This is a genomic window from Corallococcus sp. M7, from assembly GCF_054512695.1.
On the sequence record NZ_CM137252.1, the window covers coordinates 6,729,726 to 7,652,471 of the forward strand.

The window sequence follows — 922,746 nt, forward strand, 5'->3', positions numbered from 1 at the left end:
GTGCCTCCGCGAGCCAGCCCGCCTCCGGTCCCAGGTCCCGGTACGCGATGGCGATGTCGCCCGGCGCGCTGCCCGAGTCGATGAGGCGGCGCACGTCGCGGGCCACGACGCGGGCCTCCTCGCGGGCGTTCGTCGCGTTCCACACGGACAGCCCGTCCACCGCGCCCTTGAGCACATCACGAGCGGCGCGAGGCGAGAACAGGTGCCGGCCGAGGTCCGTGAAGGGGCGGCCCTCGAACGTGACGTCCGCCTTGAAGAGGTCCACGTGGGGCATGGTCTCGCCCCGGTTCTCGAAGGCGCGGAACAGCGCCGCGAGCGCCGCGTCGGCCACCGGCGAGCCGCCCACTGGCGTCTCCACGCGCAGCGACACGCGCCGGGCCTCGCACGCCGCGGCGAGCCCCATCAGCAGCTCCAGCTTCGACGGGCGCACGTCGTAGACGCCGTGGAGCACCAGCCCCGTCACTCCATCCCAGCCCGAAGGCCACACGCCCCGGTCCAGCGCCTCGCGAGCGCCCCGGAGCACGTCCTCGCGGTCCGCGAGCCCCAGCTCCGCCATGCGCTGTTCGTACAGGTGATAGAGCCGGGCGAGGACCCGCGCGCGGGTGCGGCGCTCCGGGGGCAGCACCTCCGCGGCGTCCTGAAGTTCGCGAGGGGAGAGCCGGCCCGCCTTCAAGTCCAGCAGCACGTCCGCGGCGGCGCGGGCGAAGGCGGGCTCGCGCACATAATCACCGAACGGCGTGGAGCCCAGCGATGCGCCCAGGCCGGCCACCACGGCGCGGGCCGTCATCGCGGGACAGGGCCGCCGGTTGAGCTCGCGAGCCCCACCCAGAGCGTGGACGAAGTCGTCCCACGTGAGCAGATGGGTCCCCACGGCGATGCCCCGCGCACGCCGCTCCGCCCGCAGGGCAGCCTGGCGGCGCGCGGTATCGGGGAAGACGTGGAGTGTGCGACCAGGGCGGGACATGCGGGGCGAGGACTCTAGAACGGCCAGGGGCGCCGTTTTCATGCTCCTTTCTGAGCATTCCCACACCCTGGCCCGTTGTCCGCTCGCCTGCCGCCCTCGGAACCCGGGAAGTCCAAGGACGCGAGCATTTCCGCCCGACCCGTGACAACTCCGGTCAGGCTAGAGGCGACCAGGTCGAAGAACCTGTCCGACAGTCGGACAGGTTCTGGAAAGCCGCGGCAGGTGCCAAGCCGCGAAAACCCGTCGGACAGTCGGACAGGTCGGGAGCACCACTGCTGGCCGCACGGAGCCACGAAAACCTGTCCGACAGGCAGACCGGGCTGGCCAACCCTGGCCGGCGCAATGGCGCCACGAGAACCTGTACGACAGGCAGACCGGCTGGCCCATGAAGGCTGGCGCCACGGCGGTGGAAAACCTGTCGGACAGTCGGACCGGTCATGAGCGCTCCGCTAGAACCACGGCGCTGCGAAAACCTGTCGGACGGCCAAAGTCGGTCCGGCAGACCGTGGTTGGCGCCTGGCACCGCGAAAACCAGTCCTGTGCGACAGGTAAACCAGGGCTGGCGCCACTACGCTGCGAGAACCTGTCGGACAGTCGAACTGGTTCTGGAGCCCCAAGGTTGGAACACCTCCACTGTGGAATCTCGTCGGACAGCTGCTGGTACAGCGCCCACGCCACGCCGCAGCGAGCCCCTGTTGGACAATCGGGCAGAACCGAAACACCACCGCTGGAACCAAGGCACGGCGAGAACCTGTCGAACGGTCGGACTTGTTTTGGAGCACCGCAGTCGGCGCCATGCAGTGAAACCTGTCGGACTGGTATGGGACACACGGCTGGCGCCCCGTCCTTGTGAGAACCTGTAGGACAGTCGGACACGCTCTGGAACAGCGGCGCCCACGCCGGACCGTAGCGAGCCCCTGTTGGACAGTCGGGTTGGTTTGAGACACACGGCTGGCGCCCCGTCCCTGTGACACCTGTCGGCCAGTTGGACTGGTATGGGCCACACGGCTTGCGCCCCGCTCCTGTGGAAACCTGTCCGACAGTCGGGCAGGTTCTGGAACAACGGCGCTCACGCTAGGCATCAGCGAAAACCTGTTGGACAGCCGGGCGGGTCTGGACCGCCGCTGCTTGTGCCAGGCCGCGGCAAGAACTTGTCGGACAGTCGGGCAGGTTCTGGACGCTGCGCTTGGCATGGGTGCTGCTATGGAAACCGGTCCGACAAGCCGCCATGGACGTCAGGGCGTGAGTCTCCGCAGGCGCTTCAGCGCGCGGTGAGGAAGTCCTCCACCGCCAGAGAGAGCAGCGCGGGGGCTGAGACGTGGGCCACGTGGCCCTGTCCCGGCAGCATGCGGAGGGACGCGTGCGGGAGGACTTTCGTCAGGGCATGGGCAGGTTCCGCGAGGAGCACTTGGGGGCTCTTGTCGCCCAGGACCACGAGGGTGGCGGCATCCACGGTGCGGAAGCGCTCCACGCCTATCGGGAGGTCCGCCACCGCGCTGATTTCGCGCAGGAAGGTCTCCATCATGCCGAGCTGCTTCGCCCACTGCGGCGTCTGGCGGAAGGCATCGAGTTGCTCCGGGGAGAGCATCCGGAAGATGCGGTGTTGCGCGGCAACGAGCGCCGCGTCTGGGCCCTCGCGCTTCCAGGTCGTGCGGACGAACTCCACGGCTTCGCGTGCGATGCGCTGGGAGATGGGGAACGGCGGTTCGTAGAGCACCAGCCGCGCAGGCCGTCGTCGCGCCGCCGCCTCCAGCGCGAGGATGCCGCCCAACGAGTGGCCGAACAGGCAGGCCCCGGGCCCGGCCTCCTGCATCAGAGCGAGTACGTCCTCGACCTCGCGTTCCAGCGAATACGCCGCGCCATCCGCGCTGGCGCCGCGTCCGCGCCGCTCCAACACGAAGTTCGTGAAGCGAGGGGACAGCCGCGATGCGACGTCCCGCCAATCGTCCCACGTGCTGAGCGTGCCGCAGATCCAGACGAGCGCGGGTCCCTGCCCGTGCCGGAAGTACGACAGCGACGTACCATCCGCGGAGGTGAACCGGTGCTGGGTGAATGCTGCCGATTCCTTCTGGACCGTCCCGTTCGAAGTCTTGCGCGGACCGGTGCCAGCGCTGCTCGCGCAGCCAGCGAGCACCATGGCGGCACCCGCGCTCAACATTCCGCGACGGGAAACAGCAACATCGGCCAACACGCGGCGTTGAGCCCCTGAATCTCGAACAGCGGAACGAGGGCCTCCAGACGCTGGCGCCTCATTAGCAACCGCATGGTGCCGGACCTCGGGCTCCCACACGGCGCCACGAGTGCTTCCGGCTTCTGGCGCCTCATCCCCCAACGCGCGGTGTTGAGCCACGGGCTCCCGCACAGCCATGCGAGTGCGCCCTGAATCGGGGCTCTCGTCAACCAACGCGAACTGGTGGGCCTTGGGCGCCCGCACTGAGGTACGAATGCCTCCGGATTCTGGCTCCTCAGTTTCCAATGCGCGGTGCTGAGCCACGGGCTCTCGTACATGGATCCGAGTGCGACTGGAATCTGGCCTCTCGTCGGTCACCTCGTGATGCCGGGCCGTGGACTCTTGCGCGAGAGTACGCTCGTCCCCGAGATCAGCCTCGCGATGGCCGGAATACTGTAGCGGCACTACTCGGACGGACGAAGGTGGCGTGGGAAATGGCGGAGCCTTCCGTGGCGTGGACATGGCGCGTGTTTCCTTTCGCCAGCATTCATGCGGTGGAAAAGGCGTGCGCGAAATGACGCTGCCTGCCATTTCACTCCGGACACACAGGTCCTGAATCATCAACTCCTGGAGAAACGCATGGAGAGCCTCTCCGCCATCGGCGTCTTCGCTCGCGTCGCGGAAACCGGCAGCTTCGCCTCCGCGGCCCGCGCGCTGGGCATCACTCCATCCGCCGCGAGCAAGAGCGTGGCCCGCCTGGAGGAGCGATTAGGCACGCACCTCTTCCAGCGCACCACGCGGCGCATGCACCTCACCGAGCAGGGCGCCCGCTTCCACGAGCGCTGCGTGCGCGCTCTCACCGAGCTGCGCGACGCGGAGTCGGAGCTCGCCCACGCGGTGCGCACCCCACGGGGTCGAGTGCGCGTCTCCGTGCCGGAAATGCTCGCCCTGCGGCTCATCATCCCCAACCTCCAGCGCTTCCGCCGCGAGTACCCGCACCTGGAGCTGGACCTGGACGTCAACGACCACTTGGCCGACATCGTCGGGGATGGGCTGGACGCGGCGGTGCGCTGCGGCGAGCTCACCGACTCACGGCTCATGCGCCGCCGCCTGGGCCCCAAGCGCTTCATCCTCTGCGCCTCTCCTGCCTACCTCCAGACGCACGGCACGCCGCGCTCGCTCGACGCACTTCAGGAGCACGACTGCATCCGCTATCGCTTCGTGTCCACCGGCCGAGTGGAGTCCTGGGCCCTGCGTCAGTCCGCGGGCGTCCCCTCACCGCGCATTCCGGAGACCTTCGTCTTCAACAACAGCGAGGCCGTCACCCACGCGGCCCGGGCGGGCTTCGGCATCGCCCAGTTCGTGGAGCTGATGATCCGCCCGGAGCTGGAGGCCGGCACGCTGCGCCCCTTCCTGCGCGAGCACTCCCTGGAACGCGGCGCGCTGTGGCTGGTGTGGCCCCAGGCTCGGCGAACTCCGCCCAAGGTGAAGGCCCTGGGCGACTTCCTGGCGCGGCTCGTCGAAGAGGACGAGGCCGGGGCGAGCTGAGCCCCCATCACCCGGATTGCAGGAAAAGGGTGGAGCGCCTTTATGCTCCTCCGCCCTATGCCTGCTTCCTACCGGACCCTCGCCACCTTCTGCCTGCTCCTGCTCGCGCCGCTGTCCCCCGCCGCCGCGCAGGACGCCTCTGACGCACCGCGCGCGCTGCGTTTCAACTGGACCCGCGACGGCATCATCACCGGCACCGCGGGAGTGCTGTGGATCTCCAGCGAATCGGTGTTCAAGGACAACCTGGCCCCTGCGCAGTGCCGCTGGTGTGACCGCGCTCCGGACGGCACCGACCGGCTCAACCGCCTGGATCGCTGGGGCCGAGGCATCGCGGGCAGCACGGAAGCGTCCCGCAAGCGCGCGGACACCTGGAGCAACATCATCGGGTTCGCGGGCCTGCCGCTGGGCGTACTGGGTACCCAGTACGCCGTGGGACGTAGCAGTGGCGCCTCCACGGAGTTCTTCGCCCAGGACGCCACCATCATGGTGCAGAGCGCAGTCCTCGCCTCCGTCGCCAACCAGGCGGTGAAGTTCGCCGTGGGCCGCGAACGGCCCTTCGTCCATGTTCTCCCGGAAGAGGAAAAGGGCCTCACCGCGCACCCCAGCGACAACAACCTGTCCTTCTACAGTGGCCATACCAACCTGGCCTTCTCCCTCGCCGTGTCCGCTGGCACCGTCGCCGCGATGCGCGGCTACAAGCACCAGGCCGTCATCTGGGGCGTGGGCCTGCCGCTCGCCGCCTCCGTGGGCCTCTTGCGCATGGGCGCGGACAAGCACTACCTCTCCGACGTGCTCACCGGCGCCGTGCTGGGTACCGCGTTCGGCGTCGCCGTGCCCCTGCTCCTGCACGGCCGCGTGGATGACACCGCGCACGCCGCGACGCGGACGTCCTCGGTGTCACTCAACCCGATGGTCGGCACCCAGATGGTGGGCCTGTCCGGCGCGTTCTAACCCCACTCCATCAGAGGTGGATTTCGGAGGAGCCCGGTAGAGCCTCATGGACGACAGCGGCCATGAAGGGCCGTCGTCGCTCACGAAGCAGGTAGGCCTGGGGGATGGGCAATCAACCGCCTGAAGCTCATGGGCCAGCGGACCAGGGACGCCCACGGGTCCATGAAGCGCCTCGCCCACATTGTGAAACGCTCCACGAAGGCCTCAGCGAAAACCCGTGGGTGGAATCTCGATCTGCTGAAAGCCTCCTCTGGAGGCGCAGCGCCCAAACCTGCTCGACTGTCGGACCGGCCTTCCCAGGCCGCACCCATCACGTCCCGCCCTGCGAGTTCCCCATCGGCCCCAAAGGGGGCAAGCCCCGGGGCGTCTGAGGACAGCAACTGCTCGCTGCCCAGATCCACACGGGAGGCCTGAGCACCAAGGCCAGGTGCAATCCCAAGCGGCTTGGTGTCCTCGGCGATGGGCGCGAGGCAGCCCGGTTCGTTGATTGGCGGGAGCCCGCCGAAGCCAAGGTTCGCCCCGCTGTCGGTGCCATCCCCCTCAACGCAAGGAAGTGCCTCCAACACTTCGCTGTGTCCGGTGGTGCCGGAGACACGCGCATCAATGCATGGGCATGCCCCCAGCATCTCGTCTGGCGTGGTGGTTGACGCAGAGGCGCTGGCGCCACCGGCCTCGGCACAAGAGCGTGCCTCAAGAACATCCTCCGGGCCGCTGGCCGGTGCCGGCGTAGCGAGGAGGTCCTCCTGAGGGCAATGGGCTTCGGGAGACCCAGGTCCCTGGGGTGCAGAGGCGAAGGCATCCAGCAAACGCTTGTCGCAAGTATTCAGTAGCGCCGGCAGTTTGTGCTGAAGCTCCTGCACGTTGCGCTCCGACAGTGCCCCCATCGCGCAGGTGGCCCACTCACGCAGCGCCTCACCGCCCAGGAGCGGCAGCAGTTGGGCGGCACCTCCCAGAAATGCCCGCTGCAGGGATTGAACGAGGAGCACGTACCCGGGACGGTCCGCCACCCGCGCCGCCAGTCGCAGCAACTCGAACTCCAAATGAGCGCAGGCGGCTCCCGGCTCCCAGCGCCCCGCGTTCCACAGCTGGAAGCACAGGCTCCCCAGCCGGTCCAGGTCGAGGTCCGAGGCCTTCGCGCAGCAGTCGACCAGCAACTCCACCAACACCTGCCGCTTGAGGCTGAAGAAGCCCTCCAGCAGCCACCGGGCATTCGAAGAGCGCGCGTCATGCAGCGCTAACCCCAGGTTCTCCAGCGTCAGCGACTCATCCAGCGCCACCGCGCGAGTCCTGCGACCGGGGTGCTGCACCACCAGGCCCCGTGCCGCCAGTCGCCGCAGCGCCTCGCGGATGGTGCCCCGGCTCACCCCATAGCGCTGCGCCAGCTTCGCTTCAGGGCCGAATTGCCCGCTCGGGTGCAACCGCCCCAGCGCGATGTCGCGCTCGATTTGCGCCTCCACATAAGCCACGAGTCCGCCTCGTCCCATCCCCATTCCCCCTCCTCGTTTCAGCATCGCCATCCAACCAGAGGGGTCTGACATGGACTGGACATGCGGGCCGCCCGTCTACGTCGCTTGCCGGGGGCACGCCCCTGGGCCGCATGGAACGAAAACCTGTCCGACTGTCGGACAAGTTTTGAGGCAACCGGGCCCGGGCGGGCGCCCCTGTCCGTGCTCCACCTTGAAGTCCACGCGCATGACGTCACGACACTGTCGGTCCAGCGCGGCCTTGGGTCTCATGCTGCGGAGACTTGTTCGACTATCGGACTGGTTTTGAGGCAACCGCTCCCGGGTGGGCGCCTCTGTCCGTGGCCCCATTTTCGCGTCCGCGCATGCATGACGTCGTGCGTGCGCCGCAGTGCTCCGTGAGGCGCGCGTCTCTGGCTTCATGCTGCGTGAACTTGTCCGACAGGCAGACCAGGGTTCGAGAGAGGGCTCCCGTCGCGCACCACTGCTCGTGAACCTGGTCCTGGCACCTGCGAGTTCGCGCAGGTTGTGGTCCAACGCCGCGCTCCGTGAGGCTCTCTTTCTCAACTTCGCGCGGTGCGAATCCAACTGTCGGACAGGTTCCGAGGCGACCGGCCCCGGGCGAGCGCATCTCCTCTTGGCTCCACCCTGGTGTCCGCACTCCCATGACGTTGCGCTCCGCGAGGCGTGCGTCCTCGGTTTCCTGCGGTGTGAACCAGTTCGACTGTCGGACAGGTTTTGAGAAAACAGGGTTGGGGTGCTTCTGCTCGTGAACCTGATTGGATGAGCTTCCCCGGGTTTTGTGGACACCCGAGAAGAGGAGACCGAAGGATGTCCACGACGATGCAGAGACGAGCACGCAGGAAGTTCACGCCGGAGTTCAAAGCCCGGGCGGTGAAGTTGGCGCTGGAGGAGGGCAAGTCCCGTGCGCAGGTGGCCAAGGACCTGGACCTGACGCGCAGCGCACTGGAGGGTTGGGTGAAGCAGGCGCAGGTGGACGCGGGCCATAGGCCTGGCGGGGCGCTGACGACGAGTGAGAAGGAAGAGCTCGCCCAGTTGCGCCATGAAGTGCGCCAGCTGCGGGTGGAGCGTGAAATCCTAAAAAATGCGGCGGCCTTCTTCGCCAAGGAGAGCACGTGAAGTTCGCGTTCATCCAGGCGAAGAGGGCCAGCTACCCGGTGGCGCTCTTGTGCCGTGTGCTTCAGGTGTCCCGGGCGGGCTACTACGCCTGGGAGGGACGGGAAGCCTCCGCCCGTCAGAAGGCCAACGCGGCGCTGACAGAAGGAATCCGGCAGGTGCACCAGGACAGCCGCCACACCTACGGCAGCCCCCGCGTGCGGGCGGAGCTCCAGGCGCAGGGCCAGGAGGTGGGCCGACACCGGGTGGCCCGGCTGATGCGCGAAGCAGGGCTGCGGGCCTGCGGGCGCCGGCGATTCGTACGCACCACGGACTCCAGGCATGGCTTGCCCGTGGCACCCAATGCGCTGGCCCGAGCCTTCCACCCGCCCAAGGCAGACCGGGTCTGGGCGGCGGCCATCACCTACGTCCCCACGCGCGAAGGCTGGCTGTACCTGGCCGTCGTGCTCGACCTCTTCAGCCGGCGCGTCATTGGCTGGGCGATGGGTAGCAGCCTTGAGCGGCACCTGGTGCTCTCGGCTCTCGACATGGCGCTTGAGGGCCGCCGCCCGCCCGAGGGACTGCTGCACCACTCGGACCGGGGCAGCCAGTACGCCAGTGAGGACTACCAGCGAGCGCTGGCCGCCCACGGCCTCCGCTGCAGCATGAGCCGCAAGGGCAACTGCTGGGACAACGCCGTGGTGGAGAGCTTCTTCTCCACGCTGAAAACGGAAGCTGGTGCACCCTCGTGACTTCCCGACGCGCGAGGCGGCCCAGGCCGCCTTGTTCGAGTTCATCGAGGTGTTCTACAACCGCAAACGGCGGCACTCCTCGCTCGGCTACGTCAGCCCCGCCGAGTTCGAGAGGGCTGCCTCCCAGGTGCCGCTGGCTGCTTGACCCACCTGTCCACCAAACCCGGGCAAGCTCAGTTGCCGCTCGTCGCTGCGTTCCTCGAAGCGTGGGTCCTCGGCTGACTGCGGTGCGAATCCGGTTCGACTGTTGGACAGGCTTTGAGGCGGCCACACCTGGGCGGGCGGATCTGCTCGTGCCCCTGGTTGGCGACGTCGGTCACGTGTCAGGCCAGGGTGGCCTCGGGTTGCGGCGGGGAAAGCTGTCCGACTGTCAGACAGGCTTTGAGGCAACCGAGCCGCGAGCGTTCCCTGGCGTATGTGTATGTATTCCTTTGCTGTCCACCGCTTTGGGGTGCGCGGATTCGGGCCTCTTGCGCCACTAACTTGTCGGACTGTTGGACCAGATTTGCGGCAACCGGGCCCTGGCGGATGGCTTTGCTCGGGAACCGGCCTTGGTATCCGCGCGTGCGCAGCGGTTTCCATCCACCGCTGCTCCTCGACGTGCCATACGAGCCGGTCTGACTGTCGGACAGGTTCTGCGGGAGCGGGTCCCGGGTGGCCATTGCTGTTCGAAACGACCTTGGCGCCCTCGCATGCGGACGGGTGGCCGTCCCCTGCCTCGCTCCGTGGGGTGCGCGGCTTCGGAGTCCAGGCGGCGCGAACGTGTCGGACTGTCGGACTGGTTTTGCGGAAACCGGCCCGGGCGGGCTCATGTGTCCGTTCCCCAACTGGGGCTTGGCGCATGCGCGACTTCGCGGGCCATGGCCGCTCCGTGGGGTTCGTGTCCGCTCGGGGAACTTCAGGGCGCGGCCTGGGTTGATGAACTGCTGGCGACTCCGTGGTCACGCCCCTTCTTCGGGCGCGTACAAGGCGACACTTCGGTGCTTCGCGTCCCGGACCTGCCCTGCTGACATGGTAGTCAATCCGTTCACCTTCGTCGGACGGGTTCCTTCCGTGCGCTCCATCCTGTCTGTTTGCCTTCCGTGCGCCCCGGGGCAGTGTCCTTGAGTTCGCCTTGCGTGAAGGACGCTCCGCGCGTCGAGCGCTTCGGACCTGCGCTGCCTCCCTCCACGTTCACCGGCTTCGCCGTGGCGGCGCTCGCGGTGCTCGCCATCGCCCTGCTGTCCTACCGCACCCTCAAGACGCGCGCGGCCACTGGCCAGATGGTGACGCATACGCTCACCGTCGTGGCGAAGCTGGAGGAGGTGCTGTCCACCGTTAAGGACGCGGAGACCGGACAGCGCGGCTTCCTCCTGACGGGCGCGGAGAGCTACCTCAGCCCCTACACCCTCGCGAAGAAGACGCTGCCGGAGAAGCTCGCGGAGCTTCGCGGACTCATCGCCGACAGCGCCGTGCAGCAGCAGCGGTTGGACCGGCTGGAGGGCGCGGTCACCGAGAAGCTGACGGAGCTGCAAGAGACCGTGGACCTGCATCTGCGCGGTGACGGCCGGCAGGCCATCGCCGTGGTGAAGGAGGACCGTGGCTTCGCCGCCATGCGCACCATCCGCGACACCGTGGAGGAGATGGAGCTGGAGGAGCGCTCGCTGCTCACCAGCCGCTATGGAGAGTTCCAGACGTCCGCCAACCTGTCCCTCGCCGTCACCCTGAGCGGCTCCGCGCTGCTGTTCGCGCTTCTGTGCATCGCCGCCTACACCGCCGCTCGCGACTTCCGGGCCCGCGCCATCGAGTCGTGGCTCCAGACCGCGCAGACCGCGCTTGGCACTCGCATGCAAGGCGAACAACGCATGGACCGGCTGGGTGACAACATCCTGCGCGTCCTCGCGGACGCGCTCGACGCACAGGTGGGAGCGCTCTACGTCGCGGCTGCGACGCACCACTTCCGCCGTGTCGCGGGCCACGCGCTGCCTCCGGACCTGGAAGCCCGGCATGACACGCTGGCTCCTGGCGAAGGACTGGCCGGACAAGCCATCAAGGACGGCAGGGTCTTCCACCTGCGCGACGTCCCCGAAGGCTATCTGCCCATCTCCTCCGGACTCGCCCGGGGCCGTCCGCGCCAGGTGCTCATCGCACCCGCCCAGGTGGACGGACAGGTCAACGCGGTCGTGGAGCTGGGCTTCCTGCACCCGGTGCACCCTTCGGACCTGGAGCTGCTCCAGCGGGTGTCGGATGCCATTGGCATCGCGGTGCGCGCCTCGCTCGACCGCACCCGCCTGGAACAACTGCTGGAAGAGACGCAGCGCCAGGCCGAGGAGCTCCAGGCCCAGCAGGAGGAGCTGCGCGTCTCCAATGAAGAGATTGAAGAGCAGAGCAGCGTCCTCAAGGAGTCCCAGGCGCGGCTGCTGAACCAGCAGGTGGAACTGGAGCAGACCAACGCCCAACTGGAGTCCCAGGCGCGCCTCCTGGAGAACCAGCGCGACGACCTGGCCCTGGCGCAGGTCACCCTCTCCGAGAAGGCCGCGGAGCTGGAGCGCACCAACCGATACAAGAGCGAGTTCCTGGCCAACATGAGCCACGAGCTGCGCACACCGCTCAACAGCTCGCTCATCCTCGCGAAGCTGCTGGCGGACAACAAGGAGGGCAACCTCACCGCCGAACAGGTGAAGTTCGCGCAGACCATCGGCTCCGCGGGCAACGACCTGCTCGCCCTCATCAATGACATCCTGGACCTGTCGCGCATCGAAGCGGGCCGGGTGGACGTGCTGCTGGAGTCCGTGAGCCTCCAGCCCTTCGTGGAGAACCTGGACCGCACCTTCCATCCCGTGGCCGCGCAGAAGGGCCTGCGCTTCACCACCACCGTCGCTCCAGACGTGCCAGCCACGATGGAGACGGATCCCCGGCGGCTGGGACAGGTGCTCAAGAACCTGCTCGCCAATGCCTTCAAGTTCACGGAAGCCGGCGAGGTGACCCTCACCGTCGCCACGGAAGGCCCGGGGCACGTGACGTTCAGCGTGCGCGACTCCGGCATCGGCATTCCGAGTGAGCTCCAGGGGCTCATCTTCGAGGCCTTCCGGCAGGCCGACGGCAGCACCCACCGCAAGTACGGCGGCACCGGCCTCGGCCTGTCCATCTCGCGAGACCTGGCGCGGCTCCTGGGCGGTGACGTCACCGTGCGCAGCACGCCGGGCGAGGGCAGCACCTTCACCGTCACCCTCCCCTTCCGGCCGGGCCCCCCCGCGCCCGCGGTTCGCGAGCCGCCTCCCCCTGTCCCCGTCGCTCCCGTGACCACGCCCCGCCCCCAGCCCGCGCCTCCCTCCGGCCTAGAGGACGACCGCGAGCGGCTCACCTCCGGCTCGCGCGTGCTGCTGGTGGTGGAGGACGACGCCCGCTTCGCCCTCATCCTGCGCGACCTGGCTCGCGAGCTGGGCTTCCAGTGCATCCTGTCCTCCACCGCCACGGATGGCCTGGAAGCGGCGCTCGGCCATGCTCCCCATGCCATCATCCTGGACATGAACCTGCCGGATCACTCCGGCCTCACGGTGCTGGATCAGCTCAAGCGCAACCCGCGCACGCGCCATATCCCCGTGCATGTGCTGTCCGCGTCGGACCGGACGCGCGAGGCGCTGGAACTGGGCGCGGTGGGCTTCGCGCTCAAGCCCGTGCAGCGCGAGCAACTGCTGGATGTCTTCCGCGCGCTGGAGACGAAGTCCGCGCCGGGCACCCGCCGCGTGCTGGTGCTGGAGGACGACGCCCGCCAGCGCGAGAGCATCCAGAAGCTGCTCGAAACAGAGGACGTGGAGGTGGAGTGCGTCGCCACCGCGCACGACGCGCTCCAGCGGCTGCGCGAGCACACCTTCGACTGCATGGTGATGGACCTGCACCTGCCGGACCTGAGCGGCCAGGACTTCCTGGAGCGCATGGCCGCCGAGGAGGCCGTCTCCTTCCCGCCCGTCATCGTCTACACCGGCCACACGCTCAGCCGCGATGAAGAGCAGCAGCTGCGCCGCTTCTCCCGCTCCATCATCATCAAGGGCGTGCGCTCCCCGGAGCGGCTCCTGGACGAGGTGACGCTGTTCCTGCACCAGGTGGAGTCGCGCCTGCCGCCGGAGCACCAGCGCATGCTCCAGGCCGCGCGCGACCGCGAGTCCACGCTGGAGGGGCGCCGCATCCTCGTGGTGGAGGACGACGTGCGGAACATCTTCGCCCTCTCCAGCGTGCTGGAGCCCCGGGGCGCGAAGGTGGAGATCGCCCGCAACGGCAAGGAGGCCCTGGCCCTGTTGACGAAGAGCCTGGCCCAGCCGCGGCTCGCGGTGGACCTGGTGCTGATGGACATCATGATGCCGGAGATGGACGGCATCACCGCCACGCGCGAAATCCGCAAGCACGATGCCTGGCGCAAGCTGCCCATCATCGCGCTCACCGCGAAGGCCATGCGCGACGACCAGGAGAAGTGCCTCCAGGCCGGCGCCAACGACTACATCGCCAAGCCACTCGACGTGGAGAAGCTGCTGTCGCTCCTGCGCGTGTGGATGCCCAAGGGGTGAGGCCGAGCATGCTCGACGTGGCGACCAAGGAATTCGACATCGAGCTGCGGCTGCTGCTCGAGGCGCTCTACCTGAAGTACCACTACGACTTCCGCGGCTACGCGGAGTCCTCCCTCAAGCGCCGGCTGGCCCAGGCCGCCGAGCACCTCGGCTGCGCCACCCTGTCCCAGCTCCAGGACCGGATGCTGCACGAACCCGCGCTGTTCCCCGTGCTGCTGGACTACCTCACCGTGCAGGTGAGCGAGCTGTTCCGCGACCCGTCCTACTTCCGAAGCCTGCGCGAGCACGTGGTGCCGGTGCTGCGCACCTACCCGTCGCTCAAGGTGTGGGTCGCCGGGTGCAGCACGGGAGAAGAGGCGTGGTCCCTGGCCATCCTCCTGCGCGAGGAGGGGCTCCTGGAGCGCACGCTCATCTACGCCACGGACATCAACCCCACCGCGCTCCAGCGCGCGGAGGCCGGCGTGTACGCGGTGGACCGCATCGCGTCCTTCACGCAGAACCATCACCTGTCAGGCGCGCGCTCGTCGCTGTCCGACTACTACACCGCCGCGTATGGCGGCGCGGTGTTCGACCGGTCGCTCAAGGGGCACATCGTCTTCTCGGACCACAGCCTGGCCACCGACAGCGTCTTCGCGGAGGTGCAGCTCCTGTCGTGCCGCAATGTGCTCATCTACTTCAACCGCGAGCTGCAGGAGCGCGCGCTGGGATTGTTCGCGGAGTCGCTCTGTCACAAGGGGTTCCTGGGCCTGGGTGCGCGCGAGTCGCTGCGCTTCTCCTCGCACGAGGCCTCGTTCACCCCCGTCGTCCCCGAGGACCGGCTCTACCAGAAGCGCTAGGGAGGACCCGCCGCCATGCCCACTCCGCGCCCCGCTCCGCCCGCTGGCCGCGTCGACGCCATCGTCATCGGTGCGTCCGCGGGAGGGGTGGATGCCCTGACACACCTGCTGCCCGCGCTGCCCACGAACTTCCGGCCCGCGGTCCTCGTCGTCCTGCACCTGCCGCGCAGTCTCCCCAGCCTGCTGCCGGAGGTGTTCGCCGCCCGGTGCTCGCTGCCGGTGCACGAGGCGGGGGACAAGCAGCCGATCCAGCCGGGGACCCTCTACTTCGCGCCCCCCAACTACCACCTGCTCGTGGACCGGGACGCGAAGGGGCCATCGCTCGCGCTGTCCACGGACGCCCCCGTCCACTTCTCCCGCCCCGCCATCGACGTGCTCTTCGAGTCCGCCGCGGCCGTCTATGGCCCGCGCCTGGGCGGCGTCATCCTTTCGGGCGCCAACGCGGATGGAGCGCTGGGGCTCCAGGCGGTGAAACGCCGCGGAGGCGCCACCCTGGTGCAGGCGCCCCACACTGCTCGTTCACCCGCGATGCCCCAGGCGGCGATCGCGGCCGGGCCGGTGGATTTCGTGCTGCCTCTTGAACAGATGCCCGCCGTCTTCCGGGCATGGGGAGATGGCGGTGCTATCTGACCTGTCCGTCCTCAGCAAGGAGCCCCTGCCCGTGGCCTCCCGGGTGAAGTGCCTGCTCGTCGATGACCTGGAGGAGAACCTCCTGGCGCTCTCCGCCGTGCTGCGGCGTGACGACGTGGAGGTGCACTGCGCCCGCTCCGGTGCGGAGGCACTGGAGTTGCTGCTGCAACACGAGTTCGCGCTCGCGCTCGTGGACGTGCAGATGCCGGAGATGGACGGCTTCGAGCTGGCGGAGCTGATGCGCGGCTCCGAGCGCACCCGCGAAGTGCCCATCATCTTCGTCACCGCGGGCGGGGGCGACCCCTGGCGTACCTTCAAGGGCTACGAGGCCGGCGCGGTGGACTTCCTCTATAAGCCGCTGGAGGCCCACGCGCTGCGCGGCAAGGCGGAGGTCTTCTTCCAGATGCACCGCCAGAAGCAGCAGCTGGCGCAGCAACTGGACACGCTCGCGGAGACCCTGCGCCTCAACGAGATGTTCACCGCGGTGCTGGGCCACGACCTGAGAAATCCCCTCTCCGCCATCCTCACCGCGGCGGACCTGCTCCAGCGCCGTTCGGATGATGAGGCCGTGAAGAAGACGGCCACGCGGATGATGGCCGCCGGCAAGCGCATGGGCCGGATGATTGAAGACGTGCTGGACCTGGCGCGCGCACGGCTGGCCGGCGGGATCCCGCTGCGCCGCGGAGAGACGGACTTCGGGCAGCTGGTGCAGCGCATGGTGCAGGAGCACCAGACGGCGTGGCCGCGCCACCGCATCGAGGTGCGGCAGGACGGCGACCTCGTGGGGGACTGGGACGCGGACCGGCTGGCGCAGGTGGCCTCCAACCTCATCGGCAACGCGCTCCAACATGGCGACGCCACGGAGCCGGTGCGCATCCTCGTGGACGGCACGCGCGACGACGCGCTGCACTTCACCATCACCAACGTGGGCGTCATCCCCGCCCACCTGCTGCCCTTCCTCTTCGACCCGTTCCGCGGCGGCCAGCAGCGCCGGGGCCGGGGCGAGGGCCTGGGCCTGGGGCTCTACATCGTCCAGCAGATCATCCACGCGCATCAGGGCGGCGTGGAGGTGCTCTCCGGCACCGGGCCCTACACGGAGTTCCGCGTGGAGCTGCCGCGCAAGGGCGTGGAGATCATCAAGCTGTAGCGCCGTTGTCCGCGGGCACGCTGCCCGGCCCGTCCGACTCGTCCAGCGGCGGCAGCGTGTGCAGCCCCCAGCGCTGTCCCGCCTGCCAGGTGGCGACTCCGGAGACGCCCCAGCCGGCGCGCTGGGCCTCGCGGCCCTCGAACTCCAGCCAGAAGACGGAGGTGTCCGGCCGGGCCGCCTGGTCCAGGCATGCCACGCGCGACAGCGTGCGTCCGTGCGAATCCAGCGCCACGGCGAAGGGCTTGTGCGAGTGGCCACAGAGCACCCACTTCGGGTGCACCGTGTCCACGAGCTTGCGCGTCACCGGGTTGCCAATCCACGGCGAGGGCAGCGGGCGCGCGGGGGCCAGCCGTTCGTCGCGGGCCTTCTGCACGATGCCCCGGGGCCACTCGTGCACGAGCAACAGGTCCACGTCCCGCAGCGCGGCCACCTGCTCCACCTCCGGCGTGCGGAAGTAGCCCGCCTGCTTCGCCGTATCCAGCGACGTGGGCCGCTTCAGCGGCTGGTCGATGAAGCGCGGCGCGTGGATGCCGGACAGGTACGCCACGCGCAGGGGGCCCAGGGTGCGCAGGCCCGCGCGCCCCAGGTAGTGGACGTCCGGGGCCAGCTCGCCGCCCTCTGGCAGGTCGTGCAGGGCTTCGAAGTCCTCGTTGTTGCCGCCAATGAAGTACAGCGGCCGCTTCACGCGGCGGATGCCGTCCGCGTACTCGGCGAACTCGGCGGGCATGGAGCGCTTGGCGGCCTTGCGCCGGTGGTCGTCCGCGTGGCGGAAGGCCTCCACGTCCCCCACCGCCAGCACCAGGTCCACCTTGCGGCCGCGCGCCTGCTCCAGCGCATCCAGCCACGCCTCCACCCGGTGGAAGCGTCCATGGATGTCACCCAGCGCGGCGACGAGGAGGGAGTCCTGCGGCATGTCCTTCACTCAAGGCCTCCCGCCCCGCCCTGTCGAGTCATCCGCCCCGGTCACTTTCCAGTGACGGACGAATGGCCGCCCTGGGCTACGGGCAACCCAGCGGATAGGTGACCTCCACCACGGCACCCGGGAGCGGGGCGCGCAGCCGGTCGAAGATGACTGCGTTGGCCCGCGCGTCATAGGACCAGCCGTCCGTCACGGGCAGCCCGTCCACCCGGACGGAGATGGCGCCGGGGTCCTCCGGCAGCTCCGACAGGGGGAAGGCGCGGTTGGGCCCGAAGGCGCTCTCCGACAGCTTCTCCAGCGACGCGGCCCAGTTGGGCGTGCAGATGCTGTCCACCACGCCGTTGAGCTTCCGGGCCAGCTCCATGTACCGGCTGCCGGAGCTGCTGGAGGTGGTGCAGGTCGTCAGGTCCTCCGGGCCCACCACGGCGTTGAAGCTCACCTTGGACGGGTCGTTCCCCTTCAGGGCCAGGAGGTAGGTCTCGTAGAAGGCCACCGGCTGGGAGCTGAAGTCCTCCTCGTCCGACAGGACGATGACGGCCAGCTTCGCCTCTTCACGCAGGAAGCCGCCGTTGCCGTCGCTGGCCTGGGGCGTGCGCGGGTCGTCCAGATCGTAGAGCAGCGGATCCGACAGCGCGCGGTACGTCGCGTCCAGGCCCTGCTCGTTCCAGTGGCACACGCCCACGTGCGTGTTGGTGGCGAAGACGCCGGCCGCGTTGGGCGTCTCCGGCGTGATGATGCGCGGGCTGGAGCCGTCCACGGGGAACAGGCGCCCGTTCTCACCGCCCTGCGCGCCGCCGGGGCACTCGGACCAGCCGCCCGGGGACGGGTCCAGGCCGGTGGTGGTGACGCCGATGCGGTAGTCCACCTGCGCGGCGGTGGCCGCGGACAGGAAGGCCGCGAAGTTCTCACCCAGGCTCTGCTGCTCCTCCATCATGGAGCCCGAGTTGTCCACGACGAAGAGCACGTCCACGCGCGCCTCCGACTGCTGGACGAAGCGGTCCGTCTGGTCCGTCTTCGCCAGGCCCCGCCCCACGAGCCCCGCGTTGTAGATGGCGCCGTCCTTCAGCGTGAAGCGCACCGTCGCCGCGTCCTCGCCCTCCACCACGGGCGCGTACTTCGCGGTGAGCTTCACCCGCCCGCCCGCGGGAATGGTGGCGGGCAGCGCGCCGGACACGGCGAACTCCTGGCCCGGCTGCTCCAGCTTCATGCCCGTCACCTTCACGTCCCCCGGACAGTCGTTGTAGGCCATGAACTCGCGGGTGCGCGGGCCGCACGCCAGCCGGCTGATGCCGAAGTCCACCGTGGTGGGCTGCACGGAAAAGCACCCCTGCACGCCCCGGCCCACCAGGTTCACCAGCGGGTGGCCGCGCGTGGGGTGGCTCACCCAGCCCTCCGCGAGCCCCTGGAACTCGCCTTCAGCGGCGGGGCGGAAGCGCACGAGGAGCGTGGCCTTCTTGCCGGGCTCCAGCACGCTGTTGGCCACCGTCGTCGCGCGGAAGGCGGGGTCCGACCCCGACGCGAGCTGGAGCCCCGCCAGGAAGCACGCCTCCGTGCCGGTGTTGCGCAGCGTCACCCCCAGCGCCACCTCCGAGCCCACCGGCACCTGGCCGAAGTCCAGCACGGACGGCAGCGCGTACTCGCACGGCTTGAAGGCCTTGCCCTCGCCCGCCAGCGTCACGCCGTCCGTGGCGCTGGAGGTGCGCTGGGTGGAGGTGACGGCCAGCTGCCCACTGCTCGCGCTGCCCACGCCCGCGCGAGGGCTGAAGGTGATGCCCACCTTCAGCGAGCCCCCCGGCGCCACCGGCTGGCTGGAGGGCGGCTGCGCGAGCGTGAAGTAGCCGCCCGCCTGCGTGGTGAGGTGGAGCCCGGTGACGGTGGTCTCCTCGCGGCAGTGGTTGTTCACAGTGACGTCGCGCGTGGCCGTCATGCCGAAGGCCACCGGCCCGAAGTCCAGGTGCGCGGGCGTGACCTCCACGCACGACGCGCCGGCCTCGCCCGTCAGCGTCACCTTGGGGCCGGGAGAGGTCGTCTTCGGCTTGCGCACGGCGACCTCCACGCGGCCGTCACGCACCCGGCCCGCCACCACCGGCGAGAAGGCCACGCGCAGCTCCACCACCCCGCCCGGCGCCAGCACGTCGTTGGGGAGCGCGGGCGCGCTCACCACCTTGAACACGCCGGACGGGTCCTCCAGGAGCGACGCGCCCTTGTAGCTGAGCGGCTCGGAGCCCAGGTTGCGCACCGTGATGCGCTCCTCGGCGGTGGCGCCCACCGCCACCCGGCCGAAGTCCACGCGCAGCGGCGTCACCTCCAGCGCGCCGGCGACGCCCATCCCCGTGAGCCGCACCACCGCGGGCTCGCAGCCGTCGCACACGGCGACGTGCAGCTCCGCCTCCGCGTTGCCCAGCCGCACGGGGCTGAAGGCCACCGGCACCTTGCGCGTCTCATGCGGCGCCAGCGAGGACGGCAGCCCCGCTCCCGCGGAGAACTGGTCCTTGTCCGCGCCCTCCACCGACAGCACCAGCGGGCTCTCCACGTCGGAGGGGTTGCGCACCGTCACCTCGCGCATCTCCACCAGCCCCAGGTTCACGTTGCCGAAGTCGAGCGCGGACTCCGGCACCTCCACCAGCGCCTTCACGCCGCGCCCGCTGACGGGCACCTGCGTCGCCGCGCCGCCAGACGCGTCCGTGAACAGCTCCAGCTGCCCCTGCACCGCGCCCTCCACGTCGGGAGAGAAGCGCACTTCAATCTCGTGCTCCGCGCCGGCCGTCAGCGTGAAGGGCTCGAACGCTGGGACGCTCACGTTGGGCAGCGACGAGCGCGCGCCCTCCACGCGGTACGACGCGCGTCCCTGGTTCGCCAGCCGCAGCGTCATCGTCTTGGTGCGCCCCACGGCGGCGGGGCCGAACTCCAGGAGCTCCGGCCTCGCCGCGAAGCCTGTGCGTGCCTGCTGTGAAGTGGGTCGCTCACACGCCGTCGCCGCCGCCACCACCACCGCCAACACCAGCCATCGGAGTCCACGCATACAGAGTCCCCCATTTCCTACGCACGGCACCGGTGTCCCCCCACACAGCACTGCGCGTGGATCCGGTCGGCGTAGAAAGGTGCAACCCTGGTGCCTGGACGTCCCAACGAGGCGCCGTCACGCCGCCAACATGGCAAACGGGCGCCCACGCTGAGGAACGGCATTTAACGGGTAAAGCAGGAGATTCCACGTTTCGTGGAAGCGACTGCAAAAGCTTCACAAACGGTGGATGCCACACCGACCCCTCACCCTCGGGGGCCGTGCGACTTCCAGAGGGAGAGAGTGGCGCGCGCAGGACGGCCGGGTGCCCGTCTGGCTGTGGGGATGCGGGCGGCGCTTTCGCGTGTTTCCGCTGAACCTCTTCGGTTCTACGCCTTTGCGTGCACCGGAACACCCTTTCAGTGATAAAGCGCGCCCCCATGTCCGAGCCCGACGTCATTTCCATCCGCGGTGCCAGGGAGCACAACCTCAAGACCGTCTCCCTGGACATCCCGAAGAAGAAGCTCGTGGTGTTCACCGGCGTGTCGGGCTCCGGCAAGAGCTCGCTCGCGTTCGACACGCTCTACGCGGAGGGCCAGCGCCGCTACGTGGAGAGCCTGTCCTCCTACGCGCGCCAGTTCCTGGGGCAGATGGAGAAGCCCCGCTACGACACGCTGCGAGGCCTGTCGCCCACCATCTCCATCGAGCAGAAGGCGGCCAGCAACAACCCGCGCTCCACGGTGGGCACCGTCACGGAGGTGCACGACTACCTGCGCGTGCTCTACGCCTCCATCGGTGTGCAGCACTGCCCCAACTGCGGCCGCAAGGTGGGCAAGCAGAGCGCGCAGCAGATCGTCGATGAGATCATGAAGCTGCCCGCGGGCACCAAGCTCCAGGTGCTGGCGCCCATCGTCACCAACCGCAAGGGCGAGCACAAAGACCTGCTGGCGGAGGCGCAGAAGCGCGGCTTCTCCCGCGCCCGCGTGGACGGCAAGGTGCGCGAACTGGAGGAGCGCATCGAGCTGGACAAGAAGTCCAAGCACGACATCGCGCTCATCATCGACCGTCTGGTGTTGAAGCCGGACCTGCGCACGCGCCTGACGGACTCCGTGGAGACCGCGCTGCGCGAGGGCAAGGGCACCCTCATCATCACGGATGAGAAGGGAAATCTCGCGTCCGACCGCGTGATGAGCGAGCTGAACGCGTGCCCCGCGTGCGGCCTGTCCTTTGGCGACCTGACGCCCGCGTCGTTCTCCTTCAACAACCCGCTGGGCATGTGCACGGACTGCAACGGCCTGGGCACCCGGCCGGAGATGGACGCGGACCTGCTGGTGCCGGACCAGACGCGCAGCATCCGCGACGGCGCCATCGAGCCGTGGGCCAGCGGCATGAACCGCGGCGAGGGCTGGACGGCGGACTTCGTGGAGAGCCTGGCGTCCGCGTTCAAGATCGACCTGGACGTCCCGTACGCGAAGCTGACCAAGCGGGAGAAGGACGTCCTGATGAACGGCGCGAAGGGCAAGTCCTTCACCGTGCAGTGGGGCGACAACGGCCAGTACGACATGGAGTGGGAGGGCCTGCTCGCCCGCACCATGCGCAACTTCAAGACGACGACGTCGGAGGCGCGCAAGGCGGAGCTGCAGAAGTACTTCAGCGACAAGCCCTGCCCGTCCTGCAAGGGCGAGCGCCTGCGTCCGGAAAGCCGCGCGGTGAAGGTGCACACGCGCACGCTGGTGGACCTGAGCCGGATGACCATCACGGAGGCGCGGACGTTCCTGACGCAGATGGGCCTCTCCGCGCAGGAGGAGAAGATCGCCCAGGAGCTGCTCAAGGAGATCCGCAGCCGCCTGTCCTTCCTGGTGGACGTGGGCCTGGGCTACCTCACCCTGGACCGCACCGCGTCCACCCTGTCCGGCGGTGAGAGCCAGCGCATCCGGCTGGCGTCGCAGATGGGCAGCGAATTGACGGGCGTCATCTACATCCTGGATGAGCCCTCCATCGGCCTGCACCAGCGTGACAACGGCAAGCTGCTCACCACGCTCAAGCGCCTGAGGGACCTGGGCAACTCCGTCATCGTCGTGGAGCACGACGAGGAGACGATGGAGGAGGCGGACTACCTGGTGGACTTCGGCCCCGGCGCGGGCGAGCTGGGCGGGCAGGTGGTGTCCCAGGGCACGCCCAAGCAGGTGATGGCGGACGAGAAGAGCCTCACCGGCGCGTACCTGTCCGGTCGCCAGGAGATTGAAATCCCCGAGTCCCGCCGCCCGGTGAATCCGAAGCACCAGATCTCCATCCTGGGCGCGACGGAGAACAACCTGAAGAACGTGGACGCGGACATCCCGCTGGGCATCTTCACGGCGGTGACGGGTGTGTCCGGCGCGGGCAAGTCCACGCTGATCAACGAGATCCTCTACCCGGCCCTGGCGCGCGCGCTCTACGAGAGCCGCGAGCCCATGGGCAAGCACAAGTCCATCAAGGGCCTGGAGCACCTGGACAAGGTCATCGACATCGACCAGCGGCCCATTGGCCGCACGCCGCGCAGCAACCCGGCCACGTACACCAAGGTCTTCGACGCCATCCGCGAAGTGTTCGCGATGACGCCGGAGGCCCGCACGTTCGGCTACGGCCCGGGCCGCTTCAGCTTCAACATCAAGGGCGGTCGCTGCGAGGCGTGCGAGGGCGACGGCGTAAAGCTGGTGGAGATGCACTTCCTGGCGGACGTGTACGTCCCCTGCGAGGTCTGCAACGGCAAGCGCTTCAACGAGGCCACGCTGCGCGTGCGCTACAAGGGCAAGAACATCGCGGAGACGCTGGACCTGAGCGTCCGGGAGGCGGTGGACCACTTCGGCGCGCACAAGGACATCATGCGCGTGCTCACCACGCTCACCGACGTGGGCCTGGGCTACCTGCGGCTGGGCCAGCCCTCCCCCACCCTGTCCGGCGGCGAGGCGCAGCGCATCAAGCTCGCCCGTGAGCTGGCCCGGGTGGCCACCGGGCGCACGCTCTACATCCTGGATGAGCCCACCACGGGCCTGCACTTCGAGGACATCCGCAAGCTGCTCTCCGTGCTGAACCGGCTGGTGGAGGCGGGCAACAGCGTGCTCGTCATCGAGCACAACCTGGACGTCATCAAGAGCGCGGACTGGCTCATCGACCTGGGGCCGGAGGGCGGCTCGGGCGGCGGCAACATCCTGGCCACCGGGACGCCGGAGGACGTGGCCAAGGTGGAGGCCAGCCACACCGGGCGTTACCTCAAGCACGTGCTGGGCAAGGCGCGCCGGGCCCGCATTGGCAAGCGCGTGGACGCGGCCTGAGGGGCCCCGGTAGGGTGGGGGCATGGCCGAGACCTCGACCGCCCCCACCTCCCAGCGCTTCCCGCCCCAGATTCCCTACATCATCGGGAACGAGGCCTGTGAGCGCTTCAGCTTCTACGGGATGCGGAACATCCTCGTGGTGTTCTTCATCGACTACCTGCTGCGTACGCAGATGCCGGAGTCAGGGGCGCGGGAGGCCCACGCGAAGTACCTGATGCACCTGTTCATGGCGGGGGTGTACTTCTTCCCGCTCCTTGGCGGGTACCTGGCGGACCGCTTCTTCGGGAAGTTCCAGACCATCTTCGTGCTGAGCCTCGTGTACTGCGCGGGGCACGCGTGCCTGGCGCTCTTCGAGGACAACGCCACGGGCTTCTACACGGGCCTGACGCTCATCGCGATTGGCTCCGGCGGCATCAAGCCGTGCGTGTCCGCGATGGTGGGCGACCAGTTCACGGAGACGAACAAGCACCTGGTGAAGAAGGTCTTCGCCATCTTCTACTGGACCATCAACTTCGGTTCGTTCTTCGCGTCGCTGTTCATCCCGCTGCTCATGAAGAAGTACGGACCGGCGGTGGCCTTCGGCATTCCGGGCCTCCTGATGTTCCTGGCCACGGTCATCTTCTGGGCGGGCCGCAAGCACTACGTGCTGGTGCCGCCCACGGGCCCCAACCCGCACTCGTTCTTCAAGGTGCTGGCCAGCGCGTTCCGGGGCAAGGACGTGGCGGGCGGCACGTGGCTGGACAAGGCGAAGGCGGAGCACCCGGCGGAGGCGGTGGAGGGCGTGAAGGCGGTGTTCCGCGTGTCCGCGCTGATGCTGCCGTTCGTGCCCTTCTTCTGGATGCTGTTCGACCAGAAGGCGTCCACCTGGGTGGTGCAGGCGCGGTCCATGGACCCCAACGTGGGCGGGTTCGTGTTCCAGCCCAGCCAGATGCAGTTCGTCAACCCCATGCTGGTGATGCTGCTCATCCCCTTCCTGACGGCCGTGGTGTACCCGGCCTTCCAGCGGATGGGCTGGGAGCTGACGCCGCTCAGGCGCATGCCGCTGGGCCTCATCATCGGCGCGGCGTCGTTCGTCATCGCGGGGTTCTTCCAGGTGGCCATGGAGGGCGGGCAGACGCTGAACATCGCGTGGCAGCTCTTGCCGTACATCGTGCTGACGGTGGCGGAGATCCTCGTGTCCACCACGGGCCTGGAGTTCGCGTACACGCAGGCGCCCCGTGAGATGAAGGGCACCATCCAGAGCGTGTGGCTGGTGACGAACACGCTGGCGAACCTGGCGGTGGCCATCGCCGCGGCGCTCAACGTCTTCACGGGCTCCGCGCAGTTCTTCTTCTACGCGGCCCTGGCCGCCGTGGCCGGCGTGGGCATGGCGCTGGTGGCTCGCCGCTACGTGGTGCGCGACTACTACCAGTCGGACGCGCAGGCCCCCATGGACGGCCGCAACCCGGGCGTCGAGCCGAAGCCGGCCTGAGGCCCCCAACCCCCCGGCCCGTCGTCAGATGAAGGTGTGGTTGATCTTCTTGTACGACGGGTCGTCCGGGAGGACGCGGGGGAAGTCCTCGACGCGCAGGGCCACGAGCGCGTGCTCACCGCGATTGACGCTCTCGCGCCTCGAGTAGGCGTAGCGGGGGTCCGCGATCCAGCTGGACTTCGCGGGGCTGTAGATGTCCACGTAGTGCCCGTACAACGCGTCGCGGATGCGCCGGGTCGCGGCCTCGTCGCGGATGAAGGCGCTGAGCTCCCCGTCGTAGACCATGCTCCGGTAGGTGAAGTTGGCGGAGCCCACCACCGCGACCCGGTCATCGAACAGGGCCAGCTTGGAGTGGATGTAGATGGCGGTCTTGCCGTGGAACGGCGCGAGGAAGCGCACCCGCGCCCGGTCGAAGCACTCGACGCCCTTGTCGACGGGGGCGACGTCCTCGAACCCCTCGATTTTCAGAAGGGGCACGGTGGTGGAGCTGCCTCCCTTCGGCTGGAAGGTGAAGCTGTCGCTCTCCAGCCACTTGTTGCTGACCATGGAGGTGATGCTGCGCAGCGTGCTCCACGCGTTGAGGCTCTCGTTGACCTTCCAGACGGAGCAGTCCGCGCGCGCCACCCGCTTCCCCGCCACCGTGACGTGCGTGCAGGACGCCAGGGACAGCTTCGCGAAGGAGATGTAGTTCAGGTAGTCGAAGGGGAATGGGTTCTTCGCGTAGGGATAGGGCACCATCACGCAGAGCTTCGGGGGATGGGGCTTCTGGAGCCGGCTGCACAGCTCGGAGACGAGCGTCGGGTCACTGAAGGCGAAGCCCTCGAAGTAGATGGTGTCCTGGGCCCTGCGGATCTCCTCGACCAGCAGCGCCTGGATGTCCGTCGCGCGGCCCAGGTAGCTCTCTGAGTTCGTGGTGGCGATCTGCACCGAGACCTTCTGACTCGAATGGAGCTGATCGCCGCGCCGGGCGCGGGGGAGCCGGTCGAACTCCTCGGGGTCGGTGATGGGCGAGGTGGCCCGGCCGCTCGCACCGGCCAGGGTGCCCACCTCGTAGAAGCGCTTCTGGTACCGGCGCAGCCACTCCGCTTCGATGTCCAGGGCCACGGGGCCATTGATGCGCAGCGCGGTGTCATGAACGGTGTTGCCCAGGGGAGGATCGCCCATTCCTCCACCCTGCCTCCCGGCGTGGGCCTCGTTGTCCCAGTAGAAGTTCGCCAGGTTCAAGCCGCCGATGAGCGCGGTGAGCTTCCCCTCCACGCTGAACAGCGCGATCTTCTGGTGGACGGAGGACCCGTTCCAGCCGTTGTAGACCTCCATCAGGCAGCGGATCCGCCCGCCCTGCGTCGTGCCGTCGTAGCGCCCCAGCGCTGCGGCCGTCGACTCGTTCTCCTCGAGGATGCCGGCGCTCATGTTCTTGTCGAAGCGGACGTCCAGCCGGGCCGGGCACCACATGATGAGATCCACCGGGTGGCCCGCGTCCGCCACCTGCTTCAGCTTGGGCGCCAGCGTCGTCCCGCTGGGAAGCCGGAGGCCCTTGCTGATCTCCCAGTAGGCCAGACGCACGTAGGTCTCCGGCCCCGGGTCCGCCTCCGCGACCTCGTCGAGCAGCTCCTCCAGGGCGCCAAAGAAGTTCTCGCCATCGAGGACCAGCTCCACCGCGTTGCCTTCGCTGACCGCGCTCTTCATCGGGCACTCCCGCTCGGGATGAACTTCGCCCAGAGTAGCGAAAAAGACAGACGCCGGGTGGAAGCAGCCCGCGGTGCGCCGAAGCCGGCTCAGGGTCCCAGCTGCACTGTCGGATCCGCCGAGGGTGACGTGTGCGGTCCCCGGCGGGGCAGCTCCACCGTGAAGGTGGCCCCCTGCCCCGCCTCGCTCTCGACGCGCACCGTTCCCCCCAGCCGCTCCACCAGCTGGTTCACGATGTGGAGGCCCAGGCCCAGCCCGCCGTAGTGGCGCGACGACACCGCGCGCTCGAAGGCCCGGAAGATGCGCGCGTGCCGCTCCGCCGGGATGCCGATGCCCTGATCCCGGACCTCCAGGCGGGCCATCACGGCGTCCCCCTCCACCCGGACCTCGATGGGCCTCCCCTCGCCGTACTTGATGGCGTTCGAGAGCAGGTTGGTGACGATCTGATCCAACCGCGACCGGTCCCACAGGCCCGGCATCGCCAGGTCCGCGTGGACCAGGAGCCGGGTTCCGGACGTGGCCAGCTCCGGGACGAAGCGCGCCGCGACGTCCCGGACCAGCGCGGCCAGGTCCACCTCCTCGAACTCCAGCTCGAGCCTTCCCGCATGGATGCGGGAGACGTCCAGCAGGGTGTTGACGAGCTTCGCCATCCGCTTCGCCTGACGCTCGATGACCTCCAGGGAGTGCGTCACCGCATCCACCCGCGCGGTCCCGAGCGCGCCGGTCCGGGCCAGGCGCATCAGCCCCTGCACCGACAACTGGAGCGACGTGACCGGCGTCTTCAGCTCATGCGAGGCAATGGAGAGGAACTCATCCCGAAGGCCAATCGCCAGCTGGGCCTGCTGATAGAGGCGCGCGTTGTCCAGGGCCATCGCCGCGCGGCGGGCCAGCTCCTGCGCGAGCGCGAAATCCGCCGGGACATACCGGCCACCGCCCTCCATGCGGGCCAGCGTGATCGCGCCGAGCGCGTGCTCCCGCGCGAGCAGCGGCACCGAGATCCAGGACTGGAACTCGACGACCTCGGACAGGCCCTGCCCGTCCCGCACGCAGCCCAGTGACATGGAGGCGCACCCCTCCGGGCAGAACTCCGGCTCGCCCACGCGGAGCACCCTCCCCGGGCCATGCTCGGCATCCAGGTCGGGCAGCGCGCAGTGCATCCGCACGGGCACGGTGGCGCGCAACGCCTCCGAGCGGGCCTCGGTGACGCGCTGGAAGGAGTGCCCCCCGTCCAGCAGGTCCACCGCGCACCAGTCGGCGAACCGCTCGACGGTCAGCGCGGCCACGCTGCGCAGCGCGTCCTCGGGGGCGAGCGAGCCGGTGAGCAGCCCGGACGCCTCCGCCAGGAGCGCGGACCGCCCCTCCTGCTCCTCCGCGCGGGCGCGCGCCTGTTGCTCCCGCTGGAAGATCTGATCGCGCTCCTGTTCGGCCCGGCGGTGCTCGGTGATGTCGATGCCGGTGCCGATGACGTACTCGATCGAGCCCGACTCGCCACGCAGGACGTTGCTGGACCAGGTGATGAGGCGGCGCTCGCCCCCGCGGGTCAGCCAGTGGGTCTCGTACTGTTCGAACCCCAGCCCGGCCGCGAGCACGGCGAAGTTCTGCTCCACCCGCGCCGCTTCGTCCGGCGGCAAAAGCCGCGTCCAGAAGTGCGCGCCGCGCAGCTCCTCGAAGGAGTAGCCCGTCACCTCCTGGCAGGCCCGGTTGAAGCGGATGATCCGCCCCTGGGGATCCAGGACGATGACCAGCGCGCGCGCCGTGTCCAGGACCGCCGAGCTGAAGTCCCGCTCATGCTGGAGCGCGCGCTCGCTCTCCAGCGTCCTCGCGAAGAGCTGCCGGTGGACGAGCGCGGTGCGGAGCACGGCGCCGAGCCGCTCCACCATGCCCCGGTACTGCCGCGGCAGATGCGGCTCGCGGTCGAAGTACATCAGCAGCAGGCTGGAGGGGGCCCCCGCGTCGTCGATGGGCACCGACCACCGCACGAGCCCCGGCGAGTCCAGCTCCGGATAGGGCAGGTCGACCCAGAGGGGCGCTGGCAGCCCCGGGCGCGGCGGCAGCCCCGGAATCGGGAGCTGGCGGGAGGCCGAGGACAGGCCGCTCGCGCCCAGGAGCCCCACCTGTCCCCGCGCATCCGGCTGGAGCCAGAGGGCGACCGCGCACCCCAGCCGCTCCGCGACGCGGTCCAGGAAGTCGTCCGCGGGCTTGTAGGGATTGAGCAGGTCGAGCGCCGCGACGGTGAGCTCCTGGAGCACGCTCAAGAGCGCGAGCCGCTCCTCGGTGAGCTTGTGGTCCCCGTCCGCGCCGTGGTCCGCCATCCGCCACCTCACTCCCTCATGCAGGCAGGGCGACCACCACCGCTGTCTTGTTGTGGAACTGGGGGACCCCGCCTCCCATGGCCCCCACCTCGCCCAGGGTCAGGCAGCCCACGACCGGGACGCCCTCTCCCAGCGCGTCCTGGAAGCGTGAGAGCTCGTCCCGGACGCCCTCTCCCAGGACGAGGTACCGGGAGACGCAATCGAACACCACCGCGCCGCCCAGCGTGCCAGGGGTCGCCTCCCGGGCCAGGGTGGCGGCACCGGCCGCGGCGTCGAGCAGGTCCGTGCGCTTGCCCTCCATCACCCGGACCAGGGAGCCATCCGGGACCTCGGCGATGAAGCGCACGGAGCCGTCGGGTTCGACGGCCAGGGGGTCGCGGATCACGAACTCGCCATTGGCCTGGGGAATCCCCAGCGGGTGGGTCATCGCGAAGCGGGGAAAGCTTCGCGTGTCCAGGGCGTCGCCCCGGCTCTCGGCCGTGTGCCGGTAGACTTCGAAGGCGCGCTCGTAGTCGAGCTCCACGGCGGTGGAGCCCCGGGCCTTGGTCACCTGCGACGGCGGACCATACGGAGACCAGCCATGCTGGATGCCCACGCCGAGCGGCTCCAGGGCATCAAAGGCAATCACCACCACCTGGTCCTGGTAGGCGTGCCCCTTGGTGAACTGGGCTGTCTTCACGAACCGGACGTTGTTGCCCGCGCCGCCCCCCGCCCAACGGATGCCCGCGCCCGCCTCCTGTTGGGCCCCGCGCACGACCTCCGTCGAGTTGCCGCTCAGCGCGTCCGGCAGGACGAACAGCGTGCGCCGGAAGCCGGGCGGCTTGGGAGGCAGCTTGCTGACGGCCTCGGCCACCGCCGCGCGCCCGGCCGCCCTGGGGCTCACGCTGACCGGACCGCCCATGCCCACGCCGACGCGGAAGTCGTCGCCGTGGAAGAGCGCGATGACCAGGCCCTGGAGCAGGAGCTCCGTTCCCGCGAAGACGCCCGCCGCGCAGCACCCGGCCCAGGGGATGTCCCCCAACTGCTCGCCGACCGCGGACGCCAGCGCCGCCGCGTCGTACTGGTCCGTGCACAGCACGAGCGCGAACGTGGGGGCGTCCGCGCCTCGCAGCGCCTCCTGGCTCGCCTCCCGCGCGGCGGCGGTGCCATCCGCCGAGCGGCTCTTTCCAATCTGGATGCGCATGGGCTCTAGAGAATCGATACCCACGCGGGAGCGGGCGTGCAGGGCCCCCAAGCTCCCACGAAAAACGCCGGAGCACCCTGGGGGCGCTCCGGCGTCCGTGTCTCAGCAAGACTGCCCTACCCGGCTCAGGTGGCCGGGTGGACGGTGCCTTCCTGGTGCGCGGGGGTCGGCGCGGGCGTCACTTCGTCCGTGCCGTGCATCATCCGCTTCAGCATGGGGGCGAGGAACAGCAGGATGACGCCCGCCAGGCCCGCGCCGATGACGATGGTGAGGAACACGCTGAACTCGCCCATCTTCTCCGAGTAGCCGCCCAGCACGCCGGACAGCTTGTTGGCCACCGCGTTCGCCAGGAACCACACGCCCATCATCGCGGAGACGACGCGCTGGGGCGCCACCTTGCTCACCATGGACAGGCCCACCGGCGACAGGCACAGCTCGCCCATGGTGTGGAAGAGGTACGCCATGATGACCCACCACGCCGCCGCCTTGCCGTCCGCCGCGCTCTCCTTGGAGGCGCCCAGCATGAAGGCGAAGCCGACGGACAGGAAGATGAGCCCCAGGGACATCTTCACCGGGATGCTCAGGTCCTTGCCCTTCGCCGCCAGCGAGCTCCACACCGCCGCGAAGATGGGCGCCAGCGTCACGATGAAGACGGAGTTGAAGTTCTGGAACCAGGTGGTGGGCACCTCCCAGCCGAACATGGTCCGGTCCACCTTCTGGTCCGTGTAGAGGTTCATCAGGCCGCCCGCCTGCTCGAAGCCCGTCCAGAACGCGACCACGAACAGCGCGATGATGAAGATGACGATGATGCGGTCCCACTCCTGGCGGCTGAAGGCGTGGTGCTTGCCGTCCGGCGTCGTCGTCTGCGCCACGGTGGGGCGCGGCGCGGGCGCCAGGCCCACGTTGCCCAGGAATTTGCGCGAAAGCGCCATGAAGATGATCAGGCCCAGCGTCATGCCCACGCCGGCGGAGCCGAAGCCCCAGTGCCAGCCCACGCGCTCACCCAGCGTGCCGCAGATGAAGTTGCCCAGCACCGCGCCCAGGTTGATGCCCATGTAGAAGATGGTGAAGGCGCCGTCGCGGCGGCCGTCACCCGCGGGGTACAGCCCGCCCACCATGGTGGAGATGTTGGGCTTGAAGAAGCCGTTGCCGATGATGAGGAAGCCCAGGCCCGCGTAGAAGATGGAGATGCCGGGTAGCGCTAGCAGCAGGTGGCCAATCACCATCAACGCGCCGCCCAGCACCACCGCCTTGCGCTGGCCGATGAAGCGGTCCGCGATGTAGCCGCCCAGGATCGGCGTCAGGTACACGAGGCCCGTGTACGTGCCATAGAGGCCCAGCGCATCCGCCGTGGACCAGCCAAAGCCGCCCCGCACCTTGTCGGTGAGGAAGAGCACCAACAGGCCGCGCATGCCGTAATAGGACATGCGCTCCCACATCTCGGTGGCGAACAACAAATACAGGCCCGGGGGATGCCCCTTGCGGGCCTCGCCCGCGGCGACGGTGCTTTGCATGCCGTGAGTTCCTCGAACGGATTTCTGGGAGGGGGTACGAAAAGTCGCGCGACTGTAACAGGAGTCCCGCCCTCAGCGAGGACAGAGGACACCCCGCGTCCGTGGGAATTCCCGCCCCCTGCGCGAGCGGCCCTCCGGGCCCCCGCGCCCTGCCGCTTCGTGGCCGGGCGCGTCAGCCGAGCCGCCGCGGCCACCGGCCGCGACTCGCACCCGTGGTGGGGGTCTGGGCCAGGGGCTCCGCGTGCGCGGGGCGCAGGGGCAGCCGGACCTCCACCCGCGTGCCCTTCCCCATCTGGCTGGTGATGTGGATGCGGCCGCCGTGCTGCAGGACGATCCTGCGGCTGAGCGCCAGACCCAGGCCCGTGCCTTCACCCGCGGCGCGGGTGGAGAAGAAGGGCTGGAAGAGCCGCTCCAGGTCCTCCGGGCGGATGCCCACGCCGGTGTCCTCGATGGTGACGAGCGCCTCGTCGCCCTGCTGGGCGGTCTCCACCAGCACGCGGCCCGCTTCGCCCACCGCGCGCAGGGCGTTGTCCAGGAGGTTGAGCCACACCTGGTTGAGGGTGCCCGGGTCGCCCCAGATGGGCTCCGCGCACTGGTAGGCGCGCTCCACCACGACGGCCGACGGGATGCGCCAGCCCAGCACGTTGAGCGTGGAGTCGAGCGCCGTGTCCAGCCGCACCGCCACCGGCTTCTCCGCCGTGCGCACGAAGGACAGCAGCGACTCCGCCAGGTGGCGGATGCGCTGGCCGCACTCCTCCATCACCTCCAGCATCGCGGGGCCCAGGTCGGGGTCCCCGCCCATCTGCTTGCCCTGCATGACCTCCTTCAACGGGATGAGCGCGTTCATCAGCCCGTTGAGGGGGTTTCGCACCTCATGCGCGAAGCCGGAGGTGAGCAGGCCGATGGCCGCCAGCCGCTCGTTCTCCGCCGCGCGCACGGCCGCCTCGCGCAGGCGCAGTTGTGTCTCCACGCGCGCCAGCAATTCGCGGGGGCTGAAGGGCTTGCCCAGGTAGTCATTGGCGCCCGCGCCCAGGGCCTCCACCTTGGCGGAGACCTCCTGGCGCGCGGTGAGCAGGATGACGGGCATGTCCACCGTCTGCGCATGGGCGCGCAGCTGCACCAGGAGGTTGAGGCCGGACTGCACCGGCATCATCACGTCGGACACCACCAGGTCCGGCCGCTCCTCCAGCGCGCGGCGCACGCCCTCCTCCCCGTTGGTGGCCTCCAGCACCCGGTAGCTGGGCGCGAGGATGTCCGCGATGAAGGCGCGGATCTCCGCGTCGTCCTCCACCACCAGGATGCGGGGCGCCTTCGAGTCCGCGCGCGTGTGGTCCTGCGGCTCCGTGGGGCGTTGCGCCCCGGCGACGGTGGCGGCCAGCACGGTGGCGAAGCGGCCGGAGCTGCGGCGCTCGCGGCGCGTGGGCAGGTCCGTGGCGCGGCGTTCGCGCAGGTCCTCGCGCAGGTGCTGGGTGCCCTTGGGCAGCCGCACGCGGAAGCTGGAGCCCTGCCCCGGCGTGCTCGACACCTCGATGGCGCCCGAGTGCAAGGCCAGCGTCTCCTTCACCAGCGCCAGTCCGATGCCGCTGCCCCCGAAGCGCCGCGTGCCCGTCGTGTCCGCCTGGGCGAAGCGGTCGAAGATGACGGCCAGGTCCGCGGGCGCCATGCCCTGCCCGGTGTCCACCACCTCCACGTGCACGTCCGTGTCGTCCTCGCGCAGCCGCACCGCGATGGTGCCGCCAGCCGGGGTGAACTTGAGCGCGTTGGAGACCAGGTTGTGGAACACGCCTTCAATCCGCTCCGCGTCCACGTGCACCGGCGACACGGGGCCGCCCTCCAGCGTGAGGGTGAGCCCCTGCTTCTCCGCCACGGTGCGGAAGGGCAGCAGCTGCGAGGACAGGAACGCGTGCAGCTCCAGCGGCTGGTAGCGCAGCCGCACCTTGCCCGCCTCCAACTGCGCCAGGTTGAGCAGGTTGTCGATGAGCCTCAGGAGCCGCTGCGTGCTGCGGTCCAGCGTCACCAGGTGCTGCCGCACCACCGTGGGCAGCGACTCCGGTTCCTTCTGGAGCGCGTCCAACGACAGCAAGATGAGCGTGAGCGGCGTGCGCAGCTCATGGCTCACGTTGTCGAAGAACTCCGTCTTCAGCCGGTCCTGCTCCCGCTGCTTGACGAGCGCCGCCTCCAGCTTCTCGTTGGCCTCGGACAGCTCCCGCGTGCGCGCGACGACGCGGTCCTCCAACGCCACGTTGCTGCCGAACACCTCGTCGTAGCGCTGCTGCAACTCCCGCAGGGAGCCCATGTTCGCCTGGGCCTGCGCCGCGAGCAGCTCGTCCTTGCGTTTGATTTCGCGCCAGCGGTCCAACCAGCCGCCCAGCGCGAAGCCGCCCATGCCCAGCGACGCCACGGAGAAGAGCGCGTCCCCCCAGCCCAGGTGCGTGGCCAACAGCCCGCTCACCATGCCCAGGAGCAGGCCCAGGTAGTGGCCCCAGAGCGTGGGTGGATCCGTCCAGGTGAGGTGGTAGCGGCACGCGTGGCCGCCCAGCACCTGGCACTCCGTCTCCCGCACCTCCGCGGGCGCCAGGCCCCAGATGGTGGGGAAGGACGCGAACTGGCCCATGCGCAGCTCGCAGATGTTGCGGTTCTGCTCCGGGATGCTGCTGCGGTAGGACAGCTTGAGCCGCTTGTGCTCCAGCAGGTCCACCGTGAACGCCCCCACCCGGTTGTAGCTGGGGGAGAAGTCGATGGTCTGCTTGTAGCAGGCCTTGGGCGAGCCGAAGGCGCGCAGCATGTAGAAGACGAAGCCCAGCGCCTGCGGCGACGCGGTGAAGAGGCCCGCCTCGCGCATGAAGCGCGAGTCGCCGGAGTCCTCGCGCAGCGCCGCCGCCACGCGCTCCAGGAAGCGCAGCGACACGTAGTTGGTGGGCTGGCGCATGTAGTCCAGCCCCAGGCTGAACCCGTGTTCGCGCCACACCCGGGAAAGCCGCTCCGCGCCAAAGCGGTGCTCGAAGTAGAGCAGCAGCGTGGACGTGGCGCGGACGCTCACCTCGGGGGCGTTGTCCGCGGACACGTCCTGCACCTTCACCGCCGGCAGGCGTTGGGTCACGGCTTCGTTCCTTCGGTGACCAGCGTCACCGCGTACTTCAGTCCCTCCGGGTCCTCGAGCATGGCCAGGAAGTCGGCGCAGTGCGCCTGGTAGGCCTCGAGCCCGCCCAGCACGGCCGCGCCCACCGGCGCCAATGCCTCGAAGCGCGTCTTCCAGTCGCGCACGAGCCGCGCCTCCGCGGCGCCCGGGGAGAGATAGAAGGGCATCAGGTGGACCCGCACGTCCGTGAGCCCCGCGCGGCGGAACTCAGAATACAGCTTGCGGCCCACGTACAAATCGAACCCGCGCGCCGCCAGGGCCTCCACGATGCGCTGGGTGCCCACGCGCAGGTGCTCCGGGAAGGGCCAGTTCTGGAAGCCCAGTCCGTCGATGTCGGACACCACCACCCGCCCCCCGGGCCGCGTCACGCGGATGAGCTCCGCGAGCGCGACATGCCGGTCCGGCAGGTACTCGAAGACGTACTGGCTCCACGTGTAATCGAACGCGTCCGGAGGCAGGCCCGTGGTGCGCACGTCCGCCTGGAGGAACGTCAGGTTCGGGCGGTGGCCGTTGCGCGTCCGTGCCTCCGCGATGCGGCCCTCGTGCAGCTCCACGCCGGTGACGTGGCCGCCCTCTCCCACCTGCTCCGCCATCAGTTCGGCGATGCCGCCGGGGCCGCAGCCGGCGTCCAGCGCGCGGTCCCCCGGCTTGAGGCCCGTGCGGACGAGCACGTCGCGCGTGTCCTGGGACTGCTCCTGCTCCAGCAGGCGGCGGGACTCCTCGGCGGATTCCATGAGGTACATCAGCGCGCCTCCTGCTTCTGGACGAACGCCGCGGCCGGGACGGCGGCCCGGGGTCTCGGGCGCCGCATGGGCAACTGCCGCTCGAAGAGCGAGCGCCAGGCCTCGCACCAGCGGCGCACCATGGAGCGGTGGAAGGTCCACTCGGAGAAAAGGCCCTGGTCCGCGAAACCCCAGGCGGCCAGCACCGGCACGTCCAGCGGGTCCACCATGCCCAGCGCGGAAGCCCGGCCCCGCTCGCGCGCGTGCGCCATGCACCGCAGCGCCAGCGCCGCCACCGCGTCCGTCGCGCGAGGGTGCTTGCGGTCCGCCACCACCAGGTTGAAGCCGTTGGTGACTTCAATGAGGCTCAGGCCCGGCGTGGCCTCGTCCTGGAGCGCCAGCGCGAGCGGGCCGTCGTCCCCGTCCACCACGAACATCCGCCGTCCCCGGTGCAGGCCCACGGCCCGGAAGCGCGCGCCCAGCGTGGACTCGGGGCCGGAGTCCGCGCCCAGGTCCTCGCTGAGCAGGCGCACCATCTCCCCCCGGCGGCGCAGGTAGGACTCCAGCCACTGGCGGTCCTCCGGGCCCGCCTCGCGCACGGCCGGCAGCGCCCCCGCGTCCACGGTGGGCATCTGGGACAGGTCCGCGCGCAGGTAGTGGAACTGGCGCAGGTGGCACAGCCCCTGCCCTTCCAGCACGCGCGCCAGCCACGTGCCCAGCCGGTGCGGCCACCGGTTGTCGGTGCGCCACATGTAGCGGATGAACTCCACGTCCTCCATCGCCTCGCCCACCTCCACCGCGAGCGACGTGAGCTCGCTGGAGATCTGCTCGCTGCGCCGGAAGCCGGGCATCACGGCCAGGTGCTGCACCAGCCACGTGCCGGAGTACATGCGCAGGCCGTTGACGTGCCCCAGGAGCCGGTGCTCATCCGTGAAGACGAGCGAGCGGCCCAGCTCCCGCGAGCGGCCCAGCCGCTCGTGCGTCGCCTCCAGCACGGGCAGGACGCGGGACTCCTCGCCGAAGGGGTGGTCCGGGTGGAAGGTGTAGTGGGCGTCCTGCATCATCCGCCAGACGTCCGGGAAGCGGAACACCGCGCCGTCGCGGACCTGGGGGGCCCTGGCGTCCACGAACGCGTCCACGATGGCGTCGCGCACCGCGCGCGGCATGTCCAGGATGCGCACGCCGCAGCGGTAGGGCCGCAGGCGCTGATCATGCCGGGACTCGAAGGGGACGACGTCCACCGAGCGCACCTCCACGCGGCACGCCACCTCCGAGCCGTCCGGCAGCATCAGCGTGGTGTCCAGGCGCGAGCCCACCGGCAGCACCTCGCACGACGCGTCGATGGGGAAGGCGAACCCGCGCACGCCCAGGTCCAGCACCGCGCGGGTGATGCGCTGGCCGCTGAACGGCGAGGTGAAGTGCACGAGGAAGCGGTGCTGTGCGCTGGGGCGGAAGCGCGGCTGTCCGCGCCGGTTCTCCACCGCGAGCGAGCGGGGCATCCCCAGCGTCACGCCTTCCGGCCCCACGTGGAGCATGCTGGTGACGCCGCGGTAGCGCTGGCCGCCCATCTCGAAGGAGAGGTGGACCACCTCCCCCACGCTCGCGGGCAGCGCGGAGGACACCTGCCCGCGCAAAAGGCCCCGTTCGTCGGAGGCCTCCACGGTGGCGGACTCCAGTTGGAAGTGCGCCGTCTGGCTGTCCGCCGGATGCAGCCACACGGGCAATTCGCGCCTGAGCGCCTTGCGCAGCGCGGCCTGCACCGCCACCGCGTCCCGCAGCGTGCGCGGCGGGGCGGCGGAGGACTCGTCCTGCGCGATCCGCCAGGAGATGCCCACGCGCAGGAACGCGTGCGTCCCCTGCTGGACGGGGGAAGCATGGCGCACGTAGGCGCGGACCACGTGCAGCACGGGCCGGCCGTCGCGCAGCATGGTCAGCGAGTCCAGGGGCGTGCCCGGCAGGAAGGCCGCCAGCGACGCGTCCATGGGGACCTGGAGCGCTGCGCCGAAGTGGCCCAGGTCCTGGCACTCCGCGCTGAAGGCCTGGCCGCGCAGCAGGAAGTCCACGCGCATCCCGGCATCCAGCGACACGCGCGTGGAGGCGCGCAGTTGGAGGATGTCGCGCAGGCGCGTCTTCAGCTCACCTTCGGTGAGCGCGTCGTCCACCGTGCTGAAGACGTGCCCCTCCGCGGCCGTCTCCACCAATTCCTCCAGCCCGTGTTGATCCGACCGGGCGCAGACGAACACGCAGACGGCCTCCGGCGCCGCGCGGTCCACGTGGCGCAGGAAGCGGCGCGCGTTGTCCGCGGGCGCGATGATCAACGTGGGCGCGGTCGCCTCCATGCGCCGCGTGGCTTCCAGCTGTGAACCCACCACCGAGACCCGGTGCGCGTTCAACGCGGACTTCAGCGCGTTGCGACGCATCTCGTTGGGGTGGACAATGAGGACTTCGTGAGTAGTCGGCACGCTCATGGATTTCCCCCGACGCGCAAGAGCCACACCGGCGCTCGTGCATGGCGCCATTCCCGTCGACGCGGGGCTCGCACGCGCCCCGTCCCGCCATCCGCATGTCTTGAGTGTCCGAGCCAGGTGCTCTCTCTTGTTGCCAGCGGGCCCGCGCTGAGACGCCTTCCCGGTGAGCCGCCGGCGAACAACCACCGCGTACTTTACCTGCTCCTATGGATTAGGTGATGTACGCGGGGGTGAGAGGACTTTTCGGAATAGGTTAAAGACGCGCGGTCGCCTAGGACCCCTTGGTGGGTAGGGACGCACGCACGGGGCCTCATGAGCACGCTGGCCCCACGCCGCGAACGCCGTTACAGAATGCGCGGGCGACGAGGAGGCCCCCCATGGGCGAGACGGTGGATTACGAGGCGGGAATCCGGGAGCTGAAGCGCTCCATGAACGCGGTCATCCTGGCGCACTACTACCAGGAGAGCGAAGTGCAGGACGTGGCCGACTTCGTCGGTGACAGCCTGGCGCTGGCGCAGGCGGCGGCGCGGACGGAAGCCGACGTCATCGTTTTCTGCGGTGTGCACTTCATGGCGGAGACCGCCAAGATTCTGAATCCCAGCCGACAGGTGCTGCTTCCGGACCTCAAGGCCGGCTGCTCGCTGTCGGACCGGTGCCCGCCCGCGGCCTTCAAGGCGTTCAAGGACAAACACCCGGACGCCTTCGTGGTGTCGTACGTGAACAGCTCCGCCGCGGTGAAGGCGATGAGCGACGTCATCTGCACGTCGTCCAACGCCGTGCGCATCGTGAACCAGATTCCGAAGGACCGCCCCATCCTCTTCGCGCCGGATCAACACCTGGGCCGGCACGTGATGAAGGAGACGGGCCGCGACATGGTGCTGTGGCCGGGCAGCTGCATCGTCCACGAAATCTTCAGCGAGAAGAAGCTCGTGGGGCTGAAGGTGGAGCACCCGGACGCGGAGGTGGTGGCCCACCCGGAGTGCGAGCAGCAGGTGCTGCGGCACGCGGACTTCATCGGCTCCACCAAGGCCATCCTGGATTACGTGGTGAAGAGCCCGAAGAAGAAGTTCATCGTGGTGACGGAGGCCGGCATCCTCCACCAGATGAAGAAGTCGGCGCCGGACAAGACGTACATCCCGGCGCCGCCGGACAACGGGTGCGCGTGCAACGAGTGCCCGTACATGCGCCTCAACACGCTGGAGAAGCTCTACCGCTGCATGCGGGACAGGACGCCGGAGCTGGTGCTGCCGGCGGACCTGCAGCACGCGGCGCTCGCCCCCCTGCAGCGGATGCTGGAGTGGTCCGCCTGAGCGAAGCGGGGACGCGGGGACTGTCGCCCGCGTCCCACGTTTGGCAACTCGCGTCTTGCGGACGGCGGGCCCAAGTGCCATGGAAGGGACGTGGCCTTCCGATTTCTCGCACTTCCCGCCCACCGGCTGGTGGACTTCCCCAAGACCCTGCCGGACGACGAGCGCCTCGAGCCGGACCTGCCTCCGGTGCACGAGGCCGTGGAGCGCGCCCTCGCCGGCGCCGAGTTCCGCGACCTGAAAGCCCGCGACCGCCTGCGCGCCCTGCTGCAGGGGGACCGTCCCCCGGCCCTGGGCTCGCCGGGCAAGGGCTTTGGCCCCAGCGCCATCTTCGCCCAGCCGCCCCAGGACCTGCCGGCGCTGCTGCGCCTGGCGGATGAGCTGGAGCTGCTGGCCCGCCGCGAGGCTGGCGAGCGCGCGCTGGTGTGGAAGTGCGGCCAGTGCAGCGCCCGCTACGCGGTGCCGGTGGCCCTGGTGCGACAGGTGTCCATCCGCTGCGAGCGCTGCGGCAACCCGGTGCAGCTGTCCTCGCAGGAGAGCCTGGGCGAGGAGGCCCTCATCGACCCGTTCCAGGGCGCGGTGAACACCAGCCGGCACGAGCTGGCGGCCTTCTTCCGCGAGGCCATGGCGCGAGGCTGGCCGGTGCTCGTGGCCGAGGGCGGAACCCCGGCCCCGCGCGGGCGCTCCTCCAGCCCGACGGCCTGAGCCGCCTCACCGGTGTTCCCCACGGGGGCCCTTTCACGGGCCCCCTTTTCGTTTCAGATGAAGATGCCTGCGGAGGCGTCGTTGCGCGCCTCCTGGAGCTCCTGCGTGGCGGGGCGGCCGCGCAGCGCGTCCGTCACCTGGCGCGGCGCATGACGGCCCGAGCACTTGGAGCACTCGCACTTGCCGCGCTTGCAGGTGCAGTCCGCCTTGCTGCCGCAGGAGCACTTCGCCGTCAGCAGCTGATCCAGCTCCTCCAGCGGGCGCGGCGCGTCGTCCTTCTTCGCCTCCGGCGCGGGTGTCTGGGGCGCGGTGCCCTTGGACGCGGCGGCCTTCGCGTGGGCCTCGCAGGCGTGGGCGCTGGTGGGCAGCAGCCAGAGGCCTCCCAGCAGCAAACCCGCGGTCATCAACGTCGCGCTGCGTGCCATGTCCGCTCTCCTTGGCGAAGGCCCGGGGAAGGCTTGGGGGAGGCGTCCGCCGCTCCGGCCTATAGCGCAGGGCATTCCCCCTGCCAAGGCATTCGCACGCACCTTTGCCTACCCGTCAACGGAGCCCACGGAGCCCACGGTGCGCTCGCCCGGCGCGGGGGCGCGCGCGTACAGTCCGCGCCCTCCTGCCCGTGACGAACCGAACTGCCCGCATCGCCTTTGTCGCCGCGCTCGTCCTGGGGGCGCTCCCGCTCTGGGTGTCGCGCCTCTTGCCCATGGTGGACCTGCCGCAGCACCTGTACCTCATCTCGGTGCTGCACCGGCTGGACGACCCGACGACGCTCTACCCCACGCTGTTCGCGGCGCGGCACGAGCTGACGCCGTACCTGGGCTACTACTACCTCGTCAGCGCGCTCAACTGGCTGTTGCCGCTGGAATTGGCCAACCGCGTCTTCCTCACCGCGTACGTGGTGGGCATGCCGCTGGGCATGGCCTTCCTGTTGCGCGGGCTGGGCCGGCCGTCGTGGCCCGCGCTGCTCACGCTGCCGCTCGCGTACGGGGACAGCTTCGGCTGGGGCTTCATCAACTACCTGGCGGCCCTGCCGCTGACGCTCGTGTGCTGCGGCCTCTTCGTGCGGACGTTGACGGACGCGCAACGCCGGACGCGCTGGGGCGTGGGGCTGGCGGTGTGCCTGGTGGCGGTGCTGCTCTTCCACGTGCAGGCCTTCGGGTTCCTGGCGTTCGGACTGCCGTGGCTGCTCCTCACCACGCCGGTGCCGGAGGACGCGGCGGCGAAAGGCCTCGTGGCCCGGCTGCGGCCACGCGTGCCGGCACTGCTGGGCGTGGTGCCCGGTGTGACGCTGTTCCTGTCGTGGGTGGTGCTGAGATTCGGCAACCCGCCGGACATCCAGCCGGGCGCGCCGTGGAAGGCGTGGGGGCCCACGTTCTCGCCGCAGAACCTGGCGTGGAAGGGCTTCGAGCAGAACCGCGCGGAGTTCTTCCAGGTGCTCGCCAACACGTTCCATGACGGCTCGGACCGCTGGCCGCTGTACGCGGTGGGCGCGGTGGCGGTGGCGGGCTGGGTGCTGGGGCTCGTGGGGCCGGGGACGCGCCGCGAGGGCCCGGTGGCGCGCTGGCGGCTGTTGGGGCTGGGGGTGCTGGCCCTGGCGCTGTACTTCCTCCTGCCCTTCGACATCCGGGGCTACGTCTACTACCTCAACACGCGCTACGCGCATCTGGCCGCGGCGCTGCTGGTGGCGAGCATGCCGGCCGCGCGCGCGGAGTGGCGGCGGCCGCTGGGGCTCGCGGCGGCGGTGAGCGCGCTGCTCCTGGCCTTCGTGATGGGGCGAGGCTTCCAGCGCTTCTCCCAGGAGGCCCGGGAGCTGGAGGCCCTGTCCGACCTGGCCGCGAACCGGCCGAGGGTGATGGGGCTGGTGTTCGACCCGCGCTCCAGCGTGGTGCGCTTCCCCGTCTTCATCCACGCCGCGGCGGTGGTGGCGCGCGAGCGCGGCGGGGTGCCCAACTTCACCTTCGCCACCACGCCCCACTCGCCGCTGCGCTACCGGGGGGAGGTGCCGCCCACCTTCCCCTCCGAGTGGCGTCCGCAGGAGATGGACTACGCGACGCAGGGCCGCTGGTACGACCACTTCCTGGTGCGCGGGGCGCATCCGTCGCGCGTCTTTGGCGCGCGGCTCCAGTCGGAACTGGTCATCGTGGGACAGAGCGGGGGGAGCTGGCTGGTGCGGCGGCGGTAGGGCGTGAAGTAGAAACCCGGCGCATGAGCCCTGCCTCCACCGAGCCCCGTCCCCTGCTGGATGCGTTGCGCGCCGGCACGCCCCTGCCCGCCTTCCCGGAGGCGGACGTCGCCCAGGCCCGGAAGCTCACGGATGACGTGGGCGCCGCGACGCCCGCGGCCGTGGAGGCCCTGCCCGAGGCCCTGGCGGGCGCGGTGCTGGAGGCCGCCGTGCTGGCGGGCCAGGTGGCGCTGCCGGAGGCCCTGTCCGCTTCGTCGGTGAAGCCGCTGGCCAAGGCCGCGAAGAAGGCGCTCTACCGGCTGCGCTCGCGCGGCGTCACCCCGGCGGAAGCGCCCAGGGAGGCGGCCCCGGCGCCGGCCCCGGAGACGCTACCCACGCTGGTGACGGTGGTGTCGTCGGCGGGGCAGTACGGCCTGCTGCTCACGCGCGTGGTGCGCGGCGGCGCGGAGCTGCTCCAGGTCATCGCGTCGGATGAGCAGGGCGTGCTGGAGCTCACCCGCACCGAGCAGAGCCGCGGGGACATCCGCCGCATCCTCAAGCACGGGCTGAAGAACGGCTTCGGCATGGAGGTCTCCCGCGAGGAGGGAGCCCGGCTGCTCGCCGAGGCCGCGGCCCTCAACCTGCGCACCCGCACGCCCTTCCCGACAGACCTGGAGGCCGCGCTGCGCCACCACGGCGTACAGCCCCAGGAACCCGAGCCCCTCCCCGCCCCCGAGCCCGACGACGTGCGCCGCGCCCTGGAGGGCGATCAGCTCCACGCGACGCCGGAGATCGCCGAGTGGATGCCGCCCGAAGCGGAGATGCGCCGCCTGATGGAGCAGGTGCAGGCGCTGGCCTCGAGCCCGCTGGCGTTGAGCGGGCCCCAGCGCCAGCAACAGGTGCGGCAGAAGGTGTTGGACGCGGCCAGGGCCTTCTTCACCCCGGAGGTGCGCCAGCGCTACGCGCGCCGCCTGTGGCGCATGGCGGCCTTCTTCGACACGACCGCGCGGGCCCTCCAGGCGGACATCGCCCGGGGCGAGGCGCGGCGCCTCTTCCACGGGCTCGTCGAGCCCTTCTCGCTCTTCGCGGAGACGCTCTTCGCCAAGGTCGTGGTCCTGGCCGCGGCCGGTGCCCAGGCCCAGGCGGCGCAGGGCGCCCCGGCCCCCGAGGCGCCTCCCGCCGCCCCTACAGGCGAGCGGCGCAGCCCCGGCGGCCTCATCCTGCCCTGACGGAGACAGGCGCCGTCAGGTGGGCCCGCGTCCCGGAAACACCCGGGAGCGGGCCCGCTTGCTTCAGAGCTGCTCCGTGCGGGCGCACAACAGCAGGTCCAGGTTCTCCCGCTCCCAGGCGAGCGCCCGCTGGTAGTCGTGGAAGCGCTTCTCGTGCTCCATCAACTCCGGCGGGTGGATGCAGCGCCGGCCGTCCTCGCCCCGGCGGGCGCGGTAGACGTGGTGCAGCATCTCGTGGAAGACGATCCACTCCACGAAGTACCGGGGCACCAGCGGCTGATCCAACGCCGGGTGGATGCGGATGACCTTCGAGTCCGCCGAGTACGAGCCCATCTTGATGCTCTTGCGAGGCCCCTTCACCCGGGGCGCCGGCCCGTAGGTGATGGCCGCGTCGATGCGGCTCTGGAAGTAGCGCTCGTTGAGCCGCTCATAGATGCGGGCCAGGTCGTGGTAGCGCCCCACCGGGGACAGCCGCAGCCGCTTGCGCATCTGCGCCGGGGACAGCCGGCGGATGAAGATGCGGTTGCGCTCGATGTAGCGGTCCAGGAGCGCGCTGGCGTCCGGGTCCCCCTTGCGCACGAAGCTCGCGAGCGCCTGGAGCACGTCGTCCGGCGCCGCCAGGAACATGTGGTGCAGCCTCAGCCGCCACAGCGCCCGCTGGCGTTGGAACGTCAGCATCGTGTGGGTGTTGTCGTGGATCTCCACCGCCACCTTCCCCCGCAGCCGCGTGCGCAGCCGGCGCTCCAACACGCGCCGCCACACCTTCACCAGTCGGTTGGGCTCTGGGGCGACCGGGAGCTGCCGGGCCACCCTCCCCGCGGGGTAGGTCCTCTGTCGGTTGATGTTCTTCTGCTTCTTCGCGCGAGCCATAGAGGGGCCGGAGTCTACGGACCCCTCTGACATGTGTAAACGCGCCCGCTTGGTGGAAAGCCAAGGAATTCCAACGACTTAAGGGCACTCAAGCTTACCCGGTCCTACGTGTCCTCCGGGGGGTGCGGATGCCGCATACGCGTAAGTCGCCGTGCCAATTAGCGCCGCCTGCGGCATGGGACCCGGAGCGTCTGGAGTTCCCCGGTTACAGGTCGGACGTTGTAGGTCTCAATGCCCCGAGGTGCACGTCTTCCCGGGCAGGTGTACTGGACGCGAAGCGGGCCGGGAGCCAGGGCGACCACCTGGTTGATGGGCAGCTTTCCGCCCCCCGGCCGGCCGAGCACGGTGCGCACCGGGGCCTCGAAGCGGACCTCCACGGTGGCGGGGGGTGGGGGTTTGGCCGGGGCCGCCGTCTCCACGGCTGTCGGGGTCGCGGCTTCAGTGCCCGCCGCGGCCACCGCGATCCCTGCGTCCGGCGGGCTCGCGGCGGTGTCCGCGAGGGCGGGTTCAACAGGCTGCTGCCGCGCGGCGGTGTCCGCGAGCGTGGGTTCAGCGGGCTTCGTCGGCGCGGCTTCGGCCGGAACCGCGGCGGGTGGCGTGGGCGCCTTCACGGGGGCCGTTCCCTGGGGACCGGGCCGCGCCGGGCCTCCCGCCGGAGACCCCTTCATGGGCGCGGGCGGGGCCTGCGCTTCCGGACTGAAGAGGCCCATCATCCACGCGAGCCCCAGGCAGAGCACGGCCACGAGCACCACGCCCGCAGCCACCAGGATGGCGCGCGAGCGCCGGGGCGACCGGGAGGCGTCGAGCGTGTCGGGCCCCTCGTCGTCGTAGTCCTCGTCCTCGTCGACGGGCGCGCGCACGGCCGCCGGGGCGGCGGCCTTCGTGGCGCCTGGAACCCGATGGTGGACTCGTCATCGTCCGGGTCTCCGGTCGTGACGGGCGTCGGGTCCGTGAGGCTCACCCCGGAGGGTCCCGGGTCGGTGTTGAAGCGTTCGTCGTCCTCGGGCGAAGGACGCGGCGGCGGACGGATGTTGCGAGCCCCCGGGTTTCCAGGCGGCGCGGAGCGGTTCGCATCGCTGGACGCCGAGGCGCCCCGTCGCGGGCCCGGAGGCTGCGACACGCGTCCGTCGTCGCCCATACGGCGAGGGCCGGAGGGCAGCGGATCAGACCGGCCATCATCCCCCATGCGCCGGGGACCGGAGGACAAAGGCTCGGACCGGCCGTCATCGCCCATGCGCCGGGGACCGGAGGACAAAGGCTCGGAGCGGCCGTCGTCACCCGTGCGACGAGAACCGGAGGACAGCGGATCAGACCGGCCATCGTCGCCCATGCGCCGGGGGCCGGAGGACAGCGGCTCGGAGCGGCCGTCGTCACCCGTGCGGCGGGGACCGGAGGACAGCGGATCAGATCGGCCATCGTCGCCCATGCGCCGGGGGCCGGAGGACAGCGGCTCGGAGCGGCCGTCGTTGGCGGACGCCGTGCCCGGCCGGCGCGGGCCAGGGGGCGGCGTCGCGGCGCGGCCCTCCGGCGAGCGACGCGCCGTGGGCGCGAACGGATCATCCCCGGCACCTGCTCCGCGAGGCATGGCCACGCCAGTCGACGGACGCCTCGAACGGTCTCCCCCGCCCCGCTCTCCCGAGCCGGAGCGCGCGGTGGCCTCCGAAGGGCCGCGCCGCGCGGGTGCGGGCGTGGGCGCGACGGGCCGGGGACGGCGCGCGCGCAGCGGCACGGTGGAGTCGCCCTCGTCGTCCTCCTCCTGCGCCTCCTCCTCGTCCCAGGCCTCCGCCTCGAACACGGGCTCCAGGTGGCGGCGCGGCGCGGGAGCGCCGGGCATCGTCCCGACCGCGGTGGACTCGCCATCATCGTCGTCGTCGTCGTGGCCCGAGGGCAGGTCGCGCGGCCGCGCCATCTGCGTCTCCGGCTCCCCTTCTTCCGCGTCCCAGGCACGCAGCGCCGCGGACTCCGCTGTGGGCCTGCGCGCCGGAGGCCGGGACACCAGCCCCACGGGCGTCAGCGCCGAGGGCCCCCGGGGGGGCGACGCCGTCCCGCCCAACGGCAGCGTGCGTGCGCCCGTGTCCTCGTCGAGCGGAGACGTGCGCGACGACGTGTCCTCCACGTCCGACAGGGGCAGCGTGCGCGCCGCGGTGTCCTCCGCGTCGGCCAGGGGCAGCGTGCGCGCGGCGGTGTCCTCCGGCAGGTCCGGCACCGGAGGCGGCAGCGGCGTGCGCAGGGACGGCAGCGGCAGGGTGGCCTCGTGCCGGCCCGCGCGCTTCGCCGGGGGGATGTGGAGCACCGTGCGCTCCTCCTTCGCCCCCAGCAGCCGCGCGATGTACCCCACCACGTCCAGGCTCTGCTTGAGCACGCCGGACGCGAGGAACGCCTGCAGGTCGTCGCGGACTTCGGAAGCGCGCTGGTAGCGCAGGGTGCGGTCCTTCACCAGGCACCGCATCACGATGCGCGACAGCGCCTCCGGGTAGTCCGGGCGCACCAGGTGCGGCGGCGGCGGCTCCTCGTAGCGGATGGCGTAGAGGATGCCTTCCGTGGTGGGTCGGTGGAACGGCTGCTTGCCGGTGGTGATTTCGTAGAGCATCACCCCCAGCGCGTAGATGTCCGCCCGGTGGTCCAACCGCTCCTGGAGAATCTGCTCGGGAGAGAGGTAGAGGAACTTCCCCTTGATGACGCCCGGCTTGCTGCGCTCCATGAACGCGCCGGCCTTGGCGATGCCGAAGTCGACGAGCTTCACGCGCCCGTCGTAGGAGATCATCACGTTCTGCGGAGAGACGTCCCGGTGGATCAGCTCCAGCGGGCGCCCATCCACGCCGCGGCTGAAGTGCGCATGGTCCAGGCCCGCTGCGATGGCCGCGCAGATCTTCGCCGCGACGCCGTACGGCATGGACGCGCCGAACTTGAACTCCTCCGCGAGCACGCGGCGCAGGTCCACGCCCTCCACGTACTCCATGCAGATGAAGATGTTGTCGCCCTCGATCCCCAGTTCGTGCACCTGCACGATGTTGGGGTGATGGAGCTGGGCGGCGATGCGCGCCTCGTCCAGGAACATCTGGACGAACTCCGGCTCCTCGGAGAGGTACGGGAGGATCCGCTTGATGACCACCAGCGTGGGGTCCGGCGGCTTGTGCGCCAGGAACAGCTCCGCCATCCCGCCCAGCGCGAGGCGCTTGATGAGCAGGTATCTGCCGAACGGGGTGGCCGTCTGGGGCGAGCTCAAGGACGTGGAAGGTGCGGGCCGCGGGTGGAACTTTGAAGCGTGTCCGGAGCCTACCTGCATTCCCGCCCCGGGGGGAGCCGTCCGACCCGCCCGGCGCCGGACTCTAGGCAGGCCCGGCCGGGCACGCGAACTTTCAGGCCCCGGCCCCTGAAACACGACCGCCCCCCAGGGCACGAAGGCCCTGGGAGGCGGACGGGGAAAGCGTCAGGCGGAAGGCTACGGGAAGGCCGCGCCGTTCACCTGGCCCGGCAGGTCTTCGCAGCCCTGCGGGATGATGGTGTAGGTGTAGCGCTGGGTGGTGCCCGGCACGCCGCTGTCGGAGCTGTTGTTGCCGCAGCCGGTGATGTCGGAGCTGCCGTTCTCGCAGGGCGCGAAGGTGTAGGTGTCCCAGACGCCGGTGATGCCGTTGGGGAAGGTCACCGCGCCGCCATCCAGGGCCTCCTTCTGGAAGTCGCAGCCGGCGAACGTGCCGCCGTCGCTGAAGGTCCGGGAGCGGGTCTTGTCGTGGTAGACGAGGATGCCGCCGGTGACCTCGAAGCCGTAGTAGATGGTGCCCGCGTCCTCATTGTCCAGGCGCTGGAACTGCACGGGCTGCGGGTTGGTCAGCTCGAGCGGACCCGCCAGGTGCACGCGCGTGCCCAGGTAGGACGCGGTGTTCTGGGCCGCCGCGAGCGACGCCGTCAGGTCGTCCACCGTCACCTCGTTGACCGGGGGCAGGCCCGCCGTCCCCGCGTCGACGTTCTTGGGCGTGATGGCGAGCGGCACCGCCGGCGAGCGCTGGTTGGCCAGGTGGTGGCGGCGGCCGGTGAACGGCTCGTAGTTCGGCTCCGTGCCGAAGTAGCCCTCGATGTCCACGGTGTCGCCGATCTGCGGGTGATACGCGTCCGGCGTGTCCGTGTAGAACTTGTGGATGAAGAGGCCCTCCTTCGGGGCCGCCGGATCCGTCACCCAGAAGTACGAGCGCCACGAGCCGTTGCCCTGGTCGCTGAGCTTCTCGTAGTGGACGCCGGAGACGACCACGTTGCGCAGCGTCGCCTTGGTGCCGAACGACAGCTTGCGCGTCGCGGCGATCTGGTTGGCCGTGCCCGCGTCCGTGCCGGCATCCGTCCCCGCGTCGCTGCCCGCGTCGGTGTTCGTGCCCGCGTCAGAGCCCGCGTCGGTGCTGCAGACGCCCGTGCAGCCGGCGTCGGGGGTGGGAGTGGGGTTGTCGTCGTCACGACCGCCACAGCCGGCCGCGGTGGCCATCGCCGCGGCAGCCAGGAGGGCCGCAGCGCCCAGCTTCGTGCGCAGTTCCATTTGAAATTCTCCGGGAGGTGAAGGGCGCCGAGGTGGTTGAAGTCCGACGCCGGTCGGGCTGAGGATTCGGGCCCTTATACCGGTGGGTCAGTAGGGCCGGCAAGGAACGGACCGAGGCCCTGTCCGTGACATCGTCGTCAATTCAGGAATAGGTGGATCATGCTGCCGCGCGACACATTTCTTAATGGGCTGAAGCCCACGCTCCACATCGCGCACCGCGGCGGAGCGCTGCTCGCGCCGGAGAACACGCTGGAGGCCTTCCAGCGCGCCGTCCACACGCACCGCACGGACATGCTGGAACTGGACGTGCACCTGTCGCGCGATGGCGAGGTCATCGTCGCGCACGACGACACGCTGGAGCGCTGCACCGACGGGGAAGGTCCACTCGCGGCGCTGACGCTGGCGGAGCTGCGCAAGCTGGACGCGGGCCACCGCTTCACGCCGGACGAGGGCCGCACCTTCCCCTTCCGGGGCCAGGGCGTGCGCCTGCCCACGCTGCGCGAGGTGCTGCGCGCCTTCCCTGCCCTGCGCCTCAACGTGGAGCTCAAGCCGGACGTGCCGGGCGCGGAGGCCGTGCTCGCCCGCCTGCTGACCGAGGAGGTGGCCCTGGGCCGCGTCTGCCTGGGCAGCGAGCAGGACGTCATCGCGGAGCGGCTGTACGAAGAACTGCCCGACGCGTGCCACTTCTACCCGCGCGACGCGCTGGCCGCGTTCGTCCTGGCGCTCAAGGCGGGCGAGGCGCCGCCGGAGGACGCGCGCTTCAGCGTGCTCGACATGCCGCTGTACTTCGGCGAGGTGCGGCTGGTGGACGACGTGCTGCTCAAGGCCGCGGCCGACCGCGGCAAGTGGATCAACGTGTGGACGGTGGATGATCCGGCGGAGATGGACCGGCTGATCCAGGAGCGCATCGGCGGCATCATGACCGACCGGCCGGACCTGCTCCGCCAGCGAATGGACGCCTCTGGAAAGCCGGGTTAAGCCTTCGGGCTCCATGCCCCGCTCCACCGCCCGCGCGCGTCCGGCGACGTCCCGCACCGAGCCGCCCTCGACCAAGGCGCCGCCCCCGGCCGACGCCGAAACGAAGCCTGCTCGCAACACCCTCAAGCTCAAGGTGAAGGTGCCGCGCGCCAAGCGCTTCGTGGCGCTCGCGGGCAACATCGGCGCGGGCAAGACGACGGCCGCGAAGCTCATCAGCCAGGGCTTCGGCTTCGAGCTCTTCGACGAGCCCGTCATCGACAACCGCTTCCTGCGGGACTACTACGGCGACATGACGCGGTGGTCGTTCACGCTGCAGCTGGAGTTCCTCATCCGGCGCGTGGAGCACCACGAGCTCATCCACTCCGTCCGCAAGAGCTGCGTGCAGGACCGCACGCTCTACGAAGACCCGGAGATCTTCGCCAAGTACCTGCATGGCCTGGGGCACATGACGAACGCGGAGCTGGACCTGTACTACGAGTACTTCCAGCGGCTGTCGCGCCACATCGTGCGGCCGGACAAGGTCATCTGCTTCGACGTGCCGTCGGAGGAGGTGCTGCTCCAGCGCATCCGCACGCGCGGACGCGCGGAGGAGAAGGGTATCGGGCGGCCCTTCCTCAAGGGACTCAACGGCTACTACGCGGGCTTCCCCCAGGTGCTCCAGGAGAAGTACGGCGTGGAGTGCCTGGTGGTGGACGTCTCCAAGTCGGACATCCGCAAGGGCGTGGGCCGCGAGGAGTTCATGGACCGCGTCTCCGCATTCCTGGCCTGACGCGGCGCTGTTTCGTGGCACGCTCGGTCGCGCCATGCACGACCTCAGCCCCAAGAGCCCGCGCGACTCCGAAGTGGTGATGACGCAGCTCATCCTCCCTCCGGACGCCAACAACCTGAACGCCGCGTTCGGCGGGAAGGTGATGCAGTGGATCGACATCTGCGGCGCCGTGGCCGCCCAGCGCCACTGCCGTCAGGTCGTGGTGACGGCGTCCATGGACGACCTGCACTTCCACGCCCCCATCCGCGTGGGCTGGATTGCCCTCCTGCACGCGCGCGTGCTCGCGGCGTTCCGCACCTCCCTGGAGGTGGGCGTCACCGTGCACGCGGAGAACCCGCTCACCGGTGAGCGGCACCTCACCACCAGCGCGCTGCTGACGTTCGTGGCGCAGGGCCAGGACGGCAAGGGCGTGCCCGTGCCGCCGCTGCTCCTGGAGTCGGACGCGGAGCGCCAGGCCTTCCAGGAGGCGGAGGCCCGCCGCGCCCAGCGCCGCAACCGAGGCCAGGGCGAGCAGAACTGGATGAAGGTGATGAAGCCCGTGGCCGGCGCCTGAGCGCTGGACGCACGAAGGGCCGGGGGCACGCCTGCCTGGCGTCCCATCCCGGCCCTTCATCCCCCCTGAATCAGCGGACAGCCAATCAGGTGGTGAACGACGTCCCGCAGCCGCAGGACGACTTGGCGTTGGGGTTCTCGAACTTGAAGCCCGCGCCGGTGATGCTGGTGACGTAGTCGATGTGCGTGCCCGTGAGGTACTGGGCGCTCAGCGCGTCGGTGGCGATGGTGACGCCGTCCTGCTCCCACGTCTGGTCGCCGGCCTTCGTCTCCTTCACGAGGTTCAGGTCGTAGCCCAGGCCGCTGCAGCCGGAGGGCACCACGCGGATGGAGAAGAAGTAGCCCTGGAAGCCCTGGGCCTGGATGACCGTCTTCACCTGGGCGATGGCGGCGGCCGTCAGGACGACGGGCGCGGAAGGAGCGGGCTGGGAGGCCGGCGTGGAGCCGGTGACGGCGGTAGAAGTATCCATGTGCTTCAATCTCCTCGTAGACGGCGCCTCATAACGCCCTGGCGCCCGAAAAGCCAAGGGACCTGACGGGCCCCTTCCCGGCTCAACAGAAGATAACCCCCATGCCCATCCCTGAAATCACCCCCGCCGAGCTGGCCCGGCGCCTGGCCGGCCCTCCCGAGTCACGCCCCGTGCTGGTGGATGTGCGCTTCCCGCACGAGCACGAGTGGGTGGCCCTGCCCGGCTCGGTGCTGATGCCCCTGCCGGAGCTGGAGGACTTCCACGAGCAGTTGGAGTCCTTCCGGGGCCGCCCCGTGGTCGTCTACTGCCACCACGGGGTGCGCAGCCTGGACGGCGCCGCGTACCTCATCGACCGGGGCCTTCAGGCCGTGTCGCTCCAGGGCGGCATCGACCTGTACTCGCGCACCGTGGACCCTGCCCTGCCGCGCTACTAGAGCGCGGAGGCCAGGTCCAACGGCAGGTCCGTCGTCTCGTCGGCCTTGATGGTGGCCTCGAAGGCGACGGGCTCCTTGAGCTGCTTGCCGCGCAGCTCCAGGCGCTGCTTGCCCTCCATCAGCTTGAGCGTGGTGCCGGCGCTGCCCATCATCTGGTTGTTCCGGTACACCGTCAGGCCCGTGGTCATCCCCTTGGGGGTGATCTTCAGCTTGAGGGTGCCCTCCTTGAAGCTGCGCTCGAAGGTCTTCAGCTCGCCGGGCTGGCCGAACGCGAGCTCCTCCGAGTCCTCCAGGTAGATGCCCTGGGCGTCGTTCTCCAGGATGAGCGTGTCCTGCAGGTGGGCGCCCTGCACGCGCGTGAGCGGCGCGGTGCCCAGCATCGTCACCGGCTCCGGGCTGTTGCAGCGCTCCGTGTGCCGCACGGACACCTTCACCGGCTGGTTGGTGTTCACCGTGAGCCACACGCCCTGCGCGTCCGCGGCCTTGGACGTGAGCGCCAGCATGATGGGCTCGCGGAAGAGCACGCCCATCGCGAGCACGCCCACGACGAGGCCCACCGTCACCAGCGTGCGGACACTGCCGCCCCTGGCCCTCGGCGGCTCCGGGAGCGCGGGGGCGCTGGAGCGCGACGGACGGCGCTCGCCCGAGTCCTCGTCGTCCACCGGCGGGGCCACCGGGCGCGCGCGCGGGGCGTCCACGCGGCTGGAGGTGCGGCGGCGCGGCGGCTCCACCGCGGACTGGCTGGTGCTGGTGCGCCGTCGCGGGGGCGGCGGCGCGGGCGCGGGCTCCGTCTCCGGATCATCCTCCGGGGGCGGCAGGCGCGTGCGCTCGTCGTCCTCCAGCTCCATGCGGTGCACGCCGGAGCGCGACCGCATGGGCGCCTCCGACACCGGCACCGCGCGAGACGCCGTGCGCCGGGGCGGCGGGACGTCCTCCACGGACTGGCTGCGCAGGTCCGAGCGCGAGTTGGTGCGGGCGATCTGCGTCGCGTTCGGGTTGCTGGTGGACGTGCCGCGGCGGACGGCCGGCTCCGACACGCTGGAGCGGCGCCGGGGCTGCGGCTCCACGCCCGTGAGTGACGGCGCGTCGTACTCGTTCGGATCCTCCGCCAGCGCGGGCGACATGCCCGTGGCGCGGCGTGGCGCGGCGCCCGTGCGGGTGGCGTTGCCTCGCGAGCGCTCGCGCGAAGGCGACTCGCCCGGCGGGGCGTCCCAGCTCATGTCCGGGGGCGGCCGGGGCGGCGAGGTGTTGGAGTCCTCGCCCACGGGCACGAACTGGCCCTGCTTGAGCTCCTCGTTCAGGCGATCCGCGAAGAGCGTCTTCATCAGCTCCGAAATCTGTCCGGAGGTGACGAGCCAGCGCTCGTTGACGAGCAGCTCCTCCAACGCCGTCTGGAACTCGCGCGCGTTGTCGTAGCGGTCATCCGCGCTCTTGGCCAGGGCGCGCATCACCACGTGGTCCATGTCCCGGGGCACGTCGGCCACCTCGGACGGGGACGGGATGGCGCACTCCATGGCCGCCTGCAGCGTGGCCAGCTCCGAGTCCTTCTTGAGCGGCCGGTGCCCGGTGAGCATCTCGTACAGCACCAGGCCGATGGCGAAGATGTCCGCGCGCCGGTCCAGGTGCTTGCCCGCGGCCTGCTCGGGCGCCATGTACGCGAACTTGCCCTTGATGGCGCCGGACTTCGTCATCGACGCCTGATCCGCGGCCTTCGCGATGCCGAAGTCCACCAGCTTCACCGAACCATCGAAGCTGATCAGGATGTTCTGCGGGCTGATGTCGCGGTGCACCACGTTGAGCGGCTGGCCACGGTCATCCGTGCGGCTGTGCGCGTAATAGAGGCCCTCGCACGCGGACGCGACGATGCGGATGGCCAGCGGACGGGCGATCCACTGGTTCATCCCGCTGGCCTTGCGCATGACCCGGCCCAGGTCCTCGCCGTGGATGAACTCCATGGCGATGTAATAGGTGCCGTTGGCCTCGCCGAATTCGTAGACCTGCGCGATGTTCGGATGGTTGAAGCGCGCGGCGATCAGCGCCTCGTTCTTGAACATCTCCACGAACTCGCGGTCCTCCGCGAGGTGCGGGAGGATGCGCTTGACGACGAGTTCCTTCTGGAAGCCTTCGATGCCGGTCTGACGCGCAAGCCAGACTTCGGCCATGCCGCCCGTGGCGAGCTTCTTGAGGAGCTGGTATTTCCCGAATGCTTGAGGGTTCATCCCGGGGACTCCCCGGGGGGAGCGGGCTCAGTGAAGGGTGACAGGGCAGCGCATCTTAGGGGACAGCGGTCCATGAGGCAAAGCCGCAGGGACTCCTTGCTGGGGTGGGTCGTCATGACCTGCCTGCTGGCCCTGCATGCCGCCGCGGCCCCCGCGTCGGATCAGATCAAGGTCGAGCGCAAGGGAGAGCTGCTGTCCCTCTCCTGGCGGGACGCGGAGGACCAGCTCAGCGGCGTCCTCACCCCCGCCGTCCCGCGCCCCGGTGAGCCCCTGCGGCTGACCCTGTCGGTGGGAAACCTCCAGGGACCTCCCTTCCAGGGCGCCGTCACGGTCGCCTTCTCCCGGGAGGGCGTGCCGGGCCAGGTGACGCGCACGCTGACGCGCGACGCCGTGGGCTGGAGCACCGAGTTCGTCCCCGACGAGGCCGGCACGTGGGACGTGGACGTGCGCTTCCTCACCACCCGCCCCAAGGCGGCCCACGCGCGCTTCACCGTGAGCGAGCCTCCGGTTCCACCCATGGTCTGGCGCGTCCTGATGGCCATCGCCGGAGGGCTCCTGCTGGTGCGGGTGCTGTACGCCGTCACGCGGCGAGGCGTCACGCCGGAGCACCCCATCCCTCCCCTGCCCCAGGCGCCCCTGGAAGCCCCGCCGGAAGGTGGATCCGCCCCGCCGGCGGACCCGCCCGCTGATCGGTAACACCGCCCTTCTTACAGTCCGGCGTTACAGCCATGCGGGGCCCCGGGAGGGAAAAAGTCTTCCCAGGTTGGGTCCCGTCACGGCCACGTCACGGGGCATCCACCCCGCACGCCGCTTCCGGATGTCCGGCAGTGCACGTCCCTGCCCTGGGCACCGGGGTTGCACAGGGGAGCAGGCGTCGGGTCGTACGGCGTGGGGCATTACCGGGGCGGGGAGACATCGGGCATGGGCGGGACGGGGCTGGAGGAAAAGGGGTGGCGTCGCGGACTGCTCGTCGCGGTCCTCCTGGGCCTGCCGGCGGTCGCGAGCGCGGCGCCGGAACCGGACGAGGACGCGGCGGAGGGAGTGGACCGGCCGCTCGAGGTGTCCGGGGACGACGACGCGGACAGGTCGCGGGACGCGGCAGGTGACGCGCTGGAAGGCGCGGTGGCGCAGGCGATGCCCACGGGCTCGCAGGGGCCCGTCATGGGCTCCCCGGAGCAGGTGGCCGAGCCGAACGCGCCTGTGCCGGACGCGGCGGTGCCGGGCAAGAAGAAGAAGAAGGACACGGGCCCCAAGGCGGACACGCTGGGCGAGGCGCCGGACGAAGCGGACAAGGTGGACGACAAGGGCGGGCCGCAGCAGCGGATCCGCGTGTTCGGCCGCGTGTTCGCGCGTGGCGCCGCGGACGAGCGCCAGAAGTACGAGCGCGACCTGGGCATCGAGTCCGCGCGCGTGGGCGTGGCCGCGTCGCTGTCCAACCTGGAAGCGGAGGTGAGCGCGGATCTCGCCTCCAAGACGATTCTGAAGGACGCGTTCGTGCGGCTGGCGGACGACGGCAAGCGCCTGCGGCTGTACGCGGGCCGCTTCAAGTCGCCCTTCCTGCAGCGCTCGCAGGAGTCGGCGTGGCGGCTGCCCATCCAGGAGCGCGGCCTGGTGGAGGACTACCTCACGGAGACGAACGCCCTGGGCGGCCGGCGCCTGGGCGTGATGGGCGAGATGCGCCTCAAGGAGGCGTGGGGCCTGAAGTTCTCCGCGGGCCTCTTCGAGGGCGGCGAGGACGCGACCGGGAAGCGGCTGAGCGAGGACGGCTCCGCGCGGCTGAGCATCCGCCCGTTCAAGTTCCTCACGCTGGGCACGAGCACGTACCTGACGCAGGTGATTGACGGGACGAAGCAGTACGCGACGGCGGCGGACGCGGAGGTGAGCCTCTGGGGGCTGTCCGTGACGGGCGAGGCGGCGGTGGGCCGGCTGGCGTTGGGGCCGTTCCAGTCGCAGTCGGTGCTGGCCTACTGGACGGTGCCGGTGGGCCGCGAGGGGTGGGCGGTGCAACCGGTGGTGGGGGCGGAGGCGCTGCAATTGCAGGGTGGCATCCAGGCGGAGGGGCATTCGGTGACGGGGGGCTTCAACGTGTTGTTGGCGGATTCGTTCAAGGCGCAGGTCCAGGCGGAGCGTGCGCTCCGGCCGGGGGACGTGGCGCCCGCGCTCGAGCTGTCGGTGCAGCTCGCCACCCGCTTCCGTTGAGGAGACTCCTGGGATGATCTCGTTCGCTGAAGGCGAAGTGACGAAGCTGCGGCGTGAGTTCAAGCGCGTGCTGGAGGCCCCGGACGCCAAGGTGGTGTGCGCGAGGCTGTCGCAGGAGCTGGGGGGCTACCTGCCGCCGCCCACGCGCATCGTGTCGGTGTACTTCGACAAGCCGGGCCATCCGCTGGCCCAGCGCGCGGTGCTCACGCCGGACGACTGCCTCAAGGTGAGGACGAAGGAGTACTCGCCGGACGTGGGCGCGGCGGGCCGCGAGCGCGTGGTGCTGGAGGTGAAGCGCGAGCACCGCGGGCTCACCCAGAAGCGGCGCGTCTGGGTCCCGCGCGCGGAGCTGGGCCGGGCCATCAAGGGCGGCGTGAGCCTGTTGCCGCTCATCGCGGGGGGCAGCCTGTCGCCGGTGCTGGCGGTGACGTACCGGCGGCACGTGTACCAGGTGTCGCAGGAGTGGCGCGTGACGGTGGACCGGGACATCGGCTTCCACGCCGTGTCGCCGGAGCTGGCCCTGTCGCCGGTGGCGCTGACGGTGGAGCGGCTGGGGCTGCCCGTGTGGGAGGACTCGCGGGTGGTGGTGGAGGTGAAGCACCTCGGGGCGGCGCTGCCCGAGTGGCTGGCGGCCCTCAATCCGGGCGGCGCGTCGGCGTACAGCAAGTTCGCGGAGGGCATGGCGCGGGTGCATGCCTTCACATCAGGTGGCGTTGGGGTCGTAGGGGGTTAGGGCACCGTGTTCATCGATTTCGAAGGCATTGACGGCAGCGGCAAGACGACGCTGTCCAACCTGCTCGCGTCCCGGCTGAAGCGGCTGGGCTACAAGGTCGCGCACGCGCGCGAGGGAGGCGAACTGCAATCGCCCACCGCGCGGCGCATCCGCGACCTGACGCGCGACGCGCGGCTGTTGGAGATGGGCCCGCGCGCCGAGTTCTTCCTGAACCTGGCCCGCGACGCGCAGCAGTTGGAAGAAGTCATCGCGCCCGCGCTGAAGCGGGGCGAGGTGTGCATCACCGACCGCTACCTCTACTCGCAGCTGGCGCTGACGGGCGGCGGGCGGGGCCTGAAGGAGGAGCAGCTGATGCCCTCCTGCGAGCTGGCGTCGCAGGGGCTGTGGCCGGACCTGGTCATCCTGGTGGACGTGGACCCGGACCTCGCGCGGCTGCGCAAGCGGCTGGGCAAGGTGCAGAGCGGCAAGGTGAATGACGCGGACAGCCGCAAGGGCCTGGTCGGAGCGGGGCTGGCGGTGCGCGTGCGCGAGGCGTTCCTGGCGCAGGCCCGGAAGGATCCGACGCGGTGGATCATCCTGGAGAACAATGATCAGCCGCTGCGCGTGCTGGAGCAGCGCCTGGTAGAGGCCGTGGTCGCGCGGCTGGAGGGCCGCGAGCAGCCGGTGCAGAGGCTGGTCCCCGCCCCTCCCCCGCCGGCGCCGGGCGCGGTGTCGGTGGACGACGTGGAGGAGCGCTTCTTCCAGGCGGTGGACAGCCTGGAGGCGCGCGAGCCGCAGCTTGCGGCGTGGCTGCTCAACGGCATCCCGGGCCTGCCCGCGCACCAGCGCCGACTGGCGTACGCGGAGCGGCTGCCGGGGCTGGTGGCGCGCAGCCTGAATGGACTGGATGACGACACGGCGTGGACGCTGCGCGACGTGCTGTCGGCGAGTGTGCCGGTGGACGTGGCGGAGGGACTGGGGCTTGTGACGTCCCCGCGCTCACACGCGCTGCGGCAGCGGCTGTACGCGCAGGCGCCGGCGGCGGTGCTGGAGGGGCTCAAGCGCCAGGACTCGCCGGAGGCGTGGGCGCTGCGCGAGCGGGGCCTGAAAGACGGTCACCTGGGCGCGGTGCTGCTGGGCCTGGCCGGCGTGGACGGTGAGGAGTCCTGGGTGGTCCGCGAGGCGGGCATGCAGCGCAAGCTGTACTCGGAGGTTGCGCGCAGCCTGGGCGGGCTGGCTTCCGAGCGCGCGGAGGCGCTGCGCGAGGCGCTGATTCCGCACGACCGGCTGGCGGTGCTCAAGAGCACCACAGGGCTGGAGACGCCGGTGGCGGTGGGCCTGCGCGAGCAGTTGGAGAAGGGAGCGCTGAAGCTGGTGCTGCGTTCGCTGACCGGCGTGGACACGCCGCGGGCCTGGGCGATGCGTGAGCGGGGCGCGCAGTCCACCAAGGAGGCGCTGGACTCCGTGGACGGGATGGACTCGCCGGCCGCGTGGAAGCTGCGGGCCTCCGCGGCGCGCCGGTGGCCGGCGACGGTGGTGTCATCGATGCGCGGGCTGCCGCTGGTGGCGGAGACGCGGGCGCTGCTGGACCGCATCCTGGAGGAGCAGGCCGGGAAGCTGCCGGTGCTGCGCAACGCGTACGCGGTGGTGGCGCAGGCCCGCGCGCTGGAGCAGGCGCAGCGGCCGGCGCGGGCGCTGGCGGAGACGCTGAGCGTGAATGCCGGGCGGCAGGAGGCATGACGCCCATGGAGGGTCCGTTCGGAGCGTTGTTCCAGGACGTGGAGCAGGAGCTGCAGGCGCTGTCGATGGGGGCCATCCTCCCCCGGCTGGTGGCGGCGGCGCTGATTGGCGCGGTGTTGTCGTCGCGGCCGTGGCGGATGTTGACGGGCAAGCCGCTGCCGAAGGTGGAGATGGTGCAGGCGCAGATCCTCCTCTGCGCGGCGGCGGCGGTGATTACGGCGGTGATTGGCGACAGCGTGGCGAAGGCCTTCGGGCTGGTGGGCCTGGGCGGGTTCGTGCGGTTCCGCTCGGGGCTGAAGGACCCGCGGGATGCGGCCATCCTGTTCCTGGTGATCGGCCTGGGCATGGCCTGCGGCCACGGGAACCTGGTGCTGGCGTGCGTGGGCACGGGGTTCGTGGCGGTGCTGCTCTTCGTGCTGGACCTGTTCGAGAAGAAGGCCGTGGCGACGAAGGAGGCGAAGCAGCGGCTGGTGGTGTCCGCGCAGGCGGACGACCTGGTGCGAGCGGAGGCCACGCTGAGGGCGGCGCTGGGCGAGCGCAACGTGATGGTGAAGAGCTGCGCGATGGATTTCTCCGCGCGGCGCGTGGAGCTGGAAGTGGAGGAGCCGGAGCCTGGAAGCCTGGCGGCGGCGTTGGGACGGACGGAAGGGGCGCCCTTGCGGGGCCTGCGGTGGACGGCGGTGAGCGCGAAGGGCGCGCGGGAGGAGACGGTATGAAGTTCAGGAAGCTGGCGGTGCTGTTCGCGGCGTGCGGAGCCATCGCTGCCTGTGGTGGAGGCGGGGGCAGCCTGCCGACGGGGAATGATCCGGGCGCGCCCACGACGAACCCGGACGGCACGGTGGACCTGCCGGGCAACGCGGTGGACCCGGACAAGGGCGGCGGCACGAAGCCGGATCAGCAGGCGGAGATGACGACCCTGTGGCCGCTGACCACGGGCTCCACCTGGACCTACCGCATCACGGATGACGTGGAAGGCGTGTTCGACAAGGTGGTGACGGTGCAGGGTCCGGAGACGGTGCCGGGCACGACGATGACGGCCGTGAAGGTACACAGCCGCCAGGACCGCACGAAGTCGGGCACGGTCTACGAAGAGAACTCCTGGCAACTGGAGCTGACCAACGGCCTGGTGGTGCGCCTGCGCGAGGAGGACGTCACGGACGGTCTGGCCACGAAGGCAACGACCTGGTCCCCGGCGATGATGAAGTCCCTGGCGGCGACGCCGGCCTCCGTGCCCTGGGAGCACCAGGACAAGGTGCGCGAGCTGATCACCTACGCGGCGGGAGGAACCGAGGGGAAGGATCCGACCTACGTCTGGAAGGTGTTGGAGAAGGACGTCACGGTGACGACGCCCGCGGGCACCTTCACCAATGCCATCAAGGTCCAGCGCGACAAGTTGAACAAGAGCGGCGAGGTGAAGGAAGAGAAGCAGCGCCTGTACTGGCTGGTCCCCGGCGTGGGCAAGGTCCGCGAGGACGGGGAACGCCTGGAGGAACTGGTGTCCTACGACGTGAAGAAGCCGTAGGCCGCTGATTCATCTGGATGGGATTGAGGCCCGGGTTGGCGCGAGGGATGCGCTGGCCTGGGCTTTTGACTCTCAAAATCTCACCACTCAGGGTGGGCAAACCATTAAAACAAACCAAGCAAACCCCTCATAGCCAGAGCGACTCCATCCAACCACCCATAACCACTCACAACCACAACCCTCGCAAACTCACAACGAGGCCACAAGCCTATCGCTGCCACCACGACAAGGGCTTCTTCGTGACAGGATCGTAGGCATTAGAAAACATCCACGTCGCCCCCTCAACGCGCGAGATCGCCCCATCAAAATAGTCAGCCATTTTATCAAAACCAACAACAGCCGGAACTGTAAATATCACCACCGTCTCCCCACCTCCATCCAACCATCCCCCCAGCTCAGCAACCTCTTTCTCCATTCGATCTGTTTCTACCCCACGATTCATCCCTGTCGCAGGAAAGAAAAACCAAACACAAAAATTACCCCCCCTCCCAACAACCCTGAACCCCCCATCATCCACCAATTCAATTTCATCTCCGGCGGCCAATCCCTCAACCAAGCCAGGGGAATGAGTCAGCCGGAAAACCCCATCCCTCGCCTGCTCCACCGGCACTACCTCTTTCAATGGCCGACGACCAGGACCAACACGAACATTCAGTTTGACATTCATACGCAGACAATACCTCAACGCCCATAAGGAGCGCCACAACTTCCGCGCTCCGAGCAGGACATCCCAGGCGAAACTTCACCTCGATTATTTGCAGACAGATTACACGCCGCACCTTCAAGGCATGTATTAACCTCGTCCAGATTCCCTCCCTTCGAAGTGGGCACATTCCTATGCCCAAGATGCATGTCGTCCGGGTTCTTGGATTTGTGACCACATCGCCAGCATGGGTACTCTGACCCTCCAGGACCAGCCGCCGCATCCACCGCATCGAGTTCTCGGGCACGCGCGGCTTCCTGATCCGAGCCCCGCATCGAGGCCGTTGGCCCACCTCGACTAGCGGCCATCTCGGCAGCCGTAGCACCTTCGCCATCCTTCAACACAATACCTCCTCCCCCCCTAGGCTGCTCCCGAGCAGGCCTGATCGGCGGAGTTTCAACTAGCACTTCAGTTTTCCCATCTCCCTTCGCACGCCTGACTGCGACGCGCACTCTTGAGCCTGTTGCCCCCCCGCCAGGCGAAAACTTCAGATCTATATGCCCTTGCTGCATCCTCCAGTACTGCGAACTTTCTTGAAATGCCGCGACCTTCCTGCGCCAATCATTAGCAACTGAGCGAAGAGCACTTGCGTTCTCTAGCGCGGGCGGGGCGACCTCAAGCGCAAGTTGAAGCGCAGCTTCCACCCTGCTTGCTTCATTGCCCGCAACCGTCGTGCCCGTAACCAGCCGTTGAGTCGAATCCAGGAACGGGACCTGGGACGCGCCAATCTCAGCTCCTTTGACACTGAGCGGAGATGCGTTCGACTCCATGGGGATCAGCCGGAGAGAAATAGTACGATAAACGCCCCCAAAAGCCCCTCCCACGCCATCTTTTGGCGGGGTCCAATCGACGCGGCCTGCGCCATTAACTGTCTGCTGACCACCTCCCCATATCTGGAACCACCAAACGAAACCTTGATTGATCAGGTCATCCGGCGACGGAAGCTGAAGCTGCGGGCCAAACTGTCCCCCGAATTCGCCAGACTGGCGACCATCCGGATCCACGAAACGCGTCGGGTTTCCATTGGCATACAACCACGGCATCAAGCCCTGCGGCCTCCTAAGGTATGCCTCTGCACCCAACATGTCCTCAGAAAGAAAGCGGCCCGTCTCTGAGCTGTACCAGCGCTGTTGAGCGTACGTCAGTCCCGCTTCCGCATCCCACGCGTGGCCCGTATATCCGAGGCTGGCTTGTGTCGATGTGGGTGCAGTGTTGTCGCGATAGGCACCCCAGGCAGCATACCGGTGCTTGGAACCCTCACCTGTCGCCGAGTAGCGCCCCACCGCACTGCCCAAACCATCATGAGCAATCCGTTCGGCCCCCACCGCAATCGTCATGCCTCCGGCCTGCGTGTAGAGCAGCGCGGGCTGTCCAGCTAGGCGCTCCTCCACCAGCGCACCGCCAGCCCACTGATACACAGATGTCTGCGAGCCTGTTGTCCTAGATACGCGCAAGCCGTCCCAGCCGTACTGGTATTGCGACGTAACGCTGTCGCCCTCCCCTGCCACATCGGGCACCACCGTCACCTTCGTCAGGCGCCCTGCCGCATCCCAGCCGTAGTCCTTGCGGCTGACTCCCCGCTGCTCGGACGTCACACGGCCCACGGGGTCCGTCACGTACGTCGCCAGACGCTGCTGAGTCGGATCCGATTCCAGCTCATTGAGGATGTGTTCCAGGCCGCCACGGGGATCATGCGTGTAACTCCAGTGACGCTGGGCTACCGCATTTTCAAAACCATCCGGGGTCAGGCTGCCGGTGTAACCTGAGGCCGTTTCCTTCTCCTCCAGCCGCGTTCCATCCTGAGCCAGCTTGTACAGCACTGACCGGCCGTTCTCGTACTTCACACCTGTCAGCCGGTCCGCTCCGTCGTAGCCATACTCCGTCTGCTTCGGCGGTCCACCCGCGCCATCCCAGTAGTCTTCGTGTGTCCGGTTGCCTCGGGCGTCGTAGGTGTATTTGAAGAGACTCTTCACACCCGTTGCGACCCCTTCGTCATTACACACTGCGTCCGTGGTTGCGTTCCGAACCGCGCTCAGCCGGCCCCGGTCGTCGTAGCAGCGTCGCTCCGCGAGCCCTCCGCCAATGACAGATAGCAGCCGGCCGCCTCCAGCCTCCCACGCAAATGCCGTCTCCCCCGCTGGGCCCGTCGCCGTAGCCATCCGCCCGCGCGAGTCATACCCATACGTCACCGTCCCCGCGGAGGACGTCACCGTCCAATGCTGCCCAGACGCAGTGTAGGTAAAGTCCACTGCGTCCGAGCCGCGGCTTTGACGTTCCAGGAGACGCCGTGCGTTGTATTTATAGTCATTGACCAGTGGCGTCGTTCCCCGCGTCTCCTCCACGAGCCACGGCTGGTCCGCCGCCGTGTACGCCAGCGCCACCGCCGTCAACTGCGTGTTCGCGACGCTCGAGGGGCCTGGCTGGTAGGACGCCCGGGCCGGACGGCCTCGGCCGTCCATCAGGGTCACCACCGTGTCCTGATTCGCGTCCACCTGAGTGGAGACACCGTTGATCCACGTCGTCTGCCACAACGACGTTCCCCGCGTCCTCCGAACCTGACGCCCCAGGGCGTCGTAGCCGAAGGTTTGGGCCGCCGTGGGGCTTCCCGCGGGCGGCGTCACCGAGGTCAGCCGCAGGAGCCCGTCATACCCATACACAAACGAGCCCGAGTCCGGGTGTTGAGTTCCAAGCAACTCACCTCGCGCGCCTCGAGAGTAGGTCCACGTCTGGGCGTCAGGGGTCTCAGCTCCGTACGTCACCGTGAGGAACTGCCCATTCGCGTCGTACGTATAGCCCGTCTTCTCCCAGCTCTCGGACCGGCCGTACTTGACGAGCTCTTTCAGACCTCGGTCGTTGTAGAAGGTCTGCGTTTCCCTTCCGTCCGGATGCTCCTGCTTCGTCACGCGGCCCGCAAGGTCGTAGGTGTAGACCGTCGGCTCCGTGTCGAAGGTCTCGGTCTTCAACAGACCATTCACATACGCATAGGTCGTCGCCGGCAGTCCTGCCTTCTGCTGCTTCGTCAGTACACCCGTCGCGTCGTAATCCCAGACGTCCGTGAACCCGCCCTGCTTCAGGGACACCACGTTGCCCAGAGCGTCCACTTCTGTCTCGGACGTCCACGTGTCGGTCTTGCCGCCAGCGGTGTCCACGCTCGTCGTCGTCGCCTTGCGCTTCACCCAGGCCGTCGTCGTCTCGTACAGGTATGAGGCGCCGCCGCCCCCGGACCACGACTCCTCCTGCTCCAGCACACGGCCCCGGTCGTCCCGCGAGTCGTATTCCGTGGTCGCCGTCCAGTCCGTGCCTTCCTCCACCTTCCGAGACTTCTCCCACGGTCCCTCCCACGCGACCGTCAGCTCTCGGCTGGCATTGCCCCCTGCCACCGTCTCCTTCACCAGGCGGCCCCGCGCGTTGTGCCGCCGTGTCGTGACGATGTCCTTCTCCGCGCCGAGGACAGCCGTCTCCACCGTCTCGTGCGAGTCCGGCAGGTAGCCGTAGGTCCACTGCATCTCCGGCGTCGACCCGTAGGCCGCCACCGTGCGGGTCAGGGGCCGGCCCAGGCCGTCGTAGGTCTGCGTGCTCTGGTAACCCGGGTGCGGCCCCTTCTCCACCTCCACCCGGCCTTCGTTGTCGCGCTCGTAGGTCTTGGTGAAGTGCTCCGGGTCCTCCACCTTCAGCAGGTTGCCCGCGGCGTCATAGGTGCTGCGCGTCACCTCGTTCTCTGGCGACTGATGCAGGAACACGTCGCCGCGCTCCGTGTAACGGAACACGTCCACCGCCAGCCTTCCGTCCACTTGGCGCCGGGTCTCCAGCACCCGGCCCGCGGTGTCCATCAGCTGTGTCTGGCTTTCGGTGCGCTGCCCATCTCCCGTGTCGATGGTGCGCGACACCGTCACCAGGTGCTGCGCATCGTCGTACGTCCGTGTCTCCACGAGCGTCAGCGTCCGGGCATTGGACGTCCCCACGGTGCGCGTCGTGCGGGTCAGCCGGCCCAGCACGTCCGAGTACTCCATCTCCTCCACGAGCCCCAGCTCCGCATCCTCGACGCGCGTCGGCCGGCCGGCATGGTCATACAGGCGCACCTCGTGCACCGCGCCATCCGCCCGCTCGCTGTCCGTGTTCCGCGGCCGGCCCATCGCGTCCAGTTGCGACAACACCAACGCGTGGTTCCCGGCGCTGCCCAGCACCCGGCGCACGGGATTGCCCTGCGGATCCAGCGTCACGGATTCCGTGTCGCCATCCCCGTAGTCCCACGATACGGCGCGGCCCGCCTCGTCGTACTGGATCGTCGTCTGACGCTTCAGCGCATCCCAGATGATCAGGGGACGCCCTTCCGCGTCCAACTGGTATTCCGTCGACGTGAGGCCATCGACCTTGACGCGCTCCAGGCGGCCCGCGAGGTCGTATTCGTTGACGTGCACGTGGCCCGTCGCATCCGTGGTGCTGTGCAGCCGGCCATTGACATACGCGTAGGTCGTCGTCGCCATCCGCGCCGGGTCACCCACGCGCACGGACTCGCTCATCAACAGCCCATCCTCGTACGTCGTCACGCGCAGGTGGGCGGACGTCGTGCCACCGTTCTGGGTATCCGCCTGAGCCAGCGTCTCCGTCACCGTCAGGACCAGCTTGCCTTCCGGCGACTCCGTCTCCGTGTACGTGTACGTCCAGTTCTCCGTGGGCGTCCCGGAGCGCTCCAGGGTCAGCACCCGGCCCAGCCCGTCGTACGTCCACGCTTCGTAGGCGCCCGTCTCCGTCTCCTCGGAGCGCAGCACCCGGCCATAGGCGTCGAACGTCAGCGTCCGCGTCAGGGTGCCCAGCCCCGTGGCCCCCTCCAGCGACGTCACCGTCGTCTTCGCCTGTCCCAGACCATTGAAGTCCTGGTTGCTCACCGTCCGGCCCTGCGCATCCGTGAAGCTCTTGAGCAGGCCGTCCGGATCGTACTCCTGCGCCTGGAACACAGGCTTCGAGCCCTCAACGTTCGCCAACGTCAGCCCCAGCAGGTCGCCCGCCGCGTTGCGCGGACTGGAGATGGTCGCGGAGCCTCCCCCCACCTTCACTGTCGACGTCGTCGGCAGCCCGAAGCGCGGATCCAGGTCGTAGTGCACGAGCTTCCGGTCCGCACCTAGGCCCGCCACGGGCAGGCTGCCCTCCGGCCCCTTCGTCAACACCGCGTCCGTCAATTGCAGACTCGTGTTGGACGTCATGTTCATCACCCGCCCGGCGGGTGACTCCGTCCGGTCCACCACCACGGGCTGGCCCTTCGTATCGCTCGGCCACTGCTGCTTCGTCTGCGCCAGCGGTGTCTGGCTGCTGGACAGGTTGTTGGACGTGTTGAGTTGCAGTTGCACCTGCACCGCGTCCGGCCGCGTGACGGTGCGCTGGCCCTTGTCGCCGTAGGACATCGACAGCGTCCCGGCCATCCCGGTTTCCTGCACCGCCGACACGACCTCCTGCTTCGAGACGTGCGGGTGCGGCACCCCGGGCGACTGCCGGAAATACCGGGCCGCGTACTGCACCGGGCCCACCGCCTCCGCGGCGTCCCCGTGGATCCGGCGCGCCACCGACAACTCATTGAGCGCCGCGAAGCGCGCCGTGGCGCCCAACGTCTGGGGCACGGGCTCGTATTCGTAGGCGTAGATGAGGAACGGCACGCCCGGCGTGCGCACCACGCGCGTGAGGTTGCCCCCGCCATCTCGCGTGAACGTCGACGTGTAGCTGCCTCCCGCGCCTCCGGTCAGCGTCACCGACTTCAGCCACTGGAAGCCCTGGCTGCGCACCGCCAGCCGCAACAGCGGCGACACGCCCGGCGCCTGCAGGTCCACGGCTTCGTAGCCGAAGCCCAGTTGCACCTGGGCCGTTTCACCCTTCCGCGTCACGGACGACACCAGGTCCGACGACGGCAGGTAATCGAGCTTCGTCCAGCCCTTGTCCTCGTCCCGGGCGTGCGAGTCACCGAAGCGCGTGAGCAGCCAGCGGCGTTTGCCCTCGTCCGTGGCCCCCATCGCCCGCCGGTTGAATTCGAACGTCTCACCCCGGGGCGTCTTGAGGGTGACCTCGTCGCCTCCGGACATGTTCACCGGCGCCGTCACGGACAGCGTGAAGCCGTGCGTGTTGTCCGTCGTGCAGTCGCTTGCGTTGCCTCGCAGATCGGGCTGTCCCTCGGACGGGTTCTCGGGCGGCGTCTTGCAGCCCGGGAAGCTGTAGGCCTGGCCGTTCACCACCGCCACGTAGCGGCCGAAGCGCTCCTCGCGGACGTAGCCCTCGAAGTTGTGATGCCAGCCAATGCCCAGCGGCGCGTATTCGTTGTCCTGGTTGTTGTACGTCCGGGAGAATCCGAACGCCCCGCCCAGGAACGGCACGGAGAAGTCCTCGTGCGAGAAGGACAGGTGCCCGTCCGACGAGCTGATGCCGGACACCGACGACTGCCCCACCGCCCGTGCGTTCGCCGCGTTGTAGGTACCTTCCGGCTTGCCCAGCGCCGTCACCGTGCGCTCGCCCGCCGCGAGCGACGCCGCGGACTCCGTCACCAGGTACACCGGCCTGGCCCCCAGCTCGTTGCCCGGCATGCTCGACAGGTCCGAGGGCAGTGCGAGCTGGAAGCGCCGCGCCCCTGACGCGGAGGGCTGCGGCAACAACTGCAGCTGCTCGCGCACGCGGCCCCGCTTCGTGTCCGTCACCACGAGCTTCCCGTCCGGCCCGACCGCGAGCAGCGCCTCCTTGAGGAGGTCCCCCTTCGACGGCTCGCATTCCTTCGACGAGCACAGCTTCACCACACCAGCGCCAAGCTGGTCCGGCTCCACGAAGAAGGTGCTCATCGCCGGACGGCCCACCTGACGGCCAATGGCCGCCGTGCCATCCGCGGCATCCTTCATCACGGCGGCTTCCGCCAGGTGCTCCGTCGACGCCGCCAGCACGTCCTTGCGCGACGCGAGCCCGTACAGGTTGAAGCGGTAGAGGACGTTCTCCGCGTTCCCGCTGAGGTACAGCTCCAGGTAGAGGATGTCGCTCGCGCTGAGGACCTCCGCGAGGTACTCGCCGCCGCAGTTCGCCACGAGCGTGTGCGCCTGCGCGTTCACCTTCAGCGGGCAGTCGATGCCGAACGCATCACTGCCCAGGCGCACCCGGTAGTCCCCGCTGAGCGTGCCCGCACGCCCCGGGTCCGAGGGCGCCAGCAACTGGGCCAGGAAGTCGTACGCCAGGTCGCGCTCCGCCGCGGCCGGTTCGGTCCCCGGCGGCGGGTCCATCAGGTCGCGCGTGGTGCCGTCGCCCGTGGCCTCCAGCTTCGTCGGCTTCAAATCGAGGATGCGGAACTCGTGCTCACGCGCGACGTCGTACTGGTCGGAGAGCACGCCCTTCGCGTCGTAACGCTTGAAGACGTTCTTCAGCACGATGGCCTGCGCGGGCAGGCCTGGCGGGTTGGTCCCCAGCGGCAGCTGCTCCTCGAAGTGCGGCGGCTTCGCCACGTCCTCGGCACGGCTCACCCAGCCGTCGCCATCCTGATCGCGCTCGAGCAGCCGGCTGCCCACGACGTGCAGGTAGTAGTTCGCGGTCAGCAGGCTGTTGACGGTCTCCGTCTTGCCATCCGCGTTGAGCCGCCGCATCGCCGCGTCCACGTGCACCGTGTGCTGCCCCGGCGCCACCGAGAACGTCGTCACCGCGGGCTGCTCCACCGCGCTGCCCGTCACCCGGACGATCTGCCCCGCCAGCGGCGGCACGCCCGTCGGCACGTCCGCCAGCTCCTGGTCGTCCTGGAGGCATGAGGCGGCCTGGAGGGGCGAGGCCCCCTGCGGCAGCTCAGAGCAGTACATCTCCAGCGGCACGCCCGCGTCCGCGTCGTCGTCCGTCAACAGCCCCGGCGCGCACGAGCCGCCATCCGCGTGGAGGCCCCGCACGCAATCACCCTGGGCGACGCCTCCATCGGCCATTCCGGTCCCCGGCTCCGCCGCCAGTTGCCGCTGCCGGCGCACCCGCCACCGGGTCACCACCTGCACGTAGTCGTCGCGCGTCGTCCCGGCGCCGCCCGTGCGGATGAGGTGCTTCTTCGCCGCCTGCGCCACGCCGTCGTCCTGGGCGCGCCGCTGCACCCGGACGTCAATCTCCGGCGGGTACAGGTCCACGTCGCCCGGGATGCCCAGCTCCTGCTGCGTGCAATGGGAGATGGGGACGGTGTTCTCGCCCTCCTGGATCAGCAGCGGACCGTTCGCGTCCGCCGCGCACTTCCCGTCCACGCGGGCATTGCGGTTGATCTCCGGCACCGTCACCGTCGCCATGCCGGAGTAGCCCGTGGCGTGGTTGATGGCGAAGACCACCAGCCGGTCCCCCGCCGACAACCGCAGGAAGGCGCTGTTGCTGTCGGTGCACTCGTTCTTCAGGAACAGGCGCTCCTCGACCGTCTTCGGCCCTTCCGCCAGCAGTTGCTCGCACCGGGTCCGCGTGGCCCGGGAGACGTTGTTCGTCGGCCCCAGCCGCAGCCGGGAGTACCGCCCCTGGGGGGCACGCGGCGGATTCGCGGCATCCGGGCACTCCGCGACCGACGGCCGCGTCACCGCGTAGCGCGCCAGCGGGTGCTCCAGGTCTCCTTCGCGGAAGAAATGGACCTCCGTCGTGGCGACATCGGCCTCGGAGAGCTGACGCACCTCGCCCGTCCGCGGGTCGCGCTGCGTCTGCGACACGCCCGGGCAGACCGCCGGGAGCGACTGTCCGTTCTTCTGCTTGAAGGTGATGGCGCCGTGCAGCAGTCGCACGTCCACCAGCACGTCCGCGCGGGTCGTAGCGCCCGGATACAGCCAGAACATGGGCGAGCACGAGGAGAACGAGCTGTCCACGCTGTCAAAGCGCGTGTTGCCCTCCGCATCCAGCCGCGCCACGAACCGGGGCCCCAGCGGAATGTCCGCGCAGGCGATGCTCTGCGTGTTGGGCGCGGGCACCTGCACGAGCGTGCTGTACTTGCCGGACTCGCCCGTCATCGCGGCGGTGTCGACCGAGCTGGTGATGTCCACGCGAACGCCCTGGAAGCGCGCCGCGCCATGCAGCGGATCCTCCTCGCCCTCGGAGCTCACCTCCGAGCGCTGAAGGACCAGGGTCGCGCGCTTCGGCACGCCGCCATCCGCCGGCAGCGGCGTCAGCGTGGCCTTCAGTTCGATGGCCCGCGTGTCGAACCGCGTCGCTCCGGTCAGGACGAGCGTCGTCGTGCCGGGCGCCAGCGTCACCGACGTGGTGAGCGTCGCCTCGTTGGCGTGTTCGACCGTCCAGCTCTCGCCCGCGCCCGGCGCCAGCGGCGTGCCGTCCGGGGAAACGCCCGACAGGACCGCGGTGACCGTTTCGCCTCCCGGGGCCGAAAGGGCGCTGTTCGCCTCATGGCGGGCGACGAAGCCGATGCCCTGCGTGTACGGCAGGTCCACCTCCACGGGCTGGCCCAGCGTCTTTCCCTCGGGCGCCTTAAGCTCCAGGCGCGTCTCATCCTCGGCCGGCGCGCGCACCACGCCCCAGGCGTGGGCCGTGCCCCCCGGGAAGGAATCCATCGCGCTCAGGCCCAGCGGCACGATGCTCAGCAATCCCTGGGCATGCGCCGTCGACAGGATGTAGCTGGCCACCTCCTTCCAGAGCGAGGGCCGCTCCCGGCGCGGCAGGTTCAGCCCCAGACCGCCATCCGTCGCGCCGCCCGTCGTACCGCCGCCCGTCGTGCCACTCCCCGTCGTGCTCCCCGCCTGGGCCAGCGCGGCCTCCACCTGGGACTGCTGCGCGGGGGTGATCTCCATGTAGCCGAAGTATTCGAACGACGCGGAGGCCACCGGCCCGTCCGATTCGATGGCCGTCTCACTCACCACATGGGCGAAGCCCACGCGCTTGAGCGCCAGGCGCCGGTCGTCGAACGCGACGAGCACCACCATGCGCCCGGTCGCGAGCTTCGTCCGGTTGGGCAGGGTCAGCGTCACTGGCTTGAGGAACTGCACGCGCTCGGGGCCCAGCTGCCACAGGGCCGCGACTCCCGCGCGGTCCTCCATGGGCACGGGCCGGCCGTGCGGCGGCAGCTCCGTCACCGTGAGGATGCCCTCCGTCGAGCCTCCCGCGAAGGACAGGCCGCCAGCGGGGACGAGCATGCGCAGCGCGTCCTGCGCGCCGTTGAAGCTCAGGGTTCCACCGGTCGCGCCGCTCACCGGTTGCGCCGATGCACCATCCACCGGGAAGAGCATCAGCGGCCGGTCCTGCGTCTCCTGCTCGGCCGTCACGAAGAGCTGCCGGCGCACCGTGGGCAACGACCGGCCATCCGACGTGGCCCCGCCCTCGTAGCGCATCACCACCTGCTGACCACCGCTCACGCCGATCAACGCCCAGTTGCCATCCGGCCCCGTGCGCGTGGACCGCCCCGCCTGGCCTTCCACCTCCACCTTCACACCGGACAGGGGGAACTGCCGCTCGTCCAGAACCACGCCACGCACCACCGTCAGCGGACGGCGGACGGTGAACTCACTGGCGAACGCCGAGGACTGATCCGGTCCCTGGGCGGCCTTCGCCCCCTGGACGCGAACCTGGATCCGCTCCCCCGCCGGCAGGGCGTCCCGCGCGACGAAGGTCACCGTCTGGCCCCCGGGCGCCACCGAGTACCCGCCCTCCAGCTTCGAGCCCCGGGCGAGCACCTCGAAGTGGCTGGCGACCGTGGCCGCGTCCACGGGCTTGTTGAAGGACACGCTCACGAGCGAATCCGTCTCCACCCCCGGGGTCCCCGAAGCGGGCGAGACGCCCGTCACCGCCAGCGGCTCATGCTCCACGTCGCGGTAGCGGACGCCGACGCTCGCGGTGCCCGTCAGACCGTTGGCGTCCGTCGCGCGCACCCCGAGGGTGTTCGCCCCCAGGGCCAGCGTCACCTTCTGCGTGTAGATCTCCTCGGACTCCTTCGTGGCGGTGAGCGAGCCGATCTCCACCGTCAGGGGGGCCGTCCCACCGGTCACCCGCACGCGCACGTCGATCTCGTCCGACGTCGCCTCCGTGCCATCCGCCGGAGAGAGCACCGTCACCTGCGGCGGCACGCTGGCGATGTTCAGCACCTGCGTGCGCACGCGGCGGTTGCCCGCGAGGTCCTCCGCCACGATCTCAAACGCGTTCGCCCCCGCGTGCAGCGACACCGGCCACGCGAAGCTTCCGGCGATCACCGTCACCGGCGCGCCATCCACCGTCACCCGGGCCAGGTTCGTGTCACCGGCCGTTCCCTTCAGCACGAAGGGGCTCTGGGTCACCGTCGCCGGGTTGGTCGAAGGCTCCTGGATGGAGAGCGACGGCATGGTCCGGTCGACGGACACCTGACGCACCGCGGAGGCCATGCGGCCCCGCGAGTCCGTCACTTCGACGGTCACCGTCTGGGGGCCTTCCAACAGCCCCAGCGAGGCATTGAAGTACCGCCCCGTCACGGCCGCGGCGAAGCCGTTCACCGTGACCTGGAGGGGAAGCTCGCCCCCCTCCACCTGGCCTGACACCGCGAAGCGCGCGCCCCCCAGCACCGCGCCCTCGTCCGGCGACGTCACCACCAGCGTGGGAGCGGGCTGGGGCTCCGGGGCGCCCGCATCCAGTTCAAAGGGCAGGCCCGCGTCGCCCGGCGTCGTCCCGCCGTCCTGCGGCCCCTGCGCACCGCCATCCTGGGAGGGCTGCGTTCCCGCATCCTGTCCGGGGGGAACACCGGCGTCGCTCCCCGTGGACCGCCGGTGCAGCACGAGCGTGCGCTCCACGCTGGCGCCATCCGGCGCCGTGGCCCGGACGCGGACGGTCAGATCGCCCACCGGCACCGACAGCACATGGGCGAACGTTCCATCCTCGTGGACCACCACCAGCGCATCGTTCACCGTCACCACCGGCGTGTGGGCGGGGTTCGGAGAGGAAGCCTCGCCGCGGACCGTGACGCTGCTCGCGGTGAAGACGTAGCCATCCGGAGGATCCGTCACAACGAGCGTGGGCAGCGCCGAAAAGCGCGTCACCGAGCGCGAGATGGACCTGACGTTCCCCGCGGCATCCGTCGCGGTGATGGTCACCGTGTTGGCGCCGTTCGAGAGGGAGACCTGCGTGGAGAACGCGCCCTGCGCATCCGGCGTCACCGGCTGGCCGTTCACCGTCAACGTCACCGGGGTGGCGTCCTGCACCGTTCCCGAGACGGTGACCTCTTCCGTGCTGACGGTGGCGTCGTCCACCGGGCTGAGCACGTCAAGGATGGGTTCCAAGGAGTCCCGCACGAGATGCACCGTGAGCGTGGTGGTACTGCCCTTGTCGTCGTAGGCCACCACCTGCAGGACGTTGCTGTTCTCCGACAGCGGCACGGTGAGGCGGTGGTTTCCGTCCTCCCCGAGCACGAAGGACGTCTCCCCCAGCTTCACCGCCGTCACGGAACCGTTGTCCGTGGCATGGACGACCAGTTCGACCTGGCCTTGACTCGTCACGGAGTCCGCCAGCGGCGACACCAGGGTCAACACCGGGGGCGGGTTGATGGCGAAGCGGACCAGTTTGACCGTGTAGTGGTAGAGGGGGTCACGGACGAGGATGGACAGCGTGTAGTCGCCAGGTGCCGAGACCACGCCATTGGGGAACGACTCGTTGTTCAAGGTGACCTGGAACAGGTCCACGTGGGAGCTCGTGACCGCCACGGAGATGTTCACCGGTCCGGGGTACACCTGCCCGTCCGTCACGCCGGTGACGACGACGGTGGGAGGGTCGATCAGGACGGCGAAGCGGATCCGCTGATTGGCGACGCGGCCCTGGGCGTCCTCCGCCCTGACGCGCAGCTCGTAATCGCCGTGCAGGGAGACCTCGGTTCCACTCTGGAAGCTCGCTCCGTTCAAGGTCGCGCTGACGACCACGGGAGCGTCGCCTCCGGTCACGCTGAAGGTCGGCGTCACCGGGTCCTCGGTCACGAGCCCTTCGGTGACACCGCTGATCGCGATCACCGGGGATGCGCTGTCCAGCACCACGGGGATGCACTGACGGGCGGTGTTCCCGCAGCTGTCCGCGATCACCGTGGTGACGGCGTTGATGCCCTCTTCGAGGGGGACCGCGGTACGGAAACCGTCATGGCCGACGAGCGTCGCCGTCTGGCCATTGATGAGGACCCCCTTCGTGTCCACGCCGAACCTGCCGGAGAAGTACACCGGCGACGTCGTGAAGTATGACCCCGGTTCCGGCTCACTCAGCGTCAACAAGGGAGGCATGGCATCCGCGTCGAACAGCGCGGCTCGCGCGCTGCCACCGCTGCTTCCCTGCACCGTCACCTTCAGGGAGTTTCCCTGCTCCATCAGGGGGACGAGCGCGGCGAACGTCCGCCGCTCAGCGGCGGGAACGTTCGCGAGCATGTCCACGCCGTTGAGCAGGATTTCCGCCGTGGTGTCCTCGCCGGTGAGGTCCACCATCAGGATCGCCAGCGTATCCACGCCCTTTCGGCTGAACGAGGGCTCCTCCGCCGGAGGGCCGCCCACCTGCGCCACCACGTTCACCATCCCGCAGGGCAGGTTGGTCAGGGCCGCGACCGACGCGCGGACCTCACCACCGCCGGTGGCGGACACCTCCAGGAGATTGGGCGAAGACAGCACCACGCGGCGCACCGCGACGGGCGTGCCCGGAGCGAGCGTGAGCACGCCAGCGCCATTCAGCGAGACCTGCGCCGTCTGCACCGCGTTCTGGCCCTTGCCGTCGCCGTTCTGGACGACGACCAGCGCCTGCTCTCCCTCGGATCCGGGGATCTGCGCGCTGCCCTGCGCGCCCCCCGCGACCACCAGGGTGCCGCCCCGCCACGAGGAGTTCGTCGAGACCGGCTCCACCGCCGCGCAGGCCTGGACGAGCCCCGGGGCCAGCGGGGCCTGGGCTCGGGCGACGGCGCCCGAGGGCGCCGCCGGGGCCGCGGGCGTCTCCTGCTTCTTGCCGCACCCCACCACCACCGTCAGCGCCAGGGCTCCCCAGAGCCAGACGCCTCGCATCCCCCCGCTCATCGCGACTCCCCTTCGGCCCGCGTGGGCGCCCCGGCGGTGGACAGCCGCTCCGGGTAGCGCTTCACGGGGATGTCCTTGCGAAGCTGTTCCATCCGTTCCCGCACGGCGTCGTGACGGGCCTGCGCCGCGAGCACGCCTCGCACCTCCTCGAAGGAGGGCGTCACCGTGCGCGGAGCCTCCAGCGCCTTGGCCACATGCAGCCCGAACGCCGTGGCGAAGGGGGCGGAGGGCGCGCCGGGCTTCAGGTCCGCCACCGCGTCGAAGAAGCGTGAGTCCACCTGGCCCTCACGCATGGCGCCCAGGTCTCCGCCCCGGGCGCTGGTGGCCGGATCCTCCGACACTTCCCTGGCCACCTGGGCGAAGTCCTCGCCGCCCACCACGCGCGCATAGGCGTCGTTGATGCGCGCCTGGGCCGCCACGCGCTGCTGCTCGGTCGCCTGGGGCTGCACGTAGATCACGATGTGGGCCACGTGCACCTCGCGCCGGGTCAGGTCCTCCTTTCGTGCCGCGTAGCGCTGGCGCAGGGCCTCCTCGGTGGACGCCTTCGCGCCCACGGCCTCCGCGTAGGCACTGGCGAGCACCTCGCGGCGGGCCGCCTCCACCCGGGCCGCGATGGCCGGGTCCTCGAGCAGTCCGTCGCGCCGGGCGGCTTCGGCCAGCAGCGTGCGCTCCACCACCGCGTCCAGCGCCACCTCCGGCGTGCCGCCCTCCTGCTGCCGCAACGCGACGTCCGCGCGCGACACCGACGTGTCCCCCACCCGTGCAACTTCATCCCGCGACTTGCACGCCCCCAGCCCACACGCCGCCAGCACCAGCACTCCCCAGACCAGCCCCCGCTTCACTGTCCGCCTCCAGAAGACCCGCGGACTGAAGCGCCCACGCAGTCACCGCTACCGCAACTCCAGACATCCATCCGGTCAGCGGCCCCACCGCCGACCGGCGCCATCATGGCACGCCAGGCCCCACCGGATTCCCAGCTCCACCAGGAGTGGAGATCCGCTCCCGCCCCAATCATGACGGAGGCCAGCAGGGTCCCAGCGTCGGTCATCACCAGGGCCCCTGCGTGCTCGTCCCGCGGCACATGAGGCACGGGGGCATCCACGGACTCATCTGATTTCGCGGATGCCGGGATGGAAACGCCTGCGTCCCTGGGTTCACCTGACGGGCGCTTTGCTCCCTGACTGGCGGGAAGGGCACCACGTACGGAATCTTCACGGGACTCCCTGTGCTCCTCTCTCAACGAGGGAGGCTCAACGCAGCGGTACCCAGCGCCATCGGGCGCGCATGTTTCATCACCCGGGCAACTGAACCAGTCACGGGCCGGATCACAGATCCCCTTCGAGTTGAGCAGGCCAACGACATGCAAGGTCGTGTCCTGGGCTCCGCTGACCAGGATGAAGAAGGATTCATTCGAATTGACCCGGACCGAAACCCGGCTGGGGGTTCCACCATCCGAGAGCCCCTGGACCTGGGAGATTGCCACCAGCGAGGTACCGCCCGGGATTCCTCCCGCGGGGGTTCCGCCATCCAGCACGCCACCATCCGGCGCGCCGCCGTCGAGGATGCCGCCTTCCGACGCTTGCCGGGCGAACGACCCGCCATCCGGCGAGCCGGCAGCGGCTGAACAGACGCCATTGCTGCCGTATGGGGTCATGCCCAGGCCGCACGCCCATTTGCGCACTTCGACAGAAGCCGTAGGCGCATTGACGGTCACGAATGCCGCACTCGGCGGATAGATGCCAAAGACACGCTCTGGCAGCGGTGCGCCGCAAGACAGTTCCTCATCCCGTGTCGCCCCTACCAGCGCGACCGGGGTGTACTCGGCCGTGATGACCTGAGGCCCCTCGCAGCTTTCACCCGTGCCGCCCCCTTCCGTCCTGCCACCCGCGGAGCCACATCCCGGGTCCCTGGGCCAATCCTTGCCGTTGACGCCATCATCATCAATGCCGTTGGAGCACTCAGGCGTGACAGGGGGATCGTCTTCGTTGTCATCCGCCGGGGATTCACAGCCTGGATCTCGCGGGTAGTCCTCAATCTCGTCGCCGTCGTCGTTGTTCTCCCCATCACTGCACGCCGCCTCACGGCAGCGCAGTTCCCCTTCGGTCGGAAGGCAGTACGTGCCGACTTCGCACTGGAGCCAATCCGGGGCCTGCGCGCATTTGGCCCCCGACGCCAGGGTTCCCTGGATGGTGAACTCTGAATCCTCGGTTCCGCTCACGACCAGGAAGTAGGTGCCTTCCGTCAGGTCACCCCATGCCTCGTCAGACCAATCTCCACCAGCCCCGCAGCTGAGCTCCGACTTCGCGACGGCACACTGCGAGCGCAGTGCCACGCTGGCGTTGCTCGCCTTCGCGGTGACGTAGGCATTGCCAGGCACATGGAAGCCGTAGACGCGGTCAGGGCCAGGATTCGCGCAGGTCAGCGTGAAGTCGCTCGCCGCGTCCGACAGGGAAGCCATCATCACGGACGACGTGAGGGCCGCTGGCGCGACACAACTCTCACCGTCACCGGGCACCTCCGGGACCCTCCCGCGGAGCCACAGGCGGGGTCATTGGGGAAGTCCTCAAGCCCGTCATTGTCGTCGTCGCTGTCGTTCGAACAGGCAGGCAACGGAGACGGGTCGTCCTCGGAAGTACCCTCGGGGGACGCGCATCCCGGGTCGAACGGGAAGTCCACCTTTCCATCAGGCGCCGCTTCGTTGTCCTTGCCGTCCATGCAGGCCGGCAAATGGCAACGGTTCACGCCCTGCGCGTCAGGCTCGCAGGTGCCCGCGGCACAGACGAAGTCCGTGGACGCGGGATCGCACTTCGCATCCTGTCCCAGCCGCGCGCTGATGAGCTGGATGACGGAGGGTTCGTAGAAGTTGTAGGGACTGTTCACGAAGATCCGGGCTCCCGCGGGGACGTCTGCCACGGTCTTCGTGAACTGATCCACGCCGAAGCACTGGTTGGCGCTTGCCTCGCAATCGTCCACGACGAAGGCGTCGCTCTCGGTTCTAAAGGTGAGGCTCTTCAAAGGGCCATCGAATGGCAGCGAAACCCACGTGCCTGCGCTGTCGCCGCAACGCGAATAGGCATCCGAAGTGTAGGACCAGGACAGGTAGGTCTGCGAATCCCTGAGGGGGACAGGGAGCGAGCAGGACTGCCCCGAGCCCACCGGCACCACGTACACATTCCGGGAGACGCTTGTAACGAGTCCCGAGTAGTCCCTGGTCTCCAGCCGGAGCTCATGTGTCCCTTCGACAGGCGCGATGACCGACGCCGTCACGTATGAGTCGTAGTCACCATCGGACGAGGCGCCATTGATGCGCTTGAAGGGGGCGCCATCCAGGCTGAACTCGGCCCAGTCCACGCTCTCCCACTCATCCAGCACACGTCCCCGGACGGTCGTGGCCTGCCCGGCGAACAGGTAGCTCGTCTCCAGGGTCACCGTCGGAGGATTGTTGGCGCCCACGACGTAGGAGGTCGGCGGCGCGAAGCCCACCGCCCCCAATGCATCCACGGCCGTTGCGGTCAGGCTCATCGAGGACGGAATGTGCTCAACGTTCACGCAGACTTGAGTGCAATCCGTGCTCTCGCAGTCCGACTCGGACACAAGCACCGAGCCATTCAAACGAAGCTCCACGCTCGCAAGGTCGGTTGAGTCCTCCACGTCCATGCAGATTTCTTCTGGATAGCCTTCATGGAGCGATGAGCTGTTGCTCACCTTCACCGCCACGACAGGCGGCAGGTTGGGGAGCACCTGCATCGACAAGGACTGACGGTCTTCCCGACCGCCGAGGTCCCGGACCACCGCGGTGAGTTCCGCCTGGCCCAGCGCCGACTCAGGCACGAGGAAGGGTCTGCCGTAGGTCCAGCCCCACTGGCCATCGCTTGGGACGGGAACCCCATTCAGCAGCAGGGTTACCGACGCCAGGTCGTTGTCCGGATCGGAAACACCCACCCTGACATGGGCATAGTCTCCAGCGCGCACCGACGAAGGCGCCGTGAAGCTCGTGATCTCGGGCGAGATCCCGTCAGGCTTGACGGTGTACTCCACCGTGTCGCCGGAGGTGCGCCCCAGCGGGTCGCGGACGCGGAGGGTCAGCGACATCTTCTGCCCCAGACGCGACTGCGGAATGCGCAGCACGTGGCGCACGCTCAGCGGATTGTTGTTCGCCGTCAGGCGCTCGGCCGACGCGACGGCGACGCCGTCCACCAGCAACTCCAGGGTGTACGGCCCACCATTCCAGTAGAACGGAGCACTCTGGATGACGTTCTCGAACGGTAGCGCCCGGAGTTCCGTGGGCAGACCGACAGGCTTCGTCGTGAACATCGGGGACGGATTGATGGTCAACGTCATCTCGGCCGGTGGCGGTGAGCGGCCCGCACCGTCCACGAGCTCCGCGCGCAGCACCTGCGTCAGCTGGGTCTGCGTCACGGGCATCCGCACGGCGAATGTCACGTACGCGCTCTCCGCGTTCGTCACGGATTCCTCCAGGAGCTTGCCTCCCAGCGTCAGGCGGATGCGTGCTGGAGCAACCGCGCCCAGACCCACCACGTCCACCGTTCCGTACGAGCCGGACGTGTAGGTCGTCCCGTAGACGTTGCTGAAGCGGAGCGACAACGGAGTCTGCGGAACCGGTGCCGCTGCGACCCGGATGCGTACGGGCTCCGACAGCGCGAAGGTGCCGTTGGACGAACGCACTCGCACCTGGAGCGACACCTCCGACCCTGCGCTGCTGCCAACGGGAACCCATGGAATGGCCTGCGACATGACGTCATCCAGGGCGCCCACCGACTTGCCATCCACCAGCAGCTCGGCGGTGTTCAGACCGAAGCCGGAAGCCGAGGTCATCACCAGGTATTCCGCGCCCGCGGCCACTTCCGTCCCAGGGAGCGGCAACGCGATGCGGACCGATGGCGCGGCCCGCAGGGAGTCCACCGGGAAGCGGCGGACGCCCAGGTAGGCGTCCGCGACGATCAGATCCGAACCGACCACCACGGCATCGTCCGCGCGCCCGGCCGGCACTGTCTGCACGAGCCTCGGGGCATCCGGGTCCGTCAGGTCGAAGAGCTGCACGCCGCTGGCCGCTTCGCTCACGATGGCCAGGCGGCCATGGAGCCGGACGCGGGTCACGGCGCCCGCGGTGGGCACCGTCTTCCGAGACACGCCGCCCGCATCCGTCACCTTCCAGATCGTCAGGCCCGACGTGTTGCCCGTCACCAGCAGTGTGTCATCCAGCGCCAGGGCCTGGACGGGAAGCTCGGAGTGCGTCGCCCAGCGGCGCAGACCGCCCGAGCCGTCCACGCCCACCAGGGTCCAGCCCGCGGTCCCCAGCGCCACCGCCGCCTTTCGCTCATCGCCAGAGACATCCATCGCGTCAACGCCCAGGTCGAGCGACGCGGCGCCCGTGTCCGGAAGCATCGCGATGCTGGAGACCTTCCGGGCGTTGAGGCCCCATGCGCGTCCGGGTGACACGCTGAAGCGAGACAGCTGACCCAGCTGACCCAGCCCCGACGTCACGGTTTCGACGTTTCCATTGCCCCGGTCGTTGGCGCGATTGAGCGAATTTCCATAGTAGACATACGTGTAGCCCCCCGAGTGCTCGACCTGGGTTGCGTTGTTCCACCAGGGCAGGCTCTTGAGGGCCTCCAGCATTCCAGGCTTCGACAGCCCCAGTTGCCGGACACCCGCGCTGCCCGCCGCGACGAGGACGCCCTCGTGGAAGGCCGTCAGGCCCAGGGGGGCGGGGGTCGCGGTGAGGGTCGCGGACGGAGCGGTCTGCACGGACTCCTGCCGCTGCGGAAGGCGCCGCAACTCGACGCCCGAACCGCTCGCGGAGAGCATGACCTCACCCGAAACCTGCAGGTCGCGGGCTTCCATGGCCGAGGTGGTCAGCATGGCCACGGTCATGGGCTCGCGCACGTCGATGACCCTCAGGAAGCCGTCCTCGCACAGGACATAGGCCAGCCCGTCGACGACATGCAGCGCGCGCGGGGCCGCGCTGAGCGGGACGGAGAAGTCGCCTCCATCCCAGAACTCCCGGATGCGAAGGAACTTGTCCGTGGCGACAACGAGCCGGTTGCCATCCCGCTCCGCGGTGATGACTGCTTCCTCGGTTGGCACGAGGAAGGAGGCATCCGTGATGTTCGTAGGCCACCGGTTGAGCCGGAAGAGCATCTGGACGCGATTGTTGGCGAGGCGGTTCAGGTAGCCGTCCCGTCCACCCGCGAGCAGCGTCCCGGAGCCCCATCCATAGTAGGACGGTGTCACGACGGGCCGCGCGGGCTCGTCGAGGTCGATGTACTGCGGAAGCTCCGCGGGCAGCGTTCCCTTGTTGGCCCAAACCCACTTCCCGAACGAGAAGACCTGCGAGAAGGGGCGGTACAGATGACTCACGACCCGCGGAGCCGTGCCCGAGGACACATCCACGACGTCCAGGCCTGATTCACCCAAGGCCAGGAGCACCAGGTTGCCCCGGATGGCCATGGACAGGGGGCGGGCCGCGGAGGTGAAGCTTCCCAGGTGCGTGAGCGAAGGCACGGGCCCTCGCGTCAGTTGTCCCACCGCGAAGCCCGTGGCCGTGCGGACATAGACGCGGTCCTCGAGCACCTCGACCTGCTCGGCTCCCTCGAAGCCCTGCGCGAACAGCGTGCCCTGCTGGGGCGTGATGGGCGCCACGACCGTCCACACCGTCGGCGTCAGCGACGGTGAGAGTCCGGCGCGATCCGTGACAGTGACCTCCAGCTTCAGCTCCGCGCCCACGGGCGTCGACTCCGGAACGACATAGCGGAGCACGCCGCTCCCCGTGGCGACGGAGGTCCCGTTCAGCTTCAGGACCTGCTGGATGCGCACGACCCCCGCCGCGTCCTCCGCCTTCACCTTCGACAGCAGCGGACTGCCCGCGGCGATGCGGCCCGCGGTGGGCTCCACGTCCAGCTTCACGGTCGGAGGCGTGGTGTCATCCACTACGGTGAGTTGCAACGTGCGGGGCACGGACTCGCGACCGGAGGCATCCACGGCGACCGCTTCAACCACGACCGGGGTGCTGCCCGTCACCTGCGGCATCAACAGCGAGGCGACGTAGGGCTTCACCTTCACGCGCTGCTGATCCACGGGCAGGCCTGCGCCGAGCAGCCGGAAGCGGACCTCCGCGGCCGTGTCCGGAGTCGTCTCGGCGACCATCCGCACGAGAGTCCCCTCCACGATGGCGGACGGGGTTTCGAGCTCCAGTTTGCTGACCGCCGGTGCGGTCCCCGTGTCGTTGAGCACCCGGACGGAGCCCTGCTTCACGGGGCCTTGGCGGCCCTGGACGTCCACCGCCACGGCCGTGATGGTCACGTCTCCATCCTGCGTGACCTGCGGCGCCTTCAGCATTCCGGCCCACGCGGGCGCGCTGAAGACCACGGGCGTGCCTCCCGCGACCGAGACCTCCACCCGGTCCACCTGGTTCGGCGCCGCCGCTTCCGGGCGCACCAGGAACTCCGTTCCTTCCAGCACAGTCGTGGGCAGCCCCAGCGACAGGAGCACCGGTCCCGTGCCGGCGTCCACGAGCGTCACGGTCCCCGAGGCCTGGGCCTCGTTGCCCGCCAGGTCCCACACCCGCAGCGACACCTGGACCCCGCCCAGGGCGAGCGGCAGGTCCACCGACGTCGGCAGGGCATTGTCGAGCACCTGCACCACACGCCCACCCACGCTCAGCTCGGCGGTGAACGCATTCAACGCAATCACGCCGTCCGACCAGGTCGTCGTCAACGGCAGCCGGGCGCCCGCGGCCGCCGTGGAGGCCAGCGAAAGCGTCAGCACGGGCGCGGTGGAGCCTCGCTCCAGCGTGAGCCGGGACAGCGACGTCCCCTTCGCCGCGACAACGGTGTTGCCCGCTGCGATGACGCGTCCCTGGACCGCCGGATAGACGCCCGCGATCCGGGGCGCCGTCCGCGCGTCCAGCACCGTCAGCCCGGTGTCGGAGCCCGCCAGCAGCCACGGGCCCAGCGCCGCGACCGACGTCGCCGCGCCACCGAGCGTCTTCTCCCCCACCAGAGACAACGTGCTTCCAGAGAGCGCGAAGCAGCGTGCCGCCGCGCCCACCACGCAGGCCCGGCCAGCGCCCAGGGCCGTGACGGCCACCCCCGCCGTCTGCACCTGCGCGACCTGCTTCGGCGCGGGAGGCACCGTCAAGTCGACCGCGAACAGGCTCGCGTCCGCCAGCGCGTACAGCCAGTCACCCTGGATGGAGAGCGACGTCACGTTCCCCAACGGCAGGTGCGCGCGCGGAGTCCCCTTCGGATCAAACGACTCCAGGCCGTCGTCGCTTCCGACGACGAAGCCGCCCCGGTAGGCCCCCACCGACGTGGGCTCGCGGCGAAGCGCCACGTTGTTGCCCACCGTGGAGAGGTCCTCCGCCGACAGCAGCGCGAGGGTTCCCTTCCCCGCCGAGCGCAGCACGACCGCCAGACGGTCGCCGAGGACGGCGAGCCCCGAGGGAGTGCCTTCCAGCGACCGCCGCGACACCAACACGCCTGTCGCGCGGTTCCGGCGCTCCACCTCGGCGCCACCGCCGGCATCATCCCGGAGGACGAACAGGTCCGCGCCCTGGAACGCCAGGGCCGTCACGTTGGCGGTCCCCTCCAGGGTGGAGCGCACCGCCGGGCCCTGCGCGAACTCCGCCAGAGAACCCTCGACGCCCGCGTCCACCGTTCCGCCCAGGCCCACGGCCTGGACCGTCACGCGAACAGGAGCGCCTTCCGGCCCCAGGGGCAGGACGTTCCCCGCCGCCCCCGTCGCGACTCCCGCATCCGCCACGAAGAGCTGCTGCTCGACGGTGGCCCCCTGGGTGGCCGTGGCCAGCGCGGCCACGGAGGCGCCACCGGCGAAGACCGGTCCCTCCAACTCCACCGGCAGCGTCAACGTCGGCGCAGTGGCGTTGCTGTTCACGATCTGGAGCTGCTGGACCGACGTGGCCTCGAGGCCCGCGTTGTCCTTCACCCGGGCACGCACCATCGCCACGCCTCCCGCGGCATCCACGGGAGGAACCTTGAACGTGGCTTGCCAGGGCGACGCGACGAGGACGCGCTCCTGCGCATCCAGGGACAGCCGCACCTCCTTGACACCAGCGGGCGCGGCCACCGTGGCCGACACGGTCACATCGGTTCCCTCGGTGTAGGTCCAGCCGGGGTTCGGATTGGTGATGCTGATGAGCGGCGCGTCGGCGGGCTCCACCGTCACCGTCAGGGGCTGGGTCACCCCCTCGTTGCCCCGCTCATCCAGGGCGTGGGCCACGAACGTCACCTGCGTGGGTTGCGTCACCACCGGAGCGGTCCACCGCATCAACCAGTTGGGCCCCTGGAGGGTCTCCAGGTCCGCGCCGTCCTTCGTGATGCGGACGGACTTCACGGTGTTGGTGTCCGTGGCGCTGACGCGCATGTCCAGCGGCATGCCCGAAGGAACGCGGGTGTTGGCGCTCGGCGCCAGGAAGGCCACCACCGGCGCGGTGCTGTCCGGCGTCACCGTGAGCATCACGGGCGCGGCGCTGCCGACAAGCTGGGCATTGTCCTGGGCACGGGCCGTGAGCGCGTGCGTCTCCGGCCCCGAGCCCACCCGCGGTGCCTTCAGCGTGTACGTCAGCGGGCCCGTGGGGTTCAGGACGAGCTTCAGCGAAGCCTCGTCGAGCCGCAGCTCCAGGCTGCTCACGCTCGAGTTGTCCGTGGCGGTCACCGCCACGGCGAGCGAGGCACCCTCTTCCAGCGTCAACTGCGCGACCGCGGGCGCCGTGAAGGTGACCGTCGGCGGCAGGTCGTTCACCACCTGGATGGTGATGGGCGGCAGCTCCGTGACGTTGCCCGCCGCGTCCTGGGCCCACGCCACCAGCTGCGAGTTCCCCAACGGCGACGCGGGCCAGGTGTACGTGAACAGGCCGTTGCTCCCGCTCAGGTTCTGACCATTCACGGACAGCTTGCGGCCGGAGACCTGCCCCGAGTCGTCCGTCACGCGGACCTCGAAGGTCCACGGCGTCCCCGCGCTGAACCGGTCGCCTGTCACCACCGGGCGGCCCGAGTCCTTCGCGATGAGCTCCACCTGCGGCGGAACGCCATCCACGGTGCGGAAGGTCGCCGTGCCGCCCTGGGACAGGACGTTGCCCCCCAGGTCGGTGACGCCCTGCACGCTCAACTGGTACTGCGTCGTCTGCGCCAGGGGCTCGGCCGGCACCAGGGTGAGGCCCAGGCCATCCGGAGCCGCGGTCACCGTCGACGCGACCGGGAGCCCCGTGAGTACCCGGGTGAGCTTCGCCTGCGCGACGCTCGCGGAAGCGATGGGCTCGTTGAAGCGGACCGTGAACTGCGCCGCCACGGGCACGCTCTGTCCGCCCTGCGTCCCTGCCGGCGACCACGACACCACGGCCGGCGGCTTGAGATCCGCGCGGCTCACCAGCGACGCCAGCGACACGGACGCGCTTCCCGGCGACTCCAGCCGCAGCGGCACCAGCCCGGCAGGACCCGCTGCGACCTTCACGGTCAGCGACGTGCCCGTCAGGGAGACGATCTCCACGGGCGTCGTCCCCTCGAAGACGGAGATCCCGCGCGTGAACCGGCCGCCCGTGAACGTCACGGAGCCACCCTCGAGCGCCACCACCGTGGGCGCCACCGCGCTGACGAAGGGCTGGGCGACGTAGGTGAACGCACCATCCCAGCGCAGCCACGGCTGCCCCGCGGCCTCGAGCGCCACCGTCACCGGACCGGCGACGGTCGTGGCCGGAGTGATGACCTGCAACGCGGTCGCGGAACGGCCCGGTTCGGGGACGACGCTCGTGCCACCGAAGTGGACCTTCGACACGGCGGTCAGGTTGGAACCGGTGAGCAGGACGGACGTCCCGCCCGCCACGTCACCGTGGTCCGGGACCACCGACGCAAGGCCCATCTGGATTTCGTCCGCGCCGCCCACGATCGGGAAGCGCCAGGGCCCACGCAGGGTGCCCCCCACCACTCCCGAAGCAGCCAGCTGCGCCTCGGCCACGTACACGGTCCCCACGGTGAGGGACGGCACGGGCGTATAGCCACGCAGATACCCCACTTCGACGACCGTTCCATCCACGGGCCCCGAAGCGCTGTCGGGCTTGATCACCAGCGTGCTCGCCGAAGCCACGGCCTGGGGCAGGAAGGACGACAGCGTCATCGACACGGTGCCGCCCCGAGGCAGCTCGCCGCCCGGCATGGGGACCGTCGCCACCGTCACCGGGTACGGCAGGTGGAACGTCTTCATCGTGGAGCCGTTGGCCGCCACAGCGACGCCTCCCACCACCAGGGTGCGCGCGCCCGGCACCCCGGTCGTCGGGGCCCAGGTGCGCTCCTGGAATACGCCCGCGTCAGGCTGGGTGGTGTCCACCCACGACAAGCGCGTGCGGCCTCCCACCCACGCCCACGGGCCTGACAGCGCCACGGACAGCGCGTCGTTGCCCGGCGTCTGCGAGTTCCAATGGCCCACCCGCAGGGGCTCGTCGGGCGTCGTCGCGTCCACCAACTCGATGCCCGTTCCCAGGCCCAGGAGGACCTGGTTGCCCTCCACGGCCATCGACCACGCGGGCGCCGGAAGGTCCTCCAAGGAGCCCTTCAGGGAGAGCTGACCGTCCGAGAAGTCACGCAGCTCCAACCGCGACGTGTTCCCCTGGTCCACCAACAGGACCAGCGCGCCCTGGACCCGCTCCAGGGCCCGGAGCGTGCCACCGGACAGGGACGTCTGGGCGACCACGCGCAGCTCTCCGTCCACCCGGCCCAGCAGCGACACCTCGCTGCCGCCCGCGACCGCGACATAGGCCGCGTCGCGCGAGGCCACGATGGCCATGGGCACCACACCCTGGGGCGCCAGGTACACCCGCTCCTGTTCCTGGGGCATGCACTCGTCAAGCTCCGAGGTCGCGCAGGCCCCCAGCGCGTAGCGCACGAGCAGGCCCGGTCCCACGAGGAACGCCTCGTTCCCGCTCACGGTCAGGGCCGTGGCGTTGGGCACACCGGGGACGTCGTTCCCGTCGATCTCGTACAGCGTTTCGTTCGCGGCCAGTCCACGAACGACCAACTGGCCGCCTCGCGCCACCAGCAGCTTGTCCCCCACGCGCGCCATCGCATCGGCGCCGGGGGATGACGTTCCGGTTTCCTCCAACGTGAACGTGAACGGACCCGGCCAGACGGCGCTCAGCTCCGTGGTGTCCGGCCCCGGTGTCGCCACGCGCAGCGTGACGGAGCCGGTGACGTTGTCCGGCACGCGGACGCGCAGCTCGGTCGCCGACAGCAGCTCGACCACGGGCGCCAGCACCGTGCCGAAGTACACCCGGCTGCCTCCGAACAGCCCCTGCCCTGTCAGCGTGATGAACGTCTGGCTGTTGAACGGCGCGGACGTCGCCGACACCGCTGTCAGCACGGGCTCCGGGAGGTAGCGATAGGCGCCCAGCCTCATCACGGACAGGCCGCCCGGGTTGATGATCTCCACGGCCGCGGGTCCCGCCACGCCCGCGGGCACGGTCACCGCGACGCTGCGTCCGTCGGCGGCGACCACGACCCCCGTCGCGGAAGCGCCGCCGAACTTCACGGTGCAGCCCGCCACGAAGTGCTCACCCGTGAGCGTGACCTGATTGCCTCCCGCCTCCAGGCCATGCGCCGGGACCACGGAGTCGAGCTCCGGCAGCTCCGCCGACACCAGCGAAGCCGTCTTGAAGCGCACGTCCACGTCCGTGCCCAGCTCGCCGCCGGCCAGGTCCGCCAACGTGGCGCCGACGTGCAGCCGGTACTGCGCGGAAGGACTCAGCGGAGCATAGGGCTCCAGGACGACGTCCGAGCCACGCGTCGTCGCCTCCATGCGCCGCGCGACCTTGACCGCCTCGTCGCCGGTCCCCGTCATCCGCGACAACGTCACGCCCTGCGCCGTATTGAGGTCCGCGAGCGCCGTCACGTGCACCCGGGGCGCCGTGCCCACCGCCACCGTCTCGCCCTCGGAAGGCGTCGTTCCGACGACCTCCAGGTGGTCCAGCTCCACGACCGACAGCGAGCCCGCGAGCACGGGCGTTCCAGAGGGCGCCTGGGACAGCGGCAGCTCCACCGGCGAGCCCTGCACGTTCAAGAGCAGCGTGCCCACCAGCAGGTAGTCACCCGTGAAGGCCGCCGTCCGCGCGTCGCCCACCACCTGCATCCGCTCCAGGGCGACGGGCATGCCGCCCACCGGCACCGCGAAGCGCTGCACCTTGCCGCCACCCGCGGAGACGTACGCCACGCCGCCCGCCACCCAGGTCTGCTCGGCGGACATCCACGTGCGGCCCAGCGGATCCGTCAGCACCAGCACGCCGCCCGAGGCCGGATGCGGCGGATCCGCCATCTCCACCAACTGCACCTGCTTCGCCTTGCCCAGCGACGCGAACACCCGCGTGCCGCTCACGGTGAGGTGCCGCGCCGGCACGCTCAAGCCGAAGCCGTCACCGATCCTGGCCAGCGAGCCCTTCGACGCGTCCAGCACATGCAGCAGGGGCGCGGCCGTGTTGCCGTCCGCCACCACCAGGTTCGAGCCGAGGAGCACCATCGCGCGGGCGCCCCCCGTCAGCAGCCGCTGGCCCACGGGCAGCGGCGTGGCCGTCTCACCCAGCCGGTACATCGAAACGCCCGCCCCGTCCGCGACGAACAGCAGGTCGTCCTTCACCAGCACGTCGAAGGCCTCACCCGTCACGGGCAGCGAGGACAGGGGCTGCGGCGAAGCAGGCGTCGCCACGTTCCAGCGCATCACGCCCGCGGGACCCGCGGCCATGTAGAGCGTGGACCCCGCCTTCGCGAGCCGCCGGCCACCGCCCGTGGCGCTGAAGGTGACCGTGGTCTCCTCGCGCAGCGTGGGCAATTCGTTCAGCCGGGCCACGAGCAGTCCGCCCTGCGTCGTGGCCTTCGAGGCGTCGTAGACCACCGAGCCATCCACGTTGGTGATGGCCGTCTCTCCGCCCAGCGCGGCATAGGCGACGCCCCCCTCCACCAGGACGTGCGCCACGGGCAGTGAGGGCAACTGGGAGACCGCTCCCGCTCCATAGAGGAACGGCAGCCCCAGGGACGGGGGCTGATCCGACAGCCCCAGGGTCACATCCACCAGGCCGGAGGCATGCGGCGGCGCCTTCGCCTCCGCGCTCTCCATGGACGTCACGCGCACGTCGAACGACGCCGTTCCACCGAACGTCACGGTCATGCCCGGCGCGAAGCCATGGCCGGTGAGCTTGACCAGGACGCCGCCCTGCTGCGGCGACTGCGAGGGCGACAGGGCCACCAACTGGAGGGGATCCCGATAGAGGAACCCGCCCAGGCGCCGTGCCACCAGACCCGACGGTTCGTCCACCACCTCCACCATCGCGGGTCCAGCGACCGCGGCGATGGCCGGGGGCACGACGAGCTCCAGTTCCGTCGGGGACTTCCACGTCACCGCCGCGGCCTGACCGCCCACCCGCACCGTCGTGAGACCGTCCGCGCGGAAGCCGGAGCCCGTGAGCGTCACCACGGTGGTGACGTTCGTCCGCCCGGAGGCGGGCTCCAGAGCGCTGATGACTGGCTGGATCGCACCCGGGCCGGCGATGGTGAAGTACGCCTCCACGGGCGCCGCCAGCGAGCGCGTGTCGAAGCCCTTCACGTCGGTCGTGATCCGCACGCGGACCTGCGCTCCGAGCGGGAGGGGATGCGCTGGATCCGGAGTGAAGACCGCCGTCGAGCCGCGCGTGGCGAACACGACGTCGTACGTGCCGTACGCATAATCGCTCCAGCCCGTGCCTTCGTTCACGGCCACCTGGAACGTGGCGCTCGTGACCGTCTCCGCGTTGACCGGCAGGCTGAAGCGCGCCTGGATGGCCTGGCTCGTCGGCACGACGCTGCCAGGCGCGGGCGACAGCTCCACCGCCAGCAGCTCGGAGGGCGGCACTTCGATAACGGTGTTCCCCGACGAGGTGGAGGCGAACAGCGAGCCACCCACGAACGTCAGGCCCATGACCGGGCTGCCCAGGTCCGACGACTGGAGGATCCTGGGCGCGCTCTCAGTGGACAGGTCGAAGACGTAGAGCTTCGTCCCCACCGTCACGTAGGCGCGGCCCGCGCGCACGAGCAGGCGGCTGGCCACCAGTTGTTCGTAGGTGCGCTCACCGGAGAACACCGCCACGTGCCCCACCTGGGCACCGGTCCGGGTGTGGATGGAGAGGTTCAGGCCCGGGCCCTTCCCCGCCGCCACCGACGACGTGAGCGCGTAGAAGCGATCCGTCCCCAGCTCCAGCGCCAGCACGTCGGTGTTCAGCGACACGGTCTCCACGCCGGTCAGCCTGGGGCCCACGCCCTGGAACACCCGCACGCCGCCCCACGCGGCCGTGGGGTCCGTGACGCCCACGTAGATGCGCTCTCCTTCCACGCGGACGCTCGTCGCGAGCGAGCCCGTCGTGTCTCCGCCCGCCACCAGGAAGGGCTTCTCCGGCCGCGACACGTCCACCGCCTGGAGCCCCATTGAATCCATGGCCAGGAACGCCAGGGAGCCCGAGAGGTCCAGGCCACGCACCGGCGCCAGGGTGGACAGCCCGCCCAGCCGCAGCGGGTACTCCTCCACCTTCACGTCGAAGAGCTCCAACCCCCAGTACCCGGCGTTGGCCACGCCCACCGCGAGCTGGTCTCCCTTCAGGGAGATCTCCGAAGCCACGCGCGGCGGGAAGCCCGGCAGGTCCAGCGAGCTGCCGACCGGCATGTCATACGCGAAGAGCCCCACCTGCACCGGGGTCTCGTTCGGCCGGGCGATCCACACGGGGACCAGCGATGGGTGGTCCACCCTGGGCGAGACGAAGCGCAGCGAGGACAGGTCGCGCACGTCCACGTCCAGCTTCTGGGTCGTCTCCACATCCTGCCAGCGGGGAGTCACGAAGACGCGCGTCCCCGGCGCCAGGCCCGGGCCCGACAGGGACACCGACACGGTCGTTCCGCCCGCCACCGGCCCATGGTCCGGGGAGATGCTGATGCCAATCCCCTCCAGGGGCTGCAGGTACAGCACGGACGACGGCAGCACCGCGACCGGGCCACCCGCGTTGCGCACCTCCAGGTCGGCGGGGACCGCCACGGTGGCCGCCGGAGCGACCACTCGCAGCTCGGTGTCACTGTTGACGGTGAAGACCGCGGGCTTGCCACCCACGAGGACTTCGGACGTGCCGGTGAAGCGCTCGCCCACCACGGTCAGGGGCGTTCCTCCCGCCATGGAGGCGGAAGCGGGCGACACCGAGGCGATCCTCGGCGTCCGGCTCCCCGTGGCGGCCGTATGGAACGCGAGCTGGAACGGCATCAGCAACGCACCGCCGCGCTGATCCGTCACGGAGGTGTCCACCGACAGCTGGTAGTCGCGGTCCGGCAACAGGGCGTCTTCCGCCCGGACCGTCAGCACCGCGCCGTCGGCCTCCAGCGTCACGTCCACGGTGTCGCCGGGCGCGCCCCCCGCGCCGGGCAGGAGCAGCAGCCGGACGCTGCTGTCCGTGAAGGACGGCGCGGCCAGCGGCCGGTTGAAGCGCACCGTCAGCGCCACGTTCTCGGGCGGAACGAGCGACCGCCGCGCGGGCTCCATCCCCGTCACGTACAGGAACGGCACCGACAGCTCCGTCAGCGTCGGGCCTCCCGCCAGCAGCAGGCGGTCCTCCACCGCCACCACGTCCAGTGCCGGCTCCACGTTGCCGCCGCTCACGAGCCTCGGATTGAGCGGATCCGCCACGTCCACCAGCACCACGCCGCCCTCGGCCGCGGCGACGAAGAGCATGTCGCCCAGCAGGCGCAGGCGCTGCGGATGGCCCGGCCTGTTGGACATGTCCTCATTGAACGGCAGCGTCTTCTGAAGCGTCGGGCCCTGCGGATCCGACACGTCGAAGAACAGGAGCCCCTTGTCCGCCGCGGCGACGATGGCCACGTCGCCCACCACCACCACGTCCGTCAGGGCCGAGTCCGCGAGGATCGACTGGGACGTCGCCCCAGGACGGTCCGACGCGAAGACGTGCAGCCGGCCGTGCGGCGAGTAGCCCTCGAACGGGTTCGCATGATCGCCCGTGGCATGGCCAATGAGCGAGTTCTCCGGCGGCGGGGGCAGCGCGAACGGGCCTGAACCTGTCGCGCAGTTGAAGACACCCTCGTGCACGCCCGTGACCACGAAGGCGCGGCCTCCGGAGAAGGTGGCCCCGAAGACGTCCTCGTCCAGCGCCAGCTCACCGATGCGCAGCGGGTCGCTGGGGACGCGCGTGTCGTAGAGCACCATCTTGCCGTCGGTGCCATGGGCCTTCGGACGGCCGGGGCACTGCGACTTGGGATCGATGGTGAGGATGGTGCCCAGGAGCCACGCGCCCGTGGGCGTCGGCAGCACACGGGTGGCCAGCGGCGGCGTATCCGCGGTCCCCATGTCCAACGGCGCCTGGCCCAGCAGCGTCAACTTCAGGCTCTGCGTCGCATCCAGCACGACCAGGCCGCTCTGGCCATTGGCCACCAGCAGCTGGCCTCCACGGACCGCCACGTCCAGCGAGTCCGGCATCACCTCCACGTCCGGCGGATCCACCTTCCCCAGCAAGCCCATGCGCGTGGCGAAGAAGCGGTCCACGAGCGCGTCAGGCGGGTCGACGATCGCCACGCCCGACGCCAGGGGGCGGCCGGGCTTGGACGCGTCGAACACCAGCGCCCGGTACGACTCCGGGATGGAGCCCTCACCGGTGAGCGCGCCGGTGTACTTCTGCGGGAAGTTGTTGCCGTTGCCACTGGCGCCGGCCGCCGCGAACACCTGGAAGGGGTCCTCCGGGTTGGCGACGAGCGCGTGCGGCGCGGCCGAGACCACGCTCTCCTCGCCGGAGAACGCCAGGCCGTAGCCGACCTCGGACGTCGAGCGCACGCGCGACAGGCCGTCCGGCGACACCAGCGTCACATCCGCCGCGCCGAACGAGCCAGGCGGCGCCAACGCCGTCAGCTCCGTGAAGGACGTCACCGACACGGACGACGCGGGCAGGCCGCGCACCAGGACGCGCGTGGCGCCCAGCGCGTCCGCCCACGCGGGCAGGAAGCCGTTGCCCGACACCCGCACGGTGCTGTTGCCGCGCGGGTTCAGGAAGCGCGGCAGCGCTTGGCCCACCTGCAGCGGCGCCACGTACAGGTAGCCGCCCGCCCTGCGCGCGCCCAGGCCTGACAACTGCGTCAGCTCCACGTCGGCCAGCCCCACGGCCCCCGCGGGCACCGTCACCCGCAGGCGTGTGGGAGACCACTCCATCACCTGCGCGGAGACTCCGCCCACCATCACGGTCACGCCCGGCTCGAAGCCGCTGCCGAGCACCTCCACGCGGTTGCCTCCGGAGGTGGGCCCCACGCGGGGCACCACCTGGGAGATGACCGGAATGGCTCCCGCCTGGTCCGCCGTGCGGAACGACACGGAGAAGGGCGCGATGAGGGACGCGCTGCCGCCCGGGGTGTGGACCGCCTGCGACACGTGCAGCTTCAACGCCGCGCCCGCCGGGAGCGGCCCGGACGGACGGAACGTCAGCGTGCTGCGCAGCTCCGTGGATGAGCCGACCTCCAGGGGGAGGCCGGGCACGGGCACGCCATTGGCCGTGAGGGAGAAGGCCTGGATGGCCGAGTCCGCGTCCACGGCCGCGGAGAAGCTGACCAGCACGGACGGCAGGTCCGTGGGCACGACTTCGCCCTCCGCCACGCTCGCGCTGGCGACGGACAGCTCCGACGCGTCGCCAAAGTCCAGCGACCAGCCGAGCACGCCGCGATCACGCGCGCTCACCAGCCGGCCTCCAGCCGTCGCCACGGCCTGGGCGTCGCCGCCCTGGCTGCCGGTGACGTGGTAGAGCAGCTTCGGGTTCAGCAGGTCATTGAGGTCCACCACCGCCACGCCCGCGGCGCCCGCGGCCACGTAGGCCAGGCGCCCCGAGAGCCGGACGTCCCAGGCGAACCCGTGCACGTCCAGCGTGGCGAGCCGCTGCAACTCCGGCTGCGACACGTCCACCAACACCAGGCCGTCATCCCCCGCCGCCACCACCGCCACGTCCCCCAGCATCCGCATGCGCTGGATGGACAGCGGCACGGACAGCTCGGGGACCTTGGCGGGCGTCGCCTCCACGTTCCAGACCTGGAGCTGCCCCCCGCTCACCTTGAAGTCCGCGGCCCGCGTTCCCGTGCCCACCACGGCCTTGCTTCCCCAGGCCGCGATGGCCTGGGCTCCGGGGTTCGCGTCCGCGGTGTGCACCGGGAAGGTCTCCACGGAGATGTCGAACGAGCGCAACCCGCTGGCCGCCGCCGCCGCCATCAGGCGCTCGTCATGCACGTCCACGCCGAACACGCCGTGGAGCCCCACGGGCACCGTGCGCAGCAGCGACACCCCCGCCAACGGATTGCTCACGTTCACGACAGCGACCGAGCCCCCCACTGCGACGTCGTCGTCGTCCCTGCGGACGAGGCCGACGTAGAGCAGGTGCGGCCTGGACGCCGAGCCGGGCACGTACACGACGGACGTCGCTTCCCCGGGCAGCTCCAGATGGGCGGCGACGCGGTCGTCCCTGCCGTCCTTGTTGCTGTCCACCAGGCCGCCGCGCTGGTCGAACGGGATGCTGTCCCCCATCTCGCCTGCCACGATGTAGCGCCCCGCCAGGCTCACGACGTCCAGCGAGTGGTCTCCCACCGCGAAGGCCCAATCGCCCGTCACCGCGACATCACGCAACGCGCGGGAGAGCGGCACGGCGGAGCCCGTCGGCTGATCGAAGGTGAAGCCCTTGACCAGCGTGTCCTCGGTGAAGACATCCGGGCTCGTGGGTTCGGACTGACGGAGGGTCACATCCACCGGGCCACGGAGCCCGTCGGGCGTGAAGGCCTCCACGAGCCCCAGGCCCAGCACCCGCACGTTGTTGGCGAGCTTCGTCCCGAAGCGCACCTGCACCGTGCCGTTGGGTGAGAAGCCCTTGCCCGACAGGAGCACGCGCGTGCCACCCGAAGACGGGCCCCGAGCCGGCGCGACCGCCAGCAGGTCGAGCGGATCCACGTAGAGGTAGGCACCGATGAGCTCGACGTGCTGCCCGCCGGCTCGCCGGACGGTGAGGGTGGCGGCGCCCGCCGTTCCCTTGGGAGCCCTGACCTTGACGGAGGTCCCTCCAGGGTCGGTCTGGAGCACCGTCGCCGGTTTGCCGTTGAAGGAGACCTCCAGGTCACGGCTCGAACTGAAACCAATGCCGGTCAGGGTCACTTCCGTTTCGGCCCCGGCGGGGCCCTGACGCGGCGACACGCTGTGCACCTGGAGCAGGGGCTCGTCCTCGTGCGCGGCGGTGCTGAACTCCGCCACATAGCGCCCCGGCATGGGGGCGCCGTCCGTCCCGACAAGCCCGTCGATCCGCAGCTGGTACGTCCTGCCCGTCTGGAGGCCCGCCCCTACGGGGTAAACCGTCACGGTGGTCCCCGCGGACGCCACCTCCGTGGTCACCGGGCTGCCGTCGGCGGAGCCATCCATCAGCACCAGGCGGACCGTGGAGCCCGTGGCATTGGCCACCGGGCGGTTGAGCGTCACCGTCAGCGGCATCGTCACGAGCACGTCATCCGCGCCGTCCGCGGGGGTGCTGCCGGTCACCACCGGGAACGGCATGGCGACGACACTCACCGCGTCCTGGGCCACGGCCTGGCCCACGCGTCCCGCCGTTTCCTTCACCGTGGCCACGACCAGGCCACCGGCCACCGCCACGTCCGACAGCTTCGTCGCGGGATACAGGTCCACCGCGTTCACGGACTGGGGCCGCGAGGGCTCCGAGGCCAGGAGCACCTGGACCAGGGCGGACGGCCCGTAGGCGGACGCCACGCCCAGGTGCGGTCCCATCGCGGCGTTCGTGAACTTCATGCCGCGCACCAGCGGCACCACCGGTGACGCCTCACGGGGCCGCTTGGGCTGAGCCAGCGACAGCGTGCGCAGCGACTCCGAGACCACCCTCAGACCGTTGCGGCCGGACACGGCCGTGTCACTGGAGCCCCCGGTGAGCTCTCCCAACACCGGCAGGTCCTGCTTCAACAGGTCCACCACCAGCAGCCGCACGTCGGAGCCAACCTTCGCGGTGAGGACCGCATGGTGGCCGGACACCTGGACGTCCTCGATGGAGGGCGACCGCATCTGCCCACCGAAGAGGAACTGCGTCACCGTGCCCAGCAGCACCGGCCGGGCGGAGTCCTGCAGCGAGTACAGCGCCACGCCGCCAGACCCCGCCGCCATCAGCGCCAGGTCCCCGGCGATGGCCAGCCCCTTCGCCTCTCCGACCGACGGGAAGGTCGCCTTGAGCTTGGGCTGCCCGGGGTTGGCCGCGTCGAAGACGAGCAACGACGGGACGCCCTCGCCCGCGACGTCGACGTACTGGAGCGACGCCCCGTTCGCCACGACGTACGCGTACGAGCCCCGGACGGACAGGGCCACCGGTTGATACGGCGGAGGAATGCCGGCCAACCCCTTGAGGCTCGCGTGCGCCGGGTCGGACACGTCCACCAGCGACAGCGCGCCGTGGGTGCTCCTGTCCATCAGCTGGGCGACGTCCTGCGCGGACGCCATCACGTTCGTCGGAGACAGCACCCACGCGAAGCCGCCGGACAGCGCGACCTTGATGGGGGGCACCGACGGCAGCTCGTCGATGGGCCGCGGGTCGTCCTCCCCGAAGGGGATGTGCCGGCTCACGGAGGACGACACGCCCAGGTCCGTGTACAGGTAGGCCCCGGGCGCCACCACGCTCTTCGAATCCGCGTTCGTCACCACCACGTCCGCGGGACCGAACGCGCCCGGCGGGACCATCAGGGTGATGAGGCCCGGAGACACCACGCGGACCTGCGTGGCGGGCGCGCCGCCCACCTTGACGGTCGCGCCACGCTGGAAGCCCGCGCCGGTCAACTCCACCGTGTTGCCACCCGCGAGCGGACCGGTGGCGGGCGACACGAAGTCCACGTGCAGGACCTTGAGGTAGAGGAAGCCACCGAACAGCGACCCTTCCAGGCCGCTGGGGTTGACGACCGTCACCGTGGCCGCGCCCTCCTCGGCGCTGGGCGGAGTCCTGGCCGTCAGGGACAGGCCGCCCTGGGCGACGACGACGTCGGTCGCCTCCACGCCGGAGAAGAACACGCGCGCACCGGGCGCCAGGTTCGAGCCCGAAAGCGTGACGAGGGTCCCCCCCTCCTGCGCTCCTGAGGCAGGGGTGAGGAGCGCCACGGATGGCGGCTCCGCGTTCGCCGCGCGCGTCGTGAACCGCGTGCGGAAGGACGTGCCCAGGGGCCAGCCCTGGGTGGACGCCAGGTCCTTGTCCACCGTGAGGAAGTACTCCGTGGCCAGCGCCAGGCCCTGGGGCCCGCTGGGGCGGACGCGCAGCCGCCGGTCCGTGACGTCCACTGTGATGGGCACCACCGGGCCCAGCAGGGGGTCCCCCGAGCGCAGCACCACCGTGCCCGACTTCACGCTGGCCTCGTCAATCACCTCCGACAGGAAGACGTCGAGCTTCACGCCTGTCACCGCGTCGGAGGACACCGGCACCTGGCGTGCCCCGTCCTCCGGCGTGACGGACGTCACGACCATCCGCTGAAGCCCGAAGCGCACGAGCTCCTTGTCCATCACCGTCACCGCGCCGCTCGCGGCCCCCACCACCTGGGCGGCGCGCGGGAGGTTGGCGCGCACGAGCGTCGTCCCCGGCCCCTGCGCGGCGAAGGTGGACACCGACAGCATGCCCTTCACCGGCTTCGCGTCCTGGTCCGTCAGCGCGCTGGTGGCGAGCGCCAGGTTCCCGGAGGCGCTCACCGACTCGAGCCCCGTGGCCAGCAGGTCCGCGCGCCGCGGAGCGTGCGACAACAGCGAGACGAGCTTCGGCGCCTCCGGCCGCGAGAAGTCCACCTCGGCCAGGTATGCCCCTGCCCCTTCGCACGCCACGAAGGCGCGCGTGCCCACGGCCGAGACCGCGTTGGCGGCACCCGGCACCGCCACGAAGCTGTTCTCCGGCGACACCATGGGCAGCTTGGGATTGCGCAGGTCCAGGATGCGCAACCCGCCGCTCCCGGCGGCCACGAGCAGCAGGTTCCCGGACACGAAGACGCCCCGCGCGCCGCCCTCCCCCACCACGGGGACCGTGCGCACGCGCTGGGGCAGGGCCGGATCCGACAGCTCCACCACCACGACGCCCGCCGTGCCATTGGCGACGTAGGCCAGCCGGTCCTTCACCACCACGTCCCGGACGTCATTGCCCGGCAGGTCCACGCTGCCCACCACCTGCATCGACGTCAGCGACACCACCGACAGCAGCGGGGGGATGTACAGCCTGTCGGGCGTGGTGTGCGCGGGCGTCAGCACCAGCGCGTGGTTGCCCTGGAAGGCCACCGCCGTCGGCGCGGCCGTGAAGGGCACGTGCGACAGGCGCTGGATGGCGCCGGTGGAAAGCTGCGCGAGGACGAGCGCGTTCCCCTGGGCCACCTCCACGCTGCTGATTCCCTGGGCCCCCACGACCACCCGGTTCGTCGCATCCACCGCCAGGGGCCCCAGCCGTCCGGAGTTGAAGGGGCTCAGCCGCGCGGGCGAAGGCTGCAGGCCCAGCTCCACCTTGACGGTCTGGGAGGTGCCCACGTTGTCCGAGGGGTCCTTGGCGGTCGCGAAGAGGGGCACGTCCTGTCCAGCCTGGTCGTTCGGCGCCAGCACGTTGATCGCATGCAGCAGCCGTCCCGAGGGCCCGGGCTGCGCCTCGGACGTGGAGTCCTTGAGCTGGCCATCCCAGTGGAAGCCCACCGAGTTCACCTTGACGTTGTCCCGGGCCGCGGCCCTCAGGGTCACGAGGCTGCCGCCCGTCACCAGGTCGCCTTCGGGCGGATCCACGAACTCCACGTCGGGGGGGACGGTGTCGCTCACGGTGCCCACGTCCACCGGCGCGGACGTGGTCTCCTGCCCGGCCTTGTCCACCGCCACGGCGGTGATGGAGAAGCGCCGGTTGCGGCTGCCCACGGGGGCGATGAACGTCCCCGCGTAGACATCCGGTGCGCCCGGAATGCCCGCGGGAGTCCGGGCGACATCCACCCGCTTGCCGTCCACCAGGAAGATGACTTCCTTGATGCCGCTGTCCACGTCCTGCGCCATCGCCTCGATGCGGATGCGACCGCCGTCGAAGACGTTGGTTCCGGCGAGCGGCTTCTGGAGGGCCACCGTCGGCTTCTGGTCCTCCTTGACCAGTACGTCCAGCGGCGGCGACCAGGCCGAGCGTCCCGCCACGTCCAGCACGTAGGCGCGCATGCGCACCGTCTGGCCATTCAACGCCGCGGGCACCCGGTAGGTGAAGTCGTAGGGCCGCAGGTAGCGCCGGGCCAGCTCCGTGGAGTTGATCTCCTCCGGGCCCAGGTGCAGCGAGGCGTACGCGACGCCAAGGCTTTCGTTGGTCACCTTCGCGGAGAAGTCCGCGTCCAGCCCCACGACCATGTCGCTCGCGCCCTGGAGCGCCACCGCCAGCGGCTTGTCCTGCACCACGGCGACCTTCGCCTCGGCCGTGGCCGCCTTGCCCGAGGTATCCACCGCGCGGGCGACGAACGTCAGGGCCTCGCCCAGGTCCGCCTTCTTCACCCGGTAGGTGAAGCGGTACGGCGCCACCGGCATCGTGGCCAGGGGCACCGCCGGCTGGTCCTTGAGCGTGAAGACGACCGCGGAGACGCCGACGTTGTCGTCCGCCACCACCTCCAGGTCCAGGTTCATGCCCGCCACGATCTCCGAGTTGTTCGCCGGAGTGAGGAAGCTGATGGTGGGAGGCTGCTCATCCGCCTGGACGTTCAGCGTCACCACCGGGGCATTGGCCTCGTGCCCGAACGTGTCCTTCGCGCGGGCGCGCACGGTGAGCGGACGGTTGGCGGATCCGTAGGGCAGCGGGACCCGGAACGAGTACGGCTTCGTCGTCGCGGAGTAGCGCAGGGGGCCGTTCACCCCGCCCTCGATGACCGCCTCCACCCACGAGATGCCGACGTCGTCCTGCGCCGCGATGACGAGGGCGAAGTCGCGGCCCTCGGTGAGGGTGTCCCCACTGTGGGGCTGGGCCACCGCGACCGTGGGCGGGGCATCCTGGCCCACGGGCAGCACGACCACCTGGCTGAAGACACTGTGGCCATACGTGTCGATGGCCTGTGCCTGGAGCGAGAGCGTCTGGGCGCCCGACGGGACATGCACCTGGAAGGAGAACGGCGGCTGCGTCACCGCGGGCAGGTCGTTGTTGTTCACCCGCAGCTGCACGGATGCGATTCCGACGTCGTCCTCGGCGGCGACGGCCACCGGCACGACGCTTCCCTCCACGACGGTCCGGCCATCCGGCGGGGACACGATGGCCACCGACGGCTCGCGATCCCTCACCACCCGGAACGGCTGGATGTAGGTCGCCGTCTTGCCCGACAGGTCCCGGGCCTCCGCGGCCACGAAGTAGGCCATGTCCACGTCGCCCGACGAGGGCAGCGCGGGCGCCACCGCCTGCGCGGTGATGAGCGGGGCGTAGACGTCCACTTCCGACGAGGGGACCGCGTTCTCCAGCGGGAAGCCCCCGGCGGTGTGGAACGCCTGGAGCTCCGTGCGGCTGGGGCCCGCGAGCAGCTTCACCTGGCTCACGAAGACGTTGTCCCAGGCCATCGCGGACACGCGGAACGACGTCTTCTCCACCACCGCCTGGCTCAGGGTGGGGAGCAGCACCTGCACGGACGGCGGATTGCTGTCCGCCATCACCAGCGTGGCGCGGTCGACGACGGCGGCATGGCCTTCCTTGTCGGTGGCCACCACCCGCACGTCGACGTACGTCTGGGTGCGAGACGCATCCAGCGAGATGAACCCCGGCGGAAGCCTCACGCGGCCCCCGTAGGTCTTCAGCCGCGAGATGTCCCGGTATGGAGAGTCCTCATCACAGCCCGTCCATTCCTGGGTGACCTCCGGGCCCTCATCGCAGCCGAGCAGCTGCTGGTAGGCCTTGCGCACGCTTGTATTCACGGGGACCGGGAACCCGTTGAGGTACCCGTCCTGCAGGACGGCGATGGGCTTCCCCTGCGCCGCCTCGACCTTGAGGGCGGACTGGCCGTTGAGGAAGAACTCCACCTTCTCGACGCCGGTGTCATCCGCCGCCAGGGCCTCCACGAAGAGCTGGATGCTGCCCTCGATGAGGTTCGCGTTCCGCGCGGGAGAGGCGAGCGCCACCACCGGGGCCTGGGGCTTGCGGCCCTCCACCACGAGCCGCCCCACCCCCACCTTGCCGGCGGTGTCCGTCACCATGACGCTGAGCACGGACGGCGCGCCATCCCAGGACGCGGGCGGCGTGAACTCCACCTCGTGCGACACCTTCGCCTGGGCCGGATCCACCGTGAGCGTGCTGGAAGGAGCGTCGCCGAAGGCCGTCGTGATGCTCACGACGCCCACGTCATCCGCGGCTTCCAGGGACAGGGTGGCCTTGACGCCCTGCACGAGCCTCACGAGGCCGCTGCCCAGCTCCATCTCGGAGACCGACTCCACGGAGGACTCGAGCTTCACCCACTTCACCGTGGGCACCGTGTCCGCGCGCACATGCACGAAGGTCACGGGCGAAATGAAGGCATTGCCCGCACGGTCCCGCGCCACCACCGTCAACGCCACGGGCGCGCCCGTGGCCGTCGGCTGGAGCACCACTGTGCGCTGGACCGAAGCCGTGGGGCGCGTGAACGACTCGCGCGCCGCGCCGTCCACCAGCAGGTCCGCGGACTCCACCTCCACGTTGTCCTTGAAGGACAGCACCACGGAAGTGGGCACGCCCGCGACGGCCGACGCTCCGTTGGCGGGCTGGAGCACCGCCGCCACGGGAGCCTCCAGGTCCGGCTGCACGCGCACCGGGGACACCGCGCGAGCCCGGTGCCCCTGGGCATCGGTCGCGAACGCCGTCAGCACCGCCATGCTCGGCGCCCAACCCAGCGCGGGCTTCAGGAGCGTGACCGGTTGCAGCGCCCGGCCCGGCGCCGAACCGCTGACGCTCCAGCGCGCGACCGCGAGCCAGGTCCCGGCCACTTCCGCCCGCACCTGGACCGAGGCGCCTTCGTACACGAGCTGCGTGCGGCGGACGTCCACGGGAGCGGCCGGCTCGCTCCCGGCCATGAACTCCACGTCGATTTCATCCACCGTCATGAGGTTCGCGGGGAACCCCAGGTCCACCTCGTAGGACGGCGCCTTGAACTCGACCACGCGGTGTCCCGCGTTCAGCGACGCCAGGAAGGTCTTCACCTCCGCGGCGGCCTCCGCGCCCGCGTTCAACCGGTAGCGGTACCCCACGCGCGCCTTCAGGGACTGGCCTGCCGGCGGCGCGGTCACCTTCAACCTCGCGAGCCCGGCCTGACTCCCCAGCCCCGCCGCGGGGGGCACCACGCGTACGCGCCCGGACGCCACGTCCAACTGGGCCGTGCGCGCATCGCCCACGAACCACGTCACGTGCGAAGCCAGACCGGCACCGGTGGCGCCCGGCGCCGCCACGTCGAACGCCTCGGGGGCGCCCTCGACGGCGGTGGCTTCCGCCGTGGCGAGCACCGCGAAGCTGGACGCCACCGCCACGTCGTCCCGCAGCTCCACCTGGAGGCGCTCCGAACGCTCCTCCGTCAGGTCCGCGCCCGCCGCGGGAGCGAGCCACGTCACCGAAGGCGGGCCATCCGGCAGCAACACGCGGGTGAGGACCTGCTCCGTGGCCTTGCCCGACGCATCCACCGCGCGGGCGGAGAAGACCAGGGGCTGGGAGCCGGACGCGAGCTCCGGCAGCTTGATGGACACGGTGGCGGTGACGAAGGTGCCGGGCGTGAAGGCCGGCAGCGTCAGCGGCGTGTTGCCCAGGTGCGCCTCGAGCGACGTCACCTGTCCGTCGTCGCTGGCCTGCAACACCAGCTCCACGGTGGAGCCCGCGACGCACGTGGCGTCGTCCGGGGTGTTCTTCAGGGACATCGTCAGGCGGGGCGCTTCACGGTCCACCTTCTCCTGCACCTGGAGGGTCACCACCGTGTCGGCGTGGTTGCCGGCGGGGTCGTAGGCGCGCGCGGTGAGGGTGTGCGAGTTCTGGGGGGACAGCGCGGGCAGCGTCACGGTGCCCGCATACGTGCCCACGTACTCACGGCTCAGCAGCACGGTGCCCGGCCCCAGCGGATCCGGAGTCCGCACCTCGTCGAAGCGCTCCTCGACGTTCTGCAGGAGGACCGGCGGGGACAACGGGCTTCCATCCAGGAGGAGCGCCACGGAGGACACCCTCACGTCATCCCGCGTCTCCACGCGAAGCCCCAGCGAGCCTCCGGCCGTCACCGTCACGGTGTCGGTCGTGGGCGCCACCCGGCTCACGCGGGGCGGCTGGACGTCGTGCGCCACGGTCAGGGTGACCGTGCCCGCGTCCGAGTCCTGCTTCGCCGTATCCCGCGCGATGACCCCCACCGTGGCGGGCTGGCCCGCGTGGACGATGGGCGCGCGCACCACCACCGTCTGCGGCTGGCTGACGTCCCGCGCCGCTCCCGCCGTGGGCAACGTCCCCTGCGGGATGCCGCCAGAGACGCCCACCCAGCCGATGACGCCGTCGTCATCGCTGAGCGACACCGTCATCCGCACGTCCTCGCCTTCCTTATAGGGACTGCCCGGCGGTGGAGCGAGCACGGTCACGGTCGGAGGCGCGTCCTGGACCACGCGGACCGTCAGGGTCCGCTCCGCGGTGCGAGCCGGGGACCCCTTGTCCGTGGCCACCGCGCGCAACGTCACGTCCTGGTTCACGTCCGCCTGGGACAGCGGCACCGCGAAGGTGAAGACCTGGTAGAGCCCCTGCACGGCGCCCGAGGTGAGGTGGCCCACGAGGTTCGAGCCGCGATACAGGTCCACCGACGCCAGCCCGACGTTGTCGGACGCCACCACCTCCACGCTCAGCGAGGCCCTGGAGAAGACGCGCGCGCCCTCCGCGGGCGAACGGAAGCCCACGAGCGGGGCCTGGTCGTCCTCGACCAGCACGAGGTTCTGGGACACCGTTTCCGTATGGCCGGCGGAGTCCGTGGCCACCGCGCGGAGCACCTCCGTGCGAGCCACGCCCTTCAGGAGGAGTTCGTAGCGGTACGGCGCCGCCGTGAGGGTCGCGACCGATTCGTTCCCCAGGAAGAGCTCCACCTGGTTCACGGACACGTCGTCCGCCGCGTTGATGAGCACCTCCAGCCGCGTGCCCAGCGTCGCGGTGGCCCCGGCGAGCGGACGCACGAACGCGACCGTGGGTTTGCTGTCCGCATTGGACTGGAACCGGACCTCCGGGGCGATGCCCACGTTTCCGGAGACGTCCGTCGCATGCACCCGCAGGGTGTGATTGCCCACCGCGGAGATGGCGGTCTTGGGAATGATGAAGTGGGAGATGAACGACCCCACCGTGGTGCCGTTGCGCGCCGGGGCGGGGTCCGTGAAGACAGGCTTGTCCCCGGAGTCGAGGAAGAGCTCCACCTTCCGCACGCCGACGTCATCCTGGCCGGCCACGGTGACGAGCAGGTCCTGGCTCGTGACCACGGAGGCGTTCATCAGCGGCGTGACGATGGACACCGCCGGCGGCAGCAGGTCCGGAGACACGGTCACGTTGCGCGTCACCGCCGTCTCCATGCCGGTGGAGTCGCGCGCCACGGCCCGGATGACCAGCGTCTGGCCGACGGAGCCCTCGGGGACGAGCGCCTCCGCGGCGTAGGGAGGCTCGCTGGCCAGGCCCGCGAGCACGCCGTTCACGTACCAGCTCACCCGCATGGGCGGCGGCGAGTCATCCAGCACGTCGGCCGTGAGCAGCAGGCGGGAACCCGCGAGGATGGGGTCGGAGACGCCGGGGCTGACGATGTTGACCTGCGGCGGGCGGTCCGACTTCACATTCGCCGCGAAGGCCGCGCTGCGCGTGTTTCCGCCCACGTCGATGGCCTGCACCTCCACCTGTACGGTCTGGTCCAGCAGCGATGCGGGAGGCGTCCAGAGGAAGGAGAAGTCCGCGGAGCCGGACGGAGAGCCTTCGAAGGTGCTCTTCACGAGCCGCTGGGTGGCGACCACCGCCCCCCTCACGAGGAAGCGCACGTCCACGCCGAACGCCAGGGCGTCATCCGCCACCGCGCCGCTCACGGTGAAGGGGGCCCCCGCGGTGACGTCCACGGGGGACCGGGCAGGCGTCCTCAGGGTGACGAGCGGCGCGGAGTCCGCCGCGACGCGGACCGGCAGGGCCTGCGAGGGCACCGGAGCGCCAGCGCTGTCCACCGCTTCCGCGCGAAGGATGACGCCCGTCCCCGCCGCCGTCAGCGGGGGGATGAAGCTCACCTCCCAGAACGGCACCAGCAGCTGTTGCACTCCGCCCTTCTCGTTTTGAAACGAGCGGACCTCCACGCGGGGCGCGGAGGCCTGCCCCAGGGGAGCACCGTCCACGGAGAAGCGGACCGACTGGAAGTCGTTCGCCGTCAGTTCGCCGCTCTTCCAGTCGCCGCTCGTCACGCGGACCGTCTGGGGCAGACCGGCGATCAGCACCTGCCCCGCCGTGGGAGCGTCATAGACGAGGATGCGGCTGCTGGGAGCCGGGGCGGCCGTCACCGGGATGCGCAGCTCGGTGGAGGGGGTCACCTGGTTCGCGGTGTCCACCGCGCGGGCGCTCAGCACCAGGGTGGACCCGGCCGTGGAGGGCGCCTTGAGCTGGAGGGTGAACGGCGCGGAGGTGTCCGTCACCGTGGGCACGCCGTTGACGAGGAACTCCACCCGCGCCACGCCCACGTCGTCGGTGGCCACGGCCTTCACTTCCACCTCGCCGCCGGCCACCACGGACGCGGGCGCGCTCAGCTTCACCTCCGGGAACGCGTCCCGGGCATCCACCAGGAGGGAGACCTCTGGCTGATCCGGATGCTTGGCGAACACGAGCGACGGCTGGGCCTTGAGCGACGTGACCCGGCCTTCAGGCGACACCTGCAGCCGCGTCGGGTCCTCCACGCGCCACTGCGTCCCCAGCGCGGACGACGTGAGGTCCACCCACTGTTGATTGGACAGCCGGCCCCGTAGCTGCAGTTGCAGCGTCCCGCCCACCCGCTCGATGGAGGCGGCCGTCGCCGGCGGCGCGGGGATGAGCTCCAGGGACGCCAGGGTCGCGCTGGAGTCCACGATCACGGGAACGGCTTCCGTGGCCCCCGCGTAGTGCACGCGCACGGTGACCTGCCCGTTCGCACGCGCCACGACCTGGCCGTCTCGCGTGACCATGGCCACGGCCGGGTCGTCCGACTCATAGGTGGCGCCATTGAGCGCGCCGCTGACATCCACCTCGCCCGCGATGGCGAAGACCGCCGTCACCTTCAGGGGCACCCGCTGCCCGAAGCCCTCCGACAGCAGGAGCGGCTTCGGGCTGGCGCGCAGGGTCAGGAGCGGATCGAAGGCGGTCGAGTCCGTGAACTCCACCGTGGAGGTGTGCACCGTGCGGCCGAAGGCATCCATCAGCGACACATCCGCCACCACCACGCCATCCGGAGGAATGCGCCCCCCCTGGACCGGCACCGCGAACGCCACGTGGCCCGGAGTGGAAACGCGTGGGTAGGCGACCAGCCGGCGCCCCACCGCGAACGCATGCGACTCCACCTCCGCCAGGTCGCCCTTCACGGTGCGCAGGAGGGCCGAGGAGGCCCCCATCACGGTCAGCTCCGCGCGCGCCACGCTTCCCTGGAAGGCCACGTCCACCAGCAGTTGGCCCGTGTCCTGGGAAGCCCGGGCCCCCACCGCGTCTGGAGCAAAGGCCGGGGGTGGCAGGGTGGCGTCGAAGACGACCTGCACCGGAGAGACGGTCGTCCCCTGATCCGCCACGGGCGACGCGGTCACCTCCAGCCGGCCGTCCGCCGGGAACGGCTGCGACAGCGGGAGGAGCACGTGGAAGGGGACCGCGCCTGCCTGGTCGCGCGGGACCACCACGCGCGCCAGGTCCACGAAGACGCCCTTGGAGGCGGAGGTGCCCTTGATGCCCACGGCTACCTGCGACGCGGCGCCGTCGACGTCAAAGCCCAGTTCGACCGAACGGGCCCCCGGCTGGAATGAGCGCAGGGGATGGATGGACGACACCGAGGGCGCCGACTGTGCAAGGGCAAGGCCCGGCAGGGCGCAGCCCAGTGCGAGAATCAGCGCCAGCGCCCGCAGGCGCGGTGTGGAGAAACGCTCCATGGGTACTTCCCCCTCTCCCGCCGGCGCGTCAGGGACGCGCCGTGACCTCGACCTGCACGTCCGAACCACTCCGCAGCCGCGCGCGCAGCGCATCGAACACCTTGCGCTGACGCACTGGCGCCACCCGACCCTCGACCTCCGCTCGCACTTCCTCGAACGGCGGCGTCCGCGCGGGACGCCGTTCCAGCAGCTGCAGCACCGCGAACCCCTCCGCCGTCTCCACCACCGCGGAGACCTGCCCCGGTGTCTGGAGCGCGAACGCGGCATCCTCCAACCGGCGCTCCGGCAACTCCCCACGCGCGAACAGGCCCAGGTCGCCGCCCCGCGCGCGCTCGGGACCATCCCCGCTGGACTGCACCTGGGAGAGCGGCTCCTTCGCCTGGAGCCGCCGCGCGAACTGTTCCGCGCGGCCGCGAGCCCGGGCCCGGTCCGCCGCGTTGCCCGGGTTCTCGAAGCGGGCCAGCACGCGCCCCAGGTGGAGCCGCTCCGGCTGAGCGAACACATCCCGGTTCGCCTCGTACCAAGCGCGCAATTCCTGCTCACCCGGAGTCCCAGCCGCCTTCGTCTCCTCCGCCAGGAGCTCCTGCACGATGAGCCGCTCCTCCAGCTCGCGCACCTGCCGGGCGATCTCCTCCCGGCTGGAAAGCCCCCGGCGCTTCGCCTCCTCCACCAGCAAGCGCTTGTCCACGAGCGACCAGGCGAACTCCCGCTGACCGGCCTCGCTCACGAACTGCTCACGCAGCGCCGGAGGAAGCCGTCGTGCCTCCCGCTCCATCTCCTCCCGGGTGACGACGCCGCCGTCGAAACGCGCCACCAGCTCACGAGGAAGCGGCGCCCTGGACGCAGGGGACGCCGGAACACCGCCAGGTTGACCCTCGCAGGAGCACAGCACGAACAGCAGGACCACGCCTTGGAGGGCGCGCACAGGCGATTGCAAAGGATTCCTCTGAGGCGGTGAAGACTGGCGGAGTGTGCACGATCTGGCACTTGAGCAGCAATAGCAGCCGCCCCTGACGCGTTTGAACTTCGCGCGGAGGCTTTGTTACGGTTCGTCCCGACTCGCAGCCGGGCGTTGGGGCCCAGGCTCGCCGGAATTCCCGTCAGGATTTGCATTCCATGAATATCGCCAAAATCGCCGCGACGGCTACAACAGCCCTGTTGCTGCTGAACGCATGCAAGGGTTCAGAAACGTCCCAGGAGGGGAGCGCGAATGACCCAGTCGTGGCCCGGGTGGGTCCAGGCGCCATCACGGTGAGTGAATTCCGCGCCAGGATGGAGGAGCAGCCGCCCCTGATTCGTGCTCGCTATGGCTCGCTGGAGATGAAGAAGGAGTTCCTCGACAATCTGGTGCGTTTCGAGGTGCTGGCCCAGGAAGCCAGACGCCAGGGATTGGAAAAGGACCCTGAGTTCCAGGCCGCGGTGGAGAAGCTGCTGGTCCAACGGCTGGTCCAGAAGCAGGCCACGAGCGTGGTGCCGGCGCCTCCGACCGACGAGGAGGTCCGCAAGTATTATCAAGAGCACCTGGCGGAGTTCTCCCGGCCTGAGAAGGTGCGAGTCAGCCAGGTCTTCCTGGCCTCCGCGGAGGGCGATCCGAAGCGGGGGGCGGTGAAGGCGGAAGCCGACAAGCTGTTGGCGGACGTGCGCAAGCAGGAGGCGGGGCCGGTGAAGACCGCGTTCGGGGAGCAGGTCCGGAAGCGTTCGGACGACGCGGCATCGCGCGATGCGGGCGGGGATCTGGGGTTGCTGACGAGAGAGGAGTTGGCGGCGAGGTGGGGCCAGCCGGTAGCGGACGCGGCCTTTGGACTTCAGACCCTGAGCGAGGTGGGACTGGTGGCCTCCCCCCGCGGCATGCATCTGCTGAAGCTCGTGGCCCGTCAGCCGGGCTTCTCCCAGACAGTGGACCAGGTGAAGCCGCGCATCGAAAGCCGCCTCATGGCGGACAAGCGCGCGAAGTCCATGGATGACCTGGTGGCCGGGCTGATGAGCAAGACGAAGGTGGAGGTCGACGACAAGGTGCTTGGAAGTCTGTCTGTCGACAAGGACGGCCTGGGCGTCACGAAATCCGCGCCCTGACGAAGCAGGGGGCGTGGTCATGACGCGGCCACGCCCACCGCCCTCACGTCAAACGCGCTGATCGCGCGCGGCCGCCTCTGCTTCGGAATAGATGGACACTGCGCGTCCGAGCTCAAATCCAAACAGCCCACGCAGGAGCCGAACCACATCAATCTTGGAACCCCCCAGGCGAATCGCCGCGGCACCAATCTCGACCGGCGTCCGGCCCGAGTCGCGCATGGCAACAAAGTCCCCAGCCTCATCCGCGGCAATGAACCGCGCCTGATTTGAAGGCGGCAACTGAGCACCGGGCAGGTAATCCGCCAGGATTTCCGAAAAGCCCAACTCCCGAGCCGCCTGGCGCAATTCCTCCCAGAATTCGCCAGGAAGCGGCGCTCGCTCTGACTCGTAATGGTCTCCGAGACCGCCCAGGACCGAGATCAGGATCTCCTCCTCCTGCAGTTCCAGCCACCGCTCCACGTCGGACCGGGTGTAGTGCAGTCCGTCGATCATGAACGCCTCTTCCGGCAGAAGCCGTGAAGCGCGCTTGAGTCGGTCGATGGGAAGCGTAGCGCCCCCTTCCAACCACCACCGCCAGAGCTTCTCAAGGAACATGGGCGTCATCTCCAACTGAAACCATGGGCCGCCCGTGCCTACGGCGCGGAAACCTTCAGAACAAGTCCAGGTCTCGGTCCAAGCAGCAGCCGGTGAGCGTACAGAGTTCGAACCAACTCACTGCTCCTCGTGGCCTTTGGAAACATTTGCTGGTGGCCCCGAGCCAACCTGTCGATCTCACGCCTCCAGCTCAAAACGGCCGAAGACCTACTCATCTCTTGAATCCCTCTGGAAAAACGGCGCCGCGCGGATCCAGGGGCAAGACCTCCTGAGCCAGCTTCGTTCGGAGCGCGGCGATCTCCTCCACGTAGTGCGCCCGGTCGAAGACGAAGCGGAAGGACTCGGAGGCGACCTCGAACGTCCAGCATACGCTCGATTCGCCATGTTCCACGTCCACGCCCTCCCACCCACCGTCCTCCGCGACGCCGCAGGCGCACGTGAAGATCAAGTAGCGCCCAGAGCCGGTCGCGCTGCGCTCCAGTTCATCGAAGACCACCACGGCGTCGCTGAGCTGAGGGCGGGCTCGTAGCTCTTCACCGTCGATGCAGATCCCCACGAAGGCCACATCCGAAAAGCGGATGCCGTCCAACAGGACGCTCCGTCCGTCCGTCACGTGTTCAAGGGACAGCGTCAGGACATCCATCCACCCTCCGAGAAGACCCGGTTCACCACTCGAGGCCGCGATAGCTCCGACGGAACGTGTTCGCGAGGAACCGATGAACCTCGTGCTCGTCCCCATCAGGTTCCGCTGCGATGCGATGCCGGAGGGTCTCCATGGCACTGGAGCAGTCAAGAGACCCGGTCCACTGGCCCTCCACGAAGCGGAGCTCATGCACCACGCTGAACATCCAGATGGGCGACGAGACACGGCGCATGAGGGACTCTGCTCGGGATGCAAGCCCTGGAATGAAGTCACGCGCCACCACCAGTCCTCCGGTAAATGGGACGTGCCAGCCGAGCCCCGCGTAGACAGCCAGAAACGCGTCTTCCTTGAGGTGGGGCGGCTGACCTCGAAGAACCGTCCCCTTTCCATATTTGACCTTCAGCCGCTCCAGCGGCTTCAGGCCAATGCTGAATGACTCAAGCAAGAGCCGCTTCTCGTCGATCCGATAGACGCAGTCGAATCCCCGGTAGCACCCGGTCGAGACGCATTGGGGCACCAGCCCCTCTTGCCTCGGGTCAAACAAATCCGTTCCCTGAACGGACATCAGCGCAAAGGGGCGCTGCTCGAACAAGAGAACGTCTCGGCTCTGTGCTGTCACGGGACTGGCTTTCCAGACTCACGTCCATCAAGCCCCGCTCTCACCACGGACGACGTGACACCGTTCGCGCCCAGGAGCTTCCTCAACCACTCCATCTCCACGCGGGTCCCTTCCCTGACAACCCCGGGAGTCGGGTCTTCAAGCCGCCCACTTCGGCCAGGGACAGTCCCAGTTCCTCCCGCAGCAGCTTCAGCGCCAGCATCGCGTGAGCGCCCGACGCCTGGACGTCCAGCCCACGTTCCCTCTTCCCGGAGCAGGGCCTGACGAAACGACTCCGGCGGCATCCCGATGCCGTCCATCTCCAACTGGCCGCCGCAGTGCTCACACCGGTAGGCGGCCCAGTACCGGAGGCCGTCCAATGAGGACTGCCCGCCATACAGGTCGACCGCGCGGCCACAATCTCCACAGACGGTCTGCTCCACCCGCGTCGCCGACATCTGTCCTCCGGAGGGCTCGACCTGAGCCTATCCGACGAACAGTTCCTGGATCCTCCGTGGCGCTGCGTCTCCAGGCATTTCGGGTCCGCAACCACCGGGACGTGCGGTTCACCAGTCGATAGGAGGCCCGTCGCCATCCGCCTCCCGTATCCTGGCGATCAAAACGAAGGACGGGTCATCCGGTGAGGCGCGCCAGTCCTTCTTCAGTTGCCCCGAGTGGCTCCACCGCCGCTCCACCACACAGACGCCGTGGAGGTAGACACAGTGCTCAATCATCGTGCCGTCGGCGAGCCAGGCACGTGAGGTCCCGTGCCACCGGTTGCGCCAGAAGAACATCTCCTCCGCGAGCAATCCGGATTCGTGCCAACTGCGTTCGGGGACCTTGCCGCAAGCCATCGACGTAGAAGGTTTCCTCGATGGGGATGCCCGAGCTGGACTCTACGTAGACGGACCCTGTGAAGGGCGCGTCGTTGAGGAAGACCTGCTCGGCGTCCCACGTGAGGTCATCGTAGGTCTTGAGTCGCATCGGGCACGGTCGCGCCGACGCTCAGGCCCGCGCGGCGTCATCGTACGACACGCGCAAGCCGTCGTGCGTCACCGTGATGAACGGACGCCCCATCCAGCCGCAGTGCCTGCAGACCGCGTTCGGACCGGTCGCGGTGACCCGCACCGGCAGGTCCGACTCGCACACGGGGCACCCGGCTGGCAGGGTGTACTCTCGGGTCTGGGAGTGGACTTCGGTCATGGATTCAGGGGTAACGCAGCCTCCGGACGCCGCAAGGCGCCGCTCCGTTCCGCCTTCCCTGAAACATGCGACGCAGGCCTGTCCGTCTGCCTTTTTGCCTCACCGGGCGCCCGCTCTCCTGCCTACCCCCGTGCACCTGATTTCTGGATGATCGTTGAGCGATGAACGGTTGCGCCCCCGTCCCGAATGTCTCGGGCCGGAGGATTCATGGACCGGACGAAGTCTTTATCGCTCGCTGGCCTGGCTGCCCTTTTCGTGGGGGGCTTCGCCTCGTGTGACGCGCTCGCCCTGCCGCGTGATCCCTACCTTCAGAAGGTGGGCCCCGACACGGCCACCGTGGCGTTCCGGCTGTCGTCGAACTGCTCCAGCGCGCAGGTGCGCTACGGCGTGGGCAACACCAGCCAGACGGCGAAGTCCTCGGCCAGCGCGAAGATCCACGCCGTGGTCCTCACCGGCCTGTCTCCCGCCACCTCCTATACGTACTCCGTGGACGGCTGCGGTGAAACGACCCCGGCGAAGACGTTCACCACCGCCCCCGTGCCCGGCACGCGGCGCGTGCACTTCGCCGCGGTGGGCGACTTCGGCACCGGTGGCAGCGACCAGAAGAAGGTCGCCGCCTCCATGCTCACCAACAAGCCGGAGCTCTTCGTCGCCCTGGGTGACAATGCCTACGCGTCCGGCACCGAGTCCGAGTTCCAAACCAACCTCTTCACCCCCATGGCCGCCCTGCTGTCGCAGGTGCCCATGTTCGCCACGCCCGGCAATCACGAGTACGTGACCAACGAGGCCCAGCCCTACCTGGACAACCTCTACCTGCCCACCAACAACCCGGAGGGCTCGGAGCGCTACTACTCGTTCGACTGGGGGCACGTGCACTTCGTGTCCATCGACTCGAACTGCGCCGTGGGCCTGGCGTCCGCGTCCAAGTGCACGCTCGCCGCGCAGAAGGCGTTCGTGGAGAAGGACCTGGCCGCCACCACGCAGCCGTGGAAGGTCGTCTTCTTCCACCACCCGTCCTGGTCCAGCGGCGAGCACGGCTCGCAGCTCACCATGCGCCGCCAGTTCGGCCCCCTGTTCGAGAAGTACGGCGTGGACCTGGTCCTCACCGGCCATGACCATGACTACGAGCGCAGCAAGCCCATGCTCGGCGACGCCGAGGCCGGCAAGAGCGAGACGGGCATCCCCTACCTCGTCGTCGGTGGCGGCGGCGCCACGCTGCGCACGTTCGCCACGTCCCGCCCCTCCTGGAGCGTCATCCGCGACGACGCGGCCCACGGCTTCCTCGACGTGGACGTCGTCGAGGGCAACCTCACCGCGAAGCTCGTGAAGACGGACGGCGGCGTCCTGGACTCGTTCACCCTCTCCAAGACGCTGCCCGCGCAGCCTGAGCAGCCCCAGGGCACGCTGAACGTCGCCGTGGACAACGCCAGCGGTGCCGCGCCCCTCACGGCCTCGTTCACCGCGACGGCCTCCCAGTCCGGCGCCACCGTCACCTGGGACTTCGGCGACGGCGCCACGGCGGAAGGCCCCCAGGTCCAGCACGTCTTCGCCCGGGCCGGCACCTACACCGTGACGGCCACGGCCACCGTCCAGGGCGCCGCCCCGCTGACGGCCACCACCGTGGTCACCGTGACGTCCAACGGAACGACCGACCCCGGGACCGACCCCGGCACCGGCACGGGTGAGGACCCTGGCACCACGCCGTCCGACCCCGACCCCCGCCCCGAGGTTCCGGGCACGCCCACGACGCCGGGCGTCACGCCGGGGGATGACTCGAACGGAGGCGGTGGCTGCGCCGCCGGCCCGTCCGCCGCCCTGATTCCCGCCGCTGCGGCCCTCGTGGCCGGGCTCGTGCGCCGCCGGCGCCGGAACCGCTGAGCCCCCCGGAGGCGGACCGCGGAAACCTGTCCGACTGTCGGACAGGTTTTCGTCCCCGGCCGCCCCGGCCCGCGCCTGGGCAACCGCCCCAGCCAGGCCGCCCCCCGAGGTGGGCTGCTGTTCCGACCGCGTCGCTGAAACCTGTCCGACTGTCGGACAGGTTTTGGACGACCGGCGCCGCCCCCCGGGCCGCTGCCCGGCCGGGGCCCGCGAGCCGGTCCGACTGTCGGACAGGTTTTGGACCCATCCGGGCGGGCGGCGGGCCTCCCGGAGGCCCAGGCCCGGAAAAGCCTGAAGTGGTGCCCAGACGCCTCCGGCCGGCCCCTCCTGGGGCTTCCGGGGGCGTCTTTTGCGTTCCCTGCTTGTCAACGCTACCCGGGGAATGCAAAGGCCCCATGAGACATGGCCACGACTCGTAAGCCTGGACCTTCCCGCGGCGGCGCCCCCAAGTCCGGCGGGCCCCGTACGTCCCGCCCTGGCGCGCCGAAGAAGCGCAAGGACGCCGGTGGACGCGCTGACAAACCGAAGCTGAGCCGCGCCCAGCATGAACGCGCGCGCCCCAACCCCAACCGCCCCCTGCGCGAGGACCTGGTCCTCCAGGCGTGTCTGGAGGCCTACGGCGGCGTGCGCCGCGAGGGCCGCCTGTCCGACCGCGCCCTGGAGTTCGTGCTGCGCCGCAAGACGGCCCTGTACTCCACCGAGCGCCGCGCCGTGGCCGAGCGCGTCTACGCCCTCCTGCGCCGCCAGCGCACCGTGGACTTCCTCCTGGAGAAGTCGCACCGGAAGTTCGACGCGCTGGACGCCACGCGCCAGGACGTCATGCGGCTCGCCGCGTCCCGCATCCTCCACGGCGAGGACCCCACCTACGTCGCGCGCTCCAGCGGGCTCACCGGCCCGGACCTGTCCGTGCTCGACCGCCTGCCGGACGCCGCCGCGGACCTGGACGCCCTGCCGGAAGAGAAGCGCTTCCCCATCGCCGCGTCGCTGCCGGACTTCCTCGCGGGCCGCTTCCGCGCCGTCTTCGGCAAGGACGCCGCGCGCGCCGCCGAGGCCATGAACGAGCGCGCCCCGCTCATCGTCCGCGCCAACACGCTCAAGGGCGACCGTGCCCAGCTCCAGGAGCGCCTGGCCGCGGAGGACGTGGAGTCCACCAAGCCCACGAACCTGTCCCCCTTCGGACTGGTCATGGAGACGCGGCTCAACCTCTTCTCCCTCCAGGACTTCAAGGACGGGGGGTTCGAAATCCAGGACGAGGGCAGCCAGCTCTTGGGCATGCTCGTGGACGCGCCGCCCACCCGCGTGGTGGACGCGTGCGCGGGCGCTGGCGGCAAGACGCTGCAGCTGGCCGCGCAGATGAAGAACCGCGGCGACCTGCACGCGCTGGACGTGGACGAGGGCCGCATGGAGGACCTGCGCAAGCGCGCGCGCCGCGCCGGCGTGCACAACGTGCGCACGCAGCTCATCCCCCACGAGGGCCCGGACGCAGACGCCGCGCTCACGCCGCTCAAGGGCCAGGCGGACCGCGTGCTGGTGGACGCGCCGTGCAGCGGCACCGGCACCTTCCGCCGCAAGCCGGACGCGCGCTACCGCCTCACGCCGGAGGACCTGGAGATGCACGTGGGCCGGCAGAAGGCCCTGCTCGCGCGCTTCGCCATGCTGGTGAAGCCCGGCGGCAGGCTCATCTACGGCACGTGCAGCGTGCTGCGCGAGGAGAACGAGGACGTGGTCGAGGACTTCCTCTCCAAGCACCCCGACTTCAGCGTGCGCCCCGTGGCGGAGGTGCTGGGCGCGGAGCTGGGCGGGAAGCTCGGCCCCGGCCCGTACCTGCGTCTGGCTCCGCACACCCACGGCACGGACGGCTTCTTCGGCGCCGTGCTCGTCAAGGCGAAGTAACCCCGCCGTCCCCCTCCAGAAAGGCCCTCCGTCCATGCCGCTCGCCGTCCACTACCGCGTCGCCATGCCCCGTCCGCATGCGCACCTGTTCGAGGTGGAGGCGAGCTTCCCCGCCGGTCCCGACGTGCTGGACGCGGTGATGCCGGTGTGGACGCCGGGCAGCTACCTGGTGCGCGAGTACGCCCGCCAGGTGCAGGACGTCACCGCGCAGGGACCGGAGGGACAGCCCCTGCCGGTGCGCCGCGTGGACAAGCGCACCTGGCGCGTGGACGCGAAGGGGCAGGCTGTCACCCTGCGCTACCGCGTCTACGCGAACGAGCTGTCCGTGCGCACCAGCCACCTGGACGGCAGCCACGCCTACTTCAACGGCGCCACCGTGTTCCTCTACACGGAAGCCACGCGCGCCCTGCCCCACCACGTCACCGTGGACGCGCCGCAGGGCTGGCGCACGTTCTGCGCGCTGGACTCGGAAGGGGCCACCTTCCACGCGCCGGACTACGACACGCTCGTGGACAGCCCCTTCGAGGTGGGCCCGCACACGCCGCTCACCTTCACCGCCGCGGGCGTGCCTCACGAAGTGGTGGTGTGGGGCGACAGCGTGCCGGACCCGGAGCGGCTGTGCGCGGACATGCAGCGCATCTGCGAGGCCCAGGCGCGCATGTACGAAGGCCTGCCGCTCAAGCGATACCTGTTCCTCGTCTACCTCACCGACAAGGGCCGAGGCGGGCTGGAGCACCAGGCCTCCACCGCGCTGCTCTTCCCGCGCACGGGCCTGTCCTCGCACCGGGGCTGGGAGGACTTCCTCACGCTGGTGGCGCACGAGTACTTCCACCTGTGGAACATCAAGCGGGTGAAGCCGCGCGCGCTGGTGCCGTTCGACTACTCGCAGGAGAACTACACCTCGCTCTTGTGGGCCTTCGAGGGCGGCACCGCCTACTACGACAACCTCTTCGTGCGCCGCGCGGGCCTGATGTCCCCCACGCGCTACCTGGCCCGGCTGGGGGAGACCTTCTCCCTGCTGCACTCCACCCCGGGCCGCCGCGTGCAGACGCTCACGGAGGCGTCGCTCGTCAGCTGGGTGAAGCACTACCGCCCGGACGAGCACTCCACCAACAGCGCCATCTCCTACTACCTGAAGGGCGAGGTGGTGTGCGCGCTGCTGGACCTGGAGGTGCGCCGCGCCACCGGCGACGCGAAGTGCCTGGATGATGTCATGCGGCTCCTGTGGCAACGCCACGGCGACGGCTCCGGCGTCCCGGAGGACGGCGTGGAGCGGGCCGCGAGCGAGGTCGCGGGCGTGGACCTGACGCCCTTCTTCGACCGGGCGGTGCGCTCCACGGAGGACCTGGACTACGGCGTCTTCGCGCACGTGGGGCTGGAGGTGTCCTTCCGCGTGCGGGAGGCCCCCAACGACAAGGGCGGCACGCCGCCGCGCCTCAAGGGCGAGCCCAAGCCCAGGGGCTGGCTGGGCGTCACCGTGCGCGGCTCCTCGACGCTGTCCACCGTCCCGGAGGGCACGCCCGCGCTGGAGGCGGGCCTGTATCCGGAGGACGACGTGGTGGCGCTGGACGGCTGGCGCGTGGACGGCGCGGGGCTCATCGCCCGCTGCGAGGACAAGCGCCCCGGCGACACCGTGCGGGTGACGCTGTTCCGCCGCGACCGCCTGCTGGAGGTGCCGGTCGTCCTGGGCCAGAAGCCCGCGGACGCCGCGTGGCTCCAGCGCGTGGAGCGCCCCACGGACGCGCAGAAGGCCGCGTTCCAGGCGTGGCTGGGCGCCCCCTGGGACGAGACTCCCGGCCCGGCGTAGGCTTGGGGCCGCATGGCCCCTTCCCTCCCTGCCCCTCCCTCCTGCGCGGGACATCCGGACGCCGCCGCCGGCTGGCGCTGCGAGCACTGCGAGGCCCTGCTGTGCCCCGCGTGCGTGGAGACCCGGCGCATGGGCACGGTGGAGTACACCGTCTGCGTGCGGTGCGAGGGCACGGCGAACGTGCTCCTGCGCCACCGCTCCCAGCGCGCACTCCGGACGCGCCTGCTGGACGCGCTGCGCTTTCCCTTCACCGTCCCGGGCCTCCAGACGCTCCTGGCCGTCAGCCTGATGCTGGCCGTGCTGCGCGTGCTCGGGATGGGCATACGCATCCTCGTGGTGCTGCCCCTGGCGCTCGGGCTGGGCATCTTCTGGTCCACGTTCTTCGCGCTGGTGCGCGGCGCCGCGCGGGGCGACGCGGATCCCGAAGGCCCCGGCTTCACCAGCATCCTCCAGGACAACCTCGTGCCGGGCCTGCGCGGCCTGGGCGTCACCGTGGGCGTCCTCGCGCCCGCGCTCGCTCGCGCCTGGCACCTGCTGCCCTCCGCGTCCGGGTACGAGACCGTGGGGCGCGTGATGGTCCCTCAGCAGGCACTGGGGCAGCCCGTGGTGTGGGAGGACCCGCTCTTCTGGGGGCTCGCCGGACTGGGTTTCCTTTGGATGCCGTGGGCGCTGCTGCTGGCCACCACGTCGCACTCGGTGTTCGCCGCCCTGAATCCCCTGCGCACACTCAAGTGCCTGGGGACGGTGGGGCGCGACGCGGGGCTGGTGACGGGCGTGTTCGTGCTGCTGGCGCTCGCCCACGTGGGGATGCACGAGGCCGCGGGATGGGCGTCCTCGCTGCCCGTGCCCTTCGTCTCCACGTGGCTCGCGGAGGCACTCACCTGCCTGGTGCCCTTCGCCGCCGCGAACCTGCTGGGGCTCGTGCTGTACGTGCACGGGGACGCGCTGGGCTACCTGCCCGCGCGCGACTTCCTGGAGGCCACGCTGGGTGACACCGCGCCCCAGCGCGTGCCCGTGGCCCTGCGCGAGTCCCCGCTGCCCGAAGCCCCGGCGCCCGACGCCGCTGGAGTCGAGGCCCGGGTGGCCGAATTGGGCGCGGCGGTGGAGGCTCGCGACGTGGCGAAGGCGCTGGCGCTGTATGGCGCGCTGCACGTTCTGCCCCGCCTGAAGATTTTGCCTTCACACCATCTGTTCATTGGCCAGGCCGCGGCAGTGGAAGGAGATTTCCCACTGTCGGTCAAAGCGTTGGAAACCGCGGCGGACACGGCGCCGGATGACCCCACCGCGCCCCGCGCGCTGGTGCTGCTGGCGCGCGTGCAGGGGGAGAAGATGGGAAACACAGTGCGCGCGGAGGAGATCTACCGGTACATCGTGCATCGATATCCGGACACGGATGCCGCACGTTTTGCCCATGCGCGGCTGCCGCCCGCCGACTGAGCCACGCATTGCAGCACCCGTCCCCCGGTACCAGATTCCGTGCATGGGACGGGTTGGGGGCGTGGGGATGGGGAAGCAGTGGAAGCGGTATGGTTGGTTGGGGCTCCTCGCGAGCGTGCTGGTGACGGGCTGTGATGAAGCCCCCAGCGCGAACCGGCAGGAGGACACCTGCGCGGAGCCGATGTCGCTGCGCGTGGAGGTGATTTCGTCGGACGGCGCGTACATCCAGGGCGCCTCCGTGACGGCCACCAACCTGGAGAGCAACGTCAGCATCACCGGCGTGACGGATGACCGGGGCGTCACCACGGCCATCAACGAAACGCTCGCGCCCAGCCCCATCCGCGTGGTGGCCACGGCGGGCTCGCACGTGACGCACGCGGAGCGCGTGGAGTGGGCCTGTGACGAGTGCCACTGCACGCCTGTTCCCGACACGGTGACGCTCAAGCTCCAGGATTGAGCCGGAAGACCCGGCAGTGAGGCCGGGCGGGCGCGGAAAATCCACCGCGTCAGGCCGTGGGGTGGTTGTGCGAACCCACCTGCGCGCGGTACCACTTACGCCATGCGTCAAACCCGCATGCGCGCGTCCGCGTCGGTCCGGCTCTCCCACAGCCTCGCCGCACGCCCGTCTGGCCTGACGGCGTGCGAGCGGTCGTGTTGTCGCGGCACTGGTGTTCCCCCACTCCAGTAAGCCGTGCAACCGCGCTACCCGCCGGGTAGGCAATCCCGAAGGTCCCCCATGTCCGCAGAGAGTGTGCAGGCGCTGCTCGAATGCTCGGTCACCGAGCTGACCGGGCGGTTCGTCACCCAGGCGCAGCCCATCCCCCAGGGTCTTCTGGAAGCGCTGGAAGCCGACCCCCGTCAGGGTGCCCAGGCGCTCGCGCGCAAGCTGCGCTCGCGTCAGGAGAAGAACCGGGCGGAGGGGCAGCGGCTGCGGCACCTGCTCAAGTTCGAGACGGAGCTGTGGGAGCAGGGCCTCTTGAAGGTCGCGGGCGTGGACGAGGCGGGCATGGCGCCGCTCGCGGGCCCCGTCGTCGCGGCCGCGGCCATCCTGCCCCGGGGCTACAAGCTCAAGGGGCTGGACGACTCGAAGAAGATCCTGGACCCGGACAAGCGCGAGGCCCTGGCGGAGGCCCTCAAGCGCGACGTGGTGGCGTGGGCGGTGGGCCGGGCGGAGGTGGAGGAGATTGATCAGCTCAACATCTACCACGCGGGCCTTTTGGCCATGCGGCGCGCGGTGGAGGGGCTGGGGCTGACGCCGGACTACGTGCTGGTGGACGCGCGCACGATTCCCCAGTGCCCGGCTCCGCAGCGCGGCATCATCAAGGGGGACTCGCTGTCCCTGAGCATCGCGGCGGCGTCCGTGCTGGCGAAGACGACGCGCGACCGGCTGATGGCTCAGTTGGACGCGCAATATCCCGGCTACGGCCTGGCGGCGCACAAGGGCTACCCCACCGCGCAGCATGTGCAGGCCATCCAGGCCTTGGGCGTGCTGCCCATCCACCGCCGGAGCTTCGGTCCGGTGCGCGAGGCGCTCGGACTGGCGCAGCCCTCCGGGCCCGTCCCGATGCAATCCGAGCTGTTCGCCGCTACTCCTGCACCGATGGCGAAGCGATGAGCGCGGACAGGGACATCGACGGGTGGTTGGCGGAGCGGGGCGTCACGCTGATGGACGCGCGTGCGCGGGCGAGGGGCGTGCTGGAGGAGGCAGGCCTCACGCGGCCGGGCAAGGCGAGGATGAGCGAGCCCAAGCTCCTGCGTGCGGCCGAGGTGCTGGCCGAGCGCTTCTTCCAGGTGTGCGCGGATCCCGGCTGCATCCAGGTGGCGTCGGCGAGCGGCCGGGAGCCTTTGCGTGTCGAGCCCCGGAGCCACTGCGCACGGTGCGGTGGTTCCGCCAACCGGCGCGCGGAGGTGGCGTTCGTGGAGATGTGCCACCAGCGCGGTGTGCAGCGCGTGGTGGTGGTGGGCGGCTCGCCCGCGGTGCGTGAGGAGTTGGAGGCGAAGCTGAGCGGCCACATCTCCCTGCGCATGGTGGACGGGACGGAGCGCCGCACGGCGGACCGCGCGAAGAGCGACCTGGAGTGGGCGGACCTGGTGCTGGTGTGGGGCGCCACGGAGCTGCACCACAAGGTGTCCACCCACTACACGCACCTGGCGTCGTCCCATCACCGCAAGGTCGTGCACGTGGTGCGCCGGGGCGTGGCCGCGCTGCTGGACGAGGCGATGATCCATCTGCAGCGGGCGCGGTGAGCGACCGTCAGGCGCCGAGCAGCTTCGCCGCGCCTGACTTGCCTCGCTCGACGGCAATCGCCCCGGGCGAGTCCCCACGCTGATTCCCTGGCCGCGAGGGGTCCGCGCCCGCGGCCAGCAGCGCGCGAATCACCTCCTCGAACCCCGAATACGCAGCCGTCCCGAGCGCGGAGTACTGCAAGTACTTCGGGGATTGGTGATTGGAATTGGCTCCGCGTTTCAGGAGGAACCGCACCAGGGGAAGCTGCCCCTGGCTCGCCGCGAAGACGAGCGCATCGTCAACGGAAGCGATGGCTCCTGCACGGTCGGTGAGAAGCCGCACGATATCCGTGTGCCCTCTCCAGACGGCCCCCTCCACCGGGAGGCGTCTCTCGCGATTGAGCGTCGTCACGTCCGCCCCCCCCGCGAGCAGCATCTCGACCACGGCGGTGTGCCCACAGGAACACGCCTTGTGGAGCGCGGTGTTTCCATCGCCATCCGTCGCCGCGATGTCGGCTCCGCTCGCAAGCAGGAGGCGCACCGTCTCCGCCAGGTTGCCTTCGGTTTGCGAGCCTGCCGCACAGACCAGTGGCGTGCCGAGGAGCTTGGAGCCCTTGTTTGGATTGGCGCCGGCCTCCAGCAACGCGGCCACGATCTCCGATTGCCAGGCGGAACCCGCCGCCATGAGCGCGGTGTAGCCTTTCTCCGCCGAGTCCGGCGACGCGCCCTCGGAGAGGAGTCGCTGCACGTCCGTGAGCGAGCGCGAGCGCGCGGCATGCATGAGGGCGGGGTTCGACTTCGGAAGCTTTCGCGCCGACGCCTTCACTGACTTCCTGGCCGCCATGCGTTCTCCCGGAGCCCAACACCTTCGCAACGGTCACACCGTGAGTACGCACTGTCAATCCGGCGAAGCCCGTGCTGACGGTCCAGCGTGCCGGCAGGCAACCCATCCGCCTGCCCCACGCCATTGCGCTGCCTCCGGGCGATATGTACGTTCGTACGCATGATATGTACGTTCGTACGCATCGAATCCCGGAGGCGTGAGTGGTGACGCGTCGGCACGACCCCGAGCGCAGGGATCGCATCATCGACGCGACGCTGGAGGTCATCGCCGAGGGAGGCGTCGCGGGAACCTCGCACCGCCGCGTCGCCGAGCGCGCCGGGGTTCCGCTGGGCTCGATGACCTACCACTTCACGAGCATGGACGAGTTGCTGCGCGAGGCGTTCACCCGCTTCGCCACGCGCATGAGCGAGCGTTTCGCCAGGCGTCTGGAGGCCGCGTCCGACCTCGACTCGCTGGCCGAGACGGTCGTCCACCTCGTGCACGATGACCTCGCGAGCGGTACGGACGACCTCGTGCTCTCGCTCGAGCTCTACACGCTCGCGGCGCGCCAACCGGCCTTCCGGCAGATCACCCACGACTGGATGCGCCGCAGCCGCCAGGCACTCGAAAGACTCGTCGACGCCAGGACGGCGCACGAGCTCGACGCACTCATCGAGGGGCTGTCCATCCACATCAGCCTCGACCCCACCCCTCGCAGCCGCGGCGTCACTCGCGATGCCGTGCGCCGCATCCTTTCGCTCTGAACCTGGACCTTCATGCCCTCCTCCCCTCCACCCCAGGTGCCGCGCGAGCACCGGGCGGCCCGCGTCGCTGTCGCGGCGCTGTTCTTCACCAACGGCGCGATCTTCGCCAACCTCCTGCCGCGCTACCCACAGATCAAGGCCGACCTCGGGCTCAGCAACGCCGAGTACGGGCTCGCCGTCGCGGCGTTTCCCACCGGGGCCCTGATGGCCGGGCTCGCCGCCGGCGCCCTCATCCGCCGCTTCCGCTCATCGCGGATCGCCGTGGCGGGCACGTTGCTCACGAGCGCGGGAGTGCTGCTCGCGGGGCTTGCTCCATCCTGGGGTGCGCTCGCCGGGGCGCTCTTCTTCGCGGGCTGCCTGGACGCCATCACCGACGTGGCGCAGAACTCACACGGCCTGCGCGTGCAGCGGCTCTATGGCCGGTCCATCTTCAACTCGTTTCATGCCATCTGGAGCATCGGCGCGGTGAGCGGTGGGTTCACGGGCGGGCTCGCCGCGAGCCTGGGCGTGTCGCGTGGCGTGCACCTGGGCCTGTCCGCCCTGCTCTTCGCCGCCGTCGCGCTGACGGCGCTGCGCTTCACCCTCCCCGGCCCGGAGCCCGTCGAGCCCGGGGAGACTCCTGAAGGCGCCATCCCGGCGGGCGGTCTCTCCGCACGGCGTGCACCGACGGGCCGTGGCCGCCTCGGGATGATGATCGCCGCGCTCACGTTGATCGCCATCGGCGGGACCCTCGTCGAGGACGCCGGCATGACCTGGGCGGCCGTCTACCTCTCCGGCACGCTCGGAGCGGGCGTCGCCATCGCCTCGTTCGGTTTCATTGCCTTCGTCGGTTCGCAGTTCGTCGGGCGGCTGCTGGGCGATGGCCTCGTCGACAGGTTTGGCCAGCGCGCGGTCGTCAGGGCCGGCGGCGCGACCGCAGCGGCGGGCATGGGCGCGGCATTGCTGTTCCCGTCCGTGGCGGGCACCATCGTGGGTTACGCGCTCGCCGGCTTCGGCGTCGCGACGCTGGTGCCCGCCGCGATGCACGGCGCCGACGAGTTGCCCGGCCTGAAAGCCGGCACCGGCCTCACCCTGGTCACCTGGCTGATGCGTCTGGGGTACCTCGTGTCGCCTCCCATCGTCGGGCTCGTCGCCGACGCCATGGGCCTGCGCGTGGGGCTGCTGGTGGTGCCCCTGGCGGGAATGCTCGTGATGGGTCTTTCGGGGGTGTTGTCCTCCGCCCGCGTCACCCCTGGGGCCCAGCCCTCCGAGCAGCGCATCCAAGCTTGAACACGCTCCCTCCGAAGGACTGACGTGTTGAATCTTTCGGCCCCCGTCACGTAGATGGGGCCGTGCGGCATCAGGCCCGCACCTTTCCTCGGGGGACAAACGGATGAACAGCAAGTTCGGCACCGCGGTGTTGATGATGGTGGCATGCGCCTTCGGCCCGATGACGGCCGTCGCGCAGGAGTCCTCAAGCCATTTCGATGTCACCGGCAACGAAGAGACGGCGACCCACGCCTGTAAGCCGGGCAGCACGGTGGAGATCACCGGCAACGACAACACGGTGACGCTGACCGGTGAGTGCAAGAGCGTCACCGTGAACGGGAACGACAACAAGGTGAAGGTGGAGGCCACCGGTGCCATCTCCGTGACGGGGACCACCAACGCCGTCACCTGGAAGCGCGGCCTCGGCAAGTCGAAGCCGAAGGTCAGCCGCACCGGTGTGGACAACAAGATCACCCAGGAGAAGTAGCTGCCGGACCGCACCCGGCCCGGCGGCATCGGAATTAATCCCGTTTAACTCGCCGGCCGGTGCCCCGAACGCTTTCATCTCCCCATCCGCATGGCGCGGTGTCGCCGTGTAGAGGGGGAAGTGACACATGTTTTCTGATGGAATCCGCCGAGCCCTGGGGCCTGTGCTGCGCACCGTCGCGAACGCCGCCGTGGAGAAGACGGTCGCCCCGCCGCTCCAGCCCGCCGCCAAGGCCGTCGCGAACTTCGCCGTGTCCTCGTTCGAGCGAGGCACCGCGCCAAGGGTCGTGCTGAATCCGCCGCCCGTCATCCTGCAACGGCCAGCGGTCGACCTGACGCCGCCGAACGCGCAGGGAGATGGAACGCTGGGCGCGGGGGACTGGCTGAACGTCTCGGCGTCTGACGGCGTCTACCTGCGTCCGGGGCCGAGCGCGGAGTCAGACAAGGGCATCCTCTACGGGACGGGAACGAAGCTGAAGATCATCGCGCCGCCGGATGGCGGCCCCGCGGTCCAGGGGGATTTCGCCTACGTCCAGGATGCCCGCGGGCGACAGGGCTGGGTCCGCGCGGCGAACACCCGTGAGATGACCGCGGACGAGGTCAAGACCTATCGGGCGGCGCGCAACCAGTCGGACGCCGCGGACGCGTATCAGGACATCTACGTCAATCAGTTCGACGCCGAAACGCAGGTGGGGGACAAGGAGGGCAGGAACGCCAACTGTGGCCCCACCGCCACGCTCATGGCGTTTCTCAACGAGGGGCTCGAAATCCCCTCCATCCCCGGCATCGAGCACAACGGCACCGCCGGAGCGGACGTGCAGGCCGTACGCTACTGGGGCAATCGCGTGAGCGATCCCGACACCGACGGTGTGACGACCAACGACGCGGGAGAGACGGTGTACGCGCTGGGCTGGGAGAACTCCCAGTACACCGGCTTCGAGGATGTGAAGAACGCGGTGACGGCCGCGCGCGGCAGCTGGGCGAAGGTGGCCGCGAACTCGGAGGGCATCCAGAAGGCCATCGAGTCCGGCATGTCGGTGGTCATCTCCGGGACCTTCGTCGAGGCGGCCGCGGAGGGCTCCGAGAATGCCGACCCGGTGGTCAAGAGCGACACGTGGGCACAAGGCGGCGGCGCCACGGATCACCTGGTCGCCGTGGTGGGCATGACGCCGGAGGGCAACTTCATCGTGTGCGACCCGGCCGTCGAGGTCCGCACGCCCATCGAGGTCACGCCCGAGGAGTTGGACGCCTTCATGCGCGGCAACGCGGGCGCCATCGGCATCTACGACCCGACGCCCGGCCCCCGTTCAGGGGCGTAGGCACGCCCAACGGGGAGGAAAGCGGTACTCCTTCTCGGCACCAGATGCGCTCACATCCCTGAGCGTCAAAGGGCAGACCTGGAAGTTCGTCCTTCCAGGACCGAAGGGCGAAGCGCGGTGCGCGGCGTCTCCGCGGGTGTCGCCCAACGGGCTCTGGGCGGCCTGTCCTGCCGGGTCGAAGGGAGGAGCGCCCGAGTCCGACGCTGGCACCTCCCCCCGCCACGACCTCCTCCTGTTCGAACTCAAATCCCGGGCTCGATGAGGCGCGGAGGCCGCGACTGGACTGGCGCTCCTGCTTCCAGAAGCCCAGCAGCCGCACAGGCTCCATGGACTTTTCACTCCCAGGAATAACAGGATATACGGAAAACTGTTCCTCGTTGGAACCCGTTTCGAAGTGAGGGCATCCATGCGCGGCTCACAGGTCTTCGGTATCGCACTCGTCTCCAGCATTGCCTTCGCACCGCTCGCGGAGGCGAAGAGCGTCTCTTTCTCTGGCTATCAATGGGAGGTGCGCAGCGGTCAAGGTGGGCCGGGGCCCAATGCGTGGGATGATCGCAACGCCTGGGTGGATGCGAACGGCCACCTCCACCTGAAGATTGCCTGGCGCGATGGACGCTGGACGACGGCGGAGGTCTACATGCCGCAGCAGCGTCTGGGGTATGGCACCTACCAGTTCAAGGTGATTGGCCGGCCCGACCTCTTCGACGACAACGTGGTCCTGGGCCTGTTCAACTACACGCGTCCCGACGTGGACCCGGACGCCACGAATGAAATCGATATCGAGTTCGCGAAGTGGGGCGGCAGCCAGCCCCAGATGGGCAACTGGGCCGTGTACCCCGCGGTGACGGGCATCCCCTACTCCCATCAGGCCTACTCCATCAGCCTGGGGGGGACCTACTCCACCCACCGCTTCCAGTGGTCGTCGACGCAGGTCTTCTTCCAGGCGTTGCATGGCCACCAGGATGGCAATGCCAATCAGATGGCCAGCTGGCTCTTCAATCCGCCGGACTACGTCCAGCGCATTCCCCAGAACCCCCTGCCCGTCCATATGAACTTCTGGCTCTTCCAGGGACGTGCGCCCAAGAACGGGCAGGAGGCGGAGATCGTCATCGCGGAGTTCAAGTTCATCCCCGCCCCGTAGCCGTCAGCTCGCGGTGGAAAGAGGACGCATCCAGGCCCGTCTTGCTTGAAAATCTGGCTTAAATGGTTTTCGATCCATGAAGCCTTTTCACAAGGGGGAAACAGGATGAAGCGAGGTCTTCGCGGATGGGTTCTGGGATTGGCGGCGTGCTGGCTGGGCTGCGGTGCGAGCCAGGACGTCGTCGGCATGGAACAGGAGGCGACGCTCGAGGACTGCCGTCAGCTGGCGCCACCGGAGGGGACGGACCGGCTCGTGGCGGCGCGGCAGGTGACGTCGCAAGCCGTGACGTCCCAGGTCGTCCCCATCGTGCTCATTCCCGCTGGCAGCCAGGCCCTCAGCACCGTGGAGATGAACACGGTGCGGCAGGCGCTCTCCAACGTCCGGCGCTGGTATGAGCGGGAGCTGCCGAATCGCAACGTGAACTGGGCACCCATCCAGGTGATGCAGGGGGCCCAGTCCGCTTCGTACTACCTGACCAACAACAACGTGTGGAACGACATCCCGGGGGAGATTCAAGGCCAGTTCGGCTGGAACCCCTGGGCATACACAGGGGGAGCGCACCGGATCGCGCTGGTAATGGGCCGGGACCTGCTGGGCTGGGCCGGGGCCAATGGCTACACGGATGGACGCGGCCTGGCCATCGTGGGCCTGGAGTCGTTGCTGGAGCAGTCCAAGTGCGCGGGCAACTGGTGGTGTACCCAGGAGTTCTGGCACGGCACGGTGGCGCACGAACTGGGACACACCTTCACGCTCCCGCACGACACCGTGGCGGACTCCATCATGTCCTTCCACGACGCGTATACGACGCGGCACTTCACCGTGACCGCCGCGACCACGGTGGAGGCCAACCCTGCGACGCTGCCGAAGAAGCCGAACTGGGACTACTGCAGCATCGACTACGAGTGCGCCACGAAGCGCTGCGGCGGAAACTGGAGCGGGGACCGGCTCTGGTGCCTGCCGACCCCCGCGTATCCCAAGCAGGCGCAGAACATCCCGGCGACCTTCACCTGCCGCGAGCACTCGCAATGCCTCACGGGCATCTGCACCTTCTCCCCCGCCGCGGGAGCCAAGGTCTGCGCGTCGTCCGCATCGCCCAACTACGTCACTCCGTTCTTCCCGGACGTGCCGTAGCGCCGTCTGAAACGACGAGCCGCCTCACCCGGAGACGGGCGAGGCGGCTTCGGGTCAATGCGTGCCAAGGACGGCCCCACTTCGCAGGGCCGCGGCTCCACGGAGGAACCCGCGCACTCCTACTTCAAGTGGATCGCGCCAGCGAACTCATCGACAAGCGTATCATTCGTCGCCCTTGCCGAAATCTTGCACACGGTATTGGCAGCCGACGGCGAGGCCCACCTGTAGAGGTAGGAGCAATAAGAGCCGTAGCTGTAGCTATAACAATATGGCTCATCATCCAATGTAAAAGTCCCACCGCAGTCGTCACTCACTCCGATTTCGAGCCTGCCGTACTGGGTTGCTCGCTGGATATCGACAGTCAGCCGGTAGACTTGTCCTGGCACTCCATCCCTGAAGTTCGCCCCTGTGAGCCCGGCGTCGCGCGAAATATAGGACGAGTAACTGGAACTCCCGCTGGCGCTCAGCCCCAACGTGTAGATGCGCGGGCGCGAAACATACATAGCGCCAACATCGACAACTCCATCAAGAGCATTTCCAGACCGCACCCGCACGGGGATGGACGCATTGAAATCCACCCCCTTTGAAACCACGCTCACGGCAAGCGTGCAAGCTGCAGCCTGGCTGTTCATCCACGTCGTCGATGCACTGCCTGGCGCGGAGAACACTCCACTCGGGCAATCACTGGTCCACGAGTACGTCACAGGCATATTGTCGTAGTTGACCAGATCAACAGCCAGCGTCGTCGCCGTGCCAACCGGAAACTCAACGCTCGATGCCGTGACCGACTTCACGATGACATTGATGGTGGGGCGAGCCTCTTGAGCCGTCTGATCAACAATGACGACGGTCGCCGCGGTCGTGCTGCCGCCAACGACGGTCACCGTTGCCTCGCCAGTCGCGGCAAGGGTGTTGCTCTCTTCCAGATACCCGTTGACGGTGAGCGTGTACGTCCCAGCTGAAAGGACCAATTCTCCCTGGTACTGATGCGTGGCTTCATCAAGAACCAGGGTCTTCAAATGAGTCCCTGGCTGAGCCGTGACCTCGACTGAGCCCAGGGAAGCAAGCCCAAACGCTTGAACTCCGATCCGCGCCCGGCCCTCCAACTGCTGAGGCTCATTCGCGGGGCCGCACGCGGCAAGCACGGCGGACAATACCAGCATGAACACTCTCAGACGACACTGCATACAGTCCTCACACGACAAACGCGACGGAATGTCACGACCGCGCGATCTAACACAGACACTTCGCCTGGCTAATTTCGCGACAAAGCCTCCGCTCAAGACCCAGCCCGAGTCGTCACACACCCATTCGCGACATCGTCAGGACCACAGGAATCTGACCCAGGTGGGTTGATATTGATTGTGCCCCCCCTCTTTGGGTCTCAAAGATTGTCACGTCCAACAATTACAACTCCCTGCAAAATGTCCGGACAGAAGCGGCGCAGGAGCATGACGCACTCTCCCGAGGTCGAGGAATCCGAGGCGGATATCGTCGCTGCGCCCATTTCGGACTGGAACGCGGCTCAACTGCGCTGCCAGAAGGCGTCGGGAGCCATGCCCCGCGACTTGGAGAGGAGCTGTTCTCCCGAACAGCCCGGTCCGCACTTTCATCAGGTGCCGTGAAGGATGAACAATTCATTCCACGTCGATGCGTGACTATCCGTGCGAAGCTTGTTACCTTCGGCTCCAGCACAGGGGGAGGCTCATATGAGGCACATCATTTTCATGCTGTCGGCTTCAATGCTTGTCGCGTGCAACAAGACCACCGACTTTCAATTGCCGGCTCCGGATTCGGAACCTGGACCAACAAACCCGCTCCCGGCTGGTGATGTGACCCTGAAAAACAATTACGCCCAGGCCGTGATCGTGACTCTGCAGCGGACCGCGGAAGGCACCCAATGCTCCAATGGCAATGAAGCAGAGCGGATCACCTTGGAACCCAACCAAACCAAAACCATCGCGCTGAAGGCGAGCGAGAAGCTTTGCTACACAGTGGGCACCAACATGGCGAATCCAGTCTGGGTTGGAGCATGCGTCGCGAGGTCAGGACAGCGCATCGGCCTTGTACAGGACGTGCGTTGCTACCGCATGGGCCCGGAGAACCAGCAGTAGACACAACAATCCCTGCCCGGAATGCTCGTAACGGAAAGACCTGTACGGCCGGGCGCCGCACAGGTCCATGCCAGCAATGACTAGCGAGGCGCGGAGGGCGGCGTGTCCTCACCGAGCAGCAGCTGCCTCACGATGGGCACGGGCGGGTAGCCGTGGGAGACCACGGCGTCGTGGAAGCGCTGGAGGGTGAAGTCCTTGCCCCACTTCACCTTCGCGTCCTCGCGCAGCTCCATCAGCATCTTCTTGCCCAGCGCGTACACCAGGTACGTCGGGTCGGACGTGCCACGGCGGGCCTCGCGCTCCGCGTTGATGCGCGTCATGTAGGCCTCCTTCTCGAAGAGGCTCACGGACTGGTCGTACGTCATTCCTCGCGTGTGCAGGGACAGGCCCGCCACGTAGCGCGCCAACCGCTGGAGGTAGAGCGCCAGCTGGTTCAGCCGCAGCCGGTCCGCCTGCGGGCCCGTGCCGCCGTAGCCCTCGTCCAGCATCATCTGCTCCGTGTACAGGCCCCAGCCTTCGCTGAAGGAGCCGGAGCCCAGGAGCCGGCGCACCTTGGACTGGATGCGATTGGTCCAGAGGAACTGCACGTAGTGCCCCGGGTACGCCTCGTGGATGGAGACGAGCGGCAGCGCGTAGCGGTTGTAGAAGCTCATGTGCTGCTCGGCCTGCTCCGCGCTCCACGCCGGATCCGGCGGCGTCACGTAGTAGTAGGCCTCCGTCGCCTTCGTCTCGAACGGGCCGGGCGTGCTCATGCTCGCGAAGGACAGCGCGCGGCTGAACACCGGCGTCTCCGCCACCTTCGCGCGCACCTCGCTGGGCACGGTGATGATGCGGCGGTCGATGAGGAACTGGCGGATGTCCTCCAGCGTCGCCGTCGTGGTGGGCACCAGCTCCGCGCCGGTCGGGTGCTCCTTGCCCAGCTCGCGGTACACGTCCATGGGCGCCTTGCCCGGGGCAATCCGTCCCGCGACCTCGCGGAACTGGTCCTGCGTGCGCTTCATCTCCGCGCGCCCCCAGGCCAGCAATGAGTCGATGCTCTCCGTGACGCCCTCCTCGTACTGGAGCTTCTGGCGGTACGTCTCCTCGCCAATGGCGAAGTCCCCATTCGAGCGGGCCAGCAGGTCGTCCTTCAGGAAGCGGATGTAGCCATCAATGGCCTCCAGGCAGCGCGCCTGCGACTTCTTGAAGTCCTCCTGGAGCGCCGCGTCCCGCACCGGCGCGAAGGCCTGCGGCAGCGTCTGCGCGTAGAGCGAACGCGTGCCCTTCGCCTGCTCCAGGGCGATCTCCGTCCACAGCTTCGGCGGGTTCTTCAAGTTCGCCGGCGCCACCGCGAAGACCTCCGGCACCACCGCCATGCGCTTCACCGCCGAGCGCATCCGCTCCTCCAGCGGCGCGAAGTCGCGGTTGATGAGCTGGTACACGGCGTTGGACGCGAAGCCCAGGTAGGCGTTCGGGTTGCGCTCCCACGAGCGCACCGTCTCCAGGTCCAGGATGCGCGCGCGGAGGTGGTTCTCCAGGATGTCGTAGTCAGCCCGGTCACCGGGCGGCAGCGAAGCCCGGTCCACCGTCTTGGGCAGCGCCGCGAGCCGGTCCTTCAGGAACGCCAGGTGCGACGCCCGGTCCTCGGGGCGGAAGCCGCGCAGCTCGCCGTCATACGTGTGCACGCCCGCGGACGTGGCGGACATCGGCGAGCGGCGGAAGTGCTCCTCGAAGTACGCGTCCACGAAGCCTCGCAGCGCCACCTGCGCGGAGGACTCCGCGGGCGCGGTGGCCTGCGCTTCCGCCCGGACCTCGGGACGGGAGGTGCATCCAGGGGACAGCAGCAGCAACGCGGCGAGGACGCTCGGGGTTCGCAGTGCCTTCATGGAGCCTCTGGGGGAAAGGAGACGCGGGCAGCGTCGCCCAAGGCCCCTCCCCCGACAAGCGACTCAGAGCATTGACAGGGACCTGCCGAATTGACAGGTTCCTGCCAATGCCACCGCTGACCCCGAAAGCAGAGACCTTCAGCGCCCTGGTCCTGGAGGTGTTCCAGTTGAACGGGTTGCTGCTCCAGGCCGGAGACCGGCTGAGCGCTCCGGCGGGACTGACGAGCGCCCGCTGGCAGGTGCTGGGCGTCATCGACCATGGCCCCGCCACGGTCGCGGCCGTGGCGCGCACGATGGGGCTCGCGCGGCAGAGCGTGCAGCAGACGGCGGACGCGCTCGCGAGCGACGGGTTCGTGGAGTTCGTCGACAACCCGCACCACCAGCGGGCGAAGTGCGTTGCCCTGACGGCCGCCGGGCGCCGCGCGCTGCGCAAGGTCGAGCAGGCGCACGCCGCGTGGGCGGACCGGCTGGGCACGAGCCTGCCTCCGGCGCTGCTCACCGCGGCGCTCGAGGGCGTCCGTGAAGCGCGCCTGCGGCTCGAAGAGGACCTGACCCAAGCGGAGCGCCCCCATGACAGGTGACACCAGCATCCCCCTGCTCCCCTGCGTGGAGCTCGCATCGACGCTCGAGTTCTACGCGCTGCTCGGGTTCGAGGTGACGTACCAACAACGCGCACCCAATCCCTACGCGGCGACCCGGCGCGGAGGCGCCCAGCTCCACTTCTTCGGCCTGAAGGGATTGGATCCACTCAAGGCCTTCAGCAGTTGTCTGATCATCGTGGACGAAGTGGAGGAACTCCACGCGCGCTTCCTCGATGCGCTGCGGAAGGCCTATGGGCGGACTCCCGTCCGGGGGCTCCCGCGCATGACTCGCATGCGCAAGGGGCAGACGCGCTTCACCCTCACCGACCCCTCTGGCAATTCGCTCATGTTCATCCGGAGGGATGAACCGGAAGGCTATGGCGATGAGGGAGAAGCACCGGCCTCCCTCCTCGGCAAGGCGCTCAAGACGGCCCGGCGCCTGCGCGACTTCAAGGGCGATGACGCCGCCGCCGCGAAGGTGCTGGATGCCGCGCTGAAGAAGCCGGACGCCGGGACGGAGAAGGAACGGGAGCAAGCGCTCGCGGCCCGGGCGGAGCTGGCCGAGGCGTTGGGGGACACGCCTCGGCAGCGGTGAGGTTCAGAAGAAGAGCAGCTCGGGCTGGGGCGTCACCGTCTTCCTGAGCTGTCCCGGCGCCCCGTTCTGGGCCGCGCCGCTTCCAGACGTGGAGGTGGTCCCGTTGCCGCCCCCGCCCCCGGACGCGCCCCCGCCGCCCCCTGCCTGCGCCAGGGTCGTGGGAGTGCCTGAAACACCAGGCTGGCCCGCGGCACCGCTGGTGACATTGAGGCGATCCAGGTTCTCGATGCTGGGAACATTCGCGGAGAGGAAGTGGATGATACCGCCCCCTCCGCCGCCACCACCGCCGTACATCTGGCCTGTCACCGGATTGGAACCCTGCCAGCCATTGGCCCCGGGAGCTCCGTTGGCGGAGATCTTCCCGTTGCCCGCCACCGTGATGAGTCCACGCGAGATGAGGCTGACGACGCCACCTCCACCGCCACCCGCTCCCGCGACCGCGGTCCCCGGGTTCCTGGTGGGATTGAGGTTGATGCCAGGGCGACCGGCGACGTCGATGGTTCCCCGGATGATGATGTTGCCCCTGGCGGCGAGGATGAGCCTGGGTCCGCCCACCCCGCCAGACACGTTGTTGTCCGTCGTGGCGCTGTAGCCGTTGCCGCCGCCCTCCAGGTCGGCGCGGCTGAGAATCCCGGCGCGCCCCGAGACCAATCCCTTTCCGCCCTGGCTCCCGGAGGCGCCAGACATGGCGATGCCCTTGCGCGCGGGGTTGCCGGGCTCGATCTGGAATTCGGGGCTGACCCCGATGTGGCCTGACTCATTGATGATGATGTCGCCCGTGGCGCGAATCATCGTCCCGCTCGCGAAGGTGACCGACCCGTCGATGGTGACGTTGCGGAACATCAGGTTGGCCTCCTTCGGGAGGCTCGCGTACCCCCCGGAGAAGTCCACCGGCTGGCGATCGGCCGAAAAGATGAGGTCCCCCGCGGAGCCGTCGCCATAGAACGCGAGGGCTCCGGACTCGCCCTGCGGCCCCTGCGAACCTTGCTGGCCTTCCGGGTCCCGCGGCCCCTGCGCACCGTTGCAGAGGAACTTGTTGGAGGACGGATCCACCTCCTCCTCGTTCAGGGTCCCGTCGCGGTTACGGTCGACACCGGCCGTCAGGTGCATGCCGCCCGTCGCGCAATTGGGACCCGGCTGCTCGGGCACGGCGGAGATCAGCGTGCCCAATCCCTGGGGCCCCTGCGGACCTGGAGCCCCGGCTGCTCCTGGTGCGCCCTGTGCCCCCGGCTCCCCCTGCGCCCCTTGCGGCCCGGGTGCTCCCTGCGGACCCTGGGCGCCTTGCGGACCTTGAGCCCCTGGAGCCCCCGGAGCACCCGACTCACCCTGGGCACCTGGAGGACCCTCTGCCCCCGAGGTTCCCGCCGAGCCCTTACAGGCGGCGAGGCCCAGGACTCCGGTGGCGAGCAGCGCTCGCAGCCACTGCGTACGGACAACACCTGTCGAAAGAGATGCGCGCAATCCAAGCCCCCAGGGCACACACGGGTGTCCGGGGGATGCCCGGACCGCGTGAAACAACTGCCATGAACGTGCCACGCACGGTTACCCCACTCGCGGGCCGTGCGTCCATCCGTCCCGCGTTCCAGGTGAACGCGAGCGCTTCCGGACGCAACGCGGCGGCCACCCGGCCCCAGAGGCGCTCACGGATGGCGCGCCCTGCATCCGGCTCACGGCATGCCCGCTGCAACCCCAAAGGCAAGCACCTCCAGCCCCGCATGCGTGAAGAGGTCCCATGGCCGCCAATTACAAGAAGTTCTTCGCTGGCTCCCGAAACATTCCGAAAGGAATCTCGCTCGGTTATCCCGTCCCCGGGCCGCAGGAGGCCAGCGCGGATCAGATCGCCGGACAGGCCTTCTTCGCCACGCCGAACGACTGGAGCGCCATCCAGTCCTCCGCGTATGACTTCATCGTGATTGGCACCGGCCCCACCGGTGTGGCGTTCATCGAGCAGACGCTGAAGCACAACCCCAACGCGCGCATCCTGGTGCTGGAGCGGGGCGGCTTCTGGTTGCCCACGCACTACCAGATGCTCCCGCTCGCCTTCCAGGCCGCGACGGGCTCACCGCCCACCACCTACCCGTGGACGCGCACGACGCGGATGGCGACCACGGAGCTGGAGTTCTTCCAGGCCGGCTACATCCCCGTGCTGGGCGGACGCTCGACCTACTGGAGCGCCTGGTGCCCCGCCCCGACGCCCGACCTGATGCGCGACTGGCCCCAGGAGCTGATCGACGTCACGCTCCAGCCGGGCTTCTGGGACCGCGCCCGCGCGTTCCTGCACGTCACCCCGATGGACCGGGTCCACGACGGCGTCTACGGCAGCCTCCAGCATCAAATCGACGTGAACCTCCGGGAGAACTTCAAGCGCTACGTGCCCTCCGCGGAGAGCGCGTTCCCGGCGCCCATCGCCGTGGGAAATACCCCCTGGAAGGGCGTGAAGTTCTACAAGTACTCCACGGTCGGCACGCTGCTGGACCTACAGCAATCGCAGAAGGCGCTGGCGGCCCGGGGCAAGGGACAGCCCCTGACCATCGTCGACCACTGCGTCGTGGACCGGCTGGTGCATGACGGCCATGGAACGGTCACCGCGCTGGAGACGAGCCGAGGCCCGCTGGCGGTGAGCTCGGCGAAGGTCGTGCTGGCGATGGGGACCATCCCGCCCGCGACGCTGCTGATGAACTCCTTCAAGGAGGCCCTGCCGAACATCGGCAAGCGTTACACCGGCCACTTCATGTCTCACATCACGGCGCGCGTGAAGCGCTCGGCGTTCAACGACCTGTCCGCGCTGGAGATTGGCGCCACCTACCTGGACGGCAAGGCGCCCAATGGCTTGCAGTACCACGTGCAGACCAGCGCCTTCGCCTCCGCCAACCCGGAGGCGGACGAGAGCACCATCGCGCATGAGGCCCCGGACGCGGCGGCCGTCGCGTCGATGGCGCAGCTGAAGGGCTCCGAGGATTACGTCGTGTTCGTCTGCGCGACCCTGGGCGAGGTGAGCGAGAAGAACCCCGACAACTGGATCCGCATGAACGGCGGCACCGACCCCGCCACCAACATCACCCTCCAGCTCCAGCCCGGCGAGCAGGACCACCGGCTGTGGGACGTGCTCGACGAGGCGACGTATCAGGCCATCGACGTCATGGCCGGGCGCGCGGGCTGCGAGGGACCGGAGGTCGAGTACTGGGTCGACGACAACGCGAGCGGCGATGGTGGCCGTTGGCAGTCGGAGCGGCCGGACCGGAAGCAGATCCGCCTGAACATCATCGTGCACGAGGCCTCGCCGCTGTGGATGGGCAGGGACCCGGCGACGTCGGTGGTCGGTTTGGACTACCGGCCGCACGGCGTGCACAACGTCTACGTGACGGGCGGCGCGCTCTTCCCCACGTCGGGCTCGTGGAACCCCACGCTGACCATGTGCGGCCTGGCCCAGGACCTGGCGGACCGGCTGCGCGGCTGAGGCCTAGAGAAGCTCGCGAAGGACCTGGTTCAGGTGCTCGTCGAAGTCGAACGTGCATCCGGAGGTATCCGGGGCCTCATCCAGCAACCACGGCGCGAGGTCGAAATCGTCGTGGTAGGCCTTGAAGATGAGCATGCCCTCGTCGCGGCGCCATCCTGTGTCAAAGCTGTAGAAGTCATGCACGGACGAGCTGGCGATGTACTGGAAGGGAATGAGCCGCCTGCGCACCTCCAGCTCGCGCAAGGCGGCTTCCCGCTCGTCCTCCTCTTCGCCGAAGGAGTCCTCATCCACGAACTCCTGGTACCCCGCGTGCTGCTCCAGCACCTCGGCGGGGCTCAGCATCCGTGCCCGCTCGTGGCCCGCGTCATCTGTCGCGCGGAACAGGCCGTGCCGCGTGATGAACTGGAGATAGGACTTGGGAAGCAGCGGGCCCAGCGCATCTTCCAGAGGGCGCAATTCCTCCTCACTGACCGGAGTCAGACTCACGGCCCGGATGGGAAGCCCCTGCTCGCGAGCCAGTCGTTCCTTCAGGGTGTTGATGGCTTCGATCGCGCTCGGCATTCCCTGGACTCCTTCCCGGTTCAATGAGCCTGTGGCGTACCACGCGCGAGCGGTGTGAAGTAGCGCGGCTCGGCGGTGGGCCCGGCCGTGCCCTGCATCTTCTTGCCCGCGACGGCCATCACCGCGCCCAGGACGGTGAACATCAGGTGAAGCACGCCGAGCGGCTTGAGCACCATCTGTCCCGCTCGCGTCTGCCCCGCCTGCACACGGTCGACCTCGGGCTGACGCTCGTCCTGGATCTTCTGGAAGACCGCCGCGCCCAGCGGCCGGCCTTCACGAATGGCATCCAGCAGGTGGTTGGCGGCCACGAAGGTGTCCTTGATGGCCAGGTTCAGCCCCTGCCCTCCTGATGGCGACATCGTGTGCGCCGCGTCTCCCAGGAAGAGGACCCCTGGGGCATGCCACCGCTTCACCCGGTCCACGAGGATCCGCAGCACCTGCCACTCCGTGTGCTCGTCGAGCTTGCGCTCCACGTGGGGACGGAGCTTCTCCGGCACCGTGGGCAGCAGCCTCCGGCGCAGCTCCGGGAGGTCCTTGCGCAGCCCGTTGAGGTCGCCCGGCTCGCTGAAGGCGATGTGCAGCCGGTGCCGCGTGGACGGCTGGAAGACGACCACCCGCCCCTTGCCGAACATGTGCACCTGGAGCGACGTGGGCAGTACCTCCGGCGCATCAGCAAGGTCGAAGCGCAGCCAGAGCGCGTCGGCCGTCGACTCGAACTGCTCGGTCTCCAGGCCGCAGGACTTGCGCAGATGGCTGTTGCGCCCGTTGCACACGATGAAGAGGTCCCCGTCGACGCGCTCCTCCACGCCGTCGCGGCGGGTCCTCAGCGCCACCACGCGCCCCTCCTCCCGCACGGCGTCCATCACCGTGGTGCCGAAGTCCATGCGGTAGTGCGGATGACGCAGGCATTGCTCGTGGAGCAGCGCGAGCATTCCGGGCTGCGACACCACGGCCCCCACCTCCCGGGGACCCGGCACACGGACCGTGCGGCGCTCGCCCACGTACATGACCCGCTCGATGTCCGGCAGGGCGTGCCCCCGCTCGAGCAGCGCGGTGAAGAGCCCCGCGGACTTCAGGGCTTCGACGACCGGCGCCTGGAGGAGCTCGCCGCGGAACTCGCGTTCGAAGTCCGGATGGCGCTCCAGGACGCGGACCGGCACACCGTTCGTGACCAACTGATACGCGAGGACCATTCCGGCGGGGCCACCGCCCACGATGACAATGCGAGGAGGCTTCATGGCGGGCCTTCTACAGGACCCGAGCCTCCTCCGATGTCGTCCGTTCAGACATGTCGAGCGCGCTCAGGCCAGGCGGGCATGTGACACACATGTCGTGATTGTGACGCTGGAGCATGGCGCTCAGGCCCCGTGTCCCTCTGGGAGTGCGTGGCATTGCGATTGCTCTGCGTCGCGCCACCCGGCGTTCCCCGTACGCCCGGAACCTTCACGCCTGCCCGAGGAAGCCATGCGCCGAGCCCGTCCCTCCGTCTTCGAGCGAATCCCCACCACGACCCGCACCTGGGCGTCACGCGTGGTGCTGTTGTTGGCCTGTGTCAGCGTCGTGGCCACCTCGCGGGCCCAGTCCGACGACGTCGCGTCCCCGGTCTACACCGGCGCGCCCTTCCGCCTGACGGCGGAGACCTTCAAGGTCACGCGCACGCTGGTCGTCCGGACCTCCTCGAAGGAGAAGTCGTCGGATCCGATGGACGGAGAGCTGCACATCCAGGCCAAGGCGAAGTGGACGCCGGGAGACCCCATCCAGACGCCGCCTCCGTCGCTGGCGATCGGCTACCTCGAGGGGGAGCTCGTCTCCAGAAGCCAGAGCGGCATCCTGGAGCCCGACGTCGCCGTGACGGTGGAGAGCGTGACGTACCTCGGCGAGAACTGCCCGACGGATCAAGGCTGCGAGTGGACCCTGCAGGTCGTTTTCGACGTCCAGGGCAACTCGGACTCCGGCACGGTCGAGGCCCCCGGCACCGTCGACGTGGAGTGGACCGCCCAGGCCTTCGTGCACGTGCTGGATGACTCCAGTGTCCCCAAGGGCTTCACCGTGAGCATTTCCGAGCCGTGACGTTCGCTGGCGTCAAGGCGCGGCCTCTGGAGCCTTGATGAAGTCGATGAACGCCCGGAGCGGCGCGGGCACGAAGCGCCGCCCCGGGTAGTAGAGGAATGGCCCCGGAAAGGGCTGCCACCAGGGTTCGAGCACGGGCACCAGGGCGCCGCTGTCCAGATGCGGGCGCAGCCAGTCCTCGAAGAGGTGCACGATGCCGGTGCCCGCGATCGCCGCGTCGACAGCGAGGTCCGTCCCTCCGCCCGCACGCACGATGAGCGGTCCCGTGGGCTCGACCGTCACCACCTCGCCGTCCCGTTCGAACTCCCAGAGCGTCATCGCGCCGCTCGCGAAGCGCCCGCGCAGGCAGGCATGCCGCAGCAGGTCCCGGGGATGTTCTGGCCGCCCATGCCGCTCCAGGTACGCCGGGGACGCGGCGGTGGCGTGGCGCTGGACGCGCGGCCCGATGGGCACCGCGATCATGTCCTGCTCCAGCCGCTCGTCGTAGCGGATGCCCGCGTCACAGCCGGCCGCGATGACGTCCACGAAGCTGTCCTCGGTGATGACCTCCAGGTGGATGTCGGGGTACGCGGCGAGGAACGGCGGCACGATGCGCGGCAGCACCAGTCGTGACGCGCTGATGGGCACGTTGAGGCGCAGCACGCCCGCGGGCCGGCTGCGAAAGCCGTTCACCACGTCGAGCGCGGCCTCCATCTCCGTCAGCACGGGCGCCAGGCGCTCCAGCAGGCCTTCCCCGGCTTCAGTCGGGACAACACTGCGCGTCGTCCGGTTGAGCAGGCGGACGCCCAGCCGCTCCTCCAGCCGGCGGACCGCGTCGCTCAGCGAGGACGCGCTGCTCCCGCTCAGGCGCGCCCCCTCGCGGAAGCTGCGGGCCCTCGCCACCACCACGAAGGCGTTCAAATCACCCAGGTCGACCTTCACTGTTCGCCGCTCCGCACAACCTGTACGGGTCGTGCCCCGTTATGCAGAAAGTCCACGGTGGCTATTCATGCTGCATCTCAAAAGGAGATGGAGCATGCCCGGTATCGATTCATCCAGCACCTTCCCCCTCGGGGGCCGCCCCGTGAAGCGCCTCGGCTATGGGGCCATGCAGCTCGCGGGACCCGGCGTCTTCGGCCCGCCGAAGGACCCGGACGCCGCCCGGGCCGTGTTGCGCGAGGTCGTGGCCCGTGGGGTGGACCACATCGACACCAGCGACTTCTATGGCCCGCACGTCACCAATCAGCTCATCCGCGAGGCGCTGTCGCCCTACCCTGACGGCCTCGTCATCGTCACCAAGATTGGCGCCCGGCGCGGCAACGACGGCTCCTGGCTCCCCGCCTTCTCCAAGGAAGAGCTGACCCAGGCCGTGCACGACAACCTGCGCAACCTGGGGCTGGACGTGCTGGACGTGGTCAACCTGCGCATCATGTTCGACACGCACGGGCCCGCCGAAGGCTCCATTGAGGCGCCCCTCTCTGCCCTCGCCGAGCTCCAGCGCAAGGGATTGGTGCGCCACATCGGGCTGAGCAACGTCACGGCGACGCAGGTCGCGGAGGGACGGCGCATCGCGGACATCGTCTGCGTGCAGAACCACTACAACCTGGCGCACCGGGATGACGACGCGCTCATCGACTCGCTCGCGAAGGACAAGATCGCCTACGTGCCGTTCTTCCCGCTGGGTGGCTTCAGCCCGCTGCAGTCGTCCACGCTGTCCACCGTCGCGGCCCGCCTGAACGCGACGCCCATGCAGACCGCGCTGGCGTGGCTGCTGCACCGCTCGCCCAACATCCTCCTCATTCCCGGCACGTCGTCCGTCGCGCACCTGAAGGAGAACCTGGCCGCGGGCGAGCTCAAGTTGCCGGAGGACGCGCTCAAGGAGCTGGACTCCGTGGCGAGCGCCCAGCCCGCCTGAGCTCAGGAAGCGTCTCCACGTCCGTCGCGCAGCCGCGCCAGCAGCTCCGCGACGACGGGCCGCACGGGGGCCTGGGTGCGTTGCACGGCATGCACCCTGTTGGTCAGCGCGGGCTTGCCCCAGCTGACCACGCCCAGGCCCCGCCCCTTCGGGATGCAGAAGCCAGGGACAACGGCGACGCCGTGCCCCAGCGCCACCCACTCCAGCACCTCCTCCAGCTCCTCGAAGTGCGCGGTGCTGTACCAGTGGGGATGGCGCCGGCCGAAGTGGTGGCCCAGCCACCGGCCCACCACGTAGTCCCCCTCGTCGTAGGTCACCAGCGGCACGTCCTGGAAGTGCTCCTGCACGCGCAGGCGCCGCGCCCAGGTCCGCCCCGCGACGAGCACGAGCTGCTCCTCGTAGACCGGTGTCAGCGTGAGCCGGGGATGCACCGTGCTCCGGAAGGAGAAGCCCACGTCCACCTGGCCCTCCAGCACCTGTTGGAAGACCTCCTCCGCTGGCGGGTAGCGCAGCGTCAGCGTCCGGTGAAGTGACTTCGACTCCCGCAGCAGCGGGAAGAGCACGTAGCGGCCAAAGCCAGACACCGCGGCGATCTCCAGCGGGCGGTCCTCCTCGTCCCCCTGCAACACCGCATGCACGTCCCGGGCGAAGCCTCCGAGGAACCGGAAGAGCCGGTCCGCCAGGGGCGTGGGCACGAGCCTCGCGGACCGGCGCTCGAATAGCGGCGCGCCGAGCGTCTCCTCCAGCCGGCGCAGTTGATAGCTCACCGTGGGCTGGGTGCGGTGCAGGCGCGCCGCGGCCTCCGTCACGCCCCGGGATTCGTAGACGGTCACGAACGTGCGCAGGAAGGGGAGGTCTGGGAAGTCCATCGAGGCTTTCTATGGATTCGCCCCGCCACTATCAATTGGCGTCCCTGCGCGTGAACGCGCACCTTGACGGGCATGTCGAAGACCCTTCCGCTGGTGACGCTCGCGCTGCTCACGGCCTGTGCACGGACAGGCCCCTTCCCCTCTGCGCGCCTTCATGCCGGTCCCGAGCAGGCCGTGCAGGCGTACTTCCAGGCCTCCGACACCGGCTCCAGCCGGCTGCTGCGGTCCGCGTTCCATCCGGACGTGCGCATGCACTGGGTGGATGGGACGCTGCGGACCCGGACGCAACTGGAGTGGTGGCAGGCGCTGGATGCGGCCGCGAAAGCGCCTCAGCCCGCGGCCAGGCGCGGGATGACGGTGCTCGACCGGGAGGGTCCCTTCGCATTGATGGAGGCCGTCTCCCACTGGCCGGACCACACGTTCGATGACCTGCTGCTCGTGGTGGAGACACCGGTGGGCTGGCGCATCGTGGGCAAGGTGTTCCAGCGGCTCGCGCCGGGAGAGAGCGCGGCCGGGTCTGATTCCTCGCAGGAGGAGATTCGCGCGGTGCTGGACGCGAAGATCGAAGCGCACGCGCTCTACAGCCACGCGCTGCTGCACCAATCACATACACCGGACTGCCTCTACTACCGCGTGAACGTCGAAGGCGTGCCCTTCGCGTGGGGGACATTGTCGGAGGCCGCGGCCCGCTACGCGGCGAACGCGGAGGCGGGCATCCAGGACCGGGAGAGTCCCTGGAACATCCTGAAGGTGGAGGTCCGGGGGAACGTGGCCGCCGCGAAGCTGGAGGTCCGCGTGGGAGGCGTGCGTTTCATCGATCATCTGCTGCTGGTGCGAACCGGCGGGCAGTGGCGCATCTCCGCCGCGGCCTGGGGCAATCCCCTTCCGGCTCCGTGAGACGCCTCAGGACACCTGTGCCAACGCGGCGATGGCTTCAGCCAGTGCGCGGGTGAAGGGACGGTCGTCCTGACGTTGCCCCTCCAATGCTCGCAACACAGGGAGCAGCGATGGGTCTCCCAAGGCGCCTGCGGCTTCCACGAACTCCTGTCGGACGCGTGAGCGGCGGAGGGCCCTGCGCAGCGGCTCCAGCGTTCGCGAGTCCTTGCGCTGCGCGAGCAGGAGCACGGCTTCAGCCCGAAGCGCGGGGCTTGCGTCGTCCATGCGGCGCACGAGCGAGTCCCGGAGCGCGGGCGTATCGACCTCTGGAGAGAGGAGCCGCAGGTGGGCCATCGCCAGCCCCCGGACGCCCTCGTCCGTGTCATCCAGGGACGGCAGGAGCACGGACAGCGGCTCAGCACCGGGCGACTTCAGGAGGCTGATCAACGCGGTGCCACGGACCTTGGCGGAAGCATGGTCCCGGAAGGGGGCAATCGCCGACGGCCCCCTCGCGACCCCCAGGTGGCCCAGGCCCGCGATGAGCGAGGACAGGACCCGCGCGTCCTGTTCCTTGTGGAGCAGCGCCAGCATCGCGTCCGCGGCGAGTTCCCGCACGTCGGAGGGAAGCTTGAGCTGCGCCAGGATGTCCGCGCCCCGTGCTCGCTCCCCGGGGAGCCGCGAGCGCAGCAGCGCGCTGGCGGCGTTGAAGACGTCTTCCCCACCCCTGCGGTGCAGGGCATAAATGGCCTCCCACGCCTCGGAGCCCTCCGGCACGCCCCGCAGCGCCGTGGCCACCAGCGTCTCCACCGTCCGGTCATCCGGGTCTGGTTCGTGTCCCACGCGACGAGCGTAGCGCCAAAGCCCGCGGGGCGTGGCCGTCCTGGCGCACTCCAGGACAGCCAGCCTTGTCGACGTGGGTCATCTGTCTGCCAGGCTCTGTCCGGCCGCGAACGTTTGCATTCACCCAAAGTAAAAATACCCACCACGGAACAAACAGCGCGTTCGTTCAGCGGGGGCATGCCCTGGAACCAAGACATCACGCCGGGCCGGACGGCCCCGGGCATGCGTCTACCCGCGAAGGAGTCCAAGGAATGCGCAGCCATTCGACGAGCGTCATGAGCAGGCTTTGGTGTCTGTGTTTCGGGGTGCTGCTGAGCCTCACCGCGTACGGCACGGAGGTGGACTCGCCGGAAGCGGCACCGGGGCGGCGGGTTTCCGCGCTGGTCGCCCCGCCCCGGGTCGCGGCCGGCGTGTCGCATGCGCTGGTGGTCCGTCCGGACGGCACGGTCTGGGCCTCCGGCTGGAACATCCTGGGAGAGCTGGGCGACGGAACCACCGTCCAGCGAGGAACCCCGGTTCGCGTCCAGGGGCTCGCCAACGTCACCGCGGTCTCCGCGGGCCGGAACTTCTCCGTGGCGCTGCGCTCGGATGGCACGGTCTGGGCCTGGGGCGGCAACAACTACGGACGACTGGGCGACGGCACCACCACCCAGCGCTCCACGCCCGTGCAGGTGACCGGGCTCGCCAATGTGGTGTCCGTGGCGGCCGGTGACAACCATGTCCTCGCCGTGCGCTCCGACGGCACCGTCTGGAGCTGGGGCTACAACGGCCAGGGGCAGCTCGGAAGCGGCACCAACACGAACCGCTCCACGCCAGGCCTGGTCACCGGGCTGCCCGGTGTCGTCGCCGTGGCAGCAGGCTCCAGCCACAGCCTGGCCCTGTGCGCGGACGGCACGCTCCGGGCCTGGGGCAGGAACATCTATGGTCAACTGGGAGATGCCACCAACACGGACCGCACCCTGCCCGTCGCCGTCACCGGGCTCACCCAGGTCACGGCGTTCGCCGCGGGCGGCTACCACTCGCTCGCGGTGCGCGCGGATGGCACCGTCTGGGCGTGGGGCGGCAACGGCTACGGGGCGCTCGGGACCGGAAACTCCACGTCCTACAACCTGCCCGTGCGCCTCTCGAACCAGGAGCCGACCGTCTCCGTCTCGGCGGGCTTCAATCACTCGCTCGCGGTGCGCGCGGACGGCACCCTCTGGGCGTGGGGGCAGAACAGCTGGGGAGAGCTGGGGGATGACACCCAGACGCAGCGCAACACTCCCATCCGCGTGCCCGGCCTCTCCGGCGCCGTCGCCATCGCCGCGGGCAGTGGCTTCTCCCTGGCCGCGCTCGGTAACGGGACGCTGTGGGCGTGGGGCACCTCTGAAGCGGGCCAGCGCGGGGACGGGACGCTCGGGACGCGCGTCACGCCGAGCGCGGTGTCCGTCATTGGCAGCGTGTCAAAGGTGGCCGCTGGCAAGGCGCACGCCGTCGCGATCCGCTCGAATGGCACGCTCTGGGCCTGGGGCTTCAATCCCCAGGGCCAGTTGGGCATCGGCAACACGAGCAACCGCGCCGCGCCCACCCAGGTCCCCGGCCTGTCCTTCATGACGGGCGTGGCGGCGGGCCTCGAGCATTCCGTGGCGCTGCGCTCCGACGGCACCGTATGGACCTGGGGCAGCAATTCCTGGGGGCAGTTGGGCACCGGGAGCACCGCGGGCAGTCTGTTCCCGGGCCAGGTGACGGGCGTGGGCAGCGTCATCGCGGTGGCCGCTGGCGACTACCACACGCTCGCGCTTCGCGCCGACGGCACCGTGTGGAGCTGGGGCTACAACGGCCTGGGACAGTTGGGCGACGGCACGACCGTGGGCCGGCAGTCCCCGGTGCAGGTGGCGGGACTGAGCGGCGTGGTCGCGGTGGCGGCGGGCACGTTCCACAGCCTGGCCCTGCGCTCGGACGGCACGGTGCATGCGTGGGGGTCGAACTTCAGCGGCGAGCTGGGCGACGGCACCACCACCTCGCGGCCCCTGCCGGTGCAGGTGGCCGGGTTGAGCGGCGTCGTGTCCCTGGGCGCGGGCGGCACGTCCTCCTTCGCCTTCCGCACGGGCGGCACCCTCTGGGCATGGGGAGACAACGGATATGCGCAGTTGGGCGACGGCACCTACACGAACCACTCCGTGCCCTACCAGGTCACCCAGTGGAGCGGGGCGGGCGTCGTGGCGGCGGCGGCCTACCACGCCGTGGCGGCACGCACGGACGGCTCGCTCTGGGGTTGGGGCGCGAACATCTACGGCTGTCTGGGCAACCCGGCGGGGCTCGACAACCTGGTCGCCACGCCGTTACCGGTGGTGGGGCTGAGTGGTGCCACCGCCGTGGCCGCGGGTGAAACGTTCACGCTGGCCCTGCGCTCGGACGGCACGCTGTGGGGCTTCGGTTACAACTCGGCCGGGCAGCTCGGCAGCGGGTATCCGGTCAACGCCACCGTCCCCATCCGCTCCCTGCTGTATTGATGACACCGTGAAACACCCGGTCCGGAGCGCGGAAGGCTACCCGCGCTCCGGGTCAGACATCCGGATCGCGGAAGAAGGACGCCTGCTGGAAGCGCAGGCCCGCGAGGACCTGCTCGACCCGTGCTTCGGAGAGCGCCCCGATGCGCTCGCCGAGCCGTGACTTCTCCACCGAGGACACCTGCGACACGACCACGACGCTCTGCTTCGCCAGGCCGCCCTCCCCCACTTCGAGCAGCACGTTGCCGGGCTCGTTCGCCTTCCTGAGATTGGAGGTGAGCGCGCAGACGATGACGGTGTGGATGCGGGAGCGGTTGAAGACGTCGTCCTGGATGACGAGGTGCGGGTGGGCGATGGGCGGCACGGAGCCCCGGGCCTCGTCCGGCTCGCACCAGTACAGCTCCCCCCGGCGAATCGTCTTCGGCCCCGTGCTCATGCGCCGGGTTGTGCCATGCCGTGTCGAACGGGGGCAATCCTTCCCGAAGTCGCGCGTTGGTTGTAGGCAGGGAACGCAACCACGCCGCGAGGTCGAGCATATGAAGGCCGTGTTCCGGGATGGCGAAGGGCGCTTGCGCAATGGCTGGAAGGGCGCCGGCTTCATCGTGGTGTCCGCCGTCCTGGCCGGCATCCTGATGTGGCTCCAGACCCTGCTGCCCGCGGCAGTCCGGCCCTTCGTGCCGAACCCCTTCTTCGGCTTCCTGGGCGTGCTGCTCGTGAGCCTCGACTTCCTTTATCTCGAAAAGCAGCCCGTGACGTTGACGTCGCTCGGCATGTCGCCGGACCGGCGCGCGGGCCGTGACCTGGGCGTGGGGGTTCTGGGGGGCGTGGTCCTGGTGGGGCTCGTGGCCCTGCTCGGCTGGATGGCCGGTGGCTACCACCTGGAGCGCGCCGCGAACGTCCAGGGGACCGCGGTCGTGAAGCTGGCCTGGGTGATGCTGGGCGTGGGCCTCTTCGAGGAGGCGCTGTTCCACGGCTACCTCTTCCAGCGCGCCATCCGGGGCCTGGGCACGCGCTGGGCGCAGGGGGTCATCTCCCTCCTCTTCTGCCTGGCCCACCCCTTCACCCCGGAGATGGAGGTCCCCACGCGCGTCGTGGCGATGATCACCACCTTCATGGCGGGCTGGATGCTGGGCCTGTGCTACCTGCGCACGCGGCACCTGGCGCTGCCGGTCGGCGTGCACATGGGGTGGAACTGGTTCCTGGGCACGATGGGCTTCGGCATCAGCGGAAAAGAAGCCCACGGCTGGTGGACGCCTGTCTTCCAGGGCCGTCCGGAGTGGCTCACGGGCGGCGCCTATGGCCTGGAGGCGTCCATCTTCAGCGTCGTCATCCTGGGCGTGGCCATCGTGGCCCTGACGCGTTGGAAGGGTTCCGCAGCGCTGGAGCCGGAGGCACAACCCCGCCCCGACGAGGCTCCGGCGCTCACGCAGCCACGCTGACGGTCTCCTCGAAGCCACCGTCCCCGGTGACGGTGACGGTCTGGAGCCGGGGGAAGCGCTCCTTCACCCGCTCCAGCAGATCCGGCAGCGCATCCCGGGCCTGCGCATCCCGGTCGAACTGGAGGGTGATGGCCTCCAGGCTGTCCGAGCGCATCCGGTCCAGGTCATACACAGTCATGTCCCCGAACCGCATCCGCAGGGTACGCAGGCGGGGAAACAGCGCCACCAGACTGGCGTCGAGCGCGTACAGGACGACGTTCTCGGGGGTGTCGACGCGCGAGCGCCGCCGCCGCCAGGTGAAGGCCGGGCGGAGCTCGATGCGGGTCGTCTCGCTGCCGTTCCATCTGGGAGCGAAGTCATACTTCCGGAGGGCGTTGACGACGGCCTGTCCCACCGCGGCGTCCTTCTCTGGGACCTCTCCTTCGTCCAGCGAGCCGAACGCGATGTGGAGCGGGTTTCCCTTCAGCGCGTGGTCGATGTCCTGCCCGTGGAAGAAGGCCGCGCCCCACGGCTTCAAGCCGCGCTCCTCCCATGCGTGCGCGTCCTCCCGGACGTAGGTCCACCCTCCGCTCAGGGTATCGGTGGCGCCCATCCTCGTCACGATGCCGTCGCGCTTCAGGTCGTCGAAGGCGGCCTCCAGCCGGTCCGCTTCGATGACCTCCGGCCACTGCTTCTCCTCTTCGACGCGCGCATGGACCACCCGGGCGAACTGTTTCATCACCTCACGGCGGACGCGGTCGTCATCCAGGTGGTCCCAGGCTCCGCCTCCGGTGTAGTCCGGCACGCGGTCCAGGGAGTCGATGGCCTGGTTGAAGCCGGACATCAGGTTCGCCAGCGCATCCGGAATCAGCGGGGACTGCTCTTCGTCCATTGGTGGGAGCGGGAGTCGCGCGACCAGCTCACCCAACCGCCGGGCCAGTTCCTGTGCACGCGGCAGGAGCCCGAGCCTCTCCGCGAGCAACGGCATGGGTACGTCCCCGCGCGTCGTCGCCAGCACCCGGTACACGAAGCGCCAGTCGTCCTCGCCGATGAACGACTCGATTCCCACCTGCCAGTGGCCCTCGTCGTCCAACCAGAACACGGCGTCCTCGCCCGACCCCGCCATCACGCTCCGGCCAATGGCGGCGAGCTGCGTGTCCCATTCCTCCAGGGGATGGGGCTCACCGCGGTCCAGGGTCTTCAGGCGCCGCGCCAGCTCCTCCACCTTCGCGGTGAGCCCCTCCTTCGCCACGAGCTCAGGTCGCATCACGCCACCGCGCGAGTTCGCGACAACGCGTTCGAGGAGCTCACCCGTGTCCGGGTTGACGAGGTCGATGGACACGTGCACGCGTCCCCATCGATCCACATGGATGCCCACGTGCGGGACATCCTCCAGCACGTCATCCGTGATGGCACGCACCTGCTCGTACACCCATGTCTCTTCCATCCGGCAACGCTAGCGCATCCGGGAGCGAGGCCTCTTCGTGCGAGGTGTTGCCTCTGCTTCGGCCTGCGCGGCCAGGTACTCCGCGAACACGGTCTCGAAGGTCTTGGCGAACTCGCGGATGCGGGGGACCTTGCGCAGGTCCTTGTGCATCGTGAGGTAGAAGCGGAGCGACGGCAGCGGCGTCTCCAGCCGCACCCGGCGCAGCTCCAGATGTTGCGTCTCCGCGCCAATCCCAAGCATGACCAGCCCCATGCCCCCTTTCGCCGCGTGCAGCCGCGCCTCCATCGAGTTGGAGCGGAAGGGGAAACGGGACGCACCCCGCTGGATCAACCACTGCGCGGGGCCCTGCCCGCGAGGCGTCTCGTCCTCCACGACGAAGTTCTGCTCGCCGTAGTCGCCAGCGCCCAGGAAGCGTTTGGGGAGGGAGCGCGAGAGGTAGGCCTCGCTCGCGTAGAGGCCACTCACGACCTCCCCCAATGGCTTGTCAACGAGCACCGGAGAGGAGGACCGGCCACCCCGTACGCCGATGTCCGCCTCGCGCGAGGACAGGTCCACGAACCGGAGCTCCGAAATCACTTCAATCCGTGTCTCCGGATGCAGCCGCCGGAAGCGGGTCGCCGCCTCCGCCGCTCCCGTCAGGAAGCCGTCCGGGAGGGAGATGCGAATCCGGCCCGCGTAGGGAGAGCCTCCACCGCCATCACGCCGGTGCGCACGCAGGGACTGCTCGAAGCTCTCTGCCAGCGCGATGAGCTCCAGCGCTTCCTTCTCCAGCCACGCGCCCTGCGAGGTGCGGTGGACCAGCGCGCGCCCCAGGTCCTTCTCCAGCGCCCCGATGCGGCGCGCCACCGTGGACGTCGACAGGCCCAGCGTGAGCCCCGCCGCGAGGAAGCTGCCGCCTCGATGCACTTCGAGCAGGACGCGGAGGTCATCCCAGGCGGGCACTTTGTTTTCCATGAATGGAAAGCACTCTAGGTCGCCGGAAGCACGGGCGTCTTCGGCCGGGTCATCCGCGCGATGACCTTCGCGCTGAGCTCCCGGGAGAAGAACCGGTTGGCGAAGGCCGCGAGCCGGTTGCCAAGGCCATGCACCACCGACGAGCGCCCCGCGATGAATGCATCGAGTCCGACCTCCACCACGTCCTCCGGGCGCGCCTTCCTGCCGGGCGAGGCCCCCTCCCCTGAGCGCTCGAAGAACGGCGTGTCCGTGGCCCCAGGTGACAGGGCAAGGACGCGCACGCCGCGCTCGCGGTACTCTGCCCAGAGCGCCTCGCTGAAGGACAGGACGAAGGCCTTCGTCGCGCCGTAGACCGCCATGTATGGCGTCGGCTGGTACGCCGCCATGGAGGCCACGTGGATGACGCCTCCCTGCCGCCGCTCCAGCATGGGCAGGAAGACGTGCGTCAGCTCCACGAGCGCATGGACGTTGAGGTCGATCTGCTCCAACTGGTCCTTCAAGGGCAGCACGTCGAAGCCACCGTGGAGCCCGAACCCCGCGTTGCTCACCAGGACGTCCACCTCCAGCCCCTTCGCGCGCACCGCTTCGAGGAGCCGCTGGGGCGCGCCCGGAGCGGTCAGGTCCGCGGGAATCACATGCGCGTTGCCCAGCGCCGCCGCGAGCGCCTCCAGCTTCGCCTCGCTCCGGGCCACCAGCACCACCGTGGCGCCCCGCCGGGACAAGCGCCGCGCGAACTCCGCGCCGATGCCCATGGATGCACCCGTCACCAGCACCGTCTTGCCCGCGAAATCGAATCGTTTCATGGGGCAAGGATGGGCGCCGGCCACCCCCGCGACAACGGACAGCGGCGGGCACCTGCTTTCCAGAAATGGAAAGCGGCGCCTCCGCCCTACTCGCGCGACGGGAACGGCGGTCCCGGGCGCGGCGTGTACACGTTGGCGCTCACGGAGCGCGCCGCCGCGGTGATGCCAATCAGGCTCTCCGCGTGCCCCAGGAAGAAGTAGCCCGTCTCCGGCAGCCGGGACAGCAGGCCCTGGATGACGCGCGCCCGAGCCTCCGCGCCGAAGTAGATGAGCACGTTGCGGCAGAAGATGATGTCGAACGGCCCCACCGGCCAGGTGGCCGGCGCGTGCAGGTTCGCGCGGGCGAAGCGCATGAAGGACCGCAGCTCCGGGCCCGCCGTCATCATGCCCTCCTGGGTGCGCACGCCCTTGAGCATGTACTTGCGCAAGAGCAGCTGCGGAATGGTCCGGGAGCGCTCCAGGCTCCAGAGGCCCTCCTCCGCGCGCTTCACCGCCCAGGTGGACAGGTCCGTGGCGACGATCTCCAGGCTCCACCCGGAGCCCTTGGGGAACGCCTCCAGCAGCTCCATGGCCAGCGAGTACGGCTCCTCGCCCGTGGAGCATCCGGCGCTCCAGACGCGGATGCTCCGGGGCCGCCGGCCCTGCGCCGCCTGGGCCGCCCACTCCGGGAAGACGTGCTCGCGCAGCAGGTCGAAGTGCCGGGGCTCACGGAAGAACGACGTCTCGTGGGTGCAGAGGCTGTCGAGCATCCGCACCTTCTCCGCCTCGTTCCCCCGCGTGGTGACATACGCGTGGTACGCGGCGTACGACGTCAGCCCCAGCTCCCGCAGCCGCCGCGACAGCCGGTTCGCCACCAGCGCGTTCTTGGCGGACGACAGGTGGATGCCGGCCTCCGCCTCCACCAGGTGCTGGAACATCTCCAGCTCCGAGCGCGACAGCGCCGGAGGCAGCGCGGACGGCGGCCAGGGCTCGTCGCCGCTCATCGCCTCACCCGTTGCCCGAGGCTTCCGGCGCCGGGGCCGGTGCCGCCGGGGCCGCGGCCGCCGGAGCCGAGGCCTCGTCGGTGGCGGCCGTCAGCTTGAGCAGCTCCTCCAGCGACAGGAGCCGGTCCAGGTCCAGCAGCAGGATGAACGCGTCGTTGTGGCGGCCCATCCCGCGCAGGAACTCCAGCCGCACGCGCGTGCCGAAGGCCGGGGGCGGCTCGATGTCCGCGGGGCTGAGCTCCAGCACCTCGCGCACGGTGTCCGTCAGCAGGCCCAGCACCGTCTGCTGGCCGTCGAGCACCACCTCCACGATGACGAAGCAGGACCAGCGGGTGATGGGCCGGGGCGGCAGCCCGAACTTCACCGCCAGGTCCACGACGGGCACCACGCTGCCGCGCAGGTTGATGACGCCCTGCACGGCCGCGGGCATCCCCGGCACACGCGTGACGGAGCGGTGTTCGATGATCTCCCGCACTCGCAGGAGGCCCACGGCGTACTCCTCGCCCGCGAGCATGAAGCTCAGGTAGCTGGACCGGCCGCCGCCCGGTTCGGTGGACTCATTCATGGTGCGCGCGCCTCCCTAGAACCGCTGGAAGTCATGGGGAGCCGGCGCTTCCGCGCCGTTCTGGAGCCGGGCCAGCGCCCCATTCGTGGACGTGGCGAGCGGCCCCTGCGCGGCGGCCTGGAGGCCCCGGGCGGGCGACATCGGCTGCCGGGGAGCCTGCGGGCGCGGCATGGAGGGGGCGTTGTAGCTGAAGCCCTCCATCAGCCGGAAGAAGGTCATCATCTGAAGCAGCGACTCGGCCTGGGTGGCCATCTCCTCCGCGGTGGAGGACAGCTCCTCCGCGGCGGACGCGTTGCGCTGGGTGACCTGATCCACCTGCGTCATGGCGCGGTTCATCTGCGACACGCCGATGGACTGCTCGCGCGAGGCGTTGGCCACCTGCTGCACCAGCTCCGACGTGCGGCGGATGGCGGGCACCAGCTCCGTCAAGAGCTGCCCGCTGCGCTCGGCGACCTTCACGCTGGAGGTGGCCAGGCCGCCAATCTCCTTCGCGGCCTTCTGGCTGCGCTCCGCCAGCTTGCGCACCTCCGTGGCCACGACGGAGAAGCCCCGGCCGTGCTCACCCGCGCGCGCGGCCTCCACGGCGGCGTTCAGCGCGAGCAGGTTCGTCTGGTAGGCGATCTCCTCCACGATGGAGATGCGCTCCGCGATGGCGTTCATCGCCTCCACGGTCTCCTTCACCGCGCGGCCGCTCTCCTCCGCGTCCCGGGCGCCCTTGACGGCCGTCTGCTCCATCTCCCGGCTGTTCTCCGAGTTCTGGCGGATGCTCACGTTGAGCTGCTCCAGGCTGGCGGTGGTCTCCTCCACGGAGGCCGCCTGGGAGCTGGTGCCCTGCGACAGGCCCTGCGCGGCGGACGCCACCTGGAGGGACGCGGACGACAGCGAGCCCGCGGCGCCGCGCACCTCGCTGATGACGCCCGACAGCCGCTGGATCATCTCCCGCATGCTGCCCATCATCCGGCCCGTCTCGTCCGTGCCCCGGGCGACGATGTTCGCGGTGAGGTCACCCGCCGTCACCTGCGACGTCACCTGCACGGCCTCCGTCAGCGGCTGCACGATGCTGCGGGTGAGGAAGAAGGACAGCGCGGCGGCGAGCACCACGCCCAGGGCGCCCCCCATGATGATCAGGTTGTACAGGTCCACCACCATGGCCGCGGTGCGCTTGGTGCGCTCGCCCAGCAGGGCCGTCTCGTCGTCCGCCAGCTTGGTGAGCTGCATGCGGATGCGGTCCGCGGTCTGTTTGCCGCGCGCGGACTGCTCCACCGCGATGAGCTGCGCCAGGTCCCCACGGCCCGCGCTGACCTCGCGGCGCTGGGCGATGAGCGGCTCCAGGTGCTGGCCAATCCACTGCTGGAACAGGTCGCGGATCTCCTGCTGGCGCTCCTGCTGGCGGCGGTCGCTCTGGGTGAGCTGGCGGATGTTGTCCAGGCTCTGCGACAGGCTCAACCGGGCCATGTTGTAGGGCTCCAGGAACTTGTCGTCACCGGTGATGAGGAAGCCGCGCTGACCGGTCTCCAGGTCGGCCATGTCACCCTCGAGGGTGCGCACGGCGAGCAGCACCTTCTGGCTTTCGGTGTCGCCCTCGGCGGTGACGGAGACCTTGAGGATGGTCGTGTACACCACCACGACCAGCGCGAGGATGATGGCGACCATCGCGCTGAAGGCGAGCGTCAGCTTCGCCGTGATGCTCAGGTTGTTGAACATGATGACTCCGGTACAGAGACGGACCGCTACGGCGCCCGGGTGGCGTTCGCGGGAGAAGGGGTTTCCAGGGGGGTGGGAAGACTGAGCGCGGCTTCGGAGGCGTGGAGGATGGCCCTGCGCACCAGCGCGGGCGTGTCCAGCAGCAGCCCCACCCGGCCGTCGCCCAGGATGGTGGAGCCGGAGATGCCGGGGATGCCCTGGAAGAGGCGCCCCAGGGGCCGGATGACCCGCTGGCCCTCGCCCTGGAGCTCATCCACCGCCAGCCCGATGACGCCGTCCGGATGCTTGAGGACGACCACGTTCTCCCGGGCCGGTGTGCTCCCGCCCAGGGAGAAGACCTGGCGCAGCCGCAGGTACGGCAGCGGCTGCCCGCGCAGCGACAGCACGCCGGACGCCTCCGCCGTGCGCTCCTGGGCGGGGACCTCCATGCACTCCTGCACGCCTTCGATGGGGACCACGTACACCTGGTCCCCCACGCCCATGGCGAAGCCCTGGATGACGGCGAGCGTGAGGGGCAGCCGCAGCGTCAGCGTGGTGCCCTGCCCCTCCTGGCTCTGGATGGACACGGAGCCGCGCAGGGCTTCAATGTCCCGGCGCACCACGTCCATGCCCACGCCCCGGCCGGACAGCTCCGTCACCTCCGTCGCCGTGGAGAAGCCGGGCTCGAAGATGAGGCGCAACAATTCGTCGTCGCGCAGCCGCTCGGGCGCCGCCACCAGCCCCTTCTGCTTCGCGCGCTCGCGCACCCGTTCGCGCTGGATGCCCCGGCCGTCGTCGGACAGCTCCACCACGACGCTGCCGGCGTCATGGTAGGCCTTGAGCCGCAGGCGGCCCCGGGGGTCCTTGCCCGCGGCGCGCCGCTCGTCCGGCGTCTCGATGCCGTGGTCCAGCGCGTTGCGCAGCAGGTGGAGCAGCGGGTCGCGCAAGGCGTCCAGCACCGCGGTGTCCAGCGTGGCGTCCTCGCCCTCCAGCTCCAACTGGGCCAGCTTCTGCTGGGAGCGGGCCAGGTCGCGCACGGTGCGCAGGTGCTGACGGAACAGCGGTCCCACCGGGACCATCCGCACCTTCATCACCTCTTCCTGGAGCGCCTCGAAGAGCGGATCCATCTCCCGCTGCTGGGTGAGCGCGTCCTCCCAGCTGGCGCCGGTGTCCTCCGCGCGCGCCAGGAACTGCGCCATCCGCCCGCGCGCCACGGACAGCTCCGCGGTGAGCGTGACGATGCGGTCCAGGCGCTCCATGTCCATGCGCACGCGGGTGCGCGCCGTGCTCCGCGCCTCCGGCATGCGCGGCAGCGCGGCGGGAATCGGCAGCGCCTCCGTGGGAACCCCCGCGACGATGCCCTCGCGCAAACGGGAGAGGTGGGCCTGGTGCACCGCGCCCAGCGAGTCCACGCCCGCGAGCGACGCCTGGCACAGCTCGCGGAGGTGATCCACCGCGCCGAGCAGCAGCGACACCCGCGTCTCATCCAGCGCGAGGCGCCCGTCGAGCAGCGCCTGGAGCAGGTCCTCGACGCCGTGCGTGTAGTCCGTCACGGCCTGGAAGCCGAGCGACGCCGCCGCACCCTTGAGCGTGTGGGCTCCGCGCAGGATGCCCGGGAGCAACCCATCCGCCGGAGAGACCTCCAGCGCGATGAGGTTCTCTTCCATGGAGGAGACCAGCCCCTCCGCTTCGTCCGCGAAGACGGCCAGGACCTTCTGCCATTCCGCGGCGGTTTCTGACGGGATGTCCCCCGGGCCCGTCGTCACCTTGCGCCCCGGGGGCGAAGGGAGACCGGCACACGTAGAGGGATGGGTGGCGGGATTCTCAAGAACACGGACTGGCGCCCCCCTTCCTCGGGATGCAACGCATTGCCATGAAGGTGGGCCGTCCTTCACGACGAGGAATGTTTCGAGAAGTCAACAGTACCAAATCAATCAAATATGAACAACCTCGGCGGTGATTTCACGCAGGGTTTGTATCAGCAGGGAAGCGGGGCCCTCCCGAGGGACAAGACTTCCCAGGTCGGGTGCCGGCCACCGCTCCCCGAGCCGAATCTCACCTGTCTTGAGTTACATGTTTCAATCCCATCCACATCCAACACAGTGCGTCTCATCCGTTCGTACAAGACACCGCACTCGTGCTGCGGGGTGATGCGGACTCATTGGGGCATGCGCGACGCTCCCCTGAGTACCCGAAGCCCAGGCGGAGGAGCGGCATGCCCAGCGTCATCGTGGTGGGAGGAGGCGTCGCGGGACTGACGGTCGCGCACGAGTTGGTGGAGCGCGGCTTCGAGGTCCACGTCTACGACACGCGGACGACCTGGGGCGGAAAGGCGCGCTCGCAGCCGGTGGCGGGCACCGGGACCCAGGGCCGGCGCGACCTGCCAGGCGAGCATGGCTTCCGCTTCTACCCGCGCTTCTACCGCCACGTCATCGACATGATGCAGCGCACGCCCGCCGTTCCGGGCGCGGCCACGCCCACGGTGGAGCAGCACCTGAAGGCAACCACGGAGAGCGCCATCGCGCTCATCGACGAGGACACGTGGTACCGCTTCTCCCGCCGCAAGCTGGACAGGCCCTACGACGTCCTGGAGGCGCTGGAGCTGTTCTTCCAGAAGCTGGACTTCGACCAGGCCGACATCAGCCTCCACGGCCTGAAGATCCTCCAATTCCTCTCATCCAGCGAGGCCCGCCGGTTCGGCCAGTACGAGCGGATGTCCTGGTGGGACTTCGCGCAGGGGGACCTGTACTCGCCGAGGTTCCAGCGGCAGCTGCGGGCCGTGCCGCGCACGATGGTGGCCATGGATCCGCGGCGCGGGTCCGCGCGGACGATTGGCGCCATCTCCATGCAGCTCATCCTCGACTTCGCGCAGAGCGGGGTGAACAACGACCGGACGATGGGCGGCCCCACCAGCCAGATGTGGCTCGACCCCTGGATTGCCCACCTGCGCGGACTGGGCGTGCAGTTCCACGCGGGCACCCGCTGCACCGGGCTGGACGTGGCGGGCGGGCGCATCAGCGGCGTCCGCTTCGCCAACAGCGAGTCCCGCTCGGCCGACCACTACGTGCTCGCGGTGCCGCTGGAGGCGGCGCATGCGCTGATCACCCCGGAGCTGGCCGCGTTGGACCCCGCGCTGGCACGGCTGCGCGCGGCGGACGTGGAGCAACTGGTGTCCTGGATGGTGGGCATCCAGTTCTTCCTCTACGAGGACGTGCCGCTGGTCCGCGGCCACACCTTCTATCCGGACTCACCATGGGCGCTGACGTCCATCTCGCAGCCGCAGTTCTGGCGCGAGCTGGGGCTGTTCCGGCGCGTGTTCGGGGATGGGCAGGTGGGCGGGCTGTTGTCCATCGATGTCTCGGATTGGAACACGCCCGGCACGTTCGTTCCGAAGCGCGCGAAGGACTGCACGCCGGAGGAGATAAAGACGGAGGTCTGGGGACAGCTCAAGGCGGCGCTCAACGGGCTGGGCCCGGACGAGCAGGTGCTGACCGACGAGCTCTTGCACTCCTTCCACCTGGACGCGGACCTGGACTACGGGGGCGGGCTGCCGCCGCGCAACTCGTCCGGCCTGCTGGTCCATCCGCCCGGCTCCTGGGACGTGCGCCCGGAGGCCTCGAGCGCCATTCCCAATCTCTGCCTCGCGGGGGACTACGTCCGCACGCACACGGACCTGGCCTCCATGGAGGGGGCGTGCGAGGCGGGCCGGCGCGCGGCCAATGCCATCCTCGAACGGACGCAGTCCCAGTCCCAGCGCGCGCCCATCTGGCCCCTGGAGGAGCCGGCGTGGTTGGAGCCCTGGAAGCGCCTGGACGCGGCGCTGTATCAGCGCGGGCGGCCACACCTGTTCGAGCTGTTGGGCCTGCGCACCGCCGTCCAGGCCTCGGACGTGCTGCGCCGGTTCGCGGCGCTCACGGGCCTCACCGACGTGGATGACTGGTTGGATCAGTTCCGCGTCTCCAACGTGGTGGACGCGCTGCTGGAGCGGTTGGGCATCGACTGACTACTGGAGCGGTGGTTGCTCCGGCTCCTCGGCCCTGCCCATGCCGGCCCTGGCGTAGTCCTCCGCGCCGGTGAAGTCGACGACGCGGCAGGGCTCGTTGCCCACGACCCAGGCGTCATGGCCTGACGGAATGAAGGCGACGTCGCCCGGCTCCAGGTCCAGTTCCTGGCCGTCCTTCATCTGGACGTGCATCCGCCCGGACAGGACGCTGAGGGTGTGAACCACTTCGCAGGTCTCCGTGCCCGCGATGGGCTTCACGTGCTTCGACCATTGCCAGCCGGGCTCGAAGTAGCCCCGGCCAATGCTGAGCGCTCCCAGGTTCAGGATGCTGGCCTCCCCGTGCGACACGAAGGGCCGGCGCTCGTCCGCCTCGCCGGCCTTCTTGATGATGGCGCGTGCCATGGTGCAATCCCTCGCGGTGAATGGGTCCCAGGGGAAAGCTGGGGGCTCCGCGCGCCGGAGGAAAGGGTTCGAGCCCGGACTCGGGCGGTGCACCGGAGCACGGGGTTTGGCGCCCGTCCCCACCTCCGTACCTTCGTGCCTCGAACCGGTCCCGAGGGAATCAAGCCATGCGCCCAATGTCGCGCCTTGCCCTGTGGGCATGCCTGGTCATCGCGCAGGGATGCCGCTCGCATCACGAGCCGCCTCCCGCGCCGCCTCCCACGCCGCCCACGGCCACCGCCCGGCCGCTCCACCTGGCGAAGCCGGACGCCATCGAGTTCGAGTTCGGCCGGCCCCAGGCCACTGCCTGCAATTGCTTCAAGGCGGACGCCAGCGCCAAGGAAGGGGGCACGTGCGCCACGCCGCGCTTCGGCTCGTACCTGCTCGCGCTGACGTGGGCCCCCACCTTCTGCCGGACCCATCCGGACAAGGAGGAGTGCGAGCATCTGGAAGACCACTTCGGCGCCACGCACCTCACCATTCACGGGCTGTGGCCCCAGTTCACGGACGCGGAGGCGCAAGAGAACAACTGCACCTATCCGGCGTACTGCGGCGGGCTGTGCGAGTGCCAGGGTAGCAACGCCCCTTCGAAGTGCTTCCCCGACCCCGCCACGATTCCCCCGGCCATGGGCACCTACGGGCCGGGCTTCGTCACGGACAACTTCTTCCTCGCGAACCACGAGTGGCCCAAGCACGGCAGCTGCACGGGGATGGATGCCCGGAGCTACTTCCAGAGCAACATCGACGCGCTGCTGTCATTGCCGGGCACCGAGGGCACGCCGGCCGCCATCACGAACAACATCGGCGGGAGCGTGGCGCTGGACAACCTGCGCGCCGCGTTCGGACAGAGCGACAGCGTCGCCTTCGCGTGCGACCCGAAATGCAACCTGTTGGAGGTGGGCGTCTGCTTCGCGGTGGACGAGCAGCGGCGCCCCGCCGGGCGCATGACGTGCCCGAAGAGTGTCACCGGCGGCAACACCAACAGCTGCGTGGGCAATGGCTCACAGCCCCGCTGCCCCATGGTGAACATCCAGGCCGCGGTGCCCTTCGACAGCGGCGGGGGCGGTGGCGGCCCGTCCTCCACCTGCGGACAGCCGGGCCAGGGTCCCGCGTGCACGAATGATCAGCTCTGCCAGAACAACGGCTGGGTGCGCTGCGCGCGCTCCGGGTGCTGCACCACCGTGCCCAAGCGCTGAATCAGGCCACGGCCTGGAGGTCGGCGTCGCGCGGCACCTTCGCGGCGGCGGCGCGCACCACCTCCGGGCTCGCGCCGTCCTTGTGGGCGTTCTCGCTCAGGTGCCGGCGCCAGGCGCGCGCGCCGGGCAGGCCCTGGAAGAGGCCCAGCATGTGCCGGGTGATGGCGCCCAGCGGCGCCCCCTCGCTCATCTGTGCTTCGATGTACGGCAGCATCGCGTCCACGACCTCGTGCCGCGTGAGGGGCGCCTGCGTGCCGCCGAAGAAGCGCCGGTCCGCGTCCGCCAGCAGGTACGGGGACTCGTAGGGCGCGCGGCCCATCATCACGCCGTCCACATGGCCCAGCTGCTCCGCCGCCGCGTCCAGCGTCTTGATGCCGCCGTTGATGCTGATGTCCAGGTGCGGGTACTCGGCCTTGAGCCGGTGCACCAGGTCGTAGCGCAGGGGCGGCACGTCCCGGTTCTCCTTGGGGGACAGGCCCTGCAGCCACGCCTTGCGCGCGTGCACGATGAAGCGCGTGCAGCCCGCCGCGGAGACGCGCCGCACGAAGTCCTCCAGCGTGGGCCACTCCTCCATGTCGTCGATGGCGATGCGCGACTTCACCGTCACCGGGATGCGCACCGCCTCACGCATGGCGGCGACACCGCGCGCCACGAGGTCCGGCTCCGCCATGAGGCACGCGCCGAAGCGGCCGGACTGCACGCGGTCGCTGGGGCAGCCCACGTTGAGGTTGATTTCGTCGTAGCCCCACTCCTCGCCGATGCGCGCGGAGGCGGCCAGGTCCGCCGGCTCCGAGCCGCCCAACTGGAGGGCCACGGGGTGCTCGGCGGGCGTGAAGCCCAGCAGGCGGTCGCGCTTGCCGTGCAGAATCGCGCCCGTGGTCACCATCTCCGTGTAGAGCAGCGTGTGGCGGGAGATGAGCCGGAAGAAGTACCGGCAGTGCCGGTCCGTCCAGTCCATCATCGGCGCGACACACAGCGGCATGGGGTAGGCCAGGGCAGTCATCGCCCTACCCATATCCGGACTCCCGCCATCCGCCCAGGGTCTCCCGAGGCTCCCTCTGGAAGCAGGCGGTCGGCCGGGCCCCCAGCCCTATGCTCTTGGGCCATGTCCCCTGCCCCATCCTGGCTTCCCGCTGTCCGGAACAACGCGGAGTGGTGCGACGCCGTCTGCCGCGCCCATGGCCGCCCGGGCCGGTTCGAGGACGGCCTGTGGCTCAACCCCGCGCCGGTGCCGGCCTTCTATCCCAACGCCGTCACCCTGACAGAGGACCGCACGGAAGCGGCCCTCCACGCCCTGTCCCGCCTGGAGCTGCCGGGCCGCTGGGGCGTGAAGGACAGCTTCGCGACGCTCGACCTCGCCGCGCACGGCTTCGACCTGCTGTTCGAGGCCCGGTGGATCCACCTGGCGGCCACCACGCCTGTGCCGTCCGCGGCATCAGGCCTGGCGTGGCACCCGGTGCGGACACCGGAGGAGCTGGAAGCGTGGGAGGCCGCATGGAGCGGCGGGTCCCCGGGAGCGCGGGTGTTCCCGCCCGCGCTGCTCCAGGAGGAGGGCGTCGTCTTCCTCGGCGCGGGAGACGGGAAGCGCCTCCTGGCCGGAGGCATCGCCTCCTTCGCCGCGAAGGCGGTCGGACTGTCGAACACGTTCCGCGTCGAAGGCGCGCCCGCCGCGCTGGACGCGGAGCTGCTTGCGCGCGTCCGCGCCCATTTCCCGGGACAGCCCATCGTCGGCTACGAGCACGGCGAGGCGCTCGACGCGTGGCGGGCCCTGGGCTTCGAGTCCGGTGGGCCGCTGCGGGTGTGGCTCAGGCGGGAGGGCTGAGCACCACGCCCTGCTCCTCGAGCCACGCGTCCACCAGCCGCTGGCCGGCGTCCGTCAGCGTGAAGCCCAGCCCGGCCCACTGCTGGCCGTTGAGCATCACCACCTGGCCCAGCGCGCGGGCGAAGGCCACCTCCGGCGTCGCGTGCTTGAGCAGCGCGCCCGCGTAGTGGTGCAGGAAGAGGTCGAAGTTCTTCGCGAAGTCCGGGTGCCCGGGGAGCGAGTCGCTGCGCGTGTCCGCCGTCACGTCATACGCCTGGATGACCGCGCCAAAGCCCAGCACGTCCACCAGGAACGCCTGCATCCGGTCCTTGCCCCGCACCCGGCCGGGCAGCCACCGCTCAGGCCCCGCGGGCGTCTGGAAGGTCCACAGGCCGCGTTGACGCGTGGCGGCGAACGGCAGCCCCCCACCCTTGCGCTCCACCTGCACCGCCCGGCGCTGCACCCGCAGGGGCGACGTCTCCGAACGCGCGGGGAAGTAGACGATGACCGCCGGTGCGGAGCGGGCGCAGTTCATGGGAGACACGACTCCAGAGGGGGAACACCTGCACCGGAATTATCCGGCGCTGGCGCCCTGGAGTTGCTTCCCGGTCAACGCTTTTCAGGGGCCGCCCGGCACGGGCCCGGCGAGCGCCTCCACGGCCTCGGGGAGCGTGCCCCGCGCGAGCGCGGCGTGGAGGGTGTCCATCTGGGCCGTGACGACCGCGCGCGACACCTTGGCCCCCGCGCCGTCGCGCACCAGCAGCTCCAGCGTGGCCTGGGCCAAGAGCAGCGGCAGCGTGGTGAAGGCGAGCATGTCCCGGGGCGCCCCCGCCAGGTGCAGGGAGCGCACGTAGCGCGCCGCGGCGATCAGGTCCTGGCCCGCGAGCCGCTCCACGTCCGGGAGCTGCACGCCCTCCGGCAGCCACACGCGGCCCTCCTTCCGGTCCTGGCGCGCGTCCTTGAGGATGTTGACCAGTTGGAGCCCTTCACCGAACAGCGGCGCCAGCGAGCGCAGGTTCGGCGCGTACGGCGCGAGGCGCGGATCCAGGACGAACAGCTCCGTGAGCAGCTCACCCACCAGTCCCGCCACGATGTAGCAATAGTCACGCAGGGACTGGAGCGACCCGAGCTGCAACAGCCCGCCTTCGGACGCGCCGGACAGCACCTGCCCCATGCCCTGCACCGTCTTCAGCACGAAGTGGCGCAGGATGGCGCCGGCCTCCGGGCGCAGCGCGTCCAGGCTCGCCAGCAGCGAAGGCGTGCGCGCGAGCAGGTCCAGGTAGCCCGCGTTCTCGCTGGGACGGCGCGCCAGCCACTCGCGCGACAGCGTCCCGGCGTCCACGCCCGGCTTCTCCTGGAGCAGGGCCTCGAAGGCGGCCAGCGCCTCCCGCCGCTCGTCGCGCGTCCAGGGGGCGGCGTCCTCCAGCGTGTCGGCGACGCGCAGCAGCAGGTAGCCCAGGCCCACCTCGCGGCGCAGCGGCTCGTCGAGCAGCGGGATGGCGAGCGCGAACGTGCGGCTGGTCCGCACGAGGAAGTCCTCCAGCTCGTCATCCCGGAACGGGAGGGCCGTCACGGTGGGGGCGTCACTCAAGGAACCGTCCTCCAGGCACGGGCGCGCCTTTTCGCCCGCGCCCTCACTGCCACAAGCCATCCACCGACACACGCGAGAACGTGCAGGCCCGGCGCGCGGGGCCCGCTGCTGACACCCGGGTTCCCGGATTCCCGCGAACAGGGCCGGGCCCGCGCGCCGGGGAGGACACCGGCGCACGGCGCTTCAGTGGGAGGCCCCAGGGCGCCGCAGCGCCCATGGGGCTCGGCACAGCGGGCTCGGCCGGCGACCTCAGGGCGCGGGAGCAACCGTCGGCTTCGGGGCCGCGGGCTGCGCGGGAGCCACGGGCTGGGCCGGCGCCGGGGGAGCCGCGGCGGGGGCGGCGGGCTTCGGCTCCGGCTTCTCGTGCGACTGGAGCATCTTGCCGTTGTCCGCGGCGATGCGGCGGTACCACGCGTCCGGGTAGCGCGGGTGGCCCACCTTGCCCGTGTTGTCGCGCACGTTGCCGTCGATGTACTTCACGAGCAGCTGCTCACCCAGCTTGCGCCAGCGCGCGTGCACCTTGTCGCCCTGCTGCAGGGAGTACTCGGTGAGGTACTGGCGGGCCTGCTCCGGCGTCCGCTTGTAGAGCACCTGCGCGATGCTCTCGATGTTGGCCTGGTCCGCCAGGAACTGGCCCTCCAGGTCCCCCTGGGCCTTCTGCACGTCGACAATCATGTCGCTCCAGCGCCCGTAGGCCTGGTTCGACACCCAGTTGAAGACCCAGAAGGACGAGTCCCAGGAGAACTCGCCGCGGCTGGCCACGCCCTGCGCGAAGTTCTTCGGCACCTGCCGGATGCCCGCGTACATGGGCGTGTAGACGGTGGTGAAGGTGTCATCCACGCCGAACCAGAGCACCCCGCCAATGGCGTCCGGCAGCGTCGAGCGCATCTGCGCGACGAAGGAGAAGCCCGTCTGCTGCGTGGAGATGGCGCGCTCGTGCACGTAGCTCTTGCCGTCCACGTCCCACGTCATGGGGCGCCAGCGGTAGGGCACCGCGTAGGGCCCCGCGCCCACGTCCTTGGACATGTCCAGCGGCGTGCCCTCGAAGTGGTCGCGCATGAGCGCCATGGCGTCCTGCACGGACACCTTCTTGTCCGGCTTCACCCACAGGGGCAGCCGCTTCGTGGTGTCCGCGCCGTCCGCGTACTCCACGCCCAGCTTCAGGGACGGGGCCGCGCGGCGGAAGATGCTCCACACGCGCGATTCACTGAAGCGCTGCCCGCCGAAGTCCAGCGGGTGGTACGTGTCCGCGAAGCTGAAGTCCTTGTCCGCGCCCGTGTACCAGCCCTTCGCGCGCGCGAAGGAGATGACGTCCGGCGAGTACAGCGTGGTGGCGCTGTCGCTGAGCGGGAACTGGCGGATGCGCGACTGGTTGGCGTGCGCGGAGATGTAGCCGTCCGGCAGCTTGCGGGCCACCCACACCGCGCCCTTCTGCCCCTCGCCCTTGCCAATCATCTCCAGGAGCCACGCCTCCTTCGGGTCGGCGATGGAGAACGTCTCACCGGTGGAGGCGTAGCCGTACTCGGCGACCAGATCCGTCATCACCTGGATGGCCTCACGCGCCGTCTTCGCGCGCTCCAGCGCGATGTAGATGAGCGAGCCGTAGTCGATGATGCCCGCGGGCCCCTCCAGCTCCTTGCGGCCCGTGAAGGTGGACTCGCTGATGGACAGCTGGTGCTCGTTCATGTTGCCCACCACCGAGTAGGTGGCGGCCGGCTGCTTGATGCGGCCCAGGAACTTGCCGGTGTCCCACTCCATGACGTCGCGCATGGCGCCGGCCGCGTGGCGGCGGGCGGGCGTGTAGTACAGCTCGCCGTACAGCTCGTGCGCGTCCGCCGCGTAGGTGATGAACGTGGAGCCGTCCGTCGTGGCGCCCTTCGTCACCAGCATGCTGGTGCAGGCGTCCGCGACGACAGGGGCGACGAGCACCGCCGTCAGCGGCAGCGCGGTGAGGAGGGTCGAAGGGAATCGGTTCATGGCGGCGCAATCTAGCAGGACCGTCGCCCGCTGCCCGCCCGGACAGGTTGCCCTGCACTCAAGCGCCCGGGCCCCGGCAGCCCTGCCGCAGGACGCCATGCGAGAAGCCGATGGCCCCCGAGCGCCGCGCTACTTCCCGGCCCTGAGTTGGATGGCACCCGCTCCTGGGGGACGCTAGGGTTGCGTTTTCCTGCCCGGGGTTTTTCCAAGGTCTCCGGGCTCCCTTTGGAGGAAGGCGTGACGGAGATCGTGGTGGGTCTGGTGGTGTTCTTCGTCTTCACGGTCGTGCTGGGCCCTGCCCTGTGGAGCTCCCGCATCTGGTGGAGCAAGGCGGACCGCGCGCAGCTGAAGGACAAGTACGGCCGCCCCCTGAAGGACCCGAAGGACACCTAGGGGACGGCCGCTTGAAGTGACGGGCGGCTACTCGTCGTTCTGGCGCAGCGCGGCCAGCACGTTGAGGTCCTCCAGCGTGGTGGTGTCCTGCGAGGACTGCTTGCCCGCGGCCACGTCGCGCAGCAGCCGGCGCATGATCTTCCCGGAGCGCGTCTTGGGCAGCCCTTCCGCGAAGCGGATCTCATCCGGCCGCGCGATGGCGCCAATCTCCTTGCCCACGTGCACGGCCAGCTCCTTCTTGAGCGCGTCCGAGGGAGGGTTGCCCTGCTTGAGTGTCACGAAGGCCACGAGCGCCGTGCCCTTCAGGTCATCCGGGCGGCCCACCACGGCGGCCTCGGACACCTTCGGGTGCGCCACGAGCGCGCTCTCCACCTCCGCGGTGCCCAGGCGGTGGCCCGCCACGTTCACCACGTCGTCCACGCGCCCCATCAGCCACACGTAGCCGTCCGCGTCCGTGCGCGCGCCGTCGCCGGTGAAGTACATGCCGGGCAGCTCGCTGAAGTACGTGTTCACGTACCGCTCCGGGTCCCCGTACACGGTGCGCAGCATGGACGGCCAGGGCTTCGTCACGAAGAGCAGCCCGCCCTGCCCCTTGGGCACGCGCTTGCCGTCGCGGTCCAAGATCTCCGCGTGGATGCCGGGCAGCGGGAAGGTGGCGGAGCCGGGCTTGATGGGCGTGGCGCCGGGCAGCGGGGAGACCATGATGCTGCCCGTCTCCGTCTGCCACCACGTGTCCACGACGGGGCAGCGTCCCCCGCCGATGACCTCGCGGTACCACATCCACGCCTCGGGGTTGATGGGCTCGCCCACGCTGCCCAGCAGGCGCAGCGAGGACAGGTCGTGCTTCTTCACCGGCTCGTCGCCCAGGCGCATGAAGGCGCGGATGGCGGTGGGCGCGGTGTAGAGGATGGTGGCCTTGTAGCGCTCGATGATGTCCCAGAAGCGGTCCGGCCCCGGCTGCGTGGGCGCCCCCTCGTAGATGATGGTGGTGACGCCGTTCATCAGCGGGCCGTAGACGACGTACGAGTGGCCCGTCACCCAGCCCACGTCCGCGGTGCACCAGTAGACGTCGTCGTCGCGCAGGTCGAACACCCAGCGCGTGGTGAGCGACGCCATCACCGAGTAGCCGGCGGTGGTGTGCAGCACGCCCTTGGGCTTCCCGGTGGAGCCGGACGTGTAGAGGATGAACAGCGGGTGTTCACTCTCCACCCACTCCGGCTCGCAGACGTCCGACTGGCCCTTCACCAGCGCGTCCCACGCCAGGAACTTCGGACCTTCGGGCAGCTTGCCGTCACCGGTGCGGGTGAGGACGACGACCTTCTCGATGCTGGGGGCGTTGGGGAGCGCGGCCTCCACGTTCTTCATCAGCGGCACCACCGCGCCCTTGCGCCAGCCGCCGTCCGCGGTGAGCAGCACCTTGGCGCCCGCATCCTTCATGCGGTCCTGGAGCGCCTCCGCGGAGAAGCCACCGAACACCACCGAGTGCACCGCGCCCAGCCGCGCGCACGCCAGCATCGCGACGGCGGCCTCCGGCACCATGGGCAGGTAGATGCCCACGCGGTCGCCCTTCTTCACGCCCAGCGACTTGAGGCCGTTGGCCAGCCGGTTCACCTGCTGGGACAGCTCCCCGTAGGTGATGCTCCGGCGGTCGCCCGGCTCGCCCTCGAAGAGGATGGCGGGCTTGTCCTTCAGCTTCGGCAGGTGCCGGTCCAGACAGTTGTAGGCGAGGTTGGTCTTCCCCTCGACGAACCAGCGCGCGTGGGGCGGCTTCCAGTCCAGCACCGTCTGGAAGGGCTCCTTCCAGTAGAGCTCCTCGCGGGCGCGGTCGCCCCAGTACCTGTCCGGATCCTTCGCGGCTTCGTCCCACAGCCGCTGATAGTCCTGCATGCCGCGGATGTGGGCCCGCCGGGAGAAGTCCTCGGGCGGGGGGAAGACGCGGGACTCGGTCAGGACCGAGACGATTTCCTGCGGGTCAGCCATGGGCGTTCCTCCAGATGCAGCGTGGGAACAGCCCTCCTGTTGTAGGAAGCCCTCTTCGCTATCTCAAGGGTTCCCTTCGCAGCGGGTGTTCCCCTGAACGCCGTCGAAGCGGATCCACAGCTCGCAGGTGCAGCCGGTGTTGTTGTTGGCGTCGTAGGCCAGCCGCAGTTGCCCGCTGAACTGCGTGGCGCACTCGGTGGTCGCGTCCAGGTGCACGCGGACCTGGTCGAGCAGGCACTCATTCGTCCCGTCGACGGTGGTGCTGACGTTGGCCACGCTGCCGTCGGCGGTGAACGCCTCGCCGTCCTCCAGGACGTAGCCCAGGAGCTGCATGTTCTGCACGCCGAAGTCCGCGCGCACCACGCGTCCGGCGATTTGAAGGTTCAGCTGGAGGTTGCCCTGGAACCTCTCCAGGAGGCCGCAGTCGTCGCGCAGCGTCTCCGTGGGGATGAGCTCGTAGACGCCCTCGTTCTGGCTGTAGGGCAGGCAGCCGGCCAGGGTGGAGGCCACGAGGGCGGTGAGGCTGAGGCGTCGCAGGGTAGACACGGCACGCACCATCGCCCACGAGAGACATCCGGAACGGGCGCTCGCCTGGGGGCTTTGGGTAGAGTGCGACGCCATGCCTGAATACCGCAACCCCAAACCCACCGTGGACTGCATCATCGAATTGTCCGGCGAACGCATCGTGCTCATCCGCCGCGCGAACCCGCCGGTGGGCTGGGCCCTGCCGGGCGGCTTCGTGGACGAGGGCGAGCCGCTGGACAAGGCCGCCATCCGCGAGGCCAAGGAGGAGACGGGGCTGGACGTGGAGCTTACGGAGCAGTTCTTCAGCTATTCGGATCCGGCGCGGGATCCGCGCCTGCACACGATTTCGACGGTGTTCATCGCGAAGGCGACGGGCGAGCCGGTGGGCGCGGACGACGCGGCGGAGGCGAAGACGTTCGCCGTGGACGCGCTGCCCAAGGACCTGTGCTTCGACCACGGCACCATCCTGTCCGACTATCTGACGTACAAGCGCACCGGGAAGCGCCGCAAGCTGTAGGGACAGGCCTCCACGGATGCACTACCTCTTCGTCCTCCTGGCGCTCGGAGCGCTGCTCATCGTCCATGAGCTGGGGCACCTGGTGGCCGCGCGCCTGTTGGGCGTGCGGGTGCCGCGCTTCACCGTGGGCTTCGGGCCGCCGCTGCTGTCGTTCCGGCTGGGCGGGACGCAGTTCGTGCTGGGCGCGGTGCCGCTGGGCGCGTCCGCGAACCTGCAGGGGATGAACCCGCACCGCTCCGCGGAGGAGGACACGTCCGGGTTCGGCACGCTGGGGCCCTTCAAGCGGATGGCCATCATCCTCGCGGGGCCGCTGGCGAACTACGCGGTCGCGATGGGGCTCCTGTTCGCGCTGTATTCGTCCGGGACGCACGTGGTGGTGCCGCTGACGGTGGGCACGGTGCTGCCGGGCTCGGAGGCGGCGCGGGCGCAGCTGTTGCCCGGGGACCGGCTGGTGGGCGTGGACGGCAAGCCGCTGGAGAGCTGGTCGGACTTCGTCACCCGGGTGGCGGACGGCGTGGGCGGGCAGCTGGAGCTTTCGGTGGAGCGCCACGGCGAGCCGCGCAAGGTGACGGTGCGGCCCCGGGCGGATGAGCGCGGCGCGGGGCGCATTGGCGTGAGCCAGCAGTACGTGTTCCGCACGCACGCCCCTGGCGAGGCGTTCACCCAGTCGCTGGTGCACACCGGGCGCGTGGCGTCCGAGGCGCTGTCCACGGTGGTGGCGATGGTGCGCGGCCCGGAGGTCGCGGGCAAGGCCGGGCCGGGCGCGCTGATGCGCCAGGAGTCGTCCGACGTCGCGTCGTCCACCGCGTCCGGGGCGGATGCGCTGGTGCGCGCGTTCGTGGCGGCCTCCGTCGCGCTGGCGATGCTGACGCTGGTGCCGGTGCCGGGACTGGATGGCGGCCGGGTGCTGCTGCTCGCCATCGAGGCGGTGAGTGGGCGGCGCATTCCTCCGCGCGTGGAGACGGTGGCGCAGACGGCCGGGTTCCTCTTCCTGTCCATTGGCATCGTGGCCACCGCGGGCGCGGAGATCCGCCGCGCGCTGCCCTCGCGAGACGCGCCGCCCGGTGGAGTGAAGCCCCCCGTCGCCGCTCCCGCGCCCGCCGTGCCGGATGCGGGCGTCGTCGCGGTGGCGAGCCCCGCGCCGGTGGCGCCGAAGCCCGTGGCCGTGGCCCCCGCGGTTCCGGATGCAGGGGCGCCCGCGGCCGCTGTCGTTCCCCGGGTCCAGGACGCGGGCACGGCCTTGTCCGTCACCGCGCGGCCGGATGCAGGGGCGTCGGTGTCCGCCGTCGCGCCCCTGGATGCGGGGACGTCCGCGCAGCCGGCGCGCGTCGTGACGCCCTCGCCTCCTTGAGGCGTCCGCCCGCCTGCTCCACCGGCCTCCTGTCTGGGAGTGGAGCCTCTGTTGGATGGTTGGGGCTGCACGGCTGCAATCCACCTCGTTGATTGCACGGCCGCGTGTGGACCAATAGAAGCCCAAGTCTTCCTCCACTTCGCCCCGCTCTTCAGAGATCCGCATGTCCCAGTCCCCCTCCCCTGCCGTCCCCCTTTCCGAGGAGCGCCACGTCGCGGGCGGCGGTGAGATGGGGGAGCTGGTCCGCACGAAGGACTGGTCCCGCACGCCCCTGGGCCCGTCACGCGACTGGCCCGTGAGCTTGAAGACGATGGTGGGCGTCGTCCTCCACAACCGGTTCCCCATGCTCATGTGGTGGGGGCCGGAGATGATCCAGATCTACAACGACGCGTACCGGCCGGTGCTGGGCCACAAGCACCCCGGCTCGCTGGGCGCGCCCGGTGAGCAGATCTGGCGGGAGATCTGGGACGTCATCGGCCCCATGGCCCGGGGCGTGCTCAACGGCGGCCCCGCCACCTGGAGCGAGAACCTGGCGCTGTTCCTCAACAGCCGGGGCTTCGTCGAGGAGACGTTCCACACGTTCTCGTACAGCCCCATCCCCGACGAGCAGGGCGGCGTGGGCGGCGTGCTCGTCACCGTGCGGGAGACGACGCCGGAGGTGCAGCTGGACCGGCAGCTGCGCATGCTGCGCGACATGGCGGCCCGCTCCGCCGACGCGAAGTCTCCGGAACAGGCGTGCCTCACCAGCCTGGACGTGCTCGCGGGCAACGACCTGGACCTGCCGTTCTGCCTGCTCTACCTGCTGGACGCGAACGGCGACACCGCGCGGCTCGCGGGCAGCAGCCGGTTGCCCGCCCCGGTCCTGGAAGCGCTGCCCGCGCAGCAGTCCCTCTCCACGGAGTCCGGCACCGACTGGCCCTTCGCCGAGGCGATCCACACCGGCGAGGACGTCGTCGTGAAGGACCTGGGACAGCGCCTCCACGGCCTGCCCGGAGGCCGCTGGAACACGCCGCCGCCGCTCGCGGTGGTGCGCGCCCTGACGCGGCCCGGACAGTCGCGGCCGTCCGGCTTCCTCGTGGGCGGCGTCAGTCCCCGGCGCCTGCTCGACGCGAGCTATCACGCCTTCTTCCAGGCCACCGCCGAGCAGGTCGCCGCCTCGGTCGCCAACGCGCGTGCCTATCAGGAGGAGCGTCAGCGCGCGGAGGCGCTCGCCGCGCTGGACCGCGCGAAGACGGCCTTCTTCAGCAACATCAGCCACGAGCTGCGCACGCCGCTCACCCTGCTGCTGGGCCCCACCGAGGACGCGCTCGCCAGCCCCACGCGAACGCTCCAGGGCGACTCGCTGGAGACGGTGCACCGCAACGCCGTGCGCCTGCGCAAGCTGGTCAACACGCTCCTGGACTTCGCGCGCATCGAGGCCGGACGCGTGCGCGCCGCCTACGAGCCCACCGACCTGGCCGCACTCACCGCCGGGCTCGCCAGCGCCTTCCGCTCCGCCATCGAGCGCGCGGGCCTGGTGCTCGACGTGGACTGTCCTCCCCTGCCGGAGCCGGCGTGGGTGGACCACGAGATGTGGGAGAAGATCGTCCTCAATCTCGTCTCCAACGCGCTGAAGTTCACCTTCACCGGCACCATCACCGTGGCGCAGGCGCTGAAGGACGGCCACATCGAGCTGCGCGTCACCGACACCGGCACCGGCATCCCCGCGCACGAGTTGCCCCGCCTCTTCGAGCGCTTCCACCGCGTCCACGGCGCCCGCGCGCGCTCCCACGAAGGCTCCGGCATTGGACTGGCGCTGGTGCACGAGTTGGTGCGGCTGCACGGCGGCACCCTCACCGTCCAGAGCGAGCTGGACCGCGGCACCACCTTCACCGTGCGCATCCCCACGGGCTTCACGCACCTGCCGCCGGAGCACGTGACGTCCGCGAAGAGCCAGCGCGCGCTGCCCGCGGGCGCGGACCCCTACGTGCGCGACGCCATGGGCTGGCTGACGGACGTGCCGGCCCCACCGGCAGAGGACTCCGGGGCGTCCCCGGATCTCGAAGCGGCCTCGCTAGGGATGGAGGAGCGCGGGCGCGTGCTGCTCGCGGATGACAACGCGGACATGCGCGAGTACGTGGGCCGGCTGCTGGGTGCCCACTGGACGGTGGAGGCGGTGGCGGATGGCGAGGCCGCGCTCCAGGCCGCGCTCGCCCGGCCTCCGGACCTCATCCTGTCCGACGTGATGATGCCCGGGCTGGACGGCTTCGCGCTGATCCAGGCCCTGCGCGCCGACGAGCGCACCCGCACGGTGCCCGTCATCCTGCTGTCCGCCCGCGCCGGCGAGGAGGCCCAGGAGGAGGGGCTCAACGCGGGCGCGGATGACTACCTGGTGAAGCCCTTCTCCACGCGCGACCTGCTCGCGCGCGTCTCCGCCCAGCTCACCCGTTCCCGCCTGCGCAAGCTGGAGGCCGCGCACGGCGAGCGGCTGGCGCGCATCTTCCAGCACGCGCCCGTGGGCATCGCCATCCTGCGCGGGCCAGAGCACGTCTACGAGTTCGCCAACGAGAACTACCTCAAGCTCATCGCGCACCGGCACGTGACGGGCAAGAGCATCCGCGAAGCCCTGCCGGACCTGGCGCACCAGGGCGTCTACGAATTGCTGGATGGCGTCTACACCACGGGCGAGCCGCACATCGGCCGCTCCCTGCGCGTCGTCTTCAACGACGGCCCCAACCAATCCGCGCGCGAGGTGTTCTTCGACTTCGTCTACCAGCCCATGAGCGACGCGAAGGGCCAGGTGGACTCCATCATCGTGGTTGCCTTCGACGTGACGGAGCTGGCCACCGCGCGCCGCGAGGCCGAGTCCGCCAACCGCGCCAAGGACGAGTTCCTCGCGATGCTCGGCCATGAGCTGCGCAACCCCCTGGCCCCCATCCTCACCGCGCTCCAGTTGATGCGCCTGCGGGGTGAGACGGCGGCCGAGCGCGAGCGGACGCTCATCGAGCGGCAGGTGACGCACCTGGTGCGCATGGTGGACGACCTGTTGGACGTCAGCCGCGTCACCCGGGGCAAGGTCACCCTCAAGCGCGAGCGCATCACGCTCACCGACGTGGTGGCGAAGGCCATCGAGCAGATCAGCTCGATCATCGACCAGCGCCAGCACACGCTGGAGGTGGACCTGCCCGACCGCGGCATGGACCTGAACGGCGACCCCACACGCCTGGCGCAGGTGTTCGCCAACCTGCTCACCAACGCCGCCAAGTACACGGAGCCGGGCGGCTTCCTGGCCGTGACGGGCATGCGCGAAGGCCGGGAGCTGGTCGTCAGCGTGCGCGACACCGGCGTGGGCATCGCGCCGGAGATGCTGCCGCGCGTGTTCGACCTCTTCGTTCAGGAGCACCAGGCCCTGGACCGCTCCCAGGGCGGACTGGGGCTGGGGCTCGCCATCGCGCGAAGCCTGGTGACACTGCACGAAGGCGCCATCAGCGCGCACAGCCCGGGCCGGGGCCGCGGCAGCACCTTCACCGTGCGCCTGCCCGCGCTGGAGGCGGAGGCCCCCGCCGCGCTGCCCACGCCGCAGCCCGGCGCGCTCATCCCCCAGGAGCCCGTCTCCGTGAGCGCGCGCGTGCTCATCGTGGACGACAACCGGGACGCGGCGGACGTGCTCTCCGAGTCGCTGGAGTTCCTGGGCTGCACGACGCGCGTGGCCTACGACGGCCCCAGCGGCCTGGAGGCGGCGAAGGAGTTCCGCCCTGAAATCGCGCTCCTGGACATCGGCCTGCCGGTGATGGACGGCTACGAGCTGGCCCGGCTGCTGCGCCAGCAGGAGGAGCCGCGCCCCCTCAAGCTGGTGGCGGTGACGGGGTACGGCCAGGAGTCCGACCGCCAGCGCTCCAAGGCCGCTGGGTTCGACGCGCACCTGGTGAAGCCGCTGCACTTCGAGACGCTGGAGACGCTGCTCAAGGACCTGACGGGCGCCTGAGGAGCAGGCCGCCCGTCGTCCAGGGGACGTCCGGCCCACGAAGCAAAGGCCGGGCGGCCGCCAAGGCCTTATGCTCCGGCCCCACATGCCCACGCCTTCCGCGACCTCCGCCTCCGTGGCGGACGGTGGACTCTTCTGCGAGCTGTACTGGGGCACCTCCCTGGCGGAGGCCTGGAGCTATGGCCCCGAGCTGGGCCAGGTCCACGCCGCGCCCGACGAGACGGCCCCCCTGCCCCTCTACGGCTTCACGCTGCCGGAGGAGCCCTTCCTCCTGGCCGAGCGCACCCCGAAGGGCTGGCGCATCCACGTGCCGCCCTCCGCCCGCGTGGAGAAGAGCCTCAAGGGCAAGGACTTCCAGCCGGTGGGCCCGGAGGAGCTGACGGGCGCGCCGGGCCGCACGGCGGTGGAGCTGCACGAGGGCATGACGCTGCGCCTCGTGGAGGGCGAGCTGAATCTGCTGGTGCAGCCGTCGGTGGTGAAGGAGCGCGCGGGGCGCTTCCGCGTGCGGGACGTGGCCTGGATCATCACAGTGGCCATCCTCTTCCTGAGCGCGCCCGTCGCCTTCCTCGCCATGGGGCCGGATCCGGCGCGCATGGCCGCGAACAACGCGCGTGCGCTGCAGGCGGCCCACGAAAAGGAAGAGGCGCGGCGCAAGGAGCTGGGGCTGGACAAGCCGCTCAAGCCGCTGACGGAGGCCGAGCGCGCCACGCAGAAGCAGGACGGCGGCGCGCGCGTCACCGTCCCGGCGAGCTTCGGCGTGCGCTGACTCAGGGCCCCAGGCCGACCCAGACCTCGCCGTCCTCGAAGAACTCCTTCTTCCAGATGGGCACGTCCTGCTTGAGCCGCTCGATGGCGTACTCACAGCCCAGGAAGGCCTCCTTGCGGTGCGCGGAGGCCGCGGCGATGACGACGGCCAGCTCGCCCGGCACCAGGGTGCCCACGCGGTGCAGGATGGCCAGCCGCGTCCCCGGCCACGTCCGCGCCACCTCGTCGCCAATCTCCGCGAGCTTCGCCTCCGCCATGGGCGCGTAGGCCTCGTACTCCAGCCGCAGCACGCGCCGGCCCTTCGTCTGGTCGCGCACGGCGCCGGAGAACGTCACCAACCCGCCCGCCCCCTGGGACGCGACCGCGTCCACGACCTCCGAGAGCTGGAGCGGCCGTCCCACCACGGAGAAGAGGCTCGGCGCCCCACCGGCCACGGGCGGAATCAACGCCAGCTCCGCGTCCGGCGACACCGGCGAGTCCAGCGCCACGAACTGCTGCTGCACCGCCACGCGCAGGTGCGGCAGGAGCGGCGCCAGCGGCGGGTGCTTCGAGGCGAGCAGCGCGAGCACGTCCGAGACGCGCGCCCCGGGCGGGACATCCAGTGACTCGCGGGACAGGCCCGCGCGCTCGCGGGCCGCGGCGAAGTACAGCACGGTGACGGACATGACCTGCCTCCTGCTGGCGTGTCCCTAGCGCTCGCGCAGCACGACGCGGCCCTGGAGCCGCCCGCCGCCGTCCACCGGGGAGAAGTCGAGGAACCCGTACTCGAAGGGGGTGAGCTTCTCCAGGAGCGCCGTCACCAGGAGCTGGCTCGCCAGGAGCTCACCCGTCCCGAGCCCCTGCACCGAGCGAACCCCGGCGAGGTCCGCGCGCAGCTGCGCCATGTCCACCATCAGCGACAGGTGGCCCGGACCGAATGCCTCCGCGCCGAAGCGCGTGCGCAGCGTCCTGCCCACGTCCCCCGTCTCGCGGCCGGTGAGCACCTCGCCGGCCTCCAGCGTGGCGCGCTCCGGGGTGAGCGAGAGCGACACCGGCTGCTCCATGAGCCGCGTGCGGAAGCGCGTGGTGTTGCCCTGCGACTCCTTCTGGAAGACGAGCCCGTTGTCCTCCAGCTGCTTCTGGATGAGCTGCTGCACCGGCTGCACGGCCGTCAGGCCGCCTCCATCACCACCGTGCCCTTGGGCGCGGGGCGCCGGTCCCGGATGAAGCCCCGGAAGAAGGCCGCCGCGTCGAAGTAGACGAGCATCGCCACGTCCCCGCGCAGCGCCTTCAGGAGCGGCTCCGCGTCCAGCCCCTGCTTGCGCCAGCGCTCCAGCGTCCGCTGACGCCGGGGCGACTCCGGCGAGCCGAACACCAGCCGCGCCAGCTCCTCCGGAGGCACCGACAGCTGCGCCGCCGCCACCGGCCCCACCGCCGCGCGCCCGAGCAGCTGCGACGCCGGCCCCTTCGCGCCGCCCAACAGCGGCCGGGACGAGGACAGGAAGCCGTCCAGCTCCGCCTGGTCCGCCTGCACCGCGAGCGCGCCGAAGAAGCCGCGCACCGGCATGTCCTCCTTCTCCGCCTCCGACACCGGCGGCGAGGAGAAGAGGAACACGCTGCCGTCGCGCACCTTGCCGCGCAGCTCCGCGAGGAGCGCGTTCTCGGAGATGCCCGGCCCGGACAGTGCCTCCACCTTGCGGCGCACCTGCTCCACGTCCGGGGACTCCTGCACCGCCAGCGCCTTCACCGTCTCACCGGGCTCCGGCGCGTCCGGCGAATCCGGCACCGCGAGGTACACGTAGCCCCGGTCCGCGAAGAGCAGCATGGCGTTGCCGCCATCCACCGGCTCCACGCGCGCGCTGCCATCCTCGCGGGGCAGCACCCGGTGGCCGGCGTCCCGCAGCTCGCGCGCCACGGCCGCGAGCGCCGCCCGCGGATCCGTCACGCCCAAGAGCGCCACCACGCCGTCGAAGTCCGGCATGAGGAAGAAGCCGAAGCCCTCCTCGGGGTCCACCTCCGAGGGGCCGGGCCCCAGGCTGCGCAGGATGAGCGGCACGAGCGGCGTGTCCGCCAGCGTCTGGCGCACGTTGCCCTTGCCCACGAGCCGCCCGTAGAAGTCCACCAGCCCTTCCACGTTGCCGCGCAGGCGGGGCACCCACAGCACGGTCTGCGCGTCCCCGGGCACCGCGCGCAAGACCGGACGCGGCACCACGGTGAGCACCACCCGGGCCAGCTCCTTGTCCCCGTCCAGCGCCCGCACGGTGTAGCGGCCGGCGGTGGCCCACGCGTGGCGGACGCCCGGCACCGTCTGGGGCGGCGTGCCGTCCCCGAAGTCCCAGGTGATGGAGGGCGCCTTCGGGGAGGTGGAGCCGAAGGCCTCCGGCACTCCCGCCTCCAGCGTGCGCTCCGGCCCCAGGTCCGGCCTCAGCCCCCGGCAGCCGGAGGCCCCCAGGCCCACGGCGGCCACGAGGAGGAGGAAGGGAAGCGGGGATGGGCGCGCGCGCGGTCGGGAGGCCATGGGCCTTTCGGTTAGTAGTCCAACGCCAGCCCGAACATCCAGCGCCGGCTGCCCAGGTTCAGGCCCTTGCCGCCGAAGTTGTTCACATCCGCATGCGTGTACTCGGCGAAGAGGTACGAGTGGTTCACGCCCAGGTCCGAGTCGAAGTCGCGCGCGAAGCGCGGCTCCAGTACGTCCAGGAGGAACGACACGCCGGCGGTGCCCGCCCAGCCCCACTTGCCGCCGCTGGCCTTGCTGCCCTCCACCACCTCCGTGGCGCTGCCCTTGGTCATCCACCACGGCGAGTAGATGAGCCCCAGCTTGGCGTACGGCACCAGCGGGATGCCCCAGCGGAAGGCCGCGTAGTCGAACTTGTAGAAGCCGTTGAGCTGGATGGGCAGCACCTTCAGCGCCGCCTTGTCCGCCGCCGCCGAGCCGTCCTCCAGCTTCGCGTCCGCGTACTTCTCCGCGTAGCCCAGGCCCAGGCCCAGGCCCGCCGTACCGATGCCCTGGTAGAAGAAGCGCTGGAGCTCGCCCTCGATGAGCAGGAGCGACGCGTCACCGAAGGTGTCCTCGTACGGCGTCGCGCCGTTGAGGGCCTTCTCGGAGTCGATGCGCGGCTTGTAGCCGCCTCCGCGGAAGATGACCGCGCCCGTGCGCGGAGAGCGCGTGGGGATGGTCACCTCCTGCGCCACCGCCGGTACCGCCAAGAGAAGCGCCGCGACTCCCAGGCCCACAGCCGTGCTGCTCATGACACCTTCCTCCGAGACGACAACCAGATGCCCAGCGCGGCCAGCACCGCGCCACCCGCGATGCCACCGCCGGTCGCGGCACACCCGCCGCGCTCCTCGCCGCCAGCATCCACATACGCATCGAACAAACCATTGCTCTTCACGGGCGTCGCATCCACCGAGGCGGACGCGGTGCTCTCATTGCCCGCGGCGTCCCGGATGATGGCCTGGAGCCGGTACGTCACGCCATTCGTAAGACCGGTGACGACGACGTTCCCCTCGCCAGCCGCCTTGTCCACGCGCGTCACCGGCCCCGTGGTCCCCTCCAGCGCCAGCGCCCCCACCAGCCCCGCCCCGCCACCATCCGTACCCGCGTCCACGTCCGTGCCTGCGTCCACGTCCGTGCCGGCATCGTCCGTGCCCGCGTCGGCGTCCGTGCCGGCGTCACCCGTGCCCGTGCCCGCGTCCCCGGAGGCGACCATCGCCACCTCCACGATGACGGTGGAGTCCGCCTCCGCGCCGTCCACCTGCACCGACAGCGCCGAGTCCCGGGCAATGACCGCGGCGATGGTGGGCGTCGCGGGCGGCTGCGGGTCGTACTTCAGCACGAAGGTCGGGGTGCCCACGTTGGCGTAGGCCGTCTGGCACTCGGTGCCCAGATAGCCTCCCAACTGCCGCGCGGACGCACACAGGTTGAAGGAGATTTCAGAGGTCTGCGAGTCGCACGTCGTCGCGGAACCGCCGTCCGTGCCACCGCCACGCGCCGCGAGCACCTGCTGCACGCTGAAGTTCACGGTGCCGCTGGCCGTGGTGTCGCCCGAGCCGAGGCTCACCAGCTTCAGGTCCGTGGCGGCGGGCTCCGAGCCGCAGCTCCCCGTCGTCGCGTAGATGAAGAGCGAACCGCCGCAGATGTTGCCGGTGCGCGTCCAGGAGAACCGGCGCGCGTTGCCGCACTCACTCTTGGGCACCGTGACGGTGTTGTTGCCCGTGGTGGTGGTCGCGCTCGTGAACTGCACCGCGGGCCCCACCTGGGCCACGGCCGTGGACGCGAAGAGCAGGAGGCCAATGAAGGGAAGGCGCATGGATGGGCTGGAGGCTAGCAAGGGCGGGGCCACCCTCAAGCCCCGTCCGGACGGCCTGTTTCCCAAGGAAAACCCCGGGTTCGCGCGCCAAACAGGCAAGGTGCCCCCGGGGGCTTTGCCAAATTGTCAGGCGGGGCGTTCCGCCAGCTTGAGGCCCGCGTCCACCAGGTGGGCGGCGGCCCGGCCTGCGTTGTCCACGGACGCGAAGAGCGTCACCCACTCCGGGGCCTGGGGGAAGGCGCGCACCCGGCCCACGTGGACGGCCGGGTCGCTCATCACCAGCATGGGCATGGGGTAGATGCGCTCGCCGGGGGCATCCAGCACCTTGAGGGACGGGGACGTCTTCAGCGCGGCGCGCACCTGCTCCACGGGGCCCGGCTTCTTCAGCTGCACGTTCACGGTGAGGCCGTGGCCGTGGAAGGTGGGCACCTGCACGGCGGTGCCGGCCAGGACGGGCGTCTCGCCCAGGGCGGAGAACAGGCGCGCGGCCTCCAGCGTCCAGCCGCCCTCCTCCTCCGTCCACGGGCTGTTCACCATGAAGCCGCCCACCTGGGGCACCAGGTTGAAGCCCACGCGGTGCGGGAAGACCTGCGGCTCCGGCTCGCGGCCGGAGAGCAGGTCCGCGGTCTGCTTCTCCAGTTCGGAGATGCCACGCACGCCCGCGCTGGAGGCGCCCATCAGCGCCGTCACCTGCGCGCGCACCACGCCGAACGCGCGGCGCAGCGGCTCCACCAGGTGCACGGTGGCGCTGGTGACGATGCCCGGCAGGCTCACCACCCGGCCCTTGAAGCTGAAGCCCGGCCCCAGGGCCTCCGTGTTGAAGCCCGGCAGGATCAGCGGCACGTTGCCGTCGCTCCGGAAGGCGCTGCTTGCGTCCACCACCCACGCGCCCGCGGCCTGCGCGGCAGGGGCCAGCGTGCGGGAGGCCTCCGCGGGCGTGGCCAGCAGCACGACGTGGATGCCCCGGAAGGCGTCCGCGGAGGCCCGCTCCACCTCCAGCGTGTCCTCGCCGTACTCCACCTCCAGGCCCTTGGAGCGCTCCGAGCCGAACGCCTGCACCTGCTCCACCGGCACGTCGCGCGCGTACAGGTTCGCCAGCACCTCGCGGCCCACCACGCCCGTGGCGCCCACCACGGCAATCCGAAGGTTCTCTCTCATGACGGGCTCCTTTACGTCAGCGCCTCCGCCCGCGCGAGCACGACGACGCGCCCTTCGGACGGAGGCTTCAGTCTTCCTTCAGCCGGGCCGTGGGCGCGGGGCCCGGCAGCGGCGGGAACTTCGGGTTGCGCTCCGGTTCGGACGCGCGGACGTAGTGCGGCTCCAGGGCGAAGAGCGCCTGTTGCGAGTACGCCTCCGGCAGCCTCGCCAGCCGCCCCACCTCCACCGCGGACGGGAAGGCCGGGCCGGACAACAGCCGGTGCGGCGCGACGCCGTGCTTCTCCAGCGCCTGGCGGTAGTCCGCGAGCGCCGGGCCCAGGGCCACGGCCTCCGGTTGGGCGGCCATCCGCTGGGCGACCTCCTCCGGCGACATGGCCGTCTCCGGCTCCAGCGCCTCCACGGTGTGGCCCACGCGGCGGTAGGCGCCCAGGTAGAGGTCGTCCTTGCGCGCCACGGCGAGGCAGAACAGCGGCACGCCCTCTGGCCCCTCCAGCGCCACCGCCGCCAGCGACGACGCGCCGGCGACCTTCAGGCCCGTGGCGTACGCCAGCGCCTTCACCGTGGCCAGGCCGATTCTCAGGCCCGTGAAGGAGCCCGGGCCCAGGCCCACCGCCAGCCCCTCCAGGTCCTTGAGCTTCAGGCCGTGGCGCGAAAGCAGGTCCCCGACGACGCCGGGCAGCGCCTCGCTCTGCTTGTCCGGCGGAGGCACCACCACGTGCTCCACGGCGCGCACGGCGTCCCCCTGGCGTTCCACCAGGGCAAGCGACAGCGTCAGCGTGGAGGTGTCCAGCGCGAGCAACACAGGCGACATCCCTTCTTTCGTTTCAAGGCACTCAGGCCGGAACGGCCCAGAACTCCACCGGCACCCGCGACACGCGGTCGCTGCCGCACCGGTACAGCCGCACGCGCGCCAGGCCCTTGTCCAGCATGCCCAGCTGCTTCGCGGCGGCCTTCGACACGTCGATGATGCGTCCGTCCACGAAGGGGCCGCGGTCGTTGACGCGCACCTCCACCTCGCGGCCGTTCTCCATGTTCATCACCTTCACGCACGACCCGAAGCGCGCCGTGCGGTGCGCGGCGGTGAGGGCGTTCTGGTTGAACTTCTCTCCGCTGGCGGTGGGCCGGCCGTGGAGGCCGGGACCGTAGAAGGACGCGATGCCCTCACCCAGATAGTTGCGCGGCATCTTCTCCCGGCGCGTCACCTTCGCGCCCTCGTCACCGGAAGAGGTCTCCGGCGGCTGGGGCTTGGCCGCGCGCGACGCGCAGCCAGCAAAGAATCCCATCCCCAGCAGCAGGAGCGCGGTCCGTCCTCGCATCATCACCTCGTTAGCGGGTCACGTCGTTGGTCACGGCCAGCAGCATGAGCAGGATGAGCAGCGCCAGGCCCACCATGTTCGCCACCTCGCGCACGCGCACGGGGATGGGGCGGCGGCGGATGCCCTCCCACGCCGCGGACAACAGGTGGAAGCCGTCCAGCACCGGGATGGGCAAGAGGTTCATCACGCCCAGGTTGATGGAGATGATCGCCATCAGGTTGAGGAAGCTGTCCAGGCCCTGCTCGGCGCTCTTGGCGGCCAGCTGGTACATCATGATGGGGCCACCAATCGTGCTGGGCGACACCTTGCCCACGAACAGCCCGCCCAGCACCTGCACCATCTGCCCGACGATCTTCGGGACGATGAGCGCGGCTTCCTTGAAGGCGGCGGCGGGGCCCAGGTCGATGGTCACCTTCTCCACCGGCGGCAGGTCCGCGCTGCTGTAGCTCCACGGGCGCACGCCGAACACCAGCGGGGCGCTCGTCTGGCCGTAGTCGTCGCGCGTCTTGAGCGGCGCCTGCGCCAGCTTCTCCGTGCGCTCGCCCTTTTCACCGCGCCAGGTGAGCGTGAAGGGCTGGGCCTGCAGGCCGTTGAGCACCGTCGCCAGCTTGTTGAAGGACTTCAGCGGCGTGCCGTTGATGGCCACGATGCGGTCGCCCGGCACGATGCCCGCGCCTTCCGCCACGCTGCCGGAGGCCACGCTCGCCACGTAGAGGTCCACGGCCTCCGCGCCCAGCGCCGCGGCGCCCTCGCCCGGCTGACGCGGCAGGGACACCTTCACCACCTCCGGCAGCCGGCCGGTGACGGCGCCCACGCCCACGGGGGCCAGGCGCGCCACGCTCAGCTCCATGGGGGTGCCTTCCGGCACCTTGGCGACCTCGCGGTAGAGGGCGGCCTCGTCCTGCACGTGCACGCCGTTGACGGACAGCACGCGGTCGAAGCTCTTCAGGCCCGCGGTGGCCGCGGGGGACGTCGCCGGCACGCCCACCACCGGCGGCTGCGGGTAGGGGCTCACGCCAATCATCCCGCGCTCGACGGTGTCCACCGGGGACACCTCCGAGCTCTTCTCCGGCGTCACCTCCACCACCTGCTGCTTGCCGTCGCGCTCCAGGGTGATGGGGACGGGGCGGTTGAACTTGCCGACGAACGCGTCGCGCATGTCGTCGAAGGTGCGGACCGGCTCGCCCTCCACGGACAGGATGCGGTCACCGGGGCGCACGCCCGCGGCGGCGGCGGCCATGTCCGGCGACACCATGCCCACGCGCGTGGACAGCGTCTCCTGGGGGCCCAGGAAGACGAAGAAGTAGACGAAGATGGGGAACAGCAGGTTGAAGGCCGGGCCCGCCAGGACGATGAGGCCGCGCTTCCAGGGCGGCTGCGCCAGGAAGCCTCGCGCGGCCTCTTCCGGCGGCAGCTCCTCGTGCGGCAGGTCTCCAGCCATCTTCACGAAGCCGCCCAGGGGCAACAGCGCCACCTGGTACTCCGTCTCGCCCTTGGTGAAGCCGATGATCTTCGGTCCGAACCCGATGGAGAACTTGAGGACCTTCACTCCGCAGGCCTTGGCCACGAGGAAGTGGCCAAGCTCATGCACCGTCACGAGCACGCCCAGCAGGAGGATGAAGAACCCGAGGTTCTGGAGCATGGCGCGAAGAGTAATCGCGCCCCCCGGGACGGACAACGCACAACGCAAGCCGCAAGGCAGGCGGCCAGGCGCGAAATCAGGCACTTACGGCAGCAGGTGCCTCACGAACTGCACATAGACGAACACCAGCGGCGCGTTGAAGATGAGCGCGTCGATGCGATCCAGCACGCCGCCGTGTCCGGGAATGAGCTTTCCGGAGTCCTTCACGCCATAGGCGCGCTTGAGCATGGACTCGCAGAGGTCGCCCACGGGGCCCAGCAGTCCCCCCAGGATGCCCAGCACCACACAGTCCCACACGGTGAAGATGGGGAAGAAGCCGAGCTTGGCGACGAACATGCCCAGCACGGAGCCGACCATGCCGCCGAAGAAGCCCTCCCACGTCTTGTTCGGGCTCACCGCGGGGTAGAGCTTGTGCTTCCCCAGGAAGCGGCCGGCGAAGTACGCGAGCGTGTCGTTGGCCCAGGTGATGGTGAGCGCGCAGATGACCCACGCGTGCCCTTCCGGCAAGAGGCGCAGCGCGGACAGCGCGGTGAGGCCAATGGAGCCGTAGAGGAAGCCCGTGACGAGGTGCGCGGCCCGGGTGGGGGCCTCCGCGAGCACGCCCCGGAACAGGTTGTAGATCCACGCGAAGAAGAAGAAGACGGACGTCAGCCAGAAGGCCCCCTCGCCCGTGCGCGCGGCGTCCCGCAGCGGGAGCAGCGGCATCACGAAGGCGAAGGCCATGCCCACCCAGGCGGCGGCGCCCAGGCGCTTCTGGGTGATCAGGTAGTACTCACCGGCGCACACGGCCGCGGCTCCCGCCAGGAGGATGGCGCTGTAGTACCCGCCCAGGAACAGGAGCAGGAGCACCAGCGGCAGGAGGGTGACGCCTGTGACAACGCGGATGAGGAGGTTCTTGTTCTTCTCGTTCACGCCTTGGCCCGCTGGGGGGTGTCGTCCCGGTTGACCTGGGCGGACGTCAGCCCGAAGCGCCTCTCGCGGCCCTGGAACTGCGCCAGGCAGCGGAGGAACTCCTCGGTGCGGAAGTCGGGCCACAGGGCGTCGGTGAAGCACAGCTCGGCGTACGCCAGTTGCCAGAGCAGGAAGTTGGAGATGCGCTGCTCGCCGCTGGTGCGGACGATGAGGTCCACCGGCGGCAGCCCCGCGGTCCACAGCCGCGACTCCAGGTCGTCCGCGTCCAGGTGCGCGGGGTCCAGTTCGCCGCGGGCAGCGGCCTGGGCCAGGTCGCGCGCGGCGCGCAGCAGCTCCTCGCGGCCGCCATAGGAGAGCGCCAGGGTGAGCACCATGCCCGTGTTGTGGGCGGAGTCGGCCCTCAGGCGATCCAGGGGCTCGCGGACGTAGCGCGGCAGCTTGTCCACCTCACCGATGGCGTTGAGGCGGATGCCGTTGTCCAGGATTTCGGCGCGCTCGGACTCCAGGTACTCGCGCAAGAGGTCCATCAGGCCGGCGACCTCTTCCGGCGGGCGGGCCCAGTTCTGGGAGGAGAAGGCGTAGAGCGTGAGGGCCTGCACGCCCAGGCGGCGCGCGGTGCGGGTGACTTCCCGGACGCTCACGCTGCCCTCGCGGTGGCCCTCCAGCCGGGGCTGGCCGCGAAGCTCCGCCCAGCGGCCATTGCCGTCCATGATGATGCCCACGTGGCGCGGGAGTGGCCGGGCCTTGACCTGGACCTCAAGGGCGGTGGGCAACAGTGTGGGAGGGCGATCCATGAAGCCGCGCACCCTAGCGGCGGCGCCGCGTCGCGTCCACGGGCGCGTGGCCGCCCGGTCCCCCTCCACGGGTGGGCGGTCGTCTGGAGGGGTTGAACGGTTCATGAGGGGACACGAGCCCGGCTAGAGTGGTCTTCCATGAAAACTCCTCATGGGTGTCCCTCCTTCCGGGTGCTCGGCGGGCTGCTCGGGTTCTGGGTGTTCGGGGTGGGGCCGGCCTTCGGGCAGGCGGCGGGGACGGGAACGGCGGCGTCCCGGTCGGCGGGCACGTACTTCGACGCGGCGATGGCGGAGGCTGCCCGGCTCTATGAGGACCTGGAGTCCGAGCAGGCCCTGGCGGCGGTGACCCGGGCGCGGCGGCTGGCCCGTTCCGAAGAGGAGCGCGGCGCGGCGGCCATCTACGAGGGCGTCATCCTGGCGGACATGGGGCGGCGCGATGCCGCGCTGGCGTCGTTCCGGGCGGGGTTGCTGCTGGCACCGGAGGCGAAGCTGCCGGCGAAGGTGTCTCCCAAGGTGGAGGGGGACTTCGAGTCCGTGCGGAGCGCGGTGCGGCAGGAGCGCGCGGCGGTGGCGAAGCCGGCGGATGCGCCGGTGGTGGAGGCTCCGGCGGCGTTGAACCCGCCCCAGGTCGCGGCGGCGCCGGCTCCGGGCGTGGATTTGCAGGCGGATGCCCGCGAGCGCGGGATGCGCCGGGTGCCGACGGTGTCGTGGGTGCTGCTGGGCACGGGGGTGGTGGCGGGCGGTGTGGGGTCCATCATCGGGCTCCAGTCGCGAGGCAACGTGAGCTCCGCACGCGACGCGGACCTGTCCGCGGACGTGAGCGGGCACCTGGACGATGCGCGGGGGCAGGCGGTCGTGGCGAACGTGCTCTTCGGCACCGCGCTGGCGGCGGCCGCGGGCGCCGTCACCACGTACTTCCTGATGGGCGGGGCCACGGCCACGAACGGTGGCCGGTGACGCACCGCCACCCTTTCCCATGACGCCAGTTCCCCCATCCGGCTCGAGGAGCCACACATGACGCAGCAGCGGATCAACCTCTTCATGGAGACCGAGCCGTTCCGTAACGCAGGCGGCGTCGTCAACGGCCTCATCCTGGAGGACCTGCGGCGGCAGGGGCATGAAGTGACCGGCCACTTCAGGCACCGCCTGGACGGCAACGATATCTCGATGCCGCTGGCGACCGCGGACCGGCTGCGCCACATCCTCGCGCAGCCTCCCGCGGACCTCGCCATCTTCTGTGACCAGGGGCTGTTGATCCACCCGCCAGGTCCGCGCGTCGCCCGCCGCAGCGCGGTCGTCTTCCACGGACTCGTGGGCGGACAGTCCCTGTGGCTGGGCAATCCCGCAGTGGACCTCTATTGCGCCACCTCCGCGTATCTGCGCGAGGTGTTGATCAGCCTGCTGACGCTGCCCGACGTGCGCCGCCGCGTCTGCCTGGATCCGTCCGGCTTCGACAAGGTCGTGGACTTCCGCGCGGGCCTGCCCTGCGTCGCCAGCCCTACCGGTGACGCCCGCATGGAGGGCGCCTCGATTCCCGTCGAGGTGCAGGAAGCGCTGGACGCCGGAGACGTCCTGGGCCATGCGCTGCAGCCCCGCAAGCCGGACTGGTACGCGGTCCTCAGCATCCTCGTGCACCTGCACCTGCGGTCGCGCGAAGAGAACGGACCGCGATACCGGCTCATCGTCGACGCGGAGGACTTCGCCTTCATCGACTACTCGTTCACGCACGGCTTCCCGTTCGACGTGAGCGGTGCCCGGTCCATGCTGGACGGGATGGGCCTCAAGCTCACCGACCTGCTGCTCCCGATACGGCGTCTCAGCCAGGCCGAGCTCTTCCGCCTCTTCGAGCTCACGAAGTTCGGGCTCTCCTTCAACATCTACCCGGAGCCCTTCGGCTTCTATCCGCTGGAGTCCGTGTTCCGGGGCTGCCCCGTCTACACGAATGGCATTGGCAACAACCGCTTCAGCCTGCCGCCAGGCCATGGCATCCGCGTCTTCGACAACGTGGACATGGCCTTCGGCGATCCGTTCTCCTTCCGGGAGGTCGCGGACACCATCGTGGACGACCTGCGCTCGCGCGAGCGCGTCACGCGGGAGTGCGCGCAGGGCCGCGAATTCATCGCGCGGAACTTCGACCGGGACAGCTTCACGCGCACCTGGCGCAAGGCCCTGGCGCACCTGGACGCGCCCCGGCCAAGGCCCCAGCCTTTTGAATCGCTCCTCGTGAAGCAGGGCCCCACGGTCCGCCGCCTGGAGGAGCCCACGGGGCGCGTCGTCAGCGACTTCAGGCACCAGACGCTGGAGCCCCGGGCGCTGGCCATCCTCAAGGCCTCACTGGGGCGACCCATGGGTCAGGTGCTCGAGGACATGAACGAGGCGGATCAGGCGCTGCTGCAGGGCCTGTTCTCCCAGGGGGTGCTGACGCTTCGCCCCGAGGGCCACCTGTCGGGCCTGTGACCGGGAACGAGGACCCGTCACTCCGCCGCGAGGTTGAGCTTGAAGACGTTGTCCTGGCCCGCCTTCACTTCGAAAGAGCGGGTCACGTCCTTGCCCAGTTCCTTGTTCACGACGCGCACCTGATGCACGCCCTCCGTCGCCTCCACGGCGGCGAAGGGCGTCTGCCCCAGGGGCTTGCCGTCCAGGGACACCATGCCGAACGGACGGACGCGGAACTCCACCCTGCCCTTCGGGAGCTCGCGACGGACCGCGGGAGCGACGCGGCGGACCGGCGCCGCGGGCGTGCTCGTCGACACGGGCTTCACGGCGACCGCGGGGCGAGGAGTCGGCGCGGCCTCCGTCACGACGCCCGCATCGCGCGCCTCCACGGACTCCTCTGTCGAGGGCCTCACCTCCACCACGACGGCCGGAGTTCCGCTGTCCACAGCCTGGGATGCGGTGGCCGCCGGCTCCTCGGGGACAGGGGGCGTCACCTTCGGCTCCGGTGGCTTCACGAGCGGAGCCTCATTCTGGACCACCGGCGCGGACGCATTCCCGGGCGCGGGGTCGCCAAAACCCACGCTCACGAGCGCGATTCCGGCCAGGACCCCGAACACGCTCACGGCCACCACCCCACCCACCACCACGCCCGCCCGCTTCGCCCAACGGAAACCCGCCGCCTCCGCGGGCTTTCCAGGAGCCCCGGCCCCCAGCGACTCTCGTGCGGCGGAATCCTTCTGAACGCCCGAAGGCCGCGACGCTGAAGCCTCCGCCAGCAGGCTTCCCGCCGACGGTGTCGCCGGATCCGTCGCCGCGTCGAACCGGCTCGACGGCATGTCGTGCCCGGATGCGGTGACGGCGGGCGCCTCCATCGAGGAGCGCGAGGCCAACGGCTCCCACGCCGTGCCCACACGTCCAGGCATGGGCGTCGTCGTCGCCTCCACCGCGGGAGCCACGGGCGCCGTCACCCGCCCCTTCGCGGGCGTGGGTGCCACGGGCGTGGCCTCCACCCCTTCCATCACCTGCGCCACCAGCCGGGCAATCTGATACGCGCCCACCGGCTCGCCCAGCGACAGCACGAAGCGCTCCAGGTCCGCCTGGAACGCGCGGCAGTCCGGGTAGCGCTGCTCCCGGTCCTTCGCGAGCGCCTTCTCCAGGATGCGCTGCATCGACTCCGGCAGGTCCGGCCGGCGCTGCACCGCGGGCACGAAGGGCTCGAAGAGGATGGCCTGCATCATGCTCACGTCCGTCGTCGCCTCGAAGGGGCGCTTCCCGGTGAGCAGCTCGTAGAGCACGATGCCCAGCGCGTACACGTCCACGCGCCCATCCATGGGCCGGGCCTGCAGCTGCTCCGGCGGCATGTACGCGACCTTGCCCTTCACCACGCCCGTCGCCGTGCGGTGACTCTGCCCCGCCACCTTCGCGATGCCGAAGTCCACCACCTTCACCGCGCCCTGCCGCGACACCAGGACGTTCTCCGGACTGATGTCCCGGTGCACCAGCCCCAGCGGCGCGCCCGTCTCCGGGTCCGACAGCTCGTGCGCGAACGCCAGCCCCTCCGCCGCGGCGGCCACCATCTTCGCGCACACGCCCAGGGGCAGCGGCTGCTTCAGCTCCATGGAGCGCTTGACGAGCCTGCGCAGCGTGGGCCCGTCGATGTACTCCATCGCCAGGAAGTAGCTGCCGTCCACCTCACCGAAGTCGAAGATCTGCACCACGTTCGGGTGGTCCAGCCGGGCGGCCAGCTGCGCCTCGCCCAGGAACATCTCCACGAACGCTTCATCCTCCGCCAGGTGCGGCAGGATGCGCTTGAGCACCAGGGTCTTCTCGAAGCCCCGGGGCCCCGCAGCCTTCGCGAGGAACACCTCGGCCATCCCGCCCGAGGCGAGCTTCCGCACCAGCTGGTACTTCCCCAATTGCATGGACGGGAAGCTTTCCCATGGTTCACTGGAAAAGTGAAACCCTCCGCGCGAGCGAGCGTCCGGTGGCGGGAGCAAGCCACCAGGACGTTTGACCGTGACGCGACGTGGTCCGTAGGATCCGCGCTCCCATGCCTCCCAAGGCCATTGGTCCCTACCGCGTGCTGGAAACGCTCGGCAGTGGCGGGGCCGGGACCGTCTATCGGGCCCTGGACCGCCGCAGCAACGACGAGGTCGCGCTGAAGCTCCTGTCGACGGGTGGCCCGTCGCTGGACGACCGCGCGGCACGACGGCTTGCGCGCGAATTCGAGACGCTCGCGGACCTGGCCCACCCCAACGTGGTGAAGGTCTTCGAGGCCGGCGTCCACGCGGGCCAGCCGTACCTGGCCATGGAGCTCATCGAGGGGCTCACGCTGCGCCACTACCTGGACGTGAGCTTCAACGACCTGCACACGCCCACGCCCTCCAGCCGCTTCCCGCTCACCCTCCGCCGCACCGCGGACGACGACTTCGGCAGCGCGGACGGTCCGGACGACGACGCGGACGACGCCAGCGAGGACGACGGCACCTTCGACCTCAACGCCTTCGCGGAGGAGGCCCCCAGCGAGGACCTGGCCAGCTTCCATGGCGCCGGTGAGGACGACTCGGACTCGGACGGGATGCCCGTGGTGGATCCGCGCCGCGCCGGGCCGCGCGCGCCGCCGCCCCCCTCCCGCCCCGCCACGCCGAAGATGGCGGACCTCAACCGTCCGGAGCGCATGGGCAAGCTGAAGGACGCCATGCTCCAGGTGTGCGAGGCGCTCGCGTACATCCATGGCCACGGACTGGTGCACCGCGACCTGAAGCCTTCCAACATCATGGTGGACGACGACCGCCAGGTGCGGCTGATGGACTTCGGCCTGGCCAAGTTCCTCGCGGACGACGCGGGCATCACCGCGGACGGCAAGCTGGTGGGCACCTACCGGTACATGGCCCCGGAGCAGATTCTCGGGGAGCCGCTGGATGGGCGCTCGGACCTGTACAGCCTGGGCGTCATCCTGTACGAGCTGATGAGCGGGCGTCCGCCGTTCGACGCGAAAACGCCGCACGAGCTGTGGCGCCAGGTGCTGGAGACGGAACCTCCGCCGCTGCTCGCGCTCAACCTGCATGGCGACCCGCAGCTGGCGCGGGTGGCCCATCGCCTCATCCGCAAGGAGCCGGACGACCGGTTCCAGACGGCCGAGGAAGTGTACGAGGCCCTCTCCGAGTGACCACGACGACGACGCACACCCTCACCGTGGACGCCGCCAAGGCGGGCCAGCGGGTGGACCTGTTCGTGGGCGAGGCCCTGGGCCTGTCCCGCGCGCGCCTGAAGCGCCTCTTCGAAGAAGGCCAGGTGCGTGTGAATGGCCGCCCCGCCAAGAAGGGGCTCACCATCACCGCCGGCCAGCAGGTCGCCGTGACGGTGGAGGAGACCACCCGCGAGGCCGTGCCCGACACGGACTTCCCGCTCGTCGTCCTGCACGAGGACGACGCCCTGCTCTTCGTGGACAAGCCCGCGGGCCGCCCGTCACATCCCCTGCAGCCGGGTGAGACGGGCACGGTGGCCAACGCCCTGGTGGCGCGCTACCCGGAGGTCGCGCAGGCGTCTCAGGACCCGCGCGAGGGCGGCCTGTGCCACCGGCTGGACGTGGAGACGTCCGGGGTCCTCGCGGCGGCCCGCACGCGCGAGGCCTGGACCACCGTGCGCGAGGCCTTCAGCAATCGCGCGGTGGACAAGCGCTACCTCGCCCTGGTGACGGGCCCGCTGGCGGACGAGGGCGAGGTGGAGGTCCCGCTGCGCCACCACCCGCGCCACCCGGACCGCGTGGAGCCCGCTCCCTACGGCGCCGAGGACGCCCGCGAGGCGCTCTCCCACTTCCGGGTGCTGGCCCGCTCCGGGGACTACAGCCTGGTGGAGGTGAAGATCCTCACCGGCGTGCTGCACCAGGTGCGCGCGCATCTGGCTGGTGTGGGTGCGCCCATCGTGGGCGACGCGATCTATGGCGGCCGCGAGGCGCCGGAGCTGGGTCGGTTCTTCCTGCACGCCCGCTCGCTCACCGTGCCCCACCCGGTGACGAAAGAGCCCGTGAAGGTGGAGAGCCCGCTGCCGCCGGACCTGGTGGCGGAGCTTTCGCGCCACGGGCTGTCGTGGCCGGTGGCCGGTTAGTCGCCCATCACCTTGACGATGACGCGCTTGCGGCGCTGGCCGTCGAACTCGGCGTAGAAGACCTGCTGCCAGGGGCCCAGGTCGAGCTTGCCGGCGGTGACGGGAATCAGCACCTGATGGTGGACGAGCATGGACTTCAGGTGCGCGTCGCCGTTGTCCTCGCCGGTGCGGTGGTGGCGGTAGTCGGGGCCGTGGGGCGCCAGGTGCTGGAGCCAGTCCCAGATGTCCTCGTGGAGGCCGGGCTCGTCGTCGTTGACGAAGACGCCCGCGGTGATGTGCATGGCGGACACCAGCACCATGCCCTCCTGGATGCCGCTCTTCTTCACCAGGGAGGCCACGGTGTCCGTGAGGCGCACCAGCTCGCGCCGGGCCTTCGTCTCGAACCAGAGGTATTCGGTGAGGGTCTTCATGGCTCGCACTGTCAGAGGGGACCACTAGAGTGACTCACGCCATGCGAGCCATCCTCCACGTGGACATGGACGCCTTCTATGCGTCCGTCGAGCAGCGCGACAACCCGTCCCTCCGGGGCAAGCCGGTCATCGTTGGCGGGCATGCACAACGCGGCGTGGTGGTGGCCGCGTCCTACGAGGTGCGCCCCTTCGGCGTGCGCAGCGCCATGCCCATGGCGAGGGCGGTGAAGCAGGCGCCGCACGCCATCGTGGTGAAGCCGCGCTTCTCCGCCTACGCGGAGGCCAGCGAGCAGGTGTTCGCCATCTTCGAGCGGTACACGCCGCTGATTGAACCCCTGTCGCTGGACGAGGCGTTCCTGGACGTCACGGCGTCGGTGGGGCTCTTCGGCGCGGCGGCGGACATCGCGAAGCGGATCCGCAAGGAGATCGCCCACGAGCTGAACCTGCCGGCGTCCGCGGGCATCGCCACGGCGAAGTTCGTGGCGAAGATCGCCTCCGACCTGGCGAAGCCCAACGGTCAGCGCGAGGTGCGCCCGGAGGAGACGGTGGCCTTCCTGGCCGGGCTGCCGGTGTCGCGCCTGTGGGGTGTGGGGCCGAAGACGGAAGAGGCGATGAAGCGCGCGGGGCTCGTCACGATTGGGGACGTGGCGACGCGCGACGTGGGCTGGCTGGAGGAGCGCTTCGGCGCGTCGAGCGCGAAGCACCTGTGGGAGCTGTCGCACGGCATCGACGCGCGGGACGTGGTGCCGGACCGGGCGGCCAAGAGCGTGGGCGCGGAGGACACGTTCGACGAGGACCTGACGGGCCCGGAGGCGCTCAAGCCGCACGTGCACGCGCAGGCCCTGCGGGTGGCGCGGCGGCTGCGGAGAGCGTCGTTGAAGGGGCGCGTGGTGCAGCTCAAGCTGAAGTTCGCGGACTTCACGCTCATCACCCGGCGCGTCACGCTGCGAGAGGCGACGGACGACGGGCAGGTCATCTACCGCGCGGCGCTGGAGCTGCTGGAGCGCGCCCATGAGGGCAAGGCGCTGCGGCTCACCGGCGTGAGCGTGCAGTTGGACGAGGACGAGCCGCAGCTCGGGCTGTTCCCGGCGGCGGCGCCGAAGTCGTCGAAGTTGAACGAAGCGATGGACCGTATCGCGGCGCGCTTCGGCAGCAAGGCCATCACCATGGCGGACATCGCGGGGGCGGAGGCATCGGACGACGACCAGCACCGCTCCGAGAAGCCGGTGGACAAGCCGAAGCGGTAGCGCGTCCCTCGGAGGCGACAAGGGCCGGAGCATCCGCGAGCGCGCCAGCCGTTCCGCCGCACCATCGCGTTGGGAAGCGGCAGCGCCCGTCGCGCACGACAAGGGCCGAGGCTGAGAACGTGCCAGCCGTTTCGCTCCACCACCGCAGTGGAGAAGTGGCAGCACGTCTCTCGGGCACGACAAGAGGCGGGGCATCCGCGAGCGCGCCAGCCGTTTCGCCGCACCATCGCGGTGGGGAACCGGTGTCGCCTCATCGACACGAAAAGGGCCGGAGCACCTGAGCGCTCCAGCCCCTTCGCTGCATCTACGCTACGGGAGCGCTACCCCTCGCCCGCGTCGGAACCGGAGGAGGCCGGGCGTTCCGCTCCCGAACCGCCGCCCTCTCCGCTTCCGTTGCCGGTACGGCGGCGACGGCGGCGGCGGCGCTTGCGGCGGGGACCTTCCGCGTCCGCTCCATTGTTCGCTCCGGCGCGCGGCGGCGGCACCTCTCCGGCCTGCCACGCCTCCAGCGCCTCGCGGCCCTCGCCCGTGGCCTCCACCGTCATCGCGTAGACGGCCAGCGCCTCGTTGAAGAGCGGGTGGCGGCGGAAGGCGCCCGTCTTGCGGCGGCGCTCTCCGGACAGCGTGCGCTGCATCAGGAGCAGCATGCGGCAGCGCTCGGCGATGCGGCGCGGCAGGCGCGCGGACTCCACGAAGCCCGCCAGCAGGTCCTCGATGACGCGCGACACCGACGCGCGTCCCTCGTCCTGGGACTCCTCCACCGGCGGCTGCGCGCGGCTGATGGGCACCAGCAACGTGGCCAGCAGGATGGCGTCGTCCAACACCTCACCGGCGGACACGCGCTTATCCAGCGCCTGCGCGAAGGCGTAGAAGGTCTTCTCCCCTTCCTTGCCGTTCTCACGCAGGTACTCGTCCACCGGCGGCAGCAGGATCTTCAGCGCGTCCAGCGCCGCCAGCAGCTTCAGCGCCGGAGCGGACACGCCGCCTCGGATGAGCCGGAACGTCTCCTCCAGGAGGCGCGCGGGCGCGCAGCGCGGCAGGTCCTCCACCGCGCCTTCCATCGCCGCGTACGTGCGCGACTCGATGTCCAGGTCCAGCTTCGCCGCGAAGCGCACCGCGCGCAGGATGCGCACCGGGTCCTCGCGCATGCGGATCTCCGGGTCGCCAATCGTCCGGATGAAGCGCTCATCCAGGTCGCGCCGGCCGCGCACGTAGTCGATGACCCGGCCTTCGCTCGCGTCGTAGAACAGGCCGTTGATGGTGAAGTCGCGGCGGCGCGCGTCCTGCTGCGCGGTGCCGAAGACGTTGTCGTGGGTGATGAGGAGGTCCTCGCCACTCTGCCCCTCCTCCACCCCCGCGCCCGCCGCCGGCTCCAGCTCCGTCGGGTTCGCGCGGAAGGTGGACACCTCCACGATCTTCCCGCCCTTGAAGTAGACGTGCGCCAGCCGGAAGCGCCGGCCGATGAGCCGGCAGTTGCGGAAGATGGCGCGCACCTCGCCCGGGTGGGCGCTGGTGGCCACGTCGAAGTCCTTGGGCTTCTTGCCCAGCAGCAGGTCGCGCACGCAGCCGCCCACCAGGTACGCCTGGTGGCCGTGCTGGTGCAGCCGCAGCACCACCTTGAGCGCGTCCGGATCCATCTCGTCCGGATCGATCTCCGCGGGCTCTCCCGTGCGCGTGGTGGTGGGCGCCTGGAGCTCCGGCTCGTTCGCGGCGGGCTCCGGCTCCGGCTCCAGGATGACGGCCTCGGGCTCCTCGGCTTCGTCCCCCGCCTCCGCGGCGGCCTGCGCGTCCTCCGCCTCCGCGGCCTTCAGGGCCTCCGTGGCGGCCCGGATCTCGTCGCTGACCTCGGGGCCGGCGTCCTCGGTGTCGTCGTCATCGTCGAACCCGTCGTCCTCCGCCGCGTCCGCGGAGAAGGAGGGCTCGGAAGGGGCCGGGGTGGCCCGGGAAGGGGTTTCGTGTTCGCTGGGGTGCTCGGCGGAGTCCGCGGGCACCTGGGCCTCGGTGCGCTCGGTGCGCTCCTCGGAGCCCGTCAGGTCCAGGGGGGAAGACATGGAAAGTACCTCGTGCGCGGACCCGGATGCCGTGTCCGCTGCCGCCTCGAAGGAGGCCTCTCCGCGCGCGTCGTCTCCGGGCGCGGCTGGCAGCGTTCCGCCATGGGGCGGGGGATGGGTCGGGTCTCGCGTCATTCGCCTCGGAAGGGCAGCCGTCTAGCACGCATCCTCCCACCCATGGGGGTCGCGGCTAAGGACATTCTTCAGGGACGTCGGGGGTCCACCCGGGGCCCCCTGCCCGCCCGCCGTGCGCCCGCTGCCCGTGGGAGGCGCTTCCACTGGATAACACCGGGTCCAGGCCGAACCCCGGCCGCCACCGGCCCCTCAAGCTGGAGGGGCCGCAAGGCAGGCAGGCGGCCGAGCTTCAAGGCCCGGAGCCTCAGGTGGGCGGCTTCAGGGTGCGCCCCTTGTGGGTCCGGGGCAGCGCGTGGGAGATGAGCGACACGTAGTCCACCGCCTGCACGCGCGGCGGGGGCGGCTGCGTGCCCAGCGCGGCCAGGCGCTTGCTGAACGCGGCCAGGATGTCCGGCATGGGGCGCATGGCCTTGAGCAGCGCGTTGGGCCCCTCCATCGCCTGGGACAGCGCGATGGCCGCCTGCTGCAACGGCAACCCGCGCCTGAGCAGGTCCTGGAACGAGTTCGACAGCGTGATGATGTTGTGCCCCGCCGTCTGCACCATCTCCACGGCGATCTTCAGCACCTGCGGCGCCGTGAGGTGGCCGTCCGCCAGCAGCACCAGCGCCGCCTGGAAATAGTTGAAGATGGGCACCACGCGCGGGCCGTAGGGCGTGAAGTGCGCGGGCGGCGTCAGCTTGTCCAGGTGGATGAAGATGCGCCGCACCGGATCCGCGATGGGGATCTTCTTCCACGCCTCGTGCACCCGCGCGGCGTCGTCCGGGTACACCCCGCCCGCCTCCAGCACCTGGGACAGCACGCGCTCGTCCACCCGGCCCGCGATGAGGTCCGCGTAGAGCGAATAGATGAACGCGTCCGCCTCCGCGTCGTCGCCGAAGAGCACTTCTTCCGCTTCCACCGGCGCGTTGACGCGGCTCTCCAGGATGGCGGGCAGCTTGTAGCCCACCTGTCCGCGCAGGGCCCGGAAGCGTCCGCGCAGCAGGTTGCCCACGTTGTCCTTGAGGACGAACTCGTCCCACTGGATGCCGTCCAGCTTGAGCTTCTCCTCCAGCACCGCGCGCATCTGCTTGGGGCTGCCGGACACGATGCACAGCCGCGAGTCCCCCTGCTCCGCCAGCTCGCGGATGAGGGCGGACGCGCCCGGGATGGCGACCTTCTCATGGGCCTTCTGGAACGCCGTGCGGAACAGGTCGCGCAGCGATTCGAAGTCCGTCTGGAGGTACGTCTTGTCCAGGTCCCACCGGTAGATGCGGCGCGGGGGACGCGGGTCGATGCGGTCCGGCAGGCTCACTTCGCCAGGCCCTCCTGGATGGCGGTGCCCAGCTCGTTCGCCACCGCCTTCGCGGCCACCTTGCCCGCGTTCGCGATGGCGCGCGCCTTGGAGCGGCCGTGCGCCTTGATGAAGATGCGGTCGAACCCCAGGATGGGCGCGCCGCCGTACTGCTCCCAGTCCGTGATGTCCTTGAGCCGTTCAATCCCGGAGGACAGCATGGCCAGGCCCGCGCGCCAGCGCAGGCTCTCCTTGTAGGCGTACTGGGCCAGCTCCATCACCGTGTCGTGCACGCCCTCCAGCATCTTCAGGCACACGTTGCCCACGAAGCCGTCGGTGACAATCACGTCCACCGTGCCGCGCGGGATGTCGATGCCCTCCACGTTCCCCGTGAAGTTGAGCCCCGCCATCTGCGACAGCCGCTGGTGCGCCTCCACCACGCGCGGCGGGCCCTTCTGCGGCTCCACCCCATTCGACAACAGCGCCACCTTGGGCCGCTCGTTGCGGGAGATGATGCGCGCGTAGGCAGAGCCCATGACGGCGAACGCCACCAGGTCCTCCGCGGTGGCCTCCACCGTGGCGCCCACGTCGAGGATGAGGCTGAACGGGTCCTGCTTCGCGCCGCGCACGCCCCGCGTGGGGTACACCGTGGCCAGGGCCGCGCGGCGCACGCCGGGAATGAGCTGGAAGTGGCGCTTGCACGCGAGCACGCCCGCGCCCGTGTTGCCCGCGGAGACGAGCGCGTGCGCCTCCCCTTCCGCCACCAGCCGGGCGGCCACCGCCACGGAGGACTCGGGCTTGCGCGCCAGCGCCTCGCCGGGCTTCTCGTCCATGCCCACGAAGTCGCCCGCGTGGTGCACGGAGATGCGCTCCCCGTTGTGCTTGATGCCCGCCAGGGCCTCGTCAATGACTGGCCGGTCCCCCACGAGCAGCGCGTGGATGTGCGGAGACTCCAGCGAAAGCTGGGCAGCGCCTCGCACCACCTCCGCCGGGCCGTGATCGCTCCCCATCACGTCGAACGCGATGGTGATGTGCTGCGGCTTGCCCACCATGGTCTCCATCCTATGAGCTTTGCTCCGCGCCTGCTCCCGACATTCGCACCTGTGTCACCAGCGACAGTGCCAAAAGTCCACCCAGCGCCACCAGCACCGCCCCCGTCCCGTAGGGCGCCGCCGGGCCCAGTCGGGTGAAGAGCAGGCCGCCCAGCGCGGGCCCGATGATGCGGCCCAGGGACCCGGACGCCTGATACGCCCCCAGGACCGCCCCCTGCCGCTCCATGGGCGCGTGCAGGGACACCAGCGCGGACAGGCACGGCGTCACCAGCGCGGAGCCCACCGCCAACAGCCCCATCACCGGGAAGAGCCACCCGTACGACGGCGCCACGGGCAACAGGGCCAGCCCCGCCGCCGTCAGCCCGAACCCCACCACGGCCACCGGGGCCTCCCGCCCTCCCCTGCCCCCCGGGGCACCGTCCGCCCCTTGGCCCGGCGCGCCATGACCGGCCGCCACCAGCCGGCGCACCAGCCCGCCCTGCACCAGCGCGGACAGCACGCCCACCACCGCGAAGAGCGCCCCGGAGCGCAGGCTCGCCTCCTTCAGGATGGACGCGTCCGGATGCACCGCGTGAACCAGCCACCCGCCCTCCAGCGGCACCGGCCCGGAGGAGAGGAAGCGCGTCAGCAGGTAGACGGAGAAGGTGCCCTCCATCTGCGCGAAGGCCACCGTGTAGAGCAGCACCAGCACCACGCACCGGCCCACGACGGGCAGCGTCAACACGGCGGACACGCCCCGCATGCTGCGCGTCGTCGCGGACGGTGAGTCCGCCCTGCGCGTCTCCGGCAGGAAGAACCAGGTGTTGAGCAGGTTCAGCGCGGACAGTCCCGCCGCGAACAGGCCGATGGCCAGGTTGCCGCCCCACGCCCCCAGCACGCCGCCCAGCGCGGGCCCCAGCACGAAGCCCAGCCCGAACGCCGCGCCGATGATGCCCATGCCCCGCGCGCGCTCATGCGGCTTGGTGATGTCCGCCACCACCGCCTGCGCCGTGGACACGTTGCCGCCGGACACCCCGTCGATGACGCGGGACAGGAACAACAGGGGCAGCGTGTGCGCGAAGGCGAACAGCACGTAGCCCACCAGCGAGCCCACCTGGGAGACGAGCAGCACCGGCCGCCGGCCGAACCGGTCCGACAGCCGCCCCATGATGGGCGCCGCCACCAGCTGCATCAGCGAGTACACCGCGACGAGCAGCCCCACCGCGAAGGGGGAAGCGCCAAAGCGCACGCCGTACACGCCCAGCTGCGGAATCAGGATGCCGAACCCGATGAGGTCCAGGACGGCGATGCCGAACACCACCCGCAGCGACGCCTCCCGAGCCAACTTCGCACTCCCTCGTCCCCTCGAGGGACCGTTGGAAAAGACAAGACCGCCGGAGCGCGCAACGGGCGCTCCGGCGGCCGGGAAGAATCCCACTCTCAGCGTTGGGCGTCTACATCGCCTCGGCGGACTGGATTTGACGGTTGGCCGTGTCGCGCTCGATGCAGCCCTTGGTCATCGTGTACTGGTACGTGCCCAGCTCGTCACGCCAGTACTCGCCCTCGTAGGGCCAGTAGAGCTGATCGTCCGCCACCGCCACGGAGTACTTGTACTTCTTGACGATGGCCGTGCGGCCGCCCGCCTTGAGCTGCTCCTCCAGGAACTCCTTCTCCTTGGTGGTCGTCTCGAACTTGATGCGCAGGCCGTTGGCCAGGAGCAGCTTGAGCGCGCCCAGCTCCGACTCCAGCTTGCCCTTGGCCATGATGCCGGCCTTGGAGATGAGGCTGGTGCGCTGGACCTTGAGCTCCTCCAACAGCTGCTTGGTCAGCTCCGAGTACTTGAACGTGTCGCCCTTGTTGCCGAACAGGTCCATCTCACCCTCGAGCTCCAGGATGGAGTCGTTGGTCTTCTTCAGGTCCTGATCCGTGAGGGCCAGCCGCAGGATGCGCTCCAGGATGACGTCCGTGCCGTTCTTCTCCAGGCCGTCCTTGTTCTTCTTCTGCACGTCCGCGAGCACCGTGTAGTACTCGGAGGCCTCCATGTTCTTCTTCACGAGCCCGTCCAGCTCGTCGTGCACGGGCAGGTAGGTGCGCTCGAAGTCCTGGAGGATGAGGTTGGACTCCCGGTAGCGGCAGTTCTCGTAATAGATGACCGCCTTGAGGATGAGCGCCTCCGGGAAGTACTCCTCGCGGAAGAAGGGCGACGACAGGGTGATGAGGTTGCCCAGCGCCTGCTCGTACTGGCCGATGCGGTAGTTGGCCCAGGAGGACTCGAAGAGGGCCTCCAGCCACTGCGTGTTCCCGCGCTCCACCTTGTTCAGATAGAAGATGGAGAAGCGGTTCTGCTGCATGCCGTAGTGCGTACGGGCCAGCTGCATGAAGGCCAGCTCGCGCAGCGACTTGTCCAGCTTCGCCTGCTCGCCGGTGCGGCCCGCCATGGGACGGGTGAGGCGCACCACTTCCTTCATGGCCTCCACGGACGCCATGACGTCCGTGTTGCCGCGCTTGGCCGCCGCGTCCTTATGGGCCGTGCCGTTGCGGAAGTAGGCCAGGCCCTCCAGGTACTTCGCGCGCGGGTAGAACGCGTCCGTGCGCGGGATGGTCAGCGCCAGCCGCTTCACCTCTTCAAAGGACTTGTCCGCGTTCTCCGTCTGGCCCACCTGATCCAGCGCGCGGCCACGCACGAAGTGGTAGCGCGCCAGCAGGTAGCGGAACTCGTTCCGGAACTTCTCCGGGAACTCGTAGTTCGCGTACCGGGCGATCTCATCCAGGATGACCGTCTCGTTCTGCGTCTTGCGGCTGATGAAGAACAGCCACTCCAGGCTCGTCTTGAAGAACTTCGTGGACGGGCCCGCGGCGAGGATCTTGGAGAACTCGCCCAGCGACGAGTGGTACAGCCCCATGCGGTACAGGGACTTGGCGAGCACGTAGCGCGCTTCCACGTGCAGGCCCTGGAGCTTGGGGTCACCCAACAGCTCGTGGGCCGCCATCGCGGACTTCTCGTACTCGTCGTTCTTGAACAGGCTGATGGCCGCGTCCAGGCGCTGGCGGTCCGCCGTCTTGCCGGACACGTCCACCGCGTCGAACGTCATGGTGGGCGCGGGCGGCTTGTCGTTGTCACCCGTGAGGTCCAGGCCCAGGCCGGGGCTGCCCTGGGCGGCCGGCTTCGCGGCCGGCGTGGGCTTCGCGGCCGGCGCGGCGGGCATCGCCGTGGGCGCGGGCGTCGTCGTCACCGCGGCGGGAGGCGTGGCCGGGTTGCCCGCGGGCGCGGGCTCGGTGGTGGCGGTGGAGGACTCCTCGGAGGTGTCCTCGGCCGGGGCGGCCGCCTTGCCCTTGCCGCGCTTGGCGGAAGCCTTCTTCTTCGAGGAAGCCTTCGAAGAGGCCCCCTTCTTCTTCTTCTTCGACTGGCCCGCCAGATCCAGCCCTTCGAAGGACTGGGCCAGCGTGGGGGCCGTGTACGCGAGCGTGAGCCCGAGGACGGCGAGGCGGAGGAACCGGTGGGTGCGCATGAGTCTCAGGAACCGGAGGGGAAGAAGAAGGACAGGCCCAGCTCGAACAGGATCTGGTTGCGGAGGTAGTTGGGCGTGGGCTCCCGGCCCTTCTCCACGTAGATGATGTCGCGCAGCTCCGTGCGCAGCGTCATCCACCGGTTGAAGAAGAAGCGCAGGCCGACGCCCACGTTACCGCCGCCCGTGAGGTACGACTTGCTGCCCGCGACGGGCGAGCCGTCCGCCAGCGGCTCCGCCGGGCCCTTGTACTGGACGACGGACGCGCCCACGACGCCGTACATGTCGAAGTGGACGAACTTCTCCGCCAGGAGCGACAGCTTGCCGTAGATGGGCGCCCACTGGACGTCCACGCCGCCCATCAGCGTCATCTGGCCGGGCGCGTACCCGTCCAGCTCGCCCTTGGAGGGCGCGCGGCAGCCGCGGGTGTCACCGCCCTCGCCCGGCGTGAAGGTGCAGATCTGCGCGGAGCCCGCCACGGAGTTCAGCGCGTAGCCGCCGCGCAGGCCCACGCCCAGCGTCTCCATGGGGAAGTAGGTGACGGTGCCGCCGAAGATGTACTTCTTGTAGAACGCGTCGCGGATGGTGATGGACGCGGACGGGCTGACCTCGAAGCGGCCCTTCTTGAGGAACATGTGGCCGGACACCGGCCGGATGCGCTCGCGAAGGGGACCCAGGGCGTCCTTGTCCACCTCGGACACGTCGCCGGCCTCCTCCTCCTGGGAGGTGGTGGGCGGGTTGGAGTTCGCCGCGGTCTTCGGCGCAGGGGCCGCCGGGGCCGGAGCAGGCGTGGCCGGAGCCGGGGCCGCCGGAGCGGCGGCGGCCGGAGCGGGCGCGGGGGCCTGGTCGGCGCCAGCGAGCGCGGGCACGCCCGCGCACAGGGTCAGGAGCAGACGGAAGGCGGGCTTCATTCGGACTCCCTCCCCGTCGACTTGAGGGGCAGGAAGATGGAGATGCCCGCGTTGAGGGTCATGACGTTCTGGAGGGCGCCCTTGCTGCTGCCCAGGGGCTGGTCCACGTAGGAGGTGTTGATGAGGGCCACGTTGACGGCCAGGTAGTCCTTGGTGACGAAGCGCATGCCCAGGCCCAGGTCGAAGGCCGGGTTGAGGCCGCGGTCCGGCAGCGCGGAGGTCTCGGTCCTCACCACGCCCATGCCACCCAGCAGGTAGCCGTCGAAGTGGAGGATGGAGTTGAGGAAGGACACCTTTCCGTAGAGCGGCGCCCACTCCAGGTCGCCCATGGCCGACCAGTTCGGCACGGAGCTGTAGATCTTGGAGTTGAAGGTGCGCTTCGCCGTGCGGACGTCATCCGACGGGATGACCTGGATGAGCGAGCCACGCGCCGAGATGGCCAGCGTGTCCGACAGGTACCAGGCCGCGCGCAGCGAGCCGCCGAACTTCGAATAGAACGGGTCGTTCACGGAGAGGCTCACGAACGGTGAGATCTCCAGGCGGTTCTTCTTCAGATAGACCTTGCGCTGAACGCTCTTCACCCGGTCGTCCTGGGTGATGTCCGTGAGCGGCATCAGCGCCTCGACCGGGATGTCCTTCGCCGGGGCGGCGGCAGGCGGCGACGCGGGACGGGCTTCTTCGTCCGGCGGCGGCGCGGGGTTCTCTTCGGGTGGCTTGGCCTGGGAGTCCTCGGTCAGATCGAGGCCCATGCCTTGCTGGTTCTGGGCGGGGGCCAGCGCGGGCCACATCAGGCTCAGCGCAAGCAGCAGCGTGGGGCGGTTCAAGTCCGGGCGCTCCGTGGGGGGAGGGAACGTACTGCCACCGGAAGGCAGCATGACATCAGCCGCGCCATCCTATCGGTCGTATTCCCAACCATCAACCAGCAGAATGCGCCTGCCTCCTCTGTATTCCTCCCGTATCGCTTCACAATTCCACTGTGCTCATGTCCCGCGGGTCAGGGGTTGGCGCGAAGAAGCGGTGTGCTACCGTTCGCGGGTTCCGGGCGTCGCTCTTCCCCCCTTGGCGCGCCCTGTTTCCATCCTTCCTAGAGGTCTGAAAGATGTTCGTGCGAACCGCGCTCTTCCTGTCCGCCGCCCTGATGCTGGGAGGCTGCGACGTCACCACCGAGCTGGGCAAGCCGTGCCAACTGGTGCGCAGGGCCACGGACCAGGAGCGGGAGGAGCAGGGCCGCAAGTTCGTGGAGATCCAGGAGAAGGACATCGCCGTGGATCAGGACTTCATCTCCTTCGGCTCGCTGGACTGCGAGGACCTCATCTGCGTCCGTGACGACCAGAGCCCCCGCAGCGACAACCCGGAGGCGTTCGCCCTGGGCTACTGCAGCAAGGAGTGCGTGCAGGGCACCACGACGGGCTGCGAGATCACCCGCACCGTGGGCGACGTGGAGGAGGGTCTCAAGGAGCGCATGACGTGCCGGCCCCTGCTCCTGGACCAGGACACGCTGGACGCCATCAAGGTCGCCGACGAGGGCTTCTACCGGCGCACCTTCGGCGAGAACAACTCGCCCTACTTCTGCGCGGGCGCCGTCGCGGCGGCCCAGGGCAACTGAACGGCGCACTGAACAGTCGCCTCGCGCGAAAGGGTTAGACCTTTTCGCGCCCCCCGTTCGTAAAGGCAGGGCCCGCGTTTCAAACGCCTTTGGAGCCCTGCCATGAATCGTACGGTCCTGTTCCTCGCCCTGGCTGGTGGCCTTGCCCTCACCGCGCTGGTGCTGGGCATGCCCCGCGGGGGTGGCCTCCCGCCCACTCCGCACGTCGTCGTGACGCCGCCCCCGCCCGTCCCGCCGCCGGGGCCGCGCGCGTCCACGGGCAGCCTCCAGGTGACGAGCCGGCTGTCGCATCCGTACGTGCCGGTGGGCCCCTCGGAGACGTACGTGACGGTGGACCTCACCGGCGCGGAGGTGCCCGGCGCGAAGAGGAGCCCGGTGAACCTGGCGGTGGTCATCGACCGGTCCGGATCCATGAGCGGCTACAAGCTCCAGCAGGCGAAGCAGGCCGCGCGGCACCTGGTGACGCTGCTGCGCGACGAGGACCGGCTGGCCATCGTGCACTACGGCAGCGACGTGAAGAGCCTGCCGTCGCTGCCGGCCACCGCGGGCAACCGCGAGCGGATGCTCCAGTTCATCGACGGCATCTGGGATGACGGCGGCACCAACATCAGCGCGGGCCTGTCCGTGGGCCGCACGCAGCTGGCCTCCGCCATGGGCGGGACGGCCACGGTGAACCGCCTTATTTTGATGAGCGACGGCCAGCCCACCGAAGGCGTGTCCGACGAGGAGGGGCTGAAGAACGTGGTGCGGGAGATCCGCGCCTCCGGCATCACGGTGAGCTCCATTGGCGTGGGCACGGACTTCAACGAGGACCTGATGCAGGCCTTCGCGGAGTACGGCGCCGGCGCGTACGGCTTCCTGGAGGACGCGAGCAAGCTGTCCACCCTCTTTCAGCGCGACCTGCAGCAGGCCACCACCGCGGTGGCGCGCAACGTGGAGCTGTCCTTCGAGCTGCCCCCGGGCACGAGCTTGGGCGAGGTGCTGGGCTACCGCGCGCACCAGGCCGGCAACACCGTGCGCGTGGCGCTGCCGGACTTCTCCGCGGGCCAGGTGGAGCGCGTGGTGGCGCGGCTGCACGTGACGGGCACCGCGCCGGGCCAGTCCGTGCAGGTGGCGGGGCTGAAGGTCGCGTACACGGACCTGCTCGTGCAGAAGAACGTGGAGGACCAGTCCGTGCTGGCCGCGGTGGCCACCAACGTCCAGGAGGAGGTCGTCCAGCGCCAGGACAAGGAGGCCACGGTGTACGCGGCCCGGGTCCGCAGCGCGCAGAACCTCCAGAAGGCCGCGGAAGCGATGGCCCAGGGCAACAAGGCCGAGGCGAAGGGCTACCTCTCCCAGAACCAGGCCCTCTTCGAGGAGGCGGGCGCGGTGGCGGGCGCGGCGGCGGTGGCGGCGGATCAGGCCGAGCAGAGCCGCGCGATGCAGGAATACGACGACGCGGACTCCTATGAAGCCCAGAAGGCCGCCGTGAAGAACAGCAAGGTGAAGGCGCTCAAGAGCTTCGGGCGCATGGGCTCGACGTACTGAGTGTCGGGGACAGGGCGTGCGAGGGGGCATCGCCCGCCCCCCTGCCCGCCCGCCATCGCGACGTCACATCTTCGCGGTTGACCTCCGGAATCGCGTGGCCCTATCTCCGCGTTCTTCCAGGCTTCACCCCCTGGAAGCAGGGCGCACTGGAGGCGCGGACAAGCATGGCGGCGAGCGCGAGCACCCCGTGGGTCGGGGTCATCATGGGCGGCAAGAGCGACCTGGAGCACCTGCAACCGGCGATCGACATCCTCGCCGAGCTGCGCATCCCGCATGAGGTGCGCGTCGTGTCCGCGCACCGCACGCCGGACTGGATGATGGAGTACGCGTCCAGCGCGGAAGGCCGCGGCCTCTCCGTCATCATCGCCGCGGCGGGCGGCGCGGCGCACCTGCCCGGCATGGTGTCCAGCAAGACGCTCTTGCCGGTGCTGGGCGTGCCCATGCCCACCACGGTGCTCTCCGGCTTCGACGCGCTGCTCTCCATCGTGCAGATGCCCAAGGGCGTCCCGGTGGGCACGCAGGCCATTGGCAAGCCGGGGGCCGCCAACGCGGCGCTGCACGCGGCGGCCATCCTGGCGCTGAAGTACCCGGAGCTGCGCGAGCGGCTGGCCGCCTGGCGCAAGGCCCGCACGGACGAAGTGCTGGCGCAGCGCGAGGTGGCGGGATGAGCGGCCCCATGGTGCTTCCCGGAGGGACACTGGGCATCCTGGGCGGCGGACAGTTGGGGCGCATGATGGCGCTCGCGGCGCGCACGCTGGGCTACCAGGTGCAGGCGCTGGATCCGGATTCCGCGTGCCCTTCCCGCTCCGTGGTGGACCGCTGCCTCACCGCGTCCTTCACCGACACTGCGGCGGCCGAGGACCTGGCGCGCCAGTGCGACGTGGTGACGCTGGAGATTGAAAAGGTCTCGCTGTCCACGCTCAACGCGGTGGCCCGGCACGCGCCCATGCGCCCCGGCGCCTCCGTGCTGGAGGTGGTGCAGCACCGCGGCCGGCAGAAGGCGTGGCTCGCGAAGGGCGGCTTCCCGCTGGGCCCGTGGCGCGAGGCGAACTCGGAGGCGGAGCTGTCCCAGGCCATCACCGCGCTGGGCGGCAAGTGCTTCATCAAGTCCAGCGAGGGCGGCTACGACGGGCGCGGCCAGTACGAGGTGAAGGCGGCCTCCGAGGCGGGTGTCGCGTGGAAGGAGCTGGGCGAGCGCTCCGTGGTGGTGGAGGCCGCGCTGGACCTGAAGGCGGAGCTGTCCGTGCTGGTGGCGCGCGGGCCGGATGGGCAGCTCGCGGTGTATCCGCCCGCGTTCAACCACCACGAGGAGCGCATCCTCGCGTGGTCGCTGTTGCCGGGTCCGCTGCCCCAGGCCGTGCTGACGCAGGCGTCGCAGGTGGCGCGCGACATCACCGCGGGCCTGAAGGTGGAGGGGCTGTTGGTGGTGGAGATGTTCCTCCTGGGGGACGGGTCGCTGCTCGTCAACGAGGTGGCGCCCCGGCCGCACAACAGCTTCCACTCGACGGAGGTGGCGTGCCTCACGAGCCAGTTCGAGCAGGCCGTGCGCGCGGTGTGCAACCTGCCCCTGGGCTCCGTGGAGGTGGTGCGCCCCGCGGCCATCGTGAACCTGCTGGGCGACCTGTGGCTCCAGGAGGGCGGACCCAGGTTCGCTCAGGCACTGGCGCTGCCCGGCGTCCGGCTGCACCTGTACGGCAAGCGCGACGCGCGCAAGGGGCGCAAGATGGGCCATTTGTCCGCGGTGGGCTCCACGCCCGAGGACGCGCTCCAGCGCGTGAAGGCCGCCGCCACGGCCCTGGGGATGTAACGCCCATGAAGACGAACGCCGCCCGGCTCCTGGACTCGCTCGGCATCGCGTACAGCCTGCGCGACTACGACGTGGATCCGGACGACCTGTCCGCGGAGACGGTGGCCGCCAAGGTGGGCATGCCCGCGGAGCAGGTCTTCAAGACGCTGGTGGCCAAGGGCGACCGCACCGGCGTGTTGATGGCGGTGGTGCCGGGCAACGCGGAGCTGGACTTGAAGGCCCTGGCGCGGCTGTCCGGCGACCGCAAGGTGGACACCGTGCCCCTCAAGGAATTGCAGCCGCTCACCGGCTACATCCGGGGCGGCGTCACCGCGCTGGGGGGCAAGAAGGACTACCCCGTCTTCGTGGATGAGACGCTGGAGCTGTTCGACGAGGTCGCCGTGTCGGCCGGGGTGCGCGGGACGCAAATCGTCCTCGCCCCGGCGGACTACCTGCGCGTGACGAAGGGCAAGCCGGGACCCATTTCGCGTCCGAAGGCGTAGACCCTTTTCGCGAGCCGCGCGTTCGAAGGGACATTCCCGGCCCTTGGGGGCCGTTCCCGGGGTGTCCCGATGAATGCCGCCGTGTTGCAATTCCACCACCGCGAAGCCTTCGAGCACACCGTCACGCGCGCGCTGGCGGCAGGCGCCGGAGCGGGGCTGGCGCAGTGGGTCTCCTTGCGCGTGGGCATGCCGGTGCCGCTGACGTGGGTGGTGCCCGCGGCGGTGGTGCTGGCGTGCGCGCGGGGCGACCGGTGGGACCGGGGCCTGTTGAGTGGCCTGGGGTTGCTGCTCGTCGCGCTGCCCTATGGGCTGGGCCTGTCGCCCGCGTGGACCGTGGCCACGAGCGGCGCGGCCGCGGGCGCGCTGCTGGTGCGATCCCGCCTCAACGACCTGGGTGAGGAGGGACAGGTCGCGGATGTCCGCCCCACCCTCGTGCACTACGGCCTGGGCGCCGTGCTGGGCGCGGGGCTCACGCTGGCGGGCGGCGTGGTGGCGAACATCCTGTCGGTGCGGCTGGCGTCCGTGGCCACGCCCACGCTGCTGGCGGCGGCGGTGGTGGGCGGCATCGTGGGGCTCTTCGTGGGGCTGGGCGCCATCGCCGCGCACCTGGGGCTGACGGCGGATCCGGTGGAGGCGCGCGCGGAGGAGCTGCTGCCCCAGCTCTCCGGTGACTTCCACACGCTGTCCGAACGCGCGCTGTCCCTCTACCGGCAATGCGGTCAGTCCCTGGCGAAGCTTCCCCGGGAGCCCGCGCGCGAGGAGCTGGCCCGCACGCTGGCGCGGATTACCAAAGGCGCGGTGGAGCTGGCGTCAGAGTGGGCGGGCGTGGAGGCGCAGTTGGAGGAGCGCGCCGCCGCGGAGTTGCAGGCGGAGCGCGAGAGCCTGGAGCGCGGCGCTCGCGCGAGCACGGACCTGGTGGCGCGCCGGCAGCTGGAGGCCGCCGCGGCGTCGCTGGCGGAGGAGGTGGAGCGGCTGGGAGACATGCGTCAGCGGCGCGAGCGCATCCTCGCGAGGCTGCGCGCGGAGGTGGCCCTCCTGGAGCGTGCACGCGTGGCGCTGCTGTCCCTGCGCAGCGGTCAGGCCCAGCTGAAGGCGGCGGAGCTGGCCTCGCTGGCCCGCCGGTTCCGTGCCCTCTCGACCGCCCAGGGAGAGGAGGGCCAGGCGATGGACGCGGTCGCGGCCCAGGTCACGCTGACCCAGGTGGCGGCGGCGACCATGGTCCCGGTGACTCCGGTGGATCCGTCACCAGCAGAATCCGAGGGCGCCAAGGTGGCGGAAATCCAGCGGATTCAGGGGGAATAGGACCTGGGGAGGCTGACGGGGCCCTCCCGCCCCGGGCCCTGGGGGACTCCCGTGGCAAGCGTCCGTTTTGGATGTTGGCCCTGCCGAGTGGTCGGGGGGGACTGAAGCTTGCGCCAGAGCGCGGTACATTTCGGGGGCCATGAGCCTGCCCTCCCCCAGCAAGCCCGCACCACCACCGCCCTGGCTCTGGAACGGTGACGAGCCGAGGGTCGCCACCGTCTTCCAGCCCATCGTTGATCTGCTCAGCGGCGAGGTCCTCGGCCACGAGGTGCTGTCGCGAGGCCTGGGCCCGGTGGAGTCCCCCAACGAGCTGTTCAACCGCGCGCGGGTGGAGGGCTTCACCTACGAGTTGGAGCGCGCGTGCTGGACCGCGGCGGTGCGCCGCATCGCCACGCTGCCGGAGGCACAGCGGCGCGGGCCCTTCTTCTTCAACGTCAGTCCGGACGTGCTGAGCGACGAGCGCTTTGGCGGCGCGTCCACGCTGGAGCTGCTACGTCAGCACGGCCTGAGTCCCCAGCAGTTGGTGCTGGAGATCACCGAGCGCAGCACGTTCGAGGACACGGAGCAGCTGCGCATGCTCGCGCGGCGGTACGCGGAGCAGGGCTTCGGCATCGCGCTGGACGACTTCGGCGCGGGGCACTCGGGCCTGGTGACGCTGGTGCACAGCGCGCCGGACTTCATCAAGTTGGACCAGGCGCTGGTGCGGGACATCCACCTGCACACGTACCGGCAGCACCTGGTGAAGTCGCTGGTGGCGTTCGCGCAGCGCGTGGACGCGGTGCTCATCGCCGAGGGCGTGGAGACGTGGAACGAGCTGGCGGTCCTGCTGCGCCTGGGCATCCGGCACGCGCAGGGCTACCTGCTGGCGCGGCCCGTGAGCTCGCCGCAGCGGCCGGGAGCGGACTTCGCGGAGCGTTGCCGCGAGGCCATCCGCGCGCTGCACCACCGCGAGCACGAGGATGACGAGACGGTGGGCAGCATGATCATCCGCCCGCCGTGCGCGCCGGTGGCGGCGCAGGCGGTGGAGCTGGACCGGCTCTTCCGCCGCACGCCGGGCGAGGACCACGTCGTGTTGCTCGACGGCGAGCAGCCTCGGGCGGTGGTGACGCGGCGCAACTTCTACGCGCGCTTCGGAGGAACCGCCGCCACCACGGAGTCGGCGCTTCCGGACGAGCCGCGCGAGGCGCCGATGGTGGTGGAGGACGCGACGGCCATCACGGCGCTCGCGCGCATGGCGATGCGCCGTCCGCCCGAGACGGTCTACGACCCGGTGGTGGTGACGGACGCGAAGGGCCACTTCCTGGGCACGGTGACGATGAAGCAGCTCATCGCGCGGGCCTCGGACCTGGAGCAGCACGCGGCGACGGGCGCGCATCCGCTGACGGATCTGCCCGGCAGCCGGATGATTGAGCGGTGGATCCGCGCGGCGCTCCAGGGCAGCGCGTTCACGGTCATCTACGCGGACCTGGATCACTTCGAGGCGTACAACGACCGCTACGGATTCCTCCAGGGCGACCGGGTGATCCGCTACACGGCGAGCGTGTTGTCGGAGTGTCTGCACCTGCTGCCGGAGGGCTCGAACCTGGGCCACGTGGGCGGCGACGACTTCGTGCTGGTGTGTCCGGACGCGGTGGCGCCGGACGTGTTGCGCACGCTCTGCCAGCGCTTCGACGCGGAGAAGGTCCCGCTCTACGGTCCCGAGGACCTGCGGCGCGGCGGCTTCACGGCCAAGGACGCGGCAGGCAACACGGTGCCGGTGACGCTGAGCCTCGCGGCGGTGGACCACCAAGGGCTGTCCGCCAATCCCCACCCGGCGGAGCTGTCCGCCGTCGCCGCGTCCCTGCGAAAGCGAGTGAAGGCCGTCTCCGCGCAGACGCACACGAGCACGTTCCTCTTCCAGCCCGGCGCGGTGAAGTAGCCAGCCCGCACCGCAGCCGTCACGCCATCAGGCCCACGGGCATGCCCCGGTTTCCGGGACCCGTCAGCGGCGCACCACACGACCCTGTCCAACAGGTCGGGCAATCCAACCACGGCCCCCACCGCCCCCAGGGCGGAAAACCTGTCCGACTGTCCGACAAGTTTGGAGGCACCGTGGCGAGGGGGCCGTCCAGTCCATCCGAGTAGAAGAACCTGTCCGACAGGTTCAGCGGACCGAGGCCGCGAGCATCCGCGACATCCAGACGGAGCAACCTGTCCGACTGTCCGACAAGGCCGGGAGAACCGCGGATGGGGGCCCCCGCCATACAGGTTGCGAAAACCTGTCCGACTGTCCGACAGGTTGGGATGCCTCGTGCCGAAAGGGCCTTCGGGTCGATCCGCACAGCGAAAACCTGTCCGACTGTCCGACAGGTTTCGGCAAGCCATGGCCGGGTCCCGGTCCATCCGTTCGACCAACGTAGAGCTGTCCGACAGCCGGGAGCCCGGGCGCCATCTGGACGACGGAAGCCTGTCCGACAAGTTTGGAGGCCCGTGGTGAGCGAGGCCTTCCGGCTCATCCGCGCAGCAAGACTTGTCCGACTGTCCGACAGGTTGGGCGAACGGGGGCGGGCCTCGGCGCCACCCGCCGGTAGAAACCTGTCCGACTGTCCGACAGGTTTTGCCTTGTCCGGCGGAAGGGGCCCCCTGGGCTGGTTGAGGGACCTCAGCTGCTCGTCGCACCTGGATGCGGTGCGGCGGTTCGCCGGCCGGCTCCGATGCTTCGCGAGCGCCGTGCCCTACTCCCAGGTGAGGTGCAGCCGTCCGTCGGTGTAGAGGCGGCCCGTGGCCTCCAACTCGGTGGAGCCGTTCTCCACGGAGCGGTGCACGTTCTCGGGCGGCGCCAGCAGCGTGTCCCGTCCCAATGCGAACGCCTGTTCCCGCACCAGCGCCAGGTACGCCTTGTCGAGTTGGAGCGCCCGTTCCCTCGACGGCGTCACCAACCACGCGAGGTCGCGGTCCCCTCCCGGTGCAGCGCGCCGGACCGCTGGCAGGTCCAACACTCCGTTCGGGAAGAAGCGTGTGAGCAACTCTTCATTCGCACGGAACTCATCACCCCCCTGGACGCGCTCGAAGTACGTGGCCGTCTCCGGCGCGGCGTGTCCTGCCTGCGGCACGTCTGGCAGGCCCCGCAGGTCCTGGGTCCGCCAGCCGTCGCGCCCCGGCACCTTGCGCGGGAACGCGAAGGTCTGGTCCACCGTCACGCCCAGGTTCGTGTGGCAGCCCATGCAGTAGACGTGCTCCTCCAACGTCTGGAGCCGCAGCCGCCCCTTCGCGTCCTCGATGAAGCCCTGGAGGCGCCAGCCGAATTCGTTGATCAGCCCCAGCTCTGGCGTGCCTGGAAACGCGGGCAGCCGTCCGCGCACCTTCTTCTCCTGCTCCTCCGCGTAGAAGTTGCGCACGCGGTCGTCCGCCGGCTCTTCGTCCTTGCGCGAATAGCGCAGCTCCTTCATCCGCGTGGACAGCAGCGCGGGCGCATCCGGATCCACGTAGCGCACGGTGTGCAGGAACTCCGTGCCCTTCGGGTACGTGTACCTCCGCACCCGCACGTCCTTCGCGCTCCCCGCGTAATGCGCTGGCAACCCGCGCACGCGCTCCACGCTCGGGGACAGGACGCCGTCACCGTCCAGGTCCATGCCCCCCACGCGCTCGTCCACCGGCTCCACGCGGCGACTCGCGGCCATCACGTCCAGGAGGCTTGGGTCCACCGTCATCGCGGCCTCCAGCACCGCGAGGTTGAAGCGATACACCTCTCGTGACGGCTGCCCGTGCGCATCCTTCCGGAAGGCTTCTGGGAGCCGGACGTAGACATCGTCCGTGCTGCCGTTGGTGGGCCAGAACGTGCCCAGGAACGGCTTGTAGCGCACGGCCCGCCAGCCACTTCCGTCCCTCGCGAAACCCTCCGCGTCGAAGCCCCGCGTCAGGTCCAGGTCCGGGACCCAGCCCTTGTAGCCCCCCGCGCGCCCCAGGAGCGCGGCGCGCAGCGGCGTGTAGTTGTCCTCGCGGATGTACTCGAGCACCTCCGCATCACGGATGGACGCCATCGCGCGCGTCCGGTCCGTGAAGAGGTTCGTCCAGTGGTTCGTCAGCCCCACGTCGCTGAAGGCGTACTCCGCCTGGAGCGAGTCGTCCGCCATCACGTTGTTGCCGACGCCGCCCGTGTGACACGTCCAGCACGGGTTCGAGACCCCGGCCGTCTTCGTGTAACACATGGACGGAACCGGAGCCTCGCGGTTGGCCACATGGCTCCCCGCCGCCAGCGCCTGCGCGAGCGGATCAAACGGCGCCTCCACCTCAGCCGGCGTGCGCAACCGCCACACGCCCGCCGCCGCGGCGAAGGCCCCCAACGTCAGGACGATGAAGACGGGGCCTCGCACCCCATCGAGCACGGATGAACGCATGCGCCAGGCTCCGTCTTCGTGGGCTTACGGCCAGACGCTGAAGCTGTCCTCGCCCGGGTGCTGGACGCTGACGAACAGGCTGGTCATGTCCGCGTTGAACGCCGGGCCCGTGGCCTCCGCGTCGCTCGGCATCGAGAGCACCCGGAACGCCTTGCGGAAGTATGGGCTGTCACGGTGCGCGGGCGCCTGGTCCAGGTAGAAGATGCCGTCCGCGACCTTGTTGACGCCGAAGTTGCCGTCCGTGCCGAACCACACGCCGCCCTCGCGGTCGATGACCAGGTTGTCCGGCTTGGCCGCCGCGAACTCCGGCGCCGCGCTGGTGGCCGCCGCCTCGCCCTTCCACACGCGGAAGAAGTCGAACGTCTTCGAGCCCGCGGGCGCCGCCGGATCCGCCTCACGGATGGCGAAGATGGAGCCCACCTTGTCCACCGCGCGGTTGTCCTGCGCGCCGCGATCCTTCTTCACCCACGCGCCGTCCTTCAGCTCGGCGGTGGCCACCCGGCCCTGCGGGTCCAACGCCGTGGGGTCGCCGTGCTCCGTGAAGGCCACGTAGAGCAGCGGCGTGCCGCTGGGGTCCTTCGGGTTCCACTCCGTGTCCTCGGGGCGGTTGAGCTCCATCACGCCCACCTTGTTCGCCGCCGTCCACAGGAGCTTGCGCACTTGGTCCTCGTTGACGAAGCCGCCCATCGCGTTGTGGTTCACGTCGCGCAGCGCCGCGCCCACCTGGAGCGTCGGCTTGCCGAAGGCCTCGCCGTTCGGGGCCAGGTCCGTGCTGTCCAGGCCCAGTTGGATCCACCGGCCGTGGCCCGGCGCCACATCCGTGGGCACCACCCCGCCCACCAGCGTGTCGCCCGTCGCGTTGTCCAGACCCGCGAAGTGCGCCACGTAGAGCGTGCCCGCGTCCAGCAGCGCGCGGACCTGTGCCTTGGTCATCCCTGGCGTGTACTTGCCCTGCGACACGAACTTGAAGATGCGTCCGCCGCGCCGGTCGTCACCGCCGTAGATGACCACCGGCTGGTTCGCGAGCAGCTTCCAGTCCGCGTCCACCACGAAGGTGGCGTTCTCCCAGTGCGCGCGGCCCATCACGCCCAGCTTGCGGTGGCCCGCGCCCGGCTTCTCCGCGTCCTTGCCGTACCAGAGATCCGCCGGCTGGCCCGGGTCCACCTCCGTCAGGTAGCCGTAGCCGTCCTTCAAGTGCGTGGAGTTCCGGTCCCCGCTGCTGATCATGTCCCCATCCGCCGGAGCCGAGAAATCGGGAGCGAGCGGAGCCCCCGGCGCGAAGCCCGGCGCCGCTGCAATCCAGTCGTTCTTCCCCGTCCACAGCGCGGCCTCCGGATCGCCATAGACGCCCTGGACGTTCTCCTCGCCGACGATGACCGTGCCCCACGGCGTCTGGCCACCGGAGCAGTTGGAGTGCGTGCCCGGCACCACGCCCGCCGCCAGCGGCGCGCCTGAGTCGTCATGCTCCTCGCCGGAGAGCGCCACGCCCACCACCTTCGCCAGGGTGGCGCTGGAGGCGTCGTAGCGCACGTTGGCCGCGTTGCGGTCCACCGCCCAGCCGCCCGTCGCGGGGTCCTGCACCACGCGCATCCAGGTGCCGCCCACCTGCTTCTTCCATTCGCGGTTGTAGGAGACGAGCGCGTCCGCCTGCCACGACGTGCCGTCCAACACCGTGTTGGCGAGCGAGCCCGTGTTGCGCAGGAAGCGCGCGAAGTCCAGGTGCTGACCGATGGGCGCCGTGCCCACGCGCGGCTTCGTGCCGGAGATGTACTCGTGGTTGATCCACATCCAGCCGGCCGACGCCTGCCCGTGGTACTGCGGCGCGCGTCCGTCCCGCGACCAGCCGTCCCCGAAGAAGGCGATGTAGTCCACGTTCGCGCCGAAGCGCGCCCCGCCCTTCGCGAAGGCCAGCGGATCCATCCACTTGATGACCGTGGTCGGGTACAGCCCCGGCACCGAACGCACCGTGTCCGTGGACGCGGACGACAGCGGGAACACCAGCGGCGAGGGCAGCTTCCCCGTGACGACCTGCTCCACGCGCGCCTTCACGTACTCCGCCACGTTGGTCGCGCCCGTGCCCAGGTCCCCCCGGAACGTCACCGCGATGACGGACGACAGCGGCGTGCCGGACTCCACGCCCGGAGCGCGAGCCGTGGCGCCCGGCCCCGGCTGTCCCTGGGTGCCAGGGCCCGGAGAGCCCGGCTCCCCCGCCGGCCCCTGCGCTCCGTCCTGGCCATCCTGCCCATCCTGCCCCTTGGGGCCTTCCGCGCCCGAGGGACCCGGGTCTCCCTCGCAGCCCACCCACGTCGCGGTGCCAAGCAGGAGCATCGCGCCGGTGGCGCGGCCCAACAGACGAGAAGCCATGCGTGCATCCTCCAGAAGGTGGCGCGCGCTGCTTCGAGCCCGCGCGGCGCGCATCCTGCGGAGGTGACGTGGCGCTGCCTTGAGCAGCGCGTCACTTCTTCATCACGGGCGGGCCGGGCGCGCGACAAACGCGCATCACCGGCTCCCGTTGCGTCACGGCGTGATGGGGAGGGTGCTCACGCCCTCGAACTCCGCCGTGCCGCCGCGCACGATGCCGTTCTTCTGGCACCAGCCGCCCGGCACCTCCAGCACGTACTGGCTGGGGATGCCCACCGTGCGGTTCGTCAGCGTGCGCGGCTCCGCGTTCTCGATGATGCCCACGACGCGGCCCTCGGACGTGATGAACAGCATGTCCAGCGGGATGAGCGTGTTGCGCATCCAGAAGCCGCGCACCTCTTCATCCGGGAAGATGAAGAGCATGCCCTGCCCGGCCGGCAGCGACTTGCGCCACATGAGCCCGCGCGTGCGCGACTCGCCCGTGGCGGCGACCTCCACCTCCACGCGGTGCACACCACCGTAGGCATCCTTCAGCCGCACGTGCGCGCGCGGCAGGGTCGGCATCACGTAGTCCTCCGCCGACACGTCCTTGGACTTCGGACGCGCCGGAGCGGGCGCGGCGGTCTTCGGAGGCGCGGCGGGCGCTTCCTGACACGCGCCGCCCACGAAGGCCAGCGCCGCCACCACGAACGTGAGGCGCGCCTGCGTCCTCATGACGGGTGCTGGGGGTGCAGGGGCTTGTTGAGCAGCTTCTCGGTCAGCTCGGAGCCCAGGCTGTCCGACATGAGCCGCTCCACCAGCGTCTCGAAGTCCACGCGCTGGGACTCGCTGCTGTAGATGAAGCGGATGCCCATGCCGGGCTCCTCCGCGTCGGCCTTGGACCAGACGACTTCGCCCAACAACTCGAAGGGTGCCTCGCGGTGCGGCACCGTCAGCTTGAAGAGGAAGCGCGTGCCAATGGGCAGCGGCTTCTTCGTCTTGATGAACGTGCCGCCCTTGCTGATGTTCTTCGTGTAGTCAGCGAAGAACGAATTGAGCTTCTTGTAGTCGACCTTCAGCTCGATGGGCGCACGACCGTGGGTGCGCAGTTCGGATCCGCTCTTCTGTTCGGACATGCGGCCGGGGAGTATAGGGGACGCCATGCGGCAAGTCCTCCCCCGTGCCCGTGCACTGTTGGGCCGTCCAGCCGTCCTGGCCACCGTGCTGCTGCTCGGCGGTGGGGGGTCGGCCCTCGTCCTCCTCCCCCTCTTCGGGGTCCCGGGCTTCGAACTGGGCCTGGCCCTGTCCATCGCCGTGGGCCTGCTCGGAGGTGGGACAGGCATCGCCGCCGCCGCCCAGGAGCGCCGCATCCTCACGGGCGCCGGGGCCCTGCCCGCCCGGGTGGAAGCATCCGCCCTGCCCGGAACCGCCGTGGGCCGCGCCCTGGGCGCCAGCGCCGTCCTGAACCTGGGGGTGCTCATCCCCCCCTTCGTGTGCGCCCTGCTCTTCGCCCGGCTTCGCACCGCGTGCGACCCCTTCGAGCTGGCGGGCTTCTACCCCCTGCTGACCATCCCCTCCGCCCTGGTGGCCTCCGCGGCGGGCGTGCTCCTGGGCTTCGCGACGGCCCGGCCCCGGGGCGCGGCGGGCCTGTACGCCCTGCTCATTCTCGCCTCACTGGCGGTGACGGTGTGGCCCATCGTCTTCGGGCCCCAGGTGTTCGCCTTCAACCTCTTCCTGGGCCACCTGCCCGGCCCCCTCTATGACGAGGCCCTCCAGATGACGGCCGCGCTGGGCTGGTTCCGCCTGGAGACGCTGCTGTGGGTGGGCGTCTTCGCGGGGCTCGCCATCGCGCTCTTGGACGTGCGCACCGGCCGCCTGGCGCTGAAGGGCGCGCGCCTGGGGGGCCTGCTTGGGCTGGTGCTCCCCTGCGCCCTGGGCATCTTCTGGCTGGAGTCCCGCGCGCCACAACTGGGCCTGCGGATGAGCGACGCGTACCTCGCCGAGCAGTTGGGCGGCGTGCGGGAGACGGAGCACTTCGTCCTGCACTACCCGCGCGGCAAGGCACGCCAGGACGTGGACCGCATGGCCCGCGACCTGGAGTTCCGCTTCATGCAGACGTCGGGCTTCCTGGGCGTGGCCCCCACCGAGCGCGTGCGCGTGTGGCTCTACCGCTCCGAGGACGAGAAGCAGCGACTGGTGGGCGCCGGCCGCACCCAGTTCGCCAAGCCCTGGCGCACGGAGCTGCACATCCAGGACAAGCCCTTCCCCCACTCCACGCTGCACCATGAATTGGCGCACGTGATGGCGGGCCCCGCGGGCTCCGGCTTCTTCCGCGTCACCACCCGGCTGGGCGTGTGGCCGCTGATGGGCGTGATTGAAGGGCTCGCGGTGGCCGCGGACGACCCCGTCCAGGGCGAGCTCACCCTGCACCAGTGGGCCGCGGGCATGCGCCGGCAGGGGCTGGCCCCGGACATGCGCGACCTCATGGGGCCCAAGGGCTTCTACCAGTCCGCCCCCGCGCGCGCGTACACCGTGGCGGGTTCGTTCCTGCGCTACCTGGCGGACACCTACGGCGCGGAAAAGCTGCGCGCCGTCTACGCTCATGCGGACTTCAACGAGGCCTACGGCCGGCCCCTGGACGAGCTCGTCACCGAGTGGGAGCGCACCCTGGACGCGCTGCCCCTGGACGCGTCCGCGCTCGCGCGCGCCTTCGCCCGCTTCCGCACCGGCAGCCTCTTCACCCGCGCCTGCGCCCGCGAGGTGGCCCGCCTGTCGGACTCCGCCCGCGAGTCGCTCGCCAGCGACCCGCAGGACGCGCTCGAGCGCTACCAGCGCGCCGCGAAACTCCAGCCGGAGGAGCCGTCCTTCCAGTTGGGCCAGGCCGTGGCCCTGGACGCCCTGGAGCGCGGGCCCGACGCGGCGAAGGTGCTGGCCACGCTCGCGGAGCAGGTGAAGGACCGGCCCGCGCTCGCCGCGGAGGTGGCCCTGGCCCGTGCCGACGTGGCCCTCCACCAGGAGGACGTGGAGGGCTCACGCGCCTTCCTCCAGGCCGCGCTCGCGCTGGACCCGGGGCCGGAGCTCACGCGCACCGCCCAGGTGAAGCTGGCCGCGCTGGAGACGCCGTCGCGCCGAGCGCCCATCGAGGCGTACTTCCGCGCGCCCCAAGAGGAGCTGCGCCTCCTGCTCCTGGACCGCGCCATCCTCGCGGCACCGATGGACCCATGGCTGCACTACCTGCTGGGGCGGCGGCTGCACCAGGTGGGGGCCCCGGCGCTCGCGGGCGAGCAGCTCCAGCGCGCCCTGTCGGACACCACCCTCCCGGAGGCCATCCGCCGGGAGGCCGCGCGGCTGCGGATCGAGGCCGCCTACCTGGCGGGCGACTGCGGCGCCGTGCGGCATGAGGTGGGTGCACTGCCGGACTATGGGGCCGCCTTCCGTGCGGCGGCCTCCGAGTGGCAGGCCCGTTGTGACTTCGAGCAAACGGCCTATCGCGGGCCGCTGGTGCCGCGTCAGGCTTTCCGCTAGACGCGGGCCCCTGCGCAGAGACGATTCACGCATCGACGGAAAGGTGGATGGGGCATGCACTTCGAGAAGACGCAGTACATCCAGGGGACGGTGGACGAGGTGGAGCGTGCGCTCCTCGACGAGCGCTACTTCCCGTACCTCCTCCAGCACCACGGCGTGCTGTTGGAGCTGCAGCCCCAGGAGGTGCGTGTCGACGGTGACCGCGTGCACCGCAAGGTGCGCTACCGCCCCAAGCCCGTCATCTCCTCCGTGGGCCCCAAGAAGGTGTCGCCGGAGTGGTTCGCCTTCATCGAGACGTCCACCTACGACAAGCGCACCAAGCAGCTCACGTTCACCAACACGCCCACGTCCCACACCATCTCCAAGATGCTGGTGAACACGGGCGTGCTGAAGCTGCGCGACCTGGGCAATGGCCAGACGGAGCGCAAGATGGAGGGTGAGCTGGCGCTCAAGGTGCCCTTCCTGCTCAAGCCCGTGGCGATGATTGCCGAGCCGCTCATCAAGACGGAGGGTCTGAAGATCCTCGACGGCGAGCTGCCCGTGCTCAACCGCTTCATCGCTGAAGTCATCCGCGCCAAATAGTCAAAGCGCACGGAGGGCGGCGGGGCCTGGGAATGGGTTGACACAAATGCGGTTGAACCCATAAGGCCCCGCCATGCACAACCGCTTCCTCGCCCTCTGCGCCGTCTTCTTCCTGGCCGCATGCGCCCCGAAGCGCATCCCCGGCACGGAGCTGGAAGACACCGGTGAAACCCGCGCCATCCTCGCCGTGATGGAGAAGTACCGCGCCGCCCTGGAGGCCCGCGACGCGAAGGCCATCCAGGCGATGGTGTCCCCGAAGTTCCGCGACGACGCCGGCACCCCGGATGACCCGGCGGACGACCTCACCGCGGACAACCTCCAGGCCCACCTCCAGGCCCTCTTCCAGAAGCTGCAGAACCCCAAGGTGGACTTCAACGTCCGCCGCGTGGAGTTCCGCGAGGACGACGTCGCGCTCGCCATCTACTACTGGAACGCGTCCTGGCGCATGCCCGGCCTCAACGCCCGGCCCCAGTCGGACTCGGAGCTGGAGCAGATGGTGTTCCAGAAGGTCGACGGCGACTGGAAGATCCTCTCCGGCATCTAGCCGTCACACACCGACAAGCGCCCGCAGCCCGTCCGGGCCCATGCCGTCCAGGGCCCGCGCGCGGGCCAGGTAGGTGCGGAAGTCCTTGGGCGCGAGCTTGTCCGCGCCCAGCGGGGACAGGTGGTAGTCGCGGATGCGGCTGGTGGTGAAGCGCACCGCGCCGTAGAGGGCGTGGCCGTACAGCGCCCGCCTCTCCACGTCCGACAGCGGCCGCGCGTCCTGGTAGCCCCGCAGGAGCGCCTGGCACCGCTCGGGCTGGTAGGCCCCCTCGAAGCACCACGCGTTGAGGGTGATGGCCACGTCCAGCGCGTACGCGTCCACGCAGGCCATCTCGAAGTCGAAGAAGGCGCCCACGCGGTCGCCCAGCCACTTCACGTTGTCCAGGAAGAGGTCCGCGTGGATGACGCCCCGGGGCTCCAGGCCCTGGCGCTCGGCTTCCGCGCGCGCGAGGTAGCGCTCCAGCTCCTCCGCCACCGAGACGAGCTCCGGCTCCGGCCGATGGGACAGGCCGTTGAGCCAGCCCTTCACCAGGCCGGGGCCGTAGGGGTTCGCGCGCGTGCCTCCGAAGGACTGCGTCACGTTGTGCAGCTTGCCCAGCTCAAACCCCAGGCGCTCCAGCACCTCCGGCGTGAGGCGGTCGCGGGTGTACTCCTCTCCGGACAGCCACTTGAAGACGCTGATCCGTCCTCCCTGCAGCTCCAGGAAGGGCGTGGGCCCCGGCGGCACCAGCAGCACGGGCGCGGGGAAGTGCGCGCGGGAGAGGTGATCCAGCAGGGACGCCTCGAAGCGCAGGTCCTCCGGTGAGCGCACCGTCGTGTGGCGCACGAAGACGCGGCCTGAGTCCGTCTCCAGCCGGTGGTTGGTGTTGATGGAGCCCTGCGGAATCGGCGTGATGGAGCGCACCGCCCCCAGGCCCCAGACATCCGCCACGTGGGTGAAGGCCTCGGGGGGAAGTGTCGTGTAGACGGCCATGGCGTGCCTCCGGGGCGTGCCGCCCCCGCGTGCGTGCTGCCCCCACCCGTTGACACCCCAGGGGGCCGGACCTATCTGTCCATGCCCGTCCTACTTCGCATAACTGTCTGAAAATCTTCAATCTTTGCGCGTGAGGCCACCCCCATGGAAACGTCGGGCCGCGGTGACTGGAAGCGTCGCGAGGGACTGGGCAGCGCCCTGGCCCAGGTGGGTGTCGTCGCCGTGCTGCTGGCGGCCGGTGTCGCCTGGTACGTGCACCGGGGACAGGTGCGCCAGGAGGTGGACGCCCACCTGCGCACGGCGCGCTCCGCGGTGCTGAAGGGCAACCCCAGCGACCTGGCCATGGCGCAGCAGAACCTGGAGGCCCTCTTCGCGCTCGCGCCGGACTCGCGCGACGCGCGGGCGCTGGCCGCGGACCTCCAGGCGGAGCTGTGGCTCACCCACCACCAGCCCGGCGCGGAAGCGAAGGCGCGCGAGCAGCTGGAGCGCGCGGAGGCGCTGGGCTCGCGCTCCGGTGAGCGCTACGGCGCCCGGGCCCTGCTGCTCGTGGGCGCGGGACAGACGGCGGAGGCGAACAAGCTCTTGGAGGAGCTCAAGGCCCAGGGCGCCAACAGCCCCCGGCTGACGCTGGCCCAGGCGCGGCTGCTCCAGAAGGAGGGGCGCCTCTCGGAGGCCCGCCAGGCCTTCGCGCGCGCGGCGGAAGGGGCCTGGAAGGATCCACGCTTCTCCGCGGCTTATGGCGAAGCGCTGCTCGACGAGGGCATGTTCCCCCAGGCGGTGGAGGCCTTCGGACGCGCCACCACCGCGAACCCGGACCACCTGCTGTCGCGGGTGACGTCCACCCTGGCGCAGCTGTACGCGGGGCGGCCTCCGGACGGCGCGGCGGCGTTGATTGAAGAGGTGCGCTCGCGCGGCAGGGAGCTGACGCCCGCGCTCCAGGCCCGCGTGGCGGTGGCCCAGGCGGAGGTCGCCCTGGCGAAGGGCGCTCCCGACGAGGCGCTCACCCACGTGGACGCGGCGCTGAAGGCCTGGCCGGAGGACCACTACGCCCTCTTCACCCGAGGCCGTGCGCTCGCGGTGAAGCGCGCCCCGGAGGCCCGCCAGGCCTTCGAGGCGGCGGTGGCGAAGCGGCCCACCGCGCCGCTGCTGACGCTGGAGGGCGCGCGGCTGCTCCAGGCCCAGGGCGACGGTGAGGGCGCGCTGGCCATGCTGGACGCCTACGAGAAGACCTTCCACGCGGTGAAGACGCGGACGGCGGACGGCAAGGAGCTGCCCGCGCTGGACAAGGATGACCGGTACTGGCTCGCGCGCGGCGGCGTGATGGAGGCGGCCGGCCGTCAGGACGACGCGCTCGCGGCCTACGACAAGGCGCTCTCGGCGCGCGGCGTGGGGCTGGCGCGGGCGCAGTACGCCAAGGGCGCGCTGCTGCTCGCGCGCAAGGACTTCGACGGCGCGAAGTCGCTGCTCACCGCCGTGGCCCCGGAGACGGGCGCGGGCAGCATGCCGGAGGCGTACGCGGCGCTGGGCGAGCTGCTCTTCGCCCAGGGCGAGTTCGCCGCCGGGTGCCAGCAGCACTACTTCTCACTCGTGCGCGCCCGCGCCCAGGGCACGCCCGTGGAGCAACTGGCCACGCGCGCCAACGACATCAAGAAGCGCCTGGAGACCAGCGGCCAGCCCGCCATGGCCAAGGCCTGGCTCACGGAGGCAGGGCCGCTCTTCAGCGGCGCCAACGACGCTGGCGCGGTGACGCGCTAGAGCAGCTCCGAGGGGTCCAACCGGCGCTGCGTCGCCTTCACGACGCGCCACTCGCCATCGTCCTCCTTCTCGAAGGTGCCCTCGATGGCGTAGGCGTTGAGGACGCTTTCCCGGGCCAGGTTCTCCAGCTTGTCCGCCTCCGAGCGGCCGAAGATGAAGCGCGCCTGGAAGTCGCCCTGCGTGGGTGACACCTCGTGCACGTCGATGTCGGTGGTGAAGATGCGGACCCACTGGCCCCGCAGCACCTGCGCGGCCAGGATGCCGCGCACGTCCTGCTTGCTCCAGCCTTCCTTCGTCTTGAAGCGCTCGGACACGCCCTCCATCACCGCGCCCACGTCCTTGTCCTCCGCCGCGCTCGTCATCGCGATGATGCGCCGGGTGACGGCGTCCTTCACGCCCGGCTCCTCGCGCGGCCAGAAGAACAGCACCAGCGCCGCGGCGGCCACCGCCGCCATGCCGCTCACCACCCGGGTTCGAGTCAGCACCATCTCAGGCGGCCCCGGTCTCCGGCTCCAGCATCATGTCGTCCGCGTCGATGATCTCCAGCGGGCGCAGCGCCTCGCCAATCTGCTTCAGGCGGCGGTCGGACAGCTGCTCCAGGTACGTGCGGATGTTGGGGAAGGTCTTCACCAGCTCCTGGAAGGCCTCGCGCTTGAGCCACCCCGCCGCCGTCTTGCGCGTCACGGACACCGTGGCCGTGGCCCTCAGGCCCGTGAGGAGTGAAATCTCCCCCGCCACGTCGCCCTCGCGCAGCACGCCCAGCGTCACCATGCCGCCCGCCGGGTCCTCCTTCTGCACCGTCAGCTCGCCGGCCAGCACCAGGAAGAGGCCCTGGGAGTACTCGCCCTCCACCAGGACCTTCTCACCGGGCTGGAGCGCGCGGAAGGTGAAGCGCTGGAAGAACGCGCCCCGCTCCGACTCCGGCAGCTGCTGGAACAGGGGCGAGTTCGCCATCAGGTTGCGCATCATGCGCTGCTGCGCGAAGTCCGCCAGCAACTGCGGCACCGCCGGGTGGCTCTTGGCCACGGCGTTGAGGTGCTCGCGGCGGATTTCGAAGACCTCCGAGTCCGACACCGCCGTCACCGACGCGGTGGGCGGCGCGCCCGTGAGCAGCGCCAGCTCCCCGAAGATGGAGCCGCCGCCCAGGAACCCCAGCGTGCGGTCCTCGCCGTCCGTCTTGCGCGTCACCTCCGCCTTGCCGGCGACGATGACGTGCAGGTGGTCGTCCGGCTCGCCCTCGCGGCTGATGACCTCCTCCGGCTTGATGGTGCGCCACACCATGCGCCCCACCAGGTCGAAGAACGCGTCCCGGTCCAGGTCCGCGAACAGCGGCAGGGGCGGACGGCTCTGCGGATCCGCGGTGCCGCCGGTGTCCGGCGCGGCCAGCACTTCGATGGCGCGGTTGGACAGCTCCTCGCCGACAAGGCCCATCAGGTCCGTGTCCACCTTGCCGTCGTACAGGTGCTCCGGCGGCAGGGGCGGCGGCACCGCGGCGCGGCCCGGGGCGCTGCGCGCGGCGCGCGAGTGCACGCGGTAGAGCGTCTCCTTCAGGCGGCGCTCGTTCGGCGACAGCTCCAGGGCCAGCTTGCACGCGGCCATGGCGCTCAGGAGGTAGTCACGGCGAAGCAGCCCCTCCGCGCACGCGTGGTACGCGGTGACGGCGCGCTCACGCTCCCCCAGCTCCGCCAGACACCGGGACGCCAGCATGCGCGAGCGGTGGTCCGCGGGCACGCGGCGAACGGCCTCCGCGAAGACGGCGAGGGCGCGCTCGAACTGGCGCTCCTCGAACAGGTCCATGCCCAGCTCACGCAACGACGACTCGTTCATCCGGTGTCTCCAGACCGCGCACGACGACAGGTGTGACAGGAATCCATGAAAAGAGGCCGCCCCCCATGGCACGGGCGGCGGCCCCTGACGGAAGGCTTCGCGCTACGAACCGCCGGCCTTCTGCAGCTCGCTCAGCGCCATCTCCGCCTTGCGCTTCACGTCCGCGCCCTCCGCGGAGGCCTCGATGACGATCTTGAACTGCTCCGTCGCCAGGGCGGGGTCGCGGTCGCGCGAGATGTACGCCGACAGGTACAGCTCCTCCACCTTCTTCTGGAGCTCGTCCAGGCCGTCGCGGGCGCGCGAGTCACCCGGGTTGAGGCGCAGCGCCTCGCGGAAGCTGCGGCCCGCCAGCGGGTACTCCTTGCGCTTGAAGGCCGCCTGCCCCGCCGCCACCGACGCGGAGGCCAGTTCGTTGTCCAGCGTGTCGCCCAGCGAGCCCGCGAAGCCGATCTGCCGGTACACCTCCGCCGCGCGGCGCAGCGGCTTCACGGAGGCCTCCAGCGCGTTGTTCTCGTACTTCTTCTGGCCCTCCTCGAAGGCGGAGCGGAACTGGGGGATGAGCTTCTTCAGGTTGCGCGCGCGGGCCTGGATGTCCGCCTCGTTGCGGAACTTGTCCATCACCCGGTCCACCTCCAGCGACGCGCGCTGGAAGTCCCCGCCGTTGAAGCGGCGCTCCACGTCCTGGAAGGCCTCCGCCACGAACTCCGCGCGGCGCTGCTTGGCGTTCTCCGCGGCCACCGCCTGGCGGATGCCGGCCTGCCGCGCGGCCTGCTGCGCCTCCTTGGCCAGCTGGCTCTCCAGGTCCGCCAGCTTCTCCTCGTAGAGCGAGCGCGTGCCCTGCGGCAGCTCCGCGATGAGGGTGCGCGCGTCGTCCGGCCGGCGCTCGTTCAGCGCCGCCTCCACGAGGCTCAGCGTGTACGCCTGCTCCTTGGCGTCCAGCTCCTCCTCCAGCTTCTTGCGCACCTCGTCCGTGCGCGCCGTGCCCTGCGGCGTGCCGGTCAGCTTCTGGCGCGCCTCCGGGTAGCGGTTCTCCGCCATCAGGTCCCGGGTCGCCTGGAAGGCGTCCATGATGTCCTGGAGCTGCTGGGCCGCCTTGGCCACGCCGTCCACGTCGATGCCCACGCGCAGCTTCTCCGCCTCCTGGGCGAAGCGCACCGCGTCCGTGTACTCGCCGTCACGCACCTTGTCGCGCGCCCGCTGCATCAGCTCCTGGGCGCGCGCCTGGTTGGGGTCCACCACCGGCTTGGGCGGCGGCTTGTTCCCGCCGGACAGGGCCAAGCCGGCGATCAGCATCAGGAGGACCAGGCCACCCACCGCCGCGCCCACCTTCATCTTGAAGGTGGGCTTGAAGCCCTCGCGCGCCGACGAGCGCACCGGACGCGGACGGGGCACGCCCGTCTTGCGCGCCTTCTCGTCGCGCATCAGGTCCGCGAGCTTGTAGTTCGCGTTGGTCTTCTCATCCAGGCGGGGGTCCTTCTTCTCCTCCTTCTTTTCCTCCTTCTTCTCCTCCGCCTCGCCGGACTCGGCCTTGGCGCGCATCTCCTTGATGAGCTCGCCCTCGTCCACGAAGCGCAGGCGCGTCTTGCCCACGGAGATTTCGTCCCCGTGCTTCAGGATGCACTCGTCGACCTTCTGGTCGTTCACCTGGGTGCCGGAGATGCCGCCCAGGTCGCGCATCACCACGCCGCTCTCGCCGTAGACGAGCTCCAGGTGGCGCCGGGACACCGTCTGGTCCCCCAGGGCGAAGTCGCAGTCCTTGCTGCGCCCCACCACCATGCGCACGCCCTTGAAGCGCTTCTTGCGCCCCTTGTCCGGGCCGTCCAGCACCAGCATCAGCACCGGGGGGCCGGCGCGCGTCGTCTCGGAGTTGTCCTCCTCCTCGGCGGGCTCCTCCGCCTCCGGACGCACGTCTTCAATGGAGGCCACCCGCGTCTCGCCCGTGCGAGAGCGCACGGGCTCCGCGTCGCCGTACAGCTCCGGGTCCCCTCCCTCCTGGCTGTCGTCCTCGCCGGAGAGCGGCGCGGACCAGTCTTCATCCGGCACGGCGGAGACGCGGCGCGAGCCACCTCCCGCGGGAGCTTTGGGTCGGCGGTCCGCCGTCGCGCCCCCGGCCGAACGGCCGGTGCCCGAACGCGATGACGGTGATGGACGGCGAGGAGGCATGGTGGGTCCAGGTTGAAGCGGCGGACATCTTAGAGCGCCCACCGCACGGTGGGAATGCGCTCCCAGCGTTCCTTTCAGGGAAGACGGGCTCGATCCGGTTCGTTGGCCCGCACGGCGTCCCGTCTCCGATGTAGGTTTCCTCCATTCCCGCTTCCCCAAGAGCCACGAGCCCCTCCATGCCCCGAGCCCTCGCGTCCTCCCGGCGCGCCCGTCCCGCCCAGCTCGCCCCCCCAGCCGCGAGGCGGACGGCCGCCTCCCCGCTCCTGCCCCCCGGTCTGCTGGAACGTCTGCTGGCGGAAGCCATGGGCAAGGGCGCGGATTTCGCGGAGGTGTACGTGGAGCGCACGTCCACCACCGCCGTGGTGCTGGAGGAGCAGCGCATCCGCAGCGCGCAGGTGGGCCTGGTCCAGGGCGTGGGCGTGCGGGTCATCGCCGGGGCCAAGGTGGGCTACGCCTACTCCGACGACTGGGACGAGGCCGCGCTCGTGCGCGCCGCGCGCACCGCCGCGATGATTGCCCAGGGCGGAGGCTCCGAGCGCGCCTTCCCCGTCAAGCGCGTGCCGGTGCCCAGCCACTATCGGGTCGGTCAGCCGCTGGAGGACGTGGCGGTGGCGCGCAAGACGGCGCTCCTCACCCGCGCGGACACGGCGGCCCGCGCCTTCGACTCGCGCATCCAGCAGGTGAACGCGTCCTACGTGGATCAGACGCGCCGGATCGCCGTGGCCAACACCACCGGCCGCTTCAGCGAGGACACCCAGGACCAATCCCGCATGAGCGTGCACGTGGTGGCGCTGGGCAAGAACGGCGAGCGGAGAACCGGCATGTACGGCAGCGGCGGCCGGGTGTCCTTCAGCTACTGGGACGGCGTGACGCCGGAGTCCGTGGCGGAGGAGGCCGCGCGCCAGGCCATCGCCACGCTGGGCGCGGTGGACTGCGTGGCGGGGCCGCAGACGGTGGTGCTGGCGCCGGGCTGGAGCGGCATCCTCCTGCATGAGGCGGTGGGCCACGGCCTGGAGGCGGACTTCATCCGCAAGGGCACGTCGCTGTTCGCGGGCAAGCTGGGGGAGAAGGTGGCCTCCGACCTGGTGACCGTCATCGACGACGGCACGGTGTCCAGCGCGCGCGGCTCCATCAACATCGACGACGAGGGCGTCCCGGGCGAGCGCAAGGTCCTCATCGAGAACGGCGTCCTCAAGGGCTACCTCTATGATCAGCTCAACGCGAAGCTGATGAACCAGCGCTCCACGGGCAGTGGCCGGCGGGAGTCGTTCAAGAGCCTGCCCCTGCCGCGCATGACGAACACCTTCCTGGCGCCCGGGGACCACGCGCCGGAGGACATCCTCAAGGAGGTGAAGCGCGGGCTGTACTGCGCCACCTTCGGCGGAGGCCAGGTGGACATCAGCAACGGCAACTTCGTCTTCGAGGTCAGCGAGGCCTACCAGATTGAAGACGGGAAGCTGGGACGCCCGGTGAAGAACGCCATCCTGATTGGCGTGGGGCCGGAGGCGCTGAAGAACATCAGCCGCGTGGGCTGCGACCCGATGCCGGACCCCGGCATGGGCGTCTGCGTGAAGGACGGGCAGATGATGCCCGTGGGGGTGGGCCTGCCCACCGTGCGCATCGACAACGTCACCGTGGGCGGAACGAAGGTCGGCTGAGGACAACCGTGAACTACGAACAGCTCGCGAAGAAGGTCGTCCAGCGCGCCGTGAAGAAGGGCGCGAAGCAGGCGGAGGCGTACCTGGAGGTGGGCCGCCAGAGCAGCGTGCGCGTCCGCGAAGGGCAGATTGAAGACCTCACGGAGGCCACCAGCAAGGGCCTGGGCCTCCGGGTCATCGTGAAGGACCGGCTGGGCTTCGCGTACACGTCCGACTTCACGCCCGCGGGGCTGGAGCGCGTGGCGGACCTGGCCGTGCAGTTGGCGGAGGCCGCCGCGCCCAACAAGCTCAACGGCCTGCCCGGCGCGAAGGACCTGGGCAAGCGCGGCGACACAGGCATCCTCTTCGACCCCAAGGTCGCGAACCTCCCCGGGGACTGGAAGATCAACGCGGCCCTGGAAGCGGAGCGCGCGGGCCGGGCGCAGGACACGCGCGTCGTCACGTTCGACTCCGTGTCCGCGGGCGACTTCGTGGCGGAGGTGTACCTCGCGTCCAGCGAGGGCGCGTCCGGCGGCTACTCCGGCACGTACGTGTACCTGGTCGCGGTGCCGGTGGCGTCGCAGGACGGGCAGCTCCAGACGGGCTACTGGCTGGACTACAAGCGCTTCCTGGACGACCTGGAGTCCCCGGAGTCCATCGGCCGCGAGGCCACGAAGCGCGCCGTGCGCATGCTGGGCGCGAAGCCGGTGAAGACGCAGCAGGTGCCGGTGGTGTTCGACCCGCTGGTGGCCGCGAGCTTCGTGGGCAACCTGTCCCAGGCCGCCAACGGCAACGCCGTGTACCAGCAGTCCAGCGTGCTCGCGCCCCACCTGGGCAAGCGGCTCGCGGGCAAGCACGTCACGCTGGTGGATGACGGCCTCTTGCCCCGGGGCCTGGCCACCGCGCCCTTCGATGGCGAGGGCGTCCCCACCCGCCGCACGCCCATCCTGGATGAGGGCGTGCTGTCCGGCTTCCTCTACGACGCCTTCACCGCGCGCAAGGCGAAGGCGCGCACCACGGGCAACGCGTCGCGCGGCTACAGCGCGCTGCCGGGCATCGGCACCACCAACCTCTACCTGGAGAAGGGCACGAAGACGCCGGAGGAGCTGATCCGCGAGGTGCCCCAGGGCCTCTACGTCACCGCCCTGTTGGGCCACGGCGCGGATCCGGTGTCCGGGGACATGTCCTGCGGGGCCAACGGCCTTTGGATTGAGAACGGTGAGCTGACCCACCCGGTGCAGGAGGTGACGGTCGCGGGCCACCTCCTCCAGATGTTGAAGGACGTGGACGCGGTGGGCAGCGACCTCCAGTTCCGGGGCGGCAGCGTGGGCGCGCCCACTGTCCGCTTCCGACAGCTCACCGTGTCGGGCGCGTAGCCAGCGCCACGCGGTCGCCTACGCTCGCGGACCTCATTTCCACCGGCACGAGGTGAAGTCCGCATGGCCGCGAAGTCCGCCCGCAAGTCCGCCCCCGCGAAGTCGAAGTCGGCCACGCCGCGCAAGCCGCGGCGCAAGAAGGCCGAACCGAAGTCGCGGGGCCTGAGCGCGGCGGAAGTCGCGAGCGAGGCCGTGGCCTTCCCCGACGCCCTCCTCCAGGCCGTGCGCGAGGACGGAGGCGAGGTGCTGTCCGTCTACCGCGATCCGCTGGGCGGACACCCCGTCGTCTTCGCCGTGCTCCCCATCGACAAGGTGGAGCCCACTCCCTACCAGCGCGACCTGTCCGAGCCCCACGTCAAACGGCTCGCCACCGCCATGGAGCGCCTGGACCGCTTCCTGGACCCGGTCATCGCGGTGCGCATGGAGGGCCGCTACTGGACGCCCAACGGCAACCACCGCCTCAACGCCAGCAAGCTGCTGGGCGCGAAGTCCATCGTCGCGCTGCTGCTGCCGGACGAGGACGTGGCCTATCAAATCCTCGCCCTCAACACGGAGAAGGCCCACAACCTCAAGGAGCGCTCGCTGGAGGTCATCCGCATGGCGCGGGGCCTCGTCGGCGCGAACCGCCCGGGCAAGGAGTCCGCCTTCGCCCACCTCTTCGAGGAGCCCTCCTTCCTCACCATGGGCGCCGCCTACGAGAAGCGCCCCCGCTTCTCCGCGGGCGCCTACCACCCCTTCGTGAAGGTGGTGGACGGCTTCCAGGACGTGCCGCTGGAACAGGCCCTGGCCGTGCGCGACGCCCAGGCGGACACGCTGCTGGAGCTGGACGACGCGGTGGTCGCCATCGTCAACGCCCTCAAGGAGCGCGGCCTCCAGAGCCCGTACCTCAAGAACTTCGTCGTCGCCCGGCTCAACTTCCTGCGCTTCCGCAAGGACGGCCCGCCTCCCACCTTCGACTCCACCGTCAGCCGCATGCTGGCCAGCGCCCGGCGCTTCAACGTGGACAAGGTGAAACGCGAGGACATTGGCCGCATGGGTGGCGGCCCCATGGAGCCGGACGAGGAGCAGGCCTGAGAAGTCCAGGCCTGACGGGAATGGGGATTGCAGGGCCGTGTTGAGAGAGGCCCCGTACCCCCATGACATCTCCCACGGTCCTGGTCGTCGACGACGACCGCGCCAACCTCGATTCGGTCGCCCGCATCTTCCAGCGGGAAGGCTTCGCCACGTTGTCCGCCGCGCAGGGCACGGAGGCGCTGGAGCTGCTCCGGCGCCCGGAAGTCAGCGTCATGGTCACCGACCTGATGATGCCCGGCATGGACGGCCAGGAGCTGCTCAAGGCCAGCCGCGCCATCCGCCCGGACGTGGAGGTGGTGCTGATGACCGCCTACGGCACGGTGGAGACGGCCGTGGCCGCCATGAAGGACGGCGCCTACGACTTCATCACCAAGCCCCTCAAGCGCCACGCCCTGGTGAAGGCCGTGCAGAAGGCGCTGGAGAAGCAGGCGCTCGTCCAGGAGAACACCTCCCTCAAGGCGAAGCTCGCGGAGATCAACCCCGCGGGCGGGCGCGCCATGGTGGGCCAGTCCCCCGCCTTCCGCGCCATGCTGGACACCATCCGCCAGGCGGCGCCCTCCACCGCGACGGTGCTCCTGTTGGGCGAATCCGGCACCGGCAAGGAGCTGGCCGCGCGCGCGCTGCATGAGCACTCCGCCCGGGCGAAGCAGCCCTTCATCGCGGTCAACTGCGGCGCCATCCCGGAGAGCATCCTGGAGGCGGAACTCTTCGGCGTGGAGCGCGGCGCGTACACCGGCGCCGTCACCCGCCGCGAGGGCCGCTTCGAGCGCGCCAACGGCGGCACCCTCTTCCTGGACGAGGTGGGCGAGATGCCCCTCTCCGCGCAGGTGAAGCTCCTGCGCGTGCTCCAGGAGGGCGAGCTGGAGCGGCTGGGCGGCACGCAGACGGTGAAGGTGGACGTGCGGCTGGTCGCCGCCACCAACAAGGACCTGCAGAAGGAGGTCGCCGAGGGGCGCTTCCGCGAGGACCTCTACTACCGCCTGCACGTGGTGGAGATCCGCGTGCCCGCGCTCGCGTCGCGCCGCGAGGACATCCCGCTGCTGGCGGAGGCCTTCCTGCGCCGCTTCTCCGCGAAGAACGGCAAGGTGCTGCGCGGCTTCTCCCCGGACGCCCTGGGCGTGCTGGAGAACTACGCGTGGCCGGGCAACGTGCGTGAGTTGGAGCACGCCGTGGAGCGCGCCGTGGTGCTGGTCCGCACGGACGTGCTGGAGGCCAGCGACCTGCCGGAGTCCGTGCGCAAGGGCCCCCTTGGCTCCGCCGGCCAGCTGGTCATCCCCATCGGGACGCCCATGGAGGAGATCGAAAGGCGCGTCATCCACGAGACCCTGCGCCACACCCGCGGGGACAAGACGCTCGCCGCCCGCTTGCTGGGCATCGCCGCGCGCACCATCTACCGCAAGCTCGAGCGTGAGCAGGGCGGCCCGGACGCCCCCGCGGCCCCCCCCTCCCCCCCCACCGGCGCGGACTGACAGGCCGTCACACCGGCCCCCGCCTGCTTTTGACAATTTGTCCCGACGTCCTGTCCCGGCCGCTCCCCTGGCCGGGGCCCCGTCCTATTCCGAAATAATTTCAAGGACTTGGCCGTAAGAGCTGGGTTTGACGCCCGCCCAACGATGGCACCTGCCTTGCTCAAGGTCCCAGCTGGGGCTGGCTTTCTCCCGGAAGCGTGATGGAACTCTTCTTTCGCAAGTACTTCTGGAGCGTGAACCTGTTGTTCATCCTGCTCGTCGCCCTGCTGGCGGCGCGCACGGTGAACCTGTTCGTCGAATCCTCCATCTCCCCCGCGCCCGCGTCCGAGGCTCCCGCCCGCGTCGCGCAGCGCACCCACGCCGCGGACAGCGGCCTCGCCACCATCGACGCGGAGCGCCTGTCGCGGCTCACCGGCGTGAAGCTCCCCGCGGAAGAGGTCGCGGTGAAGGAGCCCACGGCGCCGGAGTTCGACGCCAACGCCCCGCCGGCCAAGAGCGGCCTGCGCGTGAAGCTGCTGGGCACGCTCGTCGCGGCCAACCCCGACTGGTCCTTCGCGTCCATCCAGGACATGAACACGCAGCGTTCGCAGACCTACATGATCGGCAACAACCTGATGGGCGCCACCGTCATGGAGATCGAACGCGAGCGCGTGATCATCAACAACAACGGCCGCCGCGAGTTCATCGACGGGCAGCCCGGTGACGGCGCCGTCGCCGCCTACACGCCTCCCCCCGCCACGCCCGCCGCCACGCCGACGAACAGCCTGGGCAACGGCATCAAGTCCACGGGTGAGAACGAGTACGAGGTCCCCAAGGCCGAGATCGACAAGACGTTGAGCAACCTCAACGACGTGGCGATGCAGGCGCGCATCGTGCCGGCCTTCAAGGACGGCCAGGCGGTGGGCTTCAAGCTGTTCTCCATCCGTCCGGACAGCATCTATTCGAAGATCGGCGTCCAGAACGGTGACGTCATCCGCCGCATCAACGGCTTCGACATGAACAGCCCTGAGAAGGCGCTGGAGATCTACTCGAAGCTGAAGGACTCCTCCCGCATCGAGATCGAGATCGAGCGCAACGGCGCGCCGATCCGCAAATCCTACAACGTCCGTTAAACACCCCCGTCAAAGCGCCCGCTCCTCCATGAAGACGACGCTCCCGTCCTGGATGCTCTGCCTGTGCCTCGCGCTCTCCGTTCCCGCGTGGGCCCAGCGCCGTCCTACACAGCCCGCCAACCCGACCCCCACTCGCGAGGCCCCGGGTGACCGTGACCGGACCATCACCCCGCAGAACGGCAGCGCCGCGCCCGCCGAGAACCAGGGCCCCCGCCAGGTGCCCACGTGCGAGCAGGCCCGTCGCAACGCGCGCTACGGCATCTACTTCGACAAGGTGGACATCGAGAAGCTCGTCCAGACCGTGTCGGACGCCACCTGCCGCACGTTCATCCTCCCGGAGAACGTGCGCGGGAAGATCTCCATCATCGGTCCGGAGAACGGCCGCGTGGAGGTGGACGCGGACTCCTTCTACTCCGCGTTCCTCGCCGCGCTCGACGCGAACGGCCTGGCCGTCTACCCGTACGGCCGCTTCCTGAAGATCGTCGACAAGCGCTCGGCGAAGCAGAACCCCATCCCGACCATCGTGGACGAGGACACCCCGTACACGACGAACGAGCAGATGGTCACCAAGCTGTTCAAGATCAAGTACGTGGAGGTGGAGCCGCTGCGCGGCGTCCTCCAGCAGCTCGTGTCCAAGGACGGCGACACCATCCCGTACCCGCCGGACACCATCATCGTCAACGACGTGGGCTCCAACATCCACCGCCTGGAGCGCCTCATCAACCAGTTGGACAGCCGCTCCTCCAGCGACGAGATGCGCATCATCCAGGTGCAGTACGCCACCGCGCAGGACGTGGCCAACACCATCCAGAAGCTCTTTGAAGCCAAGGCCGGCGCGGGCGGCCGCGGTGGCCAGCGCCCCGGCAACTTCACCCAGGGCCAGCCCGGCCAGCCTCCTCCGGGCGCCGAGGGCGTCTCCGGCACGGAGACGGGCGGCGCCGTGACGCTGTCGCAGATCATCCCGGACGAGCGCACCAACAAGCTCATCGTCGTGGCCAGCCCCGCCGCCTTCGGCCGCATCCAGGACCTGGTGCGGGAGATCGACATCCCGTCCGGCAGCGGCAACAAGATCAACGTCTACCCGCTGGAGAACGCCAACTCCGAGGAGCTGGCCAGCACGCTCCAGTCGCTCGCGCAGGGCACCGCCAACCGCCCCCAGCGCGGCCCCATCCCGGCCCAGCCGCAGGGCCTGCCGCGCGCGCCCGCCCAGGCCGCGGAGCTGTTCAGCGGCGAGGTGAAGATCTCCGCGGACAAGGGCACCAACTCGCTGGTCATCGTCGCCAGCCAGGCGGACTACAAGAACATCGTCCAGATCATCCAGCAGCTGGATCAGCCGCGCCGCCAGGTGTTCGTGGAGGCGGTGATCATGGAAGTGAACCTGGACCGCAACAGCGAGTTCGGCATCAACTTCCACCAGGGCTTCAGCCTCAAGACGGATGACGGCGCCATCCCCGGCATCCTCGGCACCAACTACTCCGGCGGCTCCATCCCGCCGTCCTTCTCGCTGGCGAACCTGGCCAGCATGGGCGGCTTCCTCGCCGGCATCCAGGGCCCCGTCCTGCCGGAGCTCAAGAACCTGGGCATCGACATCCCGGCCTTCGGCGTGGTGCTCAACGCCATGCAGCAGTCCTCCGACGTGAACGTGCTGTCCACGCCGCACCTGCTCACCAGCGACAACGAGGAGGCTGAAATCACGGTGGGCCAGAACGTGCCCTTCCAGTCCGGCTTCACCCCGTCCGCGCTGGGCAGCTCGCTCACGGGCACGGGCACCGGCACCAACGGCGTGCAGGCGTCGCTCCTGGGTTCGCTGGGCGGCCTGGGTTCGCTGTACGCGCCCATCACCCGCCAGAACGTGGAGCTCAAGCTCACCGTCAAGCCGCAGATCAACGAGAGCGACTACATCCGCCTGGTCATCACCGAGCAGACGGAGGAGATCGCCTCCACGGACCCCGTCCTGGGCCCCACCACGTCGAAGCGCAGCGCGAAGACGACGGTCATCGCCAAGGACATGGAGACCGTGGTGATTGGCGGCATCATGCAGGACCGCACGCTGGAGTCCGTCTCCAAGGTCCCGGTGCTGGGTGACATCCCCCTGCTGGGCCACCTGTTCCGCGACACCACGCGCCGCAAGACGAAGACGAACCTGCTGCTCTTCCTGACGCCCTACATCATCCGCGGCCAGGAGGACTTCCGCCGCATCTTCGAGCGCAAGATGAAGGAGCGGCAGCAGTTCGTGGAGCAGTTCTACGGCCAGGTCCCCGGCTACGACGTCGCGGTGGACTTCAGCCGCAAGCCTGGCCCCCTGTCGCGCATGAACCAGTCCGTCATCAAGGAAGAGCAGCGGGTGGAGAATGGCGGCAGCGGCACGCCCAACGAGCGGGTCATCCGCCCGAACGGCGCCCAGGCCCCCGGCGGCTCGCCCTCTCCGTCCCCCGCGCGGCCGAGCGGGGAAGCGCCTGCTCCGCAGGAAGGTACCGCACCCGCCCCCGAGGGCGACCAGGCGCCGCGAAATTTCGAGGCGCCTCCGGAGGGTTCGGAGAGATCAGTCCCCGCGCCACAGCCCGAGGTGATCGCGCCCAGCCCGGACGCGGACGCTGAGCGGCTGCGCATCCAGCCGGGAGACGGGGAGTAACAGCCATGGACCTGACCGCCGACACCACCACCTCTCAAGGCTCCACCGCGACGCCCGACGTGTCCGGCGGCCGCAACGACGCCACCCAGGTCGTGGGCCACGGACTGGCGTATCTCTGTGGCCGGCCGCTCGGGGAGATCCTCCGCGCGCTCGTTCCCGCTCTCACCCCGGAGAAGATCCAGGAGGCGCTCGCCACCCAGCAGGAGAAGGGCGGGCGGCTGGGTGAAGTCCTGGTGGGCATGAAGGCGGTCAGCGAGGAGGACGTCGCTCGCGCCCTGGGCCACCAGTTGGACCTGCCCTACCTCCAGCGCATCTTCGTGGAGGAGGTGGACGCGGAACTGGTCAAGCGCATCCCCATCAACTTCGCCCGCCAGACGCAGCTGCTCCCCATCTCCCAGGAGGGAGACGAGGTGGTGCTCGCGGTGGCGGATCCGCTGGACACCACCGCGTTGGACCACGCGCGCCTGCTCTTGGGTCAGGGCATCCAGCCGCGCATCGCGCTCGCCTCCACCATCGTGGACGCCATCAACAGCGTGTACGACCGCTCCGTCAACGAGGCGGAAGCGCTCGTGGACGAGATGGAGACCACGGAGGACCTGGACTCGCTGGCCCATGAGCTGGAGGAGCCCAAGGACCTCTTGGACGCGGACGACGAAGCGCCCGTCATCCGGCTGGTGAACTCCGTGCTCTTCCGCGCCGCCAAGGAGCGCGCGAGCGATATCCACATCGAGCCCATGGAGCGCGAGCTCCTGGTGCGCTTCCGCATCGACGGTGTGCTCCAGGAGGTCATCAAGCCGCCCAAGCGCTACCAGAACTCCATCATCGCGCGCGTGAAGGTGATGGGGCAGCTCAACATCGCGGAGAAGCGCCTGCCGCAGGACGGCCGCATCCGCATCAAGCTCGCGGGCCGCGACATCGACATCCGTCTGTCCACCACGCCCACGTCCTTCGGCGAGCGCATCGTCATGCGTCTGTTGGACAAGACGGCGACGCTGCTGGACCTGGGCGAGATCGGCATGAGCCCGCAGGTGCTGGGCAACATGGAGTCGGTCATCAAGCGCTCGCACGGCATCGTCCTGGTGACGGGCCCCACGGGCTCCGGCAAGACGACCACGCTCTACGGCGCGCTCTCCAAGATCAACACGCCGGACCTCAACATCCTCACCGTCGAGGACCCGGTCGAGTACCAGCTCAAGGGCATTGGCCAGATGGCCATCGCCCCGAAGATCGGCCTCACGTTCGCGCAGGGCCTGCGCTCCTTCCTCCGCCAGGACCCCGACGTCATCATGGTCGGTGAGATCCGCGACAAGGAGACGGCGGAGATCGCCATCCAGGCGTCCCTCACGGGCCACCTGGTGCTCTCCACGGTGCACACCAACGACGCGGCCGGCGCCGTGACGCGACTCGTGGACATGGGCGTGCAGCCCTTCCTCGTGGCGTCGTCGCTCACGGGCATCCTCGCCCAGCGCCTCGTGCGCCGGGTGTGCCCGGACTGCCGCCAGCAGTACACGCCCACGGACGCGGAGCTGAAGGAGCTGGGCTACACGGTCGCGGACTTCAAGGCGAAGTTCGGCACGGACCGCATCTACCGCGCGACGGGCTGCCCGTCCTGCAACCGCAACGGCTACCGCGGCCGCTCCGGCATCTACGAGTTCCTCTTCGTGGACGACGACGTGCGCCAGTTGGTGCTCAAGAACGTGGACGCGTCCACCATCAAGAAGTCCGCCCTGGCCAAGGGCATGACGACGCTCTTGGACGACGGCGTGCGGAAGATCGCCCTGGGCGAGACGACCATCGCCGAAGTGCTGAGCATCACGCAGGAGGACATCTAGGTCCGCCATGCCCGTCTTCGAATACAGAGGCCTTGATTCCCAGGGCAGGCAGAAGAAGGGCCTGCTGGAGGCGGACTCGCCCAAGACGCTGCGCTCCAAGCTGCGCGCGGACGGCATCTTCCTCACGGACGTGCTGGGCCAGGCGGAGGGCAGCCGCGCGGGCGTCGCCAAGGGCGCCAACGCGTCCCTGCTGGCGCGCGACGTGGACCTGCGCAAGCTGGGCCGCGGCCGCGTGTCCACGGAGGACGTCGCCATCCTCACCCGGCAGCTGGCCACGCTGCTGGGCGCGGGCGTCACCATCGTGGACTCGCTCAACGCGCTGGTGGACCAGGCGGAGAAGGAGCGCCTCAAGCGCGCCCTGTCGGACATCAAGCAGCGCGTGAACGAAGGCTCGTCCCTGGCGGACGCGTTCAGCCAGCACCCGAAGATCTTCCCCAGCATCTACATCAACATGGTGCGCGCGGGTGAGGCCTCCGGCGCGCTGGACCAGGTCCTCCTGCGCCTGGCGGACTTCACGGAGAACCAGGCCAAGCTGCAGCAGAAGATCATCGGCACGATGATCTACCCCGTCATCATGCTGGCGGTGGGCGGCGGCATCCTGGTGCTCCTGATGGTGTTCGTCGTCCCGAAGGTCACGAAGATCTTCGAGACGATGAAGGCCACCCTGCCCCTCAACACGCGCATCCTCATCGCCGCGTCCAACATCATGCAGGCGTGGTGGTTCATCATCGTGCCGGCCTTCATCGCCGGCGTGGTGATGTTCATGCGCTGGACCAAGAGCCCCAAGGGCAAGCCCAAGTGGGACCGCTTCGCGCTCAAGGCCCCCATCTTCGGCAGCCTCGTGCGCCTGCTGGCCATCTCCCGCTTCGCGCGCACGCTGGCCACGCTGCTCAAGAGCGGCGTGCCCATGCTGGCCGCGCTGGACATCGTCAAGGCGGTGATGACGAACTCGGTGCTCGCGGACGCGGTGGAGAACGCCCGCGAATCCATCCGCGAGGGCGAAAGCATCGCCAACCCGCTCAAGCGCTCCGGCCAGTTCCCGCCGCTCGTGTACCACATGGTCGCCATCGGTGAGAAATCAGGGCAGTTGGAGGACATGCTCCTGTCGGTGGCGGACTCCTATGAGACGCAGGTGAACGTGCGCATCGGCGCGCTCACCAGCCTCCTGGAGCCCATGCTCATCGTGGTGATGGGCGTGATGATTGCATTCGTCGCCCTCAGCATCCTGATGCCGATTCTGCAGGTGAACACGGCCATCCATTAGGAGCAGGGGCGCACGATGAACGACACGCTCGACCGGTGGATCCAGCGCGCCACGCTGATGGGCCTGTTGGCCCTGGCCGCCACGTTGGCGACGGTGGGGGCCTCCCTCTACGCCCACCGGGACCCGCCCGCGGCCTCCAGCCCGGGCACGAAGCCCTGACCCTTCTGACATCCCGACACACCCATGGCGCGGTGGCTTGCCAGAAAGTCACCCGAAGGTGAGTGAAGACATGCACACGACGAACGCGAAGAAGCAGCAGCGCCGCAAGAACCGCGGCATGACCCTCATCGAGATCATGGTGGTCATCACCATCCTCGGGCTCATCGCGGCGGCGGTGGGCGTGGCCGTCATTCCCAAGCTGGAAGAGGCCAAGCAGGACACGGCGCGCCTGGACATCCGCAACATCCAGAGCGCCATGAAGCTCTACTACACGAAGAAGGGCTCCTACCCGGACACCGCCACGGGCCTCAAGGCGCTGGTGGACACCAACAACCTGGAGCGCATGCCCATGGACCCCTGGGGCCGTGAGTACGTGTACATGAACGAGGGCGGCAAGCCGGTCATCACCAGCTACGGCGCCGACGGCAACCCGGGCGGCGAGGGCTCCGACGCCGACATCTCCTCCAAGGACCAGAACGCCAAGCAGTAACAGGCGTTTTCCTGAAGCAAAGCCGCGCCTCCCGCGTGTTGTCGTAGGAATGCCCGTGATGACTCCCGAGCACACTTCCTCACCGACGTCCGCGCGCGAGGCGCGCGCCGTTTCCAGCGGGCAGGCCCGCGCCCGTTCGCAGCGGACGGGCCGCCTGCTGCTCCTGGGCGTCTTCGTGGTCGCCTCCCTGCTTGCGTTCACGCTGGTGTGGGTGACCGAGGACAACACCCTCACCCCGACGCAGCGCCAGGCGCGCGAGCAGATCCGCCGGCTGGAGGGCTTCTTCAAGGCCTACCACCGGCTGATGGGCTCCTTCCCCACGCAGGCGGAGGGCTTCGCGCCGCTCATCGCCTCCAAGGTGCTGGACGGCACGCCGCTCGACCCGTGGGGCCACCCGTACGTCTACCGCATGGAGGGCAAGACGGGCGCCGTGCTGTCCCTGGGCTCCGACGGCAAGCCCGGCGGCACCGGCGACGCCGCGGACATCTTCTCAGGCGGCATCGTGGCACAGGAGGTGCAGCCTTGAAGCTGGCCATGTCCCCTGCTCCCGCCCGCCGCCGTCGCGCCCAGCGCGGCCTCACGCTGATTGAAATCTCCATCGCGCTGGCCATCGCGGCGGTGATGTTCGCCGCGGTGACCATTGGCATCGGCGCCATCACCGGCGCGAAGGCGAAGGGCAGCGCCACGGAGCTCGCGGGCGTCATCCGCTCGCTCTACGACTCGGCGGCGCTCAGCGGCCGGACGTGCCGGCTGGTGTTCGAGATCCCCGACCCGAAGCGCGAGGAGGCCACGAAGTACCACGCTGAATGCGCCGCGGGTGGCGTCACCACCTCGCGCGACCGGGACGCGGCGCTCCGCGATGAAGCGCGCGACCGTGAGCGCGCCCGGAAGGAAGGCAACAGCGGCGGGGACTCGCGCAAGAACTACACGCGCTCGGAGGGCTCGCAGCCGTCCGCGCAGGAGCTGATGGACGAGGAGAAGAACCGCATCGAGTCCCAGTCCACCTTCTCCGCGTACACGGCGGAGGAGATCTCCCCCAAGACGCTGCCGGCGGGCGTGGCGGTGTCGGTGTGGACGCGGCAGCAGCGGGAGCCGGTGGAGAGCGGCGTGGCCTATCTCTACTTCTTCCCGCAGGGCTACACGGAGAAGGCCATGGTCTTCCTGCGCCAGGGTGACAACGCCTGGACGCTGGACGTGTCACCCCTGACGGGCAAGGTGTTCATCGCATCCGAGGCCCTGGAGGTGCCCCGCTCATGACGACCCCAACGCGCAGGCGCGGGGGCTTCACCCTGCTGGAGACGATGGTGGCCATGGCCATCCTCAGCGTCGCGCTGATGGCCATCTTCGACCTCAACTCCGGGGCGGTGGCGAACCACGTCTACACCAAGCGGCTCACCGTGGCGGCGCTCCTGTCCCGCTCGAAGATGACGGACCTGGAGCAGAAGCTCTACGACGACGGCTTCGAACAGGACGACGACGAGCAGTCCGGCGACTTCTCCGACGAGGGCTGGCCCCAGTTCAAGTGGCGCGCCCGCATCATCGCGCCCAAGACGGACGGCGTGACGCCGGATCAGCTCATCGGCGCCATCTTCAACCTGCCCATGGGCGGCGGCGACTCCGGCGACCCGCTGGGCGGCCTGGCCGGCCTCTTCGGCGGCGGCGGCGGTAGCGACGGCAAGGGCAGCACGCCCCCCGGCGGCACCACCACGGCCAGCCCCCTGGGCGCGTCCGCCATGAGCATGGCGCAGCCCATGTTCACGCAGATGGTGGACCAGCTCACCAAGTCCGTCCGCGAGGTGCACCTCACGGTGTACTGGAGGGAGGGCACCCAGGTGGAGAGCGTGGACGTGGTGACGCACGTCGTGTCCCTGGGGCCCGGCGGCGACCGCAACGGCGGCTTCACGCCCAACGCGGGCAGCACTCCGGGCGCGGAGAACCAGTGGGTGAACCCGCGCACGGGCCAGGTGGTGGACAACCCCATCCCCGGCCCCAACGGGCAGATGCTGGACCCGAACACGCGCGAGCCGCTGGTCAACCGGAAGGCCCAGCTCGATCAGCTCAACCGGAACATGGGCGGCGGCACCGGGAACACCGGCATCAACCCGCGCGCGCCGGGCGGTGGCATCTTCGGCGGTCGCGGTGGCCTGCCCAACCTGCCGAGCCTGCCTCGCGGAGGGAGCATCCGATGAAGCGGCGCATGCGTGGCTTCACCCTCATGGAGGTCATGGTCGCGGTGGGCATCACCGCCCTCATGGGCACCGTCGTGGCCCTGGCCTTCCAGACGGGCATCAACGCCAAGGAGGTCGTGGAGGGCGAGGCGGAGCGCTACCGCATGGTGCGCGTGTCGCTCAACCGCATGGCGCGCGAGGTCGGCTCCGCGTTCGTGAGCGACCGCTATGATTTGCGCCGCTTCCGCGACCAGAACGACCGGCCCACCAACTTCATTGGCGAGCGCGACAAGCTGACCTTCACGACGTTCTCGCACCAGCGCCTGTACACGGACGTGAAGGAGTCCGACCAGGCGGTGGTGGAGTACTTCGTGGAGAACTCCTCCGAGCGCGGCGCCCGGCAGCGGCAGGACCTGAAGCGGCGGGTGAACCCCAACGTGGGGGACCGCATGGACCGGGGCGGCACCACGGACGTCCTCTTCGAGGGCGTCAAGAGCGTGGAGTTCGCCTACTGGGACTCGGACAAGAAGGAGTGGGACGACGAATGGGACACGCGGCGCACGGAGAAGAAGGACATCCTCCCCTCGCGCGTGCGCATCACCGTCATCGCCCTGGATGAGGCGGGCAAGGAGGCGCGCTACACCACGCAGGCGCGCATCCTGCTCAACACGACCCTGCCGAGGTTCAACTGATGGCCTTCCCCTACTTCCAGCAGGCGTCCCGCCGGCGCGGCAAGGCGCGGACGGCCGTCCCGCGGGCTCCGGAGCGGCAGCGCTCCCCCGCGGAGCGCAAGCACCGGAGATCGCGCGGCGTGGCGCTCATCATCGCGCTCGTGTCCATCACGCTGCTCACGGTGGTGGCCACGGAGTTCGCCTACAACAGCCGCGTGGACCTGCAGCTCGCCGCCAACCAGCGCGACGAAGTGCGCGCCTACTACATGGCCCGCTCGGGCATCTCCCTGGGGCGGCTGCTCCTGCGCTTCCAGAAGCAGGTGGACCAGACGCCCATCCCCAACCCCGCGAGCCTCCTGAGCGGCCTCATGGGCGGGGCACTGGGCGGCGGCACCGCCGGCGGCGCCGGCGCGAACGCGTTCCAGCCGCAGTCGCTCAACCTCCAGCTCTGGAAGCTGGCGCGGGTGGACTGCCACATGCTCAAGGGGCTGGTGAAGAGCGACGGCGCGGAAGGTGAGGACGGCCGCCCCGTGGAGACGGAGCCCGTGCAGGTGGACTCCAACTTCCAGATGGAGGGCGAGGACGGGGAGAGCGCGGCCACGCAGATGGCGGCGCAGGTGCAGCGCAGGTCCTTCGGCGGCTTCGAGGGCTGCTTCCTCGCGACCATCAGCGACGAGGAGGAGAAGCTCAACGTCATGCGCCTGAACACCGGCGGCGCGGAGGCGCAGGCCACCGCCCTGCGCATGGCGGACATGTTCGCGGACAAGCGCTTCGAGTTCCTCTGGCAGCAGGACGACGCCAACCACGTGCGCTCCACGCCGCAGGACACCGTCATCGCGCTGAAGGACTGGTCGGACGAGGACACCACGCAGTCCACCTTCAACCGCAACGACCCCACCAACCCCTTCGTCTCGGGCTTCGCGGACGAGGGTTCACCGTACAGCCGCTACGAACCGCGCTATGACGTCAAGAACGCGCGCTTCGACAGCCTGGATGAGCTGTACCGCGTGCATGGCGTCAACGACCGCTTCATGGCGGCCTTCCGCGACCGGCTCACGGTGTACCCGGACATCAACTCCAAGCCGAACATCAACACCGACGACCCCATCATGCTGGGGCTGGCCATCATGTCCGCGGCGGACCCCAACCGTCCGGACCCGCGCCTGACGGACCCGGTGTTCCTCAACGAGCTCATCAGCCGCATCCGCGCCGCGCGCATGTTCAACTTCTTCGGCATGTCGGTGGCGGACTTCCTGGGCGTGGTGGAGCAGGCGGGCATCGCGGTCAACCCGCTGATCAAGGGCAACGTCCAGCAGAACCGCTACCTGGGCGACAAGAGCAAGACGTTCACCATCAAGTCCGTGGGAGAAGCGGGCAGCGTCCAGAAGACGCTCACCGCGGTCATCCGCCTGGACGACGGGCTGGGCAAGCTCGTGTATTACAGAGAGGAATAGCATGGCCCGCATTCTTGGCCTGGACCTGGGCAGCCACTCCGTGAAGGGGGTGGTCCTCACCTCCGGGACGAAAAGCAACACCACCCAGGCCTACGCGGAGGTGCGCCGCGCGCAGGAAGGCGACCGCGCGGACACGCTGCGCGCCGCGGTGGAGGAGCTGCTCGGGAAGATGCCGCAGGGGCACGTGGACCAGGTCGTCATCGCCCTGCCCGGCCCGTCCCTCACCACGCACGCGGTGAGCCTGCCCTTCTCCGACAGCAAGCGCGTGGAGGCGACGCTGCCCTTCGAGGTCGGCAGCCAGCTGCCGTTCGACATCTCGGAGGTCGTCTACGACTACCAGGTGGTCGGCCAGAAGGACACCGGCGGCAAGGAGAAGGCCGCGGACCTGCTGGTGGGCGTGGTGAAGAAGGAGGAGCTCCAGTCGCTCCTGGCGCTGCTGGGCGGCCTCCAGGTGGACCCGCGCGTCATCACCCACCCGGCGCTCGCGTACCAGAACCTCTTCACCCAGCTGCCCGGGCTCTTCGAGGGCATGAGCGAAGGCGGCCCGGTGGCGGTGGTGGACATCGGCCACGAGCGCACGGCGGTGGCCATTGGCCAGCCGGGCAAGGGCGTGGAGTTCGCGCGCACCTTCGCGGGCGGCGGGCGCGACCTGACGCGCGCCCTGGCCACGGAGTTCCAGACGACGGTGCCGGAGGCCCACGCGTGGAAGGAAGCGCATGGCGCCATGGCCAGCGCCGCGCAGGGGCCGGACGCCGAGCGCGCCGCGAACGCCTTCGTGCGCGGCCTGCAGCCGGTGCTGCGCGAGCTGCGCCCGTCCTTCAAGGCCTTCGCCGCGCGCACCCGCCAGCAGGTCTCCGCGGTGGTGCTGTGCGGCGGCACCGCGCGGATGCCGGACCTGGCCGAGCAGCTGTCCAAGGACCTGAACCTGCCGGTGCGCGTGCTGGCGCTGCCGGTGGACGCGACGGAGAAGATTGGCCCCCGGGAGACGCCGTCCGCGGCGCAGGCGTACGCGCTGGCCATGCGCGGCAACGCGGCCGGGGCGAAGGCGCCGCGCTTCAACCTGCGCCGGGGTGAGTTCGCCTTCAAGGGCGGCTACGACTACGTGAAGGACCGGCTGGGCCTGCTGGCCTCCTTCGCGGTGACGCTGCTGCTGCTGCTCATCGCCTTCGGCGTCGTGCGCAACACGGTGCTGTCACGGCGCGAGGCGGAGGTGGACGCGGTGCTCTGCAAGACGACCCAGCGCATCCTGGGCACCTGCGAGACGAACTACGACCGCGCGCTGAACATGCTCAAGGGCGTGGAGAGCCCCGCCGCCGCGCTGCCCACGATGTCCGCGGTGAACCTGCTGGCGGAGGTCACCCAGCGCGTCCCGCCGGAGGTGCCGGTGAAGTTCGACCGCATCCAGGTGGACCTGGACCGCATCATGCTCCAGGGAGAGACGGACAGCTCCAAGCAGATCGACACGCTCTCCGCCGCCTTGAAGGGCCACCGCTGCTTCAAGGACGTGAAGGAGGGCAAGGTGGAGAAGACACGCGACGGTCAGAAGGTGACCTTCCGCCTGGACGTGCAGGTGCAGTGCCCCGGCGAGACGCCGGCGGGAGAGACGTGACATGGGAAAGCTCAAGGAACTCTTCGCGCCCCTCCAGACGTGGTTCGAGCGGCTCTCCGACCGCGAGCGCAAGCTCGTGGCGCTGGCCGGCTCCGCGGTGCTGGTGTTCGTGCTCTTCGTGACCCTCTTCAGCTTCGCCAACAGCGCGCAGGGCTACCGCCGGCGCACGCAGGACAAGCTGGCGAAGCTCCAGGAGGTGCAGGCGCTGGCGATCAGCTACGGCCAGGCGCAGGCGGACCGCCAGAACGTGGAGCAGCAGCTCACCCAGAGCAACGTGCGGCTGATCACCTACATTGAAGACAAGGCCACCGCCGCGGGCCTCACCGTCCCAAACATGACGCCCAAGGGCGACGTGGGCGTGGGGGACGGGAAGATCATCGAAAGCTCCGTGGAGCTGACCTTCACGGACGTGGACCTGCGCAAGCTGACGGACTTCCTGCGCACGGTGGAGACGGGCCCGGGCATCGTGAAGGTGAAGTACCTGCGCGTGGAGCCCCGGCCCGCCACGGACACCCTGACGGCGTGGACGACCGTCGCCACCTACCGGATGAAGCAATAGCCCATGGCCACTGAATCCAAGACCGCCCGCTGGAAGCTCGTCCTGGGCTACGCCGCCTTCGCGGTGGTGGCGTTCATCCTCTGCCTGCTCATCACCTTCCCGTACGACGCGGTCCGCTCGCGGCTGGTGACGGAGGCCGCGGCCCACGGACTGGCGGTGCGCATGGACAGCCTGCGTCCCGGCCTGTCCGGCGTCACCGCCACCAACGTGCGCCTGAGCAAGCCGCCCACGCCGCTGGGCGCGGAGTCCGTGGCGGCGCTCGCCCGGGGCGAGTCCGGCGGGCTGGGCCCGGACGAGCTGGGCCAGGCGCTCATCTTCGACAGCGTGGCGCTGCGCCCGTCCCTCTTCCCGCCGGGCCTGGTGGTGAAGATGAAGGGCATGGGCGGCACGGTGAACGTCCACGTGGGCGGCCTGAGCGGCACGTCGCTGAACGTGGACGTGGACGGCGTGCAGGCCGGCGGCGGCAACCTGCCGGCGTACACCGGCGTGGACATGGAGGGCACCCTCAACGCGAAGCTCGCGCTCACGGCGCCGGGCACCCTGATTCGCGGCCAGCCGGTGGACTGGTCCCAGGCCTCCGGCACGGTGGCGCTGGACACCCAGGGGCTCACCATCAAGGGCGGCAAGGCGGCCATCCCCATGGGCGGTGGCCCCGCCATGCCCATGGAGCTGCCGCGCGTGGCGCTGGGCGAGCTGAGGGGCGACCTCCAGTTCGACAAGGGCATGGGCACGGTGCGCGACCTGAACCTCAAGAGCGAGGACCTGGAGGGCTCCGGCACCGGCACGCTGAAGCTGGGCCGCCGGCTGGAGTACAGCGAGCTGGGGCTCGACGTGCGGCTGAAGTTCGAGCAGGCCTTCCAGCAGCGGCTGGGCCCCCTGGCGCTCGCGGTGAACATGCTGCCGCAGGACCGGGACAACCCGGGTTGGCGCGGCGGCCGGCTCACCGGCATGGTGAGCAGCCCCCGCTTCGGTCCCAAGCGGTAGGCCCCCGGTTGATGCCCGCGCACGCGCCGTGTAAAGCGCTGCGCGCGGCCCCGGGGTGTCCGGGCTTGGGAGAGAGTTCGTAATGCCGGAGCTGGTGTTCTTCCGTCGAGGCGAGGAAGTGCTGCGGGTGGCGGTGGACCGGGCGCGGGTGGTGCTCGGCCGGGGCGACTCCAGCGACGTGGCCATTCCGGATCCGGAGGTGAGCCGCCAGCAGGTGGCCCTCCTGTGGGACGGCCAGCAGTGCCGTGTGGAGGACCTCTCCGGCAAGGGCACGAAGGTCGCGGGCGCGCTGGTGGAGCGCGCGGACCTGCCGGACGGCGCGGACATCGAGCTGGGCCAGTGGCGCGCGGTGTTCCGTCAGCACGGCGCCAGCGACGACGCGGACGCGGCCACGGAGGCCGGCAGCGCCACCGCCGTGCAGGGCCGTGACTCGCAGCGCTGGCAGCCCGCGCAGTTGCGCGTGAAGCAGGCCAACACGGAGGCCGTGCACCGGCTCACCGGCGACAGCTTCACGGTGGGCAAGGACGCTGGCAACGACCTGGTGCTCCAGGACCGGTTCATCTCCGGCCGGCACCTCAAGGTGACTCGCCGCGACGGCGTCTTCCACGTCGTGGACCTGCGCTCCACCAACGGCACCTGGCTGGGGCCGGTGCGCCTCTTCGAGGCGGAGGTGACGCTGCCCACCACGCTGCGCGTGGGCGAGGCGGAGCTCATCCTGGAGACCGTGCCCGCGGCGAAGAAGGAGGCGCAGGCCTTCCACGGCATCCTCGGGAGCGACCCGTCCGTGCGGCAGCTCACGGACCTCATCCAGCGCGTGGCGCCGTCCACCGCGGCCGTCACCATCCTGGGCGAGTCCGGCACGGGCAAGGAGCTGGTGGCGAACGCGCTGCACGCGTGCTCGCCGCGCGCGAACCGGCCGCTCATCCCGGTCAACTGCGCCGCCATCTCCAAGGAGCTGATCGAGAGCGAGCTGTTCGGCCACGAGAAGGGCGCTTTCACCGGCTCCGTGGGCGCGCGCAAGGGCGCCTTCGAGGAGGCGGACGGCGGCACGCTGTTCCTGGACGAGATTGGCGAGCTGCCCCTGGACCTCCAGGCGAAGCTCTTGCGCGCGCTGGAGAGCGGCGAGATCAAGCGCGTGGGCGCGAGCCGCCCTTTGCACGTGGACGTGCGCGTGGTGGCCGCCACCAACCGGGACCTGCTGGCGGCGGCGCGCGAGGGCCGCTTCCGCGAGGACCTGTACTACCGCCTGTGCGTCGTGCCCCTGCACCTGCCGCCCCTGCGCAACCGCCGGGGGGACGTGGTGGCGCTGTCGGAGCACTTCGTGCGCGCGTTCGCCCCGCGTGGACAGACGGTGCGCTTCACGCCGGCCGCGTTGGAGCGGCTCCAGCAGCACGCGTGGCCGGGCAACATCCGCGAGCTGCGCAACGTGGTGCACCGCGCGCTCTTGCTGCGCAAGGGCCCGTCCATCGACGCGAGCGACCTGTCCTTCGATCAGGAGGTCAACCGCGAGACGGGCATCACCGTGCCGGAGCTGCCGCCGGGCATGACGCTGGAGCAGATGATGGAGAAGCTGGAGCGGCAGATCATCGAGACCGCGCTGCGCCGCTTCAACAACAACCGCGAGCGCGTGGCGCGGGAGCTGGGCCTCGCGCGCTCCACCCTCTTCAAGCGCCTGAAGGACTGGGGCCTGACGAAGCAGGACGAGCAGGAGTGATTCCGCGGGCGCTTCCGCCCTACCCGTGGTCTCCAGGGTGGGCGGAGTCGCCCCAGGCGGAGTGCGGCGCCGGGTGCGCCTGCGTGCGCAGGTACCAGGGCACGCTGACCACCACCAGGCGCCGCTCGCCGGACAACAGCAGCGCGCTGCGCAGCAGCTCCGAGCGGCGGCCGTAGAGCATGGCCCGGTACCAGCGCTTCTCCAGCAGCTCCGGCAGAACCATGGCCACGGTGCAGCCCGGCACCTCCTCGAGCAGCGCGTCCAGGTAGTCCCTCAGCGGCCACACCAGCGCGCGGTACGGCGACCCCACGTGCACGAGCGGCGGAGGCCTCCGCCCGGCCTCCTGGAGCGGCGCCTGGACGAAGCGCTGCCACTGCGAGTCCAGCGCCGCCTCGTCGGTGTCGCCACTGCAGATGTGCACCGCGCGCACATCGTCGCTCAGCGTCAGCGCGAAGCGCAGCGCCGTCTCCGACGCGTGGGACCAGCGGTCCACGGGCACCACCGCGACCATTGGCGACGGGGGCGTCAGGCGCACGGGCCGCTTCAACTCCGTCGCCTGCCGCGTGCGCGTGTACGCGGCGTGGACGCGGGAGAGCACCAGCAGGCCCACGGGCACCAGGACGAACGCGGCCCAGCCGCCGTGCACGAACTTGGACACGCCCACGATGCACAGCGTGAGCGCCGTCATCACCGCGCCCGCGCCGTTGAGGGCCCGGCGCCACCGCCAGCCCTCCTCCTCCCGGTGCCGGCCCCAGTGCACCACCATGCCCGCCTGCGACAGGGTGAAGGCCATCAGCGCGCCAATGGCGAACAGGGGAATCAGCCTGTCCGTGATGCCCTTGCACACGATGAGCAGCACGGCCGCGAGCCCGGACAGGGTGAGGATGCCTCGCGACAGGGCGAGCCTGCGGCCCCGGTGGGCGAAGCCCGGCGGCAGGTAGCGCTCGCGCGCCAGCACCTGGCAGACGAGCGGGAAGCCCGCGTAGCTGGTGTTCGCGGACAGCGCGAGCACGCAGAGGATGGCGGCCATGGCCACGTAGTAGAAGACGCCGCGCCCCATCACCGCGCCGATGAGCTGCGACAGCACCGTCTGGTAGTTCGCGCCGTCGGGGTCCGTGGCGCCCACGCCGTACGCCCGGCACAAGAGCGCGATGCCCAGGAGCATCGTCACCAGGATGCCCACGATGACGCCCAGCGTGGTGCGCGCGCGGCGGATGCACGGGTCCCGGAAGATGGGCACGGCGTTGCTGATGGCCTCCACGCCCGTCATCGCCGTGCACCCGCTGGCGAAGGCGCGAATCACCAGCCACGCGCCCAGGGACGCGGTGGGCACCGCCAGGGGCGGCGGCTGCTGCACGGGCGTGGCTTCCCCCATGGCCAGCTTGAAGAGGCCCACGGCCAGCACCACGCTCAACGACGTGATGAAGAACCAGGTGGGCACGACGAACACGGCGCCCGCCTCGCTGACGCCGCGCAGGTTCACCAGGGTGAGCAGCGCCAGGATGCCCAGGGTGATGGGCAGCGTGTGCGGCCGCAAGGCGGGGAACGCGGACACCAGCGCGCCCGTCCCCGCGGAGATGCCCACCGCCACGTTGAGCAGGTAGTCCAGCATCAGCGCCGTCGCCGCGAGCAGCCCCGCGCCCCGCCCCAGGTTCTGCTTCGCCACGGTGTACGCGCCGCCGCCGCTCGGGTACGCGGCGATGGTCTGCGCGTACGAGCTCGCGACGATCATCAAGAGCCCCACGATGGCGGCGGTGATGGGGAAGAGCAGCCACACGCCCGTGGCCCCCAGCGGGCGCAGCACGGTGAGCGCGGCCTCCGGGCCGTACGCGGCGGACGACAGCGCATCCAGCCCCAGGAGCGCCACGCCGGTGAGGACGCCCGTCTTCTCCTGCATCGCCTGGGCGCTGGTGAGCGGGCGGCCCAGGAGCAGGTCCATGATGCCGTTGCCCTGACGCCGCCGGGGCATGAACGGCCTCCTGCGTCCGTACTCGGCCAGCTGAGCCATATGGCGGCGTCCCCCTGGCCCGGAAGGTGCGCACCGGCTGTCCGGGCGAAAACACGGCCCCGGAGTCGCATGCCCTCCAGGGCCATAGACCCTTTCGCGGGCCCATTCGTTTCACGGGAAGACACAGGAGACCGTCCGCCATGGGCCCGCACGCCGCCGTCCTCCCCTTCCCCACCCTGGATGATTTGTACGCCCTGCACCGTCCTCGGGCGCTGGCCATTGCCCGGCGCATCGTGGGGGACACCGACGACGCGGAGGACGTGGTGCAGGACGTGTTCCTGCGCCTGTCGCGGCAGCCCCCGGGACTGGATGGACGCGCGACGTGGACGACCTGGCTGCACCGGGTGATGGTCAACAGCAGCATCAACTGGCTGCGCGCGCGCAGGCGCCGGGAGCGGCTGACGCACGCGCCCCAGGAGGCCGTGTCGCCGGAGGCCCACGCCATGGGCGCGCAGATGCAGCAGCACTTCCATGAAGCGCTGGAGGAGGTGAACCCCCAGCAGCGGCAGGTGCTCTACCTGCGCGAGGTGCGCGGCCTGGGCTCCGCTGAAATCGCCCGGCTCCTGCGCATCCCGGAAGGCACCGTGAAGAGCGCCCTGCACCGCGGCCGCCAGCGCGCCCTCACCGTGATGGAGGAGCGCGGCCAGCGGCCGTGAGGTTCGGGGGCGTTACTCCTCGCCCTTGCTGCCCACGAACTGGTCGCCCTTCTCCTTGAAGAGGAGGTTGAAGCTGGTGAGCGAGCCGTAGACGCGGGTGATGTAGCCCTGCATCTCCGCCTTCTCCGCGTCCGTGAGCTTGGGGTGGGCGTTGAGCTTCTGCTCCAGCACGCGGATGCGGTCGCGCACCATCGTCACCTTGTGGAACAGGTTGTCGATGGGCATGTCCTTCGCCTGAAGCTCCGGGTTGCCCGGCACCAGCCGCACCGTGCCGCCCTCCCACTTGCCCGCGAGCGGAGGATCGCTCAGGCCCGCCGCCTCCCGGAAGATGTCCATCAGCTCTTCGCGCGTCATGTTCAGCCCTTCCAGGTCCACCACTTCGTGCGGATCCGCGCGGTGGCGCACCACCACGGGCGCCACGCTCCGCACGGTGCGGGTTCGCGTGCTCGAAACCACGGGCGCCGGGGCCGCCGAGCCCCGGGGCGCGTACTTGTCACAGATGGGCGCGGAGGGTGGGAACAGGCCGCGCGAGGTGTACATGCGGCACGGCCCCACCCACCCACGGTGATCCACGGAGTGAGGGCTCCAGAGCTTGCAGTTGCCACACACCCGCTCATCCGGCCGGAAGGTGGGCAGCGCTGGAGTCCCGTCCCCCGCGTCCGACATGTCAGCGCGCCTCCTTGGCCACCGGCTTGCCCTTGCGGATGTTGAGCTCACGCAGGAGCGCGTCCGCGTCCTCGACCTGGTCGAGCTGCCACAGCAGGTAGCGCACGTCCACGTTGACGTTCCGGGCCACGTCCGGATTGTAGCCGAAGTCGTTCGCGACGTTCTCCCACACGCGGTCGAAGTTCACGCCGACGAGCTGCCCCTTGCCGTTCACCGTGGGGCTGCCGGAGTTGCCGCCCGTGGTGTCCGCGTCCGCCAGGAAGTCCACCGGCACGTCCTTCAGCCGGGGGTCCACCCACTGCCCGAACTTCTTCGCCGCCGCGGCCGCGCGCACCTTCTCCGGCGCGTTGAAGGGCTCCTCGCCGGTGTGCTTCTGGATCATCCCCGACAGCGTCGTCTGCGGCAGGTACAGCGCGCCGTCGCGCGGCGTGTAGCCCTGCACCTTGGCGAACGACACGCGCAGCGTGCTGTTGGCGTCCGGCGCAATCGGCTTGCCCGCCTGCGCCATCACCGCCTTGCGCCACGCCGGCCGCAGCCGCGAGGACGCGCCCTGACGGCGGTCGCGCGTGTCATCCAGCGCGGCCTGCTCCTTCGCCAGCTCCATGCCGAACGCCAGCAGGGGGTCACGGCGCGCGGCGAGCTGCCCCACGGACTCGTCCGCCATCTTCAGGCGCTCCGCCAGCGTGAGCACCTTGGTGCCCGCGTAGAGCGAGTCGATCTTCGCGGAGACGTCCTTCTGCGAGTACGTCTTGCCGAACGTGGCATCCACGGCCGCGATGCGCGCGTCCTGGGGCAGCGACTGTGCGCGCTTCACGAACGCGTGCAAGAGCGCCTTGTCCGCGGCGAGGAAGAGGTTCTTCTGCTCGCGCTCCAGGCGGTCCTTGATGCGCGGCAGCTCGCGGTCCATGTACTCCGGGCGGCGCTCCAGGTCCGGCTTCGCGCGCTCCATGGCCAGCCGGGACACGGACGTGGCCAGCGCGGGGCCCCGCGCCAGACGGCCGGACATGTTCAGCAGGAACTCGCGGTCGAAGGTCTTGTTGGACTCCTGCTGCTCCGCGAGCAGCGCCTCGCGGGCCTTCAGCGCCTCGCCCCACTTCGCGCTGTCCTTCTGCGCCCAGGCCACGGTGGCGGCTTCCGCGTCGCGCTGCTTCTCCACGATGTGGCCGCGCTTGAGGCCCGCCAGCTGGCCGCCCGCGTTCTTGTAGACGTTGTGCAGGCCCTTGAGCTGCGAGGCCACGGCGATCTTCCCGGCCGGGTCCTTCTCCCCTTCGGCCTCCAGGATGCGGATGGCCTCGCCCAGCACGTCGCGGATGCGCGGGTAGTAGCGCGCCTGGCGCTCCGCCATCTCGTCCGCGAGCAGCGTGCGGAAGGTGGTGCCCGGGTAGCCCAGCACCATCACGAAGTCGCCCGGCTTCACGCCTTCGGTGGACAGCGGGAAGAAGAACTCCGCCTTGTAGGGCACGTTCTTGTCGCTGAACGCCGCGGAGGCGCCGTCCGGCGCGGTGTACGCGCGGATGATGGCGAAGTCGCCGGTGTGGCGCGGCCACATCCAGTTGTCCTCCTCACCGCCGTACTCACCCACGGCGCGCGGCGGCGCGTAGACCAGGCGCACGTCCTGCAACTCCACCGCGTCCACCAGCGTGTAGTTCACGCCGCCATCGAAGGTGGCCACCTGACAGCGGGTGGCGGGGCGCTTCTCACACTCGGCCACCAGCTCCTTCTGCTTGCGGTCGATGGCCTTGTAGCGCGCGAGGTCGTCCGCGCCCTGCGGCACGGCGCCGTTGATCTCCGCCGTCACGTCCTTGAAGCCGCGCGGCACCTGCACGCGCGAGCCCTTGCCCGGGAGCTCCTCCGCCTGGCTCTTCGCGAGGAAGCCGTTGGTGATGAGGTCCTTCTGCGGGGAGCTGTGCTCCTGGATGATGGAGAAGGCGCAGTGGTGGTTGGTGATGATGAGGCCGGAGGCGGAGATGAACGACCCGGAGCAGCCGCCGGTGTTCACCGTGCCCGCGAGCAGGCCCGTGCCCCGCTTGGGGTCCCAGAGCTTGCTGGGCGGCAGCTGGAGGCCCTGGGCCTTGAGCCAGGCGGGGCTCAGTTCCAGCACCTGCTGAGGGGTCCACTTCCCTTCCCCGGCGAAGGCCGGGGCAGCCACGAGCGAGAGGAGAAGGAGCGTCTTCTTCATGGTGCCCCATCCCTACCCCGTCCGCCGCCCCGGCGCGACCGTTCCGGTGTCCGGGGCGCGCGTTTTCGCGGAAGATGGAACGCGCTTGGATGTTCCGGTGTCCAGGCAGGAGGGGACCAGCGATGCGGACCGCGAGCGGGGCGACACTGGATTTCGGAAGGCTGGCGCTGCTGCTCCTCCTGATGGGGGCATCCTGGTACTTCTGGTATTCGCCGGTCCTGTGGCCGGTGAAGGTGCTGGTGGTGATGATGCATGAGACGGGGCATGCGCTCGCCGCGCTGCTCGTGGGGGGCTCCGTGGACCGGGTCCACCTCCAGGTGAACGAGGGCGGAAGCTGCTTCTCCCGCCTGCCGCCCGGCGTCTTCAACCGCATCGTCGTGTCGTCGGCGGGGTACCTGGGCAGCGCGGTGGCGGGCGCGGGGCTGATGCTGGCCACCTTCCGCTTCCGGCTGGGCCGCGCGGTGATGGGCGCGGCGTCCGTGTGGCTGGCGGTGATGGGCTTCTTCTACGCGGGGGACCTCTTCACCCTGGCCTTCTGCCTGGGCATGGCGCTGGCCATGGGGCTGGGCGCGCGCTTCCTGCCCACGGGGCTGGTGGACGCGCTCAACCTGTTCCTCGCGGCCTTCACCGCGCTCTACGTCCTCTTCGACCTGAGGGACGACCTGTGGAACAGCGCGGTGCGCGCGCAGAGCGACGCGGCCATCCTCGCCAGCGAGACGTGGGTGCCGTCCATCGTCTGGGCGGCCCTGTGGACGCTCCTGTCGGTGGCCCTGCTGGGCGTGTCCGCGTACTGGGCCCTGCACGCGAAGCCGTCAGGCGGCGTGAAGATGCCGCCCATGGCCCGCGCGCGGCGGGTGTGAGCCGGCGGGCCCTGCCCTACTTGCGCGGTCGCATCCGGAAGGCCACGAACGACGCCATGTCCGGGAAGCCGAAGTACGGGTTCTTCTGACGGATGGCCTCCATCTGGGCCACCGGCACGTCCGCGTAGTCATGCCCGGGGTACAGCCGCGCGGTGTCCGGAACCTTCGCCAGCACCTGAGACAGCGAGCGGTACATGTCCTCCGGGTTGCCGCCCGGGAAGTCGCACCGGCCGCACCCGTTGATGAAGACCGTGTCCCCGGACACGAGCGCGTCCTCCGCCAGCAGGCAGTGCGACCCCGGCGTGTGCCCGGGCGTGTGCAGCGCATGGAACGTGCGCGCGCCCACCGGCACCGCGTCACCCGCCTTCAGGAGCTTGAGCGCGTCCCCACCCCGCTTGCGCAGGTCGCTGGAGAAGGCGGCCTCCTCCGCCTGCGCGTACACCGGGACGTCATGGCGGGACAGCAACTCATCCAGGCCGTTGATGTGGTCGCCGTGGCAGTGCGACACGAACGCGCCCACCACGCGCTTGCCGTCCCGAGCCACCGCCGCCTCGATGGCCGGCACGTCCCATGCCGGATCCACCACCACCACCTCAGGGCCGTCCTGGGGACCCACGAGGTAGACGAAGTTGTCCATCGGTCCGAGCTTGAGTTGGCGTACGTACGGCGTGGGCATGGTTGTCCTCCAGACGGCCACTCTACGCCCCAGGCTTGCCGGCCCGGGGCCAGTTCCCTTTGAATGCCACTTTTTGATGTCCCACGCCGTCAGGAGGTCTCCGTCCGTGAAGCGCCTGCCCACCCTGCTCGCCTGCTCGCTGCTGGTCAGCGCGAGCGCATCCGCCGCGGGGCGGACCGCCTCCACGTTCCGCTACAAGCCGTCTGCGGACGATGAGCGCCCCGTCATCGTGGATGCCACCATCGGGCCCCAGGGCAGCGACTTCGCCATGCGCCTGAAGTTCAACAAGGACCCGTTCGGCGAGGAGTGCAAGCAGCGCTGCGCCAACGTCACCTTGTTCCTGGACACCGACTCCAGCGTCCAGTCCGGCCTGCACCTGCCCACCAACAAGGCCCCGGAGAACGGCGCGGACCTGGCGATCGTCATCCAGGGCGTGCGGGAGTACAAGCGCCAGGACGCGCCCCCGGAGATGGCCCTGCGCGTGAAGATCCGCCAGCTGGGCTCGGACGCCACCAGCGCGGACGCGGGCGAGCTGCTCGCGGACCTCAACAACCGGCAGGACCCGGAGCGCATCCAGACGGACGGCACCACCGTCTACCTGCTGGTGGACGCCACCAGTGCCCTGCTGCCCTCCGCCCGCAAGGTACGCGTCATCTACCACCCGCCAGGGAGCAAGGCCCTCACCGCCACCATCAACGGGATGGCCGGCGGCAGCTCCGGCCGGGGCGTGCAGATCTTCAAGCGCGGCAGCGGCTGGGACCGCGCCCCTGACGCGGAGGGCAAGAAGCCCCGCGCCAACCCCAACGGCGACAACGGCTGATCCCAGCAGGCCGCCAGTCAGGCCCGGCCCCCACTCCCCTCGGAATTCCGAGGGGTTGGCGGTGGGTTTCAAGCAGGCACAGGACTGTACGGACGTGCAGAAGTTCCGGGCTGGAGCCGACGCAACCACCCGAATTCGTTCTCAATGTCAGAGGCCCATGGTAGTCCCGCCCATCTGACGTCGAGGGTCCGACCCGACTGGTAGTCGCAACGCGCACGGCGGCACGCCCGCGCGCCGCGTCACGCCCGGCCGGCCGGCCCGTGTGAAAAACATCTGGATTCCATGACCATGCTCGCAGAAGCCGATACGAAGTCGCGCAAGAAGCAGGGAGGCCCGGCCGGGGGCGGAGGAAAGGGAGGCGGCGGCGGGGCCGGCGCCGGTGGCGGGGACGGCCTGCCCGCGGGCCTGGCCGAGGAAGCGCGCCGCCGGTACCTCAACTACGCCCTGTCGGTCATCACCTCGCGCGCCCTGCCCGACGTGCGCGACGGCCTCAAGCCGGTGCAGCGCCGCATCCTCTACGGCATGTGGAACGACCTGAACCTGTCGTTCGACACGAAGTACCAGAAGTGCGCGCAGGTCGTCGGCGCCATCATGGGCCGCTACCACCCGCACGGCGACACGGCCATCTACGACGCGCTCGTGCGCATGGCGCAGGACTTCTCCCTGCGCTACCCGCTGGTGGACGGCCACGGCAACTTCGGCTCGCTGGACGGCGACTCCGCCGCCGCCTACCGCTACACCGAGTGCCGCCTGGAGAAGCTGGCCACGGAGCTGCTGGGTGAGCTGGACAGCAAGACCGTCCGCTTCCGCCCCAACTACGACGGCACCCGCGAAGAGCCCGTCGTCATCCCGGCGCGCGTGCCGCAGCTCTTGATGAACGGCACCACCGGCATCGCGGTGGGCATGGCCACCAACATCCCGCCCCACCACCTGGGCGAGCTGGTGGACGCGCTGCTGGCGCTCATCGGGAATCCGGAGCTGGAGACGAAGGACCTGCTCAAGTTCATCAAGGGTCCGGACTTCCCCACCGGCGGGCAGATCCTCAACGACAAGAAGGAGCTGCGCGAAATCTACGAGACGGGCCAGGGCTCCGTCCGGATCCGCGGCGAGTACAAGCTGGAGGAGCTCAAGCGCGGCGGTCAGATGATCGTCGTCACCTCCATCCCGTACACGGTGAACAAGTCCACGCTCGTCGCGAAGATTGGCGAGCTGGTGCGCGAGCGCAAGCTGCCGCTCATCACCGACGTGCGCGACGAGTCCACCACGGACGTGCGCATCGTGCTGGAGCTCAAGAAGGACGCCAACCCCGAGCTGGTGATGGCGTACCTCTACAAGCACACGCCCCTGCAGACGAACTTCGGCGTGAACCTGACGTGCCTCGTGCCGTCGGACAACCCGGACGTCGGCACGCCCAAGCGCTTGGACCTGAAGTCCATCCTCCGCTACTTCCTCGACTTCCGCCTGGAGATCGTCACCAAGCGGTTCGAGCACGAGCTGGCGGAGCTCAAGCGGCGCGTCCACATCCTCGAAGGGTTCGAGAAGGCCTACGACGCGCTGGATGAGATCATCCGGATCATCCGCCAGTCGGAGGGCAAGCAGGACGCCGCCCAGAAGCTGATGGCGCGCTTCAAGATGGACGAGATCCAGGTGGACGCCATCCTGGAGATGCGCCTCTACAAGCTGGCCCGCCTGGAGATCCTCATCGTCCAGAAGGAGCTCAAGGAGAAGCGCGCGGAGATCAAGCGCATCGAGGGCATCCTCAAGGACGTGAAGAAGCGCTGGGCCGTCATCCACGACGAGCTGTCCGGCCTCAAGGCCGCGTACACCGACAAGCGCCGCACGCGCATTGGCGGCGCGGGCGCGGAGGAGATGGAGTTCTCCGCGGACGCGTTCATCGCGGACGAGGACGCCCACGTCGTCATCACCCGCGACGGGTGGATCAAGCGCGTGCGCGAGGTGAAGGATCCGTCCACCACCCGCCTGCGTGAAGGCGACGCGGTGATGGCGGTGCTCGCCGGCAGCCTGAAGGCGAACCTGGTGCTGTTCAGCAACTTCGGCACCGCCTACGTCACCCGCTTCAACGACGTGCCGGCCTCCACCGGCTACGGCGACCCGGTGCAGAAGCTGTTCAAGTTCGACGACGGCGAGCGCGTGGTGGGCGCCCTGTCCCAGGATGCCCGCCTGCCCCAGCCGGAGAAGCTGGTGGCGGTGACGCGCCAGGACCTGGGCCTGCGCTTCCTGCTCCAGCCGCACACGGAGGTCTCCACCCGCGCCGGCCGCCGCTACGCGAAGACGGGCGAGGGCGACGAAATCATCGGCACGCAGCCGGTGGGCGACAAGGACCTGCTCGCCATCCTCACGGAGAAGACCAACGCCCTCGTCTGCAAGGTGGCGGAGGTGAACGAGCTGGCCGGTCCCGGCAAGGGCGTCCAGGTCATCAAGGTGGACGCGGGCGACAAGGTGGTGGACTTCCTCGCGGCGCCCGCCAGTCAGAAGGACGCCACGCTGGAGTTCGAGACGCAGAAGGGCCGCAAGCTGCACCTGTCACCGGCGAAGTTCAGCGTGACGGGCCGCGGCGGCAAGGGCCACGAGATGTCCAAGCGCGACACGGTGAAGGAGGTGGCGCGTCCCGTCACCTTCGTGCCGCTGCCGGAGAAGAAGGAGTAGCGGGAAGGCCATGGCGACCAAGAAGGAAACCTACACAGGCGCGGACATCCAGGTCCTGGAAGGCCTGGAGCCGGTGCGCAAGCGCCCGGCCATGTACATCGGTGGGACCGACAGCACGGGCTACCACCACCTGCTCTGGGAGATCGTCGACAACTCGGTGGACGAGGTCATCAACGGCTTCGCGTCCCTCATCGAAGTCACGCTCCACAAGGGCGCGAAGTCCATCACCGTCGTGGACAACGGGCGCGGCATCCCCGTGGACATGATGCCCAAGCACAAGAAGCCCGCCGTGGAGGTCATCCTCACGACGCTGCACGCGGGCGGCAAGTTCGAGCAGGGCAACTACATCCACTCGGGCGGTCTGCACGGCGTGGGCAGCTCCGTGGTGAACGCGCTCACCAGCAAGCTGCTCATCGAAATCAAGAAGGACGGCAAGCGCCACGTGCAGTCGTACGCGCGCGGCAAGGCCACCAGCCCCCTCAAGGTGGAGGGCCCCGCGCGCGGCACCGGCACGTCCATCACCTTCGAGCCGGACGCCGAAATCTTCGGTGAGAAGCAGAAGTTCGACGCGGCCCTGGTGCGCGAGCGCCTGGAGGCGAAGAGCTACCTGCACAAGGGGATGACCGTCGTCTGGAAGGACGAGACGGTCACCCCTGCCGTGACGGAGACGTTCAAGCACGACGGCGGCATCGCCGAGTACCTCACCAAGGTCGTGTCGGAGCGCCAGAAGCCCATCGTCCCCGCGGGCAGCACGCCGTTCTACTTCTCGCGCGACAACGAGGTCCGCCTGGAGGTGGCGCTGGCGTGGACGGAGGCCACGGACGAGCACATCCGCTCGTACGTCAACGGCATCCCCACGAACCTGGGCGGCACGCACGAGGCGGGCTTGAGGGCGGCCATCGTCAAGGCGATGCGCAACTACATCGAGACGCACGGCCTGACGCCCAAGGGCGTGTCGCTCACCGCGGAGGACATCCGCGAGGGCATCACCGCCATCCTCTCCGTGTACGTGGTGGAGCCCCAGTTCCAGGGGCAGACGAAGGGCCGCCTCAACAACCCGGAGACGACGGCGCAGGTGGACAGCGCCGTGCGCCCGGTGCTGGAGAAGTGGTTCAACGACAACAAGTCCATCGCGGAAGCGCTGCTGGCGCGCATCATCCTGGCCGCCCGCGCGCGTGAAGCCTCCCGCGCGGCCTCCGCCGCCATCAGCCGCAAGTCCGCGGTGAGCCACCGGCTCAACCTCCCCGGCAAGCTGGCGGACTGCTCGTCCACGGACCCCGCGTCCAGCGAGCTGTTCATCGTGGAAGGTGACTCCGCAGGCGGCTCCGCCAAGCAGGGCCGCGACCGGCGCACCCAGGCCATCCTCCCCCTGCGCGGCAAGGTGCTCAACGCGGAGCAGGCGTCCACCGACAAGGTGGCCACCAACAAGGAGCTCCAGGACATCGTCAGCGCGCTGGGCTGCGGCATCGGGTCCGACTTCGACATCACGAAGCTGAGATACGGCCGCGTCTTCCTGCTGATGGACGCGGACAGCGACGGCCACCACATCGCCACGCTGCTGCTCACGTTCTTCTACCGGCACCTGCGGCCCCTGATTGAGGCGGGCGCGGTGCACATCGCCCAGCCGCCGCTGTACCGGGTGGACATCGGCAAGGAGACGTACTGGGCCCTGGACGAGCCGGACCGCGACCGCATCATCCGCGAGAAGGCCAAGGGCAACGCCAAGCCCAACATCATGCGCTTCAAGGGTCTGGGCGAGATGACGGCCGAGGAGCTCAAGACGACCACGCTCGATGCGCGCAATCGCATCAGCCTGCGCGTCACCATCGACAACGCGCTGGAGACCGACCGCATCATCAACGACCTGATGGGGAAGGATGTCTCGGCGCGTTACAAGTTCATCACCGAGCAGGCCGGTGAAGTCCAGGAGCTGGACGTCTGAGAAAACGGGAGTCCCCGCACACCCGGGACGGGCGCTTTTCCGTCCCGGGTGGGGCATTGGTCTTCCGCCCCGCCGGTCGGCTAGCATCCGCCGAATCGTGAACACCACCCGCCTTGCCCTGACTGTCGCGCTCGCCTGTGTGCTGAGCGCTCCCGCCGCCGACGCCGCCACCAAGCGCAAGTCCGCCGCGAAGAAGAAGCGCCCCGCCGCCACCAAGAAGGTCCCCGCGCCCGTTCCCGAGGACACCTTCACGCCTCCGGAGGACGCGGTCCCCGCGTCGGACGCGCCGGTGGCACCCAAGGCGGCCACCCAGGCCCCGCTCGCGCCCGTCACCCCCGCCGCCCCGAAGAAGGTGGTGGATGCGCCGGCCCCGGCGGTGCGCCCGGCGCAGTCCAACGCGGTGGCCATCTTCGGCGTGGCCCGCCAGTCGGCCGCGACGGACGCCGCGGCGAAGCTGGAGGACACCATCACCCGGCGGCTGGGCAGCGCGGGCGACGTGCAGTTCGTGGACCTGGCGACCGCCTTCCCGCCCCCGGAGCCCCAGGGCAACCCCCGCGGCGACGCCCTCTTCGAAGAGGGCCGCGCGGCGTACGACAACCTGGATCCGGACGCCGCGGCGCAGAAGTTCAAGGCGGCCGCGGAGGCCTACGTGCAGCGCCCCGGCGACCTGCGCCCGGAGAAGCTGGGGGAGACGTACCTCTTCCACGGCGCGTCCCTGCTGCTCAACGGCGACGTGGCGGGCGCGAAGGCGTCCTTCACGAACGCGCTGCTCGCGGAGCCGTCGCTGAGCCCGGACGCGGGCCTCTTCGGCCAGGACGTGCAGCGGGTGTTCACCGAGGCGCAGAGCGAATTGAACGCGCAGCCCCAGGGCACGCTGGTGGTGAACACCCAGCCGCAGGGCGCGCGCGTGCTGGTGCGCGGCCGCGACGTGGGCACGACGCCGCTGGCGGGCGCGAAGCTGGCCCCGGGCCGCTACCCCGTGCAGGTGGTGCTGCCGGGCTACGCCCCGTTCGCGACGTACGTGGAGGTGAAGCCGTCCGCCCCCACCGAGGTGAAGACGAAGCTCGGCTCCGCGCCGGGCCTGTCCGCGCTGCGTGACGCGGCGACGAAGGCCGGCACGGAGGCCGCCTTCGACGCGGACGGCACGCCGCCGGAGGTGGGCGCCATCGCCGAGCGGCTCAACGCGCGCTACGTGGTGCTGGCCGCCACGTTCCAGGACAAGAAGGGCCGGCTGCACGGCGAGGTGCAGGCGTGGGACGTGCGCACCAAGAACCGCCTGCGCGGCGTGGAGGTGGACTTCGGCAAGCGCGACGGCAAGAACAGCGCGGACTTCGCCGCGGACCAGGTGCACACCTTCCTCACCGGCGCCGCCCTGCCCCAGGGCCGCGAGGATTCGAAGGAGCCGCTCGTGTCCAGCGACTCCGTGCTGCGCAAGCCCTGGTTCTGGGCCGCGGCGGCGGGCGTGGCGGCCGTGACGGCGGGCGTGGTGTACGTGGCCACCACGGACCGCGGCCCCGGCTTCAACCCGGTGAACGGTCTGCCCGGTGGAATTTCCTTCTAGCTTGGGCGTCAAGCGCACAGGACTCCTCATGAAAGCCCTTCCGCTCGCGCTCGTGCTGCTGCCCGCCCTGGCGCTGTCCGCCTCGTCCCAGCCGGGCCGCATCTCCGCGCTGCTCATCCCCATGGACCCGTCGTCGGAGTCCTCGGGGGTGCAGATGGAGAGCTACATGAACGACGCGCTCGGCAACTTCGCCAGCTACTCCGTGCGAAAGCCGCGCGACCTCTTCGGGCTGCCGGACGACCCGGCCGCTCAGGCGTCCTTCCAGCGCGCGAAGAAGGGCTACGAGGAGAGCGTCAAGGCCTTCGAGGCGAAGGAGTACGAGGACGCGGAGCGCAAGGTGCGCGCCACCCTCAAGGAGCTGGACGGCTCCGTCGCGGCGATGACGTCCTGCTTCCCGCTGTGCGACGCCATCGCGCTGCACGGCGCCATCCTCCAGCTTCGGGGCGACGTGGAGGAGGCGAAGCTGCTGCTCATCGACCTGATGGCGCTCAACCCCACGTTCGAATTGAACCCCAAGCGCTTCAGCCGGGAGTTCATCAGCCTGCGCGTGCAGGTGGCGACGAGCCGCCCCTCGCAGCTGCGCGGCAGCGCCACCTTCAAGTCCCGGCCCGCGGGCGCCCGCGTGTACGTGGACGGCGAGCCGGTGGGCTACACGCCGCTGACGCTGCCCACGCTGCCGGTGGGCAAGCACCTGGTGCGCATGGAGCGGCCGGGCTTCCGTCAGTTCGGGCAGATCGCGGAGGTGACGCCGGACGACGTGGACGTCGTCGCCTCGCTGGTACCCACGGCCACCTACAAGTCCTACGACGCGCAGTTGGACAAGGTGATTCCGGACGTGTCGCGCGGCAGCGACAAGCCGGCCAACGCCGTCGTCTCGCTGGGCAAGTCGCTGAGCCTGGACCGGGCGATGGTGGGCACCGTGCGCGTCATCCCGGAGCGGGGCACGGAACTCGCGGTGGGCCTCTTCGACGTGAAGAGCGGCAAGCGCCTGGGCTCGCGCAAGCTGGTGCTCCAGGGCGACGAGTACGGCCAGCTCAAGTCGGAGATGGAGCGGGTGGTCAACCAGCTCATCAACAGCGAGGGCGAACAGGCCGTCAAGAAGCGCGACCCGCTGGACAACCGCAGCGGCTCGGAGGACTGGGGTTCGGAGGACCGGGGTGGCAACTCCCGACAGTCCGTCAAGAAGCACTCCGGGGATGATCCGCTGGACGACGTGTCGGGTACCGAGGACTGGTGACACACGGCGCTTGTCCCGGGACGGCTCGCACCTAGAGTCCCGGGCCGTATGCGCCACCTGCCGCTGCTCGCCCTCCTCCCCAGCCTCGCGCTTGCCCAGACGGGCGCCGTTGACGGCTCCGCCGTCCCGCCCCGGGGCGTCACCCTGCCGCCCACCAACGCGGCGCTCATCGACGAAGCGCCCGCCCTGTCCCTCAACCCCGCCGGCCTGGGGTTCCAGGACGCGGGGCAGCTCTTCTACCTCCACGAGCGAAACCTCCAGTCCGACTCCGTGGGCGACGCCGTGTTCCTGGGCACGCGCCTGTTGGGCCTGGGCGCGGGCTTCTCCCTGGAGTGGATCCGCGGCGAGAACACGCCGGACTACCGCAAGACGTCCTTCGGCCTGTCGCTGGGGCCCCGCACGCTGCAACTGGGCGCCGCGCTGCACGACTTCAGCAGCTCGGATGACCAACGCATCAGCGGGCTGACGAGCTGGGACGTGGGCCTCACCGCGCGCCCCTTCCGCTTCCTGTCGCTGGCCGCGGTGGCCAAGGACCTGAACGCGCCGGAGCAGGACGGCCTCAAGCTGCCGCGCCGCTACAACTTCGGCCTGGGCCTGCGCCCGCTGGATGAGCGCTACACGCTGGGCGTGGACTGGATCTTCGCGGAGGGAGGTTTCCGGGAGGGCCAGGCCACGTACACGCTCCAGGCGGAGGTGGTGCGCGGCCTGAGGCTGGGCGGCGGCCTGTCCCACGGCTTCGTCAGCGGCATCCCCCTGACGCTCCAGTTCGCGGCCACGGTGGACCTGGGCCACGCGGGCCTGACGTACGCGGCGGGCGGCGCGGGCGAAGGCCTGGACCACGTGCTGCAGGTGCGCCTGTCCTCGGAGCGCTACCGCTCCGTGCACGGCGGCGGCGGCGTGGTCGCGCTACTGGATCTGGACGACATGCTCGCCGGCGGCGTGAGCCCCGCGCTGGCCCTCCTGGGCGTGAGCGAGGTGGATCCGTACCTGCGCCTGATGAAGTTCCTGGACCTGGCCACGCGCGACGAGCGGCTCAAGGGCGTGGTGGTGAAGATGGAGGGCCTGCCCGGCGTGGGCTGGGGCACGGCGGAGGAATTGCGCCAGTCGCTGCTCAAGCTGCGTGAGTCGGGCAAGAAGGTCGTGGTGGTGATGCTGTCCGGGGATGACCGCAGCTACCTGGTGGCGTCCGCGGCGGACAGCGTCTACGCGCTGACGGAGGCGTCGCTGCCCATCAACGGCCTGTCCGCCACGGTGACGTCGCTGGGCGGCACCATGGAGAAGCTGGGCGTGACGTGGGACGTGGCGCGCGTGGGTGAATACAAGACGGCCATGGAGCAGTTCACCCGCTCCGACATGAGCCCCGCGGAGCGCGAGACGCTGGACGCGTACCTGGACTCGCAGGTGACCCACTACGAGAAGGCCGTGGAGGCGGGACGCAAGCTGCCCCCGGAGCGGCTGCGCGCCGCGTGGGCCCAGGGCATCCTGTCCTCGAAGCGGGCGCAGGCGGCGGGCCTGCTGGACGGCGTGGTGTCCGCGACGGAATTGGACGCGCGCGTGGCGGAGTGGTTCCCGGGCATGCGCTTCCACCCGAGTTACTCGCCGCGCGACGAGCGCGAGGACCGCTGGGGCCTGCGCCGCCGCATCGCGGTGGTGCCGGTGCTGGGCGACATCACCGGGGGCCGCAGCCGCGAGGACCCGCTGGGCTTCGCGCAGCTGGCGGGCGCGGAGACGGTGGTGCGCGCGCTCCAGGAGGCCCAGGACGACCCGTCCGTGGTGGCCATCATCCTGCGCGTGGACTCCGGCGGCGGCGACGTGCTGGCGTCCGACCTGATGTACCGCGCGGTGCTGGAGGCGAAGAAGCACAAGCCCGTCATCGCCTCCATGGGCGACGCGGCGGCCTCCGGTGGCTACTACGCGGCGGTGGCCGCGGATGAGGTGCTGGCGGAGCCCACCACGCTGACGGGCAGCATCGGCGTCTTCTACCCGAAGCCCGCGCTGGAGGGCCTGGGCATGAAGCTGGGGGTGAACCAGGAGACGCTCAAGCGCGGCGACATGGCGGACCTGCTGGAGTGGTGGAAGCCGTGGACGCCCGAGCAGCAGGCCGCTGTGCAGACCTGGGTGGACGACGCCTACGACACGTTCATCACGGAGGTCGCCCGCAACCGGAAGATGGACAAGGCGAAGGTGGACGCCGTGGCGCGCGGCCGGGTGTGGAGCGGGAAGGACGCGCTCGCCCGGGGGCTGGTGGACGGGCTGGGCGGCATGCCGGAGGCCGTGGCTTCCGCACGCAAGCGCGCGAAGGTGGCCCCTTCGGAGGAGCTGGACCTGGACGTCATGGGCAACGCGCGAGGCTTCCTCTCCGGGCTGGGCGGCGAGCCCGGCGTGCACGCGCTGGCGGGGGTGCTGCTGCCCGCGCTGCCCGCGCGCCCGCCAGAGGCCCTGTCCGTGCTCGCCCGGGAGGTGGGGCTGGGTTCGCCCGAGCTCCTGCGCCCCGGCCTGAAGGCCATGATGCCCTTCCGCGTGCGCATCCGCTAAGAGGCGCTCCGGGACGGCCTCCTGCCTCCTGGGGAGGTCGCCCGGTGGACAGCCCACGCACACGGGCGGCGAAATTGCGGGCGCCCCATCCGGGCGCTCTGTTAGGGTGGTGAGTGCCTCCCGGCCGGCGCTAGGGCCGTCGGGGGGTTTCAGGAACCGGCGGTTTCGGCCTTCTCGCAGGCCCCGCGTCCGGCTTCCTGTCCCAAAACCTGCTTCCTGACGTCCCCGGCGGGCCCGCTCACGGCCGCCGCCCTCAAAGGGCCGTCACGCGTGGAGCCCCATGAGCGAGAATTCCGACAACCCCGAGACCCGCAACCCGCCGCCTCCGCCCGCGGCCGCCCGCCCTCCCCCGCCCCCCGAGGCGGACGACGACGGCGGTGACGACGAGGGCGACGAGGGCCCCGACGAGGGTGAGGCCTCCGCGGGTGGCGCTGCCCAGAACGGCGCCCCCGGAGCCCCCGGCCAGGGCGGCCGCCGCCGCCGTCGCCGCCGCCGCCGTCGTGGCGCGCAGGTGCACTTCACCCCGGAAGGCCAGGCCTACCGCATGACGGCGGGCCCGGACGGGCAGCAGGTGCAGGTCTTCCTGACGCCGCAGGAGCTGGAGCAGTACCGCCAGCGCCAGGCGCAGCAGCAACAGCAGCAGCCCCAGGGCGGCGGCCAGCCGCAGGGCCAGGAGAACCGCCCGCAGGACGGCGGTCCGCCGCCGCAGCGGCATGAGCACCCGCGTCACCCGCAGCAGCAGCGCGGCGGCCACGCCCAGGGCGCGCCGCAGCAGAACCTGGCGCCCGTGGAGGGCGTGCTGGACACGGAGGCCAAGGGCCCCAACGCGTTCCTGCGTCAGGTGAAGCGCAACCTGCTGGCGTCGCCGGACGACCCGGAGCTGCCGAAGAACCTGGTGCAGAAGCTGCGCCTGCGGCAGGGCCAGTACCTCACCGCGTTCGCGCAGATGCGCGGCCACAAGGGCGTCATCCAGAAGGTGGACACGGTGGACGGCCGCCCGCTGGACGGCGCGCCCCGGCTGCCCCACTTCGCGGACCTCACCTCCGTGGACCCCACCGAGCGGCTGAAGCTGGAGAACGGCCACAAGGAGATGGTCACGCGCGTGCTGGACCTCATCGCGCCCATCGGCAAGGGTCAGCGCGCGCTCATCGTCGCCCCGCCCAAGACGGGCAAGACGATCATGCTCCAGCGGATCGCCCAGGCCATCATCCAGAACCACCCGGAGTGCCACGTCATGGTGGTGCTCATCGACGAGCGCCCGGAAGAAGTGACGGACATGCGCCGGAGCATCAAGGCGGAGGTCATCGCCTCCAGCTCCGACCGGCCCACGGGCGACCACCTCAAGGTCGCGGAGCTCGCGCTGGAGCGCGCCCGCCGGCTGGTGGAATCCGGCAAGGACGTGGTCATCCTCCTGGACTCCATCACCCGCCTGGCGCGCGCCTACAACAAGGAGGTCGACAGCTCCGGCCGCACCATGACGGGCGGCGTGGACAGCCGCGCCCTGGAGCGCCCCAAGCGCATCTTCGGCGCCGCGCGCGCCACGGAAGAAGCGGGCTCGCTCACCATCATCGGCACGGCGCTCATCGACACCGGCAGCCGCATGGACGAGGTGATTTTCGAGGAGTTCAAGGGCACGGGTAACTCCGAGGTCACCCTGGACCGCCTGCTCGCGGAGAAGCGCGTCTTCCCGGCCATCAACATCGCCCAGTCCGGCACGCGCAAGGAGGAGAAGCTCTTCACCCTGCGCGAGTACGAGAAGGTGAAGAAGCTGCGGCAGATGCTCTTCTCCGTGAAGCCGGTGGAGGCCATGGAGGCGCTCGTCAAACGGCTCGGCCGGTACACCTACAACGACGAGTTCTTCGACGAGTTGTAGGCCCGTCCCGCCCGCGCGGGGGTGGTGTGGCGAGCCCTGGATTGCGTAAGGTGAGCGCATGATTCAGGGCTCGGGCCGCTGCCACTACCACCCGGACCGCGCGGACCTGGGCGTCTGCGTGGAGTGCCGGCGCGTCATCTGCCGCGAGTGCACCACGCAGTTCGAGGGCATCAACCGCTGCGCCAGCTGCCTCGAGAAGCGCCGCCAGGCGCTGGAGGGGCCGCCGCCCCGGCGCGAATGGAGCGTGGCGCACGTGGTGCTGGCGCTCGTGGGCGTCGTGCTCGTGTGGGGCGGCGTCCTGTTGGCGGCGCACGCGGTGAGCTGACGCGATGGCCGTCTCCGCATTGGAACTGCGCCCCCGGGGTCCGGTGGCCTTGATGGACGCGGCGCTGCGCCTGTGCGCGCGCGACGCGGGCGTGTGGGCGCTCACACTACCGGGTGGCGCGGCGGTGGTGGCCGCGCTGCTGCACCTGCTGGACGCCGTGGATCATGGCCGCTCCCCCACCCTGCCCGCGCTGTACGTGACGCTCGCGTGGTTCCTGCGGGGCGTGGGCCAGGGCGCGGCGTGCCACTACGTGCAGGAGCTGCTCTTGGGCGCGAAGGCGGAGCCGTCCGTGCGCCAGTCCCTGCGCGCGGCGCTGGAGAAGCTGCCCAGCCTGTTCATCGCCGTGGCGTACCTGGCGTTCTTCAACGTGCTGACGCTGACGTTCTCGCTGGGCATCGCGCTGTTCCTCCTCTCCGCGCAGGGCGTGGGCTACGCGGCGACGATGCAGGGCCGGGGCAGCCCGCTGAAGCTGTACGCGGTGGGCTCACGGCTCCTCGGCCCGTCGCGCGGGACGGCCACCGCGGTGCGCTGGCTGATGGGCGTGCAGGTGCTGGTGTTCCTCAACCTGCACGTGGGGCTCAACTTCCTGCTGTACCTCGGGCGGAAGCTGGTGGGCGTCGACCTGACGTTCGCGGAGCGGTTCGCGTCGTTGGACAACCCGCCGTGGCTCGTGTTCCTCGCCGCGACGACGTTCGCCCTCTTCGAGCCCCTGCGCGCGGCGACCGCCACGCTGCTGCTGGTGGACGGGCGCGTGCGGCAGGAGGGCCTGGACCTGCTGGCCGCCGTGCAGCAGCTCCCGGAGCGGAGCACGCAGCGCGGGGAGCTCGCCTCGAAGGGCGTGGCCGCGGCGTTGCTGCTGGCCACGGGCCTCCTCCTCGCGGCGCCCGCGCCGGTGGAAGCCGCGCCCGAGGAACGCAAGGCGCTGCGAGCCCGGCTGGAGAAGGTCGCGACGGAGTGCGAGCTGCCGGAGCAGGTGGAGGGCACTGCGCTCCGGGACTTCGATGCGCTGAACGCGCGGGAGACGGTCAAGCTCGAGCGCTTCGTGCGCCGCCTGGAGCAGCAGGCCTTCGACGACGAGGACTGCGAGGCGGCGGCGGTGACGCTGGAGCAAGGGCTCGCGCAGGTGACGGCCACCGCAGAGGCCCAGGCGCGCGCGGACGCCCGTGCGGCCACGGACCGGGCGCGGGCCATCCTCGCGCGGCCGGAGTTCCAGGAGCGTCCGGACAAGGCCCCGGCCGAACCGAAGGAGGAGGAGGTCCCGCCTCCGGAGTCGAGCTGGTGGCGCCGCTTCATCGACAAGCTGGGCGAGTGGCTCAGGGACTTCTTCAAGCGCAACAACCCGCGGCCCCAGTCGCGGGAGACGGCCCTGCCCGTGAGCGGCGGCGCGGCGGCCAACGTCCTCGTCGTGATGCTGGTCGCGCTGACGCTGGCGGTGCTGGGGGTGGTGGTCGTCAGCGTGCTGCGGCGCAAGCGCGCGAGCTCGGGCCCGGACCTGGAGGTGAGCACCGTGGACGCCGCGGCGCTCGCGGGCAATCCGGACCATGCGCTGTCGCGTCCGCCGGAAGGCTGGGCGCACCTGGCCGACGCGCTGGCCGCGAAGGGTGAGTACCGCGAGGCGGTGCGCAACCTGTACCTCGCGCTCCTGTCGCGCCTGCACCGCGACGGCGCCATCCACTACGACGAGACACTGTCCAACTGGGACTACTTGCGCGCGTTCCGGGGCCGCCCTGAAGTGAAGGCCCCGTTCCGCGAGCTGACGCGCCGCTTCGACTTCGCGTGGTACGGCAACGTGCCCGTGAGCGCGGACGGCTACACCGAGTTCCGCGCCATCACCGCCCCGCTGCTCGCCGCGCCGCCCGCGCAGGAGGCCGCCGGTGCGTGACCGTTTCCCGCTGCTCGTGCTGGGGAGCCTGCTGCTCGCAGGCGTGCTCGGGGCGTTCCTGGTGCGCGGCGCCCAGCGCGGCGGCTTCGCGGATCCATTGTCCACCTTCCGCGCGGAGCCGGACGGCGCGCGCGCCCTGTACCTGCTCGCACAGGAGAGCGGCCTGCCGGTGACGCGCAACATGGCGGACCTGCGCCTGCTCACCGGCAAGGAGGCGCTGGTGCTGCTCGCCGTGGAGGTCCAGGACTCGCACGAGGAGGATCCGGATCAGACCCGGCTCGCCTCGGATCCGGACGCGGGCGTGGACGACGAGGAGGCGCCGCACACGGGCTTCAACGCCCTGCGCGCGCAGCAACTGGACGACGAGGAGGTGGAGCGCGTGCTGTCCCATGTCCGCGCTGGCGCCTCGCTCGTGTACGTGCCCTGGGGCTCGCGGGAGAACGCGCTCCTGGATGAGCTGGGCGTGAAGCTGGACAAGGCGGACGTGACGCTGCCCATGCGCACGCTGGTGCCATCGCTGCCCACGCCGTACACGCTGGGTGTGGAGCGCGTGGAGGCGAAGGTCCAGGCCTATCTCCGGCTGCCGGAGGGCGCCGTCACGGTGCTGGAGGATGAACGCCTGGGCTTCCCGGTGGCGGCGGTGATTCAAGCGGGCCAGGGCCGGGTGCTGGTGGTGGGCGCCCCCGAGCTCGCGATGAACCCGGCGCTGACGAGGGCGGACAACGCGCAGTTCTGGCTGAGCGCGCTGGAGGCCATGGGCCCCGGCCCCTTCGCCTTCGACGAGTTCCACCACGGCTTCACCAACGAGCGCTCGCTCGTGGACTTCGCGCGCCGCTACGGCCTGCACTTCGCCGTCGCGCAGCTGCTCTTGGGCGTCGTGCTGTGGGCGGGCGCGCTGAAGCGCTTCGGCCGTCCGCTCCCTCCGCCCGAGTCCATGCGCGTGGGCGCCACGGACGCCCTCTTCGCCATGAGCCGCCTGTACCGCGAGGGCCAGCACCACGGCTTCGCGGCGGGGCTCATCTCGCGCGGCCTCACGCAGCAGCTGGCGCCGCTCGCGGGCCTGCCTTCGCACTCCACCGCCACCGCCGTCGCGGAGGGGCTGCGCACGCGCGGACGCCAGGACCTGGCGGACGGGCTGCTCGACGTGGCCCGCCAGTCCGAGACCGTCCAGACGGACGCCGACATGCAGGCCCTCGCCACTTCCGCCGCGCACGTGCGCGAGCGCATCCACCCCGCCGGCACCGGCCGGCCCCGCCCCGGAACCTCATGAACGCGCCCTTCTCCCCTCCTCCCTTCCCGGACACCGGCAACGCCGTGCGGTCCGCGAACGCCATCCGTGAGGGCGTCCTCGCGGAGGTGCGCAAGGCCGTGGTCGGACAGGACGAACCGCTGGAGCTGATGCTCTGCGGGCTCGTGGCCGGCGGACACATCCTCCTGGAGGGCGTGCCCGGCGTGGCCAAGACGCTGATGGCCAAGGCGCTGTCGCGCAGCGTGGGCGCGGACTTCAAGCGCATCCAGTTCACGCCGGACCTGATGCCCGCGGACATCCTGGGCACCAGCGTCTTCGACCTGAAGTCGCAGGCCTTCGTGCTCGCGCGTGGCCCCATCTTCACGGACCTGCTGCTGGCGGACGAAATCAACCGCGCCCCGGCGAAGACGCAGTCCGCGCTGCTGGAGGCCATGCAGGAGCGCGCCGTGTCGCTGGAGGGCAAGAACCTCCAGCTGTCGCCCATGTTCACGGTGTTCGCCACGCAGAACCCGGTGGAGTCGGAAGGCACGTACCCGCTCCCCGAGGCGCAGCTCGACCGCTTCCTCCTGAAGATCGACGTGGGCTACCCCGCGCCGGAGGAGGAGGAAGCCATCCTCGAGTCCGTGCACCGGGGCTTCGACGCGGGCGACCTGGCCCGCGCGGGCGTGAACGCGGCGGTGACGAAGGACGACCTGCTCCAGGCGCGCGCGGCGCTCAACACGGTGAACGTGGAGCCGCCGGTCCTCGCGTACATCCGCAAGCTGGTGGCGGCGACGCGCAGCTCGCCCAACATCCGTCTGGGCGCGGGGCCGCGCGCGGGCGTGCACCTGCTGCTCGCGTCGAAGGCATTGGCGGCGCTGCGGGGCCGCGACTTCGTGACGCCGGACGACGTGCGCTTCCTGGTGGGCCCGGTGCTGCGCCACCGCCTGCTCCTGTCGCCGGACGCGGAGCTGGATGGGGCCACGTCCGCGGACGTGCTGCGCGAGGTGGTCCAGGGCGTCGAGGTCCCCCGGTGATTCCCTCCGAGCGCCTGTGGGGGCTGCTTGCCCTGCTCGCGCTGCCCATGGCGCTTGCGGGCTTCTTCCCGGGTCTGGGCGGCGCGGTGCTGGCGCTGGACGCGCTGGCCGTGGCGCTGGCCGCGTTCGACTTCCTCCAGGTCCGCCGCGTGCGGCTGGAGGTGGAGCGCCTGCTGCCGGAGCGCCTCAACGTGGGCGTGGCCAATCGCGTCGAGCTGCGCCTGGTGCACCGGGGCGGAGGCACGGTGGAGGTGCGCGTGAAGGACGACGCGCCGCCATCGTTCACCACGGAGCCCTCGGAGGCCACGCTGCGCCTCACGCCGGACAGCCAGACGCAGTGGGTGTACCGGGCCACGCCCGCGAAGCGCGGCAAGTTCAGCTTCGGCGCCGTGCACGTGCGCGTGCGCGGCCCACTGGGGCTCGTCTCGCACGAGCGCACCTTCCCGGCCGAGCGCTCCGTGTCGGTGTACCCGGACCTGCGAGGAGCCCGGAGGCTGTTGTTGTCCGGCGCGGCGCTGGACCTGGTGAACCTGGGCCTGAGGCAACTACGGCGCGACGGCCAGGGCAGCGAGTTCGCGCGCCTGCGTGACTACGCCCAGGGCGACAGCGTGCGCGACGTGGACTGGAAGGCCACCGCACGCCGGGGCAAGCCGGTGACGCGGGTGTTGGAATCGGAGCGTTCGCAGGCGCTGATCATCTGCGTGGACGCGGGGCGCTCCATGGCGGCCCAGGTGGACGGCCTCACCAAGTTGGATCACGCGGTGAACGCGGCGCTGTTCCTCGCCTTCGTGGCCATCCGCAACGGGGACCGCGTGGGCCTGGCGCTCTTCGCGGACGGAGTGAAGGCCTACCTGCCGCCCGCGGCGGGCCGGGGCCAGTACCGCAAGCTGGTGGACACGCTCTACTCCGCGACGCCCAGCCTCACGTACGTGGACTACCTGGCGCTCTTCAAGGAGCTCAACGTGCGCCTCAACCGGCGCAGCCTGCTGTGCGTCTTCACGGACTTCCTGGACGAGGAGCAGGCCGGGACGCTGGTGGCCCCGCTGCACCGGCTGGCCCGCCGCCACGTCCCGCTGTGCCTGTCCGTGAAGGACACGGCGCTCCAGAAGCTGCTGCGCACGCCGCCGTCAGGTCCGGAGGAAGCCTTCCAGCACGCGGTGGCATCGGAGCTGCTCACGGACCGAGAGGTGCTCAAGGCACGCGTGAGCAGGGGCGGCGTGCAGATGCTCGACGTGGCGCCGGACGAACTGAGCCTCGCGGCGGTGAATCGGTATCTCGACATCAAGGCGCGCGGCGTCCTGTAGGAGCCCCCCATGGCCTTCCAGACAGCGGACTTCACGGCGGAGCCTGTCGACGACAACGACACGCACCTCCTGCAACCGCTCCTCGACCGCTGCGAGGACTACCACCAGCTCGCCTACGGCCGTCCCGCCCTCCCGGATCAGGCCCGGAACATCCCCAACGAGCGGCCCCCCAACCTCGCTCCCGGCCAGGGGCACGTCTTCGCGCTTCGCGACGCACGGGGTGGCCTCGCGGGGCTGCTCGAAGCCCTGCGTGACTTCCCGGCGCGGGGGGAGTGGTACATCGGCCTGATGCTCCTCGCGCCGGAGGCCCGGGGCCACGGCCGGGGCGAGGCCGTGCTCAACGCCTACGCGGACTACGTGCGCGCGAACGGCGGCCGGCTGCTGCGCGTGGCGGTGGTGGAGGACAACGAGGCCGCGCGCCGCTTCTGGACGCGCGTGGGCTTCCAGCCGGAGCAATGGGTGGGCCCCATCGAACAGGGCCTCAAATGGAACCGGGTCCTGAAGATGACCAAGGTCCTTGGCTAGGACTCGGCGCCCTCGCGCAGCCAGCCCACGAACCGCGTATCGGGCACGTCTCCCCGCACTCGGTGCAGGCCTCCGCTTGAACAGGGCATAGACGCGGAAGAAACGCTCCAGGCCCGCGCGCTCCGAGGGCGTCATCGGGTGCGTCCCACACACCACCTTCGGGTCGCCCTTCCCCGCGTCGATGAAGCCCAGCACGGCCACCACCGGCACGCGCACGCGCTGCCCCTGCGGCAGCCGAGGCCCCAGCACCACCGCGTCCAGCGGATCCCCGTCATCCGACAGCAGGCCCGGAATGGAGCCGTAGTTGTACGGGCACGGCAGCGGCGACACGAAGTCCACCGAGCCATCCGCGCGCCGCTTCACCATCGAGAAGCGCGGGCACTCAATCAGCACCTCCGGCTCGCGAGGCAGCGGAGGCACGGCCAGGTCCGGCCCGCTCATCCCGCCAGCTCCGCCGTCGCCCGCGCATCCCCACGCCGGCCGCGCATCCAGTCCGAGAGCAGGTACGCGTAGACGCCCGTCCCCACCGTGAGCGCGAAGCCGATCTTGAAGCCCACCGACAGCTTCGGCGGATGGATCTGCGACACGGTGCCCTCGATGAAGCCCGCGAGCACGAACAGCACCAGCGTGCCGAACAACAGCTTCACCGCCGTCACCGCCTCCTTGCGCAGCGCCTGCCCACGCGACAACCCACCCGGCGCCACCATGCCCCGCGCGATGACGAGCCCCGCCGCGCCCGCGATGCAGATGGCCGAAATCTCCGGGATGCCGTGCGGCAATATCCACGCCCAGAACCACCCGGCCATCCCCTTCGCCGCGTACACCTGCGCGAGCGCCCCCAGGAACAGGCCGTTGGTGAACAGCATCACCGCCGTGCCCAGCCCCAGCGTGATGCCCAGCGCGAACGCCAGGAACGCCACCTGGATGTTGTGCGTGAAGAGGAACGAGGAGAACTGGGCCTGCTCCTCCACGGTCATGCCCTTGCCCGCGGCCTCGTCCGCGGCGCGCTTCACGGGGTCCAGGCTCAGGTGCTGCTCGGGCACCAGGTAGTGCGCGGCGTCCGGATCCACCACCATGCCCACGTAGCCGAAGCCCGCGCCCGCCAGGAACAGCAGCACCGACACCACGTACATGCGCCACTCGTGGTGCAGGAGCGCCGGGAAGCCGCGCGCCACGAAGGCCCACACGTCCGCGAACCGGGGCCGGCTGCCCGGATACGTCAGCGCGTACGCGCGGCCCACCAGGTCGTTGAGGTACGCGCTCACGTCCGCGGATCCGCTGCGCGCGCGCACCCACAGCAGGTCGCTGGAGACAGCGCGGTACAGCTTCCCCAACGAGCGGGCCTCATCCAGGCTCAGCTTGCGCAGCCCCTCGCCCTCGGACTTGTCCAGCAGCGACTCCAGTTGCTGCCAGCGCGGACGCCGCGTCTCGATGAACTCCGCCATCTCCATGGGCCCACTCTAACCGAGCCCCGGCAACGGCGAGGCGCCGGCCGCCCTCCCCGTTTCGAGGGAGGACTCCGGCGCCCCGGTGCTTCAAAACCACGAAGCGCTACTTGATGAACTTCTCCAGCGGCTTCGCCTCGGTGGAGGCCTGGGCCTCCGTCCACTCGACGACCGGCGTCTGCCACGCCATGCCCGTCTCCGCCGGGTCGGTGTCCAGCTTCTCGAAGTCGAAGCCGTCACCGCCGAAGTACAGGTACTCCACCGTGGCGACCGTGTACTCCTTCTTCGGATCCAGCGCCTTGCCCTGGGCGTCCTTGAACTTGCCCTTGCCCGCCGCGGTGAAGCCGGCCACGAGCGCGTCCGGGTTCGCCAGCTGCTTGGCCAGGTCCTCGCCCTTGAGCTTCACGGTGAGCAGCGAGTTCTCGAACGGCATCGCGGAATACACGCTGCCCAGGGTCACGTCGCCCTTGGCCAGGCCATTGCGGATGCCGCCCTTGTTGAGGATGGCCCCGTCGGTGTTGAGCTGCGTGCGCACCGCGCCCGCCACCCACTTCGCCATCAGCGGCGAGTCCTGCGGGATGCCCGTCTTGGTGAAGCCGATCTTCCGGCCCAGCGCCTGGTCCACCTTCGTCTGCCACTCCGCGATGCGCTTCGCCGTCTCCGCGTCCGGCGTGCCGCCCGCGACCTCGACGACCTTAGTGTCCACGCCGGTCAGCTTCTGGCCCGCCGCCTTCGACGGGTCGAACTTCAGCTGCGCGCGCAGGTACGAATCAAAGCCGCGGCCCAGCGACGCGTAGGTGGTGTCACCTTCCGTCTTCACGCCCGGAGCGTCCGTGCCGCAGCGGCCACCGGCCACCAGGGACACCTTCCAGTCCGCGTGCTTCGCCAGCACCGGCTGCAGGTCCGTGGGGCACTGGTCCGCGACAATCACCACCACGTCCGCGCCCGCCTTGCGCGCCTCCGGAACGGCCGTGTTCAGCGCGTCCTCGTTGGGGGTGACCTCCAGGCCCTCCGCGCGGCCGGACATGGCCGTGCGGACCGTCTTCTGGGAGGTGAGGCCCACCACCGCAATCTTCAGGCCCCGACGCTCGTAGACCTGGAACGCGGGCATGGACAGGTCCTTGGCCAGCGTCGCGTCCGTCACCTTCAGGTTCGCCGCCAGGAAGGGGAAGCCCCCGGCCGTGCGGTTCTTCAGGAAGGAATCCTTGGCGTACGACAGCTCGTGGTTGCCCAGAGCGGAGGCCGCATAGCCCATGTGCCCCATCACTTCGGCCGTCGGAGCACCCAGGAAGAACGAGGAGATGGCCGGGCCCGTCCACAGGTCGCCCGTCGTCAGGGCGAGCGTGCCGGCATCCGGACAGGTCGCCTGGCCGTCCTTCAGCGGACCGGCACAGTGCTTTTCATCATTCACCCAGCGGCCCATCAGCTCCGCGGCGCCGCCCTTGCCCTCGACGGGCAACAGCTGGCCACGGGCACTGCCGGTGACGAGCACCGTCACCTCATTGGGCACGGCGGGCTTCGCGGGCTCGGCCGCGGGGGGCGGCGTGGCCGGAGCCGGCGGGGGGGTCTTTTCACAACCCGCGAGGGCTCCCAGGGCGAGGACCAGCGCGCCGGACGACAGCGTGAGCTGGCGGGAGGGACGACGGAAGGGACGCAGCGAGAGAGGGTTCGGGTTCACGGCCGGGCCTTTAGCACATCCCCGACGTGGTAGCGTGACGCAATGACGGGCATGAAAGGCAAGGATTTCAAGCCTTTACAGGAGGAGAAGGACGGCGGGTCTCCCAGCGGCCAAGGGGCTTCCCGGGGCCGGAACTTCGCCTCGGAGCTGTGGGGCGAGGTCCGGGGTGGCGCCGAGCACTTCCAGTCCACGAAGGGCCAGCTGCCCAAGGGGCGCATCCGCCAGTTCTTCTATGGGGTGGCCCTGCCCTTCCACATCGCCCGCGTCACGCTCGCGAGCCCGGGGGTCCGCGCCACCTACTTGAAGGTGACCGCGCTCCAGACCGCGTTCCTGCTGGCCATCGCCGCGGGCTGGGCGTTCCACGAGTTCGACGGGGCGAAGCCGAAGCGACCGGAGACGGCCGAGACCCGGGCCGCGCGCGAGCGGGCGCAGGCTCGCATCGAGGCGCGGGCGAAGGAGCTGGAGGCCGCGTTGAAGGCCCCGAAGGGCAAGGGCCAGCCGAAGGAGGATGCGGCGGCCGTGAAGGAGGCGCTGAACGCGCTCATCCACGAGGCCATCACCTCCGGCCAGAAGGGCGACCTCCCCGCGGATGAAGCCGCCGCTGCCGCCGGGGACGCGGTCGATGAGGCCGCGGATGCCGCCGAAGAGGCGGCGGAGGAGCGCCGGGCGGCCGCCGAGCAGGCCAGGGCCGCCGCGAGCGAGGGCGAACAGGCCACGGGCCCTGAAGAGGACACGAACGAAGAGGACGCTCAGGACGACTCGCTCTCCACCTTCATCCGGGCGGAGGTGGAGCAGGCCCTCCGGGACATTGCTGACGTCTCGGAGGAGGAGCGGAAGGGCCCACGCGTCCAGAAGGAGCCCCAGAAGGAGGGGTTCAACATCGACGCGCCCACGGTGCGCAACGGCATCTTCTTCCTGGGCAGCTGGGAGTTCTGGGCGCTCTTCTTCGGCTCGCTGAGCGCGGTGCAGTGGATCGTCGTCGCCCTGTCGCGCGACTACCACACGGTCATCTCCCGCGAGGCCAGCCTCGCCACTGGCGTGCCGCCCGAGGATCCTGAAATCACCCCGCACGTGCGCCTCAACGTCCCCTGGCTGCGCTCCAAGCTCCAGCGCCGCTGGAGGGCGTTCCTGCTGTTCGTGATGGGGATCCCCGCCATCCTCCTGCTCTGCATCCCGCTGTGCTGGTTCCCGAAATCGTTCACCATCCTCAGCGGCATCTGGGGCTTCTGGTGGCTCCTCGTCTTCACCGCCGCCAAGAGCGACCGCGCGTGGATGGCCCCCGTCACGCGTCCGCCCTGGTTCGTGCGCGTCTGGAGCACGCTGCCCGTCCTGCACGGATGGCCCCTGCGCAACTACGTGGCGCGCCTGGCCCACCGCGCGGAAGGCGTCGCCGCGCCCATCGCCGCGGTGGAGCGTCAGCCGTGGGTGTTCGCGGGGCTCGCCTTCACGCGGTTCGTGGGCAGCCTCCCGCCGTTCCGCTGCTTCACGCGGCCGTTCATCCCGGTGGCCTCGGCGCACCTCCTGGGACTGGATCCGGTGCAGCCGCCCGCGCTCAAGAGCGGTGAGGCGCCGCCCCCGCACGGCGCGGGGGACTGACTCACACGTCCGAGGGCGCGTTGCCCTCGGGCGGCAGGCCGCCAATGCCCTCCAGCGGCGAGTGGGGCTGCTGGGGGGCGCCCAGCTCCAGCCGCTGGCCCTCCTCACGGCGCGCGGGCAGGTCGATGACGCTCTGGAGCTGCTGGCTCACGGAGCGGAAGAAGCCGGTGAGCAGCTCCGGCCGGTCCGCGAGCAGGTCCAGGAAGTCGCGCCGGTCGATGACGAGCACGCGCGAGTCCACCGCGGCCACCATGTCCGTGGGCCGGGGCGCGCCGTCCAGCAGGCTCACCTCGCCAATGGCCTCCTTCGCCTGGAAGCGCAGCACGTGCTCGCCGTTGCGGAACGCGTCCACCGCGCCCTCGACGATGACGTAGAGCGCGTCGCCCGGGTCACCCTGGCTGTAGAGCCGCTGGCCCGCCTTGTAGGACGCCTCGCGCGCCACCTCCGCGATGGCGGCGATGTCGTCCACGTCGCTCTGCGAGAAGACGCTCACGCCCTCCAGGGCGAACATCCGTTGGACGATGGTATCGCTCATGTCACCCTCCTGCGGGAGCACGTCCAGGCCGTTCACCCGCGCCACGTGGCGGGCGCACGCGCGCAGCACCAGGTCCTCACTCTGCACGAGCCCCGCCAGCCGCCGCCACAGACGGCCCGGCGCTCCAGGCGGCAACTCGCGGTGGTGGGCCTCCACCTGCTCCATCACCAGCTCGCGCTCTTCCTGCGCGACCAGGTTCTCCAGCAGCTCCAGCGCATAGGCGCGGCGGCGCGAATCATTGCCTACCAGGTGCTGGTGGATGCGGCGCATGGCCTGCGGCGGGTGCAGAAGGCCCAACAGGAAGAACGACAGCTCCAGCGCCTGATCCAACCGGTCGCCCACCGCGCGGGTGAGCAGCGACTGGGGCCCCAGCGCGGCCTGCACGTCGCGGAAGGCGCCCACCAGTTGGCGGTACGTGTCGCGGCGGCGGCCCAGCGCCTCGTGGATGCGGTCCACGTCCACCGGGTGGTCTGGCTGCTCCTCACGCAGACGCGACAACTGCGCGCCGATGCGGAAGTGCAGCGCCGCGTCGTCGCGCACGTTGGAGAACAGGAGCGCGTTGAGCGCCGCGGACGAACCGATGCCGCGCAGCACGCGGGGCAGCTGCATCCGCATGGCCAGCGGCGCGGCCTTGTTGTTGAGCTGAAGCTCCAACAGCGGCGTCACCGCGTCGCCCAGTTGCACCAGCGACTCACGCGCGGCCGGACGCTCCTCGCGCCAGCCGAGGAACGGCAGGAGGCGCGGCGCCAGCTCCACGTAGCCGCCCTCCCCCACCGCCACCAGCGCCACGCGCCGCACGGAGATGTCCATGTCCTCCAGGTAGAGCGACAGCGGTCCCGCGAACCGGGGGTCCTTCAGCCGGCCCAACAGCCGCGCCACCTCGCGCCGCTCGGCCACGGGCGCGTGGTCGCCCTTCGCCAGCAACTCTCGCAGCGACTCCAGCGCTGCGGAGTTGCCCTGCGTGCGCATCAGCGCGCCAATCGCCGCGCAGCGCAGCCCCACGTCGGAGCTGGTGAGCAGCGGCGGCAGGAGCCGCTCCGCGCGCTCCGGGGACAGCCGCGCCAGGGCCCACACGGCCTGGTCGCGAGGGCGCCGGGGGCCCTCCTCCACCAGCCGCTCCAGCATGGGCGCCAGCTCGCGGGCATCGAAGGACAGGGCCAGCGTCACGCCGCGCTCCTGCACGCGCTCGTGGGGATGGGAGAGGAGCGCGGCCAGGTGCTGCCGCAGGGGCGCGGCCTCCGCCTGCTCCAGCATGTCCACCGCGCGCAGCACCCGCTCCGGCGTGGGCGCGCCGAGCGCCTCCACCAGCAGCTTCTGCGCCTCGCCGCCCAGCTCCACCTCTTCCTCTTCGTGGGCGCCCACCTGCTCGCCCAGCGCCGTGAGGTACGCGGGCTTCAGGCGCACGAGCAGCAGGCCCAGCGCGGCGCACAGCGCCACCACCGCCACCGCCATGGTGATGCCGTTGGCGCCCCGGCCCGCGCCGATGAGCAACAGGCCCGCGAGCACCACACCGCCCTTGCGCAGGAGGCCATCCACCGCGCTCCGCAGCCCCTCGCGCTGCTCGTCCGGCACCGCCGCGTAGAGCAACTGGATGCCCACCGGGAGGATGGAGTAGCTCACTGCCGTCTCCACCAGCCGCAGCAGGTGCACCGGCCACAACTGCCCGGTGGCCAGCGTGGCGCCCGCCAGCGGCGCGAGCACCATCGGCACCAGCGCCAGGTACATCAGCAGGCCCATGCGCTTGAGCAGCCGCTCCGCCACGAGCAGCTGGAACGCCACGCAGAACAGGCCAATCCAGAGCTGCAGCGAGCCGAACAGCGCCGCCAGCCCGTCCTCGCTCAGCGTGCCCTCCACGCGCAGGCGGAAGAGGTAGTCCACGAAGGACGACAGCACCGCGAACGCGATGCCCAGCGCCGCCAGCACCTGCGCGTAGGGGCTCTCCCCCAGGTAGCTCCACGCCGGGAACCACGCCTGCAGCGAGCGCGTGCGCGGGGGCGGCGCCGGCTCCGCCTTGTGCAGGTGGTGGAAGATGGCGCCCGCCGCCAGCAGGCTCACCGCGCCGCTCACCACCACGGCCGGCGTGCCCAGCCGCACCGCCAGCGCCTGCACCAGGAGACCGCCCGCGATGCCGCCGCCCATGCCAAAGCCATTGAGCACGGTGAAGGCCCGGCGCGCCTCGCGCGCGTCGAACGCGGACGCCATCCGGCCCCAGAAGCGGAACGACACGAACGTGCTGAAGCAGTCTGCGAACAGGTACAGCGCCAGCGCCGGCATGCGCTGCCCCGCAGACAGCGCCGCCGCCAGCCCCAGCGCCAGCACTCCGCCCACACCCGTGAGGATGCCCGGGGACTCCGTGGGCGCGTCCGGCCGGCCGCGCGGCAACAGCGTCAGCGACGCCGTCATCAACGCACCCAGGAGGTAGAGGTACGGCAGCGCCTGGGACTCGAAGCGCGACAGCACCAGCGCGTTCGCGGACGTCTTGAGCTGCGTCACTCCCGCGATGAGCGCGAACTGGAACGCACCCGCCGGCAGGACGCGGCGGTTCCAGGATGAGGTTTCAGAAGGGGCCACGGGCGCGGGGATGCGGACAGGATAACGTGGAGCCCGCTATTCACGAATACCACTCTTCAGGTCCCGCGAGCATCCGCCCTCTCGTCCGAGCTGGCTGCCCGCCTGCCCGGCGTCAGGGCCAGACTCCGGACTGGGAGTCCTTGCGCCCCCCACGGAAAAGGTCACTCCGTGGAGCCCCACGGAACGCGGGCCGCGTGGCGTACACTCCGGCGCCGTGACGCCCACCCCTGACACCCTGCTCGACGGCACCCACACGGTGCTGACCCCGGAGTACGTGGAGTTCCGCTTCACGCTGGCGGGGGTGTACTCGCGCTTCCTCGCGTGGCTGGTGGACGCGCTCATCGTCGGCTTCGTCTCGACGGTGGTGCTGCTGGTGTTCCAGGTGGCCATGGCCGCATTCCCGGGGTTCGCCAGCGCGCTGGGCATCGTCGTCTACTTCCTGGTGGACTGGGGCTACGGCATCACGCTGGAGACCGTGTGGGCCGGCCAGACGGTGGGCAAGCGCGTGATGTCGCTCCGGGTCATCCAGGAGAGCGGCGTGCGCATCGGCTTCTACCACGCGGCCCTGCGCAACCTGGCGCGCGTGGTGGACCGGCTGCCGCTGCTCTACCTCGTGGGCGGCTCGGTCGCGCTCGTGTCGCGCTCGCACCAGCGGCTGGGGGACCTCCTGGCCGGAACCATCGTCGTGCGCGAGCGGCGCCTCAAGGTGCCCTCCGCCATCGAGACGCGCGGCGAGGAGGGCCTCCTGGCGGATCCGCTGTTCGTCTCGCGCGTGAAGCGGCTGTCCACCGAGGAGCGGGAGCTGGTGCTGTCCGCCGCCCTGCGCCGCGAGGAGCTGCGGCTGGAGGCCCGGCTCACGCTGTTCTCCGCGCTGGGCGCCCGGCTCCAGGACTCGCTCGCCATGCAGAAGCCCGCCCACCTCTCGGATGAGAAGTGGACGCTGCTCGTCGCCGCCGCCCTGCTGCCCGCCCCGGCCACGCGCCCGGGGCGGCCCACGTCCGGACCTAGAAGTACGTCGCCAGGCCCACGGAGCCCGTCAGCGACGTCTGCGTATCCTCGTTGAGCGCGATGTAGAAGTTGTACTGCGCGCGCACGCCCAGGCTCACCGAGTCGCTGAGGAAGAAGTCCACGCCCGCGTTGGGCCCGATGCCCACGAAGTTGCTGATGCTCTCCTTGAAGACGATGAGGTAGCTCACGTCCGTGCCGATGTAGGGGCGGATGGTCTCCTCCAGCAGCAGGTACCGGATGCCCAGCGACGGGGCCAGGCCCACCACGCGCTTCTCCGGCGTGGAGAAGGTGTCCGTCGGGAACATCAGCTTCGACAGCGAGACGACCTCGAAGCCGTTCTCGATGTAGAGGCTGCCCTCCAGGCCGATGAACGGCGTCCCCGCGAGGCCCGCGGTGCGCTTGAAGTCCATGTAGCCCAGCGACAGGCCCAGACTCCGGTTGGAGAACTGCGCGTGAGCAGGAGCCGCGCCCAGCAGGGCAGCGAGCAAGCCGAAAGCACAAAGGTAGGTACGCATGGCGGGGCACTCTACAGCCGGCCTAACCCCTGGAAAACAGCGCTGATTCGGCGGCAGCACGGCGTTGCCTCGCGGGGGGCCGCTCTCCTACACTCGGCCGGCCATGCGTCTTCGCCTTTTCCTCACGCTGACCGCCGCCGCCTCCCTCACCACCACCGCCTGCCTCAGCACGCCGCCCCCGCACGAACGGGCGCTCATCAACAATGAGCTGTGCGCGCAGGAGATGGCCAACGGGGACCTGCAGAAGGCGGAGACCTACTGCAACCTGGGCCTGGAGTTCTCCCCCCAGTACGCGGACCTGTGGGCCAACAAGGGCCTCATCGCCATGTACTCGGGCAACAAGGGCAAGGCGAAGGAGTTCTTCATCAAGGCCCTGCGCTTCAACCAGGAGCACCTGCAGGCCTACCAGAACCTGGGCGTGCTCTACCTGGAGGAAGGCGCCTACGGAAAGGCCCACGACAACTTCAAGCGCGCCCTGCAGGTGAACCCGGACAACCTGGAGTCGCGTTACGACCTGGGCCTCACCTACATGAAGATGGGCAAGACGAAGGAGGCCAAGAAGGAGTTCGACACGCTGCTCGCGGTCAACCCCAACGTGGCCAACGCCCACCACAACCTCGGCATCATGGCCTATGAGGACAAGGACCTGGAGACCGCCTTCGAGCACATCTCCCAGGCCGCCCAGCTCACCCCGGACTCCGCGGAGGTGTGGCACGACCTGGGCACCGTGCTGATGGAGCAGAGCCGCTTCGCGGAGGCCCGCGAGGCCTTCGGCAACTGTGCCCGCCTGGATGAGAAGAACTCCAGCTGCCTCAACAACCTGGCCGTCGCCCAGCGCAAGGTGGCCCTCACCGACTCCGCCCTCAAGGAGCTGAAGGACACCCAGACTGCGGAGAACAGCGCCCCGGCCATGTACCTGCTCGCGCGCCAGTACCGCGAGAAGGGCCTGCTCACGGAGGAGGAGAACGCCTACCGCAAGTGCGTGAAGCTGGACGCCAAGTTCGCGCCCTGCCACTTCGGCCTCTTCCAGATCTTCTCCGAGGCCCACAAGCAGAACCACGCTCAGACGGCGTGCAAGAACTTCATGAAGTTTGGAACCTCCGAGGAATTCCCCACCGAGTACACGACGTGTGAGAGATTCCTGGCCAACGACTCGTTCTAGCCGTCCCTTCGGGTAGCGACACACGCGATGAGCGTCCGTCTGACCGTCACACAGCGCAGCGAGGCCGGAGGCGCCTCGGGCAAAGAGGTCGTCCTCGACGACTCCGTCATCACCCTGGGGCGGGACAAGACCTGCCAGGTGGTGCTCCCGCAGCAGGCGGTGTCGCGCAACCACGCGCGCATCATCCAGGAGGGCACGCTCTACTTCCTGGAGGACCTGGGCAGCGCCTACGGCACGAAGATCAACGGCAAGTCGCTCCCCAAGGGGGAGAAGGAGCTGCTGCGCAACGGCGACGTCATCGCCATCGCGCAGTACGACGTCCGCTTCGACAAGGTCGTCGAGATCGCGCCGGACGTCAGCGACAAGACGTCCTTCCTCGCGCGCGGCATCCTGAAGGACGCGATGCGCGGCCTCGCTGGCGGCGAGGAGCGCTTCCTGCGCTACATGAACGGCCCGCGCGAGGGCCAGCGCATCGAAATCTCCGAGGCCCAGGAGCACATCTTCGGCCGCGACGAGAAGGAAGCCGACGTCATCCTCAAGGACGACCTCGTTTCCCGCAAGCACGCCAAGGTGCGCCGCGACTGGTCCGGCACGCACGTGGAGGACCTGGGCAGCCGCAACGGTATCAAGGTCAACAAGAAGCGGGTCAACCGCAAGGCGCTCAAGGACGGCGACGAGCTGGAGATTGGCGCCACCCGCTTCGTCTACGTGGACCCCGCCGAGCCCCCCGACGAGCCCGCGGTGAGCCTCTCCTCGGAGAGTTCCGCCGTCGCTCCGGCCCCCTCGCCGCCGCGCCCCTCCCCGCCCAAGCGCGAGGAGCCGCCTCCGCCGGAGCCCGAACCGGAGCCGCAGCCCGAGCCCGAACCGTCGCCGCCGGAGGAGCAGTCCTCCTCCGAGGATGGGTCCGCGTCCTCCTCCGAGGAGCCGCAGCCCGACGGTGGCGAGGAGATGCCCGTGCCGGAGCCGGAGCCTGCCCCGGCGGCCGTGTCCGCGCTGGCGGACAAGAAGAAGCTCGTCCCGCTCATCGTCATGGGCGTGGTGGGGCTGAGCTTCCTCGTGCTGATGATCGCCGTGCTCGCGGGCGCCTGAGCCGCCCTCCTCTGCCTTCCCACGCAAACGAAAGGGCCCCCGCTTCGAAGAAGCGGAGGCCCCGGGTGCTTCACAGGCTTCCGGCCGCTACCGGCCGGAGGAGATGCGCGCCACCGGCTGGATGTTCAGGTCCGGGGACAGCTCCTGGTAGCTGAGGATGGAGAACGAGGGGTTGAACTCGTACTCCAGCAGCTTGCGCACGTAGCGGCGGATGTCCATCGCCGTGAGGATGACGGGGCGCTGGGCGCTGGGCGGCAGGTGGCCGCATTCCGAGCGCACCGCGCCGACGATCTCCTGGGCGATCTCCGGCTCCAGCGCCAGGTGCGCGCCCGCGGAGGTGCGCTTGATGGAGCTGCGGATGGCCTCCTCGATGTTCGGGTCGAGCAGGTACACCACCAGCGTGCCGGTGCCGCGCGCGTACTTGTGGGAGATGTAGCGGCGCAGCGACGCGCGGACATGCTCGGTGAGCATGACGTTGTCCGCCTCCACCTGGCCGTACTCGGACAGGACCTGGAGGATGCCGCGCAGGTCGCGGATGGAGATCTCCTCCTCCACCAGGCGCCCGAGGATGTCCGTCAGCTTGAGCACGTTGACGATCTTCGGGACCACTTCCTTGACGATGGCCGGGAACGCCTTCTCCAGCTGCTCCAGCATCGTCTGCGTCTCCTGCACGCCCACGAACTCGCGCGCGTTCTTCCGGAGCACGGCGGCGGTGTGCAGGATGATGTAGCCGGGCACGTCCCAGGTGGTGAGGCCCGCGGACTCGAGCATCTCCCGGAACTGCTCGGGCACCCACGCGGCCGGCTGGCGCGTCGCGGGGTTGATGGCCTCGAAGCCGGGGATGTTCATCAGCTTGAGGCGCTCCACCGTGTCGTTCACCAGGATGTGGCCCAGGGTGGCCTGGCCGGTGACGACGGGCACTTCGTTGATCTGAATCTGGTAGGCCCCGGGCGGCAGGCCGCCATTGCCGCGCGCGCGCACGCCGGGGAAGCGCACGCCCAGCTCCACGAAGAGGCCGTCGCGCATGAACGGGATGAGCTCGAAGAGGAACTTGCCGCCGTCCTGCCGCGAGTCCACGTAAGGGACCAGCGCGTCGGAGACCTCCAGCACGATGGGCGTGACGACGGGGATGAACAGCTCCGAGTCCGGGTTGAGCTGCTCCTTGGGCGGAGGCTCGGCGGACACGGGCGTGCCGAAGCTGGACTCCATCGCGGGGCCGGCCTCTTCGGCGGCCAGCGCCTCGTCGCGCTTGCGCATCATCGAGTAGGCGCCAAAGCCCGCGCCCGCGCCCAGCAGGAAGAAGGGAATCTTGGGGAGGCCGGGGATGAGGCCCAGGCCCACGAGCATGGCCGCCGCGATGGCGATGGCCTTCGGGAAGGCGGTGAGCTGCGAGCCCACGTCCTTGCCCAGGTGCGCGCCCTCTTCCTCGCCACCGACGCGCGTCACCAGGATACCGGCGCAGGTGGAGATGAGGATGGCGGGGATCATGCCCACCAGACCGTCACCGATGGTGAGCAGCGTGTACTTCTGCGCGGCGTCACCGGCGGCCATGCCCTTCTGCGTGACGCCGATGATGAGGCCGCCCACGATGTTGATGACCGTGATGATGATGGACGCGATGGCGTCGCCCTTCACGAACTTCATCGCGCCGTCCATGGCGCCGAAGAGCTGGCTCTCACGCTCCAGGTCGCGGCGCTTCTTCTTCATCTGGTCCTGATCAATCACGCCGGCGCGCAGGTCCGCGTCGATGGACATCTGCTTGCCGGGCATGGCGTCCAGGGTGAAGCGCGCGGCCACTTCCGCGACGCGCTCCGAGCCCTTGGAGATGACGATGAAGTTCACCACCACCAGGATGAGGAAGAGGATGGCGCCGACGACGAAGTTGCCCTGCACCACGAAGTTACCGAACGCCACCACCACTTCACCGGGGTCGCCGGTCAGCAGGATGAGTCGTGTGGTGGAGATGGTCAGCGACAGGCGGAACATCGTCGTGATCAGCAGGATCGTCGGGAACGACGACAGGTACAGCGCGCTGGGCACGTAGAGGGAGATGAGGAGCAGTACCACCGAGATGCTGATGTTCAGCGTCAGCAACACGTCCAGGACGAGCGTCGGCAGCGGGACGATCATCATCGCGACGATGGCCACGACGACCACCGCTAGGACGATGTCGGAGTACTTGTTCAGGAAGCTGTTCGGATCGGCGTTGGCCATCGGCGGGGCCATCCTAATCCGTGCGCGCCCCCGAGCCCAAGGGGGGGCCTTCCCTCACCTGTCCGGCGAGGGAGCCTGCGTGCGGCCTACGAGCGGTCCTCGGGGGCTTCGGATTCCGAAGCCTCGTCCGAGCTCTCCAGGGCCGCGGCGGCCAGCATGCGCGCACGACGGCTCAGGGGGTCCTTGTCCTCGGGGTCCAGCGACACGGCATGCTGGAAGTCGCGGGCCGCTTCCGTCGTCCGGCCCTGACGGAGGAAGGCCTCGCCCCGGTTGACGAAGGGGGTGATGTCGGTGGGGTCCAGCTCGATGGCGCGGTTGAAGCACGCCACGGCGGTGTCCAGGTCCTCCAGCGCCAGGTGGCAGGCGCCCAGAGCGGTCTGGAAGTAGGCCTCGCTCGAGTCCATGGCCGAGAGCTGCTCGAAGATGGCCAGCGACTCGTTGAAGTTCCCGTCCTGGAAGAGGTTGAAACCCTCCGTGGCCCGCTCGAGCATCTCCGGTCCGGACAGGGGCTTCTCGTTGTCGTTCGACACCGTGGCCTTGGATTCAGTCGTCATCGGCGCGTTCACCGGGGCGGGGTCAGCAGCGGCGGGGGAGTCTAGCCCGGGGGCCCCGCCAGTGCCAGACGGGGTCCCCTTCTGTGCGCGGGCCGACTTCACCCGGCTTCGTCGATCCGCTCCTGGACCTTCGCCATCACGTCGCTCAGCGACTTCTCGATGACGCTCTTGAAGATGTACTCGGCGCTGGTCTCCTTGTTGAAGGCCTTCTTCGCCTGCTCCTTGATCTGCTCAGGCGTGGCGTCCGGGTTGTTCTTGATGAACTCCGCGACCGACTTCTCCGCCTTGCCCAGCGCGCGGGTGCCGGCCTTCTCACCCAGGCTGCCCAGGTAGTCACCGAACTGGTTGGCGATGTCCTGGACGGCCTGCTCGGCGGAGGGCTTGTCGGCCTGGGCCGACTTCTGGCTCTGACCGGAGGCCTGGGCCTGGCCGGCGGCGCCCGCCTGCGGGGCGCTCTTCGCCTGGAGCGCCTGGAGGCTCTTGGCGAGATCATCTGTCGTGGCGCGGAGCAGGTTCTCCTGCTTCACGACAGCCTGCGAGCCGGTCGCCGGCTTGGCGGAGGTGGTCGTGAATCCGACGCGGGGAGCGGAACCGTTAATCGTGTTGGAGCCCATGATCCAAACCTCGTCTCTGAGTGCAGCGTTTCCAGGGTTATCGGCGTGAGCCTAGTGGAAGTTTCCGGATCCTTTCCAGCGGAGGACCCACGCGGACAGGCCCGGAAACGCCACCGGCCCCGGACCGATGCCCTGGAGGGCACCAGCACGGGGCCGGAGCGAAACCAACAACCTGCGAAGGACTACTTCAGGTTGTTCACGGCGGCCATCGCCATGTCGTCCATCTTCTTCATGAGGTTCGTGATGGTGCTCATGATCTGGGACTCGAGCTGCACCTGCTTCTGAGCCTGCAGAAAGCCCTTCTGCTCCTCGGGGGCGGCGTCGATCATCTTGTCCATCGCCGTGCCGGTGGTGCTCTTCGCGGTGTTAACAGCCTTGTTGAAGACGTCGATCGTGGCCATGAGAGTTCTCCTGGTGTGGCGGGATAGGTTCGTGCGGCACCAGCTACAAAAGGATTATCGCTAAGGGGGGGCGGGAGTTTCCTGGGGATTTTTCCGCGATCATTTTTTCCCCGGCACCGTCGCCCCACCCGGCCCGCCGCAGCCACCGGGGGCCGGAAATGCCACCGGCCCCGGACCGATGCCCTGGGGGGCATCAGCACGGGGCCGGAGCGGACCAACAACCTGCGAAGGACTACTTCAGGTTGTTCACGGCGGCCATCGCCATGTCGTCCATCTTCTTCATGAGGTTCGTGATGGTGCTCATGATCTGGGACTCGAGCTGCACCTGCTTCTGAGCCTGCAGAAAGCCCTTCTGCTCCTCGGGGGCGGCGTCGATCATCTTGTCCATCGCCGTGCCAGTGGTGCTCTTCGCGGTGTTAACAGCCTTGTTGAAGACGTCGATCGTGGCCATGAGAGTTCTCCTGGTACGGCGGGATGGGTTCGTGCGGCACCAGCTACAAAAGGATTATCGCTGAGGGGGGGCGGAAGTTTCCTGGGGATTTTTCCGCGATCATTTTTTCCCCGGCTCCCCGCCCCATCGCGTCACCCGCCCCGCTCGCGCCACCGGGGGCCGGAAATGCCACCGGCCCCGGACCGATGCCCTGGGGGGCATCAGCACGGGGCCGGAGCGGACCAACAACCTGCGAAGGACTACTTCAGGTTGTTCACGGCGGCCATCGCCATGTCGTCCATCTTCTTCATGAGGTTCGTGATGGTGCTCATGATCTGGGACTCGAGCTGCACCTGCTTCTGAGCCTGCAGAAAGCCCTTCTGCTCCTCGGGGGCGGCGTCGATCATCTTGTCCATCGCCGTGCCGGTGGTGCTCTTCGCGGTGTTAACAGCCTTGTTGAAGACGTCGATCGTGGCCATGAGAGTTCTCCTGGTGTGGCGAGATAGGTTCGTGCGGCACCAGCTACAAAAGGATTATCGCTGAGGGGGGACCGGAGTTTCCTCGGAATTTCCCGGGATCATTTTTTCCCGGCTCCCCTCCTCGAAACCCCGGGGCTCAGCCCTTCAGCTTGCCCAGGGTCGGGTTCTTCATCCACGCCTTGAAGGAGTCCAGCTGCTGCTGCGACTCGGCGCGGGGGTCCGCGGCCTTGGCGGTGCCGGGCAGCGAGTCCTCGCGGGTCAGCGCGATCTTGGGGCGGCTCGCGCTCTCGAAGCCATCCGACGTCTTGTGCCCACCCGCGGAGCGGGCAGGAGCCGCCGGGGCCGGCGCGGCGGCCGGGGGCGTCACGGCGAACTTGGCGCCCAGCTCCGGGTTCATCTCCATCACGGCGCTCTGGATGGTCATGCCGTAGGTGCTGATGCGGTACTGCAGGTACTCCACCACGTGCCCGAGGATGGCCGGGGGCGGCAGGATGGGGTCCTTCATGAAGCGGTTCAGCGAATCCGTGACGTCCTTGTACATCCCCTCATCCAGCGGCGTGCCGGGAGCCGACGCGGCCACCAGCTTGCGCATGTTGCGCACCACCTGGAGGAAGGTGCCCTGGGCCGTCTTGCCCTGGACGTCCAGCTCCGCCAGCAGCTTGTCGCGCTTCTCCTTCAGCTCCGGCGGCTCCGGGGGCAGCGGAAGCTGTGTCTTGGGGGGGGTGCTCATGAACCGCTCCATCGGTTGAGAGGTGAATGAATCCAGCCTAACAGAGATTACGGGGCTTCCAGCCGACGCGCCAGGATGCGGGTCCCACCCGATGGATCAGCGCCGGGTGAGCGCGGTGACCATGGCGCCGGCCTTGCGCACCACCGGATCATCCGCCGGAGGCATGGCCGCCGCACGGCGCAGGTCCTCCAGGGCCTGGGGCTTCTGTCCCATGGCCAACTTCACCTCCGCGCGGCCCACGTAGACGGACGGGTCCTGGGGGGCCAGCTTGGCCGCCACGTCGAACGCGGCGAGCGCGCCCTGCCCGTTCCCCGCGGCCATCTCCACCACCCCGAGCGCCTTGGCGAAGTACACGTCCGTGGGGTTGATGGCGTAGAGGCCCTGGAACAGCGTGCGCGCCTCCGCCACCCGGCCCTGGTAGAAGAAGAAGTAGGCCGTCTTGGCGATGGCGTACAGCTCGTCGTTGGAATAGCCGCGCACCTCGCGGAGCGTGGCCTTGCCCTCCGCCCAACGCTGCAGGAGCGCGGTGAGCTTCGCCTCGTCCTGCGGATCTTCCGGGTCCAGCGCCGCCATGGGTCAGTAGCCCTCGTCCTTCTGCTCTTCCCACATGCGGCGGATGATCTCCTGCGACTCCGCGCTCACCTGGTCCACCAGGCCCAGCATCGCGGACTCGCGCTGCAACAGGGCCTTGAGGCGCTCCAGGCGCTCCGGCGGCGCATTCACCTTGGACAGGCCGCGCTCCAGCATCCGGCGCTGCCCGTCGTCTCCCCGGCCCGCGACGCTGGCCAGGTGCGGCCGGTCGCTGAAGCCCTCCAGGTCCGCGTCGTGACCGCCCGGATGGGGCGGCAGGGGCAACCGGAGCTCTTCCGACGAGTGCGCCGGACCGATGAAGTCCAGGAGCGCCGCGGACGGCATCGAAGGGTTCTTGATGTTGCCCGCTTTGCGCAGCTTCTTCGCCCGGTCCAGCTGGGACGGGTCCACCAGCCGCTCGCGGACGCTGCGGGGACCTCCCCAGGGCCAAAGCGCGGTGCTGGGGGGCTGATTGTTGATTTTGGCCATGGCGGGCCGACTTCAATACAGGTGGGGCCCCCGCGTCCAGCCCCCTTCAGCGCCCGCCCGCCTGCTCCCGCTGCAGCGCGTAGACGAAGTTCAGCACCTCGGCGACGGCGTCGTAGAGCTCTTCCGGGACCTCCTGCCCCACGTCCACCCGGTACAGGGCGTGGGCCAGGGACACGTTGCGCATCACCGGGATGCCGTACTGCTTGGCGATCTCCCGGATCTTCTCCGCCTTGAGGCGCATCCCCTTCGCCACCACGCGAGGCGCGCCGTCCGCCTTGTTGTCGTACTTGATGGCGATGGCGATGTCCGCCTCTTCGTCGCTGGCCATGGCGTCCTCCTCAGGCGCGCGCAGGCGGCGCCGCGTTCTGCTGCTGCTTGAGCCCGTAGACGAAGTTCAGCACCTCGGCGACCGCGTCGTAGAGCTCCTCCGGGACTTCCTCGCCCACCTCCACACGCAACAGCGCGTGCGCCAGCGGGACGTTGCGCAGCAGGGGGACGTCCGCCTCGCGCGCCAGCGCCTTGATGCGCTCCGCCTTGGCGTCCATGCCCTTCACCAGCACGCGCGGCGCCCCGTCCTTGTTCTGATCGTACTGCAGCGCCACCGCGACGTGGTCCGGGTTGGTGACGATGACGCTCGCGTCCTTCACCGCCTCCATCTGGGCTCCCTCCATGATCTCATGGTGGAGCTCCTTGCGCTTGGCCTTGTGGTGCGGGTCGCCTTCGCTCTGCTTGTACTCCTTCTTCACTTCCTCCTTCGTCATCATCATGTCCTTCATGAACGACTTGCGCTGCCACCACACGTCGAACACGCCGAAGATGACGAAGAGCATGATGATGCGCACGCAGACCCGGTAGAGGATCTCCCCCATGATGGCCATGATGCCGACCGTGTCCTGGCGCACCGTTTCGATGACCAGGGGCATCGAGTCGCGCACCACGCCGGTGACGACGTAGGCGGCGACGGAAATCTTGATGAGGTTCTTGAGCAGTTCCACGAAGGACTTCTTCGAGAACATGTTCTTCAATCCCGCGATGGGGTTGAGCTTGTCGAACTTCGGGATGAGCGGGTCGATGGTGAAGAGCGACCCCACCTGGAGGAAGTCCATCAACCCGCCCAGCACCGCCGCGCCCGCCACGATGGGCACGGTGAGAAGCAAGAGCGTGCGCAGGCCCATGATGAGCAACTGCGTCGTCGCCAGGGCCAGGTCATCCGAGTGGGCGATGGCGTCGAAGCTGAAGCGGAAGAGCGTGGAAATCTCCCGCTCCACGGTGTCCCAGGTGCCCTTGACGATGCCCAGGCCCGCGACGAGCACGGCCACGCCCGTCAGGTCCTTGCTCTTCCAGGTCTGACCCTTCTTGCGCGCGTCGTCGAGCTTCTTATGCGACGGTTCTTCTGTTTTGTCGCCACTCTCGTCCGACATGGAGGAATCCCGGGAGGCTTGAAGCGGCTCAGGCCAGCATCTGGATGGCGTGCTGGAACATGCGGAGCATGTTGGCCAGCTCCTGCTGCATGCGCCCGATCACGACATGGATGGCGATGAACATGATCAACACGCCCACCAGCGGCTTGAGCGACATGGAGATGAAGAACACCTGGATCTGCGGCGCGACGCGGTTGATGGCGCCCAGGGCCAGGTCGGTGACGAACGCGGCCACCATTCCGGGGCCGGCCAGCGCCAGGCTGATCTTCAACAGGTCCGCGAAGGAGCGGATCATCAGGTCGAAGAAGGGCCACACGCCGCGGCTGAAGCGCGGGAAGCCCTCCAGCGGCACGACGGCGAGGCTGTCTCCGAGCGCCCGGATGATGATGTGGTGCCCGTCCAGCGACAGGAACAGCACCACGCACAGCTGCACCTTGAGGCTGGAGAAGAGCGACACCTGCGTGCCCAGCTGCGGCACGTAGAGCTGGGCGTTGTTGCTGCCGGACATGGTGTCCATCAGCGTGCCGGCCACGCGGGCCGCGTCGAACACCATGTTGATGATGTACGACAGCGCCACGCCGATGAAGATCTCCTTGAGCAACAGCCCGATGTACGGGAGCGCGCTCAGGGGAATCCGGTCCATGCTGTCCGCGACGGACGGGAAGAGCACCGCGGACACCATCAGGCCCAGGCCCAGCTTCATCTCCGAGGGGACGACCTCGCCGCCCAGGAACGGGCTGAAGATGAGGATGGGCATCACGCGGCACATGATGAGTGCCATCGTGAAGATGGTGACCGACAGGTTGACCCGAGCACCCAGCTCGGCCATGACTTCGCCGATGTTCATCTGCCGATGAGCGCCGGGAAGCGGTCGAAGACGTGGAAGGTGAAGCGCAAGAGCTGACCGCCAATCCACGGGCCCGTCATGGCGAGCACGCCGAAGACGAGGACGACCTTGGGCGCGAACGAGAGCGTCTGCTCCTGGATCTGCGTGGTGGCCTGGAACAGCGAGACGAGGAAGCCCACCAGGAGGCTCATGAGCACCGGCGGCGCGGAGACCACGAGCACCAGGAACAGCGCCTCCTGGGTGATGAACGTGAGCTGATTCATGGAAGTACGAGGCTCCTTACAGGTAGCCGATGACCAGGCCCTTGGCGATGAGGTACCAGCCGTCCACGAGCACGAACAACAAGAGCTTGAAGGGCATGGAGATGGTCGTGGGCGACAGCATGTGCATGCCCAGCGCCAGGAGGATGTTGGCGACCACCATGTCGATGACGATGAAGGGCACGAACAGGAGGAAGCCGATCTGGAAGGTCTCCTTCAATTCGGACACGACGAAGGCCGGGACGATGACCATGAAGTCGTTGGGGCCAATGTCCTTGCGGTCCTCCTCCTTCCGCATCTTCTTCGCCAGGCTGTAGAAGAGCGTGCGGTCCTTGTTGGTGACCTTCTTCATCAGGAACTCGCGCAGGGGTTCCTTGGACTTGTCCGCGGCCCCCAGCATCGTGCCCACCGTTTCGGAGGAGAAGACGGACGTCCCCCGGGACCAGATGTCGATGCCGCCCGCCCGGTACATCTCCTGGCCCACGGGGGCCATGATGTAGACGGTGAGGATGATGGCCAGGCCGGTGATGACCTGGGTGGGCGGAATCTGCTGGGTGCCCAGCGCCGAGCGGACGATGGAGAGCACCACCGAGATCTTCACGAAGCTGGTCACCATCATCAGCGCGAACGGGACCAGCGACATGGCCGCGAGCGCGAGGATGAGGATGAGCGGCCGGGAGGTGAAGGAGTCGGAGCTCACCGCCTCCTTGACCATCTCATCCGGCATTGAGTCGCCGCCCTTCTTCGCCGCGGACGCGACGAAGGGGGAAAGCGACACGAGGGCCGCGAAGAGCCAGGGCGGAGCGCGGAACAGCAGCGGGCGAGCAGGAGACGAACGGTTCACGTGACGGCCTTCAGACGCCCGGCGGCGGCGTGGTGCCACCGGTCCGGCGGGAGAGGAGCTTCTGGAGGAAAGGACTCAGGGACACCGGCGACGACGGCGGACGCGCGGCGCGGATGCGCTCCACGGCGTCGCGGTCCAGCTTCGAAACCAGTTGCACGCCACCCTCGCCACCACCCACCAGCAGGTACTCGTCCGCGGCCTTCAGGACGAAGAGCGTGCGCCGTTGATCCAACGGGATGCGCTCCATCACCGACACGACCGACGCCTTGCCCACGGGCACGCCCTGCAGGCCCATCAGCCGGCGCAGGCCCACGTTGAGCGTGAGGTAGATGGCCGCGAGCACCGCGCCCAGCAGGGCCACCGTGCGCACCACCACCCAGGCCAGGCTCTCCTGCGCTTCCGCGCCCTCGGCCTCGGCCTCGGGGACGCCCAGCTCGCGGTCCAGTTCGTCCGCGTGGCGCTTCGCGCGGGCCGCGCTGTCACCCGCGGCGGCCGGGGCTGTCACGGGAGCCAGTGTTGGAGCCTCCTCGGGGGCCGCGTCCTTCGCGGGCGCCAGGGCCTCCGGGGCCGGTGCCGCCACGGAGGCGTCCGGAGTGGAGGCCGCGGGCGCCTGCGCCAGGACGGCGGGCGACGCGAAGAGCAGCGCGGCGCCGAGCAACAGGCGCGAGGGGAAGAGACCGAGGACCGCCATGGATGGGCGCGAGCCTAGTGCACCCGAGTCAGGACCGCCACGGGCCCGGGCACGAGCACGCCCCCCTGCCCGCCTGCCTTGTGACGCACGGGCGCAAGCGCTTTCAGCTCAGGTGGATGATGCGCACCCCGAGCTGACCCTCCAGCTCCACGAGTTCGCCCCGGGCCACGACCTTGCCGTTCACCGACAGGTCCACCGGCTCACCCGCCCCACGACGCAGGTCGATGACCTGGCCTGTGCGCAGGCCCACCACCTGTTCGGCCGTGATGGGCACGCGCGCCAGCTCCACCGCCACCTGCAGGGGCAGGTCGCTGAGCAGATCGCTTCCGTCCTTGTCGTCCAATGCCGCCCCTTCGAGTTCCGGAGGAACGCCCAGCTCCGGGTTGGTGAAGTCCTCGTTCTCTTCCGAAGCGCCCCCGGGCTCCCCACCCTGCGGGTTGCCCGGCTCGCCGGGGATGATGTCCGTGATGCGCGCCCGGTAGCGGCCGTTCTCCACGGCCACGTCCGCCAGGAAGTGGCCGGTGCGCCCCAGGCCCAGCCGCAGCTGCGCCGTGCCGGGCTCACCCCGGTCCGGCCGCGCCGACAGCATGTCCAGGAGCAGCACGTCCTTGACGCGCAGGGACGCCAGGTCCTGGGCGGACAGCTCCGCCACGCCAATCTCCGCGCGCAGCCAGTCGCGCAGCGCGGACAGGCGCCGGCCGTTCGCCTTCATGTCCTGACGGCGGTGCTCGCGCCGCTGGGCGCTCTCCACCGCCGGTTCCGCCGCCTCCAGCACCGCCGAAGGCACCACCAGCCGCACGATGCCGCGGTGCGAGCCCAGCACCGCGTTCAGGTGCACCGCCAGCATCGGGCCGTCCTCGCCCAGCCGGGCGGAGACCTCATCCACGCCGCGCGCCACGCCATCCAGCCGGGGCCGGGGAACACCCGGCTGAAGCCCCGGCACCAGCTCCTTCAGGGCCTCCAGGACGACGTAGCCCATCACGCCCTCCTCGATGTCCGTCAGGGGGCGCAGGCCCACCGTCTCACCGGCGCCGCCCAGGAGCAGGTCCACCGCCGAGTGCGCCAGCGACAGCTCGATTTCGAGGATGGCCCGGCCCTTGAGCGCGCCTGGGGCCAGCACCGCCAGGAAGGACGGGTCCCCCAGGAAGCGGCGCAGCTCCGTCATGGGGCGCGCCTGGGCGGACTCCACCGACAGGCGCACATCCACGTCGAAGAGGGCCTTGAGGCGCGCGCAGACCGTCTCCAGCGTGCCGGCGTTGGGCGTCAGCCACCGCAGCCGCTCCGCCAGCTGGCCCTGCGTGCGCGACACCTTCTCCAGGTTCGTGAACGCGAACGGCCGCCACGGCGACACCGGAGCCGGGGCCGGCGTGGGAGCCGGCGCCTGCGCGGGCTTCGGGGGCGGTCCCAGCTTCCGGGTGTCGACCAACATGGTGCGCTCGAAGACTCCGGGCTCGTCGTCCGGCTCCAGGCTCATGTCTTGGCCTCGAACCTCAGATTTTCAAGCGCCAGTCCCCGGCCGCCCAGGGCGCTGCGCAGGCCGTCGCTCTGCTCTTCGAGCATCTTCAAGGTGTCGCGGTCGTTGCCGCTGAAGACGGCGGAAATCTTCCCGTTCTTCGCGCTGACCTTGATGGACAGGCCGTTGAGCACGTCGCCGCGCAGGTCGATCTGGAACTCCGCGTTGCCCGCGGCGTTGGTGCCCACGCGCACGCGCTCGACGATCTTCTGGGCGATTTCATTCGCCATGGCGCGCAGCCGCTCGGAGCCCGCGGTGTCCTTGGGCTTGGCCACCGGCACCGGCGCCATCAGCGCGGGGTTGAAGCGGAAGCCCGCGCCGGCCATCTGCGCGCCCTTGTCGTCCTTCTCCTTGCTGCCCCCGCCGCCCGCGCCCTTGCCGCCGCCGGCGTTGACGTCGATCTTCAGCTCGCCCTTCTCCTGGCTCAGCCGGCTGGCCTGACCTTCGGCCTTGTTCATGTCGCCTTCGCGGACGTCCGTGGAGCGCTTCTCCTCCACGACCTCCGACTTGCGGGCCTCGCCACCCTTGGACAGGCTCTGCGACTCGCTGTTGCGCTGGGACTGCTGGGCGCCCTGGGTGGACTCACCGGGCTTCGCGAAGGCGGTCTCCTTCTGGGCCAGCTTCTCGTCGAAGGTCTTGCCCTGCCCCTGCGCGAGCCGCGCCAGGACCTGCTTGCCCAGGGGCTGCTTCAGCTCCTGCGCCTGCTTGGGCTGGGCCTGCTCGGCCTGGCCCTGCTGGACCAGCTTGGAGAAGACGGATTCGCCCTGCAGGCGCTTCTGGGTCTTCGCCTCCGCGAGCTTGCGCTCCTGGATCATCCGCTCGGCCAAGCGCGCGGCATCGCGATCATCATCAACTCGGCTCATGGCGTCTCTCCAGACTCGGCGGAAGGCGGCGGGAGGTTACTTGCGCTGGCGGGCCAGGAACAAGGCGCTGCCGATCTCCTCCTGTTGCAGCTCCTCCCGATCCTGGCGTTCTTTCTTCACCTGCTTGACGAACTTCTCCTTGTTCTTCTCGATGGCCTTGAGCTCCTTGGCGGCCTCGGCCATCAGCATGCGGCGCTGCTCCACCAGGCGGGCCGCCGTCCGGACGACCTCCTTCTGGTGTTCAATCTGGAGGGCGACCTGGGCTTCGTCGTCCTTCAGACGCTCCTCGAAGCGGCCCATCATGTTCATGCCGTTGATGCCGGCGCCCTTGGCCATGATCTGCTGGAAGTACTCCTGGACCTTGGCCTTGCGCTCCTTGCGGCGGCGCTCCAGCTCCGCCTCCAGGCGCGCCTGCTCCTGCTCTTCCTTCGCCAGCGCCTTGACGGAGTCGGAGAAGGCCTGCTCGGCCTCCTCCTTCGCCTTCTCACGCATGTCCAGCAGTGACTGCAACCGGTACGGGGGCATGGTGGGGGCATCCTACCCAAAAACCGTCCGGTCCGTAGGTGCGCCGGGGGCGGCCCGGGTCAGTCCGCGAACAGGTTGATGAGCTGCTCCACGGTCTCCTCGTACGGGGAGTTGGAGTGGGTGTCCTGCTTGAGGAAGTCGATGATGGCGTCGTACTTCTCGATGGCGTAGTCCGTCCGGGGGTCCGCGCCGGCCTGGTACGCGCCCAGCAAGATGAGGTCGCGCTGCTTCTCGTAGGTGGCGAGCGTCTCGCGCAGCTTGCCGGCGGCCTTCTTGTGCTCCTTGCTGACGATGCCGCTCATCACACGGCTGAGGCTCTGGAGCACGTCCATGGCGGGCCACTGGTTTCGCGCGCCCAGCTCACGGTTGAGGATGAAGTGGCCGTCGAGAATACCTCGGACTTCGTCGGCGATGGGGTCCTCCATGTCACCGCCGGCCACGAGACAGGTGTAGATGGCGGTGCACTTGCCCTTCGCCGAGTTGCCCGTGCGCTCGAGGATGCGCGGCAGCATGGAGAAGACGCTGGGCGGGTAGCCCTGACGCGCCGGGGGCTCACCGATGGCGAGGCCGATGTCGCGCTGGGAGCGCGCCAGACGCGTCACCGTGTCGAGCATGAACAGCACGTTGCCGCCGCGCTCACGGAAGTACTCCGCGATGGCCGTGGCGACGTAGGCGGCGCGCAGACGCACGAGGGCGGGCTGGTCGGACGTGGCGCACACCAGCACGGCGCGCTTCATGCCCTCCTCGCCCATGGCGTCCTCGATGAACTCGCGAACCTCGCGACCACGCTCGCCGATGAGCGCCACGACGCTCAGGTCGGCTTGCGTGTTGCGGGCAATCTGGCCCATCAGCGTGGACTTGCCGACGCCGGAGCCGGCGAAGAGGCCCACGCGCTGGCCCTCGCCCACGGTGAGGAGCCCGTCGATGCAGCGCACACCCAGGGGCAGCGGCCGTTCGATGCGCTGGCGGGTGAAGGGGTCCGGGCAGTCGCGGTCCACGGGCCAGTCGACCAGGTTCTCCCCCTCCAGGGGCAGGCCGTCCATGGGCTCCCCGATGCCGTTGAGCACGCGGCCCAGGAGCCCGTCACCGCACTTGATGGTGAGGGGGCGCCCCGTGGGGATGCACTCGCTGTCCGGACCGATGCCGTACAGCTCGCCCAGGGGCATGAGCATCACCTCGTCGCCCACGAAGCCCACGACCTCCGACTTCATCAGGCCGCGCTGGCGGTTCTTGATGAGCACCAGCTCGCCGATGCGCACGTTGGGCACGCTCGCCTTGATGACGAGCCCCGTCAGCTCCGTGACGCGGCCGCGCACCCGGACGAGGGACGCTTCCTTGATGAGGTCGTAGTAGCGCGAGAGGTCGATGGCCATGGCGGATTCCGGGAGGGCTCGAGGGCGCGGCGTTGGCCGGGAGGCTCAGGGAGGGCCGCTCTTGCGACCGGTGTCCGGCTGCAGGAGGTTCTGGAGCATCTCCAGCTGCGTGGGTAGCTGCGCGTCCACCGTGCCGTACTCCGTCTGCACGATGCAGCCCACGGGAGCGACCTCCGGGTCCTCCTTGATGGCCAGGTCCACCGTGCGGCCGATGAGCTCCATCAGCTGCGGGCGCTTGGCGCGCAGCACCGTGGCCGTCTTCGGGTGCACGCGCAGGACCATGGCGCGCGCGTTGCGGAGGTTCTCGATGGCCGCGGCGCACATGTCCACCAGCAGCTCCGGCTCGCGCTCCAGGTCGCGGCCGAGGATCTTCTCCGCCATCCTCAGCGACAGCGCGATGATGTCCTGCTCCTGGGAGTTGAGCATCTCGCCGGCCTGCATCTTGGCGCGCAGGAGCAGCTCCGTCGCCTGGGCGATGCCCTCCTGACGGCCCAGCTCCTTCGCCTTGGCGAAGAGTTCCTCCTTCTCACGCTGGGCCTCAGCGAGGATGCGCTCACGCTCGCGCTGGGCCTCCTCGATGATGCCCTGCGCGCCCTGGCGTGCCTCGAAGACCTCGGCGTTCATCACGCCGCCGCGCGGCGGACGCAGCGCCGGTCGCTCGGACGTGGCGACGACCACCGACTCCGCCAACCCGTCCCCCTTGATTACCTTGCCGATCGCCATGGGCCGCTCCTTGAGGACCGGATGCTAGCGCGTTCCGCCGCGCGGTCCACGCCCTCCCGGGCCGCCCGCGTCATCCGGGCCCGGCCGGTCGGTGGGAGGGGGGCGCCGGCGGCCCACCTGCGTTCCCTCCGAGGACCGGGATGAGGATGGCTGGCTGGAGAGCACGCGCGGGGGACGCTCCGGCTCGCCCCCCGGTTCGGGACGCGCCGCGGGACGGCCTCCCGTGCGCGAGCGCAGCACGCGGGCCCCATCCGCGGCCTCCCCGGACGGATCCGGGCGCCGGGGGGCGCGCTCCTCCGCTTCGGCGGGAGGCCGCGCGGGGCGCTCGACCCGGACGGAGCGGCCCTCCGACGCCTCCGGCTCCGGCGGACGTGACGCACCGCGTGCCCCCAGCCGCGAGGGCGGCGGGCCAATGCGGGCGCCATCCGGATCCGGCCGGCCGGGACGCGCGGGCCGGGGGGCATCTGGATCACGGCGGCTGGGAAGGGCCCCGGTGGAGGCGCGGGGCGCGGGCCCCACCGACGAGCCCCGGTCCACCGGCATGCGGCGCATCTGGGAGCCGTTCGCATCCCCTTCCGGGGCGGCCATGGAGGCGCGGGGCGCGGGACCACGCTCGCGCTCCACCGGCATCCGGCGGATCTGCGACCCCCCCGCCTCACCTTCCGGCAGCGGCGCGCCCATGGAGGCGCGGGGCGCGGGGCCACGCTCGCGCTCCACCGGCATGCGGCGCATCTGGGAGCCGTTCGCATCCCCTTCCCTTGGCATGGAGGCACGGGGCGCGGGGCCCACCGACGAGCCCCGCTCCTCTCCTGGAGCCGGACGCGGACGTCCGGAGGGGGCCGCGCCCGGGCCCGCGTCACGACTGGACGCAGCACCCGCGCGACGTGCCGCGCGCTCGGCCATGAAGTCGCGCTTGGCGCCCGCCTCCTCGGACTCTCCGGCGGGGGGACTTCCCCGCAAGGCCTTGGGAGCCCGGAGCGCGGGAGGATGAGACGGATCCGCCGCGGTGGTGCGCAGGCCCTCGCGCGGCGCGGGGGCCGCGGGACGGGCTCCCGGCGCCGCGGGACGGGCTCCTGGCGCCGCGGGACGGGCTCCTGGCGCCGCGGGCGCGGGCTTCCGGGCCCCCGGCGGCGGAGGCAGCACAGCGGAGGGGCGCGGCGGCGGCGCGGTCAGCCGCACGGGGCGCTCGATGAGGCCGCGCACGGCCAGCCGCTCCAGGTCCATGACGATGTCGGTGCGTCCGCCATCGCCCCGGGCCGTCGGCCGCGAGCGCTCCTCGCGCACCCACTTCGCCACCAGGTGGCCGAACTCTCCGCGGTGCTTCTCCAGCATGCGCGCGGCGAACTCCGGGGACTGCGCCACGCACGCGCGCGCCAGCCGCTGCACGCCCGCGCTGCGGATGGCGCCCGCCAGCCGGCTGAAGCCGTCGTGCAGGTTGATCTGCGCGCGCGCGTCCTCTTCCGGGAGCTTGCGTGGCGCATTGGCCGCCACGGACTTGCTCGCGAGCTGGAGCAGGTCCGGGGGCAGCGACTCCATGAGGCCGTTCAGCTCCTCCTCGGGAAGTCCCGCCAGCGCCGGCCCCAACACGCGCGCGCCCAGCCGGTCACTCACCGTGAGCAGCTCGCGCGTCTGGAGGTTGAGCACGTCCGCGAACTTGAAGCCCGCGGACTGGCCCGCGACCTCGCGCGCCAGCGCCTCCTCCAGCTTCCAGCGGATGATGTCCAGGACCTGCGGCCGCACCTCGCGGGTCAGCTTCACGCGCGAGGCAGGCAGGTGGCCGCGCACGGCCTCCGCCATGTTGCCGGGCAGCGCGCGCAGGGTGACTTCCACCAGGGCGCCGCGCTCGCGCTGGAGCAGCGCCGCCAGCCGCTCCGGATCCGCGGTCCACAGCTGGCCGCGCCGGTCCTTCATCAGGCGCTTGAGCTCCTGCACCACCGCGGGCAGGCGCTTCTCGCGCGGAATCTGGAGGATCTCCTGCGCGCGGTGGCGCAAGAGCGCGCCCTCCTCGTCCGGCAGGTGCTCCAGCGCCGCCATGCTCTCCTGTCCCCCGAAGGTGACCGCGGTGAGCAGCATCATGGTCTGGCGCTTGCTGAGCGAGGTGAAGAAGGAATCCAACGGTCACCTCGCGGGCCCCCAGGTGGCCCGCTGAAGATAGAAGACGTGTCCCCGGCCTGGAGGACACGTCCCGCGGACCACCCCAGGAGGGCCGCGGGAAGCGACTGCAGCTCTAGCCCTCGCGACCGCCGCGCGCACGCGCGGGACGCGCCGCCGCGGCCGGGGCAGCGCCGCCAGAGCCACCGCGCATGAAGGTCCACGCGGTGAGGCCCATCATCGCCAGGATGAGCGCGAACGCGCCGCCGAGGATCATCTTGAAGGTGCTCGCGCTGGCGGCCGTCATGCGCACGCCGAGCACGTCCTGCAGGCGGTTGGTCTCCGTGGTCTCCGCCGTGGGGGCCATGGCCTCCGTCATCAGCACGGTGACGGCCTCCGGCTTGAGCTCCGACACGGAGCTGGCGACGAACTGCTTCACCGCCTCCACGGAGACAGGGGGCTTGCCGCCTTCCACCGTGCGGTACTTGATGAACACGGAGGCCGACGGCATCGGCTTGTTCTCCGGCTGCGACAGGTCGTTGTTCTCCGGCACCATCACGATGGCGCGCGCTTCCAGCACGCCGTCGATCTGGTTGAGCGCGTTGGAGACCTCACCCGCCATGGCCTTGAGGAGCATGGCGCGCTCCTCCGTGGCGGTGGGGACCATGCTGCCCTTGGCGAAGTGGGACAGACCCTTCTCCACCGGGCGCGGCAGCGAGTTGCGCTTCAGCAGTTCCGCGGCCTGCGCGGCGTCGCCCTTGGGGACGACGATGGTGAAGCGAACTTCGTTGCCGCCCTCCGCCTTCTCCTTCTTGGCGTTGATGCCGTTCTTGCTGAGCAGGACGTAGATTTCATTCGCATCCGCTTCCGTCAGCTCGTGCTGCAGCTCGATGGAGCAGCCGGTGAGGAACAGCAGGGCGAGGAGCGGGGCGGCGAAGACGGGCGTTCGGCGAGTCATGGGCGCGCTTAGCTTAACAGGGCCCTTGCAAAACGCGGAAGGGCGCCCCCTCCCGACCCTGGGAGGGACCGCCCTTCGCATGCCGCCATGGCCCGGCGGGGTGGGGACTTCAGACCTGCGTCTTGACGACGTCCTTCAGGCCGCTGGTGGCCTTCTCGACGACCTTCGACGTGAGGTCGAGCTCCTGCGAGTACTTGTACATGGACGCCTGGAGACCAAGCAGCTCGGCGTTGGACATGTTCTTGCCGGAGGAGGCCTCCTTGATCAGCTTGTCCATGCTGACCTGACCCTTCTCCAGACCGGAGACGAGGTCGGAAACCATGCCGCCCGACTTGGTCGTCTTGGAGGCCTCGGCCTTCGCGTCCACGGGCTCGGCGCCCTTGGCGGTGGCGGGCTGCTGGGCCGCGCCGCTCACCTTGTTCAGGTTGGCCTTCTCCGCCTTGTTGACGGTCTCCACCTGGCGGACGGTGTCCACCTTCTGGGTGGCCTGCGCGGCCTGGGCCTTGTTCACGTTCTGGGCGGCGTCCACCTGGCCGGCGCCCTGCGCCTTGTCAGCGAGAACTCCGTCGAACTTCGACGCGCCCGTCTTCTGCGTCTGCTGCTGCGCGCCCTGATCCTGCAGCTTTTGCTGCGCCACCTGTCCCGCGGAGATGCCGCTCATCGGAGCCGCCATGTGACACCCTCCTTGCATCCGTCGAGGGGGGAGGGAGTTCCTCCTCCTCGTTCAAGAGTTCCTTGAGCCGATCAATGGCCCGCGCATGAAGCCGCGACGCCCAGCTCTTCGACTGCCCGATCTCCGCTCCTGCCTCTTCCAGCGTGCGTCCCTGGAAGTAATAGCCCTGCAGGAGCTTGCGCTCTTTCTCCGGAAGCTTCTCGATGGCCGAGCGCACCCGGTTCTTCAACTGCTCCATCTCCAGGCGCTGATCCGCCGGGAGTGATTCATCCACGTAGCCCGCCGCCTCCGCCCCTTCCGCCCCCGCTGCAAAAACCGCCGCGAGGCCCGCCACGGCATCCGAGATGTCTCCAATATCATCGTCGAATGACGACCCGCGGTTGCTTGCGCCCTGCTCGCGGTCAGCCAGATTTCCCAAATACGCCGTCGCGCGCTCGCCCTGATAGGCGGTGCGGGCGTCCGCGCCCCGCAAGACGCCCATCTTCCTCAGGCCGTCGAAGATGGCGCCCTTGATGCGGTAGTGGGCAAAGGTGAGGAAGTTGGCGCCAACCTTGGGGTCGAAGCGCTCGGCGGCTTCCAACAGACCGATTTGCCCATAGGCCAGCAGTTCATCCAGTTCGAGCTGGGCATTGAACTGCTTGCGCACGGTGGCCGCGAGCGACCGCACGTACGGGCCGTACTTCTCCAGGATGACCTTCCTGTCTTCACCCAGAGGCAAGCGGCGCGCTCACTCGGCCTTGGACCACAGCCGCTCGAGAACCTGGTTCAGCCGGGGATCATCCTGCAGGGCCCCGGCGATGCGGCCCGTGAGGGCAGCGGACTTCATGTTCAACTTCTCCTGGAGCACCTCGGAGACGAGCGCCTTCGTCGCCTCCTCCTTGCTCTTGAAGCCCCCGTTCTTCAGCCGCTTGGCGATGGCGAGGGCCTGCGCCGCGATCGGATCCGTTGCCTGGGGGCCCTGGACGTTGCTGGAGCCTACCAGACCCGAGGGCCCGACGAGCGATTCCGTGCGGTCCACCTTGCCGCCAAAGGACGCGCCGGAGGCACCCGACGGACCGGACGCCCCCTTCACGCCGCCCGCGCGGCCCTTCCCACCCCCACGTCCGACTCCACCGACAGCCATCGACGTACCTCCTTCTTCCGCTTCCGCGACTACTTCTTCGGCGGAGGCAGGGCCCCCGCTTCCTTCGCCTGGATGAGCGCCTGGGCCAGCTTCGCGCCGTCGCTTTCGGGCTCCAGGTCGATGGCGGCCTTCAGCTCCTTGAGGGCCTCCGGCACCTTGCCCATGAACAGCAGGGCCTCACCGGCGTGTGCCCGGGGCAGCGACGACAGGGGCGCCAGGCGCTGGGCGACCCGGTAGGCCGCCAGGGCCTTGTCGTGCTTGCCCTGCGCGAACTCCACGGCGCCCAGGCCGATCTGCGGCACTTCGCTCTTGGGCATGAGCGCGGCGGCGCCGACGAAGACCTCCTTCGCCTTGTCGAAGTGACCCATGTCCAGCCACAGGTAGCCGGACTCCAGCAGGACCATGGCCGGCTGGCGTGCCAGGGGCACGAGGCTGTTGGCAATCTCCGAAGGGGTCTCCGCCATGGACGTCGCGCTTCCTTTCCTGTCGCCGGAAGCACGGAAGGCGGCCGTCGAGGGCCGCCTTCCTTGCACCGGTCAGATTCCGCTGTCCGTGAAGACTAGCGGATGTTGCCGATGGAGTTCTTGGTCGTATCGTGCCGCGACTTCATCACGTTGGAAACAGCCGTGAAGAGCTGCGACTCGTGCTGCATGGCCGACTGGAGGTTCAGCAGCTTGACGTTGTCGTCCATCATCGTCTTGAGGCTGCTGTTGTTGTTCAGCTGATCCGACACCTGGCCGCCCGAGGCGCCGCCGCCGACGCTGGTGCCCAGGCCGGTGGAGCCGCCCGTGGAGGGCAGGCCGGAGCCGCCGACGCCCGGCAGGTTGGTGGAGGGCACCGCGCCGGAGGCGGTGTTCATCACGCCCACGTACGGGCCGCCCTGCATGCCGGAGCCGGAGGCGCCGGAGAAGGTCTGCGCGGAGGAGACGGCGGCGGAGACGATGCCCGCGCCGGGAACGAAGCCCGCCACCGCGCCCACGCCCGCGCCCACGGCGCCGACGGTGCTGTTCAGGCCGTTCTGCACGCGCGCGCCAAAGCTCGTGTTCGGCGTCTGCCGAGCCGTGGTCATCTGGGTGTTCATGCGCAGGTTCGGGCCCATCATGCCGCTGTCGATCTTTGCCATTTCAGCCTCCGCGCTGGTGCCAGCGATTCGAAAAGGGGAGCCCCGGGATCATCCCTCGGCTCTTTCAATGATTATCGGGAGAGCCAGCCGCCGGTTGCCTGCTGGTGACGAGAAATCGTCCGGGCTCCCGAAAGCCCCGTTATTTCCGGCCCTTGGACTGCTTCGACTCGGCGACGAGCTTCTCGCGGACGTCCACGAGCATGCCGAGCAGCTCCTCGGACCGCGCGATCGCAGCCTGGGCCTTCTTGCCGATCTCCGCGCGGGGGCCCTTGAGCTCGGCGAGCCCCGCCTTGACGGGGGCGAAGAGCGCCTGGACGTCGCTGGCGGAGGCCTTCTCGATGAAGGTCTCGACGGCGGGATAGGACGGGACAGGCAGTTCCTGGGGCTGGGGCTGCGGCGCGGAGGGCCTGGCGGGCGGGGGCATCGAGGTCACGGTCTCCTGGCGGGGAGCAGGCCATGCGGCCAGCCTCCGCTCTTTCCCCAGCACGCTAGGTGAATCCGGAATCGGCTTCAAGCACCCCACCCGGCGGCCGGAGCGCAGGTTGTCGGTCCGGGTCCACGTCCCTCGGGCCGGGGACCGAACGGGCACGCACGCGGTCTTCCCCCTCCGGCCTGTCCCCGACTCCCACCACCCCTAGCTTTTTCCCAGCGGGGGGCTCCCGGAGGGTGCCGCCCCGTCCCACTCACACATCATCCGGGAGAGATTCCATGAAGAAGCTCATTGGGGTTTTCGCGTCCGTGGCGCTGCTGGGTTCGGGTGTGGCCTTTGCCCAGGACAGCACGACGCAGGGCTCTCAGCAGCCGTCGACGTCGTCCGGCAGCATGCAGGGCTCCTCCGGGAGCTCGGGCAGCTCGGACGCCATGGGCGGCTCGGGGTCGTCCGGGGCGCAGTCGATGGGCTCGTCGAGCATGACGGGCTCGAACGAGCTGACGGGCAAGGTCGTCAAGAGCGACAGCAAGAAGGTCTACATCAGCAGCACCAGCGGCGCGGTGGTGCCCCTGGAGGTCGACAAGAACACCCAGTTCACCGACCCGAGCATGAAGAACGCCAAGAGCCTGAAGGAGGGCCAGGAGATCCGCGCCAGCTTCCAGGTGAAGGACGAGAAGAACATGGCGACCAGCATCTCGCCGAGCTCGGGCACGGGCGGCTCGGGCTCCGACCCGATGGCGCCGGACTCGTCCATCAACGAGGACACGGGCGGCTCGGGCATGGATGACAAGAACCAGGACATGGGCAACGACTCCACGATGAACCCGGACACGGGCTCCAGCACGGGTTCCAGCAGCTCGCCGAAGACCTACTAGTCCAGCCACTCCCCTCCCCTGTTCCTCTCCCGCATGGGAGGAGAACCCCGGCTCGCGGCCCCCGTTCTTCCGGTGGGCCGCGCGTCTTTCCATGATGGGCGCTTCCCGCGCGGCGGAAGCAGGAGCGGCATGGACCACGAGGCGGATGTCGTCATCCTGGGGGCTGGCGCCGCGGGGCTCGCCGCGGCTGAACGATTGATGAGCAAGGGCCTGCGGGTCATTGTGCTGGAGGCGCGCGACCGCGTGGGCGGCCGCGTGGCGACGCTCCGGGACACGGTGGCGGACGTGCCCCTGGAGCTGGGCGCGGAGTTCGTCCATGGCAGGCCCGCCGGGCTGCTGGGGCGCATCCGCCGGGCGGGGCTGACGGTGAGCCCCTGCAACGACACGCATGCGCTCCTGTGGCGCGGGAAGCTGGGTGACGGAGAGGACGCCTTCGCGTTCCAGGAGCCCCTGATGTCCGCGAAGGGGCCAGACCGTCCCATCGCGGCGTGGGTGGCGGAGCAGGCGCGCATCCACCGGTGGCCGCCTGTCGCGTGCGCGATGGCGCGCTCGTATGTCCGGGGCTTCTACGCGGCGGATCCGGACATCGCGAGCACGCTCGCCATCTCGCGGATGGAGCGGACCGCGGATGAGTCCGGGGGCACGACGCCTTCACGCGTGCTGGAGGGGTATGACCGCGTGCCGCATGCGATGGCCGCGAAGCTGCTCGCGAAGCCGGACACGCTGTTCCTCAACGCCGTGGCCGAGGAGGTTCGCTGGAAACCGGGCTCGGTCCTCGTGCGGGCGCGGACCCGGCAGGGCACTCCACTCGGGACGTTCCGGGGTGCGCATGCGGTGGTGACGCTTCCCTTGGGCGTGTTGCAGGCGAAGCCGCCTGAGCCGGGGGCCGTGCGATTCGTGCCTCGCGTGAGGGAGCAGGAGCGGGCCTGGAGCCGGTTGGCGATGGGCTCCCTGGTGAAGGTCATCCTGCGCTTTCGCATGGCGTTCTGGCGGGAGCAGGAGGCCACCGCGCGCTTCGGCTTCTTCCACGCGCCCTCCTCCGCGTTCCCCACGTGGTGGACGCTGTCGCCCCACCGGCGCACGCGGCACCTGGTGGGCTGGAGTGGAGGCCCTGCCGCCGCGTCGCTGTCCCGTTCGAGCGAGAAGGTGGTGCTGGGTCGCGCGCTCCAGGGACTGTCACGGCTCTTCCATCTCTCCGTGCGGGAGCTGCACACGCGATTGGAAGCGTGGCACGTGCAGGACTGGCAGGCGGAGCCGTACACGCGTGGCGGCTACGCGGTCATCCCCTCTGGCGCGATGGATGCCGTCGAGGCGCTCGCGAGGCCCGTGGGCCGGACGCTCTTCTTCGCTGGTGAGGCCACGCACGTGGGCGGCGATGAGGGCACCGTGCATGGTGCGCTCGAGACGGGACGGCGCGCGGCGGACGAGTTGCTGGCCCGGCGCTCGAAGGCTTGAGCCCTTCCCGTCCTCCTGGCGGAGGAGCAGGCGGAGGGGCGCTGGCGGTGATGTGGAAGCGTTCGCGCGTGGACATCTTCAAAGCATGCGCCTCTGGATCGCCATCGTCGCGGGATTGAGCATGGGTCAGTCGTACGACCCGGAGCCGTTGCCTCCGGATGATCCGTCCGTGAGAGACCCGGCTGCGGCGGCCCTGCAGGATGCCTATGAGCAGGCCGCGGATGACCGGAACGGTGCGCGGCCTCCCCAGGGCTATGTCATCCAGGCCCCGACGGATCCGACCGAGGGCAGCTATTACTCGCTGACGCCCCTGATGTCCGATGGGAACCCGCCAGTCACTTCGGGCGAGGTCGCGATCGAGCAGTCCCAGACGTATGTGCCGCCGCCCGTCCCCACCGTCTTCGAGCAGCAGACTTCCACCGGTGAGTCGACGGAGACGGAGGCCGCGCAGCCTCAAACGGGTACGGGAGGCGCTGGGACCGCGGGGAGTTCGACGGAGCAGCCCACCACGGGTTCGGGAGCGGCCGGAACGACTGCGGGGCAGCCAGCCACGGGCACGGGTGCCGCGGGGACTGCGCCGGCCTTGGGCACGACCGAGGCGAATGCCCCTGGCTTCGGCGGCGCCTACGATATGGGCGCGACCTCCTCGGCGGCTCCGAGCAACGTCGCTCCGGGTGGCACGGGCGGGGCACCGCTGGATACGTCGAGCGTGACGGTGCAGGAACCGGGGACCGCGACGGGCGGCGCGGGTGCTGCCGGTACGACGGGAACCGCCGCGCCGACTGCTGCTCAGGAGGGCACGGGTACGGCCGGCACGACCGGAGCCCCCACGCAGCCTCCTACAACCGACGATACGGGGACGGCCGGTACGACCGGAGCCGCCACGCCGAGCACCGCTCCAGAGGGCACAGGTGCGACCGGTGCGGCGGGAACCGTCTCGCAGCCCCCTGCGACGGGCGGCGCGGGTACAGCCGGCACCACTGAAACCGGAACCACCACGCCGAGTACCGCTACGGGTGGCGCGGGTACGGTCGGCACGTCGCCCGCGACGGGTGGCTCGGGTACGACAGGAACTGGTGTGGGCACGACGGCGCCGGCTCAGACGCCTTCGGATCAGACGACGCAGGTGCCCCAGGGAGCACAGGGGCAGGCTCAGCCGGCGCAGCCGCTTCAGGGCTCGCAGGGACAGGCTCAGACGACGCAGGCGCCTCAGGCAGCGCAGGGCCAGGCACAGGCGGCGCAGGCCGCCGCGGCCAATGAGGAAGTGACGCGTTTGCGCCAGCGCATCGCGGACCTGGAGCAGGAGATGGAAGCCCGCGACACGCTCGCCACCGAGCGCACCCAATCCGTGCAGACCCAGGTGGATACGCATGAGCAGCGCGCCTACGAGGCCGAGCGCGCGCGGCAGCAGCGGCTGGCGCGGATCCAATCCGGGGGCCAGTGGATGCTCGCCGCGGATCAGGCGCTGGAACAGGGCGAGCTGGACGTGGACAACGCCCTCGACATCGCCGACGAGGACTTCTCCGTCGTGCGCCAGAGCGCCGCGGCCTTCGGTCAGGGTGGCGTCGTGGTCCAGGCCGAACGCATCCGCGCGCAGATCGCCTACGCCCGGGATGCCGCCAACCGGCGGGACATCTACGCCGCGCGCATCGCCCTTCAGAGCGCGGGCGAAGAGCTGCGGCTGGCGCGCGCCGCGAGCCTGGAGCGCTCGGGCACGGCCAACTCGCTGCTCAATCCGTGATGCGCGGAGTGCTGCTCACGGGCGCGCCCGCGGGCTTCGCGATGAGGTAGCCCTGCACGAAGTCCACTCCGTGCCGGCGCACCCAGGACAGCTCCTCGGCCGTCTCGATGCCCTCGGCCACCGTCTGGATGCCGAGCTGCCGGGCGATCTCCAGCAGCTTCTGTACGATGGACGCCTTGTAGGGGTCCGCGTGGACGCCCCGCACCAGCTCCATGTCCAGCTTCATGAACTCCGGCCGGAGCTGGTGGATGAGGTTCAGCGACGAATAGCCCGCGCCCAGGTCGTCCAGCGCCACCTTGAAGCCCGCCGCGCGGTAGAAGTCCACGATGGCGCGCAGGTGCGCCGCGTTCGCGGCCCGGTCGGATTCGATGATCTCGAAGACGACGTGCGACTCCGGGATGCCCGACTCGCGGATGGCCGCCGCCGTGGAGCGCAGGCAGTAGGCCGGATCGTAGATGGCCGTGGGCGTGAAGTTGATGAACAAGTGCGTGCGCAGCTGGTGCCGCACCGCCTCGCGGATGGCCGTGGTGCGCGCGGCCAGGTCCAACTGGAACAGCAGGTCCGCCTCGCGCGCCGTGTCGAACATCCGGTTCGGCGGCACCAGCGCCCCGTCCCGGTCCCGGCCTCGCAGGAGCGCCTCGTGCGCGAAGACGCGCGAGGTGTCCTGCGCGTGGACGATGGGCTGGAAGAACGTGGTGAGCCGCGACTCCGCCAGCATGTCCACCAGCCACCCGGACTGATGCAGCGTGGTGAGCCGCTGCAGTGAGTCCACGCGCGGGAAGTCCGCCATGCCGGGCTCGCTGTCGCCCTCGACGAAGAGGGCGCGCGTGCCCCGCACCTCCTCCGCCGTCAGCACGTTGGGCAGGCTCGCGGAGAGCTTCCGCAGGCCGCCCTCCTCCATCCCCACCACGACACACTGCGCGTCGGTGCGCAGCTGGAAGGTGCCCCCCGAATCACGCAGGTGGGCCACCAGCTTGCCCAGGCTGTGGCCCAATGGCGGCCACAGGAAGAGACGCCCCGGGGCATCCGGCGTCTCGGGCAGGGTCTGGCAGCGGCCGCATCCGTTCAACGGGGTCATGACACAGCCTTGGCGTCACGGGGTGTGGCGGAAGATGAGCAGTCCCCGCGTGGTGTCCCACCCATACACCAGCCCGTCCGCGACATGAACGCCCTGAAGGCCGTCGAAGTAGCTCTTGCCCCGGCCCGCGTCCGTCTCGTTCCAGGTGTTGAAGTACCCGGCGGCCTTCGGCGTCCCCAGCGTGGACACGTCGTACACCCGCAGGCCGTCCTGGTAGTTGGCCACGTAGAGCGTGGTGCCCGACAGCGTCATGCCGCCCAGCGTCGCCTCGGGCCGCAGCGGCAATTCGCCGCGCTGCACGATGGACCCCGGGCTCGTGGCATCCAGCGTGAGGATGGAGGAGCCCCACGCGTCCGAGCCCTGGTAGACGACCGTGGAATCCCCCAGCTTGCCCACCGCCAGGGCGCTGGTGGAGGGCCCGGCGAAGCGGCCCAGGAGCTTGGGCAACTTCGCCGTCGTCGCCAGGGGCGCGAGGTCCGTCACCGTCATGCCGTAGCTCCAGTTGCTCACGTACAGGCGGTTGTCCTGCACCGCCAGGGCGTAGGGGTACTCGCTCAGGTCGGCCGAGGCGCCCTCCACCGTGTAGCGCACCACGAGGGTCGGCGCGGACGGCTGGGTCACGTCCAGGATGACGATGTCCGCCCTGGGCAGGGGCGACGCCACGTAGAGCAGGTTGCCGTCCTTCGCCATGCTGTCCGCGCGCACCGACAGGTCCGCCAGCACCGTCTTGTCGCAGGTGGGGACCTCCGGCTTCGTGAGGTCGCAGATGCGGATGCCCGTCGAATAGGTGCCCAGATAGAGCGTCGTGCCGCTGATGAGCGTGCTGGTGTACGTCTCCGTGGGGAGCTTGTGCTCGGACACCAGCGTCGGGTGCGCGGGGTCCTTCACGTCGTAGACGAACATGCCCTCGTTGCCCGCGATGACGTAGGCGTAGCCGTTCGCGACCGCCACGCCGTTGGCGGCGCCTCGGGGCAGCACGCCCTGGCCCAGCAGCGCCACGCGGTCGGACTCGGCCTCGCCCTCGCGACGCGCGACGCGCTTCGCGGTGAAGGTGCCCTGGCTCACCGTCGAGCCGTTGCCGCACACGCGCACCACCCCCAGCACCTCGCCCGGCCCGGAGGCCTTGCAGCCGGCGAACGCGTAGCGCACCGTCGAGCCCTCCGTGCTGCCCGCGACGTCGGCGGCCAGGAAGAAGGTGTCCGCGGTGACTTGCTTCGTCGTCATCGGCAGGCCGACGAGGAGCGGATCGCCGGGCGAGAAACGGATGGATGAAGGGCCCGAGTAGCCGTCGTTCAGGTTGATGTTCGCATTCCAGACGCCTTCGGCCTGGACAACACTCAACGTCGACCTGTCACAACCGGTCAGGTCGATGGCTTCAAGCTGACACTCGGCCTTGTTGTCGGAACTGTCCTTGCCACAACCGAAGGCGAGGAGCGCGCTAGCGGCGACGAGAGAGAGACGATTCATTCCCTCCTCCATACCGGGCCATCCCGACCGCCGCCAAGTCCCCCGGCGTGAACAGAGGGAGAAGCACCGGGACGTCCACCGCAACGCAAAGAAACAAAAGGACCGCTTGTGCGTTTCCGGTGGGAGAGGGAGCCTTCCTCCAGGCCCCTGATAGCCTGTCTCCTCGCCGTACCGAGGTGCTTTTTGAACCCCCGTCCGCACGTGATCGCCGTGCTGCTGGCCCTGCTCCTGCCGGAGCTCGCGCTGGCCCAGGTCTTCGTCGTTCCCCGCCGCGCGGGGAAGACGCCCGTGAACAGCTACGAGTTCGAGTGGCGGCATGTCGACATCCTCGTGGACCCCGCCGCCACCGGTCTGGCGAAGCCCGCGGATCACACCGCGCATGAGAACCCGCCCGGAACCCAGGGCGGCGCCAATCCACAGGCCCCCACCACGTCTCCCCAGACGGGCGACCCGCAGTCCCCGCCGGGCGGGCCGGAGGTCACCCCTTCCGGCAACGTCCCGACGAACCGGCCGGGTGACTCCATGCCCAGGACGGACGGCGTCGCGCTCGACATGGGCGCGTCCGACGCCGGCATCCCGCCGACCGTCACGGGCCTTCCCGACGGCGGCATCCCGCCCCCGGGCGTGGTGGCGCTGGCGGACGGCGGCACCGTGGGCGACGCGGGCACGCTCGCGGGTGTCACCGGCGAGGACGGCGGCACGGTGTTCTCCGGCGCGCCGCTGATGCTGGGCAGCTCGGACGCCGGCTTCAAATACACCTACGCGAAGGACCTGGGCGCGAAGACGGGCGGCGTGCGCTTCTACTTCTACGAGCGTGAGCGCGAGGTGGCCGAGCGGGCCGCCCCCATCATCGAGGAGGCGTACCGGTACCTGGTGGATCAGTTCAAGTACGTCCCCACCGAGACGTTCCCGTACATCCTCTACAGCAGCTACGCGGAGTTCCTGCAGACGAACGTGTTCGCGGTCTCTGAAGGCACGCTGGGCGTCACCTCCACGGAGGACCTGAAGCTGTCCCTGCCGTACCTGGGTGACCACCACCTCTTCGAGGAGGTCAGCACGCACGAACTGGCGCACCAGTTCACCATCCAGAAGGTGCGCACCGTGGCCGAGCAGGCCAAGACGTTCGGTGATCCGCTGGGCGGCTATCCGCTGTGGTTCATCGAAGGTCTGGCGGAGTTCTACGCCAAGCGCGGCCTGGACCCCGAGGCGGAGATGATGGTGCGGGACCTGCTGGTGAACCCGGACCTGATGAAGGGCTACGCGTTCCTCGACTTCTTCTCCCCCGGGCCCTACGGCTACCTGTGGATCTACAAGGTCGGCCAGGCGCGCGTGGCGTTCCTCGAGGAGGAGTACGGCGCGGGCATCACGCAGCGGCTGCTGGAGGAGGCGCCTCGGCTGGTGGGCGGCTCGCGCGACTCACCGTCGCTCAAGTTCGAGGAGCTGCTGGAGCGGCTGACGGGGGATGACCCCAAGCGCATCTCCGCGCGGTTCGAGAACTGGCTCAAGCGCCGGTCGTTCAAGACGTACCTGGAGTCGTCGCAGACGGCGCCCGCGCTGGACTCGATTGGCGAGACGCCGGGAATCGTGACGGCGATGGCCAGCGGTCCGGACGGCAACGTGCTGGCGCTGCGCACCATCATCCCGGAGACGGGCGAGAGCCGGCTGTACATCACGGATCCGCGCACGCCGGGCAAGACGGTGAAGGTGGCGGGTGACGGCGTGCCGGGCGTGGAGTCCCTGCACCCGGTGTCCGGCCGCAACTTCGCGCTGACCAAGGACAAGCTCGCGTTCGTGGCGGAGCGCACCGGGCGCGACGTGCTGTACGTGCAGGACTACGTGCACAAATCCGAGAAGCGGGCCACGGACGTGCTGGTGCGGCGCTCGGCGGTGCGCACGGGCATCGGCACGGAGGTGGGCCTCAACGTGACGCTGGAGACGGGCGACCGGCATGCGTACCGCGTCGACAAGCAGGGCGTCCTGGCCATCTACTCACCGGCCTTCTCTCCGGACGGCCGCTACATCGCGTTCATCGGCATCAACGACACGGGCCTGCGCGACCTGTACCTGGTGGACACCACGCAGGGCGAGGACGCGAAGATCCGCAAGCTCACCGACGACGTCTTCGCGGAGCGCCAGGTCACCTGGGGCCCGTCCGGCATCATCTACACGTCCGACGCGACGTCGCACCGCAAGTACAACCTCTTCCGCATCAAGCCGGACGCGCCGGTGGGCCAGGCCGAGCGCCTCACCAGCGAGGACCGCGACGAGGCGGATCCGCTGGCGCTGCCGGACGGCCGTGTGTTCTTCGTGGCCTTCAACAAGAGCAGCTCCGACCTGCACGAGCGGCTGGCGGATGGCCGCATCGTGCGGCGCACCGACCTGACGACGGGCGTCTTCGAGCCGGGCCCCGGCCCGGACGGCGGCCTGTGGATGCTCTTCCACATGAGCGGCGAGCGGAAGCCGTCCCTCCTGCGTCCGCCGCGCATGCTGTCGCTGGAGAGCGCGAAGGAGCCGGCGGCGGATCCGCCCTCCCCCATGGCGCTCAAGCCGCTCACCGACGCGCAGGCCTACCGGCCCTTCACGCGGGAGAACATCGAGCTGGGGCCCATCTTCGGCTTCGCGGGCGCGGGCGGTGGCGGCTTCGTGGGCCAGGTGTTCGCGTCCGCCTCCGACCGGCTGCGCGACCACCAGATGGTCCTCACGCTGGCGGTGTACGGCTCCTTCGAGTTGACGGACGGCCTGCTGCTCTACGTCAACGACGAGAAGCGCACGACGTGGGGCGCCGGTCTGTTCCAGTCGCTGCGCTTCCGCGTGGACAAGACGTTCGACGACCTGCCGGCGGACCAGCGGCCGTTCTTCGTGTCGTCGGAGCGCTACTTCGGCGCGTTGGGCAGCCTGCGCTACCCGCTCAGCACCTTCTTCTACCTCCAGGGCGACCTGAGCATCGGCGGCACGAAGTACTTCCTGGATGACTACAGCGAGTTCTACCTGGCGTTCCCGGAGCGCAACGAGTCGAACACGGAGCTCCTGTCCGCGTGGCGCGCGGACAACCAGCACATCCGCTTCCAGACGGAGCTGAGCGGCCGCGTCGGCTACGACAGCATCAAGTACCACTACGCGACGGGCCCGCTGTCGGGCAGCTCCGTGCTGCTGGAGGCCACCGCTGGCGTGCAGCCCTTCGACGGGCAGGCGTACGGCAACCTGCGCCTGGACGCGGAGCGGTACTTCCCCATCTACGGCCGCACCAACTTCTTCGCGCGCCTGGGCGCGGGCACCACGGTGGGTGGCCGCTACGCGCGCTCCTACTACCTGTCCAGCTTCGACACCCTGCGCGGCGTGAACTTCGGCGACGAGCGGTGGCTGCTGGGCCAGCACTTCGTCTACTCCACGGTGGAGGCGCAGCTGCCCCTCAACGACATCATCCGGGTGGCCTTCCTGAGCGACCTGGAGGCCATCGCCGCGGTGGACATGGGCGGCGTGGGCGACGGCGCGAGGGACCTCTGGGACCACCGCGTGCTCAACGCCGTGGTCGGCTTCAACCTGTCGCTGGGGCCCCTGCTGTTGCGCCTGCACTTCGCGCGGCCGTTCGACATCAACGCCGCCGAGGGCAAGCCCGACGAGGGCTGGGTGACGAACTTCTCCATCGGCGTCGCCGGCCTCAACGGCTTCTTCGACACCAAGGGCGACCGCAGGCCCGGCTCGTCCACGCCGGGACCGGCGCTGATGCCCGCCCTGGGCGGCGGCTACACCACGCCCATGGTGCACTGAGGTCAGGACTGCGCGGCGACGAGGGCGGCGTTGGCGCGAGCCAGCGGCCCCCCGTCGTTGGGGATGCGCTCGAAGTCCCCGCGCAGGGCCTTGATGGCGAACTTCTCCAGGTCAATCTCCCGGCGGGTGCGCACGCCCAGCGCGCGCACCAGCACGGAGAGAGGCCCGAAGCCGGTGAGGCCGTGCTGGAGGAGCAGGGCCAGGGTGACGCCGCCGAGCACGCCCCAGCCCCGGCCGGATTTGCGCCCCAGCAGCAGGCCACCGAGCGCCAGCCCGGAGACGCCCACGACCAGGGTCCGGTGCACGTCCCACTCGTGCTCCAGCTTTTCGAGGTACCGGCTCATCTCCGAGCGGTCCCCCTGCTCCGCCATGTAGCGGACACACGACTCCACGTGGGCGTCGATGCGCCGGTTCATCGTGGAAGGCGCGTGGGCGCGCACGGCATCGGTCGAGGTCTGGTTCCAGGACTCCATCATCACTCCCTTGACGGACTCGGGCCGTCCTCCAGCCTGCTCCCAGGAAGCTAGGTCCTGCGGTTGCGTCCGTGCACAGCGCGGAGTGCCATGGCCGTTGCCCGGCTGCCCGCCCCTGGGGCGGTGACGCCTTCCACCCCCTGTCGTGGAGGGCAGGCAGGCGGGCCTGGGGTGGGCAGGCGAGCATTCCGGGGAGGGAAAGAGTTTTCCATCCGCTGGGCGATCCAGGGCCCATGCGTCGCCCCCATGGCGTTCCACGCAGGCGACAGCGGTTTCCCTCCGCCTCCCTGGCAGGGAGGCATGGGCCTTGCTCTGGGGTCGGGCGATGCGTCTACGACTCTTGATCAGCCTCTCGATGTTGCTGGCCGCCTGTGGCGCCGGAACATCGAATCCCGATGATGGACAACCCTCCGTGACCGACCCCGGCATCACGGACCCCGGCGATTCGGATGCCGGGGTTCCCGACGGGGGCTCCGAGGACTCGGGCACGCCGGACGCCGGGGCCTCCGACGGCGGCTCGGTGGACGCGGGCACCGACCCCGGGGATGGCGGGAGCGCGGATGCCGGCACGGATCCGCAGCCCGTTCCAGAGGTGGAGCGGCCCTACACGCTGCCGAAGCTCCAGACGACGGTGCCGGAGTACGCGCTGATCATGCCTCCGGAGGTGCTGGAGAAGTTCATGCGCGAGCCGTTGACCGAGGAACAGGACGCGACGTTCCAGGCGAACGGCAAGACGTTCCCGGTGAAGGTGCGGCTGCGCGGGGCCTCCGCGCGCTACTTCGACAAGAAGAGTTGGAACGTCAGCTTCGCGGACAAGGACAAGTTCGAGGGCCGCACGTCGCTCAACCTGGTCGCCGAGTACGCCGACGCGTCGATGATCGCCGAGAAGATCTCCTATGACCTGCTGGCGGCGATGCGGGTGCCGGCGTCGAAGGCGACGTTCGTGCGGCTCTCCGTGAATGGCCGCTACGAGGGCGTGTTCCTGGAGGTGGAGCAGGTCAACAAGGCCTTCGTCAAGGCGCGGCAGTTCCCGGACGACGACGCGACCATCTACCGCGCGGGCTGGAAGGACACGGAGTTCAAGACGTGGAAGGTGCCCTACCAGGGCGACTGGGTGAAGAAGACGAACGAGAGCGAGCCCGACGACGCGCTGTGGGAGGTGCTGGACGTCATCAACCACACGCCGGAGCCGCAGCTGGTGGCCGCGCTGGAGAAGAACCTGGAGATTGAGTCCTACGTGCGCTCCATGGTGTTGGACGCGCTGATGTCCAACAACTTCGTGGAGGACTCCGAGAGCTACTTCCTGCACGACGACATCACCGGGCGCTGGCGCTACGTGCCGTGGGACCTGAACAACGTCGATGCGCGCTGGTGGTACACGAACACGGTGGAGGACCAGTCCGCCTCCACGAGCAACATGAAGCACCCGCTGTTCAACTTCACGCTGCTGGATGGCTGGGTGGAGAAGATGTACCAGCAGCGCAAGCTGGAACAGGGCAGCTACCCGGGCTACCTGCCGACGTTCTCCAACATGGGCACGCGCGTGGTGCTCAACCCCGTGCTGCGCGCCCGGCTGGAGGCGCGGCTGGACAAGGCGATGGACGAGCTCTTCACGTCGAAGGTGATGGACCCGTACATCGACCAGCTCCATGCGTTGATCGACGCGTCCATGAAGACCGACCCGTACATGGACTACGCGAAGTTCAGCGCGGGCAAGGCGTACATGAAGCGCTTCGTGAAGTTCCGCCGCGAGTTCGTGATGGCGGAGGTGAAGCGGCTGAAGGCGGCGCAGTCCACGCTGGTGTTCGAGGCGTTCGACCCGCGCGAGGGATGGGTGGAGGTGGCCAACCACGGCACGCAGGCGGTGTCGCTCCAGGGCATGACGCTGACCACGAACCTGCGGGTGAGCCTGGCGGGCGGCGACTACGCGCCGACCATCGTGAAGGCCCCCATCGGCGCGGTGCTGGGCAACACGACGGTGGCGCCGGGGCAGACGGTGCGGCTCACGGCCGCCTCGCTGGGCATCACCTTCCCCGCCAAGGGCGAGGTGGGCCTGTTCAACGGCACGTCGGTGGTGGGCATGAAGGACGCGCTGTTCTACGGCGAGTTGCCAGCGGGCAAGCGCTACGTCCGGGGCGCGGAGGGCTGGGAGGTGCGCTGAGTCGACGCGCGGACATCGATTGCTGAGCAGGCGTGCGGGGCGGGCAGGGACGGGTTAGCACCCGGCCCATGCCCGCCTCTCGCGTTCTGGATGAGCTGTTGCCTCGCCGCTCCGGTCCCCTGCCCCGCGTGGCCGTCATTGGCGCGGGCATGTCGGGGCTGGCGCTCGCGCGGGTGCTGACGGGCGCGGGCTTCGGCGTACGGGTGCTGGACAAGGGGCGCGGGCCGGGAGGACGGCTGTCCACGCGGAGGAGCGCGGAGGGCGGCACGTTCGACCACGGGGCGCAGTACTTCACCGCGAGGGATCCGCTCTTCCGCGCGCTGGTGGAGGCGTGGGTGGCGGAGGGCGTCGCGGCGGAGTGGCGCGGGCGCATCGGGACGCTGACGCGTGGGGTGGTGACTCCGGCGAAGGAGTCCGTGCGTTACGTGGGTGTTCCGGGGATGAGCTCGGTGGCGAAGGCGCTGGCGGATGGGTTGGACGTGCGCACCGGGGTGCGGGTGGAGCGCGTGGTGCGCGAAGGCCAGGCGTGGCGGCTGACGTCGGAGACGGGAGAGGACCTGGGACTCGCGGAGGTGGTGGTGGCCGCGGTGCCCGCGCCGCAGGCGGTGCCGCTGCTGGCGGGGGCTCCCACGCTGGCGGCCCAGGCTGCGACCGCGCGGATGTCTCCGTGCTGGGCCGTGATGGCCCGGTTCGATGCGCCGGTGGCGGTAGAGTTGGATGGCGCGTTCGTGGAGGACTCGCCGCTGTCGTGGGTGGCGCGGGATACGAGCAAGCCGGGGCGGGCTCCCGGTGATCGCTGGGTGCTTCACGGGTCGCCGGAGTTCAGCGCGGCGCACCTGGAGGAGTCAGCGGAGGCGATGGCTCCGAAACTCGTGGAGGCGTTCGGCCAGGCCCTGGGCCGGGACGTGCGCGCGGTGGAGGCCGTGGCGCACCGGTGGCGCTTCGCGATGCCTTCACCGCCGCTGGAGGACACCTCCCTGTACGACGCGGCGCTGGGCCTGGGCGCCTGTGGCGACTGGTGCGCGGGCCCCCGGGTGGAGGGCGCGTTCCTCAGCGGCGTCGCGCTGGCGAAGCGGATCGCTGAACGCTGAAGCCTATTGCCGCTCGCGCACCACCAAGGTGCGGCGGGCGGTGAGGCTCGGTCGTCGGTGACGAGGATGTCGTGCGTGCCGACGCTCGGCTTCCACCACAGGCGCTCCGCGGCCTTCGCGGTTCCCAGGACGGCTCCGTCCACGAACCACGTCAACTCGCGGTCGTGCGCGGCCTCCGCCTCCAGGGGGATCTTCTGCTCCTCCGTGTTCATGCCCGGGATGAGCAGCGCCACCGTCCCTTCCGGTGGTGAGAGGATCGTCGGTGTGTCGCGCTCGCCTCCCGCGACGCAGCCGGGCGCCAGGGGCGGCGGCTCGGGCAACTGACGCTGCTGCTCCGCGAGCCACCGGCGCAGACTGGACGGCCAGGTCAGGTACACGCGCGACTCCGTCTTGCGCCCGTCCCTGCACCCCGGCCCCACCGCCAGCCCCGACGCCACGTCCACCTCCACGCGGTGGTGGTACGGACACGGTGTCGTCGGCACCGCCGTGCGCACCGCGTCCACCCGCTTGCGCTGCGTGCACGCGTCCGTGGGCAGGTGCCCCGAATACGCGCACACCTCCACGCTCACCAGGTCCTTTGGCGGCGCGGGGTCCTCCTCCTGCACCGCCGTGCCTCGCGGGCCGATGCCTTCCAGGATGTCGAACAGCAGCGGGGCCGCGTTCTCCGCGCCCACCAGGTGCACGCTCGACGCGTGGTCGAAGTTGCCCAGCCACACCACCGCCGTGTGCTTCGGACCAGAGCCCGCCGCCCATGCATCCCGGTTGCCGAAGCTCGTGCCCGTCTTCCAGTGCACCCGCGCCGGCAGCCCCGTGAGCCGCCGCCGCTCCGGGAAGTCCGGCCGATCCCTCAACGCCAACGCCTGCCGCGTCAGCCACGCCGCTCCCGGCGACACCAACGCCTGGGCCTTCTTCGGCGCCGTGTCCTGCTCCAGCACCCGCAGCGGACGCACCTGCCCATCCCCCGCCAGCGCCAGGTACACGCCCGTCAGTTCCAGCGGCGTCAACTCCAAGCCGCCCACCGCCGCGGACAGGCCGTAGTGCCCCGGCCGCGGATCCAGGCTGGTGACTCCCGCCTGCCGCAGTGAGCCCAGGAAGCCCTCCACGCCCAGCCGCTCCAACAGCCTCACGAACGGCAGGTTGAGCGACTGCGACAGCGCGGACTCCATCCGCACCAGTCCCAGGAATCGCCCGTCGAAGTTGCGCGGCTGGTAGCCGCCGTATGCCATCGGGATGTCCGGCACCAGCGTCTCCGGCCCCACCAGGCCCTGATCAATCCCCAGCGCGTACAAGAGCGGCTTGAGCGCCGACCCCGGAGAGCGCGCCGTGGCGAAGCCGATGATCTGCCCGCCGTGCTTTTCATCGAAGAAGTCGAAGTTCCCCACCAGCGCGCGCACCTCGCCCGTCTCCCGGTCCGCCACCACCGCCGCGCCGTTGTGGATGCCCTGCCGGTCCAACCGCCGGGCCGCTTCGCCCAGCGTGCGATCCACGAACCGCTGCGTGCCCGCGTCCAACGTCGTCGCCAGCCACGTCTCTCCAGGCCGCTGCGCCTTGAGCCACACCGCCGCGTGCGGCGCCTCCCTCGGAAACGGCGTGAGCACGTCCGGCACCGCCGTCGCCCGCACCTCCGCCAGCACCGCGTCGGACGCGACGCCCTCCACGACCAGCCCTCCGGACTCCAGGAGCCTCCGGGCGATGTCGTCCCGGGCCGAGCGCAGCCGCTCCCGGTTCTCCTGCGACGGGAAGCGCCGGTTCGGGTTCTGCGGCACCGCCAGCAGCGTGGCGATCTCCGCCGGGCTCAGGTGCTGCGCGGTGTGCCCGAAGTACGCGAGCGCCGCCGCCTCCACGCCCTCCACGTTGCGCCCGTAGGGCACGAACTGGAGATACGCCTCCAGCACCTCCTGCTTGGACAACCGCGCCTCCAACTGGGCGGCGCGGAACGACTCAATCACCTTCGAGGTGAACGTGCGGGGACGGGGCTCCAGCACGCGCACCAACTGCATCGTCAACGTGGACGCTCCCGACACCCGCCGCCCCCGGCTCAGGTTGAGCCCGAGGGCGCGCAGGGCCGCGAGCGGATCCACGCCCGGGTGCTGGAAGAACCGCTTGTCCTCCAGCGCCAGGAGGGCGCGGACATAGGCCCGGTCGACGCGGTCCTTCGGCGCGGGAATGCGCCACCGCTCGTCCGGGGCGAGGAAGACGTACGCGGGCGACCCGTCCCGGTACGCCATCACCACCGAGGGAGGCGCAGCCAACCGCTCCGGCAGCGGCACCCACCAGGCCGCCACGAGGCCCGTGCCCAACAGCACGAGCCCCGCGAGCGCCACCCCCGCCCACCTCTTCACGTTGAGACGCATGCGACGCATGGGGCCTAGAGCAGGTCGTCCTTCCAGGGCCCCGCCACCTGCACCGTGCCCGCGGCTTCACGGGCCCAGATGGAGGAGTCGTACATCGCCTCGGCCTCCGCGGACGGCAGGGTGAAGCTGCCGGCCGTCACCGCGCGCACCGCGTAGACGAGCTTCTTCGTCTCATGGGCCTGCAGCGTGCCGAACGCCTCCATGCGGTCATCGCGCACGTTCACGTAGTCGGCGGCCCAGAGCGAATCCGCGTCCACCCAGTCCACGCTGCCACCGCGCCCCAGGCGGGCGTTTTCAATCTCCCAGCCCGCCGGCAGGCGGTCCACCAGCGCGATGTTCTGCACGCGCTCGCCCCGGGTGTTGGTCACCTCCAGCTCCACGTAGATGAGGTCCGCCAGCTTCACCGGCTGGGCCTTCAGGTCCAGCGCGGTGCCATCCAACGAGCGCCAGGTGCGCTTGAGCGTCAGGCCCTCGCCACCCGCCTTCGCCTCGGGCGTGGTGCGCACGCCCTCGCTGTTGAGGATGAGGTAGACGTTGCCGCCGCCCTTCTCCTTCAGGTCGAGCGTCATGCTGGCGCGCTCGCTGGCGCGGGCCAGCGCCCACGTGCGGTCCGACACGCGCGCGTCCTTCTCCGCGACAGGCGCCACCGTCTTGCCCGCCACCGTGAGCGTGGGCGGCGAGAAGCTGGTCGCCGTGCCCTGCAGCCGCTTGCCCAGGCCGGTGATGCCCCAGACCAGCTCCTGCGTCGAGTAGTACGCCGACGTGCGCGTCGACAGCGCCGTCGCCACCATGCGCGCCAAGGGCTCCCCTTCCGGCGCGTCGCCGAAGAGGTCCTGGAAGGTGCTGAGCATCATCCCGCGACGGCGCCGGTCCGAATAGAACGACCAGCTGTTGCGACGGTCATCGGTGACGGTGGACACGTCCGGGCTGCGCAGCTCCTTCTCGTAGCGGCGGTCGCCGGACAGCCACAGCGCGGCCTTGAGCATGTACAGGTCCTCCTGGTCCTCGCCGCCGAGCGCCGCCTTCTTCGCCGCCGTCTCCAGCACGCTCACCATCGCCTGCGCCCGCGCCTTGCGCCCCTTGCCCGCCACCGCGAGCACGTAGTGCATGTACGCCTCCGCGTGCTGGCCGTAGTGGTCGTCCTGCCCCAGACGGCCCTCCTTCCGGGTCAGTTCGTCACCGATCCACGCGAGCGCGCTGTCCACGCGGTCGTCCGGCACCGGGTACTTCAGCTTGCGCGCGTCCAGCAGCATGTGCGTCGCGTACGCCGTGCCCCAGGCCACCGGCTCCGTCTGGCCCGGCCAGTACGCGAAGCCACCCGAGGGCGTCTGCATGGACAGCACCCGGTTGATGCCCGACTGCACCATGTCCTCCACCTTCGCCGTGGAGACCAGCGTCGGATCCACGCGCTCCACCAACTGGCTCACGAACAAGAGCGGGCGGGTGGAGGACGTCGTCTGCTCGATGCAGCCGTACGGGTAGCGCACCAGGTACGAGAGGTGCTGGAGCGACTTCGCGTAGGGATTGTTCGTCACCCAGACGTTGGTGCGCTCCGTGGTGGGCACCCAGCCGGCGAGCAGCGGCTTCAGGTCCGTGGTGCCCTGCGCCAGCTCCACCTGCTGGATCCTGCGCTCACGCGGACCCGCGGGAGACAGCGGCACGTCCAGTTGCTCCGTGGAAGTGTAGCCACCGCCCTCCACCTTCACCACCAGCCGCGCCGCGCCCACCGACTGCACCGCACGGCCCTGGAAGACGAAGGTGCGGGACTTTCCGTCCTCCAGCTTCGCGCGGCCCTCGCTCTTGCCCTTGAGTTCCAGCGGCGAGCCCAGGCCCTCCGGCATCGCGAGCCCCGGCACCGCCAGCGCCTCCGCGGACAGCGACACCTTCACGTCCTGCGCCTTGCCGGACAGGTTGGTGACGAAGACCGGGATTTGAATCTCATCGTTCTGGGTGAGGAAGCGCGGCAGCGTCGTCTGGAGCACCAGCGGGTCGCGCACCAGCACCTGCGCGCTGGCCCGGCCGATGCGCTTCGCTCCCGCCGTCACCACCATCACCCGCACCGCGCCCCGGTACTGCGGCAGCTTGAAGGGCACCTTCAGCTTGCCGTTGGCGGGCACCTCCACCACGCCGCTCCACAGGGCCACGGGCTTCACCGGCTGCACGCGGCCTTCCGCGCCGCCCTCGTCACCACCGGTGGAGCTGGAGTTGCCGCCCGGCGGCACCAGCAGCGCCCAGCCCACCGTCTCGTAGGTCTGGATGCCCAGCGCGCGCCGCGTGAAGATCTCCTTCAGCGGATCCGGGCTCTGGAAGCGCGTGAGGGACAGGATGCCCTCGTCCACCACCGCCACGGTGGCGAAGGTGGGCCCCTCCACGCCCTCCACCGCGACGTCCACGGAGAGGGTGTCGTTGCTCCTCACCTCCTTGGGCACCGTCAGCGAGACGGCCTGGGTGAAGTCCACCGGCTCCAGCGCGATGCTGCCCACGCCGAAGGCGCGGTCGGGCATGAACGCCTGGGCGGATTCCAGGTGCGGGTCCTTCACCAGGAACGCGCTCACGTACACGTTGGGCGCGTACTCGGACGGCGTGAACGACCAGGACACCTCGCCGGGCTCCACCTGCTTCCACGCGGTGGTGAGCACGCGGTCGGTCTCCACGGTGAAGAGGACGCGGCCCCGGTAGGGCGCCTTCAGCTTCACGGTGAGGGCCTCGCCCACCTTGCCCTTGGCGGGCAGCGAGATGTCCAGCGCCGTGGGCTTCAGGGGCCGCGGCGTCTGGTCCACGCGCGAGCCCTCGCCCCACCAGTAGTAACGGCCCTCGCCCTCGATGGCGAGGTCCGTCTGGGTGTTGCCCGCGCGAGCGCGCACGAGATAGCCCGCGCCATCGCGGCCCGGCAGCACCGTCGCGGTGAAGCGGCCGTTCTCCACCTTCGCCATCGCCTCGCCCTCACGCTGCGGGCGCAGGTAACGCTGGTAGCGCTCGTAGCCGGATTCCTCGTCGTAGTAGTAGCCGTAGTTCTCCTCGAGCAGCTGGTACTCCAGCTGCACCGTCTTCGGCGCCTTGTCCCCGGTGAAGGGCAGGCCGTTCCAGTCCACCACCACGCCGGTCAGCGTGAAGGGCGTGGACGCCTTCACCTTCTGCGTGTTGGCCTGGAGGCCCAGGTAGTACGCCTCCGGATGCACGGGCACGGTGGCCTCACCGATGGTGGAGCGGCCGCTGCCGGACTCGAAGACGCTGGCCACCGCGGACAGCCGCGCCGCGCCCTTCATGGGGCCGGACGCCGCCTGCGCCGGGCAGTTGAGGAGCGCCTGCCCCTTCGCGTCGAGCGTGCCCTTCACCTGCCCCAGCGTCACGGGCCGGGGCGCGTTGCCGTCCTGGCGCCAGACGCCGTAGGTGTACTGGGCGTTCTGCTTGGGCTTGAACGGCACGGACTCCAGCCGGCACGTCATCTCCACCGGGCTGCCCTCGGCGGATCCGCCGAAGAGGTACGCGGCCTCCACGCCCACCGGAATCTCCGTGCCCTGCACGTAGCCCGGCGCGCTGGCGCTGGCCGTCACCTTCATGCGCTCCGGGACGAACTCCTCCACGTTCACCGCGTAGGAGGCCAGGTCGCGGTCCGCCACCTTGAGGCGCACCCAGTAGTGACCCGTGTCCTGGAACGCCGCGAAGGCCTGGTCGAAGGCCACGAGCCCCGCCGCGTTCGTCTTCAGCGTCACCTTGCGGATTTCGCGCTCGCGCGGGTCGATGACGCGCACCTCCACCGGCATGCCCACCGGCGGCGCCAGGTTGTCCTGGCCGCGCAGCACCGCGGCCACGTGCGCGGTGTCACCGGGGCGGTACACGCCGCGGTCGGACCAGATGGAGGCGCGGTACGGCTGCTCGGCGCGGTAGGGCTCACCCTGCACGTCCGAGTTGGCGATCTCCGTCTTCAGCTCGTCGTACTTGAGGTACGTCAGCTCGTCGCCCTTGCGCGCCACCAGCGCGAACGGGGCGCTCTCATCCACACCGGGCGCGGGCACCTTGAGCTGGCAGCCCGCCTCGCCCTGCGTGGTGCAGCGGGCCACGGCCTGCCCGCTCTTCTTCACCAGCGACACCTCCACGCCGGACAGGGGCTCCGTGCTCTCCAGGCCCAGGGCCCAGACCCACACCTCGCCGGAGTCCTTGGAGCCCACGGCGGGACCGCCGCGCTTGGCCACGAGGCTCAGGTCGGTGAGCAGGATGCGGGCGGCGGCCTTGTAGTCGCCGCGCTCGGCCAGGATTTCGACCAGGCCGCGCGTGTTCGCGGGCACGAGCGACGCCACGTCGATGTACGTGGTGAGCAGCGCGTCCGGCGTGGACTTGAGCGGCACCGCCTTGCGCACCAGCACGTTGCTCGTCCGCTCGTCGGCGCTCTCCGAGTAGTCACTGCCCATCCAGAAGACGAGGTTCTCCGGCGGGATGTTGCGCACCGTGAGCGTCACCTCCTCCAGGTTGAGGTGCTGCAGGGGCAGGTTGCGCCACGCGCTGCGCGGCAGGTAGCGGCCGTTGGCGTTGAAGCGCACCTGGGACTGGCGCGCCGGCACGGAGAAGCCGCGCGACCAGGCGCCCATGAGCGTGCCGCCGCCCACGGACAGCGTGCCCTCCGCGATGGAGAGCGTGTGCGGGCCGCGCTTGAAGTCACCGAAGATGCGGAAGCCGCGCCGCGACGGGGCCACGGAGAACTTCACCTTCGGCTTGAAGCGGATGGCGTCCTGGGCCACCGCGTCGCTCAGCGAGCAGCCCTTGTTGTCGTCGTCGTAATAGTACGAGTCCCACTGCTCGTCGGTGGGGCTCGCCGGGGCGTCCGCCGCCACGTCGCGGCAGCTCACCTCGTAGAAGTAGCCGCTGGAGCCCTCCTGGAGGCTCACGTAGGTGATGTCCAGGCGCTTGCCGCCGTTCACCACGAAGCTGCCCGTGGTCGCGGGCGCCTGCTCCTTGGAGCCGGTCCCCGCGGACGTGAGGCCCTCGCGCAGGGAGAACTCCACCGTCGCGCCGGGCTTGAGCTTCGGGTGGGTGAGCGCCACGGACAGGGAGTTGCGCGTGTCCGCGCGGGTGCTCCACTTCACGTCGCTGATGGCGGCGTTCCCCACGCGGAAGCTCATGCGGGAGCGCACGGCGGCCAGGTCCACCGGGCCGGAGAAGTCCACGTGCGCTTCCACCAGCCCCTTCAGGGGGTCCATGCGCGTGGGGTAGACCTGGGAGAACTTGAAGGCGTAGGTCGAGAAGTTGTAGCGCCAGTCCCGGAACGACGCCGGCTGGACGATGCCCGCGTCGGTGTTCACCGCGTCCACGGACACGGTGTACGTCGTGCCGGCCGCGAAGCCCGTGGACGGCGTGAAGAGCAGCGACGAGGGGCCCGTCCACTTCAGGCTGCCCGCGACCTCCGGAGAGAACGTGACGCGGGTGCCGTCCACGCTCTCGTAGCGCGGGCGCACCGGCAGCGCGAACTCGATGACCACGCCCAGGGGCACGGAGTTCTCGCTGGCCAGCTCGTGGATGACGGGCGTGAGCTTCGCGGCCTGCACCGGCGCGGGCGTGGACGGGGACGGCGTGCCGGCGTCGGTCGCCATGGCGGTCGACGAATCGGCGGGCGGCGTCTTCGCGGGCTCTTGCTTGCAGCCGGCGGCGAGCGCGCCCACGAGCAACGCCGGCAGGAGCCAGCGGGCACGGAGCGTGCGCGCGGCCTTCGGCGGGACTGCGGACTGCGGGGACATGTTTCCTCCAGGGGGTGGCGGCGGAACCGATTTCATGCCGCGTGCCGCGCGTGGGGCCTTGGAGGCGCACGGGAAGTGCGGCCCGGCGACCACGTGCCGGCGCTCCCCCGTGCGCGTCCGCGGGCCCACAGGGTGTCCGGGCAGCCACACTCGCGGGTGGCCTGCTGGACGCGCGGGACGCGGGATTTCGCGGTGCAGACTGGCGGTGAGACACCTCGCCGGTCAATGGGGCCTCTGCCCGGCGGGACAAGCCCGCCGGTCAATGAGGCCTCTGCCCGGCGGGACAAGCCCGCCGGTCAACTGGGGTCCCTGCGACGTGCACCGGGGCGGTAGGGTGCGCCGCCATGGTGCTGCCCGTCCGATTCGTCCTCATGCGCCCGCGCAACGCGGAGAACCTGGGTGCCGCCGCCCGCGCCCTGAAGAACTGCGGCCTGTCCGACTGGGCCTGGGTGACGCCGGAGGTGGAGGACCTGGGCCCCGCCCACCGGCTCGCGGTGCACGCGGAGGATGTGCTGGGTGGGGTGAAGCGCCCGGACTCGCTGGACGCGGCGGTGTCCGACTGCGTCTGGGTGGTGGGGACCAGCTCCCGCAAGGTGGAGGGAAAGCGCCGCCTGTCGCCCAGGGCCGTGGGGGAGGAGCTGGTGGCGAGGGCGAAGCAGGGGCCGGTGGCGCTCGTCTTCGGGGATGAGCGCAGCGGCCTCACCAACGCGGAGGTGGAGCGCTGCCACGACCTGTCCGCGGTGCCCACCGCGCCGGAGCAGCCCTCCATCAACCTGGCGCAGGCGGTGCTGCTCTACGCCTACGAGGTCCGCATGGCGCACCTGGCGGACAGCGCGCCGCCGCCGGGTCCCCTGCCCCTGGCCGCCACGGACGCGGAGCTCTCACGGGTGGAGGCCACGCTGGAGGCGCTCCTGGGCGCGGGCGGATTCCTCGTGGACGCCCAGCCCGGGCGCACGGCGGTGCGGGACCTGGTCGCGCCGCTGCGCCGCTCCCGGCTCACGCGCAACGAGGCCCGGCTCTGGCTGGCCGCGCTGCACACCGTGCGCAAGCACTTCCCCGGCAGGGACGACCCCTGAGCAGGCAGGGGGACACCCGGCGCCGCGCGGCGGGATGCCCGCGCGTCGCTACCTTTCCTGGAACGTCCGAACCGCACGGAAAGGAGCACCGCGTGAACCACATGCCCTACGAATCGATGATCGTGGGAGGCACCGAGCCCGGCCCTGGCCGTCAGGCGCCCGCCCACGAAGAGGTCTTCGAGGAACCCGGCCGCACGCCCGGGACGGCGGAGGACGGAGGGCTGGAGGAGGAGTCCCACCGCATGGCGGACGGCGACGAGCCGGGCCCGACACCGGGCTCCGCCGAGGGGGATGACCCCGACGAACCGGTCCGGCACTAACTGAAGGAGCACGCCGCCGCCTCAAGCGCGGCTACAGTGCCGCGCCCATGCCTCGCAAGCCCGAACGGCCCCCCAAGTCCCCGCCCCGCCCCAACCGCTGGGAGGGCAAGGAGAAGCCGGACTGGCTCTCCCGCGCGCTCGCCCGCGCGGGCGCCATGCCCCAGGACGAGGCGGAGGCCGCCATCAAGGCGGGCCGCGTGACGGTCAACGGCCGCGTGGCGACCACGCCCCTGACGCCCGTGCCACCCGACGCCGTCATCAAGGTGGACGGCATGCCGGTGCGCAAGGGCGCGCCCACGCACGTGCTGGCCTTCCACAAGCCCGCGGGGGTGCTGACCTCCACCGCGCGCCAGCACCGCACGGGCACGGTGTTCGAGCTGCTCCTGCCCCAACTGCCCCTGGAGCTGAACCGCTTCACCTGGCACGCCGTGGGCCGGCTGGACGTGGACACCACGGGCCTCTTGCTCTTCACCAACGACGACAAGCTGGTGGCCCATGCCACGTCCCCGGAGACGAACCTGCCCAAGCGCTACGTGGCCACGGTGTTCAGCACCGCGGACGACGCGAAGGTGGAGCCGCTGCGCCAGGGGATGATGCTGGATGACGGCCCCGCCCGCCCCGCCGGGGTGCGCGTGCGCGACGAGCACACGGTGGAGGTGACGCTCACCGAAGGCCGCCACCACCAGGTGAAGCGCATGCTGGGCGCCGTGGGACTGCCCGCCCGCGCGCTTCACCGGGAGGCGGTGGGTGACATCACCCTGGACGACATCCCCGAGGGCGGCTTCCGGCTGCTCACCGAGGAAGAGGTCCGCGAGAAGCTGAATTACTCGGGCCGGGACTGACTTCCCGGTGCCCTGGCCCCCCGGCCTGGGGTTAGGGTGGGCCCATGGCGGACTTCGACCTGGTGGTCATCGGATCAGGCCCCGCGGGGGAATGGGGCGCGGTGCAGGCCTCTCTCGCGGGGAAGCGGGTGGCGGTGGTGGAGCGGGAGCCGGTGCTCGGGGGCACCGCGGCCAACACCGGCACCCTTCCCTCCAAGACGCTGCGCGAGACGGCGCTGCACCTGTCCGGATTCAAGGCGCGCGGGCTCTACAGCGTGGACGCGACGCTGCGCCACGAGGCCACCGTCTCCGACTTCCTCTTCCGCGAGCGCCGCGTGAAGCAGATGGAGCGCGAGCGCATCCACAAGAACCTCCAGCGCCATGGCGTAACGCTGTTCCAGGGCGCCGGCTCCTTCGTGGACGCGCACACCGTCGCAGTGAAGCGCGAGGGCGCGGAGGTCGCCCGGCTCTCCGCCGGCACCGTCCTCATCGCCACCGGCTCCACTCCGTACCGCCCGCCGATGTACCCCTTCGGCGACCCGCGCGTGCACGACTCGGATGAGATCCTCGACATCACCACCCTGCCCCGCACGCTGGTGGTGGTGGGCGGCGGCGTCATCGGCTGCGAGTACGCGTGCATGTTCGCCGCGCTGGGCATCCCGGTGACGCTGGTGGAGGTGAAGAACGACCTGCTCAACTTCCTGGACGCGGAGATTGGCCAACTGCTCCGCGACTGCATGGAGACGCTGGGCGTCCGCCTGCGCCTGGGCCAGACGGTGGAGTCCGCGCACGTGCCGGAGTCCCACTCGGAGCCCATCCGCCTGCAGCTGTCCACGGGCGAGGTGCTGGAGGCGGATCAGGTGCTGGTCGCCTCCGGCCGCACCGCGAACACCGCGGGCCTGGGCATCGAGGCGCTGGGCGTGAAGCAGGGCAAGCGCGGCCAGATCGAGGTGGGGCTCGCGTACCAGACGGCCGTGCCGCACATCTACGCGGTGGGGGACGTCATCGGCTTCCCCGCGCTGGCCTCCACGTCCATGGAGCAGGCCCGCATCGCGGTGGAGCACGCGTTCGGCCCGGGCAAGCGCACGCTCACGCCCATCCTGCCCTACGGCATCTACACCATCCCGGAGGTGTCCATGGCCGGCGACTCGGAGGAGTCGCTGCGCGCGCGGAGCATCCCCTACGTCGTCGGCCGCGCCACCTTCGACACCAACCCGCGCGGGCAGATCATCGGGGAGAAACAGGGCCTCCTGAAGCTGCTCTTCCACCGCGACGACATGAAGCTTTTGGGCGTGCACGTGCTGGGAGAGCAGGCCTCGGAGCTGGTGCACGTGGGGCTCACCGCGCTGCTCACCGGCGCCACCGCGCAGCTCTTCGTGGAGACCTGCTTCAACTACCCGACGCTGTCGGAGGCCTACAAGGCCGCCACCTACGACGCGTTGGATCAGGTCCGCGTGAGCAGCGCCTGATCCACCGCGGAGCCGCTAGCGCGAGTCCTTGAGGCTGCCCACCGTGAGGCCCGACTCGCGGGGGGCCACCCGGTTCACACCGTCCGAGGACACCCGGGCCAGCGGGGGCGCGGCGGCGGGCGCGGGGGCCTTCGAGGCCGCGACCCTGGGGGCCGCCCCCTTCGAACCGCCGCCCTGCCCCGGCGCGCCCTGGAGCAGCGAGCGGATCCGCTCCCAGCGCACCTTCTCCTCCGCCACCAGCCGCACCAGCTCCTCGCGGGCGGCCGCGTCCGGCAGGTCCGCCGCGGCCGCCGCCACCTTGTCCATGAAGGGCAGCAGGTATCCGAAGTCCCGGTCGAAATTGGGGGTCGCCATGGGGGGCACCTTAGCCGTGGTAGACGCGCGACGCGACGATGCGCCCGCCCTTCACCTCCAGCACCTCCGCCACCGGCATGGGCGCTTCATTGGGGGCGTGGCGCAGGTACTCCATGAACACCCGGTCCCCGTCCGCCGTGAGGGCCGTCTCCTCGTAGCGCAGGCCCGGCAGCCGGGCGATGGCGTCCCTCCACCACCGCTCCAGGGCCGGCCGGCCCACCAGGCGCCCGCCCGTGTCCGGATGCAGAACGCGAATCTTGGGCGAGGTGTGTGTTGCATCCTCCGCGTAGAGCGAAACCAGGGCGGTGACGTCGTGGGCGTTGAAGGCCTGGAGCCAGGCCCGGGCCAGGGAGAAGTTTTCGCTCGCGCTCATTGTTATGAGACCTCAGTCGGAACAGGGACGGCGGAAAGTAGGCGGATGTACGCCCCGCGTCATGCGGATTTGTCTGGTAACTGGGTCCTGTGGGAAGTAAGGGCCCCGCCTGCTCTGTTCCCTCAGGCAATTTTTTCAATCGAAGAAGGACCGGATCGTGGCCTCCAACGTACCCATCGAGAAGATTCGTAACATCGGTATCTCCGCCCACATCGACTCGGGCAAGACGACGCTGTCCGAGCGCATCCTGTTCTACACGGGCAAGATCCACGAGATCCACGAGGTCCGCGGCAAGGACGGCGTGGGCGCGGTCATGGACTCGATGGACCTGGAGCGTGAGAAGGGCATCACCATCCAGTCCGCCGCCACGTACGCGATGTGGGGCGACTTCAACATCAACCTGATCGACACCCCGGGACACGTGGACTTCACCATCGAGGTGGAGCGCGCGCTCCGCGTTCTCGATGGCGCCATCCTGGTGCTCTGCTCCGTGTCGGGCGTGCAGTCGCAGTCCATCACGGTGGACCGCCAGATGAAGCGCTACAAGGTTCCGCGCATCGCGTTCATCAACAAGATGGACCGCTCGGGCGCGAACTACGATCGCGTCGCCGCGCAGCTGAAGGAGAAGCTGGACCACCACGCGGTGAAGCTCCAGTACCCCATCGGCGCGGAGGACCGCTTCCAGGGCCTCATCGACCTGCTCTCGATGAAGGCGTTCTACTTCGACGGCGAGAACGGCGAGAACATTCGCGAGGAGGCCATTCCGGCGGACATGCTGGACGAGGCCAAGCTGCGCCGTGACGAGATGATCGAGGGCATCGCCAACGTCGACGACGAGCTGGGCGAGGCCTTCCTCATGGACCCGGGCTCCATCACCGAGGATCAGCTCCGCGCCGCCGTGCGCCGCGCCACCATCGCGCTGAAGATGACGCCGGTGATGTGCGGCTCCGCGTACAAGAACAAGGGCGTGCAGCTGCTCCTGAACGCGGTGTGCAGCTACCTGCCCAACCCCAAGGAAGCGACCAACGAGGCCCTCGACCAGAAGAACAACGAGGCCAAGGTCATCCTGGAGTCGGACCCGGCCAAGCCCTTCGTCGGCCTGGCGTTCAAGCTGGAAGACGGTCGCTACGGCCAGCTCACCTACATGCGCGTGTACCAGGGCAAGGTGAGCAAGGGCGACTTCATCATCAACCAGGTGAACCAGAAGAAGGTCAAGGTTCCGCGCATCGTCCGCATGCACGCGTCGGAAATGCACGACGTCAACGAGGCCACGGCCGGCGACATCGTCGCGCTGTTCGGCATCGAGTGCGCCTCCGGCGACACGTTCACCGACGGCACCGTGCAGTACACGATGACGTCCATGTTCGTGCCGGACGCGGTGATCTCGCTGGCGGTGACGCCGAAGAACCGCGACACGCTGGCGAACTTCTCCAAGGCGCTCAACCGCTTCCACAAGGAAGACCCCACCTTCCGCGTGCGCCGTGACGAAGAGTCCGCGCAGACCATCATCAGCGGCATGGGCGAGCTCCACCTGGAGATCTACATCGAGCGCATGAAGCGCGAGTACAACTGCGAGGTGGTCGCCGGTAAGCCGCAGGTGGCGTACCGCGAGACCATCTCCCAGAAGGGCGAGTTCGCGTACACGCACAAGAAGCAGACCGGTGGTTCGGGTCAGTTCGCGCGCGTGTGCGGCTACGTGGAGCCCCTGCCGGCGGACGCCGTGCAGCAGTACGAGTTCGTGGACGACATCGTCGGTGGCTCCATCCCGCGCGAGTTCATCCCCGCGTGCGACAAGGGCTTCCAGGAGGCCGTGAAGAAGGGCAGCCTCATCGGCTTCCCCGTGGTGGGCCTGCGCGTGGTCATCAACGACGGCGCGTTCCACGCGGTCGACTCGTCCGAAATGGCGTTCAAGACGGCCGCCATCATGGGCTTCCGCGAGGGCTACGCCGCCGCCAAGCCGGTCATCCTCGAGCCGATCATGAAGGTTGAAGTCACGGCTCCGGAAGACTTCCAGGGTTCCGTCGTCGGCCAGCTGAACCAGCGCCGCGGCACCATCCTGGAGACGGGCACGGCCGAGGGCTACGTCACGGCGGTGGCCGAAGTGCCGCTGAACACGATGTTCGGCTACTCCACGGACCTGCGCTCCGCCACCCAGGGCAAGGGCGAGTTCACGATGGAGTTCGCCAAGTACCTGCCCGTGCCCCGCAACGAGGCCGAGGCCCTGATGGCGCAGTACAAGGAGAAGCAGGCCGCGGAGCAGGCTGCCCGCAAGTAGTCCGGGTGCCCACGCCGCACTGGCTGTAGGAAGGGCGCTCCCCGCTTCAAGTGGGGGGCGCCCTTTCGCTTTTCCCCTCCCCCTTTTCGAAAGGTTCCTTTCCGTGACGCTGCTTCGCGCCGCCAACGTCCAGCTCGCCTTCGGCAGCCGCACCGTCTTCGAGGGCCTCACCTTCACCATCGAGGAGGGTGAGCGCGTGGGCCTCGTGGGCGTCAACGGCTCCGGCAAGTCGTCGCTGATGAAGATATTGGCCGGCGCGGCGAAGCCGGACCTGGGCGAATTGCAGCTGCGCCGGGGCGCGCGCGTCACCTACCTGCCCCAGGAGCCCGAGTTCCCCGAAGGCGCCACCGTGCAGAGCGAGCTCGCCGTGTCCCAGGCGCCGCTGAAGGAGGCGCTGGACGCGCACGCGGAGCTGTCCCGCAGGCTGGAGGCGGACCCCGCGCACGCCACCCCGAAGATGCTGGAGCAGCTGTCCGCGCTGAGCGACCGCATCGAGCAGGCGGGCGGCTGGGACACGGAGCACCACGCGAAGACGCTGCTGGACCGCCTGGGCGTGAAGGACTGGGACCGGCCGGTGGCGCAGCTGTCCGGAGGCCTGAGGAAGCGCGTGGCCATTGCCCGCGCGCTGCTCACGCGCCCGGACCTGCTGCTCCTGGACGAGCCCACCAACCACCTGGACGCGGACACCGTGGACTGGCTGGAGGATGAGCTGGACAAGCTGCCCGGGGCGCTCCTGCTCGTCACGCACGACCGCTACTTCCTGGATGACCTGGTGGATCGCATCGTGGAGATCCAGCCCGGCGGCGGCCTCATCTCCTACCCCGGCAACTACGCGGCCTACGTGGAGCAGAAGCTCGTGGCCCAGGAGAACGCGGAAGTCGCGGAGCACAAGCGCGGCCGCTGGATTGCCCAGGAGGTGGCGTGGCTGCGCAAAGGCCCGGAGGCACGGCGCACCAAGAGCAAGGCGCGCATCGAGCGGGCGCAGAAGCTGCTGGCGGAGAAGGGCTTCCAGCGTCCCAAGGTGGCGGACCTGAAGGTGGTGGCGGCGCCCCGGCTGGGCCACACCGTCATCGAGGCCGAAGGGCTGAAGAAGTCCTTCGGGGACCGCAAGGTGCTGGACGGCGTGGACTTCCGCCTCCAGCGCGGCGAGCGCGTGGGCTTCCTGGGCCCCAACGGCGTGGGCAAGACGACCTTCCTGCGCGTGCTCCTGGGGGAGATTCCCGCGGACAGCGGCAAGCTCGTCATCGGGAAGAACACCAAGGTCGCCTACTACGATCAGCAGCGCGCCCAGCTGGACCCAGAGCAGACGGTGTACGACGCGGCCTCCAACGGCGAGGACCACGTGGAGCTGGCGGACCGGAAGGTGGCCCTGCGCGACTACCTGGAGGACCTGCTCTTCCCGGTGCCCATGCAGCGCATGAAGGTGGGCGCGCTGTCCGGCGGCGAGCGCAACCGGCTCTTGCTGGCGCGGCTGTTCCTGGAGGGCGCCAACGTCCTGGTCCTGGACGAGCCCACCAACGACCTGGACATCGTCACCCTCAACATCCTGGAGCGGCTGCTCCTGGACTTCGCCGGCAGCACCCTGCTGGTGACGCACGACCGGTACTTCCTCGACAAGGTGGCCACCGCCATCCTCTCCTTCGACGGAGAGGGCAAGGTCACCCGCTACGAGGGCAACTACGACATGTACAAGCGGCTGCGCGAGCAGTCGCAGGCCGCCGCGCTCAAGGCAGCCGCCGCGCAGAAGAAGGACGAGCCGAAGAAGGACGAGGCCCGCGAGGAGCCCGCCCAGAAGCCCGCGCCGAAGAAGCCCGGGAAGCTCTCCTACAAGGACCAGCGCGAACTGGACGGCATGGAGGCCACCATCGAGGCCGCGGAGAAGCGCAAGGCGGAGCTGGAGGCGAAGCTGGCCGACCCCGCCGTCTACAGCCAGGGCTCCAAGGTGGCGGAGGTCAACCAGGCACTGGAGGCCACCACCGCCGAAGTGGACCGGCTCTATACGCGCTGGCAGGAATTGCAGGACCTGGCGGCCGGGACTGCCTGACGCGGCGATATTTGCGCGGGGCAACCATCAATCGGTGGCACCCGTGCATGATTTTCGCGGCGGGGGACTCTGGCTAGAGTCCGCGTCCCTCCGCCTCGGGAGTCGTCACGTGTTCCGTCCGGCCTCGGTCCTCGCCGCTGCCCTGCTGTCCGTCCCCTTCTCCGCTCACGCCCTGGAAAGCGGCCCCAAGAGTCCGCTGCCCATGTTCGACCTGCAACGCCTGCGCCTGGACCCGGCGGCGCTGGGGTCGCTGGTGGTGGGGACGGGCCGGACGCTGGAGTCCGGGCAACTGCGTGTGGCGTTGAACTACCACTACGAGCAGCTGCCCATGCATTTCCAGACGCGCTGGGAGCCCGGCGAAGGCACGGGGCTGGTCGAGAACAAGATGACCGCCCACCTGACAGTGGGCTTCGGCGTGCTGTCCTGGCTGGAGGTGGGCGGCGAGCTGCCCTTCGTCCTGACGCAGGGGGGCAAGCCCACGCTGGAGTACTTCGGGCCGAACACCGGCGGCATCGCCACGCCGTGGCTGACGGCCCGGGCGGCGCTGCTGCGCCAGTCGAAGGGCGCCCCCATCAACCTGTCGGTGGGGCTCACCGCGGGGCTGCCGGTGGGCAGCCGCGAGGCGCAGGCGCACGAGGACTACGCGTGGCAGCCGCGTCTGCAATTGGGCTACGTGGGCGAGGGCTTCCAGGTGGGCGGCGAGGCCGGTGTCTTCCTGCGCAAGCGCCAGGACCTGGGCCCCGTGTCCTACGACCCGAAAGACATCGTGGGCAATGAGCTGCGATTGGGCGCCACGGTGACGTCGCTGCACGGCGAGACGACGCGCGGCGAGGTGAGCGTGCTCACGGGCATCCCGCTGAACGGGGGCCGGGTGGGGGCGGAGCTGCTCATCGCCATCCGCCGCCATGCCCTGTCCAACCTGGACCTGTACGTGATGGGCGGCCCGGGCGTGGGCGCCGGGTTCGACACGCCCACCTTCCGCTTCGTCGCGGGCGCGTCCTTCGCCACCAGCAAGGTGGACTGAGCAGGCCCGTCCCCTACTTCGGCATGAAGCCGAAGGCCTTCACCACTTCGTCGGCATGAAGCCGAAGGCCTTCACCATCGCGATGACGATGCCCAGGAGGCTCTCGCCCGCGATGAAGCCGGAGCTGACGGGCAGCACCGCGTCCTCCGCGAGCTTCGGCTTCACGCGCCGGAGGAACGCCGCCAGCGTCGCGCCCACGAAGAGGCTGATGGAGCTGGAGCCGGGGATGACGATGGCCAGTCCCAGGCCGGACGCGGAGGGAATGAAGGCCTTCATCTTCGGCGGGGCCCAGCGCTCCAGCAGCACCAGCGCGATGCCCAGGAGCGCGCCGCACAGGGCGCCCATGCGCGCGGTGGGGTGCAGCGCGGCCAGCCCCGAGGCGAGCATCTTCGACACACCGGCCCACACCATGGACGCGGGCGCGGGGAACTGCTCCGTGCCCAGCACGTCCGCGGTGGGCACCAGCAGCTTGAAGATGGGCACCACAGCCATGGCGCCCGCGACCACGCCGAACAACTGCGCCACGAACTGCTGACGCGGCGACGCGCCCAACAGCCACCCGGACTTCAGGTCCGTGAGCAGGTCCGCCGAGTGCAGCCCCACGCCGCCCGTGGCGTTGGCGCTCATCACGTTGGCGGGGATGTTGCCCGGCGCCAGGCCACCGAAGATGAGCTGGGTGACGGGGCCCAGCGCCTTGGTGGGCGTGGTGTCCGTCTCTCCCGTCACGCGCGACGCGACGACGCCCATCACCACCGCCAGGGGCAGCGCGAGCACGCCGGCCCACCAGGGAATCTGGAACAGCCAGGCCATGAGGAAGACGGCCACGGGGCCCAGCAGCGCGAAGCCCAGCGGGAACCAGGCCGGCGGGCACTCGATGTCCGCCAGCGGATCCGCGCCCGCGCCCTCCTGGGGCTTCTTGCCGAACAGCGAGCCCAGCGCGGAGAAGGAGCGCACCACGCTCCTCCACTGGAAGGCAAAGGACAGCAGGCCGGAGGACACCAGCACCGCGGAGCCCGTCCACAGGGACCAGCCGTTGATGGCCTTGTACGTCACCTCCGGGATGACGCCCTGGGTGAACATGGCCGGCGCCAGGAAGCCGTAGTTGAGGATGGCGCCCAGGAGCATGGACCAGCCGGTGCGGAAGTTCACCAGCGCGCCCGCGCCGATGAGCAGCAGGCTGAAGTCGAAGGACAGGGACCACTTGCCCGCCTCGCGGCCCAGGATGGTGAACGGCAGGCTCACCTTCTCCGGCAGGTTCTTCAGCCAGGTGAAGCGCGCGTCGCGTACCAGCACCAGGAACGCGCCCACCAGCCCCGCCAGGCCCAGAAGCCGCGCCTTGTTGCGGGCGGTCTCACCGTGGCCGTGCAGCGCGCGGATGGTCTCCGCGGTGGCGGTGCCGGTGGGGAACGGCAGCGCTTCGATGTTGATGAGCTGGCGCTTGATGGGGATGGCGGCGAAGACGCCCAGCGCGGAGATGACGGCGAACCACAGCATCAGCCAGCCGGAGGACGGCAGCGTGCCGGTGAGCATCAGGAGCGCGGGCACCGCGGCCATGTTGCCGCCGCCCGTCATGTAGCCCGCCGCGGACGCCACGGAGCCCATGGCGTTGTTCTCCAGGTCGGTGAACTCGTTGCGCAGCAGGTTCAGCGAGCGCAGCGTGCCGAACACCGCGAAGGCCAGGATGCAGGCGGTGATGGTGACGCCCAGGCTCCAGCCCGTCTTGAGGACGACGTAGAGGTTGGACAGGCACATCACCGCGCCAATGAGCATGCCCGCGATGACGGCGCGCACGGTGAGCTGCCGCGCGCCGCCCTGGTAGACGTGCTCCCGCCAGTACAGCTCCGGGTCCATGGCCGCGGAGGCACCGGGCCGGTCGGGAACGGCGCCGGGGTCGGGCGCGGGAACGCGGAGCTGGCTGGGGTTCGGGACGGGAGGAACCATGGGGGGCGCAAGATAGTGCACGCCCCCCGGAGGCACGAAACGCTCCGTGCCCCACGGATGGAAAAGGCACTACCCGTGCGCGCCGCCCGGCCCGTGGACGTGGCCGTGGGCCAGCTCTTCCTGCGTCGCGTCACGCACTTCGCGCACGGTGACGTCGAAGTGGAGCGTCTTGCCGGCGAGCGGGTGGTTCAGGTCCACCACGACGTGGTCCGGGTTCACGGCGATGATGCGCAGGGGGACGTCGCCGTCCTCCGTCTGGGCCATCAGCGTGCCGCCCACCTGGGGCAGGTACGTGGTGGGCAGCATGGTGCGGGGGACGTTGCGCACGCCCTCCGGCTTGTGGACGCCGTAGCCCGTTTCCGGGGTCACCACCACCTGCTTGCTGTCCCCCACCCCCAGGCCTTCCAGCGCGCCCTCCAGGCCGGGGACGATCTGCTTGTGCCCATGCAGATAGGCGAGCGGCTGATTCGGGGCGCTCTGGTCGATGATCTGCCCGTCTCCCAGGTGGAGGCGGTAGTCGAGCGCGACGACGCGACCGTTTGCGACTTTCATGCGGCTCAAGCTCCTTGGATGCGTAGGACGGCGGATGGGACTTCGGTCAAAGGTGGAACCGGGGTGATGCCACGTCAGGCAGTAGGTGACTGCGCCGCCTCCTCGCCGACCGGCCGGTCGGGGGGCTCGCCGCGCGACACGTACACGGCGGCCGCCAGGTCTCCGGTGACGTTGAGCACGGTGCGGCACATGTCCAGGAAGCGGTCCACGCCGAGGATGAGGCCCAGGCCCTCCACGGGGATGTTGAACATGCCCAGGATCATCGCGATGACGGGGATGGAGCCCGCGGGCACGCCCGCGGTGCCAATGCCCGCCAGCACGCAGATGAACATGATGGTCGCCTGCTGCGTGAGCCCCAGCGGAACGCCATACACCTGCGCGAGGAAGAGCACGGTGACGCCCTCGAAGAGCGCGGTGCCGTTCTGGTTCATCGCGGAGCCGGCGGTGAGCACGAAGCGCGACACGTTGCGCGGCAGCTTGAGGTTCTCCTCCGCCACCTTGAGGGCGGTGGGCAGCGTGGCGCTGGAGGAGGACGTGGAGAAGGCGGTGACGATGGCCAGCCGGCAGGAGCGGAAGAACTCCACCGGGTTGCGTCCGCCCAGGAAGCGCACGGACAGCGAGTACATGACGAACATGTGGATGCCCAACGCCAGGAGCACCACGCCCACGTACGACGCCAGCTGTCCCAGGATGTGGAAGCCCAGGCGCGCCGTCATGGAGAACAGGAGCGCGCCCACGCCCACGGGGGCCAGTTTGAGCACCCCGTCGATGAGCTTCATCATCACGTCGTAGAGGCCCTGGACGACGTCCTTGAGCCGCTGCGCGGGCTCCCCCGGCGTGAGCGCCAGGCCCAGGCCGAAGATGAGCGAGAAGACGATGAGGCCAATCATGTCCCCGTCCGCCGCGGCCTTCAGCGGGTTGGTGGGCACCATGGACATGAAGAGCGCGCCCGCGGAGGTGTCCCCAGGGGGCGGCGCGGGCTTGATGGTCGTGCCCGTGCGGGCCAGGGCGCGGGCCTCGTCGCTCAGGCCGTCGCCGGGCCGCAGCGTGTTGACGAGCAACAGGCCGATGACCACGGAGATGACGGAGAAGACGACGGTGTAGCCCAGCGTGCGGGCGCCCAGGCGGCCCACCTGCTTCAGGTCCAGCTCCGCCACGCCCACCACGAGCGCGGAGAACAGGAGCGGCACGACGAGCATCAGGAGCAGGCGGATGAAGATCTGCCCCAGGGGGTTGGTGACGTGCTCGACGAGCCAGGTGAGCCAGTCCGCGCTCCCGAACACGGCGTTGCAGACGAGCCCGGCCGCCGCGCCGATGGAAATCCCGAGGAGCATCTTCTGATGGGGCTTCATGAGGGGGCGAAGCCTACCGGTGAAAGGGGGTGGCGCCCACCTCGCGTTCAGGAGAAAGCTTCCGCCCCATCGTGGAATCCCTCGTCCAGCTCACCGAGCCCGCCCTGCCCCTGCCCCTCTTCCAGCGGCTGTCCCGCCGCGTGGGGGACCTGAAGGGAGAGCGCCTGCGTCACACGTACCAGACGACGTTCTGGTACGCCTTCGGGCCCCCGGAGAACGTGGTGGAGGAGGTCATCCACACGCTGCGGCCCCGGGTGACGAAGGGCTGGAAGATTTCCGGCGTGGAGTGGTGGCTGTCGCGGATGCGGGCCACGGACGTGCGGGTGGACTTCCACCAGGACCGGGACGAGCGGCTGGCATTGGCCACGGGGAAGCTGGTGCACCCGGTGCGCTCGTCGGTGTTGTTCCTCAACCGGGTGCGGGGCGGCGCGCTGGCGGTGACGCGGGAGCCGCCGTGTGACGAGAACCCGTCGCTCGCGCCGGAGCGGCTGGAGGATCTGACGCTGGTGGCGCCGCGCCCCAACCGGCTGGTGGTGTTCGACGGGACGCTGACGCACGGGGTGCTGGACGCGAACAACCAGGTGCCTGACGGCAAGCTGCCGGGGCCTTCGCGCGAGCGGCGCACGCTGGTGATGAACTGGTGGGACCACCGTCCCACGGACGTGCCCCGGTGGAGCGAGACGCGCTTCTACCGGGCGCTGGCGAGCTGACGGGCGGTCTCGCGCAGGCGGTGGGTGACGCGCTCGGCCCACTCGGGTTCGACCTCCATGCAGGCGGGGCGGCGGCCCAGGCGCAGGGCGGCGGACGGCATGGAGCCGCTGCCCGCGAAGGGATCCAGCACCGTGTCACCGGGGCGGCTCCAGGTGCGGACCAGGGGCTCCAGCACGGAGAAGGGCTTGTGGTGCGGGTGGCCGCCCCACTGCGTGGCCTCGGCGTCATCGTCGTAGCCGCCGACGACGGCCCACACGGTGGGGGCGTCTCCGGGGGCGAGAGGCGGCGCGGGCGTGCGGGCGATGACGAGGGCGACCTCGTAGACGCGCAGGAGCTGCTCGTTGGCGTTCTTGTCGGTGGTGCGCTTGCCCCAGACGTATTCGCCGCGCAGGTGGGTGTAGCCCAGGCCGTGGGCGGCGGTGAGGATGGGCTCCTTGCCCAGCAGGTTGGTCCAGATGATGAGGGGCGCGTCCGGGGTGAGGTGCGCGGTGGCGCGGGTGAGCCAGGCCTCGGAGAAGACGCGGTAGTCGCGCACGGACTCGAAGCGGACGATGGGGTTGCGGTCGATCTTCTTGTTCGCGCGGGGGTCGCGCAGGTCTCCGCCCTTGCGGCGCCGGGTGAGCAGGCAATAGGGCGGGTCCGTGTGGAGCAGCGAGGCGCGGGTGTCGCCGAGGGCGGCCCGGTAGCCCTCGGGCTCGCGCGCGTCGGCGCGGACGCAGCGCAGGGATTCGGGCGTGAGGTCGGAGGTCATCGTGTGGAGCCGCACCCTACCCGGCATGAGGGCGGGGGTGCCGGGATTCTGGCACGCTCGGTGGGCATGAGGATTCGTCACACGGCGGCCCTGCTGGCCTGGCTGCTGCTCTGCGGGTGCCAGTCCGCGGGCGGCGGACAGACGCGGCGGGAGTACCAGCAGACGCTGGATTCAGGCACGAACGCGTGCCGGCACAACCCCGCGTACTGCGCGGCCATGCCCGCGAGTGTTCGAACCACGGCGCAAGCCGGTGCATCCGTGGCAGGGGCGCTGAAGGTCATGGATGCGGCGACCCAAAGCCGCCTGCATGAAATCCTGAAGAAGTGCGCGACCCTGGCGGACCAAGAGGTGAATCTGCGGTTGCTCGACGGCAAGACGCCTACAGCGCAGCAGTGCGAGGAGCAGGTCGGGACGGATGCGGCGGGCAAACCCATCACCCGGGCCATGCAGTTGGGCCGGGAGAAGCACGAGGTGGCCCTCCGCTGCGTTCAGGAGCACCTGTCCGTTGAGCGGCCCGGTGGATTCAGCCTGGAACAGCGCTACCGATACGACCAGGAGGCAAACTCCTTGGAACTGGTCACATCTGGAGAAGAGCAGACGATGCTCCGTTCAGGTCGAACAGCGCAGCTCCGTGGGACGCTCGTCCCCGACTTGGTCATTCATCTCGGAGACCCGCTTCACCCTGAAGCGAGCTACGACTTCAAGTTTCCCTGCCCTATTGGCAAGGAAGGTAGCTGGCGGAAGTACCCCAAAGGGCATCCCTGGGAGGACCGCCTCCAGGGCGAAATGTATGAAGAGGCCTTGGGCGTCGATGCCTTCCGCGTCTCACCCATCTTGGGAGTTTACTGATGCCCGGGATCCTGCCCTCTGTCGAAGTGGTCGCGGGCAATGGCTCTGTCATCATGAAGGCAGGGCTCAGCATCTGCTTCTACATGCGGCGCTCGCATCGAGAACTGGCCCCCCTGATTTCACAGGCATTGAGGACCTACCTCCATGCTGTCGGGCGCCAGGCACTGACGTGGTACCCCGACCATGAAGGCGAATGGCGCATCCTGGATGACTCCGCGCTCGAATCAATTCATCAGGAACTGCTGACGCATTCGGCCCCGTTCATCCACTTGCGGGACAGCTACGGAAGCCTCGTTGACCATCAATTCCTCTACCGAGGCGTTGACCTGGATTCACCGGAGAGCCGCCGCGCACCGGGACGGCATGCCTGCGCGGTCTCCTTCTGGCTTCCGGCCCATCGGCTCCAATCCCAGGGCCACGTTCCATTCCGAGAGCTGGCTCTTTCCCTGGCGAAGCCACTGCCCTTCAACTCCGGCCATGCAGGCCCCTCCTTCCATGCCTGGCTGGGCATGAAGGATTTGATGCAGCACATGTTTCAACTTGGACTTCGCTATCCAGGCATGGACGTGCCGGATGAACGCAACAATGCCTACTCAGTGGGAGAAAAGGTCCAGGGCGTCCATTGGATGAACTTCCTGGGCCCGCCGGTGCTCGAAGCGCTGGGGGGCGCTTCCGCGCTGGAGGCCCGCCTCCAGGCACCGGGGACTTCCGTGCTGGCTCTGGGGGAAGACCGTGCCGTTGTCACCCTGGGTGCCGAACCCGACGCGGGCGACACTGATGAAGGACGCATGCTGCCAGCACACCGGGAACTGGCGCGCATCCTGGAGCCCTGGTTCGCGGCTCGCGAGGTCTCACGCCGTGACCGAGCCAACGACGCCCTGCGTAGATGGGAGCGCCGGTTCCTGGACTGAGCCAGGCTTCAGGCTCAGGGGAAGTTGATGCCACTCCACTGCACCGTCCGGGCGCCATCTACATCCGTGACGCGCAATTGATAGCCCTCCAGTTCCGCGTTGTTGACATCGAACTCCAGGATCAAGGTCGCCTCAGACTCGGCCGTGATGGGTCCGGACTGAATGGGCGGAAAGGATTGCCACTCCTTTCCCTGCCGGTCCACCAGCACGGCCCTCCCGATGATCCATGGCTTCTTGTCGGCAGCCCTCAGCACCAACTGCACGGCCCTCCGCGGGCCTGACGTGAACACCGCACCTCTCTCCAACTGGAATGAGCACGGGCGCCTGCACTTGATGAGCCTCCAGTTATCATCGACCCCGATGCCAGGAAGCGACGTCGAGGCCATCAGGAGCCCCCGAAGTCCCATAGGCTCACGCACGCTTCCTCCTGAGGAAACGCGTTCCTGCCGCAAGCGCTCGATCTCCGCGCGAAGTTGCTGCACTTCCTGGCGGTACGACTCCGCGGAGCGCCCCCGTCGGTAGACTTCCACCTGCCGATCCACGGCACGTGAATCCACCACCAAGGTCAAAGACAACCTTGCGGGAAGCGCCGAGCCCGCATCCTTGAAGGGAACGGACAGTTTCAAGCTGTCCCCCCCCTGCAAATCATTGGACGGCACGAGCACGAGAACCGAACTGCCCGTACTCACCCGTGCGAACTGTGCTCGTGACTCCAGGCTCAGTTGGTCCTGCTGGATGTCGGTATCGAAGAGAAGCGTCGTGCTGATCCCAGGCCCAATGTGGATGGGGCGCTGCCCCACGCCGTCCGCTCCCACTTCCATCCGGAGCGTCCCCTCCACCGCATCGTTCCCGACGGGAGAAGCCGCCAATACATGGGTCGACCAGAGAAGAACCGGAAGCGCGACGAACAGACAGGAGGGCACGGTGGGGAGGGCTCCTCGAACCGGGGCAGCAGGAGCTCCCTTCTATCACGGGGCGTTACGCGTACCCGCTGTTCGCGGATGACTCGCCTCCACGAGTAGGCGTCGATGCGGCGAAGTGCCTACTTAATCTGCTCTTGGTACACGTTGAGGCGTTGGACCGCCCTCAGACCGAACAACTGGTTCGGCACCCACCTTGTCGTGGCGGTGTCCGGGGAGTAGCCCTCCATGTCCTTTGCGTGGCCGACTTGAACGGCCCTCTTGTCGAAGTACTCCATGCAAATGGGGAAGACCCTCCCGTCAGGTAGGGTGGCTTCCGTGAAGAGCAACCGGGTGACTTCCGGGTAGAACACCGCGCGACCCTTCACTTTTGTCCCTATCGGCAAGGCACCGCGCATCGCCGCCTCTTGATGGACGGTACCCAGGAGGGGGCCTTCACGGATCTCCGTCTCGAATCTCTGAGACTCCGCCAGCCAGAGGCCGTTCCACACAACATGGCCGGTCCTCAATTCCGCCATGGCCTCCTTGGCTCCCGCCGGGCACGGTTCGCTCCGATCCCTGGGGCTGTTGGCACTGCCGCCCGCGCACGACACGCCCACGCAAGCCGCCACGGCCGCTCCAGCGATCTTCCGGATGACACCGCCGTCCGCTCGCAGGGGCTTCACGGAGGTGGTCGCAACCTCGGTGGGCGCGGGCGGAGTCGGCTCCACCGCAGCGGAAACACCCGCATCCGGGGAAGACGCCACCGCAAGCACGGCGGCATCGGGAAGACTCGGGGTTGGTGTCACGGACGAACTTCCTTTCTCAGACACAGGCGCTACGGCAGGTGGAGGCCGGTCCGGCGTCAGTCGCGCCAGCCCGAAGATCAAGAAGCCCAGCAGGAGTGCTCCCAGGCCAAGCACCGCGCCGGAACGACGGCGCCGCTTCGGCTCGACGGCCTCAGCGGGTGAGGACGGTTCCGACGGCGCTGGCTCACGGGCTTGCGCTGTCAGCGCCGGAGAGCTCCCAGGGAACTGCGACAGCGACACGACGCCCCGGTCCAGCCCGGCCTCATCCGGATCCGCCGGGACGTCCAGCGAGACCTTCCAGTCCGCGTGGCGCTTGTCCTTCGCCGCGTCCCACAGCGCTTGCAGCAGCGTCTCCGTCCCCGAGTAGCGATCCTCGGGGCGCTTGGAGAGCAGCCGCATCGCGATGTCCGACAGGCTGGAGGGGACCTTGGGGTTGATGTCCTTCGGAGCGCGCGGCACCACTGCTTCGATGGCGGGCAGCAATCGCTCGTAGGGCAGGCGTGGGTCGAAGGCGTAGCCGTCCGTCAGGGACTCGTAGAGCAGCGCGCCCAGCGCGTAGAGGTCACCCGGGATGCCCGCATCGAAGTTCGCTCCAGATTTCCAGGAGCCTTCGCGCAGGAAGGTCACGCACTCGGGCGGTAGCAGATGCGGCGACGCGGGCGCGACACCCACGGTCAGCGTGGAGGCTCCCGGGATGCGCGCCGTGCCCAGGTCGATGAGGATGGGGCGCTCATCCAGACGGCGGATGAGCAGGTTGTCCGACTTGAGGTCGCGGTGATGTACGCCCCTGCGGTGGAGATCCGCCACCACCCGCACGACCTCCGTGTAGACGGTCAGCAGGTGCGCGGCGGAGGGCTTCACCCGCCAGCGCCACTCGTGGAACGTCTCGCCGTCCACGAAGTCGGTGACGTGGAAGAGGTAGCCGTCCGGTGGCTCCGGCCAGCGATCCACGGCGTGCACGCGCGGCAGGTTGGGATGCGGAGCGCACGCGAGCAGCGCCGCCACCTCCCGCGCGATCCGCCCGTTGACGTCCTCCTCATCGCTGGCGTGCTGGTTCGCCGGACGCAACGCGAGCTTCAGCGCGTAGACATGCCCGCCCCGCTCCACCTTGAACACCCGGCCGAAGCCACCCGCGCCAAGCGTCCCGACGATTCGCCAGGGGCCGACACTGTGGCCGACTTCAAGCTGGTCCGGGTGGAGCGGCGAGGTCATGACCCTGACTCAAGCCGTGACACAACCTGGGAGGTGGGGACGACCACCCGGGTTTTCAGGACCGGCGAGGGCGCCTTCCCTGCCATACCCCACCGCGGAGGTCGGATTCCCCGCAATCCGCGAGCGTGCCCGGCCGATGACGGCGCGGACCCACTTGGCGGAACCACCCAGGGAGCGGTGTTCAATGCGGACAACCTCCGGGGTTGACCCTATCTGGCCCTGCGGGGCTGTCACGTTTTTTCGTGACGCAGCAGGGGGGTCGACCCTGAACGGGCGTCCAACCCGCCAGGCAGCCTGGGTTTCGTGAAACAAGTTTCAGCCCGTCCAGATGCGACAGCAGGCCCTGTCTGGGATTGCGCGGGGGCCCGTCTTCCGGCCGGCTATTCGCCTTCGTCGGACGTGTCGTCCGCTTCCGCCAGCGCGCGGGCGGCATGTTCCCACTGGCCGCCCAACCGGGCCTCGGAAGCCAGGGCTTCGTCCCAGGAGGGACCATCCGGCAGCAGGCGCGATGCGTGCTTCAAGGCCAGGCGTTCCAGCGCGCGGGCTTCGCACAGGCGGCGCAGCTCAAGCGCATCGAGCCCGTTCGCGGCGAGGAAGGCCTCACGGCGCGAGGTACGAACGTTCCGCTCGTTCCACCACGCGACCTCCTCCGCGGCGATCTCGTCTTCCGTCGCGTCGAGCCCCAGCGAACGCGCCCAGCCCGCGAGCAACGCCCGCCGCAGGCCGGCCTCTGCCCATGCCTCCGCATCGGGCGCGCCGCGCAGCAGCTCCATCACGCGCCCGGAGTCCACGGCGCGCGGCCCCACGCGCGTCACGTCCTCCATCAAGCGCCGGCGCCGCACCAGCGACGAAGGATTGCGCCGCGCCCCAGGTTGCATCGGAGGTGCACGGCTCACGAACTCCGCGCCCGCGCGCACGCACTCGATGGCGTCCAGTCGCTTGAGATCCTCCACACCGCCCGCGAACCATGCGTCCCAGGCTTCACGCACGGACCGGGTCCACGCGGGCTCCACGGCCTCGCGGATCCGAGTCCAGGAGCGCTCCTGGTAGAAGATGCCCGCGGCCGCGTCCACCAGGGCCTGTGCTCCGGAGCGTCCCAGCACTCGGGCCTTCAGTGCCGTCTCTGCGGCGTGCCGCACGTTCACCAAAGGCACCGTGAGGGGGCGCCAACCGTGTTCGGCGTCCGCGTGCAGCAGCGCCACTTCCGAGTCGTCCACCGCCACGCCGTCGCGATACCAGCCGAAGATGCGTCCCACGCCGATCACGCCGTGTTCAGACAGCTCGGAGGCACGCAGCGCGCCCATGCTGCCGCCGCCGAAGACGGCCACTCCCGCCTCCAGCGCCGCGAGCAGTTCGTGATGCCACACGGACGGCTGCGCCTCGAAGACGCCGTCCACCAGGACCAGCGCGCGGGGCTTGAGCGACAGGGCCCGCCACACGTCCCCCTGGCGCGCGGGAGGCAACACCGTGCACGGCCCGATTCGCCGCGCCTCGGCCGCGAGCAACGATGGCCCCAGGAACACCACCAGGTCCTCCGGCCGCCTCTTCACGCGACTCCCATCAGGTGCAGGCCCCGCGTTGCGCCCGGCTGCCGGGGCACCTGGATCCATGGGCCTGGTCCCCTTGCGCTTCACGCGAGCCCCTTCACGTGCAGGCGCCATGGCCCCGGTATCGCCGCGCTTCGCATGAGCGCCATCACGTGCTGGCTTGCTCGCGGCATCCTGGACGGCCCCCGTCCCCTTCCCACCTGACCGCCGCTTCACAGGAGCTCCGAGACGCGCATGCCCGGTACCACGACCTTCCACACGTGCAGCCCGGGCACTGGTGCTTCCAGCACCACGCCTGCCACCTGCTTGAACCCCGCTCCGTCCAGCAGCGACAACACCGTGCGCACCTTCGCCGCCGCGGTCTTCGCACGCCGGTCCGCCACGTCCGGCATCGCGTCCACGGCCCGCCGGGGCCGCACCTCCGACAGCGCCTGGGCGAACCCCAGCGCCGCGTCGCGGTCCGCCGCCGCCACGTCCTCACGGGCTCCGTGGATGTCCGTCAGCCGCGATTGCGCGGCCTCCAGCAAGGCCTTCAGCAACGCCTCATCCCGGTCCATCGCGCACGCATAGCCGGCCGTGAGCGGCACCGGGCCCTCGTCCGCGTCCACCAGTATCGCCGCCGCCACGGGCAGCCCCACCCTTCCCTTTGTCCGGGTCGCGGGCGTCACATCGAAGAGGTACACCCGAAACCCCTGGGCCTTCAGCGCGTCACTCAGCGCGGCCGTGCGCGGTGCCCCGTCCTCCAAGGCCTCCGGCCGCAGCATCCGCCCCACCACCCCCTCCTCCGACCAGCCCTCCGGCAAGGCCCGCGACAACTGGTCGCGCTCCGTGGCCTCCAGCAGCGCGTGCAGCAGCGCCGGGTCCGACTCCGGATGCGCCCCGGAGCCATTCGTCGTCCACGCCACCGACACCGGCCCCAGCTCCACCGTTCCGGCAGGCGGGCAGTACACCCCCTGCGCCGGCACCCAGACCCGCTCGTCCCCGTCCAGCGTCCGCGCCTCGCACCACGCCAGCCGCACCGCCGGCCCCGCGAGCCTCGGCGCCACCACCGCGCCCGCCGACCCGAGCGACTCCACGCCCCAGACCGTGTCGCCCGCCCTCTCCAGCTCCGTCCGGGAGCCCCAGCGCAGCCGCTCCGGCCGCACCGTCTCCGCCGCCCACAGCTCCGCGGTCTCGAAGAGCGCGCCCCGGGCCGCGGCCTCGAACGTCAGCCCCTTGCCATTACACACCTGGAGCACGTGTCCACCCGGACGCACCGCGCAGGCGACCTCCACGCCGGTGCGGTCCAGGCCGGTGACCCGGGCGACCCGGGTCACTCCCAGACCTTGAGACAGGGCATCGAGAAAGGCGGGGGAGATGGATTCCATCAAGGCAGGCGACACGGAGGGGCACCTTAGCGGACACCCGGCGCGGCGCGGCATGGGATGACGGGGAAAACGTGGTAGGGGAGGGACAGCCCCCGCCGTCTCGGGATGGAGCGCGCATCGAATGATTGCCGTCGGAGAACTCGCACCGGACTTCGCAGCGACCGACTGCCATGGGCAGACCGTTCGATTGTCGGAGCTGCGAGGCCGGCGCGTCGTGCTCTTCTTCTTCCCCCGCGCCTTCACCGTGGGCTGCACCATCGAGAACCGCGCCTTCAGGGACAACCACGAGCGGATCCGCAGGCTGGGCGCTGAGCTCGTCGGCGTCTCCGTGGACACGCTCACCACCCAGTGCGACTTCGCTGAACAGGAAGGCATCCACTTCGCCCTCCTGGGAGACGATGAACGGCGGATCAGCCGCTCCTGGGGCGTGCTGTGGCCGGTCCTCAACATCGACCGGCGCGTCACCTTCATCGTCGGCGCGGACGGCGTCGTGGAACACGTCATCCACCATGAGGTGCGCGTCTACCGCCACCTGGATGACGTGCTGAAGTACCTCCAGGCCCACCCCACCCCGGGCGGCGACACCGCCTCCGCCTGAGGCCTTGCGCCCGCCCGCCTGCCCGGTAGCGGACGCCTCCCGCATGTCCCCGGAGGCGAAAAATGGGGCGGAAAATAACCTTCTGGCCCCTGGAGGGTTTGCGCCCCTGTGAGCGGACGGGTCCTAGGACTGGTGCGGCCCGGTGGGGCCGTGAGCGCTCTCTCGGATGAGGCCCTGTGCGGGGCCTTCCTCGCGGGGGACGCGACGGCGTTCGGCCAGCTCTTCGAACGGCACCGGGGCCTCGTCTTCTCACTGATGCGCCGCTACACCGTGAGCGCGGAGGACGCGGCGGACCTGACGCAGCAGGCGTTCCTCCGGGCCCTGGAAGCATCGCGGCGGGTGTTCGCGCGCTTCACGCCCACCACGCCCACGCCGTTCCGCTCGTGGCTGGTGCGGGTGGCGCTCAACCTGGCGAAGAACCACGCGCGCCAGGGGCTGCGGTGGCGGCCGGTGCTGGTGGAGTCGGTGACGGATGACGTGGCGGCGGACATGGGCGAGGGCGCGGACGCATCGCTGGAGCGCACCCAGCAGGGCCAACGGGTGCGCCAGGCGGTGCTCGCCCTGCCCCGCCGTCAGCGCGAGGTGCTGACGCTGCGGGTGGACGGCGGTCTGCCGTTCAAGGACATCGCGGAGACGCTGGGCATCACGGAGAACAACGCGAAGGTGCAGTTCCACCACGCGGTGAAACGACTGAAGGCCGACGTGGCCGGGGAGACGCAGTGATGGGTGCGTGCGTGGAATACGAGGAGCAGGCGAGCCTCCACGCCGCGGAGGCGCTGGAGGGCGAGGAGGCCGCGCGCTTCCAGGCCCACCTGGAGTCCTGCGCGGCCTGTCAGGCGGAGGTGGCCTCCGCTCGCGAGGTCCTGGGGCTGGTGGCGCTGCCGCCCCAGACGCCCATCGAGGTGCGCGCGCAGGAGGGTCTGGGTGCGAGGACCCTCGCGGCCTGGCGCCGGGAGCAGACGCGCCGGGGCATGGGCCGCCGGGCGCTGGGTTCGCTCGCGGCCGTCGCGGCGGTGGTGGCGCTGATGCTGGGACCGTCCGCGCTGGAGCGGCTCAAGGCGCCCCACCCGGTGACGGCGCCGGCCTCCGTGCAGTCCACGAGCGCCCGCGACGACGTGGACGCGGAGACGCTGGCCGCCTTCGAGGCGTGGGCCGGGCTGGATCCGCTGGAGGATGACGGCTCGGGGTACGGCTTGGATGAGGACCTGTCGTGGGATGACTCCGGCCTGGACGGGGACGGGGACTTCGACCTGGGAGAGACACTGTGAAGACGATGAAGCGGATGACCTGGGCGCTCGTGTTCGCGCTGCCGATGATGGCGCTGGCGCAGCCCGGGCCGAAGGATCCGGGCGCGCGTGACGCCGACCGCATGGCCCGGGCCGAACAGCGGCAGCGGCTGCGGCAGGTGCTGGAGCTGGCGGACACGCTGGAACTGGACAGCGCGCAGGCCCTGAAGATGGATGAGACGCTGCGCCGCTTCGAGGACCGGCGCCGTCCACTGCGGGAGCAGGTGCGGGACTCGGCGCGCATCCTCCACCTGGCGTCGCGGGGCGACAGCGCGGCGCTGGGTCAGGTGGACGCGGCGGCGCAGAAGGTCTTCGACGCGCGCGCGCAGATCGCCGCGCTGGACCGGGAGCTGTACCAGGCGCTCGCCAAGGACCTGACCCCGGAGAAGCGCGCGCGGCTGGCCGTGGTCATGGCCCGCTCCGAGGGCATGAAGGGGCTGAAGGCCAAGGGACCGAAGCAGACGCGCGGCGACTGAGGACGCCCCTCCCAACGGTCGGAGGCGGACGGGCGGGCACGGACGGTCCGCCCCGGGGGGCATCCCCAACGTCATGGCGTTGACCGTGTCCCGCCCCCCAAGGGACGCGCCCCTCCTCCTGGAGTCCGCCATGCGTCTGCTGTCCCGTGTTCTTCCCGTGCTCGTGGGCCTGGGGCTCGCGTCCTGCGCGGGCGTCGATGTCGGCACCAACTACGACCCCGCCGCCGTCCAGCGCATCAACGAGTTCCGCACCTACGCGTGGTTGACGCATCCCCAGCAGACGACGGACACGCGCATCAACAACCCCATCACCGACTCCCAGGTGACGGGCGCGGTGGACCGCGACCTCCAGGCCCGCGGCTACCAGAAGGTGGACGCGAGCGCGGACCCGGACTTCCTCATCGGATGGCAGGGCGCCATCGACACGCGGCTGTCCGCGGAGACGGTGGACAACTACTGGGGCTACCCGTGGGATCCGTTCTGGGGTTCGTACTACGGGCCCTCGGAGACGTATGTGCGCCAGTACGACGTGGGCACGCTCATCCTCGACGTGGTGGACGCGAAGGAGAAGAAGCTCGTCTGGCGCGGCACGGCCCAGGCGAACCTGGGCGACAGCCCGCAGGCCCAGGCCAAGGGCGACAAGATCAACGAAGGCGTGGAGAAGATGCTGAAGGAGTTCCCGCCCGAGCCGAAGGAGAAGAAGTAGGCGCTCTTTCAGCGCGCGCGCCGCCAGGCCCGCGTGAGCAGCAGGCCTCCCACGCCCAGCAGCACTGTCAGCAGCGTGAGCCAGAGGAACACGCGGTCCACCAGCGGACCCAGCCGGTCGAACGCGTGGTCCACCCAGCCACGCGCCAGGCCGTCCAGTTGCTGGAGCGTGGCCACGCGCTCGGCGTGCAGCGCGTCCACCACCGCCTGCCGCTCCCGCCCCACGTCCGCGAGCACCGCCTGCCGCTCGCTGGTGACGAACTCCTGGAGGCTCATGCGTTCGGCGTGCAACGCGTCCAGCGCCGCGCGGCGCTCGCGTTCGATGAGCGCGGGTGAGTTCGCGGCCACCGCGCCTACCCTGTCCAACAGGTCCACCGTGCGCCCCAGCTCCGTGAGCGCGGCCTGGACGGTGGGCGCGTGCAGGGCATCCGTCGCGACCAACTCCGCCTGCCAGCGTGCCTGCCGGGGCAGGCTGGTCGCGTAGAGGTCCACGCGCGCGGTGAGGTCTCGCGTGTCCTCGACGAGTCCGGCGGCCGTGGTCCGCAGGCCTCCCCCCGTCACATCCGTGAGGGAAGCCAGCAGGCCCGTGGTGGACTCGCGCGTGACGAGCGGCCCGGTCAGCGGATGCGCCGCGGCCCAGGCGTGCACCCGGTCGCGGGTCTGGGTCGCATCCTCGCGGCCGGTGACCTCCAGCCACTCGGCCTCCACTTCGGACTCCAGCGCCACCAGCGAGTCATGGGCGTGCGCCAGCAACTCCGGGGATGCGCCCTCGGTGTTGCGCGGCAGGTAGTCCTCGAGCTGGGCCAGCAGCGCCCAGGTGTCGATGAGCGCGGCCAACGGATCCGGTTGGAAGAGCGCGCTCTGCACGGCGGGCACCGCGTTGGCCTTGAAGCGCAGCATGGCCGAGGCCACTCGCGGTGAGCCGGAGCGCACGGCCAGGTCGTCCGCCATGGCTTCGATGAGTCCGGAGAAGCGCCGGGCCAGGTCCCGCACCCGCGTGCGCATCACCGCCACGGACAGGTCGGATCGGCCCACGCGCGTGGCCAGCTCCGAGCGCTGCGGCTCCACCGACGCGCATCCACCGCACAGCGCCGTGAGCAGCACCACGGTCACGACGCGTGCGGATGGGAGAACCAGGGACATGAGCCGGGCCCCAAGCTGCGCACGCCCTGCCCCACCGCCGAGCAGGGCCCGAGGGTGACGCCACCGTTCAGGGCCAGACGGACCCGAGGAACCCACACGGCGCGGGCGCATGGGCCTCGGCGCGACGCGCACGAGAGCAGCGAAGCACCAGGCCACTCGCGCGGGCCCGGCGGCGGAGCGCCAGCGGCGAGGCATCAGCGACGAGGCAAAGGCGCGCGCGGCGCCAGCGGCGCGCGCCCTGCCCCGGTGTCACTTCTCCGCGAGCGCCTTGTCGATGGCGGCCTTCAGCTCCGGGCTGTCGGGCGTGACGCTGCTGGGGAAGGCGGCCTTCACCTGGCCGTCCTTGCCCACCACGTACTTGTGGAAGTTCCACTTGGGCTCGCCGTGGTCCTTGGCGAGGAACGCGTAGACGGGGGACTGGCCCTCGCCCTTGGTCTTCACCTTCTCGAACATGGGGAAGGAGACCTTGAAGCGCAGCTCGCAGAACTTCGCGATCTGCTCGGAGGTGCCCGGCTCCTGGCCGCCGAAGTCGTTGGACGGGAAGCCCAGGACGACCACGCCCTTGTCCTTGTAGCTGTCGTAGAGCGCCTGGAGGCCCTTGTACTGCGGCGTGTAGCCGCACTCGGACGCGGTGTTCACGACGAGGGCGACCTTGCCCTGGAAGTCCGACAGCTTCTCGGGCTTGCCGTCGAGCCGGTTGGCGGAGAGCTGGTGGAAGGACATGGCTTTCTTCTCGGTCTTGTCCGCGGCGGTGGCCGCCGTGGAGAGGGAGAGCACCGTCGCGACGGTGCACAGCAGAGGAGTTCGCATGGCGGACGCAGGATGCCGGAAGGAGCGCATGGATTCACCGTCCCCGTGAGGCGACGCGCGCCTTGGGTTCTTCAGCGGAAAAAACCGACTTGAGCACACGTCCCGTGGGCGTCTTGAGCTTCGCCACCTCGCGCGGCGTGCCTTCGCCCACGATGCGGCCTCCGCCCTCGCCACCCTCCGGCCCCAGCTCCACCACGTGGTCCGCCGCGGCGATGACCGACGGGTGATGCTCGATGACGACCAGCGTGTCGCCCCGGTCCACCAGGCGGCCCATGAAGGTGATGAGCTTCTCCACGTCGCCCAAATGCAGGCCGGTGGTGGGCTCGTCCAGCACGTAGAGCGTGGGCTCGTGGCGGGAGGTGGCCGTCAGCTCCGCGGCCAGCTTGAGCCGCTGCGCCTCGCCGCCGGACAGGGTGTTGGAGCCCTGTCCCAGTTGCAGGTAGCCCACGCCCAGGTCCGCCAGGCACTCCAGCGGCGCGGCGACCTTGGGCAGCGCGCGGAAGACGTCCTTGGCCTCGTCCGCGGACAGGCGCAGCACGTCGCCCACGGTGAGCCCGTGGTAGCGCACCTCCAGCGTGGCGGCGTCGAAGCGCGCCCCGTTGCAGGCCTCGCACGGCGTGACGACGTCCGGCAGGAAGGACATCTCGTGGGAGATGGCGCCCTGCCCTTCGCACACCTTGCAGCGGCCACCGCTCGCCGTGTTGAAGGAGAAGCGCGCGGGCCCGAAGCCGCGGATCTTCGCCTCGGGCGTGGCCGCGAACACGCGCCGCAGCTCATCCCAGATGCCCAGGAACGTCGCCGGCACCGAGCGCGGCGTGCGCCCGATGGGCGACTGGTCCACCGACAGCACCCGCTTGATGGACTCCGTGCCCTTGAGCGCGTCGAACGCACCGGCCTTCGACGTGACGAGCCCCAGCTTGTCGCGCAGCGCCGGGTACAGCACCTGCCGGATGAGCGTGCTCTTGCCGGAGCCCGACACGCCGGAGACGACGTTGAGCCGCCCCACCGGCAGCCGCAGGTCCACGCGCTGGAGGTTGTTCGCGCGTGCCCCCTTCAGCTCCACCCAGGCCTTCGGCTCCCCCCGGCCGGACGGAGGCCGCACCTGCGCGGCCCGCAGCGCCTGCGCGGTGGGCGAGTCCGACTCCAGCACCACGTCCGGCGTGCCCTCCGCCAGGATGTGACCGCCGCCCCGGCCGCCCGTGGGCCCCAGGTCCAGCAGGTGGTCCGCGGCGCGGATGGTGTCCGAGTCATGCTCCACCACCAGCACCGTGGAGCCCGTCTCCACCAGCGCGCGCAGGTTGTCGAGCAGCCGGTGCGTGTCGCGCGGGTGCAGGCCGATGGTGGGCTCGTCCAGCACGTACATCGCACCGGTGAGGCCCGCGCCCAGCTGCGCGGACAGCCTCAAGCGCTGCATCTCGCCGCCGGACAGCGTGGCGGCGTTGCGGTCCAGGGACAGGTAGCCCAGGCCCACGCGCTCCAGGAACTCCAGGCGCCGCAGCATCTCCTGCCGCGCCGTCTCACCCAACAGCGCCCGGTCGCCCTTGAGCTTCCAGGTGCGCACGCGCGCGAGCGTGGCCGTCACCGACGCCTGCACCACCTCGTGGTAGCGCGCCCCCTCCAGCCGCACCGCGCGCGGCACCGGGGACAGGCGGGTGCCACCGCACGTGCGGCACGGGGCGGTCTCGCCCTCGGCCATCGCGGCGGCGCCGCCCTGCACGCCGGTGCCCTCGCACGACTCGCAGCGGCCCTGCTTCGTGTTGAAGGAGAACCAGCGCGGGTCCAGCTCCGGCACGGCGGTGCCGCACTTCGGGCACGTGCGCTCGCTGGACAGGAGCGTCTCCGCCTTGCCCGCGCGCAGCTTCACCGCGCCCTTGCCCCAGTTGAGCGACGCGTCGAACACCTCGCGCGGCAGCTTCGCGAGCTTGCCCTCGTACATCACGAGGTCGATGTCGTGCTCCTTCGTCTTCGCCAGGCGTGGCGGGTTGTCCGTGGACGCCAGCTCCCCGTCGACGATGGCCTGGGTGATGCCCGCGCGGGCCGCCGCGGTGAAGACGTCCAGGTACGTGCCCTTGCGTGCGCGCACCGCGGGCGCCAGCACCTGCCCGTCGCCTTTCGTCGCCAGCACCTGCGCGTAGAGCGCGGCCGGCGTGGTGGCGCCAATGGGCGTGTCGTCATGCGGGCAGTGCGGCTCGCCAATCTTCGCGTACATGAGCCGCAGGTAGTGGGCCACCTCCGTGACGGTGGCCACGGTGCTGGTGGACCCCGCGCGCGACGTGCGCTGCTCCAGCGCCACGGTGGGCGGGATGCTGCTGATGCGCTCCACGTCCGGGCGCGGCAGCGTGGGCAGGAACTGCCGCGCGTATGGCGTCAGCGTCTCCAGGAAGCGGCGCTGGCCCTCCGCGAAGACAACGTCGAACACCAGCGAGCTCTTGCCGGAGCCGCTGGGCCCCGTCACCACCGTCATCTTCCCCAGGGGAATCCGGCAGGACACGTCCTTGAGGTTGTGCTCGCGCGCGTGCTCCACCTCGATGGCGGGCGGCGCTTCCTTCCCGGGGCGGCGCAGCTTCACCGCCTTCGCCAGCGGCTTGCCCTCGCCCCGGAGCGCGGCGGCGGTGGCGCTGCCCTGCACCTTCGCCACGTCGGCGGGCGTGCCCTCCGCCACCAGGCGGCCACCGTCCCGGCCGCCCTTGGGCCCCAGGTCGATGATCCAGTCCGAGCCCTTCATCACCGACACGTCGTGGTCCACCACGAGCACGCTCGCGCCCCGGTCCACCAGCGCGTGCAGCGACGCCATCACGTGGCGCACGTCCTCCGCGTGGAGGCCCGCGCTCGGCTCGTCGATGAGGAACAGCGTGCCCTTCGCGTCGCTCGCCAGCGCGCGCGCCAGCTTCAGCCGCTGCGCCTCGCCACCGGACAGCGTGGACAGGGGCTGGCCCAGGGGCAGGTAGCCCAGGCCCAGCCGCTGCGCCGGTCCCAGGGTGCGCTTGAGCGCGGAGTCGTCACCGAAGTGCTGGAGCACCTCGTCCACCGTCATCTCCAGCACCTGCGCCACGCTGAAGCCCTGGTGGCGGACGGCGAGCACCTCCTCCTTGAAGCGCCGGCCCCGGCACACCGCGCACAAGAGGGCCACGTCCGCGAGGAACTGCATCTCCACCGTCTCGTAGCCTTCACCGGAGCAGGCCTCGCAGCGGCCCTTGTCCACGTTGAAGGAGAAATGCGCGGACGTCAGGCCCCGCGCCTCCGCGTCGGGCTCCGAGGCGAAGCGCTCGCGCAGCCGGTCCCACGCCTTGGTGTACGTCGCCGCGTTGCCTCGCGACGTGCGGCCCAGCGGGGACTGGTCCACGAAGGTGATGTCCTCCACCTGCGCCCCGCCCTCCACCGCCGCCACGGCGCCGGGGGCCTCCACGTCCTTCACGCCCAGCCCGCGCGCCAGGTGCCGGTAGAGCACCTCGTCCATCAGCGTGCTCTTGCCAGAGCCGCTGGGGCCGGTGATGGCGCACAGCACGCCCAGCGGCACGCGCACGGACACGTCCTTCAGGTTGTGCTCGCGCGCCTCGCGGATGACGATTTCGCCGGTGCGGGTGCGCGGCGTGCGCGGCGCCTCCGCGCCCCCGGACAGCATGCGGCCGGTGGGCAGGTCCTGCCGCCTGGCCAGCGCCTCCGGGGTGCCGTCGAAGCACAGCTTGCCGCCATTGCGTCCCGCGCCCGGGCCCAGCTCCAGCACGCGGTGCGCGGAGCGGATGATCAGCGGATCATGCTCGATGACCAGCGCGATGTTGCCCCGGTCCGCCAGCTCCGCGATGGCCTCCGTGAGCGGCGGCACGTCCCCCGGGTGCAGGCCCACGGTGGGCTCGTCCAGCACGAAGAGCGCGCCCGTCAGCGACGTGCCCAGCGCCGCGGTCAGCGACACGCGCTGCGCCTCGCCACCGGACAGCGTGCGCGCGGGCCGGTCCAGCGTGAGGTAGCCCAGGCCCACGCGCTGGAGATAGCGCAGGCGCGCGGCCAGCTCGCGCCGCGCCAGGTCGCCCTGCCCCGTGAGCGTCTTCAGCCCATCCAGCCGGGCCAGCGCGTCCGTCAGCTCCAGCCCGTGCCAGGCCGGAAGGTCGATGCCGCCCACGCGCCACGCGCGGGCCTGCTCGTTGAGGCGCGCGCCGTGACAGCTCTCGCAGAGCGTGTACGCGCGATACCGGGCCAGCAGCACGCGCACGTGCATCTTGTACGTGCGGCCCTCCATCCACCGGAACCACGCGCGCACGCCCGGGTACACGCGGCCGCCGTCGTAGTCGCCCTCGCCCTGGAGCACCGCCTCGCGCTGGGCGGCGGTGAGCTTCTCCCACGGCTTGTCGAAGGGGATGCCCTTCTGCTTGCAGTAGCGCTGGAGCATCTCCCGCTCCCAGCTCGTGGACTGGCCGGACCAGGGACGGATGGCCCCCTGCGCCAGACTCAGCGTCGGGTTGGGGATCACCTTCCCCCAGTCGATGCCGATGGTGCGCCCGAAGCCACGGCACGGCGCGCACGCGCCCACCGGGCTCTGGTAGCTGAAGAGGCCCGGCCTCGCGAGCTCGAACTCGCGCGCGCACTTGGGGCACACCAGGCCCCGGCGCAGCTTCTTCGGCGCGGTCTCCGGCAGGAAGAGCAGCGCCTCGCCATCCGCGCGCGCCCACGCGTCCTCCAGGGCCTGGGTGACGCGAGACAGGTTCGCGTCCGTCAGCTTCACGCGGTCCACCACCACCTGCGCCACGCCCGCGGGGTCGGTGGCCTCGCCCGGCTTGAGCGTCTCCAGCTCCTTCACCTCGCCCTGCACCATCAGCCGGTGGTAGCCGTCCTTCAGCAGGCGGGCCCGCGCGTCGATGAACGCGGCCGTGTCGGGGATGCGCACCGGGTACGTGAAGACGCCCTGCGCATCCGGGTGCTCGCGAAGGGCCGCCTTGGCCGCCACGCGCGCGTCGGTGCGCACCGCCTCCAGGCCACAGTCCGGACACACCGGCATCGCCTCGCGGGTGAAGAGCGCGGACAGGTATGGCTCCACGTCCGCCAGCGTGGCCACCGTGGAGCGCGAGCTCTTCACCGGCGCGCGCCGGTCCACCGCGACGCCCGCGGCCACCGGCTCCAGCGCGTCCATGGGCGGCCGCTCCAGCCGCTCGAGGAACTGCCGGGCGTACGGGCTGAAGCTCTCCACGAACCGGCGCTGACCTTCCGCGTAGAGCGTGTCCAGCGCGAGGCTCGATTTACCGCCTCCGGACACGCCGGTGACGCAGACGAACTCTCCTTCGGAGAGATCGACGGACAAATCCTTGAGGTTGTGGGTGCGGGCGCCGACGAGGTGGGTCTTGTGCATGCCGGCCGGAGGTTTAACGACCGGACACTCGCGCGCCAATCACAACATGACGGCCAACACCGCCCCGCCCGGGTGGGTTGGGTGGGGAGCGGGCAGGCTGATACAACGTGATGCGGCCGGTCACATCCAACGTGTCTTCGTGGGAATGCCGGCCGAACGGGGGTGGCCATGTCCGACGACGTCCAGGCACGCCGTGCGCGGGCCGAAGAGGCCCTGCGGCGCACGAGTGCCTCCCTGGTGTTGCTGGAGCTGGGCGGCCACACCGCCACGGGCTTCGTCATCTCCTCCGAAGGCCACGTCGTCACCAGCCTCCACGCGGTGGCCAGCGCGCGCGCCATCACCGCCGTGCTGCCAGACGGCCTGCGCTCCCCGGTGGTGCAGGTGGCGGCCGTGGACGAGCGCCGCGACCTGGCCCTCCTGTGCCTGTCCGTCCCGGAGCTGGTGCCCGCCCTGCCGCTGGGTCCGGCGACGCTTCCCTCGGAGGGCGAGGCCCTGCACGTGCTGCAAGCCCACGCGGACCGGCCGCCCGAACCGCGCCTCCTGGAGGTCCGCGCGGTGCAGGTGCTGGGTGAATGGCTCACCCTGCTGGAGCTGTCCCGCACGCTGCCCGAGGACGCGTCCGGCTCGCCGGTGCTGGACGCACAGGGGCAGGTGGTGGGCCTGGCCACCGCGGCGCTCGCCAACGGCCGCGCGCTGGGGCTGGTCATCCCGGTGCGCTACATCGCGCCGCTGCTCAAGACGCCCGGCCCGCCCCGTCCGCTGTCCGCGCTGGACGCGCCCCGGCAGCGCGCCACCCGCGTGCGCCAGGTGCCGCAGCATCCCGTGGGCCTGCTGGAGGGCTGCGCGACGCCGGCCGTGGAGTCCGTGGCCTCGCTGCTGGGCCAGGCCATCAACGTGGGCGCGCCCGCCTACAACCGGGGCGACGTGGAGGGTTGCTACCGGCTCTACGCGCACACCGCCGAACAGCTCATCGACGAGCGAGACGACTGCCCCGGCGTCCAGCGAGCGCTGCGCGACGGCCTCTTGCGCTGCGAGGGCCTGAAGGACCTGGAGGACCGGGCCTGGGCCCTGCGCGACACGTTCGACGGGTTGATGGACGTCATCGGCCGGTGGCGCCAGTCCCGCCCGGCGCTGCCCACCTCCGCCAGCAAGCGCCCCCCGCCGAAGACGTACCTCAACTAGCGGCGGGAGACGCGCGGGCCTCTTCAGGCCTCGTCCCAGCGGATCCGCAGCGAATAGGTGTGCTCGGCGCGCTCCAGCACGTCCACGCGCGGCAGCACCCGCGTGCGGCGCAGCACCTGCTCCATCACGCCCGCCACGAAGTCCGGCAGCGGATCCGCGTCCACCACCCGCGCCCGCCACTCCCGCGCGCGCACCGGCTCCAGCACCAGCTTCATGTCCTCACGGCCCGCGCGCAGGTACGTGGGCAGCCGCGCCAGGCACCGCTCCGCGCCCAGGAGCGGCGCCGCCGCGGCGAAGATGCGCCCCACCAGCGTCTGCGCGAAACCCTCCACGTAGTGCGTCCCCAGCACGCGGTTGGCGTCCTCGCTCGCGAGGCCCGGGCACGCATGCCGCCGCGCCACCGCCAGCGACGCGCGCCACACCTCCAGGGGAAGGCGCTCCTCCACCGTGTCCGGGTCGTAGCCCACGTCCCGCAGCGCCTGCGCGAACGGGCCCGAGGGCCGCAGCGAGTGCTCGAACAGCCCTTCGAAGTTCCGGCGCGGCACCCGCACCAGCAGCGGCGGCAGGCCTGGCGCCTCCCGCGTCTCCGGATGAATCCACGGCTCCATGTCTCGTAACCCCCCCAGGGTCCAGCCCCCGCACCATCCCGGCCGGGAAACCGTGTCTCAGTGTATCAGCCTCCACGCGCCCGGCCTGCCCGCCTGGTTGCCGCTGTTGTGGACTTTTCCAATCATTTCTTCCGCATTTCCCAACCCTGCCCGCGCTGATCCATGACGGCCCGCGTCGGGGATTTCATGAATTCGGGTCACAATGGACCCCTACTGAAAGCAAAAATTGTGTGTCAACCGTTGAATTCACCGGAAGTCCACTGGCGCTATCCCCTGATTTCTGGGCTGCCGCGTTAACTTCTTCAACCCATCGGAAACTCTCTGTGTTCGTCGTGCGAGAATTGTTCATCCCCCTTGCAGTGTGAGTGATCAATGACCATTCGCCGCACCGAAGGTTCGACGCCCGTTTCTCTCCGTCCCACCACCGATACCTCCGCGCCGGCGAAGGCGAAGAACGTCCTTCGCGTGAAAGACGGCTTCGAGTCCGTCTCCCGCACGGGCGCCGCCGCTGGCGCTCAGCCCACGGCCGCCGCCGCGACGACGGCGCAGGCCTCCACGACGGGGGCCGCTTCCGCTCAGGTCGGCCGCCTCGCCCTGGACAGCAAGGAGGCGCAGCAGGCCATCCAGACGTCCCTGAAGGCCCTCACCCCGCCGCTGACCGCGTCCAACCTGCTGGCCGCGAACAAGGCCGGCCCGACGCTCGCCCCCAAGAGCGTGGAGCGCGACGAGCTGGGCATGACCCACGTGCGCCTGGACCGCATGCACGAGGGCGTGAAGGTCTTCGGTGAGCAGCTGATCAGCCACCTGGGCGCGGACGGCAAGGTGTCCAGCGTCACCGGTGAGCAGAACCCCATCCCCGCGGGCCTGGGCAACCAGAAGGTCAAGCTGGCCCCGCAGCAGGCCATCGACATCGCGAAGAAGGAGCTGGGCGGCAAGGCCGACAAGCAGCCCTCTTCCGAGCGCGTCGTCTACCAGGACGCGGACGGCAAGTACCGCGCCGCCTACCAGGTGGAGGTGACGCAGATCGCCGGCCAGGAGAAGCCCAAGAAGCAGAACTACATCATCGACGCCAACACCGGCGCGGTGCTGGAGAGCTTCAACAAGATTGGCGGCTGGAGCAAGAAGGCCGCCGCGGCGCTGCAGGTCAACGGCACCAGCAGCCCGAACGTGGCCATCCCGGACAAGGGCCAGGTCCAGTCGAAGATCAACATCCCGGACGGCGTGACGGTGGACAAGCTGTCCGTCGACCTGAACATCAAGCACACCTGGAGCGGCGACCTGAAGGTCTCCGTGACCAGCCCCTCCGGCAAGACGGCCGTGCTGCAGGACCGCAAGGGCGGCTCGGTGGACGACATCGCCGGCTCCTTCGACCTCACGGAGGCCTTCAAGGGCGAGAGCGCCAAGGGCGAGTGGACCATCACGGTCGAGGACAAGGCCGCGCGTGACACGGGCACCCTGAACAACTGGAGCCTGAACATCACCGCGAAGGAGACCACGCCTCCGCCGACGGATCCGCAGAACCCGCCCACGGGCACCGCGGACGACGTGTCCATGTACAGCGGCCACGTGGACCTGAAGACCAAGAAGGAAGCGGACGGCACGTACTCGCTGGAGGACTCGACGCGCGGCAAGGGCGTGGTGACCTACGACGCGAACAACAAGACCACCGCGTCCGGCCAGACGAAGATCACCGACAACAACGACAAGTGGGGCGAGGCCACCGACCCGGCGCGCGCCAAGGCCGCCGTGGACGCGCACTACGGCGCGGCGACGACCTACGACTTCTACAAGGAGATCCTGGGCCGCGACTCCATCGACGGCGCGGGTGAGAAGCTCACCAGCTACGTGCACGTGCGCAACAACTACGTGAACGCGTTCTGGGACGGCGAGAAGATGAGCTACGGCGACGGCGACGGGAAGCAGTCCGGCCCGCTCACCACGCTGGACATCGCGGGCCACGAAATCACCCACGGCCTCACGGAGCGCACCGCGGGCCTCATCTACAGCGGCGAGTCCGGCGGCCTGAACGAGGCCTTCTCCGACATCATGGGCACGGGCGTGGAGTGGTTCGCCGCGCAGAAGAACCCCGAGGCCAAGTGGAACTGGACCGTGGGCGAGGCCGCCTGGACGCCGAACAACGGCAGCGATGAGGACGGCCTGCGCTACATGAACGACCCGACCAAGGACGGCTACTCGGTCGACAACTACAAGAACTACCCGAAGCAGACGGAGGTGCACGGCTCCAGCGGCATCGCCAACAACGCCTTCTACCTGCTCGTGGAGGGTGGCAAGAACCGCACCTCCGGCCTGGAGGTGAAGGGCGGCATCGGCATGGAGGACGGCCTGAAGATCTTCGGCCGCGCCCTCACCACGTACATGACGCCGAAGACGACGTTCGCCCAGGCCCGCGAGGCCACCATCAAGGCCGCCACCGACCTGCACGGCGCGGACTCCGTCCAGGTGCAGAAGGTGAAGGACGCCTGGACCGCGGTGGGCGTGAACTAGTCGTCCGCTGACTGAAGCTTCCTGAAACACCCGAGGCGGGTCCGGTCACTTACCACCGGGCCCGCCTCTTCCTTTTGCCGCTCAGGCGAAGAAGCGAGACAGCACCGCCACCATGCGGGCCACGTCGGACGCGGCGGCCAGCTCGCGGATGGAGTGCATGGACAGCATGGGGTTGCCCACGTCCACCGTGCGGATGCCCAGCTGCCCCGCGGTGATGGGGCCAATGGTGCTGCCGCAGCCCAGGTCCGTGCGGGTGACGAAGTGCTGCGGCGTGACGCCCGCCTCCTTGCACAGCGCCGCGAAGTACCCCCACGACTCGCCGTCCGTCGCGTAGGACTGGTTGACGTTGGTCTTGATGACCGGGCCGCCGCCCAGCTGCGGCTGGTGCTTGGGCTCGTGCATGGACGAATAGTTGGGGTGCACCGCGTGCGCCATGTCCGCGCTCACCATGAACGAGCGGCGGATGGCGCGGTGGAACGCGTCCGCTCTCCCATCCGAGTGCGCCTGGACGATGCGCTCCAGGAGGTCCTTGAGGAACGGCGACGCGGCGCCCTGCGCGCTGCGGCTGCCGCACTCCTCGTGGTCGTAGAGCACCACACCCACCGTGGCCTCGCGCGGGCCGGTGTCCTTCAAGAGCGCGGTGAGGCCGGTGTGGCAGCTGGCCAGGTTGTCCAGGCGGGGCGCGTGGAGGAACTCACCGTGCAGGCCGGAGCGCGTGGACGGCTGCAGGTCGTAGAGGCACAGGTCGTAGCCCAAGAGGTCGTCCGCGGCGGCCTTCACGCCCGAGCGGCCCAGCTCCTCCGCCAGCAGCCCCTTCAGCTCCGCGGGGCCCGCGCTCTCCAGGCCCAGCACCGGCACCATGTGCTCCTGGGGGTTCAGCTTCAGGCCGTCCGTGTTGACGCCGCGGTTCAGGTGGATGGCCAGGTTGGGCACGCGCAAGAGCGGCCGGCGGAAGTCCACCAGGTGGTGCTGGGGGCGGCCGTTGTGCAGCGTCACCACGCGGCCCGCGAGCGACAGGTCGCGGTCCGTCCACGTGTGCAGCAGCACCCCGCCGTAGATTTCGACGCCCAGCTGCTGGTAGCCGTGGCGGTTGACGGGCGCGTTGGGCTTGAGGCGCAGGTTGGGCGAGTCCGTGTGCGAGCCCACCAGCCGGAAGCCGGTGGTGTCCACGGGCTTCGTGCCCAGCTGGAAGGCGGCGATGCTCGTGTCGCCGCGGATGACGAAGACCTTGTCTCCAGGCTTGAGCGACCAGGACTCGCGCTCGTCCAGCTCGCGGAAGCCCGCGGCGGTGAGGCGGCGCGCCGTCTCGCGCACGGCGTGGTACGGCGTGGGCGACGCGTCGATGTACTGGAGGAGGTCGTTGGCCTGCGTGTCGATGTCAGTCGGGCTCATGGGCCCGGCACGCTAACGCCGTCCGGCCCCGGTGCCACGTCCGACTGTCACCGCCCGGACAGGCGGAGGGGCGCCCGCCGGCAGGACGGTGGAGGAAGGGCGCGTCCCGGGAGGGGCGTCCAGGAAGGTGCCCAGGAGCACCCAGCGGCGCGCCGCGTCCTCCTTGCCCGGCTTCGCGGCGAGCGGCGTCGTGTAGTGCCAGAAGGGCAGCCGGTACACGGTGACGCCGCCCACGGTGCTGACCTTCGTCAGCTCGGAGAAGTGCCCGTCCTTCGCGTACACGAGGTACTGGTGGTCCACGGCGGGCTGGGTGAGGCTCACGTGCATGTCCACGTAGCCGTCGCGCGCGTCCGCCTCCTCCGGGTGGTGGTCGTTGTGCGGGCCGGTGTAGTCGCCCGGGCCGTAGCAGAGCACCTGGATGCCCCAGCCCCGCTTGAGCGGCCGGCCGCTCACCGTCGCCGCGAAGGCCGCGAACGTGTCCGAGCGCAAAAGCGCCGTCAGCCCCACCGCCTCCGCCGCGCGCCACGAGCGCGAGCGCCGGCTCTCCAGGAGCGCGGTGCGCACGCGGACCGTCTTGGGCAGCGCCTCCGTGTAGTTCTCCACCATGCCGGAGATGGAGTCCTCCGGGATGGGGTCCTCCATGGTCACGAGCGTGTCACGCAGCGCGGCGTCCAGGATGTCGCGGGCCTCGGCCGCCTTCTTCACGTCGATGACGCCCTGCAGCGCGATGAAGGGGCGCGTGGGGTCCAGGAGCGCTCCGCACGTCTCGGAGTCTCGGCCTTCGAGAATGCGGCGGCCCTTCGGGGTGAGGAGGTCGGCGAACTGGGTGGGCAGGCGCGGGGACATGGCGCGCACCATACCGGGACGGGGGCGGAACGCACGTGCTGGGGAGGGCATGGCAAGGCAACTCCCCTGCTCTCCCGGCGATAATCCGGTACTCCGAAGTCCAGGGTAGAAGGCACAACCATGACCGAGATCCGCAACCGTTCCGCCGCTCCCTCCGTCGCTCCGGCCCGCACGCAGGCCCCGGCCGCGCAGCCCGCCCGGACCAACCAGGCCACCGCGGCGTCTCGCGCGGACGTGCTCAACCGCGCGGAGCTGGCGCGGGCCCGCGCGACGATGGCGCCGGTGCAGGCGACGCCGGGGTCGTGGCGTGGCGGTCCGAGCACGGAGGTGGGGCGCGCCATCCAGACCATGCGTCAGCGCCTGTCCGACGTGAACATCACCATCAAGGGTGACACGCCGCAGAGCCTGTTCGACCGGGCCATCCTGGACAACAAGCACGTCACCAACGAGCAGATCCTGGAGATGTCCCGGGTGACGCTGCCCCAGCTGGCCACGGACCCGGCGACGCGCGCGAAGGTGCTGGAGCGCGTGCCCAACGCGCGCGAGCTGCCGGTGCACCACTTCACCGTGGCGATGCTGTCCGCGGTGACGGGCATCGACCGCGCGGCGCTGTCGGAGGCCTGTCCGGACCTGGGCCTCACGGGCGCGCCGAACACGCCGCTGCTCTACGCCGCCAGCACCGAGCGCATGCAGCGCTCCACCGCCCTGCACGACTTCACGGACTACATGCGCGGCGCGGGAGTGAAGGGCATGAACAAGGCCGTCTGGGGTGTGGAGAACCGCGTCCTGTCCGCCATCGTCTCCGCGCTGGGCGGCGGGCGGTACTGAAACACCCGCGGCACCCCAGAGCCCGCGCGGAGGAGGAGGCATCAAGCCCCTCCCCCTCGCGGGCTTCTCTTTTCAGGCGTCAGTCCTCGCCCGCGCCGCCGGCCAGCCGCTGCCGCGCGACCTCCAGCCGCTTCGCGCGCACCTTGGAGGCCAGGTCGAGCAGACGCCGGTCGCGCTGCCACCGCTCGCGCATCTCCACGTCCACGCCCTCCCAGGCCACCTCGCAGCGCTCCAGCGCGCGGTGCATCTGCGCGAGCGCTCCGCCCAGCGCCACGTGCACGGCCGGGTCGCTGGGGTCCTCCAGCGCGAGCGCGTGGATCATCACCGCGATGGAGACCAGCTCCTCGCGCAGCGCCACCGGCCAGCCGCAGCGGCGGGCCACCTTCACCAGCCAGCCCAGCACCGCCAGGTTGACGTGGCAGTCCTCCACCGTGCGGAACGGCTTGAGGTAGCGGGTGTAGCCATCCCCGGGCAGCACGTCCTCCGGCGCCACCTCCACGCCGTCCAACCGCAGCGCCGCGTGTGGAACCTCCGGCACGAAGCCCAGCGGCGGCAGCGGCTCCACGGTCACCCCGGACGTGCTCGCGTCCAGCCGCACCATGCGCAGGCGGTTGCGCTCCTGGGCATCGCGGCCCTCGGAGGCGACCACCAGCAGCACCTCCGCGTGCGTGCCCAGCGTGACGTAGGTCTTCAGGCCATCGAGCGTCCAGCCCGCGCCCTTCGGCGTGAGCTTCGTCTCGATGGCGCCCGGGTGCCCGCCGCCGGTCTCCGTGGCGCAGAGCGCGGCGCGCCGGTCCGCCGGGAGCTGGGGGAAGAGCGAACGCAGCGCGGCCTGATAGCCGGAGGAGAACGCGAACCCCATCCGGTCCATCCGGAAACCGCTGGCGAGCGCCAGGTCCGCGGGCACCTGGAAGCGCGGCAGCACCGCGAGGTGCCGGCGCCACCAGGCCTCCACGGAGTCGAGCGCGGGAAAGTCAGGGGCCTCGGTGAGCAGGAAGCGCAGGACGTCTTTCACGCTTCCAGTCTAATGCCCGGCTCCGGAGCATGCGCGCTTCCGTTTGGTGCCGTCAGCTCGCGGCGCGGCGGCCCGGGGACTTCGAGCGCTGGGTGCCCCGCTTCTTCTTCGCGGCGGCCGGCGGCGCGGCCTTCGACTTCTTGGCGGACTTCGCCTTGGAGGTCGACTTGGACTTCGATGCCGCCTTGGACTTGGAGGTCGACTTGGCCTTCGACGGGGCCTTCTTGCGGCGCGCGGGGGCCTTCTTCTCCGGGGCGAGGATGGTGCCCCGGCAGGAGGGGGTGCCGCAGCGGCAGACGTAGAGCGACTCGGCCTCCGCGTCCATCTCCGGGGTGCGCTCGTACGCGTAGTCGTACGTCAGCTCCTCCCCCGGTTCGATGGCGCGCAGCGCGTAGATGTGGATGTGGCCCTTGTCGATGAGCGACTGGCAGTTGGGCTCGCACGAGTGGTTGATGTAGCGCGACTCGTTGTGGAGGGTCCCCGCGTCCAGCACCGTGTCGTCGTCCAGGTTGAAGAGGAACGTGTGGTGGCGCTCCATCGACTCGTCGTCGTAGCGGACGTCCGCCTCGGCCTGGGTGATGCGCTCACCGATGTACTCGATGATGCGCGCGCCCTTGCGGATGCGGCGGGTGGCGAAGGCGCCCGTGCCCTGGATGGGGGACTGGCGCAGCTCGAAGGGAATCGACGGGGTCGGCTGGAAGGCTGAAGAAGTCGTCATCGCGATTAGGGGCGCGGCTGGGGCGGGTGCGTGTTCAACCAGGACGCTGCCGTGAAGCGCGGTGTAGCGTGCCGCAGTCAAGCGCGCGAAGAAAGGCACTCGATGATGCGGTGGTGGATCGTGGTGGGCGCGGTGAACGCTTTCCTGGCCGTGGCCGCGGGCGCCTTCGGGGCGCATGCGCTGAAGGCCCGGCTCGCGCAGGACCTGCAGGTCATCTTCGAAACCGGGGCGCGCTACCACATGTACCACGCGCTCGCGCTGGTGGCGGTGGGGCTCCTGGGCACGGTGCGCCCCTCCGCGCTCCTGGAGTCCGCGGGCTGGGCGATGCTCGCGGGCATCGTCCTGTTCTCCGGCAGCCTGTACGCGCTGGCCCTGTCCGGCGTGCGGGTGCTGGGCGCCATCACGCCGCTGGGCGGCCTGGGCTTCCTCGCGGGCTGGGCGCTCTTCGCCGTGGCCGCGTGGCGCACCTCTCCGTGAAGTGGCGAACAGCCCGCGTCACTCCCTCAGCAGGGGCGGCATCGGGTAGATGAGGTCCAGGTCGCTGTGGTTGCGCAGGCCACAGGCCTCACGCTGCACAGTGAGGTTCCAGCGCAGCCGCTCCGCTTCCTTCCAGAGCGCGCGGTATGCCGCGTAGCGCTCCATGCGCGCCACGCCATGCAGGGCGCGCAGCTCCTTCTCCGCCTGGGCCACCAGGGCGAGGGCGCCCTCCAGCTTGTCGCCGGAGCGGCGCAACCCGGAGGCACGCTCGCGCTGGAGCTCCGCCTCGATGGGCAGCAGGGCGTTGACGTTCACCGGTCGAGCCATGGCTTCCCAATAATCACGAGCCCCAGCGCTCGCATTGGCGCTCCGGTCCATGCCGGGCAGGCGACCGGGCTTCAGGGAGGCGGTGTCGGCGCGGGTGCGTCCTTCGCGTCCGGAAGCACCGTGGCACCAGGGCGTCCCCACCGCCACGCCTCGCGGGCCCAGGCGAGCCCCGCGAGGAGCACCATCGCGTTGCGCGCGAGCAGCAGCAGCGTGAAGGAGGGCTGCCAGCCCGTGTTGTAGGTGCTGCCCGCGAAGAGCCCGCGCGTGATGGCGGCGGCCACCAGCAGCACGGCGGACGGCCACGCCCTTCCGGAGAGCAGCGCGAGCGCGGCGGCCCCGGTGAGCCAGATGAGATACTGCGGGCTCAGTACCGGATTGAGGATGACGAAGGCCACGAGCGGCACCAGCGCCAGCCGGGCCAGCTCCTCGACGTGAGCCAGAGGCCTGCGCCAGGCGGTGCGCACGGACACCGCCACGGCCAGCAGCAGGCCCGCGACCCACACCTGGCGGGTGACGGCGCGGACCATCTCGGCGTCCGCTCCGTGCAGCTCATAGGCGGCGGGGGCGTGGACCCACTGGACCTGGGCGAAGCCCAGCAGGTGCGCGGCCCAGAGCAGGCCCGCGCTGAAGGCCTCCACCTGGAGGCCCCGCTCGACATGGAAGGCCGCGAACCGCCACCACGGCCAGACGAAGCTCAGGGGCACCAGTGGCAGCACGCCCGCGATGAGGCCGGTGAGCAGGGCCCGCGTCGGCTTCGTGCCCCGGCGCCAGCACACGGCCAGGGCCAGCGGCACAAGCACGGCAGGGTACAGCTTGGTGACGGTACCCACCGCGAGCGCCGCGCCCGCCAGGCCTTCGCGCCGGCGCACCAGGGCCACCAGCGCGGCCAGCGCGAGCGCGGCGGGGATGAGGTCGTAGCGCTTGAGGTAGTGGATGCTCTGAAGCCAGCTGACGACGGAGTACGCCGCGAACGGCACCCACGCGCGCCAGGCCGTGCCCCACCGGCGCACGCCTTCGGACAGCAGCAACCATTTGACGAAGGCGTCGATGAGCGTGAGCTGGAGGCCGAACGCGAGGATGAAGCCGCGCAGGTCTCCGCCTGCCCACGTCGCGGGCACGAACCACAGGAGCGCGTAGGGCGGGTATTCGAAGCGGAAGTCGCGGTTGGGGACCGCGCCATCCAGGAACGCGCGGGCCGTCCGGAAGTACAGCGGCAGGTCGCCCTCGCGTGGGGAGAACGCGTAGAACGCCAGCGGCACCACGGCCGCCGCGAGCGCGAGCCAGTGTCTGGGCGTCAGCCGCGAGGGCGCGGACGATGTCGGTGCGGACACGAAGCGTGACTCTGCCCGCGAGGACCGGGCGCTGTCGCTGGGAAAGGCATCCGTCCCCTTCCCTGCCCTGCGCGCGTCCAGGCGCATGGGCGTGCGAGGCGGCACCCGACCCGCTAGGTTCCGGCCTGGACTGCCCACTCCATGAAGCTCCACCGCCCCACCAAGGACGAGCTGTTCGCCGCCACCGGCCGCACCATGCCGGACCTGCTGGCCCCGGACCTGCGGGTGCTCTTCTGCGGCATCAACCCCAGCCTCTACTCCGCGGTGGTGGGCGTGCACTTCGCGCGGCCGGGCAACCGCTTCTGGCCGTCACTGCACGCGGCGGGCTTCACCCCGCGCGTCCTGAAGCCCGCGGAGCAGGAGGAGCTGCTGACGCTGGGCCTGGGCATCACCAACGTGGTGGACCGGGCCACGGCGAGCGCGGACCAGCTGGACGCGGAGGAGTACGCGGAAGGCGCGAAGTCGCTGGCGCGCAAGGTGAAGCGCTACCGGCCGAAGTACCTCGCGGTGCTGGGGCTGGGCGCGTACCGCACCGCCTTCTCGCGGCCGAAGGCGAAGTTCGGTCCGCAAGAGGAGACGCTGGGCGACACGCGGCTGTGGGTGCTGCCCAATCCCAGCGGGCTCAACGCCAGCTACCAACTCCCGGACCTCGCGCGACTGTACGGCAAGCTGCGCCGCGCGGTGGAAGTCCGCTGATCATCCCGCAGGCCGAGGCCCCACCCTAGCGCTCGGCTCCCACCGAGGGTAGCCGCGGCCCTCGCACGCAGGCGGCGGCGGAGCCAAGGCCGCTCTACTTCGGCGGGCCTGTCCTCGCGACTGCTCGCGAGGTTGGCAGCCGCTGCCCTCGCACGCGGACAGCGGCGCAGCCGAGGCCGCTCTACTTCAGCAGGCCGGCCTCGCGGGCCACCTGCGAGGCCACGGGCAGCACCTTGTCGAAGGCGGCGGCGTTGCACGCGAGCAGGCCCCGGCGGTTCTGGAGCTCGGAGCCGTCGTACAGGTACGCGTTGCCCGCCAGGTCCGTGAGCACGCCGCCCGCGGAGCGGATGACGGCCTCCGGCGCGCAGTTGTCCCAGCGGTAGCTCTTGTCGCTCACGTGCACGTAGAGGTCGCAGTGGGCCTCCGCCAGCAGGCCGCACTTGAGCCCCACCGAACCGGACTCCCGCTCCTTCGTGATGCCCAGCCGCTGCACCACCGCGTCCGTCGTCTTCGAGCGGTGCGAGCGCGACACCACGAGCCGCAGCTGCGCCGGGTCCGCCACGTCCGACACGCGCAGCGCGCGGCGGCCCTGGGGGTCCTCCACGAAGCCCTGCTCGCCCACGATGCCGGAGTACAGGACGTCCCCCACCGCGCGGTAGACGACGCCCAACGCCGCCCGGCCCTCCACGGCGAGCCCGATGTGGATGGCGAACTCGCCGTTGCGGTTCACGAACTCCTGCGTGCCGTCGAGCGGATCCACGAACCAGCAACGGCTGAAGCGCTTCGCGTCGGAGACATCCTCCTTCTCCTCCGCCACCACGCCGTCCGCCGGGAAGGCCTTGCGCAGCTCGCCCACGATGAAGGCGTTGGCACGCTCGTCCGCCACCGTGACGGGCCCGGCGCCTCCGGCCTTGTCCGTGACCGAGAAGTCCGTGGCGTAGACCTGGAGGAGGATGTCACCAGCCTGGCGGGCGATGCGCCGGGCGACTTCGAGCTCGTGGGCGAGTGCGGGCATGGAGACCGGTGAGTCTACCGGGGCGAATTGCCCCCGTGGGGAAATCTGCCCCGCCTCGCGCGCCCCCTCCCTCCAGGGTGGAGGCCCTGGCCCGGGGGCTGCACTTCCCAGGGGGGATTCGCCTTCCCTGCCCCGGGCAGCGCGGCGGGAGGCAAGCAAGGACTCGAACGATGATGAAGTGGCTGATGGGGCTGGCCCTGCTGGGCATCGGCGTGGCGCTGGCGTTCGCGGGCGGCCGGATGGTGTACCGCTCGAAGGTGAGCAAGGACTGGCCCACCGTGCAGGGCACCGTGGTGAGCTCCCGCGTGGAGACGTTGCGCAGCAAGCGCGCGGTGAGCTTCCGCCCGGAGGTGAGCTACCGCTACGAGGTGAACGGCGTCCCGTACACCTCCGACACGGTGGCCTTCGACGGCCACGGCGCGGGCGCGCTCGCGGACGCGCAGGCGGTGTCGCGCCACTACGCGGCGGGCGCCCCGGTGACGCTGCACTACGAGCCGGAGGATCCGTCCGTGGCGTGCCTCCAGTGCGGCGACACGGGCTTCGTGAACTACGTGTTGACGCTGGGGGGCGCTGCGTTCGCCCTCGTGGCCGGCTGGGGCCTGGTGGAGATGGCCCGCTCCACCCTGCGCGACGGCAAGCGCGCCGTCCCCCAGATGCGCGCGAAGGCCCGCTAGACGACGCCGGCCGCCCTGTCGCGTGGCCCGCTGAGCACTTTTCTCCAGAAGGCTTCGACAGACGCGGCCCACGATGCGCAACCTGGAGCGGCCACCCGCTCCCTGGAGAACGCATGCCCGTCACCATCCGCCCCGCGAAGGATTCGGACGCGCCCGCGCTGGGCCGCATGGGCGCGGCGCTCGCGCGCCAGCACCACGGCTTCGACCCACAGCGCTTCATGGTCCCGGACGACGTGGAGTCCGGCTACCGGTGGTGGCTGGGCAAGGAGGCCCGCCGTCCGCAGGAGGCCGTGGTGCTCGTGGCCGAGCTGGACGGCGAGGTGGTGGGCTACTGCTACGGCCGGATGGAGGGCGTGGACTGGAACATGCTCCTCGACAGGTGCGGCGCCCTGCACGACATCTGGATGGACGAGAAGGCGCGCGGCACCGGCACCGGCCGGCTGCTCGCGGAGGCCATGGTCCAGCGGCTCACGGAGATGGGCGCGCCGCGCGTGGTGCTCCACACCGCCGCGAAGAACGAAGCCGCGCAACGGCTGTTCGCGCGGCTGGGCTGGCGTCCCACCATGGTGGAGATGACCCGCGAAGCGCCGCCCCGCTCATGACCTGGCTCACAGCCTTCCCGGCGGCATCCGGCCCTGCTGGAAGGCCTCCACCTGCGCGGGCGTGAAGGGCGCCTCATAGAGGACCCGGTCCTGCTGGCGTGAGCGGAACAGGTCCACGATGAGGTTCATCCGGTCCTTCACCGAGCCCCAGTCCCGCGCCGCGCTGCCCGCCGTGTCATCCGGCGTCCGGTCCAACTGCTTCAGCAGGGCGCACAGCTCCGGGTGCTCCAGCCGCATCAGGTCCGGCGGGAAGTCCGCCGCGGCGGAGAGCGCCGGAATGTCCTCGCCCAGCCGCAGCGTGCGGTCCGGCAGCTCCATGGTCATCAACTCGCGCGTCATCAGCTCGCGCCAGCAGCGCTCCAGCCGGTCCGCCAGCGGCGTGAAGACCGCGACCAGCCAGGGCTCCGGCATCCCGTGGCCACGCGCCCGCAGCAGCTCCCGCAGGTGGTCCAGGAACAGCTCCTTCAGCGGTGCCCCCAGCGCCCCGACGATGGGCTCCTGCAGGCGCACCTGCTCGTGGTAGCCCACCAGCGCGTTGGCCAGGAGCACGCGCTCCGCCCGGTCCTTGGTGCGCGTGAGGCCCAGGGCTTCGTGGTACGCGCGCACCGCGCGGATGAGCAGGTCCTGGCCTCCGGACTCCAGCGGCCCCGGCTTCAGCACGGCCACCACGCGCTCCAGCGCGGCGGCGCTCTTCGCGTCGGGGCCGGTGAAGTGCTCCAGCATCGCCGTGTAGAGCGGCCCCAGCTCCTGGAACACCAGCAGGTTGCCGTGCGCGATGTGCTTCGCCACCGCGCTCATCACCGGATCCATGGCGAGCGACAGCACGGTGGCCACGCCCGACGGCAGGCCCCAGGAGCCCAAGAGCCGGGCCTGCGTCACGCCCAGCCCGCGCATCACTCCTTCCGCGCGGGTGAGCATGTCCCGCTCCAGCACGGCCACCATCTCCTTGCGGATGAAGGTCCCGGCCGTCTTCGATGCCCAGGTGGAGAAGCCGCACCACGACTGATCCACCTCCCCCAGCACGCCCGCGAAGCACACCTTCAGCACGTGGTACGTGTGGGTGATGCGCAGGTTGCGCAGGGGCGCGTTCTGCATGCGGCCAATGGCCTCCACCTCCGCGAGCGTCGGCGGCGCATGGGGACGTGGCAGCGGTTGGAGCACCATGGCGGAACGAGCTCCGGCGATACAGGGGCGGCAGCGCCCTCTCCCAGCATGGAGCATCCACCCCAAGGCCCGCCATCCCCCACCAGGGAGGGTTCGAAAACGACGAAGCCCCGGGTGCTTCCACCCGGGGCTCCGTGAAGCTTCAGCGGCGTGGGACGGAGCGCCCTACTTCTTCTGCTCCTTCACCCACGAGTCCTTCAGCGTCACGGTGCGGTTGAACACGGGCGCGCCCGGCTTGGAGTCCACCGCGTCCGCGCAGAAGTAGCCCAGGCGCTCGAACTGGAAGCGGTCGCCCGGCTTCGCGTCCGCGAGCATCGGCTCCACGCGCGCGCCGGTGAGGGTCTCCAGGCTGTTCGGGTTGAGGAACTCCTTGAAGTCCCTGGCCTCGTCCCGGTCCGGCTGCTCCACGGAGAAGAGCCGGTCGAACAGCCGCACCTGCGCCACGGGCGCGTTGCCCGGCACCCAGTGCAGCGTGCCCTTCACCTTGCGGCCATCCGGCGAGTCGCCACCGCGCGTGGCCGGGTCGTAGGTGCAGCGCAGCTCCGTGATGTTGCCCGCCGCGTCCTTGATGACCTTCTCGCACTTGATGAAGTACGCGGAGCGCAGGCGCACCTCCTTGCCCGGCGCCAGGCGGAAGAAGCCCTTCTCCGGCACCTCCTGGAAGTCGTCCGCCTCGATGTAGAGCTCGCGCATGAACGGCACCTTGCGCGTGCCCATGTCCTCGCGCTTCGGGTGGTTCGCCGTCTCCAGCTCCTCCGTCTGGCCCTCCGGGTAGTTCTCCAGCACCACCTTCAGCGGACGCAAGACGGCCATGGCGCGCGGCGCCGTCTCGTTGAGGTCGTCCCGGATGGACAGCTCCAGCACGCCCATGTCGATGAGGCTGTCGGACTTGCTCACGCCGATGCGCTTGGCGAAGTCGCGCAGCGACGCGGGCGTGTAGCCCCGGCGCCGCAGGCCGCTGATGGTCAGCATGCGCGGATCATCCCAGCCGGAGACGCGCTTCTCCTGCACCAGCTGGAGCAGCTTGCGCTTGCTCATCACCGCGTAGGTGAGGTTCAGCCGCGCGAACTCGTACTGGTAGGGCCGGTCGCCCTTGATCAGCGCGTCGACGATCCAGTCGTACAGCACGCGCCGGTTCTCGAACTCCAGCGTACAGACGGAGTGCGTGATGCCCTCGATGGCGTCCGACAGGCAGTGCGCGAAGTCGTAGAGCGGGTAGATGCACCACTTGTCGCCCGTGCGGTGGTGGTGCGCGTGCCGGATGCGGTAGATGGGCGGGTCGCGCAGCACGGGGTTCGACGACGTCATGTCGATCTTCGCGCGCAGCGTGTGCTTGCCGTCCGGGAACTCGCCCGCCTTCATCCGGCGGAACAGGTCCAGGTTCTCCTCCACCGTGCGCGTGCGGTACGGGCTGTCCTTGCCCGGCGTGGTGAAGTTGCCGCGGTACTGGGAGATCTCCTCCGGCGACAGGCTGCACACGTAGGCCTGGCCCTGCGAAATCAGCTGCTCCGCGAAGGCGTAGAGCCGGTCGAAGTAGTCGGACGCGAAGAAGCGCCGGTCGTCCCAGTCGAACCCGAGCCAGCGCACGTCGCGCTGGATGGACTCCACGTAGTCCGTGTCCTCGGTGAGCGGGTTGGTGTCATCGAGGCGCAGGTTGCACTTGCCGCCATACTGCTGCGCCAGCCCGAAGTTCAGCACGATGGACTTGGCGTGGCCGATGTGGAGGTAGCCGTTGGGCTCGGGCGGGAAGCGGGTGTGCACGCGTCCGCCGTGCTTTCCCGTCCGCCGGTCTTCCTCAACGACTTCCTGGAGGAAGTTGAGGCCCTGCGTCTCGTTCGTCGTCGTCATGATGGTGCGAATCCTCTGGGAAGCTGAACCAGGGGAGCAAGGTTTTCCTGCCCCCTCGCGTCAGACCTCCGCCAGCAGGGACTCCCAGGCCTTGAGTGCCCGCTCAGCGGACAACTCGTCCGCCCGGTCCAGGGCCCGCTGGTGCAGCCCTTCTCGCCACCGGGCGTCCGTCACCACCCGGCCCAGGGCCTGGGCCATGGCGGCGTCGTCCCCCATGGGGACCAGCACCCCTGCCCGCCCCCCGGCCAGGGCCTCCGAGGGGCCGGAGGGGCAGTCCGTGCTGACGATGGGGCAGCCCAGCGCGAGCGCCTCCAGGAGCACCATGGGCAGCCCCTCGAAGCGCGAGGACAGGGCGAACGCCGTGGCCCGCCGCATCAGCGCGTGCGGGTTGTCCGCGTAGCCCGGCATGAACACGGAGGACTCCACGCCCAGCTCCGCGACCAGCGCCTTGAGCTCCGCCTCCTGGGAGCCCACCCCCAGGATGAGCAGGTTCGTGTCCGTCCCGGCCGCCTTCATCCGGGCGTGCGCGCGGATGAGCATGTCGAAGGACTTCTGCGGCTCCAGCCGTCCCACCGCGATGACCACCGGCTTCTGGAACACCGGCACCGCCCACGCGGGCAGGGGCGCGTCCGCTGCGGCGCGGATGCGGTCCGCGTCGACGAAGTTGGGGATGACCTCCAGCCGCTCGCGGTCCACGTTGACCAGCTCCGCGAACGCCTTCGCGGAGTCGTAGCCACACGCCACGATGCGGTCCATGCCCGGGTAGAGCACCTTCAGGCCCCAGAGCTGGCGCTTGGGCTGCTCGCGGTGGAAGGCGCCCCAGTCGAAGTGCACCATCCCCAACACGGGCTTGCCCAACAGGGCCCCCGCCATCCGCGCCAGCAGGGCCGCCCTGCCCTCCTGCCCGGAGACGATGATGTCCGCCTTGCGCGCCTCATGGAACAGCCGCCAGAACATCCGCGGCAGCTCCCAGCGGCGGTAGGCCTCCACGCCCACGCCCCAGGAGATGGGCACGTCCGCGGGGATGCGCCCGCGCGTGTCCGGCGGCGGTGGCCCATGGTGGAAGAACAGCGAGGGATCGAACCGCTCCCGGTCCAGGCCCGCCAGCACGTTGCACACGGAGCGCTCGATGCCCCCCGTCCCCATGAAGACGAGCGTGAACAACACGCGCCGCCGCCCAGAAGCCGGGACCGCCATCTCTTGCCGCGCCTGCAGTTCCAATGTCTGGGATTCCCGGTAAGAAACGATTTTTTGACCTCCCGCCCGGCGAACGCGTGTCCGGCGAGCCCACCCCTGGAGCCGAGGGTTGATCATTAGCCCACGCACCTTGCGATAGGTAGCGAAGGTCACCTGTCGCCGCCACCCAGCAGACAATTGCACGGCGTCCTTCCAGTGGATCTCCCGGGGGCGCCCACTCCATGTCGAGACAGCGGCCCGTACCGGCCCCCTGATACATCGTTGAAACACCCGCATGGCGCCCTGCCGGGCGAGTTCCAGCGTTGACGCGTCAGAGGGCGCCGGACGTGTCAAAGCGCGGGGCTCGCTGCTTGGGGACGCAACGAGCCCGGGGGCCTGCCAGGAACGGGATTCCGGGTATAGGCTCACAATCCATCCTCGTGAAAAGAACCATCCCCCTCCGTCCCGCCCGTTTCATCGCGCTCGCCCTCCTGGGCGTGCTCGCGGTGGCGGCCGTCATCGCGTATCGCAACGTCCGGACCGCGCGGGCGGTATTGCACCCCGCGCGCCAACCGTTGAAGCCGGTGGCGGAGGGCGCGCTCGCGGGGCGCACGGACGTGGTGCTGCGCACGCGGGACGGCCTGTCGCTGCGCGGCTGGTACCTGCCTTCGCGCAACCGCGCGGCGGTGGTGGTGATGCACGGCTTCGCGGAGAACCGCACGCAGATGCTCTTCGAGGCGGAGGTGCTCTCCCGCGCGGGCTACGGCGTGCTGCTCTTCGACTCGCGCGGCCACGGTGAGAGCGAGGGCGACCTGGTGACCTGGGGCGACCGCGAGCGCGAGGATCTGCGCGCGGCGGTGGACTTCGTCTCGCACCGCGACGACGTGGATGCCTCCCGCGTGGGCGTGCTGGGCTTCTCCATGGGTGGCACCACCGCGATGCTGGCGGCCCTGGAGGACGAGCGCCTCAAGGCGGTGGCCGCCGCGGGCGCGTACCCGTCACTGGAGGCGGACACGCGCTACAGCTACGGCAAGTGGGGGCCGCTGAGCGTCCAGCCGGTGCTCTGGACCCTGCGCCTGTCCGGCGTGGACGTGGACGCGGTGGACCCCATGAAGCGCCTGTGTGACCTGAAGGGCCGGCCGCTGTTGCTGATCAACGGCGACGTCGACGAGTACGCGCCTGCGTTCCTCCAGGACGCGCTCTTCCAGGCCGCGTGCGAGCCCAAGTCCTACTGGGTGGTGCCCGGCGCGCACCACGGCGAGTACGCGAAGAAGGCCCCGGAGGAGTACGCGCGCCACCTGCGCGACTTCTTCGACGCGGCGCTGATCAGCGGCTCCTGACCCCCGCGTCCGGGCCCACCAGCTCCGGCGCCTGCGCGTCCGCCGCGGCGTCTGGCGCATCAACTGCGGCACGCCACTCCGGAGGCGCGTCCAGCGCGGGCCGGCCCTCCAGCAGCTCATGCGGGCGGAAGCCGGCCTTGTAGCGAAGCGAGTCGCACGCCAGCACGCGGTAGCCCAGGTAGACGTAGGGGATGCCCCTCTCGCGCGCCAGCTCCACCTGGAACAACACGCTCGCCTTGCCCAGGGACAGCCGCGCGTAGGCCGGGTCGTAGAAGAAGTACACCGCGCTCCACGCGTGCGGCGTCTCGTCGCACAGGCCCAGGCCCACCAGCTTCGGGCCCGTGGGGTCGCTGTCGTCGTACCAGGCCACCTCGCGCGCGGACGGATGCGGAAAGGCGAACTGGAGCGAGTACTCGCGCGCCCCCAGTTCGGACGCCTCCCAGTCGCGGGAGGATTCGCGCTCCGCGTGCCACGCGCGGTACAGGGCCAGGCGCTCCTCGTCCACGCGCGGCGGGCCCACCTCCACGCGCAGGTGCGCGCACGCGGCGCGGGCCCGGCGCTGGCTGCGGTTGGGCGTGAAGCCCGCCACCGGCACGCGCAGGGACACGCACTCATGACACGACGCGCAGGCGGGCCGGAAGTACTGCGGGCCGAAGCGGCGCCACCCGCGCACGAGCAGGTGCTCGTACTCCTGCGCCGTCACGTTGCGCATCAGCAGCGTCTCCAGGGACGCCTCCCGCCCCGTCAGGTAGCTGCACGGGCGCGGATCTTCGATTTCGTGTGCCAGCAGGACGGCCATCGGTGTTCCCTTCCTGTCGGCCCCAGGCTCCGGCGTCAAGCCATGCCTGCCCGTCCGGCGACCCACCTCTCGTCGGAAACGACCCGTTCAGGTGGGCCGTTCCGTATCCAGAAGTGGCACAGCGACTGCAAGTCCCGGCCTGGAGCCGAACCGCTTGCGGAAGAGGATGAACGCACATGGCCCGCGAGGAACTGCATCCCGGATGGCTGCCGCTGGACCCCGAGGAGGCCGAGGGCCCCCTCTCGGATGACGCCTTCTCCGAGGAGGACGAGGCCTTCCACTCGGCCGCCGGCGCCGACGTCGTGGACGACCTGGACGCGTTCGATTTCGCCGTCGCCAGCTACTGAAAAACCCGTGGCCGGGCAGCCACGGTGTGGCAGGCCTGTCGCGATCCGACCGTGATTCTTTCCGGTCCGCCCCTCGCCGGGGCCGTAGAAACTTCCGAGAAACCGCGAGACCACCGCCCTGTGTTCGCCTCCCCGGACAGCAGGCGGGTAACACCGGACACAGGGGCCGGGGCGCAATGCCCCCGGGTGACAGATTGCCCCACGCGCGGCAGGCCCGGCTGGCTTCTCAGTCGTGGGGCGCCACCGGTATAAACCGGGGCCTATGTCATCAGTCGACGTCTCGGTGGTGATGCCCACGTACAAGCGCGAGAAGGACGTGGTGGAGGCCATCCACTCCGCGCTGCGTCAAGAAGGCGTCCAGGTGGAGGTCATCGTCCTGGACGACTCCGCGGAGGGCACGGCCCGGGACGCGGTGCAGGGCATTGGCGATGCCCGCGTGCGCTACTTCAAGCAGGAGGTGCCCTCCAAGGGGCGCCCCGCGCTGGTGCGCAACCACGGCGCCACGCTGGCCACGGGCCGCTACCTGCACTTCCTGGACGACGACGACATGCTCGCCGAAGGGGCGCTGAAGGCCATGGTGTCCGCGCTGGACGCGCGGCCGGACGCGGGCGTCGCGGTGGGCTGGGTGGTGCCCTTCAGCGAGGATCCGGAGTGGCTGGAGGACAAGAGCAGCTACTTCGAGCGCGTGGCGAAGGTGGGCGCCACCACGCCCAACAGCGCGTGGACGGTGGCGCACATCCTGTTCCTGGGCACGCTGTACGTGAACTCCGCGTGCATGGTGCGCCGCGAATACTTCCAGCCCCTGGGCGGGTTCGATCCGAACATCCCCGTCTACGAGGACGTGGACTTCTACATGCGCGGCATCCGCCGCTACGGCCACGTCTACGTGAACCGGCCCATCCTCAACTACCGGGTGGGCAAGCCGTCGCTGATGAACGATTTGGGCAAGACGGGCGCGAAGGTGGAGAAGTCCGTGGCGGAGTCCAACGCCATCATCCACAACAAGTACCGGCGCGAGCACGGCGAGCTGGAGTACCGGCTGCTGCAGATGGCCACGCGCGCGCTGAAGGGCCGCTTCGGCCTCACGCGCTACCTCCCCCTCAAGCTGCCGTAAGCGTTTCCTGAAAGGGCCTCTCCCCGTGAGCCTGCGTCGTCGTCTCGTTGGAACCGCCAAGCGCCAGTTGAAGCAGACCCTGGGGCCCGTCGTGCAGCGCGCGATGGCCCCCGCGCGCGCCTTCCTCCCCCCGGAGACCTGGGGCCTGGAGTCGCGCGGCGGCCAGGGCCTCTTCCTGGAGGGCGTGTCGCTGTCCCAGTTGGCCAATGAGTACGGCTCGCCGCTGCACGTGGTGCACCTGGCGGCGCTGCACCGCAACGCGGACGCGTTCCAGGCCGTGCCTCCGGGCGCGGCGGGCGGCTGCGAGGTGTACTACTCGTACAAGACCAACCCCGTGCCGGGCGTGCTGTCCGCGCTGCACGCGCGCGGCGTGGGCGCGGAGGTCATCTCCGCCTATGAGCTGTGGCTCGCGCTCAAGCTGGGCGTGGCGCCGGAGCGCATCGTCTACAACGGCCCGGTGAAGTCGGACGCGTCCATCCGCGAGTCCATCACCCGGGGCATCGGCCTGCTCGCCGCGAACCACCGCGAGGAGCTGGACGTCTTCTCCCGCCACGCGGCGGAAGTCGGCAAGCGCCCGCGCGTGGCCGTGCGGGTGACGACGATGTCGGGCTGGACGTCGCAGTTCGGCACGCCCATCGCGGGAGGCCAGGCGATGGCGGCGTACCGGCAGGCGATGGCCTCCGGCAACCTGGACGTGGTGGGCCTGCACGCGCACCGGGGCGAGCTCATCCGCACGGAGGCGGAGCTGGAGGGCTTCGTCGGCGCGGTGCTGGACTTCGCGGACGAGCTGCACCGCGAGCTGGGGTTGGACCTGGAGGTGCTGGACCTGGGCGGCAGCCTCTGCACGCCGACGGTGGAGCACATCGAGCAGCGGGACTGGCGGCTCAACCTCACCTTCCAGCGCGACCTGCCCGCGCCGGACCACGCGGCGGCGCTCTCCATCGAGCGGTACGTGGCGAAGGTGGTGGCCCAGGTGGAGGCGCACTACGCGAAGAAGGGCCGCAAGCGCCCGCGCATCTTCCTGGAGCCGGGCCGCGCGATGACGGGCAACACGCAGCTTTTGCTGGGCCGCGTGCACGCGCTCAAGGAGGGCGGCGAGCGGACGTGGGCGGTGCTCGACATGGGCATCAACCACGCCGAATGCGTGCGCAACGAGTACCACCAGCTCTTCCACGTCGAGCGGCCGGCCGCGCCGGCACACAAGGCGTACACGGTGGTGGGCCCCATCTGCACCCCGGCGGACACGCTGTACCACGCGGTGCGGCTGCCGGAGCTGAAGGTGGGCGACACGCTGGCCATCATGGACGCGGGCGCGTACTTCGTGCCCTTCGGCACGTCCTTCTCCTTCCCGCAGCCGGCCATCGTGGGCGTGGAGGGCGGGAAGGTGCGGCGGCTGCGCCGCGCGGAGACGCACGAGGACCTGATCACCTTCGATGACCTGGTGCCCTCGGCGTCTCGCGCCGCGGGGTGAGGCCCCCTAGCGGTTGAAGACCATCATCCGGAGGAAGGCCCGGGGGTGGCGCGCGGCACCGTAGGAGATGGTGGCCAGCTCCACCGCCGCGGGCATCATGTCGTCCCGGTCGATGAGCGGATCCACCGCCGTCTCCTTGTGGGTGTTGAACCACTGCCGCCACTGCCGGGCCTCGTCCGCCGGCAGCGCGCCGGACAGCCGCTGGAGGTTGAGCAGCATCTCCAGCGCGATGCGGTTGCAGAACACCGCGTCCTCGTGCGCGGCGCTGGCGTCGCGTGCATCCTCCACCGCGCGCTTGAGCGCATCCTTGTCCCCGGTGGCCGCGTGGTACGCGAGCAGCGGCAGGGGCAGCCCCCGCGCGATGTCGAAGCCCATCTGCCCGTAGAAGCGCGGGTTGAAGTCGATGAGCAGGTACGAGTCCTTCGTCTGGATGAACTCCACCTCGAAGACGCCGTGGTAGCCCAGCTTCTTGCACAGCCGGGTGAGGCCCGCGACGAGGTCCGGGCGCAGCGGCGCGGACTCGAAGCAGACGCCCACGCCCAGGCGGCGCGGACGCTGGAGGACCTTCATCGCGGCGCGGGCCTCGAAGAGCTCGCCGGACTCATCCACGAAGCCGGAGAGGCTGTAGATGCCCTCCGCGGCCTCCGGATGGAACTCCTGCACCATGGGGTTCACCACGGCCGGGTCGAACTTCACGAGCATGGGCGCGTAGGTGTCCCGCGCGAACTCGCGGTACTCGCGCGCCAGGTCGTCCGGGGAGGACACCGGCTGGCCCTTGCGGTGCGTGGCGTGGAGGATCTGCGTGGTGGGCTTGAGCAGCACCGGGAAGTTCGCCTCGCGGCGCACCGCTTCCAGGTCCTCCTCCGACTGCGGGAACCAGGTGCGCGGCAGGTGCAGCCCCACCTCCGTGCCCACTTCGTAGAGGCGGCGCTTGTTGAGCAGGCCGTACACCGCGTCCACGCCCGGGTCGTAGAGGTGGAAGAGGTCCTCCAGCTTGGAGCGGTGCGCGGCGATGAGCCACGCCAGCTCGTCGCTCGTCGGGTAGAGCACGTGCTTGACGGGCTCGCGCAGGCCGAAGTCCACCAGCCACTGGAGGAAGGCCTCCGGCTGGGACTCCGGCGGGCACTGCACGCGGCGGCTGACGAAGCGCGAATAGCTGGCCGGGTCCAGGCGGCCGGTGTCCGCCACCGTCACATCCACGCCGTGGCGGCCCAGACACCGGGCGGCGGCCAGGGTGCCGTAGAAGTTGGCGGAGAACAGCAACGCCGGGGGCCGGGCCGCGATGACGGCCGCGGGGGCCTCATCGGAGTAGGCGGCCTCTTCCATCTCATGCTCCAGTTTCGCGGGGTCGGCCTCGTGGCGCGGGCGCGCGGAGGAACGACGGGATTGACGGTGGGGACGCTGCGAGAGACGGCCCCCCCCGAGCGCGGAGGTCGACGGGCCGGCGGCGGACGAGGTGCTTGCCATCAGCCCCGCGGCGAGAAGCGTCAGAAGGTGCCTGGTCATGTCGAGCCGTCTGCTTCCAGCGATTCGGGGGGCCGCCGGAGTTCCAATTCCCGACAGACTACCTTTTTCGGCGACGCTTGGGACCGGCCCCGCACGATTGCACCCCCAAGGAGTGAGTGACCGGGCTCACCCCGGAGTGCCGCCGGGCGGGCTCCAGCGCAGACAACCCCGGGTCAGGAGCCACGCGTCGGTGGCGACCCCTGGGGTCATTCGTGCAAGGCGCACGGCGGACTCGGCGAAGGCGTCCGGAGGCGCGGTGTGGCCCTCCTCGCGCGCGGCCTTCCATGCCGCCTCCCATGCCTGGAAGAAGGCGTGCATGGGGTCGCCAGGGCGGACGCGGCGGCGCAGGTCGCGGGGCAGCCAGTCGCGCAGGAGCAGCGGCGCGAAGCCCCGGGAGAAGTCGGTGTGGAAGAGGAGGCCCTCGCGCGTGGGGACTTCCGTGCCCGGCGTCCGCCGCAGCAGGTGGGCCACCAGCACCGCGCCGTCCGTGTCGGAGGAGCCTTCCACCAGCAGCCCGCCGGGCAAGAGGTGCCGCGACATCGCGCGGTGGGCCTCCGGGATGCGCTCTGGCGGGCCCTGGCGCAGCAGGTTCATGGCGCGCACCAGGCGGGCGGGTTCGTCCGGTGACAGCGGGAGCGCGAAGCCGCCCTCGCGAAAGTGCGTGCGCGCATCCGCGTGGTCTCGCGCGGCGGCCGTGGCGCGCTCGGAATCCAGCTCAACGCCCACCACGGACAGCGCCGGGTTCAGCGCACGGAAGGCCGTGGCGCTCTCCAGCGTGGTCCACGGGTGCTCACCGAAGCCCACGTCCACGAAGACGGCGCGGGCCCACGGGCCGTCGTCACGCGTGAGCAGCGGGGCCTCGGACTGGCAGAGGTACGCGTCCAGCGCGCGCAGACGCCCGCGTGCGGTCCTCCCCCGGGTGCGGGTGTCCAGCTCCTGAGCCATGGACCCACTGTAGCGCGGGACGTCATTGGTGGGCCCGAGCCGTAACACGACATGTCACAACCCGTGTCACAAGCCTGGTGACCGTTGGGGATTCTCCCTCTGGAGCCGGGGGCGCGCGGCCGAGAAAGAGATTGGCATCACCGCTGCACAGGGGAGCCGCCGGTGCCGAGGTCCCGTGGCATCCGTGATCGCAGTCCCCTCGAAGGTGATTGGCCCCCGTTCCTCTCATGATCTCTTCCATCTTCAAGCGCACCTCCCTCCTGGCCGCCCTCCTCCTCTCCACCCCCGTCCTCGCTGGCGAGCCCGCGTCCGCGTCCGCCACCGCCTGCACCCAGCTCAAGGACGAACTGGTGAAGCGCGCGGAGGCGCAGGGCATCGCCCTCAACCACGAGCAGATCCGCACCCTCTCGTCGGACGAGGGCACCTTCGTCGCGACGAACATCGCGGGCTTCGAGAAGGTCCCCGACACGGAGTACGCGAAGGGCGTGGACGTGGCCTTCGTCTACATCGACTCGCCCGAGGCGGGCGTCCCGGCGGGCCACTACCGCGTGAACGTCCAGGCCAAGCCGGAGGACATCCGCGTCGGCAAGTACGAGGCCACCGCCACCCTCTTCGACATGGATGGCAAGGAGGTCGCGCAGCGGGCCACGCGCATCGAGACCTTCGCGACGCCGCTGAAGTCCGCGGCCTACGGCAACCAGCCGCTGCGCTTCGGCATCCAGCAGCAGACCATCAACGACTGGAACATCCAGCGCTTCCGCGGAACGGTCACCCTGATCATCGTGCGTCCGTGGGGCGTGCTGGTGCTCGACCTGTTCAACTCGTACACGGAAGTCTTCTACGGCTGGTAGGCCGCATCCCGCCGTCGGGAGCCCCATGGGTTCCCGGCGGTGCGGTTTTCGTCCCGCTCACGGCGCCCCTAGAGTGCGGGATTCGTGAGCCCTCCGTCCGCGACCTGTCCCCGCTGTGGCGCCCCCCGCGTGGCGGGGCCCGAGTGCCCGGCGTGCGGCGTCATCTACCTGCGCGCGGAGGCCCGCGCCGCCACCCAGCAGGCCGAGGCCCGCGACCGCGAGGCCCGCGAGGCGGCCCAGCGCGAGGCCGAGGACCAGCGCGCCGCCCTGCGAGAGGCGCTGGAAGCCCACACCGTCCCCACATTCGTGTCCCCCCTGGTGGCGGCCCGGCCCCCACCGGACCCGGCCACGGAAGGCAGCGCCTTCCTCGGCAACCCCGCCGACGATGAGGAACTGCTGGAGGCGCGGCTGCGGCTGGCGGCGTTGCCCGTCGCGCTCGGCATCGCCTGGCTCGCGGTGGGCTCCCCCTTCTTCCATTTCCTGTTCCGCATCTTCTTCACGATGCCGGTGCACGAGCTGGGGCACGCCGTCACGGCGTGGTTCTGCGGCTTCAGCGCCATTCCCACGCTGTGGGTGACCCAAGTGTCGGCCGAGCGCTCGACGTCCCTGAGCGTCATGCTGTCGGGGCTGCTGGGGGCGATCGTGTGGCAGGGCTGGAAGCACCGCCGGTGGACGTGGCTGGGCGTGGGCGCGGGGCTCCTCGCGGTGCACTGGACGGGCAGGTTCGGGGTCACCTCGGGCCAGGCCCGCGCCATCATCTCCTTCGGTGGCGACGCGGGCCTGATGGTGCTGGGCGCGCTGCTGATGGCCACGTTCTACGTGCCGCCGGGCCACTATCTCCACCGGCACCAGCTGCGTTGGGGCTTCCTCGTCATGGGCGCGGCGGCGTTCATGGATGGCTTCGAGCAGTGGTGGGCGGCGCGCACGAACGTGGACCGCATCCCCTTCGGCCGCATCGAGGGCGTGGGCCTGAGCGATCCCAGCACCCTGGTGGAGACCTACCACTGGACCGTCGGCAACGTCATCCGCGGGTACGTCGCGGTGGGCGTCGTCTGCCTCGCGGCCCTGGGCGTGCTCTACGTCGTCTCCCTCTGGCGGGTCCGCGACGTGCTGCGCGGCTGAGGCGCGGCCTCGCGCCAGTTCCCGAAGGGCCACTCGAAGCCCGGCGTGCTCAGCACCTCCGGCTTGCGCGTGCCCCGCCAGCGCAGGGCCTCGCCGGGCCGGAGCAGCAGCGCTTGCGGCCCCTGGCCCTGCGCCTTGCGCACCTCGGCCAGCCGCTCCGGATACGGATCCGCGTCCGGGTTCTCGTCCATGTTGCTCGCACCCTCGACGGGCTCGCCCGGATAGCCGGCGTAGCGCGGGCCCATGCCCTCGCGCCAGTACCAGGGAGCGCCGCCATCCGCGCAGGGCACCACGTAGCGCGCGCCCAGGAGCGCGCCGTAGCGCAGCGCCTCCTCCGGGCCCGCCATCAGGCGCTGCGGCGTGGTGAGCGCGTCGCGCGGCACGTTGACGAGGAACGCATCCAACGTCGTAAAGCCGAAGAAGATGGGCGGCAGCCGGAAGCCGCGCACGCCGCAGAAGAGCACGTCCACCGGCCCCTGCTGCTTGCGCACGCGGCGGCACACCGCGTCCATGTCCCCGCGCACGTCATGGCCCGCGTCCGCGAAGAAGGCGGCGGAGAAGTCCTTCGAGCGCACGAGCCACGTGTTGCCCTCGTTGTAGAGGTCCGGGTGGGGCCCCTCGCCGTCAGTGGGCTGCTCGCCGTGGAAGGGCAGCGCGTGCACCGTCACGTCACCCACCTGCCGCGTCTCGCCCCAGCGAAGGGGCTCCACGTGCGTGAAGCCCAGTTGCTTCAGCCGCAGCGCGCAGTCCGTGGAGAAGAGGCTCTCGCGCGCCACCGCCGGCACGAAGATGCGCGTGTCGCGAGGCAGGGGCAGCAGCGAACCCAGGTGGAAGTGGTCCCCGTGTGAATGGGTGATGACCACCGCGTCCACCCGGCCCAGGTCCGACGCCTGCAACGACCCATAGCCGGGCAGGTCCGCCTCGCCGGTGGGGCGGAAGTACGGGTCCACCAGCACGCGCCCTTCCCTGCCCGACACCAGCACCGTGTTGTGCCCCACGAAGAGGGCGCCCGGCCCCGGCACGTCCACCGGCCCCGTGTGGCGCACGAGCCAGCCGGCCTGCGACAGGTCTCCAAGCAGCTCGCCCAAGACGGGCACGGTGGCCAGCGCGCGCAGCTCCTCACGGGTCGCGCCGCGGGCGAGCGCCGCGAACAGGTCCGCCACCCCGGGCCAGTCCTTCGCGCGCACTGGCACGTCCAACCCCAGGGAGTCCTGGCGCAGGTGCAGCACGCGCGGGCGGTGGCGCAGCGGGTCCGGGAAGAGGACGTCCTCGCGCAGCACGCGCCGGCCCATGCGCCGCTTCGTGCCCTGGCAGAGCGCGGCGTAGCGGGGCGTGTCCTCCAGCCAGCGGATGAGCGCGTCCGCCTCGCGCAGCGCCCCCTCGCGGCCCAGCGCGGCGATGTGGCGCTTCAGCGGCACCTGCGCGCGGCGCACCGGGCGCGCGGTGGGCCCCTGGATGCTGCACCCCAGGTCCTCGTGATGGTCGGCCTCCGTGCGGGCGGAGGCGAGGACGGCCAGGCTGACGCCGCGGTGCAGGGTGAATCGCATCCGTGCGACGTCGCATGGCGCCCCGCCCTTCGCAAGGGCCTGCGCTTGCGACCGGCCGCCGGGCCGCCCGCGACCTCGCGGGTTGTGGGCGCCCCATGGAGGCCGGTACCCTTCCGCGCACCCATGGTCCACCCCGCCGAGCCGCTCCCGCCGGAGCCTTCCGTCCCCCTGTCCTCCGTGCCCGACGCCGTCGCGCCGCGCTTCCGCTTCCTGCCCGCGGTCGGCACGTGGAAGTACCACCTGCTGCTCGCGTCGGTGGCCATCTTCATCCTGGGCCCGCTGGGCGGCGTGGCCGCGTCGTACATGAACTTCAGCCTGGGCTTCTTCGTCGCCAGCCAGGTGCTGTCCGGCATCCTCGGCAGCGTCGTCACCTACGGCTACGGCGCGGAGGGCAAGCACGGCGCCAACTACATGCAGACGATGGCCGCGTCGGTGGCCTCGCTGTGCGCCATGTCCGTGCTCATCCAGTCCATGGTGTGGCTGGGCATGCCGCAGCCGCCCGCGTGGCAGTTGATGCTCTTCGTGGGCTGCGTGGGCATGTTCGGCGTGGGCGTGGGCATGCTCTACACGCCGCTGCTCGTGGACCGGCTCCAGTTGGACTACCCGTCCGGCTACGCGGTGGCCAACATCCTGCGCGCGCTCACGGACAAGCGCCTGCTCAAGGCCTCCATCGCGAAGCTGGGCGGCGGCACCGGCCTGGGCATCCTGGCCGCGTGGCTCACGGAGAAGGTGGCCGCGGTCGCCGCGCTGAGCGTGAGCAGCTCCACGGTGGGCGCCGGCATGGTGGTGGGCAGCCGCATCACCGTGCCCGCCATGCTCATGGGCCTCATCGGCTACGCCATCTCTCCGTACCTCCAGAGCATCGGGTGGCTGGGGCCGAATGACCCGTACCGGAAGATCGGCTTCCTCATCTCGCTGGCGATGATCTGCGGCGCGGCGCTGGTGGACCTGGCGCTGCTCGCGGTGCAGGCGGTGGACCGCATCCGGGGCCGCGCGCAGGCGCCCGCGGACAACGAGCCCGCGTGGAAGAAGGTCAACGTGCCCCGGCTCATCGCCTGGGTGGTGGGCTGGGGCGCGGCCGTCGTCGTGGTGGCCACGCAGGTGCTGAACCAGCCCCCGGGCTTCATCATCTTCGGGCTCGTGCTGTCGCTGCTCTTCGTGCTGATCAACGGCATCGCCTACGGCATCAGCGACAACAACCCCATCTCCAGCGCCTTCGTGGTGTCGGTGCTGCTGATGTCGCTGTTGGGCCTGAAGGATCCGCTGGTGGGGCTGATGGCGTCCTCCATCCTGCTCATCTCCACGTCGGTGGGCTGCGACATGCAGCAGGACCGCTCCACCGGGTGGCGCCTGGGCACCAACCGCGTGGTGCAGTTCCGCTACCAGGTGCTGGGCATCTTCATGGGCGCGGTGCTGTGCGTGGTGCTGGCGCGCGTGTTCATGGGTGCCTACCCCGTGCTGTCCGTCAACCAGTTGGACCATCCGGACGTGAAGGTGGCCCAGTGGAGCTCCGCGATGACCTACAAGTTCGTGGGCGCCATCCGCGACCTGGGCACGCTGTCGGCGCACAAGGTGACGGCGCTGCTCGTGGGCCTGTCCATCGGCTTCACGATGGAGGTCATCCGCAAGGTGGTGCGCCGCCGCCCCGCCTACCTGAGCTACGTGCAGGGCTCGCGCACGGGGTTCGGCGTGGGCTGGACCCTGGACTCGCTGGTGCTGGCCAGCCCCTACGCGCTCGCGTTCGGCGGCTTCATCGCGCTGCCCGCGGCCATCTGGTTCGGCATGGGCGGCATCCTCACGTCGCTCTTCAACACCGTGTCCAAGCGCTTCCGCAAGGAGCCCGCGCCGGGCGAGGCGGTGCTGCCGGAGGACATGAGCACCATGTCGCTGGTGGGCGGCGGCCTCATCGCGGGCGAGTCGCTCTTCTACCTCTTCGTCGGCCTCGCCGGCCTGCTGTCCCTGTTGGGCTGAAGCCCCCTGTCCCGGAGCACGGCTTGACTTTCCGTGCCTCCGGGAGCACTTCTTGTCCCGTGAACCTCGTCATCACCACCACCGCGACCACGACCACCACCGCTTCGGCGGGCGTGGGTGCGGTGCGCGTGTCGGTGTCCTGACGAGCGCACGGTTTCCCGCCCCGCCGAAGTCCGGCCGGGGCGACCGTGCAACCTCACACGCCCCGTGTCCGGCCCCGGCTGCTTCATCCCGACCGACACACGGAGACGACAATGCTCGACGAACACGACCACCGCGCGCTGGGCCAGCGCCTGGACCTCTTCCACCTGCAGGAGGAGGCCCCGGGCATGGTGTTCTGGCACCCGCGCGGACTGATGCTGTACCGGCTGCTGGAGGACCACGTCCGCCAGCGCATGCGCGAGGAGGGCTACCGCGAAGTCCGTACGCCGCAGCTGTGCTCCCAGCCGCTGTGGGAGCAGAGCGGCCACTGGGAGAACTTCCGCCAGAACATGTTCTGCATGCCGGAGGGCGACCGGCACCTGGCCCTGAAGCCGGTGAGCTGCCCGGGCCACATCCAGTTGGTGCAGCGCATGGCGCCCAGCCACCGCGACCTGCCCCTGCGCCTGGGGGAGTTCGGGCTGGTGCACCGCAGCGAGCCCAGCGGCGCGCTGCACGGGCTGTTCCGCCTGCGCCAGTTCACGCAGGACGACGGCCACATCTTCTGCGCGGCGGAGCAGGTGGAGGCGGAGGTCATCCGCTTCGTGCGCTCGCTCAAGGCGTTCTACGCGGGCTTCGGCTTCGACGACGTGCAGGTGGCCTTCTCCAGCCGTCCGGCGATGCGTGCCGGAGATGATGCGCTGTGGGACCAGGCGGAGGCGTGGCTCCAGTCCGCGGCGAAGCAGGCGGGCCTCCAGTACGTGGACCAGCCCGGCGAGGGCGCCTTCTACGGGCCCAAGCTGGAGTTCGTGCTGAAGGACCGGCTGGGCCGCGCGTGGCAGTGCGGGACGATCCAACTGGACCTGGTGCTGCCGGAGCGCTTCGACCTGCACTACGTCGGCGCGTCCGGAGAACGCCTGCGCCCGGTGATGCTTCACCGCGCGCTGTTCGGCAGCCTGGAGCGCTTCATCGGCGTGTTGCTGGAGCACCATGGCGGTGCGCTACCGGCGTGGCTCGCGCCCGAGCAGGTGGTGGTGGCCTCCGTGGGAGCGGGGGCCGCCGCGTACGCGGAGAGCCTGGCGGCGCGGCTGCGGCTGGCCGGCTGCCGCGCGCGAGCGGACGTGCGGGACGAGTCCCTGTCGAAGAAGGTCCTGGGCTCGCACGAGGACGGCGTGCCGTTCCTCGCGGTGGTGGGTGGCCGCGAGGTGGAGTCGAAGGGCGTCCGCCTGCGGCAGCGCGATGGCTCACAGCGCGACCTGCCCTGGGATGACGCCGTGGCGTGGCTGTCCGCCGCGTGCCAGCCAGCCGTGGCGGGCTGAGCGGCCGTCCATGAAGCACCGCCCGGTGCTCCCTTCCCGTACCCGGAGGGGGCGCCGGGCCTTCCGCGGGTTCAGGAGTAGAGGCTCAGGTATTCCAGCGGCTCGCCGGGCCGCAGCAGCGTGAGGGGCTCGGAGGCGACGTCGTCCAGGCTCAGGAGTCCCACCGCGTGGTTCTCCGCGTCCACGACCACCAGGCGGTTCAGGTGGTGCTGCTCCATCAGACGCTCGCCGGCCTCCAGCGGCGCGTCCTCCGGGCAGGTGACCGGGTCCCGCATCGCCTCGCGCACGGTGGTGACGTCGGGGTCATGTCCGTGGACGGTGGAGCACAGGGAGAGCTCGGAGTCGGTGAGCAGGCCCACCACCCGGCCGTGCTCCGTGACGGGCAGCGCCCCCAGGCTGGCGGTGTCCAGCCGTTCCGCGGCGGAGCTCAGGCATTCATCCGCGTCGATGGTCTTCACGTCCCTCTGCATCAACTCCGAAATCCGCATGGGCAGACCTCCTGATGACGCGCGCCCGCGTCCCGGAGCAGTACAACCGGCGCACGGACATCCAACCCATTGCCCTGAAGGCCCGCTGTTCCGTGAGGAGCAGAACCGAGCCGCCGGGCCTCTGCCCGCCCGCCTGGTATAGGGTGCGACGCGAAGGCCCGAGGTGCATCCAAGGCCGTGCTCCGGGCTCCAGGCCCGAAACGTGGAGGAGGACCCATGGCGGACAAGCTCATTCTTTCCAACGACGAGTGGCGCAAGCGCCTCACCCCCGAGGAGTTCCAGGTGCTGCGGCAGCACGGCACCGAGTACCCGGGGACGGGCTGTTTCCTCGGCACCAAGACGCCGGGCACCTATGTGTGCGCGGGCTGCAACAACCCGCTGTTCAAGGCCGGGACGAAGTTCGAGTCCGGCACCGGCTGGCCGTCCTTCACCCAGACGCTGTCGGAGGACTCCGTCACGGAGATCCGCGACGTGTCGCACGGGATGATTCGCACCGAGGTCCGCTGCGCGCGCTGCGACGGCCACCTGGGCCACGTGTTCCCGGACGGCCCGCCGCCCACGGGGCTGCGCTACTGCATGAACTCCGTGGCGATGAAGCACGTCCCGGAAGGCAGCCCCATCGAGCTGGTCAAGGCCTGAAGACGCGTCTCCCCTCCTCTGCGAGGATGGGAGACCATGCGACGACTTCCGGCCCTGCTCACCGCGCTTCTGCTGGGGGGCGTCTCCCAAGCGGCACCCCCCTCGAAGGCCGCATCGCCCCAGGTGACGTGGCTCTATCAGGACCGGCTGGCTTCGCCCTGGGAGGACCTGACGTGGGCCGGCGCGCACGCGATGGGCGCCACCGTGTCAGTGACGCTGGGGCCCTGGGAGGCGCTGTACTTCGGCCACCCGGGCTTCGACGTGGCACCGGAGGACACGCTGGTGCTGAAGGTGAACGGCGGGAAGGACGGCGCGAACGCGGCGGTGCGAGCGCGCGTCGTCATCGGCTCCGAGCAGCCCGTGGGCGTGCCGCTGGGCCCCACCTGCGAGGGCGGCGCCATCCCGGCCCGGAAGTGGACGACCTGCCGCGTGCCGCTGGCGAAGCTGCTGCCTGAAGGCCGCACGCGCATCACCGGCCTGTGGCTCCAGGAGGACAGCGGCAAGACACTGCCGCCGCTCTCCTTCGACGACATCGGCATCGAGCAGGGGCCCCGGACAGTCACCGTCACGCTGGAGACGCCCTCCGTCTTCCTGGCGCCGGGGGCCACGCACGCCTTCAGCGCCACCGTGACGAACAGCAAGGACACGGAGGTGACATGGAGCGTGGAGCCCGGCAACGAGCGGGGCACCATCAGCGCCGCGGGCGTCTACACCGCGCCTCGCAAGCCGGGCACGTACCGGGTGATGGCCCGGAGCAAGGCGGACCCGAGCCAGGTGGCCCAGGCCAGCGTGGTGGTGAGCGCCTCCACCGTCGCGAAGGGCCCACCGGGCCAGGGCGGCAAGTGGGTGTCGGGCTACTACACGGGCTGGAACGCGGATGACTACCCGCCGGAGAAGGTGGACTTCAGCGCGCTCACGCACATCCTCGTGGGCCGCGTCACGCCGAAGGCGGACGGCACGCTGAGCACGAAGTTCGACAACGACCGGGGGCCGGAGATTGCCCGCACGCTGTCGAAGCGCGCGCACGCGGCGGGCCGCAAGGCGATCATCATGGTGGGCGGCTCCGGCGAGCATGACGGCTGGGTGGGCGCCGCGTCCGACGCGAACCGCGCGAAGTTCGTCCGCTCGCTGCTCAAGGCGATGGACGACTTCGGCTACGACGGGCTGGACCTGGACTGGGAGCCCGTGGAGAAGGAGGACCGGCCCAAGCTGCTGGCCCTGGTGAAGGCCCTTCGCGAGGCGCGGCCGAAGATGCTCCTCACCTTCCCCCTCCACTGGATCAACACCAACTTCCCCACTGACGCCGACCCCTGGTTCGCGGAGCTGGCGACGCACCTCGACCAGATGAACCTGATGTCCTACGAGATGATTGGCGCGTGGGACGGCTGGAAGTCCTGGCACACGTCCGCGCTGAAGGGCGAACAGGGGCTGCATCCCACGTCCATCGCGTCCAGCCTGGACCTGTGGGTGAAGGCCGGCATCCCCAAGGCGAAGCTGGGCATCGGCATCCCCTTCTACGGGCTCGCGTGGCGCCACATCACCGGCCCGTATCAGCCGTTCACGAACTGGTCCGACTACGTGGGCGGGGACAACTCGTTCACCTACAAGAAGATCCTCCGCTACTCGAAGCAGGGGAAGTACCAGTGGGACGAGAAGGCCCAGGCCAGCTACGTGACGTTCGCTCCGGACAAGCTCGTGGAGGACGGCACGGTGACGTGGATCTCCTACGACAGCCCGCAGGCCATCGCCGCCAAGGGCGCCTTCGTGAAGCAGGAGGGCTACGGCGGCACCATCATCTGGACGCTCAACCAGGGGTGCACCGATCCGGAGACCGGTGCCAACCCCTTGCTGGACGCCGTGCGGGACGCCTTCCTGAAGTGACGCGAGGCCTGAGTCAGCCCAGGGTGACGCGGGCATTGCGGAACATGCGCATCCAGGGGCCGTCCTCGCCCCACTCCGCCGGGTGCCAGGAGTGCTGCACGGTGCGGTGCACGCGCTCCGGGTGCGGCATGGTGATGGTGAAGCGGCCGTCCTTCGTGGTGATGCCGGCGATGCCGTGCGGCGAGCCGTTGGGGTTGGCCGGGTACTTCGCCGCCACCTGGCCCCGGTTGTCCACCCAGCGCGTCGTCACCAGCCCGGAGGCGTTGAAGCGCGCGGCGGCGTCCGCGTTGGCGAACTCCGCCCGCCCCTCGCCGTGCGACACGACGATGAGCATCCGGCTGCCCTCCATGCCCTTGTAGAAGAGCGACGGCGACGGAGAAATCTCCACCGTGCCCAGGCGGGCCTCGAACTGCTCGGACGCGTTGCGCACGAAGCGCGGCCAGCCGTCCGCGCCGGGGATGAGCTCGCGCAGCTGCGCGAACATCTGGCAGCCGTTGCACGCGCCCAGGCCAAAGCTGTCCGGCCGCGCGAAGAACTCCGAGAAGGCGTCGCGCGTGCGCGGGTTGAAGAGGATGGACTTCGCCCACCCGCCGCCCGCGCCCAGCACGTCGCCGTAGCTGAAGCCGCCGCACGCCATCACGCCGTGGAAGTCCTTCAGCGACACGCGGCCCGACAACAGGTCGCTCATGTGCACGTCCACCGCGGCGAAGCCCGCGCGGGTGAACGCCGCCGCCATCTCCTGCTGGCTGTTGACGCCCTGCTCGCGCAGCACCGCCACGCGAGGCCGGGCCCCCTTGGCGATGTACGGCGCCGCCACGTCCACCTTCGGGTCGAACGTGAGCTTGGGCGACAGGCCCGGGTCACCCGCGTCGCACTTCGCGGCGTACTCCTCCTCCGCGCAGGTGGGGTTGTCGCGCAGCTTCTGGATTTCGTAGCTCACGCGCGACCAGGTGCGCTTGAGCGCCACCGTCTCCTCCGCGAGCAGCTCCCGGCCGCCGTGCCGCACGCGCACCACCTGCTGGGACGTGGGGCGCCCCAGTTCGTGGACGTGCGCGCCCAGGCCGTGGCGGGTGAGCACCTCCCGCACGCGAGCCACGTCGGACGCGCGCACCTGCACCACCGCGCCCAGCTCCTCGTTGAAGAGCGCCGCCACCGCGTCACCGCCCAGATTCGCCAGGTCCACGTCCAGGCCGCAGTGGCCCGCGAAGGCCATCTCCGCGAGCGTGGCCCAGAGGCCGCCGTCGGAGCGGTCGTGGTACGCGAGCAGCACGCCCGCTGCGTGCAGCTCCTGCACCGCCGCGAAGAAGCCCTTCAGCGCCTCCGCGTCATCCACGTCCGGGCACTCCGGGCCCACCTGCTGGTGCACCTGCGCCAGCACGGACGCGCCCAGGCGCTGCTTGCCCTTCGCCACGTCCAGCAGCAGCAGGCGCGTGTCCCCCGCCACGTCCACCGGCTGCGGCGTCAGCGTGACGCGCGCGTCCAGCACCGGCGCGAACGCGGTGATGATGAGCGACAGGGGCGCGGTGACAGCCTTCTTCTGCCCGTCCTCCTGCCACTGCGTGCGCATGGACATGGAGTCCTTGCCCACCGGGATGGCGATGCCCAGCGCGGGGCACAGCTCCATGCCCACCGCGTGCACGGCCGCGTAGAGGTTCGCGTCCTCGCCGGGGCTGCCCGCCGCCGCCATCCAGTTCGCGGACAGCTTCACGTCCGACAGCTTCCCGATGCGCGCCGCCGCCAGGTTGGTCAGCGCCTCGCCCACCGCCATGCGCGCGGAGGCCGCCGCGTCCACCAGCGCCACTGGCGTGCGCTCACCGAGCGCCATGGCCTCGCCCGTGTCGGACATCAGCGACGACAGCGTCACCGCGCAGTCCGCCACCGGCACCTGCCACGGGCCCACCATCTGGTCGCGCGCGGTGTGGCCGCCCACGGAGCGGTCGCCAATGGTGATGAGGAACGACTTGTCCGCCACCGTCGGATGCGACAGCACCGCGTGCGCCGAGGCCTTCAGGTCCGCCGGGATGCTCAGCGGCGCGTGCTTCAGCGGGCGCGACGCGAAGTCGCGGTGCATGCGCGGCGCCTTGCCGAAGAGGACGTCCATGGGCAGCGCGATGGGCGTGTCCCCCAGCTCGCGGTCCGTGAGCGTAAGCACCTGCTCCGCGGTGGCCTCGCCCAGCACGGCGAAGGGGGCGCGCTCGCGCTCGCACAGCGCGGCGAAGCGCGGCAGGTCCTCCGGCGCCACGCCCAGCACGTAGCGCTCCTGCGCCTCGTTGCACCAGATTTCGACCGGGGACATGCCCGGCTCGTCGTTGGGCACCTCGCGCAGCTCCAGCCGGCCGCCCAGGTCGTTGTCGTGCGCCAGCTCCGGCAGCGCGTTGGACAGGCCGCCCGCGCCCACGTCGTGGATGGAGCGCACGGGGTTCTTCTCGCCCAGCATCCAGCACTGGTCGATGACCTCCTGGCAGCGGCGCTCCATCTCCGCGTTGTCCCGCTGCACGGAGGCGAAATCCAGGTCCGCCGCGCTCGCGCCCTGCGCCATGGAGGACGCCGCGCCGCCGCCCAGGCCGATGAGCATCGCCGGGCCGCCCAGCACGATGAGCTTGTCACCCGCGCGCAGCGGGGCCTTCTTCACGTGGTCCGCGCGGATGTTGCCCAGGCCGCCCGCCAGCATGATGGGCTTGTGGTAGCCGCGCACCTCCACGCCCTCGGGCGTGGGCACGTGCTGCTCGAAGCTGCGGAAGTAGCCGGTGAGGTTGGGCCGGCCGAACTCGTTGTTGAACGCGGCGCCGCCCAGCGGGCCGTCCACCATGATGTCCAGCGCGGACACGATGCGGTCCGGCTTGCCGTAAGGCGCCTCCCACGGCCGCGCGTACTCCGGCAGGCGCAGGTGGCTGACGGAGAAGCCGGTGAGCCCCGCCTTGGGCTTCGCGCCGCGCCCGGTGGCGCCCTCGTCGCGGATTTCCCCGCCCGCGCCCGTGGCCGCGCCCGGGTACGGCGAGATGGCGGTGGGATGGTTGTGCGTCTCCACCTTCATCATGATGTGGGCCGGCTCGCGCACGGTGCCCCACTCGCGCGCCTCGCCCTGCGGGAAGAAGCGCTCCACCTCGAAGCCTTCGATGACAGCCGCGTTGTCCTTGTACGCGGACAGCACGCCGCCCGGGCTCTGGGCGTAGGTGTTCTTGATGGCCTGGAACAGCGAGCGCTCGCGCGGCTGGCCATCCACCGTCCACGACGCGTTGAAGATTTTGTGGCGGCAGTGCTCGCTGTTCGCCTGCGCGAACATCATCAACTCCACGTCGGTGGGGTTGCGCTTCAGCTCAGTGAAGCGCGCCACCAGGTAGTCGATCTCGTCCTCCGCCAGCGCCAGGCCCAGCTCGCCGTTGGCCCTCGCCAGCGCCGCGCGGCCTCCGCCCAGCACGTCCACGCGCGTGAGCGGCCGGGGCGAGTCCGTGCGGAACAGCACCTCCGCGTCCTCCAGCCGGGGCAGCACCGCCTGCGTCATCCGGTCGTGCAGCACCGCCTGCACGCCCTCCGCCTCGTTCGCGTCCAGCTCCCGGCCACCGGGGCCGGTGAGGAAGAACGCAATGCCTCGCTCCATGCGGCGCACCTGGGTGAGGCCGCAGTGGTGCGCGATGTCCGTCGCCTTGGAGGCCCAGGGCGACACCGTGCCCGGACGCGGCACCACCAGCAGCAGCGTGCCCGTGCGCTCGCGCTTCGCCGTGTGGGGGCCGTACTCCAAGAGGCGCCCCAGCCGCTCCGACGCGTCCTGCGTCAGCGGCGCGGACGCATCCACGAAGTGCACGAACTCCGAGTAGAGGGTGGCCACCGTCGGCACCCGCTCCCGGCAACGGGCGAGCAGCTTGGCGAGCCTGAATTCGGAGAGGGCCGGAGCCCCGCGCAGCGTGAGCATGAAGGTCCTTGCGAACGGGTGACGGGAGGTAACAGCGGGGCCGTCCTTATCACCGCGCCTCGCGTCACAACGTCCGGAGTTCGTGCCAGGACGCCCGCACAGCACCCAGGTGGGTGAACCACCGCCGACGTGGGCGCTCCTCCGTCCTGGGCCTCCCTCCCATCACTCCCAGTCATTCAGGAATTCACCTACCAGTCAGTACTCCGTGATTTGCTCGCCAGGCTTCAAAGACTCGTTTCGTCACACTGGGGGCATGTCATGACGCGAAAGAACCGCTGGCTCCTCGCCGGCCTGACGTTCACGCTGTCCGCATGTGGTGCGGGAGGCCCTGACGCGGAAGCGCCTGCCGTCCCTTCCGAAGCCCGACTGGGAGACCTGAAGTCGGCGCTGGGAGCCTTGCCCGGCGCGGAGGTGCGGGGGGTGCACGCGGATGGCGTGCCCCAGTTCATCCAGGGTGTGCTGGGGACGACGGGCCGGCCCCTCTCCGGTGCCAGCGCCTGGCAGGCGCACGCGCTCCTGGAGCCCACCCTGCTGCGCGTGCTGCCCGCCTTCCGGCTGACGGCGAAGGACCTGGTGCCCAAGCGCATCCACACGGACGAGTTGGGCAACACGCACCTGCGCTACACGCAGACCAAGGACGGGCTCCCGGTGGTGAACGAGGAGCTCATCGTCCACCTGGACGCGAAGGGTCAGGTGTACGCGGTGAACGGCACCGCGCGTGACGGCGAACCCCTGCCGGCCCCCGCTCGCATCGCTCCGGAGGCCGCGAGCGAGGCGGCGCTGGCCGCGTCCCCGCCGGGCAGTCGCGCGGAAGCCCCCCGCGAGGTCTTCGTCCGGCCGACCTCCGATGCATCCCTGGTCCGCGCCTTCGAGGTGGTGGTGTCCGGACAGGACGCGGACGGCATGCCCCTGCGCGACCGCGTCTACGTGAGCGCGGCGGACGGACAGGAGCTGCTGCGCGCACCGGAGATCCACGCCGCGCGCAACCGCAAGGTGTGTTCGGTGGGGGGCCCCAACAGCGGCACGTGCCGGATTGAAGGCCAGGTGGCCACCGGCGACACGGCCATCGACAAGACGTACGACCACATGGGGCTCTTCTACGACTGCTTCCAGGCGAACTTCGGCCGGGACTCGTACAACGGCGCGGGCGGCCAGTTGCTGGCGCAGGTGCACTACGGCACCAGCTACGCGAACGCATACTTCGACGGCGCGAAGCTGGTCTGCGGGGACGGCAGCCTGCCCGAGCTGGGGGTGCCGTGCGAGGACCCGGACATCGTCGTGCACGAGTTCGGGCACGGCGTCACGGAGACCACGTCCGACCTCATCTACACCGGCGAGTCCGGCGCGCTCACCGAGTCGCTGTCGGACATCTACGCCGCCACCTGCGGCAGCTGGGCCTCGGGCACCTGGAGCACCGCGACGTCCGTGTGGCACATCGCGGAGACGGCCTGGACCCCCGGCACGTCCGGAGATGCCCTGCGCTACATGAACGACCCCGCGGCGGATGGCTACTCCGTGGACTACGCCCCGGACCTGAACAGCGGCACGGAAGTGCACGCCGGCTCCGGCGTGGCCAACCTGGCGTTCAAGCTGATGGCCACCGGCGGCGTGCACCCGCGAGGCAAGACGACGGTGAACGTGCCGGCCATCGGCGTGGAGGCCGCGGCCCGCATCTTCTGGTACGCCAACATGAACCTCTTCACCCGCAGCACCAGCCTCTACGCGGCCAGGACGGCGACGCGGGTGGCGGCGCAGAGCCTGGGCTACAGCACCGCCGTCCAGGACGCGGTGGACGCGGCGTGGAGCGCGGTGGGCGTGGGCGTCACGACGACGCCCTCCTGCATCCCGCTGCCCAACAACACCACGGTGTCGCTCATCTCCGGCAACGCCTCGTCGCAGAAGTACTACTGCTTCGACGTGCCGGCGAACACGCCGTCCACGGTGACCATCTCCAGCGGCACCGGGGACGTGGACCTCTACACGCGCTTTGGCATGGCGCCCACCGCGCAGATCTACGATTGCCGCCCCTACCTGTCGGGCAACAACGAGACGTGCAACCTGGGGGCGCGGTCCATCGCCGGCCGGCAGTACATCCTGCTGCGGGGCTACACCGCCTACAGCGGCGTGAGCCTCTCCGTGGCCTGGTGACGCACCGGGCACTTCCCCTCACCGCGCACCGGCGGTGAGGGTCGGCGCGAGGGGGCTGGCCTCCTCCCGGGCCCTGGGCGAAGAATGCGCGCCCGGGGGCCTGTTCGGGTCCCGGCAAGGACGGAGGGCCATGAGGGACGAGCGCGTCATCTTCAGCAGCAGCGTGGACAGCCTGTACCGCAAGGTGCTGGCCCCCTCCCTGACGCCCGAGCTGGTGGACCGGCTGCGCGCGCGGGGAATGAACCTGCACGCCCCGCTGCTCGCCGCGTACCCCCTGGCCGTCTGGGTGGACTGCCTGGCGGACACGGCCCGCACGCTCCACCCCGACCAGCCGGTGGAGCACGGCCGGCGCCTGATGGGCCGGCGGATGGTGGAGGGCTACGCGCAGACGCTGGTGGGCGGCGCGGTCCTCACGCTGGCGCGCGTGGTGGGGCCCATGCGCTCGCTCGAGCGGATGCAGCACAACTTCCGCAGCGGCAACAACTACACGGAGACGCGGCTCACCGTGCTGGGCCCCTCCCAGGCGGACCTCTGGTTCAACGAACCGGAGGCCCTGGAGGGTTTCGTGGATGGCGTGCTGGAAGAAGGGATGTTGCGCGTGGGAGTCCAGGGCTTCACCCTGCACCGCACCCGCCACTCGCCTGATTCCGCCACCTATCACCTGGAGTGGGCCGACCGGTCCTCCTGACACCCCGCCTTCATGTCTTCCATCCTCTCGACGCTGCCCGCCCTCTACCAGGACCTCCTGCCGGCCTTCTTCCAGAAGGACGCACCCACGGAGACGAAGGCCACCTGCTCCAACTGCGCCATGAGCCGCGCGTCCGCGCAGGCCACGGTGGAGTCCGTGGACGGGGCGGAGCACCTGTTCCGGCCGGACACCAAGTGCTGCACATACCAGCCGCGGCTGCCCAACTACCTCGTGGGCGCGCTCCTGTCGGATGACTCGCCGCAGATGGCGGAGGGGCGCCGGCGCATCGAAGCGAAAATCGACAGCCGCATCGGCGTCACGCCGCAGTGGGTGAAGCCGCCCGCGAAGTTCAACCACCTGTACAAGAACGCGCACCAGTTCTTCGGCCGCGCGTCATCGCTGCGCTGCCCGTACTACGCGCTGGAGTCCGGCGGCTGCACCATCTGGGCTTACCGCGAGTCCGTCTGCTCCACGTTCTTCTGCAAGTACGTGGCGGACCGGGACGGTCAGCGCTTCTGGATGTCGCTCAAGACGTACCTGACGCTGGCGGAGTTCCAGCTGTCGCGCCACGCGCTGCTCCAGCTGATGCCGGAGTTCCTCCTGGACGGCCGCGACAAGGCGGAGGTGGCCACGGCCCCGCTGTCCGTGGAGGACCTGGACGACGTGGCGCCCCCGGCGAAGGTGTACGCCGCGCTCTGGAAGGGCTACGCCGGGATGGAGAAGGACTTCTACCGCGCCTGCTACGACGCCGTGCGCGCCGTGTCCCGGGACGGGCTGGAGCGGATGCTGGGCCTGGACGGCACCATCGAGCAGAAGGTGCTGGAGAAGCTGCACACCCAGGCCACCGCGCCCACGCTGCCGCGCGTGCTGCGCTTCAACCCGGACGCGACGGTGAAGTGGCTGCCGGACGGCAGCGTCGCGCTGGGCTCGTACAGCGAATACGACGCGGTGGCGCTGCCGGGGGAGGCCTACTCGCTGCTGGTGGAGTTCACCGGCCAGAAGCCCGTGGACGCCGTCCGCCAGCACCTGCGCGACCACAAGCAGGCGGACCTGGATCCGGACATCCTCCTGGAGCTGCACCGGCACCGCATCCTCATCGAGCCCTGAGCGGGCCGCGCTTCAGGGCTGGCCCGCGAAGGCGCCCACGTCGCGCAGCCAGCGGGCGATCTTCTGGGTGCGCTCCCACGCGGGCTCGGCGGCGACCAGGTGCTCCGCCAGCCACGCGCTGAAGGCCGGGTCCCCCGCGCGCAGCCACGCGGCGGACTCGGCCAGCTCATGGGCGGCGGCCTCCCACGCGCGGCGCACGGCGCTGGCCACGGCCATCAGCTCCGCGATGCAGCGGGTGAATACCTCCATGCCCACGGTGACCTCGTTGGCGCTGTCGCCGCAGGACAGGGCCAGCTCGCGCAGGCGGCCCAGGTCCTTGAGCAACCCCTGCTCCAGCGCCGCGGCGGTGCCCAGCCGGGCCTGGGCGGCGCGCTGGAGCAGCTCCACGTCCTCGCAGAGCTGGCGCCAGGCCGTGTCGTCCCCGGCGGGGAAGCCGCCCCGGCGGCGCAGGCGCACGCCCACGGCCTGCCACAGGTTGCAGAAGACGAGGACCTCCTCGACGCTGCGGCGCACGTGCGGCGGGATGTGGTCCAGGAAGTCCACCACGGACGCGCGGGCTTCGCGGATGAACGCGTCACCCCGGGGCGTGGCCTCCACCACGCCGCGTGCGAGCTGGAGCACGCGCCAGGCCCACTGCAGGGCGCGCTCGGAGGTGGTGAAGAGCACCTCCACGCCGGTGCCCAGGGCGCCCGCGGCGTAGCTGGTGTCGGCGGTCGTCGGGGAGGGAATGGAGGGAGCGCCCTCGGCGCGCACGTCGGGCGAGCGGGAAGCCGGTGTCCCCGCGTCCTCGCTGTCGGTGACGGCCCCGGGCCCGTTCGGCCCCGGCACCGTGTGCTCACGCCCCATGTGCCTCTGCGCCCTCTCTCGCCGGTGGAAGTCCCCTCCTTCCGAATATCGCACGCTCCCTGAAGCCTCCAGGGCTGGATGCGGAGACGTGCGATGCACCACAAGGCGCCCATCCCCACATCCTGGATGGGCACCTTGGGATGTCCGGCAATGCGCAACCCCTACCCTCAGTGCAGGGTCGGGTTGTGCTTCAGGCGGCTGAGCCGGTCATGCGTCTGCTTCTGGGCCGGGAGCAGTTGCTGACGCGCGAAGCTGCGCGCCTCGCCGTGGAGCTTGCTCACGTCACGGTTGTAGTCCGCCAGGCCGTGGTCCTCGCCCTGCTCCAGGGCGTCGATGGCGGCCTTCTCCCCCAGCAGGTCCGCTCCGCCCTGGACGATCTTCGCGAAGGCGCCCCAGAGGCCGGAGCTCTCCGCGGGGCTGCCGCCCAGCTTCTGGATGCGCTCCTTGAGCGCCTCGACGCGGGCCTCATGGTCATGGAGGCAGGCATCCACCTCCGTGCGGGCGATGTCGCTCTTCAAGTGCTTGCTCGCCTGCCGGTAGGTCTCCACGGCGGAGAGCTCACCGCGCAGGAAGGAGTTCAGCGTCTCGATGTCGGTGTTCGCCATGACGTCATCTCCTTGGTTCCGGTGAATGAAATCGACTGGCGAAAAGGTGGTGCGCCTCGCCGGCCCGGCAACGGGCGCTGGCCTCCCCGTCCACACGGCAGGCGTCCGGAGGGGCGCCGCCGGCACGGCGACCGTGGCAGACTCATGCGCGGCATGTGGAACTGGGTTCACCAACTCGCGGATTGGGCACGGGAGGACACGCCGTTCGCCGTCGTGACGGTGACGGAGTGCAAGGGCAGCACGCCCGCGCCCCCCGGCGCGAAGCTGCTGGTGCGCGCGGACGGTACCTTTCACGGCACCATTGGCGGCGGCCACCTGGAGCAGCTGGTCCTGGAAGACGCCCGCGCGTGTCTGGCCAAAGGCGAAGCGCGCACGTTCCGCTATCCGCTGGGCGCGAAGCTGGGGCAGTGCTGTGGAGGAGTCGTGGACGTCTTCGTCGAGCCCGTCAACCACGGGCCCCAGCTGTACCTCTTCGGCGCCGGCCACGTGGGACAGGCGCTGTGCCGCATCCTGGAGGGCACCCCCTTCCGCGTGCACCTGGTGGACGAGCGCGCCGAGTGGGTCCAGTCCCCGCTGGTGCCCTCGGGCGTGGTGCGTCACGAGGAGGCGTGGGATGACTTCGCGTCGCGCGCGGCCTGGGACGCGCAGCGCACCTATGTGGCGGTGATGACGCACCGCCACGACGTGGATCAGGACATCATCGCCTTCGCCATCCAGCAGCCGGCCCGCTACATCGGCCTCATCGGCAGTGACACGAAGTGGGCCCGCTTCCGGCAGCGGCTGGAGGCGAAGGGGATGCCCGCCCGGCAGGTGGGCCGCGTCCAGTGCCCCATGGGGCTGCCCACCGGCGGAAAGTCACCGCAAGAGGTGGCCGTGAGCATCGCGGCCGGGCTGCTCCAGCTCCACCATGGACTCGCCACGGGCCTGGCCCAGGAAGCAGGCGCTCAGCCAGCGCCCGCGCCCCTGCTATCCTCGGGGGAATGAGCACCCCCTTCGAGTTCCGGCTCAACGGACAGACCGTCCAGGTTGACGACGCGTCGCCCAACACCACCCTGCTGGATTACCTGCGTGCGCGAGGCCTGACGGGCACGAAGCAGGGCTGTGCCGAGGGCGACTGCGGCGCCTGCACCGTGGCCATGGTGGACCGGGACGTCAGCGGCCAGAAGACGCTGCGCGCGTTCAACAGCTGCATCGCGCTGTTGCCCATGGTGGCCGGGCGCGAGCTCGTCACCGTGGAGGGCGTGGGCAGCCGCGCCGCGCCCCACCCCGTGCAGCAGGCGATGGTGAAGCACTACGGCTCGCAGTGCGGCTTCTGCACGCCGGGCTTCGTCGTCTCCATGGTGGAGGCCTACTGTCGCAAGGACGCGGGCTCGCCGGAGGCCATCGCGGATCAGCTCTGCGGCAACATCTGCCGCTGTACCGGCTACCGCCCCATCCGCGACGCGATGGTGGACGCGCTCGCCACCCGCGACGCGAAGGGCGCGGGCCCGGGGCTCCCCGGTGTCTCGCTGGAGGGCGCGCCCTCCCCCACTCCGCCCCTGCGCTACGAGGCCCGTGACGGCCTGTTCCTGCGCCCCACGACGTGGGAGGACCTGCTCGCGCTGCGCGCCCTGCACCCGGAGGCGATGCTCGTGGCCGGCGCCACCGAGCTGGGCGTGGACATCACCAAGAAGTCCCGCCGCTACCCGTTCCTCATCTCCACGGAGGGCGTGGAGGCCCTGCGCGCCATCCGCCGCGAGGAGGACGGCTGGTACGTGGGCGGCGCCGCGTCGCTGGTGGACGTGGAGGACGCGCTGGGCCACGAGGTGCCGGAGCTGGCGAAGATGCTCAACGTCTTCGCCTCGCGGCAGATCCGCCACCGCGCCACGCTCGCGGGCAACCTGGTGACGGCCTCGCCCATCGGGGACACGGCGCCGGTGCTGCTCGCGCTGGATTCCCGGCTGGTGCTCGCGTCCGTGCGCGGCGAGCGGACGGTGGCGCTGTCGGACTTCTTCCTCGCCTACCGCAAGACGGCGCTCCAGCCGGACGAGGTGGTCCGCTTCGTCGTCATCCCCCACGCCCCGGCGAAGGAGAGCGGGCTCACGCGCCATTCGGACAGCTTCAAGGTGTCCAAGCGCCGCGAGCTGGACATCAGCATCGTCGCGGCGGGCTTCTGCATCGAGACGGACGCGCTGGGCCTCGTGCGCACCGCGCGGCTGGGCTACGGCGGCGTCGCGGCCACGCCCGCGCGCGCGAAGCAGACGGAAGGACTGCTCGTGGGGCACCCGTGGAACGCGGAGGCCGTGGCCCGCGTGCGCGCCACGCTGGAGCGCGAGTTCACCCCGCTCACGGACCTGCGCGGCAGCGCGGAGTACCGGCGCGGGCTGGTGGTGTCGCTGCTGGAGAAGTTCGCGTCCGGCGCGCGCAGCCCCGTGCTGGACGGCCGCCCCACCTTCGCCCCGGGCGCGCCCTCCGCCACCTCGGACGCGGGCCGCGAGCTGCGCCATGAGAGCGCCCTGGGCCACGTGACGGGCAGCGCGCAGTACGTGGACGACCTCGCGCAGCGCCGGCCCATGCTGACGGTGTGGCCGGTGCTGTCTCCGCACGCGCACGCGCGCATCCTCCGCCGCGACGCCAGCGCCGCGCTGAAGGTGCCCGGCGTGGTGAAGGTGCTGCTCGCGGAGGACATCCCGGGCATGAACGACACGGGTCCCATCCGCCACGACGAGCCGCTGCTCGCGAAGGACGAGGTGCTCTTCCACGCGCAGGTGGTGGCGCTCGTCGTCGGCGAGACGCCCGAGGCCTGCCGCGAGGGCGCCCGCCAGGTGGCGGTGGACTACGAGCCCCTGCCCGCGGTGCTCACGCTGGCCGAGGCCCTGAAGCAGCAGAGCTTCCACACCGACCCGCACATCATCCGCCGGGGTGACGTGGACAGCGCGCTCGCCTCCAGCCCGAACCGGCTGGCCGGTGAGCTGACGATGGGCGGCCAGGAGCACTTCTACCTGGAGACGCACGCGGCCTTCGCGGAGGTGGGCGAGGACGGCGACGTCACGGTGACGTCCTCCACGCAGCACCCGTCGGAGGTGCAGGCCATCATCTCGCACGTGCTGCACATTCCGCGCAGCCGCGTGGTGGTGAAGGCGCCGCGCATGGGTGGCGGCTTCGGCGGCAAGGAGACGCAAGGCAACGCGCCCGCGGCGCTGGTGGCGCTGGCGGCGGTGCACACGGGCCGGCCGGTGAAGTGGATGCTGGACCGCGACGTGGACATGGTCGTCACGGGCAAGCGCCACCCGTTCCACGCGGCCTGGGAGGTGGGCTTCGACGCCACGGGCCGGCTGCTCGCGCTCAAGGCGGACCTCACGTCCAACGGCGGCTGGTCCCTGGACCTGTCCGAGTCCATCACCGACCGCGCCCTCTTCCACCTGGACAACGGCTACTACGTGCCGTCGGTGCGCTACACCGGCCGCGTGGCGAAGACGCACCTGGTCTCCAACACGGCCTTCCGAGGCTTCGGCGGGCCGCAGGGCATGCTGGTGATGGAGGACATCCTGGCGCGCATCGCGAGCACCCTGGGCCTGGCCCCCGAGGCCGTGCGCCAGCGCAACCTCTACGACGGCGTGGGCGACACCAACACCACGCACTACGGCCAGGAGCTGGAGGACAACCGGCTGCCGAAGCTGTGGAGCGACCTGATGGAGTCGTCCGACTTCGTGAAGCGCCGCGCGGAGGTGGAGGCCTTCAACGCGTCCAGCCCGCGCATCAAGCGAGGCCTCGCCATCACGCCGATGAAGTTCGGCATCTCCTTCACCGCCACCTTCCTCAACCAGGCGGGTGCGCTGGTGCACGTGTACCGCGACGGCTCCGTGCTGCTGTCGCACGGCGGCACGGAGATGGGCCAGGGGCTGCACACCAAGATTCAGGGCGTGGCCATGCGTGAGCTGGGCCTGCCCGCGGAGCTGGTGCGCGTGGCGCAGACGGCCACGGACAAGGTGCCCAACACGTCCGCGACGGCGGCCTCCAGCGGCTCGGACCTCAACGGCGCTGCGGTGCGCGAGGCGTGCGTCCAGGTGCGCGAGCGGCTGGCCCCGGTGGCCGCGCGCATGCTGGTGCAGCTGCACGGGCAGGCGGTGTCGCCGGACGCGCTGGTGTTCGAGGACGGGCGCATCGCGGCGGCGTCGCGGCCGGACCAGGGGCTGCCCTTCGCGGCCGTGGTGGAGGAGGCCTACCGCGACCGCGTGGGCCTGTCCGTCACGGGCTACTACCGCACGCCGGGCATCGGCTACGACCGGGCGCTGGGCCGGGGCAAGCCGTTCCTCTACTTCGCCTACGGCGCGGCGGTGAGCGAGGTGGAGGTGGACGGCGACACGGGCATGAAGCGCGTGCTGCGCTCGGACCTGCTGGAGGACGTGGGGGATTCCCTCAACCCCGGCGTGGACCGGGGCCAGGTGGAGGGCGGCTTCGTGCAGGGCATGGGGTGGCTCACCGGCGAGGAGCTGAAGTGGGACGCGAACGGGCGGCTGCTCACGCACTCCGCCAGCACCTACGCGGTGCCCGCGTTCAGCGACGCCCCCATCGACCTGCGCGTGGCCCTGATGGAGCGGGCCGGACAGAAGGGCACCATCCACGGCAGCAAGGCCGTGGGCGAGCCGCCGCTGATGCTGGCCCTGTCCGTGCGGGAGGCGCTGCGCGACGCGGTGGCGGCCTTCGGAGCGCCGGGCGGCGACGTGGACCTGCCCTCGCCCGCCACGCACGAGGCGCTCTTCCTGGCCATCCAGCGGCGCAAGGCGCGGGGCGCGGGGCTCCCCGTTCCGGACGAAACGCGCGAGGTGGCCTGAGCTAGGCGGCGGGTGCGGCAACATGCCACGGCAAGCTTTCCCGGCCCGTGCGTTAGACGGGGGCACCTTCCAAGGATGATTGCCATGCGCTCCCTGCTCCGCTCCCGCCTCCTCCTCCCGCTGGCCCTCGTGGGCGCGCTCGGCTGTGGGGACGACGAACCCCAGACGCCCGAGTTGCTGACGGTGGACCTGCCCGTCGTCGCCCGCGTGGGCACGGAGGCCTTCGCGTGCGGCAAGACGTACACGAACGTCGGGACGACGGGGACGACGTACGAGCCCATGGACTTCCGCGTGTACGTGCACAACGTGCGGCTGGTGACGCGGGCCGGACAGGAGGTGCCCGTGACGCTGACGGAGGACGGCACGTGGCAGCACTCGGGCGTGGTGCTGCTGGACTTCGCGAACAAGGACGGGCTGTGCACGCAGGGCACGGCGGGGATGAACGCGTCCATCAAGGGCACGGCGCCCCAGGGGGACTACACGGGCCTGCGCTTCACGCTGGGCATCCCGGAGGAGCTCAACCACGGCGACCCCACGACGCTCGGCAAGCCGATGGATGACACGGGCCTGCACTGGAGCTGGCAGAGCGGCTTCATCTTCACGCGCATCGAGGGCCGCACGCAGGGCCTTCCCCAGCACGTCCTGCACCTGGGCAGCACGGCCTGCGCGCCGCCGCCCGAAGGCCAGACGCAGGGCACCGCGGGCTGCGCGAACAACAACCGTCCGGAGTTCCAGTTGGACGGCTTCGACGTGACGAAGAACAAGGTGGTGATGGACCTGGGCACGCTCTTCGCGGGCGCCAACCTGGACGCGAACGCGGCCAGCACGGCCGCGGGCTGCATGTCGTCCCCCACCGACGCGGACTGCGGTCCCCTCTTCCAGCCCCTAGGGCTGGGCTTCGGCGGCCAGGCGGCGAACCCGTCCGCGCAGACCTTCATCCGGGCCGAGTAGCAGGAAGGACGTCCGACGTGGCACGACGACAAGCACAGGCGTGGAAGGCGCTGGCGACGGTGGCGTTGCTGGCCGCGGGCTGCGCGGATCCCTCGGGGCCTTCCGAGGAGCCCGCTCCCTACGACTGGAAGCTGCCGGCGGGCTTCCCCACGCCGCGCGTGCCGGAGGACAACCCCATGTCGGAGGCGAAGGTCCAATTGGGCCGGCGCCTCTTCTACGACAAGCGCCTGTCGATGAACGGCACGCAGTCCTGCGGCTCGTGCCACGAGCAGGCCCGGGCCTTCACGGACGGGCGCGTGCACGCGGTGGGCAGCACGGGACAGGCGCACCGCCGCAACGGGCAGGGGCTGGCGAACGTGGCGTATGCGACCAGCCTCACCTGGGCCAACTCCGCGCTCACCACGCTGGAGGCCCAGGCGCTGGTGCCGCTGTTCGGAAGGGATCCGGTGGAGCTGGGCTTCGCGGATCAGCAGGAGGTGTTGCTGGAGCGGCTGCGCGCGGATCCGGACCTGACGGCCCGTTTCGCGGAGGCCTTCCCGAACGAGGCCACGCCGGTGTCGCTGGCCACGCTGACCCGGGCGCTGTCCGCGTTCGAGCGGTCGCTCATCTCCGGCACGTCCGCGTATGACCGCTATCTGTACGGCAAGGACGTGGACGCGCTGACTCCCGCGGCGAAGCGGGGCCTCCAGTTGTTCCTGTCCGAGCGCCTGGAGTGCGACCACTGCCACTCCGGCTTCAACTTCCAGGACGCGACCGTGCACGAGGCGACGGCGGAGCCGGTGCTGCCGTACCACAACACGGGGCTCTACAACGAGGACGGCCGGGGCGCGTATCCCGCCGGGGACACGGGCCTCTACGAAATCACGTTCCGTCCCGAGGACATGGGGCGCTTCAAGGCGCCATCGCTGCGCAACGTGGCCGTCACCGGGCCCTACATGCACGACGGCAGCGTGGAGACGCTCTCCGACGTGTTGGACCACTACGCGGCGGGAGGCCGGGCACGGGCGGCGAACGGCGGACAGCCGAGCCCTCTGCAGAGCGCCTTCGTGCGCGGCTTCGAGCTGACGCCCGAGGAGAAGGCGGACGTCATCGCGTTCCTGGAGTCGCTCACGGACACGGCGTTCCTGACCGACCCGCGCTTCGCGGACCCCGCCACCGTGCCGTGACAGGGCTTGCCCGGCCAAGGCCATACATCCAGCACGCCGCGAAATTTGAACCGTGGCACCGCAATACCATTGGCCTCGCATTGATTGCCATTGGCCGCATCACTAGCCTTTGCCTCCCCTTCATAGGAGAGGTGCCATGCGCCGTCTGCTTGCTGGAGTCTCCGCCGTCGCCGCACTGTCGCTGTCGTCCACTGCCTGGGCCGAGGCCGTGCGGCCCGCGCCCGAGGGCATTCAGTCACTGGGAGCGGGCGACGCGGTCGCGGCCTGCTACGTGGATACGTTCGCCTGGGACTACCTGTCGGCGGGCTCCTGCTTTGCCATGGGCAGCCCCTACACGACGACGGTTGTCTTTGGGATCCAGGGGATTGATCAATCCGGGAGCCGCTATGTCGTGCAGTTCCTGGATGGAACCTGCGAATCGACGGGCTACACCCTGGATGAGGGCAACATCTGCCTTCGCACCATCTCCCGCTACCAGACGCTGAGCCAGCGGGTGCAGGTCTACGACACGTGGACGGCGGAGTGGTCGGGCATCCTCACCGCGTATGCCACCTACGAGGGGCTCGACTGAGCCGCGGCCCGTGGGGGGAGCGTCATCGGCGATGAACGAGCCCTGGCGATTCCCCACGGGCCGATGGGCGGCGCTGGCCTGCCTCGCCCTGCTCCTCGCGGGCTGTGCGTCGGCGCCGTCGCGAGGAGGGACCTGGAGCTACGGCACTCCGGCGGCGCGCTCCGACTGGCGTCCGTGGGCGGGAGCGACTCGGAAGCCTCCCGCGCCCCCTCGGGAGGATAGGACGTGGGCCTGCGGCGGACGGGCCTTGCCTTCCGGCTGGCCTGAGCTGGAGCGCGGTGAGCAGCGCCTCGCGCCCTTCCTGGCCTGTGCCTCGCCCGCGGCCTTCGTGGCCATGCAGCGCGGCGTGGACATGGCCCGGCTGGTGGAGTCCCTGGATGATTGGGATGCCGTCCGGCTGGGGGCGCTGGGGCCGTTGGATGCGAAGGCCTCCGTCGTCCTTCAGAGCAAACGCGCGGCATTCCTCGTCAGCGCGGTCGAGAAGTACGGCCCTCCGCGCGCGGAGGTGTTCGCGCTCTTCATCCTGCACACCAGCTTCGATGACGAACTGAGTGAGCTGATCCAGCGCCTGGCCCGCGACAAGCAGCTTGGGGAGACGCTGGGTGGCATGCCCACCGTGCGCGAGGAGTTGCTGCGCCGGGGTCTTAAGGTCGCCGCGTATCCGGAGCGGGAAGAGCGGGCCGGTGACGTCCTGCGGGGATTGGGGCGCGCGGGGCGGGACGCGCTGTCCAGCACCGACGTGAGCGCGGGGGCTCGCTACGTGGAGTTCTCCGCGAAGCGTGCGCAATTACCGCCGCCCTATCAGGAAGCGCTCGACGCGGTGGAGCGGGCCCTGATGGCAGGGCACTTTTCCCCGGGCAACGTGGTGCGGGGCGGGTTTGATCACCTGACCTTCGGCGTCCCGATGGGCTTCTTCCATCTGGTCGCGGGAACGGCGCAGGGAGCGTCGTCGCTGGCGAAGGGACGATACGAGCAGGCCACGCGGGAACTGGCCCCCGCCGCGCTCATGGTGGCGCTGTACGCGGGAGGCAAAGGCGCAAGAGCCCTGCGAGGAGAACGGCCCGCCTTCGACGTGGAGGCGCTCAAGGCGGCGGTGGAGCGGCTGGAGGAACAGCTCGGAGTGAACGCCACCCGGGAGCTGCTGCGTCAGCTCCGGGCAAGCCGGGAGGGTGCCCACCTCGCCGCCGAGTGGGGAGAAGCCGGAGCGCTGGCGCTGTACGAGGCCCGAGGCAACCCGGCGAAGGCCCAGGCCCTGCTGGCGGAGGCAAGCCGCGAACGCCCGGGAGCCGCGCAGAAGAGTACCGGCGGTTCCGCCCTATCGAAGGACTTCGCGGGAGTGCCACCGGAGGTCCTGGAGGCCCGGCTCGCGCAGGTGGAGTGGGAGGCCACGGGTCCCCGCCTGTCCCGCGATGTGTCCTTCTTGAAGGAACATCCATCGGAGCGGGATGCACCCCGAGGAGCCGAAGGTCACCCGCTCTGGACCGAGTACGTGAGCTATCGCGAGGCAAGACTCGCGGAGCTGGAACAGGGCACGCCCGCCAAGGGTCCCCTCCGCTGGGAGGGCTACCTGGAGCTGCGCGGGCAGTTCATCCGCGGGCTGATGTTCGAACGAGACATGGTCGCCCGGCTCCGGGCGGATGCGGCACTCCCTCGGGCACAGCGCCGGTGGCTCAAGGATTTCGATCAGCCGCGAATTGAAACGCACGTGGGCATGACGAAAGCGGACCTGCGCTTCGCGGACGCGCTGATCATCGAAACGAAGCCACCGTCAGGGCAACCGCCGCGCATGGAGACCTTCAGCTTCAAGAGCCGCGACCTGCATCTCCTCAGTGAGTCAGCACTGACGGCCCAAATGAGAGCGGACGCGCGTGCGGCTCTTCGGTATTACGGCGAAACCGTGAACGTCCGCAGACCTGGACTGGAAGGACAGGTACGAATCCGCAAGGTACGCCTCATCTACGAAGGGGGCGTCCTCAAGCCTTGGCGAGTGATCGACATGAAGAGAACCCTGAGGGTCCTCCGGGACGAGTTCCCGGGTGTGGAGGTCCAAATCCAATGACGATGGATGGCATCCCCAGGCACCTGGCGGACGACTACCTGCGCATTTCGTTTGATGGAGCCTGTAACACCACCGGCATCCTTGAACGGGAACTCGCGCCGTTTCTTGAAGCACTTGAATCCGGCGCCAGCGAGTGGATGCCAGACATCGTCAAGGGGGTACGGCGCCGCAAGTACACACGCGAGGCAGTGGCCAAGGGACTGGCTGAAGCGCGCCAGGAAAGAAGTACGTCCGTGGGCCTTTACCGCACGACCGGTCCCGACCTCGACATGTCGCTCCGGCTTCGACTTCCGCCGCTACGACCCAGCCTGGATCTTTCTCTCGCGGTGGGGCCGCTCGACCTCTTCGCGCGGGAATCAAGTTGCAAGGGACTTGTGGAGATGGTCCGCGCATGGGCCATTCACTACCCCGTAACCCACGCTACATCCCACAGCGTGGCGGACAGGGAGTTGGCCGACTTCCCTAATTTCGGCCGAGACGATGAGACGACTTACCGGGATGGCTTCGACAAGATCTACGAAGTCTGCTGGCTCAACGTCTTCAGCGCGAAGCTCGTGGACACCGTCGGCCGCGAGCGCATGCGCTCCACTCCCGCCCACCGCGTCGAAGAACTCCCGGACGGATCCATCCTCCTCGTCACCTGGCCCACCGCCGCGGACTTCGCCACTGAGGCCGCCCGCGTCGCCCAGGCCCGCGCCTGGGTCCATCTCCGGCCGGACCTCAACTTCGACACGGTGATGGCCACCCTCCGCGAACGGAGCGCGACCCTCGCACCCGTCGAACCCCGCTTCGCTCCGGACATCGCCGCGCTGCTCCCGCGCCTCCTTGAATACGTATCCCTGGCCCAGCAACAGCGGCGCATCGCGGAGCTCAACGCCTACGTCCCACCAGAGCCGGACGAGTGGCTCCCGCTACACGCAGCCCTGCCTCCGGACGTGGCCGATCCGAAAGCCGCCCTCGACCAGTACGCATCCTTCGCGGAACGCCTCGTGGCGCTGCTCCACACGCCGGTGCCCTCCGTCCTCAAGGGCTCCCCCGAGTCCCTGACGGACATCGACCTCCACTTCTGGAAGGAGACCTTCCCGGACACCTTCGAGCGGCACAACGTCGATGCCATCGTGGTCCCCGCTGTCGGGGCCTACCTGGGCGAAGTACTGGTCAAACACCTGGGCGGACAGTGGCTTCCCCGCAAGCAGTGGATGGAAGCCCAGGTCCGCGTCGGTGACCGCGTGTGGCTGCCCTTCGCCCGCGCGCACCGCTACATGCGGTCCACGCAGGCGCTACTGGACCACTCCCTCACCCAGCTCTACCGCGTCGCGGAACGCCACGTCCGTTACTGAGCCGGCGGCTTGAGGTCGTCCGGCAACCGCTCCAGCGGCGGCCGCTCCAGCGCGCCCGGCCGCTCCACACCGGAGGCCGTACCCGCGTCCTCCACGATGGTGCCCCCATCGCTCTGCCCCGTGGGCGGCGAGGGCTTGTCCGAACAGCCAACGAGAACTCCGACACACAACACGAAGAGCCAGTGGCGCATGGTCGCTCCTAGTACTTCACCCAGATGACCGTGCCCGGATGGATCTGCGTGAGCGCGGTGACGCCGGGCTCCCTCTCGATGAGCGCCTGCGTGACGGGGTTGAAGCTGTACGCCTGCGTGCCGGACCACACGATGAGCGCGTCCTTGAACACCGTCAGGTCATGCACGTGCTCCTGCACCGTGTACTGGTTCCAACCCGGCAGCCGCGAAGGCAGCAGGTAGAGCGACGGCGCCGGGTTCTCGGAAGCCCCCGTGCCCGCGTCCCCGTCGTGGTGGTGCTCGCCTCCCGCCGTGCTCGTCCACTCCACCACCGTCAGCGCGCCGCCGGGCGTGCTGCACGTCTGCGTCGTGGGGAAGAACAGCGTGGTGAACGGCTTCGAGGGCAGCTTCATGCGCAGCCCCAGGTGGAAGAAGTGCGTGTCCGCCGCCTTCACGGCGCCCGTGGGCCGGGTCCACGTCACCGCCGTCACGTTGCCGTTGGCGTCCTTCTCCACCTCGGCCGTGCCGAACACGGAGTCCACCGGGCGCACACCCGTCACGCCCTCCGGAATCTGGACCCGCATCTTGTACGTGTCCGCGCCGTCGCAGCCGTGGCTCACCGTGATGTCCGCCTCGAAGGTCGCACCGGCATAGGGAGGCGTGGCCCCCGCCACCGCCGCGTGCGCGAAGGCGGACGAGGACAGCAGCGAACCCGCGACGACACACAACGGCCCCAGGGAAGACTTCATCGGGTGACTCCGGGAAGAAAGGAACATCCCGGATAGCAGCCTCCCGTGGCGCGGCCGCTGCGGTCATTTGTCGCAGCAGCCGGACCGGGCCGCCTCACGGCAGCGCGATGCGCCCCGGAGCGCCCTGGGCGCCCTGCTCGGTGTGACAGCTGTTGCAGTCCCCGTTGCCCTGCGGCGTGGCCATCACCCGCGACGCGCCATCCGGCCCCACCAGTCGCGCCCGGTACGGCATCGGGAAGGGCGGCTGGAGCGTCGCGGACATGAAGTTGCCCGAGGCGTTCGGCACCAGCGTGAGCCGGACCTGATCCTCCATGTCGAGGATCTCCACCTTCACCTTCGCCGGCTCCGCCAGCCGGGCATCACACCCGTCCGCCTCGTGGAGCGATGGGAACACCGTGCCCATGAAGAAGTACGCCACGGAGGGCGCCTGCCGCAGGTGACAGTTCCGGCAGGCATGGCCCGGCGCCATGGTGGCCCCGGTGCCGCCCGTCGCCTCGGTCCAGATGCTTCCACTCGCGCACGTCGTCGGCGCGGGCCCCCGGCTCCACGCCCGCGTCCACGTCCACGTCCAACACCACCGCCATCCCCGGCTCCGCGGAGCACCCCAACGCGCCACACAGGATCAGCGCCCTCCACGTCCACCGCGTCACGTCGCGACTCCATCCCGGCATGGCCTTCACGCTCCCGCGCGGCGTCTACCACGCACGCCATGTGCCCCCCGTGCGACAAGAGCGCGCAGGGACGTGTCGGACCCACCCCCTATCCTCCTCAAACACTCTCCTGACGAATCCAAGGAATCCTATTTTCGCTGGCAATTCACAGACACAGACAGGTTCGGGGCGATTCCGCCCTGGCAAGACGCTCGCGGGGAGGCGGACCCATACACTCCGCGTGTTCCCGTCGCATGATCCGATGTGTCACGTTTACACGGACACCGCGCGCACTATCCCGCGAACGGAGGAGGTCCCCGGGTTTCCGACCTTGGGGGTCATTTGAATGTCCCTCCATTCGCGCGATGAAGTGACCCACGGCTCAGACGCTCTCCGAATTCCGTCCTCATGAAATTCGCACCCTGCCCCGCTCCAGAATCACGCGCTTTCCGCCGTGCCCGAGGGACGGCGTGGCGCCAATGTGGGTGGGGGGGATTGCTCGCGCGCGCGTCAGGCGATACATGCGCGAAACAACGCCCCTTCACGGCGGGTGCTGATTGCGACTGAGCCCTTGAAACCCTGTCTTGCCGGGAGACAGCAGCCCCCCGGCCCCTGAATCCGCGTCTCCGTGCTCCCCGTGCACGGAACACCCCCGCCTCCCAGGAGTCGCGTCCATGTCTACCGGAATCACGCCCGGTTCTTCCCCGGTCCCCGACTTTGCGTTTTCCACTCTGGTTGAATTGCTTCGCGTCCGCGCAAGCACCCAGGGAGACCGCCGGGGCTTTACGTTCCTGCTGGACGGGGAAACGGACGAAGCGCACCTGACGTACGCGGAGCTGGATCAGAAGGCGCGCGCCATCGCGGCGGCGCTCCAGGCGCGCGGTGCCCAGGGCCAGCGGGCCCTGCTGCTGTACCCGCCCGGGCTGGACTACATCGCCGGGTTCTTCGGCTGCCTGTACGCGGGCGTGATCGCGGTCCCCATCTATCCGCCGGACCCCATGCGCCTGGCGCGCACGCTGCCGCGACTGCTGGCCATCAGCCAGGACGCGCAGGCCACCATCGCCCTCACCACCGACTTCATCTACGGCATGGGGGAGATGCTCTTCGAGCAGGCGCCAGAGCTGCGGGAGCTGCACTGGATCGCCACGGACACGCTGGACGCGGAGGTCGCCGAGGGGTGGAAGGACCCCGGCGTGGCCACGGACACGCGGGTGTTCCTCCAGTACACGTCCGGCTCCACGTCCTCGCCCAAGGGCGTGGTGCTGACGCACGGCAACCTGCTGCACAACTCGAAGCTGATCCACTCGTGCTTCGGTCACTCCGCGCAGAGCCAGGGCGTCATCTGGCTGCCGCCGTACCACGACATGGGCCTCATCGGCGGCATCCTGCAGCCCCTGTACGGCGGCTTCCCGGTGACGCTGTTCTCCCCGGTGGACTTCCTCAAGCGCCCCATGCGCTGGCTGGAGGCCATCTCCCGCTACAAGGCCACCACCAGCGGCGGTCCGAACTTCGCGTTCGATTTGTGCGTGCGCAAGAGCACGCCGGAGGAGCGCGCGAAGCTGGACCTGAGCCACTGGGACCTGGCCTTCAACGGCGCGGAGCCCATCATGCCGGACACGCTCCGGCGCTTCGCGGAGGCGTTCGGTCCGCAGGGCTTCCGCTCGGAGGCCATCTATCCCTGCTACGGCCTGGCGGAGGGCACGCTCATCGCCTCTGGCGGTGACAAGCGCGAGCTGCCGGTGCAGCGCACCGTGGACGGGGGTGCGCTGAAGGACAACCGCGTGGTGGCGAAGGAGGCGGCGAGCCCCGGTGCCCAGACGCTGGTGGGCTCCGGCCGCAACCTCACGGATCAGCGCCTGGTCATCGCGCATCCGGAGACGGGCGCGCCGCTGCCGGCGGGCCAGGTGGGCGAAATCCGCGTCGCCGGTCCGAGCATCGCGCAGGGCTACTGGGGCCGCGAGGAGCAGACGCGGACCACCTTCCAGCAGCCGCTGGCGGGCACGGGCGACCCGACGCCGTTCCTGCGCACGGGCGACCTGGGCTTCCTCTCGGACGGCGAGCTGTTCGTCACCGGCCGCCTGAAGGACCTGATCATCATCCGCGGGCGCAACCACTACCCGCAGGACATCGAGCGCACGGTGGAGTCCGCCCATCCCGCCATCCGCCCCGGCTGCACGGCGGCGTTCTCCATCGAGCAGGACGACGAGGAGCGCCTGGTCGTCGTGACCGAGGTGGACCGCCGCGCGGTGGAGCGCGATGGCGTGGACCTGGACGCGCTGGCGCAGGGCATCCGGCAGGCCGTCGCGGCCGGGCACGACCTTCAGGCCCAGGGCGTGGTGCTGCTGGGGCCGGGCGCCATCCCGAAGACGTCCAGCGGCAAGATCCAGCGCTTCGCCACCCGCGCGGAGTACGTCGCGGACACGCTGGAGGCGCTGCACAAGAGCGTCATCGCCGCGGCCGCCGCCCCGGCGCCCGAGGCCGTGAAGACCGCCACTCCGGAGGCCGCCGCCGCGCCCGCGCCCGTGGGCCCGGACACCAGCATGCTGCAGAAGATGCTGGCGGTGGTGCAGGACCCCACCGCGCGCCGGGCCATGGTGGCGGTGTTCCTCCAGGAGCAGGCCGCGCAGGTGCTGCGGCTGCCCACCGCGCAGGTGGACGCGCAGAAGCCGCTGCATGCCTACGGCGTGGACTCGCTGATGGCGGTGGACTTCAAGAGCGCGGTGGACGCGGGGCTGGGCATCGACCTGCCGCTGTCCGACGTGCTCCAGGGCGTGTCGCTGTCGAAGCTGGCGGAGGTCGTGGTGACGCTGATGTCGGCGCCCCCGTCCCAGCAGGCCTCGAACGCGGTGGCCGCTTCGTCCGCCACGGGTGACGCGCCCCTGTCCGGAGGACAGCAGGCGCTGTGGTTCATGCACCAGCTCGCGCCGGAGAGCGCCGCCTACCACGTGCCCGTCGCGGTGCGCGTGCGCGCGGGGCTGGACGCGAACGCGCTGAAGGGCGCCTTCGAGGCGCTGGTGGCCCGCCACCCTGCCCTGCGCACCACGTTCGTCATGGCGGCCACCGGCCCCGTGCAGCGCGTGCACGCGGAGTTGCCGCTGGACTTCACCACCACGGACGCGAAGGGCTGGAGCGACGCGCAGGTCGCGGAGCACCTGTCCGCCGAGGCCCGCCGCCCGTTCGACCTGGAGAAGGGTCCGCTGCTGCGCGTGAGGCTGGTGTCGCGGTCCGCGGAGGACCACGCGCTGCTCATCGCGATGCACCACATCGTCACCGACTTCTGGTCGCTGGCGGTGATGGCGGAGGAACTGGACGCGCTCTACCCGGCGCTCAAGCTGGGCAAGCGGCCCACGCTGGCGCAGCCCGCGCGCACCTACGCGGACTACGCGCGCTGGCAGGCGGAGATGCTCACCGGGGCTCGTGGCCAGGCGCTGGAGAAGTACTGGCGCGAGCAGCTGTCCGGCACGCTGCCCGTCCTGGACCTGCCCACGGACCACCCGCGTCCCCCGGCGCAGACCTTCAATGGCCGCGTCCACACCACCCGGCTGAGCGCGGACGTCGCGAGCGCGGTGAAGACGCTGGCGCGCGAGCACGGCGCCACGCCGAACATGGTGCTCCAGACGGCGTTCCAGGTGCTCCTGCACCGCTACACCGGCCAGCAGGACTTCACGCTGGGCGTGGTGAGCGCGGGCCGCGGACGCGCGGAGCTGGCGGGCATCACCGGCTACTTCGTCAACCCGCTGGTGGTGCGCACGCGGCCGTCCCCGTCGCTGTCCTTCACGGACTACCTGGCCCAGACGCGCCAGACGATGCTGGGCGCGCTGGAGCACCAGGACTACCCCTTCAGCGCGCTGGTGGACCGGCTGCAGCCGGTGCGTGACCAGAGCCGCTCGCCGCTGTTCCAGGTGATGTTCGTCTACCAGCGCGCCTCCAAGCTGGACGAGCGGGGCCTCACGCCCTTCGCCCTGGACATCCCGGGCGCGAAGTCCACCGTGGCGGGCCTGCCCATCGAGTCGCTGGTGCTGTCGCACGGCGGCGCGCAGTTCGACCTGACGCTCACCATGGGCGAGGCGGACGGCGAGCTGGTGGCCTCCTTCGAGTACAACACCGACCTCTTCGAGGCCGGCACCATCGAGCGCATGGCCGGGCACCTGGCCACGCTGCTGTCCGGCATCGCCGCGCAGCCGGGCCGCGCGCTCGCGGGGCTGCCGCTGCTCACGCAGGCCGAACAGCAGCAGCTCCTGGAGACCTGGAAGGGTCCGCGCGTGCCGCTCACGCAGGCGGACATGCTGCCCGCGCTCTTCGCGGCGCAGGTGGCTCGCACGCCGGACAACGTCGCGGTCCTCTTCAAGGACGCGCAGCTCACCTACCGGGAGCTGGACGCTCGCGCGGGCCAACTGGCCGCGTGGCTGCGCGGCGCGGGCGTGAAGCCGGGCGACATCGTGGGCATCTGCCTGGAGCGCTCGGTGGAGACGCTGGTGTCCGTGCTGGCGGTGATGGCCGCGGGCGCGGCGTACGTGCCCATCGACCCGGCCTACCCCTCCGAGCGCGTGGCCTTCATCCTGGGCGACACGCAGGCGCCGGTGCTCATCACCCAGTCCTGGCTCCAGCGCACGCTGCCCTCCGGCACGTCCGCGCGCACGCTGTTCGTGGACCAGCCGCTGGACGGAGAGCTGTCCTCCGCGCCCGCCGCGACGGTGGCGGCCGGGGACCTGGCGTGCCTCGTCTACACCTCCGGCTCCACCGGCCAGCCCAAGGGCGTGATGCTGGAGCACGGCGGCCTCGCGAACCTCGTCCGCTCGTTCGTGGAGTCCTACGCGCCTGGGGCAACGGACCGGATGCTGCCGCTCACATCGGTGGCCTCCGCCAGCTTCGTGGGCGAGATCCTCCCGCTGCTGTGCACGGGCGGCGCGCTGGTGCTGCCCACCGAGGATGAGATCCTCGACCAGGAGAAGCTCTTCCAGCTGATCACGCGCCACACCGTCACCATCGTGAGCACGGTGCCCGCGGTCATCGCGGGCCTCAACGCTCGCCTGGAGCAACTGCCTCCGCTCAAGCTGGTGCTCTCCGGCGGCGAGGCGCTGGTGGCCAGCGACGTGGAGAAGCTGCTCGCCACGGTGCCGGTGGTGAACGGCTACGGCCTCACGGAGACCACCGTGTGCTCCACCTACCACCGCATGGCGGTGGAGGACCTCCAGGGCCACGCGTGGGTGCCCATCGGCCGGCCCGTCATCAACACGGACGTGTACGTGCTGGACGCGGAGCGCAACCTGCTGCCCGTGGGCGTCGCCGGTGAGCTGTACGTGGGCGGCCTGGGCGTGGCGCGCGGCTACTGGAAGCGGCCGGAGCTGACCTCCGAGCGCTTCATCTCCGACCCCTTCCATGCCGGCGAGCGCCTGTACCGCACGGGCGACCGCGCGCGCTGGCTGCCGGACGGCGTGCTCACGTTCCTGTCCCGCGCGGATGATCAGGTGAAGATCCGCGGCTTCCGCATCGAACTGGGTGAGGTGGAGGCCGCCGTGCGCCGCCACCCGGCCGTGAAGGACGCGTTCCTCATGGCGCGCGAGGACTCGCCTGGCGACAAGCGCCTGGTGGCCTACGTGGTGCTGGGCGAGCCCGCGCCCACGCACTCGGACCTGAACACCTTCCTCGCGGAAGGGCTGCCGCCGTACATGCTGCCGTCCGCGTACGTGCCGCTGTCCGCGCTGCCCCTGTCGCCCAACGGCAAGGTGGACGCGAAGGCGCTGCCCGCGCCGGAAGGGGCGCGCCTCGCCTCCGGCGTCGCCTACGCCCAGCCGCAGAGCGCGGTGGAGCGCAGCGTGGCGGCCATCTGGGCGGCGGTGCTCAAGGTGGAGCGCGTCGGCCTCAACGACAACTTCTTCGAGCTGGGTGGCAACTCGCTGCTCATCGCGCAGGCCCACCGGCGGCTCAAGGAAGAGCTGGGCGCGGACCTCGCGCTGGTGGACATGTTCAAGTTCACCACGGTGAGCGCGCTGGCCCAGCACCTCGCGAACAAGGGCGAGGACTCGGGTGCGACCTCCCAGAAGATCAAGGACGAGGCGGAGCGCCGCCGGGCCGCCCAGGCGCGGCGTCAGCAGGCGCGCGGCCGCAAGTAACGAACGACTTTCAGACACACCCCCAGGTTTCGAAGGACGGCTCCATGAGCACTGACACCCCCGAAGTGGATGGCATCGCGGTCATCGGCCTGGGTGGCCGGCTTCCCGGCGCGAAGACCATCGCCGAGTTCTGGAAGAACCTCACCGGCGGCGTGGAGAGCATCACGTTCTTCACCGACGAGGAGCTCATCGCGGAGGGCGCGGACCCGGCCATGGTCCGCGCGCCCAACTACGTGAAGGCCCGCGGAACGCTGGGCGACACGGACCAGTTCGACGCGGCCTTCTTCGGGATGAACCCCCGCGAGGCCGCGCTGATGGACCCGCAGCACCGCGTCTTCCTGGAGTGCGCGTGGGAGGCCATGGAGAGCGCCGGCTACAGCCCGGAGCGCCAGCCCGGCCGCGTGGGCGTGTTCGGCGGCATGAGCATGAACACGTACCTGCTCTCCAACCTGTACTCGCACCTGGCGCACGTCGCGTCGGTGGAGAGCCTCCAGGCGTCCATCGGCAACGACAAGGACAGCCTCACGACCGAAGTGGCGTACCGCATGGACCTGAAGGGGCCGGCCGTCACGGTCCAGTCCTCGTCCTCCACGTCGCTCACGTGCATTCACTACGCCTGCCAGAGCCTCCTGTCGTTCGAGTGCGACATGGCGCTGGCCGGCGGCGTGTCCATCCACTTCCCGGAGAAGGCGGGCTACCTGTACCACGAGGGTGGCACCACGGCGCCGGACGGCCACTGCCACACCTTCGACGCGGAGGCCGCGGGCTTCGTCGCCGGCCACGGCGCGGCGGTGGTCGCGCTCAAGCGCCTGTCGGACGCGCTCAAGGACGGTGACACCGTCTACGCGGTGGTGCGCGGCTCGGCGGTGAACAACGACGGCTCGCAGAAGGTCAGCTACATGGCCCCGGCCGTCGCGGGCCAGGCGGAGGTCATCGCGCTGGCGCAGGCCGTCGCGGGCGTGGATCCGGACTCCATCGGCTACGTCGAAGCGCACGGCACGGCGACCAAGGTCGGTGACCCCATCGAGGTCGCGGCGCTCACGCAGGCCTTCCGCCAGGGCACGGACAAGAAGAACTTCTGCGCGCTGGGCTCGGTGAAGAGCAACATCGGCCACCTGGACTCGGCGGCGGGCGCGGTGGGCTTCATCAAGGCGGCCCTCACGCTGCACCACAAGGTGATTCCCCCCAGCCTCAACTTCAAGACGCCCAACCCGGCGTGCGACTTCCCCAACAGCCCGTTCTACGTGAACACGGAGCTGCGCGACTTCCCTCGCGGTGAGACGCCGCGCCGCGCGGGCGTCACGTCGCTGGGCATGGGCGGCACCAACGCGCACGCCATCCTGGAGGAGGCGCCGGAGCTGCCCGCCACCGACAAGGCCCGTCTGCCCGCGCAGGTGGTGCTGCTGTCCGCGCGCACGGAGAACTCGCTGGAGGTCGCCACGGACCGGCTGGCCGCGCACCTGCGCGAGAACCCGAACGTGGACCTGGCGGACGTGGCGTACACGCTCCAGGTGGGCCGCAAGCGCTTCGGCAAGCGCCGCGCGGTGGTGGCGCGCACCACGGCGGAACTGGCCTCCGCGCTGGCGGAGCGCACCCCGGGCCGCGTGTTCAGCGGCAGCGCGGAGAACAGCGGCCGTCCGGTGATGTTCATGTTCTCCGGGCAGGGCTCGCAGTACGTGGACATGGGCCGCGAGCTGTACGAGACGGAAAGCGCCTTCCGCGCCCAGGTGGACACCTGCGCGGAGAAGCTCAAGCCGCACCTGGGCCTGGACCTGCGCACGGTGCTCTACCCGGCCGCGGAGTCCCGCGAGCTGGCGTCGGAGCGCCTCAAGCAGACGGACCTCACCCAGCCCGCGCTCTTCGTCATCGAGTACGCGCTCGCGAAGCTCTGGGAGTCGTGGGGCGTGACGCCACACGCGATGGTGGGCCACAGCATCGGTGAGTACGTGGCGGCGTGCCTCGCGGGCGTGTTCAGCCTGGACGACGCGCTGGCGCTGGTGGCCGCGCGCGGCCGGCTGATGCAGTCGCTGCCCGCGGGCTCCATGCTCGCGGTGTCGCTGCCGGAAGAGCACGTCACGCCCATGCTGCCCGAGGGCCTGTCCGTGGCGGCGGTGAACAGCCCGGCCACGTGCGTGGTCGCCGGCCCCACGCCGCTCATCGACGCGTTCGTGGAGACGCTGAAGCTCCAGGGCCTGGCGTCCTCGCGGCTGCACACGTCGCACGCGTTCCACTCCGCGATGATGGACCCCATCCTGGACGCCTTCCGCGAGGCGGTGCGTAAGGTGGCCCGGAAGGCGCCGACGAAGCCGTACCTGTCCAACGTCACCGGCACCTGGGTGACGGCCGAGCAGGCCACGAGCCCCGACTACTGGGCGAAGCACCTGCGCGGCGCGGTGCGCTTCGCGGACGGCGTGGGCGAGCTGCTCAAGGAGTCCGACGCCATCCTGCTGGAGGTGGGCCCGGGCAACACGCTCGTCACGCTGGCGCGGCAGCACCCGGACAAGGGCGCGAAGCACGCGCTGATCAACTCGCTGCGCCACCCGAAGGAGCAGGTCGCGGACCTGGACCACGTGCTGGCCACGCTGGGCCGGCTGTGGCTGGAGGGCGTGGAGGCGGACTGGGACGCGTTCCGTGGCGGTGAGAAGCGCCGCCGCATCGCGCTGCCCACGTCCCCCTTCGAGCGCCAGCGCCACTGGGTGGACCCGCGCAAGGAGACCGCCGCCGACGGCGAGCGCGCCGAGTGGGCGTCCGCGGACCAGAAGCAGCCCGTGGCCCGCTGGTTCTACCTGCCGTCGTGGCAGCGCGCGCTGCCGTCGCCACAGGGCACCTGGAGCGAGAAGAAGGCCACCTGGTGGCTGCTGCTCCCGGACGACTCCAACGAGGGCCTGGGCGCGCGGCTCGCGCTCAAGCTGGGCGAGGCCGGCCAGGACGTGGTGCGCATCACCCCGGCCGCCGTCACCGCGAAGCACGACGAGCACCACTGGTCGCTCGCGCTGGGCGGCGAGGCCACGGTGCTGGAGGCGCTCACCGCGCAGGGCCGCGCTCCGGACCACGTGCTGCACCTGGGCACGCTGGGCCTGGACGACGCGCACGGCGAGGCGGACTTCGAGTCCGCGCTGGGCAAGGGCTTCCTGGGGCTGTTGTCCCTGGCGCAGGCCCTGGGCCGTCAGCCGGGCACGCGTCCCGTGTCGCTGGTCGCGGTGACGAACCGCATGCAGGCGCTGGGCGACGAGGCGCCCAACCCGGAGCTGGCCACGGTGCTGGGCCCGGTGCGCGTGATTCCCCAGGAGTACGGCCACCTGTCCGCGAAGGCCGTGGACGTGCGCCTGCCGCCCTCCGGCAGCTGGCAGGAGACGGCGCTGGTGGAGGCCCTGCTGTCCGAGGCCGCCACGCCGTCCAAGCTGGAGACCGTCATCGCGTACCGGGGCGGGGCCCGCTGGGTCCAGCACTTCGAGCACGTGCCGGCGGACGCGCCGCGCGCGGCCCAACTGCCGCTGCGCGACGGGGGCGTGTACCTGCTCATCGGCGGCTTCGGCACGCTGGGCTTCTCCCACGCGAAGTCGCTGGCGAAGCGCGCGAAGGCGAAGCTGGTGCTCGCGGGCCGCACGGCGCTGCCGGAGCGCTCGCAGTGGGACGCGCACCTGTCCGCGCATGGCGAGGACGACGCCGTCTCCCGCCGCATCCGTCAGGTGCGCGAGCTGGAGGCGCTGGGTGCCCACGTGCACACCCTCTCCGTGGACGCGGGCAACAAGGTCCAGGTGAAGGAGGCCGTGGACGCGGCGCTGACGCACTTCGGCGCGCTGCACGGCGTGGTGTTCGCGGCGGGTGACGTGGGCCAGGCGCTCTTCCGCGCCATCCCGGACACGCGCCCCGAGGACGTGCGCGACACCTTCCACGGCCGCGTGCGCGGGCTGTACGCGCTGGAGGAGGCGGTGCGCGGACGCGCGCTGGACTTCTGCGTGCTGTCGTCGTCGCTGGCGGCGGTGCTGGGCGGACTGGGCCTGGCGTCGTACTCGGCGGCCACGTCCTTCATGGACGCGTTCGCCACGAAGCAGGCGCAGACGTCGCCGGTGCCGTGGATGAGCGTGGGCTGGGACGCGTGGCAGTACGAGTCCCGCGCGGGCGGCGCGCAGAGCCCGTTCGGCGCGCTGGCCATCACGGCTTCGGAGGGCGAGGACGCCTTCGAGCAGCTCTTCCAGCTGGGCGCCATCTCCCACGTGGCCGTGTCCACGAGCAACCTGCGCGCCCGCGCGCGCAAGTGGGCCCAGCCGGCCGCCGCGCAGGAGAAGGCGGAGGCGAAGCAGGAGGCGGGTTCCTCCCTGGGCACCACGCCCCGGCCCGCGCTCCAGAACGCCTACGTGCCGCCCCGTGACGAGCTGGAGGAGAAGATCGCCCGCCTCTGGCAGACGACGCTGGGCATCGACCAGGTCGGCGTGCACGACAACTTCTTCGAGCTGGGTGGCAACTCGCTCGTCGGCGTGAAGCTGATTGCCCGCGTGCGCGAGCAGTTCGGCGTCGCGCTGCCGGCCGTCACCCTCTACGAAGGCCCCACCGTGGGGGCGCTGGCGAAGCTGCTCAAGGCCGCCAGCGGCAGCGAGGACACGGAAGCCGCGCCCGAGGAGACCGAGGCGCTCAGCCGCGGGGAGCGCCGCCGTGCGCGCCGCGCGAACCGCCGGGGCGACAGCGCCTCCGACGAGGAGTAGCCGTCCCCTCCCCCCACCTTTCGCCGCCCGAGCAACCCCATGTCCGCTGAATCGAACATCGACGCGCAGGCCATCGCCATTGTCGGCATGGCCGGACGTTTCCCCGGCGCTCCCGACCTGGACTCCTTCTGGAAGAACCTGCGCGATGGCGTGGAGTCCATCCAGCCCGTCCCCGACGCGGAGCTGGAGAAGCTGGGCGTGGACCCCGTCCTGCGCAAGGACCCGCGCCACGTGAAGGCCAGCGCCGCATTGGCCGGCATGGAGCTGTTCGACGCGGGCTTCTTCGGCTTCACACCCCGCGAGGCGGAGCTGATGGATCCGCAGCATCGCGTCTTCCTGGAGTGCGCGTGGGAGGCGCTGGAGAAGGCGGGCCACACGCCGGAGGGCTTCGACGGCTCCATCGGCGTGTTCGCGGGCGCGGCCACCAACACGTACCTGGTGTTCCACCTGGTCCCCAACTTCGACCAGTTGAGCGGCATGGACCAGGTGCAGGTGGACGTGAACAACGGTGGCGACTTCCTGGCCACCCGCGTCGCGTACAAGCTCAACCTGCGCGGCCCCAGCTACTCCATCACCAGCGCGTGCTCCACGTCGCTCGTGGCCACGCACGCGGCCTGCCAGAGCCTCTTGAATGAAGAGTGCGACCTGGCCCTGGCCGGTGGCGTGTCCGTGCACGTGAAGCACCCGGAGGGCTACCCCTTCGTGCCCGGCGGCATCGTGTCCCCGGACGGCCACTGCCGCGCGTTCGACGCGAAGGCGGAGGGCACGGTGTTCGGCAGCGGCGTGGGCGTGGTGGTGCTCAAGCGGCTGGCGGACGCCATCGAAGACGGCGACCACATCCACGCCATCATCAAGGGCAGCGCCATCAACAACGACGGCGCGCTGAAGGTGGGCTTCACCGCCCCCAGCGTGGAGGGCCAGGCCACCGTCATCACCGAGGCCCTGGGCGCGGCGGGCGTGGCGCCGGAGACCATCGGCTACCTGGAGGCGCACGGCACCGGCACGAAGATGGGCGACCCCATCGAGGTGCGCGCGCTCAACAAGGCGTTCAAGTTCCGCTCGGCGGCGGCGAAGGCGAACCCGCCCAGGATTCCGGTGGGCTCGCTCAAGAGCAACATCGGCCACCTGGCCAACGCGGCCGGCGTGTCCAGCCTCATCAAGGCGGTGATGACGCTGGAGAACCGGCAGATTCCGCCCAGCCTCCACGTGACGGAGGTGAACCCGGAGATTCCGTTCGCGGGCGGTCCGTTCTTCGTCAACACGAAGCTCGCCGACTGGCAGGCGAACCCCAAGCACCCGCGCCGCGCGGGCGTGAGTTCCTTCGGTGTGGGCGGCACCAACGCGCACGTCGTGCTGGAGGAGGCCCCGGCCCTTCCGCCGTCCGGCGCGTCCCGTCCGGCACAGTTGCTGGTGCTGTCCGCGAAGAGCGACGCGGCGCTGGACGCGGCGACGAAGAACCTGGCCGCGCACCTGAAGGCGCACCCCGCGCAGGCGCTGGCGGACGTGGCCTTCACGCTCCAGACGGGCCGTCAGGCCATGGCGAAGCGGCGCGTGCTGGTATGCCGCGACCGCGATGACGCGCTCGCCGCGCTGGAGGTGGAGAACAGCCCCCGCCAGTGGACGCACGCGCCGGACGTGCACGAGCGGCCGGTGGCCTTCCTGTTCCCCGGTCAGGGCTCGCAGTACGTGGGCATGGCGCGCGACCTGTACGCGTCCGAGCCGACCTTCAAGCGGCACCTGGATGCATGCGCGGACAAGCTGACGTCGCACCTGGGCCTGGACCTGCGCACGGTCCTCTTTCCGGAGGCCTCCAAGGCGGAAGCGGCGACGCAGGCGCTGACGCGCACGGAGCTGACGCAGCCCGCGCTCTTCGCCGTGGAGTACGCGCTGGCGAAGCTGTGGATGGCCTGGGGCGTGAAGCCCTCCGCGATGCTGGGACACAGCATCGGTGAGTACGTGGCCGCGTGCCTCGCGGGCGTGTTCACCCTGGACGACGCGCTGGCGCTGGTGGCCGCGCGCGGCAAGCTGATGCAGGGGCTGCCTTCCGGCGCCATGCTGTCCGCGAAGCTGGAGGAGTCCGCGCTCAAGCCGCTGCTGCCCGCGGACATCAGCGTGGCGGCGGTGAACGCGCCGGGCTTCACCGTGGTCGCGGGCCCCACCGACGCGGTGGACGCGCTCCAGGCGAAGCTGGAGGCGCAGGGCGTGGAGGTGTCGCGGCTGCACACGTCGCACGCGTTCCACTCCGCGATGATGGACCCCATCCTCGCGACCTTCACCGCGCGCGTGCGTCAGGTGAAGCTCAACGCGCCTGGCCTGCCCTTCCTGTCCAACGTGACGGGCACCTGGATTGAAGCGGCGCAGGCGACGGACCCGGGCTACTGGGCCACGCACCTGCGGCAGGCCGTGCGCTTCTCCGCGGGCCTCCAGGAGCTGTCCCGCAAGTGGCCGCAGGCGGCGCTGCTGGAGGTGGGCCCCGGCACGGTGCTCGCCACGCTGGCGAAGCAGCAGCCGGGCGCGGAAGCCCGCGTGATCATCTCCTCCACGCGCCACCCGCGTGAGCAAGCGCCGGACCTCCAGGTGCTCCTGGGCGCGCTGGGCCGGCTGTGGCTCAACGGCGTGACGGTGGACTGGAAGGGCTTCGCGGCCAACGAGCAGCGCCGCCGCGTGCCACTGCCCACCTACCCCTTCCAGCGCGAGCGCTACTGGATCGACGCGAAGCCGCTGGGCGGTGGCGCCCGCGCGGACGCGCCCGCGTCGCTGGCGAAGCGCCCGGACGTGGCGGACTGGTTCTACGCGCCGTCGTGGAAGCTGTCCCCGCTGCCCAAGGCGAAGGACGCGGCGGGCGCGGGCTGGCTGGTGCTCGCGGATGACACCGGCGTGGCGGAGGCCCTGGCGCCGAAGCTGAACGGCGACGTCTTCCGCGTCGTCCCCGGCGCGCGCTTCGAGCAGCGCCCGGACGGCACCTTCACGGTGGATCCGGCGCGCCGCGAGGACTACTGCGCCGTGCTGGAGGCGCTGAAGAAGCAGGGCCGCGCGTTCTCCAACGTGGTGCACCTGTGGAGCCTGTCGCGCGAGCCGGCGCCCCAGGAGAAGGCGCTGGACCTGGGCTTCCACAGTCAGCTGTTCCTCGCCCGCGCCCTGGGCGACACGGGCCACATCGAGCCGCTCACCTGGTCCGTGGTGACCAGCCGCTCCGCCCGCGTGGAGCAGGCGGACGCGCAGCTGCCGGAGCAGGCGCTGCTGGTGGGCCCCACGCGCGTGCTGCCGCAGGAGTACCCGAACCTCTCCTGCCGCTTCGTGGACGTGGTGCCCGGCGACGTGGGCGCGGTCGCGAACCGGTTGGCCGCGGAGCTGAATGCCGAACCGCGTGACGCGGTGGTGGCCCTGCGTGGCCGCCAGCGCTGGGTGCAGACCTTCGAGCCCGTGCGCCTGGAGGCGGCCGGCGCGGAGGTGCTGCGCGACGGCGGCGCGTACCTCATCACGGACGGCCTCACCGGCATCGGCCATGCGCTGGCGTCCGAGCTGGCCACGGTGCACCACGCGAAGCTGACGCTGGTGGAGACGCCGGACTTCCCCAGCCGCGGCCAGTGGACGGCATGGGTGGAGAAGCACGGCGTGCAGGACGCGGTGTCCCGCCGCATCCAGCGCGCGCTGGCCCTGGAGCGCACGGGCGTGGAGATGCTGGTGCTGCCCGCGTCCCTCACCGACGTGGAGTCCATGCGCGGCGTGGTGGACGCGGCGGTGGCGCGCTTCGGCCGCGTCGACGGCGTCATCCACGCGGCGGGCGGCATGCAGGGCGCCACGCTGGGCACCATCGCGGAGACGGGCCCGGACGAGTGCGCCTGGCACTTCCGCCCGCAGGTGCACGGCGTGCGCGTGCTGGAAGAGGTGCTCCCGAAGGAAGGCCCCGCGTTCTGCCTCCTCGTGTCCTCCCTGTCGTCCGTGCTGGGCGGCCTGGGCCAGGTGGCGCAGGCCTCCGCCAGCGCCTTCATGGACGCGTTCGCGGAAGCGCGCACGGAGGGCTTCGCCTACCCGTGGCTGAGCGTGGACTGGGACGCGTGGCAGTTCGCGGACGCGCAGGCCATGGCGGAGCTGTCCCCCACGCTGGCCCAGTTCGCCATCCAGCCCGCCGAAGGCCTGGAGGCGCTGCGCCGCGCGCTGTCGCACGGCGAGAGCGGCCGGCTCGCGGTCTCCACCGGTGACCTGGCCGCGCGCCGCCGTCAGGGCCCGCGTCCCGCGAAGACGGAGAAGGGCAAGAAGGACGCGGCGAAGGGCAACAAGCACGCGCGCCCCTCCATCCTCACGCCCTACGCCGCGCCTCGCACGGAGCTGGAGAAGACCGTCGCGGGCATCTGGGAGCAGGTGCTGGGCATCGACGGCATCGGCATCAACGACAACTTCTTCGAGCTGGGCGGCCACTCGCTCTTGGCCACGCAGCTGCGCAACCACATCCACGCGGTGCTGAAGGTGGACCTGTCGCTGCGCGGCCTCTTCGAGACGCCCACCGTCGCGGGCGTCGCCGGGCGCGTGGAGCAGGAGCTGGGCAAGCGCGCGGCCTCCACGGAGAAGCCCATCGCGGAGCGCCTGCGCACCGCGTTCCCCACCGAGCGCCCCGCCCTGCTCACCGAGTACCTGCGCCACCACATCTCGGAAGGCCTGCGCATCCCGCTGGACAAGCTGCCCGCCGACGGCAGCCTCAAGGGCTACGACCTGCACGCGCTGGGCGCGGAGCTGGAGTACGACCTGCGGCAGGACTTCAAGTTCCAGCTCTACCCCCACGAGGTGCAGGCGCACCCGTCCATCCCGGAGCTGTCCAAGTACCTGCTGGTGGAGATGGACCGACTCCAGGACCCGCAGCGCTTCGCGGAGAACAAGCCGCTGTCCGCGTACCCGCTGAAGCCCTACCGCGCCCAGACGTCCGGCGTGCAGCGCACCAACACGGCGAAGAAGAACCCGCCCATGGTGTTCGTGCACTCCAGCCCGCGCGCGGGCTCCACGCTGTTCCGCGTGATGCTCGCGGGACACCCGCGGCTGTTCTGCCCGCCGGAAGTGAACCTGCTCTTCTTCGAGGGCATGCGCGAGTGGCGCGAGAACATCGGCTTCGGCTCCGAGATGGAGTGGACCACGGGCGGCCTGCAGTGGGCGCTCATGGAGCTGGAGAAGCTGGACTCGCCCGCCGGCGCCGCGCTGGTGGACCGGCTGGTCGCGGAGGACGTGTCCGCGCAGGACGTCTACCGCCGCCTCCAGGAGAAGTCCTCGCCCCGGCTGCTCGTGGACAAGACGCCCACGTACGCCATGGACGTGGAGACGCTGGAGCGCGCGGAGCGGATGTTCGAGGGCAACAAGTACATCTACCTCTACCGCCACCCGCTCCCGGTGATGGAGTCCATCCTCCGGATGCGCTTCGACCGCCTCTTCGCCGCCGGCCTCTTCGGCGACGCGGACGTGGACCCCTACGTGGTGGCGGAGACGGTGTGGGCCCTGTCCAACCGGAACCTGCTCAACTTCTTCGACGGCATCGGGAAGGACCGCTGCCACTGGGTGCGCTACGAGGACCTGGTCGCGGACCCCACGAAGGTGATGACCGGCGTGGCCCACTTCCTGGGGCTCGAGTTCGACGAGCGCATGGTCCAGCCGTACGACGGCAAGAAGGACCGCATGATGGGCGGCCTGGGCGACCCGAACATCCTCCAGCACCAGGGCATCGAGAAGAAGATGGGCGAGTCCTGGAAGCGCATCAAGTGGCCCCGCCCCTTCGACGCCTCGACCCACGCGGTGATCGAGCGGCTGGGCTACTCCGTGGAGGGCGCCACGCCCACGCAGCCCCTGGTGGCCGCGCAGCCGGTGGCCACGCCCGCCGCGAAGCAGAAGGTCACGGCGGCCGAAGCGGAGAAGCTGCTGGAGAACATGGACCAACTGTCGGACGAACAGGTGGCGGAGCTGCTCGCGGTGCTGGAAGACGCGGGCGGCGGTGACGGTGGAAGCAGCAGCAGCGAGGACGCGGCCTGAACATGACGCCCGAAGAGAAGCGAGCACGCCTGGCCCAGCTCCTGAAGGACAAGTCGCGCCCAGCCTCGAAGCAGGCGCCCCTGTCCTTCGCGCAGGAGCGGATGTGGTTCCTGGACAAGTGGAGCCCCGGCAGCGCGGCCTTCCACATGCCCACCGCGGTGCGCCTGACAGGCACCGTGGACACGGACGCGCTGCGCCGCGCCCTGGCCCTGCTGGTGGAGCGGCACGACACGCTGCGGACCACCTTCCAGGAGCGTGAAGGCGGCGCCGCGCAGGTCATCGCCGCCACGGGCGAGGTGCCGCTGGAGGTGATGGACCTCCAGGGGCTGCCGGTGACGGAGCGCGAGGCCGAAGCCCAGCGGCGCGTGGTGACGCTCGCGCAGCAGCCGTTCAGCCTGGAGCAGGGCCCGCTCTTGCGCGCGGTGCTGATGCTCCTGGGCAACGGAGAGCAGGTGCTGCTGATTGATCAGCACCACATCGTCTCCGACGGCTGGTCCATGGGCGTGCTCGTGCACGAGCTGGCCGTGCTCTATCGAGCCTGCCTGGAGGGCCAGCCCTCGCCGCTCAAGCCCCTGCCCCTTCAGTACGCGGACTGGGCGGCGTGGCAGAAGGAGTGGCTCCAGGGCGCGGAGCTGGAGCGCCAGCTCACCTACTGGAAGAACCGCCTCAACCCCAACGCGCTGCTGGAGCTGCCGCAGGACAAGCCGCGTCCGGCGCTGATGAGCTCCAAGGGCGAGCGGCAGGTGATGCACCTGTCCCCCGCCCTCACCCAGGCGCTCAAGGCGCTGGGCCAGCGCGAGGGCCGCACGCTCTTCGTCACGCTCTTGTCCGCGTTCAACGTGCTCTTGTCCCGCTACACCGGGCAGGACGACATCGTGGTGGGCACGCCCATCGCGGGCCGTCCGCGCGCGGAGGTGGAGGGGCTCATCGGCCTGTTCGTGAACATGCTGGCGCTGCGCTCGGACCTGTCCGGCAAGCCCACGTTCAAGGAGCTGCTGAACCGCGTGCACGAGTCCACGCTGGATGCGTACGCGCACCAGGACATCCCCTTCGAGCGGCTGGTGGACGCGCTCAAGCCGGAGCGGCACCTCAGCCACTCGCCCATCTTCCAGGTGATGTTCGTCCTGCAGAACGCGCCCATGCCGGCCCTGGAGGCCCCGGGCGTGGTGATGGAGGCGAAGCCGGTGGACACCGGCACGACGAAGTACGACCTGTCGCTCCTGCTGGTGGACCTGCCGCAGGGCCTGCGCGTCACCGCCGAGTACAGCACCGACCTCTTCGAGCGCTCCACCGCGGAGCGCCTGCTGGGCCACTACCTGACGCTGCTCGAAGGCATCGTCGCGCAGCCGGACGTGCCCATCTCCCGCCTGCCGCTCCTGCCGGACGCCGAGCGCCAGCGCGTGATGCACGGCTGGAACGACACCGCCGTCACGCACCCGAAGGACGCGACGCTCACGTCGCTCATCGAGGCGCAGGTGGCGCGCACGCCGGACGCGGTCGCCCTGGAGTTCGAGGGCAGCCGCCTCACCTACCGCGAGCTGGATGCCCGCGCGAACCAACTGGCGCACGCGCTGCGCAAGCACGGCGTGGGACCGGAAGTCCGCGTGGGCCTGTGCGTGGAGCGCTCGCTGGAGATGGTGGTAGGCCTGCTGGGCACGCTGAAGGCGGGCGGCGCCTACGTGCCGCTGGATCCGGGCTACCCGCAGGAGCGCCTGGGCTGGATGCTGGAGGACGCGCGTCCGCCGGTGCTCCTGGTGCAGGAGCGGCTGCTGGCGCGATTGCCGGCGTCGGACGCGAAGGTGGTGAAGCTGGACACGGGCTGGGAGGAGATTGCCCGCGAACCCACCACCGCGCCCGCGCCCACGGCGACGCCGGACTCGCTGGCGTACATCATCTTCACGTCCGGCAGCACGGGCCGCCCCAAGGGCGCGATGAACGCGCATGGCCCGGTGGTGAACCGCCTGCTGTGGATGCAGTCCGCCTACCGGCTCACGTCCCAGGACGTGGTGCTCCAGAAGACGCCGTTCAGCTTCGACGTGTCCGTCTGGGAGTTCTTCTGGCCGCTGATGACGGGCGCGAAGCTGGTGGTCGCGAAGCCCGGCGGGCACCAGGATCCGGGATACCTCAAGGCGCTCATCTCCTCCGCGTCCGTCACCACGCTGCACTTCGTGCCGTCCATGCTCCAGGCCTTCCTGGACGAGCCGGGCGTGGCGGAGTGCACGTCGCTGAAGCGCGTGGTGTGCAGCGGTGAAGCGCTGCCCCTGGAGCTGAAGGAACTCTGCCTGCGCACGCTGCCCGGCGCGGGGCTGCACAACCTCTACGGCCCCACCGAGGCCGCGGTGGACGTGACGTTCCACGCGTGCAAGGCCAATGACGGCCGCCGCTCCGTGCCCATTGGCCGGCCGGTGGACAACACGCAAATCCGCATCCTGGACGCGGAGCTCCAGCCGGTGCCCCAGGGCGCCGCGGGCGAGCTGTACATCGGCGGCGTGCAGGTGGGGCGCGGCTATCTGGCCCGGCCCTCGCTGACGGCCGAGCGCTTCATCCCGGATCCGTACGCGACGGTGCCGGGCGCGCGCATGTACCGCACGGGCGACGTGGCGCGGTGGCTGCCGGACGGCGAGATCGAGTACCTGGGCCGCGCGGACTTCCAGGTGAAGATCCGCGGCCTGCGCATCGAGCTGGGCGAGATTGAATCCTCGCTGGAGAAGCACCCCACGGTGCGCCAGGCGGTGGTGCTCGCGCGCGAGGACCGGCCGGGCCAGAAGCGGCTGGTGGCCTACGTCACCGGCAAGGACGCGAAGCCGGAGGGCGCGGCGCTGCGCACGTACCTGCTGGAGCGGCTGCCCGAGTACATGGTGCCGTCCAACATCGTGGTGCTGGAGCGCATGCCACTCAGCCCCAACGGCAAGGCGGACCGCAAGGCACTGCCCGCGCCGGAGGCCGGTGGCGCGGATCCGTCGCGGCCCTTCGTGGCGCCGGGGACGGCCATCGAGCAGCAGATCGCCCAGGCCTGGAAGGACCTGCTCCACGTGGAGCGGGTGGGCCTGGACGACCCCTTCTTCGAACTGGGTGGCAACTCGCTGCTCGCGCTCCAGCTCCACCGCCGGTTGACGGCGGAGCTCGGCGTGACGCTGGCGCTCACGGACCTCTTCCAGTACCCCACCGTGCGGGCACTGGCGGCGCGGCTGTCGCGCCGGGAGGACACGCCCTCGGAGGACGCGGCGCAGGCGGGCCGCTCCCGTGCAGAGGCGCGACGCACGGTCAACCGCCGCGCGGGGGCCTCGCGCGGTCGGGTGGAAACGGATGGAGACGCGGATGAGTGACGCAGTGGGTGGTGGCGAGGAGCGCATCGCGATCGTCGGCCTGTCGGGCCGCTTCCCGGGTGCGCGGACGCTGGAGGGCTTCTGGGAGATGCTCCGGCGCGGCGGCGACGCGCGCCGCGTGCCCACGGACGCGGAGCTGGATGACGCGGGCGTTCCCCAGGCCCTGCGCGCCCATCCGCAGTGGGTGCGCTCCAGCTACGTGCTGGAGGGCGCCACGGAGTTCGACGCGGGCCTCTTCGGCTACAGCCCGCGCGAGGCGGAGCTGATGGACCCCCAGCAGCGCATCTTCATGGAGTGCGCGTGGGAGTCGCTGGACAACGCCGGCTACGACCCGGGCCGCTTCAAGGGCGCGGTGGCCGTCTACGCGAGCGTGAGCCTGAGCTCGTACCTGCTGCGCGCGCTGATGCGGCAGCCGGACCTGATGGACGCAGCCGGTTCGTTCGGCGTGATGCTGGCCAACGACAAGGACTACGTGGCCACGCGCGTGTCCCACCGGCTGGGCCTGCGCGGCCCCGCGGCGACCGTGCAGACGGCGTGCTCCAGCTCGCTGGTGGCGCTCCACCTAGCGTGCCAGAGCCTGCTGTCCGGCGAGAGCGACATGGCGCTCGCGGGCGGCTCGTCCGTGTCCTTCCCGCAGACGGCGGGCTACCTCTATCAGGAGGGGATGATCTTCTCGCCGGACGGCTACTGCCGCGCGTTCGACGCGAAGGCCAACGGCACGGTGCGCGGCGCGGGCGCGGCGGTGGTCGTGCTCAAGCGCCTGTCTGACGCGCTGAAGGACGGCGACACCATCCACGGCGTGCTCCTGGGCACGGCGGTGAACAACGACGGCGCGGGCAAGGTGGGCTTCACCGCGCCCAGCGTGGAGGGCCAGGCCGCGGTCATCGCGGAGGCGCTCGCCATCTCCGGCGTCACGCCGGACGACATCCAGTACGTGGAGGCCCACGCGACGGGCACCCCGCTGGGCGACCCGATTGAAGTGGCCGCGCTCAACCAGGCCTTCGGCGGCAAGGAGACGGGCCAGAAGCGCGTGGCGCTGGGCTCGCTCAAGGCGGCCATTGGCCACCTGGACGCGGCGGCCGGCATCGCGGGCGTGGTGAAGACGGTGCTCGCCATGGAGCACGGTGAGATTCCCGCGAGCCCCCACTTCGAGAAGCCCAACCCCGTCATCGACTTCGACGCGGGCCCCTTCTTCGTGCCATCGCAGCCCCGGCCGTGGACGTCCGCGAACGGACCTCGCCGCGCGGGCGTGAGCGCCTTCGGCATCGGCGGCACCAACACGCACGTCATCCTGGAGGAGGCCCCGAAGGCCGCCGCCCCCGCGCCGTCCAAGCGCGCGTGGCACGTGCTGCCCCTGTCCGCCCGCACGCCCGCGGCGCTGGACGCGGCGACGGAGCGGCTGGCCGCGCACCTGGACGCGAACCCCAACGTGGCCCTGGCGGACGTGGCCTACACGCTCCAGGTGGGCCGCCACGCGCACGAGCACCGGCGCGCGGTGGTGGTGAAGGACGTCGCGGACGCGAAGGCGGCGCTGCGGGACGCTCGGCGGTTGTTGGGCGGCTCCGGCACCAACACGCGCCGGCCGGTGGTGTTCCTCTTCTCCGGCCAGGGTTCGCAGTACGTGGACATGGGCCGGGGCCTCTACGAGCAGGAGCCCGCCTTCCGCGCGGAGGTGGATGCCTGCGCGGAGAAGCTGAAGGCCCACCTGGGCCTGGACCTGCGCACCGTGCTCTATCCGCCCGCGGACGGGCGCGAGAAGGCGACGGAGCAGCTCAAGCAGACGTCGCTCACGCAGCCCGCGCTGTTCGTCATCGAGTACGCGCTGGCGAAGCTGTGGGCGTCCTGGGGCGTGACGCCGCAGGCGATGGTGGGCCACAGCATCGGTGAGTACGTGGCCGCGTGCCTGTCGGGCGTGTTCAGCCTGGACGACGCGCTGGCGCTGGTGGCCACGCGCGGCCGGCTGATGCAGTCGCTGCCTTCGGGCTCCATGCTGTCCGTGCGGATGACGCCGGAGGCGCTGGCGCCGTTGATGGACGCGCGCATCTCCGTGGCGGCCGTGAACGCGCCGGGATTCACCGTCGTGGCGGGTCCCACCGACGCGGTGGACGCGCTCCAGGCGAAGCTGGAGGCCCAGAAGGTGGAGGTGTCGCGGCTGCACACGTCGCACGCGTTCCACTCCCACATGATGGACCCCATCGTGGAGGAGTTCCGCCAGGCGGTGGCGAAGGTCGCGCGCAAGGAGCCGAAGGACCTCTACCTGTCCAACGTCACCGGCACCTGGGTGACCCGCGAGGACGCGGTGAGCCCGGCGTACTGGGCGCGCCATCTGCGCGACGCCGTGCGCTTCCAGGACTCGGCGACGCTGTTGTTGAACGACCCGGAGCACGTCTTCCTGGAGGTCGGTCCCGGCAACGCGCTGGCCACGCTGGTGCGCCGCAACGCCCAGGAAGGCACCTTCCCGGCCATCCTCACGACGCTGCCCGCGCCGCGCGACGCCCAACAGGACGCGCTCACGCACGCAGCGGATGCGTTCGCGAAGCTGTGGCTCGCGGGCGCGAAGACGACCGCGGGCCGCGTCTACAAGGGCGAGTCCCGCCGCCGCATCCCCCTGCCCGCCTACCCCTTCCAGCGCGAGCGCTACGACCTGCTCAAGGGTCCGCCGCCCGCGATGCCTCGCGCCGCCGCCGCTCGGACCGCGACGGCGCAGGGCGTGGAGCTGACCGTCCCCGCGTGGCCGCGCACGCGCGCCTCGCCGCGGGTGCCGTCGCTCTCCGGCCAGCGTTGGCTGGTGCTGGAGGCGGACACGCCGGTGGCCGCGCGAGTGTCGGAGCGGCTGCGCCAGGCGGGCGCGGACGTGGTGTCGCTCGTCGCGGGACAGGGCGCGTCGGATCCGGTGACGAAGCGCTTCGCCGTGGATCCATCGTCCCCGGACGCGCTGGGCGAGCACCTGGAGCGCCTGAGCGGCGAGGACTGGACGCCCGCGCACATCGCGTACCTGTGGCCGCTGGTGAAGGAGCCGCGCGACCTGGAGTCGGGGCTCGCGGCGTCGTTCCACGGGCTGCTCGCGCTGGCGAAGGCCGTGGGCCCGGGCGCGGCGAAGACGGCCGTAACCCTGGACGTGGTGACCACCGGCGCCCAGGACGTCACGGGCGAGGAGCCGCTGCTGCCCTGGCAGGCGGCCGCGGTCGGTGCCAGGCGCGTGCTGCCGCAGGAGTACCCCGGCCTCACCGTGCGCGCCGTCGACGTCACCTGGCCCGCGCCGGAGGAGTCCGCGTCCGGCCCGTGGCTGGAGCGGCTGGTGACGGAGCTGGCCACTGGCAAGGACCCCGTGGTCGCGCTGCGCGGTCCGTACCGCCACGTCGAGGCATTCGAGCCCATCGACATCCCGACCTCCGCGAGCGCGGGCTCCTCGGATCCACACAGCACCCCGGCGCAGGGAGCGGCCACCAGCGCCGCATCCGGTGCCACTGCGCCAGGCTCGGCCACCAGCACCACGTCCGGGGCATCCGCGGCCACGACCGGCAGCTCGGCACAGGGCTCGTCCACGGCCGGTGCCTCCTCGCAGGCCGGCCTCAAGGACGGCGGGGTCTATGTCATCGTCGGCGGCCTGGGCCGCGTGGGCCTCGCGCTCGCGGAGCAGCTCACGCAGGCGGTGAAGCCGAAGCTCGTGCTGCTGTCGCGCCGCACGCTCCCCGCTCCCGGGGAATGGGACGCGTGGCGCGCGGGCCATGACGCGCAGGACGCGACGTCCAAGGCCATCGACCGCATGCGCGCGCTGGAGCGCTCTGGCGCACAGGTCCTGGCGCTTCGCGCGGACGCGGGCGTGCCCGGTCAGCTCGACAAGGCGATCCAGGTCGCGGAGGCGAAGTTCGGCCGCATCGACGGCGTCTTCTACGCGGCGGGCGACGGCGGCATGGCCACCCGCATCTCCGTGGCCGAGGCCACGCCGGAGGCCACCACCCCGCTGCTGTCCGGCCGCTTCGGAGGCCTCACGCAGTTGGCGGAGGCGCTGGCGTCGCGGCAGCCGGACTTCGTCGTGGTGCAGTCCTCCCTCACCGTGGTGCTGGGCGGCATGGCCGTCAGCGCGGTGGCGGCGGCGCACGCCGGCATGGACGCGGTGGCGGCACGTCAGGCCCGGCTGGGCGGCACCCGCTGGTACACCGTGGATTGGGACGTGTGGGGCGTGGGCGAGGGCTTCCGGCCCGACGCCGTCATCCCTCCCGCCGAGGGCTTCCGCCTCCTGCGCGCGCTGCTCACCCAGCCCACCGGTGGACGCTTCCTCGCGTCACTCGGGTCGCTGGAGGCGCGGCGTCAGGTGGCTCGCGACGGTGCCTCCACCTCCCGCGCGGGCGGAAGCGGCAGCGGCAAGCACCCGCGTCCTCCGCTGGCCAATGCCTTCGTCGCTCCGCGCGACGAGACCGAGGAGAAGGTCGCCGCGCTCTGGCAGGACCTGCTGGGCGTGGAGTCGGTGGGCATCACCGACAACTTCTTCGAGCTGGGCGGCCACTCGCTGCTGGGCGTGCAGCTGCTGTCGCGCATCCGCGAGGCCTTCCAGGTCGAGCTGTCCATGCGCGCCCTCTTCGAGTCCCCCACCGTGGAGGTGATGACGGTGGCCATCGTGGAGGCGAGCGCCAGTCAGCTCGACCCCGAAGCCCTGGAAGCCATGCTCGCGGAGCTGGAGCAGAGCTGAAATCCCCCCTTTGGAACGCCGGGCCCGCGCGCACTCCCGTAGTACGGTGCGCGGGCCCTTGACCCTCCTGCCCCCCAGGAGAAAGAGACGTGGAATGAGCCTCTCGCAACGCCTGACCATCACCCAGCCCATGCGGGTCTTCTGGATCACCTGGTTCGGCCAGCTCATCTCGATCCTCGGCTCCGGTCTCACGTCCTTCGGCGTGGGCGCGAAGGTGTTCCTCGACACGCGCTCCACCACGCAGTTCGCGCTGCTGTCCTTCTTCGCGCTGGCACCCATGGTGGTGCTGTCCCCCATCGCGGGGACGCTCATCGACCGCTGGGACCGCCGCCGCGCCATGCTGCTGGCGGACCTGGGCAACGGCTTCACCACGCTGCTCATCTTCAGCATGTTGCTGGCCAGCGAACGGGGGTTGTTCAAGCTGGAGACCTGGCACTTCTATCTGCCCGTCTCCCTGGGCGCGTGCTTCGGCGCCTTCCGCTGGCCGGCCTTCTTCGCCACGGTGACGCTCATCGTGCCCAAGCAGCACCTGGGCCGCGCCAACGCCATGGCGGAGGTGGCCAGCGGCGCCAGCCAGATCCTCTCCCCCATCATCGCGGGAGCGCTCATCGACAGCGTGGGCCTGAAGGGCGTGCTGACGGTGGACGTCTGCAGCTTCCTCATCGCCGTCACCACCCTGCTGATGGTCCGCTTCCCCAGGCCCATCGCCTCCGAGGCGGGCCAGCAGGGCAAGGGGTCGCTGCTCGCGGAGATGAAGCAGGGCTGGAGCTTCATCAGCGCGCGCAAGGGGCTTTTGTCCCTGATGGCCTTCACCGGCGTGGCCGTGCTGTGCATGGACCTGGTGGTGCTGCTCATCACCCCCCTGGTGCTCGCCTTCACGGACATCTCCACGCTGGGCCGCATCGCGTCCATCGCGGGCGTGGGCGCGCTCTTGGGCGGCATCGGCATGGGCGTGTGGGGCGGCGCCAAGAACCCGCTGTACGGCATCCTCGGCTTCCATGCGTTTTCGGGCGTGGTGCTCTTCATGGCCGCGCCGTCACCCAGCGTGCCGCTGGTCGCCACCGCCGCCGCGCTCTACCTGTTCACCATGCCGCCCGTGATGGCGGGCATCCAGTCCATCTGGCAGCGCAAGATTCCCGCCGACCTCCAGGGCCGCGCCGCCGCCGTGAAGCGGATGATCATCCTCTGCGTGTCGCCGCTCGCCAGCCTCATCGCGGGGCCGCTCGCGGATGACATCTTCGAGCCGGCCATGCGCGAGGGAGGCGCGCTCGCCAGCACCATGGGCCGCCTGCTGGGCGTGGGCCCGGGGCGCGGCATCGCCGTCATCTTCATCGTCCTGGGCCTGCTGACGCTCACGAACGTCGCGGCCGGGTGGCTCAACCCGCGCCTGCGCAACCTGGACAAGGAGCTGCCGGACGCGCTCCCGGACACGCCGCCCGCTCCCCCTGACGACACCGCCGCCCCCAACGCCCCCACTGCTGGAGCCTCCGCGTCATGAGCGCCGTCACCCAGATTCTGCGCATGCTGCGCATGTTGCCGTCCGCCATGGCCGTGGCCACGCCCGGCGTGGGTCCCTGGCTCGCCCGCCGCCGCTGGACGCGCGAGGAGGGCACGCTCACCCTGCCCGGCCTGCACGGCAAGGTGGAGGTGCTGCGCGACACGTGGGGCGTGCCGCACATCTTCGCCAACGACGAGCACGACCTCTTCTTCGCCCAGGGCTACGTGCATGGGCAGGACCGGCTGTGGCAACTGGAGATGGGACGCCGGCTGGTGGACGGCCGGCTCGCGACCCTGCTGGGTCCCATGGGCGTGGGCGCGGACAAGTTCCTGCTCACCATGGGCCTGCGCGATATGGCCGAGAAGTCCTGGGCGCAGGTGGACCCGGAGGCGCGCGCCATCCTGGAGGCCTACAGCGCGGGCATGAACGCGCGCATCGCCGCGGAGCCGCTGCCCTACGAGTTCACCGTGATGAACACGGCGCCCGCGCCGTGGACGCCCGTGGACTCGCTGGCGCGCGGCAACATGCTGGCGCTGATGCTGGGCGGCAACCACCGCATCGAGCTCTTCCGCGCGCGGCTGGTGGCGGCGGTGGGTGAGGAGGTGGCCAACGCGCTCCTGCCGCAGAACGCGCCGGAGACGCCCCTCATCGTCCCGAAGGAGGCGCGCCTGCCGGACCTGAAGAACGTGAAGGCGATGTCCGGCCTGGACAGCGTGGACGACGTGTTGGGCGACCCCAACATCGTCTCCGGCAGCAACAACTGGGTGGTGCACGGCCAGCGCACGAAGAGCGGCCAGCCGCTGCTCGCCAACGACGTGCACATCCCGCTGAGCATGCCGTCCACCTGGTACGAGAACGGCCTGCACGGCGGCCGCTTCCAGCACGTGGGCTTCTCCCTGCCCGGCGTGCCCATGCTGATTGTCGGCCACAATGGGAAGGTGGCCTGGGGCATGTCCAACCTGGGGCCGGACACCCAGGACTTCTACATCGAGAAGCTGGACGACCCGAAGGCGCCGAAGAAGTACCTCTACCAGGACGTCTGGCACGACCTGGACGTGCGCCGCGAGGAGATCCCCGTCAAGGGCGGCGCCCCGGTGGTGCTGGAGGTGAAGAGCACCCGGCACGGCCCGCTGATGAACGAGGTGATGGCGGAGGACCTGAAGAACAGCGAGCCCCTGGCGCTCAAGTGGGCGCACCGCGAATGCCAGCCGCTCATCAACGCCGTGCTGAAGCTCAACCTGGCGAACGACTGGGAGTCCTTCCGCGCCGCCATGAAGTGCTGGGAGGGGCCGGGCCAGAACTTCGTGTACGCGGACACGGCCGGCAACGTCGGCTACCAGGCCACGGGGAAGATTCCCGTCCGCCAGGGCCACCAGGGCCTCATCCCCATGCCGGGCTGGACGGGCGAATCCGAGTGGACGGGCTTCATCCCCTTCGAGGAGCTGCCCGCGTCCTTCAACCCGCCCGCCGGCTACGCGGCCACGGCGAACAACAAGATCACCTCCGACGACTACCCGCACCTCATCGCGCACAACTGGTTCCCGGGCTACCGCGCCAGGCGCATCACCGACCTGATCGAAGCGGGCACGCAGCACACCGTGGAGTCCATGCGGGACATCCAGGCGCAGACGTACTCGCTGCCCGCGGAGGCGCTGCGCCCCTACTTCCTGGCGGCGGCGCTCCCGGCGGACGACCTCCAGCGGCAGGCGGTGGAGGCGCTGAAGGCGTGGGACCTGCGCTTCGAGCCGGAGGCCGTGGGCGCCACGGTGTTCCAGGCCTGGTACATCGAGGTGCTGCGCAAGCTGCTCCAGCACAAGCTGGAGCCGTCGCTGGTGAAGGAATATCTGATGGGCCAGTACGAACGGCACGGCAGCCTGCACATGCCCTTCGTCATCGGCCTGATGTCCCAGCCGGACAGCGCCTGGTGGGATGACCCGAAGACGCCGGAGAAGGAGACGCGCGACGACATCCTCCGCTCGGCGCTGGGCGTGGCCATCGCGTGGCTCGCGAAGACCTACGGCCCGAAGCCGGAGGCCTGGGCCTGGGGCCAGGTGCACCAGCTCACGTACGCGCACCAGATGCTGGGCGGGCCCGCCATCCCCGGCCCCATCCGGCGCGTCTTCAACAGCCGCCCGGTGCCGGCCCGGGGCGACAACTACTCCGTGGACGGCGCCTCGTTCCTCTGGAGCCACCCGTTCAAGGTGGTCCACGGCACCGCGCTGCGGATGATTGTCGACCTGGGGGACCTGTCCCGCTCGGTGTCCATCCACTCGCCGGGGCAGTCGGAACACCTGTTCCACAAGCACCGCGACGACCTGATGGAGCTCAACCGCAAGGTGGAGTTCCACCCCATGCTCCACACGCGCCAGGCCGTGGAGCAGCACCGCGAGGCCACGCTGACGCTCACGCCCGCGGTGGCCCTGGTGGCCAAATAAAACAACCCGGACTTGAAGGCCGTCACTCCCCCCGGAGCGACAGGCCTTCAGGCCCGGGTTCCATTGCTGTTCAGGCTCCAGCGGGAGCCGGCACTCGTATTCGCGTCGAATTCCCCCTCAGAAACTCGACGCTTCCCCCTTCTATGTGCCAGCCCCTGCGGTCCCCCCCATTTCCCGCGCATGCCGCGGTGAGCTAAGAAGTCCCCCGACTCCCTGACTCACCGTGTTGCTGCTGCGCGGGCCCCCCTGCTTCCCGTGCTGCGATGAAGGAACAGTACCGGGACCCCCTGTTTCGATCTGTGAAGCGGCCCACAAGCCCGGTGTGAAGGCGTTCACACCCGCCGGACTTGTCCGCCGGACCTGGATGGGAGGCTTCCCTACCTGCATCCAGGGATTCCGGGCAGAATGGACCTCCCCTCATGTCCTACGCGCAGCTGCTGGCCGAAATCCCCATGTTCGAAAGCCTCGGCCGGGAGGACCTGGAGAACATGTCGTCGCTCCTCCAGCCCCGGCGCTTCGCGAGGGGGGAGGTCATCTTCCACCGAGGGGACGTGGGCACCGCGCTGTTCATCATCCGGCGCGGCCAGGTGGCCATCCGGCTCTCCTCCAGCGAGGGGCGTGAAATCACCCTGGCGCTGCTGGACCGGGGAGACGCGTTCGGAGAGTTGTCGCTGCTGGATGGCGAGATGCGCTCCACGGACGCGCTGGCGCGCGAGGAGTCGCATCTGCTGACGCTCCAGCGCGACGACTTCCGGCGCTACCTGGAGACGCGGCCGCAGGTGAGCCTGGCGCTCCTGGCGAACATGAGCCGGCTGGTGCGGCGCACGACGCAGCTCGTGTACGACTCGGCCTTCCTGGACGCGCGAAGCCGGCTGGTGCGGGTGCTGCTGGAGCTGGCGAAGACACAAGGGAAGCAGGCCCCCGAGGGGCTGGTCATCACGCCGAAGCTCACGCAGTCGGAGCTGGCCAACCTGTGCGGCGTCACCCGCGAGAGCGTCAACAAGTGGCTGCGCTACTACGTGCGCGAGGGGATGCTCAGCTTCGAGGGCGGGCAGATCGTCCTCCTCCAGCCGGAGCGGCTGGGACAGGACGCGGAGTAGCCGTCAGCCGCGCACGCGGAAGAGGGACAGCGGCTCCTCGCGCCCCTTCACCCTCACCGGGGGCAGCGGCTCCAGCGTGAAGGCGCCCGCGTCCAGGAGCGCCCGCGTGGCCTCGGTAATGAGCACCTCGCCCGGGCGCGCGACGCCGCACACGCGGGCCGCGACGTTGGTGGCGTCTCCCACGGTGGCGTATTGGAGGTAGCGCTCCGAGCCGATGTTGCCCGCGGCCACCGGACCGGAGTTGAGCCCGATGTGCACTTGAATCTCCGGCGCGCCCTCCGCCCGCCAGCGGGCGTTGAGGGCCGCCAGGGCCTGCTGCATCTCCAGGGCCGCGCGCACGGCCCGGTCCGCGTCATCCGGCCGGGCGAAGGGGGCGCCCCACACGGCCATCAGCGCGTCGCCGATGTACTTCTCCAGCGTGCCCTCGTGGCGGAAGACGACGTCCGCCATCACCGGGAAGTACGCGTTGAGCATGTCCACCACCTGCCGGGGCTTGAGGCGCGAGGACATGGCGGTGAAGCCGGTGATGTCGGAGAAGAGGATGGTGACGTTCGCCTCGCGCACCTCCAGCGGCACGCCCCTCAGCGCCTTCAGTTGGCGCACGACGTCCGGTGGGAAGAAGCGCTGGTAGGCGTTTCGCAGCACCGCCTCCTCCTCCAGCCGCCGCGCCAGGTGCGCGTGGTCCAGGGCGATGGCGGCCTGGTTGGCGAAGGCGGTGAGGAACTCCAGGTCCTCGTCGGTGAAGAGGCCGCCCTGCTTGAGACTGTCCAGGTACAGCACGCCCAGCACCGTGTCCCGCGTGCGCAGGGGCACGCACAGCGAGGCGCGGATGGACTGGCGGAAGACGGAGTCCGCGCCCACGAGCCGCGCGTCGTCCTGCGCGTCAGTGAAGAGCGCCGCCACGCCGCGCGAGTGCACGTAGTCCACGATGTGCTGGCTGTAGAAGCGCTCCGGCAGCGCCCCACCCTGCGCGCCCCGGGCCACGCGCGGCTCCAGCGTCCCCGTGTCGCGGTCCACCAGCAGCACCGCCGCCCGGTCCACCGCCCAGATTTGAAAGACGAGTTGGAGCACGCGCTCCAGGAGCCCGTCCACCGGCCCCGGGGAGGAGAGGATCTGGCCCACCTTGAGGAGCACCTGGAGCTTGTCGCGGGTGCGGTCCGGCGAGCGCGTGTCGAGCAGCGCCTCCATGGTGGGCCCGCCGGAGAAGCGCGTCTCCAGGGGCTGCGTGCGCAGCGGGACCCAGCCGTCCGGCAGCGGCGTGTCCAGGGACACCAGCCGGAACCACACCTCGCCGCAGCGGAAGGACTGGCCGTGGCCCAGCTCCTGGCGCGACACGCGGTGCGGCCCCACGAAGCTGCCGTTCTTGCTGTCCAGGTCCACCAGCACCACGCGCCCGCCCGCGCGCTCCAGCCTCGCGTGGCGCCGCGACAGGCTGGGGTGCGGCACGCGGATGCCGTTCTCCTCGGTGCGGCCGATGGTGGTGGTGCCCTCCGGGAGCATCACCACCCGTTCATCCACCTGGCCTGGATTGAGGACGACGCGCATGGGCTAGAGGGGCATCAGGTGGGCCCCTTGGCCGTGAACGCACCGGGCCGGGGCGGGGCCGAGGGCGCTTCCAGGACGGCGGGGGCCACCTGTTCGGAGGTGCGGTCCGCGGAGGACGCGGACTGGCTGCCGTGGCGGGCCACCACCTCGCGCACCGCGAGCGACGGGCCTCCATGCCCCGGCAGGAGGCGGTCCCCGGCGAGCCGGCAGTCGAAGGCGTCCTGGAGCCGTGCGGCCAGCGTCTCGCTCACCAGCACCTGGTCGCGCGCGGCCACGGTGGCGAGCCGGGCCGCGGTGTTCACCACGTCGCCCAGCACCGTGTGGTCCAGGCGTCCGCGCCCGGCCGCGCCCACGTTGCCGGACAGCACCGGCCCGGTGTCCACGCCCATGCACACGCCGTGGGCGTACGGAGACGCGTCACCGCCGCTCCAAGCCAGGCCCTGGAGCCGCTGCTTCACCGCGAGGCAGGCGTCCAGCGCGCGCGACACGTGGCCCTCGCCCTGGAAGACGGCCATCACCGCGTCGCCCAGGAACTTGTCCACCACGCCGCCGCGCGACTCCAGCTCCGGGAGGATGACCTCGAAGTTGGCGTTGAGCCGGCGCAGCGCGGACTCCGGCGGGTGCTTGCGGGTGACGGCGGTGAAGTCCGCGACGTCCAGGAAGGCCACCGTGGCGTCCACCTGCTCGCCCGCGAGCCCGCCCGGGCCGCGCACCAGGGGCAGCACCCGGTCCACGATGCCGCCGTGCACGAACATGCGCAGCAGCGCGTTCTCCTCCGTGGAGCGCACCGCGCGGCGCAGCTCGGCGACATGCCGCACCGTCTTGGCCAGCGTGGACTCCAGGTCGTCCAGGTCCACCGGCTTGACGAGGAAGTCGAACGCGCCCCGGTTCATCGCCGTGCGCAGGTTGGGCATGTCGCCGTACGCGGAGACGATGACCACCTTCACCAGCGGATCCACCTCCCCCACGCGCGACAGGAAGGTGAGCCCGTCCATGCGCGGCATGTTCAGGTCGCACAGCACCGCGTGCGTGTCCGGGTGCTGGCGCAGGGCCTCCAGCGCCTCCTCACCGTCGCGCGCGAAGACGAAGCGGTAGACGCCGTCGCGCACGTGCCGGCGGAAGCGCTGGCGCATGAGCAGCTCCACGTCCGGCTCGTCGTCCACCACCAGCACCGTGGCGGCCTGACCCGCGCGGCCCGCCTCCACCAGCGCGACGAAGGCGGCGGCCAGCTCGCGCGCGGAGGTGAAGCGCTGCGCGAGCGTCGGGTGCAGGGCGCGCTGGAAGAAGGCGTCACCGGCCGCGCCCAGCTCCGGCACCAGCTGCGAGACAGGCACCGCGGGCGGGTGGAAGGCGCCGCGCAGGAGCGCGCCCACGGACTCCGCGCCGTAGGGGAACTGGCCGGTGAGGGCGCGGTAGAGCACCACCGCGAGCGACCAGAGGTCCGCTCTCGCGTCCAGGTCCGGATCCGCGCGCAGCTGCTCCGGGCTCATGTAGCGCAGCGTGCCGGTGAGCCCCTCCGCCTGCGCGGGGGCGCCGCTGGGGCTGAGCGAGCGCGCGAGCCCGAAGTCGAGCACCTTCACCACCTCCTCGCCGTCCACGTGGGCGAGGAAGAGGTTGGCGGGCTTCAGGTCGCGGTGGACGAGCCCCGCCGCGTGCGCCGCCGCCAGCGCCCGGGCCACCGGCGTGACGAGCGCGGCCACGCGGGCCGGCGACAGGCGCCCCTGCTGGGTGAGGCGCGTCTCCAGGTCCTCGCCCTCCAGCAGCTCCATGACGATGTACGGCACGCCGCCATCCACACCGGAGTCATGCACCTGCACCACGTGCGGGTGGCGCAGCCGGGCCACGGCCTGGGCCTCCTGTTCGAAGTGGCGGTGCGCCTCCGGCGTGCGCGCCACGACGTCGGAGGCGATGAGCTTGAGGGCCACGTGCCGCTGGAGCTGCAGGTCGACCGCGCGCCAGATGGCGCCCATGCCACCGCCGCCAATCCTGCGCTCCAGCGCGTACCTGCCGCCCAACGGGCGCCCGGTCTCCATCGGCCCTGTGTCTCCGTTCCCGGGCACGGCCACAGGGCGCGTGCCTCGCGAAGCCGGGAATGATGGCACACTTGGCCCCTCCCCTGGCGTTCCCATTCGGTGCCATGCCTGGAGCCCCGGGGCACGGCTGCACGCCCGGTGTGGGAGGAGGAACGTCTCAGGTGCGGGTCAGCGCCTGGGCCAACCGGGGAAGGACCTCCCCCGCTTTCGCCTCCACGCGCACATCCGCGAGCCCGTCGCCCCGGCTCTCCCCGATGTTGAGGATGCCAATGGGCATGTGCCGCTCCGCCGCGCGGGTGACGAAGCGGTAGCCGGAGTAGACCGTCAGCGACGAGCCCACCACCAGCAGCGCGTCCCCCTCCTCCACCAGCGCGAACGCGTCCTGCACCAGCGGCGCCGCGACGTTGTCGCCGAAGAACACCACGTCCGGCTTCAGCGTCCCGCCACAGCGCGTGCACGCGGGGACGCGGAAGCCGTCCACGGCCTCCCGCGACAGCTCCGCGTCGCCATCCGGACGCAGCTCCACGACGGTGTGCGCGAAGTCCGGGTTGAGGCCCAGCATCCGAGCCTGGAGCGACGCGCGCGGCTCCTGCGCGCCACACGCCAGGCAGCGCACCCGGGACAGCGCGCCGTGCAGCTCCAGCACGCGCTCACTGCCCGCCGCGTGGTGCAGGCCGTCCACGTTCTGGGTGATGAGCCCGGGCACCACGCCCGCCTTCTCCAGCGTGGCCAACGCGAAGTGCGCGTCGTTGGGCCGGGCGGTGGTGAAGCGCGGCCAGCCCAGCAGGCTGCGCGCCCAGTAGCGCTGACGCACCTCCGGCTGGTGCAGGAACTCGCGGTGCTGGATGGGGTTGCGCACCTTGTGGCGCGTCTCCGGGCCGCGATAGTCGGGGATGCCGGACTCGGTGCTGATTCCGGCTCCGGTGAGCACCACGACGCGGCGTCCGCGCAGCAGCTTGGCCAGGGCGTCCACACCCGCTTCGGACGGGAGGGCGGCGACAGGGGAGTCCGTGAGGAGCGTCATTCCACCCTCCGTATAACGTGGCCCGTTCGCGCTCGCTCCCGGGCCTTGGGGCTTCCGACCCGGCGCCTACCGGACGAGCGCGTCCCGGGCGGGGTCCGCGGGCTTCGGCGTGGCCATGGCGGCCTTGATGTCCTTGCGCGCGGCGGGAGGCAGCCTGGCGATCCAGCGGTCCATCGCCTGGCGCAGCTCCGGCACGGAGGACTCTTCGTCGGGCAGCGCGGCGGCCTCCTGGCGGGCCTCGGCGACGAGTTGTACGGCGCGAGCCGGGTTCTGCTTCGCGTCCCACAGCGCGCGGCCCAGCATGTAGCGCGCGGCGGGGCGCTCCGCGGGACGGGGCCGGGCTCGCTCCCAACCGGCGACGGCCTTCTCCAGCGGGGCCAGCGCCTCGCGCGGACGGCCGAGCACCATGTACGTGCGCCCCAGGTCCACCAGCGCCCCCGTCCAACCGCCGTTCACGTCGTCCGGCAGGGACGTCTGGAGCGCGGCGGCGCGCTGGAAGTACGGCAGGGCCTGGTCCGGCTGGTTGCGGTAGCTGAGCGTCTGGCCCATGCCCCGGAGTACCAGCGCCAGCGTGGGGTGGTCCGGGCCCAGGCTCTTCTCCACCTGCTCGAGCGCCGTGGCGAAGCGCTGGGTGGCCTCCTCCAGCCGGCCCATGTGCACCAGCAGCGTGCCGATGTTGTTGACGATGATGGCCACCGTGGAGCTGTCGCGCCCCTCCGTCTTCTCCGCGATGTTCAGCGCGCGTTCGTAGAGGGGCAGCGCCTCCTCGCGCTTGCCCTGGTACTGGAGCGCCAGCGCCAGGCTGTTGAGCGCGTCCGCCACCTGCGGGTGGTCCTGGCCCAAGGAGCGCTCCAGCAGCGCCAGCGCGCCCCGGGCCAGCCGCTCCGACTGCACGAAGTCGCCCTGCTGCCAGCGCACACTGGCCTGCTCCAGGCGGATGCGCGCCACGTCCGGGTGCTCGGGCCCCAGCGCTCCGCGCACGGTGCCCAGGGCGCGCTCGTACAGGCTCAGGGCCTCCTCCGCGCGCCCCTGCGAGCGGCGCACGGTGCCCAGCTCCACGCGCACGTCCGCGACCTCCAGGGCTTCCGGGCCGAAGCGCTTCTCCAGGAAGGACAGCGCGCGGGTGAGCTGCTCGTGGGCCTCCGGGTAGCGGCCCTGGCGCGACAACAACCGGCCCAGGTTCATGGCGAGCGCGCCGGCCAGCTCCCTGCTACCGCCCAGCCGCTCCACCGCGGCGCTGGCGCGCTCCGCGGCCTGCTGTCCCTGGGCGTAATGGTCCAGCCGTTCGCCCGTCACGCGCACCGCCAGCGTCCAGGCCCGGGCGGCGGCGTCGTCGTTGCGGCCGGCCTCCGCGGTCCACGCGGCCTGGAGCACCGTGGCCTCCGCGCCCCGGTAGTCCCCGGCCCCGTCCTTCAGCTCCGCGAGCAGCAGCAGCGCGTCCGCCGCGCCGGACCAGTCCCCCGCCGCTCGCGCGGACTGGGCCACCGGCTCCACGCGCGCCACGCCCTGCGAATAGCGGCCGGCGGCGCGCAGCGCCCTCGCGTCCACGAGCGCCTGGAGCAGCGCGACCGTGCGGTCCCTGGCGGCGGGGTCGTCGGGTGAGGAGTGGCCGCGCGACGTCAGCGCCTCCACGTCCGAGCAGCCCGCCAGCGGCGTCAGCCCCTCCACCGCGCGGGGCGCCCGCTCCACCAGGTCCGGGTCCGCCTGCGTGAACAACTGCGTGAGCGCGGCCACGTCCGCGAGCCGCGCGTCCAGGCAGCGCATGCGCAGCGCCATCACCGCCTCGCTCTGCTCGTGGCGCACGCGGGTGGCCTCACAGGCCGCCGTGCGCGTCGTCACCCACGCGGCGGTGTACGCGTCCAGCCCCCGGCGCACGTGCCGGAAGGCGTCGTGCGCGAAGCGGCGCTGGGTGCCGACGAAGGCCGCCTCCACCGCCTGCTGCCGGGGAGCGTCCCACACGCCGTCCATGGCGCGCGCGGCGCCCTCGCAGCCCGTGGCATCGCGGCGGTTGAGGACGTGCGTGAGGCCCACCGCGGACAGCATGAGCAGCGACGCGCCCGCCACGCGCAGCCGCCGCGTCCGGCGCGCCGCCGGGTCCGACTCCAGCGCGGCGATGAGCGCCTCCATGGACGCGTGGCGGTCCTCGGGCTTCACCGACAGGCCCTTCACCACCACCTTGCGCAGCCACTGGGGCACGCCGGAGTGCCGGGGCACGCTCTTCACGCGCCCCGCGTGCACCGCCTGGGACAGCTCCTCCACCGTGGCGCCCGCGAAGGGGCGCTCGCCGTAGAGGCCTTCATAGAGCGCGGCGCAGAAGCCGAACTGATCGCTTCGCGCGTCGGTGCGCTCCTCCGGCGGGAACTGCTCCGGGGCCATGTACGCGGGCGTACCGCCCTCCATGGCGCGAGGGTGCGTGTGGGTCCCCGGCATCACCGGCGGAACCACCGCGCCGAACATGATGCGCGACAGGCCGAAGTCGGTGACGCGCACGCGGCCGTCCTGGCCCACGAGGATGTTCTCCGGCTTCACGTCGCCGTGCACGACGCCCACCGCGTGCGCGGCGGCCAGCCCCCGGGCCACGGCGAGGAAGACCTCCACCACCTGGCGCCACGGGTGCGGACCGTCGTGCTCCCACTTGCGCAGCGTGTGCGCGTCCACCAGCTCCATGGCCAGGAAGACCTGCCGGCCGAAGGTGCCCACGTCGAAGACGGAGACGACGTGCGGGTGGGAGACGCGGGCCATGGCCTGCGCCTCGCGCAGCACCTGCGTGCGTCCGGCCTCCGCGCCCAGCCCCAGCGCCTCCACCTGGAGGAGCTTGAGCGCGACGCGGCGGTCCAGCTCCGGGTCATAGGCGGCGTACACGACGCTCATCCCGCCCACGCCCAGCATCTCCAGGATGAGGTAGCGGCCCACCGCCGTGCCGCGCGCGAGCGGCGGCGTGGGCAGCCTCAGGCGCGGCTTCTTTCCGCGCCACGGGTCCACGGCCAGCGTCGCCAGCTGGCTGTCGAGGACCTCCTCCTCCGGAGCGGCGGGCCCGGAGGCGTCCGCGGGCGGTTGCACCTTCAGCGCCTCGGACACCATGCGCCGGCAGGAGGGACACGTGTCCAGGTGCTCGTCGACGAGCGCGGCCCTGTCGGAGGGCAGCGTCCCGAGCAGGAGGTCCATGAACGTGGATTCGTCCAGACAGGCGAGGGGCATGGGAGGCACGTGGAGGGCGGCAGCACATCAGGAGTCACGGCGGGCGTCGAGTCACCCCCGGGACGTTTCATGCGTTGAAGGGTTGCCTGCTCGGCGGGTGGGACGTCGGTTCGCGAACGCACGCGTTCCAATGTGTTGAGACAGGGGGCGCTTTCTGGGAAGTCTCCGAGGATGTGGCGGTTGCGACGTCTCGGATGGGCCGGGCTGATATCGCTGGCGCTGCACGCCCTCATCTTCGGGCTGTTGTGGGCGCTGGACCCTCATCCGTCGTCCAGCGGACGCACGGCCCGGATGCACGAGAGGGCCGTCGAGGTGGAGATCATCACCTCGCCCTCCGTCACCCCGGCGGCACCGGCGGTCCCACCGCCTCCGGTCCCGGAACCCGCCACGCCACCGTCCGGCATCGCGACGCGTGTGCCGCCGAAGAACGCCCCGCCTCCGGCACCGCCCCCCGTGGCGACGAAGTCCGCGCCGCCGCCCGGTGAACCGCGCGCGCCGACGGAGCCACCTCCAGCGACCGCGAAGCGCGAGCCCTCGGCGCCACCTCCCGTCGCGACTCGCGCCCCTGCGGAGCCACCTCCGCCTCCCGTCGCGACTCGCGCCCCCTCGGAGCCGCCTCCGCCTCCCGTCGCGACGCGCGAGCCCGCGCCTCCTGAAGACGCTCCGCGCGCTCCGGCGGACGACCTTCCACGCCTGGACATCGCGACCCGCGCGCCCGCTCCAGACGGGGACCGGCCCACGGTGGATGCTCCACGCGCGCCGACTCCGGGCTCGCTTCCCTCGAACCTGCTCCCCTCCCCCGGCTCGAGCACGGGGGTCATCATCACGACGCCGGAGAACTCCCGGGGAGGAGGCCGCACGTTGCGCCCCGGCGACCCGAGCCTGTCCGCCGAGTCCCTCGCCGCCCAGGAACACGCGCGCGTATCGGAGCGCGTGCAGGGCATCGTCGACGAACGCCGCGCGCGCGACCGCGTGGACACCGGCCGCATCCATCCCTACTTCGGCCAGCTGCGCGCGCAGTTGGAGAAGCAGATGGACGCCCCGCCCCTGTTCGACATGCCCAGCTTCCCCAAACAGCTCATGTACTCCTACGCGGAGAAGGCCCGGCAGTTCGGCGCCAGTGGCTCTCCCGGGAGCATGCCCGGGCCTCGCAAGCCTCCCAGGCCGGGCGAGCTCCTCGCGAAGCGCACCCGCGACGAACCCGGCTACAACCGCCTGCGCGGCCTCTCCCAGGCGGGCGAGGAGCTCCAGGACTTCGCCCACGGCGTCAGCACGATGAAGCTCACCGTCACGCTGGAGCTGCTCCAGGGTCCGGACGGCCTGCTGCGCGAGGTGAAGCTCATCAGCCGCAGCGGCAATCGCGCCTACGACGACTACGTGCTCCAGGCCGTCCCTCCCGCGCTGGGGAAGGCCGCCGCGCCGCCCCCGGACGCCATGGGCGTGCACACGGACGGCATCCGCAGCGTGTGGGCCGTGGAGGGCCGCGTCGTCTACGTGCGCAAGGTCAGCGAGATGAAGAAGGGCTCGGACAGCGTCTACCTCGCTGGCCTCGTCGCCGCGGGATTCCTCGCCGGCAACTTCGATGAGACCACCGGCGAGGTCTACGTCATCGACGTGCGCAACCCGCACTTCGAATGCCGCTCGCGCCTGCTGCGCGTCTACTGACTCAGGGCGTGAACGCCGCGGGCCACCGCACGCCTCCGCCCAGGGGCAGGAGCGCCTCCGCCACGTCGAGCAGCGCCCCGTCCGTCCAGCGCCGCCCCACGAGCTGCGCCCCCACCGGCAGGCCCGCCGACGTGCGCCCCAGCGGGAACACCACGACCGGGCTCCCCGTCGCGTTGAACAGGCAGGTGAACCCGCCAAAAGCCTCCAGGTATTCGCGAGGCGTGCCGTCCACCACCACCGGCGCTCCGAACGGCGTGTGCGGCGGCGCGGCCGTCATCGCCACCGGCACGAGCCACGCGTCCCAGCCGGACAGGAAGTCCTCCAGCAGGCCGATGTGCACGTCCCGCCGGCTGAGCGCCGTGCCGTAGCCCGCCATGTCCACGCGCGTGCCCTGCACGATGGCCTTCGCCAGCAGGTCGCGTTCGAAGGGAACGAACTGCTGCTGGTAGCCCTCGCGCACGGGCGGAGGCAGGGGCGCGCCCACCTCGCCGCCCTCCATCAGGCCCCACACCTCCACCAGGTCCGTGAAGTCCTGCCCCGGCGGCGCGGCCTGCTCCACCACGACGCCCTCCGCGCGAGCGGCGGCGATGAAGCGCTGGAACAGCTCCCGCGTCTCGCGGTCGGCCTGGAAGGGTCCCAGCGTGTCCGCCCACGCCAGCCGCAGGCCCTTCAAGGCCCGGGGCTTCGCGGCCCCCACCGGCGCGACGGGCGGCACCTCCGGGGCGCGAGGATCCGCGCCTTCGATGATGGACAGGATGAGCCGCACGTCCGCCACCGAGCGCGCCAACGGCCCCGCGCACGCCATGTGGCGCACGTGGCGCGGCCCGCCCGGCGGGTCCGGGATGTGACCGAAGGTGGAGACGCGGTGCTCCGTGGGCTTGAGGCCCACGATGCCGCAGTAGTGCGCCGGCTGCCGGATGGAGCCGCCAATGTCGCTGCCCACCTCGAAGGGGGTGAGCCCCGCCGCCACCGCCGCCGCCGCGCCACCGCTGGAGCCGCCCGGCGTGTGCCCCAGGTCATGCGGGTTGTTCGTCCGGCCCCAGAGCGGCCCGTCCGTCTGGAAGTCCCCCGCGAACGGAGGCAGGTTCGTCTTGCCGAAGAGGATGGCCCCCGCCGCCTTGAGCCGGGCCACCACGGTCGCGTCCTGCGCGGGCACGTACTCCGCGAAGGCCGGATGGGCGGACGTCGTGCGCAGGCCCCCGGTGCTGAACGCGTCCTTCACCGTGAAGGGCACGCCGTGCAGCGGGCCCCACAGCTCGCCCCGGGCGAGCGCCGCGTCCGCCTCTTCCGCCCGCTTCCGGGCCTGCACCTCGTCCCACGTCACCACGGCATTGAGCGCGGGGTTGTGCGCCCGGGCACGGGCGAGGAAGGCGTCCAGCACCTCCACCGCGCTGACGTGCCGCTCGCGCAGGGCGGCGGCCAGCTCCGTCGTCGTGAGGGCGGCGAGCGCGCGTGCGCCCCCGGCGGTTCCGGAGTCCTGAAGCGGGACCGATGAATTCATGTGCGAACACTCCCCCAGGGGCCGGCCCCCGCGGAGCGGCCCTCCCATGCCCCCGGTTCTACCAGCTCCTCAGCGCGCCCGGACCTGGGGAGCCGGGGACACGACGTAGGCGGCCCCGGAGGCATCCACCTTCACCTTCGGTGGACGCCGGGATTCCTCGAAGAAGCGGTAGCCCGGCTCCAGGCCGCGCCAGAAGGCCTTGCGCGTGTCGGTGACGCCGGAGAGGGCCTCCAGCGCCGCGAGCCCCGCCGCGTCCAGCCGGCGCGGGAAGAGGTGCACCGGCACGTCGCGGCCCATGCTCGCGCGGGCCTCGGACACCATCACGTACAGCTCCTCGATGGGGCCGTCCTCGATGGCCAGGCAGCCGATGCTCACGCAGTCGCCGTGGATGTAGATGTCGCCCCCGGGCTTCGCGGCGCCCTGCTTGCGGTCCAGGGCGTTCGGGTAGCTCACCCGCAGGGACAGGTGGTACGCGCTCTTCGGGTTGAAGAGGTCCACCGTGTAGAAGCCCTCCGGGACCTGCAGGTCGCCCTGGGCGCGCTTGGGGCCCACGTCGCCGGAGGCCGCGCAGATGGGAAAGGTGCGCACCTTCACCAGCGGCTGGCCGGGCCTGCCCGCCCAGACCTCCAGCTCCCGCTCGACCTTGAAGGCCCGCAGGTAGAGCTCCTCCGGAGGCCAGGACAGCCCCGCCGCCTTGAACGTCTGGACAAGACCGGCCGTCTGGCGCTTGCGGGCCGCCGCGACCCGGTCTTCCGCGTGGGCGGACAGGGAGGCCAACAGGACACCGCAGGCAAGCAGGACCTTCATGGGCGGAATGCTCCTTGACTGAAAACCGTTTGACGCCGGGCGGACGTCAATCCGGTCCCTGGGCAGGGGTGGGCGGCGAACAGGCTCATGGCACGGGGGCACCCCTGGCCCCCTGCTTCCCAAGCTGCTAGCAAGCGGTCCGTGGGCTTTCTGGATGACGTTCAGCGTAACGGCGATGGAAACCAGGGGCGGCCCGGTGTTCTCATCTCCAACGTGCATCATGGCGAGCAGGGGCCGCCGGTGTGCGCAGCGACGGATGCTCCCCGCCCCGTGCCGTTCCGGCCTTTTGCTTAAGAATGAATGACTCCCTCGAGACCCTCCTCGCCGACGGCATCATCGACGCCGTCATCGGCCAGCTGAAGACGGGGAAGGAGGCGGAGGTGTGGCTCGTCCAGCACGCCGGCCAGGTCGTCGCAGCGAAGCTGTACAAGGAGCGCCACGAGCGCAACTTCCGCAACAACGCCGGCTACAAGGAAGGCCGCGAGGTGCGCAACTCGCGCACGCGCCGCGCCATGGAGAAGGGCAGCCGCTTCGGGCAGGCCGCCGCGGAAGAGGCGTGGAAGAACGCGGAAGCGGACTCGCTCTACAAGCTGCACGCACAGGGCGTGCGCGTGCCCACGCCGGTGATGTTCTACGAGGGCATCCTCCTGATGGAGCTGGTGCTGGACGCGGAAGGCCAGCCCGCGCCCCGGCTCGTGGAGGCCCCGCCCCAGACCCCTGAGGAGGCCGAGGCGCTCTACCTGGACCTGCGGGCCCAGGTGATTCGCACCCTGTGCGCGGACCTCATTCACGGGGACCTGTCGCCCTACAACATCCTGATGAGCGGGAACGGCCCGACCATCATCGACTTTCCGCAGACGGTGGCGGCGGCGCGCAACAGCCAAGCGGAGTTCTACTTCCGCCGCGACCTGGACAACGTGCGCCAGTACCTGGCGGGCTTTTCGACCCGGCTGGCGGGCCGCGCGGGTGACACGGGCGAAATCTGGAACGCCTACGTGCGGCGCGAGCTGACGCCGGACTACGTGCCGTCGGGCACCTTCCGCGAGGCGCCGCGAGGTCAGCGAGGCGCGGGTCGCCAGGGCTTCCGGCAGGAGCGGTTCCTCCAGCAGGAGGACGCCCGGCGCAACGAGGTCCGTCCGGCTCCGGCGCCCGTGGTGGAGGTGGAGGAAGGGCTCAGCGCGGAGGAGGCGGAGCTGCGCGCGCTGGAAGCGCTGGTGCTGCGCCAGGGTGGCGGCGAGCGCGGGCGGCCCATCGTCACGGCGAGCCCGAGGGATGGGCGTCGGCGCGGTGGGTTTGGTGGCAAGCCGCCGCCGCGCAACGGCAACGCGCCGAGGCCCGCGAACGGTGGCCCCCAGCAGAACGCGGGAGCGCGTCCGCCGCAGGGTGGAGGCAACAACCGGCCCAACGGCAACAGCAACGGGCGTCCGCAGCAGGGCGGTCCGCGCAACGGCGCTCCGGCGCAGAGCGCCCCGGTGGCGCAGGGCGATGCCCGCCTGAACGGGCGTCCGCAGCAGGGCGGTCCGCGCAACGAACCGCGCCGGGATGGACGTCCGCCGCGCCAGCCCAACGGCGAGGCGAGCATGAACGGTCAGCCCGTGGGCGAGAACGCTCAGGCGCCGCAGCAGAACGGCCGGCCGCCCCGCACCAACGGTCAGGCGATGAGCGAAAACGGTCAGGCTCCGCAGCAGAACGGCCGGCCGCCCCGCATGAACGGGCAGACCCGCGGCGGTGAGGCGGGCGTGAACGGACAGGCCTACGGCGACGGTCAGTCGGCGCAGCAGAACGGTCGGCCGCCGCGTACGAACGGCCAAGCCTACGGCGAGAACGGTCAGTCGGCACAGCAGAACGGCCGGCCGCCGCGCACCAACGGACAGACCTACGGCGACGGTCAGTCGGCCCAGCAGAACGGCCGGCCGCCACGCACGAATGGCCAGGCCCATGGCGACGGTCAGTCGGCACAGCAGAACGGCCGGCCGCCGCGCACCAACGGACAGACCTACGGCGAGAACGGACAGTCGGCGCAGCAGAATGGCCGGCCCCCGCGCACGAACGGTCAGGCCTACGGCGACGGTCAGTCGGCGCAGCAGAATGGCCGGCCCCCGCGCACGAACGGCCAGGCCTACGGCGACGGTCAGTCGGCGCAGCAGAATGGCCGGCCGCCTCGCATGAACGGCCAGTCTCGTGGCGGTGAGTCGCGCCAGAACGGGCAGCCGTATGCAGGCGAGGCGGCCGTGAATGGCCAGCCGCACGACGGAGACGCGGGTGTGAACGGCCAGTCGCAACCTCAGAACGGCCGGCCTCCGCGCAACGAGTGGCGCGCGAATGGGCGTCCGCAGCAGAACGGCGGGCCTCGCCAGGACGGTCCGGGGGCGCAGGCGCGCATGAACGGCCGGCCTCCGCGCAACAACGGCTCCTTCCAGGACGGCGCCCCGCAGGAGAACGGCGAGCCACGCCAGAACGGCCGCGGCTCGGGTCCCCGCGAGGCGCGGGGCAACCTGCCCAACAACGGTCCCCGGATGCCCCGTCAGGGCCCGGAGCGCGGCGCGGGACGTTCGTCCCGGGGTTCCGCGCCCCAGGTGAGCTACGTGGCCCGCCCGCCCGCGGCCTCGTCCTCGAATCCCGAGACGGGCTCCTCCTAGCCTTCGGGCGGGGGGAGCGCCCTACCAGGCCTCCCCCGCCAGCGGCACACCGCGAAAACCTGTCGGACAGTCGGACAGGTCTTGATGCCCCCTGGACGGCCTCATCACCCGCCGTGGCCAGGAGCCCCGGCGTCAGCCGGACCGCGAAAACCTGTCCGACTGTCGGACAAGTTTGAAGGACGCGAGGTCTCCCCCAGCATCCGCCGTAAGCGGCGACTTCGTGCGACAGCCGGACCGCGAAAACCTGTCCGACAGTCGGACAGGTTTTGAACCGCGCCAGCCGGGAGGTGCCCGCCCTACTCCGCCTTCACCGGCGGCGTTTCGCGCGCCAGCTCATCGCGGAAGAACCGGCTGCCCTTCGCGAGCGTCTCCATGTACGGACGCACGTCCTCGCGGGCCTCCGGACTCAGCTTCGCGAACGGCGTCACGTGCACGTCCGGCACGTAGCGGAACGTCAGGTTGATGCGCCGCGTGCGGAAGTCCGGCAGCTCCGGCGGCATCACGTGGCCCGCGCGCGTGTCCACCCGCTGCACCCGGTGGAACGTCTGCTCCTTCCACTGCGCCCCACCAAAGAGCTGCAGCGCCCCGTCATCCAGCCACTGCTCCAGCACCACCGCGTCCCGCTCGCCGGGCCGCGTGGACGTGACGAACTGGATGAGCGCGCGCTCGCCCAGCGACAGTGACGCCACCGGGCCCGGCTCGAAGTCCTTGTGCTCGCCCACGCGCGCGGTGTCCACCCAGCGCCCGTCCTCCAACCGGCTGCCGTAGAAGTTCACCAGGCACGTGTTGAGGTGCCAGCCCTGCGGCATGTCCGGGCCCCGGAACATCCGCCGCGCCAGCGCCTCCACCTTCTCAATCTGCCGCTGCAGCACCGCCGGGAACGGCTCCGCCTTCACGCAGCGGTTGTGCACGCCCTTGGGAGGCCGGTAGTAGTCCAGGCACGCGAACTGCCAGTTGCCCAGCCAGTACACCGGCCGGAGCAACCGCCGCTGCTGCTGGCCCTCCGGCGGTGGGAAGTGCTTCGAGTAGCGCTCCTCCCACAGCGGGTGCAGCGTCCCCAGCCACGCCAATATCTCCGCGCGGTCCGCCGAGTTCAGGAAGCTCGCGTTGTAGTGATGGCCCGGCGTGCGCTGCGCGGCCTTGCGCGCCAGCGGGGAACCCGGGACCCTGCGGGGCGGCAAGGCCATGTGCTCAGGTCCTCACGCCTCGGAGGCGGCCACGTCCAACGCCAGTTCGATCATCTCGTCGAACGTCGTCTGACGGTCCTCCGGAGACAGGTGCTCGCCGGTGCGGATGTGGTCCGACACGGTGAGCAGCGACAGCGCCCGCGCGCCGAACTCCGCGGCCACGCCGTACAGGCCGGCGATCTCCATCTCCACCGCCAGGATGCCCATCTTCTCCAGCGTCGCGTTGAGCGCTTCCTGCGGGTGGTAGAACAGGTCGGACGTGAAGACGTTGCCCACGCGCACCGGCTTGTTGCGCTTCTCCGCCGCCTCCACCGCACGCCGGGCCAGCGTGAAGTCCGCCACCGCCGGGAAGTCGTGGCCCATGACCCGCATGCGGTTCACGTTGGAGTCCGTGCCCGCGCCCATCGCCACGATGACGTCGCGCAGCTTCACGTCCGTGCGCAGCGCGCCGCAGCTGCCCACGCGGATGAGCACCTTCGCGCCGTAGTTCCTCACCAGCTCCGTCGCGTAGATGGAGATGGACGGCACGCCCATGCCGTGCCCCATCACCGACAGCCGCTTGCCCCGGAAGGTGCCGGTGAAGCCCAGCATGTTGCGCACCGCCGTGACGGAGCGCGCGTTCTCCAGGAAGCGCTCGGAGATGTAGCGCGCCCGGAGGGGGTCGCCCGGCATGAGGATCACTTCAGCGAAGTCACCGGGAGACGCGGAGATGTGCGGAGTTGCCATGGAAGCAGAAGCCTTTCAGCGTCCGGTCGACAGACCGGAGGGAACACCCGTGGGAACGGCCACCGGCGTCGGTGCCGGCGCGGCGGGAGTGCACGGGTTGGGCAGCTTGCCCGAAGCCGCGGGCGCCGTGTTCACCAAAGCGGGGGCCTGCGCCGCGGGAGGCAGCCGGCGCGGCGGCAGCTGCACCGGCGGGGGGATGGGGCAGTGCGTGCACGGGCCCTTCAGCGGAATCACCAGCCGCCGGCCAATGCTCAGGAACGTGTTGCGCATCCGGTTGGCCTTCTTGATGGCCACCACGCTGGAGTTGTGACGCAACGCAATGCCACCCAGCGTGTCCCCGTTGCGGACCTTGTACATCATCAGGTTCTGGTCCGGCTGGAGCGCCAGGAGCGGCGCCACCCGGCGGCCCAGCTCCTGCGCGCGGCCGTTGAAGAAGCGCACGTGGAAGTGGTCGCGGTGCCGGCGCGCGTGCTTGATCAGCGAGTTGAAGCCCGCGTTGAACAGCGAATCCAGCCACACCTTGTCCTCGCCAATGGACAGCGCATAGTCGTACAGGACCTTCATCACGCGCTTGTCCACGAGGATCATCTGCACGTCGGTGTTCACCACCAGCGAGCGGACCAGCGCCCAGTTCATGGCCACGTCGATGTAGCGCTCCCGCTCGCGCTCACGCACCGGCTCCGCGGTCGGGTAGTAGAAGCCGAAGTCCACGTCGCGGCCGTTCTGGTGGCTCTTGTGCGGGCGCAGGTAGCCGCCGTCCTTGGTGGACAGGCGGTTGACGCGCAGCGTGGGCACGTTCGGGTACTGCGCGCGCACGGCGCGGATGGCGGCGGCCACGTAGTCCACCGTCTCCTGCGTGCCGTAGGCGATCTCCGGCGACACCACGATCCAATCCTTGTCATCCGGCACGCGCACGCTGTTGATCTGCCGGCCGCTCTCCACGAAGCCAATGGACATGGACCCCAGCGTGGCCGGGTCCTTCTTCCACGCCTCGGCGAGCGCCTCGTCGGACAGGTCCGCGGTGTACAGCGGCCCCGAGGGCGCGGCGGGCGCGAGCGGCGCCTGCATCTCGCCCTCCTCGCTCACGCCTTCATCGTCGGTGGCCGCGGTGGCCTCGTCGTCCTCTTCCTCCGCGTCCACGGGGCAGGGGTTCTCCCGCACGGCGGCGTCGGTGACGACGGCGGCGACCTCCGCCGGGGAGGGCATCGCGACAGGGGCGCCGGACGCGCTCACGGCGGGCGTGGCCTGGGTCTCGGCCGAGACCGGGGCCTGCGCGGGCGGCGTCGCGGCCGGCGTCTCCACGGGCGGCGTCGCGGTCTGGGCCTGGACCGGGGCCGGAGCCGGAGCGGGCGCGGGGACGGGAGTGACGACACGCGCGGCGCAGCCGGCGCAGAACAGGAGGATCAGAAGTGAGTAACGCACCGGGGGCGAGGATGACCCGAGACGCGGATGACTCCAAGCATCCGAACCGAAATTCACCGCCTGAGTGCCTGCCCGCTGGGCGTCGGTGAAAGCAGACCTTGCCTCAATTGACAGGAATGAAGTCCTTCACGTCTATTGTCATCTCCACCTGATTCATCTCCGGCAGTGCTCCCCAACCCATGATGCGAGTGTTTCGCCCGTCCGTGGCCACGGCGGTGCGCCCTCACGGCGTGCACGTGCCACGTGACGACTGGCATGCCACCGGGTCCATCCCCCGGCTGTTCACCCTTCCCGTTCCCTCCGCGAACGCGCTCGAACCACTCGCGCCCGCGGGGAGCATCGCGCTCCTGCTGACCGTGGCCGGGGATGCGCTTCACGCCCGGATGGCCGGGACGCTCGCGTCGCCGTCCGCTTCCGCGCGGCAGGTGCTCGACGCGCGCCGGAGGGAGGGGCGCGAGTCCTCCGCCCGGACACCGTTCCCCGCGCACGTCGCGGAGCTCCTCTACGCGGGCGAGCCCTGGATGACCGGGCTGGTGCTGGACGCGGACGCGGGCTTCACCTGGCGCGTGCAGGACTTTCCTGGCGCCGCGCTGGAGGCCGGGAGGTTCTCGCTGCGCACCCACTCCGCGGAGCCGGGCTTCGCGCTGGAGGCGAGCGTCCTGCTGACACCACCCGCGCTGAATGACATCGAGGCGCTCGCCCAGCAGGAGTTCCCGTCGTCCGCGCCCACCGCCCGGCAGCCGTGGCTGCGGCCGGCGGAGGGACGCTAGGCCATGCTCATCCGACTCATTCCCAAGCTGCTGCTGGGCTGGTTCGCGGTGTCGTTCGTCTGCCAGTTCCTGCCCATGCGCATCCAGGGCCTCCTGCGCGCCCTCGACGTGTTCGGGCTCATCCCCCGGTGGATGTTCTTCTCTCCGGCGTTCTCCTCGTCGGACTACCACCTGCTCTACCGCGAGGCGCTGTGTGACGGGACGCTCACGCAGTGGCGGGAGATTCCCCTCGCCGAGCGCCGTTCGCTCCTGGGCGCGGTCTGGAATCCGGAGCGGCGCCATCGCAAGGCGGTGGCCACCGCGGTGGCCAGGCTGGTGCAGCAGGCCCAGGCCCCGGCCCGGCGCAAGCCCCTGCCCCTGACCCAGGCGCATGGCTACGCCGCCATCCAGGCCCTCATCACGTCGCGCGGCGGCACGCCCCTGACGCGCGCGTTCCAGTTCGCCATCGCCGAATCCCACGGCTACGAGACCCGGACTCCGTCCCGCATGGTGCTCGTTTCGGAGCTGCACCCACGATGAGCCTCCTCACGACGACGCCCGAGCTGGCGCTGTACGCCGTCCGCGCGCTCATGGCGCTGGGCATCCTCATCACCACGGGCGAGTTGCTGGCCAACTGGCGTGACCACGCCGACAACGGCTTCTCCGGCTGGCCGCTGCTGCGCCAGTTGCTGGAGCAGTACAAGGGCGGCCCCCTCCTGAGGTTCGCCGTGTCGCTGGTGTCCCCGGGCCGCTTCCTGGCCTGGCTGGGCCTGCGGGCATTCTGCGCGGCGGCGCTGCTGGTGCCCACGCTGCCGGCGCCGCTGGTGCTCGCGGCGCTGGTGCTGCTCTTCGTCACGGACCTCCTCGTCTCCATGCGCCTCCAGTTCGGCAAGGACGCGTCGGACCGCATGGTGCGGCTGCTCAACGTGGCGCTGCTGCTGGTGGCGCTGGCGCCCGGCGACGCGCACGTGAGGGAAGCAGGGCTGGGCTTCATCGCGCTCCAGGGCTGTCTGGCCTACTTCACCACGGGCATCTGGAAGGCCCTGGGCCGGCAGTGGCGCGACGGGCAGGCCGTGTTCCTCGTCTTCAACACCCGCGCCCATGGTGCGCGCCCCGTGGCCGCGGTGCTGGCGCGCCAGCCGTGGCTCACGCGATTCTTGAGCTGGTCCGTCGTGGGCGTGGAGGCCCTGTTCCCGCTGGCGCTCGCGGGCGGGCCTGGCGTGGCGCTCGTCTTCATCGCCTGGGGCGTCGTGTTCCACGCGACGAACGCGCTGGTGATGGGCCTCAATCCCTTCTTCTTCGCGTTCGTCGCGACCTACCCCGCCATCCTCTTCTGCGCCGAGCGAGGCGTCCTGCTGTCCTGACTCAGGCCCCGGCCGCCGCGTCCTCCAGGCGCGCGGCGGCCCTGCGCGGAGACAGGATCTCGAAGGGCAGGCGCCGGCCGCCCCCCATGGACAGCACGCGCTGGTCCTTGCTCACCAGCCATGAGGCCCCCGCGCGGGCCGTCAGCTCCAGGAACTTCTGATCATCCCGGTCCCGGCACGGCGGCAGCTCCACCGGAGTCCCCTCCCCGTCCGCGACACGTACGAGCGCGCCGTAAGCGTCTCTCACCGTCCGCTGCGCGTCCGCCGTCAGCTTGAACGAGGGATAGGCGAGCACCAGCGCCAGCTCCTTCAGCGTGTGCCGGTCCGCCCACGCCGTCAGCGCGCCCGAACGCAGCGCCTGCGCCAGCGGCCGCGTGAAGACGTCATCAAAGACGAACACGTCCAGCACCACGTTGGTGTCCAACACCACGGAACGAATGGCAGTCGCAGCGGAAGGCGTCTTCACGGTGAAAGAACTTTCCGTCACCAACACCGCTGACACAACCCCGCCCCTTCACGCGTCAATCACAATACACGGCCTGTCCATGGCGGAAGCCAGGAATCATGGACAAAGATGGATCTCGCTGAACCCCTCCCCCTGGCCGGCCCCCTCCGGCGAAAGGTCTGTCCATGAAGCCCTCGTCCCGTTCGCTGTGTCTGACGTTGCTGAGCGCCGCTGCCCTGCTGGGCGGCTGTGGAGGCGAGGAGGCGCCCACGCCGCAGGGCGAGGGCGTCGTCGTGCCGCCGGTCCAGACGGAGGTCGCCGGCAATGGGCTGAGCGCGAGCGCCGCGTACTGCGACGACGTGACGACCTGGGATCCGGCCTGGGTGCAGTTCGAGAATGACGTGCTCACGCTCATCAACCAGCGCCGTGCGGCGGGCGCCACCTGTGGCGGCGTGGCGAAGCCGGCGGTGGCCGTGCTCACGACCAATGACAAGCTGCGCTGTGCGGCGCGCAAGCACTCCAAGGACATGGGCACGAACAACTTCTTCAGCCACACGGGCTCCAACGGCTCCACGCCGTGGCAGCGCATGGCCTCCGCGGGCTACAGCTACCGGACGGCGGCGGAGAACATCGCCGCGGGCTACGGCACCGCGCAGGCGGTGGTGGACGGCTGGATGGCCAGCACGGGCCATTGCAACAACATCATGAACGGGGCGCTGAAGCAGACGGGCATCGGCTACTACAACGCGCCGTCCAGCACGTACCGTGTGTACTGGACGCAGGACTTCGGCACGCCGTAGTTCCCGCGCAAGGGCGGAGGGCTATGCTCCGCGTCCCATGCCCTCCCCCTTCGCCGAGCACTTCCCCGCCCTGCGGTCCGGCTTCAGCTACCTGGACAACGCGGCGGGGGCGCAGGTGCCCACGCACTGCATCGACGCCATCCATCAATTCCTCTCGAATGGCAGCTGCAACGTGGGCCAGCCCTACCCCGCCTCCCGCGTGGCCACGGCGCTCAAGGCCCGGGCGCGCGAGGAGACGGCGGAGTTCCTGAACTGCCGGCCCGACGAGGTCATGCTCGGGCCCAGCGCCACCGCGCTCACCTTCCAGGTGGGCCGGGCCGTCTCACGCCTCTTCAAGCCGGGCGACGAGGTGGTCATCTCCGAGCTGGAGCACGAATCCAACGCGGCCCCGTGGCGCGCGCTGGAGGCGCAGGGCGTGAAGGTGACGACCTGGCGCGCGAGCTGGCCGGAGGGGCGGCTGGAGGCCTCCGAGCTGCGCGAGCTCGTCACGCCGCGCACGCGGCTGGTGGCGGTGTCGGCGGCGGCGAACTCCGTGGGCGCGACGCCGGACGTGGCCGCGGCGGCGGAGGTGGCGCACGGCGTGGGCGCGTGGCTGTTCGTGGACGCGGTTCACTCCAGTCCGCATCACCTGCCGGACGTGCGCGCGTGGGGCGCGGACTTCGTGGTGTTCTCTCCGTACAAGGTCTTCGGTCCGCACCTGGGCTCCCTGTTCGTGCGGCGCGAACTGCTCGCGGGGCTGCCAGCGGACAAGCTGTGGTTCATGCCGGATGACGGTCCGCAGAAGTTCGAACCGGGCACGGCGAACCACGAAGGCTGGGCCGGATGGTTGGGCTCGCTGCGCTACCTGCGTGACGTGCTGGGCGGTGGCCAGCCGGGACGTCCGGGATTGACGCGGGCCTTCCAGCGCATCGCGCAGCTGGAGCAGCCACTGCTGGAGGCCACGCTGGAACAACTGTCCCGGCATCCGCGCGTGCGGTTGTATGGGCCGAAGACGTCCGCCGGGCGCGTGGCCACGTTCTGTTTCAACGTGACCGGCCTGTCACCGCGCGCCGTGGCGGAGCACCTGGCCGAACAGGGCGTGGGCGTCGCGGCGGGGCACTACTACGCGACGATGGCGGCACAGGCCCTGGGGCTCATGCCTGACGGCGCGGTGAGCGCGTCGCTGCTCCACTACAACACAGCGGAGGACGTGGGCCGGCTGCTCGCGGCGCTGGATTCACTTCCCTGATGGCCCGGACGATCAACTCAGTGCGCTGGCTGGCGGTCCTCACGCTGCTCGCTGCGTGCGGCGGCTACTCGTATCTCCGGGATGGCTACGGAACGTACTTCGGGATCGAGGTCCGCGACGGCCGCGAGACTCCGTGGGTCCGCGGGCCGTGGCCTGTCATCGCCTCTTCCATCGAAGCAGATGCCATCATCGACCAATTATGCGCCCCGCTCATGGAGTTGCCCGCTGCTGCACCACCGCGAGGCGAATATGGCCAGGAGTACTGCGGGGTCATCTACTCCCATGAGGGTCGCTACTATGCATCCTGGCCCGCTGCGCTGGAGACGCGGCGTCCCAGCGCTGAGAACAGGGACTTCAAGGACTGCCGCGTGCCGAAAAGAGTAGTGGATGAGCGGGGGCGGACCGCAATCCTCGCGGACTACCACACCCACCCGTGGCGTTACTCTCCGCTTTCCATCCAAGACCGTTGGAAGTCTCGCCAACGGTACTCGTTCCGCGTGCAGATGGACGCCACATGCTCCGTGCAGATGTACATTCCGTACCTTGAGCAGGAACGCCCTGGCGAGGTCTACGCGAGAGAGGGGCGCCGCTGGGTGCTCATCGGGCGCGTCCTGGACAAAGTGAACGGCATCATTCAGCCCGTACCGGAGGGCTCCCGATGAAACGTGCGTCGCTCCTCGTTCTGTCGCTCGTTGCGTTGAGCGGGTGCGCCCTGTTTCAGCGCTCGACGCGCCCACCGCATGCGCCTCCCGAAGAGGCCCAGAAATTCGTCTTCCCGGCCGTCCCCTTTCAAGAGGGCCGGACAACGCTCCTCAGTGGGGACATCGCGACCGCCGTCCAACTCGCGATGGATGACTTTCTCCCCCTCGACCGCAAGCCCCCCAAGGAGGCAACGCCGGTCGAGTTGTGCCTCTTCCGTCGCGACATCTACCAGGTGTCGGTGGAGCAACTGCCGGACGACATTGTCCTGGTTGGCATCTATGCGCGCACCGAAGTCTGCGACCCGAACGACACAGGCACGGATTCCGGAGGGCTCTACGCCGTCGATGTGCGGCGCGGCCTCATCGTCGCTCAACAGCGTTAGCGATTCGCCCACCACAGCGCCCGCCGACCCATGAGGCGCGTGGGGGCCCCGTGGAAGAAGAGCGGACTGTCCCGGGAGACCGGGCCGGCTGCTCGCGGCGCTGGATTCACTGCCCTGACGCGCTCTTGTCACGGCCAGGGCGCAGCAGCGCCCATCCCGCCGCGATGATTTCGCAGACGCCGGCGATGACGATGCACCAGAGGGCGACGTTCATCACGCCGTCGTCCTCGCCCGACAGGAGCGGCTCGCTCAAGCCCATCCCCAGCACCACCGTCCCCAGGCCCGCGAGAAGCCCCAGGATGGGGGAGAAGCGGCGCTGACGGCCGGTGACGTTGAGGAAGAGCAGCACCCCTCCCGCGACGAACCCCACCACCACGACGGCGGCCCCCACGAAGAAGGCCGGTCCCGGACCGTCCACATCTTCCCGGGCCCAGGCATTGGTGGCGAACAGGACGCTGGCCATGAAGTACGTCGGCGCCTGCGCGCTCCAGCCCCGCCTCATTCTTGAGCCGTCCCGGGCGATGCGCTCCGCGAACGGCCGGCGCGTATCGCCATCACCGCCGCGGCGATCTCTCCAGCGCCGAGGAAGAACAGGCCCCCACCGAGGAGCCCCAGCCCCCGGTCGTCGGTGAACGTGTCGTTCATCCAGGAACCCAGCCTCAACGTCCCCAGGCCCAGGAGCAGGCCCAGGACGATGGAGGCCGTGCCGCGATGTCGGGTGAGATTGAAGAAGAGCGTGCCCGCGCCCACGACAAGGGCCAGCCCTCCCACCGCCAGGAGGGCGAACCCCAGGCCGAAGAGCGCTCCCAGGGCGTTCTCGGCGCCCTGGGCCCAGGCATTGGTGGCGAACAGGACGCTGGCCGTGCCAAGCGCCCACGGGAATCGTGGCTTCAACGCGGAGAGCAATCGCATCCACGAAACCCTACCACCTCACGCCTCCACGGGCGGAGGGGGCCGCTTCGCCGTCAGCGTCGCCCCCGCGGACGCGACGCTCACCAGCGCGACCGCCAGCCATTGCAGGGGCGTGAGCTGCTCGCGCAGGAACAACCAGCCCACCACCGTGGCCACTCCGGGCTCCAGGCTCATCAGGATGCCGAAGGTGCGGCTGGAGAGCTGTCCCAGCGCCAGCATCTCCAGCGTGTACGGCAGCGCGCTGGACAACAGCGCCACGCCCACGCCCGCGGCGAAGAGGCCCGGTGTCATCCGCTCCAGGTGGCCCTCGCGCAGCATGAAGGGCAGCACCGTCAGCATGGCCACCACCATGCCCGCCGCCACGCCCTGTCCCTCCGGCACGCGGCGCGACAGCCTTCCGCCCATCAGGATGTAGATTGCCCAGCACGCCCCCGCCGTCAGCGCCAGCACCACGCCCAGCGGATCCAACCCGCCGGGCGTCGCCGTCCACGGCGTGATCAACACGATGCCCGTCGCCGCGAAGAGCACCCAGAGGAAGTCCAACGCCTTGCGCGACCCCACCACCGCGAGCACGAAGGGCCCCACGAACTCCAGCGTCACCGCGAGCCCCAGCGGGATGCGCGCGATGGCCAGGTAGTACGTGAGGTTCATCACGCCCAGCGCCACGCCATACGGCACGACTGCCGCCCACTGCGACCGCGTGTAGCGCAACAACGGCGGGCGGAAGAACGCCAGCAGCATCACCGACGCCAACACCAACCGAAGGCCCGCGGCCCCCACCGCGCCCAGCGCCGGAAAGAGCCCCTTCGCGAGCGCGGCGCCCCCCTGCACGCTCACCACGGCGATGAGGACCGCGGGGATGGGGGGGAGGGCTGGGACACGGCGTCCGGCGACTTCGCTCATGGCGCGGCAATCTAGCCAGGGTGCCTCACGGATTCACGGCCGCACACCACGCCTCCGTTCACGGGAGTGCCGGGCGCGGAATGGGAAGGACGGGGCGGTCCGCCGCCACCACGGCAGCCGGCCAGGAGAGGTACTTGGAGCCCCTCGGAAACAGGCGGCGCGGGCTGCGCCTCCTACGCCGCTCGAGCCAGGGCGTTGGCGCAGAGCATCTCGCTCAGCGTCCACAGTCCGGCCGCGAGCTTCGGGTCCAACGTCTGCTTCCGCGGTTTCACTGGCCGTCGCTTCGAGACGTACTCGCCCTTGAGAGAGGCCGCATCCGCAGAGGTGGCGAGCCAGATGAGGGAGTCGGCCCCCTGCTCCGGCGTACTCGAGAAGGGCTTCGCGAGTGCGTAGCCGACATTCAGCAGAAGCCCCTGGTCCGAGCCAAAGCCGCCAAACCGTGTACGCACCATGCCCGGCTCGAAGCAGTTCGCCGTCGCTGTCGTGCCCTCCAGGCGCCGCTGGAGCTCCTTCGTGAAGAGGACGTTCGCGAGCTTCGAGGTCGCGTAGGCCCGTGGGCCCGAGCCCGCCAACGAGGTCGGCGTCTTCTCCAGGTCGAGCACCCCGCGCGCCTGCATGGAACTGGATGTCGAGACGACGCGCGCGCCTGGGGGTCTTCTGGATGAGGTCCAGCAGCGATGTCGTCAGCTGGAAGTACGCGAGGTGATTCAGCGTGAACGTCAGCTCGTACCCGTCAGGCCCCTTCACCGGTGCCTTGAAGGTCGCGCCCGCGTTGTTTCGGCCATCCGCGACAAGTCGCAGAGGAGGAAGTCGAGGTTCGGGTTGCCGCTCACGGCCTTCAGCTCCGCGAGCACCTGCGCGGTCTTCTCCTTGTTGCGGCCGACAAGGGCCAGCGTCGCTCCGCGTCTGGCGAAGTCCGTCGCCGCCGCCTTGCGATGCCGTCGGTCGCGCCGGTGATGAGGATCACTTTGCCTGCGAGGTCTTGCGCCATGGGAAACTCCAGGGTTTGCAGGGGCGACGCCCGCGATGGAAGACGCGGGCGAGCACCGCGAAGAGAAGGGAGACGACGAGCAGGCCGCCGAGGATGGGCCACGCGCCGGGCTGCATCCGCCCTGACGCGTCGAACATCTCGTTCCCGAGGTAGCTCACGAGGAGCAGCGGCGGCACGTAGCCGATCAACGAGCCCCAGAAGTGGGTCCAGAACCCCACCTTCGAGACGCCAAGGAACCCGTGGAGCGCCTGCGGCATCCAGAGCACCAATCGCAGCACCACGACGGTCTGGAAGGCGCGCTTCTCCAGTGCGTCGTCGTACTTGCGGAACCGCGCGGGAATGCGCGCGGAAACCCAGTCCTTCGCCACGAAGCGCGCGAACGAGAAGCCGACGACGCTCGCGGACATCGTCCCAATCATTGAAAGCGCGAAGGCGGTCTGCCACGGCCAGATCAACGGCGCCGCGACGATGAAGATCGTCCCCGGGACACCGAACGGCTGGAGCAGCGTGTACGCGACGATGAACGCGAGGTAGCCCCAGGCCCCCATCTCAACGAGCGTCTGGGCCAGGGCCTTCGGCTCGGAGAGCCACGCGAAGACGTCGAAGGACCAAGCGCCCGCGAGCACGAGGAGCACCAGCGCGATGACGCCGAACCTCGCGACTCGCAGCGAGCGAGTCGTCGCACTCATGCGCCGATCCTGTTGATGTCGGTGGATTCGAGGATGAAGCGATCGGCCTTTCCCTCGACAACCCGGAGCATCGCGCGGCCGAGGATTTCGGAGGTGGTGAAGATGGACGGGAAGACCCGGATGAAGAACGGAATGAGCGGGTTGAGGGGTTTCATCAGGACCACCCCGACCTGATAGGCCCGCGTGCGGCTCCGGATCCCAGGGCCCGCCCGGATGAAGGCGGGACGGACGGCGCCGGCATGCCGGAACGGCATGGACTTCAGCGCGCCCTCCACACGCTGCCGGACGCGCGCCCACATCGAGCGCCCGCCAGCGCCACCCGCGGAGCAGTAGCAGAACGAGAGTCCTGGGTTGATCCGGAGGAGCGCCCGCGCCCAGACGAGCGTCAGCTCCTCGGTCAATCGGGCGTAGGCCGCCTCGTCCAGCCCCACCGAGCTGACACCAATCGCCCAGATGCAGGCGTCGTAGCCCACGAGCTGGTCCTCGATGGCGGCGAACTCGAAGAGGTCAGGCAGCAGCAGCTCGCGCAGCTTCGGATGCTCCACGCCACACGGCTGTCGCCCGATGCTCAGCACGGATTCGACCTCGGAGGCATTGAGCGCTTCGCGCAGGGCGCCCGCTCCAACCATTCCGGTCGCACCGAAGATGATGACTTTCACTTCCGCCTCCCCTTCTCCTTCGCGGGAGGAGCGAAGCGCGCCGCGAGGAGCTCTGTTCGTTGCTCCAGCACCGCCGTCTTGGGCTCGTCCGCGAGGAGACCGTCGAGCGCGAGGAGGAAGACCTCGGCGCTCGCCTCATCGCCCAGGATGGAGGCCACGCACCGCAGCGCGACCTTGCGATGAAGCGCGTCGGTCTCGGGGTCGATCCGCTCGCAGGCCGCGAGGAACTCGCCCCCCATCGGCGTACCGGCCATCTCCGCCCAGGGCTCGATCACCATCACGCGGCAGACGTCGACCAAGCGCTCATGCGGCGTGCGGTCCGGCGCGTTCGCCGCCTGCGTCGCCAGGGGATGGCGCGACACCAGCCATTCCACGAAGACAGCCTTGAAGATGTCTTCCTTGTCCTTGAAGACCCGGTAGAGGAGCGTGCGCGAGAGGTGCGCCCGCTTGGCGATGTCCTCGAACGACGTCTTCGCGAAGCCGAAGTTGAGAAAGCACCACCGCGCGGCGAGCAGGATCTTCGCTCGGCGCGCGGCGGTCTCATCTTCCGTCATCGTCGTCACCATGCGGACACTGTGACAACGGACGCATTTTTTGTCAATTTGCCCCGTCAGGGCCGGGCTCGCTCCAGGCACCTGTCCGTAGCAGCGCACGGCGAGCGAGGAAGCGGGAGACATTCCACTCCGGCACCGTGTCCCGCTGGGCCAACCGCTCCCGGTGCTCCCTCAGCACGGTCTCCAGACGCCACTGATCCCCATTCTGGAGAGTGGTGGCCGCCTGGACCAGCCCGGGCACGGCGTCCGCGGACAGGTCGAAGAACATCTCGGTGTCCAGCGAACCGCCGGTGCGCGCGGACCGCTCCAGGTTGTGGCGGACGATGAAGGCCTCCGGGTTGAGGAAGTTGAGCACGAGCACCGAGCCCAGGGCCGTGGCGAAGGCGCCCACCGCGAAGCGCTCCGGCTTCCACCACAGCGTCACCGCGCGCCAGGCCAGCACCGCGCCCAGCGCCACCATGAAGACGTGCGTGTGCACGCGCAGCAGCGTGTAGCCGAACGCGTCCTCGTACAGCGACAGGCGCCGCATCGCGGAGGCGAGGATGATCAGCGTCAGCACCACCATCAACGACGTGCTCGCGCGGAAGAGGGCCTGCGCCACGCGCGTCTCGCGCCGCGTCCAGCGCGTCAGGGCCATCACCAGCGCCAGCGTCAGCGAGGCGACGACCACCAGTTCGAAGAAGCCGCGCCGCGCGTACTCCGCGAAGGTGTAGCCGGCCGCGGGCGACGACGCATCGCCGACGAACAGGTACGCCACCTGGAAGGCCGCGAAGACGAAGAACAGCGCGTTCACGGCGAAGATGAGCGTGAGCGCTTCAATCAACCCCAGGCGCGGCGTGGCCGACGCCACCTCCGCGTCCCCCAGCTCCTTCGTGGCGCGGCGGCGCAGCGCATGGCCCAGCACGCCCGCCGCGACGCTCGCGCCAAACACCACGCCGATGCCGCGCCCCACCAGCCGCTCCAGGTCCATGTCGAACGACAGCAGCCGCTCCACGGTGGAGGAGAAAATGCCGTCCGCGGATTGCAGCAGCACCCCGAACACCAACACCACCGGCAGTGCCAGCAGCAGGCCGCGCGACAGCGCCCCCAGCAGGCGCGAGTGGGTCTTGAGCCCGCGCACGTCCACGCTGTCCCGGACGAGCACCGGCGGGTAGAGCAGGCTCTGCGCGGCGGAGCCGAAGAAGACGAGGACGTAGTCAGCGAGCCCCAGCCGCTCCACCCGGCCCGCGGCCCAGAAGTGCGAGAGCAGCATCAGGAGCACGGCCGCGGTCATCACGTTGAGCGCCAGCAGCCAGGAGCTGTCCCGCACCGCCACGAAGACGCTGACCAGCCCCAGCGGCGCCAGCAGCCACGCATTGGGCCGGGCGCGCTGCCAGCCCTCACGTCCGCCCAGCCACGCGAGCGCGCCCACCAGGGCCGCTACCAACAGCGGGAAGCCCAGGCCCCAGCGAGCCCTTTCGAGCAGGACCTCCGCGAGCACGCCCAGGGCCAGCGACGCCGCCAGCGTCCGGCGCGGGGCGCGTACCCAGGGCAGCAGCGGCCGGTCCGGCGCCGTGACGGTGGGAGCAGGAGAGGGAGGAAGTGGGGACATGGGAACGGACGGGTTCATGGCGTCGGCACCTCGCGGGCGCGTCAGCGCCCGGAACGACGACAGGATGCACACGCCCGGCGGCACGGCTGGGGGCCTCGGGGGCGAGCGGTCGCGGAGCCACGCCGAACGGCGCCGGGCCTCCCGTGGCCGGTCGGCACGTCCCGGGCCTGGAGCGGCGGAGGCAGTCCCACGCGGGGTCCGCATCACCGCGACCTGGAGTCCGCGCCCGGGACGAAGCGGCGAGCCGCGCCGCGTCGGAGGACATGCAGGGCAGGTCCGGGCGGCGCCCGGGAGGACCGGATGTTAGGTTGCCGCCCCGATGTCACCCCCGCCGCGGCTCCCCTTCCGCTTCCGTCCCCGCTCGACCCTCGCCCTGTGGGGCCTGGTGCTCGCGTTCGCCGGCTGTGACGGCTCCTCTCAAGCCCTGCCGGTCCCCGACGCGGGAGCCTGCGTCCAGGGCAACTGCCCGCAGCCCGACAGCGGCTCGCCGGTGGATCCGTCCGGCCCCCGCGTGCGCATCGCGGCCTTCAACGTGCACCGCCTCTTCGACACGGTCTGCGACACGGGCTCCTGCGGCGGCACCAACTACGAGGAGCTGCCCACCGAGGCGGAGTTCGACGCGCAGGTGACCCAGCTTGGCCGGGGCATCACCGCGCTCAACGCGGACATCGTGCTGCTGGAAGAGGTCGAAACGCAGAACTCGCTGGATGGGCTGCTGAAGAAGGTCCCGCAGTTCCCCCATTCGAAGCTCGGGGAGACATACACCCGGGCATCGGTGGACGTGGCGGTCCTCTCCCGCCACACCATCACGGAGGTGCGCAGCCACCGCGACCAGTCACTGTTCAGGCCGGATGGTTCCGCCACCCGCTTCTCGCGAGACCTGCTCGAGGTCCACCTGGACGTGGACGGCAAGCGGGTCATCGTCTTCGCGGCGCACTTCCGCTCCAAGGTGGACGACGATCCAGGCCGCCGCGTGGCGGAGGCCAATGGCGCGCGGGAGATCCTCCTCGACTCGACGAGGGAGTTCCCGGACGCGCTGATCGTGCTCGGCGGAGACCTCAACGACATCCCCGGCTCGGATGCCATCAACGCGCTGGACCAGGCCCTGCTGCGCGTCGCCAGGGACCGGCCGGACAACGAGACCTGGACGTACTTCTATTCTGGTAGGGGCCAGGCCATCGACCACCTCTACCTCGCGCCCAGCGGGGGCGGCACCTATGTGCCGGGCTCCTTCCGCGTGGCCCGCGAGCCCACGGGCGGCTACGGCGGCTCCGACCACGGCGCGGTGTACGCGGACTTCGCGCTCAGCCCTCCCTGACGCGCGCGGGACGGCGGGCCCCGCACACTCCCCCGCCCTGTCAGCGCGGTGCCTGTGGACCACCGCACGCGGAAGGTCGTGGCTTTGACGCCGCAATGACAGCCAGGGAGGAAGCGTCCTCGGCGGCCGATTTCCAGCCCGGCCCCCCTCCCTACCTTCCTCGCCATGAACAGCAATCGCATGGCGCATGCGGCACGCCACCCTCGGGCGCCCTGGCATCCCGTCCCGGAGGGCAGGCCATGATTGAGGTGCGCACCTTCGAAGGTGACGCCTCCGAGGCGTCCTGGTTCCTCAACCGCGTCTGGCAATCCACCTACGGCAAGACGGCCCCGCTTCCCGTCTGGGACAAACGCTTCTGCGACTGGCGGCTGTTCCGGGACGGCCAGGTGCCGCGCGACTACATGCTGGCGGCGTACGAGGGGAAGACGCTCGTGGGCACCCTCTTCGCGGAGCCCGCGAAGCTGCGCCTGGGACGCATGGAAGTGGACGGCAGCTATGGACTGCGGGCCACCGTCACGAACTCCCATCGGGGCCAGGGCATTGGCGCGAAGCTCGCGCACGAGTTGCTCAAGCGGCACCAGGACCGGGCGGCGCGGCTCACCCTGGGCTTCACGACCACGGAGCCCCGCCCACCGGGCTTCTGGCGGCGCACGTGGAACACGCGCCTCTTCGGAGGCCTGGGGATGTGGATGTATGCCTTTGATGCGCAAGCGCTCGCCCGCTGGTCGTTCACGGACAACGAGCGGAGGCTGTTCACGCTGGCGCATCCCTTCCTGCGGCACCGCTTCCGCGAGGCGGACCGCCAGGACATCCGCCCCTACCAGCCCGTGGACCTGGGCCGCTGCACGGCGCTGGTCCACGACATGCTGCGCCCGGTGACGCTGGGCTACACGTACACGACCGAGCAACTGGCGGCCCAGCTCCAGTACCGCGACGTGCCCCGGACCTTCGTGCTGGAGCAGGACGGCGAGGTGCGCGGGCTGGTGAGCTCACACAGCCTGCTCATGACGGGCGTGGGAGAGCTCACCGCGGAGGTCGTGGACCTGATGGCCTTCCACGCCTCCGTGTCCACCGAGGACCGGCAGCGGCTGCTCCAGGTGGCCATGCAGGACATGGAGCGCCGGGGCGTGGCGTTCGCGGGCATGCTGCGCGGGCCCGGCACCACGGCCTGTCTGTTGTTGCGCTCGGGCTGGGTGCCGCTGCCCCGCCGCGCGCAGGTGACATGCCTGATGCCCACCTGCGACCTGGACCTGCCCGCGGACCCGTGCGTCTTCACGCACCTGCGCTGACGCGCGAGCCCTGGACCTTCCGGAACAGCCACACGGCGCCACTGGCCACGGTCCGCACACCCCTGCCCGCGCAGACGCACAGCGCGGGAATGACGAGCAGCAGGTACTGCGGCCACTTGGTGTTCCACAGCAACAGGAACACCAGGCCCACGACGGCGGCCACCGCCCACACGGGCCGCTCGCGCCACGTCCGGGGCAGGCCCAGCACCGCCAGCGCCAGCAGCGCCCGCGCGTTGAAGTGCGTGAGGTAGATGCCCGGGTCGGAGGCCGACAGCCACGTGTCCGTGAGGAACACCAGCGGCTGGTACCAGGGCAGCCCGGCGCGGCGCACGTGCTCGTTGTGGGAGTAGTTCCAGTGGAAGGTGATGGACTCCCACAGCGACGCGAACGGAGACGCCCACAGGGCCGGGTTCACCAGGATGAACACCGCCGCCGTGGACACGACGATGGCGGCCCACGGACGCCACCGCGTGCGCGCGCCCGCCACCAGGAAGGGCAGGAACGTGAGCCCGCCCACCAGTCCATACGGATACTTCCCCGCCGCCGCGAGCCCCAGCAGCGCGCCGGACACCGCCGTCCATCCCGGCGCGAAGCCCATTCGCCGGGCGCGCTCGAACGCGAGCAGCGCGAGCACCGCGAGCAGCCCCGGCACCGCCTCCAGGTACGCCTGCGACGTGTACTTCGTGTGGTACGGGTCCCACGCGAGCAGGAGCGCGCCCAACGGATCCACGAGGGCGACGAGCCCCACCTGGAGCACGCCAGCCACTGCGGACAGGCCTCGCGTCACGTTGAACGCGGGGCGCGCGGCGTCCGGGATGGGCCGGCCCATGGGGACGTCCCGCCAGTCCGGCTCCGGAGCGCCTGACACACGCACGGCTTCCGCGAAGAGCAGCTTCACCAGCGGCGGGTGCTCGAAGTTCTCCCGGAGCTGACCGATGTCGCCCCAGCGCCCTTCGTCCATCATCCCGGCATAGGTGAAGGCGATGGGCAGGTAGACCGCCTCGTCGAAGTCCTGGCCCAGCCGTTCTACCGCCCGGGAGCGCTGCCAGACGGCGACCACGATGGCGACGAGTGCGACGAAGAGAGCCAGCAGGCGCGTGCGGGACACGTGCGCACGGATATCACGAACATGCGGCCCGCCGAGCAGCCCAGGGCATGGCCCTGGTGACGCGCGGTCCGATGCCCCAGCTTTGGAGCATGAGAATCGCACGCATCCTGACCGTTGCCGCCCTGCTCGCGGGCGGATCCGCCGTGGCGAAGAAGAATGACACCGTGGAGCTGCGGACGCCCCGGACGACCGTGCGTGCGAACGTCGACGCGCAGGGTCTCCAGGGCCCGGACCTGAAGCTCCAGTTGTCGGACAACGCGTTGAAGGGCCAGGCCTTCCAGCGCCCCGTGGACCTGAAGCTGTCGGAACGGCGCATCGAGGGCACGGTGGGAGAGAAACCGGTGGAGCTCACCGTGACCGAGCGTCCGGACGTCGTGGAGATGATGGGCACCTTCGCGGGCGAGCCCTCGTCGCTGACGCTCGCTCCGGACGCGCTGACGGGGTCGGTGGGGCCCTGCGGCTACAACCTCATCATCGAGCGGGACCGCAAGCACTACCGGGGCACGCGCGCCTGCGGCGACCAGCGGGAGAACGACGTGTTCGTCTCCATCCCGAAGTCCCTGGAGAAGGAGCCCGCGGCCGGGCGCATGGCGGCGCTGAGCGTACTGCTCGCCCATCCTTGAGCACGGCGATGGTGCGCGGGACGCGGGTGTAGTGAAGTCCAAGCCGTGTCCACCCTTCCCTCCGGCGTCGCGCCCGAGCGCACCATCGGGCCGTTCCAACTGCTGGCCCTGGGCGTCAACGGCATCGTGGGCGTTGGCATCTTCTTCGCGCCCGCGGAGGTCGCGGCGCAGGCCCCTGGCCTGGGCGCGGTGTGGGCCTTCGCGCTGACGGGGCTGGCGCTGGTGCCGGTGGCGTTCGCGTTCGCGGTGCTCGGCCGGCGGTTCGACTCGGATGGAGGGCCCGTGGTGTTCGCGCGGGCGGCGTTCGGCGAGCGCGTGTCGTTCCTCGTCGGCTGGGTGGCCTACGTCAGTGCCTTCCTGAGCACGTCCGCGGTGATGGCGGGCCTGGCGCGAGCGGTGGCGCCGTCGGTGAGATTGGGCGGGCCCATGGGCGAGCGGCTGCTGGCCTCCGCGCTGGTGACGGGGCTGGCGGCGCTGGTGGCATCGGGCATCCGCGTGTCGGCGCGGACGTGGACGGCGCTCACGGTGCTCAAGCTCCTGCCGCTGGCGGCGCTGCTGGGCGCGTTCTTCTTCCTGCCGGACAGGGATGTGCCGCCACCGCTGCCCGCCACGGGAGCGTCCTGGCTGAAGGCGGGCCTGACGGTGATGTTCGCCTACCAGGGCTTCGAGATCGTCCCGGTCATCGCGGGACAGGTGCGCGCCTCCGAGCGCACGGTGCCCATGGCGACAGTGGGCTCGCTGCTCCTGGCGATGCTGCTGTACGTGGGGCTCGTCTGGGCGTGCGTCGCGGCGCTGCCGGACCTGGCGAGGGCGTCCGCCCCCCTGGCGCAGGCGGCGGGGGTGTGGGGCGGCGCGGGGCTGGAGCGGCTGGTGGGCGCGGGAACGAGCGTGTCCGCGCTGGGCATCTGCGTGGGGATGATGGTGACGACGCCGCGCTACCTGTCCGCGCTGGCCTCCGGGGAGCGTTCGCTGTTCGGGCTGGAGCGCATGTCGGCGTCGGGAGTGCCCATGCGGGCGCTGGCGGTGACGTGGGTGCTGGTGCTGGGGTTCGTGAACCTGGGGGACCTGTCGGAGCTCTTCGCGCTCTCCGCCATCGCGGTGCTGATGCAGTTCGGAGTCACGGCGGCGGCGCTCGCGGTGCTGTCACTGCGGCGCGAGCGGAACCTGCGGCCGGTCCACGCGCTCCTGGCGGTCCCCACGCTGGTGTTGGGGCTGACGCTGGTGGCCTTTGGCGCGAGCGTGCGGGAGGCGGCGGTGGCGTCGGTGGCGGTGCTCGCGGGAGTGGCGTTGATGCGCCTGTCGCGGCCGAGGGAGCCAGCGCCCGTCCGCCTGCCGTAGCGCCGTCGCACGTCAGGAGAGCGGGCAGGCCTTGGGACAACCCGGCACGTCGTGTTGCGAAGGAGGGACCGGGCCGGGAGACTCGCGAGGCGATGCTCGGGTATCAGGCGAATGCGCAGTGGCGGGACATGTCTGACTTCGTGGTGCACTTCACGAAGCCGGGGCCCCCGTACCACGACGCCTACCAGAACATGATGAGCATCCTGGGAGCGCGCACGCTCATCCCGGGCGCGGAGGGGTTTGGAATCGCGCGGCGGGAGGCGGTGGTGGCGGACCGGCACCGCTCGGTGTGCTTCAGCGAGATTCCGTTGGATCAGCTCGCGAGGCTGGTGCAGCGCCGGAGCCTGTACGGCATCGCCTTCCGCAAGAGCTTCATCCTGTCGCAGGGAGGAGGCCCCGTCTGGTACGTGCAGTACGGCTCACCCGCGCACCTGGCGATGAAGCACCAGTTGGACCAGGCCCTGGCGGCAAAGGATCCCCAGAAGGAGCCCGTGTGGGCGGTGACGCCCTTCGTGGACATCCAGGGCGACGCGCACAACGCGCCCTACAGCTACCGCTTCGACTGGGAGCGGGAGTGGCGCGTCCCGGGCCTCCTGCGCTTCACGGAGTACGACGTCGCGGCGCTCTTCCTCCCGGAAGAAGTGCACACCGTGGCGAGGGACTTCTTCGCCTGGGCCGTACGCGAGCGCGCGGACCCGGGCTACTTCTGCCCCGTGTTGGACCCGGGGTGGAAGGCCGAGCAGATCATGGAGGCGCTGGCGAAGCACACGGAGGCGCCGGTCGCGACGGAGCGCAAGAGCGCGCCGGGCGGATGACAGCGGAGCGCGTTTCGCGCCCTACCGCACCCGCTCGATGCGGTGCCGGCGGCCCTTGATGCGGCCCTCGCTCAGTCGCTGGAACGCGACCTTCACCACGCGCTTGGAGACGGCGACGAAGGCGTGATGGTCGTGGATCTCAATCTTGCCCACGTCCTCCGCCTTCAGGCCGCCCGCCTCGCCCGTCAGCGCGCCCAGGATGTCTCCGGGCCGCATCTTGTCCTTGCGCCCCGCGGAGATGGACAGCGTCTCCCAACCGGAGATGAGTGACACGCCCGGCACGTTCTCCGGCACCAGCGCGTCCACGTCCCCCTTCTCCAGCTTCACACCCGTCGTCGCCTCGATGTCCTCCACCTTGCGGCTGTCCGAGCGCGTCACCAGCGACAGCGCCAACCCGCGACGGCCCGCGCGCCCCGTACGGCCAATGCGATGTACGTACGCTTCCGGCTGCTGCGGCAGTTCGTAGTTCACCACCGCGTCCAGCGCCTCCACGTCGATGCCCCGGCCCGCTACGTCCGTCGCCACCAGCACGCGCGTGCTGTGGTTGCGGAACTTCGCCATCACCCGGTCCCGGTCGAACTGCTCCAGGTCACCCTGCAACCCGTCCGCGCTCACGCCCGCCTGCACCAGGGCTCGCGTCAGCTCCACCACCACCGCCTTGAAGTTGCAGAACACGATGGCGGAGGCCGGCTGGTGCTGGCGCAAGAGCCGCAGCAGCAACGCCTGCTTCTCTTCCGGCGTGCACGCGTAGCCCACCTGCTGGATGTCCGGCGCGGACTCTTCCTGCGCCAGCGACACCCGCACGGGGTCCTTCTGGAACGCGCGGCTCAGCTTCTCGATGTCGTCCGGGAACGTCGCGGAGAAGAGCACCGTCTGCCGCTTCGAGGGCGTCGCGCCGAGCACCCGCTCCATGTCCTCCCGGAAGCCCATGTCCAGCATCCGGTCCGCTTCATCCAGCACCACCGTGGCCAGGTGCCGCGTGTCCAGAACCTCGCGGTCCAGCAGGTCCATGATGCGCCCGGGCGTCCCCACGCCGATGTGCACGCCCTTCTCCAGCGCCTCCACCTGCGGCCGGATGGGCGACCCTCCCGCGAGCGCCAGCACCTGCACGCCCGGCATCCGCCTCGCCAGCCGGCGAATCTCCCCCGCCACTTGCGCGCACAGCTCGCGCGTGGGGCAGAGCACCAGCGCCTGGAGCCGCCGGTCTTGCGTGAGCTTCACCTTCTGCAGGATGGGCAGCGCGAACGCCGCCGTCTTCCCACTGCCCGTGCGCGCCTGGCCCACCAGGTCCTTTCCCTGCAACAGCACCGGGATGCTCTGTGCCTGGATGGGGGTGGCGGTCTTGAACTCCAGCTCCTCCAACACCTGGAGCAGCGGGGGCGACAGCGCGAGCGCGGAGAATTCCATCGGAGCCTCGGGGGGACGGAGGCACGGGGCGCCTCGGGAGATCGCGCCCTTCTAGCAGCCTTCCCACGCCGGACAAGCCCGGCGCCCCTACCCCGCCCAGCCCGCCACCTCGCTCGCCGTCGCCTGGGCCAGCTTCGCCGCGGCCGCCGGGTCCACGCGCGCGGTGACGAGCACCCCGATGACCGCCCCCAGAAGCAGCTCCACCCGGCGAGCCACCGTCTTGCGAGGCAGCACGCCCGTCTTGGCCGAGCCCTCCAGGGCCCGCGTCAGGTGGCCTCGCAGGAGCGCCCGGTAGTCCTCCACCGCCTGCTTCGCCTCCGCGTCATGCGGGCCCAGCTCCGTGGCCGTATTCACCAGCAGGCAGCCCCGCCGCGTCAGCGCCGGCGGCGCGGTGGCCATGGTCGCCGCGAGCGACTCGAAGTACTCCGTCACCTGCTCAAGGCCCGGCGCGTCCTTCGCGAAGACGCCCAGCCGGGGCCCGATGACCTCCTGGAGGTACAGCGCGATGGCGCGCGCGAACAGCCCGCGCTTGCTCTCGAACGTCTGGTACAGGCTGGAGCGGTTCAGCCCTGTCGCGGATTCCAGGTCCGACAGCGACGTCGCCTCGTAGCCGCGCGACCAGAACACGCCCAACGCCGCCCGCACCGCCTCTGTCTCGTCGAACGCACGCGTCCGCGCCACGTCACCCTCCTTGACAATTCTGAACTGACCGTTTCAATATGAATTCGGAACTGACTGGTTCAGAATATCCCAACCCCGGAGGGGGAGTCATCATGTCGCCACTGGCGCAGGTCTTCGCGGTTATCGCCGCGCTCATCCACGTGTTGTTCTTCGTGATGGAGAGCATCCTCTTCTCGCAGCCGAAGGTGTGGAAGCGCTTCGGGCTGAAGTCGCAGGCGGACGCGGACGTGATGAAGCCGATGGCGCTCAACCAGGGCTTCTACAACCTGTTCCTCGCCCTGGGCGTGCTGGTGGGCGTGGTGCTGGTACACAGGGGAGCGGTGGCGTCGGGCGTGGCGGCGGTGGTGTTCGGCTGCGCGTGCATGCTGCTGGCGGCGGTGGTGCTGGTGAGCAGCAACCGGAAGTTCCTCATGGCCAGCCTCGTCCAGGGCGGGCTGCCGGCGCTGGCCATCTCGCTGGTCGTCTTCTGAGGCGGCGCCCGCTCAGGGCGTGACGGTCTCGAAGACGTCGGCGTCCGGCAGGGTGAGGACGACCTGGCCCGCTTCGCCCAGCTTCTCGCGGGGGACGTCGCGGAAGCGCTGCACGAAGCTGGCGGACGGGCGCAGCGTGAGGGACTGGCCGGTGTCGCGGTTGCGGAACGTGGTCGCGACGTCCTCCGGAGTGGGAGTGGTCACCAGCGACAGGTTGAGCTTGCCCAGGCTGGCACCGGTGGCCGCCGCCGCGCCATCCGCGACGCAGGTGTACTGGACCTTCGCCGGGCTGTGATGGATGACCTCCAGCTTGAAGCTGCCCCGAGGCAGGCCCAGTTGCTGGAGCGCGTAATCGCCCATCCGGTAACCCGCGACCGCCCACGGCCCCGCGCCACCATGCACCAGCGCCACCCGCTCCAGAGCGCCCGGTTCAGCGGCCGGGGTCGCGGCGGGCTTCGCACCCGCGCAGCCCAGGGTGAGGCCCAGCGTGACGGAGAGCAGGAGGTGGCGGCGCAGGGACATGGATGGCTCCGGTGAAAGACAGACGGAGCCTTCTACTCGCAAGCGGCGATCCGTGGCGACACGCGACGCCAGCTCAAAGCGCGTAGCCGACCATCAGTGACGCGGAGGCCCTGGGCACCAGCGCCGTACCGGAGTCCCGCTTCGCCATCACGCCTCCGGCGGAGGCGCTCAGGAGCATCGACAGGCGGCTGCGCACGTCCAGACGCACGCCTCCGGTGACGAGCCCCAACGGCTCCAGCCCGAAGCGCGCATCTTCGTCCGGGATTCGCGATTGGAAGACGGCCAGTGCCCCGGCCTCCAGCGCTCCGCTGAACGTCCAGGCCCCGAGCTTCCAGTGCGGCCCCGCGCCCAGCCGCAGCTCCAGCTCCGTCTGCTGGAAGGCCACCCTGCTGCCCGTTCCGCGCCGCACCGCGAGCCCCAGGCCGGATGTGTCCACACCGGTGAACAGCCGACCTTCGCGCACCAGGCGCACGTCCAGGCCCGCGAGCGACGACAGGCCCGTCACGATGCCCGATGTCAGCGATGGCCCGACCGCGACCAGCAGCTCCGACCCCGCCCCACCCTTTCGCGCGAGCCGCATCCTCGCGGCCTGCTCCAGCGGCTCGCCGCCCACCGACACGGCTCCGTCGAGCGGCACCCTCACCGACCGCTCCAGGTATCCGTCCTCTGCTCGCAGCAACAGCCGGTATGCGCCGGGCGCCACGGCCAGCGTCGTGGGGCCTTCGCCCTTCTCCAGCTCCGCCACCAGCGCGCCACTCTGCGACGCCATGACGAGCCAGCGGCCCGGGGCCTTCACGTCGAGCGTCAGCCGGCCTCGCGCGCGCTGGGGCTCGGAGAGGATCAACTCTCCGCGCCCGCTCAGGTCCATGCGGAACGTGGGGCGCTGCATTCCTCCCGGGGAGACGAGCGTGGACTCCAGCGTCCTCGCGTAGGCGTAGCGGTAGGCCTCCTCCAGCGTGACGCGCCCATCTCGCGACGCATCGGCCGCTCCGCGCAATCCCACCGCCAGATGGTGCGTGAAGAAGGAGCCCTGCAACGCATCCGACTCCTGCGCGTACTCATCCGCGCCAGACGCGCTGATGACGACCCGGCCCTCCAGGTCCGAGGCTTCCATCGTGATGGGCGCGGCCACCGGCTTCAGTCCCTTCAAGCGCGTGGCGACTCCCGAGCGGCACGAGTCCAGGATGAGCAGCCCCACGCCCACCGGCGCGCCTTTGAGGAAGTCCACCAGCTCGCGCATCGGCAGCTCGGTGCCGCGCAGGTGCAGGCTGCCATCGCCCGCGTGCGACGACACGTAGAGCAGGAGCCAATCCCTCGGAGAGGCTTCCACGGCCAGCCGCGCCCGGAAGCGCGCCAGGGCTTCGCGCAACTTCGCGGCATCCGCGCCAAGCAACGTCGTCGTGCGCTCCGGCGAGGCTGTGCCCACTTCCTGGAGCACCTCACGCATCCGCTGCGCGTCCGTCTCCGCGAAGCGCAGGCGCTCCTCACTCGCCAGGCCCTGGTTCTCGCCCACGATCAAAGCCCAACGGCGCGGCGCTTCCTCCGCAGCGGCGCCCGGAAGCGGCCCCAGCACAATGATCAGCACCGCGAGCAGCCGTCCCCACACGCCCAGCGCCCAGCGGCGCGGCGCTTCCTCCGCAGCGGCGCCAGGAAGCGGCCCCAGCACAATGAACAGCACCGCGAGCAGCCGTCCCCACACGCCCAGCGCCCAACGGTGCGGCACTTCCTCCGCAGCGGCGCCCGGAAGCAGCCCCAGTACCGCGAGCAGCCGTCCCCACACGCCCAGCGCCCAACAGCGCGGAGCTTCCTCCGCGGTCCCTCGGCGCGCGTTTGGCACCGTGAACACCCGGATGCCCAGGCCCAGCGCGCGGCTCACGGCACGACCCTCAGCAGCGTGCGCGCCTGGGCCTTCCCGATGGTTTCCGGCGTCGCCACCTCCAATGGTCCCTGCCCCTTCGCCCGCGCCTCCGCGACGCGCGACATGAGCGCCTCGCGCGCCTGATCCACGTCCAGCGGCGCATCCGAGAAGAACGCATGCAACGCCACCGACCCCGGCGTCACCTCCAACGCAGGGGACAACCGGACCTCCGCCCCCGGCTCCACCGTGCCGCTTGTCTTGCCTTCCCTCGGCCAGAGCGGATCCACCGCGCCCGCTTCATCCACCGCGAGCACCAGCACGTTCCGGTACGGCCCCGTGCCCACCGCGAGCGTCACCTGCTCGCCGGGCCTCGCGTCCTGCACCGGCGCGCCCTGCACGGACAGCAGCCGCAGCGCCACCGTCCCCTTCAGCCGCACGCCGTCCTCCGCGCCCCGCGGCACGTAGACGACCATTGCGAGCCCCACCGCCAGCGCGGTCACCAGCGGCACGCCCCAGCTCCACCAGGGCTTCGCGGACCGGGCTCGCTTCTCCTCCAACCTCGCCAGCACCGCCTTCGCTCGGGGCTGTGCCAGGCTCGACGCTCGCGCCTGCCGCATCCGCTCGGCGATGCTCCCGCAGGCCGGGCAGGCGGCCACGTGCCGCTCCGCGTGCCCCGAGGCGTCCAGCCCCGACAACCACTCGTCGATCTCCAGCCGTGTCAGGTGCTCAGCCACGCTCCGCCTCCATCGCTTCCGGCAGCCGCCCCAGCTCCGCCGCCTTCTTCCGGATGGAGTCCAGGTCGCGGACGATGGTCTTCCGCGACACGTCCAGCATCCCGGCGATCTCCTCCTGGGTCAGCCCGTCGAAGAAGTGCAGCGTGGCCACCTCCAGCTCGCGCTCGCCCATCCGCCCCACGAGGTGGCGGATGAAGTCCGCGGCCTCCCACTGGGCAGGCGTGAGCGCCGCGGCCTCCGGCGCATCCAGGAGCACCGGCTCCCGCAGTTGGCGCGAGCGCAGCGCGTTGAGGCACAGGTTGGTGGTGACGCGGTACACGTACGTCATGGGACGGGCCTCCCGTCGGAACCGCGCGCCAGCCGTCAACATGCGCTCGAAGACCTCCTGGACGATGTCCCAGGCGTCGGCATCGCGGCCCAGCAGCGCGAGCGCGCGACGATGCACCACGGGCGCGAAGCGCTCGTAGAGCTCCCTGAGCTCCTCCGCACCGAGCCCGCTCGCCATCCGATGGGTCCGACCTTCCTTTTCGTCCTTGAGACACCCGGCCCCGGCGGCCTGGGACATCGCATCGCATCCGCGATGGGCTGTGGGATATTAGTCGCACCCCGGCGGCATGTCCCAGGCCGGCCGCACCGGGTGTCCCAACCGCCGTGAAACGACTCGTCCTCGCCACCCTCGTCGCGCTCCTGGGCGCCTGCTTCGACCCGCTCTACGAGGACCCTGACGAACTGGGCGAGGAGTCCTGGGCCGTCTGCTGCGTCCGCAACCAGGTGGACACCTGCCTCTGCGAGGACCTCAACGGCTGTGAGATTCGCTTCCAGGCATGCTCGGCCGGCACCTGCACGCCGTCGCTCCGGGACAGCTGCGAGTCCATTCACGGCAGCCTGGACGGCGGCCAGGTCTACGACGGAGGCGCCGGCGTCGACGCGGGCACCAGCACCGACGGCGGCGTCATCATCGAAGACGCGGGCACCACCACCGATGCCGGCACCAGCACCGATGCCGGCACCAGCACCGACGCGGGCACCAACACCGATGCCGGCACGGACGCGGGCACGCCGCCGGTGTCCTACGAGCCGTGCTGCGACCCACTCACCCACCGTGTCACCACCTGCCGCTGCGGGCCCACGGGCTGCGCCGGCGCATCCTTCACGCCCTGCGCGTCCGGCCGCTGCGCCCCCAACGGGGAGTCATGCGGATAAGGTCTCGCGCGGGATGAAGGGCACCTTCCATTCGCTGCGCGGCTACAACTACCGGACGTGGGCGGCCGGGGCGCTCGTCTCCAACGTGGGCACGTGGATGCAGCGCACCGCCCAGGACTGGCTCGTCCTCACCCAGCTCACCCACAACAACGCCACGGCCGTGGGCGTGGTCATGGCGCTCCAGTTCGCGCCGCCGCTGTTGTTCCTCCCGCTGACGGGCTTCGCGGCGGATCACTTCGACCGGCGCAAGCTCCTGTTCGCCACGCAGGCGGCCCTGGGCGCGCTGGCGCTGGGCCTGGGGCTGCTCACGCTCTCCGGACACATCCGGCTGTGGCACGTGGACGTGTTCGCGTTCCTCCTGGGATGCGTCACCGCGTTCGACGCCCCCGCGCGCCAGACGTTCGTATCGGAGCTGGTGGGCGAGGAGGACCTCGCCAACGCCGTCGCGCTCAACTCCACCTCGTTCCACGCCGCGCGCATGTTGGGCCCCGCCATCGCGGGGGTGCTCATCTCCGCCGTGGGCTCCGGGTGGATGTTCGTCCTCAACGCGGCCTCGTTCGGCGCCGTGCTCTTTTCACTGAGCATGCTTCGCGTGAGCGAGCTGCACGTGCGGGACCGGGCGCTCCGCACGCGCGGGGGTCTGACGGAGGGCTTCGTCTACGTCTGGAAGCGGCCCGACCTGGTGGCGGTGCTGACCATGTTCTTCCTCATCGGCACCTTCGGCCTCAACTTCCCCATCTTCATCTCCACCATGTCCGTGCGCGTCTTCGGAAAAGGCGCCAGTGGCTACGGGCTCCTCACGTCCATCATGGCCATCGGCTCGGTGACGGGCGCGCTGCTCTCCGCCCGGCGCGCGCAGCCGCGCATCGGCCTGCTGGTGACGGGGGCCGCGGTCTTCGGAGCGGGGCTCACGCTCGCGGCGCTGATGCCGGCCTACGCCCTCTTCGGCGTCATGCTCGTGGTCATCGGCGTGTCCGCGCAGACCTTCACCACCACCGCGAACAGCCTGGTGCAGTTGTCCACCGAGCCGTCCATGCGCGGGCGCGTGCTCGCCATCCTCCTGGCCATCGCGCTGGGCGGCACGCCCCTGGGCGCCCCCATCGTCGGGTGGGTCGCGGACACGTTCGGCCCCCGCCAGGCATTGGGCGTGGGCGCCGCGGCGGGCTTCGTCGCGGCGCTCATCGGCCTGCGCTACCACTCGAAGGCGGCGGCTACTTCTTCTCCAGGATGACGGCGTAGAACTCGATGCCCACGCCCTGCCGGTCCTCCTCGGTGATGTAGTCGTCCGGCAGCCCCAGGAACCGGCTCACGGTCTGCACGCCACCGGGCCCCGGCGTCCACGGCTTGCAGAGCTCCAGGTACTCCGGCAGGGAGAACAGCTCGAAGTTCTCCCCCATCTTCTGGAACATGCCCACGAACTGCTCCCACTGGGGCGTCGTCTTCGCGGGGTCCTTCGTCTCGAACGTGGTGAAGAGCCTGGAGCCCGGCGCGGCCCAGTCGTAGAGGTCGCGGAAGAACTTCCGGTTCTCCTCCGCCTTGAGGAACACGGTGATGCCATTGGCGCCCAGGGCCACCTTGCGCTCGCCGCCCAGGAAGTCGCGCACGTCCGGGCGCTCCAGGAAGGACTTCGCCTGGCGGATGTCGCACTCCAGGTAGCGCACGCGCGGGTCATTCCCCAAGAGCACGCGCGCCTGCGCCATCGTCAGCGGGTTGATGTCCGAATAGAGCACCTTCACGTCCGGCGGCAGCACGCCGTGCACGTGGTCGTTGGTGGGCAGGCCGGACGCGAAGTCCACCCAGTGCGTGAAGCCCTCGGCGGACAGCCGCTTCGCCGCGCCCTGGAGGCACGCGCGCAGCATCCGCACCCACTTCCGGGTGGAAGGCAGCAGCGAGAACATGTACTCCGCCGCCTGCCGGTCCGCCTCGAAGTTGTGGGTGCCGCCCAGCGTGTAGTCGTAGATGCGCGCCGCGTCGGGAACCTGCGGATTCACGCCCGGCACGCGGGCCAGCTCGTTCACATCCATGGTCGTCGCTCCATCCGGTTCCGGGCATTGTGCCGGTCCGCTCGCGCGGATGCACCCTTCCTACGGAGCGACGCCCGCGACCTGGCGCAGCAACTCCAGCGGCCCCAGCGCGGCGACCGCGTCGAACTGCTCGGGCGTGCGCACCAGCAGCGAACCCGCGAAGCCCAGCGCGTTGACGTTGACGCCCAGGTGCTCCGCCCTGGCGCGAGGCACCAGCAGCATCCAGTCCCGGGTGACGAGCAGGTTGTACGGCGCGCTCTCCGCCAGTCCCAGCGCGTCCCGCAGGAGCCGGTACGCCGCCAGCATCCGCTCGCCCTGCCCCGGCGCGCCCCACGGTCCCAGGCCCGCCAGCAGGTGCGCGAACGGCAGCGACTCCGCGGCCACCACGCGGCCCGGCCCCGGCAGCACGGGGAGGAGCGCCTCCACGGGCGCGCGCAGGCGGTCCGGCCCCAGCGGCGGCACCAGTTGCAGGTGCTTGTGGCGCTGGCTCGCGCCGGCCGTCTCGCCCGCGTTGTAGAAGGCCAGCCCGTCCAGCCCCTCCAGGCACGTGGAGAGCGCGTCGAAATCCGCGTGCGTCAGCAGCGCGTCCTGCGACTCGAAGGCCCGCGTCACCAACAGCAGGTGATGCTCCACGACGTTGAACTTGTTGAGCAGACACACGTGAGAAGGCGCCACGTCCCCCAGCACCAGGTCCGGCTCCGGGTTCGCGAACGGGTTGAAGGGCTCGGCGGTGGAAGGCGCCGGACGCTTGCGCTCCTTGAGCGCCACCCGTCCCAGCACGCGCACCTGGAACTCCGTGCTCGCGACCGGCACCGTGCGCGCTTCCGTGGCGATGGGCTGGAGCGCGCCGGTCTCCAGCGCGTGGCGGGTGACGTCCAGCGTGCGGGGCCACAGGGCGGCGGGCGTCAGCGGTGCGGCGTTCACGGGCGGGCTCCTGGCGCGAGACCTTGCAAGTCTGTGCCGTCCGCCAACCCGAGCGTCAACCCGCTCCCGGAAAGGAAGCGCTCCGGATGTCCGCCTCAGCGCGGAGGAGGCCGGAAGACGTACTGGTACACCTGCGGCTCGCTGCCGGGCGGGTACTGGGCGTCCATGAAGGCCACGTGCGCGCTGTGGGTGATGAGCACGTCCTGGAGGCTGTCGTAGAGCACCACCACGCCCGTGGCCTTCCCGGTGGGGTCCAGGTCCACGCGCACCTTGAGGTTGCCCTTGAGGTCCGGCTTCTCCATCAGGTGCTCCAGGTACAGCGCCACCAGCCCCAGCGACACCCGGTCGTAGATCTGCTCCACCGTGCCCTTCGCGGGCGAGGCGGGCAGGTGCAGCTTCTTCGTCAGCTGCGCGGCCTCCTCCGCCGCCTCGGGCACCGGCCGCTCCGGAGCGGCGAGCGCCGCGCGGTACGCCGCCATGGCTTCGAAGTAGCGCTCCAGCTTGAGCAGCAGCCGCGCCCGCCGCACCTGGATGTCCGAGCGCTCCGGGGCCAGCGCCACCGCCTGATCCAACCGGGCCTCGGTGCCAGCCACGTCCTGCTTCGCTTCCGCCAGCGTCGCCAGCCGCAGGAGCGGTTCGGGGTCCTTGGGCGTCGCCGCGGCCAGGCGCACCAGGGCTTTCGCCTCGTCCTCCGGACGGTCGAGCTCCACGGCGAGCTTCACCCACGTGGAGAGCACCGCGGGCTCCGCGCCCCCGAGTGTCGCGTAGCGCTCCAGCATCTTCACCGCTTGCGCCTTGTCGCCCGCGGCGAGCCACGCCTCCGCCTGCCGCCGGTGCGCCTCGCGGTCATGCGGCTGGAGCGCGACGAGCAACGCCCCGGCCTCCGCGCCCGCCTTCGCGTCCCCGGCCTCGCGCGCCAGCCGCGACAACACCTGGAGCGCCTCCGGCTGCTCGGGCCAGTCCTTCACCGAGCGCACCAGCAGCGCGCGCGCCTCCGCCGCGCTCGCGGGACGGCCCGCCAGCAGCAGCGCCAAGTCCGTGCGGAAGCGCGGGATGTCCAGCTTCGCCAGCGCCTCGCGCAGCCGGGCCTCCGCCTCCGCGGACTTGCCCTCCGCCTGGAGCCGCAGGCCGTCCGCCCAGAGCGCGGGAGCGAAGCCGGGCACCGTCTTGCGCGCGGTCTCCAGCGGCGCGGCCGCGTCCTTCAACATGCCCCAGCGCACGTAGACGAGCCCCATCCCCACGTGCGGCCACGGGTTCTCCGGGTACACGACCGCCAGCGCCTTGAACTCGGCGAAGCTCTCGTCCGAGGGAAGCGCGAGGAAGGCCCGGTACACCCGGGGCATGGGGTCCTTGGGCGCCTTCGCCTGCCGTGCGTCCAGCTCCGTGCGCAGCGTGCTGGGGCTGCCCTGGACCCGCGCCGTGTCCACCCGCTGAAGCATCGCCATGCCCTCCGCGGCGGGCGCGGGCACCGGCCGGGCGCCCAGGGCCGGGAGCGCGCACAGCACGGACAGGAGCAGGCACGTCAGGACACGGGACGTCATCAGGAGGTCAGCCAGGGGGGAGCCAGGGCGCCTGGACGCTACCAGATGGACGCGTCCCGCGAGGGCTGGGAGTGTTTACGCACCTTGCGTGAATTTCAGAGTTACACGCGATGTTTCACGGGGACCGGAACGGGCGGAATGGCCCTGGAGGACGACCGCGCTTTCGGGCGCTGGACGCCACCCGGGCGGTAGGTCTTGACCAGAACGGGCGGTGCTGGGCGGAATGGCCCCATGGCCACCGCCGAGAAACTCGTATTCCCGACCATCGTCGAAGGACTCTTCGTCCGGGGACTTTCCGGGAAGGTGCCCTTCGCCCTCAAGGAGCAGCTGCGCAAGGAGGGGCTGGACCTGGACCGCCCCCTGCAGCCGGCGTACTCGCTGGACACGTGGACGCGCTGCGTGGCGCTGACGGCGAAGACGCTCCACCCGGAGCAGCCGGACGAGGTGGCGTGGCGGATGCTCGGCGAGCGGATGATCGACGGCTACCGCGACACGATGGTGGGCCGGGCGCTGCTGGGCGTGCTGCGGCTCATCGGGCCCAAGCGGATGCTCATGCGCGCGCAGCACAGCTTCCGCAGCGGCAACAACTACACCGAGGTCGCCATCACCGAGCGCGGCGAGCGCGAGGCGGACCTGTGGCTCAACGAGCCCGGCCTGCTGCGCTACTTCAAGCAGGGCGTGATGCTGGCCACGGTGCGTGCCGCCAGCGGTCCGGCCACGCAGGTGGACGTGGTCCAGTTCGACGACGACAGCGTCACGTACCGCGTGTCCTGGGGCGCCCCGGGCTCCTGAGACAGCGGCGGTCCCCTTCCGCGGATCCGCGACCGCGGGCCCTCTTGCTCGCACCGTGCCCCATCTGCCAGCGTGAGGGTCTGCGCGCGGCGTCCGGGCCGTGAACGGCCGCGCGAAGAGGGGGATTCATCCAAATGCCGTCGAGCAAGCGCGCCAACCTGCCGCGCTGGAACGGTCATCAGCAGGGGTTCTTCGAAATCTGGTTCCTGGTGGTGCTCGACCCGGGCGGCGATCGCGCCTGGTGGTTGCGCTACACCCTCTTCACTCCCGCGCCGGGCAGCGGCGGCGAGGCTCGCGCCACCCTGTGGGCGGCGGCGTTCGACTGCGCGTCGAAGGACCGGCCCGCGGTGGCGCTCAAGGCCATCCATCCGGCCTCCGCGTTCACCGCGCTGCCCGACGGCGGCGTGCGCATCGCGGACTCGGAGCTGACGCCCGGCCACGTCCACGGCCAGGTGAAGAGCGGCGGGCACTCCATCGCGTGGGACCTGCGCTTCCAGGGCGGCCCCCCCGAGCCGGTGCGCCGCGAGCCGCGAGGCACCGGCCTGTTGCCCCTGCCCACGCACGTCGCCCACGTGCACGACGACGTCCTCTTCGAAGGCACGGTGACGGTGGATGGCGAGCGCATCGACGTGAAGGGCGCGCCCGGCCTGCAGAAGCACCTGTGGGGCCACCGGCGGCTGGAAGAGCTGACGTGGCTGTACTGCCCGCGCTTCGCCGAGGACCCGGACGCGCGGCTGGAGATCATGGCGGTGCGCGCGAAGCGCAAGCGGGGCCATCCCCAGCTGTCGCCCATCTACCTGCGCACGCGCGACGGCGAGCACACGTTCCATGAAGTGCCCCACGTGCTCTTGTCGCGTGTGACGTCGCCAACGTCCGGAGAGCTGTCCTTCCGCGCGGCTTCCGCCACCGTGGCCATGGAGGGGCGCGCGTGGTGTGACCCGCGCACGCTGGTGGGCTACGCGTACCGCGACCCCACGGGCTGGGACGTGCTGGTGGCCCAGAGCGACGTGGCCCGCTGCGAGGTGCAGCTCTTCTCCCGGCCCCACCCCTTCGCGGCGTGGAAGCCCACCACGAAGCTGACCTCCACCGTGGGCGCGCTGGAGTTCCACGGTCCAGAGCCGATGCCGGGCGTGCGCTACATCCCCTGGGACGGCACCGCGCTCGAAGCGGAAGACGCACCCGAAGAGGATGCGCCGGCCCTGGGGACGGGCTGACGCCGGGCCCTCCGCCCCCGGCTTCCGGGAGGGAGGGGCTGGTGGAACGGGGCCCGGGGTACCGCCCGGGCGGCGCTCAGGCCTTGAGGGGGAGGAGCCTCCTCCGCGTGTGGATGGGGACGGCCGTGGCCACCCTCTGGGGTGACGGCCCGCCGCTCCCCTGAAAACCCATGCGCTATCGACTGCGGAGACACCTCCGGTCGCTGCTCCGGGTGGAGCCCGGAAGACCGGCCCTGTGGGCGGGCATCCGGGCCGCCGTCGCCACCGCCCTGCCCCTGTGTCTGTCGTTCCTGACCACCGTGCCCCAGGCCGGATGGGCGGGCCTCACGGGGTTGCTGGTCACGCTCGCGGACAAGGGCGGCTCCTACCGCGTGCGGGCGCGCGTCATGGGCGTGGTGACGGTGCTGGGGGCGCTGGTCGGCCTGCTCGCCGCGCCCGCGGGCCACACGTACGTGATGGACGCCACGCTGCTGCTCGTGGGCGTCACCGCCGCGAACTTCGCGCGCTGCTACGGCGAGACCGCGGGCTCCGTGGGCGGGCAGTTGGCCGTCATCTTCGTCGTGTCGCTGGGCGCGCCCGCCGCCTCGCCGCGAGAGGCGGTGCTGCGAGGCGCGGCGCTGCTGCTGGGCGGCCTGTGGGCGATGGCGCTGTCACTGCTCTTGTGGCCGCTCAGGCCCTATCGCCCCGCGCGCCGGGCGGTGGCGCAGGTGTACGCGGGGCTGGCGCTCGCCGCCGAGGACCTGGAGCGGGCCACGCGGGATGGCGCCACGGCCGAGGCGTGGGCGGAGGGGCTGAAGCGCCACGCGCGGATCCGCCCGGACATCGAACGGGCGCGGGACGTGCTCGCGGCCACGCGGCGCGGGAGGCCGGACGAGTCCAGGCGCGGCGAGCACCTGCTGGTGCTGGTGGAACAGGTGGAGCCCATGCTGGCGCTGCTCAGCGCGTTGGCGGAGGCGATGCAGGTGGTGGGGCGCGACCCGCACCTGCACGCGACGCGCGAGCGGGTCATCAAGCTGTGCGAGGCCTTCGGCGCGATGGACCAATGGGTGTCGCGGGCGCTGCGGCAGGAGCGCAACGAGGGCATGCGCGAGCCGCCCCGGCTGGCGCTGCGGCCCCGTCGCCGGCAGCCCGCGAGGATGGCCGCGCCGCCGGTGCGACAGAGCTCGGAGGGGCCGCTGTCCACGCACGTCGCCACGCTGCTGGACCGGCTGCGCGAGCACGCGGGCGTGGCGCACGAGACGGCGTCGGGCCTGCTCTTCGGAGACCCGGTGTCGGCGCGAGGCCGGGGCACGGTGGGCGGCCCCAGGCAGACCCCGGGGTTCTCCCTGTGGCGGCCGATTCGCGACCACCTGCACCGGGACTCGGTGGTGCTGCGGCACGCGCTGCGCACGGGGATGGTGGCCACGGCGGCGCTGGGGCTGACGCGGGCGTTGCAGGTGGGCGACGCGCACTGGGTGAGCCTCGTGGTCATCTCCATCCTCCAGCCCTACGCGGGCAGCACGGAGGAGCGCGTGCTGCAGCGCACGCTGGGGACGCTCCTGGGCGCCAGTCTGGCGGCGCTCATCGCGACGCTGGTGCACACGCCGCCGATGATGATTGGCGTCATCAGCGTGCTGACGGCCATCTCCGTGGCGCTGCTGCCGCTGAACTTCGGCGCGTTCCAGGTCCTGCTCACGCCGGACTATCTCTTGATGGCCACGCTCAGCTCCGGCGACTGGACGGTGGCGTCACAGCGCTCGCTGGGCGTGCTCATCGCGGGGGCGCTGGCGCTGGTGGGCTCCTGGACGCTGTGGCCCAGTCCGGAGCGCCGCCGCTTTCCGGACGCGGCGGCCTCCGCCCTGCGCGCGGATGGGAAGTACCTGCAACAACTGGCCACGCACCGCAGCGGCACGGAGCCCGCGGTGAACGAGGAGCGCCGTCTCCTGGACCAGGCGCTGCTGGAGGCGGAGTCGTCCTTCCAGCGGTTGATGACCGAGTACCGCGGCCCGCCCGGGCACCTGGAGCCAGGCATGGCGCTGCTCACCTACGCGCGCAGGTTCGCGCTGGCGGTGACGGCGCTGGGCACGGGGCGCTTCGAGGGAAGGACGACGTCGGTCCTGCCGCAGCAACTGGCGCAGCGGGCCAGCGACAGCCTGGAGCTGCTCGCCCGCGCGTTGCAGGAGCGGCGCGAGCCTCCGCCCCTGCCGGCCCTGGCGCTGCCGCGCACGAGCGATGACCCCGTGCTGGGCGCGCTCCTGGAACGCGTGCCCCGGCAACTGGGCATCCTGCACGGCGCGGTGGCGCGGATCAGCGAGGACCCGTCGCTGCGCTGACGTCCTTGGGCGCGGCGCAGGCGGACTGGTAGTCCTGGAGCTTCCGCTGGAAACGCTCCCGTTCCTGCGCGGGCCATTCCTCGGGCAGCAGCTCCACGGCCTTCTGCTGTTCGGCCAGCGCGGCGGCGCACTGCTTCAGCCCGAACTGCGCGGCGGCGGCGGTCTCCAGCACATAGGGATTGTGGCTGCGTCGCAGGAAGGGACGCACCGCGCTCAGGGCCGGCGCGTACTGGCCTGACTGCACGAGCTGCCACGCGGCCTCGCTGGCGGCCCACCCACTCCTGGGCGCCAGGAAGAAGGCGCGGGCGACGGCCTGGGGATAGAGCGGATCCTCTGGAGCCTCTTTCGCGAGCTTCCTGGCGAGGTTGAGCCATGCCGAACGGCTCTCGGGATTCTGGCGGACCCGCAGCCGGGCCCAGTCCAGTTCTTGATGCCTGTTCAACGTGATCCCCTGCGGCACGAAGCGCACGTTGAAGGTGTATGGGACAGACACAGGGTGCCCCGAGAGGGTCACGGGACGGTATCGAGCCGACTGGAGCGCCGCGAGGTTCTGCTCGATGCCGGGAAGCCGGACCCCTTCCACGACCGTGCAGTCACGCACCTGGCCATCCGCGCCGATACGGCACTGGAAGACCATGAATGCGAACGCACCTTGCTTGAGCAACGGCTCGGGATACCTGAAGGCCGCCGGCGAGATCGGCTCCGGACGGGTGACCGCCCCGGACAAGAACGTGCAAGCTTCGGCGAGCTCCGCATCACACGCGGCCGAGATGTCCCGGAATGCGCTGAGGACGGCATCCTCTCCGGGGGTGCCACGCAGCGTCTTGACCGCCTCCGCGAAGACGAGAGGCGCCTGTGCTGGATCCAGTTTGAGCGGCGATCGCGGCGCGACCTCGTCCCCCAGCGCAAGGTCCCAGAGCCCCGTCGAAGGGAGGCCCCTCTTCGATTGGACGTCCTCCATCGCGGACATCAGATGGCCATGACTCGCGGGCAGGGTCGGGACGCCCGAATGGGCGCATCCGGTGAATCCAAGCAGCAGGGACAGGAACAGCCAGCTCCAACGCATGGGTCCGTACTCTAGACCATGAGGCAGTGCCGGACGAATGAGGCGTCCATGAGCAAACCGTGATGACGCGAGGCTGGGTCATTTGGGAATAGACCTCTTCCGAAACGCGCCTGGAGCCGCTGCCTTGAAAGACACCCCAAACGACTCGACCGCGGGAGGGCCCAGGCTCGCGGCGTGGGCCTCGTGGGTCCTGCTGCTCGTCGCCACGTCGGCCTGCGCGACCCATGCTCCCTCCCAACGGGATACCTCCTGGGCGTCGCACTTCACCGAAGCGGCCGAGCGCATCGAGGCCCGGGCCCGCGTGGTGGGCCTGACCCGGCTGCACGACGTGCGCGCGGAGCAGGCGGAGCTGCGTGCCTGGATGGAGGCGCTGTCGAAGGAGATGGCGCTGGGCGGCCCCGAGGCGCAGGGGCCCGGGCACTACGCGCTCGGGTGCGGGGCACGCGCGCTGGGCCGGGACGCCGAGGCACGGACGCACCTGGAGGCCGCCTGGAACGCGGGCTTCCGCGAACCTCACGTGGCGTGGGCCCGGGCCCAGACACTGAGCGAGCACTACCGCGTGCTTCGGCTGGCGGCGCTGGCCGCGCCGGACGCGGATGAGCGCAAGGTGCGGGCCGAGGACGCGGAGCGCCAGTACCGGGAGCCGGTGCTCACGCTGCTGCGACAGGCGGCGGGGGCGGAGGTCCCGTCGGCGGACTTCGGCGCGGCGCTCATCGCGTTCCACGAGGGCCGCCTGGACGCGGCGCTCGCGCTCCTGGAGTCCGTGGGCACACGGCATCCGTGGTTCGTGCAAGCGCGGCTGCTGCGCGCGGACGTGTTCCTGCTGCGCGCTGCCCACCGCTGGGGCAACGACGACAAGGTCCATGCCCGCGAGGACCTGATGGCGGGACGCCAGGCGCTCACGGAGGCCGCGACCACCGCGGAGAGCTTCGCTCCGGCCCACCTGGCGCGGGCGCGCTTCGAGACCGCCGCGATGAACCTCACCCGTCCCAACTTCGACGGCACCGTGCTGCTCTTGAGCGGCGGAGACCCGGGCCCGGCGAAGTGGGGCGTCGATGCGCTGGACCTCGCGGCCCGGGTGGTTCCCGGCAACGCCGATTTCACCTGCGAGAAGGCGCGATTCCTCAACAGGGTGGCGGAGCGCCTGGACCGCGATGAGCCCTTCCCGGGAGCCCTGCTCCAGGATGCCATCCAGGCCGCGAAACACGTCCTGGAGCTGGATCCGGCGAACACGTGTGGCCGCGCGGAGTGGAGCCGAGCCCGGGTCCAGCAGACGGAGGACGCCCTGCGCCGGAACACCGCGGGGAGCCCCCCACTCAACGACGCCCTGGTGTTGCTGGAGACCACGCCGCCGGCCGCACGGGATTTCGCCTACCACCTCCTGCGAGCCCGGCTCCTGCGCACCTGGATGGACACCCTCCTCCTGGTGGGGAGGATCAACGACGCGTCACCTGGCTGGGAGCGCCGGGAGCAGGCCATCGAAGCCTACCGGAGCGCGCTGGCGCTCGAGGCGCGCATCCCCACGTACTGGGTCCGGCTGGGGGAGCTGCTCCTGGCCAGGGGGATGGATCCGGCGACGAAGGACCCCCTCGCGGACCTCGCGCAGGCGGAAGCGGCCTGGGAGAAGTCCGTCAGGGTCAACACGAGAGCCCCCGAGGTGTGGCTCCTGGAGGCACGCATCCGCGTGGCGCAGGCCCAGCGGCACAGGGCCCGGGGGGAAGAGGCCGGACCGAACCTGGACAAGGCCGTGGCCTACCTCGACTCCGAGTACTTCCGGCAGAAGCGCAATCCCTACCTGCAGCATGAGCTGGGACGGCTCCTGCTGGAACAGGCGAGGGAGGCCTGGGAGCGCGGGGGAGATCCCAGCGCGCTGCTCGACAAGGCGGAGGCGGTCCAGGCGCAGGCGACGACGCTGGCGCCCTACCTGGACCTGGGACGGTTCGGGCAGGCGGAGGTCATCGTGACGCGAGCGGAGTACGCCTGGCGCCGGGGAGCGGATCCCACCGGGGAGGCCGCCCGGGCGGAAGCGCTCTACCTCCAGACGCATCCCTACTTCCAGGCGCAGAAAGATGAGCGATTCGCGGGCCTCCAGAAGACGGTCCACCTCCAGGCGCGCCACCTGCTGGAGCAGGGCCGTGATCCGGAGCCCCTCCTCGCGCGTCCGCAGGGTGAGGGCGACGGGACATCGTGGCTCGGCCGTGACCGCGTCGTGCATCATCGGGCCATCGGCGAGTCCTTCGGACTACGGGCCCGCCATTCGGCACGCACGAATCCGCGCAAGGCGGAGGAGCAGTTCAGCGGCGCGGAGCAGAACTACGCCGAGGCCCTCAAGCTGGAGCCCTCGAATCAGGAGCTCCGGTTGGAGGAGGGCCACCTGTTCCGGGAGTGGGCAGTCGCGCGCAAGGCGGCGAAGCAGGACCCAGGGCCACTCCTGTCGAAGGGACTCGCGCTGGCGGACGCGTTGCTCGCGGAGCGTCCGAACTGGCCCGAAGCCCTCTTGCTGCGCGCGGCGCTGCTGCGCACGAGTGACCCGGCGTCGCCCCAGGCCCGCGCGGACCGGGACGCCGCGCTGAAGGCCAATGCCAACCTCGCGCCCGGATGGAAGCGGCAGTTCCCGGACGACCCGCCACTCAAGCCCTGAGCGCGCGGCTGGACTGGCCCCGGGGGCAACCCGTGTCATCGCGAAGCTTCGTATCCTGCAATGGAATTCCTTCCGGAACGCACCTGGAGAGGTCTGCTTGAAAGACGCCTTGAACGCCGCGCCGCATGGAGGGTCCCGGAGCGCGGTGCTGGCCTTACAGGTCCTGCTGCTCGTCGCGGCCTCGGCCTGCGCGTCGACCCACCTCTCCCAGCAAGACACCGCCTGGGCGTCGCACTTCACCTTCGAGGCCGAGCGCATCGAGGCGCGGGCCCGCGCGGTGGACCTGGCCCGGGTGCACGACGCGCGCGCGGAGCAGGCGGAGCTGCGCGGCTGGATGATGACGCTGTCCAAGGAGATGGCCCTCGGAGGCGCCGGGGCCCAGGGGCCCGGACACGCCGCGCTCGGGCGTGGGGCGCTGGCCCTGGGCGACCTGGACGCGGCCATCGAGCACCTGGAGACCGCGTGGAGCGCGGGCTTCCGCGAGCCCTCCGTGGTGTGGGCCCGGGCCCGGGCGCTCAGCCAGCGCTACCGCGAGCAGCGCATCATGGCGTTGACCGAGCTGGACCTGGATGCGCGGAGGGTGCGCGAACAGGACATGGAACGTCAGTACCGCGAGCCGGTGCTCGCCCTGCTTCGACAGGCCTGGGAGAAGGAGGCCCCGTCGGCGGCCTACAGCGCGGCGCTCGTCGCCTTTCATGAGGGCCGGCTGGACGCGGCGGCGGCCCTGTTGGAGCCCCTGGCCGCCTCGCATCCCTGGTTCGTCGAGGCGCCACTGCTGCGCGCGGACGTGCTGCTGCTCCGCGCCGCCCAGCTGTGGGAGGAGGGCCAGAAGGACGCGGCCCGGGCGCGACTGGAGCACGGCCGCAAGTCCCTTGATGCCGCCAGGAGCACGGCGGAGAGCCAGATGCAGGCCCACCTGGCGCAGGTCCGGTTCGAATCCGCCGTCATCGCCCTCATCCGTACCGACCCGACCGGTACCATGCCCTCTTACGACCGCGAGGAGCGGGTCCCCGGCGTCATGTCCTTTGCCGGCCCCGAGGGCCAGGGTCCCGCGGGCCGTGCATTCAGCGCACTGGACGCGGCGTCCCGGATCAATCCCGCCGCCTCCGGCCCTGCCTGTGAGCGGCTGCGACTGCTCAATGCCCTGGTGGAGCATCCCCGGCGCCAGGAGGCCTTCGGCGGCTATCTGGCCCAGCACGCGAGCGAAATCGCCGACGTGATTCTGGCCCGGGATCCCACGAACCGCTGCGTTCAGGTGGAACGAATCCGGACCCAGGTGGCCAGAGCGGAGAGGGCAAGACAGGAACGCTACGGCTCGTATGTGCACAAGGAACTGGAGCTGTTGAAGGCCATTCCTCCATCCGAGCGGGACCTCGCATTCCACCTCCTGCACGTCCGGCTCCTGGAGCACTGGGTAGCGGTCGAAAACGAATGGGGTGGCCCCCGGGTCGGAGACCGGTATGGCGCGCACCGGGACCAGGCGCTCGACGTCTGGCGGACCCTCCTCGCGCTCGAACCCCGCGTCCCCGCGTACTGGGTCCGGTTCGGGGAGCTCCTCGTGGAGCGGGGCATGGACCCGATGACAGGGGACGGAGCCGCGGACCTGGACCAGGCGGAGCAGGCCTGGGCGCAGGCCAAGGCCCTCCACACGAAGGCGCCCGGGGTATGGCTGCTGGGAGCCCACGTCCAGATGGCGAAGGCGCTGCGCCACCGGGCCCGGGGCGAGGACGCGGGTAGCGCATGGAAGACCGCCGAGGCCCGCCTTCGCGATGGCCTCACCGCGCATCCGCGCGATTCGTCACTGCATCATGGTGTGGGGCAGGTCCTCCTGGAGCAGGCGAAGGAGCGCTGGGCACGCGGAGGCGATCCCACCGAATTGCTCGATGCAGCGGAGGCGGCGCAGGCGGAAGCCACGACGCTGGACTCCGGGCATGGCCCGGGGAAGCGGGCGCAGGCGGACATCCATGCGCTCAGGGCGGAGTACGCCGGGTGGCGAGGGGAGGATCCTTCCCCCGACGTGGACAGGGCTGAAGCCTTCTATCTCCAGGCCATGCCCGAGGGGCCCTCGAACGCGGAGGCCGTCATGGGCCTCATGCGGGTGCATCAAATCCAGGCGCGCTCCCTGCTGGAGCAGGGGCAGGATCCGCGGCCCGCCTACGAGCGCTCGGCGAAGACCATCGACATGCTCGACCGTCTTGCCTTGTCCAGGCGCTCCCAATACCTGCGAATCTCGGGCGACTACTCTCTCGTGATGGCCCGGTGGACCGCACGGACGGATCCACATGAGGCGCAGAGGCACTTCGACGCCGCGGAAGCGACCCTCACCAAGGCCCTGGAGAACGCACCTCGGAGTCAGGAGATCCGTCTGGTCCTGGGTGAGTTGAACCGGTACCGGGCGGTGGAGCGGAAGTCCGCCGGACAGAGCGCTGAGCCCTGGCTGGCAAAGGGGCTCGCGCTGGTGGACGCGTTGCTCAAGGAGCGTCCGAACTGGCCGGAAGCCCTGCTGCTGCGCGCGGCGCTCCTGCGCACGAAGGACCCGGGCTCCGCCCAGGTCCGCGCGGACCGGGATGCCGCGCTGAAGGCCAATGCCAACCTCGCGCCCAGATGGAAGCGGCAGTTCCCGGAGGACGGGCCGCTCAAGCCCTGAGCGCGGTGCTTCAGGGAGTCACCGGGGACGTGGCGCAGGCGGCTTGGTAGTCCCGGAGCCTCGCCTGGAAACGATCCTTCTCAGGCACGGGCCATTTCGCGGGCAGCAGCTCCACGGCCTTGTGCTGTTCCGCCAGCGCCTCGGTGCACTGCTTCAGCCCGAAGTGCGCGGCGGCGGCGGTCTCCAGCACGTACGGGTTGGGGTGGTCGCCCAGCACAATTGAGGAGCGGCGGAGGACGGGGCGCAGGGCCTTCAGTGCGTCGGCGTACTGGCCCGCCTGGACGCGCTGCCAGGCCATCTCCGTGGCAGTCCACCAGTATTCGGGCGCCAGCGCGTAGGCCCGGGCCAGCGCGCGAGAGTAATGCGGATGATCCGGCTCATGGATGGCGAGCTGCGCGGCCAGGTTGGTCCAGGCAGAGGTGCTCGTGGGGGACCACCCCACCCGCTTCCGGGCCCACTCCAGCTTCAACTCCGTGGACAGGTCCGCGCTTCGATTGCTGCCGTAAACGGGCTGAAAGCTGACGGTGAACGGACGGCTCATCGGATGCCCCGCCAGCCTCCACGGCGTGTACCGGTCCTCTGAGAGCTGCGCGATGAGGTGCTCCGCTTCATGCTCCGGCCCACTCTCGATGACCTGACAGTCGCGCACGCGGCCATCCACATCCAGCCGGCAGCCGAGGATGACCAGCGCGTACTGGGCGTGGGTGAACCGCGGCTCCCGCTTCATGGGGCGCACCTCCGCTGCCTTGAGGAGGACCGAAGGCTGCGCCTGCTCCTTCAAGAACACGCACGCCTTCTCGTAGTCGGCGTCGCATGCGGCTCGCAGCTCCCCGAAGGCGCGGCGAAGCTCCGCGTCGGAGGGATTGCCTTTCAGGACCTGGACGACCTCTTCGAAGACACGGGGCGCCTGGTCGGGCTCCAGCTCCACGAAAGGGGACTTCAAGGAAGCGAGCGCGTCGGTGGTGACGAACCCGAAGTTCGTGCCCTGGGCGACGCGGCGCTCGTAGGAGCGAGGGTCGTCCAGGTAGGCATCCATGGCCAGCGACAGATGACCGTGACTCGCCGTGGATGGGGGAAGACCGTAGTGGCCACAACCCGTTGAAAGGCACAGCAGGAAGAGGAACAGCAAACGCCAGGACATGGCGGCGCACTGTAGCGCAGTGCCTCAGGGAGCCGCGGGAGCCACCACGGATGTCGTGGCCGCGACCAGGTTCCCCGCGCCATCCTTCGCCAGGCCATACAGCTTGATGGCGCCCGTCACGACTGGCAGGCGCACCCGCCACGTACCGGGAGTGGTCCCCTTCCGGGACTCCAGCATCGTCACGCGGTCGCGCTCAGCTCGGGTCGCCGCGCCCCGGAAGTTGTAGGCGAAGGAGACCTCCACCGGCGTGGTGGACGTGACATCGAAGGCCACGTTCGCCCAGCCTTCCTCCAAGCCCCGGACCTCCAGGCGCACCAGCACGGGCAGCGCGGGCGACGGCTTCACGCCCGTGTACGCCTCCCGCACCGCGTGCCACGCCGGCCGCGTGGACGTGCCGGACAGCATTCCCAGCCAGAGTCCTCCGTGGTCCAGCGCCGCGCTGTAGTTGAAGACGAACAATCCCAGACACCGGCCCGCCTGGACGTGCGGAGCCAGCGCGTTGCGCCAGCCGTCCACGATGACGTCGTACTTCTCCCCGTCACCCGGCTCCTGCGGCACGCCGCGAGCGTCCTTGGGGGCTTCCCATTCCCCCTGCGCGCCAAACTCCGTGATGAACCACGGCTTGCGGCCACCGGCCTGCTTCACCGCGTCCGCCAGCGCATGGATGCCCCGGCCATAGACGTTCAAGCCATACGCATCCAGCGAGGGCACGTACTTCTCCCAGAACGGGATGCCCAGCGTCCAGGCATCCACGGACAGCACCGGGTGCGCGGGGTCCGCCTTCTTCACCGCGCGGACGACCTTCTCCAAGAAGCGCGCGTAGGCGACCTTCGACGGCTCATCCGGTGAATTGAGGATGACCTCGTTGCCCACGCCCCAAGCAAGCACGGCAGGGTGGTCCTTGAAGCGGAGCACCTGCGCGACCGTGGCCTGGAGCTGCGCCTCACGGCCCCTGGCGTCGCGCACGTAGTCAAAGGCGTCGTCATTCTCCATGCCCGGACGGCCCGGCCGCAGCCAAAGCCCCACGAGCACGCGCAGCCCATGCTTCTGCGCGGCATCGAGCAGCGCGGCCGTTTCATCCCCGGTGCCCCAGGTGCGCAGCGTGTTGACGCCCAGGGACTTGAGCTGCTCGCAATCCTTGTCGAAGTTCGCGGGCCCACCCGTGCCACTGAAGGTGACGCCCTTGGCCACATAAGGCTGGCCGTCCACCTTCAGCTGCCAGCCCTCCCCTGCCTTCAGGATGGAGGTGCGGGCCTCCGCGGCCCACGCGGGCAGGAGGAGCGCGACCAACAGCAGAACACCAACTGCAACGGGGCGGGCAGTGGCCATGGAGGCCGGAGTCTAGAATCAAAAATCCCTGTAGTCCCCCCGCGCCTCAATCAAGTGAACAGCATCGTGAATACTCATCCAGAGTCTCGGCCGCCTTTTCCGACATATCCATTGTCATATTCAAATGGCTCATTCGTGATGAACCGCGGCGCATTCAGGAGATCGTACCGTGAAGCTCGAAGGGAACGGATGGAGTGGTGACTTCGGCGGCTCCTGCCCGATGCAGGGCGACGGCGAGGTGGATGGCCGTCCGTTCTATTTCCGTGCGCGCTGGGACACATGGGAACTGGACATCACGGAGCCGGGCGGCGATCCGCTCGACATCAGTGACGCGGCCTTGCTGAGCGGTGAGGCATGGCACCACGAGGAGACCTGGCCGGGCGGGCCCTACGACGCGGGCTACATGGAGTTGGACGACGTACAGAGATGCATGGACCGCGCTGTCGCCCTCTACCGCGCCAGCCGGCCAGCCTCTCCGTAGGCCCGCATCCTCAGTCGCCTAACACCCGTCGTAGCCCCCCGGGGCACCGGGTGACTTGCGGTAGCACATGCGCACCTCGTTCTCGACATCCGTGCAGCTGGAGTCATAGACGCTCTCGCCCGAGGGCATGTCGATGAACGTTCCGCAGTCCCGGCTGGACTCCTTGATCTGGAGGATGCGAGGGAACGCGTCGCCCACCGGGGTGACCTTCACCTCGGTCGAGCCATGGACGAAGCCCATGTGGGTTCCCGACTCGATGGTGAAGATGGAGCGCAGCGAGCCCTCTTGCGCCTCCCAGTACGACAGCGTCTGGTATTCGTTGCGCGAGTCCGCGTCGGTCTTCTCGACCCGGAAGACCTGCCGTACCGGGTCGGTGAGGTTCTCGAAGGAGAACACGACGCGGAAGGCCTGGCTCTCCACCACGCCCGGCAGGAACTCCATCGGGATGGCGCAGAAGGTGTTCTTGCCGCTGAGCGGATGAAGGACCACTCCATCCAGCAGCTTCAGCCCATCGCACAGTTGCCCGCGCGCCTGGAGGACGAAGTCCTGCGCGTCCGCCGACAGGATGCGTGCCCGGAAGATGTCGAGCTGCGCGGACGCGGGGCCCTCCTCCTTCAGGCACTCCATTCGCTCCCACGCGGAGTCCAATTCCAGCGGGTGGAGGAGCTTCCGCAACCCGGCGGTCGTCTTCGCGGCGCGCACCTGCTTCTTCAACTCCTGGGGTTCCACCACGACGCGGAGCGCCGGTGGACATGCGTCCTGGGCGACCTTGCTGGGGGGCGTGGAGGACGGTGGCTCCTCGGCGGACGCCGGGGTCGTGCAGAGGACCGCCAAGAGCACGGCTGCCCGGAGGAGGCGAGGCATCGCGGATGGAGGGTGCATGGCCATGAGTCGCACCCGGGATCCTGACATGGGCTTGCAATGGCAGCCAGCCTGCCCGCCAGGCCCTCAGGACCGGTGGGGACGGCGTGCGGTTTCGTGCTACTCCGGCGCCGTGGACTTGCTTGTCACCGCACTCGAACCGGCGCCCCACGCGGACGAAGTGCCGGGGGCGTTCCCGAGCCCCTTCGACGCCGTGGGCCCGCACGCCCTCGCGCGCCGGGCCGCGGAGGCACTGCAAGCCACGCTTCGCGAGGGCTTCATCGCGCCCGGGCTGGCCAGCGATGTCCTCCAAGGGCCGGACGGCGGGAAGATGTTCGGCGTGCTCGTGGTGCGGCAGCCGGACGGAACGCTCGGCGTGCTGCGAGCCTTCTCCGCGATGCTCGCGGGACGCTGGGATGTTCCGGGCTTCGTGCCCCCCGTCTTCGACCGCGAGGCACGCGCCCGCGTGGAGCCCGTGGCCGACGCCACGGTGAAGGCCCTCCTGGCTCGCGCGGAGGCGTGGAGCACCTCCGAGGAACTGCGCCGCCTGCGCGAGGACGATGACGCCCGCCAGTCCCGTGAGGCCACGGAGCGCGAAGCCATGCGCCTGCGTCACGACGCCCGGCGCCGCCAGCGTCACGAACGCCGTGCAGCAATCCTGGCCATGCCCTCACGCACGGTTCCTCTGGGCGAAGAGCCACAGTCGCCACAAGCCTCGGTCCCAGCCGCGCTCGCGGAGGCCATTCGCCCCGAGGCATCACCTGCCGCGCTCACAGAGACCGAGCGTGCCCAGGCGCTTCACGCGCTCGATCAGGAGAGCCGGGGCGACAAAGCAGAGAAGCGCCGGTGGGACGCGGCCCAGGAAGAAGCCCGGCGCCTGCTCGCCCCTGCCCGTGCGAAGGCGGAGCGCCGCGTGCGCGCGCTGGACCGCCTGCGGCGCATCGTCTCGCGCGGCTTCATGAAGCAGTTCCACGACACCTACGCCATCACCAATGCCCGGGGAGAGACCCGCCCCCTGCGCTCGCTCTACGGCGGCGCGGAGCCCCCTTCCGGCGCCGGTGACTGCGCGGGCGTGAAGCTGCTCGCCCATGCCTTCGCGCACGGACTCCAGCCGGTGGCGCTCGCGGAGTTCTGGTGGGGCACGCCGCCCGCGTCCGGTGGCCGCATCCAGGGCGCCTTCTATCCAGCGTGCCGCGACAAGTGCGGTCCCCTGCTCCCATTCATGCTGGAAGGCCTGGAGGTCTCCGCGCCCCGCGTCTTCGTCCCGCCGCCCGCGCCCACGCCGGACCTCTCCATCCTCTTCGAGGACGCGTGGCTCGTCGTCATCGACAAACCCTGCGGCCTGCTGTCCGTGCCGGGCCGGGATGCCTCACTGTTGGACTCGGTGCTCACCCGCCTGCGCGCGCGATATCCCAACGCCACCGGACCGCTGCTCGCGCACCGGTTGGACCTGGACACGTCCGGGTTGCTCGTGGCCGCGCTGGACAGCCGCACGCACGCGTCCCTTCAACGCCAGTTCCTCCACCGCGACGTGGCCAAGCGCTACGTCGCGCTCATCGACGGGCCCGTGCACGGCGACGCGGGCACCATCACCCTGCCCCTGCGCGTGGATCTGGACGACCGTCCCCGGCAGATTGTCGACCCCCTCCACGGCAAGCCCGCGGTGACCGACTGGGAGGTCCTCCATCGCGCGGCGAGCCACACGCGCGTGGCCTTCCATCCGCGCACCGGCCGCACGCACCAACTCCGCGTCCACGCGGCCCATCCCCAGGGCCTGGGCGCGCCCATCGTGGGAGATCCGCTGTACGGACACGCGGGCCTGCGCCTGCACCTGCACGCCGAAACGCTGTCGTTCGTGCATCCGGCGACGGGGCAGCGCGTGTCCTTCACCCGCGCCGCCCCGTTCTGAAACGCGCACGTCAGTTGACGAGCAGCACCTTGCCCACGCCGCCCTGCTCCGCGACCTTCTGGGCCTCGCGCGCGTCGTCCAGCTTGAACGTCCGGCTGACGGGAATCACCAGGTCCCCCTTCGCCGCGCTCTGAGCAATCTGCTCCAGCCGGCGCGCATCTGGATGGGCCATGAAGCTGCGCACGACGAGCCCCTTCTCCTTCGCGCCCTTCGGCTCGCCCACCACGGTGCCCACGGTCCCGCCGTGCTTCACCTTGCCGAGCACCACGGCCACGGCCTCGCCGCCCACCGTGTCCGCCACCGCGTCCAGCGTGGGCAGCTTCGCGACGTCCTTCGGATCATCCAGCGCGACGACGCCATCCACGCCCAGCTTCCGGGCCTCCTCCACCTGCTTCTTCCGCACACCCGCCCAGATGCGCGCGCCCCGCGCCCGCGCCGCGAAGACCGCCGAGCGCCCCACCGCGCCCAGCGCGCCCGTGATGAGCACCGTGTCCCCCTGCGAGGGGCGCACGTGCTCCTCGATGAGCTGCGTGCCCGTCAACGTCACCAGCGGCAGCGCGGCGGCGTCCTTCAGGTCCAGGTTTTCGGGCACCTTCGCCCAGGCCTCCGTGGGCGCGACCACCGTCTCCGCGTAGCCCGCGGTCACCAGGCCCATCACGCGGTCGCCCGGCTCGAAGGCCTCCACGCCTGTGCCGACCTCCACGACCTCACCGGCCACGTCACGCCCGAGGATGGCCACCGGGAACTTCAGGTCCATCCGCCCCTTCATGTCCCCGCGGCGGATCTTCCAGTCCACCGGGTTGATGCTCGCGGCGGTGACGCGGACCTTCACCTCGCCCGGCCCCACCTTCGGCTCGGGCATCTCCTGCACCGCGAGCACATCCACGTCCCCATAGCCTTTGAGCACGACCGCTTTCATCCGGGCCTCCACGTCAACCGAGCGAGGGAAGAGACTTCCAACGTCGGCCCAACGGTAAGCACCGGTGAAGGGGCCGCCATCGTCGGCGACCGGTCGCCCCGCCTCCTGCTCCCCTGGACGGCGGCTGCCGGTCAGCGGGGCTGGAACTCCAGCGCCTCGCGCAGCACGGGGTACGTGTCGTCCGCGGCGGTGCTGCCCATGAACGTGTCCAGGTGGCCGTAGCCCGGCAGCATGCGGCGCTGGTACCAGCGCGCGCCGTTCGCCTCGCGCAGCCACTGGAAGGTGCGCTCCGTGGACGAAGGCAGGTACGTGCGGTTCTGCTCGCTGGAGACGAACGTGATGGGCCGCTGGAAGGGCTCCGGGTCCAGGTAGTCCGGCGGCCGGGCCTGCCCGTAGCGCCGCAGGTTCTCCGCGCGGCCGTAGTCGAACTTCACCGCGTGGCCGCCGCGCGCCATCTGTCCCAGGTGGCGGAACGTCAGCAGGTTGCACTTGCCGAACTGCTCCTCCAGCCGCGCGTGCGTCTCCGGGTTGAGGCGCGCGTGCCGGTACAGCCGGCCGTACATGAACGACAGCCGGTGGCACACCGGGCTGTCACACTCCATCCGCAGGAACCCGGACACCTTCGTGAAGGCCGCCTGGAACAACGGCGTGCGGGACGCGTCATCCGGCGTCAGCGAGTCCAGCCCCGCGTCCAGCAGCTCCGGCACCCGCAGGAGCGCCTTGAAGCGCGTGGAGGCCGGCGTGTGGTGGTGCAGCGCCACCTGCGACGCCACCACGGTGCGCACGTCCGGCAGGTGGCCCGCGGCCATGGACATGAAGAACGCCGCGGACCCCGCGCAGTGCACCACCGCCTGCACCGACTCCGCGCCGGTGATCTCGCGGATGCGCCGCACCGCCGCCGGCATGTCGTGGTCCGCCGCGTCGTCCAGCGTGAACTGGCGCAGGGGCAGTTGCACGCTGGCGCGCCAGTCCAACAGCCACGTGTCGTAGCCGTGGCGCACCAGGTACTGGACGAAGTTCTCCTTCAGCGTGGGCAGCATGAACATGCCGCTCCACACGCCCGCGCCGTGCACCAGCAGCACCGGCCCCTTCGTGCCACCCACGAAGCGAGTGAGCTTCAGGGGCACGCCGTCGCCCGCGAGGAAGTCGTACCGCTCCGCCATGGGCAGTCCCTGGAGCGTCACATCCTGGGACCGCGTCCGGGACATCGCCGCGCTGCTTCGGTAATCAAAAGCCATGGGCCACCGCCTCCGCGATGCGCTCGGCCACCGCGCTGATGGTCATCACCGGATGGAAACCGATGGACGTGGGGATGACGGAGCCATCCGCCACGTACAGTCCGGGGTAGTTGAACACTTCGCCCTCCGTCGACACGACGCCTCGGGCCGGCGACTCCGCCAGGTGCGCCCCGCCCAGCGAGTGCACCGTGAACGGCCGGCGGAACAGCTCCCAGGTGACGAGCGGCGCGAACGTCCCGCCGTACTGCGACGCCAGCTCCTGCATCGCGGACGTCATGCGATTCACCAGCGCCACGTTCTCGTTCGCGTAGTCCCACTCGATGTCCAGCCGGTCGCCCTTGAGCACCATGTGTCCATTGGCATTGTCCTGGCCGATGGCGAACAGGTTGCTCGTGCGCGCCGGATCCACGCCGGTGCCCAGCGGCTTGCTGAACAGCCCCTTGGCGAACGCGCCGTGCATGAGCGGCCACAGCTTCGGCCACAGCGGGCCTCCCACTCCGCCCAGCAGGCCCAACTGCGGCTGCCCCATCCCCGCGAGCACCGCCGTCGCCGGTCGGTTGAACGTGGCCGTCACCATGGTGAAGCGCGGCGCGGCGTCGAAGAAGCGCATCACCGTAGCCACGTCCGGCCCCTCCCACGGCAATATCTCCTCGCGGCTGCCGTGCAGCGAGCCCAGGAAGTCGCCGTTGCCGGAGTAGCCCCTGCCCAGCCAATCGCTCACCAGCGGCAGCGTGCGGGCCCGGTCGCGGCTGCGCAGCAGGATTTCCACCGTGCCCAGCGCCCCGGCGGACAGGACCACGCGGCTGCCCTCCACGGACGTCTTCTCCCCGGTGGCCAGGTCCTTGAAGTGCACCCGGTAGCCGCCCGCCACGCGCTGCACGTGGGACACGGACAGGCCCGGCCATACGGTGGCGCCCAGCTTCTCCGCTCGCGCCAGGTAGGTGAGGTCCAGGGTGTTCTTCGCGCCGTACTGGCAGCCGAACTCGCACTCCGCGCAGCGCTGACACGCCTTGCGGCCCGGAGCGGACGGCTCCGTCCAGGACACGGCCTCGTCCGGGTCGAAGGTCTGACGGCCCATGCGCTTCGCGGCCTGCTGGAACAGGTCGCGCTTCCTCAGCGGCTCGGACGCGGGGAACGGCTTCACGTCCAGTTCGTGCGCCACCTTGTCGTAGTAGGGGTCCAGCGCCTCGCGGCTGAAGCCCCGGGGCCAGCGCGGATGGTCGAAGACGATGGGGTCCGGCCGCACGTGGACGTTGGCGTAGACGAGCGACCCGCCGCCCACGCCGCTCGCCGTCACCGTGCCGATGCCGGACAGGAAGCGCACGTCGTAGAGCCCGCGCGCCTCCGGGCGGATGGGATGGCGCCAGAGCAGCTCATCCGCGCGCGTGACGTCCCGGGGGAACTGGCCCGGGTTGTAGCGGCGGCCCCGCTCCAGCACCGCCACGGACTTGCCCGCCTGCGCCAGCCGGAGCGCGGTGATGGAACCGCCGAAGCCGGAGCCCACCACCACCACGTCGTACTTCTTCGCCATGCCCACGATGCGTTCCCCCTCAGTCGAACTTCGCGCGGGCGAAGACGTCCCAGAGCGTGCCCATGAACATGCCGCCAAAGCGCCGCATCGCGTCCGCCTGCTTCAGCGGCGAGGACGTGCCCAGCACGGAGAACGTGGTGAGCTGCTGGAGGAAGTCCGGCAGGTGCAGTCGGATGATGCCGGTGGCGACGATGGGGCCCGTGCGCTCATGCCCCTTGCGCAGCACGGTGTAGAGCGTGGACGTGTCGCTCCACACGTCGAAGCCCGCGTCGTCGTTGACCTCCTTGTAGCCATCCAGGAGGTACGGCTGGCCGTCCACGCCGGTGAAGGGCAAGAGGTACAGCATGCGCCGCTCGTAGAAGCGCTCCGTGCCCACGAAGAGGTTGAAGACGCCGTTCTCCACCGGCGCCCCCCCGGGCGGCGTGAAGCCGCGCACATGCAGCGTGCCCTGCACGATGCCGCCGTGTGACTCCTGCGCGAGGAAGCGGTCCAGGTTGGGCAGCGTGATGGTGACGACGAACTCCGCCGTCTGCCCCGCGCGCTGCCCCGCCCGCGCCGCGCCGGCGAAGTCCTCCGGCGACGGGGGGTTCGGCTGGAGGAAGCCCTTCATCCGCTCCGTGAAGCGCAGGCCCACCACCGGCGTGGGGGACGCCACCGTGCCGCCGGGCGGAATCACCACCTCGCCCAGCGGATCCGTTCCCGGCACCACCGGCGAGGCCACCGTCTCCACCTCCGGCATCATCCGCATGCTGACGCGAGGCGGGTACGCGGGCGCGGACTTCACGGGCACGCGCTCCGGCGCCACCCAGTTCGGCGCGTCCTTCACCTGGCGGATGACCTGCTCCACGTTGCGCTCGGCCACCGCGGCGATGCTGGAGGACGGGTTGACGCCGACGCCCACCGGCAGCGCCGCGCCGTCCATGACGTACAGGCCGGGATAGCCGTGCACCTCGCCGTCGGGCGTGAGGACGCCGTACGCGGGCTCCTCCGCCATCGCGCAGCCGCCCAGGTTGTGCACGGACACCGGCAGGTGCAGCCGCTCCCAGAGCGGGTTGTAGGCGGCGCGCGTGCCCAGCGCCCGGGCCACGTCCTCGCAGAGCTGCTCCTGCGTGCGGTACAGCGGCAGGTTCGCGGGCACGTCCCACTGCACCTGGAGCTCGCGGGTGAGGGGCGACAGCGTCAGCCGGCCGTTGGACTTGTCCCGGCCCATGGCCAGGAACACGGCCTGGAAGCGGCCGCTCTCGTTCTCGATGGCGGCCATCTCCTTGGAGCGCGTGCGCAGCACCTTCACCAGTTCGCGCTGGAGCAGGTCCGCCGGGAGCGACATGGCGCGGTCCGGGTCCATGGCCATCATCAGCCCCGCCGCCTGCACCGGGTGCCCGCCCTCCTGGAAGAGGAACCAGGTCTTGTCCTTGCCCTGCCCTTCATCCACCACCATGGTGGTGGTGATGGTGGGACCCACCGCCGGGTCCCACGGCTCCTTCGTGTCGAAGGCGAAGGCGAGGAAGTCCCCGTTGGCCGAGTAGCGCGACCCCAGCCGCGCGCTCAGGTCCGGCAGCGTGCCGTGCACGTCGCGGTTGCGCAGCAGCAGCTCCGTGGAGTTCACCGCGCCCGCGCACAGGAAGACGCGGCGGGCGTCCACGGTGCGCTGCATGCCGGCGCTCGCGTGGTCGGTGAAGGTGACGCGGTAGCCCGGCGACAGGGGCTCGATGCGGGTCACTTCCGCCTGGGTGGTGACCTCCGCGCCCCGCTGCTCGGCGACCGCCAGGTAGTTGAGGTCCAGGGTGTTCTTCGCGCGGCGGTTGCAGCCGATGTCGCACTCGCCGCAGTAGCTGCAGCCCTCCTGGAGCACGCCGAACTTGTTGGGCATGGGCTCGCCCGCGGGGGCGAAGCGCACGGCGAGGTTCGGGTAGAAGAACTGCGCCTCGCGGCCTAGCTTCTTCGCCACCTCCTGCATCCGCTTCGTCTTGGGCGGCAGCCCGCGCGCGGAGGCAGTGATGGGCTGCACGTCCAGCATGTGCGCGACCAGGTCGTAGTACGGATCCAACGACTCCCGGCTGTAGCCCTCCGGCCACCCGGACGCGAACACGTCTGGCGGCGGGCGCAGGTGCACGTTGGCGTAGATGAGCGAGCCGCCGCCGTACCCCGCGGCCTGCACGACGCTCATCCCCTTGAGGAGCTTGATGTCGAAGAGCCCCTGGCGGTGCTGCCACAACCAGCCGTTGCGAGGGTCCTCGAAGTCGCGCGGGAAGCTGCCCTTCGGGTAGCGCAGGCCGCGTTCGAGCACGCGCACGGACAAACCCGCCTGCGCGAGCCGGCAGGCCGCCACCGCTCCGCCAAACCCGGTGCCGATGACCAGGGCGTCGTATGCCGGTGCCATGTTCCCCCTCCGGGTGCGGACCCTGGGGAGCAGGGATCCGGAAGCGACCCGGGAACGTCCAGGAAAGGACGGACCTGACTCTACAACGGGTCACCCCCGTTTCCTTGAGGCCGGCCCCCCTCCGTGGATCAGCATTTTTCGCTCTAGAGAACTGGATTCTCTGATCAGCGAGGATAGGTCGGCGGGCGAGCGGGCAGCGGGCTCGCTTGGACGCGCGACGTCATGGCCATGGCCCGGTACCATTGAGGGCAGACGGGCTCCCCCATGAACGCCGACGATTGCCAGAAGCGGGGTCACCGGAGGTGGTGACGGACGAGGAGATCCCAGCGACGCCATCGGTGGATCCGCTGGTCGGGTCGAAGATTGGCGAGTTCGTCATCCACGAGCGCGTGGGCGCGGGCGGGATGGGGGTCGTCTACCGGGCGGAGCACCCGCTGATTGGCAAGCACGCGGCCATCAAGGTGATGCGCGCGGAGCTGGTGTCCCCGGAGCAAGAGCAGCGGCTGCTGGTGGAGGCGCGGGCGGTGAACGCCATCCGGCATCCGGGCGTGCTGGACATCTTCAACTTCGGGACGCTGCCGGACTGCCGGCCGTACGTGGTGATGGAGCTGCTCCAGGGCCAGTCGCTCGCGGACCGGATGCGCGAGCAGGGCCGGATGGACGTGGGGACCACGGCCTGGGTGTTGGAGCAGGTCCTGGCCGCACTGGCCGCCGCGCACCGGGCGGGCGTGGTGCACCGCGACCTGAAGCCCGCGAACGTGTTCCTGATGGAGCAGCCGGACGCGGCGCCGCTGATCAAGCTGGTGGACTTCGGCATCGCCAAGGTGATGCAGGAGCACGACGCGCTGGCGCGGGCGGATGGCTCCACGCTGGGCACGCCGGACTTCATGGCCCCGGAGCAGGTCCGCGGAGGCGAGGTGGGCCCGGCCGCGGACCTGTACGCGCTGGGCGTGATGGCGTTCCACATGCTCACGGGCACCCGGCCGTTCCAGGGTGACAACGTGCAGGTGATGTTCGCGCACGTCGAGCAGGTTCCTCCCCGGGTGTCGTCACGGGTGGAGGGGATCCCGCCGGAGCTCGATGACCTGGTGGCGCAATTGATGGCGAAGGAGCCGGCGAAGCGGCCCGCGACCGCGACCGCCGTGCGGCTGAAGCTCCGGGCACTGGCGCGGCCGCCTGTGCCTTCCGTGAGCGCGGAGCCTCCACCGGCTGTAGCGGCAGTGCCCACGGCCATCGAGCCGAAGGGGCGCCGGAACGGAGTGTCCCTCGCGGTGGCGGCTGTCGCAGGGGTTGCACTGCTGGGAGTGGGTTACTGGTGGGGGTCGTCGGCGGAGCCAGCGCAAGTGATTGCGCCGCCGCGCCCCTCCGAGCAGGTGCTGGTGGACGCGAGGCCTGTTCCTCCAGTGGAGCCGCCGCCGGTCACGGCGACGCAGGCCCCTGTCGAGGCGCAGCCCGAAATCATCCCGGAAGAAGCGCCCACGGAGACGGAGACCGCGACCGCGACCCTGGCGAAGTCCACGAAGTTGCCACCGTTGCCGGCGGAGACTCCCTCCGAGAAGAAGATGGAGCAGCGGCAGGCAGGTCTGTTCAAGCTGCTGCTGGCGCGGGCGAAGGACGTGGATGCGGAGGGAGCGCTGCGCGGCAAGCTGCTCCAGCAGTACCGGGCCGCCGCGGACGCGAAGACGGACTCCGAGCGTGCGCGCATCCATGTCGCGCTGGATGACATCGAGAAGGAGCTGAACCAGCGCATCGCGCTGCATGACGCCCCTCCCGCGCCTGTCGCCGTCGCGCCCGCCGCCCCGGAGCCGCCCCGGGTCCCGGCGCTCGTGATCCCCAAGCTCCCTACCCTGCCCCAGGGCAATGCCTCCGAGCAGAAGCTGGCCCAGCGCATGGACAAGCTGGTGGCGGAGCTGCGCAAGCGCACGCAGAACCAGGACGTCGCGCCGGAGCTCACGAAGCAGCTGATGGACATCTACAAGTCCGCGGCGAGCGCCACGACCGCCACCGAGCGCATGACCGTGCATCAGGCCCTGGATGCATGGCAGGAGCGATTGACGACGCGCTTCCCTCGCTGATCATCGGGGAGGGCATCGTCGGGAGCGGACGAGAGGAAAACGACCGCCCCACTGGAAGTACGGGAAGTCCCGCGTCGACTGGCGGACGAGCGAACAACCGGCAAGCCTTCAGGGCACGCGACGGCGTCCCCTGGCTCACGGTACTGTCCTCGTAAACGGGCTTTCCATGAAGACGCGAAGAATTCCGGAGACGGGGGCACACCGGTCGCTGACGGAGCGTGAGGTGCCGGTGGCAATGGCATCCACGGCGCCGAAGGTGGATCCGCTGCTGGGGGCGCAGCTGGGTGAGTTCATCATCCAGGAGCGCATTGGCGCGGGTGGGATGGGGGTGGTGTACCGGGCGGAGCACCCCATCATTGGCAAGCAGGCCGCCATCAAGGTGTTGCGCGCGGAGTTGATGTCGCCGGAGCAGGCGCAGCGGTTGCTGGTGGAGGCGCGGTCGGTCAACGCCATCCGTCACCCGGGCATCCTGGACATCTTCAACTTCGGGTCATTGCCGGACGGGCGACCGTACGTGGTGATGGAGCTGCTCCAGGGCCAATCACTCGCGGCCGTGCTGCGCGCGCGAGGCCGGCTGGACGTGGGGACAGCGGTCTGGATGTTGGATCAAATCCTCTCGCCGCTGGGGGCAGCGCACCGGGCGGGGGTGGTGCACCGGGACCTGAAGCCGGCGAACGTGTTCATGGCGGAGCGGCCGGATACGGCGCCCATGCTCAAGCTGGTCGACTTCGGCATCGCCAAGGTGTTGCAGTCGCAAGAGGGACTGACGAACGCGGACGGCTCCGTGTTGGGGACGCCGGACTTCATGGCGCCCGAGCAGATCCGCGGCGGCACGGTGGGCCCTGCCACGGACCTGTACGCGCTGGGCGTGATGGCGTTCCAGATGCTCACCGGCGTGCGCCCCTTCCAGGGCGACAACGTGCAGGTGCTGTTCGCGCACATCGAACAGGCGCCGCAGCCGCCCTCGTCGAAGGTGGAGGGCCTTCCGCCGGAGCTCGACGCGCTGGTGCTCCAGTTGCTGGAGAAGGATCCGGCGAAGCGGCCTGCCTCCGCGGAGGAGGTGCGGCAGAGGTTGAAGTCGCTGTCCCTGGAGCGGCCTCCGGGCGCTCTGGGACCGTCCGTGTCCGTAGAGCCAAAGCGGGAGGAGCCCACGGCTCCGACGGCCCCCCGGCCGCCGGGGCTCGCGGTGATGCTCGCGGATCGCCGGAAGGTGGTACCGCTCGCGGTGGCGGCGGTCGCGGGGGTGGCGCTGCTGGGCACGGGGCTGTGGTGGACGACGCGGCCCGCGGAGGCGCCTCCCAAGGTGGAGCAGCGTCTGCCCATGCCGGAAGTGCCCGTGGTGAAGGCGCCGGTTCCGGTGGTGCCACCCGCGCCTCCCGCTCCGGTCGTGCAAGCCGAGCCCGAGCCCGAGCCGGAGGTGATGGAAGAAGAGGCGCCGGAGACAGAGGCGAAGACAGGACTGCCTTCGCTGCCGCTCACGACGGCGTCGGAGAAGAAGCTGGCGCGGCGGCTGTTCGGCTTGTTCAAGCAACAGCGGGAGCGGGCGAAGGACGTGGACGCGGAAGGCGAGCTGCGCGGCAAGCTGCTCCACCAATACCGGGCCGCCGCGGACGCAACGAAGGACTCCGAGCGCGCGCGGATCCACGTGGCGCTGGATGGCATCGAGAAGGAGCTGACGCAGCGCATCGCCTTGCATGACGCTCCGCCCGTGGTCGTCGTCCCGGAGATGCCCAAGATTCCGCCGCTGGTCCTGCCCAAGCTGCCCACCCTGCCCCGGACCAACGTGTCTGAGCAGCGATTGGCCCAGCGGTTGGACAGGCTGGTCGCGGAGCTGCGCAAACGCACGAAGGGCCAGGACGTCGCGCCGGACCTCACGAAGCAGGTGGTGGACATCTACAAGTCCGCAGCGAACGCCACGACCGCCACGGAGCGCATGGAGGTGAACCAGGCACTGGATGCGTGGCAGGAGCGATTGACGGCGCGCTTCCCTCGCTGATCATCGAGGGGACAGGAAGTCAGACAAGACCCCGTGGGTCACTCCATGGGTTGGGTCCGCGTCGCGAGTACCCCTAACGCGTAGAGATTTGAACCTGACAATGAGCCAGGGCAGTCTGCAAACACTGGCTCTCTCATGAAAATTTCGCTCCCCACCAGAGACGACAAGGGGAAGTCCGGGCGTAAAGCCCGGCCGAACGCCCCCATGGACTCACTCCTAGGCACCCGGCTGGGTGAGTTCACCATCGAGGAGTGCATTGGTGAGGGCGGCATGGGTGTGGTGTACCGGGCGGTACACCCCCTGATTGGGAAACAGGTGGCCATCAAGGTGCTTCGGTCGGAGCTGGACTCAGAGCACTTGGTGCACCGCCTGCTGACGGAAGCGCGTGCCGTCAACTCCATCAAGCACCCAGGCATCGTCGACATCTTCGGGTTCGGAAGCCTCCCGGACGAACGCCCCTACGTCACCATGGAGCTGCTTCAGGGGCGACCGCTCTCTGACTTTCTCCGGTCGAATCGCCCGATGGAGTTGGCAAGCGTGGTCTGGGTCATGGACCAGGCCCTGTCCGCGTTGGGTGCTGCGCATCGGGCAGGCGTCATTCATCGGGACCTGAAGCCCGCGAATATCTTCATCGTTACGGGTCCGACGACCCCACCCGCAGTCAAGCTGGTCGACTTCGGAATCGCCAAGTTGATGGAGTCCCGTGAGAACCCCATGACCTCCGAGGGCACCGTCCTCGGCACACCTGAGTTCATGGCGCCGGAGCAGATTCGTGGTGCCCGAATCGGTCCAACCTCGGACCTCTATGCGATGGGTGTCCTGTTGTTCCAGATGCTGACCGGCTCACGTCCATTCCGAGGTGATCCGGTCCAGGTGATGTTCGCGCATATGGAGCGGACCCCACCGGTGCCCTCCTCACGGGTCTCTGGAATCCCCTCGACCCTTGACGCGTTGGTTCTCAATCTCTTGGAGAAGAATCCCGCTTCGCGGCTTTCCTCCGCTGAGGCGGTGCGGGAACAACTCAGGCGCATCCCGCTGAGCACGGCACCTCACGCACCCTCAATCCCAACCAGCGCCCCAGACACAGAGGATACGCCGACCTCTGAGACGACCTTCACCTCTGAAGCGCTGAAGGCTCTCAAGGGAGGTTGGGAGTTGGCGGCCGCACCAGAATGGTGGGTTGCGCCGGTCCTTCTGGTGTTTTGCCTGGGAGCGACCGCGCTGAGGCTCCAACCCGCGAAAATAGAATCCGAAGACCCGGACTCCGTCTCACGCCAGGCCGGAACGCGATTCGAGATAGCACTCAAGCAAAACCGCACATCCACAGCGAAGCCTTTAGCGGCCCCCATAGCGGCTTTGGAAGGGCCCATCGTGGTTGAGGCAAAGTCCACGTCTGCGGTTGTCTCCGAAGTGGAAGACGCACCCACACAACGCGCAATTCGCGAGCGCGTCGCCCTGGCGAGGCCCAAGGCCCGGCCGCTCGTGCTGCCACCGCTCCCCACGCTGCCCCGGACCAACGTGTCTGAGCAGCGATTGGCGCAGCGGTTGGACAAGCTGGTCGCGGAGCTGCGCAAACGCACGAAGGGGCAGGACGTCGCTCCGGACCTCACGCGCAAGCTGGTCGGCCTCTACACGGAGGCCGCCAAGGCAGAGACCGCCACTGATCGCATGACAGTGAATCAGGCGCTGGATTCGTGGCAGGAGCAGCTGACAGCACGCTTCCCTCGCTGATCATTGCGGAGACAGGAAGTCAGACACGACCCCCTGGGTCATGCGGCCCCAAGGGGATCCTCCACATTGGCGAACGGATCAGTGGACGTTTGAAAGCATTGGGAGCGCATGGCTATGGTTCGCGAGCCAGCGCCCCCCATGAAAACCCCCTCCTCTCGTAGCGACGCCGGGCAACCCGTCCGGCCGGAGTCCCGGTCCAGCGCAACCACGGATCCCCTGCTGGGCATGCAGGTGGGCGAGTTCGTCATTCAGGAGCGCATTGGCTCGGGCGGCATGGGCGTCGTGTACCGCGCGGTGCACCCGCTGATTGGCAAACAGGCCGCCATCAAGGTCCTGCGGCTGGAGCTGGTGTCCGAGCAGTTGGTGCAGCGCCTGCTCGTGGAGGCCCGCGCGGTCAATGCCGTCCGGCATCCGGGCATCATCGACATCTTCGGATTCGGCAGCCTTCCGGATGAACGGCCCTACGTCACCATGGAGCTGCTTCAGGGGAGGCCTCTGTCGGACTTCGTCCGAGCGAAGCAGCCCATGGAACTCGAGAGCGTCGTCTGGGTCATGGACCAGATGCTGGCCGCGCTGGGGGCGGCGCACCGGGCGGGCGTCGTTCACCGGGACCTGAAGCCCGCGAATGTCTTCATCGCGGAATCACCGCAGACACCAGCCTCAGTGAAGCTGGTCGATTTCGGCATCGCGAAGCTTCTGGAGTCGGGTGACACCCCACTCACGGCCGACGGCACCGTCATTGGTACGCCTGAGTACATGGCGCCGGAGCAGATCCGCGGGGACAGCGACGTCAGCCCCGCGACGGACCTCTATGCGGTGGGCGTGATGATGTTCCAACTGCTCACCGGCGTGCGTCCGTTCCAGGGCGACTCCGTGCAGGTGATGTTCGCGCACGTGGAGGCGCGCTCTCCCGCGCCATCCTCGCGCGTACCTGGGCTTCCTCAGGAACTGGACTCGCTGGTCCTGCAGTTGCTGCAGAAGGATCCAGCGCGGCGGCCTTCCTCCGCCGAGGCCGTACGCGAGCGCTTGAAGCGCATTCCCCTGCGCTCGGCGCCCCGTGCCCCTTCGCTTCCGAAGTCCGACATCGTTTCCACGGCCACGCCTGCCGCTGGGAGCACCGTCACGGACACCACGACGCAGGAAGCACTTAAAGCCATCCGCCGGGGCCCCGGGCCTGGCTGGTTCCTGGTCGGAGCATTGCTGCTCCTGGGTACAGGAGCCGCGGTCATCCGGCTCCGAACGACGTCCCCGGCGGTGACCGTGGCGCCCGCGCTCGTTCCGCCCCACGTGGTTGAAACACCGCCATCGCCCAAGCTCGAGGTGAACGACCTGCCGGAGCAACAGGAGAGCACTCCCGCTCCTGCCTCAACGGATGCCACCAAGGCCCAGCAGGTCCTTGCGCAGGAGCCGACGCCTGCCTCCCCTGCGCCTACAAAGAGCTTGAAGGAAATGAAGGATGAGCATCTCGGGCAGATCAAGACGCTCGTCAGACGGATGAGAGCCCGAAACGGAGGTCATGATCTTCCAACAGAGGAAGAGACCTACCAACTGAAGCTCATGACTGGCATCGACGCGGCGAAGACACCCAAGGAGTTGGCGTTGAGAGAGAGGGAGCTTGCGGCATGGGAGCGCCACCTCAACCAGCTCTTCCCCCCGCCCTAACCCCGGTCCTCCTCGTCCGCCTCATCCAGCCCCTCCGGCGACTCCAACAACCGACGGGCGCGCTCCATCATCTCCACGACGATCTGCCCGGCGGGCTGCACGGTGTCGATGCGCGCCATGCTCGCGCCTCCCGCTGGGAGGCTCATCTCCTCCAGGTCTCCCTGGGTGTCCGGCGTGGGCAGGAAGGAGCTGAACTTCGGCATCACGTACTGCACGTCCAGCACGCCCGGGAACAGCCGCGTCGTGCCGATGGCGTCCGAATCCTTCGTCGCCGGCACGCTCGATTCGCGCCCGGCCCACTCGCGCACCACGCGGTTGCGGATCACCCGCATGCGCTTGCCCGGCCACTCCGGCCCGAACAACGTCGTCAACGCCGTGTCGCCCGCGTCTCCGTCCACCAGCCGCTGCTTGTAGAGCGGGTGCGCGTACGCCTCCACCGACGCCACCAGCCTCGTGCCCACCCAGACGCCGTCCGCGCCTTGATGCAGCGCTCGCGCGGCGCTGTATCCGTCCGCGATGCCTCCCGCCGCCAGCACCGGCACCGCTTCCGTCAGCTTCCGGAACTCCTTCAGCAGCACCAGCGTCGGCGTGCTGCCCAGGTTGCGCCCGCCCGCCTGCCGCCCCTGGGCAATGAGCCCCTGCACCCCGGCGTCCAGCGCCTGCCTCGCCAGCTCCACCGTGCCTGCCTGCACCCAGACCCGCGTCCCTGCGGCCTGGAGCGCCTGGATCCATTCGCGCGGCGGCATCGTCCAGTGGAACACCACCACCGGCACCTTCGCCGCGATGCACGTGTCCACGTGGTCCCGCGTCGTGAAGCCGTGCGGCTCCAGCTTGTCCACGATGAAGTCCACGCCGTAGGGGCGCTGCGTGCCCGCCTGGATGGCCTTCAGCCGCGCCTCCAGCACGCTCGGCGGCTCTGGCGCCCCGCCCAGCATTCCCAGGCCGCCCGCCTCCGACACCGCCACCACCAACGGCGGCAGGGACACGAACGCCATGCCCGCCCCGACGAAGGGATAGTGGATGCCCAGCTCCCGCGTCAGCCGCGTCCTCAGCGTGTTGCCCTCCAACACGAAGATGGGCTTCTGCTTCGGACGGGCCTCCAGGCCCGCGGCATCGGACTCGCCGTCCGCCAACGGCGCCTCGTCCTCGGAGGAAGCAGAGGGCTGGCCGGGTCGTCCGTCGTTCGCGCCGTTCATCGCGTCTCCCGAAAGGATGCTGACGTACCGAGCCTTCAAGATTAGCAGCGCCGCCCCCTGATTCAGCCGCGGCCGGGCGGGGCCGTGCTCACTGGCCAGCAGAGCGGCCTCACTCCTCCGGGATGAGGCCGCCGGGCCCCAGCCCCGCGTCCGTCAGTACCCGCCCCCGCCCCAGCCTCCGCGTCAGGGGCCGGTAGCGCTGCGCCACCAGCGTGCTCAACCGGAACGGCAGCTTCCGCTCCCGCTCCACCCGGCGGGCCTGCTCCACCAACGCCTCGCGCGTCAGCCGCAGCGGGCCTTCCAGCCCCACCAGGATGCGGTTGGTCGTGGTGGGCACCTCGAAGATGGACAGGCCGTGGAAGCTCACCTGGTAGGTGCGCACCATCGCGTCGTAGTGCGGGTTGCCCGCGGACTCCCAGATGTTGCTCGCTACCACCCCGCCCCGCGTCAGCCGCGAGCGCACCGCCCCCAGGAACTCGCGCGTGGCCAGGTGCCCGGGGATCTGATCCGCCCCGTACGCGTCCAGGAAGATGAGGTCATAGGGCGGCCCGTCCGCCTCGATGAAGGCCCGCCCGTCCGCCACGTGCGCGCGCAGGAGCGCGTCCTCCTGGAAGCCGCAGTACTCCTTCGCGGCGTCCACCACCGCCGCGTCGATTTCGACCACGTCGATGTGCGTGTCCGGCAGCACCGCGCGCAGGAACATGGGGATGGAGCCGCCCCCCAAGCCGATGGCGAGGATGTTCTCCGGCCGGGGCACGAACGCCAGCGCCACCATCGCCATGCGGGTGTACGGCAATTCCAGCCGCAGCGGTTCGCCGGGCCACACCACGCTCTGGCGCGCCCCCCCGTCGCCAAAGCGCAGCGAGCGGCGCCCTTGCGAGTCCTCGGTGACGATGACGGGCCCGGAGCCGTCATCGCGGTCATCATCCAACGCCAGGGCCCGGGCTCCCTACTTCGCGTCCGTCACCGGCAGCGGTCCGCTGTCCAACACCCGCTGCGCCGTCACCGCCGGCCCGTACCGCGGCGTCTGGATGGGCGTGCCCTGGGAGTCCTTCCCCTGGCTCAGCGGGATGGCGTCCGCGTCCGGCAGGTAGCCCACGCGCAGGGACACCTCGCGCACGTCGGACAGCTCGCGCGTCTCCTCCGGGCCCGTGGGGTACGGCAGCGCGGTGCGCAGGGGCAGCGGCACCACCGCGCGGCGGTTCGCCGTGGCGCCCGGCTCCACGCGGCTGACCGCGGGCACCTCCGGCGCTTCCACCGCCAGGTCTTCCGGCACCGGCAGCAACATCCGCGACAGCACGACCTTGCCGCCGGACAGGTCCACGTAGGCCCGCTCGGGCGCCAGCGTGAGGTGGCCGCTGAAGCCCACGTCCCACAGGCCGTCCGTGAGCAGCACGGCCTTCTGCGTCCGGTTGTGCACCGCGTAGGTGACGGCGAGCGTGTCCGCCTCACGCGCCACCGACTCCACCTTCAGCTCCACATCCGCCTGGGCCACGCGCTGTCCTCCGGGGTCCGCTGGGGGCGCGGGCCGCTCCGGCGCCCGCGCGCAGCCCACGAATATCGCCAGCGCCATGATGGCACCAGCGCGGCGGAAGGTCTTCATCCCCCGCATCCTAGTAGCGCGGGCGGGTCGGCAGGTTCAGGTCGTCACGCAGGACGTTCTCTCCGGGACGGCCGCCCTGCACCACGTCCGGCGTGGACGGGTCCTGGTCCAGGTCGATGGGCAGGCCCACCGCGGAGGTCTCCAGGTTGCGCGTGCCGTTCTTGGAGCCCAGCGCCAGCGTGCCGTTGTTCATGTCCGACGCGTGCACCAGCTCGTGGAACAGGCCCACCACCGGCGGGCGGTTCATCCACTCCTCGTCGCCCAGCGAGATGCGCGTGGTGTTGTAGTTCACCTGCGCGTCCGTGCCCTTGCCCGGCGTGCCGTCCGCGTTCATGAAGCCGTCGTTGAAGTTCGTGCCGCCCGCGCTGTTGCCGCTGGACGTTTCGCGGATGACCGTCTTCTTGCCGCTGGCGTCCAGCGTGCCCAGCAGCTCCTGGCCCGAAGGCAGCGAGCGCATCGCGTCCAGGTCCGACTGCACGCGCGCCTGGAACTCCGCGCTGCCCGTCACGGAGACGGAGGAGCCGCGCTGGTCCGCGTTCGTCATGTCGACGATCTCGCGCTCGCCCTCGGCCGCGTCGCAGGTGGCCTCGTTCTCCTCGACGTAGAGCTTGTCCGTGCCCTTGCCGCCGCGGACCGTGTCCTTGCCCTCGCCGCCCGCCACCGCGTCGTTGCCCGCGCCGCCCGACAGCGTGTCATCGCCGCGCCCGCCGATGACCTGATCGTCGCCCTCGCCGCCGAAGGCCCGGTCGTTGCCAGCGCCCGCGTCGATGTAGTCCCGGCCCTTGCCGCCCGACAGGGTGTCATTGCCGTCCAGGCCGTACATCACGTCGCGGCCCTCGCCGCCGTAGACGCGGTCGTCACCCGCGCCGCCCTCCAGGTAGTCGTCGCCGTCCAGGCCCTTCAGCGTGTCCGTGCCCTCGCCACCGATGACGGTGTCGTTGCCCGCGCCGCCGACGAGCGTGTCGTTGCCCGCGCCGCCCGTGAGCTTGTCGTCGCCCTCACCGCCATCCAGGGTGATGTCCTGCGTGACGCTCTTGTCCACCGTGATGGAGTCGTTGCCAGCGCCGCCGTTGATGATGACGCCCTGGGCCTGCTCGGCGGTGAGGTTCACCGTGTCGCTGCCGGACGTGATGGTGAGCCCGCCGTTCTTGTTCTGCGTCACCTTGGCGGTGTTGTTGCCCGCGCCCAGGTCCACCACCGTGCGCCCATCCGCGTTCGTGCTCACCTGCGGCGCGAGCGCCTTCGCCACGCCCTTGCCGATCTTGTCGAGCGCGGAACCGAGGCCCGACGCGATCCCGCCCAGGAAGCCGCCGCCATCCTTGTCCTTCTTCACCGCCGTCTCGGTGGTGCGGACCTCCGTCAGCGGGGGACGCGAGCCCGCGCGGGGCCCGGAGTCGAACCCGTCCGACATCCGCTGCGTGACGGCGGCCTTCACCGCGTTGGGCTTCACGGGCGCGGCGGGCGTCTTCGGCTGCGGGGTGCTGACAGGGGACGTCGTGCGCGAGCCGGGCTTGCCAATCGTGGTCATGTCGCTTCTCCCAGGTGACGGAGACACCTGGCCTGAGGGTCCCGGCGGCGGGTCGCCAGGGTCGGCCGAACGCCGACATTCCAGATTGTCGTGAACGTTTGCCGCCAGTTGCGTCGTCCAGCCCGAAACGACACAGCGCGGCACGGAAGCCCTTGGAATCGTTGTGTTTCTCAATTCCCGATTCGCGAGACGGTTTCACGTTTTTCGTGTATTACGGCTTCACCGCCCCCGCCCCATTCGCGGGGAAACGGGGGGTGGATGACGGGAGGGAGCACCGCATGAAGCTGAAGACGTTGCTGTCCGCCGGGGTGGCGTTGGCCGCCGCGGCGTGGGCCAGTCCGGGAGTGGCGGCCACGGCGAACGGCCCCATCTGCGACACGGCGGCCTACGTGAACTCGACCACGTATTACAGCTGCACGGGGAGCAGCCACACGGCGCTGGATATCGGGAACGGTACCTGCGGCGAGTGGAACCACCGCGGCATGCTGGTGGGCAACTACTACTATTACTACTACGGCGGCTGCGCGGGGGCCTGCTACGGCTCCACCTGCAACGGCGGCGCGGGCAACTACTACGTGGTGTCCGGCGGGAGCGGCTGGGACTTCCGCCAGCTGCACTTCTACGCCAACGTCAGCTCCGGCACGAAGACGTGCGACCGCTGCGCGCTGGGGCTCGTGGGCGGCACGGGCAACGCCACCGGCCCGCACGTGCACGCGGACAACCGGCAGTACGGCACGCGCAAGTCGGCCTGGTACACCAGCGTCGGCACCACGTGCGGCACCAACGCCTACTGCAACAACCGGCTGGGCGTTCCCACGCTGTAGCCCGTGTGGCTCCGGGCGGGGGCCGCGTGTGCCCCGCCCGGCTGTTTCCGGCGCGCGTGCGCCCTTCCTTCCCTCACTGTGTGAGCCCCCTTCGACATGACCTCCCGTCCCCTCTTCAAGGTCGCGCTCGCCGGCCTCGTCCTCCTCGTCGCCCTGGGCGTCGTGTGGTGGCGGGGCTCGGCTGGGAGCGCTGACGCCGGTCCTCCGCTGCCTGCGGCGGCGAGTCCTTCCATGCCCACGGCCGCCGCCGGCAACGCCGCCGCCGTGGAGCCTCCGCCCGCCGCGCACGCCGGACCGCGCGAGGAGATTCCCATGCCCGGGTGCTGGGACGGGCTGGCCGCGCTGGACAGGTCCGCGACGCTGGAGTCGCTGCACGCCGCCGTGGCCGCCGCCATCCAGGCGCGCGACACCGCGCTGGTGGCCTACCTCCAGGAGCGTTTGACGGAGCTCGTGGGCAACGACCCGGACCGCGCGCTGCAACTGGTGGCATGGGCGGTGGGCGCCGCGCCGCCGGAGCCGGCCATCTACCTGGAGGCCCTCAAGGCCGCGCCCGCCGTGCGCCACCCGCGCGTCACGGAGAAGCTGATGTCCGTGGCGGAGGACAAGTCGCTGGCCACGACGGACCGCGCCTCCGCGCTGGACGCGCTGGAGACGCAGCACCGCTTCACGCCGGAGACGCGCGGCCGGATCAAGGCCATCGCGATGGATGAGTCCGCGGACTCCGCCGCGTGGGTGGCCACGCGCACGATGGGCCGGGTGATGAAGGAGGACTACGAGCGCACGGGCACGTATGCGCCGTACTGGAAGGACCTGCTGGACATCGGCACCACGTCGGATGACACGGCGGTGCGGCTGCTCGCGCTGGAGATGCCTTCGTACTCCGACCCGCTGCTCGACCCGGACTCCATCGACGCGCTGGCGAAGGTGATGCGCACCGACAAGGAGCGCGACGTGCGCGAGATGGCCGCCTTCCGGCTCGCCGTCACCGAGGATCCGCAGAAGGCCCTGGCCGCGTACCGCGCCGCCTTCGACGGCGAGCAGGACCTGTGCGTGAGATGGGCCTTCCTGCGCTTCGCGGTGCGCGCGGCCGGCGCGGACGCCCTTCCCCTGGTGGAGGAGTTCGCGCGCAAGGACCCGCGCCTGCGGCAGGACTACCTGGACTTCAAGGCGCTGTACGCCACCGGCACGACGGACTTCGCGCGCATCTGGCTGGGCAAGAAGGAACACCACGACTGCGTGGTCGAGGAAGGAGCGCCGCACTGATGGGCTCGCGAATGCTTTGGCTGTCGCTGCTGCCCGGCCTGGCCCTGGCGCAGGCCACTCCGCCCCCCGTCCCCACCAAGACGGCCTGCACGGTGGAGGGCATGCTGGACGAGGTGCGCGTGGCCATGAAGACGGGCTCGCCCGCGTACCGCAAATACGCGCGGCTGCGCTTGAAGGAGGCCGCCATCGCCATGCCGCCGGAGGCCCTGGGCCGGGCGGTGAGCCAGGAGCGCGACCCCGCCGTGCTGGAGGCCGTGGGCGCGGCGCTGGCCACCAAGGCGAGCAACGCGCAGAAGCCGGAGCTGCTCCAGCCGCTGCTCTCCCGCGCGAGCCAGGACGCGGATCCCGGCCTGCGCGCCGCGGCGGTGCGCGCGCTCCAGGGCTCACCGTCGGTGGAGTTCATGGCGAAGAACGGCGGCGTCGTCACCTACGAGCAGCTCGTGCGTGACAGCGCGCCAGAGGTGCGCCAGGCGGTGGTGGAGAACCTGGTGACGGAGAGCGCGGGCATCTACTTCGGCCACAACCCGGAGATGGCGGAGGCGGCGGTGAAGGTCGCCGCGGCCACGGACGACCCGGCGCTGGCCCAACGCCTGCTGGGCGAGGTCTCCATGGAGGCCGCGAGCCCGGAGGTGGTGCGCAAGCTCACCCAGCAACTGCGCTCGGAGGACGCGGGCCTGCGCGCGGCGGCGGCGAAGGCGCTGGGCGGCGTGCCAGGCTCCGAGTCCGCGGGCGCGCGCCGCTCGCTCACGTCCCTGTACCGGAGCGACAGCGACCTCGCGGTGCGCAAGTCCGCGCTGGAGGGCCTGGCTCGGCTGGGCCAGTCCGGCGCCCGGCCGCTCCTGGAGTCCCTGCGCGGCGTGGACAAGCGGTTGGATCCGGAGATCGACGCGTGGCTGTCCGCGCTCCAGAAGAACCTCCAGGAGTGGCACCTCCTCCTGCGGGAGAAGCAGCGCCTGTCGCCCTGAGTGCGTCCCCGCGGACACGTTCGCGCCCGGCCCCGCTGAAAAGGTGGCCGGGCGGCGGGGAGTGCGACAGGTTGAGGGGGCCATGTCCGACAGCGGTTTCGGCTCGTCCACCCTCGTATTGGCGCTCGTTGGCAGCGCCGTCACCGTCCTCTCCACCAGCCTGGGCGCGGTGCCCGCGCTGGCCATGGGCGGCATCTCCCAGCGCACCAAGGACGTGCTGATGGGCTTCAGCGCGGGCGTGATGCTCGCGGCCACGGCCTTCTCGCTCGTCGTGCCCGCCATCCATCTGGCGGAGGAGCGCTCCACGTCGCGCTTCGTCCCCGCGCTGGTGGTGGGCGGCAGCATGCTGGTGGGGGGCCTGTTCCTGCACCTGTGCAACCGCTTCATCCCGCACGAGCACTTCATCAAGGGCCAGGAGGGCAACGCGGAGGCGGTGAACCTCAAGCGCATCTGGCTGTTCGTGCTGGCCATCGCGCTGCACAACTTCCCGGAGGGCCTGGCGGTGGGCACCGGCGTGGGCAGCCGCTCCATGACCATCGCCGCGCCCATCCTCGTGGGCATCGGGCTGCAGGACATCCCGGAGGGCTTCGTCGTCGCGCTGGCGCTGATGGGCGTGGCGTACAGCCGCAAGCAGGCGGTGCTGGTGGCGCTCTACACGGGGCTGGTGGAGGGCGTGGCCGCGCTGGTGGGCTTCTTCGCCACGTCGTTCGCGTCGGGCGTGCTGCCGTGGGCGCTCGCGTTCGCGGGCGGCTCCATGCTGTACGTCGTCAGCGACGAGATGATCCCCGAGAGCCACCGCCAGGAGTACGCGAAGGAGGCCACCGCCGGGCTGATGGTGGGCTTCGTGCTGATGATGTTCCTGGACGTGACGCTGAGCTGACGCTTTGCGTGCGCGCACCGCGTCTGTGTCCTGCCGGACACCTGCCTGCTCCGCCCCGTGTGGCCCGGACGTGGTAGTTTCGAGTGCATGTCTGTGTCGGATCGAACCCGCGTCGACGGGGCCCCCGGGGAGTCGAAGGACAAGGGCGCCCGCCCGGACGAAGAGGGCCAGGAGGCCGCGCTCCACGTGACGCTGCCGTATGAGCAGGCCCGCCGTCCGGGGGACCTGCCCACGGTGCGCCGCTTCCGCCTGTCCGTGGTGGAGGGCCCGGGCGCGGGCACGGTGTGGGAGTCCACGGCGGACACCTGCTCGGTGGGCTCGCATCCGCTCAACGACTTCGCGGTGGAGGACTCCACCGTGTCGCGCTTCCACTGCGAGGTGCGGATCGGGCTCAAGGGCCCGCAGGTGAAGGACCTGGACAGCCTCAACGGCGTCATCGTGGACGGCGTGCAGGTGGTGGAGGGCATCCTGCGCAGCGGCAGCCTCCTGCGGCTGGGCCGCGTGGTGCTGCGGTTCGACTTCAGCGCGGAGAGCAACCGGCTGCCCCTGTCGGAGTTCACGCGCTTCGGCACGCTGGTGGGCACGTCCGTGGCCATGCGCGGCTGCTTCGCGATGATGGAGCGGGCCTCCGCGCGCGACGTCACGGTGCTGCTGGAGGGCGAGACGGGCACGGGCAAGAGCCAGGCGGCGCTCGCCATCCACCAGGCCAGCCGTCGCAAGGACGCGGCCTTCCTCGTCGTGGACTGCGGCGCCATCCCCGCGCACATCCTGGAGAGCGAGCTGTTCGGCCACGAGAAGGGCTCCTTCACCGGCGCGGTGAGCCGGCGCGCGGGCGTCTTCGAGGAGGCCGATGGCGGCACCGTCTTCCTGGACGAGATTGGCGAGCTGCCCCCGGAGTTGCAGCCCAAGCTCTTGCGCGTGCTGGAGAACCGGGAGATCCGCCGGGTGGGCAGCAACACGTACCAGCCGGTGGACGTGCGGCTCATCGCGGCCACGCACCGCGACCTGCGCGCGGAGGTGAACGCGGGCCGCTTCCGCTCCGACCTGTTCTTCCGGCTCGCGGTGCTGCGAATCGCCATGCCGTCCCTGCGCCAGCGGCCGGAGGACCTGTCCATGCTGGTGTCGGGCATCCTGGAGTCGCTGGGCGCCGACCCTGAGCGCACGGGCGCGCTGCGCACGCCGGAGTTCCTGTCGCGCCTGCGGCACGCGGCGTGGCCGGGCAACGTGCGCGAGCTGCGCAACCACCTGGAGCGCTGCCTGGTGTTCGAGGACGCGCTGCCGCTGGCGGAGGAGGACTCGCGCCCGGAGGGCAGCCCGCTGGAGCTGGACCTGTCGCGGCCGTACGCGGAGCAGCGCCGGCGCGTGGTGGACGACTTCGAGCGGCGATACCTGCGGGCGCTCCTGGAGAAGCACCAGGGCAAGGTGGCCCAGGCCGCCGTCACCGCCGGCATGGACCGCGTGCACTTCTACCGGCTCTTGCGCCGGCACGGCATCAAGCCCTAGCGCCGGGAGGACAGCCGCCAGCGCTCCGGTGACTCCGTCACGGGGCTGGCGACGAAGTCCGCCTCCAGGCCCCGCAGCGCCGCGCCGGTGACGATGGGCGTGGCGTCTTCACCGGCGTCGCGCACCCAGCCGGGCAGGTGGAGCAGGCCTCCTTCCCCGCCCGCCGCGTCCCACGCGGAGGCCGTGCCCTCCGTCCAGCCGTGCGCGTCTTCCCGCGACGTCAGCCGGTCCACGTGCACGGTGACGTGCAGTCGCGCGGGGGGCGCGTTCGCTCCCGTCAACGCGAGCCCCACGTCCAGCACCCTCGCCCGCAGCTCCCGTTCACGGCGCACGTCGTCCGGGAGGCTGGCCACGGCGAGCAGGCACGCGCTGCCCATCACCCGCACCTCCAGCCCGGCCTCGCGCGCCAGGGTGCTCGCGCGCTCCAGGCTTGAGTCCAGGTCCTCCATGGCCGCGGCGTCCGGTTCTCCCGTCAGCCGGGCCTCCACGTACAGCCCCACCGCGCGCGGCACCTCCACCGGCGCCGCGCCTCCCAGCACCGCGCCCCGCAGGTCCTCCAGGAGCGCGTCCACGTCCGGGTGGCGGTCCTCGCGGGCCTTGCGCAGACACCGCAGCACCACCGCGTCCAGCGCGGCGGACACCGGCGCGTGCTCTCCGGGACGTGGCGGCGGCGCGTGCAGGTGCTGCTGCTCCACCTCGTGGCGCGTGGTGCCCTGGAAGGGCGGCATGCCGGTGAGCAGTTGGAAGAGCAGCACGCCCGCGGCGTACAGGTCCGTGCGCGCGTCCGGCACCTCGCCGCGGATCTGCTCCGGCGCCATGGACAGGGGCGTGCCCAGCACCACGCCGGTGTGCGTGAGCGACGAGCTGCCCGGCGCGCCCGGCACCAGCCCCTTCGCCACGCCGAAGTCCACCAGCTTCACGGCGGGGCCGCCGCGCCCCGGCGCGAGCCGCACCACGTTCTGCACCTTCAGGTCGCGGTGCACCACGCCCGCCGCGTGCGCCACCCGCAGCGCCGCGCCCACCTGCTCCATCACCTCCAGCACCTCGCGTGGAGACAGGGGGCCTCGCGTGGCCAGCTCCGCCGCCAGGTCCTGCCCCTCCAGCCACTCCATGGCGATGAAGGGCCGGCCGTCCGACAGCTCGCCGTATCCCAGCACCGTGACGATGTGCGGATGGCGCAGGCGCTGGAGCGTGGCCGCTTCACGCCGGAAGCGCCGCAGCGCCACCGCCGCCGCGGCCACCTGCGGGTGCAGCACCTTCAGCGCGGCGGGCACGCCGGACCGCGCGTGCCTCGCCCGGTACAGCGCGGACACGGGGCCTTGGACCTGGACGTGGTCCACGACCCACTCGCCCACGAGCGCGCCGGGCCGCAGCTCCTCGCCGTAGAGGGCCTCCTCGCCGCTGCCCGCCATGGGCTAGTACTTGCCCCGAGAGGTCTCATGGGGCGGCGGGGGCTCCGTCCAGCGCTTGCACAACTGGAGATGCTGATCATCCACCAGGTCGCATGCGCCGTTGAGGAAGACGGTGACGGGCTCCTCCCAGACCTGGTTGGACGTGTCCATGCAGGCCTCGAAGTCACCGTCGCCCGCGAGCAGCGAGCCGTCCTGCGTCTTGCACTGGTAGGGAACACCCGGGTCGGTGCTCCAGCACGGGCCCGTGACGGTGGCCGCGCAGTCCTCCTGCGTGCCCGGCAGCGCGCACACGCGATAGGTCGCGTACGCCCGGCCGTAGACCCAGCCCGGGTCGTAGCAGGAGTAGAGGTCCTTGAAGACGGGCTTCGACTGGCGGCCTCGCGGACGGTTGACGGTGTAGCGGTCCTTCGAGCCCGCCACCAACGTCACCGTCACGTTGATGTCGTCGCGCAGCGCGTCCCTGCCGAAGAGGTTGCCGTAGAAGGCGCCCTCGCGGACCCGGTATACGGCGCGCTCGGAGAGGGGGGCCTGCACGCCGGACGAGACGCCCACGGTCACCGTGCCCTCCGCGTCGCTGTCCCAGGGCGCGCTCATCACCGTGAAGTACCCACCCGACGCGGGGCAGGTAAAGGTCACGGAGGGGTCCGTGTCCGAGGAGGACGAGGGGTCCGTGGACTCCGGTGAGCAGCCCTGGCTGGACTCCACGTGCCGCGCGTCCGCCTTGTCGCAGCCCGCGATGCCCCGGCACACGCGCAGCATCATGCGCGTCTCGGAGCTGGAGCCCAGCGGCGTCCCGGACGGGCAGACCGCCGGGCCTCCCGCGCCCACGGAGATGGTCTGGCCCGCCGGGCACCACCCCACCGAGTGCATCTTCCAGCCGCAATCGCGCTCCGCGCCCACCGTCTGCTCGTCGCACGGCACGGCGCTGTTGATGGACGCGGTCGTGGACGGCACGTGCTCCAGCGGCACCGTCCACGCGTCCAGGGAGAAGGGCTCCGCCATGGACTGGGAAGGCTCGTGAATCTCCCCGCGCATGGACAGGTCCACGCGGTAGCCCAGGCCGTTGTTGCGCGACAGGAGGCACGCCGTCACGCGCCGGAGGCACGCGTCGCCCGGCGCCTGCGTGCGCCACCACGGACAGAGGCCCGCGGAGCCGGCCCATTCACCGCGCTGGGAGCCCGCGGGCTGGAAGGGATTGAGGTATTCGAGCGTCTCGCCCTCGCCCAACGCGCAGCTCACCAGATACGCCATGAAGCGCTGCGCGTAGGGGTCGCGGAGCTGGTTGTTGACGAGCGCGGTGCCCGCGCCGGGGACCATCTCATCAGGGTCGAAGAGGGACTCCAGCGAGTTCGTGGACAGGGCCGCGTTCGCGTCGTGGTTCGCGGCGATGGCGTTGAGCACCAGCTCGCGCGTCGTGAGCGAGTTGGCGATGCGGATGTCTGACTTGCTCGTGCCGAGCGACACGTCGGCATCGGCGCTGGCGTCTTCCGGGAGCGCGGGCTCGCAGCCGGTGAGGGCCAGCAACAGGAAACACCAGGGGACTCGGAGGACGGAGGAGGCCATCGCGCGAACACTCCTTGGGCAGGATTCGGAAATGGGAGGGAAGGAAACCCCAGGCGCGGCCTTCTTGTCTCCCTGTAGCGCGAAAGGTTACGGGAGCGGCACCGTGTAGCGATTCCCGTTACAGCGCTGAGGGTGCGAGCGCGGCACGCAATGCGTGGAAACGCGTAGCCCACAGCGGGGCTTCGGCCACGGCGGGGCCGGCGCGCTCAAGCCATGCACGGGCCTCGTCGATGGCGCCCGTGCGGCGTGCGCTGCCGATGGCCTGCAGGAGGATCTCTGCTTTCTCATCCGGTGAGGCCAGCGCGTCCGCTTCCGTGTGGAGCGCGGCCCAGTCCGTCGCGCGGAAGGCGCCGGTGGTCTGTTGATGGACCTGGAGCTCCACGAGCCGCCGCATGATGGCGGTGGGCGGCAGGGACTCCGGCGGACAGCGCTCCGAAATCCAGGCGAGCTGGCGGGCCGCCGCTGCCTCGTCTCCCGCAGCGGCCTGGATGCGGGCGATGAGCAGCGCGTCCACGGGCACGGGGTGTTCGCGGAAGAAGCGCACGCCCAACTCGTGCGCGCGCTGCGCGAGGGGGAGCGCTTCGTCCAGGCGGCCCTGCATGTAGAGGACCTCCGCCAGGTTGAAGGTGGACCAGCGCTCCATCTGCGCGTGGCCCAGCTCGCGGCCCAGGGCCATGGCGCGGCGCAGGTCCGCTTCCATGCGGGGCACGTCGCCCTGACGGAGCCACAGCAGGACGCGGTTGCTCAGCACGGCGGCCTTGTGCAGTCCGTCGCCCGCGGCCTCGCAGCGCTCCAGGGCTTCGTCGAAGCGTTCAGCGGCTTCTGGTGCGCGGTCCAGGAAGGTGAGCGCGGCGCCCAGCAGGGCCAGTGACACGACCAGCGTCTCGTGGTCCCGGGCCCGCTCGGAGCCCTCGGCGGTGGAGGTGAGCACGCGGGCCGCGGCGGCCCACTCGCCTTGCCGCACGTGCAGGCGGCCCCGGGCGAGGCCACAGCGGAGGGACAGGCGCGGCGCGTCCAGGGGCTCGATGGCGTCGAGCGCTTCGCGCGTGCAGGCGGCGGAGCCTTCCGAGTCCTCCATCCAGTCGCGCGCGGTGGCTTCCTCCAGGAGCAGGTCCACTTCGAGCGCGGCGTCGCCTCGGGTGCGGGCCAGGGCGCGCGCGGCGGAGAGGTCCGCGAGGCTTTCACGGAAGCGCTGGAGGCGGTGGCGGACCTTGCCCCGTCCCGCGAGCGCCTGGGCCCTGCGCGCGTCGTCGGACTCCGGGAGGAGCGCGAGCGCGCGCGTGTAGTGCTGCTCCGCTTCCACGGAGAGGTGACCGGAGCGGGCCTCCTCCGCCAGCACCAGGTAGTCGCGCGAGGCCTCCAGGTGGGCGCCGCAGACCGCGGCGTGGTGCGCACGGCGGCGGCGTTCGGCCACGTCGTCGCCCACGCTGGCCTTGAGCGCGGCGGCGTGCAGCGCGCGGCGGGGCGCGGGAGGCAGCAGGGCCTCCAGGGCTTCGCGCAGGAGCGGATGGCGGAAGGCGAAGCGGCCCGGGCCGGTGGGGCGCAGGAGGCCCGCGCGGGCCAGCCGTTGCAGGCCCGCGCCCGCGTCCAGCGCGGCGGCGCGCGACAGCTCCGGTCCAGTCGTCAGGTGGCGCAGGGCCGCGTCCACGCGTGCGACGTCCACCTCCGTGCCGAGCACCGCGCACAGCCGCGCGAGCACCCGGTGGGCTTCCGGAAGGCCCGCGAGCGCGCGTGGGGCCAGTCGTTCAAAGAGCGGCGTGACGGAGACGTCCAGCAGCGCGTCCGGCGCGACGTACCATCCGCCGCCCGGTGCGGAACGCAGGGCACCGGCGGCACGGAGCGCGCGAGCCAGTTCGACAAGGGACAGGGGCACGCCCTGCGCCAGTTGTTCCAGGCGCGCGAGCACGGGTTCGGGGATGTGCTCCGCCGGGCGCAGCAAATGGACAAGCACCGCGCGGCTGGCCTCCGGAGACAGTGGCGGCAGCGTACGGCGTGAGGAGTGGGCGCTGCGCTCGCCCAGGTGGGGACGCAAGCCCAGCAACGACGGACGGCCGGCGACGCAGATCCACAAGGGTGCTCGCGGTCCCGCGAGCGTGGCGCGCTCGAGCACATCCAGGCTCAGGGGATCCGCGAGGTGCGCATCATCCAGCAACAGCACGAGCGGGGCTTCACGGGCCTGCTCGACGAGCGCCTCGCCCAGGATGCGGGGCTCCGCGGAAGGACGGCCCACGACGGCGCGCAGGGCATCCAGGAGGGAGTTGGACAGCGACGCATCCGGCGGAGGCGCGCGCAGACGGACGACCCGGGCATGGCCCGCGGACTCCAACTGGAGCGCGAGCGCCTTCAGCAACCGTGACTTGCCATGCCCCACTTCGCCAGTGAGCACGCCCAGGCCCGGCGCAGAGGCCGACAGGCTCCGCGCCGCGTCCGCGACCAGTGCCTCCAGCAGCGCGTCGCGGCCCACGAACGGAGGAGGCTCGCCATCAGCACGTGCTCCGTCCTCGTCGTGGAGGCGCAGCCGGAAGACCGCTTCGGGCTCGCGCTCGGCGTCCAAGGTGCGTGCGCCCTCCGCGGCAGCATGCGGCACGGTGGCTTCACGTGCCCTGACCTTCTGCGCTGGGGCGTATTCGTCCTCCAGAGCCGCTGGCGAGGGCGTGGACTCCTGGTGTGCCCACTCACGCGTCGAGGCACGTCCGTCCTCTACAGCCGATTGCAAGGGAGTGGGCTCATCGCGCGTCCACTCACGCGTCGAGGCACGTCCGTCCTCTACAGCCGATTGCAAGGGAGTGGGCTCATCGCGCGTCCACTCACGCGTCGAGGCACGTCCGTCCTCGCCGGCCGCTTGCGAGGGTGTGGGCTCGCGGCGCGCCCATTCACGCGTTGCTGAACGGTCGTCCCCTTCGGCTGCTTGCGAGGGAATGGACTCGCGACTCGCGGACTCACCCGTCGCGACGAGTTCATCCTCTACGGCCGCTCGGGACGGAGTGGACTCGCGGCGCTGCAACTCGCGAGGCGCGGAGCGCTCGTCCGTTACAGCCGCTTGCGAGGGAGGGGGCTCGCGACTCACTCTCTCACGCGTCACGGCGCGCGCGTCATCTACGGCCGCTTGGGACGGAGTGGACTCGCGACTCTCGGACTCTCGCGCTGCGGGGCGAGCGTCGCCGTCGCTCCCCTGCGATGCCGTGGATCCGATGCTCTCGGACGGCTGTTGCTCCCGAGCCTCAGACTCACGAGCCCCCGGCCTGGCTTCGGTGTCGCCGGGCTTCGTGACGGGCTCGATCCAGCCGGGCTCCAGCCGCGCGACCGCCTCTGGCGTCACCCGCACTTCGCCTTGCGTGAGCGCCCTCCCCCACCACGTCTCCGGCCTCTCCAGCGCGGCACCCGCGACGCGCGGCAACGTGGTGCCCGGATGCACATACAGCACCGCGACGTGCAGCACCGCCGAGGCCTCTCCGGACTCCACCAGTCGCCGTGCCGCGAGCGCGCCCGCGCGCACGTTCGCCTCCGCGGACAATGACTCGCAGAAGACGAGCAGGTAGCCACCCGCCGCGACCCGCGCCAGCACTCCGCCGAATGGCTCCAGCGTGGCCGCCAACCCTTCCACCGACGCGGCCGTGCGCAACCCCAGCACCGCCACCGGACGCGCGCCCGCGAACGTCACCAGCGTCTGCGCCGGCCGCGCGTCCCTCGCCCCGACCACACCGGACAGCGAAGGCCCTTCCGCGCACGCGGCCTCGAACGCGGCCAGCAACTCCTCCGCGCTCGCGTACCGTTCCGCCGGCTCCTTGGCCAGACACCGCGCCACCACCGCGTCCAGCGCTCCCGGAACCTGCGCCCGCTCCGACACGCGCGGCGGACGCTGGCTCACGTGGCCTTCGCGCACCTCGTCCGGAGTGCCGTTGAACGGCGGCGTCCCCGTGAGCAACTCGAAGAGCAGGACGCCCAAGGCGTAGATGTCCGCCGCCGGCCCCGCCTCGCGCGCGTCCAGGCACTGCTCCGGCGCCATGTAGACCGTCGTGCCCGCGCGGTTCCCCGCCGCCTCCGCCGGTCCCGCGTCCATCCACCGCGCGAGCCCGAAGTCCAGGAGGCTCAGCGCGCCACCTTCACGCAGGAAGATGTTCTCCGGCTTGAGGTCCCGGTGCGCGACCCCCACCGCGTGCACGCGCGCGACCGCCGGACACAACCCCGTCAGCAACTCCCGCACCCGCGCCACGGACGCCGCGCCCGTCCCCGGCAGCGCCGCCATCCACGCCGCGAGCGTCTGCCCTCGCAACAGCTCCTGCACCAGGAAGGGCCTGCCCCCCACCCGCCCCTCTTCCAGCACTTCCGGCACCGTGGGAGGTCCGACGCGCCGGAGCGCCTCCGCCTCGTGGGCGAAGCGCGCATGGTGCGGCCCCAGCCCCACCTTGAGCGCCACCTCGCGGCCGTCCGACTCGCGCACCGCCGTGAAGACGTGGGCGAAGCCCCCCACCCCCAACAGGGCGGCACCGGACAGGCCGGGGACGTCGGGAATCGCCAGCGGCTCCAGGGGGAGACCGGACCCGGTGGCGACGCCATTCACGGGACACGCCGCGCCGGGAGCGAGGCGGCGGTGGCAGACCGGACAGCGCATGCGGATGCCCGAAGGCTACCAGAGCGCCCGCGCCAGCACGATGCCCACGCCCACCAGTCCCTCACCCGCGATGAGCCCGGCAGCCAGCGTCACACCCGGCCCGTCCGACGCGGGCCGCCACCGCCGGGCCAGCTCCCACCCCAGCCCGCCCAGGAAGAATCCCAGACAGGTGGAGGCAGGCAGCAGACACGCCAGCCCCACCCCGACCGCCGAGGGCGTCCAGCGCCGGAAGCGCTCCGGCAGCGCCTGCTCACCCAGCGTGAGGACGGCCGCCGCTCCCGCCGCCCAGGCCATGGCGATCCGCAGGTCCGCCGAGACGGCATCCAGCCCCGACGCCAGCACCCGCGCCACGCCCGCGGTCACCGTCGCGGCTGGCGCCGGGAAGCGCTCCGACCCGAGCACGGACGGCTCCGGCACCAGCAGGTAGAACAGCGGCACCACCACCAGCGCCCCCACGACACACCCCACCAGCTGCGCCAGGAACACGCGGCGCGGATTCGCACCCAAGAGGTGCCCCGCCTTCAGGTCCGTGAGCAGATCCGCGGACGAGGACGCCGCGTTGACCGTGATGCCCGCCGTCGCCAGGTTCGCGCGCACGTCTCCAGGCAGGAGCACGCCATACGTGAGCTGCGTCACCTGCCCCAGCGCGCCCACGGGGCTCACGTCCGTCTCGCCCGTGACACGGCAGGAGATGAGACACAGCACGAACGACAGCGCCACCGCGAGCAGCGCGTGCGGCACCGGCACGTCGAAGCCCACCCGCGCCAGCGCCACCGTCGCGGGCGTCAACACCAGCATCCCAGCTGCCCACCACCGCCCGGGAACCTGGAGCGCTTCAATGGGATGCGGCGACTGACGTGGCCCGCGAAGCCCTCGCAGCGCCCGGCCCCACACGCGGGCCTGGAGCGCGAACTGCAACAGCGACGCGGTGGTGAGCGCCGCCGCGCCCGGCCACAGCGCCCACGCGAGAAAGTCTCCATCCGGAGCCACCACGCCCGCCGCCATCAACCGGGGCGCGACGACGCCATGGACCACGAGCGCCCCAAGCCACATGGACGCGGTGACGCGCACGCCCAGCAGCGCGCCCCCACCCACCGGCATCAACCCCGTCTCCAGCGCGAACCCCAACCGCTCCAGCGACACGCCCCCCAGCGTCCCGGGAAACGCATACGCATAAGGCACGCGTCCGAAGCCATCCCGCGCGAGCGTCAGCACGCCCGCGATCAGCCCACCCACGCCCAGCATGCGCAGCCGGGGCCCCGCCGCCTCCCCTCCCGAATGCAGCGCGCGAGCCGTCGCCGCCGCCGCCGTCCCGGACGCGAACGGAAGCTGCTCCCGGTCCACCAACTGCCGCTTGAGCGGCACCGCGAACAGGACGCCCAGCGTGGACAAGATGAACGTCCACGCGAGCAACGTCACGCCGGGCAGGTGGTGCCCCGTCGTCAACAACCACGCCCCCTGCACCGACACGAGCGCGCCGCCCGTCGCGTACCCCGCGGACGACGCCACCGTCTGCGCGCATCCCAGCTCCAGCAGCGACAACGGGCTCCCGGCGACGCGAGGGCTCAAGCGCCGGAGCGCCCCATGCGTCGCGGACGCGAGCAGCGCGGCGGTGACAGCCACGCCGAACGCCACGCCCGTCTTCAGGCCCGCGTAGAGGTTGGTGGCACAGGTGAGCACGCCCAGTCCCGCGCCCAGCAATACCGCGCGCAGGGTGAGCTGGGGCAGCCGGTCGCCCTGATACACGTGCTTCAGCCAGTAGGTGTCCACCTCCGCCTGCGTCGTGCCGGGGATGCTCAGCAGCGTCAGCGAGGCGTCAGTGGGCGTGTCCCCAGTGGGGACGGCACGGGGGGCGGGGGCCGGCATGGGCCGCCCATCCTCTCCGTTCGTCCCCTCCCGCGCCACCCAGGCCCGAGGCTTCAGGCCTCGCGCGAACGCAGCAGGTAGAAGACGTAGCCGTAGCTGTCCCCGTGGCGGCGGTACAGGTTCACCTCCTGCTCCGCCGCCGCGATGACCTCGCGCAGCGCCGCGTCCGCGGTGGGGCGCAGTTGGTCGATGCGCTGGAGGAGCGGCGTGTAGTAGTCGTCCCACCACGCGGACGCGGGCAGCGTGAAGGTGTCCAGCACCGTGAAGCCCGCCGCCTCCGCGCTGGCGCGGTTCTGGGCGATGTTGCCCATGGCCGGGTACCCGGCGGACCAGAAGCGCACCGCCTCCGGAGGCCGGACGTCCGTGAGCCAGGTGCACTCGGTGACGGCCACCAGTCCCCCCGGCGCGAGCAACGGCCGCCACTGGCGCAGGTCCTGCTCGAAGCCCACCAGGTAGATGGCGCCCTCGGACCAGAGCAGGTCGACGGATGCAGGCGGCAACGACAGCGCGCGCATGTCCTCCTGGCGCGTGACGATGGCGTCCGACAGTCCCTGCTCGCGGGCCTCGCGCTCCAGCCGGTCCAGATAGGGCCGGTGCAGGTCCACGGCGGTGACGCGCGTGTTCAGCTCGCGCGCGAGCACCAGCGACTGCCGTCCGGTGCCCGAGCCCAGGTCCAGCACGCGCGGCGACGGAGGCACCGGGCCCAGGCGCCGCAGCGCTTCCCGGGTGCAGGCGTCGCTGCCGGGGCCCAGGCGGGGCAGCTCGTTGTAGAGGGTGAAGAAGGCGTTGACCGTCTGGCGCAGCTCGCCCGCGCTGCGCTTCACGTTGCCCTGGAGCAGCGGGACGCGCTTCCAGTGCTCCTCGATGCGCTGCTTGAAGAGCTCCGGCATGGGCAGGTCCGCGCGCAGCGTGGTCCACGCGTCGAGCGCGACCTCCACGGCGCCCTTCACCACCGGGAGGACGTCCTCGTCCGCCAGGCCCAGCTTGCGCGCCAGGCGCTCGAAGCTCTGGAGCGACACGTCCTCGAAGCGCTTGGACTTCGCCAGGTTCAGCGCGAGCTGGTCCTGCGGCATGTACTGGATGGTGGAGACGAAGTCGTACGCGGGCGACAGCGTGGGGCGCGTGCCGTCCGGGTAGTAGAGGGACCAGTTCTTGTGGTGCGCGTCGCCGTTGCCGCACGCGATGATGAACACCAGCCGCCGCAGGAACTCCTGGAGCGCCTCCAGGCCCGCGACCTTGAGCAGCACGTTGGCGATGGTCTCGTAGTTGTACTTCTTGTACTTCTCGTCGGAGTACAGCCCCAGCACCTGCGCCAGGTCCTCCATGTGCACGCGGCGGCCGGGGGACGGCCGGTCGAAGCGGCGGATGGCGTACGCCAGGTCCTCGCGCAGGGTGATGCCCTCCGGGAGGCCGTGCAGGTCGGAGACCGGGAGCAGTTGGAGCTCCGGCACGTCGATGCCGGTGGCGCGGGCCCAGGTCATCACGGACAGCTCGTTCTCCGGCACGCGGTCGTAGCGGTTGTCCGGGAGCTTGACGATCCAGTCTCCGCCCAGGCCGCCCATGGGCAGCGTCATGCCCCGGTCGCGCCGGAGCATGGAGAACTTGAGCTGCACGCCCGCGAGCGAGAAGCGCAGCGGCTCACCGTCCGACACGGGCTCCGCGGGGACGTCCACGAGCGGCGCGTCGTGGCCGGCGAGCTCGCCCGCGGGGCGGACGATGACGGCGCCGGAGAGGTCCGCGCCCAGGTGGGCGATGAAGAAGAACTCGCGCTGCCGGGCGATGTGCTGGCGCTCGGAGATGAGGTCGCGCAGCGGGCCTTCGGGCAGCAGGTTGGAGAAGAACGGCGGCAGCCGCATGCGGCTGGTGTGGCGGCGCGACAGGTCGTCCTCGAAGAACTGGCCCAGGACGGGGCGCGGGTAGCGCTGGCGGTAGTCCTCGGAGAGGCTGAACTCGATGCGCTCGTCCGCGAGCAGCGTGAGCGTGCCGACGTGCACGTCGCCAATGAGGACGTCGAGGATGCCCGTGGTGGACACGGGGAGCGTGGGGTCCATGTCAGTCCTCATCGTCGTCGATGATCATCGACTGGAGCGAAGGCCGGTCCGAGTCGTCCCAGCGCGTGCGGGCCTCCATGAACTGGCGCAGGACGGGCTCCAGCACCGCCTGGCGCAGCTGGAGGAACTCCAGTCCGTCATTGCGCCTCAGGGCGCCCAGGGCCTGCGTGGTGAGCCCGTGGCTCTGGAGGATGTCCTCCGCCAGGGGTGGCCAGGCTTCGAGCATCTGGACGGGCGGGCGCCCCGGAACGGGCGGGTGGAAGAGGAAGCCGAAGGTCCCGTCCATCACGCGCCGGACCATCCGGCGGTCCACGATTCCGGGCGTCATCCACCGCATGTCCCCCGGAGGGAGGATGGGCTGGAGTCCTTCGCCCGGCAGCTCCAGCAGCTCTCCAGGTTCCAGCACGGCCCCCGTCCGCAGGTCGCGTGGCTGGAGGGACAGCATCGCGATGCGCAGGACCAGCGGAGGCCCCACGGGGGTGCTGGGAATGATGGGCATCCCCGTCTCCATCCACCAACGGATGAGCGGCGGCGGGATCTGGCCCAGCAACGTCTGGAGGGACCGCTCCTCGTCGGAGCGGATGGCCGAGAAGACCTGGAGGGCCTCCGGGGGCTTCAGCTCCCAGCCGCCGAAGACGATGTGGCGCCAGATCCAGCGCGACAGCAGCTCCCGGGAACGCGGTGACGGCTCCGGATGGAGCTGGAAGAAGCGCGTCAGCAGGACCAGCGAGTTCTCCGGCGCGGGCAGGAGCTTGAGGTGCGGGATGAACGCATCGCGCTTGAGGAACACGATGGCATCGCGAAGGGCCCGGTCCGTGCGGCGGACAGACTCCGTGAGCTCGTCGTCCTGGTTGAGCTGTTCCTGGTAGCCGCGCGTGAAGTCCAGGCCGCGCACGGCCAGCACGGCGCGCAGCAGCAGCGACTCCGGGATGCTCCCGAAGCCCAGCTCCCGCAGCCCTTCGGTCACCGACTCCAGGCTGAGCGAGCGCGAGCCCACGTAAAGCGCGTTGAACACCTCTTCATCCGTGAGCGGACGGCCCGCGGTGTTGAGGCGCTTGAAGATGATGCGCAGGACCTTCTCGTCCGCGGTGTCCACGACGTACGCGGGCACCTGGTACTCGCGGATGGCCTTGCCCAGGCGGATGGCGGCGCGCAGGTGCTCCGGGTGTGCCTCACGGCCCGGATAGCGGTTGAGCCAGTGGAGCAGCGACTCGCTGTCCAGCACCTCGTTCATCGGCAGCCAGTGAGGTGGCGGCGTGCCGGCGTCCGGAGGCGCGTGCAGCTCCTCCGTCTCCAGGTCGAAGTAGAGGTGGAAGTCATCGCGCCCGGCCTCGTCGCCATAGGACGGATGCAGCAGCACGCCCGCGAGCGCCGTCACGCGCTGCTGTCCGTCCACGGCCCACAGGCCCTGGCTGGTGGAGGGCGCGTCGATGCGCACGGGGCCGAAGCTGACGTTGGCGGCGGGGGCATCCCGGCGCCAGAACAACAGGGTCCCGATGGGATAGCCCCGGTACACGCTGTCCAGCAGGTCGCGCACGTCCTCCGCGGTCCAACGCAGGGGGCGCTGGAAGTCGGGGATGCGCACCTCGCCGCGCCGCACGCGGTCGAGCAGGTCCTCGATGCTGAACGACTTCGTCTCCGGGCGCCGCGTCAGGGGAGCGGGCATCGCGAGCCTCCTCCCCCGAGTCTGTAACCCGAAGCTCCAGGGCCCGCCACCTACACCGTGGCGTCACGTCGCTTCGGCAGCAGCACCACCAGCCCCAGCGCGACCAGCCCTGTCACGGTGGACAGGACACGGCCGCCCTGCCCCACCGCGTTGACGTCCAGTTGCAGGTCCAGCAGCCCGTTCGCCAGATTCCATCCCCAGTGCAGCCCCACGGCGCCCCACAGCGAGCCCGTGCGGGCTACCGCCGCCGCGTACGCGAGCCCCGTGCAGAACAACATCAGCCACTCCAGCGGACCGTTGCCCAGCCGGTACACGTGCGTGAGCACGAACACGCCCGCGGACAGGACCACGTAGCCCACGCCCCGCCCCGCCACCGGCCATGCGCGGTACCAGAAGCCGCGCGAGACGATGTCCTCCGCCACCGACGGCACGAACGTGGACACGACCACCCCCAGCGCCGCCACCAGCAGCGCCGTGCCCATCAGCGGCTTCTCCAGGGGCTGCACGCGCATCACGCCCACCGCCACTCCCACCAGCACGGACAGCGGCTTGAGCACCAGCATCACCGCCAGCGCCCGCGCGAGCGCGGAGCCACGCCACTCCAACGCATACGCATGAAAGCCATTGCGGTAACCCAGCCACCGCCCCACGCCCCAGGCCACCGCGTGGAAGAGCAGCATCAGCGCCGCCGTCACCGCGAAGCTTCCCAGCAGCCGCCCGCCGATCCCCTCCGGCGCTTCGTAGCAGGCGTACAGCACGGCGAACGCGAGTGCACAGCGCAGCGCGACACGTGAAGGAGGAGCGGGGCTCATGACGGTGGCCGTCATAGCGCGGGAAACATCACCCCCGCACAACCAACCTCCGCGAGTCCTTCCGTAATGCACCGCGAGTCATCGCGACTCCCAACGAGGGGGAATCACCCATGCGCATCACCCATCACGCCCGGTTCATCCGGGCGCTCACGGCCGTGGCCTGCCTTGGCACCGCCTGCCGTCCGGAAGACGCCACCGAAACCACCACCCCGCCCGCGCCCGCGCCCCAGTCGCCCGCCAGCTCCGGCGTGCGCTCCGCATGGGTCCGCATTGGCCCCAAGGCCGAGGCCCGCGAGGTGAAGTACGCAGCCGTCGACGGCATGGCGCTCTTCGAGGGCGACATCATCCTGGGCACCGTGGAGGACGTGGAGCGCGAGTCGCCCAAGGTGAAGGCCCAGGCCGCCAACCGTGTCTCCGCGGAGAGCATCCAGGTCTCCGGCAGCAGCAAGCGCTGGCCCAATGGCGTCGTCCCGTACGTCCACGTCTACGGCTCGCTGGATGACAACTTCGTCGTCAACGACGCCATCCGGCACTGGCAGCGCCGCACGGGCCTGCGCTTCGTGCCCATCTCCGCCTCCACGCCCACCTCCGTCGACCACGTCTACTTCGTGAAGGGACAGGGCTGCTTTTCGTCCGTGGGACGCCAGGGCGGCCGGCAGTTCGTCACGCTGGAGGGCACGTGCAGCCTGGGCAACGTCATCCACGAGCTGGGCCATGCCATCGGCTTCTGGCACGAGCAGAGCCGGGAGGACCGCGACGCCTTCGTGGACATCCTCTGGGACAACATTGAGGACGGCATGGAGTACGCCTTCGAGCAGCACATCAGCAACGGCGACGACTTCGGCCCCTATGACTTCGGGTCCATCATGCACTACGGCCCCACGGCGTTCGGCAAGCCCGACCCCGTCACGGGCAAGGACATGGAGACCATCCGTACCAAGGGTGGCCAGGCCATTGGCCAGCGCATCGCCCTGAGCGCGGGCGACGTCGCCTCCGCCGCGTCCATGTACCCGGGCGAGACGAAGGGCAACTTCGAGGAGATCACCTCCACCGGCTACGTGAAGGGCTGGACCTTCGACACCGCGTCGCCGTCCGTCTCCACGGACGTGCACTTCTACATCGACGGGCCGGCGGGCTCCGGCGCGTTCGGCGGCTCCGCGGTCGCGAACGTCGCGCGCCCGGACGTCAACACCGCGCACGACGGCATCCTGGGCAACCACGGGTTCTACTTCCCCGTGCCGGCGTACTTCCGCGACGGCCAGAACCACACGATGCACGTCTACGGCATCGACACGCAGGGCATCCACAACCCGCTGCTCGCGGGCTCGCCGCGCACCTTCAACCTGCCGGGCGCCTTCGGCACGCTGGAGAACATCTCCTACGACGGCACGGTGACGGGCTGGGCGCTGGACCTGGACTCGCCGTCCGCGTCCATCACGGTCTACTACTCCATCGACGGCAACCCGGCGTCCGTGGCCAACGTGGTGGCGAACCTCTACCGCTCCGACGTGAAGAACGTCTACCCCATGGCGTCCGGCGCGAACGGCTTCTCCTTCCGCATCCCGGACCTCTACGTGGATGGCCAGGAGCACACGCTGCGCATCTACGCGTTGGATCAGCAGGGCCGCCACAGCCCGCTGCTCGTCAACGCGCCCAAGACATTCCGGCTGGCCATGCCCTCCGTCTACAAGGCGGGCGTCTTCGCGGGCACGGGCAGCGCGGATCAGCTCATCGCCATCGACGGGTCGGGCTATGGCCCGCGCGTGCTGGTCTCCGGCTACGTCAACGCCAATGCCTTCCCCAACTTCCACTACCAGGAGTCCTGGAGCGCGTCGGCCCTGCTCAACAACTGGCACAACCCCAGCGACATCAAGCTGACGGGTGACTTCCGCGGCCTGGGCTACGACCAGATGCTCTTCATCAACACCGACGGCTACGGCGGCCGGGTGATGGTTACCGACTACCGCGACGGCGCCGTCCCCTCGGAGGTGCGCTACCACGAGTCCTGGGGCCAGAGCGTGCTGCTCCACGGCTGGCACGACGTCGAGGACACGCAGCTCGTGGGCGACTTCCTCCACCGGGGGCATGACCAGGTGCTGTTCTTCAACCGCTCCGGCGTGGGGAGCCGCGTGATGATCGCCGACTTCAGCGACGGCGTGGCCCCGGCGGAAGACGGCTACCGCGAGGAGTGGAGCGGCCCGAACTCCTTCGAGGACTGCTCCGAGCCGGACGACCGCCTCTACGTGGGCGACTTCCAGAACCGCGGCTACGACCAGGTGCTCTGCCTCAACCGCTCCGGCACGGGCGCGCGGGTGAAGCTCCTCGACTTCAGCGCGGGCGTGGCGCCGGCGCAGGTGCGCTACGTGGAGGCCTCCGGTGCCTTCACCGTGCTCGACGGGCTGATGGACGCGGACGACAACCAGGCGGCCGGCGACTTCCGGGACCTGGGCTACGACCAGCTCCTGTTGGTGAACAACGGCACCACCGGCACGGCCATGCTCATCGCGGACTTCTTCGACGGCGTCGCCCCCGCCGAGGTGCGCTACAGCGAGGCGCAGGGCGTGAGCTACTACCCGACGCTGTTGGCCAACCGGATGCTGGTGGGGGATTTCCGCGGCCTGGGCCACGACCAGGTGCTCTACGGCTCCTGGGGCGACCCCACGTACTACACCACCATCCTGGACTTCTCCGACGGTATCGCCCCGCCGGAGCGGCTCTTCCAGAAGGTCGAGATGAACTGATGACTCGCGCCATCCTGCTGGTGACTGCGGTCACCAGCAGGATGCCCGCCGCGAGCATTCCCTCCCTGTGAAGTCCAGGGGTTGCGCGGTTCACCGGGTCGGCATGGGCGCTGCAATGAGGTCAGGCAACGTCGCAGCTCAGACCCCAGGTGATAACCATGATCGACCTCAAGGCCACGGCCCGCTCCTCCTCCCTGATGCGCCCCACCACCGCGGAGCCCGCGCTCGTCAGCCCGAAGGCCCAGCTCTCCGCGGGGCCTGTCGCGGACGCCTCCCGGAGCATGCCGGCGCGGGGCTTCGACCAGGTGGACTCGTTCCAGCCGGAGATCATCAACCGCAGGCAGCCGCGTGGGATGCCCGCGCTGGAGGGTGCGTCGGACATGCTCGGCGCCCCGGCCGCCTTCGCCCCTCGGGGACTTCCCCCGGAGCTCCAGGACCTCGGGCCGGCCACCTTCGCGCCCCGCGGACTGCCCCCGGAGCTCCAGGACCTGGCGCCGGCCCCTCTCGCGTACCGCGGACTCCCCCCGGAGCTGCGGGACCTGGGTTCGGCGCGGGCGCAGGTCCCGGTCCAGGCGCAGCCTCCGGAGCCGCAGCCCGCCAGCAACGGCGTCCCGAGCGCCAATGACAAGCGCCCGGCCGGCGACAACCGCACGGCGGCGCAGATCGTCGACGACTCGCCCGTGCTCAAGAACCTGGGCCGCCAGAAGGACATCAAGTTCGAGCAGCTCTGCAAGCAGACGGGCGTGGACCCCAAGCTCGACCTGAAGGACCCGAAGCAGAACGCGGACGGCGTCTACCGGCTGACCAAGGTGCTGGAGTTCATCGACAGCGCCAAGGCCTCCACGGGCGGGGACCGCTCGAACAAGGTCAAGGGTGGCATGGGTGACGGCAACATCGAGGGCATCACCAAGGACGGTGACGCGCGCCACGGCACGGAGGCCGGCATGCTCAAGGACTTCGCCGAGAAGGGCTACTCCTTCCTGGGCGAGCACCAGCTGCCGACCACCAAGGACACCCACGTGAAGGCGGACGGCAGCAACAAGGACAACTTCCAGTGGGCCATGGGCGAGGCGGGCAAGGCCCTCTGGTTCATTCCGGGAGTCAGCAACGTCCTGACGGGCATCGGTGACTCGGAGGGCGGCTTCAAGGGCGTCCTCGAGGGCGCCGCGAAGGGCTACGTCAACACCATCAAGGGCGCCGCGGAGGGCGTCATCGGCTCCATCACCAAGGGCCGCGCCAACCCGGCCGGGATGCTCTTCGGAGCCTATACGGGCGCGCTGGCCAACACCGAGGCCGCCCCGCAGCCGGTGAAGGACATCGCCAGCATGCTGTGAGCCTCGGCTAGGGCAGCGGCTCCGTCCGGTGCTTGCGCGCGGGGTTCTCCAACCCCACGCGGAACCACCGGTAGCCGTAGCCCTCCAGCGTGAGCACGTGGCGCTGGCCGTCCACGGGCTCGGAGTGGTCCTCGCTGAGCACGTTGAAGAGCGTGCACGCCTCCTCGCCGCCCGGGTCCAGCTTCACCGTGCAGGGCCGGGCGGACAGGTTGTGCAGCACCACCAGCGCGTTGCCCTTCCATTCGTACCGGATGGCCAGCACGCCCTTGTTGCCGGTGCGCAGCACCTTCCACGCGCCCCACCCCAGCTCCGGGCACTCCTTGCGCGCGCGGATGATGCGCTCGGTCCAGTTGAGCTGCGAGCCCGGGTCGCGCCGCTGCTGCGCCACGTTCACCTGCCGGAAGCCGAACGGCCCCTCCGACACCAGGGGCTTCACCGGCGCGTCCGCCAGCGTGAAGCCGCCGTGCGGCTCCGGGCTCCACTGCATGGGCGTGCGCACCGACTGCCGCTCCACGAGCGACAGGTTCTCCCCCATGCCCAGCTCGTCGCCGTACCAGAGCACCGGCGTCCCGGGCAGGGAGAACATCAGGCTGTACGCCACCTCGATGCGGCGGCGGTCCCCGTCCAGCATGGACGCGAACCGGCGGCGCAGGCCCCGGTCATACAGCTGCATGCCCTTGTCCGGCCCCAGCGCCTGGAACACCTCCAGCCGGTCCTCGTCCGGCAGGCGCCCCAGGTCCAGCTCGTCGTGGTTGCGCAGGAAGTTCGCCCACTGCGCCGTGTGCGGCAGCTTGGGGGACGACTTCAGGGCCTGCACCAGCGGCGTCACGTCCCCTCGCGTGAGGGACAGGTAGAAGTTCTGGTTCGCCAGGAAGTTGAACACCATCTGCATGCGGTCGTTGTCGCCAAAGAACTCCACCACCTCGTTCATGGTGACGTTGGCTTCCGCGAGCAGGATGGCGTCCCCCCTGCGCCAGGAGAGGAACTCGCGCATCTCCTCCAGCAGCTTGTAGGGGTTCTTCACGTCCGGGTTCTTCACGCCCTTCAGCTCGACGAGGAAGGGCACCGCGTCCACGCGGAAGCCGGACACGCCCAATTCCAGCCAGTACCCCATCACCTTGAGGATCTGCTCGCGCACCTCCGGGTTCGCCACGTTGAGGTCGGGCTGGAAGTCGAAGAAGCGGTGGAAGTACCAGAGGCGCGCCTCCTTGTCGTACGTCCACGTGGAGGGCTGCACGCCCGGGAAGACCATGCCCTTGTTGGCGTCCTTGGGCCGCTTCTTCGCCCACACGTAGTAGTCGCGGTAGCGGCTGTCCGGGTCCTTGCGCGCGGCCTGGAACCACGGGTGCTGATCCGACGTGTGGTTCACCACCAGGTCGATGATGACGCGGATGCCGTGCAGCTTCGCCTCGTGGGTGAAGGCCACGAAGTCGCCCAGGTCTCCCAGGCGCGGATCCACGCCGTAGTAGTCGCTGATGTCGTAGCCGTTGTCGCGGTTGGGCGTGGGCTGGAAGGGCAGGAGCCACAGGCAGGTGATGCCCAGGCCCGCCAGGTAGTCCAGCTTGCGGCGCAGGCCCGTGAAGTCCCCCACGCCGTCGCCGTTGCCGTCCATGAACGTCTCGACGTCGAGGCAGTAGACGACCGCGTTCTTGTACCAGAGGTCTTCAATCATCCTTTCCGTTTAGCCCTCCCCTCGCGGACGTGGCCGTTCGGATGGGAGCGTCGTGCGGAACCCCACACCTGGGGGCTAGCGGACTTCGTTCAGCCAACACTCGCGCGAAGACAGGCCTCGCCGTGGGAGCGCTCCCGCTCCAGGGTGGCGCCCGCATGCCCCTCATCGGCTTTCACGCGTCGCACGAACAGTTTCCGCCCAGCGAGCTTCTTCGCCTCTGCCAGAAGGCGGAAGGCGCGGGCTTCCAGGCCGCGCTCAACTCCGACCACTTCCACCCGTGGACGGAAGCGCAGGGGCAGAGCGGTTTCGCCTGGGCGTTCATGGGCGCGGCGCTCGCGTCCACGGGCCTGTCCTTCGGCTCCGTCACGGCGCCGGGCCAGCGCTACCACCCGGCCATCGTCGCGCAGGCGCTGGGCACCCTGAACGAGATGTATCCCGGCCGGGCGTGGATGGCTTTGGGCAGCGGCCAGTACCTCAACGAGGCCATCACCGGCACGGGCTGGCCCGCGAAGGACCTGCGCAACGCGCGCCTGAAGGAGTGCGTGGACATCATGCGCGCCCTCTTCCGGGGCGAGACGGTGACGCACCGGGGGCTGGTCACGGTGGAGGAGGCCAGGCTCTACACGCGCCCCAAGGACATGCCGCTGCTCATCGGCGCCGCCGTCACGCCGAAGACGGCGAAGTGGGTGGGGAGCTGGGCGGACGGGCTCATCACCACCGCGCGGCCCCCGGAGGAGCTGCGCAAGGTGGTGGATGCGTTCCGCGAAGGCGGCGGCGAGGGCAAGCCCCTGTTCCTCAAGGTGCAGTTGTCCTACGCGAAGGACGACGAGCTCGCGCGTGAAGGCGCGTACAACCAGTGGGCGTCGAACATCTTCGCCAACAGCGTGCTCACGGACCTGCGCACGCCCGCGCAGTTCCAGGAGGCCGCGAACGTGGTGCAGCCGCACGACCTGGACGGCCCGCTGCGCGTCTCCAGCAGCCTCCAGCAGCACGTGGACTGGATGGGCGAGGACCTGCGCCTGGGCTTCGACCGGCTGTACCTGCACAACGTCAACCGCGAGCAGGAAGGCTTCATCGAAGCCTTCGGTGAGAAGGTGATTCCGGCCCTCACGCGCTGAAGACGGCTGGGTATGCTCGGAAGCATGCCCACCGAAGTGCTGACCCCTCAGGCCCTCAACCGAGCAACGCTCGCGCGCCAGTTGCTGCTCACGCGCGAGAAGATGACCGTGCCGCGAGCCATCGAGCACCTGGTGGGGCTCCAGGCCCAGCTCGCGCGTCCGCCCTACCTGGCCCTCTGGTCGCGCCTCCAGGGCTTCCAGCGCGACGCGCTCACGAAGCTGGCGCTCAAGCGGGAGCTGGCGCGCGGCACGATGATGCGCGGCACGCTGCACCTGATGACCGCGAAGGACTACCTGCGCTACCGGGGGCTCTTCCAGCCCCTGCTCAACGCGGCCATGCGCTCCGTGCTGAAGGAGCGCGCCACCGCGCTGGACCTGCCCGCGCTGCTGGCCACGGCGAAGCCCTTCCTCCAGGAGAAGCCCCGCACCTTCGAGGAGGTGCGGGCGCACCTGCTGAAGCACCACGTGGACGGCGACGAGCGGGCCATGGGCTTCGCCGCGCGGATGATGCTGCCGCTCGTCCAGGTCCCCGAGGAGGGGCTGGAGTGGGGCTGGCCCGGCAGCTCCGGCTTCACGCTGGCGGAGTCCTGGCTGGGAGAGAAGCTCTCCACGGACGACGACGCCTCGCCGCTGGTGCTGCGCTACCTGGCCGCCTTCGGCCCGGCCACCGTGGCGGACATGCAGTCCTGGTCCGGCATCAAGCCGCTGAAGGACGCCTTCGAGAAGGTGCGCGGCAAGCTGGTGGAGTTCCGCGACGAGAAGAAGCGCGTCCTCTTCGACTTGCCCAAGGCCCCGCGCCCGCCGGAGGAGACGCCCGCGCCGGTGCGCTTCCTGCCGGACTTCGACAACCTCATCCTCTCCCACGCGGACCGCACCCGCGTCGTGCCGGAGGAGCACCGCGCGCTGCTGTCCACGAAGAACCTGCGCGTGCTCAACGTGTTCCTGGTGGACGGGCGCACCGCGGGCGTCTGGACCACCGAGCGCGCGAAGGGCACGGCGACGCTGGTCTGCAACGCCTTCGACCCGCTGAAGAAGCCCGTCCGCGACGCCCTGGTGCAGGAGGGAGAGGACCTCCTGCGCTTCAGCGACCCGGAGGCCACGAAGGTGGCGGTGCGGTTCGCGACGTGACGCGGACGCCCTACGCGAAGAGCTGGAGCAGGTCCTCACGGGTGATGGCGGCGGCGCCCGAGGCCTCGCTGAGCGCGGCTTCGAACAGGGCGCGCTTCTTCTCCTGGAGGCCCAAAATCTTCTCCTCCACCGTGCCCTGCGACACCAGCCGGTAGACCATCACCGGCCGCTCCTGCCCGATGCGGTGCGCCCGGTCCGCGGCCTGCGCCTCCACCGCCGGGTTCCACCACGGATCCATCAGGAACACGTGGTCCGCCGCCGTGAGGTTCAGGCCCGTGCCTCCGGCCTTCAGCGACATGAGCAGCACCGGCGCTCCGTCCTGGCCCTGGAAGCGCGACGTCACCTCGCCCCGGTTCGCCGTCGCTCCGTCCAGCCGCTCGAAGCCGATGCCCGCTTCCTTGAGCCCCGGCTCGATGAGGTCCAGCAGCGACGTCCACTGGGAGAAGACCAGCGCCTTGTGGCCCTCCGACACCGCCGTCTCCAGCGCGTCCACCAGCGTCTGCACCTTGGAGGACGTCTTCGCCACCTGACCCGGCACCAGCGCGGAGTGGCAGGCCGCCTGCCGCAACCGCAGCAGCGCCTCCAGCGCCTTGAGCACGCTGCCGCCTTCGTTGAGCAGCGCCACCACCTCCGCGCGCGTCGCGGCCATCACCGCGTCGTAGACGGAGCGCTCGCGCTCATCCAACTGCACGTGCATCACGGAGTCGGTGCGCGGCGGCAGCTCCGGCGCCACGTCCCGCTTGAGGCGGCGCAGGATGAACGGGCGGATGCGGCGGCGCAGGCCTTCCGCCGCTCCCGGCTTGCCGTCCGCGATGGGCTGCGCCGTCTTCTCCTCGAACTGGCGGCGGCCTCCCAAGAGGCCCGGGTTGGTGAAGTGCATCAGGCTCCACAGCTCGTCCAGGCGGTTCTCCAGCGGCGTGCCGCTGAGCGCGAGCCGCAGGTTCGCCTTGAGCCCGAACGCCGCGCGCGACACCTGGCTCTCCGGGTTCTTGATGGCCTGGGCCTCGTCCAGCACCACCGCCTCCCACGTGGGCGCGCCCAGCACCGCCGCGTCCAGGCGCAGCAGCGCGTACGTGGTGAGCGTGATGTCCGCGGTGGGGTCCAGCTTGCGGCCAGGGCCGTGGTACACGCAGACCTTCAACGACGGTCGGAAGCGCGCAAGCTCCGCCACCCAGTTGGGCAGCACGCTCGTGGGACACACCACCAGCGACTTCGGCCCCAGGATGCAGATGGTCTGGAGCGTCTTTCCCAGACCCATGTCGTCCGCGAGGATGCCGCCCAGCCCCGCGCCCTTGAGGAACGACAGCCAGCTCACGCCCTGCTGCTGGTACGCGCGCAGCGTGGCGTTGAGCTCCGCGGGCAGCACCGGCGGTGGCAGCTTCTCGAAGCCCTCCACCAGCGGGGCCAGCTTGTCCAACCCGGGGGGCGGCGGCTGGTCCAACGACTCGCACAGCTGCGTCAATTCCGGCAGCGCGTGGTTCGCGACACGGCCGTCCGCCTGACGCGCGGCCAGCAGGTCCGCGACGCGCTGCCCGTTCTTGTCCAGCCACGCGCGCGGCAGCGGCGCCCAGCCACCACCGTCCAGCGGCACCAGCCCCAGCCCCTCCGTCCACGCCCGCACCACCGCCGCCGCGTCCACCGTGCGCGCGCCGCCCTTGCCGCCCTCCACCTCGAACTCCAGCGTGAAGCGCACCTCCGGCACGCCCGCGCCGGACGCGCCGCCCTCCACGCGCAGGGACGGCTTGAGGCGCATGTCCGGACTGACGATGCCCGCCGCGTCGCCGCCCAGGTCGCCGCGGAACTTCCGCAGCTTGTCCGCGAAGCGCATCATCTCCGGCCCCTGCACCGTCAGCCGGCGCCCGGGCACCAGGTTCAGCTCGTCACGCAGCTGGTGGAGCAGCTTCTGCTCCGCGGCCTCGTCGCGCAGCGGCACCGCGCCGCGCAGGTACACCATGCGCCCGTTGTCGATGCGCACCGTCGGCGGCGCGCCGTACACCAGCGTGGGCAGCACCGACAGGCCCTGGGTGAGCTGGTTCAGCTCCAGCAGGATGCGCGGCTTCAGGTCGCGGTCCAGCGGCGGCAGGCGGCGGCTGCGCATGTCCACCGGCATGCGCCGCGCCAGCTCCGGGAGAATCTTCGCGGACAGCTCTCCCAGTTGCTCCGGCGAATACGTCCGCACCAGCGGCAGGTGCTGGAGCCACGCGCCCGTCATCGCCGTCTCGCCCAGGCGCACCAGGGACTCCGCCGTCAGCGCGACGCCGGGGCTCACCACCTCCGTGATGCGCGGGTCGCGCGTGATGGTGATGACCCACTGCTGGCCCTTGTCCTCCACCTTCGCGCGCGGGGGCAGCACCTCGCTGGACACCGCCACCGGCCGGCCGTCCAGGAGCACGTTGCGCGCGGGCTCCAGGGCCCTCAGGAGCGCGTCCAGCTTCTCCGCCAGCAGCGGCCCCCGGGTGCGCCGCTCCAGCAGGCGCTCCATCACCAGGTCCACCTGCTCCACCTGCAACGTGACGCCGGCCTGGGGCTTCGCCAGGCGCCCGGTGAGGTCCTCCAGCGGCTCCTCCGTGCCGTCCGCGTGCGCGAGGACGCGGTGCAGTTGCAGCCCGCCCTCCACGCGCGTGAAGCGGTACACCACGCGCGACCAGCGCTCCGACACCGCCTCCAGCGGCGCGTCCTGCTTCTCCGCCTTGTCCAGGGAGATGGCCGCCGCGACCACGTGCTCGCACGGGTCCACCGGGCTGGGGCAGTCGCACTCCCACGCCTCGTCGCCCGGATAGAGGACGACGGTGAAGGCCACGGCCCGGCCCGCCACCTTCACGCGCAGCTCGACCTCCGAGCCTGTGCGCGACTGGAGCGCCACCGCGCCGTCCCGCGCGAGGCTGACGCCCTTGGACCAGAGTCCCGGCTTGGCTTCTTTCCGGACGGCTTCGAGGAGCTGGGTGTTCTCGGACATGGCAGGCGGCTTCCCTACGCCCCGCCACGCCCCAGCGCAACGTCGGATGCGGTCCGGCTGACGGCCAGGCTACTCGTCGTCGTAGGACGGCTCGAAGAGGTACGTCAGCTTCACCATGAACTCGCGGCTGAACACCGGCAGGGGCGCGTGGCCGCCGTTGTAGGGCTGGGCCACCCGGAAGTCGCTGCCCAGCAGGTTGTAGACGCCCGCGCCAATCTCCAGGCCCTTCGTCCCCACGTTCTCCGCGCGCACGAAGAGGTTGAGCAGGAGCCGGGGCGACAGCGTCTGGACCTCCGACACGCCCTCCTCGTCCGGAGCCCCCACGGCGAAGCGCTGGCCCACCAGCACGGCGGTGGGGCTGACGGACAGCCACGGCAGCACCTTCGCCGTGCCCGTTAGCGTCACCTTGTGCGTGGGCAGGCCGGTGAAGGCATTGGGCTGGCCGGGCACCAGGTAGTCCTCCACGTCATTGCGCCCGCCCGGCCGGTAGAACGAATAGCCCGCCTGCGCGCGGCCCCAGGACCCGCGCAGCCGGTAGTCCAGCTCGATGCCCCGGCTGCCCAGGCGGCCCAGGTTGCGGTACGCCTCCGAGGCCGTGACCGGGTCGTACGAATAGATGATGGGGTCCGTCACGCCCACGTCGAAGGCGTTGGCGCTCAGGCTCTGGCCCTCGCCCAGGCGCAGCGTGGCCTCCAGCTCGTACACCGTGGTGCGCTCCGGCCGGACGTCGTCGCCCAGGGAGATGTTCTCGATGCCCGGCGCGCGGAAGGCGCGGCTGTACAGGGCCTTGCCGCTCACCGGCCCGAAGGACTTGAGCAACACCAGGCGCGGCACGAACGAGCTGCCGAACGCGCTGTGGTCCTCGAAGCGCGCGCCCGCCACCACCGTGGCGATGGGGTTGTCCGAGTACACCTCCATGAAGGCCGCGACGTTGCGGTAGGAGACGACGTCCTCGTCGCCGTTGAAGGGCTCCTGCTGGCCGAGGCCCGCCGGGCCGCGCAGCTGCCCCTGGTCGAACGCCAGGTCCACGCCGCCCGTCAACTGGAGGAAGTCGAACGCCGCCCAGCGCGCCAGGGCCCGGCCCCGCAGGCGCCGGTAGCGCTTGTCGTAGAAGAAGTCCGACGACTCGTCCGAGTCCCGGTAGGACTCGCCCAGCGTGAGGTTCAGCCGGGGGATGATTTCAATCCGGTCCGTGGGCCGGAAGCGGTCGCTCAATTCGGCGTGGAACGACTCGAAGTCGGTGCTCGCGGGCGTGGGCAGCACCTCGTCCACGGAGACCACCGACGTGGTGTCCTGGCGCTGGTACAGCACGCTCAACTGGAGGTCGCGGTAGCCCACGCCGGCCTGCACCACCGTGGGGTCCATCGCCGACGCGCCGTTCATGCTCGCGGAGTCGCCGTAGAAGTCGTCGAACACGGCGTCGCTGCGCTGCCCCTGCCCCAGCGACGCGGACGCGAACGCGCTCAGGCCCGGCACGCTCTCGAACACCTTGCGGCCGGACACCGTGAGGCTGCGCCGGCCCAGGCCGTCCGACAGTTGCCCGTACGTGCCCACCACCAGCGCGTCCGTGCTGCCCTGGATGCCGCGGGTGATGACGTTGATGACGGCCAGCTCCGCGTTGCCGCCGTAGATGACGGAGCCCGGGCCGCGCACGACCTCGATGCGCTCAATCAGCTCCACCGGGAACTCGTGGCCCAGTTGCATCGTGGAGTAGAGCTGCTCGTTCATCTCCTTGCCGTCGATGATGAGCAGCACCTTGCCTTCCTGGCCCCACAGGCCGCGGAAGCCCGGCCCCACCGTGCCGGACACGTCCACGCCGAAGAAGAAGCCCGGCACCTGCAACAGCACGTCCATCAGGTCGCGCGCGCCGGAGGCCTTGATTTCATCCGCGGTGATGGCCGTCACCACCGCCGGCGAGTCATGCAGCTTCGTGATGGCGAACGACGCCACCTGGCTGTGCACCTCCGGCTCTTCCTCCAATTGGGCCTCGCGCTGCTCCTGCGCGGAGGGCGTCTCCGGCGGCCCGGGGTCCAGGGTGGGCTCCGGCGCCGTCTGCGCGAAGCCCGTGCCCGCGCCCAGCAGCGCAAGCCATACACACACACGACGCCCGTGCCTGGTGAAACCCATACGAAACAACCTTCTCGAAGTGGGGGGAACTCTGGGACTGCGCTGACTGCGGGGGTAAGCCTTGTTTCACTTCACGCGCACGCGGGTGCTGCGGCCCGGCTCGACCTCCACCGTCATGCGCCGCTTCACCTCGCCATTCACGCGGACCTCCACCTTCGCGGGGCCGGAGGGCAGGGCCTGCGCGGAGATGGGCGGAAAGCCATACGGCCGGCCGTTGATCCACACCTCGCCGTAGAGGCCCGGCGACGTCACCTCCAGGTCGCCCCGCTGCGCCACGGCGGCCTTCGCCACGGAGGGCTCCGGCGGCTTCGTGGGCTCCGGGTCGCGCGGGGCCGCCGCGGGTCCATCCGCCGCCGGGGGCGAGGCCGGGACCACGGCCGCCACGGCCGGCTTCGGCGCGGACGGCGTCAGCTCCGCGGAGAGGTCGCGGTTGAGCGAGCGCACCGAGTCCGCGTCCACCTCCACCGTCTCCTCGTACAGGCGGCGGTCGCCCTGCGCGAGCACCACGCGGTGCGCGCCCGCGGACACCGGCAGCCGCGCCGGCGTCAGGTCCACCGCCCTGCCATCCACCATCACCACCAGCCCCGGCGGCGTGGACGTCACCAGCAGGAGCCCGCCCCTCGCCTCTTCCTGCGCGGCGGCCGGAGTGGCCTGCTGCTCACGGGCGGCCCGCGCGGCGGCGAGCTTCGCGGCGCGCGTGCGGGGCGGCGCGCGGGAGGGCGCCGGCTCACGCGACGTGGGCGCGTGCGCGGTCTTCGACTGCTCGCGCGAGCGCAGGTCGGTGGCGATGCCCAGCAGCCGCGTCAGGTCGCTGTCCTTGTCATCCGGACGCAGCTTGAGCGCCTCCGTGAACTGCGCGACCGCGCGCTCGTAGTCGCGGTCCTCCAGCGCGGCCAGCCCCGACGCGCGCAGCGCCCGGATGACGCCCGCGTTCGCGTCCTCCGACGGCGGGGGCGCGGAAGAAGACGGGCTGACGACGGGCGGGGGCGAGGGAAGCCGCGTGGCGACGGGCTCGGGCTGCGCGGCCTTGCGCGAGCGGACCATCAGGTACGCCCCGGCGTTCACGGCCACGGTGCCCAGCAGGATGACGGCGACCCAGGTCTTCTGATTCTTCACGTTCAAAGTCCCACTTCCCACGACGACACGGTGCGCCCGTCCTTCACGCGATGAACAGCCAGAACACCGCGCTGCCCACCAGCGCGACTCCGGCCGCCGCGGCCAGCGCCCAGGGGAACGCCCCCGCCGCGGCCGCCTGCTCCGGCGGCGGGATGACGCCCGTGGTGGAGCCCGTCCCGGTGCTCCGGGGCATCACGCCGGTGGGCACCAGCGCGCTGGGCTCGTGCAGGTCCACCGGGTACTCCGACGGCGCGAAGGGCGACGGGCCGGAGATGCCGGTGGGCATGCGCGTGGAGCCCATGCCCGAAGCGTCCGCGGACGCCCCCGGCGACGAGCCCGGCATGGACCCCGGCACCGACACCGCCGTGGACACACGGCCGGTGGCGTCCGGAGGAAAGAGCGTGGCCATCAGCGTCGCCAGCTCCCGGCCGCCGGACGTCCAGTGCTGCGCCGTGCGGTAGCGCTCCAGGTCGTCGTGCAGCTCGCGCGCCGTCTGGTAGCGCTGCGCGGGGTCCTTCGCCAGGCACTTGAGCAGGATGCGCTCCAGCTCCGGCGGGAAGCCCGGGGCCACGTGCGACGGCGGCGGCACGTCCCCCGCCGACGCGGCCATGATGGTGGCCTCCATCGAGTCGCGCTTGAACAGCCGGCGCCCGGTGGACGCCTCGTAGAGCACGATGCCCAGCGAATACAGGTCCGAGCGGTGGTCCAGCTCCCGGTTGGTGATCTGCTCCGGGGACATGTACGCGTACTTGCCCTTCACCACCCCGGCCACCGTGCGCTCCAGGTTCACGGAGCTCTTCACGATGCCGAAGTCCGCCAGCTTCACGATGCCGTCGCGCGACACCAGCACGTTGCCCGGCGTGATGTCCCGGTGCACCAGCTTCAGGGGCGTTCCGTCCGACAGCGTCTTCGCGTGCGCGTACGTGAGCGCGTCCGACATGGCCAGGCCCACGTCCACTGTCACCCGGGGCCCCAGCGGGATGTTCGCCGCCGCCGCGTGCCGCATGATGCGGTCCAACGACTGGCCCTGAATCCACTCCATCGCCAGGTAGTACTGACCGTCGATCTTCCCGAAGTCGAACACCTGCACGATGTTCGGGTGCGTGAGCAGCGCCGCGACCTTCGCCTCGTCCGCGAACATCCGCGCGAAGGGCTCCAGGTTCGCGTACTCCGGCAGGATGCGCTTGATGACGCACGCCTTGGAGAAGCCGTCCGGTCCGTCAATCGTCGCCAGGAACAGGTGCGCCATCCCGCCCGTGGCGAGCCGCTGCACCATCCGGTACTTCCCGAAGAGGATATCCACCCCGGGTGCGGCCGACGCAGGCGTCGCGGTATCAACCCTGTCCAAATTGTACTCCCGGGACGGAACTCGCAATTCCCGGAAGATACCTATGCCGAGACCTCCCCACAAGTTTCGCACAACGTGTCAACAGGTTTTACGGAGAATACACTTTAACAACGTGATGGATCGCTGACACACGGGGCGTCCGGCATATCCTCCGGGTCCTCAAGCGCATGGCGACCCTCCCCTCCGACGCTCCGTCCCCGCTGGCCGCTCCCCGTCCGCTGTCCGCCCGGGACATCCGCACCCTGGGCCTGGCGGCGCTGGGGGGCGCGCTGGAGTTCTATGACTTCATCATCTTCGTGTTCTTCACGGCGGTGATGGGGAAGCTGTTCTTCCCTCCGGAGACGGCGGACTGGCTGCGGCAGTTGCAGACGTTCGGCCTGTTCGCGGCGGGGTACCTGGCGCGTCCGCTGGGCGGCATCGTGATGGCGCACTTCGGGGACCGGACCGGGCGCAAGCGGATGTTCACGTTGAGCGTCTTCCTGATGTCGGTGCCCACGCTGTGCATGGGCCTGTTGCCCACGTTCGCCACGGCCGGGTACGTGGCGCCGCTGCTCCTGCTCACGCTGCGGCTGCTCCAGGGCGCGGCGGTGGGCGGCGAGGTGCCGGGCGCGTGGGTGTTCGTCTCCGAGCACGTGCCGGAGCGCCGCGTGGGTCTGGCATGCGGGACGCTCACCTCCGGGCTCACGCTGGGCATCCTGTTGGGCTCGCTGGTGGCCACCGCGGTCAACACCGCGTTCACGCCGGAGCAGGTGCTGGCGTACGGCTGGCGATTTCCCTTCGTGGTGGGCGGCGTGTTCGGCTTCTTCGCCGTGTTCCTGCGCCGCTGGCTCCAGGAGACGCCTGTCTTCGAGGAGATGCGCCAGCGAAAGGCGCTGGTGCGTGAGTTGCCGCTCAAGGCCGCGCTCCGGGGCCACGCGCCGGCCGTCGTCGTGTCCATGCTGTTCACCTGGGTGCTCACCGCGGGCATCGTGGTGGTCATCCTGATGACGCCCACGCTGATGCAGCAGCTGCACGGCATCCCGCCCGCGAAGGCGCTGGCGGCCAACAGCGTGGCCACGCTCACGCTCACGGTGGGCTGCATCTGCTACGGGCTGCTCGCGGACCGGCTGGGCCCCACGCGGGCCATGGCCATCGGCTCGGGGATGCTGCTCGTCGCCGCGCAATTGTTCTACCGGGGCGTGGCGGGCGCGCCGGAGCACCTGGTGCCGCTCTACGCGGGCGTGGGCTTCTGCGTGGGCGTGGCCGGCGTGGTGCCCGCGGTGATGGTGAAGGCCTTCCCTCCCGCGGTGCGCTTCTCCGGCCTGTCGTTCTCCTACAACGTGGCGTACGCGCTGTTCGGCGGCCTCACGCCGCTCGCCGTGACGCTGGCCCTCAAGCAGAGCCCGCTCGCGCCCGCGCACTATGTCTCCGCGGTGTGCGCCGTGGGGCTCGTGGTGTCGCTGCTGCTCTTCCGGGGCCTCGGGGCCCACACCCCGGCCCCGGGGGAGGACCCCGCGCCGTCACACTGAGTCCCCGGCCGTCGGGCTGCCCTCCGAGCAGAGGTGTTGACCCGCCGCCACTGCACGAAGGGTATGGGCTCGCGGGAGTGGCTCCGGCCGGAACTGTCGGTTATGCGGCAGCGACGCGGGGGGCACTTCGGGCGTGCCCTGTTCCCCATGCGCATCTTGACCCGGCGCGCGCTTTCGAGCGGCGGAAGCTCCGCGCGATGACCTCTCGCCGTGCGATGGACCCTGGAATGGCCAGCAGCGAGCCCGCCCTCTTCAAGAGCGGCATCCCCAGCTTCGACCTCCTCCTGGGAGGTGGCATCCCCTCACGACAGGCCATCATCGTCACCGGCACGCCCGGGTCGGGGAAGACGGTGCTGTGCAGCCAGATTGCCTTCTCGGCCGCGGCGCGCGGCATCCCCGTGGTGGTGGCCACCGTCACGTCGGAGCCCCACGACAAGCTGATGGGGGCGCTGTCCAGCTTCGACTTCTTCCAGCCGGAGCTGCTGGGCGAGAAGCTCTTCTTCATCAGCGCCTACTCGTCGCTCAAGAAGGGCGCGAAGGAGGCCCGGGACCTGCTGCTCCAGACGGTGCGGGAGCGCGGCGCGGGGATGCTCTTCATCGACGGGCTGCGCTCCATCCGCGACCTCTGGCAGGACGAGGCGCGGCTGCGCGAGTTCCTCTATGAGCTGGGCATCAGCCTGTCGGCCATCAACTGCATCGGCCTGTTCACCACGGAGTACCCGCTGGAGCGGCTGATGGCGCTGCCGGAGGCCACCACGGTGGATGGCATCGTGGCGTTGTCCATCCAGCCCCAGGGCTCGCGCCGGGTGCGCCGGGTGGAGGTGGTGAAGCTGCGCGGCCGGCCCCACCTGAGCGGTGAGCACACCCTGCTCATCCGCGAGGAGGGCGTGATGGCCATTCCGCGCCTGGAGTCCACGCCCCTGGATTTCCGGGACGAGCCCCCCACGCTGGCGCGCAAGAGCTTCGGGCTGCCGGAGCTGGACGCGCTGATGCACGGCGGGATCCCGGAGCTCAGCACCACGATGCTCGCGGGGAGCATGGGCATTGGCAAGACGCTGGTGGCCCTGCACTTCGCGGCGGACGCCGCGCACCGCGGGGAGAAGGCGCTCTTCGTGTCGTTCTTCGACGCGCCGTCCATGCTCACCGCGCGGGCCCGGCGCGTGGGCCTGGACGTGGACCCGGCCCTGCGCGAGGGGCGGCTGGTGATGCGGTACGTGCCGCCCATGGAGATAGAGGCGGACGTGCTCGTGCAGGACCTCCTGGCGCAGGTGGACGCGCTCGGCGTCAAGCGGCTGGTGCTGGACGGGCTCACCGAGTTGGAGCTGGCCATCCTGGATCCCTCGCGGCGGCGCACCTTCCTCGCGTCGCTGTCCATGCGGCTGCGCATGCGGGGCATCACCACGCTGTTCACCCGCGAGGTGTCGAAGGTCGTGGGCACGGAGCTGGACTTCAACGACGCGCCGGTCGCCAGCCTGGGAGAGAACGTGCTGCTCTTGCGCTACGTGGAGCTGCACGGCCGGGTGCACCGGCTCTTGTCCGTGCTCAAGATGCGGGACAGCGAGTACGTGGCCGACCTGCGCGAGTTCGTCATCACGGACGAGGGCGTGAAGGTGCTCGCGCCCATCCGTTCCGCCGCGGGCCTGCTGACCGGTCAGGCCCGTCCGCTGGGGACCACCATCGGAGGAGTGAGTGAATGAGCCTGGTGCTCATCGCGGAGGATGAAGAGGCACTCCTGGAGGTCTTCTCGGAGGTGGTGGAGGACCTGGGCCACCGGGTGATCCGCGCGCACAACGGCGAGGAGGCGCTGCTGCTGGCGCGCACGGAGACGCCGGACCTGGTGGTCAGCGACCACATGATGCCGCGCAAGACGGGCATGCAGCTTCTGCACGCCATGCGCGCGGAGCCCACCCTGTCGGACGTGCCCTTCCTCCTCCTGAGCGCGGCGCGTCCGCAGGGGCGTGAAGCCGCGCAGACGTTCCTCGCGAAGCCGGTGGACCTGTCCACCTTCGAGCAGGCGGTGAACCAGGCGCTCCAGCACCGCCTGGCGGCCCGTCAGGAAGCAGCCCCCGCCGCGCGCGAGGCACCCAACGCGCTGAGCCTGGCCCGCGAGGAGATGCTCAACTGGGTGGCGCACGAGCTGAAGACGCCGCTCAGCTCCGCGCGGCTCAACACGCAGCTGCTCCTGCGCAAGGTGCAGAAGCGCGGCATCGACGACGAGCGCCGCTCCGCGGAGGCCGTGTTGCGCCAGTTGGACCGGATGAACGGGCTGGTGACCTCCATCCTGGACGCCTCCCGGCTGGCGGACGGGAAGCTGGAGCTGAAGCTTCAGCCCACGGAGCTGACGCCCTTCCTCCAGGAGCTCGTCCAGGAGTGGCGCGAGCTGCAACCGGACTTCGACTTCTCCTTCCACGCCCTGGAGCCGGTGGAGTCCCTGATGCTGGATGCGGAGCGGCTGCGCCAGGTGCTCAACAACCTGGTGTCCAACGCGGTGAAGTACAGCGGCACGTCGCGCCACGTCGAGCTGGGCGTGACGCTCAACCCGGGCCTCGTCCTCATCCACGTGCGCGACTGGGGCGTGGGCATCCCCGCCAGCGCCCTGCCCCACGTCTTCGACCGCTTCCAGCGCGCGGACGAGGACCGCGGACGAGGCCACGGCCTGGGCCTCTTCATCGCCGCCGCGCTCGCGAAGCTGCACGGCGGCTCGCTCTCCGCCCGCTCCACCCTGGGTGAAGGCTCCACCTTCACCCTGCGCCTGCCCCGGCGGAACTGAAGCAGCACTGCATGTTTCCGCCGGAACTCCATCTAAACCAAACAGATTGGAAGTCCGCGAACACCCGGCGCTCTCGGTGAATTAGAAAGCGAGGTGTGTCCACGTCTCCTTCGTCCCGCCTGTCCTCGCTGCGCGCGTTGAAGCACCGCGACTTCGCCTTCCTGTGGAGTGGCGCGGCGCTGTCCAACATCGGCACGTGGATGGAGGTGCTGGCGCTGGGCGTGTACGTGACGAAGGTCACGGGCCGGGCGGAGTGGACGGGCGGCGTGGCGGCGCTGACGTGGCTGCCGTCCATCCTGCTGTCTCCGCTGGGAGGCGCGCTGGGAGACCGCTTCGACCGGCGGCGCGCGGTGGGGCTGGGGGCACTGGTGCAGATGGTGCTCGCGGGGACGCTGGCGGCGCTGGCCTTCACCGGCGGGCTGACGGTGCGCTGGGTGGCGGTCATCTCGTTCCTCAACGGCTGCGCGGTGACGCTGTTCATGCCCGCGTTCTCCGCGCTCATCGCGGTCTCGGTGCCGAAGGAGGACCTGCACAGCGCGCTCAGCCTCAACTCGGCCCAGGCCAACCTGGGGCGCATCTGTGGCCCGGCGCTGGCGGCGCTGCTCATCGCGCACGCGGACATCGGCTGGGTGCTGCTGCTCAACACGCTGTCCTTCGCCGCGGTGATGCTGTCGCTCCTGGGCGTGCGCGGGGCCCCGGCCGTGGCGAAGCCCGCGTCGCCGGAAGGGCTGTGGGCGGGCATCACGCGCGGCTTCCAGGTGGCGCGCGCGGATGAGGCGCTGCTCATGGCCATGGGCGGGACGCTGGCCATCGCGCTCTGCATCGCCCCGTTCACGGCGCTGGCGCCGGTGATGGCCATCCGGGTGTTCGGCCAGGACGCGGGCGCCACGTCGATGCTGGTGACGGCGCAGGGCGCGGGGGCGTTCCTGGCGGCGCTGAGCGCGGGCACGCTGGCGGACCGGCTGGGACGGGCGCGGCTCTTGGAGGTGAGCCTGGTGCTCATCGGTCCGGTGGCGGCGGCGTACTGGCTGGCCCCGTCGCTGGGGTTCGCGACGGTGGCGGTGCTGCTGCTGGGGTCGCTGTACATGCTGACGCTCACGGGGCTGGCCACGGTGTGCCAGGCGCGCGTGTCGGGCGAGCTCCAGGCGCGCATCGCCAGCCTCAACTCCATGCTGCTCTTCGTCGGCTTCACGGTGGGCGTGTGGTCGCAGGGCGCGCTCGCGGACCGGCTGGGTGTCCGGGCCGTCATGGGGGGCGCGGCGTTCGGGTTCCTCCTCTTCACCGTCCTCTTGCGCACGCTGCGCTCGCGCGGCTTCGCCGCCTACGAGACCTGACAGGGCCTTCACGATGACGACCTCCTCGCCGGTTGCCCCGGGCAAGAAGCGCATCCCGCTGCCGCTCGTTCCCAGGACAGAGGCGCTGCCGCTGTCCTTCATGCAGCAGCGCCTGTGGTTCCTGGCGCAGATGGAGGGCACGAGCGCCACGTACAACGTCTACTTCTTCGTGCGGCTCAAGGGCGCGCTGGACGCGGACGCGCTGGAGCGGGCCCTCCAGGGGGTCGTGGACCGGCACGAAGCCCTGCGCACCACGTTCGCCGCCGTGGACGGCCAGCCGGTGCAGCGCATCGCTGCCTCCATGACGCTGACGCTCCGCCGCAAGGACCTGACCGGGCGGGAGCAGGACCTGCGCGCGCACGCCGAAGCCGAGGCGCGCACGCCGTTCGACCTGGAGCACGGGCCGCTGGCGCGGGCCACGCTGGTGCGGCTGGCGCCGGAGGAGCACGCGCTGCTCTTCGTCACGCACCACATCGTCTGCGACGCGGTGTCGCTGGGGTGGATGGCGAATGAGCTGAGCGCGCTCTATGCCGCCGCCATCCGGAACGAGCCGCCCCGGCTGCCGGAGCTTCCGGCGCAGTACGCGGACTTCGCGCACTGGCAGCGCCAGACGCTCACCGGTGACGTCCTGGAGGCCGAGCGCGCGTGGTGGAAGGAGCGGCTTTCCGGCGCGCCTCCCGCGCTGGAGCTGCCCACGGACCGGCCGCGTCCGCCGCGTCAGACGTCCCGGGGCGCGGTGTACCGCCTGCCCATGCCCCAGGCCCTGGCCACGGGCATCCGCGAGCTCTCCCGCAAGGCGGCCGTCACGCCGTACATGACGCTGCTGGCGGCGTTCCAGGTGCTGCTGTCGCGCTACAGCGGACAGGAGGACCTGGTGGTGGGCACACCCGTGGCGGGGCGCGGGCGGCGGGAGGTGGAGCGGCTCATCGGCTTCTTCGCCAACACCCTGGCGCTGCGGCTGGACACGTCCGGCGACCCGGCGTTCCTCGCGCTGCTTGGCCGCGTGCGCGACGTGTGCCTGGGCGCGTACGCGCATCCGGACATGCCCTTCGAACAACTGGTGGACCTGCTGGTGCCGCAGCGAGACCCCAGCCGCTCCCCACTGTTCCAGGTGATGTTCGTGCACGTGAACTCGCCGTGGGCCGCGCTGAAGTGGCCCGGCCTCACCGTGACGGAGCTGGACTTCGAGCCCGGCGTCGCGCGCTTCGACATCACCCTCTTCCTCTACGACGACCCCAGCGGCCTGGAGGCGCGCTGGGAGTACAACGCGGACCTCTTCGAGGAGGCGACCATCGCGCGCATGGCGGCGCACTACGCGCGCCTGCTGGAGGGCGCCGTCGCGAATCCTGGGTCTCCGGTGTCCACGCTGCCGCTGCTGACCGCGCGCGAGCGGGAACGCGCGGTGATGGACTGGAACGACACCGGCGCGGACGTGGCGGTACACCCCGGCGTGCACGCCCTCTTCGAAGCCAGCGTGCGCCGGAGTCCGGACGCCATCGCGGTGCGCTTCGGGGAGGCGAGCCTCACGTACGCGGAGCTGGACCGGCGGGCCAACCGCGTCGCCCATGCGCTGCGCCAGCGCGGCGTGACGCCGGACACGGCGGTGGGGCTGTGCGTGGACCGCTCGCTGGAGCTGGCGGTGGGCGTGCTGGGCATCCTCAAGTCGGGCGCGGCCTACTGTCCGTTGGATCCGGCGTACCCACCGGAGCGGCTGGCGCTGATGCTGGAGACGTCGCGCGCGAAGGTGCTCGTCACGCGGCGCTCCCTGGCGTCGGGGCTGCCGGAGGGCGGCGCGGAGCAGCTGTTCCTGGAGGACGACCTGTCCACGCCGGACACCGCGCCCACGCCCGCGGGCGGACCGGACACGCTGGCCTACGTCATCTTCACGTCGGGCTCCACGGGCGTGCCCAAGGGCGTGGCGATGCCGCACCGCCCGCTCTTCAACCTCATCCAGTGGCAGGTGCGCCGCTCCACCGCGCCCCGGGGGCGCACGCTCCAGTTCTCCGCGCTGAGCTTCGACGTGTGCTTCCAGGAGATGCTGCCCACGTTCGCCGCGGGCGGGGAGCTGGTGCTCGTCTCGGAGGACACGCGGCGCGACGGCCGGGCCCTGCTCACGCTGATGCGCGACCAGGGCGTGGAGCGCATCTTCCTGCCGTTCGTCGCCTTGCAGCACCTGGCGGAGGTGGCGGACTCGGATGGCCTGCTGCCCACGTCGCTCAAGGAGATCAACACCGCGGGCGAGCAACTCCGGATGACGCCCGCGCTGCGGCGGCTGCTCCACGCGCTGGACGGGTGCGTGCTGGACAACCATTACGGCCCCACGGAGACACACGCGGCCTCGGCCCACGTGCTGAAGGGCAACCCGGACGCCTGGCCGGACCTGCCGCCCATTGGCCGCACCATCACCAACGCGCGCACATACCTGCTGGATGCGCGCTGGGAGCCGGTGCCCGTGGGCGTCGCGGGCGAGCTGTACATCGGCGGCGCGGGGCTGGCGCGCGGCTACCTGCACCGGCCGGACCTCACGGCGGAGCGCTTCATGCCGGATCCGCTGAGCCCGCATCCGGGCGCGCGGATGTACCGCACCGGTGACTTCGCGCGGTACCTGCCGGACGGCACGATGGAGTTCCTGGGCCGGCGCGATGCCCAGGTGAAGATCCGCGGCTATCGCATCGAGCTGCCGGAGGTCGAGGCGGCGGTGGCGAAGCTGCCGGGCGTGAAGGACGTCGCGGTCATCGCGCGGGAGGACGCGGCGCGGGGCAAGCACCTGGTGGCCTACGTGGTGACACAGGCCGGAGCGGACGTGGACGCGGGCGCGCTCAAGGCGGTGCTCCGCGACCGGCTGCCGGAGTACATGGTGCCCGCGGCCTTCGTGTTGCTGGACGCGTTCCCCCTCACCCCCAGCGGCAAGCTGGACCGGCGCGCACTGCCCGCTCCGGACGACGACGCGGACGCGGCCCAGGCCTTCGTGGCCCCCCGCACGCCCCTGGAGACGGAGGTCGCGGGAGTCTTCGCCGCGCTCCTGCGCCTGCCGCGCGTGGGCGCGCACGACCACTTCTTCGAACGGGGCGGCCACTCGCTCCTGGCGACCCAGGTCACCGCGCGGCTGCGCGACCGGCTCCAGGTGGAGCTGCCGGTGCGGGTCCTGTTCGAGCACCCCACCGTGGAGGAGCTGGCCGCCCACCTGGCCTCGCTGCGGCCGAAGGCGGACGGGGAAGCGCCGCCGCTCGCGCCGCGCCCGCGCGACGAAGTCCCGCCGCTGTCCTCCGCCCAGGCGCGCCTGTGGTTCCTCACCCGGATGGATCCGGACGGCTTCTCGTACAACCTGCCCTGGTTCACGCGCTGGAGCGGACCGCTGGATGACGGCGCGCTGGAGCAATCCCTCCAGGCGCTCGTGCGGCGTCACGAGGCGCTGCGCACCACCTTCGTGGAACACCAGGGCCAGCCGGTGCAGCGCATCGCCCCGGAACCGCGCCTGCCGCTGCGGCGCGAGCACGTGTCGTCGGAGGCCGAGCTCGTGCGACGCGCGGAGGCGGAGGTGCGCCTTCCCTTCGACCTGGCCCGGGGGCCGCTCGTGCGCGCGACGCTGGTGCGCGTGCGGGACGGGGAGCACGCCCTGCTCGTCACCTTCCACCACATCATCTGCGACGGCTGGTCGCTGGGCGTGTTGGAGCGAGAGCTGACGGCACTCTACCGCGAGGCCACCGGCGGCGGCGCGGCGGAGCTTCCGCCCCTGTCCCTCCAGCCCGCGGACTTCGCGCGCTGGCAACAACAGACGTGGGTGGGCGCGGAGGTGGAGACACGGCTCGGGTATTGGAAGGCCCGGCTCCAGGACGCACCGGCCTTCCTCGACCTGCCCACGGACCGGCCGCGTCCGGCGGTGCAGACCTTCGAGGGCGCGCACCTGTCCCTGAAGGCGTCGCCCGCGCTGTCGCGAGCCCTGGAGGCGCTGGCGCAGCAGGAAGGCGCCACCCCTTTCATGCTGCTGCTGGCGGGCTTCCACGCCCTGCTCGCCCGCTACAGCGGCCAGCATGACGTCGTCATCGGCGCGCCCCTCGCCGGCCGCGAGCATCAGGAGTTGGAGGGGCTGGTCGGCTTCTTCATCAACACGGTGCCGCTGCGCATCACCTCGTCCCGGGATGCGAGCTTCCGCGAGCTCGTGGGCCGCGTCCGCGACCTCACGCTGGAGGCCTTCGCCCACCAGGACATGCCCTTCGAACAGTTGGTGCGCTCGCTCCAGTCCGAACGCGACCCCAGCCGCGCGCCGCTGTTCCAGGTGATGTTCGTGCTCCAGAACGCCGGAGGCCCCGCCGCGCGCGCCCTGCCGGACGTGTCCGTGGCGCCGCTGGACGTGGAGACGGGGATGGCGAAGTTCGACCTCACCCTCTTCGCCCAGCCGTCCGCCGAAGGCCTGGACTTCGTCTGGGAGTACAACACCGCCCTCTTCGAGGAAGCGACCGTCGCGCGCATGGCCGAGCACTACACGCGCCTGCTCGCGGCCGCCGTCGCGCGGTTGGAAGAACCCGTGGGCAGGCTCCCGCTGCTCACCGACGAGGAGCGCCAGCGGCTGCTGTTCACCTGGAACGACACCCTCGCGGACTTTCCGCGCGAGGCGTCGCTCACCTCGCTCTTCGAGGAAGAGGCACGGGCAAGGCCCCAGGCCATCGCGGTGGAGTTCGAGGGCCGCCAGCTGACGTACGCGGAGCTGGACGCACGCGCGAACCAGCTCGCGCACCACCTGCGCGCGCTGGGTGTGGACGTGGGCACACCGGTGGGCCTGTGCACGGGCCGCTCGCTGGAGATGGTCGTGGCCACGCTGGCCATCCTCAAGGCGGGCGGCGCCTACGTCCCGTTGGATCCGGCCTACCCCACCGAGCGCCTGCTCTTCATGGCCCGGGACACGCGCCTGCCGGTGCTGCTGGCCCAGCCCGGGCAGGAGGAGAAGCTCGCGGGGCTGGACGCGCGCGTGGTGGCGCTGGAACCGTCCTGGGACGCGTTCTCGCGCGAGTCCACGCGGGCCCCGCGCGTCACCGTGCCCGCGGATGCGCTGGCGTATGTCATGTACACGTCCGGCAGCACCGGCCGGCCCAAGGGCGTGTGCATCCCGCACCGGGGCGTGGTGCGTCTGGTGAAGGGGACGACGTACGCGCGCTTCGGCCCGGAGGAGGTCCTCCTCCAACTGGCGCCCATCTCCTTCGACGCATCGACGCTGGAGCTGTGGGGCGCGCTCCTGCATGGCGCGAAGCTCGTGGTCTTCCCGGCGCACCCGCCCTCGCTGGAGGAGCTGACCGGGGTGCTGGAGCAGCAGGGCATCACCATGCTGTTCCTCACCACCGCCCTCTTCAACCAGATGGCGATGTTCCAGCCCCGGGCGCTCGCGCGCGTTCGGCAGGTGATGACGGGCGGCGAGGCCATGTCCTCGCTGGCCGCGCGACAGGTGCGCGAGGCGGGCCGGGACGTCATCAACGTCTACGGCCCCACGGAGAACACCACCTACTCCACCGCCCATTCTCTGGAGGGCATGGTGGACGACGGACGTCCCGTGCCCATCGGCCGGCCCATCACGAACACGCAAGCCTACGTGCTGGACACGCTGGGCGCGCCGGTGCCGGTGGGCGTGGCGGGTGAGCTGTACCTGGGCGGCGATGGCCTCGCGTGGGGCTATCTGAGCCAGCCCGCGCAGACCGCGGAGCGCTTCGTGCCGCACCCGTTCAGCACGACGCCGGGCGCGCGGCTGTACCGCACGGGCGACCGGGTGCGGTGGCGGCCAGACGGCGTCCTCGACTTCCTGGGCCGGACCGACTCGCAGGTGAAGGTGCGCGGCTTCCGCATCGAGCCAGGAGAGATCGAGGCCGCGCTCAAGGCCTCGCCGGGCGTGGAGGACGCGGGCGTCGTCGTGCGCGAGGACGTCCCTGGCGACAAGCGGCTCGTGGCCTACGTCACCGGCGCGCGCGTGGACACGGGCGACCTGCGCACCCAGATGGCCGCGCGGCTGCCCGCGCACATGGTGCCCTCCGCGTTCGTGAAGCTGGAGCGGCTGCCGCTGACCCCTTCGGGAAAGGTGGACCGCAAGGCCCTGCCCGCGCCGGGCACGCAGTCGGGCCCGGACGCCTACGTGGCGCCACGCGAGGGCTGGGAGACGCTGGTGGCGGAGCTGTGGGCGCCGCTGCTGGGCGTGCCCCGCGTGGGAGCGCACGACCACTTCTTCGAGCTGGGCGGACACTCGCTCCTCGCCACGCGGGTGGTGTCGCGGCTGCGTGACGTGCTCCAGCGGGACGTGCCCCTGCGCCTGCTGCTGGAGTCCCCCACGGTGTCCGGGTTCGCGGAGCGGCTGGAGGCCCTGCAGAAGGGAGACAGCGGCCCGCCGGTGCCGCCCATCGTCGCGGGATCGCGGGACAAGCCACGGCCCTTGTCCTTCGCGCAGCAGCGCCTGTGGTTCCTCGCGCGGTTGGATCCGCGGGGGAGCGCGTACAACGTGCCCTTCTTCTTCCACCTCGACGGCCCGCTGGACGTCGCGGCGCTGGAGGGCGCGCTGGATGCGCTCATCCAACGGCACGAAGCCCTGAGGACCACGTTCAGCGACGCCGAGGGCCACCCGGTGCAGCACGTCGCGGAGCACCGTCCGTTCACGCTCGACCTCGAGTCCCTGGACGGGGACGCGCTGCTGCGCTCACGCGCGGAGGCGGAGGTGAAGAAGCCCTTCGACCTGGAGCGCGGCCCGCTGGTGCGCGCCACGCTGGTGCGCACGGCGCCGGAGCGGCACACGCTGCTGCTCGCCATGCACCACATCGTGTGTGACTTCTGGTCCATCGACATCCTGGTGCGCGAGCTGAAGGCCCTCTACACGGCACGTCACCAGGGCGAAGCGCTGACCCTGCCGCCCCTGCCCGTGCAGTACGCGGACTTCGCCGGGTGGCAGCGCCAGGTGATGGCGGGAGAGACGCTGGAGGCCCAGCGCGCGTGGTGGAAGCAGCACCTGGAAGGCGCGCCGCCGACGCTGGAGCTGCCCACCGACCGGCCCCGGCCCTCGGTGCAGACCTATCAGGGCCTCCAGCTTCCGCGCCCGCTGCCCGCCTCCATTCCCGCCGCCGTGCAGTCCCTGGCGCGCGACGCGGGCGTCACGCCCTTCATGTTGCTGCTGGCGGGATTCCACGCGCTGCTCGCGCGACACAGCGGCCAGGACGACGTCGTCATCGGCACGCCCATCGCAGGGCGCGGCCAGCGAGAGGTGGAGAACCTCATCGGCTTCTTCACCAACACCCTGGCCCTGCGCGTGGATGCGTCCGGCGCGGAGAGCTTCCGCGCGCTGCTGGGCCGCGTGCGCGAGGCGTGCCTGGGCGCCTATGCCCACCAGGACATGCCGTTCGAACAGCTCGTGGACGCGCTGGTCCCCACGCGGGACCTGGGCCGCTCTCCACTGTTCCAGGTCATGTTCGTCTTCCAGAACGGTGGCGCGCCCTGGGAGCTGCCCGGCGTCCGCGTCAGCGCCCTGGCATTCGAGCCGGGCATGGCGAAGTTCGACCTCACCCTCTTCGTGCGTGAAACGCCGGAGGGCTGGTCCACCCTCTGGGAGTACAACACCGCCCTCTTCGACGAGGCCACGGTGGCGCGGTTCGCGGATCACTACACGCGGCTGCTCGAAGGCGCGCTCGCGGCTCCGGACGCGCCCCTGGGCACGCTGCCCCTGCTCGCGGACGCGGAGCGGCGACAGCTCGCGGCGTGGGCGAACAAACCCGCGGCCTTCCCCGCCGTGCCGGGCATCCACGCGTTCTTCGAGGCCACCGCCTCGCGGACACCTGACGCCATCGCGGTGCGCTTCGGGGACGAGTCACTCACCTACGGGGAGCTGGAGCGGAGAGCGAACCAGCTCGCGCACCACCTGCGCGGCCTGGGCGTGGGGACGGACGTCCGCGTGGGCATCCACCTGCGGCGCTCGCTGGAGTTGCCCGTGGCGGTGCTGGGCACGCTCAAGGCGGGAGGCGCGTACGTCCCCCTGGATCCGGCATATCCACCGGAGCGGCTCACCGCGATGCTCCAGGCCTCGGGCGCGGCGGTGCTGCTCACCACGCGCGAGCTGCGCGGCGTGCTGGAGACCGGCGCGGCGCGGGTGCTTGAGCTGGACGCACGGACGGAGGTCCTTGCCCGGGAACCCGGCACGCGGCCCGAAGCCCGGGGCACCGCGCAGTCGCTCGCCTACGTCATCTTCACCTCCGGCTCCACGGGGACGCCCAAGGGCATCGCGATGCACCACGAGGCGCTGGTGAACCTGCTGCACTGGCAACTGGGGGATTCGGTGGCGCCCGGGGCCCGTACGCTCCAGTTCTCCGCGCTGAGCTTCGACGTGTCCTTCCAGGAGCTCTTCGCGACCTGGGCCGCGGGCGGTGAGCTGGTGCTGCTCACCGACGAGGTCCGCCGCGACGCGAGCCAACTGCTGGCCCTGCTGGAGGGCGCGGGCATCGAGCGGTTCTTCATGCCCTTCGTCGCGCTCCAGAACCTGGCGGAGGTGGCCGAGCGTGAAGGCACCTTCCCCACGCGCGTCCGGGAGATCATGGTCGCGGGCGAGCAGCTGCGCATGACTCCGGCGATCCGCCGCTTCATGAAGCGCACGGGCGCGGTGCTGCACAACCACTACGGCCCATCCGAAGCCCACGCGGTGACGTCGCTGTCGCTGAACGGAGACCCCGACACCTGGCCTGCCCTGCCCTCCATTGGCCAGCCCCTGCTCAACGTGCCCGTGTACGTGCTGGACGCGAACCTCCAGCCGGTGCCCCGGGGCGTCACGGGCGAGCTGTACGTGGGCGGCGTCCAGGTCTGCCGTGGCTACCTGAACCAGCCCGGCCTCACCGCCGACCGCTTCATCCCGGATCCGCTCGGCGCCACGCCCGGAGGCCGGCTGTACCGCACGGGCGACTGGGCGCGGCATCTTCCGGACGGCACGCTGGAGTACCTGGGCCGGCGCGACGCGCAGCTCAAGGTGCGCGGCTTCCGCATCGAGCTGGGAGAGATTGAAGCAGCGCTGGCGCAGCACCCGTCCGTGCGCGACTGCGTCGTCGACGCGAGGGATGACGGAAGCGGCCAGAAGCGGCTGGTGGGCTGGGTGGTGGCCGCCGGAGGGAAGCCGCTCGATACCGGCGCGCTGCGGAGCTTCCTCCAGCAGCGGCTGCCGGAATACATGGTGCCCGCGCGCTGGGTGGCGATGGAGCGCTTCCCGCTGACGCCCTCGGGCAAGGTGAACCGCAAGGCGCTGCCCGCGCCGGAGGCAGGCCGCGAGCCAACGCGAACCGTGGTGGGCCCCCGCACACCCCTGGAGCTCCAGCTCGTGCGCATCTGGGAAGAGGTGCTGGGCGTGCATCCCATCGGCGTGCACGACAACTTCTTCGAGCTGGGCGGCCACTCGCTGCTGACGCTGCGCGTGCAGTCAGCCATCCACGCCCGGCTGGGCCGGACGCTGCCGGTGGCGGCGCTCTTCCAGAACGCCACCGTCGAGCACCTCGCGAGCACGCTCCGGGACGCCACGCCCTGGACACCGTTGGTCGCGCTCCAGAAGGGCAAGAAGGGCGTGCGTCCCTTCTTCTGCGTCCATGCCGTGGGCGGCAGCGTCGTGCCCTTCGCGGAGCTGGCAAGGGCGTTGGGACCGGAGCAGCCGTTCTACGGGCTCCAGGCCCGCGGCCTGGACGGTGAGGCACCGCCGTGTGGCTCCATCGTGGAGATGGCGGCCCTCTACGTGCGCGCGGTGCGCGAGGTCCAACCCCACGGCCCCTACCTGCTGGGCGGCTGGTCCCTGGGAGGCACCGTCGCCTGGGAGATGGCCCACCAGCTGCGTCGCGAAGGAGAGGCGGTGGCGCTGGTCGCGCTGCTCGACTCCTCCGCGAGCCTGCACTTCGGCAACCCGGACGACGTGGACGCGAAGGCGCGGCTGAGCGCGAACTTCCTGGAGGATCTGCTGCGCGCCTCCGGACAGCCGCTGCCGCCGAACGAAGGGCTCTCGCCGGGCCGGTGGATGGAGGTCCTGGAAGAAGCGAGCCGGCCCCTGTTCGCGGCGGAGCAGTCGCTGCACCAACTGCGCCACGCGTTCGACGTCCACCTGAACGCGGGCTGGGTCTACGTACCGCCGCCGGCCAGCGGCCCCTTCACGAGCTTCGAAGCGGAGGCCTCCCGCTGGGACCACGGCTGGGCCGCCTACGCGCCCGGCGGACTGGACCTGCACGTGGTGCCCGGAGACCACTACTCCTTCCTCAAGCCGCCGCATCTCCACGTGCTGGCCGCGAAGCTGCGCGAGGCCATCGCGAAGGCCGTGCCGGAGTGACGACGGGGCCGGCACGGCCCATCGCGGACTACAGCGCTTCCAGCCTGAACTGCTGGCAGTCGTTGTTGAACCAGGTCCACTGCTGGAGCGGCGTGCCGTCACCGCTGCCCTGCTGGCAGCCCGTCACGTCCAGCACCTTGCCGCTGTGGCGCGCCTCCAGCCGGAAGTAGCCGTTGCCCAGGTCCACCGGCTTGAACTGCTGGTTCGCCCCACCGCCGTAGGACCACTGCTGGAGCCCCGCGCCGTCCGCCGTGCTCACGTCCCGCACGTCCAGCGCCTTGCCGCTGTAGCGCGACACGAAGCGGTAGTAGCCGCTGTCCGTCGCCTCCATCGACCATTGCTGGCTGGTGCCCGTGTGGCAGGCCCACTGGTGGAGGGTGGCGCCGTCCGCCGTGCTGGGGCCGCTGATGTCCACGCACCGGCCGGAGGCCTTGTTCACCAGCCGGTACGCGCCCGTGCCGCCGCCCGTGCCCTGCGCCACGGAGTAGATGGCGTTGAGCAGCGACGTGCTCCCGGACGTGTCCTGGGACAGCTCCCAGATCATCACGCCGCCGTTCTGCTTCCCCAGCTGCGTCTTCGCCTGGATGGTCGCGATGCCGTTGTAATAGACGTCCCCCACGTTGTCCTTGTAGGGCGCCTGCGAATCGCGAGCGACGAGCTCCGAATAGCCCACGTAGCTCGACGGCGAGCGCCCGTAGAACGGCACGCCCAGCACCGCCTTCGAAGCCGGCAGACCGCGCCCCTTCCAGTAGTTCAGCGACTGGACCGCCAGGTCATACGTCGAATGCGGCTGCCCGCCGTCGTACGCCATGATGTTGAGGAAATCGACGTCGTTGAACACGGACGCCTGCACGCCGCCGCCCGTGTAGCCATTGGCCACCACCGCCGCCGTGAGCAGCTTGCCCCGGCTGTGCATGGCCGTGCCCAGCTCGCGCATCAGCGCCGCGTAGTTGTTCCCCGACGTGCCGGGGTCCGGGTACTCCCAGTCGATGTCCACGCCGTCCAGCCCGGCCGCGTTGACGAAGTTCACCACCGTATTCACGAACGCCGTGCGCGTGCTCGCGTTGGCCGCCATCTGCTCGAAGCCGCTGTCGTTGCCGTCGTTCCAACCACCGACGGCGATGAGCACCTTCACGCCCTGCGCATGCGCCTGCGTCACCAGCGAGCGCAGCCGCGCGTCAGAGCTGCTCACCCCCGTGAGCCCGCCGGACGCCGTGGGCAGCGCGAACGCGTAGTTGATGTGAGACAGCTTCGAGTACTGCAACGTGTTCACGTCCCCTGCCCACGTCGGCAGGTAGCCCACCACCCGCGTCGACAGCGCCGCGGCCTCCACCTTCCCCATCGGCTCCCCGGCGGCAGGGGCATCCTCCGGGCCCGAGCAGCCTCCCAATGATGCGAGAAACACGGCGCCCAGCGCCCACGTCCGGAACGGCGTCGAGGTACGAGACACAGCAGACTCCTGCGAAGGGGTTGAACGGGCTTGACCCGTAAAACCCACTAAGCAGTTTTGTCTGGAAGACTCAACGATTCACCCGCTCAGCAGCACCGGCCGCCACCGGCGCGGTAGCGGGCCTGGAGGCGGTCGTTGAAAAACTCCGCGTAGGTCATCACCGCTCTGTCCGGATGGTGACGGCGCATGTGGGCGACGTAGGTGTCGTAATCCGGCACGCCAATCATCGACCGCGCGGTGCGCACAGCCTGACGCCAGCCATGCAGGAGCGCCTGCGTGAGCGCGCGCCTCACGGCTTCACCGGGACGGTGGCGGCGGCCACGTAGGGCGTCTCGTGCGAGGTGGGCACCGGCGAGCTCCGGGCGCGGAGCGCGGCGCGCACGCCGAAGAGGATCGTCGCCACCACCACCACCATGAAGAACACGGTGAGGCCGGCATCCAGATAGTCATTGCGGATGATGGCCTCCATCTCCTCCACGGACTTCGCCGGGGCGATGAGGCGCCCTTCGGTCACCGCCTGGGAGAAGGCCCGCGCGTGGGCCACGAAGCTCACGCGCACGTCGCCGCCGAACACCTTCTGGAAGCCGGCGGTGAGCGTGCACAGCACCAGCCACGCGGCGGGGATGCCGGGCACCCAGACGTAGCGCTCGCGCTTCATCTTCACCAGCGCCACGCAGCCCAGCGTGAGCGCCACCGCGGCGAGCATCTGGTTGGCGATGCCGAACAGCGGCCACAGCGTGTTGATGCCGCCCAGCGGATCCACCACGCCCTGGTAGAGGAAGTAGCCCCAGGCGGCCACGCACAGCGCGGTGGCCAGCAGGTTCGCGCCCCAGGACTCCGTGCGCTTGAGCGGCGCGTACACCAGGCCCGCCAGCTCTTGAATCATGAAGCGCCCCACGCGCGTGCCGGCGTCCACGGTGGTGAGGATGAAGAGGGCCTCGAAGAGGATGGCGTAGTGGTACCAGAAGGCCATCATGCCCTTCCCGGACACCAGCCCGTGGAGGATCTGCGCCATGCCCACCGCCAGCGTGGGCGCTCCGCCCGCGCGGGACAGGATGGTCGTCTCACCGATGTCGCGCGCCGTCTGCTCCAGCACCTCCGGGGTGATGACGAAGCCCCACTGGCTGAGCGTCGCCGCCGCCTGCGTCGCTTCGGTGCCGATGAGCGCCGCGGGCGAGTTCATGGCGAAGTAGACGCCCGGCTCCAGCACCGACGCGGCGATGAGCGCCATGATGGCCACGAAGGCCTCCATCAGCATGGCGCCGTACCCCACGAGCCTCGCGTCACCCTCCGTGGCGAGCATCTTCGGCGTGGTGCCGGACGCGATGAGCGAGTGCCACCCGGACACAGCTCCGCACGCGATGGTGATGAAGAGGAACGGGAAGAGGCTGCCGGAGAACACCGGTCCGGAGCCGTCCACGAACCGCGTCACCGCCGGCATCTTCATGTGCGGTGCCGCCAGCACGATGCCCACCGCCAGCAGCAGCACGGTGCCAATCTTCAGGAAGGTGGACAGGTAGTCGCGCGGCGCAAGCAGCAGCCACACCGGAAGCACCGCCGCGCAGAACCCGTAACCGATGAGCAGCCACGCCAGCGTGCGGCTGTCGAAGGTGAACCAGGGCCCCCAGGTGGCGGACTCGGAGACCTGGCCGCCCAGCCAGATGCTGAGCATCAAGAGCACGAAGCCGACGATGGAGACTTCCAGCACCTTGCCGGGCCGCACGTAGCGCAGGTACAGGCCCATGGCCACGGCGATGGGGATGGTCATCGCCACGGTGAAGGTGCCCCAGGGGCTGTGCGTCAGCGCCTTCACCACGACCAGCGCCAGCACCGCGAGGATGATCATCATGATCATCAGCACGCCCACCATGGCCGTCACGCCGGCCGCGGGCCCCAGCTCCATGCGCACCATGTCGCCCAGCGACTTGCCGTCGCGGCGCACGGACAGGAACAGCGTCACGAAGTCCTGCACCGCGCCGGCCACCACCACGCCCGCCAGAATCCAGAGCGTGCCGGGCAGGTAGCCCATCTGCGCCGCCAGCACCGGGCCCACCAGCGGACCCGCGCCCGCGATGGCCGCGAAGTGGTGGCCGAACACGACCCACCGGTCCGTGGGCACGTAGTCCAGGCCGTCATTGCGGCGCTCGGCGGGGGTGGCGCGCGAGGGGTCCACCTGGAGCGCTTTTTCGGCAATGAAGCGGCCGTAGAAACGATATCCCAGCATGAAGACCGCGACCGAGGCGACCACCAGCCAGATGGCGCTGATGGACTCTCCCCGGTGCAGCGCCACCACGCCCAGACAGAAGGCCCCTGCCAGCGCCAGGGCCACCCATCCCAACTTCCGAGCGACTCCACCCATGATGTCTCCCATCAGCGGGCAGGCCACCCCCACCCCGCGCGGGGTTTATAGCGCACGCCCCGCATCCCCCCGGCCCGCGCACTCCAAGGTGTCGGGTGGTGGAGGAAGTTGGAGCGAAGCCGTTCTCCTCGTCCTCGCGGGCCTGCTCACCGCGTGCGCCACGCCGCACGCCGCATCGAAGGGCAGCGCCGCGGACGGGGACGGCGTGTGGCGCTCGCGCGGGTATGGATGGCTGCTCACGGTGACGCCGGAGGGCCTGCGGCTGCACCACGAGACGGCGGCGGGGTGCTATCCGGATCCGGCATCGCCGGCGGAGCTCACGGAGATGTTCGGTGTGCAGGAGCCGGGGCCCTCGGCGGACGTTCGGGACTTCCTCTCTGGACCGGGGGAGACGCGCTACCGCTTCGACCGCCTGCCTGCCCTGCCCGCCAGCTGCGACACGCCGCACGTGTGGAGCGCGCTGGAGATGTTCGACGTGTTCCGGGCGACCTTCGCGGAGCACTACGCCGCCTTCCCCCAGCGAGCCCCGGACTGGCTGTCCCGCCTGGACGCGCAGCGCTCGCGGGTGACACCGGCCATGGACGGCCGCGCGCTGTTCAACCTCTTCGCGGACGCGCTCCGTTCGCTCGACGATGCGCACGTGGAGCTGATGGCGGACGACGCGTCTTCGGAGACGTTGACGTACGAGCCCCATCCCACGGGCACGTTCCAGATGCTGGAGCTGGCGTCCCTGGCCATGGACCGTCCCGTCAGGGAGGTGCAGCGTGAATGGATGCGCGCGTACCGCGACGGCATCCTCCGGACGGTGCTGCGCGGCGAGGGACATCACGTCGCGAACCAGCGCGTCCTCTGGGGCTTCGCCTCGCCCCGCGTCGCCTACCTCAACCTGCTGACGATGGGCGGCTTCGTCGCCGGAGAAGAAGGAAGGACGCCCACGCTGGACCAGGAGCTGGCCGCGCTGGAGCCGGCGCTGGACGAAGCGCTGACAGCCTTCGCGGGTGCGGACGCGGTCATCCTGGACGTGAGCAACAACCGGGGTGGCTACGACGCCGTGGCCCGAGCCGTCGCGGAGCGCTTCACGGCCCGACCCGTGCGCGCGTATTCCAAGTGGGCGACGGGAGCGAAAGGCGTTCCGCCACAGGTGTTCACGCTCCAGCCCTCGTCGCGGCCGTCCTTCCACGGGCCCGTGTACGTGGTGACGAGCGACGTCACGGTGAGCGCGGGCGAAGTCCTCACGTTGGCCCTGCGCGCGCTTCCGAACGTCGTCCACGTGGGCACGGCCACGCGGGGCGCGTTCTCCGACATGCTCGTCAAGCCGCTGCCCAATGGGTGGACGGTGCACCTGTCAAACGAGCACTACGCCGACGCGCGGGGCCAGGACTACGAGGCCCGGGGCCTGCCGCCCCAACGCCCGCTGGAGGTCTTCAAGGGCGAGGACCTGTGGCACTCGCATGCGCTCGCGATCCGTGCGCTGGCGGATTCGCTGGTGCCTCCGGAGGCGAAGCCCTCGCCGTAGGAAGCAGGCAGCCTGTCGCGTCGTGCCAACCGGGCCGGGACGACCTACCTCTCATGCGGAAGTCCTCACCGCTGTTCCAAGAGGAGCACGCCCGATGCCGACCCGGTCTCCCACTCGCAAGAGCGTCACGCGCACGCGGCGCCTGAAGGATCCGAAGGGCGGCCTCACCGCCGCGGGCCGTGAGTGGTTCCACGAGAAGGAAGGCGCGAACCTCAAGCCCGGCGTGAAGGGCAAGGCGGACACGCCGGAGAAGATGCGCAGGAAGGGCAGCTTCCTGCGCCGCCACTTCGCGCACCCGCGCGGGCCCATGGTGGATGACAACGGCAAGCCCACGCGCCTCGCCCTGTCCGCCCGCGCCTGGGGCGAACCCGTGCCGAAGGACAACGCTGGAGCGAAGCGGCTCGCCACCAAGGGCACGAAGCTCCTGGAGCGCTACCACGCGGCGCAGGAGCGCGCGAAGCCCGCCGCCAAGCGCTCCGGCGCCAAGAAGACGCGGACCGCCGTGGCCGCCCGCCGTGCGACGGCGAAGAAGACCACGTCCCGGAAGCGCACGAAGAAGTCCTGAAGCCCCGCCATCACCTCACGGCCGGAGCGTACGAGGCGCGCCCGGCCGTGGAAGCGTGACGTAGTCCGACGGCTCGAAGTGCTCCACCCGGTGGCGGAAGGCCCCGGTGGTGCCGGGCCAGAGGGCGGAGTTGCGCCCCGTGGCATCCATGTACCAGCTCCGGCATCCGCCCTGGTTCCACACCGTGCGGGACAGCCGCGCCTCCAGCTCACGCACGAAGGCGTCCTGGGCGCGGGGATCCGGCTCCACCGCGGCCGCGCCCCGGGCCTCCAGGTAGCGCAGCGCGCCCAGCACGTGCTCCACCTGGGCCTCCATCATCAACAGCACGGAGGTGTGGCCCAGGGTGGTGTGCGGCCCTTGAAGCAGGAAGAGGTTGGGGAAGCCGCTCACGGTGGTGCCAAGGAAGGCGCGGGGACTGCCGGCCCACACCTGCGCGAGCGTCCGGCCGTCACGCCCCTGGATGTGGTGCCCCAGCGGCATGTCCGTCGCCTGGAACCCGGTGCCGAAGACAAGCGTGTCCACCGGGTGGACCGCGCCATCGCCGGTGACGACCGCGTCCTCGCGCACCTCGCGGATGGGCGCGGTGACGACCTCCACGTTCGGGCGGGTGAGGGCCGGCAGGTAGTCGTCGGAGACGAGGATGCGCTTGCACCCCATCGTGTAACGGGGCGTGAGCCGCTCGCGGAGCGACGGGTCCTTCACCGCCTTCAGCATGTGCCACCGCACCCACCGCTGCGCGAACCGGAAGATCCACGGGTGCTCGAAGCCCAGGGCCAGGCTGTCGCGCAGGAGGCGCAGCGCCTCGCGCAGGAGCCAGCGCGAGCCCGGCACCCACCGGTACAGGGCCTTGCGCAGGGCGCCGATGGGCTTGTCACCCCGAGGCAGCACCCACGCGGGCGTGCGCTGGAAGAGGACGAGCCGGCCGACCTCCGGCTGGATGGCCGGTACGATCTGCACCGCCGACGCGCCCGTGCCCACCACGCCCACCTTGCGCCCGGTCAGCGCGTAGCTGGCATCCCACCGCGCCGAATGCATCACCTTGCCCTGGAAGCGCTCCAGCCCGGGCAGGGGTGGAATCACGGGCTCGCTCAAGGTGCCCACCGCGACCACGAGCGTGTCCGCGGTGAGGACGCCGTGGGACGTCTCCAGCACCCAGCGCCGCGTCGCCACGTCCCACTTCGCGGAGAGGACCGCGTGCCCGAAGCGCAGGAAGGCTTCCAACTGGAACCGCCGCACACAGTCGCGCAGGTACCCCTGGATCTCCCAGCCTGGTGAGTAGACCCGTGACCAGCCGAGGTTCGGCGCGAAGGAGAACGAATACAGCAGCGACTGCACGTCACACGCGCAGCCGGGATAGACGTTGTCGCGCCAGACGCCGCCCACGTCACCTGCGCGCTCCAGGATGACGAAGTCGTCGATGCCTTCCTGCCTCAACCGGATGGCCATGCCCAGCCCGGCGAAACCCGCCCCCACGATGGCGACTCGCACGTGCCGCGGAAGACGGGAAGACACCGGACGGACCTCCTGGAAGCGGTGGGGCACGGAGCCCCTGACCTTCATGCTGTGCACATTCCACCCGGCCCGGCCCACCGGGTCGAGAGGTCTGCCCACGCCCCTGACAGGCAGCCCCTTCGGTCACGGGACATGAGAGGATTTCCCACCGTGGAAACGCCCCTGCCCTTCGCGCCCCGACTGCGTCCGGTCACGCCCGCGGATGACGCGTTCCTCTTCGCGCTCTACGTGAGCACGCGCGCACGCGAGCTGGCCGCCTGGGGCCTGCCGCCCGCGCAGGCGGAGCCGTTCCTGCGCATGCAGTACCAGGCCCAGGCCCGCCACTACGCGGCGACCCATCCCCAGGAAGGCCACGCCATCATCGAAGTGGAGGGAGCGCCCGTGGGCCGCCAGTGGCTCGTGCGCACGGCCGAGGAGCTGCTGCTCGTGGACGTGGCGCTGCTCCCCGAGCATCAAGGACGTGGCCTGGGCACGCAGTTGCTGAAGGCGATTCAAGCGGAGGCGGCGCTGTCACGCGTGCCCGCGCGGCTGCACGTCACGCGAGACAATCCGGCGCTGCGGCTCTACACCCGGCACGGCTTCACACCCACGCCGGGAAGCGACCCGGCGGCGCCGTACCTGGAGCTCCAGTGGCGGGCTTCAGGGAACGACTCAGGGACCGGCGTCGGCTGAGCCCGCCGGTCCCTTGAGGGCCCGCGCTCACAGGCCCAGCAGCGACTCCGGCTCCGGGGCGATGGTCTGGAGGAAGTAGCCCCCCATTCCCGAGGAGGCATTCGCGTTCGTCGCGGTGCCCGGGATGATGCCTCCCGAGTTGCCGCCGTTGCCGCCGCTGCCACCGCCGCCACCACCCGAGAGGACGGTCGTCGAAGGAGACACGGCCGCCGCGTTGGCCCCACCCAGGCCCCCCGCCACCTCCACGGCGCCGGTCACGGAGGCGGACACCGGGGAGATGAGGTGGACGATGCCACCGCCGCCACCACCGCCACCGCCTTCACCCGTACCACCGTTGCCGTTGAAGCCATCCGCGCCCCTGCCGCCCGGCACGCTGATGGTGCCCGCCATGTTGATGCTTCCCTTGGCCGCGATCAGCACGATGCCGCCGCCGCCGCCGCCCGTGCCCACGATGGACGCTCCGGCCGTCTGCGGGTTCGTGCCGTTCACGCCCTTCGCTTCGATGGCTCCACCCGAGGTGACACGGACGTTGGTGCGCGAGACGAGCAGCACCGCGCCGCCGCCCGCCCCGCCGTCGGCGTTCGGGCCCGCGTAGATGCGCGCTCCCGCTCCGCCCGACGCGGACTGGACCCGGCGGACCTGGGCGGCCTGGAAGAGGGCCAGGCCCGCGCCACCGTTGTAGGTGGACGCGCCCGTCCGGGCGATGCCCGCGGGGGCCTCGCCGCCCCCCAGGTCCTCCGCCGCGGGCAGCACTTCAATCTTCCCGCTCACGGTGATGTCCCCCGTGGCGCGCAGCACCGTGCCGCTGGGGACCTTGAGCGTTCCAGTGGCCGCGACGGTGATGGTGGTGAACTGGAGGTTGAAGCCCGACGGAAGCAGACTCACGCCCTGCGCGGTGGAGAGGTCCACGGTCTGGCCCGTGTTCACGTTGAAGGTCCCCGCGGAGCCATCGCCGTAGAGCCCCTGCGTGCCCGACGGACCTTGAGGGCCCTGGGCACCCGACGCGCCCGTCGGCCCAGCGGGCCCCGTCGCCCCGGTGGCTCCAGCGGGGCCCACGGCGCCCGTGGGTCCGGTCGGGCCAGCGGGGCCTGCGGGGCCCGTGTCGCCCTTCGCGCCCGCGGGACCCGTCGCGCCAGCAGGACCGACCGCGCCGGTCGCGCCCGTCGGGCCTGCCGCGCCCGTGTCGCCCTTCGCGCCCGCGGGGCCCGTCGCGCCAGCGGGGCCGGTCGCGCCGGTCGCGCCCGTGGCCCCCGTCGGACCTGCCGGGCCCGTGGCGCCCGTGTCTCCCTTCGCACCCGCCGGACCGGTGGCGCCCACCGCGCCCGTGTCTCCCTTCGCGCCCGTAGGGCCCGCCGGGCCCGTGTCGCCCTTCGCGCCAGCAGGGCCGGTCGCGCCGGTCGCACCGGTCGCGCCCGTATCGCCCTTCGCACCCTCCGGACCCACGGGCCCCGTGTCGCCCTTGGCTCCCGCCGGGCCCGTCGCGCCGGTGTCACCCTTCGCGCCGGTGGGGCCCGTGTCGCCCTTCGCGCCCGTGGGCCCCGTGGGACCCGCGGCGCCCTGCGGTCCCATCGGGCCTGTCAGACCGATGGGCCCCATGGGGCCTGTCGCGCCCGCCGGCCCCTGCACGCCTTGAAGCCCCTGGGGCCCCGGCGCGCCCTCCGCACCCGCCAGGCCCTGCGGCCCCTCGGGACCCATCAGGCCGGGTTCACCCGTGGCGCCCTTCTCACCCCGTGGGCCGGCCGGCCCCGCGGGCCCCGTCGCGCCCGCGGGCCCCGGAGGACCCTCCGGTCCCGCCGGGCCATCGCCCGCCGTCCCCTCCGTGCAGGCAGCCACCATCAGCGTCGCGCAGAGCGACAGCACGCGGAAACGCGAGAACGCCCCACGCAAGGGCACAACGGAATGAAGTGACATGGATCAGGTCCTCCCCAAGGACGGGCGCTGTGGCGACGTGCAGCGTAGGAATCCATGCTGCCACGGATTGTGAACACTCGCACACGATGGGTCGGACCCAATGGATGACGCGCCGCGCTCTATCCTCGTGGCGTCTGTCCATGGTCTGTTGATTCCCCTACAGCGACAGTCACAACAGGGGGCACCATGTCCGAGCCGTACCTCGGAGAGATCCGAATGTTTGGTGGGAACTTCGCGCCGAGGGGTTGGCTCCTCTGCAACGGCGCGCTGCTGTCCATCGCGCAGAACCAGGCGCTCTTCGCCATCCTGGGGACCACCTACGGCGGCGATGGGAGGACGACGTTCGCGCTGCCAGACATGCGCGGCCGCTTCCCCATGGCGCCCGGCCAGGGCCCCGGGCTCGCGCCGCACACGCTGGGCGAGGTGTCCGGCCAGCCGTCGGTGACGCTCATCTCAACGCAGATGCCCGCGCACACCCACCCGCTGATGGCCAGCATGCAGGAGGGCAACACGGAGAGCCCGGAGGGCGCGTACCTCGCGGCCTATCCCGCCGGCAGCACGCCCACGCCCTACTCCACGACGCCCAGCACGGTGATGGGCCCCCAGGCCGTGGGCATCGCCGGCGGCAACCAGCCCGTGCCCGTCCAGAACCCATACACCTGCGTGAACTTCATCATCGCGACGCAGGGCATCTTCCCCTCGCAAGGCTGAAGCCCCAGGACAGGAGGGCGCCGCGCCACGGACGCGGCCCTTCCCCGCGCTTCAGGCCCCCACCACCTCCGCCCGGGTGATGCGGTCCAGCCGGAAGTGGCGCCGCTCCCCGGATGCGAGGTCCACCGCGTCCAGCCGCGTCTCGTGCCGGTCCATCACCACGGACTCGATGCGCACCTCGCGCACCGTCTCCAGGAAGTTGCCGTCCACGTAGGTGATGCGCAGCGGCTGCCGCTCGAACCACGCGCGCTCCAGGGCCTCACGCACGGGCTTGCGCGTGGGCAGGGACGGCACACCCAGGAACGTCAGCTCGCGCAGCCTTTCCAGCAACTCCCGCTGCGCGGACGTGGACAGCGCGGAGCGCACCTTGTCGAGCGCCGACTCCAGCGTCCCCGTGAAGGGCAACAGCCGCATGCCGATGGCGAATCGTCCCAGCGCCACCACCAGCGCCGCCTCGCGCGCGGTGAAGTTCACCGGCGGCAGGCTGTAGCCCCGGTCCAGCGCGTAGCCGCCGCCCCGGCCCCGCTCCGCGCCCACCGGCAGCGCGGCGGCGCGCAACGCGTCCAGGTCCCGGTAGATGGTCCGCACCGTCACGCTGAAGCGCTCCGCCAGCACCTCCGCGGTGACGCCGGTGCGGCGGCCCCTCAGGTACTCGGCGAGGGCGAAGAGTCGCTCGGTGCGCTGCATGATGGTGAATCCTGACATACCGCTGTCAGCCGGGGGCCTCAAGCTGAGGCCAAGGCCCCCCGAGATGCGAAGCCCTTCCGACAGCGCCACGCCGCTCCTGTCCGCCCACCCTTGCGAAGCGGGCCCCCGCGCGCCTATGAGCGCCCGGAGCAGCGTCCGCGCGCCACGCCTTCCGTCCCTCGAGTCCCCGCCCATGGTCCCGCCGCCCCATCCGCTGGAGGACGAGTGGTTGTGGGGATGGGACCCCACGCCGGGCATCGTGTCCGTCTGGGCGGAGCCGGACGGGCGCGCCTTCATCTGGAAGCGTCAGCCGGGCACGCACGCGCGGCTGCGCGAGGACGCGAGGTACCGGCCCTGGGTGCTGCTCGCGTCGCTCCAGGACCTGGAGCACCTGGGGGACGCGCTCCGCCCGGAAGGCCTGCCGTGGGTTCCGGGCGCGGTGACATACCGGGAGCTGGAGGGGCCCGGCGCGCTGCGCTTCCTCGTCAGCGCGGATGACGGCCGGGCGCTGGCGTCCGCGGTGCTCAAGGGCGCATCGAACCGGTTGGATCAACGCGTGGGCCACCTGCGCGACCTGGGCCCGGCCGCGGCGCTGGTGCTGCCTCCGGAGGAGCAATACCTGGTGGCCACCGGCCGCACGTACTTCCGCGACCTGGTCTTCGACGACCTGCGAAGGCTCCAGTTCGACCTGGAGACCACCGGGTTGGATCCATCCCGCGACCGCATCTTCCTGGTGGCGCTGAGGGACCCGGACGGCCGCGCGGAGACACTGGAGGTGACGGCGGACGGCGACGCGGGCGAGGCGGACCTCCTGCGCCGGCTGGTCGCGCGCATCCGCGAGGCGGACCCCGACGTGGTGGAGAACCACAACCTGCACGGCTTCGACCTGCCCTTCCTGGACCAGCGCGCGAAGCGGCTGAATGTGCAGTTGGCGCTGGGCCGGGCGGGGCTGCCGGGCCTGCGCCACCGCCCCTCCGCGAGAGGCGCCGCGCTGAACCGGGGGCCCGGAGGCCGTGACGCGGACGCCATGCGCCGCGCGCGCTACACCGTACCCGGCCGCGAATTCATCGACACGCTGGACGCCGTGCGCCGCCACGACTTCGCCGCCCGCGACCTGCCCGGCCACGGGCTCAAGGCGGTGGCGCGGCACCTGGGCCTGTCCGGGCCCGACCGCGAGCTCATCCCCGGCGCGCGGATCCACGAGGTCTTCCTGAAGGACCCGGAGCGCGTGCGCCGCTACGCGCGCGAGGACGTGACGGAGGCCGCGGGGCTGGCGCACCTGCTGGGCGGCGCGGCGTTCGCGCTCGCGCGCATGGCCCCCCGGCGCTACGAGCGGCTGGCGGACGCGGGGCCGGCGACGGGCGTGTTGGATCCGCTGATGGTGCGCGCCTACGTGCGCTCGGGCGCGGCGCTGCCGGCGCACGAATCTGGCGACGGCACGTCCCACAGCGGCGCGGCGCTGCACCTCTTCGCCACCGGCGTCGCGCGCCACATCGTGAAGGCGGACGTGGCCAGCCTCTATCCGTCGCTGATGCGCCAGTACCGCATCGGGCCGAAGCGCGACCGGCTGAATGCGCTGCTCGCGCTGGTGGACCGGCTGGTGGATCAACGCCTGGACGCGAAGGGCAAGGCGAAGAAGGCCCCGCCCGGCTCCCCGGAGCGCCACACGCAGGAGGCGATTTCGGCGGCGATGAAGATCCTGATCAACTCCGCCTACGGCTACCTGGGCGCGGTGGGTCTCACCCGATTCTCGGACGTGCATGCCGCCAACGAGGTGACTCGGCGCGGACGCGAGCTGCTGGGCCTGATGTGCCGCGAGCTGGCCCAGCGGGGCGTGACGCTGCTGGAGGCCGACACGGACGGCGTCTACTTCGCGGTGCCGGAGACCTGGACGGAGGCCGACGAGCGGCGCGTGGTGTCGGAGGTCGCGGCCCTGCTGCCGCCGCGCGTGAAGCTCGAGTTCGACGGGCGCTACGCCGCCATGCTGTCGCACGAACCGAAGAACTACGCGCTCCAGCCCTACGCCGGGCCGCTGCTCCTGCGCGGCGTGGCCTTCCGCTCCAGCCGCGCGGAGCCCTATGGCGAGGACTTCCTGCGCCGCGCCCTCCAGCACCTCCTGGCCGGCGACGTGCGCGCCGTGCGCGACACCTACGTGGACGCGGTGATGGCGCTGAGGCGGCGCCAGGTGCCCACCTTCGAGGTCTCCGCGCAGGTGCGGCTGACCAAGTCCCCCTCGCAGTACCTGGCCACGCGCAAGCAGCGCCGGGAGCTGCCATACGAAGCGCTGCTCACCAACGGCCGCGAGCACTGGTCCCTGGGCGAGCGCGTGCGCATCTACCGCGCCACCGGCGGCCGCGCGGGCCTGCTCCCGGAGGCGCTCACCGAGGACGGCGAGATTGCCCCGCGCCCCGCACCGGGCGAGCCCGCGGGCGACGACGCGCGCGACTATGACGTCGAGTACTACGTGCGCCTGCTCAAGGACTCCTTCGCGGCCCGGCTCGCGCGAGGCCTGGCCCCGGAGGACTTCGCGACGGTGTTCGCGGACCCCGACCAGCCCTCCCTCTTCACCCCGTCCCTCGCGGACGCGCGGCCCGTGCTCACCGTCGTGAGGGAGCCCCGAGGCCCGGAGTTCGGGGAGGACGCGCAGGTGGTTGGAGCCCCGCCCTTCTCACCCTGACTGGAACCCTGCCGTGTCCCGGTTCCTCCGGGAGTCGGTGGGAGGCTTCTGCTACGGTGCGTCAACTTCGATGGCCTTCTCGTTGATGAAGCGTGTCCCGCCGCGCGCGCTGGGGGTTCCCGGCACCGTGGCCCTGCTGCTCCTGCTTCCCTGGCTCATCTATTGGAGCGCGGTCATCCACCGGTATGGCCTGCGTGACGACTACGCCATCCTGCGCGAGGCGCGCGAGGAGCCGGGAAAGATCCTCCGCGTCTGCGCGTCGCAGGGCCGCCCGCTCTACGGCTGGATGCTGGAGGTGTCCGCGAAGGCGGCCGGCGGCATCGACGGGCTGATGGGGCTGCGCCTCATGGGCGTGGCCGGACTGGGCGTGCTCGCGGCGGCGGTGTTCCTGCTGCTGCGCAAGGAGGGCTGGAGGCCGGGCTCCGCCGCGCTCCTGGCGGGGTTCCTCACGGTGACGCCGTCCGCGCAGGTCATCGCCAACTGGAGCATCTGCTGGCCGCAGGCCCTGGCGCTGATGCTGGGCCTGGGAGCGTTCGCCTTCGCCCGCCGCGCCATCGGTCCTCCGGGAGCGCAGGTCCCCGTCCGGTGGCCGTACGCGCTGGCCGCGGTGGGCACCATGGCCACCGCGACGCTCATCTATCAGGTGAGCGGCCTGTTCTCCGCGGTGCTCCTGGCGGCGTCGCTGGTGGCGCACCGCGACGTGTCGCTGAAGGACACCGCGCGCTGGATGCTCAAGCACCTGCTGGTGATGGGCGCGGGCCTGGCGCTCGCTTACGCCGTCACGCAGGTGCTGTTCAAGGCGGGCATCTTCCCGCCCTCGCCCCGGCTCAGCTTCGAGAAGCACTGGGTGGACAAGACCGTCTGGGCGCTCACGCACGTGTTCCCCAACGCGCTCGCGCTGTCCGCGCTCAACGAGGCGCCGGTGGGCGACATGGACGGCTACCGGGCCATGGTGGTGCTGACGCTGACGCTGCTGGGCGTGGGCATCGCGGTGGAGGGGCGCCGCTCGGGGCTTACGGGCGTGGGGCGCTGGCTGCTGGCGCTGGTGACGCTGTCGGGCGCGGCGTACTCGGTGAGCTTCCTCGCCGGGGAGCGGTGGCCCACGTACCGCACGCTCAACGCGCTCACGGGCGTCTGGGCCGTGTTCTTCGCCGCGTCGCTGGCGAACCTGGGCACCATCTGGCCCAAACACGGCCCGCGCATGGCCACGGCCCTGCTCACCGCGTTCGTGGCCTTCAGCGCCGTGCTCGCGCACGAGCAGTCCCTGGAGCTGTTCGCCCTGCCCCAGGGCCGGGAGCTGGCGGTGATGGAACAGGGCGCCAGCCTCGTCGTCCCGGACCGGAAGCCACGCGTCTTCGTCCTCACCGCGAAGCAGTCGGACTCCACCGCGCCCTTCCACTACCTGGACGAGTTCGGCTCCGTCTCCGTGGACGCGGAGTGGGTGGCCAAGGAGATGCTCAAGGCCCTGGTGAAGGAGCGCTTCCCCCGCGAGCGCGACGTGAGCGGCCTCTACCGCTTCGCCGCCGGCCCCGTCGCCCCGGAGCCGCGCAACTACGACATCCTCATCGACATGCGTCGCCAGCACGTGAGCGCTGTGAGCCCCATCCTCCAGAAGCCCCGCTAGCCCTCGCCACGCCTCAGGGGAACCCCTGAGGCGTGCGCTCGGCTCCCACCCGGATTTCCGGGGAGATTCACGCGGACGCGAGCAACCGGCGCGGACCGGTGCAGGATCGCTCCCACCGGCGGCGTGAATCCGGGTAATGAATCAGGGAGTGAGCACCACCGCTTCCGCTTCCGCATGTCCCGGGGGCAGCCCCGTCCCGCGTCGCGGAAGCGGGCCCGGCTTCCTCCTGGCGGCAGGAGATGCCCGCTGATGGGCGGTGACCGTCCGGTGCGGCACGACTGGGTGTATCTGGGCGCCGGCTGGGCGCAGGCCCTGCGCTCTCCCCTGGTCCCGGACGTCCTCGCGCAGGTGACGGCGTGGCGGGATCAAGGCCGGCCCTTCGCCGTCTCCCGGCAGGACCTGCCGGACCAGGAGGACGACCTGCGGCTGGGGCTCACCCTGCCCGACCGCCGCCACCTGTCGCTGCACGTGACGCTGTCCGCCGTGGAGCGCCACCTGCCGCCGCCCACGGTGCAGGAGGTGCGCGCCACGGCCCCCACGGCCTGGGGCCCCGCCCTGGACGACGTCATCGCCCTGGGCGCCGCGCTGGATCTGACGGTGGGCGTCTTCGGTTCCCTGGCCTGGCAGTACCGCTCGGGCGTGGCCTTCGTGCGGCCGCTGTCGGACGTGGACCTGCTGTTCGCCCCCGCGCGCTGGTCGGACGTGGAGCGGCTGCTGTTCGGACTGGAAGCCGTGTCCCGGCGCCACTCGGTGGTGCGCCTGGATGGCGAGGTGCTGCTGCCAGACGGCGGCGCCGTGTCCTGGCGCGAGCTCGCGCTGGCGCCCGAGCGCATCTGGGTCACCGGCCCCCGTGGCGCCAGCCCCCGCACGCTCCGCGAGCTGCGCGCCCTCTTCCCCTCCGAGTCCTGAAACACACGGAAGGAAGCACGCGGCGCGTGAATACGCGCGCCCCCAGCCACGTCACGCAGGCCACCGTCACAACCCGTTTCCACCGCCCATTTCGAATGACTCGCGGAGCGCTTCACACCCCGCGCGACACACGGGCGCGTCTTCACCCTGGACAAACCCGGAAGAACGTGAAGGCCGAGGCCCCGTTGCGTCTCTCATCAACAAGAACGTGGAGTTGCAACGGCCGAAGGGCAGGCGGGAAGACGGGCCTCCGGCGTCCGGCCTGCTCGGACCGGGCGCCCAATTGTCACCCTGTGAATGGTTTGGTAAAGGTTGTCTTTGGGGGCGATTGGGGCCTCTCCGTCACGATGGTGGGATTCTCCGTACAGCGCTGGGCCGCCTGGGCCCCCGGACTCGTCAATCCTGCTGCCTGGGAAACGTGGCTCGCGACCCCGCATCCGCTCCCCGCGGAAGGCACGCCCTCGCTCTCGGCGATGCCCGCGATGATGCGCCGCCGGGTGGATCGGCTGGGCCGCATCGCGCTGCAGGCCGCGTATGACGCGCACGTGGACGCGCCGGACGCGCCCGTCGTCTTCGCATCGCGTTATGGCGACCTGGGCCGCTCGGTGGAGCTGCTCACGCAGCTCGCGCGCTCGGAGCCGCTGTCGCCCACCTCCTTCAGCCTGTCGGTGCACAACGCCATCGGCGCGCTCTACTCCATCGCGCGCGGGGACACGTCCGCCTACGCCGCCATCGCCGCGGGCGAGGAGACGGTGGAGGCCGCCTTCACGGAGGCGTGTGGCCTGCTGTCCGACGGTGTCCCCCGGGTGATGGTCGTCGTCTACGACGAGCCCGTGCCCACGCCGTGGGAACACTTCTCCCGGGATGTGGCGTTTCCCCATGCATGGGCCTGCCTCCTCTCCGCCAGCACGGGCGCGGACGCCATCCACCTGGACTGCGCGGCCGGCACACCGGAGGCGCCCGCGGCGGCGGACTCCTCGGAGCTCCCGGCGGACCTGCGCGCCCTGCGCTTCCTCGTTTCCGGCGCCTCGCGGTGGGAGCACGCGGCGGGCGGCCGGTGTTGGCGGTGGGCACGCCATGCTTGAGAAGCTCGACCGGCCGTGGCGCATCTTCGCCACCGGGTTGTCCTTCGCCACCTTCGGGCTGGGCGGGCTGGCGCTGCGGCTGCTCTACTTCCCGCTGCTGGCGCTCTTCGTGCGCGACCCGGCGCGGCAGCAGCGGCTGGCGCGGCTCGCGGTGCACTACACGTTCCGCTTCTTCATCGGCTACATGCGCGCCCTGGGCGTGCTGCGCTACGAGCTGCAGGGCGTGGAGAAGCTGGCGCGCTCCGGGCTGCTCATCCTGGCCAACCACCCGTCGCTCATCGACGTGGTGTTCCTCATCTCCCTGGTCCCCAACGCGGACTGCGTGGTCAAGGCGAGCCTGGCCAACAACCCGTTCACGCGCGGCCCCATCCGGGCGACGCGCTACCTGTGCAACGACTCCGGGCCCGGGCTCATCCAGGACTGCATCGCGTCCGTGAAGGCCGGCAACAACCTCATCATCTTCCCGGAGGGCTCGCGCACGCCGCTCGACGGGAACATGCAGTTGCAGCGCGGCGCCGCCAACATCGCGGTGCGTGGCCCGTGTGACATCACGCCGGTCATCATCCACTGCGCGCCGCGGGGCCTCACCAAGGGCATGCCCTGGTGGAAGGTGCCGGAAAAGCCCATGCACTACGTCATCCGCGTGGAGGACGACATCCACGTGCCGGCCCAGGACGCGGAAGCGGGCGAGGCGGCCAGGGCCGCGCGCCAGCTCACCACCCGTTTGCACGACCATTTCTCCAGGGGGAACCAGGAACATGTTGGAGCTTGAGCAGGAAATAAAGCGGCTGGTCATCGACACGTTGAACCTCGAGGACGTCAAGCCGGACGACATCGATCCGGCCGCGCCGCTGTTCGTCGAGGGGCTGGGGCTGGACTCCATCGATGCCCTCGAGCTCGGCCTCGCGTTGCAGAAGTCCTATGGCGTCGTGCTGGCGAGCGACTCCAAGGAGAATCGCCGTCACTTCGCAAGTGTTCGGGCGCTCGCGGACTTCGTCAGCACCCACCGCACCCGTTCCTAGGCAGCCCCGTTCAAAACCAAAGCGAGGAGTCACCCCATGACCAAGCACGAGCTGTTCGAGCGCCTGAGCGCCATCCTCCAGGAAACCTTCGACATCGAGCCGTCCCGCATCGTCCCGGAGGCGCGTCTGCACGACGACCTCGACATCGACAGCATTGACGCCATCGACCTGCTGGTGCGCCTGAAGCCCGTGACGGGCCAGCGCGTTCCGCCGGAAGTCTTCCGCTCCGTGCGCACCATCCAGGACGTGGTGGACGCGCTGTACGGTCTGCTCGGCAGCGACTCCGCCGCGGCGTGAAGCGTCTGCGTCCGGTGCTGTTGGGGCTCCTGAGCCTCGCCTACCCGCCGCTCGTCTATCTGGGTCTGGGCCACTTCGAGCCCCGCTGGATGGCGCTGCCCCTGGCGGCCATGGCGGTGGTGCGCGCGGTGGCCACGCGGGAGAAGATGTGGCTCGCGGCCGCGGTGGGCGCGCTGGTGCTCGCGGGCTCCAGCATGCTGGGCAACAACGCCCTGCCCCTGAAGCTCTACCCGGTGCTGGTGAACGGGGTGCTCCTCGCCGTCTTCGCCACCAGCCTGGCCTATCCGCCCAGCGTGATTGAGCGGCTGGCGCGGCTTCGGGAGAAGGACCTGCCGCCGTCGGGCGTGGCCTACACGCGCCGGGTGACGCAGGTGTGGTGCGGTTTCTTCGTCTTCAACGGCGCGCTCGCGCTCACCACGGCGCTCTTCGCGAGCGACGCGACGTGGGCGCTCTACAACGGCCTCATCTCCTACGGACTCATGGGTCTCTTGTTCGCGGGCGAATGGGTGGTGCGGCAGCGGGTGCGCGCACGGCACGCCCATGGCTGAGCCGCTCGCGCTCGAAACCCTCCTCGTCCACGGCCGTCCCGCCGGGCACCCCGTGGCCCGAGGCGAGGACGGCGTGCGGGACTTCGGTGCGTTCCGCGCCCGGGTCGCCGGCTGGCGCGCGGCCTTCGCGGCGCACGGCGGCCAGCGCTACGCCCTCTTCACCGAGGACACCTTCGAGTTCGCCGCCGCGCTCCTGGGCGCCTGGCACGCGGGCGTCTGCGTCTACCTGCCCGCGGACGCGCGCCCCGCCACGCTGGACGCGCTGAAGGCCCACGTGGACGGCTTCGCGGGCCGGACCCCCAGGGACAGGGGCCGCTCGCGCCCGCGGTGAACGAGGACGGGACCGCCGCCGCGTTCCAGCCGCTGTCGCCCCAGCTCGCCGCGCTGGTCGTCTACACGTCGGGCTCCAGCGGAGAGCCCACCGCCATCCCCAAGCGCCTGTCGCAGCTGTCCAGCGAGGTGGCCACGCTGGGCCGGCTGTTCGACGAGGCCGTGGGAGACGTGCCGGTGCTGGCCACCGTGTCGCACCAGCACATCTACGGCCTGCTGTTCCGGGTGCTGTGGCCGCTGACGTCCGGCCGCCCTTTCGACGCGCACGCCCTGCCCTATCCGGAGGACATCCTGGCCGCGCTGCAAACCGGTCCCGGCCTGTTGGTGGCGAGCCCCGCGCACCTGAAGCGGCTGCCGGCGACGCTGGACTGGGCGGCCGTGCGCGGGAACCTGCGCGGGCTGTTCTCCTCCGGAGGACCGCTCACCCCGGAAGCGCTCCACGCCTGCCGCGACCTGCTGGGCCGGGCGCCGGTGGAGGTCTACGGCAGCTCTGAAACGGGCGGCGTCGCGTGGCGCCGGCGCGACACGGACGACACCGCGTCCTGGCGCACGATGCCGGGCGTGGAGGTCCGCGCGGACGAGGACGCGCTCAGTGTCCGCTCGCCCCACCTGGACCTGCCCCCGGGCGGGTGGTTCACCACGGAGGACCGCGCGCGGCCCGTGCCCGGCGGCTTCGAGCTGTTGGGGCGCCGCGACCGGCTGCTCAAGCTGGAGGAGAAGCGCGTGTCGCTCTCCGCCATGGAGCGCACGCTCGTGGCCGGGGGCCTCTTGCGCGAGGCGCGGGTGCTGCCCCTCACGGAAGGCCACCGCGTGATTCTGGCGGTGGTGGGGGTGCCGGACGCGGAAGGCTGGCGGCTCCAGGAGTCGGGGGGCAGGCGCTCCTTGAGCCAGGCGCTGCGCGAGAAGCTGGCCCCGCATTTCGAGTCCAGTGCCTTGCCGCGCCGGTTCCGGTATCTGGAGGCCATGCCGGTCAATTCCCAGGGCAAATCCACCGAGGCGGCGCTCGCCGCGCTCTTCGACCCGAAGCGTCCCCCGTTCCGCGTGCTGGAGCGCTCCGACGAGCGCGTGCTGCTGGCGGTGGAGGTCCCCGCGAACTCGCCCTACTTCGACGGGCACTTCCCGGGCTCGCCCATCCTGCCCGGCGTGGTGCAGGTGGAGTGGTCGCTGCTGCTGGGCCGCGAGCACTTCGCGCTGCCGCCGGACTTCCTTCGCATCGAGACGCTGAAGTTCCAGCAGGTCATTCCACCCGGCACGCTGCTGTCGTTGGAGCTCACCTGGGCGAAGGAGTCCGGGCGGCTGGGGTTCAAGTTGACGTCGGCCGCGGGCTCGCACGCCAGTGGCCGCATCGTGTTGGGGGGAGGGGCAGGATGAAGGTCTGCGCGGTGATTCCGGTCTACAACCACGGCGAGGCCGTGGGCGCGGTGGTGAAGGCGGTCCGAAGCCACGGGCTGCCCTGCGTGCTGGTGGATGACGGCAGCGAGCCCGGCTGCGCGGCGGTGCTGGACGGCCTGGCGCGCGAGGACAGCGAGCACGTGGAGGTGGTCCGCCTGCCCCAGAACGAGGGCAAGGGCGGCGCGATGATGGCGGGCCTGCGCGCGGCCCTCTCCCGGGGCTACAGCCACGCGCTTCAAATCGACGCGGACGGCCAGCACAACGCCAACGACATCCCGCGCTTCCTGGCGCTGGCGAAGGCGCAGCCGGACATACTCGTGTGCGGCACGCCCGTCTATGACGAGTCCGTGCCCAAGGGCCGGCTGTACGGCCGCTACGCCACGCACATCTGGGTGTGGATCAACACGCTGTCGTTCGCCATCCGCGATTCCATGTGCGGCTTCCGCGTGTATCCGCTCCAGCCCACCGTGGCGCTCATCGACTCGGTGAGGATTGGCAAGCGGATGGACTTCGACGTGGAGGTGCTGGTGCGCCTGTTCTGGCGCGGCATGCGCATCCTCAACCAGCCCACCCAGGTGCGCTACCCCACCGACGGCATCTCCCACTTCGACGTGCTCTGGGACAACGTGCGCATCTCCGGCATGCACGCCCGGCTCTTCTTCGGGATGTTGGGACGGCTGCCCGTGCTGCTCTGGCGAAAGGTGGCCAGATGAAGTCCCGCCACTGGGCGGAGATGGGAGAGACCACCTTCGTCGCCGGCATCTGGATCCTCTATTGGATCCACCGCCTGCTGGGCCGCTGGCCCTTCCGCGTCTGCCTGTACCCGGTGGTGCTGGTGAACTGGCTGCGGCGGCCGGCCCTGCGCCACGCGTCCCGTCAGTACCTGGAGCGGATGCAGACCGCCACGGGCGCGCTGGGGCGCACGCCCCACTGGCGCGACAGCGTGCGCCACGTGCTGATGTTCGCGGAGACCATGCTGGACAAGCTGCTCGCGGTGAGCGGGCGCTACCGCTTCGAGAGCGTCCGCACCGAAGGCCGCGAGGAGTTCTACGAGGTCGCGAAGTCCGGCAAGGGCGGCGTCATCGTCACCGCGCACATGGGCTGCCTGGAGCTGTGCCGCACCATGGCGGAGCGCCGGGGCGAGGTGAAGCTCAACATCCTGGTGCACACGCGGCACGCGGAGCAGTTCAACCGCCTGCTCAAGCGGCTCAACCCGGAGAACGACTTCCGGCTGATGGAAGTCACGGACATGGGCCCGGCCACCGCGGTCGCGCTGAACGAGCGCGTGGAGGCCGGCGAGTTCGTGGTCATCGCGGGCGACCGCATTCCGGTGAATGCCAGCCAGACCGTGCGCGTCGACTTCCTCGGCCACCCGGCGCCATTTCCGGTGGGCCCCTACGTGCTGGCGGCGCTGCTCAAGTGTCCGCTCTACCTGCTGGGCTGCATCCATGAGGGCGACAGCTACACCATCCACTTCGAGCGCCTCTTCGAGCGCGTCGTGCTGCCCCGGGGCAAGCGCGAGCAGGCGCTCACCGACTGCGCCCAGCATTACGCAGGCCGGGTGACAGCGCTCCTCCAGCGCGCGCCCTACGACTGGTTCAACTTCTTTCCCTTCTGGGATCAGGTGAATGTCTCCGCGAAGCCCCCAACTTTCTGACACCCCGGTCCGCTTCGACGGAACGCGGCTGACGCTCGAGGACGTGGGCGCCCTGTCGCGCCGCGAGCGCCCCGCGGAGCTGAGCACGGCCCCCGCCTTCCGCCAGCGCATCGCCAAGGGCGCCGCGTTCCTGGACCGGCTGCTGGCGGAGGACGGCGTCATCTACGGCGTCACCACCGGCTACGGCGACTCCGTCACGGTGTCCATCCCGCCCGCGCTCGTCGCAGAGCTGCCGCACCACCTCTACACGTACCACGGCATCGGCGCGGGCCGGTTCCTCACCCCGGAGGAGACGCGCGCGGTGCTGGCCACGCGGCTGGCGTCGCTGTCGCAGGGCTTCTCCGGCGTGGGCGTGCCGCTGCTCACCCAGTTGGAGCTGCTGCTCAAGCACGACGTGCTGCCGCTGATTCCCGCGGAGGGCTCCGTGGGCGCGTCCGGCGACCTGACGCCCCTGTCCTACGTGGCGGCGGTGCTGTGCGGCGAGCGCGACGTGTGGCACCGGGGTGAGCGCAAGCCCGCGGCGCAGGTGCTGAAGGAGCTGGGCATCGCGCCGCTCAAGCTGCGGCCGAAGGAAGGCCTGGCCATCATGAACGGCACCGCCGTGATGACGGCCCTGGCGTGTCTGGCGTGGGAGCGCGCGGAGTACCTGTCGCGGCTCGCCACGCGGCTCACCGCCTTCAACGTGCTGGCGAGCGCCGGCAACGCGCACCACTACGACGAGACGCTCTTCGCGGCGAAGCCCCACGCGGGCCAGCAGCGCGTCGCGGCCCGGCTGCGCGCGGACCTGGTGACGGACCGGCCGCCGCGCAACGAGCAGCGGCTCCAGGACCGGTACTCGCTCAGGTGCGCGCCGCACGTCATTGGCGTGCTGGAGGACGCGCTGCCGTACTTCCGCACGCTCATCGAGAACGAGCTGAACAGCGCCAACGACAACCCGCTCATCGACCCGGAGGGCGAGCGGGTGCTGCACGGCGGCCACTTCTACGGCGGCCACATCGCCTTCGCCATGGACGGGCTGAAGAACGCGGTGGCCAACGTGGCGGACCTGCTGGACCGGCAGCTCGCGCTGCTGGTGGATCCGCGCTTCAACCACGGGCTGCCCGCGAACCTCTCCGCGTCCACCGGCGCCCGCGCGGCCATCAACCACGGCCTCAAGGCGGCGCAGATCAGCGTCTCCGCGTGGACCGCGGAAGCGCTGAAGCAGACCATGCCCGCGTCCGTCTTCTCCCGCTCCACCGAGTGCCACAACCAGGACAAGGTGAGCATGGGCACCATCGCCGCGCGCGACTGCCTGCGGGTGCTGGAGCTGACGGAGCAGGTGGCCGCCGCCATGCTCATCGCCGCGCGCCAGGGCGTCACCCTGCGCCAGCGGCTGGACGCGGACGCGAAGCCCGGCCCCGCACTGGCCGCCATGCACGCGGACCTGGAAGCACGCATCCCCCTGCTGGTGGAGGACCGGGCGCTGGATGGCGAGCTTCAGGGCCTCATCACCGCCATCCGCCGCCGGGAGTGGAGGCTGCATGAAGCCTGACCTGAGCTGCGAGCTGGAGATCGACCCGGCGTTCCACGATCTCGACATGATGGAGATCGTCTGGCACGGCCACTACGTGAAGTACCTGGAGCTGGCGCGCGCCGTCATCCTGCGCAAGCACGACTACGACTGGCCGCAGATGCGCGAGTCCGGGTACGGCTGGCCCGTGGTGGAGATGAAGCTCAAGTACGTCTCTCCCATCCGCTACAAGCAGCGCATCATCGTGCGCGCCGAAATCACCGAGTGGGAGAACCGGCTGCGCTTCGACTACCTGCTGCGCGACGCGGACACCGGCCGCAAGGTGAACCAGGCCCACACCATCCAGGTCGCGGTGTCTTTGAAGACGGGCGAGATGGAATACGTCTGTCCGGAAGTCCTCTGGAAGAAGCTGGGAGTGTGGCCGGGATGAAGCCCTTCCTCGTGTTGATGCTGTCGCTCCTGTCCGTGAGCGCTTACGCCGCGGACCTGGTGAAGGACGTGCGCGCGCGCCTGGTGGACGCGCCGCTCGTGCGCGGTCAGTTCGAACAGAAGAAGACCGTGCAGGGCTTCAAGAAGCCGCTGGTGTCCAAGGGGGACTTCCTCCTCGCGCGCGACCAGGGCGTGCTGTGGAACACGCGCACGCCGTTCGCCTCCACGCTGACGCTCACGCGCAAGTCGCTGAGCGCGCAGCAGGCCACGGGCGGCGCGGCCTACCACATGGACTCCACCAAGGAGCCCGCGCTGGCGGCGGTGAACGAGCTGCTCTTCGCGCTCCTGTCCGGCGACGTCGCGGCGCTCCAGAAGCGCTTCAAGGTGGAGGGCGCGCTGGTGGGTGACAAGGGCTGGAAGCTGGAGCTGACGCCCACGGACGCGGGGCTCGCGCGCGTCTTCAAGCACATCCACCTGGAGGGTGACGGGTACGTGCGCCAGGTCCAACTGGACGAGACGCGCGGCGACAGCAGCGTCATCACCTTCGAGCAGCTCACGCAGGCGCCTCCTCCCGACGCCACGGAAGTGGAACGCCTTGGCAAATAAGCTGGCCATCCTGTGGGCGCTGGTGGTGCTCGCCGTGGGCGTGCACCAGGTCCAGTTCTGGCGCTCCGCGAGCCTGGACACGGACGTGCTCGCGCTCCTGCCGGAGGACGAGCAGGCGCCGGAGGTGGACGCCGCCACGCGCAAGCTCGCCGATGACGCGGGCCGGCAGGTGGTGCTGCTGGTGGGCGCCAACGACTGGCCGTCCGCGCAGAAGGCCGCGGACGAGGCCACGCGCGTGCTCACGGAGGCCTCGGACCTGCTGGAGCCGGCGGTGGTGAACACCTCCTCGCTGGAGCAGGCGGTGGAGTTCTACCGCCCCTATCGCGACCGGCTGCTCACGCCCGCGCAGCGCCAGTGGCTGACGCGCGCGACGCCGGAGGAACTGGGCGGCACGGCCTTGATGAAGCTGTACCAGCCCGCGGGCGCGAGGCTGACGGACTGGAACGCGGATCCGCTGGGCCTGTGGCAGGACTGGTGGCAGGCCCGCGCGGCGGAGACGTCCGCCCGGCCTCGTGACGGACGGATGTGGCTGTCCGGCGAGGGGCGCGAGTGGGTGCTCCTCATGTGGAAGAGCAAGGTGTCCGCCTTCGCGCTGGGGGACGGCTCGCGCGTCACCGCCACGGTGGAGCGGGCACGCTCGCGAGTCGAAGCGTCGGTCCCCGGCGGACGGCTGGTGGCCGCGGGCGTGCCGCTGTACGCGGAGGCGGCCGCCGCGCAGGCGAGCTGGGAGATGTCCACCATCGGCTTCGGGTCGCTGGCGGCGGTGCTCCTCCTGGTGTGGCTCACCTTCCGCTCGCTGCGGCCCATCCTCCTCGTGGGCGTGTCGCTCACGCTGGGCTGCGCGGTGGCGCTGACGGTCACCGCGCTCGTGTTCGACCGGGTGCACCTGCTCACGCTCGTCTTCGGCTCCAGCCTGGTGGGCGTGGCGGAGGACTACGGCTTCCACTACTTCGCCGCTCGCCAGGGCAAGGCCCCGTCGGAGCGCGGTCCGGTGATGCGCTCGCTGTTGCCCGGCATGGTGCTCGCGCTCGTCACCAGCGTGGTGGCGTACCTGGCGCTGGGGGTCGCGCCCTTCCCGGGCCTGCGGCAGATGGCGGTCTTCTCCGCCGCCGGCCTCACCGCCGCGTTCCTCACCGTGGTGTGCTGGTTCCCCTCGCTGGACACGGGCGCCCTGCCCGTCACCTCCTTCTCGGAGCGCTTCTCCGCGTCCATCACCCGCTGGCCGCGCGTCGCGTCCACCCCGGCCTGGTGGGCGTCCGGCGCGATCCTCACCGTGCTGGTCGCCGTGGGCCTCTGGAAGCTGGAGCCCCGGGACGACCTGCGCCAGTTGCAGGGCGCGCCCGCGAACCTCATCGCGGATCAGCGGGAGCTGGGGCGCCTGTTGGGGCTGCCCAGCCCGGCGCAGTTCTTCCTGGTGCAGGGCGACAGCGATGAGCAGGTGCTCGCGCGCGAGGCCGTGCTGAAGACGAAGCTGGACGCGCTGGTCTCGGAGAAGGTGTTCGCGGGCTACCGCGCCGTGTCCGACTGGCTCCCGTCCGAAGCGCAGCAGCGCGAGGACGCGGCCCTGAGCGCCCGCGCGGAAGGACAGGCGGTCGCCGCCGTCAGCGAATCCACGGGGGAGGCCCCCACGCGCGCCGCGTTCTCCCAGGAGCCGCTCACCCTCCAGCACTTTCTCTCCGGCCCCGCCGCGGCGGCCATCCGGCAGCAGTGGCTGGGGACACTGGGCCAGGCGCAATACAGCGTCCTCATGCTGCGCGGCCTCAACGACCCCAAGGTGCTGCCCCGCCTGGAAGAGGTGGCCCGGGGCCTGGAGGGCGTCCGCTGGGTGGACAAGACGGCGGAGATCTCAGGCCTGCTCAGCCGCTACCGCCGCATCATGGGCGGGCTCATCGTCGCGGGTTACATCGCGGTGCTGCTCACGCTGGTCGCCCGCTTCGGCCGCCAGGCGTGGCGCGCGTGGATTCCGTCCGTGCTGGGCACGCTGCTGACGCTCGCCATCTTCGGGTGGGTGGGCGCGCCGCTGCAGCTCTTCACCGTGCTCGGGCTGGTGCTGCTCCTGGGCATGGGCGTGGACTACGGCATCTTCCTCCTGGAGCACCCCGGTGACGGCTCCGCGTGGCTCGCGGTGGCGCTGGCCGGTGTGAGCACGCTCCTCTCCTTCGGGCTGCTGGGCCTGTCCGCCACGCCCGCGCTTCGTTCGTTCGGCCTCGCCATGCTTCTGGGCGAGGTCACCATCTGGATCCTCACCCCTTGTTTCCGACTTCCACCCGGGAAAGCCACACATTGAAAACTGAATCAGCGGACATCCTCATCATCGGCGCGGGCCCCGCGGGCTCCGTCGCGGCGGGCCTCCTTCGCAAGCAGGGCCGTGACGTCCTCGTGCTGGAGCGCGAGCAGTTCCCGCGCTTCTCCATTGGCGAGAGCCTGCTGCCGCAGAGCATGGAGTACATCCAGGAGGCCGGCTTCCTCCAGGACATCGTGGAGGCGGGCTTCCAGTACAAGAACGGCGCCGCGTTCGAGCGCGCCGGCCGGTACACGGACTTCGACTTCCGCGACAAGTTCAGCCCCGGCTGGGGCACCACCTACCAGGTGCAGCGCGCCCGCTTCGACCAACTCCTGGCCCAGGCCGCGGAGAAGAAGGGCGCCACCGTGCGCTTCCGCCACGAGGTGCTCTCCGTGGACTTCTCCAGCGGGCAGCCGGTGGTGACGGCGCGCTCCCCCGAAGGCGAGACGTACCAGGTGAAGGCGCGCTTCCTCCTGGACGCGAGCGGCTTCGGCCGCGTGCTGCCGCGCCTGTTGAACCTGGAGACCCCGTCCAACTTCCCCGTGCGCGGCGCCATCTTCACGCACGTGCAGGACAACGTTCCGCTCGGCACCTTCGACCGGAACAAGATCCGCGTCACGACGCATCCGGAGCACGTGCACGTCTGGTACTGGACCATCCCCTTCTCCGACGGCCGCTGCTCGCTGGGCGTGGTCGCGAAGAAGGAGTTCCTGGACCAGTACACCGGCACGGACACGGAGCGGCTCCAGGCCATCGTGAACGAGGCGCCGTCGCTGCGGACCCTCCTGAAGGACGCCGTCTGGGACACGCCCGCGCGCAAGCTCACCGGCTACGCGGCCAACGTGAAGTCGCTGTGGGGCCCGGGCTTCGCGCTCCTGGGCAACGCCGGCGAGTTCCTGGACCCCGTGTTCTCCTCGGGCGTCACCATCGCCTTCAAGTCCGCGAGCCTCGCGTCGGCCTGCATCGCCCGGGAGTTCGCGGGTGAGAAGGTGGACTGGGAGAATGACTACGCGAAGCCGCTCAAGGCGGGCGTGGACACCTTCCGCACCTTCGTGGAGTCCTGGTACGAGGGCGGCTTCCAGAACATCATCTTCCACCCGAACCCGTCGGACGACGTGCGCCGGATGATCTCCGCCATCCTCGCGGGCTACGCGTGGGACAAGAACAACCCCTACGTCGCGGACAGCAAGCGGCGCCTGACCGTCCTCGAGTCCCTGTGCGCGGCGTAATCACCGCCCTGCTCGTCACGGGGCTGGTGGCCTGCACCACCCCGCCCCGGCCCCGGCCCTCCGCCCCTGGAGAGCCGTTGCCGGAGCTGCGCCTGGCCCCCGCCGCCCTCGGGGCGTCCGTGAGCCTGGCGCAGCAGCTGGTCTTCGCGCACGAGCAGGACCCTGGAGGCCCCCGCTCCCTGGAGGCCCTCCTGGAGGTGGACCCGGCCCAGATGCAACTGGCCGGGCTGGCCATGGGGCACCGCATCCTCACCCTGCGCTGGGACGGCAGCCGCCTGGACGAGGAGCGGGACCCCCGCGTGCCCGCCCAGTTCAACTCCGCCCTGGTGCTGAGGGACGTGCAGCTCGTCTACTGGCCGGCCGACGCCGTGCGCGCCGCCCTGCCCGCTGGCTGGACGCTGGAGGATGGACCCACGCAGCGGACCCTGTCGAAGAACGGCAGGGAATGGGTGACGGTGCGCTACGATGGCACGCCGCGCTGGGAAGGGCGCACGCAGCTCATCAACCACTCCGAGCACTACCAGCTCACCATCGAATCGCACGTCGCGGACGAGTGACATCCCATGCCTCCTCCTGTCTTCCTCAACCAGTTGGGCCTCGTCTGCGCGTTGGGCTCCGGGAAGCAGGAGGTGGCCCGGGCGCTGTTCGCGGACACCGTCTCCGGCGTCGCTTCGCATGCCGGGTACGCGGACCGTCCGCTGCACCTGGGCGTCGTCACCGCTCCGCTCGCGGCGCAGGACGCCCTTCCCCCTTCGCAGCACAGCCGCAACAACGCGCTCCTGCTCACCGCGCTGGAGCAGGTGCGCCCCGAGATTGACGCCGCCATCGCCCGGTTCGGCCCCGCGCGCGTGGCGGTGGTGCTGGGCACCAGCACGTCTGGCGTCGGTGAGGGAGAGGCCGCCATCGCCGGCCACGTGGCCACGGGCGAGCTGCCCTCCCGCTTCCATCTACAGCAGCAGGAGCTGGGCTCCCCCGCGCTGGCGCTCGCGCACGTGCTGGGCACCCGCGGCCCCGCCTACGTCATCTCCACCGCGTGCTCCTCCAGCGCCAAGGCCCTGGCCAGCGCGGCGCGGATGCTGCGCGTGGGCGCCGTGGACGCGGTGCTGACGGGCGGCGTGGATTCGCTGTGCGGCTTCACCGTGGCGGGCTTCCGCTCGCTGGACTCCGTGAGCGAGGAGCGCTGCAACCCGATGAGCGCCCACCGCCACGGCATCAACATCGGCGAGGCGGCGGCGCTGTTCCTGATGACGCGCGAGCCGGGGCCGGTGCGCCTGTCCGGCTGGGGCGAGTCTTCCGACGCGCACCACATCTCCGCGCCGGAGCCCGGCGGCAAGGGCGCCATGGCCGCCATCCAGGAGGCCCTGAAGCGCGCGGGGCTTGCGCCAGGGCAGGTGGACTACGTGAACCTGCACGGCACCGCCACGCCGCAGAACGACGCCATGGAGAGCCGCGCGGTGCACACGCTCTTGGGGCCGGACGTGAAGGCCAGCTCCACCAAGCCGCTCACCGGCCACACGCTGGGGGCCGCGGGCGCGCTGGAGGCGGCCTTCGCGTACCTCACGCTGGTGGACAACCCTGAAGGGAAGCTGCCCGGGCACTTCTGGGACGGCGCCGTGGACTCGACGCTGCCCGCGCTGTCGCTGGTGAAGCCAGGGGAAGCGCTGGGGCGCCCGGTGAAGAGCGTGCTGAGCAATTCGTTCGCCTTCGGGGGCAGCAACGCCGCCCTCGTGCTGGAGCGCGCATGATGCGCATCGTGATTGATCAGCCCGTCGAGGAGCTGGTGCCCCATGAGGGCCGCATGCGGCTGCTCGACCGCGTCCTGGAGGGCGACGCGGACTCGCTGCTCGCGGAGGTCACCGTGCGCGAGGACAGCCTCTTCTACGCGGACGGCGTCGTGGGCGGCTGGGTGGGCATCGAGTACATGGCGCAGGCCGTGGCCGCGTGGGCCGGGTGGCATGCGCGCAAGCGCGGCGGCACGCCCCGGGTGGGCTTCCTCCTGGGCACCCGCAAGTTCGAGTGCAGCCGCCCCACCTTCAAGCTGGGCGAGACCCTGCGCATCGAGGTCCACCGCCAGTTCTCCGCGGACAACGGGCTGGGCCAGTTCGACTGCACCTTGCGCATCGGGACGGAGCAGGTGGCCACGGCGGCGCTGACGGTCTACGAGCCGCAGCCGGGGCAGGACCTGGGAAGGGGCAACACAGATGGGTGACAAGACGGTGCTGGTGACGGGCTCCAGCCGGGGCATCGGCCGCGCCATCGCGCTGCGCCTGGCCCGCGACGGCTACGACGTCGTGGTGCACTGCCGCAGCAAGCGCGAGGAGGCGGACGCGGTGGCCGCCCAGGTGCGCGAGGCCGGCCGCGAGTCGCGCGTGCTCCAGTTCGACGTGTCGGACCGCGCCGCCACGCAAGCCGCGCTGCTCGCGGACGTGGAGGCCCACGGCTGCTACTACGGCGTGGTGTGCAACGCGGGCATCGCTCGCGACAACGCCTTCCCCGCGATGACGGCGGAGGAGTGGGACGGCGTCATCCACACCAACCTGGACGCCTTCTACAACGTGCTCAACCCGCTCACGATGCCCATGGTGCGCCGCAGGAAGCCGGGCCGCATCGTCACGCTGTCGTCCGTGTCCGGGCTTATGGGCAACCGGGGCCAGGTGAACTACAGCGCCGCCAAGGCGGGCATCATCGGCGCGACGAAGGCGCTGGCGGTGGAGCTGGCCAAGCGCGACATCACCGTCAACTGCGTGGCGCCCGGCCTCATCGACACGGAGATGGTGCCTCCGGAGGTGCTGGAGGAGGCGCTGAAGATCATTCCCGCCCGCCGGATGGGGAAACCCGAGGAGGTCGCCGCCGCGGTGAGCTTCCTCATGGCGGAAGAAGCGGGCTACATCACGCGGCAGGTGATTTCGGTGAACGGGGGGATGATCGGATGAGGCGCGTAGTGGTCACCGGAGTCGGTGCGCTGAGCCCCCTGGGCCATGACTGGAAGACGGTCGAGGCGTCGCTGCGCGCGCGCCAGAACGCCGTCCAGGTGATGGAGCCCTGGAAGCAGTACGAAGGCCTGAACACGCGGCTGGGCGCGCCCGCCCTGCCCTTCGAGTTGCCCCCGTCCACGTACTCGCGCAAGACGACGCGCACCATGGGCCGCGTGGCGCTGATGGCGACGCGGGCCAGCGAGCTGGCGCTCCAGGACGCGGGCCTGTTGGGCAGCCCCCTGGTGAAGAGCGGGAAGATGGGCATCGCCTACGGCTCCTCCGCGGGGACGCCGGAGAACATGGGCGACTTCGGGAAGATGATCACCCACAAGACGACGGAGGGCATCACCGCGACGACGTACCTGCGGATGATGTCCCATACGGCGGCGGTGAACATCGGCGTCTTCTTCGGCGTCACCGGGCGCATCATCACCACCTCCAGCGCGTGCACCTCCGGCAGCCAGGGCATCGGCTACGCGTACGAAGCCATCAAGCTGGGCCGCCAGGTGGCGATGCTCGCGGGCGGCGCGGAGGAGCTGGACGCCACGGGCGCGGCGGTGTTCGACACCCTCTTCGCCACCAGCACGAAGCACAACGAAGCGCCGCACCAGTCTCCCCGCCCCTTCCACGCCGAGCGCGACGGACTGGTGCTGGGCGAGGGCGCGTGCACGCTGGTGCTGGAGGAGCTGGAGCACGCGAAGGCGCGCGGCGCCACCATCCACGCGGAGCTCCTGGGCTACGGCACCAACAGCGACGGCCGCCACGTGACGCAGCCCAACGCGGACACCATGGCGGAGGCCATGCGGCTGGCGCTGGAGGACGCGGGCGTGCCGGCGTCCGCCATCCCCTATGTCAACGCGCACGGCACGGCGACGGACACGGGCGACGTGGCGGAGAGCGCGGCGACGAAGTCCGTCTTCGGGGAGAAGGTCGCCATCTCCAGCCTCAAGAGCTACATGGGCCACACGCTGGGGGCCTGCGGCGCGCTGGAGGCGTGGATGACCATCCAGATGATGCGCTCGGACTGGTTCGCGCCCACGCTGCACCTGACGGCGGACTCCGTGGATCCGAAGTGCGCGCCGCTGGACTATGTCGTGGGTGAGGGACGTGCTTTGCAGACGGACCTGGTGATGAGCAACAACTTCGCCTTCGGCGGCATCAACACCTCGTTGATCTTCCGCCGCTGGCCTTGATGACTGGAGACACCGCGATGAAGAAAGCCCTCCTGTTGCTGGCCCTGACCGCCGCGAGCCCCGCCCTGGCGCGCGACACCGTGACGAAGGTGAAGCTGGCGGACGTGATGGCCCTGCCCGAGGCCAAGGAGAAGCTGGACGGCTCGGTGAAGTTCTTCCTGGACGGCGCGAAGACGCCCAAGGTGCTCAAGACGCTGGGCAGCGACACCACCAACAAGAAGACCAACGGCGTGGGCAAGTCGGACGACTACGCCTGCAAGTGGGCCGCCCTCTCCGCGCTCATCGCTTTGCAGGAGGGCGCGAAGAAGAACGGCGCCAACGCGGTGGTCAACATCGTCAGCTACTACAAGAAGGTGGAGTCCAAGAGCGCCACCGAGATCGAGTGCCACGCCGGCAGCTTCGTCACCGGCGTCGCGCTCAAGGGCGACTACGCCACCATCTCGAAGTAGCCCTGAAGGCTGCTTCCGCGCGGCGGCGCCTACCGCCGCGCGGGCACCTCGATGCGGCAGACGCTCCCGGGAGCCAGGTTCCGTGAGCGCATCCAGGCCTCCAGGTCGCGGTCGATTCGCGCCGAGGCCTCCGCGTCGAAGCGGCGGTTGTCCTGGAGCTTCCACCCCTGCGGGTAGTTGCCCGAGTAGCCGTTCACCGTGGGCACGCCGTGCTCGCCGGACGCCCACACGGCATCCAGCTGGTACTTCCACTCCTGGGCCTCACCGGACGTCGGCGCGTAGAAGAAGCTCGCGCAGCCCGGTGCGATGCGCGCGGCCACCGCCTCCACGTCCGCGCGGGCCTCGTGTCTGTCATATGCGGGGCTCGCGAGTCCCTGCTCCAGGAGGCACAGCGCGCCCAGGCCCACCGCCAGCGCCGCGCGTCCGGACTCCCACTGCCGCTGGAGGTACAGGGCCAGCCCCACGGCCGCGGGCACCAGCAGCCACATGCCGATGCGGGCCAGGGCCCGGATGGCCGCCGCGCCGGGCACGCCGTGGAAGACGAACCACCAGGGCGTGTGTCCACCGGTGTAGCGCGACGCGAGCAACACGGTGGCCACCGCCACGACGAGCAGCAGCCGCACCGCGGGCCGTGAGCGCGCCTGCCACAGGCCGATGCCCGCCAGCACCGGGGTGACGAAGCCGAAGCCCAGGCGGTGCTCCCACGCCACGGGCATGCGCTGGAACTTGGAGAAGCCGTTCGTCCACCCGTACAGCCAGCTGTCCTGGCCCACGAAGAACCAGCTCCAGAAGCGCGGCACCATGGGCGACACTTCCGAGAAGGCGCGCAGCCCCACCGTGCCAATGGCCTGACGCGAGTGCAGGACGAGCGGCGCGAGCAGCGCCAGCCCCACGACCCCGAAGCCCACGAGCGCCGGGAGGTGGCGGCGCAGCGCCGTCAGCAGCGGGCCGCGCGTGTCGCGGAAGGCGAGCCCGGCGATGAACGCCAGCAGCAGGAAGAAGAAGAGGAACCAGCCCCAGTAGAAGCCCGCGTAGAGCTGCGCCACGAACGCGCCCACCAGCAGCGCGGCCCAGGCAATCCCCCGCCGCCGATCCGTCTCTGGTCGCGTCAGCGCGATGACCGCGCCCACGGCGAGGAGCGCGAAGAACTGCCCTTCCAGCTGCGGGTGGTTGAGCTGGTTGATGCGCGGCGCGCCGGCCGTGAAGAGCACCGCGCCCACCACCGCCGGAAGGACGCGCAGGCCAAACCCGCGCCGCAAGAGCCACACCGCCGCGGCGTAGTTGAGCGCCGCCATGGTGAGCGACCACGCCTGCCATGACAGGTCCGCGCCCAGGCCCAGCGCGCGCCACACCCAGTAGAACGGCGCCACGCCCAGGAGCACGTCGGAGTACGCGGCGACGTTGGGCTCGGGGTGGAACATCGGCGGGTCCCAGAAGCGCGCGTGCGCCGGGTCGCCCGTCACGAAGCGCCAGCCGTGCTCCAGGACGTAGTGGTTGAAGCGCACGTCGCCCTCGTCGCCCTGCACCAGGCGGAGCCCGGACAGGATGGCGGGATGGTGCGACAGCAACAGGGCCAGCACGCCGCCAGCGAGGACGAGCAGGACGGCGCGGGTGCGTTCCGAGACGGCGGTTCCCATGGACGCCGGGAGCGTTAACACACCGGGCCCGCCCGCTGGAACGACGGAGGGCGCGAAGACAAGCACCCTCCCGTCCCCGTCACGCGGAAGCCTCAGCGCGTGGGCAGGTCCAACCAGGACGGCCCGCCGAGCGACAGCGTCGCGCCGGTGCTGTTGGCGTCCAGGTAGAGCGGGTCTTCCGTGTCCACGACGAGCGCCACCCGGTGCAGCACGGGGACGTCATACGCGGTGGCGGGGAACGCCAGGTCCAGGTCCAGCGGCACGCCCGGCGTCGCGTTCTTCCACGTGAGGGGCACGTGCGTGATGAGCCCACCGTAGTCGCCCAGCAGGTCGTACAGGTACGCGACCACGGTGCCCGACGAGGTGGAGGGCGTGATGCGCAGGCGCAGCGTGGCCGAGCCCCGGATGGCGATGCCGCTCGTGGTGAGGGACGACGTCCAGACGCCCGCGTTGAGGCGGTTGACGCCCGGCAGCCAGACCACGGGCGGAATGCCCGTCAATGCCTGGAGCCCGTTGGTGAGCAGCGCCACGCCCGCGTCGGCGTTCGTGTCGAAGCCGGACCAGACGGTGCGCGAGCCGCTGGAAGACGGCGTGCCACCCAGGGTGCCGGTGCCATCCAGGACGCGGATGGAGCCCAGCCCCAGGCGCTGCGTGCCCGTGGCCACCTGGGCCCAGGACGCATAGCCCTCCGTGTCGCCGTCATAGGTGCGCAGCACCACGGGCGCCTCGCGGGAGATGCCGGTGTCCACGCCCGCGACGTACTGGTCCATCCACCGCGTCACGCTGGTCCAGACGCCATTGGGCAAACCCAACAGGCCCGTGGCCTCCACGACGGCGTGGTCACCCGGCGCGAACTCCAGCCGCTTGGGGCCCGCGAGCTGGCCGTAGAACGACACGAGCTGGTTGGGCGGGAAGAGGCTGTCGCCGTACGCATTGGCCATCAGGATGGCCGGCTTGTTGGCGTTGATGCGCTGGATGTACGTGGCCGCCGAGCGCACGCGGCCCCAGGCCTTGATGGACTCGATGTTCCGGTTGGCGAAGTAGTCGTTGATGGTCGTGCTCAGCTCCGGGCTGGGACGGCCCAGCAGGGTCGCCGCGAGGTTCAGGAGCGCCACCGCCTGCGGACGCCGCGTCTCTCCGCCGAACAGCGACGCCACCAGGTCCGACCAGCCGGAGAGCGCCGCCACCGCCTTCACGCGCGAGTCGAAGCCGGAGGCGATGAGCGAGATGCCCGCGCCATATGAGACACCGGCGAGCCCGATGCGCGAGGGGTTCGCGGTCGTGTTGGCGAGCATCCAATCAATGACGCGCGACGTGTCCGCGATGTCCGCCGGTCCGGCGGTATCAATGCCACCGCCAGAGGCCCAGAAGCCGCGCGGCGTATAGGACAGCGCCACATAGCCCTTCTGCGCCAGCGCGTTGGCCTGGGCCAGGTACTCCAGGTCGTTGAGCCCCCAGCTCGAGATGAACACCACGGCCGGATGCGGCCCCGGTGTCGTGGGCGCGATGTAGTTGGCCTTCAGGACGGTGCCGTCGCTCCCGGGGATGTCGACGAACCGGATGCCGGTGGTCGGCAGCGCCAGCCCCGTGAACGGCAGCAGCAGGAACAACAAGACCACGGGCAATTTCAACGTCATCGAGACACCTCGGGGGCGGCGGGTAATTGACGCGCCGCCAATATGAGAGCCGCTGATTCCCGAGTCAATACACAGGCCGGGATAAGCAGGATCCCAAACCAAACGCGATGTTTGTTATCTCAAAACAGCTTCTGCCCCAGCACGTCGAAGGCCTCGATGACGGTCGCGGCGGCGGGACTGGCGGGGTACTCCCCGGCGAGCAGGGTCCAGAGCATCGTGTCCCGGAGTGCACCGTCGGGTGCGACGAGCCGCTGTCTCAACGTGCCTTCGTGAACGAAACCCAGCCTCCGGGCGACCGCCGCGCTGCGGACGTTACGGGGGTCGCAATGGATCTCCACCCGGCGCACGCCCTCCACCTCGAAGGCGACGCGGGTGAGCGCCCCGGCGATCTCCGTCGCCAGCCCCCGGCCCGTGTGACGCTCTGAAATCCAGTAGCCGATCTCCAGGGCACCCTCGCCCACCCGGGGATGCAGGCCCGTTCCCCCGAGGACCTCCGAGCCGTCGCGGCTGAACACGCCGTAGGCGAAGTCCTGTCCCAGGTCGAACATCCCGCGCATCCGGCGAAGCTGCCCGGCCTGCTGTGTGACGTTCATTGGATAGCGCTTGGCCCACTCCATCCATGGACGCAGGTGTTCGAGGTTGGATTCGATGGCATGCAGCGCCAGCGGAGCATCGGCCGGAGACCAGCAACGGAGCACGGCGCGCGCGGTCTGGACTGTGTACGCAGGACGAAACGCGGTGGGAGTCATACGTCCCTCGAATGGCTCGAACCCCTACCGGAGCCAGGCCCTGGAGCATCGCATGCAAGGTTTCAACGCGCTCACGTTGTTCGCCTGTGAGACATGCCGGCCGGCGGTGGAGTCGGGCATCTTCAACGAACATTTCTGGGGCCGGCTGGCCATCACCCTGCTGCCCTTCGGCGTCATCCTGTGCATCGTGGCGCCGCTGCACCGCCTGGGACGTGAGCGATGAACCGGGGGCCGCTGCTCTCCGCGGGCGTGATGCTGGGCGTGGGCCTGGGCGGCTTCGTCGACGGCATCCTCCTGCACCAGCTCCTGCAATGGCACAACATGCTCTCCAGCCACCTGCCGCCGGACACGCTGGTGAACGCCAAGGTGAACATGTTCTGGGATGGCCTCTTCCACGCCTTCACCTGGCTCATGACCTTCAGCGGCCTGGTGCTGCTCTGGCGCGCGGGCCTCCGCACGGACGTGCCGTGGTCCTCGCGCACCTTCGCGGGGTGCCTGCTGGGCGGCTGGGGCCTCTTCAACGTCGTCGAAGGACTCATCGACCACCAGTTCCTCGGCGTGCACCACGTGCGCACCGGCCCGTCCCAGACCGCGTGGGACGTGGGCTTCCTCCTCTTCGGTCTGGCCCTGCTGCTTTCGGGCGGCGCGCTCATCCGCGCGGGCCGCGAGGACGTCACGCCCCGGGGCGGCGTCGTTGGAGCGCGGTACCCGTAGGGCACCGCATCGCGCCATCGTCCCAGGGTTCAAATCCGGGACCGCGCGCCTGGAACGCAATGGCTGGGATGAAACCGCCGTTTGCGCTGTTGGTGACACGCCCGCGTGCGCCAGAGTGCGCCACCCCGTAACGGGCACATCCAGGAGCCTCCATGTCGTTCCGTTCCAGACCGCCGTTTGGCGCCGCGCGCATGACGCTCGGCGTCTGCGCGTCCGCGCTCATCACCGCGTGCGCCTCCACCTCGCCCGCGGAGAAGTCCCCGCCGCCGGCCCAGGCCGCCGCCACCCCGGCTCCGGCCGCCCCCGCCGCCCCCAAGCCGCACTTCGGGAGCTTCGGCGTCGACACGCCGGGCATGGACACCTCCGTCGCCCCCGGCGACGACTTCTACCGCTACGTCAACGGCAAGTGGGTGGACTCCACGGAGATTCCGCCGGACCGCTCCTCCTTCGGCATGTTCACGCGCCTGACCGAGGACGCCACGAAGCAGACGCGCGACATCCTGGAGGCCGCCGGCAAGTCGGACGCCCCGGCCGGCAGCGAGGAGCGCAAGCTGGGTGACTTCTACGCCAGCTTCATGGACGAGGCCGCCATCGAGGCGAAGGGGGCCACGCCGCTCAAGCCGGAGCTGGACCGCATCGCCGCCGTCGCCAACCGCAAGAGCCTGGCCGCGCTGCTGGGCACCACGCTGCGCAGCGACGTGGATCCGCTCAACACCGGGCAGGCCACCACGGGCCGCCTCCTGGGCCTCTGGGTGGCGGAGGACCTGAACGACCCCAGCCGCTACGCCGCCTATCTCCTCCAGGGCGGCCTGGGCCTGCCGGACCGCGACTTCTACCTGAAGGACACGCCGCGCTTCAAAGAGGTGCGTGAGAAGTATCAGCAGCACATCGCGGCCCAGCTGAAGAACGCCGGCATCCCCGACGCGGAGGCGAAGGCCCGCGCCATCTTCGGCCTGGAGATGAAGATCGCCCAGATCCACTGGTCCGCGCAGGACACGCAGGACGTGGAGAAGGTGAACAACCCCTGGAAGCAGACGGACTTCGCGAAGAAGGCGCCGGGCATGGACTGGGCCGCGTACTTCGCGAGCGCCGGCCTGGCGTCCCAGAAGGACTTCATCGTCTGGCAGCCGTCCGCCATCACCGGCATCGCGAAGCTGGTGGGCAGCGAGCCCCTCCAGACGTGGAAGGACTACCTGGCCTTCCACGCCATCATGGAGGGCACCCCGTACCTGTCGAAGGCCTTCGTGGACGCGGGCTTCGACTTCAGCGGGAAGACGCTCTCCGGCGCGCAGCAGCTGAGCGACCGCTGGAAGCGCGGCGTGAACTTCGCCAACCTCGCCATGGGCGAGGCCGTGGGCAAGCGCTACGTGGAGAAGCACTTCCCGCCCGCCGCCAAGGCCGAGGCGGACCAGATGGTGCGCAACATCCTGGCCGCGCTGGGCCGCCACATCGACGCGCTCGCGTGGATGTCCCCGGAGACCAAGGCCCGCGCCAAGGAGAAGCTGGGCACGGTGCAGGTGGGCATTGGCCACCCGGACACCTGGCGTGACTACTCCGGCCTGGAAATCGTCAAGGGAGACGCCTTCGGCAACGCGGAGCGCGCGGAGCTCTTCGAGCACCAGCGCAACCTGGCCAAGCTGGGCAAGCCCGTGGACCGCAAGGAGTGGTTCATGACGCCCCAGGAGGTCAACGCGCTCAACTCGCCGCAGCAGAACTCCATCATCTTCCCGGCCGCCATCCTCCAGCCTCCGTTCTTCGACCCGAACGCGGACCCGGCCGTGAACTACGGCGGCATCGGCTCCGTCATCGGGCACGAAATCGTCCACAGCTTCGACGACGTGGGCGCCCAGTTCGACGCGAAGGGCAAGCTGGCCAACTGGTGGACGCCCAAGGACCTGGAGCAGTTCAAGGCCGCGGGCAAGGCGCTGGCCGCGCAGTACAACGCGTACAAGCCCCTGCCGGACATGAACGTGAACGGCGAGCTGACGCTGGGTGAGAACATCGCCGACGTGGCGGGCGTCTCCATCGCCCATGACGCCTACGTGATGTCGCTGGAAGGCAAGCCCGCGGCCACGCTGGAGGGCTTCACGGGCGAGCAGCGCTTCTTCATGGGCTTCGCGCAGGTGTGGCGCAACAAGTTCCGCGAGCCGCTGCTGCGCCGGCTGCTCGTGACGGATGGCCACTCGCCCGGCATGTTCCGCGCGGCCACCGTGCGCAACCTGGACGCGTGGTACCCGGCGTTCGGCGTGAAGCCGGGCCAGGGCCTGTACCTGACGCCGGAGCAGCGCGTGAAGGTCTGGTAGTCCCGCTCCACCTGCACCGGGCGCACGAAGGCCGTGCGTCCGGTGCACTGGTGCCGGAAGCAGCGTGGGCGCACGGTGGGGGCATGACCACGACCCTTCATTCGCCCCCTGTCGCCTCGCTGCTCACCCACCTCTTCGCGGACGCGCGCAAGACGGACGCCGCCGTGCTCGCGCCCTTCAGCGCCCTTCCCGCGGAAGAACGCAGGGCCCGGCTGGACCGCGACCCGCGCGCCTTCTACGCCAGCGTCGCGGAGGCCTACCTGCCGGTCTCGGAGGAGCTGGGCCGCCTGCTCTACGCGCTCACCCGCGCGCGGCGTGCCCGCACGGTGGTGGAGTTCGGCACGTCCTTCGGCATCTCCACGGTGCACCTGGCGGCGGCGCTGCGGGACAACGGCGGCGGCAAGCTCATCACCACGGAGTACGAGGCCTCCAAGGTCCACCGGGCGAAGGAGCACCTCACCCAGGCGGGGCTCGTGGACCTGGTGGAGTTCCGCGTGGGCGACGCGCTGGAGACGCTGCGCGCGGACGTGCCGGACGGCATCGACCTGGTGCTCCTCGACGGCGCGAAGCCGCTCTACCTGCCCCTCCTGCGGCTGCTGGAGCCGAAGCTCGGGCCCGGCGCCATCCTGGTCGCGGACAACGTGAAGATGAGCCCGGAGTTCGCGGCGCACCTGTCGCGGCCGGAGCACGGCTACGTCACCATCCCCCTGCCCTGGGAGGACGACGACTGCCTCTTCGCCGTGCGCGCCGCGTAACGGCCCACGGATAGGATGGCCGAATGGCGGACCTGGACCTGAACCTGCTGGTGGCGCTCGACGCCCTCCTGCGCGAGGGCAGCGTGGCGCGCGCCGCGGACCGGCTGGGTCTGAGCGCGCCGGCCATGAGCCGCACGCTCACCCGCATCCGGACCGCGCTGGGAGACCCGGTTCTGGTGCGCGCGGGGCGCGGCCTGGTCCCCACGCCCCGGGCCCTGGCGCTCCAGGAGCAGGTGCGCGCCGTGGTGCGGGACGCCACCGCGCTGCTCGCGCCCGGCACGCCCACCGCGCCGGAGCAACTGACGCGCACGCTGACGCTGCGGGTGAACGACGGCGTCATTCCCCTGCTGGGCACCGCGCTCCACCAGCGGGCGCGCGCCGAGGCGCCCGGCCTGACGCTGCGCTTCGTGGCGGAGGGGCTGGAGGACGTGGAGTCCCTGCGCGACGGCGAGGTGGACCTGGACATCGGCGTGCAGGGTGCGCTGGGGCCGGAGATCCGCGTGCAGCGGCTGGGCGAGGAGTCCTTCATGTGCCTCGTGGGCCGTGCGTCACCGCTCGCCCGGGGACGGCTGACGCTGGAGCGCTTCGCCCGCGCCGAGCACATTGGCGTCTCGCGGAGGGGGAAGCTGCGCACGCCGCTGGACGACGTGCTGGAGCAGCACGGCCATTCGCGCCGGGTGACGGCGGTGGTGCCCAACATGCTCGCCGCGGCGGCGCTCGTCGCGGGGACGGACGCCGTCACGACGGTGAACGGCGCCTTCGCGCGCGCGGCGGCCCGGCTGATGCCCGTCAAGGCGCGCCCCGTGCCGCTGCCCCTGCCCCGCGTCACCGTGGCGCAGGCGTGGCATCCCCGCTTCGACCGGGACCCCGCTCACGTCTGGCTGCGGCGCACGGTGAAGGCGCTCTGCGACGCGCCCATGTTCGGCGCTACCCCGTGACGAGCGCGAGCGAGAAGCCGTCGTAGCCCTTGCTGCCCACCGTCTGCACGGCGGTGGCGCTCACCCGGGGCTCCGCGGCCACGGCCTCGTAGAAGCGGCGCATGCCCTGGATGTTCGCGTCCGTGCTGTCCGCGTCCACGATGCCGCCCTTGCGCACGACGTTGTCCGTGAGGATGACGCTGCCCTGGCGCGACAGCTTGAGCGCCCACGCGAAGTACTCCGCCGTGCGCACCTTGTCCGCGTCGATGAAGGTCAGGTCGAACGGCGCCTGGCCCTCCTTCTCCAGCTGGGCGAGCGTGTCCACCGCGTTGCCCAGCCGCACCTCCACCACGCCGGACAGGCCCGCGCGGGCGATGTTCTCCCGGGCCACCTCCGCGTGCTTCGGCACCGCCTCCAGCGTGATGATGCGCCCTTCCGGCGGCAGCGCCCGCGCCAGCCACAGCGTGCTGTAGCCGCCCAGGGTGCCCACCTCCAGGATGCGCTTCGCCCCGTGCATCCGGGCCAGCAGCATCAGCAGCTTGCCCTGGTTCGGCGCCACGTTGATGGCGGGCAGCCCCGCCTTCGCGCTCGCCTCCAGGGCCGCCTCCAGCGCGGCGTCCGGCGCCACCATGTGGTCGGTGATGTAGCGGTCGACCTGGGTCCACTGTTCCTGGCTCATGCGTCCTCCGTGGAAATGGACCTCTCCTAACGGCCTCGCCCCGCGGAAAAACCATTGGGGACGAAACTTAAAATACCGCGATGCGACAATGTAGGAGTCAGTAGGCCGCTCCTCATCCCCCCCGGAGGAACACCCATGGAAATCAAGAGCAAGTCGCCCGCCTCCATCGCCCCCACCGCCAACACGGCCACCTCGCGCGTCCAGGCGCCCAAGGCGAAGCCCCTGACGGTGCGTGACGGTTTCGACTCCCAGGGTGCGCGTCCCTCCAACTTCGTGGACCGCCCGACGGGCCGTCCCACGCCCCCGGGCGCCAGCGTGCCGGCGACGGCCTTCGCCTTCGGCGGCGGCAACGTCGCGGTGAAGCCGGGCGCGAACAAGATCGCCGACACGAAGCCGGTGGATCCGTCTCAGCCCAAGCCCAAGCTGACGGGTGAGCCGGTCATCGCGGTCATCGACGGCGGCGTGGACTACAAGCACACGGACCTGGACGACGCGATGTGGACGAACTCCGGTGAAGTGGCGGGGGACGGCATCGACAACGACAACAACGGCATCGCGGACGACATCCACGGCTTCAACGTGGGCACCGGCAAGGGCGACCCGTTCAAGGGCGAGGGCACGGACCACGGCACGCACGTGGCGGGCATCATCGCGGCCGAGGACAACGGCGAGGGCAACACCGGCATCGCCGCGGGCAAGGCGAAGATTCTCAGCGTGGGCGGCCTGTACGACGGCGCGGACCTGCTCACCAACTTCGAGCGCTCGGTGGACTACCTGGTGAAGATGAAGACCGAGCACGGCGTGAACATCCGCGCCGCCAACGCGAGCTTCGGTGACTCCTACCGCGACGCCGCGTCCCAGAAGCGCTGGGAGGCCGCCATCCAGAAGCTGGCGGACGCGGACATCCTGCTGCTCGCGGCCACGGCCAACGGCAACGGCAGCAACATGAACAACGTGCCGGACATGCCCGCCAACGTGGACCTGCCCAACGTCCTCACCGTGGCGTCCATGGACCGCAACAACGACAAGCTGGCCCGCTTCTCGTCGCACGGCGACAAGGTGGTGGACCTGGCCGCCGTGGGCGAGGACGTGCTCAGCACCGTGCCCGGCAACGACTGGGAGGAGATGAGCGGCACCTCCATGGCCACCCCCACCGTGGCCGCCACCGCCGCGCGCATGTTCGCGGAGAACCCGGACCTGACGGCCGTGCAGGTGCGCGACCTCATCCTCAAGACGGTGGAGCAGGACCCGGACCTCAAGGGCAAGGTCATCACCGGCGGCAAGCTGGACATCCAGGCCGCCATCGACGCCGCCAAGGCCACCCTGGAGCCGAAGCCGGAGACGCAGCCCGTCGCCACGCGCTGAAAAAGCCGCTTCCCCACCTCGCGGTCTTTCCTCCGGTCCCCTCGCCATCTCCATGGCGGGTGTGGGCCCGGAAGCCGTTCCAGGACCCGGGGGCTCGCGGCTACGGTGCACCCGTCCTTCCCTTTCGTGAGCCACCCATGCGCGCGCCGTCCGTGATGCGACTCGTCCTCTTGTCCGTGCCCCTCTTCTCCGCGCCCGCGTGGGCCATCGAGCGCTGCTCGTTCCAGGGCAAGCCCATCAACCTGGACAACGGCAACTCCACCGCGAACCTCACCGGCACGGTGCGCTGCGTGGACGAGGACACGAAGAAGGAGACGCACACCGTCTCGTTCAAGAACGGCAAGCAGGACGGCTGGGAGGTGCGCCGCTGGTCCGACGGCCGCGCCGTGGAGCAGGAGTACAAGGCCGGCAAGCGCCACGGCGGCTTCAAGCGCTACGAGGACGGCCGGCTGGTGGAGACCAGCCACTACGTGGACGACAACGAGCAGGGTGAGATGCAGCGCTACCACCCCAACGGCAAGGTGTCCCGGCGCGTGGACCGGCAGCCGGAGGACGCGAAGAGCACCTACGCGGACTACGACGAGACCGGGCGGCTGACCAAGGCGGGCTGCGGCCTCCAGTCATCCTGGGAGGCGGGCCTGAAGGACTGTGTCTGGAAGGGGCCCTCCCCGCTGGTGTTCTTCCATCCGAACGGCCAGAAGCGAGCCGTCATCCAGCTGAAGGACGGACGGCGCGAAGGCGTCACGGAGCTCTTCGACAAGGACGGGCAGCGCACCGCGACCCACGCGTACGCCGCGGGCGTGCTCGACGGCGTGAGCACGCGGTACTCCAACGGGAAGGCCCTCACCTCCACGACCTGGGCCAAGGGCGAGCGGGAGGGCGACGAGACGGAGTTCTTCAACGACGGCGGCAAGAAGCAGGTCGTCACCTGGAAGAACCGCCAGCAGGTGAAGCGCGTGGAGTACTTCCAGAACGGCGAGCGCAAGCACGAGCTCGTGGTGACCGGAGACCGCGCGGTGGAGTCCTTCTTCGAGGACGACGGCTCGCTGCGCGAGCGGCGCAATCTCATCAGGGGGGACTTCCACAACGGCTTCGACCCCGACGGCGTGACGGAGGCCTTCTTCCCGGACGGCGGCACGGAGCGCCGCGAGCAGTACGTGAAGGGCAAGGCGGAAGGCCGGCGCCAGGTGTGGGCGGAGAACGGCACCCTCATCGAGGACTCGCAGTGGACGAAGGACCGCGTCACCACGCGCAAGCGCTGGAACCCGGACGGCGGACTCGTGGAGGACGAGGCCTTCCACGAGGACGGCTCGCGCAAGAAGAAGTAGCAGGCGCGCGAGGGAGCGCCGTCTTGACGGAGGATGGCGGCAAGATTACTGCCGTCATCCATCATGACCCAGAAGACGGAGCAGAAGCAGAAGTCGCATGACGCCATCCTCGCGTCCGCCGCCGCGCTGCTCCTGGAGCGGGGCATCCAGGCCAGCTCCATCATGGACGTGATGAAGGGGGCCGGGCTCACCGTGGGCGGCTTCTACGGTCACTTCGACTCGAAGGAGCACCTGTTCACGGAGACCCTCCGGGCCACCGCTCGCACGACGTGGAACGCGCTCCTGCAGAAGGCGAAGGAGGACGCGCCGGAAGCGCCCGCGCTCAAGGTCCTGGTGCGCTACCTGTCGCGCAAGCACCGCGACGGCGTCACGCCCACCTGCCCGCTGCCCAGCATCACCTCGGAGGTGTCACGCGCGGGCGAGCCCTACCGGGGCGCGCTGGAGGCGGAGCTGCAGGAGTTCGTCCAGTCGTACGCGGACCTGCTGCCGGCCGGGGCGCGGCGCCGGGAGAAGGCGCTGGCCGCCATCGCGCTCATGTTCGGCGCGCTGTCCCTGTCGCGCGCCGTGCGGGGCACGAAGCTGGGCGACGAGTTCCTGGACGCGGCCAAGAAGCTGGGCGCGGAGCTGCTGACGAAAGAGGGGGCCTGAAGCTTTTCAGCCCCGGCCCCCTCCCCGCTTCATCAGGACATCATCAGTCGCGCTGGATGGCGCCCTTCGGGACCAGGATGACGACCTCCTTGCAGTCCGAATAGATGATGGAGTTCATGTCCTGGTAGTTGTGGGTCGTCTTGCCGCCGTTGCGCACGATGCCCATGTCGTTGCCCTTGGAGCCGCCGCTGTAGTCCCAGCCGTGGCGCGACTGGAAGATGATGGCGCCGTCCGGCACCTTCCCGTCCGCGACGAGCTTGCGGTACTGGTCCGCGGACACGACGTTCGCGGTGGCGTTGCCGTACGGGCTCTTGATGGCCTTCTGCTGCGCGCCCGGGAACGGGATGGACTCCCAGCCGTTGCGCAGCATCTGCGCCATGCCGCCGCGGGGGTTGTTCGGGTCGTTGCCCGTCGCCGCCGGCGTGTTCGGGATGCCCAGGCGGGTCATGTTGTCCAGCGTGGTGCGCACGCAGTAGCCCGTCTGGCCGTTGTTCAGGCGGGACGTGGCCAGCTTCTTCAGCGTGGCGTTGTTGGTGTCGATGCGGACGCCGTTGCCCAGCACCGCGCCGTTGTTGTTCGTGCCCTGGGTGTTGTTCGTGCCCTGGGTGTTGTTCGTGCCCTGCGTGTTGTTCGTGCCCTGGGTGGTGCCGGGGCGGCTGCCCTGCAGCGCCTTGAGCGTGTCGGGGCCGACCTGGCCCGCGTTGTTGCCCGCGCGCACGCCGTTCGCCCGCTGGAAGTCCTCCACGGCCTTCTTCGTCACGGGGCCGAACTTGCCGTCCGCCGGGACGCCCAGCATCTCCTGGAGCTGCTTCACGGCCGGGCCCTGCATGCCCTCGCGCAGGTTGTTGCCACGCACCTTCACCTGGTCCATCGAGGGCGCGGGGGTCCACGTCTTCGCCCCCGGCCGCTGCGGGGTGTTCGCGGGCTCGAAGGTGTCGGCGGTCTGCGACGGGCGCGTGGGGGTGTTGGTGTTCGTGTTGGTGGCGCCGGGCGTCGCGGCACCGCCGAAGTGCGGCGCCAGCGCCTGCGCGCGCGCCCACACGTCGTTGGAGTAGTCACCGCCCGTGGTGCCCACGTCCATGCCCGCCTGGGTGCGGACGTTGCCCGGGCCGGAGTTGTACGCGGCCACCGCGCCACGAAGCTGCTGCGCCTCGGACCAGTCCGGGTGCGCCTTCTTCATGTCGTTGACGTAGCCCTTGAGGATGCCCGCCGCCTGGTCGATGTGCTCGGCGCTGGTGGGGCCGCCCCGGGTCGTGTGGTAGCGGTGATCCACCTGCATCACGCCAAAGCCGTTGCCGCCATCGCCGTGGCCCGTGCGATCCAGCGCCGCGCCCGCGCGCGACTCACGGCTCGCGATGGCCGCCAGCAGCGCGGGGGGCAGGCCGTGCTTCGCCGCCGCCGCCTCGATGTTGCCCTTGTACTGCTTCAGGCGCGCCAGGTCCGTCTGCGCCATCTTCGTCGACGCGGCCACGCCCGGCTGCAGCCCGTCCTGCCGCGCCGTGCGCGCCGAGGCGCCCGTGGGCTGGTACTGGGACAGGATGGCGTTGGGGTTCGAGCTGTTGCGAACCGAGCTCGTCGTCACAGCCTGGGAACGATTCGAGAAGACAGAGTTCGTGCGCTGGGACGTGGTCGCGGAGATGCTCATTCGGGGATTCCTCGTTGGAGGCTGTGATTCCTGTCCCGATTATCCAGACCCCTCCCCGCGAGTTGCGTGAGATCTGGAAATAAAGATCTCGCAGTTTAATCCGCGCGGAATTTTCCACTCAAACCTGTCTGGATTGGATGATTTGTCACGGACGGGCAACAAAGACTCCCCGGGTCTGTCTGGCTTCATGGCCGCCGACCCAGGGCATTGGGTGGAAAAATCCAATCACACACCACGAACGCAAACGGGGCCTGTTCCCCTGAAGGAACAGACCCCGTGTGGCGCTACAGGCCTGTGACGCGGTGAATCAGATGAAGGGCACGCCCGGGATGTCGTCCGGGATGAGGTCGTCGAGGAAGTCCTTCACCCCGTTGAACACGTCGCCGGCCAGCTCGCCCACCTCGCCGGGCAGGTCCGCCAGCGTCTCCAGCGCTTCCTTGGCGCCCTCGATGCTCTTCTTCGCCAGGTCGCCCAGGTGGCCGACGGCGGCCTCCGCCAGCTGTCCGCCCACGCCGGCCAGGTCCTTGAGCGCGTCCACGCCCGCGTCACCCAGGTCCGCCACGGCGATGAGCAGCTCCTTGCCGCCCTCGGAGAGGTTGTCCTTCCAGGCCTTGGCGACGTTCTTGAAGGACTCCACGCCGTCCTTGAGCAGGTCGCGGGCGAAGTCCTTGGCCCACTCCAGGCGCCGGCCGCCGAAGTCGATCATGTCCTTGAGGGCGCCAGCCGCGGCGTCCGCCAGCTCGCCACCCTTGCGGGCCAGGTCGGACAGCGCGCCGCCCACCCACTCGCCGGCCTTGGTGAGCGCCTCGCCGGGGTTCTCCGCGATGTACTTGAGCGTCTCCACGGCCTTCTCGCCCGCGTTGGCCAGGCCCTTCACCAGGCCCTCCGCCAGCTCGGCGCCCTTGGCGCCCAGGTCCTTCACGGACTCCCAGGCCTTCTTCGCCAGCTCACCGCCCTTGGCCAGCGCGTCGCCAATGGCCTCCTTGGCCTTGGCCGCGGCCTCGCCCGGGTTGTTGGCCGTCCAGGCCAGCAGCTCCAGGCCCTTCTCGCCCAGCTCCTTGGCCTTGTTCACCGTGTTGGACACGAGCGTCGTCGCGCCGTCGATGAGCTCCTTGGCCTTCTCCTTCGCGGCGCCGGTGAGCTTGTCGTAGCCGGCCTTCAGGTCGTTCAGCGTGGAGACGGCCTGCTTGTAGAGCGCCTTGCCGGCGTCCGTGGCCAGGTCCAGGCCGGAGTTCACGACGCTCTTGATGCCGTCGAGCGCCTTCTTCGCGGCCTCGCCCGGGTTCTGGGCGATGTACTTGAGCGTCTCCAGGCCCTTCTCACCCAGCTTCTTCGCGCCGTCGATGACGTTGTCGAGGACCTGCTTGGCCTCCTTCGCCAGCTCGCCGCCCTTCTCAATGGCGGTGTTGAAGGCCTCCGTGGCCGCCTTCACCGCGGCCTCGCCGTACTTGGACGGGTTGCGCACCACGTCCGCCAGCTTGTGGATGACCTTCGCGGCGCCCTTGAGGCCCTCGCCGGCCAGCTCCGCCTGGGACACGCCCACGAACTCGGCGGCCTTCACCGCGCCCTTGGCGGCCTTCTCCACGCCCCACTGGATGAGCTGCGCGGTGCCTTCCGGACCGTAGTACGCGGTCATGTGGGCCAGGCCCGCGGGGCCCTGCGCCGCGGCGCCCGCCAGGTTCACGGCCTTCATCCAGTCCGGGGCCTCGTAGCCCTTGGGGTCGGCCTCGTACTTGGCCTTCTCCTGGGTGAAGCCGATGTCCATCGCCAGCTCGGCGGCGCCCAGCAGCACGCTGGCGCCCACGTCCACGGCCACGCCCACGCCGGTGAGGTCCAGCGCGATGCCCAGGGCGCCGTCCGCCGTGTTCAGCACCGCGGCGGTGTGCGCGAAGTAGCCCAGGTCGTTGTTCTTGCCGTGCAGCTCCAGCGATTCCTTCTCGAACTTCGCCGCGTCGATGGCGTTGGGCAGCGCGCCCGCCACCGGGACGACCTTCGCCAGGTTCTTGAAGACCTTGCCGGCCACGTCGGCGGTGATCTCCACGCCGATCTTGCCCAGCACCTTGTCCATCACCTTGAGGCCCTGGCCCACCAGCTTGCTGCCCGCCTTGTCCAGCAGCGGGCCCAGGGTCTTCACGGTGGTGTTGAGCGCCTCCGCGCCGAACTTGTCCGTGAGCTTGAGCAGCGACTTCACGGCGCCGGCGTCCATGTCCGTCACCAGCTTGGAGACGATCTTCGCCGCGTCGTCGTCCAGCTTGCCCGCGAGCTTCGCGAACTGCTCCGCGGTCTTCGGATCCGCCAGGACCTCGTTGAGGACCTTGTGCTCCATGCCGCCCAGGGCGCTCACCAGCTTCTTGCCGGCCGCGGCGTCCGCCTTGTTCAGCTGGCCCACCAGGTTGTCCAGGGCCTTGGGGTCGGTGATGCCCTTGAGCGCGGACTCCAGGGACTCCGGACCGCCCAGCTTGGTGGCGGCGGCCTCCAGCTTCTTCATCTGATCCGGCGTGAGCTTGGACGCGAGCTGCGGATCCAGGCCCTTCACCTTCACGTCGGCCATCCGCGCGCCCTGCTGGGCCACGTCCGTCGCGTTCTTCACGCCCGCGTTCTTGAGGACGTCCGCGAAGGCCTTGAGGTCCTTCTTGAGGTCGGGCACCTCCGCCAGCAATTGCGCGGCGGCCAGCGCCTTGTCCTGCGTGGACGCGTTGGGGTCCGCCAGGGTGATGGCGGCGCCCGCGGCGCGCAGCGACCCGTCCAGCTTGCGCAGGTCATTGGCGAGCGCGGGGAACTTGTCCCCGGCGAAGTCCTTGAGCGCCTTGCCCAGCTCCAGCGTGGCGGTGGCCTTGTCGGTGGCGGAGGCGTTGGGGTCCGTCCACTTGCCAATGGCGCCCACCAGCTTCTCCGCCGCGGGCAGCCCCTTGAGCGCGGTGTCCAGCACGCCCTTCAGGTCCTCCGGCGCGAACGTGTCGCCGGTGACCTTCGCCAGCGTGAGCGCGGCCTGCGCCTTGTCGACCTTGCTCGCCTTGGGGTCGGTCAGCTTGCCCAGCGAGGTGAGCGCGTCGGAGTTGGTGGCCAGCTTCGCCAGCTTGTCGTCCTTGAGGCCCAGGCGCTCCAGCGCGTTGGGGACGGTCTCCGGGAACTGCGAGGACAGCTCGCCCAGGGCGGTGGCCTTCTCGGAGAAGGAGCCGGTGCCCAGCTTGTTGAGCGAGTCGTAGGCCTTCTTCAGGTCCTCCTTGCTCTTGTCCTTCAGCTCCGGGAAGAGCTTGGGCAGGTCCTCCGGCTTGTCCGGCAGCGCCTCCGCGTGGGGCGGCTTCGGGTCCGCCGCCGGGGGCGCGCCGTTGACGTCGGCCCGCACCGGGACCGCGCCGTTGGCATTGCCCTGCACCGGGCCGTTGAGGGGACGCGCATGGCCGCCACTGATGCCCAGCGGCGTGGCGAACGGGTTGGTCGTCTCCCCCGTCAGCCGGTTCACCCCGTTGCGGTTGTTCTGCGCGCCGCCCGAGGAGAACCCGTCATTGAAGAGCTTCACCGTGGGCTGCTTCGTCTGCTGCGCGGCCTGCTGCTTCGCGGCCTGCTCGGCGGCGGCCTTCGCGGCGGCTTCGGCGGCGGCCTTCGCGGCGGCGGCGGCGGCGGCGCGGGCAGCGGCCTCGGCGGCGGCGCGGGCGGCGGCTTCGGCGGCGGCGCGAGCAGCGGCGGCGGCGGAACCATCAATGGGGGTGGTCATGGGCGGAACTCCTACCTTTTCGAGAATCGAGAAAGTCCCCGGGATTCTCTACATTTCGCGGTGAATGTTGCCTGACTCTCCGCAATCGCGTGAATCCCGGAGCGATGCAGGCCATACGTCGGTGTCGCTCGGCGGGTTACATGGATCGCGCTGACCCCACATGACGCAGGGAGGCATAGCGGGCGCTATGGAAATTCCAGGGGGGTGCCCCGTCCCTGTCCGGCCGCGTCATGCCCTCCAGGGCGATTCAGGCCCGGTCCTCGGAGCGGAGCATCCACTGGCCCAGGCCCACGCACCCGGCGGAGGTGAACAGGGTCAGCGCCCACGCGACGCCGAAGGGGGCGTCCAGGGTCATGAGCAGTGGCAGCGGCGACCACCCCGCGACGAAGGACGCCGGGGTGAGCCACAGCGCCCGGAGGCCGCGCGTGAGCCCCTGGATGAGGCCCAGGGCGAGCCCGGTGAGGGCGAAGCCCACGAACAGCGCCAGGGCGTAGGCCTTGTTGAACATCAGCATGTAGACGCCCAGCAGCGGGAAGACGTGCACGAGGCCCGGGAGCCAGACGAGGAAGGCGGTCAGCATCCAGCGGTGCGGCGACGGGGACCTGGTCATGGGCGTGAATCCAGCCCATGTCCGGCGTCCTGACCATGCCCCGCCAGCGGACACTGTCCGCCCGGGACGGCTAACGCACCAGGACGCGCTGGGTGCCCAGTCCGTCGATGAGGGCGATGATGTCGTTGGGCGCGCGCTCGAAGAGGCCGGGGGTGTAGTTGCGGGACGTGTCCGTCCAGATGGGGCTGGGGGCGGACCAGCTCTCGAAGTTGGTCGTGGTCAGCACGAAGCCCACGTGGCAGCTGCGTTGATCCACCGGGGCGCTGGAGAGGTCGGGCGGACCGGCCTTGTCCTCGTCGGTGCAGAACGCGACGCCCACGGGGCCGTTGCCCACGCGGATGGCATAGGGGACGTAGGCGTTGTAGCGGCGGCCGGAGGCAGGGTCGATGCGCGAGGCATACACCGTGCGGCGAAGCGAGTCGTCCCAGGTGCGGCCTCCGTCCCAGGACTGCACGGCGTTGATGACGTTGGCGCGGGCTCCGCCGGTGGGAAACGCCTCCACGCCTTCCACCACGGCCATGATGCGGTCTCCGGAGAGCTGAACCACCGTGGGCATGCCCTCACGGCTGAGCGCGCCGGCCCGCTTGTCGCGCGACACGGTCACGGTGCCGTACGCGTTCCAGGCGCCGGTGGTGCCCCGCCGTCCCTGCATGGCGATCCACTGGTGGCCGGGGAAGCCGCCCTGCGCGGCCAGCAGCTCGGAATCGTAATAGACCTGCAGGTCGCCGTTGCCGCGCTGGAAGAGGAACGGCGCGCCCACGAAGCGCGTCGTCGGCCCCACGACGGTGCTGTCGTAGACCCAGCTGTCGCCGTCGTTGTCGCTGCGGGTGATGGTGACGCGCCACTGGCCGCCGGCGTACTCGCGGAAGGCGCAGAAGAGGGTGTGCGTGCCGGGGATGGCGCGCATCGTGACGTCGCCGAACTCCACGTTCGGGTTGTTGGCGACGGAGCCGTGCAGCGCCCAGCTCGCGCCTCCGTTGGTGCTCGTCCACACGTCGATGCCGTGCCCCCAGCTGGCGCCACCAATGAGCACGCCATCCGCGCGGCGGGTGATGCCCCGGATGGGCCCGCCCCCACCCGGCATCAGCACCCGCCAGCCTCCCGCCGGAAGCTCGGACTCCACCCGGGCCACGGGCAGGGTGTCCTCAGCGTCATCCTCCGGCGCGCAGGCGCCAAGCGAAGCCACCAACGACATCCACATCATCAGACCGCGGCAGGGAGCATTCATGCCCGCGAGCCTGCACTCCATGGATTCCGAGCATCAAGCGCCAGAACCGTAAAACCCAAGGTCACGTCTACAGCTTGACCTGGCAGGCCTTGAGGTTCGTGTTGCTGACGCCGTTGCAGGCGAAGCTCTCGCGGCAGTCGGCCCCGGAGTCACAGACGGGCGAGCACATCAGCGTGTCGAACTGGCGCGTGCACAGCGTGTCGGACGGACAGCCTCCGCCCTCCCCTTCCGCGGTGCAGTCCTGCGCGCAGAAGGTGCCGGGGAAGTCGCTGCGGCAGGAGAGGCCGGAGTCACAGCCTTCGTCACCGCAGCTCTCCCCCACGCCGCCCGTGCTGTCTCCACAGGCCAGGAGGGGGAACACCGCCAGCAGGGGGAACAGCACTCGGGTCAATCGCATGCGAAGTCCTTCCAATCACATACAGGGCCGGCCCCCTGCCCGGCCCAGCATGCGCGCCCGCGGGCAATGCGTCCAGCGCCGCGTCTGCCTTCGCGTTGGCTCGTGAGCAGTGGGCTCAGAGCGGCTGGGTGCGCTGATTCAACCAGTCGCGCGCCGCGCCCTCGACGTGGGGCTGGAGCCGCTCGCGCACGGTGGCGTGATAGGCATTGAGCCAGTCCACCTCCTCGCGGGACAGCAGGGATGCGTCCACCAGCCGCGTGTCGATGGGGCAGAGGCTCAGCGTCTCGAAGCGCAGGAACTCACCGAACTCGGTCTTGCGGTCGGGCACGGCGGCGATGAGGTTCTCGATGCGGATGCCCCAGCGGCCCGGGCGGTAGAGGCCTGGCTCGTTGGAGGTGATCATCCCCGGCTCCATCGCCGTGGTGATGTCGTTGGACAGGACCTGGGAGAAGCCGTGCGGCCCCTCGTGGACGTTGAGGAAGAAGCCCACGCCGTGGCCCGTGCCGTGGCCGTAGTCCAGCCCCTCCGCCCACAGCGGCGCCCGGGCCAGCGCGTCCAGGTTCGGGGAGCGGGTTCCCCGGGGGAAGCGGGCGCGGGACAGGTTGATGTTCCCGCGCAGCACCAGCGTGAAGTCGCGCCGCTGCTCGGGCGTGGGCTCGCCCACGGGGACCACGCGGGTGATGTCCGTGGTGCCGGACGTGTACTGGCCGCCGGAGTCGATGAGCAGCAGGCCCTGCGGCTTCTGCCCCGGCAGGCACACCGTCGCGTGCGAGTCTTGCGTGGCCCGGTAGTGCGGCATGGCGGCGTTCGCGTTGTACGCCGCGATGGTGGAGAAGCTGAGGGAGACGAAGCCCGGACGCCGCGCCCGCTCCGCGGAGAGGCGCTCGTCCACGGTCAGCTCGGTGATGGGCTCGCGGCCCAGGGCGGACTCGAACCAGGCGAAGAACGCGCACAGCGCCGCGCCGTCCTGCTCCATCGCGTCGCGGAAGTGCGCGAGCTCCGCGTCCGTCTTGCGCGACTTGGCCACGGTGGACGGGTTGAGCCCCTCCACCACCGTCACCCCCTTGGGCACCGCCTGCCGCAGCCCGTGGGTGATGCGCCGCGGATCCACCAGGAGCCGCGTCCCGTCCGGCAACGCCCCCAGCGCGCGGGCCGCCTCGTCGTACGGGTGGAGGGTGATGCCGTCCGCCTCCAGCTCCGCGCGCAGCGCGTCCGGGACCTTCCCCTGCCCGATGAACAGCCGGGCCCCGCCGGGCTCCACCAGCAGGTGCGCGAGGAACAGCGGGAGGTGGTCCACGTCCGCGCCGCGCACGTTCATCAGCCACGCGACGTCATCCAGCGTGGAGATGAAGTGGTGTGTCGCTCCGAGCACTCCCATCTCCGCGCGCACGGCCCGCAGCTTGTCGGTCCGCGACACGGGCGACAGCGCGTGCGCGAACACGGGCGCGGCGGGCAGCGGCGGCCGGTCCGTCCACGCCTCCGCCACCACGTCCAGGTCCGTGCGCAGCACCAGCCCCGCCGCGGACAACTGCGAGGCCGCCGAGCGCGCCACGCCCAGCCCCAGCACCGCGCCATCCACCGCCACCGTCTGCCCCGGCGGCACGTTCGCGGCCAGCCAGTCCAGGTGTGACTGCCCGGGCGCGTTCGTCGTCCGCACCGTCGCGATGCCGCTGCCCTTCAACTGGGTGTCCGCCTGCTCCCAATAGCGGCTGTCCACCCAGAGGCCGGCGTACTCCGCCGTCACCACCAGCGTGGCCAGCGAGCCGGTGAAGCCAGACGCCCACTCCCGCCCCTTCCAGCGGGCCGGCACGTAGGTGGAGAGGTGCGGGTCGCTCGTCGGGACCCAGACCGCCGCCACACCGCGCTCCCGCATCACCTGCCGCACCCGCGCGATCCGCTCGCGCGCCGCGGCCCCCTGCGTCTGCTCAAGGCCCATGGCTTCCTCCGTCATTGCGCCGTGCGTCCTCATGCCGCAAACCGCGCGCCTTTTCGAGGCCCCTCGCGGGCAGGGGGCCTCCCCTCGGGTCAAGACCGCCGGGAATACGGCTGTCGCTCGGAAGACGCGGTGCAGCATCCCGTTGCGTCGCGAGTGGACGATGTGTTGTCCATTGACGGGAAAGCGCCGCGTGGGCCTGGGCCCATTGCATTCGGGTGCTTACCAAGCGGGTGGCCGCGGTGAGGAGCACGCGGCCGGTTCCACCCGTCTCCTGAAGCAGGCCTGGATTCCCACCGTGCGACGCGTACTCGCCATCCTTCCCTACGTTCCGCTGCCTTCGGATACGGGCGGCACCCTGCGCACGCTCGAGCTGGTGCGTGCCCTTGCCTCGCGCTTCACGCTGGATGTGTTCGCGGTGCACCGGGCGGGCAACGACGCCGAGGGTTTCAAGCGCTGGCTGGGAGAGCTGGGCGTGCCGGCCTCGCGGCTGCACCTGGTGGACCTGCCGCGCGTGGCGCCCGAGGAGACGCTGAACAGCACGCGGGCCTTCCTGCGGGGCACGCCGCTCACCTATGTCCGCTTCGCTCGGCAGAGCGTGCAGGACGCCTTGCGCCGGGTGCTGGCGGAGCGCGGCCCCTTCGACATCATCCACTTCGACCACCTGCACATGGCGCAGCTGTTGCCGCTGGCGCGGCGGCTCAACCCGTCCGCGCACATGGTCATCGACGAGCACAACGTGGAGAGCCAGCTGCTCGCGCGGATGGCACCGCTGAGCCCGCCGCCGATGCGGCCGTTCCTGCGCTGGCAGTTCAGCCGGGTGGAGCGGCTGGAGCGCGAGTGCGTGAGCCAGGCGGACACCGTGCTGGCGTGCTCGTCCGTGGACGCGGAGCAGCTGCGCGCCATGGGAGCGAAGCGGGTGCAGGTGGTGCCCAACGGCGTGAAGCTGCCGGACTTCGCGCCCCGGGAGAGCAAGGGTGACGACCTGGTCTTCGTGGGCTCCATGGACTGGTGGCCGAATGAAGACGCGGTGCTGCTGTTGGCGCGCGAGGTGTGGCCGCTGGTGTCGGCGGAGCTGTCGACGAGCAAGCTGATGGTGGTGGGCCGCAGTCCGCCCGCGTCCGTGCGAGCCCTGGAGAACGAGCGGCTGGTGGTGACGGGCTCGGTGCCGTCGGTGGCGCCGTACCTGGCACGGGCGTTGGCAACGGCCATTCCGCTGCGAGCGGGCAGCGGGACACGCCTGAAGGTGCTGGAGGCCGCGGCGGCGGGTGTGCCCGTGGTGGCCACGCGTCTGGCGGTGGAAGGCCTGCCGGTGGTGGAGGGACAGCATGTCCTCCTGGCCGAATCCCCCCAGGAGTTCGCCGCCGCGCTGCGCCGGCTGCGCAATGATCCGGACCTCTGCAGCCGGCTCGCGCAGAACGCCCGTCGCATGGCGGAGTCCTTCGCATGGGACGGCATCGGGGCCGGGCTGGGCGAGCTCTACCTGAACGCCGTGTCCGCGAGTGGCGAAGGGAAGAAGCCCGCCGGAGCTGAAGCCAACTGAGCCGCTGTGCAGCGTGCGGTGGGCAGCCACCGCACGTCCAGGCCCACGGCCCTGAGTGCCGCCAAGGGGCTCTCCCGCCGGGAACGCGCCGCGAAAACCTGTCCGACTGTCCGACAGGTTTCAGCGGCCACGGCCGGAGGGACCTCCGCCCACCTGACTCGTGGAACCCGGTTCGACTGTCCGACAGGTCTTGGGCGATCACAGCCGGAGGGACCTCCGCCCACCTGAGCCGAGGAACCCGGTCCGACTGCCCGACAGGTTTTGGGCGACCACCGCCGTTCGAGGGCTCGCCCGTCCGGGGCGCTCCGCAAAACCTGTCCGACTGTCCGACAGGTTTTCAGCGACCACCGTCGACGGATGCCCCTACCGTCGAAGCCGTGGCGACCTGTCCGATAGGTCCTGGGTGACCTCGGCTGGCGGGAGCCTCGGCCCATCCGGGTCGTGGAAACCTGCCCGACTGTCCGACAGGTTTGGGTCGCACCGGGCAGGAGAGGCTCCGCTGCGATGCCCTGGGGACCAGCGCTGATGCCCCGCTTGCCCTACCCGGCCGCGACCTGCTCTTCGCGCGGCTCCAGGGCGGGCAGGTAGAGGGATTCGATGTAGCGATTCGCCATCCGCTCCGGCGCGTGGTGGGCCACGACGTACTCACGCGCCGCCTGCGCCATCCGCTTGCGCCAGCCAGGTGCCGTGAGCAATCCCGCGAGCGCCGAGGCCAGTGTGCCCGCGTCTCCCGGTGGCACCACGAGCCCGCGCCCTGTCCCCAGCACGTGGGGCAGCTCTCCGACTCCGGACGCCACCAGCGGCCGTCCCAGTGCCATCGCTTCCAGCGCGACCAGCGGCATGCCTTCGCGCAGGGACGGCATCACCACCGCGTCCGCCGCCGCGTACACGCTGCGCACCTCCGAGCGGAATCCCAGGAAGCGCACCGGCAGACCTTGCGCCTGCGCTGCCAGCGACTCGCGCAGCGGACCATCGCCCACCAGCAGCAGCGTGGGCACCGTGGCGCCGGGCGTCCGGGCCAACCGGTGCATCGCGTCCATCAACACCTGGGGACCCTTCTCCACCGACAGGCGTCCGACCATCGCGATGACAGAACCCTCCGGCGCGAGCCCCAGTGCCTCGCGAGCCTGGAGCTGCTCCGCGTCCGTGCACGCGTCCGCGAGCGGCAGCGCGTTGGGGATGTAGACCACCGGCGAGCGGTGGACGTACCGGCGCAGGCGCGCGGTCAGCTCGCGCGACACCGCCGCCACCGCGCGGGTGCAGTTGCCCAGCACGCGCGCGAATCCCTCGTAGGCGATCAGCGCGGGCGTGGCGCCGGTGTCCCCATGGTACGTGGCCACCAGGGGCACTCCGGCGAGCGTGCTCGCGGCGGCCCCCAGCGTGAGCGACTTGTAGTCATGCGCGTGCAGCAGCCCCACGCCGCGCCTGCGGACCTCCGAGGCGAGCGTCGCCACGGCCATCGCGCTGAAGCGGCCGGGCACCTCCAGCGTCAGCGCGTCCAGCCCCTGCTCGCGCGCCGCGCCCGACAGCACGTCCACCCGCCCGGGTGGAACGAGGCTGCACACCTGCGCGCGCCACGGCGACGGCGTGGACGCGGCCAGCGACAGCAGCGCCCGCTCCGCGCCATACAGGCCGCAGGTGCTGCGCACATGGAGGATGGTGGCGTCCGGCACGCGTGAATCTCCCGTGCGGCTCACGCCTGGGCGCGAGCCGCGGCACCCCGGTAGAGCTTCGCGTACGTGTCCACCATCGTGGACAGCGAGTAGCGCTGCGCCTCGCGCTTCGCGGCCTCACCCAGGCTCGAGCGCAGCTCCGCGTCGTGGACCAGGCGCTTCACCGCGCCGCCGAGCGCATCCACATCCTCGGACTTCACCAGGAGCGCCGTCTGGCCATCGCGGTGCACCTCGCGGATGGCCGGAATCGCGTGCGACACCGTGGGCAGCCCCACCGCCATCGCCTCCAGCAGCGACAGCGAGCGGCCCTCGCGACGGGACGGCTGCACGTAGACGTCGAACGCGGGCAGAAGCTTGCTCGCCTCCAGTAGCGCGCCCGTGAAGTGCATCCGTCCGGCCAGCGGAGACGCGGCGGCACGCGCGCGCAGCGAGGCCTCCATCGGGCCGGGGCCAATCATCACCAGGTGCGTGTCCTTTTCGTCCGCGAAGTGGCGCAGGAAGGCGTCCACCAGCAGGTCCGGGCCCTTCTCCTCGGAGAGGCGGCCCAGGTAGCCCACCACTTTGGCGTCCTGGGGCAGGCCCAGGCGCTCACGCGCGGCCCGGCGGGCCTCCTCGCCCGTGGCCACCTCCAGCGGCACGCCGTTCTCGATGGTAACCACGTTGGAGAGCAGCTTCGGGCTCCAGCGCTCCAGGCTGGCGCGCACCTCGCTGCCGCACGCGACCAGGGACTGGGTGAACATGGCGGCGGCCATGGCCGCAGGGCGCAGCTTGCCCTGCGGCTCCACCGTCTGATGGAAGGTGCCCATCACCGGCGTGCGCGGGCGCAGCGTGCGGGTGGCGACGGCGTTGAGCCAGGGCCCCACGTCGTGGCCATGGACCACGTCCGCGCCAAAGGCATCCACCTCCTGGGCCAGCCGGCGGATGGCCGCGGGCGTCATGCCGGCGAGGCCTCCCAACCAGACCGTGGGGACGTTGGCGCGCTGGAGCAGCTCGCGCACCGGACCGTCCGGCCCCAGGGCCAGCACCACGGATTCGATGCCCCTCTCCCGGCCATGCTGGGACAGCCGGACCACCAGCTGTTCAAGCCCGCCCATCTCCAGGCCATACATCACGTGAGCCACGCGCGTAGGACGCGCCGTCGGGTGCATTTCGTTCGTCATGGACGCGGCCAAGCTAGGCACGCGCCCCAGCCCCACAACCCCCCGAGGGCGGCCCACGTCCCGGAGGATGTCCAACAGTGGAAGCTCCTTCGCGGAGCGTGAAGGCAGGTTGCCGCCGAGAGGAGGAACGGCCCGTTTGCCCGGGGCTTCCGTCCTACGGGAGACTCGTGTGCCTCGAACGCCTATAGGCCCCCGAGGGGCCCCACCGGAGCCCCTTCTTGGGAATCCCCGATCACGACTTCCAGCTGCTCACGACCTGCGGCGATGAATCCGAGGCCGCGCTCGTGCGGGCCCTGCTCCAGGCCGACAACATCCCGTGCATCGTCCAGGGTGAACAGCACCGCTCGATGCTCGGCGTGGCGGGGGCCTACATCGAGCTGCGGGTGCTCGTCCCGGCCAGGGAGCTCGATCATGCGCGGGAGCTGCTCAAGAGCGTGGCGCGGGGAGAACCTCCGGTGGGATTCGACTCCGAACCGGACACGGACTCCGAGGAGGCGCACTGCGCGCTGCACGCCCAGCGCGCCACGGGGACCTGCCAGCGGTGCGGCACCTTCCTGTGCGCCAGCTGCGACGGGGCGAGCGCCGGACTCTGCGAGGACTGCGCAGAGCGCAACGGCTCGGGCGCCGAGCTCCAGCGCGGTCGGAAGCGCAAGGTCGTCGCGTGGATGATCCTCCTCTTCCTGTTCGGCCCGCCCTTCCTCCTCATGCTGGCGAGCACCCTCAACGCCCTGCTGAACTGAACCCAGGAGGTGTCTGGCATTGGGCTCTCGTGTTCGCCTCTCCGCCCTGACCGTGGCCCTGGCCACCGCGTGCGCCTCCACGCCGCCCATGCCGGCTGTCACACCGGCGCGAACGGGCGCTCCCATCAACGGCCTGCGCTACCGCCTCTTCGTCTCCAGCAATGCCACGCCGGAGCATCCGCACCGGCTGGTGGTGTGGCTGCATCCAACGGGCACGGATGGCCTGACGCTGGTGGAGCCCCTGGCCGAGGCCTTCGCCGCTCGCGGCTACGCGCTGCTGACGTTCCCCCGTGAGCACGCGCAGGGCTGGAGCGGCGCGGACGCGAACCGGGTGATGCTCGGCACGCTGCCGGAGGTGGCTCGCTTTCCCGGCGTGGATGCTCAACGGCCCGTGCTGCTGGGCTTCAGCGCAGGCGCGCAGATGGCGCTCGAGCTGTGGGCCGCGCGCCCCGACGCCTTCCGCGCGCTGGTGCTGATCGCGGGCGCTCCCCGCCTGTCTCGCGGCGATGAACACAACCCGCCCCATGACTCCGCGCACGCGCGGGTGCCGCTCCTGTCACTCATCGGCGAGCGGGATGGCAGCGCTCCCCTCTGGCGGATGGCGCTCGAAACCTGGCGTGCCGCCGGGCTGAGGTTGGACTCGCGTGAGGTCCCCGGCCAGGGCCATACGTGGTTGCTGGTGCGACCTGAAGAACAAGCGGTGTTGTTTCAATTCCTGGCGGAATTGTCTCGGGGACCCTGACCTTTCGCTGTCAGCCACGCAAGAATTGTCAGCCACCCATGAAACACTTGAATTCCGCGTTGACGCCATGCGAAGCCACCGTCGCCTTATTCATATCAGGAGTCCGACGTGCTTCGACATGCATCACGCTGGGTGACGACAGTCGTGCTGGGTTTCACCTGGATTCAGACGGGCTGTGCCCCGGCGGAACCGCCCACCACGCAGACACCGGAGACCGCCACCGCCGAGCAGCCGCTGCTCACCGGTGAGCGGTCGCTCCTGGGCACCACCGCGCTCCCGGCCGTGACGGCCGCGGATGACAGCGCCGCGGTGGAGCTCGGCGTTCGCTTCCGCAGCGACGCTCCGGGACGCATCATGGGCGTGCGCTTCTACAAGGGCCCGGGCAACACGGGCACGCACACCGGCAGCCTGTGGACGGCGTCCGGGTCGCTGCTGGCCACCGCCACCTTCCAGAACGAGACGGCCTCCGGCTGGCAGGAGGTGCGCTTCGCCTCGCCGGTCACCATCGCCGCCGACACGAACTACGTCGTCTCGTATCACGCGCCCGCGGGACACTACGCCGTGACGAGCAACGGCTTCGCGTCCGCGCTGGATGCGCCGCCCCTGCACGCCGAGGCGACCAGCAACGGCCTCTACCGTTATGGAACCAGCGGCTTCCCCACCAGCTCGTTCAACGCGAGCAACTACTGGGTGGACGTGGCCTTCCAGCCCAACGACACCACGGCGCCGCGCGCGCCCACCAACCTCACCGCGGTGCCCAGCTCGTCCACCGCCATCGACCTGACCTGGTACGCGTCCGTGGACGGCACGGGGGAGACGCAGGGCAATGCCCGCTGGCACCTGGTGTACCGGAACAACGAGCTCATCGCGGAGCTGCCCGGCACCACCGTGCGCTACCGCGACACCGGCCTGACACCCTCCACCGGATACAACTACGCCGTGCGCGGCCGTGACGCCGCCGGCAACATCAGCGCGTCCTCCACGGTCATCACCGCCACCACGCTCCCCAACATGGCCTGCAATCCCTGCAGCCTGTGGAACAGCGTGACCGGCGACCCGCAGTACGAGAACGCCGACGCCACCCCCACGGAGGTCGGCGTGAAGTTCCGCACCGACGTGGCGGGCACGGTGACGAAGGTCCGCTACTACAAGGGCAGCACCGACACCGGCCCGCACGTGGGCCACCTGTGGAGCGCCACCGGCACGCTGCTGGCCACCACGGAGACGACGCCCGCGGAGACGGGCTTCGGCTGGCGCGAGCTGTCCTTCCCCACGCCGGTGAGCCTCGCCGCGAATACGACCTATGTCGTGTCGTACTTCGCCACCGGCGGGCGCTATGCCATCACCCCGTACTACTTCAGCACCGCGGGCGTGGACATGCCCCCGCTGCACGCGCCCTCCACCCTGGAGGCCAGCGGCAACGGCGTTCGCAACCTCAACGGCAGCGCGTTCCCCACGGAGGCGTGGCTCAACACCAACTTCTGGGTGGACGTGACGTTCGTCCCCTCGGAGCCCACCGGTCCCGCGACGGTGGACCTGGCCGTGACGCAGTCGTTCCCTGACGGCGCGGGCGCCAACGGTGACGTGCTCTTCTACGACATCACCGTGACGAACAATGGCCCGGCGACCGCCACCAACGTCGTGCTCGACGTACCGATCCCCGCGGGCCTGAGCTACTTCTTCTACTCGGCGAACGCGCCGCCGGTGAACGGCGGGCACTGCGGGTTCTTCAGCGACCTGCAGTGTGGCGCCCCCACCCTGGCGCCGGGCGCGAGCTTCACCATCCACGTGCAGGCCATCCCCCTCAGCGCCGGGACGTTCACCAGCCAGGCCACCATCTCGTCCTCGGAGACGGACTTCGTGCCGGGCAACAACACGCACGCGCTGGCCATCCCCGTGGGCCCGTCCACCAACCTCGTCACCTTCGACACCTTCCCCGGTCAGGACGAGACCTTCAACGGCCCGCACGGCCCCATCCACTTCGGCCTCGACCGTTGGTACATCGCGTCGCCCTGGGGCGGGTTCGACACGAAGAGCATCTCGTTCAACGGCGGCGGCCTCACCCAGGCCAACCTGTCCATCTTCGGCCAGCGTCGCATCCTGGGCCTGGATGCCTTCACCTGGGACAGCGGCGCCACGCTCACCCTGAAGTGCATCGACCTGCCCACCCTCACCTTCCCCCTGACGGCGGGACAGGTGACGCACGTGGTGCCCACCTGGACGCAGCCCTGCACGGTCTTCACGGTGATCACGTCCAACGGCTGGGACACGAACTTCGACAACCTGGAGCTGTCTCCGCGCCCCTGAGCGCGTGACGCATGGGAGGGCGGGTATGCTTCACGGATGCCCGCCGTTCCCCTGCTCCTGAGTGCAGCGACGTCCCTGCTCGCCACCACGTGGCTCCTCGCGGCGGCGCCGTTCTCCGTCGCGGTGGAGCCTTCGGGCTTCACCGTCCAGTCCGACGGCAAGGCGGTGACCATCACCCAGGTGGTGCCGGGGAGGCCGGCCGACCAGGCGAAGCTGACGCCCGGCACGCGCATCCTGCGCATCGAGTCACCGGAGCGGGCGTTCGCGCGGGGCCCCATCGAGAGGCTCGACCAGACGGACCTGCACGACGCGCTCATCGCCACCTGGGATGAACCGCTGCTGCTCTTCGTGGGGAACACGCGCGAGGACGGCCGCTACATCGCCCTCCAGCGCGATGATCCGCGTCCCGCCGAGGAGTTCCCTGGCTTCCCCCTGCCCCCGGAGAAGCGGGCCCGGCTGTCGCTCCTCCAGCAGCAGCTGCACGAAGCCCGGCGCCTGCGGGAGATGCACCGGACGCCGCGTGAGAAGCCGGGCCTCGAGCTCCGCCACCAGGGCGAGGCCTGGGTGAAGGGCGGCCAGCTGCGGTCCGTCGACGGAGGCGGCTTCAGCGGACTGTGGGTCCACCCGGAGCTCACCCTGGACGCGCGCTGTCCTGAACGGCTGGAGAAGGTGGTGCTGAGCGGTCCGGTCAAGGGATTGCCCCGGACGTTCCAGCCCGCCGAGGACTCCGAGTCGGCCGGGCAGGACTTCACCTTCGACCTGCCGCTGTGGTCCGTCCGGGACGTCACCCGGGCCTGCGCCTCCGGAAAGTCATCCCTCGCGGTGACGCTGCGCGCGGAGCTGTCGTGCAAGGACGAGCCCGCCCTCCAGCAATCCCTCCCGGTGAAGCTGTCCCTGAAGTGCGAGCAGACACCTCCGGACGAGGACTCGGGCGGCCTCCGGTTGCTGGGGCTTCGCGGCGCGCCGGACGAATACGTCACGGGGACGAAGGCCGCGCTGACGGTGGAGGCGTCGGGGCTCGACAGCGTCGTCCCCCCGGTGGCCTCGGTGACGTTCGTGGAGGTGGATGCGCGGGGCAAGGTGAAGAAGCGCTTCGCCACGGTGCCGGTGCCCGCGGGCGTGGCGGAGGTGACGGCGGAGCTGACGCTGGACACGTCCACCGCGCGCACCGTGCGGCTGTCCGTGGAGGCGCGCTTCGCCGACGGCAGCACCCGGGGCTCCGACACGCGCGAGGTGACCGTCGTCACCCCGGCGTTCGTGGAGGCGCGGCGCAAGGGCTACGAGGAGGGAAGCCGCCGGGGGCAGGCGCTGGACCAGCGCTTCACGCAGGAGGTTCCCACCCCTTGCGCGGACATCGCCGCCACCGTGGCCTGGCTCAGGGCCCAGCCCGAGGTCGAGTCCGCCCACGGCACCGGCCAGCACAACTTCGACTACCGGGTGAAGGGCTCCGGCATCACCCAGATTGTCAGCTGCCACGACCCTGACGCGCGGGACTAGGACGGCTTCTCGCCCGAGCAGGCGGCGGCCCGCGCGCGCAGCAGCGCCTGTTCCTTCGCGTTGCGCGTGAGCGACGCCGCCCGTTCGAACTCCGCCCGGGCCTCCTTGAGGCGCCCCAGCTTCTGGAGCAGGTCGCCGCGCACGCTCGGCAGCAGGTGGTAGTGCTTGAGCGACGGCTCGGCCACGAGCTGATCCACCAGCTCCAACCCCACCGCGGGGCCGAACGCCATCGACATCGCGACGGCACGGTTCAACTCCACCACCGGCGACGGCGTGAGCCTCGCGAGCACCGCGTAGAGCGCCGCGATGCGCGGCCAGTCCGTCTCCTCCGGCGTGCGCGCCCGGGCGTGGCACGCGGCGATGGAGGCCTGCAGCGTGTACGGCCCCGCGGGCCCGGCCTTCTCCGAGCGCTCCAGCGCCGCGAGCCCCCGGCGGATGAGCAGCTGATCCCACAGCGCGCGGTTCTGCTCCAGGAGCAGCACGGGCTCCCCCGAGGGCCCCACCCGCGCCCGGGACCGCGACGCTTGAATCTCCATCAGCGCCACCAGCCCGTGCACCTCCGGCTCGCCCGGCGCGAGCTCCGCGAGGATGCGCCCCAGGCGCAGCGCGTCCTGGCACAGCTCCGGCCGCATCCAGCCGTCGCCCGCCGTCGCGGCATAGCCCTCGTTGAAGATGAGGTAGACGACCTCCAGCACCGACGCGAGCCGCTCCGCCAGCTCCTCGCCGTGGGGGACCTCGAAGGGGACGCCCTTCTCCGCCAGCGTCCGCTTGGCCCGCACGATGCGCTGGGCCACCGTGGGCTCCGGCACCAGGAACGCGCGGGCGATCTCATCCGTCGTCAGGCCGCCCAACAGCCGCAGCGTGAGCGCCACCCGCGCCTCCGGGGACAGCACCGGGTGGCAGGAGGTGAAGATGAGGCGCAACAGGTCGTCGCCGACGTCGTCGTCCAGGGCCGCGTCCAGGTCTGGCACCTCCGCCTCCTCCAGCCCGTGTCCCAGCTCCTCGTGCTTTCGCGCGAGCAGCTTGTGACGGCGCATCTCGTCGATGGCGCGGCGCTTCGCGGTGGCCATGAGCCACGCGCCCGGGTTCTCCGGCACGCCCGACACCGGCCACTTCTCCAACGCCACGACCAGCGCCTCCTGCGCCAGCTCCTCCGCCTGCCCCACGTCGCGCACCATGCGCGCAAGCCCGGCGATGAGCCGGGCGGACTCGATTCTCCACACCGCGTGCACCGCGGCCTGCGCCTTGGACATCGTCACGGCGCGAACTCAATCAAATGCACGTCGAACGGGCGCCCCGGAAATCGACACGGGGTTCGATTTTCCGCGAAGACAGCACGGCCCCGGGCCTCCCTCGTCGGGAAGCCCGGGGCCGTCACCTCACGCCCGCGCCTCGGCCGCCAGGGCAGCGGCCGACTCCGGCACCGGCTCGTACGTCCCCAGGCGCATGCTCGCCACGGCGCGTCCCTGCGTGCGGCCGCGCAGCGCCGTCACGTAGCCGAACAGGCGCGCCATGGGCACACGCGCGGACACGCACCGCGCCGTCCCCTTCGCCTCCATCCCCAGCACCCGTCCCCGCCGCGACGCCAGGTCACCCAGCACGTCGCCCAGGAACTCCTCCGGCGTCACCACCTCCACCTCCATCACCGGCTCCAGCCCCTGCACGCCCACGCGCCGCGCGGCCTCCTGAAGCGCCAGCGAGCCCGCCACCATGAAGGCCTGCGGCGTGCTGTCCTTCACGTGCGTGTCCCCATCCACCAGCCGCACCTCCACGTCCACCAGCGGCACGCCCTCCCGCACGCCCTTCGCCATGGCGCCAGCCACGCCCTTTTCAATGGCGGGCACCAGCTCCCGGGGGATGGAGCCGCCCTTCGTGGCGTCCACGAAGACGAGCCCCGCCCCTCGCGGCGCCGGCCCCACGTCCAGCACCACGCGCGCGTACTGCCCCGGCCCGCCGGACTGGCGGATGTGGCGGTACTCCTGGCGCACCGCGCCCGCGAGCGTGTCGCGGTACGCCACCTTCGGCTGTCCCACGCGCGCCTCCACGCCGAACTCCGACCTCAACCGGTCCACGACCACCTCCAGGTGCAGCTCACCCATGCCGGACAGCAGCACCTGGCCGCTCTCCGGGTCCACGCCCAGGCGCAGCGACGGGTCCTCCGCCGCCAGCCGTTGCAGGCCCTCCTCCAACTTCGGCAGCTCCGCGGGGGAGCGCGCCTCCACGGCGAGCTGCACCACGGGCTCCATCACGTTCAACGCCTCCAGCACCACCGGCGCCTCCGGGTCGCACAGCGTGTCGCCCGTGCGGACGCCCTTGAGCCCCAGCGCCGCGCACAGGTCGCCCGCGTGCACCTCCGCCACCTCCTCGCGGCGGTTGGCGTGCATGAACATCAGGCGCCCCACCCGCTCCTTGCGCCCGCTGACGGGGTTGAGGAGCACGGTGCCCGCGCGCAGCGTGCCCGAGTACACCCGCAGGAACACGATGCCTCCCACGGCCTTGTCGCTCATCAACTTGAACGCCAGCGCGGTGGGCGGACCCGAGTCCGACACGGGACGGCTGACGCGCTCGCCGGTGACGGGCGCAAAGCCCTCCACGGCGGCCACGTCCGCGGGTGACGGCAGGTAGCTGACGACCGCATCCAAGAGCATCTGCACTCCCTTCTTCTTGAAGGCCGACCCGCACAGCACCGGCACCAGTGTCCGCGCGAGCGTGCCGGCGCGCAGCGCACGCTCCAGTTCCTCCGCGGTGATGTCCTCCACCCGCCCGTCCACGAACTTCTCCATCACGCCCGCGTCCAGGTCCGCGCAGACTTCAATGAGGCGCATGCGGTACGGCAGCACCGCCTCCATCAGCTCCGGAGGCACGGGCGCGCCGTCGTCAAAGCCGCCGTCGTCGCCCTGGAAGCGCACCAGCCGCATGCGCACCAGGTCCACGAGCCCCTGGAAGTCCGCACCGTCGCCCACGGGCCACTGCACGGCCACCGGGCGCACGCCCAGCCGGTCCACCATGGACTGCACGCTCAGGGCGAAGTCCGCGCCCACCTTGTCCATCTTGTTGATGAACGCGATGCGCGGGACGCCATAGCGGTCCGCCTGGCGCCACACCGTCTCCGACTGCGGCTCCACGCCCTGGCTGGCGTCGAACACCGCCACCGCGCCGTCCAGCACGCGCAGCGAGCGCTCCACCTCGATGGTGAAGTCCACGTGTCCCGGCGTGTCCAGGATGTTGATGCGGTGGGGCACGCCCGCCTCACGCCCGTGACGGGGCTGCCAGAAGGCCGTCGTCGCCGCGGAGGTGATGGTGATGCCGCGCTTCTTCTCCTGCTCCATCCAGTCCATCTCCGTGGAGCCCGTGTGCACCTCTCCCGTGGAGTGGATGCGGCCGGTGAAGAAGAGGACGCGCTCGGTGAGCGTCGTCTTGCCCGCGTCGATGTGGGCCATGATGCCGATGTTGCGATACCGCTCGATGCGCGTGGTGCGAGACATGGAAGACTCCCGTTCCCGTCCGGGCAGCAGGGCCCGCGGGTGTGTATTGGATTGAGACGCCGGTTGGCTGAGAGGAATGGACCGGTGGCTGTCTTCAGGCGCGCACGCGCACGCGGAGCCGGAGCGGCACGTCAGGCCGCCACGGGAAGGCGCGAGGACACACGAAGGCACCCCCAGGGAGGGGACGGGCGGAGACGGAGCTCACGGTGCACGGGCAACCAGCCACGCGCGCACCGGAGGCCTCCGGTCCGCCTGCTCAAATATCGAGCAGGACCTCGTGACGGGGGGCGAGGCGCACGTCCGCCGCCGGCGCGAAGGCGCTCAGGACAGGCAGGGCATGGACGTTGACGGGCCTCATGATGAGACAGGAGTAAGACAGACAAGCCCCGCTGTCAACCCGGCGGCCTCCCCCGGGGTCCAGGCCCGGAAATAAATCCCGAAAGAATATCCGCCCCGCCCGCCGTAGATGTGGCGGTTGGCGACAGAAGCCAACCCCTGGTTCCTCCGAGGGGGAAGAGATGTCCACGTTCTACAAGCGCCTGCTGACGGCCTCCATGGGTCTCGTCGGCTTGAATGGGTGTGTCTACGGCTTCATCTATGACTCCGCGACGGGCAGCGCCGTGGAGGGCGTGACGGTCTACGTCGCCTCCGGCACGTGCAGCGGCACGGGCTGCGGCACCGGGCTCGCGACCCAGACGACGGACTCGTCCGGCCTCTACGTCTTCGACGCCTACGGCAACCGCCACGGCGAGGACAACGTCCAGCTGATCACCGCGGCCTCCGGCGAGGAGGCGGTGCGGCTCGTCTACTCCCGCGCGGGCTACCGCTCCGTCACCGTCCACCACCGGCCCAAGTACACGACGATGACGCAGGACGGGAACGAGTATGAGGTCTCCGCCGTGCAGTCCGTGTACCTGTGCGCGCTCAACGCCGTGGACACCGACGGTGACGGCGTCTGCGACGCGGCGGAGAACCAGTACGGCACCAACCCCAACAACCCCGACACGGACGGCGACCGCCTCAGCGACTTCGCGGAGCTGTACGGCTACGGCGGCGTCGACCTGCGCTACTGGGGCGCGGATCCGCTCAAGAAGGACGTCTTCGTGGAGGTGGACTACTACGCGGACCGCAAGCCCACGCAGGGCGCGCTGGACCGGGTGACGGCGGCCTTCGCCAACGCGCCGGTGTCCAACCCCAACGGCACCACGGGCATCGCGCTGCACCTGGTGCTGGACTCGCAGATCGCCGCCGCGGACGTCATCTCCAACCTGGACACCGGTTGGGTGGGCGTCGACACCCTCAAGAGCAAGTACTTCAAGTCGCGCCGGGCGCCCTTCTTCCACTACGCCCTGTTCGCGAACACCTACGGCACGACGACCTCCAGCGGCCTGTCGCGCGGCATCCCCGCCCATGACCTCATCGTGACGCTGGGCGGCTGGTCCACGCCGGGCGGCACGGAGCTGCAGCAGGCCGGCACCCTCATGCATGAGCTGGGGCACAACATCGGCCTCCAGCACGGCGGCAATGACAGCGCCAACTACAAGCCCAACTACCTGAGCGTGATGAACTACGAGTACCAGACGTTCGGCCTGCGCATCGACGGCGTGGACAACGTGCTGGACTACTCGCGCGTCCGCGTCGCCTCCGTGAGTGAGACGTCCGTCAACGAGGTGTCCGCCTTCGCGCCCATCGCCCCCACCACGGAGGCGGACCTGGCCCGCATCGGCGTGCGCATCAACGGCGTGCAGCGCACGGGCACCGCGAGCGCGAACCTGGACATCAACGGCAGCGGCGCCATCCAGGCCGCGTCCTTCGCCTACAACTTCAACCGCGACACCGACAGCGTGGACCTCTTCCCGGCGTCGCAGCACGACTGGCTGGCCCTGGTGTACGACGGCGCCGGGCAGATTGGCGACGGCTGGCTGGGCACCACCCAGGGTCTGAGCCGCCAGCAGCCCTTCTTCGTCGTCCCGGAGAAGACGGACTCCTGCCTCACGGAGCAGATGCTCCTCAAGCGGTAGTCCCCCGCCGTCCCTCCTGGCGAGTCGTCCCCCGCCGGGTCCCTCTTCACGAGGGATCCGGCGGTCGTTTATCGGCCCCGGGCCCGCGTAGACTCCGGCGCATGTCGCATGTCGCACTCGTGGGCTACGGACGTTTTGGACGCGCGCTGGGAACGCTGCTGGAGGCGGTGGGCGTGGAGCACCGCGCCCTGGATCCGGTGGCGGACATCCCGGAGCCGCTCCGCGCGCACTCGGTGGGTGAGCTGCTGGAAGGGGCGGAGCTGGTGGTGGTGGCGGTGCCGGTGCCCCAGATGCGGGACGTGCTGCGCTCCCTGCGGCCCCACCTGAAACCGGAGCACCTGGTGCTGGACGTGGGCAGCGTGAAGGTGAAGCCCGTGGAGGCGCTGACGGAGGTGCTGGGCGCCCATGTGCCCTGGGTGGGGACGCATCCCCTCTTCGGCCCCTTGAGCCTGGCCATGGCCGAGCGCCCCATGCGCGTCGTGCTCTGCCCCAACCCGCTGCATCCGGAGGCCGCCCCGCGAGCCCGGCGCTTCTATGAAGGCCTGGGCTGCGAGGTGATTGAACAGACGCCGGAAGGCCATGACCAGGTGATGGCGCGCACGCATGCCCTCACCTTCTTCGTGGCCAAGGGCATGGTGGACTCCGGCGCGGCGGCGGACGTGCCCTTCGCGCCGGCCAGCTTCAAGGCGCTGTCGCGCACCATCGAGACCGTGCGCGCGGACGCCGGCCACCTCTTCAACGCCATCCAGCAGGAGAACCCCTTCGCCACCGAGGCGCGCGGGAGTCTCCTCACGGCGCTCCAGGGCATCCACCGCGACCTGGAGACAGCGCCCACGGTGGCGCAGGCCACCGAGTCGGCGGGCGTCGCCGTGCCCGGGCTGGAGCCGGAAGCCCCCGCGCCCCGCGAGCCGCGCGAGCACATCGATGCGCTCGACCGCGAGCTGGTGGAACTGCTCGCCCGCCGCGAGGAGCTGGCCCGCCGTCAGCGCCGGGCCCAGGAGGCCGGCAACGAGCCCGCTCGCACGGAGACACTGCTCGCCGTGCGCCGGGCGTGGGCCCGGGAGCTGGGCGTGGACGCGCAGGAGGTGGAGGCCGTCTTCCGCGTCGTGCTGGGCAGCAGCCTGCGATGACGCGGCGGCCTTCGCCCCCCATCCGGCCCCGCCCGAAGCAACGCGCCCAGCAGCGCGCGGAGCGCCGGAGCCATGCACGGAAGACCCAGGCCTGGCAGCGCGAGGCAGCGGCGATGAAGCGCATCCTCGACCATGAAGAACGGCACGGGGGCATCTATGCGCTGGTGGCTGGAGACATCCAGCATTGGTCGCGCATGCCCCACGACGGCGTGCTCGTGCGGGACTTCATGATGATGAGTGACGGCTTTGCCTGTCGCCTCATCTACTACCTGAAGCGCCATGGCCGGGCCTTCTCCACGCTGGAGGAGGCGGAGTTCGTGCTGTTCGGTGAGCAGGCCAGTGGCGTGCTGGACTGAGCCTCAGAGGTACTCGTCCAGCCAGTCGAACATGCGGTGGTTGGCCACGGCCTGCGCGCCCTCCTGGCAGTGCAGGAGCCCCGTATCCTCCGCGGTGAAGAGCATGTAGTCCTTCGGGCACTCCAGCGCGTCGAAGAGCAGCCGGGCCTGGCCTTGGGAGAAGGCCTCGGCGGTGCCGTCCATCACCAGCGTGCGGCAGCGGATGCGGTGGACGATGGGCTCGTTGTTGAACCGGCGCAGCTCGAAGAGCAGGGCCGACGGCGTGCTCACGCCGTGCTTGGACATCGAGTCCTTCATGTACCAGCGATACAGGAACACCTGCTCCATCAGCTGGCCCATGGCCGCGTCGAAGGCCTGGGGGTCGCTGTCCAGGAGCGGCATCAGCTCCGGGAAGTACATGTTGAACTGCTCGAAGGAGGAGTCGCCCCAGTTGAGGACGCCGGGGTTGGGGATGAGGATCTTGATGCGCCGCTCGAACGCGGCGGCGCGCGGCACCAGCGCCCCGCCCATGCTCCAGCCCAGGAGCGCGATGCGCCGTGAGTCCACGCCCGCGATGCACAGGGCGAAGTCCACCACCGGGCGGATGACGTTCTCCCAGTCGTGGCGGAAGGGCAACCCCTGCTCGCGGATGGCCATGCCCTGGCCGGGCGCGTGCACGATGAGGCAGTGGTAGCCCCGCGCGAGCGCCGCGTCGATGACGTACTTGGACTCCTCCGGCCACGCGTCGCGGCCCTGCTGGAAGATGAGCAGCGGCGCGATGCTCCGGGCGCCCGGCGCGCGGAAGAAGTAGCCGGGCAGCGTGGTGCCCTCGTACGGGATGCGCACGGGCGTGCCCGGAATCTTCAGCAGGTGGAGCGCCTTGTTGTAGGCGTCCACCGCCTTGCGCCCGGTGGCGACCACGCTCGGGTGGCCAGGCTCGGGGTGGTGGATGAGCGCGGCGCGGTAGTAGTTGGCGGCGCGCAGGTAGGCATTGCCCGCGCTGATGGAATGGCGGCGGGACAGGCTCACGTCACCCATGGCGCGGATGCGGTCGGCGGTGCCGACCCACTCGTTGGGCCAGCTCCAGTCATCCCCCGCGACGATGCGGCTCGCGGTGTCCAGCACCTCGCTGATGTCCGACTGCGCGCTGTACGTCCCGGCCAGGAAGTGCAGGAGCTGGCTCTCCATGATGGGGTCCGCCATCAGCCCCAGCTCCCACCAGGGCCGGGGCTCGTCAGCGGACGAGGCGGACGATGAGGTCGTGGACGGCCGTCCGGCCGCCGCCGCCGGAGCGCCCCGGAGGAGCGCGAGCCCCCCGGTCAGCCCCAGGCTGGCTTGGATGAGGGAGCGACGGTCCAGTGTGATGCCCATGGTCTCTGGCCTCCAGCGAAGTGCTGGCGGGTTGAACACCCCGGGCCTCCACTTCTGTCACTCACCGCGTCGCGACCAGGGCGAACACGCGGTGCGGCACGGCGTACGGCGCCTGGGGGAAACGCTCCGCGAGGAGCTTCGCGTGCGCGACGTCGAAGCGGGCGGCCTCTTCATCCGAAAGCACCGGGCCCACCTTGGCGCTGGCGCGCACCCGCCCCAGCCAGGCCTCGCGGGAGTAGTGGACGACGGTGTCGAAGGAGAAGGACTCCAGGCCGGTGAAGCCCGCGGTGGCGACGTCCTGGAACCAGCGCGGGTAGATGCCGGCGTCATGCCCGAATTCGACATAGGGCGCGACCTGGGAGGGATTGAAGGTGTCGATGAGGGTGTGGACGACCTGCACGACGTTGCCCGGCAAAGGCAGCCAGTCGAAGTGCGCGATGACCAGCCGTCCTCCCGGTGCCAGCACCCGGAAGGCCTCGCGGGCGGCGGCGGCGCGGTCGAACCAATGCCAGCACGTGCCGGCGGTGACGAGCCCGAAGGACTCCGGCGGAAGACCGGTCCGCTCCGCTGGCGCCACGCGGAAGTCGATGGACAGCCCCTCGTCGCTCGCGAGCTGGCGGGCCGAATCCAGCATGGACGTGGAGAGGTCCAACGCCGTGACGGCCCCTCCGCGCCTCGCCAGTCCCCGCGCGAGCGTGCCCGTGCCCGCGCCCAGGTCGAGCACGCGCTGGCCCGGATGAAAGATGCCTTCACGGATGAGCCGCTCGAAGAAGGCTTCCGGAAAGCCGGCGCGGTGCCGGGCGTAGTCCTCCGACGTGCGGCCAAAGTCCACCTGCATGGCATGTCCTCCAGGGTTCGGGGCTCCACGCGTCCCGGAGGAAAGACCCGTCGACAGCGGCCGCGCGCCGCGCCGACACTCTCCTTCCAGGAGGTGGATGGAGCATGGATAGACGCCGCGGTGGACGCTCTCAATCTCGATTCGACCATCGACCTGAGCGCGAGGAAGCCCTGGTGTCGGCGAGCGAGGCCGCGGCGCTGCTCGGCGTGAAGCTCGCGACGCTCTACACCTACGTGAGCCGCGGGCTGGTGCGGTGCGTGCCGGTGCAGGGAACGAAGGAGAACCGCTACGCCCGCGCGGACCTGGAGCGGCTGAAGGTCCGCCACGACGCGAGGGCGGGACACGCGGCGGTGGCGGCCGGAGCGCTGCGCTGGGGCGAGCCCGTCATCGACTCCGCCGTGTCCCGCGTGGAGGCCAAAGGCCTGGCCTACCGGGGCAGCCACTCCGCGGTGGAGCTGGCCACGAAGGGGCGCTCCTTCGAGGACGTGGCGGAGCTGCTCTGGTCCGGCGCGCTGCCCAAACACCGGGACACGACGTGGCCCACGCCGCGAGCCCCCTTCCCTCCTGCCGCGCTGGCGGCGCTCCTGCCCCAGGGCACGCCTCCCGCGAAGGTGCTGGCGACGCTGGTGTCGCTGCTGGGCGCGCGGGACGCGGTGCGCTTCGCGGCGCCACCGGCTCAAGAACTCGAGCGGGCCCGGGGCCTGCTGCGTCACCTGGCGGCGTGGGTGTGCGCGGCCCGGGCGCCGGAGCGCGTGGCCTCCGCCCTGAGGGAACGGACGGTGGCGGACTCGCTGGCGCACGCGTGGGACGCCCGCTCAGCGCACGCGCCGGAGGCGTTGAACCAGGCGCTGGTGCTCTGCGCGGACCATGAGCTGAACGTGTCGACGTTCGCCGCCCGCGTGACGGCATCCTCCGGCGCGGACCTGTACGCGTGCGTGGGCGCGGCGATGGCGGCGCTCTCCGGCGCGAAGCACGGCGGCGCGTGCGACCGCGTGGAGGCGCTCCTCGCGGAGGTGGGCCGGCCGGAGCGGGCGAAGGAGGTGGTGGACACGTACGTGCGACGGGGCGAGTCGGTGCCGGGCTTCGGCCACCGGCTGTATCCCCAGGGAGACCCGCGCACGCCTCCGCTCATCCTGGCCGCGCGGGAGCTGCGCCCGGATGCGAAGGCGGTGCGCGTGGGCTCCGCCCTGGTGGAGGTGATGCGCGACGCGGGACATCCCGCGCCTTCGATGGAGGTGGGGCTGGTGATGCTGGCGGAGGCGCTGGCGCTGCCGAAGGGCGCGGCGGCGACGGTGTTCGCGGTGGGGCGCTCGGCGGGCTGGGTGGCGCACGTGCTGGAGCAGCGGGAGCAGGGCCATCTGCTTCGCCCCAGGGCTCGCTACGTCGGCCCCTCTTCACCAGGGACGGATTGAATTCATCCGCCGGGATTCAGGGTGGACACGACGATGTTGGTGGACCCGATGCGATTCTTCAACCTTCGGAGCCACTGCATGAAGAAGACCGCCCTGCTGACCTGCCTGCTCGGATTGCTGGGAGCACTCCCGGCCAGCGCCGCTGAACTCAAGGACGTGTTCGGCAAGGAGGTCCCCATCGGGCAGGGCCGTCCCACGTTGGTGCTGTATGCCAACAAGGGCACCAAGGAAGAGCTGCGCCAGCGCGCCTCCCAGTTCATCTACGACGTGCGGGAGAAGAAGCCCATCGTCGTCATCCACGTGGACCTGCGTGACGTCCCGGGCCTCTTCAAGGGCATGGCGCGCGGGGAGATCCGCAAGAGCCACAACGAGTCGCTCGCCGCCATGAAGGACCTGTACCGCCAGAAGGGCGAGGCACCGCCCGCCGAGCTGGACTCGTCGCTCTACATGGTCGCGGACTCGAAGGGTGAACCCCACAAGTCCATGGGCCTGGAGAAGGGGTTCGACCGCGTGTTCGCCCAGGTGCTTGGCACCGCCGGCCAGGAGCTCGCGCGCGGGGCCTTCTCGGAAGGTGCCCGGAAGCTCAGCCAGGCGATGACCGCCGCGCCCGCCGTGGCGTCCCGCACGCCCTGAGTTCACGGGGCGTGCTCCCGAGGCTCTCGCCCCGCGCGTGGGTAGACGACAGGGATGAAAGGCTTTACCTTGCTGGCGCGCTAGTCCTCGCTCACCTGGAACCCAGGAACATGCCTGGGATTCAAATGATGGGCGGGGACGGCGTCCAAAGCCTCACATCCCCCGAGACACTCCCCCATGTTCAAGTTCAAGACGTGCAGCCTCGCCGTGGTGGCCCTTGCGTTCAGCGCCTGTGGCCCCGCCCCGGAAGCGACGGAGCCGGCCCCCGGCGGCGGCGACATCGCGCAGGTCCAGTCCCAGGTGACGAAGGCCATCCCCGGCACGACGTGCGTGGTCGAAGCGACGAAGCCCTATACGTATGACATCGGGGGTCCCATCAGCGCCCAGGCCTCCGCCTGGGATTGCGACCAGGACTACCCCATCATCTACATCTGCTCCATCGTGGAGCAGCGGTCGGTGAGCAGCACGGGCACGGTCACCTGGACGGCCATCCCGGGCAGCCGCAGCTGCTGGCCGGAGACGAACACGGACTTCGGTGGCCAGACGGCGAACGCCACGCCCTACGCGGCGGGCGTCTACCGTCAGCGTGCGCAGGCGGCCATCAAGCTGAACGCCACCACGTGGACCCCGGCGCAGCCGTCCACCTGCGCCACGCTCTCCAGCGACATCCCCTGCAAGTTCACCGAGGTGGTGTCCGGCAACGCGACGCTGTAACGCGCCACGTCGTGGCGTGAAGTACCACGGACCCCAGGTGCGGACCCGGGCGGGCGTTGGCTAGTCTGGCGCCTTCCCGTTCCACCTGGAGTCTTTCATGCACATCGAATCCTCTCGCAGCGCCCGTTCCCCGAAGGCCGTGTCGTTCCTCCGCATCCCGGTGCTGCTCGCCGTGGGCATGATGACGATGGGCAGCGGCATGGGGAACCCGGGCTGTGGCAGCAGCAGCGGCGGCGACGATTCGCCTTTCGTCTGTGAAGGCGGCTGCGCCATCTCCGGCACCTATACAGTCCAGTACACCGACACATCGCCCCCGGAAGACGGCTGCCGGAAGCTGGGATTCGACCTGCCCACGGGGCCGCTCGTGTTGTCGCTGAATGGCATCAACGTCACGGGCACGTTCGCGGGGTTGGAGCTGGAGGCCCACTACACGGGCGGGTCCTCGCGGGAGCTCGACCTGCTGGGCGCGCGGAAGGTCACGGAGACGACCGGATACAGCATCCGGATGAACTCGACGGTGGCCGCGCCCGCGCCCCAGTCCTCCTCCGACCGCTCCGTCATCGAGGGCACGTTCGAGCTGAACGCTGCCACCTCTGACGATGGCGGCACCGAGTGCAAGATCCTGCGGAACTTCACCGCGACCCGGTAGGGAGTCGTCCGGGTGGGGCCTTGGCCCCACTCGGGGTGCGGTAGGTTCGGGGCCATGCGTACTCCCCTCATGGCCTCGCTGTTGTTCCTGATGATGTCCGCGCCAGCCCGGGCCGCCGTGCCAGGGGGCTTCGTGGAGACGAACTACTCGTCCAATAGCCTGACGCCGGCCACCGGCATGGCGTGGGCTCCGGATGGTTCGGGGCGCCTGTTCGTCACGCTGAAGAACGGCGTCGTGCGCACGGTGGCCATGAAGGGCGGTGTCCTGGAGACGCAACCCGGCACCTCCACGCTGGTGACGCGCACGTTCGCCACGGAGCCCGCGGTCCACACCAACAGCGAGTGTGGCCTCATCGGCATCGCGTTCGACCCGAACTACGTGGTCAACCGGTACGTCTACTTCTTCGTCACCGTCTCCGCCTCCGAGCAGCGCATCGTCCGCTACACGGACGCCGACGGTACGGGCATCGCGCGCACGGAGGTCGTCACCCGGCTGCCCACCGCGGGCAACAACCACGACGGCGGCGGGCTGGGCTTCGGGCCGGACGGGAAGCTCTACTGGTCCATTGGCGACCTGGGCAACGGCTCCGGCGTGGACGCGGACCTGACGTCGCTGGCGGCCAAGGTGGGCCGCGCCAACCTGGACGGCACGCCCGCCAATGACAACCCGTTCAACGACGGCGTGGGCCCCAACAACGAATACATCTGGGCGCGCGGCCTGCGAAACCCGTTCACCTTCACGTTCCAGCCCACCACCGGACTCTTGTGGGTCAACGACGTGGGTGATGGCTACGAGCAGGTCCTCGTCGTGACCCGGCGCAGCCACGCCGGCTACAACGACTACGAGAACAACCAGCCCGTGGGGAACGACTCCATCACCCCCATCATCAAGTACAGCACCAACGGCGCTGACTCGCGCAGCATCACCGCCACGGGCGCGGTGCGCAGCGGGGGCATCACCACCTTCACCACCGCCACGCCGCACGGCTTCCGCAAGGGTGAGAAGCTCACGCTCGAAGGCGTGGGCGACACGAGCTTCAACGGCGAGTTCTACGTCGCCAGCGCCAACAACGCGCCCACCACGACCACCTTCACCGTGGCCCAGCCGGGCCTGCCGGACGCCACCAGTGGCGGGGGCACCGCGCTGACGCAGGCCCTGGGCGGCTCCATCACCGGCGGCACCTTCTACGACGCCACCCTCTTCCCACCGGAGTACCGCGGCAACTACTTCTTCGGCGACTTCAACAGCGCCCAGGTGACGCGCGCCACGCTGGCGGCGGACAACTCGGTGGCGACGGTGGACGAGTGGGGGACGGGCTTCTCCGCCAACGTGGACATGAGCGTGGGGCCGGACGGCGCGCTCTACACGCTGGGGTACACCAACGGCGTGGTGCGCCGGGTGACGCCCACGGCCACCGGCCAGAAGCTGGTCGTGTCCGGGCTCAACCTGCGCCTGATGGAGGGCGGACGCGCGGCCTTCACCGTGCGGCTGGCCGAGGCGCCCTCCGCGCCCGTGATGGTCAGCGTGGCGCGGGCCATGGGCGGCTCCGAGGACCTGCGCCTGTCAGGCGATGGCACCCTCACCTTCTCTCCCGAGAACTGGAGCGTGCCGCGGGTCGTGGTGCTCGAGGCGGTGGAGGACGCGGATACGGACGCGGACGTTGCCACCTTCACCGTGGCCTCGGAGGGCCTGACGACCGAGTCGGTGGTGGCCACCACCATCGACACCAACGCGACCCGGCTGGTGCTGTCCACCCCCCGGCTCACCGTGCCCGAGGGCGGCACCGCTACGTTCGACGTGTCCCTGTCCCAGCGCCCCTCTTCGAACATCACCGTCACCGTGGCGCAGACGCAGGGGGATCCGGACCTCACCGTGGCCTCCGCGTCCACGCTCGCGTTCACGACGTCCAACTGGAGCACGCCGCAGACCGTCACGCTCCGGGCCTCGCAGGACGCGGACAACGTGGATGGCACGGCCACCATCACGCTCGCCATGCCCGGTCTGGACGCACGCACGTTGGAGGCCGTGGAGGCGGATGATGAACCGCTCCAGCCCACCATCTCCTCCACTCCCGTCACCACCGCCGTGGTGGGCGTCGAGTACCGCTATGACGTGGAGGCGGTGGGCCGGCCACAGCCCACGTATTCGCTGGAGGGCTCGGTGCCGCAGGGCATGAGCATCGACGCGGCCACCGGCCTCATCACCTGGACGCCGTCGGCGGCGGGCTCCGTGGACGTGCTCGTGCGGGCGACCAACGGCGTGCCGCCGGACGCGGAGCAGTCCTTCACCCTCACCGCGACGGCGGAGCTGGGCGAGCCGGATGCAGGCACCGGGACTCCGGACGCGGGCACGTTCAGTCCGCTGCCCGAGGACGACTCCGGCTGCGGCTGCGGCGCGGCCCCGGTGGCCCCGCTCGCGTGGCTGGCGCTCGTCGCGCTGGCCACCCGGCGCAAGCGCTCGCGCGCGAGCTGAGGCCCCGCTGAAACCAACGCGGGAGGGCGCCCGGGGTGGACGCCCTCCCGCGCGGTATCACGGCTTGCTGAGGTGCCGCTCCAGCACCTGCGCCTGGGACAGCGGCACCAGGCTGGGTTCAATCTGGTAGACGTTGTTGATGTTGGGCCACGTGGTGCCCTCCCAGGTGCCCGTGGTCCACATCGTCGCGCCAATCCCCTGCGCGTCGAGGAACTCCAGGAGCAGCTCGCCGTCCGCGTTCCAGGCCGCGGCGTCATTGGGCCGGATGACGGAGTTGGGCCAGCCGAACTCGCCCACGAAGCCGCGCACGCCGTGGGCCGCGACCCAGTCCGTGAAGTTCTTCATGCGGGCCACGCCGCGCGCGCCCACGGAGGCGTAGCCTTCCGCCTGGGCCCAGGCGAGCTCCTGCGCGTGGGTGTTGTCGTAGCGCCCGCTCCGGTCGAAGTAGAAGTGCGCGTGGTACATGACGTTGTTCTTCGGGTCCGTCACCCAGGGCGCCGGGTGCTGCTCCGGCCACTCCTCCGCCGAGGCCCAGGAGTAGCCCTCCACCATGATGAGCTTGTCCTCGCCCAGGCCGCGCAGCGCGTCCACCGCGGCCTGCGAGTAGGACTCCCAGACCTGGGGCGGCGTCTGCTGACCTGACTGCGTGCCCTGCGCCACGTTGTCCACGTAGAAGACGAACGGCGCGCTGCCGTCGCTGGAGTCGACGATGAACTCCACGGAGAGCAGCTTGTTGTTCGCCCACGCCGTGTCCGGGGGCTTGAAGTACACGCGGGTGTCCACGCCCTTCGGCACGTCGATGGAGTCACCCACGCGGTACTGGTAGGCGCCGTCCACCAGCAGCAGCCGCGCCTTGACGGTGCCCGGCGTCGTGGTGGGGACGAAGACCTTCGCCTGCAAGGTGGCGCCGTTGGCCGCCGAGGCGCGCTTGACGGAGGCGGACAGCGTCGCGCCCAGCACCTTGCCGCTGCCGGCGCTGGCGGTGGTGACCATCTTCAGCGAGCCCTGGCCGTTGCGCACCTCCCGGCTCACGCTCGTGGTGGACGCGTCGCGCGGCCCCCAGCTCTCGGTGGAGGACTCGAAGCTGGCGAACGTCACGGGGTTGGAGAACGTGCCCTCCTGGTACGGCAGGTCATGCGGCTCGTTCATCAGGTCGTAGGCCCACAGCGCGGCGTACGCGGAAGGGTTGGCCCGGATGGCGGTGGCGATGCGGCGCCAGCCGTCCGCGTACTGCGCCTTCGTCGGCGCGCCCGTGGAGCCGAAGGGCCGCGACACGCCACCGGAGGTGAAGCGCGCGTAGTTGTGCATGTCCACGATGACGCCCAGGCCCGCGGCGTTGGCGTACTCCAGCGTGTCCAGGAGGTAGTTCTGGTACGTGGTGTTGAGCGCGCCGTTGAGCACCGGCTGGATGCGCTCCCACAGGAACGGGATGCGCACCACGTCCATGCCGCGCGACTTCAGCCGCTGCATGCCGGCCAGCGTGGGCTTGGGGTAGTGCGTGCCCAGGGTGCCCGGCAGCACGGTTCCAGCATTGCCCAGGTCCATGATGTTGATACCGCGGCGGTAGCTCTTCGCGGCCACGCCGTTCACGTGGAACGTGTACATGTCATGGACCTTGGCCACGTCCATGTAGACCGTCGTCCCGGCGGCGTTGGTCGCCTTGGTGGTCCAGAGGTACTCGCCCGTCGTCAGGTTCGCCGGGACGGTGAAGCGCGGCTCGTAGCGCTTCTTCTCGCCCGCGGTGAAGCTCTGCCCCGTCAGCGTCTGGGAATACACGACGGTGGAGGAGATGGCGCCGCCCGGCGTGTACGGGCGCACCTGGAACGTCACGGTGACGTTCGACACGGCCTCTGCGGACTGCGGGACGATGGTGAAGCCCACCGTCTGGCCTGACGCGGCCGTCTTGGGCGCGGTGTACGCCCCCGTGTTCACGAACGTGAGCGCGCTCGCGGAGAGCGGGAGCCCCGTCAGCAACAGGGGGATGGCGAGGAGGAGCTTCGAGGGCACTCCGTGAAACATCGGCTTCATTGCTGCTTCCTTGTCAGTGATGGCGCTGCGGCCCCCGGCTTCGCCCCAACCCGGCAGGAACCCTTGGAGTTCCTGCTTTCAAGCCCTTACAGGTTGATGACTGGGTGCGGCAAGGTTCGTGCACCCGTGTCCGGAAGCGGGATGCGGATTCCCAGCGCCGGTCAGCGCCTCCGTCATGTCGCCCGGGCGTGGCTGTCCGGGCTCCATGGCATGAGCCATGCTCAACGGCGTCCGTCATGGCTCCCCTCCTCCTCCAGGACCTCCTGCTCGCGCTGCGGCGGCTGCGTCGCAGCCCCACCTTCACCGTCGTGGCGGTGGCCACGCTGGCGCTGGGCATTGGCGCCAACGTCGCCATCTTCAGCGTGGTGCACGCGGTGCTGCTGCGGCCGTTGCCCCTGCGCGACGACGCACAGCTCGTGCGCCTGTTCAGCGTGGGCCGGCAGGGGCCGGGGCCGACGTCGCCGCCGGACCTGATGGACCTGCGCGAACAGGCGCGGACCTTCGAGGGGCTCGCCGGCGTGGCGCCCGTGCAGGTGACGCTCGGAGCGGACCGGACGGAGGCCTCGCCCATGAAGGTGCAGGCCGGGATGGTGACGGCCGGGTTCTTCCAGGTGCTGGGGCCTCGGGTGCAGTTGGGCCGTGCGATCCAGGCCGGGGATGACGCGCCGGGGGCGCCCCAGGTCGCGGTGCTGTCACATGCGCTCTGGCAGCGCCGCTTCGGCGGCAGCCCGGATGTGCTGGGGCGCACGGTGAACCTGGGCGGCCCCCTGCCGTGGACGGTGGTGGGCGTGATGGCGCCGGGCTTCGACTTCCCGTCGCGCGCGGAGCTGTGGACGCCGCTGGTCCAGGACGAGTCCATGACGAAGCCGGAGGCGCGAGGCGCGCACTGGCTGGAGGTGTATGGGCGGCTGGGGCCCGGCGTGAGCCTCGAGCGGGCGAGGGCCGACGCGGCGGCGGTCGCGCGGAGCCTGGCGGCGCGGTATCCGGCGACGAACGCGGAGATGGGCGCGAGCGTGGAGTCCTTGCGCGACGTGCTGGTGGGACAGGTGCGCCCCTCGTTGTTGTTGCTGCTGGGCGCGGTGGGGCTGGTGCTGCTCATCGCGTGCGCCAATCTCATGCACCTGCTGTTGGCGCGGGCCGCGTCGCGCGAGGCGGAGACCTCGGTGCGGCTCGCGCTGGGCGCCAGCCGGGGGCGCATCGCGCGGGAGTTGCTGGTGGAGAGCGCGCTCCTGTCGGTGCTGGGAGGCGGTGCGGGGCTGCTCGCGGCGATGTGGGCGCTGGATGCACTGGCGGCGTTCGGGCCCCGGGACATCCCGCGCATCAACGAGGTGTCGCTCGATGGCACCGTGCTGGCGTTCACGGCGGGCCTGTCGGTGTTCACCACGCTGCTCTTCGGGCTGGTGCCGGCATGGCAGACGTCGCGGGTGGAGCTGGCGCGCGTGCTGCGGACCGCGGGCGAGGGCGCGGGCGGCGCCGCGCATCACCACCGCACCCGCGCGGCGCTCATCGTGGCGGAGACGGCGCTGGCGGTGCTGCTGCTGGTGAGCGCGGGCCTGCTGCTGCGCAGCTTCGTGCACCTGCGCCGGGTCGACCCGGGCTTCCAGCCGGAGGGCGTGTTGACGGTGAAGCTGAGCCTGCCGCCCATCCGCTACGCCATGGGCGGCGCGGCGCCCGCGGCCTTCTACGACGGGCTGCTTGAGCGGCTGCGGGGTCTGCCCGGGGTGAGCGTGGCGGGCGCGGTGAACGCGGTTCCCATGGAGGGAAAGCGCTGGACGCTCGCGGTGCGAGACCCGCTGCGGCCGGTGGCACCGGGCACGGAGCCCTGGCAGGCCAGCATGCGCATCGTCACGCCGGGCGCGTTGGAGGCGCTGCGGGTGCCCGTGCTGAGCGGCCGGGGGCTGCTGCCAGAGGACCGTGGCGCGGGTGGGCGCGCGGTGTTGATCAACGCGGAGGCCGCGCGCCGCTTCTGGCCGGGAGAGGACCCGCTGGGCCGCACGCTGGACCTGGACATGGACCTGGGCAACGGCGCGTTCGGAGGCCGGGTGGTGGGGGTGGTGGCGAACCTGGCCACGGAGGGGCTGGCCGCGCCCGCCGCGCCGGAGGTGTACGTGCCCTATGAGCAGGCGCGGACGACGGACATGGTGCTGGTGCTCCGCACGACCGGAGAGCCCCTGGCGCTGGCCGGGGCGGTGCGGGCGGAGGTCCGGGGCCTGGACGCGAACCTCGCGGTGGGAAGCCTGCGGACGCTGGCGTCGGTGGTGGATGAAACGGTGGCGCCGCTGCGCTTCTATCTCCTGCTGGCGAGCCTCTTCGCGGGAGTGGCGCTGGTGCTGGCGGCGGTGGGGCTCTACGGAGTGGTGGCCTACGCGGTGGTGCAGCGCACGCGAGAGCTGGGCATCCGCATGGCATTGGGCGCGCGTGCGAACCAGCTGATGGGCATGGTGTTGAGCCACTACCTGCGGCTCACTGCGATGGGGCTGGTGCTGGGTCTGGCACTCGCATGGGGCGCCAGCCGCGCGCTGTCCCATCTGCTCAACGGCGTGGGGCCCACGGATCCGCTCACGTATGGCCTGGTGGTGGCGGTGCTCGGCGCCGTGGCCTTCCTCGCGGCGCTGTTGCCAGCACGAAGGGCCGCGCACGTGCCCCCCGCGGTCGTGCTCCGGGCGGACTGAGCTCCGCACAGGCATCCGGGCAACCCGCTATCCTGCGGAACAATGCTGCGGACCTGCACCTTCCTGTTCGTGCTGCTCATGGCCTGCGCAGGCCCCCGCCTCTACTACCTGCGCTCCGAACTCCCCATCCTGGAAGGGCGGTTCGACCTCGCGGTGGCCCCAGGTCCCTGGCAACACAGGGACATCCCTGTCGTCGTATCGGACGCAGGCGCGATTCCGGATGACCTGGTGCTGCCGACGCTCCGGGCGCTGATGAACCTTCCGGGTGCGATGGATGCCTGCGACCCGAACACCGGCGGTCCAAGACCGGATGCATCTGAATACTGCGTCGCCCTCTACAAGACGCCGCAGGACTGGCGTGTTTCATGGCCCATCCGCAACCTCATGAAGGAACACAGCTCGTGCCAGCCTCCCTTCGGTGGCGTCGACGATGAATCCTTTGGTCGGAACCTGCCCATCGTCGGCTTCGCGCACAATCACCCGTGCGCAACGAACATGAGCAGTGACGACCTGACCCGATTCCCAGCGGTGAAGATGGCGGACGGGCTGTGGACGATGGTGTCCTATGCCGCGAGCCCGGATGGCCAACTGGCGCGCGACTCGAGGAATCGGTTGATTCCCGCATGGGCCTGGCTCGCCACGGGACACAAGGACGAACCTCGCTTCTATAAGTGGAACCCAGCGGGAGAGGTCTTCCAATGGAATGAGGCCAAGGCGCTTTGGGAGTTCCAGGCGAATTGTCATCCACAAGAGGCTTCCGGCATGCGCAGCCCCCGCATGCTGCTGCCCCGCTGCTCACCCGAGTTGAAGTGGTAGAAGCGACCTGGAGCCTGTCCCCATGCTGAAGCTTCCTCATCACGTCCTTCTCATCACGCTCCTGCTGGATGGAGGCACGCCTCCTGCCTCTTCGGGCACTTCCGCGAAGGACGGGGGCAGCGCCGTGGCGATGGATGCCGGCGGAGGCACGACCGCCCGCGCGCCCATCATCGCGGAGGGGATTGAGTGGCCTGACGATCTGCGTCCCCTGGCAACGCTGGACGGACCTGCGGTTCTCGCCGCCCATGCGGCCTTGCAGCGGCTGCTGGCGGGCTTTCCCAAGGAGTATGCGAAAGACTGCTCTTATACCGCCAAGGCCATGGAGGTCTCCGTCGCCCAACACGGCGGGCTGTACTTCGTGGAGATCAAGCGAAACGTCGAGAAGTGTGGCTGGGCAGCACCGGGATTCAATCCCTCCGCGCACTGGTATGAGCTGTATGCCGTGTCGGCGGACGGGAAGGTCCTGGCGCGCTATCCCTATCATCCCTGAAGGCGCGTGTTGCCTGTGAGTGGGCTTCAGGGAACGAGGCGCTTGAAGAAGAGGACCGTGGGGTGCAGCTCACCGTCGGTGTGCCGCGCCCAGTCCGGAATCTCTCCGGCGCGCTGCCACTGGCAGTGCTGGTAGACGGCCTCCGCCTTCGAACCCGCCAGCGTGTCGAGCACCAGCAGCGTGCGCCCCGCGCCCCGCGCGTACGCTTCGACCTCCTGGAGCAGCCGCGACGCGAGCCCCTTCCCCCGGTCCCGCGAGTGCACGAGCAGCTTCTGCACCTCCGCGCGGTGCAGCCCGTTGGGACGCAGCGACGGCGCGAGCTGCACGGTGCCGTCGATGCGCCCGTCCACCTCCGCGACCCAGAGCAAAAGCCCCGGCCCCAGCGCCGCGAGCACGCCCCGCCAGTACTCCACCGCCGCGTCCCGCGTGAGCGGCGGCAGGAAGCCCACCGACGCGCCTCCGTCGACGGAGTCGATGAGCAGTTCGGCCAGCGCCTCCAGTTCCCCGGGGGTCGCCTGTTCGATTCTCCGAATGGAAATCATCCCCACCAGTCTAGCGGCTCACGGCTGGGGCGGCTTCGGGGGCTTCGGCGCGGGGGTGACGCGGGCGCCGGTGAAGCGCAGCAGCTCGTCCATGAGGACACGGCGGCCCCGCTCCGGCCGCTCCAGGTGCACGAAGTGCGTCGCGCCCGGGAGCACCACGGCCTTCACGCTGGCCGCGTGGTTCAGGTGCTCCTGGAGGCGCGTGACGTCCTCCGGCCGGCTCCAGAAGTCATTCTCCGCGCGCAGGATGAGCACCTTCCCCGTGATGGACGCTCCGTCCCACAGCTGCCGGCCCGTGGCCAGGTAGAAGCTGTCCTCCAGCGCCCCGGACGGCGCCCGGAAGGCGAACGGCGTGCGGGATGGCCCCAGCGGATCACTCGTGACCGCCTCGCGCTGGAACGACGCCGCCACCTCCGGGTCCCTCCACTTCACCCGCTCCTCTTCCGCCTCTGGCAACTGCCGGTCCCACACCGCCATCAGCGACGCGCCCGTGTTCCAGCGGTAGGCGCCAATGCCCTCCGCGTTGAAGTGTCCCGGCCGCTTCGGGTCCTCGAAGTCCGTGCCCCTGCCCAGCATCTTGTGCTCCGCGCTGCCCGCGTACAGCGCGTTGAGCATCACCAGGTGGCTGACGTTGTCCGGATGGAGGCTGGCGTACATGCCCGCCCAGTGGCCTCCCGTGGCCCAGCCCACCAGCCCCACGCGGCGCTGCCCCGTGCGCGCCTTCACCCAGCCCACCACCGCGTGCACGTCCTGCACGACCTCGTGCGAGCCCACCAGGGGCCGGCCCTTCGCGGGCGTGCTCATGGCCAAAGGCCGCGTGGAGCCGCCATAGCCGCGCGCATCCATGAGGTACACCGCATGCCCCGCGCGAGCGAGCTCCGCCGCGATGGAGCCGCCCTCGACGGGCAGGTCGAACGAGGCCCGCCCCGGCACCCGCGCACCATGCAGGAAGATGAGCGGCGGCAGGTTGGCCACCTGCATGCCCGCGTCCTTCACCTCGCGCACGGACACCTCGATGCCCTCCTCCGACGGCACCAGGAACTCCGCGCGCGTCACCTCCGCCCGCGCGCTGGACCCGGCCAACGCGCCCACCAGCACCAGCATCCGGATCACGGCCGCGCCTTCTCGATGCATGAGCACCCTGCCCTCCCGCTCCATGGACTGCGATCCTGCCAGGAGCCGCGCGCGAGCACACCCACGACATGCGCGGCGGGAGCACCTGCGTCAAGGGAGCACAGGCAGGCAAGTGTCCTTTTCGCGCGGGGAGGCGGGGGCCCGTCGCGAAACGGATGGCGCATCGCCCGCGCGTGTGGTGTCACCCTCCTGCCGGGCACACGCACCGCCCGCGCTGGAGGTCACCCACGCCATGCAGGACGTCGACATCAAGACCGCGGATGGAGTGATGGACGCGAAGCTGTTCCAGCCGGAGGGCTCGGGGCCGTGGCCCGCGGTCATCATGATTCCGGATGCCTTTGGCATCCGGCCCGTCTTCGAGGACATGGCCCGGCGCCTGTCGAAGTCCGGCTACGTCGTGCTGCTGCCCAACGTGTTCTACCGGGAAGCGCCCGCCTCGAAGCTGGACCTCAAGGGCACCTTCGCGGACGAGGCGTTCCGCAAGCGCATCTACGCCCTCATCGGCACGCTGACGACGGAGCGCCTGAAGCAGGACGCGGGCGCCCAGCTGGACTTCCTCTCCCGGCAGTCCTCCGTGAAGGGCCCGAAGGCGGGCGTGGCCGGCTACTGCTTCAGCGGCGGCATCGCCGTGCGCATGGGCGCGGACTTCCCGGACCGCATCGGCGCGGTGGCGTCCTCCCATGGCGGCCGCCTGGCCACGGATGCGCCCGACAGCCCCCACCGCCTGGTGAACCAGGTGAAGGGCGAGCTGTACTTCGGCCACGCGGACAACGACAACTCCATGCCCGCGGACGCCATCCGCACACTGGAGGCGGCGCTGAAGGACGCGGGCGTGAAGTACCGCTCGGAGCTCTACCCCGGCGCGCAGCACGGCTATTCGGTGCCAGGCACGCCCCAGTTCAACGCGGAGGTCGCGGAGACGCACTGGAAGAGGCTCGAGGACCTCTTCGGCCGCACGCTGAAGGCCTGAGCCGCAAGCCCGATGTCCACCGTCCGGCAACGGTTGCTCTCCATCTTCGGCGGCTCGGTGGGCAACCTCATCGAGTGGTACGACTTCTACGTCTACTCCGCGTTCTCGCTGTACTTCGCGCAGGCGTTCTTCCCGGACGCGGATCCGCTGGTGCGACAGCTCAACACCGCCGGGGTGTTCGCGCTGGGCTTCCTCATCCGGCCGGTGGGCGGCTGGATGATGGGGCTCTACGCGGACCTCCGGGGCCGAAGGTCCGCGCTGACGTTGTCCGTCACGCTGATGTGCCTGGGCTCGCTGGTCATCGCCGTGTGCCCCACGTACGCGAGCATTGGCGTGGCGGCGCCCGTGGTGCTGATGCTCGCGCGGCTGCTCCAGGGCCTCTCCCTGGGCGGTGAGTACGGCACCAGCGCCACCTACCTGAGCGAGGTGGCCACCTCCCGCCACCGGGGCTTCTACAGCTCCTTCCAGTACGTCACGCTCATCATGGGACAGCTGCTGGCCACGCTGACGCTGCTGGTGTTGCAGCGGCTGGTGTTGACGGGCCCGCAGCTGGAGGCCTGGGGCTGGCGCATCCCGTTTGGCATTGGCGCGGCGCTGGCCGTCTTCGGCTTCTACATGCGCCGCAACATGGTGGAGACGGAGGCCTTCACCCGCGAGGCCGCGAAGAAGTCCGAGCACCACCCCATGCGGGAGCTGTTGCGCCACCCGAAGGAGATCGCCGTCGTGGTGGGGCTCACCATGGGCGGGACGCTGGCCTTCTACACGTACACCGTCTACATGCAGAAGTTCCTGGTGAACTCCGTGGGGCTGACGCGGGACGAGGCCACGCTCATCTCCGCGGGCTCGCTGTTCCTCTACATGTTCCTCCAGCCGGTGCTGGGGTCCGTCTCCGACCGCGTGGGCCGCAGGCCGGTGCTGATGGGGTTCGGCGTGCTGGGCACGCTGTGCACGGTGCCGCTGCTCACGGCGCTGACGCGGACCAGGGACGCCTTCACCGCGTTCCTGCTGGTGCTCGCCGCGCTGGTCATCCTCTCCGGCTACACGTCCATCAACGCCGTGGTGAAGGCGGAGCTGTTCCCCGCGCGCATCCGCGCCCTGGGCGTGGGGCTGCCCTACGCGCTGACGGTGTCGCTCTTCGGAGGCACCGCGGAGTACGTGGGCACGCGCCTGAAGCTGGCCGGGCATGAGACGTGGTTCTTCTGGTACGTCACGGTCTGCATCTTCTGCTCGCTGCTCGTCTACACGGTGATGCCAGACACGCGGCGCCACAGCCGCATCGACGCCGCGTCCTGAAGCGCCGGGGGGAATGCCAGTCCCGGGCGGGACGTGCTAGACGCGCGCGCCCATGACGTCCCCACTCCTGACGCTTCCCCTGCTGCTGTGCCTGGGACAGGCCCCTGAAGCCACGCCCACCGAACCGCCCTTCCAGGCGCGGCTGTCCTTCCAGGGCCTCGACGAGGACATTGACGCCGAGGGCTCGGGCACCTCCTTCCACGCGGCGCTAGAAGGACATACGCCGGAGCTCGCGTCGGGCCTGCGCGCGGAGGCCACGCTGTCGTTCTTCCTCAACACGCCGGGCGCCTCGGGCCTTGGCTTGCAGGACTTCGGCAGCAACGTGCGGCTGCGCTACCGGCCCTCGGGTTGGGCGTCCGGCGAGGGGCTCGCCGTGGCGGTCCACCCCGTGAACACGTCGCGGCTGCACATGGGCTTCACCTGGCCGGTGACGTGGGAGCGGCAGGCCTTTCCCCGCCGCTCCGGAAGCGAGTCCGCGCTGGAGCTGCGCCTGTCCCGGCGGCAGTGGGACGCCTTCGTGGCGCTCAAGTCCGCCACCGTCGCGGATGACCTGCTGCTGGAGTCCTCACGCCGCTACGCCCTGCTCGCGGGCGGCTTCCTGGACGTCACGCCCGAGCTGCGACTGGCCCTCAAGGGCACCGTGCTCAATCGAGGGCAGATCCCCGGCGTCGCGAACCAGGGCGTCGAGCTGCACAACCCCGTGAAGGGGGCCTCCCTGGGCGCGGTCTGGCACCACGGCGCCCCCGTTGGGAACAACGTCGATCTGGCGCTGTACCAGGGCGACCCGACCTTCTTCGAACGCTTCTTCCTGCCGGAGACGTATCCGGGAGGCTTCGCCGCGTCGGTGTCGCTGGAGGGCAGCCTCTTGTCCCAGGGGCTCGTGGATTCAGAGGCCGGCGATCCCCAGCGGAGCACGCAGACGGGGGGCGCGGGAGCCCTGGAGGCGCGGGTGAAGCAGGGCTTCTGGCGCGCGCACGCGCTGGCCTATGTCCGCGCGCTCTCCTTCATCCAGGCCGACGTCCCCGGGTTCCCTCCGTACCAGGCCTTCCTGAGCGACGCGGAGACCCGCGCGGAGGTCTCCGGCACGCTGAGCAGTGATTACCACCTCCAGGACTGGGGGCTGACGCCCGGGCTGCTCGTGCGCGTCACCCGCCCCGCCTCCCTGCGGAATGCACCGGAGAGCCCTCTGTTCAGCGACAACACCGCCGTGTTCACGGGGCCCAACCTCATCAGCATCCTGCCCGCGGGCGAGGACCCAGGGCTGGTGGTGACGGTGAAGGCCACGGCGCGCTGGGACCTGGGAGCGATTGCCGGCGTGCTGGCGGAGGTCTCCTACACCCACGACCCGAACCGGACCCTCTTCGAGGATGACGAGATGGGGGTCTCCCGGCCCGTCCTCCAGCCCTCCAACGCGGTGGGCGTCAACGTGCTGCTCCAGGCGCGCTTCTGACGCTGGGAGTCAGGATGGGCGGATTGGCGTCCGCGCGCGGCCGGGTGCGAGGATGACGCTCCGCCCACCATGCACAACGCTTCCGTCCGTCCCCTCTCCGAGGCCTCCCCGGTCCCCGAGTCCACCGTCGTCCCGCTCGTCCAGCCCGCGGCACGGCTGATGGCCCACGCCGCGGCGTGGCTGATGCTGGTGGGCCTGCTCACCGGCGGCTACGTCTCCGCGGCGATGACGGGCAAGGTGCCAGCGGATCCCCAGATGGCGCTCGCCGCGCACCTGAACGCGCTGATGGGCACGTTCTTCCTCCTGGGCGTCGCGTGGACGCTGCCCATGCTGCGCTACGGCGCCGTGGGACAGCGGCGGCTGGCCTGGGCGGTCATCGTCGCCAACTGGGCCAACTGGGGCATCACCTGCGTGAAGGCGTGGCTGCGGGTGTCCGGCGTGGACCTCATCGGGCAGCCCGTGAACGACGCCGTATTCGGCGCGCTCACGGTGTCCGTGGTGTTGCCCGCGCTCGTCGCCGCGGGCGCATGGGTGTACGGCTTCCGCCGCGCCGGGGCGCGCTGACGTCAGAAGGCCGTGCGGGTGAGCGCGAAGTCGGAGCCCTTCCAGGCCGTCTTGAAGCGCTGCTGCACGGCGTTGGCCTCCTCCGTGCGCCCCTGCCCCTTCAACGACCCGGCGAGCCCGAAGAGGGCCCAGCCGTTGCCGGGGTTGCGGCGCAGGTCCTCCCGGTACACCGCCTCCGCGGCCCTGTACTGCTTCGCGTCCAGCAGCGCCGCGCCCTGGAAGTGGCGCACGGGGTAGTACCAGTCACTGGGCTCTGAATAGGCCAGCTGATCCGCGGCGCGCACCGCGTCCTCCCAGCGCGTCAGCGCGTCGGCGCAGCCCTGGCGCTCCGCGATGGACGCGTCGAGCACGCGGGCCGCCACGTCCAGCACGTCCTTCGCCGAATTGTTCCCGGCGGTCATCGTGTCGGGGACGTTGGCGGCCAGCTTCACCAACTCCGCGTGCTCCGCGCGGGCCTCCTCGAACTCCCCATTCGCCGCGAGCGCCAGCCCGTGCGCGTGCAGCCACAGCCCCGTCAGCACCGGGTACTTCGGATCCGGCCGGGGCTCCGTGAGCAGCGCGTCGTAGTGGCCGAAGCGCACCATCGCGAGCAGGGGCTCGGCGGCGAAGAAGTCCATGCCCGGCATCTCCTTCAGCATCTCCGGCGGCAGGACGTTCGCGGACTCGCGCGCGGCGCGGATGGACTCCCCCGCGCGTCCCTCCATGGAGGAGGAGAACGACAGGAAGCCCCAGTTGTGGGCCAGGTACATCGGGTAGTACCCGATGGGCTCCACCTGGCGCAGATAGTCATTGTCCGCCTGCACGGCGCGGCGGTTGCTCTCCGAGGCGTCCGCGTACCGGCCCACCCGCTGGTAGATGTGCGCCGGCATGTGCACCACGTGGCCCGCGCCGGGCATCAGCCCCGGCAGCCGGTCCGCGGAGGCCAGCGCGCGCTCGGGGTGCTCCGAGGCCTCGACGGCGTGGATGTAATAGTGATTGGCCCCCGGGTGCTTCGGCGCGCGCGCGAGCACCGACTCCAGCCGCGAGACAATCTCCTCCGTCCCCGGCTCCGGCTTGCCCTCCAGCGTCCACAGCTTCCACGGGTTCAAGTTCATCAGGGACTCGGCGAAGAGCACCTGCACGTCGTTGTCATCCGGGAAGCGCTTCGCCACGTCGCGCATGGCGTTGGCGTAGGACTGGGAGAAGGGCTTCATCTCCTCGGGTGTGCGGGGCTCCGGCCCGCCGTAGCGCCGGGACAGCGCGCCGATGAGCGCCTGCTCCGTGGGGGTCGCCGTGGGGGCGAGCGCCTGGGCCTTTTGCAGCGCCGTCCACGCGGTCGCCGCCCGGTCCGGCAGCATGGGCACGTTGTAGTTGGGCCCGAGCACCAGGGCGACGCCCCAGAAGCAACTGGCGCACGAGGGGTCCAGCTGCGCGGCGCGGGCGAACGAGCGCGCGGCCTCGTCGTGGTTGAAGGCATACGTGAGCCGCATGCCCTGGTCGAAGAAGGCCTGCGCTTCGGGCGACCGGGTCGTCACCTTCCGCTGGAAGTTCCCCAGGTTGTCGAAGAGCACCGCTCCTTCCGCGAGCGAAGTCAGGCTCGACATCGCGGAGGGCTCGCCATGCGCGCCGTGCGCGGCCGAGCTGGCATCCTGTGCTCCGGCGTACGTCCCCGGAAGAATCAAAGACGGGATGAGGATGAACAGGAGTCGCGCGCGCATGAGGTCCCCCCGGGCCTGCGGTCTTTTCAGGAACGGTGGGGGGACTTCGCGCGCGCGGCAATCCGCCGTGGGCAGGTGGGCGCGAGCGCCTACTTCTCCAGGTCGCCGACAATCCGCCCGAGCGGCGACGGCGTCCCCATGAACTTCTGGAACCGGCTGCGGTCATCCGAGCCCGCGTCGAAGTTCTCGAAGTTCTGCTGGTTGCTGTTCGCGCCGGGCCGGAAGCCCGAGTAGTCCTGGCGCGCGGGCAGCCCGTGCTCGGCGCGGATGCGGTTCTCCGTGGGGGCGTTGGGCATGCGCGGCGTGGGGCGCAGGCCGACGGTCTCGAACTCCTCCTGGAGCTGCAGGCGCGTCTCCACGGTGCTCTTCATCGCGTCCGAGTGGCTGGGGTAGCGCTTGAACACCTCCGCGTCCGCGTGCTTGCTGGCGGCCAGGGGGCTGACCTGCACGCCGTTGGCGGCGCGCCAGGCGTGCACGGACTCGTGGCCCAGGCTGTTGAAGCGCTGGCCCGGCTGGTTCTCGTTGTAGTTGATGCGGCTAGCCTGGCCCGCGCTGGCCTGGCCGTCGTACCGGTACGCCGGGCGCAGCGACTGGAGCGTGCCGTCGTGGCGCGGGCGGTGCGACATGGGCATGGCCGTCTCGTTGCGGCCGGAGTAGATGTCCGCCACCGTCAGCGGCTTCTGCGCGGTGCCCGTCGCGCCGGGGTTCACGTGCTGCGTGCGGCCGTTGAGCTCCGTCAGCATCTGGTTGCCCACGGGGCGGCTCATCAGCTTGTGCGTGGAGTTGCGCGCGTCCTGCGTGAAGTCCGCGAAGTCCGCGCCGGACTGACGGCTGTCACGGCGGGTCCGGATGCCCGACAGGTCCGGGTGCACCACGCCGTGGTCCGCCGGCTTGAGCTTGCTCTTGCCATCCTGAAGCTCTAGGGCCGTGGGCGCCTTCCGCGGCGTCACCGTCTCCAGCTTCGGGGGCGCGCTGGGGCTGCGCGTGCGGGAGCCGGAGGAGAGGGACGGCGCGGAGAAGGAGGAGGAGCGGAGCTTCATGGTGGGCCTCGGGATGCGAAGACGTCGTGTGCCCACCCCTAGAGCAACCGTCGTGCCGCCCCCTGAGCACACGTCCCTCACGTGATTCCAGTGGGTTGGCCCGCTCCTGGAGGCCCGGTCCTGATGTCCGCCGTCAGGGGCCTGGTGGCCGCTGTCACCAGGGGGCACGCGGTCCCAGCCCGGACAGCCATGTTAATTTGGTGCTCCCAGGAATCCCCATGCAGTGCCGCATGGCTTCACTGGGAGCAAAGAGCGCACCGCCATGTCGTCGTCCCGCCGAAGCCTGTCCTGGAGTGTCGCTGTCCTGCTGTCCTTCGCGGCCACCACGGCCTTCGCGGAGCCGTCCGCGCCGGCCCTGGAGATGGCCACGCAGGCGGTGTGCGCCGCCACCGACGACTCAGAGGCACTGACCTCTGAACCCACGCCCGAGGAGGCCGCGGGCCTGCTCTGCATCTCCGTCCGGTGTTCCTCCGTGGATGACTGCTGGAACGCGTGTCCCAACGCGCAGTCCGTGGCGTGTACGCGCAACGCCTGCTCCTACCAGCTCCCGGGTGGCGGCGGCGGCGGTGGCGGTCCGACGTGCCCGTCCACCCGCTGCATCGACGACTCGGATTGCGTCTGCGGCACGGCTCAGGGGTATTGCTTCAACCGCGCCTGCACCTACTAGAAGTTCACGGCGATGAGGGGGATGGAGGGGCGGGGCTGCCACTGCCGCGAGCGCAGGCCGTCGCGGCGGGCCCGCAGGTCCCGCAACTCCGCTTCCAGTTGGGTCTTCTCTTCGATGAGCGCGTCGCGCCGGGCCTTGTTCTCCCGCGCGAAGCGCGCGCCCCGGCTGAAGCCCGTGACGACCATCACCACGCCCACGATGCCGACGGCCGTGAAGGGCACGCCCAGGACCAGCTTCAGCGTCCGGTCCGAGCCTGAATCCAGCAGGCCGTCGATCATCACGGGCAGGCCAAACACCAGCGCCGCCGCGAGGATGAAGCCGAAGGTCGTCATGATCTTCGAGCTGCGCGGGCGGCCCAGGCGGATGCCGTCGATCTCCTCCTGGAGCAGGCCCACCCGCTGCGTCAGCTCCTGGATGCGCCCATCCAGGCTCCGGTCCGGAAAGGGGGTCGAGGGAGCAGGAATCTCCTGAACGCCGGGCTCCGGGGCCTGCGCCACCAGCAGCCGCGCGGAGTGCGCGGGCGTGTCCTCCGGCGTGAGCAGCGACAACGAAGGAGTCACGGGCGCGGACGCGAGCAGGACGGTGGCGAGCAGCGACAGCATGGAGCGCACTCCTTCCGGGGACGGATGGGTGCGCGACACTAGCACCCCGCCTCCCTGGCGGCCCCCCCGGCCCGGGTCCATCACCCTCCCAGCTTGCTGAGCACGAACGCGGCGAGGAAGCCCGCGACCGTGATGAGGCCGGTGAGGTCATGGGCTCCTTCCGTGGCCTCCGGCATCATCGTGTCCGCGAGCATGGCGAGGATGGCGCCCGCCGCCACCGCGGTGGTCCCCGCCACGACGCTGGGAGAGAACCCCCGGAAGACGACGTAGCCCAGCAGCGACGCCAGGCCGGAGATGACCGCGATGCCGCTCCACACGCCGAAGACGTAGCCCCTGGACCTTCCGGCCTGCCGCATCCCCGCCGCGGAGGAGAGGCCCTCCGGAACATTGGAGAGGAACACGGCGGCGACGGCCACCAGGCTCACCGCGCCTCCCGCGATGAGGCTCACGCCGATGACAATGGACTCCGGAATCCCGTCCAGCAGCGCTCCCACGGCGATGGCCGTCCCGCTGCCACCGTGCTGCTCCTCCGAGGGCTGCCTCCCGCTGGAACGCTTGCGGTGCTTCGCGCCCCTGCGCGCGAGCGCCAGGTTGGCGGCGCTGTAGACGGCGGCGCCAGAGACGAACCCCAGCGCGGTGGGGATGAAGCCTCCCTGGTGGAAGGCCTCGTCCATCAGGTCGAAGGAGAGCGCGGAGATGAGCACCCCCGCGCCAAACGCCATGATGCCGGCGATGAGGCGCGTGGGCAGGCGGGCGGCATAGCCCACCGCCGCGCCGACCAGCAGCGCGCTTCCCGCGAGCAACCCCCACAGCCCGGCCTGGAGCCAGAGCGGCATTCCCTAGCGCGCCCTGGACTTCTGACGCTTCACCTTGTTGGCTTGCTTGCCCAGCGCGGTGCGGGTGCTCTTGGGCAGCTTCTTGAGCGTGCCCTTCCGCTTCGCCGCGGTCGCGGCCTTCTTGATGTTCTTGCGCCCGGCGGCGCGCTGCTTGCTCGTGGCCATGGGGGCCTCCCTGCCCATGAAGGTCCGCGCCACCGCCTCCTCGCGCAATGCGCCCACCGCGTCCGCCCGCTTGGGTGGCTGGCTATAGTCCGGCGCCCGATGAAGAAAGCACGCGCCGCGAGCCTCACCCTCGATGACTTCCTCCCCTATCGCCTGTCGGTCGCGGACAACGTCGTGAGCCAGCGCATCGCCCGCGTGTACGCGGCCGAGGACGGCCTCTCCACGCAGGAGTGGCGGCTCATCGCCGTCCTGGGCGAGGACGGCGAACGCTCTCAACTGGAGCTCGTCCGGCGCACGCGCATGGAGAAGGTCCCGGTGAGCCGCGCCGCGCGCTCGCTGGAGGAGCGCGGATTGGTGCGGCGCGCCACGAGCCAGAGCGACGCCCGCTCGCGGCGCCTGACGCTGACCGCCTCGGGACGCAGGCTCTACCAGCGCATCGCCCCCGCCGCGCTCGAAGCGGAGGCGGAGGTGCTCGCGGAGCTGTCGGCCTCTGAACGCGAGGTGCTGCGCGCCCTGCTGGAGCGTGTGGAGCGCGCGGCCATCCGAGCCCTCAAGCCCGGCCCCTGAGCCTTGCCGGGTTGGTTACATCTGTTACTATTTCGGACGCCATGGAAAACGTCCGCCACCTGACAGGCTTTGGAAACGAGCACGCATCGGAGGCTGTCGCCGGTGCGCTTCCCGTGGGCCAGAACACGCCCCAGCGCGTCGCGTTCGGCCTCTACGCCGAGCAGCTCTCCGGCACCGCGTTCACCGCGCCGCGCGGCGTGAACCGGCGCACGTGGATGTACCGGCTGCGGCCCAGCGCGGGCCACCCGGCGTACCGGCCCGTGGAGGCCCGCACGCTGAAGAGCGGACCGTTCCGGGAGGTGCCTCCCTCGCCCAACCGGCTGCGCTGGAGCCCGGCGCCCATGCCCACCACGCCCACCACCTTCCTGGAGGGCCTCTTCACGCTGGGCGGCAACGGCTCCCCGTCCGAAGGCGCGGGCGCGGCGGTGCACCTCTACGCGGCGAACGCGTCCATGACGGACACGGCGTTCTTCAACGCGGACGGCGAGCTGCTCATCGTCCCCCAGTCCGGGACGCTGCGCATCGTCACGGAGCTGGGCGTGCTGGAGGTTCCGCCCGGCCACGTCGCGCTCATCCCGCGCGGCATGCGCATGCGGGTGGAGCTGCCCGGCGGCCCCGCGCGCGGCTACATCTGCGAGAACTACGGCGCGCAGTTCCGGCTCCCGGAGCTGGGGCCCATCGGCTCCAACGGCCTGGCGAACCCGCGCGACTTCGTGGCGCCGCACGCGGCCTATGAAGACGTGGAGCGCCCCACGCGCGTGGTGCAGAAGTTCCAGGGGAACCTCTGGGAGACGACGCTGGACCACTCGCCGTTCGACGTCGTGGCGTGGCACGGCAACTACGCGCCGTACACCTATGACCTGGCGCGCTTCAACACCATCAACACGGTGAGCTACGACCACCCGGATCCGTCCATCTTCACGGTGCTCACGTCGCCCAGTGACACGCCGGGAACGGCGAACTGCGACTTCGTTATCTTCCCGCCCCGGTGGATGGTCGCGGAGAACACCTTCCGGCCGCCCTGGTTCCACCGCAACGTGATGAGCGAGCTGATGGGCCTGGTCCACGGCGTCTACGACGCCAAGGCGGACGCGTTCCTCCCTGGCGGCGCGTCGCTCCACAACTGCATGAGCGCGCACGGCCCGGACCGCAAGACGTACGAGGCCGCCGTCGCCGCGGAGCTGACGCCGAAGAAGATCGACAACACGCTCGCCTTCATGTTCGAGACTCGCTGGGTCATCGCGCCCACGCGCCAGGCCATGGAGAGCTCCGTCCTCCAGAAGGACTACGACGCCTGCTGGGCGGACCTGCCCAAGGCGAAGCTGTCGTCCTCGGGAGGCGGTCAGCCGTGAAGCTCGCCTCTCTCGAAGCAGGACGGGACGGGCGGCTCGTCGTCGTGACGAAGGACCTGTCCCGGCAGGCGGATGCGTCCGCCATCGCCCCCACGCTCCAGGCCGCGCTGGATGACTGGGACCGCCACGCGCCGGCCCTGCGCGCGCTGTCGGAGCGGCTGGAGCGCGGAGAGGTTCCCGGAGCGCCCTTCGACCCCGTCCGGTGCGCGGCGCCCCTGCCCCGCGCCTACCAGTGGGCGGATGGCTCCGCGTACGTGAACCACGTGGAGCTGGTGCGCAGGGCGCGCGGCGCGGAGCTGCCGCCCTCGTTCTGGACCGACCCCTTGATGTACCAGGGCGGCTCGGATGGATTCCTCGGGCCCCGTCAGCCCATCCCGCTCGCCGACGAGGCGTGGGGCTGCGACATGGAGGGCGAGGTCGTGGTGGTGACGCGCGACGTGCCGCCAGGCGCCACGCGTGAGCAGGCCCTGGGCGCCGTCGTGCTGGTGGGGCTGGTCAACGACGTGTCCCTGCGCAACCTCATCCCGAACGAGCTGGCGAAGGGCTTCGGCTTCTTCCAGTCCAAGCCCGCGTCGGCGTTCTCTCCGGTGTTCGTCACGCCGGACGAGCTGGGCACCGCGTGGCGGGAGGGCAAGCTGCACCGCCGCCTGGAGGTCTTCCTCGACGGCGAGCCCTTCGGCCGCGCGGACGCGGGCGTGGACATGACGTTCGACTTCGGCACGCTGGTGGCCCACGCGGCGAAGACGCGCTCGCTGTGCGCGGGCAGCATCGTCGGCTCCGGCACGGTGTCCAACCGGGGCCCGGACGGCGGCCCCGGCAAGCCGGTGAAGGACGGCGGCGCGGGATACTCGTGCATCGCGGAGGTGCGCGTGGTGGAGACGCTCCGGGACGGCGCGCCGAAGACGCCGTTCCTGAAGCGCGGCAACCGGGTGCGCATCGAGATGCGGGATGACGCGGGCGCCAGCATCTTCGGCGCCATCGACCAAGCGGTCGGCGGGTAGGCGGGGAAGAAGGGGCCCCCTTTCCGTCAGGGCCCCTTGTTCCACCCGTCCGGCGCGCAGCAGGATTCACGCGCGCCTCCCATGCTCCTGACCCTTTCGACGACCCATTCGCCCGCGACGGACCTGGGCTACCTGCTGCACAAGAACCCGGAACGGCCCCAGTCCTTCGAGCTCCCCTTCGGACTGGCGCACGTCTTCTACCCGGAGGCCTCCGCCAGCCGCACCACGGCGGCGCTCCTCCTGGAGGTGGATCCCGTCGCCCTGGTTCGCGGCCGGCCGTCGTCCGGCGGCGGCCCGGGCGGTCCGCTGGAGCAGTACGTCAACGACCGGCCCTACGTCGCCTCGTCCTTCATGAGCGTGGCGCTGTCCCGCGTCTTCGGCACCGCGCTGTCCGGACGCAGCAAGGACCGGCCGGAGCTGGCCGGACAGCCCATCCCGCTCTCCGCCCGCCTGTCGGTGCTGCCCTGCCGGGGCGGAGAGGTCTTCCTGCGCCGCCTCTTCGAGCCGCTCGGCTACACCGTCACCGCGACCCGCCACGCGCTGGATGAGACGGTGCCCGCGTGGGGAGACAGCCGCTATTTCACCGTGACGCTGGAGGGGCAGGTGCGCCTGGGCGACCTGCTCTCGCACCTGTACGTCCTCATCCCGGTGCTCGACGACGACAAGCACTACTGGGTCGGCGACGAGGAGGTGGAGAAGCTCCTGCGCCACGGTGAGGGCTGGCTCGCCACGCACCCGGAGCGCGAACAGATTGCCCGCCGCTACCTGCGCCACCGCCACAGCCTGGCGCGCGAGGCCCTGGAGCGGCTCGCGGGCGACGAGGCCCCCGAGCCCGAGGAACGCCAGGAGGCGCGCAACGCCGAGGAGGCCGTGCTCGAGTCGCGCCTGAGCCTCAACGAGCAGCGGCTCCAGACGGTGATGACCGCCCTCCAGGAGCACGGCGCCGCGCGCGTGGTGGACCTGGGCTGCGGCGAGGGCAAGCTCATCAAGGCCCTCCTGAAGGACCGCCGCTTTACGGAGATTGTGGGCATGGACGTATCCCACCGCACGCTGGAGGTGGCCCACGACCGGCTCGGCATCGAACGGATGCCGGACCTGCAACGCCAGCGCGTGAAGCTGCTGCACGGCTCGCTGCTGTACCGCGACACGCGGCTCGCGGGCTTCGACGCCGCCACCGTCATTGAAGTCATCGAACACCTGGACATGCCGCGCCTCGCGGCCTTCGAGCGCGTGCTCTTCGAGTACACGCGGCCGGGCCTCATCCTGCTCACCACCCCCAACGCCGAGTACAACGTGCGCTTCACCTCGCTCCCCGCCGGTACCTTCCGCCACCGCGACCACCGCTTCGAGTGGACCCGCGCCGAGTTCGAGGCGTGGGCGGCAGGCATGTGCGAGCGCTACGGCTACACCGTGAGCTTCCGGCCGGTGGGAGAGAACGACGCGGAGGTCGGCGCGCCGACGCAGATGGCGGTGTTCACGCGATGAACATCCACATTCCAGAGCTGTCGCTCGTGGTGCTCATCGGTCCCTCCGGGTCGGGGAAGTCGACCTTCGCGCGCCGGCACTTCAAGCCCACGGAGGTGCTCTCCTCGGACACCTACCGGGGTTTCGTGTCCGACGACGAGAACAACCAGGAGGCGACGAAGGACGCCTTCGAGACGCTGCGCTACGTCGCGGCGAAGCGGCTGGCGCGGGGCCTGCTCACCGTGGTGGACGCCACCAACGTGCAGCCGGAGTCCCGCAAGGCCTTCGTGGAGCTGGCGCGCGAGTACCACGTGCTGCCCGTGGCGCTGGTGCTGGACGTGCCGGAGCGCACCTGCATCGAGCGCAACCAGCAGCGGCCGGACCGCGCCGCCAGCTTCCGCTTCGTGAAGAACCAGGTCTCGCAGATGCACCGCTCCATGCGAGGCCTGGAGCGCGAGGGCTTCCGCCACCTCCACGTCCTCAAGCCGGACGTCATCGAACGCGTGGTGCTGGAGCGACAGCCGCTCTGGTGCAACCTCAAGCACGAGCGCGGGCCGTTCGACATCATCGGCGACATCCACGGCTGCCGGGAGGAGCTGGAGGCGCTGCTCGCGAAGCTGGGCTACCAGGTGCGTCCGCGCGCGGACGGCACGCCGGGCTTCGACGTGCGCCCGCCGGAAGGCCGCAAGGCCATCTTCCTGGGCGACCTGGTGGACCGGGGCCCGGACATCCCGGGCGTGCTGCGGCTGGTGATGGACATGGTGGAGGCCGGCACCGCGCTGTGCGTGCCGGGCAACCACGAGATGAAGCTGCTGCGCAAGCTGCGCGGCGGCAAGGTCAACGTGTCCCACGGCATGGCCCAGACGCTGGAGCAGTTGGAGAAGGAACCGCCGGAGTTCCACCAGCGCGTGGCGAAGTTCATCGACGACCGGGTGTCCCACTACGTGCTGGACGACGGGCGCCTGGTGGTGGCGCACGCCGGCCTGAAGGAGAGCATGCAGGGCCGGGGCTCCGGCCGCGTGCGCACCTTCGCGCTCTACGGCGAGACGACGGGCGAGACGGACGAGTACGGCTTCCCGGTGCGCTTCAACTGGGCGGCGGAGTACCGGGGCCGCGCGGCGGTGGTGTACGGCCACCAGGCCGTGCTGGAGGCCGAGTGGGTCAACAACACGCTGTGCGTGGACACCGGCTGCGTCTACGGCGGCCGGCTCACCGCCCTGCGCTACCCGGAGAAGGAGCTGGTCTCCGTGCCCGCGCAGCGCGTGTACTGCGAGCCGGTGAAGCCCCTGGCCGCCCCGGCCCCATCCGGCCTGAGCGCGCAGCAGCAGGCGGATGACGTGCTGGACCTGGAGGACGTGCGGGGCAAGCGCATCATCTCCACGCGGCTGGCCGCGCACGTCACCTTGCGCGAGGAGAACACCACCGCCGCGCTGGAGGCGATGAGCCGCTTCGCCATCGACCCGCGCTGGCTCATCTACCTGCCGCCCACCATGTCGCCGTCGGAGACGAGCACCCTGCCCGGCTTCCTGGAGCATCCCCAGCAGGCGTTCGACTACTACCGCAAGGAGGGCGTGGCCCAGGTCGTCTGCGAGGAGAAGCACATGGGCTCGCGCGCCGTCGTCGTCATCGCGCGCGACGCGGACGCGGCCCGCCGCCGCTTCGGTGTCACCTCCGGCGAGACGGGCGTCTGCTACACGCGCACCGGCCGGCGCTTCTTCACCGACGAAGCCCTGGAGGCCGCGTTCCTCGCGCGCTTCCGGGCGGCGCTGGACGCGTCTGGCTTCTGGGAGGAGCTGAAGACGGACTGGGCCTGCCTGGACTGCGAGCTGATGCCCTGGTCGCTCAAGGCCCAGGAGCTGCTGCGCGACCCGTACGCCGCCGTGGGCGCGGCCTCCCGCGCCGCGCTGACGGACGTGGTGTCCGTGCTGGGGCAGGCCACCGCCCGGGGCCTGCCGCTGGGCGAGCTGTCCTCGCGCTTCACGGACAAGGCCACCCAGGTGCAACGCTACGTGGAGGCGTACCGGCGCTACTGCTGGCCGGTGACGTCCATGGACGACGTGCGCCTGGCGCCCTTTCACCTGCTGGCCACGGAGGGCGCGACCCACGTGGACAAGGACCATGTCTGGCACATGGAGACGCTGGCGCGCGTGTGCCGCGCGGACCCGTCGTTCCTCGTGGCCACGCCCTACCGCGTGGTGGCGGTGGAGGACGCGGACGCGGTGGCTGGCGGCGTGCGGTGGTGGGAGGAGCTCACCGCGCGCGGCGGCGAGGGCATGGTGGTGAAGCCCTTCGCCTTCGCGGTGCGGGGACGCAAGGGCGTGGTGCAGCCCGCCATCAAGTCCCGGGGTCCGGAGTACCTGCGCATCATCTACGGCCCGGAGTACACCGCGCCCGCGAACCTGGACCGGCTGCGCCAGCGCGGCCTGGGCACCAAGCGTTCCCTCGCGCTGCGCGAGTTCGCGCTGGGCGTGGAGGGACTGGAGCGCTTCACGAAGAAGGAGTCCCTGCGCCGCGTGCACGAGTGCGTCTTCGGCGTGCTCGCCCTGGAGAGCGAGCCCGTCGACCCGCGCCTCTGACTCAGTAGTTGAACTGGAGCTGGAGGCGCGTCACGTGCCCCTGCTCCTGTTCATACGGGTAGCGCGACGAGGTGCGGTCCGCGATGACGTAGGCGGCCGTCAGCTCCAGGGCCTTCCAGATCTGCCACTCCGCGCCCAGCTCCAGCTCGCGCACGTCGTAGCGGGGGGCGTTGGTCTCGAACTTCTTGCCGCCCTTGTAGAGCGTGCCGCGCACGTAGGGGATGAGCGACACGCCCCCCACCCCGTCCAGCTTGTACATGAGCTGCGCGTAGCCGCCCTGAAGGTTGCGGCTGTCGATGAGCAGCGCCTCGTCCGGGAACGAGCCCTGCGACGGCCCGCGCCCGAAGTTGTACTCCGCCTGGAAGCCCAGCGGCTGCGGGTAGATGGTCAGGCTGACGATGCCGCGGGCATCCACCATGTTCGGACCGCGCGCGAGCGCATAGGCCGCGTCATCGCGCGGAGTCGCGGTGGTGTTGAAGCGGCCGTAGTAGCCGCCGACACCGGCCTCCACGTACTGGGAGCCGAAGAGGAAGGGATAGCTGACGCGCGCGACGGCGTGGGGGCTGTTGTTGCGCTCGGCGCGGTTGGCCGTCTGGCCGTTGTAGACGCCCAGGCCCACCACGCCGTAGTCGCCGGAGCCCTTGAGGCCGCTGTCGACGAGGTACTTGAAGCGCTCGCGGATGTGCGAGGGCGCCCAGTAGAAGAACACGCCCAGGTCGCGCTCGTCCTTCAGCGCGCTGTTGATGGCGTCGTTGCGGTCCAGCGCCAGGCGGTTCTGGCTGGACTGGAGGTTCTCGAAGCCGAAGGGCACCTTCGACTGGCCCACGCGGAAGCGGAACTCCTTCTTCGCGTCCACGAAGATGTCCGCGTACCAGTCCCGCATGATGGCGACGTTGTACTGGTCACCGATGACGGAGGCGAAGTCCGGCTGCAGGTAGATGGACACGTGCGGGTGCACGTCCCCGAAGATGACGAGCCGCGCGCGGCGGATGCCGAAGCCGGTGTCCTTGCCCAGGAAGCGGTCACCCTGCTCGTTGATGAGCGCGTCGTTCACCCGGAAGCTGGGCAGCCGGTTGTAGCGGATCTGCGTGTAGCCCCGGAGGCGGATGGTCTCGTACCAGGGCTTGGTCTTCTCCTTTTCCTTCTCCTTCTCCTCCGCAGGAGGCGGCAGGGCGGCGGGAGGCACGACCTCGCCCTTGGGAGCGGACTCGGGCGGGGTCTCCTGGGCCTGGGCCAGGGCGGAGGTGGAGAAGAGGAGCGCGGTACCAGCCAGCAGGGCCTGAAGGACGGAGCGGTGGGACGAGGCGAAGGACATGGGTGCGTGGGAGCCGGCGGGGAACAGGGAAGGACCCGCCGATCCCGATGTGGCGCTCCCGTTACCGAATGGCGCCGCCTTCCGCCACGCACCGCCCCCTGTTGTTGCCACACCGTTACCGGCGCCCCCGTCCTGTCACACGAACGAGCGAACCGCGTCACACGTTCGTGACATGGCCCTGACACCGCGCCAGCATCCGGCATCCCGCGCACGCATCGCAGTAGAAGGACCGGTGCCCCCATGAACCACCCGCTTCCGTTGGATCACGCAAGACTCGTCGCGCTGCGGCCCGCCCCCTCCACCCTCCCGCCGGATGTGGCCCCCCCGTGGCCGCCGCCAGCCCTGAGCGTGAGACCGCAGCCGCTGTATGCCCCCCATCAGGCACGGGACCTTCTGAGAGGCAGCCTGATCAGCGCGGGGATCGGGGTCTTCTTCTTCATCGTGGGCGTCCCCGTCCTCGGAGTGTCCATGTGTCTCATGGGGCTGGGGTTCGCGCTCTATGCCGGGCACCTCAAGCTCCCCGTCAATGTGAGGGAGTGGCGACAGCTCCAGGCCGTCCAGGACCAGCACCTGAGCCGTGCCCGGCTGGCCTGGGCGCGCGTGGAGAACGCGGCCATCCTGGGCTCGGTGCAACGGAACGGCGTGGTCAAGGCCCATGTGCTGGAGTTGGACGTCATCCCCTGGCACGAGGCGGACCCCACCGCACGGGTCTCCCTGCGGGTGACGGTCGCCGCGGGCACCGCCGGGCATGTCGTGCCCGGTGCATACCTGGGGGTCCTGTCCGATCCCCAGGAGCCATGGGCCATCCCCCAGTGCGTGCTCACCCTGGACGGCGCCCAGCTTCCCCTTTGAGCCCCCCTCCCGGGCGAGTCTTTCCGAGGGGTTGGACCGGAATCAGCAGGCCCCAGGCAACCTGGCGTCACGCATCCGCGACAATCCCCTTCGGGCGGCATCCATCCGCTCCCCGGCATCCGTCCGCCGGACCCGCACCGGGTGTCTCCGTCACCTGGGAGAAGCGACATGACCACGATTGGCAAGCCCGGCTCGCGCACGACGTCCCCTGTCAGCACCCCGCAGCCGAAGACGCCCGCCGCGCCCGTGAAGCCCAATGCGGTGAAGGCCGCCGTCGCGCAGCGGATGTCGGACGGCTTCGACTCCGGGCCCCGCACGGGTTCGCGTCCCCCGCTGACGAAGGCGCGCGCCCCCGAGACGGAGGTGAAGAAGGACAAGGACGGCGGCGGCTTCCTGGGCGGTATCGCGTCGGGGCTTGGTTCGGCGCTCGACAAGATTGGCAAGGGCGTGGCGAAGGCGCTCGCGCCGCAGGTGAGCACGAACGCGGACGGGCGCACGGTGGTGGACCTGGGCGCGGGCAACAACACCGCGACGGTGTCGCAGAACAAGGACGGCGGGCTGACCATCAAGTCCGGCAGCGACACGGTGACGCTGACCGCGGAGCAGGCCAAGGGCGCCATCATCAACGGCGGTGAAGGCAACGACTCCATCACCGTGGACGAGAGCGTCACGCAGGACCTCACCCTGGACGGCGGCGCGGGTGACGACAAGCTCACCGGCGGCAAGGGCAACGACACGCTCATCGGCGGCAAGGGCAACGACACCGTCATCGGTGGCGAGGGCAAGGACACGCTGCAGGGCCTGGACGGTGACGACTACCTGGAGGGCGGCGCCGGGGACGACCGCATCCTGGGCGGCGAGGGCCGCGACGTGCTCTACGGCCTGGACGGCAACGACTCCGTGTCCGGCGGCAACGGCCGGGACTACATCGACGGCGGCGCGGGCGATGACCGTGCCTCCGGCGGCGCGGGCGACGACCAGGTCATCGGCGGGCGCGGCAATGACACGCTGTCGGGCGGCTCGGGCAACGACGCGGTGGCGGGCGGCGAGGGCAAGGACACGGTCCGCGGCGGCACGGGCACGGACAAGCTCTACGTCGAGGAGAACGAGACCACCGCCGACGCGACCGGGAGCGAGCGCGAGATCGTCGACATGACGAACGCCGACCAGCGCGGCCGCTCGGTGACGGTGTCGGGCAGCGCGGAGTTCCAGGCGCGCGTGCAGTCGGACCTGGACGCGATGCGCTCGCTGCCCTCGGGCCAGGAGCTGCTGCGCACGCTGGATGACAGCGGCCACACCACGACCATCAAGCAGACGACCCAGGGCAACTCCGCGGCCGCGCAGAACAAGGACGACGCCTGGTTCAACGCGGACGGCACGCCGGGCAAGGGCACCAACGGCACGGTGAACTACAACACCACGCGCATCTCGCTGGGCAGCGAGGACTGGCAGAACCGTCCGCCCGTCGTCGGCCTGTTCCACGAGCTGGTGCACGCCTCGGACTACGCCAACGGCACGCTGGCGGTCGGTGAGAAGGACGGCGTGAACAACCGCGAGACGTCCGCGGTGGGCCTGCCCATCGACCTGGACCAGGACCCGTCCACGCCGGACGTGGTGCAGGGCGGCCGCCCCGGGGAGAACGTCCTCCGCGACGACCTGAACCTGCCCACGCGTCCGCACTACTAGGACTCAAGGGGCGCGCTGCTCCCGCTCGGCCTTCTGGATGAGCGCCAGCAGGGAGCGCAGGTGTGGCTCCGTCACCGGCTCCACCAGCCGGACCGAGTGCTTCCTCCCGCCGTCATCCTCGATGGTGACGGCGTAGCTCGTCCGGTCCGCGCCCGCCGAGGGACCGCCGCCCACGGTGGCCGGCTGTTCGAAGAAGCGGGCCTCCCGCACCTCCCGCTGGAGCGCCTCCGCCGTGGCGGGAGGCAGGGCCGCCAGGTCCACGGTGCGGGGCCTGGCGAGGCCCGGGAAGAAGGCGACGCCTCCCTCCCGTTTGAGCTCGATTCGCATCCCGTCGGCTCCAGGGGCTAGTGCTTGCGCTGCACCGGCTGCTGCGCGGCCTGCTTCGGCACCTGCGGCGTCCAGGCCGGCGCGCCCGCGCGCTCCTTGGAGACCTTGATGCCCACCTGGTTCCACGCGTCGCGCACGATCTGCTCCTCGTCGCCGCTGCCGTAGAGCCGGACGGCCGCCGTCACGGTGAGCCGGGCGAAGGAGAGGAACGAGGCGTTGGGCTTCAGGCGGGAGTCGCGCAGCGTCTCCAGCCAGATGAGGCCGGCCTTCTCCCACGCGTAGCCCTTCAGGTTGATGGCCGCGATGCAGAAGGCCTTGTTGGGGATGCCGGAGTTGATGTGCACCCCGCCGTTGTCCTCCCACGTGTTCACGAAGTCCTTCATCACGGCGGGCTGCGGATCCTTGCCCAGCACGGGGTCGTCGAACGCGGTGCCGGGGTCCTTCATGGAGCGCAGGGCCTTGCCCTGGACCTTGTCCGTGAGGAGCCCCGCGCCGATGAGCCAGTCGGCCTGGTCCGCCGTCTGGTTCAACAGGCGCTGCTTCACGAGCGAGCCGAAGCAGTCCGACAGGTGCTCGTTGAGCGCGCCCGCCTGGGAGAAGTAGGCAAGAGGGCCCTCGTGCTCCGTCACGCCATGGGCCAGCTCGTGCCCCATGATGTCCACCGCGATGGTGAAGCGGTTGAACAGGTCCCCGTCGCCGTCGCCGAACACCATGCGCTCGCCGTCCCAGAAGGCGTTGTCGTAGCCACTGCCATAGTGGACGTGGCCGTTCAGCGGCATGCCGTTGCCGTCAATGGAGTTGCGCCCGTAGACGTCCCAGTAGAGGTCGTAGGTCGCGCCCAGGCCGACATAGGCTTCGTCGACCGCCGCGTCGTTGGCGTCGTCCGCCCCCTCCTTGCGGGCCACCGTCCCCGGAAGGGCCTCGGTGTTCTTCACGTTGTAGATGGTGCGCAGCTTCTGGCTCTCCACGACCAGGGGGCCGGGAATCATCCGCTTCGCGGCCTGGGGCGCGCCGCTGCTCGACAGGCGGATGGCGCGCAGGGTGTTGTCGATGGAGAGCGTCCGCAGGGCCTGCGCGCGCTGCTGCGGGGAGCCGTTCTGCGCAATCTGCCGGCTGACGTACGGCGGCAGGATGCAGTGGTGGGAATGCCAGATTCGGGTGTTGCAACACATCACCAGTCTCCTTCTGAAGGGGGTACCAGAAGACGATGGTGATGACGCAAGGCCGTGCTCGGGACACGGCGCGGCGGGGGCTCCCCGGTCGCCCGGGAGCCCCTGCGGCGTCACGCGCTCAGGCCTGCTCGCGTGGCGCCGCGGTGATCCTCGCCAGCGCGTCACGCAGCCGGTCGGGCATGGCCACGGCCCTTCGCGTCCGCCGGTCCACGAAGACGTGCACGAAGTGGCCGTGCGCCGCCGCCTGCTCGTCGCCCTCCTTGAAGATGGCGATGCCGTAGGTGACCGAGCGGTTTCCCAGCCTGTCCACGCGCAGGCCCGCGCGCAGGCGGTCCGGATACGCGAGCGGGGCGCGGTAGGCGCACTTCGACTCCACCACCAGCCCGATGACCTCGCCCGTGTGGATGTCCAGGCCGCCCTCGTGGATGAGGTAGTGGTTCGCGACCGTGTCGAAGTAGCTGTAGTAGGTGACGTTGTTGATGTGGCCGTACACGTCGTTGTCCATCCACCGCGTGGTGATGGGCAGGAAGAAGCGGTAGCGGTCGGCCGTCTCTGCGTCGGACACGGGAGAAGCCCTCCAGGTTCGGGTTACCAGTAGCGCAGCGCCTGACGGAACAGTTGCGTGAGGACGGGCCGGGTCATCTCCCGGGGCGCGTTCTGGAGCAGGCGCTGCTGCGGGAAGGCGCCCTCCGTGAGCGCGTCCACGTCCTCCACCGTATAGCCCACCCCCGAGAGGCCGTTGGGCACGCCCACCGCGCGCATGAGCTGGACCACGCGGCCCGCCAGGACCTCGCCCGCGTCCCCGCTGTCCGCGCCGCGCACGTCCGCGCCCAGGAAGCCCGCGGCCTCCAGGTGGCGCTCGGGGTTCGCGGACGCCGTGTAGCGGAACACCGCCGGCGCGTTGACGATGACGGCCAGGCCGTGCGGCACCAGCGGTTCCTCCTGGGGGTAGCCGGAGGGACGGAAGTCGCGCACGCGCCCCGCCACCGCGTAGGCCATGCCATGCGGCGCGTGCACGCCCGCGTTCCCGAACGCGATGCCCGCGAGCGTGGCCGCCCACATGAGCTGCTCGCGCGCCTCCGTGTCCCCGGCGTCCTTCACGCCCCGCTCCAGGTACAGGCCCATCAGCCGCAAGGCCTCGCGGCAGCCCAGGTCGCTCCAGGGGTTGGCGCCCTGGCTCATGGGCCGGAGGCTGGGACGCGCCGGGGCGGGCCGGTGGACGAAGGGCCGCGCCGTATAGGACTCCAGCGCGTGGGACAGCACGTCCAGCCCGCTGGCCGCGACCACCTCACCGGGCAGGGTCGCGGTGCAGTCCGGGTCGATGAGGGCCTCCGTGGGCCGCAGCGCCGGTGACGCGATGCCCGTCTTCGCGGACAGCGACAGCAGGTCGAAGATGGTGATGCCCGTCACCTCACTGCCCGTCCCGGACGTGGTGGGGCACGCGATGTGCGGCTTGAGGGGCCCGGGCACCGCTCTGCCCTCCCCCACCGGCGCGTTCACGTAGGCCAGGAAGTCCGCCGGGTGCGTGGCGTAGAGGTTCGCCGCCTTGCAGGTGTCGATGACCGAGCCGCCGCCCAGCGACACGTAGCCATCCGGCCGGGCCTCGGAGGCGAAGCGGGCCGCCTCCTGGAAGGACGCGTCCGTGGGCTCTACGTGCACGTCCGTGAAGACGACGACGTCCAACCCCGCCGCGAGCAGCGACTGGCGCACCTTCTCGAAGTGCGGCAGCCGCGCCACGCGAGCATCGGAGAACAGCGCCACCCGCTTCATCCCGAGCGCCCGCGCCCGGTCGCCCACCTCGGAGAGACAGCCCGGCCCGAAGGTGATGCGGGAGGTGTCCACCGTGAAGGCGCTGTCGCAGCCTTCCTTCACGGCGGGGTAGTGACAGCAGCCCATGCGCGCTCCTTCCGGACGTGTCCCGCCCCAATCTACAGGGCGGGACCGGAATGGGAGTCCGCGCGGAAGGGCCGGTGTCAGGGTTTGTGCAGGACGGCCGTGTCGCCCACCATCCACAGCTCCGACGAGGACGGCGCCCACACGGCCCGCAGGACGCGGCGGGTGCCGGTGGTCTCCGCGGTCCACTTGCCGCCGTCGAAGCGCAGCAGCGTGCCGTTGTCACCCACCGCCCAGACCTCGGTGGCGGAGCGTCCCATCAGCCCGTTGAGCTGGGACGTGGTGCCGCTGGCCATGGGGAGCCAGAGCGAGCCGTTGTAGCGCAGCAGCGTGCCGTCCGCGCCCGCGGCCCAGACGTCGGTGGGACCGCTGCCCCACACGGCCTTCAGGCCCTTGTTGGTGCCGGAGCTCATCGCGCTCCAGGCGGCGCCATCCCAGCGCAGGATGGTGCCGGCGTCGCCCACCGCGATGGCCAGCGAGGGCCCCTGCACCCAGACGGCCTGGAGCGCCTCCTTGCTCTCCGCGGGCTTGCGCGTCCAGGCGGTGCCGTCGAAGTGGATGGCCTGGCCGGACTCGCCCACCGTCCAGATGTCCGCTGCGGACGAGCCGTGGATGGCATTCAGGGCCAGCGAGCTCTCCGACTGGTACTGCGTGATGAAGCGGGCCCCGTCGAACCGGTAGACGCGGTCATGGAACGAGGACGTCACCCAGACGTCGGCCGGCGAGGCCGCGTAGACGCCCGACACGCTGTCGGCGGAGGAGAAGTCCAGCTGCGGCTCGATCCATCCGCCGCCGTTCCAGTGCAGCACGCGGCCCGGGGAACCCACGGCCCAGACGTCCGACGGCCCCGTGCCATGGATGGCCCGCGCCACGCTCAAGGTGCGCAGCGGCGCCTGGGAGGTCCACGCCTGCCCGCTCCACTTCTGCACCTGCCCACCCGAACCGAAGGACCAGACGTTGTCAGGCCCGCTGCCGGCGATGGGCCCCACGGCGTCCTCGTCCGTGTCCGTCCACTTCGTGCCGTTGTAGACGTAGCCGAAGTCCTCGCCTCCCGACAGCACCAGCGAGGGCGACGCGGCGTACACGTAGAAGAGCTGATCCGACGAGCGCAGGGACTGCTCGATGCCCGCGGGCGTGGTGCGGAACACCTGGCCGAAGTCGTCGCAGAAGATGCAGGGGTCATCCGAGGCGACCGTCCAGACGTCGTTCGGGCCGGTGCCCGTCACCTCGTGGAAGTCGATGTCCGTGGTGCCCGCGTCGATGCCGGAGACCGCGTTGCCGTCATACCGGCGCAGCGTCCCGGACTGCCCCACCATCCAGACGTCCGCGGGCCCGCTGCCCCACACGCCGTTGAGGTCCTTCGTCGTGGCCGCGTCCACGCCCAGGAAGCCGCTGCCCTGGTCGCGCCGCACGGTGCCGCCCGCGCCCACGGCCCAGATGTTCCCCGGCCCGGAGGCCCACACGGAGTTCAGGTCGCGCGTCGTGCCGGAGCTCACGGCGGAGAAGGCACTGCCCGTCGTGGAGTGAAGCACGGTGCCACCCGCGCCCACCGTCCACACGTCCGTCGCGGAGAGGGCGTGCACGTCGCGCAGGGTGTTCAGCGTCCCGCTGCCCACGCGCGTCCAGCGCGTTCCATCCCAGTGCTGGATGAAGCCGTCCTCGCCCACGGCCCAGCCGTCATTGGCCGCGCTGAAGTGCGCGCCCTTGAAGCTGTAGCCATGGGGCAGCGGATACTCCCAGCACCAGCCGTCGCTGCACTCGCGCGCCTCCGCGGGGATGCCGCAGGTCTGCGCCACGCCGCGCCCACCGCACACCTCCGGCGCCGCGCAGGTGCCGCAGGAGACGGTGCCACCACAGTTATCCGGTTCGGTCCCGCACTCGTTCCCGGGGCTGCACGCCGTCTTGATGTCGGGGCAGCCGCAGACGTTGTCCTCGCCGCCACCGCCACAGGTGGAGGGCGCCCCGCAGGTGCCGCAGTTGAGCGTGCCGCCACAGCCGTCCGCCGAATCGCCGCAGTTGAAGCCCTGCGACTCGCACGTCCTGGGCACGCAGTCATCATCATCGTCCCCACAGCCGGCTGCGAAGGACGTTACGAACAGGGCCACGAGCAGGCGCGAAGTCCGCACCGCACCTACCGCGAAGAAGTCGTCACGGGACATGGGCATCTCCAGACCGGACGCGGGGCCGACCCCCCGCGAAACCACGTGAAACCACGTGAAACGTGGCTCCGGTGCGGAAGTAAGGTTGCAAACAGCGGTCCGTTTGGATCGTCCGCCCGTACAAGCCCCCACTTTCGCGGCTGCGTCATGCTCGACGTGCGGCGTCAATCAATCCAATGTCGTGCGTGACCTCGCGAGTGCCGCTCCGGCCACGGCGAGCACGAAAAGTCCCAACGCGAGCAGGTCGTTCCCCATGTCCGCGAGCACCTGATCCTTGAGCAGCGCGCCCCGGACGATGCGCAGGAAGTGGGTGACGGGGATGATTTCGCCCAGCACCCGCGCCCACGGCGGCAGCCCCAGGAAGGGGAAGGCGAAGCCGGAGAGGAAGATGGACGGCAGCATGTAGAACATGGACATCTGCATCGCCTGCAACTGGCTGCGCGCCACGGTGGAGATGAGGTAGCCCAGGGACAGGTTGCCCACGATGAACAGCACGATGCCGCACACCAGGGCCAGCCATCCCGCGGGCGTGCGCGCCATGGGCACCGAGAACAATCCGCGCGCCATGCCCAGGACGACGACGGTCTGCACCAGCCCCACGACGACGTAGGGCGTGAGCTTGCCCACCATGATCTCCGCCGGGGTGGCTGGCGTGGACAGGAGCGTCTCCATGGTGCCCCGCTCGCGCTCACGGGTGACGGCCATGGCGGTCATCATCACCAGCGTCATGGACAGGATGATGCCCAGGAGGCCCGGCACGATGTGGAACGGCGAGCGGCTCTCCGGGTTGTAGCGCCGGTGCACCACCACCTCGAAGGCGGGCGCGGTGGACCGGGGCTGCCCCAGTCCGATGCGCTCATTGCGCAGCGCCTCCGCGGGCAGCACGCTCACCGCGGCGAGCGCGCCCGCGGCGGCCTGCGGGTCGGACGCGTCCGCCTCCGCCAGAATTTGAGCGCGCTCCCCCTTGAGCACTCGCCGGGTGAAGTCCGGAGGGATGGTGATGCCGAGCATCACCTGTCCCCGGCGGATGAGCTGATCCAACTCCTCGTCGGAGCGCGGCAGGTAGCGCACGTCCACGTAGCCGGTGCGCTCCAGCGCGGCCACGACGGAGTTCGCCAGGGTGCTGGTGTCGTGGGACAGCACCGCGGCGGGCAGGTGCCGGGGGTCCATGTTGATGGCGTAGCCGAAGATGAGCAGCTGCATCACCGGCATGAGGAGGATCATCGCGTACGTGATGCGGTCGCGCCGCAGCTGCGTGAACTCCTTGAGCAGCACGGCCAGGATGCGCGGAAACGAGCCCGTCATGACGAGTACCGTTCGTCGCGCTCGCGACCCATGAGCTGGATGAAGACGTCCTCCAGGGAGGGCGTCACCTCGCTCCACCGGTAGGGCTCCTTGCGCCAGGGGCCGAGCGCTGCCTCCAGGGCTTCGCGCTTCAGCCCGCTGACGTGCACGGCGGCGCCGAACGCGGAGGCGCTGAGCACGCCGTCCGCCTGGGCCAGCAGGTGCGCCGCGCGGTCGATGCCCGGCCCCTCGCCCAGGAACGTCACCAGCCCGGAGTCGCGGATGAGCGCGTCCGCCGTGCCCCGCGCGATGAGGCGCCCATAGAGGATGTAGCCAATGTCGTGGCAGCGCTCCGCCTCGTCCATGTAGTGCGTGGACACCAGCACCGTGAGCCCGCCCGCGGCGAGCGTGTGGATTTCGTCCCAGAACTCACGGCGGGCCTTGGGGTCCACGCCCGCGGTGGGCTCGTCCAGGAGCAGCAGGCGGGGCTCGTGCAGCGTCGCGGCGGCCAGGGCCAGCCGCTGCTTCCAGCCGCCGGAGAGCGCGCCCGCGAGCTGATTGCGACGGTCGAAGAGGCCCAGCCGGTGGAGCGTGTCCTCCACCCGCTCGCGCCGCTGGTCCAGGCCGTGGACGCGCGCGACGAACGCCAGGTTCTCCTCCAGCGTCATGTCCTCGTAGAGGGAGAACTTCTGCGTCATGTAGCCCGTCTGGCGCTTGATGGCGTCGCCCCGGGCGCGGAAGTCCAGGCCCAGCACGGTGCCCTCGCCGCTGTCGGGCGTGAGCAGTCCACACAGGAGGCGCAGCGTCGTCGTCTTGCCGGAGCCGTTGGGGCCCAGGAAGCCGGTGATGCGTCCGGCGTCCACGGCGATGGAGACGTCCCGCACGACGTGCCGGTCGCCAAAGGACTTGTTGAGCCCGCGCACGTCGATGGCCCGCTCGTTCATCGGTCCGCCTCCACGGGTGCCTGCTTCAGCGGTGTCACGTCGATGGGCTGCCCGGGCAACAGGCGCGTGGGCGCGGAGGGCACCGCCTCCAGCAGGAACACCAGCTTCTGCCGCGTCTCCAGGCTGTAGATGATGGGCGGCGTGTACTCCGGCCGGGAGGCGACGAAGTCCACGCGCGCGGTCATCCCGGTGTCGCAGCCGTCGCAGGCGATGGCCACGTCGGTGCCCGGCGGGAAGGACGCCACCCTCCCCTGCGGCACGTAGAAGCGCACCTTCAGCTTCGCGTCCGGGATGATGCTGACGACGGGGGCGTTGGGCATGGCCCACTCGCCCTGCTGGAAGAGGACGTCCTCCACGCGGCCCACCACGGGGGACACGGGCGCCAGCTCCACGACCTGTTGCTCCGCGGCGGTGACGCCCGCGCGTCCGCTGGCGAGCTGGGCGCGGACGACCTCCAACTGCGCGCCCGCCGCCGCCACGTCCGTGCGGGCCGCGTCGCGCTGGGCATGGGCGCGCGTCGCCGTGGCGCGCAGCAGGTCCAGTTGCTGGGGCGTCACCGCGCCCTCGATGGCCTTCTGGACGGCGACGAGCCGGGCAAGCTCCGCGTCCGCGCGGTCCGCCTCCGCCTGCGCCGCGGCGAGCGAGGCACGCGCGCGGGCCACATCCGACTGGCGCGCGAGCAACTGCGCTTCGATCTGCCCCACCTGCGCCCGCGCCTGGTCGGCCCGCGCCGTCAGCGACGTGGGCTCCATGCGGAACAGCGGCGTGCCCACCTCCACGCGCTGTCCGCGCACCACCGCCACGGACGCCACCATGCCGGCCACCGGCGAGGACAGATAGACGTTGTCGCTGACGACGTAGCCGGTGAAGCGCGGCGGCGGTTCCGGGGCCGGCCGCCGCAGCCACAGGATGCCGCTGATGATGACGGCGACCAGCACCGCCCCCGCGACGATGCCCCGCTTCGAGTGTTTCCTCTTCCTGCCCGGTCCCGACACCCGTGCCTCCTGGCGCGGCCTCGCCGCGATTGGAGCGCCCCCCGAGCGCGGCGGGGCCACGCTACGCCTGCCCGGCCTGGGGGTCCGCGTCTGGCTCACGGGCAGGTCCTGAACCCGTGTCCTGGCGTCACCTTGAGCACTGGACGTGCCAGCACTGAACGCCAGGGGAGCCCCCGGGGGCAGGCCCTTCCCTGTTCGGATTTCCGACGCCGGGCGCCGGGTCCCCGAACTCGAAGGGGGCCTGGAGGACGGGGCTCCAGGGCACACGGGCTGGGGCATCCGCCTTGCTTGGGCATAGGGTAGCGCCCACGGTCCAGGAGGACGCGCCTTGCATTCCCCAACCCAGCCCACGGCCGCCGGAATCGAGCAGGTTCAACGCGAGGCGTTCTCGCGGATGTTCCGGCAGGTGACGCGGGTGCTGACGTTCCTGAGTCCCCTGCCGGTGGTGATGGGGTCGCTGGGGCTCATCGGCGACACGGCCGCGTGGCGCCGTGGGTGCGTGGCGCTCGCGTTGGGGTTCGTGCTGGCGGGGCTGGGGGTCGTCGCGACGTGGCGGCGTCAGCCCGTGGTGTCCCATGAGTCGGGCAGGATGTTGCCGCTGGTGGCGTTCCCCCTGTTCACGGTGGTGAACCTGGCGCTGGGAGGACTGGAGAGCCCGCTCATTCCGCTGGTGCTGCCGGTGTCGCTGGCCACGGCCATCCTCTTCCCGCCCGCGCGGGCCCGCAGGTGGGCGGGCTACCTGCTCGCGCTGGTGGGCGTGCAGGCGGCGGTGACGCTGACGGGCAAGGTGGAGGACCTGGTGCCCCCGCTCTTCGGTGGAGGCCCGCGCGCGGGGCACAACAACGCGCTGCTCCTGACGATGCTCGCGGTGACGGGGTTCCTCGTCCTGTGGACGAACTTCGTCGGCACGAACCTGCGGCGCACGTTCCGAGGCATGGTGCGCACGGCGCTGGATGCGCGGGATGAAGCCCTGAAGGCCCATGAGGAGCGCGTGCGCTCGCTCACCACGCTGTCGGGAGAGATTGCGCACGAGTTGAAGAACCCGCTGGCGAGCGTGAAGGGCCTGGCCGCGATGATCGCCCGCGAGGTGGAGGGCCGGCCCGCGGAGCGGCTCGCGGTGCTGCGCCGGGAGGTGGACCGGATGCAGGAGATCCTCGAAGGATTCCTCAACTTCTCCCGCCCGTTGCTCCCCCTCAATGAAGCGCACGTGCCGCTGGATGGCCTGTGCCGGCAGGTGGCGGAGCTGCACGAGGGCATGGCGGGAGAACGGGGCGTGGGGCTGCGGGTCGCGGAGGGGCCCCCGGTGGAGGCGTGGTGCGACGCGCGCAAGGTGCGGCAGGTGTTGATCGACGTGGTGCAGAACGCGCTGGATGCCGCGCCTCGGGGAACCACCGTGGAGCTCCAGGCCTGGAGGACGCCAGAAGGTGACGGCCGTGTGGAGGTGCGCGACCGGGGTCCCGGGCTCGCGGCGGAGGTGCGCGAGCGAGTCTTCGAGCCGGGCATCACCACGAAGCCTCACGGCTCCGGCCTGGGCCTGGCCCTCTCGCGAGCGCTGATGCGCCAGCACGGCGGAGAGTTGAGCCTGCGCGCCCGAGAGGGCGGAGGCTGCGTGGCGGAGTTGAGCCTCCCCGCCGCGCCTCGGCCAGTCGAAGCGCCGCGAACGGAGGCCCTGTCATGAAGGCCCGAGTGCTGGTGGAGGAGCTGAGCTTTCTGACCGTGCATCAGTCAGTCGAAGCGCCGCGAACGGAGGCCCTGTCATGAAGGCCCGAGTTCTGGTTGCGGATGACGACGCGGGCGTGCGCTACACGCTGCGCGGCTTGCTGGAGGATGACGGGCTCACCGTGGAGGAAGCCGTGGACGGCGAGGCCGCGCTCGCGCGCCTGGACCAGGAACCGCCTGTGGACCTGGTGCTCAGCGACCTGCGCATGCCGCGCTTGGATGGCATGGAGCTGCTCCGCCGCGTCGCCGCGCGGCCGAATGCTCCCCGCGTCATCCTCATCACCGCGCACGGTTCGGAACGCCACGCCGTGGAGGCCATGAAGCTGGGCGCGCTGGATTACTTCCGCAAACCCTTCGACGTGGACGACGTGCTGGCCGTGGTGCGCCGGGCGCTCGGGATGGTCCGCCTGGAGGCGGAGAACGAGCGGCTGTCCGGCGAGGTGAACCTGCTGCGCTCGCTGGTCTTCGTGTCACCGTCGATGGCGCGGCTGGCCCTGCTCATCCAGCGCGTGGGGCCTCGCGACGTCACCGTGCTGATCACAGGCGAGAGCGGCACCGGCAAGGAGCGCGTCGCCGAGGCCCTGGTGCGCGCCTCTCCGCGCGCGGACAAGCCCTATGTGCGCTTCAACTGCGCCGCCCTCACGCCGGAGCTCGCGGAGGCGGAGCTCTTCGGCCATTCGAAGGGCGCGTTCACCGGCGCCGTGAGGGCCCGGCCCGGCCTCTTTCGCGAAGCCTCGGGTGGCACCCTGCTCCTGGACGAAGTGGGAGAACTCGCCCTACCCCTCCAGGCCAAGCTCCTGCGCGTCCTGCAGGAGGGCGAAGTGCGCCCCGTGGGCGAGGACCGCCCCTTCCCGGTGGATGTCCGCGTCCTGGCCGCCACCCACCGCGACCTGCCCCAGCGCGTGGCGGAGGGCCGCTTCCGCGAGGACCTCTACTACCGCCTCAAGGTCGTGACGCTCCAGGTGCCCCCGCTGCGAAGCCGCCCGGAGGACATCGCCGCGCTCGCGAGGCACTTCCTCGCCCGCCACACCGAGCGCTTCCACATGCCGCCTGTGGCCCTGACGCCCGCCCTCCTGGAGCGCCTCACGGCCCATCCCTGGCCCGGCAACGTGCGCGAGCTGGAGAACACCCTGGAGAGCGCCGTGGTGCTGTCCGCCGACGGGACCCTGGACCTGGAGCTGTTGCCCGGGGGCGCCAGCGCACCCACGCCCCAAGCACCGTCCAACACCGGCACCACCCTGCGCGAGAAGCTGGATGCGCACGAGCGCGAGCTCATCCTCGCGGCGCTCGCGGCGTCCAAGGGCCAGCGCACGGAGGCCGCGAAGGCGCTGGGCATCGGCCGCGCCACGCTGCACGACAAGCTCCGCAAGCATGGCCTGCTGGACGCGGACGAAGAGACGGAGCGTTGAAGGCTCACGGCTCGGGCGGTACAGGCTCCGGCGCCGTCTTCACCTCACAGGTGTAGATACCGGAGAGGGCTCCCGGTGTCCGGGGATGGCAGGCGAGGACAGGCAACGGCGGGGCGCCCGCGGGAAAGGGGAAGCGGCCCTCGGCCAACTCACACACGGGCGCGGAGGGATTGAACCAATCGCATGCCCTGGCCGGCAGGCGCTCCATCGGAAGCCACTCCGACTTCCGGCTCCGACGCTCGTCGCAAACCTCCTGTGGCTCGCCAGGGTCGACACAGTGGAAGGCAGAAGACCGTGGCGTCCTCGGACGGAGCTCCAATCGTTTGCACCAGCGGAGCTGGACCCGCCGTTCGCAAGCCATCCGCACTCCGGACGACCCGGGGACTTCGGTCAACTCGAACGCGCGGCCCTCCCCCGACACCCCGAACATCAACAACTGCGCCACGGAATCGGCCGTGAAGAACGGTTGGCCCCTCTTCCACAGCGCCTCCGCTTCCGAATGAGCAACAGGCGTGGCGGGAGGCCTCTCCGGAGGAGTCACCAGACGACCGCCCACCGCCTCGATGTCACACGCCTTGCAACTCGCGGTCTCACGCTGGAGCGCCACGGGCACCGGCGGAAGGACGCCCTTGCGAAGCCAGGTCAGCTCGCTGTCATCCCCTTGCACGGGCCGGCTTCGCGAGCACATCCAGACCTCCTCCGGGCGGGTGTCGCCGGCATAGAGCAACCACGTCTGGCCTGGAGGCAGGTTCAGGATGCAGTCTCCTGACCAACCATAGGGGAGCCTCAAGACATCACCTGCCTTGACGCTTCCCTTGAACACCTCCAGGACGTCGACGATGGCGAAGCCTTCGGACCGGTCCTTCGAATCACGGACCCGACCCAGGTAGATGAATCCGGCCTGGTCCCGCGCCTCCGTCAGCGTGCTGACAAGTCCCTGCGTGGGAAAGAGACATGAACAGGCCCACCCGGTCGCCGGCATCGCCAGCCATCCCACCAGCACCGCGAGCCACCACGCGTCCCTGACCATGGGAGGCAGTCTAGCCACACATTGACCTGAGAGGCCGGAATGACAGTGAATACGCAAGCAGTGTGACGCGGGGAGGAGCGGCGCATGGAGCTCGACAGGTCCGACCATGAGTGCCTGGCCCGTTGGGCCGCGGACTGCGCCGAGCGAGTCCTCCCCTTCTTCGAGCAGAGGTTCCCGGAGGACCACCGCCCCCGTCGTGCCATCGAGACAGCACGCGCGTGGCAACGGGGAGAACTGCTGATCACCGACGTACACGCGGCCGCCATCGCCGCGCACGCCGCTGCCTCGGATGCCACCACGCACGCCGCCGCATGCGCCGCGGCCCGCGCCGCTGGACACGCCGCCGCCACCGCCCACGTCGCGAGCCACGCGTCACAGGCCGCCACCTTCGCGGCCACCGCCGCCGCCCATGGCGTGGCCGAAATCACCGACGCCGCTGAAGCCACCGCCCGGGAACGCGCCTGGCAGCGACAACGGCTGCCGGAACACCTCCACGCCGTGGCGTTTCCTGCCCGGAACAATCGCTGAACGCACTGCGCGTGCGCGACGCATCCCGGCCATGCCGCCCACCCGGCATTGGCACCGCCGTGTCATTTGACAAAACCTGCAAAATCAGATTTCCATTTTTATCATGAACTTCAGAAAGCCAGTGTTGTGTACGGCGGTGCTCGCCTCCGTCGCCTGTGGCGGCGAGGCCTTCGAGGGTGAAACGGTCGCGGCGGAGGACCTGGCCACCACGCGGCAGGCGGCCTTCTCCGGCGTGAACGGGACGGTGTGCGAGGAGAGCCCGTACAACTGCAAGCTGCGGCCCTCCGGCGGCAACCGCGTGCAGACCAACGACCCGGACGATGACGACTCCTGGGGCATCACCACGGGCGTGCCCATCCGCGACGGCAACGGCACCGTGGTGGGCACGTCCACGCGGACGCGCTCCCTCTTCAACTACGGCCAGACGCGCACGTTCGCCGGCGAGCTGCACGCCTTCGCGACGTCGACGTCCAACTCCAGCTCCGGCTGGCTGCCCATGTCCGCCATCCTGGGCCTCACCTCCTTCCAGGAGAAGGTCGGCCACGTCTCCGCGCTGAGCTCCGGGCTGAGCAAGATGGCGTGCTACGCCGTGCGCAACTGGCACGACCCGGCGCTCGAGGTGAAGAAGGTGGTCTACGACACGACGTCGTCCAACGAGCGCGCGGGGGACTACCTGCCGCTCGTGCGGGCCAACGGCCTGCGCTCGGCGAACCTCACCTTCAACGTGCCGGGCTTCGGCCTGGGCGGCGTCGCGGTGGACCACTTCCCCGCGGGCACGAAGTTCCAGCGCCTGGACGTGCCGACGAACTCGGGCGCCCCCTCCATCGACATCCCGCTCTGGGTGCTGGACAGCGCGGGGCGCTACCGCCAGCAGTCCGGCACCATGAAGTTCATCTACGGCTACGTCATCGCCGCCACCGGCACCCGCCGCAACGGCTGGATGGCCTATGACGCGCTCGAGGTCAGCTCCGGCTGTCCTTGAGCCTGATGAAACACCGGGGCCCGGAATCCCTCCCGGGCCCCGCGCCGTGAGACATCCCCCACTCCCCCGAGCCCCCGTGAACCTCCCCTCGCGCCGCCTCCTGGCCGTGCTGGCATTGCTTCCCTTCACCGCTGGCGCAGCGCCGCTCTACGTGAGCCCCAGTGGCTCCGACTCGAACGCAGGCACCTCCGCCTCCGCGCCGCTGAAGACAATCCAGGCGGCCCTGGACAAGGCCACCGCGGGCACCGTCATCAACCTGGCGGCCGGCACCTACCGCGAGCGGCCCACGACGAAGCGCGCGGGCACCGCGACCGCCCCCATCACGCTCAAGGGGCCGGAGACCGGCAAGGTCCGCTCCGGACGCTACAAGGCGGTGCTGTTTGGCACGGGGCGCATCTTCAACATCGACCACAGCCATTACGTGCTGGAGGGCTTCACCATCGACGGGCAGGAGAAGCTGCTCAACGCGACCTGGCCCACGGCGCTGTCGGGCACGCGGAGCTTCAAGGACGCCAACCAAAGCCTCGTCGCGGACGGGCGGCTCATCTACATCGGCTCGGCGGAGACGTCCCGGGACATCACGGGCGTGGTGATTCGCGACATGTATCTCAACGGCGCGGGCGGCGAGTGCATCCGCATGCGCAGCAACGCGCACCACAACGAGGTCGCCAACTCGGTCATCCAGTGGTGCGGGATGTACGGCAAGGGCGACGACGAGGACGGCTACAAGTACCACAACGGCGAAGGCGTCTACATCGGCACCAGCCCCAAGTCGATCGACCAGCCGATGTATGCGAATGACACCAGCTCGTTCAACAACATCCACGACAACACCATCCACACGTTCGGGTCGGAGTGCCTCAACGTGAAGGAGAACGCGCACGACAACACGTTCTCCCGCAACGACTGCCGCAACAACGATGAGCCGCTGGAGTTCCTGGGCAGCCTCATCGAGCTGCGCGGCCACCACAACGTGCTGGACGCAAACGTCATCGCTGGCAGCCGCAGCTACGCGCTCAAGATGAAGTCCGACTCGGGCGCCTACGACAAGGGCGGCAACTCCGCCACGAACAACACCTTCCAGCAGGCCACGGGCGCCTTCATCCGCAACGACAACAGCGCGCCGCAGGAGACCTTCTGCGGCAACACGTTCGACACCTCCGCGCCCACCGTGACGGGCACCTCCGTGGGCACGCCCACCGCGCCGTGCGCGAGCACGGACACCACGCCGCCGACAACGCCCACCGGGCTGACCGCGACCGCGACCTCCAGCAGCGCGGTGGACCTGGCCTGGAACGCGAGCACGGACAACGTGGGCGTCACCTCCTACAAGGTGTTTCGTGGAAGCACGACGGTGTGCACGGTGTCCTCGCGCGCGTGCAGCGAGAGCGGCCTGAGCCCCGCCACGACGTACAGCTACACCGTGCGCGCCTACGACGCGGCGGGCAATGCCTCGGGCGCGAGCAGCGCGGTGAGCGTCACCACGCCTCCGGGCACTGGCACGACGTTGCTGACGGACACCTTCGAGTCGTACCCGGCCTTCCCGGCGGGCGGCTGGGCCAACGCGAGCGGCAACGGCAGTTGGGCCATCGTCACCGACGGGACGAAGGCGGCGCGCCAGCAGTCCTCGTCGTCCGCGACGTACATCGTCACGGGCGGTCAGGCCAGCTGGGCGAACTACTCCCATTCCGCCCGGGTGAAGACCGGCTCCACGGCCATCCGCAACGGACTGGTGGCCCGCTACGTGGATGGGAACAACTTCTACTTCCTGGTCCTCCACAACGGGAACCTGGTGCTGAACAAGAAGGTCGCCGGTTCGACGACGACCTTACAGACCGTGCCGTTCACCGCGAGCACCTCCACGTTCTACACGCTGACCCTCACCGTCAGCGGCACGTCCTTGAAGGGCTATGTGGACGGAGTGCTCCGCGTGCAGGGAACGGACACGAGCCTGACCGCGGGCAAGGTGGGCTTCTACGCGACGGGCGTGGCGACCTACGACGACGTGACCGTCACGCCCTGAGCACCCCTAGCGGGAATACGCCTCCAGCCATGCGACGCCCCGGCGCAGCAGCCGCCGGGCGTCGAAGAGATGCGACACGGCCCGGGCAACGCTTCCGGAGCGGCCGATTCCCTCCGCGAGGCATTGCTCTCCAATGCGCGTGAAGGGGTCCACGCTGGACGCGCGCAGGGCGTCCGTCACGGGCTCGCTGGTATCGAACTCCTCGAAGTCCACCCAGCGCCGCTCGCCGTCGACCTGGAGCGGCCGCTGGTAGCGGACCACTCGCTTGCCAGGGAGGTCCGCCAGGTGCTCCGCGTGATGGAGGATCGTGAGCGTCTCCAACGGCGCCCCCAGCATCAGGACCTTGCCCTCCGCCTCCACCAGCCGGGCCAGCGGCGAGCCGGGGCCATAGCCATACTGGAAGGCGTGGTCCGCGCAGAGCCACTCCGCCCGAGGCCCGATGGCGACCATGCCCGCGTCCGGATGGTCGCTGCGGACCGCGCCGGGCCAGGTCCTGAGCGTCTCCGCGAGGATGCCGTGGTCTCGGGCGGCCCGCGCGGTGCGCTTGTCGAAGGTGGGGATCTCGTCGCGCAGGCGCGCGTCCTCGAAGTCCTCCGGCTCCACCCCCATCTCCCAGTCCAGATAGGCCATGAGCGTGCCCCGGCGGCCCACCGCGTCTTGCAGCGCCCGCACCACGGTGTTCACCCCGCCCAGCACGGGCCCCAGGCTCCGGAGACCGGCATGGACCATCACCAGGTCCCCCTCCTCCAGGCCCAACCGCCGCAGGTCCTCCTTCAATCCAGTCAGGGTCGCGGGGGTCCTCGTCATGGGCTCCATCCTTCCTGTCGCAGGGCTCTGGAGGATAGCAACCACCCCGCCCCGTGGTGCGCTGTAGGTCTGTGCGTCTCCACGCAGTCGCCTGCCACCGGGAGACGGACTGGGGGCCAAGAGAGGGTGTGAGCAGCCTCCCCGCTCGGGGGCGGACAGCCTCCGGCGAGGGGGAGGCAGCATGGGAAGAATTCGAAACGGGATCGTGACGTGGCCCCTGGCGCTGCTGCTCCTCGCGGCCACCACCGCGAAGGCCAGCACCCAGGAGCCGGAAACCTTCGAGACCCGCGCGGTCCGGTGCGGCGAGGTCCTGACGCGGAACACGCGGCTCACCCGCGACCTCGTCTGCGCGGGCACGCCCATTCCCGCCCTGCGGATCGCCGCGCCGGGCGTCGTGCTCGACCTGGGAGGCCACACCGTGCGCCGGGCCGGGAGCGGGCCGGGTGACACGGTGGGCATCGCGGCCGAAAGCGACAGCACGGTGCGCAACGGCACCATCCAAGGCTTCAACTGGGGCTACGCGTACGACGCCACCGTGCACGTGCACCGGGTCGCGCTCGTCGACAACTGGATCGCCATCTTCCACATGAACGGCAGTGGAGGGCTCCTGCTCACGGACTCGAGCCTGAGCGGGAACCGGCTGGGCTTCGGCAGCGAGTTCGACGCGACGTCCGGCCCCATCGACATCCGCGGGTCCCGGTTCACCGGGAACGGGCTCGGGTTGTACGTGGACTTTCACGACACCCGCATCACCGGCTCGACCTTCACGGCGAACGAGACCGCCCTGTTCTGCTACTCCGGCAACGTCCTCATCCGGTCGAGCACGTTCACACAGAACGCCTCCGTGGCGGAATTGACGTGGAGCAGCAGCCGCTTCGACAACTGCTACGAGCTGGTGTTCGAAAACTCCATCCTCGCGAACAACACCGCGTTCGGCACACCGGAGAGCCCGAACTGGGAGGCCTTTGACTTCCAGATGCGCAACACGTGGGTGTTGAACAATGGCGAGGGACTGCGCCTGGCGGCCCAGACGCTCGACGTCCGCGGCAACCTCTGGTGGGACAACGAGGGAGGGCTGACGCTGTCCAACCTGCCGGACTTCGACCCCGTCCCGCAGGAAGGCCCGGTGCGCGGCAACCGCTTCATGTCGAATCGCGGGGACGGCCTGCGCGTCCTCCCGGGCAGCACGCCCACCCTCTCCAACAATGTCTGCCAGAACAACACGGGCTGGGGCATCCACGCGCCCACGGCCATTGACGGAGGAGGCAACGCAGCGCGCGGCAACGGCGCGGGCGGCTGCGTGGGGGTCGTCTGCGCCCCGTAAGGCCTTGAACGGGTCTCCGGGGACCGCGAGGTTTTCCCGGAGACGCCTGCCCATTGTCCTGCATTGAAAGACAGCGCTATCCTGGCGGGGCAGCACCCATTCCCCCAAAGACCAGGAGAAGCGAATGCGCGTGGCAATCATTGCCGGACTGATGGCCGTTGGACTGCTTGCGGGCTGCGGCGGCGCCGAGGAGATGGAGCCCATGAGCCCCGAGGAGGCCAACCGCGTGGTCGAGATGGCGGTCCCCAGCGCCTGTACCGACGCGTGCGACCAGAAGTATTACCAGTGTTACTTTGGCGGCGGCGACCCCTACTACTGCAACAGCTACCGCGCCTACTGCATCTCGCAGTGCCCGTGATGGCGTGAGCTGAAACGCTGGCGGCGTGCCCGAACCGGGGCACGCCGCGCGAGCGGATGTCACGGCGAGGGTTGCGCCGTCACGCGGTCCTTTGAAGCCACCAACTCCTCGCGCCGCAACAACAGACGCGCGTTCGTGTTGGGCAGGATGCGCACCTGGAAGCGCCGCTGGGCCGCGTCGTCGGCCGTGAAGACGTTCCGGTCGCTCACGAGCAGCAGCGCGGTGGGCACCACGTACCGCGACGAGCGGTTGCCGTAGTAGTGCACCAGCACGTGGTACGGCCCCGGCGCCGCCTTCCGAGCGTGGTACAGCTCCGGCCCCAGGCCGTCCGTGATGTCCCAGTACAGCTGCCCGCCCAGCGACGTCTGCTTGTGCTGGTAGAAGCACTTCTCCCCGTCCGGCTCGATGACCCACAGGTCGATGTCCGTGCTGTCCGAGTTCCAGTGCGTGGTGAGCTGGTAGTCGATGGGCCGGGCCTCCGCGAACATCCCCGCACCACCGGGACCCGCAGCCCGGCACGGCGCACCTTGAGCACGGAGGCCACCTCCGCGAGCCGGGGCTGCCGCTCCAGCCCCGCCAGCATCCGGGCGTAGTGGAAGCCCGCCACCGTCCGCAGCTCCTCGATGTGCCGCTTCCAGGGACGCGCCAGGACGATCTCGTAGTTCCGGGCGGCCTCCGAATAGCGCCCGGCCGCGTCCAGCGCGAGCGCCTCCTCCAGGAAGGCCTGTCCCTCGAAGGGACGGCTGAGGCGCACGTGCTCGAAGAGCTCCGCCGCCGCCGGGTACTGCCCCAGCGCCAGCAGGCCGTACCCCACCAGCCGCAGCGCCTCCGCGTCGCGAGGCCGCAGCTCCACGGGCGAAGACAGCGCACGCACCGCGCCCCAGGTGTCCCCGGAGAAGGCACGCCTGCGCGCCACGGCCTCGTAGATCATCACGTCGTCGCGGTTCTCCCGCCGCGCCTTGCGATAGGCCAGCTCGGCCTGGAGCCGCTCGTCACCGCCCGCGTAGGGCGCGTCCTTCAGCGGCTGGCGCCGCAGGAGCGCGGGCAGGCCCTTCTGTTCGGCGAGCCGGGCCACCACCGCGCGGCCTTCGGCGGGCACGTCGTCCAGCGCGATGCCCAGGAGCTTGTCGCGGCGCTGGTCCTCTTCCCTGCGCCGCAGCGACTCCAGGTTCGCCAGGTCCACCTGCTCGTCGCGGACGGCGTAGCGCGTGTAGTCGCCCTCGGACTCCAGCACGAGCATGGACGCGCGGGCGTTGGCCAGCCGGTAGTGCTGGCTGAGCGCCACCACCATCCGGTCCAATCGCTCGTCATCCAGGGACACCAGCTGGGACACGAAGAGCTCCGCCCAGGCCCGGGGCGCGAACGCGCTGTTCACGTCCGCCGGCAGGGGGATGCGCAGCGTGCGCTCGGGCCCGGTGCCGGCCTGGGTCACCACCTCCAGCGCCGCGTCGCCCTTGCCCGGCAGCCGCCCCGCCACCTGGAGCTCCTGCCCGGGGAAGACGAGCCGGGGCCGGCCCGCCACCACCAGGTCCTTCACGTCCGCGCCCACCACCGACACGCGGGACAGCACCACGGACGCCGCGCGGTGCGCCTTCGCCGCGGCATCCACCTCCGCCGCGGACAGGACGGTCACGACACGCCCGCCGCTGGAGCGGGCCAGCGCGTCGAAGAGCTCCGTGTTCACCGCCGCCTCGCCGAAGCGGTACGTCACCCAGCGCAGGGACTCCACGGACGGGTGCCGGGAGAGGAGCGCGTCCACGCGGCTCTGCCCCCACGTGATGTTGCCGTCGGAGAGGAGGAAGGCCGTCACCCGCTCCCCGGCGGCGGAGGGCTTGAGCCACTCACGCCCGGCCCGGTCCAGTTCGTCCAGCGCGCCGTCCACATGCGACGCGCCCTCCAGGAAGACGCGCTCCAGCTCCGCGAAGCTGGCCTGGCGGTTCGCCGCGTCGTTCGGGCGGAAGCCCGGCCCGTGCAGCCAGCGCGGACGCACGTCGAAGAGGAGCACCGCGTACTCCTTCAACGTCGCGTCCTTCTCCAGGAGGGCGCGCAGCGTGGCCGCCTGGATGGCCCAGGCGTTGCCGTCCTCGGCGGACAGCGACGTATCCACCACCAGCACCGCGCGGCCCGTGGGAGGCCCCTCCGCGCCAGAGGTGAGCTGCTCCGGCAGCCGCACCCGCGCGTGGAAGGCGCGGCCCGGAAGGCCCGCGTCGTCCGAGCCCACCAGCACGTCCGCGTCCTTCTCCCGAGGCGCCAGGGCCACGCTCAGCGCGCCGTCACCGCTGAGCGTGGGAATGTCGTGGACCCAGAACGCATCCAGCTTGCTGCGCCTCAACACCTCCCCCTCCGGCTCCACGAGGATCTGCTTGAAGTGGTTGGGGTCCACGTGAACGCGGGCGGAGACGCGCAGGTCCTTGCCCGCGCCCGGAGGCAGCGGCCACGTGTAGCGCAGGCGGGTTCCGTCGAAGAGGAGCGTCTGCTCATACGCGATGACGACGCGCTTGAGGGACTTCGGCGGCAGGGGGAAGACGCGGGCGCTGAAGGTGGACGCGCCCGACCATTCGAGCAGCGCGGGGTCCACGTCGCGGCGCACGACGTCCTCGTACACCTCACGCGCGCGCTTCTGCTCCACGACGCGGGCCTCCTGGATGTCACCCCAGGAGCGCTTCGAGCCACGGACCGAGGGCGGCGCGGCGGCCGCGAGCCGCTCCGGCTCCGCCGGCCCATCCCCCAGCGGAGGCAGCAGGTCCGGAGACTGGAACAGCGAGGGCGTGTCCACCGCCACCGCCCCCGAGTACAGCGCGAAGCCCGCCACCGTCGCGCCGCCCGGGAGCGGATAATAGAACGTGCCTTCGAGGCTGCGGCCGGAGTCGTTCTCGAAGAGGTGATCGACCACGGTCCGCGCGCGGGAGCCCTGGATGTACGTGACGACGCGCACGGCGCGGGCCTTGAGGGGCTGGTAGCGGCCGTCATCCCCCATCACCAGCACCTTGGCGGCGCGAGGCGCGGCCTCCACGCGGGGCAGCACGGGCTTCGGGGCTTCTTCGGCCTTGGCGGCCTGCTTCTTCGCGGGCATCCGTCCAACGCCAGCGCCGGAGCCGAAGCCTCCAGCGCCGCTGCCCCTGAGGCCCAGGGTCATCTCCAAGGCCTGATTGCGGCGCGCCTCTGAAAGCGGGGGGCCACCCGAGGGGGCCGGCGCTCCGAGCTGGCCTGCGACAACACCTCCGATGACACCCCCGGCCACCCCGCCCTCCACCCCGTCCGCTTCCGGCTCGGCGGGCGCCTGCGCGGCGGGCATGGCCGCGAGCCGTGCACGGTCCGCGCGAGCATCCCTCTGGCGGCGCTCCATCTCCTCACCCATCGTGGCGTCCAGCAGCTCCGCCTCCCCCAGCCCCGGAGCCTCGCTGGCGCGCGGGCTCGACGGAGCAGGTGCGGCCACGCGCGCAGGGTCTTCCGGTGGACGGGCGGCGGCTCGCGAGAGCGCCGCGACCTCCTCTTCGGACAGCACCTTTGGATCCGCCACGGAGTCGCGCAGCGCCGCGAGATCCACCTCACCCGTGTCCGGTTGCCCCGCGACGCTGCTGGGGGCCACCAGCCCCGCCTGGATGAAGGGCGCGGATGGTTCAGCCGGGGCGGCGGCCTTGGGAGGAGGAACGTCCGCGTCCCGTTTGCATCCCGAGGCGAGGACCCCCATCAGCAACACGACAGCGGAAGCACGATAAAAGCGCATGATTGAACGCTAACCCATCCGCGAATGGCAGGCTCATGCCCGCCAAGACATGGACAACCCATGACACCGCCATGACGCGATAGGTTCCCAAGAAAAAGGGGACGCCCATGGACTGGTCGGCGGCGCAGTACACGCGATTCGAGGACGAACGGAACCGCCCCATCCGGGACCTGCTCGCGAGGGTCCCCACGGCCGACGTGAAGCGCGCGGCGGACATCGGCTGCGGCCCCGGCAACTCCACGGAGCTGCTGCGCGCCCGCTTCCCCGAGGCCGCCGTCACCGGAATGGACAGCTCCCCGGACATGCTCACCGCGGCGCGCAAGCGCCTGCCGGACGTGCGGTTCGACCTGGGAGACATCGCGACCTGGAGCGACCCGGGCCCCTACGACGTCATCCTGGCGAACGCGGTGCTGCAGTGGGTGCCGGACCACGCCACGCGGTTCCCCGCGCTCCTCCACAAGCTGACGCCGGGTGGAAGCCTCGCGGTGCAGATGCCGGACAACCTGGACGAGCCATCCCACCGGCTGATGCGGGAGATCGCCAGCGCGGGTCCCTGGGCGGACACGCTGAAGGGAGCCGCGAGCGCCCGGACGGAGCGCCACGATGCCGACTGGTACTTCCGCGTGCTGCGCGACGCCGGAGCCACGGTGGACGTCTGGCGCACCACCTACTTCCACCCGCTGACCGGAGGCGCCGGCGCGGTGGTGGAGTGGTTCAAGGGTTCAGGGCTCCGGCCCTTCCTCGAACCGCTCGACGCGGGGGAGAAGACAGACTTCCTCGGCCGATACCAGGAAGGGATCGCCCGGGCCTACCCGGCGCAGCCCGACGGGACGGTCCTGCTGCCCTTCCCCCGGCTGTTCATCGTCGCGACGCGCTAGCAAGTCCGGAGGCGATGCTTCCCAGCGTCGCGACAGCGGCTTCGATGCGCGGCGTCCAGGGCTGGCCACAGCTCAGCCGGATGAAGTTCCGGTAGGAGTCCGGCCGCGCGGAGAAGATGGACCCCGGCGCGATGCTGATGCCCGTCTCCAGCGCCCGCGCGTTGAGCGCGTGGGCATCCACCGAAGGTGGCAACTGAACCCAGAGCAGCAATCCTCCCGAGGGGAGGGCCACGCGCGTGCCCGACGGAAAGTGCTCGGCGACGGCGCGGGCCACGTGCTCCACCTGGGACGCGAGGTTGCGGCGCAGGGCGCGCAGGTGTCTGTCATAGCCGCCGTTCTCCAGGAAGCGCGCGACCGCCTCCTGGGTCAGCAGCGGTGACGCCACCGTGTGCGCGAACTTGAGCAACTCCACGCGCTCCCGGAAGCGGCCCGGCGCCACGTAGCCCACGCGGAAGCCCGGGGCGATCGTCTTGGAGAACGAGCCACACAGCAGCACCTGTCCGCGCGTATCGAAAGACTTGCAGGGGCGGGGCCGCTCCGGGCCGAAGTGCAGGTCGCCGTAGATGTCGTCTTCGATGAGCGGCACGTCGTGCGCGGTCACCAGCTCCACCAGCCGGCGCCGGTTCGCCTCCGGCATGCAGCTACCGACTGGATTGCTGAAGCTGGGGACCACCAGCACCGCGGCCACGCGCCGCCGCTCCAGCGCGGCCTCCAGCGCATCCAGCTCCATGCCATGGCGGGGGTGGCAGGGAATCTCCAGGGCCTTGAGGCCCAGCGACTCGATGGCGAGCAGCGTGCCGTAGTAGGCGGGAGACTCGATGGCGATGGTGTCGCCCTTGCGCGCGGCCGCGACGAGGCACAGGTGCACCGCTTCGGAGGCTCCGCTGGTGGTGACGAAGTCATCGGCCCCCAGCGCGCAGCCCCACTCCAGCGAGCGTTTCGCCAACTGCTGTCGCAGCAGCTTCGAACCGGGTGGCACGTCGTACATCACGCCCTCGGCCTGCCGCTCCCGCGCGAGCAATCCCAGCTCCCGGGACAGGCGCCGGGTGGGCAGCAGCTCCGGCGCAGGCCACGCGGTGCCAAGTTGCACGACGCGCGGTTCGCGTGACGCGCGATACAGATGTGTCACCAGGTCGCTGACGGTGACCGGCGTCGCGGAAGCGGGCGGCCGGGACACCGGAGGCTCGGCGAGGCGGAGCCGCTCGCGCTCGCGCACGTAGTGGCCGGACTGGGGCCGCGTCTCGATGAGCCCCTGGGATTCCAGGTGCAGGTAGGCCTGGAGCACGGTGGAGACGCTCACCCGCTCACGGGCGCTCAGTTGCCGCACGGAGGGCAGCCGCTCACCCGGGCGGAGCGTGCCCGCGGCGATGGCGTCCTTCAGCCGCTCCGCCACGCTCTCGTAGAGCTTCAGGGATTGCGCACGTGCGCCCATGGAGGGTCCTCCTTCAGTCCTCAACGGATAGCGCCCCGCGCTCCCACTGCCCAGGTACAGCTTCACGGCGCCGGGACCAGTACAGTTATCAGTGCCGGAACTGTACTGGTCACAATTCACATTTCCTGCATCTGTTCTGGTCCAGCCTCCGGACGCATGGTGGGTCCATCACGGAGGACCGAGATGGTGGACCCTTTCACGTTGCTGAATCCCCCCTGGCTGCGCTCGCTGGCCATGCGCCTGCGCGGAGGCCCGGCATCCGAGGCCTGCCAGGAACGGGTGAGCCTGCCGGGAGGCAGCCTGTGGAGCAGGCGCCTGCGCGGCGCTTCCCGGTGGCTCGCCTGCGAAGAGGGACAGGTCTGGCTCACGCTCGAAGGCGACCCGCACGACCACGTGCTCGGCGCGGGCGACACGTTGGAGGTTCACGCGGGGCACGTGGTGGTGCAGGCCCTGCGTGCTTCGCGCTTCAACCTGTCCGACTGCCGGACAGGTTCGGCGCGGGCCGCGCCCGAGCCCTGGGTTGACAGCACCCGCGGGCTCGACTACCTCCATCGCTGATGCTCGTTCGCGCCGCCACGTTCAGGACCTGTTGTCACGGCATGTGTTGCCGTGTCGCGGCCGGTCCGTCCGTTCGCATGCGCTGAGCCTCCCTCCGCGCATCCGCGCCCTGTCGGTCTGGCCTGTTCCCGTCATCCGGGGACGGGCCTTTTCATTTTCTCCCCACCCTTCCCCTTCCCATCCGGCGCCCGCGCTCCCGTGAGCGTGAGCGCCCCAGGAGCTCCCGATGTCGCACCGTCGTGACACAAGCCCACGCGCCCTGCCCGGAGCCGCGCGTGATTGAGCTGCGAGGCGTGGGCAAGGTGTTCGGTCAGGGCGAGCGGCAGGTGACCGCCCTGCACGACGTGTCGCTGCACGTGGCGCCGGGAGAGGTGTTCGGTGTGCTGGGGCGCAGCGGCGCCGGCAAGTCCACGCTCCTGCGCTGCGCCAACCTCCTGGAGCGGCCCACGCGCGGCGAGGTGCGGGTGGCGGGGCAGGACCTGCTGTCGCTGAGCCCCCGGGAGCTGCGGCGGGCCCGCCAGGGCATCGGGATGATCTTCCAGCACTTCAACCTCTTCGCCTCGCGCACGGTGGAGGACAACGTCGCCTATCCCCTGGAGGTGATGGGCCTGCCGCGCGATGCCATCCGCGCGCGCGTGGCGGAGCTGCTGTCCCTGGTGGGCTTGAGCGACAAGGCGCGGGCGTACCCCGCGCAGCTGTCAGGAGGGCAGAAGCAGCGGGTGGGCATCGCCCGGGCCCTGGCGCCCCGTCCGCGCGTCCTGCTGTCGGATGAGGCCACGTCCGCGTTGGATCCGGAGACGACCCGCTCGGTGCTCGGCCTGCTGAAGGACCTCCAGCAGCAGCTCGGGCTGACGCTGCTGCTCATCACCCACCAACTGGAGGTGGTGAAGGCGCTGTGCGGTTCAGTGGCCGTGCTGGAGGGCGGAAGGCTCGTCGAACAGGGCCGCGTGCAGGAGCTGCTCGCGCGTCCGGAGTCGCGGCTGCGAGCGCTGTGCTTTCCGCCCCTTTCTGCCCACGCTGGAGGCCAGCGCCTGGAGCTGTCGCTGACGGATGCCCATTCCCGGAGTCCATTGCTCAGCACCCTGGCCCGCCGCTTCGACGTGGACGTGCTGCTGCTGGAGGGCGCGGTGGAGCGCGTGGGCGAGTCACGCGTGGGGCGGCTGCTCGTGGAGCTGCAGGGCGCGCCGGGAGCGGTGGCGGAAGCCCGGACCTTCCTGCGCGACCAGGGTCTGACCTCCGCGGAGGCCTCCCATGGGTGACCTGCCAAGAGCGCTGGGTGTGGCCACCCTGGAGACGCTCTACATGACGTCGGTGGCGTCGGTGCTGGTGGCGCTCGCCGGCCTGCCGCTGGGCGTGCTGCTGGTGGTGACGGACCGGGGCGGGCTCTGGCCGGTGCCCGCGCTGAACCGGACGCTGGGAATGCTCGTGAACGTGGGGCGCTCCATTCCGTTCATCATCCTGATGGTGGCCATCGTCCCGCTCACCCGCCTGGTGGTGGGGACCACCATTGGAACGACGGCGGCCATCGTGCCCCTGGTGGTGGCGGCCATTCCCTTCATGGGCCGCGTGGTGGAACAGGCGCTGCGGGAGGTGGACGCCGGCCGCGTCGAAGCAGCCGTGGCGATGGGCTCCACGCCCCTGCGCATCATCCTCCGCGTGCTGCTTCCGGAATCCCTGCCATCGCTCGTGCGGGGCACGGCGCTCGTCGTCATCAGCCTGCTTGGCTACAGCGCCATGGCGGGCGCGGTCGGCGGCGGCGGCCTGGGCGACCTGGCGGTGAAGTACGGCTACATGCGCTTCCGCGTCGACGTCATGTGGGGCTGCCTCGCGGTGCTGCTGGTGCTCGTGCAGCTCCTGCAGTGGCTGGGAGAGCGCCTGGCCTCCCGCTTCGACCACTCCCTCCCTCCTTCGAACCACCCCTGAATCCCATGCGCACCTCCTTCCGAGTCCTGTCCGCATCCCTCTTGCTCCTCGCGACGTCATTGCTGGGAGCGTGCAAGCCAGCGGCTTCCGGGGCCCGTCCCCTAAAGGTCGGCGTCAATCCCGTCCCCCACGGAGAAATCCTCCGCGTCGCCGCGAAGGTCGCGGAGCGCGAGGGCGTGCGGGTGGAGGTGGTGGAGTTCACCGACTACATCCAACCGAACCTCGCGCTGGCGGACGGTCAGCTCGACGCCAATTACTTCCAGCACGAGCCCTACCTGGAGCGCTTCGCCGGGGAGCGCCACCTCGCGCTGAAGAGCGTGGGCGCGGTGCACCTGGAGCCGCTGGCCCTCTACTCCCTCCGGTTCCGTCAGCTCGCGGAGCTGCCCGTGGGCGCGAAGCTCAGCCTGCCGGCGGACCCCAGCAATGCCGCGCGGGCCCTGCACCTGCTCGCGAAGCAGGGGCTGCTGACCCTGCGTGAAGGCGCGGGAGCGGACGCCACGCTCCAGGACGTGGTGGGCAATCCACGCAAGCTGGACCTGAAGGAGATCGACGCCGAGCAGCAGCCCCGCACGCTGGAGGACGTGGACGGCGCCGTCATCAACGGGAACTACTTCCTGGAGGCCCAGAAGCAACTGCACCTGGACGCCCATGTCCTGGCCCGGGAGTCCGCGACGCGCAACCCGCACGCGAACGTGCTCGCGGTCCGGACGGGCGATGAAGCCCGCCCGGAGATCCGCGCACTGGTGAAGGCCCTCCAGTCGGACGACGTGCGCCGCTACATCGACGCCACCTACGGCGGCGCCGTCATCCCCGCCTTCTGAGCTCAATTCGCAAGGACACGGGGTGTGCCCCCTGGCCCCGGTACAATGGCCGGACTGCATTTCCACTGCTCGCATAGGCTCCGCGGAACACCCGACCCGTTCATCAAGGACGACCCATGCGCTTGAAACTCCTTCCCGTCATCGGATTGCTCTTCCTTCCTGCCTGTGACTCCAAGTCGGAACAGACGGAGGGCGTGGGGTCCTTGCAGGGCGACACGGCCTTCCCGGTGACCTGGTCCGGCGAGCTCCTGCCGCGCAGCCCCGACGGCGGGACCTCTTTCTCGATTGCCGTGCTGGCCGAAAGCGACTTCTCCGGGCTCTGCACGACCTCCGCGGACGCCGGCTATGTGCTTCCGCCGTCCCGCTTCGTGTCGGTCTGGGTCCTCGGTCCCCCTGCGACAGGGACCTTCGAGGTCGGCAGCGATACCGGTCCCGGGTTCGTCCAGGTTCAGCAGAGTCTCACGGACGGAGGAACGGAGACCCTCGCGGTGGCCACCAGCGGGAGCATCCACCTGACGACCGCCACGACGGACCGGCTCGTTGGAAGCTTCGATGTCCAGGTCCGGGAAAAGTCCGACGGAACGACGACGAGTCTGTCGGGGACCTTCGACGCCCCCTTCTGCGCGAACCGGAAGTGATTCCTCCGAGCGGGCCCTGAATCAAACGATATCCAGGCCGTACTGCGCGGCGGTCAGGTACTGGAGCATGACGAAGTAGACGCTGGAGGAGGCCTTGTGCCCCGAGGCCCCTCGAAATGATTTGATCATCTCGTTGCGCAGGTCCCGCAGCTGCGTCTTGTTCTTCGAGCGGTTGTCCGTGAAGGGATTGCTCAGCTCCGACACCAGGCCGCACGCATCGGCGAAGGCATCGAACGACGCCCCGTCCATGTCCTCCACGACCGCGTAGTCGTCCTTCTTCTTTCCACTGCCCTTGACCACGTCCGCCCAGAGCCGCGCGCGCACTCGCGCCCGCTCTTCCGAGACACTGGTGATGAGCGCGATCTTCAGGTGCGCCGCGAGCGCCTCCGCGGCCCAGTCCCCACCGGGCCGCACCGACGAGCCCCAGGCGCCGACGGGGTTGAAGTCGAACGTGGGCCAGAAGCCCGGGTCCGCGGGCAGGCCCATGTGGCTCTCCTTCCGGATGAGCCCGACGAGCCCCCTGCGTACCTCTTCGGGCTCATGCGCGTCCGGGAAGGCCAGCGTGCAGTCCTTGAGGGGGATCTCCACGCCCAGGTGACACGGCGACGTGAGCGGATGGGTCGTGACGCCCACGATGGAGTTCACGGTCGTCACCGCGGAGGTCTTCACCTTCTTGCTGTTGTGGACGGCGTCGTACGGCGAGAAGTAGTGGAACACCTGCGCGGGCCCGCCGATGTGCAGCTCCAGCTTCTCCTTCGACTTCTCCCCCAGCACCACGGGCGGAGCGGAGATGGCGTAGCAGCAGACGCTCACCCGGTTCTTGATCTTCGCGTAGACCTTCTCCAGGAGCTCGCCGCCCGCCAGGTCCAGGTAGGCGCACTGCGCGAGCGCGCCGCCCAGGCTGTGGCCGGTGAAGACAATCTCCCGGGGAACACGGCCGTGCATCGCCTCCAGGCAGGCCGCCGCCAGGGACTCCTGGCAGCTCGCGTAGGCGTACCAGAAGCCAGCGGAGAGCTTCGCGTTGCTGAACCGGCCGACCTTCACCTCCTTCAGGTGATTCATGTCGGTGATCCAGTCCGGGCTGCCCACGCTGTTGACCAGCGCCTGCCCCAACGCGCGTCCGCCGCTTCCGCTCCGGCTGCCGCGAAAGACGACCGTCAGCCGCTCGAGCTCGGGGTCGTAGATGGCGGCGCCCATCCAGCTGGGCCAGCCCGCCGTGGGATGCGTCTGTGTCATCCCCGTCTTGCCCTGGAAGTAGCAGCACCGCTTCGAACCTGTCGCCTGGGAGTGCTCCAGGCCCAGCAGCGTCTTCTCCCCGAAGAAGTCCTCGACCTTGATGGGGATGTCCTCCCCTTCCAGGTCCACGCCCTTCGAGAAGGAGATGGAGCGGTCCAGCGGCCGGGGCTGGAAGAGGATGTATGGCGCGTCTCCCGTGCCGCCCCGGTACACGACCCCGTTCGTGGGGTTCGGCGGAGTCTTCAGGTCGTATTCGATGGGGTCGAATTTGTGGATGTCCGCTTCGCTGCCGAGCAGCTTGTGCACCTGCGCCAGGACACGGTCCCTCGCGCCCTGCCACATCCCGGCCCCGTGGGACTCGTAGAACGGGTCCATCGGGTAGACACAGCCCTGGGCGTACGCCTTGTAGGCGAAGCGGCAGTACTCCAGCATGTCCAGCGCCGTCTCGGCATTGGGATGGGGCATGGGGTGACTCCTGGGGCGCAGCAGCGGACGCCGAGGATCAAACCGGCGCTGGCGACAGGGAGTCAATGGAGCGGGGCTGACTCACACGGGCCAGTTGCTCCAGCAGCGCGGTACCCACCGCGTCAGGCGCTTCCAGTTGAGGAAAGTGACCCACGTCCTCCAGCTCCAGCACCCGCGCCCGGGGCAGCGCCTGCTTCCACCGCGACAGGTGCTCCGGCTTCACGACCTTGTCCGCCTTGCCCCAGACGACCAGCGCCGGAATGTCCGCGAGCCGTCCCAGGTCCCTGCCCCTGTTCATCCATCCACGGGCCTTCGTGGGAGATGGAGCGCGCGAAGCCCCACGTGCCCATCCGTGACGCCCGGTCCGGGAACTGAGACATGAAGGACTGATGCAGCTCCCGTGTCAGCTTCGTTCGGCGGCCCCAGGACATCTTCACCAGCATCCGCGCGGAGAAGTTCCAGGACAGATACAGCCACCGCATCAGCGCATTGTCGACATTGGGGCCCTTCAGGTCCCACAGCCAGCTCTGCACCACGGTGAGGCTCAGCACCCGCTCCGGCGCCGCGATGGCGAGCGGCAGCGCGATGGGGCCTCCGAAGTCATGCACCACCAGGTGGAAGGGCCCCAGCGACATCTGGTCGAACCACGCGCGCAGGTTCTCCACGTGCCAGGGCAGTGAATAGGTGCGCCAGTCCCCGGGCCTTTCGCTGTCACCGAACCCCAGGTGCTCCGGCATGAGCACGCGGTACGACGGCGAGAGCCGCCGGGCCACGTCCCGCCATTCACGCGAGGACGATGGCGTTCCATGCACCAGCACCACCGGCGTGCCCTGCCCCTCCTCATGCCACGCCATCTCACCGCCTGGGACCTTCAGCCGCTTCATGGAGTGTCTGCCTTTCGCTTGCGTGAGGGAGTCGCGGGCCACCTCCGGGCCGCGGCCTGAATCACCGCGGCCGCGGGGTAGCCGCCTTCGTGCTGCACGTATTGCTGGGAGATGCCTTCCACCATGGCGAAGAGCACCCGCGCTTCGATGTCAGGCTCGGGCACGCCGCGCGCCGCCAGTGCCTCTTTCAGCCGCTGGTGCGTGGCCCCCAGGAAGTGCTCCAGCGGCAGCTTCAGCCGCGCCAGCACCTCCGGCTGGTGACGCAGCCCCTGGCTCAGCCGCCAGAGGTCCCGGTGCGCGTCCAGCATCTCCACGGCGGACGTGAGCAGGGCCGTGACGAACCCCCGCGCGCTGAGCTCGCGGTCCGCCGCCTCCAGTGTGTGCGCGACGTCCAGCATCGACGACTGCATCAGCGCGGAGAGCACCGCTTCCTTCGATTCGAAGTGCGAATAGAGCAGCCCCACGGCGATGTCCGCCTCCTGCGCGAGCGCGCGGACGCTGGTCCCGTCGAAGCCGTGCCGGGAGAAGAGCCGCACCGCGGCCTGGAGCACGCGCTCCCGCGTCTTCTCCCGGAGGACCGCATTGGCGTCAGCCGTACGAGGCATGCCCCGCATCATTGAGTGAACGTTCGCTCAATGTAAAGGGCTTCGACCAGGTGTGTCGTGGTAGCGTCCCTGGCCGATGACTGGACTCAGCGACGTCGCGGTGCCCGTCTCCAAGCCCCAGCCCGGGCGGGATTCACCGCTCTCCGACCCTGGGGGAGACATCCTCGAAATCCTCCTGGGCTACATCCCCGTGCTGATGGCGCTGTTCCAGTTCGCCCCGTTGCTGGCGGGCAGGCGGATGGGCCTGAGGGAGGTCTTGCTGACGGCGGTCCTGGTCCCGGTGGGGAGTTATTTCATTGCCTGGGGACGGCTTCGCCGCCAGCGCCGGGCACGCCGGCGCGCGGAGGTCGAGGCCTCCATCCCGGCCACGGACCGCATCCACGACCGCGTTCTTCCGGCGATCTCCCGCGCGCTGTCGGGCGACATCCTCCCGGCCGTGCCGCTGGGCTTCGTCGACCTGCTCCGTCAACCCGGTCAGGGGAACGCGCCCGAACGCTGGGAGCGCCTCCGCTTCCTCCACGACGGCGTCCCGCTGCTGGCCTACGAGACCTCCTGGTCCTCGAGCAAGGAGATCCCCATGGAGGAGAGAAGCCGGGGACTGCACGGCCTCCACTACTGGCGCGTGCGCGCCCAGGTCCCGGAGACCGTCATCTTCGCGCTCTACGCCAGGAGGTTCGAGTTCTCCCCGCGCCTGCATCCCGTGGAGCGCCCGGGCCCGCGGTCCTTCGATGAGCTCTTCGTGCTGGACGACAGGTCGGGGTGGCTCGGAGCCCACCTGACGGAGCCGCTCCGCGCCGTGCTGCTCCGGCGCCCGGGGTTCTATCTCCGCTGCCATCGCGGCCGTCTGGAGTGTCTCTGGCCTCGCGACGCCGGCCCGGACACGTACTCTCGCTTCGACGACGCCGCGCACCTCGTCGCGACACTGGCCCGGGCGCTTCACGCCCGGAGCCTCGAGCCGCGCACGTCCTGAGTCGCCGTCAATCCCGCTCATGCTCCATCGAGAGTGGCCGCCGGTCCGGCTCGACGAACCGGCCGCGCGCCTCCGCTCCGAAGAGGACCTCGCGGGAGTAGTAGTCCTCCAGGAGGTCCTTGCGCAGGAACCGGGGGTTGTCGTGGATGAACGCGGTGAAGTCGCGGCCGGGGCTTGCCGCTGCCCGCGCGCTGACGAGCCGGACCCACGCGACCGTCATGGTCTCGTGGTACTTCTCCGGCACTCCAAGCCGGCCGGTCAGCGCCCGCAGGCCCGCGCGGGTGAGCTCGACGGCCGCCTCACGCCCCGCCCTGAGCGTGTAGAGGTAGACCACCCGCACATGGTCGAGATGGGCGAAATCGCTCAGCTCTCCCCGTGAGAATCGTTCGAGAAAAACGTCGTCATCCATGGCCATGCCTCCCTCATCTACTACGAAAACGTAATACACTTTCGTAGTAGATGAAAGCTTCAGGAAAGGCCAGAGAGCCGCTTCATCAGCGTGGTGTGCCCCCGGACGGCCTCACGGCCAGCTTCCGCGAGCTTCGCGTCGACCTTGGTGAAGGCCGCCTCCGCCGCCTTGCACTGAGCAGCGCCGGAGGCAGTCATGGAGACCAGCAGGGAGCGCCCGTCCTCGGGGTTGCGGGAGCGCCGCACATAGCCGTGCTTCTCCAGCCGCGACACCAGGCTGGTCGCCGTGGACGCCCCGATGTGCAGCGTGGACATGACGCCGGTCATCGTCATGGCGCCAGAGGCCAGCACGGACAGCAGGACCGCCTCACCGGCGCTGAGCCCGGTGGCTTCGAGCTCCGCCTCCAGCAGCCGGGCCGCCTTGTGTCCGCCGACCAGCAGCCCCGCGGTCAATCCCACCATCGACTTCGATGCAGCCACCGTTCGTCCACCTCCGTTTAGCCGACAGTGTGTCAGTTCGCGCTCCCGTGCGGGGCCCCACGGGATTGACCGCTTTTTCATGAAAATATAATTTCACTGTTTGTGCGAGGGCTTCCGTCCCGGTGCCCGCACGTTCCCTGAGAGGCCGAATGAAACTGAAACTGACCCAGGCGGTGAGCGCCATCTCCCTTCTGGCCGCGGCGTGCGGCGGCCCGATGCCGGAGGGCCCGGAGTCCGACAGCGAGCAGATCGGTCAGACGGCGCAGATGATCCGCCGCGAGCGGGCCATCCCCAACGAGTACATCGTGGTCCTGCGCGACGCGACGCAGGCGGTCCGGCAGCAGGGAGCCGCGAACATCGCCCAGGAGCTGACGTCCCTCGGCGGCGGCCGGGTGCTGCGGACCTATGAGCACTCCATCCAGGGCTTCCTGGCGAACATGACCGAGGCCGAGGCCCGCCGCCTCCTGTCCGACCCGCGCGTGGCCTACGTGCAGGAGAACGGCCTCATCCACGTGTCCGCGACGCAGACCAACGCGACCTGGGGCATCGACCGCATCGACCAGCGGGACCTGCCGCGCAACAGCTCCTACACGTACAACGTCGACGGCACCGGCGTGCACGCGTACGTCATCGACACCGGCATCCGGCAGACCCACACGGAGTTCACCGGCCGCATCGGCAACGGCTACGACTTCATCGACAACGACAGCGACCCGTCCGACTGCCACGGCCACGGCACGCACGTGTCCGGCACGGTGGGCGGCACCACCTGGGGCGTGGCGAAGAAGGTCACCCTGCACGGCGTGCGCGTGCTGGACTGCACGGGCTACGGCAACGACGCGCAGGTGATTGGCGGTATCGACTGGGTGGCGGCCAACCACGTCAAGCCCGCGGTCGCCAACATGAGCCTGGGCGATGTGGGCATCCAGGCCATCGACGACGCGACGGAGCGGTTGATCGCCGCGGGCGTCACCACGGTGGTCGCCGCCGGCAATGACAGCGCCAACGCCTGCAACTACTCGCCGGCCCGCACGCCCAACGCCATCACCGTGGGCTCCACCACCAGCAGCGACGCCCGCTCGTCGTTCTCCAACTACGGGACGTGCGTGGACATCTTCGCGCCGGGCTCGAGCATCACCTCCGCGTCGAACTCCGGCAACTCGTCCAGCACGTCCATGAGCGGCACGTCCATGGCGTCGCCGCACGTGGCCGGCGCCGCGGCGCTCTACCTGAGCGCCAACCCCACCGCGACGCCCGCGCAGGTGCGCGACGCGCTGGTGAACAACTCCACGCCGAACAAGGTCACCAGCCCGGGGACCGGCTCTCCCAACAAGCTGCTGTACACGCTCTTCATCACCGGCGGCGGCGGCAGCGACACCACCCCGCCCACGACGTCCATCACCTCGCCCGCGGGCGGCGCCACGCTGAGCGGCACCGCGAGCCTGAGCGCCAGCGCCACCGACAACGTGGGCGTGTCGCGCGTGGAGTTCTTCGCGGGCACCACGCTCTTGGGCACGGCGACGGCCGCTCCGTACAGCATCTCCTGGAACACGACGGCGGTGGCCAACGGCACCTACGCGCTGACCACGAAGGCGTATGACGCGGCGAACAACGTGGGCACGTCCTCCACGGTGTCGGTGACGGTGAACAACGGCACGGGCAGCTGCTCCATCACCGAACAGCTCCTCGTCAACGAGGGCTTCGAGAGCGGCAACACGGGTTGGACGACGTCGTCCGGCGTCATCGACGGCAGCACGTCCGGCAGCGCGCCGCGCACGGGCACGTACAAGGCCTACATGAACGGCTACGGCACCACGCGCACCGAGTTCGCGTACCAGGACGTCACCATCCCCTCCACGGCGTGCAGCGCCACGTTCACCTTCTGGGCGCGCATCACCACGGCGGAGACGACGACCTCGACGGCCTACGACAAGCTGGCCGTCCAGGTTCGCAACAGCGCGGGCACGGTGCTGGCCACGCTGGCCACGTACAGCAACCTGGACAAGGGCACGGCCTACGTCCAGCGGACGTTCAACCTGGCCGCGTACAAGGGCCAGACCGTCCGCATCTACTTCAACGGCACGGAGGACTCGTCGCTGCAGACGAGCTTCTTCATCGATGACACGGCGCTGACCGTCGTCCGGTAGTCCGCCAGCTTGAAGTGGAGGTACAGAGGCCCAGCAACCCCACCGGGTTGCTGGGCTTCTGCTTCCGGTCATCATGCCGCCAGCCCTGGAGTCACACCCCCTCGCGCGCTCCGGCGTGGCCACCGGCCTGTCCTGTCTGGCCTGCTTCCGCACGCTCCAGCTCGCGCCCGCGTCCGCTGGATGCACTCCTCCATCAGCCGTCCCAGCTCCGCCTGGGGCAACACTCCGTTGCGCGCCAGGAAGGCCTCGTCGACTCCCGGGATGTTGGGGAGCTCGGGCGTGGTTTGTGTCTCCAGCGCCTCCAATGCCTGACGCAGCGCCTGCCGCGCCTTGCCGCCGCCCCGCTCCAGGGCGAAGGCGATGACATCCCAGGCCAGCTCCGCGTGGCGGCCCTCGTCCTCGGCGATGACCGCCAGGGTCTCCCGCACGACCGGGTCGCTGGCCCGCCTCGATGCTTCAGCGGCGACGCTGGCGGCCAGCCCTTCCCCCAGGCATCCATCCAGCAACGACCCGCGCACCAGCCGCGCCCATTCGTCGCCTTCGACTGGAGCGGGACGCGGGAGACGTTCCTGGCTCAGCTCCGGAATCATCCCCGCGCTCCACGGCAGCCCCGAGTAGGCCCGGGCGAGCGCGAAACACCGCCGGGCATGACGGACTTCATCCAGGGCCGCCAGGTGACACGCCTCCAGCAACTCCGAGGGCGCGCCCAGGGCGGAGAGCTTGAGCGACAGCTTCGCGAAGGCGGGAACCGACGCGTGCTCCATGCCCGCGGAGTACAGCCACGCCTCCCCCAGCACGCTCCGCTGCCAGGGCGTGAGCCCTTCGAGTGCAGGAGCGGCGTCGTCCGCCCAGCCTTCTCCCAGGGCGCGACGGGCCACGCGAGCGCGCCCCTTGAGGCGCAGCACGCGCCCCTTCGAGTAGTGCATGTGATTGATTGCACTGTAGGCCCAGTACACGAGCCCCATCGTCACGGCGCCCAGGAGGGTCAGGACGCCGCCACGGGACCCGGCGCCCTTCAGCATGACGACGATGCCCGCCACGACGAGCACGGGCCCCGCGAGGACGATGAGCCACACAACCAGCACGATGAGATCGACCATGAACCCCCTATGAGAGCAACACATGTGCCAGCGCATGCAACCGTCCCGGGTGGGAAGGCCCCCCGTCCCGGTGTGCAGGAGGCCGCGCACCTGTGCATCCCGCTGCACGGTGGTGAAGTCGCCCTGGCTCACAACGAGCAGCACCTGTACGTCATGGTTCGAAGCCGCGGTCGATGAACGCGCCTGTCGAGCGCTTCGCCCTGGACCTCGAGCCGCGAAGCGCTTCCCCACGGGCACGGTGTAGAACGGGGGCGACATGCCCATCCGCCCGTTGTCCTTCGCCCTTCTCGCGCTGTCTGTCTCACTCAGCGCCTCCGCCCAGTCGCCCACCTCCCCGCTGGGTCCCATCTCTCCCACCACCGGCCTGGTGCTCCGGGACGACGTGGTGCGCGCGCTCATCCATGAGAGCTCTGGCGACCGCATCCATGACGGCGTGCAGCGGCTGTCCCTCATCGCCCGGGACAGCGTGGAGGGCTACACGGAGGCGGCCGCCTGGACGAAGGCCGCCGCCGAGGCCGCGGGGCTTCAGGACGTCCAGCTGGAGGCGATGAAGGACGGTCCCCAGTGGCGGGCCACGCGCGGCGAGCTGTGGGTGGCGGGTCCCCACCGGTACCGGGTGACGTCCTACGCCGACCTGCCCATGTCCCTGGCGATGGGCAGCGGCAGCTTCGAGGGCAAGGGCCTGGAGCTGGTCGACGTGGGCATGGGCACCCAGGACGCCGACTACGCAGGCAAGGACGTGAAGGGCAAGGTGGTGCTCAGCCAGGGCCACCTCTCGGCCACGCTGCGCCACGCGGTGGTGAAGTACGGCGCCGTGGGCGTGGTGTCTTCCTATTCGACGCCGCCCTGGAACGCGCCTCACCGCATGGACGGCGACTTCCCGGATCAGGTGGGCTGGGCCGCCGTGCCACGGAGCCTCATCCCGCAGGGCATGCGGACGCCCTTCCTGTTCATGGTGTCGAACCGGCAGGGGACCGAGCTGCGCACCCAGCTGCGGGAGGGACCGGTGAAGGTGGACGTGAGCGTCGCCACGCAGGCCCCCACGGGGCACCTCAGCATCGTCAGCGGCGTCATCCCCGGGACGATGGCGGGAGAGGAGGTCGTCCTCACCGCCCACCTGGACCACTACAAGCCCGGCGCGGATGACAACGCCTCCGGCTCCGCCACGCTGCTGGAGCTGGTGCGCACGTACACCACGCTCATCCGCCAGGGCGTGCTGCCCCGGCCGGTGCGCACCCTGCGCGTGCTGTGGCTGCCGGAGTTCGAGGGCACCCGCGAGTGGTTCTCCCATCACGGCGCGGATCCGGTGCGACGGGTGGCGCAGTTCAACTTCGACATGCTCGGCGCCAGCCTGACGCGCGCCCACTCACGCTTCCAGGTCTCCTACACGCCGGACTGGAATGGCAGCTTCGTGAACGCCGTGTCCGAGTCCACGGTGGCCTTCATGAACCGCTTCAACGGGGTGACCTACCCGGTGAGGAAGGACTTCCGCATCGGGTCGGTCACCGGCTCGCGCGACCCGATGGACGCGCACATGGACCGCTACAGCCGCGGTTCGGATCACCAGCTCTTCAACGACCACGGCATCCCCGGCGTCGCCATCTCCACATGGCCCGATGACGGCTACCACACCAGCGGCGACCGGCCGGAGAACGTGGACCCCACCCAGTTGCACCGCGCCGCGTTCGCGGGACTGGCCACCATCACCGTCGCCGCGTGGGCCGAAGGCGCGGGCGCCCTGGAGCTTTCGCGCCTGGTGGCGGTGCACGGCGCGAAGCGCGTGGCCGAGGACGAGTTCCGGGCCCGCCGCGAGCTGGCCGCGACGCCCGCCGCGCAGGTGCCCGGCTTCGCCCGTCTGGCCCGCGCCGGGGTGCGCGCGGGCTACCAGCGCGAACGCGACGCCCTGCGCTCCTGCCTGGCCCTGGGCGCGCCCGCCGAGCCGGTGAAGGCGCTGGTCCAGGCCCTGGAGAGCGCCGAGTCCCAGGCCCTGAAGCGCCTGGAAGCGGACGCGAAGGCGCGCGGGGTGTCCCTGAAGGAGCCCTCCCCTGGCGAAGCCGAGCGCAAGGCGCGGGCCTTCATTCCGCGTCGCGTGAAGGGCCAGGAGCTCGCGTCGTTCGACGAGCTGGAGCGCAACGCGCCCGCCGAATCCAAGGCCCGGGTGGACACGGTGAAGGCCGCCATGAACGCCGCGGCCACGGCGCTGCGCGAACAGGGGGAGAGCGAGCTGCGCTTCTACCAACTGGCGGATGCGCTCGCGAGCTACGCCGACGGCAAGCGCTCCGTCGCGGACATCCGCGACGCGGCCCATGCCGAGTACGGGTATGTCTTTCCCGTGGAGGCCCTGCTCGAGCTGTTCGGGCTGCTGGAGCAGGGCGGCGTCATGACGCGGGGACGCTAAAGACCGGGCCAGGGGCCCGGGTTCAGCGCGTGAACCAGTTCTGGGCGTTCGTCGAGTTGCACGCCCAGATCTGGATCCGGGTGCCCGGCGTCGTGTCGGCGTTGAAGACGTCCAGGCAGAGGTTGGCCCCCAGCGCGCTCTGGAACGTGGAGCCCACCCGGGTCCACCGCTGGGCGGCCGTCCCGTTGCATCCCCAGATCTGCACGCGGGTACCCTGCGCGGAATTTCCGCCCTCGACGTCCAGACACAGGTTGGGCGCCAGGTTGCTTCGCAGTTCTCCCTGCGCGGTCAGGGTCCACTGCTGCGCGGCGGTTCCGTTGCACTCCCAGAGCTGGGTGGGCGTTCCCTGAGCGGAGCTGCCTCCGGTCACATCCAGGCAGCGGTTCGAGGCCACGCCACTGACCAGGCTGGGAGCAGCCGCCGCCGGGTACAGCGTGGACAGCGCGGTGAGGTCGCTGGCGGTGAACTCGCCCGACTCGACCGAGCGGAAGCAGGAGTTCATGAGCGAGCCACCCACGGTCGCCGTGGTCGGCGTGCCCGGGATGTGGATCGCGCCGATGCCGGCGTCACCCTCGTCGCCGCCACTGCCGCAGCTGATGCCGCGGTTGTAGTAGTCCGAGTGTCGGAAGCCGATGGTATGTCCAATCTCATGCGTGATGACGTGCTCGATGACGTCGACGCCGTACTGACTGAGCAGACCTCCAATGATGATCTGCCCATACGGATTCCCGTTCGCCGGGAACCCGGCCGAACCGCCATTCAGGCTCGGGTTGATGACCGCGCTGATGGTGAAGCTGCAGCCGGTGCTCGGCGCGCGCGCCATGGCGAACGGGAGCGCGAGCTCGTCGTAGTTCTGGATGGCGAGATCCAGCGCCGTGCTGAACGCACCGGTGAACGCCGGGCCGTCGATACAGATCTTCGTCAGGGACGGGCTGACGAGGTTGTTCGTGCGGTACTGCTCCTCGGTGGTGGAGTCCGCCGCGATCATCTCGCGCGAGGCGGCCAGGGACACCTCGGCATCCCGCCCGACGTAGACCTTCCCGTCGACGACCATGATGTCGTTGGAGGGGAAGCCGGCCTGGACCAGATTGCCGACGATCTCCTGCGTCTCGTCGGGCGGCTCACCACACCCGAGACCCAACGCAATGCATCCTGCCGCGAGCACGACCCTTCTTGAAAACATGGACGTTCCTTCGTGAGGGTTGTCCCCACTCTAGGCAAATGACAATCCTCTACAAGGAATAACTGCAAAACGAGATAAACACCAAACAGTCAGTCCGCCCAGTACCGTAGAGCTGGGCTATGTTTCAGTTCGCATCCCCGCACCCCAACCCCGCCTCCAGGTCCGCCCCATGCTCCGCCCGCGACTCGCAGCTTTTGCCCTGCTCCCGCTCGTCTCCGCCTGCTCCGAACCTGAGTGCACGGACACCGCGGACTGTGCATCCCGGGGCCCCGCCATCGTCTGCGTTGAAGAACGCTGCGTTCAGGCATCCGCGCCAGACGCGGGAACAGGGGACGCGGGCACGGGTGACTCGGGCATGGACGCCAGCACTCCCGACGCGGGCACCGGGGACGCGGGCTCCGGCGACGCGGGCTCTCCGGACGCTGGCGGCTCGGATGCGGGCACCCTGGATGGCGGTGGGCCCCCGCCGGAGGCCTCGCTTCGCATCACCGAGATCAACCCCGACGCTCCGCAGGACCTCATCGAGCTGGTGGCCGTCACCGGCGGAACGCTGACCGGCATCTCCCTCCAGGAGCTGACCAACTCCGAGTTCGCCTTCACCTTCCCCCAGGGCTACACGGTGGAGACGGGCGCCGTGCTGGTGCTGCACCTCGGCGGGACCTGCACCGACACTCCCGGCAACCCGGCCTCCTGTGGACAGACCCAGCCCTTCAGCGCCAGTGCCTGGGACTTCAGCATGGCGGGCACGCTGAGCTACTCCGGCAAGGTGTTCGAGCTGCTGTCGTCGACGGGCGCGCCTGTCGATGGCGTTCCCTTCGTCCGGGCCTCTGGGGAGATGCCCTTGAGCATCGTCGCCGCCGTCCAGCGCCTGCAAGCCGACCGCGTCTGGGATGCCACCCCCTGCATCCACGACATGACCACCGGGCTCGCGAAGGACCGCTACTGCCGCAACATCGCCGCGGACTGGTCCGGCCTCAACAACGAGAGCTCCAGCGTCATGCGCATCAATGGCACCGCGCCGCTGACGACGCCGGGACTCAAGACCCAATGGAGTGGCCCGCTTCCTACGCGGTGGGGCACCTATTGATGCCCTGGCGTGTCGGGCTCAGCCTTCCGACGCCATCCTCAACCCGGCTGGAGGAGGGGCGTGCAGCCGCACGCGCTCTGCCGTGAGCGGATGCGTGAACACGAGCGTCTCCGCGTGGAGCAGGTAGCCGCCGTCTCCGGGCAGGCCGGGGTCCCGCTCGCGGGGAAGACCTCCCGAGACGAACATCGGATCTCCCGTGAGCGGGTGGCCGATGGACGCCAGGTGGATGCGGATCTGCTCGGGGCGGCCCGTGTGGATGCGCACCTCGAAGAGGGTCTGCCCGTCACGCCGCTCCAGGACCTCCGCGCGGCTGTGTGACGGCTTGCCGTTCTCGGTTGCCCCGTGCACCGACCCCAGCAGGGGGTGAGGCACCAGCCCGATGGGCGTGTGGATGTCATAGGACGCCTGCGCCGCGACCCCATCCGAGAGCGCCCGGTAGCGCTTCTCCACGTCGCCCTCGCGCCAGTCGCGCAGGAGCTTCGCGGCGGCTTCATGCGTGCGGGAGAAGAGCACCAGCCCGGAGGTCGCCCGCCCCAGCCGGTGCATCGCGGAGGCCTCCGGCCAGCGCAGCCGCACGAACGAGAGCAGCGTGTTCTTGAGGAAGCCGCCGGAGGGCAGCGTCGGCAGCCCGCTCGGCTTGATGACCGCGAGCAGCGAAGCATCCTCGTACACCAGCTCGAAGCTGTCGGGCGTCCGAGGTTCCCGCCAGGGCGGCCGGTGCCAGCAGAGCTCCTGGTGGGCCCGCAGCACCTCGTCGCCGGTCGCGATGACGCCGTCCAGCCGCACCTCGCCGCGCACGAAGCGCGCACGCCATTCCTCCTCGGTGGAGTGCCGGTACGTGCCCGACAGCCAGGCGAGCGCGGTGCGCCCCACGGAGGCGCCGCCAATCCGCTCGCGGTACACATAGCCGTCATTCAGGCCGGCGGAGTCATCAGGGGGAAACATCACCCGTGTACTCTACGTCAGAGAGCGAAGCGTCACGCCCGTGCTCATTCCCCAAGGAGGACCGATGTCGCCGCGTCATCCCGCGCCGTGGTTGTTGCTGGTGGCCCTTGTCACAGCCTGCGCATCGTCCCCGCCGGTGGAACAGCGACGGCAGCCGCCTCCCAGGATCCTCTTCGAGTCCCCCCTCGCGTTGATGCTCGAGCACTATCAGGAGCTGGGGCTGAGCACCGACCAGCTGATCAAGATCGGCCAGCGGGACGAAGCGCTGGCCGTGACCAACAGGCCCCTGCGTGAAGAGCTGCGGGCCATCTGGACGCCTCCGATGGGGGGCAATGCGCCGCCAGGAGCCATGCCTGTCAGGGTTGGCCCCGCGGGCCGGGGAGGCCGGCCTCCGTACAGGCCTCCGGCCCAACCTCCCGCCCCCTTGAACGATGAGCAACTGAAGCGGCAACAGCTCCTGCTCCAGGCGATGGAGGACAACGAGGCGGCGGCGTACCGCGAGGTCGAAGCGCTCCTGGAGGAGCCGCAGAAGGAGAAGGCGCGAGCGCTGGTCGACAAGCAGCGTGAGGAGCGGGCTCGCGCACGTGAGTCGATGCACAAGCCCCCCGACGCCCCACCCGCGGAGTAGGCCTGGAGGGCCTTTGGCGGATGGCGTTTCACCACGCGTGATTTCCCTTCCACGCGCCAGGGGGAATGGGGTGTCCGCGACTCATACCGGAAACACCCGGTGATACATGAAAAGGCGGAGACGTTTGAAGCAGCCGGAGTTCGCGGGCTAGCCTGGGAGGGCCGTCAAAAAGGAGGCGGCCCAACATGATGACCCCTGACATGATCATCCGCGCCTGGAAGGACCCGTCGTTCCGCGAGAGCCTCACCGCCGAGCAGCGCGCCCAGCTGCCCGCGAACCCCTCTGGCGCGACGCTGAACGAGCTGAGCGAGACCGAGCTGATGGACGTCGTCGGCGGCCGGATTGACATCGGTTTCACCGCCACCAACTCCTGTGAGTACATCTGCACCAACCTCACGTTCTCCCTGTGCTGATGGACGGCGTGTGACGGGCGGCTCCCACGGGGAGTCGTCCCGTTCCACCCGAGGCGCGAGGGCTCCGGTCCTCGCGCCTGTCTTTTTCCAGGTCCAGACGGACGTGCGGGACGCGCATGCGAGAGGGCTCGAAGATGGGTGCGTGGGAGCGGGCTGCCTTCCTCCATGAGCGGGAGGCCGCGGAAGAGAACCCTTCCGCCCCCTCGCTCCAACAGGCCGAGTCGCGCCTTCAAGCGTGGCGGCGCAGCACGCTGGGAGACGAGGCGTCCTTCGACGAGCGGCTCCGCGGCGTGGGGCTGGACGCGGCGTCCTTCGTGCGCAGGCTCGCGGGAAGCACGCCGCGGCCGGAAGCGCTGACGTGGCTGCCGCTCCTGGAAGAGGTCCTGTCGGATCGCGCGGCCGACGTCGCCCTCCCCTCTGCCGTGGATGCGGGCCCGCGGATGCGTGTGCCGGCACTGACGCGCCGGTTCCTTCAACTGGGATTGCGACGGCTGCGGGCGGGCGTTGATGCGCTGGCCGCCCGGACCGGCCTGGCCGCCGACGCGCTGCTGGATGCGCGCGCTGAAGCCTGGCTCGTGGACGCGCTGGAGCAGCGGCTGATGCAGACCGCGACCCGGTCGCTGGTGCTGGAGCTCAACGTGGCCCGGCTGCGCGGAGAGCTGCGGGGCGAGACGCCCCAGGCGCGCTTCGAGCACTTCGCCCTGCACCACCTGGAGGCCCCGGGCCGGCTCGCCGCGTTCCTGGAGGAGTACCCGGTGCTGGCGCGGCTCCTGGTGACGTCGCTGGAGCGCTGGATCCAGACGGGCCTGGAGCTGCTGACGCATCTGGCGGAGGACCGGGAGGCCCTGGTGGCCAGGCTCGGCGCGGGGGTGGATCCGGGGCCGCTCGTGGAGGCGCGCACCGGCGCGGGGGATCCGCACCGCGAGGGCCGCAGCGTGGCGCTGCTGACCTTCCGCTCGGGTCTGCGGGTCGTCTACAAGCCACGGTCGCTGGAGGTCGAAGCGCGCTACCAGGACCTGCTGGAGCAATTGGAGCGCTGGGGCCTGCGCCATCCGCACCGCCGGCTGAAGGTGCTGACGCGCGAGACCCATGGCTGGGTGGAGCACGTCGAGACCGGCGGGTGCGACGACCGCGACGCCGTGGCGCGCTTCTACTGGCGGCAGGGCAGCCACCTGGCGCTGCTGTATCTGCTGCGCGGAGTGGACCTCCACTCCGGCAACCTCCTCGCCGCCGGGGAGTTCCCCGTCCTGGTCGACCTGGAGGGGCTCTTCCACCAGCTCCCCGCCCCTCGCGCCGACGACACGGCGGTGTCCCGCGCCGCGCGCTTCCTGGAGCGCTCCGTGATCAGCAGCGGCCTGCTGCCCACGCTCATGTTCGGCAGGGAGGGCCGGGCCGGCGTGGAGCTGAGCGGCCTGGGCGGCGAGGCCGGCCAGCTCTTCCCCCACGCCGCGCCCGCGCTGGAGGACCGCGCCCGGGACACCCTGCACGTCGTCCGCAAGCAGCCGTCCACCGCGGCGGCCCACAACCGCCCGCTGCTGGAGGGCCGGCCGGTGGACGTCACCGCGTTCGGGACGAGCATCGAGGAGGGCTTCCAGGAGACGTACGGGCTGCTGCTCCAGCATCGCGAGGAGGTGGCGCGGATGCTCGAAGGGTTCCGGGACGTGGAGGTGCGCCACATCGCCCGGGCGACGATGCGCTACGGCTTCCTCCTCCAGGAGGGCCTGCACCCGGACTTCCTGCGCGACGCGCTCGACCGGGACCAGCTGCTCGACAAGCTGTGGGCGGAGGTCCGCGTGCGTCCCGCGCTGGCGCGGCTGACGCCCTCCGAGCACGAGGACCTCCGGCTGGGAGACGTGCCTGTCTTCACCGCGCGACCCGGTTCCCGCCACCTCTGGGACAGCCGGGGGCGCTGCCTCCCGGATCACCTGCCGCGCGCCGGCCTGGAGGGCTCGCTCCAGTTGCTGGAGAACCTGGGTCCCGAGGACTGCGCCGACCAGATGGCGCTGATCCGCCAGTCGCTGGTGACGCTCGAGCGCGAGCGCGAGACCGTGGCGCCGTCGGGGACCGCCGCCGGGGATGCCCTGCCCCCGCCCGCCACGCCCGAGGCGTGCCTGGCCGGCGCGGTGCAACTGGGCGAGCTGCTGGCGGCCCGCGCCATCCATGGAGCCCACGACGTCGGCTGGATTGGCGTGGGCCTCCAGGACCTGGAGCACCGGCGCTGGGGGCTCTCTCCCCTGCGCACGGACCTCTTCGACGGCGTGGGGGGCGTGGCGCTCTTCCTCGGCTACCTGGCGGCGGTGACGGGCCGGGAGGACTTCGCGGTGCTGGCGCGCAGGGCGGCGGTGCCGGTGCGCGAGCAGTGGCGCGCACCCGAGTCCCAGGACCCCTCCGGCGCGGGAGCGTTCTCGGGACGCGCGGCGAACGTCTACGTCCTCGGCCACCTCGCCGTCGCGCTGGACGACACAGGGCTGCTGGATGAAGTCCACGCGGGCCTGGGTTCGCTGGAGGCGAAGATCGACGCGGACACGGCGCTGGACCTGGTCGCGGGCGTCGCGGGGGCCGCGCTGGTGCTGATGCGGCTCCACCAGCAGACCGGCAGCACGGAGGCGCTCCGGTTGGCGCGCAAGTGTGGTGAGCGGATGCTCCAGACGGCGAGCGACACCGGGCATGGTGGACGCGCCTGGGTGGTGCCCGCGGCCGGGCGCGCGCTCACGGGCCTGGCCCACGGCGCGTCCGGCTTCGTCTGGGCGCTGCTGGAACTGGCCACGCTCACCGGCGACGAGCGCTACCGGGAGGCCGCGCGTCAGGGATTGGCCTTCGAGCGGGCCCTGTTCGTCCCGGAGCGCGGCAACTGGAAGGACTTGCGCACGTCGAAGGAAGGCGAGCCGCTGGTGCCCGGCGGCTTCATGACGGCCTGGTGCAACGGGGCCGCGGGCGGCGTCCTGGCCCGGCTGCTGTCGCTGCGCCACCTGGAGGATGCGCGGCTGCGTGACGAGGTTGCCGCGGGGCTCGCCACCGTGCAGCGCGAAGGCTTCGGCGGCAGCCATTGCCTGTGCCACGGGGACGTGGGCAACCTGGAGGTGCTGCATCTGGCGGGAGAGGTGCTGGGAGACGCGGCCTGGAAGGAGGCCGCGCGCTCACGGGCCGCGCGGGTGCTGGCACAGGGCCAGGACGGAGCGTGGCGCTGCGGCCTGCCGAAGTTCACCGAGGCGCCAGGACTGATGCTGGGACTGGCCGGAATCGGGATGGGGCTTCTGCGTCTGGCCGCGCCCGACTTCGTGCCGTCCGTGCTGGCCCTCCAGGCTCCGAGCCCCCTGCCCCCTCGGCAGGTCATGTTCTCGCTTCTCCCGAGGTGACATCCTCCAGCGCCTGGGACGTGAAACACGGAGCGGGTGGGTTTCCGCCCACGACAAGGACGGCACATGGTCTGGCAGGTGGACGTAGACCCCAAGACCGGCACGGCCCGGATCCAATACGATCTGGAATGGCTGCTCGCGGTCATGACCGTGTCCGCCACCTCCATGGTGCCGTTCACGTTCTTCTCCGTGGGGAAGGCGAAGGGCCGAAGCTTTCCATCCCGGTCCTACCCGCGCTCCGCCACACCGGGGTTCATCCTGGGCCCGAAGCTCCCGGTGGATACCTCCGCTCGCGCGGGTGGCCGCCACCATGTCGACGGGGCTCGCGTGTTCGAGCTCTGCGACCTCTTCGCGCCAGGGACCCGGGACCTCCCGATTCCGCTCAGCGACATCGCCATCCAGTCCAAGCGGGCGGTCTGCGTGGAGACCATCCGGGCCTGCAAGGGCAAGAAGCTCCTGAACTTCCAGCTCAGCGGCGGCAGTCCGCACGTGGACAGCCGGAGCCCGGACTGGCGGATCCACGGCTACCCCATGCTCTGCATCATCGGAGGGCCGAGCAAGGTCTTCCCGAAGGACCAGGGAGAGTGGCGGGCGGTCCAGTGTGTCTTTGGCGCGGTGTTGACCCAGCAGATTCGCGCCCGGGGGATTGGCATCGAGGTCGTCTCACGGGAAGGGTTCGGCTCGGTGTTCCCGACGCTCGCGGACCTCCCGGACGGCATCCGGCTGGACCCGGGGCTGCTGCCGCCTGACACGGGAGCGGCGGCCATCGCCGCGGCGCTCGCGGTCACCGACCAGTTCATCACCGAGATGCGGAAGCAGAAGGTGCCCGACTCCATTGGCACCTTGAATGGCTACACCTCCGCGGCCCTGGAAGCCGTCGACCGCCTGATGTCCGTATTGCATGACCACGCCCTGACGACGCCCCGGGCCGACGGCAGTACGTATGCGACGGCCGTCGCGAGGTACACCGGCCGCCCTGCGGAATGCGCGCTGCCCGCGCTCAAGGCCACCATCCCCTACGTGCTCCCCGACGTGCTGCCCATCGCCAGGGGTCCCAGGAAGAAGCGCCGTCCCGAGCCCGAGGACTCCGGCTACGGGTCGGAGTCCGACTACGAGGACGACGACGCACCGGCGCCGAAGAAGAAGAGCGGCAAGAGCGACGGTGACGAGGAGGTCGCGACCCCCGAAGGCTTCACCGTGAAGAAGATCTCCGTGCTCTCCGGCATGGCCGCGCTCCGGATGGCCAGCTTCTACGGGATGCATTATTCCAAGGGGTTGTTCAACGCCAAGGGGAGCATGAAGGACAGCGGACTGACGGGCACGCAATTGCTCAATGCCTGGGCTCCGTACTTCGAGCTCGACCATGATTCGATCTACCAGACCATTGCCGTGAAGAATGGCGTCCGGATGCTCGTCATGGACGGCGCGCCGAATCCCATCAACATCCCCAGCGATGCCCTTCCGAATCAGAAGCAACTGGGCGCCGTCATCATCGACACGACCAACAACACCTCCAGCGAGAAGGCGGAGTATCTGGCCTTCTTCCAGACGCTGCTGGCGAGCGCCCCCGACACCAAGAAGCCCGGGGGATTGCTGTTCATGGTCGAAAGCGCCAGCAAGCATCCGACGGGCGGAGACCTGGTTCACGGGGTCATGCGCATCTGTGGGACCCGCGTGTCGGTCAGGGCCTTCTTCACCAACTTCCTCAAGAACCACCTGGAGATCATGAGCAGCACCACCAGCGCCTATGGTCTGACGGTGCTGGACGACAATGAGACGCTCGCGCGGCGAGCGATGCTCGCGAACCGGCTGGTGATGCGGAACGGGGATCTCTTCAGGACAGGCGGCACCGCCAGCCCCGGGGGCTCCGAGCTCGGCGGTTCCCAGTTGGGCGGCTCCAAACCCGGTGGGGCCGAGGATGCGCCGGTGGTACCGCGTCCCATCACGGACCTCCCGCTGCTGGCCATCCGGAACATGGGCAAGGTGCGGCGGGTCGCGCTCCGTCCCCTGGTGGCGCCCGCGCCTGTCGATGGCTCGAAGAAGAAGGGGGTCTCGTCAGCCAGCGCCGAAGCGCGGGAGGAGCCGAGCAAGGAGCAGGATGTCGATTCGCTGAAGAAGCAATTCGCGGCGCTGGGGTCGTTCGAGGCCCCGTCGCAAGAGGCTCCGGACCTCCAGGCGCCCGGGTACTATTACGAGGAGGACGACATCTACAACCTCCAGCGGTACCTGCTCAGGGACCGGGCGGATGTCGCGGTCCTGCCAGGGGTCAGCAGGCCGCAGTGGTTGCAGATGGACCGCGCCGCGTACACCACCGGCGTGCACCCGGCGATCACCACGAATACGCGCATCATCATCCAGCCGCTCAACCGGGGCGGCAATCACTGGGCCCTGCTCTACTTCACGCTGGGCGCGCCCGACCCGCTCGGGGGCCGCCAGGTGAGGCTGCTCTATCTGGACCCGCTTCACCCCGACGATGTCCCCGTGGAAGACCTCCGTCTTCTGCAGTTGCCCTTCCCCGGAATCGAAATCGAGCACTGCGCCATCCAATATCAGGATGACAACGATGGGCCGCGGATGAGGGGACAGGACAGCTGCGGCGCCTGGGGCGTCCAGCTGGCGGTGCACCTGGCGAGCAACGGCCATGTCCTGCCCCCTGTCAGCGGGAACCGCAGGGCCGCCGCGCTACAGCTGCGACAGGCTCACAACACAGACATCGCGGCGGCCCGGGCCCTGGGCCTGCCGGTTGCGCCCGTGGACCGCAGGCTGCACGTGGAGGCACCGCGAGGAGGCCCCGTCTTGAGGCGCCGCGCCAGCTTCGGGAGCCTGCCGGGCCTGCCGTCGTCGGACCTCCAGGGCGTCAAGAAGAAGCCCCCCAGCTCCGAGTACTGAGGGGCTCTCCTGGCCTGAGTGAGCCTCAGAGGCAACGCGTGCAATAGAAGTAGTCGGTATACACGGGATAGGCGCTTTCCACGCCCCAGCAGGTGGCATTGCAGGACGCATCCAGCTCGCACTGCCCGAGCAACCCATCGTCTCGCATGGGATAGGAATCCCAGTAGGTGGTGAGCCGGGGGACGTAATACGTGGTGCAGGCGCTCGCCTTCACGGAGCCACCGGACTCGGAGGCCACCGCGGGTCGCGGTGCTTCGTTGCCGGCGCCATCCAGGCCGGAATCACCACCGCACGCCACCAGACCCGACGCCAGGAACGCAGCCACTGCCAGGAGACGCTTCATGGGGTCCTCACCTCGTGAAAGGAGTTCTGGATGAGTCTCGCACGGCCGTTCATCCCGACTCCAGACGGAGGTCCATGATCGACAGTGATAAGGAGGACAACACCAGAAGCACATCCACCGTCTCGGACGACAACAGTCCCCGGGGCAGGAGTGGCGGCCGGGCGACAAGCGCATCGGTCCCGGAGACAGGGCCCGCCACGCCCCGGAGAGCGGTATGGGGGGCGAACGCATGGCTCGCTTCGTGGCGTGGAGGAAAGACATGGGACAAGCGAGACAAGGGTCCCCGCGCCTCGCCACGGCCCTGCTGGCGCTGGGAGTGGCCACGTCAGGCTGCCCGCCCCAGAGTCCCTGGGGGCTCCCCGTTCCCGAATGCACGGGAACAGAGGGCGCCGCCCGCGAAGACGCTGCGCTTGAGCAGGAACAGGATCCGCGCGGCTACGTCGAGGAGGACGGGCTGCCGGTGCTCCACCTCTACGTGGCGGACTCACTGCCGGATGACGACGACTACCAGGCGGCGCGCGTCTTCTATCGCGGACGCTGCTACACCGCCCAGGCCCGATATCGCGGGGCGATGTCCCGGGACTTCCCCAAGCGCAGCTTCACGCTCGACTTCCGCGGCGGGCAGACCTTCGACGAGCCCCTGCTCGCGGCTGGCTTCTCCGGCAGGCGCAAGGTGGTATTGATCAGCCCCTTCAATGACAATTCATACCTCCGCGCGAGGCTGGGCTTCACCTTGTGGAGCCTCATGTCTCCCGACCACCTCCAGGTGAAGACCTTCAGCGCGGTCGTCTACCTGAACGGGCACTATCACGGGCTCTACACGGTGGCGGACCATGTCGACCGCCACTCGCTCTCCGCGCAGGGAATGGATGTCCAGGGCGAACTCTTCAAGGCCGTGGGCTCCGACGCCAACTTCTCCCGGCGGGATGCGTCCGGCAGGCCCAAGGCCTCGCTGCATCTGGGCTACGAGAAGAAGGAGGGCGAGCCCGAGGAGGGAGATGGGGCCTATGCCAGCATCGAGCAGTTCACCGCCTTCGTGGCGGACACCCGTGCGGAGCGATTCCGCGCGGAGCGCGGCGCCTGGATGCAGGTGGAGGACTACGAGGACTGGTGGATCCTGGCCCACCTGGCGGCCTTGTCTGACTCCGTGACGAAGAATGCCTACCATTTCCGAGCGCAAGGGCAGGCGCGGCGCTGGCGCTACATCCCCTGGGACCTGGATGCGAGCTTCGGGCAGAACTGGAACACCACGCGCCAGGCCCCGGACGTGATGGCCTCCTTCACGGAGGAAAACCACCTGTTCGCCCGGATGTTGGAGGACCCCGCCCTCCGCGGACCTCTCAGAGAGCGCCTCCACACACTGCTCCACACCTCACTCCACCGCGACGTCGTCCATGGGCTCATCGACACCTATGCCGCCGAGGTCGACCGCGCGGCACGCAAGGATGAAGCCCACTGGGGCGAGGCCTATCGCCACTTCCCGCGATGGAACCAGCGCACGGACATCCTCGGCTTCGAGGGCGAGGTGAAGTACATCCACGACTGGGTGGATGCCCATTGGGAGTTCCTGGAAGAGGAGCTCCGCTAAAGACGCTCCGCGCTTACAGCGCCAGAAGCACGTCCACCTGCGCCTGGAGTGTCCGAGCCTCTTCGTGCTTGCCGAGCCGGGTGTAGAGCGCCACCGCGTCGCGACGCTCCTGGATTTCACGCTGCACGAGGGCCCCCACCGTCTCCGGCGACAACAGCAACCGGGGCACCTCTCCACTTCCGAGTCCTCCCGCGCTGCCGGCGATGTCGCCAACGACCGTGGCGGGAGCAACGCTCATGTCGGGTGCCTCGGCGTTGTCGATGGCGGCGAGTGTCTCCCGAAGCACCGCCGAGGCGGGCGCGTTCCGAGTACGCAGGGCCTCTTTCATCGCGGCCCGCAGCGTTGCCTTCCATTCATCCACGGTCTTCATGTGGCGACGGTAGCTGCCGCTGCAATCCAACGCATCCCTTTTTCTTTGCCAGCCCCGTGACTCAGCCCTTTCTACATGAAACCCGCGTGGACCTGAAGTTCCAAATAAATGAGCGCCATCCAGTCAATTTCAAAGCTTGTCATGCTTATAGTCGCGCCCTCTTCACGAGGGAGGTGCGGGGATGCCGGCTTATGCGCTTGGGTTTCAGGAGGTCGACCGGACCCGAATCATGGAGGTCGGAGGGAAAGGCGCGAGCCTGGGGGAGCTTTCCAGGATGGAAGGAGTCCACGTCCCGGATGGCTTCTGCGTCTCGACCGAAGCCTTCAAGCGGATCCTGGGCGAAGCGCCAACGACTGGCGAATGGCTTGAACGGCTGTCGCGTCTGAAGGCGGAAGACCGGGGCAGCATCCGGGAGGTGAGCGCGGCGCTCCGAGCGGTCATCGAAGGGATCGCCATCCCTGAAGACGTGCAGGAAGCCATCACCCTCTTCCTCTCCAGGCTGGGTGAGCGGGCGCCCTATGCCGTCCGGTCCAGCGCGACGGCGGAGGACCTGCCGACGGCGTCCTTCGCGGGCCAGCAGGACACGTATCTGAACGTCATCGGGAAGCCGGAGATCCTGACGCACATCCGCCGGTGCTGGGCATCGCTCTTCACGGAGCGGGCGGTCGCCTATCGCATCCAACACGGCTTCGACCACCGCAAGGTCCACATGGCGGTCGTGGTGCAGAAGATGGTCGCCCCACAGGCGGCCGGAACCCTGTTCACGGCCGACCCGGTGACGTCGAACCGGAAGGTGTCCTCCATCGAGGCGACCTTCGGCCTCGGGGAGGCCCTGGTCTCCGGCCTGGTGAACGCCGATGGCTACAAGGTGCGGAACGGGCAGATCACCGAGAAGACCATCGCCACCACCGAGCGGCAGACCAGCCCCGTGCTGACGGATGCGCAGATCGTGCGGCTCGAACGCCTGGGGCGACGAATCGAAGCGCACTTCGGGCATCCCCAGGACATCGAGTGGTGCCTGCTCGACGACACGTTCTACCTCGTCCAGAGCCGGCCCATCACGACCCTGTACCCCATCCCGGACGTGGGAGACGGCGGCAACCACATCTTCGTCTCCGTCGGCCACCAGCAGATGATGACCGACCCCATGAAGCCCCTGGGGCTGTCCTTGTGGCAGCTGACCGCTGCTCGTCCCATGTACGCGGCGGGTGGGAGGTTGTTCGTCGATTGCATGAAGGAGCTGGCGTCACCGGCGAGCCGGGAGGCCATGCTGGATGTCCTGGGCCGCTCCGAGCCGATCATCCGGGACGCCCTCGAGACCCTCATCGCACGGGGCGATTTCATCCAACCCCTGCCCTCCCCGGAGCCTGCTCAAGGCAAGCCTGGGACACCCCCGCCTGCCTTTGACGACCCGGCGGTCGTCGCTGACTTGATTGCCCAGAGCCAGGCGGCGATCGAAACGCTGAAGCAGAACATCCAGACGAAATCCGGAATGGAGCTGCTGGATTTCATCCTGGAAGACTTCCAGACCCTGAGGCGGAGCTTGTTCGAGCCTCGGAGCTTTGGCGCGCTCATGTCAGGAATGAACGCCGCGTCCTGGCTCAACGAGAAGATGCAGGCCTGGCTGGGCGAGAAGAGCGCCGCGGACACGCTGTCCCAGTCCGTGCCGAACAACATCACCTCGGAGATGGGGCTGGCGCTCCTGGATGTCGCGGACGCGATCCGGCCGCATCCGGAGGTGGTCGAGTACCTGCGAAACGCCCGGGATGAAGGCTTCCTGGAAGGCCTGGCCGGGGTGGAGGGTGGACAGGCGGCCCACGACGCCATCTCCGCGTATCTCGACAGGTTTGGCATGCGTTGTGTCGGGGAGATTGATGTGACGCGGCCACGTTGGCGCGAAAGCCCCACGACGCTCGTCCCCTTGATCCTTGGCAACATCAAGGCCTTCGAACCCGGGGCGAGCAACCGGAAGTTCGAACAGGGGCGGCAGGAGGCCTTGAAGAAGGAACAGGAGCTCCTGGCGCGGCTGCGGCAACTGCCGGAAGGAGACGAGAAGGCTGGAGAAACAGAACGGATGATCCGCCGGCTCCGGAACTTCATCGGCTACCGCGAGTATCCGAAGTACAGCATCGTCAATCGCTACTTCGTCTACAGGCAGGCCCTGCTGAAGGAGGCCGAGCGGCTCGTGCAAGCCCGTGTGCTCCAGGAAAAGGAAGACATCGACTCCCTCTCCTTCCAGGAGCTCCGCGAGGTCGTGCGCACGAACCATGTGGATGGCCAGCTCATCCGCCAGCGAAAGGACGAGCACGAGCGGAACCGGAAGCTGACGCCGCCGCGGGTCATCACCTCCGATGGAGAGATCGTCACGGGTGCGTACAAGCGAGCCGGCCTCCCCGCAGGAGCCATCGCCGGGCTGGCGGTCTCCTCGGGCGTGGTGGAGGGACGGGCGCGCGTCCTCCTGGACATGGCCGACGCGGAGATGGAGGAGGGAGACATCCTGGTCACGCCCTTCACGGACCCCAGTTGGACACCCCTGTTCGTGTCCATCAAGGGCTTGGTGACCGAAGTGGGAGGGCTGATGACCCACGGTGCGGTCATCGCCCGGGAGTATGGCCTGCCGGCCGTCGTCGGCGTGGAGAACGCGACCCGGCGGATTCAAGACGGGCAGCGCATCCGCGTGCATGGCACGGAGGGCTACGTCGAGGTCCTGTCATGAGCCAACGCTGGCAATCATTTCCCTGCGCAAAAGGGCCTGTTGCGGTGAAGTCCCCCTCTTCTCAGGTGTCAGCCAGACGAGAAGCTCACACTCGCGCGATATCTCAAGGGGGGGAACATGAAGACAACGTCGATTAGCGAACTGGGGCGGCGGTGTGCTGGATATGTGCTTGGGTTGTCGCTTGCCGTGGTGGCGCTGCCTGGAGCGGCCATCGCCCAGGCGCCGGGCTCGATTCCCAATGCGTACCCCCAGAGGAACCTGGTCTCCGACGGCAGCGTGGCCTCGGAGCATCCGGATGCCCGTCTGATCAACGCCTGGGGGCTTGCCTTCAACCCGTTCGGCCCCGCCTGGGTCGCCGACAACGGGACGGGGGTGTCAACGCTCTATGACGGCGACGGGAACGCGCAGCCGCTCGTGGTCACCATCCCGGTGCCCACGGGAGCCACGTCGCCGTCGAGCCCCACGGGCGCCGTCTACAACGGCTCCGAGGGCTTCGTCGTCACCGCGGGAACGGCCAGCGGGGCGGCTCGCTTCATCTTCGTGACGGAGGAGGGCGTCGTGGCCGGCTGGTCTCCGCTGGCGGACCCGGCCAATGCCATCCTCAAGGTGGACAACTCCGGCAGCAACGCGTTCTACAAGGGCGTCGCCCTGGCGAACAATGGCACCGCCTCCTATCTCTACGCGACCGACTTCCACAACGGCAAGGTGGATGTCTTTGACAGCAATTTCACGCCCGCCACGCTGAGCGGGAACTTCACGGACCCGAACCTGCCTGCCGGCTTCGCGCCGTTTGGCATCCAGAACATCCACGGCGACCTCTACGTGAGCTATGCGCAGCAGGACGAGGAGCGCGAGGACGACGTGCACGGCCCCGGTCTGGGCTACGTCAATGTCTTCGATTCGAATGGGAAGCTGATCCGCCGGCTCATCTCCGGCGGCAGCCTGAACGCGCCGTGGGGCATGGCCGTGGCGCCGGCCAGCTTCGGGCGGCTCGCCGGGCGCCTGCTGGTGGGCAACTTCGGCGACGGCACCATCAACGCCTTCCGGGGCCGGCGGATGAGAGCCAGGTGATGTCCCGGAAGCCCGCATCCCGGAGGGCGGCCTCATAACGGATGGGCTCGTGACGTCGCCCAGCGCATTGAAGAAGGTGAACTCCTCGACGGACTTGCGGTACGGCGCTTCCGCGGTGGCCTCGCTCAGCTTCGCCAGCAGATCGCATTGGTTGTTCGTTGGAAATGACAGGGTCGTGGTGTACCGGTGCGCTTGTGACTGGCCAGGAAATTTGCGGGACTGCAAAAATAGACTCTCACGGGACCTCCGGAGCAACCTCTATCCAGAGTGCTCTCCTCCGCCTACCATTCGCCAGGCAATCCCCATCCAGGAGACAGCACACAATGCGCAAGGCAATCATCGCGGGACTGATGGCAGCAGGAATGCTGGCGGGCTGTGGCGGCACGTCCGACGGAGAGGTGTACATGTCGTGTGCCAACGGCACCACGTGCACCGGTCCCGCCGACACGTGCGAGGCGCAGTGCGCCTCCTCCAGCGCGGACACGAAGAATGCCTCCTGGATCACCATCTACTGCTGCGACGGCAGCGAATGCCGCAGCCCCACCGGGCCTGCCGTTTGCTTCGATTACTGCGCGACCCGCGACGGCGTCTGCTGACGCCGGGTTGACGCCTCTTGTTCCAACACAGCGGCCCGCCCCGAACGCTCGGGGCGGGCCGCTGTGCTTCATCCATGTCGGTTTTTACACGTTTGACGCGGACATCACGATAGACCAGCATTCACGAGAAACATCCCTACTGTGTCGGAGGTTTCGTCCAGGAGGAGTCCACGTGAAGAAGCTGCTGATGGGTTTGTTGTGTGCGCCCTTCGTCGTGCTGGCGAGCGAGGTTTCGACCCCGGCCCCCGCCGGGTCACGCGAGCCGCAGGAGGCGGCCTCGTTGGTCAATCCCGGTGCCATCGTCGCCATCACCCACAACATCGCGGGAGAGCTCGCCTACGGGGGCGGCACGGGCGCCATCGACCTGGTGAACGCCTTGATGGGCGGCGCCAATCAACCCGACGTGGTCGCCCTCCAGGAGGTCTGCCAGACGCAGGCAAGCGCGTTCTGGAACACCAACTACCCCCGGGGCTATTGGGCCGCGTTCTACCCCACCAAGTACAAGGCGGCCTGTGGAGGTGTCGGCGGGGCGCTCAACCACGGGAACCTGATCGCCGTGCGGACGGAGTACGGCCCCTCCGTGCAATACAACCTCGACCTCCCCGGGGGCCTGGGCCACAGCATGATCTGCATGGACTTCACCAAGCAGAGCCGGGTCTTCCGGGCGTGCAGCACCCACCTCATCGCCGGTTCGGGTCCGGATGACGCCACCCGGCTTGCTCAAGCCAATACCATCCGCGGCTGGGCGACCAGTTGGATGAACTCGGGCTACCGGGTCATCGTCGGTGGAGACTTCAACTCGGCGCCCAGCTCGGCGGTCATCCAGACGTTGAACCACCTGGGCAATGGCGACCCGTTCATCGACGCGGACTTCAAGACGCCCCGCGAGACCAAGCGCCAGTACAGCGCGGCCTGCAACCAGCCGTGGAACTCGAAGCTCGACTACATGTTCTTCTCGTTCAACTGGACGGGGAGGAACTACGTCAGTGCCACCCTGCGCGGCGACACGTGCTCCGACCACCGCGCGCTCATGGGGACGGCCCAGGTGACGAACTGAGCCGGGTTCACCTGGGCCGTCTGCCTCGGGGGCTCTCGCCGGCGTATCGCCGGTACACGCGTCGGAAGGCAGCCGCGTCGGCGTAGCCCACCCGGGCGGCGACGTCATCGACCGAGTCCCGGGTCGTCTCCAAGAGGTGGGTGGCATGCGCCACGCGGACCCGCTGCACGAACTCGAGCGGCGTCATGCCCATGCCTGCCTGGACCCGCCGCGCGAGCGTGCGCGGAGACGTGGCGGCGGCGCGGGCGAGCTCCTCCAGCGACAACTGCCGGCCGAGGTTCGCGGCGATGAACCGTTCGACCGAGCGCAGCGCCGGGTCCGAGACGCGCAGGTGCTCCATCACCATGTAGCGGGACTGCGAAACACGCTCGTCGAGCACGAGGTAGCGGGCCACCAGGTGCGCCAGTGACGGGCTCGCGACGCGCGCGACGATGGCCAGCATCAAGTCGGCGTGCGCGAAGGCAGAACCCGCGGTGAGGACATCGTCACTCTCGATGACCATCCGGTCCGCGCGGACGGTGACCTGGGGGAAGCGGCGCACGAACGCGGGCACCAGCCACCAGGTCGTCGTCGCGTCCCGTCCATCGAGGAGCCCCGCCGCCGCCAGGACGAAGGTCGCCGAGCACGATGCCGCGACCCTCGCCCCCTTCGCCGCCGCTCGCGCGAGCAGCTCCATGCCGCGTGCGGTGTCGGCGCGAGAGAGCAACTGTTCTACGGCGCGCTCGCTGGCCGCGGAGAGTCCGGGCACCAGCAGCACATCCCCCGGCTTCACGCTTCGCAGGCTGAGCGCGCCGTCCACGCAGACGGGGCGTCCCGTGCCGGAGCGGACCGGGCGGCCGTCCAGAGACACCACGCGTTGACGCAATGGATTCGCGCGTGGAACTCCTGGGACGAGACCGGACTCCAGCAGGCGCGTGGCGGTGTTGATCACGTCGAGGCCGACACCCAGCGGCCCCTCGGCCACGCCATCCAGCACGACATGCCAAATCATACCTGGCAAGAGTAGACCGAAAGCTGTCAATGCCGCCACTGGCTCGCTGAGGTGGGTTTCCCGCATCGTCCGGGCATGACTCCTCCCGCCCCCGAGCCCACCGCCGACGATCCCCTGGATGACTTCGAGCGACGCGACATCACGCTCCAGTCGACCCCGCGCGCCGTCTACGTCGCCGGAACAGGCCCCGCGGTCATCGTCATGGCCGAGATGCCTGGCATCAGCCCTCACGTCGCGCGCTTCGCACGCTGGGTCCGGGATGCCGGCTTCACGGTCTACATGCCGTCATTGTTCGGACGGGATGGGGCCTATCCACAGGCGGAGGCGGGGCTCGCCGTGATGAAGCGGGCCTGCGTGAGCGCGGAGTTCCGCGCGTTCGCGGCGAATGCGTCGAGCCCGGTGACGCAGTGGCTGCGTGCGCTCGCGAGCCTCGCGCACCAGGAATGTGGAGGCCCCGGTGTCGGCGCAATCGGCATGTGCTTCACCGGCAACTTCGCGCTCAGCATGATGCTCGAGCCCGCGGTGCTGGCGCCCGTCCTGTGCCAGCCCTCGCTGCCGCTCGACGCCCCAGGAGCGATTCAAATCGCCCCCGAGGAGGCCGCGGCCGTGAAGGAGCGGCTGGAGCGTGAAGACCTGACGGTGCTCGCGTACCGCTTCGACGGGGATCGCTTCTGCACGGCGCAGCGCTTCGCCGCGTACGCCGAAGCGCTGGGGGCTCGCTTCCAGCCCCGGGTGCTGCCGTCGTCGGCAGCGAACCCCAGTCCCCCACCCTTCTTCGAGCGGATCGTCGGAGGTGCGCACAGCGTGGTGACCGCGCACCTCATCGACGCGGCTGGCGAGCCGACCCTCGCGGCACGAGATGAGATCCTGTCCTTCTTCGCGCGGAGGCTTCGCCAGCAGGCGGCTTCTTGAAGGCTATGCCTCGGTGGCCTGGGGGATCGGCGACGTCTCGACGACCAGGTTCGAGTTCACCGCCAGGGTTCCGCCCATCTGCAAGGTGATGAACTCCGTCCGGCGCCACCAGCCGTTCGCGGGGTCGTACGTGCTGCCCTTGAGGTCGGCGTCATACCAACGCTCGGCCGTGGTTCTGTAGGTCGTGTTCGGAGGGAGCAGCCCCATCTGCACCCAGAGCGTCGCCTGGGCGATGCTGTAGGGAGGCACATTGAAGACCTGCGAGACCGAGAGCGCCGTGGTTTGCGTCTTGGTCAGCGTCGAACTGTCCGTGCGAGAGTAGGAGAAGCTGAGCTTGAGCGTCCACTCCTGGGTCACCTCCCCCACCCCGATGCCCGCCTTGGCCGAGAGCGAATACCCCAACTCCATGCCCGCCGTGTACTGGTTGGTGACCGTCACCGAGGTCGTCTGCTCGGTCGTGTTGGTCAGGGTGATGGTTTGTGGTTGCACCTCGGGGCTGTCGTTCGTCGCGGTCATGTGCGTCGACAGGCTCTTCCCGCTGCTGTTCGGGACCGTGACGATGACCGGGGCGATGATTTCCTGCTTCGGGATGAGATTGTTCCAGGAGAAGCTGGAGATGGCGTCGTTGAAACCCACCAGCTTGAAGCTGCTCAACTGCGAGAAGCTGCCCCAGGCCTTGATGTTCTCGTAGCTCACCCCCGACCCGTCGGAATTGGCGAACAACGAGACCGTCTGGGCGTCATAAAGGGATGGCCAACGCGCGGAGCTCGCGCTGTCGTGGATGTACCAGCCAGACAGCGAGTGGACCTGTCTCGCGTTCCACTCCGACAGGAACAGGACCGTGCGGTTCCCCTTGAAGTCGGCATCCTGGTAGAGCTCGACAGCGCCGAGGTTCAGATCGGGCGTGTGCCAGAACCACGCCGAAATGCAGTCATTCATGTTGACCTGCGAGAGCGCCACGGCCTCGGTCTTGCCCGTCCCCACGAGGTCGACAACCCGGCCGCAGCCCTTGAGATTGTAGACGTTGCCGTCCGCCGGCGGGACGAAGTTGTCCATCATCGTGACGACGGTCCCTACCGGAAGATTGAACGCAATCCAGGTCGCCCGGTCCTGAATGTTCGTCCCGGAGATGGATTGGCGCTTGTCCTTCGTGTAGTCATTGACGTTGAAGGCGTAGGACGCACTCGACCAGCTCGCGTCCTGGAAGAGCCTGACGGTGTTGGTGGGCTGATTGGGAGGCGTAGGACCCGGAGCGGGAAGCTTCGAAATCTCTGGCATACGGATATTCCTTTCATGCGTTTGCGGCAGCGCAAGAAAGACCACACCGCTCACGCGTCTATCCATCGCCCGACAGTACGGTTGTCCTTGGCGACGAAACGCAGCAGGTAATCAATGACAGGAATATCCAGACTACAGCCACAAGGAAAAACGCCAGCACGAACAGATTAAAGACATCTCAGCATGTCTTTTTGTCACCCTCATCGCGGGCCCCCACAACCTGCGGGACCTGCGCGATTTGAGTCCTCTGGCAGCGGATTCGAGGCCCTCCTGGCTCGTCACCCCTCGACGATGAACGTGGTGGAGTCCACGCCGGTGTTGCCGGTGACGGGGTCGTACGCGGTCACCGTGACTTCGTATGCGCCCTGCTGCTGTACGGAGAGCTCCGCCTCGTAGGTGCTGGTCTTCCCGGCGTACTTCAGGGGCACCTGGGTGAGCGGCTTTCCATTGTGCTTCACCGTGGCCTGCAACTCATACCGACTGGAGTCCCAGAGCCCCTTGGGCTCGGTCGGGCAGCCACACATGAGGGTGAGGTTGGCGCGAAGAGGAACGGTGAGCTTCTTGTCCTTCGTGAGCTTGATGAACTCGTGAGCGGACGGCATCAGCACATCCACCACGAAGCCGGGCAGCTCCAGGATGATGCCATCGCCCTCGAGGTGCTTGCCGGGCAGCAGCCAGAGTTGGGTCGTGCTGGTCGCGAGCGCCTGCCGCTGCGCCAGCGGCCCGGACACCTCCACCGTCACCAGCCGCGGCTCGGCGATGTCCAGGGTGGCCGTGAACTTCGCGGAGGACTCATCCGCGAGCAACGCGCCCCGCGCCTGTGGCTGCTTCATCAGGGTCTGGGTGTTGCCTGTGGAGCCGGCGGTGACGCCGCTGGCCAGCACCTGGCCGGTCTGCCCGTCCCGGAGCACCACGCGCACGCCCCCCATGGACGTCCCGATGAACTTGCCGTCCCGGGCGCGAGCCCTCACGACCAGCCGGGTTTCCGCTGCAACGGCCGTCATGGAGAACAACACCAGGACACAGAGAATAAGGTTTCGCATGACTCGCTCCGTACCAGAAGGGAAGGTCTGAAGCGACGGGGCGTACGTGTCTCGGCTTGAACCTCGCGATGCGCTTGGAGGATGGGCCTCGACATGCCGCCGTTATGCTGCACCCCGGATTTTCATGGGGCGTCGTCCCCGGAGGAGCGCAGCTCATGCATTGGAGGAAGTCCCTTCTCACGCTGGCCATGGCGGGTGTCCTGGCCGCCTGCCATGACGGGAACAGTGGAAGCGACGGCGGACCCAGCCTCCGCCGCCGGCGGATGCGGGTGAGGACGCTGGGGTGGAGGATGGCGGGGTGGACGCGGGAGTGGATGCGGGCGTTGCGTACACCGCGACCGTCGACACCGCCGCGGCTCGAGCCGACAGCCGCCTGGCCTGCTTCAAGGGCAACGGTGAACCCGCGTGCGGCCTTCGCCTGTACCAGGTCATGGTCGAAGCCTTCGTCGATGCCGACAGCACCGCGGATTACAACACCGGTTACGGCACCAGCCATCACAAGGGGGATTTGCAGGGCGTCATCAACAGCCTCGACGCCATCAAGTCCACGGGCGTCAACGCACTCTGGCTGACCCCCATCTTCACGAGCGCTCCCGTGAGCGGCCAGGACGACTGGGCCAACCGCCTGGATGCCACGGGCTATTTCGCGTCGGACTACTTCAACGTCGACCCCAAGTTCGGCATCAACGCCAGACTCCAGGAACTGGTCGACAGCGCCCATGCCCGGGGAATGTATGTCTTCCTGGATGGCGTGTTCGGCCACTACAAGGTCAATGCCAGTGATTACCCCTCGCCGCAGGGCCGCAAGCTCTCCACCACGGGACAGCAGGGCGGCACCGGACGCTCGGCGGTCTATCCGGATGACCTCGAGTTCTTCAAGGAGGTCGCCGCGCACTGGGTGACCACCTACAAGATCGACGGCTGGCGTTTGGATCAGGCCGCCCAGGTCCCCGTGCAGTACTGGGACGACCTGCGGAACACCGTCGCCCAGGCCGCGGCGGACGTGAGCTACACGAACGCGGCGGGCCAGTCCGTCCATCCGCTGGGGTACATGGTGGCGGAGATCTGGAGCGGGCCGGCGGACATCGCCAGCAACGGCTATGGCCCCGCCGCGAGCCCCGCGCTGCTGTCCGCGTTCGACTTCCCGGTGCGATACAGCCTGGTGCAGACGCTGGCCGTCGAGGAATCCGGCACGGGGAACCGAGGGGCGAACAACCTCCAGGCGGGATATCAGAACCAGTTGGCCTATCCGGCCCACGCCATGCCGAACCTGATGCTGACCAACCACGACCTGGTCCGCTTCGGCGATCTCCTCCAGCGAGGAGGCCTGGCGCAACCCGAGGACAGCGCCTGGTGGGCGCGGCACAAGGCCGCCTTCAGCTTCATGGCCGGGTACAGCGGCCCCATCACCCTCTACTACGGTGACGAGGTCGGACAGGAGCTGCCGGGCTTCGCGGCCAAGGAGGACAACGCGACCTGTGCCATCCGGGGACTCTGCGACGACCATGTCTCCCGGACCTCCGCCATCGTGGATGGGATTCCGACCACGGTGGGGGCGCCCGCCACGGTGCTCTCGCCCGCGCAGGCGGACCTGAAGCACTACGTTGCGTCGCTGTGGGCGCTGCGCGATACCCATCCGGCGCTGGCGAATGGCAGCCGGACGCACATCTACTCGGACGACAATGTCTACATCGACCGCAAGGACACGGGCAGCGACCACGTCCTGTATGTGTTGAACGCGAAGGCGACTCCCGCGGTCATCACTGTTGCTGGGACGGCCATTGGCAGCGCGGGAGCGCTCGTCGGGCTGATGGGCGGCGAGGACGTGGCCCTCGTGGACGGGCACCATGACATCGCGCTGAGGCCGTTCGAGGGCCGGTTCTTCGTCATCGCTTCGCCGACGGCGGAAGGCCCGCAGACAGGCCCGGGCGGCGGGCTCTCTGGACAGGGACCGCTGGCGCGTTGCGACGCTCCGACGGTCGACGGGCTCGGGCCGCTCGGCAAGGAGCTGTTCATCCGGGGCAGCTATGTCGGCGGGGACAACTTCGGTGCGACGCCCGCCAACCGCCGGTTCGCCTACAAGGGCGACAACATCTACCAGGTGGTGGTCAACGAGCCGGACGTCACCGCGTATACCTTCAAGTTCGCCAGCGCGGACTGGTCGACGGAGCTCGCGGTGTTGGGTGGGAACCCGGTGGTGATTGCCTCGGAGCAGCCCATGGCGCTCGCCGCGGGCCCTGGCAAGGAGTCCTCGCTCGCGATTCCGGAAGCCGGCAATTACGTCTTCAGCTTCCGCATCAATGCCAGCAACAACGGCGGCGAGCTGATGGTGAGCAAGTGCCCCTGATGCGCTGAGCGCCCAAAGAAAGAGCCTGGCAACCCATATTGGATTGCCAGGCTCTTTCACTTCATCACCGACGTCTTGTACTCCAGCGCCAGCAGCGCCTTTCTTTGCTCCGGATCCAGCCGTTCAATGGCATAGCGCAGGGTGTCCCGCTGCATCCCGGAGATGTTCTCCTGGATGAACGCCACCACCGCCTCCCGGTGGTGGTCCGCCGCCACCTTCAGCAGCCACCCCACGCTCTTCTGCACATACGGTTCTGGATCCAAAAGCAATCGGTGTGCGTTTCCGAGAATCACCTCGCGGGGCAGCATGTATGTGGATGATCGAATCCCGCGGCTCACGAACTTCACGAGCGCGACGTTCGCCGCCCTCCGACACCAGGGGGAACGGGATCCGGTCCAGTGCTGGATCCGGGTGAGCGCGGGCGTCCGGGTGAGGAAGAACGGGTACATCACCGTCAGACACAGGTCGTCGCACTGGGCCCAGTTCCAGACGGAGTGCTCCAACCAGTACCGGAAGCGGTCCAGCAGCGACTCGTTGAACGAGCGCCCCACCGCCTTGCGGATCATGGCGAACCCCAGCAGCACCTCCTCGTGGTGGGTCGCATGGGCAAGCAACTCCTCGGTCACCGCCAGACGGTCCTCGGGCGAAAGGCCCCGCTCCTTGCTGAACGCATCGGCGATGCGCCGCACCTCCGCGTTGGGGACCCCAAGGGCTCGAATGTCCGTGGGGAAGTAGCGGCGCGTCGCCTCGGCGAGACGAGGGTCACTCCGCGCCTTCAGGGTGCGTCGAAGCTCTTCGGTCCAGGCATGGGTCGCGCTCATCGGCCGCCATCCTGCACCAGTAGCGCGTGGGCACGGACTGCTAGGATGCCGCACCATGAGTGCGAAAACTGCTTCGAAGTCAGGCGGGGCCAGGATCCTCCTCCTTCTCGGCGTCATGGTGCTGGCGATGGGCGGTGGCATCTTCGCGGCGTTGAAGCTGCTCGGCGGCGGCGCGAGCAAGACCGACGTCGGAGGCCTGGAGGCGCTTGCTTCGGTGCAGGCCCAACTACGCCCGGTCGATGCGTGTCGCATCGAATACAACCAGTGGAGCAGGTCCCATCACCGGCAGATGCACCGGCGAAACGTCTTCATCACGTCCTGCGGTGCGTCTATCTGGAGCGCGAAGGTGGTGCTCCCCGAGGGGTGGTCGCATGACGCGCTCTCGTTCAAGGCGGAGCGCTCATCGGTGAAGGACGACTGGTCCATCCTGGTGGACACGCAAGCGGTGCCCTTCCCCGTCCTCGTCGCGGGGCTGGGAGAGCTCGCGCCCATCGTCGCGCGTGACGCCTCCGAGGCCCTGGCGAAGAGCCGGGCCGCCGAAGCGGAGGGCAATGCGAAGTATGAAGAGCACCAGCGCCAGCAGGAGCAGCAGCGGCGGCAGAACCAGGAGAGCTATCCCTCGCGGTGACGCGCGGGGGTCCTGGAAACCAGCCACGCTACTCCGCGAGCGGCAATAACGCGTCGATGAGCGGATCCTCGACGAAATGGATGGGTTCGTAGAAGGACTCGGACCTCAGTCCCGGCCACGCACCCATCCACTGGTAGGGGCTCAGCCAGACCGACCCCTTCGCATGATCCACCCGCAGCGCGCCCATCAGGCCTCGCTTGCCCTGCATCACGTTCACGCGCACCACGCGCAGGCTGCCACTGGAGACCCTGCCCAGGAGCGCACCGGATACAGCTCGCGCGGTCACGTCGTGTCCGGACGGCTCCAGCTGCATGACGGGGTCCTTGCAGTAGGTCGAACCGCGAGCATCCACCTTCAAGACCAGGAAGAGGACTCCGAACATGCCGAAAAAGAGGCTGGACAGGAACAGCCCGCTCCCGAAGGCCCCGAAGCTGAACCCTGGCCAGCCTTGCAAGAATCCGAACCCCACCGAGCACACCAGGATCATCGAACCGAAGATCTTCAAGAACGTCAGCCAGAAGCGGGCTTGGTTCAGCCGCCACAGGGTGAAGGTCTCCAGTGAGCGGCCCGTACCGAGCTCCACCCGTTCCGAGCGGCGCTCGCGTGTCGAGTTCATGCCGTCACGATACAGGCCGAGCGATGAAAAGCCTCGGCCCCCGGACGGCTGCCCGGCTACGGCGTGGTGAACGCGGCGCTGAACGTGGACGCGCTGGAGCCGGGCAGCCGCTCCAGGCTGATGGAGGGCGCACGCCAGGGCTCGAAGCCCGGCGAGCCATCCGCCGTCACGCGCAGGAAGTACGTGGAGGCGGGCTCCAGCGCGTCGGGCGGCAGGCGCAGGTACGTCCTGTCGCCGGGCACGTAGAAGCGCTTCGCGGGCGGCGTGACGAAGCTGTCGGTGAGCCTGGTGAGCGTCACACTGTAGGCCTTGGGCGTGCCCAGGACTGGCGGCTTCCAGCTCACCACCGGCTGGGTGGTGCCGACCGAACGCGACACATAGGCATCCACGCCGTCGATGCGCACCTCACGCGGCGGTGAGATCTTCGGCACGATGGGCCCCGCGATGAAGTGCTCCAACCGGTCGACGACGGTGATGGAGCCCGTGGGGTAGTGCCCCCTGGACCCCACGACGACCGGGGCCCCCGCGCGGAACGTATAGGTCGCGTAGCCCAGCACGCCCCAGGAGGCGGGATAGGGATTGCCGAAGGCCATCCGGCGGGTGATGACGCCGTCCTCGCCGCGCGGCAGGGTCAGGTTGAGCAGCTCTCCCTGGTAGCCCACCCAGCCATCCGCCAGGCCGTGCGGCACGGGCAGCACCTGGAGGATGGGCAGGCTGAGCGTCGAGTCCGGGTTCACGTCCGCGCGCCAGCGGGTGAACTCAGACAGACGCCACTCCATGGAGAACTCGCTCCGGGGCGTGGGCTGCAGGCTGCTCGTCAGCGACAGGGGCGTGGTGCCATCCGGCGTGAACGCGAAGGACGGCAGGTGCTGGCTGCTCGTCACCGTGGTGTAGGCCATGGGCGCGCCGCTCGGCAGCGTCCCCGACGGCACGGCGTTGAGCTGGTTGACGTACACCCGGTCGCCCTTCGCCGGGTCCAGGACGGGCAGCGGGTAGCCGGTGAAGCCCGTCAGGAAGGCGTCCGGGTCTTGATGGGACGTGGTGCCGGTCGAGGGCCACGCCGAGAAGTCGAGCGACGCGGCCAGGTCCACGTCGCCGCTGACCACCTGGAGGACCGTGCCCGGCGAGCTGATGGACTCATAGTCCTGCCAGGGGTCCATCTGGGACAGGTCCGCCGTCACGGGCGTGTAGGTGACCGGCGAATAGACGGCGTCCGGACGCCCCACGCGGTTGACGCCCAGGTCGAAGCGCCGCTCCCGGGTCAGGTAGTAGAGATGGTTGGAGCGGACGAAGAACTCCCCGTCCGGGATGTTCTCGAAGCGCATGCCACCCGGCACGGGCGTGCCCGAGCGCCGGTCGAAGCCCACCCCGCTCGGGTCGGGCACGAGGAGCTCCAGGTCGCGGGTGGACAGGTCCTGGGGAACCACCGTCACGCCGGTGCTCGCATGGAATCGGGAGTCGGCTGTCACCAGCACGGCGGTGTCGGGTACGCCCGCGTCCGGCTCCACCGGCCCCGCGTCAGGTTCGCCACAGCCCGGCAGCAGGTCCTCGTCGGCGACCGTCGCGGTGCCCTCGCGGGGGTCGCTCCACACGACGTCCGGACCCTTCACCTCATCCGAGGGAGGCCCTGCTTCCGCGCAGCCCAGCCAGGCCGCGCAGGAGGGAACGAGCAACAACGACAGACGGCGCAATGACATGACGGTCCCGGGAGGCATGCAATGGATTGACGGCCGGGCCGCAGCCCAGACCCGGCGCCCCCCTATACGCAGTGGGAGTTTTTCCCTGGCTCATTGAATTTCCCGGGATTATCCAGCGCGCCATCCCCTGGAGGAACCGCCCCCACCGGACCGCGTGGGGGCGGGCACGCGATGACCGGTCCACCGTCAGTTGCCGCGGTAGGTGGTGTTGAGGATGCCGATGCCCGCGGCTTCCACGTACAGGCTGACGGACGTGCCCTGGGTGGCGGCCTGGGTGGCGCGCTCGAACAGGCCCAGGCGCTCGGCCTCGCTGTATTCGTAGCCGCCGGCCGAGGCGCCCGAGCCCAGGTAGTAGTAATGCCCGACGAAGCTCCCTGTGCAGTTCGCCCCGGTGTTCACCTGCACGACCACGTAGCCCTGGCCGTAGGTGAGGTTGGGTTGCCGGCTGTACGTCGCCGCGCAGACGTAGCCATTCACGGTGATGGGGGCCGCCAGGGCCGTGCTGGCGAATCCGACCGACATCATCACCGCCGCAACAACGATGGACGCTCGCTTCATGGTGTTTGTCCCCTCATGCCGTTGGCTGACGCCTCCGCGCCCAGGATGGGCGTGGGGCTCCGGAAAAGCGTTTCTGCATTTCCGCTCGAAGCAACGTGCGGGACGGGATTTCCCCCTCACCTTTTTTTTCGCGTCGAAGTGAGCGAGAGCCGCTTCCGTGGACAGGACCTGGCCCTCGCCAGTACGACAAAGGGCAGGTGCATGTCTCCCGAGACCGCTCCGCGTTACACGCCAGGACTCAAGGCCGTCCCGTGCGGTCCAGGATGATCACGAGCACAGCGGCCAGGTCGCGATGCCAGCATCCGTCCTGGAGGACACAGGCGCGGGTGCACTTGCCCATACGCTTCGCGGCGAGCGGTCAGCCATCAGCCCCCCCAATGAAGAAGGGCGCTTCACTCGCCGAGCGACTGGCTGCCGGACCGAGCTGGATGTCTCGACGTGCTGGAGGTTCTGTGGAAAGGTGCCCGCGCTTCATCAAGGGTGCGGCGATGGACGCCGCAGGATTGAGGATGGTCGGGCCGCCATCCCGGCCGGCGAGTGAGCCGGCGGGGATAGCGTATGTCGACGAACTCCGCACCGGGGCAAGGCCCTCTTTCGTCACCACCTCCCGAGGCTTGGGAACCATTCCTGCGAATTGCTCGGCTCGCCGGGCGTCCCCTGGATCGCTTCCTTCACATCGAAGCGGCGAGCGGAATCCTTCTACTCATCGCGGCCGCGGTCGCGCTCGTCTGGGCCAATTCGCCCTGGGCCGAGGGCTACGTCCACTTCTGGCATACCCCTGTCGGCGTGAGGCTCGGCGGCTTCACCTTCGAGCGCAGCCTTGAGTGGGTCGTCAACGATGGCTTGATGGCGATCTTCTTCTTCGTCGTGGGCATGGAGATTCGCCGCGAGGTGCACCAGGGCGAGCTCTCCGAGTGGCGCCGCGCCGCATTGCCCGCGGTGGCAGCGCTGGGCGGGATGGTCGCGCCCGCTGGGCTCTACCTCCTGCTCACGACTTCCCCCGAGGCGCGTGCGGGCTGGGGCGTGCCCATGGCCACGGACATCGCCTTCGCAGTCGGTATCCTCACGTTACTGGGCAAACGCGTCCCCGCGGCGCTCCGGGTACTCCTGCTCGCGCTCGCCGTCATTGATGACCTGGGCGCAATCATCGTCATCGCCCTCTTCTACTCCTCAGGCGTAGCGATGTCGGGATTGGGTGTTGCCGTGCTCGGGTTGGGTGGCATCTTCTTGATGCAACGCTTTGGCGTCCGGTCGCGGGTGGCCTATGTCGTTCCGGCGTTCGTCACCTGGGCGGGCGTTTACGCGGCTGGCATCCACCCAACGATTGCAGGCGTCATCGTCGGGCTCATCACTCCCGTACGCGCCTGGTTGGGCCCGAGCGGCTTCGTCGAGGACACCCGAAGCACGCTGGACGAGATATCACGAGGCGAGCCGAGCACGCTCTCTTCACACGAACTCGCCAGTTCCCTCCAGCGCGTCAGTGCGGCACGCCGCGAGGCCATGTCGCCGTCGGAGAGCCTGATTCAAGCACTTCACCCCTACGTCGCGTTCGGCATCATGCCTCTCTTCGCCTTGGCGAACGCGGGTGTCACCGTTTCCAGCGGGGCACCGGGCGGAGGCGCATGGGGTGTAGCCGTAGCCGTCGCGGTAGGCCTCGTCGTGGGCAAGCCCTTGGGAGTCTGCCTCGCCTGTGGACTGGCTCTGCGCCTGGGGTTGGGGACGCTTCCGCGAGGCATGAAACCAAGGGACCTGGTCGTCCTCGGCGTCGTCGCGGGCATCGGGTTCACCATGTCCCTGTTCATCGCGCAGCTCGCCTTCAGCGCGCCCGAGGTCCTCGCGGCGGCCAAGCTGGGTGTACTGTCGGCGAGCGGCATCGCAGCGGTCCTCGGTCTCGTCCTTGGCCGGCTGCTGCTGCCCGCAGCCGGAAGGCCGGGAGCCGCCACGACCGCGGACGAGGCGGAGAAATCGACGGACTTGTAGAGCCGTACGCTCGGGGCGCACGGCGAGATTCAGACGGCCATCTGAGGTCCAGGGTGGCCGAGAATTTCGCGGAGGACTCATCCGCGAGCGGCGCGCCCCGCACCTGGGGCTGCTTCATCAGCGTCTGGGTGTTCCCTGTCGAGCCAGCGGTGACGCCGCGGGTCAGCACCTGACCGGTCTGCCCATCCCGGACCACGACTCGACGTCCCCCATGGACGTCCCGATGAACTTGCCATCCCGCGCGCGAGCCCTCACGACCAGCCGGGTCGCCGAAGCGGAGGGCAACGCGAAGTACGAAGAGCAGCAGCGCCAGCAGGAGCAGCAGCGGCGGCAGAACCAGGGAAGCTACCCTTCGCGGTGACGCGCGTCGGTCCCGGTGCGGGAGTCGCCAGCCCGACCGCCCGACAGGACGATGGCCATGCGGCCCCCGAGTGTTGCCCGGAGCGGCGTCCTCGCGAGGACAGCGCCACTCCGGTGACTCCGAGGGGCTACGGCGCGAGGGCGTTCGCATCGAACGTCTTGCCCAGGAAGACCTGGGTGCCCAGCGGGCGGCTTCCCACCAGGTCGACCTTCCCGTCGTGGTCCACGTCTCCGATGAAGCGTGGGAAGGCGGCCTGCCAGCTTCCGCCGGTGACGGTGAAGTTCTTCAGGACCCGCTGCGCCGGGAGGAACGTCGTGCCGGTGGAGAACGAGACCCAGACGTAGTCATGGCCGAACCCGATGATGTCCGCGCGGCCATCCGCGTTGAGGTCGCCCAGGTACCGCGGGTAATCCGCCGTGGCCCAGCCTCCCACGCTGGGGTCCGCTCCGTAGTCGGCGAGCCAGAGGGCCGGCGGCGCGAAGGAGGCGGTGGTCGCGGTGGAGGTGGACAGCGCCACGATGACGCCCCACTCCGAGAAGCCCACGATGTCCGCCTTGCCGTCGCCATTCACGTCGGCGACCCGGCGGGGGTGGCGCACTCCGTCCCAGCCGCCCTGCGCGGCGGAGCTGCCGAACGCGGCCAGGGCCAGCACGGGGGCCGCGAACTGCGTGCTCGCGGTGCACAGGGCTCCCGTGCACTGCGACAGCGAGACCACGGTGCCACTGCCGCTGAAGCCGATGATGTCGTCGGTGCCGTCGCCGTTGACGTCCGCGAGCATGCGCGGCGCGGCCAGGGCGCTCGGCCAGTTCGGGCTGGCGTGGTGGAAGCCGGCGAAGCTGAATGCGCCCGGCGTGAAGCTGAAGCCCGTGGAGTAGGAGAGCGAGACACCGTTCTCGCCGAAGCCGACGATGTCGGCCCGGCCGTCTCCGTTGACGTCGCCAACGGAGCGGGGGTGCAGGGTGCCGCTCCAGCCCGCGCTGGTCCCGAAGTCCGCCAGCCAGACCTGGGCCACCTGGAAGGTCCGCTGCGAGGCGTTCGCCGCGGCCACGCGCACGCCGTTGCTGTGGAAGTAGATGAGCTCGTCGCCTGCGACCCCATCCACGTCCGCCAACTGGCGCAGAACCTCCCCGGGGGGCTCATCACCCAGGGTCCAGAACTGGTCGGTCCAGCGCCTCGGGCCATACACGCTGGCCACGCCCACCTTGTCGAACGCGCTCAGGGTCTCGGACATATTGCTGTTGCAGGCATTCATGGACTGCATGAGTGAGTCTCGGTCGTAGCGGGTGTACGCCTGACCGAGGTTCACGTTCGCGCTGCACGGGGCCTGGGCGTCGTCGCGGTGCTGCTCGTGGTTGAAGCCCAGCACGTGCCCGAGTTCGTGAGAGGCGAGATATTGCAGGCGGCTGAGCCGGCCCGAGAAGTGGGTCCCGGGCAGGTCGATGTAGCCCGACCTGCCCTGCGATGGCAGGCGAAAGGCTGCCGCCATCCCCACGCTCACAATGCCTCCTCCGCTATCCGTGGGCGCGCTCGGTATCAACTCGAGGCGGACGTACTTCGTGGTGCCCGTGGTGGGGCACCCCTCGGTCCAGGTGAATCGGACCTGGGATTCGAACTCCCAGGTGCGCGCGAGGGACTCCTTCATGAGCTGCTTGTCCACGTCGTAGCCGGGGGTCAGCCAGCAGACCGGGATGACCGGGTCCGTGAGAGACCAGAGCTGGACTCCATTCTCGGAGTAGAGCGCATCCGACTTCACGGAGAGGTCCGGCTCCCGCACGGGCGCCTGGACCTCTCCACCACATCCATTGATGACAACTCCAGACACCGCGAGCCACAGGGCACGTCGAAGCACCGACACGAAGGTTCTCCCCAAGGGGTTGGAATGGGAGACGGCAACCCCTTTCGAGTGGGGCGGGAGCCTACTGCTTGCCAATCCGCGCGGCGATTCGTCAGAGGAGCGCGATAGCCCGTCAGTTGCCGCGGTAGGTGGTGTTGAGGATGCCGATGCCCGCGGCTTCGACGTACAGGGAGACGGATGTGCCCTGGGTGGCAGCCTGGGTGGCGCGCTCGAACAGGCCCAGGCGCTCGGCCTCGCTGTATTCGTAGCCGCCGGCCGAGGCGCCCGAGCCCAGGTAGTAGTAATGCCCGACGAAGCTCCCTGTGCAGTTCGCCCCGGTGTTCACCTGCACGACCACGTAGCCCTGGCCGTAGGTGAGGTTGGGTTGCCGGCTGTACGTCGCCGCGCAGACGTAGCCATTCACGGTGATGGGGGCCGCCAGGGCCGTGCTGGCGAATCCAACCGACATCATCACCGCCGCAATAACGATGGACGCTCGCTTCATTGTGTTTGTCCCCTCATGCCGTTGGCTGAGTCCTCCGCGCCCAGGATGGGCGTGGGGCTCCGGAAATGCGTTTCTGCATTTCCGCTCGAAGCAACGTGCGGGACGGTTTTTCCCCCTCACCTCTTTTTCGCGTCGAAGTGCGGGAGAGGCGGACACCCTCTACTCAGGGGTGTCGCCGGCAATCTGCTCCACGTTGGTGATCACCAGGGTCTTCTTGAAGAAGTCCACCACGTATCTGGCGCTCCAGCCCTCCACGCGCACAACGGTGGGAATCTGTGGGCGAGGCACGACTGGATCCACCAGACGCGGTACGGGATAGCCGCGCACGGCTGCATCCACCTTCACGGCTTGCTCCAGGCGTTCGCGAACAGCCTCTGGCAGCGCATCCAGCTTCGCCCGGACGGAAGCGCCACAGGTGACGGGGCAGAGGTCGTCGTACGGCGTCACGTTGCTCACGGTGGCTCCCGGGCAAAAGAAAAAGCCTGGCAACCCGTACTGGATTGCCAGGCTTCACTGTGGAGGCGGAGGGAATCGAACCCTCGTCCGAAAGCCGTCGGCTCTTCGACCCTACGTGCGTAGTCCGCGATTTGCTACGTCACCAGGGCTCCCACGGACGGGATACCTGATGCCGGTCCTGGAAAGATCTCGTCACCTCGGGCCCAGGCACCCTTGGCGACCAGTCCGCATTATGACGGCCCATCCCTACCCCACGGACCGAGAGCAGGGGGACCGCGCACTAGAGACTGCTAGTTAGGCAGCCAGCGCGAGCTCAACGTTGTCGTTGGCTTTTGTGTTGTTGTCGGAAGTTTTACGAGCACCCAACAAGCTCGGCACGCGTCTCGAACGTCATTGCCCCCGTCGAAGCCAGGTCGCCCCCGGTTCGATGTACGTCATGCGGCCCCATCTGCTCCGCACTCGTCCTACATTAACCGCTGAACGCCCTCCGTCAATCCTCCTGAAGCCTTGGCGGACGCTCCCGCATCATCTCCTCCCCTGCCTGCCCCCCAGGCAGCCCCCTCTTCCGGAGTCACATCCATGCAGGCGTATGAGCTCCATACCCCCACCGGCTCCTCCAGTTGGACCCTCGTGGAGACGCCCCAGCCCCAACCGGGCCCCGGCCAGGCGCTCGTCCGCATCCACGCTGTCTCCCTCAACTACCGCGACCTCATCATCGCCCGCGGCACCTACCCCGGCCTCAAGCTCCCCCTCATCCCCTGCTCCGACGGCGCCGGCGAGGTCGTCGCCGTGGGCTCCGGCGTCACCCGCGTGAAGCCCGGCGACCGCGTCGCCCCCACCTTCTTCCAGGTCTGGACCGACGGCGAGCGCACCCCGGAGAAGGTCGCCCACGCGCTCGGCGGCGGCGTCCCCGGCGTGCTCGCGGAGTACGTCTGCCTGGACGCCGAAGGGCTGGTGCTCCTGCCGGACTGGCTCTCCTACGAGGAGGGCGCCACCCTCCCCTGCGCCGCCGTCACCGCCTGGAACGCGCTCGTCCCCCAGGGCGGCCTCAAGCGCGGACAGACCGTGCTCGCGCAGGGCACCGGCGGCGTGTCCATCTTCGCCCTCCAGTTCGCCCACTTCTTCGGGGCCCGCGTCCTCATCACCTCCAGCCAGGACGACAAGCTCCAGCGCGCGAAACAACTGGGCGCGCAGGGGCTCATCAACTACCGCCAGACGCCGGACTGGGAGGAGGAGGTGCTCACCCTTACCGGCAACCAGGGCGTGGACCATGTGCTGGAGGTCGGCGGCGCGGGCACGCTGCCCCGCTCCATCACCGCCGCCAGGGAGGGCGGCCACATCGCGCTCATCGGGCTGCTCACCGGTGCTCCCGGCAAGCCGGACACCACGGCCACCGGCGCCAAACGCCTGCGCGTCGTCAGCACCTACGTGGGCAGCCGCGAGATGTTCGAGGACATGCTCAAGGCCATGACGCAGGAGAAGATCCGGCCCGTCATCGACCGCGTCTTCCCCTTCGCCCAGGCCCGCGAGGCGCTCCAGTACATGGAGTCCGGCGGCCACTTCGGGAAGATCGTCATCACCCTGTGAGGCATGGCTCTGGCGCGCAGGTGACAGGCGCTGTCAGAAAGCCGCCCACCCCGGGCCTACCTCCGGCGTAACGTCCCGCGCGTCCCCAGCACCGAAAGGGTCCGCGCATGCGCCGCCTGTTGCCCCTCCTGCTGCTGCTCCTGATGCCGGTGCTCCCGGCGTCCGCGCAGCAGCCTCCAGACGCCTCCCGCTTCTTCCCCTACACGCTGAACACCACGCGCCTGCCCAACGGGCTCACCGTGGTGCGCGTGCCGTTCAACTCGCCCGGCATCGTCGCGTACGTCACCGCCGTGCGCGTGGGCTCGCGCAACGAGGTGGAGCCCGGCCGCACCGGCTTCGCCCACTTCTTCGAACACATGATGTTCAAGGGGACGAAGGCGAACCCGGAGGGCCAGCGCGAGCGCATCCTCGGTGGCTTCGGCTTCGACGACAACGCGTTCACCACCGACGACATCACCGTGTACCAGGTGTACGGCCCCACCGCCGGCCTGGCGAAGCTCATCGAGTTGGAGGCCGACCGCTTCCAGAACCTGGAGTACTCCGAGCCGGCCTTCCAGACGGAGGCGCTCGCGGTCCTGGGCGAGTACCACAAGAACGCCGCGGGCCCGGACCTCAAGCTGGAAGAGGCGCTGGCCAAGACGGCCTTCACGCGCCACACGTACCAGCACACGACGCTGGGCTTCTACGAGGACATCAAGGCCATGCCCCAGGCGTACGCGTACAGCCGCTCGTTCTTCGAGCGCTGGTACACGCCCGCCAACACCACCCTCTTCATCGTCGGTGACTTCAACGACGCGCAGGTCGTCGCGCAGGTGACCAAGGCCTACGGCGGATGGCAGCGCCAGCCCACCAGCGTCATCATCCCCACCGAGCCCGCGCAGACGAAGCAGCGCACCGTCCACGTCGACTGGCCGCAGCCCACGCAGCCGCGCCACGTGCTCGCGTGGCACACGCCCGCCGCTCGCGCGGACACGCCCGACGCCGCCATCCAGACCATCCTCGCCGAGTACCTCGTGGGCGACACCAGCCCCGCGTACAAGGAGCTGGTGCTGGAGAAGCAGTATGTGGAGTCGCTGAACGTCTACACGACGCCCCACCGCGACCCGTACCTCTTCCCCATCGACGCCACCCTGCAGGACGAGAAGTTCCGCGCCGACGTGGACGCCGTGCTGCGCCGCGAGGTGACGGCCGTGGCTGGCGCCCCGGTGGACGGCGCGCGCCTGAAGGCCATCCAGGACCACCTGCGCTACGGCCTGCTGATGGACCTGGAGACGCCGCGCGACGTGGCCATCGACCTGGCCCTCTACGCGGGCGTGATGGGCCGCCCCGACGCGCTCGCCAGCTATCTGAAGCAACTGGGCAGCGTGACGCCCCAGCAGATCACCCTGTTCGCGAGGAAGTACCTCGAGGACAAGAACCTCACCGTCCTCACCCTCACCCCCAAGGCCGTCGCCGCCGGAGGGACGCCGTGATGATGACCCGCGCTACCGTGTCGCTCGTCCTGGCCGCCGCGCTGTCGCTCGCCGCCTGCGCCCACCACAAGCCCCCCGAGGAACCGCCTCCGGCGCCGACCCCCACGCCGCCGCCTCCCGAGCCGGGCTCCGTGCCCGCGGTGCCGCTGAACGAGCCGCCGCCGATGCACCTCGTGGTGCAGGCCCGGGGGGACACGCCCATCGTCAGCCTGCGGCTCGTCTTCCACACGGGCTCCATCGACGACCCGAAGGGCAAGGAGGGCCTCACCGCCCTCACCGCGAAGCTGATGGCGGAGGGCGGCACGCAGCGGCTCACCGCCGCGCAGCTCCTGGAAGCGCTCTACCCCATGGCCGCCGAGCTCAAGGTCGTCACCGACAAGGAGATGACCACCCTCTCCGGCCGCGTCCACCAGGACTTCCTGCCTTCGTTCCTGCTGCTCTTCACGGACACGCTGCTCCAGCCGCGCTTCGACCCCGCGGAGTTCGAGCGCCTGCGCGCCAACGCGCTCAATGCCGTGCGCAACGGCCTGCGCAGCGAGGACGACGAGACGCTCGGCAAGGTGGGCCTGGACGCGCTCCTCTACGCGGGGCACCCGTACGCCCACTACACCGGCGGCACCGTGCAGGGGCTCCAGTCCATCACGCTGGACGACGTGAAGGCGCACGCGCGCCGCGTCTTCACGCAGGACCGGCTTGTGATTGGGCTCGCGGGCCCGGTGGACGCGAACCTCCAGCAGACGATGACGTCGCGCCTGAGCGCGCTGCCCGCCAAGGGCGCGCCGCGGGTGGAGCTGCCCACCGTGAAGTCCTCCGCGGGGCGCACGCTCATCCTCCAGAAGCCCACGCTCTCCACCGCCGTGAGCATGGGCTTCGTCACGCCAATGCGCCGGGGTGACCCGGACTTCTTCCCGGTGGCGTTCGCGCTGTCGAACCTGGGCGAGCACCGCCAGTTCATCGGCGTGCTCTTCAACGAGCTTCGCGAGCAGCGAGGCCTCAACTACGGCGACTACGCCTACGCCGAGCACTTCATCGAGGACCGGGGCAACGGCACCTTCAACCGCACCAACCTGGTGCGCACCCAGCAGGACGTGTCCATCTGGCTGCGCCCCGTGGTGCCCGCCAACGCCGTGTTCGCCACGCGCGGCGCGGTGTTCTTCCTGGAGCGCATGTCGAAGGAGCCGCTCACCCCGGAGCGCTTCAACCTGGTGCGCGGCTTCCTCCAGGGCTACACGCGCCTGTGGGAGCAGACCGACCAGCGGCGGCTGGGCTACGCCATCGACTCGCTCTACTACGGCACGCCCCACTTCCTGGACGCCTACCGCTCCGCGCTGACGACGATGACGCCGGAGTCCGTGCAGGCCGCCGTGAAGCGGCAGCTCTCTCCGGAGAAGCTGGCGCTCGTGTACGTCACGGAGGACGCGCAGGGGCTGGCGGAGAAGCTGAAGTCCGGCGCGCCTTCGCCCATCACCTACGCGTCACCCAAGCCGCCGGAGCTGCTCAAGCTGGATGAGCTCATCATCCAGCAGAAGCTGCCGGTGCGTCCGGACGCCGTCCAGATCGTCCCGGCCGCGGAGTTCATGGAGCGCTGACGTCCGCGCCCCTTCCGGCGCTCAGGGGCTTTCCGGCAATGCCGTCCACACGCCGCGGAAGCGCTTGAGCGCCGGATCCTTCTGGCGCTTGCACTCCACACCGTCCACCTGCACGGTGCCGTCGTCGCTGAGCAGCAGGATGTCCTCGGACGTGTCGGGCGTGAAGAACGCCTCCGGGTTCACGCCGGACAGGTCCACCGACGTCACCGGCACCGGCGCGTCGTCCCCGCCCTTCCAGGTGAACAGGCGCGACTTCGCCTCGGAGGCGGTGGCCCCCGCCATGAGGAGGTAGCGCCCCCGCCACGACGACAGCGAGCGGATGCCCAGCCCGCCCAGGTCCAGCAAGCGGGGCTCCCCGAAGCGCGCGGACGCGCCATCGCGCACCACCGCCTCCGGGTTCAGGAGCGGCACCACCAGCGCCTTGCCTTGCGTCAGCGGGCTCCGGAAGCCAATCAGCATCCCGGGCGCGTCCAGCATCGCCGTCATGCCTTCGATGTTGAGGCCCCCCTGCTCCTTCGGCGGCAGCGGCTCCGCCTGCGCGAGCCCGTACGGCGCGAGCCGGGCGTCCGCGAGCAGGTCCTCCAACAGCTGCGTGTACGGCTGTCCGACGAGCTGCACGTGCTCGGGGTCTTCCACGCCGGTGGCGAAGAAGCGCAGGCGCGCGGGCTGCTTCTTGCCGGCGCTGTTGCGGCCGTGCGACGTGAGCCAGAAGGCCAGGTTGCCCAGCCGCGAGCCCGCTTCGATGTCGGTCTCCGGCGGCTTCTTCTTCACCGGCAACTCGAGCGACGGCGACAGGTCCACCGTGCGCAGCGGACGTCCGCCCTTCCGCGCATCGTAGACGCGCAGGATGTTGTCCTCGTCGTCCGCCACCACGAACAGGCCGTGGCCCAGCTCCACCGCGCCGGACGCGTCACAGCTGCCTTCGAAGACGACCGTGTTCGCGGGCGCGGCGGGCAACGCGTCGCGCCGCACGTTCGCCTCACGGGTGCCACAGCCCGCCACCAGGACACATCCCCACAGGAGCCACCGTTTCATGGCCCTTCTTCTCGCTGCTCACAGAGCATCACGCGCGACGGGAAACCGGAGGCCCCTCGCGAAATGTGTCGTAAGCAACAAGACACGCGGCGGATCCGAAGGGCTCGGGGTTTGTAGAAATGGCATGAGGCTGTAGCTCACGCACATCGGGGGTGGGTTTTCTTCCGGCGGGGGGAGGTGGGTGCTAAGAGCCTCAGGATGCAATGCCCCGACTCCCACCCTTCATGGAGCCGGTCCGCGTGCGGCGCGGCCCTGCGACTCGCGGTCCTGGGCCTGCTGCTCACCACGGCAGCGGCCCACGCCCAGCCTGACCCCTTCTCCCGAGGCTTCGACGCCGTCCCGGTGAAACCGACGGCCGCGCAGTCCAGCGGCATCGGCCTGGAAGGCGCCACCGTGGAACCGGTGGGCAGCTACCGGGGCGCGCTGCTCTTCGACTTCAACTGGCGCATCCTCGCGCTCAAGCTGGGTGACGAGAAGCTGGGGAACCTGCTGCCGTACCGGCTGGACGCGCACCTGCTGTTCTCCTACCAGTTGCTGGAGCGGTTGGAGCTGGGCGTGGACCTGCCCGTCACGCTCATCCAGGGCGACAACTTCTCGCTCCTGGGTGACGCGCTGAACCAGCCGGACTTCCCCGGCGCCGCGGGCGTCAGCGGCACCACGCTGGGAGACATCCGCGTGCTGCCGCGCGTGAGCCTCCTGAACCCGGACCGCTTCCCCCTGGGGCTCGCGCTCGTCACGGAGGTGCGGCTGCCCACCGGCAGCGCGCAGAGCTTCACGGGTGAGCGTGGCGTGGTGTTCGCCCCGCGCCTGGCCCTGGAGAAGCGGCTGGGGCCCGTGCGCGTCGTGGGCAACGCGGGCGTGCTGGTGCGCCCCGCGGCGCAGTACCTCAACCTGCGCGTGGACGACGAGCTGACGCTGGGCGCGGGCGGCATCGTGGACCTGCCGGACATCAGCCGGCTGCGCGAGGTGAAGGCCACCGCGGAAATGCACCTGCGCACGCCGCTGGCGCGCCCCTTCAACTTCGACCAGGCGGACTCGCTCAAGTCGCCGTGGGAGCTGCTGGTGGGCGCCCGCGCCAAGGTGTGGGGCGACTGGGGCGTGGAGCTGGACGTGGGCCGCGGCCTCAACGTCACCACCGGCTACGGCCGTGAGGCCCTGCGGGTCATGCTGGCGCTGCGCTACGACAAGACCTTCAAGGACGAGGGCCCGGACTCCGACGGCGACGGCGTGCCCGACGTGCGCGACCGCTGCCCCACGCAGCCCGAGGACAAGGACGACTTCGAGGACTTCGACGGCTGCCCGGATCCGGACAACGACGGCGACGGCGTGGCGGACGGCGACGACATGTGCCCCAGCAAGCCCGGCCCGAAGGAGAGCAAGGGCTGCCCGGTGGAGCCGGACAAGGACACCGACGGCGACGGCGTGATGGACCCGCTGGACAAGTGCGTCACGGTGCCCGGCCTGAAGGACTTCGACGGCTGCCCGGACACGGACTTCGACGAGATTCCGGACGGAGAGGACGACTGCCCCGACGTGGCCGGCCCGCCGGAGAACAACGGCTGCCCGTACGACGCTCCGCCCTACGTGGTGGTGGAGTCGGACCGCATCCGCATCAAGGGCAACATCCTCTTCGAGACCGGATCCGCGGTCATCCAGAAGCAGTCGTACCCGCTGCTCGACGAGGTGGCGACGGTGCTCGCCAAGAACCCGACGCTGGGCCCCGTGCAGATTGAAGGGCACACGGACAACAAGGGTTCGCGCGCGCTCAACATGGACCTGTCCAACCGCCGCGCGAAGTCGGTGCTCGAGTACCTGACGAAGAAGGGCATCGACCGCAAGCGCCTCACGTCGCAGGGCTTCGGGTTCGACCGGCCCATCGCCACCAACGACACGGCGCTCGGCCGTGCGAAGAACCGGCGCGTGGACTTCAAGCTGGTGAAGTCGGAGCTCGAGACCGGCCCGAAGGAGACCATCGTCCCCCACGGCCAGCCGCCGCCGCCCGGCACCGAGCCGGTGCCCGGACCGGGTGCGCCTCCCGCGACGCCCGCGCCTGGAGCGGGCACGCCGCCCGGCAAGAAGTAGCGCGCTTCGTTGGGACGGCCCGGCTCACGGGCCGTCCCGCGTGTCCTCAGGCGTCCGGGTTGCCGTCGATGCCCAGGGCCTCTTTGGCGAAGCGGGCCATGCGCTCGACGAGCTTCTTGTTGCTGTCCAGGACGCTCTGCCCCGCGCGGTTCGTCACGGCCTCCAGCCGCTCGCCGCAGCGCAGGTCCAGGCAGAGGTTCGTGCCCACCCTGCGCTTCGAGTTGGCATCCGTGGTGAGCAGCCCCACGTCCGCCCCGGTGGAGGTGTGGCACCACTCGCACATATGGGGCGACGCCGGGTCCCCCTGCTGGTCGCGCCGGAAGGCGATGCCCGTGGGCCGCTTGCTGCCAGGGGCGGTGAACACCAGGAAGACGCGCACGCCGTAGGGGTCGACCCACGCCAGGTAGTCCCGGACGAAGAGCGGGAACCGGGTGTCCTTCGGCAGCTCGACGAACTTGCGGTCCCGGGGGCGGAACGCGTCCAGGAACTCTTTCTCGGTCTCGATGAGGAACATGGGTGGCTGGATAATCTAGCGCGCCCTCCAGTTCCTGGCCGCACACCCCCTGCCCTGGCGGCCTGTCAGGGCGGCAGGCACTCGAACCTACGCATCCGCGCCGGGCGCATACCCCAACGCTTCGCTCGCGAAGCGCGCCATGCGTTCAATCAACTGCGCGTTGTCGTCCAGGAGGTTGCGACCGGAGCGGTCCGCCTGCGCCTCCAGCCGCTCACCGCAGCGCAGGTCCAGGCAGAGGTTCACCCCCACCCGGCGCTTTGAATCCACATCCGTGGTGAGCAGGCCGATCTCCGCGTCGGTGGACGTCCGGCACCAGTCACACATCTTGGGCGCCAGGGCCGGGTCTCCCTGCTGATCCCTGCGGAAGGCGATGCCCGTGGGCCGCGTGCTCCCCGGCGCGACGAACACGAGGAAGACGCGCACCCCGTACGGATCCACCCACGAAAAATAGTCGCGCACGAAGAGCGGGAGCCGGGTGCCCTTGGGCAATTCGACGTGCTTGCGATCCCTGGAGCGGAAGGCTCGCAGCAACTCTTTCTCTGACTCGATTCGGAACATGGCGTGCTCTGACGGACTGCCTTCAAGAACATCCTGAACGTGCTTCAGCCTGGTTTTGGCCAACCCCCGCGGACACTGGGTTGGAATCGCCACCGTCTCCAGCTTGGCGGGCCACTCGCGTTCCGAGGACCCCCATGCACATTTCCCTACGGATCCTGCCGACCCTGCTGGTCATCGGGCTTGGAGTCATGGCCTGTGGTGATGATGGCGCCTCCACCTCCAACCAACCGCCCACCGTGAGCGACACCATCTCCGCGCCCACGGCCCTGGTCGCGGGAGCGACGGGCACCCTGACCATCACCGCGAGCGACCCTGACGGAGACCCGCTGACCTACACGTGGACGCAGGTGGACCCCGTCCCCCAGGGCACCTGGGTGGGCGGCCCCCACGGCGAGAGCGCGCAGTGGTACTCGCCCGTCGTGGGTGCGGAGACCGCGTTCACCTTCCACGTGAGCGTCTCCGATGGCGTGAACCCGCCCGTGGTGCGGACCGTCACCCTGCCCGTGTCGGTGCCCCGCTATGCCGCGGACGTCCAGTCGCTGTGGAACTCCGGTCAGTGCACGAACTGCCACGGCAAGGCCGGCAACCTGAGCCTGGCGCCGATGAGCAGCCACGCGAGCCTGGTCAACGTCACCGCCAGGGCCTGCGGCACCCTCCAGCGCGTCGTGCCCGGTGATCCGGACAACTCGGCGCTGGTGCGGAAGATGGAGGGCACGGCGTGCGGAGACCGCATGCCCACGGGCAAGCCGGAGTACTTCGATCAGCACCCGGGCCTGAACATCCTGGTCCGCTCGTGGATCCTCGCGGGCGCGGCCAACGACTGACGCACCGCGGGCTCGCGCCCGTTCCAGCCGGGGCATAGGCTCGCGGTCGTGGCCGCGAACCCGCCCCTGCTGGACGACATGGTCCTCTTCGCGGAGGTGGTGGCGACGGCCAGCATCACCTCCGCGGCGGAGCGCCTGGGCCTGCGCAAGTCCACGGTGAGCCGCCGACTGGCCGCCCTGGAGGAGCGCCTGGGCATCCGGCTGCTCGAACGAAACACGCGCAGGCTTCGCCTCACGGAAGGTGGCCGCGAGTACCACGCGCACTGCGCGCGGCTCGTCGCCGAGGCCCGCGAGGTGAACGCGGCGGTGAGCGAGTCGCGCGGCACGCCCCAGGGCACGCTGCGCATCGCCACGCTGTCGCTCCTGGGCGAGCTGCTCACGCCCGTCATCGCGGAGCTGCTCCTGCACCAGCCCCGGCTGCGCGTGGAGGTGTCGCTCGCGCAGACGCACGTGGACCTCATCGCGGAGGAGTACGACCTGGCGCTGCGCACCGGGCCGCTCGCGGACTCGTCGCTGATGGCGCGCAGGCTCGGGCGTCTGCGCACGGGCTACTACGCCAGCCCGCACTACCTCAGCCGCCACGGCACGCCCCGGACGCCCGAGGCGCTGACGGCGCACGAGTGCATCCTGCTGGCCGAGTCCGGCACCGACGAGGTGTGGTTCTTCGGAGAAGGCCGGAGCGCGCGCACCGTGCCGGTGACGGGCCGGCTGCGCGTGCCAAGCGAGCGCGCGGGCCAGGCGGCGGCGCGCGCGGGGCTGGGCATCGTGCGGCTCGCGGCGTCGCTGGTGGCGGACGACGTGCGCGCGGGGCTGCTCGTCCCCGTGCTGGAAGCGGACACGCCCCCGGGCCTGCCCATCTTCGCCGTCTATCCGAGCAGCCGGCAGCTGCCCCTCAAGGTGCGCGCCTTCCTGAAGCTCCTGTCCACGCGCGGCGCCGCGCTCCCGTGGGAGGAGGAATAGGGGGCTCCTGGCGGAACAATGCGTCCCGCCAGGGGCGCTCGTCCGCGTTCCCGCCCGCGATTACATCCCGTGTGCACGAGGCGCGGATGCCCATGGGGGCCGCGCCCTTTCAAACAGGACGGGGCACATGGCTGGAAACGTCATCGAGCTGGGAGACGCGGAGTTCCAACGCGAGGTGCTGGAGTCGGCGGAGCCGGTGCTGGTGGACTTCACCGCCACCTGGTGCCCGCCGTGCCGGGTCATCGCGCCGGTCATCGACTCGCTGGCCGCCGAGTACAAGGGCCGGATGAAGATGGCCAAGCTCAACGTGGACGACCATCCGCGGACGCCCGAGCAGTACGGCATCCGCGCCATGCCCACCCTGCTGTTCTTCAAGGGCGGGAAGGTGGTGAAGCAGGTGGTGGGCGCCGTGCCCAGGGCGAAGCTGGAGGAGGCCGTGCGTCAGGTGCTCTGACGCTCGAGGCCCAAGGCCTAGCGCTTGAGCGCGCGCTCGATGCGGCGGCGCAGGCCGTCCTCGGACAGCATGCCGCGCTGCGCGTCGATGACCTTGCCGTCCTTGTCCAGGAAGTAGAGCGTGGGCAGCGCGTTCACCTGGAACGCGCGCGCCACGTTGTCATCCGCGTAGACGACGTACGGCCGCAGCTCCGGCTGGAAGCGCTGGAGGAAGTAGTCCACCTCCTGCGACGCCGTGGAGCCCTCGTCCCGGCTGGCCGCCACGAAGACGAGCCCCTGGGACTCGTACTCCTTGGCCAGCTTCACCAGGGACGGCATCTCCTCACGGCACGGCGGACACCACGTGGCCCAGAAGTCGAGCATCACCACGCTCCCCTTCAGGTCCGACAGCGCGAGCGAGCCGCCCTCGTGCTTCGTCAGCTGGAAGGCCGGCGGCGACGCCCCGTCCGGCACCAGCCGCGCCCGCTGCGCCTCGCGCACGCCCAGGAACGCCAGCGCCGCCAGCCCCAGCACCGCCACCACCGACAGCGCGGTCTTGGCCTTGTCCCCGCGCGCGCCCGGCGGCGGCGTCTCTTGCGTCCCAGCCTGCTGTGTCATCCGCGTTCCTTCCGTGTCAGGCGGCCGTGCACCCGCGTCAGGGCCCAGCGCACCCCGGCCCGGACCCGCGGCCGGCGCACCACCCACGCCGCCAGCGGAGGGCCCCAATAATAGTACCCGTCGATGAACCCCTGGCCGAGCCGGCTCTTCCGCAGAACGTCATCGCGGAACGCGCGGAAGGCCACCAGCTCCGGCGCGCCCTCGCCAAAGGCCGCCGTCACCACGAAGCAGGACGAGGCGGGGCTCACCCACATCAGCTTGCCGTTGGTGAGGTTCACCACGACCTTCAGCTCCCGCTGCTCCGTGTAGAGGAAGGCCAGCAGGTCGCGCCGCGCGGCCGGGAACTCCTGTCCGCCCGCCTCCTCGAAGTCGATGCGCGTGGTGACGGTGCTGCCCACCTCATCCACCGTGAAGCGGTAGCGCTTGGAGCTGCGCCGGTGCTCCACCTCCAGCCCCTTCAATTCACCGAAGTAGGCCAGGAAGGGCACGCGGCACGCCGGGCAGACGAAGCGGTGGTAGGCGTGTGTCGGGACGAAGGCGTAGTCCCCCATGCGCTTGCAGCCCGTGTTGGGGCACACCAGCTTCACGGTGGCCTGGGGCGCGTTGCGCGGGTCGTAGCGCGACAGGCCCGAGCCCTTGTCGAACACCGGCGGCGGCCGGGACGGCTGGCCCACCATCTGGCGCGTGGGGTGCGCGGCGCGCTCCAGTTCCTGGGCCTTGCGCCACGCCAGCTCCGCCGCCTCCAGCCGGCCGTCCGCGGTGTGCACCAGCGCCTCCGCGTGCGCGCGCAGGGCGGCCACCAGCCGGTCCACCAGCGGCGACACCGCCGGCTCACGCGCCACCGCGAAGGCCTCCGCCAGCACCCGCTCCATCTCTGGCAGCAGCGCCTGGGCCGCCTTGCGAGACGGGTCCTCCGCCCGCCGGTACACCGGGGGCTCGGGCAGTTTCGCGAACAACGCCGAGGCCTGGGCCCGCACGCGCTCCAGCGCCGCGTCCCCCCGCCCCACGTCCAATCCCGCCGCCCGCGTCTGGGCGGCCCTGATGAGTTCTTCGGGCTGCAAGCGCACGGACCTTAAGGGCCCCCAGGCCCCCTGTCAGCGACTGTGGAGCGACAGGTCAGGAAACTCGCCATGTGCCCCGGGCCGATGTAAGACGACGTAGGAGGATGTGAATCATGGGCGTGTTGAAGTTCCTGGTCTGGACGACCTGCGCGGTGGGTCTGGGCGTCTTCCTGGCGCGGGGCAACGTGGGCGGCCGGTCCCCGCTGGACCACATGGAGCGCACCTGGAAGCGCTCGGTGAACCCCTCCACCCTGGACAAGGTGAAGGGCGGCGTGGAGGACGCGGTGGAGAGCGCGAAGGGCGCCGTGTCCCAGAAGTCCGCGAACGCGGCGGGCCCGCGCGAGCGCATCACCGCCGAGGACCGCGCGGCCATCAACGACATCATCGCCAAGAAGAAGTAGGCGCCGAAGTAGGCGACGCCTCCCCGCGGGGCCGGTTGCTGATCGCCGCCCTCCCCCTTCCGCCCTCTCCACCCCGTGCCTAGGTTGCGCCGGGGCATTGGGTTGGACGGTGGTGGGAAGGCGGGGCCCATGGGTTGGACGCGGTTCGGGAGTGGCTTGAAGTGGGCAGTGCTGGCGTGCGCGCTGGGGACAGCGGGCAGCGCCGGGGCCCGCACGCCCGGGAAGTTGTGGCTGGAGTCGCAGAACCGCGCCGTCTCCCGGCAGCACTCCAACATCAGTGAAGTGGCTCGCAAGGCGATGCCGGCCGTGGTGTCCATCACCACGCGCCAGGACCTCGCGGAGGTGGCTCCGGGCGAGGAGCCCCAGCGCGGCATCGGCTCCGGGTTCATCATCCATCCGGACGGCTACATCCTCACCAGCGCGCACGTGGTGGACGGGACCTCGGAGGTCACCATCTCCATCCGCAGCGCCAACGGCTACGTGGAGGAGTTCCCCGCCACGGTGGTGGGCGAGGACGAGCGCACGGACTGCGCGCTCCTCAAGGTGGACGCCCCCCGGAAGCTGCCGGTGCTGAAGCTCGCGTCCGCGTCCCACGTGGGCATCGCGGACTGGGTGGTCGTCATCGGCAACCCGTTCGGGCTGGCGCACTCCGTGACGGTGGGCGTGGTGAGCTACGTGGGCCGCACGGACGTGACGCCCAACGGCCGCGACGGCGACTTCGACTACCTGCAGATGGACGCCTCCATCAACCCGGGCAACTCCGGCGGGCCGGTGTTGGATCTGCACGGCGACGTGGTGGCGGTGGCCAACGCCGTCAACGTGTCCGGCCAGGGCATCGGGTTCGCCATCCCCATCGACATCGCGAAGACGGTGATTCCGCAGCTCAAGGCCCACGGGCGCATGCGCCGCGGGTGGATGGGCATCAGCGTGCAGGACTTCTCCCCGGAGGTGGCGCAGGCGTTCAACCTGAACCCGCGCGGCCGGGGCGTGGTGGTGACGGACGTGGTGGAGGACGGCCCCGCGGCCCGCGCGGGCCTGCGCACCGGGGACGTCATCCTGAACATGGACCGGCTGTCCGTGGAGCGGGCGCACACGCTGCGCTGGCAGGTGGCCGCGCGCGGCGTGGGCCAGCGCATCCGGCTCCACCTGCGCCGGCTGGGCCGCCCCATGACGCTGAAGGTGAAGCTGGAGGACCTGCCCCTGGTGGAGGCGCCGCCGTCCACGCTGGCCTCGGGTGGCACGCCGGGCGAGCGCGCCGCCGGGGCCCGCTCCGTGCTGGAGGAGCTGCTCTCCCCCGTGCCGCGCACCCAGTCCGGCCGGTCCGGAGGCATTCCCAAGGCGGATGAGGGCCTGGCTGCCCCCTGACGGATGGGGCCTTCAGGGCCCTGGCGGGTCTCCAGGCTCCTTGCGTTCCGCGAAACCCGGCGATACACCGTCCGCCTTCACATCGTGGCGGATCCACCCACAGGTGGCGTCACGGGTCTTCAAGCATCGTTTCGCAGGAGAATCCGTACCATGGCCGAGGCCACCCAGACGACGAAGCTCACCCATTGGCCGCGCACCGCCAAGGGCGGCGGCAAGAAGGCGTGCACCGTGGAGGGCTGCAAGCGCCCCTACCGTGCCAAGAGCTACTGCTTCTTCCACTTCAAGAAGTGGCGCCAGGGCGAGCTGCCCCACACGCGCTACCGCGTGTGCTCCAAGCCGGAGTGCCGCGCCAAGGTCGGCCCCAAGGCCGGTCTGTGCGAGAAGCACTACGCCGAGACCTACAAGAAGGACGCGGCGGCCTAAGTCGCCCCCGGCTGTTCGCGTGGCGCCGGCCCCCCGCCTCAACCGCGGGAGGTCCCCGGCGCCACCGCGCGGCCCAGGTGTTTGAAGGCGTTGAGCCAAAGCTCCGCCTCACGCTGGGTCAACCGCGCACGCATCAACGTCCGCTCCAGCTCATGCAGCACGTGCTCCGGCGCCTGCGGGTTGAGGAAGTCCGCCGCCAGCATCGCCGCGCGCATGCGCCCGCTCAGCGCGTTGAGCGTCCCCAGCCGCGCGCCAGCCTCCTCTTCCTGATGCAGCGCGGGCTCTTCCGAGGTGAGCCCCTGCCGGTGGCAGAGGTACAGCAGCACCGCGGAGGACTGGGCCAGGTTCATGGACGGCTGCACGTCCGACGTGGGGATGACGAGCAGATCCTGGCAGTGGGTGAGGTCCTCGTCGGACAGCCCGCGCTGCTCGCCGCCGAACAGGAGCGCCACCCTGCCCCGAGTGCTCTCCTCCGCCAGCCGCCGCGCCGCGTCCTCCGGCGTCAGCGGGGTGCGCTTCTCCACCTGGGTGCGCGACGTGGTGCCCACCACGTACACGCAGTCCTCCAGGGCCTCCTGGAGGGTGGGAGTGACGCGCATGCCCGAAAGGATGTGGCCGCCCTTCACGGCCATCTTCTCCGCCAGGCTGAAGTCCTGGACCACGGGTTCCGAGAGGACGAGACGTTCGAAACCGAAGTTCGCCATGACCCGGCAGACCGCACCGAGGTTGTCGGGTGAACGGGTCTGATGAAGGACGACAGTCAGCTCCGCACCTGGACGCATGCACCGGAGTTTAGCTGGTGGTGCGTCAGCGTGATCGGTATATTCCCGTTGATGCGTCGCTGGGTCCCTGGCCTGCTCCTGTCGCTGTCCCTGCTCACCACCGCGTGCGACGGGACGGGTGCGCCCGTGCGCTCCTCGCTCACGGCGCGGCAGGCGCTGAGCAGCTCGCCAGAGGTGGTGGAGTTCGAGTCCCCGGCCGTCCGCCTGGAGCTCTTCCGGGACATCGCCCGCCAGTCGGAGCAGCAGGCCGGGCAGTCCGCGCAGGGCGTGGCGCTCTTCCCCATCATCCAGGGCAATGAGTTCGTCGCGGCGCCGGGCTTCGAGCCTCGCGCGGACCTGCTCCAGCCGCCGGACGCGGGCAGCGGCCTCCAGTTCGTGTTCGACGCGCGGACGGGCGACCGTTGGCCGGAGGACCGTCGGGAGAGCCTCCAGGGCCTGTCGGAGCGCGAGGCCGCGGAGCTGGTGGCGCGCACGCTCTTGGCGCTCTGGGGCATCCAGCCGGAGGGCGCGGTGCGGGTGGACCGTGCGGCGGGCGCGCCGTACGCGGTCGCCTACGTGGACGGCATCCTGCGGATCAACCCGGCGTTCCTCTATCTGGCAACGGCCTACGGTCCTGCTTCCATGACGGCGGGCCTCCAGTAGAGTCGCGCGCCTCATGAGCTGGCCCCGCTGACGCCGCCCCTTTCAGGCGGCCAGTGGCCGGGGCCGCGAGGCGCCTCCGACGTGAACACCTCCGCCCTCCACGCGCAACTCACCCACACGCTTCGCCAGACGGACCTGCCGTCGCTCGGCACGCCCTACAAGGGCAAGGTTCGCGACACGTACCGCAAGGGCGACACGCTCATCCTCGTGACGAGCGACCGCCTCTCCGCGTTCGACCACGTGCTCACCACCATCCCCTTCAAGGGCGAGGTGCTCAACCGCCTGGCGGCCTTCTGGTTCGACCGCACGAAGCACATCGTCCCCAACCACGTGCTGGACGTGCCGGACGCGAACGTCACCGTGGCGCGCGCCTGCCAGCCCTTCTCCGTGGAGGTGGTGGTGCGCGGCTACCTCACGGGCAGCCTGTGGCGCGACTACGAGAAGGGCACGCACACCGCCTACGGGGTGCCCTTCGCGGAAGGGCTGCGCAAGGACAGCGCGTTCGAAGCGCCCATCCTCACGCCCTCCACCAAGGCCGAGTACGGCAAGCACGACGAGCCCATCTCCGAGGCGGAGATCCTCTCGCGCGGGCTGGCCACGCCGCGCGACTGGGCCCGCATCACGGAGGCCGCCCGGGGCCTGTTCCTGGAGGGCCAGAAGTGGGCGCGCACGCGCGGCCTCATCCTGGTGGATACGAAGTACGAGTTCGGAAAGGTGGGCGACGAGCTCTTCGTCATCGACGAGATGCACACCCCGGACTCCAGCCGCTACTGGGTGGCGGACGAGTACGAGGCGCGCTTCGCCAAGGGCGAGGACCAGAAGATGTTGGACAAGGAGAACATCCGCCAGTGGCTCATCCGCGAGCGGAACTTCTCCGGCCACGGCGCGCTGCCCGCCATCCCGGACGACGTGCGCGTGGACCTGGCCACCAAGTACGTGGCCGCCTACGAGCGCATCACCGGCACGTCCCTGGCGCTGACGCCCGGCGACGTGCACTCGCGCATCGAAGGGCACCTGCGGGCGAAGGGCTACCTCTAGTCCCCTCGCCCGCCGCGCGGCGCTTCAGCTGGCGCGGCCGAAGACGCGCTGGAACACCGCGTCCATCTGGCGCGTGTGGTAGCCCGGGGAGAAGCAGTCGGAGACCTCCTCGGGCGTCATCATCTTGAGCAGGTCCGCGTCCTTGAGCAGGGCCTGCCGGAAGTCCACGCCCTCCTCGAACATCTTCATCGCGTTGCGCTGGACGACGACGTACGCGGCCTGCCGGTCCATGCCCTTGCGCGCGAGCTCCAGCAACAGCCGCTGCGAGTTCACCACGCCGCCCAGCAGGTCCAGGTTCTTCTTCATCTGCTCCGGGTAGACGCGCATGTTCTCCACCAGGCCCGCGAAGCGGTGGAGCATGAAGTCCAGCAGGATGGTGGCGTCCGGACCGATCACGCGCTCGACAGAGGAGTGCGAGATGTCCCGCTCGTGCCACAGCGCCACGTCCTCCATGGCGCTCACCGCGTAGCCGCGCAACAAGCGCGCGAGGCCCGTGAGGTTCTCCGACAGGATGGGGTTGCGCTTGTGCGGCATGGCGCTGCTGCCCTTCTGCCCCGGCGTGAAGGGCTCCTCCGCCTCGCGCACCTCCGTGCGCTGGAGGTGGCGGATCTCCACGGCGAACTTCTCCAGGCTCGCGCCGACGAGCGCGATGGCGGTGAAGAACTCTGCGTGCCGGTCGCGCTGCACCACCTGGCTGGAGGCGGGCGCGGGCTTGAGGCCCAGCTTCTGGCAGACGTGCTCCTCCACCGACGGCGGCAGGTGCGCGAACGTGCCCACCGCGCCGGAGATCTTCCCCACCGCGATGGTGTCACGCGCGTGCTCGAGGCGCGTGCGGCCCCGGCGCAGCTCGTCGTACCAGATGGCCAGCTTGTGCCCGAAGGTGATGGGCTCCGCGTGGATGCCGTGGCTGCGGCCCATCTGCAGCGTGTGTTTGTGCTCGAAGGCGCGCTTCTCCACCGCGGCCATCACGCGGTCCATGCCCTTCAAGAGCAGGTCCAGGGAGTCGCGCAGGGTGAGGCCCAGCGACGTGTCCAGCACGTCCGAGGACGTCATGCCCAGGTGCAGCCAGCGGGCGCTGGGGCCCACGCGCTCCTCCACGAAGGTGAGGAAGGCGATGACGTCGTGCTTGGTGGTGCGCTCAATCTCCTCGATGCGCGCGGCGTCCGCTTCGGTGAAGTCACCGGCGCGGGCGAGGCAGTCCGCCAGCGCCTCCTTGGGGGCGAGGCCTTGCGCGACCATGCCCTCCAGCGCGGCGAGCTCCACGTCGCGCCAGCGGCGGTAGCGGGCGACGTCGGACCAGAGGGAGGCCATTTCGGGACGGCTGTAGCGTGGAATCACTCGTAGACCTTCACGGCAAAGTCCCGGCGCGCCGCGAACCGGAGCACTTCCAGCGCGACGTCACAGGACGGACCTGACTTCTTCGCGGCGGTGAGGTTGAACGAGAGGTCCAGGCCTTCGGGCCGCGCCACCGCCAGCGCGCCGGGGTCGACCTTCTCGAGGATGATGCGATTCGCCAGCCTTCCTGCCTGCTGACCGAGCCCCACCGGGACCGGAGCGAGGGCCAGCGTCGCGCCCTCCTTCACCTGGCTGGCCGTGAGCGCCACCAGCGGCACCTTGTGGGAGGCACTGAAGGCGATGAGCGCCTGGACGACGGAGGCGTTGCCCACGGTCTTGTCCGCAACCATCAAGAGGCCGTCGACCTTCCCCGCCGCGCCCTCCAGCACCTCGCCCACGCGCTCCTGCGCCTCCACGGCCAGCGGGATGATGGTGAGCCCCAGGGCAGCGCCAGCGGAGCGGGCCTGCGCCACCGCGCCCGCCGAGGAGCGCGGGTCATGCAGGATGCCCACGCGCTTGGCGCCAGGAGCCACGGCCTTGAGCGCGGCCAACTCCGGTCCGAAGTCGCTGGTGAGCGCGATGCCGGTGACGTTGGACGCCTCCAGGCCGTACTTCTCGTGGTACGGCACCATGGCGAAGAGCACGGGGATGTCTTCGCCCAGGGAGCGGCGCGCGGCGTTGGCGGCCAGCGGCCCCAGGGCGAGCACCAGCGCGGGCTTCTGGGCGGCCAGCGCCTTGAAGACACGCGCGGCCTCCGTGGGGCTCTCTTCCAGCGTCAGCTCGGTAACGTCCGCGCGGGCCTCGGACGTGAAGCCAGCGAGGAAGGAGGCGTACGGCGCCAGGCTCGAGGACTTCACGGCCACCACGCGGGGCCGTGCGGGAGCGCGCGAGGACGCCTGCGCGAGGGCGACGACGGGCAGGAGGAGCGTAAGGAGCGCGAGCCTCCGGAGCGTCGTCCTCACGGCGCGTTCTGGCAGCAGCGGAAGCCCACGTCCGTGGCCTTCAGCGACGGAGCCCCCCGGCGGCGCGCGGAGCACCGGGCGGTGTCTCCGGCCATGGCGAAGGAGCCGCCCTTGATGAGCATCTCCGCGGAGTCGGGGACGTTGGAGGAGGTCCACTCGGCGACGTTGCCGGACAGGTCCGTCACGCCGTAGGCGGAGTGGCAGGACGGGAAGGCTCCGGAGTTCGCCAGGGTGCGTGCCGCGTTCGCATCCGTCGTGCCGGTGTTGCAGGCCGACTGGGCCTGCTCGTCGCCGGAGGAGAAGCGCGCGTTGCCCGGGCCCTTGCAGGCCTTCTCCCACTCCTCCTCCGAGCACAGCCGCTTGCCGAGGTCTTCACAGGCGGCCTTCGCGTCGAGCCACGTCGCGTTGACGCGGGGCTTCCGGCCAGACTGGTTGGGGAACTCGTATTCGTCGACGCAGAACGACTCCACCATGACGCTGGCCATGGGCATTTCATCGGTGGAGCCGGCGGCCTGCAGGTCCTCCGGGGACGAGCCCTTCTTGAAGCTGCCGCCGCTCACCAGGCGCATGCCGGCCGGACAGGAGCCCGTGGCCAGGATGCCGTCTCCCGCCGCGGCGGTCCCGGGCGTGATGGTCGCGAGGCCGTTCTTCGTGGCCTGGGCCTGGCGCAGGCGCAGGTAGAGGTAGCCACCGCCCGCGCCCAGCACGACGCCGGCCACCGCGAGGATGATCATCCACACCATGGAGCTGGGGCCGGAGCGGGCCGGCTTCGCCTGCGTGGCCCGCGTCGTGGGGAGCGTGTGCAGACCGGAGGCCGTGGGCGGCAGCCGGCGCGCCGAAGAACGGACACCCGACACTTCCGGAGGGGGTTCGCCCTTGCGCGAGCGGCCGCCGGTGGAGTTCTCGCCGTGAACGCCAGAAGCGCGGACCGCGCCCTGGGCCGCCGAAGCGCGTGGAGCGCGGGGGCCCGACGGCTCCGCGCCGCGCGAGCTCACCGACGACACCGCGCCGGAGGCCCGCGGGTTGCGGCCACCACGGCTGGAGGAACGGGACTCCGAGGGCTCGTCGTCGTCGGAACTCCGACCCGTGGCGGCTGCATCCGCGTTGCGATGGTTGGGACGGCTGTCGGTGGATGCCTCCGCGCCGCGACCCGAGCGGCCGCCCGACGAGGCCTCACCGCGACCGGAGCGCTCGTCGCTCATGGCGGCTTCGCCGCGACCGTTGGAGCGAGCGTCACTGGACGTTTCGCCTCGCCCGCCAGAGCGACTATCGCTCAATGCCGCTTCGCCGCGACCGTTGGAGCGCCCGTCGCCAGCGGAGGCCTCGCCACGGCCATTGGAGCGCGCATCGCTCGATGCCGCTTCGCCGCGACCGTTAGAACGTGCGTCGCTAGAAGCAGCCTCGCCACGGCCGTTGGAGCGCGCGTCGCTCAATGCTGCTTCGCCACGGCCATTGGAGCGAAGGTCGCCCGACGAGGCCTCACCGCGACCCGAGCGTCCATCGCCGGACGAGGCTTCACCGCGAGCAGAGCGACCATCGCTGGACGCTTCACCACGGCCGTTGGAGCGTCCGTCGCCAGCCGCTTCAGCACGGCCGTTGGAGCGGAGGTCGCCCGAGGAGGCTTCACCTCGGCCAGAGCGTCCATCGCTGGACGCTTCACCGCGACTGTTGGCGCGAGGGTCGCCCGAGGAGGCTTCACCTCGAGCGGAGCGCCCGTCGCCAGACGCTTCACCACGGCCACTCGAGCGCAGGTCGCCCGATGAGGCTTCACCGCGACCGGAGGACTCACCGCCTCCACGGGCCGCGCCCTCCGCGGAGCGGGCGCCACGAGGATCCGCCGGGAAGGACGGCTCCTCCGCCTTCGCGAAGATGCGCATCACCGGCTCGGCGGCCTTGGCCGGTGCCGCGCGCGGTTCATCCGCCGGACGCGAGGCCGCACGAGCCTCCTGCTGCGCCGCCGCGTCGGGGGCCTGTGCCGCCTCCGCGCCCTTGCGGCCCGCCGGCGCCACCGCGCGCATCTCCTGCATCGTCGCCGCGTCGGACACGGAGCGCGCTTCGGGGCCCGTGATGTAGTCCAGCGCCTTCGCGTTCGACCCCAGGATGGCCGCCAGCGTCGCCGCGTCCAGCGGCTGCGTCGCGTCCGGGGGCGGATCGTCCTCCACCGCCGGGAGGGGCGCGGCCGGCGTGGGCGCGAGCGCCACCGGCAGCATGCCCGTGGGCACCGGCGGCAGTGGCTTGTTCGCCGCGCGCGCGGCCACCGCGGCCGGCGGCAGTGCGCCCGTCGCGGGCACCGCGCGCTGCCTCGACGCCGCTGCCGGATGCCGCTGCACCAGCGCCGCGAACTCCGCGTGCAGCTCACCGCCCGACTTCGGACGGGCCAGCGGGTTCACGTTGAGCGCGCGCCGGTAGAGGGACTCGAACGCGGGCGGCAGGTCCGGGTGTCGCACCGACACCTCCGGAACTCCGCCGTCCTCCGGCAGGAGGCCCGTCACCATCTCCCCCATCAACACGCCCAGCGAGTACACGTCCATGCGCGTGTCCAGCTCCGCGCCATTCACGTACTCGGGAGCGATGTACGCCGCCGCCCGGTGCCCCTTCTGCGCCTGCACGAAGGGCAGGTGCGGCACCGCGAGCCCCAGCCCGTAGTCCGACACCTTCAACATGTCCGGCAGGACGAAGACGTTCTCCGGCTTCACGTCCGAGTGCGGCCCGAAGCGGTGCGCCCCGTCCAGCGCCGCCGCCATCTGCGCCAGCAGCGGCTCCACTTCCTTCAGCGAGAACAACTGCCCCTTCGCCGCGCGCTGCTCCATCATCCGGCGCAGCGACAGCCCTTCCAGCAACTGCATGGTGAAGAAGGGCCGGTCCCCGTCCACGCCCTCCTCGTACACGCGCACCAGGTTGGGGTGGTTGAGCTTCTTGCCCACCCGCATGGACAGCGCGAACTGCGTGCGCTCCTCGGGCTGCTGCACCAGCCGGGGCTGGATGACCTTCAGCGCCACCTCCACGTCGATGGCCTGGTCCTGAGCGCGGAAGACGAAGCCCAGAGGCCCCGCCCCTACGACTTCCTGGATGGCGTAGCGGTCCGCGACGACGTCGCCCGGCTTGTACGGCGCACCTTCCGCGCCTCGCTTGCGCGCCGCCCCCGCAGCCTGACGCGCGGCCGCGTCGAACTTCTGGCCACACGTGGCGCAGGTTTCACTCGTATCGGGGACATGGCTGCCGCAGCGGTAGCAGAGCAAAGCAGTGAAACTCCGGAACGGGGCCGCGGGGGGGCGGCCTCCCCGGCGGACGGCCGGGGGGCTCCATTCTGCCCGCTCCGGAGCCGTTGAGGAACGACGTTGCGCGCCGGGCCTAGCGGCCCGTGGACCCGAAACCTCCGTCCCCCCGGGAAGTCACCTCCAGCACCGCCACCTCGCGCAGGGCCGTGGCCGTCACCGGGGCCACCACCAACTGGGCGACCCGGTCCCCCCGACGCAGGGTGAAGGGGGTGTTGGACAGGTTGACGAGCAGCACCTGGACCTCCCCCCGGTAGTCCGCGTCCACCGTCCCGGGGGAATTGAGGCACGTCACCCCGTGCCGGAGCGCCAGCCCCGAGCGGGGCCGCACCTGGCCCTCGAAGCCCGGGGGGAGCGCGAAGGCCAGCCCCGTGGGGACCGCCATCCGCTCCAGGGGTTGGAGCACCCACTCACCGTCGATGTCCGCCCGAAGGTCCAGCCCGGCGGCCAGCTCCGTCTCGTAGCGCGGCAGGGGCAGCGGGTCCGGATGCGAGCGCACCCGGCGCACGGGGACGGTCAGCGTGGGGTCCATGCCCCCCGCCGTAACACGCACCCCGGCCCCCCTCTACTTCCTGGCGCCAACGTCACGGGTCGTGTGACCCGCGCACTCACAGCTCGGTCGCGCCGTCCGCCATGCGCAGCGCGGAGCGGAACCCGAACGGGTCCACGGGCCGGGCGGCCAGCTCCAGTTGGTAGTGCAGGTGCGGCCCGGTGGACCGGCCGGTGCTGCCCGACAGCGCGATGGCCTGCCCCTTCTCCACCCGCGTGCCCGCCTTCACCAGCAGCTCCGAGTTGTGACAGTACGCCGTCGTCACGCCCCGCCCGTGGTCCAGCACCAGCACGCGGCCGTTGACGGAGTCCTCGCTCGCGCGGCGCACCACGCCCGCGGCCACCGCCGTCACCGTGGTGCCTGTGCGCACCGCCAGGTCCACCCCCGTGTGCATCCGGCGCGTGCGCAGCGTGGGATGGACGCGGATGCCGAAGGGGCTCGTCACCGGAGCGCTCTCCGACACCGGCCACCCGAGCATCAACGCGGTGGACAGCGCCAGCGCCTGCGCCGCGCCCACGGAGGAGCCCTCGAAGCCCGGGGGCAGCTGCTTCGCCAGGCGCTCCAGGCTGAGCGCCCCACCCTCCGCGTCCACCCGCTCCAGCGCGAAGCGCGCGGGAACCCGCCCGGCGAACACCGCCGTCACCCGAGCCTCCTCCGACGGGAAGTCCTTCGCGAGCGCGTCCAGCATCCGCCGCGTGGCCGCCGGTCCCTTCACTGGATCCACCAGCGTCTCCGGAGCGATGCCCAGCTCACGGGCCAGCGCGAGCGACGGCTCACGGGCCTTCGGCTCCAGGGCCTTCAGCGCCGAGTGCGTCCCCCACGCCAGCGCCTCCGCGCTCGTGGGCACACGAGCAAGCAGCGCGGCGGGCAGCGCGTCCGGCACGGGCACCGCCGTCCCGCTCACGCCGTCGTAGTACGCGAGCAGCGGCCGGGCCGTGGTGCGCGTATGGAAGGCCCAGGCGCCCGCGCGCCGCAGGAGCGCCCCCGCGGGCGTGTGGTGGTACGCGCACCACACGCACAGGAGCGCGAAGGTGAAGTCCAGCAGTCCCCGTGCGCGTCGAGCGAACATGCGTCAGGGCCTCAGCGCAGGAAGGACAGCACCGGTGCCGCGTCCCAGGCCGCCGCGAGGCCCAGTGGCGCCACCACGAGGCACCCCACGAGCCCGCGAGTCCACGCCCGCCGGGGCCCCACCGCTTCACACGCCGCGTCCGCGTGTTGGAGGTTGCGCAGCACCGCGCGCCAGCCCAGCGACACGCTCACTCCGCACAGCGCCGCCACCGCCAGCCCCCGGGCCGCCCAGTCCGAGGCCACGTCGCCGAACAGGGGCCGCCACGACAGGTACACCGTGCCCTGGACGAGCCGCGCCACCGTGCACGCGCCCGCGAGCACCACGCCCGCGGTGGCCAGTGGCCGCACCCACCGCATCGGAGTGGGCCGCCGCAGACAGCGCCGCAGCAGCGCCTTCCACGAGGAGGACTCCGAAGCGGACGCCGTCACCGGACGCCAGGGCTCCACGGGGCGAGCAGCCTCGGTCTCGCGATAGCCGAGCGCCGGCAGCGCCAGGAGCAGATCCGCCGCCAGCTCCCAGGCCAGAGCCAGGCCCCGAGCCAGCCGGGTGCGCGTCTCCAGCGAAACCCAATCCACCATCGACGCGAAGGCGGGGAACTGGCCCACCCACGCATCGAACGCGGAGTCCAACCGGTCCACCGCGGTGAGCAGCCGGTCATCCAGCGTGTCCGCCGCCGCGTGCACGCCCACCGCGACCAGCGCGAGCAGGCCCAGCGGCATGAACGCCCAGCGGAACGCCCCCAGGAACCGGGACAGGTCCGCGAGGAAGCTGCTCGTAGGCTCCGAGGAGCTGGATGGGTGGACCGGCATGCAGCGCCTCCGAGGCGGTCCCCCATCAACGCGGGAGGCCTTCCGAGGGTTTTAAGCTTCCAGCCCTCCAGGACGAAAACCCCGCGCTGGGCCCGAAGCCCTCGTGGCGCGGCAGCACAACCCTCGGCGGCGGCGCCATCACCTCGCGCCCGCGCGGGAACGAACGCCCGCAGCCGCCCGGACCTCCAAGCTGTCCTCTGCCCCTGCGCAGGTTCAAAAACCTGTCCGACAGTCGGACAGGTTCGAGCGGTGCGCCGCCGCCGGGCGAAGCCCCCTACCCCGCAACGACAACGCCCCGCCCCTTCGCGCCCGGAGGCGGGAGGAGACGGGGCGCTTTGGGGTCGCGGCCTTCCTCACGGAGGGCCGCTACGCTTGGGCCGGACTCAGGCCTTCGCGTCCGGCGTCGGGGCGGCCGGGGCGGCGGCCGCGGGGGGCGTGCCCTGCGCGTTGGCGCGCTCGGCCATGGCCTCCTTGCGCGACAGGCGGATCTTGCCCGTCTTGTCGATGCTGACGACCTTCACCAGCACCTCGTCGCCCTCGCTCAGCACGTCCGACACGCTCTTCACGCGCTTGTCGGACAGCTCGGAGATGTGGATGAGGCCGTCGGTGCCCGGGAACAGCTCCACGAAGGCGCCGAACTCGGCGATCTTCCGGACGGTGCCGGTGTAGATCTTCCCGATCTCCGCCTCGCGCGTGAGCGCCTGGATCATCGCGATGGCCGCCTTCACCGCCTCGCCGTTCGCGCTGGCGATGTCCACGCGGCCGGTGTCCTCGATGTTAATCGCGGCACCCGTGCGGGCGATGATGTCCTTGATCACCTTGCCGCCCGGCCCGATGACGTTCTTGATGAACTCCGGACGGATCTGGATGGTCGTGATGCGCGGCGCGAACTGGCTGATCTCCTTGCGCGGAGCGCTCAGCGTCTTCGCCATCTCCGCCAGGATGTGCTCGCGGCCCTGACGCGCCTGCTCCAGCGCGCGGCTCATGATCTCCGTGGTGAGGCCGGTGATCTTGATGTCCATCTGGATGGACGTGATGCCCTTGGACGTGCCGCAGACCTTGAAGTCCATGTCGCCCAGGTGATCCTCGTCACCCAGGATGTCGGACAGGATGGCGATCTTCTCGCCCTCCTTCACCAGGCCCATGGCGATGCCGGCCACCGGCGCCTTGATGGGCACGCCCGCGTCCATCAGCGCCAGCGTGCCACCGCACACGGACGCCATGGAGGACGAGCCGTTGGACTCGAGGATCTCCGACACCAGACGCACCGTGTACGGGAACGAGTCGCTGGCCGGAATCATGTTGCGCAGCGCGCGCTCCGCCAGGGCGCCGTGACCGACCTCGCGACGGCCGGGGCCGCGCAGGGGCTTGGTCTCGTTCACGCTGAACGGCGGGAAGTTGTAGTGCAGCATGAACCGCTTGAAGGCCTGGCCGCTGAGCAGCTCCAGCCGCTGCTCGTCCTCGCTGGTGCCCAGCGTGACGACCACGAGCGCCTGCGTCTCGCCGCGCGTGAACACCGCGCTGCCGTGCGTGCGGGGCAGCACGCCGACTTCGTTGGTGATGGAGCGCACCACGTTGTGCGGACGGTCACCGATGCGGCCACCGTTCACGGTGAGCTCACGCATGTGGTCGTACTTCAGGTCCTCGATGACCTGCTTGGCGTGCTTCTCCACCTGCGGGGTGAAGCCCTCGCCCAGCTTCTCCTTGAGCGCCGCGATGGCGGCCTTCTTCGCCTTGGAGAGCGCCTCGTAGCGCGCGCCCTTCTCCTTGATGGCGTAGCCGGCCTTCACGCCCTCCAGCGCCAGCTCACGCACCTGGTTGCGCAGCCCCTCGTCGATGGTGGCGGGCTTCTCGTAGGAGCGGACCTGCTTCTTCAGCTCCGTGCGCAGCTGGTCCTGCAGGTCCAGCGCGGGCTGGGCGTTCTGACGGCCGAACTCCAGCGCCGCCACCATGTCCGCCTCGCTGACCTCCTCCGCGCCACCCTCCACCATCACGATGGCCTCGCGGCTCACCGCCATGACGAGGTCCAGGTCGCTCTGCTCGCGCTGCTTCGCGGTGGGGTTGGCCACGAACTGGCCGCCCACGCGGCCCACGCGGATGCCCGCGATGGGGCCGTTGAACGGGATGTCGGACACCCACAGCGCCGCGGAGGCGCCGGTGATGCCGTGGATGTCACCCTCGTTCTCCGGGTCCGCGGAGATGACGGACGCGATGACCTGCGTCTCGTAGGCGTAGCCTTCCGGGAACAGCGGACGGCAGGAGCGGTCCACCAGACGGGAGGCCAGCGTCTCCTTCTCCGTCAGACGGCCCTCGCGCTTGAAGTAGCTGCCCGGGATGCGGCCCGCCGAGTACAGCTTCTCCTGGTACTCCACCGTGAGGGGCAGGAAGTCGACGTCCTTCTTCTCCCGCGCGCTCACCGCGGTGACGAGCAGCATGGTGTCGCCGTAGCGGACCACCACGGAACCGTCGGCCTGCTTGGCCAGGCGGCCCGTCTCGATGCTCAGCTCGTTCTCACCAATCTTGACGCTCTTCTTCAACATGTCGTGTGGCCTTCCGTGCCTGCTTCGCGTGCGAGGACCCTTGCCAGCCACGGCCCGCCCACGCGTGTGGCGCGGATGCCGCCCGGAAGGGGCCCTCTGGGATTGAGCGATCGCCAGGGCCTGAAGCAGGCACATGCCAGACGAACGCTGCCTGTACTGCGGAAACGGGCTCCGTTGCGGAGCGCCGGAGGGATGGACCGGACCTCTTGATCCCTGATCACACCCGCCCACCCATGACTCCGGGTCGGCCGGTCTGAACGGAAACCAAAAGAGCCCGCCTCCACCAACTCCCTCGCCCAACTCCTTCGCCCACGTCCGCGTTTCTGTGGAAACCGGTACCGCGTGAAACGTGCTGCCCAAATGCGCGGGGCGCTGGTGGTGTGCCAGCGCCCCGGGGACTACTCGAGGACTACTTGCGGATGCCGAGGCCCTCGATGAGCTTCTTGTAGCGGGCCACGTCCTTGGACTTGAGGTAGTCCAGCATGCGGCGGCGCTGACCGACCAGCTTCAGCAGACCGCGGCGGGAGTGGTGGTCCTTCTTGTGGGTCTTGAAGTGCTCGGTGAGCATGTTGATGCGCTCGGACAGCAGCGCCACCTGCACCTCGGGCGAGCCGGTGTCGGACTCGTGGGTGCGGAACTTCGTGACCAGCTCGCTCTTGCGTTCCTGATGCAACGACATGGGCTTCTTCCTGAATCCCGCTCCGGGGTGACTGCTCGTGCCGCCTGGGTCCGCGGAGGGGTACAGACCCGGCCACATGGTCCTTCTAACGAGCGGGCCGCTTATAAGCTTCACCCCCTGGGGGGTCAACCTTCGCCGCCCGTCCGTCCGCCCTTCGGGGGTCGTGACAGTGCGAAGACGTACAACCGGCAGCCGCCCGGCATTCCGCCTCCGCCCGGGGAGAGCTCCCGGGCCGAGGCCTCGTCCATGGCCACGTGCAGGTACTGCCCCCCCGCCTCGCCCCCGTCACCCGCCAACAGCTGGCGTGTCCGGGGGTACAGGCGCAGGAGCGCCTCCACCACGTCGCCAATGCCCGCCGCCGCGGGCACGCCCAGGGACAGCTCGCGCCGCCCGTCGAAGGCGCCGCGAAGGCCCGGGGCCACGCTCACGGTGATGTCATGGGTGCGGGTGGCCACTCAGTTGAACACCCGCTGGTAGCGCAGCCGCCCGCCCACCACCTCCGCCATGGCGAGCAGCGCGTCATCCGGGCCCAGCACCCGCACCCGGCCGGGCACGGGGGCGACCTCCACGGGGACGCCGTGCAACACCCGCCGGGCCTCGTCCGCGGTCACCCGGACCGCCGGCAGGTCCGTCAGCGCGTCCGCCAGCGACACCAGCCGCCCGGCCACCGCCTCGCGGGACAGGGACGCCAGGTCCCCCAGGGGCAGCGCCCGCGCCAGGGTGAATGGGCCGCTCATGGTGCGCCGCAGGGCCTCCAGATGCGCCCCGCAGCCCAGCGCGCGGCCCAGGTCGTACGCCAGCGTGCGCACGTAGAAGCCCTTGGTGCAGCGCACGGACAGGGTCAGCCGGTCCGCGGAGAAGTCACGCAGCACCAGCTCATGCACGGTGACGGTGCGGCTGGCCCGCTCCACCTCTTCCCCGGCGCGCGCCAGCTCGTAGAGCCGCTTCCCGGCGACCTTCACCGCCGAGTACATGGGCGGCACCTGGTCGAAGGTGCCCCGGAACCGGGCGAGCACCGTCTCCAGGAGCGCGGCCGTCAGCGGGGGCACCGGGGCCTCCGCCGTGGGCTTGCCCTGGGCGTCCTGGGTGTCCGTCTCCACGCCCAGCCGCACCACGGCGTCGTAGGCCTTGTCACCCTCCGTGATGATGCCGGCGACCTTGGTGGCCTCGCCCAGGCACACCGGCAGCACGCCGGTGGCCATGGGGTCCAGCGTGCCCGTGTGGCCCGCCTTCTTCACCTTCAGCAGGCCACGCACCTGACGGACCACGTCGAAGGACGTGGGGCCCAGGGGCTTGTCGATGACGAGAACGCCGTCCATGAAGCGGGGCCTACCAGCCTTCCTTGCCGCGCACCTCGCGCAGGAGCCGGTCGATCTTATCGCCCTCGCCGACCGAAGCGTCGAAGGCGAAGAAGATTTCCGGCGACACGCGCAGGTTGACGGCGGACGTCACCTCGCGGCGCACGAAGCCCTTGGCCGCGTCCAGGCCCTTCTGCGTGTCCGCCTTCTCCTGGTCCGTGCCCAGCATCGAATAGAAGACCTTCGCCACCCGCAGGTCCGGCGACACCTTCACGCCGGTGATGGTGATGAAGCCGATGCGCGGGTCGCGCAACTCCCCCCGCGTCAGCAGGGCGCCGATGGCCGCCTGGATTTCCTGTCCCACGCGCTCGGGTCGTGCATGCGTCGTCATTTCTTCTCCCAGTCTCGCGGGTTGCGCAGCGCCCGGGCCTTGGCCCGCGCGTCGTCCAGATTCAGCGGTCCACCGTCACCCGTGGGCCGGGGAGCTCCAGGCCCGGGGCCCGCGCCCTCGTGCCGCTGCTCCCACGAACCCAGCCCCTCCGCCTCCGCCAGCGAGCGGTCGCTGCGCAGGAAGCGGGCAATCGCCGCCTCCGAGTGCGCATGCGCGTCCTCGGGAGACAGGTGGGCATCCTCGTCCTCCGGCTCCGGCACCTTCGCCGGGGCGCGGAAGCCCGTGGGTCTCTTGTCGGAGTAGAGCGTGTCCCCGAAGGCCAGGATCTCCGTCTCCCGGGCCATCAGCGGAGCGACGTACATCTCTTCGATGAAGTGGATGATCTTCTCCAACTGCTCATCCACGTGCCCGCGCTCGTTGCCCACCACGGCCAGGGCCACCGACGCCTTCTGCCAGAGGTCCTGGTCGTCCACCTCCGCGACGGCCACGTTGAAGCGGGCCTTCACCCGGTCCGTCACCCGGCGGAGCACCTGCCGCTTGGACTTCAGCGAGGCGCTCTCCGGAATCTGGAGGGTGAGGCGTGCGACTCCCACGAACATAGAGGTCCCCCAGGCCAACGGCCGCCGGGCGCGTCATCCACGCCCGGGCGCCGTCGCGTCGTCCATCCCCCGGGAAAGGTGGGGCCTTCCCCGGGGTCCGTCGAGTGTGCCTCTCCAGACGGCGAGAGGCTGCGGCCTCTCCGGGATTACGAGAGGCTCTGCCGGGTCTCCTCGATCTCGTAGGCCTCGATGATGTCGCCGGCCTTGAGGTCGTTGAAGTTCTCGATGCCGATACCGCACTCGAAGCCCTGGGCGACTTCCTTCACGTCGTCCTTGAAGCGGCGCAGCGACGCCATCTTCCCGGAGAAGAGCTGCTTGTTCTCGCGCATGAGGCGCACGAACGAGCCGCGCTTCATCACGCCGTCCAGGACGGCCGCACCGGCGATGGTGCCCAGCTTCGGAACGTTGAAGGTGTTGCGCACCTCCGCACGGCCCAGCTTGCGCTCGGTGCGGATGGGCTCCAGGAGGCCCTCCATCTCCGTGCGAACCCCGTCGATGAGCTCGTAGATGATGGAGTAGCTCTGCAGCGTCACCTGCTGCGCCTTGGCCGCGGCCTCCGCGCCCGACTCCGGCTTCACGTTGAAGCCCAGCACGACGCCCTTGGAAGCGGCGGCGCGCATGACGTCGGTCTCCGTGATGGCGCCCACGCCCGCGTCGATGATGACCACCCGCACCTTGTGCGTGGTGAGCTTGTCGACCGCCTGGCGCACGGCCTCCGCCGAGCCCTGCACGTCCGCCTTGATGATGACGCGCAGCTCCTTGGGCCCGCCGCCCGCCTTCGTCTTGGCGAAGAGCTGGTCCAGGGACTCGCGGCTGACCTTGCTGAGCTCCGTCTGCCGCTCCTTCATGGCGCGGTGGTCGGCGATCTGCTTGGCCGCCTTCTCGTCGGAGACGACGTTGATGGCGTCACCCGCGGTGGGCACGCCGGACAGACCGACGACCTCCGCGCAGTAGCCCGGCTTCACTTCCTTCACCTGCTCGCCGCGGCTGTTGTTCATGGCGCGGACGCGGCCGTAGTGCGTACCGGTGACGATGGCGTCGCCCAGCTTGAGCGTGCCCTCCTGCACCAGCACCGTGGCCACGGGACCGCGGCCACGCTCCAGCTTCGCTTCCACGATGGCGCCCACGGACGGACGCGCCGGGTTGGCGGTCAGCTCGAGGACTTCCGCCTGCAGGGCCAGGTTCTCCAGGAGGAGATCCAGGTTCATCTTCGTCTTCGCGGAGACGGGCACCATGATGGTGTCACCGCCCCACTCTTCCGGCACCAGCTCGTGGCCCGCGAGGTCCTTCTTCACGCGGTCGGGGTTGGCGCCCGGGACGTCCATCTTGTTGATGGCGACGACGATGGGCACTTCCGCCTGCTTCGCGTGCTTGATGGCCTCGATGGTCTGGGGCATCACGCCATCGTCCGCGGCCACCACCAGCACCACGATGTCCGTCACGTTGGCGCCACGGGCGCGCATGGACGTGAAGGCCTCGTGGCCCGGGGTGTCCAGGAACGTGACGTCGCCGCGCGCGGTGGACACGCTGTACGCGCCGATGTGCTGGGTGATGCCGCCCGCCTCGCCCGCGGCCACGCTGGCCTGGCGGATGGCGTCCAGGAGGCTCGTCTTGCCGTGGTCGACGTGGCCCATGATGGTGACCACCGGCGGACGGGGACGCTCGTCCTCGGCCTTGGCGGCGACCTCCGGCAGGTAGTCCTCCACCTCGAAGCCGACGCGCTCGACCTTCCAGTGGTAGTCGCTGGCGATGAGCTCCGCGGTGTCGGCGTCCAGGATCTGGTTCGCCGTGGCCATCTTCTGCATGCCCATCAGCTTCTTGATGAGCTCCGCGGTGCGGATACCCATGCGCTGGCCCAGGTCGGAGACGCTGATGCCTTCCTGCAGCTTGATGACCTTCTTCTCCTCGGCCATCTGGGTGATCTGCGTCTTGGCGCCCTTCTTCGTGGGCTTGCGCTTCTTGCCGCGGACGGGGATCTGGATGCGGCCCCAGACCATGTCCGACAGCTCCTGCTTGGACACGCTGGTGGTCTCAGGACCCGTGCGCTTGCGCTGGCCACGCTCCTTGTTCTTGGAGACGTCCACCAGCTCGCGGCCGCGGCCCAGGTGATCCGGGACGACCTTGTACTCGCGCTTCTCCGTGCCGAGCGCCGTGCGGCCCGGGGCCATGGGGTACTGCTTGGCCTGGGTCGTGGTGGGCGTGACGCGGCGGACCTGGATGAGCGGGCGCGAAATCACCACGGCCTGGGTGGCCGTGGGGCGCGCCTGGGCGCCCGGCGTGGGCGCGACCTGGGCGTGCGGGACGCCGCCGACCATGATGGTCGGGCCGCTCGGCTGCACCGGAGCGCCGGTGCCAGCGGCCGTGGGCGGCGAGGACGGACGCACCGGCCCCGTCTGGCCCGGACGCGCCTGGACGGGCGCACCCGGACGGTTCATGGGCGGCCCACCCGGACGGCCCTGCATGGGCGCGCCAGGACGGCTGCCCGGCCCACCTGGACCACCCGGACGGCTGCCGGGACCACCCGGACCACCCGGACGGCTGCCCGGCGGCCCACCAGGGCGCCCGCCCGTGGAACCCGGACGCTGCACGTAACCGGGACCTCGGGAGATGACCGTCGCGGACGTCGACGTGGAAGAAGGCGTCCGTGCGGTGGGCGGGACCGGCGAGCGCGTAGGGGGGTTGGGCAAGCGGGGACTCTCCTGCGTAGGACTGCGCGGTGTCGCCGTGGCCGGGGTCGGCTCGGCGGCCCGGGGCGTCTCCACCACGGCCGCGGGAGGCGGAGTGGACGGCGGCGTCACGGGCGGGGTGGCGGTTGCGGCAACAGGCGGGGTGGCCGGGGCCTCGGGCGCCTGCGGCGCCTCCGGGGCAGCGGCGATGGAGGCGACGGTCGCCTCCGGAGGCGTGGCCGTCACGGCCGGGGCTTCCGGCGCGCGGGCCACGGGGGCCGACTCCACGGCGGCGGGCGGCGGCTCCACGGCGGCGGGCGCCTGCGGCGGCTCCGGCTCCATGGGAGCGGCGGCCTGCGGCTCCTGCGCGGGCTCCGGCTCGTAGGCGGGTTCAGCCGCCTGCGAGTAGGCGTCCTGGCTCTCCGGGGCGGACGCGCCCGCGGGAGGGCCGACCTTGCGGCGCACCACGAAGCCCTTGGCGGCGACGGGCGGAACGGCCTGCTTCGGCTTGCGCTTGTCCAGGATCTTCTGGACCGCGGCGGTGGCCTGGTCATCGTCCAGGGAGGACGAGTGGCTCTTGACGTCGTAACCCAGCCCGGCGAGCTCGGTCACGACCTCCTTGTTGTCGAGCTCAATCCCGTGGCTCTTGAGCTCCTTGGCGATTTCGTGAACGCGCTTCTTCGACATACCTTGATTGGCCTTCTGCTCCGCCGACGACGAGGCCGAGCACCCTAGTCCAAAGCCGAAATTGTGTGCGAGTGGTGACTAACAGCCACCTCTCCCCGCAACCTCTCCACCCACCCGCCCTCACTCCCAAGCCTGTCCGAGTGCTGACGGGTCGACCTGCCCCGCCTTGCCCCGGAAGGCCCTGCCCAGCGCCTTACGCTTGAGCGCTGCCGTCAGACAACCGGCACCGCACAGGTACGCCCCCCGCCCTGGCAGCCTCCGCCGCCTGTCCGCCACCACGCCGCCCTGGGGACCTACCACGAACCGGGTGAGTTCCGCCTGTGCCTTGCGAGAACCACACCCGACGCAGGTCCGGACCGGACCTGACGCCGTGATTTCCGTGGGATGTGTCCCGGACCGTTTGGTTGCGCGGCGCATCCGCCTACCCCCTGTCGTTACGGTGCCTTGGCCGCTTCCACGCCCTCCGACCCGCCTGCCGATGCCATCGCACCCCGCTCCGCGTTCAGCTCCGCGCGCAGCTTGGCTTCCTCCACCAGGTAATTCTCCGCCGCGCTCTTCAGCTGGCGGGCCTTCTTGATGCCCACGCCCGGCACGTCGCCCAGGCGGGTGAGGTCCTTCTCGTTCGCGATGTCCTCCACCGTGCGGTAGCCGGCGAGGATGAGCTGCTCGATGGTCTTCTCACCAACGCCGCGCACGCGCGCCATGCGCTCCGGCTGGGACAGCTCGTCCGGGTGGCGGCGGGCCTCGGCCAGGCGGGCCTGCTCGCGCTCGTAGTCCATGCGCGACAGCTCCTGCTGGTCCTCCACCATGCGCTTCTTGGCCTCTTCCTGCATGGCCGCGATGCGAGTGGGGTCGATGCCGGGGATCTGCGCCAGCATCTCCGCGTTGGCGTCCGCCACGTCGCGCGCCTGACGGAAGCCGTGCGCGTAGAGCGTCTCCACCAGCATCTCGTTGACGCCCGGCAGGGCCCCCAGCGAGCGGCTGGCGAACTCGCGCATCTCCCGCACGCGGCTCTCGCTGTTGATGTCCAGCTTCCAACCGGTCAGCTGGGCGGCCAGGCGCACGTTCTGCCCGCGCCGGCCGATGGCCAGGGACAGCTGGTCGTCCGGGACGATGAGCTCCATGGCGTGGTTGGCCTCGTCGATGATGACGCGGCTGACCTCTGCGGGGGCCAGGGCCGAGCACACGAAGCGCGCCGGGTCCTCGTCGTAGGGGACGATGTCGATCTTCTCGCCGCGCAGCTCCTGCACCACCGCCTGCACGCGGCTGCCCTTCATGCCCACGCACGCGCCCACGGGGTCCACGTCCGAGTCGCGGCTGGACACGGCGATCTTCGCGCGGCCACCGGGCTCACGGGCCGCCGCCTCGATGACGACGATGCCCTCGGCGATTTCCGGCACCTCCATCTCGAAGAGCTTGGTGAGCAGGTTCACGGACGCGCGCGACAGGACGATCTGCGGGCCCTTGGACTCACGGAGCACGTCCAGCACGTACGCCTGGACGCGGTCGCCCGGGCGGTAGGTCTCACGCGGGACCTGCTCGCGGACCGGCAGCACGGCCTCCGCGCGGCCCAGGTCCACCACGATGTTGCCGCGCTCGAACCGGCGGGCGATGCCGGTGACGATCTCGTTCTTGCGGTCCTTGTACTCGTTGAAGACGTTCTCGCGCTCGGCGTCGCGGGTGCGCTGCAGGATGACCTGCTTGGCCGTCTGCGCGGCGATGCGGCCGAAGCCGCGGCGGAAGGTCTTCAGGCGGAGGATGTCGCCGTACTGGTCGTCCTGGGCCTTGGCCTCGGCGGCGTCCTCGTCCCGGTAGAAGATCTGGAAGACGAGCTCGTCGCCGGGCTCCACTTCCATGCCCTTCTTGTGGGCCTCATCCATGGTGATCTGATTGACCGCCTGGACGGGGTCGGTGATCTCCGCGACCACGGTGATGGCCTGGAAGAGCTCCACGACGCCCTTCTCCGGGTCGTACTTGGCCTCCAGGTTGCGGTCCTGGCCAAAGTGCTTCTTGGCCGCGGTGTTCATCGCGTCCTCGAGGGTGGCAATGAGCACGGCCCGTTCGATGCCCTTGTCCTTGGCGACCTGATCCAGGACGAGGTTGAGGTTGACGGCCGGGTTGGCGGGCGTGGGCATGGCTGTGTCTTCTCCGAAAATGGGTCCACGGGCGGCCCTGGCGCGAACAGGGTCCCCTGTATGTCGGCTTCTAGAACTCGAACTCCAGATGGGCCTTGGCGATGTCCTTGAAGGGGATGATGAAGGCACCGCCCCCTTCCACGTCCACGGAGATGGCGTCGGCCGCCACTCCGGTGAGCGTGCCGCTGAAGTTCTTCCGCGGCGGGTCACCCAGCGGGCCGAAGGTCTTCACCTTGACCTTCTGTCCCTTCACCCGTTCGAAGTGCGCCGGCTTCTTCAAGGGCCGGTTCACTCCCGGGCTGGAGACCTCCAGGTTGTATTCCTGGGGGATGAAGTCCTCCACGTCGAGCACCGGATCCACGGCGCGCGACACCTGGGAGCACTCGTCCAGTCCCACCCGGCCACCGGGCTTGTCGATGAACAGCCGCAACACCCAGCCCTCGCGCTCGCGGACGTACTCCACGTCCAGGAGCTCCAGGCCTTCGTTCGCCACGATGGGGTCCAGCAGCGCCGCTGCCTTCTCCTCCACCGTCTGTTTGATGTTCTTCGACTCCATGGCCAGGAAACCGGTCTCCAAAAACGCAAAAAGCGGGCACGGCGGCCCACTTTTCGAAGTGATGCGTCGAAAAATGTCGGGGCGTCCGTAACACACGCCCCCTCGGGGTGTAAAGGAAGGACACACCCCGAGGCACCGGGTCAAACGCCCCCCGGGATTGAAGGATTCCCAGGGGTTCCGAGTGACGCCGGTGGCGTTATAACGCCGCCATGCACCTCATCGCCGCCGCACAGATGGTGTCCACCGCTGACAAGGCCCACAACCTGGATGTGGCCACGCGCCTCGTGCGCCAGGCCGCCTCCCTGGGTGCCCACCTGGTGGGACTGCCGGAGAACTTCTCCTGGATGGGCCCGGAGCCCGAGCGCCCCTCCGCCGCGGAAGGGCTGGACGGTCCGACCCTGAGCCGGATGGCGGAGCTGGCCCGGGGGACGAAGACGACGCTGCTGGCCGGCTCCATCCTGGAGGAGGGGGCGCCCGGCGGCCGGCTCTACAACACCAGCGTCCTGTTCGGCCCGGACGGCGCCCGGCTGGCCGTCTACCGGAAGATGCACCTGTTCGACGTGGATGTGGGGGACGGTGCCACCTACCAGGAGTCCGCGGCGGTGGCGCCGGGGACGGAGGTGGTGGCGGCGGACACGGTGGTGGGACGGCTGGGCATGAGCGTCTGCTACGACCTGCGCTTCCCGGAGCTGTACCGGCGGCTGTCGAAGGACGGGGCGACGCTGCTCGCGGTGCCGGCGGCCTTCACGATGATGACCGGCAAGGACCACTGGGAGGTGCTGCTGCGCGCCCGGGCCATTGAAAACCAGGCGTACGTGCTGGCGCCGGCCCAGGGCGGGCGGCACTCCGCGCAGCGGCTGACGTACGGCCACGCGATGGTGGTGGACCCGTGGGGGCTGGTGACGGCGCGGACCTCCGAGGGCGAGGGCCTGGCCATCGCGCCGGTGGACCCGGAGCTCCAGGCACGCATCCGGCGGAATTTGCCGTGCCTGGCGCACAGGCGGCTGGACTAGGCGGGCAAGAGTGAACGGGAGGGGGCGGGAGGCCCTTTTCGCGCGGCGTTTGCGGGTAGAGTGGCTTTCAGGAAGACCCCTCTGGTGAACGGACGACGCTGGCCTCCCCTGCTTTTCGCGGTCGCACTCATGGCCCTTCCTCCCGGCTGCACCGCCGATGAGAAGCCCCGGGGGCCCACCGAGGCGCCCCTGCCCCCGCCTGTTCCGCGCGCGCACCTGCGGGAGCTGACGGGGGACGTGCAGATCAAACGCGCGGTGGCGGATGAATGGAGCCCCGCGCGCGACGAGCTGCCCCTCTACGAGAACGACAAGGTCCGCACCGAGGCCGGGGCCAGCGCCCAGGTCGTGTTCGCGAATGGCAGCACGCTGCACCTGGGAGGCGATTCCCTGGTGGGCATCGCGGAGAGCAAGTTGCGAACGGACGTCACCGTCCTGCGGGGACGGGTGGACGCCACCTTGGAGAAGCCGGCCACCCAGTCGCTGTCCGTCACCACCCCATCCGCCACGGTTCGAGCGGGCAGGAAGATTGAATTCCAATGAAGGCCGCCCTCTGGCTCAGCGCGTGGATGGGGCTGTCCGTGGTGCCGTCAACCGCTCCGACGTCCGTGGGGCGCGAGCCCGCGGACGGCGCGTCTCTTCCCGGAGGTGCTCCGGCGTCGGCGCCCCGGAAGGCACCCGGGACGGAGCCGCAGACGGCGCTCAAGGCGCTGGAGATGTCGCGCGCGGCGGTGAAGGCCGCGCCGGACGATGCGCGCCGCCGTGAGGCCGAGTCCCGCCTGAAGGAAGCGGAGGCGCACTTCCAGGCCGCGCGGTACGCGGATGCGCTGCACAAGGCGGACGAGGCGTGGGCGCTGCTCAACCCGCCCCAGCCGTCCAACTTCACGGTCGAGGTGGACCACGACGGCGGCACCACCACCGTCACCCACCGGCAGGGGCCTCCCGTCACCGTGGAGGCGCAGCACGCCACCCGCGTGCTGGCGAAGGGCGAGTCCGTGCGCGTGCAGCAGGGCACCGTGCTGCCGGAGCCGCCCGGCGCGCCGCAACTGGCGCAGCCCGCGGACAAGGCCCGCTTCACGCTGAAGCCGGCGGACGGAGGGCTTCTGGGGCCGGTGACGCTGGCGTGGACTTCCGTCGCGGGCGCCACGCGCTACGAGGTGGAGGTCGTCGCTGAAGGTGTGGAGGGCAAAGCCACTCCGGCGCCGGTGCGCATGGTGCTGGCCGCGCGGCAATGGACGTTGCCGGCGCTGCCCGCGGGCCGTTATCGCTGGACGGTGACGGCGGTGAGTCCGGAGCAGGGGCGGTCCCTGCCTTCCCAGACACGGCGTTTCGAGCTGGCCGCGGAATCGCTCGAACTCAACGTCAAGGTGAAGGACGGGTGGCAGAAGTAGCCGCCTGACCCGAGCGAGGAGCCCCCGCCGTGCGACTTTTCAAAGCCATCCTCCTCCTGATGCTGGTGGTCAGCATCATCCCCACGCTGATGGTGGGCTGGTTGTCGGTGTCCCATACGCGCGAGCTGCTCATCCGCGATGCGCAGGAGCTGGCGCAGGAGCGCGTGAAGCAGCTGCGGCTCAAGGCGGAGAGCTTCCTGGAGGACCCCACGGAGCGCGTGGTGGGGCTGTCCAGCGTGCCGGGGGGATTCTTCACCCTGCCGCGCGACACGCAGCGGCTGTACATCACGGCGGTGCTCAACCAGAGCCCGGAGGTGCTGGCGCTCACCGTGTTCGGCGCGGACCGGCAGCGGCTTCCCGGGCTGCAGGCCTTCGCCGTGCACGACATGGCGCCCAGTGGGGTGGCGGAGCACGAGGAGCGCGCGCGGGCCCTCCTGGACGAGGGGCTCACCGGGGTTCGCTACTCGGACGTGGTGGCGTCCCACGGTGGCGGCGGTGGCGGACCGGTGGTGACGCTGGCCTTCCCCGTGGGCGACCCGGTGCAGGGCTACATGGCCGCGGACATCACGCTCGCGGGCCTGCGGCAGATGCTGGCCCAGGAGCGCGTGGGCAGCACGGGGTTCGCGTACCTGGCGGACCGGCATGGCCGCTTGATTACCGGCGGCGGCGACCTGGGCGCGGTGGGTGACGACGTGTCGAAGCGGCTGCCCCTGGCGCACCTGCTCAAGCAGCGCGAGGGCACGCCCGACACGGAGCTGTTCCACGTGGGCAACTTCGGCGAGGGGCGCGACGCGGTGGTGTCCGCGTACTCGGTGCTGCCGGAGGCGGGCTGGGCCATCGTGTCCGAACAGCCGGTGGAGCACGCGTACCGCCAGGTGGAGACCATGGAGCGGCGCATCCTGCTGGACCTGGGCGGCGCCATCCTGGTGGCGCTGGTGCTGGCGGCCATCTTCTCCCGCAACCTCACGCAGCCCTTGAAGACCTTCATCGCGACGTCGCTGGAGCTGGCGCGCGGCAAGTTCGGCGTGGAGGTGCACCTGAAGCAGAAGAACGAGCTGGGGGAGCTGGCCCAGACGTTCAACTACATGAGCAAGCAGCTCATGGCGTACGACATGGAGACGCGCGGCCTCTACGAGAGCCTGGAGAAGGGCTACCTGGAGACCATCGTCGCGCTGGCCAACTCCATCGACTCCAAGGACGCATACACGCGCGGCCACAGCCAGCGGGTGGGCGACGTGGCGGTGGAGATTGGCAAGGAGCTGAAGCTCACGGAGCGCGAGCTGCGGCAGCTGCAATACGGCGGCATCCTCCACGACATCGGGAAGATTGGCATCCCGGAGAACATCCTCTGCAAGCAGTCCCGGCTCACCGACCAGGAGATGTCCCTGATGCGGGAGCACCCCGCCATCGGTGACGCCATCATCGGGCCGGTGACGTTCCTGGGTTCGGTGCGCGCGTGCGTGCGCCACCACCACGAGCGCTGGGACGGCACGGGCTACCCGGACAAGTTGAAGGGCGAGGCCATCCCGCTGCTCGCGCGCATCGTGGCGTGCGCGGACACGTTCGATGCGTGCACCTCCACGCGCCCCTACCAGAAGGCCATGCCGCTGGAGAAGGCGATGGAGATCCTGGACAACCTGAGCGGCGCGCAGCTGGACCCCAAGGTGGTGCTGGCGCTGCGCGCGGTGCTGGCCCAGCGGGGCGTGCGGCTGGAGGGCCACCGGCAGCCCGTCAAGCTGGCTTCCTGAAGCCCTGGCTCCCCGGGCCCTTTCGCTTTCGCGGCAGGCCCCCCACTCCGCCGGAAGGATGGTAGGGAGGGGCTGCTGCTCCAAAGCCTTGGAAGGTGGATTCGGTGAGCAATTTCTGGGATCGCATCAAGCCCGCGCCCAAGCCCGTCAGCGCGACGGATGCGAAGCTGTCCGCGGACGGTGAGTCACTGACGCTGACGTGGGATGACGGCGTGACGACGACCGCCACCGCGCAGGTGCTGCGCCAGCAGTGCCCGTGCGCCGCGTGCGTGGACGAGTGGACGGCGAAGCGCACGCTGGACCCCTCGCAGGTGCCCGCGAACCTGCGTGTGCTGCAGATGCAGCCGGTGGGCAACTACGCGCTCGCGTTCGTCTTCAGCGACCAGCACACCACGGGCATCTACCCGTGGAAGCACCTGCGCGAAATCACCCAGTCGCAGGGGTGAGGCGCCCCACCGCGTCCCTCCGGAGGTCCCCGTGACGTCGCGCTATCGGCTGCTGCAACCGCTGGCCACCGGAGGCATGGCGGAGCTGTTCCTGGGAGTGGCGAAGGGCGCGGAGGGCTTCGAGCGCACCGTGGCCATCAAGCGCGTGCTGCCGCACCTGGCGCGCGAGCCGGACATCTCCCGGATGTTCGTCTCCGAGGCGCGGCTGGCCATGCTGCTGCAACACCAGAACATCGTCACCGTGCACGACGTGGGGGAGAGCGCGGAAGGGCTCTTCCTGGTGATGGAGCTGGTGGACGGCTGGGACCTGGGCGCGCTGATGCGGGCGGTGACCCGGCAGGGGCTGCGGATTCCTCCGCACCTGGCGGTGTTCATCGTGAGCCAGGCGCAGGCGGGATTGCAGCACGCGTACCGCCGCCAGCACGACGGCCAACCGGTGGTGACGGCGCACCGGGATGTGTCTCCGTCCAACCTGCTGGTGTCGCGCGAAGGTGAAGTGAAGGTCACGGACTTCGGCATCGCGCGGCTGGCGGGCCTGTCGCGCACGGAGCCCGGGGCGTTCAAGGGCAAGGTGCCCTATGCGGCGCCGGAGGTCATCCGGGGCGAGCCGGCCACGGCGCTGAGCGACCAGTTCTCGCTGGGCATCATCCTGGCGGAGCTGCTCGCGGGGCAACACCCGTTCGGGTCGGCGGCGGCGGAGCCGATGGCGGTGGCGTACTCCATCCTCAACCGCGCGCCCGCGTCGCTGCCGGACGTGCCGGCGTCGCTGGCCACGCTGGTGCTGCGCATGCTGTCGCGCGAACCGGCGGCCCGCTTCCCGGAGCCGGAGGATGTGTCGGAGGCGCTGGCGCGGTGGCTCGCGCAGACAGGTGAGCCCGCGTCGTCGCATGCGCTGGCGACGTTCCTGCGTGGCATCCGGCTGCCCATGTCCGTGGGAGAGGTGGCGCGGACCGCGCTCGCGGAGGCTCCGGCTTCGACGTCGGCGTCGTTCGCGATGTCCACCGTGCCTCGTGAGGGCGTGGACACGGGGCGCATCCCTTCCGCGTCTGGTGCGCGTTCCGCCACGGTGGCTTACGGCGGTGGCAACGCGGGTTCGCCTGCGTGGAAGGCGCCTCCGGCGGCCGTCCCCGTGGGGGCGGAGGAAGAGGAGCCGTGGAGCCCGACGGTCGGAGGTGTCTCGCTGTCCGCGGACGGCGCCGTGGTCCACACCTGTGCCCTCTGCGGTACGGCGCTGGAGTCCCCTGACTCCCCCTGTGAGTCCTGCACACGGGGGCCTTCCACGAGCTGGGGCGGTGCTTCCGCGATGACCTCCGACGCTGCTTCCCCGCGTGCTTCCGCAAGCGAGTCCGCGTGGCCTGGATCCGAGTCCGAGGCCCCAGGAGGCTCTGGGTCGGCGGCCTCTGGACCTGCTCGGGCTCCGGCGAGTGGGCCCTCTTCGGGCTCTGCATCACGGCCGCAGGCGAATGCGGCGGCCGCTCGTGCCCGGGCGCAGGCGCCCTCCCCCGCTGTCCCGGATGCGCCCGCGCTGGCTACTCAGTCCATCTCGGACGTGGATGAATCGGCGCGGATGAACCGGCCCAGCATCCGTCAGGCGGCTCAGGGTGACCTGGAGCTGGAGGAGCGCGCGCCCCGGGCGGAGAGCTCGCCTTCGGAGTTCGAGCCCGTGGTGCCTTCCCGCTCCCGCAGGCGGTGGGGACCGGCGGTGGCGCTGCTCGGCATCGCGGCGGTGCTCGCGGCGGGCGCGCTGTTCGTCTGGCCCCGCTACGAGCTCCAGGTGCTGCGCGCGTTGGGACTCCCTTCGGCGGTCCTGTCCATCCACAGCGAGCCCTCCGGCGCCACCGTCCTGGTGGACGGCGTGGAGGTCGGCGTGACGCCGCTGGTGATGGACAACACCTACCCCGCGCGCTCCGTCCCCGTGCAGCTCAAGCTCAAGGGCTACCGCGTCTGGACGGGGTCCTTCATGGGCGGCAAGAAGTCGGACGTGACGGCGGAGCTCAAGCGCTGACGCTCCGCCTCTACGCCCGTCCTACTTCACCAGCCGCAGGTGGCCACGGCGCGGCGGCTGCGGCTCGTCCGGGGGGCCTCCCTCGGGCGGCGGCGGAGGCGCCACCTCCGGACGCGACTCCGGCTCGTCGGAGTGCTCGGACTGGACCTCACGCAGGAAGGCGCGGGGCCTCTCCGCGGCCACGGGCACTGGCGCGGGCTGCGGCGGACGCGCGACGGAGGCCGACGCCACCGGGGGCTGCTGGAGCAGCTCCGGCGGCATCTCCTCCGGGTACATCCAGAACTCCTTCGTCACGTGGCTGGCGATGGCGAACAGCGCCGACCAGGGCACCGCCACCGTGAAGCGCGAACCGGAGAAGCTCAGCGTGGAGCGCACGCCCCACTCGCCCACCGTGAGGTCGGGCGGCTCGAAACGGTAGGAGAGGTTGAGGCGCAGGTGCGCTTCGCCTCGGAGGCTGGCGGGGACGAGCACACCGGGGCGGCGCGCGTCCAGGTGGATCATCACCATGCCCTGGTCGAGCGCGGCCAGCAGCCGCTCCTTCTTGTCGGAAACCTTCTTGTCCATTCCAGCGTGTCCGGCAGGGGAATTGCGGGAGCGCCCTCAACGACGGCGCACTTCCCGGTCCATCTCCCGCTTCGTCTCCCGTTCCTTGATGTCGTGGCGGCGATCTTCGTGCGTCTTGCCGCGGCACAGGCCCAGCTCCACCTTGGCCCGCCCCTTCCTGAAGTACAGCACGAGCGGGATGATGGAGTAACCGCGCTCGCGAACCTTCGCCGTCCACCGGTCGATCTCCGCCCGGTGCATCAACAGCTTCCGGCCCCGGGTGGGAAGGTGGTCGAAGACACTGGCCGCCTTGTAGGAGCCGATGTGGGCGTTGAGCAGGAACAGCTCCGTGCCCTTCTGGAGCGCGTAGGCGTCCGACAGGTTGGCCGTTCCTTCACGCAACGACTTCACCTCGCTCCCCGTGAGCTCCAGCCCGGCCTCTATCTTCTCATCCACCGTGTAGTCGAAGCGCGCACGCCGGTTCTCGGCAATGAGCTTCACCCCCGGCTCCGCACCCACACCCTTCGACTTTCCAGCGGCCATAACGTGTCCCGGGTCTCCTAACCGGCCAGCGGCATGTTGTCGATGAGCCGCGTGGTGCCAGAGAAGGCCGCCACCAGCATGCGCGCCGTCTGCCCGGGCGCCACCGTGTCCAGGGGGGAGAGCGTCCCGGCGTCCCGAACCTCCACGTAGTCCTCGCGCAGGTCCGCCGCCTGCAATTCACGGCGGGCGGCCTCCACCAGCGCCCGCGCGTCCCGGGTGCCGGAGGCGAGCAGGGCCTGGGCCGCCCGCATGCCCCTGGACAGGGCGAGCGCCCGCTGGCGTTCATCCGCCGACAGGTAGGCATTGCGGCTGCTCATGGCCAGCCCGTCCGCCTCGCGGATGGTGGGCATGCCCACGATGTCCGCGCCCAGGTGCAGGTCGCGGTTGAGCGCCTTGATGACCTGGAGCTGCTGGTAGTCCTTCTCACCGAAGAGAGCCACGGACGGCCGGAACAGCGCCAACAGCTGCGTGACGATGGTGGCGACGCCCCGGAAGTGGCCGGGACGCCGCTCACCGCACAGCCCCTGGCTGACCTCCGTCACCTCCACGTAGGTCTGGTAGCCCGGGGGGTACATCGCCGCGGGCTCGGGCGCGAACACGGCGGTGACGCCCGCGCTCGCGCACTTGGCCAGGTCCCCCTCGAAGTCGCGCGGGTAGCGCGCCAGGTCCTCGCGGGGACCGAACTGCGTGGGGTTCACGAAGATGGAGGCAGCCACCACGTCCGCGCGCCGGCCGCCCTCCCTCATGAGCGAGACGTGGCCCTCATGCAGGAAGCCCATGGTGGGAACGAGCGCCAGGGACTTTCCCTCCTTCTGGAGGGACGCGACCCAGGCCTTCACTTCCGGAACGGTGCGCAGGACGTGGGGTGCCATGGCTTAGACCGGGGCTCCGTAGATGCCGCCGACCTTCTCCGCGGGCTCGCCAGCGCCTTCCGCGTCGGCGGCCACCGGCGTGGGCGTCACCAGCCGGATGCCCTTGGTGGCCTTGAAGCTGTGCTCCTCGTCCGGGAAGGTGCCCGCGCGCACTTCGGAGAAGTACGTGTTCGCGGCCTCGGTGATGTTCCCGTGCAGGTTGGCGAAGCGCTTCACGAACTTCGGCTTGAAGTCCGGGTTCATGCCCAGCAGGTCGTAGCAGACCAGCACCTGGCCATCACAGTGCTTGCCCGCGCCGATGCCGATGGTCGGAATCTTGAGGCTCTGGGTGATGGTGCGCGCCAGCTCCAGCGGCACGCCCTCCAGCACCAGCGCGTAGGCGCCGGCGGCCTCCAGCGCGAGCGCGTCATCCAGCATGCGGCGCGCGGCGTCCTCGTCGCGGCCCTGCACCACGTAGCCGCCCATCTTGTGCACCGACTGCGGCGTCAGGCCCAGGTGGCCCATGACGGGGATGCTGGCGCGGACGATGGCGCGCACGGTGTCGGCGAACTCGGCGCCGCCCTCCAGCTTCACGCTGCCCACGTTGCCTTCGGACACGAGCCGCCCGGCGTTGCGCACCGCCTCCTGCGGCGACACCTGGTAGCTCATGAACGGCAGGTCGCCCACCACGTGCGCCCGCTTCGCGCCGCGGCTCACCGCCGCACAGTGGTAGACCATCTGGTCCATGGTGACGGGCAGCGTGGACTCCTGGCCCTGGATGACCATGCCCAGCGAGTCACCGACCAGGAGCACGTCCGCGCCGCCCTCGTCGAGGATGCGCGCGAACGTCGCGTCGTAGGCGGTGACCATGCAGATCTTCTGACCGGACTGCTTCAGGCGCTTCAGCGTGTGGATGGTGACCTTGTCCTTCACGGTTCACCTCCTGTGGGCAAGACGGGTGGGACAGCCGCGTGGAACGTCAGGCCCCTCGCCGTCCCCAGGGGGATCGCCGGAGGCCAGGGTTCCACGGGGATGCACTCTAACGCCCTCGGGGCCGCATGGGGGTTTAACCCACCACGCCAGGCAGCCAGGCGGGCGGCGGCCGTCAGCCCCGGCGGGACTTCGGGGTGTAGTGCTGCACGCCGGACTTCGCGTTCGCGATGGTCTTCAGCAGGTCCTCGCGGTCGTCCTCGTTGTGCACGAAGTCGATGTCCGACGTGTTCACCACCAGGAGCGGCGTGTCCTGGTAGTGCGCGAAGAAGTCGTTGTACGCGTGCGTGAGCGACTCCAGGTAGCCCGCGTCGAACTTGCGCTCGAACTCACGGCCGCGCTTCTTGATGCGATGCAGCAGCACGTCCAGCTGGGCCTGGAGGTAGATGACCAGGTCGGGCTGCGGGACGCGGGGCCCCAGCGCCTCGAAGACGCGGTCGTAGAGGGCCAGCTCGTCCGAGGCCAGCGTGAGGTTGGCGAAGATGCGGTCCTTCGCGAACAGGTAGTCGCTCACGGTGACGGAGCGGAACAGGTCCTGCTGGAAGAGCTCCTGCTGCTGGCGGAAGCGCGAGAGCAGGAAGAACACCTGCGTCTGGAACGCGAACTTCTGCCGGTCCGCGTAGAAGCTGGAGAGGAAGGGATTCTCCTCCACCACTTCCAGAATGCGGCGGCTGCCCAGTCGCTCCGTGAGGAGGTTGGTGAGGCTCGTCTTGCCCACGCCGATGGGGCCTTCGACGACGATGTAGCGGTGGTCCATCGGCCCGAGGCCTCCGCCCCCGGAATGCCACGCATGAGACACATGCGCGCGCGGGGGGCGGATAACACAACCATGCCCCCGTGCATCCGGCAATTTTCGCCGGGTCACCCCACCCTTGCGCCCTCCGAGGTCATCCCCTACGGTGCCCGCGAACACGGACTGCGGGAGCGACGGGCCACAGATGCGCGGCAGGCAGCGGGTGAAGACGGTGGTGGATCTGGCGGAAACGACGCAAGCGGCGCCCGCCGCCCGTCCGGCCACGGCCCCTCCCGCACCTCCGGTGGAGGTGGATCCACTCTATGGAGTGGCCCTGCTGAAGACGGCCTTCGAGCTGAAGCGCCGGCCGGAGGGCTCCGTGGAAGAGGTCCTCAGCGGCGTGCTCGCGCGCCTGCGCATCGACGAGGACGAGTTCCGCGCGTACCTCGCCCAGCAGGGTGGGCTCCTGGCCGCGCTGGGCCAGAAGCGCTGAACGTCCCCGACTCGTCTCCTACTCGTCTTCCGGTGCGTCCGGGGGCGGAGGCGCCATGGCCGTCACGGGCCCCAGGGCGCGCTCGATGGCGGCGAACTCCTCCGGGGAGAGCGTCTCCGCGCGGCGGCCCGGGTCGATGCCCGCCGTCTGGAGCGCGGCGAGCAGCACATCCGGCGGCGCCAGGCCCTTGTCGGACTTGAGCGAGTTGATCAGCGTCTTGCGGCGCTGCGCGAAGCCGGCCTTCACCAGCCGCGTGAAGCGGGCCTCGTCCACCAGCGGCGCGCGGGGCTGCTTGAGCCGGGTGAGGCGCAGCACGGCGGAGTCCACCTTCGGGGGCGGATGGAAGCGCCACGCCTCCAGCGTGAGGACGTTCTCCACGTCGAAGTGCAGGCCGAGCAGCACCGTGAGCAGGCCATAGTCGCGGTTGCCGGGCTCCGCGGCCAGCCGCACCACCACTTCCTTCTGGAGCGTGAAGACGGCGCGCGAGATGTGGGCGCGCTGCGCGAGCACCTGGAAGAGGATGGGGCTGGTGAGGTGGTACGGCAGGTTGCCCACGAGCGCGATTTCGTCCGCGCCGGCCACCTGGGCGAAGTCCACCGTGGCGGCGTTGCCGGGCACCACACGCACGCCGGGGATGGCCTCCTTCTCCAGCACGGCCACCATGTCGCGGTCGCGCTCCACGGCGGTGACGCGCGCGCCGGTGGCGGCGAGGAAGCGCGTGAGGTGGCCCAGGTCCGGGCCCAGCTCCACCACGGCTTCGCCCTCGCGTGGCGCGAGCGCGTCCGAAATCTCCTGGAGCGCGTCCGGGTCCCCGAGGAAGTTCTGTCCCCAGCTGTGCTTGGCCCGCAGGCCGTGGCGCTTGAGGATGTCGCGCGGAGAATCCACTGTCAGGCCCCTACTCCATGCGCCAGGCGGGGTCGGCCGCGAGGCGGAAATCACCGCGCAAGCCGCGGCGCCACGCTTCATACCCCGCGACGGCGATCATCGCGCCATTGTCCGTGCACAACCGCACCGGCGGCAGGAACATGCGCAGGCCCCGCTCCTCCGCGCGCTGCTTGCACAGCGCCCGGAGCCGCGAGTTCGCCGCCACGCCGCCGCACAGCACCAGCTGCTTGTGCCCGAGCTTCTTCGCCGCGGCGACGAGCTTCTTCGACAGCACGTCCGCCACCGCCTCCTGGAACGACGCGCACAGGTCGTGGAGGGCCTGCCCTTGCGGCACGCCGTGCTTCTGGACGTGGTGGAGCACCGACGTCTTCAGGCCGGAGAAGGACACGTCCAGGTTGTCGCCGGGCAGCGCGCGCGGGAAGCGGATGGCCTCCGGGTCGCCCTTCTGCGCCAGTTGATCAATGGGCTGCCCGCCCGGGTATGGCAGGCCGAGGATGCGCGCCGTCTTGTCGTAGGCCTCGCCCGCGGCGTCATCGCGCGTGCGGCCGACGAGGCGGTAGTTCCCGTAGTCGCGGACCTCGTAGAGGCTGGTGTGCCCGCCGGAGACGACGAGCCCCAGGAAGGGCGGCGCGGGCGCGTCCTCCAGCAGGCGGATGGCGAGCAGGTGCCCTTCCAGGTGGTTGGCGCCCACGAAGGGCTTGCCGGTGGCGAGGCTCAAGCCCTTGGCCACCTGGAGCCCCACGAGCAGCGCGCCGATGAGGCCGGGGCCGGACGTGACGGCGATGAGGTCGATGTCGTCCAGCGTCTTGTCCGCGCGGGTGAGGGCCTCGTGGACGACGGGCATCACCTGGACGATGTGGTTGCGGCTCGCCAGCTCCGGCACGACGCCGCCCCAGCGGCGGTGGATGTCCACCTGCGTGGAGACGACGTCCGACAGGGCGCGCCGCCCGTCCTCCACGACGGCGGCGGCGGTTTCATCGCACGAGGTTTCAAGTCCCAGGACGAGCACGACGACTCCGACAACAAGGGCGGGCAGGAGGCGGGCAGGCCGCCGCCCCTGCTCACTTCATCCCATTGAGCAGGGCACGCACCTCGTTCGCCGAGCTTCCCGTCGGTTCGAGGAACAGATACTTCTTATAGGCGTCGGCTGCTCGGGTTTCATCGCCGGAGAACTGCAACGAGCTGCCCAGCCAGAACCAGGCCTTCGCGTTCTTGGGCTCCGCCTTGACGACGTCCTGGAGCAGCCTGGCCGCTTCGCGGTAGCCGGACTCATTGGTGCTGCTGTTCGCCAACGCCATGGCCAGGCCCGACTTCGCCTCGATGGAGTCGTTGTCCAACGCGAGCGCCTTGCGGTACGCGCCGATCGCCGTCTTGAAGCCCTTGCGGGCCATCGCCGCGCGGCCGTCCTTGATGAAGTCCGCGTAGGTGGCCTTGGGCGCGGCCTCCGGAGGCGTCGTGGGCGGCGGCGTGACGACTGCGACCGCGACACCCGCGTCGGGAACGGCGGCGGGCTCGGGCGTGGCCGTCTTCACCGGCGTGCCCGCGTCCTCCGGGGCGGCGACGGTCTTCGCCGGGGGCGCGCCCGCGTCGGTCGGCGCGTCCACGGTCTTCGTGGGCGGCGGCGTGACGGCCGGCGGAGGCGTCGTCTCCGGCGGCTTGGGCGCGTCCTCGGGCTTCGTGGGCTGCGTCACCTTGGGCGCGTCGGGCTTGGGCGTTTCGGCGCTGCCCGAGCCCTTGGAGATGACCACCGCGGCCACGGCCGCGACCAGGAGCAGGCCGCCCGCGACGTAGAGGCCCGTGCGCTTGGGCTTCATCGCGGCGATCAGCGCCGCGTCGTCCTCGTCGTGCGAGGGCTTGGAGGCGGCGGGCTTCGTGCTGCTCGTGGGCGCGGTGCTGGCCGGAGGGGGCGCGACAGGGGCCGCGGTGGGCGTCTCGGGAACCGGGGCGCTCGCCGTGGACGGCTGCACGGGCGTGGCGGGCTCGGGCTCCGTGAAGTACGCCTCGGAGGCGGGCACGTCCTGCGCGGCGGTGTCCACCGGCTCCATGGCGGCCGGCTGCGCGTCGAAGGGCGTCGTCGCGGGGAACTCGACGTTGAGCGCCACGGGGGCGACCTGCGGCGGCACGATGCCGTGGCCCGGATACGGCGGCAGCGCGAGCTGCGGCGGCGCGGGCTCCTCCACCGGCACCTCTTCGTGGAACGGCTCCGTGCCGCTCACCAGCGTCACCTCGGATGAGGGCGGGGCCGGCGTGGGCGGCGGCACCGGCGCCAGCGGGCTGGGCGCGATGGCCGCGCCACCGAAGATGGGCGGACGCGAGGGCTGCGGCTCCACGGCCGCCTGCGCGGGCTGCGCGGCGAACGGGCTGGGCGCGGACGGAGCGCGGGCCGCGGACGACCAGGGCGAGCCCGGGCCCCAGGTGCTGGAGGCGCTCAGGCCCTCCGTGTCCACGCGGCTCCAGTCGAGCAGCAGGCTGCGCCGCGCATGATCCACCGCGCGGTGCGCCGGAGGCGGCTCCACGAGGAACGCCGAGCCCTCCTGCGACAGCGGCGGCACCGCGGGCTCCGCGGCATCCTGGCCGAACGGGGGCGGAGCGCCCTCGCCGTGACGCACGCGCGGCGGGAAGATGACCACCTGCGCGGGCTGCGGGGAGACCGGCGCGGGCGCCCTCTCCGCCACGGGCGTGACCTCCTCCACGGGCTCGGGCTGCGCGGGCTCGGGCTCCGGCTCGGAGACCGGTGCTTCCGCCACGGGCGCCGCATCCACCGGGGGCGGCTCCACGGGGGCCGGCGCGTCGTGGGACGCGGACTCCTGGGGCGCGGGCTCCTGCGCGGGCGCGACGTCCACGGGGATGGGCGGCGCGGCGTTCAGCCACTGCTCGATGCCCGGCTTGCTGCTCTGCACGGGCTCCAGCGGCGCGTTGCCCAGCTCGCGGATCAGCCCTTCGAAGTACAGCTTGCTGATGATGCCCAGCGCGGCCAGGTCCTCGAAGTCCGAGTCCTCCACCACGCGCGACAGCGCGCGCTTGCCGTCGAACAGGCGCAACAGGCCGTTCACCTCGTCGGGGATCTCCGACAGGCGGTCCGCCAGCTGGTGGTAGTCAATTTCGAAGACCGTCTCCAGCGGCGGGAGCTGCTCGAGCATCCGGCCCCACTCGTCCAGCCGGCGCATGCCCTCCATGAGGAGGCCCTGCGTGGAGACCTCGATGCGCTCGGTGCGGTCCAACGTGGTGAACTGCACGTCGAACTGGCCTTCGAACGTGTTGAGCAGGCGGTAGAAGGCGTTCTCGCCCTTGAGCCTGCCCAGCTCCGCGTCGATGACGCGGCCTTCCTTGAAGTAGACGACGCCGGTGCGCTCGCCCTGGATGGAGATGACGCCCGTCTTGCGGCCGATTTCAAACGTCTGGACCAGGTCCACGACGCCCATGTCGGCGAGGCTTCCCGCGAAGCCGCCCTTGGTCGTCTCGCGCTTCTCGATGCGTTCCTTCTCGGCCTTCTGAAGGATCATCTTCACGCGGGTGACGATCTCTTTGATGTAGATGGGCTTCGTCAGGTAGTCGTCGCCCCCGAGCTCCAGGCCGCGCACCTTGAACTCGACCGACTTCTGGTTCGTCAGGAAGACGAAGGGGATGAACTTGAAGCGCTCGTCGGACTTGAGCGTCTTGCAGAGCTCGAAGCCGTCCATCTCCGGCATCTTGGTGTCCGCGAGCACGAGGTCCGGCGGGCTGATCTGGACCTTCTCCAGCGCATCCTTGCCGTGGATCGCAGTCGTGACGGAGAAGCCGGCCTTCTTCAGGCTGACCTCCATCACGCGCAGACTCTTCGCGTCACCATCGACGAGGAGCAGGTGCTGCTTGGCCACGTGGCATGCCTTTCAAGACGGGCGGGACGGCGGATCCGACGGACGCGCCCCGTGGGGGCAAGCATCGGGTCCGGCTTTCAGGTGTGTCAATGGGCGGGACTGTCCGGAAAACGGGCCGGCTCCCTCCCTGGGGGACAGGCGAGTCAGCGGAAGAGACCCTTCTTGGGTGGGTTCTTCTTGCGCATGTCGATGAGTCGCAGCTCCTGGTTCGCCTCCAGGTGCTTGGGATTCGCACGGACGGCTTCCCGGAAGTGCTTCTCCGCGCGGTCCATGTCCCCCTCCACGCGGGCGATGACGCCCAGCTGGTAGTGGGCGCGATCACAGTTCGGGTCGGTGCGCACCGCATCCGCCATCCACTGTTTCGCGCGGGGCATGTCGGCCTTGCGGTTGGGGTCCATGTAGACGGACCAGGCGCGCGCCGCGAGGTACAGGGGCTTGGGGTCCAGGCCGTACGCGCGCTCGTAGTGCTCGCTGGCGGCGACGAAGTCGCGCTTGCGGAAGAAGACCTCGCCCATGCGGAACAAGTCGTCCGCGTTGGTGTCCGCGCGGGCCGTGGCGGGGCTGCCCGGGCGGGCGGCGCTGGGGGCCGGGGGCTTCGGAGCGGCCTGTGCGCCCTGCTGGGCCAGCTGGTAGTTCTTGCGCCGGGTGTCGTCGTGGAGGACTTCGTAGGCCTCGCGGATGGACTCGAAGACGGCGGTGATCTTCGGCGCCAGGTGCGGCAGCGACGGGGGCAGCCGGTCCGGGTGGAAGACCTTGGCGAGGCTCAGGAAGGCGGCCTTCACCTGGTCGCGGGAGGCGTCCTGCGGAACCCCAAGTGTGACGAAGTGGTCCTTCTTCGTCTGGATGTCGGCGTAGCGCTGTTCAATCTGCTGCGCGAGCCGGCCCTCGTCGGGCTTGGGGGGCTCTGGCGGCGCGGCGACGGCGGCGGGCGGTGGCGCGGCGCCTTCGGGCGTGGCCGGGGTGCTCGCGGCGGCGGGGGCAACGGGGCGGGCGCCGAGCGTGCCCATGTTCTCCATGGCGCGGCGCAGGAGGCGCTGGCGCCGGAGCTTGGAGGCTTCGTCGGGGTTGGAGGGGTCTTCGGCCGCCACGTCGTCCTCGTCAAAATCCCAGTCGTCCAGATCCCCGGACAACTCATCCCCAGTCTGGCCAGAAGCCCCCGCGTTGTCACCGGGGAACGCGGTGGAGCGGGGAGAAGGCAGCGGCTCGAATGTCGCTTCGACGATGGCCTCGACGAGGAATTCGTTGGCGTCGCCCGCCGAGCGGACATCCGAGCGGATGAGGGCTTCCAGGTGGGCGTCCACCTGCTGGAGGGCGGCCTCGAAGGAGGCGGTGAGGTTCTGGGCGGGGTCGTTGGACTCGTCGAAGGAGACGATGCGCCACAGGTCGTCCTCGCTGGCGCGGGCGGGACGCACGGGCGGTGTGGAGGACGCGGGGAACTTGGGGGGCTGGACGGCCCAGAGGTCCGGCTGAGGGGGGGCCTCGGCGGGGACGACGGGGGCGGCCGGAGCGGGGGCGCGGGTGTCCGGGAGGGGGGCGCCGGCGGGGACGATGTCGCCCCAGCTCTCCGGCTCCACCTCCAGCAGGGGGAGGTCGGGTTCCGGCGGGGGCGCGACGGGGAAGCGCGAGGACTCCTCGGTGAGCCAGGGGTCCAGGGGCACGGAGGCGGAGCGGCGCAGGGCCTCGGCCATGTCCTGGAGCAGGGCGGCCTGGGCGCGCTTGCGGGCCTCGGTGAGGGCCGCGGTGTTGTCGCTGGCGGGGAGCTCCAGGGCGTCGCGGGGGGACGCGGGAATGGAGTCGGCCCAGTTCGCTGGAGCGGCGGGTTCAGGCTCCGCGGTGAGGATGATGTCCTCGGGCCCGAGCGTGAGCGGTTCAGGCTCCGTGGACGCGGCGGCAACGGGGACGAGGACCGGGGGCGGCGTGGCAGGCGCGGCCGGGCGGGTGCGCCGGGGGAGTGAGGGCGGATGGGCGGGCTTGCCCTGTTCGGACAGGCGCTGGGCCTCGGCGGCACGGGCCTCTTCGGCGAGGCGGGCCTCTTCGGCGGCGCGGGTCTGCTCCGCGAGGCGTGCGGCCTCGGCGGCACGGGCCTCTTCGGCGAGGCGGTGGAGTTCGGCCTGCCGGGCTTCCTCTTCGGCACGAAGACGGGCTTCCTCCGCCAGGCGCAGTGCTTCGGCTTCGGCGCGAACGCGAGCCTCTTCGGCGAGGCGTGCTTCTTCTGCCAGCCGAGCCTCTTCCGCGAGACGTGCCTCTTCGGCGAGGCGGGCCTCTTCTTCCGCACGCAGGCGCGCCTCTTCGGCTAGCCGAGCTTCCTCTGCGAGTCGGGCTTCCTCGATCGCGCGAAGACGGGCCTCTTCCGCGAGCCGAGCCTCTTCGGCAAGGCGGGCCTCTTCTTCAGCACGAAGCCGGGCCTCCTCCGCGAGCCGAGCCTCCTCTTCCGCTCGAAGGCGGGCCTCTTCGGCCAGCCGAGCCTCTTCAGCGAGGCGGGCCTCCTCTGCCAACCGTGCCTCTTCGGCGAGGCGGGCCTCCTCCGCGAGGCGGGCCTCCTCCTCCGCACGCAGACGGGCTTCTTCCGCGAGGCGAGCTTCCTCAGCCTGTCGTGCCTCTTCGGCGAGTCGTGCCTCTTCCTCTGCGCGAAGACGGGCCTCTTCGGCCAGTCGAGCCTCTTCGGCGAGCCGCGCTTCTTCCGCGAGTCGTGCCTCTTCCTCCGCACGCAGGCGCGCTTCTTCGGCCAGCCGTGCTTCCTCAGCGAGTCGAGCCTCCTCAAGCGCGCGAAGACGAGCCTCCTCCGCCAGCCGGGCCTCTTCCGCGAGGCGAGCCTCCTCCTCTGCGCGAAGGCGGGCCTCTTCCGCCAGCCGAGCCTCTTCGGCCAGTCGAGCCTCTTCGGCGAGCCGCGCTTCTTCGGCAAGGCGCTCAGCTTCAATGCGCGCCAGTTCAGCAAGCCGGGCCTCTTCAGCGACTCGCGCTTCCTCTTCGGCCCGAAGGCGAGCCTCTTCCGCGAGACGCGCCTCTTCAGCGAGACGAGCCTCTTCGATCGCGCGAAGGCGTGCTTCTTCCGCCAGTCGGGCCTCTTCCTCTGCACGGAGTCGGGCTTCCTCCGCGAGACGCGCCTCTTCTTCCGCACGAAGCCGAGTTTCCTCCGCGAGGCGTGCTTCTTCTGCGAGTCGAGCCTCCTCCTCCGCACGAAGCCGGGCCTCTTCGGCCAGTCGTGCTTCTTCCGCGAGGCGAGCCTCTTCGGCCAGTCGTGCTTCTTCCGCGAGGCGAGCCTCTTCAGCCAGCCGAGCCTCTTCAGCGAGTCTCGCCGCTTCGGCTACTCGCGCTTCCTCCTCGGCACGAAGGCGGGCCTCCTCCGCGAGACGTGCCTCTTCGGCCAGTCGTGCCTCTTCAGCGAGACGGGCCTCCTCGGCAAGACGCGCCTCTTCTTCGGCACGAAGGCGAGCCTCTTCTTCGGCACGAAGGCGAGCCTCCTCCGCGAGACGAGCTTCCTCAGCGAGGCGAGCCTCTTCAGCGAGTCGAGCCTCTTCAGCCAGCCGCGCCTCTTCAGCGAGTCGAGCCTCTTCAGCAAGCCGGGCCTCTTCAGCCAGTCGAGCCTCTTCCGCGAGCCGGGCTTCTTCTTCCGCGCGAAGGCGAGCCTCTTCGGCAAGACGCGCCTCTTCAGCGAGGCGAGCCTCTTCAGCGAGTCGAGCCTCTTCAGCGAGTCGAGCCTCTTCCGCGAGACGGGCCTCTTCAGCTAGTCGGGCCTCTTCAGCGAGTCGAGCCTCTTCCTCTGCACGAAGACGAGCCTCTTCGGCAAGACGCGCCTCTTCCGCGAGACGGGCCTCTTCAGCCAGCCGCGCCTCTTCAGCGAGTCGAGCCTCTTCAGCCAGCCGCGCCTCTTCAGCGAGTCGAGCCTCTTCAGCGAGTCGAGCCTCTTCAGCGAGTCGAGCCTCTTCAGCCAGCCGTGCTTCTTCCGCGAGTCGAGCCTCCTCGATCGCGCGAAGACGGGCTTCCTCCGCGAGACGAGCCTCTTCCTCCGCACGAAGGCGAGCCTCTTCGGCAAGGCGGGCCTCCTCCGCCAGGCGCGCTTCCTCCTCCGCGCGAAGACGTGCCTCCTCCGCAAGCCGCTCCTCTTCGATAGCTCGAAGTCGAGCCTCTTCCGCGAGCCGGGCCTCCTCTTCCGCACGCAGCCGAGCCTCTTCAGCGAGCCGGGCCTCCTCGGCCAAGCGAGCCTCTTCGGCGAGTCGCTCGGCTTCGATACGTGCGAGTTCAGCGAGCCGGGCCTCCTCGGCGAGTCGGGCCTCTTCCGCAAGGCGCGCCTCCTCCTCCGCGCGAAGGCGAGCCTCCTCCGAGAGCCGAGCTTCTTCCTCCGCACGAAGTCGCGCCTCTTCCGCGAGTCGAGCCTCTTCCTCCGCACGAAGTCGCGCCTCTTCCGCGAGTCGAGCCTCTTCCTCGGCGCGGAGTCGGGCCTCTTCAGCGAGCCGAGCCTCCTCGGCGAGCCGGGCCTCTTCTTCGGCGCGAAGCCGAGCCTCTTCCGCGAGGCGGGCCTCTTCAGCGAGCCGAGCCTCCTCGGCAAGACGCGCTTCGTCCTCGGCGCGAAGGCGAGCTTCTTCGGCAAGACGTGCTTCTTCCGCGAGGCGGGCCTCTTCAGCGAGCCGAGCCTCCTCGATCGCTCGGAGCCGAGCCTCCTCCTCGAGACGAGCCTCCTCGGCCAGCCGCTCCGCCTCGATGCGCGCCAGCTCCGCGAGACGAGCCTCTTCGGCGAGTCGCTCCGCTTCGATGCGAGCAAGCTCCGCCAACCGCGCCTCTTCGGCGAGTCGCTCCGCCTCAATGCGCGCCAGCTCCGCGAGACGAGCCTCCTCGGCAAGACGCTCCGCCTCAATGCGCGCTAGCTCTGCGAGACGTGCCTCTTCAGCGAGCCGAGCCTCCTCGGCAAGACGCGCCTCTTCTTCGGCACGAAGTCGAGCCTCTTCAGCGAGACGAGCCTCTTCAGCGAGACGAGCCTCTTCAGCGAGACGAGCCTCTTCAGCGAGACGAGCCTCTTCAGCGAGACGAGCCTCTTCAGCAAGCCGGGCCTCTTCAGCGAGTCGGGCCTCTTCAGCGAGTCGGGCCTCTTCTTCAGCGCGAAGGCGAGCCTCTTCGGCAAGACGAGCCTCTTCCGCGAGACGCTCAGCTTCAATGCGCGCCAGTTCCGCGAGCCGTGCCTCTTCCGCGAGTCGCTCCGCTTCAATGCGCGTCAGCTCCGCGAGCCGAGCCTCTTCAGCAAGCCGCTCAGCTTCAATGCGCGCCAGTTCAGCAAGGCGGGCCTCCTCCGCGAGCCGCTCGGCTTCAATACGCGCCAGCTCCGCGAGCCGAGCCTCTTCCGCCAGCCGAGCCTCTTCCGCCAGCCGCTCCGCCTCCAGCCGCGCCAGCTCCGCGAGCCGGGCCTCTTCCGCCAGGCGTGCTTCCTCGATCGCCCGGAGACGGGCCTCCTCCGCCAGCCGGGCCTCTTCGGCCAGCCGGGCCTCTTCGGCCAGCCGGGCCTCTTCCGCCAACCGCTCCGCCTCGATGCGCGCCAGCTCCGCGAGCCGAGCCTCCTCCGCCAGCCGAGCCTCCTCCGCCAGTCGCTCCGCCTCCAGCCGCGCCAGCTCCGCGAGCCTTGCCTCTTCCGCGAGCCGCTCCGCCTCCTCGCGCCGGCGCGCCTCCTCGATGGCCCAGGCCTCCTCCTCCGCCTGCCGCAGCTCCTCCTCGCGCCGCAGCCGCTCGCGCTCCTCCCACTCCTCCACCGACAGGGCCTCGATGCGGCCCTCGCGCTCCAGCACCCGCAGCAGCGCCTGCTGTGCCCCCGTCAGCGTCTCCGGCCTCCGGAACGCGCCCAGCGTCTCCAGCAGGCTCCGCTCCGACGCATCCGTCAGCCACGGCTCGCAGGCCGCCACTTCCGGGCAGCGGTAGACCCTCGCGGGCACGGGCTCACTGGGCGTTGGTTCCAGCGCCGCGCGCACCACCCGCACCCCCGCGATGGGCGCGAAATCCCCCGCCGCCTCCACCGCCTCCGCCTCGAAGTCCGCGCGCTCCGCGAGCTCGCTCAGCCTCCGCACCTGCGCCAGCACCTGCTGCTCGTGCACCACCGCGGGCTGGAGCCCGCTGTCCTCCAGCAGCTCCTCGTCCGGCGCCGCCGCCCCACCCCGCGCCCACAGCGCGTCCAGGGCGTCCACGCCCAACAACCCGTTCTGGAAGAGCGCCTGCGCCGGTGTCTGGTAGCCGAAGCCCAGCTTCGCGCCCACCAGGTCGCCCTCGCGCAGCCACAGCGCGGACTCGCGTCCACCGGCGTGCAGCGTCAGCCGGCCGGTGGCTCGGGACTTGTGGGCGGCATACAGCGCTTCGGCGACCTGCGAGGCGGACATTCGGCCACGGAGTGTAGCCCGTCCTGCTCGCCCCTCAATTCGACGGCGGCGCCTGCCTGGCCGCTGTCCCCAGCTGCACCTGACGCAGCGCCTCGTAGGCGCCAATCCCCACCGACGTCGAAAGATTCAAGCTCCGGCGCTCCGGAAGCATGGGGATGGTCACCGGCGTCCCCGTCCCCCCCTCCATCACCTCCGGCAACAGCCCCGTCACCTCCGAGCCGAACACCAGGTGGTCCCCCGGCTCGAAGCGCGCCGCGTACAGCGACGTCTCCGCCCGGGCGGAGAACAGCCACCGCCGGGCCTGGGGGTACTCCGCCACGTAGGCGTCGTAGGTCGGGTAGAGCTTCAGGAACACCTTGTCCCAGTAGTCCAGCCCCGCCCGCTTCAGGTTCCGGTCGTCGATGGAGAACCCCAGGGGCTCCACCAGGATGAGCCGGCAGCCCGTCACCGCGCACAGGCGGGCCACGTTGCCGGTGTTGGGCGGAATCTGCGGGGAGACGAGGACCAGGTGCAGCGGGGACGCCAGGGGCTCAAGCATGGGATAGAACACCGGACATGCACTGGAGGGTGACCAACGAAACGCGGCAGCGGCTGCTCGCGGACCGCGCGGAACGCGCCGAGTCCTTCGTGCAGCGCTTCCAGGGGCTCATGGGCCGCGCCTCGCTGCCCATGGGGGGCGGGATGCACATCGAGCCCTGCAACTCCATCCACACCTTCTTCATGCGCATCCCCATCGACGTCGCCTTCCTGGACGCGGAAGGGCGCATCGTCAAGCAACTGTCCGCCATGCCGCCCTGGCGCACCTCGTCCATCTACTTCAAGGCCCGCTCCGTCCTGGAGCTGCCCGCCGGGGTCCTTTCGGCCAGCGGCACCCAGGAGGGCGACCGCCTGGTCTTCACCCCGGGAGAGGCCCCGGGCGCCTGAGGGGGACCCAGGGGTCCGAGCCTCCCCACCCGCACCCGCAGGGGGGAATGCTGGGACAGAGGAGAGGTTTTTGACCCCTTTTGGAGCGCTTTGTTAACGTCGCGCCCCGATTTTCACGCCTGTCCCCCGGAAGAGTCCCTTCGCATGCGCATCGAGGTCGCCGGCAGCACCCACGTCGGGATGAAGCGGAACCACAACGAGGACAACTACCTCGTGCTCACCGAGGAGAACCTCGTGTGCGTGGCGGACGGCATGGGAGGCCATTCGTCCGGAGAGATCGCCAGCCGCATCGCGGTGGATGAGCTGGGTGAGTTCTTCCGCCTTACGTCCAAGGACCAGGACGCCACCTGGCCCTTCAAGATGGACAAGCAGCGCAACTACGACGAGAACCGCCTGGCCACCGGCATCAAGCTGGCGAACGCGCGCATCTTCGAGCGCGCCACGACGGACTCCAAGTACAAGGGCATGGGCACCACCATCGTGTCCGTGCACTTCGCGGAGAACGGCGTCTACGTGGGCCACGTGGGCGACAGCCGCGTGTACTTCTTCCGCGGCGGCATCCTCCAGCAGGTGACGGAGGACCACTCGCTGCTCAACGACTACCTCAAGGCGAAGAAGCTCACGCCGGAGGAGATTGAGAACTTCCCCCACAAGAACGTCATCGTCCGCGCGCTGGGGATGAAGGAGCAGGTGCAGGTGGACGTCACCCGCGTGGATCCGCTGGAGAACGACGTCTTCCTGCTGTGCTCGGACGGCCTGAGCGGCATGATCACCGACGCGCAGATGCAGGACATCCTGTCGCGCACGCCGGAGCTGGAGAAGGCCTGCGGCCAGCTCATCGACCTGGCCAACGCGGCGGGCGGCAACGACAACGTCACCTGCGTGCTGGCGCGCTGGCACGCCGCCTGAGGCACCCGTCCCATCCGGACGCGTGAAGGCCCGTGCTCCCCGAAGGAGCGCGGGCCTTCGTCTTGAGGAATCCCCATGTCCTGGCACCTGCTGACCGGCCTGCTGCTGATGGCGGCCCCGCCTGACTTCTCCCTCCCCCTGGGAGGCCCGGGCGAGAACGCCCCCGCGTCAGTCGCGACGCTCGTCTCGGATGGACAGCAGCTGGTGCTGGACGTGGACGTGGTGGACACGACGCCGTCGGCCGCGACGGACGACGTGCACTCGGACCACGTGGAGGTGTGGTTCGGGCTGGAGGCGCCCGACGCGCTGATGCCTTCCCGCGTCGTCACCACGTCCCCCAAGGGGAAGCTCTTCACGGTGAGCGGCAAGGACGACCCGAAGGCGCTCGAGGCCATCATCCGCGGTGAGGTGCCGGCGGACAAAGGCTGCGAGGAGGATCAGCGGGCCGTGCGCGAGCAGCTGGGCACGGCGCCCAAGCGGACGCGGGTGCTGCTGGGGCTCGCGCACCTGGGCTTCTTTCCGGACGGCCGGCCCCCCGTGCTCTACGACGTGGAGCGCTACCCGGGCCTGTCCCCGGCCCTGGGCGAAGGCGACGTGCGCTACGAAGCGCTGCGGACGGCCACGGGCTACCACGTGCGCGCGGTGCTCCAGCCCGGGGCGCTGCTGTTCGTCCCGAAGGACGGCGTGCGCACGTTGCGCGTCCGGGTGGACGCCATCGACGCGGGCGCCGAGGGCACGAAGGAGACGCTGCGCTCCACGCACCCTGCCCCGAAGTGGGGCGACGCGCAGACGCTGCGGACCGTGAAGCTCGCGAAGCCGCTCACGATGAAGCTGGTGGAGGGCCTTCCGGAGCTGGGGCAGCCCCTGCCCAAGGCGCCCGGCGCGAAGCAGGCGTTTGATGCGCTGCCGCCCTACTTCCTGCGCACGGGGGAGACGTGGACCGGCGTGCGGGTGCTCAGCGAGGCCCCCTGGAGCAACATGGTGCGGACCTGCTCCGAGTCGCTCGATGACGTCACCGGATACCGTCCTCAAGCCAGCGTCTTCGGTCCGCCCACCCCGTTCGTGGGCGGTGGCACCGCGAGCATCCCGTTGCGGACCCCGGGCGCCCCGCCGACGACGCTGTACCTCTCCCGGGCTCCGGGCGACCTGCGCGCCGTGATGTCCAGCACGGTGGTGGAGACGTTCCGGTTCAAGGACGGCACGCCGGGACTCGTGGAGCGGAGCGATGACCCCATGTATGGCCGCTACACGGACGGCCCCTGCGGCGGCGCGACCGTCGTCACGGTGCGGCTCGTGCGCCTGGAGAAGCAGGGGCCGAAGCGGACCGTCCTGCTGACCTGGGACGACTGCGGCAGCCCCATCCTGGATGGAGCCGGGCACGTCGTGGCGCAATACCCGGAGAGCGCCGACGAGGACACCACCCCGAAGCTCCACTGGGCCACGCCGGGTCAGAAGCTGCGCGTGACGTTCGGCTCCCTCCTCACGCTCGAAGCCACCTGGAGACCTGATGGCTCCGGCGTGAAGGTCCTCAGCGCCCCGTGAGCGGCGCGGGCACCCGGTGCGGGCCCCACGCGAGCACTTCAGTCAGCGCCTCACCCGGGGACACCTGCGTCTCCTCGAACACGGCGCAGCGCTCCAGCCGCGCGCCCTGCCCCACCCGCGCTCCCGGGCCCACCGACACGCCCGGGCCCACGGTGGCGCCTGCGTCCACCACCGCGCCCGCGCCCACGTACGCGGGCCCGCGCACCGTCCCCGCGACGCGGGCCTCCGGGTGCACCCAGGCTCCGTCCGCCCCGGCCTTCAGCCCGTGCAGCGGCGAGTCCTTCCCCAGCGCCTGCAACGGCACGCGCCCTTCGAGCACGTCCCGCACCGTGGCCAGGTAGCGCGACGGCATGCCCAGGTCGGACCAGTACGCGTCCACCGCGTGGCCCCGCACCTGGAGCCCCGCCTGCATCACCCGCACGTAGACCTCGCGGTTGATGTCCTCGGGGCCTTCCGCCGTCATGAAGTCGAACACGCTGGGGGACATCACGTGCACGCCCGTGAAGTGCCACGGGCGCAGGCCGTCGCCTCCCGGGCCGTACCCCGCGATGCGGCGCACCTGCCCGCCCGCGTCCGCCTCCACCGCCGCGTACTTCTCCCCTTCCGGCATGGGCAGGAGCACCATCGTCGCCACCGCGCCGGACTCACGGTGCGCCACGACCACGGGCTTCAGGTCCACCGGGAAGAGGATGTCCCCGTTGAACACGAGGAAGTCCTCGCCGGAGAGGAAGTCTCGCAGGCCGCGGATGCCTCCGCCCGTGCCCTGGATGACGGGCTCGTGCACCACGTGCAGCGGCAGCCCCGCGCGCTCGCACTCCGCGCGGGCCACCGCCGCCATCGTGTCCGGCAGGTGGTGCGTGTTGATGCCCACCTCCGTCACCCCCGCGGCCTTCAACACCGCCAGGTGGTAGCGCAAGAGCGGCTGGCCAAGAAACGGCATGGCCGGCTTGGGCCAGCGCTCCGTGAGCGGGCGCAGGCGCGTGCCCAGGCCCGCGCAGAGGACCATCGCTTTCATGGCTTCAGGCCGCCAGCTCGGGCACGTACTTCGCGATGAGCTTCTGCAGCCCCGCCAGCTCCGGCCGGCGCGCGAACGCGGCCTTCACGTAGCGCAGCGACGCGGGGATGGAGACGAGGAAGCCCGGGTTGCCCTTCACGCGGTTGATGAACTCGAAGCGGCCCGCGTCCTTCAGCTTGCGCTGGATGGTGAGCAGGTCGAAGAACGCCTTGAACTCCTTCGCGTCGATCTTCTCCCCGCTCTCCTGCTCGAACGTGGCGATGTAGCGGTCCAGCATCGTGTCCACGAAGTCGCGGTCCAGCTCCACGTAGCTGTCGCGCAGCAGCGCCACCAGGTCGTACTGGCGCGGGCCCTGGAGCGCGTCCTGGAAGTCGATGACGACGAGCTCGCCCTCCTTCACCATGATGTTGCGGCTCTGGTAGTCGCGGTGCGTGAAGCCTCGCGGCGCGGCGGCGAGCGTCTTCGCGATGTCCCGGAACGTGGCGTCCAGTTGGGCGCGCTCCTCGGCCGTGGGCTGCTTGCCGCTCCAGGCCTCCAGGCCCCACTCGCGGAAGTGGTGCAGCTCCCAGTCGTAGAGGTCCTCGTCGAAGGCGCGCGTGAAGGCCAGGCAGTCCGGGTCGCGCTGCTTCTCCGCCTGCACGCGCAGCTTCGCCAGCAGGTCCACCGCGCGCGTGTAGAGCGCCTGATTGTGGCGGCCGCCCTCCAGCGCGGACTCGAAGGTGATGTCGCTCAGGTCCTCCAGCACCATGATGCCCGCGGGCTCGTCGTAGCGGAGGATGCGCGGCACGCGCACGCCCAGCTTCTCCAGGTAGCGGTGCACGTTGATGAAGGGCAGCTCCTTCGGGGGCTCGCCCTTGGTGGCCTCCTCGCTCTTCTTCGTCGCGTCCGGCGGCATCACCATCAGCACCCAGCTCTCCGGGGCGCTGCCGACGCGGTAGTAGGAGCGGTTGCTCGCGTCGCCCTTCAACTTCTTGATGGGGGCATCGGGGACGGGACGGCCAATGGCCTGTCCCACCTGGTCGCGAAGGGCGGCCTCAAGTTCCATGGGGGGCGGGTGCTCCGGAGGGGGAAGGGAAAGACGCCCGCGAGTATCGGAGGCACGGCGCGGCGGGTCAAAGCCCGCGTGGAGCACTCGCCCGGCGGCCGCCTGCCCTGTCGCCTACGCGACGAGGAGCCCCGGGGCAACACCCACACGGTCGCGGCATCCTGCGTCAGGAAGGGGCCCGCCTTCGGGCATGTTCCCCCTGACAGGGCGGAGCACATATAAGGCCCCGACCCTCACTTTTTTCGGGAAGCCACGCACGATGGACATCCAACAGAACATCCTCACCGCCATTGGCCACACGCCGCTGGTGAAGCTCAACAAGCTCGTCGGTCCGAACGACGCCACCGTGCTCGTGAAGTGCGAGTTCATGAACCCCGGCGCGTCCATCAAGGACCGCATGGCGCTCTACATCATCGAAAAGGCCGAGCGGGAGGGGAAGCTCAAGCCCGGCGGCACCATCGTGGAGAACACGTCCGGCAACACCGGCATGGGCGTGGCGCTGGCCGCGGCGGTGAAGGGCTACAAGTGCATCTTCACCATGCCGGACAAGATGTCCCTGGAGAAGATCAACCGCCTGAAGGCCATGGGCGCCCAGGTCGTCGTCACGCCGACGAACGTTCCGGCCGAAGACCCGCGCAGCTACTACGAGACGTCCAAGCGGCTGGCCAAGGAGACGCCGGGCGCGTTCATGCTGAACCAGTACCACAACCCGGACAACATCGAGGCGCACTACCACACGACGGGTCCGGAGATCTTCCAGCAGACCGAAGGCAAGTTCGACTACTTCGTGTCCGGCCTGGGCACCGGCGGCACCATGAGCGGCGCCGGCAAGTACCTCAAGGAGAAGATCCCCGGCCTGAAGAACATCGGCGTGGATCCGGAGGGCTCCGTCTACGAGGGCTACTTCAAGACGGGCAAGCTCACCGAGCCGCACGTCTACAAGGTCGAGGGCATTGGCGAGGACATGCTCTGCGGCGCCATGGACTTCAAGGTCGTGGACGACGTGCGCCAGGTGGATGACCGCATGTGCTTCAACGCCGCGCGCCGGCTGGCTCGCGAGGAGGGCATCTTCGCGGGTGGCTCGTCCGGCGCGGCCGTGCACGTGGCGGTGCAGCTGGCGAAGGAAGTGGGCAAGGGCAAGACCATCGTGGTCGTCCTGCCGGACTCCGGCAGCAGCTACATCAGCAAGTTCCACTCCGACGAGTGGATGCGCGACAACGGCTTCATGCAGGAGAAGGGCGCCGGCACGGTGCGCGACATCATCGGCGCGAAGCCCCGCGACCTGAAGACGGCCAAGCGCGGTGACCGCGTGGACCGCGTGGTGGAGACCATGCGCAGCCACGGCATCAGCCAGATGCCCGTGGTGTCCGACGACGGCCGCGCCGTGGGCATGGTGCACGAGTACGACCTGCTCAACGCCCTGGTCGCCAACAAGGTGAAGTTCCAGGACGCCATCGACCCCATCGTCGCCCCGCTCCAGGGCGCCGTGTCCGCCGAGGCCAGCATCGACCGGCTGCGTGAAATCTTCGCGCGCGACAACGTGGCCGTGGTGAAGGACGGCGAGACCGTCGTCGCCATCGTCACGAAGATCGACCTCATCGACTACCTGCACCGCACCGCCGCTTAAGGCCGCGGGCGCGAGCGCCTGAAACACCGCGGGCCCGGAAGGAGGAGGACATCCTCCCTTCGGGCCCGTCGTGTTTCCAGAGCGGTACTGCGTGTCGCTTCAGAGCCCTTCGGGGTCCGGCTTCGTCAGGTCCAGGGCCACCATGTGGTAGCCCGGCCCCACGTGCATGAAGCCGAAGCGCTCCGCGCGGTTCTTGATGGCGTCCAGCTGCGAGTAGCCCAGGAGCAGCTTGAAGCCCTGCCTGCGGGCCTCGTCGCGGACGGCGGCGACGATGGCGTTGACCGCTTCGTTGCGGTCCTCCTTGGTCAGCCCGGGCGCGGCAATGATGCCTTCAATCAACGCCACCGAGCTGTCCGTGCGGTACAGGAAGCCCGCCGCCTTGTCCGGCACCACGAAGCCGTACTCCGGCAGCGCGTCCGGCGTCATCGTCTCATCCCACGGCTTGCGCCACAGGTTGAGCAGCTCGTGGTGGACCTTGGGGTCGAAGCGGACGGGCTTCATGGACTAGGAGAGGAACGTGGACATCTTCTGGGCGGCGAGCTCGGTCGCGTTGTTCATGCCCAGGTTGGTGAGCGGGTTGCTCTTGGTGGCCTTGAACAGGTCGCCCACGATGTCGGTGACCTTGCTCTTGCCCTTCGCCAGGTTCAGCGCGCCGGACAGCAGGCTGTTGCCGCCCGCGCCGTCCATCAGGCCGGAGCCCGCGAAGGTCCCCAGCGCGTTCTTGAGCACGCCGCCGCCCGGGATGAGGTCGGTGGCCGCGCCCAGCAGCGCCTGGAGGGGGTTCTTGCCCTGCATCAGGCCGCTGGCGAAACCCATCGCCGCGCCGAGCAGCGGGTTCACCGCCGACACGAACGGCTTGACGATGTCCATCACCTTGCCGAGAGCCTTGCCGATGCCGCCCATGGTCTGATCCTTTTCGGGGAGGACCGCGCGGGCCCTCGAAGTGAGACTGACAGTGGGATTCTCGGAGGGACGCCGGAGAAGTTTCCGGTTCCCGGATTATCCGAGTGACCCACCCCAAAGCCCTGGGATTCCAGGGCCTTGGCGGGACGGCTCAGCCCCGGATGGGGCCCTTCTTGGCCTCCGCCGGATCCACGGCGGCCCCGGGCTTGGGCGCCACGGTCTGGCCGGGCTTGCTGGCGGAGCCCAGCGCGGCGCTGTAGCGCTGCTCGTGGCTCTTGTCGCTGCTGAAGCCGTCGCGCTGCTGGGCGGGGCTGATGACGATCTCCCCGTCGATGATCTTCTGCAGGTGGGTGCCGATCTCCTCCACCGTGGGGATCTTCGGGTCGCGCGCCTTGAGCTCCTCGTCCGGGATGATCTCCAGCTGGGGCGGCTTGTCCGGGTGGATGGCGTAATCGAGGATCTTCTCCACGTACTGCGCGACGGGGATCTTCAGCATCTCCGCCTGCTGCTGGACGTCGGCGTCCGCCAGCAGCTCCGCGCGCACCACTTCCACGGGACGCTTCAGCCGGCTGGGCGCCGGAGGAGGAACGACCTCATTGGTGTTGGACATGGGCTTCTCCTTTGGGGCGTATTGGTAACCCAGGTCAGCCCAGGAACTCAAAATGGCCGCCACGATTCTCGAAGCCCGCTGTGTCGCGTCCTTCACCGTCCGGGTCCGCTTCAGTGACGGAATGGAGGGCGAGGCCAGCCTGGAGCCCTGCCTCTTCGACTGGGACCTCTCGCGCGTCCCCGACCTCACCGCGGACATGCGCGAGTGGCTGCGAGTGCCGGAGAACTTCGCGACGGTCCGCCTGGACGCGGACGTGGGCACGCTCGCGTGGGGAGACGCGCGGCCGTTCCACCCGTCCATCGTGTACTGGCGCGTGGAGCGCTACCGGGTGCCCGTGACGGTGCGGACGAAGGACGGGACGGTGCTCGCGGAGCTGCTGCTCGGCGGCCGGCGCGAGGTCTGGCGGCCGGGGCTCACCGTGGGGAGCGCCCCCGACAATACCGTCGTCGTGGACCGGCCCGGCGTGGCGCCCCACCACGTGAAGGTGACCGTGGGCGGTGGCCACCACCCCTGCTACGTCGTGACGGTGGTGGAGGGCACCACGACCGCCGGGGGCACCACGTCTTCAACGCCCGGCGAGACGTGGCGCGTCCCCATGCGGCAGTCCCTGCTGCTGGAGCTGGGGGACTGCATCGTGCAGGTGGAATGAAGCGTCAGGGCGCCGGCGGGCGGCGGGCGAAGAGGGCGTTGGCCACCTCCGTCATCACCACCTCGCCGTGCTGGTTCACGACCTCCAGGCGCAGCTTGAGCGCGCCGCGGTCCGGCTTGCTCGCGGAGGGCCTCGCCTCCAGCGTCTCGATGCGGATCCGCAGCGCGTCACCGGGGCGCACCGGCTTCTTCCAGCGCAGCTCGTCCAGGCCGGGCGAGCCCATGCCGGCGGCCTGGCCCAGCAGGCCCTCCACCATCAGCTTGTGGCAGATGGCGGCGGTGTGCCACCCGCTGGCGATGATGCCGCCGTAGATGCTCTTGCCGGCGGCGTCCTCGTCGATGTGGAAGGGCTGCGGGTCGAACTGGCGCGCGAACGCGATGATCTCCTCGCGCGTCACCACGTACGGCCCCCGCTCCATGATTTCGCCGACGGGGAAGTCCTCGAAGTAGCGCATGGTGTCCCTTCTGTGGGTGCCGGGCCCGCCGGCGGTTCATTCCGCCCTTCCCTACCCTCCGGCGGGCCTCGCGGCTACTGCGGAAGCGGCTCTTCGGGGTCGGCCACGGACTCCGGCGTGTCCGCGGGCGGCACGGGGCCTCGCCGCACCGGCTCCGCGCGGTCGTCCGTGGGACCCGGCGGCGTGTCGTGCGACTCCTCCGCCGCGGCCTCCTCCGCCTCCAGCGCGCTGGCCTGGACGCCGCGGACCGAAGCCTTGGCCAGCGTCTTCTTGAGGGTCAGCGTGTCGCGCACGGTGTTGCTGGAGGTGATCAACCGCGCGGTGAGCGTGCCGCCGTCCACCGTCACGTCCAGGAAGCCGTAGGCCTGGTTGTCGCGCAGCGCGGTCCACGCGGGCTGGCTGGAGGGGAAGGGACGCAGCGTGGCGCCGCCGCTGCCCACCACGAGGTACGGGATGCCGCGCTGGGTGCTGGAGGCCACGTTGTCGCCGTACATGGGCTTGCTGCGCTCGTAGTCGTGGTCATGGCCGGTGAGCACCAGGTCCACGCCGTACTTCTCGAACAGCGGGCCGAACTGGCGGCGCATGGTGAGCTGCGAGCCGTGCTCACCGCTGGACCACGATGGATGGTGGAAGAAGGCCACCGTCCACGGGCGCGTGTTCGCGGCCAGGTCCGACTCCGCCCACGCCTTCTGCGCCGCGAGCGTGCACCGGTCCGCGGACGCCAGGCCCACCGCGCAGTTGGAGTCCAGGGAGATGAAGTGCACCGGACCCCAGTCGAAGGAGTAGTAGCGCTCGGTGCCCTGCGGGTTGTTGGCCGGCAGGTACATGTTGTCCAGGTAGGGCTGCGCCTGGTTCGTCACGTACTCGTGGTTGCCGGGCGTGGCGAACATGGGCACCTCGCGCAGCAGGCCCGCCATGGGCTTGAAGAGGTGCTCCTGGAACTCCGCGTCCGTGCCGTCCGGGTACGCGTTGTCCCCCAGGGCCAGCAGCAGCTCCGAGCGCCACTGCGGCGTGTTCATCACCGCCATCACCTTCGCCTGCATGCTGCCGCCGGTGCCGAAGTCGCCCATCGCGGTGAAGTGCGCCTTCGTGGCGGAGGACGTCGTGGACGTCTGGAACCCGCGCAGGCCCGTCTTGCTGCCGCAGGCCTCCACCACGTAGCCGTAGGTGCGGCCCGCGGACAGGTTGGACAGCTTCACCGCGTGGCGCGTGCCGGTCACGCCCGCGCTGACGGAGGACGTGAGGTTCGAGCCCTCGCCGTAGCGCACCGTGGGGTTGCAGCTGCTGGCGGTGCGGAAGGCCACGATGGCGGACGTCTGCTTCACGCTCTGCAGGTACGGCAGGCGCGGCAGCGCGGCACCGGAATCAGAGGAGGACGGCGGCGCGCTGGCCGCGCACGCGCGGGCCTCCGCGATGGAGTTCCAGTCGTTCACCGTGTTGCCATTGACGGTGATGCGCACGTAGCGCGCGCTGCGCGAGGAGAACGCCACCGTCTGCGCGGACGTGTTGAGCGCGCTGTCACCCGCGTACGCCTGGGTGAAGGTGCTGCCATCCGTGGAGGTGGAGACGACGAAGTGGTTCTGGCGCTCGTTGCCCCGGTGCCACGCGATGGTGGTGCCCGTGAGCGTCTGCGCCGAGCCCAGGTCCATCTGGAGCCAGACGCCCGTCCCCTGCGCGCTCCAGCGCGTGCCCAGGTCGTCGTCTTGCGTGTTGGCGGGGACGTTGCCGTCGTCACCGCTCGCCGTCACCGTCCTGGTGACGAGCTGATTGCAGTTGGACGCGGAGAGCGACTCCGGCAGCGCGGCCGGAGGAACGTCGGAGTCGGTGGGAGCGGGCGGTGACTCGCAGCCAGCAGCGAGCCACGCGCCCAGGAGGCAGGTGGGGCCAAGCAGTCGGTTACGCATCGCGCCGGAAACGTTGTGTACCAACCAACATTCCCCCTGCCCCGGAGGGCAGGCCTGGCAGGCAGGAGCGCGAGCGAGCGGCTGGGGACTACTTCACGCGGTCGAGCGCGTTCGCGAGGTCGTCGATGAGGTCCTGCGCGTCCTCGATGCCGACGGACAGGCGGATGAAGCCGTCCGCGATGCCCAGCTTCTCCCGCGTCTCCCGGGGGATGGAGGCGTGGGTCATGATGGCCGGGTGCTCGATGAGGGACTCGACGCCGCCCAGGGACTCGGCGCAGGCGAAGACCTTCACCGTCTTGAGGAAGGTGCGCGCCGCCTCCAGGCCGCCGTGGATGTCGAACGTCAGCATGCCGCCGAAGCCGGTCATCTGCTGCTTCGCGAGCGCGTGCTGCGGGTGCGTCTCCAGGCCCGGGTAGGTGACCTTCTTCACCTGCTTGTGCGTGGACAGGTACTGGGCCACCTTCATCGCGTTCTGCGCGTGGCGGTCCATGCGCACGTGCAGCGTCTTCACGCCGCGCAGCACGAGGAAGCTGTCGAAGGCGCCGGACACGCCGCCCACCGCGTTCTGCAGGAAGTACATCCGCTCCGCGATGTCGTCGCGGCTGGTGCAGACGAAGCCGCCCACCACGTCGCTGTGGCCGTTGAGGTACTTCGTCGTGGAGTGCGCCACGACGTCGAAGCCCAGGTTGAGGGGCTTCTGGAAGTACGGCGTCATGAACGTGTTGTCCGCGACGGAGAGGATGCCGCGCTTCTTGGCGACCTCGGCGATGCGCGCCAGGTCGATGAGCTTGAGCATCGGGTTCGTCGGCGTCTCCACCCAGACCATCTTGGTCTTCGGGGTGATGGCCGCCTCGAAGTTCTCCGGCTTGGAGAGGTCCACGAAGGAGAAGTTCAGGCCGGAGCGCTTGAACACCTTGTCGAAGATGCGGAAGGTGCCGCCGTACACGTCGTCGGAGACGATGACGTGGTCACCGGCCTCCAGCATGTGCATCAGCATGTCCGTGCCGGCGAGGCCGGACGCGAACGCGGCGCCGTACTTCGCGCCTTCCAGCGCGGCCAGGCAGTCCTGCAGCGCCTTGCGCGTGGGGTTCTGCGTGCGGCTGTACTCGTAGCCCTTGTGCTCCCCCGGCCCGTCCTGGACGTAGGTGGAGGTCAGGTACACGGGCGTCATGATGGCGCCGGTGGTGGGATCCGGCTCCTGGCCGGCGTGGATGGCGAGCGTGTCGAAGCGCATGGCTTCGCGAACTAACACAGTCCCACCGGCCGTGCAGCGCTCCCGGGGCTCTACTCGAACTGGCCGTGCCGGCCCGCACCCTTCGCGAAGCGCGTAGCCCCGGGGATGGACTCCGACTGGAGCACCTTCACCCCGCCCTCGAACTCCTGGCGCATCGCGTCTTCGAAGGCCAGGTCACCCTGGGCGTAGGCGGAGGCCCGGTCCGCGTTCATGCAGGCCTGGGGGAAGGCGGCGATTTGAGCGGCCAGCGCCTCCGCGGCGCTCCGGGCCTCGCCCTTCGGCACCACGCGGTTGACCAGGCCCATGCCCAGCGCCTCACCCGACGACACGGGGCGGCCGGTGAGGATGAGGTCCAGCGCGCGCGACAGGCCAATCAGCCGGGGCAGGCGCACGGTGCCCCCGTCGATGAGGGGCACACCCCAGCGGCGGCAGAAGACGCCCAGCACCGCGTCCTCCTCCGCCACGCGCAGGTCGCACCACAGCGCCAGCTCCAGGCCACCCGCCACCGCGTGGCCACTGATGGCCGCCACGACGGGCTTGGACAGGCGCATGCGCGAAGGCCCCATGGGCCCGTCCCCGTCCGGCTCCAGCCGCGGCAGGCGCCCTTCCGACACGGCCTTCAGGTCCGCGCCCGCGCAGAAGGTGCCCGCGTCGCCGTACAGCACGCCCACCTTCGCGTCGGGGTCCGCGTCGAAGGACCGGAAGGCGTCCGCCAGCTCCCGGGCCGTGTCCGCGTCCACCGCGTTGCGGACCTCCGGCCGGTGGAGGATGACGGTGGTGACGAGGCCGTTCTTCTCGACGCGCACGCTCATGGGGGCTGGTTTTCCCCCGCCCCCGGGGCGGCCTGCAATATGAGGGGAGCCATGTCGGACGAAGGCAACCAGGAGACGCAGGGCGCGGGCATGTTCGAGAACCGCCTGCGCAAGAACGCGAAGCGCCTGCGCAAGTGGGCCCGCGCGCAGGGGCTCACCGCCTTCCGCGTCTATGACCGGGACATCCCCGAGTACCCCTACGCCGTGGACCTCTACGGAGACCACGCCCACGTCGTGGAGTTCCCCCGCCGCAAGGCCCGCGCGAAGGGAGTCTCCGAGGACGCGGAGCGCGACGAGGTGCTCGCCGCCGTCACCGCCGTGCTGGGCGTGCCGCCCGAGCGCACGTCCGTGAAGACGCACACGCCCCAGCCCTGGGGCCGCTCGCAGTACCAACGCGTGGGCCAGGGCAGCGAACGGCTGGTGGTGGAGGAGCAGGGCCTCAAGTTCTGGGTGAACCTGGGCGACTACCTGGACACCGGCCTCTTCATGGACCACCGCAACACCCGCGCCCGCGTGCGCTCGGAGGCCAGGGGGAAGCAGTTCCTCAACCTCTTCGCGTACACCGGCGCGTTCACCGTGTACGCGGCGGCGGGTGGCGCGGCGGGCAGCGTGAGCGTGGACCTGTCCAACACGTACCTGGACTGGGCGGAGGACAACCTGGTCCTCAACGGCCTGGCGGACCCGCGCCACGTGCTCATCCGCGCGGACGCGAAGGCGTGGCTGGAGGACCAGGCGAAGCACGGGGATGAGCGGTTCGATCTCATCGTCTGCGACCCGCCGTCGTTCTCCACGTCGAAGAAGATGTCGGGCACCTTCGACGTGCAGCGCGACCACGTGCGGATGCTGGAACACCTCCGGGCGCTCATGGCCCCCGGAGGCGTCCTCTACTTCTCCACCAACTTCCTGGGCTTCGAACTGAAGGACTCCGCGACCCGGGGCATGGCGCAGGTGGAGGAGCTCACCCCCCGCTCCATCCCCGAGGACTTCCACCGCAAGGAGATCCACCGATGCTGGCGCATGGTGGCCCCCTCGCGGTGAGTTTCAGCCGCTGACGGCTACAGCCAGCAGACGTTGTCCTGGCAGCGCTCGCCGGACGGGCACTCGCAGTTGGCCTGGCAGACCTTGCCGGAGCCGTGGTTCACCGGCTTGCACTGGCCGCTGGTGCAGACCTGGCCCGCCGGGCACTCGCAGTTGGCGCGGCACACGGTGCCGGACGTCCCCGCGTCGTACGACGGCTGCGTCGGGGGCAGCTTGCACTTGCCGCTGGTGCAGACCTCACCGGACGGGCACTCGCAGTTCACCGTGCAGGAGATGTTGCTGCCCGAGCCCGCGTCCGGCACCGGCTGCTTGCAGTAGCCGCCGTTGCACACCTGGCCGGAGGGGCAGTCGCAGTTGGCGAGGCACGCCTGGCCCGGGTCCGGCTGCGGCGACTTGCACTGGCCGCTGGTGCAGACCTGGCCCGCCGGGCACTCGCAGTTGGCCTTGCACTCGCCGCCGGTCGGGATGGGCAGGCAGTAGCCCACCTCGCACTTGGTGTCCGCCGAGCACTCCGTCGTGGAGGAGCACGGGGCGCGGCACTGGCCGTTCACGCAGTCGCGGCCCGTGGGGCACTGGGCCTCCGTGGTGCACGCGTTCGGGTCCGTCTGCGGCTTGTGGCACAGGCCCTGGATGCACACGCCGCCCGGGCCGCACTTGTCGTCGTCGTCGCACTGCTGACGGCACTGGCCGTTGATGCAGTAGTGGTCCGTGCCGCAGTCAGAATTGACCCGGCAGACCGGGGCGCCACCGTCCGTGGTGCCCGCGTCCGGCTTGGTGCCGCCGTCCGTGCCCGCGTCCGGCTTGGTGCCACCGTCCGTGGTGCCCGCGTCCGGCTTCGTGCCGGCGTCCGGCTTGGTGCCGCCGTCCGTGGTGCCCGCGTCCGGCTTCGTGCCGGAGGAGGTGCAGAAGTTGTCCTTGCAGCGGGCGCCCGCGCCACAGTCCGAGTCGCGGTAGCACGACTGGGCGCACCAGCCGTTGATACACATCTGCGTGCCGGGACACTCGCTGGAGAAGACGCAGTTCTGGGAGTCGGAGGTCAGGTCCCAGCAGCTACCGGAGTGACAGTACTGGTTCGAGCCGCAGTCGGACGTGGTGGAGCAGCCGTAGCTGTAATCGTAATCGTCGTCGGGCCAGTAACCGTCGCCATTCGTCTCGAGGATACAACCCGACAACAGGCTTAACAGCGTAAGGAACGGCACGACCAATGTGCCGCGAAGCGTGATGTTCCTCATGAGTGGGGGCTCCAAACGAATGGGATGGGGGTCCGGACCGGCCGCCGGGGGGGTCTCCATCCGATTTCGAGAGCCTTCGACGCAAGAGGCGGCCAGATTGATCAAATCTTTTTGATCTTTTTTTGTCGGTCCGGAGACCTAGGGGCACGGAGGCAGTGTGCTCGTCTGGACCACCGCTACAGACTGGAGGGCGTTCCTGGAAAAGGGTGACGTCCTTCATCGTCGCCCTGAAGGAGAGGCCCGGGTGTTCAGCCGAGGAGCGCGCACGTGGACGGCCACGGTCCCGCCGGAGTCCGGCGTGGACGCGGTGGACGCGCGTGGGCCGGCTTCCGCGGACGAGGCCGCCTGCGGCTCCTGGTCCAGCGGGTCCAGCAGGGGGACCTGACCGCCTTCGAGCAGCTCTACGAGGCCACGAAGCTGGACGCGGCGCGGACCTTGCGCCACCTGGTGGGTAACCGCGTGGAGGTGGATGACCTCCTTCAGGAGACGTACCTGCGGCTGCTGACGGCGGTGAAGGGCTTCCGGGGGGAGTCCCGCTTCAAGACGTTCCTCTACCGGGTGTGCGCCAACGTGGCGCTCAGCCATCTGAGGTGGAAGCGGCGCCGGCCGGAGGACCCCTTCGCGGAGCCGCCGGAGATGGTGGCGACGGGGGAGGACCCGGAGCGCGCCGCGGAGCGTCGTCAGGCGGCCCGGTTGGTGGAGGCGGCGCTGGAGAAGCTCAAGCCCAAGAAGCGCATCGTCTTCGTCTACGCCGAGCTGTGCGGCATGAGCCCGGACGAGATCGCCGTCGCCGTGGGAAGCTCTCCCAACACCGTGCGCAGCCGCCTGCACCACGCGAGATTGGAGTTCACCGAGGCCATGCAGCGTCTGGTCGCCGAACGGCCGGTGGGAGGTTCCCATGGCCGGTCATGAGACACAGGCCCTGTGGGCGCTGGCCGCCGGGGAGCTGGATGCCACCGGCAAGGCCCGCGTGGAGGCACACCTGGCGGAGTGCGCCGCGTGCTCGGTGGAGTGGAAGCGCGTGGTGGAGGCCCGGGCGCTGTTGCACACGGCGCGCTCGGTGGAGCCGTCCGTGCGGTGGGAGGAGACGGGGGCGAAGCTGAAGGCGGCCGCGGCGAAGCGGATGGCGGTGCCCGAGCGGCGGTTCCTGTCGCCGTGGGCGATGACGCTCGCGGGGGCCTGCGCTGTCGCGCTGGTGGTGTGGTTGGGTGGGGCGCGGTGGAGGACTGCGACGCAGGGGCCGGACTCCACGGTCGCGACGAACCAGGGCGCTGGAGCTTCTGGCGAGCGGACCGCGCCCACGGCCCCCACGAAGGAAGCGGCATCCCCTTCGGCTCCCGGGAAGCAGGAGGCGGTCGCGGCGCTTTCGGAGGCTGCATCCACCACGGAGGCGGAGCGCGTCACCGGCGCGGTGGTGCGCGAGGCCACGGGTGTGGAGCATGCGCTGGCGGCCGGGATGCGGCTGCGCTCGGGCATGGCGGTGCGGACGCCTCCGAAGGCGTCGGCCGTGCTGCGGCTTCCGGATGAGAGCCGCGTGCGTCTGTCGGCGGGCTCGGACGTGGTGTTCGCCCGCGCGGAGTCGAACGCCGTGCACCTGACCGTCCAGCAGGGACGGCTGTCCGTGAATGCCTCGCATGCGCGGCGCGACGCGTTCCTCGTGGAGTCCGCGGGCCTGCGGGTGTCCGTCGTGGGGACGGTGTTCTCGGTGGAGCGCACGGCGGCCGGGGCCGCGGTGGCGGTGCTCGAGGGGCGCGTGCGCGTGGACGCGGAGGGACAGCCTCCGCGCTTCGTGGACGCGGGCGAGCGCGTGGAGCTCGCGGGCACGGGTGAAGCGTTGAAGCCTCGCGCGCTCTCCGCTGGAGATAGGCAGGCGTTCCGGGACCTGCGAGCCGCGGAGCCTTCCGCTGCCGTCGCGAGCGTCGTGCCCGCGAAGAACGGACCGTCGCGTGTCGAAGAGAGCCCGTCCGTCGCCAACCGTGACACGCCCGCGGCTGGCACCCCGTCCGTGAAGAACAAGGCTGCGCAGTCGCAGGCCGTTGCCCAGAAGGCGCCCAACGCGCCGGCTCCTGGCACCTCGCCCGTGACGAACAACGCCGAGCAGTCGCAGGCCGTCGCGCAGAAGACGCCCAACGCCCCGGCTTCCGGTACCTCGCCCGTGACGAACAACGCCGAGCAGTCGCAGGCCGTTGCCCAGAAGGCGCCTGAGGCTCCCGTTCCCGGCGCGCCGTCTGAGGCCGTCGCGCAGCAGACGCCCGAGGCGCCTCGCACCGTCGTTGCCCAGGCTCCTTCGGTGCCCGCTCAGGGGGAGGCCCTGGCCCAGGCGCAGGTTCCCAACACGGAGATTCCGCGGGCCGTGCCTTCACGCGAGCCCACCCCGTCCGATGACTTCGCGCCCTACCCTGGCGCTTCGGCGGGTTCGCTCGCGTCCTCCGCGCCGGTGCCGGGCACCGTGCAGGCTCCCTCCGTGGCTCCGGCCACGCCCTCGGAGCCGCGCAAGCGCAAGACGCTGGGCGGGCTCGTTCCGGGCGGACTGCTGTCGGACGACTCCGATGAGCGCTTCCTCGGCTACGCCAAGGTCCAGACCGCCGGCACCACGTGCGGGCAGTTCCTCGTGGGCCTGAGCGAGATCGCCGCCGCCAGCCCTCGCACGAGCCACCGGGAACAGGCCCGCATCCTGCGCGGCCGATGCTTCAACAAGCAGCACCTGCCCGCGGACGCGGAGGACGAGTTCCGCCAGTACCTCCGCGAGTTCCCCAACGGCCACTACGCCACCGAGGCCCGCATCGCCCTGGGCATGTCTCCCGAGCCCGAGCCCGGCGCCTCTCCGAAGGCCCCCGCGCCCATGCCCCCTCCCGTGACACCGCGCTGGAACGGCTCGCCCCAGCGCGTGCCCGTCAGCCCCGGGGTTCCTCGTCGCTGGTGAACTCCGCGTCCACCTCGCCCCCTTCGCTCCGGGGGCGGCGGAAGGCAGTGGGCCCTTCTTCCGAAGGCTCCACCTTCGCGGCCGTCTCCTGCGGGTCGAAGCGCCGCGCGTCCTGGAACGGATCCTCGCCCGGAATGGGCCCGACCTGCGTGAAGCGCACCGTGCCCGACCGCAGCGTCTGCTCCAGCGAGCGCCGCACCCGCGCCGTCACCACGCGGCGCACCGGCGGCACCATCAGCAAGAGCCCCATCACGTCCGAGATGAACCCCGGCGCGATGAGCAGCGCGCCCCCCACCATCACCAGCACGCCGTTGAGCAGGCCCTCCTCGGGCACGCCACCACCGGCCATGGCCTCGCGCCAGTTGCGGAACACCTTCTCACCCTGCCTCCGGGCAATGAGGCTCCCCAAGACGGCGGAGACCGCCAGCAGCCCGAGCGTGGACCCCAACCCGATGTGGTGCCCCAGGGTGATCAGCAGGTACAGCTCCGCCAGGGGCAACAGGATGCAGACGATGACGAGGGCCTTGAGCACGCTGGCACGTTAACGCCAGATTCACTCCAGCGCTCATTGTCGGCCGGACTCGCCGTGCACCCACCCTCCAGGGTCTCCGGCGCCCCCCGGCTCACTCCCCGTTGAGCTTCTCCATCAGGAAGCTCATCACGAAGTAGAGGATGGCGAAGCCGCCCACCGCGAAGAGCACCAGCCGCGACGACAGCGACATGGGCTCGGACGCCAGGCCCCGTCTGTTCACGCGCTCGGCCCGGTCCATCGCCTCCGCCAGGCCGGGGGTGATCTCCATGGGCTTCGCGGTGCGCCGGTAGTGCTCCGTGCGCAGGTACTGCTCGACCACCCGCTCCGTGGAGGAGCCCGTGAGGACCTCCCCCAGCTGCGGGTCGAACAGCCGGAGCTGGGCCTTGTGGGCCAGTCCGGCGGCCTCCGTCAGGGCCTCGCGGATGAGCTCCTCACCGTCCACCAGGGGCACGCGCAGCTCCGCGCCCACCACCCGCTTGCCGTCGCGCAGGGGCAGCACCTCCACGGTGCCTGGCCCCAGGTCCCACTCGCGCACGCCGTCCGGGCGGCCGGTCCCCGGGCGTGCCGCCAGCAGGGCGTCCACCCGTGCCATGTCGAAGGGGGCGCCTGGGGTTCGCGCCTGAAGGACCAACTCGTAACTCACGCGGGTTGCGAGTATACGCCGCGCGGTCGCTCCCGCCTCTTTCCCTCCGAGACGCCTCGATGAAGCCCTCCTCTCCCCCCCGCACCGGCCGGCCCGGCTCCCCTCCCCCCGGACGCGGCGGCAAGCCCGGCCAGCGCCCGGAGAAGCACGGCCAGCGTCCAGAGAAGCCCCGCCCGGACCGCACGTCGCCGGAGCTGGGCCCGGACGGCACGCCCCAGGTGATGCTCCTGCGCCGCGGCTCCGACCGCTGGCTCGCGGGCCCGCCGTGGATCTACCGCGCGGACCTCAACGGCGACCCCGGCCTCCAGGGCGGTGAAGTGGTGCGCGTGGTGGACGGCCGCGGCTGGTTCCTGGGCAAGGCCTTCTATTCGAAGCTCTCCAAGATCTCCCTGCGCTGGCTCACCAACGACGACGTCCCGGTGGACGCGGACTTCTTCCGCCAGCGCCTCCAGTCCGCGGAAAGCCTGCGCAAGCTCGCGCTGCCCGGCGAGACGACGTACCGGCTGGTGCACGGCGAGGCGGACGGCTTGCCCGGGCTCGTGGTGGACCGCTACGGCGACTACCTCAGCGTGCAGTTCCTGGTCCCCGCCATGGAGCAGCGCAAGGCGCTCATCGCGGACCTGCTGGAGGAGCAGTTCCACCCCAAGGGCATCGTCAACCGCTCCGACGTGAGCGTGCGCCACCTGGAGGGCCTCCTCCCGGAGAAGGGCCTCTTGCGCGGCGCGCTGCCGCCGGGCCCCGTGCCCTTCGACGAGGGGCTGGTGCGCATGCGCGCGGACCTCCTGGAGGGGCAGAAGACGGGCGCGTTCCTGGACCAGCGCGAGAACCACGTGATGGCGGCGCAGTACGCCTTCGGCGAGGCCCTGGACTGCTTCAGCTACGTGGGCGGGTTCGCGCTCCAGCTGGCCACGCGCGCGAAGCACGTCACGGCGGTGGAGATTTCGGAGTCCGCCTCCGCGCAGCTGCGCGACAACGCCCAATCCAACAAGCTCTCCAACCTGGAGGTCGTGACGGCCAACGCGTTCGACTTCCTGCGCGACGCGGTGGACGAGGGCAAGCGCTACGACACCATCGTGATTGATCCGCCCTCCTTCGCGAAGAACAAGGACGCCATCCCGGCGGCGGTGCGCGGCTACAAGGAGCTCAACCTGCGCGCCTTCCAGCTCCTGCGCCCCGGCGGCATCCTGGTGACCGCGAGCTGCACGTACCACGTGGATGAGCAGGCCTTCGAGGAGATGCTCGCCTCCGCGGCGGCGGACGCGAAGCGCCGGGTGCAGATCATCGAGCGCCGGGGCGCCGGCCGCGACCACCCCGTCCTCCTCAACCTGCGCGAGACGCGCTACCTCAAATGTTTCGTGCTGCGCATGCTGTGAGATAGGGTAGGACCCATCCAAGGGGTCCATCCAGCGGACCCCGACGTGCGGGAACGGTTCAGTCATGGCACGCCGGGATTGGGACGACGCAGACGACGAGACCCCCGCGTCCGGTACGCGGGCGTTGGAGCGCGCCCTCCAGGAGACGCGCACCGTCTACCGCCAGGCGGACGCGGCGTATGCCCCGTATTCGTGCCCGGCGAGCGGTGAGTGCTGCCAGTTGGCCGTCACGAAGCGCCAGCCCTGGCTGTGGCTCCCGGAGTGGGAGCTGCTCAAGCGCAGCAAGCCCCTTCCGCCCCCCCGCGCCGACGGCGCCTGCCCCTACCTGGACGCCGCGGGCCTGCGCTGCACCGTGTACGCGGACCGGCCGTTCGGGTGCCGCACGTTCTTCTGTCAGCGCATCCAGGGCCCCGCCCGGCAGCCGTCGGACGAGGTGTCCAAGCTCCTCCTGCGGTTGGAGCGGATTTCACAACGCGTGATGCCGTCACTGCAGGGGCCACGTCCCCTCCTGGAATGGTATGCGGGGGTCAGTACCGCCCCGGCCCGGGAGGAACGATGAAGTCCATGCTGCAGACGCGGTGGCGGAGCGCCCACCGGAGTTCCCGCGTGTCCGCGCGGTCCAAGCCCGTAGGTGCCCGAGCATGATCCCCCCCCGTTGGCTGCTTGCGCCCCAGGAGTTCAAGGGCACCTTGAGCGCGGCCGAGGCCGCGGACGCCATGGCGGAGGGGCTGCGGCAGGCCTCGCTGGACGTGGTGCTGGACGTGGCGCCGCTCGCGGACGGAGGTCCGGGCACGCTGGACGCGCTGCTCGCGGGCACGCCGAGCGCCGAGCGCCGCAGGCTCACCGTGCGCGGCCCCATGGGCACGCCGGTGGAGGCCAGCTGGGCGCGGCTGGATGACGGCCGCACGGCGGTGGTGGAGATGGCGCAGGCCTCCGGGCTCGCGCTGGTGCCGCCGGAGCAGCGGGACGCGCGGGCCGCGTGCACGCACGGCACGGGGCAGCTTTTGCGCGCGGCGCTGGACTCGGGCTGCGAGCGGCTCATCGTCGGGCTGGGCGGCAGCGCCACCACGGACGGCGGCAAGGGCGCGCTGGAGGCGCTGGGCTTCCGCTTCCTGGACGCGGATGGGGCGCCGCTGCCGCCGGGAGGCGCGAGCCTCGCCCGGCTCTCGCGCGTGGACGCGAGCGGCAAGCACCCGCGCCTGGAGCAGGTGGAGCTGCTCATCGCCACGGACGTGACGACGCCGCTCTTGGGCGCGGACGGCTCCGCGCGCCTCTTCGGTCCGCAGAAGGGCGCGGACCCGGCGATGGTGGAGGAGCTGGAGACGGCGCTGGCCACGTTCTGCCGCATCGTGGACGAGGAGGCCGCGAACCTCCCCGGCGCGGGCGCGGCGGGAGGCCTGGGCTACGGGCTCGCGGCGCTCGGCGGCGGGAAGCTCACGTCCGGGTATGACCTGGTGGCGCGGGCGCTGGGGATGGAGCGGCGCGTGCTGCTCGCGGACCTGGTGCTCACGGGCGAGGGCCGCTTCGACCGGCAGACGTCCATGGGCAAGGGCCCCGTGGCGCTCGCGAGGCTGGCGCGCGCGCAGGGCACGCACGTGGTGCTCTTCGCGGGCGTCGTGCAGCGGGACAACGGACCGGAGCTGTCCCTCTTCCGCGAGGTGGTGGAGCTGAACGGACAGGCCCGCCCCGGCGCCACCGCCAGGGAGACGCTGCGCGACGCCACCGCGAAGTGGGCGCTCGCGCACCTGGGCCGGTAGCGACGGCCCTGCCCTACTCCAGCGGATCCGTCGTGCGCACCACGCGCATCCCGGCGGCCTTGAACGCCGCCAGCGCGTCTTTCGCCACGCGCGGGAAGTCCAGCGCCGCGGGCAGCGGCTCCAGCGGAGGCGCGGGCACGGGGCTCATCGCGTCCTCCAGGATGTAGATGTTCTTGAGCTTCGACTTGTCCGTGCGCTCCAGGGACTGCTGCAGGTCGCGCAGCGTGGACAGCACGCAGTGCGAGCTGGCCTGCCCGAAGACGTAGACGCGGTCGAATGACATCAGGTGCTCCATCAGCCGCGCGTTGAACTCACCCACGCGCTGGCCCTTCACCTCCGTCACCTCCGGCGCCATCACGGAGTAGTTCTCCGTCAGCGGGTGCTCGCCCTTCAATTCGAAGTGCGTGGGCGTGTCCCGCACCAGCGCGTGGAAGAGGCTCGCCTCGTACATCGCGGGCACCAGCGCGTGGCTCTGCCCGCCCAGCAGCGCGTGGTACGGCCAGATGGTCAGCACGTACCGGCCGCTCGCCTCCAGCCCCTCGCAGTACGCCAGGCTCTCCTCCGGATGGCGCGTCGCCCGCCAGCGGCCCTCCCGCACGTCCTTCGCGGTGATGACCGTCATGGGCGCGGGCGGACGGCCTTCCGCGTCCCTCCACCACGCCGGATGGAAGATTTGAAAGGCCCGGTGCGTGTCCAGCGAGAACACCAGCCCCGTGAGCCGCTCTAGGTTCGCGTATAGCCAGCGCAGCGTGCGCTGCGTGTCCTCCACCGCGCCCGGGACGAAGAGGCTCGCGCCCGGCGTGCAGAAGGCCACCTGCGCGTCGATGCCGAACGCCGCGATGCGGACCTTGTCCTCGCGGGCCGGACGCACGCGGTGCTCGGCGGCGTAGCGGTGGGCCTCTTGAGAGACCTCCGCCACGCGCTCCAGATAGAGCTGGCCGACACGTGCGTCGTCGTGGAACCGGGGAAGCGGCAGCGGCATGACGTGCTCTCCAGGTGCCGCCTTGGCCCCTGGCGTCAGCGGCCCTGCGGGAAGTGGCGCCGGGTGATGGACTCCACCAGCGCCTGCGTGGTGGCAGTGTACCCGATGCGCTGCTCCTCGGGCGTCAGGCCTTCGGTCCCCACCAGCGACGGCATGGACGGGGCCGACTCCATCAGCGGGAAGTAGCCCTGGGGCGTCGCCTCCCCCGCCTGCCCCACCAGCCCCAGCGGGCCCGTGCCCGTACGGCGGCGGAAGAGGACGGGCGTGCCCGGCACGCTCTGCTTGCCCTCCGCCAGCTCGTTGCCGAACTTCATCACCGGCGTCGCGCCCGAGCACGACAGCTTGTAGATGGCCGCCACCCGGTCGCGCGTCAGCGCATGGGACATGGTGCGCGCGACGATGTGGCCGCCGTAGCCGTAGAACTGCGTCGTCGGCTCCCAGCCCACCTGCTTGCGCAGCTCCTCGAACTCGCGCGTCATCTGCGCGTCCAGGCCGTCCTCCAGGATGATGACCGGCTTGATGCCCAGGTCTCGCGCGCGCGTCACCGCGTAGAGGTACTGGAGCTTCTTGTTCCCGGAGTCGAACCGGATGGAGTCCCCACCCTGCGGATCCTCCGAGATGAGCTTGAACGCCGCGGGGATGCCCGACGTCAGCGTGTCGAAGGTGTCCAGCAGGTAGCTGGAGCGCTGCGGCCGGCGCTCGTGCATCGCGCGGTAGGCCGCGTCGTCGGAGCCGTAGCGCTGCACGTGCTCGTGGCCCATGGTGCCCACGGGAATCATGTTCAGCACCCGGGCGCCCTCCACGTTGCTCGTGCGCTGCACGCCCGCCTCCTGGCACGCGCGCAGGGCCAGCTCGTGCTGCTCCAGACAGGTCGCCGCGCGCAGGCCCACCTCGAAGATGCGCGAGGGGTCCTCGACGATGTCCACCAGCTCCTTCACCTGCGCGCGCACCCGGCGCACATAGCCTTCCGGATCCACCTGGATGGACACGGCCCGCACGCCCACCTGGTCCAGCGTCTCCAGGGCGATGCGCTTCTCCTCCTCGCACGTCACCGTGGCCAGCGTCCGGGCCAGGGCCTCGCGGTCCTGCAGCGCCTGCGTGGCCACCTGGACGCGGTAGTTGAGCTGCAACAGCATCGGCTCCAGCCACGACACCAGCGCGGAGGGGCCCGTGAGGGTCAGGATGGGCTCGCGCGGCAGGAACAGCGCGCCGCGCGGAATGGCGCGCACGGACAGCTGCGCCTTGCGCAGGATGGCGGCCTTGAAGCCCACGCCCATCTCGTAGTCGTGGCGGGCGAGGAACGCGTAGTCGTCCGGGTTCGGCTCCGGCAGGAGGTCCTTCACCCAGGCCGCCAGGTCCAGCGGCATGACCTGGGGACCGCCCTTGCGGTGCGAGTAGTAGAACGTTTCCTTCCGCAGGGGCCAGCCGGCCTCCGCCATGCTGAACTTGTAGCCATCCGTGGCGAGCAGGGACTGGGGCATCGGGCAGCGACTCCTTATCGTTGACCCCGAGACTATGCGTGCCCCCCATCCCGTACCTAGGACCAAGGGCTCCGACGTCTGCGGGAAACCACGGGTGACCCGCTACCCGTCATTCCGTCAGCAACCGACACATTGGGGAATACGCTGGATGCGACAGGTGCGGTTAAGCTGTCGCGACCCACAACGAAGCCAGGTGCCCATGCCCGCAGAGAACGAGACGCAGAAGGTCGAAGCGGTACTGCGCGAACATGCGATGAGCTACCCCGGCGCCCACGAGGACTTTCCCTGGGGCCACCGCGCGATGAAGGTCAATGACAAGACCTTCCTCTTCATGACCATCGACGGCGAGAAGCTGAACCTCTCCGCCAAGCTGCCCGACTCGAAGGACGCCGCGCTCACGCTGCCCTTCACCGAGCCCACCGAGTACGGCCTGGGCAAGAGCGGCTGGGTGACCGCCCACTTCGACGAGGCCTCGCAGGTGCCGGTGCCCGTCATCAAGGCGTGGATCGACGAGAGCTACCGCGCCATCGCGCCGAAGAAGCTCGTGGACCAGCTCCCCGCCCGGGGCACCGCCGTCCCCGGCCCCGCCTCGAAGCCGGCCAAGGCCGCCTCAGGCAAGAAGCCCTCCGCGCGCCAGGCCGTGGCCCCGGCGAAGAAGGCCGCGAAGAAGGTCGTGGGCAAGGTGAAGGCCGTGGCCAAGAAGGCCGCCGCGCGCGTGAAGACCGTGGCGAAGAAGGCCAGCAAGAAAGTGGCGAAGACGGCCTCCGCCGCCAAGGCCAAGACGGCGCGCAAGCCCGCCGCTCCGGCCCGGGGCAAGCGCGCCGCCACCTCCGCGCCCAAGCGCGCCCGCCGCTCTTGAAGGCACAAGGCCCGCTACACGCGCGAAAGGAAGCGGGGCCCTCGCCGGGCCCTGCCCTTGCCGCGCGCGGCGGGACTCCCAGGAAGCGGCTACTTCCCGCTCCGGTTGCCACGGCCCGTGGGGCCCTTGGCGGCGGACTTCGCCACGGACGTCTTGCGGCTCGCGGCAGGCGCTGACTTCTTCGCCGGCTTCGCCTCCGGCTCCACGAAGAGCTTGTCGTAGTCGCGCATGCTGCGGCGGATGACCTCCATGGCCTCCTGCCGGTCGTAGACCTCGGCGATCTCCACGCTGCGCTTTCCCTCGCCCGGGATCTGCTTGTAGGTGAGGAAGTAGTGCTTCAGGCGGTCCAGCAGCGGGCGCGGCAGCTGCGCGATGTACTGGAGCTCGCCGTACACGAGGTCCGACTCCAGCACCGCGATGATCTTGTCGTCGGCTTCGTCGCCGTCGATCATCCGGAAGCCGCCCACGGGCACCGCGTGCACCAGCAGGTTGCCGTTGGAGACGACCTTCTCCGTCAGCACGCAGATGTCGATGGGGTCCCCGTCGCCGCGGATGTCCTTCACGCCGGTGCGCTCCGCGCAGCGCTTCGCCACCTGCTCGCCGCAGTACGTGCGCGGGATGAAGCCGTAGAGCGTGGGGCACTGGCTGCTGAAGCGCTGGGGCCGGTCCAGCATCAGGATGCCGGACTCCTTGTCCATCTCGTACTTCACGGCGTCCGTGGGGACGATCTCGATGTACGCGGTGACGACTTCAGGGGCCTCCGGCCCGGGCGAGATGCCATGCCAGGGATGGGCCTGCGACGTGGTCTGGGTGCTCTTCTTCATGGAATGTCTCCCGAGCGCTGGCGCGCCTCGGCGTACAGCCCGGCCACCGCTTCTTCCAGGCGGCGGGTAAGGGTATCCCGGTCATCCAACGTCAGCCCTTCGGTGGGCACCGGCTTGCCCACCACCAACGCCACCCGCTGACCCCACTGGATGGCCCGCCCGCCCTTGGGGAGGATGAGCCGCGTGCCGGCGACGGCCATGGGGACGACGGGGACCTGCGCCTGGATGGCCAGCGTGGCGGCGCCCTTCTTGAACGGCCGAAGCTCGCCGTCCGGGCTGCGGGTGCCCTCGGCGTAGAACAGCACGCTGACGCGCTCGCGCAGCGCCGTCACGGCCTCCTGGAGCCGGTCCCGGTCATCCGCGCCGCCGGTGCGCTGCACGGGGATGTTGCCCGCGACGCGCATGGCCCGGCCGAACACGGGCACCTTGAAGAGCTCCGCCTTGGCGACGTAGCGCGTGTGCTTGTCGATGTGCGCGAAGTTCACCAGCGCGTCGAAGTGCGACTGGTGGTTGCTCACGAAGACGACGTTGCCGTCCTGGGGGATGTTCTCCAGGCCGAAGGCTTCGTGCCGCACGCCCGCGGACGCCAACCCGGAGAGTGCCCACGCGCGCAGCACCTTGTCCGCCGCCGGGTGCTGATTGAGTTCCGACAGCACCGTGATGGTCGCGGACGCCACGCCCGTGAGGCCCACCGTGGCCGTGCCAGCGAACACCGTCTGGAGCACCTTGAGCATCAGACGAACCCGTGCGCGGGGAACAGGAGGACGTCCTCGATGCGCTGGACCCCGAGCAGCAGCATCAGGATGCGGTCGAGCCCCACGGCGATGCCCGCGGACGGCGGCATGCGGCCCACCGCCTCCAGGAAGCGCTCGTCCAGGGGATACACGGCGCGGCCCAGCTTGCGGCGCAGCTCCTGCTCTTCCACCAGCCGCGCGCGCTGCTCCACCGCGTCCGTCAATTCAGAGAAGCCGTTCGCCAGCTCCAGCCCCTTCGCGTACAGCTCCACCCGCTCCGCCACGCGGCCGTCGCCGGGCTTCAGCCGGGACAGGGCCGCCATGGACGCGGGGTACTCGATGAGGAAGGTGGGCCGTTCGTGGCCCAGGCCCCGCTCCACCCGCTCCAGGAAGAGGTGGAAGAAGACGTCGTCGAAGGACGTGGAGCTCCCGGTGTGCACGCCCACCGCGTCCGCGGCCCGCTTGAGCGACGCACCATCCGAGTGCACGTGGATGTCCACGCCCGTGGCGCGAAAGACCGCGTCCCGCACCGTCACGCGCTCATAGGGCGTGCGCGTGAAGAAGGAGGGGTCCGCGCCGGGCTCCCCCTCCTTCGCGTCCGCCGCCGCCCGGCCCGCCGCCACCAGCGCGCCCTCCAGGTCGTCCATGATGGCGTGGTAGTCCGCGTGCGGCCGGTAGAACTCCAGCAGCGTGAACTCCGGGTTGTGCGTCTGGGATACCTCGCCGTTCCGGAACACCTTGCAGATCTGGAACAGCGGACCCGCGCCCTGCGCGAGCAGCCGCTTCATCGCGTACTCGGGGCTGGTGTGCAGGTAGAGCGTGCGCGCCTTGCCCAGGTCCGTCTCCGGGACGAAGGGCGTCTCGAAGGCGGAGATGTACGGCTCCATGCCGGGCGTGGGCACGAGCAGCGGCGTCTCCACTTCCAGGTATCCCTGGCTTGCGAAGAACTGTCGCAGGGCGGAGTAGAGGCCCTGGCGTCCTCGGGCCGCTCGCCATGGGTTTACGTTGGGCATCGGCAGGTCGGAAGTAACATGGGCGGCCCATGTCCCCAAGGATTCCGTCCCTCCTCGCCGCCGCCGTGTGTCTGCTGAGCGCCTGTCACAAGGCGCCGCCCCCGGCCGTGGTCCCCCCTCCCAGCGAGGAAGAACTGCTGACCGGCGAGGTGAACGCCCTGTCCTCGGAGGCCGCGCTCCTCCTGGAGGAGCAGCACCGGCTCGTCTGGGACTTCTGGACCGAAGGCAAGGCGGTGGACATCGCCGCCACCTACAGCGGCAAGCAGGCGCTCTTCAGCCTGGAGAACCTGCGGCGCATCGACCGGTTGCGGCACCTGACCAAGGACCCGCGCGAATTGCGCGCCCTCACCGCGCTCCACGGCCACTTCGCCGGTGAGTTCCTGTCGCGCGAGCTGGCCGAGCACAACGACGCGTCCGCCAACCTGGAGGCGTCCCTCAAGCTGAACGTGGACGGGCGCGAGGTGCGCTACCACGACCTGGAGCGGCTGCTCGCCAACGAGAAGAGCGCCCTCAAGCGCAAGGCGCTCTACGCCGCGGCCACGCCCGCGCTCACCCGCCTCAACCAGACGCTGCTGCGCCGCGAGTCGCGCACCCGCGAGCTGGTGCGGCAGATGGGCTTCGAGTCCTACGAGGCCTTCGGCAGCGAGCTCAGGCAGGCGGACCTGGAGCGGCTGGCGCAGTTGGCGGAGGAGGTCCTCCAGGCCACGCAGGAGCCGTACCGGCTGGTGATGGAGCGGCTCTCCCAGCGCGAGCTGGGGCTGTCCTTCGCGCAAATCACCCGCGCGGACATCCCGCGCCTGTTCCGCTCGCGCGAGGTGGAGGACGCGTTCCCCAAGGGCGAGTCGCTGGCGAAGGCGCAGGCCACGGTGGCGGGGATGGGCATCGACCTGAACGCGCTGCCCAACGTGAAGGTGGACGCGCGCGACCTGCCGCAGAAGAACCCGCGCCCGCTGGCGCTGTCGGTGAAGGTGCCGTCCGACGTGCGGCTGTCCTTCAAGCCGGGCACGGGCGTGCTGCACCAGGGCCGCGTGCTGCATGAGGTGGGGCACCTGCTGCACACGGCCTTCACGCAGGAGGCCCGCTTCGAGCTGGCGCGGCTGGGCAACCCCACCGTGGGCGAGGCGTACTCCGCGCTCTTCGAGGACCTGCTGGAGGACCCGGTGTGGCTGGAGGAGAACGCGGGCGTGCTGGGGGACGCGGACAAGCGCGCCCAGTACCTGGCGACCTCCAGCGCGCACAAGCTGTACCTCATCCGCCACGCCGCGGGCCGGCTGCTCTACCAACTGGAGCTGCACCGCCGCACGGACGTGGATCCGCGCGAGCTGTACCGCGCGCTGATGGCGCGCACCGGCGCCATGCCCATGACCGAGGACGACGTGGAGCGCTACCTCGTGGACCAGGAGGACTTCTACCAGTCCGCCGACAGCTTCCGGGCGTGGTTCCTCGCGGGGCAGCTCCAGGGGCAGTTGAAGGCGCGCTTCGGTCCGGCGTGGTGGCACGCGCCGGAGGCGGGCGCGTTCCTCAAGGAGCTCTGGGCCCGGGGCACCGCGCCCTCCGCGCGCGAGCTGACGCAGGCCATTGGTGAGAACGGGCTCGCGCCGGACGTGCTGCTCCTGCGGCTGAGCACCACGCTCCAGGTGCCCATGAAGCTGGACCTGCGCCGGTTGGACGACACGCCCGCGCCGCCGCCCGCGCCCCCGGCGAAGGCGCCGGCCTCGACGGTGCCCCAGATGCCCCGGGCCGACGCCACGCCGCTGGCCTCGTAGGCACCCGCGGCCCCTTCCCGTCCCCACCTCTTGCACGTAGGGTCCCAAGCCATGGTGTCCGTGAAACAGCTCCGCCCCTTCGCGGGCGCCTCGCTGGAGTCCTTCCGGTCCGCGTCCGGCGCTATCGCCCTCATCCAGCAGCCCGTGGACGCCGCCTTCAAGGCCGTGGTGGCCCCGGGCATGGTGGGCCTGCGCACGGTGGGGATGGCGCACCGCTCGCGCATGGAGGAGCGGCTGCTCGCGATGCTGCGCGACTTCGACAACCTGGAGGTCCACTTCCTCCAGCCGAACCAGGACGGCGAGGAGTTCACCGTGGGCCGCACCGACGCGTGCGACCTGATGGTGCCGGAGCCCTCCGTCTCCCAGCACCACGCCACGCTGCGCTGGAACGCGGGCTCCGGGGACTTCTCCGTGCGCGACGCCCAGTCCATGAACGGCACCTTCATCAACGGCGCGCCCCTGGGCTTCAAGGCCCAGGTGATGCTCCACGACGGCGCCACGCTGGCCTTCGGTGACGTGCAGTTCCTCTACCTGCGCGCGGAGACGCTGCACGAACAGCTGCGCCTCGCCGTGCCGGGCACGCCCGCCCCCTGAAGAAGCGCGAAGGCCCCGCCTCCCATGGGGAGACAGGGCCCTCGTTCAAGTCAGCGCGGACAGCGGCGGGACTACAGCAGCTTCATCAGCTCCGCGCGCTTGGCGGCGTACTCCTCGTCGGAGAGCACGCCCGCGTCCTTCAGCTCCTTGATCTCCTTGAGCCGCTGCGCCGGGCTGCGCGTGTCCGCGGGAGCGGCCGCCTGCGCGGGCTCCGCGGGGCGCTGCTGCTGCTGGTTCTGCTGGTTGGCGAACATCTGCGCCATGCCGAATCCCATGCCCATGCCCATGCCCTGCATGGCGCCGTCGGATCCGCCACCGCCCTTGGCCATGCCCTCGGACGCGCCGAGCATCGCCTGGCCCTGCGCGTACTGCTGGAAGCCGCCCGCCAGCCGCGAGTACGCCACGTCCTTGGACAGCTTCTTCAGGGTGACTTCGTCCTCGGGCTTGATGCTGACGACGAAGTTGCCCATGCGGACGATGGTGAGGCCGTAGGTGTCCACGTGCGGCTTGAGGCCGGCGAGGATCTCCTGCTCCATCTCCTCCACGTAGGCGCCGCTCGTCACGTCCAAGAGCGGCCACTTCTTCTTCACCAGCAGCTCGGCGGTGCGGTCGCGCGTCACCTTGAGCACCTGGCCCTTGAACCAGCCCAGGAACTCCTCGTTGGTGGCGCGGCCCATGCCCACCAGGCCCACCACGAGCTTCTCCGGCTCCGTCACGCGGATGGAGAAGTCGCCGTACACCATGGTGCCGATGCCCAGGCCCGTCTCCGGGTCGCGCACGTCGCCAATGGGGCCGCCGAACTTCACGCCCGTGTGCTCACGGTTGGAGACGAAGAAGATCTCCGCCATGAACATGTTGCCGCCGGTGAAGCTCTCCAGCAGGCGCGACAGGAACGGGATGTTGTTCGTGTCCAGCGTGTGGCGGCCGGGCCCCAGCTTCCCCTCCACCTTGCCGTCCTTGACGAACAGCGCCACCTCGTCCGCGTCCACGGTGAGCTGCGTCTTCATCCGGACGTTCTTCTCCGGATACTTGTAGACGATCTCACCCTTCGCGCTGTCCGCGCGGGCGATGAAATTCCGCTGCGCCTCGCCCTTGATGCTGTCGAAGATCCCCATGTCTGTTTCAGCGCCTCCGTGGCCGCGTGTAACCCCAACCCCTAAATGCGGGGCCGCCGGCGCGAAAGCGCCACCGCGCTTCCCCCGGCATCCTGCCCCGAACATAACAGCTTCACGGGCGCCTGCCCGTCCGGCCGGCCCCCTGGCAGTCCACTCTCCAACCCGCCAGTGACTCAACCCCAGCGGCTGACCAGACGTTCCCGGTCCAGGAACCGGATGCTGGCCGCCAGCAGGATGAAGTCCAGCACCAGCACCACCGCGCCCTGGATGGCGTAATAGCCCATGCCCGCCTTGAGCACGCCGGCCACCTGGCCCCCCACCAGCCCCACCAGCGGCAGCACCACCAGCGCGGACAACTGCTGCGCCATGCGCGCCTCGCTCACCCGGGCGGAGATGAGCACCGCGACGCCGTTGCCGAAGAAGGCGAAGAGCGGCGCGAGCACGAACACGCCGAAGCCCCACAGCGCGTTGGGCATCAGCGGCGCGCCAACGAGCGGCCACGCCACCCAGTCCACGCCCACGCAGAACAGCGCGAAGGCGGCCCAGGTCAGCACCACCGCGGGCACCAGCGCGGCCAGGCACTTGCCCGCCACCAGCTCCGCCGCGGACACGGGCGACGCGAGCAGCGGCTCCAGCGTGCGGCGCTCCTTCTCCCCCGCCACGCTCTGGGACGCGATGAGGATGGGGATGAAGACGGGCATCACCAGGAACATGCCGAACCAGTCGGTGAGCGACTTGTCGATGAGGAAGCGCGCCGCGCTCGCGCCCAGGGGCAGCGTGGGGTCGTAGAAGAGCGCCACCGTGCGCAGGTCCGCGTGGTCCGGCTGCCGCACGTACGTCCACACCACGCCGATGGGCACCGTCACCATCACCATGGGCAGCACCGCCATGGACACGAGCAGGCCCACGTTCTTGCGCAGGTCCAGCGAGTCCTTCCAGAACACCGCCAACGCACGTCGCGGCCGGAAGGCCATGCTCACGTCCCCTCTTCCCGCAGCAGGTCCAGGTACACCTCTTCCAACGGCCGCTGCGCGGGCACCACGCTGTGCACGCGAGCCCCCGCGCCCACCAGGCACGCCACCACGTCCGGCGCCCGCGCCTCATCCGCCAGCATCACCCGCAGGCGCCCGCCCTCCACCAGCACGTTGGGCTTGAAGGGCAGCGCCGCCAGCGCGGGGACGAAGCCTTGCGCGTGGCCCTCCACGCGCACGTCCAGCGACTGCCCCGCGCGGCGCATCTCGCGCACCGGGCCCAGCGCCAGCAGGCGGCGGCGCACCACGGCCACGCGCTCGCACAGCCGCTCCACCTCCGCCAGGTTGTGCGAGCACAGCACGATGGTGCGCCCCTCCGAGGCCAGCTCCGCCACCGCGTCGCGCACGGTGCGCGCGGACTCCGGGTCCAGGCCGCTGGTGGGCTCGTCCAGGAAGATGACGCGCGGGTCGTGCACCAGCGTGCGCACGATGGCCAGCTTCTGGCGCATGCCCTTGCTGAAGCCGCCGCACGGGTCGTCCTCGCGGCCGCCCAGCCCGAAGCGCTCCAGGTAGTGCTTCGCCCGGGGCCACGCGACGGACTCGTCCATCTCATGCAGCTTCATGAAGAAGCGCAGGTTCTCCCGCGCGGTGAGCCGGTCGTAGAGCCCGGGCTGTTCGGTGAGCAGCCCCACCACCTTGCGCAGCGACTCGCCGTCGTGCGTGACGGAGTGGCCCCACACCTCCGCGTCGCCGCTGGAGGGCCTGAGCAGCCCCGTCAGCATGCGCACCGTCGTCGTCTTGCCCGCGCCGTTGGGGCCCAAGAGGCCGAACACCTCGCCGGGCCGCACGTCGAAGGTGAGGTCCTCCACGGCGGTGCGCTCGCCGAAGCGCTTCGCCAATCCGCGCACGCGCAGGCCCCCCTTCACGGGGGGCTCCGCGAGCGGAGGCGGGACGAGGATGCTCACTCGATGGTCACCAGGACGAACTTGTTGTTGATGTCCCGGTCGATGAGGGTGACGTTCTTGTCGGAGCCCACCGCGTTGCGCAGCAGGTTCACGCGGTTGTGCTCCACCAGCGCCCACTCGCGGCCGGGCCGCGACGCGTACTGGCGCATGCGCGTGTTGGCGTCGTTGGCGCGGAACTGCTCCACCGTGTTGCGCGAGTAGAACGTCTCACCGCGCCAGTTCATCATGTACGCGGCGATGGGCTCGCCCGGCTTGCGCTGCTCGTAGTAGCGCCAGAACAGGTCGCGCTGCGTCCAGTGGTGGGACAGGTCCACCCAGTGGCCCCAGTTGAACCAGAGCGCGAACGCCGCGGCCAGGCCCCAGAAGGTGCTGAAGAGCAGCACGCGCGAGCGCTGCAGCGCGGCCACCGCCGCCAGCACGCCGGCCACGCCGAACGCGAAGCCCATGCCCACCTTCACGTTGATGGTGCCGGACAGGGCCTTGAACAGCGCGTCCGTCGCGGGCGGCCCCTTGAAGCCGCGCACCGCCAGCGCCACGCCCAGGAGCGCCAGGCCGAAGCCCACCGCCTGGAGCACCGTGCGCCCCGGCGCCTCCTCTGGCCGCGATGCCTGCCAGAAGAGGAAGCCCGCGAGCGCCACCAGTGCCACGCCCCACAGCCCCATGGCGGACACCTGCCCCTGCGAAGCCACCGCGGCCAGCGTGGTCCCGCCGGTGAGCAAGAGGCCCAGCGCCACCGCGCGCGCGGCGGCCGGGCGCTCCAGCTTCGCCTTGGAGGAGAACGCGTCGAAGGCCAGGTACACGCCGAAGGCCAGCAGCACCAGCGTCACCAGGTCGCCCATCCACAGCGGGCGCGAGGAGAAGAACGCGATGGGCTTGGTGACCAGGTCCTGCGGATAGGGCCGGTCGTAGTTGTAGACGAACAGGTCGGTGAAGTCCTTGGGGTTCTCCGCCAGGTCCTTGCCCACCAGGATGAAGAGCACCAGGCCGAAGATGAGGCTCACCGCGTGCTCGTTGATGCCGTCCCGCCACAGCCGGTCCACGAACAGCGCGATGAGGATGGACAGGCCCGGCAGGATGGGGAACACGTAGTGGTGGAACTTCGTGGCGCTGGAGGCCAGCAGGTAGAACGCGAACGCCACCCACAGCACGGCGATGAGCGCCAGGTGGTCCGCCTTGTCGCGCGAGCGCAGCTTGAGCCGCGACACGACCGCGAACGCGCCGGGCACCAGCGCCACCCACGGGAAGATGGCGAAGCCGCCCTGTTCGATGAAGTAGGTGAACGACCCGCCCGGCGTGGTGGTGTGCACGCCCGCGGTGAGGCGGTTCAGGTGGTCGTGGATGAAGAAGCGGTACCAGAACAGCTTGCCCTCGTCGTCCACGCCGTCGAAGAGCACCAGCGTCAGGTACCAGGGCACCGCCACCGCCGCGAACACCAGGATGCCCGTGCCCAGCTTCATCCGGTACATCTGCGCCCACAGCACGGGCATGGCCCGCGTGCCCGCGCGCACCTGGGCGCGGACCTCGCCGCTGGTGAGCCAGCGCAGGTGCGCCTCCAGGCTCTCGCGGCTCCACGGGATGACGCCCGCCACCGCGTACAGCACCAGGATGACCGCGGGCAGGCCCACGCCCAAGAGGCCCTTGGCCAGCGTGGCCAGGCCCGCGAAGACGTAGAACGCGTACCACCAGCCGGCGCGGTGCTTCGTGGTGTCATCCAACTGGCCGATGATCGCGCACGCCATGGCGCACACGAAGGTGGTGACGAAGGGCGTGTCGGTGACGGTCTGCCGGGTGAGCAGGAAGTACAGCGGCATGGTGGCCAGCACGAAGCCCGTGGCCAGGCCCGCGCGCATGTTCACGGTGCGCGCCACCGCCAGCGACAGCAGCGCCACGGCGGTGATGCTCAGGAGGGCGAAGGGCATGCGCATGCCCCACTCCGTGTAGAGCCCCATGGCGCCGTCGCCGCGCAGCGCGCCGACGATGTTCATCCCCAGCGCCTGCATCCACATGGTGAGCGGCGGCTTGGAGAAGAACCACGCGTTCTCCCAGAAGGGATAGACGTAGTCGCCGCGCTGGATCATCTCCCGGCCCACTTCGCCGTAGTGCGTCTCCCAGGGGTCCCACAGGCCGACCGCGCCCAGGTAGGGCACGAAGAGCAGCGCCGCGAAGCCCGCGGTCGCGAGCACGACGCGCGCGCTGAAGGACAGGGACAGCCACCGCCGCCCCCATGAAGACGTCAGGGTGTCATCACCGAGGATGGCCTGGGTGAAGGTGGAATCCCCCTGCGAGTTCTTTTCGCCGTCGCTTGCCACGCGCGCGTGCTCCTTCGTCGTCCGGGACGGGCCCACCGTGCACCACATGGGGCCGGGGGGCTTATACCCCCGCCACCCCCGCCGGTCGACCGACCTGGAAGGGGGTGCGTCGTTCTCGCGCCAGCGCACGCGCTTCCGCGTGCACAGTGGCTGTGCAGGCGCCTGCACAGCCGCACGGGCAAGTCCGCGAAAGGCCGTCCTCCGGCCAGGGGCACGGCCCTTGTAAAGGGCCCCCATCACGAAGCCTGACCGCGTGGCCGGAACGCGCCAGGCCGCTCAACCTCGATGAGGAGTCGTGATGCTGGTTTCAGCGGTGACCCTGGGATGTGCCCTGCTGCTGGGGCAGGTGGAGGTACCGGAGCCGTGGGACTTCCAGATGGCCGTCCCGGACGCGTCGTCTCCCCAGCAGCCCTCCACCGGGCAGGCGCGGTGCCTCGCCCTGCCGCCCACGCCCGCCGTGCCTTCCGGCGCGTGGCGCGCCCGCTGCGATGACGAGAAGAAGGAGTGCCTGGTGTCGCCCGCCCATGAGCTGGACACGGAGGGCCACGAGAAGGACCAGCCGCTACAGCGGGTGGACCGGTGCGTCACGAACCTGATGCCCAGCGAGACGGCGCGCCAGTACCGCCTGGTGCCCGCCATCGCGGAGGCGCCACCGGGCTGGTACCGCGATGAGCGCGGGCGGGTGCTCCAGTACAACTTCGACCTGCACCGGCGCGTCTACGTGGGCGGGACCTGGGCGCCGCGCTGGCTGCCGCGGACGGATCGCCTGGACCAACGCGTGCGGGTGGACTTCGGCGTGGATCTGGAGTGGCCGGGGGACTCGGGCCGGCTGCACCGGATGACGCTCCTGGACACGGAGCTGTACCTGGGCGACGCGGACTCCTACGAGGCCACGCTCCTGCGCTACGACTTCCGCAGCCAGAACGACGCGCCGCTCTTCCGGGTGACGACCTTCTACGGCCAGCCCCGGCGCTTCGACGTCTACGCCAACCTGGGCTTCTGGATGGAGCTGCTCCACGGCGAACAGGTGCGCCGCGAGGACGCGCACGCGGACTTCCTCTCCCTGGCCGCGACGCACGTGACGCTGGACCTGTGGCACTCGAGCGACCTCGTGTCCTACGTGCGCGTGCGGACCGGGCCCGCCGTGGAGCGCGACCGGACGAACGGCTTCTTCACGCTCGTTCCCGCGGCGGCGCTGGAGGGGGACTTCACGCTGGACCGGGACGGCTTCCACCACGTGCGCTTCGGCGCGGAGGCCCAGAAGGTGCTCTTCGCGGAAGCGGTGGAAGGCCGCCCCCTGCGTCCGGAGCGGCTGCGGCTGCGCGCGGGCTACGAGTTCATCGCCCTGGCCATCAACGACCAGCCCGTGAGCGTGACGTTGGATGGGCGCGGGACATGGCGCGACGACGTGGCGAACGCGCCCGCCGGCTGGGAGTGGTCCGCGCAGGCAGGCCTGCGCTTCTCCATGTGGGCCCCGGCCAGAAGGACCGCGCCGAAGTCCGCTCCTGGAAAGGGCTAGGTCCGGGATGGTGGCGCTCGCGCTGGCATTGCTCCTGGGCACCGCGCCCGGCCTGTCCTGTCAGGGCCAGACGGCGGCCGGAGAGACGTTCCCCACCTGCTTCGACCCCGGCACCGGCTGGGTGCTGGGCACCGCGCTGCGCGTACAGGACGACACGGAGGCCCTCGCCCTGCGCACGGGGTTCCTCGTCCGATGGGTGCGCTCGAGCGGCAGCAAGGCGGACTCGCTGTGGATCGATTCGCACCGGCTGCTCATGACGGAAGTGTGGGGCGGCGAGCGGAAGGGGCTGACCTTCACCGCGTACGACGGACTGTTGCGCAGGCACGTGGAGGAAGGCTCCCTGCTCGTCACCATCGGCCGGCCCCGGAACATCCCCTTCCCGTTCGACGTGGCCCTCGCCGTGCGCGCGACGCACCTGGAGCGGCGCGTCTGGGAGGGCCCGGGGTGGACGCTGGAGACGGGCCGCGTGGGACTGCTGTTGGATCCGCTCCGCACGAACACGCAGTGGGGCTGGCTGGCCGTGGGCCCCGCCGCGAGCCATGCGCTGCGGCACGCACCGGAGGGCACGCGGAACGAGGTGTCCCCCTTCACGTCCCTGCTGCTCGACGCGGGATGGGAGACGCGGGATGGCAGGTGGGCCCTGCGCGCGACGGGGCTCGCCGGCTGGAGCTTCGACTTCGACGGCGGCGCCCACTTCCGGGCGCGGGGCGAGGTCGCGCTGGAGCACGTGCTCCTCGCGGTCAACGACGCGCCGGTGTTCGCGCGGCTCACGGCCACGGGCGTGCGCAACGACGCGGGCCTCTACCGGCGCGACGAGGGGATGCTGGGCGTGGGGCTCGCGGTCCGCCCGTTCGGCGAGCGCTGAAGTCCCACGTCACCGCTTCTGGGGAGACGCTCCCGGCGCCTCGACCGCCGCCTTCAAGGCGCCCTCGGCCGCGCGCAGGCGCGCATCCCGGGGGTCCACGCGGCGGGCCTCTTCCAGGCGCAGCAGGGCCTCGGCCGTGTCCCCCCGCGCCAGCGCGCAGCGCACGCCCGCCTCCAGCGCGCCCGTGTCGGACGGTCCATACACCCGCGCCTCCGCCGCCGAGTGACAGCCCGCCTCCACCTGCCCCGACTCGAAATACGCGCGGGCCAGCTCCACGCGCGTGTCCACCTGCGTCGGCGCCAGCCGCACCGCCGACGCCAGGGGCTCCACCGCATCCGCCGGCATGCCCCACCGCCGCAGGGCATGGCCCAGCTCCCGCAGCGGCCCCGCCACGCCCGGCACCAGCAGCGCCCGGGCCCGGGCGACCCGCAGGCTCGCGGGCTCCTCGAAGCGCACGTCCGCCGTCATCCGCTCCACCACCCGCGCGTACGCCGGATAGGCCTGGGGCCAGGTGAAGACGAGCCGGTACACCCACTCTCCACGCGGCACGAACCACGCCACCAGGTGCGTCCGCCCGCCCACCCCGTCCAGCTCCGCGCGGATCCGCTGCGCGGGACGGCCTCCCAACGACGCGGGCTCCACTGCGCCCACGGACACGGTGCGCCCCTCCGGCCCCGTCCGCCCCGGCACCAGCGACGCGTCCAGGAAGTGCTGGGCCTGCGCCGAGCCGTCCCCGGGCTCACCCGCCTCGATGGCCTCCGCCGTGAGCGTGGCCCGTCCCAGGCCCTTCAGCCCGTTGGAGAAGGCCCTCCGCTCCTGGCCGTCCTCCTCGCGGCGCCAGCCGTCCGGCAGCAGCACCGACACCCCGAAGCCGTCGTCATGCTCCACCCGCCACCTGGACCGCTCCGTCACCACCACCGCCGCGCCCAGCCCCGCGAGCCCCACCAGCGCCACCGCCCGGAAGGCCCCCGCCCCCCACGCCCGCGAGCGCAAGAGGACGCCCACGAGCAACCCCGCCATCAGCCCGCCCATGTGCCCCGCGTTGTCCACGCCCACGCTCGTCCAGCCGAGCCACAGGAAGACGAGCACCGTGGGCAGCGCGTTCTCCCCGGAGAACCACCCCATCCGCGCGCCCTTGGCCCCGGTCCGGGCGCGCCGCCCCAGCACCAGCAGCGTCCCCACGCACCCGAACACCCACCCGGACGCGCCCACGCTCACCGTCGGTGACCACCAGAGCGAGCCCGCCATCGTCGCCAGCCCCGACACGATGAGCAGCGCCACGTAGTCCCACCACCGGCACGAGCGCTCCACCGCCGTGCCCACCCCCGCGAACACCAGCAGGTTGAGGCACAGGTGCAGGGCGTCCCGGTGCAGCAGGTTGGCCGTCAGCAGCCGCCAGCCCTGCCCCGCGTCCGTCACCAGGGGGCCGGACTTCGCCCCCCAGTGGATGAGCGCATCCACTCCGGGTGGGCCTCCGGACGCCACCCAGGTGTACAGAATGGCCTGCGCCGCGATCAGCGCTATCGTGAGCCCAGGTACCCTGCCCTCCCCACCCTTTCCGGCCAATCGACCGATGGACAACAGTGCCTTCCTGACCCTGGGATGGGCGAAAAACCCTGTTGTTCTCGGGGGATACATGGCTTGTCTCGGTGAAGGGCATTCTGCTATAGCTGTACTCGGACCGGACCCGTGCTGAAGCTCATCATCGAAGACGACGAGGGGCGCAAGACCGTTGTTCCCTTCGTGCGCGACGAAATCACCATTGGCCGTCAGGAGGGGAACACCATCCGCCTGACCGAGCGAAACGTGTCACGTCGACACGCCCGGCTCGTGCGCCTCAATGGCCACGTCGTGCTCGAAGACCTGGGGAGCTACAACGGCACCCGGATCAACGGCGAGCGCGTCGCAGGCCAGCTCCCTCTCAAGGAGGGCGACCTCATCCAGATCGGCGACTACGATCTGGCATTGCAGGTCGAGGGCGCGGCCAACGCTGGCGCCCCCACTGGCGCCATCACCGCCAAGGTGCCCGCCTCCCGCCGGCCGGAGCCGGAGCCCGAGGAGGAGGAGGACGACGACGAGGTCGCCAGCGGTCCCCGTCCCCGCGACACCATGGTGGACGGCGAGGACGAGGCGGACGATCACGACTCCGACGACGAGCACGACCACACGCCCGTCTCCGCGGATGCGCGCCGCAACGCCACGTCCATCATCCGCATGGACCAGATGGAGGCGGACCGGCCCCGGCGCGTGGAGCGCGTGCCCGAGGACGAGCAGCCCCGGCTGGTGGTGCTCGGCCCCGCCGAGTTCAAGGGCCAGGAGTTCGACTGCAACCGCACGGAGCTGCGGATTGGCCGCACGTCGGAGAACGACGTGGCCCTGGACCACCGCTCGCTGTCCCGCACGCACGCGAAGGTCGTGCGCGAGGAGACCGGCGAGTGGCGCGTCATCGACATGCAGTCGGCCAACGGGATGACGGTCAACGGGGAGAGCTACGCGCAGGCGACGCTCGCCCACGGTGACATCATCGAGATGGGCCACGTGAAGCTGCGCTTCGTGGGCCCCGGGTCGCTGGAAGAGGACATCGCGGCGCAGGGCCGCGGCGGCTCCAAGAAGATGTGGGTGGCCGCGGTCATCGCGTTCCTGTCCATTGGCGCGGGCGCGGCGATCTTCGTGGTGAAGGGCCAGGACCTGCTGCCCAAGCCCCCGAACGACACGCCGCCCGTGGTCGTCGCGGATCCGCAGCAGCCGCCCCCGGAAGCGCCGCCGCAGACGAAGCCTCCGGAGACGAAGCCCCCGGAGACCGTGGCCGCGAACCCGCCCGCGAAGGTCACTGACGCGCCGAAGACTCCGGAGTCGGTGAAGCCGCCTCCGGCACCTCCGGAGCCGCCGGCCCAGAAGGTGACCGAAGAGGACTTCGCCACCGCGCTCAAGCGAGCCGACTTCGAGGTCGCGGCCGCCATCCTGAGGAGCCTGGGAGAGACGGCCCGAGGCCCGCAGGCCGTCAAGGCGCAGGCAGCGCGTGAGCGCCAGCTGGCCCAGGAGACGGAGGCCGACAAGAACCTCAAGGCCGCCCTGGAGGCCCTGGACGCCAACAAGCTCAAGGAGGCGACCGCCAGCTTCAACAAGGTCCCCTCGGAGACGCTCTTCACCTCCCGCTACGAGGAAGTGAAGCAGCGGCTCGAGGCCCAGGCGCCGCCGCCGGCGCCGGCGCCGGACACCGAAGCCGCCAGCGCCGCCACCCTGACGGCCGCGGACGTGACGGCCGACAGCCTGAAGACCATGAAGCCGGCGGACGTCGCCAAGAACATCGAGCCCATCAAGGCCAAGGTGCTCACCCTGGCCAAGTCGGACCCCAACGGAGCCCTGTCGCTCGCCCAGGACTGCGCGGCGCGCGCCCCCAAGGTTCCCGAGTGCCACCTGATGCTGGGCGTGGTGCACGCCACGCTCAAGAACTACAAAGCGAGCGAGCAGGACTACAAGACGTTCCTCACGCTCACACCCGAGGGCTATCCCAAGCGCGAGCTGGTGATCAAAGCCCTGAGCAAGGTCCAGGCAGAGTCCCAGGCTCAATAACCCCCCGCCGCCAACCCTGGCGCGTAGCTCCCCCCCGCAGCACTTCCCTCAACCCTGCAGCGAGGAGACGCTGTGCAGATTCGCATCCTGGTAGTTGATGACGAGCAGGACAACTGCGACTACCTCAAGCTCGTGCTGACCCGTGAAGGCTACGAGGTCGTCACCACCACGGACCCCACCCAGACGGTGGACATCCTCCGTGGCTCCGACTTCCATCTCGTCATCCTCGACATGATGATGCCGCAGATGTCCGGCACCGAGGTGCTGGAGCTGATCCGCAAGTACGACACGGACATCGCGGTCATCGTCGCCACGGCCTATCCCACCGTGGACACGGCCGTCGCGTCGCTCAAGGCGCAGGCGTCCGACTACGTGAAGAAGCCCATGGAGCCGGAGCAGTTCACGGCCGCCGTGCGCAACGCGCTGCAGAAGAAGGGCCTGTCCCAGGACCCGGAAGCGGACCTGCACCGCGCCATCGGCCGCACCATCCGCGACGCGCGCAAGACGCAGGAGCTCACGCTCAAGCAGCTGGCCCGCCGCACCGGCCTGTCCGTGTCCCTGCTGTCCCAGATTGAACGCGCGGAGTCCTCCGCGTCCATCTCGTCGCTCTACAAGATCGCCTCCGCGCTGCAGCTGCGCATGGGCGAGCTGTTCGGCGACACCTAGCGGCCGCTGAACCGGGGCGCGCGCTTCTCCAGGAAGGCCGCGCGCCCCTCCTTCGCGTCCTCGCTGCCAAACGCCTCGCCGCGCACCTGACGCAGGTGCGCGACGTCCTCCGGGGACAACCCGGAGCGCGCCAGCAGCCCGAACGCCTCCTTCATCCCCGACACCGCCCTGGGCGCCCCCGCGGCCAGCGTCGCGCACAGCGCCAGCGCGCGCGCTTCCGCGTCCTCGGGGCACTCATCCAGCAGGCCCCACGCGAGCGCCTCCGCCGCCGGCAACCGCCGCGCGGTGAGGAACAGCTGCTTGGCGCGCGACAGGCCCACCAGCCGCACCGCCCGCGCCAGCCCCTCCGGCGAGTACACGATGCCCAGCCGGGCCGGAGGCATGAGGAAGAACGCGTCGGCGGCGCCCACTCGGAAGTCGCAGGAGGCCGCCAGGTCGAAGCCCGCGCCCACCGCGCCGCCCTGCACCAGCGCCACCGACGGCGCCGGGTGCTGCTCCAGCTTCAGCAGGCACGCCACCAGCGGGTCATCCGGCAGCCGCCCGTCCGCGCCTGGCGGCCCCAGGTGCGTCAAGTCGTAGCCCGCGCAGAAGTGCCCGCCCTGGCCGCGCACCAGCAGCGCGCGCACGTGGGCGGCCGGCTCCAGCGCCGCATCCATCCGGGCCAGCAACGCGTCATTCAGCGCGTTGCGGCGCGACGGGTTGGAGACGGTGAGCACCCGGACACCGCCCTCGCGATCCTCCACCTCCAGCGTGGGCTCCATCCGGTGAGGCCCGTGGCTACTCGAGCACCACGAGGACGTCGCCCTCGTTGACCGGCTGCGCCTCCTTGCAGCGGATCTCCTTCACCGTGCCGCCCTCTTCGGCCTCCACGGGCATCTCCATCTTCATGGACTCGAGGATGACGAGCGTGGTGCCGGCATCCACCTTGTCGCCGACCTTCACCTCGATCTTCCACACCGTGCCCGTGATGTGCGCCGCAACGTCCGCCATGAACCGTCCCTCCTCGGGTGGGAAAACTTTTAAGGCTTCGCGTGATGATCCAGGAAGTGCGTGTCCAGCTCGCCGGCGCTGAAGGCAGGGTCCTTCAGGATGCGAAGGTGGAGCGGGATGTTCGTCTTGATGCCTTCGATGCGGAAGGACTCCAGGGCCTTCACCGCGCGGGCAATGGCCTCGTCGCGCGTCGCACCGCTGATGATGAGCTTGGCGATCATCGGGTCGTAGTTCGGCGTCACCACGTCCCCTTCCGCGTAGCCGGAGTCCAGGCGCACGCCTTCGCCCGTGGGCGGCTGGAACACCTTCAGCGGGCCGGGGGACGGGAAGTACTTCACCGGGTCCTCCGCGTAGATGCGGAACTCCAGCGCCGCGCCCTTGCGCTTCACGTCCTCCTGCTGGACGGTGAGCTTCTCGCCCGCGGCGATGCGCAGCTGCCAGCCGATGAGGTCCAGGCCCGTGGTCAGCTCCGTCACCGGGTGCTCCACCTGGAGCCGGGCGTTCATCTCGATGAAGTACACCTGCCCGTCGGAGTACAGGAACTCCACCGTGCCCGCGTTGGCGTAACCGAAGGCCTTCGCCGCCTTGACGGCCGCCGTGAAGAGCGTGTCCGCCAGGCCTGGGTTGCGTCCGTTGGCGAACAACACCGACGGGACCTCCTCCACCACCTTCTGGTGCCGGCGCTGGATGGAGCACTCGCGCTCCAGGCCGTGGATGAGGTGGCCGTGGGTGTCGCCCAGGATCTGCACTTCGATGTGACGGGGCGCCGGGAAGTAGCGCTCCAGGTACACGCCCTCGCGGCCGAAGGCGGCCTTCGCGCGGTCCGTGCACTGGCGGTAGACCTTCTCCAGCTCCGCGGGGTTGTTCGCCGCCGCCATGCCGATGCCGCCACCGCCGCTGGCGGCCTTGCACAGCACCGGGTAGCCGATGCGCTCCGCGGCCTCCAGGGCGCTCTGCACGTCCGGCAGCACACCGTCGCTGCCGGGCACCACCGGCACGCCCGCGGCGGACACCAGCTTGCGCGCCTGGCTCTTGTCCTTCATCCGCGCCATGGCCTCCGGCGGCGGCCCCACGAAGGTCAGGCCCGCGTCCGCGCACGCCTGGGCGAACTCGCCGTTCTCCGACAGGAAGCCGTAGCCCGGGTGCACCGCCTGGGCGCCCGTCTTCTTCGCGGCCTCCAGGATGGCGGGGATGCTCAGGTAGCTGTCCTTCGCGGGCGCGGGGCCGATTCTCACGGCCTCGTCCGCCTCCTTCACGAAGGGCAGGTTCACGTCCGCATCCGAGTGCACCGCCACCGTCTTCACGCCCATGCCCCGGGCCACCGCCCCGATGCGACGCGCGATTTCACCCCGGTTGGCGATGAGCAGCTTCTGGAACATGGCAGGCACCCTGGCTTTGCGAAGGGCGGCCAAACTAACCCCCACCCCCTTGACTGACAAGCGTCCGGGCAGTCGCGCAACAGGTCCGTACAGTCCCGTAAATTTGCGGGCTTGCGAGGGCCTGGCGTACCTTGCCCGACGTGAATCCCCCGTCGACAGGAACGCACAGCGTCGTGGACCTGCATGGTGCCCGTCGCGCCCGCCGTCTGGACTTGTACCGGAACCGGCTCAACCAGCGGCAGCAGGACACCCGCGCCAATCTGGTGACGCTCTACGAGGGCGGCACCCTCTTCACGCCCGACGGCACGCAGCAGGGCCGCTCGCTGCTCAAGGCCCTGCAGCTCTTGCAGCGCGCCGGCACCCGCCTGGAGGAACTGTCCGGCGACGGACTGCTGCCCGCCCCCAGCGCGTCGGAGCGCATCGACGCGCTCTACGACGAGGTGGACGGGCTGTTCACCAAATGCGACCGCCTCACCGGCAGGGGCACGGCGAGCGTCGCCCGCCTCCCCCGCTAGCGTCCCCGCCGCTGCCTGACTACGGCAGCTCCGTCTGGCCCTGGCGGCGCAGGAACGTGGGGATGTCGAACTGATCCTCGTCCAGGGGCAGCGCCGCGTCCTTCACCACGGCCGTGCGCGCGCTCTGCATGGACGACTTGGGCGTCTCCACCGAGGACATGGTCGGACGGGGCGCGCTCTTCGCGGGCACCAGGCTGGCCACCTCCTCACGCGTCGAGGACAGCACGGACGGCGGCGTGGAGGGACGGCCCACCAGCGGCACCTGCACCACCTGCGCGATGGGGCGCACCTTGGGCGCGTCCCGGTGCACGAAGCCGGTGGCGATGATGGTGATTTTCACCTCGTCCTGGATCTGCTCGTCGATGAGCGACCCGAAGATGATCTCCGCCTCGCCGTCCGCCGCGTCGTGCACCAGCGTCAGCGCCTCGTTGACCTCCTGCAGGGTCATGTCGCGGCCGCCGGTGATGTTGATGAGCAGGCCGGTGGCGCCGTCGATGGAGACGTCCTCCAGCAGCGGGCTGGAGATGGCCTGCTGCATGGCGGTGATGGCGCGGCGGTCGCCACACGCGTGGCCGGTGCCCATGAGCGCCAGGCCCTTGTCGCTCATGATGGTCTTCACATCCGCGAAGTCCACGTTGATGTAGCCGTGGTACTGGATGAGGTCGCTGATGCCCTGCACGGCGTTGAGCAGGACTTCATCCGCGCGCTTGAAGGTCTCCAGCAGCGGCATGGGCTCGTTGGAGAGCGACAGCAGGCGCTGGTTGGGGATGGTGATGAGCGTGTCCACCGCGGCCTTGAGCTCCACGATGCCCTGCTCGGCCTGCTTGCGGCGCTTGTTGCCTTCGAACAGGAAGGGCTTGGTGACGACGCCCACCGTGAGGCAGCCCAGGCTCTTGGCGATGTCCGCGATGATGGGCGCGGCGCCCGTGCCGGTGCCACCGCCCATGCCCGCGGTGACGAAGACCATGTCGGCGCCTTCCAGCACCGCGGCGATCTGATCGCGCGACTCCAGGGCGGCCTCGCGGCCCATCTCCGGGTTGGCGCCGGCGCCCAGGCCCTTGGTGAGCGCCTGGCCCAGCTGCAGCCGGGTGGGCGCCTTGCTCGCGGCGAGCGCCTGGACATCGGTGTTGGCGGCGATGAAGTCGACGCGATCCAGCTTCGACAGAATCATCGTGTTGACCGCGTTGCAGCCCGCCCCGCCCGCGCCCACGACACGAATCTTCGCGGCCTGCTTGTTCTGCTCGAACTGGTCCATGTCGTCCTCGTGGCGGAAGCACCGCGGCGCCGTCCGCGGAAACACCCACCCTCGACAATCATCAGGAAGTCGGGCGCTTTGGCAAGTATTCCGCTACCAGCCTGTAGCGCCCTGCTGCGCGCCCGAGTCCTGACGCCCACTTACGCGAATGGCATCAGCGGCCATGCGGACATCGCGCGGATGTAAACACCCTCTTGACTCGCGTCCGCTGACTCGCCGTGACCCGTTGTGCGCACCTTCCGCGCACGCGTGACCTGACAGGACGGGGCAGGCATGACGAAAAGGCCCGGCTCCCTCGGGGGGAACCGGGCCTTCCGTGTTTCATCGCCTGGCGCGGGTGCTACGGGGCGGGCTTCTCCACTTCCACCTTGCCCATCCGCGTGATGTTGAACTCCACGCGGCGGTTGTTCTCACGGCCCGCGGCCGTCTTGTTGGTGTCCACGGGCTTCGTCTCGCCGAAGCCCTCGGACTCCAGGCGCTCCGCGGCGATGCCCTCGTTGACGAGGAACGTCTTCACGCTGGCGGCGCGGCGCTTGGACAGGTCCAGGTTGGAGGCGTCGTTGCCCTGGCTGTCCGTGTGGCCCTCGACGCGCAGCAGCTCCACCTGCGGGTTGGCGCGCAGCACCGCGGCCACCTGCTTCAGGATGGGGAACGAGCGCGGCAGGATGACGTCCTTGTTCGTGGCGAAGTAGACCTTCTCCAGGATGAGGATGCGCTCGCCCTCGACGAGCACCTTGACCTTGCCCTTGTCCGGGCAGCCGTCCTCGTCATCCACGCCGTTGATGGTCTCCGGCTCCAGCGGGCACTTGTCCGCCGTGTCCAGGATGCCGTCCTTGTCGTTGTCCGGATCCGGGCAGCCGTCCTCGTCCTGGAAGCCGTCCTTGTCCTCGGGCGCGTTGGGGCACTTGTCGTCCGGGTCCATCAGGCCGTCGCCGTCGGAGTCGACCGGCGGCGGAGGCGGCGCGGGCTTCGTGTCCGGGCAGCCGTCGGCGTCCTCGAAGCCGTTCACCGTCTCCGGCTCGTTGGGGCACTGGTCGGCCGTGTCCAGGATGCCGTCGCCGTCGTTGTCCGGGTCCGCGCAGCCGTCCTGGTCCTGGAAGCCGTCGAAGTCCTCCGGGCCCTCCGGGCACACCGGGCGGGGCTGCTCGGCGGCGCGCTCCGGGGCGGTGTAGGCCACGGACGCGAGCACGCGGAAGGTGGGCGTGCCGTAGCCGTGCGTGAGGCCCGGGCCCGCGCCCACCTGCGCGGACAGACCGGTCGGCGCGCGGTACTTCAGGGCCGCGAGCAGCTCCAGGGGACGCTCCTCCTCGTTCTGCTGCTTGAAGCCCATGGCGCCCACCAGCGACGCCTGGGCCGCCAGCGGCAGGTCACCCAGCGGAACCTCCGCGCCCACCCCGTACGCCAGCGCGCTGCCGACGTTCAGGTTGCGCAGCTGCTCCGACTTGCGGATGTCCACGCCCACGTTGGCGAGGATGCGGAAGCGCTTGCCGTACTCCGCCACCACGCGCGGGTTGACGGACACGCCGGACCCGCCGAGGAAGTCCGACGCCCCCCCCGTGGGCAGCGAGATGGGCAGCACCACGGACACGCCGTAGTCATCACCGTCCAGCAGCCGCGCCTTCGGGATGAGGCGCAGGTCGCCGATGCCGCCCCCGCTCACCCCGTTGGCGAAGGAGGAGTCCACGGCCGGCGAGTTCTCCGAGCCCTGGAGGGTGATGGGCAGCACCACGCCGATTTCGAACCGGTCGAAGAGGCCGACGGCGCCCATCAGGTCGAAGCCCACCTGGCTCTTCACCAGGGAGGTGACGTACGTGTCCGAGCGGGGGTCGAAGAAGTTGAGCGGCTTGTCGGCGTAGTTGACCGACAGCCCCACGTTCCACCCCAGGTGCCGCTGCACCTTCGCGCCGTGCACCGCGAGCACATCCGCGACGCCCGGGCCCGGCTTGTACTGCTGCACGTCGATGGCCTGCGACACGGCGGTGGCCTGCGCGTGGGCGGTGCCGCCCGCGAACAGGGCCGTGACGAACACCGCCAGCGCCCCACCCGCGCGCGCCAGGAGGTCCCCGGCGCGGCGGAAGCGGCGGCCCACCAGGGGCAGCGCCAGCAGCATCAGCGCGAAGGGCGCCAGCGAACCGGAGCCGCCCGTGCTGCAGCCGTGGCCCACCACCAGGAAGTCATCGTTGGCGTCGAGCGGATCGGAGCCGCCCTTCACCTCCGTGCCGTCGTCGATGCCGCCCTGGTCGGTGTCCTTCATGTTCGGATCCGTCTCCGTGGCGTCACGGCGGCCGTCGTGGTTGCGGTCCTCCTCGCCGTCCTTCAGGCCGTCGCCGTCCGTGTCCGGGTTCTTCGGGTCCGTCTTCGTCGACGGGTCCGCGTCCGGCTTGAAGTTCGGGGACGACGTGTCGGTGCCCGGGGGAGCGGTCTCCACCGTGACACCCATCTCCGTGCCGTCGTTGATGCCGTCGTTGTCGCTGTCCGGGTCGAGCGCGTCGATGGTGCCGTCGCCGTCCGTGTCGGTCAGTCCGTCGATGCCGTCCGGCACGCCGTCGTCGTCGGAGTCGGAGTCGAACGGATCCGTCCCCTTCTCCAGCTCCGTGGCGTTGTCGATGCCGTCACCGTCCGCGTCCTGATCGTCCGCCGGGTTGAGCGGGTCGGACTCCTGCACATCCACGCGACCGTTGTGGTTGCGGTCCTCGATGCCGTCGAGCACGCCGCCCTTGTCGGTGTCGGGGTCGAGCGGGTTCGTCTTGGTGTCGGGGTCCTGATCCGCGACGAACTTCGTCGGGTCGGTGTCCGTGCCCTGGGGCTGCGTGAGGCCCAGCTCCAGGCCGTCCGTCAGGCCGTCACCATCCGTGTCGATCTTGTTCGGGTCGGTCTCGGTCGGGTCCACCTTGCCGTCGTGGTTGGCGTCCTCGTTGCCGTCGGTGAGACCGTCGTCATCCGAGTCGTCGTCCAGCGGGTTGGTCGTCGTCGACGGGTCCTTGTCCGCCACGAACTTCTCCGAGTCGGTGTCGTCGCCCTGGGGCTCGGTGAGGCCCAGCTCCACGCCGTCGGTCAGGCCGTCGCCGTCCGTGTCGATGCTCTTCGGGTCGGTCTCGTCGGCGTCGACGACGCCGTCGTGGTCCTTGTCCTCGTTGCCGTCGGTGATGCCGTCGTCATCCGAGTCGTCGTCGAGCGGATCCGTGCCGCCCACCTTGACCTCGATGCCGTCGGGGATGCCGTCACCGTCGGTGTCCGGGTTGTTCGGGTCGGTGCCCTGGGTGACCTCCTCGTCGTCCGTCAGGCCGTCGCCGTCCGTGTCCACCGGATTTCCCAGGTCGATGATGAAGGTGGTGGTCGCGGTCGTGCTGTTGGTGCCCGCGCCGTTCGTGGACACCGCGGTGACGGTGTACGTGCCGTCCGCCAGCGGGCCGGGCAGCGCCTGGCTCCAGTTGCCGGAGGCGTTCACCGCGATGGGGCCGTAGCTCGTGCCCTGGAACGTCACCGTCACGGACGTGGCGTTCGCGGACGTGCCCGTCACCGTCACGTTGGGGACCACCACCGTGGAGCCGTTGGCCGGCGCGGTGATGGCCACCGTCGGGGCGGCCGTGTTCACCGTGAAGGTGGAGGTCGCGGTGTTGCTGGTGTTGCCCACCGCGTCCACCGCCACCGCAGTCACCGTGAAGGTGCCGTTGGCCAGCGGGCCGGGCAGCGCCTGGCTCCAGTTGCCGGAAGCATCCACGGGGATGGGGCCGTAGTTCGTGCCCTGGAAGGACACGGTCACGCTCGTCGCACCGCCCGCGGTCGTACCGGTGACCGTGACGTTGGCGCCCACCGTGGAGCCGTTGGCCGGCGTGGTGATGGCCACCGTCGGGCCGGTCACGTCCACCGTGAAGGTGGAAGAGTCGGGCGTGCTCTCGTTGCCGGCCGCGTCCGTGGCCACCGCGGTCACGGTGTACGTGCCATCCGTCAGCGGACCGGGCAGCGCCTGGCTCCAGTTGCCAGAGGCATCCACGGCGATGGGGCCGTAGTCATTGCCCTCGAAGGTGAGCGTCACGGAGGTGGCACCCACGGAGGTGCCGGTGACGGTCACCGTGCCGGAGGCCACGGTCGAGCCGTCCACCGGCGCGGTGATTTCGACCTCCGGATCCGTCAGGTCCACCGTGAAGGTGATGTCGTCCGGCGTGCTCACATTGCCCGCCGCGTCCGTGGCCGTGGCGGTCACGGTGATGGAGCCTTCCGGCAGGGTCACCGGCAGCGGGTAGCTCCAGTTGCCAGCGCCATCCACGGGGATGGGGCCGTAGTTGGTGCCACCGTAGTTCAGCGTCACGGACGTCGCGCCCGTGGACGTGCCGGTCACCGTCACGTTGGGGGTGTTCACCGTCGAGCCGTCCGCCGGGGTGCTGATGGCGACGGTCGGCGCGGTCAGGTCCACCGTGAAGGTGGAGGTCGCGGTCGCGCTGTTGGTGCCCGCGCCGTTCGTGGACACCGCGGTCACGGTGTACGTGTCCTCGGCCAGGGGGCCGGGCAGCGCGTAGCTCCAGGTGCCGTCACCATTCACGGTGATGGGGCCGTAGCTGGCGCCATCGAAGGTGAGCGTCACGGAGGTCGCGTTGGTCGTCGTGCCGGTGACGGTCACCGTGGCGGTGTTCACCGAGGTGTTGTTGGCCGGCGTGGTGATGGCGACCGTGGGGACGGTCAGGTCCACCGTGAAGGTGGAGGTCGCGGGCGTGCTGGTGTTGCCCGCCGCATCCGTGGACACCGCAACCAAGGTGTGGGAGCCCGGAGGAACGGCCAAGGGCAGCGGGTAGCTCCAGTTGCCCGAGCCATCCACGGGGATGGGGCCGTAGTCCGTGCCGTCGTAGGTCAGCGTCACGGACGTCGCGCCCGTGGCCGTACCGGTGACGGTCACCGTGCTGGTGCCAATGACGGAACCGTCGGCCGGCGAGCTGATGGCCACCGTCGGCGCGGTCAGGTCCACCGTGAAGGTGGAGCTGTCCGGCGTGCTGGTGTTGCCCGCCTCATCCGTGGCCGTCGCGGTCACGGTGTACGTGTCCTCGGCCAGGGGGCCGGGCAGCGCGTAGCTCCAGGTGCCGTCACCATTCACGGTGACGGGGCCGTAGCTCGCGCCGTCGAACTCGAGCGTCACGAACGAGGCGCCCACGGACGTGCCCGTCACCGTCACGTTCGGGGTGTTGATGGTGGAGCCGTCCGCCGGGGTGCTGATGGCCACCGTCGGAGGCGTCTGGTCCACCGTGAAGGTGGAGGTCGCGGTCGCGCTGTTGGTGCCCTGGGCGTTCGTGGACACGGCGGTCACCGTGTACGTGCCGTCCGCCAGCGGACCGGGCAGCGCCACGGTCCAGTTACCGCCGGTCAGGGTGGCGGGGTAGTTCGTGCCATTGAACGTGACCGTCACGCTGGTCGCGTTCGCGGCCGTGCCCGTCACCGTCACATTCGGGTTGGTCACCGTGGAGCCGTTGGCCGGGGTGCTGATGGCCACGGTCGGCGCCGCCACGGCCACCGTGAAGGTGGACGAAGCCTGGGTGCTGTTGTTCGTGCCGTCCGTGGACACCGCCGTGACGGTGTACGTGCCGTTGGCCAGCGGGCCCGGCAGCGTCTGGCTCCAGTTGCCGCCCGACACCGTGATGGGGCCGTAGTTGGTGCCCTGGAAGGTCACGGTCACGCTGGTCGCGTTCGCGGCCGTACCCGTCACCGTCACGTTCGGATTCGTCACCGTGGAGCCGTTGGCCGGCGTGGTGATGGCCACCGTCGGCAGCGCCACCGTGAAGGTGGAGGACGCCTGGGTGCTGTTCGTGCCCTGAGCGTTCGTGGACACCGCGGTCACGGTGTACGTGCCGTTGGCGAGCGGACCCGGCAGCGCCTGGCTCCAGTTGCCCGCGCCGTTCACCGTGATGGGGCCGTAGTTCGTGCCTTGGAAGGTGACCGTCACCGTGGTCGCGTTCGTGGAGGTACCCGACACCGTCACGTTGGGGTTCGCCACCGTCGAGCCATTGGCCGGCGTGGTGATGGCCACCGTGGGCGCCGCCACCGACACCGTGAAGGTGGAGGAGGCCTGCGTGCTGTTGGTCGTACCGTTCGTGGACACCGCGGTCACGGTGTACGTGCCGTTGGCCAGCGGGCCCGGCAGCGCCACGGACCACGAGCCACCGCTCACGGTGGCGGGATAGTTCGTGCCCTGGAAGGAGACAGTCACGTTGGTCGCGTTGGCGGCCGTGCCCGTCACCGTCACGTTCGGGTTGCTGGTCGTGGAGCCGTTGGCCGGCGTGGTGATGGCCACCGTCGGGCCCGCCACCGTGAAGGTGGAGGAGGCCACCGTGCTGTTGGAGGTGCCGTTCGAGGACACCGCGTTCACCGTGTACGTGCCGTTGGCCAGCGGGCCGGGCAGCGCCACGGTCCAGCTGCCGCCGCTCAGGGTGGCCGGGTAGTTCGTGCCCTGGAACGTCACGGTCACGCTGGTGGCGTTGCCCGCGGTACCGGTCACCGTCACGTTCGGGTTCGTCACCGTGGAGCCGTTGGCCGGCGTGGTAATCGCCACCGTGGGACCTGCCACCGTGAACGTGGAGGTCGCCGTGGTGCTGTTGGTCGTGCCGTTCGAGGACACCGCCGTGACGCTATACGTGCCGTTGGCGAGCGGACCCGGCAGGGCCACCGTCCAGCTATTGCCGGTCAGCGTGGCCGGGTAGTTGGTGCCCTGGAAGGTCACGGTCACGCTGGTCGCGTTCGCGGCCGTACCGGTCACCGTCACGTTCGGGTTCGTCACCGTGGAGCCGTTGGCCGGCGCGGTGATGGCCACCGTCGGAGTGTTCGACACCACCGTCCAGGTGTAGGTGGCCGGCGTGGGATCCACATTGCCAGCGCTATCTACCGCGCGAACCTGCAGCGTGTACGTGCCCGGGCTCAGGTTCGAGTACGTCTGGGGCGTAGGGCACGCAGTGAACGTGCCGCTGCCCAGATCACACTGGAAGGTGGCGTCCGCCTTCGTGGCAGTGAAGGTGAAGGTTGCGGTGGTGCTCGTCGTTGTCGACCCCGAGCCCGTGCCCGGGCCGCTAGTGATGGTCGTGTCCGGGGGCGTGGCGTTGACGGTGAAGGTATTGGTGTTGCTCTTGGAACTCGCAACCCCTTGAAGCTCCGTGTACGCGTACACGGCATGGCTCGCGTTCGTCAGCGCAGTGGGCTGCGGGAAGCTCCAGTTGCCCGCCGCATCGGACGTGGTCCGGCCGATTTCGACACCATCCACGATGACGACGACAAGCTGGTTGCCGCCGCCCGGCGTGGTTCCCGTGTACGTCGGTCTGTTGCCCGTGGTGGAACCATTGGGCGGAGTCGTAACGATGGGGGCATTCGGATTTGTCGGAACGAACGGCCCCGGCAAGATCGTAATGACGCCGGGGTTGCCCGGAATCGCACCGTAGGTGGGCCCGAACGAAGAAGCGCCCAGGAGCTGCGTCCCCGCTTCACCCCTGGAGACAGTCGCGGTGCAGGCTCCAGAGCCGCTCTGGAACAAGATGCGTCCGCCGCCACCGCCACCGCCAGGGCCGTGCTCGTTGAAGTTGGCGACGCCACCTCGGCCACCGTTCGCCGACACCGAACCGGTGCCACACGACAGGTTCCCCGAGACGCGCAGGTACAACAGACCACCCGCGCCACCGCCGCCTGCCGCGTCATTGCCATTGACAAGGTCGCCTTCCGCGTTCGTGCCAACCGTCGTATCGACGCCCTGCGCGCCATTGGCCGAAATCGTTCCCGCCCCTGCAATCGACGCAGCACGGATGAAGACGATTCCGCCGCCCGCTCCACCGCCACCACCGGATCCGTCGTTGCTATGCCCGGCGCCGCCGCCGCCACCAAAGAGCAGGTGGTCGACGGCACTGAAAGCCATCTGCACACCGCCCAGACCACCCACGTCGCGCGATGCGGCCGCTCCATTGTCGTCGCCGCTCCAGGTCCGGCCGCCGCGTCCACCCGCCCCTGCGGCACCGCCGCCGCCACCGCCCGAGTTGTGACAGATGCCACCGCCACCCGCGTTCGCGACATTCCCGTAACCCGTTGTGTTCGCAGGCGGGAAGCCCGCGATGCTGAAGTTCGCGGGGACGACGCCCTCACCCTTGGACGTTCCACCTGGATAGGGTTCATTGTGCCGAGTGCACCCATCTCCGTTGCCATTGCGGTAGAGGCCGCCGCGAAAGCCCGCCCCATTGGCGGAAATGGCTCCGGCGTTGTTCACCGCCCCCTGGGACAGGAACACGAGGAGCCCGCCTGTCTGACCATCCCAGGGCTTGGCAATGACACTCGCACCATTGTTGATGGTGACGGATGAGTATTCGGGCACGCGGATGACCTGCGCTGACAGGTTTGCCGTCGTTCCCACCGTGAAGTCTCTGGTCAGCGTGGTTCCCGCGGTGAAAGTCAGGCGAGTGGCCGTCAGCGTAAGCACTCGCGCGAACTGCCAGCGCCCTACTTGGGCCGACGTAAGATCGAGGAACGCCGTGGTGGGAATGGTCACACCCGACAAGCCGGTGTGCTGGAACACCATCACCAGGTCGCCCGCGGCGAAGCCCGTCGTGTCCGTGACGTTCACGAACGTCTGGCCCGCGGGCGCGGTCGCCGTCAGTCGCGTGTACGTGTTGACGACCGTGCCGGCCGTGTTGACCGTCAGCGCGCCATTGTGGCCGTTGCCCAGGCCGAAGGTGTCGGGTTCCGCGTACGCGGGCGACGCCAACAGCACGGCACACAGCAGGGCCAACAGGCCCGCGGCCGAGCGGCGAAGTCCCGTGAGGGGCGTCAGCAACCGCGAAGTCTTTTGTGGAGTCATAGGTTCAGAGGCTCACCGGGAACACGGAGGAATCCGGTCCGGGAGCCACGGGGGCTCCCCTAAGCAAGCCGGAAGCCATCCTCTGTCGAATTCCCGATCCGTCCAAATCCTGGAAGTTGCACGGCTGGCCGCCCGTGCCTAGGGCGAGAGTCCGAAAGACGGATCCGGATTCCGGAATCTGGAAAACACTCCGCGTTCCAGACAGACGCGTCAGCGTCCCCCTCTGACACGTCAATCCAGTCTCCGGACACGCGCCTCCAGAAACGCGAAAGGGCCCCCGAAGGGGCCCCTTGGCTCAGCGCGTTACGGGCGCCGGAAACCGGCCTAGAAGATCTCTTCCAGCCACTCGCGCATCCGGCCCTTCACCTTCTTGTAGACGTTGCCGTCCTCGCGGATGCGGAACATGCGGCGGTCCATGTGCTTGGCGCCGTAGACCACCAGGCCCACGCCCGTGGCGTACATGGGGCTCTTCACCACGTCCACCAGGCCGCCAATGCCGCGCGGCATGCCCCGGCGCACCGGCAGGCCCAGCACCTCTTCCGCCAGCTCCGGCATGCCCGCGAGCAGCGTGGAGCCGCCCGTGATGACGATGCCGGACGCGAGCAGGTCCTCGTAGCCGCACTTCTGGATCTCGCGGTGGACGAGCTGGAAGATCTCCTCCACGCGCGGCTCCAGGATCTCCGAGAGGATCTGCCGGCCCAGGACGCGCGGCTGACGGCCGCCCACGCTGGGCACTTCAATCGTCTCGTCCTTGTTGATCATGGACGCGAGCGCGCAGCCGTACTTCTGCTTGATGCGCTCGGCCTCGTGCGCGGGGGTGCGCAGGCCGATGGCGATGTCGCTCGTCAGGTTGTTGCCGCCCAGGGCGATGACGGCCGTGTGGACGATGGAGCCGCCGGAGAAGATGGCGATGTCCGTGGTGCCGCCGCCGATGTCGACGAGGCACACGCCCAGTTCCTTCTCGTCCTCGCTGAGCACCGCCTCGGCGGAGGCCAGCGGCTGGAGCACGATGTCGGAGACGTTCAGGCCCGTGCGGTTGGCGCACTTGACGATGTTCTGCGCGCTGGAGACGGCGCCCGTGACGATGTGCACCTTGGCCTCCAGGCGCACGCCGGCCATGCCCAGGGGCTCCTTGATGCCGCCCTGGTCGTCGATGATGAACTCCTGCGGCAGGACGTGGATGACCTCCCGGTCCAGCGGGATGGCCACCGCCTTCGCCGCGTCGATGACGCGCGCGATGTCCGCGTCGCGGACCTCCTTGTCCTTCACCGCGACGATGCCCTGGGAGTTGAAGCCCTTGATGTGGCCGCCGGCGATCCCCGTGTACACGTGGGAGATCTCCGCCCCAGCCATCAGCTCGGCTTCCTCCACGGCGCGCCGGATGGAGGACACCGTGGCCTCGATGTTGACCACGACGCCCTTGCGCAACCCCTTCGACGGATGCGTACCGATACCGATGATGTCGATACCGCTATCGGTCAGCTCGCCGACGATGGCGCAGATCTTCGTCGTGCCGATGTCGAGGCCGACGATGATCTCCCCCGACTTCTGCTTCGCCATGACTCCTCCCAGGCTCCCTCACTTTCGTGAAGGAAGCATCCTCACTGCGTCGAGTCCCCGCTCCGCACGGAGTCGGACCCACTCGAAAGCCTCACCGCCACCCAACCCGGTCGGGCACGGTTATCCAGGCGAATGATCGCGGCTGCAAGCCCCCTTGTGCTGAGCTCGCGTCGAACGCGCGCCAGCCGCTGGAGCTTGACTTCCGTATCGCCAGCACCGAGGCGCACCTCCTGCCCCGTCGCCGTCACCAGCGCAAGCCCGGTGTTCTCCAGGCGCACCTCGGACAGCCGGTCGGATCGCCCCGGCGACAGCCGCGCATAAGCACGGGTTACATCCAGCGCCTCGCGGAACTTCGAACGCACCGCGTCCGGGTCCGCCACGTACGCATCGCGCTCCACGCCGGTGACGAGCGGCAAATCCAGCCCGTCCCCCGGGGTGACGCGCTTGAAGGGCTCGCCCTCCTCGTCCAGGACGTAGAGGTCGCCCAGCACCGCCAGCGCCGCGGGTGCGTGCTCCGTCACCTCCACGGACACCCCGCGCGGAAACCGCCGCGTCACCTCCACCGTGCGCACCCAGGGGTGCTGCCCCATGGCCCGCGCCAGCGCGGCCGGGTCCAGCGTCCACAGGTTCTGCCCCGCCGTGAGGCCGGACAGCTTCAGCAGCTCCGGGCGCGACGCGCGCTCCAGGCCGGAGAAGTTCACCGACTCCAGCGCGAAGCGCGGCGACACCACCGCCCAGGCGCGCAGCTCGATGCCGCCCCAGATGAGCCCCGCCGTCGCCACCGCCAGCCCCAGCGCCTTCGCCACCGACGGCCCGTGCGAACGGACCGCGCCCTTCACCGCGTCATTGCGCGGTGCGGCGTCCAGGCGGCGGCGGTTCTTGGATTTTCCGAAGGCCATGACTAGGGAGGCGCATGCTGCGTGCGGACGTCGAACCACGCCAGTTTTTGGCTACAGGCACGTCGCTGTAGCGGCACGGGGGGACACGCCGGCCTCACAAGAGGCCGGAACTCCAGGAAAGAACGCGCAGCGGCTCAGGCCTTGAGTGAAGCGCCCTGGAGCAGCCGCTCACAGAGGGCCGGGAAGTCGATGCCCCGCCCCGCCGCGATTTTGGGCAGGAGGCTGGAGGCCGTCATTCCGGGCAGCGTGTTGATTTCCAGCAGGAACACGTCGCCACTCTCCGTGACGATGACGTCCGAGCGCGAGCCGCCGGAACACCCCAGCGCCTTGTGGGCACCCAGGGAGACCTCGTTGACGCGCGCGTACAGGTCCGGGGGCAGCGGCGCGGGGAAGAGATACTGAGTACCGCTGCCGGCCTTGTACTTGGCTTCGTAGTCGTAGAACTCGCGGGCAGCCTTCACTTCGATGACGCCCAGGGCCTCGTTGTCCAGCACGCCGCCCTGCACTTCCCGGCCCTTGATGAACTGCTCCACCAGGAGCGTGCCCGCGTACTTCGCCGCGTCCTGGACGGCGGCGGTGTACTCCTCGCGCGTCTTGCAGATGTGGACGCCCACGCTGCTGCCCTCGCGGCTGGGCTTCACCACCACCGGGAAGGGGAACGGCAGCCGGTCCGCCTCCGCGAGCGCCGCCTCCGCCGTGGTGAAGGCGCGGTAGGGGGGCGTGGGGATGCCGCGCGCGACGAAGATCTCCTTCGCGTACACCTTGTCCATGCCCACGGCGGACGCCATCACGCCGCTGCCGGTGTAGGGGATGAACATGGCCTCCAGGAGGCCCTGGATGCAGCCGTCCTCGCCGAAGCGGCCGTGCAGCGCGAGCCACGCTACGTCCACCTTCTCCGCGATGAGGCGCGCGGGCAGGTCCTTGCCCACGTCGATTTCCACCACGTCGTAGCCCAGCCCCTTGAGGGCACCCGACACCGCGGCGCCCGTGCGCAGGGAGACCTCGCGCTCGCTGGAGAGGCCGCCATACAGCACGCCGACGCGCTTGGCCTTCAACTCAGCGGGGGTGAAGCCTCGGGGACCAGTGGTCATGGCAGGAAGACTCCGACGAATTTGACTTCGGGGTGCATGACGACGCCGGAGGCTTCCTTCACCCGCTCTTGCATCAGGGTGATGAGGCCCCGCACGTCGCGAGCGGCCGCGCCGCCCAGGTTGACGATCCAGTTCGCGTGCAGGGTGGACACCTGCGCGCGCCCCAGGGTGTGCCCCTTCAGGCCCACGAGTTCAATGAGCCGCCCGGCGTGGTCGCCCGGCGGGTTGGTGAACACGCTGCCGAAGTTGGGCTGACTCAAGGGCTGCGTGCGCTTGCGGTAGCCCAGGTCCGCGTCCATGGCCGCCTTGCTGGCCACGACATCGCCCTTGGGAAGATGGAAGCGCACGCGGGTGACGATACCTCCGGCGGGCAGCGTGGCGTGACGGTAGGTGTGAGGCACCTGCGCTTTCGTCAGCCACCCCACTCCGTCCGCGGTGGCGACCTCGATGGCCTCCACCACGCGGAAGCACTCGCCGTTCTTGGTGCCGGCGTTCATGGTGACCGCGCCGCCCAGGGTGCCGGGAATGCCCGCGAGGAACTCCGCGCCCACCAGGCCCTGCGCGCGCATCACGTTGACGAGCCGGGCAATGGCCGCGCCCGTGCCCAGCGTCACCCGGCCGTCGTCCGGGCCCACGTCCAGCGCCTCCGGGAACAAATCCGGGGGCAGCTTCACGGTGAGCCCCGGCACGCCGCCGTCGCCCACCAGCGTGTTGGCCCCGCCGCCCAGCACCGTCACCGGGATGCCCTCGTCGCGGGCCAGGCGCAGCAGGTCCACCAGCGCGTCCGGCGAGCGCGGACGCACCAGCGCCTCCGCCGGTCCGCCCACGCGCACGCTGATGAGCGGCGCCAGGGGCTCGCCCGGCTTGACGTCCAGGCCCGGCAGCCGCGCCACGCGCGCCGCCAGCGGTGTCACCTCGCCCGGCTGCATCCCCTACCCGCCCTTCGCCGCGCCCATCAGGTTCAGCAAATCCGGGCCCACCTGGGTGATGTCGCCCGCGCCCAGGGTCAGCACCAGGTCGCCTTCGCGCACGCGCTCGTGGAGCGCCTTCGCCACGTCCGCGCGTTTCTCCACGAACGTCACGTCGCGGTGGCCGTGCGCGCGGATGGCCTCCGCCAGCGCGTCGCCGGTGGCGCCCGGAATGGGCTCCTCGCCCGCCGCGTAGACGCTGGTGACGAAGAGCACGTCCGCGTCGTTGAACGCGGTGGCGAACTCCTTCATCAGGTCGTGCGTGCGCGTGTAGCGGTGCGGCTGGAAGGCGGCCACCACCCGGCGGCCGAAGGCGCGGCGCGCGCCGGACAGCGTGGCCATGACCTCCGTGGGGTGGTGCCCGTAGTCGTCCACCACGGTGATGCCGCCCACCTCGCCGCGCACGGTAAAGCGGCGCTGCACGCCGCCGAACTCCGCCAGCGCGGAGCGCACCGTCTCCAGCGGGATGTCCATCTCCTCCGCGATGGCCACCACCGCCAGCGCGTTGAAGGCGTTGTGCGCGCCCACCATGCGCACGCGGAACTCGCCCAGGTCCTCGTCGCGGCGGAAGGCGCGGAAGGTGGTGGTGAAGCCGTCCAGCGCGATGCCCTCCAGCCGGTAGTCCGCCATGTGCGAGCTGCCGTAGGTGACGAAGCGCTTCTCGATGCGCGGCAGCAGCGCCTGGACGTTGGGGTTGTCCAGGCACAGCACGTTGAGGCCGTAGAAGGGGACGCGGTTGCAGAACTCCACGAAGGCGGACTGGAGCGTCTCCAGGTCGCCGTAGTGGTCCATGTGCTCCGGGTCGATGTTGGTGACGACCGCGATGGACGGGTGCAGCTTGAGGAAGCTGCCGTCGGACTCGTCCGCCTCCACCACCATCAGCTCGCTCTTGCCCAGCTTGGCGTTGGAGTCGAGCACGTTCACCTTGCCGCCCACCACCGCCGTGGGGTCCAGGTCCGCCGCGGACAGCACCGTGGCCACCATGGACGTCGTGGTCGTCTTGCCGTGGCTGCCGGCGACGGCGACCGCGTACTTCAGGCGCATCAGCTCCGCGAGCATCTCCGCGCGAGGGATGACGGGAATCTTGCGCTGGCGCGCCGTCACCACCTCCGGGTTGTCCTTGCGCACCGCGGAGGAGATGACCACCACGTCCGCGTGCACCAGGTTGGACGCCTTGTGGCCCTCGTAGAGCGTGGCGCCCAGCTTGGCCAGGCGGCGGGTGATGTCGCTCTCGCGCAGGTCGGAGCCGGACACGCGGTAGCCCAGGTTGAGCAGCACCTCCGCGATGCCGCTCATGCCGATGCCGCCCACGCCCACGAAGTGCACGTGCGCCGCGTGACGCGTCTTGAAGAGGCTGCCGGGCTTGTTGCTGACGGTCTTGCTGCTCATGCCTTGCTCCCGGGTGCCTTCTTCACGTCCTTCTGTCCGCGGTCGCGTCCGCCCGGGCCCCAGGCCTGGGTGGTCAGGTCCACGCACACGTCCGCCAGCTCCTTCGCGGCGGCGGGGCGGCCCAGGATGCCCGCCTTCTTCGCCATCTGCTTGAGCTTCGCCGGGTCCGTCATCAGGCCGCGCAGCTCTTGCGCCAGCTTCTGCCCGGTGAGCTCCGACTCGCGGAACATGAGGGCCGCGCCCGCGTCCACCAGCGCGCGGGCGTTGACCTCCTGGTGGTTGTCCGTGGCGTGCGGGAAGGGCACCAGGATGCTGGCCTTCTTGCACACCGTCAGCTCCGCCAGCGACGTCGCGCCCGCGCGGCAGATGACCAGGTCCGCCTTCGCGTAGGCGGAGGACATGTCGTCGATGAACTCCACCACCTGGGCCACGTCCGCGAAGCCCTTGTCCGCGTAGCCCTTCTTCACGTTCTCCAGGTCCAGCTTCCCCGTCTGGTGGACGATGGAGATCTGCTCCTTCAGGTCGCCCAGCGAGTCCAGCGCCTCCAGCACGCGGTTGTTGAGGCCGCGCGCGCCCAGGCTGCCGCCGAAGATGAGGACGGAGAACTTCTCGTGCGCGGAGCTGCTGCGCAGGTAGTTGTCCATCAGCTTCTTGCGGATGGGGTTGCCAATCATCTGCACCTTGGCTTCGGGGAAGAACGCGCGCGCTTCCTCGAAGGCGGTGAAGACGACCTTCACGATGCGGCCCAGCACCTTGTTGGTGAGGCCCGGCAGCGCGTTCTGCTCCTGGATGGCGGTGGGGATGCCCATCATCCACGCGGCCAGCACCACCGGCCCGCTCGCGTAGCCGCCCACGCCCACCACCACGTCCGGCTTCTGGCGCGACAGGATGCGGAACGACGCGAGGAACGCCATGGGCAGCGCGATGAGGCCCTTGAGGAGCCCGAGCAGGCCCTTGCCCTTGAGCCCCTGCACCTTCACCAGCTCCAGCGGGTAGCCCTCCTTGGGCACCACGCGCGCCTCCAGGCCCTTCTCCGTGCCCACGAACACCACTTCGTTGGCGGGGTGGCGGGTGACGACCTCCTCCGCCAGCGCGATGCCTGGGAACAGATGGCCGCCGGTGCCGCCGCCCGCGATGAGCACCTTCACGCCGTCACCTCCCGCAGGTCCGTGGTGCCCGTGCGCACCGGCCGCGTCGCGCCCTGCGTGTTCGCGCTGAGCGACAGGAGCACGCCCGCCGAGCCCATCAGCACCACCAGCGACGTGCCACCGTACGACACGAACGGCAGCGTCAGGCCCTTCGTGGGCAAGAGGCCCATGGCCACGCACATGTTCACCGTGGCCTGGAACGCGATGATGGAGCTGATGCCCAGGCCCAGGTACGTGCCGAAGGTCTCCCCCGCCGCCAGGGCCGCGCGGATGCCGCGCCACAGGACGATGGCGTACAGCAACACCAGGAGCCCCACGCCGATGAGGCCCAGCTCCTCACCGAGGATGGAGAAGATGAAGTCCGTGTGCGCCTCCGGCAGGAAGAACAGCTTCTGCCGGCCGTCCCCCAGCCCCAGGCCGGTGATGCCTCCCGAGCCGATGGACATCAGCGACTCCGCCACCTGGTAGCCCACGTCGTGCCGGTGGGCCCACGGGTCCAGGAACGCGAGGATGCGCTTCATGCGGTAGGGGCTGGTCGCGATGGCGACGAAGGCCAGCGGCAGCGCGAGCAGCACGGAACCCACCAGGTACGACAGCTTCGTGCCCGCCGCGAACAGCAGCACGAAGAGCATGAACACCAGCAGCACGCTGCTGCCGAAGTCCGGCTGGAGCATGCACAGGAGCACCAGGATGCCGCACAGGGCCAGGTGCGGCAGGAAGCCGATGGAGAACGTGGCCACCTTCTCCCGCTTCTTCGCCAGCGAATAGGACAGGTAGACGAGCCACGCGAACTTGGCGATTTCGGCCGGCTGGAGGCTGAAGCCCGGCAGGCGGATCCACCGCCGCGCGCCGCCCGCCGTGGTGCCGATGCCGGGGATGGCCACGGCGATGAGCAGCACGATGGCGACGAGCAAGAGCGGGTACGCCAGCCGCGCCAGCTTGCGCCACCCCAGCTTCATGGCCACCGCCATGGCCACGAGCCCCAGGCCCGCGGCGGACAGCTGGCGCTTGAGGAAGTAGAGGCTGTCGCCCAGCTTGTCCTGCGCGAGCACGGCGCTGGCCGAGTACGTCATCACCAGGCCCAGCGCCACGAGCGCCAGCACCGCGCACAACAGAATCGGATCGAACCGCACGGGGGCGGCCGGAGGAGAGGTCTTCATCACGGTCAGAGCGCCCCGACGAGGCGCTTGAACGTGTCGCCCCGGTCCTCGAAGTTCTTGAACTGATCGTACGACGCGCACGCCGGGGACAGGAGGACCGTGTCCCCCGCCCTCGCCACCTCGCGCGCCTTCGCCACCGCCTGGGCCAGATTTCCGCACGCGTGCACCGGCGCGTCGTTCGCGTACGCCCGCGCCAGCGCGTCCGCGTCCTGGCCAATGGTGAGCACGCCCTTCACCTTGCCCTGCCCCGCCTCCACCATGGGCGCGTACGGCGCGCCCTTGCCCTTGCCGCCCGCGATGAGCCACACGTCACCGGCGAACGCCTTGAGCGCCACCAGCACGGAGTCCACGTTGGTGGCCTTGGAGTCGTTCACCCACTCCACGCCGTCCAGCACGCGCACGCTCTCCAGCCGGTGCGCCAGGCCCGGGTAGCTGTCCAGGTCCGCCTGCACTGCGTCCTTCTCCACGCCGCCCAGCCGCGCCAGCAGCGCCGCCGCCATCGCGTTCTGCGCGTTGTGCGCGCCCCGGAGCGAGCGGTTGGTGAGCGTGTAGGACTCGCCCGCGAACTCCAGCTCGAAGCCGCCGGGCCGGGCGATGGCCAGCCCCGCCAGCTTCGGCGCGTCCACCACCGGGCGGCCCGTCATGGAGAAGCCGTACACGGGAGCGCGCGCGGAGGTGGCCAGCCCCATCACCGCCGCGTCGTCCGCGTTCACCACGGCGAAGTCGCTGCCGGCGTCCTGGTTCATGAAGATGCGCGCCTTGGCCGAGCCGTAGTCGGCGTGGTTGGCGTAGCGGTCCAGGTGGTCCGGCGTGAGGTTGAGGATGGCCGCGCCCGTGGGCTTGAGCTGGTGGATGCCCTCCAGCTGGAAGCTGGACAGCTCCACCACCAGCGCGTCCCAGTCCCCGGGGGACATGGCGGCCTCGGCCAGCGGGCGCCCCAGGTTGCCGCCCACGAAGGTGCGCAGGCCCGCCTTCGCGTACAGCTCGCCGGTGAGCGCCGTGGTGGTGCTCTTGCCGTTGGTGCCGGTGATGCCCAGGAAGCGCGTGCCCGTGAGGAAGCGGCCCGCGAGCTCGATCTCGCCCCAGACGGGGACGCCGGAAGTACGCGCGGCCTCCAGCTCCGGCAGGGACAGGGGCACGCCTGGGCTCACCACCACCAGGTCCTGGCGGGTGAGCAGTCCCGGGGGCGTGGCGCCGGTGACGAGCGTCACGCCCTTCGCGTGCAGCTCCTTCGCGACGTCACCGAGCGCGTCCTCGGAGCGCGCGTCCAGCGCCGTCACCTTCGCGCCGTGCTGGACCAAAAGCCGCAGCGCCGCGACGCCGCTCTTGGCCAGCCCGAACACCGCGACATTCCGACCGGACAGCGAGGAATTCATGGGGCGGGCCGACCTCGATGGGGCAAAGCGACTAGCGCAGTTTCAGGGACAGCAGGGCCACGCCACCACAGAGGATGGCGACAATCCAGAAACGCACGATGATCTTCGGCTCGGCCAGTCCCTTGAGCTCGAAGTGATGGTGCACGGGCGCCATCTTGAAGACGCGCTTGCCCGTCATCTTGAAGGACGCCACCTGGATCATCACGGAGAGCGCCTCCGCGAAGAAGATGCCGTGGATGATGGCGGAGACGACCTCGTTCTTGGAGAACACGGCCAGCCCGCCCAGCGCGCCGCCCAGGGCCAGCGAGCCGATGTCGCCCATGAAGACGGACGCCGGGTAGGTGTTGAACCAGAGGAAGGAGATGCCCGCGCCCACGATGCTCGCGCAGAAGACGGCCAGCTCCGCGCCGCCCGGCACCTGGAGGATGCCCAGGTAGCGGTACAGCGGCGTGGCCGTGAGGCGCGTGACACCGTTCACCGTCTCCGTGTCCGCGATGTGCAGCGTGGTGCCCGCCACGTAGCAGAGCACGCAGAAGGTCACCGCCGACACGATGGTGGGGACGATGGCCAGGCCGTCCAGGCCGTCCGTGAGGTTCACCGCGTTGGACGTGCCCACGATGACGATCCACGCGAACACGACGTAGAACCAGCCCAGGTCCGGGTTGAACCAATGGGACGGCACGAACGGCAGCGTCAGCCGCGTGTCGATGAGCAGCTGGGGCCCGAAGGAGCCGTCCGGCTTCGTCCACGTGCACATCAGGCCGAAGATGGCGACGAGGAAGAAGAGCGTCTGGAGCGCCATCTTCTTGCGCCCGGCCAGGCCCTTGGAGTTGCGCTTGGACAGCTTGAGCCAGTCGTCCAGGAAGCCGATGAAGCCGTAGCCGAAGGTGAGGAGGATCATCACCCAGACGCCGCGGGACTTCAGGTCCGCGAACAGGAGCGTGCCCGCCGCGATGCAGATGAGGATGAGCGCGCCACCCATGGTGGGCGTGCCCTTCTTCTTCTGGTGGCTGTCCGGGGTGTCCTCGCGCACGTTGCTCTGCCCGTGCTGCTTCAGGCGCAGCCGCGCGATGAGGCGCGGGCCGATGAGCATCCCCAGGAGCAGGGCGAAGACGCCCGCGGCGATGATGCGGAAGGTCGGGTAGCGCAGGAAGTTGAGGACGCGCCCGGCCTCGGTGTTCTGGATGAGCTCGTACAGAAGGTACAGCACTAGTGACTCCCTCCGGGGGGGGCCGCGCCCGTCAGGGCCGCCACCACGCGCTCCAATCGCATGCCGCGACTGGCCTTCACCAGCACCACGTCACCGGGCGAGAGCCGGGGCGTCAACCACGCCACCAATGGCTCCACTTCGGTGAAATGGGCGGCGGAATCTCCCATGTCCGCGCTGCCCAGACCGCCCGAGGACCGGGGGCCGAAGAACGCGACCAGCTTCGCGTGCCGCGCGACGAGCTCACCCAGCCGGGCATGCTCCTCCGCCTCGCCCGCGCCCAACTCCAGCATGTCGCCCAGCACCGCCACCGCCCGGCCACCTTCGGGCACCAGCGTGCCCAGCGTGACGAGCGCGGCCTCCATGGAGGCCGGGTTGGCGTTGTAGCAGTCGTCTACCACCGTGATGCCGTTCTTGCCATCCACGATGTTGAGCCGGCGCGCGTACGGCCGCGCGGACTCCAGGCCCTTCACGCACTCCTCGGGGGAGTAGCCCAGGGCCAGCGCCGTCGCGAACGCCGCCGTCGCGTTCTGCGCGTTGTGCGGCCCCACGAAGTGCAGGCGCACCGGCCAGTCCTTCCCCTGGTAGCGCACGGTGGCCACCATGCCGTCGCGGCCCAGCGTGTGGACCGCGGTGAGGCGCACGTCCGCCCCTTCCGCCCGGCCGAACGTCAGCTGCTTCGCGCCGCTGCGCGCGGCCTGGCGCACGATGAGCGCGTCGTCGAGGTTGATGACCGCGGTGGCCTGGGGCAGCAGCTCGCGGAACATCTCGCCTTCCGCCTCCGCCACGCCCTCCAGGCTGCCCAGCCCCTCCAGGTGCTCCGGCTGGACGACGGTGATGACCCCGGCGTCCGGCTGCACCTTGCGGGTGAGCCTTTCGATTTCGCCCGGCTGGTTCATCCCCACTTCGATGACGGCCGCCACGTGGGACGGCTCCAGCCGGAAGAGCGTGAGCGGTACGCCCACCTCGTTGTTGAAGTTGCCCTCCGTCTTCAGCGCGGGGCCCCGCGTGGCCAGGATGGCGCCCACCATCTCCTTGGTGGTCGTCTTCCCGTTGGAGCCCCCCACTGCCGCCACCGGGATGCGGAAGCGGCGGCGGTGCAGCGCGCCCAGGCCGCCGAGCGCGGCCAGGGTGTCCTCCACCTCGTACAGGGCGAAGCCCGGGGGCAGGGCCGGCAGCGCCCTCCCCCGCTTCACCACCGCCCCGGCCGCTCCCTGGCGCTGGGCACCGTCCACGAAGTCGTGGGCGTCGAAGCGCTCGCCCTGCAGCGCCACGAAGAGGCACCCGGGGGTGAGCGACCGCGTGTCGGTGCAGACCGCGGGGAAGCCCGCTTCCACGGGCTCCCCGCGCCGGGTCGCACCCGTCGCCTGCACCACCTCGTCATCGGAGAATCGAGCGGCCATGGAGGGGGGGTGTGGCCTTGAGGAGGTTCAGCTCGGGATGCGGTTGGCCAGCGCGCGCGCGGCGACCTCGCGGTCGTCGAACTTGAGCTTCTCGGTGCCCACCGTCTGGTAGGTCTCGTGGCCCTTGCCGGCGATGAGGACGACGTCGTCGTCCTTGGCCAGGTTGATGACCTGCTCGATGGCGGCGCGGCGGTCCGCGTCCACCAGGTAGCCCTTCTCCCCGTTCTTCGCCTTGCCCTCGGAGATGCGGCGCAGGCCGCCCTTCTCCAGGCCCGGCGTGACCTCGGAGATGATGGCCTCCGGGTCCTCCGTGCGCGGGTTGTCGCTGGTCACCATCACCAGGTCCGCGCCTTCCGCGGCCACCGTGCCCATCAGCGGGCGCTTGCCCTTGTCGCGGTCGCCGCCGCAGCCGAAGACGACGATGACGCGGCCCTTGGCCAGCGCGCGCGCCGCTTCAATGGAGCGCTTGAGCGCGTCATCCGTGTGCGCGTAGTCCACCAGCACCGCCGGAGCCGGGCCGCCGCGGTGGTTCTCCGCGCGGTCCATGCGGCCGGCCACGCCCGTGACGAGCTCGATGCCGCTCTTCACGTCCGAGCGGCTGATGCCCGCGCCCAGCGCGATGCCGGCGGCGAGCATGATGTTCTCCAGGTTGTGGGGCCCCAGCAGCTTGCTCTTCACCTTGATGTCGCCCGCGGGCGTCTTCAGGGTGGCCTCGATGCCCTTGAGCGAGTAGCTGGCGTCCGCGGCGGAGATTTCACCCGCGCCCGTGCGGCTGAACTTCCACGCCATGCGCTTCTGGTTGCGCAGCTCCGTGTAGATGCGGCTGGCGAAGGTGTCGTCGCCATTCACCACGGCGGTGCCGGAGGCGCCCAGGTTCTCCAGGAAGAGCTTGCGCTTCACCTGGAAGTACTCCTCCAGGTCCTTGTGGTAGTCCAGGTGGTCGCGCGACAGGTTGCTGAAGCCCGCGGCCTTGAAGGTGAGCCCGTGCACGCGCTCCTGCGCGAGCGCGTGGCTGGAGACCTCCATCACCACCGTCTCCACGCCCGCGTCCACCATCTCGCGGAAGATGCGGTGCAGCTCCAGCGGGTCCGGCGTGGTGTTGGCCAGCTCCGTCGTCTTGCCACCGAACTTGTAGCCCAGCGTGCCGATGACGCCCGGCGCCGGAGAGCCGGTGTACATGGCGGCGGTCGCGAGGATGGCCTCCAGCAGGTACGTGGTGGTCGTCTTCCCGTTGGTGCCGGTGACGCCCAGGAGCGTCAGCTTGTCCGCGGGACGGCCGTGGAAGTTGGCCGCGATGAGGGCCAGCGCCTTGCGCGCGCTGCTCACCTTGAAGAACGGCACCTGCGAGGACTGCCCCTGCTTCTCCGACACGACGGCGACAGCGCCGCGCGACACGGCCTCACCGATGAACTGGGCCCCGTCTTCCTTCAGGCCCGGCACGGCGATGAAGAGATCCCCCGGCTTCACGCGCCGCGAATCCTGCGTCACTCCCGTGACGTCGACCGCGGAACGGCCGCCCGAGGTCTGCTCGGCTCCACACCCTGCGAGGACATCCGTCAGCTTCATCTCTTCCCCTTCACACGCATTGCTTGCGGGGCCTGGAAAGGACACGGCCTCATTGCCGCGTCGCCAGTTCCAGCGTCACCCGGGCCCCCTTCTCCACCAGCGCACCGGCGGGGGGGGTCTGAGATACGACTCGTCCACTTCCTTGCAGCTGTGGCTCCAACGCCGCGGCGAGCAGCTTCACCACGGCCTCGCGTCCCGCCTGTCCCTGGACGTCCGGCACACGCACCGTGCCGGGCTCCGGGGTCTCGGTCACCGCATCCTCCAGGCCGGCCCGGACGGGCACGGCCTTCGCCAGCGCCTTCGGTGCCGGAGGGGGCACCACGGGCGCGGCGGCCGCGGCCACCTCGGCGGGTGCCACCGTCCGGGACGGAGGCACGGCCAGGTGGGCCATGGCGGCGGTAGCGATTTCCTTGAAGGCAGGGGCAGCCACGTTCCCCCCGTATACGTCTGTCTTGGGTTCGTCCACCACCACGAGAATCACGGCGCGCGGGGCCTCGGCTGGCACCATGCCCGCGAACGACGCGATGCGTTTGTCGGAATACCCCCGTGCCACGGGGTCCGCCTTCTGCGCCGTGCCCGTCTTTCCGGCCACGCGGTAGTCGTCCATGGCGGCCTTGGGCGCGGTCCCTCCCTTGACCACCACGCTCTCGAGCATGCCCACGACCTGGCGCGCCACCCTCTGGGAAACGACCCGGCGAAGCTCCGTGGGCTGGTTCTCCAGCAGCACCACGCCGTCCGGGTCCACCACCTTGGAGACCAGGTACGGGCGCATCAGCACGCCGTCATTGGCCAGCGCGCCGTAGGCCGCCGTCAGCTGGACGGCGGTGGAGGTCATGCCCTGGCCGAAGGATTGGGTGGCCAGGGAGATGTCCGATTTCGGAAACGGGATGACGCCGCGGCTCTCGCCGGTGAGCGCCAGGCCGGTGCGCTCCGCGAAGCCGAAGGCGTGGTAGGCGGCGACGAACTTCTCGCGGCCCAGGGCCTCGGCGACCTTCGCTGCGCAGATGTTGGAGGACACCTGGAGGATGCCCTGCGCGTTGAGCCAGCCGTGCGGGTGGGTGTCCCGGATGGTGTGCCGGCCGATGCGCATGGCGCCGTTCTCACAGAAGAACAGCTGGTCCGGGGTGATGGCCTTCTGCTCGAGCGCGGCGGCCACCACGAAGGCCTTCATCGTGGAGCCGGGCTCGAAGGCGTCCAGCGCGGCGCGGTTGCGGATGGCGTTCTTCACGCCGTCTTCCGGCGTGTTGGGGTTGAAGCGCGGGTTGTTGGCCAGCGCCAGGATCTCCCCGGTGCGAGGGTCCAGCACCACCGCCATGCCCGCCGTCGCCTTGGCGTCCTCCACGGCCTTGGCCAGCGCCTTCTCCGCCACGTACTGGAGGTGGCGGTCCAGCGTGAGCGTCACGGTGGCGCCCTGGCGCTCCAGCGGATCCATGGCGCCCTGGACCATCAGCTTGCGGCCCTTGGCGTCCCGGAAGCCGGAGGTGCGCGAGTTCTGCCCGGACAGCTCGTCCTCGAAGGCCAGCTCCAGGCCCTCCAGGTCGTGCCCGTCGGTGCCCACCATGCCCACGATGTGCGCGCCCAGCTCGCGCTGGGGATAGAAGCGCTTGGGCTCCTTGGTGAAGCCCAGGCCCGGCAGGCCCAGCGCCTTCACCGCCTCCACCTCCTGGGGCTTCGCCTGGCGCTTCACCCACGCGAAGCGCTTGGCGCGGGACAGGCGCGCGACCAGGTCGCGGCTGTCCATGTGCACGGCGCGGGCGAGCTGACGGGCCGCCTGCGGCACGTCGGGGAGCATGGACGGGTCCACCCAGATGGAGTCCACCTCCACGCTCTGCGCGAGCGGCGTGCCGCGACGGTCGTAGATGTCACCGCGCCGGGCCGGGATGTCGATCTGCCGGACGTACTGGTCCTGCGCCAGGCCGCGCAGCTTCTCCTGCTGGAAGACCTGGAGGTAGACCGCGCGGCCGAACGCCGTGCCCAAGAGCGCGAGGAACAGCCCGAACAGGAGCTGGACCCGCAGCCTGAGCCCCTTCGTGTTCGACTCCGGAATCCGCGCGCTCTTGAGGTCCCTCACCGCCCGCTCCCCCGCTCCGCCACGCGGACGGCCGGGGCCGCCGAACGGGCCTGCGCGGTGCTGGAGCCCTTCACGTGCTCGTCGGCGATGGACACCACCGCGCCGCCCTTGGGCATGGCCATGCCCAGCTGCTCACGGGCCACGCGCTCCAGCCGGGCCGGCGCCTTGAGCGTGGCCAGCTCCAGCTTGAGCCGGTCATTCTCCCGGGTGAGCGAGCGGCTCTCGCCCTCCGCGTTGGACAGGCGGTAGCCCATGTCCACCACGAGCACGCGGCTCGTGACGTGGAGGATGCCCACGCCAGCGAACAGGGTGAAGAGCATGACGGCGGGCAACAGGTGCATCAGCACGCCGGCCACGGACACGGAGGGACGCGAGAGGGCCTTGCTCATCGGATTTTCTCCACCGCGCGCAGGTGCGCGCTGCGAGAGCGGGGGTTGGCCTCGACTTCCGCTTCGGAAGCCGCGACGGCCTTCTTGGACACGAGGGCGAAGTCACCCTGGCTGTTGCACACGCACACCGGGAAGCCCGGCGGACAGGTGCACCCGCCCACCAGGGCGCGGAAGGCTTCCTTCACCTTCCGGTCCTCCAGGGAGTGGAAGGAGATGACCGCGGCGCGGCCCCCCACCTTGAGGAGCGAGGGCAGCGCGGCGAGCAGCGCGTCCAGCGCCTCCAGCTCCCCGTTCACCGCCATGCGCAGCGCCTGGAAGGTGCGGGTGGCCACATGGATGCGGTCCGGCCACGCCTTGCGGGGCACGGCGCGCTTCACCACCTCCGCGGCCTCCAGCGTGCGCTGGGGCAGCGCCTTCTTCAGCTCCCGCGCGATGGGCCGCGCGAAGGGCTCTTCCCCGTAGTCCTTGAGCAGCTTCGCCAGGTCGCGCTCGTCCGTTTCGGCGATGAGCTCCGCGGCGGTGATGCCGCTGTCGCCCATGCGCATGTCCAGCGGGCCGTCCTTCATGAAGGAGAAGCCGCGCTCGGCCACGTCCAACTGGGGCGAGGACACGCCCAGGTCCACCAGCACGCCGTCCACGGGCAGGAGGTCGTGCGCCACGCGGGGCAGGTCCGCGAAGTTGCCCTGCCGGACCTGGAAGCGGGCGTTGCCGCCCATGCGGGCGGTGGCCGCGGCGAGCGCCACCGGATCCCGGTCCACGCCCACCACCGTCGCGCCCCGGGCGAGCAGCGCCTGGGTGTGGCCGCCGCCGCCGAGCGTGCCGTCGAGGATGACCTTGCCCTCCGCCGGGTTCAGCAGCTCCACCGTCTCGTGGAGCAGGACGGTCTGGTGCTGGAAGTCCACGGGAGGGGGCCTTGGGGTGCGGGTCAGACGAAGGGAGCGCGCGCGAGCTGGAAGGCGGCCCGGGCATCGTTCATGTGCGGGTACAGCTCGAAGGCGTCGTGGGCGCCGGCCGCGCGGAAGATGGCGGCCAGGTACGGCGACAGCCCGGACAGCTTCACGTCCCCACCGGCGCGGCGGAACGCGTCCGTGCGGGCCATCAGCGGGCGCACGCCGCGGTAGTTCAGGTGCGACACGTCCGCGAAGTCCAGGACGACCTGACGGGTGCCCCGGTGCAGCCGGTGCATCAGGTCCTCGCACAGCTTGAGCAGGTCCGCCTCCTCCAGCTCGCCCTCCAGCATCAGCGTCTCCACGCGCTCGGACGCCGCCACCACCGCCCTGTTCCGACGAACCTCCTGCACCTGGTCCATGCGCCTGCCCACCCTTCTCTTTGCGAAACCTGAAGCTGTCGACTTCCTGGCTACGGCTGGCGCAGCTCGCCCAGCACCCGCAACACGTCCGGGGAGGTGGCTTCCTGGCGCGCGTCCTCCTGCGCCTTCGCCCAACCTTCCTGGCTCCAAAGCTCAATCACCTTCACCATCCCCGCCCACACCACGTCCTTCTCCAACTTCGCGTACGCCCTGAGCGACGGCGGAATCAGCAACCGTCCCAGCTTGTCCAGCGGGCACTCCTGCGCGCTGGCCACGTACAGCCGCATCAACGTCTTGACCCCCGGCTCCATGGGGTTGCGCCGGGCGAGCGCGGTCTCCAACGCCTCCCACTCCCGCACCGGGTAGGCGTGGAGGCAGGGGTCCAGGGCCGTGGTGACGATGAGCCGCTCGTCGTAGGCGCCCACCAACGTCTCCCGCAGCTTGGCCGGGAGGCTGGTGCGCCCCTTCGCGTCGATCTGGTGCTCATAGACGCCTCGGAACACGCGGGACGATCCACCTTTTCAGCCCGACACGGGACGGACCACCACTCCTTCCCACTTCTTACCCCTCTACGGCGGGCATACATACGCGCCCCCCCCAGGGGGGTCAAGAAAGCGCGCAACAGGCTGGAACACGGCGCGCCCGGCGCCGGACATCCGCCAGGGCACACGCCGGAGGGCCTACCTTTGGGGGTGGGGTAAACTTGAGTTCTTTTGCTCCCAGGCTGAGACTGACGGGCGCGTGAACACGAACGTTCGACTGAAGGTGGCCTACAAGACGCCGCAGTCGCTGGTCGGCGAGTACACCCGCAGCGTGGGTCAGGGCGGCGTCACCCTGGAGACGCGCAGGGCCCTGCCGCTGGGCACCCGCTTCACCTTCGAGCTGCACGCGGGCGGCATGCCGCGGCCGGTGGAGGTGCTGGGCGAGGTCGTCAAGGTGGAGCCGCGCCCCGGCGAGCGCTTCATGCTCACCGTGCGCTACGACGGCGCGGAGGATCGCAGCGCGCTGGACGCGGTGCTCCAGTTCATCTTCGCCCAGGAGGAGCAGAACGGCCTGCGCCGCTTCCCGCGCATGCCGCTGCACCTGCGCGCGCGGGAGGCCGACCCCCGGGCGCCGTTCTTCTACGTGCGCGACATCTCCCGGGGCGGCGTGGGCCTGGAGGTGGACGCCCCCGCCCTGCCCCGCGAGGTGCAGGTGGGCACGCCCTTCTTCATGGAGATGGACATGACGGAGGGGCCGCTGCTGCTCCACGGCGAGGTGGCGTGGACGTCATCCGTGCCGCGCAAGGGCGTGGCGCAGGCGGTGACGCCGGGCTTCGGCGCGACGTTCGGCCGGCTGCGGCCGGACATGCTCCAGCGGCTGGAGGACCTGATGGCGCTGGAGCACCTGCCGCCCGCGCCCTGGCGGGCCCGGGTCAGCTTCGGCCTGGATGCCGTGTCGCGGATGCCCTGACGCTGCTCGCAGGGCACCCGCGTTTCAGCCGTTACAGCGGGTTGTACGGATAGCCGCCGGCCTCCTCCAGGCCCGTGACGATGGTCTCCCGCAGCTCCGCCGGGTCGTACGCCGTGAAGGCGTCCAGCGCGGACAGGCGCTTGAGCTCCAGCGTGAGCGCGTCACCCTTGAGCGTGGCGCAGAGCGCGCGGCGGGTGCGCTCGAAGGCGCGGGCGGTGGACTCCATCGCGTACAGCCGCACCAGCGCCACGCGCACCGGGTCCAGCACGCCGCCGGTGGCGGCCTGACGGGTGCGCGTCACCATGGAGTCCAGCGCGTACGCGTCCATCACCACGTCCGCCAGCGCGGCCATGACCTCCTGGTGCTTGTCCAGCTCCGTGCCGAAGCTCTCCGCGGCCAGGCGCATGCCGTGGATGGCCAGGTGCTTGGCGCACTCCGCGGCGATCTCCTCGTTGGCCAGCGCGTCCTGGCGGCCCGCGCGGGGACGCTCGCCGCGGCCCAGCTCCTCCGCCACGGAGCGCGCCTGCGCGAACAGCGGCAGGTCGCCCTTCACGGCGCGCTTGAGCAGGATGCCGGTGATGAGCATCCGGTTGATCTCGTTGGTGCCCTCGAAGATGCGGTTGATGCGCGCGTCGCGGTAGGCGCGCTCCACCGGGTACTCCTCGATGTAGCCGGCGCCGCCGTGCACCTGCACCGCGTCGTCCACCAGGAAGCCGATGGCCTCCGAGCCGAAGACCTTCATGATGGAGGCCTCGGTGGCGAACTCCTCCATCGCGGCGATGACGTGCGCGTCGTAGTCCGCGTCCGAGCGCTCCTTGGACGCGAGGCGCCCGTCCACCAGGCCCGCCGTGCGGTACGTCATGCTCTCCACCGCGTAGACGAGCGTGGCCATGCGCGCGAGCTTCTCGCGGATGAGCGGGAACGTGGCGATGGGCGCCTTGAACTGCTTGCGCTCCTGCGCGAACTTCAGCGCGCTCTGGAGCTGGAGCTTCATGCTGCCAATGACGCCCGCGCCCAGCTTCAGGCGGCCGTAGTTGAGGATGTTGAAGGCGATGCGGTGGCCCTTGCCCAGCTCGCCCAGCAGGTTCTCCACGGGGACGAGCGCGTCCTCGAAGTAGAGCGGGCACGTGGACGAGCCGCGGATGCCCATCTTGTGCTCCTCCGGGCCCACGGTGAGGCCCGGGGTGTCCTTCTCCACGATGAAGCCGGTGAACTTGTCGCCGTCCACCTGCGCGAAGACGACGAACACGTCCGCGAAGGCCGCGTTGGTGATGTAGAGCTTGGAGCCGTTGAGGACGTAGTGCTTGCCGTCCTGGGACTTCACCGCCTTCGTCTTCGCCCCGCGCGCGTCGCTGCCGCTGCCCTGCTCCGTCAGCGCGTACGCCGCCACCCACTCACCCGTGGCCAGCTTCGGCAGGTACTTCGCCTTCTGCGCCTCGTTGCCGAACCACACGATGGGCAGCGACCCGATGCCGGTGTGCGCGCTGGACGTCACCGACCAGGAGCCCAACAGGCTCATGGCCTCCGCGAGCAGGAGCGACGTCGTCTTGTCCAGGCCCGTGCCGCCGTACGTCTCCGCGATGTCCACGCTCAAGAGGCCCAGGTCGCCCGCGCGGCGCAGCAGGTCGCGCAGGAGCGCGTTGTCCTTGCCCTCGATGCGCGTGGCCTGGGGCAGCACCTGCTCCCGGCAGAACTGGAGCGCCGTCTTGAAGAAGAGCCGCTGCTCCTCGGAGAACCCCTCCGGCGTGAGGATGCGGGTGGAGCCCACCTCCTGGAAGAGGAAGGTGCCCCCGGCGAGAACATCCTGGGGACGGGAAGCGGGCTCGGTTGCGGCGACCATCGACGACCTCCGGGGAGGGAGCATTGCCCTCCGAAGCCTTCAGGAAAAAGGCGCGCGGCACATTAGGGCGCGCGGACCGCCACGGGTAGTAGCGGCGAGGACCCACCACCTCAATGCAACGTGGGACTCCACCCGGGGTGCGTGCCCGCCCGCCAGGCGGGAGGCTTCGTGGCCCCTGGCCTAGGGTGAACCCGCGTCCGATGCGGACCGGGGCGTGGGGTACACGAGGCAGAGCGTGTCGAAGAGCCCCTCCTCCGGCGCGACGTACGTGCCGCCGAGCGCCCGCGCGGCCTGCATCACCTCCGTGCCGAACGACGGAACGAGGCACAGGTCGTCCGACGTGGTGAAGCGCGTCTTCAGCCGCGCCAGCTCCCGCCGCAGCGTCGCGATGTCCTGGCGCCCGCCGCGCACCGGAACGGACGGACCATTGCGGTCCGGCCCCGGCAGCTTGCCCACGCTGGTGCTCAACTCGAAGCCGTCAGCGCGCTGGATGATGCGCAGCTTGCCGGGCGCCACCTCGTCCAGCCACGCCCGGAAGCCCTGCTCGTCGCGCAGCACCAACCGGTAGGCCACCGGCGCGTCCGGGTGCCGGAGCCACACCTCCGCCGCCTGCGCGCGCAAGACGGCCAGCGCGTCCGACACCTGCGCGAGGAACGTGTCCGCGTCCTCCACGGCGACGAGCACGTCCCTGCCCCGCACCCGCTCCGCGAGCCTGGCCGCGTCCGGGATCCGGGCCGGAGTGAAGGTCTCCGCGCCCAGGCGCACCTGCTCTCCCGACAGCTCCAGCCGGAGGACGTCATCCGGAAGCGGCTCGCCCCAGGCGGGCGCGGACACGGGCGCGATGGTCGCATCCGCCCAACTGCCCGCGTCCCTGGGAGCAGGTGGAGCAGAGCCCGGGTCCACGCTGGGTCCTGGCGATGGAGATACTGTGCGTGCCGGTTCGATAGGCGGGGACTCCCGGCAGCCACCCCATGTGAGGCTGCTCCATACCAGGAGGAAGAATGCAGGGTTACGGGAACAGGCTGGCGAGCGTAGCGGAATATTCCACCCGGAGCGTCTGAATGGCCTCATGATAGCTTCTCGCGGTTTTTGCGAAGGACTCCCCTCCACCGGAGCCGATTCGAACGTGCCGCCGCCCTCCGCCGGCTTCCAGTTCGGCAAGTACAAGCTGCTCGAGCGCATCGCGACGGGCGGCATGGCGGAGATCTACCGCGCCCGGATGACGGCGGTGGCGGGCGTGACGAAGCCGGTGGTCATCAAGAAGATCCTCCCGGGCTACGCGGACGACAGCGCGTTCGTGTCCATGTTCATCAACGAGGCGCGCATCGCGCTGGGGCTGTCGCACGGCAACATCGCGCAGATCTTCGACTTCGGCGAGGTGGAGGGCGAGTACTTCCTCGCGATGGAGTGGGTGGACGGCCATCCGCTCTCGCGAGTGATGCGCCGGGCGCGGGAGAAGGGGCTGCCCGCGCTGCCGCCGCCGCTGGCGGTGCTGGTGGCCATCGACATGCTGCGGGGGCTGGCGTACGCGCACACGCGGCTGGATGACAACGGCCGCCCGCTGCACATCGTCCACCGGGACGTGAGCCCGCAGAACGTGCTCCTCTCCTTCGAGGGGCAGGTGAAGCTGGTGGACTTCGGCATCGCGCGTGCGCGGCTCGCCGGACGCTCCGACACGAAGGCCGACCCCGCGAAGGGCAAGTACGTCTACTTCGCGCCGGAGCAGGCGCGCGGCGAGGCGCTGGACGCGCGCACGGACGTGTTCGCCGCGGGCACGGTCCTCTACGAGATGCTCTGCGGGCGGCGCCCCTTCGAGGGCTCGCTCCAGGACGTGCTGCGGAAGATCTCGCAGGGCGACTTCCCCCGCCCGCGCGAGTGGATGCCAAACATCCCGGCCGCGCTGGAGCGCATCCTGCTCACCGCGATGGCCACGAGCCCGGAGCAGCGCTACCCCACGGCGCAGGCCTTCGCGGAGGCGCTGGCGCGCCAGCTCCACGTCACCGCGCCGGACGTGTCCGCCAGTGACCTGGGCCACTTCATGGGCTACCTCTTCGAGCCGGAGCTCGTGGAGGCCGGCCGCCCGGTGCAGCTGCCGCGCGAGTTCATCGCCCGCGTGGGCCGCTGGAGCGGCGTCGTCGAACCGCCGCCCATCCCCACGCCGCCGGAGGTGCCCCGCCACGTCTCCGAGCCCGGGGGTGAGCCCCGCGAGCCGCGAGGCGATCTGACGACACAGCCCCTGCCCCCGCAGGCGATGCCTCCGGAGCCGCGGCCCGCGTGGCACCGCTCCCTGCGCGGCTGGGCGGTGCGGGGCGCGCCGGTGGTGGTGGCGGCGCTCGTGGCCACGTGGCTGGGCCTGGTCATGGGCGGCTCCAACACGTTCGCGGTGGAGCTCAGCTCCTCGCCCCCGGGCGCCACCATCCGCGTGGACGGCCGGACGCTGAGGGAGACGACACCCACGCTCATCACCCAGCTTCCGTCGGACCGCGACCATGTGTTGGAGGTGCTGCTGCCGGGCATGGTGCCCTTCAGCCAGCGCGTGCACGCCGAGCGCGGCACCACGCTGGCGGTCCACGCGCGGCTCGCGCCGAAGCAAGCGGCCGCGGCGCGCGCCCTGCCCCGCGCGGGCCCGGACGACACGGCCGCGGCCATTGCCCGATATTCCTCCGGAGGCCCGTTCGCGCTCAGCGCGGTCGCGCATGCCCTGCTCGTGCCTCCGTCCCAGGCGGCGCGCATGCGGTTGGATCCGTCCCGCACCTACGGCCTGCGCGTGGAGGGCCGCGTGTCCGTGGGTGGCCCGCTGCCGGTGGCCCAGGCCGTGTACTTCCTGGAGGGCGGCACGGCGCTGGCCGCGCGCGACAGCTTCGGCCTGGTGGGCGCGGACGAGGTCCTGGTGCGCGACGCTTCCGTCCTCTACGTGTTCCTCTGGGACGACCGCCCGGACGACAACCGCGGCGCGCTCCAGGTGCACGTGCGCGAAGAGTCGAGCGGCGCCATCACCACCCTGCTCCTGGACGCGCGCCGGCACGCCGTCTCGCTGTCCCCCCACGACGGCTTCACGCTCCGGGAGCTGGATCCGTCCACCACCTACCGCGTCGTGGTGCGCTCGGCCGGGGAGCCGGCGCGCACGCGCGGCTTCGGCGGCGGCGAGGTGAACGGCGTGCTCGCGCTGCATGGCGCGGGGCCGTCTCCGGCCGTGGCCCCGGGCACGCTGGAGGTGCTGGAGGTCAACCAGCCCACGGTGATGCGCGGCGCGAGCTGGCTGCGGCTCGCGTTCCCGGATGACGACGTCCACGACAACTCCGGCGGCCTCACGCTGGAGGTGACACCGGTGGCGCCGCTGCACCAGTAGCGCGCGCGACGGGCCGCTACAGGACACCGCCAGCCTGTAGCCGAAAAATTGATCATCCGGACGCCGCCCCTACCCTGGGCCGCCACGGAGGACGCTCATGAAGAAGCTCTTGGCGGTGCTGGGCCTGGGGATCGCGGTGATGGCGACGGTGGGACTTTCCACCCGCGTGGACGCGCGGCCCGGAAGCACGGCGGACGAGGGGCCGACCGACGCCCAAATCGACGCGGTCCTGGACTCGCAGGCGCACGAGGTCATGGCCAAGCTGTTGGAAGCGCAGCGCAATGCCAACCGGATGACAACGCTTCCCCGGTAATCTCGTGGCATCCGGCGGGGCACGGTGCTACGACCGGCGCTCGCTTCGGTGCTCATCCCACCCGCCCACGAGGGGGCCATGCCAGAAGGGTCCGCTGCACTCCAGCTCCAGGTTGGAGACCGGGTCGTCTACCCCAACCAGGGGGTCTGCCGCGTCGCCGCCATCGACGTGAAGGAGGTGGCGGGCCAGAGCCTCACCTTCGTCACCATGCGCCGGGAGGAAGACGGCGCGGTCGTGATGGTGCCGCAAGGGAAGATCCTCTCCATCGGCGTGCGCAAGGTGGCCAGTCCGGCCGACGTGGAGGAGATCTACGCGTTCCTCCGCTCGGACAGCGACAAGGCCGACCTGGATTGGAAGCAGCGCGCGCGCACCAACCTGGACCGCATGACCCAGGGCGGCATCCTGGGGCTGGCGGAGGTCGTCAAGGGCCTCCAGGTCCTCAGTGAGCTGCGGCCGCTGCCCACCAAGGAGCGCGAGCTCTACGACAACGCCCGGCACCTGCTGGTCTCGGAGGTCGCCGCCGCGCTGGGCACCGCCGAGGCCAACGCCGAGGACTCCATCGACATCGTCCTCTTCCCGCCCGGGAAGGAGCGTCCCAAGCGCACCGCCGCGGAGTTCGCGCGGCCCGGTGGCGACGAGGACGACATGGACCTGGACGGCGACCTCATGGGTCTGGAGGGCGGAGAGCTGGACCTGCCCTCGGACGAGGAGCCGCAGTCCGAGTCCGACGAGGAGTCCTCCGAGGAGGAGGGCGGCGAGGAGGAAGGCGGCGAGGAGGCGTCCGAGGACGCTCCCAAGAAGCGCGGCCGTCCGCCCAAGGCCAAGCCGGCGGAGGGCGCCGAGCCCGCCGCCCCGAAGAAGCGCGGCCGTCCGCCCAAGCCGAAGCCGGAGGTGGCGGAGGGTGCGGAAGCCCCCGCCCCGAAGAAGCGCGGCCGTCCGCCCAAGGCGAAGCCGCCCGAAGGCGCCGCGCCCGCGGAGCCCGCCGCGCCCAAGAAGCGTGGCCGTCCTCCCAAGGCGAAGCCGCCCGAGGACGAGTGAACCCCACGGCCCTCCCGGCCGCCCGCGTCGCGCATTCAAGCGCGTGCCTGGCACCGCGAGGGCCTTCCCGCCGAGGTGACGCCCCGTGATTCGCGTCGTGACGCTGGACCCCTTCGACGACAAGCAGCTCGCCAAGTTCAACCGCACGCTCTACACGGCCTTCGGCGTGGGCAGCGAGCACAGCGGCTCCGCTGAAATCCCCGCGGGCATGTCCGAGCCCCTGGACGCGGAGAAGCTGCTCGATGAGGTGAAGGGCATCCGGGCCTACAAGGACGACAAGGTGCTGCTGCTCACCTCGCGCAAGCTGAAGGACCGCGACCTGCCCAGCGGCAAGGCGCCCACGTCGGGCTTCGCGCGCTACGGCAAGGACCGGGCAATCCTCTCCATCGCGCCGTTCAAGGACCTGGAGAAGGACTTCAAGCCCATCGCGCGGCACGCGCTGCACCAGCTGGGCACGCTCTGGGAGCTGCACCACTGCCTGGATCCGCGCTGCTCGATGTACCCGCCCTGGACGCCGTCCTTCAATCAGGGCGACCACATCTTCTGCACCTTCTGCCGCGAAAAGAGCGAGCAGAAGATCCGTCTTGCCAAGTCCTAAGGCCCTGCGCGCCCTGCCCCTGGCGGAGCTGGGGGCCCTGTTGCTCGTCGCGCTCCTGTGCCTCGTCTTCCAGCTGAGGCTTCCGGGCCGGCTGCCCACGGACGCGGACGAGCGCGCCGTGGCGGACGTGCTGGCCCGCGACGCGCGCCCCGGGGACGCGGTGCTGCTGTTCCCCTGGTGGACCGAGCGCGCCCGCCTCTTCGTGCCGCCCTCCGTGCCCGTGTACGGGTGGCTGGAGTCGGACCGCGCGGACCTGAGCGCGCACCCGCGCATCTGGGTGCTGGGCCAGCCGGAGCTGCCCCGCTCCGACGTGGGCGCGTTCGACGCGGTCTTCCAACCCGGCCGCCAGGCGCTGGGCCCCGAGTCGCGCATGGGCCCGCTGTCGCTGCGCCTCTATGAGAACGGCCGCTACCGCCCGCGCCACTGGGTGGCGAGCGAGTCCGCGAGCGCGGCGCGCGTGTACCTGGAGCAGCCGGACGGCTCGCGCAAGGACTGCCCCTTCGACGGACGCGTGCACCGCTGCCCCGGCCCACCGCACCTGTACGTGGCGCCGGAGTGGCACGAGATCTTCTACGAGCCCCGGCACTGCCTGTGGATGCACGCACCTGGAGGCGCGCAGCGGCTGGTGGCGGAGTTCTCCAACGTGCCTTCCGGCATGGGCCTGCGGCTTGAGGGCGGCATCATCTTCGAGTTCGCGCACCCCAAGGACCCGCGCCTCTCCACGGCGTACCTGGGCGTGGATGACGCGGCCACGGGCGAGCGGCTGCTGGACGTGCCCATTCCCCCGGGCCGCGAGGGCGTGCAGAAGGCGGAGGTGCTGCTGCCGCCCGGGCCGCCGCGCACGGTGAAGGTCTGGGTGCGGGCGGACAACGCGGAGTCGCGGCAGGTGTGCCTGGACGTGATGGCGCTGGAGCCCGCGGTGGGGGTGAAGCCATGACGCTCCAGATGACGGGACGCCCCGCCACGCGCGAGGAGAAGCTCACGGCCCTGGCGCTGTGGGTGCTGGCGTTCGTGGCGCTGTGGAGCACGGAAGCCGCCGTGGGCTTCACTCGCGACGAGAGCGTCTACTTCGCCGCGGCGGAGGGCTATTCGCAGTGGTTCCGGCTGCTCTTCCGCTCGCCCGCGCAGGCCTTCACGGACAGCGCCATCGTGCGGTTGTGGGACTACAACCACGAACACCCGGCGCTGATGAAGACGCTGTTCGGGCTGAGCCATCTGCTCTTCCACGACACGCTGGGCGTGATGCGCGACGCGACGGCCTACCGGCTGCCCGCGTTCGCGATGGCGGCGCTGGTGCCCGCGCTGTGCTTCCTCCTGGGCAGCGCGCTGTACGGCCGCACCGCGGGGTGGTTCGCCGCCCTCTCCTTCCTGTTGGTGCCGCGCCAGTACTTCAACGCGGAGCTGGCGTGCTTCGACATGCCGGTGGCCGCGATGTGGCTGCTCGTCGTGTACTGCTTCTGGCGCGCGCTGGAGAGCACCCGCTGGGGCGTCGCGTGCGGCGTGGCGTTCGGCCTGGCCATCGCCACGAAGCACAACGCGCTCTTCATGCCGTTCGTGCTGTCGCCGTTCGCGCTGTGGCGCGCGTGGCAGGCGAGCGAAGGCAATTCCGAGGCCCGCGTGCGGCTCTTCCGCTTCGTGGGGCTCTTCGTCGCCGTGGCGGTGCTGTACGGCCTGCTGGTGGTGTTCCTGGGAGGGCCCGCGGCGTTCCAGAAGAAGTTCCTGCTGCTCAGCCCGCACACGCTGTTCTTCGTGGGGCTCGCGGTGGGCTGCTGGGTGCTGCTGAGGGACCTGCGCCGCGTGAGCCTGCCGGTGACGCAGGCGCTGGTGCCGCTGGCGGCCATGGCGGTGCTGGGCCCCGTCATCTTCTACCTGCACTGGCCCTACCTCTGGCACGCGCCGGTGGACCGCACGGCCTGGTACCTGGCCTTCCACGCGACGCACAACCACTACGCCTGGTTCTACCTGGGCACGCTGATGCGCGGGCCGCCCTTCCCTCTCAGCTACGTGGTGGTGAAGACAGCGCTGACGGTGCCCACCAGCCTCTTCGCGCCCATGGTGACGGGCTTCGTGGCGCTCGTGGGCCGCGCGCTCTTGAGCCTGAGTGAACGCACGCGCGAATGGGTGCGGATGCCCACCGCGTCGGAGGCGCTGGTGGGCGTCAACGCGGTGACGTCCATCCTCATCATCAGCCACCCGCAGGTGCCGCACTTCGGCGGCGTGAAGCACTGGTTCCCGTCCATGCCCTTCCTGGGCATCCTCGCGGGCGCGGCGGTGGCGCGCGGGTGCTTCGCGCTGTGGGAGGTGCTGAAGGCGCGGCGTCCGTCGGTGTCACCGCTGGTGGTGACGGTGCCGGTGTTCGCGCTGCTCATGGCGCCCGCCCTGCTGGGGCTGGTGCGGGTGTTCCCGTACGGCACGGCGGCGTACTCGGAGCTGGCGGGCGGGCTGCCGGGCGCGGCGACGCTGGGGATGCAGCGGCAGTTCTGGTCCAGCCACGTCACCGGCGTGCTGCCGTGGATCAACGAACACGCGAAGCCGGGCGCGCGCATCTACCTGCACGAGGTCAACGGCTTCTCGTTCCGCGACTACCAGCGCAACGGCATGCTGCGTCCGGACGTGCGGGCGGTGAACAGCCCGTTCGACGCGGACATCGTCGCGTACCAGTACCACCAGGAGTTCCGCGAGCACGAGTTCCTCACGTGGCAGGCCTTCGGCACGCGCACGCCCGTCACCGGGCTGTACCTGGACGAAACGCCGCAGGTCATCGTCTACCAACGCCCGGAGTAGGTCCGGGCCCGGATGACGCAGGAAGCCATGTGCACGACCGTGCACTTGGCGGCCTCGCGAGCGTCCACGAAAAGCCGACAGGACGGGAAGGCGTGGCGCCAGGGTAGGCTCATGGTGTCGGCCATTCCACCTTCCCGGGGAGGAACACATGACGCGCTGGACGGGCTTGTTGACGGTGATGGTGTTGGGCGCGGGCTTCGTGGGTTGCGACGACGCGAAACCGCCAGCAAAGGTGACGCGCGCGCAGGTGAAGCGCACGGGACCCGCGACGATGGAGATCATCCCCGTCGAAGGACAGCTCCCCTACTGCATGCTCTTCACGATGTCCGAGAAGGGCGTCATCCGGCAGCTCACGCTGACGCGTGAGAACCGCTCCATCCGCTGCGACCCGGGCCGCCCCGTCGCGAACACCAGCTTCCGCGTGCCGGTGCAGGAGGGGAAGGTGCGCGTCTACATCTTCTTCTCCGACGAGCGCGTGCCCGCGGGCTCCGTGGCGCAGCAGCTCTACGACCTCCGCGACCGCGAGCGCGTCACCGCGATGGACCTGCGGCTGCCAGGGCGCGTCTTCGTGGAGACGCTGGACTTCACGCCGGAGACGGGCGAGCCGGAAGCCACGGGCGGCGTCGTGGGCGCGGGTGGCGTGGTGACGTCCGACGGAGGCACGGCCGCGGACGCCGGCACCCGGCAGTTGACCGTGGAGCCCCTGGCCAACTGACCGCCAGACGCGAAGAGGCCCGAGGGTGGATGTCCGCCCCCGGGCCTCCGTGCTGCTTCACGCTGTGACACCGTGGCCGCCTAGTTCAGCCAGCCACCGCCGTAACGGCTGCGCTCCAGCTTCGCCAGGCGCTCCCGCTCCTGCCGTTCCCGCTCCAGCCGCGCCTGCCGTTCGCGCTCCTGCCGCTCGCGCTCCAACCGGGCCTGCCGCTCCCGCTCCTGCCGCTCGCGCTCCAGCCGGGCCTGCCGCTCCCGCTCCTGCCGTTCCCGCTCCAGCCGCGCCTGCCGCTCCCGCTCCTGCCGCTCCCGCTCCAGCCGCGCCTGACGCTCGCGCTCCTGCCGTTCCCGCTCCTGCCGCTCGCGCTCCATGCGGGCCTGGTCCTGGCGGCTCACGAGGGGGCTGGCGGCGTGGAAGTCCGCCGCCATCACCGGGGAGCTCGCGACGAGCGCCACAGCCACCACCATCTTCTTGAGCATCGCCTTCATGACCTGCCTCCGTGAGCCGCGTTGTGCTGCGTTCTGTCCCTACTGACGGGGGAGGCCCTGCCTGATTCAACAGCGCCATCGGAAGATGGCCCTGTTGAAACACTCTGAAATGAAGCCGGGGTGAAGCCGCTTCGCACGCGGACAGGAAGGGTAGGCTCGCGGCGTCGGCATTCCACCTTCCCTGGGAAGAACACGTGACGCGCTGGACGGGCTGGTTGACGGTGATGGTGCTGGGCGCGGGCTTCGTGGGCTGCGACGACGCGAAGCCACCCGCGAAGGTGGTGCGTGCCCTGGTGAAGCGCACAGGCTTGGCGACGATGGAGATCATCCCCGTCGAGGGACAGCTCCCCTACTGCCTGCTCTTCACGACGTCCGAGAAGGGCGTCATCCGGCAACTCACGCTCACGCGCGAGAACCGCTCCATCCGCTGCGAGGCGAACCGGCCCATCGCCAACACCCACTTCCGCGTGCCGGTGCAGGAGGGGAAGGTGCGCGTCTACGTCTTCTTCTCCGACGAGCCCGTGCAGGCGAACTGGGTGGCACGGCAGCTCTATGAGTTGCGCGACCGCGAGCGCATCACCGCCATGGACCTGCGGCTGCCGGGGCGCATCTTCGTGGAGACGCTGGAGTTCACACCGGAGACAGGCAGCGGCGTGGATGCGGGGACCCGCGCGATGGCCGCGGACTCCGGCGCCCGCTGACCCCAGACGCGAAGAAGCCCGAGGGTGATCATCCGCCCCCGGGCCTCCGTGCTGCTTCAGGCTGTGCCACCATCGCTGCTTAGTTCACCCAGCCGCCCCGATAGTGCGAGTCGCGCCGCGCCAACCGCTCCCGCTCCTGACGCTCGCGCTCCATCCGCGCCCGCTCCCGCTCCCTGCGCTCACGCTCGATGCGGGCCTGACGCTCCCGCTCCTGACGCTCGCGCTCGATGCGGGCCTGGCGCTCGCGCTCCCGACGCTCACGCTCGATGCGGGCCTGACGCTCACGCTCCTGACGCTCGCGTTCGATGCGGGCCTGACGCTCGCGCTCCATCCGCGCCCGCTCCATCCGTTCCCGCTCCAGCCGCGCCAGGCGCTCGCGCTCGTGCCGTTCGCGCTCCATGCGAGCCTGGTCCTGACGGCTCACGAGGGGGGAGGCGCCGTGGAAGTCCGCCGCCATCACCGGGGAGCTCGCGACCAGCGCCACAGCCACCACCATCTTCTTGAGCATCGCCTTCATGACCTGCCTCCGTGAACCGCGTTGTGCTGCGTTCTGAACCTTCTGACGGAGGAGTCACTGCTTGATTCACGCGCGCCAAAGGCACGGGGCCCCTCCCGTTTCCCTCGGAAGAGGCCCCGCTGAAACACTCTGAAATCAAGTTGGAGTGAAGCCGCTTTTCAGTACGCCTCGCGGGCCATGGCCAAGAGGTCCGCTTCCGTCACGGCGCGCGGATTGCCCTGGTGGGACGCGTCCTGGAAGGCCTTCTGCGCGATGTGCTCCAGGTCCTTCTCCTGCACGCCCGCGTCGCGCAGCCGCGTCGGAATCCCCACGGCCGCCGCCAGCTTGCGCACGCGGTCGATGGCGTTGGCCGCGAGCACCTCTTCACGCGCGTTGGTCGTGTCCCCCAGCGCCGTGGCGATGCGCGCCAGCCGCGCCGTGCAGGACGCGCGGTTGAACTCCATCACCGCGGGCAGGACGATGGCGTTCGCCAGCCCGTGCGGCACGTTGGAGATGGGCGTGAGCGCGTGCGCCAGCGCGTGGCTCGCGCCCAGGCCCTTCTGGAAGGCCATGGCGCCCTCCATCGCGGCCACCATCATGTCCGTGCGCGCCGCCAGGTCGCGGCCCTCCTTCACCGCCGTCACCAGCGAGCGCCCCACGCGCATCACGCCGTCGATGGCCACTGCGTCCGCGAGCGGATGGAAGCCATTGGCGACATACGCCTCGATGCAGTGGGTGAGCGCGTCCATGCCCGTGGCCGCCGTGACGGACGGGGGCAGGCCCAGCGTCAGCTCCGGGTCGATGACCGCCGCCTTCGGCAGCAGGTGCGGGCTGAAGATGACCGTCTTGCGGCCCGTATCCGCCAGCGTCACCACGCCCGAGCGCCCGACTTCAGAGCCCGTGCCCGCCGTCGTCGGGATGGCGATGAGCGGGGGCATGTCGTCGCGCACGTACTGGTCGCCGCCCTTCGCGTCGTCGTAGCGGCTGAGTGGCGGCTCGTGCGTGGTGAGCAACTGCACCAGCTTGCCCGCGTCCAGGGCGCTGCCACCGCCCAGGGCGACGATGCCGTCCGCCTTGTGCGCGCGGTACGCCTCCAGGCCCGCGAACACGTCCTTCTCCGTGGGGTTGGGCTCCACGCGGTCGAACACCGCGCACTCCATGCCCGCGGCCTTGAGCACGTCCGTCACGCGCGTGGCGAGCCCCGCCTTCACCACGCCCGCGTCCGTCACCAGCAGCGGGCGCTTCATGTTCAACCGAGCCGCGTGCGCGGGCAGCTTCTGGAGCGCGCCCGCGCCGAACACGATGCGCGTGGGCCAGGCCATCTCCGTGACGCGCGGCTCGGAGGGAATGTCGAAAGGTTTCATGAACGGTGCTCCTTCAAATCAGATGAGTTCCAGGTAGCGCTCCAGCTCCCAGGAGGTGACCGCCCGCTCGTACTGGCGCACCTCCCATTCGCGGGTGCGCACGAAATGGTCCACGAAGCCGTCGCCCAGGATCTCGCGGGCGCGCTCGCTGTTCTTGAGCAGCGCCACCGCGTCCTTCAGGTTGCGGGGCAGCGGCTTGGTGTTCTTCGCCTCGTAGGCGTTGGACAGCACGGGCGCGGGCGGCTCGATTTCGTTCTCGATGCCCCACAGGCCCGCGGCCAGGCTCACCGCCATGCCGATGTACGCGTTCATGTCCGCGCCCAGCTGGCGGTACTCGATGCGCATGGACTTGGCGCTGTCGCCGATGACGCGGATGGCGCAGGTGCGGTTCTCCAGGCCCCACGTCGCGGTGGTGGGCGCCCAGGTGTTCTCCACGCTGCGCTTGTAGCTGTTGATGGTGGGCCAGTAGAGCGCCGTCAACTCCGGCATCAGCGCCACCTGCCCGCCGATGTAGTGCCGCATCAGCTTGCTCATCCCGTGCTTCTGCGACGGGTCGTGGAAGAGGTTCTCCTCGTCCTTCAGGTTCCACAGCGACTGATGCACGTGGCCGGAGCAGCCCGGCAGCTTCGGGTCCACCTTCGCCATGAAGCACGCGGACACGCCGTGCTTCGCGCAGATCTCCTTCACCACCGTCTTGAAGAGCGCCGCGCGGTCCGCCGCCAGCTCCAGCGTGTCGTAGCGGATGGCCGCCTCGAAGACGCCGGGACCTGTCTCCGTGTGGAAGCCCTCGATGTTGAGCCCGTACGCGTTGCACCCGTCGATGAGCGCGTGCACCAGCGGCGCGTTCATGGACGTGCGCAGCCACGAGTAGCCGAACATGCCCGGCGTCAGCGGCGTGAGGTCCTTGAAGCCCTTCTCATGCAGGCTCTGCGGGCCCTCCTTGAAGAGGAAGAACTCGTACTCCGCGCCGAACTTGGGCAGGAAGCCCAGCTTGCGCGCGCGCTGGCCCATCTTCTGGAGCAGTTGGCGCGGGCTCGCCTCGAAGGGCGTGCCGTCCGGGTTCACGAAGTCCAGCAGGAACGCCGCGGTGTCCGGCTCCCACGGGATGATGCGCGCGGTGGACAGGTCCACCTTCGCGGGCGTGTCCGGGTAGCCCGTGTGCCAGCCCGTCACCTTCGTGTTGTCCAGCAGCTCGTCGCCCAGGTCCCAGCCGAAGACGACGTCGCAGAAGCCCAGGCCGCTCTTCGCGGCGCTGTAGAACTTCTCCAGCGAGACGTACTTGCCGCGGAAGACGCCATCCACGTCGATGGCGCCCAGCTTCACCTTGCGGACGCCCTTCTCGTCCATCCACCGGCGCAGGGAGTCCATGTCCCCCTGCTGTCCGGCCACCGCTCGCGGCCCTCCCTCGCTCCGCTCCTTCGCGCGGGCCCGGCGGGCCATCGCCGGATGGGTGAGCACCTTGGCCTTGGGACGCGACGCCATGCGGACCTTCCTTTTCTTCGTCATGCGGCGGTGAAGCGGTGGAATGGAATGGAGCGCGCGGGGTGCGTCACGGAGACGGCAGCTTCGTCCACACGGCCTTGGTCTGGAGGTAACCATCCAGCGCGTGGTGGCCCAGGTCCTTGCCCCAACCGGATTCCTTGTAGCCACCGAAGGGCGCCGCGTCGTCGAACTCGTTGAAGCAGTTGATCCACACCACGCCGCTCTTCACCTGCTTCGCCAGCGCGTGGGCCTTCGCGACGTCGCCCGTCCAGATGGACGCGGCCAGGCCGTACTGCGTGCTGTTCGCCATCGCGATGGCCTCCGCGTCGTCGCGGAAGCGCAGGCAGCTGAGCACCGGGCCGAAGATCTCCTCCTGGGCGATCTTCATGTCCGGCTTCACGTCGCCGAAGATGGTGGGCTTCACGAAGCAGCCCTTGGCCTTGAAGCCCTCCGTGTCGCGGCCACCGCCCGCGAGCAGCTTCGCGCCCTGCTGCTTGCCGCTCTCGATGTAGCCCAGCACCACGTCCATCTGCTTCTGGCTCACCAGCGCGCCCATCTCCGTGGTCGCGTCCAGCGGGTCGCCCACCTTCATCGTGCGCGCCTTCTCCACGAGCTTCGTGACGAAGGCCTCGTAGGCATCCTGGTGCACCAGCACGCGGCTGCCCGCGTTGCAGGTCTCCCCCTTGTTGCCGAAGATGCCCCAGAAGCACGCGTCCACCGCGCGGTCGAAGTCCGCGTCCGGGAAGATGATCTGCGGGCTCTTGCCGCCCAGCTCCAGCGTCAGCTTCTTCAGGTTGCTCGCGGCGGAGGCCTGGAGCAGCCGGCGCGCGGTGCGGCCGGAGCCTGTGAAGGAGATCTTGTCCACGTCCGGGTGCCGGGCGATGGCTTCGCCCGCGGGGTCACCCAGGCCGGTGATGACGTTGATGACGCCGGGCGGGAAGCCCGCCTCCAGCGCCAGCGCGCCCAGCTTCAGCGCGGTGAGCGGCGTGTACTCGGAGGGCTTCACCACCACCGTGCAGCCGGCGGCCAGCGCGGGCCCCAGCTTCCAGCCCAGCATGCACGTGGGGTAGTTCCACGGCACGATGGCGCCCACCACGCCTACCGGCTCCTTCAGCGCGTAGGTGTGGAAGGGGCCGTCCACGGGCAGCACCTCGCCCGTGATGGTGCTGGCCATGTCCGCGAAGTTCGCGAGCGTCGCGGCGGCCGGCGCCACGTCACCTCGGATGGCGTCCTTGAAGGTCTTGCCGTTGTTCAGCGACTCGACGAGCGCGAACTCCTCGCGGCGCTCGTAGAGCAGGTCCGCCAGCTTGCGGATGAGCTTGCCGCGCTCGCGGCCGGTCATCTTCCCCCACGGCCCGGATTCGAAGGCGCGGCGCGCGGCCTTCACCGCGCGGTCCACGTCCGCGGCGGTGCCCGCGGGCACGTCGGCGATCTTCTGGCCGGTGGCGGGATTCACCACCGCGAAGGTGCCGCCTTCAATCGGGTCCACCTGCTGCCCGTCGATGACGAGCTTGAGCACGGGGAGCTTGGGAGTAAGCGAACGAGCGTCGGTCATGACGAGGCCTCGGGTGAGCACGGCGCGCGAGCGACCTGGAAGTGGCGGGCACCGGACACGGACGGCTGGACACGGTAGGAATGGGGACATGACGCGGCAAGCTGCCCCCATGAAGAACGTCCTCCTGCTGAAAGCCGGCGACGCGGCGACCTCCGTCCAGCTCTCCGTGGGCGACTACGAGCGGTGGTTTCTGCAAACCATCGGACTGTCCGGTCAGCGCTTCGACATCCTCCCGGTGCACAAGGGCGCGCCCCTACCGAAGGACGCGAAGGGCTACGACGCGGTGATGATGACGGGCTCACCCCTGTCGGTGACGCAGCGCGAGCCGTGGATGGAGCGCGCGGGCGCCTTCATGGTGGAGGCGGGCGAGCAGGGCATCCCCGTGCTCGGCGTGTGCTTTGGCCAACAACTGCTCGCGGAGGCCTACGGCGGCAAGGTGACGCGCAACCCCAACGGCCGCGAGACGGGCACCGTGGAGGTGACGCTCTCACCCGAGGGCCGCGCGGATCCGCTGTTCACCGGCCTGCCGGAGCGCTTCGCCGTGCAGCAGACCCACGAGGACATCGTCTCCCGACTGCCGGAAGGAGCGACGGTGCTCGCGGGCAACGCCAACACCGCGAACCAGGCGCTCGCGTTCCGGCGCAACGTGCGCGGCGTGCAGTTCCACCCGGAGATGCCCACGGACGCCATGCGCGCGGTCATCCTCGCCCGCGAGGACAAGCTGGACGCGCTCGCGCGGGAGAAGGGCGTCCCCGAGGGCGAGTACGTCCCCCGGCTGTTGTCCGGCATCACCCCGACGCCGCACGCGCACCGGGTGCTGATGAATTTTCTCCAACACTTCACCTGACCGGCCGGGCGCTGATCCAGGCCGTGGGAAGACCCGCTCCCTAGCTTGCTCCGTGTTCCAGGACGGGGGCTGGGGATGAATCCGTTCGTGCTGCAGTACCGGAAGCTGAAGTGCCAGCTGAAGTACCTGGCCAGCTACGTGGATCTGGATCCACGCGGCAACCAGGTCGTGCGCCGCACGGACTTCAAGCACTGCCAGAAGCCGGTGCTCCTGTTGCACGGCTTCTTCAGCACGCGCCGCGTCCTGGAGGTGCTGGAGCACCGCCTGCGCCGCGAGGGCTACTGCGTCTGGTCCATCCACCTGGGTGGCACCATGGACCGCTTCAACACGCACCGCATCGACGAGCTGGCGCGCAAGGTCCAGGGCAAGGTGGACCGGCTCTACGAGCGCCACCCGGGCATGGGGCCGCTCACCATCATCGGCCACTCCAAGGGCGGCCTCATCGGCACGTACTACGTGAAGCGGCTCGGGGGCGACACGCGCGTCAGGAGCCTCATCACCCTGGGCACGCCGCACAAGGGCACGCGCATGGCCTACCTGGGCTGCGCGACGCTGGGCTGGTTCAGCCGCAGCATGTGGCAGCTCACGCCGACCTCGCGCTTCATCAAGGAACTGAGCGTGGGCGCCTTCCCGCGCCACGTGCGGCTCGTGTCCATCTATTCGCGGCATGACGTCATCGCGCGCTTCCCGTCCTCCGTGCTGGACGTGGACGGCCAACCCAACGTCTTCAACGTGGAGCTGTCCGGCGTGGTGCCCCACGGCGAGCTGCTCACGCGCCGGGCCGTGTGGGAGGTCATCCAGCGCGAGCTGGCCCTGGGCTATGTTGACGGCCCCGTGGCCACACCCGTCGCCGCGCTTCCATCCCCTCCCCTTCCGGTGGCCCTGCCCACCGCCGCCGCCGCCAGCCCCTGACACATGCCCTCGCGCTGGGACCACCTCTTCGACCTCAAGCCCGTCACCCTCGTGGACCACCTGCTGGAAGAGGTGGCGCGGCTGCTCGCCAAGGACCTGGAGTCCTGGCCTCCACCGGTCCAGGACCTGGACCCCGCGACCCTGGGCGAGTTCGCCCCGCTGTTCCAGGAGGCCACCCGGCGCCCCGCCCCGGCCGTCTACGCGGAGGCCTTGAGGCTGGCGAAGTGGGACCTGGCCCGCGAGTTCGACGCCTTCGACGACTACGTGCGCAACAAGCGCTACCTGGAGCGGGACCTGGCCCCCGAGGACCGCGTCCCGCTGCTCTTCCTCACCCGCTGGCTCACCGAGCAGATGCTGGGCCTGGGAGAGGCCACCCAGGGCCGCATCAAGCGCCCCATGATGCGCGACTGCCTGGACCGCGTGGAGGCCCGGCTGGGCGACCGGTCCCGGCTGCCCCAGGCCTGAAGCCCCCGGCCGCCCGCCTGCCTTCATCCGAGGGGTTCCAGACCCTTGGGGGGCATAGGAGCCCGGACCCGCCGGAACCTTTCCGACGGGAGCTTGTCAGAGGGAGGCCGCTGCCTTAAGCCCGGGTGCATGTCGCCGCCCGTGGAAGCCACCGCCCCCGACGAACGCCGCAAGCGCCTGTTCCTCCTCGCGGGGTTGTGGGTGGCCCTCGCGGTGACGCTCTTCGCCCTGCGCTCGGTGGTGATGCCCTTCGCGGGTGCGGCGCTCATCGCGTACCTGGTGCAGCCGCTGGTGGCGCGCATCACCCGGCTGAAGGTGGCCGGCCGCTACGTGCCGCGCTGGGTGGCCATCCTGGCCATCTACGCGGGGTTCTTCCTCGCCGTGTATCTCTTCTTCGTCGCGCTGGTGCCGCAGCTCTACCGCGAGGTGGCGCGCATCAGCCGCGAGATGGCCGGCTTCGCCAGCGCGCTCACGCCGGAGCACGTGCAGGGGCTCGCGCAGCGCGCGGAGGAGTGGCTCAACACGTACGGCATCCCCGTGGCCCTGTCGGACCGGGCCATGGAGGGCGCGGCGGGCGCGTCCGGCGGCTTCAGCCTGGCGCTGGACCTGGAGCAGATGCTCACGGACGCGGTGGCGCGCGTGACATCGCTCGCGAAGGAGAACCTGGCGGACATCGTCAACGTGTCGCGCCGCATCGTCACGGAGGTGCTCACCGGCGTCTTCATGCTGTTCTTCATCCTGATGGTCGCCGCGTTCTTCTCCATCGACGCGCAGGCCATCCGCCGCTACTTCGGCACGCTCATCCCCGCGGAGTTCCTGCCGGACGCGAAGACGCTGGTGGCGCGCATCGACAAGTCGCTGTCCGGCGTGGTGCGCGGCCAGGTCACCATCTGCCTGGTGAACGGCGGCCTCACGCTGCTGGGCCTGCTCCTGTTCGGCGTGAAGTTCGCCTTCCTGCTGGCCACCATCGCCACGCTCTTCAGCCTCATCCCCATCTTCGGCACCATCATCAGCTCGGTGCCCATCGTCCTCATCGCGCTGGCGGACGGCTTCCAGAAGGGCGTCGCGCTCCTGCTGTGGATCATCGGCATCCACGCGCTGGAGGCGTACTTCCTCAACCCGAAGATCATGGGTGAGGCCGCGCGCATCCACCCCGTGGTGGTGGCCTTCTCCCTCATCGCGGGAGAGAAGCTCTTCGGCCTCTGGGGCGCGCTGTTCGCGGTGCCGGTGGCCTCCATCGCGGTGGCCTGCTTCGACTACGCGCGCCTCAAGGCGCAGCCGCCCCCGCTGGTGGCCGCGACGGCCCAGCAGCCGGTCGCCTCCACGGACGCCGCCCCCGCCGCCTGAACTTCTCCAGCGTGGCGGGAAGCCCGTTCCCCCCAAGCGTCCACCGTTGGAAAACCGGGGGCCGGGTCCTACTTTCCCCCCTGGCCATCCCGGGGGTGAGTGACTAATTCCTTGCACGCCTCCGCCTCTGAGGACGTGTGATGCCCCCCAGCCCCTCACCGGCCCCGGACTACCGGAGCCTGTTCGAAGCCGCGCCCAACCCGTACCTGGTGCTGACGCCGGAGTTCGTCATCATCGCGGTGACGGATTCGTACCTGCGCGCCACGCGGACGCGGCGCGAGGACATCCTGGGCCGCCACATCTTCGACGTCTTCCCGGACAACCCGCAGGACCCGCAGGCCAGCGGGGTGACCAACCTGCGCGCGTCGCTGGAGCGCGCGGTGAAGACGCGCACCCCGGACGCGATGGCCGTCCAGAAGTACGACATCCCCCGGCCCGAGGAGGCCGGCGGCGGGTTCGAGCTGCGCTACTGGAGCCCGCTGAACACCCCGGTGTTCGGCGAGGACGGCGCGGTCCGCTACGTCATCCACCGCGTGGAGGACGTCACCGACTTCATCCGCCTGAAGCACCTGGACGAGGAGCAGAGCCGCCAGCACGCCGAGCTGCGCGCCCGCGCGGATGAGATGGAGGGCGAAATCTTCCGGCGCGCCCAGCAGATCCAGGAGACCAACCAGCAGCTGCGCGTGGCGAACGAGCAACTGGGAGAGCTGGACCGGCTCAAGTCGGAGTTCTTCGCCAACGTCAGCCATGAGTTCCGCACGCCGCTGACGCTGATGCTGGGCCCCACGGAGGACCTGCTCGCCGGGCGCGCGGGCCCGCTGTCGGACGAGGTCCGCAAGGAGATGGAGCGGGTGCACCGCAACGCCGGGCGCCTGCTCAAGCTGGTGAACGCGCTCCTGGACCTGTCGAAGCTGGAGGCGGGCCCCAAGGAGGAGCGCTTCGCGCCCACGGACCTGGCCGCGCTGACGAAGGACGCGGCGTCCAGCTTCCGCTCCGCCATGGAGCGCGCGGGCCTCAAGCTCACGGTGGACTGCCCTCCTTTGTCCCAGCCCGTCTACGTGGCGCCGGACCTGTGGGAGCAGATCGTCCTCAACCTGGTCTCCAACGCGTTCAAGTTCACGCTCCAGGGCGGCGTCACGCTGCGCCTGCGCGAGCACGGGCAGCGGGTGAGGCTGGAGGTGGAGGACACCGGCTCGGGCATCCCCGCGCACGAATTGCCCCGCCTCTTCGAGCGCTTCCACCGCGTGCCGGGCTCGCCGTCGCGCACGATGGAGGGCAGCGGCATCGGGCTCGCGCTGGTGCAGGAGTTCGCCAGGCTGCACGGCGGCGCCGTATCCGCGCGCAGCACCGAGGGCGAGGGCAGCGTCTTCACCGTGGAGCTGCCGCTGGGGCATGCACACCTGCCTCGGGAGCGCATCCGCACCACCGCCCGGCCGCGCTCCGCGGCGCGCGAGGCCACGTCCGCCTACGTCGAGGAGGCGCTGCTGTGGGGCAGCGCGAAGCCCAAGGACCGCACGCAGTCCTCGCACCATCAGCACCCGGCCTCCGCGGACGGCCACGCGGTGGCCCCGGCGCCTCGCGCGCGCATCCTGCTGGTGGACGACAACCGGGACATGCGCGACTACATCCAGCGCGTGCTCTCCCCGGAGTACGAGGTGGAGGTGGCCACGGACGGCCAGAAGGGCCTGGAGGCCGCGCTGGCCCGGCCGCCGGACCTGGTGCTGTCGGACGTGATGATGCCGAAGCTGGACGGCATGGGCCTCCTGAGGGCCCTGCGCGCCGCGCCCACCACGCGCGAGCTGCCCATCCTGCTGTTGTCCGCGAAGGCCGGCGAAGAGGCCACGGTGCAGGGCCTGGCGTCCGGCGCGGACGACTACCTGGTGAAGCCCTTCTCCGCGGGCGAGCTGCTCGCGCGCATCGCGTCCAACCTGAAGCTCGCGAGGATGCGCGGAGAGATGGCCGACGAGCGCGCCCGCGCGGAAGGGCTGGCCGAAGCGCTGCGCGCCCGGGACGACTTCCTCTCCGTGGCGGCGCACGAGCTGCGCACGCCGCTGGCGGCCTTCCAG

General features: G+C 70.3%; 704 protein-coding genes, 1 other RNA gene and 4 pseudogenes (2 of these 709 running past the window's edge). 352 read left to right on the plus strand and 357 right to left on the minus strand.

The features are described from left to right. Both ACX114_RS27045 and ACX114_RS27050 read right to left on the minus strand, forming a co-directional pair. Positions 1-964 carry the beginning of a PD-(D/E)XK nuclease family protein gene (locus ACX114_RS27045; protein ID WP_459289141.1) on the minus strand. Its footprint begins 2,282 nt before the window's first position, so only the first 964 of its 3,246 coding nucleotides appear in the window; it begins with the start codon at positions 962-964; its stop codon lies off the left edge, out of view. A gap of 1,261 nt (positions 965-2,225) precedes the next feature. Continuing rightward, positions 2,226-3,101 carry an alpha/beta fold hydrolase gene (locus ACX114_RS27050; RefSeq protein ID WP_459289143.1) on the minus strand — a complete coding sequence of 292 codons (876 nt, stop codon included), beginning with the start codon at positions 3,099-3,101 and terminating at the stop codon, positions 2,226-2,228. 672 nt (positions 3,102-3,773) lie between these two features. On the opposite strand from ACX114_RS27050, the gene ACX114_RS27055 reads away from it, so the two are divergent. Further along, positions 3,774-4,682, plus strand: a complete 909-nt coding sequence (locus tag ACX114_RS27055) for a LysR family transcriptional regulator (protein WP_459289145.1) — start codon at positions 3,774-3,776, stop codon at positions 4,680-4,682. A 57-nt stretch (positions 4,683-4,739) separates the two neighbouring features. Further along, positions 4,740-5,633 carry a phosphatase PAP2 family protein gene (locus ACX114_RS27060; protein ID WP_459300299.1) on the plus strand — a complete coding sequence of 298 codons (894 nt, stop codon included), beginning with the start codon at positions 4,740-4,742 and terminating at the stop codon, positions 5,631-5,633. A gap of 80 nt (positions 5,634-5,713) precedes the next feature. Here ACX114_RS27060 and ACX114_RS27065 read toward each other — a convergent pair whose 3' ends face one another. Further along, a complete protein-coding gene (locus tag ACX114_RS27065) occupies positions 5,714-7,099 on the minus strand; it encodes a FadR/GntR family transcriptional regulator (RefSeq protein ID WP_459289147.1) in 1,386 nt (461 codons plus the stop codon). A gap of 840 nt (positions 7,100-7,939) precedes the next feature. On the opposite strand from ACX114_RS27065, the pseudogene ACX114_RS27070 reads away from it, so the two are divergent. The 5 genes and pseudogenes from ACX114_RS27070 to ACX114_RS27090 all read left to right on the plus strand — a co-directional run bounded on the left by ACX114_RS27070 (position 7,940) and on the right by ACX114_RS27090 (position 16,118). After that, a pseudogene (locus ACX114_RS27070) lies at positions 7,940-9,109 on the plus strand (IS3 family transposase). Between the two features lie 973 nt (positions 9,110-10,082). Next, positions 10,083-13,505, plus strand: a complete 3,423-nt coding sequence (locus ACX114_RS27075; RefSeq protein ID WP_459289149.1) for a response regulator — start codon at positions 10,083-10,085, stop codon at positions 13,503-13,505. Between the two features lie 8 nt (positions 13,506-13,513). Further along, positions 13,514-14,341, plus strand: a complete 828-nt coding sequence (locus tag ACX114_RS27080) for a CheR family methyltransferase (protein WP_459289151.1) — start codon at positions 13,514-13,516, stop codon at positions 14,339-14,341. Positions 14,342-14,356: 15 nt separating this feature from the next. Further along, positions 14,357-14,971: a chemotaxis protein CheB gene (locus tag ACX114_RS27085; protein ID WP_459289153.1), complete on the plus strand. Its 615-nt coding sequence runs from the start codon at positions 14,357-14,359 to the stop codon at positions 14,969-14,971. Further along, a complete protein-coding gene (locus tag ACX114_RS27090) occupies positions 14,955-16,118 on the plus strand; it encodes a hybrid sensor histidine kinase/response regulator (RefSeq protein ID WP_459289155.1) in 1,164 nt (387 codons plus the stop codon). The genes ACX114_RS27085 and ACX114_RS27090 overlap by 17 nt, the downstream gene beginning before the upstream one ends. On the opposite strand, the gene ACX114_RS27095 is transcribed toward ACX114_RS27090, so the two are convergent. Both ACX114_RS27095 and ACX114_RS27100 read right to left on the minus strand, forming a co-directional pair. Then, a complete protein-coding gene (locus ACX114_RS27095; RefSeq protein ID WP_459289157.1) occupies positions 16,108-17,031 on the minus strand; it encodes a metallophosphoesterase family protein in 924 nt (307 codons plus the stop codon). The two genes, ACX114_RS27090 and ACX114_RS27095, sit on opposite strands and share 11 nt — an antisense overlap. Positions 17,032-17,116: 85 nt before the next feature. Further along, positions 17,117-20,059, minus strand: a complete 2,943-nt coding sequence (locus ACX114_RS27100) for a choice-of-anchor D domain-containing protein (RefSeq protein WP_459289159.1) — start codon at positions 20,057-20,059, stop codon at positions 17,117-17,119. Between the two features lie 419 nt (positions 20,060-20,478). Here ACX114_RS27100 and uvrA (ACX114_RS27105) point away from each other — a divergent pair, with 419 nt between their 5' ends. Together uvrA (ACX114_RS27105) and ACX114_RS27110 are read left to right on the plus strand one after the other, a co-directional pair. Next, positions 20,479-23,352, plus strand: a complete 2,874-nt coding sequence (gene uvrA / locus ACX114_RS27105; RefSeq protein WP_459289160.1) for an excinuclease ABC subunit UvrA — start codon at positions 20,479-20,481, stop codon at positions 23,350-23,352. Between the two features lie 22 nt (positions 23,353-23,374). Next, a complete protein-coding gene (locus tag ACX114_RS27110) occupies positions 23,375-24,823 on the plus strand; it encodes a POT family MFS transporter (RefSeq protein WP_459289162.1) in 1,449 nt (482 codons plus the stop codon). A 24-nt stretch (positions 24,824-24,847) separates the two neighbouring features. Here ACX114_RS27110 and ACX114_RS27115 read toward each other — a convergent pair whose 3' ends face one another. The 7 genes from ACX114_RS27115 to ACX114_RS27145 form a co-directional block, all read right to left on the minus strand. Continuing rightward, entirely contained in the window at positions 24,848-26,509 is a 1,662-nt protein-coding gene (locus ACX114_RS27115; RefSeq protein ID WP_459289164.1) for a phospholipase D-like domain-containing protein, read from the minus strand. A gap of 89 nt (positions 26,510-26,598) precedes the next feature. Continuing rightward, positions 26,599-28,821, minus strand: coding sequence for a sensor histidine kinase (locus ACX114_RS27120; protein ID WP_459289166.1), 2,223 nt, complete (start codon positions 28,819-28,821; stop codon positions 26,599-26,601). Between the two features lie 16 nt (positions 28,822-28,837). Further along, entirely contained in the window at positions 28,838-30,004 is a 1,167-nt protein-coding gene (locus ACX114_RS27125; protein WP_459289168.1) for an FIST signal transduction protein, read from the minus strand. 125 nt (positions 30,005-30,129) lie between these two features. After that, positions 30,130-31,518: a peptide MFS transporter gene (locus ACX114_RS27130; RefSeq protein ID WP_459289170.1), complete on the minus strand. Its 1,389-nt coding sequence runs from the start codon at positions 31,516-31,518 to the stop codon at positions 30,130-30,132. Between the two features lie 172 nt (positions 31,519-31,690). Continuing rightward, entirely contained in the window at positions 31,691-34,618 is a 2,928-nt protein-coding gene (locus tag ACX114_RS27135) for an ATP-binding protein (RefSeq protein ID WP_459289172.1), read from the minus strand. Beyond that, the gene (locus ACX114_RS27140; protein WP_459289174.1) at positions 34,615-35,400 is read right to left on the minus strand and encodes a methyltransferase domain-containing protein; all 786 of its coding nucleotides are present in this window, start codon (positions 35,398-35,400) and stop codon (positions 34,615-34,617) included. Before ACX114_RS27140 ends, ACX114_RS27135 begins: the two co-directional genes overlap by 4 nt. Next, complete coding sequence (locus tag ACX114_RS27145; protein ID WP_459289176.1) at positions 35,400-37,847, minus strand: PilZ domain-containing protein; 2,448 nt, start codon at positions 37,845-37,847, stop codon at positions 35,400-35,402. Before ACX114_RS27145 ends, ACX114_RS27140 begins: the two co-directional genes overlap by 1 nt. Before the next feature lie 377 nt (positions 37,848-38,224). On the opposite strand from ACX114_RS27145, the gene nadA reads away from it, so the two are divergent. Together nadA and ACX114_RS27155 are read left to right on the plus strand one after the other, a co-directional pair. Further along, positions 38,225-39,157, plus strand: a complete 933-nt coding sequence (gene nadA / locus ACX114_RS27150; protein WP_459289178.1) for a quinolinate synthase NadA — start codon at positions 38,225-38,227, stop codon at positions 39,155-39,157. A 90-nt stretch (positions 39,158-39,247) separates the two neighbouring features. Beyond that, a complete protein-coding gene (locus ACX114_RS27155; RefSeq protein WP_459289180.1) occupies positions 39,248-39,859 on the plus strand; it encodes a zinc ribbon domain-containing protein in 612 nt (203 codons plus the stop codon). Positions 39,860-39,912: 53 nt separating this feature from the next. Here the strand turns inward: ACX114_RS27155 and ACX114_RS27160 are convergent, their stop codons facing one another. Further along, positions 39,913-40,284 carry a metallothionein gene (locus tag ACX114_RS27160; RefSeq protein WP_459289182.1) on the minus strand — a complete coding sequence of 124 codons (372 nt, stop codon included), beginning with the start codon at positions 40,282-40,284 and terminating at the stop codon, positions 39,913-39,915. 191 nt (positions 40,285-40,475) lie between these two features. On the opposite strand from ACX114_RS27160, the gene ACX114_RS27165 reads away from it, so the two are divergent. After that, positions 40,476-42,038, plus strand: coding sequence for a hypothetical protein (locus tag ACX114_RS27165; protein ID WP_459289184.1), 1,563 nt, complete (start codon positions 40,476-40,478; stop codon positions 42,036-42,038). A 23-nt stretch (positions 42,039-42,061) separates the two neighbouring features. Continuing rightward, positions 42,062-43,246 carry a hypothetical protein gene (locus ACX114_RS27170; protein ID WP_459289186.1) on the plus strand — a complete coding sequence of 395 codons (1,185 nt, stop codon included), beginning with the start codon at positions 42,062-42,064 and terminating at the stop codon, positions 43,244-43,246. Positions 43,247-43,309: 63 nt separating this feature from the next. Here the strand turns inward: ACX114_RS27170 and ACX114_RS27175 are convergent, their stop codons facing one another. The 4 genes from ACX114_RS27175 to ACX114_RS27190 form a co-directional block, all read right to left on the minus strand. Further along, positions 43,310-44,116 (minus strand): hypothetical protein, encoded by an 807-nt coding sequence (locus ACX114_RS27175; protein WP_459289188.1) that lies wholly within the window; start codon positions 44,114-44,116, stop codon positions 43,310-43,312. Positions 44,117-44,274: 158 nt separating this feature from the next. Beyond that, positions 44,275-44,868, minus strand: a complete 594-nt coding sequence (locus tag ACX114_RS27180) for a hypothetical protein (RefSeq protein WP_459289190.1) — start codon at positions 44,866-44,868, stop codon at positions 44,275-44,277. Further along, positions 44,826-47,342 carry a serine/threonine-protein kinase gene (locus tag ACX114_RS27185; protein WP_459289191.1) on the minus strand — a complete coding sequence of 839 codons (2,517 nt, stop codon included), beginning with the start codon at positions 47,340-47,342 and terminating at the stop codon, positions 44,826-44,828. The genes ACX114_RS27180 and ACX114_RS27185 overlap by 43 nt, the downstream gene beginning before the upstream one ends. Before the next feature lie 216 nt (positions 47,343-47,558). Continuing rightward, positions 47,559-48,638 (minus strand): hypothetical protein, encoded by a 1,080-nt coding sequence (locus tag ACX114_RS27190; protein WP_459289193.1) that lies wholly within the window; start codon positions 48,636-48,638, stop codon positions 47,559-47,561. Between the two features lie 159 nt (positions 48,639-48,797). Between ACX114_RS27190 and ACX114_RS27195 the strand changes: the two genes are divergently transcribed. The 3 genes from ACX114_RS27195 to ACX114_RS27205 are packed head-to-tail and all read left to right on the plus strand — an operon-like array spanning position 48,798 to position 50,938. Next, positions 48,798-49,616 carry a glycerophosphodiester phosphodiesterase gene (locus ACX114_RS27195; protein ID WP_459289195.1) on the plus strand — a complete coding sequence of 273 codons (819 nt, stop codon included), beginning with the start codon at positions 48,798-48,800 and terminating at the stop codon, positions 49,614-49,616. Positions 49,617-49,629: 13 nt separating this feature from the next. Then, a complete protein-coding gene (locus tag ACX114_RS27200; RefSeq protein WP_459289197.1) occupies positions 49,630-50,385 on the plus strand; it encodes a deoxynucleoside kinase in 756 nt (251 codons plus the stop codon). 34 nt (positions 50,386-50,419) lie between these two features. Continuing rightward, on the plus strand, positions 50,420-50,938 hold the full coding sequence (locus ACX114_RS27205) for an acyl-CoA thioesterase (RefSeq protein WP_223742622.1): 519 nt from the start codon (positions 50,420-50,422) through the stop codon (positions 50,936-50,938). 85 nt (positions 50,939-51,023) lie between these two features. On the opposite strand, the gene ACX114_RS27210 is transcribed toward ACX114_RS27205, so the two are convergent. Further along, the gene (locus tag ACX114_RS27210; protein WP_459289199.1) at positions 51,024-51,407 is read right to left on the minus strand and encodes a HesB/IscA family protein; all 384 of its coding nucleotides are present in this window, start codon (positions 51,405-51,407) and stop codon (positions 51,024-51,026) included. Positions 51,408-51,508: 101 nt separating this feature from the next. Here ACX114_RS27210 and ACX114_RS27215 point away from each other — a divergent pair, with 101 nt between their 5' ends. Continuing rightward, positions 51,509-51,841 (plus strand): rhodanese-like domain-containing protein, encoded by a 333-nt coding sequence (locus ACX114_RS27215; RefSeq protein WP_120592508.1) that lies wholly within the window; start codon positions 51,509-51,511, stop codon positions 51,839-51,841. Here ACX114_RS27215 and ACX114_RS27220 read toward each other — a convergent pair. After that, positions 51,838-54,060 (minus strand): serine/threonine protein kinase, encoded by a 2,223-nt coding sequence (locus ACX114_RS27220; RefSeq protein ID WP_459289201.1) that lies wholly within the window; start codon positions 54,058-54,060, stop codon positions 51,838-51,840. The two genes, ACX114_RS27215 and ACX114_RS27220, sit on opposite strands and share 4 nt — an antisense overlap. A gap of 114 nt (positions 54,061-54,174) precedes the next feature. On the opposite strand from ACX114_RS27220, the gene ACX114_RS27225 reads away from it, so the two are divergent. The 6 genes from ACX114_RS27225 (at position 54,175) to ACX114_RS27250 (ending at position 60,233) form a co-directional block, all read left to right on the plus strand. Further along, entirely contained in the window at positions 54,175-54,756 is a 582-nt protein-coding gene (locus tag ACX114_RS27225) for a hypothetical protein (RefSeq protein WP_459289203.1), read from the plus strand. Positions 54,757-54,981: 225 nt separating this feature from the next. Continuing rightward, positions 54,982-56,259, plus strand: a complete 1,278-nt coding sequence (locus tag ACX114_RS27230; RefSeq protein WP_459289205.1) for a hypothetical protein — start codon at positions 54,982-54,984, stop codon at positions 56,257-56,259. A 13-nt stretch (positions 56,260-56,272) separates the two neighbouring features. Then, complete coding sequence (locus tag ACX114_RS27235; protein WP_459289207.1) at positions 56,273-56,992, plus strand: VTC domain-containing protein; 720 nt, start codon at positions 56,273-56,275, stop codon at positions 56,990-56,992. A 6-nt stretch (positions 56,993-56,998) separates the two neighbouring features. After that, a complete protein-coding gene (gene tmk / locus ACX114_RS27240) occupies positions 56,999-58,711 on the plus strand; it encodes a dTMP kinase (protein WP_459289209.1) in 1,713 nt (570 codons plus the stop codon). Between the two features lie 5 nt (positions 58,712-58,716). Continuing rightward, the gene (locus tag ACX114_RS27245) at positions 58,717-59,427 is read left to right on the plus strand and encodes a DUF4956 domain-containing protein (protein ID WP_459289211.1); all 711 of its coding nucleotides are present in this window, start codon (positions 58,717-58,719) and stop codon (positions 59,425-59,427) included. Further along, complete coding sequence (locus ACX114_RS27250) at positions 59,424-60,233, plus strand: hypothetical protein (protein ID WP_459289213.1); 810 nt, start codon at positions 59,424-59,426, stop codon at positions 60,231-60,233. Before ACX114_RS27245 ends, ACX114_RS27250 begins: the two co-directional genes overlap by 4 nt. Before the next feature lie 208 nt (positions 60,234-60,441). Here the strand turns inward: ACX114_RS27250 and ACX114_RS27255 are convergent, their stop codons facing one another. The 6 genes from ACX114_RS27255 to ACX114_RS27280 are packed head-to-tail and all read right to left on the minus strand — an operon-like array spanning position 60,442 to position 107,856. Next, positions 60,442-60,900: a DUF4265 domain-containing protein gene (locus ACX114_RS27255; RefSeq protein ID WP_459289215.1), complete on the minus strand. Its 459-nt coding sequence runs from the start codon at positions 60,898-60,900 to the stop codon at positions 60,442-60,444. Positions 60,901-60,914: 14 nt separating this feature from the next. Beyond that, entirely contained in the window at positions 60,915-74,882 is a 13,968-nt protein-coding gene (locus ACX114_RS27260) for an RHS repeat-associated core domain-containing protein (RefSeq protein ID WP_459289217.1), read from the minus strand. 8 nt (positions 74,883-74,890) lie between these two features. Further along, complete coding sequence (locus tag ACX114_RS27265) at positions 74,891-75,736, minus strand: peptidylprolyl isomerase (protein WP_459289223.1); 846 nt, start codon at positions 75,734-75,736, stop codon at positions 74,891-74,893. Next, entirely contained in the window at positions 75,733-77,355 is a 1,623-nt protein-coding gene (locus tag ACX114_RS27270) for a hypothetical protein (protein ID WP_459289225.1), read from the minus strand. Before ACX114_RS27270 ends, ACX114_RS27265 begins: the two co-directional genes overlap by 4 nt. Further along, the gene (locus ACX114_RS27275) at positions 77,355-107,042 is read right to left on the minus strand and encodes an Ig-like domain-containing protein (protein WP_459289227.1); all 29,688 of its coding nucleotides are present in this window, start codon (positions 107,040-107,042) and stop codon (positions 77,355-77,357) included. The genes ACX114_RS27270 and ACX114_RS27275 overlap by 1 nt, the downstream gene beginning before the upstream one ends. 28 nt (positions 107,043-107,070) lie before the next feature. Next, on the minus strand, positions 107,071-107,856 hold the full coding sequence (locus ACX114_RS27280) for a peptidylprolyl isomerase (protein WP_459289229.1): 786 nt from the start codon (positions 107,854-107,856) through the stop codon (positions 107,071-107,073). A gap of 302 nt (positions 107,857-108,158) precedes the next feature. On the opposite strand from ACX114_RS27280, the gene ACX114_RS27285 reads away from it, so the two are divergent. Beyond that, positions 108,159-109,115, plus strand: a complete 957-nt coding sequence (locus ACX114_RS27285; RefSeq protein WP_459289231.1) for a peptidyl-prolyl cis-trans isomerase — start codon at positions 108,159-108,161, stop codon at positions 109,113-109,115. Between the two features lie 48 nt (positions 109,116-109,163). Here the strand turns inward: ACX114_RS27285 and ACX114_RS27290 are convergent, their stop codons facing one another. From ACX114_RS27290 to ACX114_RS27305, 4 genes are all read right to left on the minus strand, one after another. Then, the gene (locus ACX114_RS27290) at positions 109,164-109,709 is read right to left on the minus strand and encodes a hypothetical protein (protein WP_459289233.1); all 546 of its coding nucleotides are present in this window, start codon (positions 109,707-109,709) and stop codon (positions 109,164-109,166) included. Between the two features lie 211 nt (positions 109,710-109,920). Beyond that, a complete protein-coding gene (locus tag ACX114_RS27295) occupies positions 109,921-110,352 on the minus strand; it encodes a hypothetical protein (protein ID WP_459289235.1) in 432 nt (143 codons plus the stop codon). A gap of 22 nt (positions 110,353-110,374) precedes the next feature. After that, a complete protein-coding gene (locus tag ACX114_RS27300; protein WP_459289237.1) occupies positions 110,375-110,944 on the minus strand; it encodes a hypothetical protein in 570 nt (189 codons plus the stop codon). A 572-nt stretch (positions 110,945-111,516) separates the two neighbouring features. Continuing rightward, on the minus strand, positions 111,517-111,804 hold the full coding sequence (locus tag ACX114_RS27305; protein WP_459289239.1) for a toxin-antitoxin system YwqK family antitoxin: 288 nt from the start codon (positions 111,802-111,804) through the stop codon (positions 111,517-111,519). 556 nt (positions 111,805-112,360) lie between these two features. On the opposite strand from ACX114_RS27305, the gene ACX114_RS27310 reads away from it, so the two are divergent. The 7 genes from ACX114_RS27310 to ACX114_RS27340 all read left to right on the plus strand — a co-directional run bounded on the left by ACX114_RS27310 (position 112,361) and on the right by ACX114_RS27340 (position 121,415). Then, positions 112,361-114,031 carry a metallophosphoesterase gene (locus ACX114_RS27310; RefSeq protein ID WP_459289241.1) on the plus strand — a complete coding sequence of 557 codons (1,671 nt, stop codon included), beginning with the start codon at positions 112,361-112,363 and terminating at the stop codon, positions 114,029-114,031. Positions 114,032-114,559: 528 nt separating this feature from the next. After that, complete coding sequence (locus ACX114_RS27315; protein WP_459300301.1) at positions 114,560-115,924, plus strand: RsmB/NOP family class I SAM-dependent RNA methyltransferase; 1,365 nt, start codon at positions 114,560-114,562, stop codon at positions 115,922-115,924. A 34-nt stretch (positions 115,925-115,958) separates the two neighbouring features. Next, positions 115,959-117,731 (plus strand): M61 family metallopeptidase, encoded by a 1,773-nt coding sequence (locus ACX114_RS27320; RefSeq protein WP_459289243.1) that lies wholly within the window; start codon positions 115,959-115,961, stop codon positions 117,729-117,731. A 12-nt stretch (positions 117,732-117,743) separates the two neighbouring features. Continuing rightward, complete coding sequence (locus tag ACX114_RS27325; protein WP_459289245.1) at positions 117,744-119,168, plus strand: tetratricopeptide repeat protein; 1,425 nt, start codon at positions 117,744-117,746, stop codon at positions 119,166-119,168. 67 nt (positions 119,169-119,235) lie between these two features. Further along, on the plus strand, positions 119,236-119,625 hold the full coding sequence (locus ACX114_RS27330; RefSeq protein ID WP_459289247.1) for a carboxypeptidase-like regulatory domain-containing protein: 390 nt from the start codon (positions 119,236-119,238) through the stop codon (positions 119,623-119,625). Positions 119,626-119,904: 279 nt separating this feature from the next. Then, on the plus strand, positions 119,905-120,783 hold the full coding sequence (locus ACX114_RS27335) for a ribonuclease HII (RefSeq protein ID WP_459289249.1): 879 nt from the start codon (positions 119,905-119,907) through the stop codon (positions 120,781-120,783). Further along, positions 120,780-121,415: a hypothetical protein gene (locus ACX114_RS27340; RefSeq protein WP_459289250.1), complete on the plus strand. Its 636-nt coding sequence runs from the start codon at positions 120,780-120,782 to the stop codon at positions 121,413-121,415. The genes ACX114_RS27335 and ACX114_RS27340 overlap by 4 nt, the downstream gene beginning before the upstream one ends. Positions 121,416-121,422: 7 nt before the next feature. Here the strand turns inward: ACX114_RS27340 and ACX114_RS27345 are convergent, their stop codons facing one another. Beyond that, positions 121,423-122,238: an ankyrin repeat domain-containing protein gene (locus tag ACX114_RS27345; RefSeq protein WP_459289252.1), complete on the minus strand. Its 816-nt coding sequence runs from the start codon at positions 122,236-122,238 to the stop codon at positions 121,423-121,425. Positions 122,239-122,438: 200 nt separating this feature from the next. On the opposite strand from ACX114_RS27345, the gene ACX114_RS27350 reads away from it, so the two are divergent. The 6 genes from ACX114_RS27350 to ACX114_RS27375 all read left to right on the plus strand — a co-directional run bounded on the left by ACX114_RS27350 (position 122,439) and on the right by ACX114_RS27375 (position 128,306). Then, positions 122,439-122,981 (plus strand): TetR/AcrR family transcriptional regulator, encoded by a 543-nt coding sequence (locus tag ACX114_RS27350; protein WP_459289254.1) that lies wholly within the window; start codon positions 122,439-122,441, stop codon positions 122,979-122,981. 12 nt (positions 122,982-122,993) lie between these two features. Then, a complete protein-coding gene (locus ACX114_RS27355; protein WP_459289256.1) occupies positions 122,994-124,250 on the plus strand; it encodes an MFS transporter in 1,257 nt (418 codons plus the stop codon). A gap of 103 nt (positions 124,251-124,353) precedes the next feature. After that, complete coding sequence (locus tag ACX114_RS27360) at positions 124,354-124,716, plus strand: DUF3060 domain-containing protein (RefSeq protein WP_459289258.1); 363 nt, start codon at positions 124,354-124,356, stop codon at positions 124,714-124,716. 127 nt (positions 124,717-124,843) lie between these two features. Further along, positions 124,844-126,034, plus strand: a complete 1,191-nt coding sequence (locus ACX114_RS27365; protein WP_459289260.1) for an SH3 domain-containing protein — start codon at positions 124,844-124,846, stop codon at positions 126,032-126,034. A gap of 406 nt (positions 126,035-126,440) precedes the next feature. Beyond that, complete coding sequence (locus ACX114_RS27370; RefSeq protein WP_459289262.1) at positions 126,441-127,175, plus strand: glycoside hydrolase family 16 protein; 735 nt, start codon at positions 126,441-126,443, stop codon at positions 127,173-127,175. Between the two features lie 105 nt (positions 127,176-127,280). Beyond that, entirely contained in the window at positions 127,281-128,306 is a 1,026-nt protein-coding gene (locus ACX114_RS27375; RefSeq protein ID WP_459289264.1) for a zinc metalloprotease, read from the plus strand. 119 nt (positions 128,307-128,425) lie between these two features. Here the strand turns inward: ACX114_RS27375 and ACX114_RS27380 are convergent, their stop codons facing one another. Further along, a complete protein-coding gene (locus ACX114_RS27380; protein WP_459289266.1) occupies positions 128,426-129,469 on the minus strand; it encodes a hypothetical protein in 1,044 nt (347 codons plus the stop codon). Positions 129,470-130,015: 546 nt separating this feature from the next. Here ACX114_RS27380 and ACX114_RS27385 point away from each other — a divergent pair. Beyond that, positions 130,016-130,420, plus strand: a complete 405-nt coding sequence (locus ACX114_RS27385; RefSeq protein ID WP_459289268.1) for a hypothetical protein — start codon at positions 130,016-130,018, stop codon at positions 130,418-130,420. Positions 130,421-130,500: 80 nt separating this feature from the next. Here ACX114_RS27385 and ACX114_RS27390 read toward each other — a convergent pair whose 3' ends face one another. Beyond that, positions 130,501-132,285, minus strand: coding sequence for a DUF885 domain-containing protein (locus ACX114_RS27390; RefSeq protein WP_459289270.1), 1,785 nt, complete (start codon positions 132,283-132,285; stop codon positions 130,501-130,503). A gap of 107 nt (positions 132,286-132,392) precedes the next feature. Here ACX114_RS27390 and ACX114_RS27395 point away from each other — a divergent pair, with 107 nt between their 5' ends. Together ACX114_RS27395 and ACX114_RS27400 are read left to right on the plus strand one after the other, a co-directional pair. Continuing rightward, positions 132,393-132,866 (plus strand): MarR family winged helix-turn-helix transcriptional regulator, encoded by a 474-nt coding sequence (locus ACX114_RS27395; RefSeq protein WP_459289272.1) that lies wholly within the window; start codon positions 132,393-132,395, stop codon positions 132,864-132,866. Then, the gene (locus ACX114_RS27400; protein WP_459289274.1) at positions 132,856-133,461 is read left to right on the plus strand and encodes a VOC family protein; all 606 of its coding nucleotides are present in this window, start codon (positions 132,856-132,858) and stop codon (positions 133,459-133,461) included. Before ACX114_RS27395 ends, ACX114_RS27400 begins: the two co-directional genes overlap by 11 nt. A 3-nt stretch (positions 133,462-133,464) precedes the next feature. On the opposite strand, the gene ACX114_RS27405 is transcribed toward ACX114_RS27400, so the two are convergent. After that, positions 133,465-134,631 carry a DUF7151 family protein gene (locus tag ACX114_RS27405; protein ID WP_459289276.1) on the minus strand — a complete coding sequence of 389 codons (1,167 nt, stop codon included), beginning with the start codon at positions 134,629-134,631 and terminating at the stop codon, positions 133,465-133,467. 562 nt (positions 134,632-135,193) lie between these two features. On the opposite strand from ACX114_RS27405, the gene ACX114_RS27410 reads away from it, so the two are divergent. Continuing rightward, positions 135,194-136,918: a GMC oxidoreductase gene (locus ACX114_RS27410; RefSeq protein ID WP_459289277.1), complete on the plus strand. Its 1,725-nt coding sequence runs from the start codon at positions 135,194-135,196 to the stop codon at positions 136,916-136,918. A 3-nt stretch (positions 136,919-136,921) separates the two neighbouring features. Here ACX114_RS27410 and ACX114_RS27415 read toward each other — a convergent pair whose 3' ends face one another. Beyond that, on the minus strand, positions 136,922-137,479 hold the full coding sequence (locus ACX114_RS27415) for an SMI1/KNR4 family protein (RefSeq protein WP_459289279.1): 558 nt from the start codon (positions 137,477-137,479) through the stop codon (positions 136,922-136,924). Between the two features lie 20 nt (positions 137,480-137,499). Next, positions 137,500-138,717, minus strand: a complete 1,218-nt coding sequence (locus ACX114_RS27420; RefSeq protein WP_459289281.1) for an FAD-dependent monooxygenase — start codon at positions 138,715-138,717, stop codon at positions 137,500-137,502. Between the two features lie 226 nt (positions 138,718-138,943). Between ACX114_RS27420 and ACX114_RS27425 the strand changes: the two genes are divergently transcribed. After that, positions 138,944-139,549, plus strand: coding sequence for a hypothetical protein (locus ACX114_RS27425; protein ID WP_459289283.1), 606 nt, complete (start codon positions 138,944-138,946; stop codon positions 139,547-139,549). 12 nt (positions 139,550-139,561) lie between these two features. Here ACX114_RS27425 and ACX114_RS27430 read toward each other — a convergent pair whose 3' ends face one another. After that, entirely contained in the window at positions 139,562-140,470 is a 909-nt protein-coding gene (locus tag ACX114_RS27430; protein WP_459289285.1) for a LysR family transcriptional regulator, read from the minus strand. A gap of 94 nt (positions 140,471-140,564) precedes the next feature. On the opposite strand from ACX114_RS27430, the gene ACX114_RS27435 reads away from it, so the two are divergent. After that, the gene (locus tag ACX114_RS27435; protein ID WP_459289287.1) at positions 140,565-141,443 is read left to right on the plus strand and encodes an aldo/keto reductase family oxidoreductase; all 879 of its coding nucleotides are present in this window, start codon (positions 140,565-140,567) and stop codon (positions 141,441-141,443) included. A gap of 2 nt (positions 141,444-141,445) precedes the next feature. Here ACX114_RS27435 and ACX114_RS27440 read toward each other — a convergent pair whose 3' ends face one another. Continuing rightward, on the minus strand, positions 141,446-142,312 hold the full coding sequence (locus ACX114_RS27440; RefSeq protein WP_459289289.1) for a LysR family transcriptional regulator: 867 nt from the start codon (positions 142,310-142,312) through the stop codon (positions 141,446-141,448). A 72-nt stretch (positions 142,313-142,384) separates the two neighbouring features. Here ACX114_RS27440 and ACX114_RS27445 point away from each other — a divergent pair, with 72 nt between their 5' ends. Beyond that, entirely contained in the window at positions 142,385-143,209 is an 825-nt protein-coding gene (locus tag ACX114_RS27445; protein WP_459289291.1) for a nuclear transport factor 2 family protein, read from the plus strand. 6 nt (positions 143,210-143,215) lie between these two features. Here the strand turns inward: ACX114_RS27445 and ACX114_RS27450 are convergent, their stop codons facing one another. Next, the gene (locus tag ACX114_RS27450) at positions 143,216-144,028 is read right to left on the minus strand and encodes a HEAT repeat domain-containing protein (RefSeq protein WP_459289293.1); all 813 of its coding nucleotides are present in this window, start codon (positions 144,026-144,028) and stop codon (positions 143,216-143,218) included. A gap of 275 nt (positions 144,029-144,303) precedes the next feature. Between ACX114_RS27450 and ACX114_RS27455 the strand changes: the two genes are divergently transcribed. Continuing rightward, positions 144,304-146,520, plus strand: coding sequence for an RCC1 domain-containing protein (locus tag ACX114_RS27455; protein WP_459289295.1), 2,217 nt, complete (start codon positions 144,304-144,306; stop codon positions 146,518-146,520). Between the two features lie 52 nt (positions 146,521-146,572). Here the strand turns inward: ACX114_RS27455 and ACX114_RS27460 are convergent, their stop codons facing one another. Then, positions 146,573-146,953 (minus strand): type II toxin-antitoxin system PemK/MazF family toxin, encoded by a 381-nt coding sequence (locus ACX114_RS27460; RefSeq protein WP_459289297.1) that lies wholly within the window; start codon positions 146,951-146,953, stop codon positions 146,573-146,575. Between the two features lie 100 nt (positions 146,954-147,053). Here ACX114_RS27460 and ACX114_RS27465 point away from each other — a divergent pair, with 100 nt between their 5' ends. Further along, positions 147,054-147,956, plus strand: a complete 903-nt coding sequence (locus ACX114_RS27465) for a CPBP family intramembrane glutamic endopeptidase (RefSeq protein WP_459289298.1) — start codon at positions 147,054-147,056, stop codon at positions 147,954-147,956. Here the strand turns inward: ACX114_RS27465 and ACX114_RS27470 are convergent. The 7 genes from ACX114_RS27470 to ACX114_RS27500 all read right to left on the minus strand — a co-directional run bounded on the left by ACX114_RS27470 (position 147,940) and on the right by ACX114_RS27500 (position 156,136). Beyond that, entirely contained in the window at positions 147,940-149,382 is a 1,443-nt protein-coding gene (locus ACX114_RS27470; RefSeq protein WP_459289300.1) for a DUF6891 domain-containing protein, read from the minus strand. The genes ACX114_RS27465 and ACX114_RS27470 overlap by 17 nt on opposite strands. A gap of 9 nt (positions 149,383-149,391) precedes the next feature. Further along, positions 149,392-150,336 carry a LysR family transcriptional regulator gene (locus tag ACX114_RS27475; protein ID WP_459289302.1) on the minus strand — a complete coding sequence of 315 codons (945 nt, stop codon included), beginning with the start codon at positions 150,334-150,336 and terminating at the stop codon, positions 149,392-149,394. A gap of 14 nt (positions 150,337-150,350) precedes the next feature. Further along, positions 150,351-151,139 (minus strand): SDR family NAD(P)-dependent oxidoreductase, encoded by a 789-nt coding sequence (locus ACX114_RS27480; protein WP_459289304.1) that lies wholly within the window; start codon positions 151,137-151,139, stop codon positions 150,351-150,353. 86 nt (positions 151,140-151,225) lie between these two features. Then, positions 151,226-152,122 (minus strand): CheR family methyltransferase, encoded by an 897-nt coding sequence (locus ACX114_RS27485; RefSeq protein WP_459289306.1) that lies wholly within the window; start codon positions 152,120-152,122, stop codon positions 151,226-151,228. A 4-nt stretch (positions 152,123-152,126) separates the two neighbouring features. Further along, a complete protein-coding gene (locus tag ACX114_RS27490) occupies positions 152,127-152,687 on the minus strand; it encodes a chemotaxis protein CheW (RefSeq protein ID WP_459289308.1) in 561 nt (186 codons plus the stop codon). 15 nt (positions 152,688-152,702) lie between these two features. Beyond that, on the minus strand, positions 152,703-154,391 hold the full coding sequence (locus tag ACX114_RS27495) for a methyl-accepting chemotaxis protein (protein ID WP_459289310.1): 1,689 nt from the start codon (positions 154,389-154,391) through the stop codon (positions 152,703-152,705). Between the two features lie 26 nt (positions 154,392-154,417). Continuing rightward, a complete protein-coding gene (locus ACX114_RS27500; RefSeq protein ID WP_459289312.1) occupies positions 154,418-156,136 on the minus strand; it encodes a chemotaxis protein CheA in 1,719 nt (572 codons plus the stop codon). A gap of 449 nt (positions 156,137-156,585) precedes the next feature. On the opposite strand from ACX114_RS27500, the gene ACX114_RS27505 reads away from it, so the two are divergent. After that, a complete protein-coding gene (locus tag ACX114_RS27505; RefSeq protein WP_459289314.1) occupies positions 156,586-158,373 on the plus strand; it encodes a hydroxysqualene dehydroxylase in 1,788 nt (595 codons plus the stop codon). Here the strand turns inward: ACX114_RS27505 and ACX114_RS27510 are convergent, their stop codons facing one another. Beyond that, positions 158,374-158,775 (minus strand): cupin domain-containing protein, encoded by a 402-nt coding sequence (locus tag ACX114_RS27510; protein ID WP_459289316.1) that lies wholly within the window; start codon positions 158,773-158,775, stop codon positions 158,374-158,376. A 167-nt stretch (positions 158,776-158,942) separates the two neighbouring features. Between ACX114_RS27510 and ACX114_RS27515 the strand changes: the two genes are divergently transcribed. Then, positions 158,943-160,010 (plus strand): ribonuclease T2 family protein, encoded by a 1,068-nt coding sequence (locus ACX114_RS27515; protein ID WP_459289318.1) that lies wholly within the window; start codon positions 158,943-158,945, stop codon positions 160,008-160,010. A gap of 1 nt (position 160,011) precedes the next feature. Here ACX114_RS27515 and dusA read toward each other — a convergent pair whose 3' ends face one another. Beyond that, positions 160,012-161,013, minus strand: coding sequence for a tRNA dihydrouridine(20/20a) synthase DusA (dusA, locus tag ACX114_RS27520; protein ID WP_459289320.1), 1,002 nt, complete (start codon positions 161,011-161,013; stop codon positions 160,012-160,014). Positions 161,014-161,115: 102 nt separating this feature from the next. On the opposite strand from dusA, the gene ACX114_RS27525 reads away from it, so the two are divergent. Beyond that, positions 161,116-161,832, plus strand: a complete 717-nt coding sequence (locus tag ACX114_RS27525) for a hypothetical protein (RefSeq protein ID WP_459289322.1) — start codon at positions 161,116-161,118, stop codon at positions 161,830-161,832. On the opposite strand, the gene ACX114_RS27530 is transcribed toward ACX114_RS27525, so the two are convergent. The 3 genes from ACX114_RS27530 to ACX114_RS27540 all read right to left on the minus strand — a co-directional run bounded on the left by ACX114_RS27530 (position 161,816) and on the right by ACX114_RS27540 (position 165,379). Beyond that, on the minus strand, positions 161,816-162,346 hold the full coding sequence (locus tag ACX114_RS27530) for a hypothetical protein (RefSeq protein ID WP_459289324.1): 531 nt from the start codon (positions 162,344-162,346) through the stop codon (positions 161,816-161,818). The genes ACX114_RS27525 and ACX114_RS27530 overlap by 17 nt on opposite strands. A gap of 84 nt (positions 162,347-162,430) precedes the next feature. Then, positions 162,431-163,402, minus strand: coding sequence for a squalene/phytoene synthase family protein (locus ACX114_RS27535; RefSeq protein ID WP_459289326.1), 972 nt, complete (start codon positions 163,400-163,402; stop codon positions 162,431-162,433). Positions 163,403-163,651: 249 nt separating this feature from the next. Next, entirely contained in the window at positions 163,652-165,379 is a 1,728-nt protein-coding gene (locus ACX114_RS27540) for a dipeptidase (RefSeq protein WP_459289328.1), read from the minus strand. Positions 165,380-165,616: 237 nt separating this feature from the next. Between ACX114_RS27540 and ACX114_RS27545 the strand changes: the two genes are divergently transcribed. Further along, positions 165,617-165,772, plus strand: a complete 156-nt coding sequence (locus ACX114_RS27545) for a hypothetical protein (protein WP_459289330.1) — start codon at positions 165,617-165,619, stop codon at positions 165,770-165,772. A 27-nt stretch (positions 165,773-165,799) separates the two neighbouring features. On the opposite strand, the gene acs is transcribed toward ACX114_RS27545, so the two are convergent. Both acs and ACX114_RS27555 read right to left on the minus strand, forming a co-directional pair. Then, positions 165,800-167,752 carry an acetate--CoA ligase gene (acs, locus tag ACX114_RS27550; protein ID WP_459289332.1) on the minus strand — a complete coding sequence of 651 codons (1,953 nt, stop codon included), beginning with the start codon at positions 167,750-167,752 and terminating at the stop codon, positions 165,800-165,802. A 63-nt stretch (positions 167,753-167,815) separates the two neighbouring features. After that, positions 167,816-168,298, minus strand: a complete 483-nt coding sequence (locus ACX114_RS27555; RefSeq protein WP_459289334.1) for a hypothetical protein — start codon at positions 168,296-168,298, stop codon at positions 167,816-167,818. A 73-nt stretch (positions 168,299-168,371) separates the two neighbouring features. Here ACX114_RS27555 and ACX114_RS27560 point away from each other — a divergent pair, with 73 nt between their 5' ends. The 4 genes from ACX114_RS27560 to ACX114_RS27575 all read left to right on the plus strand — a co-directional run bounded on the left by ACX114_RS27560 (position 168,372) and on the right by ACX114_RS27575 (position 174,875). Further along, complete coding sequence (locus ACX114_RS27560) at positions 168,372-168,794, plus strand: NUDIX domain-containing protein (RefSeq protein ID WP_459289335.1); 423 nt, start codon at positions 168,372-168,374, stop codon at positions 168,792-168,794. 16 nt (positions 168,795-168,810) lie between these two features. Beyond that, a complete protein-coding gene (locus tag ACX114_RS27565; protein WP_459289337.1) occupies positions 168,811-170,145 on the plus strand; it encodes a M50 family metallopeptidase in 1,335 nt (444 codons plus the stop codon). A 163-nt stretch (positions 170,146-170,308) separates the two neighbouring features. After that, a complete protein-coding gene (locus tag ACX114_RS27570; protein WP_459289339.1) occupies positions 170,309-174,109 on the plus strand; it encodes an ATP-binding protein in 3,801 nt (1,266 codons plus the stop codon). A gap of 85 nt (positions 174,110-174,194) precedes the next feature. Then, complete coding sequence (locus tag ACX114_RS27575; protein WP_459289341.1) at positions 174,195-174,875, plus strand: hypothetical protein; 681 nt, start codon at positions 174,195-174,197, stop codon at positions 174,873-174,875. A 1-nt stretch (position 174,876) separates the two neighbouring features. On the opposite strand, the gene ACX114_RS27580 is transcribed toward ACX114_RS27575, so the two are convergent. The 11 genes from ACX114_RS27580 to uppS form a co-directional block, all read right to left on the minus strand. After that, positions 174,877-175,539: a molybdenum cofactor biosynthesis protein gene (locus ACX114_RS27580; RefSeq protein ID WP_459289343.1), complete on the minus strand. Its 663-nt coding sequence runs from the start codon at positions 175,537-175,539 to the stop codon at positions 174,877-174,879. 24 nt (positions 175,540-175,563) lie between these two features. Then, positions 175,564-176,019: a hypothetical protein gene (locus tag ACX114_RS27585; RefSeq protein WP_459289344.1), complete on the minus strand. Its 456-nt coding sequence runs from the start codon at positions 176,017-176,019 to the stop codon at positions 175,564-175,566. Positions 176,020-176,024: 5 nt separating this feature from the next. Next, on the minus strand, positions 176,025-177,371 hold the full coding sequence (locus tag ACX114_RS27590) for a PKD domain-containing protein (RefSeq protein ID WP_459289346.1): 1,347 nt from the start codon (positions 177,369-177,371) through the stop codon (positions 176,025-176,027). Positions 177,372-177,382: 11 nt separating this feature from the next. Further along, positions 177,383-178,102, minus strand: a complete 720-nt coding sequence (locus ACX114_RS27595) for an MXAN_2562 family outer membrane beta-barrel protein (RefSeq protein ID WP_459289348.1) — start codon at positions 178,100-178,102, stop codon at positions 177,383-177,385. Further along, positions 178,099-179,163, minus strand: a complete 1,065-nt coding sequence (locus ACX114_RS27600; RefSeq protein WP_459289350.1) for an MXAN_2561 family MXYO-CTERM-anchored protein — start codon at positions 179,161-179,163, stop codon at positions 178,099-178,101. The genes ACX114_RS27595 and ACX114_RS27600 overlap by 4 nt, the downstream gene beginning before the upstream one ends. 126 nt (positions 179,164-179,289) lie before the next feature. Next, positions 179,290-180,321: an aspartate-semialdehyde dehydrogenase gene (locus tag ACX114_RS27605; RefSeq protein WP_459289352.1), complete on the minus strand. Its 1,032-nt coding sequence runs from the start codon at positions 180,319-180,321 to the stop codon at positions 179,290-179,292. Positions 180,322-180,388: 67 nt separating this feature from the next. After that, a complete protein-coding gene (gene tsaB / locus ACX114_RS27610) occupies positions 180,389-181,132 on the minus strand; it encodes a tRNA (adenosine(37)-N6)-threonylcarbamoyltransferase complex dimerization subunit type 1 TsaB (RefSeq protein WP_459289354.1) in 744 nt (247 codons plus the stop codon). A 22-nt stretch (positions 181,133-181,154) separates the two neighbouring features. Next, positions 181,155-181,637, minus strand: a complete 483-nt coding sequence (locus ACX114_RS27615; protein ID WP_459300303.1) for a septal ring lytic transglycosylase RlpA family protein — start codon at positions 181,635-181,637, stop codon at positions 181,155-181,157. A 10-nt stretch (positions 181,638-181,647) separates the two neighbouring features. After that, positions 181,648-183,279, minus strand: a complete 1,632-nt coding sequence (rseP, locus tag ACX114_RS27620) for an RIP metalloprotease RseP (protein WP_459289356.1) — start codon at positions 183,277-183,279, stop codon at positions 181,648-181,650. Between the two features lie 84 nt (positions 183,280-183,363). Then, positions 183,364-184,191 (minus strand): phosphatidate cytidylyltransferase, encoded by an 828-nt coding sequence (locus tag ACX114_RS27625; protein WP_459289358.1) that lies wholly within the window; start codon positions 184,189-184,191, stop codon positions 183,364-183,366. Beyond that, positions 184,188-184,985: a polyprenyl diphosphate synthase gene (uppS, locus tag ACX114_RS27630; protein WP_459289360.1), complete on the minus strand. Its 798-nt coding sequence runs from the start codon at positions 184,983-184,985 to the stop codon at positions 184,188-184,190. Before uppS ends, ACX114_RS27625 begins: the two co-directional genes overlap by 4 nt. 138 nt (positions 184,986-185,123) lie before the next feature. On the opposite strand from uppS, the gene ACX114_RS27635 reads away from it, so the two are divergent. Both ACX114_RS27635 and ACX114_RS27640 read left to right on the plus strand, forming a co-directional pair. Further along, the gene (locus ACX114_RS27635) at positions 185,124-185,942 is read left to right on the plus strand and encodes a tetratricopeptide repeat protein (RefSeq protein ID WP_459289361.1); all 819 of its coding nucleotides are present in this window, start codon (positions 185,124-185,126) and stop codon (positions 185,940-185,942) included. A 57-nt stretch (positions 185,943-185,999) separates the two neighbouring features. Continuing rightward, complete coding sequence (locus tag ACX114_RS27640) at positions 186,000-187,442, plus strand: glycosyltransferase (RefSeq protein ID WP_459289362.1); 1,443 nt, start codon at positions 186,000-186,002, stop codon at positions 187,440-187,442. A 17-nt stretch (positions 187,443-187,459) separates the two neighbouring features. Here ACX114_RS27640 and ACX114_RS27645 read toward each other — a convergent pair whose 3' ends face one another. After that, the gene (locus ACX114_RS27645; protein ID WP_459289363.1) at positions 187,460-189,343 is read right to left on the minus strand and encodes a protein kinase domain-containing protein; all 1,884 of its coding nucleotides are present in this window, start codon (positions 189,341-189,343) and stop codon (positions 187,460-187,462) included. A 128-nt stretch (positions 189,344-189,471) separates the two neighbouring features. On the opposite strand from ACX114_RS27645, the gene ACX114_RS27650 reads away from it, so the two are divergent. Together ACX114_RS27650 and ACX114_RS27655 are read left to right on the plus strand one after the other, a co-directional pair. After that, positions 189,472-190,590 (plus strand): serine/threonine-protein kinase, encoded by a 1,119-nt coding sequence (locus tag ACX114_RS27650; protein ID WP_459289365.1) that lies wholly within the window; start codon positions 189,472-189,474, stop codon positions 190,588-190,590. Further along, on the plus strand, positions 190,587-191,528 hold the full coding sequence (locus tag ACX114_RS27655; RefSeq protein WP_459289367.1) for an RluA family pseudouridine synthase: 942 nt from the start codon (positions 190,587-190,589) through the stop codon (positions 191,526-191,528). Before ACX114_RS27650 ends, ACX114_RS27655 begins: the two co-directional genes overlap by 4 nt. Here the strand turns inward: ACX114_RS27655 and ACX114_RS27660 are convergent. Beyond that, entirely contained in the window at positions 191,525-191,938 is a 414-nt protein-coding gene (locus tag ACX114_RS27660; RefSeq protein WP_459289369.1) for a secondary thiamine-phosphate synthase enzyme YjbQ, read from the minus strand. The genes ACX114_RS27655 and ACX114_RS27660 overlap by 4 nt on opposite strands. A 41-nt stretch (positions 191,939-191,979) precedes the next feature. Here ACX114_RS27660 and ACX114_RS27665 point away from each other — a divergent pair, with 41 nt between their 5' ends. Next, the gene (locus ACX114_RS27665; protein WP_459289371.1) at positions 191,980-193,185 is read left to right on the plus strand and encodes a DNA polymerase IV; all 1,206 of its coding nucleotides are present in this window, start codon (positions 191,980-191,982) and stop codon (positions 193,183-193,185) included. A 320-nt stretch (positions 193,186-193,505) separates the two neighbouring features. Here the strand turns inward: ACX114_RS27665 and pcnB are convergent, their stop codons facing one another. The 7 genes from pcnB to ACX114_RS27700 form a co-directional block, all read right to left on the minus strand. Next, positions 193,506-195,236, minus strand: a complete 1,731-nt coding sequence (gene pcnB / locus ACX114_RS27670; RefSeq protein ID WP_459289373.1) for a polynucleotide adenylyltransferase PcnB — start codon at positions 195,234-195,236, stop codon at positions 193,506-193,508. 379 nt (positions 195,237-195,615) lie between these two features. Then, the gene (locus ACX114_RS27675; RefSeq protein WP_014398335.1) at positions 195,616-196,662 is read right to left on the minus strand and encodes a phosphatase domain-containing protein; all 1,047 of its coding nucleotides are present in this window, start codon (positions 196,660-196,662) and stop codon (positions 195,616-195,618) included. Further along, the gene (gene plsX, locus ACX114_RS27680) at positions 196,659-197,693 is read right to left on the minus strand and encodes a phosphate acyltransferase PlsX (protein ID WP_120619848.1); all 1,035 of its coding nucleotides are present in this window, start codon (positions 197,691-197,693) and stop codon (positions 196,659-196,661) included. The genes ACX114_RS27675 and plsX overlap by 4 nt, the downstream gene beginning before the upstream one ends. A gap of 10 nt (positions 197,694-197,703) precedes the next feature. After that, a complete protein-coding gene (locus tag ACX114_RS27685; protein WP_459289376.1) occupies positions 197,704-199,017 on the minus strand; it encodes an MFS transporter in 1,314 nt (437 codons plus the stop codon). Between the two features lie 109 nt (positions 199,018-199,126). Then, a complete protein-coding gene (gene gltC, locus ACX114_RS27690; RefSeq protein WP_459289378.1) occupies positions 199,127-201,181 on the minus strand; it encodes an adventurous gliding motility protein GltC in 2,055 nt (684 codons plus the stop codon). Positions 201,182-201,186: 5 nt separating this feature from the next. Next, a complete protein-coding gene (locus tag ACX114_RS27695) occupies positions 201,187-202,089 on the minus strand; it encodes an outer membrane beta-barrel domain-containing protein (RefSeq protein ID WP_459289380.1) in 903 nt (300 codons plus the stop codon). Beyond that, a complete protein-coding gene (locus ACX114_RS27700; RefSeq protein WP_223742689.1) occupies positions 202,086-202,913 on the minus strand; it encodes an outer membrane beta-barrel domain-containing protein in 828 nt (275 codons plus the stop codon). The genes ACX114_RS27695 and ACX114_RS27700 overlap by 4 nt, the downstream gene beginning before the upstream one ends. Positions 202,914-203,188: 275 nt before the next feature. On the opposite strand from ACX114_RS27700, the gene cglC reads away from it, so the two are divergent. The 7 genes from cglC (at position 203,189) to ACX114_RS27735 (ending at position 210,731) form a co-directional block, all read left to right on the plus strand. Beyond that, positions 203,189-203,695, plus strand: a complete 507-nt coding sequence (gene cglC, locus ACX114_RS27705) for an adventurous gliding motility lipoprotein CglC (protein WP_459289382.1) — start codon at positions 203,189-203,191, stop codon at positions 203,693-203,695. Positions 203,696-203,797: 102 nt separating this feature from the next. Next, on the plus strand, positions 203,798-205,222 hold the full coding sequence (locus tag ACX114_RS27710; RefSeq protein WP_459289384.1) for a vWA domain-containing protein: 1,425 nt from the start codon (positions 203,798-203,800) through the stop codon (positions 205,220-205,222). A 164-nt stretch (positions 205,223-205,386) separates the two neighbouring features. After that, positions 205,387-205,890 (plus strand): 5-(carboxyamino)imidazole ribonucleotide mutase, encoded by a 504-nt coding sequence (gene purE, locus ACX114_RS27715; protein WP_014398343.1) that lies wholly within the window; start codon positions 205,387-205,389, stop codon positions 205,888-205,890. Further along, on the plus strand, positions 205,887-207,029 hold the full coding sequence (purK, locus tag ACX114_RS27720) for a 5-(carboxyamino)imidazole ribonucleotide synthase (RefSeq protein ID WP_459289386.1): 1,143 nt from the start codon (positions 205,887-205,889) through the stop codon (positions 207,027-207,029). The genes purE and purK overlap by 4 nt, the downstream gene beginning before the upstream one ends. 5 nt (positions 207,030-207,034) lie before the next feature. Next, the gene (gene ybaK / locus ACX114_RS27725; protein WP_014398345.1) at positions 207,035-207,511 is read left to right on the plus strand and encodes a Cys-tRNA(Pro) deacylase; all 477 of its coding nucleotides are present in this window, start codon (positions 207,035-207,037) and stop codon (positions 207,509-207,511) included. Between the two features lie 81 nt (positions 207,512-207,592). Further along, a complete protein-coding gene (locus tag ACX114_RS27730) occupies positions 207,593-208,813 on the plus strand; it encodes a hypothetical protein (protein ID WP_459289389.1) in 1,221 nt (406 codons plus the stop codon). A 139-nt stretch (positions 208,814-208,952) separates the two neighbouring features. After that, positions 208,953-210,731, plus strand: coding sequence for an EAL domain-containing protein (locus ACX114_RS27735; RefSeq protein ID WP_459289391.1), 1,779 nt, complete (start codon positions 208,953-208,955; stop codon positions 210,729-210,731). Between the two features lie 796 nt (positions 210,732-211,527). Here ACX114_RS27735 and ACX114_RS27740 read toward each other — a convergent pair. The 4 genes from ACX114_RS27740 to ACX114_RS27755 form a co-directional block, all read right to left on the minus strand. Next, a complete protein-coding gene (locus ACX114_RS27740; RefSeq protein ID WP_459289393.1) occupies positions 211,528-213,189 on the minus strand; it encodes a hypothetical protein in 1,662 nt (553 codons plus the stop codon). A 24-nt stretch (positions 213,190-213,213) separates the two neighbouring features. Next, positions 213,214-215,553: a PhoX family protein gene (locus ACX114_RS27745; RefSeq protein ID WP_459289395.1), complete on the minus strand. Its 2,340-nt coding sequence runs from the start codon at positions 215,551-215,553 to the stop codon at positions 213,214-213,216. 153 nt (positions 215,554-215,706) lie between these two features. Beyond that, positions 215,707-216,264, minus strand: coding sequence for a DUF192 domain-containing protein (locus ACX114_RS27750; protein WP_459289397.1), 558 nt, complete (start codon positions 216,262-216,264; stop codon positions 215,707-215,709). Continuing rightward, the gene (locus ACX114_RS27755; protein WP_120528360.1) at positions 216,261-216,665 is read right to left on the minus strand and encodes a TIGR02266 family protein; all 405 of its coding nucleotides are present in this window, start codon (positions 216,663-216,665) and stop codon (positions 216,261-216,263) included. The genes ACX114_RS27750 and ACX114_RS27755 overlap by 4 nt, the downstream gene beginning before the upstream one ends. Positions 216,666-216,690: 25 nt before the next feature. Here ACX114_RS27755 and ACX114_RS27760 point away from each other — a divergent pair, with 25 nt between their 5' ends. The 3 genes from ACX114_RS27760 (at position 216,691) to ACX114_RS27770 (ending at position 220,180) form a co-directional block, all read left to right on the plus strand. Further along, on the plus strand, positions 216,691-219,054 hold the full coding sequence (locus ACX114_RS27760; protein WP_459289399.1) for a hypothetical protein: 2,364 nt from the start codon (positions 216,691-216,693) through the stop codon (positions 219,052-219,054). Positions 219,055-219,108: 54 nt separating this feature from the next. Continuing rightward, positions 219,109-219,636, plus strand: a complete 528-nt coding sequence (locus tag ACX114_RS27765; protein ID WP_223742697.1) for a hypothetical protein — start codon at positions 219,109-219,111, stop codon at positions 219,634-219,636. 73 nt (positions 219,637-219,709) lie between these two features. Next, a complete protein-coding gene (locus ACX114_RS27770; protein ID WP_459289401.1) occupies positions 219,710-220,180 on the plus strand; it encodes a nuclear transport factor 2 family protein in 471 nt (156 codons plus the stop codon). A 3-nt stretch (positions 220,181-220,183) separates the two neighbouring features. Here ACX114_RS27770 and ACX114_RS27775 read toward each other — a convergent pair whose 3' ends face one another. Next, positions 220,184-221,152: a homoserine kinase gene (locus tag ACX114_RS27775; protein WP_459289403.1), complete on the minus strand. Its 969-nt coding sequence runs from the start codon at positions 221,150-221,152 to the stop codon at positions 220,184-220,186. Between the two features lie 144 nt (positions 221,153-221,296). On the opposite strand from ACX114_RS27775, the gene ACX114_RS27780 reads away from it, so the two are divergent. Beyond that, positions 221,297-222,907, plus strand: coding sequence for a tetratricopeptide repeat protein (locus ACX114_RS27780; protein ID WP_459289405.1), 1,611 nt, complete (start codon positions 221,297-221,299; stop codon positions 222,905-222,907). Here the strand turns inward: ACX114_RS27780 and ACX114_RS27785 are convergent. From ACX114_RS27785 to ACX114_RS27795, 3 genes are all read right to left on the minus strand, one after another. Further along, entirely contained in the window at positions 222,904-223,395 is a 492-nt protein-coding gene (locus ACX114_RS27785) for a hypothetical protein (RefSeq protein WP_459289407.1), read from the minus strand. The genes ACX114_RS27780 and ACX114_RS27785 overlap by 4 nt on opposite strands. A 1-nt stretch (position 223,396) precedes the next feature. After that, positions 223,397-224,734: a cyclic nucleotide-binding domain-containing protein gene (locus tag ACX114_RS27790; RefSeq protein WP_014398358.1), complete on the minus strand. Its 1,338-nt coding sequence runs from the start codon at positions 224,732-224,734 to the stop codon at positions 223,397-223,399. A 102-nt stretch (positions 224,735-224,836) separates the two neighbouring features. Continuing rightward, positions 224,837-226,777: an FHA domain-containing protein gene (locus tag ACX114_RS27795; RefSeq protein ID WP_459289410.1), complete on the minus strand. Its 1,941-nt coding sequence runs from the start codon at positions 226,775-226,777 to the stop codon at positions 224,837-224,839. A gap of 296 nt (positions 226,778-227,073) precedes the next feature. On the opposite strand from ACX114_RS27795, the gene ACX114_RS27800 reads away from it, so the two are divergent. The 19 genes from ACX114_RS27800 (at position 227,074) to ACX114_RS27890 (ending at position 249,101) form a co-directional block, all read left to right on the plus strand. Then, on the plus strand, positions 227,074-228,555 hold the full coding sequence (locus tag ACX114_RS27800) for a TldD/PmbA family protein (RefSeq protein ID WP_459289412.1): 1,482 nt from the start codon (positions 227,074-227,076) through the stop codon (positions 228,553-228,555). Between the two features lie 8 nt (positions 228,556-228,563). Beyond that, on the plus strand, positions 228,564-229,910 hold the full coding sequence (locus ACX114_RS27805) for a TldD/PmbA family protein (RefSeq protein WP_459289414.1): 1,347 nt from the start codon (positions 228,564-228,566) through the stop codon (positions 229,908-229,910). A 63-nt stretch (positions 229,911-229,973) separates the two neighbouring features. Then, positions 229,974-230,984 carry a chromosome partitioning protein ParB gene (locus ACX114_RS27810; protein ID WP_459289416.1) on the plus strand — a complete coding sequence of 337 codons (1,011 nt, stop codon included), beginning with the start codon at positions 229,974-229,976 and terminating at the stop codon, positions 230,982-230,984. Positions 230,985-231,046: 62 nt separating this feature from the next. Further along, positions 231,047-232,453 (plus strand): sigma-54-dependent transcriptional regulator, encoded by a 1,407-nt coding sequence (locus ACX114_RS27815; protein WP_459289418.1) that lies wholly within the window; start codon positions 231,047-231,049, stop codon positions 232,451-232,453. 200 nt (positions 232,454-232,653) lie between these two features. Then, on the plus strand, positions 232,654-233,565 hold the full coding sequence (gene gspC / locus ACX114_RS27820; protein ID WP_459289420.1) for a type II secretion system protein GspC: 912 nt from the start codon (positions 232,654-232,656) through the stop codon (positions 233,563-233,565). A 28-nt stretch (positions 233,566-233,593) separates the two neighbouring features. After that, the gene (gene gspD, locus ACX114_RS27825; protein WP_459289422.1) at positions 233,594-236,197 is read left to right on the plus strand and encodes a type II secretion system secretin GspD; all 2,604 of its coding nucleotides are present in this window, start codon (positions 233,594-233,596) and stop codon (positions 236,195-236,197) included. Between the two features lie 5 nt (positions 236,198-236,202). Beyond that, positions 236,203-238,029, plus strand: a complete 1,827-nt coding sequence (gene gspE, locus ACX114_RS27830; protein ID WP_459289424.1) for a type II secretion system ATPase GspE — start codon at positions 236,203-236,205, stop codon at positions 238,027-238,029. Positions 238,030-238,036: 7 nt separating this feature from the next. Continuing rightward, positions 238,037-239,293 (plus strand): type II secretion system inner membrane protein GspF, encoded by a 1,257-nt coding sequence (gene gspF, locus ACX114_RS27835; RefSeq protein WP_459289426.1) that lies wholly within the window; start codon positions 238,037-238,039, stop codon positions 239,291-239,293. Positions 239,294-239,308: 15 nt separating this feature from the next. Beyond that, the gene (locus tag ACX114_RS27840; RefSeq protein ID WP_206791913.1) at positions 239,309-239,452 is read left to right on the plus strand and encodes a hypothetical protein; all 144 of its coding nucleotides are present in this window, start codon (positions 239,309-239,311) and stop codon (positions 239,450-239,452) included. 70 nt (positions 239,453-239,522) lie between these two features. Continuing rightward, a complete protein-coding gene (gspG, locus tag ACX114_RS27845; protein ID WP_459289428.1) occupies positions 239,523-239,942 on the plus strand; it encodes a type II secretion system major pseudopilin GspG in 420 nt (139 codons plus the stop codon). Positions 239,943-240,000: 58 nt separating this feature from the next. Next, complete coding sequence (locus ACX114_RS27850; RefSeq protein ID WP_459289430.1) at positions 240,001-240,468, plus strand: type II secretion system protein GspG; 468 nt, start codon at positions 240,001-240,003, stop codon at positions 240,466-240,468. An 8-nt stretch (positions 240,469-240,476) separates the two neighbouring features. Next, entirely contained in the window at positions 240,477-241,199 is a 723-nt protein-coding gene (locus ACX114_RS27855) for a pilus assembly FimT family protein (protein WP_206791894.1), read from the plus strand. Beyond that, a complete protein-coding gene (locus ACX114_RS27860) occupies positions 241,196-242,131 on the plus strand; it encodes a type IV pilus modification PilV family protein (protein ID WP_459289432.1) in 936 nt (311 codons plus the stop codon). The genes ACX114_RS27855 and ACX114_RS27860 overlap by 4 nt, the downstream gene beginning before the upstream one ends. Next, positions 242,128-242,802 (plus strand): type II secretion system protein GspJ, encoded by a 675-nt coding sequence (locus tag ACX114_RS27865; RefSeq protein WP_459289434.1) that lies wholly within the window; start codon positions 242,128-242,130, stop codon positions 242,800-242,802. Before ACX114_RS27860 ends, ACX114_RS27865 begins: the two co-directional genes overlap by 4 nt. After that, positions 242,802-244,235, plus strand: a complete 1,434-nt coding sequence (locus ACX114_RS27870; RefSeq protein WP_459289436.1) for a type II secretion system minor pseudopilin — start codon at positions 242,802-242,804, stop codon at positions 244,233-244,235. The genes ACX114_RS27865 and ACX114_RS27870 overlap by 1 nt, the downstream gene beginning before the upstream one ends. A gap of 1 nt (position 244,236) precedes the next feature. Beyond that, positions 244,237-245,844: a pilus assembly protein PilM gene (gene pilM / locus ACX114_RS27875; RefSeq protein WP_459289438.1), complete on the plus strand. Its 1,608-nt coding sequence runs from the start codon at positions 244,237-244,239 to the stop codon at positions 245,842-245,844. 1 nt (position 245,845) lies between these two features. Then, a complete protein-coding gene (gene gspM, locus ACX114_RS27880; RefSeq protein WP_459289440.1) occupies positions 245,846-246,403 on the plus strand; it encodes a type II secretion system protein GspM in 558 nt (185 codons plus the stop codon). A 3-nt stretch (positions 246,404-246,406) separates the two neighbouring features. After that, positions 246,407-247,387, plus strand: coding sequence for a type II secretion system protein GspN (gene gspN, locus ACX114_RS27885; RefSeq protein WP_459289442.1), 981 nt, complete (start codon positions 246,407-246,409; stop codon positions 247,385-247,387). A gap of 82 nt (positions 247,388-247,469) precedes the next feature. Then, positions 247,470-249,101 (plus strand): sigma 54-interacting transcriptional regulator, encoded by a 1,632-nt coding sequence (locus tag ACX114_RS27890; RefSeq protein ID WP_459289444.1) that lies wholly within the window; start codon positions 247,470-247,472, stop codon positions 249,099-249,101. Positions 249,102-249,120: 19 nt separating this feature from the next. Here the strand turns inward: ACX114_RS27890 and ACX114_RS27895 are convergent, their stop codons facing one another. Next, positions 249,121-251,070: an APC family permease gene (locus ACX114_RS27895; RefSeq protein WP_459289446.1), complete on the minus strand. Its 1,950-nt coding sequence runs from the start codon at positions 251,068-251,070 to the stop codon at positions 249,121-249,123. A 179-nt stretch (positions 251,071-251,249) separates the two neighbouring features. Here ACX114_RS27895 and ACX114_RS27900 point away from each other — a divergent pair, with 179 nt between their 5' ends. Next, positions 251,250-251,765, plus strand: a complete 516-nt coding sequence (locus tag ACX114_RS27900) for an RNA polymerase sigma factor (RefSeq protein WP_459289448.1) — start codon at positions 251,250-251,252, stop codon at positions 251,763-251,765. A gap of 12 nt (positions 251,766-251,777) precedes the next feature. On the opposite strand, the gene ACX114_RS27905 is transcribed toward ACX114_RS27900, so the two are convergent. Continuing rightward, a complete protein-coding gene (locus ACX114_RS27905; protein ID WP_459289450.1) occupies positions 251,778-252,431 on the minus strand; it encodes a hypothetical protein in 654 nt (217 codons plus the stop codon). A 1-nt stretch (position 252,432) separates the two neighbouring features. Beyond that, positions 252,433-254,610, minus strand: a complete 2,178-nt coding sequence (locus ACX114_RS27910; RefSeq protein ID WP_459289452.1) for a S46 family peptidase — start codon at positions 254,608-254,610, stop codon at positions 252,433-252,435. A 122-nt stretch (positions 254,611-254,732) separates the two neighbouring features. Here ACX114_RS27910 and ACX114_RS27915 point away from each other — a divergent pair, with 122 nt between their 5' ends. Beyond that, on the plus strand, positions 254,733-255,470 hold the full coding sequence (locus tag ACX114_RS27915) for a M50 family metallopeptidase (protein ID WP_459289454.1): 738 nt from the start codon (positions 254,733-254,735) through the stop codon (positions 255,468-255,470). A gap of 16 nt (positions 255,471-255,486) precedes the next feature. Here ACX114_RS27915 and ACX114_RS27920 read toward each other — a convergent pair whose 3' ends face one another. Beyond that, positions 255,487-256,146, minus strand: coding sequence for an MBL fold metallo-hydrolase (locus ACX114_RS27920; RefSeq protein WP_459289456.1), 660 nt, complete (start codon positions 256,144-256,146; stop codon positions 255,487-255,489). A 106-nt stretch (positions 256,147-256,252) separates the two neighbouring features. Here ACX114_RS27920 and ACX114_RS27925 point away from each other — a divergent pair, with 106 nt between their 5' ends. From ACX114_RS27925 to ACX114_RS27985, 13 genes are all read left to right on the plus strand, one after another. Then, a complete protein-coding gene (locus ACX114_RS27925) occupies positions 256,253-256,966 on the plus strand; it encodes a hypothetical protein (RefSeq protein ID WP_459289458.1) in 714 nt (237 codons plus the stop codon). 288 nt (positions 256,967-257,254) lie between these two features. After that, entirely contained in the window at positions 257,255-259,633 is a 2,379-nt protein-coding gene (locus tag ACX114_RS27930; RefSeq protein ID WP_459289460.1) for a DNA gyrase/topoisomerase IV subunit A, read from the plus strand. Positions 259,634-259,643: 10 nt separating this feature from the next. Continuing rightward, on the plus strand, positions 259,644-261,575 hold the full coding sequence (locus ACX114_RS27935; protein WP_459289462.1) for a DNA gyrase/topoisomerase IV subunit B: 1,932 nt from the start codon (positions 259,644-259,646) through the stop codon (positions 261,573-261,575). A gap of 97 nt (positions 261,576-261,672) precedes the next feature. Continuing rightward, positions 261,673-263,136 carry a PEGA domain-containing protein gene (locus ACX114_RS27940; RefSeq protein ID WP_459289464.1) on the plus strand — a complete coding sequence of 488 codons (1,464 nt, stop codon included), beginning with the start codon at positions 261,673-261,675 and terminating at the stop codon, positions 263,134-263,136. A gap of 28 nt (positions 263,137-263,164) precedes the next feature. Continuing rightward, positions 263,165-264,373: a PEGA domain-containing protein gene (locus tag ACX114_RS27945; RefSeq protein ID WP_459289466.1), complete on the plus strand. Its 1,209-nt coding sequence runs from the start codon at positions 263,165-263,167 to the stop codon at positions 264,371-264,373. Positions 264,374-264,421: 48 nt separating this feature from the next. Beyond that, positions 264,422-266,908: a signal peptide peptidase SppA gene (sppA, locus tag ACX114_RS27950; protein WP_459289468.1), complete on the plus strand. Its 2,487-nt coding sequence runs from the start codon at positions 264,422-264,424 to the stop codon at positions 266,906-266,908. A 280-nt stretch (positions 266,909-267,188) separates the two neighbouring features. Next, positions 267,189-268,781: a transcription termination factor Rho gene (rho, locus tag ACX114_RS27955; protein ID WP_459289470.1), complete on the plus strand. Its 1,593-nt coding sequence runs from the start codon at positions 267,189-267,191 to the stop codon at positions 268,779-268,781. A 58-nt stretch (positions 268,782-268,839) separates the two neighbouring features. Then, a complete protein-coding gene (locus ACX114_RS27960) occupies positions 268,840-269,106 on the plus strand; it encodes a hypothetical protein (protein ID WP_459289472.1) in 267 nt (88 codons plus the stop codon). Positions 269,107-269,110: 4 nt separating this feature from the next. Further along, a complete protein-coding gene (locus ACX114_RS27965) occupies positions 269,111-270,988 on the plus strand; it encodes a DUF4129 domain-containing protein (RefSeq protein WP_459289474.1) in 1,878 nt (625 codons plus the stop codon). Next, positions 270,981-272,258 (plus strand): DUF4350 domain-containing protein, encoded by a 1,278-nt coding sequence (locus ACX114_RS27970; RefSeq protein WP_459289476.1) that lies wholly within the window; start codon positions 270,981-270,983, stop codon positions 272,256-272,258. The genes ACX114_RS27965 and ACX114_RS27970 overlap by 8 nt, the downstream gene beginning before the upstream one ends. Continuing rightward, positions 272,255-273,253: an AAA family ATPase gene (locus tag ACX114_RS27975; RefSeq protein WP_459289478.1), complete on the plus strand. Its 999-nt coding sequence runs from the start codon at positions 272,255-272,257 to the stop codon at positions 273,251-273,253. The genes ACX114_RS27970 and ACX114_RS27975 overlap by 4 nt, the downstream gene beginning before the upstream one ends. Continuing rightward, on the plus strand, positions 273,250-274,557 hold the full coding sequence (locus ACX114_RS27980; protein ID WP_459289480.1) for a DUF58 domain-containing protein: 1,308 nt from the start codon (positions 273,250-273,252) through the stop codon (positions 274,555-274,557). Before ACX114_RS27975 ends, ACX114_RS27980 begins: the two co-directional genes overlap by 4 nt. A 9-nt stretch (positions 274,558-274,566) precedes the next feature. Beyond that, positions 274,567-275,082, plus strand: coding sequence for a GNAT family N-acetyltransferase (locus ACX114_RS27985; protein ID WP_459289482.1), 516 nt, complete (start codon positions 274,567-274,569; stop codon positions 275,080-275,082). On the opposite strand, the pseudogene ACX114_RS27990 reads toward ACX114_RS27985, so the two are convergent. From ACX114_RS27990 to ACX114_RS28000, 3 genes and pseudogenes are all read right to left on the minus strand, one after another. After that, positions 275,079-275,523, minus strand: a pseudogene (locus ACX114_RS27990) (inorganic diphosphatase). The gene ACX114_RS27985 and the pseudogene ACX114_RS27990 sit on opposite strands and share 4 nt — an antisense overlap. Then, entirely contained in the window at positions 275,520-276,533 is a 1,014-nt protein-coding gene (locus ACX114_RS27995) for a stage II sporulation protein M (RefSeq protein ID WP_459289484.1), read from the minus strand. The pseudogene ACX114_RS27990 and the gene ACX114_RS27995 overlap by 4 nt, the downstream one beginning before the upstream one ends. Positions 276,534-276,633: 100 nt before the next feature. After that, complete coding sequence (locus tag ACX114_RS28000; RefSeq protein ID WP_459300306.1) at positions 276,634-277,950, minus strand: bifunctional metallophosphatase/5'-nucleotidase; 1,317 nt, start codon at positions 277,948-277,950, stop codon at positions 276,634-276,636. A gap of 306 nt (positions 277,951-278,256) precedes the next feature. Between ACX114_RS28000 and ACX114_RS28005 the strand changes: the two genes are divergently transcribed. Continuing rightward, complete coding sequence (locus tag ACX114_RS28005; protein ID WP_459289486.1) at positions 278,257-279,801, plus strand: hypothetical protein; 1,545 nt, start codon at positions 278,257-278,259, stop codon at positions 279,799-279,801. 1 nt (position 279,802) lies between these two features. Here the strand turns inward: ACX114_RS28005 and ACX114_RS28010 are convergent, their stop codons facing one another. Continuing rightward, positions 279,803-282,907, minus strand: a complete 3,105-nt coding sequence (locus tag ACX114_RS28010; RefSeq protein ID WP_459289487.1) for a cyclic nucleotide-binding domain-containing protein — start codon at positions 282,905-282,907, stop codon at positions 279,803-279,805. Positions 282,908-283,121: 214 nt separating this feature from the next. Here ACX114_RS28010 and ACX114_RS28015 point away from each other — a divergent pair, with 214 nt between their 5' ends. Then, positions 283,122-283,970, plus strand: a complete 849-nt coding sequence (locus ACX114_RS28015; protein WP_459289489.1) for an RDD family protein — start codon at positions 283,122-283,124, stop codon at positions 283,968-283,970. Here ACX114_RS28015 and ACX114_RS28020 read toward each other — a convergent pair. Beyond that, complete coding sequence (locus ACX114_RS28020; protein WP_120581588.1) at positions 283,912-284,430, minus strand: outer membrane beta-barrel protein; 519 nt, start codon at positions 284,428-284,430, stop codon at positions 283,912-283,914. The two genes, ACX114_RS28015 and ACX114_RS28020, sit on opposite strands and share 59 nt — an antisense overlap. 103 nt (positions 284,431-284,533) lie before the next feature. On the opposite strand from ACX114_RS28020, the gene ACX114_RS28025 reads away from it, so the two are divergent. After that, the gene (locus ACX114_RS28025) at positions 284,534-285,592 is read left to right on the plus strand and encodes a tetratricopeptide repeat protein (RefSeq protein ID WP_459289492.1); all 1,059 of its coding nucleotides are present in this window, start codon (positions 284,534-284,536) and stop codon (positions 285,590-285,592) included. 27 nt (positions 285,593-285,619) lie between these two features. Then, the gene (locus ACX114_RS28030) at positions 285,620-286,681 is read left to right on the plus strand and encodes an FHA domain-containing protein (protein ID WP_459289493.1); all 1,062 of its coding nucleotides are present in this window, start codon (positions 285,620-285,622) and stop codon (positions 286,679-286,681) included. Between the two features lie 87 nt (positions 286,682-286,768). On the opposite strand, the gene sctV is transcribed toward ACX114_RS28030, so the two are convergent. The 28 genes from sctV to ACX114_RS28170 all read right to left on the minus strand — a co-directional run bounded on the left by sctV (position 286,769) and on the right by ACX114_RS28170 (position 308,614). Next, entirely contained in the window at positions 286,769-288,895 is a 2,127-nt protein-coding gene (gene sctV, locus ACX114_RS28035; RefSeq protein ID WP_459289494.1) for a type III secretion system export apparatus subunit SctV, read from the minus strand. Positions 288,896-288,981: 86 nt separating this feature from the next. Then, entirely contained in the window at positions 288,982-289,449 is a 468-nt protein-coding gene (locus tag ACX114_RS28040) for a tetratricopeptide repeat protein (RefSeq protein ID WP_206791766.1), read from the minus strand. A 98-nt stretch (positions 289,450-289,547) separates the two neighbouring features. Beyond that, a complete protein-coding gene (locus ACX114_RS28045; protein ID WP_459289497.1) occupies positions 289,548-289,976 on the minus strand; it encodes a hypothetical protein in 429 nt (142 codons plus the stop codon). Between the two features lie 269 nt (positions 289,977-290,245). Next, entirely contained in the window at positions 290,246-290,464 is a 219-nt protein-coding gene (locus ACX114_RS28050; RefSeq protein ID WP_206791764.1) for a hypothetical protein, read from the minus strand. A gap of 232 nt (positions 290,465-290,696) precedes the next feature. Further along, on the minus strand, positions 290,697-290,915 hold the full coding sequence (locus ACX114_RS28055; protein WP_206791764.1) for a hypothetical protein: 219 nt from the start codon (positions 290,913-290,915) through the stop codon (positions 290,697-290,699). Positions 290,916-291,154: 239 nt separating this feature from the next. Further along, the gene (locus ACX114_RS28060; RefSeq protein WP_206791764.1) at positions 291,155-291,373 is read right to left on the minus strand and encodes a hypothetical protein; all 219 of its coding nucleotides are present in this window, start codon (positions 291,371-291,373) and stop codon (positions 291,155-291,157) included. 136 nt (positions 291,374-291,509) lie between these two features. Then, the gene (locus ACX114_RS28065; protein WP_459289499.1) at positions 291,510-292,103 is read right to left on the minus strand and encodes a hypothetical protein; all 594 of its coding nucleotides are present in this window, start codon (positions 292,101-292,103) and stop codon (positions 291,510-291,512) included. Positions 292,104-292,199: 96 nt separating this feature from the next. Beyond that, positions 292,200-292,676: a SycD/LcrH family type III secretion system chaperone gene (locus tag ACX114_RS28070; protein WP_459289501.1), complete on the minus strand. Its 477-nt coding sequence runs from the start codon at positions 292,674-292,676 to the stop codon at positions 292,200-292,202. A gap of 3 nt (positions 292,677-292,679) precedes the next feature. Continuing rightward, positions 292,680-293,162 carry a hypothetical protein gene (locus ACX114_RS28075; protein ID WP_014398414.1) on the minus strand — a complete coding sequence of 161 codons (483 nt, stop codon included), beginning with the start codon at positions 293,160-293,162 and terminating at the stop codon, positions 292,680-292,682. A 46-nt stretch (positions 293,163-293,208) separates the two neighbouring features. Next, positions 293,209-293,490 (minus strand): EscU/YscU/HrcU family type III secretion system export apparatus switch protein, encoded by a 282-nt coding sequence (locus ACX114_RS28080; RefSeq protein ID WP_014398415.1) that lies wholly within the window; start codon positions 293,488-293,490, stop codon positions 293,209-293,211. A 10-nt stretch (positions 293,491-293,500) separates the two neighbouring features. Continuing rightward, entirely contained in the window at positions 293,501-294,583 is a 1,083-nt protein-coding gene (sctU, locus tag ACX114_RS28085; RefSeq protein ID WP_459289504.1) for a type III secretion system export apparatus subunit SctU, read from the minus strand. 28 nt (positions 294,584-294,611) lie between these two features. After that, the gene (locus ACX114_RS28090; protein ID WP_459289506.1) at positions 294,612-295,412 is read right to left on the minus strand and encodes a flagellar biosynthetic protein FliR; all 801 of its coding nucleotides are present in this window, start codon (positions 295,410-295,412) and stop codon (positions 294,612-294,614) included. A gap of 14 nt (positions 295,413-295,426) precedes the next feature. Next, positions 295,427-295,693, minus strand: a complete 267-nt coding sequence (sctS, locus tag ACX114_RS28095) for a type III secretion system export apparatus subunit SctS (RefSeq protein WP_120528175.1) — start codon at positions 295,691-295,693, stop codon at positions 295,427-295,429. 16 nt (positions 295,694-295,709) lie between these two features. Further along, positions 295,710-296,534, minus strand: coding sequence for a type III secretion system export apparatus subunit SctR (gene sctR / locus ACX114_RS28100; RefSeq protein ID WP_459289508.1), 825 nt, complete (start codon positions 296,532-296,534; stop codon positions 295,710-295,712). 10 nt (positions 296,535-296,544) lie between these two features. Then, positions 296,545-297,225: a flagellar biosynthetic protein FliO gene (locus ACX114_RS28105; RefSeq protein WP_459289510.1), complete on the minus strand. Its 681-nt coding sequence runs from the start codon at positions 297,223-297,225 to the stop codon at positions 296,545-296,547. 103 nt (positions 297,226-297,328) lie between these two features. After that, positions 297,329-298,699, minus strand: a complete 1,371-nt coding sequence (gene sctQ, locus ACX114_RS28110; RefSeq protein ID WP_459289512.1) for a type III secretion system cytoplasmic ring protein SctQ — start codon at positions 298,697-298,699, stop codon at positions 297,329-297,331. Continuing rightward, positions 298,696-299,601, minus strand: a complete 906-nt coding sequence (locus ACX114_RS28115; protein WP_459289514.1) for a flagellar hook-length control protein FliK — start codon at positions 299,599-299,601, stop codon at positions 298,696-298,698. Before ACX114_RS28115 ends, sctQ begins: the two co-directional genes overlap by 4 nt. Positions 299,602-299,637: 36 nt before the next feature. Further along, positions 299,638-300,126, minus strand: a complete 489-nt coding sequence (locus ACX114_RS28120) for a flagellar assembly protein FliH (RefSeq protein ID WP_014398423.1) — start codon at positions 300,124-300,126, stop codon at positions 299,638-299,640. A gap of 59 nt (positions 300,127-300,185) precedes the next feature. Further along, complete coding sequence (gene sctN / locus ACX114_RS28125; protein ID WP_206791709.1) at positions 300,186-301,499, minus strand: type III secretion system ATPase SctN; 1,314 nt, start codon at positions 301,497-301,499, stop codon at positions 300,186-300,188. Between the two features lie 45 nt (positions 301,500-301,544). Further along, a complete protein-coding gene (locus tag ACX114_RS28130; RefSeq protein ID WP_459289516.1) occupies positions 301,545-302,222 on the minus strand; it encodes a FliH/SctL family protein in 678 nt (225 codons plus the stop codon). A 24-nt stretch (positions 302,223-302,246) separates the two neighbouring features. Beyond that, positions 302,247-304,337: a hypothetical protein gene (locus tag ACX114_RS28135; protein WP_459289518.1), complete on the minus strand. Its 2,091-nt coding sequence runs from the start codon at positions 304,335-304,337 to the stop codon at positions 302,247-302,249. 112 nt (positions 304,338-304,449) lie between these two features. After that, the gene (locus tag ACX114_RS28140; protein WP_459289519.1) at positions 304,450-305,271 is read right to left on the minus strand and encodes a type III secretion protein; all 822 of its coding nucleotides are present in this window, start codon (positions 305,269-305,271) and stop codon (positions 304,450-304,452) included. A gap of 109 nt (positions 305,272-305,380) precedes the next feature. Then, entirely contained in the window at positions 305,381-305,800 is a 420-nt protein-coding gene (locus ACX114_RS28145) for a hypothetical protein (RefSeq protein WP_014398428.1), read from the minus strand. A gap of 22 nt (positions 305,801-305,822) precedes the next feature. After that, entirely contained in the window at positions 305,823-306,662 is an 840-nt protein-coding gene (locus ACX114_RS28150) for a sigma-70 family RNA polymerase sigma factor (RefSeq protein ID WP_206791679.1), read from the minus strand. Positions 306,663-306,671: 9 nt separating this feature from the next. Next, a complete protein-coding gene (locus tag ACX114_RS28155; protein WP_014398430.1) occupies positions 306,672-307,067 on the minus strand; it encodes a hypothetical protein in 396 nt (131 codons plus the stop codon). Between the two features lie 29 nt (positions 307,068-307,096). Next, the gene (locus ACX114_RS28160; protein WP_120530743.1) at positions 307,097-307,531 is read right to left on the minus strand and encodes a tetratricopeptide repeat protein; all 435 of its coding nucleotides are present in this window, start codon (positions 307,529-307,531) and stop codon (positions 307,097-307,099) included. A 95-nt stretch (positions 307,532-307,626) separates the two neighbouring features. Next, positions 307,627-308,190, minus strand: a complete 564-nt coding sequence (locus ACX114_RS28165) for a hypothetical protein (RefSeq protein WP_206791674.1) — start codon at positions 308,188-308,190, stop codon at positions 307,627-307,629. A gap of 139 nt (positions 308,191-308,329) precedes the next feature. Beyond that, complete coding sequence (locus tag ACX114_RS28170) at positions 308,330-308,614, minus strand: hypothetical protein (RefSeq protein ID WP_206800318.1); 285 nt, start codon at positions 308,612-308,614, stop codon at positions 308,330-308,332. Positions 308,615-308,898: 284 nt separating this feature from the next. Here ACX114_RS28170 and ACX114_RS28175 point away from each other — a divergent pair, with 284 nt between their 5' ends. From ACX114_RS28175 to ACX114_RS28185, 3 genes are all read left to right on the plus strand, one after another. Next, complete coding sequence (locus tag ACX114_RS28175; protein WP_459289522.1) at positions 308,899-309,495, plus strand: hypothetical protein; 597 nt, start codon at positions 308,899-308,901, stop codon at positions 309,493-309,495. Positions 309,496-309,624: 129 nt separating this feature from the next. Continuing rightward, positions 309,625-310,950 (plus strand): flavin monoamine oxidase family protein, encoded by a 1,326-nt coding sequence (locus ACX114_RS28180; protein WP_459289524.1) that lies wholly within the window; start codon positions 309,625-309,627, stop codon positions 310,948-310,950. A gap of 85 nt (positions 310,951-311,035) precedes the next feature. Continuing rightward, complete coding sequence (locus ACX114_RS28185; protein ID WP_459289525.1) at positions 311,036-312,691, plus strand: hypothetical protein; 1,656 nt, start codon at positions 311,036-311,038, stop codon at positions 312,689-312,691. Here the strand turns inward: ACX114_RS28185 and ACX114_RS28190 are convergent. Next, positions 312,681-313,769: an EAL domain-containing protein gene (locus ACX114_RS28190; protein WP_459289527.1), complete on the minus strand. Its 1,089-nt coding sequence runs from the start codon at positions 313,767-313,769 to the stop codon at positions 312,681-312,683. The genes ACX114_RS28185 and ACX114_RS28190 overlap by 11 nt on opposite strands. Before the next feature lie 15 nt (positions 313,770-313,784). Further along, a complete protein-coding gene (locus ACX114_RS28195; protein WP_459289529.1) occupies positions 313,785-315,236 on the minus strand; it encodes an LVIVD repeat-containing protein in 1,452 nt (483 codons plus the stop codon). A 183-nt stretch (positions 315,237-315,419) separates the two neighbouring features. Here ACX114_RS28195 and ACX114_RS28200 point away from each other — a divergent pair, with 183 nt between their 5' ends. Next, positions 315,420-319,004, plus strand: coding sequence for a tolB protein precursor protein (locus tag ACX114_RS28200; RefSeq protein WP_459289531.1), 3,585 nt, complete (start codon positions 315,420-315,422; stop codon positions 319,002-319,004). A gap of 2 nt (positions 319,005-319,006) precedes the next feature. Here ACX114_RS28200 and ACX114_RS28205 read toward each other — a convergent pair whose 3' ends face one another. After that, the gene (locus ACX114_RS28205) at positions 319,007-319,477 is read right to left on the minus strand and encodes a hypothetical protein (protein WP_459300308.1); all 471 of its coding nucleotides are present in this window, start codon (positions 319,475-319,477) and stop codon (positions 319,007-319,009) included. A 325-nt stretch (positions 319,478-319,802) separates the two neighbouring features. Between ACX114_RS28205 and ACX114_RS28210 the strand changes: the two genes are divergently transcribed. Together ACX114_RS28210 and ACX114_RS28215 are read left to right on the plus strand one after the other, a co-directional pair. Then, positions 319,803-321,638, plus strand: a complete 1,836-nt coding sequence (locus ACX114_RS28210) for a CotH kinase family protein (protein ID WP_459289533.1) — start codon at positions 319,803-319,805, stop codon at positions 321,636-321,638. 68 nt (positions 321,639-321,706) lie between these two features. Beyond that, on the plus strand, positions 321,707-322,729 hold the full coding sequence (locus tag ACX114_RS28215; RefSeq protein ID WP_459289535.1) for an NAD(P)/FAD-dependent oxidoreductase: 1,023 nt from the start codon (positions 321,707-321,709) through the stop codon (positions 322,727-322,729). A 3-nt stretch (positions 322,730-322,732) separates the two neighbouring features. On the opposite strand, the pseudogene pbpC reads toward ACX114_RS28215, so the two are convergent. Both pbpC and ACX114_RS28225 read right to left on the minus strand, forming a co-directional pair. Continuing rightward, positions 322,733-325,092, minus strand: a pseudogene (gene pbpC / locus ACX114_RS28220) (penicillin-binding protein 1C). A gap of 5 nt (positions 325,093-325,097) precedes the next feature. Beyond that, entirely contained in the window at positions 325,098-330,812 is a 5,715-nt protein-coding gene (locus ACX114_RS28225) for an alpha-2-macroglobulin family protein (RefSeq protein ID WP_459289537.1), read from the minus strand. A gap of 344 nt (positions 330,813-331,156) precedes the next feature. Between ACX114_RS28225 and ACX114_RS28230 the strand changes: the two genes are divergently transcribed. The 4 genes from ACX114_RS28230 to sthA all read left to right on the plus strand — a co-directional run bounded on the left by ACX114_RS28230 (position 331,157) and on the right by sthA (position 334,498). Continuing rightward, positions 331,157-331,888 carry an RNA methyltransferase gene (locus tag ACX114_RS28230; protein WP_459289539.1) on the plus strand — a complete coding sequence of 244 codons (732 nt, stop codon included), beginning with the start codon at positions 331,157-331,159 and terminating at the stop codon, positions 331,886-331,888. A gap of 101 nt (positions 331,889-331,989) precedes the next feature. Beyond that, complete coding sequence (locus ACX114_RS28235; RefSeq protein ID WP_043323852.1) at positions 331,990-332,208, plus strand: hypothetical protein; 219 nt, start codon at positions 331,990-331,992, stop codon at positions 332,206-332,208. A 47-nt stretch (positions 332,209-332,255) separates the two neighbouring features. Then, positions 332,256-333,050 (plus strand): pseudouridine synthase, encoded by a 795-nt coding sequence (locus ACX114_RS28240; RefSeq protein WP_459289541.1) that lies wholly within the window; start codon positions 332,256-332,258, stop codon positions 333,048-333,050. Between the two features lie 44 nt (positions 333,051-333,094). Further along, positions 333,095-334,498: a Si-specific NAD(P)(+) transhydrogenase gene (gene sthA / locus ACX114_RS28245; RefSeq protein WP_459289543.1), complete on the plus strand. Its 1,404-nt coding sequence runs from the start codon at positions 333,095-333,097 to the stop codon at positions 334,496-334,498. A gap of 15 nt (positions 334,499-334,513) precedes the next feature. On the opposite strand, the gene ACX114_RS28250 is transcribed toward sthA, so the two are convergent. Together ACX114_RS28250 and ACX114_RS28255 are read right to left on the minus strand one after the other, a co-directional pair. Continuing rightward, positions 334,514-334,852 (minus strand): hypothetical protein, encoded by a 339-nt coding sequence (locus ACX114_RS28250; protein WP_459289545.1) that lies wholly within the window; start codon positions 334,850-334,852, stop codon positions 334,514-334,516. Between the two features lie 10 nt (positions 334,853-334,862). Further along, positions 334,863-335,225 (minus strand): nuclear transport factor 2 family protein, encoded by a 363-nt coding sequence (locus ACX114_RS28255; protein ID WP_459289548.1) that lies wholly within the window; start codon positions 335,223-335,225, stop codon positions 334,863-334,865. Positions 335,226-335,382: 157 nt separating this feature from the next. On the opposite strand from ACX114_RS28255, the gene fusA (ACX114_RS28260) reads away from it, so the two are divergent. The 3 genes from fusA (ACX114_RS28260) to ACX114_RS28270 all read left to right on the plus strand — a co-directional run bounded on the left by fusA (ACX114_RS28260) (position 335,383) and on the right by ACX114_RS28270 (position 340,568). Beyond that, positions 335,383-337,500 (plus strand): elongation factor G, encoded by a 2,118-nt coding sequence (gene fusA, locus ACX114_RS28260; RefSeq protein WP_459289551.1) that lies wholly within the window; start codon positions 335,383-335,385, stop codon positions 337,498-337,500. 103 nt (positions 337,501-337,603) lie between these two features. Then, positions 337,604-339,544, plus strand: coding sequence for an ABC-F family ATP-binding cassette domain-containing protein (locus ACX114_RS28265; RefSeq protein ID WP_459289552.1), 1,941 nt, complete (start codon positions 337,604-337,606; stop codon positions 339,542-339,544). A gap of 202 nt (positions 339,545-339,746) precedes the next feature. After that, entirely contained in the window at positions 339,747-340,568 is an 822-nt protein-coding gene (locus ACX114_RS28270; RefSeq protein ID WP_459289554.1) for a flagellar motor protein MotB, read from the plus strand. Positions 340,569-340,607: 39 nt separating this feature from the next. Here ACX114_RS28270 and ACX114_RS28275 read toward each other — a convergent pair whose 3' ends face one another. The 3 genes from ACX114_RS28275 to ACX114_RS28285 form a co-directional block, all read right to left on the minus strand. Beyond that, positions 340,608-342,509, minus strand: a complete 1,902-nt coding sequence (locus tag ACX114_RS28275; RefSeq protein WP_459289556.1) for an OPT family oligopeptide transporter — start codon at positions 342,507-342,509, stop codon at positions 340,608-340,610. 69 nt (positions 342,510-342,578) lie between these two features. After that, a complete protein-coding gene (locus ACX114_RS28280) occupies positions 342,579-343,061 on the minus strand; it encodes an FKBP-type peptidyl-prolyl cis-trans isomerase (protein ID WP_459289558.1) in 483 nt (160 codons plus the stop codon). 74 nt (positions 343,062-343,135) lie between these two features. Further along, positions 343,136-344,413, minus strand: coding sequence for a dicarboxylate/amino acid:cation symporter (locus tag ACX114_RS28285; protein ID WP_459289560.1), 1,278 nt, complete (start codon positions 344,411-344,413; stop codon positions 343,136-343,138). A gap of 71 nt (positions 344,414-344,484) precedes the next feature. On the opposite strand from ACX114_RS28285, the gene ACX114_RS28290 reads away from it, so the two are divergent. Then, complete coding sequence (locus ACX114_RS28290) at positions 344,485-345,123, plus strand: hypothetical protein (protein ID WP_459289562.1); 639 nt, start codon at positions 344,485-344,487, stop codon at positions 345,121-345,123. Here the strand turns inward: ACX114_RS28290 and ACX114_RS28295 are convergent. Beyond that, on the minus strand, positions 345,102-345,875 hold the full coding sequence (locus tag ACX114_RS28295) for a DNA-methyltransferase (protein WP_459289564.1): 774 nt from the start codon (positions 345,873-345,875) through the stop codon (positions 345,102-345,104). The genes ACX114_RS28290 and ACX114_RS28295 overlap by 22 nt on opposite strands. A 77-nt stretch (positions 345,876-345,952) precedes the next feature. Next, complete coding sequence (locus ACX114_RS28300) at positions 345,953-346,114, minus strand: hypothetical protein (RefSeq protein ID WP_459289566.1); 162 nt, start codon at positions 346,112-346,114, stop codon at positions 345,953-345,955. A gap of 40 nt (positions 346,115-346,154) precedes the next feature. On the opposite strand from ACX114_RS28300, the gene ACX114_RS28305 reads away from it, so the two are divergent. Next, the gene (locus ACX114_RS28305; RefSeq protein ID WP_459289568.1) at positions 346,155-346,724 is read left to right on the plus strand and encodes a hypothetical protein; all 570 of its coding nucleotides are present in this window, start codon (positions 346,155-346,157) and stop codon (positions 346,722-346,724) included. Continuing rightward, the gene (locus tag ACX114_RS28310) at positions 346,724-347,635 is read left to right on the plus strand and encodes a type VI immunity family protein (protein WP_459289570.1); all 912 of its coding nucleotides are present in this window, start codon (positions 346,724-346,726) and stop codon (positions 347,633-347,635) included. Before ACX114_RS28305 ends, ACX114_RS28310 begins: the two co-directional genes overlap by 1 nt. Before the next feature lie 14 nt (positions 347,636-347,649). Here the strand turns inward: ACX114_RS28310 and ACX114_RS28315 are convergent, their stop codons facing one another. The 4 genes from ACX114_RS28315 to ACX114_RS28330 form a co-directional block, all read right to left on the minus strand. Further along, positions 347,650-348,558, minus strand: coding sequence for a DUF2381 family protein (locus ACX114_RS28315; protein WP_459289571.1), 909 nt, complete (start codon positions 348,556-348,558; stop codon positions 347,650-347,652). Between the two features lie 119 nt (positions 348,559-348,677). Then, positions 348,678-350,555 (minus strand): serine/threonine protein kinase, encoded by a 1,878-nt coding sequence (locus ACX114_RS28320; protein WP_459289573.1) that lies wholly within the window; start codon positions 350,553-350,555, stop codon positions 348,678-348,680. 380 nt (positions 350,556-350,935) lie between these two features. Continuing rightward, the gene (locus tag ACX114_RS28325) at positions 350,936-352,105 is read right to left on the minus strand and encodes a TfuA-like protein (RefSeq protein WP_459289575.1); all 1,170 of its coding nucleotides are present in this window, start codon (positions 352,103-352,105) and stop codon (positions 350,936-350,938) included. Positions 352,106-352,314: 209 nt separating this feature from the next. Next, entirely contained in the window at positions 352,315-353,469 is a 1,155-nt protein-coding gene (locus ACX114_RS28330) for a YcaO-like family protein (protein WP_459300310.1), read from the minus strand. Between the two features lie 121 nt (positions 353,470-353,590). On the opposite strand from ACX114_RS28330, the gene ACX114_RS28335 reads away from it, so the two are divergent. The 5 genes from ACX114_RS28335 to ACX114_RS28355 all read left to right on the plus strand — a co-directional run bounded on the left by ACX114_RS28335 (position 353,591) and on the right by ACX114_RS28355 (position 356,535). Next, complete coding sequence (locus ACX114_RS28335) at positions 353,591-354,067, plus strand: peroxiredoxin (RefSeq protein ID WP_459289577.1); 477 nt, start codon at positions 353,591-353,593, stop codon at positions 354,065-354,067. A gap of 150 nt (positions 354,068-354,217) precedes the next feature. Beyond that, on the plus strand, positions 354,218-354,790 hold the full coding sequence (locus ACX114_RS28340; RefSeq protein ID WP_459289579.1) for an RNA polymerase sigma factor: 573 nt from the start codon (positions 354,218-354,220) through the stop codon (positions 354,788-354,790). Beyond that, positions 354,790-355,335, plus strand: coding sequence for a zf-HC2 domain-containing protein (locus ACX114_RS28345; RefSeq protein ID WP_459289580.1), 546 nt, complete (start codon positions 354,790-354,792; stop codon positions 355,333-355,335). Before ACX114_RS28340 ends, ACX114_RS28345 begins: the two co-directional genes overlap by 1 nt. A 5-nt stretch (positions 355,336-355,340) precedes the next feature. After that, entirely contained in the window at positions 355,341-355,829 is a 489-nt protein-coding gene (locus ACX114_RS28350) for a hypothetical protein (RefSeq protein WP_459300312.1), read from the plus strand. Between the two features lie 130 nt (positions 355,830-355,959). Next, a complete protein-coding gene (locus tag ACX114_RS28355; protein WP_459289582.1) occupies positions 355,960-356,535 on the plus strand; it encodes a DUF4136 domain-containing protein in 576 nt (191 codons plus the stop codon). Positions 356,536-356,543: 8 nt separating this feature from the next. Here the strand turns inward: ACX114_RS28355 and ACX114_RS28360 are convergent, their stop codons facing one another. The 3 genes from ACX114_RS28360 to uvrA (ACX114_RS28370) form a co-directional block, all read right to left on the minus strand. Beyond that, positions 356,544-357,677: a chemotaxis protein gene (locus ACX114_RS28360; protein ID WP_459289584.1), complete on the minus strand. Its 1,134-nt coding sequence runs from the start codon at positions 357,675-357,677 to the stop codon at positions 356,544-356,546. 249 nt (positions 357,678-357,926) lie between these two features. Continuing rightward, positions 357,927-358,487, minus strand: a complete 561-nt coding sequence (locus tag ACX114_RS28365) for a glutathione peroxidase (protein ID WP_206791564.1) — start codon at positions 358,485-358,487, stop codon at positions 357,927-357,929. Between the two features lie 34 nt (positions 358,488-358,521). Next, on the minus strand, positions 358,522-363,825 hold the full coding sequence (uvrA, locus tag ACX114_RS28370; protein WP_459289586.1) for an excinuclease ABC subunit UvrA: 5,304 nt from the start codon (positions 363,823-363,825) through the stop codon (positions 358,522-358,524). A gap of 168 nt (positions 363,826-363,993) precedes the next feature. On the opposite strand from uvrA (ACX114_RS28370), the gene ACX114_RS28375 reads away from it, so the two are divergent. Next, positions 363,994-365,007 (plus strand): S1 family peptidase, encoded by a 1,014-nt coding sequence (locus tag ACX114_RS28375; RefSeq protein WP_459289588.1) that lies wholly within the window; start codon positions 363,994-363,996, stop codon positions 365,005-365,007. Positions 365,008-365,030: 23 nt separating this feature from the next. Here ACX114_RS28375 and ACX114_RS28380 read toward each other — a convergent pair whose 3' ends face one another. Then, a complete protein-coding gene (locus tag ACX114_RS28380; RefSeq protein ID WP_459289590.1) occupies positions 365,031-365,615 on the minus strand; it encodes a DUF2378 family protein in 585 nt (194 codons plus the stop codon). Positions 365,616-365,987: 372 nt separating this feature from the next. On the opposite strand from ACX114_RS28380, the gene ACX114_RS28385 reads away from it, so the two are divergent. Beyond that, entirely contained in the window at positions 365,988-368,120 is a 2,133-nt protein-coding gene (locus ACX114_RS28385; RefSeq protein WP_459289591.1) for a M4 family metallopeptidase, read from the plus strand. 81 nt (positions 368,121-368,201) lie between these two features. On the opposite strand, the gene ACX114_RS28390 is transcribed toward ACX114_RS28385, so the two are convergent. After that, a complete protein-coding gene (locus ACX114_RS28390; RefSeq protein WP_459289593.1) occupies positions 368,202-369,512 on the minus strand; it encodes a M18 family aminopeptidase in 1,311 nt (436 codons plus the stop codon). 12 nt (positions 369,513-369,524) lie between these two features. Further along, positions 369,525-370,358: a hypothetical protein gene (locus ACX114_RS28395; protein WP_459289595.1), complete on the minus strand. Its 834-nt coding sequence runs from the start codon at positions 370,356-370,358 to the stop codon at positions 369,525-369,527. Positions 370,359-370,478: 120 nt separating this feature from the next. On the opposite strand from ACX114_RS28395, the gene ACX114_RS28400 reads away from it, so the two are divergent. Then, positions 370,479-371,186, plus strand: a complete 708-nt coding sequence (locus ACX114_RS28400; RefSeq protein ID WP_459289597.1) for a hypothetical protein — start codon at positions 370,479-370,481, stop codon at positions 371,184-371,186. Between the two features lie 79 nt (positions 371,187-371,265). Here the strand turns inward: ACX114_RS28400 and ACX114_RS28405 are convergent, their stop codons facing one another. Both ACX114_RS28405 and ACX114_RS28410 read right to left on the minus strand, forming a co-directional pair. Then, on the minus strand, positions 371,266-372,201 hold the full coding sequence (locus ACX114_RS28405) for an acyl-CoA dehydrogenase family protein (RefSeq protein WP_459289599.1): 936 nt from the start codon (positions 372,199-372,201) through the stop codon (positions 371,266-371,268). Positions 372,202-372,253: 52 nt separating this feature from the next. Then, complete coding sequence (locus ACX114_RS28410; protein WP_459289601.1) at positions 372,254-372,919, minus strand: SET domain-containing protein; 666 nt, start codon at positions 372,917-372,919, stop codon at positions 372,254-372,256. Positions 372,920-373,021: 102 nt separating this feature from the next. Between ACX114_RS28410 and ACX114_RS28415 the strand changes: the two genes are divergently transcribed. Further along, positions 373,022-373,396: a DUF423 domain-containing protein gene (locus ACX114_RS28415; RefSeq protein WP_206791531.1), complete on the plus strand. Its 375-nt coding sequence runs from the start codon at positions 373,022-373,024 to the stop codon at positions 373,394-373,396. Positions 373,397-373,414: 18 nt separating this feature from the next. On the opposite strand, the gene ACX114_RS28420 is transcribed toward ACX114_RS28415, so the two are convergent. Together ACX114_RS28420 and ACX114_RS28425 are read right to left on the minus strand one after the other, a co-directional pair. Continuing rightward, positions 373,415-373,723, minus strand: coding sequence for a hypothetical protein (locus ACX114_RS28420; RefSeq protein ID WP_459289603.1), 309 nt, complete (start codon positions 373,721-373,723; stop codon positions 373,415-373,417). Positions 373,724-373,794: 71 nt separating this feature from the next. Continuing rightward, positions 373,795-375,054, minus strand: coding sequence for a glycosyltransferase 87 family protein (locus tag ACX114_RS28425; protein ID WP_459289605.1), 1,260 nt, complete (start codon positions 375,052-375,054; stop codon positions 373,795-373,797). 141 nt (positions 375,055-375,195) lie between these two features. On the opposite strand from ACX114_RS28425, the gene mug reads away from it, so the two are divergent. After that, complete coding sequence (gene mug, locus ACX114_RS28430; RefSeq protein ID WP_459289607.1) at positions 375,196-375,750, plus strand: G/U mismatch-specific DNA glycosylase; 555 nt, start codon at positions 375,196-375,198, stop codon at positions 375,748-375,750. Positions 375,751-375,931: 181 nt separating this feature from the next. Here mug and ACX114_RS28435 read toward each other — a convergent pair whose 3' ends face one another. After that, positions 375,932-376,765 carry a 3'(2'),5'-bisphosphate nucleotidase CysQ family protein gene (locus ACX114_RS28435; RefSeq protein WP_459289609.1) on the minus strand — a complete coding sequence of 278 codons (834 nt, stop codon included), beginning with the start codon at positions 376,763-376,765 and terminating at the stop codon, positions 375,932-375,934. 170 nt (positions 376,766-376,935) lie between these two features. Between ACX114_RS28435 and ACX114_RS28440 the strand changes: the two genes are divergently transcribed. Both ACX114_RS28440 and ACX114_RS28445 read left to right on the plus strand, forming a co-directional pair. Continuing rightward, positions 376,936-377,439, plus strand: a complete 504-nt coding sequence (locus ACX114_RS28440) for a DUF3592 domain-containing protein (RefSeq protein WP_459289611.1) — start codon at positions 376,936-376,938, stop codon at positions 377,437-377,439. A gap of 113 nt (positions 377,440-377,552) precedes the next feature. Continuing rightward, positions 377,553-378,041 (plus strand): GNAT family N-acetyltransferase, encoded by a 489-nt coding sequence (locus tag ACX114_RS28445; protein ID WP_459289613.1) that lies wholly within the window; start codon positions 377,553-377,555, stop codon positions 378,039-378,041. A gap of 6 nt (positions 378,042-378,047) precedes the next feature. Here the strand turns inward: ACX114_RS28445 and ACX114_RS28450 are convergent, their stop codons facing one another. From ACX114_RS28450 to ACX114_RS28460, 3 genes are all read right to left on the minus strand, one after another. Then, positions 378,048-379,205, minus strand: a complete 1,158-nt coding sequence (locus ACX114_RS28450) for a hypothetical protein (protein WP_459289617.1) — start codon at positions 379,203-379,205, stop codon at positions 378,048-378,050. Positions 379,206-379,370: 165 nt separating this feature from the next. After that, positions 379,371-381,053 (minus strand): glutamine--tRNA ligase/YqeY domain fusion protein, encoded by a 1,683-nt coding sequence (locus ACX114_RS28455; protein WP_459289619.1) that lies wholly within the window; start codon positions 381,051-381,053, stop codon positions 379,371-379,373. Between the two features lie 60 nt (positions 381,054-381,113). Beyond that, on the minus strand, positions 381,114-382,220 hold the full coding sequence (locus ACX114_RS28460; RefSeq protein WP_459289621.1) for a glycosyltransferase: 1,107 nt from the start codon (positions 382,218-382,220) through the stop codon (positions 381,114-381,116). 449 nt (positions 382,221-382,669) lie between these two features. Between ACX114_RS28460 and ACX114_RS28465 the strand changes: the two genes are divergently transcribed. Then, positions 382,670-383,569, plus strand: coding sequence for an alpha/beta hydrolase (locus ACX114_RS28465; protein WP_459289623.1), 900 nt, complete (start codon positions 382,670-382,672; stop codon positions 383,567-383,569). Here ACX114_RS28465 and ACX114_RS28470 read toward each other — a convergent pair. Beyond that, positions 383,556-384,368: an arginyltransferase gene (locus tag ACX114_RS28470; protein ID WP_459289624.1), complete on the minus strand. Its 813-nt coding sequence runs from the start codon at positions 384,366-384,368 to the stop codon at positions 383,556-383,558. The two genes, ACX114_RS28465 and ACX114_RS28470, sit on opposite strands and share 14 nt — an antisense overlap. 176 nt (positions 384,369-384,544) lie before the next feature. Between ACX114_RS28470 and ACX114_RS28475 the strand changes: the two genes are divergently transcribed. The 3 genes from ACX114_RS28475 to ACX114_RS28485 all read left to right on the plus strand — a co-directional run bounded on the left by ACX114_RS28475 (position 384,545) and on the right by ACX114_RS28485 (position 387,300). Further along, a complete protein-coding gene (locus ACX114_RS28475; protein WP_459289626.1) occupies positions 384,545-384,715 on the plus strand; it encodes a hypothetical protein in 171 nt (56 codons plus the stop codon). Positions 384,716-384,977: 262 nt separating this feature from the next. Further along, positions 384,978-385,829 carry a glycosyltransferase family 2 protein gene (locus tag ACX114_RS28480; RefSeq protein WP_459289628.1) on the plus strand — a complete coding sequence of 284 codons (852 nt, stop codon included), beginning with the start codon at positions 384,978-384,980 and terminating at the stop codon, positions 385,827-385,829. 25 nt (positions 385,830-385,854) lie between these two features. Next, on the plus strand, positions 385,855-387,300 hold the full coding sequence (locus tag ACX114_RS28485; protein WP_459289630.1) for a type III PLP-dependent enzyme domain-containing protein: 1,446 nt from the start codon (positions 385,855-385,857) through the stop codon (positions 387,298-387,300). A 6-nt stretch (positions 387,301-387,306) separates the two neighbouring features. On the opposite strand, the gene ACX114_RS28490 is transcribed toward ACX114_RS28485, so the two are convergent. Beyond that, positions 387,307-388,626, minus strand: coding sequence for a carboxylate--amine ligase (locus ACX114_RS28490; protein ID WP_459289632.1), 1,320 nt, complete (start codon positions 388,624-388,626; stop codon positions 387,307-387,309). Positions 388,627-388,932: 306 nt separating this feature from the next. Beyond that, on the minus strand, positions 388,933-389,751 hold the full coding sequence (locus ACX114_RS28495) for a methylase (protein WP_459289634.1): 819 nt from the start codon (positions 389,749-389,751) through the stop codon (positions 388,933-388,935). 227 nt (positions 389,752-389,978) lie between these two features. On the opposite strand from ACX114_RS28495, the gene ACX114_RS28500 reads away from it, so the two are divergent. Both ACX114_RS28500 and ACX114_RS28505 read left to right on the plus strand, forming a co-directional pair. Continuing rightward, positions 389,979-390,602: a hypothetical protein gene (locus tag ACX114_RS28500; protein WP_459289636.1), complete on the plus strand. Its 624-nt coding sequence runs from the start codon at positions 389,979-389,981 to the stop codon at positions 390,600-390,602. Positions 390,603-390,686: 84 nt separating this feature from the next. Further along, the gene (locus tag ACX114_RS28505) at positions 390,687-391,724 is read left to right on the plus strand and encodes a hypothetical protein (RefSeq protein WP_459289638.1); all 1,038 of its coding nucleotides are present in this window, start codon (positions 390,687-390,689) and stop codon (positions 391,722-391,724) included. Here ACX114_RS28505 and ACX114_RS28510 read toward each other — a convergent pair. Beyond that, complete coding sequence (locus tag ACX114_RS28510; RefSeq protein ID WP_459289640.1) at positions 391,679-393,271, minus strand: MBL fold metallo-hydrolase; 1,593 nt, start codon at positions 393,269-393,271, stop codon at positions 391,679-391,681. The two genes, ACX114_RS28505 and ACX114_RS28510, sit on opposite strands and share 46 nt — an antisense overlap. Positions 393,272-393,394: 123 nt before the next feature. Between ACX114_RS28510 and ACX114_RS28515 the strand changes: the two genes are divergently transcribed. Continuing rightward, positions 393,395-395,242, plus strand: a complete 1,848-nt coding sequence (locus ACX114_RS28515) for an OPT/YSL family transporter (protein WP_459289642.1) — start codon at positions 393,395-393,397, stop codon at positions 395,240-395,242. Between the two features lie 254 nt (positions 395,243-395,496). Continuing rightward, the gene (gene thrS / locus ACX114_RS28520) at positions 395,497-396,699 is read left to right on the plus strand and encodes a threonine--tRNA ligase (protein WP_459289644.1); all 1,203 of its coding nucleotides are present in this window, start codon (positions 395,497-395,499) and stop codon (positions 396,697-396,699) included. 71 nt (positions 396,700-396,770) lie between these two features. Here the strand turns inward: thrS and ACX114_RS28525 are convergent, their stop codons facing one another. Further along, on the minus strand, positions 396,771-397,187 hold the full coding sequence (locus ACX114_RS28525) for a CBS domain-containing protein (protein WP_459289646.1): 417 nt from the start codon (positions 397,185-397,187) through the stop codon (positions 396,771-396,773). A gap of 216 nt (positions 397,188-397,403) precedes the next feature. On the opposite strand from ACX114_RS28525, the gene msrB reads away from it, so the two are divergent. Together msrB and ACX114_RS28535 are read left to right on the plus strand one after the other, a co-directional pair. Continuing rightward, positions 397,404-397,826: a peptide-methionine (R)-S-oxide reductase MsrB gene (gene msrB, locus ACX114_RS28530; protein WP_206791476.1), complete on the plus strand. Its 423-nt coding sequence runs from the start codon at positions 397,404-397,406 to the stop codon at positions 397,824-397,826. Between the two features lie 36 nt (positions 397,827-397,862). Then, positions 397,863-399,707: a glycosyl hydrolase family 18 protein gene (locus ACX114_RS28535; protein WP_459289648.1), complete on the plus strand. Its 1,845-nt coding sequence runs from the start codon at positions 397,863-397,865 to the stop codon at positions 399,705-399,707. Positions 399,708-399,720: 13 nt separating this feature from the next. Here the strand turns inward: ACX114_RS28535 and purL are convergent, their stop codons facing one another. After that, positions 399,721-403,617 (minus strand): phosphoribosylformylglycinamidine synthase, encoded by a 3,897-nt coding sequence (purL, locus tag ACX114_RS28540; RefSeq protein ID WP_459289650.1) that lies wholly within the window; start codon positions 403,615-403,617, stop codon positions 399,721-399,723. A 258-nt stretch (positions 403,618-403,875) separates the two neighbouring features. On the opposite strand from purL, the gene ACX114_RS28545 reads away from it, so the two are divergent. The 3 genes from ACX114_RS28545 (at position 403,876) to ACX114_RS28555 (ending at position 407,560) form a co-directional block, all read left to right on the plus strand. After that, on the plus strand, positions 403,876-405,765 hold the full coding sequence (locus ACX114_RS28545; RefSeq protein WP_459289652.1) for a M4 family metallopeptidase: 1,890 nt from the start codon (positions 403,876-403,878) through the stop codon (positions 405,763-405,765). 130 nt (positions 405,766-405,895) lie between these two features. After that, positions 405,896-406,453, plus strand: a complete 558-nt coding sequence (locus tag ACX114_RS28550) for a DUF2378 family protein (RefSeq protein WP_459289654.1) — start codon at positions 405,896-405,898, stop codon at positions 406,451-406,453. 12 nt (positions 406,454-406,465) lie between these two features. After that, positions 406,466-407,560 carry a hypothetical protein gene (locus tag ACX114_RS28555; RefSeq protein WP_459289655.1) on the plus strand — a complete coding sequence of 365 codons (1,095 nt, stop codon included), beginning with the start codon at positions 406,466-406,468 and terminating at the stop codon, positions 407,558-407,560. A gap of 12 nt (positions 407,561-407,572) precedes the next feature. On the opposite strand, the gene ACX114_RS28560 is transcribed toward ACX114_RS28555, so the two are convergent. Beyond that, positions 407,573-408,406, minus strand: a complete 834-nt coding sequence (locus tag ACX114_RS28560; RefSeq protein ID WP_459289656.1) for a hypothetical protein — start codon at positions 408,404-408,406, stop codon at positions 407,573-407,575. A 167-nt stretch (positions 408,407-408,573) separates the two neighbouring features. Continuing rightward, the gene (locus ACX114_RS28565) at positions 408,574-409,011 is read right to left on the minus strand and encodes a DUF2383 domain-containing protein (protein ID WP_459289658.1); all 438 of its coding nucleotides are present in this window, start codon (positions 409,009-409,011) and stop codon (positions 408,574-408,576) included. 144 nt (positions 409,012-409,155) lie between these two features. On the opposite strand from ACX114_RS28565, the gene xdhC reads away from it, so the two are divergent. The 7 genes from xdhC (at position 409,156) to ACX114_RS28600 (ending at position 419,912) form a co-directional block, all read left to right on the plus strand. Continuing rightward, a complete protein-coding gene (gene xdhC / locus ACX114_RS28570; RefSeq protein ID WP_459289660.1) occupies positions 409,156-409,995 on the plus strand; it encodes a xanthine dehydrogenase accessory protein XdhC in 840 nt (279 codons plus the stop codon). Then, positions 409,992-413,825 carry a xanthine dehydrogenase molybdopterin binding subunit gene (xdhB, locus tag ACX114_RS28575; protein WP_459289662.1) on the plus strand — a complete coding sequence of 1,278 codons (3,834 nt, stop codon included), beginning with the start codon at positions 409,992-409,994 and terminating at the stop codon, positions 413,823-413,825. The genes xdhC and xdhB overlap by 4 nt, the downstream gene beginning before the upstream one ends. Positions 413,826-413,909: 84 nt before the next feature. Continuing rightward, positions 413,910-414,776 carry an MbnP family copper-binding protein gene (locus ACX114_RS28580; protein WP_459289664.1) on the plus strand — a complete coding sequence of 289 codons (867 nt, stop codon included), beginning with the start codon at positions 413,910-413,912 and terminating at the stop codon, positions 414,774-414,776. A gap of 17 nt (positions 414,777-414,793) precedes the next feature. After that, positions 414,794-415,942: an MbnH family di-heme enzyme gene (locus ACX114_RS28585; RefSeq protein ID WP_459289666.1), complete on the plus strand. Its 1,149-nt coding sequence runs from the start codon at positions 414,794-414,796 to the stop codon at positions 415,940-415,942. Positions 415,943-416,078: 136 nt separating this feature from the next. Beyond that, complete coding sequence (locus ACX114_RS28590) at positions 416,079-416,513, plus strand: hypothetical protein (protein WP_459289668.1); 435 nt, start codon at positions 416,079-416,081, stop codon at positions 416,511-416,513. A 352-nt stretch (positions 416,514-416,865) separates the two neighbouring features. Continuing rightward, entirely contained in the window at positions 416,866-418,572 is a 1,707-nt protein-coding gene (locus ACX114_RS28595; RefSeq protein WP_459300314.1) for a hypothetical protein, read from the plus strand. Continuing rightward, on the plus strand, positions 418,569-419,912 hold the full coding sequence (locus tag ACX114_RS28600; RefSeq protein WP_459289670.1) for a hypothetical protein: 1,344 nt from the start codon (positions 418,569-418,571) through the stop codon (positions 419,910-419,912). Before ACX114_RS28595 ends, ACX114_RS28600 begins: the two co-directional genes overlap by 4 nt. On the opposite strand, the gene ACX114_RS28605 is transcribed toward ACX114_RS28600, so the two are convergent. The 3 genes from ACX114_RS28605 to ACX114_RS28615 all read right to left on the minus strand — a co-directional run bounded on the left by ACX114_RS28605 (position 419,906) and on the right by ACX114_RS28615 (position 421,300). Continuing rightward, positions 419,906-420,103 (minus strand): hypothetical protein, encoded by a 198-nt coding sequence (locus ACX114_RS28605; RefSeq protein ID WP_459289672.1) that lies wholly within the window; start codon positions 420,101-420,103, stop codon positions 419,906-419,908. The two genes, ACX114_RS28600 and ACX114_RS28605, sit on opposite strands and share 7 nt — an antisense overlap. An 8-nt stretch (positions 420,104-420,111) precedes the next feature. After that, positions 420,112-420,831 carry a YcnI family copper-binding membrane protein gene (locus ACX114_RS28610; RefSeq protein ID WP_459289674.1) on the minus strand — a complete coding sequence of 240 codons (720 nt, stop codon included), beginning with the start codon at positions 420,829-420,831 and terminating at the stop codon, positions 420,112-420,114. A gap of 94 nt (positions 420,832-420,925) precedes the next feature. Further along, positions 420,926-421,300: a hypothetical protein gene (locus ACX114_RS28615; RefSeq protein WP_459289676.1), complete on the minus strand. Its 375-nt coding sequence runs from the start codon at positions 421,298-421,300 to the stop codon at positions 420,926-420,928. 921 nt (positions 421,301-422,221) lie between these two features. Here ACX114_RS28615 and ACX114_RS28620 point away from each other — a divergent pair. The 8 genes from ACX114_RS28620 (at position 422,222) to ACX114_RS28655 (ending at position 451,355) form a co-directional block, all read left to right on the plus strand. Next, on the plus strand, positions 422,222-427,594 hold the full coding sequence (locus tag ACX114_RS28620) for an amino acid adenylation domain-containing protein (protein ID WP_459289678.1): 5,373 nt from the start codon (positions 422,222-422,224) through the stop codon (positions 427,592-427,594). 44 nt (positions 427,595-427,638) lie between these two features. After that, positions 427,639-432,297, plus strand: a complete 4,659-nt coding sequence (locus ACX114_RS28625) for a type I polyketide synthase (protein WP_459289680.1) — start codon at positions 427,639-427,641, stop codon at positions 432,295-432,297. A gap of 39 nt (positions 432,298-432,336) precedes the next feature. Further along, positions 432,337-438,306 carry a beta-ketoacyl synthase N-terminal-like domain-containing protein gene (locus ACX114_RS28630; protein ID WP_459289682.1) on the plus strand — a complete coding sequence of 1,990 codons (5,970 nt, stop codon included), beginning with the start codon at positions 432,337-432,339 and terminating at the stop codon, positions 438,304-438,306. Positions 438,307-438,308: 2 nt separating this feature from the next. After that, positions 438,309-441,632, plus strand: a complete 3,324-nt coding sequence (locus ACX114_RS28635) for an amino acid adenylation domain-containing protein (RefSeq protein ID WP_459289683.1) — start codon at positions 438,309-438,311, stop codon at positions 441,630-441,632. Beyond that, positions 441,625-446,322 (plus strand): type I polyketide synthase, encoded by a 4,698-nt coding sequence (locus ACX114_RS28640; protein ID WP_459289685.1) that lies wholly within the window; start codon positions 441,625-441,627, stop codon positions 446,320-446,322. Before ACX114_RS28635 ends, ACX114_RS28640 begins: the two co-directional genes overlap by 8 nt. 94 nt (positions 446,323-446,416) lie before the next feature. After that, a complete protein-coding gene (locus ACX114_RS28645) occupies positions 446,417-447,820 on the plus strand; it encodes an MFS transporter (protein WP_459289687.1) in 1,404 nt (467 codons plus the stop codon). Beyond that, positions 447,817-450,255, plus strand: a complete 2,439-nt coding sequence (locus ACX114_RS28650; RefSeq protein ID WP_459289689.1) for a penicillin acylase family protein — start codon at positions 447,817-447,819, stop codon at positions 450,253-450,255. Before ACX114_RS28645 ends, ACX114_RS28650 begins: the two co-directional genes overlap by 4 nt. Before the next feature lie 419 nt (positions 450,256-450,674). Continuing rightward, positions 450,675-451,355 (plus strand): Crp/Fnr family transcriptional regulator, encoded by a 681-nt coding sequence (locus ACX114_RS28655; protein WP_459289691.1) that lies wholly within the window; start codon positions 450,675-450,677, stop codon positions 451,353-451,355. 3 nt (positions 451,356-451,358) lie between these two features. Here the strand turns inward: ACX114_RS28655 and ACX114_RS28660 are convergent, their stop codons facing one another. The 4 genes from ACX114_RS28660 to ACX114_RS28675 all read right to left on the minus strand — a co-directional run bounded on the left by ACX114_RS28660 (position 451,359) and on the right by ACX114_RS28675 (position 459,155). Continuing rightward, complete coding sequence (locus ACX114_RS28660; RefSeq protein WP_459289693.1) at positions 451,359-452,900, minus strand: adenylate/guanylate cyclase domain-containing protein; 1,542 nt, start codon at positions 452,898-452,900, stop codon at positions 451,359-451,361. Positions 452,901-452,914: 14 nt separating this feature from the next. Beyond that, positions 452,915-454,933, minus strand: a complete 2,019-nt coding sequence (locus tag ACX114_RS28665) for a protein kinase domain-containing protein (protein WP_459289695.1) — start codon at positions 454,931-454,933, stop codon at positions 452,915-452,917. A 157-nt stretch (positions 454,934-455,090) separates the two neighbouring features. Further along, positions 455,091-455,957 carry an NAD-dependent protein deacetylase gene (locus ACX114_RS28670; RefSeq protein ID WP_459289697.1) on the minus strand — a complete coding sequence of 289 codons (867 nt, stop codon included), beginning with the start codon at positions 455,955-455,957 and terminating at the stop codon, positions 455,091-455,093. 66 nt (positions 455,958-456,023) lie between these two features. Next, complete coding sequence (locus ACX114_RS28675; protein WP_459289699.1) at positions 456,024-459,155, minus strand: tetratricopeptide repeat protein; 3,132 nt, start codon at positions 459,153-459,155, stop codon at positions 456,024-456,026. Between the two features lie 180 nt (positions 459,156-459,335). Here ACX114_RS28675 and ACX114_RS28680 point away from each other — a divergent pair, with 180 nt between their 5' ends. Further along, positions 459,336-460,820: a TonB C-terminal domain-containing protein gene (locus tag ACX114_RS28680; protein ID WP_459289701.1), complete on the plus strand. Its 1,485-nt coding sequence runs from the start codon at positions 459,336-459,338 to the stop codon at positions 460,818-460,820. 1 nt (position 460,821) lies between these two features. On the opposite strand, the gene ACX114_RS28685 is transcribed toward ACX114_RS28680, so the two are convergent. After that, a complete protein-coding gene (locus ACX114_RS28685) occupies positions 460,822-462,321 on the minus strand; it encodes an amidase (RefSeq protein WP_459289703.1) in 1,500 nt (499 codons plus the stop codon). 69 nt (positions 462,322-462,390) lie between these two features. Further along, on the minus strand, positions 462,391-463,128 hold the full coding sequence (locus tag ACX114_RS28690; RefSeq protein WP_459289705.1) for a L,D-transpeptidase family protein: 738 nt from the start codon (positions 463,126-463,128) through the stop codon (positions 462,391-462,393). A 296-nt stretch (positions 463,129-463,424) separates the two neighbouring features. On the opposite strand from ACX114_RS28690, the gene ACX114_RS28695 reads away from it, so the two are divergent. Next, complete coding sequence (locus tag ACX114_RS28695; protein WP_459289707.1) at positions 463,425-465,767, plus strand: RIO1 family regulatory kinase/ATPase domain-containing protein; 2,343 nt, start codon at positions 463,425-463,427, stop codon at positions 465,765-465,767. A gap of 296 nt (positions 465,768-466,063) precedes the next feature. Here ACX114_RS28695 and ACX114_RS28700 read toward each other — a convergent pair whose 3' ends face one another. The 3 genes from ACX114_RS28700 to ACX114_RS28710 are packed head-to-tail and all read right to left on the minus strand — an operon-like array spanning position 466,064 to position 469,102. After that, a complete protein-coding gene (locus ACX114_RS28700) occupies positions 466,064-466,954 on the minus strand; it encodes an alpha-ketoglutarate-dependent dioxygenase AlkB (RefSeq protein WP_459289709.1) in 891 nt (296 codons plus the stop codon). 12 nt (positions 466,955-466,966) lie between these two features. Beyond that, positions 466,967-467,680, minus strand: a complete 714-nt coding sequence (gene deoD / locus ACX114_RS28705) for a purine-nucleoside phosphorylase (protein ID WP_206791364.1) — start codon at positions 467,678-467,680, stop codon at positions 466,967-466,969. Positions 467,681-467,695: 15 nt separating this feature from the next. Continuing rightward, entirely contained in the window at positions 467,696-469,102 is a 1,407-nt protein-coding gene (locus ACX114_RS28710) for a LysM peptidoglycan-binding domain-containing protein (protein ID WP_459289711.1), read from the minus strand. Between the two features lie 179 nt (positions 469,103-469,281). Here ACX114_RS28710 and ACX114_RS28715 point away from each other — a divergent pair, with 179 nt between their 5' ends. From ACX114_RS28715 to ACX114_RS28725, 3 genes are read left to right on the plus strand one after another with little or no spacing between them, the layout of a single operon-like run. Next, entirely contained in the window at positions 469,282-469,872 is a 591-nt protein-coding gene (locus ACX114_RS28715; protein WP_459289713.1) for a hypothetical protein, read from the plus strand. A 3-nt stretch (positions 469,873-469,875) separates the two neighbouring features. Beyond that, on the plus strand, positions 469,876-470,391 hold the full coding sequence (locus ACX114_RS28720) for a hypothetical protein (protein ID WP_459289715.1): 516 nt from the start codon (positions 469,876-469,878) through the stop codon (positions 470,389-470,391). Then, positions 470,388-471,215: a hypothetical protein gene (locus ACX114_RS28725; protein WP_459289717.1), complete on the plus strand. Its 828-nt coding sequence runs from the start codon at positions 470,388-470,390 to the stop codon at positions 471,213-471,215. The genes ACX114_RS28720 and ACX114_RS28725 overlap by 4 nt, the downstream gene beginning before the upstream one ends. A 1-nt stretch (position 471,216) precedes the next feature. Here the strand turns inward: ACX114_RS28725 and ACX114_RS28730 are convergent, their stop codons facing one another. Continuing rightward, complete coding sequence (locus ACX114_RS28730; RefSeq protein WP_459289719.1) at positions 471,217-471,681, minus strand: putative toxin-antitoxin system toxin component, PIN family; 465 nt, start codon at positions 471,679-471,681, stop codon at positions 471,217-471,219. A gap of 164 nt (positions 471,682-471,845) precedes the next feature. On the opposite strand from ACX114_RS28730, the gene ACX114_RS28735 reads away from it, so the two are divergent. Genes ACX114_RS28735 through ACX114_RS28750 form a run of 4 tightly spaced genes read left to right on the plus strand, consistent with a single transcriptional unit; the run spans position 471,846 to position 474,772 of the window. After that, positions 471,846-472,460, plus strand: coding sequence for a CAP domain-containing protein (locus tag ACX114_RS28735; protein ID WP_459289721.1), 615 nt, complete (start codon positions 471,846-471,848; stop codon positions 472,458-472,460). 37 nt (positions 472,461-472,497) lie between these two features. Then, the gene (locus ACX114_RS28740; protein ID WP_459289723.1) at positions 472,498-473,688 is read left to right on the plus strand and encodes a cysteine desulfurase-like protein; all 1,191 of its coding nucleotides are present in this window, start codon (positions 472,498-472,500) and stop codon (positions 473,686-473,688) included. After that, complete coding sequence (locus ACX114_RS28745) at positions 473,688-474,350, plus strand: hypothetical protein (protein WP_459289725.1); 663 nt, start codon at positions 473,688-473,690, stop codon at positions 474,348-474,350. Before ACX114_RS28740 ends, ACX114_RS28745 begins: the two co-directional genes overlap by 1 nt. Continuing rightward, positions 474,347-474,772, plus strand: coding sequence for a hypothetical protein (locus tag ACX114_RS28750; RefSeq protein WP_459289727.1), 426 nt, complete (start codon positions 474,347-474,349; stop codon positions 474,770-474,772). The genes ACX114_RS28745 and ACX114_RS28750 overlap by 4 nt, the downstream gene beginning before the upstream one ends. A gap of 106 nt (positions 474,773-474,878) precedes the next feature. Here the strand turns inward: ACX114_RS28750 and ACX114_RS28755 are convergent, their stop codons facing one another. From ACX114_RS28755 to ACX114_RS28790, 8 genes are all read right to left on the minus strand, one after another. Further along, complete coding sequence (locus ACX114_RS28755; RefSeq protein WP_459289729.1) at positions 474,879-475,274, minus strand: hypothetical protein; 396 nt, start codon at positions 475,272-475,274, stop codon at positions 474,879-474,881. After that, positions 475,271-475,684 (minus strand): hypothetical protein, encoded by a 414-nt coding sequence (locus ACX114_RS28760; RefSeq protein ID WP_459289731.1) that lies wholly within the window; start codon positions 475,682-475,684, stop codon positions 475,271-475,273. Before ACX114_RS28760 ends, ACX114_RS28755 begins: the two co-directional genes overlap by 4 nt. An 18-nt stretch (positions 475,685-475,702) precedes the next feature. Further along, the gene (locus ACX114_RS28765; RefSeq protein ID WP_459289732.1) at positions 475,703-476,587 is read right to left on the minus strand and encodes an EamA family transporter; all 885 of its coding nucleotides are present in this window, start codon (positions 476,585-476,587) and stop codon (positions 475,703-475,705) included. Between the two features lie 173 nt (positions 476,588-476,760). Then, on the minus strand, positions 476,761-477,204 hold the full coding sequence (locus tag ACX114_RS28770) for a Rossmann-fold NAD(P)-binding domain-containing protein (protein WP_459289733.1): 444 nt from the start codon (positions 477,202-477,204) through the stop codon (positions 476,761-476,763). A 346-nt stretch (positions 477,205-477,550) separates the two neighbouring features. After that, positions 477,551-478,267: a TVP38/TMEM64 family protein gene (locus ACX114_RS28775; RefSeq protein WP_459289735.1), complete on the minus strand. Its 717-nt coding sequence runs from the start codon at positions 478,265-478,267 to the stop codon at positions 477,551-477,553. After that, on the minus strand, positions 478,264-478,926 hold the full coding sequence (locus tag ACX114_RS28780; RefSeq protein WP_459289736.1) for a Rossmann-fold NAD(P)-binding domain-containing protein: 663 nt from the start codon (positions 478,924-478,926) through the stop codon (positions 478,264-478,266). Before ACX114_RS28780 ends, ACX114_RS28775 begins: the two co-directional genes overlap by 4 nt. Next, positions 478,923-479,480 carry a TetR/AcrR family transcriptional regulator gene (locus ACX114_RS28785; protein ID WP_459289738.1) on the minus strand — a complete coding sequence of 186 codons (558 nt, stop codon included), beginning with the start codon at positions 479,478-479,480 and terminating at the stop codon, positions 478,923-478,925. The genes ACX114_RS28780 and ACX114_RS28785 overlap by 4 nt, the downstream gene beginning before the upstream one ends. Before the next feature lie 43 nt (positions 479,481-479,523). Beyond that, on the minus strand, positions 479,524-481,071 hold the full coding sequence (locus ACX114_RS28790; RefSeq protein WP_459289740.1) for a DUF4153 domain-containing protein: 1,548 nt from the start codon (positions 481,069-481,071) through the stop codon (positions 479,524-479,526). A gap of 319 nt (positions 481,072-481,390) precedes the next feature. On the opposite strand from ACX114_RS28790, the gene ACX114_RS28795 reads away from it, so the two are divergent. Together ACX114_RS28795 and ACX114_RS28800 are read left to right on the plus strand one after the other, a co-directional pair. Beyond that, the gene (locus ACX114_RS28795; protein ID WP_459289742.1) at positions 481,391-482,389 is read left to right on the plus strand and encodes an endonuclease/exonuclease/phosphatase family protein; all 999 of its coding nucleotides are present in this window, start codon (positions 481,391-481,393) and stop codon (positions 482,387-482,389) included. Positions 482,390-482,628: 239 nt separating this feature from the next. Beyond that, positions 482,629-483,678 (plus strand): GNAT family N-acetyltransferase, encoded by a 1,050-nt coding sequence (locus tag ACX114_RS28800; protein WP_459289744.1) that lies wholly within the window; start codon positions 482,629-482,631, stop codon positions 483,676-483,678. On the opposite strand, the gene ACX114_RS28805 is transcribed toward ACX114_RS28800, so the two are convergent. Next, positions 483,662-484,786, minus strand: coding sequence for a hypothetical protein (locus ACX114_RS28805; RefSeq protein WP_459289746.1), 1,125 nt, complete (start codon positions 484,784-484,786; stop codon positions 483,662-483,664). The genes ACX114_RS28800 and ACX114_RS28805 overlap by 17 nt on opposite strands. Positions 484,787-484,875: 89 nt before the next feature. Here ACX114_RS28805 and ACX114_RS28810 point away from each other — a divergent pair, with 89 nt between their 5' ends. The 3 genes from ACX114_RS28810 (at position 484,876) to ACX114_RS28820 (ending at position 487,562) form a co-directional block, all read left to right on the plus strand. Then, positions 484,876-485,409 carry a hypothetical protein gene (locus ACX114_RS28810; protein ID WP_459289748.1) on the plus strand — a complete coding sequence of 178 codons (534 nt, stop codon included), beginning with the start codon at positions 484,876-484,878 and terminating at the stop codon, positions 485,407-485,409. 84 nt (positions 485,410-485,493) lie between these two features. Further along, the gene (locus ACX114_RS28815) at positions 485,494-486,747 is read left to right on the plus strand and encodes an APC family permease (protein WP_459300316.1); all 1,254 of its coding nucleotides are present in this window, start codon (positions 485,494-485,496) and stop codon (positions 486,745-486,747) included. 128 nt (positions 486,748-486,875) lie between these two features. Continuing rightward, entirely contained in the window at positions 486,876-487,562 is a 687-nt protein-coding gene (locus ACX114_RS28820) for an abortive infection system antitoxin AbiGi family protein (RefSeq protein ID WP_459289750.1), read from the plus strand. Between the two features lie 21 nt (positions 487,563-487,583). Here ACX114_RS28820 and dbpA read toward each other — a convergent pair whose 3' ends face one another. Then, a complete protein-coding gene (gene dbpA / locus ACX114_RS28825; RefSeq protein WP_459289752.1) occupies positions 487,584-488,969 on the minus strand; it encodes an ATP-dependent RNA helicase DbpA in 1,386 nt (461 codons plus the stop codon). A gap of 87 nt (positions 488,970-489,056) precedes the next feature. After that, complete coding sequence (locus ACX114_RS28830; RefSeq protein WP_459289754.1) at positions 489,057-489,650, minus strand: TetR/AcrR family transcriptional regulator; 594 nt, start codon at positions 489,648-489,650, stop codon at positions 489,057-489,059. A 92-nt stretch (positions 489,651-489,742) separates the two neighbouring features. On the opposite strand from ACX114_RS28830, the gene ACX114_RS28835 reads away from it, so the two are divergent. Further along, positions 489,743-490,120, plus strand: a complete 378-nt coding sequence (locus ACX114_RS28835) for a DUF1304 domain-containing protein (RefSeq protein WP_459289756.1) — start codon at positions 489,743-489,745, stop codon at positions 490,118-490,120. Positions 490,121-490,132: 12 nt separating this feature from the next. On the opposite strand, the gene ACX114_RS28840 is transcribed toward ACX114_RS28835, so the two are convergent. The 4 genes from ACX114_RS28840 to ACX114_RS28855 all read right to left on the minus strand — a co-directional run bounded on the left by ACX114_RS28840 (position 490,133) and on the right by ACX114_RS28855 (position 493,739). Then, positions 490,133-490,642 (minus strand): FmdE family protein, encoded by a 510-nt coding sequence (locus ACX114_RS28840; RefSeq protein ID WP_459289758.1) that lies wholly within the window; start codon positions 490,640-490,642, stop codon positions 490,133-490,135. 73 nt (positions 490,643-490,715) lie between these two features. Then, a complete protein-coding gene (locus ACX114_RS28845; RefSeq protein ID WP_459289760.1) occupies positions 490,716-492,518 on the minus strand; it encodes a caspase family protein in 1,803 nt (600 codons plus the stop codon). After that, complete coding sequence (locus ACX114_RS28850) at positions 492,515-493,234, minus strand: hypothetical protein (protein WP_459289762.1); 720 nt, start codon at positions 493,232-493,234, stop codon at positions 492,515-492,517. The genes ACX114_RS28845 and ACX114_RS28850 overlap by 4 nt, the downstream gene beginning before the upstream one ends. Beyond that, the gene (locus ACX114_RS28855) at positions 493,227-493,739 is read right to left on the minus strand and encodes a sigma-70 family RNA polymerase sigma factor (RefSeq protein ID WP_459289763.1); all 513 of its coding nucleotides are present in this window, start codon (positions 493,737-493,739) and stop codon (positions 493,227-493,229) included. Before ACX114_RS28855 ends, ACX114_RS28850 begins: the two co-directional genes overlap by 8 nt. 146 nt (positions 493,740-493,885) lie before the next feature. Between ACX114_RS28855 and ACX114_RS28860 the strand changes: the two genes are divergently transcribed. Both ACX114_RS28860 and ACX114_RS28865 read left to right on the plus strand, forming a co-directional pair. Beyond that, positions 493,886-494,437, plus strand: a complete 552-nt coding sequence (locus tag ACX114_RS28860) for a hypothetical protein (RefSeq protein WP_459289765.1) — start codon at positions 493,886-493,888, stop codon at positions 494,435-494,437. A gap of 13 nt (positions 494,438-494,450) precedes the next feature. Continuing rightward, the gene (locus tag ACX114_RS28865; RefSeq protein ID WP_459289767.1) at positions 494,451-495,668 is read left to right on the plus strand and encodes an MFS transporter; all 1,218 of its coding nucleotides are present in this window, start codon (positions 494,451-494,453) and stop codon (positions 495,666-495,668) included. Here ACX114_RS28865 and ACX114_RS28870 read toward each other — a convergent pair. The 3 genes from ACX114_RS28870 to ACX114_RS28880 form a co-directional block, all read right to left on the minus strand. After that, complete coding sequence (locus ACX114_RS28870) at positions 495,649-496,461, minus strand: SAM-dependent methyltransferase (protein WP_459289769.1); 813 nt, start codon at positions 496,459-496,461, stop codon at positions 495,649-495,651. The genes ACX114_RS28865 and ACX114_RS28870 overlap by 20 nt on opposite strands. 60 nt (positions 496,462-496,521) lie before the next feature. Further along, positions 496,522-497,385 carry an ATP adenylyltransferase family protein gene (locus ACX114_RS28875; RefSeq protein WP_459289771.1) on the minus strand — a complete coding sequence of 288 codons (864 nt, stop codon included), beginning with the start codon at positions 497,383-497,385 and terminating at the stop codon, positions 496,522-496,524. Positions 497,386-497,480: 95 nt separating this feature from the next. Then, positions 497,481-498,926, minus strand: coding sequence for a hypothetical protein (locus tag ACX114_RS28880; RefSeq protein ID WP_459289773.1), 1,446 nt, complete (start codon positions 498,924-498,926; stop codon positions 497,481-497,483). A 231-nt stretch (positions 498,927-499,157) separates the two neighbouring features. Between ACX114_RS28880 and ACX114_RS28885 the strand changes: the two genes are divergently transcribed. The 3 genes from ACX114_RS28885 to ACX114_RS28895 all read left to right on the plus strand — a co-directional run bounded on the left by ACX114_RS28885 (position 499,158) and on the right by ACX114_RS28895 (position 503,244). Beyond that, entirely contained in the window at positions 499,158-499,718 is a 561-nt protein-coding gene (locus tag ACX114_RS28885; protein WP_459289775.1) for a DUF2378 family protein, read from the plus strand. 134 nt (positions 499,719-499,852) lie between these two features. Continuing rightward, a complete protein-coding gene (locus ACX114_RS28890) occupies positions 499,853-500,932 on the plus strand; it encodes a hypothetical protein (protein ID WP_459289777.1) in 1,080 nt (359 codons plus the stop codon). A gap of 170 nt (positions 500,933-501,102) precedes the next feature. Next, positions 501,103-503,244, plus strand: coding sequence for an FUSC family protein (locus ACX114_RS28895; protein WP_459289779.1), 2,142 nt, complete (start codon positions 501,103-501,105; stop codon positions 503,242-503,244). On the opposite strand, the gene ACX114_RS28900 is transcribed toward ACX114_RS28895, so the two are convergent. Continuing rightward, positions 503,219-504,310 (minus strand): energy transducer TonB, encoded by a 1,092-nt coding sequence (locus ACX114_RS28900; protein ID WP_459289781.1) that lies wholly within the window; start codon positions 504,308-504,310, stop codon positions 503,219-503,221. The two genes, ACX114_RS28895 and ACX114_RS28900, sit on opposite strands and share 26 nt — an antisense overlap. Positions 504,311-504,434: 124 nt before the next feature. Here ACX114_RS28900 and ACX114_RS28905 point away from each other — a divergent pair, with 124 nt between their 5' ends. Beyond that, positions 504,435-506,951 (plus strand): hypothetical protein, encoded by a 2,517-nt coding sequence (locus tag ACX114_RS28905; protein ID WP_459289782.1) that lies wholly within the window; start codon positions 504,435-504,437, stop codon positions 506,949-506,951. A gap of 97 nt (positions 506,952-507,048) precedes the next feature. Continuing rightward, complete coding sequence (locus tag ACX114_RS28910) at positions 507,049-509,598, plus strand: hypothetical protein (protein ID WP_459289784.1); 2,550 nt, start codon at positions 507,049-507,051, stop codon at positions 509,596-509,598. A gap of 10 nt (positions 509,599-509,608) precedes the next feature. Here ACX114_RS28910 and ACX114_RS28915 read toward each other — a convergent pair whose 3' ends face one another. Both ACX114_RS28915 and ACX114_RS28920 read right to left on the minus strand, forming a co-directional pair. Further along, complete coding sequence (locus ACX114_RS28915; protein ID WP_459289786.1) at positions 509,609-510,739, minus strand: hypothetical protein; 1,131 nt, start codon at positions 510,737-510,739, stop codon at positions 509,609-509,611. Positions 510,740-510,763: 24 nt separating this feature from the next. Beyond that, on the minus strand, positions 510,764-512,029 hold the full coding sequence (locus ACX114_RS28920) for a glycoside hydrolase family 2 TIM barrel-domain containing protein (RefSeq protein ID WP_459289788.1): 1,266 nt from the start codon (positions 512,027-512,029) through the stop codon (positions 510,764-510,766). A gap of 208 nt (positions 512,030-512,237) precedes the next feature. Here ACX114_RS28920 and ACX114_RS28925 point away from each other — a divergent pair, with 208 nt between their 5' ends. Continuing rightward, positions 512,238-512,549 carry a hypothetical protein gene (locus ACX114_RS28925; RefSeq protein WP_459289790.1) on the plus strand — a complete coding sequence of 104 codons (312 nt, stop codon included), beginning with the start codon at positions 512,238-512,240 and terminating at the stop codon, positions 512,547-512,549. Between the two features lie 18 nt (positions 512,550-512,567). Here the strand turns inward: ACX114_RS28925 and ACX114_RS28930 are convergent, their stop codons facing one another. Beyond that, positions 512,568-513,413, minus strand: a complete 846-nt coding sequence (locus ACX114_RS28930; RefSeq protein WP_459289791.1) for a hypothetical protein — start codon at positions 513,411-513,413, stop codon at positions 512,568-512,570. A gap of 130 nt (positions 513,414-513,543) precedes the next feature. Between ACX114_RS28930 and ACX114_RS28935 the strand changes: the two genes are divergently transcribed. Then, entirely contained in the window at positions 513,544-515,319 is a 1,776-nt protein-coding gene (locus ACX114_RS28935; protein ID WP_459289792.1) for an RluA family pseudouridine synthase, read from the plus strand. A gap of 10 nt (positions 515,320-515,329) precedes the next feature. Here the strand turns inward: ACX114_RS28935 and ACX114_RS28940 are convergent, their stop codons facing one another. The 4 genes from ACX114_RS28940 to ACX114_RS28955 all read right to left on the minus strand — a co-directional run bounded on the left by ACX114_RS28940 (position 515,330) and on the right by ACX114_RS28955 (position 521,387). Continuing rightward, positions 515,330-516,238, minus strand: coding sequence for an NADP-dependent oxidoreductase (locus ACX114_RS28940; protein ID WP_459289793.1), 909 nt, complete (start codon positions 516,236-516,238; stop codon positions 515,330-515,332). 131 nt (positions 516,239-516,369) lie between these two features. Next, positions 516,370-517,476: an alpha/beta fold hydrolase gene (locus ACX114_RS28945; protein ID WP_459289795.1), complete on the minus strand. Its 1,107-nt coding sequence runs from the start codon at positions 517,474-517,476 to the stop codon at positions 516,370-516,372. Beyond that, positions 517,466-519,007, minus strand: coding sequence for an FAD-dependent oxidoreductase (locus tag ACX114_RS28950; protein ID WP_459289797.1), 1,542 nt, complete (start codon positions 519,005-519,007; stop codon positions 517,466-517,468). Before ACX114_RS28950 ends, ACX114_RS28945 begins: the two co-directional genes overlap by 11 nt. 19 nt (positions 519,008-519,026) lie before the next feature. After that, positions 519,027-521,387, minus strand: a complete 2,361-nt coding sequence (locus tag ACX114_RS28955) for a GMC family oxidoreductase N-terminal domain-containing protein (protein WP_459289799.1) — start codon at positions 521,385-521,387, stop codon at positions 519,027-519,029. 278 nt (positions 521,388-521,665) lie between these two features. Here ACX114_RS28955 and ACX114_RS28960 point away from each other — a divergent pair, with 278 nt between their 5' ends. From ACX114_RS28960 to ACX114_RS28975, 4 genes are all read left to right on the plus strand, one after another. Next, a complete protein-coding gene (locus ACX114_RS28960) occupies positions 521,666-523,462 on the plus strand; it encodes a serine/threonine-protein kinase (RefSeq protein WP_459289801.1) in 1,797 nt (598 codons plus the stop codon). A 166-nt stretch (positions 523,463-523,628) separates the two neighbouring features. Further along, positions 523,629-525,458 (plus strand): serine/threonine-protein kinase, encoded by a 1,830-nt coding sequence (locus tag ACX114_RS28965; RefSeq protein WP_459289803.1) that lies wholly within the window; start codon positions 523,629-523,631, stop codon positions 525,456-525,458. 135 nt (positions 525,459-525,593) lie between these two features. Then, positions 525,594-527,189: a serine/threonine-protein kinase gene (locus ACX114_RS28970; RefSeq protein ID WP_459289805.1), complete on the plus strand. Its 1,596-nt coding sequence runs from the start codon at positions 525,594-525,596 to the stop codon at positions 527,187-527,189. Positions 527,190-527,327: 138 nt separating this feature from the next. Further along, on the plus strand, positions 527,328-528,851 hold the full coding sequence (locus ACX114_RS28975; RefSeq protein ID WP_459289807.1) for a serine/threonine-protein kinase: 1,524 nt from the start codon (positions 527,328-527,330) through the stop codon (positions 528,849-528,851). Here ACX114_RS28975 and ACX114_RS28980 read toward each other — a convergent pair. The 4 genes from ACX114_RS28980 to ACX114_RS28995 form a co-directional block, all read right to left on the minus strand. Continuing rightward, a complete protein-coding gene (locus ACX114_RS28980) occupies positions 528,848-530,086 on the minus strand; it encodes an NAD(P)H-dependent flavin oxidoreductase (RefSeq protein ID WP_459289809.1) in 1,239 nt (412 codons plus the stop codon). The two genes, ACX114_RS28975 and ACX114_RS28980, sit on opposite strands and share 4 nt — an antisense overlap. 70 nt (positions 530,087-530,156) lie before the next feature. Beyond that, the gene (locus tag ACX114_RS28985) at positions 530,157-530,978 is read right to left on the minus strand and encodes a spermidine synthase (protein ID WP_459289811.1); all 822 of its coding nucleotides are present in this window, start codon (positions 530,976-530,978) and stop codon (positions 530,157-530,159) included. 18 nt (positions 530,979-530,996) lie between these two features. Then, a complete protein-coding gene (locus ACX114_RS28990) occupies positions 530,997-531,650 on the minus strand; it encodes a hypothetical protein (protein WP_459289813.1) in 654 nt (217 codons plus the stop codon). Between the two features lie 10 nt (positions 531,651-531,660). Then, positions 531,661-533,178: a M91 family zinc metallopeptidase gene (locus ACX114_RS28995; protein ID WP_459289815.1), complete on the minus strand. Its 1,518-nt coding sequence runs from the start codon at positions 533,176-533,178 to the stop codon at positions 531,661-531,663. A gap of 278 nt (positions 533,179-533,456) precedes the next feature. On the opposite strand from ACX114_RS28995, the gene ACX114_RS29000 reads away from it, so the two are divergent. The 5 genes from ACX114_RS29000 to ACX114_RS29020 all read left to right on the plus strand — a co-directional run bounded on the left by ACX114_RS29000 (position 533,457) and on the right by ACX114_RS29020 (position 538,613). After that, positions 533,457-534,002 (plus strand): peptidase M23, encoded by a 546-nt coding sequence (locus ACX114_RS29000; protein ID WP_459289817.1) that lies wholly within the window; start codon positions 533,457-533,459, stop codon positions 534,000-534,002. A gap of 96 nt (positions 534,003-534,098) precedes the next feature. Further along, the gene (locus tag ACX114_RS29005; RefSeq protein WP_459289819.1) at positions 534,099-535,265 is read left to right on the plus strand and encodes a HEAT repeat domain-containing protein; all 1,167 of its coding nucleotides are present in this window, start codon (positions 534,099-534,101) and stop codon (positions 535,263-535,265) included. Beyond that, positions 535,265-536,230, plus strand: coding sequence for a HEAT repeat domain-containing protein (locus ACX114_RS29010; protein ID WP_459289820.1), 966 nt, complete (start codon positions 535,265-535,267; stop codon positions 536,228-536,230). Before ACX114_RS29005 ends, ACX114_RS29010 begins: the two co-directional genes overlap by 1 nt. 82 nt (positions 536,231-536,312) lie before the next feature. Further along, the gene (locus ACX114_RS29015; RefSeq protein WP_459289822.1) at positions 536,313-537,110 is read left to right on the plus strand and encodes a ZIP family metal transporter; all 798 of its coding nucleotides are present in this window, start codon (positions 536,313-536,315) and stop codon (positions 537,108-537,110) included. A gap of 87 nt (positions 537,111-537,197) precedes the next feature. Next, positions 537,198-538,613 carry a sigma 54-interacting transcriptional regulator gene (locus tag ACX114_RS29020; protein ID WP_459289824.1) on the plus strand — a complete coding sequence of 472 codons (1,416 nt, stop codon included), beginning with the start codon at positions 537,198-537,200 and terminating at the stop codon, positions 538,611-538,613. Here ACX114_RS29020 and ACX114_RS29025 read toward each other — a convergent pair. The 7 genes from ACX114_RS29025 to ACX114_RS29055 all read right to left on the minus strand — a co-directional run bounded on the left by ACX114_RS29025 (position 538,610) and on the right by ACX114_RS29055 (position 552,595). Continuing rightward, positions 538,610-540,025: a serine/threonine-protein kinase gene (locus ACX114_RS29025; RefSeq protein ID WP_459289826.1), complete on the minus strand. Its 1,416-nt coding sequence runs from the start codon at positions 540,023-540,025 to the stop codon at positions 538,610-538,612. The genes ACX114_RS29020 and ACX114_RS29025 overlap by 4 nt on opposite strands. Positions 540,026-540,028: 3 nt before the next feature. After that, positions 540,029-541,588: a hypothetical protein gene (locus ACX114_RS29030; protein WP_459289828.1), complete on the minus strand. Its 1,560-nt coding sequence runs from the start codon at positions 541,586-541,588 to the stop codon at positions 540,029-540,031. Between the two features lie 118 nt (positions 541,589-541,706). Next, a complete protein-coding gene (locus ACX114_RS29035) occupies positions 541,707-546,200 on the minus strand; it encodes a protein kinase domain-containing protein (protein WP_459289830.1) in 4,494 nt (1,497 codons plus the stop codon). Between the two features lie 15 nt (positions 546,201-546,215). Beyond that, a complete protein-coding gene (locus ACX114_RS29040; protein WP_459289832.1) occupies positions 546,216-548,066 on the minus strand; it encodes an OPT family oligopeptide transporter in 1,851 nt (616 codons plus the stop codon). A gap of 53 nt (positions 548,067-548,119) precedes the next feature. Beyond that, positions 548,120-550,117, minus strand: a complete 1,998-nt coding sequence (locus tag ACX114_RS29045) for a HipA domain-containing protein (protein WP_459289834.1) — start codon at positions 550,115-550,117, stop codon at positions 548,120-548,122. A 1-nt stretch (position 550,118) separates the two neighbouring features. Further along, a complete protein-coding gene (locus tag ACX114_RS29050) occupies positions 550,119-551,783 on the minus strand; it encodes a DUF262 domain-containing protein (RefSeq protein ID WP_459289836.1) in 1,665 nt (554 codons plus the stop codon). A gap of 50 nt (positions 551,784-551,833) precedes the next feature. Next, positions 551,834-552,595, minus strand: coding sequence for a CPBP family intramembrane glutamic endopeptidase (locus tag ACX114_RS29055; RefSeq protein WP_459289838.1), 762 nt, complete (start codon positions 552,593-552,595; stop codon positions 551,834-551,836). 110 nt (positions 552,596-552,705) lie between these two features. Here ACX114_RS29055 and ACX114_RS29060 point away from each other — a divergent pair, with 110 nt between their 5' ends. Together ACX114_RS29060 and ACX114_RS29065 are read left to right on the plus strand one after the other, a co-directional pair. Beyond that, on the plus strand, positions 552,706-555,336 hold the full coding sequence (locus tag ACX114_RS29060) for a M12 family metallopeptidase (protein WP_459289840.1): 2,631 nt from the start codon (positions 552,706-552,708) through the stop codon (positions 555,334-555,336). Between the two features lie 158 nt (positions 555,337-555,494). After that, a complete protein-coding gene (locus tag ACX114_RS29065) occupies positions 555,495-556,670 on the plus strand; it encodes a hypothetical protein (protein WP_459289842.1) in 1,176 nt (391 codons plus the stop codon). Positions 556,671-556,677: 7 nt separating this feature from the next. Here the strand turns inward: ACX114_RS29065 and ACX114_RS29070 are convergent, their stop codons facing one another. Next, positions 556,678-558,342, minus strand: a complete 1,665-nt coding sequence (locus tag ACX114_RS29070) for an alpha-amylase family protein (RefSeq protein ID WP_459289844.1) — start codon at positions 558,340-558,342, stop codon at positions 556,678-556,680. Positions 558,343-558,497: 155 nt separating this feature from the next. On the opposite strand from ACX114_RS29070, the gene ACX114_RS29075 reads away from it, so the two are divergent. Together ACX114_RS29075 and ACX114_RS29080 are read left to right on the plus strand one after the other, a co-directional pair. Further along, entirely contained in the window at positions 558,498-559,460 is a 963-nt protein-coding gene (locus ACX114_RS29075) for a TIGR03885 family FMN-dependent LLM class oxidoreductase (protein ID WP_459289845.1), read from the plus strand. 24 nt (positions 559,461-559,484) lie between these two features. Further along, entirely contained in the window at positions 559,485-560,588 is a 1,104-nt protein-coding gene (locus ACX114_RS29080; protein ID WP_459289847.1) for a winged helix DNA-binding domain-containing protein, read from the plus strand. 10 nt (positions 560,589-560,598) lie between these two features. Here ACX114_RS29080 and ACX114_RS29085 read toward each other — a convergent pair whose 3' ends face one another. The 4 genes from ACX114_RS29085 to ACX114_RS29100 all read right to left on the minus strand — a co-directional run bounded on the left by ACX114_RS29085 (position 560,599) and on the right by ACX114_RS29100 (position 568,090). Continuing rightward, complete coding sequence (locus ACX114_RS29085) at positions 560,599-563,544, minus strand: DEAD/DEAH box helicase (RefSeq protein WP_459289849.1); 2,946 nt, start codon at positions 563,542-563,544, stop codon at positions 560,599-560,601. Positions 563,545-563,613: 69 nt separating this feature from the next. Next, the gene (locus ACX114_RS29090; RefSeq protein WP_459289851.1) at positions 563,614-565,644 is read right to left on the minus strand and encodes a TonB-dependent receptor plug domain-containing protein; all 2,031 of its coding nucleotides are present in this window, start codon (positions 565,642-565,644) and stop codon (positions 563,614-563,616) included. A gap of 93 nt (positions 565,645-565,737) precedes the next feature. Continuing rightward, positions 565,738-566,787 carry a PEGA domain-containing protein gene (locus tag ACX114_RS29095; protein WP_459289853.1) on the minus strand — a complete coding sequence of 350 codons (1,050 nt, stop codon included), beginning with the start codon at positions 566,785-566,787 and terminating at the stop codon, positions 565,738-565,740. A 43-nt stretch (positions 566,788-566,830) separates the two neighbouring features. After that, entirely contained in the window at positions 566,831-568,090 is a 1,260-nt protein-coding gene (locus ACX114_RS29100) for a serine/threonine protein kinase (protein ID WP_459289855.1), read from the minus strand. Positions 568,091-568,302: 212 nt separating this feature from the next. Here ACX114_RS29100 and ACX114_RS29105 point away from each other — a divergent pair, with 212 nt between their 5' ends. From ACX114_RS29105 to ACX114_RS29125, 5 genes are all read left to right on the plus strand, one after another. Continuing rightward, entirely contained in the window at positions 568,303-569,643 is a 1,341-nt protein-coding gene (locus tag ACX114_RS29105; protein ID WP_459289857.1) for an MFS transporter, read from the plus strand. Positions 569,644-569,840: 197 nt separating this feature from the next. Continuing rightward, positions 569,841-571,340, plus strand: coding sequence for an ATPase domain-containing protein (locus ACX114_RS29110; RefSeq protein WP_459289859.1), 1,500 nt, complete (start codon positions 569,841-569,843; stop codon positions 571,338-571,340). Beyond that, positions 571,337-572,413 (plus strand): ATP-binding response regulator, encoded by a 1,077-nt coding sequence (locus ACX114_RS29115; protein WP_459289861.1) that lies wholly within the window; start codon positions 571,337-571,339, stop codon positions 572,411-572,413. The genes ACX114_RS29110 and ACX114_RS29115 overlap by 4 nt, the downstream gene beginning before the upstream one ends. Before the next feature lie 95 nt (positions 572,414-572,508). After that, on the plus strand, positions 572,509-573,747 hold the full coding sequence (locus ACX114_RS29120; RefSeq protein WP_459289862.1) for an MFS transporter: 1,239 nt from the start codon (positions 572,509-572,511) through the stop codon (positions 573,745-573,747). 13 nt (positions 573,748-573,760) lie between these two features. Continuing rightward, a complete protein-coding gene (locus ACX114_RS29125) occupies positions 573,761-584,053 on the plus strand; it encodes a non-ribosomal peptide synthetase (protein ID WP_459289864.1) in 10,293 nt (3,430 codons plus the stop codon). A gap of 28 nt (positions 584,054-584,081) precedes the next feature. On the opposite strand, the gene ACX114_RS29130 is transcribed toward ACX114_RS29125, so the two are convergent. The 3 genes from ACX114_RS29130 to ACX114_RS29140 all read right to left on the minus strand — a co-directional run bounded on the left by ACX114_RS29130 (position 584,082) and on the right by ACX114_RS29140 (position 587,862). Further along, positions 584,082-585,503, minus strand: coding sequence for an RICIN domain-containing protein (locus tag ACX114_RS29130; protein ID WP_459289866.1), 1,422 nt, complete (start codon positions 585,501-585,503; stop codon positions 584,082-584,084). Between the two features lie 86 nt (positions 585,504-585,589). Further along, on the minus strand, positions 585,590-585,796 hold the full coding sequence (locus ACX114_RS29135; protein ID WP_459289868.1) for a YbdD/YjiX family protein: 207 nt from the start codon (positions 585,794-585,796) through the stop codon (positions 585,590-585,592). Continuing rightward, positions 585,793-587,862, minus strand: a complete 2,070-nt coding sequence (locus ACX114_RS29140; RefSeq protein WP_459289870.1) for a carbon starvation CstA family protein — start codon at positions 587,860-587,862, stop codon at positions 585,793-585,795. Before ACX114_RS29140 ends, ACX114_RS29135 begins: the two co-directional genes overlap by 4 nt. Here ACX114_RS29140 and ACX114_RS29145 point away from each other — a divergent pair. Then, on the plus strand, positions 587,861-589,378 hold the full coding sequence (locus tag ACX114_RS29145) for a S41 family peptidase (protein ID WP_459289871.1): 1,518 nt from the start codon (positions 587,861-587,863) through the stop codon (positions 589,376-589,378). The genes ACX114_RS29140 and ACX114_RS29145 overlap by 2 nt on opposite strands. 94 nt (positions 589,379-589,472) lie before the next feature. Further along, positions 589,473-589,943 carry a DUF6321 domain-containing protein gene (locus ACX114_RS29150; RefSeq protein WP_459289873.1) on the plus strand — a complete coding sequence of 157 codons (471 nt, stop codon included), beginning with the start codon at positions 589,473-589,475 and terminating at the stop codon, positions 589,941-589,943. Between the two features lie 15 nt (positions 589,944-589,958). Here ACX114_RS29150 and ACX114_RS29155 read toward each other — a convergent pair whose 3' ends face one another. Further along, positions 589,959-591,503, minus strand: coding sequence for a flavin-containing monooxygenase (locus ACX114_RS29155; RefSeq protein WP_459289875.1), 1,545 nt, complete (start codon positions 591,501-591,503; stop codon positions 589,959-589,961). Positions 591,504-591,605: 102 nt separating this feature from the next. Between ACX114_RS29155 and ACX114_RS29160 the strand changes: the two genes are divergently transcribed. Continuing rightward, the gene (locus tag ACX114_RS29160; RefSeq protein WP_459289877.1) at positions 591,606-592,127 is read left to right on the plus strand and encodes a GNAT family N-acetyltransferase; all 522 of its coding nucleotides are present in this window, start codon (positions 591,606-591,608) and stop codon (positions 592,125-592,127) included. 27 nt (positions 592,128-592,154) lie between these two features. Here ACX114_RS29160 and ACX114_RS29165 read toward each other — a convergent pair whose 3' ends face one another. Then, entirely contained in the window at positions 592,155-594,038 is a 1,884-nt protein-coding gene (locus tag ACX114_RS29165) for a DUF7151 family protein (RefSeq protein WP_459289879.1), read from the minus strand. 216 nt (positions 594,039-594,254) lie between these two features. On the opposite strand from ACX114_RS29165, the gene ACX114_RS29170 reads away from it, so the two are divergent. After that, entirely contained in the window at positions 594,255-594,749 is a 495-nt protein-coding gene (locus tag ACX114_RS29170) for a phage tail protein (protein ID WP_459289881.1), read from the plus strand. A 51-nt stretch (positions 594,750-594,800) separates the two neighbouring features. Here the strand turns inward: ACX114_RS29170 and ACX114_RS29175 are convergent, their stop codons facing one another. Beyond that, positions 594,801-595,436: a helix-turn-helix transcriptional regulator gene (locus ACX114_RS29175; RefSeq protein WP_459289883.1), complete on the minus strand. Its 636-nt coding sequence runs from the start codon at positions 595,434-595,436 to the stop codon at positions 594,801-594,803. 193 nt (positions 595,437-595,629) lie between these two features. Between ACX114_RS29175 and ACX114_RS29180 the strand changes: the two genes are divergently transcribed. The 23 genes from ACX114_RS29180 to ACX114_RS29290 all read left to right on the plus strand — a co-directional run bounded on the left by ACX114_RS29180 (position 595,630) and on the right by ACX114_RS29290 (position 617,652). Next, complete coding sequence (locus tag ACX114_RS29180) at positions 595,630-598,113, plus strand: ribonuclease H-like domain-containing protein (protein WP_459289885.1); 2,484 nt, start codon at positions 595,630-595,632, stop codon at positions 598,111-598,113. Between the two features lie 13 nt (positions 598,114-598,126). Then, positions 598,127-599,737, plus strand: a complete 1,611-nt coding sequence (locus ACX114_RS29185) for a hypothetical protein (protein ID WP_459289887.1) — start codon at positions 598,127-598,129, stop codon at positions 599,735-599,737. Between the two features lie 249 nt (positions 599,738-599,986). Beyond that, entirely contained in the window at positions 599,987-600,646 is a 660-nt protein-coding gene (gene mdcG, locus ACX114_RS29190; RefSeq protein WP_459289889.1) for a malonate decarboxylase holo-[acyl-carrier-protein] synthase, read from the plus strand. A gap of 347 nt (positions 600,647-600,993) precedes the next feature. After that, complete coding sequence (locus tag ACX114_RS29195; protein WP_459289891.1) at positions 600,994-601,731, plus strand: beta-ketoacyl synthase chain length factor; 738 nt, start codon at positions 600,994-600,996, stop codon at positions 601,729-601,731. After that, entirely contained in the window at positions 601,724-602,503 is a 780-nt protein-coding gene (locus ACX114_RS29200) for a lysophospholipid acyltransferase family protein (RefSeq protein ID WP_459289893.1), read from the plus strand. Before ACX114_RS29195 ends, ACX114_RS29200 begins: the two co-directional genes overlap by 8 nt. Continuing rightward, positions 602,490-602,753, plus strand: coding sequence for a phosphopantetheine-binding protein (locus tag ACX114_RS29205; protein WP_206791021.1), 264 nt, complete (start codon positions 602,490-602,492; stop codon positions 602,751-602,753). The genes ACX114_RS29200 and ACX114_RS29205 overlap by 14 nt, the downstream gene beginning before the upstream one ends. 36 nt (positions 602,754-602,789) lie before the next feature. Then, complete coding sequence (locus ACX114_RS29210) at positions 602,790-603,050, plus strand: acyl carrier protein (protein ID WP_120563604.1); 261 nt, start codon at positions 602,790-602,792, stop codon at positions 603,048-603,050. Further along, positions 603,047-603,598, plus strand: coding sequence for a COG4648 family protein (locus ACX114_RS29215; protein ID WP_459289896.1), 552 nt, complete (start codon positions 603,047-603,049; stop codon positions 603,596-603,598). Before ACX114_RS29210 ends, ACX114_RS29215 begins: the two co-directional genes overlap by 4 nt. Then, on the plus strand, positions 603,591-603,929 hold the full coding sequence (locus ACX114_RS29220) for a hypothetical protein (RefSeq protein WP_459289898.1): 339 nt from the start codon (positions 603,591-603,593) through the stop codon (positions 603,927-603,929). The genes ACX114_RS29215 and ACX114_RS29220 overlap by 8 nt, the downstream gene beginning before the upstream one ends. Next, positions 603,926-605,299 (plus strand): AMP-binding protein, encoded by a 1,374-nt coding sequence (locus ACX114_RS29225; RefSeq protein ID WP_459289900.1) that lies wholly within the window; start codon positions 603,926-603,928, stop codon positions 605,297-605,299. The genes ACX114_RS29220 and ACX114_RS29225 overlap by 4 nt, the downstream gene beginning before the upstream one ends. Beyond that, positions 605,296-606,033, plus strand: coding sequence for a glycosyltransferase family 2 protein (locus ACX114_RS29230; RefSeq protein WP_459289902.1), 738 nt, complete (start codon positions 605,296-605,298; stop codon positions 606,031-606,033). Before ACX114_RS29225 ends, ACX114_RS29230 begins: the two co-directional genes overlap by 4 nt. Beyond that, on the plus strand, positions 606,030-606,977 hold the full coding sequence (locus tag ACX114_RS29235; RefSeq protein ID WP_459289904.1) for an LpxL/LpxP family acyltransferase: 948 nt from the start codon (positions 606,030-606,032) through the stop codon (positions 606,975-606,977). The genes ACX114_RS29230 and ACX114_RS29235 overlap by 4 nt, the downstream gene beginning before the upstream one ends. Beyond that, complete coding sequence (locus ACX114_RS29240) at positions 606,949-608,508, plus strand: HAL/PAL/TAL family ammonia-lyase (RefSeq protein WP_459289906.1); 1,560 nt, start codon at positions 606,949-606,951, stop codon at positions 608,506-608,508. Before ACX114_RS29235 ends, ACX114_RS29240 begins: the two co-directional genes overlap by 29 nt. Beyond that, positions 608,498-608,917, plus strand: coding sequence for an acyl-CoA thioesterase (locus ACX114_RS29245; RefSeq protein ID WP_459289908.1), 420 nt, complete (start codon positions 608,498-608,500; stop codon positions 608,915-608,917). The genes ACX114_RS29240 and ACX114_RS29245 overlap by 11 nt, the downstream gene beginning before the upstream one ends. Continuing rightward, on the plus strand, positions 608,914-609,522 hold the full coding sequence (locus ACX114_RS29250; RefSeq protein ID WP_459289910.1) for a LolA family protein: 609 nt from the start codon (positions 608,914-608,916) through the stop codon (positions 609,520-609,522). The genes ACX114_RS29245 and ACX114_RS29250 overlap by 4 nt, the downstream gene beginning before the upstream one ends. Beyond that, complete coding sequence (locus ACX114_RS29255; RefSeq protein ID WP_459289911.1) at positions 609,512-611,809, plus strand: MMPL family transporter; 2,298 nt, start codon at positions 609,512-609,514, stop codon at positions 611,807-611,809. The genes ACX114_RS29250 and ACX114_RS29255 overlap by 11 nt, the downstream gene beginning before the upstream one ends. Beyond that, the gene (locus tag ACX114_RS29260) at positions 611,806-613,035 is read left to right on the plus strand and encodes an NAD(P)/FAD-dependent oxidoreductase (protein ID WP_459289912.1); all 1,230 of its coding nucleotides are present in this window, start codon (positions 611,806-611,808) and stop codon (positions 613,033-613,035) included. The genes ACX114_RS29255 and ACX114_RS29260 overlap by 4 nt, the downstream gene beginning before the upstream one ends. Then, positions 613,023-613,592 carry a DUF3261 domain-containing protein gene (locus ACX114_RS29265; protein WP_459289913.1) on the plus strand — a complete coding sequence of 190 codons (570 nt, stop codon included), beginning with the start codon at positions 613,023-613,025 and terminating at the stop codon, positions 613,590-613,592. The genes ACX114_RS29260 and ACX114_RS29265 overlap by 13 nt, the downstream gene beginning before the upstream one ends. 6 nt (positions 613,593-613,598) lie before the next feature. After that, entirely contained in the window at positions 613,599-614,780 is a 1,182-nt protein-coding gene (locus ACX114_RS29270) for a beta-ketoacyl-ACP synthase (RefSeq protein ID WP_459289914.1), read from the plus strand. Continuing rightward, entirely contained in the window at positions 614,777-615,244 is a 468-nt protein-coding gene (locus ACX114_RS29275; protein WP_459289916.1) for an ApeP family dehydratase, read from the plus strand. The genes ACX114_RS29270 and ACX114_RS29275 overlap by 4 nt, the downstream gene beginning before the upstream one ends. Then, a complete protein-coding gene (gene fabG, locus ACX114_RS29280) occupies positions 615,237-615,968 on the plus strand; it encodes a 3-oxoacyl-ACP reductase FabG (RefSeq protein ID WP_459289918.1) in 732 nt (243 codons plus the stop codon). The genes ACX114_RS29275 and fabG overlap by 8 nt, the downstream gene beginning before the upstream one ends. Then, the gene (locus ACX114_RS29285; protein WP_459289920.1) at positions 615,965-617,203 is read left to right on the plus strand and encodes a beta-ketoacyl-ACP synthase; all 1,239 of its coding nucleotides are present in this window, start codon (positions 615,965-615,967) and stop codon (positions 617,201-617,203) included. The genes fabG and ACX114_RS29285 overlap by 4 nt, the downstream gene beginning before the upstream one ends. 17 nt (positions 617,204-617,220) lie before the next feature. After that, positions 617,221-617,652: an excinuclease ATPase subunit gene (locus ACX114_RS29290; protein ID WP_206790975.1), complete on the plus strand. Its 432-nt coding sequence runs from the start codon at positions 617,221-617,223 to the stop codon at positions 617,650-617,652. Positions 617,653-617,681: 29 nt separating this feature from the next. Here ACX114_RS29290 and ACX114_RS29295 read toward each other — a convergent pair whose 3' ends face one another. The 3 genes from ACX114_RS29295 to ACX114_RS29305 all read right to left on the minus strand — a co-directional run bounded on the left by ACX114_RS29295 (position 617,682) and on the right by ACX114_RS29305 (position 621,675). Then, entirely contained in the window at positions 617,682-619,289 is a 1,608-nt protein-coding gene (locus tag ACX114_RS29295) for a DUF2339 domain-containing protein (protein ID WP_459289922.1), read from the minus strand. A gap of 92 nt (positions 619,290-619,381) precedes the next feature. Further along, on the minus strand, positions 619,382-620,908 hold the full coding sequence (locus ACX114_RS29300) for a CocE/NonD family hydrolase (protein WP_459289924.1): 1,527 nt from the start codon (positions 620,906-620,908) through the stop codon (positions 619,382-619,384). 137 nt (positions 620,909-621,045) lie between these two features. Continuing rightward, positions 621,046-621,675, minus strand: a complete 630-nt coding sequence (locus ACX114_RS29305; RefSeq protein WP_459289926.1) for a GNAT family N-acetyltransferase — start codon at positions 621,673-621,675, stop codon at positions 621,046-621,048. A 52-nt stretch (positions 621,676-621,727) separates the two neighbouring features. On the opposite strand from ACX114_RS29305, the gene ACX114_RS29310 reads away from it, so the two are divergent. From ACX114_RS29310 to ACX114_RS29330, 5 genes are all read left to right on the plus strand, one after another. Then, entirely contained in the window at positions 621,728-621,898 is a 171-nt protein-coding gene (locus tag ACX114_RS29310) for a hypothetical protein (RefSeq protein ID WP_459289928.1), read from the plus strand. Next, positions 621,895-622,389, plus strand: a complete 495-nt coding sequence (locus tag ACX114_RS29315; protein WP_459289930.1) for a DUF2243 domain-containing protein — start codon at positions 621,895-621,897, stop codon at positions 622,387-622,389. The genes ACX114_RS29310 and ACX114_RS29315 overlap by 4 nt, the downstream gene beginning before the upstream one ends. A gap of 152 nt (positions 622,390-622,541) precedes the next feature. Then, positions 622,542-624,692 carry a M13 family metallopeptidase gene (locus tag ACX114_RS29320; RefSeq protein WP_459289932.1) on the plus strand — a complete coding sequence of 717 codons (2,151 nt, stop codon included), beginning with the start codon at positions 622,542-622,544 and terminating at the stop codon, positions 624,690-624,692. Positions 624,693-624,775: 83 nt separating this feature from the next. Further along, positions 624,776-625,447, plus strand: a complete 672-nt coding sequence (locus tag ACX114_RS29325) for an O-methyltransferase (RefSeq protein WP_459289934.1) — start codon at positions 624,776-624,778, stop codon at positions 625,445-625,447. A gap of 23 nt (positions 625,448-625,470) precedes the next feature. Continuing rightward, positions 625,471-626,385, plus strand: coding sequence for a LysR family transcriptional regulator (locus tag ACX114_RS29330; RefSeq protein WP_459289936.1), 915 nt, complete (start codon positions 625,471-625,473; stop codon positions 626,383-626,385). Here ACX114_RS29330 and ACX114_RS29335 read toward each other — a convergent pair. Further along, a complete protein-coding gene (locus tag ACX114_RS29335) occupies positions 626,375-627,043 on the minus strand; it encodes an O-methyltransferase (RefSeq protein ID WP_459289938.1) in 669 nt (222 codons plus the stop codon). The genes ACX114_RS29330 and ACX114_RS29335 overlap by 11 nt on opposite strands. Positions 627,044-627,178: 135 nt before the next feature. On the opposite strand from ACX114_RS29335, the gene ACX114_RS29340 reads away from it, so the two are divergent. From ACX114_RS29340 to ACX114_RS29350, 3 genes are all read left to right on the plus strand, one after another. Next, a complete protein-coding gene (locus tag ACX114_RS29340; protein WP_459289940.1) occupies positions 627,179-628,408 on the plus strand; it encodes a S8 family serine peptidase in 1,230 nt (409 codons plus the stop codon). 137 nt (positions 628,409-628,545) lie between these two features. Then, positions 628,546-629,736, plus strand: a complete 1,191-nt coding sequence (locus ACX114_RS29345) for a toxin-antitoxin system YwqK family antitoxin (protein WP_459289941.1) — start codon at positions 628,546-628,548, stop codon at positions 629,734-629,736. Between the two features lie 63 nt (positions 629,737-629,799). Beyond that, positions 629,800-630,384, plus strand: coding sequence for a TetR/AcrR family transcriptional regulator (locus ACX114_RS29350; protein WP_459289943.1), 585 nt, complete (start codon positions 629,800-629,802; stop codon positions 630,382-630,384). A gap of 43 nt (positions 630,385-630,427) precedes the next feature. On the opposite strand, the gene ACX114_RS29355 is transcribed toward ACX114_RS29350, so the two are convergent. The 6 genes from ACX114_RS29355 to ACX114_RS29380 form a co-directional block, all read right to left on the minus strand. Next, positions 630,428-632,029, minus strand: a complete 1,602-nt coding sequence (locus ACX114_RS29355) for a peptidoglycan-binding protein (protein ID WP_459289945.1) — start codon at positions 632,027-632,029, stop codon at positions 630,428-630,430. 307 nt (positions 632,030-632,336) lie between these two features. After that, positions 632,337-635,744: a Dauer Up-regulated gene (locus ACX114_RS29360; RefSeq protein WP_459289947.1), complete on the minus strand. Its 3,408-nt coding sequence runs from the start codon at positions 635,742-635,744 to the stop codon at positions 632,337-632,339. A 247-nt stretch (positions 635,745-635,991) separates the two neighbouring features. Then, positions 635,992-636,354: a hypothetical protein gene (locus ACX114_RS29365; protein ID WP_459289949.1), complete on the minus strand. Its 363-nt coding sequence runs from the start codon at positions 636,352-636,354 to the stop codon at positions 635,992-635,994. A gap of 70 nt (positions 636,355-636,424) precedes the next feature. After that, positions 636,425-637,582 carry a sialidase family protein gene (locus tag ACX114_RS29370; protein ID WP_459289951.1) on the minus strand — a complete coding sequence of 386 codons (1,158 nt, stop codon included), beginning with the start codon at positions 637,580-637,582 and terminating at the stop codon, positions 636,425-636,427. 67 nt (positions 637,583-637,649) lie between these two features. Then, on the minus strand, positions 637,650-637,979 hold the full coding sequence (locus tag ACX114_RS29375) for a hypothetical protein (protein ID WP_459289952.1): 330 nt from the start codon (positions 637,977-637,979) through the stop codon (positions 637,650-637,652). A gap of 115 nt (positions 637,980-638,094) precedes the next feature. Beyond that, complete coding sequence (locus ACX114_RS29380; RefSeq protein ID WP_459289954.1) at positions 638,095-639,915, minus strand: aminopeptidase P family protein; 1,821 nt, start codon at positions 639,913-639,915, stop codon at positions 638,095-638,097. A 295-nt stretch (positions 639,916-640,210) separates the two neighbouring features. On the opposite strand from ACX114_RS29380, the gene ACX114_RS29385 reads away from it, so the two are divergent. Beyond that, entirely contained in the window at positions 640,211-641,455 is a 1,245-nt protein-coding gene (locus tag ACX114_RS29385) for a glycosyltransferase family 4 protein (protein ID WP_459289956.1), read from the plus strand. A gap of 539 nt (positions 641,456-641,994) precedes the next feature. Here ACX114_RS29385 and ACX114_RS29390 read toward each other — a convergent pair. Then, positions 641,995-643,128 carry a glycosyltransferase family 4 protein gene (locus ACX114_RS29390; RefSeq protein ID WP_459289958.1) on the minus strand — a complete coding sequence of 378 codons (1,134 nt, stop codon included), beginning with the start codon at positions 643,126-643,128 and terminating at the stop codon, positions 641,995-641,997. A 20-nt stretch (positions 643,129-643,148) separates the two neighbouring features. Next, a complete protein-coding gene (locus ACX114_RS29395; protein WP_459289960.1) occupies positions 643,149-644,288 on the minus strand; it encodes a glycosyltransferase in 1,140 nt (379 codons plus the stop codon). 218 nt (positions 644,289-644,506) lie between these two features. On the opposite strand from ACX114_RS29395, the gene ACX114_RS29400 reads away from it, so the two are divergent. The 4 genes from ACX114_RS29400 to ACX114_RS29415 all read left to right on the plus strand — a co-directional run bounded on the left by ACX114_RS29400 (position 644,507) and on the right by ACX114_RS29415 (position 649,574). Continuing rightward, positions 644,507-645,028, plus strand: a complete 522-nt coding sequence (locus tag ACX114_RS29400; protein WP_459289962.1) for a putative signal transducing protein — start codon at positions 644,507-644,509, stop codon at positions 645,026-645,028. A 19-nt stretch (positions 645,029-645,047) separates the two neighbouring features. Beyond that, positions 645,048-645,770: an alpha/beta hydrolase family protein gene (locus ACX114_RS29405; RefSeq protein ID WP_459289964.1), complete on the plus strand. Its 723-nt coding sequence runs from the start codon at positions 645,048-645,050 to the stop codon at positions 645,768-645,770. Positions 645,771-645,878: 108 nt separating this feature from the next. Continuing rightward, complete coding sequence (locus ACX114_RS29410; RefSeq protein WP_459289965.1) at positions 645,879-648,077, plus strand: DUF4082 domain-containing protein; 2,199 nt, start codon at positions 645,879-645,881, stop codon at positions 648,075-648,077. Positions 648,078-648,113: 36 nt separating this feature from the next. Next, positions 648,114-649,574, plus strand: coding sequence for a hypothetical protein (locus ACX114_RS29415; protein WP_459289967.1), 1,461 nt, complete (start codon positions 648,114-648,116; stop codon positions 649,572-649,574). Here the strand turns inward: ACX114_RS29415 and ACX114_RS29420 are convergent. Continuing rightward, positions 649,571-650,827: an RNA polymerase sigma factor gene (locus ACX114_RS29420; RefSeq protein WP_459300318.1), complete on the minus strand. Its 1,257-nt coding sequence runs from the start codon at positions 650,825-650,827 to the stop codon at positions 649,571-649,573. The genes ACX114_RS29415 and ACX114_RS29420 overlap by 4 nt on opposite strands. Before the next feature lie 126 nt (positions 650,828-650,953). Further along, positions 650,954-653,059 carry an elongation factor G gene (gene fusA / locus ACX114_RS29425; protein ID WP_459289969.1) on the minus strand — a complete coding sequence of 702 codons (2,106 nt, stop codon included), beginning with the start codon at positions 653,057-653,059 and terminating at the stop codon, positions 650,954-650,956. Positions 653,060-653,577: 518 nt separating this feature from the next. On the opposite strand from fusA (ACX114_RS29425), the gene ACX114_RS29430 reads away from it, so the two are divergent. The 3 genes from ACX114_RS29430 (at position 653,578) to ACX114_RS29440 (ending at position 656,566) form a co-directional block, all read left to right on the plus strand. After that, entirely contained in the window at positions 653,578-655,080 is a 1,503-nt protein-coding gene (locus ACX114_RS29430) for a hypothetical protein (protein WP_459289971.1), read from the plus strand. Between the two features lie 101 nt (positions 655,081-655,181). Then, complete coding sequence (locus ACX114_RS29435) at positions 655,182-656,210, plus strand: prephenate dehydrogenase/arogenate dehydrogenase family protein (RefSeq protein ID WP_459289973.1); 1,029 nt, start codon at positions 655,182-655,184, stop codon at positions 656,208-656,210. Beyond that, positions 656,207-656,566, plus strand: coding sequence for a hypothetical protein (locus tag ACX114_RS29440; RefSeq protein WP_459289975.1), 360 nt, complete (start codon positions 656,207-656,209; stop codon positions 656,564-656,566). The genes ACX114_RS29435 and ACX114_RS29440 overlap by 4 nt, the downstream gene beginning before the upstream one ends. A gap of 3 nt (positions 656,567-656,569) precedes the next feature. On the opposite strand, the gene ACX114_RS29445 is transcribed toward ACX114_RS29440, so the two are convergent. Both ACX114_RS29445 and ACX114_RS29450 read right to left on the minus strand, forming a co-directional pair. Then, on the minus strand, positions 656,570-657,916 hold the full coding sequence (locus ACX114_RS29445) for an alpha/beta hydrolase family protein (protein ID WP_459289977.1): 1,347 nt from the start codon (positions 657,914-657,916) through the stop codon (positions 656,570-656,572). A 61-nt stretch (positions 657,917-657,977) separates the two neighbouring features. Further along, a complete protein-coding gene (locus ACX114_RS29450; protein ID WP_459289978.1) occupies positions 657,978-658,754 on the minus strand; it encodes a class I SAM-dependent methyltransferase in 777 nt (258 codons plus the stop codon). Between the two features lie 173 nt (positions 658,755-658,927). On the opposite strand from ACX114_RS29450, the gene ACX114_RS29455 reads away from it, so the two are divergent. From ACX114_RS29455 to ACX114_RS29475, 5 genes are all read left to right on the plus strand, one after another. Continuing rightward, positions 658,928-660,166 (plus strand): citrate/2-methylcitrate synthase, encoded by a 1,239-nt coding sequence (locus ACX114_RS29455; protein ID WP_459289980.1) that lies wholly within the window; start codon positions 658,928-658,930, stop codon positions 660,164-660,166. Positions 660,167-660,244: 78 nt separating this feature from the next. Beyond that, positions 660,245-660,799: a hypothetical protein gene (locus ACX114_RS29460; protein WP_459289982.1), complete on the plus strand. Its 555-nt coding sequence runs from the start codon at positions 660,245-660,247 to the stop codon at positions 660,797-660,799. A gap of 177 nt (positions 660,800-660,976) precedes the next feature. Beyond that, complete coding sequence (locus ACX114_RS29465; protein ID WP_459289984.1) at positions 660,977-661,513, plus strand: hypothetical protein; 537 nt, start codon at positions 660,977-660,979, stop codon at positions 661,511-661,513. A gap of 97 nt (positions 661,514-661,610) precedes the next feature. After that, positions 661,611-662,162 carry a hypothetical protein gene (locus ACX114_RS29470; RefSeq protein WP_459289986.1) on the plus strand — a complete coding sequence of 184 codons (552 nt, stop codon included), beginning with the start codon at positions 661,611-661,613 and terminating at the stop codon, positions 662,160-662,162. A 54-nt stretch (positions 662,163-662,216) separates the two neighbouring features. Further along, complete coding sequence (locus ACX114_RS29475) at positions 662,217-664,634, plus strand: PQQ-dependent sugar dehydrogenase (RefSeq protein ID WP_459289988.1); 2,418 nt, start codon at positions 662,217-662,219, stop codon at positions 664,632-664,634. A 57-nt stretch (positions 664,635-664,691) separates the two neighbouring features. On the opposite strand, the gene ACX114_RS29480 is transcribed toward ACX114_RS29475, so the two are convergent. Next, a complete protein-coding gene (locus ACX114_RS29480) occupies positions 664,692-666,662 on the minus strand; it encodes a cellulase family glycosylhydrolase (RefSeq protein WP_459289989.1) in 1,971 nt (656 codons plus the stop codon). Between the two features lie 236 nt (positions 666,663-666,898). Here ACX114_RS29480 and ACX114_RS29485 point away from each other — a divergent pair, with 236 nt between their 5' ends. The 3 genes from ACX114_RS29485 to ACX114_RS29495 are packed head-to-tail and all read left to right on the plus strand — an operon-like array spanning position 666,899 to position 670,640. After that, positions 666,899-669,334 (plus strand): ABC transporter permease, encoded by a 2,436-nt coding sequence (locus tag ACX114_RS29485; protein ID WP_459289991.1) that lies wholly within the window; start codon positions 666,899-666,901, stop codon positions 669,332-669,334. A 42-nt stretch (positions 669,335-669,376) separates the two neighbouring features. Then, positions 669,377-670,150: a hypothetical protein gene (locus ACX114_RS29490; protein ID WP_459289993.1), complete on the plus strand. Its 774-nt coding sequence runs from the start codon at positions 669,377-669,379 to the stop codon at positions 670,148-670,150. 22 nt (positions 670,151-670,172) lie between these two features. Beyond that, positions 670,173-670,640 carry a hypothetical protein gene (locus ACX114_RS29495; RefSeq protein WP_459289995.1) on the plus strand — a complete coding sequence of 156 codons (468 nt, stop codon included), beginning with the start codon at positions 670,173-670,175 and terminating at the stop codon, positions 670,638-670,640. 26 nt (positions 670,641-670,666) lie between these two features. Here ACX114_RS29495 and ACX114_RS29500 read toward each other — a convergent pair whose 3' ends face one another. Both ACX114_RS29500 and ACX114_RS29505 read right to left on the minus strand, forming a co-directional pair. Beyond that, positions 670,667-671,182: a GNAT family N-acetyltransferase gene (locus tag ACX114_RS29500; RefSeq protein ID WP_459289996.1), complete on the minus strand. Its 516-nt coding sequence runs from the start codon at positions 671,180-671,182 to the stop codon at positions 670,667-670,669. A gap of 18 nt (positions 671,183-671,200) precedes the next feature. Then, entirely contained in the window at positions 671,201-672,316 is a 1,116-nt protein-coding gene (locus ACX114_RS29505; protein ID WP_459289998.1) for an alpha/beta fold hydrolase, read from the minus strand. A 232-nt stretch (positions 672,317-672,548) separates the two neighbouring features. On the opposite strand from ACX114_RS29505, the gene ACX114_RS29510 reads away from it, so the two are divergent. From ACX114_RS29510 to ACX114_RS29525, 4 genes are all read left to right on the plus strand, one after another. Next, positions 672,549-673,286 carry a dienelactone hydrolase family protein gene (locus ACX114_RS29510; RefSeq protein WP_459290000.1) on the plus strand — a complete coding sequence of 246 codons (738 nt, stop codon included), beginning with the start codon at positions 672,549-672,551 and terminating at the stop codon, positions 673,284-673,286. A gap of 12 nt (positions 673,287-673,298) precedes the next feature. Continuing rightward, entirely contained in the window at positions 673,299-674,579 is a 1,281-nt protein-coding gene (locus ACX114_RS29515) for an MFS transporter (protein ID WP_459290002.1), read from the plus strand. A gap of 52 nt (positions 674,580-674,631) precedes the next feature. Then, entirely contained in the window at positions 674,632-676,029 is a 1,398-nt protein-coding gene (locus tag ACX114_RS29520) for a hypothetical protein (RefSeq protein WP_459290004.1), read from the plus strand. Between the two features lie 69 nt (positions 676,030-676,098). Then, entirely contained in the window at positions 676,099-676,593 is a 495-nt protein-coding gene (locus ACX114_RS29525; protein ID WP_459290006.1) for a hypothetical protein, read from the plus strand. A gap of 2 nt (positions 676,594-676,595) precedes the next feature. On the opposite strand, the gene ACX114_RS29530 is transcribed toward ACX114_RS29525, so the two are convergent. Together ACX114_RS29530 and ACX114_RS29535 are read right to left on the minus strand one after the other, a co-directional pair. Beyond that, the gene (locus ACX114_RS29530; protein ID WP_459290008.1) at positions 676,596-678,290 is read right to left on the minus strand and encodes a tetratricopeptide repeat protein; all 1,695 of its coding nucleotides are present in this window, start codon (positions 678,288-678,290) and stop codon (positions 676,596-676,598) included. A gap of 89 nt (positions 678,291-678,379) precedes the next feature. Beyond that, on the minus strand, positions 678,380-679,330 hold the full coding sequence (locus tag ACX114_RS29535; protein WP_459290010.1) for a type III secretion system effector protein: 951 nt from the start codon (positions 679,328-679,330) through the stop codon (positions 678,380-678,382). Positions 679,331-679,592: 262 nt separating this feature from the next. On the opposite strand from ACX114_RS29535, the gene ACX114_RS29540 reads away from it, so the two are divergent. Next, the gene (locus ACX114_RS29540; protein WP_459290012.1) at positions 679,593-679,997 is read left to right on the plus strand and encodes a hypothetical protein; all 405 of its coding nucleotides are present in this window, start codon (positions 679,593-679,595) and stop codon (positions 679,995-679,997) included. On the opposite strand, the gene ACX114_RS29545 is transcribed toward ACX114_RS29540, so the two are convergent. From ACX114_RS29545 to ACX114_RS29555, 3 genes are all read right to left on the minus strand, one after another. Next, positions 679,994-680,599, minus strand: a complete 606-nt coding sequence (locus ACX114_RS29545; protein WP_459290013.1) for a hypothetical protein — start codon at positions 680,597-680,599, stop codon at positions 679,994-679,996. The genes ACX114_RS29540 and ACX114_RS29545 overlap by 4 nt on opposite strands. Positions 680,600-680,679: 80 nt before the next feature. Then, the gene (locus ACX114_RS29550; protein ID WP_459290015.1) at positions 680,680-681,435 is read right to left on the minus strand and encodes a ZIP family metal transporter; all 756 of its coding nucleotides are present in this window, start codon (positions 681,433-681,435) and stop codon (positions 680,680-680,682) included. Between the two features lie 3 nt (positions 681,436-681,438). Continuing rightward, positions 681,439-681,600 carry a hypothetical protein gene (locus ACX114_RS29555; protein WP_459290017.1) on the minus strand — a complete coding sequence of 54 codons (162 nt, stop codon included), beginning with the start codon at positions 681,598-681,600 and terminating at the stop codon, positions 681,439-681,441. A 99-nt stretch (positions 681,601-681,699) separates the two neighbouring features. On the opposite strand from ACX114_RS29555, the gene ACX114_RS29560 reads away from it, so the two are divergent. From ACX114_RS29560 to ACX114_RS29580, 5 genes are all read left to right on the plus strand, one after another. Then, on the plus strand, positions 681,700-682,167 hold the full coding sequence (locus ACX114_RS29560) for a MarR family winged helix-turn-helix transcriptional regulator (protein ID WP_459290019.1): 468 nt from the start codon (positions 681,700-681,702) through the stop codon (positions 682,165-682,167). Between the two features lie 41 nt (positions 682,168-682,208). Next, a complete protein-coding gene (gene hmgA, locus ACX114_RS29565) occupies positions 682,209-683,519 on the plus strand; it encodes a homogentisate 1,2-dioxygenase (RefSeq protein WP_459290021.1) in 1,311 nt (436 codons plus the stop codon). Further along, positions 683,516-684,520, plus strand: a complete 1,005-nt coding sequence (locus ACX114_RS29570; protein ID WP_459290023.1) for a fumarylacetoacetate hydrolase family protein — start codon at positions 683,516-683,518, stop codon at positions 684,518-684,520. Before hmgA ends, ACX114_RS29570 begins: the two co-directional genes overlap by 4 nt. 81 nt (positions 684,521-684,601) lie before the next feature. Beyond that, positions 684,602-686,005: a 3' terminal RNA ribose 2'-O-methyltransferase Hen1 gene (locus ACX114_RS29575; protein WP_459290025.1), complete on the plus strand. Its 1,404-nt coding sequence runs from the start codon at positions 684,602-684,604 to the stop codon at positions 686,003-686,005. Continuing rightward, positions 686,002-688,560 carry a polynucleotide kinase-phosphatase gene (locus tag ACX114_RS29580; RefSeq protein WP_459290027.1) on the plus strand — a complete coding sequence of 853 codons (2,559 nt, stop codon included), beginning with the start codon at positions 686,002-686,004 and terminating at the stop codon, positions 688,558-688,560. The genes ACX114_RS29575 and ACX114_RS29580 overlap by 4 nt, the downstream gene beginning before the upstream one ends. A gap of 1 nt (position 688,561) precedes the next feature. On the opposite strand, the gene ACX114_RS29585 is transcribed toward ACX114_RS29580, so the two are convergent. After that, positions 688,562-689,875, minus strand: coding sequence for a porin (locus ACX114_RS29585; protein WP_459290029.1), 1,314 nt, complete (start codon positions 689,873-689,875; stop codon positions 688,562-688,564). 468 nt (positions 689,876-690,343) lie between these two features. Between ACX114_RS29585 and ACX114_RS29590 the strand changes: the two genes are divergently transcribed. Together ACX114_RS29590 and ACX114_RS29595 are read left to right on the plus strand one after the other, a co-directional pair. Next, positions 690,344-690,727 (plus strand): hypothetical protein, encoded by a 384-nt coding sequence (locus ACX114_RS29590; protein ID WP_459290031.1) that lies wholly within the window; start codon positions 690,344-690,346, stop codon positions 690,725-690,727. Positions 690,728-690,895: 168 nt separating this feature from the next. Continuing rightward, positions 690,896-692,413 carry a M91 family zinc metallopeptidase gene (locus ACX114_RS29595; protein ID WP_459290033.1) on the plus strand — a complete coding sequence of 506 codons (1,518 nt, stop codon included), beginning with the start codon at positions 690,896-690,898 and terminating at the stop codon, positions 692,411-692,413. Positions 692,414-692,416: 3 nt separating this feature from the next. Here the strand turns inward: ACX114_RS29595 and ACX114_RS29600 are convergent, their stop codons facing one another. From ACX114_RS29600 to ACX114_RS29635, 8 genes are all read right to left on the minus strand, one after another. Beyond that, positions 692,417-692,740, minus strand: coding sequence for a protealysin inhibitor emfourin (locus tag ACX114_RS29600; protein ID WP_459290035.1), 324 nt, complete (start codon positions 692,738-692,740; stop codon positions 692,417-692,419). Positions 692,741-692,757: 17 nt separating this feature from the next. Beyond that, positions 692,758-693,912, minus strand: coding sequence for a M4 family metallopeptidase (locus ACX114_RS29605; protein WP_459290037.1), 1,155 nt, complete (start codon positions 693,910-693,912; stop codon positions 692,758-692,760). Positions 693,913-694,030: 118 nt separating this feature from the next. Continuing rightward, the gene (locus ACX114_RS29610) at positions 694,031-694,477 is read right to left on the minus strand and encodes an acyl-CoA thioesterase (RefSeq protein ID WP_459290039.1); all 447 of its coding nucleotides are present in this window, start codon (positions 694,475-694,477) and stop codon (positions 694,031-694,033) included. A gap of 23 nt (positions 694,478-694,500) precedes the next feature. Further along, the gene (locus ACX114_RS29615) at positions 694,501-695,808 is read right to left on the minus strand and encodes a hydroxyacid-oxoacid transhydrogenase (protein WP_459290041.1); all 1,308 of its coding nucleotides are present in this window, start codon (positions 695,806-695,808) and stop codon (positions 694,501-694,503) included. A gap of 77 nt (positions 695,809-695,885) precedes the next feature. Beyond that, positions 695,886-697,964, minus strand: a complete 2,079-nt coding sequence (locus tag ACX114_RS29620; RefSeq protein ID WP_459290043.1) for a hypothetical protein — start codon at positions 697,962-697,964, stop codon at positions 695,886-695,888. A 168-nt stretch (positions 697,965-698,132) separates the two neighbouring features. Then, positions 698,133-699,269 (minus strand): ABC transporter permease, encoded by a 1,137-nt coding sequence (locus tag ACX114_RS29625; RefSeq protein ID WP_459290045.1) that lies wholly within the window; start codon positions 699,267-699,269, stop codon positions 698,133-698,135. Continuing rightward, entirely contained in the window at positions 699,266-700,192 is a 927-nt protein-coding gene (locus tag ACX114_RS29630; RefSeq protein WP_459290047.1) for an ABC transporter ATP-binding protein, read from the minus strand. The genes ACX114_RS29625 and ACX114_RS29630 overlap by 4 nt, the downstream gene beginning before the upstream one ends. Then, positions 700,189-701,187 (minus strand): HlyD family secretion protein, encoded by a 999-nt coding sequence (locus tag ACX114_RS29635; protein WP_459290049.1) that lies wholly within the window; start codon positions 701,185-701,187, stop codon positions 700,189-700,191. The genes ACX114_RS29630 and ACX114_RS29635 overlap by 4 nt, the downstream gene beginning before the upstream one ends. Positions 701,188-701,515: 328 nt before the next feature. Here ACX114_RS29635 and ACX114_RS29640 point away from each other — a divergent pair, with 328 nt between their 5' ends. The 5 genes from ACX114_RS29640 to ACX114_RS29660 all read left to right on the plus strand — a co-directional run bounded on the left by ACX114_RS29640 (position 701,516) and on the right by ACX114_RS29660 (position 708,878). Continuing rightward, positions 701,516-702,865: a sensor histidine kinase gene (locus ACX114_RS29640; RefSeq protein ID WP_459290050.1), complete on the plus strand. Its 1,350-nt coding sequence runs from the start codon at positions 701,516-701,518 to the stop codon at positions 702,863-702,865. Positions 702,866-702,944: 79 nt separating this feature from the next. Next, positions 702,945-704,315: a sigma-54-dependent transcriptional regulator gene (locus tag ACX114_RS29645; protein WP_459290052.1), complete on the plus strand. Its 1,371-nt coding sequence runs from the start codon at positions 702,945-702,947 to the stop codon at positions 704,313-704,315. Between the two features lie 1,114 nt (positions 704,316-705,429). Beyond that, complete coding sequence (locus tag ACX114_RS29650; protein ID WP_459290054.1) at positions 705,430-705,873, plus strand: putative immunity protein; 444 nt, start codon at positions 705,430-705,432, stop codon at positions 705,871-705,873. A gap of 103 nt (positions 705,874-705,976) precedes the next feature. After that, positions 705,977-706,855, plus strand: coding sequence for a hypothetical protein (locus ACX114_RS29655; protein WP_459290056.1), 879 nt, complete (start codon positions 705,977-705,979; stop codon positions 706,853-706,855). Positions 706,856-706,931: 76 nt separating this feature from the next. Further along, on the plus strand, positions 706,932-708,878 hold the full coding sequence (locus ACX114_RS29660; RefSeq protein WP_459290057.1) for a fibronectin type III domain-containing protein: 1,947 nt from the start codon (positions 706,932-706,934) through the stop codon (positions 708,876-708,878). Between the two features lie 6 nt (positions 708,879-708,884). On the opposite strand, the gene aac(3) is transcribed toward ACX114_RS29660, so the two are convergent. Then, on the minus strand, positions 708,885-709,685 hold the full coding sequence (aac(3), locus tag ACX114_RS29665) for an aminoglycoside 3-N-acetyltransferase (protein WP_459290059.1): 801 nt from the start codon (positions 709,683-709,685) through the stop codon (positions 708,885-708,887). 205 nt (positions 709,686-709,890) lie between these two features. On the opposite strand from aac(3), the gene ACX114_RS29670 reads away from it, so the two are divergent. Both ACX114_RS29670 and ACX114_RS29675 read left to right on the plus strand, forming a co-directional pair. Then, positions 709,891-711,009 (plus strand): right-handed parallel beta-helix repeat-containing protein, encoded by a 1,119-nt coding sequence (locus ACX114_RS29670; protein ID WP_459290061.1) that lies wholly within the window; start codon positions 709,891-709,893, stop codon positions 711,007-711,009. A gap of 130 nt (positions 711,010-711,139) precedes the next feature. Further along, a complete protein-coding gene (locus ACX114_RS29675) occupies positions 711,140-711,367 on the plus strand; it encodes a hypothetical protein (protein WP_459290063.1) in 228 nt (75 codons plus the stop codon). 59 nt (positions 711,368-711,426) lie between these two features. Here ACX114_RS29675 and ACX114_RS29680 read toward each other — a convergent pair whose 3' ends face one another. Both ACX114_RS29680 and ACX114_RS29685 read right to left on the minus strand, forming a co-directional pair. Further along, positions 711,427-711,639: a DUF2135 domain-containing protein gene (locus tag ACX114_RS29680; RefSeq protein WP_459290065.1), complete on the minus strand. Its 213-nt coding sequence runs from the start codon at positions 711,637-711,639 to the stop codon at positions 711,427-711,429. Continuing rightward, on the minus strand, positions 711,573-715,094 hold the full coding sequence (locus tag ACX114_RS29685) for a VIT domain-containing protein (protein ID WP_459290067.1): 3,522 nt from the start codon (positions 715,092-715,094) through the stop codon (positions 711,573-711,575). The genes ACX114_RS29680 and ACX114_RS29685 overlap by 67 nt, the downstream gene beginning before the upstream one ends. Positions 715,095-715,201: 107 nt before the next feature. Here ACX114_RS29685 and tam point away from each other — a divergent pair, with 107 nt between their 5' ends. Further along, a complete protein-coding gene (tam, locus tag ACX114_RS29690; protein ID WP_459290069.1) occupies positions 715,202-715,972 on the plus strand; it encodes a trans-aconitate 2-methyltransferase in 771 nt (256 codons plus the stop codon). Here the strand turns inward: tam and ACX114_RS29695 are convergent. Beyond that, a complete protein-coding gene (locus tag ACX114_RS29695) occupies positions 715,953-717,404 on the minus strand; it encodes an aminotransferase-like domain-containing protein (protein WP_459290071.1) in 1,452 nt (483 codons plus the stop codon). The genes tam and ACX114_RS29695 overlap by 20 nt on opposite strands. A gap of 183 nt (positions 717,405-717,587) precedes the next feature. On the opposite strand from ACX114_RS29695, the gene ACX114_RS29700 reads away from it, so the two are divergent. The 5 genes from ACX114_RS29700 to ACX114_RS29720 all read left to right on the plus strand — a co-directional run bounded on the left by ACX114_RS29700 (position 717,588) and on the right by ACX114_RS29720 (position 721,344). Then, positions 717,588-717,962: a DUF2917 domain-containing protein gene (locus tag ACX114_RS29700; protein WP_459290073.1), complete on the plus strand. Its 375-nt coding sequence runs from the start codon at positions 717,588-717,590 to the stop codon at positions 717,960-717,962. A gap of 275 nt (positions 717,963-718,237) precedes the next feature. Next, the gene (locus ACX114_RS29705; protein ID WP_459290075.1) at positions 718,238-719,221 is read left to right on the plus strand and encodes a methionine ABC transporter ATP-binding protein; all 984 of its coding nucleotides are present in this window, start codon (positions 718,238-718,240) and stop codon (positions 719,219-719,221) included. Next, complete coding sequence (locus ACX114_RS29710) at positions 719,214-719,885, plus strand: methionine ABC transporter permease (protein WP_459290077.1); 672 nt, start codon at positions 719,214-719,216, stop codon at positions 719,883-719,885. Before ACX114_RS29705 ends, ACX114_RS29710 begins: the two co-directional genes overlap by 8 nt. Positions 719,886-719,890: 5 nt before the next feature. Then, positions 719,891-720,706 carry a MetQ/NlpA family ABC transporter substrate-binding protein gene (locus tag ACX114_RS29715; protein WP_459290079.1) on the plus strand — a complete coding sequence of 272 codons (816 nt, stop codon included), beginning with the start codon at positions 719,891-719,893 and terminating at the stop codon, positions 720,704-720,706. 116 nt (positions 720,707-720,822) lie between these two features. Beyond that, the gene (locus ACX114_RS29720; protein WP_459290081.1) at positions 720,823-721,344 is read left to right on the plus strand and encodes a hypothetical protein; all 522 of its coding nucleotides are present in this window, start codon (positions 720,823-720,825) and stop codon (positions 721,342-721,344) included. Positions 721,345-721,365: 21 nt separating this feature from the next. Here the strand turns inward: ACX114_RS29720 and ACX114_RS29725 are convergent, their stop codons facing one another. The 3 genes and pseudogenes from ACX114_RS29725 to ACX114_RS29735 form a co-directional block, all read right to left on the minus strand. Beyond that, complete coding sequence (locus ACX114_RS29725; protein WP_459290083.1) at positions 721,366-723,045, minus strand: lipase family protein; 1,680 nt, start codon at positions 723,043-723,045, stop codon at positions 721,366-721,368. Between the two features lie 125 nt (positions 723,046-723,170). Beyond that, positions 723,171-723,929, minus strand: a pseudogene (locus tag ACX114_RS29730) (alpha/beta fold hydrolase); the annotation flags it as partial. Then, positions 723,926-724,534, minus strand: a complete 609-nt coding sequence (locus ACX114_RS29735) for a TetR/AcrR family transcriptional regulator (RefSeq protein WP_459290085.1) — start codon at positions 724,532-724,534, stop codon at positions 723,926-723,928. The pseudogene ACX114_RS29730 and the gene ACX114_RS29735, both read right to left, overlap by 4 nt. A gap of 76 nt (positions 724,535-724,610) precedes the next feature. Between ACX114_RS29735 and ACX114_RS29740 the strand changes: the two genes are divergently transcribed. Beyond that, on the plus strand, positions 724,611-725,504 hold the full coding sequence (locus tag ACX114_RS29740; RefSeq protein ID WP_459290087.1) for a hypothetical protein: 894 nt from the start codon (positions 724,611-724,613) through the stop codon (positions 725,502-725,504). Positions 725,505-725,511: 7 nt separating this feature from the next. On the opposite strand, the gene ACX114_RS29745 is transcribed toward ACX114_RS29740, so the two are convergent. Both ACX114_RS29745 and ACX114_RS29750 read right to left on the minus strand, forming a co-directional pair. Beyond that, positions 725,512-725,913, minus strand: a complete 402-nt coding sequence (locus ACX114_RS29745; RefSeq protein ID WP_459290089.1) for a hypothetical protein — start codon at positions 725,911-725,913, stop codon at positions 725,512-725,514. Between the two features lie 59 nt (positions 725,914-725,972). Continuing rightward, positions 725,973-726,392 carry a MarR family winged helix-turn-helix transcriptional regulator gene (locus ACX114_RS29750; protein ID WP_459290091.1) on the minus strand — a complete coding sequence of 140 codons (420 nt, stop codon included), beginning with the start codon at positions 726,390-726,392 and terminating at the stop codon, positions 725,973-725,975. 149 nt (positions 726,393-726,541) lie between these two features. Between ACX114_RS29750 and ACX114_RS29755 the strand changes: the two genes are divergently transcribed. Continuing rightward, the gene (locus tag ACX114_RS29755) at positions 726,542-728,539 is read left to right on the plus strand and encodes a S8 family serine peptidase (protein WP_459290093.1); all 1,998 of its coding nucleotides are present in this window, start codon (positions 726,542-726,544) and stop codon (positions 728,537-728,539) included. Between the two features lie 71 nt (positions 728,540-728,610). Here ACX114_RS29755 and ACX114_RS29760 read toward each other — a convergent pair whose 3' ends face one another. Further along, positions 728,611-729,639, minus strand: coding sequence for a ferritin-like domain-containing protein (locus ACX114_RS29760; RefSeq protein ID WP_459290095.1), 1,029 nt, complete (start codon positions 729,637-729,639; stop codon positions 728,611-728,613). Between the two features lie 256 nt (positions 729,640-729,895). Between ACX114_RS29760 and ACX114_RS29765 the strand changes: the two genes are divergently transcribed. Further along, positions 729,896-732,037, plus strand: a complete 2,142-nt coding sequence (locus tag ACX114_RS29765; protein ID WP_459290097.1) for a M28 family peptidase — start codon at positions 729,896-729,898, stop codon at positions 732,035-732,037. Positions 732,038-732,059: 22 nt separating this feature from the next. On the opposite strand, the gene ACX114_RS29770 is transcribed toward ACX114_RS29765, so the two are convergent. Next, entirely contained in the window at positions 732,060-733,178 is a 1,119-nt protein-coding gene (locus tag ACX114_RS29770) for a M57 family metalloprotease (protein WP_459290098.1), read from the minus strand. Positions 733,179-733,575: 397 nt separating this feature from the next. Between ACX114_RS29770 and ACX114_RS29775 the strand changes: the two genes are divergently transcribed. Further along, positions 733,576-734,307: a hypothetical protein gene (locus tag ACX114_RS29775; protein WP_459290100.1), complete on the plus strand. Its 732-nt coding sequence runs from the start codon at positions 733,576-733,578 to the stop codon at positions 734,305-734,307. A gap of 18 nt (positions 734,308-734,325) precedes the next feature. On the opposite strand, the gene ACX114_RS29780 is transcribed toward ACX114_RS29775, so the two are convergent. Further along, on the minus strand, positions 734,326-735,252 hold the full coding sequence (locus tag ACX114_RS29780) for an RluA family pseudouridine synthase (RefSeq protein WP_459290102.1): 927 nt from the start codon (positions 735,250-735,252) through the stop codon (positions 734,326-734,328). A gap of 193 nt (positions 735,253-735,445) precedes the next feature. On the opposite strand from ACX114_RS29780, the gene ACX114_RS29785 reads away from it, so the two are divergent. The 4 genes from ACX114_RS29785 (at position 735,446) to ACX114_RS29800 (ending at position 742,538) form a co-directional block, all read left to right on the plus strand. After that, entirely contained in the window at positions 735,446-735,880 is a 435-nt protein-coding gene (locus ACX114_RS29785; RefSeq protein ID WP_459290104.1) for a hypothetical protein, read from the plus strand. A gap of 185 nt (positions 735,881-736,065) precedes the next feature. Next, entirely contained in the window at positions 736,066-736,293 is a 228-nt protein-coding gene (locus ACX114_RS29790; RefSeq protein WP_014398760.1) for a mersacidin/lichenicidin family type 2 lantibiotic, read from the plus strand. Between the two features lie 116 nt (positions 736,294-736,409). Further along, positions 736,410-739,649 carry a type 2 lanthipeptide synthetase LanM family protein gene (locus ACX114_RS29795; protein WP_459290106.1) on the plus strand — a complete coding sequence of 1,080 codons (3,240 nt, stop codon included), beginning with the start codon at positions 736,410-736,412 and terminating at the stop codon, positions 739,647-739,649. A gap of 66 nt (positions 739,650-739,715) precedes the next feature. Then, a complete protein-coding gene (locus tag ACX114_RS29800) occupies positions 739,716-742,538 on the plus strand; it encodes a hypothetical protein (RefSeq protein ID WP_459290108.1) in 2,823 nt (940 codons plus the stop codon). Between the two features lie 25 nt (positions 742,539-742,563). Here the strand turns inward: ACX114_RS29800 and ACX114_RS29805 are convergent, their stop codons facing one another. Continuing rightward, the gene (locus ACX114_RS29805; protein ID WP_459290110.1) at positions 742,564-742,881 is read right to left on the minus strand and encodes a hypothetical protein; all 318 of its coding nucleotides are present in this window, start codon (positions 742,879-742,881) and stop codon (positions 742,564-742,566) included. A 259-nt stretch (positions 742,882-743,140) separates the two neighbouring features. Here ACX114_RS29805 and ACX114_RS29810 point away from each other — a divergent pair, with 259 nt between their 5' ends. Then, the gene (locus ACX114_RS29810) at positions 743,141-744,469 is read left to right on the plus strand and encodes a CotH kinase family protein (RefSeq protein WP_459290112.1); all 1,329 of its coding nucleotides are present in this window, start codon (positions 743,141-743,143) and stop codon (positions 744,467-744,469) included. A 13-nt stretch (positions 744,470-744,482) separates the two neighbouring features. On the opposite strand, the gene ACX114_RS29815 is transcribed toward ACX114_RS29810, so the two are convergent. Then, positions 744,483-744,839 carry a GatB/YqeY domain-containing protein gene (locus ACX114_RS29815; RefSeq protein ID WP_459290114.1) on the minus strand — a complete coding sequence of 119 codons (357 nt, stop codon included), beginning with the start codon at positions 744,837-744,839 and terminating at the stop codon, positions 744,483-744,485. Positions 744,840-745,020: 181 nt separating this feature from the next. On the opposite strand from ACX114_RS29815, the gene rph reads away from it, so the two are divergent. The 4 genes from rph (at position 745,021) to ACX114_RS29835 (ending at position 750,279) form a co-directional block, all read left to right on the plus strand. Beyond that, positions 745,021-747,555 carry a rifamycin-inactivating phosphotransferase gene (gene rph / locus ACX114_RS29820; RefSeq protein WP_459290116.1) on the plus strand — a complete coding sequence of 845 codons (2,535 nt, stop codon included), beginning with the start codon at positions 745,021-745,023 and terminating at the stop codon, positions 747,553-747,555. A gap of 174 nt (positions 747,556-747,729) precedes the next feature. Continuing rightward, positions 747,730-748,626, plus strand: coding sequence for a TIGR03118 family protein (locus ACX114_RS29825; RefSeq protein WP_459290117.1), 897 nt, complete (start codon positions 747,730-747,732; stop codon positions 748,624-748,626). A gap of 323 nt (positions 748,627-748,949) precedes the next feature. Continuing rightward, positions 748,950-749,222: a hypothetical protein gene (locus tag ACX114_RS29830; protein WP_459290119.1), complete on the plus strand. Its 273-nt coding sequence runs from the start codon at positions 748,950-748,952 to the stop codon at positions 749,220-749,222. 172 nt (positions 749,223-749,394) lie between these two features. Beyond that, positions 749,395-750,279 (plus strand): endonuclease/exonuclease/phosphatase family protein, encoded by an 885-nt coding sequence (locus ACX114_RS29835; protein ID WP_459290120.1) that lies wholly within the window; start codon positions 749,395-749,397, stop codon positions 750,277-750,279. A 7-nt stretch (positions 750,280-750,286) separates the two neighbouring features. Here ACX114_RS29835 and ACX114_RS29840 read toward each other — a convergent pair whose 3' ends face one another. Then, complete coding sequence (locus ACX114_RS29840) at positions 750,287-751,270, minus strand: GlxA family transcriptional regulator (protein ID WP_459290122.1); 984 nt, start codon at positions 751,268-751,270, stop codon at positions 750,287-750,289. 75 nt (positions 751,271-751,345) lie between these two features. On the opposite strand from ACX114_RS29840, the gene ACX114_RS29845 reads away from it, so the two are divergent. Continuing rightward, positions 751,346-752,182, plus strand: coding sequence for a dienelactone hydrolase family protein (locus ACX114_RS29845; protein ID WP_459290124.1), 837 nt, complete (start codon positions 751,346-751,348; stop codon positions 752,180-752,182). A gap of 3 nt (positions 752,183-752,185) precedes the next feature. Here the strand turns inward: ACX114_RS29845 and ACX114_RS29850 are convergent, their stop codons facing one another. Beyond that, complete coding sequence (locus tag ACX114_RS29850; protein WP_459290126.1) at positions 752,186-753,514, minus strand: hypothetical protein; 1,329 nt, start codon at positions 753,512-753,514, stop codon at positions 752,186-752,188. A gap of 224 nt (positions 753,515-753,738) precedes the next feature. Further along, positions 753,739-754,464 carry a hypothetical protein gene (locus tag ACX114_RS29855; RefSeq protein ID WP_459290128.1) on the minus strand — a complete coding sequence of 242 codons (726 nt, stop codon included), beginning with the start codon at positions 754,462-754,464 and terminating at the stop codon, positions 753,739-753,741. Between the two features lie 337 nt (positions 754,465-754,801). On the opposite strand from ACX114_RS29855, the gene ACX114_RS29860 reads away from it, so the two are divergent. After that, positions 754,802-756,850 (plus strand): alpha-amylase family glycosyl hydrolase, encoded by a 2,049-nt coding sequence (locus ACX114_RS29860; RefSeq protein WP_459290130.1) that lies wholly within the window; start codon positions 754,802-754,804, stop codon positions 756,848-756,850. 56 nt (positions 756,851-756,906) lie between these two features. On the opposite strand, the gene ACX114_RS29865 is transcribed toward ACX114_RS29860, so the two are convergent. Next, positions 756,907-757,671, minus strand: coding sequence for a DNA alkylation repair protein (locus ACX114_RS29865; protein WP_459290131.1), 765 nt, complete (start codon positions 757,669-757,671; stop codon positions 756,907-756,909). A gap of 55 nt (positions 757,672-757,726) precedes the next feature. Between ACX114_RS29865 and ACX114_RS29870 the strand changes: the two genes are divergently transcribed. Continuing rightward, positions 757,727-758,299, plus strand: a complete 573-nt coding sequence (locus ACX114_RS29870) for a hypothetical protein (RefSeq protein ID WP_459290133.1) — start codon at positions 757,727-757,729, stop codon at positions 758,297-758,299. 28 nt (positions 758,300-758,327) lie between these two features. On the opposite strand, the gene ACX114_RS29875 is transcribed toward ACX114_RS29870, so the two are convergent. The 3 genes from ACX114_RS29875 to ACX114_RS29885 form a co-directional block, all read right to left on the minus strand. Beyond that, positions 758,328-758,915: a hypothetical protein gene (locus ACX114_RS29875; RefSeq protein ID WP_459290134.1), complete on the minus strand. Its 588-nt coding sequence runs from the start codon at positions 758,913-758,915 to the stop codon at positions 758,328-758,330. A gap of 56 nt (positions 758,916-758,971) precedes the next feature. After that, complete coding sequence (locus ACX114_RS29880; protein ID WP_459290136.1) at positions 758,972-760,612, minus strand: hypothetical protein; 1,641 nt, start codon at positions 760,610-760,612, stop codon at positions 758,972-758,974. 186 nt (positions 760,613-760,798) lie between these two features. Beyond that, on the minus strand, positions 760,799-761,170 hold the full coding sequence (locus tag ACX114_RS29885; RefSeq protein WP_459290137.1) for a hypothetical protein: 372 nt from the start codon (positions 761,168-761,170) through the stop codon (positions 760,799-760,801). A gap of 558 nt (positions 761,171-761,728) precedes the next feature. On the opposite strand from ACX114_RS29885, the gene nhaA reads away from it, so the two are divergent. Both nhaA and ACX114_RS29895 read left to right on the plus strand, forming a co-directional pair. After that, on the plus strand, positions 761,729-763,150 hold the full coding sequence (nhaA, locus tag ACX114_RS29890) for a Na+/H+ antiporter NhaA (protein WP_459290139.1): 1,422 nt from the start codon (positions 761,729-761,731) through the stop codon (positions 763,148-763,150). Positions 763,151-763,373: 223 nt separating this feature from the next. Beyond that, the gene (locus tag ACX114_RS29895) at positions 763,374-763,511 is read left to right on the plus strand and encodes a hypothetical protein (protein WP_459290141.1); all 138 of its coding nucleotides are present in this window, start codon (positions 763,374-763,376) and stop codon (positions 763,509-763,511) included. A gap of 127 nt (positions 763,512-763,638) precedes the next feature. Here the strand turns inward: ACX114_RS29895 and ACX114_RS29900 are convergent, their stop codons facing one another. The 4 genes from ACX114_RS29900 to ssrA form a co-directional block, all read right to left on the minus strand. After that, positions 763,639-765,366, minus strand: coding sequence for an FG-GAP-like repeat-containing protein (locus tag ACX114_RS29900; RefSeq protein WP_459290143.1), 1,728 nt, complete (start codon positions 765,364-765,366; stop codon positions 763,639-763,641). A gap of 112 nt (positions 765,367-765,478) precedes the next feature. Next, positions 765,479-765,817: a hypothetical protein gene (locus ACX114_RS29905; RefSeq protein WP_459290145.1), complete on the minus strand. Its 339-nt coding sequence runs from the start codon at positions 765,815-765,817 to the stop codon at positions 765,479-765,481. A gap of 192 nt (positions 765,818-766,009) precedes the next feature. Continuing rightward, the gene (locus tag ACX114_RS29910; RefSeq protein WP_459290147.1) at positions 766,010-766,306 is read right to left on the minus strand and encodes a hypothetical protein; all 297 of its coding nucleotides are present in this window, start codon (positions 766,304-766,306) and stop codon (positions 766,010-766,012) included. A gap of 57 nt (positions 766,307-766,363) precedes the next feature. Next, positions 766,364-766,727: a transfer-messenger RNA gene (gene ssrA / locus ACX114_RS29915) on the minus strand. Between the two features lie 158 nt (positions 766,728-766,885). Between ssrA and ACX114_RS29920 the strand changes: the two genes are divergently transcribed. From ACX114_RS29920 to ACX114_RS29930, 3 genes are all read left to right on the plus strand, one after another. Beyond that, entirely contained in the window at positions 766,886-767,893 is a 1,008-nt protein-coding gene (locus ACX114_RS29920) for a zinc-dependent alcohol dehydrogenase family protein (protein WP_459290149.1), read from the plus strand. Positions 767,894-768,000: 107 nt separating this feature from the next. Continuing rightward, positions 768,001-769,365 (plus strand): M16 family metallopeptidase, encoded by a 1,365-nt coding sequence (locus tag ACX114_RS29925; RefSeq protein WP_459290151.1) that lies wholly within the window; start codon positions 768,001-768,003, stop codon positions 769,363-769,365. Then, complete coding sequence (locus tag ACX114_RS29930; RefSeq protein WP_459290153.1) at positions 769,365-770,954, plus strand: M16 family metallopeptidase; 1,590 nt, start codon at positions 769,365-769,367, stop codon at positions 770,952-770,954. The genes ACX114_RS29925 and ACX114_RS29930 overlap by 1 nt, the downstream gene beginning before the upstream one ends. Positions 770,955-770,975: 21 nt before the next feature. Here ACX114_RS29930 and ACX114_RS29935 read toward each other — a convergent pair whose 3' ends face one another. Next, a complete protein-coding gene (locus ACX114_RS29935) occupies positions 770,976-771,989 on the minus strand; it encodes a DUF3616 domain-containing protein (protein ID WP_459290155.1) in 1,014 nt (337 codons plus the stop codon). Positions 771,990-772,187: 198 nt separating this feature from the next. Between ACX114_RS29935 and ACX114_RS29940 the strand changes: the two genes are divergently transcribed. Further along, a complete protein-coding gene (locus ACX114_RS29940; RefSeq protein ID WP_459290157.1) occupies positions 772,188-774,071 on the plus strand; it encodes an OmpA family protein in 1,884 nt (627 codons plus the stop codon). A gap of 46 nt (positions 774,072-774,117) precedes the next feature. Here the strand turns inward: ACX114_RS29940 and ACX114_RS29945 are convergent, their stop codons facing one another. Beyond that, positions 774,118-774,585 (minus strand): FBP domain-containing protein, encoded by a 468-nt coding sequence (locus tag ACX114_RS29945; protein ID WP_459290159.1) that lies wholly within the window; start codon positions 774,583-774,585, stop codon positions 774,118-774,120. Between the two features lie 87 nt (positions 774,586-774,672). Continuing rightward, positions 774,673-775,143: an FBP domain-containing protein gene (locus ACX114_RS29950; RefSeq protein WP_459290161.1), complete on the minus strand. Its 471-nt coding sequence runs from the start codon at positions 775,141-775,143 to the stop codon at positions 774,673-774,675. A 134-nt stretch (positions 775,144-775,277) separates the two neighbouring features. Between ACX114_RS29950 and ACX114_RS29955 the strand changes: the two genes are divergently transcribed. From ACX114_RS29955 to trxA, 3 genes are all read left to right on the plus strand, one after another. Then, entirely contained in the window at positions 775,278-775,967 is a 690-nt protein-coding gene (locus ACX114_RS29955) for an Ig-like domain-containing protein (RefSeq protein ID WP_459290163.1), read from the plus strand. Positions 775,968-776,015: 48 nt separating this feature from the next. Continuing rightward, a complete protein-coding gene (locus ACX114_RS29960) occupies positions 776,016-776,927 on the plus strand; it encodes a LysR family transcriptional regulator (RefSeq protein ID WP_459290165.1) in 912 nt (303 codons plus the stop codon). A gap of 127 nt (positions 776,928-777,054) precedes the next feature. Then, on the plus strand, positions 777,055-777,381 hold the full coding sequence (gene trxA, locus ACX114_RS29965) for a thioredoxin (RefSeq protein WP_459290166.1): 327 nt from the start codon (positions 777,055-777,057) through the stop codon (positions 777,379-777,381). Positions 777,382-777,398: 17 nt separating this feature from the next. On the opposite strand, the gene ACX114_RS29970 is transcribed toward trxA, so the two are convergent. Together ACX114_RS29970 and ACX114_RS29975 are read right to left on the minus strand one after the other, a co-directional pair. Next, positions 777,399-777,977 carry a TlpA family protein disulfide reductase gene (locus tag ACX114_RS29970; protein ID WP_459290168.1) on the minus strand — a complete coding sequence of 193 codons (579 nt, stop codon included), beginning with the start codon at positions 777,975-777,977 and terminating at the stop codon, positions 777,399-777,401. Then, complete coding sequence (locus ACX114_RS29975) at positions 777,974-779,038, minus strand: CFI-box-CTERM domain-containing protein (RefSeq protein ID WP_459290169.1); 1,065 nt, start codon at positions 779,036-779,038, stop codon at positions 777,974-777,976. The genes ACX114_RS29970 and ACX114_RS29975 overlap by 4 nt, the downstream gene beginning before the upstream one ends. 113 nt (positions 779,039-779,151) lie before the next feature. Between ACX114_RS29975 and ACX114_RS29980 the strand changes: the two genes are divergently transcribed. The 3 genes from ACX114_RS29980 to ACX114_RS29990 all read left to right on the plus strand — a co-directional run bounded on the left by ACX114_RS29980 (position 779,152) and on the right by ACX114_RS29990 (position 781,227). Continuing rightward, positions 779,152-779,439: a hypothetical protein gene (locus ACX114_RS29980; protein ID WP_206790668.1), complete on the plus strand. Its 288-nt coding sequence runs from the start codon at positions 779,152-779,154 to the stop codon at positions 779,437-779,439. Between the two features lie 129 nt (positions 779,440-779,568). Further along, positions 779,569-780,804 carry a S1C family serine protease gene (locus ACX114_RS29985; protein WP_459290171.1) on the plus strand — a complete coding sequence of 412 codons (1,236 nt, stop codon included), beginning with the start codon at positions 779,569-779,571 and terminating at the stop codon, positions 780,802-780,804. Between the two features lie 150 nt (positions 780,805-780,954). Then, complete coding sequence (locus ACX114_RS29990; RefSeq protein WP_459290172.1) at positions 780,955-781,227, plus strand: vegetative protein; 273 nt, start codon at positions 780,955-780,957, stop codon at positions 781,225-781,227. Positions 781,228-781,265: 38 nt separating this feature from the next. On the opposite strand, the gene ACX114_RS29995 is transcribed toward ACX114_RS29990, so the two are convergent. Next, on the minus strand, positions 781,266-782,009 hold the full coding sequence (locus ACX114_RS29995) for an RNA methyltransferase (protein ID WP_459290173.1): 744 nt from the start codon (positions 782,007-782,009) through the stop codon (positions 781,266-781,268). A gap of 51 nt (positions 782,010-782,060) precedes the next feature. On the opposite strand from ACX114_RS29995, the gene ACX114_RS30000 reads away from it, so the two are divergent. Both ACX114_RS30000 and ACX114_RS30005 read left to right on the plus strand, forming a co-directional pair. Continuing rightward, positions 782,061-782,651 (plus strand): hypothetical protein, encoded by a 591-nt coding sequence (locus tag ACX114_RS30000; RefSeq protein ID WP_206790660.1) that lies wholly within the window; start codon positions 782,061-782,063, stop codon positions 782,649-782,651. Positions 782,652-782,732: 81 nt separating this feature from the next. Further along, positions 782,733-783,689 carry a phosphoribosylaminoimidazolesuccinocarboxamide synthase gene (locus tag ACX114_RS30005; RefSeq protein ID WP_459290175.1) on the plus strand — a complete coding sequence of 319 codons (957 nt, stop codon included), beginning with the start codon at positions 782,733-782,735 and terminating at the stop codon, positions 783,687-783,689. Between the two features lie 24 nt (positions 783,690-783,713). Here ACX114_RS30005 and purB read toward each other — a convergent pair whose 3' ends face one another. The 16 genes from purB to ACX114_RS30085 form a co-directional block, all read right to left on the minus strand. Next, on the minus strand, positions 783,714-785,027 hold the full coding sequence (purB, locus tag ACX114_RS30010) for an adenylosuccinate lyase (RefSeq protein WP_459290177.1): 1,314 nt from the start codon (positions 785,025-785,027) through the stop codon (positions 783,714-783,716). Next, entirely contained in the window at positions 785,024-785,986 is a 963-nt protein-coding gene (locus ACX114_RS30015; protein WP_459290179.1) for an ABC transporter substrate-binding protein, read from the minus strand. The genes purB and ACX114_RS30015 overlap by 4 nt, the downstream gene beginning before the upstream one ends. Beyond that, positions 785,983-789,225 carry a protein kinase domain-containing protein gene (locus ACX114_RS30020; protein ID WP_459290181.1) on the minus strand — a complete coding sequence of 1,081 codons (3,243 nt, stop codon included), beginning with the start codon at positions 789,223-789,225 and terminating at the stop codon, positions 785,983-785,985. Before ACX114_RS30020 ends, ACX114_RS30015 begins: the two co-directional genes overlap by 4 nt. A 112-nt stretch (positions 789,226-789,337) precedes the next feature. Continuing rightward, positions 789,338-789,793, minus strand: coding sequence for a dUTP diphosphatase (gene dut / locus ACX114_RS30025; protein WP_459290182.1), 456 nt, complete (start codon positions 789,791-789,793; stop codon positions 789,338-789,340). A gap of 76 nt (positions 789,794-789,869) precedes the next feature. Then, a complete protein-coding gene (locus tag ACX114_RS30030) occupies positions 789,870-790,880 on the minus strand; it encodes a M23 family metallopeptidase (RefSeq protein WP_459290184.1) in 1,011 nt (336 codons plus the stop codon). A gap of 11 nt (positions 790,881-790,891) precedes the next feature. Beyond that, positions 790,892-791,689 carry a hypothetical protein gene (locus tag ACX114_RS30035; protein ID WP_459290186.1) on the minus strand — a complete coding sequence of 266 codons (798 nt, stop codon included), beginning with the start codon at positions 791,687-791,689 and terminating at the stop codon, positions 790,892-790,894. Positions 791,690-792,072: 383 nt separating this feature from the next. Then, complete coding sequence (gene pnp / locus ACX114_RS30040; protein WP_459290188.1) at positions 792,073-794,229, minus strand: polyribonucleotide nucleotidyltransferase; 2,157 nt, start codon at positions 794,227-794,229, stop codon at positions 792,073-792,075. Between the two features lie 409 nt (positions 794,230-794,638). Next, on the minus strand, positions 794,639-794,908 hold the full coding sequence (rpsO, locus tag ACX114_RS30045) for a 30S ribosomal protein S15 (protein ID WP_014398807.1): 270 nt from the start codon (positions 794,906-794,908) through the stop codon (positions 794,639-794,641). A gap of 125 nt (positions 794,909-795,033) precedes the next feature. Next, positions 795,034-795,363, minus strand: coding sequence for a hypothetical protein (locus ACX114_RS30050; RefSeq protein ID WP_206790616.1), 330 nt, complete (start codon positions 795,361-795,363; stop codon positions 795,034-795,036). After that, a complete protein-coding gene (gene truB, locus ACX114_RS30055) occupies positions 795,364-796,227 on the minus strand; it encodes a tRNA pseudouridine(55) synthase TruB (protein WP_459290191.1) in 864 nt (287 codons plus the stop codon). A gap of 10 nt (positions 796,228-796,237) precedes the next feature. After that, complete coding sequence (gene rbfA, locus ACX114_RS30060; RefSeq protein ID WP_014398810.1) at positions 796,238-796,597, minus strand: 30S ribosome-binding factor RbfA; 360 nt, start codon at positions 796,595-796,597, stop codon at positions 796,238-796,240. Then, a complete protein-coding gene (locus ACX114_RS30065; RefSeq protein ID WP_459290193.1) occupies positions 796,594-797,196 on the minus strand; it encodes a DUF503 domain-containing protein in 603 nt (200 codons plus the stop codon). Before ACX114_RS30065 ends, rbfA begins: the two co-directional genes overlap by 4 nt. 146 nt (positions 797,197-797,342) lie before the next feature. Next, on the minus strand, positions 797,343-800,549 hold the full coding sequence (infB, locus tag ACX114_RS30070; RefSeq protein WP_459290195.1) for a translation initiation factor IF-2: 3,207 nt from the start codon (positions 800,547-800,549) through the stop codon (positions 797,343-797,345). Between the two features lie 120 nt (positions 800,550-800,669). Continuing rightward, complete coding sequence (locus ACX114_RS30075; protein ID WP_459290197.1) at positions 800,670-800,966, minus strand: YlxR family protein; 297 nt, start codon at positions 800,964-800,966, stop codon at positions 800,670-800,672. Positions 800,967-800,983: 17 nt separating this feature from the next. Further along, on the minus strand, positions 800,984-802,684 hold the full coding sequence (gene nusA / locus ACX114_RS30080; protein ID WP_206790605.1) for a transcription termination factor NusA: 1,701 nt from the start codon (positions 802,682-802,684) through the stop codon (positions 800,984-800,986). A 70-nt stretch (positions 802,685-802,754) separates the two neighbouring features. After that, positions 802,755-803,240 carry a ribosome maturation factor RimP gene (locus ACX114_RS30085; RefSeq protein WP_459290199.1) on the minus strand — a complete coding sequence of 162 codons (486 nt, stop codon included), beginning with the start codon at positions 803,238-803,240 and terminating at the stop codon, positions 802,755-802,757. 209 nt (positions 803,241-803,449) lie between these two features. Between ACX114_RS30085 and ACX114_RS30090 the strand changes: the two genes are divergently transcribed. The 6 genes from ACX114_RS30090 (at position 803,450) to ACX114_RS30115 (ending at position 809,840) form a co-directional block, all read left to right on the plus strand. Beyond that, positions 803,450-804,253, plus strand: a complete 804-nt coding sequence (locus tag ACX114_RS30090) for a carbon-nitrogen hydrolase family protein (protein ID WP_459290201.1) — start codon at positions 803,450-803,452, stop codon at positions 804,251-804,253. 129 nt (positions 804,254-804,382) lie between these two features. Continuing rightward, complete coding sequence (locus ACX114_RS30095) at positions 804,383-804,793, plus strand: FecR domain-containing protein (protein ID WP_014398816.1); 411 nt, start codon at positions 804,383-804,385, stop codon at positions 804,791-804,793. Then, positions 804,790-805,641 carry a peptidoglycan-binding protein LysM gene (locus ACX114_RS30100; RefSeq protein ID WP_459290204.1) on the plus strand — a complete coding sequence of 284 codons (852 nt, stop codon included), beginning with the start codon at positions 804,790-804,792 and terminating at the stop codon, positions 805,639-805,641. The genes ACX114_RS30095 and ACX114_RS30100 overlap by 4 nt, the downstream gene beginning before the upstream one ends. Before the next feature lie 29 nt (positions 805,642-805,670). Beyond that, on the plus strand, positions 805,671-807,389 hold the full coding sequence (locus ACX114_RS30105) for an HD domain-containing phosphohydrolase (protein ID WP_459290206.1): 1,719 nt from the start codon (positions 805,671-805,673) through the stop codon (positions 807,387-807,389). A 104-nt stretch (positions 807,390-807,493) separates the two neighbouring features. After that, a complete protein-coding gene (locus ACX114_RS30110; protein WP_014398819.1) occupies positions 807,494-807,835 on the plus strand; it encodes a DUF971 domain-containing protein in 342 nt (113 codons plus the stop codon). A 31-nt stretch (positions 807,836-807,866) separates the two neighbouring features. Continuing rightward, complete coding sequence (locus ACX114_RS30115; RefSeq protein WP_459290208.1) at positions 807,867-809,840, plus strand: serine/threonine-protein kinase; 1,974 nt, start codon at positions 807,867-807,869, stop codon at positions 809,838-809,840. Between the two features lie 21 nt (positions 809,841-809,861). Here ACX114_RS30115 and ACX114_RS30120 read toward each other — a convergent pair whose 3' ends face one another. The 5 genes from ACX114_RS30120 to ACX114_RS30140 form a co-directional block, all read right to left on the minus strand. After that, positions 809,862-810,404, minus strand: a complete 543-nt coding sequence (locus tag ACX114_RS30120; RefSeq protein WP_459290210.1) for a ClpXP protease specificity-enhancing factor SspB — start codon at positions 810,402-810,404, stop codon at positions 809,862-809,864. Between the two features lie 36 nt (positions 810,405-810,440). Further along, a complete protein-coding gene (smpB, locus tag ACX114_RS30125; protein ID WP_014398822.1) occupies positions 810,441-810,926 on the minus strand; it encodes an SsrA-binding protein SmpB in 486 nt (161 codons plus the stop codon). A 17-nt stretch (positions 810,927-810,943) separates the two neighbouring features. After that, complete coding sequence (panC, locus tag ACX114_RS30130; protein ID WP_459290213.1) at positions 810,944-811,798, minus strand: pantoate--beta-alanine ligase; 855 nt, start codon at positions 811,796-811,798, stop codon at positions 810,944-810,946. A 3-nt stretch (positions 811,799-811,801) separates the two neighbouring features. Continuing rightward, entirely contained in the window at positions 811,802-812,710 is a 909-nt protein-coding gene (gene panB, locus ACX114_RS30135) for a 3-methyl-2-oxobutanoate hydroxymethyltransferase (RefSeq protein WP_459290215.1), read from the minus strand. Between the two features lie 172 nt (positions 812,711-812,882). Continuing rightward, entirely contained in the window at positions 812,883-813,524 is a 642-nt protein-coding gene (locus ACX114_RS30140) for a deoxynucleoside kinase (protein WP_459290217.1), read from the minus strand. Positions 813,525-813,705: 181 nt separating this feature from the next. Here ACX114_RS30140 and ACX114_RS30145 point away from each other — a divergent pair, with 181 nt between their 5' ends. Next, positions 813,706-813,993 carry a hypothetical protein gene (locus ACX114_RS30145; protein WP_459290218.1) on the plus strand — a complete coding sequence of 96 codons (288 nt, stop codon included), beginning with the start codon at positions 813,706-813,708 and terminating at the stop codon, positions 813,991-813,993. 18 nt (positions 813,994-814,011) lie between these two features. Here ACX114_RS30145 and rsmA read toward each other — a convergent pair whose 3' ends face one another. The 5 genes from rsmA to ACX114_RS30170 form a co-directional block, all read right to left on the minus strand. Continuing rightward, on the minus strand, positions 814,012-814,878 hold the full coding sequence (rsmA, locus tag ACX114_RS30150; protein ID WP_459290220.1) for a 16S rRNA (adenine(1518)-N(6)/adenine(1519)-N(6))-dimethyltransferase RsmA: 867 nt from the start codon (positions 814,876-814,878) through the stop codon (positions 814,012-814,014). A 10-nt stretch (positions 814,879-814,888) separates the two neighbouring features. Continuing rightward, complete coding sequence (tsaD, locus tag ACX114_RS30155) at positions 814,889-815,887, minus strand: tRNA (adenosine(37)-N6)-threonylcarbamoyltransferase complex transferase subunit TsaD (protein ID WP_459290222.1); 999 nt, start codon at positions 815,885-815,887, stop codon at positions 814,889-814,891. Positions 815,888-815,939: 52 nt separating this feature from the next. Beyond that, on the minus strand, positions 815,940-818,735 hold the full coding sequence (locus ACX114_RS30160) for a response regulator (RefSeq protein ID WP_459290224.1): 2,796 nt from the start codon (positions 818,733-818,735) through the stop codon (positions 815,940-815,942). Positions 818,736-818,878: 143 nt separating this feature from the next. Then, entirely contained in the window at positions 818,879-825,088 is a 6,210-nt protein-coding gene (locus tag ACX114_RS30165; RefSeq protein WP_459290226.1) for a J domain-containing protein, read from the minus strand. A gap of 34 nt (positions 825,089-825,122) precedes the next feature. Then, a complete protein-coding gene (locus tag ACX114_RS30170; RefSeq protein ID WP_014398831.1) occupies positions 825,123-825,626 on the minus strand; it encodes a tRNA (cytidine(34)-2'-O)-methyltransferase in 504 nt (167 codons plus the stop codon). A 17-nt stretch (positions 825,627-825,643) separates the two neighbouring features. Here ACX114_RS30170 and ACX114_RS30175 point away from each other — a divergent pair, with 17 nt between their 5' ends. The 3 genes from ACX114_RS30175 to ACX114_RS30185 all read left to right on the plus strand — a co-directional run bounded on the left by ACX114_RS30175 (position 825,644) and on the right by ACX114_RS30185 (position 828,463). Then, complete coding sequence (locus tag ACX114_RS30175) at positions 825,644-826,012, plus strand: DUF192 domain-containing protein (protein WP_338261900.1); 369 nt, start codon at positions 825,644-825,646, stop codon at positions 826,010-826,012. Between the two features lie 144 nt (positions 826,013-826,156). Next, the gene (locus ACX114_RS30180) at positions 826,157-826,921 is read left to right on the plus strand and encodes a Stp1/IreP family PP2C-type Ser/Thr phosphatase (protein ID WP_459290229.1); all 765 of its coding nucleotides are present in this window, start codon (positions 826,157-826,159) and stop codon (positions 826,919-826,921) included. Between the two features lie 75 nt (positions 826,922-826,996). Further along, on the plus strand, positions 826,997-828,463 hold the full coding sequence (locus ACX114_RS30185; RefSeq protein ID WP_459290231.1) for a hypothetical protein: 1,467 nt from the start codon (positions 826,997-826,999) through the stop codon (positions 828,461-828,463). On the opposite strand, the gene ACX114_RS30190 is transcribed toward ACX114_RS30185, so the two are convergent. Together ACX114_RS30190 and ACX114_RS30195 are read right to left on the minus strand one after the other, a co-directional pair. Next, a complete protein-coding gene (locus ACX114_RS30190; protein ID WP_459290233.1) occupies positions 828,450-829,478 on the minus strand; it encodes a nucleotidyltransferase family protein in 1,029 nt (342 codons plus the stop codon). The two genes, ACX114_RS30185 and ACX114_RS30190, sit on opposite strands and share 14 nt — an antisense overlap. 4 nt (positions 829,479-829,482) lie before the next feature. Beyond that, a complete protein-coding gene (locus ACX114_RS30195) occupies positions 829,483-830,523 on the minus strand; it encodes an aminoglycoside phosphotransferase family protein (RefSeq protein ID WP_459290235.1) in 1,041 nt (346 codons plus the stop codon). 259 nt (positions 830,524-830,782) lie between these two features. On the opposite strand from ACX114_RS30195, the gene ACX114_RS30200 reads away from it, so the two are divergent. Then, positions 830,783-832,150, plus strand: a complete 1,368-nt coding sequence (locus tag ACX114_RS30200; protein WP_120551737.1) for a pyridoxal-phosphate dependent enzyme — start codon at positions 830,783-830,785, stop codon at positions 832,148-832,150. Between the two features lie 99 nt (positions 832,151-832,249). On the opposite strand, the gene ACX114_RS30205 is transcribed toward ACX114_RS30200, so the two are convergent. The 3 genes from ACX114_RS30205 to ACX114_RS30215 all read right to left on the minus strand — a co-directional run bounded on the left by ACX114_RS30205 (position 832,250) and on the right by ACX114_RS30215 (position 833,663). Then, positions 832,250-832,651 (minus strand): hypothetical protein, encoded by a 402-nt coding sequence (locus tag ACX114_RS30205; protein ID WP_459290237.1) that lies wholly within the window; start codon positions 832,649-832,651, stop codon positions 832,250-832,252. 3 nt (positions 832,652-832,654) lie between these two features. After that, the gene (locus ACX114_RS30210; protein ID WP_206790495.1) at positions 832,655-833,053 is read right to left on the minus strand and encodes a hypothetical protein; all 399 of its coding nucleotides are present in this window, start codon (positions 833,051-833,053) and stop codon (positions 832,655-832,657) included. A 151-nt stretch (positions 833,054-833,204) separates the two neighbouring features. Further along, on the minus strand, positions 833,205-833,663 hold the full coding sequence (locus ACX114_RS30215) for a hypothetical protein (RefSeq protein ID WP_459290239.1): 459 nt from the start codon (positions 833,661-833,663) through the stop codon (positions 833,205-833,207). A gap of 52 nt (positions 833,664-833,715) precedes the next feature. Here ACX114_RS30215 and ACX114_RS30220 point away from each other — a divergent pair, with 52 nt between their 5' ends. Then, positions 833,716-834,312 (plus strand): FHA domain-containing protein, encoded by a 597-nt coding sequence (locus ACX114_RS30220; RefSeq protein ID WP_459290241.1) that lies wholly within the window; start codon positions 833,716-833,718, stop codon positions 834,310-834,312. A gap of 4 nt (positions 834,313-834,316) precedes the next feature. On the opposite strand, the gene ACX114_RS30225 is transcribed toward ACX114_RS30220, so the two are convergent. From ACX114_RS30225 to ACX114_RS30240, 4 genes are all read right to left on the minus strand, one after another. Beyond that, complete coding sequence (locus ACX114_RS30225; protein WP_459290243.1) at positions 834,317-834,766, minus strand: MaoC family dehydratase; 450 nt, start codon at positions 834,764-834,766, stop codon at positions 834,317-834,319. Between the two features lie 74 nt (positions 834,767-834,840). Next, the gene (locus tag ACX114_RS30230) at positions 834,841-836,670 is read right to left on the minus strand and encodes a discoidin domain-containing protein (RefSeq protein ID WP_459290245.1); all 1,830 of its coding nucleotides are present in this window, start codon (positions 836,668-836,670) and stop codon (positions 834,841-834,843) included. 88 nt (positions 836,671-836,758) lie between these two features. Further along, a complete protein-coding gene (locus ACX114_RS30235; RefSeq protein ID WP_459290247.1) occupies positions 836,759-837,904 on the minus strand; it encodes a cystathionine gamma-synthase in 1,146 nt (381 codons plus the stop codon). Positions 837,905-837,954: 50 nt separating this feature from the next. Then, positions 837,955-838,716, minus strand: coding sequence for a crotonase/enoyl-CoA hydratase family protein (locus tag ACX114_RS30240; protein ID WP_459290249.1), 762 nt, complete (start codon positions 838,714-838,716; stop codon positions 837,955-837,957). A gap of 51 nt (positions 838,717-838,767) precedes the next feature. Here ACX114_RS30240 and ACX114_RS30245 point away from each other — a divergent pair, with 51 nt between their 5' ends. After that, the gene (locus tag ACX114_RS30245) at positions 838,768-839,754 is read left to right on the plus strand and encodes a class I SAM-dependent methyltransferase (protein WP_459290251.1); all 987 of its coding nucleotides are present in this window, start codon (positions 838,768-838,770) and stop codon (positions 839,752-839,754) included. Between the two features lie 17 nt (positions 839,755-839,771). Here the strand turns inward: ACX114_RS30245 and ACX114_RS30250 are convergent, their stop codons facing one another. Next, complete coding sequence (locus ACX114_RS30250) at positions 839,772-840,986, minus strand: hypothetical protein (protein ID WP_459290253.1); 1,215 nt, start codon at positions 840,984-840,986, stop codon at positions 839,772-839,774. Between the two features lie 267 nt (positions 840,987-841,253). Here ACX114_RS30250 and ACX114_RS30255 point away from each other — a divergent pair, with 267 nt between their 5' ends. Both ACX114_RS30255 and ACX114_RS30260 read left to right on the plus strand, forming a co-directional pair. Next, entirely contained in the window at positions 841,254-841,898 is a 645-nt protein-coding gene (locus ACX114_RS30255; protein ID WP_459290255.1) for an RNA polymerase sigma factor, read from the plus strand. Continuing rightward, entirely contained in the window at positions 841,885-843,909 is a 2,025-nt protein-coding gene (locus ACX114_RS30260; protein ID WP_459290257.1) for a FecR domain-containing protein, read from the plus strand. Before ACX114_RS30255 ends, ACX114_RS30260 begins: the two co-directional genes overlap by 14 nt. On the opposite strand, the gene ACX114_RS30265 is transcribed toward ACX114_RS30260, so the two are convergent. Further along, a complete protein-coding gene (locus ACX114_RS30265) occupies positions 843,881-844,441 on the minus strand; it encodes an FxsA family protein (RefSeq protein WP_459290259.1) in 561 nt (186 codons plus the stop codon). The genes ACX114_RS30260 and ACX114_RS30265 overlap by 29 nt on opposite strands. A gap of 91 nt (positions 844,442-844,532) precedes the next feature. Next, on the minus strand, positions 844,533-845,033 hold the full coding sequence (locus ACX114_RS30270) for a hypothetical protein (protein ID WP_459290261.1): 501 nt from the start codon (positions 845,031-845,033) through the stop codon (positions 844,533-844,535). A gap of 110 nt (positions 845,034-845,143) precedes the next feature. Between ACX114_RS30270 and ACX114_RS30275 the strand changes: the two genes are divergently transcribed. The 3 genes from ACX114_RS30275 to ACX114_RS30285 all read left to right on the plus strand — a co-directional run bounded on the left by ACX114_RS30275 (position 845,144) and on the right by ACX114_RS30285 (position 848,214). Then, a complete protein-coding gene (locus ACX114_RS30275) occupies positions 845,144-846,457 on the plus strand; it encodes a class I SAM-dependent rRNA methyltransferase (protein WP_459290263.1) in 1,314 nt (437 codons plus the stop codon). 64 nt (positions 846,458-846,521) lie between these two features. Next, on the plus strand, positions 846,522-847,016 hold the full coding sequence (locus ACX114_RS30280; protein WP_459290265.1) for a YkgJ family cysteine cluster protein: 495 nt from the start codon (positions 846,522-846,524) through the stop codon (positions 847,014-847,016). 82 nt (positions 847,017-847,098) lie between these two features. Next, positions 847,099-848,214, plus strand: a complete 1,116-nt coding sequence (locus tag ACX114_RS30285; RefSeq protein WP_459290267.1) for a glycerate kinase — start codon at positions 847,099-847,101, stop codon at positions 848,212-848,214. A 13-nt stretch (positions 848,215-848,227) separates the two neighbouring features. On the opposite strand, the gene ACX114_RS30290 is transcribed toward ACX114_RS30285, so the two are convergent. Continuing rightward, a complete protein-coding gene (locus tag ACX114_RS30290) occupies positions 848,228-849,196 on the minus strand; it encodes a nicotinamidase (protein WP_459290268.1) in 969 nt (322 codons plus the stop codon). 35 nt (positions 849,197-849,231) lie between these two features. Further along, complete coding sequence (locus tag ACX114_RS30295; RefSeq protein ID WP_459290270.1) at positions 849,232-850,677, minus strand: nicotinate phosphoribosyltransferase; 1,446 nt, start codon at positions 850,675-850,677, stop codon at positions 849,232-849,234. 199 nt (positions 850,678-850,876) lie between these two features. On the opposite strand from ACX114_RS30295, the gene ACX114_RS30300 reads away from it, so the two are divergent. Further along, positions 850,877-851,536, plus strand: coding sequence for an MmcQ/YjbR family DNA-binding protein (locus ACX114_RS30300; protein ID WP_459290272.1), 660 nt, complete (start codon positions 850,877-850,879; stop codon positions 851,534-851,536). A gap of 89 nt (positions 851,537-851,625) precedes the next feature. On the opposite strand, the gene ACX114_RS30305 is transcribed toward ACX114_RS30300, so the two are convergent. Genes ACX114_RS30305 through epmA form a run of 3 tightly spaced genes read right to left on the minus strand, consistent with a single transcriptional unit; the run spans position 851,626 to position 854,107 of the window. Continuing rightward, positions 851,626-852,360, minus strand: coding sequence for an inorganic pyrophosphatase (locus ACX114_RS30305; protein ID WP_459290274.1), 735 nt, complete (start codon positions 852,358-852,360; stop codon positions 851,626-851,628). Next, positions 852,357-853,094, minus strand: coding sequence for a lysophospholipid acyltransferase family protein (locus ACX114_RS30310; RefSeq protein ID WP_459290276.1), 738 nt, complete (start codon positions 853,092-853,094; stop codon positions 852,357-852,359). Before ACX114_RS30310 ends, ACX114_RS30305 begins: the two co-directional genes overlap by 4 nt. Beyond that, positions 853,094-854,107, minus strand: a complete 1,014-nt coding sequence (gene epmA / locus ACX114_RS30315; protein WP_459290277.1) for an EF-P lysine aminoacylase EpmA — start codon at positions 854,105-854,107, stop codon at positions 853,094-853,096. The genes ACX114_RS30310 and epmA overlap by 1 nt, the downstream gene beginning before the upstream one ends. A 29-nt stretch (positions 854,108-854,136) precedes the next feature. Between epmA and ACX114_RS30320 the strand changes: the two genes are divergently transcribed. Beyond that, positions 854,137-855,873 (plus strand): chromosome segregation protein SMC, encoded by a 1,737-nt coding sequence (locus tag ACX114_RS30320; RefSeq protein WP_459290279.1) that lies wholly within the window; start codon positions 854,137-854,139, stop codon positions 855,871-855,873. A 51-nt stretch (positions 855,874-855,924) separates the two neighbouring features. Then, positions 855,925-856,467 (plus strand): FHA domain-containing protein, encoded by a 543-nt coding sequence (locus ACX114_RS30325; RefSeq protein WP_459290281.1) that lies wholly within the window; start codon positions 855,925-855,927, stop codon positions 856,465-856,467. A gap of 71 nt (positions 856,468-856,538) precedes the next feature. On the opposite strand, the gene ACX114_RS30330 is transcribed toward ACX114_RS30325, so the two are convergent. From ACX114_RS30330 to ACX114_RS30345, 4 genes are all read right to left on the minus strand, one after another. Continuing rightward, positions 856,539-857,582 carry an SPFH domain-containing protein gene (locus ACX114_RS30330; RefSeq protein ID WP_459290283.1) on the minus strand — a complete coding sequence of 348 codons (1,044 nt, stop codon included), beginning with the start codon at positions 857,580-857,582 and terminating at the stop codon, positions 856,539-856,541. 173 nt (positions 857,583-857,755) lie between these two features. Continuing rightward, positions 857,756-858,556, minus strand: coding sequence for an ABC transporter permease subunit (locus ACX114_RS30335; protein WP_459300320.1), 801 nt, complete (start codon positions 858,554-858,556; stop codon positions 857,756-857,758). Positions 858,557-858,558: 2 nt separating this feature from the next. After that, entirely contained in the window at positions 858,559-859,518 is a 960-nt protein-coding gene (locus ACX114_RS30340; protein WP_459290285.1) for an ABC transporter ATP-binding protein, read from the minus strand. Beyond that, complete coding sequence (locus ACX114_RS30345; protein WP_459290287.1) at positions 859,515-861,827, minus strand: ArnT family glycosyltransferase; 2,313 nt, start codon at positions 861,825-861,827, stop codon at positions 859,515-859,517. The genes ACX114_RS30340 and ACX114_RS30345 overlap by 4 nt, the downstream gene beginning before the upstream one ends. Positions 861,828-862,125: 298 nt before the next feature. Here ACX114_RS30345 and ACX114_RS30350 point away from each other — a divergent pair, with 298 nt between their 5' ends. After that, complete coding sequence (locus tag ACX114_RS30350; protein ID WP_459300322.1) at positions 862,126-863,346, plus strand: hypothetical protein; 1,221 nt, start codon at positions 862,126-862,128, stop codon at positions 863,344-863,346. 7 nt (positions 863,347-863,353) lie between these two features. Then, positions 863,354-864,211 (plus strand): hypothetical protein, encoded by an 858-nt coding sequence (locus ACX114_RS30355; RefSeq protein ID WP_459290289.1) that lies wholly within the window; start codon positions 863,354-863,356, stop codon positions 864,209-864,211. Positions 864,212-864,220: 9 nt separating this feature from the next. On the opposite strand, the gene ACX114_RS30360 is transcribed toward ACX114_RS30355, so the two are convergent. After that, positions 864,221-865,672 (minus strand): rhomboid family intramembrane serine protease, encoded by a 1,452-nt coding sequence (locus ACX114_RS30360; RefSeq protein ID WP_459290291.1) that lies wholly within the window; start codon positions 865,670-865,672, stop codon positions 864,221-864,223. Positions 865,673-865,900: 228 nt separating this feature from the next. Between ACX114_RS30360 and ACX114_RS30365 the strand changes: the two genes are divergently transcribed. Further along, positions 865,901-867,784 carry an FHA domain-containing protein gene (locus tag ACX114_RS30365; RefSeq protein ID WP_459290293.1) on the plus strand — a complete coding sequence of 628 codons (1,884 nt, stop codon included), beginning with the start codon at positions 865,901-865,903 and terminating at the stop codon, positions 867,782-867,784. 72 nt (positions 867,785-867,856) lie between these two features. Continuing rightward, positions 867,857-868,450: a response regulator gene (locus tag ACX114_RS30370; protein ID WP_014398871.1), complete on the plus strand. Its 594-nt coding sequence runs from the start codon at positions 867,857-867,859 to the stop codon at positions 868,448-868,450. On the opposite strand, the gene ACX114_RS30375 is transcribed toward ACX114_RS30370, so the two are convergent. From ACX114_RS30375 to ACX114_RS30385, 3 genes are read right to left on the minus strand one after another with little or no spacing between them, the layout of a single operon-like run. Further along, the gene (locus ACX114_RS30375) at positions 868,447-869,211 is read right to left on the minus strand and encodes an enoyl-CoA hydratase/isomerase family protein (RefSeq protein ID WP_459290295.1); all 765 of its coding nucleotides are present in this window, start codon (positions 869,209-869,211) and stop codon (positions 868,447-868,449) included. The two genes, ACX114_RS30370 and ACX114_RS30375, sit on opposite strands and share 4 nt — an antisense overlap. Before the next feature lie 16 nt (positions 869,212-869,227). After that, positions 869,228-869,440, minus strand: coding sequence for a biotin/lipoyl-binding carrier protein (locus ACX114_RS30380; protein ID WP_223739841.1), 213 nt, complete (start codon positions 869,438-869,440; stop codon positions 869,228-869,230). Between the two features lie 29 nt (positions 869,441-869,469). Next, a complete protein-coding gene (locus ACX114_RS30385; RefSeq protein WP_459290298.1) occupies positions 869,470-870,819 on the minus strand; it encodes an acetyl-CoA carboxylase biotin carboxylase subunit in 1,350 nt (449 codons plus the stop codon). Positions 870,820-870,992: 173 nt separating this feature from the next. Between ACX114_RS30385 and ACX114_RS30390 the strand changes: the two genes are divergently transcribed. Beyond that, entirely contained in the window at positions 870,993-871,334 is a 342-nt protein-coding gene (locus ACX114_RS30390; RefSeq protein ID WP_233591908.1) for a hypothetical protein, read from the plus strand. Positions 871,335-871,353: 19 nt separating this feature from the next. On the opposite strand, the gene ftsZ is transcribed toward ACX114_RS30390, so the two are convergent. The 18 genes from ftsZ to mraZ form a co-directional block, all read right to left on the minus strand. Continuing rightward, on the minus strand, positions 871,354-872,589 hold the full coding sequence (ftsZ, locus tag ACX114_RS30395) for a cell division protein FtsZ (protein ID WP_459290300.1): 1,236 nt from the start codon (positions 872,587-872,589) through the stop codon (positions 871,354-871,356). Between the two features lie 340 nt (positions 872,590-872,929). Further along, positions 872,930-881,377, minus strand: a complete 8,448-nt coding sequence (gene agmC, locus ACX114_RS30400) for an adventurous gliding motility protein AgmC (RefSeq protein ID WP_459290302.1) — start codon at positions 881,375-881,377, stop codon at positions 872,930-872,932. Between the two features lie 348 nt (positions 881,378-881,725). Next, on the minus strand, positions 881,726-882,961 hold the full coding sequence (gene ftsA / locus ACX114_RS30405; protein ID WP_014398878.1) for a cell division protein FtsA: 1,236 nt from the start codon (positions 882,959-882,961) through the stop codon (positions 881,726-881,728). A 41-nt stretch (positions 882,962-883,002) separates the two neighbouring features. Next, on the minus strand, positions 883,003-883,860 hold the full coding sequence (locus ACX114_RS30410; RefSeq protein WP_459290304.1) for a cell division protein FtsQ/DivIB: 858 nt from the start codon (positions 883,858-883,860) through the stop codon (positions 883,003-883,005). A gap of 134 nt (positions 883,861-883,994) precedes the next feature. Beyond that, positions 883,995-884,951: a D-alanine--D-alanine ligase gene (locus ACX114_RS30415; RefSeq protein WP_459290306.1), complete on the minus strand. Its 957-nt coding sequence runs from the start codon at positions 884,949-884,951 to the stop codon at positions 883,995-883,997. Beyond that, on the minus strand, positions 884,948-885,880 hold the full coding sequence (gene murB, locus ACX114_RS30420; RefSeq protein ID WP_459290308.1) for a UDP-N-acetylmuramate dehydrogenase: 933 nt from the start codon (positions 885,878-885,880) through the stop codon (positions 884,948-884,950). Before murB ends, ACX114_RS30415 begins: the two co-directional genes overlap by 4 nt. 3 nt (positions 885,881-885,883) lie before the next feature. Further along, positions 885,884-887,308, minus strand: a complete 1,425-nt coding sequence (gene murC, locus ACX114_RS30425; protein ID WP_459290310.1) for a UDP-N-acetylmuramate--L-alanine ligase — start codon at positions 887,306-887,308, stop codon at positions 885,884-885,886. Continuing rightward, entirely contained in the window at positions 887,305-888,456 is a 1,152-nt protein-coding gene (gene murG / locus ACX114_RS30430) for an undecaprenyldiphospho-muramoylpentapeptide beta-N-acetylglucosaminyltransferase (protein ID WP_459290312.1), read from the minus strand. The genes murC and murG overlap by 4 nt, the downstream gene beginning before the upstream one ends. Continuing rightward, a complete protein-coding gene (ftsW, locus tag ACX114_RS30435) occupies positions 888,453-889,616 on the minus strand; it encodes a putative lipid II flippase FtsW (RefSeq protein WP_459290314.1) in 1,164 nt (387 codons plus the stop codon). The genes murG and ftsW overlap by 4 nt, the downstream gene beginning before the upstream one ends. Before the next feature lie 5 nt (positions 889,617-889,621). After that, entirely contained in the window at positions 889,622-890,992 is a 1,371-nt protein-coding gene (gene murD, locus ACX114_RS30440) for a UDP-N-acetylmuramoyl-L-alanine--D-glutamate ligase (RefSeq protein WP_459290316.1), read from the minus strand. A 31-nt stretch (positions 890,993-891,023) separates the two neighbouring features. Then, positions 891,024-892,202, minus strand: a complete 1,179-nt coding sequence (gene mraY / locus ACX114_RS30445; protein ID WP_206790368.1) for a phospho-N-acetylmuramoyl-pentapeptide-transferase — start codon at positions 892,200-892,202, stop codon at positions 891,024-891,026. Next, the gene (locus ACX114_RS30450; protein ID WP_459290319.1) at positions 892,202-893,602 is read right to left on the minus strand and encodes a UDP-N-acetylmuramoyl-tripeptide--D-alanyl-D-alanine ligase; all 1,401 of its coding nucleotides are present in this window, start codon (positions 893,600-893,602) and stop codon (positions 892,202-892,204) included. Before ACX114_RS30450 ends, mraY begins: the two co-directional genes overlap by 1 nt. A 27-nt stretch (positions 893,603-893,629) precedes the next feature. Continuing rightward, a complete protein-coding gene (locus ACX114_RS30455) occupies positions 893,630-895,168 on the minus strand; it encodes a UDP-N-acetylmuramoyl-L-alanyl-D-glutamate--2,6-diaminopimelate ligase (RefSeq protein ID WP_459290320.1) in 1,539 nt (512 codons plus the stop codon). 49 nt (positions 895,169-895,217) lie between these two features. Next, positions 895,218-897,239: a penicillin-binding protein gene (locus ACX114_RS30460; RefSeq protein WP_459290322.1), complete on the minus strand. Its 2,022-nt coding sequence runs from the start codon at positions 897,237-897,239 to the stop codon at positions 895,218-895,220. Then, positions 897,236-897,628: a cell division protein FtsL gene (gene ftsL / locus ACX114_RS30465; RefSeq protein ID WP_459290324.1), complete on the minus strand. Its 393-nt coding sequence runs from the start codon at positions 897,626-897,628 to the stop codon at positions 897,236-897,238. Before ftsL ends, ACX114_RS30460 begins: the two co-directional genes overlap by 4 nt. Further along, the gene (gene rsmH, locus ACX114_RS30470) at positions 897,625-898,530 is read right to left on the minus strand and encodes a 16S rRNA (cytosine(1402)-N(4))-methyltransferase RsmH (protein WP_459290326.1); all 906 of its coding nucleotides are present in this window, start codon (positions 898,528-898,530) and stop codon (positions 897,625-897,627) included. The genes ftsL and rsmH overlap by 4 nt, the downstream gene beginning before the upstream one ends. A gap of 23 nt (positions 898,531-898,553) precedes the next feature. Next, positions 898,554-898,937, minus strand: a complete 384-nt coding sequence (locus tag ACX114_RS30475; RefSeq protein ID WP_014398892.1) for an STAS domain-containing protein — start codon at positions 898,935-898,937, stop codon at positions 898,554-898,556. 50 nt (positions 898,938-898,987) lie between these two features. Further along, positions 898,988-899,440, minus strand: a complete 453-nt coding sequence (mraZ, locus tag ACX114_RS30480; protein WP_120548791.1) for a division/cell wall cluster transcriptional repressor MraZ — start codon at positions 899,438-899,440, stop codon at positions 898,988-898,990. A 238-nt stretch (positions 899,441-899,678) separates the two neighbouring features. Between mraZ and ACX114_RS30485 the strand changes: the two genes are divergently transcribed. Next, the gene (locus ACX114_RS30485) at positions 899,679-900,389 is read left to right on the plus strand and encodes a PilZ domain-containing protein (RefSeq protein WP_459290329.1); all 711 of its coding nucleotides are present in this window, start codon (positions 899,679-899,681) and stop codon (positions 900,387-900,389) included. Between the two features lie 31 nt (positions 900,390-900,420). Here ACX114_RS30485 and ACX114_RS30490 read toward each other — a convergent pair whose 3' ends face one another. Beyond that, positions 900,421-902,229 (minus strand): acyl-CoA dehydrogenase family protein, encoded by a 1,809-nt coding sequence (locus ACX114_RS30490; protein ID WP_459290331.1) that lies wholly within the window; start codon positions 902,227-902,229, stop codon positions 900,421-900,423. 180 nt (positions 902,230-902,409) lie between these two features. After that, the gene (locus ACX114_RS30495; RefSeq protein WP_459290333.1) at positions 902,410-903,132 is read right to left on the minus strand and encodes a hypothetical protein; all 723 of its coding nucleotides are present in this window, start codon (positions 903,130-903,132) and stop codon (positions 902,410-902,412) included. A 223-nt stretch (positions 903,133-903,355) separates the two neighbouring features. On the opposite strand from ACX114_RS30495, the gene ACX114_RS30500 reads away from it, so the two are divergent. The 7 genes from ACX114_RS30500 (at position 903,356) to ACX114_RS30530 (ending at position 911,026) form a co-directional block, all read left to right on the plus strand. Next, positions 903,356-905,578 (plus strand): serine/threonine-protein kinase, encoded by a 2,223-nt coding sequence (locus ACX114_RS30500; RefSeq protein ID WP_459290335.1) that lies wholly within the window; start codon positions 903,356-903,358, stop codon positions 905,576-905,578. Between the two features lie 97 nt (positions 905,579-905,675). Continuing rightward, positions 905,676-905,891: a hypothetical protein gene (locus ACX114_RS30505; RefSeq protein ID WP_459290337.1), complete on the plus strand. Its 216-nt coding sequence runs from the start codon at positions 905,676-905,678 to the stop codon at positions 905,889-905,891. 78 nt (positions 905,892-905,969) lie between these two features. Then, complete coding sequence (locus tag ACX114_RS30510) at positions 905,970-906,929, plus strand: CarD family transcriptional regulator (protein WP_459290339.1); 960 nt, start codon at positions 905,970-905,972, stop codon at positions 906,927-906,929. Between the two features lie 85 nt (positions 906,930-907,014). Next, positions 907,015-907,527 (plus strand): hypothetical protein, encoded by a 513-nt coding sequence (locus tag ACX114_RS30515; protein WP_207048242.1) that lies wholly within the window; start codon positions 907,015-907,017, stop codon positions 907,525-907,527. Next, positions 907,514-908,464 carry a hypothetical protein gene (locus ACX114_RS30520; protein WP_459290341.1) on the plus strand — a complete coding sequence of 317 codons (951 nt, stop codon included), beginning with the start codon at positions 907,514-907,516 and terminating at the stop codon, positions 908,462-908,464. Before ACX114_RS30515 ends, ACX114_RS30520 begins: the two co-directional genes overlap by 14 nt. A gap of 8 nt (positions 908,465-908,472) precedes the next feature. Then, complete coding sequence (locus tag ACX114_RS30525; RefSeq protein ID WP_459300324.1) at positions 908,473-910,311, plus strand: ArnT family glycosyltransferase; 1,839 nt, start codon at positions 908,473-908,475, stop codon at positions 910,309-910,311. A 148-nt stretch (positions 910,312-910,459) separates the two neighbouring features. Continuing rightward, positions 910,460-911,026, plus strand: coding sequence for a hypothetical protein (locus tag ACX114_RS30530; protein WP_459290343.1), 567 nt, complete (start codon positions 910,460-910,462; stop codon positions 911,024-911,026). 80 nt (positions 911,027-911,106) lie between these two features. Here the strand turns inward: ACX114_RS30530 and ACX114_RS30535 are convergent, their stop codons facing one another. Continuing rightward, positions 911,107-911,511: an ATP-dependent DNA helicase gene (locus ACX114_RS30535; RefSeq protein ID WP_459290345.1), complete on the minus strand. Its 405-nt coding sequence runs from the start codon at positions 911,509-911,511 to the stop codon at positions 911,107-911,109. A 194-nt stretch (positions 911,512-911,705) separates the two neighbouring features. Here ACX114_RS30535 and ACX114_RS30540 point away from each other — a divergent pair, with 194 nt between their 5' ends. After that, on the plus strand, positions 911,706-912,212 hold the full coding sequence (locus ACX114_RS30540) for a hypothetical protein (RefSeq protein ID WP_459290347.1): 507 nt from the start codon (positions 911,706-911,708) through the stop codon (positions 912,210-912,212). A 79-nt stretch (positions 912,213-912,291) separates the two neighbouring features. Here ACX114_RS30540 and ACX114_RS30545 read toward each other — a convergent pair whose 3' ends face one another. The 4 genes from ACX114_RS30545 to ACX114_RS30560 all read right to left on the minus strand — a co-directional run bounded on the left by ACX114_RS30545 (position 912,292) and on the right by ACX114_RS30560 (position 917,109). Beyond that, positions 912,292-912,729: an ATP-dependent DNA helicase gene (locus tag ACX114_RS30545; RefSeq protein WP_459290349.1), complete on the minus strand. Its 438-nt coding sequence runs from the start codon at positions 912,727-912,729 to the stop codon at positions 912,292-912,294. A 158-nt stretch (positions 912,730-912,887) separates the two neighbouring features. Beyond that, positions 912,888-914,072 carry an iron-containing alcohol dehydrogenase gene (locus tag ACX114_RS30550; protein WP_459290351.1) on the minus strand — a complete coding sequence of 395 codons (1,185 nt, stop codon included), beginning with the start codon at positions 914,070-914,072 and terminating at the stop codon, positions 912,888-912,890. An 18-nt stretch (positions 914,073-914,090) separates the two neighbouring features. Further along, entirely contained in the window at positions 914,091-915,554 is a 1,464-nt protein-coding gene (locus ACX114_RS30555) for a glutamine synthetase family protein (protein WP_459290352.1), read from the minus strand. A gap of 67 nt (positions 915,555-915,621) precedes the next feature. Beyond that, positions 915,622-917,109 carry an aldehyde dehydrogenase family protein gene (locus ACX114_RS30560; RefSeq protein ID WP_459290354.1) on the minus strand — a complete coding sequence of 496 codons (1,488 nt, stop codon included), beginning with the start codon at positions 917,107-917,109 and terminating at the stop codon, positions 915,622-915,624. A gap of 88 nt (positions 917,110-917,197) precedes the next feature. On the opposite strand from ACX114_RS30560, the gene ACX114_RS30565 reads away from it, so the two are divergent. From ACX114_RS30565 to ACX114_RS30585, 5 genes are all read left to right on the plus strand, one after another. Further along, positions 917,198-917,956 carry a glutamine amidotransferase gene (locus ACX114_RS30565; protein ID WP_459290356.1) on the plus strand — a complete coding sequence of 253 codons (759 nt, stop codon included), beginning with the start codon at positions 917,198-917,200 and terminating at the stop codon, positions 917,954-917,956. A gap of 75 nt (positions 917,957-918,031) precedes the next feature. Next, on the plus strand, positions 918,032-918,868 hold the full coding sequence (locus ACX114_RS30570; RefSeq protein ID WP_459290358.1) for an esterase/lipase family protein: 837 nt from the start codon (positions 918,032-918,034) through the stop codon (positions 918,866-918,868). A gap of 3 nt (positions 918,869-918,871) precedes the next feature. Further along, on the plus strand, positions 918,872-919,333 hold the full coding sequence (locus ACX114_RS30575) for a hypothetical protein (RefSeq protein WP_459290360.1): 462 nt from the start codon (positions 918,872-918,874) through the stop codon (positions 919,331-919,333). Between the two features lie 129 nt (positions 919,334-919,462). Next, entirely contained in the window at positions 919,463-920,680 is a 1,218-nt protein-coding gene (locus ACX114_RS30580; protein WP_459290361.1) for an AI-2E family transporter, read from the plus strand. Positions 920,681-920,820: 140 nt separating this feature from the next. Continuing rightward, a protein-coding gene (locus tag ACX114_RS30585; RefSeq protein WP_459290363.1) for an ATP-binding protein crosses the window boundary here: on the plus strand, positions 920,821-922,746 show its 5' portion. Its footprint extends 642 nt past the window's final position; the window shows 1,926 of its 2,568 coding nt (coding positions 1-1,926); it begins with the start codon at positions 920,821-920,823; its stop codon lies beyond the right edge, outside the window.

Coding starts and splice junctions, on each gene's coding strand:
- ACX114_RS27050 (WP_459289143.1), bottom strand. CDS start 3,101: ATGGTGCTCGCTGGCTGCGCGAGCAGCGCTGGCACCGGTCCGCGCAAG.
- ACX114_RS27055 (WP_459289145.1), top strand. CDS start 3,774: ATGGAGAGCCTCTCCGCCATCGGCGTCTTCGCTCGCGTCGCGGAAACC.
- ACX114_RS27060 (WP_459300299.1), top strand. CDS start 4,740: ATGCCTGCTTCCTACCGGACCCTCGCCACCTTCTGCCTGCTCCTGCTC.
- ACX114_RS27080 (WP_459289151.1), top strand. CDS start 13,514: ATGCTCGACGTGGCGACCAAGGAATTCGACATCGAGCTGCGGCTGCTG.
- ACX114_RS27085 (WP_459289153.1), top strand. CDS start 14,357: ATGCCCACTCCGCGCCCCGCTCCGCCCGCTGGCCGCGTCGACGCCATC.
- ACX114_RS27090 (WP_459289155.1), top strand. CDS start 14,955: ATGGCGGTGCTATCTGACCTGTCCGTCCTCAGCAAGGAGCCCCTGCCC.
- ACX114_RS27095 (WP_459289157.1), bottom strand. CDS start 17,031: ATGCCGCAGGACTCCCTCCTCGTCGCCGCGCTGGGTGACATCCATGGA.
- ACX114_RS27100 (WP_459289159.1), bottom strand. CDS start 20,059: ATGCGTGGACTCCGATGGCTGGTGTTGGCGGTGGTGGTGGCGGCGGCG.
- uvrA (WP_459289160.1), top strand. CDS start 20,479: ATGTCCGAGCCCGACGTCATTTCCATCCGCGGTGCCAGGGAGCACAAC.
- ACX114_RS27110 (WP_459289162.1), top strand. CDS start 23,375: ATGGCCGAGACCTCGACCGCCCCCACCTCCCAGCGCTTCCCGCCCCAG.
- ACX114_RS27115 (WP_459289164.1), bottom strand. CDS start 26,509: ATGAAGAGCGCGGTCAGCGAAGGCAACGCGGTGGAGCTGGTCCTCGAT.
- ACX114_RS27120 (WP_459289166.1), bottom strand. CDS start 28,821: ATGGCGGACCACGGCGCGGACGGGGACCACAAGCTCACCGAGGAGCGG.
- ACX114_RS27125 (WP_459289168.1), bottom strand. CDS start 30,004: ATGCGCATCCAGATTGGAAAGAGCCGCTCGGCGGATGGCACCGCCGCC.
- ACX114_RS27130 (WP_459289170.1), bottom strand. CDS start 31,518: ATGCAAAGCACCGTCGCCGCGGGCGAGGCCCGCAAGGGGCATCCCCCG.
- ACX114_RS27140 (WP_459289174.1), bottom strand. CDS start 35,400: ATGTACCTCATGGAATCCGCCGAGGAGTCCCGCCGCCTGCTGGAGCAG.
- ACX114_RS27145 (WP_459289176.1), bottom strand. CDS start 37,847: ATGAGCGTGCCGACTACTCACGAAGTCCTCATTGTCCACCCCAACGAG.
- nadA (WP_459289178.1), top strand. CDS start 38,225: ATGGGCGAGACGGTGGATTACGAGGCGGGAATCCGGGAGCTGAAGCGC.
- ACX114_RS27160 (WP_459289182.1), bottom strand. CDS start 40,284: ATGGCACGCAGCGCGACGTTGATGACCGCGGGTTTGCTGCTGGGAGGC.
- ACX114_RS27170 (WP_459289186.1), top strand. CDS start 42,062: ATGAGCCCTGCCTCCACCGAGCCCCGTCCCCTGCTGGATGCGTTGCGC.
- ACX114_RS27175 (WP_459289188.1), bottom strand. CDS start 44,116: ATGGCTCGCGCGAAGAAGCAGAAGAACATCAACCGACAGAGGACCTAC.
- ACX114_RS27190 (WP_459289193.1), bottom strand. CDS start 48,638: ATGGAACTGCGCACGAAGCTGGGCGCTGCGGCCCTCCTGGCTGCCGCG.
- ACX114_RS27195 (WP_459289195.1), top strand. CDS start 48,798: ATGCTGCCGCGCGACACATTTCTTAATGGGCTGAAGCCCACGCTCCAC.
- ACX114_RS27200 (WP_459289197.1), top strand. CDS start 49,630: ATGCCCCGCTCCACCGCCCGCGCGCGTCCGGCGACGTCCCGCACCGAG.
- ACX114_RS27205 (WP_223742622.1), top strand. CDS start 50,420: ATGCACGACCTCAGCCCCAAGAGCCCGCGCGACTCCGAAGTGGTGATG.
- ACX114_RS27210 (WP_459289199.1), bottom strand. CDS start 51,407: ATGGATACTTCTACCGCCGTCACCGGCTCCACGCCGGCCTCCCAGCCC.
- ACX114_RS27215 (WP_120592508.1), top strand. CDS start 51,509: ATGCCCATCCCTGAAATCACCCCCGCCGAGCTGGCCCGGCGCCTGGCC.
- ACX114_RS27220 (WP_459289201.1), bottom strand. CDS start 54,060: ATGAACCCTCAAGCATTCGGGAAATACCAGCTCCTCAAGAAGCTCGCC.
- ACX114_RS27225 (WP_459289203.1), top strand. CDS start 54,175: ATGACCTGCCTGCTGGCCCTGCATGCCGCCGCGGCCCCCGCGTCGGAT.
- ACX114_RS27230 (WP_459289205.1), top strand. CDS start 54,982: ATGGGCGGGACGGGGCTGGAGGAAAAGGGGTGGCGTCGCGGACTGCTC.
- ACX114_RS27235 (WP_459289207.1), top strand. CDS start 56,273: ATGATCTCGTTCGCTGAAGGCGAAGTGACGAAGCTGCGGCGTGAGTTC.
- ACX114_RS27245 (WP_459289211.1), top strand. CDS start 58,717: ATGGAGGGTCCGTTCGGAGCGTTGTTCCAGGACGTGGAGCAGGAGCTG.
- ACX114_RS27250 (WP_459289213.1), top strand. CDS start 59,424: ATGAAGTTCAGGAAGCTGGCGGTGCTGTTCGCGGCGTGCGGAGCCATC.
- ACX114_RS27255 (WP_459289215.1), bottom strand. CDS start 60,900: ATGAATGTCAAACTGAATGTTCGTGTTGGTCCTGGTCGTCGGCCATTG.
- ACX114_RS27260 (WP_459289217.1), bottom strand. CDS start 74,882: ATGCGAGGCGTCTGGCTCTGGGGAGCCCTGGCGCTGACGGTGGTGGTG.
- ACX114_RS27270 (WP_459289225.1), bottom strand. CDS start 77,355: ATGATGGCTTCCCTGTCGGACGCGGCGAGCGACTTCACGCTGACCTGC.
- ACX114_RS27275 (WP_459289227.1), bottom strand. CDS start 107,042: ATGGAGCGTTTCTCCACACCGCGCCTGCGGGCGCTGGCGCTGATTCTC.
- ACX114_RS27285 (WP_459289231.1), top strand. CDS start 108,159: ATGAATATCGCCAAAATCGCCGCGACGGCTACAACAGCCCTGTTGCTG.
- ACX114_RS27290 (WP_459289233.1), bottom strand. CDS start 109,709: ATGTTCCTTGAGAAGCTCTGGCGGTGGTGGTTGGAAGGGGGCGCTACG.
- ACX114_RS27295 (WP_459289235.1), bottom strand. CDS start 110,352: ATGGATGTCCTGACGCTGTCCCTTGAACACGTGACGGACGGACGGAGC.
- ACX114_RS27305 (WP_459289239.1), bottom strand. CDS start 111,804: ATGGCTTGCGGCAAGGTCCCCGAACGCAGTTGGCACGAATCCGGATTG.
- ACX114_RS27310 (WP_459289241.1), top strand. CDS start 112,361: ATGGACCGGACGAAGTCTTTATCGCTCGCTGGCCTGGCTGCCCTTTTC.
- ACX114_RS27320 (WP_459289243.1), top strand. CDS start 115,959: ATGCCGCTCGCCGTCCACTACCGCGTCGCCATGCCCCGTCCGCATGCG.
- ACX114_RS27325 (WP_459289245.1), top strand. CDS start 117,744: ATGGCCCCTTCCCTCCCTGCCCCTCCCTCCTGCGCGGGACATCCGGAC.
- ACX114_RS27330 (WP_459289247.1), top strand. CDS start 119,236: ATGGGGAAGCAGTGGAAGCGGTATGGTTGGTTGGGGCTCCTCGCGAGC.
- ACX114_RS27335 (WP_459289249.1), top strand. CDS start 119,905: ATGTCCGCAGAGAGTGTGCAGGCGCTGCTCGAATGCTCGGTCACCGAG.
- ACX114_RS27340 (WP_459289250.1), top strand. CDS start 120,780: ATGAGCGCGGACAGGGACATCGACGGGTGGTTGGCGGAGCGGGGCGTC.
- ACX114_RS27345 (WP_459289252.1), bottom strand. CDS start 122,238: ATGGCGGCCAGGAAGTCAGTGAAGGCGTCGGCGCGAAAGCTTCCGAAG.
- ACX114_RS27355 (WP_459289256.1), top strand. CDS start 122,994: ATGCCCTCCTCCCCTCCACCCCAGGTGCCGCGCGAGCACCGGGCGGCC.
- ACX114_RS27360 (WP_459289258.1), top strand. CDS start 124,354: ATGAACAGCAAGTTCGGCACCGCGGTGTTGATGATGGTGGCATGCGCC.
- ACX114_RS27365 (WP_459289260.1), top strand. CDS start 124,844: ATGTTTTCTGATGGAATCCGCCGAGCCCTGGGGCCTGTGCTGCGCACC.
- ACX114_RS27370 (WP_459289262.1), top strand. CDS start 126,441: ATGCGCGGCTCACAGGTCTTCGGTATCGCACTCGTCTCCAGCATTGCC.
- ACX114_RS27375 (WP_459289264.1), top strand. CDS start 127,281: ATGAAGCGAGGTCTTCGCGGATGGGTTCTGGGATTGGCGGCGTGCTGG.
- ACX114_RS27380 (WP_459289266.1), bottom strand. CDS start 129,469: ATGCTGGTATTGTCCGCCGTGCTTGCCGCGTGCGGCCCCGCGAATGAG.
- ACX114_RS27385 (WP_459289268.1), top strand. CDS start 130,016: ATGAGGCACATCATTTTCATGCTGTCGGCTTCAATGCTTGTCGCGTGC.
- ACX114_RS27390 (WP_459289270.1), bottom strand. CDS start 132,285: ATGAAGGCACTGCGAACCCCGAGCGTCCTCGCCGCGTTGCTGCTGCTG.
- ACX114_RS27395 (WP_459289272.1), top strand. CDS start 132,393: ATGCCACCGCTGACCCCGAAAGCAGAGACCTTCAGCGCCCTGGTCCTG.
- ACX114_RS27400 (WP_459289274.1), top strand. CDS start 132,856: ATGACAGGTGACACCAGCATCCCCCTGCTCCCCTGCGTGGAGCTCGCA.
- ACX114_RS27410 (WP_459289277.1), top strand. CDS start 135,194: ATGGCCGCCAATTACAAGAAGTTCTTCGCTGGCTCCCGAAACATTCCG.
- ACX114_RS27415 (WP_459289279.1), bottom strand. CDS start 137,479: ATGCCGAGCGCGATCGAAGCCATCAACACCCTGAAGGAACGACTGGCT.
- ACX114_RS27420 (WP_459289281.1), bottom strand. CDS start 138,717: ATGAAGCCTCCTCGCATTGTCATCGTGGGCGGTGGCCCCGCCGGAATG.
- ACX114_RS27425 (WP_459289283.1), top strand. CDS start 138,944: ATGCGCCGAGCCCGTCCCTCCGTCTTCGAGCGAATCCCCACCACGACC.
- ACX114_RS27435 (WP_459289287.1), top strand. CDS start 140,565: ATGCCCGGTATCGATTCATCCAGCACCTTCCCCCTCGGGGGCCGCCCC.
- ACX114_RS27440 (WP_459289289.1), bottom strand. CDS start 142,312: ATGGACTTCCCAGACCTCCCCTTCCTGCGCACGTTCGTGACCGTCTAC.
- ACX114_RS27445 (WP_459289291.1), top strand. CDS start 142,385: ATGTCGAAGACCCTTCCGCTGGTGACGCTCGCGCTGCTCACGGCCTGT.
- ACX114_RS27455 (WP_459289295.1), top strand. CDS start 144,304: ATGAGCAGGCTTTGGTGTCTGTGTTTCGGGGTGCTGCTGAGCCTCACC.
- ACX114_RS27460 (WP_459289297.1), bottom strand. CDS start 146,953: ATGAGCACGGGGCCGAAGACGATTCGCCGGGGGGAGCTGTACTGGTGC.
- ACX114_RS27465 (WP_459289298.1), top strand. CDS start 147,054: ATGAAGGCCGTGTTCCGGGATGGCGAAGGGCGCTTGCGCAATGGCTGG.
- ACX114_RS27470 (WP_459289300.1), bottom strand. CDS start 149,382: ATGGAAGAGACATGGGTGTACGAGCAGGTGCGTGCCATCACGGATGAC.
- ACX114_RS27475 (WP_459289302.1), bottom strand. CDS start 150,336: ATGGAAAACAAAGTGCCCGCCTGGGATGACCTCCGCGTCCTGCTCGAA.
- ACX114_RS27480 (WP_459289304.1), bottom strand. CDS start 151,139: ATGAAACGATTCGATTTCGCGGGCAAGACGGTGCTGGTGACGGGTGCA.
- ACX114_RS27485 (WP_459289306.1), bottom strand. CDS start 152,122: ATGAGCGGCGACGAGCCCTGGCCGCCGTCCGCGCTGCCTCCGGCGCTG.
- ACX114_RS27490 (WP_459289308.1), bottom strand. CDS start 152,687: ATGAATGAGTCCACCGAACCGGGCGGCGGCCGGTCCAGCTACCTGAGC.
- ACX114_RS27495 (WP_459289310.1), bottom strand. CDS start 154,391: ATGTTCAACAACCTGAGCATCACGGCGAAGCTGACGCTCGCCTTCAGC.
- ACX114_RS27505 (WP_459289314.1), top strand. CDS start 156,586: ATGCCCAGCGTCATCGTGGTGGGAGGAGGCGTCGCGGGACTGACGGTC.
- ACX114_RS27510 (WP_459289316.1), bottom strand. CDS start 158,775: ATGGCACGCGCCATCATCAAGAAGGCCGGCGAGGCGGACGAGCGCCGG.
- ACX114_RS27515 (WP_459289318.1), top strand. CDS start 158,943: ATGCGCCCAATGTCGCGCCTTGCCCTGTGGGCATGCCTGGTCATCGCG.
- dusA (WP_459289320.1), bottom strand. CDS start 161,013: ATGACTGCCCTGGCCTACCCCATGCCGCTGTGTGTCGCGCCGATGATG.
- ACX114_RS27525 (WP_459289322.1), top strand. CDS start 161,116: ATGTCCCCTGCCCCATCCTGGCTTCCCGCTGTCCGGAACAACGCGGAG.
- ACX114_RS27530 (WP_459289324.1), bottom strand. CDS start 162,346: ATGAACTGCGCCCGCTCCGCACCGGCGGTCATCGTCTACTTCCCCGCG.
- ACX114_RS27540 (WP_459289328.1), bottom strand. CDS start 165,379: ATGAACCGATTCCCTTCGACCCTCCTCACCGCGCTGCCGCTGACGGCG.
- acs (WP_459289332.1), bottom strand. CDS start 167,752: ATGGCTGACCCGCAGGAAATCGTCTCGGTCCTGACCGAGTCCCGCGTC.
- ACX114_RS27560 (WP_459289335.1), top strand. CDS start 168,372: ATGCCTGAATACCGCAACCCCAAACCCACCGTGGACTGCATCATCGAA.
- ACX114_RS27565 (WP_459289337.1), top strand. CDS start 168,811: ATGCACTACCTCTTCGTCCTCCTGGCGCTCGGAGCGCTGCTCATCGTC.
- ACX114_RS27570 (WP_459289339.1), top strand. CDS start 170,309: ATGTCCCAGTCCCCCTCCCCTGCCGTCCCCCTTTCCGAGGAGCGCCAC.
- ACX114_RS27575 (WP_459289341.1), top strand. CDS start 174,195: ATGCCCACGCCTTCCGCGACCTCCGCCTCCGTGGCGGACGGTGGACTC.
- ACX114_RS27580 (WP_459289343.1), bottom strand. CDS start 175,539: ATGTCCGTCACCGTGCTGTACTTCGCCGCGGCCCGCGAGCGCGCGGGC.
- ACX114_RS27590 (WP_459289346.1), bottom strand. CDS start 177,371: ATGGCCTCCCGACCGCGCGCGCGCCCATCCCCGCTTCCCTTCCTCCTC.
- ACX114_RS27595 (WP_459289348.1), bottom strand. CDS start 178,102: ATGAGCAGCACGGCTGTGGGCCTGGGAGTCGCGGCGCTTCTCTTGGCG.
- ACX114_RS27600 (WP_459289350.1), bottom strand. CDS start 179,163: ATGCGCCTTCCCTTCATTGGCCTCCTGCTCTTCGCGTCCACGGCCGTG.
- ACX114_RS27605 (WP_459289352.1), bottom strand. CDS start 180,321: ATGAGAGAGAACCTTCGGATTGCCGTGGTGGGCGCCACGGGCGTGGTG.
- tsaB (WP_459289354.1), bottom strand. CDS start 181,132: ATGTCGCCTGTGTTGCTCGCGCTGGACACCTCCACGCTGACGCTGTCG.
- ACX114_RS27615 (WP_459300303.1), bottom strand. CDS start 181,637: ATGCGAGGACGGACCGCGCTCCTGCTGCTGGGGATGGGATTCTTTGCT.
- rseP (WP_459289356.1), bottom strand. CDS start 183,279: ATGCTCCAGAACCTCGGGTTCTTCATCCTCCTGCTGGGCGTGCTCGTG.
- uppS (WP_459289360.1), bottom strand. CDS start 184,985: ATGGATCGCCCTCCCACACTGTTGCCCACCGCCCTTGAGGTCCAGGTC.
- ACX114_RS27635 (WP_459289361.1), top strand. CDS start 185,124: ATGAAAACTCCTCATGGGTGTCCCTCCTTCCGGGTGCTCGGCGGGCTG.
- ACX114_RS27640 (WP_459289362.1), top strand. CDS start 186,000: ATGACGCAGCAGCGGATCAACCTCTTCATGGAGACCGAGCCGTTCCGT.
- ACX114_RS27645 (WP_459289363.1), bottom strand. CDS start 189,343: ATGCAATTGGGGAAGTACCAGCTGGTGCGGAAGCTCGCCTCGGGCGGG.
- ACX114_RS27650 (WP_459289365.1), top strand. CDS start 189,472: ATGCCTCCCAAGGCCATTGGTCCCTACCGCGTGCTGGAAACGCTCGGC.
- ACX114_RS27660 (WP_459289369.1), bottom strand. CDS start 191,938: ATGAAGACCCTCACCGAATACCTCTGGTTCGAGACGAAGGCCCGGCGC.
- ACX114_RS27665 (WP_459289371.1), top strand. CDS start 191,980: ATGCGAGCCATCCTCCACGTGGACATGGACGCCTTCTATGCGTCCGTC.
- pcnB (WP_459289373.1), bottom strand. CDS start 195,236: ATGTCTTCCCCCCTGGACCTGACGGGCTCCGAGGAGCGCACCGAGCGC.
- plsX (WP_120619848.1), bottom strand. CDS start 197,693: ATGGTGGGCAAGCCGCAGCACATCACCATCGCGTTCGACGTGATGGGG.
- gltC (WP_459289378.1), bottom strand. CDS start 201,181: ATGCGCACCCACCGGTTCCTCCGCCTCGCCGTCCTCGGGCTCACGCTC.
- ACX114_RS27695 (WP_459289380.1), bottom strand. CDS start 202,089: ATGAAGCCCGCCTTCCGTCTGCTCCTGACCCTGTGCGCGGGCGTGCCC.
- cglC (WP_459289382.1), top strand. CDS start 203,189: ATGTTCGTGCGAACCGCGCTCTTCCTGTCCGCCGCCCTGATGCTGGGA.
- ACX114_RS27710 (WP_459289384.1), top strand. CDS start 203,798: ATGAATCGTACGGTCCTGTTCCTCGCCCTGGCTGGTGGCCTTGCCCTC.
- purE (WP_014398343.1), top strand. CDS start 205,387: ATGGCGGCGAGCGCGAGCACCCCGTGGGTCGGGGTCATCATGGGCGGC.
- purK (WP_459289386.1), top strand. CDS start 205,887: ATGAGCGGCCCCATGGTGCTTCCCGGAGGGACACTGGGCATCCTGGGC.
- ybaK (WP_014398345.1), top strand. CDS start 207,035: ATGAAGACGAACGCCGCCCGGCTCCTGGACTCGCTCGGCATCGCGTAC.
- ACX114_RS27735 (WP_459289391.1), top strand. CDS start 208,953: ATGAGCCTGCCCTCCCCCAGCAAGCCCGCACCACCACCGCCCTGGCTC.
- ACX114_RS27740 (WP_459289393.1), bottom strand. CDS start 213,189: ATGCGTTCATCCGTGCTCGATGGGGTGCGAGGCCCCGTCTTCATCGTC.
- ACX114_RS27745 (WP_459289395.1), bottom strand. CDS start 215,553: ATGGCTTCTCGTCTGTTGGGCCGCGCCACCGGCGCGATGCTCCTGCTT.
- ACX114_RS27750 (WP_459289397.1), bottom strand. CDS start 216,264: ATGAGGACGCAGGCGCGCCTCACGTTCGTGGTGGCGGCGCTGGCCTTC.
- ACX114_RS27755 (WP_120528360.1), bottom strand. CDS start 216,665: ATGTCCGAACAGAAGAGCGGATCCGAACTGCGCACCCACGGTCGTGCG.
- ACX114_RS27760 (WP_459289399.1), top strand. CDS start 216,691: ATGCGGCAAGTCCTCCCCCGTGCCCGTGCACTGTTGGGCCGTCCAGCC.
- ACX114_RS27765 (WP_223742697.1), top strand. CDS start 219,109: ATGCACTTCGAGAAGACGCAGTACATCCAGGGGACGGTGGACGAGGTG.
- ACX114_RS27770 (WP_459289401.1), top strand. CDS start 219,710: ATGCACAACCGCTTCCTCGCCCTCTGCGCCGTCTTCTTCCTGGCCGCA.
- ACX114_RS27775 (WP_459289403.1), bottom strand. CDS start 221,152: ATGGCCGTCTACACGACACTTCCCCCCGAGGCCTTCACCCACGTGGCG.
- ACX114_RS27780 (WP_459289405.1), top strand. CDS start 221,297: ATGGAAACGTCGGGCCGCGGTGACTGGAAGCGTCGCGAGGGACTGGGC.
- ACX114_RS27785 (WP_459289407.1), bottom strand. CDS start 223,395: ATGGTGCTGACTCGAACCCGGGTGGTGAGCGGCATGGCGGCGGTGGCC.
- ACX114_RS27790 (WP_014398358.1), bottom strand. CDS start 224,734: ATGAACGAGTCGTCGTTGCGTGAGCTGGGCATGGACCTGTTCGAGGAG.
- ACX114_RS27800 (WP_459289412.1), top strand. CDS start 227,074: ATGCCCCGAGCCCTCGCGTCCTCCCGGCGCGCCCGTCCCGCCCAGCTC.
- ACX114_RS27810 (WP_459289416.1), top strand. CDS start 229,974: ATGGCCGCGAAGTCCGCCCGCAAGTCCGCCCCCGCGAAGTCGAAGTCG.
- ACX114_RS27815 (WP_459289418.1), top strand. CDS start 231,047: ATGACATCTCCCACGGTCCTGGTCGTCGACGACGACCGCGCCAACCTC.
- gspC (WP_459289420.1), top strand. CDS start 232,654: ATGGAACTCTTCTTTCGCAAGTACTTCTGGAGCGTGAACCTGTTGTTC.
- gspD (WP_459289422.1), top strand. CDS start 233,594: ATGAAGACGACGCTCCCGTCCTGGATGCTCTGCCTGTGCCTCGCGCTC.
- gspE (WP_459289424.1), top strand. CDS start 236,203: ATGGACCTGACCGCCGACACCACCACCTCTCAAGGCTCCACCGCGACG.
- gspF (WP_459289426.1), top strand. CDS start 238,037: ATGCCCGTCTTCGAATACAGAGGCCTTGATTCCCAGGGCAGGCAGAAG.
- ACX114_RS27840 (WP_206791913.1), top strand. CDS start 239,309: ATGAACGACACGCTCGACCGGTGGATCCAGCGCGCCACGCTGATGGGC.
- gspG (WP_459289428.1), top strand. CDS start 239,523: ATGCACACGACGAACGCGAAGAAGCAGCAGCGCCGCAAGAACCGCGGC.
- ACX114_RS27850 (WP_459289430.1), top strand. CDS start 240,001: ATGACTCCCGAGCACACTTCCTCACCGACGTCCGCGCGCGAGGCGCGC.
- ACX114_RS27855 (WP_206791894.1), top strand. CDS start 240,477: ATGTCCCCTGCTCCCGCCCGCCGCCGTCGCGCCCAGCGCGGCCTCACG.
- ACX114_RS27860 (WP_459289432.1), top strand. CDS start 241,196: ATGACGACCCCAACGCGCAGGCGCGGGGGCTTCACCCTGCTGGAGACG.
- ACX114_RS27865 (WP_459289434.1), top strand. CDS start 242,128: ATGAAGCGGCGCATGCGTGGCTTCACCCTCATGGAGGTCATGGTCGCG.
- ACX114_RS27870 (WP_459289436.1), top strand. CDS start 242,802: ATGGCCTTCCCCTACTTCCAGCAGGCGTCCCGCCGGCGCGGCAAGGCG.
- pilM (WP_459289438.1), top strand. CDS start 244,237: ATGGCCCGCATTCTTGGCCTGGACCTGGGCAGCCACTCCGTGAAGGGG.
- gspM (WP_459289440.1), top strand. CDS start 245,846: ATGGGAAAGCTCAAGGAACTCTTCGCGCCCCTCCAGACGTGGTTCGAG.
- gspN (WP_459289442.1), top strand. CDS start 246,407: ATGGCCACTGAATCCAAGACCGCCCGCTGGAAGCTCGTCCTGGGCTAC.
- ACX114_RS27890 (WP_459289444.1), top strand. CDS start 247,470: ATGCCGGAGCTGGTGTTCTTCCGTCGAGGCGAGGAAGTGCTGCGGGTG.
- ACX114_RS27895 (WP_459289446.1), bottom strand. CDS start 251,070: ATGCCCCGGCGGCGTCAGGGCAACGGCATCATGGACCTGCTCCTGGGC.
- ACX114_RS27900 (WP_459289448.1), top strand. CDS start 251,250: ATGGGCCCGCACGCCGCCGTCCTCCCCTTCCCCACCCTGGATGATTTG.
- ACX114_RS27905 (WP_459289450.1), bottom strand. CDS start 252,431: ATGTCGGACGCGGGGGACGGGACTCCAGCGCTGCCCACCTTCCGGCCG.
- ACX114_RS27910 (WP_459289452.1), bottom strand. CDS start 254,610: ATGAAGAAGACGCTCCTTCTCCTCTCGCTCGTGGCTGCCCCGGCCTTC.
- ACX114_RS27915 (WP_459289454.1), top strand. CDS start 254,733: ATGCGGACCGCGAGCGGGGCGACACTGGATTTCGGAAGGCTGGCGCTG.
- ACX114_RS27920 (WP_459289456.1), bottom strand. CDS start 256,146: ATGCCCACGCCGTACGTACGCCAACTCAAGCTCGGACCGATGGACAAC.
- ACX114_RS27930 (WP_459289460.1), top strand. CDS start 257,255: ATGCTCGCAGAAGCCGATACGAAGTCGCGCAAGAAGCAGGGAGGCCCG.
- ACX114_RS27935 (WP_459289462.1), top strand. CDS start 259,644: ATGGCGACCAAGAAGGAAACCTACACAGGCGCGGACATCCAGGTCCTG.
- ACX114_RS27945 (WP_459289466.1), top strand. CDS start 263,165: ATGAAAGCCCTTCCGCTCGCGCTCGTGCTGCTGCCCGCCCTGGCGCTG.
- sppA (WP_459289468.1), top strand. CDS start 264,422: ATGCGCCACCTGCCGCTGCTCGCCCTCCTCCCCAGCCTCGCGCTTGCC.
- rho (WP_459289470.1), top strand. CDS start 267,189: ATGAGCGAGAATTCCGACAACCCCGAGACCCGCAACCCGCCGCCTCCG.
- ACX114_RS27960 (WP_459289472.1), top strand. CDS start 268,840: ATGATTCAGGGCTCGGGCCGCTGCCACTACCACCCGGACCGCGCGGAC.
- ACX114_RS27965 (WP_459289474.1), top strand. CDS start 269,111: ATGGCCGTCTCCGCATTGGAACTGCGCCCCCGGGGTCCGGTGGCCTTG.
- ACX114_RS27975 (WP_459289478.1), top strand. CDS start 272,255: ATGAACGCGCCCTTCTCCCCTCCTCCCTTCCCGGACACCGGCAACGCC.
- ACX114_RS27985 (WP_459289482.1), top strand. CDS start 274,567: ATGGCCTTCCAGACAGCGGACTTCACGGCGGAGCCTGTCGACGACAAC.
- ACX114_RS27995 (WP_459289484.1), bottom strand. CDS start 276,533: ATGGAGATGGCGGAGTTCATCGAGACGCGGCGTCCGCGCTGGCAGCAA.
- ACX114_RS28000 (WP_459300306.1), bottom strand. CDS start 277,950: ATGGGCCGCTGGGTGAATGATGAAAAGCACTGTGCCGGTCCGCTGAAG.
- ACX114_RS28005 (WP_459289486.1), top strand. CDS start 278,257: ATGAAAGGCAAGGATTTCAAGCCTTTACAGGAGGAGAAGGACGGCGGG.
- ACX114_RS28020 (WP_120581588.1), bottom strand. CDS start 284,430: ATGCGTACCTACCTTTGTGCTTTCGGCTTGCTCGCTGCCCTGCTGGGC.
- ACX114_RS28025 (WP_459289492.1), top strand. CDS start 284,534: ATGCGTCTTCGCCTTTTCCTCACGCTGACCGCCGCCGCCTCCCTCACC.
- ACX114_RS28030 (WP_459289493.1), top strand. CDS start 285,620: ATGAGCGTCCGTCTGACCGTCACACAGCGCAGCGAGGCCGGAGGCGCC.
- sctV (WP_459289494.1), bottom strand. CDS start 288,895: ATGGCCAACGCCGATCCGAACAGCTTCCTGAACAAGTACTCCGACATC.
- ACX114_RS28040 (WP_206791766.1), bottom strand. CDS start 289,449: ATGACGACTGAATCCAAGGCCACGGTGTCGAACGACAACGAGAAGCCC.
- ACX114_RS28050 (WP_206791764.1), bottom strand. CDS start 290,464: ATGGCCACGATCGACGTCTTCAACAAGGCTGTTAACACCGCGAAGAGC.
- ACX114_RS28055 (WP_206791764.1), bottom strand. CDS start 290,915: ATGGCCACGATCGACGTCTTCAACAAGGCTGTTAACACCGCGAAGAGC.
- ACX114_RS28060 (WP_206791764.1), bottom strand. CDS start 291,373: ATGGCCACGATCGACGTCTTCAACAAGGCTGTTAACACCGCGAAGAGC.
- ACX114_RS28065 (WP_459289499.1), bottom strand. CDS start 292,103: ATGAGCACCCCCCCCAAGACACAGCTTCCGCTGCCCCCGGAGCCGCCG.
- ACX114_RS28070 (WP_459289501.1), bottom strand. CDS start 292,676: ATGGCGGCGCTGGACCCGGAAGATCCGCAGGACGAGGCGAAGCTCACC.
- ACX114_RS28075 (WP_014398414.1), bottom strand. CDS start 293,162: ATGGCCAAAATCAACAATCAGCCCCCCAGCACCGCGCTTTGGCCCTGG.
- ACX114_RS28080 (WP_014398415.1), bottom strand. CDS start 293,490: ATGGCCAGCGACGAAGAGGCGGACATCGCCATCGCCATCAAGTACGAC.
- sctU (WP_459289504.1), bottom strand. CDS start 294,583: ATGTCGGACGAGAGTGGCGACAAAACAGAAGAACCGTCGCATAAGAAG.
- ACX114_RS28090 (WP_459289506.1), bottom strand. CDS start 295,412: ATGGCCGAGCTGGGTGCTCGGGTCAACCTGTCGGTCACCATCTTCACG.
- sctS (WP_120528175.1), bottom strand. CDS start 295,693: ATGAATCAGCTCACGTTCATCACCCAGGAGGCGCTGTTCCTGGTGCTC.
- ACX114_RS28105 (WP_459289510.1), bottom strand. CDS start 297,225: ATGGCGGTCCTCGGTCTCTTCCCCTCGCGCCTGTTGCTCGGCGCCGCG.
- sctQ (WP_459289512.1), bottom strand. CDS start 298,699: ATGAGCCTGGAGCCGGACGACGAGCCCGGAGTCTTCGAGCGCACCATG.
- ACX114_RS28115 (WP_459289514.1), bottom strand. CDS start 299,601: ATGAGCCGAGTTGATGATGATCGCGATGCCGCGCGCTTGGCCGAGCGG.
- ACX114_RS28120 (WP_014398423.1), bottom strand. CDS start 300,126: ATGCCCCCGTACCGGTTGCAGTCACTGCTGGACATGCGTGAGAAGGCG.
- sctN (WP_206791709.1), bottom strand. CDS start 301,499: ATGGCCATCGACCTCTCGCGCTACTACGACCTCATCAAGGAAGCGTCC.
- ACX114_RS28130 (WP_459289516.1), bottom strand. CDS start 302,222: ATGGCGATCGGCAAGGTAATCAAGGGGGACGGGTTGGCGGAGTCGGTG.
- ACX114_RS28140 (WP_459289519.1), bottom strand. CDS start 305,271: ATGACTCGCCGAACGCCCGTCTTCGCCGCCCCGCTCCTCGCCCTGCTG.
- ACX114_RS28155 (WP_014398430.1), bottom strand. CDS start 307,067: ATGGCTGTCGGTGGAGTCGGACGTGGGGGTGGGAAGGGCCGCGCGGGC.
- ACX114_RS28160 (WP_120530743.1), bottom strand. CDS start 307,531: ATGGCGGAGACCCCTTCGGAGATTGCCAACAGCCTCGTGCCCCTGGCA.
- ACX114_RS28165 (WP_206791674.1), bottom strand. CDS start 308,190: ATGGCAAAGATCGACAGCGGCATGATGGGCCCGAACCTGCGCATGAAC.
- ACX114_RS28170 (WP_206800318.1), bottom strand. CDS start 308,614: ATGCCCCCGCCCGCCAGGCCCTCCGCGCCGCAGCCCCAGCCCCAGGAA.
- ACX114_RS28175 (WP_459289522.1), top strand. CDS start 308,899: ATGAAGAAGCTCATTGGGGTTTTCGCGTCCGTGGCGCTGCTGGGTTCG.
- ACX114_RS28180 (WP_459289524.1), top strand. CDS start 309,625: ATGGACCACGAGGCGGATGTCGTCATCCTGGGGGCTGGCGCCGCGGGG.
- ACX114_RS28185 (WP_459289525.1), top strand. CDS start 311,036: ATGCGCCTCTGGATCGCCATCGTCGCGGGATTGAGCATGGGTCAGTCG.
- ACX114_RS28190 (WP_459289527.1), bottom strand. CDS start 313,769: ATGACCCCGTTGAACGGATGCGGCCGCTGCCAGACCCTGCCCGAGACG.
- ACX114_RS28195 (WP_459289529.1), bottom strand. CDS start 315,236: ATGAATCGTCTCTCTCTCGTCGCCGCTAGCGCGCTCCTCGCCTTCGGT.
- ACX114_RS28205 (WP_459300308.1), bottom strand. CDS start 319,477: ATGGAGTCCTGGAACCAGACCTCGACCGATGCCGTGCGCGCCCACGCG.
- ACX114_RS28210 (WP_459289533.1), top strand. CDS start 319,803: ATGCGTCTACGACTCTTGATCAGCCTCTCGATGTTGCTGGCCGCCTGT.
- ACX114_RS28215 (WP_459289535.1), top strand. CDS start 321,707: ATGCCCGCCTCTCGCGTTCTGGATGAGCTGTTGCCTCGCCGCTCCGGT.
- ACX114_RS28225 (WP_459289537.1), bottom strand. CDS start 330,812: ATGTCCCCGCAGTCCGCAGTCCCGCCGAAGGCCGCGCGCACGCTCCGT.
- ACX114_RS28230 (WP_459289539.1), top strand. CDS start 331,157: ATGGTGCTGCCCGTCCGATTCGTCCTCATGCGCCCGCGCAACGCGGAG.
- ACX114_RS28235 (WP_043323852.1), top strand. CDS start 331,990: ATGCCCTACGAATCGATGATCGTGGGAGGCACCGAGCCCGGCCCTGGC.
- ACX114_RS28240 (WP_459289541.1), top strand. CDS start 332,256: ATGCCTCGCAAGCCCGAACGGCCCCCCAAGTCCCCGCCCCGCCCCAAC.
- sthA (WP_459289543.1), top strand. CDS start 333,095: ATGGCGGACTTCGACCTGGTGGTCATCGGATCAGGCCCCGCGGGGGAA.
- ACX114_RS28250 (WP_459289545.1), bottom strand. CDS start 334,852: ATGGCGACCCCCAATTTCGACCGGGACTTCGGATACCTGCTGCCCTTC.
- ACX114_RS28255 (WP_459289548.1), bottom strand. CDS start 335,225: ATGAGCGCGAGCGAAAACTTCTCCCTGGCCCGGGCCTGGCTCCAGGCC.
- ACX114_RS28270 (WP_459289554.1), top strand. CDS start 339,747: ATGTTCGACCTGCAACGCCTGCGCCTGGACCCGGCGGCGCTGGGGTCG.
- ACX114_RS28275 (WP_459289556.1), bottom strand. CDS start 342,509: ATGGTTCCTCCCGTCCCGAACCCCAGCCAGCTCCGCGTTCCCGCGCCC.
- ACX114_RS28280 (WP_459289558.1), bottom strand. CDS start 343,061: ATGAAAGTCGCAAACGGTCGCGTCGTCGCGCTCGACTACCGCCTCCAC.
- ACX114_RS28285 (WP_459289560.1), bottom strand. CDS start 344,413: ATGAAGCCCCATCAGAAGATGCTCCTCGGGATTTCCATCGGCGCGGCG.
- ACX114_RS28295 (WP_459289564.1), bottom strand. CDS start 345,875: ATGACCTCCGACCTCACGCCCGAATCCCTGCGCTGCGTCCGCGCCGAC.
- ACX114_RS28305 (WP_459289568.1), top strand. CDS start 346,155: ATGGATGCGGCGACCCAAAGCCGCCTGCATGAAATCCTGAAGAAGTGC.
- ACX114_RS28310 (WP_459289570.1), top strand. CDS start 346,724: ATGCCCGGGATCCTGCCCTCTGTCGAAGTGGTCGCGGGCAATGGCTCT.
- ACX114_RS28320 (WP_459289573.1), bottom strand. CDS start 350,555: ATGACCTCGCCGCTCCACCCGGACCAGCTTGAAGTCGGCCACAGTGTC.
- ACX114_RS28330 (WP_459300310.1), bottom strand. CDS start 353,469: ATGGAATCCATCTCCCCCGCCTTTCTCGATGCCCTGTCTCAAGGTCTG.
- ACX114_RS28335 (WP_459289577.1), top strand. CDS start 353,591: ATGATTGCCGTCGGAGAACTCGCACCGGACTTCGCAGCGACCGACTGC.
- ACX114_RS28345 (WP_459289580.1), top strand. CDS start 354,790: ATGGGTGCGTGCGTGGAATACGAGGAGCAGGCGAGCCTCCACGCCGCG.
- ACX114_RS28350 (WP_459300312.1), top strand. CDS start 355,341: ATGAAGCGGATGACCTGGGCGCTCGTGTTCGCGCTGCCGATGATGGCG.
- ACX114_RS28355 (WP_459289582.1), top strand. CDS start 355,960: ATGCGTCTGCTGTCCCGTGTTCTTCCCGTGCTCGTGGGCCTGGGGCTC.
- ACX114_RS28360 (WP_459289584.1), bottom strand. CDS start 357,677: ATGTCCCTGGTTCTCCCATCCGCACGCGTCGTGACCGTGGTGCTGCTC.
- ACX114_RS28365 (WP_206791564.1), bottom strand. CDS start 358,487: ATGCGAACTCCTCTGCTGTGCACCGTCGCGACGGTGCTCTCCCTCTCC.
- uvrA (WP_459289586.1), bottom strand. CDS start 363,825: ATGCACAAGACCCACCTCGTCGGCGCCCGCACCCACAACCTCAAGGAT.
- ACX114_RS28375 (WP_459289588.1), top strand. CDS start 363,994: ATGTCCGACGACGTCCAGGCACGCCGTGCGCGGGCCGAAGAGGCCCTG.
- ACX114_RS28380 (WP_459289590.1), bottom strand. CDS start 365,615: ATGGAGCCGTGGATTCATCCGGAGACGCGGGAGGCGCCAGGCCTGCCG.
- ACX114_RS28385 (WP_459289591.1), top strand. CDS start 365,988: ATGACCATTCGCCGCACCGAAGGTTCGACGCCCGTTTCTCTCCGTCCC.
- ACX114_RS28390 (WP_459289593.1), bottom strand. CDS start 369,512: ATGAGCCCGACTGACATCGACACGCAGGCCAACGACCTCCTCCAGTAC.
- ACX114_RS28395 (WP_459289595.1), bottom strand. CDS start 370,358: ATGTCCCCGCGCCTGCCCACCCAGTTCGCCGACCTCCTCACCCCGAAG.
- ACX114_RS28400 (WP_459289597.1), top strand. CDS start 370,479: ATGACCGAGATCCGCAACCGTTCCGCCGCTCCCTCCGTCGCTCCGGCC.
- ACX114_RS28410 (WP_459289601.1), bottom strand. CDS start 372,919: ATGACGACTTCTTCAGCCTTCCAGCCGACCCCGTCGATTCCCTTCGAG.
- ACX114_RS28415 (WP_206791531.1), top strand. CDS start 373,022: ATGATGCGGTGGTGGATCGTGGTGGGCGCGGTGAACGCTTTCCTGGCC.
- ACX114_RS28420 (WP_459289603.1), bottom strand. CDS start 373,723: ATGGCTCGACCGGTGAACGTCAACGCCCTGCTGCCCATCGAGGCGGAG.
- mug (WP_459289607.1), top strand. CDS start 375,196: ATGAAGCTCCACCGCCCCACCAAGGACGAGCTGTTCGCCGCCACCGGC.
- ACX114_RS28435 (WP_459289609.1), bottom strand. CDS start 376,765: ATGCCCGCACTCGCCCACGAGCTCGAAGTCGCCCGGCGCATCGCCCGC.
- ACX114_RS28440 (WP_459289611.1), top strand. CDS start 376,936: ATGATGAAGTGGCTGATGGGGCTGGCCCTGCTGGGCATCGGCGTGGCG.
- ACX114_RS28445 (WP_459289613.1), top strand. CDS start 377,553: ATGCCCGTCACCATCCGCCCCGCGAAGGATTCGGACGCGCCCGCGCTG.
- ACX114_RS28450 (WP_459289617.1), bottom strand. CDS start 379,205: ATGGTGCTCCAACCGCTGCCACGTCCCCATGCGCCGCCGACGCTCGCG.
- ACX114_RS28455 (WP_459289619.1), bottom strand. CDS start 381,053: ATGACGACGACGAACGAGACGCAGGGCCTCAACTTCCTCCAGGAAGTC.
- ACX114_RS28470 (WP_459289624.1), bottom strand. CDS start 384,368: ATGGCCGTCCTGCTGGCACACGAAATCGAAGATCCGCGCCCGTGCAGC.
- ACX114_RS28475 (WP_459289626.1), top strand. CDS start 384,545: ATGGCCCGCGAGGAACTGCATCCCGGATGGCTGCCGCTGGACCCCGAG.
- ACX114_RS28480 (WP_459289628.1), top strand. CDS start 384,978: ATGTCATCAGTCGACGTCTCGGTGGTGATGCCCACGTACAAGCGCGAG.
- ACX114_RS28490 (WP_459289632.1), bottom strand. CDS start 388,626: ATGGAAGAGGCCGCCTACTCCGATGAGGCCCCCGCGGCCGTCATCGCG.
- ACX114_RS28495 (WP_459289634.1), bottom strand. CDS start 389,751: ATGGCTCAGGAGCTGGACACCCGCACCCGGGGGAGGACCGCACGCGGG.
- ACX114_RS28500 (WP_459289636.1), top strand. CDS start 389,979: ATGATCTCTTCCATCTTCAAGCGCACCTCCCTCCTGGCCGCCCTCCTC.
- ACX114_RS28510 (WP_459289640.1), bottom strand. CDS start 393,271: ATGCGATTCACCCTGCACCGCGGCGTCAGCCTGGCCGTCCTCGCCTCC.
- ACX114_RS28515 (WP_459289642.1), top strand. CDS start 393,395: ATGGTCCACCCCGCCGAGCCGCTCCCGCCGGAGCCTTCCGTCCCCCTG.
- thrS (WP_459289644.1), top strand. CDS start 395,497: ATGCTCGACGAACACGACCACCGCGCGCTGGGCCAGCGCCTGGACCTC.
- ACX114_RS28525 (WP_459289646.1), bottom strand. CDS start 397,187: ATGCGGATTTCGGAGTTGATGCAGAGGGACGTGAAGACCATCGACGCG.
- msrB (WP_206791476.1), top strand. CDS start 397,404: ATGGCGGACAAGCTCATTCTTTCCAACGACGAGTGGCGCAAGCGCCTC.
- ACX114_RS28535 (WP_459289648.1), top strand. CDS start 397,863: ATGCGACGACTTCCGGCCCTGCTCACCGCGCTTCTGCTGGGGGGCGTC.
- purL (WP_459289650.1), bottom strand. CDS start 403,617: ATGCTCACGCTGCGCGGGGCTCCGGCCCTCTCCGAATTCAGGCTCGCC.
- ACX114_RS28545 (WP_459289652.1), top strand. CDS start 403,876: ATGACGCGAAAGAACCGCTGGCTCCTCGCCGGCCTGACGTTCACGCTG.
- ACX114_RS28550 (WP_459289654.1), top strand. CDS start 405,896: ATGAGGGACGAGCGCGTCATCTTCAGCAGCAGCGTGGACAGCCTGTAC.
- ACX114_RS28555 (WP_459289655.1), top strand. CDS start 406,466: ATGTCTTCCATCCTCTCGACGCTGCCCGCCCTCTACCAGGACCTCCTG.
- ACX114_RS28560 (WP_459289656.1), bottom strand. CDS start 408,406: ATGGGGCGTGAGCACACGGTGCCGGGGCCGAACGGGCCCGGGGCCGTC.
- ACX114_RS28565 (WP_459289658.1), bottom strand. CDS start 409,011: ATGGCGAACACCGACATCGAGACGCTGAACTCCTTCCTGCGCGGTGAG.
- xdhC (WP_459289660.1), top strand. CDS start 409,156: ATGCGCGGCATGTGGAACTGGGTTCACCAACTCGCGGATTGGGCACGG.
- xdhB (WP_459289662.1), top strand. CDS start 409,992: ATGAGCACCCCCTTCGAGTTCCGGCTCAACGGACAGACCGTCCAGGTT.
- ACX114_RS28580 (WP_459289664.1), top strand. CDS start 413,910: ATGCGCTCCCTGCTCCGCTCCCGCCTCCTCCTCCCGCTGGCCCTCGTG.
- ACX114_RS28590 (WP_459289668.1), top strand. CDS start 416,079: ATGCGCCGTCTGCTTGCTGGAGTCTCCGCCGTCGCCGCACTGTCGCTG.
- ACX114_RS28595 (WP_459300314.1), top strand. CDS start 416,866: ATGGCCCGGCTGGTGGAGTCCCTGGATGATTGGGATGCCGTCCGGCTG.
- ACX114_RS28600 (WP_459289670.1), top strand. CDS start 418,569: ATGACGATGGATGGCATCCCCAGGCACCTGGCGGACGACTACCTGCGC.
- ACX114_RS28605 (WP_459289672.1), bottom strand. CDS start 420,103: ATGCGCCACTGGCTCTTCGTGTTGTGTGTCGGAGTTCTCGTTGGCTGT.
- ACX114_RS28610 (WP_459289674.1), bottom strand. CDS start 420,831: ATGAAGTCTTCCCTGGGGCCGTTGTGTGTCGTCGCGGGTTCGCTGCTG.
- ACX114_RS28615 (WP_459289676.1), bottom strand. CDS start 421,300: ATGGCGCCGGGCCATGCCTGCCGGAACTGTCACCTGCGGCAGGCGCCC.
- ACX114_RS28625 (WP_459289680.1), top strand. CDS start 427,639: ATGAGCACTGACACCCCCGAAGTGGATGGCATCGCGGTCATCGGCCTG.
- ACX114_RS28630 (WP_459289682.1), top strand. CDS start 432,337: ATGTCCGCTGAATCGAACATCGACGCGCAGGCCATCGCCATTGTCGGC.
- ACX114_RS28635 (WP_459289683.1), top strand. CDS start 438,309: ATGACGCCCGAAGAGAAGCGAGCACGCCTGGCCCAGCTCCTGAAGGAC.
- ACX114_RS28640 (WP_459289685.1), top strand. CDS start 441,625: ATGAGTGACGCAGTGGGTGGTGGCGAGGAGCGCATCGCGATCGTCGGC.
- ACX114_RS28645 (WP_459289687.1), top strand. CDS start 446,417: ATGAGCCTCTCGCAACGCCTGACCATCACCCAGCCCATGCGGGTCTTC.
- ACX114_RS28650 (WP_459289689.1), top strand. CDS start 447,817: ATGAGCGCCGTCACCCAGATTCTGCGCATGCTGCGCATGTTGCCGTCC.
- ACX114_RS28655 (WP_459289691.1), top strand. CDS start 450,675: ATGTCCTACGCGCAGCTGCTGGCCGAAATCCCCATGTTCGAAAGCCTC.
- ACX114_RS28660 (WP_459289693.1), bottom strand. CDS start 452,900: ATGCGCGTCGTCCTCAATCCAGGCCAGGTGGATGAACGGGTGGTGATG.
- ACX114_RS28665 (WP_459289695.1), bottom strand. CDS start 454,933: ATGGAGACCGGGCGCCCGTTGGGCGGCAGGTACGCGCTGGAGCGCAGG.
- ACX114_RS28670 (WP_459289697.1), bottom strand. CDS start 455,957: ATGACGCTCCTCACGGACTCCCCTGTCGCCGCCCTCCCGTCCGAAGCG.
- ACX114_RS28675 (WP_459289699.1), bottom strand. CDS start 459,155: ATGCCCCTCGCCTGTCTGGACGAATCCACGTTCATGGACCTCCTGCTC.
- ACX114_RS28685 (WP_459289703.1), bottom strand. CDS start 462,321: ATGAATTCATCGGTCCCGCTTCAGGACTCCGGAACCGCCGGGGGCGCA.
- ACX114_RS28690 (WP_459289705.1), bottom strand. CDS start 463,128: ATGAAGGTCCTGCTTGCCTGCGGTGTCCTGTTGGCCTCCCTGTCCGCC.
- ACX114_RS28695 (WP_459289707.1), top strand. CDS start 463,425: ATGAATGACTCCCTCGAGACCCTCCTCGCCGACGGCATCATCGACGCC.
- ACX114_RS28700 (WP_459289709.1), bottom strand. CDS start 466,954: ATGGCCTTGCCGCCCCGCAGGGTCCCGGGTTCCCCGCTGGCGCGCAAG.
- deoD (WP_206791364.1), bottom strand. CDS start 467,680: ATGGCAACTCCGCACATCTCCGCGTCTCCCGGTGACTTCGCTGAAGTG.
- ACX114_RS28715 (WP_459289713.1), top strand. CDS start 469,282: ATGATGCGAGTGTTTCGCCCGTCCGTGGCCACGGCGGTGCGCCCTCAC.
- ACX114_RS28720 (WP_459289715.1), top strand. CDS start 469,876: ATGCTCATCCGACTCATTCCCAAGCTGCTGCTGGGCTGGTTCGCGGTG.
- ACX114_RS28725 (WP_459289717.1), top strand. CDS start 470,388: ATGAGCCTCCTCACGACGACGCCCGAGCTGGCGCTGTACGCCGTCCGC.
- ACX114_RS28735 (WP_459289721.1), top strand. CDS start 471,846: ATGAAGCCCTCGTCCCGTTCGCTGTGTCTGACGTTGCTGAGCGCCGCT.
- ACX114_RS28740 (WP_459289723.1), top strand. CDS start 472,498: ATGCCCTCCCCCTTCGCCGAGCACTTCCCCGCCCTGCGGTCCGGCTTC.
- ACX114_RS28745 (WP_459289725.1), top strand. CDS start 473,688: ATGGCCCGGACGATCAACTCAGTGCGCTGGCTGGCGGTCCTCACGCTG.
- ACX114_RS28750 (WP_459289727.1), top strand. CDS start 474,347: ATGAAACGTGCGTCGCTCCTCGTTCTGTCGCTCGTTGCGTTGAGCGGG.
- ACX114_RS28755 (WP_459289729.1), bottom strand. CDS start 475,274: ATGAGGCGGGGCTGGAGCGCGCAGGCGCCGACGTACTTCATGGCCAGC.
- ACX114_RS28760 (WP_459289731.1), bottom strand. CDS start 475,684: ATGCGATTGCTCTCCGCGTTGAAGCCACGATTCCCGTGGGCGCTTGGC.
- ACX114_RS28765 (WP_459289732.1), bottom strand. CDS start 476,587: ATGAGCGAAGTCGCCGGACGCCGTGTCCCAGCCCTCCCCCCCATCCCC.
- ACX114_RS28770 (WP_459289733.1), bottom strand. CDS start 477,204: ATGCAGGCGCGCGGGGTGCTCGACCTGGAGAAGACGCCGACCTCGTTG.
- ACX114_RS28775 (WP_459289735.1), bottom strand. CDS start 478,267: ATGAGTGCGACGACTCGCTCGCTGCGAGTCGCGAGGTTCGGCGTCATC.
- ACX114_RS28785 (WP_459289738.1), bottom strand. CDS start 479,480: ATGACGGAAGATGAGACCGCCGCGCGCCGAGCGAAGATCCTGCTCGCC.
- ACX114_RS28790 (WP_459289740.1), bottom strand. CDS start 481,071: ATGTCCCCACTTCCTCCCTCTCCTGCTCCCACCGTCACGGCGCCGGAC.
- ACX114_RS28795 (WP_459289742.1), top strand. CDS start 481,391: ATGTCACCCCCGCCGCGGCTCCCCTTCCGCTTCCGTCCCCGCTCGACC.
- ACX114_RS28800 (WP_459289744.1), top strand. CDS start 482,629: ATGATTGAGGTGCGCACCTTCGAAGGTGACGCCTCCGAGGCGTCCTGG.
- ACX114_RS28810 (WP_459289748.1), top strand. CDS start 484,876: ATGAGAATCGCACGCATCCTGACCGTTGCCGCCCTGCTCGCGGGCGGA.
- ACX114_RS28820 (WP_459289750.1), top strand. CDS start 486,876: ATGTCTGACTTCGTGGTGCACTTCACGAAGCCGGGGCCCCCGTACCAC.
- dbpA (WP_459289752.1), bottom strand. CDS start 488,969: ATGGAATTCTCCGCGCTCGCGCTGTCGCCCCCGCTGCTCCAGGTGTTG.
- ACX114_RS28835 (WP_459289756.1), top strand. CDS start 489,743: ATGTCGCCACTGGCGCAGGTCTTCGCGGTTATCGCCGCGCTCATCCAC.
- ACX114_RS28840 (WP_459289758.1), bottom strand. CDS start 490,642: ATGTCCCTGCGCCGCCACCTCCTGCTCTCCGTCACGCTGGGCCTCACC.
- ACX114_RS28855 (WP_459289763.1), bottom strand. CDS start 493,739: ATGGCGAGCGGGCTCGGTGCGGAGGAGCTCAGGGAGCTCTACGAGCGC.
- ACX114_RS28865 (WP_459289767.1), top strand. CDS start 494,451: ATGAAGGGCACCTTCCATTCGCTGCGCGGCTACAACTACCGGACGTGG.
- ACX114_RS28870 (WP_459289769.1), bottom strand. CDS start 496,461: ATGGATGTGAACGAGCTGGCCCGCGTGCCGGGCGTGAATCCGCAGGTT.
- ACX114_RS28880 (WP_459289773.1), bottom strand. CDS start 498,926: ATGACGTCCCGTGTCCTGACGTGCCTGCTCCTGTCCGTGCTGTGCGCG.
- ACX114_RS28885 (WP_459289775.1), top strand. CDS start 499,158: ATGGCCACCGCCGAGAAACTCGTATTCCCGACCATCGTCGAAGGACTC.
- ACX114_RS28890 (WP_459289777.1), top strand. CDS start 499,853: ATGCCGTCGAGCAAGCGCGCCAACCTGCCGCGCTGGAACGGTCATCAG.
- ACX114_RS28895 (WP_459289779.1), top strand. CDS start 501,103: ATGCGCTATCGACTGCGGAGACACCTCCGGTCGCTGCTCCGGGTGGAG.
- ACX114_RS28900 (WP_459289781.1), bottom strand. CDS start 504,310: ATGCGTTGGAGCTGGCTGTTCCTGTCCCTGCTGCTTGGATTCACCGGA.
- ACX114_RS28915 (WP_459289786.1), bottom strand. CDS start 510,739: ATGTCCTGGCGTTTGCTGTTCCTCTTCCTGCTGTGCCTTTCAACGGGT.
- ACX114_RS28930 (WP_459289791.1), bottom strand. CDS start 513,413: ATGCCTCGCCTCCTCCGGGCAGCCGTGCTCTTGGCGGTCCTCTGCACG.
- ACX114_RS28940 (WP_459289793.1), bottom strand. CDS start 516,238: ATGAAAGCGGTCGTGCTCAAAGGCTATGGGGACGTGGATGTGCTCGCG.
- ACX114_RS28945 (WP_459289795.1), bottom strand. CDS start 517,476: ATGGCTTTTGATTACCGAAGCAGCGCGGCGATGTCCCGGACGCGGTCC.
- ACX114_RS28950 (WP_459289797.1), bottom strand. CDS start 519,007: ATGGCGAAGAAGTACGACGTGGTGGTGGTGGGCTCCGGCTTCGGCGGT.
- ACX114_RS28955 (WP_459289799.1), bottom strand. CDS start 521,387: ATGGCACCGGCATACGACGCCCTGGTCATCGGCACCGGGTTTGGCGGA.
- ACX114_RS28965 (WP_459289803.1), top strand. CDS start 523,629: ATGAAGACGCGAAGAATTCCGGAGACGGGGGCACACCGGTCGCTGACG.
- ACX114_RS28970 (WP_459289805.1), top strand. CDS start 525,594: ATGAAAATTTCGCTCCCCACCAGAGACGACAAGGGGAAGTCCGGGCGT.
- ACX114_RS28975 (WP_459289807.1), top strand. CDS start 527,328: ATGAAAACCCCCTCCTCTCGTAGCGACGCCGGGCAACCCGTCCGGCCG.
- ACX114_RS28990 (WP_459289813.1), bottom strand. CDS start 531,650: ATGAAGACCTTCCGCCGCGCTGGTGCCATCATGGCGCTGGCGATATTC.
- ACX114_RS28995 (WP_459289815.1), bottom strand. CDS start 533,178: ATGACCACGATTGGCAAGCCCGGCTCGCGCACGACGTCCCCTGTCAGC.
- ACX114_RS29000 (WP_459289817.1), top strand. CDS start 533,457: ATGAAGCTGAAGACGTTGCTGTCCGCCGGGGTGGCGTTGGCCGCCGCG.
- ACX114_RS29005 (WP_459289819.1), top strand. CDS start 534,099: ATGACCTCCCGTCCCCTCTTCAAGGTCGCGCTCGCCGGCCTCGTCCTC.
- ACX114_RS29010 (WP_459289820.1), top strand. CDS start 535,265: ATGGGCTCGCGAATGCTTTGGCTGTCGCTGCTGCCCGGCCTGGCCCTG.
- ACX114_RS29015 (WP_459289822.1), top strand. CDS start 536,313: ATGTCCGACAGCGGTTTCGGCTCGTCCACCCTCGTATTGGCGCTCGTT.
- ACX114_RS29020 (WP_459289824.1), top strand. CDS start 537,198: ATGTCTGTGTCGGATCGAACCCGCGTCGACGGGGCCCCCGGGGAGTCG.
- ACX114_RS29025 (WP_459289826.1), bottom strand. CDS start 540,025: ATGGCGGGCAGCGGCGAGGAGGCCCTCTACGGCGAGGAGCTGCGGCCC.
- ACX114_RS29030 (WP_459289828.1), bottom strand. CDS start 541,588: ATGGCCTCCTCCGTCCTCCGAGTCCCCTGGTGTTTCCTGTTGCTGGCC.
- ACX114_RS29035 (WP_459289830.1), bottom strand. CDS start 546,200: ATGCGCTGTCCGGTCTGCCACCGCCGCCTCGCTCCCGGCGCGGCGTGT.
- ACX114_RS29040 (WP_459289832.1), bottom strand. CDS start 548,066: ATGCCGGCCCCCGCCCCCCGTGCCGTCCCCACTGGGGACACGCCCACT.
- ACX114_RS29045 (WP_459289834.1), bottom strand. CDS start 550,117: ATGGACCCCACGCTCCCCGTGTCCACCACGGGCATCCTCGACGTCCTC.
- ACX114_RS29050 (WP_459289836.1), bottom strand. CDS start 551,783: ATGCCCGCTCCCCTGACGCGGCGCCCGGAGACGAAGTCGTTCAGCATC.
- ACX114_RS29055 (WP_459289838.1), bottom strand. CDS start 552,595: ATGAGCCCCGCTCCTCCTTCACGTGTCGCGCTGCGCTGTGCACTCGCG.
- ACX114_RS29060 (WP_459289840.1), top strand. CDS start 552,706: ATGCGCATCACCCATCACGCCCGGTTCATCCGGGCGCTCACGGCCGTG.
- ACX114_RS29065 (WP_459289842.1), top strand. CDS start 555,495: ATGATCGACCTCAAGGCCACGGCCCGCTCCTCCTCCCTGATGCGCCCC.
- ACX114_RS29070 (WP_459289844.1), bottom strand. CDS start 558,342: ATGATTGAAGACCTCTGGTACAAGAACGCGGTCGTCTACTGCCTCGAC.
- ACX114_RS29075 (WP_459289845.1), top strand. CDS start 558,498: ATGCCCCTCATCGGCTTTCACGCGTCGCACGAACAGTTTCCGCCCAGC.
- ACX114_RS29080 (WP_459289847.1), top strand. CDS start 559,485: ATGCCCACCGAAGTGCTGACCCCTCAGGCCCTCAACCGAGCAACGCTC.
- ACX114_RS29085 (WP_459289849.1), bottom strand. CDS start 563,544: ATGTCCGAGAACACCCAGCTCCTCGAAGCCGTCCGGAAAGAAGCCAAG.
- ACX114_RS29105 (WP_459289857.1), top strand. CDS start 568,303: ATGGCGACCCTCCCCTCCGACGCTCCGTCCCCGCTGGCCGCTCCCCGT.
- ACX114_RS29110 (WP_459289859.1), top strand. CDS start 569,841: ATGACCTCTCGCCGTGCGATGGACCCTGGAATGGCCAGCAGCGAGCCC.
- ACX114_RS29115 (WP_459289861.1), top strand. CDS start 571,337: ATGAGCCTGGTGCTCATCGCGGAGGATGAAGAGGCACTCCTGGAGGTC.
- ACX114_RS29125 (WP_459289864.1), top strand. CDS start 573,761: ATGACGACCTCCTCGCCGGTTGCCCCGGGCAAGAAGCGCATCCCGCTG.
- ACX114_RS29145 (WP_459289871.1), top strand. CDS start 587,861: ATGATGTCTCCCATCAGCGGGCAGGCCACCCCCACCCCGCGCGGGGTT.
- ACX114_RS29140 (WP_459289870.1), bottom strand. CDS start 587,862: ATGGGTGGAGTCGCTCGGAAGTTGGGATGGGTGGCCCTGGCGCTGGCA.
- ACX114_RS29150 (WP_459289873.1), top strand. CDS start 589,473: ATGCCGACCCGGTCTCCCACTCGCAAGAGCGTCACGCGCACGCGGCGC.
- ACX114_RS29155 (WP_459289875.1), bottom strand. CDS start 591,503: ATGAAGGTCAGGGGCTCCGTGCCCCACCGCTTCCAGGAGGTCCGTCCG.
- ACX114_RS29165 (WP_459289879.1), bottom strand. CDS start 594,038: ATGTCACTTCATTCCGTTGTGCCCTTGCGTGGGGCGTTCTCGCGTTTC.
- ACX114_RS29170 (WP_459289881.1), top strand. CDS start 594,255: ATGTTTGGTGGGAACTTCGCGCCGAGGGGTTGGCTCCTCTGCAACGGC.
- ACX114_RS29175 (WP_459289883.1), bottom strand. CDS start 595,436: ATGCAGCGCACCGAGCGACTCTTCGCCCTCGCCGAGTACCTGAGGGGC.
- ACX114_RS29180 (WP_459289885.1), top strand. CDS start 595,630: ATGGTCCCGCCGCCCCATCCGCTGGAGGACGAGTGGTTGTGGGGATGG.
- mdcG (WP_459289889.1), top strand. CDS start 599,987: ATGGGCGGTGACCGTCCGGTGCGGCACGACTGGGTGTATCTGGGCGCC.
- ACX114_RS29195 (WP_459289891.1), top strand. CDS start 600,994: ATGGTGGGATTCTCCGTACAGCGCTGGGCCGCCTGGGCCCCCGGACTC.
- ACX114_RS29200 (WP_459289893.1), top strand. CDS start 601,724: ATGCTTGAGAAGCTCGACCGGCCGTGGCGCATCTTCGCCACCGGGTTG.
- ACX114_RS29205 (WP_206791021.1), top strand. CDS start 602,490: ATGTTGGAGCTTGAGCAGGAAATAAAGCGGCTGGTCATCGACACGTTG.
- ACX114_RS29210 (WP_120563604.1), top strand. CDS start 602,790: ATGACCAAGCACGAGCTGTTCGAGCGCCTGAGCGCCATCCTCCAGGAA.
- ACX114_RS29220 (WP_459289898.1), top strand. CDS start 603,591: ATGGCTGAGCCGCTCGCGCTCGAAACCCTCCTCGTCCACGGCCGTCCC.
- ACX114_RS29230 (WP_459289902.1), top strand. CDS start 605,296: ATGAAGGTCTGCGCGGTGATTCCGGTCTACAACCACGGCGAGGCCGTG.
- ACX114_RS29235 (WP_459289904.1), top strand. CDS start 606,030: ATGAAGTCCCGCCACTGGGCGGAGATGGGAGAGACCACCTTCGTCGCC.
- ACX114_RS29240 (WP_459289906.1), top strand. CDS start 606,949: ATGTCTCCGCGAAGCCCCCAACTTTCTGACACCCCGGTCCGCTTCGAC.
- ACX114_RS29245 (WP_459289908.1), top strand. CDS start 608,498: ATGAAGCCTGACCTGAGCTGCGAGCTGGAGATCGACCCGGCGTTCCAC.
- ACX114_RS29250 (WP_459289910.1), top strand. CDS start 608,914: ATGAAGCCCTTCCTCGTGTTGATGCTGTCGCTCCTGTCCGTGAGCGCT.
- ACX114_RS29270 (WP_459289914.1), top strand. CDS start 613,599: ATGCCTCCTCCTGTCTTCCTCAACCAGTTGGGCCTCGTCTGCGCGTTG.
- ACX114_RS29275 (WP_459289916.1), top strand. CDS start 614,777: ATGATGCGCATCGTGATTGATCAGCCCGTCGAGGAGCTGGTGCCCCAT.
- fabG (WP_459289918.1), top strand. CDS start 615,237: ATGGGTGACAAGACGGTGCTGGTGACGGGCTCCAGCCGGGGCATCGGC.
- ACX114_RS29285 (WP_459289920.1), top strand. CDS start 615,965: ATGAGGCGCGTAGTGGTCACCGGAGTCGGTGCGCTGAGCCCCCTGGGC.
- ACX114_RS29290 (WP_206790975.1), top strand. CDS start 617,221: ATGAAGAAAGCCCTCCTGTTGCTGGCCCTGACCGCCGCGAGCCCCGCC.
- ACX114_RS29295 (WP_459289922.1), bottom strand. CDS start 619,289: ATGGGAACCGCCGTCTCGGAACGCACCCGCGCCGTCCTGCTCGTCCTC.
- ACX114_RS29305 (WP_459289926.1), bottom strand. CDS start 621,675: ATGACTCCCACCGCGTTTCGTCCTGCGTACACAGTCCAGACCGCGCGC.
- ACX114_RS29310 (WP_459289928.1), top strand. CDS start 621,728: ATGCAAGGTTTCAACGCGCTCACGTTGTTCGCCTGTGAGACATGCCGG.
- ACX114_RS29315 (WP_459289930.1), top strand. CDS start 621,895: ATGAACCGGGGGCCGCTGCTCTCCGCGGGCGTGATGCTGGGCGTGGGC.
- ACX114_RS29320 (WP_459289932.1), top strand. CDS start 622,542: ATGTCGTTCCGTTCCAGACCGCCGTTTGGCGCCGCGCGCATGACGCTC.
- ACX114_RS29325 (WP_459289934.1), top strand. CDS start 624,776: ATGACCACGACCCTTCATTCGCCCCCTGTCGCCTCGCTGCTCACCCAC.
- ACX114_RS29330 (WP_459289936.1), top strand. CDS start 625,471: ATGGCGGACCTGGACCTGAACCTGCTGGTGGCGCTCGACGCCCTCCTG.
- ACX114_RS29335 (WP_459289938.1), bottom strand. CDS start 627,043: ATGAGCCAGGAACAGTGGACCCAGGTCGACCGCTACATCACCGACCAC.
- ACX114_RS29340 (WP_459289940.1), top strand. CDS start 627,179: ATGGAAATCAAGAGCAAGTCGCCCGCCTCCATCGCCCCCACCGCCAAC.
- ACX114_RS29345 (WP_459289941.1), top strand. CDS start 628,546: ATGCGCGCGCCGTCCGTGATGCGACTCGTCCTCTTGTCCGTGCCCCTC.
- ACX114_RS29350 (WP_459289943.1), top strand. CDS start 629,800: ATGACCCAGAAGACGGAGCAGAAGCAGAAGTCGCATGACGCCATCCTC.
- ACX114_RS29355 (WP_459289945.1), bottom strand. CDS start 632,029: ATGAGCATCTCCGCGACCACGTCCCAGCGCACGAACTCTGTCTTCTCG.
- ACX114_RS29360 (WP_459289947.1), bottom strand. CDS start 635,744: ATGACCACCCCCATTGATGGTTCCGCCGCCGCCGCTGCTCGCGCCGCC.
- ACX114_RS29365 (WP_459289949.1), bottom strand. CDS start 636,354: ATGACCAGGTCCCCGTCGCCGCACCGCTGGATGCTGACCGCCTTCCTC.
- ACX114_RS29370 (WP_459289951.1), bottom strand. CDS start 637,582: ATGAATGCTCCCTGCCGCGGTCTGATGATGTGGATGTCGTTGGTGGCT.
- ACX114_RS29375 (WP_459289952.1), bottom strand. CDS start 637,979: ATGCGATTGACCCGAGTGCTGTTCCCCCTGCTGGCGGTGTTCCCCCTC.
- ACX114_RS29380 (WP_459289954.1), bottom strand. CDS start 639,915: ATGGGCCTTGAGCAGACGCAGGGGGCCGCGGCGCGCGAGCGGATCGCG.
- ACX114_RS29395 (WP_459289960.1), bottom strand. CDS start 644,288: ATGACGAACGAAATGCACCCGACGGCGCGTCCTACGCGCGTGGCTCAC.
- ACX114_RS29415 (WP_459289967.1), top strand. CDS start 648,114: ATGCCCGCCGTTCCCCTGCTCCTGAGTGCAGCGACGTCCCTGCTCGCC.
- ACX114_RS29420 (WP_459300318.1), bottom strand. CDS start 650,827: ATGTCCAAGGCGCAGGCCGCGGTGCACGCGGTGTGGAGAATCGAGTCC.
- fusA (WP_459289969.1), bottom strand. CDS start 653,059: ATGTCTCGCACCACGCGCATCGAGCGGTATCGCAACATCGGCATCATG.
- ACX114_RS29430 (WP_459289971.1), top strand. CDS start 653,578: ATGTCCACGTTCTACAAGCGCCTGCTGACGGCCTCCATGGGTCTCGTC.
- ACX114_RS29435 (WP_459289973.1), top strand. CDS start 655,182: ATGTCGCATGTCGCACTCGTGGGCTACGGACGTTTTGGACGCGCGCTG.
- ACX114_RS29440 (WP_459289975.1), top strand. CDS start 656,207: ATGACGCGGCGGCCTTCGCCCCCCATCCGGCCCCGCCCGAAGCAACGC.
- ACX114_RS29445 (WP_459289977.1), bottom strand. CDS start 657,916: ATGGGCATCACACTGGACCGTCGCTCCCTCATCCAAGCCAGCCTGGGG.
- ACX114_RS29450 (WP_459289978.1), bottom strand. CDS start 658,754: ATGCAGGTGGACTTTGGCCGCACGTCGGAGGACTACGCCCGGCACCGC.
- ACX114_RS29460 (WP_459289982.1), top strand. CDS start 660,245: ATGAAGAAGACCGCCCTGCTGACCTGCCTGCTCGGATTGCTGGGAGCA.
- ACX114_RS29465 (WP_459289984.1), top strand. CDS start 660,977: ATGTTCAAGTTCAAGACGTGCAGCCTCGCCGTGGTGGCCCTTGCGTTC.
- ACX114_RS29470 (WP_459289986.1), top strand. CDS start 661,611: ATGCACATCGAATCCTCTCGCAGCGCCCGTTCCCCGAAGGCCGTGTCG.
- ACX114_RS29475 (WP_459289988.1), top strand. CDS start 662,217: ATGCGTACTCCCCTCATGGCCTCGCTGTTGTTCCTGATGATGTCCGCG.
- ACX114_RS29480 (WP_459289989.1), bottom strand. CDS start 666,662: ATGAAGCCGATGTTTCACGGAGTGCCCTCGAAGCTCCTCCTCGCCATC.
- ACX114_RS29485 (WP_459289991.1), top strand. CDS start 666,899: ATGGCTCCCCTCCTCCTCCAGGACCTCCTGCTCGCGCTGCGGCGGCTG.
- ACX114_RS29490 (WP_459289993.1), top strand. CDS start 669,377: ATGCTGCGGACCTGCACCTTCCTGTTCGTGCTGCTCATGGCCTGCGCA.
- ACX114_RS29495 (WP_459289995.1), top strand. CDS start 670,173: ATGCTGAAGCTTCCTCATCACGTCCTTCTCATCACGCTCCTGCTGGAT.
- ACX114_RS29500 (WP_459289996.1), bottom strand. CDS start 671,182: ATGATTTCCATTCGGAGAATCGAACAGGCGACCCCCGGGGAACTGGAG.
- ACX114_RS29505 (WP_459289998.1), bottom strand. CDS start 672,316: ATGCATCGAGAAGGCGCGGCCGTGATCCGGATGCTGGTGCTGGTGGGC.
- ACX114_RS29510 (WP_459290000.1), top strand. CDS start 672,549: ATGCAGGACGTCGACATCAAGACCGCGGATGGAGTGATGGACGCGAAG.
- ACX114_RS29515 (WP_459290002.1), top strand. CDS start 673,299: ATGTCCACCGTCCGGCAACGGTTGCTCTCCATCTTCGGCGGCTCGGTG.
- ACX114_RS29520 (WP_459290004.1), top strand. CDS start 674,632: ATGACGTCCCCACTCCTGACGCTTCCCCTGCTGCTGTGCCTGGGACAG.
- ACX114_RS29525 (WP_459290006.1), top strand. CDS start 676,099: ATGCACAACGCTTCCGTCCGTCCCCTCTCCGAGGCCTCCCCGGTCCCC.
- ACX114_RS29530 (WP_459290008.1), bottom strand. CDS start 678,290: ATGCGCGCGCGACTCCTGTTCATCCTCATCCCGTCTTTGATTCTTCCG.
- ACX114_RS29535 (WP_459290010.1), bottom strand. CDS start 679,330: ATGAAGCTCCGCTCCTCCTCCTTCTCCGCGCCGTCCCTCTCCTCCGGC.
- ACX114_RS29540 (WP_459290012.1), top strand. CDS start 679,593: ATGTCGTCGTCCCGCCGAAGCCTGTCCTGGAGTGTCGCTGTCCTGCTG.
- ACX114_RS29545 (WP_459290013.1), bottom strand. CDS start 680,599: ATGCTGTCGCTGCTCGCCACCGTCCTGCTCGCGTCCGCGCCCGTGACT.
- ACX114_RS29550 (WP_459290015.1), bottom strand. CDS start 681,435: ATGCCGCTCTGGCTCCAGGCCGGGCTGTGGGGGTTGCTCGCGGGAAGC.
- ACX114_RS29555 (WP_459290017.1), bottom strand. CDS start 681,600: ATGGCCACGAGCAAGCAGCGCGCCGCCGGGCGCAAGAACATCAAGAAG.
- ACX114_RS29560 (WP_459290019.1), top strand. CDS start 681,700: ATGAAGAAAGCACGCGCCGCGAGCCTCACCCTCGATGACTTCCTCCCC.
- hmgA (WP_459290021.1), top strand. CDS start 682,209: ATGGAAAACGTCCGCCACCTGACAGGCTTTGGAAACGAGCACGCATCG.
- ACX114_RS29575 (WP_459290025.1), top strand. CDS start 684,602: ATGCTCCTGACCCTTTCGACGACCCATTCGCCCGCGACGGACCTGGGC.
- ACX114_RS29580 (WP_459290027.1), top strand. CDS start 686,002: ATGAACATCCACATTCCAGAGCTGTCGCTCGTGGTGCTCATCGGTCCC.
- ACX114_RS29585 (WP_459290029.1), bottom strand. CDS start 689,875: ATGTCCTTCGCCTCGTCCCACCGCTCCGTCCTTCAGGCCCTGCTGGCT.
- ACX114_RS29590 (WP_459290031.1), top strand. CDS start 690,344: ATGTGTCTCATGGGGCTGGGGTTCGCGCTCTATGCCGGGCACCTCAAG.
- ACX114_RS29595 (WP_459290033.1), top strand. CDS start 690,896: ATGACCACGATTGGCAAGCCCGGCTCGCGCACGACGTCCCCTGTCAGC.
- ACX114_RS29600 (WP_459290035.1), bottom strand. CDS start 692,740: ATGCGAATCGAGCTCAAACGGGAGGGAGGCGTCGCCTTCTTCCCGGGC.
- ACX114_RS29605 (WP_459290037.1), bottom strand. CDS start 693,912: ATGTGTTGCAACACCCGAATCTGGCATTCCCACCACTGCATCCTGCCG.
- ACX114_RS29615 (WP_459290041.1), bottom strand. CDS start 695,808: ATGGGCTGCTGTCACTACCCCGCCGTGAAGGAAGGCTGCGACAGCGCC.
- ACX114_RS29620 (WP_459290043.1), bottom strand. CDS start 697,964: ATGTCCCGTGACGACTTCTTCGCGGTAGGTGCGGTGCGGACTTCGCGC.
- ACX114_RS29625 (WP_459290045.1), bottom strand. CDS start 699,269: ATGACGGGCTCGTTTCCGCGCATCCTGGCCGTGCTGCTCAAGGAGTTC.
- ACX114_RS29630 (WP_459290047.1), bottom strand. CDS start 700,192: ATGAACGAGCGGGCCATCGACGTGCGCGGGCTCAACAAGTCCTTTGGC.
- ACX114_RS29645 (WP_459290052.1), top strand. CDS start 702,945: ATGAAGGCCCGAGTTCTGGTTGCGGATGACGACGCGGGCGTGCGCTAC.
- ACX114_RS29650 (WP_459290054.1), top strand. CDS start 705,430: ATGGAGCTCGACAGGTCCGACCATGAGTGCCTGGCCCGTTGGGCCGCG.
- ACX114_RS29655 (WP_459290056.1), top strand. CDS start 705,977: ATGAACTTCAGAAAGCCAGTGTTGTGTACGGCGGTGCTCGCCTCCGTC.
- ACX114_RS29685 (WP_459290067.1), bottom strand. CDS start 715,094: ATGCGCTTTTATCGTGCTTCCGCTGTCGTGTTGCTGATGGGGGTCCTC.
- tam (WP_459290069.1), top strand. CDS start 715,202: ATGGACTGGTCGGCGGCGCAGTACACGCGATTCGAGGACGAACGGAAC.
- ACX114_RS29695 (WP_459290071.1), bottom strand. CDS start 717,404: ATGGGCGCACGTGCGCAATCCCTGAAGCTCTACGAGAGCGTGGCGGAG.
- ACX114_RS29700 (WP_459290073.1), top strand. CDS start 717,588: ATGGTGGACCCTTTCACGTTGCTGAATCCCCCCTGGCTGCGCTCGCTG.
- ACX114_RS29710 (WP_459290077.1), top strand. CDS start 719,214: ATGGGTGACCTGCCAAGAGCGCTGGGTGTGGCCACCCTGGAGACGCTC.
- ACX114_RS29715 (WP_459290079.1), top strand. CDS start 719,891: ATGCGCACCTCCTTCCGAGTCCTGTCCGCATCCCTCTTGCTCCTCGCG.
- ACX114_RS29720 (WP_459290081.1), top strand. CDS start 720,823: ATGCGCTTGAAACTCCTTCCCGTCATCGGATTGCTCTTCCTTCCTGCC.
- ACX114_RS29725 (WP_459290083.1), bottom strand. CDS start 723,045: ATGCCCCATCCCAATGCCGAGACGGCGCTGGACATGCTGGAGTACTGC.
- ACX114_RS29735 (WP_459290085.1), bottom strand. CDS start 724,534: ATGCCTCGTACGGCTGACGCCAATGCGGTCCTCCGGGAGAAGACGCGG.
- ACX114_RS29740 (WP_459290087.1), top strand. CDS start 724,611: ATGACTGGACTCAGCGACGTCGCGGTGCCCGTCTCCAAGCCCCAGCCC.
- ACX114_RS29745 (WP_459290089.1), bottom strand. CDS start 725,913: ATGGATGACGACGTTTTTCTCGAACGATTCTCACGGGGAGAGCTGAGC.
- ACX114_RS29755 (WP_459290093.1), top strand. CDS start 726,542: ATGAAACTGAAACTGACCCAGGCGGTGAGCGCCATCTCCCTTCTGGCC.
- ACX114_RS29760 (WP_459290095.1), bottom strand. CDS start 729,639: ATGGTCGATCTCATCGTGCTGGTTGTGTGGCTCATCGTCCTCGCGGGG.
- ACX114_RS29765 (WP_459290097.1), top strand. CDS start 729,896: ATGCCCATCCGCCCGTTGTCCTTCGCCCTTCTCGCGCTGTCTGTCTCA.
- ACX114_RS29775 (WP_459290100.1), top strand. CDS start 733,576: ATGGACGCCAGCACTCCCGACGCGGGCACCGGGGACGCGGGCTCCGGC.
- ACX114_RS29780 (WP_459290102.1), bottom strand. CDS start 735,252: ATGTTTCCCCCTGATGACTCCGCCGGCCTGAATGACGGCTATGTGTAC.
- ACX114_RS29785 (WP_459290104.1), top strand. CDS start 735,446: ATGCTCGAGCACTATCAGGAGCTGGGGCTGAGCACCGACCAGCTGATC.
- ACX114_RS29790 (WP_014398760.1), top strand. CDS start 736,066: ATGATGACCCCTGACATGATCATCCGCGCCTGGAAGGACCCGTCGTTC.
- ACX114_RS29795 (WP_459290106.1), top strand. CDS start 736,410: ATGCGAGAGGGCTCGAAGATGGGTGCGTGGGAGCGGGCTGCCTTCCTC.
- ACX114_RS29800 (WP_459290108.1), top strand. CDS start 739,716: ATGGTCTGGCAGGTGGACGTAGACCCCAAGACCGGCACGGCCCGGATC.
- ACX114_RS29805 (WP_459290110.1), bottom strand. CDS start 742,881: ATGAAGCGTCTCCTGGCAGTGGCTGCGTTCCTGGCGTCGGGTCTGGTG.
- ACX114_RS29810 (WP_459290112.1), top strand. CDS start 743,141: ATGGGACAAGCGAGACAAGGGTCCCCGCGCCTCGCCACGGCCCTGCTG.
- ACX114_RS29815 (WP_459290114.1), bottom strand. CDS start 744,839: ATGAAGACCGTGGATGAATGGAAGGCAACGCTGCGGGCCGCGATGAAA.
- rph (WP_459290116.1), top strand. CDS start 745,021: ATGCCGGCTTATGCGCTTGGGTTTCAGGAGGTCGACCGGACCCGAATC.
- ACX114_RS29830 (WP_459290119.1), top strand. CDS start 748,950: ATGCGCAAGGCAATCATCGCGGGACTGATGGCAGCAGGAATGCTGGCG.
- ACX114_RS29840 (WP_459290122.1), bottom strand. CDS start 751,270: ATGATTTGGCATGTCGTGCTGGATGGCGTGGCCGAGGGGCCGCTGGGT.
- ACX114_RS29845 (WP_459290124.1), top strand. CDS start 751,346: ATGACTCCTCCCGCCCCCGAGCCCACCGCCGACGATCCCCTGGATGAC.
- ACX114_RS29855 (WP_459290128.1), bottom strand. CDS start 754,464: ATGACGGCCGTTGCAGCGGAAACCCGGCTGGTCGTGAGGGCTCGCGCC.
- ACX114_RS29865 (WP_459290131.1), bottom strand. CDS start 757,671: ATGAGCGCGACCCATGCCTGGACCGAAGAGCTTCGACGCACCCTGAAG.
- ACX114_RS29870 (WP_459290133.1), top strand. CDS start 757,727: ATGAGTGCGAAAACTGCTTCGAAGTCAGGCGGGGCCAGGATCCTCCTC.
- ACX114_RS29875 (WP_459290134.1), bottom strand. CDS start 758,915: ATGAACTCGACACGCGAGCGCCGCTCGGAACGGGTGGAGCTCGGTACG.
- ACX114_RS29880 (WP_459290136.1), bottom strand. CDS start 760,612: ATGTCATTGCGCCGTCTGTCGTTGTTGCTCGTTCCCTCCTGCGCGGCC.
- ACX114_RS29885 (WP_459290137.1), bottom strand. CDS start 761,170: ATGAAGCGAGCGTCCATCGTTGTTGCGGCGGTGATGATGTCGGTCGGA.
- nhaA (WP_459290139.1), top strand. CDS start 761,729: ATGTCGACGAACTCCGCACCGGGGCAAGGCCCTCTTTCGTCACCACCT.
- ACX114_RS29895 (WP_459290141.1), top strand. CDS start 763,374: ATGAACTTGCCATCCCGCGCGCGAGCCCTCACGACCAGCCGGGTCGCC.
- ACX114_RS29905 (WP_459290145.1), bottom strand. CDS start 765,817: ATGATGTCGGTTGGATTCGCCAGCACGGCCCTGGCGGCCCCCATCACC.
- ACX114_RS29920 (WP_459290149.1), top strand. CDS start 766,886: ATGCAGGCGTATGAGCTCCATACCCCCACCGGCTCCTCCAGTTGGACC.
- ACX114_RS29925 (WP_459290151.1), top strand. CDS start 768,001: ATGCGCCGCCTGTTGCCCCTCCTGCTGCTGCTCCTGATGCCGGTGCTC.
- ACX114_RS29930 (WP_459290153.1), top strand. CDS start 769,365: ATGATGACCCGCGCTACCGTGTCGCTCGTCCTGGCCGCCGCGCTGTCG.
- ACX114_RS29935 (WP_459290155.1), bottom strand. CDS start 771,989: ATGAAACGGTGGCTCCTGTGGGGATGTGTCCTGGTGGCGGGCTGTGGC.
- ACX114_RS29940 (WP_459290157.1), top strand. CDS start 772,188: ATGCAATGCCCCGACTCCCACCCTTCATGGAGCCGGTCCGCGTGCGGC.
- ACX114_RS29945 (WP_459290159.1), bottom strand. CDS start 774,585: ATGTTCCTCATCGAGACCGAGAAAGAGTTCCTGGACGCGTTCCGCCCC.
- ACX114_RS29950 (WP_459290161.1), bottom strand. CDS start 775,143: ATGTTCCGAATCGAGTCAGAGAAAGAGTTGCTGCGAGCCTTCCGCTCC.
- ACX114_RS29955 (WP_459290163.1), top strand. CDS start 775,278: ATGCACATTTCCCTACGGATCCTGCCGACCCTGCTGGTCATCGGGCTT.
- trxA (WP_459290166.1), top strand. CDS start 777,055: ATGGCTGGAAACGTCATCGAGCTGGGAGACGCGGAGTTCCAACGCGAG.
- ACX114_RS29970 (WP_459290168.1), bottom strand. CDS start 777,977: ATGACACAGCAGGCTGGGACGCAAGAGACGCCGCCGCCGGGCGCGCGC.
- ACX114_RS29980 (WP_206790668.1), top strand. CDS start 779,152: ATGGGCGTGTTGAAGTTCCTGGTCTGGACGACCTGCGCGGTGGGTCTG.
- ACX114_RS29985 (WP_459290171.1), top strand. CDS start 779,569: ATGGGTTGGACGCGGTTCGGGAGTGGCTTGAAGTGGGCAGTGCTGGCG.
- ACX114_RS29990 (WP_459290172.1), top strand. CDS start 780,955: ATGGCCGAGGCCACCCAGACGACGAAGCTCACCCATTGGCCGCGCACC.
- ACX114_RS29995 (WP_459290173.1), bottom strand. CDS start 782,009: ATGCGTCCAGGTGCGGAGCTGACTGTCGTCCTTCATCAGACCCGTTCA.
- ACX114_RS30000 (WP_206790660.1), top strand. CDS start 782,061: ATGCGTCGCTGGGTCCCTGGCCTGCTCCTGTCGCTGTCCCTGCTCACC.
- dut (WP_459290182.1), bottom strand. CDS start 789,793: ATGGACCCCACGCTGACCGTCCCCGTGCGCCGGGTGCGCTCGCATCCG.
- ACX114_RS30030 (WP_459290184.1), bottom strand. CDS start 790,880: ATGTTCGCTCGACGCGCACGGGGACTGCTGGACTTCACCTTCGCGCTC.
- ACX114_RS30035 (WP_459290186.1), bottom strand. CDS start 791,689: ATGCCGGTCCACCCATCCAGCTCCTCGGAGCCTACGAGCAGCTTCCTC.
- pnp (WP_459290188.1), bottom strand. CDS start 794,229: ATGTTGAAGAAGAGCGTCAAGATTGGTGAGAACGAGCTGAGCATCGAG.
- rpsO (WP_014398807.1), bottom strand. CDS start 794,908: ATGTCGTTGCATCAGGAACGCAAGAGCGAGCTGGTCACGAAGTTCCGC.
- truB (WP_459290191.1), bottom strand. CDS start 796,227: ATGGACGGCGTTCTCGTCATCGACAAGCCCCTGGGCCCCACGTCCTTC.
- rbfA (WP_014398810.1), bottom strand. CDS start 796,597: ATGACGACGCATGCACGACCCGAGCGCGTGGGACAGGAAATCCAGGCG.
- ACX114_RS30065 (WP_459290193.1), bottom strand. CDS start 797,196: ATGTTCGTGGGAGTCGCACGCCTCACCCTCCAGATTCCGGAGAGCGCC.
- infB (WP_459290195.1), bottom strand. CDS start 800,549: ATGTCGAAGAAGCGCGTTCACGAAATCGCCAAGGAGCTCAAGAGCCAC.
- ACX114_RS30075 (WP_459290197.1), bottom strand. CDS start 800,966: ATGCGCCGCGCAACCAAACGGTCCGGGACACATCCCACGGAAATCACG.
- nusA (WP_206790605.1), bottom strand. CDS start 802,684: ATGCCCACGCCCGCCAACCCGGCCGTCAACCTCAACCTCGTCCTGGAT.
- ACX114_RS30085 (WP_459290199.1), bottom strand. CDS start 803,240: ATGGAGTCGAAGAACATCAAACAGACGGTGGAGGAGAAGGCAGCGGCG.
- ACX114_RS30090 (WP_459290201.1), top strand. CDS start 803,450: ATGCACCTCATCGCCGCCGCACAGATGGTGTCCACCGCTGACAAGGCC.
- ACX114_RS30095 (WP_014398816.1), top strand. CDS start 804,383: ATGGCCCTTCCTCCCGGCTGCACCGCCGATGAGAAGCCCCGGGGGCCC.
- ACX114_RS30100 (WP_459290204.1), top strand. CDS start 804,790: ATGAAGGCCGCCCTCTGGCTCAGCGCGTGGATGGGGCTGTCCGTGGTG.
- ACX114_RS30120 (WP_459290210.1), bottom strand. CDS start 810,404: ATGGACAAGAAGGTTTCCGACAAGAAGGAGCGGCTGCTGGCCGCGCTC.
- smpB (WP_014398822.1), bottom strand. CDS start 810,926: ATGGCCGCTGGAAAGTCGAAGGGTGTGGGTGCGGAGCCGGGGGTGAAG.
- panC (WP_459290213.1), bottom strand. CDS start 811,798: ATGGCACCCCACGTCCTGCGCACCGTTCCGGAAGTGAAGGCCTGGGTC.
- ACX114_RS30140 (WP_459290217.1), bottom strand. CDS start 813,524: ATGGACCACCGCTACATCGTCGTCGAAGGCCCCATCGGCGTGGGCAAG.
- ACX114_RS30145 (WP_459290218.1), top strand. CDS start 813,706: ATGCGCGGCAGGCAGCGGGTGAAGACGGTGGTGGATCTGGCGGAAACG.
- ACX114_RS30165 (WP_459290226.1), bottom strand. CDS start 825,088: ATGTCCGCCTCGCAGGTCGCCGAAGCGCTGTATGCCGCCCACAAGTCC.
- ACX114_RS30170 (WP_014398831.1), bottom strand. CDS start 825,626: ATGCTTGAGCCCCTGGCGTCCCCGCTGCACCTGGTCCTCGTCTCCCCG.
- ACX114_RS30175 (WP_338261900.1), top strand. CDS start 825,644: ATGCACTGGAGGGTGACCAACGAAACGCGGCAGCGGCTGCTCGCGGAC.
- ACX114_RS30180 (WP_459290229.1), top strand. CDS start 826,157: ATGCGCATCGAGGTCGCCGGCAGCACCCACGTCGGGATGAAGCGGAAC.
- ACX114_RS30185 (WP_459290231.1), top strand. CDS start 826,997: ATGTCCTGGCACCTGCTGACCGGCCTGCTGCTGATGGCGGCCCCGCCT.
- ACX114_RS30190 (WP_459290233.1), bottom strand. CDS start 829,478: ATGAAAGCGATGGTCCTCTGCGCGGGCCTGGGCACGCGCCTGCGCCCG.
- ACX114_RS30195 (WP_459290235.1), bottom strand. CDS start 830,523: ATGGAACTTGAGGCCGCCCTTCGCGACCAGGTGGGACAGGCCATTGGC.
- ACX114_RS30200 (WP_120551737.1), top strand. CDS start 830,783: ATGGACATCCAACAGAACATCCTCACCGCCATTGGCCACACGCCGCTG.
- ACX114_RS30205 (WP_459290237.1), bottom strand. CDS start 832,651: ATGAAGCCCGTCCGCTTCGACCCCAAGGTCCACCACGAGCTGCTCAAC.
- ACX114_RS30210 (WP_206790495.1), bottom strand. CDS start 833,053: ATGGGCGGCATCGGCAAGGCTCTCGGCAAGGTGATGGACATCGTCAAG.
- ACX114_RS30215 (WP_459290239.1), bottom strand. CDS start 833,663: ATGTCCAACACCAATGAGGTCGTTCCTCCTCCGGCGCCCAGCCGGCTG.
- ACX114_RS30220 (WP_459290241.1), top strand. CDS start 833,716: ATGGCCGCCACGATTCTCGAAGCCCGCTGTGTCGCGTCCTTCACCGTC.
- ACX114_RS30225 (WP_459290243.1), bottom strand. CDS start 834,766: ATGCGCTACTTCGAGGACTTCCCCGTCGGCGAAATCATGGAGCGGGGG.
- ACX114_RS30230 (WP_459290245.1), bottom strand. CDS start 836,670: ATGCGTAACCGACTGCTTGGCCCCACCTGCCTCCTGGGCGCGTGGCTC.
- ACX114_RS30235 (WP_459290247.1), bottom strand. CDS start 837,904: ATGCGCTTCGACACGCTCGCCATCCACGCCGGCCAGGAGCCGGATCCC.
- ACX114_RS30240 (WP_459290249.1), bottom strand. CDS start 838,716: ATGAGCGTGCGCGTCGAGAAGAACGGCCTCGTCACCACCGTCATCCTC.
- ACX114_RS30245 (WP_459290251.1), top strand. CDS start 838,768: ATGTCGGACGAAGGCAACCAGGAGACGCAGGGCGCGGGCATGTTCGAG.
- ACX114_RS30250 (WP_459290253.1), bottom strand. CDS start 840,986: ATGAGGAACATCACGCTTCGCGGCACATTGGTCGTGCCGTTCCTTACG.
- ACX114_RS30260 (WP_459290257.1), top strand. CDS start 841,885: ATGGCCGGTCATGAGACACAGGCCCTGTGGGCGCTGGCCGCCGGGGAG.
- ACX114_RS30270 (WP_459290261.1), bottom strand. CDS start 845,033: ATGGCACGGGTGGACGCCCTGCTGGCGGCACGCCCGGGGACCGGCCGC.
- ACX114_RS30275 (WP_459290263.1), top strand. CDS start 845,144: ATGAAGCCCTCCTCTCCCCCCCGCACCGGCCGGCCCGGCTCCCCTCCC.
- ACX114_RS30280 (WP_459290265.1), top strand. CDS start 846,522: ATGGCACGCCGGGATTGGGACGACGCAGACGACGAGACCCCCGCGTCC.
- ACX114_RS30285 (WP_459290267.1), top strand. CDS start 847,099: ATGATCCCCCCCCGTTGGCTGCTTGCGCCCCAGGAGTTCAAGGGCACC.
- ACX114_RS30290 (WP_459290268.1), bottom strand. CDS start 849,196: ATGCCGCTGCCGCTTCCCCGGTTCCACGACGACGCACGTGTCGGCCAG.
- ACX114_RS30295 (WP_459290270.1), bottom strand. CDS start 850,677: ATGCCCCAGTCCCTGCTCGCCACGGATGGCTACAAGTTCAGCATGGCG.
- ACX114_RS30300 (WP_459290272.1), top strand. CDS start 850,877: ATGCCCGCAGAGAACGAGACGCAGAAGGTCGAAGCGGTACTGCGCGAA.
- ACX114_RS30305 (WP_459290274.1), bottom strand. CDS start 852,360: ATGAAGAAGAGCACCCAGACCACGTCGCAGGCCCATCCCTGGCATGGC.
- ACX114_RS30310 (WP_459290276.1), bottom strand. CDS start 853,094: ATGCTCAAGGTGCTCCAGACGGTGTTCGCTGGCACGGCCACGGTGGGC.
- epmA (WP_459290277.1), bottom strand. CDS start 854,107: ATGCCCAACGTAAACCCATGGCGAGCGGCCCGAGGACGCCAGGGCCTC.
- ACX114_RS30320 (WP_459290279.1), top strand. CDS start 854,137: ATGTCCCCAAGGATTCCGTCCCTCCTCGCCGCCGCCGTGTGTCTGCTG.
- ACX114_RS30325 (WP_459290281.1), top strand. CDS start 855,925: ATGGTGTCCGTGAAACAGCTCCGCCCCTTCGCGGGCGCCTCGCTGGAG.
- ACX114_RS30330 (WP_459290283.1), bottom strand. CDS start 857,582: ATGGGGATCTTCGACAGCATCAAGGGCGAGGCGCAGCGGAATTTCATC.
- ACX114_RS30335 (WP_459300320.1), bottom strand. CDS start 858,556: ATGGCCTTCCGGCCGCGACGTGCGTTGGCGGTGTTCTGGAAGGACTCG.
- ACX114_RS30350 (WP_459300322.1), top strand. CDS start 862,126: ATGCTGGTTTCAGCGGTGACCCTGGGATGTGCCCTGCTGCTGGGGCAG.
- ACX114_RS30355 (WP_459290289.1), top strand. CDS start 863,354: ATGGTGGCGCTCGCGCTGGCATTGCTCCTGGGCACCGCGCCCGGCCTG.
- ACX114_RS30375 (WP_459290295.1), bottom strand. CDS start 869,211: ATGGAGCCCACGCTGGAGGTGGAGGATCGCGAGGGCGGTGTCCGGGTG.
- ACX114_RS30380 (WP_223739841.1), bottom strand. CDS start 869,440: ATGGCGGACGTTGCGGCGCACATCACGGGCACGGTGTGGAAGATCGAG.
- ACX114_RS30385 (WP_459290298.1), bottom strand. CDS start 870,819: ATGTTCCAGAAGCTGCTCATCGCCAACCGGGGTGAAATCGCGCGTCGC.
- ftsZ (WP_459290300.1), bottom strand. CDS start 872,589: ATGGACCAGTTCGAGCAGAACAAGCAGGCCGCGAAGATTCGTGTCGTG.
- ftsA (WP_014398878.1), bottom strand. CDS start 882,961: ATGGCGAAGCAGAAGTCGGGGGAGATCATCGTCGGCCTCGACATCGGC.
- ACX114_RS30410 (WP_459290304.1), bottom strand. CDS start 883,860: ATGGCCTTCGGAAAATCCAAGAACCGCCGCCGCCTGGACGCCGCACCG.
- ACX114_RS30415 (WP_459290306.1), bottom strand. CDS start 884,951: ATGACCACTGGTCCCCGAGGCTTCACCCCCGCTGAGTTGAAGGCCAAG.
- murB (WP_459290308.1), bottom strand. CDS start 885,880: ATGCAGCCGGGCGAGGTGACACCGCTGGCGGCGCGCGTGGCGCGGCTG.
- murC (WP_459290310.1), bottom strand. CDS start 887,308: ATGAGCAGCAAGACCGTCAGCAACAAGCCCGGCAGCCTCTTCAAGACG.
- ftsW (WP_459290314.1), bottom strand. CDS start 889,616: ATGAAGACCTCTCCTCCGGCCGCCCCCGTGCGGTTCGATCCGATTCTG.
- murD (WP_459290316.1), bottom strand. CDS start 890,992: ATGAATTCCTCGCTGTCCGGTCGGAATGTCGCGGTGTTCGGGCTGGCC.
- ACX114_RS30450 (WP_459290319.1), bottom strand. CDS start 893,602: ATGGCCGCTCGATTCTCCGATGACGAGGTGGTGCAGGCGACGGGTGCG.
- ACX114_RS30455 (WP_459290320.1), bottom strand. CDS start 895,168: ATGAAGCTGACGGATGTCCTCGCAGGGTGTGGAGCCGAGCAGACCTCG.
- ftsL (WP_459290324.1), bottom strand. CDS start 897,628: ATGAGCAAGGCCCTCTCGCGTCCCTCCGTGTCCGTGGCCGGCGTGCTG.
- ACX114_RS30475 (WP_014398892.1), bottom strand. CDS start 898,937: ATGGACCAGGTGCAGGAGGTTCGTCGGAACAGGGCGGTGGTGGCGGCG.
- ACX114_RS30490 (WP_459290331.1), bottom strand. CDS start 902,229: ATGGTCGCCGCAACCGAGCCCGCTTCCCGTCCCCAGGATGTTCTCGCC.
- ACX114_RS30505 (WP_459290337.1), top strand. CDS start 905,676: ATGAAGAAGCTCTTGGCGGTGCTGGGCCTGGGGATCGCGGTGATGGCG.
- ACX114_RS30510 (WP_459290339.1), top strand. CDS start 905,970: ATGCCAGAAGGGTCCGCTGCACTCCAGCTCCAGGTTGGAGACCGGGTC.
- ACX114_RS30525 (WP_459300324.1), top strand. CDS start 908,473: ATGACGGGACGCCCCGCCACGCGCGAGGAGAAGCTCACGGCCCTGGCG.
- ACX114_RS30530 (WP_459290343.1), top strand. CDS start 910,460: ATGACGCGCTGGACGGGCTTGTTGACGGTGATGGTGTTGGGCGCGGGC.
- ACX114_RS30535 (WP_459290345.1), bottom strand. CDS start 911,511: ATGAAGGCGATGCTCAAGAAGATGGTGGTGGCTGTGGCGCTCGTCGCG.
- ACX114_RS30545 (WP_459290349.1), bottom strand. CDS start 912,729: ATGAAGGCGATGCTCAAGAAGATGGTGGTGGCTGTGGCGCTGGTCGCG.
- ACX114_RS30550 (WP_459290351.1), bottom strand. CDS start 914,072: ATGAAACCTTTCGACATTCCCTCCGAGCCGCGCGTCACGGAGATGGCC.
- ACX114_RS30555 (WP_459290352.1), bottom strand. CDS start 915,554: ATGGCGTCGCGTCCCAAGGCCAAGGTGCTCACCCATCCGGCGATGGCC.
- ACX114_RS30560 (WP_459290354.1), bottom strand. CDS start 917,109: ATGACCGACGCTCGTTCGCTTACTCCCAAGCTCCCCGTGCTCAAGCTC.
- ACX114_RS30565 (WP_459290356.1), top strand. CDS start 917,198: ATGACGCGGCAAGCTGCCCCCATGAAGAACGTCCTCCTGCTGAAAGCC.
- ACX114_RS30570 (WP_459290358.1), top strand. CDS start 918,032: ATGAATCCGTTCGTGCTGCAGTACCGGAAGCTGAAGTGCCAGCTGAAG.
- ACX114_RS30575 (WP_459290360.1), top strand. CDS start 918,872: ATGCCCTCGCGCTGGGACCACCTCTTCGACCTCAAGCCCGTCACCCTC.
- ACX114_RS30580 (WP_459290361.1), top strand. CDS start 919,463: ATGTCGCCGCCCGTGGAAGCCACCGCCCCCGACGAACGCCGCAAGCGC.